This is a genomic window from Fructilactobacillus myrtifloralis, assembly GCF_024029335.1.
Classification (GTDB): domain Bacteria; phylum Bacillota; class Bacilli; order Lactobacillales; family Lactobacillaceae; genus Fructilactobacillus; species Fructilactobacillus myrtifloralis.
Genome location: NZ_CP097116.1, coordinates 1 through 922,746, shown reverse-complemented (window position 1 = coordinate 922,746; position 922,746 = coordinate 1). Strand labels below are relative to the sequence as shown.

The 922,746-nt window shown below is 47.1% G+C and carries 866 protein-coding genes, 48 tRNA genes, 9 rRNA genes, 2 other RNA genes, 10 pseudogenes, 7 riboswitches and 5 other annotated features (1 of these 947 only partly in view); of the genes and pseudogenes, 542 read left to right on the top strand and 393 right to left on the bottom strand.

The annotated features are described in order from the left end of the window. Window positions 1–15 carry the 3' end of a TIGR02328 family protein gene (locus tag M3M35_RS04660; RefSeq protein WP_252750696.1) on the top strand. 348 nt of this gene lie to the left of the window's left edge, so the window shows 15 of its 363 coding nt (coding positions 349–363); its start codon lies off the left edge, out of view; the stop codon is at window positions 13–15. A 4-nt stretch (window positions 16–19) separates the two neighbouring features. Here the strand turns inward: M3M35_RS04660 and M3M35_RS04655 are convergent, their stop codons facing one another. Then, window positions 20–1,210, bottom strand: coding sequence for a D-alanyl-D-alanine carboxypeptidase family protein (locus M3M35_RS04655; protein ID WP_252749512.1), 1,191 nt, complete (start codon window positions 1,208–1,210; stop codon window positions 20–22). A gap of 129 nt (window positions 1,211–1,339) precedes the next feature. Beyond that, the gene (locus M3M35_RS04650) at window positions 1,340–2,650 is read right to left on the bottom strand and encodes an NCS2 family permease (RefSeq protein ID WP_274706344.1); all 1,311 of its coding nucleotides are present in this window, start codon (window positions 2,648–2,650) and stop codon (window positions 1,340–1,342) included. 159 nt (window positions 2,651–2,809) lie between these two features. On the opposite strand from M3M35_RS04650, the gene M3M35_RS04645 reads away from it, so the two are divergent. From M3M35_RS04645 to addA, 3 genes are read left to right on the top strand one after another with little or no spacing between them, the layout of a single operon-like run. Beyond that, a complete protein-coding gene (locus M3M35_RS04645; RefSeq protein WP_252749511.1) occupies window positions 2,810–3,376 on the top strand; it encodes an SDR family oxidoreductase in 567 nt (188 codons plus the stop codon). Next, on the top strand, window positions 3,373–6,930 hold the full coding sequence (locus tag M3M35_RS04640; RefSeq protein WP_252749510.1) for a PD-(D/E)XK nuclease family protein: 3,558 nt from the start codon (window positions 3,373–3,375) through the stop codon (window positions 6,928–6,930). Before M3M35_RS04645 ends, M3M35_RS04640 begins: the two co-directional genes overlap by 4 nt. Next, complete coding sequence (gene addA, locus M3M35_RS04635; RefSeq protein WP_252749509.1) at window positions 6,923–10,645, top strand: helicase-exonuclease AddAB subunit AddA; 3,723 nt, start codon at window positions 6,923–6,925, stop codon at window positions 10,643–10,645. Before M3M35_RS04640 ends, addA begins: the two co-directional genes overlap by 8 nt. 51 nt (window positions 10,646–10,696) lie before the next feature. Here addA and M3M35_RS04630 read toward each other — a convergent pair whose 3' ends face one another. Beyond that, window positions 10,697–12,079, bottom strand: a complete 1,383-nt coding sequence (locus tag M3M35_RS04630) for a sugar porter family MFS transporter (protein WP_252749508.1) — start codon at window positions 12,077–12,079, stop codon at window positions 10,697–10,699. A 195-nt stretch (window positions 12,080–12,274) separates the two neighbouring features. On the opposite strand from M3M35_RS04630, the gene M3M35_RS04625 reads away from it, so the two are divergent. Further along, complete coding sequence (locus tag M3M35_RS04625; protein ID WP_252749507.1) at window positions 12,275–13,582, top strand: MFS transporter; 1,308 nt, start codon at window positions 12,275–12,277, stop codon at window positions 13,580–13,582. Between the two features lie 55 nt (window positions 13,583–13,637). Here the strand turns inward: M3M35_RS04625 and M3M35_RS04620 are convergent, their stop codons facing one another. Beyond that, the gene (locus M3M35_RS04620; protein ID WP_252749506.1) at window positions 13,638–13,904 is read right to left on the bottom strand and encodes a hypothetical protein; all 267 of its coding nucleotides are present in this window, start codon (window positions 13,902–13,904) and stop codon (window positions 13,638–13,640) included. Window positions 13,905–14,006: 102 nt separating this feature from the next. Next, window positions 14,007–14,525 carry a hypothetical protein gene (locus tag M3M35_RS04615; RefSeq protein ID WP_252749505.1) on the bottom strand — a complete coding sequence of 173 codons (519 nt, stop codon included), beginning with the start codon at window positions 14,523–14,525 and terminating at the stop codon, window positions 14,007–14,009. Window positions 14,526–14,709: 184 nt separating this feature from the next. Here M3M35_RS04615 and M3M35_RS04610 point away from each other — a divergent pair, with 184 nt between their 5' ends. Next, on the top strand, window positions 14,710–16,086 hold the full coding sequence (locus M3M35_RS04610; protein WP_274706369.1) for a purine-cytosine permease family protein: 1,377 nt from the start codon (window positions 14,710–14,712) through the stop codon (window positions 16,084–16,086). Window positions 16,087–16,109: 23 nt separating this feature from the next. Further along, window positions 16,110–16,198, top strand: a riboswitch (TPP riboswitch). Between the two features lie 103 nt (window positions 16,199–16,301). Next, window positions 16,302–16,868: an ECF transporter S component gene (locus tag M3M35_RS04605; protein WP_252749503.1), complete on the top strand. Its 567-nt coding sequence runs from the start codon at window positions 16,302–16,304 to the stop codon at window positions 16,866–16,868. A 171-nt stretch (window positions 16,869–17,039) separates the two neighbouring features. On the opposite strand, the gene M3M35_RS04600 is transcribed toward M3M35_RS04605, so the two are convergent. Then, a complete protein-coding gene (locus tag M3M35_RS04600) occupies window positions 17,040–17,558 on the bottom strand; it encodes an SA1002 family membrane protein (RefSeq protein WP_252749502.1) in 519 nt (172 codons plus the stop codon). 488 nt (window positions 17,559–18,046) lie between these two features. On the opposite strand from M3M35_RS04600, the gene M3M35_RS04595 reads away from it, so the two are divergent. Next, window positions 18,047–18,385 carry a hypothetical protein gene (locus M3M35_RS04595; RefSeq protein ID WP_252749501.1) on the top strand — a complete coding sequence of 113 codons (339 nt, stop codon included), beginning with the start codon at window positions 18,047–18,049 and terminating at the stop codon, window positions 18,383–18,385. A gap of 197 nt (window positions 18,386–18,582) precedes the next feature. Here the strand turns inward: M3M35_RS04595 and M3M35_RS04590 are convergent, their stop codons facing one another. Further along, window positions 18,583–19,074 (bottom strand): MarR family winged helix-turn-helix transcriptional regulator, encoded by a 492-nt coding sequence (locus M3M35_RS04590; RefSeq protein WP_252749500.1) that lies wholly within the window; start codon window positions 19,072–19,074, stop codon window positions 18,583–18,585. A 162-nt stretch (window positions 19,075–19,236) separates the two neighbouring features. Here M3M35_RS04590 and M3M35_RS04585 point away from each other — a divergent pair, with 162 nt between their 5' ends. Both M3M35_RS04585 and M3M35_RS04580 read left to right on the top strand, forming a co-directional pair. Then, the gene (locus tag M3M35_RS04585; protein WP_252749499.1) at window positions 19,237–20,172 is read left to right on the top strand and encodes an ATP-binding cassette domain-containing protein; all 936 of its coding nucleotides are present in this window, start codon (window positions 19,237–19,239) and stop codon (window positions 20,170–20,172) included. 11 nt (window positions 20,173–20,183) lie between these two features. Beyond that, window positions 20,184–20,969, top strand: coding sequence for an ABC transporter permease (locus M3M35_RS04580; protein ID WP_420842379.1), 786 nt, complete (start codon window positions 20,184–20,186; stop codon window positions 20,967–20,969). A gap of 50 nt (window positions 20,970–21,019) precedes the next feature. Here M3M35_RS04580 and M3M35_RS04575 read toward each other — a convergent pair whose 3' ends face one another. Further along, window positions 21,020–22,048: a zinc-binding alcohol dehydrogenase family protein gene (locus M3M35_RS04575; RefSeq protein WP_252749498.1), complete on the bottom strand. Its 1,029-nt coding sequence runs from the start codon at window positions 22,046–22,048 to the stop codon at window positions 21,020–21,022. A gap of 171 nt (window positions 22,049–22,219) precedes the next feature. Here M3M35_RS04575 and M3M35_RS04570 point away from each other — a divergent pair, with 171 nt between their 5' ends. Beyond that, entirely contained in the window at window positions 22,220–22,657 is a 438-nt protein-coding gene (locus M3M35_RS04570) for a GNAT family N-acetyltransferase (RefSeq protein WP_252749497.1), read from the top strand. 150 nt (window positions 22,658–22,807) lie between these two features. Then, window positions 22,808–23,668: a hypothetical protein gene (locus M3M35_RS04565; RefSeq protein ID WP_252749496.1), complete on the top strand. Its 861-nt coding sequence runs from the start codon at window positions 22,808–22,810 to the stop codon at window positions 23,666–23,668. A gap of 151 nt (window positions 23,669–23,819) precedes the next feature. Here M3M35_RS04565 and M3M35_RS04560 read toward each other — a convergent pair whose 3' ends face one another. Continuing rightward, the gene (locus tag M3M35_RS04560; protein WP_252749495.1) at window positions 23,820–25,262 is read right to left on the bottom strand and encodes an o-succinylbenzoate--CoA ligase; all 1,443 of its coding nucleotides are present in this window, start codon (window positions 25,260–25,262) and stop codon (window positions 23,820–23,822) included. 14 nt (window positions 25,263–25,276) lie between these two features. Next, window positions 25,277–26,098: a 1,4-dihydroxy-2-naphthoyl-CoA synthase gene (gene menB / locus M3M35_RS04555; protein ID WP_252749494.1), complete on the bottom strand. Its 822-nt coding sequence runs from the start codon at window positions 26,096–26,098 to the stop codon at window positions 25,277–25,279. 63 nt (window positions 26,099–26,161) lie between these two features. Between menB and M3M35_RS04550 the strand changes: the two genes are divergently transcribed. After that, window positions 26,162–26,533 carry a PaaI family thioesterase gene (locus M3M35_RS04550; protein WP_252749493.1) on the top strand — a complete coding sequence of 124 codons (372 nt, stop codon included), beginning with the start codon at window positions 26,162–26,164 and terminating at the stop codon, window positions 26,531–26,533. A 59-nt stretch (window positions 26,534–26,592) separates the two neighbouring features. Here M3M35_RS04550 and M3M35_RS04545 read toward each other — a convergent pair whose 3' ends face one another. From M3M35_RS04545 to M3M35_RS04535, 3 genes are read right to left on the bottom strand one after another with little or no spacing between them, the layout of a single operon-like run. Beyond that, the gene (locus tag M3M35_RS04545; RefSeq protein ID WP_252749492.1) at window positions 26,593–27,030 is read right to left on the bottom strand and encodes a hypothetical protein; all 438 of its coding nucleotides are present in this window, start codon (window positions 27,028–27,030) and stop codon (window positions 26,593–26,595) included. 15 nt (window positions 27,031–27,045) lie between these two features. After that, window positions 27,046–27,702 carry an energy-coupling factor transporter transmembrane component T family protein gene (locus M3M35_RS04540; RefSeq protein WP_252749491.1) on the bottom strand — a complete coding sequence of 219 codons (657 nt, stop codon included), beginning with the start codon at window positions 27,700–27,702 and terminating at the stop codon, window positions 27,046–27,048. After that, entirely contained in the window at window positions 27,702–29,105 is a 1,404-nt protein-coding gene (locus M3M35_RS04535) for an ABC transporter ATP-binding protein (protein ID WP_252749490.1), read from the bottom strand. Before M3M35_RS04535 ends, M3M35_RS04540 begins: the two co-directional genes overlap by 1 nt. Before the next feature lie 55 nt (window positions 29,106–29,160). Next, window positions 29,161–29,254: riboswitch (TPP riboswitch) on the bottom strand. 170 nt (window positions 29,255–29,424) lie between these two features. Between M3M35_RS04535 and M3M35_RS04530 the strand changes: the two genes are divergently transcribed. Then, on the top strand, window positions 29,425–29,970 hold the full coding sequence (locus tag M3M35_RS04530; RefSeq protein WP_252749489.1) for a biotin transporter BioY: 546 nt from the start codon (window positions 29,425–29,427) through the stop codon (window positions 29,968–29,970). A gap of 52 nt (window positions 29,971–30,022) precedes the next feature. On the opposite strand, the gene recA is transcribed toward M3M35_RS04530, so the two are convergent. Further along, complete coding sequence (recA, locus tag M3M35_RS04525) at window positions 30,023–31,117, bottom strand: recombinase RecA (RefSeq protein WP_252749488.1); 1,095 nt, start codon at window positions 31,115–31,117, stop codon at window positions 30,023–30,025. Between the two features lie 236 nt (window positions 31,118–31,353). Here recA and M3M35_RS04520 point away from each other — a divergent pair, with 236 nt between their 5' ends. Genes M3M35_RS04520 through M3M35_RS04510 form a run of 3 tightly spaced genes read left to right on the top strand, consistent with a single transcriptional unit; the run spans window position 31,354 to window position 33,823 of the window. Further along, the gene (locus M3M35_RS04520) at window positions 31,354–32,799 is read left to right on the top strand and encodes an APC family permease (protein WP_252749487.1); all 1,446 of its coding nucleotides are present in this window, start codon (window positions 31,354–31,356) and stop codon (window positions 32,797–32,799) included. Between the two features lie 3 nt (window positions 32,800–32,802). Continuing rightward, a complete protein-coding gene (locus tag M3M35_RS04515) occupies window positions 32,803–33,510 on the top strand; it encodes an AzlC family ABC transporter permease (RefSeq protein ID WP_252749486.1) in 708 nt (235 codons plus the stop codon). Continuing rightward, window positions 33,497–33,823, top strand: coding sequence for an AzlD domain-containing protein (locus tag M3M35_RS04510; RefSeq protein WP_252749485.1), 327 nt, complete (start codon window positions 33,497–33,499; stop codon window positions 33,821–33,823). Before M3M35_RS04515 ends, M3M35_RS04510 begins: the two co-directional genes overlap by 14 nt. A 105-nt stretch (window positions 33,824–33,928) precedes the next feature. Here the strand turns inward: M3M35_RS04510 and M3M35_RS04505 are convergent, their stop codons facing one another. The 3 genes from M3M35_RS04505 to M3M35_RS04495 form a co-directional block, all read right to left on the bottom strand. After that, window positions 33,929–34,108, bottom strand: a complete 180-nt coding sequence (locus tag M3M35_RS04505) for a hypothetical protein (RefSeq protein WP_252749484.1) — start codon at window positions 34,106–34,108, stop codon at window positions 33,929–33,931. 12 nt (window positions 34,109–34,120) lie between these two features. Beyond that, window positions 34,121–34,645 carry a GNAT family N-acetyltransferase gene (locus tag M3M35_RS04500; RefSeq protein WP_252749483.1) on the bottom strand — a complete coding sequence of 175 codons (525 nt, stop codon included), beginning with the start codon at window positions 34,643–34,645 and terminating at the stop codon, window positions 34,121–34,123. A 70-nt stretch (window positions 34,646–34,715) separates the two neighbouring features. After that, window positions 34,716–35,906, bottom strand: coding sequence for a thiolase family protein (locus M3M35_RS04495; protein WP_252749482.1), 1,191 nt, complete (start codon window positions 35,904–35,906; stop codon window positions 34,716–34,718). 90 nt (window positions 35,907–35,996) lie between these two features. Between M3M35_RS04495 and M3M35_RS04490 the strand changes: the two genes are divergently transcribed. The 10 genes from M3M35_RS04490 (at window position 35,997) to M3M35_RS04445 (ending at window position 49,656) form a co-directional block, all read left to right on the top strand. Next, window positions 35,997–36,539, top strand: a complete 543-nt coding sequence (locus tag M3M35_RS04490) for a hypothetical protein (protein ID WP_252749481.1) — start codon at window positions 35,997–35,999, stop codon at window positions 36,537–36,539. Between the two features lie 305 nt (window positions 36,540–36,844). Further along, window positions 36,845–38,420: ribosomal RNA gene (locus M3M35_RS04485) — 16S ribosomal RNA — on the top strand. Between the two features lie 212 nt (window positions 38,421–38,632). Next, a 23S ribosomal RNA gene (locus tag M3M35_RS04480) occupies window positions 38,633–41,548 on the top strand. Window positions 41,549–41,617: 69 nt separating this feature from the next. After that, window positions 41,618–41,734 (top strand): 5S ribosomal RNA (rrf, locus tag M3M35_RS04475). The 16S, 23S and 5S rRNA genes sit together here, the layout of an rRNA operon. 160 nt (window positions 41,735–41,894) lie before the next feature. After that, a complete protein-coding gene (locus M3M35_RS04470) occupies window positions 41,895–42,761 on the top strand; it encodes a MetQ/NlpA family ABC transporter substrate-binding protein (RefSeq protein ID WP_252749480.1) in 867 nt (288 codons plus the stop codon). Between the two features lie 12 nt (window positions 42,762–42,773). Further along, the gene (locus M3M35_RS04465; protein WP_252749479.1) at window positions 42,774–43,502 is read left to right on the top strand and encodes a gamma-glutamyl-gamma-aminobutyrate hydrolase family protein; all 729 of its coding nucleotides are present in this window, start codon (window positions 42,774–42,776) and stop codon (window positions 43,500–43,502) included. Window positions 43,503–43,672: 170 nt separating this feature from the next. After that, window positions 43,673–45,061 (top strand): DUF2252 domain-containing protein, encoded by a 1,389-nt coding sequence (locus M3M35_RS04460; RefSeq protein WP_252749478.1) that lies wholly within the window; start codon window positions 43,673–43,675, stop codon window positions 45,059–45,061. Further along, complete coding sequence (gene ppk1 / locus M3M35_RS04455) at window positions 45,051–47,183, top strand: polyphosphate kinase 1 (RefSeq protein ID WP_252749477.1); 2,133 nt, start codon at window positions 45,051–45,053, stop codon at window positions 47,181–47,183. Before M3M35_RS04460 ends, ppk1 begins: the two co-directional genes overlap by 11 nt. 117 nt (window positions 47,184–47,300) lie before the next feature. Continuing rightward, a complete protein-coding gene (locus M3M35_RS04450; protein WP_252749476.1) occupies window positions 47,301–48,794 on the top strand; it encodes a phytoene desaturase family protein in 1,494 nt (497 codons plus the stop codon). After that, window positions 48,787–49,656, top strand: a complete 870-nt coding sequence (locus M3M35_RS04445; protein WP_252749475.1) for a phytoene/squalene synthase family protein — start codon at window positions 48,787–48,789, stop codon at window positions 49,654–49,656. The genes M3M35_RS04450 and M3M35_RS04445 overlap by 8 nt, the downstream gene beginning before the upstream one ends. 41 nt (window positions 49,657–49,697) lie before the next feature. Here the strand turns inward: M3M35_RS04445 and M3M35_RS04440 are convergent, their stop codons facing one another. Next, window positions 49,698–50,234 carry a folate family ECF transporter S component gene (locus M3M35_RS04440; RefSeq protein ID WP_252749474.1) on the bottom strand — a complete coding sequence of 179 codons (537 nt, stop codon included), beginning with the start codon at window positions 50,232–50,234 and terminating at the stop codon, window positions 49,698–49,700. 42 nt (window positions 50,235–50,276) lie between these two features. After that, window positions 50,277–50,374, bottom strand: a riboswitch (THF riboswitch). Between the two features lie 404 nt (window positions 50,375–50,778). Between M3M35_RS04440 and M3M35_RS04435 the strand changes: the two genes are divergently transcribed. From M3M35_RS04435 to rrf (M3M35_RS04425), 3 genes are all read left to right on the top strand, one after another. Next, window positions 50,779–52,354: ribosomal RNA gene (locus M3M35_RS04435) — 16S ribosomal RNA — on the top strand. A 212-nt stretch (window positions 52,355–52,566) separates the two neighbouring features. Beyond that, a 23S ribosomal RNA gene (locus tag M3M35_RS04430) occupies window positions 52,567–55,482 on the top strand. A 69-nt stretch (window positions 55,483–55,551) separates the two neighbouring features. Continuing rightward, window positions 55,552–55,668: ribosomal RNA gene (gene rrf / locus M3M35_RS04425) — 5S ribosomal RNA — on the top strand. A gap of 82 nt (window positions 55,669–55,750) precedes the next feature. Here rrf (M3M35_RS04425) and M3M35_RS04420 read toward each other — a convergent pair. Genes M3M35_RS04420 through M3M35_RS04405 form a run of 4 tightly spaced genes read right to left on the bottom strand, consistent with a single transcriptional unit; the run spans window position 55,751 to window position 60,443 of the window. Beyond that, window positions 55,751–56,866 carry an enolase C-terminal domain-like protein gene (locus M3M35_RS04420; RefSeq protein WP_252749473.1) on the bottom strand — a complete coding sequence of 372 codons (1,116 nt, stop codon included), beginning with the start codon at window positions 56,864–56,866 and terminating at the stop codon, window positions 55,751–55,753. Beyond that, window positions 56,863–57,675, bottom strand: coding sequence for a 2-succinyl-6-hydroxy-2,4-cyclohexadiene-1-carboxylate synthase (gene menH, locus M3M35_RS04415; RefSeq protein ID WP_252749472.1), 813 nt, complete (start codon window positions 57,673–57,675; stop codon window positions 56,863–56,865). Before menH ends, M3M35_RS04420 begins: the two co-directional genes overlap by 4 nt. A 1-nt stretch (window position 57,676) precedes the next feature. Then, complete coding sequence (gene menD / locus M3M35_RS04410; protein ID WP_252749471.1) at window positions 57,677–59,287, bottom strand: 2-succinyl-5-enolpyruvyl-6-hydroxy-3-cyclohexene-1-carboxylic-acid synthase; 1,611 nt, start codon at window positions 59,285–59,287, stop codon at window positions 57,677–57,679. Then, window positions 59,280–60,443 carry an isochorismate synthase gene (locus tag M3M35_RS04405; RefSeq protein ID WP_252749470.1) on the bottom strand — a complete coding sequence of 388 codons (1,164 nt, stop codon included), beginning with the start codon at window positions 60,441–60,443 and terminating at the stop codon, window positions 59,280–59,282. The genes menD and M3M35_RS04405 overlap by 8 nt, the downstream gene beginning before the upstream one ends. Window positions 60,444–60,943: 500 nt before the next feature. Between M3M35_RS04405 and M3M35_RS04400 the strand changes: the two genes are divergently transcribed. The 8 genes from M3M35_RS04400 to M3M35_RS04365 all read left to right on the top strand — a co-directional run bounded on the left by M3M35_RS04400 (window position 60,944) and on the right by M3M35_RS04365 (window position 67,283). After that, window positions 60,944–61,792: a MetQ/NlpA family ABC transporter substrate-binding protein gene (locus M3M35_RS04400; protein WP_252749469.1), complete on the top strand. Its 849-nt coding sequence runs from the start codon at window positions 60,944–60,946 to the stop codon at window positions 61,790–61,792. 34 nt (window positions 61,793–61,826) lie between these two features. Further along, window positions 61,827–63,008 (top strand): pyridoxal phosphate-dependent aminotransferase, encoded by a 1,182-nt coding sequence (locus M3M35_RS04395; protein WP_252749468.1) that lies wholly within the window; start codon window positions 61,827–61,829, stop codon window positions 63,006–63,008. A gap of 14 nt (window positions 63,009–63,022) precedes the next feature. Further along, on the top strand, window positions 63,023–64,078 hold the full coding sequence (locus M3M35_RS04390) for a methionine ABC transporter ATP-binding protein (RefSeq protein WP_252749467.1): 1,056 nt from the start codon (window positions 63,023–63,025) through the stop codon (window positions 64,076–64,078). Further along, window positions 64,078–64,782, top strand: coding sequence for a methionine ABC transporter permease (locus tag M3M35_RS04385; protein ID WP_252749466.1), 705 nt, complete (start codon window positions 64,078–64,080; stop codon window positions 64,780–64,782). The genes M3M35_RS04390 and M3M35_RS04385 overlap by 1 nt, the downstream gene beginning before the upstream one ends. A 101-nt stretch (window positions 64,783–64,883) precedes the next feature. Beyond that, window positions 64,884–65,456 (top strand): cadmium resistance transporter, encoded by a 573-nt coding sequence (locus M3M35_RS04380; RefSeq protein WP_252749465.1) that lies wholly within the window; start codon window positions 64,884–64,886, stop codon window positions 65,454–65,456. Window positions 65,457–65,472: 16 nt separating this feature from the next. Then, window positions 65,473–65,793 (top strand): ArsR/SmtB family transcription factor, encoded by a 321-nt coding sequence (locus M3M35_RS04375; RefSeq protein WP_252749464.1) that lies wholly within the window; start codon window positions 65,473–65,475, stop codon window positions 65,791–65,793. 163 nt (window positions 65,794–65,956) lie between these two features. Next, entirely contained in the window at window positions 65,957–66,391 is a 435-nt protein-coding gene (locus tag M3M35_RS04370) for a TipAS antibiotic-recognition domain-containing protein (protein WP_252749463.1), read from the top strand. 13 nt (window positions 66,392–66,404) lie between these two features. Continuing rightward, entirely contained in the window at window positions 66,405–67,283 is an 879-nt protein-coding gene (locus M3M35_RS04365; RefSeq protein ID WP_252749462.1) for an ATP-binding protein, read from the top strand. A gap of 128 nt (window positions 67,284–67,411) precedes the next feature. Here the strand turns inward: M3M35_RS04365 and M3M35_RS04360 are convergent, their stop codons facing one another. The 7 genes from M3M35_RS04360 to M3M35_RS04330 all read right to left on the bottom strand — a co-directional run bounded on the left by M3M35_RS04360 (window position 67,412) and on the right by M3M35_RS04330 (window position 75,961). Further along, window positions 67,412–67,945 (bottom strand): hypothetical protein, encoded by a 534-nt coding sequence (locus M3M35_RS04360; RefSeq protein ID WP_252749461.1) that lies wholly within the window; start codon window positions 67,943–67,945, stop codon window positions 67,412–67,414. Between the two features lie 224 nt (window positions 67,946–68,169). After that, on the bottom strand, window positions 68,170–69,105 hold the full coding sequence (locus M3M35_RS04355) for an aldo/keto reductase (protein WP_252749460.1): 936 nt from the start codon (window positions 69,103–69,105) through the stop codon (window positions 68,170–68,172). Window positions 69,106–69,109: 4 nt separating this feature from the next. Then, window positions 69,110–69,499 carry a DUF488 domain-containing protein gene (locus M3M35_RS04350; protein ID WP_252749459.1) on the bottom strand — a complete coding sequence of 130 codons (390 nt, stop codon included), beginning with the start codon at window positions 69,497–69,499 and terminating at the stop codon, window positions 69,110–69,112. Between the two features lie 29 nt (window positions 69,500–69,528). Further along, entirely contained in the window at window positions 69,529–70,872 is a 1,344-nt protein-coding gene (locus M3M35_RS04345; RefSeq protein WP_252749458.1) for a dihydrolipoyl dehydrogenase family protein, read from the bottom strand. 139 nt (window positions 70,873–71,011) lie between these two features. After that, on the bottom strand, window positions 71,012–71,485 hold the full coding sequence (gene nrdI, locus M3M35_RS04340) for a class Ib ribonucleoside-diphosphate reductase assembly flavoprotein NrdI (RefSeq protein ID WP_252749457.1): 474 nt from the start codon (window positions 71,483–71,485) through the stop codon (window positions 71,012–71,014). A gap of 12 nt (window positions 71,486–71,497) precedes the next feature. Next, entirely contained in the window at window positions 71,498–74,539 is a 3,042-nt protein-coding gene (locus tag M3M35_RS04335; protein ID WP_252749456.1) for a YfhO family protein, read from the bottom strand. Between the two features lie 54 nt (window positions 74,540–74,593). Then, on the bottom strand, window positions 74,594–75,961 hold the full coding sequence (locus M3M35_RS04330) for a hemolysin family protein (protein ID WP_252749455.1): 1,368 nt from the start codon (window positions 75,959–75,961) through the stop codon (window positions 74,594–74,596). A gap of 218 nt (window positions 75,962–76,179) precedes the next feature. On the opposite strand from M3M35_RS04330, the gene M3M35_RS04325 reads away from it, so the two are divergent. Together M3M35_RS04325 and M3M35_RS04320 are read left to right on the top strand one after the other, a co-directional pair. Then, window positions 76,180–76,605: an Hsp20/alpha crystallin family protein gene (locus tag M3M35_RS04325; protein WP_252749454.1), complete on the top strand. Its 426-nt coding sequence runs from the start codon at window positions 76,180–76,182 to the stop codon at window positions 76,603–76,605. A gap of 141 nt (window positions 76,606–76,746) precedes the next feature. Continuing rightward, entirely contained in the window at window positions 76,747–79,092 is a 2,346-nt protein-coding gene (locus tag M3M35_RS04320) for an HAD-IC family P-type ATPase (RefSeq protein WP_252749453.1), read from the top strand. 112 nt (window positions 79,093–79,204) lie between these two features. Here M3M35_RS04320 and M3M35_RS04315 read toward each other — a convergent pair whose 3' ends face one another. Continuing rightward, the gene (locus tag M3M35_RS04315; protein WP_252749452.1) at window positions 79,205–79,723 is read right to left on the bottom strand and encodes a flavodoxin; all 519 of its coding nucleotides are present in this window, start codon (window positions 79,721–79,723) and stop codon (window positions 79,205–79,207) included. Between the two features lie 357 nt (window positions 79,724–80,080). On the opposite strand from M3M35_RS04315, the gene secA2 reads away from it, so the two are divergent. From secA2 to M3M35_RS07380, 10 genes and pseudogenes are all read left to right on the top strand, one after another. Then, on the top strand, window positions 80,081–82,426 hold the full coding sequence (gene secA2 / locus M3M35_RS04310) for an accessory Sec system translocase SecA2 (RefSeq protein WP_252749451.1): 2,346 nt from the start codon (window positions 80,081–80,083) through the stop codon (window positions 82,424–82,426). A 26-nt stretch (window positions 82,427–82,452) separates the two neighbouring features. Then, complete coding sequence (locus M3M35_RS04305) at window positions 82,453–83,655, top strand: accessory Sec system protein translocase subunit SecY2 (RefSeq protein ID WP_252749450.1); 1,203 nt, start codon at window positions 82,453–82,455, stop codon at window positions 83,653–83,655. Window positions 83,656–83,678: 23 nt separating this feature from the next. Further along, window positions 83,679–85,259, top strand: coding sequence for an accessory Sec system protein Asp1 (gene asp1, locus M3M35_RS04300; protein WP_252749449.1), 1,581 nt, complete (start codon window positions 83,679–83,681; stop codon window positions 85,257–85,259). A 1-nt stretch (window position 85,260) separates the two neighbouring features. Then, entirely contained in the window at window positions 85,261–86,850 is a 1,590-nt protein-coding gene (gene asp2, locus M3M35_RS04295) for an accessory Sec system protein Asp2 (RefSeq protein ID WP_252749448.1), read from the top strand. After that, on the top strand, window positions 86,840–87,598 hold the full coding sequence (gene asp3, locus M3M35_RS04290) for an accessory Sec system protein Asp3 (RefSeq protein ID WP_252749447.1): 759 nt from the start codon (window positions 86,840–86,842) through the stop codon (window positions 87,596–87,598). Before asp2 ends, asp3 begins: the two co-directional genes overlap by 11 nt. An 11-nt stretch (window positions 87,599–87,609) precedes the next feature. Further along, window positions 87,610–89,085 (top strand): glycosyltransferase, encoded by a 1,476-nt coding sequence (locus M3M35_RS04285; protein ID WP_252749446.1) that lies wholly within the window; start codon window positions 87,610–87,612, stop codon window positions 89,083–89,085. Beyond that, the gene (locus tag M3M35_RS04280; protein ID WP_252749445.1) at window positions 89,063–89,917 is read left to right on the top strand and encodes a hypothetical protein; all 855 of its coding nucleotides are present in this window, start codon (window positions 89,063–89,065) and stop codon (window positions 89,915–89,917) included. Before M3M35_RS04285 ends, M3M35_RS04280 begins: the two co-directional genes overlap by 23 nt. A 22-nt stretch (window positions 89,918–89,939) precedes the next feature. Next, window positions 89,940–90,128: a hypothetical protein gene (locus M3M35_RS04275; protein WP_252749444.1), complete on the top strand. Its 189-nt coding sequence runs from the start codon at window positions 89,940–89,942 to the stop codon at window positions 90,126–90,128. A gap of 267 nt (window positions 90,129–90,395) precedes the next feature. After that, window positions 90,396–96,824, top strand: coding sequence for a pectate lyase-like adhesive domain-containing protein (locus tag M3M35_RS07360; RefSeq protein WP_274706343.1), 6,429 nt, complete (start codon window positions 90,396–90,398; stop codon window positions 96,822–96,824). 115 nt (window positions 96,825–96,939) lie between these two features. Continuing rightward, window positions 96,940–97,098 (top strand): annotated as a pseudogene (locus tag M3M35_RS07380) (KxYKxGKxW signal peptide domain-containing protein); the annotation flags it as partial. Window positions 97,099–97,598: 500 nt separating this feature from the next. On the opposite strand, the gene M3M35_RS04260 reads toward M3M35_RS07380, so the two are convergent. Then, the gene (locus tag M3M35_RS04260; protein ID WP_252749443.1) at window positions 97,599–97,844 is read right to left on the bottom strand and encodes a hypothetical protein; all 246 of its coding nucleotides are present in this window, start codon (window positions 97,842–97,844) and stop codon (window positions 97,599–97,601) included. Between M3M35_RS04260 and M3M35_RS07375 the strand changes: the two are divergent. Then, a pseudogene (locus tag M3M35_RS07375) lies at window positions 97,750–98,373 on the top strand (pectate lyase-like adhesive domain-containing protein); the annotation flags it as partial. The gene M3M35_RS04260 and the pseudogene M3M35_RS07375 overlap by 95 nt on opposite strands. A gap of 407 nt (window positions 98,374–98,780) precedes the next feature. On the opposite strand, the gene M3M35_RS07355 reads toward M3M35_RS07375, so the two are convergent. Both M3M35_RS07355 and M3M35_RS04255 read right to left on the bottom strand, forming a co-directional pair. Beyond that, the gene (locus M3M35_RS07355; RefSeq protein ID WP_274706342.1) at window positions 98,781–98,909 is read right to left on the bottom strand and encodes a hypothetical protein; all 129 of its coding nucleotides are present in this window, start codon (window positions 98,907–98,909) and stop codon (window positions 98,781–98,783) included. A gap of 924 nt (window positions 98,910–99,833) precedes the next feature. After that, entirely contained in the window at window positions 99,834–103,691 is a 3,858-nt protein-coding gene (locus M3M35_RS04255; protein WP_252749442.1) for a coiled-coil domain-containing protein, read from the bottom strand. Window positions 103,692–103,737: 46 nt separating this feature from the next. On the opposite strand from M3M35_RS04255, the gene M3M35_RS04250 reads away from it, so the two are divergent. The 11 genes from M3M35_RS04250 to M3M35_RS04200 all read left to right on the top strand — a co-directional run bounded on the left by M3M35_RS04250 (window position 103,738) and on the right by M3M35_RS04200 (window position 114,942). After that, window positions 103,738–103,980: an LPXTG cell wall anchor domain-containing protein gene (locus tag M3M35_RS04250; protein WP_252749441.1), complete on the top strand. Its 243-nt coding sequence runs from the start codon at window positions 103,738–103,740 to the stop codon at window positions 103,978–103,980. 437 nt (window positions 103,981–104,417) lie between these two features. Next, a complete protein-coding gene (locus M3M35_RS04245; protein ID WP_252749440.1) occupies window positions 104,418–105,224 on the top strand; it encodes a manganese catalase in 807 nt (268 codons plus the stop codon). Window positions 105,225–105,686: 462 nt separating this feature from the next. Further along, window positions 105,687–106,457: a nicotinamide mononucleotide transporter family protein gene (locus M3M35_RS04240; RefSeq protein WP_252749439.1), complete on the top strand. Its 771-nt coding sequence runs from the start codon at window positions 105,687–105,689 to the stop codon at window positions 106,455–106,457. A 304-nt stretch (window positions 106,458–106,761) separates the two neighbouring features. Continuing rightward, window positions 106,762–107,778 carry an ABC transporter ATP-binding protein gene (locus M3M35_RS04235; protein ID WP_252749438.1) on the top strand — a complete coding sequence of 339 codons (1,017 nt, stop codon included), beginning with the start codon at window positions 106,762–106,764 and terminating at the stop codon, window positions 107,776–107,778. Continuing rightward, window positions 107,775–108,743, top strand: a complete 969-nt coding sequence (locus M3M35_RS04230) for an ABC transporter ATP-binding protein (RefSeq protein WP_252749437.1) — start codon at window positions 107,775–107,777, stop codon at window positions 108,741–108,743. Before M3M35_RS04235 ends, M3M35_RS04230 begins: the two co-directional genes overlap by 4 nt. A 2-nt stretch (window positions 108,744–108,745) precedes the next feature. After that, complete coding sequence (locus M3M35_RS04225) at window positions 108,746–109,705, top strand: ABC transporter permease (RefSeq protein WP_252749436.1); 960 nt, start codon at window positions 108,746–108,748, stop codon at window positions 109,703–109,705. A gap of 15 nt (window positions 109,706–109,720) precedes the next feature. Beyond that, window positions 109,721–110,662, top strand: coding sequence for an ABC transporter permease (locus tag M3M35_RS04220; protein WP_252749435.1), 942 nt, complete (start codon window positions 109,721–109,723; stop codon window positions 110,660–110,662). A 79-nt stretch (window positions 110,663–110,741) separates the two neighbouring features. Then, window positions 110,742–112,529: an oligopeptide ABC transporter substrate-binding protein gene (locus M3M35_RS04215; protein WP_252749434.1), complete on the top strand. Its 1,788-nt coding sequence runs from the start codon at window positions 110,742–110,744 to the stop codon at window positions 112,527–112,529. A gap of 473 nt (window positions 112,530–113,002) precedes the next feature. Then, window positions 113,003–114,139, top strand: coding sequence for a hypothetical protein (locus tag M3M35_RS04210; protein ID WP_252749433.1), 1,137 nt, complete (start codon window positions 113,003–113,005; stop codon window positions 114,137–114,139). 15 nt (window positions 114,140–114,154) lie between these two features. Continuing rightward, the gene (locus M3M35_RS04205) at window positions 114,155–114,481 is read left to right on the top strand and encodes a hypothetical protein (protein ID WP_252749432.1); all 327 of its coding nucleotides are present in this window, start codon (window positions 114,155–114,157) and stop codon (window positions 114,479–114,481) included. A 62-nt stretch (window positions 114,482–114,543) separates the two neighbouring features. Next, window positions 114,544–114,942, top strand: coding sequence for a hypothetical protein (locus tag M3M35_RS04200; RefSeq protein WP_252749431.1), 399 nt, complete (start codon window positions 114,544–114,546; stop codon window positions 114,940–114,942). A 124-nt stretch (window positions 114,943–115,066) separates the two neighbouring features. Here the strand turns inward: M3M35_RS04200 and M3M35_RS04195 are convergent, their stop codons facing one another. Together M3M35_RS04195 and M3M35_RS04190 are read right to left on the bottom strand one after the other, a co-directional pair. Further along, complete coding sequence (locus tag M3M35_RS04195; RefSeq protein WP_252749430.1) at window positions 115,067–116,620, bottom strand: multicopper oxidase family protein; 1,554 nt, start codon at window positions 116,618–116,620, stop codon at window positions 115,067–115,069. A 140-nt stretch (window positions 116,621–116,760) separates the two neighbouring features. After that, window positions 116,761–117,630 (bottom strand): LysR family transcriptional regulator, encoded by an 870-nt coding sequence (locus tag M3M35_RS04190; RefSeq protein WP_274706368.1) that lies wholly within the window; start codon window positions 117,628–117,630, stop codon window positions 116,761–116,763. 168 nt (window positions 117,631–117,798) lie between these two features. Here M3M35_RS04190 and M3M35_RS04185 point away from each other — a divergent pair, with 168 nt between their 5' ends. The 9 genes from M3M35_RS04185 (at window position 117,799) to cydC (ending at window position 129,182) form a co-directional block, all read left to right on the top strand. Beyond that, on the top strand, window positions 117,799–119,457 hold the full coding sequence (locus M3M35_RS04185) for a malolactic enzyme (protein ID WP_252749428.1): 1,659 nt from the start codon (window positions 117,799–117,801) through the stop codon (window positions 119,455–119,457). Between the two features lie 29 nt (window positions 119,458–119,486). After that, window positions 119,487–120,479 carry an AEC family transporter gene (locus tag M3M35_RS04180; RefSeq protein WP_252749427.1) on the top strand — a complete coding sequence of 331 codons (993 nt, stop codon included), beginning with the start codon at window positions 119,487–119,489 and terminating at the stop codon, window positions 120,477–120,479. Between the two features lie 102 nt (window positions 120,480–120,581). Next, on the top strand, window positions 120,582–121,220 hold the full coding sequence (locus tag M3M35_RS04175) for an HD domain-containing protein (RefSeq protein ID WP_252749426.1): 639 nt from the start codon (window positions 120,582–120,584) through the stop codon (window positions 121,218–121,220). Window positions 121,221–121,289: 69 nt separating this feature from the next. Then, a complete protein-coding gene (locus M3M35_RS04170) occupies window positions 121,290–121,886 on the top strand; it encodes an HD domain-containing protein (protein ID WP_252749425.1) in 597 nt (198 codons plus the stop codon). 136 nt (window positions 121,887–122,022) lie between these two features. Beyond that, window positions 122,023–123,198: an NAD(P)/FAD-dependent oxidoreductase gene (locus M3M35_RS04165; RefSeq protein WP_252749424.1), complete on the top strand. Its 1,176-nt coding sequence runs from the start codon at window positions 122,023–122,025 to the stop codon at window positions 123,196–123,198. Window positions 123,199–123,218: 20 nt separating this feature from the next. Further along, window positions 123,219–124,658: a cytochrome ubiquinol oxidase subunit I gene (locus tag M3M35_RS04160; protein ID WP_252749423.1), complete on the top strand. Its 1,440-nt coding sequence runs from the start codon at window positions 123,219–123,221 to the stop codon at window positions 124,656–124,658. After that, complete coding sequence (gene cydB / locus M3M35_RS04155) at window positions 124,655–125,680, top strand: cytochrome d ubiquinol oxidase subunit II (protein WP_252749422.1); 1,026 nt, start codon at window positions 124,655–124,657, stop codon at window positions 125,678–125,680. The genes M3M35_RS04160 and cydB overlap by 4 nt, the downstream gene beginning before the upstream one ends. 21 nt (window positions 125,681–125,701) lie before the next feature. Next, entirely contained in the window at window positions 125,702–127,444 is a 1,743-nt protein-coding gene (gene cydD, locus M3M35_RS04150; RefSeq protein WP_252749421.1) for a thiol reductant ABC exporter subunit CydD, read from the top strand. Continuing rightward, the gene (gene cydC, locus M3M35_RS04145; protein ID WP_252749420.1) at window positions 127,434–129,182 is read left to right on the top strand and encodes a thiol reductant ABC exporter subunit CydC; all 1,749 of its coding nucleotides are present in this window, start codon (window positions 127,434–127,436) and stop codon (window positions 129,180–129,182) included. Before cydD ends, cydC begins: the two co-directional genes overlap by 11 nt. Here the strand turns inward: cydC and M3M35_RS04140 are convergent. Next, window positions 129,177–130,148, bottom strand: coding sequence for a polyprenyl synthetase family protein (locus M3M35_RS04140; RefSeq protein ID WP_252749419.1), 972 nt, complete (start codon window positions 130,146–130,148; stop codon window positions 129,177–129,179). The genes cydC and M3M35_RS04140 overlap by 6 nt on opposite strands. Window positions 130,149–130,211: 63 nt before the next feature. Beyond that, complete coding sequence (locus M3M35_RS04135) at window positions 130,212–130,709, bottom strand: YbaK/EbsC family protein (RefSeq protein ID WP_252749418.1); 498 nt, start codon at window positions 130,707–130,709, stop codon at window positions 130,212–130,214. A 116-nt stretch (window positions 130,710–130,825) separates the two neighbouring features. Here M3M35_RS04135 and M3M35_RS04130 point away from each other — a divergent pair, with 116 nt between their 5' ends. From M3M35_RS04130 to M3M35_RS04075, 12 genes are all read left to right on the top strand, one after another. Then, window positions 130,826–132,397 carry an Nramp family divalent metal transporter gene (locus M3M35_RS04130; RefSeq protein ID WP_252749417.1) on the top strand — a complete coding sequence of 524 codons (1,572 nt, stop codon included), beginning with the start codon at window positions 130,826–130,828 and terminating at the stop codon, window positions 132,395–132,397. Window positions 132,398–132,514: 117 nt separating this feature from the next. Next, window positions 132,515–133,240, top strand: a complete 726-nt coding sequence (locus M3M35_RS04125; protein WP_252749416.1) for a GntR family transcriptional regulator — start codon at window positions 132,515–132,517, stop codon at window positions 133,238–133,240. Window positions 133,241–133,413: 173 nt separating this feature from the next. Further along, window positions 133,414–135,810 carry a phosphoketolase family protein gene (locus tag M3M35_RS04120; RefSeq protein WP_252749415.1) on the top strand — a complete coding sequence of 799 codons (2,397 nt, stop codon included), beginning with the start codon at window positions 133,414–133,416 and terminating at the stop codon, window positions 135,808–135,810. A gap of 472 nt (window positions 135,811–136,282) precedes the next feature. After that, window positions 136,283–137,470 carry an MFS transporter gene (locus M3M35_RS04115; protein ID WP_252749414.1) on the top strand — a complete coding sequence of 396 codons (1,188 nt, stop codon included), beginning with the start codon at window positions 136,283–136,285 and terminating at the stop codon, window positions 137,468–137,470. Continuing rightward, a complete protein-coding gene (locus M3M35_RS04110) occupies window positions 137,460–138,335 on the top strand; it encodes a shikimate dehydrogenase (RefSeq protein ID WP_252749413.1) in 876 nt (291 codons plus the stop codon). The genes M3M35_RS04115 and M3M35_RS04110 overlap by 11 nt, the downstream gene beginning before the upstream one ends. Window positions 138,336–138,339: 4 nt before the next feature. Beyond that, window positions 138,340–139,101, top strand: a complete 762-nt coding sequence (gene aroD, locus M3M35_RS04105) for a type I 3-dehydroquinate dehydratase (RefSeq protein WP_252749412.1) — start codon at window positions 138,340–138,342, stop codon at window positions 139,099–139,101. Window positions 139,102–139,114: 13 nt separating this feature from the next. After that, entirely contained in the window at window positions 139,115–139,402 is a 288-nt protein-coding gene (locus M3M35_RS04100; protein WP_252749411.1) for a chorismate mutase, read from the top strand. Then, window positions 139,395–140,564: a chorismate synthase gene (aroC, locus tag M3M35_RS04095; RefSeq protein WP_252749410.1), complete on the top strand. Its 1,170-nt coding sequence runs from the start codon at window positions 139,395–139,397 to the stop codon at window positions 140,562–140,564. Before M3M35_RS04100 ends, aroC begins: the two co-directional genes overlap by 8 nt. A 1-nt stretch (window position 140,565) precedes the next feature. Next, entirely contained in the window at window positions 140,566–141,114 is a 549-nt protein-coding gene (locus M3M35_RS04090; protein ID WP_252749409.1) for a hypothetical protein, read from the top strand. Beyond that, window positions 141,102–142,400 carry a 3-phosphoshikimate 1-carboxyvinyltransferase gene (gene aroA / locus M3M35_RS04085; RefSeq protein WP_252749408.1) on the top strand — a complete coding sequence of 433 codons (1,299 nt, stop codon included), beginning with the start codon at window positions 141,102–141,104 and terminating at the stop codon, window positions 142,398–142,400. The genes M3M35_RS04090 and aroA overlap by 13 nt, the downstream gene beginning before the upstream one ends. Next, complete coding sequence (locus tag M3M35_RS04080) at window positions 142,400–143,494, top strand: prephenate dehydrogenase (protein ID WP_252749407.1); 1,095 nt, start codon at window positions 142,400–142,402, stop codon at window positions 143,492–143,494. The genes aroA and M3M35_RS04080 overlap by 1 nt, the downstream gene beginning before the upstream one ends. A gap of 1 nt (window position 143,495) precedes the next feature. Further along, complete coding sequence (locus M3M35_RS04075; protein ID WP_252749406.1) at window positions 143,496–143,996, top strand: shikimate kinase; 501 nt, start codon at window positions 143,496–143,498, stop codon at window positions 143,994–143,996. A 97-nt stretch (window positions 143,997–144,093) separates the two neighbouring features. Here the strand turns inward: M3M35_RS04075 and M3M35_RS04070 are convergent, their stop codons facing one another. Continuing rightward, entirely contained in the window at window positions 144,094–144,885 is a 792-nt protein-coding gene (locus M3M35_RS04070; RefSeq protein WP_252749405.1) for a MerR family transcriptional regulator, read from the bottom strand. A gap of 120 nt (window positions 144,886–145,005) precedes the next feature. Between M3M35_RS04070 and M3M35_RS04065 the strand changes: the two genes are divergently transcribed. The 12 genes from M3M35_RS04065 (at window position 145,006) to M3M35_RS04010 (ending at window position 154,843) form a co-directional block, all read left to right on the top strand. After that, a complete protein-coding gene (locus tag M3M35_RS04065) occupies window positions 145,006–146,334 on the top strand; it encodes a replication-associated recombination protein A (RefSeq protein ID WP_252749404.1) in 1,329 nt (442 codons plus the stop codon). 40 nt (window positions 146,335–146,374) lie between these two features. Beyond that, entirely contained in the window at window positions 146,375–148,915 is a 2,541-nt protein-coding gene (locus M3M35_RS04060; protein WP_252749403.1) for an ATP-binding cassette domain-containing protein, read from the top strand. A 111-nt stretch (window positions 148,916–149,026) separates the two neighbouring features. Then, window positions 149,027–149,458, top strand: a complete 432-nt coding sequence (locus M3M35_RS04055) for a MerR family transcriptional regulator (protein WP_252749402.1) — start codon at window positions 149,027–149,029, stop codon at window positions 149,456–149,458. Between the two features lie 39 nt (window positions 149,459–149,497). Further along, window positions 149,498–149,875, top strand: a complete 378-nt coding sequence (locus tag M3M35_RS04050; RefSeq protein ID WP_252749401.1) for a MerR family transcriptional regulator — start codon at window positions 149,498–149,500, stop codon at window positions 149,873–149,875. Between the two features lie 96 nt (window positions 149,876–149,971). After that, entirely contained in the window at window positions 149,972–150,163 is a 192-nt protein-coding gene (locus M3M35_RS04045; protein ID WP_252749400.1) for a hypothetical protein, read from the top strand. A gap of 1 nt (window position 150,164) precedes the next feature. Continuing rightward, window positions 150,165–151,421 (top strand): MFS transporter, encoded by a 1,257-nt coding sequence (locus tag M3M35_RS04040; protein ID WP_252749399.1) that lies wholly within the window; start codon window positions 150,165–150,167, stop codon window positions 151,419–151,421. Continuing rightward, entirely contained in the window at window positions 151,418–152,272 is an 855-nt protein-coding gene (locus tag M3M35_RS04035; RefSeq protein WP_252749398.1) for an aldo/keto reductase, read from the top strand. The genes M3M35_RS04040 and M3M35_RS04035 overlap by 4 nt, the downstream gene beginning before the upstream one ends. Before the next feature lie 112 nt (window positions 152,273–152,384). Further along, on the top strand, window positions 152,385–153,032 hold the full coding sequence (locus M3M35_RS04030) for an NAD(P)H-binding protein (protein WP_252749397.1): 648 nt from the start codon (window positions 152,385–152,387) through the stop codon (window positions 153,030–153,032). Between the two features lie 41 nt (window positions 153,033–153,073). Then, entirely contained in the window at window positions 153,074–153,490 is a 417-nt protein-coding gene (locus M3M35_RS04025) for a cupin domain-containing protein (protein WP_252749396.1), read from the top strand. Between the two features lie 2 nt (window positions 153,491–153,492). Then, window positions 153,493–153,816, top strand: coding sequence for a carboxymuconolactone decarboxylase family protein (locus M3M35_RS04020; protein ID WP_252749395.1), 324 nt, complete (start codon window positions 153,493–153,495; stop codon window positions 153,814–153,816). 18 nt (window positions 153,817–153,834) lie between these two features. Beyond that, window positions 153,835–154,221 (top strand): DUF2255 family protein, encoded by a 387-nt coding sequence (locus M3M35_RS04015; RefSeq protein WP_252749394.1) that lies wholly within the window; start codon window positions 153,835–153,837, stop codon window positions 154,219–154,221. A 70-nt stretch (window positions 154,222–154,291) separates the two neighbouring features. Beyond that, window positions 154,292–154,843: a DapH/DapD/GlmU-related protein gene (locus M3M35_RS04010; RefSeq protein ID WP_252749393.1), complete on the top strand. Its 552-nt coding sequence runs from the start codon at window positions 154,292–154,294 to the stop codon at window positions 154,841–154,843. A 74-nt stretch (window positions 154,844–154,917) separates the two neighbouring features. Here M3M35_RS04010 and M3M35_RS04005 read toward each other — a convergent pair whose 3' ends face one another. After that, window positions 154,918–155,667, bottom strand: coding sequence for an SDR family oxidoreductase (locus M3M35_RS04005; protein WP_252749392.1), 750 nt, complete (start codon window positions 155,665–155,667; stop codon window positions 154,918–154,920). Window positions 155,668–155,820: 153 nt separating this feature from the next. Here M3M35_RS04005 and M3M35_RS04000 point away from each other — a divergent pair, with 153 nt between their 5' ends. Continuing rightward, window positions 155,821–156,066 (top strand): hypothetical protein, encoded by a 246-nt coding sequence (locus M3M35_RS04000; protein WP_252749391.1) that lies wholly within the window; start codon window positions 155,821–155,823, stop codon window positions 156,064–156,066. A 70-nt stretch (window positions 156,067–156,136) separates the two neighbouring features. Here M3M35_RS04000 and M3M35_RS03995 read toward each other — a convergent pair whose 3' ends face one another. Next, window positions 156,137–157,018: an RluA family pseudouridine synthase gene (locus M3M35_RS03995; RefSeq protein ID WP_252749390.1), complete on the bottom strand. Its 882-nt coding sequence runs from the start codon at window positions 157,016–157,018 to the stop codon at window positions 156,137–156,139. Between the two features lie 65 nt (window positions 157,019–157,083). Next, window positions 157,084–157,524, bottom strand: a complete 441-nt coding sequence (locus M3M35_RS03990; RefSeq protein ID WP_252749389.1) for a universal stress protein — start codon at window positions 157,522–157,524, stop codon at window positions 157,084–157,086. A 403-nt stretch (window positions 157,525–157,927) separates the two neighbouring features. On the opposite strand from M3M35_RS03990, the gene M3M35_RS03985 reads away from it, so the two are divergent. From M3M35_RS03985 to M3M35_RS03970, 4 genes are all read left to right on the top strand, one after another. After that, window positions 157,928–158,887: a ketopantoate reductase family protein gene (locus M3M35_RS03985; RefSeq protein ID WP_252749388.1), complete on the top strand. Its 960-nt coding sequence runs from the start codon at window positions 157,928–157,930 to the stop codon at window positions 158,885–158,887. An 18-nt stretch (window positions 158,888–158,905) separates the two neighbouring features. Then, on the top strand, window positions 158,906–160,093 hold the full coding sequence (locus M3M35_RS03980) for an aminotransferase-like domain-containing protein (protein ID WP_252749387.1): 1,188 nt from the start codon (window positions 158,906–158,908) through the stop codon (window positions 160,091–160,093). A 79-nt stretch (window positions 160,094–160,172) separates the two neighbouring features. Beyond that, window positions 160,173–160,580: a hypothetical protein gene (locus M3M35_RS03975; RefSeq protein WP_252749386.1), complete on the top strand. Its 408-nt coding sequence runs from the start codon at window positions 160,173–160,175 to the stop codon at window positions 160,578–160,580. Window positions 160,581–160,591: 11 nt separating this feature from the next. Next, window positions 160,592–161,059, top strand: a complete 468-nt coding sequence (locus M3M35_RS03970; RefSeq protein ID WP_252749385.1) for a hypothetical protein — start codon at window positions 160,592–160,594, stop codon at window positions 161,057–161,059. Between the two features lie 204 nt (window positions 161,060–161,263). On the opposite strand, the gene M3M35_RS03965 is transcribed toward M3M35_RS03970, so the two are convergent. Genes M3M35_RS03965 through M3M35_RS03955 form a run of 3 tightly spaced genes read right to left on the bottom strand, consistent with a single transcriptional unit; the run spans window position 161,264 to window position 163,088 of the window. Then, window positions 161,264–161,803 carry a GNAT family N-acetyltransferase gene (locus M3M35_RS03965; RefSeq protein ID WP_252749384.1) on the bottom strand — a complete coding sequence of 180 codons (540 nt, stop codon included), beginning with the start codon at window positions 161,801–161,803 and terminating at the stop codon, window positions 161,264–161,266. Window positions 161,804–161,813: 10 nt separating this feature from the next. Then, window positions 161,814–162,668 (bottom strand): class I SAM-dependent methyltransferase, encoded by an 855-nt coding sequence (locus M3M35_RS03960; protein ID WP_252750693.1) that lies wholly within the window; start codon window positions 162,666–162,668, stop codon window positions 161,814–161,816. A 12-nt stretch (window positions 162,669–162,680) separates the two neighbouring features. Further along, a complete protein-coding gene (locus tag M3M35_RS03955) occupies window positions 162,681–163,088 on the bottom strand; it encodes a helix-turn-helix domain-containing protein (RefSeq protein WP_252749383.1) in 408 nt (135 codons plus the stop codon). Window positions 163,089–163,214: 126 nt separating this feature from the next. On the opposite strand from M3M35_RS03955, the gene rny (M3M35_RS03950) reads away from it, so the two are divergent. The 5 genes from rny (M3M35_RS03950) (at window position 163,215) to M3M35_RS03930 (ending at window position 168,007) form a co-directional block, all read left to right on the top strand. Further along, window positions 163,215–164,804 (top strand): ribonuclease Y, encoded by a 1,590-nt coding sequence (gene rny / locus M3M35_RS03950; RefSeq protein ID WP_252749382.1) that lies wholly within the window; start codon window positions 163,215–163,217, stop codon window positions 164,802–164,804. 146 nt (window positions 164,805–164,950) lie between these two features. Further along, window positions 164,951–165,544, top strand: a complete 594-nt coding sequence (locus M3M35_RS03945; RefSeq protein ID WP_252749381.1) for an ECF transporter S component — start codon at window positions 164,951–164,953, stop codon at window positions 165,542–165,544. 12 nt (window positions 165,545–165,556) lie between these two features. Further along, a complete protein-coding gene (locus M3M35_RS03940; protein ID WP_252749380.1) occupies window positions 165,557–166,399 on the top strand; it encodes an energy-coupling factor transporter ATPase in 843 nt (280 codons plus the stop codon). After that, the gene (locus M3M35_RS03935; protein WP_252749379.1) at window positions 166,375–167,250 is read left to right on the top strand and encodes an ATP-binding cassette domain-containing protein; all 876 of its coding nucleotides are present in this window, start codon (window positions 166,375–166,377) and stop codon (window positions 167,248–167,250) included. The genes M3M35_RS03940 and M3M35_RS03935 overlap by 25 nt, the downstream gene beginning before the upstream one ends. Continuing rightward, window positions 167,231–168,007, top strand: coding sequence for an energy-coupling factor transporter transmembrane component T family protein (locus M3M35_RS03930; RefSeq protein WP_252749378.1), 777 nt, complete (start codon window positions 167,231–167,233; stop codon window positions 168,005–168,007). Before M3M35_RS03935 ends, M3M35_RS03930 begins: the two co-directional genes overlap by 20 nt. Before the next feature lie 39 nt (window positions 168,008–168,046). On the opposite strand, the gene M3M35_RS03925 is transcribed toward M3M35_RS03930, so the two are convergent. Beyond that, window positions 168,047–169,600, bottom strand: a complete 1,554-nt coding sequence (locus tag M3M35_RS03925) for a bifunctional metallophosphatase/5'-nucleotidase (RefSeq protein ID WP_252749377.1) — start codon at window positions 169,598–169,600, stop codon at window positions 168,047–168,049. A 192-nt stretch (window positions 169,601–169,792) separates the two neighbouring features. Here M3M35_RS03925 and spx point away from each other — a divergent pair, with 192 nt between their 5' ends. The 4 genes from spx (at window position 169,793) to M3M35_RS03905 (ending at window position 173,128) form a co-directional block, all read left to right on the top strand. After that, entirely contained in the window at window positions 169,793–170,188 is a 396-nt protein-coding gene (gene spx, locus M3M35_RS03920) for a transcriptional regulator Spx (RefSeq protein ID WP_252749376.1), read from the top strand. Window positions 170,189–170,234: 46 nt separating this feature from the next. Continuing rightward, window positions 170,235–171,041: a Cof-type HAD-IIB family hydrolase gene (locus M3M35_RS03915; protein WP_252749375.1), complete on the top strand. Its 807-nt coding sequence runs from the start codon at window positions 170,235–170,237 to the stop codon at window positions 171,039–171,041. Between the two features lie 108 nt (window positions 171,042–171,149). Further along, window positions 171,150–171,959, top strand: coding sequence for a spr1630 family ClpXP-sensitive toxin (locus tag M3M35_RS03910; protein ID WP_252749374.1), 810 nt, complete (start codon window positions 171,150–171,152; stop codon window positions 171,957–171,959). Between the two features lie 26 nt (window positions 171,960–171,985). Further along, the gene (locus M3M35_RS03905) at window positions 171,986–173,128 is read left to right on the top strand and encodes a spr1629 family repressor/antitoxin (RefSeq protein WP_252749373.1); all 1,143 of its coding nucleotides are present in this window, start codon (window positions 171,986–171,988) and stop codon (window positions 173,126–173,128) included. A gap of 137 nt (window positions 173,129–173,265) precedes the next feature. On the opposite strand, the gene M3M35_RS03900 is transcribed toward M3M35_RS03905, so the two are convergent. Together M3M35_RS03900 and M3M35_RS03895 are read right to left on the bottom strand one after the other, a co-directional pair. Then, window positions 173,266–174,213 (bottom strand): nucleoside hydrolase, encoded by a 948-nt coding sequence (locus tag M3M35_RS03900; protein WP_252749372.1) that lies wholly within the window; start codon window positions 174,211–174,213, stop codon window positions 173,266–173,268. Between the two features lie 136 nt (window positions 174,214–174,349). Next, window positions 174,350–175,114 carry an alpha/beta fold hydrolase gene (locus M3M35_RS03895; RefSeq protein WP_252749371.1) on the bottom strand — a complete coding sequence of 255 codons (765 nt, stop codon included), beginning with the start codon at window positions 175,112–175,114 and terminating at the stop codon, window positions 174,350–174,352. Window positions 175,115–175,156: 42 nt separating this feature from the next. Between M3M35_RS03895 and M3M35_RS03890 the strand changes: the two genes are divergently transcribed. After that, window positions 175,157–176,158 carry an NAD(P)/FAD-dependent oxidoreductase gene (locus M3M35_RS03890; protein ID WP_420842378.1) on the top strand — a complete coding sequence of 334 codons (1,002 nt, stop codon included), beginning with the start codon at window positions 175,157–175,159 and terminating at the stop codon, window positions 176,156–176,158. 14 nt (window positions 176,159–176,172) lie between these two features. Then, window positions 176,173–176,772, top strand: coding sequence for a DUF1054 family protein (locus tag M3M35_RS03885; protein WP_252749369.1), 600 nt, complete (start codon window positions 176,173–176,175; stop codon window positions 176,770–176,772). A gap of 63 nt (window positions 176,773–176,835) precedes the next feature. On the opposite strand, the gene M3M35_RS03880 is transcribed toward M3M35_RS03885, so the two are convergent. Continuing rightward, a complete protein-coding gene (locus tag M3M35_RS03880) occupies window positions 176,836–178,968 on the bottom strand; it encodes an LTA synthase family protein (RefSeq protein WP_420842393.1) in 2,133 nt (710 codons plus the stop codon). A 156-nt stretch (window positions 178,969–179,124) separates the two neighbouring features. Here M3M35_RS03880 and M3M35_RS03875 point away from each other — a divergent pair, with 156 nt between their 5' ends. Together M3M35_RS03875 and M3M35_RS03870 are read left to right on the top strand one after the other, a co-directional pair. Continuing rightward, window positions 179,125–179,784, top strand: a complete 660-nt coding sequence (locus M3M35_RS03875) for a histidine phosphatase family protein (RefSeq protein WP_252749367.1) — start codon at window positions 179,125–179,127, stop codon at window positions 179,782–179,784. A gap of 12 nt (window positions 179,785–179,796) precedes the next feature. Continuing rightward, window positions 179,797–180,255 (top strand): MerR family transcriptional regulator, encoded by a 459-nt coding sequence (locus M3M35_RS03870; RefSeq protein WP_252749366.1) that lies wholly within the window; start codon window positions 179,797–179,799, stop codon window positions 180,253–180,255. Between the two features lie 96 nt (window positions 180,256–180,351). Here the strand turns inward: M3M35_RS03870 and M3M35_RS03865 are convergent. Beyond that, window positions 180,352–180,424 (bottom strand) — tRNA-Lys (locus M3M35_RS03865). A 381-nt stretch (window positions 180,425–180,805) separates the two neighbouring features. Here M3M35_RS03865 and M3M35_RS03860 point away from each other — a divergent pair. Beyond that, complete coding sequence (locus M3M35_RS03860) at window positions 180,806–182,128, top strand: APC family permease (protein WP_252749365.1); 1,323 nt, start codon at window positions 180,806–180,808, stop codon at window positions 182,126–182,128. A gap of 53 nt (window positions 182,129–182,181) precedes the next feature. Here M3M35_RS03860 and M3M35_RS03855 read toward each other — a convergent pair whose 3' ends face one another. Next, window positions 182,182–183,105 carry a magnesium transporter CorA family protein gene (locus M3M35_RS03855; RefSeq protein WP_252749364.1) on the bottom strand — a complete coding sequence of 308 codons (924 nt, stop codon included), beginning with the start codon at window positions 183,103–183,105 and terminating at the stop codon, window positions 182,182–182,184. A 158-nt stretch (window positions 183,106–183,263) separates the two neighbouring features. On the opposite strand from M3M35_RS03855, the gene M3M35_RS03850 reads away from it, so the two are divergent. From M3M35_RS03850 to apf, 5 genes are all read left to right on the top strand, one after another. Continuing rightward, window positions 183,264–183,908 carry a glycoside hydrolase family 73 protein gene (locus M3M35_RS03850; protein WP_252749363.1) on the top strand — a complete coding sequence of 215 codons (645 nt, stop codon included), beginning with the start codon at window positions 183,264–183,266 and terminating at the stop codon, window positions 183,906–183,908. A 23-nt stretch (window positions 183,909–183,931) separates the two neighbouring features. Next, window positions 183,932–184,687 (top strand): TerC family protein, encoded by a 756-nt coding sequence (locus M3M35_RS03845; RefSeq protein WP_252749362.1) that lies wholly within the window; start codon window positions 183,932–183,934, stop codon window positions 184,685–184,687. Then, window positions 184,677–184,997: a thioredoxin family protein gene (locus M3M35_RS03840; RefSeq protein WP_252749361.1), complete on the top strand. Its 321-nt coding sequence runs from the start codon at window positions 184,677–184,679 to the stop codon at window positions 184,995–184,997. Before M3M35_RS03845 ends, M3M35_RS03840 begins: the two co-directional genes overlap by 11 nt. A gap of 8 nt (window positions 184,998–185,005) precedes the next feature. Beyond that, window positions 185,006–186,391 carry a Na+/H+ antiporter NhaC gene (gene nhaC / locus M3M35_RS03835; protein ID WP_420842377.1) on the top strand — a complete coding sequence of 462 codons (1,386 nt, stop codon included), beginning with the start codon at window positions 185,006–185,008 and terminating at the stop codon, window positions 186,389–186,391. A gap of 429 nt (window positions 186,392–186,820) precedes the next feature. Beyond that, on the top strand, window positions 186,821–187,516 hold the full coding sequence (apf, locus tag M3M35_RS03830) for an aggregation-promoting factor (RefSeq protein ID WP_252749359.1): 696 nt from the start codon (window positions 186,821–186,823) through the stop codon (window positions 187,514–187,516). Between the two features lie 116 nt (window positions 187,517–187,632). Here the strand turns inward: apf and tyrS are convergent, their stop codons facing one another. After that, window positions 187,633–188,889 (bottom strand): tyrosine--tRNA ligase, encoded by a 1,257-nt coding sequence (tyrS, locus tag M3M35_RS03825; RefSeq protein WP_252749358.1) that lies wholly within the window; start codon window positions 188,887–188,889, stop codon window positions 187,633–187,635. A gap of 13 nt (window positions 188,890–188,902) precedes the next feature. Next, a complete protein-coding gene (locus tag M3M35_RS03820) occupies window positions 188,903–189,709 on the bottom strand; it encodes a tyrosine-protein phosphatase (protein ID WP_252749357.1) in 807 nt (268 codons plus the stop codon). 139 nt (window positions 189,710–189,848) lie between these two features. Here M3M35_RS03820 and M3M35_RS03815 point away from each other — a divergent pair, with 139 nt between their 5' ends. The 3 genes from M3M35_RS03815 to rbsU all read left to right on the top strand — a co-directional run bounded on the left by M3M35_RS03815 (window position 189,849) and on the right by rbsU (window position 192,740). Next, window positions 189,849–190,100 (top strand): hypothetical protein, encoded by a 252-nt coding sequence (locus M3M35_RS03815; RefSeq protein WP_252749356.1) that lies wholly within the window; start codon window positions 189,849–189,851, stop codon window positions 190,098–190,100. 105 nt (window positions 190,101–190,205) lie between these two features. After that, window positions 190,206–191,729: a glycerol kinase GlpK gene (glpK, locus tag M3M35_RS03810; RefSeq protein ID WP_252749355.1), complete on the top strand. Its 1,524-nt coding sequence runs from the start codon at window positions 190,206–190,208 to the stop codon at window positions 191,727–191,729. Window positions 191,730–191,810: 81 nt separating this feature from the next. Beyond that, window positions 191,811–192,740: a ribose/proton symporter RbsU gene (rbsU, locus tag M3M35_RS03805; protein WP_252749354.1), complete on the top strand. Its 930-nt coding sequence runs from the start codon at window positions 191,811–191,813 to the stop codon at window positions 192,738–192,740. Between the two features lie 104 nt (window positions 192,741–192,844). On the opposite strand, the gene M3M35_RS03800 is transcribed toward rbsU, so the two are convergent. Both M3M35_RS03800 and rlmD (M3M35_RS03795) read right to left on the bottom strand, forming a co-directional pair. Then, window positions 192,845–193,252, bottom strand: a complete 408-nt coding sequence (locus tag M3M35_RS03800) for a hypothetical protein (RefSeq protein ID WP_252749353.1) — start codon at window positions 193,250–193,252, stop codon at window positions 192,845–192,847. A gap of 16 nt (window positions 193,253–193,268) precedes the next feature. After that, a complete protein-coding gene (gene rlmD, locus M3M35_RS03795) occupies window positions 193,269–194,678 on the bottom strand; it encodes a 23S rRNA (uracil(1939)-C(5))-methyltransferase RlmD (protein ID WP_252750656.1) in 1,410 nt (469 codons plus the stop codon). A gap of 141 nt (window positions 194,679–194,819) precedes the next feature. Between rlmD (M3M35_RS03795) and M3M35_RS03790 the strand changes: the two genes are divergently transcribed. Together M3M35_RS03790 and M3M35_RS03785 are read left to right on the top strand one after the other, a co-directional pair. Beyond that, on the top strand, window positions 194,820–195,476 hold the full coding sequence (locus M3M35_RS03790; RefSeq protein ID WP_252750655.1) for an ABC transporter ATP-binding protein: 657 nt from the start codon (window positions 194,820–194,822) through the stop codon (window positions 195,474–195,476). Then, complete coding sequence (locus tag M3M35_RS03785) at window positions 195,469–196,230, top strand: ABC transporter permease (RefSeq protein ID WP_252750654.1); 762 nt, start codon at window positions 195,469–195,471, stop codon at window positions 196,228–196,230. The genes M3M35_RS03790 and M3M35_RS03785 overlap by 8 nt, the downstream gene beginning before the upstream one ends. A gap of 35 nt (window positions 196,231–196,265) precedes the next feature. Here the strand turns inward: M3M35_RS03785 and M3M35_RS03780 are convergent, their stop codons facing one another. The 9 genes from M3M35_RS03780 to M3M35_RS03740 form a co-directional block, all read right to left on the bottom strand. Continuing rightward, window positions 196,266–196,913: a DUF1129 domain-containing protein gene (locus M3M35_RS03780; RefSeq protein ID WP_252750653.1), complete on the bottom strand. Its 648-nt coding sequence runs from the start codon at window positions 196,911–196,913 to the stop codon at window positions 196,266–196,268. A 121-nt stretch (window positions 196,914–197,034) separates the two neighbouring features. Beyond that, window positions 197,035–197,955: an ABC transporter ATP-binding protein gene (locus M3M35_RS03775; RefSeq protein ID WP_252750652.1), complete on the bottom strand. Its 921-nt coding sequence runs from the start codon at window positions 197,953–197,955 to the stop codon at window positions 197,035–197,037. Next, the gene (locus M3M35_RS03770) at window positions 197,948–198,997 is read right to left on the bottom strand and encodes an ABC transporter ATP-binding protein (RefSeq protein ID WP_274706362.1); all 1,050 of its coding nucleotides are present in this window, start codon (window positions 198,995–198,997) and stop codon (window positions 197,948–197,950) included. The genes M3M35_RS03775 and M3M35_RS03770 overlap by 8 nt, the downstream gene beginning before the upstream one ends. A 15-nt stretch (window positions 198,998–199,012) precedes the next feature. Beyond that, complete coding sequence (locus M3M35_RS03765; protein ID WP_252750651.1) at window positions 199,013–200,038, bottom strand: ABC transporter permease; 1,026 nt, start codon at window positions 200,036–200,038, stop codon at window positions 199,013–199,015. Next, window positions 200,038–200,970 (bottom strand): oligopeptide ABC transporter permease, encoded by a 933-nt coding sequence (gene opp3b / locus M3M35_RS03760; protein WP_252750650.1) that lies wholly within the window; start codon window positions 200,968–200,970, stop codon window positions 200,038–200,040. The genes M3M35_RS03765 and opp3b overlap by 1 nt, the downstream gene beginning before the upstream one ends. A gap of 16 nt (window positions 200,971–200,986) precedes the next feature. Beyond that, on the bottom strand, window positions 200,987–202,639 hold the full coding sequence (locus tag M3M35_RS03755; protein ID WP_252750649.1) for a peptide ABC transporter substrate-binding protein: 1,653 nt from the start codon (window positions 202,637–202,639) through the stop codon (window positions 200,987–200,989). Window positions 202,640–202,918: 279 nt separating this feature from the next. Continuing rightward, window positions 202,919–204,331 (bottom strand): amino acid permease, encoded by a 1,413-nt coding sequence (locus tag M3M35_RS03750; RefSeq protein WP_252750648.1) that lies wholly within the window; start codon window positions 204,329–204,331, stop codon window positions 202,919–202,921. Window positions 204,332–204,534: 203 nt separating this feature from the next. Then, entirely contained in the window at window positions 204,535–205,374 is an 840-nt protein-coding gene (locus M3M35_RS03745) for a DUF6198 family protein (protein WP_252750647.1), read from the bottom strand. Between the two features lie 20 nt (window positions 205,375–205,394). After that, on the bottom strand, window positions 205,395–206,408 hold the full coding sequence (locus M3M35_RS03740; RefSeq protein ID WP_252750691.1) for a zinc-dependent alcohol dehydrogenase family protein: 1,014 nt from the start codon (window positions 206,406–206,408) through the stop codon (window positions 205,395–205,397). A gap of 386 nt (window positions 206,409–206,794) precedes the next feature. On the opposite strand from M3M35_RS03740, the pseudogene rbsK reads away from it, so the two are divergent. Then, window positions 206,795–207,709: pseudogene (rbsK, locus tag M3M35_RS03735) on the top strand (ribokinase); the annotation flags it as partial. Beyond that, the gene (gene rpiA, locus M3M35_RS03730; RefSeq protein WP_252750690.1) at window positions 207,698–208,423 is read left to right on the top strand and encodes a ribose 5-phosphate isomerase A; all 726 of its coding nucleotides are present in this window, start codon (window positions 207,698–207,700) and stop codon (window positions 208,421–208,423) included. The pseudogene rbsK and the gene rpiA, both read left to right, overlap by 12 nt. A gap of 76 nt (window positions 208,424–208,499) precedes the next feature. Here rpiA and trhA read toward each other — a convergent pair whose 3' ends face one another. The 3 genes and pseudogenes from trhA to M3M35_RS03715 form a co-directional block, all read right to left on the bottom strand. Beyond that, window positions 208,500–209,147, bottom strand: coding sequence for a PAQR family membrane homeostasis protein TrhA (gene trhA / locus M3M35_RS03725; RefSeq protein ID WP_252750646.1), 648 nt, complete (start codon window positions 209,145–209,147; stop codon window positions 208,500–208,502). A 74-nt stretch (window positions 209,148–209,221) separates the two neighbouring features. Then, a pseudogene (locus M3M35_RS07410) lies at window positions 209,222–209,365 on the bottom strand (sunset domain-containing protein); the annotation flags it as partial. Between the two features lie 382 nt (window positions 209,366–209,747). Beyond that, the gene (locus M3M35_RS03715) at window positions 209,748–211,082 is read right to left on the bottom strand and encodes an aspartate aminotransferase family protein (RefSeq protein WP_252750645.1); all 1,335 of its coding nucleotides are present in this window, start codon (window positions 211,080–211,082) and stop codon (window positions 209,748–209,750) included. 386 nt (window positions 211,083–211,468) lie between these two features. Between M3M35_RS03715 and M3M35_RS03710 the strand changes: the two genes are divergently transcribed. Continuing rightward, entirely contained in the window at window positions 211,469–212,668 is a 1,200-nt protein-coding gene (locus tag M3M35_RS03710) for an ammonium transporter (RefSeq protein WP_252750644.1), read from the top strand. 44 nt (window positions 212,669–212,712) lie between these two features. Here the strand turns inward: M3M35_RS03710 and M3M35_RS03705 are convergent, their stop codons facing one another. Together M3M35_RS03705 and M3M35_RS03700 are read right to left on the bottom strand one after the other, a co-directional pair. After that, window positions 212,713–214,005 (bottom strand): HEPN domain-containing protein, encoded by a 1,293-nt coding sequence (locus tag M3M35_RS03705; RefSeq protein WP_252750643.1) that lies wholly within the window; start codon window positions 214,003–214,005, stop codon window positions 212,713–212,715. Between the two features lie 99 nt (window positions 214,006–214,104). Further along, window positions 214,105–215,193: a baeRF3 domain-containing protein gene (locus M3M35_RS03700; protein WP_252750642.1), complete on the bottom strand. Its 1,089-nt coding sequence runs from the start codon at window positions 215,191–215,193 to the stop codon at window positions 214,105–214,107. A 375-nt stretch (window positions 215,194–215,568) separates the two neighbouring features. On the opposite strand from M3M35_RS03700, the gene M3M35_RS03695 reads away from it, so the two are divergent. The 3 genes from M3M35_RS03695 to M3M35_RS03685 all read left to right on the top strand — a co-directional run bounded on the left by M3M35_RS03695 (window position 215,569) and on the right by M3M35_RS03685 (window position 217,752). Further along, window positions 215,569–215,772, top strand: a complete 204-nt coding sequence (locus M3M35_RS03695) for a DUF1659 domain-containing protein (protein WP_252750641.1) — start codon at window positions 215,569–215,571, stop codon at window positions 215,770–215,772. A gap of 15 nt (window positions 215,773–215,787) precedes the next feature. After that, complete coding sequence (locus M3M35_RS03690) at window positions 215,788–216,021, top strand: DUF2922 domain-containing protein (RefSeq protein WP_252750640.1); 234 nt, start codon at window positions 215,788–215,790, stop codon at window positions 216,019–216,021. A gap of 252 nt (window positions 216,022–216,273) precedes the next feature. Further along, complete coding sequence (locus M3M35_RS03685) at window positions 216,274–217,752, top strand: Sau3AI family type II restriction endonuclease (protein ID WP_252750639.1); 1,479 nt, start codon at window positions 216,274–216,276, stop codon at window positions 217,750–217,752. An 11-nt stretch (window positions 217,753–217,763) separates the two neighbouring features. Here M3M35_RS03685 and dcm read toward each other — a convergent pair whose 3' ends face one another. Next, entirely contained in the window at window positions 217,764–219,038 is a 1,275-nt protein-coding gene (gene dcm, locus M3M35_RS03680; RefSeq protein ID WP_252750689.1) for a DNA (cytosine-5-)-methyltransferase, read from the bottom strand. Between the two features lie 1,190 nt (window positions 219,039–220,228). On the opposite strand from dcm, the gene M3M35_RS03675 reads away from it, so the two are divergent. Further along, the gene (locus M3M35_RS03675) at window positions 220,229–220,954 is read left to right on the top strand and encodes a hypothetical protein (RefSeq protein WP_252750638.1); all 726 of its coding nucleotides are present in this window, start codon (window positions 220,229–220,231) and stop codon (window positions 220,952–220,954) included. Between the two features lie 31 nt (window positions 220,955–220,985). Beyond that, a complete protein-coding gene (locus tag M3M35_RS03670; protein ID WP_252750637.1) occupies window positions 220,986–222,308 on the top strand; it encodes an AbiH family protein in 1,323 nt (440 codons plus the stop codon). A gap of 69 nt (window positions 222,309–222,377) precedes the next feature. Here M3M35_RS03670 and map read toward each other — a convergent pair whose 3' ends face one another. Both map and M3M35_RS03660 read right to left on the bottom strand, forming a co-directional pair. Further along, window positions 222,378–223,169 carry a type I methionyl aminopeptidase gene (gene map / locus M3M35_RS03665; RefSeq protein WP_252750636.1) on the bottom strand — a complete coding sequence of 264 codons (792 nt, stop codon included), beginning with the start codon at window positions 223,167–223,169 and terminating at the stop codon, window positions 222,378–222,380. A gap of 101 nt (window positions 223,170–223,270) precedes the next feature. Further along, window positions 223,271–223,792, bottom strand: a complete 522-nt coding sequence (locus M3M35_RS03660; RefSeq protein ID WP_252750635.1) for a hypothetical protein — start codon at window positions 223,790–223,792, stop codon at window positions 223,271–223,273. A gap of 156 nt (window positions 223,793–223,948) precedes the next feature. Here M3M35_RS03660 and M3M35_RS03655 point away from each other — a divergent pair, with 156 nt between their 5' ends. Further along, the gene (locus tag M3M35_RS03655; RefSeq protein ID WP_252750634.1) at window positions 223,949–224,890 is read left to right on the top strand and encodes an alpha/beta hydrolase; all 942 of its coding nucleotides are present in this window, start codon (window positions 223,949–223,951) and stop codon (window positions 224,888–224,890) included. Window positions 224,891–224,929: 39 nt separating this feature from the next. On the opposite strand, the gene M3M35_RS03650 is transcribed toward M3M35_RS03655, so the two are convergent. The 10 genes from M3M35_RS03650 to M3M35_RS03605 form a co-directional block, all read right to left on the bottom strand. After that, window positions 224,930–226,849 (bottom strand): M13 family metallopeptidase, encoded by a 1,920-nt coding sequence (locus M3M35_RS03650; RefSeq protein ID WP_252750633.1) that lies wholly within the window; start codon window positions 226,847–226,849, stop codon window positions 224,930–224,932. Between the two features lie 97 nt (window positions 226,850–226,946). Beyond that, window positions 226,947–227,855, bottom strand: a complete 909-nt coding sequence (locus M3M35_RS03645; protein WP_420842391.1) for a glycine betaine ABC transporter substrate-binding protein — start codon at window positions 227,853–227,855, stop codon at window positions 226,947–226,949. Between the two features lie 16 nt (window positions 227,856–227,871). Beyond that, window positions 227,872–228,747, bottom strand: a complete 876-nt coding sequence (locus M3M35_RS03640) for an ABC transporter permease (RefSeq protein ID WP_252750632.1) — start codon at window positions 228,745–228,747, stop codon at window positions 227,872–227,874. Then, entirely contained in the window at window positions 228,740–229,963 is a 1,224-nt protein-coding gene (locus M3M35_RS03635) for a quaternary amine ABC transporter ATP-binding protein (RefSeq protein WP_252750631.1), read from the bottom strand. The genes M3M35_RS03640 and M3M35_RS03635 overlap by 8 nt, the downstream gene beginning before the upstream one ends. Before the next feature lie 200 nt (window positions 229,964–230,163). After that, a complete protein-coding gene (locus M3M35_RS03630) occupies window positions 230,164–230,868 on the bottom strand; it encodes a VIT1/CCC1 transporter family protein (RefSeq protein ID WP_252750630.1) in 705 nt (234 codons plus the stop codon). Window positions 230,869–230,896: 28 nt separating this feature from the next. Further along, a complete protein-coding gene (locus M3M35_RS03625; RefSeq protein WP_252750629.1) occupies window positions 230,897–231,589 on the bottom strand; it encodes a VIT1/CCC1 transporter family protein in 693 nt (230 codons plus the stop codon). A 120-nt stretch (window positions 231,590–231,709) separates the two neighbouring features. Then, complete coding sequence (locus M3M35_RS03620; RefSeq protein WP_274706361.1) at window positions 231,710–232,846, bottom strand: DUF3290 family protein; 1,137 nt, start codon at window positions 232,844–232,846, stop codon at window positions 231,710–231,712. A 109-nt stretch (window positions 232,847–232,955) separates the two neighbouring features. Further along, window positions 232,956–233,399 (bottom strand): Fur family transcriptional regulator, encoded by a 444-nt coding sequence (locus tag M3M35_RS03615; RefSeq protein WP_252750627.1) that lies wholly within the window; start codon window positions 233,397–233,399, stop codon window positions 232,956–232,958. Between the two features lie 95 nt (window positions 233,400–233,494). Next, entirely contained in the window at window positions 233,495–235,849 is a 2,355-nt protein-coding gene (locus tag M3M35_RS03610; RefSeq protein ID WP_252750626.1) for an ATP-dependent DNA helicase, read from the bottom strand. A gap of 75 nt (window positions 235,850–235,924) precedes the next feature. Then, a complete protein-coding gene (locus tag M3M35_RS03605) occupies window positions 235,925–236,266 on the bottom strand; it encodes a hypothetical protein (protein WP_252750625.1) in 342 nt (113 codons plus the stop codon). 188 nt (window positions 236,267–236,454) lie between these two features. Here M3M35_RS03605 and M3M35_RS03600 point away from each other — a divergent pair, with 188 nt between their 5' ends. Further along, window positions 236,455–237,429: an asparaginase gene (locus tag M3M35_RS03600; RefSeq protein WP_252750624.1), complete on the top strand. Its 975-nt coding sequence runs from the start codon at window positions 236,455–236,457 to the stop codon at window positions 237,427–237,429. A 17-nt stretch (window positions 237,430–237,446) separates the two neighbouring features. Beyond that, a complete protein-coding gene (locus tag M3M35_RS03595; RefSeq protein ID WP_252750623.1) occupies window positions 237,447–238,616 on the top strand; it encodes a nucleotidyltransferase family protein in 1,170 nt (389 codons plus the stop codon). A gap of 93 nt (window positions 238,617–238,709) precedes the next feature. Here the strand turns inward: M3M35_RS03595 and M3M35_RS03590 are convergent, their stop codons facing one another. Further along, complete coding sequence (locus M3M35_RS03590; protein ID WP_252750622.1) at window positions 238,710–239,540, bottom strand: aldo/keto reductase; 831 nt, start codon at window positions 239,538–239,540, stop codon at window positions 238,710–238,712. A gap of 166 nt (window positions 239,541–239,706) precedes the next feature. Between M3M35_RS03590 and M3M35_RS03585 the strand changes: the two genes are divergently transcribed. Together M3M35_RS03585 and M3M35_RS03580 are read left to right on the top strand one after the other, a co-directional pair. After that, window positions 239,707–240,525, top strand: coding sequence for an oxidoreductase (locus M3M35_RS03585; RefSeq protein ID WP_338030050.1), 819 nt, complete (start codon window positions 239,707–239,709; stop codon window positions 240,523–240,525). Window positions 240,526–240,536: 11 nt separating this feature from the next. Further along, window positions 240,537–241,553: an NADP-dependent oxidoreductase gene (locus M3M35_RS03580; RefSeq protein ID WP_252750621.1), complete on the top strand. Its 1,017-nt coding sequence runs from the start codon at window positions 240,537–240,539 to the stop codon at window positions 241,551–241,553. Window positions 241,554–241,610: 57 nt separating this feature from the next. Here M3M35_RS03580 and M3M35_RS03575 read toward each other — a convergent pair whose 3' ends face one another. Both M3M35_RS03575 and M3M35_RS03570 read right to left on the bottom strand, forming a co-directional pair. Continuing rightward, entirely contained in the window at window positions 241,611–241,811 is a 201-nt protein-coding gene (locus M3M35_RS03575; protein ID WP_252750620.1) for an LBP_cg2779 family protein, read from the bottom strand. A 48-nt stretch (window positions 241,812–241,859) separates the two neighbouring features. Next, window positions 241,860–243,695, bottom strand: coding sequence for an FAD/NAD(P)-binding protein (locus M3M35_RS03570; protein WP_252750619.1), 1,836 nt, complete (start codon window positions 243,693–243,695; stop codon window positions 241,860–241,862). A gap of 93 nt (window positions 243,696–243,788) precedes the next feature. Between M3M35_RS03570 and M3M35_RS03565 the strand changes: the two genes are divergently transcribed. Continuing rightward, window positions 243,789–244,109, top strand: a complete 321-nt coding sequence (locus tag M3M35_RS03565) for a hypothetical protein (protein ID WP_252750618.1) — start codon at window positions 243,789–243,791, stop codon at window positions 244,107–244,109. Window positions 244,110–244,332: 223 nt separating this feature from the next. Further along, window positions 244,333–244,755: a DUF4231 domain-containing protein gene (locus M3M35_RS03560; RefSeq protein ID WP_252750617.1), complete on the top strand. Its 423-nt coding sequence runs from the start codon at window positions 244,333–244,335 to the stop codon at window positions 244,753–244,755. A gap of 54 nt (window positions 244,756–244,809) precedes the next feature. Here M3M35_RS03560 and M3M35_RS03555 read toward each other — a convergent pair whose 3' ends face one another. Further along, window positions 244,810–245,427 (bottom strand): YdhK family protein, encoded by a 618-nt coding sequence (locus M3M35_RS03555; protein ID WP_252750616.1) that lies wholly within the window; start codon window positions 245,425–245,427, stop codon window positions 244,810–244,812. Between the two features lie 389 nt (window positions 245,428–245,816). On the opposite strand from M3M35_RS03555, the gene M3M35_RS03550 reads away from it, so the two are divergent. Beyond that, complete coding sequence (locus tag M3M35_RS03550; RefSeq protein ID WP_252750615.1) at window positions 245,817–247,052, top strand: serine hydroxymethyltransferase; 1,236 nt, start codon at window positions 245,817–245,819, stop codon at window positions 247,050–247,052. Between the two features lie 62 nt (window positions 247,053–247,114). After that, the gene (locus M3M35_RS03545; RefSeq protein WP_420842390.1) at window positions 247,115–248,872 is read left to right on the top strand and encodes an ABC transporter ATP-binding protein; all 1,758 of its coding nucleotides are present in this window, start codon (window positions 247,115–247,117) and stop codon (window positions 248,870–248,872) included. Window positions 248,873–248,993: 121 nt separating this feature from the next. On the opposite strand, the gene M3M35_RS03540 is transcribed toward M3M35_RS03545, so the two are convergent. Beyond that, entirely contained in the window at window positions 248,994–249,476 is a 483-nt protein-coding gene (locus M3M35_RS03540) for a methylated-DNA--[protein]-cysteine S-methyltransferase (RefSeq protein WP_252750613.1), read from the bottom strand. Next, window positions 249,476–250,726, bottom strand: a complete 1,251-nt coding sequence (gene pepT, locus M3M35_RS03535; RefSeq protein WP_252750612.1) for a peptidase T — start codon at window positions 250,724–250,726, stop codon at window positions 249,476–249,478. Before pepT ends, M3M35_RS03540 begins: the two co-directional genes overlap by 1 nt. 123 nt (window positions 250,727–250,849) lie before the next feature. Between pepT and M3M35_RS03530 the strand changes: the two genes are divergently transcribed. From M3M35_RS03530 to M3M35_RS03520, 3 genes are all read left to right on the top strand, one after another. Continuing rightward, a complete protein-coding gene (locus M3M35_RS03530; RefSeq protein ID WP_252750611.1) occupies window positions 250,850–251,224 on the top strand; it encodes a hypothetical protein in 375 nt (124 codons plus the stop codon). A gap of 157 nt (window positions 251,225–251,381) precedes the next feature. Then, window positions 251,382–252,710, top strand: a complete 1,329-nt coding sequence (locus M3M35_RS03525) for a hypothetical protein (RefSeq protein ID WP_252750610.1) — start codon at window positions 251,382–251,384, stop codon at window positions 252,708–252,710. A 102-nt stretch (window positions 252,711–252,812) separates the two neighbouring features. Continuing rightward, complete coding sequence (locus M3M35_RS03520) at window positions 252,813–253,451, top strand: CPBP family intramembrane glutamic endopeptidase (RefSeq protein ID WP_252750609.1); 639 nt, start codon at window positions 252,813–252,815, stop codon at window positions 253,449–253,451. 177 nt (window positions 253,452–253,628) lie between these two features. Here the strand turns inward: M3M35_RS03520 and M3M35_RS03515 are convergent, their stop codons facing one another. Then, the gene (locus M3M35_RS03515; RefSeq protein WP_252750608.1) at window positions 253,629–254,603 is read right to left on the bottom strand and encodes a LacI family DNA-binding transcriptional regulator; all 975 of its coding nucleotides are present in this window, start codon (window positions 254,601–254,603) and stop codon (window positions 253,629–253,631) included. Between the two features lie 205 nt (window positions 254,604–254,808). On the opposite strand from M3M35_RS03515, the gene M3M35_RS03510 reads away from it, so the two are divergent. Both M3M35_RS03510 and M3M35_RS03505 read left to right on the top strand, forming a co-directional pair. After that, window positions 254,809–257,067 carry a beta-glucosidase gene (locus M3M35_RS03510; protein ID WP_252750607.1) on the top strand — a complete coding sequence of 753 codons (2,259 nt, stop codon included), beginning with the start codon at window positions 254,809–254,811 and terminating at the stop codon, window positions 257,065–257,067. 6 nt (window positions 257,068–257,073) lie between these two features. Further along, a complete protein-coding gene (locus M3M35_RS03505) occupies window positions 257,074–258,423 on the top strand; it encodes an MFS transporter (protein ID WP_252750606.1) in 1,350 nt (449 codons plus the stop codon). Window positions 258,424–258,578: 155 nt separating this feature from the next. Here the strand turns inward: M3M35_RS03505 and asnB are convergent, their stop codons facing one another. The 7 genes from asnB to M3M35_RS03470 form a co-directional block, all read right to left on the bottom strand. Further along, window positions 258,579–260,480 (bottom strand): asparagine synthase (glutamine-hydrolyzing), encoded by a 1,902-nt coding sequence (gene asnB, locus M3M35_RS03500; RefSeq protein WP_252750605.1) that lies wholly within the window; start codon window positions 260,478–260,480, stop codon window positions 258,579–258,581. 129 nt (window positions 260,481–260,609) lie between these two features. Beyond that, window positions 260,610–261,263 (bottom strand): helix-turn-helix domain-containing protein, encoded by a 654-nt coding sequence (locus M3M35_RS03495; RefSeq protein WP_252750604.1) that lies wholly within the window; start codon window positions 261,261–261,263, stop codon window positions 260,610–260,612. A gap of 80 nt (window positions 261,264–261,343) precedes the next feature. Beyond that, window positions 261,344–261,811, bottom strand: coding sequence for a universal stress protein (locus M3M35_RS03490; protein ID WP_252750603.1), 468 nt, complete (start codon window positions 261,809–261,811; stop codon window positions 261,344–261,346). 11 nt (window positions 261,812–261,822) lie between these two features. After that, a complete protein-coding gene (locus M3M35_RS03485; protein ID WP_252750602.1) occupies window positions 261,823–262,332 on the bottom strand; it encodes a YbhB/YbcL family Raf kinase inhibitor-like protein in 510 nt (169 codons plus the stop codon). Window positions 262,333–262,409: 77 nt separating this feature from the next. Further along, window positions 262,410–263,018, bottom strand: a complete 609-nt coding sequence (locus tag M3M35_RS03480) for a hypothetical protein (protein WP_252750601.1) — start codon at window positions 263,016–263,018, stop codon at window positions 262,410–262,412. A 77-nt stretch (window positions 263,019–263,095) separates the two neighbouring features. Beyond that, the gene (locus M3M35_RS03475; RefSeq protein ID WP_252750600.1) at window positions 263,096–264,712 is read right to left on the bottom strand and encodes an APC family permease; all 1,617 of its coding nucleotides are present in this window, start codon (window positions 264,710–264,712) and stop codon (window positions 263,096–263,098) included. Between the two features lie 35 nt (window positions 264,713–264,747). Continuing rightward, a complete protein-coding gene (locus M3M35_RS03470) occupies window positions 264,748–265,131 on the bottom strand; it encodes a VOC family protein (protein ID WP_252750599.1) in 384 nt (127 codons plus the stop codon). A 120-nt stretch (window positions 265,132–265,251) separates the two neighbouring features. Between M3M35_RS03470 and M3M35_RS03465 the strand changes: the two genes are divergently transcribed. Both M3M35_RS03465 and add read left to right on the top strand, forming a co-directional pair. Next, window positions 265,252–266,793 carry an ABC-F family ATP-binding cassette domain-containing protein gene (locus M3M35_RS03465; RefSeq protein WP_252750598.1) on the top strand — a complete coding sequence of 514 codons (1,542 nt, stop codon included), beginning with the start codon at window positions 265,252–265,254 and terminating at the stop codon, window positions 266,791–266,793. Between the two features lie 138 nt (window positions 266,794–266,931). After that, the gene (add, locus tag M3M35_RS03460; RefSeq protein ID WP_252750597.1) at window positions 266,932–267,951 is read left to right on the top strand and encodes an adenosine deaminase; all 1,020 of its coding nucleotides are present in this window, start codon (window positions 266,932–266,934) and stop codon (window positions 267,949–267,951) included. Window positions 267,952–268,021: 70 nt separating this feature from the next. Here the strand turns inward: add and M3M35_RS03455 are convergent, their stop codons facing one another. Next, window positions 268,022–268,927 (bottom strand): proline iminopeptidase-family hydrolase, encoded by a 906-nt coding sequence (locus tag M3M35_RS03455; protein WP_252750596.1) that lies wholly within the window; start codon window positions 268,925–268,927, stop codon window positions 268,022–268,024. 147 nt (window positions 268,928–269,074) lie between these two features. On the opposite strand from M3M35_RS03455, the gene M3M35_RS03450 reads away from it, so the two are divergent. The 5 genes from M3M35_RS03450 to xylB all read left to right on the top strand — a co-directional run bounded on the left by M3M35_RS03450 (window position 269,075) and on the right by xylB (window position 273,720). Next, on the top strand, window positions 269,075–270,202 hold the full coding sequence (locus tag M3M35_RS03450) for a cation:proton antiporter (RefSeq protein ID WP_252750595.1): 1,128 nt from the start codon (window positions 269,075–269,077) through the stop codon (window positions 270,200–270,202). 26 nt (window positions 270,203–270,228) lie between these two features. Next, complete coding sequence (locus tag M3M35_RS03445; protein ID WP_252750594.1) at window positions 270,229–270,810, top strand: guanylate kinase; 582 nt, start codon at window positions 270,229–270,231, stop codon at window positions 270,808–270,810. A gap of 51 nt (window positions 270,811–270,861) precedes the next feature. Continuing rightward, window positions 270,862–271,326, top strand: a complete 465-nt coding sequence (locus M3M35_RS03440; protein ID WP_252750593.1) for a hypothetical protein — start codon at window positions 270,862–270,864, stop codon at window positions 271,324–271,326. A 3-nt stretch (window positions 271,327–271,329) separates the two neighbouring features. After that, complete coding sequence (locus M3M35_RS03435) at window positions 271,330–272,127, top strand: DUF6681 family protein (RefSeq protein WP_252750592.1); 798 nt, start codon at window positions 271,330–271,332, stop codon at window positions 272,125–272,127. Between the two features lie 93 nt (window positions 272,128–272,220). Then, window positions 272,221–273,720: a xylulokinase gene (gene xylB / locus M3M35_RS03430; protein WP_252750591.1), complete on the top strand. Its 1,500-nt coding sequence runs from the start codon at window positions 272,221–272,223 to the stop codon at window positions 273,718–273,720. 49 nt (window positions 273,721–273,769) lie between these two features. Here xylB and M3M35_RS03425 read toward each other — a convergent pair whose 3' ends face one another. The 3 genes from M3M35_RS03425 to M3M35_RS03415 form a co-directional block, all read right to left on the bottom strand. Continuing rightward, window positions 273,770–275,629 carry a monovalent cation:proton antiporter family protein gene (locus M3M35_RS03425; RefSeq protein ID WP_252750590.1) on the bottom strand — a complete coding sequence of 620 codons (1,860 nt, stop codon included), beginning with the start codon at window positions 275,627–275,629 and terminating at the stop codon, window positions 273,770–273,772. A 160-nt stretch (window positions 275,630–275,789) separates the two neighbouring features. After that, complete coding sequence (locus M3M35_RS03420) at window positions 275,790–276,788, bottom strand: D-2-hydroxyacid dehydrogenase (protein ID WP_252750589.1); 999 nt, start codon at window positions 276,786–276,788, stop codon at window positions 275,790–275,792. 82 nt (window positions 276,789–276,870) lie between these two features. Then, a complete protein-coding gene (locus M3M35_RS03415; RefSeq protein WP_252750588.1) occupies window positions 276,871–277,503 on the bottom strand; it encodes a TetR/AcrR family transcriptional regulator in 633 nt (210 codons plus the stop codon). Between the two features lie 130 nt (window positions 277,504–277,633). Between M3M35_RS03415 and M3M35_RS03410 the strand changes: the two genes are divergently transcribed. The 4 genes from M3M35_RS03410 to M3M35_RS03395 all read left to right on the top strand — a co-directional run bounded on the left by M3M35_RS03410 (window position 277,634) and on the right by M3M35_RS03395 (window position 281,350). Beyond that, on the top strand, window positions 277,634–278,560 hold the full coding sequence (locus tag M3M35_RS03410) for a metal ABC transporter solute-binding protein, Zn/Mn family (protein ID WP_252750587.1): 927 nt from the start codon (window positions 277,634–277,636) through the stop codon (window positions 278,558–278,560). 81 nt (window positions 278,561–278,641) lie between these two features. Next, entirely contained in the window at window positions 278,642–278,929 is a 288-nt protein-coding gene (locus M3M35_RS03405; protein WP_252750586.1) for a CsbD family protein, read from the top strand. 336 nt (window positions 278,930–279,265) lie between these two features. After that, window positions 279,266–280,633 carry an amino acid permease gene (locus tag M3M35_RS03400; protein WP_252750585.1) on the top strand — a complete coding sequence of 456 codons (1,368 nt, stop codon included), beginning with the start codon at window positions 279,266–279,268 and terminating at the stop codon, window positions 280,631–280,633. 111 nt (window positions 280,634–280,744) lie between these two features. Beyond that, window positions 280,745–281,350 (top strand): DUF975 family protein, encoded by a 606-nt coding sequence (locus tag M3M35_RS03395; protein WP_252750584.1) that lies wholly within the window; start codon window positions 280,745–280,747, stop codon window positions 281,348–281,350. Window positions 281,351–281,419: 69 nt separating this feature from the next. On the opposite strand, the gene M3M35_RS03390 is transcribed toward M3M35_RS03395, so the two are convergent. Continuing rightward, a complete protein-coding gene (locus M3M35_RS03390; RefSeq protein WP_252750583.1) occupies window positions 281,420–282,079 on the bottom strand; it encodes an SDR family oxidoreductase in 660 nt (219 codons plus the stop codon). 155 nt (window positions 282,080–282,234) lie between these two features. Between M3M35_RS03390 and M3M35_RS03385 the strand changes: the two genes are divergently transcribed. Beyond that, window positions 282,235–283,179, top strand: a complete 945-nt coding sequence (locus M3M35_RS03385; protein WP_252750582.1) for an NAD(P)H-dependent flavin oxidoreductase — start codon at window positions 282,235–282,237, stop codon at window positions 283,177–283,179. Between the two features lie 35 nt (window positions 283,180–283,214). On the opposite strand, the gene M3M35_RS03380 is transcribed toward M3M35_RS03385, so the two are convergent. The 3 genes from M3M35_RS03380 to M3M35_RS03370 all read right to left on the bottom strand — a co-directional run bounded on the left by M3M35_RS03380 (window position 283,215) and on the right by M3M35_RS03370 (window position 286,737). Further along, entirely contained in the window at window positions 283,215–284,561 is a 1,347-nt protein-coding gene (locus M3M35_RS03380) for an APC family permease (protein ID WP_252750581.1), read from the bottom strand. A 272-nt stretch (window positions 284,562–284,833) separates the two neighbouring features. Further along, complete coding sequence (gene hflX / locus M3M35_RS03375) at window positions 284,834–286,087, bottom strand: GTPase HflX (protein ID WP_252750580.1); 1,254 nt, start codon at window positions 286,085–286,087, stop codon at window positions 284,834–284,836. After that, window positions 286,087–286,737 (bottom strand): histidine phosphatase family protein, encoded by a 651-nt coding sequence (locus M3M35_RS03370; RefSeq protein ID WP_252750579.1) that lies wholly within the window; start codon window positions 286,735–286,737, stop codon window positions 286,087–286,089. Before M3M35_RS03370 ends, hflX begins: the two co-directional genes overlap by 1 nt. Before the next feature lie 121 nt (window positions 286,738–286,858). Here M3M35_RS03370 and helD point away from each other — a divergent pair, with 121 nt between their 5' ends. The 4 genes from helD (at window position 286,859) to M3M35_RS03350 (ending at window position 292,789) form a co-directional block, all read left to right on the top strand. Beyond that, entirely contained in the window at window positions 286,859–289,174 is a 2,316-nt protein-coding gene (gene helD / locus M3M35_RS03365; protein ID WP_252750578.1) for an RNA polymerase recycling motor HelD, read from the top strand. Window positions 289,175–289,176: 2 nt separating this feature from the next. Further along, window positions 289,177–290,091, top strand: coding sequence for a type I pantothenate kinase (coaA, locus tag M3M35_RS03360; RefSeq protein ID WP_252750577.1), 915 nt, complete (start codon window positions 289,177–289,179; stop codon window positions 290,089–290,091). Between the two features lie 133 nt (window positions 290,092–290,224). Then, complete coding sequence (locus M3M35_RS03355; protein WP_252750576.1) at window positions 290,225–290,665, top strand: CopY/TcrY family copper transport repressor; 441 nt, start codon at window positions 290,225–290,227, stop codon at window positions 290,663–290,665. Between the two features lie 9 nt (window positions 290,666–290,674). Beyond that, on the top strand, window positions 290,675–292,789 hold the full coding sequence (locus M3M35_RS03350; protein ID WP_420842389.1) for a heavy metal translocating P-type ATPase: 2,115 nt from the start codon (window positions 290,675–290,677) through the stop codon (window positions 292,787–292,789). Between the two features lie 59 nt (window positions 292,790–292,848). Here M3M35_RS03350 and M3M35_RS03345 read toward each other — a convergent pair whose 3' ends face one another. Then, complete coding sequence (locus M3M35_RS03345) at window positions 292,849–293,802, bottom strand: DUF4097 family beta strand repeat-containing protein (RefSeq protein ID WP_252750575.1); 954 nt, start codon at window positions 293,800–293,802, stop codon at window positions 292,849–292,851. A gap of 167 nt (window positions 293,803–293,969) precedes the next feature. Between M3M35_RS03345 and M3M35_RS03340 the strand changes: the two genes are divergently transcribed. From M3M35_RS03340 to M3M35_RS03320, 5 genes and pseudogenes are all read left to right on the top strand, one after another. Next, window positions 293,970–295,175, top strand: coding sequence for an MFS transporter (locus M3M35_RS03340; RefSeq protein ID WP_252750574.1), 1,206 nt, complete (start codon window positions 293,970–293,972; stop codon window positions 295,173–295,175). An 82-nt stretch (window positions 295,176–295,257) separates the two neighbouring features. Further along, window positions 295,258–296,120, top strand: a pseudogene (locus tag M3M35_RS03335) (RluA family pseudouridine synthase). Window positions 296,121–296,139: 19 nt separating this feature from the next. Then, window positions 296,140–296,547: a hypothetical protein gene (locus M3M35_RS03330; RefSeq protein ID WP_252750573.1), complete on the top strand. Its 408-nt coding sequence runs from the start codon at window positions 296,140–296,142 to the stop codon at window positions 296,545–296,547. A 19-nt stretch (window positions 296,548–296,566) separates the two neighbouring features. Continuing rightward, window positions 296,567–297,007 carry a nucleoside 2-deoxyribosyltransferase gene (locus M3M35_RS03325; RefSeq protein WP_252750572.1) on the top strand — a complete coding sequence of 147 codons (441 nt, stop codon included), beginning with the start codon at window positions 296,567–296,569 and terminating at the stop codon, window positions 297,005–297,007. Window positions 297,008–297,054: 47 nt separating this feature from the next. Then, a complete protein-coding gene (locus M3M35_RS03320) occupies window positions 297,055–297,954 on the top strand; it encodes a cation diffusion facilitator family transporter (protein ID WP_252750571.1) in 900 nt (299 codons plus the stop codon). Between the two features lie 46 nt (window positions 297,955–298,000). Here M3M35_RS03320 and M3M35_RS03315 read toward each other — a convergent pair whose 3' ends face one another. After that, window positions 298,001–298,348, bottom strand: coding sequence for a hypothetical protein (locus M3M35_RS03315; RefSeq protein WP_252750570.1), 348 nt, complete (start codon window positions 298,346–298,348; stop codon window positions 298,001–298,003). A 155-nt stretch (window positions 298,349–298,503) separates the two neighbouring features. On the opposite strand from M3M35_RS03315, the gene M3M35_RS03310 reads away from it, so the two are divergent. Beyond that, on the top strand, window positions 298,504–299,277 hold the full coding sequence (locus M3M35_RS03310; RefSeq protein WP_252750569.1) for a threonine/serine exporter family protein: 774 nt from the start codon (window positions 298,504–298,506) through the stop codon (window positions 299,275–299,277). 10 nt (window positions 299,278–299,287) lie between these two features. After that, complete coding sequence (locus M3M35_RS03305) at window positions 299,288–299,749, top strand: threonine/serine exporter family protein (RefSeq protein WP_252750568.1); 462 nt, start codon at window positions 299,288–299,290, stop codon at window positions 299,747–299,749. 21 nt (window positions 299,750–299,770) lie between these two features. Here M3M35_RS03305 and M3M35_RS03300 read toward each other — a convergent pair whose 3' ends face one another. Beyond that, entirely contained in the window at window positions 299,771–300,154 is a 384-nt protein-coding gene (locus M3M35_RS03300) for a DUF1634 domain-containing protein (RefSeq protein WP_252750567.1), read from the bottom strand. Further along, the gene (locus tag M3M35_RS03295) at window positions 300,154–300,999 is read right to left on the bottom strand and encodes a sulfite exporter TauE/SafE family protein (RefSeq protein WP_252750566.1); all 846 of its coding nucleotides are present in this window, start codon (window positions 300,997–300,999) and stop codon (window positions 300,154–300,156) included. The genes M3M35_RS03300 and M3M35_RS03295 overlap by 1 nt, the downstream gene beginning before the upstream one ends. A 142-nt stretch (window positions 301,000–301,141) precedes the next feature. Between M3M35_RS03295 and M3M35_RS03290 the strand changes: the two genes are divergently transcribed. After that, entirely contained in the window at window positions 301,142–301,807 is a 666-nt protein-coding gene (locus M3M35_RS03290; RefSeq protein ID WP_252750565.1) for a phosphatase PAP2 family protein, read from the top strand. A 26-nt stretch (window positions 301,808–301,833) separates the two neighbouring features. On the opposite strand, the gene M3M35_RS03285 is transcribed toward M3M35_RS03290, so the two are convergent. Then, entirely contained in the window at window positions 301,834–302,709 is an 876-nt protein-coding gene (locus tag M3M35_RS03285) for a LysR family transcriptional regulator (RefSeq protein ID WP_252750564.1), read from the bottom strand. A gap of 123 nt (window positions 302,710–302,832) precedes the next feature. Here M3M35_RS03285 and M3M35_RS03280 point away from each other — a divergent pair, with 123 nt between their 5' ends. Beyond that, a complete protein-coding gene (locus tag M3M35_RS03280; RefSeq protein ID WP_252750563.1) occupies window positions 302,833–304,248 on the top strand; it encodes an APC family permease in 1,416 nt (471 codons plus the stop codon). A 33-nt stretch (window positions 304,249–304,281) separates the two neighbouring features. Here M3M35_RS03280 and M3M35_RS03275 read toward each other — a convergent pair whose 3' ends face one another. Beyond that, on the bottom strand, window positions 304,282–304,851 hold the full coding sequence (locus M3M35_RS03275) for a cysteine hydrolase family protein (protein WP_252750562.1): 570 nt from the start codon (window positions 304,849–304,851) through the stop codon (window positions 304,282–304,284). Window positions 304,852–304,983: 132 nt separating this feature from the next. Then, a riboswitch (Lysine riboswitch) is annotated at window positions 304,984–305,153 on the top strand. A 90-nt stretch (window positions 305,154–305,243) separates the two neighbouring features. Here M3M35_RS03275 and M3M35_RS03270 point away from each other — a divergent pair. From M3M35_RS03270 to M3M35_RS03235, 8 genes are all read left to right on the top strand, one after another. Next, window positions 305,244–306,713, top strand: coding sequence for an amino acid permease (locus M3M35_RS03270; protein ID WP_252750561.1), 1,470 nt, complete (start codon window positions 305,244–305,246; stop codon window positions 306,711–306,713). Between the two features lie 48 nt (window positions 306,714–306,761). After that, the gene (locus tag M3M35_RS03265) at window positions 306,762–307,400 is read left to right on the top strand and encodes a deoxynucleoside kinase (RefSeq protein ID WP_252750560.1); all 639 of its coding nucleotides are present in this window, start codon (window positions 306,762–306,764) and stop codon (window positions 307,398–307,400) included. Window positions 307,401–307,657: 257 nt separating this feature from the next. After that, entirely contained in the window at window positions 307,658–308,947 is a 1,290-nt protein-coding gene (serS, locus tag M3M35_RS03260) for a serine--tRNA ligase (protein ID WP_252750559.1), read from the top strand. Between the two features lie 187 nt (window positions 308,948–309,134). Further along, window positions 309,135–310,073 (top strand): phosphate/phosphite/phosphonate ABC transporter substrate-binding protein, encoded by a 939-nt coding sequence (locus tag M3M35_RS03255; RefSeq protein WP_252750558.1) that lies wholly within the window; start codon window positions 309,135–309,137, stop codon window positions 310,071–310,073. Window positions 310,074–310,087: 14 nt separating this feature from the next. Further along, window positions 310,088–310,849, top strand: coding sequence for a phosphonate ABC transporter ATP-binding protein (gene phnC / locus M3M35_RS03250; protein ID WP_252750557.1), 762 nt, complete (start codon window positions 310,088–310,090; stop codon window positions 310,847–310,849). After that, on the top strand, window positions 310,849–311,643 hold the full coding sequence (gene phnE, locus M3M35_RS03245) for a phosphonate ABC transporter, permease protein PhnE (RefSeq protein WP_252750556.1): 795 nt from the start codon (window positions 310,849–310,851) through the stop codon (window positions 311,641–311,643). The genes phnC and phnE (M3M35_RS03245) overlap by 1 nt, the downstream gene beginning before the upstream one ends. 2 nt (window positions 311,644–311,645) lie before the next feature. Then, window positions 311,646–312,440: a phosphonate ABC transporter, permease protein PhnE gene (gene phnE, locus M3M35_RS03240; protein ID WP_252750685.1), complete on the top strand. Its 795-nt coding sequence runs from the start codon at window positions 311,646–311,648 to the stop codon at window positions 312,438–312,440. Window positions 312,441–312,572: 132 nt separating this feature from the next. Next, window positions 312,573–314,234, top strand: a complete 1,662-nt coding sequence (locus tag M3M35_RS03235; RefSeq protein WP_252750555.1) for a formate--tetrahydrofolate ligase — start codon at window positions 312,573–312,575, stop codon at window positions 314,232–314,234. 63 nt (window positions 314,235–314,297) lie between these two features. Here M3M35_RS03235 and M3M35_RS03230 read toward each other — a convergent pair whose 3' ends face one another. After that, the gene (locus M3M35_RS03230) at window positions 314,298–316,646 is read right to left on the bottom strand and encodes a Xaa-Pro dipeptidyl-peptidase (protein ID WP_252750554.1); all 2,349 of its coding nucleotides are present in this window, start codon (window positions 316,644–316,646) and stop codon (window positions 314,298–314,300) included. 124 nt (window positions 316,647–316,770) lie between these two features. On the opposite strand from M3M35_RS03230, the gene M3M35_RS03225 reads away from it, so the two are divergent. Genes M3M35_RS03225 through M3M35_RS03215 form a run of 3 tightly spaced genes read left to right on the top strand, consistent with a single transcriptional unit; the run spans window position 316,771 to window position 319,570 of the window. Further along, window positions 316,771–317,937 (top strand): aminotransferase class I/II-fold pyridoxal phosphate-dependent enzyme, encoded by a 1,167-nt coding sequence (locus tag M3M35_RS03225; protein WP_252750553.1) that lies wholly within the window; start codon window positions 316,771–316,773, stop codon window positions 317,935–317,937. Between the two features lie 59 nt (window positions 317,938–317,996). Continuing rightward, window positions 317,997–318,668, top strand: a complete 672-nt coding sequence (locus M3M35_RS03220; RefSeq protein WP_252750552.1) for a hypothetical protein — start codon at window positions 317,997–317,999, stop codon at window positions 318,666–318,668. Next, complete coding sequence (locus M3M35_RS03215; protein WP_252750551.1) at window positions 318,665–319,570, top strand: ComEC/Rec2 family competence protein; 906 nt, start codon at window positions 318,665–318,667, stop codon at window positions 319,568–319,570. The genes M3M35_RS03220 and M3M35_RS03215 overlap by 4 nt, the downstream gene beginning before the upstream one ends. Before the next feature lie 58 nt (window positions 319,571–319,628). On the opposite strand, the gene M3M35_RS03210 is transcribed toward M3M35_RS03215, so the two are convergent. After that, window positions 319,629–320,585, bottom strand: coding sequence for an L-lactate dehydrogenase (locus M3M35_RS03210; RefSeq protein WP_252750550.1), 957 nt, complete (start codon window positions 320,583–320,585; stop codon window positions 319,629–319,631). A gap of 252 nt (window positions 320,586–320,837) precedes the next feature. Between M3M35_RS03210 and M3M35_RS03205 the strand changes: the two genes are divergently transcribed. From M3M35_RS03205 to rpoC, 12 genes are all read left to right on the top strand, one after another. Beyond that, window positions 320,838–320,910 (top strand) — tRNA-Val (locus M3M35_RS03205). 6 nt (window positions 320,911–320,916) lie between these two features. Further along, window positions 320,917–320,989, top strand: a tRNA-Lys gene (locus M3M35_RS03200). A 19-nt stretch (window positions 320,990–321,008) separates the two neighbouring features. Next, a tRNA-Leu gene (locus M3M35_RS03195) sits at window positions 321,009–321,091 on the top strand. 12 nt (window positions 321,092–321,103) lie between these two features. Beyond that, window positions 321,104–321,177 (top strand) — tRNA-Thr (locus tag M3M35_RS03190). A 4-nt stretch (window positions 321,178–321,181) separates the two neighbouring features. Then, window positions 321,182–321,253: transfer RNA gene (locus M3M35_RS03185), tRNA-Gly, on the top strand. 21 nt (window positions 321,254–321,274) lie between these two features. Next, window positions 321,275–321,360, top strand: a tRNA-Leu gene (locus M3M35_RS03180). Window positions 321,361–321,376: 16 nt separating this feature from the next. Further along, window positions 321,377–321,450: transfer RNA gene (locus M3M35_RS03175), tRNA-Arg, on the top strand. Window positions 321,451–321,455: 5 nt separating this feature from the next. After that, window positions 321,456–321,529, top strand: a tRNA-Pro gene (locus M3M35_RS03170). A gap of 154 nt (window positions 321,530–321,683) precedes the next feature. Then, window positions 321,684–322,157 carry a CtsR family transcriptional regulator gene (locus M3M35_RS03165; protein ID WP_252750549.1) on the top strand — a complete coding sequence of 158 codons (474 nt, stop codon included), beginning with the start codon at window positions 321,684–321,686 and terminating at the stop codon, window positions 322,155–322,157. Window positions 322,158–322,176: 19 nt separating this feature from the next. After that, entirely contained in the window at window positions 322,177–324,642 is a 2,466-nt protein-coding gene (locus tag M3M35_RS03160; protein WP_252750548.1) for an ATP-dependent Clp protease ATP-binding subunit, read from the top strand. A gap of 290 nt (window positions 324,643–324,932) precedes the next feature. Further along, a complete protein-coding gene (gene rpoB / locus M3M35_RS03155; protein WP_252750684.1) occupies window positions 324,933–328,532 on the top strand; it encodes a DNA-directed RNA polymerase subunit beta in 3,600 nt (1,199 codons plus the stop codon). Between the two features lie 23 nt (window positions 328,533–328,555). Beyond that, window positions 328,556–332,203 (top strand): DNA-directed RNA polymerase subunit beta', encoded by a 3,648-nt coding sequence (gene rpoC / locus M3M35_RS03150; RefSeq protein ID WP_252750683.1) that lies wholly within the window; start codon window positions 328,556–328,558, stop codon window positions 332,201–332,203. A 69-nt stretch (window positions 332,204–332,272) separates the two neighbouring features. Here the strand turns inward: rpoC and M3M35_RS03145 are convergent, their stop codons facing one another. Next, the gene (locus tag M3M35_RS03145; protein ID WP_252750547.1) at window positions 332,273–332,845 is read right to left on the bottom strand and encodes a xanthine phosphoribosyltransferase; all 573 of its coding nucleotides are present in this window, start codon (window positions 332,843–332,845) and stop codon (window positions 332,273–332,275) included. Between the two features lie 32 nt (window positions 332,846–332,877). Then, a riboswitch (purine riboswitch) is annotated at window positions 332,878–332,973 on the bottom strand. A 12-nt stretch (window positions 332,974–332,985) separates the two neighbouring features. Continuing rightward, the gene (locus M3M35_RS03140) at window positions 332,986–333,660 is read right to left on the bottom strand and encodes a prepilin peptidase (protein WP_252750546.1); all 675 of its coding nucleotides are present in this window, start codon (window positions 333,658–333,660) and stop codon (window positions 332,986–332,988) included. 171 nt (window positions 333,661–333,831) lie between these two features. On the opposite strand from M3M35_RS03140, the gene rpsL reads away from it, so the two are divergent. From rpsL to M3M35_RS02920, 44 genes are all read left to right on the top strand, one after another. Further along, complete coding sequence (gene rpsL, locus M3M35_RS03135) at window positions 333,832–334,251, top strand: 30S ribosomal protein S12 (RefSeq protein ID WP_252750545.1); 420 nt, start codon at window positions 333,832–333,834, stop codon at window positions 334,249–334,251. A 26-nt stretch (window positions 334,252–334,277) separates the two neighbouring features. Continuing rightward, window positions 334,278–334,748 (top strand): 30S ribosomal protein S7, encoded by a 471-nt coding sequence (gene rpsG, locus M3M35_RS03130; RefSeq protein ID WP_252750544.1) that lies wholly within the window; start codon window positions 334,278–334,280, stop codon window positions 334,746–334,748. An 86-nt stretch (window positions 334,749–334,834) separates the two neighbouring features. Further along, window positions 334,835–336,928, top strand: coding sequence for an elongation factor G (fusA, locus tag M3M35_RS03125; RefSeq protein ID WP_252750543.1), 2,094 nt, complete (start codon window positions 334,835–334,837; stop codon window positions 336,926–336,928). 267 nt (window positions 336,929–337,195) lie between these two features. Further along, on the top strand, window positions 337,196–337,504 hold the full coding sequence (gene rpsJ, locus M3M35_RS03120; protein WP_252750542.1) for a 30S ribosomal protein S10: 309 nt from the start codon (window positions 337,196–337,198) through the stop codon (window positions 337,502–337,504). A 29-nt stretch (window positions 337,505–337,533) separates the two neighbouring features. Then, on the top strand, window positions 337,534–338,169 hold the full coding sequence (gene rplC / locus M3M35_RS03115) for a 50S ribosomal protein L3 (protein WP_252750541.1): 636 nt from the start codon (window positions 337,534–337,536) through the stop codon (window positions 338,167–338,169). Between the two features lie 18 nt (window positions 338,170–338,187). Further along, window positions 338,188–338,811 carry a 50S ribosomal protein L4 gene (rplD, locus tag M3M35_RS03110; protein WP_252750540.1) on the top strand — a complete coding sequence of 208 codons (624 nt, stop codon included), beginning with the start codon at window positions 338,188–338,190 and terminating at the stop codon, window positions 338,809–338,811. Further along, entirely contained in the window at window positions 338,811–339,098 is a 288-nt protein-coding gene (gene rplW / locus M3M35_RS03105) for a 50S ribosomal protein L23 (protein WP_252750539.1), read from the top strand. Before rplD ends, rplW begins: the two co-directional genes overlap by 1 nt. A gap of 24 nt (window positions 339,099–339,122) precedes the next feature. Then, a complete protein-coding gene (rplB, locus tag M3M35_RS03100) occupies window positions 339,123–339,968 on the top strand; it encodes a 50S ribosomal protein L2 (RefSeq protein WP_252750538.1) in 846 nt (281 codons plus the stop codon). A gap of 49 nt (window positions 339,969–340,017) precedes the next feature. Continuing rightward, window positions 340,018–340,293, top strand: coding sequence for a 30S ribosomal protein S19 (gene rpsS / locus M3M35_RS03095; RefSeq protein ID WP_252750537.1), 276 nt, complete (start codon window positions 340,018–340,020; stop codon window positions 340,291–340,293). Between the two features lie 15 nt (window positions 340,294–340,308). Beyond that, window positions 340,309–340,665, top strand: coding sequence for a 50S ribosomal protein L22 (gene rplV, locus M3M35_RS03090; protein ID WP_252750536.1), 357 nt, complete (start codon window positions 340,309–340,311; stop codon window positions 340,663–340,665). Window positions 340,666–340,668: 3 nt separating this feature from the next. Next, window positions 340,669–341,331, top strand: coding sequence for a 30S ribosomal protein S3 (rpsC, locus tag M3M35_RS03085; RefSeq protein WP_252750535.1), 663 nt, complete (start codon window positions 340,669–340,671; stop codon window positions 341,329–341,331). Window positions 341,332–341,333: 2 nt separating this feature from the next. Continuing rightward, window positions 341,334–341,768: a 50S ribosomal protein L16 gene (rplP, locus tag M3M35_RS03080; protein ID WP_252750534.1), complete on the top strand. Its 435-nt coding sequence runs from the start codon at window positions 341,334–341,336 to the stop codon at window positions 341,766–341,768. Then, a complete protein-coding gene (gene rpmC / locus M3M35_RS03075; protein ID WP_252750533.1) occupies window positions 341,758–341,952 on the top strand; it encodes a 50S ribosomal protein L29 in 195 nt (64 codons plus the stop codon). The genes rplP and rpmC overlap by 11 nt, the downstream gene beginning before the upstream one ends. Window positions 341,953–341,978: 26 nt before the next feature. Then, window positions 341,979–342,245, top strand: a complete 267-nt coding sequence (rpsQ, locus tag M3M35_RS03070) for a 30S ribosomal protein S17 (RefSeq protein WP_252750532.1) — start codon at window positions 341,979–341,981, stop codon at window positions 342,243–342,245. Between the two features lie 56 nt (window positions 342,246–342,301). Continuing rightward, entirely contained in the window at window positions 342,302–342,670 is a 369-nt protein-coding gene (gene rplN, locus M3M35_RS03065; protein WP_252750531.1) for a 50S ribosomal protein L14, read from the top strand. A 32-nt stretch (window positions 342,671–342,702) separates the two neighbouring features. Further along, window positions 342,703–343,011, top strand: a complete 309-nt coding sequence (gene rplX, locus M3M35_RS03060; RefSeq protein ID WP_252750530.1) for a 50S ribosomal protein L24 — start codon at window positions 342,703–342,705, stop codon at window positions 343,009–343,011. Window positions 343,012–343,042: 31 nt separating this feature from the next. Continuing rightward, window positions 343,043–343,585: a 50S ribosomal protein L5 gene (gene rplE / locus M3M35_RS03055; RefSeq protein WP_252750529.1), complete on the top strand. Its 543-nt coding sequence runs from the start codon at window positions 343,043–343,045 to the stop codon at window positions 343,583–343,585. A gap of 11 nt (window positions 343,586–343,596) precedes the next feature. Continuing rightward, window positions 343,597–343,782: a type Z 30S ribosomal protein S14 gene (locus M3M35_RS03050; protein WP_252750528.1), complete on the top strand. Its 186-nt coding sequence runs from the start codon at window positions 343,597–343,599 to the stop codon at window positions 343,780–343,782. 32 nt (window positions 343,783–343,814) lie between these two features. Then, window positions 343,815–344,213, top strand: coding sequence for a 30S ribosomal protein S8 (gene rpsH, locus M3M35_RS03045; RefSeq protein WP_252750527.1), 399 nt, complete (start codon window positions 343,815–343,817; stop codon window positions 344,211–344,213). Between the two features lie 31 nt (window positions 344,214–344,244). Then, window positions 344,245–344,784, top strand: coding sequence for a 50S ribosomal protein L6 (gene rplF / locus M3M35_RS03040; protein ID WP_252750526.1), 540 nt, complete (start codon window positions 344,245–344,247; stop codon window positions 344,782–344,784). Window positions 344,785–344,813: 29 nt separating this feature from the next. After that, complete coding sequence (gene rplR, locus M3M35_RS03035) at window positions 344,814–345,170, top strand: 50S ribosomal protein L18 (protein WP_252750525.1); 357 nt, start codon at window positions 344,814–344,816, stop codon at window positions 345,168–345,170. A 21-nt stretch (window positions 345,171–345,191) separates the two neighbouring features. Continuing rightward, window positions 345,192–345,695 carry a 30S ribosomal protein S5 gene (gene rpsE, locus M3M35_RS03030; RefSeq protein WP_252750524.1) on the top strand — a complete coding sequence of 168 codons (504 nt, stop codon included), beginning with the start codon at window positions 345,192–345,194 and terminating at the stop codon, window positions 345,693–345,695. 13 nt (window positions 345,696–345,708) lie between these two features. Next, the gene (gene rpmD / locus M3M35_RS03025) at window positions 345,709–345,894 is read left to right on the top strand and encodes a 50S ribosomal protein L30 (RefSeq protein ID WP_252750523.1); all 186 of its coding nucleotides are present in this window, start codon (window positions 345,709–345,711) and stop codon (window positions 345,892–345,894) included. Between the two features lie 30 nt (window positions 345,895–345,924). After that, entirely contained in the window at window positions 345,925–346,356 is a 432-nt protein-coding gene (rplO, locus tag M3M35_RS03020) for a 50S ribosomal protein L15 (RefSeq protein ID WP_252750522.1), read from the top strand. After that, entirely contained in the window at window positions 346,356–347,669 is a 1,314-nt protein-coding gene (gene secY / locus M3M35_RS03015; RefSeq protein ID WP_252750521.1) for a preprotein translocase subunit SecY, read from the top strand. Before rplO ends, secY begins: the two co-directional genes overlap by 1 nt. Window positions 347,670–347,688: 19 nt before the next feature. Then, window positions 347,689–348,348, top strand: a complete 660-nt coding sequence (locus M3M35_RS03010; protein WP_252750682.1) for an adenylate kinase — start codon at window positions 347,689–347,691, stop codon at window positions 348,346–348,348. Window positions 348,349–348,446: 98 nt separating this feature from the next. Beyond that, entirely contained in the window at window positions 348,447–348,665 is a 219-nt protein-coding gene (infA, locus tag M3M35_RS03005; protein ID WP_252750520.1) for a translation initiation factor IF-1, read from the top strand. 26 nt (window positions 348,666–348,691) lie between these two features. Further along, window positions 348,692–348,811: a 50S ribosomal protein L36 gene (rpmJ, locus tag M3M35_RS03000; protein ID WP_252750519.1), complete on the top strand. Its 120-nt coding sequence runs from the start codon at window positions 348,692–348,694 to the stop codon at window positions 348,809–348,811. Between the two features lie 26 nt (window positions 348,812–348,837). After that, window positions 348,838–349,188, top strand: a complete 351-nt coding sequence (gene rpsM / locus M3M35_RS02995) for a 30S ribosomal protein S13 (protein WP_252750518.1) — start codon at window positions 348,838–348,840, stop codon at window positions 349,186–349,188. A gap of 27 nt (window positions 349,189–349,215) precedes the next feature. Beyond that, window positions 349,216–349,602 carry a 30S ribosomal protein S11 gene (gene rpsK, locus M3M35_RS02990; RefSeq protein ID WP_252750517.1) on the top strand — a complete coding sequence of 129 codons (387 nt, stop codon included), beginning with the start codon at window positions 349,216–349,218 and terminating at the stop codon, window positions 349,600–349,602. A 60-nt stretch (window positions 349,603–349,662) separates the two neighbouring features. Continuing rightward, a complete protein-coding gene (locus M3M35_RS02985; RefSeq protein WP_252750516.1) occupies window positions 349,663–350,619 on the top strand; it encodes a DNA-directed RNA polymerase subunit alpha in 957 nt (318 codons plus the stop codon). A gap of 21 nt (window positions 350,620–350,640) precedes the next feature. Next, a complete protein-coding gene (rplQ, locus tag M3M35_RS02980) occupies window positions 350,641–351,021 on the top strand; it encodes a 50S ribosomal protein L17 (protein WP_252750515.1) in 381 nt (126 codons plus the stop codon). Window positions 351,022–351,194: 173 nt separating this feature from the next. Continuing rightward, window positions 351,195–352,019 (top strand): energy-coupling factor transporter ATPase, encoded by an 825-nt coding sequence (locus M3M35_RS02975; protein ID WP_252750514.1) that lies wholly within the window; start codon window positions 351,195–351,197, stop codon window positions 352,017–352,019. Continuing rightward, a complete protein-coding gene (locus tag M3M35_RS02970; protein WP_252750513.1) occupies window positions 351,998–352,858 on the top strand; it encodes an energy-coupling factor transporter ATPase in 861 nt (286 codons plus the stop codon). The genes M3M35_RS02975 and M3M35_RS02970 overlap by 22 nt, the downstream gene beginning before the upstream one ends. Further along, window positions 352,855–353,652, top strand: coding sequence for an energy-coupling factor transporter transmembrane component T family protein (locus M3M35_RS02965; protein ID WP_252750512.1), 798 nt, complete (start codon window positions 352,855–352,857; stop codon window positions 353,650–353,652). Before M3M35_RS02970 ends, M3M35_RS02965 begins: the two co-directional genes overlap by 4 nt. Continuing rightward, window positions 353,653–354,453 (top strand): tRNA pseudouridine(38-40) synthase TruA, encoded by an 801-nt coding sequence (gene truA, locus M3M35_RS02960; protein WP_252750511.1) that lies wholly within the window; start codon window positions 353,653–353,655, stop codon window positions 354,451–354,453. It begins immediately after the preceding gene. Window positions 354,454–354,577: 124 nt separating this feature from the next. Then, window positions 354,578–355,021 carry a 50S ribosomal protein L13 gene (rplM, locus tag M3M35_RS02955; RefSeq protein WP_338030051.1) on the top strand — a complete coding sequence of 148 codons (444 nt, stop codon included), beginning with the start codon at window positions 354,578–354,580 and terminating at the stop codon, window positions 355,019–355,021. A gap of 13 nt (window positions 355,022–355,034) precedes the next feature. Further along, window positions 355,035–355,427 carry a 30S ribosomal protein S9 gene (rpsI, locus tag M3M35_RS02950; protein WP_252750509.1) on the top strand — a complete coding sequence of 131 codons (393 nt, stop codon included), beginning with the start codon at window positions 355,035–355,037 and terminating at the stop codon, window positions 355,425–355,427. 137 nt (window positions 355,428–355,564) lie between these two features. Further along, window positions 355,565–356,566, top strand: a complete 1,002-nt coding sequence (locus M3M35_RS02945) for a hypothetical protein (RefSeq protein WP_252750508.1) — start codon at window positions 355,565–355,567, stop codon at window positions 356,564–356,566. Between the two features lie 966 nt (window positions 356,567–357,532). Continuing rightward, window positions 357,533–358,012, top strand: coding sequence for a HamA C-terminal domain-containing protein (locus M3M35_RS02940; protein WP_252750507.1), 480 nt, complete (start codon window positions 357,533–357,535; stop codon window positions 358,010–358,012). After that, window positions 357,985–358,434, top strand: coding sequence for a Hachiman antiphage defense system protein HamA (locus M3M35_RS02935; protein WP_252750506.1), 450 nt, complete (start codon window positions 357,985–357,987; stop codon window positions 358,432–358,434). The genes M3M35_RS02940 and M3M35_RS02935 overlap by 28 nt, the downstream gene beginning before the upstream one ends. Then, entirely contained in the window at window positions 358,431–360,959 is a 2,529-nt protein-coding gene (locus tag M3M35_RS02930) for a DEAD/DEAH box helicase (protein WP_252750505.1), read from the top strand. The genes M3M35_RS02935 and M3M35_RS02930 overlap by 4 nt, the downstream gene beginning before the upstream one ends. 9 nt (window positions 360,960–360,968) lie before the next feature. Further along, on the top strand, window positions 360,969–361,313 hold the full coding sequence (locus M3M35_RS02925; protein WP_252750504.1) for a hypothetical protein: 345 nt from the start codon (window positions 360,969–360,971) through the stop codon (window positions 361,311–361,313). Beyond that, complete coding sequence (locus M3M35_RS02920) at window positions 361,300–362,145, top strand: SPFH domain-containing protein (protein ID WP_252750503.1); 846 nt, start codon at window positions 361,300–361,302, stop codon at window positions 362,143–362,145. Before M3M35_RS02925 ends, M3M35_RS02920 begins: the two co-directional genes overlap by 14 nt. Before the next feature lie 46 nt (window positions 362,146–362,191). Here M3M35_RS02920 and M3M35_RS02915 read toward each other — a convergent pair whose 3' ends face one another. Further along, window positions 362,192–362,461 (bottom strand): DM13 domain-containing protein, encoded by a 270-nt coding sequence (locus M3M35_RS02915; protein ID WP_252750502.1) that lies wholly within the window; start codon window positions 362,459–362,461, stop codon window positions 362,192–362,194. A gap of 119 nt (window positions 362,462–362,580) precedes the next feature. Here M3M35_RS02915 and M3M35_RS02910 point away from each other — a divergent pair, with 119 nt between their 5' ends. The 11 genes from M3M35_RS02910 (at window position 362,581) to M3M35_RS02860 (ending at window position 377,216) form a co-directional block, all read left to right on the top strand. Then, window positions 362,581–363,237: a glycoside hydrolase family 73 protein gene (locus tag M3M35_RS02910; RefSeq protein ID WP_338030047.1), complete on the top strand. Its 657-nt coding sequence runs from the start codon at window positions 362,581–362,583 to the stop codon at window positions 363,235–363,237. After that, window positions 363,234–364,337, top strand: coding sequence for an ATP-grasp domain-containing protein (locus tag M3M35_RS02905; RefSeq protein ID WP_252750501.1), 1,104 nt, complete (start codon window positions 363,234–363,236; stop codon window positions 364,335–364,337). The genes M3M35_RS02910 and M3M35_RS02905 overlap by 4 nt, the downstream gene beginning before the upstream one ends. Window positions 364,338–364,417: 80 nt before the next feature. Beyond that, a complete protein-coding gene (pcrA, locus tag M3M35_RS02900; RefSeq protein WP_252750500.1) occupies window positions 364,418–366,679 on the top strand; it encodes a DNA helicase PcrA in 2,262 nt (753 codons plus the stop codon). Window positions 366,680–366,694: 15 nt separating this feature from the next. Beyond that, window positions 366,695–368,722 (top strand): NAD-dependent DNA ligase LigA, encoded by a 2,028-nt coding sequence (gene ligA / locus M3M35_RS02895; protein WP_252750499.1) that lies wholly within the window; start codon window positions 366,695–366,697, stop codon window positions 368,720–368,722. A gap of 46 nt (window positions 368,723–368,768) precedes the next feature. Next, on the top strand, window positions 368,769–369,860 hold the full coding sequence (locus tag M3M35_RS02890; RefSeq protein WP_252750680.1) for a CamS family sex pheromone protein: 1,092 nt from the start codon (window positions 368,769–368,771) through the stop codon (window positions 369,858–369,860). Between the two features lie 23 nt (window positions 369,861–369,883). Then, on the top strand, window positions 369,884–370,192 hold the full coding sequence (gene gatC / locus M3M35_RS02885) for an Asp-tRNA(Asn)/Glu-tRNA(Gln) amidotransferase subunit GatC (RefSeq protein ID WP_252750498.1): 309 nt from the start codon (window positions 369,884–369,886) through the stop codon (window positions 370,190–370,192). Next, window positions 370,192–371,649 carry an Asp-tRNA(Asn)/Glu-tRNA(Gln) amidotransferase subunit GatA gene (gatA, locus tag M3M35_RS02880; RefSeq protein WP_252750497.1) on the top strand — a complete coding sequence of 486 codons (1,458 nt, stop codon included), beginning with the start codon at window positions 370,192–370,194 and terminating at the stop codon, window positions 371,647–371,649. The genes gatC and gatA overlap by 1 nt, the downstream gene beginning before the upstream one ends. 2 nt (window positions 371,650–371,651) lie before the next feature. Continuing rightward, window positions 371,652–373,076 (top strand): Asp-tRNA(Asn)/Glu-tRNA(Gln) amidotransferase subunit GatB, encoded by a 1,425-nt coding sequence (gene gatB, locus M3M35_RS02875; protein ID WP_252750496.1) that lies wholly within the window; start codon window positions 371,652–371,654, stop codon window positions 373,074–373,076. A 16-nt stretch (window positions 373,077–373,092) separates the two neighbouring features. Continuing rightward, window positions 373,093–374,037: a diacylglycerol kinase gene (locus tag M3M35_RS02870; RefSeq protein WP_252750495.1), complete on the top strand. Its 945-nt coding sequence runs from the start codon at window positions 373,093–373,095 to the stop codon at window positions 374,035–374,037. A gap of 54 nt (window positions 374,038–374,091) precedes the next feature. After that, on the top strand, window positions 374,092–375,471 hold the full coding sequence (rlmD, locus tag M3M35_RS02865; RefSeq protein WP_252750494.1) for a 23S rRNA (uracil(1939)-C(5))-methyltransferase RlmD: 1,380 nt from the start codon (window positions 374,092–374,094) through the stop codon (window positions 375,469–375,471). An 80-nt stretch (window positions 375,472–375,551) separates the two neighbouring features. After that, window positions 375,552–377,216, top strand: coding sequence for an AAA family ATPase (locus M3M35_RS02860; RefSeq protein WP_274706366.1), 1,665 nt, complete (start codon window positions 375,552–375,554; stop codon window positions 377,214–377,216). Window positions 377,217–377,542: 326 nt separating this feature from the next. Here M3M35_RS02860 and M3M35_RS02855 read toward each other — a convergent pair whose 3' ends face one another. Continuing rightward, complete coding sequence (locus M3M35_RS02855) at window positions 377,543–377,821, bottom strand: cation transporter dimerization domain-containing protein (RefSeq protein ID WP_274706365.1); 279 nt, start codon at window positions 377,819–377,821, stop codon at window positions 377,543–377,545. A gap of 3 nt (window positions 377,822–377,824) precedes the next feature. Continuing rightward, window positions 377,825–378,001, bottom strand: a pseudogene (locus M3M35_RS07350) (cation efflux transmembrane domain-containing protein); the annotation flags it as partial. 404 nt (window positions 378,002–378,405) lie between these two features. On the opposite strand from M3M35_RS07350, the gene M3M35_RS02850 reads away from it, so the two are divergent. Next, window positions 378,406–379,554: an oxidoreductase gene (locus M3M35_RS02850; RefSeq protein ID WP_252750678.1), complete on the top strand. Its 1,149-nt coding sequence runs from the start codon at window positions 378,406–378,408 to the stop codon at window positions 379,552–379,554. 45 nt (window positions 379,555–379,599) lie between these two features. Here the strand turns inward: M3M35_RS02850 and M3M35_RS02845 are convergent, their stop codons facing one another. Together M3M35_RS02845 and M3M35_RS02840 are read right to left on the bottom strand one after the other, a co-directional pair. Next, complete coding sequence (locus M3M35_RS02845) at window positions 379,600–380,073, bottom strand: glutathione peroxidase (RefSeq protein WP_252750492.1); 474 nt, start codon at window positions 380,071–380,073, stop codon at window positions 379,600–379,602. 103 nt (window positions 380,074–380,176) lie between these two features. Continuing rightward, window positions 380,177–380,662 carry a hypothetical protein gene (locus M3M35_RS02840; protein WP_252750491.1) on the bottom strand — a complete coding sequence of 162 codons (486 nt, stop codon included), beginning with the start codon at window positions 380,660–380,662 and terminating at the stop codon, window positions 380,177–380,179. Window positions 380,663–380,819: 157 nt separating this feature from the next. Between M3M35_RS02840 and M3M35_RS02835 the strand changes: the two genes are divergently transcribed. Then, window positions 380,820–381,902, top strand: a complete 1,083-nt coding sequence (locus tag M3M35_RS02835; protein WP_252750490.1) for an FRG domain-containing protein — start codon at window positions 380,820–380,822, stop codon at window positions 381,900–381,902. Window positions 381,903–381,947: 45 nt separating this feature from the next. Here M3M35_RS02835 and M3M35_RS02830 read toward each other — a convergent pair whose 3' ends face one another. Then, complete coding sequence (locus tag M3M35_RS02830) at window positions 381,948–382,271, bottom strand: winged helix-turn-helix transcriptional regulator (RefSeq protein WP_252750489.1); 324 nt, start codon at window positions 382,269–382,271, stop codon at window positions 381,948–381,950. Window positions 382,272–382,433: 162 nt separating this feature from the next. Between M3M35_RS02830 and M3M35_RS02825 the strand changes: the two genes are divergently transcribed. The 3 genes from M3M35_RS02825 to M3M35_RS02815 all read left to right on the top strand — a co-directional run bounded on the left by M3M35_RS02825 (window position 382,434) and on the right by M3M35_RS02815 (window position 387,834). Then, a complete protein-coding gene (locus tag M3M35_RS02825) occupies window positions 382,434–383,135 on the top strand; it encodes an ABC transporter ATP-binding protein (protein ID WP_252750488.1) in 702 nt (233 codons plus the stop codon). Beyond that, window positions 383,132–385,426 carry an ABC transporter permease gene (locus M3M35_RS02820; protein ID WP_252750487.1) on the top strand — a complete coding sequence of 765 codons (2,295 nt, stop codon included), beginning with the start codon at window positions 383,132–383,134 and terminating at the stop codon, window positions 385,424–385,426. The genes M3M35_RS02825 and M3M35_RS02820 overlap by 4 nt, the downstream gene beginning before the upstream one ends. A 176-nt stretch (window positions 385,427–385,602) precedes the next feature. Then, window positions 385,603–387,834 carry a DUF6119 family protein gene (locus tag M3M35_RS02815; RefSeq protein WP_252750486.1) on the top strand — a complete coding sequence of 744 codons (2,232 nt, stop codon included), beginning with the start codon at window positions 385,603–385,605 and terminating at the stop codon, window positions 387,832–387,834. A 166-nt stretch (window positions 387,835–388,000) separates the two neighbouring features. Here M3M35_RS02815 and M3M35_RS02810 read toward each other — a convergent pair whose 3' ends face one another. After that, window positions 388,001–388,588: an anthranilate synthase component II gene (locus tag M3M35_RS02810; RefSeq protein ID WP_252750485.1), complete on the bottom strand. Its 588-nt coding sequence runs from the start codon at window positions 388,586–388,588 to the stop codon at window positions 388,001–388,003. Beyond that, on the bottom strand, window positions 388,572–389,978 hold the full coding sequence (locus M3M35_RS02805; protein WP_252750484.1) for an anthranilate synthase component I family protein: 1,407 nt from the start codon (window positions 389,976–389,978) through the stop codon (window positions 388,572–388,574). The genes M3M35_RS02810 and M3M35_RS02805 overlap by 17 nt, the downstream gene beginning before the upstream one ends. 851 nt (window positions 389,979–390,829) lie before the next feature. On the opposite strand from M3M35_RS02805, the gene trpD reads away from it, so the two are divergent. From trpD to trpA, 5 genes are read left to right on the top strand one after another with little or no spacing between them, the layout of a single operon-like run. Beyond that, on the top strand, window positions 390,830–391,852 hold the full coding sequence (gene trpD / locus M3M35_RS02800) for an anthranilate phosphoribosyltransferase (RefSeq protein WP_252750483.1): 1,023 nt from the start codon (window positions 390,830–390,832) through the stop codon (window positions 391,850–391,852). Next, complete coding sequence (trpC, locus tag M3M35_RS02795; RefSeq protein WP_252750482.1) at window positions 391,849–392,634, top strand: indole-3-glycerol phosphate synthase TrpC; 786 nt, start codon at window positions 391,849–391,851, stop codon at window positions 392,632–392,634. The genes trpD and trpC overlap by 4 nt, the downstream gene beginning before the upstream one ends. Beyond that, complete coding sequence (locus M3M35_RS02790) at window positions 392,621–393,196, top strand: phosphoribosylanthranilate isomerase (protein ID WP_252750481.1); 576 nt, start codon at window positions 392,621–392,623, stop codon at window positions 393,194–393,196. Before trpC ends, M3M35_RS02790 begins: the two co-directional genes overlap by 14 nt. An 11-nt stretch (window positions 393,197–393,207) precedes the next feature. Further along, the gene (gene trpB / locus M3M35_RS02785) at window positions 393,208–394,395 is read left to right on the top strand and encodes a tryptophan synthase subunit beta (RefSeq protein ID WP_252750480.1); all 1,188 of its coding nucleotides are present in this window, start codon (window positions 393,208–393,210) and stop codon (window positions 394,393–394,395) included. Next, a complete protein-coding gene (gene trpA, locus M3M35_RS02780) occupies window positions 394,388–395,161 on the top strand; it encodes a tryptophan synthase subunit alpha (protein WP_252750479.1) in 774 nt (257 codons plus the stop codon). Before trpB ends, trpA begins: the two co-directional genes overlap by 8 nt. Before the next feature lie 75 nt (window positions 395,162–395,236). On the opposite strand, the gene M3M35_RS02775 is transcribed toward trpA, so the two are convergent. From M3M35_RS02775 to gntK, 3 genes are all read right to left on the bottom strand, one after another. Continuing rightward, window positions 395,237–396,307 carry a DUF5067 domain-containing protein gene (locus M3M35_RS02775; RefSeq protein WP_252750478.1) on the bottom strand — a complete coding sequence of 357 codons (1,071 nt, stop codon included), beginning with the start codon at window positions 396,305–396,307 and terminating at the stop codon, window positions 395,237–395,239. 194 nt (window positions 396,308–396,501) lie between these two features. Next, entirely contained in the window at window positions 396,502–397,644 is a 1,143-nt protein-coding gene (locus M3M35_RS02770; protein WP_252750477.1) for a trans-sulfuration enzyme family protein, read from the bottom strand. A gap of 177 nt (window positions 397,645–397,821) precedes the next feature. Next, window positions 397,822–399,381: a gluconokinase gene (gntK, locus tag M3M35_RS02765; protein WP_252750476.1), complete on the bottom strand. Its 1,560-nt coding sequence runs from the start codon at window positions 399,379–399,381 to the stop codon at window positions 397,822–397,824. Between the two features lie 158 nt (window positions 399,382–399,539). Here gntK and M3M35_RS02760 point away from each other — a divergent pair, with 158 nt between their 5' ends. From M3M35_RS02760 to M3M35_RS02745, 4 genes are all read left to right on the top strand, one after another. Then, a complete protein-coding gene (locus M3M35_RS02760) occupies window positions 399,540–400,331 on the top strand; it encodes a GH25 family lysozyme (protein WP_252750475.1) in 792 nt (263 codons plus the stop codon). After that, the gene (locus M3M35_RS02755; RefSeq protein ID WP_252750474.1) at window positions 400,328–401,338 is read left to right on the top strand and encodes a Gfo/Idh/MocA family protein; all 1,011 of its coding nucleotides are present in this window, start codon (window positions 400,328–400,330) and stop codon (window positions 401,336–401,338) included. The genes M3M35_RS02760 and M3M35_RS02755 overlap by 4 nt, the downstream gene beginning before the upstream one ends. Next, window positions 401,338–402,627 (top strand): DEAD/DEAH box helicase, encoded by a 1,290-nt coding sequence (locus tag M3M35_RS02750; RefSeq protein ID WP_252750473.1) that lies wholly within the window; start codon window positions 401,338–401,340, stop codon window positions 402,625–402,627. The genes M3M35_RS02755 and M3M35_RS02750 overlap by 1 nt, the downstream gene beginning before the upstream one ends. Before the next feature lie 46 nt (window positions 402,628–402,673). Beyond that, window positions 402,674–402,746, top strand: a tRNA-Arg gene (locus M3M35_RS02745). 78 nt (window positions 402,747–402,824) lie between these two features. Here the strand turns inward: M3M35_RS02745 and M3M35_RS02740 are convergent. After that, on the bottom strand, window positions 402,825–403,757 hold the full coding sequence (locus tag M3M35_RS02740; RefSeq protein WP_252750472.1) for a phosphoglycerate dehydrogenase: 933 nt from the start codon (window positions 403,755–403,757) through the stop codon (window positions 402,825–402,827). A gap of 169 nt (window positions 403,758–403,926) precedes the next feature. On the opposite strand from M3M35_RS02740, the gene M3M35_RS02735 reads away from it, so the two are divergent. From M3M35_RS02735 to M3M35_RS02695, 9 genes and pseudogenes are all read left to right on the top strand, one after another. Further along, window positions 403,927–404,532, top strand: coding sequence for a hypothetical protein (locus M3M35_RS02735; protein ID WP_252750471.1), 606 nt, complete (start codon window positions 403,927–403,929; stop codon window positions 404,530–404,532). Then, complete coding sequence (locus M3M35_RS02730) at window positions 404,532–404,786, top strand: hypothetical protein (protein ID WP_252750470.1); 255 nt, start codon at window positions 404,532–404,534, stop codon at window positions 404,784–404,786. The genes M3M35_RS02735 and M3M35_RS02730 overlap by 1 nt, the downstream gene beginning before the upstream one ends. A 436-nt stretch (window positions 404,787–405,222) precedes the next feature. Continuing rightward, a complete protein-coding gene (locus M3M35_RS02725; protein WP_252750469.1) occupies window positions 405,223–405,696 on the top strand; it encodes an S-ribosylhomocysteine lyase in 474 nt (157 codons plus the stop codon). A gap of 12 nt (window positions 405,697–405,708) precedes the next feature. Next, window positions 405,709–406,839 (top strand): 5-methyltetrahydropteroyltriglutamate--homocysteine S-methyltransferase, encoded by a 1,131-nt coding sequence (locus M3M35_RS02720; protein WP_252750468.1) that lies wholly within the window; start codon window positions 405,709–405,711, stop codon window positions 406,837–406,839. Window positions 406,840–406,841: 2 nt separating this feature from the next. Next, window positions 406,842–407,618 (top strand): acetoin reductase, encoded by a 777-nt coding sequence (locus M3M35_RS02715; RefSeq protein ID WP_252750467.1) that lies wholly within the window; start codon window positions 406,842–406,844, stop codon window positions 407,616–407,618. 36 nt (window positions 407,619–407,654) lie between these two features. Then, window positions 407,655–408,515, top strand: a complete 861-nt coding sequence (locus M3M35_RS02710; RefSeq protein ID WP_252750466.1) for a MetQ/NlpA family ABC transporter substrate-binding protein — start codon at window positions 407,655–407,657, stop codon at window positions 408,513–408,515. A 552-nt stretch (window positions 408,516–409,067) separates the two neighbouring features. Continuing rightward, a complete protein-coding gene (locus tag M3M35_RS02705) occupies window positions 409,068–409,889 on the top strand; it encodes a MetQ/NlpA family ABC transporter substrate-binding protein (protein ID WP_252750465.1) in 822 nt (273 codons plus the stop codon). A 206-nt stretch (window positions 409,890–410,095) separates the two neighbouring features. Then, window positions 410,096–410,408: pseudogene (locus tag M3M35_RS02700) on the top strand (helix-turn-helix transcriptional regulator). Window positions 410,409–410,553: 145 nt separating this feature from the next. After that, the gene (locus M3M35_RS02695; protein WP_252750464.1) at window positions 410,554–411,078 is read left to right on the top strand and encodes a PadR family transcriptional regulator; all 525 of its coding nucleotides are present in this window, start codon (window positions 410,554–410,556) and stop codon (window positions 411,076–411,078) included. A 61-nt stretch (window positions 411,079–411,139) separates the two neighbouring features. On the opposite strand, the gene M3M35_RS02690 is transcribed toward M3M35_RS02695, so the two are convergent. The 5 genes from M3M35_RS02690 to M3M35_RS02670 form a co-directional block, all read right to left on the bottom strand. Then, window positions 411,140–412,312 carry an aminotransferase class I/II-fold pyridoxal phosphate-dependent enzyme gene (locus M3M35_RS02690; protein ID WP_252750463.1) on the bottom strand — a complete coding sequence of 391 codons (1,173 nt, stop codon included), beginning with the start codon at window positions 412,310–412,312 and terminating at the stop codon, window positions 411,140–411,142. A gap of 92 nt (window positions 412,313–412,404) precedes the next feature. Continuing rightward, window positions 412,405–413,406, bottom strand: coding sequence for an NAD(P)-dependent oxidoreductase (locus M3M35_RS02685; protein ID WP_252750462.1), 1,002 nt, complete (start codon window positions 413,404–413,406; stop codon window positions 412,405–412,407). A gap of 12 nt (window positions 413,407–413,418) precedes the next feature. Continuing rightward, the gene (locus M3M35_RS02680) at window positions 413,419–414,498 is read right to left on the bottom strand and encodes an AEC family transporter (RefSeq protein ID WP_252750461.1); all 1,080 of its coding nucleotides are present in this window, start codon (window positions 414,496–414,498) and stop codon (window positions 413,419–413,421) included. A gap of 111 nt (window positions 414,499–414,609) precedes the next feature. Further along, window positions 414,610–415,026, bottom strand: a complete 417-nt coding sequence (locus tag M3M35_RS02675) for an iron chaperone (protein WP_252750460.1) — start codon at window positions 415,024–415,026, stop codon at window positions 414,610–414,612. An 87-nt stretch (window positions 415,027–415,113) separates the two neighbouring features. Next, the gene (locus M3M35_RS02670) at window positions 415,114–415,914 is read right to left on the bottom strand and encodes a zinc ribbon domain-containing protein (RefSeq protein WP_252750459.1); all 801 of its coding nucleotides are present in this window, start codon (window positions 415,912–415,914) and stop codon (window positions 415,114–415,116) included. A 152-nt stretch (window positions 415,915–416,066) separates the two neighbouring features. On the opposite strand from M3M35_RS02670, the gene M3M35_RS02665 reads away from it, so the two are divergent. Beyond that, window positions 416,067–417,422: a gluconate:H+ symporter gene (locus M3M35_RS02665; RefSeq protein ID WP_274706360.1), complete on the top strand. Its 1,356-nt coding sequence runs from the start codon at window positions 416,067–416,069 to the stop codon at window positions 417,420–417,422. Window positions 417,423–417,495: 73 nt separating this feature from the next. Beyond that, window positions 417,496–418,782, top strand: a complete 1,287-nt coding sequence (locus M3M35_RS02660; protein WP_252750458.1) for an AbiH family protein — start codon at window positions 417,496–417,498, stop codon at window positions 418,780–418,782. On the opposite strand, the pseudogene M3M35_RS02655 reads toward M3M35_RS02660, so the two are convergent. The 3 genes and pseudogenes from M3M35_RS02655 to M3M35_RS02645 all read right to left on the bottom strand — a co-directional run bounded on the left by M3M35_RS02655 (window position 418,779) and on the right by M3M35_RS02645 (window position 421,562). Further along, window positions 418,779–419,978 (bottom strand): annotated as a pseudogene (locus M3M35_RS02655) (arginine deiminase). The gene M3M35_RS02660 and the pseudogene M3M35_RS02655 overlap by 4 nt on opposite strands. A gap of 159 nt (window positions 419,979–420,137) precedes the next feature. Further along, the gene (locus tag M3M35_RS02650; RefSeq protein ID WP_252750457.1) at window positions 420,138–420,887 is read right to left on the bottom strand and encodes an SDR family oxidoreductase; all 750 of its coding nucleotides are present in this window, start codon (window positions 420,885–420,887) and stop codon (window positions 420,138–420,140) included. Between the two features lie 81 nt (window positions 420,888–420,968). Continuing rightward, window positions 420,969–421,562 carry a TetR/AcrR family transcriptional regulator gene (locus M3M35_RS02645; protein ID WP_252750456.1) on the bottom strand — a complete coding sequence of 198 codons (594 nt, stop codon included), beginning with the start codon at window positions 421,560–421,562 and terminating at the stop codon, window positions 420,969–420,971. 90 nt (window positions 421,563–421,652) lie between these two features. On the opposite strand from M3M35_RS02645, the gene M3M35_RS02640 reads away from it, so the two are divergent. After that, the gene (locus tag M3M35_RS02640) at window positions 421,653–421,943 is read left to right on the top strand and encodes a YciI family protein (protein WP_252750455.1); all 291 of its coding nucleotides are present in this window, start codon (window positions 421,653–421,655) and stop codon (window positions 421,941–421,943) included. A gap of 70 nt (window positions 421,944–422,013) precedes the next feature. Here M3M35_RS02640 and M3M35_RS02635 read toward each other — a convergent pair whose 3' ends face one another. Both M3M35_RS02635 and M3M35_RS02630 read right to left on the bottom strand, forming a co-directional pair. Continuing rightward, entirely contained in the window at window positions 422,014–422,442 is a 429-nt protein-coding gene (locus tag M3M35_RS02635; protein WP_252750454.1) for a GtrA family protein, read from the bottom strand. Continuing rightward, on the bottom strand, window positions 422,442–423,380 hold the full coding sequence (locus tag M3M35_RS02630; RefSeq protein WP_252750453.1) for a glycosyltransferase family 2 protein: 939 nt from the start codon (window positions 423,378–423,380) through the stop codon (window positions 422,442–422,444). The genes M3M35_RS02635 and M3M35_RS02630 overlap by 1 nt, the downstream gene beginning before the upstream one ends. Before the next feature lie 159 nt (window positions 423,381–423,539). On the opposite strand from M3M35_RS02630, the gene M3M35_RS02625 reads away from it, so the two are divergent. Then, complete coding sequence (locus tag M3M35_RS02625; protein ID WP_252750452.1) at window positions 423,540–424,433, top strand: YihY/virulence factor BrkB family protein; 894 nt, start codon at window positions 423,540–423,542, stop codon at window positions 424,431–424,433. Between the two features lie 19 nt (window positions 424,434–424,452). Here the strand turns inward: M3M35_RS02625 and M3M35_RS02620 are convergent, their stop codons facing one another. Further along, window positions 424,453–424,908, bottom strand: a complete 456-nt coding sequence (locus M3M35_RS02620) for a flavodoxin (RefSeq protein WP_252750451.1) — start codon at window positions 424,906–424,908, stop codon at window positions 424,453–424,455. A gap of 93 nt (window positions 424,909–425,001) precedes the next feature. Here M3M35_RS02620 and recX point away from each other — a divergent pair, with 93 nt between their 5' ends. From recX to M3M35_RS02600, 4 genes are all read left to right on the top strand, one after another. After that, window positions 425,002–425,805, top strand: coding sequence for a recombination regulator RecX (gene recX, locus M3M35_RS02615; RefSeq protein ID WP_252750450.1), 804 nt, complete (start codon window positions 425,002–425,004; stop codon window positions 425,803–425,805). Beyond that, a complete protein-coding gene (locus M3M35_RS02610; protein WP_252750449.1) occupies window positions 425,802–426,920 on the top strand; it encodes an AI-2E family transporter in 1,119 nt (372 codons plus the stop codon). The genes recX and M3M35_RS02610 overlap by 4 nt, the downstream gene beginning before the upstream one ends. A 67-nt stretch (window positions 426,921–426,987) precedes the next feature. Next, entirely contained in the window at window positions 426,988–428,565 is a 1,578-nt protein-coding gene (locus M3M35_RS02605) for a peptide chain release factor 3 (protein ID WP_252750448.1), read from the top strand. 18 nt (window positions 428,566–428,583) lie between these two features. Next, window positions 428,584–430,008: a C69 family dipeptidase gene (locus M3M35_RS02600; RefSeq protein ID WP_252750447.1), complete on the top strand. Its 1,425-nt coding sequence runs from the start codon at window positions 428,584–428,586 to the stop codon at window positions 430,006–430,008. Between the two features lie 45 nt (window positions 430,009–430,053). On the opposite strand, the gene M3M35_RS02595 is transcribed toward M3M35_RS02600, so the two are convergent. Together M3M35_RS02595 and M3M35_RS02590 are read right to left on the bottom strand one after the other, a co-directional pair. Further along, entirely contained in the window at window positions 430,054–430,845 is a 792-nt protein-coding gene (locus M3M35_RS02595; protein WP_252750446.1) for a MucBP domain-containing protein, read from the bottom strand. A gap of 92 nt (window positions 430,846–430,937) precedes the next feature. Then, window positions 430,938–432,953 carry an ATP-dependent Clp protease ATP-binding subunit gene (locus M3M35_RS02590; RefSeq protein ID WP_252750445.1) on the bottom strand — a complete coding sequence of 672 codons (2,016 nt, stop codon included), beginning with the start codon at window positions 432,951–432,953 and terminating at the stop codon, window positions 430,938–430,940. 165 nt (window positions 432,954–433,118) lie between these two features. Here M3M35_RS02590 and M3M35_RS02585 point away from each other — a divergent pair, with 165 nt between their 5' ends. From M3M35_RS02585 to M3M35_RS02440, 30 genes are all read left to right on the top strand, one after another. After that, a complete protein-coding gene (locus tag M3M35_RS02585) occupies window positions 433,119–433,313 on the top strand; it encodes a hypothetical protein (protein ID WP_252750444.1) in 195 nt (64 codons plus the stop codon). Window positions 433,314–433,402: 89 nt separating this feature from the next. Continuing rightward, a complete protein-coding gene (locus tag M3M35_RS02580; RefSeq protein ID WP_252750443.1) occupies window positions 433,403–433,669 on the top strand; it encodes a phosphocarrier protein HPr in 267 nt (88 codons plus the stop codon). Between the two features lie 127 nt (window positions 433,670–433,796). Beyond that, window positions 433,797–434,960, top strand: a complete 1,164-nt coding sequence (locus tag M3M35_RS02575) for a glycosyltransferase family 4 protein (RefSeq protein WP_252750442.1) — start codon at window positions 433,797–433,799, stop codon at window positions 434,958–434,960. Window positions 434,961–434,967: 7 nt separating this feature from the next. Further along, window positions 434,968–436,017 (top strand): glycosyltransferase family 4 protein, encoded by a 1,050-nt coding sequence (locus tag M3M35_RS02570; protein WP_252750441.1) that lies wholly within the window; start codon window positions 434,968–434,970, stop codon window positions 436,015–436,017. Next, window positions 436,004–437,026 carry a lysylphosphatidylglycerol synthase transmembrane domain-containing protein gene (locus tag M3M35_RS02565; RefSeq protein WP_252750440.1) on the top strand — a complete coding sequence of 341 codons (1,023 nt, stop codon included), beginning with the start codon at window positions 436,004–436,006 and terminating at the stop codon, window positions 437,024–437,026. Before M3M35_RS02570 ends, M3M35_RS02565 begins: the two co-directional genes overlap by 14 nt. Window positions 437,027–437,050: 24 nt before the next feature. After that, window positions 437,051–439,111 carry an LTA synthase family protein gene (locus M3M35_RS02560; protein ID WP_252750439.1) on the top strand — a complete coding sequence of 687 codons (2,061 nt, stop codon included), beginning with the start codon at window positions 437,051–437,053 and terminating at the stop codon, window positions 439,109–439,111. A 330-nt stretch (window positions 439,112–439,441) separates the two neighbouring features. Further along, window positions 439,442–441,017 (top strand): 16S ribosomal RNA (locus M3M35_RS02555). Between the two features lie 84 nt (window positions 441,018–441,101). Beyond that, window positions 441,102–441,176 (top strand) — tRNA-Ile (locus M3M35_RS02550). A 35-nt stretch (window positions 441,177–441,211) separates the two neighbouring features. Continuing rightward, window positions 441,212–441,284: transfer RNA gene (locus tag M3M35_RS02545), tRNA-Ala, on the top strand. A gap of 166 nt (window positions 441,285–441,450) precedes the next feature. Continuing rightward, window positions 441,451–444,366, top strand: a 23S ribosomal RNA gene (locus tag M3M35_RS02540). Between the two features lie 69 nt (window positions 444,367–444,435). After that, a 5S ribosomal RNA gene (gene rrf / locus M3M35_RS02535) occupies window positions 444,436–444,552 on the top strand. Between the two features lie 5 nt (window positions 444,553–444,557). Beyond that, window positions 444,558–444,630: transfer RNA gene (locus M3M35_RS02530), tRNA-Val, on the top strand. Window positions 444,631–444,634: 4 nt separating this feature from the next. After that, window positions 444,635–444,707: transfer RNA gene (locus M3M35_RS02525), tRNA-Lys, on the top strand. A gap of 22 nt (window positions 444,708–444,729) precedes the next feature. Beyond that, window positions 444,730–444,802, top strand: a tRNA-Thr gene (locus M3M35_RS02520). 4 nt (window positions 444,803–444,806) lie between these two features. Continuing rightward, a tRNA-Gly gene (locus M3M35_RS02515) sits at window positions 444,807–444,878 on the top strand. 14 nt (window positions 444,879–444,892) lie between these two features. Continuing rightward, a tRNA-Leu gene (locus M3M35_RS02510) sits at window positions 444,893–444,978 on the top strand. A gap of 5 nt (window positions 444,979–444,983) precedes the next feature. Next, window positions 444,984–445,057: transfer RNA gene (locus M3M35_RS02505), tRNA-Arg, on the top strand. A 5-nt stretch (window positions 445,058–445,062) separates the two neighbouring features. Then, a tRNA-Pro gene (locus M3M35_RS02500) sits at window positions 445,063–445,136 on the top strand. A 44-nt stretch (window positions 445,137–445,180) separates the two neighbouring features. After that, a tRNA-Met gene (locus M3M35_RS02495) sits at window positions 445,181–445,254 on the top strand. 9 nt (window positions 445,255–445,263) lie between these two features. Further along, window positions 445,264–445,338 (top strand) — tRNA-Ile (locus tag M3M35_RS02490). Between the two features lie 59 nt (window positions 445,339–445,397). Continuing rightward, window positions 445,398–445,487: transfer RNA gene (locus tag M3M35_RS02485), tRNA-Ser, on the top strand. 10 nt (window positions 445,488–445,497) lie between these two features. Beyond that, a tRNA-Met gene (locus tag M3M35_RS02480) sits at window positions 445,498–445,571 on the top strand. 4 nt (window positions 445,572–445,575) lie between these two features. Further along, window positions 445,576–445,650: transfer RNA gene (locus tag M3M35_RS02475), tRNA-Asp, on the top strand. 8 nt (window positions 445,651–445,658) lie between these two features. After that, a tRNA-Phe gene (locus tag M3M35_RS02470) sits at window positions 445,659–445,731 on the top strand. A gap of 26 nt (window positions 445,732–445,757) precedes the next feature. Beyond that, a tRNA-Gly gene (locus M3M35_RS02465) sits at window positions 445,758–445,828 on the top strand. Between the two features lie 8 nt (window positions 445,829–445,836). Next, a tRNA-Ile gene (locus M3M35_RS02460) sits at window positions 445,837–445,911 on the top strand. Between the two features lie 3 nt (window positions 445,912–445,914). Beyond that, window positions 445,915–446,002, top strand: a tRNA-Ser gene (locus M3M35_RS02455). An 8-nt stretch (window positions 446,003–446,010) separates the two neighbouring features. Further along, a tRNA-Glu gene (locus M3M35_RS02450) sits at window positions 446,011–446,082 on the top strand. Between the two features lie 12 nt (window positions 446,083–446,094). After that, window positions 446,095–446,168 (top strand) — tRNA-Met (locus tag M3M35_RS02445). Window positions 446,169–446,172: 4 nt separating this feature from the next. Continuing rightward, window positions 446,173–446,247 (top strand) — tRNA-Asp (locus M3M35_RS02440). Window positions 446,248–446,285: 38 nt separating this feature from the next. Here the strand turns inward: M3M35_RS02440 and M3M35_RS02435 are convergent. Beyond that, window positions 446,286–446,792, bottom strand: coding sequence for a hypothetical protein (locus M3M35_RS02435; RefSeq protein WP_252750438.1), 507 nt, complete (start codon window positions 446,790–446,792; stop codon window positions 446,286–446,288). An 88-nt stretch (window positions 446,793–446,880) separates the two neighbouring features. Between M3M35_RS02435 and M3M35_RS02430 the strand changes: the two genes are divergently transcribed. Genes M3M35_RS02430 through M3M35_RS02420 form a run of 3 tightly spaced genes read left to right on the top strand, consistent with a single transcriptional unit; the run spans window position 446,881 to window position 449,459 of the window. Next, window positions 446,881–447,621, top strand: coding sequence for an MBL fold metallo-hydrolase (locus tag M3M35_RS02430; protein ID WP_252750437.1), 741 nt, complete (start codon window positions 446,881–446,883; stop codon window positions 447,619–447,621). 20 nt (window positions 447,622–447,641) lie between these two features. Then, window positions 447,642–448,337, top strand: a complete 696-nt coding sequence (locus tag M3M35_RS02425) for an adaptor protein MecA (RefSeq protein ID WP_252750436.1) — start codon at window positions 447,642–447,644, stop codon at window positions 448,335–448,337. 42 nt (window positions 448,338–448,379) lie between these two features. Next, window positions 448,380–449,459: a competence protein CoiA gene (locus tag M3M35_RS02420; RefSeq protein WP_252750435.1), complete on the top strand. Its 1,080-nt coding sequence runs from the start codon at window positions 448,380–448,382 to the stop codon at window positions 449,457–449,459. Window positions 449,460–449,474: 15 nt separating this feature from the next. On the opposite strand, the gene M3M35_RS02415 is transcribed toward M3M35_RS02420, so the two are convergent. Further along, window positions 449,475–450,032 (bottom strand): DsbA family protein, encoded by a 558-nt coding sequence (locus M3M35_RS02415; RefSeq protein WP_252750434.1) that lies wholly within the window; start codon window positions 450,030–450,032, stop codon window positions 449,475–449,477. Between the two features lie 173 nt (window positions 450,033–450,205). On the opposite strand from M3M35_RS02415, the gene M3M35_RS02410 reads away from it, so the two are divergent. Genes M3M35_RS02410 through M3M35_RS02400 form a run of 3 tightly spaced genes read left to right on the top strand, consistent with a single transcriptional unit; the run spans window position 450,206 to window position 452,548 of the window. Then, complete coding sequence (locus tag M3M35_RS02410; protein ID WP_252750433.1) at window positions 450,206–450,844, top strand: GTP pyrophosphokinase; 639 nt, start codon at window positions 450,206–450,208, stop codon at window positions 450,842–450,844. After that, window positions 450,844–451,653 (top strand): NAD kinase, encoded by an 810-nt coding sequence (locus M3M35_RS02405; RefSeq protein WP_252750432.1) that lies wholly within the window; start codon window positions 450,844–450,846, stop codon window positions 451,651–451,653. Before M3M35_RS02410 ends, M3M35_RS02405 begins: the two co-directional genes overlap by 1 nt. After that, window positions 451,646–452,548, top strand: a complete 903-nt coding sequence (locus M3M35_RS02400) for an RluA family pseudouridine synthase (protein WP_252750431.1) — start codon at window positions 451,646–451,648, stop codon at window positions 452,546–452,548. The genes M3M35_RS02405 and M3M35_RS02400 overlap by 8 nt, the downstream gene beginning before the upstream one ends. Before the next feature lie 18 nt (window positions 452,549–452,566). Here the strand turns inward: M3M35_RS02400 and M3M35_RS02395 are convergent, their stop codons facing one another. Then, window positions 452,567–453,148: a copper homeostasis protein CutC gene (locus tag M3M35_RS02395; protein WP_252750430.1), complete on the bottom strand. Its 582-nt coding sequence runs from the start codon at window positions 453,146–453,148 to the stop codon at window positions 452,567–452,569. A 120-nt stretch (window positions 453,149–453,268) separates the two neighbouring features. Here M3M35_RS02395 and M3M35_RS02390 point away from each other — a divergent pair, with 120 nt between their 5' ends. Both M3M35_RS02390 and M3M35_RS02385 read left to right on the top strand, forming a co-directional pair. Further along, window positions 453,269–453,793 carry a tRNA (cytidine(34)-2'-O)-methyltransferase gene (locus tag M3M35_RS02390; RefSeq protein ID WP_252750429.1) on the top strand — a complete coding sequence of 175 codons (525 nt, stop codon included), beginning with the start codon at window positions 453,269–453,271 and terminating at the stop codon, window positions 453,791–453,793. A 13-nt stretch (window positions 453,794–453,806) separates the two neighbouring features. Beyond that, a complete protein-coding gene (locus M3M35_RS02385) occupies window positions 453,807–456,161 on the top strand; it encodes a DNA translocase FtsK (protein WP_252750428.1) in 2,355 nt (784 codons plus the stop codon). 63 nt (window positions 456,162–456,224) lie between these two features. Here M3M35_RS02385 and M3M35_RS02380 read toward each other — a convergent pair whose 3' ends face one another. Continuing rightward, window positions 456,225–456,347, bottom strand: coding sequence for a DUF4044 domain-containing protein (locus M3M35_RS02380; protein ID WP_252750427.1), 123 nt, complete (start codon window positions 456,345–456,347; stop codon window positions 456,225–456,227). A gap of 89 nt (window positions 456,348–456,436) precedes the next feature. On the opposite strand from M3M35_RS02380, the gene M3M35_RS02375 reads away from it, so the two are divergent. The 29 genes from M3M35_RS02375 to M3M35_RS02235 all read left to right on the top strand — a co-directional run bounded on the left by M3M35_RS02375 (window position 456,437) and on the right by M3M35_RS02235 (window position 486,625). Beyond that, on the top strand, window positions 456,437–456,832 hold the full coding sequence (locus tag M3M35_RS02375) for a DUF3397 family protein (RefSeq protein ID WP_252750426.1): 396 nt from the start codon (window positions 456,437–456,439) through the stop codon (window positions 456,830–456,832). Window positions 456,833–456,953: 121 nt separating this feature from the next. Further along, on the top strand, window positions 456,954–457,379 hold the full coding sequence (gene mraZ / locus M3M35_RS02370; RefSeq protein WP_252750425.1) for a division/cell wall cluster transcriptional repressor MraZ: 426 nt from the start codon (window positions 456,954–456,956) through the stop codon (window positions 457,377–457,379). Between the two features lie 18 nt (window positions 457,380–457,397). Then, entirely contained in the window at window positions 457,398–458,342 is a 945-nt protein-coding gene (rsmH, locus tag M3M35_RS02365) for a 16S rRNA (cytosine(1402)-N(4))-methyltransferase RsmH (RefSeq protein ID WP_252750424.1), read from the top strand. 11 nt (window positions 458,343–458,353) lie between these two features. Then, on the top strand, window positions 458,354–458,728 hold the full coding sequence (locus M3M35_RS02360; RefSeq protein WP_252750423.1) for a hypothetical protein: 375 nt from the start codon (window positions 458,354–458,356) through the stop codon (window positions 458,726–458,728). Then, window positions 458,725–460,872 (top strand): penicillin-binding transpeptidase domain-containing protein, encoded by a 2,148-nt coding sequence (locus tag M3M35_RS02355; RefSeq protein ID WP_252750422.1) that lies wholly within the window; start codon window positions 458,725–458,727, stop codon window positions 460,870–460,872. The genes M3M35_RS02360 and M3M35_RS02355 overlap by 4 nt, the downstream gene beginning before the upstream one ends. Window positions 460,873–460,910: 38 nt before the next feature. Beyond that, complete coding sequence (mraY, locus tag M3M35_RS02350) at window positions 460,911–461,876, top strand: phospho-N-acetylmuramoyl-pentapeptide-transferase (protein WP_420842388.1); 966 nt, start codon at window positions 460,911–460,913, stop codon at window positions 461,874–461,876. Between the two features lie 13 nt (window positions 461,877–461,889). Beyond that, window positions 461,890–463,266 carry a UDP-N-acetylmuramoyl-L-alanine--D-glutamate ligase gene (gene murD / locus M3M35_RS02345; RefSeq protein ID WP_252750421.1) on the top strand — a complete coding sequence of 459 codons (1,377 nt, stop codon included), beginning with the start codon at window positions 461,890–461,892 and terminating at the stop codon, window positions 463,264–463,266. A gap of 2 nt (window positions 463,267–463,268) precedes the next feature. Then, on the top strand, window positions 463,269–464,375 hold the full coding sequence (gene murG, locus M3M35_RS02340) for an undecaprenyldiphospho-muramoylpentapeptide beta-N-acetylglucosaminyltransferase (protein WP_252750420.1): 1,107 nt from the start codon (window positions 463,269–463,271) through the stop codon (window positions 464,373–464,375). Window positions 464,376–464,390: 15 nt separating this feature from the next. After that, entirely contained in the window at window positions 464,391–465,191 is an 801-nt protein-coding gene (locus M3M35_RS02335; RefSeq protein WP_252750419.1) for a hypothetical protein, read from the top strand. Between the two features lie 96 nt (window positions 465,192–465,287). Beyond that, window positions 465,288–466,637 (top strand): cell division protein FtsA, encoded by a 1,350-nt coding sequence (ftsA, locus tag M3M35_RS02330; protein WP_252750418.1) that lies wholly within the window; start codon window positions 465,288–465,290, stop codon window positions 466,635–466,637. An 18-nt stretch (window positions 466,638–466,655) separates the two neighbouring features. Continuing rightward, window positions 466,656–467,879: a cell division protein FtsZ gene (gene ftsZ, locus M3M35_RS02325; protein WP_252750417.1), complete on the top strand. Its 1,224-nt coding sequence runs from the start codon at window positions 466,656–466,658 to the stop codon at window positions 467,877–467,879. A gap of 19 nt (window positions 467,880–467,898) precedes the next feature. Further along, window positions 467,899–468,309: a cell division protein SepF gene (locus M3M35_RS02320; RefSeq protein ID WP_252750416.1), complete on the top strand. Its 411-nt coding sequence runs from the start codon at window positions 467,899–467,901 to the stop codon at window positions 468,307–468,309. Further along, on the top strand, window positions 468,309–468,590 hold the full coding sequence (locus tag M3M35_RS02315) for a YggT family protein (protein ID WP_252750415.1): 282 nt from the start codon (window positions 468,309–468,311) through the stop codon (window positions 468,588–468,590). The genes M3M35_RS02320 and M3M35_RS02315 overlap by 1 nt, the downstream gene beginning before the upstream one ends. Before the next feature lies 1 nt (window position 468,591). Next, entirely contained in the window at window positions 468,592–469,383 is a 792-nt protein-coding gene (locus M3M35_RS02310; protein WP_252750414.1) for a YlmH family RNA-binding protein, read from the top strand. 12 nt (window positions 469,384–469,395) lie between these two features. Next, complete coding sequence (locus M3M35_RS02305) at window positions 469,396–470,052, top strand: DivIVA domain-containing protein (RefSeq protein ID WP_252750413.1); 657 nt, start codon at window positions 469,396–469,398, stop codon at window positions 470,050–470,052. Between the two features lie 220 nt (window positions 470,053–470,272). Next, window positions 470,273–473,074: an isoleucine--tRNA ligase gene (gene ileS / locus M3M35_RS02300; RefSeq protein ID WP_252750412.1), complete on the top strand. Its 2,802-nt coding sequence runs from the start codon at window positions 470,273–470,275 to the stop codon at window positions 473,072–473,074. A 79-nt stretch (window positions 473,075–473,153) separates the two neighbouring features. Further along, window positions 473,154–473,354 carry a cold-shock protein gene (locus M3M35_RS02295; RefSeq protein ID WP_252750411.1) on the top strand — a complete coding sequence of 67 codons (201 nt, stop codon included), beginning with the start codon at window positions 473,154–473,156 and terminating at the stop codon, window positions 473,352–473,354. Between the two features lie 49 nt (window positions 473,355–473,403). Continuing rightward, window positions 473,404–473,958, top strand: a complete 555-nt coding sequence (locus M3M35_RS02290; protein WP_252750410.1) for an NUDIX hydrolase — start codon at window positions 473,404–473,406, stop codon at window positions 473,956–473,958. 9 nt (window positions 473,959–473,967) lie between these two features. After that, window positions 473,968–474,225 (top strand): hypothetical protein, encoded by a 258-nt coding sequence (locus M3M35_RS02285; RefSeq protein ID WP_252750409.1) that lies wholly within the window; start codon window positions 473,968–473,970, stop codon window positions 474,223–474,225. A 24-nt stretch (window positions 474,226–474,249) separates the two neighbouring features. Next, window positions 474,250–474,951: a 5'-methylthioadenosine/adenosylhomocysteine nucleosidase gene (locus M3M35_RS02280; protein ID WP_252750408.1), complete on the top strand. Its 702-nt coding sequence runs from the start codon at window positions 474,250–474,252 to the stop codon at window positions 474,949–474,951. A 12-nt stretch (window positions 474,952–474,963) separates the two neighbouring features. Next, window positions 474,964–476,124: a cysteine desulfurase family protein gene (locus M3M35_RS02275; protein WP_252750407.1), complete on the top strand. Its 1,161-nt coding sequence runs from the start codon at window positions 474,964–474,966 to the stop codon at window positions 476,122–476,124. Then, window positions 476,124–476,468: a DUF1831 domain-containing protein gene (locus tag M3M35_RS02270; protein WP_252750406.1), complete on the top strand. Its 345-nt coding sequence runs from the start codon at window positions 476,124–476,126 to the stop codon at window positions 476,466–476,468. Before M3M35_RS02275 ends, M3M35_RS02270 begins: the two co-directional genes overlap by 1 nt. 113 nt (window positions 476,469–476,581) lie before the next feature. Further along, window positions 476,582–477,706, top strand: coding sequence for a tRNA 2-thiouridine(34) synthase MnmA (gene mnmA, locus M3M35_RS02265; protein ID WP_252750405.1), 1,125 nt, complete (start codon window positions 476,582–476,584; stop codon window positions 477,704–477,706). Window positions 477,707–478,091: 385 nt separating this feature from the next. After that, the gene (locus M3M35_RS02260; protein WP_252750404.1) at window positions 478,092–480,623 is read left to right on the top strand and encodes a DEAD/DEAH box helicase family protein; all 2,532 of its coding nucleotides are present in this window, start codon (window positions 478,092–478,094) and stop codon (window positions 480,621–480,623) included. Window positions 480,624–480,794: 171 nt separating this feature from the next. Beyond that, entirely contained in the window at window positions 480,795–481,451 is a 657-nt protein-coding gene (locus M3M35_RS02255; protein ID WP_252750403.1) for a histidine phosphatase family protein, read from the top strand. Between the two features lie 10 nt (window positions 481,452–481,461). Next, window positions 481,462–482,148, top strand: coding sequence for a tetratricopeptide repeat protein (locus tag M3M35_RS02250; RefSeq protein ID WP_252750402.1), 687 nt, complete (start codon window positions 481,462–481,464; stop codon window positions 482,146–482,148). Window positions 482,149–482,164: 16 nt separating this feature from the next. After that, entirely contained in the window at window positions 482,165–484,621 is a 2,457-nt protein-coding gene (gene recD2 / locus M3M35_RS02245; protein WP_252750675.1) for an SF1B family DNA helicase RecD2, read from the top strand. A gap of 53 nt (window positions 484,622–484,674) precedes the next feature. Next, entirely contained in the window at window positions 484,675–485,643 is a 969-nt protein-coding gene (locus M3M35_RS02240) for a ribose-phosphate diphosphokinase (protein WP_252750401.1), read from the top strand. Next, complete coding sequence (locus M3M35_RS02235; protein WP_252750400.1) at window positions 485,633–486,625, top strand: aldo/keto reductase; 993 nt, start codon at window positions 485,633–485,635, stop codon at window positions 486,623–486,625. Before M3M35_RS02240 ends, M3M35_RS02235 begins: the two co-directional genes overlap by 11 nt. A gap of 85 nt (window positions 486,626–486,710) precedes the next feature. On the opposite strand, the gene rnjA is transcribed toward M3M35_RS02235, so the two are convergent. Both rnjA and M3M35_RS02225 read right to left on the bottom strand, forming a co-directional pair. Further along, complete coding sequence (gene rnjA, locus M3M35_RS02230) at window positions 486,711–488,396, bottom strand: ribonuclease J1 (RefSeq protein ID WP_252750399.1); 1,686 nt, start codon at window positions 488,394–488,396, stop codon at window positions 486,711–486,713. Continuing rightward, window positions 488,396–488,614: a DNA-directed RNA polymerase subunit epsilon gene (locus tag M3M35_RS02225; RefSeq protein ID WP_252750398.1), complete on the bottom strand. Its 219-nt coding sequence runs from the start codon at window positions 488,612–488,614 to the stop codon at window positions 488,396–488,398. The genes rnjA and M3M35_RS02225 overlap by 1 nt, the downstream gene beginning before the upstream one ends. Window positions 488,615–488,769: 155 nt before the next feature. Between M3M35_RS02225 and M3M35_RS02220 the strand changes: the two genes are divergently transcribed. Then, the gene (locus tag M3M35_RS02220; RefSeq protein WP_252750397.1) at window positions 488,770–489,246 is read left to right on the top strand and encodes a hypothetical protein; all 477 of its coding nucleotides are present in this window, start codon (window positions 488,770–488,772) and stop codon (window positions 489,244–489,246) included. A gap of 37 nt (window positions 489,247–489,283) precedes the next feature. Here the strand turns inward: M3M35_RS02220 and def are convergent, their stop codons facing one another. Further along, window positions 489,284–489,844, bottom strand: coding sequence for a peptide deformylase (gene def / locus M3M35_RS02215; protein WP_252750396.1), 561 nt, complete (start codon window positions 489,842–489,844; stop codon window positions 489,284–489,286). Between the two features lie 167 nt (window positions 489,845–490,011). On the opposite strand from def, the gene M3M35_RS02210 reads away from it, so the two are divergent. From M3M35_RS02210 to holA, 12 genes are all read left to right on the top strand, one after another. Continuing rightward, a complete protein-coding gene (locus tag M3M35_RS02210; protein WP_252750395.1) occupies window positions 490,012–490,953 on the top strand; it encodes a lactate dehydrogenase in 942 nt (313 codons plus the stop codon). Next, window positions 490,937–491,233 carry a UPF0223 family protein gene (locus tag M3M35_RS02205; RefSeq protein WP_252750394.1) on the top strand — a complete coding sequence of 99 codons (297 nt, stop codon included), beginning with the start codon at window positions 490,937–490,939 and terminating at the stop codon, window positions 491,231–491,233. The genes M3M35_RS02210 and M3M35_RS02205 overlap by 17 nt, the downstream gene beginning before the upstream one ends. Before the next feature lie 187 nt (window positions 491,234–491,420). Further along, the gene (gene typA, locus M3M35_RS02200; protein ID WP_252750393.1) at window positions 491,421–493,259 is read left to right on the top strand and encodes a translational GTPase TypA; all 1,839 of its coding nucleotides are present in this window, start codon (window positions 491,421–491,423) and stop codon (window positions 493,257–493,259) included. Window positions 493,260–493,401: 142 nt separating this feature from the next. Continuing rightward, the gene (locus M3M35_RS02195) at window positions 493,402–494,595 is read left to right on the top strand and encodes an FtsW/RodA/SpoVE family cell cycle protein (protein WP_252750392.1); all 1,194 of its coding nucleotides are present in this window, start codon (window positions 493,402–493,404) and stop codon (window positions 494,593–494,595) included. A gap of 14 nt (window positions 494,596–494,609) precedes the next feature. After that, window positions 494,610–494,861 (top strand): YlbG family protein, encoded by a 252-nt coding sequence (locus tag M3M35_RS02190; RefSeq protein WP_252750391.1) that lies wholly within the window; start codon window positions 494,610–494,612, stop codon window positions 494,859–494,861. A gap of 5 nt (window positions 494,862–494,866) precedes the next feature. Beyond that, window positions 494,867–495,430 (top strand): 16S rRNA (guanine(966)-N(2))-methyltransferase RsmD, encoded by a 564-nt coding sequence (gene rsmD, locus M3M35_RS02185; protein ID WP_252750390.1) that lies wholly within the window; start codon window positions 494,867–494,869, stop codon window positions 495,428–495,430. Then, window positions 495,427–495,909: a pantetheine-phosphate adenylyltransferase gene (gene coaD, locus M3M35_RS02180; protein ID WP_252750389.1), complete on the top strand. Its 483-nt coding sequence runs from the start codon at window positions 495,427–495,429 to the stop codon at window positions 495,907–495,909. The genes rsmD and coaD overlap by 4 nt, the downstream gene beginning before the upstream one ends. Then, complete coding sequence (locus M3M35_RS02175; RefSeq protein WP_252750388.1) at window positions 495,902–496,954, top strand: SepM family pheromone-processing serine protease; 1,053 nt, start codon at window positions 495,902–495,904, stop codon at window positions 496,952–496,954. The genes coaD and M3M35_RS02175 overlap by 8 nt, the downstream gene beginning before the upstream one ends. A 70-nt stretch (window positions 496,955–497,024) precedes the next feature. Then, entirely contained in the window at window positions 497,025–497,690 is a 666-nt protein-coding gene (locus tag M3M35_RS02170) for a helix-hairpin-helix domain-containing protein (RefSeq protein WP_252750387.1), read from the top strand. A gap of 60 nt (window positions 497,691–497,750) precedes the next feature. Further along, entirely contained in the window at window positions 497,751–498,233 is a 483-nt protein-coding gene (locus tag M3M35_RS02165; RefSeq protein WP_252750386.1) for a ComE operon protein 2, read from the top strand. A gap of 50 nt (window positions 498,234–498,283) precedes the next feature. Further along, window positions 498,284–500,497 carry a DNA internalization-related competence protein ComEC/Rec2 gene (locus M3M35_RS02160; protein ID WP_252750385.1) on the top strand — a complete coding sequence of 738 codons (2,214 nt, stop codon included), beginning with the start codon at window positions 498,284–498,286 and terminating at the stop codon, window positions 500,495–500,497. Continuing rightward, the gene (gene holA / locus M3M35_RS02155) at window positions 500,475–501,509 is read left to right on the top strand and encodes a DNA polymerase III subunit delta (RefSeq protein ID WP_252750384.1); all 1,035 of its coding nucleotides are present in this window, start codon (window positions 500,475–500,477) and stop codon (window positions 501,507–501,509) included. Before M3M35_RS02160 ends, holA begins: the two co-directional genes overlap by 23 nt. 22 nt (window positions 501,510–501,531) lie before the next feature. On the opposite strand, the gene rpsT is transcribed toward holA, so the two are convergent. Further along, the gene (gene rpsT, locus M3M35_RS02150) at window positions 501,532–501,789 is read right to left on the bottom strand and encodes a 30S ribosomal protein S20 (RefSeq protein WP_252750383.1); all 258 of its coding nucleotides are present in this window, start codon (window positions 501,787–501,789) and stop codon (window positions 501,532–501,534) included. Between the two features lie 232 nt (window positions 501,790–502,021). Here rpsT and rpsO point away from each other — a divergent pair, with 232 nt between their 5' ends. The 8 genes from rpsO to M3M35_RS02110 all read left to right on the top strand — a co-directional run bounded on the left by rpsO (window position 502,022) and on the right by M3M35_RS02110 (window position 510,712). Continuing rightward, a complete protein-coding gene (rpsO, locus tag M3M35_RS02145; protein ID WP_252750382.1) occupies window positions 502,022–502,291 on the top strand; it encodes a 30S ribosomal protein S15 in 270 nt (89 codons plus the stop codon). 157 nt (window positions 502,292–502,448) lie between these two features. After that, entirely contained in the window at window positions 502,449–504,155 is a 1,707-nt protein-coding gene (locus tag M3M35_RS02140; protein ID WP_252750381.1) for a ribonuclease J, read from the top strand. Between the two features lie 69 nt (window positions 504,156–504,224). Further along, complete coding sequence (locus M3M35_RS02135) at window positions 504,225–505,124, top strand: hypothetical protein (protein WP_252750380.1); 900 nt, start codon at window positions 504,225–504,227, stop codon at window positions 505,122–505,124. A 153-nt stretch (window positions 505,125–505,277) separates the two neighbouring features. Then, a complete protein-coding gene (gene tuf / locus M3M35_RS02130; RefSeq protein ID WP_252750379.1) occupies window positions 505,278–506,465 on the top strand; it encodes an elongation factor Tu in 1,188 nt (395 codons plus the stop codon). A gap of 148 nt (window positions 506,466–506,613) precedes the next feature. Next, the gene (tig, locus tag M3M35_RS02125; RefSeq protein ID WP_252750378.1) at window positions 506,614–507,930 is read left to right on the top strand and encodes a trigger factor; all 1,317 of its coding nucleotides are present in this window, start codon (window positions 506,614–506,616) and stop codon (window positions 507,928–507,930) included. Window positions 507,931–508,087: 157 nt separating this feature from the next. Beyond that, window positions 508,088–509,413 carry an ATP-dependent Clp protease ATP-binding subunit ClpX gene (gene clpX, locus M3M35_RS02120; RefSeq protein WP_252750377.1) on the top strand — a complete coding sequence of 442 codons (1,326 nt, stop codon included), beginning with the start codon at window positions 508,088–508,090 and terminating at the stop codon, window positions 509,411–509,413. Then, window positions 509,400–509,984: a ribosome biogenesis GTP-binding protein YihA/YsxC gene (yihA, locus tag M3M35_RS02115; RefSeq protein WP_252750376.1), complete on the top strand. Its 585-nt coding sequence runs from the start codon at window positions 509,400–509,402 to the stop codon at window positions 509,982–509,984. Before clpX ends, yihA begins: the two co-directional genes overlap by 14 nt. Window positions 509,985–510,193: 209 nt before the next feature. After that, entirely contained in the window at window positions 510,194–510,712 is a 519-nt protein-coding gene (locus tag M3M35_RS02110) for a TetR/AcrR family transcriptional regulator (protein WP_252750375.1), read from the top strand. 121 nt (window positions 510,713–510,833) lie between these two features. On the opposite strand, the gene M3M35_RS02105 is transcribed toward M3M35_RS02110, so the two are convergent. Beyond that, window positions 510,834–511,004, bottom strand: a complete 171-nt coding sequence (locus tag M3M35_RS02105) for an SPJ_0845 family protein (RefSeq protein WP_252750374.1) — start codon at window positions 511,002–511,004, stop codon at window positions 510,834–510,836. A gap of 149 nt (window positions 511,005–511,153) precedes the next feature. Between M3M35_RS02105 and uvrC the strand changes: the two genes are divergently transcribed. Beyond that, complete coding sequence (uvrC, locus tag M3M35_RS02100) at window positions 511,154–512,962, top strand: excinuclease ABC subunit UvrC (RefSeq protein WP_252750373.1); 1,809 nt, start codon at window positions 511,154–511,156, stop codon at window positions 512,960–512,962. Window positions 512,963–512,984: 22 nt separating this feature from the next. Then, the gene (obgE, locus tag M3M35_RS02095; RefSeq protein ID WP_252750372.1) at window positions 512,985–514,292 is read left to right on the top strand and encodes a GTPase ObgE; all 1,308 of its coding nucleotides are present in this window, start codon (window positions 512,985–512,987) and stop codon (window positions 514,290–514,292) included. 30 nt (window positions 514,293–514,322) lie between these two features. On the opposite strand, the gene M3M35_RS02090 is transcribed toward obgE, so the two are convergent. Then, window positions 514,323–514,727, bottom strand: a complete 405-nt coding sequence (locus M3M35_RS02090; protein ID WP_252750371.1) for a hypothetical protein — start codon at window positions 514,725–514,727, stop codon at window positions 514,323–514,325. 87 nt (window positions 514,728–514,814) lie between these two features. Between M3M35_RS02090 and rnz the strand changes: the two genes are divergently transcribed. The 6 genes and pseudogenes from rnz (at window position 514,815) to M3M35_RS02060 (ending at window position 520,582) form a co-directional block, all read left to right on the top strand. Further along, window positions 514,815–515,750, top strand: coding sequence for a ribonuclease Z (gene rnz, locus M3M35_RS02085; RefSeq protein ID WP_252750370.1), 936 nt, complete (start codon window positions 514,815–514,817; stop codon window positions 515,748–515,750). 6 nt (window positions 515,751–515,756) lie between these two features. After that, window positions 515,757–516,131: a LapA family protein gene (locus M3M35_RS02080; protein WP_252750369.1), complete on the top strand. Its 375-nt coding sequence runs from the start codon at window positions 515,757–515,759 to the stop codon at window positions 516,129–516,131. A gap of 18 nt (window positions 516,132–516,149) precedes the next feature. Further along, window positions 516,150–518,468, top strand: coding sequence for a single-stranded-DNA-specific exonuclease RecJ (gene recJ / locus M3M35_RS02075; RefSeq protein ID WP_252750368.1), 2,319 nt, complete (start codon window positions 516,150–516,152; stop codon window positions 518,466–518,468). Between the two features lie 15 nt (window positions 518,469–518,483). Next, a complete protein-coding gene (locus tag M3M35_RS02070) occupies window positions 518,484–519,002 on the top strand; it encodes an adenine phosphoribosyltransferase (RefSeq protein WP_252750367.1) in 519 nt (172 codons plus the stop codon). 65 nt (window positions 519,003–519,067) lie between these two features. Next, window positions 519,068–519,157 (top strand) — tRNA-Ser (locus tag M3M35_RS02065). Between the two features lie 367 nt (window positions 519,158–519,524). Beyond that, a pseudogene (locus M3M35_RS02060) lies at window positions 519,525–520,582 on the top strand (acyltransferase). Window positions 520,583–520,932: 350 nt separating this feature from the next. Here the strand turns inward: M3M35_RS02060 and M3M35_RS02055 are convergent. Next, entirely contained in the window at window positions 520,933–521,580 is a 648-nt protein-coding gene (locus tag M3M35_RS02055; RefSeq protein ID WP_252750366.1) for a LexA family protein, read from the bottom strand. A gap of 154 nt (window positions 521,581–521,734) precedes the next feature. Here M3M35_RS02055 and M3M35_RS02050 point away from each other — a divergent pair, with 154 nt between their 5' ends. Together M3M35_RS02050 and M3M35_RS02045 are read left to right on the top strand one after the other, a co-directional pair. After that, entirely contained in the window at window positions 521,735–521,971 is a 237-nt protein-coding gene (locus M3M35_RS02050; RefSeq protein ID WP_252750365.1) for a helix-turn-helix domain-containing protein, read from the top strand. A gap of 244 nt (window positions 521,972–522,215) precedes the next feature. Continuing rightward, complete coding sequence (locus M3M35_RS02045; RefSeq protein ID WP_252750364.1) at window positions 522,216–523,517, top strand: 2-hydroxycarboxylate transporter family protein; 1,302 nt, start codon at window positions 522,216–522,218, stop codon at window positions 523,515–523,517. A gap of 113 nt (window positions 523,518–523,630) precedes the next feature. Here M3M35_RS02045 and M3M35_RS02040 read toward each other — a convergent pair whose 3' ends face one another. Then, window positions 523,631–524,182: a DUF5067 domain-containing protein gene (locus tag M3M35_RS02040; protein ID WP_252750363.1), complete on the bottom strand. Its 552-nt coding sequence runs from the start codon at window positions 524,180–524,182 to the stop codon at window positions 523,631–523,633. Window positions 524,183–524,365: 183 nt separating this feature from the next. On the opposite strand from M3M35_RS02040, the gene M3M35_RS02035 reads away from it, so the two are divergent. The 7 genes from M3M35_RS02035 (at window position 524,366) to M3M35_RS02005 (ending at window position 532,128) form a co-directional block, all read left to right on the top strand. Beyond that, window positions 524,366–525,727, top strand: a complete 1,362-nt coding sequence (locus tag M3M35_RS02035) for an FAD-dependent oxidoreductase (protein ID WP_252750362.1) — start codon at window positions 524,366–524,368, stop codon at window positions 525,725–525,727. 136 nt (window positions 525,728–525,863) lie between these two features. Further along, window positions 525,864–527,048 carry an aminotransferase class I/II-fold pyridoxal phosphate-dependent enzyme gene (locus M3M35_RS02030; RefSeq protein WP_252750361.1) on the top strand — a complete coding sequence of 395 codons (1,185 nt, stop codon included), beginning with the start codon at window positions 525,864–525,866 and terminating at the stop codon, window positions 527,046–527,048. 125 nt (window positions 527,049–527,173) lie between these two features. Continuing rightward, complete coding sequence (locus M3M35_RS02025) at window positions 527,174–528,355, top strand: hydroxymethylglutaryl-CoA synthase (RefSeq protein WP_252750360.1); 1,182 nt, start codon at window positions 527,174–527,176, stop codon at window positions 528,353–528,355. Between the two features lie 153 nt (window positions 528,356–528,508). Continuing rightward, window positions 528,509–529,798, top strand: a complete 1,290-nt coding sequence (locus M3M35_RS02020) for a solute carrier family 23 protein (protein WP_252750359.1) — start codon at window positions 528,509–528,511, stop codon at window positions 529,796–529,798. A 110-nt stretch (window positions 529,799–529,908) separates the two neighbouring features. Continuing rightward, window positions 529,909–530,682: a transporter substrate-binding domain-containing protein gene (locus M3M35_RS02015; protein ID WP_252750358.1), complete on the top strand. Its 774-nt coding sequence runs from the start codon at window positions 529,909–529,911 to the stop codon at window positions 530,680–530,682. Window positions 530,683–530,695: 13 nt separating this feature from the next. Further along, the gene (locus M3M35_RS02010; protein WP_252750357.1) at window positions 530,696–531,391 is read left to right on the top strand and encodes an amino acid ABC transporter permease; all 696 of its coding nucleotides are present in this window, start codon (window positions 530,696–530,698) and stop codon (window positions 531,389–531,391) included. After that, window positions 531,391–532,128, top strand: a complete 738-nt coding sequence (locus M3M35_RS02005; protein WP_252750356.1) for an amino acid ABC transporter ATP-binding protein — start codon at window positions 531,391–531,393, stop codon at window positions 532,126–532,128. The genes M3M35_RS02010 and M3M35_RS02005 overlap by 1 nt, the downstream gene beginning before the upstream one ends. Window positions 532,129–532,184: 56 nt before the next feature. On the opposite strand, the gene M3M35_RS02000 is transcribed toward M3M35_RS02005, so the two are convergent. Then, the gene (locus M3M35_RS02000; RefSeq protein WP_252750355.1) at window positions 532,185–532,880 is read right to left on the bottom strand and encodes a hypothetical protein; all 696 of its coding nucleotides are present in this window, start codon (window positions 532,878–532,880) and stop codon (window positions 532,185–532,187) included. Between the two features lie 82 nt (window positions 532,881–532,962). Next, window positions 532,963–533,046: riboswitch (SMK box riboswitch) on the top strand. Here M3M35_RS02000 and metK point away from each other — a divergent pair. After that, window positions 533,044–534,237: a methionine adenosyltransferase gene (metK, locus tag M3M35_RS01995; RefSeq protein ID WP_252750354.1), complete on the top strand. Its 1,194-nt coding sequence runs from the start codon at window positions 533,044–533,046 to the stop codon at window positions 534,235–534,237. Its footprint overlaps the riboswitch before it by 3 nt. 64 nt (window positions 534,238–534,301) lie before the next feature. Continuing rightward, on the top strand, window positions 534,302–535,762 hold the full coding sequence (locus tag M3M35_RS01990) for an MDR family MFS transporter (RefSeq protein ID WP_252750353.1): 1,461 nt from the start codon (window positions 534,302–534,304) through the stop codon (window positions 535,760–535,762). On the opposite strand, the gene mnmM is transcribed toward M3M35_RS01990, so the two are convergent. Further along, the gene (gene mnmM / locus M3M35_RS01985; RefSeq protein WP_252750352.1) at window positions 535,759–536,316 is read right to left on the bottom strand and encodes a tRNA 5-(aminomethyl)-2-thiouridylate-methyltransferase MnmM; all 558 of its coding nucleotides are present in this window, start codon (window positions 536,314–536,316) and stop codon (window positions 535,759–535,761) included. The two genes, M3M35_RS01990 and mnmM, sit on opposite strands and share 4 nt — an antisense overlap. Before the next feature lie 84 nt (window positions 536,317–536,400). Further along, window positions 536,401–536,599 (top strand) — a binding site (T-box leader). 70 nt (window positions 536,600–536,669) lie between these two features. On the opposite strand from mnmM, the gene leuS reads away from it, so the two are divergent. Continuing rightward, window positions 536,670–539,090, top strand: a complete 2,421-nt coding sequence (leuS, locus tag M3M35_RS01980) for a leucine--tRNA ligase (protein ID WP_252750351.1) — start codon at window positions 536,670–536,672, stop codon at window positions 539,088–539,090. 57 nt (window positions 539,091–539,147) lie between these two features. Then, window positions 539,148–540,830: a putative polysaccharide biosynthesis protein gene (locus M3M35_RS01975; protein ID WP_420842387.1), complete on the top strand. Its 1,683-nt coding sequence runs from the start codon at window positions 539,148–539,150 to the stop codon at window positions 540,828–540,830. 31 nt (window positions 540,831–540,861) lie between these two features. On the opposite strand, the gene M3M35_RS01970 is transcribed toward M3M35_RS01975, so the two are convergent. Then, window positions 540,862–541,488, bottom strand: a complete 627-nt coding sequence (locus tag M3M35_RS01970) for a TMEM175 family protein (protein WP_252750350.1) — start codon at window positions 541,486–541,488, stop codon at window positions 540,862–540,864. 200 nt (window positions 541,489–541,688) lie between these two features. On the opposite strand from M3M35_RS01970, the gene M3M35_RS01965 reads away from it, so the two are divergent. Next, window positions 541,689–542,123 (top strand): ACT domain-containing protein, encoded by a 435-nt coding sequence (locus tag M3M35_RS01965; protein WP_252750672.1) that lies wholly within the window; start codon window positions 541,689–541,691, stop codon window positions 542,121–542,123. Between the two features lie 83 nt (window positions 542,124–542,206). Continuing rightward, complete coding sequence (locus tag M3M35_RS01960) at window positions 542,207–543,883, top strand: alpha-keto acid decarboxylase family protein (protein ID WP_252750349.1); 1,677 nt, start codon at window positions 542,207–542,209, stop codon at window positions 543,881–543,883. An 84-nt stretch (window positions 543,884–543,967) separates the two neighbouring features. Here M3M35_RS01960 and M3M35_RS01955 read toward each other — a convergent pair whose 3' ends face one another. Further along, a complete protein-coding gene (locus tag M3M35_RS01955) occupies window positions 543,968–545,008 on the bottom strand; it encodes a zinc-dependent alcohol dehydrogenase family protein (protein ID WP_252750348.1) in 1,041 nt (346 codons plus the stop codon). A gap of 393 nt (window positions 545,009–545,401) precedes the next feature. After that, on the bottom strand, window positions 545,402–546,244 hold the full coding sequence (locus M3M35_RS01950) for an NAD(P)H-hydrate dehydratase (protein WP_252750347.1): 843 nt from the start codon (window positions 546,242–546,244) through the stop codon (window positions 545,402–545,404). Between the two features lie 87 nt (window positions 546,245–546,331). Here M3M35_RS01950 and pepV point away from each other — a divergent pair, with 87 nt between their 5' ends. From pepV to M3M35_RS01935, 3 genes are all read left to right on the top strand, one after another. Beyond that, on the top strand, window positions 546,332–547,732 hold the full coding sequence (gene pepV / locus M3M35_RS01945) for a dipeptidase PepV (RefSeq protein WP_252750346.1): 1,401 nt from the start codon (window positions 546,332–546,334) through the stop codon (window positions 547,730–547,732). Window positions 547,733–548,097: 365 nt separating this feature from the next. Continuing rightward, on the top strand, window positions 548,098–548,940 hold the full coding sequence (locus M3M35_RS01940) for a MetQ/NlpA family ABC transporter substrate-binding protein (RefSeq protein ID WP_252750345.1): 843 nt from the start codon (window positions 548,098–548,100) through the stop codon (window positions 548,938–548,940). A gap of 15 nt (window positions 548,941–548,955) precedes the next feature. After that, complete coding sequence (locus tag M3M35_RS01935) at window positions 548,956–550,113, top strand: ArgE/DapE family deacylase (RefSeq protein ID WP_252750344.1); 1,158 nt, start codon at window positions 548,956–548,958, stop codon at window positions 550,111–550,113. Window positions 550,114–550,155: 42 nt separating this feature from the next. On the opposite strand, the gene M3M35_RS01930 is transcribed toward M3M35_RS01935, so the two are convergent. After that, window positions 550,156–550,791: a deoxynucleoside kinase gene (locus M3M35_RS01930; protein ID WP_252750343.1), complete on the bottom strand. Its 636-nt coding sequence runs from the start codon at window positions 550,789–550,791 to the stop codon at window positions 550,156–550,158. 120 nt (window positions 550,792–550,911) lie between these two features. Between M3M35_RS01930 and M3M35_RS01925 the strand changes: the two genes are divergently transcribed. The 4 genes from M3M35_RS01925 to M3M35_RS01910 all read left to right on the top strand — a co-directional run bounded on the left by M3M35_RS01925 (window position 550,912) and on the right by M3M35_RS01910 (window position 552,952). Further along, complete coding sequence (locus tag M3M35_RS01925) at window positions 550,912–551,121, top strand: hypothetical protein (protein WP_252750342.1); 210 nt, start codon at window positions 550,912–550,914, stop codon at window positions 551,119–551,121. Between the two features lie 64 nt (window positions 551,122–551,185). Continuing rightward, a complete protein-coding gene (locus M3M35_RS01920; RefSeq protein ID WP_252750341.1) occupies window positions 551,186–551,806 on the top strand; it encodes a CPBP family intramembrane glutamic endopeptidase in 621 nt (206 codons plus the stop codon). Window positions 551,807–551,823: 17 nt separating this feature from the next. Then, window positions 551,824–552,462, top strand: a complete 639-nt coding sequence (locus tag M3M35_RS01915) for a hypothetical protein (protein ID WP_252750340.1) — start codon at window positions 551,824–551,826, stop codon at window positions 552,460–552,462. Further along, window positions 552,452–552,952 (top strand): phosphatidylglycerophosphatase A family protein, encoded by a 501-nt coding sequence (locus M3M35_RS01910; protein ID WP_252750339.1) that lies wholly within the window; start codon window positions 552,452–552,454, stop codon window positions 552,950–552,952. The genes M3M35_RS01915 and M3M35_RS01910 overlap by 11 nt, the downstream gene beginning before the upstream one ends. A gap of 51 nt (window positions 552,953–553,003) precedes the next feature. Here the strand turns inward: M3M35_RS01910 and lexA are convergent, their stop codons facing one another. After that, complete coding sequence (gene lexA, locus M3M35_RS01905) at window positions 553,004–553,639, bottom strand: transcriptional repressor LexA (protein WP_252750338.1); 636 nt, start codon at window positions 553,637–553,639, stop codon at window positions 553,004–553,006. A 145-nt stretch (window positions 553,640–553,784) separates the two neighbouring features. Here lexA and M3M35_RS01900 point away from each other — a divergent pair, with 145 nt between their 5' ends. Together M3M35_RS01900 and M3M35_RS01895 are read left to right on the top strand one after the other, a co-directional pair. Beyond that, a complete protein-coding gene (locus tag M3M35_RS01900; protein ID WP_252750337.1) occupies window positions 553,785–554,036 on the top strand; it encodes a DUF896 domain-containing protein in 252 nt (83 codons plus the stop codon). A 26-nt stretch (window positions 554,037–554,062) separates the two neighbouring features. After that, a complete protein-coding gene (locus M3M35_RS01895) occupies window positions 554,063–554,281 on the top strand; it encodes a YneF family protein (RefSeq protein ID WP_252750336.1) in 219 nt (72 codons plus the stop codon). A gap of 16 nt (window positions 554,282–554,297) precedes the next feature. Here the strand turns inward: M3M35_RS01895 and M3M35_RS01890 are convergent, their stop codons facing one another. Then, the gene (locus M3M35_RS01890) at window positions 554,298–554,933 is read right to left on the bottom strand and encodes a lysophospholipid acyltransferase family protein (protein WP_338030046.1); all 636 of its coding nucleotides are present in this window, start codon (window positions 554,931–554,933) and stop codon (window positions 554,298–554,300) included. Between the two features lie 88 nt (window positions 554,934–555,021). Here M3M35_RS01890 and M3M35_RS01885 point away from each other — a divergent pair, with 88 nt between their 5' ends. The 27 genes from M3M35_RS01885 to M3M35_RS01755 all read left to right on the top strand — a co-directional run bounded on the left by M3M35_RS01885 (window position 555,022) and on the right by M3M35_RS01755 (window position 586,120). Beyond that, window positions 555,022–555,771, top strand: coding sequence for a tRNA1(Val) (adenine(37)-N6)-methyltransferase (locus tag M3M35_RS01885; RefSeq protein WP_252750334.1), 750 nt, complete (start codon window positions 555,022–555,024; stop codon window positions 555,769–555,771). Next, complete coding sequence (locus M3M35_RS01880; protein ID WP_252750333.1) at window positions 555,761–556,042, top strand: GIY-YIG nuclease family protein; 282 nt, start codon at window positions 555,761–555,763, stop codon at window positions 556,040–556,042. The genes M3M35_RS01885 and M3M35_RS01880 overlap by 11 nt, the downstream gene beginning before the upstream one ends. 151 nt (window positions 556,043–556,193) lie before the next feature. Continuing rightward, on the top strand, window positions 556,194–556,946 hold the full coding sequence (gene rpsB, locus M3M35_RS01875; protein WP_252750332.1) for a 30S ribosomal protein S2: 753 nt from the start codon (window positions 556,194–556,196) through the stop codon (window positions 556,944–556,946). A gap of 83 nt (window positions 556,947–557,029) precedes the next feature. Then, window positions 557,030–557,887: a translation elongation factor Ts gene (gene tsf, locus M3M35_RS01870; RefSeq protein WP_252750671.1), complete on the top strand. Its 858-nt coding sequence runs from the start codon at window positions 557,030–557,032 to the stop codon at window positions 557,885–557,887. Window positions 557,888–558,008: 121 nt separating this feature from the next. Next, entirely contained in the window at window positions 558,009–558,731 is a 723-nt protein-coding gene (pyrH, locus tag M3M35_RS01865; protein WP_252750331.1) for a UMP kinase, read from the top strand. A 5-nt stretch (window positions 558,732–558,736) separates the two neighbouring features. After that, window positions 558,737–559,297, top strand: a complete 561-nt coding sequence (gene frr / locus M3M35_RS01860) for a ribosome recycling factor (protein ID WP_252750330.1) — start codon at window positions 558,737–558,739, stop codon at window positions 559,295–559,297. A 14-nt stretch (window positions 559,298–559,311) separates the two neighbouring features. Next, complete coding sequence (locus M3M35_RS01855) at window positions 559,312–559,710, top strand: hypothetical protein (RefSeq protein WP_252750329.1); 399 nt, start codon at window positions 559,312–559,314, stop codon at window positions 559,708–559,710. Between the two features lie 50 nt (window positions 559,711–559,760). Further along, window positions 559,761–560,501: an isoprenyl transferase gene (locus tag M3M35_RS01850; protein WP_252750328.1), complete on the top strand. Its 741-nt coding sequence runs from the start codon at window positions 559,761–559,763 to the stop codon at window positions 560,499–560,501. A 13-nt stretch (window positions 560,502–560,514) separates the two neighbouring features. Continuing rightward, the gene (locus M3M35_RS01845) at window positions 560,515–561,303 is read left to right on the top strand and encodes a phosphatidate cytidylyltransferase (RefSeq protein ID WP_252750327.1); all 789 of its coding nucleotides are present in this window, start codon (window positions 560,515–560,517) and stop codon (window positions 561,301–561,303) included. A 19-nt stretch (window positions 561,304–561,322) separates the two neighbouring features. Further along, a complete protein-coding gene (rseP, locus tag M3M35_RS01840) occupies window positions 561,323–562,600 on the top strand; it encodes an RIP metalloprotease RseP (RefSeq protein ID WP_252750326.1) in 1,278 nt (425 codons plus the stop codon). A gap of 20 nt (window positions 562,601–562,620) precedes the next feature. Beyond that, on the top strand, window positions 562,621–564,327 hold the full coding sequence (locus M3M35_RS01835; protein WP_252750325.1) for a proline--tRNA ligase: 1,707 nt from the start codon (window positions 562,621–562,623) through the stop codon (window positions 564,325–564,327). Between the two features lie 51 nt (window positions 564,328–564,378). After that, window positions 564,379–568,692 carry a PolC-type DNA polymerase III gene (locus M3M35_RS01830; protein WP_420842386.1) on the top strand — a complete coding sequence of 1,438 codons (4,314 nt, stop codon included), beginning with the start codon at window positions 564,379–564,381 and terminating at the stop codon, window positions 568,690–568,692. Between the two features lie 114 nt (window positions 568,693–568,806). Next, window positions 568,807–569,289, top strand: coding sequence for a ribosome maturation factor RimP (gene rimP, locus M3M35_RS01825; protein WP_252750323.1), 483 nt, complete (start codon window positions 568,807–568,809; stop codon window positions 569,287–569,289). Window positions 569,290–569,307: 18 nt separating this feature from the next. Next, window positions 569,308–570,408, top strand: a complete 1,101-nt coding sequence (gene nusA, locus M3M35_RS01820) for a transcription termination factor NusA (protein WP_252750322.1) — start codon at window positions 569,308–569,310, stop codon at window positions 570,406–570,408. 58 nt (window positions 570,409–570,466) lie between these two features. Further along, window positions 570,467–570,748, top strand: coding sequence for an RNase P modulator RnpM (gene rnpM / locus M3M35_RS01815; RefSeq protein ID WP_252750670.1), 282 nt, complete (start codon window positions 570,467–570,469; stop codon window positions 570,746–570,748). After that, window positions 570,735–571,037, top strand: a complete 303-nt coding sequence (locus tag M3M35_RS01810) for a L7Ae/L30e/S12e/Gadd45 family ribosomal protein (RefSeq protein WP_252750321.1) — start codon at window positions 570,735–570,737, stop codon at window positions 571,035–571,037. Before rnpM ends, M3M35_RS01810 begins: the two co-directional genes overlap by 14 nt. A gap of 13 nt (window positions 571,038–571,050) precedes the next feature. After that, on the top strand, window positions 571,051–573,396 hold the full coding sequence (gene infB / locus M3M35_RS01805; protein ID WP_252750320.1) for a translation initiation factor IF-2: 2,346 nt from the start codon (window positions 571,051–571,053) through the stop codon (window positions 573,394–573,396). Between the two features lie 11 nt (window positions 573,397–573,407). After that, on the top strand, window positions 573,408–573,758 hold the full coding sequence (rbfA, locus tag M3M35_RS01800) for a 30S ribosome-binding factor RbfA (RefSeq protein WP_252750319.1): 351 nt from the start codon (window positions 573,408–573,410) through the stop codon (window positions 573,756–573,758). 66 nt (window positions 573,759–573,824) lie between these two features. Further along, window positions 573,825–574,736, top strand: coding sequence for a tRNA pseudouridine(55) synthase TruB (gene truB / locus M3M35_RS01795; protein WP_252750318.1), 912 nt, complete (start codon window positions 573,825–573,827; stop codon window positions 574,734–574,736). A 6-nt stretch (window positions 574,737–574,742) separates the two neighbouring features. Continuing rightward, a complete protein-coding gene (gene ribF / locus M3M35_RS01790; RefSeq protein WP_252750317.1) occupies window positions 574,743–575,690 on the top strand; it encodes a riboflavin biosynthesis protein RibF in 948 nt (315 codons plus the stop codon). 78 nt (window positions 575,691–575,768) lie between these two features. After that, window positions 575,769–576,806, top strand: a complete 1,038-nt coding sequence (gene hrcA / locus M3M35_RS01785; RefSeq protein ID WP_252750316.1) for a heat-inducible transcriptional repressor HrcA — start codon at window positions 575,769–575,771, stop codon at window positions 576,804–576,806. A gap of 12 nt (window positions 576,807–576,818) precedes the next feature. Then, window positions 576,819–577,385 (top strand): nucleotide exchange factor GrpE, encoded by a 567-nt coding sequence (gene grpE, locus M3M35_RS01780; RefSeq protein WP_252750315.1) that lies wholly within the window; start codon window positions 576,819–576,821, stop codon window positions 577,383–577,385. Between the two features lie 24 nt (window positions 577,386–577,409). Further along, window positions 577,410–579,257, top strand: coding sequence for a molecular chaperone DnaK (dnaK, locus tag M3M35_RS01775; RefSeq protein ID WP_252750314.1), 1,848 nt, complete (start codon window positions 577,410–577,412; stop codon window positions 579,255–579,257). Between the two features lie 130 nt (window positions 579,258–579,387). Beyond that, the gene (dnaJ, locus tag M3M35_RS01770; RefSeq protein ID WP_252750313.1) at window positions 579,388–580,521 is read left to right on the top strand and encodes a molecular chaperone DnaJ; all 1,134 of its coding nucleotides are present in this window, start codon (window positions 579,388–579,390) and stop codon (window positions 580,519–580,521) included. A gap of 113 nt (window positions 580,522–580,634) precedes the next feature. Beyond that, window positions 580,635–582,455, top strand: coding sequence for a translation elongation factor 4 (gene lepA, locus M3M35_RS01765; protein WP_252750669.1), 1,821 nt, complete (start codon window positions 580,635–580,637; stop codon window positions 582,453–582,455). A 198-nt stretch (window positions 582,456–582,653) separates the two neighbouring features. Then, window positions 582,654–585,179 carry a DUF5978 domain-containing protein gene (locus M3M35_RS01760; protein WP_252750312.1) on the top strand — a complete coding sequence of 842 codons (2,526 nt, stop codon included), beginning with the start codon at window positions 582,654–582,656 and terminating at the stop codon, window positions 585,177–585,179. A gap of 170 nt (window positions 585,180–585,349) precedes the next feature. After that, window positions 585,350–586,120, top strand: a complete 771-nt coding sequence (locus tag M3M35_RS01755) for a (S)-acetoin forming diacetyl reductase (RefSeq protein WP_252750311.1) — start codon at window positions 585,350–585,352, stop codon at window positions 586,118–586,120. 56 nt (window positions 586,121–586,176) lie between these two features. On the opposite strand, the gene M3M35_RS01750 is transcribed toward M3M35_RS01755, so the two are convergent. Further along, window positions 586,177–586,524 (bottom strand): DUF805 domain-containing protein, encoded by a 348-nt coding sequence (locus M3M35_RS01750; RefSeq protein ID WP_252750310.1) that lies wholly within the window; start codon window positions 586,522–586,524, stop codon window positions 586,177–586,179. Window positions 586,525–586,709: 185 nt separating this feature from the next. Here M3M35_RS01750 and M3M35_RS01745 point away from each other — a divergent pair, with 185 nt between their 5' ends. The 10 genes from M3M35_RS01745 (at window position 586,710) to M3M35_RS01700 (ending at window position 594,737) form a co-directional block, all read left to right on the top strand. Continuing rightward, on the top strand, window positions 586,710–588,008 hold the full coding sequence (locus tag M3M35_RS01745) for a Y-family DNA polymerase (RefSeq protein WP_252750309.1): 1,299 nt from the start codon (window positions 586,710–586,712) through the stop codon (window positions 588,006–588,008). Then, a complete protein-coding gene (locus M3M35_RS01740; RefSeq protein WP_252750308.1) occupies window positions 588,001–588,327 on the top strand; it encodes a hypothetical protein in 327 nt (108 codons plus the stop codon). The genes M3M35_RS01745 and M3M35_RS01740 overlap by 8 nt, the downstream gene beginning before the upstream one ends. Further along, the gene (locus M3M35_RS01735; RefSeq protein ID WP_252750307.1) at window positions 588,327–588,695 is read left to right on the top strand and encodes a hypothetical protein; all 369 of its coding nucleotides are present in this window, start codon (window positions 588,327–588,329) and stop codon (window positions 588,693–588,695) included. Before M3M35_RS01740 ends, M3M35_RS01735 begins: the two co-directional genes overlap by 1 nt. A gap of 96 nt (window positions 588,696–588,791) precedes the next feature. Beyond that, window positions 588,792–589,181 (top strand): VOC family protein, encoded by a 390-nt coding sequence (locus M3M35_RS01730; RefSeq protein ID WP_252750306.1) that lies wholly within the window; start codon window positions 588,792–588,794, stop codon window positions 589,179–589,181. Window positions 589,182–589,350: 169 nt separating this feature from the next. Beyond that, complete coding sequence (locus M3M35_RS01725) at window positions 589,351–589,659, top strand: hypothetical protein (protein WP_252750305.1); 309 nt, start codon at window positions 589,351–589,353, stop codon at window positions 589,657–589,659. A gap of 52 nt (window positions 589,660–589,711) precedes the next feature. Continuing rightward, window positions 589,712–590,590 (top strand): 50S ribosomal protein L11 methyltransferase, encoded by an 879-nt coding sequence (gene prmA, locus M3M35_RS01720; protein ID WP_252750304.1) that lies wholly within the window; start codon window positions 589,712–589,714, stop codon window positions 590,588–590,590. A gap of 1 nt (window position 590,591) precedes the next feature. Next, window positions 590,592–591,332: a 16S rRNA (uracil(1498)-N(3))-methyltransferase gene (locus M3M35_RS01715; RefSeq protein WP_252750303.1), complete on the top strand. Its 741-nt coding sequence runs from the start codon at window positions 590,592–590,594 to the stop codon at window positions 591,330–591,332. 62 nt (window positions 591,333–591,394) lie between these two features. Further along, a complete protein-coding gene (locus tag M3M35_RS01710; RefSeq protein WP_252750302.1) occupies window positions 591,395–593,617 on the top strand; it encodes a RelA/SpoT family protein in 2,223 nt (740 codons plus the stop codon). Between the two features lie 11 nt (window positions 593,618–593,628). Continuing rightward, window positions 593,629–594,081, top strand: a complete 453-nt coding sequence (gene dtd / locus M3M35_RS01705; protein WP_252750301.1) for a D-aminoacyl-tRNA deacylase — start codon at window positions 593,629–593,631, stop codon at window positions 594,079–594,081. Beyond that, on the top strand, window positions 594,078–594,737 hold the full coding sequence (locus tag M3M35_RS01700) for an HAD-IA family hydrolase (protein WP_252750300.1): 660 nt from the start codon (window positions 594,078–594,080) through the stop codon (window positions 594,735–594,737). Before dtd ends, M3M35_RS01700 begins: the two co-directional genes overlap by 4 nt. On the opposite strand, the gene M3M35_RS01695 is transcribed toward M3M35_RS01700, so the two are convergent. After that, the gene (locus M3M35_RS01695) at window positions 594,703–595,569 is read right to left on the bottom strand and encodes a fructosamine kinase family protein (RefSeq protein ID WP_252750299.1); all 867 of its coding nucleotides are present in this window, start codon (window positions 595,567–595,569) and stop codon (window positions 594,703–594,705) included. The two genes, M3M35_RS01700 and M3M35_RS01695, sit on opposite strands and share 35 nt — an antisense overlap. Before the next feature lie 21 nt (window positions 595,570–595,590). Further along, window positions 595,591–596,439, bottom strand: coding sequence for an N-acetylmuramoyl-L-alanine amidase family protein (locus M3M35_RS01690; RefSeq protein ID WP_252750298.1), 849 nt, complete (start codon window positions 596,437–596,439; stop codon window positions 595,591–595,593). Between the two features lie 392 nt (window positions 596,440–596,831). Between M3M35_RS01690 and aspS the strand changes: the two genes are divergently transcribed. The 4 genes from aspS (at window position 596,832) to M3M35_RS01670 (ending at window position 601,708) form a co-directional block, all read left to right on the top strand. Then, window positions 596,832–598,613 (top strand): aspartate--tRNA ligase, encoded by a 1,782-nt coding sequence (aspS, locus tag M3M35_RS01685; RefSeq protein WP_252750297.1) that lies wholly within the window; start codon window positions 596,832–596,834, stop codon window positions 598,611–598,613. Window positions 598,614–598,708: 95 nt separating this feature from the next. Next, the gene (locus M3M35_RS01680; protein WP_252750296.1) at window positions 598,709–599,587 is read left to right on the top strand and encodes a YitT family protein; all 879 of its coding nucleotides are present in this window, start codon (window positions 598,709–598,711) and stop codon (window positions 599,585–599,587) included. Between the two features lie 41 nt (window positions 599,588–599,628). Continuing rightward, window positions 599,629–600,801 (top strand): CDP-glycerol glycerophosphotransferase family protein, encoded by a 1,173-nt coding sequence (locus tag M3M35_RS01675; RefSeq protein WP_252750295.1) that lies wholly within the window; start codon window positions 599,629–599,631, stop codon window positions 600,799–600,801. Beyond that, window positions 600,794–601,708, top strand: coding sequence for a deoxyribonuclease IV (locus tag M3M35_RS01670; protein ID WP_252750294.1), 915 nt, complete (start codon window positions 600,794–600,796; stop codon window positions 601,706–601,708). Before M3M35_RS01675 ends, M3M35_RS01670 begins: the two co-directional genes overlap by 8 nt. On the opposite strand, the gene M3M35_RS01665 is transcribed toward M3M35_RS01670, so the two are convergent. Further along, the gene (locus M3M35_RS01665; protein ID WP_252750293.1) at window positions 601,683–602,510 is read right to left on the bottom strand and encodes a pyruvate, water dikinase regulatory protein; all 828 of its coding nucleotides are present in this window, start codon (window positions 602,508–602,510) and stop codon (window positions 601,683–601,685) included. The genes M3M35_RS01670 and M3M35_RS01665 overlap by 26 nt on opposite strands. A gap of 172 nt (window positions 602,511–602,682) precedes the next feature. Here M3M35_RS01665 and rpsU point away from each other — a divergent pair, with 172 nt between their 5' ends. From rpsU to M3M35_RS01605, 12 genes are all read left to right on the top strand, one after another. After that, the gene (gene rpsU, locus M3M35_RS01660; protein WP_252750292.1) at window positions 602,683–602,883 is read left to right on the top strand and encodes a 30S ribosomal protein S21; all 201 of its coding nucleotides are present in this window, start codon (window positions 602,683–602,685) and stop codon (window positions 602,881–602,883) included. A gap of 135 nt (window positions 602,884–603,018) precedes the next feature. Then, window positions 603,019–603,981: a PhoH family protein gene (locus M3M35_RS01655; RefSeq protein ID WP_252750291.1), complete on the top strand. Its 963-nt coding sequence runs from the start codon at window positions 603,019–603,021 to the stop codon at window positions 603,979–603,981. A gap of 9 nt (window positions 603,982–603,990) precedes the next feature. After that, a complete protein-coding gene (gene ybeY / locus M3M35_RS01650) occupies window positions 603,991–604,473 on the top strand; it encodes an rRNA maturation RNase YbeY (RefSeq protein WP_252750290.1) in 483 nt (160 codons plus the stop codon). Then, complete coding sequence (locus M3M35_RS01645) at window positions 604,451–604,855, top strand: diacylglycerol kinase family protein (protein WP_252750289.1); 405 nt, start codon at window positions 604,451–604,453, stop codon at window positions 604,853–604,855. The genes ybeY and M3M35_RS01645 overlap by 23 nt, the downstream gene beginning before the upstream one ends. Window positions 604,856–604,871: 16 nt before the next feature. Then, window positions 604,872–605,777, top strand: coding sequence for a GTPase Era (era, locus tag M3M35_RS01640; protein WP_252750288.1), 906 nt, complete (start codon window positions 604,872–604,874; stop codon window positions 605,775–605,777). Between the two features lie 27 nt (window positions 605,778–605,804). After that, complete coding sequence (gene recO / locus M3M35_RS01635; protein WP_274706358.1) at window positions 605,805–606,575, top strand: DNA repair protein RecO; 771 nt, start codon at window positions 605,805–605,807, stop codon at window positions 606,573–606,575. A gap of 272 nt (window positions 606,576–606,847) precedes the next feature. Further along, window positions 606,848–607,819, top strand: coding sequence for a glycine--tRNA ligase subunit alpha (glyQ, locus tag M3M35_RS01630; RefSeq protein ID WP_252750287.1), 972 nt, complete (start codon window positions 606,848–606,850; stop codon window positions 607,817–607,819). Next, a complete protein-coding gene (gene glyS / locus M3M35_RS01625) occupies window positions 607,819–609,897 on the top strand; it encodes a glycine--tRNA ligase subunit beta (RefSeq protein WP_252750286.1) in 2,079 nt (692 codons plus the stop codon). Before glyQ ends, glyS begins: the two co-directional genes overlap by 1 nt. A gap of 27 nt (window positions 609,898–609,924) precedes the next feature. Beyond that, window positions 609,925–611,757 carry a DNA primase gene (dnaG, locus tag M3M35_RS01620; RefSeq protein WP_252750285.1) on the top strand — a complete coding sequence of 611 codons (1,833 nt, stop codon included), beginning with the start codon at window positions 609,925–609,927 and terminating at the stop codon, window positions 611,755–611,757. A 17-nt stretch (window positions 611,758–611,774) separates the two neighbouring features. Continuing rightward, a complete protein-coding gene (gene rpoD, locus M3M35_RS01615) occupies window positions 611,775–612,980 on the top strand; it encodes an RNA polymerase sigma factor RpoD (RefSeq protein ID WP_252750284.1) in 1,206 nt (401 codons plus the stop codon). A gap of 50 nt (window positions 612,981–613,030) precedes the next feature. Continuing rightward, window positions 613,031–613,735 carry a tRNA (adenine(22)-N(1))-methyltransferase gene (locus tag M3M35_RS01610; RefSeq protein ID WP_252750283.1) on the top strand — a complete coding sequence of 235 codons (705 nt, stop codon included), beginning with the start codon at window positions 613,031–613,033 and terminating at the stop codon, window positions 613,733–613,735. Continuing rightward, window positions 613,722–614,531: a Nif3-like dinuclear metal center hexameric protein gene (locus M3M35_RS01605; RefSeq protein ID WP_252750282.1), complete on the top strand. Its 810-nt coding sequence runs from the start codon at window positions 613,722–613,724 to the stop codon at window positions 614,529–614,531. The genes M3M35_RS01610 and M3M35_RS01605 overlap by 14 nt, the downstream gene beginning before the upstream one ends. Window positions 614,532–614,569: 38 nt before the next feature. Here the strand turns inward: M3M35_RS01605 and M3M35_RS01600 are convergent, their stop codons facing one another. Next, window positions 614,570–614,758 carry a DUF2929 family protein gene (locus M3M35_RS01600; protein WP_252750281.1) on the bottom strand — a complete coding sequence of 63 codons (189 nt, stop codon included), beginning with the start codon at window positions 614,756–614,758 and terminating at the stop codon, window positions 614,570–614,572. Window positions 614,759–614,892: 134 nt separating this feature from the next. Between M3M35_RS01600 and dnaE the strand changes: the two genes are divergently transcribed. The 25 genes from dnaE (at window position 614,893) to dprA (ending at window position 640,723) form a co-directional block, all read left to right on the top strand. After that, complete coding sequence (gene dnaE, locus M3M35_RS01595; RefSeq protein ID WP_252750280.1) at window positions 614,893–618,225, top strand: DNA polymerase III subunit alpha; 3,333 nt, start codon at window positions 614,893–614,895, stop codon at window positions 618,223–618,225. 113 nt (window positions 618,226–618,338) lie between these two features. After that, window positions 618,339–620,099: a pyruvate kinase gene (gene pyk, locus M3M35_RS01590; RefSeq protein ID WP_252750279.1), complete on the top strand. Its 1,761-nt coding sequence runs from the start codon at window positions 618,339–618,341 to the stop codon at window positions 620,097–620,099. A gap of 112 nt (window positions 620,100–620,211) precedes the next feature. Beyond that, the gene (locus M3M35_RS01585; RefSeq protein WP_252750667.1) at window positions 620,212–621,087 is read left to right on the top strand and encodes a CvfB family protein; all 876 of its coding nucleotides are present in this window, start codon (window positions 620,212–620,214) and stop codon (window positions 621,085–621,087) included. Further along, window positions 621,080–621,967 carry a site-specific tyrosine recombinase XerD gene (gene xerD, locus M3M35_RS01580; protein ID WP_252750278.1) on the top strand — a complete coding sequence of 296 codons (888 nt, stop codon included), beginning with the start codon at window positions 621,080–621,082 and terminating at the stop codon, window positions 621,965–621,967. Before M3M35_RS01585 ends, xerD begins: the two co-directional genes overlap by 8 nt. A 15-nt stretch (window positions 621,968–621,982) precedes the next feature. Further along, window positions 621,983–622,342, top strand: a complete 360-nt coding sequence (locus M3M35_RS01575) for a riboflavin biosynthesis protein RibT (protein ID WP_252750277.1) — start codon at window positions 621,983–621,985, stop codon at window positions 622,340–622,342. Next, the gene (locus M3M35_RS01570) at window positions 622,335–623,075 is read left to right on the top strand and encodes a segregation and condensation protein A (protein WP_252750276.1); all 741 of its coding nucleotides are present in this window, start codon (window positions 622,335–622,337) and stop codon (window positions 623,073–623,075) included. The genes M3M35_RS01575 and M3M35_RS01570 overlap by 8 nt, the downstream gene beginning before the upstream one ends. Further along, the gene (gene scpB / locus M3M35_RS01565; RefSeq protein WP_252750275.1) at window positions 623,065–623,625 is read left to right on the top strand and encodes an SMC-Scp complex subunit ScpB; all 561 of its coding nucleotides are present in this window, start codon (window positions 623,065–623,067) and stop codon (window positions 623,623–623,625) included. The genes M3M35_RS01570 and scpB overlap by 11 nt, the downstream gene beginning before the upstream one ends. Next, the gene (locus tag M3M35_RS01560) at window positions 623,622–624,371 is read left to right on the top strand and encodes a pseudouridine synthase (protein WP_252750274.1); all 750 of its coding nucleotides are present in this window, start codon (window positions 623,622–623,624) and stop codon (window positions 624,369–624,371) included. The genes scpB and M3M35_RS01560 overlap by 4 nt, the downstream gene beginning before the upstream one ends. Further along, a complete protein-coding gene (locus M3M35_RS01555) occupies window positions 624,361–624,927 on the top strand; it encodes an ECF transporter S component (RefSeq protein WP_252750273.1) in 567 nt (188 codons plus the stop codon). The genes M3M35_RS01560 and M3M35_RS01555 overlap by 11 nt, the downstream gene beginning before the upstream one ends. Continuing rightward, a complete protein-coding gene (locus tag M3M35_RS01550) occupies window positions 624,927–625,997 on the top strand; it encodes a helix-turn-helix domain-containing protein (protein ID WP_252750272.1) in 1,071 nt (356 codons plus the stop codon). The genes M3M35_RS01555 and M3M35_RS01550 overlap by 1 nt, the downstream gene beginning before the upstream one ends. Beyond that, the gene (locus M3M35_RS01545; protein ID WP_252750271.1) at window positions 625,966–627,378 is read left to right on the top strand and encodes a RecQ family ATP-dependent DNA helicase; all 1,413 of its coding nucleotides are present in this window, start codon (window positions 625,966–625,968) and stop codon (window positions 627,376–627,378) included. The genes M3M35_RS01550 and M3M35_RS01545 overlap by 32 nt, the downstream gene beginning before the upstream one ends. A gap of 52 nt (window positions 627,379–627,430) precedes the next feature. Next, entirely contained in the window at window positions 627,431–628,099 is a 669-nt protein-coding gene (locus tag M3M35_RS01540) for a LysM peptidoglycan-binding domain-containing protein (protein ID WP_252750270.1), read from the top strand. 13 nt (window positions 628,100–628,112) lie between these two features. Further along, window positions 628,113–628,802, top strand: coding sequence for a (d)CMP kinase (cmk, locus tag M3M35_RS01535; RefSeq protein WP_252750269.1), 690 nt, complete (start codon window positions 628,113–628,115; stop codon window positions 628,800–628,802). Window positions 628,803–628,885: 83 nt separating this feature from the next. Continuing rightward, on the top strand, window positions 628,886–630,094 hold the full coding sequence (gene rpsA, locus M3M35_RS01530; RefSeq protein WP_252750268.1) for a 30S ribosomal protein S1: 1,209 nt from the start codon (window positions 628,886–628,888) through the stop codon (window positions 630,092–630,094). A gap of 64 nt (window positions 630,095–630,158) precedes the next feature. After that, complete coding sequence (gene der / locus M3M35_RS01525) at window positions 630,159–631,466, top strand: ribosome biogenesis GTPase Der (RefSeq protein WP_252750267.1); 1,308 nt, start codon at window positions 630,159–630,161, stop codon at window positions 631,464–631,466. A 179-nt stretch (window positions 631,467–631,645) separates the two neighbouring features. Continuing rightward, window positions 631,646–631,921: an HU family DNA-binding protein gene (locus tag M3M35_RS01520; RefSeq protein ID WP_252750266.1), complete on the top strand. Its 276-nt coding sequence runs from the start codon at window positions 631,646–631,648 to the stop codon at window positions 631,919–631,921. A gap of 69 nt (window positions 631,922–631,990) precedes the next feature. Then, window positions 631,991–633,256 carry a tetratricopeptide repeat protein gene (locus M3M35_RS01515; RefSeq protein ID WP_252750265.1) on the top strand — a complete coding sequence of 422 codons (1,266 nt, stop codon included), beginning with the start codon at window positions 631,991–631,993 and terminating at the stop codon, window positions 633,254–633,256. Window positions 633,257–633,350: 94 nt separating this feature from the next. After that, window positions 633,351–634,592, top strand: coding sequence for a CCA tRNA nucleotidyltransferase (locus M3M35_RS01510; protein ID WP_252750264.1), 1,242 nt, complete (start codon window positions 633,351–633,353; stop codon window positions 634,590–634,592). Then, window positions 634,586–636,496: an ABC-F family ATP-binding cassette domain-containing protein gene (locus tag M3M35_RS01505; protein ID WP_252750263.1), complete on the top strand. Its 1,911-nt coding sequence runs from the start codon at window positions 634,586–634,588 to the stop codon at window positions 636,494–636,496. Before M3M35_RS01510 ends, M3M35_RS01505 begins: the two co-directional genes overlap by 7 nt. Window positions 636,497–636,511: 15 nt before the next feature. Beyond that, window positions 636,512–637,462: a thymidylate synthase gene (locus M3M35_RS01500; protein WP_252750262.1), complete on the top strand. Its 951-nt coding sequence runs from the start codon at window positions 636,512–636,514 to the stop codon at window positions 637,460–637,462. A gap of 12 nt (window positions 637,463–637,474) precedes the next feature. Then, on the top strand, window positions 637,475–637,987 hold the full coding sequence (locus M3M35_RS01495; protein ID WP_252750261.1) for a dihydrofolate reductase: 513 nt from the start codon (window positions 637,475–637,477) through the stop codon (window positions 637,985–637,987). Further along, the gene (locus M3M35_RS01490) at window positions 637,968–638,189 is read left to right on the top strand and encodes a YozE family protein (protein ID WP_252750260.1); all 222 of its coding nucleotides are present in this window, start codon (window positions 637,968–637,970) and stop codon (window positions 638,187–638,189) included. The genes M3M35_RS01495 and M3M35_RS01490 overlap by 20 nt, the downstream gene beginning before the upstream one ends. A gap of 10 nt (window positions 638,190–638,199) precedes the next feature. Beyond that, complete coding sequence (gene ylqF, locus M3M35_RS01485) at window positions 638,200–639,063, top strand: ribosome biogenesis GTPase YlqF (protein WP_252750259.1); 864 nt, start codon at window positions 638,200–638,202, stop codon at window positions 639,061–639,063. Then, window positions 639,053–639,814, top strand: a complete 762-nt coding sequence (locus tag M3M35_RS01480) for a ribonuclease HII (protein ID WP_252750258.1) — start codon at window positions 639,053–639,055, stop codon at window positions 639,812–639,814. The genes ylqF and M3M35_RS01480 overlap by 11 nt, the downstream gene beginning before the upstream one ends. A gap of 30 nt (window positions 639,815–639,844) precedes the next feature. Then, window positions 639,845–640,723 (top strand): DNA-processing protein DprA, encoded by an 879-nt coding sequence (gene dprA, locus M3M35_RS01475; RefSeq protein WP_252750257.1) that lies wholly within the window; start codon window positions 639,845–639,847, stop codon window positions 640,721–640,723. 52 nt (window positions 640,724–640,775) lie between these two features. On the opposite strand, the gene M3M35_RS01470 is transcribed toward dprA, so the two are convergent. After that, a complete protein-coding gene (locus tag M3M35_RS01470) occupies window positions 640,776–641,687 on the bottom strand; it encodes a hypothetical protein (protein WP_252750256.1) in 912 nt (303 codons plus the stop codon). Between the two features lie 225 nt (window positions 641,688–641,912). Between M3M35_RS01470 and M3M35_RS01465 the strand changes: the two genes are divergently transcribed. The 4 genes from M3M35_RS01465 to M3M35_RS01450 all read left to right on the top strand — a co-directional run bounded on the left by M3M35_RS01465 (window position 641,913) and on the right by M3M35_RS01450 (window position 646,494). Further along, window positions 641,913–642,227, top strand: coding sequence for a hypothetical protein (locus M3M35_RS01465; protein WP_252750255.1), 315 nt, complete (start codon window positions 641,913–641,915; stop codon window positions 642,225–642,227). Window positions 642,228–642,408: 181 nt separating this feature from the next. Beyond that, window positions 642,409–644,526, top strand: a complete 2,118-nt coding sequence (gene topA / locus M3M35_RS01460; RefSeq protein WP_252750254.1) for a type I DNA topoisomerase — start codon at window positions 642,409–642,411, stop codon at window positions 644,524–644,526. Between the two features lie 53 nt (window positions 644,527–644,579). Continuing rightward, window positions 644,580–645,500, top strand: a complete 921-nt coding sequence (locus M3M35_RS01455; RefSeq protein WP_252750253.1) for a tyrosine recombinase XerC — start codon at window positions 644,580–644,582, stop codon at window positions 645,498–645,500. A gap of 118 nt (window positions 645,501–645,618) precedes the next feature. Further along, window positions 645,619–646,494, top strand: a complete 876-nt coding sequence (locus M3M35_RS01450) for an aldose 1-epimerase family protein (RefSeq protein WP_252750252.1) — start codon at window positions 645,619–645,621, stop codon at window positions 646,492–646,494. 74 nt (window positions 646,495–646,568) lie between these two features. Here the strand turns inward: M3M35_RS01450 and plsY are convergent, their stop codons facing one another. Next, window positions 646,569–647,201 carry a glycerol-3-phosphate 1-O-acyltransferase PlsY gene (gene plsY / locus M3M35_RS01445; RefSeq protein WP_252750251.1) on the bottom strand — a complete coding sequence of 211 codons (633 nt, stop codon included), beginning with the start codon at window positions 647,199–647,201 and terminating at the stop codon, window positions 646,569–646,571. A gap of 148 nt (window positions 647,202–647,349) precedes the next feature. Here plsY and parE point away from each other — a divergent pair, with 148 nt between their 5' ends. From parE to argH, 11 genes are all read left to right on the top strand, one after another. Further along, window positions 647,350–649,311: a DNA topoisomerase IV subunit B gene (gene parE / locus M3M35_RS01440; RefSeq protein WP_252750250.1), complete on the top strand. Its 1,962-nt coding sequence runs from the start codon at window positions 647,350–647,352 to the stop codon at window positions 649,309–649,311. Between the two features lie 56 nt (window positions 649,312–649,367). Beyond that, window positions 649,368–651,773 (top strand): DNA topoisomerase IV subunit A, encoded by a 2,406-nt coding sequence (gene parC / locus M3M35_RS01435; protein WP_252750666.1) that lies wholly within the window; start codon window positions 649,368–649,370, stop codon window positions 651,771–651,773. 65 nt (window positions 651,774–651,838) lie between these two features. Beyond that, window positions 651,839–652,780: a manganese-dependent inorganic pyrophosphatase gene (locus M3M35_RS01430; RefSeq protein ID WP_252750249.1), complete on the top strand. Its 942-nt coding sequence runs from the start codon at window positions 651,839–651,841 to the stop codon at window positions 652,778–652,780. Between the two features lie 122 nt (window positions 652,781–652,902). Further along, entirely contained in the window at window positions 652,903–653,352 is a 450-nt protein-coding gene (gene msrB, locus M3M35_RS01425; RefSeq protein WP_252750248.1) for a peptide-methionine (R)-S-oxide reductase MsrB, read from the top strand. Beyond that, on the top strand, window positions 653,349–653,873 hold the full coding sequence (msrA, locus tag M3M35_RS01420; protein WP_252750247.1) for a peptide-methionine (S)-S-oxide reductase MsrA: 525 nt from the start codon (window positions 653,349–653,351) through the stop codon (window positions 653,871–653,873). The genes msrB and msrA overlap by 4 nt, the downstream gene beginning before the upstream one ends. Before the next feature lie 124 nt (window positions 653,874–653,997). Continuing rightward, complete coding sequence (locus tag M3M35_RS01415) at window positions 653,998–654,819, top strand: class I SAM-dependent methyltransferase (protein WP_252750246.1); 822 nt, start codon at window positions 653,998–654,000, stop codon at window positions 654,817–654,819. A gap of 108 nt (window positions 654,820–654,927) precedes the next feature. Then, window positions 654,928–655,160 (top strand) — a binding site (T-box leader). Between the two features lie 65 nt (window positions 655,161–655,225). Further along, window positions 655,226–656,686: an ABC transporter substrate-binding protein/permease gene (locus M3M35_RS01410; RefSeq protein ID WP_420842385.1), complete on the top strand. Its 1,461-nt coding sequence runs from the start codon at window positions 655,226–655,228 to the stop codon at window positions 656,684–656,686. 25 nt (window positions 656,687–656,711) lie between these two features. Then, window positions 656,712–658,166 carry an ABC transporter substrate-binding protein/permease gene (locus tag M3M35_RS01405; protein ID WP_252750244.1) on the top strand — a complete coding sequence of 485 codons (1,455 nt, stop codon included), beginning with the start codon at window positions 656,712–656,714 and terminating at the stop codon, window positions 658,164–658,166. After that, window positions 658,159–658,902 carry an amino acid ABC transporter ATP-binding protein gene (locus M3M35_RS01400; protein WP_252750243.1) on the top strand — a complete coding sequence of 248 codons (744 nt, stop codon included), beginning with the start codon at window positions 658,159–658,161 and terminating at the stop codon, window positions 658,900–658,902. Before M3M35_RS01405 ends, M3M35_RS01400 begins: the two co-directional genes overlap by 8 nt. Window positions 658,903–658,915: 13 nt before the next feature. After that, entirely contained in the window at window positions 658,916–660,124 is a 1,209-nt protein-coding gene (locus M3M35_RS01395) for an argininosuccinate synthase (RefSeq protein ID WP_252750242.1), read from the top strand. Further along, window positions 660,117–661,502 carry an argininosuccinate lyase gene (gene argH, locus M3M35_RS01390; protein WP_252750241.1) on the top strand — a complete coding sequence of 462 codons (1,386 nt, stop codon included), beginning with the start codon at window positions 660,117–660,119 and terminating at the stop codon, window positions 661,500–661,502. Before M3M35_RS01395 ends, argH begins: the two co-directional genes overlap by 8 nt. Window positions 661,503–661,538: 36 nt before the next feature. Here the strand turns inward: argH and M3M35_RS01385 are convergent, their stop codons facing one another. After that, a complete protein-coding gene (locus tag M3M35_RS01385) occupies window positions 661,539–662,189 on the bottom strand; it encodes a pyridoxamine 5'-phosphate oxidase family protein (protein ID WP_252750240.1) in 651 nt (216 codons plus the stop codon). Between the two features lie 242 nt (window positions 662,190–662,431). On the opposite strand from M3M35_RS01385, the gene M3M35_RS01380 reads away from it, so the two are divergent. The 6 genes from M3M35_RS01380 (at window position 662,432) to M3M35_RS01355 (ending at window position 673,305) form a co-directional block, all read left to right on the top strand. Further along, complete coding sequence (locus M3M35_RS01380) at window positions 662,432–663,994, top strand: type I restriction-modification system subunit M (protein WP_252750239.1); 1,563 nt, start codon at window positions 662,432–662,434, stop codon at window positions 663,992–663,994. After that, on the top strand, window positions 663,994–665,169 hold the full coding sequence (locus M3M35_RS01375) for a restriction endonuclease subunit S (RefSeq protein ID WP_252750238.1): 1,176 nt from the start codon (window positions 663,994–663,996) through the stop codon (window positions 665,167–665,169). Before M3M35_RS01380 ends, M3M35_RS01375 begins: the two co-directional genes overlap by 1 nt. A gap of 270 nt (window positions 665,170–665,439) precedes the next feature. Then, window positions 665,440–666,324, top strand: coding sequence for an XRE family transcriptional regulator (locus M3M35_RS01370; RefSeq protein ID WP_252750237.1), 885 nt, complete (start codon window positions 665,440–665,442; stop codon window positions 666,322–666,324). Window positions 666,325–666,334: 10 nt separating this feature from the next. Then, window positions 666,335–667,063, top strand: coding sequence for a hypothetical protein (locus M3M35_RS01365; RefSeq protein ID WP_252750236.1), 729 nt, complete (start codon window positions 666,335–666,337; stop codon window positions 667,061–667,063). 391 nt (window positions 667,064–667,454) lie between these two features. After that, the gene (locus M3M35_RS01360) at window positions 667,455–668,315 is read left to right on the top strand and encodes a helix-turn-helix domain-containing protein (RefSeq protein ID WP_252750235.1); all 861 of its coding nucleotides are present in this window, start codon (window positions 667,455–667,457) and stop codon (window positions 668,313–668,315) included. 79 nt (window positions 668,316–668,394) lie between these two features. Next, entirely contained in the window at window positions 668,395–673,305 is a 4,911-nt protein-coding gene (locus tag M3M35_RS01355; protein WP_252750234.1) for a glycoside hydrolase family 70 protein, read from the top strand. Window positions 673,306–674,130: 825 nt separating this feature from the next. Here M3M35_RS01355 and M3M35_RS01350 read toward each other — a convergent pair. Then, a complete protein-coding gene (locus tag M3M35_RS01350) occupies window positions 674,131–674,997 on the bottom strand; it encodes a DegV family protein (protein ID WP_252750233.1) in 867 nt (288 codons plus the stop codon). A gap of 1 nt (window position 674,998) precedes the next feature. Beyond that, window positions 674,999–675,427: a MarR family winged helix-turn-helix transcriptional regulator gene (locus M3M35_RS01345; protein ID WP_252750232.1), complete on the bottom strand. Its 429-nt coding sequence runs from the start codon at window positions 675,425–675,427 to the stop codon at window positions 674,999–675,001. A gap of 136 nt (window positions 675,428–675,563) precedes the next feature. Here M3M35_RS01345 and M3M35_RS01340 point away from each other — a divergent pair, with 136 nt between their 5' ends. Continuing rightward, window positions 675,564–677,279 (top strand): Rqc2 family fibronectin-binding protein, encoded by a 1,716-nt coding sequence (locus M3M35_RS01340; protein ID WP_252750231.1) that lies wholly within the window; start codon window positions 675,564–675,566, stop codon window positions 677,277–677,279. 49 nt (window positions 677,280–677,328) lie between these two features. Here M3M35_RS01340 and M3M35_RS01335 read toward each other — a convergent pair whose 3' ends face one another. The 6 genes from M3M35_RS01335 to M3M35_RS01310 are packed head-to-tail and all read right to left on the bottom strand — an operon-like array spanning window position 677,329 to window position 683,328. Beyond that, the gene (locus M3M35_RS01335; protein ID WP_252750230.1) at window positions 677,329–679,887 is read right to left on the bottom strand and encodes a carbamoyl phosphate synthase preATP-grasp domain-containing protein; all 2,559 of its coding nucleotides are present in this window, start codon (window positions 679,885–679,887) and stop codon (window positions 677,329–677,331) included. After that, window positions 679,874–680,965 (bottom strand): carbamoyl phosphate synthase small subunit, encoded by a 1,092-nt coding sequence (locus M3M35_RS01330; RefSeq protein WP_252750229.1) that lies wholly within the window; start codon window positions 680,963–680,965, stop codon window positions 679,874–679,876. The genes M3M35_RS01335 and M3M35_RS01330 overlap by 14 nt, the downstream gene beginning before the upstream one ends. Before the next feature lie 28 nt (window positions 680,966–680,993). Beyond that, a complete protein-coding gene (pyrR, locus tag M3M35_RS01325; protein ID WP_252750228.1) occupies window positions 680,994–681,524 on the bottom strand; it encodes a bifunctional pyr operon transcriptional regulator/uracil phosphoribosyltransferase PyrR in 531 nt (176 codons plus the stop codon). Further along, window positions 681,514–682,458: an RluA family pseudouridine synthase gene (locus M3M35_RS01320; protein ID WP_252750227.1), complete on the bottom strand. Its 945-nt coding sequence runs from the start codon at window positions 682,456–682,458 to the stop codon at window positions 681,514–681,516. The genes pyrR and M3M35_RS01320 overlap by 11 nt, the downstream gene beginning before the upstream one ends. Continuing rightward, entirely contained in the window at window positions 682,458–682,925 is a 468-nt protein-coding gene (gene lspA / locus M3M35_RS01315; protein WP_252750226.1) for a signal peptidase II, read from the bottom strand. Before lspA ends, M3M35_RS01320 begins: the two co-directional genes overlap by 1 nt. Next, window positions 682,915–683,328 (bottom strand): EbsA family protein, encoded by a 414-nt coding sequence (locus tag M3M35_RS01310; RefSeq protein ID WP_252750225.1) that lies wholly within the window; start codon window positions 683,326–683,328, stop codon window positions 682,915–682,917. Before M3M35_RS01310 ends, lspA begins: the two co-directional genes overlap by 11 nt. A gap of 30 nt (window positions 683,329–683,358) precedes the next feature. Here M3M35_RS01310 and M3M35_RS01305 point away from each other — a divergent pair, with 30 nt between their 5' ends. Continuing rightward, a complete protein-coding gene (locus M3M35_RS01305; RefSeq protein ID WP_252750224.1) occupies window positions 683,359–683,769 on the top strand; it encodes a ribonuclease HI family protein in 411 nt (136 codons plus the stop codon). Here the strand turns inward: M3M35_RS01305 and M3M35_RS01300 are convergent. The 5 genes from M3M35_RS01300 to M3M35_RS01280 form a co-directional block, all read right to left on the bottom strand. Continuing rightward, window positions 683,751–684,962: an NAD(P)/FAD-dependent oxidoreductase gene (locus tag M3M35_RS01300; protein WP_252750223.1), complete on the bottom strand. Its 1,212-nt coding sequence runs from the start codon at window positions 684,960–684,962 to the stop codon at window positions 683,751–683,753. The genes M3M35_RS01305 and M3M35_RS01300 overlap by 19 nt on opposite strands. After that, on the bottom strand, window positions 684,877–686,007 hold the full coding sequence (locus tag M3M35_RS01295) for a THUMP domain-containing class I SAM-dependent RNA methyltransferase (protein WP_252750222.1): 1,131 nt from the start codon (window positions 686,005–686,007) through the stop codon (window positions 684,877–684,879). Before M3M35_RS01295 ends, M3M35_RS01300 begins: the two co-directional genes overlap by 86 nt. Before the next feature lie 67 nt (window positions 686,008–686,074). Beyond that, window positions 686,075–686,451: RNase P RNA component class B (rnpB, locus tag M3M35_RS01290), an RNA gene on the bottom strand. A gap of 15 nt (window positions 686,452–686,466) precedes the next feature. Further along, the gene (gene gpsB, locus M3M35_RS01285) at window positions 686,467–686,835 is read right to left on the bottom strand and encodes a cell division regulator GpsB (protein ID WP_252750221.1); all 369 of its coding nucleotides are present in this window, start codon (window positions 686,833–686,835) and stop codon (window positions 686,467–686,469) included. 45 nt (window positions 686,836–686,880) lie between these two features. Then, window positions 686,881–687,450 (bottom strand): SLOG family protein, encoded by a 570-nt coding sequence (locus tag M3M35_RS01280; RefSeq protein WP_252750220.1) that lies wholly within the window; start codon window positions 687,448–687,450, stop codon window positions 686,881–686,883. 113 nt (window positions 687,451–687,563) lie between these two features. Here M3M35_RS01280 and recU point away from each other — a divergent pair, with 113 nt between their 5' ends. Together recU and M3M35_RS01270 are read left to right on the top strand one after the other, a co-directional pair. Beyond that, window positions 687,564–688,181: a Holliday junction resolvase RecU gene (gene recU, locus M3M35_RS01275; RefSeq protein WP_252750219.1), complete on the top strand. Its 618-nt coding sequence runs from the start codon at window positions 687,564–687,566 to the stop codon at window positions 688,179–688,181. 2 nt (window positions 688,182–688,183) lie between these two features. Further along, entirely contained in the window at window positions 688,184–690,532 is a 2,349-nt protein-coding gene (locus M3M35_RS01270) for a PBP1A family penicillin-binding protein (RefSeq protein ID WP_252750218.1), read from the top strand. Between the two features lie 61 nt (window positions 690,533–690,593). Here the strand turns inward: M3M35_RS01270 and M3M35_RS01265 are convergent, their stop codons facing one another. From M3M35_RS01265 to M3M35_RS01255, 3 genes are read right to left on the bottom strand one after another with little or no spacing between them, the layout of a single operon-like run. Next, window positions 690,594–691,313: a DnaD domain protein gene (locus M3M35_RS01265; RefSeq protein WP_252750217.1), complete on the bottom strand. Its 720-nt coding sequence runs from the start codon at window positions 691,311–691,313 to the stop codon at window positions 690,594–690,596. Between the two features lie 14 nt (window positions 691,314–691,327). Next, entirely contained in the window at window positions 691,328–691,822 is a 495-nt protein-coding gene (locus M3M35_RS01260) for a cell wall elongation regulator TseB-like domain-containing protein (protein ID WP_252750216.1), read from the bottom strand. A gap of 43 nt (window positions 691,823–691,865) precedes the next feature. Continuing rightward, complete coding sequence (locus M3M35_RS01255; protein WP_252750215.1) at window positions 691,866–694,673, bottom strand: helicase C-terminal domain-containing protein; 2,808 nt, start codon at window positions 694,671–694,673, stop codon at window positions 691,866–691,868. Window positions 694,674–694,816: 143 nt separating this feature from the next. On the opposite strand from M3M35_RS01255, the gene mvk reads away from it, so the two are divergent. Genes mvk through fni form a run of 4 tightly spaced genes read left to right on the top strand, consistent with a single transcriptional unit; the run spans window position 694,817 to window position 698,868 of the window. Next, window positions 694,817–695,770 (top strand): mevalonate kinase, encoded by a 954-nt coding sequence (gene mvk, locus M3M35_RS01250; protein ID WP_252750214.1) that lies wholly within the window; start codon window positions 694,817–694,819, stop codon window positions 695,768–695,770. After that, window positions 695,767–696,744 (top strand): diphosphomevalonate decarboxylase, encoded by a 978-nt coding sequence (mvaD, locus tag M3M35_RS01245; RefSeq protein WP_252750213.1) that lies wholly within the window; start codon window positions 695,767–695,769, stop codon window positions 696,742–696,744. The genes mvk and mvaD overlap by 4 nt, the downstream gene beginning before the upstream one ends. Before the next feature lie 14 nt (window positions 696,745–696,758). Continuing rightward, a complete protein-coding gene (locus M3M35_RS01240; protein WP_252750212.1) occupies window positions 696,759–697,844 on the top strand; it encodes a phosphomevalonate kinase in 1,086 nt (361 codons plus the stop codon). After that, on the top strand, window positions 697,837–698,868 hold the full coding sequence (gene fni / locus M3M35_RS01235; protein ID WP_252750211.1) for a type 2 isopentenyl-diphosphate Delta-isomerase: 1,032 nt from the start codon (window positions 697,837–697,839) through the stop codon (window positions 698,866–698,868). The genes M3M35_RS01240 and fni overlap by 8 nt, the downstream gene beginning before the upstream one ends. Before the next feature lie 33 nt (window positions 698,869–698,901). Here the strand turns inward: fni and M3M35_RS01230 are convergent, their stop codons facing one another. Then, the gene (locus tag M3M35_RS01230; RefSeq protein ID WP_252750665.1) at window positions 698,902–700,242 is read right to left on the bottom strand and encodes an RsmF rRNA methyltransferase first C-terminal domain-containing protein; all 1,341 of its coding nucleotides are present in this window, start codon (window positions 700,240–700,242) and stop codon (window positions 698,902–698,904) included. Further along, window positions 700,220–701,749: a glycerol kinase GlpK gene (glpK, locus tag M3M35_RS01225; protein ID WP_252750210.1), complete on the bottom strand. Its 1,530-nt coding sequence runs from the start codon at window positions 701,747–701,749 to the stop codon at window positions 700,220–700,222. The genes M3M35_RS01230 and glpK (M3M35_RS01225) overlap by 23 nt, the downstream gene beginning before the upstream one ends. Before the next feature lie 141 nt (window positions 701,750–701,890). On the opposite strand from glpK (M3M35_RS01225), the gene M3M35_RS01220 reads away from it, so the two are divergent. After that, window positions 701,891–703,312 carry a C69 family dipeptidase gene (locus M3M35_RS01220; protein WP_252750209.1) on the top strand — a complete coding sequence of 474 codons (1,422 nt, stop codon included), beginning with the start codon at window positions 701,891–701,893 and terminating at the stop codon, window positions 703,310–703,312. Between the two features lie 16 nt (window positions 703,313–703,328). Next, window positions 703,329–704,828 carry a glutamate/gamma-aminobutyrate family transporter YjeM gene (yjeM, locus tag M3M35_RS01215; RefSeq protein WP_252750208.1) on the top strand — a complete coding sequence of 500 codons (1,500 nt, stop codon included), beginning with the start codon at window positions 703,329–703,331 and terminating at the stop codon, window positions 704,826–704,828. Window positions 704,829–704,850: 22 nt separating this feature from the next. Here the strand turns inward: yjeM and M3M35_RS01210 are convergent, their stop codons facing one another. The 16 genes from M3M35_RS01210 to M3M35_RS01135 form a co-directional block, all read right to left on the bottom strand. Next, window positions 704,851–706,857 carry a P-loop NTPase fold protein gene (locus M3M35_RS01210; RefSeq protein WP_252750207.1) on the bottom strand — a complete coding sequence of 669 codons (2,007 nt, stop codon included), beginning with the start codon at window positions 706,855–706,857 and terminating at the stop codon, window positions 704,851–704,853. A 64-nt stretch (window positions 706,858–706,921) separates the two neighbouring features. Further along, window positions 706,922–707,281: a 50S ribosomal protein L19 gene (rplS, locus tag M3M35_RS01205; protein ID WP_252750206.1), complete on the bottom strand. Its 360-nt coding sequence runs from the start codon at window positions 707,279–707,281 to the stop codon at window positions 706,922–706,924. Window positions 707,282–707,388: 107 nt separating this feature from the next. Next, window positions 707,389–708,141 (bottom strand): tRNA (guanosine(37)-N1)-methyltransferase TrmD, encoded by a 753-nt coding sequence (gene trmD / locus M3M35_RS01200; protein ID WP_252750205.1) that lies wholly within the window; start codon window positions 708,139–708,141, stop codon window positions 707,389–707,391. Continuing rightward, the gene (gene rimM / locus M3M35_RS01195; RefSeq protein ID WP_252750204.1) at window positions 708,142–708,657 is read right to left on the bottom strand and encodes a ribosome maturation factor RimM; all 516 of its coding nucleotides are present in this window, start codon (window positions 708,655–708,657) and stop codon (window positions 708,142–708,144) included. It abuts the gene before it with no gap. Window positions 708,658–708,735: 78 nt separating this feature from the next. Next, window positions 708,736–708,981: a KH domain-containing protein gene (locus M3M35_RS01190; RefSeq protein ID WP_252750203.1), complete on the bottom strand. Its 246-nt coding sequence runs from the start codon at window positions 708,979–708,981 to the stop codon at window positions 708,736–708,738. Window positions 708,982–708,993: 12 nt separating this feature from the next. After that, on the bottom strand, window positions 708,994–709,275 hold the full coding sequence (gene rpsP, locus M3M35_RS01185) for a 30S ribosomal protein S16 (protein WP_252750202.1): 282 nt from the start codon (window positions 709,273–709,275) through the stop codon (window positions 708,994–708,996). Between the two features lie 83 nt (window positions 709,276–709,358). Next, window positions 709,359–710,804, bottom strand: a complete 1,446-nt coding sequence (gene ffh / locus M3M35_RS01180) for a signal recognition particle protein (protein WP_252750201.1) — start codon at window positions 710,802–710,804, stop codon at window positions 709,359–709,361. Window positions 710,805–710,815: 11 nt separating this feature from the next. After that, complete coding sequence (locus tag M3M35_RS01175) at window positions 710,816–711,175, bottom strand: putative DNA-binding protein (RefSeq protein ID WP_252750200.1); 360 nt, start codon at window positions 711,173–711,175, stop codon at window positions 710,816–710,818. A 2-nt stretch (window positions 711,176–711,177) separates the two neighbouring features. After that, window positions 711,178–712,410: a signal recognition particle-docking protein FtsY gene (ftsY, locus tag M3M35_RS01170; protein ID WP_252750199.1), complete on the bottom strand. Its 1,233-nt coding sequence runs from the start codon at window positions 712,408–712,410 to the stop codon at window positions 711,178–711,180. Between the two features lie 2 nt (window positions 712,411–712,412). After that, a complete protein-coding gene (smc, locus tag M3M35_RS01165) occupies window positions 712,413–715,949 on the bottom strand; it encodes a chromosome segregation protein SMC (protein WP_252750198.1) in 3,537 nt (1,178 codons plus the stop codon). Between the two features lie 15 nt (window positions 715,950–715,964). Beyond that, the gene (gene rnc, locus M3M35_RS01160; RefSeq protein ID WP_252750197.1) at window positions 715,965–716,675 is read right to left on the bottom strand and encodes a ribonuclease III; all 711 of its coding nucleotides are present in this window, start codon (window positions 716,673–716,675) and stop codon (window positions 715,965–715,967) included. A 79-nt stretch (window positions 716,676–716,754) separates the two neighbouring features. Then, on the bottom strand, window positions 716,755–717,006 hold the full coding sequence (locus M3M35_RS01155) for an acyl carrier protein (protein WP_252750196.1): 252 nt from the start codon (window positions 717,004–717,006) through the stop codon (window positions 716,755–716,757). Window positions 717,007–717,024: 18 nt separating this feature from the next. Continuing rightward, window positions 717,025–718,044 (bottom strand): phosphate acyltransferase PlsX, encoded by a 1,020-nt coding sequence (gene plsX / locus M3M35_RS01150; protein WP_252750195.1) that lies wholly within the window; start codon window positions 718,042–718,044, stop codon window positions 717,025–717,027. An 11-nt stretch (window positions 718,045–718,055) separates the two neighbouring features. Next, window positions 718,056–720,086: an ATP-dependent DNA helicase RecG gene (gene recG / locus M3M35_RS01145; protein WP_252750194.1), complete on the bottom strand. Its 2,031-nt coding sequence runs from the start codon at window positions 720,084–720,086 to the stop codon at window positions 718,056–718,058. A gap of 70 nt (window positions 720,087–720,156) precedes the next feature. Continuing rightward, window positions 720,157–721,854, bottom strand: coding sequence for a DAK2 domain-containing protein (locus M3M35_RS01140; RefSeq protein ID WP_252750193.1), 1,698 nt, complete (start codon window positions 721,852–721,854; stop codon window positions 720,157–720,159). Window positions 721,855–721,886: 32 nt separating this feature from the next. After that, window positions 721,887–722,249 (bottom strand): Asp23/Gls24 family envelope stress response protein, encoded by a 363-nt coding sequence (locus M3M35_RS01135; RefSeq protein WP_252750192.1) that lies wholly within the window; start codon window positions 722,247–722,249, stop codon window positions 721,887–721,889. 193 nt (window positions 722,250–722,442) lie between these two features. On the opposite strand from M3M35_RS01135, the gene rpmB reads away from it, so the two are divergent. Continuing rightward, window positions 722,443–722,628: a 50S ribosomal protein L28 gene (gene rpmB / locus M3M35_RS01130; protein ID WP_252750191.1), complete on the top strand. Its 186-nt coding sequence runs from the start codon at window positions 722,443–722,445 to the stop codon at window positions 722,626–722,628. A 66-nt stretch (window positions 722,629–722,694) separates the two neighbouring features. On the opposite strand, the gene M3M35_RS01125 is transcribed toward rpmB, so the two are convergent. The 24 genes from M3M35_RS01125 to miaA form a co-directional block, all read right to left on the bottom strand. After that, window positions 722,695–723,354, bottom strand: a complete 660-nt coding sequence (locus M3M35_RS01125; protein WP_252750190.1) for a thiamine diphosphokinase — start codon at window positions 723,352–723,354, stop codon at window positions 722,695–722,697. Window positions 723,355–723,356: 2 nt separating this feature from the next. Then, on the bottom strand, window positions 723,357–724,016 hold the full coding sequence (rpe, locus tag M3M35_RS01120) for a ribulose-phosphate 3-epimerase (RefSeq protein ID WP_252750189.1): 660 nt from the start codon (window positions 724,014–724,016) through the stop codon (window positions 723,357–723,359). Window position 724,017: 1 nt separating this feature from the next. Then, the gene (gene rsgA / locus M3M35_RS01115; RefSeq protein WP_252750664.1) at window positions 724,018–724,917 is read right to left on the bottom strand and encodes a ribosome small subunit-dependent GTPase A; all 900 of its coding nucleotides are present in this window, start codon (window positions 724,915–724,917) and stop codon (window positions 724,018–724,020) included. A gap of 5 nt (window positions 724,918–724,922) precedes the next feature. Next, window positions 724,923–726,263: a 16S rRNA (cytosine(967)-C(5))-methyltransferase RsmB gene (gene rsmB / locus M3M35_RS01110; RefSeq protein ID WP_252750188.1), complete on the bottom strand. Its 1,341-nt coding sequence runs from the start codon at window positions 726,261–726,263 to the stop codon at window positions 724,923–724,925. Next, window positions 726,250–727,197 (bottom strand): methionyl-tRNA formyltransferase, encoded by a 948-nt coding sequence (gene fmt, locus M3M35_RS01105; protein WP_252750187.1) that lies wholly within the window; start codon window positions 727,195–727,197, stop codon window positions 726,250–726,252. The genes rsmB and fmt overlap by 14 nt, the downstream gene beginning before the upstream one ends. A 9-nt stretch (window positions 727,198–727,206) precedes the next feature. Then, the gene (priA, locus tag M3M35_RS01100) at window positions 727,207–729,615 is read right to left on the bottom strand and encodes a primosomal protein N' (RefSeq protein WP_252750186.1); all 2,409 of its coding nucleotides are present in this window, start codon (window positions 729,613–729,615) and stop codon (window positions 727,207–727,209) included. A 34-nt stretch (window positions 729,616–729,649) separates the two neighbouring features. Further along, window positions 729,650–730,846: a bifunctional phosphopantothenoylcysteine decarboxylase/phosphopantothenate--cysteine ligase CoaBC gene (gene coaBC, locus M3M35_RS01095; protein WP_252750185.1), complete on the bottom strand. Its 1,197-nt coding sequence runs from the start codon at window positions 730,844–730,846 to the stop codon at window positions 729,650–729,652. A gap of 113 nt (window positions 730,847–730,959) precedes the next feature. Continuing rightward, window positions 730,960–731,157: a DNA-directed RNA polymerase subunit omega gene (gene rpoZ / locus M3M35_RS01090; protein ID WP_252750184.1), complete on the bottom strand. Its 198-nt coding sequence runs from the start codon at window positions 731,155–731,157 to the stop codon at window positions 730,960–730,962. Continuing rightward, the gene (gmk, locus tag M3M35_RS01085) at window positions 731,157–731,774 is read right to left on the bottom strand and encodes a guanylate kinase (RefSeq protein ID WP_252750183.1); all 618 of its coding nucleotides are present in this window, start codon (window positions 731,772–731,774) and stop codon (window positions 731,157–731,159) included. The genes rpoZ and gmk overlap by 1 nt, the downstream gene beginning before the upstream one ends. Window positions 731,775–731,843: 69 nt before the next feature. Next, window positions 731,844–733,550 (bottom strand): DNA repair protein RecN, encoded by a 1,707-nt coding sequence (recN, locus tag M3M35_RS01080; protein WP_252750182.1) that lies wholly within the window; start codon window positions 733,548–733,550, stop codon window positions 731,844–731,846. 32 nt (window positions 733,551–733,582) lie between these two features. Next, window positions 733,583–734,401 (bottom strand): TlyA family RNA methyltransferase, encoded by an 819-nt coding sequence (locus tag M3M35_RS01075; RefSeq protein WP_252750181.1) that lies wholly within the window; start codon window positions 734,399–734,401, stop codon window positions 733,583–733,585. A gap of 10 nt (window positions 734,402–734,411) precedes the next feature. Further along, a complete protein-coding gene (locus tag M3M35_RS01070; protein ID WP_252750180.1) occupies window positions 734,412–735,266 on the bottom strand; it encodes a polyprenyl synthetase family protein in 855 nt (284 codons plus the stop codon). Next, a complete protein-coding gene (locus M3M35_RS01065) occupies window positions 735,266–735,559 on the bottom strand; it encodes an exodeoxyribonuclease VII small subunit (RefSeq protein WP_252750179.1) in 294 nt (97 codons plus the stop codon). Before M3M35_RS01065 ends, M3M35_RS01070 begins: the two co-directional genes overlap by 1 nt. Beyond that, entirely contained in the window at window positions 735,546–736,907 is a 1,362-nt protein-coding gene (gene xseA, locus M3M35_RS01060) for an exodeoxyribonuclease VII large subunit (protein WP_252750178.1), read from the bottom strand. Before xseA ends, M3M35_RS01065 begins: the two co-directional genes overlap by 14 nt. Beyond that, a complete protein-coding gene (locus tag M3M35_RS01055) occupies window positions 736,908–737,759 on the bottom strand; it encodes a bifunctional 5,10-methylenetetrahydrofolate dehydrogenase/5,10-methenyltetrahydrofolate cyclohydrolase (protein ID WP_252750177.1) in 852 nt (283 codons plus the stop codon). Window positions 737,760–737,834: 75 nt separating this feature from the next. Next, window positions 737,835–738,233 (bottom strand): transcription antitermination factor NusB, encoded by a 399-nt coding sequence (gene nusB, locus M3M35_RS01050; protein ID WP_252750176.1) that lies wholly within the window; start codon window positions 738,231–738,233, stop codon window positions 737,835–737,837. Continuing rightward, entirely contained in the window at window positions 738,223–738,660 is a 438-nt protein-coding gene (locus tag M3M35_RS01045) for an Asp23/Gls24 family envelope stress response protein (RefSeq protein WP_252750175.1), read from the bottom strand. The genes nusB and M3M35_RS01045 overlap by 11 nt, the downstream gene beginning before the upstream one ends. A 24-nt stretch (window positions 738,661–738,684) precedes the next feature. Next, a complete protein-coding gene (gene efp, locus M3M35_RS01040; RefSeq protein WP_252750174.1) occupies window positions 738,685–739,248 on the bottom strand; it encodes an elongation factor P in 564 nt (187 codons plus the stop codon). A gap of 114 nt (window positions 739,249–739,362) precedes the next feature. Then, window positions 739,363–739,659 carry a 50S ribosomal protein L27 gene (gene rpmA / locus M3M35_RS01035; protein WP_252750173.1) on the bottom strand — a complete coding sequence of 99 codons (297 nt, stop codon included), beginning with the start codon at window positions 739,657–739,659 and terminating at the stop codon, window positions 739,363–739,365. Between the two features lie 26 nt (window positions 739,660–739,685). Then, window positions 739,686–740,003 (bottom strand): ribosomal-processing cysteine protease Prp, encoded by a 318-nt coding sequence (locus tag M3M35_RS01030; protein ID WP_252750172.1) that lies wholly within the window; start codon window positions 740,001–740,003, stop codon window positions 739,686–739,688. A gap of 2 nt (window positions 740,004–740,005) precedes the next feature. Beyond that, on the bottom strand, window positions 740,006–740,314 hold the full coding sequence (gene rplU / locus M3M35_RS01025) for a 50S ribosomal protein L21 (RefSeq protein WP_252750171.1): 309 nt from the start codon (window positions 740,312–740,314) through the stop codon (window positions 740,006–740,008). 17 nt (window positions 740,315–740,331) lie between these two features. Next, window positions 740,332–740,405 (bottom strand) — a sequence feature (ribosomal protein L21 leader region). A gap of 88 nt (window positions 740,406–740,493) precedes the next feature. Beyond that, window positions 740,494–740,567, bottom strand: a tRNA-Arg gene (locus tag M3M35_RS01020). A gap of 41 nt (window positions 740,568–740,608) precedes the next feature. Next, window positions 740,609–741,145, bottom strand: coding sequence for a hypothetical protein (locus tag M3M35_RS01015; RefSeq protein WP_252750170.1), 537 nt, complete (start codon window positions 741,143–741,145; stop codon window positions 740,609–740,611). Continuing rightward, a complete protein-coding gene (miaA, locus tag M3M35_RS01010) occupies window positions 741,135–742,061 on the bottom strand; it encodes a tRNA (adenosine(37)-N6)-dimethylallyltransferase MiaA (RefSeq protein ID WP_252750169.1) in 927 nt (308 codons plus the stop codon). The genes M3M35_RS01015 and miaA overlap by 11 nt, the downstream gene beginning before the upstream one ends. A gap of 99 nt (window positions 742,062–742,160) precedes the next feature. On the opposite strand from miaA, the gene M3M35_RS01005 reads away from it, so the two are divergent. Beyond that, on the top strand, window positions 742,161–742,337 hold the full coding sequence (locus M3M35_RS01005) for a DUF3042 family protein (protein WP_252750168.1): 177 nt from the start codon (window positions 742,161–742,163) through the stop codon (window positions 742,335–742,337). Between the two features lie 246 nt (window positions 742,338–742,583). Here M3M35_RS01005 and M3M35_RS01000 read toward each other — a convergent pair whose 3' ends face one another. From M3M35_RS01000 to M3M35_RS00935, 14 genes are all read right to left on the bottom strand, one after another. Further along, complete coding sequence (locus tag M3M35_RS01000; RefSeq protein WP_252750167.1) at window positions 742,584–742,961, bottom strand: rhodanese-like domain-containing protein; 378 nt, start codon at window positions 742,959–742,961, stop codon at window positions 742,584–742,586. Window positions 742,962–743,013: 52 nt separating this feature from the next. Then, window positions 743,014–743,976 (bottom strand): ROK family glucokinase, encoded by a 963-nt coding sequence (locus M3M35_RS00995; RefSeq protein WP_252750166.1) that lies wholly within the window; start codon window positions 743,974–743,976, stop codon window positions 743,014–743,016. Further along, on the bottom strand, window positions 743,951–744,199 hold the full coding sequence (locus M3M35_RS00990) for a YqgQ family protein (RefSeq protein ID WP_252750165.1): 249 nt from the start codon (window positions 744,197–744,199) through the stop codon (window positions 743,951–743,953). Before M3M35_RS00990 ends, M3M35_RS00995 begins: the two co-directional genes overlap by 26 nt. Window positions 744,200–744,233: 34 nt before the next feature. Further along, a complete protein-coding gene (locus M3M35_RS00985) occupies window positions 744,234–744,899 on the bottom strand; it encodes a rhomboid family intramembrane serine protease (RefSeq protein ID WP_252750164.1) in 666 nt (221 codons plus the stop codon). Next, on the bottom strand, window positions 744,892–745,434 hold the full coding sequence (locus tag M3M35_RS00980; protein ID WP_252750163.1) for a 5-formyltetrahydrofolate cyclo-ligase: 543 nt from the start codon (window positions 745,432–745,434) through the stop codon (window positions 744,892–744,894). Before M3M35_RS00980 ends, M3M35_RS00985 begins: the two co-directional genes overlap by 8 nt. Before the next feature lie 48 nt (window positions 745,435–745,482). Further along, on the bottom strand, window positions 745,483–745,632 hold the full coding sequence (rpmG, locus tag M3M35_RS00975) for a 50S ribosomal protein L33 (RefSeq protein WP_252750162.1): 150 nt from the start codon (window positions 745,630–745,632) through the stop codon (window positions 745,483–745,485). A 120-nt stretch (window positions 745,633–745,752) separates the two neighbouring features. Beyond that, a complete protein-coding gene (locus tag M3M35_RS00970) occupies window positions 745,753–747,831 on the bottom strand; it encodes a peptidoglycan D,D-transpeptidase FtsI family protein (RefSeq protein ID WP_252750161.1) in 2,079 nt (692 codons plus the stop codon). A gap of 159 nt (window positions 747,832–747,990) precedes the next feature. Next, window positions 747,991–748,467: a transcription elongation factor GreA gene (gene greA, locus M3M35_RS00965; RefSeq protein ID WP_252750160.1), complete on the bottom strand. Its 477-nt coding sequence runs from the start codon at window positions 748,465–748,467 to the stop codon at window positions 747,991–747,993. Between the two features lie 68 nt (window positions 748,468–748,535). Next, a complete protein-coding gene (udk, locus tag M3M35_RS00960; protein WP_252750159.1) occupies window positions 748,536–749,195 on the bottom strand; it encodes a uridine kinase in 660 nt (219 codons plus the stop codon). A gap of 24 nt (window positions 749,196–749,219) precedes the next feature. Then, window positions 749,220–751,634, bottom strand: coding sequence for a phenylalanine--tRNA ligase subunit beta (pheT, locus tag M3M35_RS00955; protein WP_252750158.1), 2,415 nt, complete (start codon window positions 751,632–751,634; stop codon window positions 749,220–749,222). Window positions 751,635–751,648: 14 nt separating this feature from the next. After that, window positions 751,649–752,686: a phenylalanine--tRNA ligase subunit alpha gene (gene pheS, locus M3M35_RS00950; protein WP_274706356.1), complete on the bottom strand. Its 1,038-nt coding sequence runs from the start codon at window positions 752,684–752,686 to the stop codon at window positions 751,649–751,651. A gap of 276 nt (window positions 752,687–752,962) precedes the next feature. Then, window positions 752,963–753,307 (bottom strand): winged helix-turn-helix transcriptional regulator, encoded by a 345-nt coding sequence (locus tag M3M35_RS00945; RefSeq protein ID WP_252750157.1) that lies wholly within the window; start codon window positions 753,305–753,307, stop codon window positions 752,963–752,965. A gap of 20 nt (window positions 753,308–753,327) precedes the next feature. Then, window positions 753,328–753,810, bottom strand: coding sequence for an HD domain-containing protein (locus M3M35_RS00940; RefSeq protein WP_252750156.1), 483 nt, complete (start codon window positions 753,808–753,810; stop codon window positions 753,328–753,330). A 14-nt stretch (window positions 753,811–753,824) separates the two neighbouring features. Next, window positions 753,825–754,592 carry a TrmH family RNA methyltransferase gene (locus M3M35_RS00935; protein ID WP_252750155.1) on the bottom strand — a complete coding sequence of 256 codons (768 nt, stop codon included), beginning with the start codon at window positions 754,590–754,592 and terminating at the stop codon, window positions 753,825–753,827. Between the two features lie 160 nt (window positions 754,593–754,752). On the opposite strand from M3M35_RS00935, the gene yidC reads away from it, so the two are divergent. Then, window positions 754,753–755,679: a membrane protein insertase YidC gene (gene yidC / locus M3M35_RS00930; RefSeq protein ID WP_252750154.1), complete on the top strand. Its 927-nt coding sequence runs from the start codon at window positions 754,753–754,755 to the stop codon at window positions 755,677–755,679. A 145-nt stretch (window positions 755,680–755,824) separates the two neighbouring features. On the opposite strand, the gene M3M35_RS00925 is transcribed toward yidC, so the two are convergent. The 26 genes from M3M35_RS00925 to M3M35_RS00800 all read right to left on the bottom strand — a co-directional run bounded on the left by M3M35_RS00925 (window position 755,825) and on the right by M3M35_RS00800 (window position 779,895). Further along, entirely contained in the window at window positions 755,825–756,526 is a 702-nt protein-coding gene (locus tag M3M35_RS00925; protein WP_252750153.1) for a Bax inhibitor-1/YccA family protein, read from the bottom strand. A gap of 70 nt (window positions 756,527–756,596) precedes the next feature. Then, window positions 756,597–758,039 (bottom strand): glutamate--cysteine ligase, encoded by a 1,443-nt coding sequence (locus M3M35_RS00920; protein WP_252750152.1) that lies wholly within the window; start codon window positions 758,037–758,039, stop codon window positions 756,597–756,599. Window positions 758,040–758,316: 277 nt separating this feature from the next. After that, a complete protein-coding gene (gene rpmF, locus M3M35_RS00915; RefSeq protein ID WP_252750151.1) occupies window positions 758,317–758,499 on the bottom strand; it encodes a 50S ribosomal protein L32 in 183 nt (60 codons plus the stop codon). A 41-nt stretch (window positions 758,500–758,540) separates the two neighbouring features. Further along, window positions 758,541–759,095, bottom strand: a complete 555-nt coding sequence (locus M3M35_RS00910; protein ID WP_252750150.1) for a YceD family protein — start codon at window positions 759,093–759,095, stop codon at window positions 758,541–758,543. Between the two features lie 59 nt (window positions 759,096–759,154). Next, a complete protein-coding gene (locus M3M35_RS00905) occupies window positions 759,155–760,303 on the bottom strand; it encodes a nucleotidyltransferase (RefSeq protein ID WP_252750149.1) in 1,149 nt (382 codons plus the stop codon). Next, complete coding sequence (locus tag M3M35_RS00900) at window positions 760,300–761,034, bottom strand: class I SAM-dependent DNA methyltransferase (protein WP_252750148.1); 735 nt, start codon at window positions 761,032–761,034, stop codon at window positions 760,300–760,302. The genes M3M35_RS00905 and M3M35_RS00900 overlap by 4 nt, the downstream gene beginning before the upstream one ends. Window positions 761,035–761,036: 2 nt before the next feature. After that, window positions 761,037–761,396 (bottom strand): ribosome silencing factor, encoded by a 360-nt coding sequence (rsfS, locus tag M3M35_RS00895; protein WP_252750147.1) that lies wholly within the window; start codon window positions 761,394–761,396, stop codon window positions 761,037–761,039. 8 nt (window positions 761,397–761,404) lie between these two features. Next, a complete protein-coding gene (gene yqeK, locus M3M35_RS00890) occupies window positions 761,405–762,007 on the bottom strand; it encodes a bis(5'-nucleosyl)-tetraphosphatase (symmetrical) YqeK (protein ID WP_252750146.1) in 603 nt (200 codons plus the stop codon). Beyond that, window positions 761,994–762,572 (bottom strand): nicotinate-nucleotide adenylyltransferase, encoded by a 579-nt coding sequence (locus tag M3M35_RS00885; protein WP_252750145.1) that lies wholly within the window; start codon window positions 762,570–762,572, stop codon window positions 761,994–761,996. The genes yqeK and M3M35_RS00885 overlap by 14 nt, the downstream gene beginning before the upstream one ends. A 9-nt stretch (window positions 762,573–762,581) precedes the next feature. After that, entirely contained in the window at window positions 762,582–762,893 is a 312-nt protein-coding gene (gene yhbY, locus M3M35_RS00880; RefSeq protein ID WP_252750144.1) for a ribosome assembly RNA-binding protein YhbY, read from the bottom strand. A 13-nt stretch (window positions 762,894–762,906) separates the two neighbouring features. Next, window positions 762,907–764,043 carry a ribosome biogenesis GTPase YqeH gene (gene yqeH, locus M3M35_RS00875; RefSeq protein WP_252750143.1) on the bottom strand — a complete coding sequence of 379 codons (1,137 nt, stop codon included), beginning with the start codon at window positions 764,041–764,043 and terminating at the stop codon, window positions 762,907–762,909. Next, window positions 764,043–764,567: a YqeG family HAD IIIA-type phosphatase gene (locus tag M3M35_RS00870; protein WP_252750142.1), complete on the bottom strand. Its 525-nt coding sequence runs from the start codon at window positions 764,565–764,567 to the stop codon at window positions 764,043–764,045. The genes yqeH and M3M35_RS00870 overlap by 1 nt, the downstream gene beginning before the upstream one ends. A 121-nt stretch (window positions 764,568–764,688) precedes the next feature. Beyond that, on the bottom strand, window positions 764,689–765,042 hold the full coding sequence (gene rplT, locus M3M35_RS00865) for a 50S ribosomal protein L20 (protein WP_252750141.1): 354 nt from the start codon (window positions 765,040–765,042) through the stop codon (window positions 764,689–764,691). Between the two features lie 35 nt (window positions 765,043–765,077). Further along, window positions 765,078–765,272 carry a 50S ribosomal protein L35 gene (gene rpmI / locus M3M35_RS00860; RefSeq protein ID WP_252750140.1) on the bottom strand — a complete coding sequence of 65 codons (195 nt, stop codon included), beginning with the start codon at window positions 765,270–765,272 and terminating at the stop codon, window positions 765,078–765,080. Window positions 765,273–765,306: 34 nt separating this feature from the next. Beyond that, entirely contained in the window at window positions 765,307–765,813 is a 507-nt protein-coding gene (gene infC, locus M3M35_RS00855) for a translation initiation factor IF-3 (RefSeq protein WP_252750139.1), read from the bottom strand. 43 nt (window positions 765,814–765,856) lie between these two features. Continuing rightward, window positions 765,857–765,987 (bottom strand) — a sequence feature (ribosomal protein L20 leader region). 23 nt (window positions 765,988–766,010) lie between these two features. Then, window positions 766,011–767,972, bottom strand: coding sequence for a threonine--tRNA ligase (gene thrS, locus M3M35_RS00850; protein ID WP_252750138.1), 1,962 nt, complete (start codon window positions 767,970–767,972; stop codon window positions 766,011–766,013). Window positions 767,973–768,228: 256 nt separating this feature from the next. Continuing rightward, window positions 768,229–769,152, bottom strand: coding sequence for a primosomal protein DnaI (gene dnaI / locus M3M35_RS00845; RefSeq protein ID WP_252750137.1), 924 nt, complete (start codon window positions 769,150–769,152; stop codon window positions 768,229–768,231). Further along, entirely contained in the window at window positions 769,149–770,483 is a 1,335-nt protein-coding gene (locus tag M3M35_RS00840; protein ID WP_252750136.1) for a DnaD domain protein, read from the bottom strand. Before M3M35_RS00840 ends, dnaI begins: the two co-directional genes overlap by 4 nt. Next, window positions 770,470–770,967 carry a transcriptional regulator NrdR gene (gene nrdR, locus M3M35_RS00835; protein ID WP_252750135.1) on the bottom strand — a complete coding sequence of 166 codons (498 nt, stop codon included), beginning with the start codon at window positions 770,965–770,967 and terminating at the stop codon, window positions 770,470–770,472. Before nrdR ends, M3M35_RS00840 begins: the two co-directional genes overlap by 14 nt. A 4-nt stretch (window positions 770,968–770,971) precedes the next feature. After that, entirely contained in the window at window positions 770,972–771,547 is a 576-nt protein-coding gene (gene coaE, locus M3M35_RS00830; protein ID WP_252750134.1) for a dephospho-CoA kinase, read from the bottom strand. Further along, window positions 771,540–772,382 (bottom strand): DNA-formamidopyrimidine glycosylase, encoded by an 843-nt coding sequence (gene mutM / locus M3M35_RS00825; RefSeq protein WP_252750133.1) that lies wholly within the window; start codon window positions 772,380–772,382, stop codon window positions 771,540–771,542. The genes coaE and mutM overlap by 8 nt, the downstream gene beginning before the upstream one ends. 19 nt (window positions 772,383–772,401) lie before the next feature. Then, window positions 772,402–775,089 (bottom strand): DNA polymerase I, encoded by a 2,688-nt coding sequence (gene polA / locus M3M35_RS00820; RefSeq protein ID WP_252750132.1) that lies wholly within the window; start codon window positions 775,087–775,089, stop codon window positions 772,402–772,404. 81 nt (window positions 775,090–775,170) lie between these two features. Continuing rightward, the gene (gene murC / locus M3M35_RS00815) at window positions 775,171–776,514 is read right to left on the bottom strand and encodes a UDP-N-acetylmuramate--L-alanine ligase (protein WP_252750131.1); all 1,344 of its coding nucleotides are present in this window, start codon (window positions 776,512–776,514) and stop codon (window positions 775,171–775,173) included. A 34-nt stretch (window positions 776,515–776,548) separates the two neighbouring features. Then, window positions 776,549–778,867 carry a DNA translocase FtsK gene (locus M3M35_RS00810; RefSeq protein ID WP_252750130.1) on the bottom strand — a complete coding sequence of 773 codons (2,319 nt, stop codon included), beginning with the start codon at window positions 778,865–778,867 and terminating at the stop codon, window positions 776,549–776,551. Between the two features lie 48 nt (window positions 778,868–778,915). After that, window positions 778,916–779,551 carry a YtpR family tRNA-binding protein gene (gene ytpR / locus M3M35_RS00805; protein ID WP_252750129.1) on the bottom strand — a complete coding sequence of 212 codons (636 nt, stop codon included), beginning with the start codon at window positions 779,549–779,551 and terminating at the stop codon, window positions 778,916–778,918. 17 nt (window positions 779,552–779,568) lie between these two features. Next, window positions 779,569–779,895: a thioredoxin family protein gene (locus tag M3M35_RS00800; RefSeq protein WP_252750128.1), complete on the bottom strand. Its 327-nt coding sequence runs from the start codon at window positions 779,893–779,895 to the stop codon at window positions 779,569–779,571. A 91-nt stretch (window positions 779,896–779,986) separates the two neighbouring features. Between M3M35_RS00800 and M3M35_RS00795 the strand changes: the two genes are divergently transcribed. Then, window positions 779,987–780,307: a hypothetical protein gene (locus M3M35_RS00795; protein ID WP_252750127.1), complete on the top strand. Its 321-nt coding sequence runs from the start codon at window positions 779,987–779,989 to the stop codon at window positions 780,305–780,307. On the opposite strand, the gene trmB is transcribed toward M3M35_RS00795, so the two are convergent. Genes trmB through M3M35_RS00780 form a run of 3 tightly spaced genes read right to left on the bottom strand, consistent with a single transcriptional unit; the run spans window position 780,304 to window position 782,920 of the window. Next, window positions 780,304–780,951, bottom strand: a complete 648-nt coding sequence (gene trmB, locus M3M35_RS00790; protein WP_252750126.1) for a tRNA (guanosine(46)-N7)-methyltransferase TrmB — start codon at window positions 780,949–780,951, stop codon at window positions 780,304–780,306. The genes M3M35_RS00795 and trmB overlap by 4 nt on opposite strands. Next, entirely contained in the window at window positions 780,952–782,160 is a 1,209-nt protein-coding gene (locus M3M35_RS00785; protein WP_252750125.1) for an ABC transporter permease, read from the bottom strand. After that, window positions 782,153–782,920: an ABC transporter ATP-binding protein gene (locus tag M3M35_RS00780; RefSeq protein WP_252750124.1), complete on the bottom strand. Its 768-nt coding sequence runs from the start codon at window positions 782,918–782,920 to the stop codon at window positions 782,153–782,155. Before M3M35_RS00780 ends, M3M35_RS00785 begins: the two co-directional genes overlap by 8 nt. Before the next feature lie 107 nt (window positions 782,921–783,027). Between M3M35_RS00780 and M3M35_RS00775 the strand changes: the two genes are divergently transcribed. Then, on the top strand, window positions 783,028–783,462 hold the full coding sequence (locus M3M35_RS00775) for an HIT family protein (RefSeq protein WP_252750123.1): 435 nt from the start codon (window positions 783,028–783,030) through the stop codon (window positions 783,460–783,462). A gap of 128 nt (window positions 783,463–783,590) precedes the next feature. Next, window positions 783,591–784,475: a peptidyl-prolyl cis-trans isomerase gene (locus M3M35_RS00770; protein ID WP_252750122.1), complete on the top strand. Its 885-nt coding sequence runs from the start codon at window positions 783,591–783,593 to the stop codon at window positions 784,473–784,475. A 51-nt stretch (window positions 784,476–784,526) separates the two neighbouring features. Here the strand turns inward: M3M35_RS00770 and M3M35_RS00765 are convergent, their stop codons facing one another. From M3M35_RS00765 to M3M35_RS00735, 7 genes are all read right to left on the bottom strand, one after another. Then, window positions 784,527–787,085, bottom strand: a complete 2,559-nt coding sequence (locus M3M35_RS00765) for an ATP-binding protein (protein ID WP_252750121.1) — start codon at window positions 787,083–787,085, stop codon at window positions 784,527–784,529. After that, window positions 787,075–788,307 carry a metallophosphoesterase family protein gene (locus M3M35_RS00760; protein WP_252750120.1) on the bottom strand — a complete coding sequence of 411 codons (1,233 nt, stop codon included), beginning with the start codon at window positions 788,305–788,307 and terminating at the stop codon, window positions 787,075–787,077. Before M3M35_RS00760 ends, M3M35_RS00765 begins: the two co-directional genes overlap by 11 nt. A 58-nt stretch (window positions 788,308–788,365) precedes the next feature. Next, entirely contained in the window at window positions 788,366–788,713 is a 348-nt protein-coding gene (locus M3M35_RS00755) for a YlbF family regulator (RefSeq protein ID WP_252750119.1), read from the bottom strand. 49 nt (window positions 788,714–788,762) lie between these two features. Beyond that, a complete protein-coding gene (locus M3M35_RS00750) occupies window positions 788,763–790,877 on the bottom strand; it encodes a transglycosylase domain-containing protein (RefSeq protein WP_252750118.1) in 2,115 nt (704 codons plus the stop codon). Window positions 790,878–791,034: 157 nt separating this feature from the next. After that, a complete protein-coding gene (locus M3M35_RS00745) occupies window positions 791,035–791,541 on the bottom strand; it encodes a phenolic acid decarboxylase (RefSeq protein WP_274706355.1) in 507 nt (168 codons plus the stop codon). Window positions 791,542–791,657: 116 nt separating this feature from the next. Further along, complete coding sequence (gene argS / locus M3M35_RS00740; RefSeq protein ID WP_252750117.1) at window positions 791,658–793,349, bottom strand: arginine--tRNA ligase; 1,692 nt, start codon at window positions 793,347–793,349, stop codon at window positions 791,658–791,660. A gap of 213 nt (window positions 793,350–793,562) precedes the next feature. Continuing rightward, a tRNA-Gly gene (locus tag M3M35_RS00735) sits at window positions 793,563–793,633 on the bottom strand. A gap of 89 nt (window positions 793,634–793,722) precedes the next feature. Here M3M35_RS00735 and M3M35_RS00730 point away from each other — a divergent pair. Then, window positions 793,723–794,058: a DUF1516 family protein gene (locus tag M3M35_RS00730; RefSeq protein ID WP_252750116.1), complete on the top strand. Its 336-nt coding sequence runs from the start codon at window positions 793,723–793,725 to the stop codon at window positions 794,056–794,058. An 82-nt stretch (window positions 794,059–794,140) separates the two neighbouring features. Here M3M35_RS00730 and M3M35_RS00725 read toward each other — a convergent pair whose 3' ends face one another. The 4 genes from M3M35_RS00725 to M3M35_RS00710 all read right to left on the bottom strand — a co-directional run bounded on the left by M3M35_RS00725 (window position 794,141) and on the right by M3M35_RS00710 (window position 798,392). After that, the gene (locus tag M3M35_RS00725; protein WP_252750115.1) at window positions 794,141–794,866 is read right to left on the bottom strand and encodes an aspartate/glutamate racemase family protein; all 726 of its coding nucleotides are present in this window, start codon (window positions 794,864–794,866) and stop codon (window positions 794,141–794,143) included. A 6-nt stretch (window positions 794,867–794,872) separates the two neighbouring features. Further along, entirely contained in the window at window positions 794,873–796,126 is a 1,254-nt protein-coding gene (locus M3M35_RS00720) for a carboxylate--amine ligase (RefSeq protein WP_252750114.1), read from the bottom strand. A 42-nt stretch (window positions 796,127–796,168) separates the two neighbouring features. After that, a complete protein-coding gene (locus M3M35_RS00715; protein ID WP_420842384.1) occupies window positions 796,169–797,716 on the bottom strand; it encodes a UDP-N-acetylmuramoyl-L-alanyl-D-glutamate--2,6-diaminopimelate ligase in 1,548 nt (515 codons plus the stop codon). A gap of 157 nt (window positions 797,717–797,873) precedes the next feature. Continuing rightward, a complete protein-coding gene (locus M3M35_RS00710; protein ID WP_252750113.1) occupies window positions 797,874–798,392 on the bottom strand; it encodes a MarR family winged helix-turn-helix transcriptional regulator in 519 nt (172 codons plus the stop codon). 188 nt (window positions 798,393–798,580) lie between these two features. Here M3M35_RS00710 and M3M35_RS00705 point away from each other — a divergent pair. The 5 genes from M3M35_RS00705 to M3M35_RS00685 all read left to right on the top strand — a co-directional run bounded on the left by M3M35_RS00705 (window position 798,581) and on the right by M3M35_RS00685 (window position 800,963). Beyond that, a tRNA-Leu gene (locus tag M3M35_RS00705) sits at window positions 798,581–798,665 on the top strand. A gap of 471 nt (window positions 798,666–799,136) precedes the next feature. After that, window positions 799,137–799,286, top strand: coding sequence for a hypothetical protein (locus tag M3M35_RS00700; RefSeq protein WP_252750112.1), 150 nt, complete (start codon window positions 799,137–799,139; stop codon window positions 799,284–799,286). Window positions 799,287–799,305: 19 nt separating this feature from the next. Next, window positions 799,306–799,686 carry a fluoride efflux transporter FluC gene (locus M3M35_RS00695; RefSeq protein ID WP_252750111.1) on the top strand — a complete coding sequence of 127 codons (381 nt, stop codon included), beginning with the start codon at window positions 799,306–799,308 and terminating at the stop codon, window positions 799,684–799,686. After that, window positions 799,687–800,022 (top strand): fluoride efflux transporter FluC, encoded by a 336-nt coding sequence (locus tag M3M35_RS00690; RefSeq protein WP_252750110.1) that lies wholly within the window; start codon window positions 799,687–799,689, stop codon window positions 800,020–800,022. A 203-nt stretch (window positions 800,023–800,225) separates the two neighbouring features. After that, window positions 800,226–800,963 (top strand): ion channel, encoded by a 738-nt coding sequence (locus M3M35_RS00685; RefSeq protein ID WP_252750109.1) that lies wholly within the window; start codon window positions 800,226–800,228, stop codon window positions 800,961–800,963. A gap of 106 nt (window positions 800,964–801,069) precedes the next feature. Here M3M35_RS00685 and M3M35_RS00680 read toward each other — a convergent pair. From M3M35_RS00680 to M3M35_RS00630, 11 genes are all read right to left on the bottom strand, one after another. Further along, window positions 801,070–801,154: transfer RNA gene (locus tag M3M35_RS00680), tRNA-Leu, on the bottom strand. Window positions 801,155–801,173: 19 nt separating this feature from the next. Next, a tRNA-Cys gene (locus M3M35_RS00675) sits at window positions 801,174–801,244 on the bottom strand. 55 nt (window positions 801,245–801,299) lie between these two features. Beyond that, window positions 801,300–801,372: transfer RNA gene (locus M3M35_RS00670), tRNA-His, on the bottom strand. 14 nt (window positions 801,373–801,386) lie between these two features. Further along, window positions 801,387–801,457, bottom strand: a tRNA-Trp gene (locus M3M35_RS00665). Between the two features lies 1 nt (window position 801,458). Then, a tRNA-Tyr gene (locus M3M35_RS00660) sits at window positions 801,459–801,544 on the bottom strand. 5 nt (window positions 801,545–801,549) lie between these two features. Further along, window positions 801,550–801,622: transfer RNA gene (locus M3M35_RS00655), tRNA-Phe, on the bottom strand. 55 nt (window positions 801,623–801,677) lie between these two features. After that, window positions 801,678–801,753: transfer RNA gene (locus M3M35_RS00650), tRNA-Asp, on the bottom strand. A 5-nt stretch (window positions 801,754–801,758) separates the two neighbouring features. Then, window positions 801,759–801,831, bottom strand: a tRNA-Val gene (locus tag M3M35_RS00645). 8 nt (window positions 801,832–801,839) lie between these two features. After that, a tRNA-Glu gene (locus tag M3M35_RS00640) sits at window positions 801,840–801,911 on the bottom strand. Between the two features lie 11 nt (window positions 801,912–801,922). Continuing rightward, a tRNA-Ser gene (locus tag M3M35_RS00635) sits at window positions 801,923–802,013 on the bottom strand. 6 nt (window positions 802,014–802,019) lie between these two features. Then, window positions 802,020–802,092, bottom strand: a tRNA-Asn gene (locus M3M35_RS00630). 238 nt (window positions 802,093–802,330) lie between these two features. On the opposite strand from M3M35_RS00630, the gene M3M35_RS00625 reads away from it, so the two are divergent. Beyond that, complete coding sequence (locus M3M35_RS00625) at window positions 802,331–802,975, top strand: VTT domain-containing protein (protein WP_252750108.1); 645 nt, start codon at window positions 802,331–802,333, stop codon at window positions 802,973–802,975. A 25-nt stretch (window positions 802,976–803,000) separates the two neighbouring features. Here the strand turns inward: M3M35_RS00625 and M3M35_RS00620 are convergent, their stop codons facing one another. From M3M35_RS00620 to M3M35_RS00535, 18 genes are all read right to left on the bottom strand, one after another. Then, the gene (locus M3M35_RS00620) at window positions 803,001–803,645 is read right to left on the bottom strand and encodes a TIGR01906 family membrane protein (RefSeq protein WP_252750107.1); all 645 of its coding nucleotides are present in this window, start codon (window positions 803,643–803,645) and stop codon (window positions 803,001–803,003) included. Next, on the bottom strand, window positions 803,629–804,408 hold the full coding sequence (locus M3M35_RS00615; RefSeq protein WP_252750106.1) for a TIGR01457 family HAD-type hydrolase: 780 nt from the start codon (window positions 804,406–804,408) through the stop codon (window positions 803,629–803,631). The genes M3M35_RS00620 and M3M35_RS00615 overlap by 17 nt, the downstream gene beginning before the upstream one ends. Window positions 804,409–804,411: 3 nt before the next feature. Beyond that, window positions 804,412–804,957 (bottom strand): YutD family protein, encoded by a 546-nt coding sequence (locus M3M35_RS00610; protein WP_252750105.1) that lies wholly within the window; start codon window positions 804,955–804,957, stop codon window positions 804,412–804,414. Further along, the gene (locus M3M35_RS00605) at window positions 804,947–806,452 is read right to left on the bottom strand and encodes a bifunctional metallophosphatase/5'-nucleotidase (RefSeq protein WP_252750104.1); all 1,506 of its coding nucleotides are present in this window, start codon (window positions 806,450–806,452) and stop codon (window positions 804,947–804,949) included. Before M3M35_RS00605 ends, M3M35_RS00610 begins: the two co-directional genes overlap by 11 nt. A 2-nt stretch (window positions 806,453–806,454) precedes the next feature. Next, window positions 806,455–807,792, bottom strand: coding sequence for an amino acid permease (locus M3M35_RS00600; RefSeq protein WP_252750660.1), 1,338 nt, complete (start codon window positions 807,790–807,792; stop codon window positions 806,455–806,457). A gap of 164 nt (window positions 807,793–807,956) precedes the next feature. Beyond that, window positions 807,957–809,156, bottom strand: a complete 1,200-nt coding sequence (locus M3M35_RS00595; protein ID WP_252750103.1) for an acetate/propionate family kinase — start codon at window positions 809,154–809,156, stop codon at window positions 807,957–807,959. A 10-nt stretch (window positions 809,157–809,166) separates the two neighbouring features. Continuing rightward, on the bottom strand, window positions 809,167–810,189 hold the full coding sequence (locus M3M35_RS00590; protein ID WP_252750102.1) for a class I SAM-dependent methyltransferase: 1,023 nt from the start codon (window positions 810,187–810,189) through the stop codon (window positions 809,167–809,169). 66 nt (window positions 810,190–810,255) lie between these two features. After that, on the bottom strand, window positions 810,256–810,429 hold the full coding sequence (locus M3M35_RS00585) for a hypothetical protein (protein ID WP_252750101.1): 174 nt from the start codon (window positions 810,427–810,429) through the stop codon (window positions 810,256–810,258). After that, window positions 810,398–810,841: a competence type IV pilus minor pilin ComGF gene (locus M3M35_RS00580; RefSeq protein WP_252750100.1), complete on the bottom strand. Its 444-nt coding sequence runs from the start codon at window positions 810,839–810,841 to the stop codon at window positions 810,398–810,400. Before M3M35_RS00580 ends, M3M35_RS00585 begins: the two co-directional genes overlap by 32 nt. Beyond that, window positions 810,807–811,004 carry a type II secretion system protein gene (locus M3M35_RS00575; protein WP_252750099.1) on the bottom strand — a complete coding sequence of 66 codons (198 nt, stop codon included), beginning with the start codon at window positions 811,002–811,004 and terminating at the stop codon, window positions 810,807–810,809. Before M3M35_RS00575 ends, M3M35_RS00580 begins: the two co-directional genes overlap by 35 nt. After that, a complete protein-coding gene (locus tag M3M35_RS00570) occupies window positions 810,961–811,377 on the bottom strand; it encodes a hypothetical protein (protein WP_252750098.1) in 417 nt (138 codons plus the stop codon). The genes M3M35_RS00575 and M3M35_RS00570 overlap by 44 nt, the downstream gene beginning before the upstream one ends. 40 nt (window positions 811,378–811,417) lie before the next feature. Further along, a complete protein-coding gene (comGC, locus tag M3M35_RS00565) occupies window positions 811,418–811,720 on the bottom strand; it encodes a competence type IV pilus major pilin ComGC (protein ID WP_252750097.1) in 303 nt (100 codons plus the stop codon). After that, window positions 811,720–812,739 carry a type II secretion system F family protein gene (locus M3M35_RS00560; RefSeq protein WP_252750096.1) on the bottom strand — a complete coding sequence of 340 codons (1,020 nt, stop codon included), beginning with the start codon at window positions 812,737–812,739 and terminating at the stop codon, window positions 811,720–811,722. Before M3M35_RS00560 ends, comGC begins: the two co-directional genes overlap by 1 nt. Continuing rightward, complete coding sequence (gene comGA, locus M3M35_RS00555; protein ID WP_252750095.1) at window positions 812,708–813,664, bottom strand: competence type IV pilus ATPase ComGA; 957 nt, start codon at window positions 813,662–813,664, stop codon at window positions 812,708–812,710. Before comGA ends, M3M35_RS00560 begins: the two co-directional genes overlap by 32 nt. A gap of 81 nt (window positions 813,665–813,745) precedes the next feature. Continuing rightward, window positions 813,746–814,483: a YebC/PmpR family DNA-binding transcriptional regulator gene (locus M3M35_RS00550; RefSeq protein ID WP_252750094.1), complete on the bottom strand. Its 738-nt coding sequence runs from the start codon at window positions 814,481–814,483 to the stop codon at window positions 813,746–813,748. Between the two features lie 70 nt (window positions 814,484–814,553). Continuing rightward, entirely contained in the window at window positions 814,554–815,561 is a 1,008-nt protein-coding gene (ccpA, locus tag M3M35_RS00545) for a catabolite control protein A (RefSeq protein WP_338030044.1), read from the bottom strand. A gap of 115 nt (window positions 815,562–815,676) precedes the next feature. Beyond that, entirely contained in the window at window positions 815,677–816,132 is a 456-nt protein-coding gene (locus tag M3M35_RS00540; protein WP_252750093.1) for a YtxH domain-containing protein, read from the bottom strand. Window positions 816,133–816,147: 15 nt separating this feature from the next. Next, complete coding sequence (locus tag M3M35_RS00535) at window positions 816,148–816,567, bottom strand: DUF948 domain-containing protein (RefSeq protein ID WP_252750092.1); 420 nt, start codon at window positions 816,565–816,567, stop codon at window positions 816,148–816,150. 153 nt (window positions 816,568–816,720) lie between these two features. On the opposite strand from M3M35_RS00535, the gene M3M35_RS00530 reads away from it, so the two are divergent. After that, window positions 816,721–817,698: a mechanosensitive ion channel family protein gene (locus M3M35_RS00530; RefSeq protein ID WP_252750091.1), complete on the top strand. Its 978-nt coding sequence runs from the start codon at window positions 816,721–816,723 to the stop codon at window positions 817,696–817,698. Window positions 817,699–817,736: 38 nt separating this feature from the next. Here M3M35_RS00530 and M3M35_RS00525 read toward each other — a convergent pair whose 3' ends face one another. Next, complete coding sequence (locus M3M35_RS00525) at window positions 817,737–818,330, bottom strand: XTP/dITP diphosphatase (RefSeq protein WP_252750090.1); 594 nt, start codon at window positions 818,328–818,330, stop codon at window positions 817,737–817,739. Beyond that, window positions 818,320–819,135, bottom strand: a complete 816-nt coding sequence (murI, locus tag M3M35_RS00520; protein WP_252750089.1) for a glutamate racemase — start codon at window positions 819,133–819,135, stop codon at window positions 818,320–818,322. Before murI ends, M3M35_RS00525 begins: the two co-directional genes overlap by 11 nt. 113 nt (window positions 819,136–819,248) lie before the next feature. Here murI and M3M35_RS00515 point away from each other — a divergent pair, with 113 nt between their 5' ends. Then, window positions 819,249–819,746 carry a DUF2507 domain-containing protein gene (locus tag M3M35_RS00515; protein WP_252750088.1) on the top strand — a complete coding sequence of 166 codons (498 nt, stop codon included), beginning with the start codon at window positions 819,249–819,251 and terminating at the stop codon, window positions 819,744–819,746. 32 nt (window positions 819,747–819,778) lie between these two features. On the opposite strand, the gene M3M35_RS00510 is transcribed toward M3M35_RS00515, so the two are convergent. After that, entirely contained in the window at window positions 819,779–821,380 is a 1,602-nt protein-coding gene (locus M3M35_RS00510) for an ArnT family glycosyltransferase (protein WP_252750087.1), read from the bottom strand. Between the two features lie 94 nt (window positions 821,381–821,474). Between M3M35_RS00510 and M3M35_RS00505 the strand changes: the two genes are divergently transcribed. The 3 genes from M3M35_RS00505 (at window position 821,475) to M3M35_RS00495 (ending at window position 824,802) form a co-directional block, all read left to right on the top strand. Next, window positions 821,475–822,644, top strand: a complete 1,170-nt coding sequence (locus M3M35_RS00505) for an MFS transporter (RefSeq protein ID WP_252750086.1) — start codon at window positions 821,475–821,477, stop codon at window positions 822,642–822,644. A 394-nt stretch (window positions 822,645–823,038) separates the two neighbouring features. After that, window positions 823,039–824,502 carry an APC family permease gene (locus M3M35_RS00500; RefSeq protein WP_252750085.1) on the top strand — a complete coding sequence of 488 codons (1,464 nt, stop codon included), beginning with the start codon at window positions 823,039–823,041 and terminating at the stop codon, window positions 824,500–824,502. 96 nt (window positions 824,503–824,598) lie between these two features. Beyond that, entirely contained in the window at window positions 824,599–824,802 is a 204-nt protein-coding gene (locus M3M35_RS00495; protein ID WP_252750084.1) for a hypothetical protein, read from the top strand. 51 nt (window positions 824,803–824,853) lie between these two features. Here M3M35_RS00495 and trxA read toward each other — a convergent pair whose 3' ends face one another. The 32 genes from trxA to ezrA form a co-directional block, all read right to left on the bottom strand. Continuing rightward, a complete protein-coding gene (gene trxA / locus M3M35_RS00490; protein ID WP_252750083.1) occupies window positions 824,854–825,165 on the bottom strand; it encodes a thioredoxin in 312 nt (103 codons plus the stop codon). A gap of 72 nt (window positions 825,166–825,237) precedes the next feature. Continuing rightward, the gene (locus tag M3M35_RS00485; RefSeq protein WP_252750082.1) at window positions 825,238–827,592 is read right to left on the bottom strand and encodes an endonuclease MutS2; all 2,355 of its coding nucleotides are present in this window, start codon (window positions 827,590–827,592) and stop codon (window positions 825,238–825,240) included. 18 nt (window positions 827,593–827,610) lie between these two features. Then, complete coding sequence (locus M3M35_RS00480; RefSeq protein WP_252750081.1) at window positions 827,611–827,877, bottom strand: cell division protein ZapA; 267 nt, start codon at window positions 827,875–827,877, stop codon at window positions 827,611–827,613. Between the two features lie 87 nt (window positions 827,878–827,964). After that, window positions 827,965–828,261, bottom strand: a complete 297-nt coding sequence (locus M3M35_RS00475) for a DUF1292 domain-containing protein (RefSeq protein ID WP_252750080.1) — start codon at window positions 828,259–828,261, stop codon at window positions 827,965–827,967. Between the two features lie 17 nt (window positions 828,262–828,278). Beyond that, window positions 828,279–828,701: a Holliday junction resolvase RuvX gene (gene ruvX, locus M3M35_RS00470; protein ID WP_252750079.1), complete on the bottom strand. Its 423-nt coding sequence runs from the start codon at window positions 828,699–828,701 to the stop codon at window positions 828,279–828,281. Window positions 828,702–828,737: 36 nt separating this feature from the next. Further along, window positions 828,738–831,392, bottom strand: a complete 2,655-nt coding sequence (gene alaS / locus M3M35_RS00465) for an alanine--tRNA ligase (RefSeq protein WP_252750078.1) — start codon at window positions 831,390–831,392, stop codon at window positions 828,738–828,740. Between the two features lie 255 nt (window positions 831,393–831,647). Then, entirely contained in the window at window positions 831,648–833,009 is a 1,362-nt protein-coding gene (locus M3M35_RS00460; protein ID WP_252750077.1) for a DEAD/DEAH box helicase, read from the bottom strand. After that, window positions 833,009–833,968, bottom strand: a complete 960-nt coding sequence (locus tag M3M35_RS00455) for a DHH family phosphoesterase (protein ID WP_252750076.1) — start codon at window positions 833,966–833,968, stop codon at window positions 833,009–833,011. The genes M3M35_RS00460 and M3M35_RS00455 overlap by 1 nt, the downstream gene beginning before the upstream one ends. Before the next feature lie 69 nt (window positions 833,969–834,037). Next, complete coding sequence (gene dinB / locus M3M35_RS00450; protein WP_252750075.1) at window positions 834,038–835,150, bottom strand: DNA polymerase IV; 1,113 nt, start codon at window positions 835,148–835,150, stop codon at window positions 834,038–834,040. 74 nt (window positions 835,151–835,224) lie between these two features. Further along, a complete protein-coding gene (yajC, locus tag M3M35_RS00445; RefSeq protein WP_252750074.1) occupies window positions 835,225–835,581 on the bottom strand; it encodes a preprotein translocase subunit YajC in 357 nt (118 codons plus the stop codon). 69 nt (window positions 835,582–835,650) lie between these two features. Further along, window positions 835,651–836,658 (bottom strand): Holliday junction branch migration DNA helicase RuvB, encoded by a 1,008-nt coding sequence (gene ruvB, locus M3M35_RS00440; protein ID WP_252750073.1) that lies wholly within the window; start codon window positions 836,656–836,658, stop codon window positions 835,651–835,653. A gap of 13 nt (window positions 836,659–836,671) precedes the next feature. Next, complete coding sequence (gene ruvA, locus M3M35_RS00435) at window positions 836,672–837,265, bottom strand: Holliday junction branch migration protein RuvA (protein ID WP_252750072.1); 594 nt, start codon at window positions 837,263–837,265, stop codon at window positions 836,672–836,674. An 18-nt stretch (window positions 837,266–837,283) separates the two neighbouring features. Then, on the bottom strand, window positions 837,284–839,215 hold the full coding sequence (gene mutL, locus M3M35_RS00430; protein ID WP_252750071.1) for a DNA mismatch repair endonuclease MutL: 1,932 nt from the start codon (window positions 839,213–839,215) through the stop codon (window positions 837,284–837,286). A gap of 7 nt (window positions 839,216–839,222) precedes the next feature. Then, a complete protein-coding gene (gene mutS, locus M3M35_RS00425) occupies window positions 839,223–841,862 on the bottom strand; it encodes a DNA mismatch repair protein MutS (RefSeq protein ID WP_252750070.1) in 2,640 nt (879 codons plus the stop codon). 16 nt (window positions 841,863–841,878) lie between these two features. Continuing rightward, the gene (locus tag M3M35_RS00420) at window positions 841,879–842,688 is read right to left on the bottom strand and encodes a TIGR00282 family metallophosphoesterase (RefSeq protein WP_252750069.1); all 810 of its coding nucleotides are present in this window, start codon (window positions 842,686–842,688) and stop codon (window positions 841,879–841,881) included. Between the two features lie 87 nt (window positions 842,689–842,775). Further along, a complete protein-coding gene (rny, locus tag M3M35_RS00415) occupies window positions 842,776–844,335 on the bottom strand; it encodes a ribonuclease Y (protein ID WP_252750068.1) in 1,560 nt (519 codons plus the stop codon). 131 nt (window positions 844,336–844,466) lie between these two features. Continuing rightward, a complete protein-coding gene (locus tag M3M35_RS00410; protein WP_252750067.1) occupies window positions 844,467–845,708 on the bottom strand; it encodes a competence/damage-inducible protein A in 1,242 nt (413 codons plus the stop codon). 39 nt (window positions 845,709–845,747) lie between these two features. Further along, window positions 845,748–846,335: a CDP-diacylglycerol--glycerol-3-phosphate 3-phosphatidyltransferase gene (gene pgsA / locus M3M35_RS00405; protein ID WP_252750066.1), complete on the bottom strand. Its 588-nt coding sequence runs from the start codon at window positions 846,333–846,335 to the stop codon at window positions 845,748–845,750. 61 nt (window positions 846,336–846,396) lie between these two features. After that, entirely contained in the window at window positions 846,397–847,293 is an 897-nt protein-coding gene (locus M3M35_RS00400) for a helix-turn-helix domain-containing protein (RefSeq protein ID WP_252750065.1), read from the bottom strand. 66 nt (window positions 847,294–847,359) lie between these two features. Next, window positions 847,360–848,628 (bottom strand): EF-P 5-aminopentanol modification-associated protein YfmH, encoded by a 1,269-nt coding sequence (gene yfmH, locus M3M35_RS00395; RefSeq protein WP_252750064.1) that lies wholly within the window; start codon window positions 848,626–848,628, stop codon window positions 847,360–847,362. Beyond that, window positions 848,606–849,880: an EF-P 5-aminopentanol modification-associated protein YfmF gene (gene yfmF / locus M3M35_RS00390; protein ID WP_252750063.1), complete on the bottom strand. Its 1,275-nt coding sequence runs from the start codon at window positions 849,878–849,880 to the stop codon at window positions 848,606–848,608. The genes yfmH and yfmF overlap by 23 nt, the downstream gene beginning before the upstream one ends. 46 nt (window positions 849,881–849,926) lie before the next feature. Then, window positions 849,927–850,724, bottom strand: a complete 798-nt coding sequence (gene minD, locus M3M35_RS00385; RefSeq protein WP_252750062.1) for a septum site-determining protein MinD — start codon at window positions 850,722–850,724, stop codon at window positions 849,927–849,929. 2 nt (window positions 850,725–850,726) lie between these two features. Continuing rightward, window positions 850,727–851,404, bottom strand: coding sequence for a septum site-determining protein MinC (locus M3M35_RS00380; protein WP_252750061.1), 678 nt, complete (start codon window positions 851,402–851,404; stop codon window positions 850,727–850,729). A gap of 13 nt (window positions 851,405–851,417) precedes the next feature. Further along, window positions 851,418–851,939, bottom strand: coding sequence for a rod shape-determining protein MreD (mreD, locus tag M3M35_RS00375; RefSeq protein ID WP_252750060.1), 522 nt, complete (start codon window positions 851,937–851,939; stop codon window positions 851,418–851,420). A 12-nt stretch (window positions 851,940–851,951) separates the two neighbouring features. Continuing rightward, window positions 851,952–852,767: a rod shape-determining protein MreC gene (gene mreC / locus M3M35_RS00370; protein WP_338030043.1), complete on the bottom strand. Its 816-nt coding sequence runs from the start codon at window positions 852,765–852,767 to the stop codon at window positions 851,952–851,954. A gap of 87 nt (window positions 852,768–852,854) precedes the next feature. Continuing rightward, complete coding sequence (locus tag M3M35_RS00365) at window positions 852,855–853,859, bottom strand: rod shape-determining protein (RefSeq protein WP_274706363.1); 1,005 nt, start codon at window positions 853,857–853,859, stop codon at window positions 852,855–852,857. 101 nt (window positions 853,860–853,960) lie between these two features. Continuing rightward, window positions 853,961–855,262, bottom strand: a complete 1,302-nt coding sequence (locus M3M35_RS00360) for a bifunctional folylpolyglutamate synthase/dihydrofolate synthase (RefSeq protein WP_252750057.1) — start codon at window positions 855,260–855,262, stop codon at window positions 853,961–853,963. A 52-nt stretch (window positions 855,263–855,314) separates the two neighbouring features. Further along, window positions 855,315–857,996 carry a valine--tRNA ligase gene (locus M3M35_RS00355; RefSeq protein WP_252750056.1) on the bottom strand — a complete coding sequence of 894 codons (2,682 nt, stop codon included), beginning with the start codon at window positions 857,994–857,996 and terminating at the stop codon, window positions 855,315–855,317. Between the two features lie 54 nt (window positions 857,997–858,050). Next, window positions 858,051–858,254, bottom strand: a binding site (T-box leader). Window positions 858,255–858,312: 58 nt separating this feature from the next. Beyond that, a complete protein-coding gene (tpx, locus tag M3M35_RS00350; protein ID WP_252750055.1) occupies window positions 858,313–858,807 on the bottom strand; it encodes a thiol peroxidase in 495 nt (164 codons plus the stop codon). A 34-nt stretch (window positions 858,808–858,841) separates the two neighbouring features. Next, window positions 858,842–860,065 carry a tRNA uracil 4-sulfurtransferase ThiI gene (gene thiI, locus M3M35_RS00345; protein ID WP_252750054.1) on the bottom strand — a complete coding sequence of 408 codons (1,224 nt, stop codon included), beginning with the start codon at window positions 860,063–860,065 and terminating at the stop codon, window positions 858,842–858,844. Window positions 860,066–860,099: 34 nt separating this feature from the next. Continuing rightward, on the bottom strand, window positions 860,100–861,245 hold the full coding sequence (locus M3M35_RS00340) for a cysteine desulfurase family protein (RefSeq protein ID WP_252750053.1): 1,146 nt from the start codon (window positions 861,243–861,245) through the stop codon (window positions 860,100–860,102). Between the two features lie 66 nt (window positions 861,246–861,311). After that, window positions 861,312–863,021 (bottom strand): septation ring formation regulator EzrA, encoded by a 1,710-nt coding sequence (ezrA, locus tag M3M35_RS00335; RefSeq protein ID WP_252750052.1) that lies wholly within the window; start codon window positions 863,019–863,021, stop codon window positions 861,312–861,314. A 331-nt stretch (window positions 863,022–863,352) separates the two neighbouring features. On the opposite strand from ezrA, the gene rpsD reads away from it, so the two are divergent. From rpsD to M3M35_RS00310, 5 genes are all read left to right on the top strand, one after another. After that, a complete protein-coding gene (gene rpsD / locus M3M35_RS00330; protein WP_252750051.1) occupies window positions 863,353–863,958 on the top strand; it encodes a 30S ribosomal protein S4 in 606 nt (201 codons plus the stop codon). A gap of 102 nt (window positions 863,959–864,060) precedes the next feature. Next, a complete protein-coding gene (locus M3M35_RS00325) occupies window positions 864,061–864,507 on the top strand; it encodes a YueI family protein (protein WP_252750050.1) in 447 nt (148 codons plus the stop codon). A 22-nt stretch (window positions 864,508–864,529) separates the two neighbouring features. Further along, complete coding sequence (locus M3M35_RS00320; RefSeq protein WP_252750049.1) at window positions 864,530–865,837, top strand: replication-associated recombination protein A; 1,308 nt, start codon at window positions 864,530–864,532, stop codon at window positions 865,835–865,837. Beyond that, window positions 865,830–866,111: a hypothetical protein gene (locus tag M3M35_RS00315; RefSeq protein ID WP_252750048.1), complete on the top strand. Its 282-nt coding sequence runs from the start codon at window positions 865,830–865,832 to the stop codon at window positions 866,109–866,111. Before M3M35_RS00320 ends, M3M35_RS00315 begins: the two co-directional genes overlap by 8 nt. A 76-nt stretch (window positions 866,112–866,187) precedes the next feature. Further along, complete coding sequence (locus M3M35_RS00310) at window positions 866,188–866,676, top strand: universal stress protein (protein WP_252750047.1); 489 nt, start codon at window positions 866,188–866,190, stop codon at window positions 866,674–866,676. 13 nt (window positions 866,677–866,689) lie between these two features. Here the strand turns inward: M3M35_RS00310 and M3M35_RS00305 are convergent, their stop codons facing one another. The 22 genes from M3M35_RS00305 to M3M35_RS00200 form a co-directional block, all read right to left on the bottom strand. After that, window positions 866,690–867,586, bottom strand: a complete 897-nt coding sequence (locus M3M35_RS00305; protein ID WP_252750046.1) for a helix-turn-helix domain-containing protein — start codon at window positions 867,584–867,586, stop codon at window positions 866,690–866,692. 119 nt (window positions 867,587–867,705) lie between these two features. Continuing rightward, window positions 867,706–868,845, bottom strand: a complete 1,140-nt coding sequence (locus M3M35_RS00300) for a D-alanine--D-alanine ligase family protein (RefSeq protein WP_252750045.1) — start codon at window positions 868,843–868,845, stop codon at window positions 867,706–867,708. A gap of 92 nt (window positions 868,846–868,937) precedes the next feature. Further along, window positions 868,938–870,134: an FtsW/RodA/SpoVE family cell cycle protein gene (locus tag M3M35_RS00295; RefSeq protein WP_252750044.1), complete on the bottom strand. Its 1,197-nt coding sequence runs from the start codon at window positions 870,132–870,134 to the stop codon at window positions 868,938–868,940. Window positions 870,135–870,163: 29 nt separating this feature from the next. After that, the gene (locus M3M35_RS00290; RefSeq protein WP_252750043.1) at window positions 870,164–870,373 is read right to left on the bottom strand and encodes a DUF2969 family protein; all 210 of its coding nucleotides are present in this window, start codon (window positions 870,371–870,373) and stop codon (window positions 870,164–870,166) included. A gap of 1 nt (window position 870,374) precedes the next feature. After that, entirely contained in the window at window positions 870,375–870,629 is a 255-nt protein-coding gene (gene yidD / locus M3M35_RS00285; RefSeq protein ID WP_252750042.1) for a membrane protein insertion efficiency factor YidD, read from the bottom strand. A 5-nt stretch (window positions 870,630–870,634) separates the two neighbouring features. Next, window positions 870,635–871,660, bottom strand: a complete 1,026-nt coding sequence (mreB, locus tag M3M35_RS00280; protein ID WP_252750041.1) for a rod shape-determining protein — start codon at window positions 871,658–871,660, stop codon at window positions 870,635–870,637. Between the two features lie 66 nt (window positions 871,661–871,726). Continuing rightward, entirely contained in the window at window positions 871,727–872,998 is a 1,272-nt protein-coding gene (murA, locus tag M3M35_RS00275) for a UDP-N-acetylglucosamine 1-carboxyvinyltransferase (protein ID WP_252750040.1), read from the bottom strand. 20 nt (window positions 872,999–873,018) lie between these two features. Continuing rightward, the gene (locus M3M35_RS00270) at window positions 873,019–873,246 is read right to left on the bottom strand and encodes a DUF1146 family protein (RefSeq protein WP_252750039.1); all 228 of its coding nucleotides are present in this window, start codon (window positions 873,244–873,246) and stop codon (window positions 873,019–873,021) included. Between the two features lie 144 nt (window positions 873,247–873,390). Next, window positions 873,391–873,819 carry a F0F1 ATP synthase subunit epsilon gene (locus M3M35_RS00265; protein ID WP_252750038.1) on the bottom strand — a complete coding sequence of 143 codons (429 nt, stop codon included), beginning with the start codon at window positions 873,817–873,819 and terminating at the stop codon, window positions 873,391–873,393. 12 nt (window positions 873,820–873,831) lie between these two features. Further along, window positions 873,832–875,244, bottom strand: a complete 1,413-nt coding sequence (gene atpD, locus M3M35_RS00260) for a F0F1 ATP synthase subunit beta (protein WP_252750037.1) — start codon at window positions 875,242–875,244, stop codon at window positions 873,832–873,834. A gap of 22 nt (window positions 875,245–875,266) precedes the next feature. Further along, window positions 875,267–876,187 (bottom strand): F0F1 ATP synthase subunit gamma, encoded by a 921-nt coding sequence (locus tag M3M35_RS00255; RefSeq protein WP_252750036.1) that lies wholly within the window; start codon window positions 876,185–876,187, stop codon window positions 875,267–875,269. Between the two features lie 20 nt (window positions 876,188–876,207). Then, the gene (gene atpA, locus M3M35_RS00250) at window positions 876,208–877,743 is read right to left on the bottom strand and encodes a F0F1 ATP synthase subunit alpha (protein ID WP_252750035.1); all 1,536 of its coding nucleotides are present in this window, start codon (window positions 877,741–877,743) and stop codon (window positions 876,208–876,210) included. A gap of 31 nt (window positions 877,744–877,774) precedes the next feature. Beyond that, a complete protein-coding gene (gene atpH / locus M3M35_RS00245; protein WP_252750034.1) occupies window positions 877,775–878,320 on the bottom strand; it encodes an ATP synthase F1 subunit delta in 546 nt (181 codons plus the stop codon). After that, window positions 878,307–878,813: a F0F1 ATP synthase subunit B gene (atpF, locus tag M3M35_RS00240; RefSeq protein ID WP_252750033.1), complete on the bottom strand. Its 507-nt coding sequence runs from the start codon at window positions 878,811–878,813 to the stop codon at window positions 878,307–878,309. The genes atpH and atpF overlap by 14 nt, the downstream gene beginning before the upstream one ends. 39 nt (window positions 878,814–878,852) lie before the next feature. Next, window positions 878,853–879,065 carry a F0F1 ATP synthase subunit C gene (gene atpE, locus M3M35_RS00235; RefSeq protein WP_252750032.1) on the bottom strand — a complete coding sequence of 71 codons (213 nt, stop codon included), beginning with the start codon at window positions 879,063–879,065 and terminating at the stop codon, window positions 878,853–878,855. Window positions 879,066–879,083: 18 nt separating this feature from the next. Continuing rightward, a complete protein-coding gene (atpB, locus tag M3M35_RS00230) occupies window positions 879,084–879,740 on the bottom strand; it encodes a F0F1 ATP synthase subunit A (RefSeq protein WP_252750031.1) in 657 nt (218 codons plus the stop codon). 283 nt (window positions 879,741–880,023) lie between these two features. Continuing rightward, complete coding sequence (gene upp / locus M3M35_RS00225; RefSeq protein WP_252750030.1) at window positions 880,024–880,650, bottom strand: uracil phosphoribosyltransferase; 627 nt, start codon at window positions 880,648–880,650, stop codon at window positions 880,024–880,026. A 52-nt stretch (window positions 880,651–880,702) separates the two neighbouring features. After that, complete coding sequence (gene glyA / locus M3M35_RS00220) at window positions 880,703–881,944, bottom strand: serine hydroxymethyltransferase (protein WP_252750029.1); 1,242 nt, start codon at window positions 881,942–881,944, stop codon at window positions 880,703–880,705. 24 nt (window positions 881,945–881,968) lie between these two features. Beyond that, window positions 881,969–882,997, bottom strand: a complete 1,029-nt coding sequence (locus M3M35_RS00215; protein ID WP_252750028.1) for an L-threonylcarbamoyladenylate synthase — start codon at window positions 882,995–882,997, stop codon at window positions 881,969–881,971. Further along, on the bottom strand, window positions 882,987–883,862 hold the full coding sequence (gene prmC / locus M3M35_RS00210; protein ID WP_252750027.1) for a peptide chain release factor N(5)-glutamine methyltransferase: 876 nt from the start codon (window positions 883,860–883,862) through the stop codon (window positions 882,987–882,989). The genes M3M35_RS00215 and prmC overlap by 11 nt, the downstream gene beginning before the upstream one ends. Next, window positions 883,849–884,937: a peptide chain release factor 1 gene (gene prfA, locus M3M35_RS00205; protein ID WP_252750658.1), complete on the bottom strand. Its 1,089-nt coding sequence runs from the start codon at window positions 884,935–884,937 to the stop codon at window positions 883,849–883,851. The genes prmC and prfA overlap by 14 nt, the downstream gene beginning before the upstream one ends. 7 nt (window positions 884,938–884,944) lie before the next feature. Beyond that, window positions 884,945–885,556, bottom strand: coding sequence for a thymidine kinase (locus M3M35_RS00200; protein WP_252750026.1), 612 nt, complete (start codon window positions 885,554–885,556; stop codon window positions 884,945–884,947). A 171-nt stretch (window positions 885,557–885,727) separates the two neighbouring features. Between M3M35_RS00200 and M3M35_RS00195 the strand changes: the two genes are divergently transcribed. Both M3M35_RS00195 and M3M35_RS00190 read left to right on the top strand, forming a co-directional pair. Further along, window positions 885,728–887,077, top strand: coding sequence for a Mur ligase family protein (locus M3M35_RS00195; RefSeq protein ID WP_252750025.1), 1,350 nt, complete (start codon window positions 885,728–885,730; stop codon window positions 887,075–887,077). A gap of 2 nt (window positions 887,078–887,079) precedes the next feature. After that, on the top strand, window positions 887,080–887,784 hold the full coding sequence (locus M3M35_RS00190; protein WP_252750024.1) for a type 1 glutamine amidotransferase: 705 nt from the start codon (window positions 887,080–887,082) through the stop codon (window positions 887,782–887,784). A gap of 48 nt (window positions 887,785–887,832) precedes the next feature. Here M3M35_RS00190 and M3M35_RS00185 read toward each other — a convergent pair whose 3' ends face one another. Together M3M35_RS00185 and budA are read right to left on the bottom strand one after the other, a co-directional pair. Beyond that, the gene (locus tag M3M35_RS00185; RefSeq protein WP_252750023.1) at window positions 887,833–888,837 is read right to left on the bottom strand and encodes a serine hydrolase domain-containing protein; all 1,005 of its coding nucleotides are present in this window, start codon (window positions 888,835–888,837) and stop codon (window positions 887,833–887,835) included. Between the two features lie 38 nt (window positions 888,838–888,875). Continuing rightward, window positions 888,876–889,589, bottom strand: coding sequence for an acetolactate decarboxylase (gene budA, locus M3M35_RS00180; protein WP_252750022.1), 714 nt, complete (start codon window positions 889,587–889,589; stop codon window positions 888,876–888,878). Window positions 889,590–889,646: 57 nt separating this feature from the next. Here budA and alsS point away from each other — a divergent pair, with 57 nt between their 5' ends. Further along, a complete protein-coding gene (gene alsS / locus M3M35_RS00175; protein ID WP_252750657.1) occupies window positions 889,647–891,314 on the top strand; it encodes an acetolactate synthase AlsS in 1,668 nt (555 codons plus the stop codon). A gap of 92 nt (window positions 891,315–891,406) precedes the next feature. Here alsS and M3M35_RS00170 read toward each other — a convergent pair whose 3' ends face one another. The 9 genes from M3M35_RS00170 to M3M35_RS00130 form a co-directional block, all read right to left on the bottom strand. Then, window positions 891,407–891,580 carry a hypothetical protein gene (locus M3M35_RS00170; RefSeq protein WP_252750021.1) on the bottom strand — a complete coding sequence of 58 codons (174 nt, stop codon included), beginning with the start codon at window positions 891,578–891,580 and terminating at the stop codon, window positions 891,407–891,409. Between the two features lie 201 nt (window positions 891,581–891,781). Then, entirely contained in the window at window positions 891,782–892,429 is a 648-nt protein-coding gene (locus M3M35_RS00165; RefSeq protein WP_252750020.1) for an FRG domain-containing protein, read from the bottom strand. Between the two features lie 2,341 nt (window positions 892,430–894,770). Beyond that, window positions 894,771–895,190 (bottom strand): ArpU family phage packaging/lysis transcriptional regulator, encoded by a 420-nt coding sequence (locus M3M35_RS00160; protein ID WP_252750019.1) that lies wholly within the window; start codon window positions 895,188–895,190, stop codon window positions 894,771–894,773. Window positions 895,191–896,398: 1,208 nt separating this feature from the next. Beyond that, entirely contained in the window at window positions 896,399–896,827 is a 429-nt protein-coding gene (locus M3M35_RS00155) for a helix-turn-helix domain-containing protein (RefSeq protein ID WP_252750018.1), read from the bottom strand. A gap of 10 nt (window positions 896,828–896,837) precedes the next feature. Continuing rightward, window positions 896,838–897,464, bottom strand: a complete 627-nt coding sequence (locus M3M35_RS00150) for a hypothetical protein (protein WP_252750017.1) — start codon at window positions 897,462–897,464, stop codon at window positions 896,838–896,840. Between the two features lie 413 nt (window positions 897,465–897,877). Further along, the gene (locus M3M35_RS00145) at window positions 897,878–898,489 is read right to left on the bottom strand and encodes a Rha family transcriptional regulator (protein WP_252750016.1); all 612 of its coding nucleotides are present in this window, start codon (window positions 898,487–898,489) and stop codon (window positions 897,878–897,880) included. Further along, the gene (locus M3M35_RS00140) at window positions 898,479–898,631 is read right to left on the bottom strand and encodes a hypothetical protein (RefSeq protein ID WP_252750015.1); all 153 of its coding nucleotides are present in this window, start codon (window positions 898,629–898,631) and stop codon (window positions 898,479–898,481) included. The genes M3M35_RS00145 and M3M35_RS00140 overlap by 11 nt, the downstream gene beginning before the upstream one ends. 227 nt (window positions 898,632–898,858) lie before the next feature. Further along, complete coding sequence (locus M3M35_RS00135) at window positions 898,859–899,056, bottom strand: DNA-binding protein (RefSeq protein WP_252750014.1); 198 nt, start codon at window positions 899,054–899,056, stop codon at window positions 898,859–898,861. Further along, complete coding sequence (locus M3M35_RS00130; protein WP_252750013.1) at window positions 899,046–899,276, bottom strand: helix-turn-helix domain-containing protein; 231 nt, start codon at window positions 899,274–899,276, stop codon at window positions 899,046–899,048. Before M3M35_RS00130 ends, M3M35_RS00135 begins: the two co-directional genes overlap by 11 nt. A gap of 176 nt (window positions 899,277–899,452) precedes the next feature. Here M3M35_RS00130 and M3M35_RS00125 point away from each other — a divergent pair, with 176 nt between their 5' ends. Next, the gene (locus M3M35_RS00125; RefSeq protein ID WP_252750012.1) at window positions 899,453–900,124 is read left to right on the top strand and encodes a helix-turn-helix domain-containing protein; all 672 of its coding nucleotides are present in this window, start codon (window positions 899,453–899,455) and stop codon (window positions 900,122–900,124) included. A gap of 86 nt (window positions 900,125–900,210) precedes the next feature. Next, window positions 900,211–901,371: a tyrosine-type recombinase/integrase gene (locus tag M3M35_RS00120; protein WP_252750011.1), complete on the top strand. Its 1,161-nt coding sequence runs from the start codon at window positions 900,211–900,213 to the stop codon at window positions 901,369–901,371. A 125-nt stretch (window positions 901,372–901,496) separates the two neighbouring features. Here M3M35_RS00120 and M3M35_RS00115 read toward each other — a convergent pair. Beyond that, window positions 901,497–901,569: transfer RNA gene (locus tag M3M35_RS00115), tRNA-Gln, on the bottom strand. 107 nt (window positions 901,570–901,676) lie between these two features. Here M3M35_RS00115 and M3M35_RS00110 point away from each other — a divergent pair. After that, a tRNA-Glu gene (locus tag M3M35_RS00110) sits at window positions 901,677–901,750 on the top strand. 73 nt (window positions 901,751–901,823) lie between these two features. After that, entirely contained in the window at window positions 901,824–902,021 is a 198-nt protein-coding gene (locus M3M35_RS00105; RefSeq protein WP_252750010.1) for a hypothetical protein, read from the top strand. A 43-nt stretch (window positions 902,022–902,064) separates the two neighbouring features. On the opposite strand, the gene M3M35_RS00100 is transcribed toward M3M35_RS00105, so the two are convergent. The 13 genes from M3M35_RS00100 to M3M35_RS00040 form a co-directional block, all read right to left on the bottom strand. Beyond that, complete coding sequence (locus tag M3M35_RS00100) at window positions 902,065–902,514, bottom strand: DUF3021 domain-containing protein (RefSeq protein ID WP_274706354.1); 450 nt, start codon at window positions 902,512–902,514, stop codon at window positions 902,065–902,067. A 2-nt stretch (window positions 902,515–902,516) separates the two neighbouring features. Beyond that, window positions 902,517–902,957, bottom strand: coding sequence for a LytTR family DNA-binding domain-containing protein (locus M3M35_RS00095; protein ID WP_252750008.1), 441 nt, complete (start codon window positions 902,955–902,957; stop codon window positions 902,517–902,519). Window positions 902,958–903,090: 133 nt separating this feature from the next. Beyond that, window positions 903,091–903,552: a 6,7-dimethyl-8-ribityllumazine synthase gene (gene ribH / locus M3M35_RS00090; protein WP_252750007.1), complete on the bottom strand. Its 462-nt coding sequence runs from the start codon at window positions 903,550–903,552 to the stop codon at window positions 903,091–903,093. 2 nt (window positions 903,553–903,554) lie between these two features. Continuing rightward, entirely contained in the window at window positions 903,555–904,760 is a 1,206-nt protein-coding gene (gene ribA, locus M3M35_RS00085; RefSeq protein WP_252750006.1) for a GTP cyclohydrolase II, read from the bottom strand. Next, on the bottom strand, window positions 904,738–905,346 hold the full coding sequence (locus M3M35_RS00080; protein WP_252750005.1) for a riboflavin synthase: 609 nt from the start codon (window positions 905,344–905,346) through the stop codon (window positions 904,738–904,740). Before M3M35_RS00080 ends, ribA begins: the two co-directional genes overlap by 23 nt. Further along, the gene (gene ribD, locus M3M35_RS00075) at window positions 905,346–906,386 is read right to left on the bottom strand and encodes a bifunctional diaminohydroxyphosphoribosylaminopyrimidine deaminase/5-amino-6-(5-phosphoribosylamino)uracil reductase RibD (RefSeq protein WP_252750004.1); all 1,041 of its coding nucleotides are present in this window, start codon (window positions 906,384–906,386) and stop codon (window positions 905,346–905,348) included. Before ribD ends, M3M35_RS00080 begins: the two co-directional genes overlap by 1 nt. Before the next feature lie 139 nt (window positions 906,387–906,525). Continuing rightward, window positions 906,526–906,657: riboswitch (FMN riboswitch) on the bottom strand. Window positions 906,658–906,671: 14 nt separating this feature from the next. Beyond that, window positions 906,672–907,241, bottom strand: a complete 570-nt coding sequence (locus tag M3M35_RS00070; protein ID WP_252750003.1) for a GNAT family N-acetyltransferase — start codon at window positions 907,239–907,241, stop codon at window positions 906,672–906,674. A gap of 35 nt (window positions 907,242–907,276) precedes the next feature. Next, complete coding sequence (locus M3M35_RS00065) at window positions 907,277–908,206, bottom strand: DMT family transporter (RefSeq protein WP_252750002.1); 930 nt, start codon at window positions 908,204–908,206, stop codon at window positions 907,277–907,279. Window positions 908,207–908,332: 126 nt separating this feature from the next. Next, on the bottom strand, window positions 908,333–909,703 hold the full coding sequence (gene brnQ, locus M3M35_RS00060; RefSeq protein ID WP_252750001.1) for a branched-chain amino acid transport system II carrier protein: 1,371 nt from the start codon (window positions 909,701–909,703) through the stop codon (window positions 908,333–908,335). A gap of 426 nt (window positions 909,704–910,129) precedes the next feature. After that, window positions 910,130–911,497, bottom strand: coding sequence for a branched-chain amino acid transport system II carrier protein (brnQ, locus tag M3M35_RS00055; RefSeq protein ID WP_252750000.1), 1,368 nt, complete (start codon window positions 911,495–911,497; stop codon window positions 910,130–910,132). A gap of 496 nt (window positions 911,498–911,993) precedes the next feature. After that, entirely contained in the window at window positions 911,994–912,863 is an 870-nt protein-coding gene (locus M3M35_RS00050; protein ID WP_252749999.1) for a DNA/RNA non-specific endonuclease, read from the bottom strand. 122 nt (window positions 912,864–912,985) lie between these two features. After that, on the bottom strand, window positions 912,986–914,257 hold the full coding sequence (locus tag M3M35_RS00045; RefSeq protein WP_252749998.1) for a dihydroorotase: 1,272 nt from the start codon (window positions 914,255–914,257) through the stop codon (window positions 912,986–912,988). Then, window positions 914,257–915,198 carry an aspartate carbamoyltransferase catalytic subunit gene (locus M3M35_RS00040; RefSeq protein ID WP_252749997.1) on the bottom strand — a complete coding sequence of 314 codons (942 nt, stop codon included), beginning with the start codon at window positions 915,196–915,198 and terminating at the stop codon, window positions 914,257–914,259. Before M3M35_RS00040 ends, M3M35_RS00045 begins: the two co-directional genes overlap by 1 nt. A 373-nt stretch (window positions 915,199–915,571) precedes the next feature. Here M3M35_RS00040 and M3M35_RS00035 point away from each other — a divergent pair, with 373 nt between their 5' ends. Beyond that, window positions 915,572–916,513, top strand: coding sequence for a dihydroorotate oxidase (locus tag M3M35_RS00035; protein ID WP_252749996.1), 942 nt, complete (start codon window positions 915,572–915,574; stop codon window positions 916,511–916,513). Window positions 916,514–916,604: 91 nt separating this feature from the next. Here M3M35_RS00035 and M3M35_RS00030 read toward each other — a convergent pair whose 3' ends face one another. The 4 genes and pseudogenes from M3M35_RS00030 to M3M35_RS00015 form a co-directional block, all read right to left on the bottom strand. Next, on the bottom strand, window positions 916,605–917,801 hold the full coding sequence (locus M3M35_RS00030; RefSeq protein WP_252749995.1) for an NlpC/P60 family protein: 1,197 nt from the start codon (window positions 917,799–917,801) through the stop codon (window positions 916,605–916,607). Between the two features lie 204 nt (window positions 917,802–918,005). Beyond that, complete coding sequence (locus tag M3M35_RS00025) at window positions 918,006–919,355, bottom strand: glucose-6-phosphate isomerase (RefSeq protein WP_252749994.1); 1,350 nt, start codon at window positions 919,353–919,355, stop codon at window positions 918,006–918,008. Window positions 919,356–919,360: 5 nt separating this feature from the next. After that, window positions 919,361–920,264: pseudogene (locus tag M3M35_RS00020) on the bottom strand (ROK family protein). Window positions 920,265–920,377: 113 nt separating this feature from the next. Further along, window positions 920,378–921,553, bottom strand: coding sequence for a class I SAM-dependent rRNA methyltransferase (locus M3M35_RS00015; RefSeq protein WP_252749993.1), 1,176 nt, complete (start codon window positions 921,551–921,553; stop codon window positions 920,378–920,380). A 110-nt stretch (window positions 921,554–921,663) separates the two neighbouring features. Between M3M35_RS00015 and M3M35_RS00010 the strand changes: the two genes are divergently transcribed. Together M3M35_RS00010 and ssrA are read left to right on the top strand one after the other, a co-directional pair. Further along, window positions 921,664–922,437, top strand: a complete 774-nt coding sequence (locus tag M3M35_RS00010; protein WP_252749992.1) for a Cof-type HAD-IIB family hydrolase — start codon at window positions 921,664–921,666, stop codon at window positions 922,435–922,437. 35 nt (window positions 922,438–922,472) lie between these two features. After that, window positions 922,473–922,746, top strand: a transfer-messenger RNA (tmRNA) gene (gene ssrA, locus M3M35_RS00005); the annotation flags it as partial.

The following is a 922,746-nucleotide window of genomic DNA, read 5'->3' as shown; positions in this document are numbered from 1 at the left end:
ACCAAAAAAGAGTGAACGATTAGTTCACTCTTTTAGTTTGAATTAATTTGGTTGACCCCCAGTAAACGCCGGGATGTTCCAGTTTCTGGGACTGGGCGTGCGGATGCTTAATGGTGGAAAGATTTTGGATGCGTTGGTGCGTTTTCAGCTCCATTGGCTGGGTTTGCTCTAGGACTTGGGTAGCCGCGGTTACACTGGTTTGAAAGCGGGGAAACCGACTAATGTAGTTGCCAGCCCCGTTTACAACCACGATCAGTTCATGACCAGCCTGATCTTTCATTAAAGCGGCCACGCCTCCACCGTATTTGGGAGTTGAGCCGGTTTTAAAGTTCTTAAAGGTTAAGTTTAAGGGATTACGCAGGTAGGGCCGGGTCCCCTTCCGAAACCGGGAAAATTCAGTGGGTTTGGCCCGGGTTTCCTGTTCGGTCGGATGATAAACGAGCTCGTCGGCTTGAAAGTCTTGTGACATTGCCGGATCGAGTTTGAGATTTTGATAAGTCACTTTGGCAACCTGGGCAACACTAGCCTTGTTTTCTGCCGTGAACTTTTGGTGGGGAACTTCATAAGCTCCCGCGTTGCGATTGAGTTGGCCGGCGGCGTTATACCACTGGGAATCCGTTAAACGCAGTTCTTTGGCCCACTTCTGGAGGGCTTGTTGTTGGGTTAAGCGAGGTGGTTTAACGAAGTCTGCTAATGCAAAGGCGGCATCGTTGGCCGACAGCGTGTACATTGCATTGAACAGGGTGCGCACCGGGAGCTTTTGCCCCTCATGGACGTCTAAATGGGCATAGACATTGGGATCCTTTTTGGACCAGTCCGACTTTTTGGTAATGGGTACCATGGTTGACCAACTAATTTTTTTCGCCCGGATTGCTTTTAAGACCGCGTTGGCTGTCAAAATCTTGCTTTCAGACGCGATGCCCACTTGGCGGTGAGCATTCTTCTCCCCTAGAATTTGACCGGTATGGGCATCAATTACAATTGCTTCTTTGGCGCTGGTTTTGAGCGGAATCGGATTTGCCGCCGTGATGGTAGGCGAGTTTTTAGAGACCTTCACGGTTTTCGGGGTGCGTTTAACCGCTGGTTGGTGGAGTTGGTAGGCTAACCCACCAGCTCCGAGAACCAGGATGATCCCGCCTCCAAGGAGCCATTTCCAGGTTCGTTGCCACAGCGAGCGCCGGTTTCCGGCTGATTGTAAGTATTTTGGCATTAAGTAAGAGCTCTTTCTATAAAAAAATTTAGTTAATTAACGACAATACCCTTATTATAGCAATCACAGGTGCATTTTTCGAGGGGACAAAAAAGTCCCGGTTCATAACCCGGGACTTTTTACTAAAACTTAATTTTTAAGGATTAGGAAGAAAATCAGAAAGACAATTGCAAGAGCGTACATCATCCAGCCAACTTCCTTGCCCCGCTTGGCAGCAATCATAGTGATTGGGTAGGCCATAAAACCGAGGGCAATCCCATCCGAGATACTGTAAGTGAGGGGCATCCCCACGGCAATCAAGAACGCTGGGGCAGCCAGTTCAAACCGGTTCCAATTGACTTGGGCCAGTGATTTCGCCATGAGCACGCCGACGATGATGAGGGCTGGCGCGGTGATTTGACTGGTAATGACCGCAAGGAGCGGAGAAAAGAAGAGGGCAAAGATAAACATAATGCCAGTAACGATGGCTGTAAAGCCTGACCGTCCGCCCACGGCGATTCCTGCTGAGGATTCCACGTAGACGCTCATGGGCGAGGTCCCGAGTAGTGAACCAAACAACATGGTAGTGGAGTCCGCTGCGAGCGCGCGTCCGACCCGTGGCATGCGGTTATCCCGCATGTAACCAGCTTGTTCAGCGAGTCCGATTAGGGTTCCGGCCGTATCAAAGAAGGTTACTAATAAGAAGGTCAGCACGACCACGCAGAGTTGGGGCGTATTAATCTGATTTAAATTGAACAGGCTTACTAAGAACGTGGACTTAATGCTGGGAACGCTGGCGACAAGGGCGTTCGGGATCTTAATTAACCCCGTGGCCATTCCGATTACGGATGAAATTACCATGCCGACGAAGATGGCACCGGGAACCTTCGCGCTCATTAGGAAGAGGGTAATGACTAGCCCAGCAATGGTTAGGAGCGTGAGGGGATTTGTCAGGGAGCCTAAACTAACCAGGGTACTTTTGTTAGCCACCACCAGTCCCCCGTTATGAAATCCAATAAAAGCGATGAACAGACCAATTCCCCCACCAATAGCGGCCTTTAAATCGGTTGGAATGGCATCAATAATCTTTTCGCGGAGTTTCAAGGCCGTTAGGATGATGAAGAGGACCGAAGCGATTAAGACCCCGCTCATTGCGGTTTGCCAGGGAACCTTCATGCCGATGCAGACGGAGTAGGTAAAGAAGGCGTTAATTCCGAGCCCGGCGGATAATGCGAACGGATAATTGGCAATGACCCCCATTAAGATACAACCAAAGGCCGTGGCGAGGGCGGTCGCTGTGAAAACGGCGCCCTTATCCATTCCGGTGGCACCGAGGACGTCTGGATTGACGAATAGGATGTAAACCATGGAAATGAAGGTCGTAATTCCGGCGAGTGTTTCGGTCCGGAAATTAGTCCCTAACGTTTGAAAGTGAAAAAATGACGCAATTTTATTGCCCATAACGATCTCCTTTGCGGATAATGTTCGTGATTAAGTCTGAATATTACTATATAATCATACAACGACAGCCAAAATAATTCAAACCCGAACTTTATCCTTGATGCCAGCGTAACTAAAGCTCAGCGCGAAATGCTAAAATAGAGGGAACGAGGTGGAACAATGACAGACACAATTTTATTGGTGGGGCAGGGTCCTCTTACTGACTACGTGCAGGACCATTTGCAAACGCCCCAGACAAAGATTCTAACTAAGCGGCACCAATTAACGACGGCGACTGCTTACACTGATCTCCCTCCGCACCTGGCTGCGGTAGTGGTGACGGCCGGCCCAGCGGATGTCGATTTAGTGGTCACAGAGTTAGCGACGGCGCTTCAACGTGCCCACGTCGAGGTGCAGCGCTGGGTTTTCGTTTCTGCGGCTGGTGTTGACGGAGAGGTACGCGGGAACCGGGAGTATCCGGGAGTGACCGATGTGCGCGAATACTTCCGTGAACAGCGCTATGCCATTAAAATGATTGACGAAACGGAGTTGCCCTACACCATTTTACGGCCCGGGCGGTTAGTTGCTCGGCGGCGAGGACCGGCTCGCCTTTTTAAGGAGGGCGACCCAGTTCCAACGGGCGTTGTTTCATATGAAACAATCACGGAGCTAATTGCTGCTGCAATCGGCGGGAAGTACGCCAACCAGTCACTTGCGGTGGTGGAAACAGAAACGGAGGCACTATGAGCTTACAGTTTATCCTTGGACTTGCCAGTGCGGATCATTTTGGTCAAGTTGTCCAATCAATGCACCAAGCGGCAGAGCAGCATCCAGACGACCAGTACTTTCAAATTGTCCCGAATAACGTCAAGTTTGAAGCAGAACTGGGAACCCTCAAACGTTTGAACATGCACCAACGGGCAACCTACGCCCAAAATCAAATTCAAACCTTTTCGTTTTCCCGGTTAATTTGGTACTTTTTACGGGACCAACCGCCTTACCAGGTTCCACAATTGTCTCCAGTAGCGATTAACATGATTATTTTCCAAATTATTGCCAAGCACGAAGCTGATTTAACCATTTACCGGGGGGAAGGCAAACAAGCGGGCTTCATTCAGCAGGTGGCAGAACAACTAATGGAGCTGCAGCAGGGCAACCTGAGTCCCGATGATTTGCACCAGTTGCAGACCAACACCACTGGAGAACTGCGCAATAAACTGCACGACTTGGAGCTCATTTACCGGGCCTTTTTGCAGGCAACCGATGGTAAATACCTGTATCAAGCGGCCACTCTAGAACTACTAAATGAATATCTTTTACGAATGCCGGCTCAGCAATTAGAACAGTTGCACTTTTACTTTACCGGCTTTAGTGAGTTAACGGCGCAGGAAATACAGTTGGTCCACACCTTGATCAGAAGGGCCCACGTGGTAGTGGATTTAACGTTGGATCAACCTGTCCGCGAGGCGGCTCCCAGTCCAGAAGCCTTCTTTGCGCAACCCGGACGTTTATATTACCGGTTGTACCAATATGCCCGGGAACATAGCCGGATGTTGCCCGATCAGTATGCGCCAGCGCGGAACTTACAACCGGGGTTAACTCAATTAGAGGAGTACTGGATTAGCAGTAGCGAGTTGGAACGGAAGCTTCCGAAAGCCCCCGCAACGAATCCCAATCTGCACGTCTTCCAAGCGGCCACTCCTTTCGACGAGTTGATGAACGTTGCCACCAAGGTTCGGCAACTAGTTGCCACCGGGAAGTACCGGTACGGAGATTTCTTGGTGGTGGCTAGAAACCTGAGTGATTACGAAAACATCATTGATCCAATCTTTTCGATGCAACAAATTCCGTACTTCACGGATATTCAAAAGCAAATGGAAAATCACCCGTTGGTAGTACTGTTGCAGGCACTTTTTGCGATCTACAAGCCGAACCGGGCCCGTAACTACCGGTACGAAGACGTGATGAAGCTCTTGAAAACGGAGTTGTTAATTCCTAAACAGGATGAAAAACACTTTGAAGGGCTGGACGATTTTCGCTGGCAACTGGCTCTATGTGAAAACCTCGTCCTTAAAAACGGCTACTACGGGAAAAAATGGACGCAGCAAGCGGACTGGAAGTATACGACCGTCGTGGATGAAACCACGGGGGTCGTCGTGGACAAGAACCAGGCCGTTTCCCAGGCAATCAATCAGATTCGCCACTTTGTAAAGGACAACTTGCCACCGTTTTACCGGCGGCTGACCAAAGCACAAACGGGACGAGAAGCCGCCCAAATTCTCTATCAATTTTTGGTGAACCATGGGGTGCCAGCTCGGTTGCAAGAGTGGCAGCAGCAGGCTACGGAGGCCGGCAAGCTCCAGGAAGCGGGCCAGGCCGAACAGGTGTGGAATGAATTTTGCCACATTTTAGATGACTACGTGAACGTCTTGGGCGACCAGGAATTTGTCCAAGATGATTTCTTAGCGCTCTTACAAGCCGGGTTTGTGGGCGCTACCTACTCTCAGATTCCGTCGACCTTGGACCAGGTAACGATTTCAGAAATGGGACGGTACCACCTCCGGGATAAGCGGATTACGATCTTTGTGGGCGCTGATGACCACAACTTACCGGTGCGGATTGAACGCCAGAGTCTCTTGAGTGATGGGGATCGCGATCAACTGGGGGAACAGCTGGCAGCGGATCAATTTTTGGCCACCACCAGTGAAACTCAGATGGTGGCGGAGCCCTACGAGGATTACTTGACCTTTATGACGCCCCAGGACCAGTTGTATTTTTCCCACCACGTTGGCAATGGAGCCGATGATGCGTTGCTAAAACAGTCGCCCTACGTGCAGCGAATTCAGGAATTCTTTGGTCTGAACACTGAAACATTTCACGCTCAGCCGGATGCAACTAACCTCGATGTCCAGCCGTACCTTGGTTCCCCCCGGGCGACTTTGAAGTACCTGATTCCAGCGGCGCTCGCTAGTAAGAAACAGCGCCAGCCATTGAATCCCAGTTGGGCAACCATTCAAAAAACGTTAGAACAAGCAGTTGATCCCGCATTGCAGCGCCTGACGCGGAATCTGATGAGTAGTTTGAACTATCGCAATGAACCCACACCGTTGCAACCAGAGATTGTAACCGGCCTGTACGGGCAACGGATTTTGACCTCAATTTCGAAGTTAGAAGAGTTTTATTCCAATCCGTACGAATACTTCTTGGAATATGGGTTACGACTGAAAGAACGCGATGAATTTGAAATTAATGCGGCCGAAACGGGCTCCTTTTATCATGATGCGCTCGATCAACTGATGAAGGTGGTTAACCAGCAAAACCTAGAATTAGGTGAACTGGATAATCAGCAAATCAAAGAGTTGGTCACAGAGATTACGACCAAATTGATTGAGGATGACCGGACGCAACGCTACGAGATTCTGCAGAGTTCGGAGCGGATGAACTACTTAAAGGGTCAATTAATTCAGACGGTTAATGAGATGGCACAGACCCTGCGTAATCAAGCGCGGCACGTGCACATGCGCCCCCGGCAAACTGAGGTTTCTTTTGGCCCCGGTCAGCGCTACCAGGAGTTGCAATTTGATTTAGGTAATGAGCAACAGGTCGGCGTGCAAGGGCGGATTGATCGAATTGATGGCATGGACGTTGCTGGAACTGACTACTTAAACATCGTGGATTACAAGTCGAGTCAGCATAAGATGAACTTTGCCGAGATCTACGATGGGACCGCCATGCAGATGATGACGTACATGGACGCGGTGTTGAAGAACCTCGATTCTATTAGTGATGCGGACCAAGCCCAGCTGCTAGGAGCGCTGTATTTGCGCGTTTTTGATCCGGTGTTAAAGCCGGAGGATTTGGAGAACTGGCAGGATGCACAAAAAATTCAAAGTAGCTTGCTAAAAAAACATAAGTACAGTGGCATTTTACTGGCTGATCAAGATGTTTTGAAGTCATTGGGCGATCAGGACGTTAGCGAAATCTATCCGTTTGCCTTTACCAAAAATGATTCTTTTAATAAGCAGAAGAGTAGCGTCATTTCCCAAGCCGATTTGGATCGGGTAATTCACCATACAGAACAGTTGATTCAAACGGCTGGAAAAAGAATTTTTGCTGGGGATACGCGGCTATGGCCGGCCCGGTTTCAAGCTAGATCCACCATTACGAATTCACCTTACCAAGCCGTGATGCAGTTTGACCCGCTCCTAAAGGAAAATAACTATCGTGAGGTGGAGAATCTCAGCATGCAAGCAGTGCTGGACAAACTACGAGATGAACAGAAAGGAGACCGTCATGAGTGAAACCCAATGGACCCCGGGACAATTAGCCGCGATTCAGAATGATGCCGCTGGCAACATGCTGGTATCGGCCTCGGCTGGATCAGGGAAGACCAGCGTGTTAACCCAGCGGGTGATGCGGAAAATCAAGGCCGGCGTCGACGTGGACCAGTTACTGATTGTGACCTTTACGAACGCTGCGGCCCAGGAAATGCGGGAACGAATTCATGGGGCCCTGCAAACGGAACTGAAGCACACGCAGGATCAAGCGGAAAAACAACATCTAGTTCGCCAACTGCGGAAGCTGACCACGGCGCACATTGAAACCATGGATGCCTTTTGTCTGTGGCTAGTAAAACGGTACTACTACGTCATTAACTTGGATCCGGACTTTCGGATTTTAACGAACACGAGCGAACGGACGCTGTTACAAACGGATGTCTGGAACGATGTCCGTGAGGAATTGTATGGAAACGACCGGGATCACCGGTTTGCCCAGTTAACCCGCAACTTCTCCAACGATCGCAGTGATGACGGTTTGACTGATTTGGTGTTACGCCTGTACGAATTAGCGAACGTGAACCAGGACCCGGACCAGTGGCTTGATCAGTTAGGAGAATTTTACCGGGTTGAGGGAGCCCTGACGGATAGTCATCTGTATCGAGATTATTTATTGCCGGATTTACAGAACCAGTTGGAGCAGATGCTGGCTTCATACCGACAAGCGCGGCAATTAGCACATCAGGTTGGAATCGACAAAGTAGAGCAGTTTTTAGCGGCTGAACAGGACCAAATTGAAGCACTGGCAGAAAAGCTCGACTCCAGCAGTTGGAATCAGCTTCGGACTGCCTTTAACCAGCAAGATTTTAAACGCTTCCCCAGCGTTAAAAAAAATGACTCTGATGAAGACCAGGTAGCGGGCAAAGACCAATGTAAAAATTTGCGGGATGCCGTTAAAAAACAAATTGAAGCCATTTGCAAAAATTACTTTTGGACCGATGAAGCGAGTCTGCAGACGCTAAATGACGATGCAGCTCAGCTGATTCACAAGTTAATTGAGGTGGTGCATGCGTTTGCGACTCAGTATGCCACGGTGAAGCGCCACCGGCATTCCTACGATTTTACGGATATCGAGCACTTTGCGTTTCGAATCCTAACCAATCAGTCTGAAGCGGGAGTTTCCCTGCGGACGCAACTCCAGCAGCAGTTTAACGAAATTATGGTTGATGAATACCAGGATAATAATCACCTGCAGGATGCCATCTTAGGAACGATTAAGAATCCAGAGCACCCGAACCTCTTCATGGTCGGGGATGTGAAACAGTCGATCTATCGCTTCCGGTTGGCCGATCCACAGATGTTTATGGACAAGTATCAGACGTACCCGGACCCTGATAATCCTAATCAACTGATTACGTTGCCCGATAACTTCCGATCGGTAGCGAACGTGGACCACTTTACGAACCTCATCTTTGAACAGATTATGGACCGCTCCTTTGGAGAAGTTGACTACACTGGCGATGCTCAGTTGCAATTTGGGGCGAAGGATTATCCAGACGATTTAGACACCACCACGGAAGTAATGTTTTTGGCGGATGATCAGAACGATCAGCAAGAAACCCAGTTAACCAACGACCAACTTCAGATTGAGATGATTGCGAACAAGATTGAAACGATGATGAACGCTGGCTTTCAGATTTACGATCGCAAGTTGGGGCAAAAACGGCCCTTGCAGTATGGCGACATTGCGTTGCTATCCTCGACCAAGCGGAATAACTTTGAGATTGCCAGCATCTTTGCCGACCATCAAATTCCCTTGAACAGTGATGGAGCCGAAAGTTACTTTAAGACGGCGGAAATTCAAATTATGCTGTCGTTACTGCAAATCATTGATAATCCCGCCCAAGACATTCCGTTGGCAGCAGTGTTACGTTCGTCGTTAGTGGGATTAGACGAAAATGAATTAGCCTTCATCCGGATTACAAAAAAAACGGGGAACTATTATCAAGCCGTTTTGGACTTTCAAACAGAATACCAGGAACAAACCCAGACGGAGTTCGGCAATCGGGTGTTGAGCAAAGTTGACCAATTTTTGGAACAACTAACGAACTTACGTGATTACGCGACCAAGCATAGTTTGGCGGAACTAATCTGGGAGATTTACAACCAAACCGGGTTCTTAGACTACGTGGGGGGAATGCCAGCCGGTAAGAAACGGCAGGCCAATCTGCACGCGCTCTACCAGCGAGCAGAAGAGTATGAACGGAACGGATTCCAGGGGTTGTTCGCCTTTGTGCAGTTTATCAAGCGACTGCAAAAGGATGACAAAGACCTCGCGGAAGCTAGCGTCGACGTGGATCCGAACTCCGTGACCGTCAAAACGATTCACGGGAGTAAGGGACTCGAATATCCGGTAGTCTTTGTGATTGATGTTAACCACCAGTCCAATCAAAGTGAGTTTAGGGATTCGTTTGTGGTCGATGATCAGATCGGATTAGGGATTAAGTATTACTATCCCGACCGCCACGAGCAGGTCACCACGCTACAGTACTTGGCGATCAACAATTCGTTAAAACGGAAGGCGAAAGCCGAAGAAATGCGGAAACTATACGTGGCCTTAACCCGGGCCAAGCAGAAGTTAATTATTACGGGAATTGTTAAGGGAAATAACAAACAAACGGCCGAAGAAAGTACCCTGCAAAGTTGGTCGCAGGCAGGGCAAAGCCCGAACCTGGTGATTAACCAGGCAAATAGAAGTAGTGCCAAGAACTTCTTAACTTGGATTGGGATGGCACTGGTACGCCATCCGCAGTTGCAAGCGTTACTGGATGATGACCTGACCTTACCGGAGCTTCAGTCTGATCCAAGTGAATTTACGGTGGAATTTATCCAGCCGACGGAGCTAGAAGCAACCACCCCAGCGACTGAGTCCGCTACTAACGTAGAGTTCACTGGACCTGCTACGGAACCAGCGGAAATTAACCGGTTGCTGGAGTTTCAGTATCCGTTTGCGGATGCCGCGCAAACAACGGCGTACCAATCGGTGTCAGAAATTAAACGCCAGTTTGACGATCCGGATAACATTCAATTAGGGAGCGTCGCTGATGCGGGGCACCAAATTTTGCAACGAACCCGGTATCAGAGTGAGCAGTTTGCCCAACCGCAGTTCATGCAAACGGTCGCTAAGCCAACGCCCCAAGAGGTGGGAACCGCGACCCACTTGGTCCTGCAGAAACTCGACGTGACCCAACCGGTTACAGAAGAGCGAGTCGAAGCGTTAATTAAGGACCTAGTTGCGGGCCAGCTCTTAACTGCAGCGGTGGCGGAACGGATTAACCGGCAGTCCGTTGTAGCGTTCTACCAGACGGATGTGGGGCAACGGATTCTCCAATTCCCCGACCGGCTACATCGGGAGGTACCCTTCTCACTGATTATTAAAGCCCAACGACTCTTTTCGGAATTTAACAATGATCCGGAGCAACAGATTCTGGTTCACGGAATTATCGATGGTTATCTCGATGATCCAGAGGAAGGCCCACTTCTGTTTGATTACAAAACGAGTTTTGTGAATCCCGCGCATCCAGAAGCCTCGATTGAGCAAATTAAGGACCAGTATACCGGTCAGGTGAATCTCTATGCCCTGGCGCTGCAAGACATTTTGCACAAACCAGTGCAACAGAAGTACTTATACTTACTTGCAAACCAGCAGTTGGTCCCGATTACCACTAACGAAAAATAGCGTAAAAAAGCAAGCCAGCTCTACCTGGAGCTGGCTTGCTTTTTTGGTTGCTTAGGATTTGGTTTGGTTGGTGTGGTAACGGTGGACAAGTTCAGCTTCGATGGCTTCTAAGGATTTGTTGCGCGTTTCTGGAACAAAGTAGTAGACAAAGCCCCAGGAAAGGAAGGCAAAGACTGCGAAAATTGCGAAGGGACCACCGACGTTATTGTTAAACAGGGCGAGGGTGCTGAGGAAGAATTGGGAAACAATGAAGTTCGCAATCCAGTTGGCGGCTGACCCAATCGCGGTTCCGATCCCCCGGACCGAGAGGGGGAAGATTTCCCCGATTAACAGCCAGGCAATTGGTCCCCAGGAAATGGCGAATCCAAAAATGTAAACGGCAATTAACAGCATGGTTGGAATGGCTGCTACCCGGATGCTGAGGGTAAAGTTCAGGACCGCTAAAAGTCCGAGGGACAAGCCCATTACAATCGAGCCAAACATGAGAATCGTTTTGCGGTTAACGTGATCCATGATGAGGTAGGCCAGGATGGTAACGACAAAGTTCACCACCCCAATCCCAACGGAAATCCAGATGGCATTGGCAGCAGGGAAGTGAAAGCCCTTCATGAAAACTTGGGGGAGGAAGTAGATGACTGCGTTAATCCCCACCAATTGTTGAAAGAGCATGATCCCCATGGCCACAATCAAGGACGGGCGGGCGATTGTGAAAAGTTCCTTGAAGCCGCCCTTTTCTTGGTGCGAAACGGCTTGGATCTCGGCGATTTCTGCATCCGGATCAGTGGTACCATTGGCCCGCATCCGGTGTAAGACGGTTCGCGCTTCATCAACCTTCCCCTTTTCAACTAGGTAGCGTGGTGATTCGGGAAGTAAAATGCCCCCGATTAACAACAACAGGGCGGGAATTAGCGCTGAACCGAGCATCCAGCGCCAGTCCCGAATGCCTAAGAGGTTGTGGCCGAGAAAGGCGAGGTTAGAAACGTAGGCCAGTAAGATGCCGAGGGTTACCATGAGTTGAAACATGGTTCCTAACGAGCCCCGGTGTTCTTTATCGGCCAATTCAGCTAAGTAGGCGGGGGTTAGGGCGGAGGCACCTCCAACGGCTAGGCCTAAGATAATGCGGGCAATTACCATCGGAAGAAAGCCCGTCGCAACGGCGGACAATCCAGAACCAGATAAAAAGAGTAGCGCGGCGAGAATTAAAAGCCTTTTGCGACCGAAACGGTCGGAAAGTGCCCCAATCGAAAGGGCTCCCACGGCTGATCCGATTAGGACGGATGAGGTAATGAAGCCGGTTTGGGTGGTGTTTAAATGAAAATTACTTTCGATTAAAGGCGAAGCCCCGGAAATAATCCCGGTATCGAACCCAAAGAGCATTCCGCCAAGGGCGCCAAAGATAAAAATAAATGCGATGTTTAAATGAAATTTTTTCACAACTTTCCCTACTTTCTGGTGCAAATTTAGTTGGTTGCACGGTTATGAAGTTAATTGTAACCGCTTACAGAAAGCTTGGCAAGCCTATTTGTGAAAAATATTAATTTAATTGTGAATTAATAACGTGATTTCTGAGTTTGAATCCCCAGTAGGGGACCAGTACAATGGGAATAAACCTCTGAAAGGAAGTGCCCCATGTCAGCACCACAACCATTACCAGCCCTTAAGTTTCGCCAAATCTTCTGGTTGAGCTTTGGCCTTTTGGGAGCGCAAATGTCGTTAGGTCTCGAGAATTCGCAATTAGGGCGGTTATTTCAAACGTTTGGAGCGAGCCCCCAGTTGTTAGCGTTTCTTTTTCTGATTCCCCCGCTAACGGGCATGATTACCCAGCCCGTTTTAGGTAAATTTTCGGATGCAACGTGGCTGCCCCACGTGGGCCGACGCTTACCTTACTTGATTGGGGGAACGCTTTTGGCTGATGTCACGTTAGTGTTACTGCCCAATGCCGGAGACTGGGGCCTGTCAACCCCGTTAGTTTTAAGCATTGGTGCCACGCTGGTGTTACTGTACATTGTGGCCGCGAATGCTTGCGTTGCCCCGTTTAAAATTCTGATTGGGGACATGGTGAATAGTGAACAAAAGGGTCAGGTCACGTCGCTGCAAAGTATCATGGTAAACGGTGGGGGAATCCTCGCCGCCATCACCCCCTGGTTATTATCCCAACTGGGAATCGAGAACACAGCACCGGCTGGAGTAGCTCCGCTCACGATTAAATTAGTCTTTTACTTGGCGGCGTTGATCCTAACCGTTTGTACCATTTTGACCGTGTTGCATGTGCATGAATACGCCCCAGCAGAACTCGAACGGTACCAAGGACCACCGAGTCCTACCCAGCCGAGTAGCTGGGAACTAATTAAACAGGCACCGGCGATTTTTTGGGCAATTGCGTTAGTGCAGGGCCTGGCGTTTGTAGCCTTTGCGATCTTATGGACGTATGGGGCGGGGACAGTTGCTGCCAACGTTTACCAAGCAACGAACCCGGCGAGTGCGGCCTATCAACAAGGCGGGAACTTGTTTGGGGTTTTGTCAGGGATTTATGCCCTGGCAGCCTCTGTGATGGCCGTTGGACTAGCCCGGGTTCCTCGTCGCCATCAAGTTCGAGCGTTAGGGCTGACGTTAGCCGTTGGGGCCGTGGGCTTTGTGGGCGTCGGCCTCCTGCATTCGGTCATCGGGATGGTGATCGCCTTTATTTTAATTGGAGTCGGATGGGCTGGAATTATTATTTATCCCCTGGCCTTTGTGATGGATGCCGTTCCCGCCCAGAATGCAGGCGTGTACCAAGGGTTGTTTAATGCGCAGGTATGCGTACCCCAGATCGTTGCTTCGCTGTTCAGTGTGGTAATTTTGCCGTTGATTGGGAATTCCCTTCCAACGCTGATGTTACTTGGCAGCCTCTTTTGGATCGCAGGGACGGTCGCCGTGGGCTTAGTGAAGTTACCATAATGATGGAAGGCAGAAAAAAGCGCTCACCGAATTTCGGTGAGCGCTTTTTATGTAATTAGTTATTGTGAACGGTTTTAGCTTCCTTAAAGAAGCAAACGTATTCAAAGTAAGCTAGTAAGAGTGCGGAAACTAAGGCGCCCCAGATTCCAGCCATGTAGTATAGACCGAGCACAGCGGTAATTCCAACGGCACTAACCGTTAGGATTAAGGACCAGCGTTGCATGGTTGATAATTCTTGAGTATGTCCCATGAAACTAATTCCGAGGACCCCGGCACTAACAAAGCCAACGATTCCAATTAAAGCATGTAATAAAATAATCATAGTTTTTCTCCTTTCTTCCTTGTTTATACTTCTATTTTACCATGTTTCCGCTTACATGGGGGTGACGATTTCTGTTGTAAAAATGATTGCAAGAAAGTGAATCTATAGTTGCTGGCGAAGTTGTTCGTAGTAATTGTGCCAGTTATTTTTCGTTTTGCCAATGATGGGTTGTTCCAATAGATAATTTAATAAGGCTTGTTTATTTGGATGATCCAAGAAAGTGTATTTTTGCGGAGCAGTAAACTCGGTAAATTGTTCTCTGAGTTGAGTTAAGGGGAGAAGTGGGATTTGATAAGCCGTTTGAATCGGGATTATAACGCCGGTATTTTTCGGTTTAAAGTAAGAAAAAAGCTCACGATAATCATCGTTTCCGACGAGTGATCCGATGCGTGCTAAGCGATCAGCATCACTAACAATCGGTTGATCACACTGGATAAAGGTGGCAATTCCCCCTCCCTTGCCACTGGAATAAACGAAGGCTTGAAATGGATCATGGAAAAAAGATTTACGATATTCTATGACCTTGGTACCAAGGTTAATTTCAGTTACGTATTCCTGGTGAATTGAGATTAGCAATGTTGGTAACAGGGAATCATAGATTTCAAGAATTTTCGTTGGCATGTTCGCGCACCCCGCTTTCTGGATTAAAAAATTTGATTTAGGTAATTATAAGCTAATTCGTGTGGAGGGGAAACAATGCAGAAAAGACCGGGAAAGTTACCGTTTCGTAATTATCTCTGCTATACTAATAAAGACGATTATTGATATAAAACAGACACAAAATGTTAATATTTTGGAGGAAACTATATTGAATAATAGCAAACACGCGTTTCAAGTTATACCGGAAAACGAACGGAATATGAATTACTGGGATATGTTTGCAACCTGGTTTGGGGCGAACGCGAACAATGGAACCTGGTTTCTCGGTGGGGTCGTGGCCGCCTGTGGCTTAATCGGTGGGACCTTGGCCACGTTGATTGCCGGCGTGCTGGTCTACCTCTTTTTGAGTATGATGGGCTACGTTGGTTATCAAACAGGAGCTACCACCACGGTGCTTTCCCGGGGTTCATTTGGAATTCGGGGCAGTCTCATTCCCTCGTTAATCAACATCACCCTCTTCTTGGGCTGGACGGCCGTGAATACCTTTATTGCCGCCACGTCCCTCGCTTTTATTTTTCACAGCTTGTTTAAATGGCCGTTATTTGGCCAGCCAGGTGGAAACCTGGGAATGATTGTCGGGATTGCCATCATGAGTGTGTTGCACATTCTAAGTATTGTGGCCGGACAACGTTCCGTGCAGCTGGTGGAACGAATTGGGGTCATTTTAGTTATCATTTTTGTGATTTTAGAAACGATTGTGGTGTTTAAAAACGTTTCGTTGACCGACTTACTCCATTATCACGTTCCCGCATCCCAAAAGATGGCATTTGGCCTGGGCATTGATACGATTGCCGCCGCGGGACTAGGCTGGGTCACCGGTGGTGCCGATTTTACCCGGTTTACCCGTAGCAAACACGTGGCCGTTAGCGCACCATTCTGGGGGGCATTGCTGGGACTCCTTAGCTTTATCCTGATTGGGATTTGTACCACGATTAGCGTGGCGCTGACGTCGGGTAGTTACGATGCGAACAACTCTGATCCTAGTATTATTGCCAATAAGCTCGGCTTAGGCTTCATCGCCATGATCGTAATTGTGTTGACGAGCATGACCGCTAATGCCGTTAACATTCAGGCCGGCGCCTCCGCTTTGAACAATGTGTTTCACAAAGTGAGTTTTAATAAGGCCCTCGTGATCATCACCGTGGTTTCGATGTTATTGACCTTTGTGCCGTTATTGAGCGGAAGTTTCCTGGCGGCTTTCATTGCTTTTCTAGACTATACCGGGATGTTACTGGGACCAATCATCGCCATCATGTGTGTGGATTATTTCTGCCTGAACCGGGATAATTATACGCCAGAGACGTTGGCAAATCCAAAGGGTCCGTTGTGGTATCAGGGTGGCTACAATGTGATTGCCGTAGGAAGCCTAGTGCTAGGGGTCATCGTCTACCTGCTGTTGAAGCAGCTTCCGGTGATTCAGGCAACGATCGGGGCGACCTTTATTACAATGGCACTCTCGGCCGTGGTTTACTACGGCTGTTCCCGAGCCTTTGGTTTGGAAAAAAAGCACAGCATGCGGTAAAAAGTATGCTATACTAACGACATAATAAAAAGTTGGGGTGCCACGAGCTGAGATTAAACCCATTGAACCTGATGTAGTTAGAACTACCGCAGGGAACGATTATCGCGTTAGAAATGACGATTGTTACTAGTGCAATCTTAATTTGTCTTTCTGAAGCACTCAGCTGTGGTTGAGTGCTTTTTATTATGCAGAAATCACAAACGGAGGATAAAAGCATGAAGCATTGGTTAGCAGATTGGCATTTGAAAAACATTATTTTAGTTACTTTAATTGGAATTGTGACCGGATTAATTTTCTGGATTATGAATCCAATTTATACGGCGGTGACGGCTCTGTTGACGCCCATGGGGTTAGCACCATTTGCTGGGGCCGCGTTACTAGGTTTTTGGACCATTTCGGGACCACTGGCCTTGTTAGTAGTACGGATTCCCGGCTCCGGGTTGTTAGCAGAATTACTCGGATCTGTGGTAGAAATGCTCCTCGGTGGCATTTGGGGCGCAGCAACTTTGATATCTGGGGTCGTCCAGGGAGTTGGGTCCGAACTCGGGTTTGCGGTGACGGGCTACAAAAACTACAGTTGGCTGAGCGTTACGTTAACTTCGATTACGACGACCGTTGTGACGTTTGGGTTTCAGTTGTTGAAGCATGATTACGCTGGTTTTAGTGCTGGCCTAATTGTGGCGTTGTTTTTAGTGAGTCTGGTGTCAGTATTCCTCTTCAGTGGGGTGTTATCACTGTTGATTGCACGGATGCTGGAACGGGCACACTTGTTAGAAAAATAAAGTGGTAATTGGCATTTGAAAAAAGCGACCAGCACTGCTGGTCGCTTTTTTGTTTGGCTTTTTAGGAAGTTGGTTTCACATTCGAAACCCGGAAAATGGTTAGGCCTTTAAGCTGGAGGGTTCTTTTGCTCCTATTGGGGTGCTAATAAGGGATTGAACAGCAGTTGGCAACTAGTGCCCCCGATCCGTCAAATAAATCTTAATCATGGCGATTGAGATCCAGCTGACTAACAGCAGGGGTAAAACCACTAAATTAAGGGTGTTGATATCTAAATTTTCGGCGGAAATCCCTGCCTTGGCAAAGACCTTTAAATTGGCATGTGAACCCGTTAAAAATTGATAGAGGGTTAGGGCAATCGTAGTCCATTGGATGTAATACTCAACTTGCATAACCAACAAGCTGTTAGATCGTTTAAAGAACTTTAACCAGCGGATGACATAAAAGTTGAGAATCCCACCAATAAACGTGGCGGCGAGACAGAATGTGAGAATCCGAATGTGGTAGTGCAACAGTTTTACCATGAGAAAATAGACACCACTGACAGATATTAGGAGTGCGATGCTGGACGTGATTTCCATTAAAAAGAAGTAAACACCGGACTTTAAAAATAAAAATTTGTCTTGCGACCGACCGGCAATAAACCCAATGGCTAGTAATAAGCTAATTAAAATAATGATGCTAATTATCATAGTGATCTCCCTAAACGTAAGTTATCTATCTAATGATAGATGACCTTGCTGACGAAGGGAATACGATTGGTGAAATTAAGTTTATCAGTGAACGATTTTATAGATAAAAAAGATTAGTTAAAAATGTCAGTAATGCATTCATGATTAACGAAATAGTGAAAATTATTATACTTCCAAGTTTGTCTTTGCACTTTGTAAATTTATAATAGCTTAGTGTTGTTAAGATTGATTGTAAAATAACGTTAGCTGGTGCAATAGTTGTCTTAAATAAAAGTGCAATAATAATAGAAATTCCATTTGCAATACTTATAGCTAGAATCATTGCTATAAATAAAGATTCTGGAGCCTTGTTTTTATCAAATAGCTTTAAAAATAACTAAGTTACAAAATATGAAGCTATAAATATAATTATTGGCAAAATAATTACTACAATAATTTGTGATCCAAATGGGTGGATATTATTTATACTTGGTAGTTTGTAGACAGACATGAACAATGCAATTTGCGCTACTATTGCAGAAATAAACAAAGCCAGATACCATGGCACTTTATTTTTTTGTGTCATCGAATATACTCCATATTTTTTAAGCTTATTATTTTTAATTCTTCTAGCTCATTTCACTTGGGACTGTAGAGCAGCTCTGAGCGCTAGAATAGATTTAATGGCGCAACAGATAAAGAAGATTAATACGATGATGCAGATGCCTCGCAGGACAATGGGGGCATGGTTGTTACTAATTCCGGTGATCGCCAGCCAGATTGAAAGCAAGGATGCAATTACTTGGACGATTGGCCAACTTACTCTTTTTAGTATTTTCATAACTTGAGGATCCTTTCTTACTGATGGTTGGTTTCAAGTTTAACAAGAAAGGAAACTTTAAGCTACCTTGGTTATAGGTAAACTAACGTAACGTTAGATGATTACTGGATTTAGCAATGGTTAAATAAAGCCGGAGAGTTTAAAGGGAAACCAGAGAAGAAAAACGCCTAGCTCATGTAGAGCTAGGCGTTTGTTCGTAGGTAACTATTTTATTTTTTTATCTAAGTTATTCAGTCGTAGTTTAGTCCCAATGTTTTTAATCCCACTGACGCGTAAATTATTTTTAATGCTAAGATTCAGTTTATCGATAATTTTTAGCAATTGTGATTGTTCATCTTCACTTAAATAGTCGAGATAAGGGGGGATGTAAAATAAGCTTTTTTCGGCTTCCTTTCGGCCTTTGTCAGTTAATTTAACTAACTGAATCCTTCCATCTTGAGGAGATTTTTTCTTGGTAATATAGCCCTTTTTTAGTAGTTTAGCTACAAATTCGGCAACTGATTGTACGCTAATCCCAAGGCGATCAGCCAAGTCTTTTTGGGAAATATTTTCTTCTTCACTTAGTGCCACTAAAATTTTATTTTGGCCCTTAAAGGCCGGCAAATGGCGTTCGGATTGTTCGTTATCTAAATCCTGGAGAACCGTAAATTCAAATAATTTGGCTGCTAGTTGTTGTTTTTTGATTAGTTTATCCAAGTTAATCTATCCTCCTAGTTGTGCTTTGTTAATTATAGCAGTGATGCTATTCCAATAAAATCATAAGGGGCCTAGATTAATTAGTTGACTTTTTCATCAGGACCCCTTATCATTTTTATTTGTCAGGGGCCCAGACGAAAAAATATAAAGAAGGATTATCTAATGGAAAATGAAAATGCAGTAGCAGTTGAGAAACTAACCAAGTCCTTTAAAGGTCACGAGGTCGTAGATCAAATCTCTTTTAATATTCATCGGGGAGAAATTTTTGCCTTATTAGGTCCCAATGGAGCTGGGAAAACTACCATCATAAAAATGTTAACGACCCTTTTAAAGCCTACTAAGGGTTCGATTAAAATATTTGGATATGATGTAGAAACTAATGCTATGAAAGTTAGATCGTTGTTTGGATTAACTAGCCAGTCAACGTCTTTAGACGAAGATCTTTCAGCTTATGAAAATTTAATGATTTTTAGCCGGTTAAATGGACTTTCACGGAGTGCAGCTAAGGTTAGAACGAATGAGTTACTTAACGAATTTGATCTAGTTGATTCTGCCAAGAAAACACTAAACAATTTTTCTGGAGGGATGAGAAGACGATTAGACTTGGCAATCAGTTTAATTGACCGTCCGCAGTTAATTTTTCTAGATGAACCCACTACGGGACTAGATCCGCGTACCAGAGCACAAATGTGGACAACCATTCGAAACTTAGTTGATGCCGGCTCGACCATTCTCTTAACCACTCAATACCTAGAGGAAGCAGATCAATTGGCTAATCGGGTGGCACTCATCGATCACGGAAAATTGGTGGCGTTAGGAACACCGGACAAACTCAAAGAGCAAGTTGGGGGACTAAAACTGGTGCTAACGTTTAAAAAGCAGACGCAAGCAACGGAGGCCAAGCAGTTACTTGCGTCCACGGTTAGTGTGGTTAAATCATCAACCAAGCAAACCATTACGATTGCGTTAGAGAAAGTAGATGACGTTGCTAAAATTTTAAATCGATTAGCAGCCAAGCAACTGGAAATTACTAAAATTGACGTTCAATATCCGTCATTAGATGATGTCTTTTTTGCGTTGACAGTTGGGAAAAATTAGGAGGAACTCCGATGAATTTAATGCAAAAGCAGAAAACTAAACTTGTTTCGAATGTTATTACGATGACTTACAGAAATCTATTGAAAACTTTTCACAATCCGGATTCTTTGTTAGATGTTGTTGTGCAACCAGTATTATTTATGGTGCTGTTTGGTTATTTATTTGGGGGCGCAATTGCAGGGAATGTTCACGATTACCTGCCAATCATTGTTCCAGGAATTTTGATGCAAGCGTTACTTTCCGCAGCATCAGGATCAGGGACCCAAATTAGTGATGACATGAATACGGGGATTTATACGCGTTTCAAATCACTCCCAATTTCCCCACTAGCACCATTAGCAGGGCAATTGTTAGCAGATATTTTTCGATTATTATTAGCGGCACTTGCTGCGATAGGAACGGGATATTTAATGGGGTGGAGACCCCAGTCCGGTTTTGGGTGGTTAATTGTAGTGATTATGTTGGATGTTTTCCTTGGGTGGGCGCTTAGTTGGATTTTTGCTCTATACGGCTTAATTGCCAAAAGTGCCACCATGGTCGAAAGTATCTCATTGATGACAATGTTAATTTTAATTTTTCTTTCCAATGCCTTTGTTCCGGTTCAAACACTACCACGCTTCATGCAATTTTTAGTCACAATTAATCCTGTTTCATACGTAATTAGCGCTTCCCGGACCATTCTTAATGATGGTTTTTGGCCCCGTGATGCGTGGATTGTTCTAGGGGCAGGAGTATTAACCGTATTGGTCTGTTCACCACTGACAACAATTGTTTATAATTACAAAAATAATAAATAATAAAAGCCTAGCTCATTTAGAGTTAGGCTTTTTTTAATTTGGATATTTAATTAATTTTCCACGACCACTTTCCCCATCATCTGGTGGCTTTCGACTAACTTAGTGGCCGCCCGTAAGGTTTCGGCGTTGATAGGACTAAATGTTTTAGTCAATGTAGATTGTAACTGACCGTGGTCTAAGAGCGCACTGACCTGGTCGAGGATTTCGTGTTGAGAAATCAGGTTCGGGGTCTGATACCACGACTTGGCGTACATCCATTCCCAGCCAAAGCGGACCATCTTGCGTTTCAACGGTTGGAAGTTAAGGTGTTGCCCACTCCCGGTCGTTGAAACAATGGTGCCTAAGGGTGCAATTAGTTGGCTAATGGTGTCCCAGTAGTAGTCCAGGTTTTGTAGTTCCAAGATGTAGTTAACCGTTTTAAACCCTAGTTGGTGGACTTGTTCTACGATGTCTTCATGATAATCCACCGTGTAGTCAGCACCATGCTGCAGTGTCCAGTCTTTCGTTTGGGAAGTTCCGGCGGTCGCAATGACCTGAAGCCCGGCTAAATGAGCTAATTGGGTCGCGATGGAACCAACCCCACCGGCCCCATTAATGATTAAAATGGATTGTTTTTGATTAACCGCATGCTTATGCATGTCGATGTTCATTTGTTCAAATAATGATTCCCAGGCCGTGAGACTGGTGAGTGGCATAGCGGCTGCTTCTGCAGGAGTGAGCTTTTTGGGTGCGCGCCCGACGATCCGTTCGTCAACAGCCTGGTACTCGCTATTGCTACCGGGCCGGTTGTAAGCCCCGGCGTAAAAGACCCGGTCACCGACATTGAATAAGTCCACGTTAGTTCCCGTTTTAACAACCGTTCCGACCGCATCATAGCCGATGATTTTGGGTTCAGCGAGAGTGGTGGTCTGACCGTTGCGGGTAAAGATGTCAACGGGATTGACCGAGACCGCCTCAACTTGCACCAGTAAATCATGGTCATTAAGCGTTGGAATGGCCGTTTTAAAGTCAATTAGACTATTTGGATCATCGATCGGCAGGGAGTGGGTATAGCCGATGGCATTCATGAGTTCTGGCATAATGAATCTCCTTTGTGATGTGGGCATTGCCATCGAAACTGGGGTGGGCGATGCCGTTATAAACTGTTCTCTCTAGCAAAAGATGTGCCGCTTGAGGTCGCGTTCTGGCTGCTAGTAATGGTAAACTAATGTCAATTTTAGCACGATTGCAGATAGAGGAAGTGAGTGAGCATGTTTCAAGTTCGGCGGCTTCAGGAACTGGATCCAGTGACCGTATACCAAATTTTGCGGGCCCGGTCCCAGGTGTTTGTAGAGGAACAAAAAATTGATTATTGTGATCCGGATGACCAGGATTTAACGGCTTGGCATCTATTTGAAAAAGCGGATGATGGTGAGGTAATCGCCTATGCACGGATATTTCAGGTTGATTACCACGTGACCTTTGGGCGGGTGCTTACGAGTGCCACCGTGCGAGGTACCGGGAAAGGGCGCGAACTACTGACCGCCATTCTGGAATTCTGCCATGCGCACTTTTCTGGATTACCGATTACGATTAACGCCCAACTGCAAGCAGTGGGTTACTACGAAAAACAGGGATTTGTGGTTGCTGGTACGCCGTTTTTGGAAGTTGAGATTCCCCACGTGCGGATGACGTATCGGGGTGAGTAAATAACAACAAAAAATTATATCTTTCTACTATGATGAGTGCTGATATAAATTTATTGATAAACATTATTTTTAATAGTAATAAATGGATGTATAATTGAACAATAAATTAACTAACAGTTACTGATGAGAAGAAAGAGGATAGTAAAAGTAGTGGAAAATAATTTTATGATAGTACCAAATAATGAAGAAAACAGAATTAAAGTAAATAACTTTATTAATAATTTTAAAAATAGTGCAAAAGAAACAGTTATTAATGCTTTAAAAACTTTTGATAAAGAATATAACATAAAAATAGAATGGAAATATTTTTTACTTGGCGAATCTGAAAAATCAAGTTTATTAAAACCACTTAAGTCTCCATTTATTGCAATAAGTAATTGTTTTATACTTTATGGATCATTTGATTATGATGGTTCGAGTAAATCAATATCAAATATGGGCTATATGCCCATGTCAAAATCTTTTCAGGTTCTTCTTACGAATGATTCAATACAATTTAATCTTATAGACAAAGTTCAATTTTATCTTCCATCGTATGGATATAATGATTTACAGAATTTATATAAAAATATCAAAATCTATAAAAATAAGTCTTTTGATACGTTTAAAAAACTTGATAGAGATAACACACAAAAAAAATTAAATTATGAAAAAGTTATCAATAAAAACATTAGGGTAGAAAAAATAAATCAAAAATTAAAAACAATAGTAGATTCTAGATTTAATGGAGATGTAAAATACTTAATTTCAAGATCTGCAATTCCCAAAGGATTTAAATATAGCCACCCAGTTTTGTATACAAAATCTGTTTCATCTTTTATGGGCGATGTAAATAGATACGGCAACTGTTTTAATGCAATAATTAATGGTATTAAAAAAGATATAGATCAAAGAAATTATGACGCACTTTTTAATATGAATATTAATACGCAATCAACACAAAATGATTTTGATATGATTCTATATGGCGATGCTACCGTTATAGACGAAGATGCGAATTTACACGATTAAAATAAATGTATTATAAGTTCTGATTATTCATTTATGAACTTATAAATAGTTTATTTCAATAATATTTTGCTTTTTAATAAATGGATAAATTTACATTTATAAAATAACTCCTTTAAGTTATAAAAATTTTAACTTAAAGGAGTTATTTTAATTATTCCCATTTTTCCAACCACTGCAGCAATTCTCCCCGTTTGAGCTTGCCGTTTGTAGTGTGCGGGAGGTGATCAACCAGATGCAGTTCTTTGGGAAACTTGTATTTGGCGAGTTTCCCGGTCAGAAAATCCTGGACCGCAGTTAGTTGCCAAGCCCGGTTAGTCACCAAAAAGGCCACCGGAATGGCGCCCCAGGTGGGATCCGGTTTGCCAATGACGGCACTTGCCTGTACGCCGGGCAGCTGGTTTAACACCAGTTCGATTTCATGCGGATAAATGTTTTCCCCACCGGAGATGATCAGTTCCGTTAGCCGACTTTTTACGTACAAAAATCCTTCATCGTCGATATAACCGAGGTCCCCCGTGCGAAACCAACCGGTTGCCGTGGTCAGTGCCGCGAATCGTTCGGGTTGATTGAGGTAACCGGGCGTCAGGTTATCGCCCTTGAGTAGGATTTCGCCAACTTGGTAGGGTTGTGCATCGTTTGCAATCTTAAGACTGACCGGGAAGAGGGGCTTTCCCACCGAGCCCAGCTTACGTTGGGCCTCCGCCGGGTTGAGTGCCACGACCTGCGAGGCAGTTTCCGTCATGCCATAGGACTGGATGACCGGAATGTTCTTTCGTTTGCACTGATTGAGGGTGGCTTGGTCAATTGCGCCGCCGCCTAACAGCATGTAACTAAAGTCGCTACTATATGGTTCCTGCTTTTCGGCCAGTAATTTTTTCAGCATGTAGGGCACGACCGAAATGATGGTCCCCCGGCCGTGCACCAAATCCTGGGTAATGGCCTGTGAATCAAAATGATCATAGAGCCGGACGGGCATTCCGTACAGGAGACTGCGCATCAGAATTGAGAGACCACTGATGTGATACAGGGGCACGGCACAAATCCAAGCATCTGCTTCCGTCACCGGCAGGTTTAACTCAGCTCCGAGTGCACTCGTCCAGTGGTTGCGGTAGCTCTGACAGACCCCCTTCGGTCGGCTGGTCGTCCCCGAGGTGTACATCACGCTGGCTAACGCATCAAGCTCGGTCGAATGCGCCGTCCAGTCTGTGCGAGGTTCCCACGTTAGCTGGTCGAGCGCAATCAGGTGGAGCCGGGTTGCGGTGGCTTCTAAGTGGGGCAAAAACGCCTGGGTGGTTAAGACTGTCTGCACCTGGGCATCGGTAATTTGATACTGCAGTTCAGGAGCCGTTAGGTGTTTGTTTAAACAGACGATGGGAATCCCAAGTTGGTGGAGCGTCAGCATGCCAAAGTAGAGTTCCGGCGTATTATCCCCGAGAATGGCGATGCGTCCCGTGGGAGGTAACTGGGGCTGTAGGACGGCACAGAGACCGTTAACTTGGCGTTGGAGTTCCGTGAAGGTCCAGCGTTGCTCGTGAAAAGAGAGCGCTAGGCGGTGGGGCGTGAGTTGGGTCCGTTTTTGGAGCCAATTATCCATGATAAGCCTGATTTCTAGGGAAATTTAGGGAATTGGTCAAAGTTGGGTTTCCGCTTTTCTAAAAAGGCATCGCGCCCTTCCTTGGCTTCAGCACTGGTGTAGTAGAGCAGGGTGGAATCTCCGGCTAGCTGCTGAATTCCAGCGAGGCCATCGGTGGCGGCGTTCATCGAGGCTTTGATCAAGCGAAGGGCCATCGGCGAGCGTTGCAGGAGCACGTCACACCAGTCGAGGGTTTCTTGTTCCACGTCGGCTAACGGCACGACCTTGTTAATCCAGCCCATTTGAAAGGCTTCATCAGCGGAATAGGTTTTACAAGTGAACCAAACTTCTTTGGCCCGCTTGATACCAATGGTATCGGCGAGGAGACCGGAACCGTAGCCCCCGTCAAAACTACCGACCTTGGGACCGGATTGTGCAAATTTGGCGTTATCAGCGGCAATTGTTAGGTCACAGACCAGCTGGAGCACGTTCCCACCACCGACGGACCAACCCCGGACCATGGCGATCACGGGTTTCGGAATCACCCGGATGAGGTGTTGTAAGTCCAACACGTTAAGGCGGGGGATGTGATCACTGCCAACGTAACCGCCGTTTCCACGGACACTCTGGTCCCCACCGGAACAAAAGGCCAGGTCGCCCTGGCCGGTGAGAATGATGACCCCGATGGTTTCGTCGTCACGGCATTGTGCAAAGGCGTCAATCAGTTCGTTGACGGTTTGGGGCGTAAATGCGTTGCGTTTTTCCGGCCGATTAATCGTGATTTTAGCCACCTTATCGCGTCGTTCAAACAAGATGTCTTGGTAGTGATTTGGAATTGTTTCCCAGGTAGTTGTCATAAGAACCTCCAATGGTAATAATGGAATAAAGCGGTAAGCAAACTAACGAAAGTGGTGGAGAACGTGAATTTAATCGACTTATTACACATTCAAACGGAGCTGGTGACGCCGGAACGGGTCATGTTAACGCTGGATGTAACTGAACAGGACCAGCAACCCTATGGTTTGATGCACGGAGGGGTGAGCTGTGTGTTGGCAGAAACGGCGGCCAGCATGGGCGCCAATCAACAGCTGGGACCAGCCGAAGTGGCCGTGGGCGTTAACATTGAAACCCATCATCTACACGCGGTCCGCACCGGGAAAATCACGGCCGTTGCGACGCCGTTACAAGTGGGGCACCGGCTCCAGGTGTGGCAGGTGGTCGTTCAACATGACGACCAATTGGTTAGTACGAGTACCGTCACGCTCACCCAGCATTCGGTAGCAGGCGATTAGTTCTATTTTAGCAAATTCCCCGCGAAGTTCTGCCGTTGTAACTAAAATTTAATTCAGCGTTAGGAGTCCCAGTGAGCCAACGCTCCTGATAGTGCAGCACCGAGCGCTAGTGCCAGTGGATCTGGAGTGGTTAGATACCGGTTAATGAGCGACTGTTGATTTAGTTTGATTTCAAAGTAGTTGGAAATCCCGATGGTGCCACAGTGACTGGCAATCTGGAGCAGTTGGGGTTGCCACAGTTCTGCTACCGGAATGTGGCTAAGGACGGCTGGGAAGCTAGGAGCCGCTTGCTCCATTGCAATCACGACCAGTGCTGGTTGCCAGATGGTGGGATTACGAAGCAGCTCCAGCAACCAGTTCTCGGTAGTTTCCTGGTCCGGAAGTTGGCTGTACTGACCCTGATAAGCGCGGGCTAGGTTGGTAATGGCCGCGGTGGTGATGTGGTGCTGCTGGAAATAAGCTTGAATTAGGTTAGTCGCCGTTTCATTATCACTCATGATGCTGCTCCTTTCCTAGGCCGGCGCGAGAAACAGTACCAGTTGGACGAGCACGAGCGCTCCGATAAGACCAATCCAGTCGCGGTTTGTAACCCGGATCGGATGGAAAAAGGTGCGGGGTTGATCCTCCACGAAGCCCTGTGATTCCATGGCGCGGGCTAGATGAGTGGACCAGCCCAGGGCGACAACCAGCGCCTTGAAGTAAAGCGTGGGTCCCCACGGATGTAACACTTGGCCCCGCATGTTACCACTCGCCCGGATCACCTTTAGTTCCTGTTGAAAGCGGGGCACGAGATTGATGGCTGCGAGCACTCCGTAAACAAACTTGGATGGCACGTGGGCGTTTTGTTCGAGGGCTTGAGCCAGGCGCAACATGGGGGTTGTCAGTGAAAAACTCAACCCGAGGTACACGTAGGCATACAGCCGGGTAAACAGCACGCTTCCCATGTAGAGCCCGTTTGCACCATAATAAACTTGGGAAAAGAAGATTCCGAGAGCGGGTAACAATGCAATTAAACTAAACGTTCCAACCGTTTTGAGCTTGCTGCTTTGTTTCCAAATTAGGTAGCCGAGGCAAACGATGATTAATGCCAGGTTGATGGTTAAGTTGGGGATTAGTGAAATTTCAAAGGCAATTAGAGTGATTAAGAGTAATTTGATGGCGGGGTTCATTAGTCGACCTCCTGGTAGGTAAACGTGTGGTTGGTAAGGTGCAGGTGATAGTCATAAAAACCGGGAGTGGCAAAGCGCTGGTGGCTGATGACTAGCAACAAGTGATCCGGGCCTTGGTATTGTTGTTTTAGCAAGGTTTGCACGGTCGCAATGGAAGCTTGATCCAGACCAGCAAAGGGTTCGTCTAACAGGAGAATGTGCGAATGCCGAATCAGCATTACCAGAATTTGGAGTTTTTTTTGTTGTCCCCCGCTGAGGGTATACACGCTTTGTTGTTCGTGGCCGGTTAGCTGTAACCTTGCTAAGGCCTGCTGGACTGCTTCTTTGTTCCATGTGGAACATTGACTGGTTGCTAGCGATAATTCTAATTCTTCGGCCACAGTGACCCGTAAAAACTGATCGGGAGCCGCTTGAAAGACCAGCCCTAACTGGTCGTAGTAGCGTTTGTTTTTGATTGTTTGAATGTTGCGCTGGTTGAGGGTGATTTGACCGGTGTACTTCTGTAACTTACTGAGGCTGCGGAGCAGGGTCGACTTGCCACTGCCACTCGGTCCCGTTAGCAACGTGCAGCCGGCCGGGATCTGGAGCTCTGGCACCGATAACAGCGTGGAATTACCATAACTAATTTGGTAGTCTTGGAGCCAGAAGAGTCCGGTTTCTGGGGCTGGCATTGCGAACCGTTGGGTTGGCTGTTGCCGCTTGGCAAACAATTCGGTTTGAGCAGCCGATGACAGCAGCTTAAGCTCGTGGGTCTCCGGTGCCACGGTCACAACGTGGTCTACCAGGTCTTGGTAACCGGTTAAATCGTGATCGGAAACAATGATGGTTTTCCCGCGTTCAGTTTGTAGCTGCTGGAGGTGCTGCAAGATGTCACGTTTGGATTGGGGATCAACGCTAGCAAAGGGCTCATCCAATAGGAAAATGGCTGAATCCAGCGCAACCATCGTGGCTAAAATGGCCTTTTGTTTTTCGCCCCCCGACAGGGAGAGGACCTGGCGGTCGGCGAGGTGTTCAATCTGACAAAAAGCCAGGGCAGCACGAATTCGTTCTGGAATCTGGGCGGGATCAGTTTGTTGATTTTCGAGGGCAAACTGGAGCTCACCTGCGACCGTCTGCATCACAAACTGTTGGTTCGGGTCCTGTAACATCAAGTTGACCAACTTAGAGCGCTCTGGGGCCGGTAACTGGGCGAGAGATTGCTGGTTTAAGGCGATTTCTCCTTGATATTTCTGATCGCTTAACCCGGCTACTAATTCCAACAGGGTTGATTTACCGCATCCAGACGGACCACTTAATAGCCAAAATTGACCGGTGGGAATTTCTAATTGGACGTCGTGAAACAGGGGTTCAGTTTGGTTTGGGTATTTAAAACTAAAATGGTGCAGTGTGACTGCTGTTTGCATAGCTTCCTCCAATAAAAAAACCGTCCTCCAAGATGGGGACGGTTGAATTTTTTGCGACAACTGTGTGTCAGGTTACCTCCGCTAGCATTACCTAGATCAGGTTCAACGGGTATTATCTCAGCCGTAAATTGGCACCCCAGCTATTCAATTAGTTTTAGTATACCAGATTTATAGGAGCTTAGCAGAACTGGAAAAGTGACATTTTAGCAGAATTGTTTGCTGCTAAGGGGGCGTAATAACGGTCTTGGTGCGAATCAAGTAGGCAATTCGGAGCACGTTTGGCACAATGAGATCAACGACATGTAAAGGATGGTAAGTGATGAAACTTAAAGAAATAACGTACTGTGGTTTGATGGTGGCAATTATTGCAAGCCTGGGATTCATTCCGCTGATTAATCTCCCTTTTTTCCCCGTTCCCATCTCCTTTCAGAGTGCTGGGATTATGCTAGCTGGTTCGTTATTGGGGCGCAAGTTAGGATTTTGGAGCGTAGTGGTGTTTCTCCTACTGGTTGCAGTTGGATTACCGCTACTAGCAGGTTTTCGGGGTGGCATTGGCGTTTTCGCTGGCCCAACGGCGGGGTACCTGTTGAGCTGGCCGGTGTGTGCTTATGTGATTGGACTGCTGGTGACCTGGTTGCAGCGGGTTCCCACTTTTATTCGGTTTTTGCTGGCTAACCTACTGGGGGGGATGGTGTTGATGAACTGCGTGGGTGCGAGTTACCTCGTGTGGCAAAGCGGATTAAGTTGGAGCCAGGTAGCGGTGAGTAGCCTAGCCTTTATCCCGGGCGACGGTTTAAAGGCCGTATTAGTGGCGCTGATTGTAACCCAATTACAACGTCATCATCGGTTGCCACATGTTCGCTAACTTAAAAGAGCCATCTCGTTTTTGAGATGGCTCTTTTAGTTTGTAATGGTAATTAAACGTCTAAATCTGTTTCAGCTGGGGTTGGTTCAGCGTCACTCGGAGTGGCCTCTGCATCAGTGCTTTGGTCTGCTTCTTGTTCAATCCCATAGGCAACCCGGACTTTATGCGTTAATTCATCCACGAGTTCTGGCTTCTCCTTAAGGTTGGCCACGGTTTTATTCAATCCTTGCCCGAGGCGTTCTTCTCCATAGGAGTACCAGGAGCCGGATTTGTTAATGATGTCCTTGTCCACGGCTAGGTTCACCATGTCGGCAACTGGTTCGATTCCGTGCCCAAAACTCATCAATGTATCAACGGTTTTGAATGGAGGCGCAACCTTGTTCTTAGCCACTTTAATCTTGGTTTCTTTCCCCACGACCTCTTGGCCTTCCTTGGATTGCTTGCTACCACTGACCCGCAAGCGCACACTGGAATAGAACTTCAGAGCTCGACCACCGGGAGTGGTTTCCGGATTTCCAAACATGACGCCGACTTTTTCCCGGAGTTGGTTAATGAAAATCACAACGGTCTTGGTCTTGTTGATGTTAGCAGTTAATTTCCGCAAAGCTTGTGACATTAAGCGGGCTTGGAGCCCCACGTGGGAATCACCAATGTCACCTTCAATTTCGGATTTCGGGACTAACGCAGCTACGGAGTCCACGACTACGAGGTCAATGGCTCCCGAACCAATCAGGGCATCTGCAATTTGCAGGCCTTCTTCACCGGTTCCGGGTTGGGACAGCAATAGGTCATCGATGTTAACCCCGAGTGCCTTAGCGTACTCGGGATCCATCGCGTTTTCGGCATCGATATAGGCAGCCGTTCCACCGTTTTTTTGCAATTCGGCCACGGCCTGCAGGGCAATGGTGGTCTTTCCGGAGGATTCAGCTCCAAAAATTTCCACGACCCGGCCGCGTGGGAAGCCACCAATTCCTAAGGCGATATCTAGGGAGAGAATTCCGGTGGAAATGGCCTCCACGTTAGAATTAGGGGTTTCACCCATCCGCATGATGGCTCCGGTTCCGAATTCTTTTTTGATCTGTTTTAAAGCTTTGTCAAGTTCAGCTTGACGAGCATCTTGTGCGCTCTTTTTTGAATTTGCAGCCATTCAAATCACCCTTTCTGTTTGGTGTGAACGTATGTTTGGTTCTTCAATAATGATTATTCTACGCTAATAATTACGAAATTCCAACCAAAAATGGTCGGATTTCGTTGAGTTAGTTAGAAATTTTCCTGAATCATCCCGTTAATTATAACTTATTTCCCCAAATGTGTATCTTTGGAAAAAATTTACCATTATAATAACCAATAATCATGCCAATTATTAATAAGGAGGCTAATGGAATGAATAAGATTTGGGAACGACTGACGCGAAAAGCATCCGCCCAAGGACTGTTGGATCAGGATGCGCGTCTAGAACCCCATATGACGACGAAAGATTTATTAGGACTCGGACTCGGAATGGTGGTTGGAACGGCGATCTTTACCCTGCCGGGGATTGTCGCTGCCGAGCACTCTGGACCGGCCGTGGCGCTCTCCTTTTTAGTGGGCGCAATCGGAGCTGGATTAGCGGCCTTAGCATATGCCGAAACGGCCGCTGCTTTACCAGTAGCGGGATCGGCGTTTTCGTGGATTAGTGTTTTGTTTGGGGAAGGGTTCGGCTGGATTGCCGGTTGGTTAATGCTAGCCGAGTACTTTTTAGCGATTACCTTCGTGGCGTCTGGTTGGTCGGCGTACGTGCAGGGATTCTTAGGTGAATTTGGGTTTCACCTACCTTCGTACCTAGCGTCTGGGTATAACCCGAAAACGGGGGGCTTTTTTGACATCTTCGCCGCAATTTCGATTATCCTCGTGAGTTTGCTGTTAAGTCGCAAAATTGCGGGAGTGAATAAGCTAGAGAACGTCTTAGTGATTCTAAAGGTCGCCGTGGTGATCATGTTTATTGTGGTCGGTTTGACCGCGATCCATCCTGCCAACTACCATCCATTTATTCCAGCACACCGTCCTGGCACTGCCTTTGGTGGGTTTACTGGGATTTTAGCGGGAGCCGCACAGGTCTTTGTGGCCTACGGGGGCTTTGATGTGATTGCCTCTAATACAGCGGAAACTAAGGATCCGGGCAAAAATATGCCACGGGGGATTATCGGGACGTTAATCATTGGGAGTTTACTCTTTGTGGGCGTCTCACTGGTCCTAGTGGGGATGTTTAAGTACAGTACCTACGCGGGCAATGCAGAACCGTCCGCCTGGGCGCTCCGGCAAACGGGACACCTCTTGACTGCCAACTTACTTTCGGTGGTTGCCATCGTGGGGATCTTTGCTTCCCTAATTGGAACGCAACTAGCTAGTTCCCGGTTAGTCTATGCCTTTGGGCGGGACGGCTTACTGCCCCGGAAGTTGGGGAAAGTGAACCGGAAGCACAATCCGGCCAATGCCCTCTTAGTGGTAACGATTGCAGCGGTTTTAGTTGGGGCCATGTTGCCGTTTACGTTCCTTGCTAACCTAGTTTCAGCGGGAACATTAATTTCCTTTATGTTCGTTTCCCTCGGAATCTACGCACTTCGGCCGCGTGAGGGACGCGATTTGCCGGTGCCCAAGTTCCGGATGCCACTGTATCCCGTCTTACCGGCTCTTTCAGCGCTAGTTTCGTTTGTAATTTTTTGGGAATTAAGTAATGATGCCAAGTTACTGACGTTAGTATGGTTTATCATCGGCGTTTTAATTTACATTTTCTATGGTGCTCGCCATTCCAAAACAGCGGATGGGGAAGCTTCACAGGGAGGTTCGTAATTCGTGAAAAATGATCTTAGTGCCGCCGCGGGCTTTAAGGATACGGTGCCGACGTTATCCGGATACGTGGGCGTCGGGTTGGCATTTGGCATTGTGGCCAAAGCGGCGGGTCTAAACGTAATCATGATTGTCTTAATGTCGGCCATTACGTATTCAGGCGCCGCCCAGTTTGTAATTGTCAGCATGTTACTTGCGGGGAGTTCATTTTCCGCCATCATCTTGTCGGTTTTCCTCCTCTCGGCTCGGATGTTACTGATGGGGATGACCGTGGCGCCGGTTATGAAAAAGGAATCGTTACTGCGCAACGTCATTATTGGTTCGTTACTGACGGATGAAACCTTTGCGTTAAGCATGAACAAGTTAAACTACACTAACCGCCAACTGTCGTTTCCGTGGTTAAATACGGCGAACGTAGTGGCGTACCTAACCTGGATTATCGCTTCCGGGCTAGGTGGTGGGCTGGGAAGTTTAATTCCCAATCCGAACCGGTTCGGACTCGATTTTGCCTTTTTAGCAATGTTTATTGGACTACTGTATTTACAGGTGGCATCTGATCGAACTTTGGATCGACGGCTGCAGGTCCTCATGATTTTCATTACCCTCGGCTTAACGTACGTAGGAATGATCTTTATTCCCAGTAATTTACTCTTAATCATAGTAACCTTAGTTGGTTGTGGACTGGGGGTGTGGTGTAAACATGCCTTCTTTTGAGTTTGTGTTCCTGGTTATTTTAGGTTGTGGCCTAGTGACCTGGCTGAATCGGGTAATTCCGTTTGTATTGTTAAAACGATTTGAATTACCGCTCGCCATGGTTGAATTTTTGAGTTTTGTACCGGTAGTGATCATGGCAGCCCTGTGGTTTACGGGCTTATTCCACCAGCACTTAGGGCACTTACCGACCCTAAACGAATTGAATTGTCTCGCTTCGATCCCAACGGTGCTAGCAGCAATCATCAGTAAGAACCTCTTGGTGATTGTCGTGGTCGGCATTATTTCCTTGGCTGTGTTACGGTTGGTAATCTGAAGTTACTTAGTAAAAAGGGCGTCACCAATTTGGTGACGCTCTTTTTGGGTCCTTTAATTGCAAACAAAAAAGCCCTTAAAATCACGTTTGATTTTAGAGCTTTGCTTAGAAAACGAGCATGAGCCAGCAGAGCAGCAGAAACAGCAAAATGACGCTGAGGCTAGCTAGACGAACTAACTGCGTTCGTGGCTGGTGTAATCCAACCCAGCCGAGGGCGCTGACAGTAACAATCAGCGCGGTGCTGACCATGATAATCAATTTCCACATGACTGCTGAGGTTCCCATAGTGGTTTTCTCCTAATCTAGTTCGATTTGGTATGCAAACCGGTCGTCTTCTTCCATCTTGGTTTGGATTACGCCTCGTTTCGTAAAGCCGCTGTTCAAGATGATGTGTTGCATCCCTTCGTTTTTAGGGTGGGTGTCAATGCGGACGTCTTTAAACCCTAGCAGGGCAGAAATGGTAAGCATTCCGCTAATGAGCTTGTAGGCGAGCCCTTGCCCTCTGTAGTTATGGGAAACGGAAACCCGGTGAATGGCGGAATAATGAGCTTCGGAACCGTTTTTCCATTCTCCTTCTTCCATTTTCAAATAGTCAGGGTCAATGCCAAGGTGTAACGTTGCTGAACCCGCTACGTCACCATTTACATCAATTACGTAGGCAATGCCATTGTCAATGTCCCGCTTGATGTCATCATTAGTTGGATAGGCACCTTGCCACTGATTGATGCCCTGCTCCTTTAAAAAGCCTCTTCCAGCGTTAATGATGTCGCTAATGGCGGGCAAGTCCTTTTCGGTTGCCTTTCGAACGTAAATACAAGTCATAATTAAACACTCCCTTACTATTTTTTGGTTAACGATTTTCCATTATAAAGAATTGCTTAAGGCTTGACAACTATGACCGGGATTCCGGAAGGTGGAGGCTGTAGGCCATTGCCATTCCGCCCCCGATGCACAGGGTTGCGAGTCCCCGGCGTTGCTTGGTGCGGTGTAAGTTGTGGATTAAGGTGGTTAAAATGCGGGCGCCGGAGTCACCGAGTGGATGACCGAGGGCAATTGCTCCTCCGGTGACGTTGAGCTTTTCGTGCGGAATGTTTAAGTCGCGGGCGACGGCGACACTCTGGGAGGCAAACGCTTCGTTTAGCTCAACCAGGTCAAAGTCGTTGATGGTTGTGCCGGTTTTTTGAAACAATTTTTGAACGGCATAGTAGGGGGCGTAGCCCATGATTGCTGGATTACAGCCAGCTTCTGTATAGTCATCGAGAATGGCCAGCGGGGTTAGGCCAAGGGCTTGTGCCTTATCAACTGACATTAACAAGAGGGCTGACGCGCCGTCGTTTAGACTAGCCGCATTTCCGGCGGTAACGGTCCCGGTACTAGCAAAGGCGGGCCGTAATTTTTGCAACTGCGTGAGGCTCGTGTCGGGGCGAATCGTTTCATCAGTGGTAATGGTAACGGTCGTTTTCTTTTTCTGAATGGTGATGGGAACGACTTCTGCTTTAAATGACTCGTCTGCGGTGGCCTGAGCCGCTTGTTGATGGGAGCGGAGGGCAAATTGATCTTGCTCTGCGCGCGAGACATGGAATTGCTCGGCAACCGCTTCCGCGGTGGTTCCCATTGGTTGGTGGGAATTGGCATCGTTTAAGCCGTCACTTTCAATGCTATCCTCTAATTGAAAGCCCCCGAATTGGTGCCCACTGCGAACTTGGCGGTTGAGGTAGGGGGCGTTTGACATGCTCTCGGTCCCCCCGACGATGGCGACCTCACAATCTCCAACTTGGATGGCTGTTTGTCCCATGCGGACGGCTTTCATTCCCGAACCGCATACCTGGTTGATGGTGCAGGCGGTACTCGTTTGGGGCACGCCACTGTTGAGTTCAATCTGTCTGGCAACGTTTTGCCCGGCTCCCGCTTGAATGACGTTGCCAAAGATGACCTGGTCGACTTGATCGGGTTCAATCCCCGTATCTTGTAAAATGGCTTTGGTAACAATGGTTCCGAGCTCAACCGCAGTGAGTGATTGCAGTTGGCCGTTGATTTTTCCGATGGGTGTCCGCTTAGCGCTGACTATGGCAATTTTTTTCACAATGCCACTCCTTTACATTAATTAGGTTTATTCCTATTATACCTAGAACAGTTTTGTTAGTATAATGATGAGACGGAAGGATGAGAGATAATGGATAAAGAACAACAAGTGCAACAGGTCGGCACCTTAATTGACCAATGGTTAGATCAAATTGATGCGGAGCCCGATGTTGCAAAGTTAACGCCACAGGCCATTCAAAATGTTGATACAATTATTGATAGTTTTGTGGAGATTGCGATGGTTGGCTTAGATAAGCAACCGGAACAGTGGGACGATCAGTTAGTTGGAGACGTAATGTTTTCGCGCTTCATGGTCATTTTAGAAGCAGATGAGCAGACCCAAGCGCTGTATAATTTAATTCCATTTGCCCTAAAGAAGTTATTTGGGTACCTGCGTGATCAAGGAAAGCTTCCCAACGCAGCCCATTTGATTGACTGGGTAAACATTAATGCTAAGGGATTACAATCCATGTTTAATCCGAAGTTCGATCAGTTTTATCGGGATTTAACGACGGCAATGCGCCGGGAGGGAATTGATTTACAGGATCACCAAGCGGTTGATGACTTCACTAAATTATATCTTAAACAACACCCGGACGTGGGCATTAAGCTTTATTCCGACTCAGACAAATAATTTTGACTTTTTTTGACCAAAATGGTTGACGGATTGGTTGGGGCTTGGTATAGTAATGCTTGTCGCGAAGTTAATGGATTGGTTGGTAACCAATTTAATTGGAAACCACCCTTGACTGACCTGGCTAAACATGGTATATTAATAGAGTTGTCAAGTGATTGATAACGGAGTAGTTCTTTGAAAACTGAACAAGATTTTGATTACAAAAGTGTAAGGAATTTTTAAACGTAAGTTTAAAAATTAAACAATTGCGAAGTCAATTCGCTTAAAGAAACAAATCAAGTAGAGCTAGTAAAGTTCTCATTTAAAATGAGAGTTTGATCCTGGCTCAGGACGAACGTTGGCGGCGTGCCTAATACATGCAAGTCGAACGCGGTCTCCTAATTGAAAAACCGTGCTTGCACGGGTTGGATTTTAGATCGGACCGAGTGGCGAACTGGTGAGTAACACGTGGGTAACCTGCCCAGAAGTAGGGGATAACACCTGGAAACAGATGCTAATACCGTATAACAACTAAAACCACATGGTTTTAGTTTGAAAGCTGGCCTTGGTGCTAGTGCTTTTGGATGGACCCGCGGCGTATTAGCTAGTTGGTGAGATAATAGCTCACCAAGGCGATGATACGTAGCAGACCTGAGAGGGTAATCTGCCACAATGGGACTGAGACACGGCCCATACTCCTACGGGAGGCAGCAGTAGGGAATCTTCCACAATGGACGAAAGTCTGATGGAGCAACGCCGCGTGAGTGAAGAAGGGTTTCGGCTCGTAAAACTCTGTTGTTAGAGAAGAACGACTGTGAGAGTAACTGCTCACGGCGTGACGGTATCTAACCAGAAAGTCACGGCTAACTACGTGCCAGCAGCCGCGGTAATACGTAGGTGGCAAACGTTGTCCGGATTTATTGGGCGTAAAGCGAGCGCAGGCGGTTTTTTAAGTCTGATGTGAAAGCCTTCGGCTTAACCGAAGAAGTGCATCGGAAACTGGGAAACTTGAGTGCAGAAGAGGACAGTGGAACTTCATGTGTAGCGGTGAAATGCGTAGATATATGAAGGAACACCAGTGGCGAAGGCGGCTGTCTAGTCTGCATCTGACGCTGAGGCTCGAAAGCATGGGTAGCAAACAGGATTAGATACCCTGGTAGTCCATGCCGTAAACGATGAATGCTAGGTGTTGGGAGGTTTCCGCCTCTCAGTGCCGGAGCTAACGCATTAAGCATTCCGCCTGGGGAGTACGACCGCAAGGTTGAAACTCAAAGGAATTGACGGGGACCCGCACAAGCGGTGGAGCATGTGGTTTAATTCGATGCTACGCGAAGAACCTTACCAGGTCTTGACATCTTCTGTTAGCCTAAGAGATTAGGTGTCCCCTTCGGGGGCAGAATGACAGGTGGTGCATGGTTGTCGTCAGCTCGTGTCGTGAGATGTTGGGTTAAGTCCCGCAACGAGCGCAACCCTTGTCTTTAGTTGCCAGCATTCAGTTGGGCACTCTAGAGAGACTGCCGGTGATAAACCGGAGGAAGGTGGGGATGACGTCAAATCATCATGCCCCTTATGACCTGGGCTACACACGTGCTACAATGGACGGTACAACGAGTCGCGAAACCGCGAGGTCAAGCTAATCTCTTAAAGCCGTTCTCAGTTCGGATTGCAGGCTGCAACTCGCCTGCATGAAGTTGGAATCGCTAGTAATCGTGGATCAGCATGCCACGGTGAATACGTTCCCGGGTCTTGTACACACCGCCCGTCACACCATGAGAGTTTGTAACACCCAAAGTCGGTTGGATAACCGTTAGGAGTCCGCCGCCTAAGGTGGGACAGATGATTAGGGTGAAGTCGTAACAAGGTAGCCGTAGGAGAACCTGCGGCTGGATCACCTCCTTTCTAAGGAATAATACGGAACCTTACGCCGATCAAAGTCTTGTTTAGTTTTGAGAGGATTACTCTCAATTTTCGTTCTTTGAAAACTAGATAATATTATTTTCTGTAAGAATTATATTGTTAATATAATTTCAACCGAGAACAACCATTGTGTAATTTGAGTTTTTTAATAGTTTGATCGCTAAACTCAATGATTTATAATCCGCAGGATTATAGGTTAAGTTAAGAAGGGCGCATGGTGAATGCCTTGGTACTAGGAGCCGATGAAGGACGGAACTAACACCGATATGCTTCGGGGAGCTGTAAGTAAGCTTTGATCCGGAGATTTCCGAATGAGGAAACTCGATTAGTGTCATGACTAATCACTGCGTAGTGAATTCATAGCTGCGGAGAGGTAGACGTGGGGAACTGAAACATCTAAGTACCCACAGGAAGATAAAGAAATTTCGATTCCCATAGTAGCGGCGAGCGAACTGGGAATAGCCCAAACCGAACCTTCGTGGTTCGGGGTTGTAGGACTGAACATTTGAGTTACAAAAGAATTTGATAGCTGAAGCAGTTGGGAAGCTGCACCAAAGAGAGTGATAGTCTCGTAAGCGAAATTGAATTCCCTCAGTTCAGGATCCTGAGTACGGCGCCACACGTGAAACGGCGTCGGAATCCGGGAGGACCATCTCCCAAGGCTAAATACTCCCTAGTGACCGATAGTGAACCAGTACCGTGAGGGAAAGGTGAAAAGCACCCCGGAAGGGGAGTGAAATAGTTCCTGCAACCATGTGCCTACAAGCAGTTAGAGCCCGTTAAGGGGTGATAGCGTGCCTCTTGTAGAATGAACCGGCGAGTTACAGTTGCATGCAAGGTTAAGCCGAAGAAGCGGAGCCGTAGCGAAAGCGAGTCTTAAGAGGGCGAATTAGTATGTTGCCGTAGACCCGAAACCAGGTGATCTATCCATGTCCAGGATGAAAGTGCGGTAATACGCACCGGAGGTCCGAACCCGTGTACGTTGAAAAGTGCTGGGATGAGGTGTGGATAGCGGTGAAATTCCAAACGAACTTGGAGATAGCTGGTTCTCTCCGAAATAGCTTTAGGGCTAGCCTCGGAATTAGAATCATGGAGGTAGAGCCACTGTTTGAGCGAGGGGTCCGTCTTGGATTACTGAGTTCAGATAAACTCCGAATACCATTGATTTATGTCCGGGAGTCAGACGATGAGTGATAAGATCCATCGTCGAAAGGGGAACAGCCCAGACCGCCAGTTAAGGTCCCTAAATATATGCTAAGTGGAAAAGGAAGTGGAGTTGCTTAGACAACTAGGATGTTGGCTCAGAAGCAGCCACCATTTAAAGAGTGCGTAATAGCTCACTAGTCGAGTGATTCTGCGCCGAAAATTTACCGGGGCTAAGCATATTACCGAGACTGCGGACGCAACTACGTTGCGTGATAGGAGAGCGTTCTAAGGGCAATGAAGGCAGACCGGAAGGACTGTTGGAGCGCTTAGAAGTGAGAATGCCGGTATGAGTAGCGAAAGATCAGTGAGAATCTGATCCACCGAATGACTAAGGTTTCCTGGGGAAGGCTCGTCCTCCCAGGGTTAGTCGGGACCTAAGCCGAGGCTGAGAAGCGTAGGCGATGGATAACAGGTTGAGATTCCTGTACTAGTTAATTATGTTTGAACGATGGAGGGACGCAGAAGGCTAGGTTTAGCATACGATTGGAAAGGTATGTTCAAATCGTGAGTCAGGTAAGGAGTGAAATGCTTCTCACTGGGTTGACAAGCGATGATGAGGATCGAAATTAAAGTAGAGAAGGAACCGATGTCACGCTGCCGAGAAAAGCTTCTAGTTAGTAATTAACTACCCGTACCGCAAACCGACACAGGTAGTCGAGGAGAGTATCCTCAGGTGAGCGAGAGAACTCTCGTTAAGGAACTCGGCAAAATGACCCCGTAACTTCGGAAGAAGGGGTGCTGACCGTCAGGTCAGCCGCAGTGAAGAGACTCAAACGACTGTTTATCAAAAACACAGGTTTATGCAAAATCGTAAGATGAAGTATATGGGCTGACGCCTGCCCGGTGCTGGAAGGTTAAGTGGAAAGGTTAGCTTCGGCGACGCCTCGAAATGAAGCCCCAGTAAACGGCGGCCGTAACTATAACGGTCCTAAGGTAGCGAAATTCCTTGTCGGGTAAGTTCCGACCCGCACGAAAGGCGTAACGATTTGAGTACTGTCTCAACGAGAGACTCGGTGAAATTAAGATACCTGTGAAGAAGCAGGTTACCCGCGACAGGACGGAAAGACCCCATGGAGCTTTACTGTAGCTTGATATTGGGTGTTTACATAGCTTGTACAGGATAGGTAGGAGCCATTGAAACCGGGACGCTAGTCTCGGTGGAGGCACCCGTGGGATACTACCCTTGCTATGTGAACACTCTAACCCTGAGCACTCAGCGTGCTCGGAGACAGTGTCTGGTTGGCAGTTTGACTGGGGCGGTCGCCTCCTAAATAGTAACGGAGGCGCTCAAAGGTTTGCTTAGAATGGTTGGAAATCATTCTGTAAGTGTAAAGGCAGAAGCAAGCTTGACTGCGAGACTGACTAGTCGAGCAGGGACGAAAGTCGGACTTAGTGATCCGGTGGTACCGTATGGAAGGGCCATCGCTCAACGGATAAAAGCTACCCTGGGGATAACAGGCTTATCTCCCCCAAGAGTTCACATCGACGGGGAGGTTTGGCACCTCGATGTCGGCTCATCGCATCCTGGGGCTGTAGTTGGTCCCAAGGGTTGGGCTGTTCGCCCATTAAAGCGGTACGCGAGCTGGGTTCAGAACGTCGTGAGACAGTTCGGTCCCTATCCGTCGCGGGCGCAGGAAATTTGAGAGGAGCTGTCCCTAGTACGAGAGGACCGGGATGGACATACCGCTGGTGTATCAGTTGCGCCGCCAGGCGCATTGCTGAGTAGCTATGTATGGATGAGATAAACGCTGAAAGCATCTAAGTGTGAAACTCGCCTCAAGATGAGATTTCCCATTCCTATATGGAAGTAAGACTCCTGAAAGATGATCAGGTCGATAGGTTAGAAGTGGAAGCGTAGTGATACGTGAAGCGGACTAATACTAATCAGTCGAGGACTTAACCAAGGAAGAGCAATGGTGACTCAGCAGAAAATAATATTAGCTAGTTTTGAGGGAACGAAGTTCACTCAGAAGTGTGGTGGCGATAGCCTAAAGGATACACCTGTTCCCATGCCGAACACAGAAGTTAAGCTTTAGCACGCCAAAAGTAGTTGGGGGATCGCCCCCTGCGAGGATAGGACGTTGCCACGCGAACTAAAAGGCGCTTTCGAAGCAATTCGAAGGCGCCTTTTTTGTGTCTAGATTGGGATTATGGTCCCTAACCCAATTTATTGACTAATAGTAAGTGCTATGGTTAAATTAGCATAATTGTAATCAAGAGGGTTTAATTTGCCAAAAGGAGTAGCTAGTGATGAAAAAAACATGGAAATGGATTATCGGGATCGCCGTTGTCCTAGGAATTGTTGGATTAGGTTGGCACCAGTTTGGTGGGCAAGCCGGCCGGTCATCAGTCAAAACGGTTACCTTAGGGTCATACGGACCTGATACCCAGGTGTGGGAGTACATTGCCAAACTGCCAGAAACGAAAAAAGCTGGGATTAACCTACAAGTGCGTGATTTTTCGGATGGGGTTAGCCTGAATAAGGCCACCATCCAAGGTCAAGTGGATGTTAATGCCTTCCAGATGGCAAGTTATCTGCAGTACTTTAACGAACACAGTAACAAGGGCCAATTGGCAATCTTAGGAACGACCTACTTAGAGCCAATGGGGATTTATTCACGCCATTATAAAGCGGTGAAGGAGATCCCGAACGGAGCAACCATTGCGATTTCTAATAACCCAGCGAATACGTCGAGAAGCCTAAAGTTACTGCAGAGTGCGGGCTTAATTACCCTGAAGGGACAACCGAAAGCCGGCCTGTACAGTCTGCAAAATGTGGGAGAGAACCGCAAGGATTTGAAATTCCAAGAAGTTGACGACCACACTGGTCCACGGTTACTACAGGATAAGAACGTGGCGGCGGTGTTAATTGGAAATACCATGGCCCTGCAAAGTCATTTGAACGTGAAACGCGACGCAATTTACCACGAACACCTCAGTCAAGCGACCAAGGGGAACATTAACGTGATTGCAAGCAACGCCACCAAGAAAAATGATCCGGCGTACAAAAAATTAGTCAAGTTATACCACAGTAAGGCGGCCCAGAAATACATTCAAAAGAAATTTGCGGGCACGAAGATTGATGTCGATAAACCGGCCAGCTACTTTAAGAATTAGGAGGCGTTGTTTGTGAAAATTGGAATTGCTGCCAACGTGAATCGGTTAGATACCGAAAACTTTAATTTGGATTATGCCAACTACACAGCCCGGGTTTTTATTGATGTTTTGCAAAAGCACGGCGTCGTGCCCATCATTATTCCCATGACGCAGATCGAGATGATTCCCGAATATGCAGCTTTAATTGATGGGTTAATCATTCCCGGAGGACAAGATGTGCATCCCAAGCTCTTTGCAGAAACGTCGACGCAAGCAGAAACAGCTCACTACCTTCCGCACGACCACTTTGAAATGAGTTTAGTTCAGGAAATGATGCAGCGCGGTAAGCCGATTCTGGGTATTTGTCGGGGGCTACAGGTCATTAACGTAACCCTCGGGGGTAGTCTCCATCAAGATTTGGCAACTGACTTTCCAGAGTCTCCGGTGGAACACGTTGCGTATGAACAACCACAAGCAGAAATTCATGCGATTGATGTCGAACCGACCAGCGTGGTGGCCCAAGCAATGGGCGCCCATCCGAAGGTTAACTCCATTCATCATCAAGCGTTAAAGCGGGTAGCGTCACCACTACACGTGACGGCGCGCGCTCACGATGATGGGGTGGTAGAAGCAGTTGAAAATGATGATGCTTCGATCGTTGGGGTGCAGTGGCATCCGGAATTAATGTGGGAAATTGATCAGCGGGATGAACAATTATTTTTAGATTTCTTTGCCCGGGTTCAGGCGCGAGTCACTAACTAACAAATGCAAGGGTGTCCACGGTAAATTAAATGCCGTGGGCACCTTTTTGTATACTAGCAATCACGTGGTTCAGAAAATAGGACTTAATTTAATTTCCTTACGGTTGCTGTGATTGTTATAATAGTAACAAAGCTTGGCCACAATGGCTGCAAAAGAAAGGATTTCATCCCATGAGCAAAAAAAAGTTAGTCCCTTATGAATTTAATCAAACTGATATCACCACCCAAACCGATACCGAGTTAATCGCGGAAGGTCAACGGTTAGGGTTAGATAAAGACTATGCCGACATTGCCGGTTACAAACCCCACAAACGGAACGTGAAAAAAATCATGGACGTGCGGAATTCCCTCCTGTATAAGAAATTATTGAAGGTCAAGCGGGAACGGATGTCTGGTTCAGACTTTGCCTTTTTCCGAGGTACGGTTGATATTATGAACTATGATTTAGATCGTTATCCCAATAGTGGAATCAAAACCTTGATTGGTGGGGATGCACACCTGGGGAACTTTGGTTACTACGGTTCGTCAGAAGGCCAGTTACTCTTTGACATGAATGATTTCGATGAATCCCACGTGGCCTTTTGGGAATATGATGTTAAGCGTTTGTTAGTTAGTGCCTTGTTGGTTGCTAAACAACAAGGGTTTGACATTTCTAAAGATGTGAATCCTTTCTTACATAAGGTTATGCAAACGTACTTACGGACGTTAGTGCACCTAAAGAACTTACCGGCCATGGAACGGTTTATCACACCGAACACGTTACACAACATTTCGTCCACCTTTGATGCCATTCATGACGACCGGGATCAATTTGACCAGTCGTTTGCTAAAATCGTTAGTAAAACGGTCGAAAAGGCGGTTCAAAGCAATTCCGACTACGCCGTGCAAAAGTACACGGAGGTTCAGGACGGCAAACGGCGGTTTATTGAAAATGCCCCGGTTACTAAACACGTTGGAGATAAGACTTACCAACAGTTGACCAAGGGTTATTACGAATACCGTCACCACGCTCGTAGTGATGTCCACCAGTTCCTGTCCCAATTCCACATCGTCGACCTTGTCCGGCACAGCGTGGGGGTCGGTAGTGTCGGCACCCTGTGTTACCTGATGTTATTGGAAAATGGGAGTGGGGATTACCTAGTCCTACAAATTAAGCAGGCCCTCCCGATTTACCAAAACTCGGAAATTTACGTTAACAAACGGCATTCATCTGGAGAAGAAATCGTGAACTGTCAACGGGTCTTGCAAAGTTCTTCGGACCGCTTTTTAGGGTACTTTGATACGAAGAAGTACAGCTTTTACGTGCGGCAGTTTAAGGATATGAAGGGCTCCGTTAAGCTTAACAAGTTAGACTGGGCTGCTTATTGTGATTACGTATCTGTATGCATGAGTTTGTTAGCGCGGGCCCACAGTCAGTCATCAACGTACCCAATGATTATTGGATACTTACAGAGTCAAACCTGGATGGACCGGGCCTTTGTAGACTACGCCAACCACTACCTGAAACAAGTTGAACTAGACTACCACACTTTCACTAAGGGAGAAAAACATGGCAAGTGAAATTAATTACGATGGCAAATGCTATAACCGTGATTTAAGTTGGCTGTTGTTTAACCGGCGGGTGATTGAACTCGCTAACGAGACGACAACCCCGTTTTTAGACCGGTTCCGGTTCTTAGCGATTGCCGCGAACAACCTTGATGAATTTTACAGTGTGCGGGTTCCAAGTCTGCAAAGTCAGATGGAACTCACGCACGATGGCGTTGAAGAAAAATCGGGGTTACACTACTCCAAGATTTTGAAAAAGCTCCACAAGCGTAACGAAAAGAACTTTCAAATTCAGTATGACTACTTCAACCGGCTCAGTGAGCAACTACCGGCAGAGCAGTTGGGGCAGTTTGTGACCTATGAACAGCTGAACCCACACGAACGCGAACGTGCTGATCAGGTGTTTGACCAACGGATTTTGCCGTTTTTGAGTTTTACCACGTATGACGACAATTACAACCTTGATTATTTAAAGGATAAGCGCATGGCGCTTGCCGTTAAAATGAAAACCAAGGGCAAACAACGGATTCGGATCGTACCGGTTCCCTTAGAAGTGCGCCGGACTATCCGGCTCACGTTGGAGGACCAGTTGTACTACCTGCGGGTGGAAGATTTGATTCGGCATAATTTAACCAATCTCTTTGACGACGGCAAGATTGAACGCATCCTGACTTTCCGAATTAATCGGGATTTGGACGCTTCTTTAGACGTGGATAAGGATGATAATAACCAGGATACGATTAAGAACCTGCGCCACTATTTAGCTGACCGAGAAAAGGGGCGGATTACGCAGTTTGCAATCGAATCCTTGCCTGACGTGGACAGTGCGTTCATTAGTGAATTCATTCAAAAGTTTAAAATTGATGAGCAGGCGGTTTACCGAATTCCGGGACCGTTAGACTTAACCTTCTTACTGCCCCTCTTAAAACCGTGGAAGAAGGCCCAGCCAACGTTAGTTTATCCCAAGTTTACGGCCCAGCAATGGACGGCCCAGCAATCGATGTTGCAGTATTTACAGGAACATGACCTATTACTGCAGTATCCGGATGATTCCTTCGACCAGTTTTTAACCTTTTTGCGGGAAGCCATCGCTGATCCACAAACAATTGCGATTAAACAAACGATTTACCGGGTGGCAGATAATTCCGCGGTCATTGAACTACTGAAGGAAGCTGCCCAAAAGGGAATTCAAGTTACCGTAATGATTGAGTTGCGGGCTCGATTTGACGAAGCCAATAATTTGAAGGTCACTAGTGAGCTAGAAGACGCGGGCTGTAACATCATCTTTGGAAAGAAATATATGAAGGTGCACAGTAAAACCTGTTTGGTGCTAACCAAGGATGGCGTGGACCCAGCCGGGTACGTCCAGATTGGAACGGGAAACTATAACGAAGCTACGGCCAAGGGCTTTGTTGATTTAAGCTTGTTCTCTAGTCGGGCGGACTACGTTAAGGACCTGGCCGCCTTCTTTAATTACTTGGAACAACCGGGCGCTCAACCACCAAAGTACAAGTCGTTGGCAGCGTCTCCACACCGAATCGAGGACATGGTAATTCAAAACATCCAAAAGGTGAAGGAATACTACCAAGCCACCGGGCGGGGACACGTCTTTTTGAAGGTTAATTCCCTGACGGACGTTGACGTGATTGCCGCAATTTATGATGCTGCCCGAGTGGGGGTTCCGTTCCGCTTGATTGTGCGCGGGGCCTGCTGTCTAGAGGTCGGTGTCTGCGGGCCGCGGGAAAACATCGTTGTTTCTAGTGTGGTTGGACAATTCCTTGAACACAGTCGTATCTATGCCTTTTATGATGAGGGTACTAATTTGTGGATTTCATCTGCAGACTTGATGACCCGGAACATGGATAACCGGGTTGAACTGGCTGCTCCGGTGTTTGATCCAAAGATGCAACAACGCTTAGAACACATCATTGCCATATACAGTCAAGATGACGTGGACGGTTTCTTCATGAACCAAAAGGGGAAGTACTTTAAGTATGAGAGTCCGAAGGGGCACTCAGCGCAACAAACCTTTTTGCATGAGTTGGCTGACCGGCAACAAGCCACGGCGCCCAATGCTGTGCAACGAGCATGGATGCATGTTACTGATTGGTGGCACCACCAGCGAAAGCACTAAAGACTGAAAAACGCCGTACGTGCGTTATAATAAGGCTATTAATCAGTTATTACTCAATAACACAAAAAATCGGAGTGGGCACAAGGGCCCCCTCCGATTTTTTAAAGGAGCTGAAAAATGAAGCAAAAAATTACGGTAATTGGTGCTGGGGTTGGGGGCTTAACCGCTGCACTGAAACTTCAAGCGCACGGATATGACGTAACGATCTTGGAAAAAAACCACCACGTTGGCGGCAAGATGAACCAACTCAAAGTGGATGGTTATCGTTTTGATATGGGGCCGACCATCGTGATGATGCCGGACGTTTACCGGCAACCCTTTGTAGAAACTGGGGCTGACCCAACGGATTATTTTACGATGCAGCGGGTAGATCCGTTTATGACGGTCCAAATTGATGACGAACGGTATCCCATTTCGAATGATTTGGTGCAACTTACGAAGCTGTTTGAAACAAGCAGTGATGCGGATATGGCCGGTTTTTTAAACTATTTAGCGGATATCTACCGAAAGTATTTGAATGCAAAGGATAATTTTATTGATCGTAGTTTTCGGTCCCCCCGGGACTTTTTTAACCTAAAGACCCTAAAACAAGCCTTCCAGCTGAAAACTTTTTCGTCCTCTTATCACGATATGCAAAAGTTTATTCCGAACCAACACCTGCAATATTTATTGTCGTTTCAAACGTTGTACATTGGGATCTCACCCTTTAGTGGGCCCTCCATTTATAACATTATTCCGATGATTGAACTGCTTTACGGAGTGTGGTTTATCGACGGGGGCATGTACCAGTATGCAAAGGCTTTAGAACGCCGGTTTACTGAACTAGGTGGGACCATCGAACTCGGCCACCCCGTTGAAAAGATTGTCACCGAGCAGGATCAGGTTGTCGGTGTGCGGGTGCAGGGATCGGTGCGTTCTACGGACGCAGTGGTGGTGAATGCCGATTATCCGTATGCGGTTGAAACCTTATTGAGTCAGGATGCCCAACGCCGTGAGCACGTTAGTCCACAGCGGGTTAACCAAAAGCTACAGTATTCAATGTCTTGTCTGTTGCTGTACCTCGGAGTTGATCGGAAGTATCAACAATTAGGCTTGCATACGATTAAAATGGCCAGTGATTTCAAGCGCAACTTGAGTGAAATTGAAACCGGAGTTTTACCGAGTGATCCATCTTACTATCTGTATAATCCTAGTGCCCTTGATGATTCGTTTGCACCGGCCGGATGCTCATCTTTGTACGTACTGGTCCCAGTGGCCAACTTGCGGCATCAGCACCTAACTGAAGCAGAAGCGCAAACGTATGCCCAGCAAGTGATTCAGCAGGCAGAACAGGATTTTGCGTTAACCGACTTAGCGAACCACGTTCAGGTACAGCGGGTCTTTACGCCAACGGACTTTGCAGAACTGTATAACAGTAAGTATGGAACGGCCTTTGGCTTGAAACCAACCTTACGCCAGAGTAACTACTTTCGGCCTCACAATAAAGCGCGGCGAATTCAGGGTCTGTATTTTGCCGGAGCTAGTACGCATCCTGGAGCTGGAGTGCCCATCGTGATTACCAGCGGGGAACTGGCTGCCCGAGAAGTGGAACGAGATGGTTCAGATGACTAGAGCGGAAAGGTTAGCGCCCTATCTAGCAGAGATGGCTGCGAGTGAACAAGTGATTAAACAGCAGTCGACCACGTTTTACTATGCTTTTTCGCAATTACCGGCTTATCAGGCGAAGAGCATTTTTGTACTGTATGATTTTTTGCGACAACTGGATGATGCGGCGGATACCAAGCAAACGGAAGCATTTACGCGGTTACGTCAGCTGTGGCAGACCGTGAAGTTAGGGACACCCCAGACCCGGTTAGGGCGTAATTTACTGCTGGTGTTTCAGACGTTTGCAATTCCGATGCAGTTAATGGACGAGATGATCCAGGGCCAAACCCATGATTTACAGCATCAACCCATCCGGACCTGGGCAGATTTGCACCATTATTGTTACTTAGTGGCTGGAACGGTGGGGTTAATGATCATGCCAATTTTACGGGAGCATTCCTTGACGACCACCGAGCGAGCTCATGTGATTCGAGTGGGGATTGCGTTACAACTGACTAATATTTTACGCGATGTGCAGGAAGATTATCGCAAGGACTATGTTTATTTACCCCAGGCGGTCCTTTTTCAAGCTGGGATTGATTTAAAGTGTTTGAACCATACCCAGCGCAAGTTACCAACTGGGTTAGTTCACATCTTAAAATTGTTGGGCAAGCAGGCGGAGCATGATTATCGGGTTGCCCCAGCGGTCATCAACCTGGTTCCGGATTCTGCGGGTCGGGTAGCTTTGGCACTCGCAATTAATGGGTATGCTGCGATTTTAAAGCAACTCCGTCGGCGTAATTACAATGTTTCGCTGGGCCGGGTAGTAGTTAGTAATCGGGTCAAGGCGTGGTTATTAGTCCGGGCCAAGTTACGATATGCAATTTAAAAAAGATCCAGAACTACCACCAATAGTCCTGGATCTTTCTTTTATTTAAAAATTTGTGGTTTAAAGCTTTGAATGGTTCGATTATTGAGGACCCAATACAACAGAATTACTTGAATTGGGTAAGAAATTAAATTTTTCCCCAGCCGCAGACCAAGGAAGTAGGAAAAGGGGGTCTGGGCAATGATGGAAACCCACCATGAATTTAATAAGAGATTTACGAAAATAGTAATGATTGCCACTGTGACTAGTACCCGAAGCCAGCTGATGTGACTCGGTTTAAAAAAGGCCACGCTGTAAATCAAACTTACTAATACGGCCGAGAGGGCAAAACCCGGGAAATAGGGTTGCCCACTGAAGAGGGTCGCGATGAAGTCCACGATGATGGCAACTCCGGTTGACCAAAACGGACCATACCATTTGGCGATTAGAGCAATTACGATAAAAGTGAAGGAGAAGCGGACGCTGCTACTCCCGATGGAAAAGCGGCCGATGATAATTTCTAAGGCCATTAAAATTGCAAGGTAGGTCATACCTTTTAAACTTAAGGGGCGAAGGCCCCACTTCTGTAAATAATTCATTTTGACATCTCCTGACTGGAGCTGCCACCAAATGGTGAGGTCAGTGGCGAATGCGGAAATAACATCGCAAGCAGTCTGCTTTTCGTCCGGCGTTCACATTCCGTTCCGCTGGCACTTAACGCGTTAAATCCTACTCCAAAAAATTTGGTAATACCGAAGTGGTACCTTTCCAATATACCACGATTTAGGGGAAATGGTAAAAAGCACGGGAACTTAGGGTTGAAAACTTCAATCAATAATTTTGACTTTTTTTGACCAAAGGGGTTGACGGATTGATTGGGGCTTGGTATAGTAATGCTTGTCGCGAAGTTAATGGATTGGTTGGTAACCAGTTTAATTGGAAACCACCCTTGACTGACCCGGCTAAACATGGTATATTAATAAAGTTGTCAAGTGATTGATAACTGAGTAGTTCTTTGAAAACTGAACAAGATTTTGATTACAAAAGTGTAAGGAATTTTTAAACGTAAGTTTAAAAATTAAACAATTGCGAAGTCAATTCGCTTAAAGAAAAAAATCAAGTAGAGCTAGTAAAGTTCTCATTTAAAATGAGAGTTTGATCCTGGCTCAGGACGAACGTTGGCGGCGTGCCTAATACATGCAAGTCGAACGCGGTCTCCTAATTGAAAAACCGTGCTTGCACGGGTTGGATTTTAGATCGGACCGAGTGGCGAACTGGTGAGTAACACGTGGGTAACCTGCCCAGAAGTAGGGGATAACACCTGGAAACAGATGCTAATACCGTATAACAACTAAAACCACATGGTTTTAGTTTGAAAGCTGGCCTTCGCGCTAGTGCTTTTGGATGGACCCGCGGCGTATTAGCTAGTTGGTGAGATAATAGCTCACCAAGGCGATGATACGTAGCAGACCTGAGAGGGTAATCTGCCACAATGGGACTGAGACACGGCCCATACTCCTACGGGAGGCAGCAGTAGGGAATCTTCCACAATGGACGAAAGTCTGATGGAGCAACGCCGCGTGAGTGAAGAAGGGTTTCGGCTCGTAAAACTCTGTTGTTAGAGAAGAACGACTGTGAGAGTAACTGCTCACGGCGTGACGGTATCTAACCAGAAAGTCACGGCTAACTACGTGCCAGCAGCCGCGGTAATACGTAGGTGGCAAACGTTGTCCGGATTTATTGGGCGTAAAGCGAGCGCAGGCGGTTTTTTAAGTCTGATGTGAAAGCCTTCGGCTTAACCGAAGAAGTGCATCGGAAACTGGGAAACTTGAGTGCAGAAGAGGACAGTGGAACTTCATGTGTAGCGGTGAAATGCGTAGATATATGAAGGAACACCAGTGGCGAAGGCGGCTGTCTAGTCTGCATCTGACGCTGAGGCTCGAAAGCATGGGTAGCAAACAGGATTAGATACCCTGGTAGTCCATGCCGTAAACGATGAATGCTAGGTGTTGGGAGGTTTCCGCCTCTCAGTGCCGGAGCTAACGCATTAAGCATTCCGCCTGGGGAGTACGACCGCAAGGTTGAAACTCAAAGGAATTGACGGGGACCCGCACAAGCGGTGGAGCATGTGGTTTAATTCGATGCTACGCGAAGAACCTTACCAGGTCTTGACATCTTCTGTTAGCCTAAGAGATTAGGTGTCCCCTTCGGGGGCAGAATGACAGGTGGTGCATGGTTGTCGTCAGCTCGTGTCGTGAGATGTTGGGTTAAGTCCCGCAACGAGCGCAACCCTTGTCTTTAGTTGCCAGCATTCAGTTGGGCACTCTAGAGAGACTGCCGGTGATAAACCGGAGGAAGGTGGGGATGACGTCAAATCATCATGCCCCTTATGACCTGGGCTACACACGTGCTACAATGGACGGTACAACGAGTCGCGAAACCGCGAGGTCAAGCTAATCTCTTAAAACCGTTCTCAGTTCGGATTGCAGGCTGCAACTCGCCTGCATGAAGTTGGAATCGCTAGTAATCGTGGATTAGCATGCCACGGTGAATACGTTCCCGGGTCTTGTACACACCGCCCGTCACACCATGAGAGTTTGTAACACCCAAAGTCGGTTGGATAACCGTTAGGAGTCCGCCGCCTAAGGTGGGACAGATGATTAGGGTGAAGTCGTAACAAGGTAGCCGTAGGAGAACCTGCGGCTGGATCACCTCCTTTCTAAGGAATAATACGGAACCTTACGCCGATCAAAGTCTTGTTTAGTTTTGAGAGGATTACTCTCAACTTTCGTTCTTTGAAAACTAGATAATATTATTTTCTGTAAGAATTATATTGTTAATATAATTTCAACCGAGATCAACCATTGTGTAATTTGAGTTTTTTAATAGTTTGATCGCTAAACTCAATGATTTATAATCCGCAGGATTATAGGTTAAGTTAAGAAGGGCGCATGGTGAATGCCTTGGTACTAGGAGCCGATGAAGGACGGAACTAACACCGATATGCTTCGGGGAGCTGTAAGTAAGCTTTGATCCGGAGATTTCCGAATGAGGAAACTCGATTAGTGTCATGACTAATCACTGCGTAGTGAATTCATAGCTGCGGAGAGGTAGACGTGGGGAACTGAAACATCTAAGTACCCACAGGAAGATAAAGAAATTTCGATTCCCATAGTAGCGGCGAGCGAACTGGGAATAGCCCAAACCGAACCTTCGTGGTTCGGGGTTGTAGGACTGAACATTTGAGTTACAAAAGAATTTGATAGCTGAAGCAGTTGGGAAGCTGCACCAAAGAGAGTGATAGTCTCGTAAGCGAAATTGAATTCCCTCAGTTCAGGATCCTGAGTACGGCGCCACACGTGAAACGGCGTCGGAATCCGGGAGGACCATCTCCCAAGGCTAAATACTCCCTAGTGACCGATAGTGAACCAGTACCGTGAGGGAAAGGTGAAAAGCACCCCGGAAGGGGAGTGAAATAGTTCCTGCAACCATGTGCCTACAAGCAGTTAGAGCCCGTTAAGGGGTGATAGCGTGCCTCTTGTAGAATGAACCGGCGAGTTACAGTTGCATGCAAGGTTAAGCCGAAGAAGCGGAGCCGTAGCGAAAGCGAGTCTTAAGAGGGCGAATTAGTATGTTGCCGTAGACCCGAAACCAGGTGATCTATCCATGTCCAGGATGAAAGTGCGGTAATACGCACCGGAGGTCCGAACCCGTGTACGTTGAAAAGTGCTGGGATGAGGTGTGGATAGCGGTGAAATTCCAAACGAACTTGGAGATAGCTGGTTCTCTCCGAAATAGCTTTAGGGCTAGCCTCGGAATTAGAATCATGGAGGTAGAGCCACTGTTTGAGCGAGGGGTCCGTCTTGGATTACTGAGTTCAGATAAACTCCGAATACCATTGATTTATGTCCGGGAGTCAGACGATGAGTGATAAGATCCATCGTCGAAAGGGGAACAGCCCAGACCGCCAGTTAAGGTCCCTAAATATATGCTAAGTGGAAAAGGAAGTGGAGTTGCTTAGACAACTAGGATGTTGGCTCAGAAGCAGCCACCATTTAAAGAGTGCGTAATAGCTCACTAGTCGAGTGATTCTGCGCCGAAAATTTACCGGGGCTAAGCATATTACCGAGACTGCGGACGCAACTACGTTGCGTGATAGGAGAGCGTTCTAAGGGCAATGAAGGCAGACCGGAAGGACTGTTGGAGCGCTTAGAAGTGAGAATGCCGGTATGAGTAGCGAAAGATCAGTGAGAATCTGATCCACCGAATGACTAAGGTTTCCTGGGGAAGGCTCGTCCTCCCAGGGTTAGTCGGGACCTAAGCCGAGGCTGAGAAGCGTAGGCGATGGATAACAGGTTGAGATTCCTGTACTAGTTAATTATGTTTGAACGATGGAGGGACGCAGAAGGCTAGGTTTAGCATACGATTGGAAAGGTATGTTCAAATCGTGAGTCAGGTAAGGAGTGAAATGCTTCTCACTGGGTTGACAAGCGATGATGAGGATCGAAATTAAAGTAGAGAAGGAACCGATGTCACGCTGCCGAGAAAAGCTTCTAGTTAGTAATTAACTACCCGTACCGCAAACCGACACAGGTAGTCGAGGAGAGTATCCTCAGGTGAGCGAGAGAACTCTCGTTAAGGAACTCGGCAAAATGACCCCGTAACTTCGGAAGAAGGGGTGCTGACCGTCAGGTCAGCCGCAGTGAAGAGACTCAAACGACTGTTTATCAAAAACACAGGTTTATGCAAAATCGTAAGATGAAGTATATGGGCTGACGCCTGCCCGGTGCTGGAAGGTTAAGTGGAAAGGTTAGCTTCGGCGACGCCTCGAAATGAAGCCCCAGTAAACGGCGGCCGTAACTATAACGGTCCTAAGGTAGCGAAATTCCTTGTCGGGTAAGTTCCGACCCGCACGAAAGGCGTAACGATTTGAGTACTGTCTCAACGAGAGACTCGGTGAAATTAAGATACCTGTGAAGAAGCAGGTTACCCGCGACAGGACGGAAAGACCCCATGGAGCTTTACTGTAGCTTGATATTGGGTGTTTACATAGCTTGTACAGGATAGGTAGGAGCCATTGAAACCGGGACGCTAGTCTCGGTGGAGGCACCCGTGGGATACTACCCTTGCTATGTGAACACTCTAACCCTGAGCACTCAGCGTGCTCGGAGACAGTGTCTGGTTGGCAGTTTGACTGGGGCGGTCGCCTCCTAAATAGTAACGGAGGCGCTCAAAGGTTTGCTTAGAATGGTTGGAAATCATTCTGTAAGTGTAAAGGCAGAAGCAAGCTTGACTGCGAGACTGACTAGTCGAGCAGGGACGAAAGTCGGACTTAGTGATCCGGTGGTACCGTATGGAAGGGCCATCGCTCAACGGATAAAAGCTACCCTGGGGATAACAGGCTTATCTCCCCCAAGAGTTCACATCGACGGGGAGGTTTGGCACCTCGATGTCGGCTCATCGCATCCTGGGGCTGTAGTTGGTCCCAAGGGTTGGGCTGTTCGCCCATTAAAGCGGTACGCGAGCTGGGTTCAGAACGTCGTGAGACAGTTCGGTCCCTATCCGTCGCGGGCGCAGGAAATTTGAGAGGAGCTGTCCCTAGTACGAGAGGACCGGGATGGACATACCGCTGGTGTATCAGTTGCGCCGCCAGGCGCATTGCTGAGTAGCTATGTATGGATGAGATAAACGCTGAAAGCATCTAAGTGTGAAACTCGCCTCAAGATGAGATTTCCCATTCCTATATGGAAGTAAGACTCCTGAAAGATGATCAGGTCGATAGGTTAGAAGTGGAAGCGTAGTGATATGTGAAGCGGACTAATACTAATCAGTCGAGGACTTAACCAAGGAAGAGCAATGGTGACTCAGCAGAAAATAATATTAGCTAGTTTTGAGGGAACGAAGTTCACTCAGAAGTGTGGTGGCGATAGCCTAAAGGATACACCTGTTCCCATGCCGAACACAGAAGTTAAGCTTTAGCACGCCAAAAGTAGTTGGGGGATCGCCCCCTGCGAGGATAGGACGTTGCCACGCCAACTAAAAGGCGCTTTCGAAGCAATTCGAAGGCGTCTTTTTTGTGTTGATTTAATTTTGATTGGCTTAGCAGGTAACGAAGTTAGGCAAAGGTACTCGTGGCGCCGGTTTGTAATTCTTGAATGGCTTCCCAATCAAGGGTTACCCCAATCCCAGCGCCTGTTGGTACGGGAAGGTATCCATTTTTAACGGTAAGGGGTTCCTTAATGATTTCTTGTTCAAAGTAGTGATTACTATCAGCAATGTCAGCAGGAAAAATCGGTTGGGGGAGTTGCGCTGCCAAAGCTAGATCAACGGAACGCCCGAGCCCGCTACCTAACATGCCTCCAATCCACGGGAGATAAGGGGTGTTTAAGAGATAACGCATGGCTTCCATTGTTTGGGTAATCCCCCCTAATTTACTGGGTTTTAGGGTATAGGCTGCAGCGCTTTGCGCTTGCACGGCCCTTTGGATATCGGAAAGGGTGTTGATACTCTCATCAAGGCTAATTTTTAGATGTGGTAACTGAGCTTGGAGGTTAGCATAGGTTGACCAACTAGCATCATGGAGTGGTTCTTCAATCAGACTAAGACCGGCGGCATCTAGCTGTTGTAACAAGTCCGTAGTGGTTGGAGAGGGCGCAAACGCAGCGTTCGCATCAAATGAAATTAATTGGTGCGGGAACGCAATCCCTAATTTATGCACGAGCGTTAGGGTCGTCTTAGGATCCTTAGTCTTTAATTTTAAGCGCCGGTAACCAGCGGCGAGTTCTTGGTCAGCTAACCGGATCGTTTGCTGGTAGTTTTTTTGAATTCCGAGAGCCACGCTAACGGGAACTAGTTGCACGGGATTCCCGAGGAGCTGGGCCAGCGGTTCGTGCAGGAGTTTTCCATAAGCATCCCAAATTGCCATTTCTACCCCCGCTCGGGCAAACGAGGTGAACTTAGCTAATTGACGCTGTAAATCTTTGGGGGTTTGAAAGCTCCGTTTCACTAAAAAAGGTAATCCTTGCTCTAGTTCAGCTTGTGCCGCTGCTTGGGTTTGGGGCGCGTAGGTTGCGTCCGGCAAAGCCTGGACTTCACCATAGCCCGTCACTCCGTTCGTCATGTTTATTTCAATTAGGATCAGCGGTCGCTCCGTCATTTGACCGTGATTGGTGCTAAAAGGACGTTTGAGCTGTAACGTTAAGGGGCGTAATTTAATTTGGTCAATTTTCATTCTGAGTCACCTTTCCCTAGCTGATTTAAGGCCTGCGTGTAGGCACGAGGACGTTCAAAGTGAACGTTATGACCTGTGGCTGGATAAACTAGCTGCGTTGCCCGTGGAATCGTGTTCGTAAGGGACCGCCCGAGCCGGGTAAATTTCTGATCTAATTCACCAGTAATGATAGTCGTTTCTGGTTGTAATTGCGAAAGATGTGGCCAGTGGTTGGGCATGGTACCAGTCCCAAAGTACCGGAGGGAGTTCGCCATGTTATCCGGTTGGTGGGCACACCGCATCTGATGCATGTGGTGTTGCTGGGATTTGGAAACGGCCCGCTGACTCTGAAACAGGGGTAACTGCTCCCAGTTAGTTACAAAGCTTGCTAATCCCTGGTGCTCAATCAGTGCGGCTTGGTGAGCATCGGATTGTTGGCGCTGGCGGCGAGCAGTCGAATCCTGAATGCCGGCGGTCCCGCTCTCTAAGATGAGGTGGTGAACTAGCTGGGGAGCGGTAAGGGCGAAACAGAGGGCTAAGCGGGCCCCCATTGAATAACCAACGATGTTAACGGGTTCCCGGCTTAATTGGGCAACGAGCGTTTGAAGGGCCTCAACCTGGCGGTCTGCCATAAACCCTGTTGCTGGAACGACCGAATCGGTTGGCCGAAAGCCGTACAACGTGATGGAGTAACTGGTGCCGCGGGGACGAATGGAGGTAAAATCCTGCCCGGTGCCTAAAAAGCCGTGGAAAAAGACCCATGTGGGGGATCCCGCGCCCTGAACGTCAATTTGATAGGAATATCCAGCATAAGTAAAGAAGCGTTGCATCCTAATCATCCTTTCTCGGTGGCAACTGGGTTCTGGTGGTGCGAATTTCCAGTAGCCGAAGCCCCGTCCAGGACTCGCGGACGAGCGCCTGTAAATCTGTTCGCGTGGTAACTAGGTGATAGTCGGCACCCACGAGCTCCGCGGCGGCCGCTAGGTTTAAATGCTGGGGCGTGCCAAAGAGAGTTTCAAAATGAGGGGCCGTTGCTTGAGGTAACAGTGAGAAAATGCCACCTCCATCATTATTAACCACGATGATGGTTAGGTTAACGTGGGTCGTGCGGGCCAACTGAAGGCCATTCAGGTCATGGAAGAACGCTAAATCACCGGTAACCAACCAGGTTGGCACCTGATTTAAAGCCATGCCGGTTGCACTGGAAATGGTGCCATCAATTCCATTGGCACCCCGATTCCCCTGGACGCGGACCGGTGCTTTTGGCATAAACGCCTGGTCAAAATAGCGGACGGTTAACGAATTAGCCAAGAATAGTTGTTGGAGCGGCGCCTCAGTAGCTAACAGTTGGGGAAGAGTTGCTCCATCCAATTCAGTGGGGTCGGATCTAACCTTTGTTGAGATGGCCTGGTGCCATTGGCTTCGGTAGGCGGGGTTACCATGAAGCGTCGTCGTCAGGAGTTGGCGACAAAAATCAGCGGCTGTCAGGTTGTAGCTCGTGTGGGCCCACCGACTGTGATCCTTGCCCAAGTAGTTAGCCCCAATCTGGATGACGGGAATGCGGTGCTGTTTTAACCACGGCAAGAGGGTGGCGTTAACCGGGGTCCCACCAAACCGTAAAACGACCTCCGGCCAGAGTTCCTGGGGTAATTCCTGGAGGTTCGGAGTGGGAGTGGTCGCGAGGGTTCCTCGGAGTGAACTTAAAACGTCGGCGATGATTGGCGCATGAAGTTGTTGTGCCAAGCGGTCCAGCAGGGAAGGATCGTCATAATGATCATTTGGTCCCAGGAAGAAGAGCAACTTACGCCCGTGGAGCCGTTGGACTAACCGGGTTAGCGAGTTGGAAGCTAAACTCCCGACAATGTGACCAAATTCCTGGGGTTGCACCTGAGGCCAAGCAGTCCCCAGCGTTGGTAATAATGGTTTGCGAAATGGTAGGTTTAGATGGACGGGGCCGGTGGGGGCAAGCTGACTTTGGTGAACGAGTTGTTGGACTTGGTAGTCAATAAATTCGGTTACGTCTGGTTCAGGATCCTGGACGTTAATTTCAAGGGCTTGTTTGACATTCGTGGTATACATTCCGCGTTGGGGAATGGTTTGGGGGGCGCCAATGGCTTGTAGTTCCTGGGGGCGATCCGTTGTTAAGACGACTAAGGGAACGTGAAAACTCTGCGCTTCCGCGATGGCGGGCCAGTAGTTAGCGGTTGCAGTTCCAGAGGTGGCGATCAAAGCGACGGGGGCATGACTGCGTTTGGCAATTCCTAGGGCGCAGAAAGCGGCCGAGCGTTCATCAACGGCCACGGTTAAACGAACCTGGCGCTCTGCTAGGAGCAACGCTAAGGGCGTATTTCTGGAACCCGGTGACAAGACAAAATCAGTGACCTCCTGCGCTTGGCACGCGCTGATTAAGTGTTTTAAATTATTGGTCATGACGTCAATCATCAACTTGCTCCTTTAAAATCTGTTGCATTGGTCGGGTTTTCAATTGAATTTCTCGAGCTTCAGCTGCCAACGTAGACGCGGCAAGGATACCAGCTCCGGCAAATAAGTTTACCCGTTGGGCATGGCTCCAGAGGGAACGAATCCCGATGACAAATTCTCCGTCCCCATTGGGAAGAGCGTAACCAACCGGAGCCGCAAAGAGGCCCCGTGGGCACCGTTCCGTGGCCCGAATGGTTACTTGGGCCCAGGCGGTAGGCACTCCACCGAGCGCGGGCGTGGGATGAAGGGCAGTGACAAGTTGCCACAGGGAAGCTTGCTGGGTAATGGAACCTGTAATTGGCGTGTACAAATGTTGAATTTGGGGAGTCGTAAGGATCTGCGGGCTTGCAACTGGCTGCAAATGGGCCCAGGGCCGGAGGCGCCGTTGAATTTCTGTAACGACCAGCTGGTGTTCAGCTTGGTTTTTCGAATCAGCCTGTAACGCGGTTGCCAAGTGCTTGTCTTCGGTGGCCGTGGCTCCCCGGCGAACAGAGCCGGCCACGGCCGCCGTCGCCAGCTTGCCCTGGTGGAGGCGGACGAGCCGTTCCGGCGTAGCTGATAGAAAGAGTTCGTCGTGATGTTTAAGAAAAAAGTGATATGTATGGGGTTGATCGCGGAGCAGAGCGCGAATTAGTTGGCTCGCCCGTAACGGCGCACTTAGCTGCCATTGTTCCTGCATGCCAAGCACAACCTTTTGTTTCTGGGCATCAGTTTGGAGGGTACGGAGGACGGGCGCGACCCGGTCCTGCCAGTCAGTTTCAATCGTTCGCCGGAGCAAGTGAATGGGACGAGCCGGCGCTGCCGGTTTGGGGCTCGGGCGACGGCCCCATTCGGTTCCCGTCACGGTGTTGATGACGTAAGCTGGGGCGAGCATCGTTCCGTTCATCAATTGGCTGGTTCCAGTTAGTTGCTGGTCAAACGGGAATCCCCCAAATACGGGGTGGTTCTGCTGTTGGTGCCAGGTCACTAGTTCTGGTAGGGTAAAGTTTTGTAAGCGGCTAGCTTGCCCTAGCCCAATCAGTTCGATGTGATGCTCAGGGTCAGAAAAAAATGCGCCATCTTGATAGTAATCAAAGGCATTGAGTAGTTGGTCAGTTTGCGGTTGCATGGTTGTCATCCCTATCAATCAATTTAAGCCGAAATCCATAGCTTAAGCTTACCAAAAATCCTGGTTGGAAACACCAGGAAGTCCTCGGCGGAGGTCTCCGGCTCCTTTTTTAAGAAAAAGTTAATTTGATGGTTGACTTTTACGGTGAGGTCACTTAGTATAATAACCAATTAAATAAACGAAATTGAGGAACTGAGTATTTGCTGAAATTTCCAAGAGAGTCTCTGGGTGGTGCAAAGGGATGAAAGGCAGGCAAAGAAGATGGGTTCTGAATCAATCATTAGTGAGCAAGCAATTGTTAGCTAGTGGCGGGGTTGCGACCGATATCTCAGCAAAATTGTTCTAATCGAGACGCGTCAATTGGAGCAGTTTTTGAGGCAAGGCTAGTTCAAGCAGAACTGTACTTGTGAATTAAGGTGGTACCACGAAAGCATTCGTCCTTTAGTTAGGATGGATGCTTTTTTTGTTTATTTAAAAGTAACTAATACTAAATTATGAGGTGAAATGGCATGAAAAAGACAACGAAGTGGATTATCGGCATTATCGTATTATTAGTAATCGCAGTGATTGGCTGGTTCAGTTTTGCTCCCCAAGCCACTACGCAAAATGAGAAGGAAGTGAAGGTCGGTCTCATGAGTGGGTCCAAAGCGGATGATGAGATTTGGCAGTCAGTAGCTAAAACGGCCCGCGAGAAATATAAGATCAAATTGAAATTTGTCCACTTTACGGATTACACCCAACCGAATACTGCGTTGAGTCAACACGCCGTTGACATTAACTCCTTCCAACACTATGCCTTCTTGAAGAATTGGAACCAGCAACACCATTCGAACATTGTGTCGATTGGAGACACGGTGATTACACCCATCAGATTGTATTCAACGCAATACCGGGACGTGAAAGAAATTCCAGATGGAGCTACGATTGCAATTCCAAATGACGCGACAAACGAAAGTCGGTCGCTCCAGGTTCTGAAAGAAGCCGGGTTAATTAAACTGGGCGGGGATCCGCACAAACTGTTGACGGTGAAGGACATTAAGGCGAACTCAAAGAACCTAAACATTAAAGAAGTGGATGCTTCTCAAACAGCACGGACGTTAAATGATGCGGCAGCAGCAGTTGTCAACACTAACTACGCGCAAACGGCCCACTTAAGTCCAGATAAGACGATTTTCAAAGAACCGTTGAACAAGCAATCGAAACCATGGATCAACCTGATTGCGGCTAATAAGGAACAAAAGCATAACAAGGACTTACAAAATGTAGTGAAGGCCTTTCAAACGAAGGAAACCGAACGGGTTATTCAAAAGAATTACAAGGGGCTACAAGTTCCAGCCTGGAATTTAAAGCTTAAATAAAGCGGACAAGTTCAAGTGAAAGGGGAGGAGTGACATGCATTTTACAGAATCAGCGGCGGTGCAACGGTTGCCCCAACATTTTTTTGCCACGTTAGTGCAGAAGGTGAACCAAAAAATTGCGACGGGGGCGGATGTGATTAATCTGGGGCAGGGTAATCCCGACCAGCCGACGCCGACTAACATTGTCAAAGCGATGCAAGCGGCCGTTGCCAAGCCAGAAAATCAGCAGTACTCTCCCTTTGCAGGACTCCCAGCCTTAAAACAATCGGTGGCGACTTATTATCATGACCACTACCAAGTGGACGTGGATCCCGAGACGGAAGTTGCTATTTTGGGAGGTTCAAAGACCGGACTGGTTGAACTGCCCCTCGCCGTTTTAAATCCCGGCGACCGGATCTTGTTACCAAATCCCGGTTATCCCGACTATTTATCCGGAACGCACCTGGCTGATGTGGAGGTGGAACTGGTTCCGCTTCGGGCTAGTAACCATTTTTTGCCGGATTATGATAAGATAAGTACAAAAAGTAAGCAATTGGCCAAGTTGCTCTACTTAAATTATCCCAATAATCCAACGGGAGCCGTGGCGACGGCGGACTTCTTTGCAGAAACCGTGCAGTTTGCCAAGCAAAACCAGATTGGCATTATTCATGATTTTGCTTACGGAGCCCTCGGGAACCACCAACAGCCTCTGAGTTTCTTACAAACTCCGGGTGCCAAAACCGTGGGACTTGAGTTTTCGACGTTGTCAAAGACCTATAACATGGCCGGCTGGCGGATTGGGTTTGCCGTCGGCAATCCAGATTTGATTGCTGCCCTCAATGACCTGCAGGCCCAACTCTTCGTGAGTGTGTTTCCGGCAGTTCAGGAAGCGGCAATTGCGGCTCTAACGGGACCCCAGGATTCCGTCACTGCCTTAGCCCAGTTATATACCACGCGCCGACACGCATTTGAAACGGCCGCGGCTGAGATTGGCTGGAAAGCGACGCCAGCAGGGGGTTCATTTTTCTCCTGGATGCCGGTTCCTTCGGGATATACGTCTGAATCGTTCGCCGATTTGTTGTTAGAGCAAGCAGCGGTGGCGGTAGCACCTGGGAAGGGCTTTGGCTCCGAAGGCGATCATTACGTCCGGATTGGCCTGCTAACCAGTCCCGCCCGGTTACGGGAAGCCTGTCAACGGATTGGCAAATTGCAACTATTTCAACCGCACCACGAATAAGGAGGATTTTTCCGATGACGGAAACCAGCGTTAACTTTAAAAATGTTTCAGTTGATTTTAAGCAGGATAAACAAACGATTCACGCCGTTTCCGACGTGAGCTTCAGCATTCCAGCCGGGCAGATCTTTGGGATCGCCGGGTACTCGGGAGCCGGAAAATCAACGTTAGTTCGCACGATTAACTTATTGCAACAACCAACGAGTGGGGAAGTTTCCGTCCTCGGTAAGCAGTTCTTTAAAAAGGACGAACACGGAACCACGGAGATTAGTGCCCGCGAACTCCGAACGGAACGGCGCAAAATTGGGATGATTTTCCAACACTATAACCTGTTGAACCAAAAAACGGTATTGGAAAACGTGGCTTTTGCCCTAAAGCACAGTGGGTTAAAGGAAAAGAAAATCGCAGCGAAGGCGCAACAATTATTGGCTGATGTCGGGTTGTCCGATTACGCCAAACACTATCCCGCCCAACTCTCCGGGGGGCAACAACAACGGGTCGCCATTGCCCGGGCCCTGGCCAACGATCCAGAAATTCTGATCTCTGACGAAGCAACTTCCGCGTTAGATCCGGAAAACACCAACCAGATTTTAGATTTATTGAAAGAATTAAACCAAAAGTATGGGTTAACGGTCATTCTGATTACTCATGAAATGGATGCCATCAAGCGGATTTGTGACCAAGTGGTTATCATGGACCAAGGAAAAGTGGTAGAACGGGGTAGTTTGATTGAAGTCTTTGTGGAATCGACTAATCCGGTCACCCGCAAGATTGTTGGAAATGACTTTGATGCCCTTGCCATTTTGCAGTCCATGAACATTGATACCGCGTCCCGGAACTTAGTGAAGTTGGTCTACTACTCTCAAGAAATTTCACAACCAATCATCGTGGATCTGTATGCGAAGTACCAAGTTTCGGCTAGTATCGTGTACGCTGACATCGAAGAATTTGGGAGTCAACCGGTCGGCATCATGATTGTGGAACTGAATGGAGCGGACGACCAGGTCAGCGCCGCCCTTGATTATCTGAAACAATTAGACGTCCAAGTAACTGAATTGAGAGGTGCAAAGTAATGAAAGAGTGGTTTATTACAAACTTTCCGAATGTAGTGCAGCAGGGTTGGACAGGAGAAACCGGGTGGTGGACTTCCATCGTACAAACGTTATACATGACGTTTTGGTCAGCCATCTTTGGGGGGATTGCCGGATTAATCTTTGGGATTGCCCTCGTGCTGTTTGATTCAGATGGGATTTTACCGAACAAAATCATCTTTAACGTTGTGGATAAAGTGGTTTCCCTATTCCGGGCGATTCCCTTCATTATCTTGCTGGCCTTCATTGCTCCAGTAACACAAAAGATCGTGGGAACCCAAATTGGGACGACGGCTGCCCTCGTTCCGTTGTCTGTCGGGGTCTTTCCGTTCTACGCTCGGCAAGTGCAGGTTGCCTTGCAGAGTGTGAACCAGGGAACCATTGAATCGGCCCAATCACTGGGATCAAGTAACTGGGACATCATTTCCGGTGTTTACCTGAGCGAAGCCTTTCCGGAATTGATTCGGGTATCGACGGTAACACTGATTAGTTTAGTCGGGTTAACGGCAATGGCCGGAGCCATCGGAGCTGGTGGACTCGGAAACATGGCCATCTCGTACGGGTACAACCGGTTTGCCAACGATACTACCCTCGTGGCCACGATTCTGGTAGTGATTATGGTCTTAATCATTCAAGTCGTGGGGGACGCATGGGCCCGGTGGATTGACCACAGTTCCAAAGCCTAAGTAAATAGTTAAAAAGAGCTCCAGCTGCTTTCCACAGTTGGAGCTCTTTTTTGGTTGTCAGACCTTTATATGTTATTATTTTCATATGAAAGGATGATAATATGAATTGGTGGTTAATGACGTTGACCTTTCTGGCCGTCAATCTCGATTTCTTTGTGATCTTGCTGTTTTTTTTACAAAAATATTCCTTTGGGGAGGTCTTACTCGGCTACTTGCTTGGGTTGTGGCTCCTGCTCGTGCTCAGTTATGGGCTAGGCCAAACCCTTGCTCATTGGCTGCCAGAATGGGTGCTCGGGGGCTTGGGATTTTTACCGCTGTACCTCGCTTTTCGTACGGAGGATGATGACGCTGAACTAACGCGATTCCGCAAAAGTACTCCGGTTTTGACCGTTTTGGGAACCTACCTGGTGGTTTGTGCAGGATGCAATTTGTCCGTTTTTATTCCAGTGTTATTGGGCCAAACCTGGCCGGTTTTTTTGCTAACGCTCGGCTACTTCGGCTTTTTGACGGTTATCGTGGTCCTTTTCCTCTGGCGACTTGGTCGGATTCCCGTGGTAACCCGATTTTTGCACAATGATGGTGAGTGGTTGTTACGCGTGACGTACTTCGTGATTGGGATTTACGTTCTCTATGACAGTGGGTTTCTTGCCCACGTCTGGGAACTAATCAGATAATGAAAAGGAGAAAAACATGGTAAAGCAATCTGATTTAACGGAAACCAGTCAGATTTTCAAACTGCTCGTCAACCCCGAGCGGTTACGAATTTTACTGTTGCTGGAGAATAATCCGGTCGATGTTTCTACAATCGTTACCAAGCTCCAGTTATCGCAGTCAAACGTCTCGCATCAACTAGCGCTGCTAAAAAAACATCAATTGGTAAGCGCTCAACGAACGGGGAAACGGATGCTGTATAGTTTGAATGATCCGCATATTTTGACGATCGTGGAGATGGCCTACCAGCACAGTGAGCACGTGGTTAAACACGAGCAACATCATTATTTACGCGATTAGGTGAAGCTAAACCTTGCGATGAAAGGGAATTAGTTTAGTAGCAGACAGCAGTAGATTGACAACTGGATTATTCCTAATATATGATGGTGGCAAGTGTTCTCGTAGAATCTCACATGATGTTTGGTAAAAGATTGATATTATTATAATTTGGAGGTGAATAGCGATGGGAAAGAAAAACAAACACAAGCAGGCTAAATTTGAACGACGCCTGAGTGAGCAATATGGTGATCAGGAGATTAAGCAAACCAAGCAACATTGGAATGACTATAGTGAGGCAGAAAAGGCCGCCATTTTAAAAGAGGGCGATGCAATTTTTGTTGACCTTGCTCAACTTAAGGATCAGGCGCCGGATAGTGAAGAAGTACAACAAATCATGGTAAGATGGCATCAATTTCTGCTTAATTTTTATGAGCCGAGCATTGAGTTGCTGAGTGGCTTAAACGAAATGTACGCCAATGATCCTAAGTTTAAAAAGAAATTTGCTAAAATTGATCCAGATTTACCTGATTTTCTCCACGCTGCCATTGATACGTATGTTGATCAATTAGAAAATCAATGGATTGAAGAACAGCAAGAGACGTTAGATAACGAGTTATAGATGGGAGGGGAAAATGGCTAAAGTTGATCGATCGGGAGAACGAAAAGTTAGTCCGTTAAAAATCAAGCCACAAGCAAACACACCTAAGTTAGTTTTTCCAGTGGAAAAGCCCCAGCGTGATTTGCAAAATTTAATTGTTGCCGACGAGGTTGCCACGCAAATCAAGAGTTTGCTTTCCAAGATTGAAAATTATGATTTACTCTATAATCAATTTGGGTTACGCGAAATTGATTCAACAGGCGGAAGAACTGTCATTAACCTGTATGGATTACCTGGGACCGGGAAGAGTTTTGCGGCGGAAGCGATTGCCAAAGCACTGGGTAAGCAGATCATCAAGGTTAACTATGCTGAGATTGAATCCAAATACGTGGGGGAAACGCCGAAAAATATCAAGTTATTGTTTAAAGAAGCCAAGGATCAAGATGCTGTCTTAATCTTTGATGAAGCGGATTCCATCTTGGGTCGGCGGCTCGATAGTGTCACGAAAAGCACGGATCAGGCAGTGAACTTGACGAAGTCAGTCATGTTGTTAGAGTTGGATAATTTTTCCGGAATTGCAATCTTTACCACTAACTTTGGGAAAAACTATGATCCAGCCTTTTTACGGAGAATTATTGGAAACATTGAATTTCCGCTACCCGCAAAAGCAGCCCGGGGCAAAATCTTAGCAAAGTTAATCCCAGCTAAATTGCCAGTCGACCTTACGCCAGCTGATTTAGATCAAATTTTAGAGCACACGGAAGGATTTGCTGGTGGAGATTTATTAAACGTAGTGGTTTATGCGAGTTCGCATGCCGTAGAGCGGGATGGAGCAAAGTGTAAAGTAGGCCTTGCTGACTTTGATGATGCCATTGGATTAATTAAAAAAGCAAAGCACGAATTAGCACAGTAAAAAATAACTGCTAGTGGATGACAGTTAAGCAAGGCTGGGTTACACCAGCTGACAAAAACAAAATAAAAAAAGTGGCGCACAAAATCATATTTTGTGCGCCACTTTTAGTTTACTCTCATTATCTGTTCTTAACGGTTAAACATCATCGGGTTCACGTTCCCTAAATTTAGTTTGGTAATTCCAACCGTCAAAATGGCGAAGAGATTGCCACTAATGAAACCGAGCAGAAAGGTTAACCAACTTAACGGTGTAGCCTTAAAGACCAACAAGAGAACGATGACAACAACGATGATTGCGACCACGATGTTGATAATTTTGCGGGCCTTTTGAACTCTCGGAAAGGCAGTGGTTAATTGGCTCATTTGCGGATTGGCATCATTAATTACGTTCCCGGCGCCTTGTAATAATTTGAGCAGGACCCGGACATCACGAAAGGCGTAGTTAAAAATGGAGAGGAAGCCAACGATTAAGCCACTAAACAAGCCGAGGAGCAAAATAAAGAAGCTACTGAAGGCGTTGAAGTAAATCGCTAGGCCAAGTCCTAAGATTAGCAGGATGAGCGCGGGAGCTAGTAATAACCATTTGCGCCGCTGAATCTGGTGGCGAATCGTGGTCCATTTTTGGAGATACGTTTGGAGTTTAAACATTAATTCTGGATTCATATAATAACCTCACTTTTCTGTCATACCGGTAATTTACCACAAAAACAAAGTTTGTCGCAAACTGATGAACGTTATGCCAATGACTTTTGATACCACCATCATAACAATCCCACAGCTGAATGTGCTACCACTTATACAGGTTGGGGAGGTAAACCAGACTAAAAACCCCAGCAGTTAAAGGTGCTCCTTTAACAACTGGGGTTTTGGTTAACTAAATCGTGGTATTACCGTAAGTTTGAATCAATTGCTTCGTACTCTTCGTCAGTTAGGTTAATCTGAAGCGCCTTGGCATTGTTCAACACTTGGTCAGGGTGCTTAGCACCAGGAATCACAACGGAGATGTTGGGATTCTTAATGTACCAAGCTAACACTAGTTCTGCAACGGTCGCATCGTGATCCTTGGCCATTGGTTTCAAACTATCAACTGCTTTGATAATTTGCGAGAACCGCGGTTCTTGGAAGTTAGGATCGTCGTGGCGAATGTCGTCTTTTGCGAAGGTAGTCTTTTCACTGTACTTACCGGTTAATAAACCAGAAGCCAGTGGGAAGAACGGTACGAAGGAGATGTGGTTTGCTTGTAAGTAACCAAACCGTTCCTGTTCAGCATCGCGAGCAAACGGATTATATTGTTCTTCGTCAACGTCCACGTAACCATCGCGGTTGGCTTCTCTAAGTTGATCCATGGAGAGGTTGGAAACTCCGATGGCCTTAATCTTGCCAGCTTCCTTCAGTTCTTGCAGGGCAGCAACCGCTTCGTACAACGGCGTCTTACCATCTGGGAAGTGAATGTAGAAGATGTCTAGGTAATCAGTTTGAAGCCGTTGCAAACTTTCTTCAACAGCTTGTTTTAGGTGCGCTGGAGAGTCGTCGATCACCATGTCACCCTGATCCGTTACCTTTTGCCCACCCTTAGTGGCAATTTGAATCTTGCTCCGGTCGTAGTCTTTAATGGCTTGGCCAATTAATTCTTCAGAACGGCCGAGTCCATAGGCATAGGCTGTATCCAACAAGGAAATCCCATTGTCGAGGGCGGTTTTAACGATTTTAATTCCGGTTTCATCATGTAGATGCGGGAAGAGGTTGTGACCACCGACCGCGTTGGTACCTAAGCCCAGTGGGGTAGTAGTGACATCTGATTTTCCAATTTTAACTGTTTGCATAAAATTACTCCTTTGACTGTAAAACTGATTGAATCTCAGGTTGGTGATGGAGATACTCTAGCAGCACGACGGCTTGGTTATGCTGTTGGTCCTTGGCTCCGTATAACAGAATCACGTTCCTAGTTTGTAACTGCGTGGCGACCTTCGTTACAAAGGCCGGGGTTTCCGGGTTTTGGTCCAATTCTTGTTGGTAGCGTTGTTGAAACGCGGGAAACCGGTCCGGAATGTGGTTAAACCACTGCCGCAATTCCGTTGTGGGAGCAATTTCCTTCGCCCACTCGTCTAGGGCCGCGTTGACCTTGGAGATGCCCCGGGGCCACCGGCGGTCCACCAAGATCCGATAACCATCATGATCAACTGGTTTGGTGTAAATCCGCTCAATCGTTAACTGCATGAAGCTTCCTCCTCACCTTGAGGTTGTTTTTACAGGTGGTGCTTCGTTTCTGATTCAATGGTTGGGAATAACGTAATGAAGTTATTCATCTTTTCTGGATCAATGTGGTATTCGATAAATGGTAAAACACTACCAATCGCGTTGTCGGCTTCGGAACTAACTTCAGCCATTCCAACCAAGTAACCTTGTTTGTCAAAGACAGACAGAGTTTTACCTTGGTTCGCCCGCATTGCTAACCGGAACCAGTCTTGGCTTAAATCAGCTTCCTTGATGTCGTATTGATCTGGATGAGCTTGGGCTTGATCAGGAGTAACCCCAACTTGAGCAATCCGTGGAGAAGTGAAGACGGCACTTGGAACGGCTGGGTAGTTGATTGGTTCCGTGGTTGCCCCCGTAAAGAGCTTAGTGAGGTACATTCCTTCATAGATAGCCGTTGGAGTTAAACGACCGACTTCTTTGTCAAGCACGTCTCCAGTAGCGTAAATGCTAGGAACAGAGGTTTGTAAGTGGTCGTTAACGGCGATTCCCTTGTGCGCATCGTATTCAACGCCCACTTCGTCAAGTCCGATTCCTTCCACGTTTGGAAGTCGGCCAGTGGCATCAAGAATCCAATCGCTGGCCACGTTGCCCTGGTTAGTTTCAACTTGGTAGCCATCAGCTTGCTTGGTTACGGCACTTGGCGTCACGTTCTTCATGATGTGAACACCCTTTGCTTCTAAGTCAGCCAGTAATTCTTCAACAAATGGTTGGTAGAATTGCTTTAAGGCGTGTTCGTGGTGCAACATCAAGGTTACTTCAGTTCCAGCCGTTGCAGCGATGGTAGCAAATTCAAGGGCAATGTAGCCACCCCCGATGATGGTCATCCGGTTTGGTTGATCAGCAAGATCCAGGAAGTCAGTTCCGTTGTGGAGGTATTCTTGACCTGGGATGTCTAACTGGTGATAGTGAGCTCCGGTGGCAATTACTAATTTATCAGCGGTGTAGTTTTGACCGTTCACGGCAATGGTGTGTTCGTCAACGAGCGTTCCCTTACCGTGAATTAGTTCGATTCCAAGACTTTCTAGTCCTGCTCCGATGGCCTTCGGTAAAGCGCCAATTACTTTCTTTTCATGTTCGTAATTTGCCTTCCAGTCCAACTTAGTGGTTCCAGTTAAACCAGCGCCTTGCATTTGGTCAACGGCGTCCTTAACCTTGACTGGCATATCCAGGGAAATCTTAGCGTTACATCCCCGGTTGGGACAAGTTCCCCCGATTTTATCGACTTCAATCATCCCAAGTTTAAATCCAGCTTGGGCTAATGGCATAGCTCCGTTAAAGGCACCATGTCCACTTCCAAGGTATAAAACATCATATTGATACTTTCGTTCTGCCATTGTTACACTCCTTTGTTTTCATTAACTGTAGCTTGAATCCTAAACTTAAAATAGCAAAAAAAAACGCACGACCGCAATTAAACTGACTTTTGGTTAGTCAGAGCGGTCGTGCGAAAAACACGGCAGGGGTAGCTTGCCGTTAGGGTTGAGGTTGGACTTCTTGGTTACGTGTTACCATGTCTGCGTAAATCCGTTGGACGTCCCGGTCGGTACCCCGAAGTTCGTAGTCAGCGAGAAACGGAACGTGGAACATGCGAGAGTACCGTTTAGCTGTGAGACAGTACTGAGCATTAAAGTTTTTATTGCCACTACCGATGATTCCCAGGCAGAGGGTGGCGTTAGTGCCATAACCAATGTATTCACCGAGGGTGGTGGTCAACAGCTCGGTTACACCACTCCCAATGCCATCACCACCATCGAGATAGGTTGGAACCGTGACAAAGTAGGGTTCTGTTTCCGTGGCAAAGTCAGTTTGATCACTAATCTCTTTGCCCACCACGAGCGGATTAGTGGGATCCTGGTTGTGGCGTTTTTGGGCATAGGCAGTTAGATTTTCAACAAAATTGCGGGTATTGCCTTCAATTGAAATGAATAAAATGCGCATGGGTTTCATGACGAGCCTCCATTACGAATGTTTGCGGGGTTTGAGTAAGCAACTGAAAAACCCGATTCCTAGGATTAATATACCACTGATCAGCGTGAGGAGCAGACCGAGTCCGAGGCCGGGAGTTCGGTATTGAAGCCGAATTTGATGGGTGCCGGCGGGGACGATTCCCCCGACAAAGCCGGTGTTCACGCGTTTGGTTGCTACGGGATGGTTATCAACAAATAACTGCCAACCTTTCGAGTACGGAATTGAGGTGGTGAGGACCGTTGTCCGCGGTTGTTGACTGGTTCCCGTGATTTGATTTTTGGTCAGTTTAATGTGACGGAGTCGTTGGTTTTGTAACTGGTGCAGCCGTTGTTGGTAGGCTTGCCCCATCGGCACGGCAATGACCCGCACCCGGTTAAAGCGTAAGCGACTTGTGCCCTGGTAATGTAATGTAATGGTCGACCGAGCTTTGGTAGCGTAACCAAGATTGAGGACGGCAGTTTGCTTGGGCACGTAGTTAGAAAGTTCGTCCGTTCCAAGTTGCGTCACGGCATTACTCATTCCGGTCGTGTGGGCCGTCAGTTTAAAACTACCATTGTTACTGGTTTGTAACCCCTGGCGCCACTCATTTAAATGATCCATTGGACTCAGGCTTTGGTTTCGTAACCGCGCTTGGTTTTGGGCCTGGCGTTGCTGTTCTGCTGCGGAAGGGCCACTAGCGTGGATACCATCTAATTCTAAGTAGAGTTCACTGTTCCGAGTCGCTGCCGGATGCTTCAGTTTCAGAGTTACCGGCTGGGGGTTCCCAAGCACATCTGTATTTAATTCGTGTAGACCAGTGCGATTCTGGTGCTGGACCGCTCGCTTGCGCTGGTCATTAGCAGTTAACACCGCCGTAGCTTGGTCTTTACTAGTGTAGTGTTGGTCTGGTGTAGTTGTGCGGTTCGCAGCCTGCCCCCATTTAGAGGTTGCCAACTGGTCAAAGGTGGTAATCCAGTCGCGGTCCTCTAAGTTAGTCTTGTATGCAAGGGACTTGTTCGTTGGGTGGGGTGTGACCTCACGCACCCGGTTGCCAGTTGAAGCGACAACGGCGCCCTGCAATTGGGCTTGTTCCTTTTCAACGGGCGAAAGACGGTTCCAAGTAGCCGGCCGAATGACCGTGCGTTGACTGTAGAGAAGCGGCAGGGCGTTCTGGTTCTGAGCCAGAATCGTTCCGGTGGCCTGCTCAGCCGGGCGGAGTTGATTTTGATTCTTGAACAAGCGTGGTTCATGGTGCGAGTTCTGAACGATTTTAAAGCCCGCGGGTAAGCGGTGGTGACGTTGTGCGGAGTTAAGAAAGAGATATTTAACGCCCATCAAGGACAACATGGTCGAACGGTAATCGTTTTGGGAGACCGGATCATTGGGCGTAAACTGATTATTTCGGATGGCTTGTTCTAACTGGCCGACGAACCCATTTTCCAGCGTTAAGTAGGAGGCAATGTCATGGGTTTTAAGGTTCAACGGTAGGTTAGAACTAGCGTTGAAGTAGTCGGTGTTAAACGTGTGGGCCCGCTCCATGGGGAAGTAATGGTAGCGCGGTCCAATGCTCGTGCGGGCGTTGCCCAGCCGCTTTTTAACGTAGTGATCAGCCCCATTGTAGTAATTTTGGGTATAGTGGGCGGCACTTTGCTGGCGGAGCATGCCCCGGCTGAACCCACTGTTGTTCGGACTATAGTAGCCCAGCCCGAGGGCAATGAGGTTTAGAGTAACGATGCCCAACACACTGAGATAGAGGGTGCTCGGTTTCCAGTGATAATCGCGGGCAATCCAGCAACAAGCCAGTAAGCCAAAGAGCAGGACGTATTCAATCACATCATGCCGTTGCAACCGGAAGAGGAAGCCATGACTTGCCCAGATGAGGACGAGGAGCACGAGCGTACTGACTCCAAGGGTCAAGACGTCGCGTCGGGTTAAGCGGGTGAGGTGATTGACAAAGATGGCCGTGGCCAGCCCAACCGGCAGAAGTGCTAACGCTAACCACCGGTTAGAGGGGGACGCAAAGGCGTTAAAGATGGCGCTTACGGCGGGAAAACAGAGGCCAGCACCGACTAATAGCAGGGCAACGTTAAGGTAGCGATAGCGTTTGAAGTGGAGCAAAACGTAGACCACGGCGTAGAAACTGACCCCGCTGATTCCAATGATTAACCAAAAAGAGAAGGGTCCACCCAGCCCGAGTAGTTTGCTAGGTAAATTGAGGTAATAACTTAATGGGTATAACTGGTAACCGTTCGCAAAGTCACCGGTAATCCGAGTGGACTGGAAGGCGTAGAGCATGGTGGGGATAAAGAGAACCGCGGCTGCTAACATTCCGAGAGTGACCGTAACGGTCAGACGGAGGAAAAACCGGCCCCAGTGAAACCACCGGGCTTTTCGAACCATCAGGCTACGTAATCCAACGTAAATTAAGCAACCGAGCCCCAGCATGTAAGCAAAGTAAAAGTTGCTTAAAAAGGTGATGAAAACGGCCCCGAAGAGTAGCAGGCTGGAATTATGCCGGAGGACGCGTTCAATTCCAGCGGCTAGGAGCGGAAAGAAGATGAGGGGGAGTAAAAAGAACGCATGGTGCATGCCGGCATACAGCGCGAAACTGGAAAAAGTGTAGGTGAGGGTACTAATCAACCGACTAATTTTTCGCAGGTGAAAGTTGTGCAGATACACTAAAAAGGCTAAGCCCGCGCAGTACAACCGCAGGAGAACTAAAACGCCGTAGCCCAATTCAATTTGTCCCTTTGGAAAAAACACGATGAGATAGTTAAATAGATCACCAACCACGTAGTAGGAAAAACTAGTGAGTTGATCGGCTCCCAAGCCGAGGTCAACTGACCAGTGGGTCAAGCCCTGACTGGGATGAGTGAGAAAATTGACTAGCAGTTCCCGGAAGTTTACGAGAATGGGGTAGTGCTGGGCAATTCCATCCATGCTCCAAATGAGCGAACGATTGGTAAGGTAAAACGTCCACCCAAAGACCGCGACGATGATTGCAAACATGATGGTATAGAGCACCCAGGTTGGCAGTTTTTTCAGCATCTTCATCTAATTGCTCTCCTTGTTAATAAAAAAAACGAGGCACGCCTCGTTTTAGTGGAATTAATGATCAGTATCGCTGGGGTTCGTTAGGGTCGCAGGAACCTCGGTAACTTCAAACCAGTTAATAAACGAGTTTTCGTAATCAAGGACTTTAAACTTGAAGTTGCCAATCTGCACGATGTCACCGACCTTAATGTGCGGATAGTGTTCAATGACGAATCCAGCGATGGTAACGACATCAGATTCATTGAATTCTTTGATTTGCGTATCAAAGTACTTTTCAAAGTCATAGGTATTTAACTTCCCGCTGATTTTGTAGGAACCGTTGGGTTGCTTGAAGATGTACGTATGACTGGAAGGATCAATTTCGTCTCTGACGGTTCCAAAGAGCTCTTCGTAAATATCCTTATCAGTAATGATTCCAGAGGTACCACCGTACTCATCGATCACCACTACAATTGGCTGGTGGTTATGAATCATCTGTTGGAGCACGATGGAAATGGTGGTCGTTTCTGAAGTGGTATCAATTTTACGAATTAGATTCGTAATCGGTTTATCCGGGTTGATTTGCGCTTGTTTAATCAAGTCGTAAATGTAGACGTACCCGAGAATATCATCCTTGTCGTTATCTTTAACGACCGGGAGCCGACTGTATTTGGTGCTTAAATAGGTTTCGATGGCATCGTTAACCGTATCGTTGATGTCAACGGTTTTCAACTGCGTTCGGTCAATCATAATGTCACGTGCGGTTTTATCATTCAGTTCAAACGCCCGACGCATGTAGAGGTAATCATTTTGTTCCAAATCCCCGTTTTGCACGGCTGCCTTCGAAACGCTGAGAATTTCTGATTGTGACAGGGCTTCGTCGTTCTCATTGGCCACTGGCAACCCGAGCATTTTAACAACTCCCGCTGCCGACACGTTGAGGAGCCAGACAAAGGGATAAAAGATGACGTGACAGTAGTGAAGCGGAGTGCTGACCACGTCTAAGACTTTAAGGGGCATATCAATACTAAGGTTTTTCGGGAGAATTTCTGTGAAGACCACCTCTAAGTAGGTCAACACAATAATTCCGAGGATGGCTCCGATTCCGTGGGCGGTGGCGCTAGGGGCACCCATGCCGCCGTGTCCCAGGATTTCAACAAATAATTCGATGGCAAAGGTTTCCCCGATCCACCCTAGAATAATTCCAGCTAACGAAACCCCCACTTGAGTGGTTGAAAGGTATTCGTTTAAGTTCTTCACCATGTGCAGTTCACGGGTTAATTTGCGTTTGCGTTTGGCAGATGTATGATCATCATCCAATTCTTCCTGGAGGGCGGTTGTCCGGGTTTGCACGAGGGCAAATTCACAGGCAACGAAAAAACCGGCCAGAAAGAACGTAACTAAAATAATAACTAAGTCGATAAAAATCGATCCAGTAACCAAGTAGCATTCCTCTTTTCGTTGATTTAAGCAATTAGCTTCATTAATAAGTAAGGTATATCTAACATTTTAAACATTTATCATTTATTTTACCATATTATTGAAATTAGTAATTTTAAAATTCCCGCCACGAGCGCTCAATCAATTGAATTCTGGCGGAACTGGACCTACAATTTAAGTGTCAGGAAACTGATGGATTAATTTTGAAAGGGGTTTTTAACATGGCACGGAATGAAATTCAAAACAACGGTTACAATCCGCTTGATGATTTTTTTGGTAACTTTGGGAAGAGTTTATTGAGCTCGGTGGCAGGTGATAACCGGATGAAGACCGATATCATTGAACACGATCAGGATTTTGAAGTTGTGGTTGAATTGCCTGGTTTTCAAAAGCAGGATATTCACTTGACCTATGATGACGGAACCCTCAGCATTCATGCGACCCATGACATTAATGCTGAAGTACAAAATGATGACGGCCGGGTTTTGAACCAAGAACGGCGTTCCATGGATGTGAGCCGGTCGTTTTACCTGCCCGATGTTGATGATCAAGGAATCTCGGCCAGTTACGATGGCGGACTGTTGAAAGTCATCTTACCAAAGGCTCCACACGACGAGGGCGACAATCACCAAATCGAAATTAACTAAGCAGAACAATAACAGTCAGTTCGATGAGAACTAACTGTTTTTTTATTGGTTAAAATTTTTTTAAAAGCAGCTTTAAACCATGCGTTCTGTCAAGAGTTCGGTATACTAGGAATATCGAAATAACGAAAGTGGGGATGGCGGATGCAACAATTTTCAGGGTTAACAAGCGCGGAAGTACAAGCGCGGGTACAGCAAGGGTTGAAAAATACGGAACCGCGGCCCCTCACCAAGTCCACGGGGCAAATCATTGCGGAGAACGTGTTTACCCTGTTTAATTTGATTAACGTGGTCCTGGCAATCATGGTTTTCACGACCGGCAGTTACAAAAACATGCTCTTTATCCTGATTGCTACCGTCAACACTTTGATCGGAATCTTTCAAGAACTACGGTCGAAACATCAAGTAGACAAGATGGCGTTACTGTCGCATTCTCCGGTCACGGTGATTAGAAACGGTGCTTCCCAGTCAATTGCCCCGGCGGACGTGGTCCAAGGTGATACCTTACAGGTTACCTTGGGCGACCAGTTTCCGGTAGACGGGACGGTACTTGCGACCGAGGAACTGGAAGTTGATGAGTCGCAAATCACTGGGGAGGCCGATCCCATCAGTAAGCAGGTGGGCGACCCGGTCACGTCGGGAAGCTTTGTGGTGAGTGGGAATGCCTTGATTCAAGTCACCAAAGTTGGATCCGCCACGTTTGTAAATTCACTGACAGCCAAAATTAAGCCGACCCAACAAAATAACAGCCAGTTGCTCCGCCTAATCAACCGCATCATTAAAATTTTAACCATTATCATCGTGCCTCTGGGATCGATTCTCTTGGTATCCCGTTTTCTCCATGGAGTGGGCTATTCGGAAGCCATCCTTGGGACGGTTGCCGCCATGATGGGGATGATCCCCGAGGGCCTGGTACTGTTATCATCAGTTACCTTAGCAGTCTCTGCTTATCACCTAGCCCGGCAGCACGTGCTGGTGCGGGACTTGGCTTCGATTGAAACCCTGGCCCGGGTTGATACCATTTGTTTGGATAAGACCGGAACGCTCACGAGCGGCGCCCTCCAGTTTAAACAACTCCAGTTAGAAACCACGCAGTACACGAATGCTGAAGTCGGAGAGATTTTGGGTTCACTAGTAAACGGGATTGGGGATACGAACGAAACGGCCCGGACGTTACAGTCCCACTTTCAAGAACATCCCGATCCCGTGACTGACATTGTGCCCTTTTCGTCAGCGCGAAAGTGGAGTGGGGGCACGGTCGGAACCGTTGGTAAATTTGCCATGGGAGCGCCCCAGTTTGTGTTGGATTTAACTCCAAAACAGCAAGCGGAGGTCCAACATTTAGCGCAGGCCGGCAACCGGGTGTTAGCGCTGGTCCAGGCGACCACGCTCCAAACCAATGAATTACAGGGAACGCAGTTAATTGCCTTCATTTTAATTACAGATGTGATCCGCCCAGATGCCGCGACCACGTTAGAGTACTTGCGGAATCAGGGTGTAACCGCCAAGGTGATTTCTGGAGACGATCCCACTACGGTCGCTCAGATTGCAAAGGAAACCAAGATTCCGGGCTGGAACCAAAGCGTTGATATGAGTCAAGTAGGAGACGATGCTGACTACCAGGAGTTAGTTGCCGAGCACACCGTTTTTGGCCGGGTGAAGCCCGCCCAAAAGGAACGGCTCATCAAAGCGCTTCAGGCGAACGGCCATACGGTCGCGATGACTGGAGACGGGGTGAATGACATCCTGGCGTTACGCCAGTCTAACTGTGGGATTGCAATGGCCAGTGGAAACGAAAGTACCAAAAGTATTGCTGATTTCGTCTTGATGAATTCGAATTTTTCCGCGCTCATCAACGTTTTAAAAGAAGGGCGGCGGGTGATTAATAACATTGATAGCATTGCCTCGTTGTACCTGATTAAAACGATGTTTTCGGTAATGCTCAGTGTGCTCTTCCTGTTTCTGGCCAAGAGCTATCCGTTTGAACCCATTCAGTTAACCCCGATTAACAGCCTCATGGTCGGGATTCCGTCCTTCTTGCTGGCTCTAGCTCCGGCGTTTCATCCAATCCGCGATCGCTTTATCGCTGGGATTACCGGAATTTCATTGCCATCGGCGCTCACCGTGGTGATTAACATTTTAGTGATTGATGGCATCGGTAGTTGGTTGCACTGGCAGCAACTGCAACTGTCGACCTTGAGTGTCCTTGTGACGGGCTTTGTCTGTTGGCAAGCATTGATCTTAGTGAGTCGGCCCTTGAATCCCTATAAAACCGCAATCATTGCGGGCAGTATTACGCTCTTCTTGATTACCTTCGTCGTGTTCCGCCACTTCTTTGGGTTTGCATCGCTGTTTAGTTGGCCACTCGGAGTGATCGGGGTAGTCCTGATCCTGCTAATTAATCCCCTGTTTTTAGGGTTACAACGGGTAGTGCACTGGGTAACCACGACCGTGTCAGCCCTGTGGCGTAACCGGCGCCCGGCGGAGTAATGATTAGAGTTGCATTACCTGCATGTGGGTACGGAACTCGGTTTAAAATTTAATCTAGCTAATCAAAAAAGCGTCCTTATCAAAGTTGATGGGGACGCTTTTTGGTAACTGCTTATTGATTGGCTGTGAGCCAGTCACTGACTTGTTGGTTAACTTCCGCTTGATAGTCACCGGTGATGACTAATTTTTGGCCGGCGCCTTCGTTACCACCTTTGATGGTTAAACTGGGTTTGACCGTAGCACCAGGGGCGAGTTCTTTGATTTGGTTAAACAAAGTTCCGGTTCCAAACCCGGCGTTGGTAGCAAAGGGAAAAATGGTTTTGCCCTGCAAATCGTAACTCGTTAAGAAGCTAGCGACTGGTTGGGGCAGCGCCATGTCCCACGTTGGGGTACCGATGTAAATGGTGTCATATTCGGCAAAGTTTGGTACCTGATTCGCTAACGCCGGACGCCGGTTAGCGTCTTGATCTGCCTGCGCCTCGGTTTTTTGTTCCTCAAAGGAAGCTGGCAGGGGTTGTTTCGTCTGGATGGCAAATAAGTCGCCCCCTACTTGTGCGTGGATCAGCTGGGCGACTTCCTTGGTGTTGCCAGTTCGAGAAAAATAAGCAATTAAGGTTTTTGATTGTGGCATGTGATTCAATCCTTTCTATAACAAATAGTAATGCACAGCTAGAATAGCACAAAAAAGCGAGCGGGGCGCATTTTTACCCTACCCGAACTTAATTGATGAAGATGAGTGATAATTTTTGGCCGCTTTTTGCAAATAAATTAGATTTTTTTGGATATAAATTGCAAAAATGCCCATTTTAACCCCCGTTTTTTGAAATTAAACGAGTTTTTTTTAATATATTTACAAATTTGGTGTTTCACTAATCGATTTTTGATGATAGTATTTAAAGTGAATTAATCAGGAGACAACGCTCGAATCCAGAACTTGCAGAACTGCTGGATGTCGGTGTGCTGGAAGTTAGAAATAAAGGTGTTTTGCATGCATAAATATCAAACATTAGCTAAAAAAATTAAAAACCGCGCACGCGAGCTCCAGAACTTGACTGATCAGGAGCTGAAAAACCAAACGGTCCAGTTTCGCAATCAAATTAAACACGGGAGTCGGCTCGACGATTTACTCATTGAAGCCTATGCAACCGTTTGTGAAGCAGACCGGCGGGTTTTAGGGCTTTCTCCCTACCTGACCCAAATTATTGGGGCCTTAGTGCTACACGAGGGTAACATTGCTGAAATGAAAACCGGAGAGGGGAAAACCCTAACGGCCACGATGCCCCTTTATCTACACGGCCTCATTGGGAACGGGGTGTTTTTGATCACGGCCAATCCCTACCTAGCACGGCGTGATGCCGAAGAAATCGGGAAGGTTTACCGTTGGTTAGGCTTAACCGTGGGCCTAGGGGTGACTAAGGACGATGACGAAGATGATGAAGAACGGGATTTAGCTAAAATCTACGCATCAGACATCGTGTACACCACCCACAGTAGCCTGGGGTTTGATTATTTATTCGATAACCTGGCCACAACCCCCGATGAACAGTACATTCATAATTTAGATTTTGCCATCATTGATGAAATTGATTCGATTCTGCTGGATCAAGCGCAAACGCCGTTAATCGTGTCCGGAGCGCCGAACGTGAAATCGAATCTCTATGCGCTATCAGAACTTATGATTCACCAATTACAGGAACACGTTGATTTTGAAAAATCGACCGACGGAAAAAGCGTGTGGTTAACGGAGGATGGCTTGACCCATCTAGAAACCTATGCGGGCATCGATGATTTACTAAGTGAAGAGCACCATAATCTGTATCGGCACCTCGTGATTGCCTTAAAGGCGAACTACTTATTTACGAAGGACCGTGATTACGTGGTGGAAAACCATGAGGTGATTCTGCTGGATAAGATGAACGGGCGAAAGCTCCCGGGAACCAAACTCCAAGCAGGGCTTCACCAGGCGATTGAAGCCAAGGAACATGCCAAAATTAGTGAAGAAACTAAAGGGATGGCCAGCATTACCTACCAAAACCTATTTAAGTTGTTTCAGCGCATCTCCGGGATGACCGGAACCGCCCTGACGGATGCCGATGAATTCCGGGATACCTATCATTTAGATACCATCGTGATTCCAACCAACCGCAAGGTTATTCGCAAGGACCATCCGGATCAAGTGTATGTCACGAACCAGGCTAAAATCGAAGCTTCGTTGGCGAAGGTAATCGAAATTTCACGCGCGCACCGTCCCATTCTGATCGAAACGGGCTCCGTCTCGATGTCCGAACTCTATTCCCGGCTCTTACTTGCAAAGGGGTATGCGCACAACATTCTGAATGCGACAAGTGCTGCTAAGGAAAATCGGATTATCAAAGAAGCTGGGAACTGTGATTCCATTACGGTTGCGACGGCAATGGCCGGTCGGGGCACGGATATCAAGTTATCCCCCCAGGCCAAGCAAAACGGCGGGCTCTATGTGATTGGGACCGAACGGATGTCGTCGGCTCGAATCGATAATCAACTGCGGGGCCGGGCCGGCCGGCAGGGAGAACCCGGCGATAGTATGTTTTTTGTCTCACTCGAGGATAAGATTGTGACGGAGAACGCCCCGAAGTGGGTCAAGAAATTCCGTAAGCGGGTGACCGCTGATCCTAATTTTGATCTTAGTCAACCGCTGGCAAGTCTGCGCTTCAAACACGTGGTTGATCGGGCTCAGGGAGTTCAAAAAAACAGCGAGGTTTCTGGGCGGCAACAAACGCTGGCCTTTGATGAGGTTGCGAAAGTGCAAAGGAACTACTTGTATCAGTTACGAAACCGAATTATGCGTTCGGAGGACCTCGATCAAATCCTGAAAACGGCGATTCGCTTGGCTGTTTTAGATTTTGTGGACCAGGTGACGAGTTATACCGATGTGATTGATTTCATTTACAACAACATTGACTACTTTTTTGTTGATGAAGCGGGGGAGTTAGAGACAAATTGGCACAATCCCCGGTTTTTAACTGAGTACCTCATGAAGCTGATTCAACACCGGCAAACCGAGGTTGCCCAACAGTTTGCTAATGAAGACCAGTTAGCGTACTACAAACGGCTGGTGATCTTGAAGTCGTTGGATTTAATGTGGATTGAACAAGTTGATGCCTTGCAACAGTTAAAAGAAGTTGTTAGTAACCGAAACTGGGGGCAGCATAAACCAGTGTATGAATATCAAGATGAGGCGCAACGATCCTTTAAAACCATGAAACGGGAAATTTACCGGTTGATTTTAAAGAACAGCCTGCTTTCGGAGATCGTGTACCAAGATGACGGTACGATTAAAGTGATTTTTGTGTAAAGCTAGCATAAAGAAGAGGTTAGACAGTGAAAATAGTACTAAAAAAAGGGTGCTTCACGCTCGGATTGTTAATTATATTCGAATTAGGAAGTCTGGTGCTCCTGCCAGGCTTTGCGCCTAGAGACTACGTGGGCACGATTGAGCAAAGTTCATACATCAACATTGTTTCTGGAAACTTCGGAAGTCAAATTACCGTCCCCAGCCTCTTTGCACTTGGAATGGGACCCTATATGACGGCCTTAATTATTTGGCAAACACTGTCCGCCATTAACGAGAAGTCATTTCAGCGGCTATCACAAAAAACGGTGGGAACGTGGCAAAAAGTGATTACCATGTTTCTGGCGGTTGTTCAAGCGATGGCCACGACCCTCTTATTTTTACGGTATCATCCCCACTACCTAGGGTTTTCCAGCGGATCATTTTACTTTGTGACCCTCACCTTTCTTGTGGCCGGGGCGATGTTGATCGTGTGGATGGCCGATTTAAACGCGAAGTTTGGAATTGGGGGGACCAGTATCTTTATCATCCCTGGACTCATCAAGAACCTACCAAACGTTTTGAACTCCGGGCGCACCACTCCACTGCAGTTTCCGGTGTGGGGATGGTTGATTGTGGCCGTAGTGATTCTCTTGTTTGTGATTGGGGCGGTGTTTATCAACAATTCCGAATTACGCATTGAAATTGAACGGATTAACATTAATAACCGGTTGACGAATTCATATATTCCAATCAAAGTGCTGGTTTCCGGGGCGATGCCGTTTATGTTTGCCCTCTCCTTGTTTTCGATTCCGTCCCTGTTGGTAGCCGAATTACAGGGAAGCGGGGGTCTAAAAGCGGGGTTAGCGACCCTCTTCTCGTTCAATACCTGGCAAGGGGTGGTGCTCTACGGATGCATCATTGTGTTACTAGGATATGGATTTGCATTCGTTAACTTTCAACCACATAACATTGCGAAGTCGTTGAAGAAAAACGGTGATTACATTATGGATGTAACGCCGGGAGTCACGACCGAAGATTATTTAAAAACCCAGTTAATGCGAATGGCCTTTTTAGGCAATGGGTACATTTTACTGGTAGCCACGGTGCCTTTAATCATCGGGTTATTTTTCAATCAGGTTACTAATTTTTCGTTCTTATTTGGTTCAATTCTGATCTTAATCACGATGCTGGACAGTATTTTTCAAGAAATCCGGGCACTGGTGAATAAACAGCAATACCAAATTTTTTAACTCGCTACTGTAGGAGCAGACGCATGTTTTACTTAATTCCAACGTGGAAACGCGATACGTTAGAGCTCGATTACGATGCCATTTTAAACTATGCCTTGATGCTGGAAGAAAATGATGAACCGTACGTGCTGGTGACCGATACGTTTCTACCAATGTTTATGTATCAATTAAATCAGTTTGATTTACTGAACGCCCCGATTTTTCAAGCGTTTGATGTTATCCAGGGAGTTCAGCCGCGGTTAGGGAAGCCCTTGGCACTAGAAGATGTGCCAGAACTCAACCACCTGGACCGCATTTATTCGCCTCACGGGGTGCTCCTAGTAAAGGGGCAACAACGGGTTGCGACCGCCCGCATGTTTGCGGATCAATTTTTGCAACAGCTGACTTATTATCAAGGCGAACAACGCCAAGTAGATGATTTTGATGCCCGGGGCTTTTTATCGCGACGGCGGCAGTATCAAGGTCATGAGTTACAAACAGAAATTCTCTTTGACCCAACCGGAACTCCGGTACTTACGGTTGATCAAACTGAAGCGGGGCGAGTGAGCATTAATCCTGATTGCCATCGCTTTAAGCACTCCAGCTATGCCTCGTTGGATGAACTCGTCACGGAGGTAATGGAGCAGTATTTAGACCAGCAACCGCATTCCGTTAATCTGGTTGCGGCCTTTGCACGTGAGAACCTCGGCATTACCAAGCAGTTGCAACGGCATTACCGCACGGGGATTGTAATTAACCAAGATGACTATCGGAACCGAAAGCTCATTCACGCAGCGTTTCAACTGCGGTCACCGTTGTTACTTCCTAGTTCCAACGTGGCCGATCAAGTGCGCCAGTTGGGGCGGCACCATAATGCAGCGTTACACGTGGTATCGCCGTACACTACCCAACTTGAGTTAGGAAATAGTAATAGTAACGATACGCAGATCATTTTTTGGCACGTCAGCACCATGCATGCGACCCGCTTCAAGCGCTTAGCTGCCGGGCTGATTGAGCTAGTCCTAGCCGCGGAAGATCACGAGCTGATGATTGATACTCACTCAGAAGCGATTTACGGACTTGCCCAGGCAGCCATTAAAACGCAGGTTGAGGAATATTTCCAGATTTCAATGACTTCGGAAGCCTTTCTGTGGGTACAACGGTACCTGCGTAAAAAGGCGAAGCAGCAAATTACCCCTCCGTTAGCCAAAGAGGCGAAGCTACGAAAACAAAGGCCCGATTGGAAACGCTTGGTGCGGGCATGTGAGACGTTAGACCGGTTACACGTGCAGGGTAATAGTTCGGTTGCGTTTTACAACCAAATTTTTGACCGGATTCGCATTCTCGTTGATCTGGCAATCGTGCCGAATAACTATTTGCAGGTTAAAGCGATTAACGCGGGGATTCCGCAGATTAACCAAGTGCGCACGCAGTTTGTGAAGAATCAGCATAACGGCGTGGTGGTTAAAAAAGATGCTGAAGTGGTTTCAGCAGTGCAGTCCTTCTTAGATTCACTCCAGCGATGGAATCAGGCCTTGGTGGATAATGTGAAGGAAATTTCGGCCTTTTCAGGAACGGCCAACATCGAAAAGTTACAGGAGATTTTTAAAGGAATGGGGTCTTAAGGTGGCACAGACAACAAAGGTCATTCAGTTAGGAGGTTCGCAACTGCTGATTCAAGCGGATCTTAGTGCACAATTTACCTTCCAGTACTTCCCCCTCAAAACACCAGAAGACGTGTTAGCAATGGAAGACGAACTGGTTGAAAACAATGCAATTAAAGGCAAATACCAAACGGCAGTGTTTCTGCTAGGGATCCAATCCTTTGCCTACTTGATGCCTGAACTGTTGCAGGAGTTGCCGGCCCATCAAATTATTTACGATCAAGCTGGGCAGTTACCCCCAGAAATTGAGAAGCTACTCCAGACGAAACTAGCCAAACCGTTTGATCTGCAAGATCGTTTGGAGCTGGCCCGGTTTATTGAAGAGGTCTTTTTTGGAGGTCAGTATGGGCTACGACTGGACTTTGAGCAACTAGAGATTACCCCGGCCTTTAAAGGCTGTGCTACGCAATTAGGGAACGGGCGCCTAACCCTAGGTCCCGTAGAACTGGAACACTGGACCCAGGCAATTAACGAACGGATGACGTTGGCGTTAGAACCAGATACGAACTTTGAATTCTGGCCGGAATTTGATCTTAATTCCGAAGCGGCGGTGCAGTTCAAACTGTATTTGCTCGATCAAACGGGGCAAGAAGTGCTCGACTATCTCGTTGTTGATGGCGCCACGGTTTCTGAACAAGCTTATCGGTTCCGGACGCCTTCGCAGAGCTGCATGCTGTACGTTTCGGTGTTTTTGCAGGGACAAGTGACTAATTTTAGCTTACAGAATCTCCACATTCGTAAGTACCGGCGTCAATTTGGAACTTATCTAGTTGACGCGCAGATGATTACCGATCCCGTTAACGGGCATGGTCAAGTCGCTGCTTACTTTAACCCAGGGGATGGGCAGCCGCCACTCAACGTCTACTTTAGTGGATTTCGAACCGCAGAAGGGTTCGAAGGAAATCGGATGATGAGTCAATTAGGTGATGGGCATGCTCCCTTTCTACTGATTGCAGACGAACGGCTAGCCGGAGGGGCCTTTTACATTGGCAGTCCGGAGTTTGAAGCGGCAGTCATCCAGACGATTCAAGCCTGTTTAAAGCAGTTGCACTTGGATCCTTATGATTTGATCCTGTCGGGCCTCTCAATGGGAACCACCGCGGCCTTGTACTACGCGGCAAATTTGGAGCCACATGCCGTGATTGTTGGAAAGCCCCTAGTCAATCTAGGTACCATTGCTGCTAACGAACGGATTAACCGGCCCCACCAGTTTGAAACTTCGTTGGACCTATTGTTATTGCGGGAAGGCGCCACCGACCAAGCGGCGCAGACGCGCTTAAACCAGTATTTCTGGCACAATTTTGCAACGGGTGATTTTACCAAGACGACCTTCGCAATTGCGTACATGCGCCAGGATGATTATGATACCCAAGCGTTTCATGATTTGTTTCGATATCTAAAGGACGAAAACCCCTTTACCCGCATCTTGTATAAGGGACTCACTGGTCGGCATAATGACGATACTAGTGGCGTGGTAGCGTGGTTTCAACGGCAGTATGAGAATATTTTGGCGAGTGATTTTAAGCGAAAGGGTGGCACAGATGCAGAATGATTGTGTGATTTTAACCTGGGGCCAAGCGCTAAACGCGGCCGAGACCCACGGCGCCAAAGTTAACTATGGAACGGATGGAGTTCGCTTTTCCGCGCCCATGTTACCACCCGGGACTGATTTATATACCTGGAATTCGCAGCAAAGCTTTGAGGTAACCCGTTCCCAGGGAGCGCTTCCGTTGTTAAAACCAGATCAGCAGTATCAACTACTGAGTGATGTGCAGGCCGAACCGCAGGGGTCGCTCTACTTTAAACTAATGACGTATGATCGCAATCAGCACTTAGTGGAAGAGTTTCGCTTAGACCGCGCGCACCAAACGTTTAGTTACCCAGCAACGGCACAGTCGTATTCACTAGCCCTGGTCATGCAGGCCAATCAATCCTTCCATTTTCGTTGGGTAGCGCTAGCGCCAGCGTCAGATTTAGCGACGGATCATGTTGAACTTAATTCGGATCTTAGTCTGACTTGGATTGCACCACCGACGGCGACCGGAATTAACTTGTATGTCGGGCGGCGGGATGCGGAAAGTTGGAGTGTCCCATTAGCCTCCGATCAAATTAGTGCGGTGGTCCGCCTCAGTGAGCAGGAATTAGCGAGTGATGCGGCAACCACGGCTGCGTTACAGCGCCGGTTGGCCGAGGTTAAGGAATGGAATCAGCAGGAGTTGCCCGTGACAATTTGTGGGTATGGCTATCCCACTCCTCACCTCACGCAATTAGCACAGCAAATGATGAAGACGAGCAAATAAGGAATTTTAAGATGAAAAAAAAGACGAATGCTGAAGCGATGAATTTTTTTGTCAACCGTGCGATGGGAATTGGAAATTCGGGGATCGAACACGCCCAGTTTTATCGGGCGCAGCGGTTTGAAGCGGCCCAGTTACCCTATCGGTTTGTGTTTGTACAGTTAATTAAAAATCTGCATGAAGCAATGGCAGAATGGAATTTACAGAATGATCAAGTAATCAATATGTATGAATATTTTGTGCTGGGGGAGCGGTACCTTACCAAGGGAGTGCGCCGGTTTTATAAGCCGCGCGACCAGCAGGTTGTTGATGGAACCAAGACCATTCGGATGTTAAAGTCGGTTACTAGTTCAGGAGTTCAAATCATGGAAACCATGGTCCGCTACTCGCAGCCGACGGATCTCCTCGCGGTTTCGAAAGTGGAATTGTTTGAATATTCCTCGGGAACCAGAAAAGTAACCTTTGATTTTTACCATAATCAAAAGGGTGGGACGGTAATCCGGAACATTCATTTATTCGACCAAAACCAGCAACACCTGTTCTTTCGCAATGAGATTCAGTTACAACGGTACTTTTTTGCGCAACTGGATCGGGTTTACGGGCACAAGAGTAATTGGTTTTTGGATCGGGGCGAAGAGAGTGAGGTAGCCCTCTTTTATCCGAAGTTTGCAAACAGTCGGGTGATTGAAATGGTGCACGCCGATCACCTGGCTAACCGGGATGATCCGAACCATCCCTTGTGGAATAACTACTATGAATATGCGCTAACCCATTTAGACCGGATTGACCGAACCGTGTCGGCAACCCAACGGCAAACTTATGACTTTTTAATTGATTTTCCTAATGAAACCCAGAAGTTTGTCACGATTCCAGTGGGTGGGGTTGCTGATGATCCTGAACCACCACGGCGAACCTGGAAACCAGGCGAACCGTTGCACTTGGTAACCGCTTCCCGACTTGCTGGTGAAAAACACATTGATCTCGCTGTCCGTGCCATTGCTAAACTACGCCAACTAGGATTTGATGTGACCTTTGACATTTATGGCGTCGGCACGCAGGAAAAAATTATCAGTGACACCATTAAAACGGAAGGATTGGAAGATTACGTGCACCTGAGAGGGTTCTCTAGTCAACTCGACCGGGTTTACCCGCAGTATGATGCCTTTTTGACGGCTTCCTTTTCCGAAGGCTTTGGGTTGACTACCATCGAAGCCCTGAATGCTGGCCTACCAGTGGTAGCCTATGCCGCTCGGTTTGGCTCGCTCGAATTAATTAAAGACGGGGTGAACGGCTTTTTGGAACCGTTTAAAGTAGGAGATGACAACTTGTACTTTAACGTGAATAGTTTGGCTACTGGGGTCCAACGGCTGTTAGATTCGAACTACGCTGAGGTTCAAAAGGCAACCCAATCATCCATGAAGCCATTTCGGCATCACGTCATTACGCAAAAATGGGAGGAACTAGTTCATGCACTACGAAGTGGTAAATAAAATTGATGTCAATCATCCCAGTTGGAGTGGGCAAAAAAAGCGCTTGGAAGCGACGGGCGGCGAACTAATCACGTTAGCTCCCAATCCGACGTTACGTGACCAACTGAATGAAACCCAAGTCACCGGGTTTAACGTGCTTGATCGGGTTACTGGGCGCACCATCGATTTTGATCCCAATACGTACTTGTATTTCAACCAACTTCCGACCGTTACGGGGGCGGAAATCTTTATGAACAGTGATTTTAGCGTTGACGTCCTCGCCGATGGAAACGTAATTGGCAATGTGATTTTGTTACCAAAACTACGTCGTCACGTGCAACAAGTGGATTACCTTTATGAAAACGGCGATCGCGACTTTACAGAAGTATTTGCGAGCGATGGTAAAAAATTTAGTAACGAAATTTACACCAACCGGCAACTGCAACGAATCGATTTTTATGATGATCAGGAACGACCGGTCGTCCGATTCTACTACTTTGGAGATCGCTTAAACTACATCACGGTCGAAAATTTTAAAACGATGCGGATGAAAGCCGGGTACATTTCCATGGCAGATTTTCTGGCAGCTGAAATGAAAAAGATTGTGAAGAAGCAGGATACCGTTGGGATTAACTTCATGGGGAACGAAATGTGGTCGTTGGCCAAAACCAAATCACACAACACCCTGTACTTGGAAGAAGATCCCTTTACGACTGATGGTCGGATTAAGCAAAATTTAGCTGACATTTTGACTGACAACATTAAGTTCGTGCAAACGGTGCGGATGCCCGCTCCGTATTTAGAAAAGATTCGGGTGGCTGGATTACCGACGAAGAAAATTGTGACGGACTAAAATGAAAGGGAGGGGAGCACGGATGCCAACTAAGAAACATGATGATTTACAAACGGATATTCAAAAACGGTTTAATCAGGAAAAAAAGTATGTAACGGATGCGAGCGATGAGAAACCACGGGGACGTGGTTTTATGCTCGCGGCCTCGATTATTATGTTAGTAATTGTCGTGATTAGTATGTTGTCGACGTTTGTTTCCTTTTTGAAATAGGCAATTTGCAAGGTTAATCGGTTATTTTTTTACACCAGGACTGACTTAGTTATCGTAACTAGGTTAATTCTGGTGTTTTTTTGGTATCAAAGCAATTCTTACGCAGACGTAGGTTCCCGGCAGTTTAGCAAACAAAAATTATAAAAATATAACCAAAGTTTTTTGTTTTTTATCCAAAACACGTTGTAATATCAAATTTCATTTAGTACAATCAAATTGGTTACGTGAATTGTACGTAACAATAAATATTAGATGGGGGTTATCTGAATGGATGATAAAAGGAACCATCGGCAAAACCTCACTCGTCTAGTCCATGAGAATGGCAAAGTACATTACAAAATGTATAAAGACGGGAAAAAGTGGGTTTTCGCCGGAATTACCCTGATGGGAGGAATTCTCGGTGCTAACGTGGGTGTCAGTGCAGCGCATGCTGATACAACGAGTGGAACCGGGAATAATCCCAGTAAGGAAGCCAAGCAGGATGTGTTAGCGGGGAATGATTCCGCGACCATCCCGTCGACCTCGACCAGCAATTCTGCTACGAATCGTAACCAGGATTCGCAGGCCAAGTTAGACAAAGTTTCAACTAGTATGAGTGAAGCTTTACAGCTCTCAACTAGTAACAGCCAGTCATTGTCACTCTCTAACTCAACTAGTTTGAAGTCATCCGTATCAGCCTCAACTAGTCTGAGTACGAGCACGTCGACAAAGGCTGACAAACAATCTGCGACTGCCAAACGAGCGGATCAAACTGATTCGACTAACGTTAAGCGGACCGCAGCTGATCAATCAGTAGCTCGTCCCGACCAGCCGGTTAACCAGCATGATGAGCAAGGGACTGCTAAGCAGCCCACTAGTCAAATTGCTGACCAAGCAGGCTCAACGGTGACGAAGCTCCAAACTACGGTTGCTGGCTCGGCTGCTGCTGGTAACGACCAGCTGAAGCAACAACAACCAGGAAATCAAGTAGTTAACGAGCAGACGGCGTATAACGAAATCAAACGGGAAGCGCCAAAAGATGCCGTGGTTGCGATTAACGCGCACGATGGGGTGGCCAACATTGGATTACCAACCAACGTAACGCCGAGTGCCGCCACTTTATCAGCAATTACAGAAGTTGGGAATAAGAATAAATTAAAGACCAACTTTGTGTACTTGAATGCTGACGGCTCACAGCGAGATACGTTACACGTTGCTTCTGATCCAGATAAGAACCGGCCGCAATTTGAAGACAACATCAATAAGGGCAATTCAACGAAAACACCAACTTCGGTTACGGTGTTGACGCCAGATCAGATTACAAATGATCAGCATTATCGTGATGAGGCCAAGAAAAATAATGCCTATGTTGATGTTTCCAGTTACAGCCAGTTGAAGGATGCATGGGAAAACAATTCCATTCGGTACATTAACGTAACGTCAGACATTACCATTAGTCCAAGCGATGCTCGCATCAGAACCCGTGATACTGGGAATAGCATCATTATTAATGGTAATAATCATATTATCGATCTCGGTGGAAATAACTTTGCTCTGAGAGGAACGAGTGATAATGCTACTGACATCACGATTTCGAACGTTATTTTCAAACAAGGTTATACATCTAACCAAAGCACGGCTAGTTCATTAGTATATGCTGCCAATGGTAAATTTGTTTCAGCTAACTTTAATAATGTAACTGTTCAACCTTCTACCTCTGGCAATAACAAAGGGAAAGTTCAAAATCCAATTCGAGTATTTTATGGAATTGGTTCTAAGTTAACCTTCTCTGGTAAAAACACCTTTGAACTCTCCAACGAAATTGCACGGGGAATGGGAAGAGTTGAAATTGCCGACCATGCCAGCGTGACGCTTAATCGGACTGCTAACGATAGTGAATTTTCTGAGTTCAATTTTAGTAACTACGCTCCAAAGGGTAGTGTCGGTGAAGATAATCTCTTCATTATGGGAGATAATTCTTCCAATACAGTTAACTCTTATAATGATCAAGCTGAAGATTTTCCTGCCATTTACCAAAAAATTGGGGGAATGCGGGTTGGAGATAACGTTACCTGGTCACAGACCGGATTCCGTTACTTCTTAAATACCGGTCAGGCAAATACAAGAGCTAAGAATGCTGAATTTATTTTTGGACAGAATTTCCACATGGAAGCGAATGCCGGTAATCGTCGTGGTGCCATTCGCTTGCAGTACAACCAAAAAGCGATTTTCAATGCTGGAACAATTATGGATATCCAACAAAGAGATAACCGGCCAGTAATTGAATTACGGAATAATTCAAGCATTGAATTTATCTCTCCAAAATCCTTGCATTTAGCGGTTCAAGACAAGGATGGTCACCCCGATGCAACCCGGAAAGGAATCATTACCGGAACGGGAACATTTACCATGGATAATTCGGGGATTAGAACTTGGTTGAACAGAGATTCCCCTGAAAATGTTCCAAATGGTAACGATAGTAAAGTCTTCGAAAAAATAGTAGTTCAAAACGGAAAAGCAACGGTTACCAGCTTGGACGGTCAAGTTGCCGCTTCAACCATCCTTACTGATAACACCCGTGAGCTACAGACCGAGGCTTTAACAGCTGGAAAAATAAAAATTGAATACGTTGATCAATATGGAAACGTAATCAAAACAACGGAAATTCCCCAGCAAAATCGCGGAGCGGTTGGATCTTACATTCCATTAGATACCAAGCAATTTGCTAACCAAGAAATGCCAGAGCATTACATGTGGGGCTTAGGTAAACAAATTCCACAGTCAGCACAAACGGATCGACAAGCTGGTGGTGACCCAACTAGCACAGCTGATGATGGTGATGAAAATGGGCAGGCTAACTTAGCAATTGTACCAATGGCGGGACAAACGTATACGTACAAGATTTATATTTATGGTCAACCTAATAAGAACGTCACGTATCAATACGTTGATGCAAACACAGGTAAGACTATTGATGTAAACGGTAGTCAGGCTGGAAAAGAAGCAGCTGGAACTAATCACGTTCCTGCCAATTACGGTAACAGGATTAATTGGAATGATCCTTACTATACGCAAGAAAATGTTCCGTCTGGATATCACTATGCAACCGGTCAATATCTAAAGGGAAACCAACAACCCGGAGAAATGGTGGTTACCGACCAACCACAAAACACTAAGATTTATGTGATTGCTGATACGTATCCATCTGAATCAGCTTCAACTAGTGCGAGTGGTTCGGCAAGTACAAGTGATAGTTCTTCAGTAAGTGGTTCTGATAGCTTAAGTAATTCTGGTAGTGTCAGTACCAGCACATCCGACAGTTTGAGTGCTTCGGATAGTGCAAGTTTGAGTGAATCCGATAGTTTGAGTGCTTCGGATAGTGTGAGTGTAAGTGAATCAAATAGTTTGAGTACTTCAGATAGTGCAAGTACCAGTGAATCAAATAGTCTAAGTACGTCTGATAGCACGAGTGTGAGTGCCTCAGATAGTTTAAGTACTTCAGATAGTGCAAGTACCAGTGAATCAAATAGTCTAAGTACGTCTGATAGCGCGAGTGTGAGTGCCTCAGATAGTTTAAGCGTTTCTGACAGTGCAAGTGTGAGTGCCTCAGATAGTTTGAGCGTTTCTGACAGTGCAAGCGTCAGCGCCTCGGATAGCTTGAGTGTTTCCGATAGTGCGAGCGTGAGCGCATCAGATAGCTTGAGTGTTTCTGATAGTGCAAGTGTGAGTGCCTCGGATAGTTTAAGTGTTTCTGACAGTGCAAGCGTCAGTGCATCTGATAGCTTAAGTATGTCGAATAGTTTGAGTGCTTCTGACAATAACATGAGTACTTCAGATAGTTTGAGTGTTTCCGACAGCGCAAGTGTGAGTGCCTCGGATAGCTTGAGCGTTTCAGATAGTGCGAGCGTGAGCGCATCGGATAGTTTAAGCGTTTCTGACAGTGCAAGTGTGAGTGCCTCAGATAGTTTGAGCGTTTCTGACAGTGCAAGCGTCAGCGCCTCGGATAGCTTGAGTGTTTCCGATAGTGCGAGCGTGAGCGCATCAGATAGCTTGAGTGTTTCTGATAGTGCAAGTGTGAGTGCCTCAGATAGTTTAAGTGTTTCTGACAGTGCAAGCGTCAGTGCATCTGATAGCTTAAGTGTTTCAGATAGCGCCAGCGTCAGTGCCTCAGATAGCTTGAGCGTTTCTAACAGTGCGAGCGTGAGTGCCTCAGATAGCTTGAGTGTTTCCGACAGTGCGAGCGTCAGTGCCTCGGATAGTTTAAGCGTTTCTGATAGTGCGAGTGTGAGTGCATCCGACAGCTTAAGTGTTTCCGACAGTGCCAGTGTGAGCGCCTCGGATAGCTTAAGCATCTCTGATAGTGCGAGCGTGAGTGCCTCAGATAGCTTAAGCATTTCTGATAGTGCGAGCGTCAGTGCCTCGGATAGCTTGAGCGTTTCTGACAGTGCGAGCGTCAGTGCCTCAGATAGCTTGAGCGTTTCTAACAGTGCGAGCGTGAGTGCCTCAGATAGCTTGAGTGTTTCCGACAGTGCGAGCGTCAGTGCCTCGGATAGTTTAAGCGTTTCTGACAGTGCAAGCGTCAGTGCTTCGGATAGTCTGAGTGTTTCTGACAGTGCAAGTGTCAGCGCTTCGGATAGTCTGAGTGTTTCTGATAGTGCGAGTGTCAGTGCTTCGGATAGTTTAAGTGTTTCTGATAGTGCGAGCGTCAGTGCTTCGGATAGTTTAAGCGTTTCTGACAGTGCAAGTGTTAGTGCATCAGATAGCTTGAGTGTCTCCGACAGCGCTAGCGTCAGTGCTTCTGACAGCTTGAGCGTTTCTGATAGTGCAAGCGTTAGTGCATCCGACAGCTTAAGCGTTTCAGATAGTGCGAGCGTGAGCGCATCGGATAGTTTAAGCGTTTCTGACAGTGCAAGTGTTAGTGCCTCGGATAGCTTAAGCGTTTCTAACAGTGCAAGCGTCAGCGCATCGGATAGCCTGAGTGTTTCCGATAGTGCAAGTGTTAGTGCCTCAGATAGTTTGAGCGTTTCTAACAGTGCAAGTGTTAGTGCCTCTGACAGTTTGAGCGTTTCAGATACGAGCGTCAGCGCATCGGATAGTTTAAGCGTTTCTGACAGTGCAAGTGTTAGTGCCTCCGATAGCTTGAGTGTCTCCGACGGCGCTAGCGTCAGTGCTTCTGACAGCTTGAGTGTTTCTGACAGTGCGAGTGTGAGTGCCTCAGATAGCTTAAGCGTTTCTGACAGCGCGAGCGTGAGTGCCTCAGACAGCTTGAGTGTTTCCGATAGTGCAAGCGTGAGTGCTTCGAATAGCTTAAGCGTTTCTGATAGTGCAAGTGTTAGTGCATCAGATAGTTTGAGCATCTCAGATAGCGCTAGCGTCAGCGCCTCAGATAGCTTGAGTGTTTCTGACAGTGCGAGTGTGAGTGCCTCAGATAGCTTAAGCGTTTCTGACAGTGCAAGTGTTAGTGCATCAGATAGTTTGAGCGTTTCTGACAGTGCGAGCGTTTCGGCAAGTACGAGTGATTCGGAAAGCTTGAGCATGTCTGATAGTGCGAGCGTTTCAGCAAGTACGAGTGATTCAGCAAGCCTCAGCATGTCTGACAGCGCGAGCGTTTCAGCAAGTACGAGTGATTCGGAAAGCCTCAGCATGTCCGATAGTGCGAGCGTTTCAACTAGTACAAGTGATTCGGAAAGCTTGAGCATGTCCGACAGTGCGAGTGTTTCAACCAGTACAAGTGATTCGGCAAGCTTGAGCATGTCCGACAGTGCGAGCGTTTCAACCAGTACGAGTGATTCAGCAAGCTTGAGCATGTCCGACAGTGCGAGCGTTTCAGCAAGTACGAGTGATTCGGCAAGCTTGAGCATGTCCGACAGTGCCAGTGTTTCAACTAGTACAAGTGATTCGGAAAGCTTGAGCATGTCTGATAGTGCGAGCGTTTCGGCAAGTACGAGTGATTCAGCAAGCTTGAGCATGTCCGATAGTGCGAGCGTTTCAACCAGTACGAGTGATTCGGCAAGTTTGAGCATGTCCGACAGTGCCAGTGTTTCAACTAGTACAAGTGATTCGGCAAGCCTCAGCATGTCCGACAGTGCGAGCGTTTCAACTAGTACGAGTGATTCAGCAAGCTTGAGCATGTCCGACAGTGCCAGTGTTTCAACTAGTACAAGTGATTCGGCAAGCCTCAGCATGTCCGATAGTGCGAGCGTTTCAACTAGTACGAGTGATTCAGCAAGCTTGAGCATGTCCGACAGTGCCAGTGTTTCGGCAAGTACGAGTGATTCAGCAAGTCTCAGCATGTCCGACAGTGCGAGCGTTTCAACTAGTACGAGTGATTCAGCAAGCTTGAGCATGTCCGACAGTGCCAGTGTTTCGGCAAGTACGAGTGATTCAGCAAGTCTCAGCATGTCCGACAGCGCGAGCGCCTCAACTAGTACAAGTGCTTCGGCGAGTGCCAGTGCTTCAAGCAGTGTAGGATCTTCACTTGTTTCAAGTAACTCATCAAACAAACTGCCAAGTGATCATTCTTCAATGAACCATGATGATGGAAATCATGGATCTAGTTCCGTTCATGCTAGTGACAAAGGTAATTCAAATAAAAAACAAGCGAAGTTGCCACAAACAGGTGAGCAATCACAGAACTTGTCATTAATTGGATTGCTAACGTTACTTCTTGCTGGGTTAGGCTTTAAATCACGGAAACGTAAGAAGGAAGACGAGTAGTAAGTTTATATTCGAATATAGCGATTTAAATCAGTTTACTTTTTAGTATTGCTGAAAGAAGTGAATTCTTTAAAATGGATTTGCTTCTTTTGGCGTAAGTGGAAGGATAATTTTCATGTATGATAATAGAAAAAAACAAAATCTTAACCGTCTAGTTCATGAAAATGGCAAAGTACATTACAAAATGTATAAAGACGGGAAAAAGTGGGTTTTTGCCGGAATTACCCTAATGGGGGGGATTCTTGGTGCTAACGTGGGTGTCAGCGCAGCACATGCTGATACAACGAGTGGCGCTGGGAATAATCCTAGTAAAGAAGCCAAGCAGGATGTGCTAGCGGGGAATGATTCCGCCACCATCCCGTCAACCTCGACCAGCAATTCTGTTACGGACAGTAACCAGGATTCGCAGGCCAAGTTAGATAAAGTTTCAACTAGTATGAGTGAAGCCTTACAGCTCTCAACTAGTAACAGCCAGTCACTGTCAATCTCTAATTCAACTAGTTTGAAGTCATCTTTATCTGACTCAACTAGTCTGAGCACGAGCACGTCGACAAAGGCTGATAAACAAGCTACTACCAATAAACAGACTGCTGCTGACAAACAAGCGGATCAAACTGATTCGACTAACGCTAAGCAAGCAGTTACTGATCAACCAGTTACTGATCAACCAGTAGCTCGTTCCGAACAGCCGGTTAACCAGCATGATGAGCAAGGGCCTGCTAAGCAACCCACTAGCCCAATTGCTGACCAACCGGGCTCGACGGTGACAAAGCTTCAAGCTACGGTTGCTGATTCGGCTGCTGGTAACAACCAGGTGGCACAGCAACAACCAGGAAACCCGGTAGTTAACGAACAGGCGGCGTATAACGAAATCAAACGGGAAGCACCGAAAGATGCCGTGGTTTCAATTAACGCACACGACGGGGTGGCCAACATTGGATTACCAACCAACGTTACGCCGAGTGCCGCTACTTTATCAGCAATTACAGAAGTTGGGAATAAGAATAAATTAAAGACCAACTTTGTGTACCTAAATGCTGATGGCTCGCAACGAGATACTCTTCATGTTGCTTCTGATCCCGATAAGAATCGGCAATCATTTGAGGACCAAATTCATTCTGGGGAAAAGGCTAAAACACCAACTTCGGTTACGGTACTTACTCCAGATCAGATCACTAATAATGATCAATACCGGCAAGATGCCATTAATAACGGTACTTATGCCAGTGTGACTGATTACGCTGGTCTGAAAGCAGCTTGGGAAAACGATAAGATCCGCTACATTGACATTAACGGTGACATCGACCGCGGTAAGGCAACTAGGTTAGGTTGGCGTGATAATGGTAACGATGTCATTATTAATGGTAATAACCACACAATCGACATTGGAAACAGTAACTTCCGGTTGCGTGGAAACACGAACCAAGAAATGAACGTGACCCTTTCCGACCTGACCATCAAAGAAGGTTATAACTACAATGATGGAAATGGGTACTCACTTGTTTATTCTGGAGCCGGCAATCAATTAACTACGAACTTCCATAACATTCACTTGACTACTTCAAGTAATGGTTTCAATCCATTACATGCGGTCTTTGCCATTGGATCTAAGGCTAACTTCTCCGGAACCAACGTCTTCGATATTTCTAACGAAATTACGCGTGGAGTTGGAAAGGTTGAAATTGCAAACAACAGTCATGTGACGTTGAACCGGACGAACAATGATAAGTTATTCTCCGAATTTTACTTTGAAGATGTGGCACCAAAGGGAAGTATCGGGTATGGTAATAGCTTCACGATGGGGGATGGTTCTTCCAACGCAGCTTATGCATATAACAACCAAGCCGAATCATATCCAGCTGTCTACCTGCACATCCAAACAATGACGGTGGGAGATAACGTTAACTGGACTCAAACTGGGTTCCAATACTTTATTAACGGAACGCAATCCCAGGTTTATCCAAATGCCACCTTTACGTTTGGACAGAACTTCCACTTATCTGCTCCAATTACCACGCAACCAGGGGCAATTAATTTACGGAACAACCAAAAAGCAGTCTTTAATGCCGGTGCAGTTATTGACATTAACCAACGGATTAATGGTTCAGTAATCCAGCTTGCTGACAATTCTAGCGTGACGTTTATCTCACCAAAGGCAATGCACTTAGCCATCCAGGACTCGAACGGGAACCCGTTAGCTACCAATAATGGAATTATCTCTGGTCATGGAACCTTTACCATGGATAACTCCAGCATCGAAACTTGGAATGGGACTGATTCAAAGGCCAATAACCCAAGTGGGGATAACAAAGGAAGATTCGTTAAGTTACAAGTCAAGAATGGACAGGCAATTCTTACTGATCTAAACGGGAACCAAACCAATTCTTCATTGTTAAGCCAGAATACCCGTGAGTTGCAAACCGATGCTTTGCCAGTTGGAAAAGTTCACATTCAATATGTTGATCAAAACGGTAAAGTAATTAAAACGGTTGACTTGCAACCCGGTCAGGATGATTACATTGGGAAGTATGTTCCGCTAGACACGGACCAGTATGCTAACCAAGAAATGCCGAAACATTACATGTGGGGCTTAGGGAACCAGATTCCTAATTCTGCTAAGAGTGATGCGCAAAGTGGTGGTGATTCCACTAACAATGCCGATAATGGTGATGAAAACGGGCAAGCAACTGTTGCCATTCTGCCAATGGAAGGCCAAGAATACACGTACAAGATCTATGTATACGGGCAACCTAATAAGAACGTTACTTACCAATACGTTGATTCCATTACCGGGAAGGTAATTCCGACTGATGATGCAAATGCAGGTCAGGAAGCTAGTGGAACCAAGAATGCTCCTGCTAACTACGGGAATACAATTGATTGGACGGACCCATATTATTCAGTTGAAAATGCGCCTAAGGGTTATCACTATGCAGTCGGTAGAGAGCTAAATGGTAACAGTCAAACGACTAGTTCACTCGTTGGAGCTGATCCTCTGAATGTGAAGATTTATGTAATTTCTGATACGTATCCTTCAGAATCAACTTCGGCTAGTGCTAGTGACAGTGCTTCCAATTCAGATTCTACTAGCATTAGTACATCTGGAAGTGTTAGTGGTTCTGATAGTGTTAGCCAATCCGATAGTTTGAGTGCTTCGGATAGTGCGAGTGTAAGTGAATCAAATAGTTTGAGTACTTCAGATAGTGCAAGTAGCAGTGAATCCGATAGTTTGAGTGCTTCGGATAGTGCGAGTGTCAGCGCTTCAGATAGTTTAAGTACTTCAGATAGTGCAAGTAGCAGTGAATCCGATAGTTTAAGTACTTCAGATAGTGCGAGTGTCAGCGCTTCAGATAGTTTAAGTACTTCAGATAGTGCGAGTGTCAGTGCCTCCGACAGTTTGAGTATGTCGGATAGCGCCAGTGTTAGTGCTTCTGACAGCTTGAGTATGTCTGACAGTGCGAGTGTTAGTGCCTCTGATAGCTTGAGTATGTCTGACAGCGCAAGCGTCAGTTCATCCGACAGCTTAAGCATGTCAGATAGTGCAAGTGTTAGTTCATCTGACAGCTTAAGCATGTCAGATAGTGCAAGTGTTAGTTCATCTGACAGTTTAAGTATGTCCGACAGTGCAAGTGTCAGTTCATCCGACAGCTTAAGCATGTCAGATAGTGCGAGTGTCAGTTCATCCGACAGCTTAAGCATGTCCGATAGTGCGAGTGTCAGTGCCTCTGATAGCTTGAGTATGTCCGATAGTGCGAGTGCTTCTGACAATAACATGAGTACTTCAGATAGTTTGAGTATGTCTGACAGTGCGAGTGTCAGCTCATCCGACAGTTTGAGTATGTCCGATAGTGCGAGCGTCAGTTCATCCGACAGCTTAAGCATGTCAGATAGTGCCAGCGTTAGTGATTCAGATAGTTTGAGTACTTCAGATAGTGCAAGTGTTAGTTCATCTGACAGTTTAAGTATGTCCGACAGTGCAAGTGTCAGTGCCTCCGACAGCTTGAGTATGTCTGACAGCGCAAGTGTCAGTGCCTCCGACAGCTTAAGCATGTCAGATAGTGCGAGTGTTAGTGCTTCCGATAGCCTAAGCATGTCCGACAGCGCAAGTGTCAGTGCTTCTGATAGCTTGAGTATGTCCGACAGTGCAAGTGTTAGTTCATCAGACAGCCTGAGCATGTCAGATAGTGCGAGTGTCAGTGCTTCTGATAGCTTGAGTATGTCCGACAGTGCAAGTGTTAGTTCATCTGACAGCCTGAGCATGTCCGATAGTGCGAGTGTCAGTGCATCTGATAGCTTAAGCATGTCCAATAGTGCGAGTGTTAGTTCGTCTGACAGCTTAAGTATGTCCGACAGTGCAAGTGTTAGTGCTTCCGATAGCTTAAGCATGTCGAATAGTTTGAGCGCATCTGACAATAACATGAGTGCTTCAGACAGTTTGAGCATGTCAGACAGTGCGAGCGTTAGTGCCTCTGACAGCTTGAGTATGTCCGATAGTGCGAGTGTCAGTGCATCTGATAGTTTGAGCATGTCTGACAGTGCGAGCGTTAGTGCCTCTGACAGTTTGAGTATGTCCGATAGTGCGAGTGTCAGTGCATCTGATAGCTTAAGCATGTCTGACAGTGCGAGCGTTAGTGCCTCTGACAGCTTGAGTATGTCCGATAGTGCGAGTGTCAGTGCATCTGATAGTTTGAGCATGTCTGACAGTGCGAGCGTTAGTGCCTCTGACAGCTTGAGTATGTCCGATAGTGCGAGTGTCAGTGCATCTGATAGCTTAAGCATGTCTGACAGTGCGAGCGTTAGTTCATCAGATAGCCTGAGCATGTCAGATAGTGCGAGTGTCAGTGCATCTGATAGCTTAAGTATGTCTGACAGCGCTAGCGTCAGTGCATCTGATAGCTTAAGCATGTCCGACAGTGCGAGTGTCAGTTCGTCTGACAGTTTGAGTATGTCAGATAGTGCGAGCGTTAGTGCCTCTGATAGCTTGAGTATGTCCGACAGTGCGAGCGTCAGTGCATCTGACAGTTTGAGCATGTCCGACAGTGCGAGTGTCAGTGCTTCCGACAGCTTGAGCATGTCAGATAGTGCGAGCGTTAGTGCATCTGATAGCCTCAGCATGTCTGACAGTGCGAGTGTCAGTGCCTCAGATAGCTTGAGCATCTCCGATAGTGCCAGTGTTAGCTCATCTGACAGTACTAGTATGAGTGCTTCAAACAGTATTAGTGGATCAATGAGCGTTAGTGAATCATCTAGTGCGAGCGTGTCAGCGAGTGCGAGCGTTTCAACTAGCATGAGCAAGTCAGGCAGTGCGAGCGTGTCAGGCAGTGCCAGTGCTTCAACTAGCATGAGTAATTCATCAAGTGCAAGCGTTTCTGGTAGTGCCAGCGTTTCAACCAGCATGAGTAACTCATCGAGTGCAAGCGTGTCCGGCAGTGCGAGCGTTTCAACCAGCATGAGTAACTCATCGAGTGCAAGCGTGTCAGGCAGTGCCAGTGCTTCAACTAGCATGAGTAATTCATCAAGTGCAAGCGTTTCTGGTAGTGCCAGCGTTTCAACCAGCATGAGTAACTCAGCGAGTGCAAGCGTGTCCGGCAGTGCGAGCGTTTCAACCAGCATGAGTAACTCATCGAGTGCGAGCGTTTCTGGTAGCGCCAGTGCTTCAACCAGCATGAGTAACTCATCGAGTGCGAGCGTTTCATCAAGTGCCAGTGCTTCAACCAGCATGAGTAACTCATCGAGTGCGAGCGTTTCATCAAGTGCCAGTGCTTCAACCAGCATGAGTAATTCATCGAGTGCGAGCGTGTCCGGCAGTGCGAGCGTTTCAACTAGCATGAGTAACTCATCGAGCGCAAGCGTGTCCGGCAGTGCGAGCGTTTCAACTAGCATGAGCAACTCATCAAGTGCAAGCGTTTCTGGTAGTGCCAGTGCTTCAACCAGCATGAGTAATTCATCAAGTGCAAGCGTGTCCGGCAGTGCGAGCGTTTCAACTAGCATGAGTAACTCATCAAGTGCAAGCGTGTCCGGCAGTGCGAGCGTTTCAACTAGCATGAGTAACTCATCAAGTGCAAGCGTTTCTGGTAGTGCCAGTGCTTCAACCAGCATGAGTAATTCATCAAGTGCAAGCGTTTCTGGTAGTGCCAGTGCTTCAACCAGCATGAGTAACTCATCGAGCGCAAGCGTGTCAGGCAGTGCCAGTGCTTCAACTAGCATGAGTAACTCATCGAGTGCGAGCGTTTCTGGTAGCGCCAGTGCTTCAACTAGCATGAGTAATTCTACGAGTGCTAGCCTATCGATGAGTACTAGCAACTCGGCTAGCTTGAGTACTTCAGATAGTGCGAGTCTGTCGATGAGCACTAGCAACTCGGCTAGCCTAAGTACTTCAGATAGTTCCAGCTTGTCAATGAGTACTAGTAATTCAGCAAGTTTGAGTACTTCGGATAGTTCCAGCTTGTCGATGAGCACTAGCAATTCGGCTAGCTTGAGTACTTCAGATAGTGCTAGCCTGTCAATGAGCACTAGCAATTCGGCTAGCTTGAGTACTTCAGATAGTGCTAGCCTGTCAATGAGCACTAGCAATTCGGCTAGCTTGAGTACTTCAGATAGTGCTAGCCTGTCAATGAGCACTAGCAACTCGGCTAGTTTGAGTACTTCAGATAGTGCGAGCCTGTCGATGAGTACTAGCAACTCAGCTAGCCTAAGTACTTCAGATAGTTCCAGCTTGTCGATGAGCACTAGCAATTCGGCTAGCTTGAGTACTTCGGATAGTGCGAGCCTGTCAATGAGTACGAGTGACTCAGCTAGCTTGAGTATGTCCGACAGTACCAGCAATAGCCTTAGTACGTCGGTAAGTGTTAATAACTCAACTAGCATCAATAGTTTTGATGGAACGAGTGAGTCCACTAGTTCCTCAATTAGTGTGAGTGCTTCAACTAGCCAAAGTAACTCTGCCAGCGAAAGTGCTTCTACTAGCTTCCCGAACCATGAGAGTCATTCTAATCATGGAAACCATAATGGACAGCATCACAACAATGGCCATGCAACTAAGCAGCAAAAGTTACCACAAACAGGTAGTGATCAGCAAAATCTGACGTTGCTGGGCTTGTTGACGATGTTCCTAGCTGGATTGGGACTTAAACGGCGTAAACGTGACGAAAAGTAGTTCAACATTTAAATAAAAACCGGTAATGATTAGTAATGGTGTGGTTGCTTATTTACCAATTTAGTTTTTGGGATCTATTTCGATTTGACTATCGAAATAGATCCTTTTTTGATTGGCAAAATGGTTTTAGAAGTGAAGTTAAATTGTTAAGATTGGATCATCTGATTGATAATTATCTTTTAATTTTTATAATTTTTTGAGGAAATTTAGCTACGCTGGAAGCCTTGACTGGCAAGGGATTTGAGCGTTTTTAAATTCATGATTTAAATTTTTTTGAGAAAAAATGAGTTTTTTTGGTAGACAAGAAAAATGCGTAGTGATATATTTAATTGTGCGCGATAGATAAGTAGGCAACTGCTTAACGTGCGGCATGGAAACTATTGGTGAGTAAACCGATGAGAGTCGGTTACTCAAAGAACAGAAAGGATGTTTATTTTATGTTTAAACACACACGCAAACTACAGTACAACGCCAAACCTGATCGTCCAGATCCATTAATGGCTCGTCGGCTTCAAGAATCATTGGGTGGCCAATGGGGTGAAGTTACTGGTATGATGTCATACCTTTCACAAGGTTGGTCTTCAACTGGCGACGAAAAGTACAAGGATCTTTTATTAGATACTGGTACTGAAGAAATCGCCCACGTTGAAATGATTTCAACGATGATCGCCTACTTATTAGAAGGCGCTCCATTTAGCGAACAAGACGCTGCTTACGAAAAAGATCCTGCTTTGGCTTCTGTAATGGCTGGGATGGATCCAGAACACGCACTTGTTCACGGTATGACTGCTAGCTTGAACAACCCGAACGGTTTTGGTTGGAACGCTGGCTACGCTACTTCAAGTGGTAACCTTGTTGCTGACATGCGTTTCAACGTTACGCGTGAATCAGAAGCTCGTTTACAAGTTAGTCGTCTTTACTACATGACTGAAGACGAAGGTATTCGTGACATGCTTAAATTCTTGTTGGCTCGTGAGACTCAACACCAATTACAATTCATGAAGGCCCAAGAAGAATTAGAAGATAAGTACGGAGTAATCGTACCTGGTGATATGAAAGAAATCGAACACAAAGAATTTGCTCACGTATTGATGAACTTCTCCGATGGTGAAGGCTCACGTGCCTTTGAAGGACAAGTTGCTAAAGATGGTGAGAAATTCACTTACCAAGAAAACCCAGAAGCAATGGGTGGAATTCCTAAGACGAAGCCAGCTGACAAGCGTCTTCACAACGACCAAGGTTAATTCTTGGAACGTAATTAGGTTGACTAATTGGTTAAAAAAGACCGGATCTGCATTTGCAGATTCGGTCTTTTTTTGTTTATTTCTTTTTAACGGCGGCAGCAATTATTGTAATGATGTTAATAAGCCAGCGATGCAGCAGGACCATCCAAAGGATCCTTGAGGGGAATTATCCGCAACGATGGGAATTAAGTTAATGAGGGTGTGAGTTTTAGCGGCGTTCACAAAGATGTAAACGGGCACCAGCCAGCTAACGAATGTGAGTGCTAAAAGTAGATAAAAATAACCTTTTTTCACGGGAAAATCCTCCAATGTTTAAATTAGTTCTTAAAATAGCAAATTTATTTAAACAAAACAAGTGAATCGTTCTAGACTAAGGGCGAATCTAAACCTAAAGTGGGTTGCTATCCGCAAGTCGACCATTTTGTCGACACGCCACTTAAAAAACAAAAGGAGATTTTACTTATGCAAATGACTTCAAAGCGGAAAAACCAAATTATTAGATGGGCATATCAGACGGCTGGGTCCAACTGGTTTGACTATCTAGGGGTTGCACTGGTTTTAGTAGCCACGATTTCAGCTGGTTATTACGCCACGACACTGGCGCAATCGCCAATTCCTTGGTTACGGACCAGTAGTTGGAAGTGGTTCCCGTTGGGGATTGTATCGACCATTTCCGCCGTCCTTTCGGTTTTATCAACTCGGTACGTCGGCAAGATTAACAACCTTGGGAATTTGATTGGGTTCATTAACATTGTGATTGCCGGGTTTGTCGACTATGCGTTAGGGAACTTTGGCGCCATTTATACGTACCCGATTTCGTTCGTGCTCAACATGTTGGCTTGGTTCACGTGGCGCACAATTTTTAAAAACCGCAAGGGAATGGTTCCTCATGCTAAAGTAGTGATGCCTTTGATTGCGGGGTTAGCTGTGTTAGTTAGCTTTGGGATTAACTACTTCGCGTTTCGGCAGGTTAACTTTTTGTTCATCATGACGTCGTTGGTCTTCTCTTTTTCCCTGATGGCTGACACGTTAAACGTGTTCAAAGTGAAATCCCAGTGGACTGCTTGGGGTGTTTATAACGTGCTGCAATTGATTCGGAACGTAACGATGGGCAACTGGGCGAACGTCGGCAAGTACATTTACTACGTTTTGAACTCCATGATTTCTTTTGTGTACTGGAAGTTGACGGGGAAATCGTTGCGCCCTGCAGGGGGACAAACTGGCATCAATTAAATAACTAAATTGCGCCTTCTGATTAAGGGAAACCTCAATCAGAAGGCTTTTTTGTGTAAACAGTTGGATTAAGTTGAAATTTGATAATCAAAATTACCAAAAATTTAATTTTTTGAGTTTTTAAGTCATGATTTGATAATGCCCATTATATAAGGAATGAAATCGAATTCATAATGTGCCAAAAACGGTTAAGTTCGTTTTTTAGTTAAATAATTTGGTTAAACAAGGTTGTCAGTTAAGAAATCAAGTCATATAATGAGTGAAATTTAAATTAAAGTTAAGTTATTGGTTTGGAGACGATTTTATGACAGCACCGACGACAAAACGACAAACACTGCTCACAGTTAAGAATCTAACCACTTCATTTAAAATTGACGGGAAATTTTATCCAGCTATTTCTGAAATCAATCTGAAAATTAAACAGGATGAAATTTTAGCAATTGTGGGTGAATCTGGGTGTGGCAAGAGCACGTTGGTTAATTCAATCATGGGCTTGCAGGATCCAGCCGAAACGAAGATTAGTGGTGAAATTGAGTTTGAAGGACAAGATTTAACTCAGCTTGACGAACATACATACAATCAGATTCGGGGCGCCAAAATCGGAATGATCTTTCAAGATCCCCTATCGGCACTCGATCCCTTGAAGCGGATTGAAGAGCAGATTCAAGAAACGTTGATTTATCATACCGATTTAAACGCTCATGAACGGCATGATCGGGTGCTGGATCTGTTAGATCAGGTCGGGATTGCTGATTCAAAACGAACCGCCCATCAATTTCCGCATCAATTATCTGGGGGGATGCGACAGCGGGTCGTAATTGCAATTGCAATTGCCTGCAAACCGGATTTTATCATTGCTGATGAACCAACAACTGCTCTGGATGTTACGATTCAAGCTCAAATTCTAGACCTACTCCGCCACATTCAAACTGAAAACCACGCCAGCATCATTCTCATCACACACGACTTAGGGGTGGTTGCAGAGACCGCCGACTACGTCCACGTAATGTATGCCGGTAAGATCGTGGAAAAGGGCTCCGTAACTCAGGTTTTCAACCAACCTAAACATCCATACACCCGTTCATTATTAAAATCAATTCCCCAGGCGGACAGTGAAAACGATGATTTATATGTCATCCAAGGTTCAGTTCCATCGTTACAAAAGATGCCGAAAACTGGAGATGCCTTTGCTCCCCGGATTCCTTGGATTCCAGCTCGGGATCACGAGGAACATCCGAAAATGCATCGCTTAGCTGATGGACACGAAGTCCGTTGTACCTGTTATCAACATTTTTACTTTAAGGAGGAACGGGACTCATGAGCTTGTTAACGGTTAACAATCTAAAAGTTCACTTTCCCATTCGGGGCGGTTTTTTCAATCGTGTGGTTGACAAAGTTTACGCGGTTGACGGAGTGAGTTTTACGATCCAAGCAGGCGAGTCATTTGGGTTGGTTGGTGAATCTGGATCGGGAAAATCGACGACCGGGCGCACCATTATTGGACTGGAAAAAGCCACGGCTGGTCAAATTCAGTTTAACGGCCAGCCGGTTAATACCAAGCACGAACGGAAAAAGTTAAATTATGATCGAGAAGTTCAAATGATTTTTCAAGATTCCTTTTCAAGCTTGAATCCCCATAAGCGGATTGAAAGCATCATTGCCGAACCGTTAAAAAACTTCGAAAAGCTAACCCCCGAACAAGAAAAAATTCGGGTTTTACAACTAATGAAAACTGTGGGGCTTGCTCCAGATATGCTTTACAAATACCCTCATCAATTCTCTGGGGGTCAACGCCAACGAATTGGAATTGCGCGAGCTGTGGCCACGAACCCCAAGCTTATCATTGCGGATGAACCAGTTTCAGCGTTGGACTTATCGGTACAAGCCCAGGTTTTGAATTTTATGAAGCAGATTCAACGGGAACTAGGGATTTCCTACCTCTTTATCTCACATGATCTCGGGGTAGTGCGCCATATGTGTGATCGGATTGCGATCATGAATCGGGGACAAATCGTGGAAGTCGGGAGTCGCACAGATATTTATCAACATGCAAAACACATCTATACGCAGCGACTACTTGCTGCCATTCCGAGTACTAATCTATCCAAGCGACAGCAGAACTTAGAACATCGCCAAGCGGTTGAACGGAAATATCAAGCGCATAAGGACGATTACTACGATGAAACTGGACGGGCTTATCCAATGGTAGAAGTTAGTCCTGGACATCTAGTTTCGTTACCACCTAAGCAAGCTTTGCAGTACAAGCAATTAAAGGAGGATGACTAATCATGTGGAAAACAATTTTACGCCGAATCTTGATTATGATCCCTGAATTAATTGTTTTGAGTCTCTTGGTATTTTTACTGGCCAAAGCTATGCCTGGCGATCCGTTTACCGGTTCGATTAATCCGAAGAGTAATCCCGCTGAAATTCACCGGTTGATGGTTGCTAACGGACTCTTTGATCCGTGGTACGTGCAGTACTGGCACTGGGTCGTTAATTTATTCCACGGAAACTTAGGGATGAGTTACGAATATCAAATGCCAGTGGTGGATTTAATTAAGCAACGGGGACTTAACACGTTGTGGCTAGCCGTATTTACGATGATTTTAACGTATGTAATTGGACTACCATTAGGGATTTATGCCGGAAAGAACGAGGGCAAATGGTCGGATACGTTAATCCGAATCTATACCTACGTCACGATGTCGATTCCATTCTTTGTGGTCCTTGTCATTGGGATTTGGATCTTTGGTTATGCGCTCGGGTGGTTCCCAACCTCGGGATCCGTTGCTCCGAGTGTTTCGGGACTGGGTCCGACACTTTTATCCCGCTTGGAACACATTCTTTTACCGGGATTGCTTGGCGCCTTGTTTGGAACCGTGAACATTATTCAGTATCTACGTTCCCAGGTAATTGATTCCAAACACTCCGCCTTTGTGAAAACGGAAGTTGCCAAGGGGGTTCCCAGTCGGGATATTTATCGGCACCACATTTTTAGAAACTCAGTACTGCCGATTGCCGCCTTTGCCGGGTACTCGATTACGGGGCTACTAGCTGGGTCCATCTTTACCGAAATGATTTTCTCATACCCAGGCATGGGGCAACTGTTCTTAAATGCTGTGAACTACCGCGATTACACGGTTATCACGACGCTCGTGTTACTGTACGGATTCTTGAATCTGCTAGGCACTTTACTTTCAGACATTGTCTTGAGCATCGTGGATCCACGGATTCGAATTGAGTAGGAAGGAGGAGTGAAGATGGTAGATGAATTTAGTGGTCGCGACGAGTTAGCTGATGACGAGCTGTTAGAACTTTCTAAAGAAGCGGAAAGCGAAGCCACCCCAAGTACCGTGCGGGTGATGCTCAACGAATTTAAAGCCGACAAAGTAGCACTGGCTTCAGCGATCTTTATCGGGTTCTTTATTCTCTTAGTGTTAATCGGGTCCTTCTTCATCAACGTGCCCCAAATCATGCAGACCGATTTGATGGGTTACTACGCGAAACCCTTTACGAATTACATTTTAGGGGGCGATTCCTCCGGACGACCGATCTTTTCCCAACTGATTGTTGGCTCTAGAAATTCCATCTTAATTGCGATTGGGTTAACTGCCATTTCATCCACCTTTGGGGTGGGATATGGATTAGTGTCTGGCTACTACGGCGGATACGTCGATTTAACAATGCAACGGGTTTACGACTTCATGATGATTATCCCGATGTTAATGACCATTATCGTGTTAGTGACCATTATCCCTCACTATAATGCGATCACATTGACATTGTTGCTATCAATTTTTTACTGGATGGGAACGTCTCGCTTGATTCGGTCCAGTACGTTAGCTGAGTCACAAAAAGATTACGTAGCGGCTTCCAAGGTTTCCGGAACAAGTAACTTGAAAATTATGTTCCGGGAAATTCTCCCTAACATTTCGTCCCTAATTATCGTTGATACCACGTTATCATTCGCAGAAAATATTGGAGTTGAAACGGGATTATCCTACTTGGGCTTCGGACTTCCCGATGGCACCCCTTCACTAGGGACGTTGATTGCGAACGCCAACGATCCTAATAACATTACTCAGTACTGGTGGACGTGGTTACCGGCCGCTATAGAGATTATTCTCTTATGTTTAGCGATTAGTTACGTGGGACAGGTATTACGGCGCACGGCGAACGCTTCGCAACGACGCGGAAGTTAATTACTAAAGGAGGTGGTTACGAATTTTACTGCGGTTACGACGTTTACGAAACTTTAGCTTAAAGGAGGAAAAACAGACAATGAAGAGACGACACAAACTAGCTCTGTGGGGGAGCGTTGCCGTAGTGGCACTTTCACTGGCGGCCTGTTCTAACGGTGGCAGCGATGCGACTGCTAAAACGCCTAAACTTCCACAAACTTATAGTGCTGCAGGAAAAGCAGATTCTAAGGCTAACGATGGGACTTTGAAAATCGGTGAGGTTTCTCAATCTCCGTTTACTGGGATTTCCGATCCAATTTTAGCGAACGATAAAACGGATGCAGATGTTTTTCTCCCTGGAGGACAAAACAACCTGTTTGCCACCGATAATAACTACAAAATTAAAGATGGCGGTTTGGCAAACCTTCGTTTAAACCGGAAAAATAATACGGCAACAATTACCTTGCGCAATAATGCCAAGTGGTCGAATGGGATGCCGGTTACAGCGAAGGACGTGGAATACGCTTACGAAGTGCTGGCCAATCCGCAAACAAAATCACAACAGTATTCAGATGACTTTGAACACATCAAGGGAATGAAGGATTACCACGACGGAAAGGCCGATAAGATCGCCGGAATTACGTTCCCAGATGGAGAAAAAGGTAAGAAAACGGTTATTCAATATGATCGGATCACGCCAGCCATGCAGTATTCTGGTAACTACTTTATGTGGGGCTCAGTTGAACCGTATGAATACTTGAAGGACGTTAAGATTCCGGATCTCGTTGCTTCTGATAAAATTCGGAAAACTCCGATCTTTACCGGTGCTTACAAACTTGACAAAGTGGTTGAAGGGGAGTCAACGAGTTGGAGTCCAAACAAGTATTACTGGGGTAAAAAGGCGCACATCAAACACATCAACATTCAAATCGTTTCACCAAGTAACGTGACGGCGGCATTGAAAGCGAAGAAGTATGACTTTACCCAGGGAGTCCAATCTGCGGCTGACTATCCAAAGATTGCCAAAATGAGTAATTACCAAGTGGTTGGTCAACCAGAATTGGGGTACTACTACTTCGGCTTTAACCTTGGACACTTCGACACTAAGACCAACAAGCAGGTTACGGACAAGAACAAGAAGATGAACAACAAGAACCTTCGTCAGGCCATGATGTATGCCATCGACCAGGATGAAGTTGCTAAGAAATTTGGAAACGGGGTTGCTTGGCGAGCTAATACCTTGATTCCACCGGTGTTTAAGAAGTACTACGACAAACAGGCTAAAGGATTCCCATACGATGAAGCCAAGGCCAATAAGCTGTTGGATCAAGCCGGTTACAAGAAGAAAGGGAAGTGGCGGGTTCAACCAAATGGGAAACCATTGGAAATTAACTTTGCGGCGCCAAATAGTTCCGAAGCTTCAAATGCTACTAGTAAGTATTACGTTCAGCAATGGCGGAAGTTAGGCCTGAACGTGAAGTTTACCTCTGGTAAGTTGATGGAAGGAAACAGTTATCTAGCTGCATTGAGAAAGCCTGATAACAAAGACATTGATGTTTGGCGGGGCGGCTTCTCGGTTAGTTCTGAACCAACGCCAACTGCACTTTACGGTCAAAGTGCACCATTTAATATGGGTCACTTCGTTTCCAAGCAAAACACGCAATTGATGAACAACATGAATAACGATAAGGCTTGGAACGATCAGTACCGGGCTAAACAGTTCAAAGACTGGCAGGAATACATGAATAAGGAAGCAGCTTATGCACCAAGTTCATTCTCGCTAGACTGGCAGCCAGTTAACAAACGGGTGAAAGGCTACAGCATTAAACCGGATGATAGCGACAACCAATTTAGTAACTTGCAACTTACGCAAACTGATCTCAAATAAGATGAATATTTTAACTCCGGAGCAATCATCTTGCTCCGGAGTTTTTTTAACCAGGAAAAAGATACACAGGAGAAAAAAATAACCGAGTAAAAATCTACTGGGAGAATGTCCAAGCTCGTTAGATAACCTAGATTAGCTGATTAGTATTATGGTTTTTGTGATTTATTATTTCTTTGTTAGTTTATATTTGAAGTAGTTATATAATTTCATACGAATAAATTCAAAAATTAAGCTTTAATTATTGGTGCATAAAATTAAGTATATGTTCATATTAAAAGAATAAACTATTCATTTTATGCACCAATAATTTTTTTGACTGATTATAAAAATGAATTTAATTGTCGTTTTATAGTTGTTGTAATTAAATTGTTTTGTTACAATATTGGTGCATAAAATTAAGTATATATTCATATTAAAAGAATAAATAATTCATTTTTTGCACCAATATTATCCTGATAGGAGATGAAATAATTTTGAGTACTTTTGATAAATATATACACCGTTTTGAAATTACAACTGGTTTAAAATGTGAATATAAAATAATTGAAAACAATAAGTACACTCCTTTATATATAAAAAAAAATTTCATTTTATTGAAGATTAACTTATTAGATACAGATTTTATTGCTTTGTTTTCAGATAACGCATCTTCTGAGGATTCTGTTAGGGCGATGTCTGTTATAAGAAAAAATTTCATTAAGTATCCTATAGCTTTATTTTCAAATAAAATTCGTGAAATAGATAAAAAAGTATTCTTAAATAGGGGTATTCCTTTTTTTTGTTCTAATGGTGAAATGTTTTTACCTTTTTTAGGTACTAGATTATATTCATTTAAGTCTATTAATAATAAATCAAGACTAAGTAGATATAGCCAAGAAATATTTGTATTATTATTATATATAATACAATCTGTAAATAAAAATGAATCAAAAATAAATATTACAAGATATGATTCTCCTATTAATGTATATAATAATAAAATTGGGTTTACTGGTGGAGACGAATTTATTAAGTATTTTGAAAAATACATTGATATAAGAAATCGCTCAACATTGTCAAGATCTTTAAGTGAATTAGAGGAGCAATCAATTATATCTTCTATTGGGAACACTAGGAATAAAGAATATTTTATTGGTCTTGACTCTTATTCTTTATTGATGAATTATAAAGAATTATTAAAAAATCCTTTGTATAAAAAAAAATATTATATAAGCGAAAATCTTGAAAATGAAATGAATGAATTTTTTGATCATAATCAGTTAAAGGATTTCGTATATGTTGGGGACATGGCTCTTTCTAATTCTTCAATGATATCTGAACACAGTTATTCAGAAATATCATTATATCAAAAAGAAAATAAAGTTCTAAAGGATATTGTTGATGCTAGTACAACTGCTAAATTTGATGATTGGATATATGATCTTAAATATATATTGCAGTTTTCAAAGTATGATTTATTAAAATATAATAAATTTTATAGAGATTTTGTAGACTTTTCATATCCTAAGAAAACCATTGATCCCATAAATTTATTTTTAAGTCTTGATGATAAAAATGATGAAAGATTGATAGATGGTATTAATGAACTAGTCGATAATAGATTGAAATAAAGGAGACAATTAATTATGATTTATGAACGATTTTTTAATACACTAAGAAATTTCCAAGATGATTATGTTCTCATTGGTGGGAATGCAGCTTCTGTCTTAATAGGAAATCAAGGTGGTGATTTTAGACAAACCCAAGATTATGACATTGTTGTTTTATTTGAAAACATAAAAGATGATTTCCCAAAAGTTTTTTATAAATATATAAAAGAAAATGAATATGAGCATTCTGATAAAAAAATGATGATAATAGTCAATTCTATAGATTTAAAAATCCCAAAAGTAGTGATGCTCCTAAACTTATTGAATTGTTTTCAAGAGTTCCGATTGATTTTTATCCATTAAAAAAAACAAATCAAAAAACTCCTCTTCCTTTTTCCCCTGATCCCAGTTTATCTGCAATTATCTTGGATGATGATTACTACGAATTATTAAAAATGGGAAGAGAAACTATAGAATATAATGATGTTTATATTTCTACTATAAAAATACCCTATTTAATTTTATTAAAAGCTAAAGCTCACTTGGACATATCAAACAGAGGAAAAATATTTAATCATGCTGATAAAACAAAGCATAGAAATGATATATTCAGATTGATACCCTATATTGATTTAGAGCATGATTACGATATAGAAAAAGTTCCTAAATCCATCTTAGAGGATTTAAATTCTTTTATAATTTTAATTAATCGAGATACAGACGTTAATAAAAACTTATTGCACAATCTTAAAGTTGATAAAATCATAACTGTTGATGAAATTAAAGATACTCTTAATAAAATGGCTGGTAACGAAGAAATATAATTATCATATTTTTTATTTAATACAAATTATATGAGTTGTATTCACAAAAATAATTTTAACTACAACAAAAGCGTCACAACTGACATTCTTAGTCGGTTGTGACGCTTTTTTAGTAATCATTAAATTAACACATGTCCATGCCCATCTTGCGGTAGGATTCCAAACTCTTGATTTTCAAGTCTTCTGGACGACAGTGCCGTTCTTTAGCTAAGGCATCCATCAAGGTTTTCATGTCCATCAGTTTGTATTTCTTGTGCGGATCATCCTTGGTGTAAACCTGTAGTTGCGCCATCATTCCCCCATCTTCGTGTTCGATGATGTGGCAGTGATACATGAAGACCCCAGGGAGGTTAAACTTCATCTTCACCCGCACGGTTTCGCCCGCGTTGACTCCAATGGTATCTTTGTAACCGCGTTCGTTGGGATATGGTGCCTTTCCATTCCGTGAAACCACCATGAACTGGCCACCGTGGGAGTGGTAGGGGTGAATCATTCCCCCACAACAATCGTTAGTATTCGTGATGTCCCAGTATTCGGATTTTCCGAGTTCTTGCCGGTCATCAATCCGCATCATACCAAACTTTTTCCCGTTGATTTGAACTTCTTCGTCAGTTCCAGACATTACTACTTGGTGGACCAAGGAGTCTTTGTCAGGATCTGGATACTCAACGTCAGCAAGGTGATCCGGAATTTCCGTGTCATCCTTGGCGAATTCGTGAATCTTGAACTTGAGGATCGGCGTGTCATCAGAGTACAAGGTCACTTCATCACCTGGTTTGTACTTACCAAAGTCTAGAACAACTTCCGTCCGTTCGGCACAGGTCATCATTAACTTGGTTAGGTAAACTGGTTCAGGCAGTAGGCCACCGTCAGAAGCGATTTGGGTCATCACCATGTCATCGCTGAGGTGCAAGCGCCATTCCCGCCGGTTCGAACCATCTAAGAATCGTAACCGCAATTTTTGCGTAGTAACGTCGAAGTAGGGATTTACCGTTCCGTTAATTAAGGCCGTTGGACCGGCAGTTCCATCTGGATCGTAGTCATCGTCGTAGTTCCACTGGTTGTGTTCGTCAAACCGGCGGTCTTGTAAGATCACTGGAATGTCATCGACACCGTAGTTCCGTGGCAATGGCAACGTGGCTTCGTGTTGGTCTTTGACGACCACCGCACAAGCTAAACCATGCCAAACGTCCCAACCAGTTAAAGGACACGGATGAGCGTGCAACCACGTCGTTGCAGCTGGTTGGTGGATCGGAAATTCGATTTCCTTAGCTTCACCAGGGTAAACAGGCGCGTGACAACCACCGTCAATGTAAGGACCAGAAACGTCTAGACCGTGCCAGTGGTAGGTAGTTAATTCGGGAAGACTATTTTTTAAGGTTACATGGTAGTTTTTACCATCTTCATAAATAATCGTTTTCCCCAACAAACTTTGATTGTAGCCCCAGGTTTTGGTTGGTTCACCCGGTAAAATTTGGGTTTCTCCCGTTTGGGCTTCTACTGTATACCAAACATCATTCCCTTCGACCTTGTCTGGTTTGAGTAATTCGGGGATGTTAAGTTTACTTTCAGGAGCATCATGCTTTTCCAACGGAACGTAGCCGCCATCGTGGTAATCATAAGCGGATTCGTTGAAAAAGTAATCAGTATAAACGTGGTGCTTTGCTTGATCTTCCATTGTTTTCCACCCTTTCTGTTGGTTCCACTTTAGTTTACTACAATTCCAAATTGGATAAAGCCTTTTTTTAAGCTTCTGGAAAAAATAATGTTACGACTCACCTTATTCCTAAACTAAAGTAAGTAATTACTAAGCATTGCTTACTGGGCTTGGATGTGATTGCTTAAGACGGCAATCAACGACTGTTCCTTCGGGGTGAGCACGTGGCTTTTGCGGTAGGCAACCGAGACGTAAAAGGGGGGAAGTTCATCGTCTGCAATCGTGATGGCCACTAGGTCATCACTAGGTTGAATGGCTTCGTCTGTGAGGAGCGCGGCCCCCACTCCCCGGCTGACTAACTGTTTGAGTAATTCCACGTCACTAGTAGTGTAGCTAACGTGGACGTGTAAACTGTGCTCTTTCAGGAGATCGGCAAAGACCTGCTGGTGGATGAAGCCGGGGGTAAAGGTGATAACATCCTGGTTTTCTAGGTCTTTGATTTTGACGCTTGGCTGTTGTGCTAACGGGGAGTCCTTAGCCACGATTAGTTTGAAGGCACTCTGAGCGACAACCTGGGCTTCAATTGTGGGGCTTTCGAGGGGCGTGGCCGAACCTAATAGTGCCACATCGACGCTCCCCTTTTTGAGCCGTTCGAGTAGGGATGCTGAACCACCCTCTACGTGGTCAAGACTATCGAGAATTCCATCGGAACGCAGGGTGACGGCAAGCTCTGGAAAGTAATAATGGGCAATGATTGGCGGCATCCCAAAGTTAATGTGTTCTCCACTTTGGTCATCCATATCCCGTTGGATTTCTTTAATCTGAGTGGCAATTTTGCGGGTGTGGGTGTAGAGGGTCGCCCCCGCTTGGTTAATTTTGATGTGGTGGTGGGACTGGTTACGATTGATTAATTCCGTGTTAAATTCATGCTCCAGCCGGTGGATGGCGATTGAAATTGTCGGCTGACTTACGCCAAAATATTCGGAAACCTCCGTGTAACTCTGGAGTTCCACCAGCTTATTAAAATAAATTAGGTCTTGGAGTTTGATGTCGGCACCTCATATAAATGATATTTATGGAAACTAGAAGTTTGACTATTATTTTTGTCCTGCCGTAAGATAGGTATGTTTAAAATAGATAATTTGGATGATAACTTCATTACTGTACCTATTATACTACGAACAAAGGAGTTTTAGCTTATGACAAAGAGCCAAGCAATCGTTAACAATCCCTTTTTGAACAAGGGGACTGCGTTTACGGAAGCAGAACGAAAAGCTTTAAACCTGGAAGGAATGCTACCACCACGCGTTCAAACCCTCGATCAACAGGTAGAACGAGTTTACGCTGAATACCAACAAAAGAGTAACGACCTGGAAAAACGGGTTTACTTGATGAGTATTTTCAACGAAAACCGGGTGCTATTTTACGCAACGTTTGCTAAGCACGTTAGTGAATTCATGCCCGTGGTTTACGACCCAACGATTGCAGAATCAATTGAAAACTACAGTCGGATGTACGTAAACCCTCAAAATGCCGCTTTCTTGTCAATTAACGATGGAAGTCGCGAAACGATTCGGCAAAGTTTACTTAACGCTGCTGAAGGTCGTGACATCGAACTGTTAGTTGTGACTGATGGGGAAGGAATTCTCGGAATCGGTGACTGGGCAACCCAAGGAATTGACATTCCGGTTGGGAAGCTAATGGTTTACACAGCAGCTGCTGGAATTGATCCTGCGAAGGTCTTACCAGTTGTCTTAGATGCCGGAACGACCCGGGATTCATTACGCAACGATCCATTATACGTTGGTTTAGATCAAGAACGGGATTACTCTGACAAGTACTATCAATTTGTTGATAATTTTGTTCAAGAAGCCGAAGATCTCTTCCCGAACCTGTACCTGCACTTTGAAGACTTTGGGCGGGCTAACGCTGCTAACATTCTTGATAAGTACAAGGATCAATTCTTGGTCTTTAATGATGACATCCAAGGAACGGGAATCATCGTGTTAGCCGGAGTACTGGGCGCCTTAAACATCTCCGGGGAAAAGATGACGGACCAAACTTACCTCTGTTACGGAGCTGGAACTGCCGGAGCCGGAATTGCACAGCGGGTCTGTGAAGAAATGGTGCAAGCAGGTCTCTCTGAAGCAGAAGCTAAAAAGCACTTCTACATGGTTGACAAGCAAGGACTCTTGTTTGATGACATGCCTGATTTAACCCCTGCTCAAAAAGAATTTGCACGGAGTCGTTCCGAATTTGAAAACAGTGAAGATTTAACTGATCTGCTTTCAATTGTGAAGGCAGTGCAACCAACTATCATGGTTGGAACTTCAACGAACCCGGGGGCCTTCACGGAAGACGTTGTGAAGGAAATGGCTGCCCACACGGAACGGCCAATTATTCTACCAATCTCCAACCCAACCAAGTTATGTGAAGCTACGGCTGCAGACTTGATTAAGTGGACTGACGGTCGGGCCTTAGTTGCTACCGGGGTTCCAAGTGATCCCGTTGAATACAATGGAGTTACTTACGAAATTGGTCAAGCTAACAACGCCTTGGTTTACCCAGGAATTGGTTTAGGTGCAATCGCTGCTACGGCCACTACGTTAAATGATGAAATGATTAGTGCGGCAGCTCACTCACTCGGTGGAATTGTTGACCCAAGTCAACCAGGGGCTGCGATCTTACCACCAGTTGATCAATTAACTAAGTTCTCGCAAACGGTTGCGAATGCGGTAGCGCAAAGCGCAGTTGATCAAGGGGTTACTCGAGAAAAGATTAGTGACGTGAAGGGTGCAGTTGAAAACGAAAAATGGTACCCCGTTTACACTGATCTCACTAATTTAGCTAACAAATAAAACGATTAATTTAGGAGGATTGAGCGTCAATGACAGCGTTTTTAACTTCATTGTCAAGTGTCGGTGAAATCGTCCTCGTTATTGCCTTAGGTTACTGGTTACGGAAATCGGGCCGATTAGGCGACACTTTCAAAGGTAGCATTTCATACATTATTATGAACATTGCGCTACCAGTTTCGATTTTTATGTCCGTGGTTACTAATTTAAACCGGGATAAATTGATTAGTCTGTCCAGCGGGTTGCTGTACGTCTTCATCAGTTTCTTCCTCGGTTATTTAGTTGCCATCGCCATGGTTTATCTGTTCAAGATTCGCAAGGGACGGCGGGGAACGTTCGTTAACATGGTCGTGAACGCGAACACCATCTTCATCGGAATGCCGTTAAACATGGCTTTGTTCGGTGATAAAGGGTTACCGTACTTCCTGCTGTACTACCTGATGAACACGATTTCAACCTGGGCCATCGGGATCTTCTTTATATCTGCTGATGATCCAACGAAGACCAAGGCTGATCGCGGATCGGCGAAGTTTAACTGGAAGAAGTTACTGCCCGCTCCGTTGATTGGGTTCTTAGTGGCCCTCGTTTGGTTGATTTTGGGCTTGCCAATTACTTTCATCGTGGAACCACCGGCTTTCCCAATGCTCGGAAAGACCTTCACGATGATTGGTGGCTTAGTAACACCACTGTCCTTGATTTACATTGGGATTATTCTAGCCGATGCCGGCTTGAATTCCATCCACTTTGACCGGGATACCATCCTGGCCCTCGCTGGTCGGTTTGTTCTTGCTCCCGCAATCATGATTGGGGTGCTAATGGCCTTTACTGGAATGGGGGCCAGCGTTCCGAGTGCTGAATTGAGTACCTTTGTGATTCAATCTGCCGCTCCTGGACTGGCTGTGCTTCCAATCTTGGTTGGAAACGCCCATGGAGACGTCGATTACGCTACAAACGTAGTTGTTACCAGTACCGTCCTCTTCGTGGTTGTGGTTCCAATTTTAATGGAAATCATTACGTTCCTATAAGATGACAAATTAAAAGAGGTTTGCTGTAAGTAGCAAGCCTCTTTTTGTGTTTCAAGGGGATTTATGGCAGAATTAAACAGATATAATGAAGGGGTTTAAACGATGACAGATAAACTAACAGCCGTAGCTGATTTTGCACAGACAACGATGGCCGGGGATCAATCCGGGCATGGCTATGATCACGTTGAACGGGTGGTAAACTTGACGCGCCAGTTATTAGCCGAAAATCCGGCGAACGGTGAGATTGCGTTAACCGCCGCCTATTTGCACGATTGCTTTGACGAAAAATTAACTTCGGATCCAGATGCAGCCCGCGCGCGGGTCACGGAGCAGTTAACCGACATTGGGTATCAACCAGCAGCAATTACAGCGATCCTTGCGATCATTGATCACATGTCATTTGCGGCTAACCTAGAGCACCACCAACAGTTGAGTCCCGAGGGTCAACTTGTGCAGGATGCCGACCGCCTGGATGCCTTAGGAGCAATTGGGATTGCCCGCACCTTTGCGTATGGTGCCGTGCACGGCTATGCGATGTATGACCCCCAGGTTCGGCCCCGGACCAACCTGACTAAAGCCAACTACCGGCAACCCGAAACGACGATTAACCATTTTTACGAAAAGTTGTTTAAACTGCCGGAGCAAATGAATACGGTGACGGCTCGCCGGCTCGGGAACGAACGCAAGCAGTACATGCAGGAGTTCGTGGCAGAGTTTAAGGCGGAATGGAACGAGCTGTAGCTGTTAAGAAAAGGGGGGCGGATGATGAAACGGCGGTTAGCACACGTTCAAGCTTATGTGCAAGCATAGATGGCTGCGGATCACACGGGTCATGATGTAGCCCATGTAAACCGGGTCGTTAGCCTTGCCCGGCAGTTGTTACAAACGGAACCCGCAAATGAGGAACAAACCCTTGTGATTGCCTACCTGCACGACGTGGGTGATGAAAAATTAACGGAGACGCCCGCCAGAAAACGGCGGGAAGTCAGTGCTAAGTTACGAGAGTGGGGCTATCCGCCGGCTCTCGTTACGAAGATCATGGCAGATATTGACCACCTGTCGTTTGCTAAGAACTTAGAGCATTCCTATCATTTGGATCGAGCCGGGCAAATTGCTCAGGATGCCGATCGCTTGGATGCCCTAGGACCAATTGCGATTGCCAGGACCTTTGCCTACGGCGCCATTCATGACTTACCGATGTATGCTCCGGAAAATGATCCGGCAGTGCTCAACACGAAGCAAGCATATCGACAGGCTCGTGATACCTTCCACCACTATCAAGTTCGAGCAGAACGAGTAGTTGACCAGTTAAATACCCCAACTGCCCGCCGGTTAGCTGCCCCACGAATGGCAGTGACCCGGCGGTTTTTGGCGCGGTTTAGTGCAGAGTGGCAAGGGGATGCTTAAGTAGCAGCGTTGGGAACTACTGGTGCTAGAACGAACTGGCAAAAATTAACCGCTGGTAGATTTGAGAATGTGGTAAGATTAAGTGGTAAAAGAGATTCTAAACTAGTAACAATCTCGTGAAATGGAGGTAGAGAGCATGAAAAAAGTGTTAGTCCTAGGGGCTGGCTATGCTGGGTTACGCGCCTGTAAACGGTTGGCAAAGAGTAAACAGGATCTAGAGGTAACCCTCGTTGACCGCACCCCGTATCATTATGATGCGACCCAACTGTATCGCGTTGCAGCTGGTAGCATTCCCGCAGCCAAGATTATGTTTCGGATTCCGGACCTGATTAGTCCTAAAATCAAGTTTATCCAAGATGAAGTCCAGGTTATTAACGGGGAGCAAAACACGGTTACTATGGCCGAGCATGGCGAAATTGGGTATGACTACTTATTTAATGGGCTCGGGTTTGAACCCGAAACGTTTAACACTCCCGGAGCGGCGACCGATGGCTTGCAAATTAGTAACATTGAAAACTCCACTCGTGATGCCGAAGCGTTACAAACGGCCTTGGAACAGTATGCCCAAACCAAGGATCCCAAGTTTTTACGCGTAGTAACGGTTGGTGGGGGTTTTACCAGCATCGAACTGATTGGTGAATTAGTACATATGGTTCCAAAGTGGGCCAAGCAGTATGGGTTTAAGCGCGATGACTTTCAGATTACCTGTATCGCGCCGAATTTCTTAGGCATGTTTAACGAAAAACAAGCTACATATGCAAAACGATACTTAGAGAAAAAGGGCGTTCAGTTTATACTGGGCGTTACTGTTAACGAAGTGACCGATGACGGAGTCTTCTATGGAGACGATAACCAGTTTATCGAAGCAGCCCGGGTCTTTTGGACTGCGGGGGTCAAGGGGAGCGATGTGATTGCGGCCTCTGGCTACGAGGAACACCGAAACCGGGTACTGGTTAACGATGACATGAGTTTAACGGCTTATCCGAACCAATACTTGATTGGAGACGTTTCCGCCGTCAAAGAACCGCAGTCGGGTCGGGTTTACCCCACGACCGCCCAGATTTCGATTTATGAAGCTAGCAACGCTGTGGCTAACTTCGAAAATAAACTAGCTGGAAAACCAATCGTTCCGTTCAACTATCATTCATTAGGAACCGTTTGTTCACTGGGTCCTTACAACGCCGTAGCTGATGTTGCGCTCGGTGGTTTAAGTGTGAAAATTAACGGATTCCCAGCGGCAGTGTTGAAAAACATCATCTTTAAACGCAGTAGTTATGAACTATCTGGATTGAAAATGATGCTCCAAAGTTAATTGAAAGCGAGATTAGAATAATGTTAAATGTCGGCATGAGCGTGGTTTCATTGGCACGGTTCCAATTTGCCATGACCACCATTTTTCACTTTTTCTTCGTACCGATGTCCATCGGTTTAGGGTTACTGGTGGCAATCATGGAAACGATGTATGTAATTAAAAAGCAACCCGCATACCTAACGATGACCAAATTCTGGGGCAAACTCTTTTTGCTAAGTTTTGCGGTCGGAGTGGTAACTGGATTGATTCAGGAATTCCAGTTTGGGATGAACTGGTCGAACTATTCCCGGTTCATGGGTGATATTTTCGGTGCTCCCCTCGCCATCGAAGCGTTACTGGCCTTTTTCCTGGAATCAACCTTCTTAGGGGTCTGGATGTTCACCTGGGATAAAATGAAACCCGCGTGGCACGCCCTGATGATTTGGCTTGTGGTACTTGGCTCCACGTTATCCGCCCTGTGGATTTTAGCGGCCAATAGTTTTATGCAGAACCCGGTCGGGTACAAAATTGACCCGAAAACGGGACACGCGGTAATGACGGATTTTTGGGCTATCATTAAGAACCAACAACTGTGGTACGAATTTCCCCACGTAATCTTTGGTGCCTTTGTAACGGGGAGCTTTATTATCGCGGGCGCCTCCGCATGGATGCTCTTTCGCAAGAAGTCCCCGGCGTTCTTCCGCAAATCAATGCGGTTAGCCCTCGTGATCGGACTATTCGGGTTAGTCGGGAGCTTCCTATCTGGTGATAGCCAGATGCTGTACCTGACGAAAAACCAGCCGATGAAGTTTGCAGCGGCCGAGGGAGAATACCAGAACGCCAAGAGTCCGGCGGCGTGGAGCGTGGTCCAAATTTCCAACACCAAGGAAAAGACCGCTACATATCGAATTGAGATTCCCTACATGTTAGATATTTTGACCTACCATAAACCGAGTGGAGATATCACCGGGATGGATCAGGTTAACCGGGAACTCCATCAAAAGTACGATAAGAAGTTTGGAAAGCACATGAACTATTACCCGCCCGTTAATGCCTTGTTCTATTCCTTCCGGATCATGGTAGCTGGGGCAGGAGCACTAGGGATGCTGTCATTGCTAGGGCTCTGGTTCTCACGGAAGAAAAAGAACACCATTATGCGACAAAAATGGCTCCTATTGTTACTGAGCCTCGCCACCTTTGGACCGTTTATCATTAACAGTTGTGGTTGGTTAGTAACCGAACTGGGGCGGGCCCCGTGGGTTGTGTATGGGCTTTTACCCATCGCTGATGCGGTTTCACCTAGTACCAGTGCCACGGCCGTGCTCTTTACAATCATTGTGTACTTCTGTCTCTTCTCCTTCCTAGGGATTTTTATGTTTCTGTATGCCAAGAAAAACCTGGAAAAGGGACCGGAAGCAATTGATGACACGATTCAATATGATACGGAAGATCCGTTTTCAAAGGAGGCCTTTAGCAAATGAGTTTTTTACAACTATTGTGGTACGCCGTCATTGGCCTACTCTTTGCCGTTTTTCTCGTTTTAGATGGAGCTGACCTGGGGATTGGCATGGCTACCCGGTTTTTGGCCTTTAACTACGATGAACGACAACAGTTATTACGGACGATTGGACCCCACTGGGATGGAAACGAAGTGTTTCTGATCACCGCGGGGGGATCCATGTTTGCCTCGATGCCCATGTGGTACGCGAGTCTCTTCTCCGGCTTTTACCTGTTGCTCTTTTTAGTGCTAATCGCGCTGATTTTTCGGGGCGTGTCCTTTGAATTTGCGGAAAATGCTGAGACCAAACGGGGACGCAACGCCTGGATGTGGACGAACTTCTGTGGGAGTTTTTTCACGGCTTTTCTCCTCGGGATGCTCTTTACCGCGATGATTCAAGCCGTGCCGATGGATGCGCATGGTGATATCTTTGCCAGTTTTGGCGACGTCGTTAATCCGTTGTCGTTACTTGGGGGCGTAGCGCTTACCGCACTATGTCTCTACCAAGGATTACACTATGCAACGTTACGAACATCGGGCTTAATGCGCTATCACGCCGCCACGCTATGTGGCAATTTGTATTGGGCAGCTTATCCAGTGGAAGTGTTGTTTGCACTGGCTCTCTACTTGCAAACGGACTTCTTTGTCACCCATCCGGTGGCCACGATCCTGTTTTTAGTGATCATCGTCTTGTCCACTTTGGTGGGGCACTTAGCGACGCTTCGTGATTACGAATGGACGGCTTACTTAGCCAGTACGATTACCTTGAGTTCCGTAGTGGCACTCATCTTCGTGGGTCTGTTCCCGAACGTGTTAATCGCAAGAAATCCTGCGCACACCTTGACCATTGTCAACGCTTCGGCCACGCCGTACACATTAGGCGTAATGACCATTGTGCTTTGTGTGTTACTCCCAATTGTGATTGCGTACTTCACGTGGAGTTACGTTTCCCAGTGGCACCGGGTTTCGTTACAAGAAGTGCAAGAAGAGGAAGCTGGTTATTAGACCACAGTAAGGATTGATAAAATGTTTGATCGACAGTTACTATCAATTCCCGGAATTAAACCATTGATTGGCAAACTAAGTGGACTAGCAGTCCTTCAGGCGCTCGCCATCGTACTAGAAGCCGTTTTTTTGGCACGGGCGTTAGTGTTAGTGTGGCAACGAACAAAGATAGCGGACCTAATCTGGCCGGTGCTATCTTTTTTTGTTTTTTTTGCCCTTCGGTATTTAATTACTCGAATTGAAAATCAGATGACGGATACCTTTGCAGAACGAGCGGTAGCCCGATTAAAAAGCCAGTTATTGCACCAGGAGTTCCGCCTCGGGCCGCGGATGGTGAGTGAGATTGGGTCCGGCCACGTGGTGACGTTAGCGTTGGAAGGGTTGGATCAGGTCCAAAATTATTTAAATTTGATCGTGATAAAAACAATTAACCTGGCCATTCTGCCGTGGTTAATTGTGGCCTATATTTTTTATGTAAATTGGTTATCCGGGGTCATTTTACTGGTGATGTTTCCCGTTATTATTCTGTTTATGGTGATTTTGGGCTTGTCAGCCAAAGCTAAATCCGACCGGCAGTATGCCGAATTTAAACAAATGGCGAACGTGTTTGTGGATAGCATTCGGGGCTTAAAGACCTTGAAATTATTTGGGTTGAGTAAGCAGTATGGTTCCAATATTTACCGCGTTAGTGAGAATTACCGGAAGAGTACGATGAGCGTGTTGAAAGTGGCGTTACTATCGACCTTTGCCCTTGATTTTTTCACCACGATTTCGATCGCGATCGTGGCGGTGCTGCTCGGCCAAGCTCTGATTGGCGGTGCAATTGGGCTCCTGCCGGCCTTGACCATTTTAATTTTGTGTCCCGATTACTTCTTACCGGTCCGTGACTATGGTGACGATTACCACGCCACGCTCGACGGAAAGAACGCGTTGACCGAGGTGAACGCCATTTTGGCGCTCCCGACGCCCCACAGTCAGATTACCCTTACTAAGTTTACGAATTGGACGGCAACGAGTACTCTGACGACTCGTGACCTGAGCTTTCGGTATGCTCCGGATGTTGCGCCAGCGCTTGCCCATCTCAACTTGACGGTCCAGGGGTACCAAAACGTTGGGATCATTGGGAAGTCCGGGGCGGGTAAGTCGACCTTGCTAAACGTGCTTGGTGGGTGGCTGGAACCCACGAAAACCCCAGCACCCCTGGTCGTGGATGGTCAAGCAGTTGATAGTCTGGCGCAAGCGACCTGGCAAAAGCACATTAGTTACATTCCCCAACACCCGTATTTATTTGCGGGAACCGTTGCTGAGAACGTAGCCTTTTATAAACCGAACGCCAGTGAGGCCGAGGTCCAACGCGCCATCCGGCAAGCGGGGTTAGACCAGTTTGTCGCATCCCTTCCGGCAGGATTAGCAACGCGGATTGGTGAAGGCGGTCGGGGAATTAGTGGTGGTCAAGCCCAACGGATCGCCCTAGCTCGAGCGTTGTTAGATCAAGAGCGGACCATTTTGCTGTTCGATGAGCCCACTGCCCACCTCGACTTGGAAACGGAGTACGATTTAAAACAAACTATGGTTTCTGCCTTTCACAACCACCTCGTGTTATTTTCGACCCACCGACTCCACTGGCTGAGTGCCATGGATTATGTACTTGTGATGGATCAGGGTCAGATTGTGGACCAAGGGACGCCAGCGGAATTACAGCAACATCAGGGGGTTTATCGGGCCCTGGTAAATGAGATTCGAGGTGAGCATAATGCCGACTAAGTGGCAACAAGATCAGTGGGTTCGTCCCAATTTAAAGCAGTATCGGAAACTACTCGGGCTCGTCTTTTTCCTGGGCGTCCTGACCATTTTGTGTGGAGTCGGCCTCATGTTTGTGGCGGGCTATCTAATTAGTAAAACTGCGACCCACCCCTATAACATCTTGCTGGTTTACGTGCCGGTGTTGTTAACTCGAGCATTTGGGATTGGGCGCCCGGTGTTTAAATATTTAGAACGGATTAACAGTCATAATTGGGTGCTGAAGGTAACTTCAAGTTTACGCCAACGGCTCTATGTTACCTTGGAAAGCTCAGCGTTGTTTTTGAGTGAACGGTTTCAATCCGGGAAGTTGTTAGGTTTTTTAGCCGACGACATTGACCACTTGGAAAACTTTTACTTACGGACCATTTTTCCGATGGTAGTGGCCTACCTCACTGGAATTTTGCTTTTACTGGGATTAAGCATCGTGAGCTGGCCCTATGCCCTCATCATGTTTGGATTGTTCAGCGTGATTTTACTGGTGATTCCCTATTTATCCCAAGCAATTCAAGGAGCTACCCGGGTGCGCCAGCGAACCCTCGTGCAGGATTCCTATCAACGGTTGTTGGATGCGACCATGGGAATCTCCGACTGGATGATTTCTGGTCGGGAAACGGAGTTCTTGGATCAGGTGCAAAAGCAGGACCAACCAGTTGCCCGGTTGAAGCGCACGGCCGATCGGTTTGACTGGAATCGGGATCTGCTGGTGAAGGGGCTGTTTGGGCTAATGATCGTGGTGACGATTGGTTGGGCGGCGCTAACCCTGACGGGGAATCAAGCCACTGCTAACTACGCAGCTGCCTTTACCCTCGGCATTTTTCCGCTCATGGATTCCTTTAGCATGGTGCCCCAAGCAGCCGAAGAGGGGCCCATGTATGAAGAGTCGTTACAACGGCTAAATGATTTATCCCGCCAGGTGCAAACCCCACCGGCGGCTACCCAGCAGCTACCCCAGCCCACGGACTTTCGCAAGTTGCAGTTTGCAGACGTTAGTTTTCGTTACAATTCCAGCGAAGCGGCCATTATTCAGCACGTTTCGTTTACCGTACCGGCCGGCCAGTCAATGGCAATCATTGGGCCGAGTGGGGTCGGGAAAACAACGCTCTTAGAGTTATTAACGGGAAGCCTAGTCCCAACGCAGGGACAGGTCTGGTTTGATCAAACACCAGCCAAGGACCTGCAACCGGTCGCGAATCAGTGGTTTAGTGTGTTAGATCAACAACCCTTTTTATTTAATACGACCATTATGAACAACGTCCGGATTGGGAATGAACACGCCACTGATGCAGACGTAAAAAAAGCCATTCAGGCAGTGGGGCTCGCGGACTTAGTCGCAACCCTTCCGAATGGCTTGGAAACAGATGTAAGTGAAAATGGAACGCGGTTATCCGGAGGCCAACGGCAACGCTTGGCACTTGCCCGCATTCTGTTGCAGGATAACCCGGTTGTAGTGTTAGACGAACCAACCGTGGGGCTTGACCCCATCACGGAACACCAGCTAATGACGACCATTAACCGGGTCCTAGCCGGCAAAACCATGATTTGGGTCACCCATCACCTGCAGGGCTTAGATCACGTTAACCAAATCATTTTTCTCGAACATGGGACCCTGCAGATGCAGGGAACCCCCGCTGAATTATACCAGCACAACGCCCGTTACCGGAACTTGTACCGCATGGATCGGGGTGACCCCGCATTATAATTGCGCAAACACGTGGTGTAACAACCGCTTCAGCAAGCGAGTACTGTCGTTATCAGGTAATTCGTGGAGGAGTTGTTCGGCCTGGTTGAGGTAGCGTTCCCCCTCTGCTCGGGCAGCAGCAAGCCCTCCGCTGGTTTCCACTAATTGAACAATCGTTACTAGATCACCTTTTTCCAGGTGGTCTTTTTTTAGGAGGGCGGAAAGTTCAGCCCCCCGGTTACTAGCAAGGGTTTTAATGATGGGCAGGGTGTAAGTCCCTTCCTGCACGTCGTGAAGGCGGGGTATCCCAGTTTGAGGGTCAATGGCAAAGTCGCCAAGATCGTTGAGAATCTGGAAGGCAAACCCAATCTGATTGCCTAACGCTTCGGCAGTTTTTACGACGGCAGCAGGGGCATGCGCTAGTTTGGCCCCCTCGCCAAAACTGAGGCGGAATAGTTCGTTCGTTTTCCCCTGGACGGACTGCAGGTATTCAGCTTCCGTCCGCTGCAGGTTAAAGTTCAGTTCGGTCTGCTTGATTTCGCCGGCGAGAACGGCCTTCATCGCGGTCACGCAGTACTGCAGGTTTGCAAAGTCAGTTGAATAACTAAGTAACAGTTCAAAGTACTTGGTGAACAGAAAATCACCGAGGTAAATCGCGGTTTGCTGACCAAAGCGGGCACTTAGCGTCGGTTGACCCCGTCGCAGGGTGGCGTCATCGATTACGTCATCGTGAACGAGGGAGGCCAGGTGAATGACTTCGACAGCCGCCGCGGCATTGATTACGCGCTGCCGGGCGGGAGTGGTTGGTCCCCAGGTACTCGCGAGGATGACAAAGGTGGCCCGGAGCATCTTACCGTTTCCCGTTACGAGGGCTTGAATCGCGGCTTGGTGCACTGGATTAGTGACCTGGATGTCGAGTAGTTGTTGTTCCACCTCATGCAGGTCGGCCCGCAGGTGGGGTGGTAGAGCGAGAATGTGTTTATCCATGGATTTATAGTTCCTCTTAAAACCTAAGGTAGTATTGGCAAGGTGGCTGGGGTGGTCAAAAAATTATTCAGTCAGATCCGCGAAGTGCCCGTGTACAAGCTCCGCGATTTGGGTCGCATTCACCCGCACCGAACGGCCAATTTGACCCGAAGAAACGATGATGTCGCCCTGTTCCTTCGCGCTGTTATCAAAGTAAATGGGATAGCCCTTTTTTTCGTAAATTCCAATCGGGGTGTTGGCACCGTGTTCATACGTAGTGGTGGCCTCTAGTTCCTTTAGGGGGATCAAACCGACCTTTTTGTTGCCAGAAACCTGGGCAATTTTTTTGTAACTAAGGCGGGTATCTAAGGGCACTACCCCGACGATCGGACCGGTCTGTTTGCCGGTTAACGCGAGCGTTTTATAAATCTGGTGCTCTGGATAATCGGATCCATTAGTGTCTAACTGGGCGACATCGCCAGCTTGGTAGGTGTTAAAAATGATTTGTTGGTAGGGAATTTTGTGTTGGCTGAGAATTTGTTCAACCAACGTTTTGTGCAGTTTCTTTTTCTTATGTGCCATTGTAGTTCACCTCTTGTTCATTTTAGCATATTCCCTCTTTTGAGAATTTTTAATGACAATGTCTACTTTATAATGTACAATAAGACTGAATTTAATAGAAAAAGGAGAGATAGCGGATGGCAGAAGCACAAAAGAAACACCGTCTGGTTGAATATGCGAACGGCAGATCACTAGACGAGATTAACGGTTCCATTGAGGTGCCGAAGAACATTGGGTTTTGGAAAACCTTATTCATGTACTCCGGACCAGGTGCATTAGTAGCAGTGGGGTACATGGATCCTGGTAACTGGGCCACGTCCATTACAGGGGGACAAAACTTCCAATTCATGCTAATGTCCATTATCTTGATTTCAAGTTTGATTGCGATGTTATTGCAATACATGGCAGCTAAACTTGGGATCGTGACACAAATGGATTTGGCCCAAGCAATTCGAGCCCGGACTAGTAAGGGACTCGGGATTGTACTCTGGATTACAACTGAGTTAGCCATCATGGCAACGGATATCGCCGAGGTTATTGGGGGTGCGATTGCCCTCTACCTCCTGTTTGGGATTCCGATTGTGTGGGCGGTGTTGATTACCGTACTAGACGTGCTGGTGCTCTTGTTGCTCACTTCGATTGGATTCCGAAAGATTGAGGCGCTCGTGGTGGCTCTGATCTTGGTTATTTTCTTCGTCTTTGCGTACGAAGTGGCCCTCTCTAAACCGGATTGGTTAGGCGTGTTAAAGGGCTTAGTACCAAGCGTTGATACCATTAAGGAGAAACCAGTGGTTCACGGAATGTCACCACTGACTGGGACATTGGGGATTATCGGAGCGACGGTAATGCCGCATAACCTGTACTTGCACTCGGCCATTGCGCAAACGCGGAAGGTCGACCATAACGATGAGGAAGATGTGGCTCGCGGAGTGAAGTTCTCCGCTTGGGATTCAAACATCCAATTGACGATGGCCTTCTTTGTGAACGCCCTACTCTTAATCATGGGAGTGGCAGTGTTTAAGTCAGGGGTGGTTGAAGATACGTCATTCTTCGGGCTTTACGATGCCTTGAAGAACCCCGCCTTTATGAATAATGGTTTGTTAGCGGGAGTTGCTAAAACGGGACTACTATCAACGCTCTTTGCGATTGCCCTTCTTGCGTCCGGGCAAAACTCGACGATTACGGGAACCCTAACCGGGCAAGTAATCATGGAAGGGTTCATTCACATGCGGATGCCCCTTTGGGCGCGGCGGTTGATCACACGATTACTTTCAATCGTGCCGGTCCTTCTGTGTGTCCTAATGTCCGCCGGCAAGCCAGAATTGGCGCAACACGCTGACATTAATGATTTGATGGAAAATTCGCAGGTCTTTCTGGCCATCGCCTTACCGTTCTCAATGCTACCGGTTTTGATGTTTACGAACAGTAAGGTCGAAATGCACGGGAAGCGCTTTGCAAACTCCCTCTGGGTAAAAGTTTGTGGTTGGGTATCCGTGATCATGTTGGTGTTCTTGAACATCTACAACATGCCGAACGCTGTCCAAGGGTTCTTTGGCGAAAAACCATCGGCTAGTCAAATTACGCTGGCCAATGGAATTGCCTGGGCCGTGAACATTTTAATTCTAGCGCTACTCGCGTGGGTCCTTTACGATATCATTCGATCCGACAAGCAGTTTGCTCAGAAACAACAGACTAACAACGAAGCCTAATTAACGATTAAGTCGTCCTCGTCACGCTGACGGGGGCGACTTTTTTAGTTAGCCGCCAGTTGGATGCTTAATTCTGCTATACTTTAACTATCAAAGAAAAAATGAGGTAGGGTGTTTGTGGCTGATTTAGTGTATCAAAAATTAATGAAGCGGTTGCAAGAACAGATTCGCGCCGGACGGTTTGCTGACAATCGGTTACCCGATGAACGGACGCTGAGCGAAACGTACCACGTGAGTCGGAGTTCGATTAAACGGGCCCTCAGTATTTTGGCTCACCAGGGGGTCATTTTTAAAAAACGGGGTTCCGGAACCTTTGTTAATCCGCTGTATCTAAAAAATAAATCCATCTTTCGGTATGAAGGATCCAACCTGGGGATTACCAATAACTTGAAGACCGAGGGTTATGAGCCAAGCATTCGGGTGCTTGATTTTCAGGTGATTCCAGCCCCGGACGAGGTGCGCGAAAGTCTCTTTTTGCAACACGAAGAGTTCGTCTATGAAATTAAACGGTTGCGGTTGTTAAACGAGCAGGCCATCATCATTGAAACGAGTTACATTCCGATTAAAATTGCGCCCGCGTTGACTCGCGAAATCGTGGCGGGGTCGTTGTTTGATTATTTTGCGCAGGAACTCCACCACACCGGGACGAAAGCTGTTATGTCACTGAAAACGGGGCCGAGTAATGCCGACGACCAACGGTTACTGAGTTTAACGGCCCAGGAACCAGTTGGTCTGATGGAGGGGATCTTCTTTCTCGACAACGGAACCCCGTTTGAACTATCCAAAATGCGGGTCCACTACCGCTACTTTAGCTATAATACCTTCGTGGATTTGCCAAATTAACCGGTGAAACTGGCGCGTTAATTCCGGTAAAATTGATACGTACCAATTGTTGAATTGTTTGACTTTTCAACAAAAGTTGTTAAGATAGATACTGTAGTTGAGTGCGAATGAGAGCGCATTCAGACTGTTTCTTCAACCGTTTGGTTGATAATATTAAAAAGGAGTGTTATTGCATGTCAGTAGATTATGATTCAAAAGAATACTTTGACAAAATGAAGCAATACTGGAACACTGCCAACTACTTATCAGTTGGACAATTGTTCTTACGTGCCAATCCTTTACTGAAGGAACCCTTAACCGCTGAAGACGTTAAGGTTAAACCAATTGGACATTGGGGTACGATTTCATCACAAAACTTTATTTACACCCACTTAAACCGTGTAATTAACAAGTACGACCTCAACATGTTCTATGTTGAAGGTTCTGGTCACGGTGGCCAAGTAATGGTTTCTAACTCATACATTGATGGAAGCTATTCTGACATCTACCCAGAAATCAGCCAGGACGAAAAGGGAATGGCTAAGTTATTCAAGCGTTTCTCCTTCCCTGGTGGAATTGCTTCCCACGCTGCTCCTGAAACTCCAGGTTCAATTCACGAAGGTGGAGAATTAGGTTACTCCCTATCCCATGGGGTTGGTGCCATCCTTGATAACCCAGACGTAATTGCTGCGGTTGAAATTGGTGATGGTGAAGCTGAAACTGGTCCATTAGCTGGATCATGGTTCTCAAGCAGCTTCATTAACCCAGTTACTGACGGTGCTGCACTTCCAATTATCAACTTGAACGGTTTCAAGATTGCGAACCCAACGATCTTCAACCGGACTTCTGACGAAGACTTACAAAAATACTTTGAAGGTTTAGGTTGGAAGCCATACTTTGTAGAAACTAACGAACCCCACGGAACTGACATTGACGAAGTTAACGAAAAGTTAGCTAAAGCAATGGACGCTGCCGTAGAAGACATTCAAGCCATTCAAAAGCACGCTCGGGAAACTGAAACTGCTGAAACGGCAACTCGTCCACAATGGCCAATGATTATCTTCCGTTCACCAAAGGGTTGGACTGGTCCAGAAAAGAACCCCGAAGGTTTACCAATCGAAGGTTCATTCCGAGCTCACCAAGTTCCATTGTCATTAAGTGCTAATAACATGGAAACTGCTGACGAATTTGTTAAATGGATGGAAAGCTACAAGCCAGAAGAATCATTTAACGAAGACGGTTCCATCAAGGATTACTTGAAGGAAATGGCTCCTAAGGGTGACCGGCGGATGTCAGTTAACCCAATCACCAACGGTGGAATTGATCCACGCCCATTAGACCTACCAGATTACAAAGACTACGCCGTTGACGTACAAACTCCAGGTGCTACTGAAGCAATGGACATGGTAGTTTGGTCTGACTGGGTTCGGGACACAATGAAGAAGAACCCAACTAACTTCCGGGTCTTTGGACCTGATGAAGCTTGGTCAAACCGGCTTTGGGGTGTCTTTGAAACGACGAACCGGCAATGGGAACGTGCCATTGACGATCCATTTGACGAACACATGGCTCCTTTCGGTCGGATCATTGATTCACAATTATCCGAACACGATGATGAAGGTTGGCTAGAAGGTTACGTCTTGACTGGTCGGCACGGCTTCTTCGCTACTTACGAAGCCTTTGGTCGGGTGGTTGATTCAATGCTGACACAACACTTCAAGTGGTTACGAAAAGCCGCTGAAATGAAGTGGAGAAAGCAATACCCATCATTGAACTTCATTGATTCTTCAACTGTTTTCCAACAAGACCACAATGGTTACACTCACCAAGACCCAGGTATGATTACCCACTTGGCTGAAAAGAAACCAGAATTCATCCGGGAATACTTCCCAGCTGATGCTAACACGTTATTAGCAACTGCTGATGTAGCCTTCTCAGACTACGAAAAGATTAACCTGATCACGACTTCCAAGCACCCACGTCCACAATGGTTTAACATTGACGAAGCTACGAACTTAGTTCACAACGGACTTGGTAAAGTAGAATGGGCTTCAACTGATCACGGTGAAAAACCTGACATCGTTATTGCTTCCGCTGGGGTTGAACCAACGCTTGAAGCTTTAGCTGCGGTTTCAATCTTGAACAAGCACTTCCCTGACTTGAAGATTCGCTTCGTTAACGTGGTTGACTTGCTGAAGTTACGGAGTCCTAAGTTTGACCCTCGTGGTTTGAGTGATGCTGAATTTAACAGCTACTTCACGACTGATGCTCCCGTTCTGTTTGCCTTCCACGGCTTCGAAGACATCATCAGAACGATCTTCTTCGACCGTGACAACCACAACGTTGACGTACACGGTTACCGTGAAAACGGTGATATCACTACGCCATTCGATATGCGGGTCTTGAACCAATTAGACCGGTTCGACCTTGCTAAAGACGTTGTTGAAAATGTTCCTGGTTTAGCTGAAAAGCACCCAGAATTCATTCAAGAAATGAATGCAATGGTTGACAAGCACAACCGTTACATCCGTGCTGAAGGTACTGATTTACCAGAAGTAACGAACTGGAAATGGGAACCATTAAACAAATAAGCATGTAATTAGCTTTTGAAAAAGACCCGCATCTGCGGGTCTTTTTTTTGACTAAAATTAAAACCGAATAATCAGAGCGACTAAACTGGATTATTTCCATAAACTACCCAAAGAACTTGTTGACTTGAATTAATTTTCGTGTTTTAATGAATGTAATTCAGATTTAGAAAGGAATTAATTCTCATGCCAGTTCAAAGTTTGTCAATGACGACCACTTGGTCCAACTTTTATTACTTCACTTATTTTCAGTAGCCGTTCGCCGAGCTGTAGGTGCGAACGGGACCGTTCGTATCTAAGTGGAGTAGTTTAAGGGACTCAGTTAGATGCGTGAACCAACGTTATTCTAACTGGGACTCATTGTCAGTTTGCTTCGGCAGGTAGAAGTAATTCCATGAGCGTAATTTTTAAACCAGTCAGACTAACGTTGGTTAGCCGGACTGGTTTTTTTTGTTGCAATTGAAAGGAGTAGGTTATGGTAATTCATAAGCGGCGGTTAAGTTGGAGTTTATACTTTAATTATTTCATTCACGGCTTTGCACTGATTATCCTGGCGCAAAACATGACGAGTTTGGCCACCAGTTGGCAAACCACGATCGCAGTGGTGTCCTATGTTATGTCAGGAGTTGGAATTGGGCGGCTGATTGCGTACCCGTTAACGGGATGGCTGTCGGACCGGTTTTCCCGGAAAAACTTTGTGTACCTGGGACTTGCCTGTTACTTTGGGTTTGCAATTGGGATGGTGTCTACCACAAATTTAGTGATTGCGTACGGGCTCGCTTTGTTAGCTGGAATCGGTAATTCAGCACTTGATGCAGGGACTTACACGACGTTAGTGGAAATTAACGACGGCCACGGAGCCGGGACAGTCATTTTGAAGGCGTTCATCTCGGTCGGAGAATTCATTTTACCCCTGCTTGTGACTAGCCTAGCTCAGCATCATCTATGGTTTGGCTGGACGTTTGTGGTAATGGCACTGTTAATTTTGGGTAGTATGGTTAACTTATTGTTTGTCCGGTTTCCCCAACCATTCAGCGGAACGGCAACGCAACCTACCACTCAAATTACGATGGGGCACGGTCGGCGGTGGTTAGCTACGGGATGTTTAGCATTATATGGATTTACGGCGATGGCAGTAATGATTTGGTTTACCCAATGGATCACACTGTTCGCCGAACGACAGTTACATTTTTCCACGGACTTATCCCACTGGTTATTATCGCTTTACAGCATTGGTTCCATCATTGGAGTTTTAGCGCTCTATGGATACTTGAAACGAGAACGATCGGAAAAATGGCTCTTGATTGGGTTTAACCTAGGGACATTAGTAGCACTCCTGTTGGTTGTCTTTGGAACGGTACCGCTGGTCGTTGAAATCGGGAGTTGGTTGTTTGGAGTTTGTGCCGCGAGTGGAGTAATGCAACTAGGATTGACCTGGTTCATGAACCTTTATCCCCACCGACGGGGATTGGTAACTGGAACCTTTTACTTTTTTGGAAGTCTAGCTTCACTATTGGTACCACTGCTGAGTGGGTGGTTATCAAAAACTAGTTTGCAGTTAGCATTTAGTGCCAATCTATTGATTGCCCTGTTGGGAATTTGCTTAGCTGTGGGAGCCACTGGAGCAATTAAGTTGAGAAAGGATGAGAACCATGCGAAATGAGATTGATGGACATACTATTTTGATTGGCCTTATGGCAACGCCCATTCGGCATTCGATGTCACCCACGATGCATAATTTAGCGTTTGCTGATTTGGGCTTGAATTATGTTTACCTAGCGTTTGAAGTGGACCAAGCCCACCTACCGGCTGCCATCCAATCGGTGCGAACGTTAGAGATGCGGGGGACCAATATTTCGATGCCAAATAAACGAATTGTCCTTGAATTATTGGATCAGATTGATCCGGCCGCGGAATTAATCAATGCGGTCAATACCGTGGTGAACGACGATGGCGTGCTCACTGGTTATAATACCGATGGAATTGGATTTATGCGCTCCCTAGCCAAACATAAGTTAGACATTCGCGGACAAAAGATGACCTTAATTGGAACCGGTGGCGCAGGAACCGCCATTGGGATTCAAGCCGCTTTAGATGGAGTACGCGAGTTTGATATTTTTAATCGTCAAGATGGACAATGGGAAGCTGCCCAACGCTTAACAAAGATTATTAACGAACAGACGGACGCTACGGCACATCTGCATCCCCTTGCTGAGCAAGCCAAGTTACGGAGCTCACTGCAAACTGCACGGATTCTAGTGGATGCCACGGGGGTTGGAATGAAACCGCTAGCGAACCAGAGTTTGATTAATGACCCGAACTGGTTACCGGCAGATTTAATTGTGTATGACACCGTCTATGCTCCCCGGACTACTAAGCTTATGCAAGTTGCACATCAAGCCGGAGTTAAGACCGTAATGAATGGTTTGGAAATGATGCTAGAACAGGGCGCCGCCGCGTTTAAGTTATGGACTGGCCATGAAATGCCGGTTGAGCACGTACACCAAGTATTGTTTAACGAGGAGTAACCACATGGTTAAAGTAGTTCAGATTGGTCCAGTAACGATCGGCAAGCAGACTAAGGTTGCCGTCCCTATTGTTGCGACCACGATAGCAGAAATTATGGCGCAGGCGCAGTACGTAAAGTCGCTGGCACCCGATTTAATTGAGTGGCGAATTGACAGTTATCAGGCAGTGACTGATTGGGAGCAGTTAGATGCTTGGGGGTTGCGGCTACAACAGGAGGTGGCACCGCTTCCATTACTGGTGACTTACCGTACGGTTGCCGAAGGTGGAGCTGGGACTCTGGAGGCAGACGCTTACCAGCGCTTATTGCAGCGTCTCGTTCAAGCTTCGTGGGTTCAAGCAGTAGACGTGGAATGGAACACGATTTCACCATCCTCATTGCAACGCTTACAACAAAGTCAGTGTCCGCTGGTTCTTAGTCAACACCATTTTCAGGGCACGCCTCCTTTAACGGAATTACGCCAGACTTTACAAGCAATGGCAGCTAGCGGAGTAGATGTTGTGAAAATGGCTACGATGCCCCACACAGCAGCGGATGTTCTTACATTGTTAGCGGCCACCGATGAGGCCCGGCAGACACTGGGCTGTCCGCTAGTGACAATGGCCATGGGTGATTTAGGAAAGCTCACCCGGGTTACTGGGAATTTATTTGGCTCAGCAATCACCTTTGCCACCGGAAAACAGCAGTCAGCGCCGGGGCAACTCTCGGTAACAACGGTGCGTGAGTTATTGGAAACGTTTGGCGGTTCGAACACAAAAGTAAACTAAAGGAGGAAGTGGGATGTCAGAATCACTGCAAACAGCACGCCAAGAGATGCAAGCCATTGATGCTCAGTTAATTCCATTACTGGTTAAACGACTAACAACGGCCCAGCAGATTGCGGCAATCAAACAGCACCACGGATGGCCGATTTTTGATCCTACGCGAGAACAAGCTGTATTACGGCAAGTTCAGGAGGCAGTTGCTGATCAAGCGGAACAGAGCGCGATCTTAGAAATTTATCAGGCATTGATGAACACGACCAAAAAATGGGAAAAGCACACAATCAAGGAGGATAACCATGCTTAATTACGTTACAGCAGGAGAATCACACGGTCCCCAGTTAACTGGGATCGTCACTGGCGTTCCGGCCGGTTTAGAATTAGACATTGCAGAAATTAACGCCGCCTTAGCCGCCCGTCAGGGAGGTTATGGACGGGGGAACCGGCAAAAGATTGAACACGATCAAGTGCAAATTGTCGGTGGCGTGCGCCATCGCATTACGCTCGGCAGCCCGATTGCCCTGGTCATTCAAAACCGGGATCACGCTCATTGGAGTCAGATTATGGACCCAACTGCAGCAGCAACGCCCCAAAATACCCTGCGAAAGGTGGAACGGCCCCGGCCTGGGCATGCCGACTTAGTTGGAGGAATGAAGTATCGGTACCGCGATCTGCGGAATGTCTTGGAACGCTCATCGGCGCGCGAAACTGCGATGCGGGTCGCGATTGGAAACATCTGTAAGCAACTGCTACGGCAGTTAGGGATTGATCTAGTTGGGTTTGTGACCCAAGTCGGTCCCATTGGTGGGACGGCGGTCCCCACGCATGATGTTGCTCGGATTACCAGCGCGATTCAGGAAAATGACCTCCGGATGGTGGACCAGACGGAAGTGAGTGCGGTACATGACCTCATTGATCAAACAAAGCGAGATGGCGATACCGTCGGTGGCATCATTCGGGTAATCGCGGAAAACGTGCCAGCAGGACTCGGAAGTTACGTTAACTGGGATACCAAGTTAGATGCAAAGTTAGCGGCCGCCGTGATGGGGGTGAACGCCATGAAGGGAGTTAGCATCGGGGCTGGGTTCACTGCCGCCCAAAGCTTTGGGAGTCAGGTCATGGATCCAATTAATTGGGACGAAACTAACCACTGGTCACGAGCGAGTGACCACCTCGGTGGCTTTGAGGGTGGCATGACGAACGGGATGCCCATCATTGTAAACGCCGCCATGAAGCCAATTCCAACCCTGTATAAACCGTTGCCAACGGCAGATGTGAATACCAAGGAAGCGAAAAAAGCGAACGTGGAGCGTTCTGATACGACCGCGATTGTTCCAGCGTCCTTGGTCATCGAAAGTGTGGTGGCCATTGAGTTAGCTAAGGTTATCACGGATACCTTTGACGGTAGTAGCCTTGGCCGGTTACAGGAACAAGTAGCCGCCTATCGTCAAGAGTTGGCGGACTATTAACATGCAACCGACGAAAACATTGCATACCTTGGGACCGCAATCCACGGATTGTTACCGGGCGGCCCTAGTTTATGAACGCCGGCATCCAGACGTTGACTGGCAATTGCAATTGCATCCGAGTTTTCCCGCCGTGCTGCAGGCGGTTGAGCAGGATCCGGGCGCACAGATACTCCTGCCCGCAGCGCTCCAATTGGCGGATGGAACCGACTGGGGGACGCTCCACTACCGGTATCTAGAGCGGTGGCAGCTCGTTGATGTTTTTACCCATCCGCTCGATCCGTTGGTGTTAGTCCACAGTCAGCGCCACACCGGGATTGTAGATCTGCATCCCGCTACCGCGGAGGTGGTCCAGCACAGGTTGCCAGCGAAGACCCAGTTTCGCTATGCCCCCAGTAAGTGGGCCGCGTATCAGGCGTATCAACGGGATGGAGAATTTTGCGTTACTAACCAGGCTAACCTACAGCCAGCTGAAACCGTACTGAAACGATGGCAGGTTGACATGGTCTGGACGGTTTATCAGGTACAGGAGGATGAAACATGCGAAAGTTAGAATCAGCGCCACACGGTCTCCACGGTCAACTGGAGGTACCAGGCGATAAGAGTATTTCGCACCGCGCCCTAATGCTCGGAGCGGTGGCGACCGGAACCACTACGATTGAACACTGGTTACCCGGAGCGGACTGCCTGCACACGTTACAAGCCTTGCGGGACGTGGGCGTTATCATTGAACGGCAGGGAACCCAGGTTACGGTGCAGGGCCAAGGCGGCGCGCAACATTTTACGGCGCCCACAGCCCCTTTGGAGATGGGCAATTCTGGGACGACGACCCGGCTCTTGATGGGTCTATTAAGTGGTGCTCCGTTTACCAGTACGCTGGTCGGAGATGCATCTCTACAGCAGCGACCGATGCAACGGGTTACGACTCCCCTGGCAGAACTGGGAGTGACGATTGATCTAACCGAGGCGGGAACGCTACCGGCCCATGTACACGGGGGACCAGTGCATGGCGGAACGGTTAGGTTAGCCGTGGCGAGTGCGCAGGTTAAGAGTGCGGTGTTACTAGCCGGGTTAACGGCTCCTGAACCGACGGTGGTGGTTGAAAAACTGCCAACCCGTGATCATACGGAAATCATGTTGCGCCAGTTTGGCGCAGAGGTCACCACAGCTGCTGATCACCGGACAATCACCTTACAGCCGCATCCCCAGCTCACGGGGCAGACCGTGGTGGTGCCTGGTGATTTGTCTTCCGCGGCTTTCTTTTTGGTGGCGGCTACGATTGTGCCTAATTCTGAAATTCGCCTGACCAACGTTAATTTAAATCCGACGCGGACCGGAATTTTGCGCGTGCTGACGGAGATGGGTGCGGATGTCACCGTCCAACCAATGACGAGTGCGGGCGAACCCCGGGGTGATTTAATCGTGCGGAGCCAGCAATTACGGCCGATCCACCTGACGGCCTCAGAGATTCCAGCTGTCATTGATGAATTACCGTTAGTAGCCCTCCTGGCCGCCACGGCGAATGGAACCAGTACGATTCGGGGTGCGGCCGAGTTGCGGGTGAAAGAAACCGATCGGATTGCGGTGTTAAAAACGGAACTAGAAAAGCTGGGGGTCACGGTGTCCGAGTATCCAGATGGATTGGCCATCACAGGTCGACCAGAATGGCAGCCCCAGACCACCCAGTTGGATAGCCACGGTGACCATCGCATTGGCATGATGTTAGCCATCGCCGCGTTGCGAAGTCAGACACCGTTGACCTTGCAGAACGAAAGCGCCGTGGCCGTTTCCTATCCACAGTTTTTCACCGATTTGGAGCACTTACGGGAGGGCAGCTAATGACAACGGTTTTGATTCACGGCTTTGGGTTGTTAGGGAGTTCGTTAGCACGGGCTTTGAAGCAGGGACCCGCGCCCGTGACCATCATTGGAAGTGATCAGAATCCAACCCAACTGGAATATGCGCAGACGCATCAGTTAGTGGATAAGGTCAGTCAGGGTTTAGACCTAGTTAACCAAGCGGATGTGATTATCCTTGCTACTCCGGTTGACCAGATTAAACAGACGTTAACCGAGTTAGCCCACCGGTCGTTAAAGCCCGGCACGATTGTAACCGACGTGGGGAGTACCAAACAGAGTATCGTCGCGGCTAGTCAGGCACTGGCTGCGACTCCGGCGGTCTTTGTCGGCGGTCATCCGATGGCGGGCTCCCACAAAACCGGTGTACGAGCGGGCCGAGCGGATCTGTTTGAGAATGCCTTTTACTTTCAGACGCCCCAAACAAACGCAGAACGTAGCGCGGCGCAACAATTACAGCACTTGTTAGCCGCCACTCGGGCTAAATTCGTTACGATTACCCCCGCCCGGCATGATTACCTAGTCGGGCAGGTGAGCCACTTACCCCATGTGTTAGCCGCCGGGCTGGTGAACCAGGCCCAGCAAGCTTTACAATCCGATCCACTCGGACTACGGGTGGCCGCGGGGGGCTTTAAGTCAATGACGCGAATTGCCGCCGCGGATCCGACGATGTGGCAGTCAATTTTGTTGAATAACGGTCCGGTTGTGAGCGCGCAGGTAGCTACTTACATGGAAACGTTGCAACGCATTAAAACCGCCATTGATGATCAGGACGGAGACGCGTTGCTGGCCTACTTTCAACGCGCACAACAAAGTCGTCAGCAGTTGGAGCAGCATGATGATAACCGGGGAGCGGGCTTTTATGATCTGTTCTTAGACATTCCGGATCAGCCGGGGACGTTGGCGCACATCACGACGTTACTGGCTGAGCAGCATTTAAACCTCGTGAACATCCAGATTTTAGAAGTGCGCGAGGAAGTTAACGGGATTTTACAACTGACGTTTAGTACCGCACAGGATGCACAGGCAGCGGCAACGTGGTTAGCACCTGACTATCACATCGTGAGGAGGGATTAAGATGGACTTGATTTTGATTGGGTTTATGGGGAGCGGAAAGACTACGATTAGTCGGCGCTTGGGACAACGGTTGGGGCTTCCCGTGACCGATCTCGATCAGGTGATCGTGACTACCGCCGAGCAATCGATTGCTACTATTTTTGCGGAGCAGGGCGAAGCGGGGTTTCGGCGCTTAGAAACGCAGGCGTTAGCCCAACAAATCTCCCAGCCTGGGATTTTAGCAACGGGCGGAGGAGTCCCTACTCAAGCGCAGAACCGGTCTCTCTTACACCGGCAGCCCGCGCCCGTAGTTTTACTGGAAATTGCCCCGGAAACAGCGTACGAACGGGTTAAGGCGGATGAACAGCGTCCGCTGGCAAAGCAGCTCGACCTTGCCAAACTGGCGGCCCTGAAAGTCGCGCGGCAAGCCAACTACCAACGGTGCGCAGATTTGATTGTGGATGCGAATCAGTCGCCGGATCTGATTGTGGATGAGATTCTAACTAAGTATCAACTGGGCTAATGGAGATAGGTTAAAGTAGCAATGTAAAAAGGACGGCAGTAAGGTTGCTTACTACCGTCCTTTTTTACTGAATGGTTACGGGCTGGCACTGTGCATGTTAGTGGTTAACAACTCTAAATTCCAACCAACCACAACGCGAGGCCCCGTTACTAACGAACTGGTTATCATCGTTAATTTGCCACAGATAATCCTCGGTTGAAATTTTTTTCCGCTGACAAAACGCTTTGAGTGCTACGAGGCCCCGGTGAATGCCGGCTAGGGTGTTTTCAACGTGAATCCCAACGAATAACCCCGCGGGTTTATTAATGACCGGAATCAAGAGTTCATTTGGTTGGTGATTAACTTCTCGGATGATTCGAAATGAAGCTGTTGCATAGCCAGCTGGATTATTGACTCCTAACGTAGTTAAAAACCCAGATTGGTTCGTATCCAGCGCTGCTAATTGCGGAAATTGTTGATAAAATTCAGAGAAGAGCTGGGCAACTTCCTCCTCAGTACAATTAACGGATTGGCGAGAACACCAAAAGGCCATTGCAGGATCATTGCGAAGGACGGGCTGATATAGAGGAATTGGGGGCCGCTTAGTTTGCTGCAATCGATTATTGATGATGGTTTGAATCTCAGTTAATTCAGTTATTTTACGGTTAATTTGGGTCTGGATTCCAATTAATTTATCGGCAGCGAGCGCTTGCTGGTCGGTGTTTCTAATGGCTTGGATGTCACTTAGAGAAACTCCTAACTTGCGTAACCCAAGAATGAAAGTTAAATCATAGAGTTGGTTGTAGGCGTAATAACGGTAACCATTTTGGTCACGATGGTGCGGTTTGAAAATCCCCTTTTCATCATAAAAGATGAGGGTTCGGCGGGTCGTATGGGCTAATTTTGCCATTGCACTGATTTTTAGCATGAGCCATCCTTTTGACTGTAACGTAACGGGACACTGTATAATGTAGTTAAGATTAATTATCAAGTTTTAACCCATGTTTATCAAGGGAAGGTGGTAAGTAACTTGCGACAGGAATCACTTTTTGCAAATGAGGAAGCCAATGCCCCCCTCGCTAGCCGGGTGCGGCCCCGCACTCTAGCAGAGTTTGTCGGTCAGCAACAACTTTTGGGTCCAGGTAAAATTTTACGCGAAATTATTGAGAATGATCAGGTGTCCTCGATGATATTTTGGGGACCACCGGGAACTGGCAAAACTACGTTAGCTGAAATCATTGCCCGGCAAACCCAGGCGCATTTCATTAGCTTCAGTGCGGTTGATAGTAGCATCAGTAAGATCAAAAAAATTATGCAACAGGCCGAAGTCGAGCGGGAAGTCGGCCAAAAGACGATGGTTTTTGTCGATGAAATTCATAGGTTCAATAAGGCCCAACAGGATGCGTTTTTACCGTATGTGGAACAGGGCAGCATCACCCTAATCGGGGCAACGACGGAAAATCCTTCGTTTGAAATTAACTCGGCCTTATTGTCACGGTGTAAGGTGTTTGTGTTAAAACCCCTCCAAGTGGCAGACATTGTGGAGTTACTGCAGCATGCGCTCAATCATCCTGCCGGATTTCCTAAGCAAACGATTAAAATTAGTTCCGCTGAGCTTCAGGCGATTGCGACCTTTGCAAACGGGGATGCCAGGATTGCACTGAACACGCTCGAAATGGCAGTTTTAAACGGGCACCGCGCCCAGAATGTGGTCACGATTACCGCTGCTGATTTAAGTCAGTTGATTAGCCAAAAATTCGTGCTCTATGATAAAAATGGCGAGGAACATTATAACCTAATTTCCGCCCTGCATAAGTCAATGCGCAATAGTGATGTAGATGCCGCCATTTACTGGCTTTCACGGATGCTTGCAGGGGGCGAAGATCCTTTGTACATCGCGAGACGACTGGTCCGGTTTGCCAGTGAAGACGTGGGTCTTGCTGATACCAATGCTTTAAACGTGGCGATTAACGTGTTTCAAGCCTGTCAGTTGATTGGGATGCCAGAATGTGACGTTCATCTCGTAGAAGCGGTGACGTATTTAGCCCTCGCGCCGAAGTCGAATGCGATTTACAAGGCGCGCTTGGCCGCGAAAAAGGACGTGAAGCAGACCATTAATGATCCAGTTCCGTTGCAGCTTCGCAACGCTCCGACTAAATTAATGAAAGAGTTGGGTTACGGCAAGGATTACCAACTAGCACACGCGCATCCGGATAAACTGACGACGATGAAGACGATGCCACCAGACCTTGCCGGTCGGGAATACTATCTTCCCACCGACTCTGGCAACGAAGCCCGGTTTAAGGCGCGCTTGGCACAAATCAAAGCCTGGCATCAGCAACATGATGAACCGGAATGATTTTGGATAATGAAGCAAAGTAGTTAATGGAGATAAAATAATGGTTGATAAGCAAAACCAGGTTACCCAGATTGAAGTTCGGGGTGGCAACGTTCATAACTTAAAAAACATCAACGTCAACATTCCCTTAAACCAGTTCGTGGCCATCTCGGGCCGGTCGGGCTCAGGAAAAAGTTCGTTGGCAATGGGAATTTTATACGCAGAGGGTTCAAGACGCTATCTAGAGGCCCTGTCGACGTACACCCGCCGGCGGATTAGTCAGAGTAAGGGAGCCCAGGTCCAAGAGGTGAAACACATTCCCTCGGCCCTTGCCCTCCGGCAACGACCAGATGTCCCGTCCGAACGGTCAACGGTGGGGTCAATGACCGAGATTTTCAACGTGGTGCGTTTGATATTTTCGCGTTTAGGGTCGCCGGTGTGTCCCAACGGGCACCGGTTACCACCTAGTTTAAAAATTGCGCAAGCGATGGATTTACCGGCTGATTCAAGCGCCATGGGCCAGTTAACCTGTCCGGTGTGTGGGGCGCAGTTTCAGGCCAAATCGGCCGAGGATTTTTCCTTTAATGCGGCCGGTCGGTGCCCCAAGTGTAACGGAACGGGAAAGGTTCGGGAGTTAGATGAGAGCAAGCTAATTGGTGATGAAAATCTGACCCTCGATGAGGGAGCCGTCGCCTCCTGGCACTTGCCGGGGCGGAATTTCATGCCGACGGTTGCCGCCACGTTAGGCGTGCGGACGGATGTTCCGTATCGCGACCTGACGAAGCACGAAAAGGAGATTGTCCTGCACGGGGCCAAAAAGCAGTATCCGGTGGACTTTCGGACGTCGACGGGGCGGGTCTTTCATACGGATAACACTTTGTATGAGAATGCCTATGCAGCCGTCTATGACTCGCTTAAAACGGCGAAAAGCGAACGGTCCCTGCAAAAAATCAACCAGTTCTTCCACTTTTCGGTGTGCCCCGTGTGTCACGGGAGCCGCCTGAATCCGGATCTATTGACCCAACTGGTCGGACACAAAAACATTGCGGAAGTGGCTGATCTAGCGCTCGGTGACTTGGAGAACTGGGAAGCAGATACCAAACATGAACTCCCAGCTGACATGCAGAACATGGCAACGGTGTTATTTCAAAATCTCCAAGAAACCCTTCATCCGTTGTTAGAACTGGGCCTCGACTATCTAACCTTAGCCCGGAGTAGCAATACGTTGTCGACGGGTGAATTGCAACGGATTCAACTAGCGAAAACCCTGCGGACGGAGACGACCGGGGTTTTGTACGTGTTAGACGAACCGTCGATTGGGCTTCATCCTGATAACGTACGGGGGCTCTTGCACGTCTTTCGTGCCTTAATTAACCAGGGGAATTCCCTCGTGGTGGTTGATCATGACGTTGACATTATTGCGGCGGCCGATTGGGTCATTGAAATTGGACCGGGATCCGGTGCACAAGGCGGGCAAGTCATCGCAACCGGAACGCCACGGCAACTGCAGAAGAATCCGAGTTCCCTAATCGGGCCCTTCATTGCTGGGACGGCGTCCGTCATGCACCCCAAGGTGGCCAGTGCGAAAACGGCCGGGGAATTAGCGACCACGGTGCAGATCGGAGATTACTTTAATTTGCACGATTTAACGGTGACGATTCCTGGCAATCAAATCACGACGGTGACCGGTTTTTCGGGAGCTGGAAAGACTAGTTTGATCGTGGATAGTCTCGTACCCGCTCTCAAAGCGCAAGCCCGGGGGCAAGCATTGCCACCACAAGTGCAACTGCTGGACACCAAGCTGAACCACGTTGTCAGTGTGGATGCTAAGCCAGTGGGCAAAAACGCCCGGTCGAGTTTGGCGACCTATACCAACATCATGGACCAGTTGCGCAAGCTATTTGCCGCGCTCCCGGAGGCCAAACAGCACCACTACGGCGTTTCGGCTTTCTCCTATAACAACAAAAAGGGGGCTTGTCCCCACTGTGGGGGCCTGGGTGTCATCTCGTTAGATATTCAGTATCTGCCAGACATTCAACAGACCTGTCCCGTCTGCCACGGGAATCGCTATAACGATGAGATTCAAACCATTAAATGGCACGGAAAATCAATCGTGGAGTTACTGCAGCTGTCTGTTCGAGATGCATTACCGGTATTTCAGGATGAAGCTCCCATTTACCGCACGTTACAAACGTTAGTTGACGTCGGACTGGGGTACCTCCACTTGGGTGAGAGTACGCCGAGCTTGTCGGGTGGAGAGGCCCAACGGCTTAAATTAATTAACCACCTTGGTAAGAAGCAGGCGCGGACGCTCTTTGTCTTTGATGAACCTTCGATTGGTCTGCATCCCTTAGACGTGCAAACGCTCCTCGGCGTGATGAATCGCCTTAAACAACGGGGCGCAACGATTATCATCATCACGCATGATTTGGAGTTGATAGCGAACGCCGATTATCTAATCGATCTTGGACCCAAGGGTGGGGCAGCCGGAGGAAAACTGATGGCAGCTGGGACGCCTGCCGAATTAGTGCAGCACCCAACGAGCCTAACGACTCAGTATTTAGCGCAGTACTGGCACAAATTTGACCTTAAAGATGAGTAAAAACAACGTTAACCAGCTGGAAAGTTGGTTTTTTTATGCAAAAACAGACTCTAAGTCGTTGACTTAGAGTGGACTCAAAGGAATAACATAATGCTAACAGGAGGAAAGGAGATGACGCTTACGAGTGAACACTATTCGATTGGAGCCTTTGCGAAAAAAACGGGATTATCAACTTACACCCTGCGCTATTATGAGCGGGAAAATTTGATTGTTCCCCAGCGTGATCAACACCAGCGCCGCTTCTATACGGAGCAGGACGTTGGCTGGGTGCATTTTCTTATGCACCTGAAGGGCACCGGAATGTCGATGAATGAGATGCAACGCTACATCACCTGGCGGGCCCAGGGGGATGCTACGATTGAACAACGAAAGGAGCTGTTACAAAACGTTCGGGAACGGAGCTTGGCTCAGATTCGGGAAACGCAGCACCACTTAGAGGTCCTGACGCACAAAATCGATTGGTACGAAGGTAAGTTGGACCATTCAATTCAGGATTCCGAAACGTTTGCGGAGTATTTGCAACAGTTTAAGACAGAAAATTAAGCTAGTGAGATGAAATAATCGTTGAAAAATACCAAAATTATGAATGTTAAACAAGCCAGCGAGGCTACCGGAACATCATCTGATACAATTCGTTATTACGAAAAAATTGGATTGATTCCACGCATCAAGCGAGATCAAGTGGGGAACCGACAAATTGATGAAGGGATTATTCGGCGCATTAAATTTGCCAGACAAATGCGTGCAGCTGGAATGTCAGTGAAGTCACTGAAAAAATACATTGATTTAGTTGATGACGATGATGATAATGCTGTGGAGCAAAAAGTGATTTTAAGGTCTGAAGTTAACCTAATGCTTCAGCGAAAACATGAAATTGAACAAGCATTAGCTTTATTAACATATAAACTAGATCATTATGATGATCACATGCGTGCAGCTGAGGACAAGCTAACTAAATAGGTAACAGGAGCAAAATTTGTTGCTCCTTTTTTATTGCTTTGGAGTGAACTCCAAGGTGTAATGTTACTCCTGAAATATAGAAAGAGGGAGGAATACATGAATAAAACAGCAGTTAGAATTTCTACGTTTGCGTTGTTATTGGCTAATTTTATGGGTGGTTTAGATTCGACGGTAATTAATACGGCGTTGCCGTCTATCTTGAGTGATTTGCATGGTACCAACCAATTAGCTTTATTAACCTCTATTTTTTTTATTTTTTGTTGCAGTCTCCACAATTATTTGGGGTGATGTGGGAGAAAGAATTGGGAATAAGCTAGCGTTTCAATTGTCAGCAATTGTTTTCGTAATTGCTTCATTGCTAGGGGCACTAGCTCCCAATATTTATCTTTTAATTATTGCTCGGGCGCTGATGGGAATTGGGACTGGTGGGATGGTTGCTATTCCATTTATTATTTATGCTGATTTATATCCTAATCCAGTTGAAAGAGCCAAAGCACTGACGTGGGTTACAGCTTCATATGGATTATCTGTTATTTTAGGACCAGTTATCGGCGGAATAATTGTAGATTCATTCGGATGGCGTTGGACGTTTGGAATTAACGTTCCCATTGGTCTCTTGGCCATCATGTTATTGCAGCATTTTTATCTTGAGCAAACGCCTAAAAAGCAAAAACAGCCAATTGATGGATATGGAATCTCAACCTTAGTCATTTGGTTGGCAATGATTTTATTTGTTACCCAAACAACTTTGTCAATTTGGTCATTATTGGCTTGCTTACTTGTGATCTTGGGATTAGGTTTTCTTTTTTGGTGGATCGAAGGAAGAAGTGATAATCCCATTATTCCGCATGTCATTTTGGAAAATAAATTTTACATGGGTAAAAATCTCATTATGATTCTATTTTATGGATTGTTTACGGCCTATAGTGTTTATGCTCCCATGTGGGCCCAATCAATCTTGGGGAAAAGCGCTACGATAGGTGGTTCCACGATGATGTTATGTTCTGTAGCACTAATTATAGCAACGCAGGTAGTATCTCGCTTAATGAAGTTCATTACCTTTCAAAGAATTACTGCTTTAGCAGCAGTTAATTTTTTGCTAGCGGGAATCTTATTGTCGTTATTGCCAATGAACGTTCAGCTGGGATTGATTATTGTAGGCGGGATTTTTATTGGAATTGGGCAAGGACTAGGAATGTCACCACTCCAGGTGGCGGTCCAAAATGACGTTGATAAAAAGCAAATTAACATTGCCACGACTTTTAGTTTGCTGGCACGGACCTTGGGACAAACCCTCTTTGTTTCTATTTTTGGGACGATGTATGTACAACAAATTAGAAGTGGAATTAAACACAATCCTAAAATTAGTATGAATTTAATTAATCAATTAGGAACACCAGCGGTAAAGGAGGTACCACAGTCATTATTACACCAAATGCGTGTAATTGCGTTTGGCGGGATTCAACATATTTTTATGGTAGCCACAATTGGATGCCTGCTAGCCTTATTTATTAATCAATTTGTCTGGAAGAAGGAAATAAAATGAATTATCAAACTTTAAGCAATAATGTAAAAATGCCTATGTTGGGATTCGGTGTTTTTCAAGCTAGTCCAAGTGAAACGGAAAAAGCGGTGGGGATGGCATTAGCAACTGGCTATCGACTAATTGATACAGCGGTTGCCTATCAGAATGAAGCAGCGGTAGGAAATGCAATTAAAAATAGTAACGTCTCAAGAGATCAATTATTTGTAACCACTAAAGTTTGGCTCCAAGATTATGGATATCAGCAAACCCAGCAGTCTGTGTTTCGTTCGTTGGAACTATTAAAAACTGATTATTTAGATTTAGTCTTATTACATCAACCAATCGGGGATGTTTGGGGAGCCTGGCGAGCATTAGAAGACTTATATCGGGATGGTACTGTACGGGCAATTGGAGTTTCTAATTTTCCCCCGGAGTTAGTGGAACAATTCTTGCAGATTAACGAAATTAAGCCAATGGTTAATCAAATTGAAATTAACCCGTTTTATCAGCAGACCAAAAACGTTTCTTATTTACAAAGTAACGATGTAGTAGCAGAAGCGTGGGCTCCGTTTGCAGAAGGAAAAAATGGTATTTTTCATAACCCTCAGTTACAAGAAATTGCAAATGTACATCAGACAAAAGTAGGAAATGTGATTCTGCGTTGGTTAAATCAGCGCAACATTGTTACAATTCCCAAGTCTATTCATCAAAATCGAATTGAATCCAATTTTGCAATTTTTGATTTTGAGTTAAGTCCTACGGAAATGGAAATGATTAGTTCTTTAAACACCGACGTTAGCATGTTTAATCAAGCTGATCGTCCTGATGTTGCTAGAACTAAAAATTTAATTAATTGGCACGTTAATCATTAGTTAATAAAAAAGCACTTTTAGTGCTTTTTTTGTTTGACTTATAGTTCACTATAAGTTGTATCTTAATAACTGAAGCAGAGATTAAGAAATTATTGATGGGAGGTTGATAGAATTGCAAAAAATTACGATTATTGGTGCCAATGGTCAAATTGCTAAATTAGTGGAACGAAAATTACTTAATGATCATGACTTAGAAATGAAATTATTTGCCAGAAATAGTAGCCGAATTCCCACAGAAATTGCTACTGCTAGGAATGTTGAGTTGGTTGAGGGAGATGCTAATGATTTTAGTTCCGTTAATGATGCCATCCAGGGAGCAAATCTAGTTTACGTTAATTTAGGGGGAGTTTTTGCCCCCATGGTTAAAAATATTGTAAGAGCAATGAATCAAAATCAGGTTAAACGATTAATCTATGTAACCGGACTAGGACTCTATCATGAAGTTCCAGATCCATTTGGATCATGGGTTGAAGAATCGGTGGGACATAATGTTATGGAAGACACGAGAACGGCTGCTGCTGAAATTGAGAGTAATCATGAAATTATTTATACAATCATTCGTGCTGCTTATATGTCTAATCAACCCGAAGTGGACTATGAATTAACGAAAAAAGGTGAGCCGTTTCAAGGAACGACAATTTCAAGGAAAAGTATTGCTGATTTAATTGTTAAAATTATTGTGGATCCAAAAAAATATCAAAATGAAAGTTTAGGAATTTCAAAACCAGGAACAGATGGGGAAACCCCACAGTTTGTTTAATAGATATTAAATTTGAGCGGATTAATTAAAGGAGTATGAACATGGCAAACGAAGTTAAAAATGAAAACGTCAAACAGGGAGTAATTTTCCCCCTCGGTGAGGATAACCCGTACGGTAAATTCTTTACTGGGAAGAGTTTTTTGGATACCCTAGTTGCCGATCCTGACATCGATGCGGGAGTGGGAAACGTGACCTTCGAACCGGGAACGCGAAACAACTGGCACGTCCACTATGGTTACCAGATTTTGCTCGTAACGGGTGGCGAAGGTTGGTACCAGGAAGCCGGCAAACCAGCCCGCCACCTCGTTCCCGGGGACGTAGTGGTCACCAAAAAGAACATTAAACACTGGCATGGAGCGACCCAGGATAGTTGGTTCTCCCACATTGCGATTACCAGTGGAAAATCTGACTTCTTAGAACCAGTTTCTGATGCCGAATACGATCAGTTAGGAGCATAACGATGGCGCAAAAACAAACCGCAGGACACGATAACTTTGGGGATTTTGCCCCGAAGTTTGCCGAAATGAACGATGACGTTTTGTTCGGAGAGATTTGGTCGCGGGAACAACAACTTCCTGCCAAGGAACGAAGCCTAATCACGTGTACCAGCCTGATTTCGCAAGGCATTTTTGGACCGTTGCAGTTTCATTTAGAAACGGCGAAACAGAACGGCGTGACTAAGGATGAGATGGTGGAAGCCATTACCCAACTCGCTTTTTATGCCGGTTGGCCCAAAGCCTGGACAGCGATGACACTGGCGAAGAAAGTTTACACCGAAGCTTAATTAAGAAAGGTGATTACAATGGCGGCGGAAAAATGGAATGCAGCACAACTAAAAGAATTTAGCGGAGCTGATGATATGAAGGTTTCTCCATTTTATCGTGACGGAACCACTTATGGAACGCCAACCTGGATTTGGTCTGTGGTTACGAATGATAACTTGTATGTGCGGGCCTATAACGGCCAGAAATCTTCGTGGTATCAAGCGGCCATCTACCAAGGAGCTGGCAAAATTCATTTAGCGGGTCAAGACTATGAAGTTAAATTTGAGCGAGTTACGAATACGCCTGAATTAGATCAGGCGATTAGTGCGGCTTATCAGGCTAAATATGCGAACAGTCCTTATTTGCCTCCGATGTTGCAAGTAGGACCAGTTGGAGCAACTGTGAAAATTATCCCAGCTCACTAGATCGATAGAAGAAATGGACGCAATCCGGTTTTTGGATAATTAGCGCCGGTACGAAAAAGGAGAACCACCAATGGAATTCCCGCGATATTTAAAGGAAAATACCCCGGCATTTAATGAAAGCCTCAAAATTAAAAATGCGAACGAACCGTTAATTCAAGCGCTTAACCAAAAGCCGCATTCCTTAGCAGAAATTCGGGCCCTGCTAACCCAAATCACGGGGAAGGAAATCCCCGCCAGTACGGAAATTAGCATTCCGTTTGAAACCGACTTCGGTAAAAACATCACAATTGGTAAGGAGTGCTTTATCAATAAAAATGCGATGTTCGATGATCTGGGGGGAATTTCAATTGGAGACCGGTGTTTAATTGGACCGAATGCGACGCTAGTTAGCGTGAGTCACGTCCACGCGGTTAACGAGAGAAGAAGCGTGAACCTTGACGCCGTTCACATTGAAGCGGACGTCTGGTTAGGAGCCAACGTCACGGTTTTGCCGGGCGTCACCATTGGAGAAGGGGCCATTATCGGTGCAAACAGTTTAGTAAACAAGGACATTCCACCGCGAACGATTGCGGTCGGTAGTCCAGCCAGGGTGATTAAACAGGTTGAACCGGATGCCGATTAAAAGGAAAAACTCCCCGAACAGTGAATTCATTGTTCGGGGAGTTTTTTTAGTAAGCGGTGAGTGCCAACTAATCTTTAGATGGGTTGACCCGTTGGGCGGACCAAGACTTCGTTAATATCCACGTTTTCCGGTTGACTCATCATAAAGACGGCGATTTCGGCAATGTCTTCTGACGTTAACCAGCCATTTTTATTGGCACTGTTACCTTCTAGCATTTGTTTTCTAATTTTTTCATCATGAACCGTTGAGTACAGGTTCGTGTCCACGGCCCCTGGGGAAACAATTCCCGTCTTAATGCCATGTTGGTGTTCCTCTTGACGTAAGCCTTCCATGATGGCGCGGACGGCGTACTTAGAACCATTGTAAACGGCAGAGCCGGGATAAACCACGTGGCCAGCTACGGAATCGGTGGCCATGATTAACCCATTTCCTTGCTTCCGCATAATTGGCGTGGCGGCACTAATTCCATTGAGCACGCCCATGATGTTGGTATCTAAAATGGCTTGCCATTCGGAGAGCTTTTCTGGGTCAGCAACCATCCCTTGGGGCATGATCCCAGCGTTGTTATAGATCACATCCAGGTGCCCAAACTTTTCCACGGCGAGGTTAACTAGGTTTTGCACGTCAGTTACCTTAGTTACATCGGTTAACTGAGCGGCAAAGTTTTCGGGATGAGCGACCGTGGTTAGCATTTCATCTAACTTAGCTTGGTTCCGGGAACCAATTACGACCTTAGCGCCCCGTTCGTTGGCTAACTTAGCGGTGGCAGCTCCCATTCCGGACGAACCACCGGTGATAACAACGACTTTATCTTTAATTGACATGATGTGTTCCTCCTTTGAAGTTTATATGATTAATATAAACCTTCCACTGGACTCTAAGTCAACGGGAAAGTCTTAAGAGCATCATTTTAATCAGGCGTATAATTAAACTTGGGAAGTAAGTCGTGAGTTATATTAAACAAGAAAGTGAGCAAAATGATTCTATTAGTGAGCTATAGTTGGATTAGCGTCATCAAGAAAGTCACTTATTTATTTGAACACGGTCTAACCGGCAGTCGTAGCATAGTGGTGCTAGCAACGCTGTTCGTAACGTTATTGGTGTTAGCGATTTACTGGTGGTCGCGTCAGGGATCAGACCCCCGTCGGCGCCAAGTGGCTAAACTGGTCGGTCGCACCGGCTCAATCTTTAAGCGGGTCATGAACCTGTTTCCATTTAAATAAAGTTACCTGAATAGTTAAAAGCCCCCCGTTGGATCATATTTCCAACGGAGGGCTTTTGTTCGTTTGCTTTTTATGATGACTCCATTTCCGGTGGTACCGGCGCTGTCACGGTTAATGGTTGGTTGGTAAAGGGCGTGCGCATCTGGACGCGCCACGAATGGAGTTGCATAGCTTGGCCCGCTTGGGCGTACGGGTCATACAGGGGATCGTTTTGAATCGGATGTCCCAGCAAGGAAAGGTGCACCCGAATCTGGTGGGTGCGCCCGGTTTCTAAGCGGACGGCCAGTAAGCTGCCGGTTTTAGTTTGACTCAGAACCCGGTAGTGGGTAACCGCGGCCTGCGCCTGGGGACCGTTTACCTGTCGTTTGCGTTGGTCATTCGGATTCAAGCCAATCGGAGCCTTGATGATTCCCGCAGGAGCTAGTAACTGTCCCCGAACCCGCACGAGGTATTCCCGGTGAATTTGTTTCTCGCGAATCATCTTGGTGAGGATTGGGACCGCAGCGGGGCTTTTGGCAAAGATGAGGGTCCCACTGGTTTCCTGATCCAGGCGGTGAATGATGTAAACCGGATCTGGAGCATAGTGAGCCGCCAGGCCGTTTAAAACGGCCCCGGATTCGCCCGGTTGATTAGCATGCGTTTTTAGCCCCCGGGGTTTATTGACAATGACAAAGTCGGAGTTTTCATAGAGAATCGGGATTTCGAGCTGGGGGTCTAATAGCGTCTGGGGAAACGGATTGCGAAAATCGGCGGGCTGGAAGGTCAAACTGATTAGATCAGTGGTCTGTAAGCGCGTGTTCATTGGGCGATACTGCTGGTTAACTAGCACGCGCTGGTTTCTCCGCAAGTCCCCGATTAACCGTTTTGGAAGTTGAAAGTAGTCCTTGAGCAAATCACGGAGGGGGCGCGTTGCAAACGCTGCGGGAACTGGTAATTGATAGTGCCACTGCATGCCAAAGCTCCTTTGGGGTAGTAAAAAACCGACCACCACGGTGATCGGTTTGCTGCAAAACGCAGTTATTTAACGATTAAAACGTCCGGCTTGGCGGTCCGGATTACGTAGCTAGTAACGGATCCCACCACTAGTTGTTCCACAGCTGATAAGCCGGTGGCTCCCATGACGATCAGGTCGTCTTTGTGGTCGTCAGGAAATTCGTGAGCAATGATGCGCTTGGGATTTCCAAACCGCATGTGGATGGAAACGTCCGTTAACCCATTCTTCACAGCGTCTTGTTTGAGGGTTTCCAAAATTTCCTTCGTTTGGTCCGTTAGTTTATATACCGTATCAGCTGAAACGGCATTGCCGTAATTCCGATTAAACTGGGTCACTTGGATGACGTTTAAAATGTCTAAGTGACTGTTGTTTTGCTTTGCAATTTTAATCGCCCGATTCAACACCGGCATGGTGTCTTCTCCACCATCTACAGGAGCTAAAATCCGTTTGTAATTCTCTGTCATTACGATCACCCCATCATTCTATTTACTTAACTATATCATTTTTTGCCCCACTTGACACGTTAAGTAAAAGACAATTAATGCAGAAATAAGTGCGAAAAAAGGTTTGACAGAAGCAGGGCCTCGTGCTTAAATAATAACAACTCAAAAGAGAGGAATTTACTAATGAAGAACTTGACGAAACAACCTACCAATCGGACCAGTTTAGTCATTGCGTTTATCTCCTAACGGGAATCTACGCAGGGACGATTTGGTAGTGCTCGGCTAGATTCACCACGTGATGGTTGCCGGGCGGTTCTCCTAATGAATTCGAAGCTAGAATGATAACCAGCCCGCGACCACCATGAGGTGGCGTGGGCTTTTTAGTTTAGTAAATTTATTGCTGATTTTAGAGGAGGACGAACAGATGCGATACGGAATTATTGGAGCCGGAGCCATGGGCTATCGGTATGGAGTTTTACTGCAGGAACAAGCGGGCGTGGCGGTTGATTTTATTGAAACCTGGGATCCCAACCGCAAACAAGTGGAAGAGCAGGGGGGCGTGTATGTCTCTCGGGACCACCAGCATCGCCATCTAGTGCCAATTCAAATTTATACTCCAGAGGCTTATCATGGGCATCCGGACGTCTGGATTGTCTTTAAAAAGCAGATGCAACTAGATGCAGAACTGGAACGGGATGCGGCTGCTGACCTATTTCACCCGGATCAGTACGTCTTTTCTGCCATGAACGGGTTGGGCCACTTTGAAAAGATAGCTCGGTACTTTAATCCTAATCAGATCCTGGCGGGGACGGCGATGATTGCGACCGTTTTAAATGGGCCTGGAGACGTTGATTTCATGGGTCCAGAGCGGGGTGAGGCCATGCACATGGCGCCCTATAACGATCAAGCGCCGGACGAAACAATGGAAGCCATTTATGCTGACTTTCAGCGGGCCACGTTAGGACCGGAGTGGAGTACGAACTGGTTAGGGATGTGTTTAACAAAAGTGGCGTTTAACGCGGTTTGCAACACGTTGTGTACGATGTTTGAGATCAACATGGGCCAGTTTGGTTCATATCCGGGCGCGGCTGCGATGGCTGAGCAACTTTTTAATGAAGCTCACGATGCGGCGGCCCGGGCCGGGATTAAACTCCTGGAAAACCGTGCTCAACAGGTACAAAGCGTCTTGGATTCTTGTGTGAAGCTAAAGTATCACTATCCATCTATGTACCAGGATTTCTCAAAGGGGCGACCGACGGAAGTTGATTACATTAACGGCTACATTGCCCGCTTAGGCCGCGAACACGACTATCCGTGTCGGACCCATGAATTTGTAACGCACGAAGTTCACCTGGCCGAACAAATGCGGTCGGTAAAAAAATAACGAAGTGAGGAAAGCAGCATGACATTTAACTACGCAAACGCAGTTCCTAAGACTACCACCAACGCCACGGAGGCCATTTTAAAGGCCGCCGCTGACCCGAAAGTAATTTCCTTTGCGGGTGGGCTTCCGGCCCCCGAGTTGTTCCCAGTTGCCGCCGTTAAACGGGCAACCGATCGGGTGTTTGATCAATATGGAGAACAGGTGTTGCAGTACGCGGGCACGCTCGGGTATCCGAAGCTCCGGGAACAAATTGCACACCTAATGCGCGGCCGTAAAGTGAAGGCGACCGTGGAGAACATTGGGATCGCGACGGGGTCACAGCAGGCGATTGATTTAGTGGCCCGGATGTTAATCAACCCTGGTGACGTGGTCTTGGTGGAAGACCCGACCTACCTCGCCGCCCTGGACGTGTTTCGCGCTGACGGAGCCCAAGTGGTGGGGGTTGCCATGGATGACGATGGGATGCGGATGGATGATTTGCAACAAAAATTAACCGCAAATCCAACGGCTAAATTTATTTATACGATTCCCAACTTTCAAAACCCCACGGGGCGGACGATGACGGCGGCCCGCCGGCAACAAATGGTCAAGCTTGCTGACCAGTTTGGGGTTCCCATCGTTGAGGATGATCCCTATGGGGCCATTCGCTACGCGGGGACAACGGTACCTCCGATTAAGCATTACGACCGCACGGGATCCGTGGTATCAATCAGTTCCTTTTCCAAAATGCTGGCGCCCGGATTACGGATTGGCTGGATCACCGCAGACCCAGCCTTCTTACAAAAGTACACGTTGTTAAAACAGAATGCCGATTTGCATACCGATAATCTAACCCAGTACATCATCGCGCAGTTTTTAACGGATGAAGACCTACAGGCCCACGTCCAACGGATTACAGCCGTGTACGAACAGCGCGCTAAGTTAATGTTGGCAGAAATTGACCGCCACTTTCCGGCAGACGTCTACCACAGTCAACCAGAAGGTGGGATGTTCATCTGGGTGCAGGTGCCAGGCGAAATCGATAGCGATGAGTTAGCGCAGCGGTGCTTAGAAAAAAACGTGGCCGTGGTTCCCGGATCGGCCTTCTACGCTGGAAAAGCCCAACCAGGGACGTTTCGGTTGAACTTCTCTAACATGAATGATGACCAGATTAAAACTGGGATTAAGCGGATTGGTGAAGTGCTCACAGATTTAGGGGGGCAGTAAGTTAAGTGCTTCGCCTGGTGAGTGACGATGGTCAGCTGTTCTTATTTTCGGTATACTGGGAACAAAGGATGGGATGGCGATGAAATTTAAGCAGTTGAATTGGTGGACGTTAGTGACGCTCGGGATTTTTCTCCTGCTCAACGTGCTCTTAAGTTTAGTAGTATTTCACACGAGCAGGGCCACTTTTGCTCGGTCTGAAATCGCAGCATTGGTCTTAGTTTTAGTGCCACTGGTGCTCTTTTGGGGCGGACTGCGCGTGGGCTTGTACCTGTTAGCGCTGGTACAGGCACTGTATCTGGCCGGTTACTGTAGTGCTTTGTATCGGTTGGTGCAACTACCAAAGCTTCCGCTCGTGCTCCGCGGCGGGGCCTTAATCGCCGTTCTCATCGCGTTAGGCGCTTTGCTGTACTGGTTCCGCTTGGCTTGGCAAGCCCGGCAGGCGTTAACCAAAGAGCGGGTCCAGCGTTACCTAAAATTTAGAAAATAGTGAGGAACAGTATGAAGATTAATGAAACTGACTTCGTTGCAGAAGCTGAGGCGGAAACGTACGCCCACAAAACGATCACGGTCCCGATGGCAGACCTGCAAAAGCAGACGGCCAAAACGCTCGCACCACTAGTTCAATTCGTAGAGGCAGCCATTAATTCGGATAAAATTGCGAGTGCTGATTTACAGGTTAGTGATGCTGAGGTGCTAGTTCAGCTGCAAACTTCGATCATTAATCTCCCGTTAGCCTACGGGAAAAACATTCATAAAATTATGGTTGATGATGGAGAAGTCGACGTGAACGTGTACATGATCATTGCCGCACCAGCGATCAACAAGTCCAAGTTGCGCATCGATGAATTACTAGATGCAACGACCTTTGTGAAGCAACCCGACCAAGCGCTTGACCAATTTACCGCTTGGATGCAGACCCAGTTAGCGGTGTTGGCTGACCATGAGGCCGAAGCGACCGCCGACTAGCGAATTACGTGGAATTCTGTTATAATTAAAGCATGCGACGAGCCGCATAAGCATAGCTTATGATGGGAACCACGTTAACTGCCGCATTGCAGGTGGTTTGACTAGCAGGTGATGTGAACACCGCGTTAGTCCGCTTGGAAATCCAAGTTCCTAACAGAAAAGCCCCTCTGATTTAACGATCAGAGGGGCTTTTTTGGTGATTAATTAGTGATGGTTGTTAAGGTAATCCGCCTGGGTCAATCCCATGTAGTGGGCATCCCGATAGGCTCCGGCTGCAAAGAATTGGTCGGCAATTGTGCCTTCGATTTGAAAGCCGAACTTTTGGTAAATGTGCAGCGCGGGGGCATTGGTCACATCGACGTAGAGGTAGAGTTTATGCAGATTTAACTGGGTAAAGGCCAACTGGAGTAGTTGCGCCATGGCTGCCTGAGCATAGCCATGCCCATTTTCGTCATTTAGTAATGCAATCTCAAATTCACCGACGCGCGCCACGGGATCGAGATCGATGATTTCGACCAAACCGACCCCGTGGTGCGGTGTCTGGCTGGTTTGAATCGTTTGGCTAATGATGCGGTCGTCAGTGGTGTGCTGCTTTAAAAAATTAGTGACGTCGTGCGCACCCAGTAACGGCGGTTGAAACCAAAAGCGTTGGGTACTAGCTTGTTGAAAGATGGTTTGGATTAAGCTGTAATCAGCCGCCTCAGTTGTGAGGGGTTGTAAAAATACGGATGTTGAAGTGGCCATGGCAGTTCTCCTATTTAACTAAGTAGACGCGGTCGTTGATCAAATCAAAGTTGGGTAAATATTGATTGAGCTTGTCGATACCCGGATCGGAAACCAACTCGGCGTGGTTCCAGAAGGCCGGGGAATTGGTGGCTCCCTCCTTTTCGCCGATCACAATTAGTTGGACCGGATGGCCGTCCTTGCGGATGGCGTCCAGGAGTTCAGCGTCCACTGGATCCCCATCGGGAGACCAACTCATGATGATGTAATCCACCTGGTCTTTGTATTTATGGTACGCGTCCAGGGCGCTGAGTTTTTCAATTGGTGTGACCTGGTGGTTGCCGGTTTCATTTTCGGCTTGCCATGCGAGGCTGTCGGTTCCAATTACGGAGGCTTGTTGTTCACGCAGCCCCTTGGTGATGTAGCCGTTGCCCGCCATGACTTCTAGGGCGGGTTTCCCGTCCAAATAGCGCGCTAATTGGTGGGTGAAAGACGAAGAAATGTAGGCCCACATGCCGTAGCGTTCTTCTAGGTAGTCACGAAACGAGCGCAGATCTTTATCGACCTGGGGCAATAGATTAGAAATTCGATCCCACTCGCGGTCACCAGCCGGGTCACCCAGCGCAAACCGGGCGTTGACACTTTCGTACAGGTGATCCTGAATGTCCTCTGGTAACGTGAGGTTGGGAATGTCTTGGGGCAGATGACCCGTTTGTAAGAGGTGGTCGGCCATGAGGGCGTGGTTCAGCAAGAATTTAACCTCTGGATAGTGGTTAAAGGCCGTCCGGTCTGCCTGCAGACGTTGGATGTAATCTGAAGCTTGCTTGCTTTGGGGATGCCTTTTTTGAAAGTTCTTGAGGAGCTTTTTGCGTTTCATAACATTAATTATCCTGTTTAGTTAGTAGTTGAGATCGAGTTCTTCTTGGGTATCGTGTCCATCGTCGTGGCGGCCCTTCTTACCGTGTAAGAAACCGTCAATTAACTGGTAAATTTCATACCGATCGTTCCCGGTTAGGAGTTGCTCGTTAAAATACAGTTCGGTTCCGGAAATAAACAGCTTGGACAGGTCGGTTTTTTCGCTATCAACCCGGCCACTGAGGTAGTCCATCGAAATGCCAAAGTAGGTGGCGAGCTTGCGCACTTCCACGTAGGATGGGTTCCGAATGCCCCGTTCCCAATTTCCAATCTGGGATGCGGTATTCTCATGATGCTTGTCACTAGGAAACTGCCGGTTTAATTCAGCGGCCAGTTCCGCCAGGGTAATGTGCTTACCGGTGCGTAAGGCCTTTAGTCGTTCTGGAAACATGTCACTACCTCCTCATATTTTTATTATACTTCATCGCCCGCTAAATGATAGGGGGCTACATTTTAAAATCCCGGGTGAAATGGTATGATTAACGTAGCTAAAAACACCATGAAAGGGGGAACTACGATGCTATATTTGCTTGTGGGAATCGGAGCGCTTGTGGTCGGCCTAGTTGCTGGATACGTTCAGCAAAACCGCCAGGTGAACCACAACCTCACCAACGCGCACACCCAGGCGAAAACGATTGCGACTGATAATCAACGGCAGGTAGCGGATACCGTGCAGCAGATTCGACAAAAAATTGAAGCTGAAGTGGCGGATCACCAGGCCGATGTGGAACAAGAAATTGACGAACAAGTCGCTGAAAACGAATTGCGCCAGGATCGAATTGATTTTCAGGCGAAGAGTCTCCAGAGTTTTGCCAATCGGTTAGATAAGACTAAGCAAAACCTCAATCGGTCCCAGGCCGAACTGCAGGACTTACAAACCACCATTGCCACGGATCAAGCTCAAGCTGATCAGTTACAGCAGGAACGGGAACGCGTGGTCCACGAAAAGAGTGGTCTAGCGCCTGAACAGGCCGAACAGGTGGTATTGCAAACGACGAGAACCACCTTGCAACAGGATTACGAAATGACGGTTCGCGATGAACACGAAGAACACCAGTTTACGGCTCCAAAGGAAGCGCGGCAGTTGATGGTGGATGCCATCCAAGCTGGTCCCGTGGACGTTCCTCGGGCGCACATCGACCGCAACGTGATTATCCCGGACGAGGGCATGCGCAATAAAATCGTTGGGAAGAACGAACAACGGTTGCGTTTGTTAGAAACGCTCATTGGGGTTGATTTGATTTTTAATCCCGAGAGCCCGGAAACTCTGATTATTAGTACTAACGACCCGCTCCGCCGGGAGATTGCCCGGGGAGTGGTGAACGAACTAATTACCGCCAAGCAGGTCAACACCGGTGTGATTGAAAATCTGGTGCGGAGTACCGAACGGCAGGTGCTCGAGCGACTACGGACAACGGGGGAAGAAACCTGTGCTAGTTTGCACCTTGGTTGGGTTCATCCCGATCTCATGAAACTGGTGGGTCGCTTACAGTACCGGACCAGTTACGGGCAAAACGTGTTGCAACACTCCGTGGAAGTGGCCGAGTTGTGTGGCATGATGGCCACGGAGTTAGGTGCGAACGTCCGCTTAGCCAAACGGGCAGGATTACTGCATGACATTGGGAAAGCAGTGGATCGAGAAGTCAATGGGACCCACGTGGAATTAGGGGTGCAGATTGCCCAAACCTATGGTGAAGACGAAGCAGTCGTGGATGCGATTGCGGCTTCCCATGGCGACGTGGATTCGGAAGCTACGATTGCCGTGCTCGTGCGCGTGGCCGACTCAATGTCTGGAGCGCGACCGGGAGCGCGGAGTGAATCCGTGGAAGAATATTTGAACCGGTTGAAGGGCCTTGAACGAATTGCCAATTCCCATCCGGCAGTTAAGGATAGCTATGCAATTCAGGCCGGTCGTGAGTTGCGAATGATGGTGGATCCCACGACGATTAACGATCAGCAAACCGATCAACTGGCGGAGCAAGTCTGTGAACAGATTGAATCCGAGTTAACCTATCCCGGAAAAATCAAGGTCACGGCGATTCGCCGTTCGAATGCAGTTCAATATGTGGGGGGCAAACCCCAGGCACGCAAAAAGCACGCAAGTTAAGGACCCGAGTTCCGGTTGGAACCGGGTCTTTTTTTTAAGGAGAAAGCGGTGACCGGACGCCCGTTACCGGGGCGAGTTGAGTTTCCCTCGGAGTTCTCGGTATAATAGACCATAACTGTGCAAGCGTGAAGGGGAGAAAGAAAGCTATGATTAGACAAACGAAGGCATTTCATTTAGCAATTTTGGCGTTATTAATTGCCATTGTGATTTTACAAAGCATCATTCCGTTTTTAGGCTACATTCCGGTGGGGCCGGTTAACATTACGATCATTCAAATTACGGTCATCATTGCGGCGGTCCTGCTCGGACCAAAGGATGGAGCCATCATCGGCCTGGCGTGGGGAATTTTATCCTGGATACGCGCCTTTGTCGCCCCCACCAGTCCCGTACAAACGTTGGTCTTTACCAATCCGTTGATTTCCGTCGTGCCCCGGGTCTTAGTTGGATTACTAGCAGGCTACCTATTTTGGGGATTAATGCGCGCCCACTGGAAACAAACCTGGGCCTTGGTAGTTACCGGGGGTTTGGGAGCGGCCTTGAATACTCTGTTAGTGGTCGGCTTGATTGCATTGTTCTACCACACGCCCGCGGTGGCACAGGCCTATGGAGCTGGGAATCCGGGCCTTTTGAGTAAGGTATTGATGACGTTGGTGGTAACGAACGGGATTCCCGAACTCATTTTGTCAGCGCTGGTCGTGCCCCTCGTGGCCACTCCGTTGTTAAAATGGTTTCGTCGATAGGGGAGTACAAGAATGAAACAAGCGCATGGGATCGTCGTGCAGCACGTTCACTTTCAGTATCCAAACCAGCCCCAGCCGTTACTAACAGACGTTAGTTTCCAGGTGCCTGCTGGGCAGTGGTGGTCGGTATTAGGGAGTAATGGGAGTGGGAAATCAACCTTACTAAAGTTACTGGTCGGGCTCGAACGCCCGCAAGCTGGTCAGCTACTGATTAACGGGCAAGCGGTGGTTCCAATCACGGAGGGCGCGAACCCCACGGTGGGTTTGGTGCTTCAAAATCCGGATAACCAGTTCGTCGGCGCGACCGTGGCCGATGACGTTGCCTTTGGGCTCGGCAACCAAGGATGGTCTCAATCCGAGGTGCAAGCCCGGGTTAAGGCGGCGCTTCAATCCGTTGATATGACTGCCGCGTTGCAAAAGGCCCCCGATGAACTGTCGGGTGGGCAAAAACAACGGGTGGCCCTTGCCAGTGTTCTAGCGCGCCGTCCCGCCGTGTTATTGTTAGACGAAGCAACCAGCATGCTGGATCCGCAGGGGCGGACGGCGTTGGTGACGAAGTTACATCAGCTTCAGCGGCAGTTGGGCTTGACGGTCGTTGAAGTGACCCACCAGCCTGCCGAGGCCGAGCTGGCCGACCAGGTCGTCGTGTTACACGCGGGTCACATCGTGCAACAGGGCGCTCCAGCTGCCGTATTTGCCCACCCGGAACGGTTACTAGCCTGGGGGATTCAGGCCCCGCTACGGTATCGGTTGCGAAGCTGGCTGGCCAACCAGGGGTATCCGCTGGCAGTGGAACAGGTTGCACACGTTGATGATTTGAGGGACGCACTATGGCAATTACGATCACAAACTTAACCCATCAGTACCCGGGCCAATCCACGGACCAGGCGGCGCTCCAGTCCGTATCCGTGTCCATTCCCACGCACCAAGTCACCGCGATTGTGGGAAAAACGGGTAGTGGAAAGTCCACGCTGATTAAACATCTGAACGGCTTATTATTACCAACGGCCGGTTCGCTTCACTTCGCTGGCACCACGCTAACGGCGCAAACCAGTGCGAAGGAGTGGCAACGGATTCGCCAGCGGGTGGGACTCGTGTTCCAAAATTCGGCCACCCAGCTCTTTGCACCCACGGTTTTAGCGGATGTCATGGCGGGGCCGCTCGCCTTTGGTCTGGACCACAACCAGGCAGAACAGCGGGCGCGCGCAGCGCTGCAAACGGTGCAGGTCCCTCGTGCGCTCACTGAGCAAAGTCCGCTCTTGCTATCAGGTGGGCAACAACGGCGGGTGGCCATTGCCGGGGTACTAGCAAACCAACCGGAAGTGGTGATTTTTGATGAACCAACGGCCGGCTTAGATGCGCCCGGACAACGGGAATTAGTCAGTTTGTTCGCGGCGCTCCAACGCGACCACCGGACCATTTTAGTGGTTACCCATGAGATGGACGTGGTGGCGCAACTATCCCAACGGGTGTTAGTGATGGATCAGGGGCAAGTTGCTTTCTGGGGAACTCCAGCGGAACTGTTTCGAAACCAGCCGGCCGTGGTGAACAGCACGAACCTTGAGCTACCAACCCCCATGCAACTGGCCCATCAGTTAGACCCCCAGGCTTCGCAGGCGCACTTACCCTTGACCGAAGCAGAACTAGACGAGTGGGTCTTACGACGACTCAGAAAGGATGATGAGCGTGGCACAACGACAACCTAGTTGGCTCGACCGGTTAACTCCGGGGACGCAGCTTGTGAGTCTTATCCTGATCCTAGTTTCCGTCTTTTGGAATCAACGGCTGCCATTAGCCGTGCTCCTATGGCTGGCTAGCTGGGGGCTGGTAGTTAGCGCGCGCATCAGCTTAAAAACCTTTGGGAGGCGCATCCGCCTGTTTACGGTGTTCATTGGCCTGACCGCGCTCCTGCAACTCGTAGTGGTACCCCAGGGACCAGTCCTCTGGCAGGGAGGGATAATCCGGATTACCACCGGGAGTTTGGTAGCCGCCGGTTTACTGTTCACTAAATTTGGGACCGCCCTCGTGCTGTTAAACCTGCTGTTCCTCCTGGCCAATCCGAATGCGATGACCGCCGCGGTGGAACGGTGGTTAGCACCCTTACAAAAGCTGGGGCTTCCCGTTAGTGACATGGCGCTTACCATGAGCATTGCCTTTCGCTTTCTCCCCACCCTACACGCCGAATTTCGCGCGGTAACGGCCGCCCAGCAAGCCCGGGGACTGACCTACCACACGGGTTCGGTCCGCAAGCGGGGCCAAGCGCTGCTCTCGGTCTTTGTACCGGTCCTCGTGAATAGCTTCAAACGGGCCGAAGACCTGGCAACTGCGATGTTACTCCGGGGCTTTCAAACCCATCAGTCCCTCACGCAGTATGCGGTCCCGCGGAGGACTTGGCGGGACGGAGCGGCATGTGGGGGGAGCATCGTGATCCTCTTCGTCGTGATTGGCATGAATCTGAATTAAAAAAAGCAGTTCTTTCGTGGGAAAGAACTGCTTTTTTAGTTATTTAATCACTTTGAAGTTATGGTGATGGTCGGCTTTAATCTGGGGATGTTGTTGGAGGTACTTAGCAATCAGATTACTCATGGTAATCGTATTGTAGCGGAGCACTTTCTGTTCGCTATACATCGGATAGTGGCCGCCGCCGACCGCCCGGTAAGTATTCAACACGATCTTTAGTTTCATTTTGTTGGTAACGGGTTGACCGTGGTACGTTGGGTTTAGGACACGGTTCCCAATCGGATTAGACACCTTAATGGTGTAATCAATGCCCGCGTACATATCGTAGTTATAATCGCGAATCTTAGGATGATGATACTTTGGATCTACGATGATCTCTCCGTTCTTGATCGTAAAGTATTCGGCCGTTTTTTCGAGGGCGGCTTTCAGATCAGCTCCCGAAATTTCGAGGAGGGAGAGGGTGTTCGGATAGACGTAGTTTGTGATGATGTTGCGCATGGTAATCGGATTTTCAAACCCGCGGGCTTCATTTGAAAAGAGGGCGGTTGCTGAAATATCGCATCCCATGGTTTCCATTTGGACCTTTTGAATAAAATTAACGAAGGCGGAGCCATGAAGCCGGACTTCAAAGGGATCGGTGTAGGTCATGGAGCCGTCAATGTGGGCGAGGGGCAGGGAGAGCCATTTTTCGACCGCTGCCTCGGTTTGGCGAAAACTCGTCGCCGTCGCGTGATCCGGTTTGGCATCCCCGGTTTTAATCAGTTTTTGGTGGCTTTTTTGAATCTGGTAACGTCCGTTGACGCGCTCTAAATCTAACTGAATTTTACCCACGTAGCTGCCCCGGTGTCCCGGTTGGACGTAGGGGATGCCAAACAGTTTGCCGGCCAGGGCGCGGTGTTGGTGTCCGGTTGCCATGACGTCGATTCCCGGAACGGTTTTCATGATGGCGTAAGCTTCATTTTCACCGTCGATTTTATCGTTGGGCTGTCCGTTACTTAGATCTCGTTCAAACCCACCGTGATAGAGAACGACGACCACGTCGGCTTTTTGCCGCATTTCGGGCACGTATTTTTGGGCGGCTTCTAACGCCGAGATAAATTTGAGGTTGGCAATACTAGCCTGATTTTCCCAGGCATCCACGGACTGGGTGGTTAAACCCAGAACGGCGACCTTTAAGTCTCCCACCGTTTTGATGGCGTACGGTTTTCCAAAGGCCGGTTCCCCCGTCGCCGTTAGAATGTTGGCGGACACAAACTGGCGGTGACAACCTTGAATGGCATTTTGTAAGTACGTTTGTCCGTAGTTAAACTCGTGATTACCAATGGTGCCAAAGTCATAGTCAACCTGATTAAAGGCGGCGTTAATGGCAGTGGGCGCGGGGGCATGTTCCACCTCGGCTTGATAGTATGCAAGCGGGGAACCTTCCAAGAAATCACCGTCATCAAGCGTCAGATGGTAGTCACTCTTGGCCTGTTCGCGTTTGATGATGGTTGCTGCTTTTTCGAAGCCAAAGGGAAGATTGGCATGGGGCTTAACGTAGTTGGTGGGAGCTAAGAAGCCGTGCGTATCGCTGGTGGTTAAGATTGTCAATTTCATGTGCAGCCCTCCGTCAAATGGTAGAATGTTTAAATTATAATATTAAAACCCAACTGTGTAAATTATTATTAAGTTTTGGAAATGACGTTGAACTCTAGCGTCAATATGATAAGATAGAGATGTCTAATAAATAGTCAATGTTTGTCAGACGTACTTTATGTCACATGCTTTGCATGAGGAGGTAAGCTGATAATGTTAAATTTGTATGTTGCCCCAAGTAGCGCATCCAGTCGGAAAGCGCGGGCTTGGTTAAAAGATCATGATATTCCCTTTAAAGAACGAAACATTAACTCACAACCATTAAATGCAGCTGAAGTTAAACACATTCTTCGTTTAACTGAAAATGGGAGTGAAGATATCATTTCAACACGCTCGAACATTTTTAAGAAACTGCACTTAAACCTGGATGACCTTTCGTTAACCCAATTAGTTGACCTATTGGTTAAATACCCAGATTTAATTAAGCGTCCGATCATCTTTGATGACAAGCGCTTGGAAGTTGGTTACAACGAAGAAGAAATTCGGCGCTTCTTACCCCGGAGTATCCGGCAAGCCGAATTAAAAGAATTAGAAGCAAAATTAAGCTAAACACTGAAGGCGCCTACGTGGGCGTCTTTTTGATTGGAGTAGCCGCATGATTAAAATGATTGCCCTGGATTTGGATAATACGTTGTTAAACTCAAAAAAGCAAATCAGCCCACGCAACGAACAGGTGCTCCGACAGTTGCACGAAGCCGGGTTACGGGTGGTTCTGTGTACCGGGCGCCCCATTAATGCCATTTGGAATTACATCGAGCAACTCGGGTTGACCACCGCTACAGACTACACGATTACGTTTAACGGGGGGTTGGTAATTCAAAACCCGACGAAGCAGGTCCTGGCTGAGCAGGGGATGCCGAAAGCAGCCTTGCAACCACTCTACGAGTTTGCTAAGGCTCAGCACGTGCCCCTCGATGTCTTAGATTTTCACCAGGTGTATCCGCTCCAGGAACTCGGAACCTCCATTTATCGCGAGAAGTTAAACGGGAAAATTAACTTTCACCCGGCTTCGTTTGCGACGCTCCCGGAGCAAACCTATGCCAAGGGCATTCTGGCTAATCAAGCCGAACGTTTGGATCAAGTACAGCAGGCGCTGCCCGCGGAGTTGACCACCCAGTATCATGTAGTCCGCTCCCAACCAGAAATCCTAGAATTCTTGCCCCCTCAGGTGGATAAGGCAACGGGGCTTTCCGCCTTGTTACAGCACTTTGGATGGACCTTTGCGGAGTTAATGGCATTTGGCGATGCGGAAAATGATGCCGGAATGTTAGCCCGTGCGGAAGTGGGGGTGGCCATGGGGAACGCGACTCCCGCGATTAAACAGGTGGCGCAGTTTCAAACCACCACGAACGACCAGGATGGGGTTGCCACCTTCTTGACCCGGTATTTTTCCCAGCAATAACCGAACTTTATTTGTTTTATGTTTTTGACTAGATAGTTTAAATTGAAAATATAGTGAATGTTTGTATAATATAGCTAATTGATAATTTCTTTAAAAAAGGGTGATAACATGGTTAGTAATAAAGATAAAAATATAGGATATGAACTTCCGGATAATACTTCATTAGTATTTGCTAAAGGAGTTATTAAGGGAAATAGAACATATGCGGAAGAAAAATTAAGAATGAAGGATAAATTTAAAATATCTAGTGGTTTTTCATGGATGCGAGCAAACATAATTGATGATTCTGTTTATAATGCTATTGATGAAAGTAAAAATAAAGAAATAGAACTAGGTAAAGATTATGATTTTGCGAAAGCAGGGTCTTCTTGGAAATATTTAAAATTTTATGCATATGATAATGACGGAGATAAAGTATTAATTATTATAAAACCTGGTTCTTTTAAAACAAATCAAGCTTTTTTAAATAACAATGGACAATTAAATCAAGATTATATGAAGAAATTATCTGAACTAAATGAATCTAGTTTTGACATTATTTCTGAAAATTCAAAGCATTGTAAACAGCTTACTTTATTTGATAAGGTTATTAGCGATGATGTAAATTCACAACATGAACAGAAACAGGAACAAGAACAGGAACAAGAACAGGAACAGGAAATAAGTCATTTTTATATCTTACTTTATGAGTTAGATGGAAATCACGAAGTTAAAGATTTGAAATTAGTTATGCCTAGTCCTGATGGTAGGGAAATTTATCAAATTCAAGATCTTAGATCATATATTAAAGGTGAGAAATTAAGCGAGGATCAGAGAAAAGCTGTTTCTGAAGAAACTGAGAATACTGAATTAGCTCAGTCTTATGAATACTATATGAGTGATGATGATATTGATAATGATATTGATAACGAACACTAATATTTAATGAGAAAGAGGAACGTATCTTGAAATTCAATGGATTAAGACTTCGAGATATTCGCGAGGCTTTTAATTTATCCAGAAAAGATTTGTCAAAAAAAATTAACGTTTCTGAGCAGAGTATTAGAAAATACGAAACTGGAATTGATTATCCTGATTTTAATGTATTGAGTAAGTTAAATAATATTTTTGGTGTTAATTTAAATTTTTTTTCTATACAAACTAATATTCCTAAAGTTGTTGATAGTAAATATGTTGCATATCGTTCAGATTTAAACAACTCTGTTAAAGAAACTGATAAAGAGACTTCATATTTGAATTTTGTAGATTATTTAATTGATTTATTGTGTTCAAAGACAAACATTTATAGTGAAACTATTACTAATATTAGCTCTAAGTCAATTAAAATGATGCAAAGTGGTCAACCAATTGATGATATAGCTGGATATGTAAAAAAAACTTTGCGGATAGATAATCAAAATAAAAATATGATGGCTGCAATTGAAAAATCTGGTGTATTTATTGTTGAGCGAAATTTAAATAATAAAATAGATGCATATAGTTCTTGGACTGATACTAATCGTCCCTATATTATTTTAGGTATGAATAAATCTAATCCACGAAGACTTTTTGATTTGGCACATGAATTTGGGCACATTATATTGCATCATAATTTGGAATTTAATGAAATTAATAGTTTAGAATTGAAAAAGTTGGAAAAAGAAGCAAATAAATTTGCATCATCTTTTTTGCTAGATAAAAATTCTTTTACGTATTTGTTTAAAAAGTATGTTAAAAATCCATCCAATCCAGATCAATACATACCTTTAAAAAGGTATTATGGTACTTCAATTGCAGCGTTAGAATTAAGAGCTATTAATTTAGATCTAATTACTACTAAACAATCTGGTATTTTTTGGGCAAATATGAATAAATTTAATTATAAATTTAGAGAGCCTTTAGATAATGAAATACCATTAGTTATACCTGGTAAGTTATACGCAATGATTAATTCTTTTAATTCTACTGAAAGAAGACTATTGTATAAAAATGATGGAATTGATTTCAGTCTATTCAATAAAATATTAGTTAGAAAAATTAAACATAAAAATAAATATAATTTTTATAATAACGTTGTTAAGATTAATAGCGAAAAACACAATTGTTGATAAATATTTTAATAAAATCATTATCAACAAATTAAAAATATATATTCACATCTATTAAAAAACACCACACGTAATTATCTTTTTTATTGATAAGTACATGTGGTGTTTAATTTTTAATTTAAAAATTCACGTTATTTTTAGCGAAAGAGGTGGTTGAAGTGGTGCATAAAGACAGCTAAATACCGGTCGATGTCTACGGCTACTGCCACCTTCACGTTCGGATTGGGCGCATTAAGGCGGGCCTTATCCCCAATGGTCCGGGCGTAGTAGGGATCGTGCTCAGTGGTGACCAACATGTTCAGCGAAATGGTCTCAACGAAGCTGGGGTCAATGGCAACGCCGACCGCGAGGGGATCATGCAACGAACACCCCCCGAGTTCGGGATAAATGTCCGCATAGACGTTGATGTAATAGTCCACGATGTCGGCCATCTTCGTTCCCGCTTCCGTAGTGCGCCATTGGGCCGTTTCGTCCTTCGTCAAAAGCGTGCGGAGCGTAACGTCTAACCCAACCATCGTGATGGGAAGCCCACTGGTAAACAGTTGGTTGGCAGCCACGGGATCTTGTTCAACGTTGGCTTCAGCGACGGGAGTAACGTTTCCCGGAACGGTCAGGGCGCCCCCCATGATGGTGATGTTTCCCACTTGTTGCATGACCTCGGGTGCTTTAGTTAGTGCCGCCGCAAGGTTCGTCATGGGTCCGGTAGCGACGATTGTTAAGTCTTTACCATACTGCTGGGCAGCAGCAAGCAGAAAGTCCACTCCATTCTGGGTGGCAACCGCTTGGTTGGGTGTAGGTAATTGAACGTCGCCAATCCCGTTGTCCCCGTGAATTTGGGCGTTAATTGGTAACCGGTTGTATTCATGATCCAGGGGATTCCGGTGGCCGACGAATACGGGCACGTCAGGGGCGCCTACAAGGTTTAAGATGCGCAGGGCGTTAGCTGCCGCCCGGTCAGCTTCTATGTTACCAAAGGAGGAGATAACCCCGATTAACTCAACCGCCGGATCGGCTACGGCGTACGCAATCGCCATGGCGTCGTCAATCCCGGTATCAACGTCTAAAATCATTTTCTGAACACTCATGCATTATCCTCCGCTAATCATTAATTATTTAACCTTATAATACTGGAAAACAATGCGCAAAACAACATTAAATTCGGAAAATGCGAACAAAAAAGCAGTTATCGCCCGATAACTGCTTTTTTTGTTGAAAATTTCGTTAATTAAAGAGGTATTCCGCAATAATCTTATTGACCTCGGGATTTTCGTGCAACATGGAATGTTGTGCCTGTTGGGGATCACCATTATAAACGTAGAGCTTGTAACTCTTGACGTGTCCCTTAACCAGCTCTTTCATTTTAACCACGTCTCTAACTGGGATTAAACCGTCACTACCGGTGTTGCTGACGTTCCCACAGAAGTTCAAGATCTGGAGGTTCTTGGGTAAGTTGTTAATGTACTTCGGATCTTTCAGGGGATAGGTATTGGCCATCGAAACGAAGTGTTCGACTTGTGGTTGATCAGGAACTTTGCGGTACCGGGTCAGGTAGTCGTAAATGATTTCTCCACCCGACGAGTGGCCGATTAAGTTGACCCGTTTAATGCCGTATTCCTTGCGGAGATAGGCCATTAACTGGGGCATCCGTTTCGCTTCGAAGCCGGGCTTGTTGTTCGTTTGGAAGTTTGCTTGGATGACGGGATTGTTTTTACCAATCTTGTTAAACTTCTTGACGGTGCTAACCTTCCCGTTATCCTTGACGTACACCTGTAAGGCCTTGGTGGCCGCACCGTTGTTATCCCACGAGGAGACCATGTAGTCTGAGGTGATGAAGTTTCCACCGAGCCCCGGAATAAAGACCGTTGCGGTTCGCCCCTGCTTGACGTGATAATTGGAAGCTTTTTGGGTGTTGTACCACCAACCACCAAAGCCGGTGGCAACCACCAGTAAAAAAATGAGGAAAATAAATGTCTTCTTGTGTTTCATAATGTTAAAATTTCCTTTGTAAATAAATTTAGATTAGGGTTGATGAAAATGACTAACGAAGTATATGATATCACAATTATTGGCGGGGGACCCGTCGGAATGTTCGCCGGTTTTTACGCTGGACTGCGGGAAGCCAAGGTGCAAATTATTGAAAGCTTGGAACAGCTCGGAGGCCAAGTGGCCGCGCTGTATCCCGAGAAGCAAATTTTAGATGTAGCGGGGTTTGCCGGTGTGAGTGGCCGCCAGTTAATTCAGAATCTGCAGGACCAACTGGATACGGTGCCCGAGGTGGAACGCCACTTAAACACCAAGGTGACGAACGTAACGCGTCGCGATGACTACTTTACGATTGAAACGACGCAGGGGACAACGCGCAGCCGAGCGGTGCTCCTCGCGGCCGGAAACGGCTCGTTTAAGCCCCGAGAACTCCGGGCGGAAAACGCAGAGGAGGAAACGGGCAAGCACCTCTTTTATGGAATCTCGGACTTGCAGCGCTTTGCAAACCACGACGTGTTAGTCGCTGGTGGAGGCGATTCGGCCGTTGATATGGCACTGATGTTAGAACCCGTTGCTAACCAGGTGACCTTGATTCACCGACGCAATGAATTCCGTGGCTTAGAAAAGATGGTCAAAAAGCTGGAGGCGTCCTCGGTTCAGATTGTAACGCCCTATTTAATCCAGAAGTTGACGGAAACGGCGGACGACCGCGTTCAGGTTGAAGCAAAACGGCTCAAGACGGATGATGACCTGATTGATCTGACGGTTGATGATGTGGTCGTTAACTACGGCTTTATTGCCAATAACAAGGATTTACAGAGCTGGGAGGTACAGCCAAAGCTCGACCACCGGTTAGTCCAAGTAAATCAGGAATTAGAAACCAGCGAACCGCTCCTGTTCTGTATTGGGGATCAGGCGATTTATCCGGGGAAGGATACTTTGATTGCGACCGGCTTTGGGGAAGCCCCCGTGGCCGTTAACACCATTATGAAACGACTGTATCCCGACCGCCGGCTTCCAATTCACAGTACGGCCTTAAAACGCTAGAAACGAGGTTCAGAATGTTTACTGATAGTGATTTTGAGGTGTTTGCTGAGCCGACGTTACCGGGCCGGATGGCGCAAATTCGCAGCGAACTGGATCCAAAGTTTGAACAAGTAGCGCCCGCGCTCCTGGCCATTCTCGCTGAGACGGGGGAAACTTGGTACGCCCACGTGGCCCAGCACCGGATGCGCACGACCAACCCGCCGGAGAATACGTGGATTGCGTTTTCAACTAACAAGCGGGGCTATAAAATGCTCCCGCACTTTGAACTAGGACTGTGGGCCGATCGGTTGTACCTGTATCTGGCGGTGGAAAGCAACATGAAGCCCCGTCAAACGGCCACGATTATGCCCAAGCTTGTGGACCTTACTCCGCTGGTTGCCCAGTTACCCGCGGACTTTGTGCTGAGCGGTAATCACATGGAACCCGAAGTCCAGCCCCTAGCAACTTATCCAGAGCTGGTGACTCGCTTTCAGAAGGTTAAAGCGTCAGAGGTTTTAGTGGGCATCGATATCCACCGTGGAGACCCCCGCGTGGGGACGCCGAGCCTCAATGATACGCTTCAAACGACCTTGAAAAGGTTGCTGCCGTTGTACGAACAGTTAACAATGAAATAAGTGGGTACCAAGTACAAAAAAGCCCCACCTACATTTGTAGGTGGGGCTTTTAGTTGAGCGACTTTATTTTTCCTGGTTGGAGTCTGGATTTTGAATTTGAATGCGACTAGAATCACTGCGCGGTTCGTTTGCTTCGGGAGCATCCGTCTTGTACAGTTTCGTCGTATCCTGATGCCCATTAGTATCAAAGAGACTCTTCGATTTATCCCCAAGTTGGTTTTCCGTCCGTTTCTCGTGACTCAAACCGTTGGAATAGTTAAACTTCGCTGGGTTAACCTTTTTAAAGCCAGCGGGGTGGTAGAACTGCAACAGGTTTTGCTGGTTTAGCGTATCGGAAAGCGCTAACTCAGTGTCCACCTTCTGCTGAATGGCATCCAATTCCTTCTTGAGTTTAGCGTTCGGATGGATGACTTTCCCCGTCTTGGAGTTGTAGATCGTGCCATCAATCGAAGTGTATTCAGGAGAGACCCAATCTTTATTTCGAAAGGCCACGATCTGGTCGTGCTTGCTTGAGAACAAGTCCGTTCCAAACTGGATGTATTCCTTGGAATTAATCCCCAAGAGGTGCATCAAGGTTGGCAAGACGTCAATTTCGCCTCCGTACGTATGATCAACATAGCCGTTGTTGATAGCGGGTGAATTAATCATGAACGGAACCCGCTGTAACTGGGCGTTGTCAAAGGCATTCCACTTGGCTTCACTCTTCCCAAGCAGGGGAGCGAGGGTCGGGTTCTCCGAGTTGGATAGTCCGTAGTGGTCTCCATAGAGGACGACCACGGTGTTCTTGGCTAACCCGCTTTTATCGAGGTAGTCGTAGAACTCTTTGATGGATTGATCGAGATAATGGGCAGTCACGAAGTAGTTGTTAACCGCATTATCATCGGTATCGGGTGCCTTGAGCTTGCTATCCTTCGTGTCTTCGTCATCCAACTGGTAGGGGAAGTGGTTAGTAACGGTAATGTACTTCGCGTAAAACGGCTGTTGCAGGCGCTGGAGGTACTTGATGGAATCCTTAAAGAGGAGTTTATCCTTTAGTCCATAGCCCGTGGCCTTATCCCCGGTCGTATCGTAATAACTGGCATCAAAGAAGTATTGATAACCGAGGTTCTTATAGGTGTTGTTCCGGTTCCAGAAGCTCGCAACGTTGCCGTGGAAAACGGCCGAACTGTACCCATCCTGATCTAGAATTGCGGGAGCGCCCTGGAAGGTATTGTCGCTACCGAGTTGGGCAAATAGGGATCCCTGTGGTAACCCGTAGGTACTGGTTTCTAGCATGTTTTCGGCGTCAGAAGTTTTTCCCTGACCGACCTGATGGAAGAAGTTATCAAAGGCATAGGTATGGTTACTATTGTAGATGTGATTCAAAAACGGCGTAACCTCTTTGCCGTTGATCTTTTTGTTAATCAGGAACTGTTGGAAACTTTCCAGATGGATGACAACCACGTTTTTCCCCTTTAAGGAGCCAAACATCTGGGGATTAGGCTCGGCGTAGTGGGCATCCGTAAAGGCCTTCACGTTGTAAATTTCTGATTTGTTTGCTTGGGAACGAAGCTCGTTGGACTGGTGGGTTTGAAAGGCGTCGTACGCCGTAAACACGTCCAACCCGAGGTATTTCACCAGGTAGTTGCGATCAAAGGCCCGAGTTAACAGTTGGGGACGATCCATGTCGGCCAACGCAATGTTGAAGGTTAAACATAACGCCCCCACTGAAAAGACCGCAAAGGCAAACCGATTGGTCAGCGCTCGCTTATCAACCTTAATGACCCGGAATAACAGCAAGAAGATGACGACCACGATGTCTAGCCAGTAGAAGACGTCGTGTGGCATCGTCAGGGCAATCGAGGCCCCGCTCAAGCCCTGATCGACCTTGGAGTACCCGGTCATGGTTGACACGGTCATAAAGTCGGTAAATTCCCGGAAGTAAATGACGTTTAGGTACAGTAACACGGTATCAATGATATCGAGGAGAATGATTGCAGGATAAAATAGCTTTGCAGGTTTAAAGTAAAAAGCCAGCCCGAAAATTAAGATGGTGGTGGCGATGGGGTTCAAAAAGAGCAGCAAAAATTGTAGCATGCCCTCGGTTCCCAGCGCAAAATCGGCAAAGTAGGCGTAAATGGTTTTGAGCCAAAAACATCCCACTAAAAAGACGAAAAAGCCCACTCGGGTATTAACCTTGGCTAGGGTCTGTTTGATGATTTTCAAAGGTAAGGTTCCCTTCATATGAATTCGGTAATCATAACTTTAATGATAGCAGACTTTGAAAGCAAAAAACACTAAGGAAAGTATAAGAATACCGAAGTGCCAGGGAGCGTGGTATACTGAACTAAATAAGAAAGAAGATGACTGAAAATGGCTAAGTTTACCTTATATTTAGTGCGCCACGGGCAAACGTATTATAACGTCTTTAACAAGTTACAGGGTTGGAGTAACTCACCGTTAACGGAAACGGGGATTAACGATGCCGTTGTAACGGGGAAACGCTTGAAGGACATTAAGTTTAAAGCAGCATACTGCAGTGACTTAAACCGCGCCCAAAAGACGATGTCGTTAATTTTTGATCAAAACGAAACCTTTAATTCGATTACCCCGATTGTGTCACCGTTCTTTCGGGAGGAATTTTACGGCTACTTTGAAGGTCTGAACATGGACGAAGTCTGGTATCAAGCAGGTGCTCCTCACGGTGCTAAGACGTTTGCAGAGATTATCGCACAGTACGACATGAACGCGGCAAAGGATTTTCTTAAGGAAGCCGACCCGTTCCACATGGCGGAGAACGCCGCTGAATATTGGGAACGGTTGCAAAAGGGACTGAATTTAATTACCCAAAATCCTACCATTGAGGACGGCGATTCCGTCTTACTTGTCAGTCATGGCAACACGCTGTTGAGTTTAGTTGATTGGTTTCAACAGCCAGGCCAGTATGATTTGCGAACGCGGCCTGCCAATGGTAGCATTACAAAACTAGCGGTCGACGGGGACCAATTTACGGTAACTGATTATAATAAGTAGGGAGGACTGAGCTTGGTAGATCACGCTGCTTTTTTTCAAACGTGCAACGAGAATAACTACATCTTCCGGATTGGCGAAGTAAGCAAGATGACGGATGTTTCTCCCCGCCAGCTCCGGTACTGGGAGCAGAAGGGTTACATTCATAGTGAACGCGATGAAAAAATGGCTTCACGGGTGTTTAACCACGAAAACTTCATGATGGTAAAGCTCATTAAATTTTATCTCGACCAGGATCATTCGTTAGGAACGGCCTTTGAAAAGGCCCAGCATCACATGCAAATTGTGCGGTCGACCTATGCGTTTATCTTGAAAATGCACCATGGATTAGTGCAAAAAGACGGACATACCATGATTGATATGGGTTACTTTGACCGGGCCCACACTAAGCGCCTCTATGGCTATTTGGATGACCAGCAAGAGATTGTCTATACAGTTAGTGACGTTAATGAGCAGCCTAAGCAAGTTGAGTAGGGGCCTGCTTCAACAATAAAAAAGCCAGCTTTCTCATTGAAAGCTGGCTTTTTTAGGTAAAGAAAAAGAACAGCAATTTGCTGTTCTTAGTTATTATGAGCGGCCAAGGACTTGAACCCCAATCTCACGAATAAAGAATTCGTTGCTCTAACAGTTGAGCTAGCCGCTCATCACAATATGGATTTAGTATAGCATAAGTTGAACGTAGTTGCCAACCCCCATCGGGTAATTTTTATTGGAAACAATTAAGTGCAAACGCAGGCCGGGGATTGACACCCGCACGAAATGATGGTTTAATCAGTAGTATCAAATGAGAAAGGAATGGTCAGCATGACAAAAATGATGATGAAATTGATGTCCTCCTCTAACTCTACTTGGAACGCGTGGCGCTAAGTAAGGTTAGTTTGGGATGCCTAGTTAGTTGCTCACGAAGTTACTAACCGGGCCATCAGTTGTGCGAAGCCTTCCTACGACTAGTTAAGTAAGGGTCCTGGTTAGTAATTTACTAACCAGGACCTTTTTAGTAAGCAGGAGTAAGGAGCGAGAAATTATGACAGAACAAAAGTTAAAACGTAGTATTGGACCGTTTACCGCGCTCGCACTAGTGATGGGAACCGTGATCGGGGGCGGGGTGTTCTTTAAAATTGCGAGTGTGACCGCCGCCACCCATTCGGTTAGTCTGACCTTGTTAGCATGGGTTGTAGCGGGAATTCTCACGATTTGTGGTGGTCTGACGGTGGCAGAATTAGGGGCAGCGATCCCAGAAACCGGCGGAAGTGTGCAGTACATGCGCCATACCTACGGGCCCTTAAGTGGATTTTTGTTGGGTTGGTCTGAAATGTTGATTTACGTTCCTGCTAACATGGCTGCTTTAGCAATTATCTTTGCGACCCAGGTGGTCATCTTACTGCACCTGGCCACAACCCTGGTGGTGCCGATTGCCTTGGTTGTGGTGGTTACCATTACCGGCTTGAACCTGCTAGGTGCGAAGGTCGGTGGGAGCGTGCAGTCGCTGACGTTGATTTTTAAGCTGATTCCGGTTTTCTTAATCGTGATCGTCGGACTGTTCATGCCGGGCCACGTTGATGTGACCCTCTTTCCCATGACCCCGACGGACCATTCGAACGTCATCACGGCCTTTGCGGGTGGGTTGCTCGCAACCATGTTTGCCTACGAAGGGTGGATCAACGTCGGTGACATCGCCGGGGAGATGAAAAATCCGAAGCGGGACATTCCGAAGGCAGTTGTCCTCGGCCTAACCTTTATCATGGTAATCTACGTGCTGGTTAACTGGGTCTTTTTGAAAAACATGCCGATTGATCAAATCGCTGGCAATCCCAACACGGCCGCTGAAGTAGCCGGGAAGTTATTTGGGAACCTTGGTGGAAAACTGGTGACAATTGGGATTTTGGTATCCGTCTTTGGTACCATTAACGGTTACACGATGACGGGGTCCCGGATTCCGTACGCGTTAGCCAAGCAAGATTTGCTGCCGTTTAGTCACGCCTTTCAACGTTTAAACCGGGCGGCTGCACCGTTTGTGGCCAGCTTGTTCATTCTGGTAATTGCGATCATTATGATTTTCCTAGGGAGTTTCGACGTGTTAACCGACATGTTGGTGTTTGTGATGTGGTTGTTTAACTGTCTGTTATTCCTGGCGGTTTTCATTCTCAGAAAGCGCGAGCCCAACTTGGAACGGCCGTACCGAGTGCTGTGGTATCCGGTGGTTCCTGCGGTTGCCATTCTGGGAGGGCTCTTCATTATCGTGACGACCCTGATTAATCAACCGGGCTTAGCCTTCGCCGGGTTAGGCATTACCCTGCTGGGAGTGCCGATTTATTACCTGCACCAGTGGCAACGCCGAAAAAATTAAGAAGCAAAAGCACCGCCTGCTAGTTAGCAAGCGGTGCTTTTTTATTGAGTGAATTAACGGTTAAAGAAGTCACTAAAGCGCATGATGAGCAGCACGATTACCACGAAGATGGCGGTAATCACGATTGTGAGCTGCCAGGCAATCGGACTGTCCATAAACGGAAGCTTGACGTTTTCTCCGTAAAAACCAAAGACAATGTTTGGAACCGTTAGCACGATCGAGAAGACGGTCAGAAATTTCATCGTGGTATTCAGGTTACTGTCCAGCAGGTTGGAATAGGCGTTGGCTACCTGTTGGGCAGCTTGATTTGCCATTTGCGCCATGGACAGTCCCTGCTGAATTTCGATGATGACGTCGTCTAACACGTCGTTGTCATTATCCGATAAGGTCTTACCTAACTTACGCTTAAACATGGTTAACATATCGTTGTTAGCCGAGAGCGAAGTTAAAAAGTAGACCAGGTCGGTTTGCAGGTTTAGCAGTTGGTTAATTGCTGCTTTGTTAGTCCGGCCCCGTAAGTTCCGTTGGATGCTCGTCCGAATACTGTTGATGTGGTTGATATAATCGAAGTATTGGATGGCAAGCTGGTACATGGTTTTGAGGACAATGTCCAGCGGAGCGGCGTTATCGCGCTGAACTTGAGGTAATTTGTCAACGATTGACCGAATCAGCGGATTAACGAAGTTAGTTTGGTTAGCGGTAAAGGTAAAGAGGGTGTCACCACGCACGATTAGCCCAATTGGTTCGGCGGCAATATCACCGTTAAAACGGGTCGGTTCGGCAACGTCAAAAATGATGAGCAATAACTGTTCATCTTCGTAGTATTCCAAGCGGGGGCGTTCGTGGTGGTCAAGCGCGTAGTAGAGCATCTCGGTCGTGAGGTGGTACTCCTGCTTTAAAGTTTTTTTCTCGACGGGGAGGCAATCGGTGACCTGGACCCATTCGATGTTTTGGTTGATTTTATCGGTTTTAATCATGTGATTGCCTCCTTTTTACGCATTACCTACCATTATAATGGAAAATTGGGGAAAAGTTTAGCTTTCGCCCTGATTTTCTAATGATTTGAAAGCAAACTGTAATTAATTTTGGAAATCAATGGGGTATAATGAAGAATACAAAGGAGTGCAATAATAACATGAAACAGAAACCAACTAATTCAGAACGTAGCAATTTATGGTATCCACTGATTGGCTTTCTTATTGTGGCCAGCGTTTTTTTAGCGCTCTTTGGAACCTATAAAATTCGCCAACACATTAACTACCAACGGATGATTACCGCCCAAAAGAAGTTTGAGGAAGAAAACAATCCGGTGTTAAAACACGAACGGAAGTTTATCAAACAGGTGGCGCAACCATCGGTCCAGCTGTATCGGCAGGATCACAAGGTCTTACCTAGTATCGTGATTGCCCAGGCAATCTTGGAGTCAAACTGGGGGAAGTCCAAACTGTATACTGAAGCCAATAATCCGTTTGGGATTAAGGGAACTTACAATGGGAACTACATCATCTACGAAACGGGTGAGTACATTAACCACAAACACATTACGGAAAAGGGTCAGTTCCGTAAGTACCCGAACTTACAGGCCGCGATTGAAGACCACAATCAGGCCCTGTACGATAAGTTTTTGAATCGCAATGATAACATCACCGATTATCGCGAAGAAGCTAAATTGTTACAAAAGAACACTTATGCCACTGATCCTAACTATGCCAAAAAGCTCACGCGGGTGATTAAAGCCCACGATCTGGAAAAGTATGATCAAGAAGCGATGCAAAAATAACGACTACCTAAAGGAGGAACGATGTGCTTTCCCTAATTGAAAAACTTTACGGTCCGTTTTTCGACCTGCATAACTGGGAAACGGTGTTGACCTCAGGAAACGATTGGTTAATCATTTTTTCCCTCGTGGTGTTGGAATGCGTGATGTCTGTTGATAATGCGATTGTGTTGGCCACCCAGACGCAGGTACTCCCGACCAAGAAGCTCCAGGAGGAATCGTTATTTTACGGTCTCTGGGGAGCGTATGTCTTTCGCTTTTTAGTAATTGGAGCCGGGGTCTATTTAATCCACTTTTGGGAAATCAAGGTGGTGGGGGCGCTTTACTTAATCTACCTGGCTGTGAAGTACTTTCTTCCCAAACGATCCCAATCGGGTAAGCAGCGCAACATCAGCACGCGCGGTAATCCCCACAGTCGCAAGTTCTTCTGGTGGGTGGTACTCCAAATTGAATTTATGGACATTCTCTTTTCGATTGATTCCGTGTTAGCTTCACTCGCGGTTTCCAGTAACCCGGTGGTGGTCTTAATCGGGGGGATGGCTGGCATTTTAGCTATGCGGGGCATTGCCGAAGTCATTATGAACATCATGAAGCGGATTCCAGAATTAAAAACGATGGCCTATGTGTTGGTCTTTGTAATTGGGGTGAAGCTCTTACTCTCCATCCCTGCCATCGACATTGAAATTCCCGCCACCTGGTTTGGAATCTTTGTGATTGCAGCCATTACGGGAACTTTAATTATTCATTTTGTGCGAAGGAGGAGAAAGCCAGATGGCAGTTGAACTCACTCAAACTAATTTTGCTACTGCAGTCCAGGGTCCAATGACGTTGGTCGATTTTTGGGCGCCGTGGTGCGCTCCCTGTCGACGCATGGAACCCGTCTTAGACCAATTGGATCATGATTTTGCCGGTCGGGTGAAGTTTGCGAAACTAAACGTTGATCAAAACCAAGCACTGGCCAAACAATACCGGGTGCTGGGGCTTCCCAGTTACGTCCTCTTTGTGAACGGCAAAGGAGTCGAAAAGGTGACCGGCCTTTATTCGGTCGCCCAATTAACGCATTATTTAGAACGCAAGTTAGCAGCACAGTAGAGTAGGAGATGAAGATGCAAGAGACAAAACAGCCTCGGTTGCTCGAGGCCAGCTTAATTTTACTAGGAATGTTAGTGATTATGGGAATCGGGATTATTGGCCTGCACTTGACGCCAGTTGTCCCGATTTTGATTGTGATCTTTGCCCTGATGCTGTGGGGGAAAGTCCGCGGATATTCGTGGGATGAGATTCAGGATGGCATCGTCGTCGGCGTTAAGAATGGAATCATCCCGTTGTTTATCTTCCTGTTAATCGGGAGTTTGATCGGTGTTTGGATCATGGCCGGTGTGATTCCGACCCTGATGGTCTACGGGTTTCACCTCTTAAGTGTCCGGTGGTTCTTGCCTTCGGTCTTTCTGATGTGTGCCTTTGTCGGCTGTTTCATTGGAAGTGCCTTTACGATCATTTCGACGGTCGGGCTCGCTTCCATGGGGATTGGGTTGACCATGGGGATTGACCCAGCGATGATCGCGGGAGCGGTCGTCTCAGGGGCCGTGTTTAGTGATAAAATGTCCCCGTTGTCCGCCACGACCAACTTGGCCTCGGCGATTGCCGGGGATGACCTTTACAGCCACATTAAAAACATGCTGTGGTCGACCATTCCGGCCTTTGTGATTTCACTGGGGTTATTTACCTTATTAGGGAATCACCACCAGACCGCTAGTTTGACTAAAATTACGCAAACGGCCCACGTTTTATCGAGTCACTTCACGATTTCGTTGTGGATGCTCCTCCCGGTTTTGTTGCTACTGATTTGTGCCTGGACCAAAATCCCAACGATTCCGACGCTGTTTATTAACGTCACGGTGACGAGCATCATGATCATGGTCAATCCGCAGCACCACTTCTCCTTTGCCAAAATTGCTAATGTGATGCAGAACGGATTTACCATTAAAACCACTAGCCCAGAGGTCAACCAAATTTTGAACCGGGGTGGGATTAGTTCCATGACCGGGACGATGACCTTGATTATTTTGGCCCTGGCGCTGGGCGGGCTGTTGATTAAGCTCGGCATCATTGAGGTCGTTATGAACCGGTTTTCCGCGCACATTCATTCCAGCGGGATGTTAGTGTTGAGTACGGTGTTAGCAGCGATTGGGGTGAACCTCTTCATTGGGGAACAGTACCTGTCCGTTGTTTTGCCCGGGACGGCGTTTAAAGCGGACTTCAAGAAGGCCCACTTAGCTCCAGAAGCACTCGGGAGAGCGCTCGAAGATGGGGGAGCGGTGATTAACTATTTAGTCCCCTGGGGCGTTGCCGGCGTCTTTGTGGCCAATACCCTGAACGTGCCGACCTTACACTACCTACCGTTTGTCTTCTTTAGTTTACTTTGTCCAGTCTTTTCCATTCTTAGTGGCTTCACCGGGATTGGACTAAAACGTGAACCACATTAAAAACTCCGAAAATTATGCTTTGAACTTAAGTTACCAAAAACGCTCCTGTTTAGGAGCGTTTTTTTGTGGCAGAATGTGCTGAACTGGTCGAAGCAAACTAGTGATTACTTCTTGAAGGGCAGATAATCAAAAAGTTGTAAAAAAATGGCAGAAATTGTTAATTAAGTTGACAATAATTTGAAATGGTTTGACACATTTAATGCCCATGCTGGTAGTAATTCGCTCCGGTTCCAGGTCTTTAAGTAACAAAATATGTCTAAATGATTGCGAGATTACAAAAAAGCGATTTTCAGTAACCTTTCTGTAATCTCTCTGTAACGTTACCCCATTAGTATAGCAATTGTTGTTTGATGCGAATGCGTCATCGAGCAATCATTCTAGTTACACGACCTGGATTTTACATTTACTATTTAAGGAGAGATTTATTTTATGAAGTTAAAAGGTCTTAAGTCAATTGCCGCAGTTGCTGCTGTATCGGCTGGAGTTATGTTTGCTGGTGCTAACAACGCTGATGCCTCAACTAAGATCACGGTGCACTCTGGTGATACGTTATCAGAATTAGCCCAAACTTACGGTGTGTCTGTTAACATTATGCAAAAAGCTAACAACATTAAAGACATCAACCGCATCTACGTTGGTGAAGTTTTCATCGTTGGTGACAACGGAAACGTTAAGGTTGCCAACTCAGCTTCCCAAGCTGCTAAAGTTGCGCCTGCCCAACCGGTTGCTGAATCAACTAACAACCAAGCTGCTACTCCAGCTAAAGCTGCTGCGCAAGCAACGACGCCAGCCGCTCAACCTGCTGCTAAGCAAGCCCAAACGCAAGCTCCAGCTCAACCAGCTGCACAACCAGCCCAAACGCAAGCTCCAGCTGCTACCCAAGCAAGCAGTAATACTGGTGCCGAAAGTGATGGTTCCTTAGACTCCATCGCCGCTGTTGAATCTGGTGGCTCATACACGGCCCGGAATGGTCAATACATTGGTAAATACCAATTGTCTTCATCATACTTGAACGGTGATTACTCACCAGCTAACCAAGAACGGGTTGCTCGTCAATACGCTGTTAGCCGGTACGGTTCAGTTGCAAACGCCGTTGCTTTCCGGAACGCCCACAACTACTGGTAAACAAATCAGCTTCATTAATGAAACAGGATTGTCCCGCTGGGATGATCCTGTTTTTGTGTGGTCACAATGTTAAAAAAGCTCCCGTCAGTGAATGACGAGAGCTTTTTTAAGTTAAGTTAATTAGTGACCCGGGCTAAGAAGTGTTTTTTCTTCCCTCGCCGGACAATCACGTATTGTCCGTCAAAATGATCAGCGGGATCAATCGTAGCGTTCACATCCGTAACCTTGGTTCCATTGACGGTAATGGCCCCGTTTTGGACGTCTTCGCGGGCTTGGCGTTTGGAACTATCCACGTGCATCGCTAACAAGAGGTCGATGATGTTCTGCGGTTCTGCATTGATTGTAACGGTCGGGACGTTATTAAAGGCCTGCCCGACCTCAACCGGACTTAACTCTTGGACGTTCCCGGTAAAGAGTAACTTCGCAATCCGTTCGGCATCTTCAACGGCCGCTTGTCCGTGTACAAACGCAGTTACTTCCTCAGCTAACCGCCGTTGCGCTTCCCGTTTCCAGGGTTCCGTTTCCACCTGTTGTTCCAGGTGGTCAATTTCTGCGTGGTCAAGGAAGGTAAAGTACTTCAGGTATTTAATCACATCGCAATCATCCTGGTTGAACCAGAATTGGTAAAATTCGTAAGGAGACGTTTTTTCTGGGTCCAACCAAACGGCGCCACCCGCCGTCTTACCAAACTTAGTCCCATCAGACTTGAGCATGAGGGGAATCGTGAGGCCATAGACCTTGGTTTCAGGCCCCCGCAGTTTGTGGATCAGATCGATCCCGGCGGTAATGTTACCCCACTGGTCAGCGCCCCCAATCTCTAGTTGTACATCGTGCTGTTCATGGAGCTGGAAAAAGTCATACGCTTGCAGGATTTGGTAGGTAAACTCTGTGAAGGAAATCCCCTGGGCGAGACGACTTGCGACCACTTCCTTGTTTAACATCGTGTTGACGTTAAACAGCTTGCCGTAATCCCGTAAAAAGTCGAGGAGGGTTAAATCCTTGGTCCAGTCGTAGTTATTAACGATGCTGATGTTCGAGTTATTTCCAAACAGGTGCTCCATTTGTGCGGTCAGCGCTGCCACGTTTTTTTCGACTTGTTCCTTAGTTTGTAACTGCCGTTCCGTTTTCCGACCACTGGGGTCTCCAATCGATCCGGTTGCTCCTCCAATGACGATGTAGGGATGGTGGCCAGCGCGCGCAAAGCGTTCCATGATCATAAAGGGAATCAGGTGGCCAATGTGCATACTGTCACCAGTTGGATCAACGCCACAATACAGGGCAATCGGGTGTTCGTCAATGGTTGCTTCCAAACCAGCGGCGTCAGTCTGTTGGTTAATGGCCCCACGCCACTGTAAATCTTCGATGATATTCATAGTTTCCTCCGCGTTAGTGATGATTAGGTTCGAGGTAGAGTGCTTGTAAGCGTTCCCGTTCCGCAGTGCCGACTCCGAGAACGTCACTAAGATATTGATCGAGACTACCATAGTGTTCGTTAATCGTTGCTAGCGCCGCGTCTAAAAAGTCCATGTCAACGGTATACAGTTCCCGTAGGTTCCGAATGGCGGCTTCGGAAAAGCCCTCAGCGCGAACGGCTGCCATTTTTTGGTCCACTACATCCTTCACTACTTGGTTTGTTAAAATGTAGTCCTGCTTGATCGTCTCTAAATCAACTCCGAGGGCAGCCAACAGGAACACGGCGGCCATGCCCGTCCGATCCTTCCCAGCCGTACAGTGAAACAATAGGGTTTGCTCGGGTTGGTCATTTTGCAACAGGATTTTAAAAAACCGGCGGTAGGCTTGGTGACAGCCGTCGTTAAGCACCATCCGTTGGTAGACGTCGACCATGTGGTCATGGGCGTAGTTGGGATTGTCCTCGAGCATCTGACGAAATTCGGCCGGATCCTGCGAGTTATCGGTTCGGTCCTCGTCAAACACGGGATCAAACAGGTATTCAATCTGACCAGCGGTAACCGCATCTGGGGCGGTCGTTCGTTCTTGACCAGAACGAAAGTCCACGTCATAACGGACTCCGTATGCCTCTAAAAAGGCTTGGTCAGTGGGCGTCAGCAGACCTAAACTTCCAGAACGCAGTAATTTATGCCATTTAATGGTGCGCCCATCAGTCGTTTGGTAACCACCTAATTCCCGGAGATTTTCCGTAGAATCAAGCTTGATGATGCGTTCGTTCTTCATCTGATTCACGTCCTTTGCTCGATTGTCATACCGCTATTATAGCACTGAAAGATTCGAGAATTGAAGTATAATAATTGTTTACAAACGAAGCTAATTGCACTACGCTTATGGTAATGACTTACGAAAGGAAATGAAGCAGATGGAAATGACAGAACGCCAGTTAATTCAAGAAATTTTAAACACCGTTGATGTAATTTATGACTTCGAAAATGTGGATGAAGATACGAAGGAATACACATTACTGATCAAGCGCCAAACCGGGGATGTCAGGGACTTAAACGTCATTAATGATGAAATGAAACACTACTTCAACGAAGCCAACTTCGACTACCAAGAACAGGTTGAACCAGCTGAAATTGATTGTGACATTCGGGTCCAAATTAAACGCTAATCCGTGATTAAGTAAAGAAGGAGCTTGCTCCTTCTTTTTTCTTAAACTTTTTGTAGCTATGGTATGATTAGTCTGCAAGAAATGATTGAAAAAGGGGCACGTTTGATGAACGCAACTAGCAAATATGTATTAGCAATTGATCAGGGATCTACCAGTACCCGGGCGGTGCTGTATGATCACGCCGGGCGTAAGGTAATTGCTAGTACCCAACCCCTCCGCCAACTGCGTCCCCATCCGGGGTGGGTGGAACAGGATCCCGATGAGATCTGGAGCTCGGTGTTAGCTGCGATTGCTAATGCGTTGATTGACGGGCGGATTCATCCAGATGAAATTCATTCACTTGGGATTACCAACCAACGAGAAACCGTGGTGGTGTGGGACAAACAGACCGGGAAACCGATTTATCATGCAATCGGCTGGCTTTCAAATCAGACAGCGGCGATTGCCCACCAGTTGCAAGTTGCGGGTTATCAAGCTATGATTCAGGAAAAGACCGGGTTAGTGCTCGATGCTTACTTTTCAGCCACCAAAATTCGCTGGATCTTAGACCACGTTCCGGGCGCCCAAGCCCGGGCTGAACGGGGCGAACTGTTAGCGGGGACCATCGATACATGGTTGGCCTGGAAGTTATCCGATGGTAAGTGCCACGTGACTGACTATACTAATGCCAGCCGTACGATGCTATATAACATTCATCGGTTGGAGTGGGATGACGACCTGTTAGCGTTGCTGCGAATTCCCCGCCAACTGCTGCCTGCCGTCCGGGCTTCGGATGAACGGTACGGCACGACGGAGAACTATCAGTTTTACGGGGTCTCGGTGCCGATCGCAGGCATCATTGGGGATCAGCAGGCGGCCCTCTTAGGGTCGTTGAGTTTGGAACCCGGAATGGTAGAAACCACTTACGGGGACGGAGCCTTTGTCATGATGAACAGTGGGGAAACCCCGGCGACCTCGAAACACTTGTTAACCACGATTGCCTACGGGCTGGATGGAAAAATCACCTATGCGTTAGAAGGAAGCATTTTCACCGCCGGCAGTGCCTTGGGGTGGCTTCAAGATCAGGTGGGGTTAATTCAAAGCGTCCCCGAATCACGCCTAGCGGCGCAACGGTCGACTAATCAGAATGAGGTGTACTTTGTTCCCGCCCTAACTGGATTAGGGGCTCCATACTGGAACCCGACCACCCGGGGCGCCTGGTTTGGTTTGACCCGGGGCACCACCAAGGATGACCTGGTCAAGGCTACCTTGCAGGCAACCGCCTACCGCACCTGTGACATTGTAGACGCCATGGAACAGGATACCGGATTGGCAATTTCGCAGTTAAGCGCGGCCGGCGGGGCCAGTCGGAATAGCTACCTCATGCAATTTCAAGCGGATCTGTTAAACCGCCAGGTGCTGCGGACCAACGATGCGGAAATCACAGCCTTTGGGGTTGCCGCGTTGTCAGGGGTTGCGACTGGGTTTTGGGCTGACTGGACGGAAATAAAAACGATTTATCAGGCTGGAAAAGCATTTGTTCCAGATTTGTCCGCCACAGCGCGGACCCGCCTGTATTCCGGATGGCAACGCGCCGTCCGAGCGGCGTCCGCCTTTCAGCCCACCCCGCGCCCCCAAGAAAATTCGTGAAATCGCTTTCATTAATTAGTGAGTTGCGGTATAATTGATTCATCAAAGAGATTTAAATCAGATGCAGTGGAGGATATTTACATGAGTGCATTAGCGTTATTAATCGGGATTGTTCCCGTGATCGGTTGGGGATTCTTCCCCACGGTCTCCTCAAAAATTGGTGGGAAGCCTGCTAACCAAATTTTAGGGGCGACCATCGGAGCCTTAATTGTGGCTTTCGTCGTTTTCTTAGTAACTGGATGTGGTTTCCCAATGGGCTGGAACTTAGTCTTTGGGATTATATCTGGTTGCGGTTGGGGCTTTGGTCAAATCATGGCCTTTAAGGGTTACTCATTGATCGGATCATCTCGGGTAATGCCAATTACCACGGCCTTTCAATTAATCGTAACGGCCCTGTGGGGTGCCTTTGCGCTGGGGAGTTGGCCTGGGGTTACGAACAAGATCATCGGTATGATTGCGCTGATCGTAATTATCATTGGGGCGACCTTGACCACGTGGAGTGAAAACAAAGAAAACACCAACGCCGCAGCGCTGCGCAAAGCCATCATTTACCAACTGATTGGGGTAATTGGGTACTGGCTGTACTCTGCTGCACCACAGATTGAAAATCTGAAGTGGGCCCAGGGCTTTGTTCCACGGACCACGCCGATGAGTGGGTTACAAGCTTTCTTACCACAAACAATCGGGATGGTGTTAGTCGCCGTAATTTACGGGATTACCTTGTTGAAACAGGAAAACGTCTTCAAGCAAGCAACCTCGTACAAGCAAATCATTGCTGGGTTCTTCTTTGGAATCGCAGCCCTCGCTTACTTAGTGGCTGCTCAACCAGTCGAAAAGGGTGGTTTAGGTTTGTCAACGGCCTTCGTAGTTTCACAAGTTAGTGTCGTAATCGCAACCTTGACAGGAATTTACATGTTAGGTCAACACAAGACCCACAAGGAAATGGTTGCAACTTTAATTGGATTAGCTTTAATTATCGTTGCCGCTGCCGTAACTGCGTTCTTAAACTAAACATTTAGCATAATAAAAAACCTTAAACCAAGTCTGGTTTAAGGTTTTTTTATTGCTGCAAGCAGGAGTTATGCATGGTTCCTGCATGTAGAGCAGCCTCGTTGTTAACGATAATAATGATGTTGCTGTAATAACTGCGCCGAGCGGCGGTCGTACGGCTGGTAGTTGAGGTTTTGGGAGTGACGGAAGTACATTAGGTTGTAGATCGCAAACCACAGGAGGTTAAAAAAGATGCCGAGTTGGTAGGAAGCGGTCGCGAGGTCACTTCCAGTCAGGTAGCTATAGAGCATTGTAAAGAAGGCTTCCACCCCTAACATACAGAAAACGTTGTACCAATCTCCGCGAAACCAGGCCGGTAAAATCCCAAAAAAGAGGGCGGTAAACGAGAGGCCGACCTTGTTAATCCGGACCCGGCCATCAGCTCGATATACCACGGCGTAGTTATCTGGAAGCATGTTGATCAGTTGCTTTAACTGGGCGTCATCTTCGTCATTAAAGTGAAACTGGTTCATGAAGATTCTCCTTTGGTTAATCTTTACGAGTTAATTTGACCACAATTTCAATGTGGGGTGTCTGGGGCAACATGTCGACAGGTTGGAGGTAGTCGACGTTATAAGCCTTACTCAGTTCGACTAAGTCTTGCGCTAACGTAGATTGGTTACACGAAACGTACACGAATTTGCGGGGCCGCGTTTTTAAAATCGTGGCAATCAGACGTTGGTCAAGGCCGACCCGTGGGGGATCAACCACGAGCGCATCCGGCTGCCAGCCAGCGGCTTCCCATTCGGGCAGGAGGTCTTCGGCTTTCCCGGTAAAGTACTCAGCATTGTCAATGTGATTGAGACTGGCATTTTGGCGGGCATCGCTCACCGCCTCGGGAATGGTTTCCATTCCCCGCACTTCAGCGACTTGCTTGGCTAGGGTGAGCCCAATCGTACCGACCCCCGCGTAGGCATCCACAAGGCGATCGGTAGGTGCTAGTGCGAGCGCCTGGCTCGCCAAGTCGTAGAGCTTGGGCGTCATGATGGAGTTTAACTGGAGAAAGGCCCGGGCGGAAAGCCGGAAGTCGAGACCGTTAATTTTTTCGGTAATGGTCTCAGTCCCCGCTAGCCGGTTGGTCTTATCGCCCCAGATCAGCGGTGAAGTTCCCGGATTGACGTTGTGCATGATGGAGGTCACTTCCGGTAGTTCTTCTGCAATCCGCCAGATTAACTGGCGTTGTTTGAGGAGTTTATTGGCGTGGGTGATGAAGACTAGCTGGACCTGGTCGGTATTATGTGCGGCCCGGACCACAATCGTCTTTAAAATTCCGGTGTTGGTTGCCTCGTCGTAGGTGGGAATCTGGAGCTCCTCCACCATGGCAACCACGGCCCGCATGACCTTCATCGTCACCGGGTCTTGAACGGCACAGGTTTCCATGTCCACGACGTCATGGGTTCCCTCCCGGTAGAGCCCGGCGATTACGTGACCATCTTGCGCCGTTCGAACTTGGAACTGCGCCTTGTTACGGTACTCATAGGGATGCTGCATGCCAATGACCGGGCGAACGTCATACTTGGCGAAGCCGCGGGGATGGTAGCGACTGAGGGCCTGTTTGACCAAATCGCGCTTAAATTTTAGCTGTTGGGGATAGTCAAGGACCTCCAGTTCTAAACCGCCGACCGTGGTTGCGTAAGCATCGCGGGGTTCGGTCCGAAACTGACTGCGTTTGTCAATTTGGCGGATGGTTCCGCGCAGGTAGCGCGGTTTAATTTCGCTAATTTCGGCCTGAACGACTTCGGTGGGCAGGGCCCCCGGAATAAAAATCAACTTCCGCCGGTAGTAGCCGACTCCTTCCCCGTTAATCCCCAGGCGTTTGATTGTGACGGTCACATGCTGGTGTAATTGGACCTGGACGTCTCCAGTGTGATGTGAAACTTGCTTGCGTTGTTTTTTCATTTTTTCTCCTTTGTAACGAATCTGTTTAATTATATCATTTCTGGGCCGTTCCCTCAGGAGTTAGCGCGCCCGGGTTTTTGGTTGGAGTGCACGGTAAATCAGCGTATAATAACAAAAGATTTAAGAAAAGAGGAGAACGCCATGCATCAGTTAGAAACCCATCATTTGTGTTATACGGTGGATGACCGCCAGATTATTCAAGATATTAATTGGTCAATCGATCCCGGTGCGGTGGTGACAATTACCGGACCATCCGGGAGCGGGAAGTCGACGTTTGTAAAGCTGTTGGCATACCTGTTAAACCCCACCAGTGGGACGATTACCTTTGAGGACCAGCCGTTAGACCAACTGGATCCGATTACGTACCGGCGCGCAGTTTCCTACGCCGTCCAACAACCGACCTTGTTTGGGGATACGGTGCGCGAAAACCTAGAGTTTCCCTACCAAATTCGCAAGCAACCGTTTGATGAGCAACACGTCATTCAAGCCTTGCAGACGGTGGATCTTGGTGCTGCCGATTTAGACCGGCAGGTGACGAGTCTCTCGGGAGGAGAAAAGCAACGGATTGCTTTGTTACGGAACGTGCTGTTCCCACCCAAGGTGTTAATTACCGACGAGGTGACCACCGGACTGGACAATGATAGTAAGCAGAGTGTGCATAAGATGCTGGATTACTTTAACCACAAGTACCAGATGACGGTGATTATGATCACGCACGATGACGCGGAGATTAACGCCGCCGAACACCTATACGAACTCAAAGCGGGGCAAATGCAGGAGGTAGCTAAACATGAGTAATTTAATTGTTTCCAATACGGCCCTGGCGCTCACGGGGGTCTTCGTGGTCTTTGCCATGTGGATTGGATACCGGGAACACCTAGGCATTACCAAGGACCTCATCGTTGCGACGATTCGGTGTGTGATCCAGTTGTTTGTAGTGGGATACGTCCTAAAGTATGTCTTCCAAGTTAATAACTGGTTGTTAACGCTGATCTTGATTTTGATTATCATTTTCAACGGGGCTTACAACGCGAAGGGGCGCAGTGGCGGATTACGGAACGCCTTCTGGATTTCGTTAACGGCCATTGCCACGAGTACGCTCGTGATTTTATTGGTCCTGGTTCTCGATGGGGCCTTGAAGTTTATCCCGTCGCAAATCATTCCAGTTTCGGGGATGATCGTTAGTAATTCAATGGTCTCAATGGGGCTCTGTTTCCGGACCATGAATTCGATGTTTAAAGATCGGCGGTCCCAGGTGCAAGAAATGTTAGCACTTGGAGCAACCCCGATGGTCGCCAGCAAGGGGATCATTCGGGATGCAATTAAGACCGGGTTACAACCCACCATTGATAGTGCCAAAACGGTTGGGCTGGTGGCCCTCCCTGGGATGATGTCTGGAATGATCTTTGCCGGAGCAGACCCGGTGCTGGCAATTAAGTACCAGATTATGGTGACTTTCATGTTGCTGGGGATTACTTCAATCAGTTCCATCATCGGGTGTTACCTCGGGTATCAAAGTTTCTTTAACCAGCAATCACAATTAATTCGTTAAAAAAAGCCGAACTCGCTCGAGTTCGGCTTTTTTAGTTATTGAGACGCTTTGGTATGGGTCCGGTACAGGTAGATTCCCAGCCCGATCACGATAATGAGGGCGAGAACCAGAAAGCGGACAAGCCGGGACGCTCCGATGGGAGCAGCGGTCGTTTTACTAATGATCGGTAATAAGAGCAGGGGATAAAAGAACAGCACCCACAGGACCACGGTGAGAATAATGGTGCCCCACGTGGGTAACCGCAGGAAGAACTTTAGCATCCTGGGGCGGGTGACAACCCAGCCAAACAGCCAGAGGTAGGCGATGGCAAGGGCAAAACTCCCTAGGTTCAGTTGTAGGTTGGGAATCAGCAGAACGGGAACGCAGATGGCGATGATGACGACCACGGTCAGCACGCCCAGTAAGTTCCACAACGATTTGGTACTGATCTTTTGCGCTTGGGTAATTTGGTAGGCGAGCGCCTTGGGATTCATGCCCAGGGTTTTTGCGGCCGACTGGCCCTGCGCTTGTCCATCGAGGATGTGGTATAGAATCGCCAGGAGTTGCGATTCAATTTCAGTTTCGTGAATAAAGAAACTGAAAAAGCGGACGTAGAGCAACAAGGACTGGTAGTAGCGCTGGTTCGCAGGCGTGAGCTGTTGTTGTAAGTCGGCATTTTGTTGCCGTAGTTGCCTAATTTTCACGAGGGCGGATGCTCCTTTGGTTAAAATCAGTTTTTTATTATTATACCACTTTCACCAGGGCCTCAGCGGGACCCGTTAGGAGCAGGAACTAAAAAAACCACTCAGCTGAGTGGTTTTTTACTTATTGATATTGTTTGGCGGTCGCTTCATCACAGTAGAGGAAGTGCCCCGGTTTGACCTCGCGGAGTTGTTCTCCCGCTTTAAAGGGATGCGAGTGGTCAAATTCGATGATGTGATGGTGCTTTTCTTCTTCTGGATCGGGCACAGGTACCGCCGAAAGTAAGCTCTGGGTGTATGGATGTAAGGGGTGGTTATACACCTCTTCGGTATCCGCCATTTCGACGATTTTCCCCTTGTAGAGCACGGCAATCCGGTCGCTAATGTACTTCACCATTGACAAATCGTGGGCGATGAACAGGTAGGTGAGCCCCTGTTCTTCTTGGATGTCTTGCAACAGGTTCACCACCTGCGCTTGAATCGAAACGTCCAGCGCGGAAATCGGTTCGTCGGCGATGATGAAGTCTGGTTGAACGGCGAGAGCCCGGGCAATCCCGATTCGTTGCCGTTGACCTCCAGAGAATTCGTGGGGGTACCGGTTGGCAAATTCCGGGTTTAAATTAACCTTCTTTAAGAGCGCTGCCACCTGATGGTCCCGGTCCTCGTGGTTCTTGGCCAGGTGGTGAATGTCAATTCCCTCGGCAATGATGTCTTTGACTTTCATCCGTGGATCGAGCGAGGCATACGGATCCTGAAAGATCATTTGCATTTGCTTGCGAAAATCCTTTAGGTGGCGGTGTTTTAACTTCGCGATGTTTTCATCGTGGAAGTAAACGTCCCCGCTGGTCGGGTTGTAGAGGCGGATGATACTCCGGCCGGTAGTGGTTTTTCCAGAACCGGATTCTCCAACGAGTCCCAACGTTTCGCCCTGGTAGATGTCGAAAGAAACGTCGTCAACCGCTTTGACTTCATCTTTTTTGCCTTCGTTAAAGTACTGCTTTAAGTGGCGGACCTTTACGATTGGTTTTTGTTCGGACTTAGGCATCTTGTTCACCTCGCAGTTGTTGGTATTTTGCAAACCGTTTTTGGATGGAAGCCGGGGGCGTCACCTTGGGCGCCCGCGGATCTAACAACCAAGTGGCGGCATAGTGGGTATCGGTCACTTTGAAGAAGGGCGGTTGTAACCGTTCATCAATTTTTAAGGCGTAGGGATTACGGGGCGCAAATGCATCACCCTTGGGCGGCTTAATCAAGTTGGCTGGCGTCCCAGGGATTGCTTTGAGACGTTGGCCCTGAATATCCAGGGTTGGCATCGAATCGAGCAGTCCCCAAGTGTAGGGGTGCCGGGGATCGTAGTAGATCTCGTCCGTCTGGCCGTATTCGATGATTTTACCGGCATACATAACGGCAACCCGATCGGCAATCCCTGCCACTACACCGAGGTCGTGGGTGATAAAGATGATTGAAGTCCCAATCTTTTGTTGCAGATCCTTTAACAGTTTAATAATTTGAGCTTGGACGGTCACGTCAAGGGCCGTCGTTGGTTCATCGGCAATTAAAATTTCAGGATTATCAATAATCGCCATGGCGATTACGATCCGTTGCCGTTGCCCGCCAGAGAACTGGTGAGGATAGTCCTTCATTCGTTCCTTGGCGTTTGGAATGCCCACCATTTCGAGTACTTCTTGAGCCCGCTTCATGGCGTCTGATTTCGAGGCTTCTCCGTGGGTTAGGAGTGGTTCGGCGACCTGCTTACCAATTGGCATCGTCGGGTCGAGGGACGTCATCGGATCCTGAAAAATCATCGAGATGTCTTTCCCACGAATCTTATCCATTTGCTTTGGATGCAAGCGGAGGAGGTCTTGATCATGGAAAGTGACGGTTCCACCGGTCACGATTGCGTTCTTAGCGTATAGTTGGATCACGCTCCGCACGGTGACGGACTTTCCGGAACCGGATTCCCCAACGAGGGCGAGGGTTTCACCCTTTTTCAGGTTAAAACTAACGTCTCGAATCGCGTGAACGGTTCCATTGAGCGTGGTAAAGTCCACTTCGAGATTTTGCACGTTTAAAATGTTTTCAGTCATCAGTACTCCTCCTTTCTAATCAGATTGTGGGTCAAAGGCATCGCGCATGCCATCGCCAACGAGGTTGGTTGTGATCATGATCAAACTCAGGATTAAGGCTGGAATCCACATCTGGTATGGCAAGAAGTGGAAGGCCTTTTGTCCATCACTCATGAGCGTCCCGAGGGAAGCATTCGGAGCCGGAATCCCGATCCCAATGAAGCTTAGGAAGGCTTCAAAGAAGATCGCAGTTGGTATGGAGAACATCGTTTGAATGATGATGGTGGAACTCAGGTTTGGAATTAAGTGTTTCCAAGCAATCTTTGGTTTGGATTCTCCCAGAGTTTGGGAAGCTAACACGTATTCGTTTTCCTTCAGTTTGAAGACCTGCGCCCGGACTAACCGGGCCATCGTAATCCAACCGGTAAAGGCAATCGCAATGATGATGGAGGTCAAACCGGGTTTAAGCACGATCAACAACAGAATTACGACGATTAGGTCCGGAACGGACGAAATAATTTCGATAATTCGTTGCATAAACGTATCGACCCGTTCACTGGCTAGTCCAGAAACGATTCCGTACGGCACCCCAATGAACAAGTCCAAGAGGGTGGCCACGATGGCAACGATGATTGATAACCGCGTTCCGTAGAGAACCCGAGCGAACAGGTCCCGCCCGAGGTAGTCAGTTCCAAACAGGTAGTAAGTCCCGTGGGGTACGTGGGCCTGTTTGTAGGCATCGACGGTGTGCCCAGCCACGGTCTGCATCCCGTTTAAACCGGGAATGTTGAGGTTACCGAGTTTGGGCGGAAGGTTAGCGAACAGCACGTTTTGTGCATTTGGGTCCGTAGGGACAAACGCCGGGCCGAGGAAGGCAATTAAAATGATAATTACGAGTAGGATTCCAGACACCATCGCGATCCGATTGTGGACAAAGCGGCGCTTAACGTCTTGAAAGTAGGTCCGAGAATCACCGACCACCTCACCGGAAGTTGGGAGGTTGGAGAGGTCATTACTGACGAATTGAAATTCGGATTCCTGTGGGGGTAAATTTTGTGCCATTATGCTTTTCCTCCTTTACCAAGTCTAATCCGAGGATCGATGATTCCGTAGAGAATATCAACAATCAGGATAATGGAAACCATCAAGACTGAATAGAAGATGGTTAGACCCATGATGGTTGGGTAATCGTTGGTTAAAATTGATTGCACAAATTGATTTCCAATGCCCGGGATTGAGAAGATGGATTCCACCACCATGGAACCAGTCATGATGGAAACGGCCATGGGACCAACCACCGTGATGATCGGAATTAAGGAGTTCCGCAGGGCGTGTTTGATGATCACCTGGCGACTGGTATCCCCCTTCGCCTTGGCGAGTTCAATGTAATCACTGTGCAAAACATCCACCATTTCTGTCCGCATGTATCGCGCAATGCTGGCCAAGGGAAAGGCTGCAAGGGCGAGGGTGGGCAGAACTGAGGAGCTGAACCCGTGCCACAGGGCAACTGGGAACAGTTGCAGTTTGTAACCAAGGTAGTATTGGAGCAGGATTGCTAACACGAAACTGGGAATCGAGAGCCCCAGGATGGATACAATCGTGGCGAGGGCGTCGACCCAGGTGTTCTTGCGAATTGCCGCGATGCTCCCGAGGATAATCCCAAGGATGGTTCCCAGCACCATGGCCTGCAGTCCGAGCTGGATGGATGGTCCGATGTGGTCCCCAATTAGCTGGGTAACGGGTTGGTTATTAAATTGGAACGAGGTCCCTAAGTCACCGTGGAGTAAATTGCCCAGGTAGATAAAGTATTGAACGTACAGGGGCTTATCAAATCCATACTTGTGGTTCATCATTTTAAGCTGGTCGGGCGACATTTTTGCTTGGTTGGTATAAGGCGTTCCGGGGAGCCCCTTCATCATGAAGAAGGTGATGGACGCGATAATTAATAACGTTAAGAACAGATAGAAAATGCGTTTTAAGATGTACTTCGTCATCAGTAACTAACCTCCTTTATTTTTTGTAGATTGCGCCCATGTCGTATTGACCAGTTGGGGTAACTTGGAATCCGTGAATTCCTGGTTTGGTGACGGAAGCCGTACTGTACTGGTAGAGCGGAATGATTCCCTGTTGCTGCGTCAAAATGTGTTGAGCGGTTTGCATGTTTTGCCACCGGGCCATCGGATCGTTAGCATTCGTGGTCGTTGCGGCTTTTTCTTGTTGGTCAAAGGCCTTGTTAGACCATTTTCCGTTGTTTTGGGAGTTACCGGTCGTCATCAGGTCCAAGAAGTTGGTTGGGTCTGGGTAATCGGCGTTCCAAGCGGAGGTAACCATGTCAAACTCACCACTTGTTTGCCGTTGTAACCGGGTTTTGAACGGTACGGTACTAATCGTTAGTTTCAACCCAGGTAGGTCGTTTTCCATGTTGTTTTGGATGTATTCCGCCATCTTCTTGGTGGTATCCAAGTTATCGGCCGTGAAGGTTAACTTCAGTTCCTTTTGACCGGTTTCTTTCATTCCTTCTTGCCACAACTTTTTGGCCTTGGTGGGGTTATAAGCGGTGTACTTGCGGTCCGCAACGGCTTGCGGATCATTGGTAAAGTCTTGTCCCGTTTCGGGATTCTTGCTCATCTTACTAGGAACCAAGCTGTGGGCTGGCAGTCCCGTTTTTCCGAGGATGATGTTTGAGAGATCATTCCGGTTAATCGTGAGGGCCATCGCCTGCCGTAACTTGGCGTTTTTAAGGGCCGGAATCTTTTTCTGGTTGAGTTCTAGGTACGAAGTCGAGTTGGACGGATCGGTTTTAAACTGTTTACTGTTAGCCAGTTGCCGCGCCGTATCCCCACTCAGATCCTGATACCGGTCTAAGACGTTGGTATCGTAAAGGTTCAAACCAGTGTTGGGATCCGCGATGTAGTAGTACTTAATCTTGTGGAGTTGGACGTGTTTGGCATTCCAGTATGAATCGTTCTTCACGTCGGTCCACTCGGTATCGCCGACCTTCCAGTTTTTCAACTTGTAGGGTCCGTTAAAGACCATTCCCTTGCTGGAAAGCCCGTATTGATCCCCGAGTTTTTCAACGACCTTCTGGTTTAACGGGTAGAATTGGGAACTACTCATGAGGGTGTCGAAGAAGGGAATCGGGTGATCCAAGTCAATTTGCAACTTGTACGGCCCGAGGGCTTTGATCCCTAACTCACTGGGCTTTTTCTTTCCCGCGGCAATCGCGTCAGCGTTTTTAATCCCACTGTAAATGTAGGCATACTGCGAGGCCGTTTTTGGGTCGACCATGCGTTGCCAAGCGTAGACAAAGTCATGTGCAGTGACCGGGTCCCCGTTGGACCACTTAGTCTTTTTAAGGTCAATCGTATAGCGTTTACCGTCATTGGTCGGTGCGGCAATTTGTTTAGCAATCGCCGGTTTGAGCTTTTGACCGGTGAAACGATACAGACCCTCCATGGTGTTATTTAAAGACTGTGCCCCGTAGGCATCAGTATTTAAAGATGAGTCCATGGTATTGACCGGGGCCTTGGCACTAATTGAAAGCGTTGTTTTAGAGCCACTGTCGTCAGCAGCATGTACCGGGCGAGCTAGTCCGGTCAGCGTGAGGGCAGCGGCACCAATCAGCGCAACTGAAATTAAGTTACGGTGCCGAAAAAAATCCATAGTGACTACCTCCAAAAAAATTCAAAAACTTAAGTTTTTCTTATCGTACCCCCAGCATCCCGAAATGTAAATAAAAAATGTTAATATTAATTGTATTAATGAGGATGTTCTGAATTAATTTACGAACATGTTATAAAAAGTAACATTAAATGTTTGCAAATCACGGGACAAAGCGTAAAATGCGCCCGCCTTGGGGGTCATACCGCTTCGTTAATGGCGAATGAAATTCTGCCGGCAATCCAATTACAAAAGCAGTCCAACTAAGGACTGCTTTTTAAGTTAGTGATTTAAAACGGAGTGTCTGCGGCTGTAGCCAAAGTAAACGAGGAGGCCGAGGGCGAGCCAGATTAAGAATCGAACCCATGTTTCCCAGTTGAGCCCCGCGATGAGCAGGCCACAGAAGAGGATCGATAGGATCGGCGTGAGGGGTACCAAGGGCGCTTTAAAGCCCCGCTTTGCGTGCGGTTGGGTGTAACGCATCACCATGATTCCAGCAGCCACCAAGATGAAGGCGGACAGGGTTCCAATGTTAACCAGCTCGGAGAGAATGTTCAGGTTGACGAGCCCAGCGGCAAGCGCGGTGATAATCCCAAAGAACCAGGTCACCACGTAGGGCGTTTGGTGTTTTTGATCAACCTTGCTAAAGACCTTCGGGAAGAGGCCGTCTCTGGCCATTGAGTAACTAATCCGGGATTGACCGTAGAGCATCACCAAGATCACGGTGGTCATTCCGACTACGGCCCCCAAACTTACCACGGCGGCTAACCAGGTTTGGCCGGTCTGGGCGAGCACCGCGAGCACTGGAGCGTTCAGGTACTTAGCAAAGACAGGGTACTTCACGACCCCCGTCATGATCAAAGTCATGATGATGTAGAGAATGGTTGAAATGATCAGTGAAAAGAGAATCCCGCGGGGCAGGTTCTTGCTGGGGTTAATGGTTTCTTCGGCACTTGAAGAAACCGAATCAAACCCGATGAAAGAGAAGAAGACAATTGAAGCGGCCGGAATAATCCCGGCGGCCGTGTGGTTGTGAAGTGAGTACCAGCCAAAGGGACTGAAGGGTTTCCAGTTGGAAACTTTGATGGACCAAACGGTAAAGAGAATGAAGAGCAGGATTACACCAAGTTTAATCGCCACCATGATGGTGTTTAAGCGTTTGGTTTCGTTAATCCCCAGCGCAATCACCCAGGTAATCACCAGGACAATGACAAAGGCGGGGAGGTTAAAGACGGTGTGCACGCCCGGGGTCGTACCGGCGGCTGCGGTCAATGCGGTGGGGATTTTAATCCCAATGTTTGCTAGGATGTTGACGAAGTAACCCGACCACCCGACGGCTACGGTAGCCGATGCGAGTGCATACTCCAAAATCAGGTCCCAGCCGATGATAAAGGCGATTAATTCTCCAAAGGCAATGAAGGAATAGGTGTAGGCGGAGCCAGCAATCGGCGCCATCGATGCAAATTCCGCGTAACAGAGACCGGCGAAGCCACAACAGATGGCGGCGAGCAGAAATGAGATTGAGAGCGCGGGACCAGCCGTCAAGGCCCCTTTCCCGGTCAGCACGAAGATTCCGGTTCCGATAATGGCCCCGATTCCAAGCAGGGTCAGGTCCTTGGCGGTCAGGGTACGTTTCAGGGGCGTAGTTTGGTTGAGCAGTGTAGTAATGTTTTTCTTCCGAAAGAGACTGTTCATGAGCAATCCTCCTGTGGGTAAAATAAATTTTTCTGACTATAGCACGAACTTTAAATTAGTGTCAATGTTTTTTAGACAGTTGTTCATGTTATAAAACAGAACATGGGGAGGAGAGTTCCACCAGGAACCGTCCGCGGTTGACGGATTGCACGAAAAAAAAAGCCCCCGTTACTAACTTAGTAACAGGGACTTTATGCAAGTAACTATTTGTGGTCGTGACGTTCGTCGTAAGCTTCGATATCACTATCGATTTCTTCAACGATGATGGGTTCATCACCATCAGCAACGTCGACTGCTTGGTGTTTCAACCGGGGAAAGACCATTTTATCGGCCCACCCGGTAATGTTTCCTTGGAAGAGGAAGGCAAAAATGGTTCCAATTCCGTAGAAGGTAAATTGCCGGGTCATTACGTAGGCCACCACGGCCATGATCGTTGGGGGAATGTAGGAAGCCCACATTGCCCGACCAGCGTTTCCCTTGAAGTATTTAAACCGCAGGATCTGCATCAGATCATCAGCCGGGTGCAACACGAGGTTAACCCGTTGGTAGATTGAAATTGCAATTGCAATGAACGCCACCCCGATAAAGTTAATCAGGATGTAAATGGCGATTAGCCACCAGTCACCAGCGTGCACGTCAGCCTCCGGAATGTTGACGATGGGACTCATGTGAATCCCAAAGAAGTCACCACCCACGAACAAGTTGTTAAAGAATTGGATTAAAAAGGAGAACGGCACCATGAAAATCACGTTTCCGATGGCCCGGCCCCAATCCCAGTGGCCCACCAGAATGGCATTTAGGATGGTAATTACAACTCCGAGAATTAAGAAGGCCCAAAAGAGGTTCCAGTGAAAGGCAATCCCCAGGTTTGTTTCCGCGGCGGTCCAGTAGGCTGAACCTAAAAACGAGGGGAGCACTTTGGAACTAGAAACCAGCGTGAGCACGTTTCCCAAGGAGTTGATCACCAACGAAAGGGCAAAAAACATGATGGATGTTTTCATGGAAATGGTCCGCGGCGTTTTTTTCGGTTTTTGATTAGCCATGTTGGTCTCCTTTATGCCAATTATTTCAAGTTCGGGTTAACAGCAACGATGGTTTTACCAGTCTTAGGAGTAGAGTGGTTCAAAACCCCTTCCACTTCTTCTAACGAAATTACGTTAGCTTGGAATGGTTCAACCTTAACGGCACCAGATTCAAGCAATTCGATTGAATCAACGAAGGCGTGTGGGTTAATCATGGAACCCTTAACCGTTAATTGTTTCTTGAAGATTTCGTACGTGTTCATTGAGAACGTTTGACCGGGAGCACCAACCCCGAACATGAACACTTGAGCACCCTTGTTCGTGTGTTGAACGGCTTGTTCTTGCGTTTCTGGTTTACCAACGGCTTCGATCACGACGTCGTAGTTACCAGGAATGTCTTCCTTAGTCGTGTTTACAACGTTCGTTAAGTTTAATTGTTCTTTTTCTTGGGCCAGCAAGTCATCGTGACGACCAGTCATCGTGATGTTTTGGATTCCGTAAGCCCGTAATAATTGAGCAAACAGTTTAGCCATGTAACCATCACCGATGATTAAAGCAGTCATGCTAGGTTGAATGTCTTCCATGATGTGCATCGTGTGAACACCACAAGAAACTGGTTCCGTTGAGCAAGCAGCCTTTAATGATAGGTCATCCGGAACATGGTAAGTTACTTCTTCTGGAGCAGTGAAGTATTGTTCCAAACCACCGTCACGAGTAACTCCAACGGCAGAAAGGTTGTCACATTCTTCGTAAAGGCCGATGTGACAGTAGTGACACTTGCCACAGTAGATGTTAGGGTCAACGGCTACCCGGTCGCCTTCTTTGAAGTCTTGCACGTTTTTACCAACGGCCCGCACGATTCCAGAGTTTTCGTGACCAAGGACAATTGGGGGAACGGCGTCAGCTGAACCAGGGAGACCGTTAAAGAGTCCCGTATCAGTTCCACAAATTCCCGTGTATGCAGTTTCTACTAAAACTTCATCATCTTTGGGAGTTGGAACATCGCGTTCTTGGATTTCCATTTGTTGTTTGGCAGTCATTACCAAAGCTTTCATTTTGTCAGCCATAGTCATTCTCCTCATAAAATAATCTAAAAAAACAAAGTGATAATTTGAGCATGCTTACTAACTGAATCTAAACTTCACTGAGAAGTCAGGTTCCACCTAGGAAAGCTACTCGATGGTACACCTAAAAATATAAACCGTTTACATTATTATTGCAAGGGGTTTTAGTAAGATTCCCATAATCAAATTAATTTCACAAGTGAAAAGCGGCACAAAATTGTTTTCGCTCCGATTTGAAGCTCGAACCAGTTAAAATGGGCGGGCAAACTTAGGAATTTTTTCACAAATTCTGGAGACAAAGAGACTTCCGAATTTTCGGTAAGCGCTTACATAAACGTGGTATAATTTAAGCAAACCAAGAGAAATGGGGTCATGAGATGCAGAAAAAAATCGTAGTGGTCGGTTCTACTAACGTGGATAAGGTTTTAAACGTGCCCAAGTACGCACTCCCCGGCGAAACGTTGGCGATTGATAGTTACCAACAAGCCCATGGAGGGGGGAAGGGTGCTAACCAAGCAATCGCGGCCGCCCGTTCTGGAGCGGCGACGACCTTCATCACCAAGTTAGGTAATGATGAGGATGGGCAAGCGATGTTAGCGGGCTTTACGCGCGATCAGATTAACGTCGACCACCTCGTTACCACGGATCAGGCCCAAACCGGGCAAGCATACATAACGGTCGATCAGTCCGGCCAGAATTCAATTTACGTTTACGGCGGGGCCAACATGGAGTTGACGGCGGCCGATGTTGAAGCCCAGGCGGACGTGATTGCCCAGGCCGACCGCGTGATCGCCCAACTCGAAATTCCGCTCCCAGCGATTCTCGCTGCCTTTCGGATTGCCAAACACCACGGCGTGCAAACGATTTTAAATCCGGCCCCGGCCCGGGAGTTACCCGCAGAGCTATTGCAGCTCACGGACGTCATCACGCCGAACGAAACGGAGGCACAGACTCTGACGGGCATCGAAGTCACCGATGAGGTTTCGATGCTGGATAATGCAATGGCCTTTTTCAGTCTGGGCATTACGATGGTGATTATCACGGTCGGTTCCAAGGGCGCGTTCTATGCAACTCCGCAAGCCCACGGTTTTATCCCGGCCTTTAAGGTTAAGGCTGTTGATACAACTGCCGCGGGGGACACCTTTATCGGGGCGTTGGCGACCCAACTGGATTTGGATAACCATAACATCGAAGATGCAATGCTCTACGCCAACCGGGCCTCGTCGTTGACAGTGCAAACGGCGGGGGCGCAGAATTCGATTCCCACGCGGGACCAAATCGTGGCCGCTAATCACAAACGGACCCACTCAAAGGAACGAATTGAACGGGAAAAGGAACAAGCAGCCCAGTACGTGGCAGCTCGGATTCCCGATCACATCGTGCTGGGGCTGGGCTCCGGGACCACGGCAGCCTACTTTGTGCAGGCCATTCATGACCGGATTGAAGCCGAACACTTAGACATTGAGTGTGTCGCAACGTCGGTCGGCACTCAACAACTCGCCGAACAGTTGGGAATGCGGATGCTGGATGTTAATACGATTGATGCCGTCGATATCACGGTTGATGGCGCAGACGTAGTGGACGAACATCTCGACGGGATCAAAGGTGGTGGCGCCGCGCTCCTGTTTGAAAAACTGGTTGCTAACATGTCGAAACGGAACATCTGGATCGTGGATTCGAGAAAACCACGGAAATCGCTCGCATGGCAAATGTTGCCAGTCGAAGTGATTCCGTTTGGCGGGATGGGCGTCTTTCGTTACCTGCGCGACCACGGGTATCACCCGGCGTTTCGCTTTCAGGACAACGGCGACATCCTCGCCACGGATTCTGGGAACTACCTGATTGACATCACGATTCCCAAGGGTGCTGATTTGCCAGCGCTAGCGGCGAACCTTAAGAAACAGACGGGCGTCGTGGAACACGGACTGTTTTTAAACGTCTGTGATGAACTGGTCGTTGGTGGTGATGAAGTCCAGGTGACTAAGCGCCACGTGGAAAGTGCCTAAGGATGGGTTAATTAATTCAAACTACAAACGGGGTGGGAGAACGTGTCGTTCTCCCACCCCGTTATTGTTATCTAGGTTAGACCCCTATATAAATCGAAAAGTACATTAAGACCGTCCCGAGCATCACGAAGAGGTGCCAAATTACATGACCAAAGAGGATGCGTTTAAAACTGTATAGCACGGCGCCCACGGTAAAAGCAACGCCACCGGCAAACAGAAGCCAGAAACTTAGGTGGTTCAGACGTTGCCATAGCGGAAGGGCATCCACTAGACAGGCCCAGCCCATCACGACGTAAATGACGGTGGAAACAACCGGGAACCGATTGCCATACATGGCTTTATAGATAATGCCAGCAAGCGCCATCAGCCAGATCACAATCAAAGTGGTCCAACCGAGCCACCCTCCAATGGTCACCAAACAGTAGGGCAGGTAAGTTCCCGCAATCAAGATGTAAATTGCCGAGTGGTCAAAGACCTGGAAAATGTGTTTAGCAGGTGTAAACGAGAGGCTGTGAAAGAGGGTCGAGGCCAGGTAAAAGAGCACCAGAATCGAACCATAGATGGCAAAGCAGGTGATTCTGAGGGCGCCACCTTCTTGCACCCCACGTAAAATGAGTAGGACTAAACCCGCAATGCTCACTGCCGCTCCGATTCCGTGGGTTAGGGCACTGAGAATTTCATTGAGAATCTGGTAATCACGACTGTTGCGAAAGTGGTTCAGCATAAGCATCCTTCTTTATTGACAAGATTAATTCAGCTTCATGATACCAAAAAAGGAACCGCAGGTGCGGTTCCTTTTTAACGAGTTGATTTATGATAGCCAGCGGCCTGCGCTTCTGCTTCGGAATCGAAGGAAACGATATTGCCACTGTTAATGTGATAGTTTGACTGGTCCGGAGTATGGTAAACCAGCGTGCGACTGTTACCAATGATTGTGCCCGCGGAGTTTGGTTGCGGGTCCGGTTCATTATTCGTGACGGGCTCCGAAGTAGTGGGTGCCGGTTTCGGAGTCGGGGTTTTCACCTGCTTTGTTTGCCGGTGCCGAGCTCGCTGGCGGTGCTTTTGCTGGTGCCCCTTGCAATGGTGATGCGTCTTAGCGTGGTGACTAGCGGCCTGCACGGACAGCTGGGTAGTTCCGGCACTACTGAAGGTTAGTAAGGCGATCCCGCTTACGATGAACGTAAACACAGTATGAAAATGACGAATGATGAACAACTCCTCCATAAAATTAACCAAACACTAGCTTTCATGATAGCAATTGTCCGGATAATTTTCCAGCCCAGGTTGTGACGAACGCCGGGTAGTTGTCACAAATCACGGTAGCTTACCACCCAATCTGATGGTCTGGTTTAGCAATCCGCCCCGCCTGCAAGTCGGCACAGGCGGTTTCAATGATTTGAAAGGCCTGTTGCAAAGTTTGTTCCGGAATTACCAATGGTGGTTGGAACCGTAACACGTTCCCCCGAACGGTAATCATTAAGACGCCTAGTTCCAATAACCGGGTGATTAACATTGAAGCTGCGATTGCATCGGGTTGCTTCGTTTCTGGATCAACCACATCAATCCCACCGTTGAGGCCATAGATGCGGACGTCGCCGATGAAAGGATATTGCTTCCGTAAGTCGAGAAAGAACTGGCGCGCCGTCTTACCTAACCGGGCACTCCGTTCGACCAGGTGTTCATCGTTAATGACGTCGAGAGTCGCGTTAGCCGCGGCCGTGGTGACCGGGTTTCCCGCCGTGGTGTAGACGTTTCCGGGCGCAGCAAGGGCGTCCATGACTTCGGCCCGGCCGAGGACCGCACTTAATGGTAAGCCGGAAGCAATCGATTTCCCGACCGCGATGAGGTCGGGATGGACGTTGGGGAAGTGGTCGATACTCCACATGGTTCCGGAGCGCCCCAGTCCCTGGTTAACTTCATCAACGGCAAACAGGATTCCGTGTTCCTGACAGAAGGTATAGACCTGGTCGAGGTAGCGAGCGGGAGCCTTACAAAAGCCGCCGTCACCCTGGATGGCTTCGATTTCGACTAAGGCTGTTTCATCGGCAGGAAGGTAGGTTTCAAAGGGTTGTTTGAAGGCGGCAAACATCCGGTCACAGAACTCAGCTTCAGTTTCGTTGGGTAACCGGTCCCAATGACTCGGGAACGGCACCTTAACGACGCCCGGTAATAACGGACCAATCTTGCGTGCCATGTTGAGGCTCACTGCTGAGGTGGTGATTGAACCGTACGTAGAACCATGGTAGGCGCCGGTGAAGCTCACCACGTTTTGCCGGCCGGTGTAGGCCCGGGCGAATTTTATGATCGCATCGTTTGCATCCGACCCCGAGTTACCAAAGGCTACCTTGACGGGACCAGCAATTGGAGCCAGCGCAGTTAAGCGCTTGACCAGTTCAATCTCTGGCTCAGTCGCAAAGTAGGCCGGTGTGTACTGGATTAAGCGGGTAGCCTGTTCCTGGATGGCATGAACGACGTGCGGATGCGCGTGTCCGGTGTTCGTGGACGAGGCACTGGAGAGTAAGTCAATGTAATCGCGGTTGTCGGCATCGGTCAGGATGGCGCCCTTGCCGGACTTTAAAACGACATTGAAGAACTTGATGCGACTCGCCGGTGCTAATCCCTGGGATTCTTGGTGCAGTAGTGCTTGATTCTGTGACATAACGGTTCCTCCTCTAGAATTCCAATTAACACTGAAAAGAGCCTCCAGCTTGTGACCGGGGGCTCTTTGTGAAGGGCTGTTATGTGTAAATCAAGCCCGTCCCCACAGTTAGCAAGCTGTACGGACGGTGAAATGACGAGCTAGGCGCACACCACTTTATCATCCGCATGTTTAACAATGACGGATAATAAAATGACCATTGTAGTTGTGGTGGGTGCAGCCATGCTTGTCACTCCTTTCAGTAATTTTTATTAGTATAGAACCAGCCTTACCAGCTGTCAATCCTTAATTTTTCTGGCAGGTGATGTTGCATAACCCGACATCAACCCTAAACAAATAGAAACGAGCTTTCTATACTGAGAAAAACAGCGAAGGGGAGATTTACAATGGCGGTTAACGTGTTATTTATTTTTCTATGTTCGATTTTGGTCCTGCTGATGACGCCGGGCCTGGCATTTTTCTACGGGGGGATGGTGCCCCGCAGAGACATTAACAATACCCTGATGGCGGTCTTCATCATGTGTTGTGTACCGGTGCTGCTCTGGGTCGTCTGCGGGTATTCCCTCTCGTTTTCGGGGAATAACTGGAACCTGATCGGGAATCTTCATAACTTCTTTTTACACAACGTGAAACTGAACGCGGGAGCGCCGACCACCGGTGGCAGCATTACTAACATCGCGTTCCTGATTTTTCAAATGATGTTTGCGGTGATCACGCCCGCCCTGTTTGTGGGGGCCGTCGTGGAACGAATCAATTTCCGCTTTCTCTTACTATTCGTCGTGTTATGGTCGCTCTTTGTGTACTATCCCTTGGTCCACATCGTGTGGGGTGGCGGATTCCTGCAAAGCCTCGGAGTTCTCGACTTTGCCGGTGGATTGGTAGTGCACATTAACGCTGGAGTGACGGCGTTGTTACTGGCGTACTTCTTAGGACCACGGTTGATTAAGGAAAAGGGGAGTCCGAAGAGTTTGAGCTGGGTGCTACTTGGAACGACCTTCCTCTGGATTGGCTGGTACGGGTTTAACGCCGGCTCCGCCTTTGCGATTAACGGAATTGCGATGCAGGCCATGTTAACCACGACGGTAGCAACCGCAACTGCCATGTTAATCTGGATCATCCTGGACGTGTTCACCAAACGTAACGCAACCTTGTTTGGAATTTGTTCGGGGGCAATCTGTGGGCTAGTGGCAATCACGCCGGCCTGCGGGTACGTGTCGATTGAAAGTGCGATGATAATTGGTGCATTGGCTACGATGGCCAGCTACGGATTTATCACCGTGATTAAACCGCTCTTGAAAGTCGATGATACGTTGGATGCCTTTGGTTGTCACGGGGTGTCTGGGATCATGGGAAGCGTGTTAACCGGTCTCTTTGCTAGCAAGGCGATTAACCCGGTGGTTACCCACAACGGCTGGTTAGCCGGAGGGAACTTCCACCAGTTTGGGATTCAACTCGGGGCAACCCTGTTTACGGTGGTCTTTACCGTAGTGGTTGTAACGATCATTGTGTTGATCTTGAAACGGATCATGAGCATGCGGATGCGCCATGAGGAAGAAATCGTGAAACGAGAAATGACGGAATCATAAGGAATTAAAAAAGGACTTACCGTGGTGGGGTAGGTCCTTTTTATTTATTTAAAATATTGAATTAAATCTGGTACCTTTGATTTTGCATAACTAATTAGTTTTGGTTTTTTTATACTAGATTCGTTTTTTAATTCATTATAATGATCAGAAAGTGATTTTAATATGACAATAGATATGAAACCTAATAGATTTAAATCATTTTTTGAAATTATTCCCGTTCCACCATGTGATATTTTTGATCTTAAATTGTATAGATTTTTAAAATCCTTTATGAATTTGTTTCTATTTTTTTTGTTTTTGATTCCCTCAGGTCCTAAATAAATAACTGCAGTAGTTATAGCAATTTGTTCAGTGATGTGTTTTGATTTTATTTCTACTAATGATTCAATTCCCATCATGAAATTGGTTAATTTCTTTTCACTTTCTTGTTCCTTGATCCCATTTCCAATATGTTCATTTGCTTTCCATAAATCACTTTCAAAATTAGTTAGTGGTTCATTTTTTTTAATTTTCTTAGCAATTAGATTGATTATAGAAAAAAATGTTTTGTTTTCTTCAAGGTTCACAGTTCTGCTTAAATATTTTTCATTTAATAATGGCGGTTCATACTCGCCAAAGTGCACAATTATTTTTTTGTCTTTCGGTTTTATTACAATTGGAGAAGTGGGGAAATCTATTTCTGAATTTGCTAACTCAATTCTGTACGGTTGACCATAAACCATAATTTGTGTTGCATTTAAAATTCCGGAAATGATTCTTTTTGCAGCTAGAATTGCATAGTAGCCATCATCATTATCAGTACTATTATCAATTGATTTGATATTTAAAATCACAAAAGGTTTCGTTTTTGGGAATTCACGAGTTGATTCTTCCGTGAAACTTTGTATATTGTATTGTTCTTTAATTTGGTTAAATATCTTTTGTTGTTGACAGCTATTGTAAATCTTTAAAATTCCAAGATTTAATTCATCGTTTATTATATATATTCCAGATATAGGAAGTAAAACAATAAAAGTGGTTTTATCCTGATTTAAAAATGAATAAATTATGTCTTCTATATCTTCATTGCTAGTCTGTGGTTTATCAGTACTATCACTTTTTTCGATAAATTTAGTTTCAATATACTCAGTAAGCTTATGTTCCAGTCGTGGTTCAAAAAATATATTTTTATATTTTTCGTTTTTTACAATTTCTGAAAGCAAATTACTCATCTTGTCTCCTGAATATGAAAAATTGAATTTTCCATATAGGACATTAATAACTTCATCAGGATTTAAATTAATCGATTTAACAAAATCTTTAATTGCTTTATCTAAATTATCATTTTTTTTCTTCATTCTATACCTGCTCCAAGTTATTTTTGTATACGGTATAGCACTTTTATACAAAATAAAAAAGCCACATCACTGTGACTTTTTTATTCGACCATTAGTCGCTTACCATCTGTAGATAGCAGCCACGTTAGCGTTGTCCGGCATGTCCGCGGCTGGTAATACGGTAACATCACCGTCTAAGCCGAGAACCGTCAAGGCAAGGTCATTAAGTTGGTTAGCAGGACGGGCACCGTTTGAAGTTACGTCAACGTTTTCGCCGTTATCCTTGCTTTCTACGTAAGCATTTTCAGCAATCAACAAGTTGGCAACGCGGTCTTCAAGCGTAGCGGCTTTGATGTCATCAAAGTCAGCAGAAGCTTTCTTAGCACCGAGCATCTTGCTGTAAGTTTCTTTGGTAGCTTCTTCACCAACTTTAACGAATTGATCGTGAATTTGTTGAGCAATTTCTGCCACGTTTTCGCCAGCGTTTTTAACGGCAGCGTCGATTTCAACGGACTTGTCAGTTACCAAGTATGGGTTGTGCGAAGCCTTCTTGAACATACCAGCGTCTTCAGCGTTAGCAACTAAGACCAGTGGGTTGTGGTCAACGTCTGAGTAACGTTTTTGAACGTACTTATCAACTTGTTCGAAGTATTCGTGAGTATCCCATTCTGGACCGTTCGTCTTAGGATCCTTGATCGTGTTCGTTTCCGTCTTGTCACTGTCAAATGGATCAGCAGGAACGTTATCTGGGTCAGTAATGTCCAGGTTCTTAACCGAGTAAAGCTTGTATGAGTCACGTTGTAAGAACAACATGTCGAAGTTCGGCGTGAACTCTAATTGCTTAACGATTGGGAGTACTGGTAACTTGTCGCTTAACGAGAATTCTGGTTGTGGCGTGTAGTTTAAGTTGAAAGCCACAAGGGAGTCGTTAGTAACGTACAATACCACTCCGTTCGCGATGGAAGCGTTGGGTTTCAGACCCTTTAAGTAGTTTTTGATTTGGAAATCGTAAGCATTCCATAATTCTGGCTTGTAAGCCTTTTGAAAGGCATCCTTAGCTGATTTCACTAAACTATCCGTTTGGATTTGGTCGAGTCTAGTGTCGTCTTCCTTGGGGTTCAGGGGAATCGTAATGGTAACGATGGGACCTGATTGGGCTTCTAAGTCCAATAAGTTTTTGATTTTGCCTTTTTGATCGTGTCTTGCCATGAGTAACACCCTCCAATAATCTATTAATTCGCTTTCCATCTTACTCCAAATGGTGTTGTTTGAATAGAATTATCTTCCTTGAATTTTTTAGTTGGAACTGGGCGATTTAATTCGTAATTGTTGGTACTACTAAAAATAGGGAGAAAATAATTTGGAAAATGAACTTACTAAGCAAGGATTTGATTTTTAATGGATGGCGACCATGAAATTGTTATTTGTGGAGTTTTAAAACGCCTGAATATTCGTCCTTTTCATACTAATTATCAGGATTTAGTTCAAGAAGGGCGCTTGGCATTCGTAATCTGAAACGCTACTAATATATGTAGGGTTTGGCCAATCATTTACTACTATTAAAAACACAAAGGAGAATGAATTATGAAGAAAAGTTGGTTAAAAACGACCGCAACGTACACAATGGTAGGCGCAGTACACGAAAAAGGGATGCGACGTGGTTTTGCGAACCTTACTGATGATTTAACTGCTGACCAAGTGACGGAATTCGGGAAAATTTTAACAGAACTAACCGGAGATACTGTGGAAAAAGTTGTGTTGAATGACGTTAATGTAATTACAGCGTAAACAGGGGGATTTTACATGAAAATTTTAGAATTAGTATTTAAGACGGAACAACACAAGGTACGGACTTTACAATTGAACTATGCGAATCAGAACTTGGAAGCATCTAAAGTGGAAGATTTGATGAAGCGAATTTCGGCTTTGGAAATGTTTAAAAAGGATGGAATCAATTTGTATGCTACTCCTGTTGCTGCCAGATATGCGGAAAATAGTAAGTATCCAATTTTTGGTGAAATTAAAAAAGTTGCATAATAATTAATATAATTAAGCAATCCGCCTAGTCTAGGTGGATTGCTTTTTTGTTTAATTATCTAAATGAATGTAGATAATATGATGTAACTAAATTTATATTGTTTAATCCGAGTTTAATCTTAATAAGTCAAAGAATTGCGTATATATAATAATTATAAATATTACTAATATTTATTGCATTTTAACTTTTTATTTAATTAATTGAACGATACAATTGTATTATTAAATTATTTAAAATGAAGGGTATTTTAAATGGAGTATGAAAGTAAAGAATCAGTTCATAATAAAGCTTTAAAAATAAAAGGTAAGACACAAGGTGAATTAGCAAAAGAACTAAATTTAAAGGTTAATAGTAATAAAAACTTAATGGGTGATATTTTTGAAGCATGGTTTGGAAAGGAAAAAGATAATAAGAGCGAACCAGATTTAGGTGTTTCAGAATTAAAAGCAACCCCATTTAAAAAATTGAAGAGAAAGACTAATGGAAATCTTTATAGCTCTAAGGAACGATTAGTTTTAAATATTATTGACTATAATAAATTGGATAAAGAAAGCTTCGATAACAGTCATTTTCTGCATAAGAATAGAGTTTTAGAAATCGCATTTTATGAATATTTAGAAAATATTAGTCCTGATAATTTTGAATTCAAATATATCATCATGTATCAAATGCAAAAATCACCTAAAGATTTTGAAATTATAAAAAAAGATTGGGAGATAATCCAAGATTTTGTTCATAAAGGTAAAGCTGAGGAATTGAGTGAAAGTGCTACTAACTATTTGGCTGCTTGTACAAAGGGGGCAAATAAGAATTCAAAGCGGCAACAGCCTCATTCTAATCAGCCAGCTAAGCAAAGAGCTTTTTCGTTTAAAAATAAATTTATGACATACTTATTGAACGAAAAAGTTATAGGAAATAAACATGATGATGCTGTTATAAAAAATTCAATCGAGTTAAAAAATAATTCTCTTGAAGAAGTAATTGAGAAAAGATTTAAAAATTACGTTGGTTTAACTGATATTCAAATTGCCAAAAAATTAGATGTTAATTTGATAACAACAAAAAATAAGGCACCAAAAAACTTTCATAATATGATTGTTAGAGCCATATTAGGAATTAATAAAAATAATGGTAATTTAAATAACATTGAAGAATTTGAAAAATCGTCTATTATTCCTAAAACCATCCAGTTTGATAGTAAAGGGATAAATAAAGAAAGTATGTCATTGAATTATTTTAAGTTTTGTAATCTTGTTAATGAATATTGGGATGATGAAGATGAAATGGCAGTTGCTGACTTGAATATTTATTTATCTGAAAGTAAATTCCTGTTTATTGTTTTTCAAGAAGATGAAAATGGAAATAATATTTTAAAAGGAATTAAATTTTATACATTCCCGAAAGAATTAATCAATGGACCGATTAAGGAAGTTTGGGAAGATACTAAGAATAAAGTTAAAACTGGAGTTAAACTTTATTATGATGGAAATCATGTCCATAATAATTTTATAAAACAAAAGAATAATATGATTATTCATGTTCGTCCACATGCATCTACAAGTAGCTACGTAAATAGTTCATCATCATCAAGATTACCTACTCCTGCGCAGTGGACCAATAAGCCAGCAGATTTTGATGATAATTTCATGACCATTCAATCTTTTTGGATTAATAATACTTTTATTAGAAAAGTAGTTAAAAACCTAATATCTAAAAAAACAGATGCCTAAAAGCATCTGTTTTAATTTTCATTTAAATCAATCTTTTTAATTCCGTCACCAATTCGCTTAATGATGTTCGTAACTAATGCGTTGCCCATAAAAAACATTCTCATTCTATCTGCAACTTCAACTTTTTTACCATCTACGATTTTATATTTTGTCCAATCATCTGGGAATGATTGGAGCCTTTCTGCTTCAACTGGAGTTAATAACCGATATCTATTGTTTATTTTTAATAAATGAGTAGATCTATTAACGGAACCTTCAGAAGTAAGCATAGTTCTGCCGGGAAGATTTAAATCATCAGTTGGATTCATCCCACCTTCACTGTATGTGTATATATGTCCATCTGCTGTTTTTCTTTCTTTCCTTTTTGGTCCTCGTAGATATTTGAATTTTTTGAGTTTTTCTTCATTATTAATGTAAAATTTCTCGGGAACATCTTTTTCATTTTGGATGATATCTTTTAATGGAATCGGTTTCTCTGTTTCTAATGGCTTAGTATCTATTGAATAATAAATCCCATGACGCATAATCCCAGTGTTGAAAACTTTACCTGAAAAGTTATCAGAAGTATCTACTATATCACTAGGTAATTCATAAAAAACTTTTCTATTTTTATATGGCTTTTTTTCAATTGGGAATTCTTTAGCAAATAATCCACTTTTAAAAATGTACTCGTCATAAGTATCTTCATTTTTTAATAAATTTGTATTTTCAAATTCTTCATCGAGTTTTTTAGCATAATTCAAATCATTTCTAAAAATAAAGATATAGGTTCTTCTTCTTCTCTGTGCTTGTCCGTAATCGGCTGCATTTATTACTCGCCATTCAACTGAGTAATTTAATTTATTTAATGCTGTCAGCATAACTGCAAAGTCACGACCTCTTTGTTTTGCTGGTGCCTTTAGTAATCTATCTACATTTTCTAACAATAGGTACTTAGGCTTAATATCTTGAATGGCTCTAATTATTTGCCAAAATAGAACGCCCTTTTTTCCATTAATTCCTAACTCATTCTTAGTTGATCTAGCTACAGAATAGTCTTGACAAGGGAATCCCCCTACAATCATATCTGCATCCATAGATTTGAATTTTTCGTCACTAATATTATTAATATCTATCCCAATATTTTCTGAGTCAGGAAATCTATAGTTATATACCTCAAATGCATCTTGAGATTTTCTTGCAGGTTCAAATTGGTTTGACCATTTAGTTTGGAAATATTTTTTATCAGAATTCTCTAATCCAATTCTAAACCCTCCAACTCCAGCAAAAAGTTCTAAAACTTTAATTGATTTTTTAGACATTTTATCCCACCCTAAATATTTTTAATTTGTATCCCAGTTTTATTGTTAAATTAATTGTATATTAGTTTAAAAAAAAGATCAAATAATCCATTTATAAATACGTTAAACTTATTCATATTTACTAACTGAATTAAATATTTTACCATTTTTTTATTAAAAATTGTCGATATTCTATGTGTTTATTAATAATAAAATTATAATAATCAATTAATTTGGACAACGAAATGACGCAATAACCCTTTGGCTTTTTAATTGGATTGAAATCATGAACTAGTAATAACCTATTGTATGTTAAAACGACTAAATATTCGTGTCTTTAGTGGACAGCATCAGTAGTTAGTTCAAGATTGATGTTTATTAATTTTCATAAAAAATACTTATACAATCAAGATAACCAAAAACAAATGTTGAAATATATTTATTAGTTTGTGAAATGACAGTTGTTGTATATATTTTATAAACAACAATGCACCACCAATAAAATTTTGTTTAATTAATGATTATAAGGTATTTTTAGAAATATTTTGTATTACAAGTATGAAGATTAAGTTGAATCTAAATTTGTATCTAATTAATCAAGAACAACTATTGGTTTACTCGTTATAAGTAGAAAAAACTATATTAAACTTATTCAGTAAAATTATATTCGATTTTAATTAACACATTTATAATCCTAAGCTTTACTTATAATAGATATAAGGAATGGCTGATTAATTATCACTAAATTGAATTACATCTAGAGATTTTCAAATTTTATGTCTAATCTAATTATTGATTAAGATACTTAATTCGTTAATGTTTTAGTAGGTCTAACCAGATACATTATTGAAAAATTAGTACTAAATTTCAATAATGTAACTTATTAATAACTTGAAGTAAGTTACATTGATGACGTTTAGGATTAGTATTTAATATAGATTATCACAATGCCATACATTACAATTGAACTATGCGAATCAGGTTTTGGAAGCTGATAAGTAGCAAGATTTTATAAAGTTGATTTTTAATTTAGAAATGAATGCATTAATTTGTATTACACTTAATTTACGAAGCAATATGCGGAAAATAGTAAGTATCCTATTTTTGTAGATGTTAAACAAGTTGCAGTGACATTCATTAAAAAATACATTATATAGTTATTTTTTTGATATTATATAAAATAGGAGATAATTTATATGACTGATGCTAATTTTAAATATGCTGAAATAAGTGATATTAATAGAAGTATTTCTGAAATAGAAATTTTTTTGGCAATTTATAAAATACTAAAAAAGGATTTAAATAGAGAACAAAACAAGAAATTGGGTAAATGTTTATATTTTGCTTTTATTGACTTCTTAAATAAACAGCATTGTAAACCTAAAAAAGCATATTATAATAAAGATTCCTACTATAATCATTTGAAAAAATATAAAAAATATATAAATAAACATAATATAAACAGAAAGGCTAATATATCACCAAATAAACCAAAGAGAAATGGTGATTGTTGCTGGATTCATTTACATCATATAAATGAAGCACTTTTTTTAAATTTAGGTAGTCCAATTAGTATTTATAAAAAATATAGTCAATATAAAGCAAATGATTATAAAGATGAAGAAGCATGGATTTATTCCAATTTTTGGAATTATGATAATCATAAATCAGAAAATTTAGTGCGTTGTAACGTTTTAGAGCATGCTTTTTTGCATGCGATTATAATTATTGCATTTGATGTACCTAATTTTGATAAAAAAAATAATGGATATGAAAGTTTGAAAAAGAATGTAAAACATCTCTATTCAAGTGAAAGTAGATATTTATATACAGATTTTGTTTATAGAGATGGTTCAAACATTTATATTTATGAAAGAAGAATAACAGATATAATTAATGAATTGGATGGTTTGATAAAATAAAATCAATAATTTTTAAAAAGGATTTAATTAAATGGAAAATGATATAAAAAAAGATTTATTAGTTATTGGTAATGGATTTGATTTGAAATGTAAATTGGAAACTAGATTTTCTGATTATTTTGATTCGTTAGGGAATGATGAAATATTTACTAATTTGAAGAATATAGAATCATCGAATTCATTTTCATTAGTAATATTAAACAAATTAACAAATAAAATTAATATTGAGATGTATAGAAAAAATTTTAAAAAAGGAAGAGATTTATTTATTGATGGTGAGCGTAAACGCATGTTTTCTGATGCTTTAAGAATTTTTGATGAGTATGAAAAGATAAACAGTATTTCAAATAATTTATTAGAAGATAAGCTTTCTTTTTTTGATTTATATTTTAAATACATAAAAGTAGATAATATTGGTAAGAATTGGTCTGATGTAGAACAACGGATAAGTGACCTAATAACTAACGGAACTTTTAATAGAGTTTATAATCTCATTGATAAAATTAAAGAAAGTAAACAATATATTATAAATGAAGAAACACCTGGTGAACTATCTGAAGATGCACCTGAAGATGAATTTATTGCTCAAGTTTCTGATTTTGATAAATTAATAGATATGTCAGTTCATAAAGATATACAATTATTATGTGTCTTTTTTTTAATAAATATATTTGAATATCAAATTGAAAGTCATACACCTAATTATTTTATTAATTTTATGGTCAATCAACTTAATAAATTTGAGGATAATTTAGGTAAATATATTGAAAAAAAGTCCGAACGTAATGATTATTTAGTTAACTCTCAAAATTTACTTAAAAGTTTTGGAATTGCAAATAATTATAATGTTTTAAATTTTAACTATACTGATCCTTTTTCATCTAAAGATAGACATGTTGAAACAGTTAGTAACATTCATGGTAATACTGATAATCCTATTGTCGGTGTAGATGCATCAATCATTGAAAAAGCAAATAACAATAATGAGAGTTTAATTTTTAATCAATTCACAAAAACTTATCAAATTATGTCTAATACTGAAAAGCATAAAAAAGTTTTACCAAATCTAAAATCTATTGATACAATTTATTTTTATGGACATTCTTTAGCTGAAGCAGATTATTCTTATTTTCAGTCAATTTTTGATTACTATGATTTATACGGCTCTCAAATTAATTTAGTTTTTTATTATTCAGTTTATAATTCAAACAAAAAAGAACAAATTGTTAACCAAAACATTAATAACGTTTGGAATCTAATTAATGAGTACGGTGAATCAATGGAAAATGCAAAAGGTAAAAATTTATTGCATAAATTAAATTTGGAAAATCGAATTAAAATCAAGGCAGTATAGGTATAATCACATATAATAAAAAAATACTCACGAATCTAATTTCGTGGGTATTTTTTATATTATTCAATTCTACAAATATTTCTCATCTTCCTTCGGATCCTGCGACGTCAGAATCTTCGGGCCGTCTTCCGTAATCGCCAAGGTGTGTTCGTACTGGGCGGAGAGGGAACCATCTTCTGTGACGTAGTAGGTCCAGTCGTCCTTGTCATCGAAGCGGTCCTTGATCCGCCAGTCCCCGAGCGTCACCATCGGTTCAATCGTGATCGTCATTCCGGGCCGTAAGCGCAGACCACGACCTTTTTCTCCGTAGGCTGGGACGGCTGGTTCTTCGTGAATCGTGGGTTGGATTCCGTGGCCAATCAGTTCGCGGACGTCGCCCATGTGGTTTTCGTCTTCGACATAGTGTTCGATGGCGTAGCCAATGTCACCGAGCCGGTTACCGACCTGGGCTTGGTCGATGCCCTTGTACAGAGCTTCCTTGGTTACGTCCATCAGTTTTTGCGCTTCGGGACTAATCTTCCCGACCGCGTAGGTCCAGCAAGAGTCACTTTCAAAGCCGTCCTTGTTGACGCACATGTCGACCTTGACGATGTCTCCGGACTTCAGTTTTAAGCCCTTGCGGGGGATCCCGTGGGCGACCTCGTCGTTGATAGAGATACAGGTCCCAAACTTGTAGCCGTCAAAGCCCTTTTCGGACGGGGTGGCACCGTGGTCGGTGATGTATTTATCCGCGAATTCTTCGATTTCCCAGGTATCTAGTCCGGGTTTAATCAGTTTCTGGAGCCCCTTGTGGACACCTGCTAGGACGGCGCCTGATTCGGCCATTTTCTTAATTTCACGTTCTGATTTTAAGGTAATCAATGTTGTTCTCCTTTGGTGCTAGTGCAGTAGTGGTCCTGAGTCTTCATCGTCACTATACCACGAATCAGGTTGTTCGGGTCCTCACGACGTCGAGTGACCGCTTACTGCTGTTTTTTATTATTAATTGTGTTTTTGACGATCGGGAGCATTTTCTTGATGAAGCGTTTTTCCCGTTTACCACTGGTTAGGTAACTAACGAAGTAGTGGCCAGCGAAGAAGATGAGCAGGCTGACTACGATAAAGATCGCAATCCCGAGCCGGCCCAGGGCGAGCTTTTCGATGATTAGTTCGTACGTGGAGCAGACCCCGTTTAAGAAGCCGGCGTAGGATACGAAGTACCAAGCTAGCCCCTTGTTATAAAAGCTGTAGAAGCTTTGAAAGTCTTCCTTGTTGTTAATCAGATCATTGATCTGGGCCTTGCCCGCCGTGCGTTTAATCCGCCGGAACAAAAGGGGTGGGATCATCCATTCCAACAGGCTGGCGTTTTTGGGTTTGTGCCCCTTGATTTGGTACTTTGCAAACACGGAGTTGGACTCCATCAGTTCCATTTGGCCTTGGTAGAGGGGAAAGATGAAGAGGAGCCAATCCCCGATAAAGCCTAAAATTCCAATAACTACTTCCATGATTAATCTGACCTCCAAAATATTTGTCTCCTATCTATTAAATAATTAATCAGGCAAAAAATCAATTCTCGCCTGGTTCAGATGGTGGGAGACGAGCGAGCTGTGGTATGATGGTAACAGACATTTTTCGTCGAAAATAATGTAAAAGGTGATTTTTTGAAAAAAAAAATATTTAATAAATGGGACTTTGTGGTCCTGATCATTGGACTCGCGGCGGTGGTCCTGGGCTTTTGTTACGTCCACTACGGTACCTTTACGCCTAGTAAGATGCACAAGCCCCAACAGACACCCATCATGTTTGTGTCCGACCAGAACCGGACCTCTCAAGCCGCACGCCACTTGGTAACGACGGCGAGTCGCTCGGGAGGTTCCGTTGCGATGCACATCGACGTGCTGAGCGATGGTCAGATTAACTACTACCCGAATGGCAATTTAAAGGCCAAACAGCCGATTGTAGAGGTTAATTTCAGTGACCGGAGTAAGACCACTAAGGAACAATCAGCGGCCTTAAATCGCATTCTGCGCCATTTAAACCGCAAGTACCAGTACGAACAGTATGATGCGATTGGATTTGGCTCAGGGAGTCTCGCGGTCTTTACGAACGCGACGACCTACGGAATGAAGAAGAACCAGATGAAGTTAAATCACTTCGTGTCGGTTGCTGGTCCGTACCAAGGGGTGACTGTCAACGTTCCCCCAATGAAGCAGCAACCGGGTCAAACTGGCAACGGGAACCAACCGAACCAGGGCAAGCCCAACCAGGGTCATCCCGGTGGCCCGAATCCAGAGGTGCTCCGGCAACAAGCTCAGGAACGCCAGCAGGCGATTAACAGTCGCTACCCGTCCTATGCCGAGTTTAAACGGATGGCGAAGCACTTGGATCCGAATACCGAGGTCTTAAACATCTACGGGGTGATTGACAAGCGCACGAACTCCGACGGTCGGGTTTCGGCTGCTTCGGCAACGTCGTTGAAGCACCTCGTGCCCGCCAAAAACTACGAGTCACTCCGGTTAACCGGTCCGATGGCGGAACACTCCCAGATTTTAGATAATCAGGTATCCGAACGCATCATTAACCGCTTCTTATTTAACGAATAACCAAAAAAGCCTCCTGGCAGTTACCAGGGGGCTTTTTGCTTACCAAATTTGGACACGTTTTTCAGGGTCAAGGTACATGGCATCACTCGGTTGGATGTCAAAGGTGGTGTAGAAGTCGTCGAGGTTTTTCACCTGAACGGTGGCCCGCAGTGGACCGGGCGCATGGACGTCAATCGTCAGTAACAGTTGTTGGTACTCTGGCGTGGCCTTCATGCGCCAGATTCGGGCCCAGTTAGTGAAGAACTCGTAGAGATCTGCATCCGGTTCTTCCTTCGTGGCTGCTTCGGCACAACTGAGTCCCCCGGCGTCCGCGATGTTTTCGGAAACGGTGAGCTTCCCGTTCACTTTCCCACCGGCATACGGTAACCCGTCGAATTCGGCGATCATCTGCTGGGCGAGCTTGGTGAAGTGTTGGTGGTCGGCATCCGTCCACCAGTTGTTAAGATTCCCGTATTCATCAAAGAGCGACCCGTTGTTATCAAAGGCGTGCGAGATTTCGTGGGCAATCACGGCTCCAATCCCCCCGTAGTTAGCACTCGCCGACTGGTCGAGGCTGTAGAAGGGTGCTTGGAGGATCGCAGCTGGGAACACGATGATGTTTTTAAACGGATGGTAGTAAGCGTTCACCGTGTTAGCACTCATTTCCCACTTATCACGAGCGACCGGCTTGTTCCATTTGGAGAACAGGTCCTTTGTTTCGAGGTAGTCAAAGTGGAGCAGGTTGGCGAGTAAGCTGGCCTTTTCATTGACCTTGAACTGGTAGTAAATTGGATCAATGATGTCTGGATACCCAACTTGAATGCCGAGTCGTTTCAACTTCTTGATCGCCATGGCCTTCGTTTCGGCACTCAACCACTGGTTATCAGTGAGCCGTTGTTGGTAAATGCCGATCATTTTTTCGACCATGTGGTGGACGTCTGCCTTGGCTTCTGGTCCAAAGTAGCGTTTTCCGTAGTAGTCACCGACCACGTGCTTAAAGGTCCCAGAGGCGAGGTAGAAGGCCGCCTTTTCGGGTTTAACGGCTTCCTTTTTCCCGGATAGCGCGCGACTAAACTGACCGCCGACTTGCCGGAATTCTTCTGAGAGGGCACCGGCGAGACCGTTTACCGTTTTTACCAGCATCCAGGCTTTCAAGTTGGCGAAGTTGGCGTCTGTCAGGAGTTCGTTCAGGTGGGTAAAGTAGTCTGGTTCCGTTACGATGATTTTCTCCGGCACGGCGCCGACTAAGCCCCGGACGGTTTGTTGCAGGTCAACCGCGTTCGTACTGTCAGCTAGTTCGGCAGTCGTGTACGGGTTGTAGGTCTTACTGTAATCAGCGGATTCTTCGGCGGACTTTACGTGAGGGGCGATTTGGGCATCAAAGTCCTTGGCCGCCGCCACGAGTTCCTGGGCATCCGTCTCCGAGTAGCCCGCCATGGTCAGCAACTGTTCACTCATCTTGGTAAAGACGGGCATCAGTTGGGCGTAGGCCTGGTTGTCGGGTTCGTAGTAGGTTTTGTCCGGCAGGAAGAGCCCGGGACCACTCGCAAAGAGGGCGTTGACCTGGGCGTTCTTCATGTCGGCATCAATGTCGAAGCTAAACGGGGTCGGGTAGCCTTGCAATACGAGGTCTGCTAGTTGTTGGTTGAGATCGGCATAGTCGGCCAGTCCTTCGATCCGTTTTAAGCGCGGTCGTAGGGGAGTGGCCCCTTCTGTGTCGCGGCGGGCAAAGTCCATCGCCTGCCGATAGAACTTGACGTACTCACTCATTTCCGGGGTTGGGACGTCTAACTCGCCCTGTGCAAAGGCGTCGGAGTCGTGCATCAGGGTTTTGTCGATGTCATCGACCAGGTCCATGAAACCACCGACCGATGAGTGGTCAGCGGGAATCGTGGCTTGTTTAACCCAGGCGCCGTTGACGGCGTCGTAGAGGTTTGTTTTAATTTCCGCTTGGTTAACGGGGAAATCTGCTTGTGCCATTCTAATTCCTTCTTTCATTGGTTAGGTTACTGGCTATCTTACCAAAAAAAGCGGCGTTAAGGAAAACTTAACGTCCGCTTTTCTGATGATGGTGCTGTTACTTTTTCAAATCTTCGATCGAGTTTACGTTCTTCATGTACTTCGGAACGGCTAAGCCGACCCGAGCACCTGGACAGTTGGTTCCGACTACTTCGACCTTATCCTTGAACTTCGCGTACAGGGGGCCAGAAGTAACGGGCATCCAAGCGGCGGTCGTGACATCGGCTGATCCCCGCGCGATGGAGGACCATTCTGGTTGGGCTTCCATGGCGGTCATCGTAACCTTGTAACCCTTATCCCGCAGGATTTGGGCAGTGACGTTCGTCGAGGCAATCGCATCATCCCACGTTACGTAGGTCATGCGCACTTGCTTCCCGTTTCCGTCCGGAACGCCCGCCGTCCACTTGGCAACTTCCTTCGGGTGCTCCTTGATGAACTTCTTAGCCGTCTTTTGCGGATCCGCACCCTTAAAGTTGGCGTACATTACGTCACCCATCATGCTAGGATTCCACTTGAATTGCTGGAAGAACTTGTAAGCGCCGGGGTTATCCTTCTGGAAGCCCTTGCGAGCGACCGTATCGATCTGTTCGGACTTTCCGTAGATTCCCTTTGGATCCTTCAAGAACTTAATCGGGTACTTTTTGAACATCCAGTGTGGTTGCCAAGCGGTTACCACAATCGGTTGCTTGTAGCGAATTGATTTTTCCAACTGGCTACACATGGCTGCGGTCGAACTGGTTTGAAGCTGCCAGTCCTGTTGCTTTAAGCCGTAGCCTGAGAGCGCCTTTTGCGTGGAAGCCATGATTCCGGCCCCCGCGTCAATCCCAGTGATCGTCTTGTGGACTTGGGGTCCGACGCTTTCGTGGGGATTATACTTCTTCGGTGTCACACTACAAGCTGATAGTGTGATTGCCAGAATACCTAAACTGACGAGGCCGATGAAGCGTTTCATAGTTGATTTTTTCATCTGACCACTCTCTCCTTTACTCGTTGTGGGATTGGTTACTACCGCTAACCCCTTCGGATAAGCGGTCTAGGATAATGGCCAAGATCACGATGGCGATTCCGGCAGCAAATCCAGCTCCGGCATCGTTGCGACCAACGGCGAAGTAAACTAGAGAACCAAGTCCCAACGTTCCAATCATTGAGGCAATTACAACCATGGAAAGTGCCAACATCATTCCCTGGTTAATCCCGGAAATAATCGTAGTCCGGGCCAAGGGGAGTTCGACCTTAAACAGTTTTTGCCATGGGGTACAACCAAATGATACGGCGGCTTCGTTTAAGTCAGCCGGCACTTGTTGAATCCCGAGGCAGGTCGTACTAACAATCGGGGGCAGGGAGAAGATTACGGAAGCAACCACTCCGGGTACCATTCCGATTCCAAACAAGGCTACGGCTGGAATCAGGTACACGAAGGCAGGCATCGTCTGCATGAACGAGAGGATCGGACGAACGATCACGTTCACCGTGTGACTCTTGGCCATCCAGATTCCGAGCGGCACCCCAAACACGATGATGATTAAACTCGTTGCTAACACAAGGGTTAACGTTTGGGTCATGTCGTGCCAGTAACCCTGGTTCCAAATTAAGCCCAGCCCGAGGACTTCAAAGAGCATGAAGCCCCAGTGCTTCGTCTTGCGGAGGATAAACCAGGTTAACAGTAATACTAAAATAATAAAGAGCCAGGCGGGGAAGAGGTCTAAGACCCATTGGATGGCGTCTAAGATCGCACCAATCCCAGCCGTGAGGGCGTTGAAGAAGCCCGCGAATCCAGTTAACCAGTTAACAAAGGCGTTAATCCACTTTGCAATTGGTAAAACGGGCACGCCACTTAAAATTGCTAGAAAACTATTCATTAGTTGCGCCTCCTTCATCGTTACCATTTGAACCAGACATTGCTTCTAGAATGGTACTCCGTAGGATGATTCCTTCTAAGCGACCGTCCTTATCGACCACGGCGTATGGCAGTGGCGACTTGGAAATCTTGTTAAAGAGGTCGGCGATCGGAGTATCCGGACTAGTGGTTGGTAAGCCAGTCTTTAAGACCGTTGACATGTCCCGTTGTTGGTTTTCAATCAACTTAATCACGTCGTCAGCATCGATTAAACCGAGTAAGCGCTGGTCGTCATCAACCGCAAAGATACTGGAGATGTGGTCTTCCTTCATCCGCCGGAGGGCCAATTTTGGTCCGTCCTTTTCGATGTTGATCGTGTTGGGATGAATCATTACGTTTCCAGCGGTCAAGATCTTCGACCGGTCTACGTTTTGGATGAACTTCTTGACGTAGTCGTTCTTTGGATGCGTCAAGAGGTCTTCTGGTGTATCGATTTGTACGACGTCCCCGTTGTGCATCATCAAGATCCGGTCTCCGATTCGTAAGGCTTCGTTTAAATCGTGACTGATAAAGATGATGGTTTTGTGGAGTTTGTGTTGCAAGTCGATCAGTTCGTCCTGCATGTCGCGCCGGTTCAACGGATCCAAAGCGGAGAAGGCTTCGTCCATGAGGAGGATGTCCGGGTCATTCGTGATGGCCCGGGCTAAACCAACCCGTTGTTGCATCCCACCGGAAAGTTCGCTAGGTAGTTGGTGATCGTAACCCTTTAAACCAACCATTTCGAGCGATTCGTGGGCCTTAGTTTCTCGTTCTTCCTTAGCAACGCCCTGCACTTCTAGTCCGAAGGCCGCGTTTTCTAAGATGGTCCGGTCGGGTAAGAGGGCAAAATTTTGGAACACCATGCTCATCTTTTTCCGCCGTAATTCGAGCAACCCTTTTTTATCGAGTTGCATGATGTTTTCGCCATCAACGTAGATGGTTCCCAAAGTGGGTTCAATCAGCCGGTTAAACATCCGGAGCATGGTTGATTTACCCGAGCCAGAGAGTCCCATGATGACAAAAATTTCGTTGTCATTAATTGTAAAATTAGCGTTATCGACTCCGACCGTACTCCCGGTCTTGGCTAAGATTTCTTCTTTGGTTTTTCCTTCAGATAAAAGCTCTTGTGCTTTATTAATGTGTGGACCAAAGATTTTGGTCAAGTGATCAACTTTGATCTTTTCGTTATTTTCTGTCACAGAACTTCTCCTTTCTATTCGTGGGTCAAATTTAAGTAAAAAATAAAAAACCCTCTATCTAACATAACAAGTTCTTGTTTGGCTTGTCAAATAAATGGCAAGGCAAAACGGCGCGATAGGGGGATTTTATTAGTGTTTCACGGATAAAAATTGCTATAAATTACCAAAAAATTCGGATTTTGGAAAGGCTTACACGCTAGTTAGATAAAGTGATCGAGCATGATTCCAACAAAGTAGTGAATGAACATCGTGAGGATTCCGACGATCACGTTTCGGATGATGGCGATTTTCACCAGGCCGTTCCCAAGTTTGGCGCTGCAAAAGCCGGTGAGGGCCACCGCGATGATGACGGCGATGATCGTTCCACTCCATTTGAGCTCCTGGGGTAACAGGGTCATGGCGAGTAATGGGAGGGTGCCCCCCGCGGCAGCTGAGACCAGCGAGGAGGCCGCGGCCGACCAGGGATTCATGTACTTTCCAAGCTGGAGGTCATACTTAACGGAAACGAGCGTTTGTAAGGGATTCTTTTGTAACAGGTCGTCGGCAATTTCTTGGGCAGTAGTGGCGGAAATGCCCCGACTTTGGTAGTAGTCAATCACGTCCTGGCGTTGACCGGCGTAATCAGTCTTCAGCAGGTGTTGTTCTTCGGCCACGGCGGCTTCTTCGGTGTCACGCTGGGAACTAACGGAGGCGTACTCGCCGCCGGCCATCGAGAAGGCACAGGCGAGCAGGTCGGACAGCCCCGCGATGAAAATGGTAAAGGGGTTGGTAGTGGCCACGCCAACGGAGAACAGCACGCCAACGACGGTTAGAATGCCATCGTTGGAGCCGAGCACGCCGGCCCGCAGGTTATTTAACTTTTCGTCCATGGATTGCTTGGATTTTGCTTTTGCTGGGTGTTTCATGAGAGATTCCTCCTTTAGTAACGGTAACTTAGGCGACGAGTCCGACGAGGGCACCGATTAGGTAGGTGACGGACATGGTGACAACTCCTGAAATAACGTTGCGGAGCACGGACCGAGTCCGGTTCGCCTTGCTCAGGATGGCAGCCAGGTAGCCGGTGATGGCGAGGGCGATGATCACCGCACTAAAGGTGGTTAAGATGTGCCAGCGGGCGGGACCCACAAAGATCGAGATCAGGGGCAGTAAGGAGCCCAGCGGAAAGGAGATCAAGGAGGCGATAGCGGCCGCGTAGGGGCTTGTGAACTTGCTCGGGTCAAAGGAGTAGCGTTCTCGGACCACCGTGGTCAGCGGATCATCATTCATCATTTCGCTGGTTGCTTGGTTCGCGAGCTTCGCGTTCATTCCGGTTTGGCGGTATTTATGTTCTACGTAATCGAATTCGGCTTGGTAGTCCGTTTGCAGGGCGGTGCGCACGGTCGTAATGGCCTGGCGCTCCGAGTCTTTTTGGCTGTTGACGGAAACGTATTCGCCCATGGACATTGAGACGGTTCCGGCGAGCATCCCGGCCAGCCCGGAAATTAGGATTGCCCAGTTGCTGGTGGAAGCCCCGGCGACTCCGAGAACGATCCCGGCAATGGAGAGGATGCCATCGTTAGCGCCCATTACACTCGCTCTTAAAACGTTGATTTTTTGTGCAAGCGACATTTTTGCTTGGTTAGCCATAAATAAGTCAGTCCTTTTATAAAGTTTATAATTTTATAACAAATATATTGTAATTGATTAAGGTAGATTAGTAAAGGACCAAATTAAAAAAGCTCCCGAAGTTGGCTTCGGGAGCTTTGCTTAGTGTTTAAATTTGCTGGTAATGCGTTCGTTTTGTGGGTAGGGAACGATGTTTAACTTCCCGTTTTCAAACTGTCCTAGGTACACGTTTTTCAGCGTGATGTGTTGTTCGTTTAGGAGCTTGTTAACGTCATCGGTAGTTAACTTGAGGTGTTTCATGGTCGTCAGGTCAATTTGACCGTCGGTGATGATTGGGTAGTTCACGCTATCGTCACTGTAGGTGGTGGCCGTTAACTGACCGTTTTGTTCCAGCGTCGCGGTCTTCACGTTACTAATGTCGTTAATGCCATCGGTCCGGAGTTTAAACGACAGTTCGTTGGCGTTAATCCCGTTCTTTAGGGCGCGCCGGACGTTCACCTTTCCGTCTTGAATGAGGACCTGGGGCGTCCCGTTGACGATGCTATCGAGGATGTTACTCTGACTGGTAAGGAACTTAATCGTAAAGACGATTACCGACCAGATTAAGAGGATGGCGACGAATTGGAGTACCGTGATCTGCGAGTTGTAGATCACTCCACCAATGATACCCCCAAGAATGTAGTTTTGCAGTTGATCCAGGGCGTTGGACGGTGCGAGGTTTCCCTTCCCGGAGAGGTTGATTTGTAACACAATCATGATGAACCCGACGATGAACTTCAGGGCAATCGTGCCGTAATCGACGCCGTTGTTATCCCCGCCGCCGAATTTAAACTGCCCCTTAGTGATGTACTTCGGGTGACTAACGAGCCGGGTTTCTTTCATACTATAGTTGGTTTTATCGTTATTAAAGTTCAACACATAGAAGTGTTTGCCGACCTTGATGGTCATCCCATCGCTCAGCGCATTACTACTAGAGTAGACCTGGTTAATCGGGACGTGCTTTTGCTTGGCGATGCTCTTTAGGATCTGCACGGTCTGACCAGTTTGACTGTCACTACTGCGCTGTTCGCTGATCCGCCCCGCTTGCATCGCAATTACGAGGGCACCGACGAGCGACACCAGGATGAACAGGTTCCGGAACCGGAAGTCATTTTGGTTGCGGTAGTATATGTACCCAGTGATGAGAATAAAGGCGGCCACAAAGATAATGAGGCCGATATATAAGTAATTCACGACGCTAAAGTTGTGAATTAAGTATTGATAAGAATAAAGGTTCACGATTGTCACTCCTACAATTAAATTTTAAGTTCATTATACCGGACTTGAAGTGGAGTTAAAAGCACAAAAAAGACCATTGCAGGGCACAATGGTCTTTTTTTAATCTAAATTATTCAGCTTTAGCTTGGCATTCGGCACAGACTCCGTGAATTTCAACGTTCGTTACCTTCGGGTCAAAGCCGGTTTTTTTGGCAAGTTCCGTGAAGTGTTCGTTAATTTTATCGAAGTCTGGGTCATCAATGTCAAAAATCTTGTTGCACTGGTCGCAAGCAGCGTGCAAGTGCGGGTGATCGAAGAAATCATACCGGTACCCACCGTCAGAACTAGGCATTTCGATGATCAGGTTCAACTTCTTAAATAAACGTAGGTTGTTGTAAACCGTTGCCATACTTAGGTTAGGAAAGGTCTTTTCCAGGATGTGGAAAATGGTTTCCACTGACGGGTGTTCATCCGTTTCAATCATGTATTTCAAAATAATTTGCCGTTGAGGAGTGATGCGCACGTTATTCTCCTTTAAACGGTCCATTGCTTCTTCGTAACGTTTGTCAGTCATAGTGACGATACCTCTTTCTTAAAAATAAAAATAGCAAACCTCAAAAGTTAATTATATCATAATCACTAACTACATGGGATTTCAAGTGATAACAATTATAAATCATGGTGCTGGTGCCAAAAAGCCTGGAGTTGCTGTTGTAACTCGGATAGATTATGGACAAGGCGGTAGTGGTTCCAGGTCGCTGGGAACCAGGTCCGGTACCGAGCTTGGGCAAAGCGCTGGTCTAACAGCAAAACGACCCCATGATCCTGCATACTGCGCACGACCCGCCCGGCTGCTTGAAAGACGTGGTTCAGTCCCGGGAGTTGGTACGCAAATGCGAAGCCCTGGCCGTTTCGGGCTTCATAGTAAGCTTGAATCAAGTTGGTCTCCGGATTGAGTCCCGGCAGACCAACGCCAACGATTGCAACCCCAATCAGTTTGTCTCCGACTAAATCAATTCCTTCGGAAAAAAGTCCCCCCAACAAGGCAAAGCCGACCACGGGCTTTGTTGTCGGTTGTTGAAACGCAGCGAGAAACTGGTCCCGCTCGTCCGTGGTCATAGCAGCAGTTTGGACTGTGACCGGTTGGGTGGGGAATTGCTGACGATAGGCGGCGTAAATTTGCTCTAAGTAGGCATGGGATGGAGCAAAGATGAGGTAGTTACCCGGTCGACTAGTAACTAATTCGTGGATACTGGCTATAATTTTTGCTAAACTATTGGTTCTTTGATTATAAGTTGTATTAATGTAAGTTGCAATCAATATAGTTTGTGAATTAATCGGAAAAGGGGACGGAAGTTGATATTTCAGGGTTTCGGGATTATCACCTAAAACTTGTTGGTAGTAGTCTAAGGGCGAGAGGGTGGCGGAAAACAGAACGGCGCCCCGCCCGGCGTCTAATTGTTCACTAATGAACGGAGCGGCATCCAGACAAAAGAGGCGCACGGTGACGTGATGATCCTGCTGGAGCAGGCGGAACCGAAAATTGGAGCCAAAGAGTTCGGTGATTTTTAAATAGGTCGTGCAGGCAAAGAAAAACTGCAGGATTGGATCAAGCTTTGGTCCCGCGGGTTGCTGGGGAAGCCACTTGCGCAGTGCGGTGGTGAGTTGGGTCACGGCGTTCGTGAAGCCGTCGTCGAGGTCGACGTTGTCGGACTGGAGCTCTCCTGCGTCTAAGGCGGTTTGCAACCGGCGAAAGTGGCGCCGGAGGTTTTTAAACTTCAAGCGGACGGCATGATTAGGCTTATTTTCTGGAATTAGCGCTAGGGTATTTTCGAGGTCTACCGCGGATAAACTCGTGGAGTACATTTCGCGCGCCCGGTCGACCAGGTTATGGGCTTCATCCACCAAAAAGAACTGGCGGTCGTTGGTAGCCGCAAAGAAACGTTGTAACCGGACGACGGGATCAAACAGGTAGTTATAGTCGCCGATGATGACGTCACAGAACAGGCTGACGTCTAACGAAAACTCAAAGGGATCCAGTATGTATTTCCGTGCGTAGGTTTGAATCAGGTCGGGGGTCAGGTGCCGCTGTTCGGTCAAAATCGCTTTGAGAGCGGGTTTTAACCGGTCGTAGTACCCCAGAAAGTAGGGATTTTCCTCGGGGGTTAACGTTTGTTCCTCGGGGAACTGGATCTGCTCCTTAGCGGTGAGCGTGATGCTTTTTACTCGGAGCCCATGCTGGCGTAACTGATCCAGGGCGGCTTCGGCAACCCGCCTAGTACTCTGTTTGGCGGTTAAGTAGAAAATGCGTTCCAGCGGGGTTGTGGCGAAGGCCTTGATGGCTGGAAACAGGGTGGAAATGGTTTTCCCGGTCCCGGTGGGTGCTTCTGCGAGGAGCTGCTTTCCCCGCACCGCGGATTTGTAGACGGCGGCCGCCAGTTCCCGCTGGCCGGCTCGGTAGGCCGGGAAGGGGAACGTGAGGGTTTGAGCAGACTGCAGGCGCTCGCTGGCCAGCTGTTGTTGGAGTTTGCGCCACTCTGCGTATTCTTGAACAATGGAAGTTAAGAAGTCGAGCGCCGCATCCCGCTCAATCGTTTGCTCAGTTTGAGTAATGATTTCATCGGGAGTTTGGACGTAGGTTAACTTCATGGTGACCTGAGTCAGTTGGGGTTGTTCGCGCATTAATAACGCCGCATAGAGCTTTACCTGCCCCCAGTACAGGGTGAGTTGGTTCGCGGGAAGCTGGTTGAACTCGACGTCTGATGATTTGATTTCCTCTAACTCGGCACTGGTTTCATGAAGAATGGCCCCATCGGCGCGCCCGTGAATCAGTAACGGTTCGCCCGCGCACTCCACTTCGGTTTGCAACGCATACTCCGCCTGGTAGGACTGCGATCGCTTGCGTTGGAGGCGCTGGTGAATCCTAGTTCCGGCCTGGGGCGTGTTAAAACTACTCAACGCACTGTTTAAATCGCCACTGCGCAGGATAAATCCTACGAGTTCACGCACCCCCACCTTTTGCATGGTTGCCCCTCCTTTGGTCCAGAAAAAAAGCAACGATTGCTATGGGCTAGCAAGTTGCTTAACGTCAGGTTGCAATTATTCCTTAATCCAGCGGTTTAACTGGTCTTGATGATGTCCCAAGTACCGAACGGCTTCGTCAATCAGCGCCTGTTGTTCAGCGGCACTGTCCTCTGGTTCAATGTGGTAGTAGTCACAGATGAACCCCTGGGCGATGTTTTGGTAGCGTTCCTTGCGACCGTAGCCATCGTCTTTGAACAGCTGATCTAGGCCCGTTACGTCTGATTGGGCCGCTTGGTAAAGCTCAGCGGCTAGGTCAGCGTTGGCGGGGAGAATTGATTTCGCGTACGTGATTAGGAATTCGTTCATATCAGTTACAATTTTTTCGCGTTCTTGCCGTTCCAGTTTCTTTTTCGACATTAAAAATCACCTCAACTTTAATTGTAAAGCAAAAACGGGGTTAGTCATACCATTAATGTTTAAAACGAATCAATCTTTGATAATTTTTAAAAGTTAGGCCGGCAATAATGTCTGAGGGCTAATGTTGGTTGCTTCTGGAATATGATAAGATTGGTGGAGATGATTGCGAATAGGAGTATGTAGTTGAAATGAAAAAAATTTTAGCAATCCACACTGGTGGAACGATTTCCATGTCCTTAAATGACCAAGGGGGCGTGGTGCAAAACGAACAGAATCCGCTTGATAATAATGAAGGATTAGGGTTGACGGGGATCGAAGTCGAAACGGATGAACTGTTGAACCTGCCGTCGCCACACATGACCCCCAGCGCCATGTTAAAGATTAAAAACCGAATTCAACAAGCAGCGGCCGCGGGAATTGATGGGGTCGTAGTGACTCACGGAACCGATACCCTCGAAGAAACGGCCTACTTTTTGGATCTGACGTTACCCAACACGATTCCGGTGGTGGTGACGGGGGCAATGCGCTCTTCCAATGAAATTGGAGCCGATGGGGTCTTTAACTTTAAGAGTGCCGTGGAGGTCGCAGCTGCCGATGCCGCCCAGAACAAGGGAGTGTTAGTGGTCTTTAATACCGGGATTTATTCGGCCCGGTACGTGACAAAGACCCACACGACGAGCGTCGACACCTTTAAAGATCCGATTTATGGGACGCTGGGGACAGTCGACCATGACCAAGTGATTTTTGCCCAACAATTAATTGGAAGCGAGTATACTGAGATTGACCATGTTGTCGAAGGGGTTTACCTGGTAAAAGCCTACGCGGGCATGACGGGCGAGCTCTTTGACGCCATTAACGCGGCCAAGCCGCGGGGCGTGGTGATTGAAGCAATGGGAGCGGGGAATCTGCCCGCAGTGACGCTTCCCGCTGTACAACGTCTGCTAGATCAGCAGGTGCCGGTCGTACTTGTGTCCCGCTGTTTTAGTGGCTATGCCCAACCAATCTACGCCTATCCCGGCGGGGGCATTGAGTTACAGTCCATGGGAATCGTGTTTTGTGAACAACTCAACGGTCCCAAAGCCCGGATGAAGCTGATTGTAGGCTTGAGCTGTGGCAAATCCGGCCGCACCCTAGCGGAGTACATGGCCAATGCACTTTCGTAGATAACGAGGTGATGACAATGGAAAACTATCAAACAGAAGAAATCCGGCAAACCCTGCAGACGGCCCGGCGAAATCACACGCTGGTAAACGTCTTGCAGAACAGCTCTTCGATCTTTTACACCGGGACGGTGGTGGCAACGGACCAGGTGGGCGTGATTATCACGACCTATACGGAAACCGGGCTAGCCAACGGACTGGTCTATTTGACCTACCAGGATATTTTTGATGTGGACTTTGAAAGTGACGATTTGTTGCGGATGGAGATGCGCATCCGGTCGGCCCAGCAGCTTCACCTACTGGGAACGACGCCGAGTACCATTAACTTAAACGACCGGGTGGATTTATTGACCCAAGTTTTAGGGAATGCCTATGTTTACCAGCAGGCGTTGCTGCTCATCAAACAGGACGGGCAGATGCTCGAAGGGTTCGTGAAGCAACTGACGACTGATCACCTGGTGGTCACGAGTTTTGATAAATTCGATAACCGGCGGGTGCACGAAGTCGAGTTAACCAAGGCTGAAGTTCGGTCGGTTGAATTTTTAGGGGCTGAATTGCAGCTTTTATCCCAGTCCAAAACGCAGTTATTTGCTCCGCACCAAGCAACGGTGGAAGTGACTGGGGCGCTACCGATTTTTGCAAGTTTGCACCGGGCCGCAGAAACCGGCCAGCGGCTCATCATGGTGCCAAAGGTGAACCCCGATTTGTTTTTCATCGGGCAGGTTAAGGCTGTCAACGCGGAGGCCCTCATCATGTCCGTGGTCGATATGAACGGGCAGTTTGGGGGCTACGAACTAATCCGGTTGGGTGAAATTCAACGCTTGCAGTTGAAGTGTGACTACCTGCGCTTGATTAACCACTTGGTTTCGTTGAACCTGGCACACGGAACTTACCGCCAGCCGCTGCTAAATGACGACCGCAGTTTTGACCGGAGCGTCGATTTGGTCTACACCACGTTACGGCAGGCGGTTTACTTCCGGCGCTTTGTGCGGTTTAAAACCCAGAAGGGCAAAACCTATTTGGGGATTCCCTACCAGTTACAGGGCGGTAAGGTCACCTTCCGGTACTTAGACCGGGATGACCCGACCCGGACGAAGCGTAAGACGCTTGAACTAAGTAAGATTGATGAACTAGCCTTTGGCTACCTAGATGCAGAACTGACCCAACGACGGATTCGGGGCGAGCACTAAGTAGGCACCACCGATTAAATTAACCAAAAACCAGCCTCCGGCTTTGCTCCGGGGGCTGGTTTTTTGCGCTGCTTAAAGTGAGTTTAATGAGGGTTAAAATTCTTCGTAGGTTGCGGGATCCTGGTCGTGCGTCCGCCCATCCGGTTTGGTTAGGTGGTTGATTTGCTCCATGTCCGCGTCATCGATGGTAAAGTCAAACAGCTCCAGATTACTAAGCTGATTTTGATCACTGGAGGACTTCGGAATCGGCAAGGTGTTTAACTGGATTTCCCACCGTAAAATCAGTTGGACGACGCTCTTACCGTACTTGTGGGCCAGCTGGATGAGCGTGGGATCAGTTAACATCTCGCTGGCCCGGCCTAACGGACTCCAGGCTTCGGTGAGAATCCCGTGTGCTTCGTCGTACTGGCGCTGTTCGAGTTGGTTGAAGTACGGATGGAGTTCCACTTGGTTAATTTGCGGGAGCACCCCGGTTTCTTGGTTGAGGCGGTCTAGATGAGTTGGTAAGAAGTTGCAGACCCCAATGGTGCGCACTAAGCCAAATTGTTGGGCGGCAATTAATGCTTGCCAGGCTTCGACGTAGTGATCGTCCTTGGGGTTCGGCCAGTGAAGCAAATACAGATCAAAGTAGTCCAAGCCACTGCGATACAGCGATTCTTGAATGGTCCGAATGGCGGCGTCATAGTGATAGTAACGGCCGGGTAACTTAGAGGTGACCAGCAAGTTGGACCGACTAACGTCCGCATCCCGAATCCCCTTGCCAAGTGCGCCTTCATTTTCGTAGTTATAGGCACTATCGAGTAGACGATAACCGTTATTAATGGCCGATTTGATGGCCATGGCGCCACTAAACCCAGTTAATTTGTAAGTGCCAAAGCCAAGCTTAGGAATCTGCATCCCGTTGGCTAGCGTATAAGTTTCCATGCTGTAACCCCTCTCATCACTGAACTCATGAATTTCCTGTAATCGGTGCTATCCTAACATAGTTTGGGGGACGATGAATAGTTGGAGGATTGCTGCTTGTCGGAGGCGGTTTTTAAGCATATGATACACTGGTTATTTACCAGCTAGGCAGTGGAGAAAGGAAGCAATGACAATGAAAACAGTCTTAGTAACTGGAGCCAGTTCAGGAATGGGCTATCAGATTGCGCAGCGGTTAGCCCAGACCGGATACCAGGTATTTGGAGCCGCCCGGCACGTGGAACGGATGGAACCCTTAGCAGCAGTTGGAGTGATTCCACTGCAATTGGACGTGACGAAGGAAGAGTCCCGCACGGCGGTCGTGCACCAGCTGATGGAGCGGGGGCAGCGGATTGATGCCGTCGTAAATGCCGCCGGTTACGGTTCGTTTGGAGCCCAGGAAACGGTTAGTGATGCAGAAGCCAAGCGCCAATTTGAAGTCAACGTGTTTGGCTTAATGGCGTTGAATCGGTTAATCCTGCCGTACATGCGGACCCAACACGCTGGACGCATCATCAACATTTCGTCAATCGCCGGACGGTTCAGTAGCCCGCTGGCGGGGTGGTACTTTGCCTCGAAGCACGCCTTAGAAACCCTGAGTGATTCACTGCGGATGGAGGTCCGGTCGTTTGGGATTCAAGTGATCCTGATTGAACCCGGGGTGGTGAAGAGTCGGTGGGAAGCAATTGCGATGCACCATCTAGACGAAGCGGTCGCGGGAACGGTGTACGAGGATCAGGCTCATGCCTTCCAACAGAACATGGATCGGACGTATGCTTCTCAACATGCGTCTGAGCCCGCAATAATTGCGCAAACGGTTCAAAAGGCGTTAGAATCGAAGCATCCACGCCCCCGTTACGTAGTGGGGTACCTAGCGAAACCGATTGTCTGGTTAACGCACTGGTTGCCAACGTGGCTCCAGGATTGGTTAATTCCGCAGTTAATGTAAGGAGAAACAGTATGGAAATTCCTAAGCAAATGAAAGCTTTTCGTTTTAATCATTATGGTGACATCGCCGAGAACCAGCGCACGGCGGTTCCAACCGTTGGACCGCAGGACGTGCTGGTGTACGTGCGGAACTCCGGGTTAAATCCGGTTGACTATAAGATCCAAGCGGGGAAGCTTAAAACCCTCTTTTCGTTTCAATTACCCCTGACCATGGGAAATGAGTTTGCAGGAGAAGTCGTGCAGGTCGGCAGTCAGGTCCAGAACTTTGTGGTCGGTGACCGGGTCTATGGTCGTCCGGATAATGAGCACACGGGGACGCTAGCCGATTACATCGCAGTTCCCGCGCAGGAAATAGCACTTTTACCCGATGAGTTAGACTTTCAGGCGGCGAGTGGAGTCCCCCTGACGGGTTTGACTAGTTACCAAGCGCTCGTTGAACTGGGGCACGTGCAACCTGGCCAAAAGGTCTTCATTCAAGCCGGCGCCGGTGGAATTGGGACGATGGCCATCCAAATTGCGAAAGCGTTGGGCGCCTACGTTACCACCACGGCGAGTCCCGAGAAGACCGCGCTGGTGCGCTCGCTGGGGGCCGACCAGGTGATTAACTATCACGAGAACTACTTTGCGGATGTGCTGTTTCACTATGATTTGGTGTTTGACACCCTCGGCGGCAAGTACCTCCGCGACAGCTTTAAAATCGTGCGGCCCGGGGGGCACGTGGTCACGATTAATGGGTTACCGACCTATCAATTCGGGCAGCGCCACGGCTTTGGCCTAGCAAAGTCCTTGTTGTTTGGGGCAGTTAGTGCCCCGCTGCGACGCCTCGCCCGGAAATACCGGGTGCACTATGACTTTTTGATCATGCATCCGAGTGGCACCCAACTGCAGGTACTTAGTCAGTTAATCGAAGCCGAAACGTTACTGCCAATCATTGATCGCATCTATGCCTTTGGCGAAACTCAAGCTGCCTACGACTACCTTGAAAGTGGGCACGCCCAGGGGAAAGTGATTGTAAACGTGAATAACTAGCCCCGGTAAGGAGTTTAAAGCTAACAAAAAAGGTCGTTCCGAAGGGAACGGCCTTTTTTATTTATTGTGAAGTAAGAAGTCCTGAATCAGCTTGGTTTCATCCGCGTTTGGTTCCGACCACATGCTTTTGATGTCATGGTAGCGTTCCACCGTCATGTGGAGGGCAACGGCCATTTGATTATCATCAAAATTATGCTTTTCTTCGTATTTAATTAGTTCAGTGGCGAGGTTACTAAACTCTTCGTCAATGTATGCCATAGTAAATCCTCCTTGGGGCGTTTCCTATCATTATAGCAGTTCAAGTGCTTATTGGGGGGCTAATAATTGCTCGGTAATCAAGTTGGCAACGGCAAAATTATGGTCGTTGGCGCTGGGATGTGGGAGGGCGGTGGTCATCCATTCCAGCCCGCTAAGTGGCAGGCCCCAGATAAACAATCCGGGCACGAGCCTGCCGTCAGACTGGCGCGCTTGGTAGGTCGCTAAATCGACGTCTACGGCACCACTCTGGTATAACTGGCCCGTTTTCAGTGGCAGGGTGGCGGGACGTACGAGGCCTTGCTGGCGGAGGTTTTCCAGCAGGGGACTGGCGGTCCGCTCCAGGTTTTGGTTAGGGACCCGCGCTTCGAGGAGTGCTGGGGCATGAAAGAGCTCTTTGGGGTAGAAGTGCGAGAAGGCGTTAAACTGCTGCTGAGCGCCGACAATGCGGAGTTGGGGACCCACGATGGTAACAATTTGCGCCTTAATCAGGGCCGCGAGTTGGCGGTAACGCAGTAAGGGCGGCCCGGCAGTTAGAAAACTACTGCTGGGCACGAACCGTCCCAAAAAGTCGTGGACGTAGTCATCCGGCGGGAACTTTCCCGTAATCACCAGCTGTTGGAGCAGGGGCCGCAGTTCAATGACTAACGTGAGTGCGCCCGTGATGGGAGCGTGGTGTGAACCCCGTTGGGCATCAGTCATGATCTGATCCATCCACTTTAGGAGGGTCTGCTGGTACGTATGCGTTGTTTCAATCTTGGTGCCCGCCACGGGATTTAAAATGGTGTCCCAGTTCCACCGCTCAGCTGCGGGAATCCCCGCACTTTGCACGAACTGCGCGCGGTCCGAGGCTGCTACAAAGCCGGTTGTGAAGTCATTAAGTGCCTTCTCCGACTGGCCCTGATTGGCGAGCAGAATTTGGTAGTAGCGCAGTTCAATTTCTGCTTGCAACAGTTCCAAAAAAACGGCGCCCGGCAGATGCCCGTTAACCAGGTGCTGGTCGATGTTAGCCGGGGTAAGAAAATAGTGCGGATGGGTTTCGCCCACTTGGTCCTGATTAATCGTTTTGGGGTAGTAAGGAACGCCCCGCCGGGACCCGGCGATAATCTGGGGTTCTTGGCCACTCGGATGGTATTCCAGCTGGTGCGCGCTGGTTTCTGTAAAGTAGCCACCCCGACCCGTGGTGAGCTTGGTGACGTAGTCAAAGAAGGAGAGGCCGAGCCCCCGGATGATGACCGGTTGTTGTGGTTGAACGGCCGTTAAGTCTGCCTGGTCTGGCAGATCGGGACCAAGGTACAGGAGTCCGTGGTTAGTCCCATAGTCGGCTAAGGCAGTCTCTGCTGGGCCTAGTTGATTGGGCGTGTTGCCCGTACTCAAAACGATTTGGTCGGCCGGATACGTTGCAGTAGCAGTGTGAACCAGATAGCCGGCGGATTGGCTAGTAAGGTTGGTGACTGCGGTTTGGTGGTAAGTGACGGTTAAGCCCGCCGGGAGCTTAGCGAGGAGCTGCTCCGTGACCCACTGGGCGTAAGCACCAAAGAGGGCGCGCGGCGCATAGTCGTTGGGTTGTAAGGTGGTGGCCCTGGTAGCCAGCTCCGGGTTGAAGCGCTGTTGCTGCAAGAACGGTTGGGCAGCTGCAGATTGGGTCCACTGGTAAAAGGTGGGACCACTGAGTTTTTCGTGGTCGTAATCGTTATACAGGGTCACTAGTTGAGCCGGTGAATTCATGATGAGGGTGGGGTCTTGGTTTGGATCCCACACGGCGCCACCGATGGGGGCCGGATCAAACCAGTCGACGTGAAGAGGCTGGTCCGCGGAGCAGTGTTGCTGCAAGTTCGCAAGGATTAGGATGCCCCGGGGGCCCGCCCCAATTAATCCAATGTTCATACACGTAACTTCCTTTCTCAGTTTTACTTTACCATAGTGGTCTTTACTTCTCACATATGTTTATAATGAAGCAGGAAAGAGGGGCGATTAACGATGATTCCAGAAAACATGGAGGAAGTCCACAAGCGGTTGGCAGAACGCCAGGCCGCGGGCGACACAATTACAGAAACCGCGCTAGTATACGAAACGGTTTGTGATCTATTGCAAAATTACTTGGATAACGCTGAGGACGGACACTACGATTCGGTACAACCAGTTGATGACCAGACGTTAGCATTTGTGAGTGTCATGGGGCGCCAGTTAGGGACTTACCACGCCCAGGGGAAGAGCCTCGTGGACGACTTTCAAACCAATTCGTTTCAAATGTTGTTAGACTTAGAGGAGGCAGCGCTGAAAATCGCGGGCTCACGCTAAACCACTGGTTGCAATGTCCGGGCGAAATCAGTAAAATAAACAACGTAAGGCGTCCCTAGTGTAACGGATAGCACATGAGATTTCGGTCCTCATAATCTCGGTTCGACTCCGAGGGGACGCATCCTTTACTAATAATAACAGCAAGGAACTAAGAACGGGATTTTAGGTAGGGTGACTACTTAAAACATCGTTTTTTTTATGAAAAATTAGAGGAGAGTAGATTATGACAACTGAGATTCCCACTGAAGCACAAATCATTGAACAGGCCCAGGGGACCGTCGAGAAGTTACGCAAGAAGTTAACCTATTACCGGGTGTTATCGAGCATTAGTAACATCACCCGGATCGTGTTATCGGCGTCGATTCCGCTCCTAGTTTCGATGTCGTCTCATGATATTAAGTACCTTGGGATCGTATCCCTGTCTGGGGTAGCGATGAGCATTATTCAAGGAATTGATTCGTTCTTTGATTTTTCCGGTCGCATTTCTGATTTGAAGCAATCGATTTTATCGACGAACAAGGAAATCCTGTTACTGTCGTCGCATAACGATCCGTATGATGAGGATAGCGAAGCACAAAACGTGCAGAAGTTCATGGCGAACCTGGCGGATGCGCTGGATGGCATGATGGATAACATTGATAATTAAGCATAAAAAAAATCCTGAACTGGAAGTTCCAGTTCAGGATTTTTTTCGGTTAAATTAGTCTTTCTTCATTTCTGATTGACTTAACCACTTGTGGTTGGTGTACTTTTCGCCACCGTTAGTAGGGGTGAAGTTAACGGCGTAAGCTGGGCCATCACAAACCTTCACGATCTTACCCTTGGCACCCTTCATGCCGGCCATGTGGTCAGCTTTGATGGTAACCTTGGTTCCCTTAGCTAACTTGTGACCCTTGTCAGCCTTTAATTCAGACTTAACCACGTACTTGTGGTTCTTAACTTCTTTGTTAGTCTTGGTGTCTTTAAAGTCAATGACATAGAGTGGTGAGTCATAAACGCCGGCAACCGTAGCTTTAGCGCCCTTCATCCCAGGCATGTGGTTAGCAGTCAACTTAACCGTGGAGCCCACTTTGTACTTGGGATGACTGGCTTTTTTCAGATCAGTTGGTAACTTACCGTTGTGATCCATTTCCATCTTCATGCCCTTGTCCATGTTCTGGTCGTTCATGTCCATGTTCATGTCATCGCTCTTGTGATCCATCTTTTTGCTACTCATTTGCTGGTTGCTAGCGGCGTTGACCGTTGGGATGATTCCCGTAGCGGTCGAAAGCCCTAAACTAGCTAAAGCAGCAACTGTAATCAACTTGTGTTTCATCATCAGTGACAGCTCCTTTAGAATTCTAAATTAAATTATCAACAATTTAATTGTATGCTTTACGGTTCATGATTACCAGCATTTAGTTTGCAGAGTGAAACGAGCACGGGAAAAATGCCGTTGACAAGCTGAACCCGGTTTAGTATCCTAGGACCAACTTAGACGGAGTACCGGGTACGGACCTAGTTCAGGGAGCGTTTGGAAACTGCAAAAAACGTCTAGGCAACTCGGGAAGGCAGTTAAGGATGCGTTACAATTCAAATAGTGGTCTTGGCGACAAGACAGTGAGGCTACTTGCGTGAGTAAGCGGTAAAATAAGGTGGAACAGTGCACAGACGCCCTTGTACGAATCAGTACAGGGGCGTCTTTTTTTAGTCAGGGAGGGTTTTCAGATGAACAATGAGTGGCACACACAGGATCCAGCAGTTTGGCAGGCCGTTCAGGCGGAAGCCAGCCGTCAAGCAAATGTGATTGAACTAATTGCCTCGGAAAACATTGCTTCACAAGCGGTGCGGGCGGTGCAGAGTTCGGTACTTACCAATAAGTATGCCGTAGGATATCCAGGAGCTCGAATTTATCCAGGGAACGAAGCGATTGATCGTATCGATGAAATCGCGCGTACGCGAGCGCAGGATTTGTTTGGAGCGGAATATGCCAACGTTTTCCCGCACTCCGGAACGCAAGCAAATCAGGCTGTGTATGCAGCCTTCTTACAACCCGGTGACCGGATCTTGGCGATGAGCGAACACGCCGGTGGCCACTTTACCCACGGGCAAGCCCATAACTTTTCGGGACAACTGTACGATGCGCAATTCTACGGAGTTGATCCGACCACGGAACGATTGGATTACGCTCAGATTGAACGGCAGGCCCGTGCATGGCACCCCCGGATAATCATTGCGGGGGCTTCTGCGTACAGTCAATTGATTGACTGGGAGCGGTTTCGCGCAATTGCGGATGAAGTGGGTGCCTACCTGATGGTTGACATGGCGCACATTGCCGGGCTCGTGGCGGGTCAGGTGCTTCCCAGTCCAGTCCCAGTTGCGGACGTTGTGACCTCGACGACCCATAAAACGTTACGGGGACCGCGCGGGGGCATGATTCTAGCCAAACGCCAGTATGGAGCACAAATTGACCAAGCGGTTTTTCCGCGCTCCCAGAGTGGAACCTTAGAACAGATTGTGGCCGCCAAGGCCATTGCATACCGAGAGGCGCAGCAACCAGAGTTTCGGCAGTACGCTGAACAAGTAGTCCAAAACGCGCAGTTAATGGCGCGCATTTTGCATGAAACCCCGAATGTCCGGGTGGTGACGGGAGGAACGGTCAATCACGAGCTGACCCTTGATGTCCGGGCGACTGGATTAACCGGGGCAGCTGCGGCCGACCGCCTCTACTCGGTGGGGATTGCAACGAATCAAGAACTATTACCGCTAGAAACGGGACGAACGATGGGAGGAATTCGGTTGGGAACGCCGACCATTACCAGTCGCAACTTCACGCCCGCGGCTGTGTCAGAGGTAGCGACCCTCATTGGGCAGGTGTTAAATCATCCTTCTGATCTAGAGCAGTTGGACCAAATCCGGCAGGCCGTCCAACGCCTAACCGCCCAGTTTCCGGTTACCCGCTAAGGCCGTGCTGAAATGGTTGCATTTTTCCCATAATTCGCTAGCATAGAATTTATTGCTTAATAATGGAAGTGAGGCGGAGGTTAATGGAGCGAAAACAAACCAGTAAATTTAAAATGCGGAACTTTATTCAGTTAATTCGAAGCGCTCGGCCGCGGTATTGGCAGCTGTGGCTTGGGCTGGGGCTCGGATTAGTAGCCACGTTCGGTCAGTTGGTGGTCCCGAAGTTTGCCCAGGTATTGGTCAATAACTTCAAGCGGGGGGTCGACGGACGGCTCTTAATCGCCATCATCGTGTTATTTATTGGGAGTGCCGTGTTAAACGCCCTCTCGGGGGGACTCCTTGGTTCGTTTGGAGAACGAGTGGTCGCCCAGTTACGGCGTCACGTGTGGGATAAGCTGATTCACCTGCGGATTCCTTACTTTGATAACGTCAAGGTCGGGCAGTTAACCTCGCGGTTGGTGAACGATTCGGACCAGATTAAGGATCTCCTCGCAAGTTCCTTTCCGAACGCCGTTACCTCCGTGTTCCAACTCGTGGGGGCCTTTCTCTTCATGATTATCATGGATTGGAAGATGACGGTCATCATGCTAGTTGCGGTTCCACTGGTCTTTGCACTGATGCGGCCCCTGATGAACCGGACGATGAAGGTGGGGCGCGAACGGCAACAGACCCTGGCGGATTTTAGTGGTCAGGTTGATGATACGTTAAGTGAGATTCGCCTGGTGAAGGCGTCTAACGCTGAAACCTATGAAAAAGAGAGCGGGGGCACCTTGATTCACCGGCTCTACCGGATTGGGTTAAAGGAAGCAATCTATGAAGCCATCGCCTACCCGCTGATGGGGACCACGATGATGGCCTTGATTGTGGGAATCCTTGCCTATGGTGCCCACCGGGTAGCCGTGGGAACGATGACGATGGGGACAATGTTTGCCTTCTTAATGTACCTCTTTCAGGTAATCTCACCAGTTTCAATCTTAGGGCAGTTTTCGGTGCGGCTAGCGAAGGCCAGTGGGGCAACTGAACACCTCCAAGCCATTTTACAGGAACCAGAGGAAGTCTTTGATCAGACGACCCAACCAAAGATTGAAAATCAACCGTTAGCCCTACAACACGTTGACTTTGCCTACGGTGATGGGCAACCTGTGTTAACGGATGTGAATGTTGTTGCCCAACCAAACACCACGGTCGCCTTTGTCGGTCCTTCTGGAAGTGGGAAAACCACGATTTTAAACCTGATTGAACGCTACTATCAGCCTACGGCGGGGCAGATTACGATTGGGAACCAGGACATTAACCAGTTGGACCTCGCTGCTTGGCGCCGGGCAATTGGATTTGTGAGTCAGGATTCGGCAATTGTAGCCGGCACGATTCGCCATAACCTAACCTACGGATTAGACGAAGAATATTCCGATGCCGAACTTTGGCACGTTTTGAAGTTGGCCTATGCGGACGGCTTTGTCCGGGAAATGGACCAGCAGTTGGATACCGAAGTCGGAGAACGTGGGATTAAGGTTAGTGGGGGCCAACGGCAACGGTTAGCGATTGCCCGGGCCTTCTTACGGGATCCCGAGCTGTTAATGCTGGACGAGGCCACGGCCAGTTTAGATTCGGAGTCCGAAGCAATGATTCAAAAAGCCCTGCAACAGCTTATGCAGGGACGAACGACTTTGATTATTGCGCACCGGTTGAGTACGATTGTGGACGCCGATGAAATTTACTTTATTGACGATGGCCAAGTTAGTGGGCATGGTACCCACCAGCAGTTGCTGGAAACGTTGCCGAAGTACCGCGAATACGTAAAGATTCAGTTTAAAGAATAAATTTATAAAACGTAAAGAAAAAGCTCTCCTAATTGATGGTTGCAATTAGGGGATCTTTTTAGTTTGGGGATGAAACAAGCGGGGCATCACCCGATGGAGGTTGCTGCTTAACCAACTCTCGTTAGGATCGTTGTTCTAGTTGTAATAGTGCGCGTTTGCGTTCCAAGCCACCTGCGTATCCGGTTAAGCGGCCATTCTTGCCAAGGACCCGGTGACAGGGGATTAACAGGCTAATCGGATTATGACCAATCGCATTCCCTACCGCCCGGGCCGATGGGGTTGAAACCGCCGCCGCTAGGTCACTATAAGTGGTCGTGGTCCCATAGGGGACTCGTTGTAGGGCGATAAGCACCCGCTGTTGAAAGGGCATAACCTCAGGTTGTAGGGGAACCATTTTAGGATTGGGATTCTGACCCGCAAAGTACTGAGCGAGCCACGTTTTTGCCTGCTGCAGGGGTGCGGTTGTTTGAATCGGCATCTGGTCTACTTGATAGCGGGCGCCATAGTAGCGTTGGTCCTGGAACCACAGTCCGACCACCGCCGTTTTCGTACTTGCCAACGTGATTGGTCCCAAGGGCGAATGGTACGTTTGTTGGACCAGCATTACTTAGTCTCAGCGGGAACGTCTTCGATGATTTGCACGATTAACTCAACCGCCTTTTCCATTGTTTGCAGGGAAACGTATTCAAAACGCCCGTGCATGTTTTCTGGACCGGCAAAGATGTTGGGCGTTGGAATCCCTAAGAAAGAAATCTTGGAGCCATCGGTCCCACCCCGGACCGGAAAGACGTTTGGTTCAATGTCCAGTTGGTGCATCGCGTCCTTGACGAGGTTAACCGGGGTAAGGTCCTTTTCCAGAATTTCCCCCATGTTGTAGTACTGGTCTTGCATCTCGAGGGTGACGCGACCTTGACCGTATCGGTCGTTTAGTTGCTGGGTAATTTGTTCTAGAAGTTGCTTACGAGCGGCAAAGTGATCTCGATCGAAGTCGCGGATGATATAGTCTAACTTGGCTTCATCACAAGTTCCGTTCATTTCCACCAGGAAGAAGAAGCCGTCGCGCCCATCTGTATTTTCGGGACGTTCCAGAGCTGGTAACTGGTTGTGAAATTCGATTGCTAGTTGGGAAGCGTTCACCATCACGTCCTTGGCATCGCCAGGATGAACGTTGGTACCTTGGAAAGTGACCGTGGCAGCGGCCGCGTTGAAGGTTTCATATTCCAAATCCCCGAGTGGCCCACCGTCAACGGTGTAGGCATAGTCAGCTCCAAAGTCCTGCACGTCAAAGTGGTCGGCACCAGTGCCGATTTCTTCATCGGGACCAAAGGCAACCACGATTTTACCGTGCTTGATTTCAGGGTGGTTTACCAGGTACTGCATGGCGGTCATAATTTCGGCCACGCCGGCCTTGTCGTCCGCTCCCAACAAGGTTTCCCCGTTGGTGGTAACCAAGGTGTCACCTTGATACTTCGTTAAACTAGGAAAGACGGCTGGATCTAGTTGGTATTTTCCGTCCTGGTCCAAATCAATCACGCGGTGGCCATCGTAGTTTTCGACCACTTGGGGTTGAATGTTGACGGAGTTAAAGTCCGCTGTGTCAACGTGCGAGATGAAACCCACGACGGGACGAGGAGTGTCGTCTGTGGCTGGTAGGTCAGCAAAGACGTAACCAGTTGCCTGGTTGGTACGCACGTTGCTGAGGCCGATGCGCTTGAGTTCAGCAGCTAGTTGTTTTAAAAATTCAACTTCCTTGGTATCAGATGGCACCGTGGTTGAATCTGGATTGGAACGGGTATTTTGCTTAACGTAGCCCAAAAAACGGTCTAGTAGTTGATTTTGTAGGGAATTTTCCATGGTAATGACCTCCAGTTATTTACTTAATATCATAATATAAATGAATCATTAGGGGAATTAATTGGGTTCTGCCCATGGCTTCGGTATAATGAGGGTAAATTAGGCAGATAAAGGAGTAGCACAATGGAAATTACAATTACACTGAACGATGGACGCTTAGATATTCAAGCTCCATTCAAAATGGATACAGCTGCAGGACAACAAGAATTTGGCAACTTTTGGCAACAATTTATCACCCAACAAATTCGGCGAATCTTGGACGAACTGGGTGATGACAAGTTTTCTAAGATTGTGCAGGAATCAGAAGACGTTCAACTGGCTGCTTTGCCAGCGTCCTTGCAATTAGAGATTAAACTCAGCGCTGAAGCAGGGGCAACAACGCAGGACCAAGCGCAACTGACGGTCAAGAGCGTGGAAGTAACGCCGGCTTTAGATGATGCCCAGTTCCTCTTCTTCCTGGGATATGTGGATGCCGCAGTTAAGGGAATGAAATTGTAAATACAATAACTTTTTAATTGCATAATTTAACTAAACCTCTTAATTTATATTGTTTAAATTAAGAGGTTTTTAATATTGTTTAATAAAATAACTAATATTATAATAAATTAACTATCTTAAATTTTTGCTTTACCTATTTAATGGGAGGATATTCTTAATGACAAAACCCGTAATTTTGACTGCTCCATGTACTGATGTTGTTAATGGAGAAAAGCTTAAATGTGAATTTGAAAAATGTATTAATCGTAGAAGTGGAGTTCCTAAATATGATAATACTGAAGCTCCACTTGTTTGGATTATCAGAGGATGTATCGATTATTTTGCTACCTTAGATTCTGATTTTTTAGGAAATGGGAATGGTTGTGGGATTCCTGATGAAAAAGCTGATCATTTTGCTAATAATTTCTATCGGTTGGATAATTCATTAAAGTATCTTTCTGGTTACTGGGGAGTATCATCAGAAGAATCAGAAGAATCAGAAGAATCAGAAGAATCAGAAGAATCAGAAGAATCAGAAGAATCAGAAGAATGGGATATATTATCAGATATAAGAACTTTAATTGTTCATTTTGGTGAATCGATTAATAATCTTAAAACTGTAAAAATAAAAAATTATAAAGATGTACAACTTTGGCTTATAAAAAAATGTCAAAAAGGTGGGCTTTTTGATAAATGTATATCTGCACCAAATATTAATCAATCTGATTATGATTACTGTATAACTGTATCCACAGATCGCCATGATAAACAAATTAAAAATCACCAAACTGAAATTGATTATAATCTTAGGAAAGAAAATTATAATGATGTTGATATATTAATCAAAGCAGATGATGTTAAAAAAATTATTTTGGCAAAAATAGGCCAGTTTATAAGTGAATTCTTAAAAAAACCAGAAAGTACAAGAAAAATTTGCATACCCAAAGAAGTTAAAGAAAAAGTCGTTAATGAATACAACATTGATAAGTTAGCGATATTTGCTGGTAAAGATAAACGTAGTGGATTTTTTATTGAAAATGACAATAAATATTGGGATGGATTTGGTTTAAAAAGGATGTTGGTCTATTTAGATCATCCCAGTTTCTCATCAATGGAAGATCCCGCTACTCAACAAAGAGTTAGTAATAAAATAAAAGAAATAATTCAGAATAGATTAAAAAAATACATTGAATCTTTAGATAATTCAGATAATAATTCAGTGTATAAAAATGAAATTCCTAGTTTGGATATAAGGGATGTTTTTAAGGATTTTCTTCCTGAATATGAATCAAAAGGATATCTAGAAGGAGCTAAATTTCAAAATATCGCACCATTTTTTAATGTAAAAGAAAAAGGTGACGATACGGATGTCGATTATTTAATTAAATTTATCATTGCAGTTAATGAAGCTTTGGGAACTGAACTGAATTGTGAAAATACAGTTGACAATTTAATTTGTGATTATATTTTTAAGTCAGTTAGACTGAAATTAAATGAAAAAAATTAGAATTTTCCAACAAATTTTAAAAACTTTAAAATTTTTCACTTTTATTTCATCATGTGGATCTAGCAGATTAAACATATTTGGGTTCAATAATAAAGGTAGATAATGAAAAAAATTTTTGTCGTGTTTCTATTTCCCATTCTGGTTGCGTTAATTCAAATTCCTACTCTTGGGGAATTATTATGGAGCAATGAAAGTACAATCCACTTTAATTATTGGGGTCACTTTTTTATTAGTGTGGGATCTTTTCTAATTTTAGGAAGCCTATTGCTTCTAATTTACAAATGGTTAGGCGGATTTCCCATTAACTGGTTCAAGTGGAATTGGAAACTGATCTCAACTGCCGGCTTGGCGGCTGTGGTTTCTCAATTAATCCAGTTTTTGATATCAGTAGTTGCAGGAATTCCAACTAATGATCCAGCTACGATTACGGCGTTACATTCAGGAATTTCTAGCATTACTGTACTGACATTATTGGTTTTAAGTCCGATTTTAGAAGAAATTCTTTTTCAGGGAATTTTACAACAGGGTCTGCTTGGAAACCTGCGACCTTTTTTATCAATTGGAATCACAGCTCTGCTTTTTGCGATAATTCATGGATATTCTTTTGGAATTGAAACCCTTGAATTGATATTTTCGGGATTAGCATATGCACTTGCTTTTTGGTATACAAATGATTTAAAGAGTCCCATTTTAGCGCATGGCTTATCAAATTTAATCGTTATGGTGTTACTGATAGTTTAAGTAAATTATTATTAATAAATAAAAAGTGCTACAAAATTTAATTTGTAGCATTTTTTAAAATCGTTTGAATATTTAAATAGATTTTAGCCTATTTTTAGTTTGTAATTTGGAATGAGAAAATAAGTAACTATAACTATAACTATAACTATAACTATAACTAAACTAAAGAATTAATCCCTACCCAAAAGAAGTTTGAACAACAATCCGCTTGTGCGGGGACCGGCCCAGCAACCGCAGTGCAGCAACTTCCCCGACTCGAACGGGATTGCATTTAATCGTCTTGACATCGGGATTAATTTTTTTAACTAACTCAGTACTGGTAAATCCGGTTAACTGCTTTTCTGGTTGCAGGTGGGTGGTGCGGTTATGACTAGCAAAGAGGAGAAAATCAACGAACCATCTCTCCTTTAGGAAAAAAGCGAGTGCCTGAGGATTTTGGTCGAGCTTGCGAAGTAACTGTTGGTAGCTGTGGTTGGTACTGGTCGGTGAAAAGCCCGGTTCAAGTAAATCGGTGTTTTGTTCACCAAATACATGCTTAACACCGTCAATTCGATCGCGGATGGAGGAGACCTCGTAGTTGTTGTTACCAACGATGTAAACGTGGTTACTGTGTTCCTGTTGCTTAAACTTCCGAGCGACTTGCTGGGCGGAGTCAAAGTCATCAAGGGTAACGGCTGGACAATTTTCACTAGGCACGTCGCAGTTGATGAAGATCACGGGAATTTGTTTTTTGAAAATCGGTTTTAGGGGTGCAAGCTCAAGGTTAATCGGTTGCAGGATAACGCCATCAATGGCGGTTAAATCCAACGACGTTAGGAGCTCGGCTTGGTTAGTCGCGGATTGGTTACTATCCAGGAGATAGGTTTTAATCCCAAATGAAAGCAGTTTATTTTCAATGCCCTTAAACATGTTATTCGAAAAGGGATTACTGATGTCATCAACGATGATGGCAACGTTGTTTTGCTGGCCTTCCTTTCGGCGTAAGTCCCGAGCCGCGGATGCGGGAACGTAGTTTAACTTTTTGATGGCAGCCTTAATTTTTCGTTGGGTCTTGTCACTTAGGAGTTCTTCCTTTTGGTTAATAAACCGGGATACCGAAGTGATTGATAGTCCCGCTTCCTGGGCAACGTCGTATATGGTAATTTTGTTCATTCTAATCGTTCCTGTCTAGATATTGTGAAGTGTGCATGAAATCGGTTTCTCGTTGTAATAACAAGGGTATGAAAACATTTTAGCATGAATATTCTAATAAAGAATAGTAATTTAGTTCCCCGTTTGTGATTTTATATCATATCATTAGGTTAGGTTCTCAGCCATGAGGGCCACAAACTGAATGCAGAAAGCGAGGAAGTTCATCATGAAAGCAAAGCAAATTGCCCAACTACTGACCGAGTTAACGTTAGAGGAGAAAGCCAACTTAGTGCAGGGTCACGATAGTTGGTTTACTGCCGGTGTGGAACGACTGGGGATTTCCCCAATTATGTTAACGGATGGACCCACCGGACTGCGCAAACAAGCGAGTACCGGGTCGGATCCGGATTTAAATCATAGCGTTCCGGCTGTCACCTTTCCCTCTAGTGCGTTAATTGCGAGTACCTTTGATTCACAAGCAGGCTACGAACTCGGGAGTCAACTAGGTCAGGCAGCTCGTAACGAGCAGGTGAGTGTGGTCCTAGCTCCTGCGATGAACATTAAACGCAGTCCGCTCGCCGGCCGGAACTTTGAGTATTTTTCCGAAGATCCGTATTTGACCGGTGAACTGGCAACTGCAGTTACCCGTGGAATTCAACATCAGGGCGTGGCCGCTTGTTTAAAACATTTTGCTGCCAATAACCGGGAGAATTATCGGTTTACCAATTCGTCTGAGGTTGACGAACGCACCTTACGCGAGCTTTACTTGCTACCCTTTGAATGGGTAGTGAAAGATGCCTATCCCGCCGCCATCATGTGTTCGTATAATGCAATTAATGGCACGCTTAATTCGCAAAATGACTGGTTGTTAACGAGCATTTTGCGTGATGAATGGCGCTTTGGTGGCCTGGTGATGTCTGACTGGGGCGCCGTGGTGGACCGGATTGCGAGTTTAAAGGCGGGCCTCGATCTCGAAATGCCCGGGAGCAATCCGAAAACGGCGACTGAAATCGTGGCTGCGGTTCATAACGGTCAGTTGGACGAAGCAACCTTGGATGCCGCGGTTACAAAGGTATTACAGCTCGTCCAGGAATATCCAGCGCAACTGACCACGCCGGATGCACCAACGTTAGACGAACAACATCAAGTTTCGCGGCAATTGGCAACGGTTGGGATGGTCTTGTTAAAAAATGAGGATGCCGTCTTACCGCTTCACCAGCAGGAAAAAATTGGGGTAATCGGCGAACTAGCAGAAAAGCCCCGGTATCAAGGGGGCGGGAGTTCACAAACCAATCCCTTTAACCTAGTCACTCCCTTGGAATCACTGCAAACCTGGTCCAACTCAGTTGAATATGCGCCAGGTTATCACGTTGACCAGAGTACTCCGGATGCGGAGCTAGAACAGGCAGCGCTTCAAATTGCCAGCCACGTGGATAAGGTGGTGGTTTTTGCGGGCTTACCTGCCTGGGCGGAATCAGAGGGGATTGATCGTGATGATCTGTTACTGCCGGCCAATCAGAGCGCTTTAATCACAAAGTTGGCCGAAGTTAATGCCAACCTGATCATTGTGTTACAAAATGCATCGGTGATTCAAATGCCCTGGATTGGTCAGGCGAAGGGGATCTTAGAAACCTACTTTGCGGGTGAAGCGGTCGGAGAAGCGACAGTGGATGTGTTGAGTGGCCAGGTTAACCCGTCGGGCCGCCTAGCCGAAACCTTTCCGGTTCGACTGGAAGATAATCCCACTTTTGGCAGTTTTGATGTGAATGCCAGCACGGAAATTTATCATGAGGGCCTCTTAGTGGGATATCGCTACTACGATAAAAAGCAGCTTGCAACGCAGTTTCCGTTTGGGTTTGGGCTCAGTTACACCCACTTTGATTATGAAAACTTACGGATCAACGAACAGGACGAGCACGTAGAAGTGGCCGTAGACGTTACCAACACTGGTGAGCGCTACGGAGCAGAGGTTGTTCAGGTTTATTTAAGTAACCAGGTGAGTGCCATTGAAAAGCCTGAAAAAGGACTGGTCGGGTTTCGTAAAGTGTGGCTCGATCCTCATGAAACGAAAACGGTCTTAGTGCCAGTGCGCAAAACGGATTTTGCCTACTATAATGAACAGAGCGGGATGTGGGAAACCGATAATGGAAGCTATCGCCTCACCGTGTGTCGCAATGTGGAAACGCCAGTGCTTGCCGAGGAGTTTCAGGTTACATGGGGACAAGACCCACAACCAGCAGTTTCGTTGGACAGCTACATGATTGATGTAGTGAAACGGCCGGGAATTATCCCAGCACTAGAAGAATCGCACCTGATGAAGGTCGTTAAGCCCTTTATTAGTGCGAAAGTTCCCTCTGCGACCGATAAAATGTTTTTAAGCATGCCACTGCGGGTTTATCCAATGCTTGGAGCCAGCGAGGCGGAGATTAACTCCTTTATCAAACTCGCCAACCAAGCAACGACGGCAGAGCAACCGGACCGGTAAGGGGTGATGACGATGAACCAGAGAACGAACAAACCAACGTTAGCAACTAGGCAACTGTGGTATCTAACGATTGGGTTCTTAGGAGCGCAGGGGACCTTGTCGATGCAAACCGGGAACATGAGTCGGATCTTTCAAACGCTCGGGGCGGATCCAACTAAGTTAGGGTATTTCTTCATCCTGCCTCCGTTAGCAGGGATGCTGGTCCAACCATTAGTTGGGTATCTTTCGGACCGCTCGTGGTTTCCTAAACTTGGCGGTCGGCGATTGCCGTATCTAATCCTAGGGACCATCATCTCGGTGATTGCGATGGTCTTATTGCCAAACGCGGGCTCACTGGGATTTGGGTACCGCTCACTAGCAGCGCTCTGGTTTGGAGCCGTTAGTGTGTTTGTGATGGACTGTGCCGCGAACGTTAACCTGTCGGTTTATAAAATGTTGATCCCAGACATTGTGCCCAAGCAACAACAATCAGAAGCGTGGGATTTTCAAAGCATTACGGGGGCGCTCGGAAACGTGCTTGCCTTCCTGTTTCCGTTTTTGCTGACCGTTATCGGAGTGGCTAACGTGGCTCCGCAGGGAGTCGTACCCGCGTCGGTTCAGATTTCCTTTTATGCGGCGGCTGTGATTCTGTTAGTTTCGACCCTCTTCACCCTGAAAAAGGTCCACGAGTATCCGCCCGAAGTGATGGCGAGTTTTACGGGACATGAGGTTCAGAGAAAGCGCCAATCACTCGGACAAATTATCCGTAAGGCGCCCAGTCAGTTTTGGTCTTGTTCCTTAGTGATGTTTTTTGGGATGTTTGCCTTGCAGTACATGTGGACTTACACGCCGGGCGTGCTCGCCCAAAACATCTGGCATAGTACCAATCCGGCTTCTTCAGGTTATCAAGCTGCGGGAAACTGGTTTGGGGTCTTACAAGCCATCATGGCGGTAGCTGGGATTGGAGCCGGGATCGTGATTAGTAAGTTAAAACTGACGAAGCACCGGAAACCCTTGTTTCTTGTGAGTTCAGGTCTCGGTGGAATCGGCTATCTCCTGTTGGCGCTTGGGACAACGCGATTACTGACAATCATTGCCTTTATCTTGATTGGGATTCAATTCGTAACGATTCAAGTGGTGGTCTTTTCGTTATTCACGAACTCGTTGGATGGGAAAAACGATGGTTTGTATACGGGCCTCTTCAACGTTTCGATTTGTTTGCCCCAGATTGTGGCCTCGTTAGCGAGCTTTGGGCTGTTTAACTGGGTCCAGCACGATATGGCTAGCATGCTTATCATTGCCAGTGGAGCGGTTTTTGTCGCCGGATTGTGCATCTATACGGTTAAAGACCCGCTCCAACGAAAGGCAGTTGGATAATGCTGGCTGACTAGGGGAAATTGGCTTAGTCCGATTTCTATTACATGACTATAAGCCAGCGGTCTTCATCAAGTGATAAGTCTAAAAAACAAATTTTAATTAGCCCATACAAAAAAGCAGGTGCCGACGCACCTGCCTTTTTCTATACGATTTAATTACCGATCATTAGGCGTTAAAACCACTTTTTGATCGTAGTGCATGTTGGTGTTTTCTGGGAAGTAAACTCCGTACCAGAGGATGAACGTGTAGATCGTGAAGATCTTTTGCATGCTGGATTTACCGTGAGCGTGTTGTTCCAAAATGTAGTCTAACTGGTCAACGTTAAAGAAGCGTTGGGCAATGTCTGAGTGGAACGCTTCCACAATCCGACCATGGTACTTTGGATCGTTGATCCACTGTGCGATTGGTGATGGGAACCCGAGCTTTTCCTTGTCAGCCACCACTTCTGGAACTTGAGAGGCAGCGGCTTTCCGGAAGGAAGCCTTGGTAACGGGTTTGCCATCTTTGAAAGTGATCCGCGTCTTCGTTGGCATCGTAGCCGCAAAGTTAGCCACTACTTTATCAACTAACGGCGTCCGCACTTCCAAACTGTTGGCCATGCTCATCCGATCGGCCTTTTGCAGGATATCGAACGGCAACCAAGTGTTGATATCGAAGTATTGTTCTTGCGTTACTTCGTCGTGACCAGCGACTTCATCGAAGATGTGCTTCGAGTATTCGGCCGTATCCCGTTTGAGGGCAGGGTTCTTCAAGACCTTGGCCCGATCAACTTCGTCAAAGACGTAGTTAACCCGGTAGTAACGGCGCCATAGTGGTTCTGCACCCCGGATCAAGAACCGCCGACCGTGGAAGCGTGGGAACTTGGCAGCGACGTGACCGAGCATGCTCCGGAGAAATTGTGGAACCCACTTTTGGTAACGTTCGAACGTGAAGGCTTCGAGGTAGGTGTTGTAGCCCCCGAAGAATTCGTCGGCTCCTTCCCCGGAGAGGGTAACTGGAACGTCCTTTCTAGCTCCACGGGATAAGAAGAATAGTTGGGGAGCCGAAGGATTGGAGAGGGGTTCGTCCATGTAGTACATCATGGTTGGTAAGAAGTCGAAGTAATCGTCACCCGTCATGGTAATCGGCGTGTTTTCCTGCTTGATTTCCTTAGCGAACTTCGTGGACCACGATAATTCACTGAACTTCGAGTCGTTGAATCCTAACGAGAAGGAGTGAATTGGTTGTAACTTGGCAGCTTCGTTGAACACGTAACTGGAGTCCACCCCACTGGAAAGGAAACTACCAACGGGCACATCTGCGATCATGTGGGCTTTAACCGAGTCGTCAACCAACTTTTCGATTTGTTGTGCATCGTCATCAATCGTTTGGTGCTTGTCGATATGATCGTAATTGTACTTGTAGTAAGTATCGGTTGTTACGCCACCGTCTTTGTACACAAAGTATTGACCAGGCATCACTTTGTAAACGTGTTTGAACATGGTTTCCTTCGATGGAATAAATTCAAAACTCAGGTGAACAGCGAGCAGGTCTTCGTTAAGTTCTTTCTTAAAGTTGGGATTACCCAAAAAGGCTTTAATTTCAGAACCCCACATGAAGTTGGTGCCGTCATCGTAGTAGTAAAGGGGTTTGATTCCAAAGTGGTCTCGGGCCCCAAACACCTGGTGCTTCGTTTGGTCGTAAATTACGAACGCAAACATCCCCCGTAACTTACTGAGTAACTTCTTTGGCCCCCAAGCTTCGTAGCCCCGGATCAAAACTTCTGAGTCACAATCAGTGTTGAAGGTTTGGCCTTCGTCAATTAGTTCTTTTTGTAATTCTTGGTAGTTGTAAATTTCACCATTAAAAGTTAAAACATCGGTATCGTTGTCACCATACATTGGTTGGGCACCGTGTGCCAAGTCAATGATGGAGAGGCGCCGAAAGCCGAGTGATACATCTTCGTTTTGGAAGTAACCACTGTCATCGGGTCCCCGGTGTTTAATTTTATTGGCCATGTTTTCGATGGCTTCTTTGGGAATTCCCGCTTGGTTAATGTAACCACAAAATCCACACATAGTAAGCTTCTCCTTTTTCTTATCAATTAAAGACTCTATTATTAATTGTACGTAATTTAAATTATTTTTCCAGTGAAATCACTGCGATATTTGTCTAATTAACGGTTACATCCCCGGTTACATCAGCAGTTACAGGGATGAACGCCGCACGGTGAGGCGTTTGAGCGGGAAAATGATCGTCATCAATGCGCCCGCGGTGACGGTTCCTGCCAGCAGGAGTAAGCCCAACCAGTTGGCAGGGGTATGCATAAATGCCGGTGAGTGGTAGACGTATTGGTTCAATAAGTAGCCGGTTAGATATAAAGTGACAAACAGGACGGGCGTCACCACCCCTAATTTCCACAGCAGGGGGCGGTTGGTTGTGATCGTCCACCAGTTTTGCTCGTACAGAATGATGATTCCGAGGGTCAAAACGAGGGGCGGCACCAGCAACAGGCTCGTGCCCCGATACGGAAGTACTAACAGTAATAGGCCCAGCATGGTAAAGCTCACGGTGCCAAAGTAGGCGTACTTACTAAAGTACCCCCAGCGTTTATACCGAATGAATCGGTCTCTGTAACGATGGGTCGTTGTCGTCTGACTGGGAGCGGGTTCACCAAGGAGCGTGGGTAAGTCGACCTGGTACAGGTCCGCGAGCTCGTGCAGCACGTCTAAGTTAGCTGTACTGCGTCCGGTTTCCCAACTAGACACGGTTTTTCTGGAAACGTGCATGTGGGCGGCGACCTCCTGCTGGGTCAGGTGTTGTTGTGTGCGGGCTGCTTTTAAACGTTGGGCAAGCTCCATGCTCCCAGCTCCTTTCGGTAGTAGCCAGAAAAAAAGCTTACTGAAAATTTCCAGTAAGCAAATTACAGGGTTAAAACGATTTATTCAGCAGTTTGGTTATCCATGCCCGTCCGGACAACCGCGACGTCACAACGGGCGTGGGTATTAACAAAACTCGTTACGGAACCAACGAGGAGGCGCGAAACCGCGTTCTTTCCGGTCGCCCCCATCATGATCAGGTCCACTTGATAATCGTGGGGAAAATCATAGGTAATCACGTTCCGAGGACTCCCAAACCGCAGGTGCATGTGGATATCTTCGATGCCTGTGGCTTTTTTCACCCGTTGAATCAGTTTTTTGAGGTAATCAAGTTCGTCGTTTACCATGTCGGTAATGGCATCACCATCAACGACCCCGTACGAAAAGCCGAAACTAGTGGTGTTTAAAACGTTTAAGACGTCTAACCTGGCTTCGTTCCGAATTGCCACTTCCGCGGCCTTGAAGAGGGCGGCTTCGGCTAACTTCGAGCCATCCACTGGAACTAAAATGTGTTTGTATTCATTGTACATAGTGATTCCCCCTAGTTCTTTACTGGTAGGATGGCCGTTGCGGTAGCAAGGACATGACCAGTCAGCTTACTTTCTAATTGGTTGAGCCAGAAGCCGTCTGGTAACGCTAACTTTTGGTCGAGCGCGTAGACGGTTAACCGATAGTTGTGGGGTTGATCCGGTGGGGTCGGCCCGAGGTAGTGCCGGTTTAGTTGCTGATCGGTAACGTTTAAGAGCCCACCAGCTAAACTGTTGTTACCATACGTCATCGCAACGACGCCAGATTGACTCGCATTGGCTGGCAATTCAGTCAGCTGGGGATCTAGATTAGCGACCACCCAGTGGATGTATTCAAAGCCACAGACCGGAATCGAATCGGGATCCAGGAGTGTGAACGCTAAGGAAGCCGCTTCACTCGGAACATTCTGAAATTCAATTGGAAAAGAAACTACCGGATAGGTGCCAATTTTATCCGCTGCGTCAGCGTGTTTGGTATAACGATCTGGTAAGAATCCAGCTTGGAGAGGAACGTTAATTTTCATCTCGAAACGCCTCCTTTTTGTTTTATTATAACTTAATTGGCGTGAAATGAAAAAAATAAGAAGTGCCGAAGCACTTCTTATTTAGTAAAGACTAATACGTAAAAATTTTGGCCGTTTTGCGTAACGGTATAGTTATTGTAACCAGCGGCTAACCACTGTGATTGGGTTGCTTTCGCCCAGTTTTTGGCATCTTCGACCGAACTAAACGTCCGCGGTTGACTAAAATCGTTGGAGGTCGGTTCGTGACTAGTTGAGATGGCGTCATGATCATCCGTGGCCTTTGCCGTCGATTTCGTTGCGGGGGTAGTTTCCGTGCTGGTTGCTGGCGCGGACTGGTTATCATCAGCGTCAGTTGTAGCTTGCGCCGTCCCGGAATTCCCCGTATCCTGCTCCGCGGTAGTTGTATCCTGGGCTGGCTGCTTCTTGTTAGTGTCAGATTGCGCTGGCTTAGTCGTGGCTTTAGTCTTGGGTTTTGACCGCATGGTTTGGTGCGTGCGGGGTTGCGTCGCTTTCGCCTTGTTGGTCTTACTAATCGCATACCGTAGCCCAAACGCGAGGACTAAGACAACAACCACGAGCATTAGAATCCACGGCCAAATCCGGGGCTGCTTTTGCTGGGGTTGGTCAGCTGCTTGGTTGCCAAAGTTATAGCGTTGGTACCTTGATTCTGGATCTGGTTTTTGCATTAAGCTCTCCTCCATCCATTTCAAGTGAGTTGAAGAATGGCATGGGAGTTAAATTCCCATGCCATTCTGCTGTGATATTAGTTTGGTTTTACTTTGTCATTAACTTGCTTAGCGTGGGTCATTTCATCGGTGTTTTGGTAACTGTTAACCCCCCAGAAGTAGAACAAGAGGGATGCGATGATGATAATCACGAAGTCAAATGGATAGTGAACCCAGTTTTGACCGTGGAATGGCGTAGAACCGATGTACGAGAAGAACGACATGAAGACTAGGTAAACGAGCATCCAAAGGCTTCCGTTGAACTTCTTTTTCGAATCCTTCCAGTTAAGCTTTCCTTCATAGAAGAAGTAGAATGGCAACCCGAGGGCGATCACAAGGATAACTTCCACCGTGGTTGGCCACATTGCCCAGTAAATCGCTAAACTAGCGAGGACAAAGGCCATTGGCGCAATGATGTTGGCAATGTTAATCCGCACGGGCCGTTTGAATTCGGGAGCATGGCGCCGGAGGGCTACCAAGGTTACCGGACCCGTCAGGTAGGCAATCAAAGTCGAGGTAGAAATTACACTGGCTAAGACGGCCCAGTTTTTAAAGACGGAAACCAAGATACAACTGATAATCCAGTTGGCAATCATGGCAATCCGGGGAGTTCCCCATTTTTGGTTCATCTTCCCTAAGAACTTCGGTAAGTGACCGGTTTGCGTCATGGCGGCCAGGGTCCGACTAGTTGAGGCCACGAAGGAAACTCCGGTCCCAAATGGTGAAACGAAGGCATCCAAGTACAAGAGGATTACTAACCAGTGAATGTTTAACATGATGGCCAGGTCAGCGAAAGGTGATTCAAAGTTAATTCCGTGCCAACCAACTTGGGCTAACATCGAAGGCTTGATGGCCCCGATGAAGGTAAATTGGAGCATTACGTAAATCACGATACTAATTAGGAGGGCAATCACGATTCCCCGCCAGATGTTTTTCTTCGGGTTAGTAATTTCGTCTCCCACGTTAATCACTGTTTGAAAGGCGTTGTAGGAGAAGATAATCCCGGATACCGTGGTAGCGGCAAAAATAGGAGCAGTTCCGTATGGTAAGAAACCACCGAACTGTGGGTTGTTAAAGTTGCCGGCGTGGAATCCAGAAACGAGCAGCATGATGATCGTCACGGTTGGCACCACGAGTTTAAAGATTGAAGTCAAACTAGTAAAGCGGGTTAACAGGTTAACCGACCAGTAGTTTAAGAGCGTAAAGATCAAGATGAAGACGAAGACGGCGAATAACCCGAGGGTGGTCACCGTTCCGTTGGCAACAAAGCCGTGGGTCCATTTGGCCCAACTCCAGGGCCAGGAACTCATGTATTGCACGGCGGCCACCGCTTCGATTGGTAATAGGGTAACCAAGGAGACCCAGTTGGCCCAGGAAGCAATGAATCCGAGCAGTGGACCGTGGGTGTAACCGGCGTATTTACTCATCCCCCCACTTTCGGGGAACATGGTTCCTAATTCAATGTAGACGTAGGCGATTGATCCAATCACGATGGCTCCGATGATCCAAGAAATAATGGCTGCTGGACCAGAGATCTTAGCAGCTTCCCAGGATCCAAAGAGCCACCCAGAACCAATGATGGAACTTAGGGCTAACATCACTACACTAAATAAGGACATTTTTGTCTTTTTGACTTTAGTAGTGTTTTTTTCCATAAAGTTTGAAGAAATCCTTTCTTTAAAACAAAACGTTAATTCGATTGGTATTCTTTAATTTCCAGTAGGTTACCAGCGGGATCCTGAATGAACAAGGAGCGGACCTGGTGTTTAGCAGTTTGCCGTTCGATTGGACCGGCGACGATGTCAATGAAGTAGTTGGCTAGGTGCGCTTGAATCGTGGCTAAGGAATCCTTAGCTAAAATGCTAAAGGCCGTTGACCCGGCCGTGGGCTGAGCAGCAGTAAGTCCTGAAATACTCGGGAGTTGGCAAACTAGGGTTTGTTTTCCGAGCTGGAATAACAGCTGATCAGCGGTTTCCTTTAATAAGGGGAGGTCTAGAACTTCGTGGTAAAACCGCAGGGCGGCTTCCAGTTCATCAACCGTGACCACCACTTGATCGACGTCTCGTACGCGCAAATATTTCAACTCCTTTCAAAATGATACATACCAGTATAACATTAATATGGATTGACTCCAAATTAGGCCAAATGCTATTGTAGGAGTTATGGATTAAAACACGGAATATGAGGGAGATTAATGGCACTTTTAGAAGTATCCAATTTGAGCATGAGTTTTGCAGATAAGCAACTGTATTCGAATGCCAACTTTCAATTAAATAAGGGCGAACACATGGGGGTCGTCGGACAAAATGGGGTCGGCAAATCGACGCTGATCAAAATTTTGACCGGGCAGGAACTGCCAGTCACGGGCTCCGTCCAGTGGCAAAAGGGCACGAAAGTTGGGTACTTAGACCAGTACGTTGATATTCCCAAGGGGATGACCCTGATTGAGTTCTTGCACACCGCCTTTTCCGATTTGTACGCCATGAACGAACGGATGACGGCGTTATACACCGAATACGCCGAAACAATGGACGAACGCTTGATGGAGAAGGCGGCCCGCTTGTCCGGGCAACTCGATGCAAACGGATTTTACGACGTTGAAACCCGCGTTGAACAAGTGATTACGGGGCTCGGCCTGGATGACCTGGGGCGGGAACAAGAAGTCGCAACGATGAGTGGGGGACAACGGTCTAAGATCATTCTTGCCAAGTTGATTTTGGAACATCCCGACGTCTTACTTTTAGATGAGCCGACCAACTACCTGGATACCGCCCACATCAAGTGGTTGGAGGACTATCTGAATGACTTTGATGGCGCCGCTCTGATTATTTCCCATGATTACGACTTTCTAGAACCCGTCACGAACTGCATCATTAACCTCGCCTTCGGGAAGATTACGAAGTACCGGGGCGACTTTAAATCAGCGATGCGGCAACGGGATGAAAAGGAAAAGACCCAGCAACGTGAGTACGAAAAGCAACAGGTTGAGATTGAGAAGGCCAAGAAGTTCATTCAAAAGAACAAGGCCGGTAGTCGGTCCACCATGGCGAAGTCCCGAGAAAAGATGTTGGACCGGATGGACGTGATTGAACCACCGAAGAATAACATTCAAGCTGAATTTGACTTCCCTTATTCAGAGACCGGTTCGCAAAATGCACTGGTGGTAAATCAACTATCAGTGGGGTATGACGCCCCCTTGCTAGAACCGGTGACCTTCTCCGTGGACACCAATCAAAAGGTGGTTTTACAAGGATTTAACGGAGTGGGGAAGTCGACCCTGATTAAAAGTATCCTCGGAATCATTCCGGCACTTGGGGGCTCCGCCGAGTTTTCCCCCTCGGCTAAGGTAAACTATTTTAGTCAGGACCTAGTCTGGGACAATCCGAACCAAAAGCCGATGCAGCTGATTCAGGATCAGTATCCGAAGCTGACCCAAAAGGAAATTCGGAGCAAGTTAGCCCAAGTCGGATTGGACACGGCCAACGCCTTTAAGCCGATTGGCACCCTCTCCGGAGGGGAACAGGTGAAGGTCAAGCTGGCGTTAATGGAATTTGTCCCGAGTAACTTCTTAATTTTAGATGAACCATCTAACCACTTGGATGATGAAACCAAGGCCGCCCTGCAGGCCGCCATCAAACGCTTCCCCGGAAATGCGATCATCGTGAGTCACGAGGCGAGCTTTGCGGCCGGACTGGCCGATAAAACGATTGACGTGGAAAAACTTAGTTTACACTAAACCGAATGGAAAAAGGGTGAACCCGGACGAAGGTTCGCCCTTTTTTGGTGGGGAGCGTTTAAGGCAAGTTGCATTTAATGCTGGAATCCGGTAACATAAATGCAATTTATGCAACCGTTGTTCTAAGGAGGAAGTAAGATGTTAACTCGAGCTGAGATCCAAAGATTCCCCAAAGCCGAACTTCATTGTCACCTAGATGGCTCCATTCGTCCCCATACGTTACGGCAAATTGCCCGCAGTCAGGGGATGGCAGTTGAATCCAATTTGATGGAATTAACCCGCAAGATGGTGGGCCCACGGCAATGCCGTGATTTAAGCGAATATCTCCAAACCTTTGATTTTGTGCTGCCGTTTTTACAAACGGTGCCGGCCCTGCAACGCGCCGCGTATGACGTGATGGAACAGGCCCATCAAGACGGAGTTTGTTACATAGAGCTGCGGTTTGCACCGAGTTTATCAACCCAGGGGCAACTCACTATTCCAGAAGCAGTTCAAGCGGTGGCCGCGGGGATTGCTGAAGGGGAGCGGACCTATGGAATTAAGGGGAATTTAATTGTGTGTGGCATGCGGACGGAGAATGGTGCGGCGGTGCACCACGACTTTGAGCAACTGGATGAGGTTCGCGATCAGCTTGTCGGGATTGATCTCGCTGGGCCGGAATCCGATGACTTTGTTCCAGAATACGAGGACGCGTTACAGGCGGCCGTTTCCGATTTAGGCGTCCAACTGACCCTGCACGCGGGTGAGTGTGGCTGCGCTCACAACGTGGTGGAAGCAGTGCAGGCGGGGAGCCAGCGAATTGGGCACGGCATCGCAGCGAACGGTGATGAAACCGTGGAGCGGTTATTAGCTGACCGGCAAATTTGTATTGAAGGGTGTCCAACCAGTAACTGTCAAACGGGCAACCTGGCCCGGATTGAGGACTATCCATTGCAGCGGTGGTTAGGGCAGGGGCAAGCGCTCTGCATCAATACTGATAACCGTACGGTCTCAGACACAACCCTCACGGAAGAATACTTCCAACTGGCCCAACACAACGGGTTAACCAAGGAACAGTTACGCCGGTGCAATCAAACGGCGATGCGGCATTCGTTTGCAGATCCGACAACGAAAGCGACGTTGCTGGAACAAATCACGGCGTTTGAAGCGGACGAATGAGGATTAATCGTCAGAATCAAAAAAGCCTAACAGCAGTACTGCTGTTAGGCTTTTTTGGTTGGATCTGGAGTTAGAATTGACCGGTTTCGACGTCGCGAATGAAGCTGGCCAGGTGATCGTAGTAGACGGGGGCGTTATCAATCATGTGGTGGTGCCCTCCATTAGGCGTGGAAGCAAAGCGAGCATGGGGAATCATGCTGGCCATGCGCCGGCCCGTAGCAAGGGGCATCGTTTCGTGTTCACCAAAGGTTACGAGGGTGGGAACGTGAATGTCTTGCAGGTGGTCTGTGAAGTTCCAGTCCTTGAGCTTGCCGGTGATTACGAACTCGTTGTCTCCCTGAAAGGCGTGGTACAACGGGACACTCATCGTATTGACCAAGTGTGCAATTGCGGCCGGTTGCTTGCGGTCCACGTATTCCTCGTTGAGCCGGGTTACTAAGGCCTGGTAGCGGTCGTTATCATAGTCATTGGTAGCTTCACACTGTTGCATGTAGGCGAGTTCGTCGGGGGTTAGGGCAGTTTGACGAATCTCAGCGAGGTGGTCCGTGTAATCGCTAATCCGATCAACCATGGATGAAATGATGGCTCCCTTTAAATGGTCTCCGTATTTGGCTGCGTACATTTGAACGAGGGCGCCTCCCCAGGATTGCCCAATCAGATAAAACTGATCAAGCCCCAGCTTTTGCCGAACTTCTTCCACCTCATCGACGTAGTAATCGTAGGTTTGAATGCGCTTGGCAACGTCTGGATCGTCCCAATCCGGAGTATCGGAGTACCAGGATCCAAGTTGGTCGTACATATGGACCTGAACGTCTAAGCCCTGTTTGTGTAACTGTTGGGCCGTGTCTTCCCAGTATTCATGGGTTCCACCGGGACCACCGTGGAGGGCCAGTAAGTGAATCGTGCCCGTGCCCTGGGTGTTGGTCCATAAATGGTAACCGTTATCGAGGGTAATAATTTTTGTGCCTGTTTGCATGTTCTTCCACCTGCTTTGCTTAGTTTATCCTCATCATACCACGATTGCTGGTGGTCGACACCTTAGGAGCAACGGAGTACCCAAATCCAAAAAAAGTGTGTAAGATAGTAAGTAGAATGAATTTTTTAAGAAAAGAATGGAGTAACGATGGAATACTTAGGGAGCATTTGGATTGTATTGGTCGCCGCCCTGTTATTTGGCTACTTGGCGAGTCGCATTGGCCTGCCCAGTGTGGTGGGGCAGATTATCGCTGGGATCGTGATTGGACCGGCGTTGTTAAACTGGGTCAAGCTCAACGAAATTTTGTCAGTGAGCGCGGACTTAGGGATTATTTTGTTAATGTTTTTAGCTGGCTTGGAGTGTGACTTTAAACAGGTGAAGAAGTACCTGGTCTCTGCCACGGGGATTGCCGTGTGTGGAGTCGTGCTCCCACTGGTGGTTTTCTTTGGGATGGGAATGTTATTTCACCAGGGCATGGTTGAATCCCTCTTCTGGGGGGTCATTTTTGCCGCCACTTCCGTTTCAATTAGCGTGGCCGTGTTACAAGAATACGGCAAGCTGCAAACGGTCGCCGGGGCGGTCATCTTAGGGGCTGCCGTGGTTGATGACGTGATTTCAATCGTATTGCTAAGCCTGTTTACCAGCTTCTTCACGGCTGGGGGGAACTTGGCCGTCATCATCGGGTTACAAGTTCTCTACCTCCTGTTCTTAGTGGTCATGGTGAAATGGATTGTGCCGGAGATCATTAAAATTGGGATGCACTTTGACGACGAGATTGCGCTCGCCATCATCGGGATCGTGCTTTGTTTCTCACTCGCGGAACTGGCAGAAGTTTGTCACTTGAGTTCCGTCCTGGGGGCCTTTTTTGCCGGGATTGCCGTGGGCTTTACGCCTGCCCGGTCGACCATCGAGCGGAGCACAAATATCATTGGGTATGCCTTATTGATTCCAATTTTCTTTGTGTCCGTTGGGCTCGAGTTAAAACTAGTAACGAGCTGGCAGGGTTGGTTAATTGTTATCTTACTGACCATCGTGGCCCTACTAACCAAGTGGGTTGGTTGTGGCCTCGGTGCCCGGGTACTGGGCTTTAGTTGGAAGGATAGCAACGTGATCGGAGCCGGAATGGTTTCGCGTGGGGAAATGGCTCTCATTGTGGCGCAAGTGGGGCTAAGTTCGCACTTATTGTCGAATCACCTGTACTCAGAAATTATTTTCGTTGTGATTTTAACCACCATTTTGTCACCAATTATGTTAAAGTGGGGGCTTAAAAAATAGGGAAATGAGAAACGGAGGTTCAGGGAATGAAACGAGCACAATCAAGCACAGAACGGCACATCATTGTGATCACCGGTCCGGCCGGGGCGGGCAAAACCACCGTGCAGACCTACTTAGAAACGACCTATGGCATTCCCCCAATCATTACCCATACGACCCGGGCTCCCCGCGCCCAGGAACAGGACGGGGTTGATTACTACTTTGAAACCCCAGCCAGTTTTGCCGCGCTTGATCTCTTAGAGGCCGTCCAATACGCCGGAAATCGGTATGGGTCCTCATGGGAAGGGTTAGAACGGGCTTGGCAGCAGCATTCGATTGCTTCGATTGTGCTCGACACGAAGGGAGCGACAACTTACCAGCAACGCTTGGGAGACCAGGCAGTGGTGATTTACCTCGCGGTTCCAGATCCCCAGCAACTGCGGGAGCGAATGCTCAAACGGGGAGATGCACCGGCCGCGGTCCAAACCCGGTTACATAGTGCCGAAACCCAACGGGACTTGGCGTTGCCGCGCGCCCTGCAACAAACGGGCATTTACGTTCCCAATCAGGACTGGGAACAGACGACCCAGAAGTTAGCCCAAATTATTGAAAAATTAAGCAACGATTAAGTAATTCTTAACCCCAATTTGCGATACTAGGGGATAAAGGAGATGAGGTTTATGAATCGGGTGCCACCGTTTATCACGCCGTTTGCCATCTTTGCCATTTGTTTAGCCTTGGGAGCAACGAACGTGGTTACAAATCAAGTTACCAATACGCGTGAAGGGGTCAAGGTCACGGACCATAAATCGGAACCAACGAAGCAAAAGAATGAGCAAAAGCAAACGCCGACTGAGCAACAAAACCAGGAAAACAAGCAGAATTCGGATCAAAAGACGAACCAAACTAATTCAAACGAACAACCAAAACAGACTGAGCAAACGGGTAACCAGGACCAAGCAAATCAGTCCAAAAACCAAGCAACGACCACCACTAATCAGCAACCGGAGGGACAAAAATCGGATTCCAAACCAACTACGGGAACCGGAACTACGACCGGAACCACGAATAATCAGGAGAATTCGAACTCAACGGGACAGACGAATACCACGAATGGTGGTCAACAGTCAGAAGGGGGGCGGTAACTCATGTTCACTTTTCTTGATGCCATTAATTCCTGGCTTGGTTACATTAATATCGAAGCAAAAACGAAGGGGCGCCTGTACGACGTGCTTTCATTTTTAGGGGAACTCTACCTGGTCTATATTACCTATCGGTTTTTATCCAATGGATTTTGGGCACGGGGCGTACTTCTGTTGGTAGTTACGATTGTGTTAGCGTATTTCCTGTATTTGAATACCATCTATTACTTCACGAATCGGACTTCGCGATTGGACCTAACCCCGTGGATTTACCGCCTGTTACACATTAAACCCCAGACCCAAACCGCGACAACGGCCACTAAGGTTCGCAACATTCCTGCCAACGGGTTGTATGACAACCGTAAAACCATGCCCGGCAAGTTGGTATCGACACCAACCGAGCAACAGTTTATCAACCAACTAGCGGGGCAATTGCTCCAGCATGGCTTGCTGACGGCGGACTACGCGGGGGTGAGCGACCGGGAGTTAAAGCAACGCTTGCAAACCGGCACCCAGGTGAATGCGGTCGGCAGTGGCACGTTACTACCGTATTTTGACATGCAGTTTAAGGACGGCAAGCACGTGGTGTATGCGGGGGTGAACCAAGCTGAGGCTCAACCAGTGGGCACGATTACCCAAGTAGGGTTACAGTCAATTGCCGAGGTTGATGCGGCCCACGTTGAAATCTTTTTAGCGGCCGCCTACCTGACCGGAGGGAAGTTTAAACTTCTGGGACGGCGCGGGATCATGGAAAAAGCCGCGGACTATCACATTGAAGTTGAAATTGCGTCACGAACTAAATAACCACTGAAAAAAACCACCCAAACTGGGTGGTTTTTTCGTTGCCAGTCCTAAAAGCGACTATACTGAAGACAAAAGTAGAAGGAGGATTAGGTGATGACAGCGTGTGTGTTAGGAATTGATTTGGGAACTAGTGCAGTAAAGGTGTCAGCGGTGAATCGGGCAGGGACGGTGCTAGCGCAGGAGTCCTTTAGTTATCCTTTAAATCAGCCCGATCCGGGTTACAGCGAGCAAAATCCCAATGATTGGGTGATGGCGACGACGGTTGCGATTGTGCGCTTAATCCTCGATGATCACATTGACCCTACGGAGATTGCGGGGGTTAGTTATTCAGGACAAATGCATGGATTAGTGTTGTTAGACCAGGAGAACCAGGTGTTACGGCCTGCCATGTTATGGAACGATACCCGAACGACCGCGGAACGGTCTGACATTGAAACACAGCTGGGGACTGAATTTGTCCGTATCACTGGGAACCGGCCCTTGGAGGGTTTTACCCTGCCGAAACTTTTGTGGGTAAAAAAGCATGAACCAGACATCTTTAAGCAGACAGCAGTTGTGTTAACGCCCAAGGATTACGTTCGCTACCGCATGACGGGGAAGTTAGGGATTGATTATTCGGATGCCACGGGAACTACCATGCTGGACATTCATACGAACCAGTGGAGTCAAACGATTTGTCAGCAATTCGGGATTCCAATGCGGATCTTACCACCACTGTTGCAATCGATTGATCGGGTTGGCACCATTACACCCGAGTACGCAGAATTTTCCGGACTAACCACGGCGACTCAGGTGTTTGCCGGGGGCGCCGATAATGCGTGTGGGGCCCTGGGAGCAGGAATTTTACAGCCGGGCATGGGCCTGTTAAGTATCGGAACATCGGGGGTGCTGTTACGCTATGAGGAGCAGCCCACCGATCGGTACCACGGGCAACTTCAGTTAGAAGACCACGTAGTTCCAGATGCATACTATTCGATGGGTGTCACCCTGGCGGCTGGGTATTCGCTAAGCTGGTTTCACCGCACCTTTTGTTCAGACTTGATGTTTGCCCAGATGCTAGCCGGGGCAGCAACTGCACCCCTGGGAGCTAAGGGATTACTGTTCACTCCGTACATTGTGGGGGAACGAACTCCGCATGCCGATGCTGACATACGGGGTAGTTTTATCGGAATGGATGCAACGCAGGACCGGGGTGATTTTACCCGGGCGGTTTTAGAGGGAATTACCTTTAGTTTTCGCGATTGCTTAGCAATTTACCGAGCTGCTGGAGCGGACTTGCACCGAATCGTTGCCATTGGCGGAGGGGCGCAAAGCCCACTGTGGTTACAGATGCTAGCAGACATCTTGCACGTGCCAATTCAAAGCCTAGCCAACGAACAGGGGCCCGGATTAGGGGCCGCCATGTTAGCAGCGGTTGGTTTAGGTTGGTACGCTGATTGTGCGAGCTGTGCGCAACAATTTGTGCACGTCGGTCATCAGTACGAGCCGCTTTCTGACCACATGACGAAGTATGATCAGCTTTACGCCCTGTATCAGCAGGTTTATCCGGATACCCGGAAGCTTAGTCAGGGGCTCCGTGGGTTTTTAAGTTAACTAACCAAACAAAAAAGCCACCCGCTGTGGGTGGCTTTTTTTGTGCCAGTTAATTTGATTTGGCAATTTCTTCGCGAATCTGTGGACTCTGATCCGTATCAGTGGAGAAGATGATTTTGTCGTGTAACCGCAGCACCGTATCACCAGTTGGTTGAATAATCTTTTTACCCCGGAAAATCCGGTTGATGGTGATGCCAGTGCCAAACGGTAGGTCTTTAATCCGCGTCCCGGCAAATTTACTGTTTTGCAGGGTAACTTCGTGGAGCTTGACGCTGTTAGATTTAATCATGTTAAAGGTGGATGGAACTTCAATTAACTCCCGTAACATGGCAACGTTGACCGCAAAGGTACTGTAAACTTCCACGCCGAGGGCGGTCAGTTCCTTTTCCTGTTGGTTGTGAACGTTGCGGTCTTCAAACCGGGCAATCACCCGCTTTACCCCGTATTCTTTGGCTGCCTTAGCCAGTCGGTAGTTTGTATCAGAGTCAAAGTAGGCAAACACGATGATGTTACAGTCGAAGTACCCGTTCTCAATGAGCTTCTGCACGTCTAAACTGTCGAGGAGGTGCACGTTAGCCTCGCTGTTAAAGGTTTGGAAGTTTTTCTGGTTGTCCGTGTACACGTTGACGTCGTACCAACTCTTGCCCAGTTGTTGGGCGACCGGAATCGTGACAATGTTAACCCCGAAGATGTTCACCCGTAGCTTGTGGTAAATGTCAGCCTGCGGGTTGAAGAAGTGGTTGAACGCCAGGGGACCGATCAAACAGGTGATGATGGCTGCCAGTAGGAAGGCACCTGATTGTTGACTAGTGAGTACCTTGAGGTTGTTGGCCACGCTTAAAATGGCCAGTACCATGGTCAGGGTGGTCATCGGTAAGGCTGTTCCGGCCAGGGCATTTTGGCGGTTAAACCGGAGCCGAAAGACGGGGTAGAGGCCGAACTTGGCAATTAAATACCCTAATAAAATGAGCGGAATGAGGAGCAGGGCCTTGGGGTCCGCCAGAATTTTTTTCAAATCAAGGCCCACTCCACTCATGATAAAGAAGATTGGGATGAAGAAGCCGTAACCAATCGAATCCAATTTTTCCCGGGTCGCTTCGGATGGTTTCAGAAGTTTATACACCATTCCGCCGACAAACGCCCCTAAGACGGCTTCGGAACCAACCGTCACCGCTACGACCGAGAGGAGCGCAATGATGAAGAAGGCTAACCGAACGTCAATTTGGGTGGTTGATTTGTTGATTTTATCGAAGTAGTCAAAAAAGTTGTGGAAGCGCAGGAGGAGTAAGGCCGCCACGGCAAAGAGAATCAGAATCAACCACAGGGATTTCGATTCGGTGCCAAAGATGGAGGCGTAGATCGTGAGACCAAACACCGGTACGATTTCTCCTAGGGCCGAGATCAAGAGGATGGTTTGGCCAAAGGGAGTACTGAGGGCGTCTCGTTCCTTCAGGGCGGCGAGGACAATTCCCAGTGAAATCGTCATGAAGAGGATCGAAGCCAGCCACACGTCACTAAACAAGCCGGTAACTTTGGTTAGATAACCGAGGACGAACGACAGAACAATGATCGTGAGGTACCCATACAGGGCCAGCCGCACCGGCGTGTACTTCGAGACCTGTTGGCGGGCCTTTTGTTCTAATTGGCTGGGGTTTTTGGTTTTGGGCCGAAAGAGGTCAAAGTCGATTTCAATCCCACTTAAAAACAGGAGGACAATCACCCCAATGCTCGAGAGGGAGGTTAAAATGGTCTGGTGGGGATTAATCCAGTTTAACAAGCTGGGCCCTAAAACAATCCCAACCAGGATTTCAACCACTGAAGTGGGCAATGCCGAGATCTTGAACCGACTCATGAGGAGCGGAATCAAGAGGGCGGCCAGTAAAATGATAACAAGGGAAAGTTGATTCATAGGTTCCTCCAATGGAATGTCAAAATAAGTAATTCACAGTTAGTTATAAAAGACTTGGACGAATTTGTCCATGAGAAAGCCATTAAAACATAAAAAACTGGTTTCTGCGACCCCAATGGGAGTTAGAAACCAGTTTTTTAGCGTTCCAGGTTGTAGCTGTTTATAGTTGAACTTCTTTGTCAGAAGCCCCGGTTTGAATTAAGGATTGGTTAGCGTCAAGGGCGATTTGCACCATGTTCTTAACGGCTACCTTAGTGTAGAAGGCGATGTGCGGGGTAATTAAAACGTTATCCCGTTGCATCAAGTTCTTCAAGCGTTCGTCAGGAATTTTGTCGAAACTCCCAAAGTCAGTGTTAAAAATCCCAACTTCGTTTTCGTAAACGTCGAGGGCCGCTCCGGCAATTTGACCACTGTCAAGGCCGCGAATCAAGGCGTCAGTATCGATTAAGGAACCCCGAGCAGCGTTGATTAACCGAATGCCCGGTTTCATTTGGGCGATCGTGTCGTCGTTAATCATGTGGTCGTTTTCCTTTAGAGCCGGCGCATGCAACGTCAAAATGTCGGAGTTGGCGTACAACTCAGCTGGCGTGTCCACGTAGATGCCTTCCTTTTGTAATTCCGGATTAGGAAATGGATCGTAGGCAATGACCTTAGCACCAAAGCCGCGGACAATGTTAACTACTTGGCGACCAATTCGGCCGGTTGCGTAGACCCCAACGGTTTGTTGGTTCATTTCTTCCGCAATGTCTGGAGCCCAGGTCAGGTCACCGTGGCGTCCTTTATCTTCAAACTTCTTCGTATTTCTCAGGAGTCGCATCATTTCAGTAACCGCTAATTCGGCGATGGCAGCTGGGGAATAAGCGGGAACGTTCGTTACGTGAATGTCGTTGGCCTTAGCAGCGGCAGTATCGACATTATCGACACCGACGTTCCGCAAGGACAAGGCGTGAATTCCGTACTGACCGAGCTTATCAAGCACTGCTTTGGTGTAGGGTTTTTGTTGGTAAGCAACCACCCCATCAAAGCCTTTAGCTTCATCCACCGTTTGCTCGTCTAACAGGTTCGCTTCACTTTTCACCTCAACGTCTGGGTGTTGCGCTTCCCATTCTTTTAAGTACGGTTCTTCGTCGTTCCGAATTCCATAAGCAATAATCTTCATGATTACATCCTCCTTTGCTTTTTCGAGTTCATTATAGCATTTTATCGTGGTGAGCGGGTTCGCAGGCCTCAAAAAGTAACAATTATTGTAATTCAAGCCAGTTGAGCCAACTTGGGGTGAAAAACTGCTCCAACTGGTGGGTCAAAACAAGGGTTTCTGGTTGGGGGTAGTCGTGGCGCAAAATATCGACCACCGTGGCGTAGAACGCAAAGGCGTGGAAATGGAGTTCTTGGTAGTTAAATTGGAAGGTAATCGGCAGAATGCCCCGTTCCTGCATGGCGTTAATGACACGAATAATCTGGGTGGTGAAGTACTGGGTTGCGAGTTCCGCCAGTGGTCCGTACTTAGAACCGTCCGCACAAAAGAGGAGCAGTTGTTTCAGATTCGGTTGCTGGTATAACTCGGTAATGACCGGGTCCAGGTTCATGACCGTTGCCTGCCAAAAGGCCGGGGCATTCTGATTAGTGAGCTCGGTTAAGCCGATTGTTAACTGCTGGTCATAGGTCGTAGTAAGGGTGGTTAAGAACGGCTGGAGTAGTTCTGCTAACAAGTCGGCTTTGGAATGAAAGTATTGGTAAAAGGCACCGGTGGTTCGGTGGGCCCCACGGCAGATTTCACGTAGGGTGGTTTGTTCGTAACCGTGGTCGAGAAAGGCGGCTAACCCGGCCTGTAAGAGCAGGTCGTGGGTGGACGCGGGTGAATTGGTAGTTGCCATGGATTACACTCCTTGGATTTAAACTAGTTGCCAATGTTTAGATAACAGTGTTATATTAGTGAACGAACTTTAAATTAGCATGCAAAAGACGAATGCAACACTGGTTTAATTATAGGAGGAAACGGAGCAAATGGCAAAATTACGGCGAATGATGCTGATAACGGTAACACTGTTGTGCGTAGTCGGATTAACGGCGTGTGGCAAGCAAGCGAAGCAGGCGGAACCGGCGCGGCATCCCAAACAGATTAAGGTGGTGGCCGCGACCAACATTTACGGTCAAATGGCCGAAGCGGTCGTGGGAAAGTACGGCAAGGTGACCTCCCTCGTTAACAGTGGAGTGGATCCGCATGAGTTTGAACCTAGCATTCAAGCTGCTCACCAGGTGAGTGACGCGAACGTGATCATTCAAAATGGGCTGGGCTACGATGACTGGATGCAAAAGCTGACCCAAAATGCCAGTTCCCGGACCACGCAAATCAACGTGGGTAAACTAATGCATAAGCACAACGGGGACAATGAACACCTCTGGTATAATCCGGAAACGGCCCCAGCGGTGGTCCACCGCTTGGTCAAGGTGGCTAGTCAGTTACAACCAGAACACCGCCAGACGTTTGAAAAAAACGGGCAAGCTTACTTAGAGCGGTTAAAACCAGTGAACGAGTTAGCCCAAACCAGTCGTAACAACTTACAGGAACACGATTTAAAGCGTAAGGTGGATGTAAGTGAACCGGTGTTTGATGAAGCCCTTCGTGCGATGGGTTACCAGGTCAACAACCGTGACTTTGAAAATGCGACCGAAAAAGAGGTTGATCCCTCACCTGCGACGATTAAAGCAATGCGGCGCGACTTGACTGATCAGCGCGTGGCCTTTTTCGTTGATAACACCCAAACGGACAGTCAAACGGTGACGCAAATGGTCAAGCTCGCAAAGCAGCACCATGTCCCAGTGGTTAAGGTGACGGAAACGATTCCGAAGGGGCAAAACTACGTGGATTGGCTAACGAAAACATACCAAGAAGTGCTGAAGGTGCAACAACAGGAAATCAACGCCAAATAATTTTTCTAATCTTAGGGTTAATGGTGGTAGTTTCCGGGGAAATGTGCTACATTTAAGGCAAATTAAAAGGAGGGTGTAATCATGAAAGACTTATTTTTAGGAATTAGTTTAGCTGCGAACGCCGCTTTAGGTTACTTGTTATTAAAGGATACGGATGCTTTGAACGACTTATCCGACAAGTTTGAAGACTTAAGCAGCAAAGCAGCCGAAAAAATTGATAGTTTTACTGACCAAGCAGAAGGTAAGGCTAAGCAAGTTGAAGGCGCTGTGAAGGATGACCCGAAGGCCAAACTCGAAGGGGACTTCGAAAACGGCAAAGGCATCGTAAAAGACAAGGTTAATGACGCCAAGGATGCTTTAACTGACTAAGGCACCTTAAAAAGACGCTAATCATTGTGATTAGCGTCTTTTTAGTTGGTGGTGGGGCTTTACCGGTTGGCATACCAGGAGAGTCCAATCAGGGACAACCCGATGAGCACGAAGGCGAAGCCAACTAACCAGTTTCTCAGTTTCATGCACGCATCCCTCCCGTTTCTAGTGTAGCATGAAGTGGCGCTTAGCTAACTTAGTTGACACTAATTCTGAATCTTGGTACGATGGAGCTCGTATTTAAGGAAAACTTATAAAATTAACTTTAAAAATGTCTCGACGCCAAACCGACCTGATTTGAAACGGAGACATTTTTCTTTTAGAAAGGTGTTGAAAATGACAGATAAACCACAACAACAGCAATCCCAGGACTTAAACCGGGGCTTAACCTCACGCCACGTCCAGATGATTGCCATCGGGGGCGCGATTGGAACCGGACTGTTCTTAGGTTCTGGGGAAGGGATTAAGTCCGCCGGTCCGGCCTTGATCCTCGCCTACTTGATTACCGGGATTTTCTCATACTTGATGATGCGGGCCGTTGGGGAATTGTTATTATCAAACCTCAAGTTCCACTCCTTCATTGACTTTGTCCGGCAGTACTTAGGGGAAAAGTGGGAGTTTGCGATTGGCTGGGCCTACTGGTTAAGTTGGGCCAGTCTCGCAATGGCGGATTTAACCGCCTCCGGGATTTACATGCACTTCTGGTTCCCGCAGTTGCCCCAGTGGATTATGCCCCTCATCGTGGTGACCATCTTAGTCATGTTTAACCTAATTAACGTGGCCTGGTTTGGGGAACTAGAATCGGCCTTTTCCAGCATTAAAATCTTTGCGATTTTAGCGCTCATCGTGGCCGGAATCGGGATGATTGCCGTTGGCTTCCACACGCACGGCACGACGGCGTCGCTGGCCAACCTGTTTGACCACGGAGGTTTCTTTGCCACCGGACTAATTGGCTTTATCATGGCCTTTCCCATCGTAATCTTTGCCTTTACCGGGATTGAAATGGTCGGACTGACGGCCGGAGAAACTCGGGATCCGCAAAAGGACATTCCGAAGGCCATTAACTCCGTGCCCATGCGAATTGGATTATTCTACGTGGGGTCAATGGTGGTCATCATGTCAGTGTACCCGTGGAACCAAATTAACCCGAACCAGTCGCCGTTTGTGCAAATCTTTTCGGGACTGGGAATTCGCTATGCAGCTGACATCATTAACTTCGTGGTGCTGACTTCGGCCCTCTCGGCAGCGAACTCAGCAATCTTTTCCACGTCCCGGACCTTGTACATCCTCGGGAAAAACGGCCAGGCACCCCAGTCGTTTAGTAAGTTATCCCGGCATAACGTGCCCTACGTGGGGATTCTCTTTTCCTCAATCCTCTTTTTGGGAATCGTGCTGTTAAACTACTTCTATCCAAGTCAAATTTTCCTGTTGATTACGGGAGTAGCCACGATGAGCTTCATCTTCGTATGGATCATCATCATGATTACGCACATTCAGTACAAGCGGACCCAACCGAATCCGGCGGACCACTTCAAGATGCCGTGGTTCCCAGGTTCCAGTTACGCTACGATTTTATTTTACGTGGCCGTCTTAATTGTGTTACTTGTAAACGCCAAAACGCGGATTTCAGTAATTGCGACGGTGATCTTCTTTGCGGTCCTCGTTGTGGGGTACGTATTGTTTGAACGTCGCAAGGCGCATTAATTAGTTTGACAAGCTCCTTACCAACTGGTCGGGGGCTTTTTTTATCCTTGCGGGTTTATATTATACGGTATATAATATTAAATAACCAATAGATGAGAAGGAGTCAATTAGATGAACTTTCAATTATTAAAACAAAAAACGTTGCGGAGTTTTGCAGGCAACTGGGCGGCGGCTATCCTAGTGGGGCTGCCCTTTGTAGTCATTACCTACTTTACAAGTAGCACTGGAATCATTTACATCATTCTTTCGAGTTTTACGACGGTGGGAATGGTCTTTACCTTCAGCGACTGGTTTGCATTTGAGCAGGCCCCGACGACCCCGTTGACGACCACCTTTCGGAACATGCTCAGCACGCCCCGGCCGTGGGGACCGTTTTTGTTGTGCATCGTGGTGACCATTTATACCTTTTTATGGTCACTGTTGTTAGTTGTTCCCGGCATTATAAAGGGGTTAGCCTATTCGCAGGCCCTGTTTATCTATCGCGAACAAGTCATTCGGGGTGAAAGTACTCCGGATTTAAACGAAGTGATCACCGAGAGTCGCCAGTTAATGGACGGGCATAAACTAGAATTATTCTGGTTGAACCTGTCGTTCATTGGTTGGGCGTTCCTGTCCGTCTTGACCCTGGGGCTTGGCTTTTTATGGCTGGTGCCGTACTACGTCGGAACCATGGTGAACTATCATGCAGCGCTCCGGGTGGGAGCCGATCTAATTTAACCTGCTCACCAAACTAAAAACCGGTCTGTCCCGCATGTTCGGGGCAGACCGGTTTTTTTTAGTTAAAGATTAATTTAAGGCATTCAGGGCCGTTTCGATGGGGGTGGATCCACTTTCCATTGTAATTACCTGGTGGTAGGTGTGGGGATTTTGGAGACTAGCCTTAAGGACAGCGGCCACGTCGGCGATGGGATTGCCAGTGGTGTTAGTGGCTGGATTTAACGTTACGAGTCCGGTCCCGGGAGCTTCCGTCAGGGAACTTGGTTGCAGAATCGTGTAATTCAGGTTTGTGCGGTGGCTGAGATAGTCATCGGCCATGAACTTAGCGGCTTGGTAAGCCTGTAAGCTCGCGTAGCGTTCTTGGTTCAGCCAGCTGTTAATGTCTAAAGCACCAAATGAGCTCAACATGAGGTAGCGCTCCACGTGGGCCGCTTCTGCAGCTAACATCGTCTTGATGGCGCCAAAACTGTCGACGTTAATCAGATCCTGGTTCCGTGAACCAGCAACGAAGTAAACGGCGGAAAAGCCCGTCAGTAACTGGGTTAATGTCTGTAAGTCGCTGGTCGCCAGGTCCAGTTGGTGGACCGTCACCCGGTCGAGCGCAGCGAGGTCCGTCGCCTTTTCGGGGTGAGCCACCGCAATGGTGACCTCGGTAGCGGGATCCGTGAGTAATTCATGGGTCAAGGCGGTTCCAACCCGGCCTGATCCACCAAAGAGCATGATTTTCATAAGTAAACTTCCTTTCCAATGCCAAACTACCGTCATTATAGAAGCTTTCGGTGGACTTTACGAGGATTTTGGTTTTTAAAGGGGTGAGACTTGTATCATGGAATCATTTCTAGTAGTATTTTTATTACTAAAAGTAAGTGAAAAGAGGAAGCAAAATGAAAAATCGTGTGACGGAAATTTTAGGAACCCGGTATCCTCTGATCCAAGCTCCGCTAAACTGGTTGACGGATGCGAAGATGGTGGCGGCGGTGGCCAATGCCGGTGGTTTAGGGACGTTTGGTCCGAATGCCGGCCGTGATTCCCTGGACCAAAATTCGATGGAGGTCATGGAAAACCAGATTAAAACCGCCCAGCATTTGACGAAGCAGCCAATTGCAATGACGCTGGGGTTAAACCCACAGGGCGAGGAGCAAAGCTATGCCCACAAGGTCTTGGACCGGTCGTTGGCACTGGGCATTACGATCTTTATGGTCGGAGGAGAACCGGATGCTGAGATTTACCACCAGATCAAGGACGCCGGCGCGACCCTCATTGCCCGGAGTTATAACCCTACGCCTGCAGAGGCCCAACGCCAAGTTGAACTGGGAGCGGACCTGATCGTTGCCACGGGCTATGATGAAGGGGGAGTGATCCCCGTTCACGGTGTGGGGACCTTTACGACCGTGCCCCGGATCGTTGACGCGGTTTCAGTGCCGGTTCTAGCAGCTGGAGGGATCAATGACGTGCGTGGAGTGCGAGCAGCGTTGGCCCTCGGGGCCGAAGGGGTGTTCGTGGGGAGCCGCTTCATGGTCACCCAGGAATCACGGACGGCGCCGGCGGCTAAACAAAAGTTGCTTGCTAGCAGTGCCGATGACCTGCTCTTAGTGGCACCGAACCAGCGGTCGCTTGCTAATCCGCGCATGGCAGAGTTAGCGGACCGTTTTGCAGCCGGTGACCACACGACCTTCCAGGCCACGCGGAAGTTAGGGGGCGTCCGTCCAGCCATGCTCCACGGTGATTTGGAAGCTGGAGAAGTTAGTGTTAACACCGGGGTGGATTTGATTCGTGACGAACCCCGGGTGGCCGATTTAATCGCAGAATTAATGCAGGACTTTCAATAAAAAAAAGCTCGACCCATAATGAGGTCGAGCTTTTTTTATGCTGATTGGTGATCACGTTGGCGCATCACTTTGAAGTAGTAAACCGGCACTCCAACGGCAACAATCCCGAGGGACACGAGCACTCCGATTGGGTCAGAAAGAATTTCGGAGCCAATCACGAAGAGCGAACCGAGGATGGCGACGATGGGCGTGAACGGAAAGAGCGGAACGGAGAAGACCCGGACTTGGTTCGGGTTGCGTTTCCGGAGCAAGAAGACGCCCACGAAAGCCATGACGTAGAAACAGTAAACCGTAAAGATACAGAGTTCAGAGATTCGGTCGGGGTTCGTAAAGCAAATCATCAAGCCCGCGATGACCAGCGTTGCCATGATGGCAAAGATGGGCGTCCGGGTTTTGGGATTGAGGTAGGACAACCACTTGGAACCCGGCAGTTGTTTTTCTTCGGCCATGGCGTACATGATCCGGGGGAAAGTCATGATCTTCCCGTTCATGCACCCGATGATTGAAATGATGATCCCGATACTGAGGGCCTTTCCGCCCCACATCCCAAAGTCTTGATTGGCAATGTAAGGAATGGCCGTCGTACCAAGTTCATGAATCTTAGCAGGACCGATGCTCTTTAAGACCCCGTAAGAAACCAGGAGGTAAATGACCATCACGGCCATAATTCCCAGTGAGATGGCGCGGGGGAGCATCTTTTTCGGGTTTTTAATTTCGCCCCCGAGGTTCGCAACTAAAATCCAGCCGTCAAACGCAAACAGCGTGGCTAACATAGCCACCCCAAACCCGCCGGCCGTGGTGTGGAGATCCCGAACGCTTTGGCCGAGAGCATCGGCGTGGCCAAAGAAAAGGCCAAAAATAATCAAAGCGGCAACCGGGACTAACTTACAAATCGTCGTGATGATGGCAAAGGCACCACCGTACCGGTTCGGGAAGATGTTCAAAATGCCGACGAGGATAATCGAACCGAGGGCAATGGGAAGGGTCCAGAAGCCTGGCAGGTGGAAGAAATCAAGTACCAGGATGGCTAAGTAGGAGCCCAGCGCTGCAATCATGGCTGGACCATACACAATGATCTGCATCCAACCGGACAAGAAGCCCCAAAATTTGTTATAGATGGCTTCCATGTACGCATATAAACCCCCGGTACTCGGAATTTGGGAGGCAATTTCTGCAATCGTGAGACCGGCAGCTAGGGTTAAGAGTCCTCCCGCTAGCCAGGCGAGCAGGGCCGCTTTAGCGGACCCCGCATCGTTAATCACCGCCGCCTGCCGGACAAAGATTCCTACTCCAATGATGGTTCCTACCACCAGGGCGAGCGCGGACCATAATCCGAGGGACCGGTTGAGTGAAACATCTGCTTGTAAATCTGGTTTTTTCATGATGAATCCTCCTTTAAAGGTGGGAAAATCGAACAAAAAACGCCCCTATACAGCGATAGGGACGTTGTTACGCGCGGTTCCACCCAAATTCTTTCAGTAAGCCTGAAAGCACTTTTAGTTAGTTAACAATTTGGCAACTTAAAGCGGCTAAATAAGGTGTCTCATCCAATCACAGCGCCTTGGATTCTCTGGGCAGACGGTTCCTTAAATTTCATCTTTAAGTAATGTAAGTATTGTACAAAGAAAATGAACAACTGTCAACAATTAACTAACTAAATTTCGTATTGCTGGTAACGGATGGCTACGGTGGCTGGTAAAGCAACCGTTAGTTTGGTGCCACTGGCTTCGTAAGCAGTGGCCTGGACGTCAAAGTTTTGGTTCAGGTCAGCAACTAAGTCGCCCGCCGTAAATGGAATTAGGTAGGTCTTTTGGACGTAGTCGGCAAAGAGTTGCTCGCTGATCATGGCGACCAATTCATCAATGGAGGCCGGATCCTGGGCCGACATGATCAGATTAGCACCAGTTCGTTCCGGAAACCGACTGCCAGTGCGGTCTGCCTTGTTAAAGACGGTGATCATCGGAAGGTCCGGCACCCCAATCGCCTTTAAGGTGTTGGTGGTGGTTTCCATCATGAGTTCCTGGTTCGGATCAGAATAGTCAACCACTTGGATTAACAGGTCGGCATCAGCGGCCTCGGCTAGGGTTGCCTTAAACGCCTCGACTAGTTGGTGAGGTAAGTCGCTCACAAACCCAACGGTATCACTGGCGAGGACCTGTTTGTTACCCGGCAGTTCAAGGTTTCTGACGCTCGTGTCGAGGGTGGCAAAGAGCATGTTTTTCACAAAAACTTGTTTTTCTTCGTTAGTGCCAAAGCGACTGACTAACTGGTTCATAATGGTCGATTTACCGGCATTGGTATAACCAACGAGGGCCACCGTTTTGACCTGGTTTTCCTTCCGGCGCTTACTCTGGGTGGTGTACGCCCGTTGTAGATCCTTGAGTTCGTGGCGGACGTGGGTAATTTGATGCTCGATGGTCCGGCGGTTAAGTTCTAGCTGGGTTTCCCCGGCCCCCCGGTTGGCTAAGCCACCCCCCGCTGCTTGTTGGTCTAAGCGTTGACTAGCGCTCGTCCGTAGCCGAGGGAGTTGGTAGCGCAGTTTCGCCAGTTGCACCTGTAGCTTAGCTTCCTTGGTGCGCGCCCGGTTGGCAAAGATTTCTAAAATGAGCCCCGTGCGATCAATCACCGTGGCGGAGGTCGCCGTTTCGATGTTACGAATCTGGCTCGGGCTCAGTTCATCGTTGGCAACGATGGTGGTGGCACCCGTTCCGTTCACTAAGTCAGTTAACTCAGTCAGCTTGCCCTTGCCAAAGTAGGTCCCGGCATCCGGGTGGTCCAACTTTTGGGTGAGGGTGGCAACGGACGTCATGTGGTTTGCAACCACGAGTTGTTGTAATTCTTCCATTGAATAATCAAAGTGCGGATGATTGACGTTGAGGCCAATCGTAATGACGGGGGTTGGTTCCATTAATGCTCCTTCTTGTTGTAATAAGCGACACTAAACTGGTCCTTGTTGTACGTGACCTTCGTGACGCTTCCATTTAAGATGGCGTCGGCCACGTTTAGGTTACTAAACCGACTTACCACACTTTTAATCAGGGTTCCGTGGGCGGCAATCAAGATGTTTTGTCCCGGTTCAGCGAGCGCCACGATCTCATCGAGGCCGACCTGAAGGCGGTGCCAAAATTGTTCGTCCGTTTCGGCTTCACCGTACGGATCGGCAGCGGCAATCAGATCCCGTGTTTTTTCCATGCCAAACTTGGCGATGAGGTCCGCGTAGGAATAACAGCCATGGGGACCTCCGACGATGTTCCAGGTTTGTCCGGTATCGTTTCCTTCAAAGTAACCAAAGTTTTCTTCACGAAAGGCAAACTTTTGCACGGGTTCGGTAAGGGGAGCGGGATTGGCCTCTAAGATGATGCGGGCAGTTCGACTGGCCCGCTTGGTATCACTGCTGTAGGCCTGGTCGAACGAGATCCGTTGTAACTGTTTTCCAGCCGCGACGGCATCTTGAACTCCTTGGTCGGTGAGGTCTGAATCAGACCAACCTTGGATCCGGTGGTAGTGGTTTAAATGGGTTTGTCCATGACGAACAAAGAATAGGTTAATTTTGGCCATGGGAAAGTCCTCCTTGAAAATCATAATTTAGTTCAGTTTACCATACTTAGTGGCTGTTTCATCGTGTTTACGGGCCGGGTATGTTAGAATAGTTCATCGATTAGACTAATGGAGGTGCACGATGGGAGCAGAGCAGGATCAGATTCGACAGGCAGAACAGCAGCATTTAGACTTTGTCCGCCAGCAACTGAAGGTGGCGGAACGCCAAACGGCCACCACGATTATGAAGGCCAAGCAGAATCAACAGGAACTGGAGGACAACTTTTATGACGACGTCCGCTTAAAAACCAGTACCTACGAAGGCCAGATGGAAACCGGGGTGTCGGTGCGTCAACAGCAACAAATGCTGGAACAACGCCAAAATCGGTGGCAATCGGCAACTAGGGACATGCAGACGTTACAAAAATTGGACCAGAACGCCTACTTTGCGCGGGTCGACCTCCAAGAACAGGGCGAAAGTGAGCCCGAACGCTTGTACATTGGGCTCGCGTCCTTTGTCGATCCTGATCATCCCGACCAGTATTTAATCTATGACTGGCGGGCTCCCATTAGCAGTGTGTACTACGACAGTGGAATTGGGCAGATGACCTATGACGCCCCCAGTGGTCCCCAACAGGTGGATGTATCGTTAAAACGCGAGCTCCAAATTAAAGCAGGACGAGTGACCCAGGTCTTTGATACCGATGAGGCGGTCGGGGACCGGTTGTTGTTAGAAAACCTGGAACACCAGTCCGATACCAAGATGAAGAGCATTGTGACGACCATTCAGCAGGAACAAAATGCAATCATTCGAGACACCAGTTCCGATTTGTTGTTCGTGCAGGGGGTCGCCGGGTCTGGAAAAACGGCCGCGGTGCTCCAGCGGGTGGCTTATTTGCTCTATCGCTACCGGGGGAAGCTGACGCCCGGTCAGGTGATTCTGTTTTCCCCCAACCAGCTATTTAATGATTACATTAACCAGGTGTTGCCCGAACTAGGGGAGCAAAACATGGTGCAGATGACCTACTACCAGTTTATGCGTCGGCGGGTACCGCGTTTAACGGTCGAAACCCTCGAGCAGCGGTTTGACGAAAGCCTAACGGATGAAACCCAAAATGTAACGACCTTGAAAAACAGCTTAGCCATGTTTAACGCGGTCAACCAGTATGCCACCAGCCTAAACCAGACGGGGGCGGATTTTCGGAACATTAAGTTTCAGGGAGAAATCTTCATTTCCAAGGAACAGATCGCAGAAATTTATCGCAGTTTCAACGCCAACTATAACCTCAGAAACCGGCTTGCAGCGACCAAAAAAGAGTTGTTCCACATTTTGAACCGGCGGATTGCCGCAGAGACGAAGCAACGGTGGGTTGAAGAGGCGGTTGAGGGCTTAACCTCCGACCAGATTGACATGTTGTACGCTCGCGCCGGTCGGACCCGAACGGATACCGATCAAGACTACCGCTTCTTGGCTAAGCAGTTGGTAACCGCGGCGTTTGCCAAGGTGCGGCAGCAGATCAAACACAACCGGTTTTTCAACATTAACCAACAGTTTGTGGACTACCTCCGCGCCGTTCCTAAGTTGGTGCAACTGGCGGACTGGCACGTCACTCCACAAGAATGGCAGGCCAGCGTGCGTGCGACCGTTAAGCGGTTTCAAGCCGGCACGATTAGCATGACGGACGTGTCCATCTACCTGCTCCTCTTTGACTTGGTCACTGGGAAACGTCCCGATCTAAAAATGCGCTACCTATTTGTGGATGAAGTTCAGGATTACACGCCCTTTCAGTTGGCGTACTTACAGTGGAATTACCCGCGGGCCAAGTTTACGGTGCTCGGTGATTTAAACCAGGCCATCTTTACCCGCGATAGCAGCCAAACCCTGATGGCCGACCTCCAACAGCTTTTTGATCCGGAGCGGATTCGGGTCATTAAATTGCTGAAATCTTACCGTTCGACCGCTCAAATCACTAACTTTACGAAGCAATTGCTGCCAGACGGAGCAGAGATTGAAGCGTATGCCCGCCAGGGTGAGTTACCAATCATGGCGATTACCAAGACCAAGCAACAGGCCTTGCAGACGCTCTTTGCGACCATCAAACGCAACGACCAAGCCCACGATACGACGGCCGTGATTGGCAAAACGCTCGCCGAGTGCCAGCAGTTAGCCACGGCCCTTAAAGAGGCGGGCGTTGCGGCAACCTTATTACAGACCGAAAACCAACGATTGGTAAACGGAGTGGTGATTGTACCGGCCTACCTCGCTAAGGGACTGGAATTTGATGCCGTAGTGATGTGGAATGGTTCGGCGGCCAACTATCCGGACCAGTCCTTCGATAAGTTGGTCTACACCATCTGTACCCGGGCCATGCACCGGTTGACGGTGATCAGCATTTCGACGCCGTCGCCCATCTTTGCCTCCGTTCAACCGGAAACGTACCGGTTAGTAAAGGAGTAGCGATGGAAAACTTTGCTGAGTATGATAAGCAAGCCTGGGCCGACCTGTATCCGACCACCCTGCAACCGATTGATCCCCAGACGCTTGAGCACCTGAAGGCGTTTAATGATCAGGTGGCGATGACTGATGTGCAACAGGTTTACATGCCTCTGATTCAGCTGTTGCGGGGGGCGTTTGATGCCTATCGGCAATGGCAACAACGCAAAAGTGATTTTTTACACCAACCAGCCCGGACGATTCCCTTTATCATTGGAATCTCTGGGAGCGTGGCGGTGGGGAAATCAACGACGGCGCGGTTGTTACAGTATTTATTAACGGAACTATTGCCGAACCGAACCACCCAGTTGGTTACCACAGACGGTTTTTTGTACCCGACAAAGACGTTGCAAGCCAAGGGCTTGTTAGCGCGCAAGGGCTTTCCGGAAAGTTACGATTTACCGCGGTTAATCAACTTTTTACTGCAGGTGAAGGCGGGGGAACCGTTGGTGAAGGCCCCGGTCTATTCCCATCAGACCTATGATTTGGTCCCGGATGAATTCACTGCGGTGCGGCAACCGGACTTTTTAATTGTAGAGGGGATTAACACCTTGCAACAGCCAGCAGCAGCCCACCTGTACGTGAGCGATTTTACGGACTTTGCGATCTACATTGATGCCGACCCGAAGTTGATTGAAACGTGGTATCTGAATCGGTTCCAAAAACTGTTACAGACCGCCTTTACAGATCCAAATAACTACTTTTATCGTTACACCCAGGATGATCCAGACCAGGCCCTAGCGCGCGCCCGTCAGACCTGGGCCACCGTTAATTTGCCCAACCTCCGTGATTACATTTTGCCAACCAGAGATCGCGCTAATTTGATCATTCATAAAGGGCAGCAGCATATGATTGACCGCTTGTACCTCCGTAATTACTAAGACAAAGCACTTCTTACCGGGGAGTGCTTTTTTTGGTGAGCAAATTAGTTGCATAGTTTACAGTTGTAAACTATACTCAGAATTGAATTTACAAATGTAAACGAAATGGGGTGAGCAAATCACAGCGAAAAAGGTGCCGGTGGACATTACCCCGGCAGAGTGGAAGATTATGCGGTTACTGTGGTCGTTGGGCCCCAGTTCGACGACGGATATCATTACGGAATTGCAACAACAGTCGGACTGGACGGCGTCGACGATTAAAACCTTACTACGGCGCTTATGTGCCAAGGACCTGTTGACCACGACGAAGGATGGTCGGCAGTTTATGTATCATCCGCAGGTGAGTGAGCAGCTCGCCATGAACGACACGGCAGAGGCTTTGTTTAGCCAACTCTGTGAGATGCATAAGGGGCAGGTGCTCCTGGATTTAGTTAGTAAGAGTGAGATCAGCCGGGCAGACATCGAGGCGTTACAGGCCAAACTAGCGGAGAAGTTACCAACGGCTCCAGAAGAAGTTGACTGTAACTGCCTGCCGACGCGGCAACAGTCCTGCCATGAACACGAAAAGGAGTAGATGTAGATTATGAAACCAACAGAGCACAATCACGATATGCAACACATGGATCACAACATGAACATGTCATCGGGGAGTGGTATGCAGATGAACCACGGCTCGATGAACATGGGGTCCATGAACCACGGTTCCATGTCAATGGACATGGGCGGTGGTCACATGATGAACATGGGTAACTTTAAACGGCGGTTTTGGATTTCCCTCATTTTAGCGATTCCGATCCTGTTATTATCACCCTTCATGGGCATCATTTTGCCCTTTCAAATTACATTCCCTGGTTCTAACTGGGTAGTAATGATTCTCTCGACGATACTGTTCTTCTACGGGGGAGAACCGTTCTTCTCTGGTGCCAAGGGGGAACTAAAGGCGCACTCCCCAGCGATGATGACGCTGATTACGATGGGGATTTCAGTAGCCTACCTCTATAGTTTGTACTCGTTTGTCATCAAAACCTTTATTAATCCAAAGGCCCACGTGATGGACTTCTTCTGGGAATTAGCCAGTTTGATTGTGATCATGCTGTTGGGACACTGGATTGAAATGGGTGCGGTGATGAACGCTGGAAACGCGCTTCAAAAAATGGCCGCCTTATTACCAGACACCGCCCACTTAATCACGACGGGTGACCAAACGAAGGACGTGCCGGTGAGCGAACTGCAAACGAAGCAAGTCGTTGTGGTTCAACCAGGAGAAAAGATTCCCGCCGATGGTCAAGTTGTTTCTGGTTCCAGTGCGGTCAACGAAGCCCTGGTAACGGGGGAAGCAAAGGCAGTTACCAAACAACCCGGCAGCAAGGTGATCGGTGGTTCCGTGAACGGGGACGGGAGTTTGCACGTGGAAGTGACGGCCACGAGCAGTGACGGGTATTTGTCCCAGGTGATTAAGTTAGTCCAACAGGCCCAAAAGGAAAAATCAAAGTCCGAAACCCTTGCCAATCGGGTTGCCGGTTGGCTCTTCTATGCGGCTTTAATCATTGGGATTTTAGCCCTGGTAGTGTGGACCATCATCAGCGGCTTTAGCGTGGGGTTGGAACGGATGGTTACGGTCCTTGTAATCGCTTGTCCCCACGCCCTTGGATTGGCAGTCCCCCTCGTGATTGCGCGGAGTACTTCAATTGGAGCCCAAAACGGGTTGCTAGTTAGAAACCGGCAAGCCCTAGAAGAAGTTAAGCATTTGGACTACGTTTTCATGGATAAGACCGGAACTCTGACCAAGGGGGTCTTTCAACTAAACGATTTGATTAGTACGAGTGACTTATCGAAGCAGGAGCTGGTAAACCTGTTTGCCGACGTGCAAGCCAACTCCAGCCATCCCCTGGCAACCGGATTGGTTAGTGAAGCCAAAAAGCAGGGCTTGACCATCACGCCCGCTACTGACATGCAAGCCATCCAGGGGGTCGGAGTAACCGGAACGGTTAACGGCAAGTTCTACCAGATTGTGACGGCCAAGTACTTGGACGAACACCACTTGCACTATGATCGGAACCAGTTTGAAACCCTCGCGGGCGCTGGAAATTCAGTCAGCTACCTGGTTCAAGATCAGCAAGTACTGGGCTTAACTGCGCAAGGGGACGTGTTGCGGCCTGAATCGCACCGGTTGATGCAACAACTGCAACGGATGCACATTAAACCGGTGATGTTAACGGGTGATAATGAATTAGCAGCACAACGAGTGGCCCATGAACTAGGTGACATTGAGTACCATGCCGAACTCTTGCCCCAGGATAAGGAACAGGTCATTGCCAAGACGCAAGCGCAGGGGAATGACGTGATGATGGTCGGAGACGGAATTAACGATGCCCCGAGTCTCTCCCGGGCGAACATTGGGGTGGCGATTGGAGCCGGAACCGATGTGGCCATTGATTCCGCGGACGTTGTGTTAGTACGTAGTAATCCGGAAGATATCATCAACTTCTTAGACCTCGCCAAGGCTACGAACCGCAAGATGGTTGAAAACCTCTGGTGGGGGGCTGGTTACAACATTATCGCCATGCCACTGGCAGCGGGAATCCTGGCTCCGATTGGGATTATCCTCTCTCCAGCGGTGGGAGCGATCATCATGTCACTGTCAACGGTGATTGTAGCTGTCAATGCTCTGACGTTACATTTAAAAAAAGAAAATTAATGCGTAAAAAAGGTGTTACTCATAATTTGAGTAACACCTTTTTTGTGGTAGAACTAGCCTTAGTTATTCTGATCTTCTTTGTGCTTGATGGACACGTGTTGTAAGTTCAAATCGCCACCGTCGGTATTAATGCTACTGTGGTTAATCTTGGCATTTTTAATCTGCACGTCACCGGATTCACTGTTCAGTTTTAACCGGTCATAGGCAACTGGTTTCTGGCTCGTCATGGTGACGTCACCGGAACCGCTGTTTAGCGTGAGGTCCTTGGCGATTAGATCGTGGGTTTCAATCTCTCCGCTACCGGAGTTCAGTGTGACCTTGGTTAAGTTGGTTTGGTTCAGGGCAATATCGCCCGCGCTACTGTTAATCTTAACGGGGCGGTCGGCATCAACCTTTTCAAAGGCAACGTCGCCACTACCGGATTCCACCTGAATGGCCTGCGTCTTGGTGTTTTTGAAGTGGACGTCTCCGCTTGCGGACTTAACCGTAGTTTTTCCGAGTTCGCTGTCGTTACTTCGCACGTCCCCGTTGGCACTTTCTAGCTTGGTTGCTTTGAAGTGTGCTTGGTTCAGCGTCAGATTGCTTCCGTTACTGGTAGCTTGGAAGTTCTGAATGGCCGTCGGGGTCTTAAAGTTCAGAGCGCCGGAGTTAATCTTGACAGTCTTCGGCTTTGCAATCTTGGGTAGGGTAATTACCACCTTGTCCTTGCTCTTGTGGTTGTTTTTGATGGCATCCCAACGCTTCTGGTCCTTAAAGGTGACTTCGATGTGATCGCCGTTTTTACTAACTTCGGGTTTTTGTTGTCCCGCAAAGTTTGATTGCACGGTAAATTCGGTTCCTGATTTTACGGTAACCTGTGCCGGCACGTTGACCTCTAAGGTATCCAGTTGGGCGGTATTTTTGACTTTTTGGGTCTGCGAGCTGGCCGCCAGTGATGAAGGCGTGGTCAGAACGGCGGGCACGGCCGCCAGGGCGAGACCGAGGATGGCCAGCCCGAGGGTTTTTTTGTACATGGGAAACATCCTTTCTTACGTTTCTTTTAAATTTAGCACGGTTTTTTCTCCATCACAAGCAAGAAATTACGGAGAAGCCTTTTATTTCGGCGTGGCTTTTTCTATACTGGTACGAGAACGGATGGTGCGCCATTCGCATTATATTTATCGACAAAGGAGTAACAGGCATGGCAAAGATGAAACGGTTCAAATTTTCAGATTTGGTACGGGGGACGTATTCGCCAATGATGCGGTTCTCGTTGTTAGCAGTTTCACTGGTCCTCGCGAGTTCGTTATCAGTATCGGCAGCGGTGCCCCAGTGGCAGAAGGCCTTTCCGGGTCATTCGTATTCTGCCATTGAGATTATTGCCACGATGCCCTCCCTAGCAGTGATCATCATGTTGCTGTTGAGTAACTGGATTGCAAAGTACATGAAGCCCAAACGCACGGTTTTAGTTGGGCTCGGAATTAGTGGGGTGTTTGGGATCATCCCGCTGGTAGCGACCAACTACTACGTGGTGCTCTTGTCTCGGTTCTGCTTTGGAATCGGGCTCGGGTTGATCAATGGCCTTGCGGTTAGTTTGATTGGAACCTTCTTTGAAGGGAAACTGAAGGACCGCCTCATGGGGTATCGAAGCGGGTTTGAAATGCTCGGGAATGCAATTTGTGCCTACATTGCCGGGGCCCTGTTAGTTGATTATGGTTGGCACAGTTCGTTTCTCGTGTACGCCCTGGCCTTTCCGGTAGCAGTGCTGTTCTATTACTTTGTTCCAGAACCCAAGGAAGAGCCCAAAATGGAAGTAGATAAGCGGTCACCGCGGCTCAATCCGGACGTTGTGTTTTGGACGATGTTGCTAGCTGCCTATCAAGTAACGTACGTGGGAGCGACGGTTCGGCTGTCATCGTTTATTGAAAATACTCACATCGGAACGATTGATCAGTCGGCCATGATCATCAGTATTGCCCCATTCTTTGGACTGATGGGGGGGATTATGTTTGGGAACGCCCTGAGTGCCTTTCGGAAGTTCATGTTGCCATTTGCCCTGATTGCCACGGGAGTTAGCCAGTTAATCGTTGGCTTAGCGCACAGCTTCTTTACGGCGGCGTTAGGAATGTTCTTGGTAACGATGCTGGACACGATGGTAGTGACCTATATCTTGAACGTGGCAACGGAGATCTCGCCCAAGGGAACCTTGAACGTCACCACGTCAATCCTGTTAATTGGGAGTAACGTCGGGATTTTCCTGGCTCCCGTGGTCTTAGGTAGTATCAATCAGGTCTTTAGTTCCAACAGTCCTCGGTTGGCCTTCTGGGTCTCTGGGATTGGCCTGTTAATTATGGGGGGAATCGGGATTTACGATCTCCTCTTCATTCGCCACAAGCTGTTTCGCTAATTAAACAAGCCCGTTAATTTCTCACGACCGGTTGGTAGTGAGAAATTTTTAGTAACAACCCCATCTGAATTGGAGAAGTAGAATGCAAGCACAGTTTCAAAACCACACGGCAGCGCCCCTGTCCGTTAAAAAATTATTAACCACGGCGGGCGTCAGTAACCGCCTTTATCAAGAAGTGAAGCGACAACCCGAAAGCCTACGAGTTAACGAGACCTTGATCGACCCAACCCGGTTAATTGCACCCGCAGAAACCCTCACCGTCACCTTTCCACCCGAACTTAGTGATCCAAACGTGCCGGCCAGTCCGGGACCCTTAGCGATTGTGTTTGAAGACGATCACTGGTTGGTGCTCAATAAGCCAGCGGGGTTAACCAGCGTTCCCGGGCCTACGAACCGCACCGATACGTTGGTGAATCGGGTCAAAGGGCATTTGATTGCTGCCGGCGCCACTGATTTACGGCCCCACGTGATTACCCGCCTCGATCGCTTTACCAGTGGCTTGGTACTGGTGGCCAAGAATCGGCTTGCCAATAGTTACGCAAACCAGGCTCTTGCCCAGCACACCCTGCACAAGGAATACCAGGCCGTGGTGGCTGGCCAGCTTGATCAGCCCCACGGCGTGCTCGACTTTCCGATTGGACGGGTTGGGACGGAGATTGCCCGGCAGGTGACTGCGAGTGGTCAGGCCGCACGGACCGAGTACTGGGTGGAGCAGGTGGGAGCAGCCTTTACCCGGGTCCGGGTGCAGTTGCACACGGGACGGACGCATCAAATTCGGGTCCACTTTGCGTTTGTGGGGCACCCCTTACTCGGAGACCAACTATACGGAGGACCGATGGATCAGGGGACCTCCATGCAGCCCAGCTACGTTTTTACGACCCCTTTGTGGGGCAGGAGCGGAATTTTACGGCGCCCCTGCCAGCAGATATGCTAAAATATGAGTGACATGAAGGAGGCTAAAATCGTGGAAGATGGAATTAAGTTGGGTCAGCCCGCGTTTGCGAAGCTAATGTTTACCTTGAAGACGCCGGTTACCCAGCAGAATCATAAAGACTACAAGTTTATGGAATATGAAATGAGTGAAATTGCCCCAGACATCTGGGCGATGCCGGCATACATGACCGATGAGGACGACTTTTCCCTGTTCTTTATCGTGACGAAGATTGCGACGGGCGAAACCGTGATGGCCTTTGCCACCGGAACTGCCGATGAAGCTGGTGAATTTCAGCTCAGCCAACCGATGAATACCGGAGCTGGATTAAACCAGTTGAACGAGCACGATTCACAACGCGCAGAAAACGTGTTACATTTCTTAAACCAAATTTCAAAGGCCAACGAAGGCGATTGGCGGATGGTCGAACAGGACGCGTAAGCGGAAGGGAGCACAACCGATGGCACAAATTTATTTAGCTGGTCCATTTTTTAGCGAGGATCAGATTGCACGGATTGAAAAAGTGGAACAGGCTTTGACGGCCAACCCCACGGTCCGGGACTTTTTTTCTCCCCGTAAGCACCAATCCACCCAGCATCCCCAGTTTACGAAACCCTGGGCCACGGAAATTTACCAGGCCGATATTGAAAATTTGCGCGCAGCGGACGCGGTAGTGGCAATCATTGATTTTACCGAGGACCACGTGGACAGTGGCACGGCCTTTGAAATTGGCTATGCGGTGCAACTGGGGACGCCAGTCATCGTGCTTCATGAAAAGACCGGAACGGTTAACCTCATGATTGGGGAAAGTTTACATGCCTACTTAACAAGTCCAGCGGCCGTGGCTGACTATGACTTTAACACCCTGCCGGCTAACGAATACGATGGTGAATTTATTTAACCAGGCAGACTAGACGCCAGGTAAATGGGGTGGCAAAGGAGAAGCAGATGTCAGAACGAGAAGAACAACTAACGGGGCGCCGCTTTTTAAGCGTGACGCTGTTAAATTCGGCGATTACACTCCTAGAGTTTATCGGAGGGTTGCTGTCGGGCAGTTTGTCGTTACTGTCTGACGCGGCGCATAACCTGGGAGATTCGTTGTCGATCATCTTTAGTTACGGGGCCCACGTGCTGAGTAAGCGGAAGCAAACGCGGGTGAATACCTACGGGTTTAAACGGGCCGAGATTCTGGCAGCGCTGTTTAACTCGCTCTTTCTGGTCCTGCTGTCACTCTTTTTACTGGGAGAGGCCGTTAGTCGGCTTTGGCACCCGGCGCCCGTTGAAAGTGGCGTGATGATTTGGGTGGCGGTAATTAGTGCCGCCGCGAACCTCCTGTCAACCGTGCTCCTAAACCGGGGTGCGCAGCATAATTTAAACCTGAAGGCGACCTACCTTCATTTGTTAAGCGACGCGCTAGCCTCGTTAGGGATTATTGTTGGGGGAGGTCTGATTCTCTGGACCGGCTGGACCTTCATTGATCCCCTGATTACGATGATTGTGGCGGTTTACATTATGCTGGAAAGCTTGCCGGTCATCAAAAAGACGGTGTCAATTTTAATGGAGTGTGCGCCGCACTTGGATTACGCTGCGATTAACCGCGACTTACTGGCAATTCCGGGCGTGAAGAAGGTCCACCACGTGCACGCCTTGATGGTCGATGAAAATAGCATCGTGTTTTCGGCCCACGTGAACATGGACAACATGGAACTAAACGAGGTGCAACAGCTTTATGCCCAAATTAATCGGGTTTTAAAGGATCGGTACCAGATTGATCACGTGACCATTCAACCAGAAACGACGCAGGGGGCCGATGAAGCCTTCTTTTATGACCGTGATTACGATATTTAGACGAAAAAAAAGCAATCTCAGTAGAGATTGCTTTTTTGGTACGTACTTATAAAGTAGCGAAGGGATCGAGCTTCGTCGTTTCAGCGACATACCATTCGCGCCAGTCCGTGGTGGGGTTCCCATTCGCGAAAAAGGTTTGGGGAAGTTGACTTAGTAACGTTTTATAGTCTTCGTGATTAAATTTGGCTGAAAACGCGCAAATTTCTGCCGGCACCTGGTTGCTAACGTCCATGATGGTGCGGTTGATGTCCGCGATGACGTGATTAAAGTCAAATGAAGCCATGACATCGAGTTCTTCGTTGTTTAAGAGGGAAACGTAAAAGGGAACAAAATCGGTAATGGCCTTTTCCTGTGCGGTTGCATTTAACTCTGAAAATGATTGATTATCACTCATGCTAATCCTCCTGTGCGGTTGTGCCCAAATGTTATATTGTTCATTATAACGATAACGAGGAAATCCGTAAAATCATTTTTCCAGTTTGGTTTTAAAACGCGGCAAAATATAGTAGGCTGGTAAGTACAGCAATTGGAACGAAGGTGGTGCTTACGGTGCGCAAACAGGAACGCAAAAAAACGCAATCATATAAAAATAAGGTCGTCCAGACGTGTCTGCTCGCGGGCAAAATTTTGATTGAAAACGGATCCGAACTGAATCGGGTTTCAGATACGATTAAACGAATTGCCATGAACGCGGGTTTAGATGATTTAAACGCCTACGTGACGATTACCGGACTCATGATTTCCGCGAACGACGAGGCCGGAGCGCAGATTAAGGAAATTGAGCAACGCAACTTTGATTTACGCCGGATTGCCGCCGTTAACAAACTATCGCGGCGGTTTGCCGAACACAAGTTGACGATTTTTCAGTTTTACCGCCTGTTGCTCAAGGTGGAACACATTGGCCTCTATTATCCCTTCTGGTTGTTGATGGTGGCGGCCGCGGTCTTATCCGGAGCGATTACCGTGGTCTTTAACAACGATCTTCCGGATTTCTTCATTACCAGTCTGGTGGGGATGTTTGGCTGGCTGATTTTTCGCGAGCTCAGCCTGCGTGTGCAGGCTAGTTTCATCAGTGAGTTTGTGTCAGCGATGGCGATCGGGGCGATGGCCATTTACGCGGTCCGGCTCGGCCTCGGACAGAGTACCGATAACATCATCATTGGAGCCGTCATGCCCCTCGTTCCAGGGGTCCCGATTACGAATGCCGTCCGGGACTTAATCTCTGGGAATCTGATTAGTGGTCCAGCGCGGGGCGTGGAGGCGCTGATTTGTGCCTGTGCCCTCGGGTTTGGGGTCTCGCTCGCATTGATTTGGTTAGGATAGGTGAAGCAAAATGTTACATTTAGTGATTGTCATCGTGGGCGTCTATGCGGCCACGTTAGGCTTTGCCCTGTTAATTAACGTTTCACCCAAGGCACTAAACCTTGGGGGCGTCGTGGCGGTGGCGGGTTACCTCGTGTATTTGGCGTACTTTACCTACATCGGTGGGTACGTGGGTGCTAACGTCGTGGGAGCCTTTTCGATTGGGATCTTTGGGATGATTGCGGCGCGTTATAAAAAAATGCCGGTGATTGTCTTTAATACGCCGGCCTTAGTCCCGCTGGTGCCCGGGGGACAAGCCTACCAGGTTATGAAGTACGTGGCGTTAAACCAACCACACATGGCGTTTTTCTACCTGACCCAGGTCGTCATGATTGCCGGCTCGATTGCGATGGGCTTTTTACTAGCAGAGTTGTTTATTCAACTGTTTTACTACATGAAGCGACGCTTCAATCAAAAACGGAGTCCCTCATAGGGGACTCCGTTTTTTGGTTGGTTAAAGTTGAAATTCGATGCCAAGGACAAAGCTGGTTAAGAGAATCAGCAGGACCAGGCTGGTGATGATGACGTAGAGACGATCGTGTTCCCGGTAAAAGGAGTAGATTGAGACGACGACCCGTAACACGGGCGTGAGAATCAGGGCAAAGATTCCGACCATCATGATGGCGTACGGTTTACCAGCTATCAAGCCCTGGAGGAGTTGATGGAAGTTTTGTACGTGGTAGTTAGAAGCCACTCCCAAGCTGCCGTCCACGAGGTAGAAGAGCAGTCCCACGATCATAATGGCGGCTGCCACAATTACCCCCCACCGGAGGATGGTTCCAATCGTCATTTCCACCCGGTGCATTTCCTGGGTTTCGTTTTTTGCTTCTGGTTTCATTAGATTGACACCCCAAATCCTTTTAGAATCATTTGTAAGCCAAGGTACAAGAGGATCGGAATAAAGATGATCCGCATGAGCCGGGTCGGCATGATTTGCATAATCCGGGAACCAAGCGCTGCCCCCACAATAATCCCAAGGGCCATTGGGACGGCAATCTGGGGCAGAATGGAACCGTTAAAGAAGTAGATTGTAGCACTGGCAGCTGCCGTAACCCCCATCATGAGGTTACTGGTCGAACTCGATGGTTTGAGCGGCATCTTCATGAAGGTATCCATGGCAATGACCTTGAACGCCCCGGAACCAATTCCGAGCAATCCGCTAGCGACGCCGGCTCCAAACATGATGCCAAATCCGGTCGGCACGTTGGTAACTCCATAGTCGATTTCTTTGTGGAGGTTCTTGTCGTAGTAAGAACCGTTGAGCCGCAGGTCCTGGGCCAGTTTGTCATCCTGGTGGGTAATTTGGTCACTGTTTTTTCCCCACAGCTTTTTAACCATGTTCGCACCGGAAAAGAACAGAAGCAGGCCAAACAAGAGGTAGAGGAACACGGGATTTAAGATTCCAGTCAAGAGGGCGCCGACGATGGCGCCGACGGAGGTCGCAATCTCTAAAAACATGGCCACCCGTAAGTTTAAGACGTTATCACGGAGGTAGGCAATCGTCGCTCCCGAACTGGTCGCGATGACGGCAATCAGGCTCGCGCCAATCGCGTATTTAATGTCTAATCCCATTCCAAGCGTCAGTACGGGGGTGATAATCATTCCTCCACCAATCCCGAGAATAGCCCCGAGGATGCCGACCAAGACGCCGACAGCTAGCATTAGTAAAATACTATTTAGCATGATGATTCTCCTTTAAGTGAAATATAGTTTATTGTAACGCACTTCACAGTTAGACGCAGATTAGAACGGTTCGGGGCGTGGTTTAACCACGAGAATATGCTATACTAAGCGTATTGACTGAATCTGGAGGTAAGAGAAAGACATGATAATTAAAAAGGACCCAAGTCGCCCGTATAAATTAGTGATTGCGACCCTCCTGACGATTATAATCGCCGTGGCCGTTAAAACTAATTCCGGGTTCGTTAACTTTTTGGATACGTTAGTAATCGGTGGGGTGCAACATTGGGACTCGAACTTTATGACCAGTTTGTTTACCATTGTTAGCTTCCTCGCGAGTCCCAAGATGGACGTCATCTGGATGATTCTGTTAGCCTTCATCCTGTGGGGCGGTCGGGATAAAATTCCCGCCGTGTTTGCCATCTGCTTACTGGTCGGGGGCGATGCCCTCGGGTTTGTGGTGAAGCACTTAGTGGCCCGGGATCGGCCGCCGATGCACCTGATGAAGGATACGGGCTACAGTTTCCCGAGTGGGCACGTGCTCGGGACGGTGCTAGTGCTAAGCATCATTTGGATCGTGTTGGTTCCAATGCTGAATGACCGGACGAGTATGTGGATTGTGCGGATGATGCTAATCATCTGGTTGATTCTGGTAATGCTGTCCCGGATTTACCTAAACGCTCACTTTCCTAGTGACGTAGTGGGTGCGGTAACCTTGGCCTATGCCTGGCTGCAAGTGGCCGAATACCTCTACGTGCGGTATGCGCCACGGCTTGCGACCATTAAAGGCTTTCAAAATAGTAACTATTAAAAAAGCTCCCCACGGGGAGCTTTTTTTTATGGCAACTGATCCCGTTGGGAGACCACGTAATCTAAAAAGTGTTGGCTGGCCACGGACAGACTAGCATGATTCTGGTAGGCAATCTCGATTGCTTGGGCAATTGCTGGCTCAGTGGCCGCCGCGTGGATGTGAAAGTCGGAATTACCCACCATTAGTTCAGAGACCAGGCTCACCCCAAGCCCCGCCTCCACCATGGCTAGAACGGTATAGTCGTCTTGAATTTGGTCCTTAATGTTGGGGTTGATTTCCAAGGATGCAAACGCCGCACGGACGTCACTGTGAGTGCCCTCGGGGATCAAAATCAGGTTGTTCGACTGGGCCTTTAAAGCGGCGAGGGAAACGACGGACTGACCAGCCAACGGATGGTCGGTGGGCATCACCGCCAACAAGCGCTCCCGCTTGAGCGGCACGGTGGTCAGGCCCTTGGTTCGGGTGTGCTTTAAAAACCCAATGTCCACTTTACCACTATCAACGTCCGCGCGGATTTCGTCATAATCACCCTGAAAGAGGGTGAAGTGGACGTGCGGGTGTTGTTGTTCAAAGCCCTTGATTAAGCCCGGTAACCAGTAGCGCGAGATACTATTGCTCGCGCCAATCCGTACCGTTCCGGTTTCCAGACCGGTGATTTGCTGGGCGAGGTGTTGGGCATCCGTGTACTGACGTAACAGGCGTTGAAACTCGGGATAAAGTTTATCGCCTGCGGGAGTCAAGCTGATGCCTCGGCGGGAACGTTTAAGCAGTTGTACGTTAAACTCGGCTTCCAGCCCGGCCACGGTTTGGCTAATGGACGACTGGGTATACCCAAGTTCGTGAGCCGCCTTGGTAAAGCTCCCGGTTTCAATGATTTTTTGGAACACGACAAAGCGATTCATTACATCAGTTCTCCTAATGTTTAAATTAAAAAGATTAATTTTACTTATCTAAGTCTAGTGGGTAAGATAAAAGACGTCAATGAAATTGGCTCGGCGTAGTCCGAGCACGAAAGGGAGACGCTTATGTTTAAACGCATTTTTCAACGAGAATCAGTCGCTAACTACCTCAAGGCGGATGCCCGCTTAAGTCGGACGTTAACCGCGTGGGACTTGGTGGCCCTCGGAATCGGGGCGGTGATTGGAACCGGGATCTTCATTCTGCCCGGTCACGAAGCTGCCCAGCACGCTGGTCCTGCGGTGGCGGTGGCCTTCTTACTAGCGGCCTTACTATCGGGGGTCGTTGGGATGGCCTATGCGGAATTTTCGTCCGCGATGCCAATTGCTGGGTCCGCCTACTCGTTTGGAACGGTGATCTACGGAGAAATTGTCGGTTGGCTGATTGGCTGGGCCTTGATTCTGGAGTATTTCTTAGCCGTTTCTGCCGAAGCCACCGGATTTGCGGCCTACTTTAACAATAACCTGTTAGCTCCGGTCGGCATTAAGTTACCGGCGGCGTTGCAAGCAGGCCCGCTAGAAGGCGGAGTAGTCAACCTGACGGCGGTCCTGATTATCGTCGTCATCGCGCTCATCATCGTGAAGGGAGCGGACCTGTCGAAAAAGGTGGAAAACACTGCCGTGCTTGTTAAAATTGCGATTATCATTATTTTCATCGGAATCGGCATTTTTTACATTAAATCCAGCAACTACGTTCCCTTCTACCCGAAGCAATTCCACGGGGCGCCCTTTGGCCTCGGTGGAATTTCAACTGCAGCGGCCACGGTCTTCTTCGCCTTTATCGGGTTTGATGCGCTGGCAGCTAATTCCGCAGAAACCATTGATCCAAAGCGGAACGTGGTCCGGGGGATCCTGGGCACGGTTCTAATTGCCGTTGTTTTGTACGTGGCGTTCTCATTGGTCTTGGTTGGAATGGTGCACTACACCAAACTTAACGTTGATGATCCCGCTGCCTATGCCCTTCACTTGGTTCACCTCGATGGGTGGAACAAGCTGATTACCATTGGGGCGCTGTTTGGAATCTTCACCGCTATGGTGACGATGTTCTTTGGGGGTTCCCGGTTGGTCTACGCGCTTGGTCGGGACGGCTTGTTGTCGAAAAAGATGGGACAGGTTCATGCCCAGTCGAAGGTCCCCAGAAACGCAGTCTTGGTGGCCTTGCTCGTTCAGGCCTTCTTTGCGGGCGTGGTTCCGCTTGCCCAACTGGCTTCGCTGATTAACGCGGGGACCCTGCTGGCGTTTGCCTGCATTTCCTTTGGTATTATTCCTCTGCGGCACCGCCGAGACATTCCAAACGATGGGTTTAAAATGCCTTGGTACCCAGTCCTACCTATTTTGGCCGGTTTGTGTAGCATTTACTTCATCGTGATGCTGCCCACCACCACCAAGGTTGCAGTGGGGATTTGGCTTGCAATCGGGTTGGTAGTGTACTTTAGTTACGGCCTGTGGCACTCCAAGTTGCAACACCGTAACGCAACAGACTAAAAAAAACAGGATGGACTTAGCCATCCTGTTTTTTTAGTCGTCAATCAGTTGGGCGCCGAGCGCGGTTTGAAAGTGTTGTAGGGCAAAGGTTTGGTTTTCAGGCGAAAAACCCGCGGTAGCGCGCGGATGGATTACCAGTTGATAACCCAGGTTATAGGCGCTTACTGCCGTATGCAACAGGCAGATGTCGGTGGCAACGCCCGTGAGATGAAGTTCCGTGATGCCCCGGGCCCGGAGTTGAAGGTCAAGATCCGTGCCGGCAAAAGCGCTGTACCGGGTCTTTGCCATCTCCCACACCGTGGGGTCAGCACGGTGGGCCTCGTACCAGGGTTGGAGTTCACCGTAAAACTGCCGTCCCCAACTGCCGGCGAGGTTGTGTGGTGGAAAGAGCTTGCTTTCTGGGTGGTAGGGATCGTGAGCGTGGTGTAAATCAGTGGGCAAGATGACCACCTGGCCGGTTTCCCAGAAGCGTTGCGCGAGGTTGATGATGGCTGGCTCGGCAGCCTGGGCTGGTTCTCCGAGCGTCAGGGCGCCCTCGGGTGCGACAAAGTCGTTGGTATAGTCGATAATTAGTAAAGCGGCGGGTTGATTAGGCTGAGACATGAACAGGACTCCTTTCTAAGTTCCTCGTTTTCCTTAGTATAGCAAAGCCGGGGACTGATGGGGTGATTTGCATTTTAATTGAGAAACCCCTATACTATGAAAGAATTGCATAATTGAAAATCTAATATTTGAAATCTAAAAAGAGGAGCAATTTTCATTAGTAACCCGGCGGAGGGCACCAGCCCAGTGAACCCGGGGGAAAGGGAACGTTGCCGAAATCGGATGGTTGGTACCCACCTGGTTGGGACTTGGTTCAACAAATCAAGGACTGTCGCACTTGCATGCGGAGCGCTTTAGCAGACGGAATACGAATGGCAAAGTGGGGACTCTTCTGGATTAAGAAGGGTCTTTTTTTAGGTTTTAGTAGCTTTAAAAATACAGGAGGAACGAAGATGGAAGCAGAAAAGGGAACCCAACACGTTAAGCGGGGCTTAAAGTCGCGGCACGTGTCAATGATCGCCCTCGGTGGGTGTATTGGAACGGGACTGTTTGTAGCAAGTGGAGGAGCCATTAGTAAGGCCGGTCCCGGTGGTGCGCTCGTAGCGTACGTGTTAATGGGCATCATGGTCTACTTTTTGATGACGAGTTTGGGTGAGATGGCAACGAACCTGCCGGTCTCCGGTTCATTTTCAACTTATGCCGCGAAGTACGTGGATCCGGCGTTAGGATTCGCCATGGGGTGGAACTACTGGTTTAACTGGGCGATCACCGTGGCCGTTGATGTGTCAACGGTTTCCTTGGTGATGGCGTTCTGGTTCCCCCATTTTCCCGCGTGGATTTGGAGTGCCGCGGCGCTGATCTTGATTTTTGTGATTAACGCGCTGGCTGTGTCGGCCTTTGGAGAAACCGAGTTTTGGATGTCACTAATCAAGGTAATTACGATCATCATCTTCTTAATCGTCGGTTTTTTAACGATCGTTGGGATTATGGGTGGTCATGCCACCGGCTTAAGTAACTTTACCTATAAACAGGCACCGTTTGTCCACGGGATTCCAGGGATTATTAGCGTCTTCGTTGTTGCTGGATTTTCGTTTCAAGGAACCGAGTTAGTCGGGATTACCGCTGGAGAAGCTGACGATCCGCAAAAGAGTGTGCCCAAGGCGATTCATGAGGTATTCTGGCGGATTATTCTGTTCTACTTTTTGGCAATCTTTGTGATTGCCGCGGTGATTCCCTACACGAGCCCAGATTTACTGGGATCATCCGCTAGTGACGTCTCGATTAGTCCCTTTACAATTGTCTTTGAACGGGCTGGGTTAGCTGCGGCGGCCAGCGTGATGAATGCGGTCATTTTAACGTCCGTAATTTCCTCGGCCAACTCCGGGATGTATGCGTCAACGCGGATGCTCTATTCCATGGCCGATGAAGGGTATGCCCCGAAGTTCTTTGGCAAGATTAGTAAGAACGGGATTCCGTTCCTCGCCCTCTTAGCCACCACGGTTGTGGCCTTACTGACCTTCTTAACCAGCTTTGTTGGTCCGCAAATTTACCTCTGGCTTGTAGCGGCCTCGGGATTAACCGGCTTTATTGCTTGGTTTGGGATTGCTTTATCCCACTACCGGTTCCGGCGGGCGTTCATTAAGCAGGGGCATCATTTGGATGAACTCAAGTACCACGCCACCTGGTTCCCCTTTGGTCCGGTGTTATGCTTGATTCTATGTATCGTGGTGATTTTTGGTCAAGACATTGGGGCCTTTGCACAGGGCAAGTGGTTTGAAATTGCGGTAACCTACATCAGTGTGCCGCTCGTCTTAATCTTGTTCTTTGGTTACAAGTTGATTCACCACACGCATTTGATTCCGCTTGATCAGGTGGACGTGTCTCCCGCTAATTTAGATGACGAACAGCAGTCGCACAATTAATGCTAAAATGAAAGCTAGGTAGAAACCAGTTTCAGGGGAGGAATCCACATGATCGTTTTATCAGGCCCCATTGGGGCGGGGAAAACCTCGTTAACCACCTTACTCGCAGAGCACCTGAATGCCCCGGCGTTTTACGAGTCGGTCGATGATAACGAGATTTTACCGTTGTTTTACAAAGATCCACAAAAATACGCCTTTTTACTGCAAATTTATTTTTTGAACAAGCGGTTAGCGGCGATTAAAGAAGCGAACGCCAACCGTTACAGTGTCATGGACCGCTCGTTGTTTGAAGATTCGCTGTTATTTCATTTAAACGCCGATCTCGGGCGTTCAACGGCAACGGAAGTGGACACCTACGATTCGTTGTTGCAAAACATGTTAGAACCCGTTGGGCCCGCTGACTACCAAAAGCTCCCCGATTTATTGATCTACTTACACGTTTCCTTTGACACGATGCTGAAGCGGATTAAGAAGCGCGGTCGCAGTTACGAGCAGCTTGATCACGATGCGAGCCTCTACGATTACTACCGGGAGTTAAACGAACGGTATGATACCTGGTTTGCCCAGTACGATCTCTCACCAAAGTTGGAAATTGATGGCGACCAGCTCGAGTTTGTGGAGGATCCCGCGGCGCGTGACCAGATTTTTGCCCTGGTGGATGCAAAAATTAACCAAATCTTTGCCTAGATATTGTATAATGAAGAAAACACAAACTAATGGTGTAGTTTAAGTAGAACCACAGAGAGGTGACGGGTGGTGTGAGTCATCGTTCGAAATTCCGCTACGCTTCAGGGCAGTTAATCCTGCACGGTGATTCCGTTACCAATCCCAATGAGTGTCTGACGTAGTCAGGAACTTGGGTGGTACCGCGAACAAAGACCTTCGTCCCAATTTAGGGCGGGGGTCTTTTTGCGTAAATACAGCTAATTATAGGAGGTAGTAACATGATTGACATTAAGTTAGTGCGGCAAAAACCTGATTGGTTCAAGGAAAAAATGGCCACCCGGGGCGTGAGCGCGGAAACGGTGGACCACCTCTTGGAACTAGATCAGCGGCGCCGAGAGTTGATCGTTAAAACAGAGCAACTAAAGGCCGAACGGAATTCGGTTTCAGACCAAATTTCCCAGTTAAAACGGCAAAAAGCGGATGCTGAGGCACCAATTCAACGGATGCGCGAGGTGGGGAAAGAGATTAAACAGCTGGACCAGAATCTCGAACAAGTCGAACAAGCAGAACAGGATGTTGCAGCACACCTGCCCAACATTCCTAACGATCAGGTGCCCGTGAGTCTGACGGAAGAAGGCTCCGTGGAACTGCGGAAGGTGGGTACGCCCCGCCAGTTTACGTTTCAACCGCAATCTCACTGGGAAATTGGGGAACACCTAGACATCTTGGACTTTCAACGTAGTGCCAAGGTGGCTGGAAGTCGGTTTGTCTACTATTTAGGAGCCGGCGCTATGTTAGAGCGGGCCGTCTACAATTTCTACCTCGATGAAAATGACCGCGCGGGCTACACGGAAGTCTTGCCTCCGTACATGGTCAACTCAGCTTCAATGTACGGCACGGGGCAATTTCCGAAGTTCTTGGAAACGAAAGCCGGCTTTGAAATCGCTGATAGTGACCTCACCATGATCCCGACGGCTGAAGTTCCGTTAGTAAACTTTTACCGGGATGAAGTAATCCCAGCTGAGAAGCTCCCGGTGAAGTTTACCGCCTTAACGCCGGCCTTTCGGTCAGAAGCCGGTAGTGCCGGTCGTGATACCAAGGGCTTAATCCGGCTCCACCAGTTTAACAAGGTTGAGATGGTGCAATTTACGAAGCCAGAGGATTCTTGGGCAGCGCTCGAAAACATTACGCACCAGGCGGAAAGTTCCTTGGAAAAGCTGGGCTTGCCGTACCACGTGATTACCCTAACCTCGAGTGACATGAGCTTTACGGCTGCCATGACCCACGATATTGAGGTTTGGATGCCATCGCAGGACTGTTACCGAGAGATCTCCAGTTGTTCGAATACAACTGACTTTCAGGCGCGTCGGGCCCACATTCAGTACCGGGATGAGAACGGGAAACTGCAGTACGTCCACACGTTAAACGGTTCGGGACTAGCCGTGGGACGGACCGTGGCTGCCATTTTGGAAAACTACCAAAACGAAGATGGCTCGGTGAACATTCCGGAAGCCCTGCAACCATACATGCACGGGATGCAAAAAATCACCAAACAACAATTATTCTAAGATCAAAGAGCGACGGACGCGTCGCTCTTTTTTCGTGGTTAAAATTCGTGATTTCATCAATTTATAGCTATATAAAAGTAAGTTATCGGTTTAAATTAGTAAAATACGAACTATTTACCCAATTTAAGTTGTAATTGTTAATTTAATTGTGGTAAAATAAAGCCATTCTTAGTTGAGGAGGAACGCAATGAAGGTCAAGAAGTTACTAAAGGTGGGTTGCTTAGCGCTGGTCCTGCTCGTAATCGGGGGCGGGTTGAGCGGATGTAAGCACCACTCGCGGGCGGAAAACTACCAACCCAAGCGACTAGTGGTGGAATTTAATCCGTCTTCAAACGCCGGCAAGATGGAAGCCCGGGCGAAACCCCTGGAAAAAATGCTGGAGCAACAACTGCACATTCCGGTGAAGGTGGTCGTGGCGACCAGCGGGAGTTCAATGGTCGAAGCACTGGGATCTAAGACGGCGGACGTGGCCTTCTTGTCACCCACGGCCTACGTACTGGGGCACGCTAACTACGGGGTGAAAGCCATCTTACAAGCAACGCGGTATCGGTATGGCTCAGATGCCACGGAAGACATTACGAACGTGCCGACGAACACCTACCGGGGCGAAATTGTGGTGAAAAAGAACGGTAAGGTGAAAAAGCTGAGTGATCTAAAGGGAAAGAAGATTGCCATCCAGGACACGACATCAACTGCTGGTTATATTTTCCCGGCCGTGGAATTAGCCGACCGCGGGATTAACATCCACAAAAACGGGATTAAGACCTTCACCGTGAAGGGAGCAGACCAAGGGGTGTTATCCGTGTATAACGGAAATGCCGATGCGGCCTTTGTGTTCCAAGGAGCGCGGAAAATTGCGGCCAAGGATGATCCCAACGTCATGAAGGACACGGCGGTTTTGTATAAAACCCAGCCCATCCCGAACGATACCATTTCGGTGCGCCGGGATATGAGTCCGAAGTGGGACAAGAAAATTGCCCGGGCCTTTCAAACGATTGCGAAGTCCAAAAAGGGGCACCGGATCATCTATGAACTTTATAGTCACCAGGGGTATGTGCCGGTTCAGGATCATGAATTTGACAGTGTGCGGACCAACTTGAAAAAAGTCGGCCGGTTAGACGAGTAAGGGGAGACAGACTAGTGACGGAAAAAACGGTATTGGAATTAAAACACGTTAACAAGGTCTATCCAAGTGGCGTTGTGGGCCTCGATGACATTAACTTTACGGTGCACGAAGGGGAGTTTGTAGCCGTCGTGGGACTATCGGGAGCGGGGAAAAGTACCCTGTTCAATTCGATTAACCGCATGATTGACGTTACTGACGGTCAGGTGCTGGTGGACGGCGAAGACATTACCAAGGTTCACGGAAAAGAACTCCGGCGGATGCGGCGTAAAATCGGGATGATCTTTCAAAATTTCAACCTCGTGGAACGAACGACCGTGCAAAAAAACGTGTTAGCCGGACGGACGGGTTACTATCCGACCTGGAAAACGTTATTAGGGTTGTACTCAAAGGCGGATCAGCAGCAAGCTGTCGCCCAACTCGACAAGGTGAACATGGTGAAGAAACTGTACCGCCGGGCCGACCAGTTGTCCGGGGGGCAGAAGCAACGGGTTGCGATTGCCCGAACGCTCATGCAGGATCCCACCTTGGTGTTAGCGGACGAACCGGTGGCATCGCTGGACCCCAAGACGAGTAAGGGGGTCATGGACGACCTCTATAACCTGAAAAAGTACGAGCGGATTACGGTCCTGGTTAACCTGCACTCCATGGCACTGGCGTTGAAGTATGCCGACCGGATCATTGGGCTTCGGGACGGCAAGGTGGTCTACAACAAGCCAATTGCGGAAGCCAACGAAGCCGAGCTCCGCGATGTTTACGAACACGGGAGGGATGACTAATGAAACAGGGACAGGTACCCGAACAACCACTGAGACAACGTTTCCACGTGGTGGGAATCACGGTGACCGTAGTTCTGCTGGTCTTAATTTACTATTCAGCCCTAATTACGGGGGTTGATGTGAACGCCTTCTTTGAAAATGCCGACCAGTTCGGCGTGGTGTTAAGCCAGATGAAACATCCGGATTGGCCCTATCTAACGAAGATCATGGGCACGCTTGCCCAAACGTTGCAAATGGCGATTCTCGGGACAACGATTGGGGCCATTGTGGCGGTTCCCTTTGCCTTTCTGGCCGCCCGCAACATCGTGAAAAATCGGGTGGGGCGGTTGGTGATCCGGTTGATCTTAGCGCTAATCAGAACCCTGCCAACCCTGTTGCTAGCCGCGCTGTTCGTGGCCATCTTTGGAATTGGGCCGATGACCGGGGTGATTACGCTCGCCTTTTTCTCCTTCGGGATGATTGCCAAGTTATTTTATGACGTGTTAGAAACAATTGATTTAGGTCCGGTGCGGGCGTTACGCGCCACCGGTGCGACCATGCTCCAAACGATTCGGGTGGCGATTTTACCCCAAATCGCGGGGCAGTTTATGAGTTACTTCCTCTATACCCTCGAGATTAACGTGCGGTCCTCAACCGTTTTGGGGTACCTCGGCGCCGGGGGGATTGGATTATACCTCCAGCAGACGTTGGATCAGTTCGATTATCCCCGGACGGCGGTGATTATTTTGGCCATCTTTGCCGTTGTACTAGTCATTGACGCAATCAGTAATTACGTAAGGAAGCGACTTCAATAATGATGAATAAAACCAAATCAACCTCAACCACCCGCTTGAAATGGGGACTGGTGACCCTAGGAATCATTGCCATCTACTGGTGGTCAATCACCGGAATTCCCTTGACCGGGATCCAGCGCTCCGCGGGGCGGGTAAGTGCCGCCATTTTCAAGGGCATTATCCATCCGGACTGGTCGTATGTGTATAACGGGAGCGGGGAAGACTTAGTATCCCAGCTCGTCATCACGCTGGCAATTGCCTTTTTAGGGACAATCATCTCAGCCCTGTTGAGTGTGCCGTTCGCTTTTTTGGCCGCCCAAACCACCAAGGGCTTTTTCCATCCCCGTTCAACGTTAGGCAAGGTTCTGCTGACGGCAATTCGGGCCTTTCCAGAAGTGGTACTAGCCATCCTGTTCATTAAAATGGTGGGCCCTGGCTCCTTTGCCGGGGTACTGGCCATCGGGGTGCATTCAATCGGGATGTTAGGGAAATTGTTTTCCGAAGCGATCGAAGAAATGGACCGCAGTGCGGAAACGGCCATCATGGCGACCGGCGGAACCAAGCTCCAAACGTTTCGGATTGCCACGTTACCCACGATTTTACCCGCCTTGCTGTCGTATACGCTGTATCGGTTTGAAATCTCCGTGCGATCCGCGTCCATTTTGGGGTTAGTGGGAGCCGGAGGGATTGGAACGCCGTTGTTGTTCGCGTTGCAAACCAGAGATTGGTCGAAGACCGGGATTATCCTGATTGGGATCGTGGTAATGGTAATTGTGATTGATACGGCTTCATCCAGCATTCGAAAACGCTTAGGTTAAAGCAACCAGGGGTCCTCGTGAAGGGCGCCTGGTTTTGTTCGGTTAGGGGAGTTGACTTTTTCCGTTCGCATCGCTCAAAATAAAGAGATTAGGAAGGTGCGACCGGTTGCTGGTCGAAAAGGAGGATGTAAGATGCAAAGTGATATTGAAATTGCCCAGGCAGCCCACCCATGGCCCATTACGAAGGTGGCGGAGGCCGCTGGGTTTCAACCAGAAGAAGTGCTCCCCTATGGACGGCAGAAGGCCAAGATTGAACGGACGACTCCCGTTCAGCCAGACCACTTCGGTAAGTTGGTATTAGTAACGTCGATTAATCCGACTCCGGCGGGAGAAGGAAAGTCGACCGTCGCCGTTGGATTGGCGGATGCGATGCAACAAGCCGGGCACCGGACGATGTTAGCGCTCCGGGAACCATCGTTAGGTCCCGTGATGGGACTAAAGGGTGGGGCCACCGGGGGTGGTTATTCCCAGGTGATCCCGATGGAAGACATTAACCTCCACTTTACGGGTGATTTTCACGCTTTAACCGTGGCCCAAAACACGTTAGTGGCCCTCGTCGATAATAGTATTTATCAGGGAAACCCCTTCCACTTAGATCCCCGCCAAGTCGTGATTAAGCGGGTCCTAGACGTTAACGATCGCTCGTTACGGCACCTGGTGACCGGACTTGGAGGTCGGACGAGTGGAGTTCCACAGGAAGGGAGCTTCGAGATTACGGCTGCCTCGGAAATGATGGCCATTTTAACGTTGGCAACCGATCTTTCCGATTTAAAACGTCGGATTAACCGGATTGTGGTGGGGTATACCTACGACCAGACCCCGGTGACGGTAGCAGAATTGGGGGTCGGGGGCGCGATTGCCACGTTACTTAAGGACGCAATTCTCCCGAACCTCGTGCAAACAATTGCCCACACGCCGGCTTTGATTCACGGTGGGCCCTTTGCAAACATTGCTCAGGGAACCAATTCGATTCAAGCGACCCAGTTAGCGCTCCAACAGGCGGATTATACGGTTACTGAAGCGGGATTTGGGGCCGATCTGGGGGGCGAAAAGTTCCTCGATGTCAAAACACCACTACTCGGAAAGCATCCGGATGCAATCGTGGTTGTTGCTACGGTTCGCGCCCTTAAGATGCACGGGGGCCTTGCGAAGGACCAACTCGATCACGAAGACCTTGCCGCCTTACAACGGGGCTTAGCGAACCTGGGCCGGCATGTCCACAGTATGAAACGCTATGGAGTTCCGGTGGTGGTGGCCGTGAACCGGTTTACCAATGATACGGACGCGGAACTCCAGCTGGTGGTTGATTACGCGCGTCAGCTCGAGGTGCCAGCTTACCCCGCTGACGTGTGGGGCCACGGTGGTGCTGGCGCGCAAGCCCTGGCTGCCGGAGTGGTGGCGGCCACGGAACAACCGGCAGCCTTTACCCCCCTGTATGCTCCTGACGCTGACTTATTAACCAAGTTAAAGCGAATTGTAACTGAAATTTATGGTGGGCAAGGGGTGGAGTTGGCCCCTAAAGCGGTCAAACAACTCCACCAGCTGACCGACCGGGGCTGGGATCGGTTACCAGTGATTGTGGCCAAAACGCAGTACTCGGTTACGGATGATGCGAAACGGTTGGGAGCGCCCACTGATTTTAAAATTCACATTCGGGAGTTTGTTCCGAAGCTTGGAGCGGGCTTTATCGTCGCGATGGCCGGCAACATTTTAACGATGCCAGGCTTACCAAAGCATCCGGCAGCGGAACAAATTAAGATTACGGATGATGGAACGATTCAGGGCTTGTTTTAGCCGTTGCTCCCTGAACCCTTGATAATATAAAAAAAGCAACTCTCGAAGTGAGAGTTGCTTTTTCTATGCTTGTTCCGGGAGGGTTAGGGTTCCGGTGTTAGGCTTTAAAGTGTAGGTAATCTTTTGGTTACTCCGAGTTGTCATCGCAAAGTCCGTGGCGTAGAGCACTACTGCCAACTGACGGCCCTGGGGCAGGTGGTAGTACACCGGTTGAAAGTCTAAAGTTAACCGATAAAACTGGCCTGGTTCTAGGGGATCGGTCATGGACGGACTCGTTCGATTTTGTAAGTTGAGGTGAACCCGGGAGATGGTTTTGTGGTCACTGGGCGTCTGTTCTAGCTGGAACTCCCGGACGTCATCTTGATACCACTGATATCCAAGGGGGAGTCCTCGGGGAGCGGAAACGGTAGGCGTTGGCTGGAGCCGGTTGGCACTTCCGACGTCAACCAGCTGGGCACTAATCATGCCCACCGGGTGGTCGCTACTAACGGCAAGCGTGAGGCGCACCGTTCCGTTAATGGTTAGATCGTGATCAAACTCAAGGTGGGCAACCGTTCGTTGGTCGGCAAGGGTCGGATCTGCTAGGGTGGTGAGGTGCGTTTCCCACTGCTGGGGGTGCTGACAGTAAGCAGCAAAGTGCTTTTCCGGATAGGCCTGCGTCCACTGAGAGTGGTTAAAGTGGAGCTCGTGGTCCCTGGAATCGGCACTGAACCAGTTTGGTTGGGCGTGCCAGGTTTCTGGAGTTACGTTGTCCTGGACGATTACCGCTGGCAGTACCGCATCGACATGGTTATTTATGGCGACGAGCTTGTTACTTAACCAGAGGTTGACTAAGTCAGAATAGTCAAAGGACGGAAAGGCGTTTAGGTACATGTGTTGGCCCTGGTGAAGGATCAGCTTTTTACTGATCGGGAGGTGCTGGATGTCCTGCCAAAACTGCCCGGCGTTCTTAAGCTTGACGTTCCAGTCGTTGAGCCCGTGGACCAGTAACACGTCGGCGCGGACCTGATCGTCCTGGTTTCGGTAGTTTCGGTCGTCCCAAAACTGGTTATAATTGCCAGTGGCGCGGGCTTGACCCGCCTGCAGGGCTTGCAGTTGGGCGGTAAAAGCCGGTCTAGTTTTTAACTCGTCGCCCGGGCGCAGGCTCCGTGAGAAGGTTTCACCCGCGAGGACGTCGGCATCTTCGCCTTGAAACCCACCGGGGGCGACGACTAACCCGTTTTCGCGGTAGTAGTCGTACCACGAAGAGATGGCGGCTTCTGGGATGATCGTTTTTAACCCGGCGACGCCCGTGGTGGCCGCCGCAATTGCCAGCGTCCCGAGGTACGAACGCCCGGTCATTGCTACTTTTCCACTACACCAGGTTGCGGCAACGGTGATGCCGTCGGTGCGGTTGGTAAAGGCGCGGCGGTCCCCGTGCAGCCATTCGATGACGGCAATTGTGCTGGCCGTCTGGTAGGGATCACCACACGTTTGGAGCCCGTCCGAATCAAGGGTTCCGATTCCCGCCGCGTAGACGCTGGCGAACCCGCGGGGTAACAAAAAGTCGTTGAGGGTGTAACCCGGATGTGGTTCGTGGCTTAGCGTGGCATGCGGGGCCGTGCCGTTGACGGTGTGTGGTGCTCCCGTCGTTAGCGGGGCTGGCTCGGCGGGGACAAAGCGTTCGGCCGGTTTTTCAGTGAGCGGAACGTTAACGTTGTGGGTGAGGTGTTTGCCTAGTGCCTCATTGACCCCTTGATCATAGGGCGAGGCCGTATAGACGGCGGGCACGGGGCCGGAAGCCGTGGGCCGGGTAATCTCCACTTTGAGTAAATCGTTGTGCCCGTCCCCGTCGCTATCAAAGTCCGTTTCCACAAACACCGTTTCATAGTGAAAGTCACGGACGTTGAATACGGCCTGGGCCTTGCCATTAAAGAAGAGCGGCCGGTAGTGGTCAAATTGAGCCTGGGTAAAGTAGCCCTGGGCGGCCAGTTGATCGAGGTAGGTTAATCCGCCGGGAGTATGCGTGGTGAGCAGCTGGTACCAGGCCTGGTGCAGGGTGGCAATGTCCTGAATGGCTGGCAGGGGCGTTAACCCCAACTGCTTCCAACTTACCACTGGGTCGGCCAGGTCAAAATCAGGGCCCGCTTGAAAGCCCAGTAACTGAAGGGCAATCCGCGTGAAGATTTCCGTGGTCAGCGGTTCGTCACTCTGTAAAAAGGTTGGGATGGTCTGGGTCGGGGTAGCGAGCAGTTGGTCCAGTTGCGCGGTGAGCGCTGCTGCACTAGTCAATTCCCAGTGGACCTGCCGGCAGAAATCGTGCAGGGTTGCTTTCATGGTCGTCGCCGTGGTTGAAAAACCCACCCGGGCTAGTTCCGCTTCGCACTGAGCGGGAGCCACGTTGGTAAGTTGGGCAAATTGATTAATTTTCATAAGGACTCCTTGGGTAAAATGGGGGACGGGTGAACTGAAATTCAGTTCAGCGCTTTAGGAATAGTGTAAAATAATTAATAACTAGATGAAAGCTGAAAATAAATGCAGTGGGAGTAAGTTTAAGATGGTAAATTTAGCACAAGCAGTTCAACCCAACGTTCGTAACACCCGGTTATCAGATATCTACGGCTTTAGCGAACAGCTGGCGCAGATTCCGGATTTGGTTTCCTTAACCCTCGGAGAACCGGATTTTCCGACTCCAGAGCACGTTAAACAGGCTGGAATCGCAGCGATTATGGCGGATCAGAGTCACTATACCGAAACGTGGGGCCGCCTAGCCACTCGCACCGCGGCCGCAGCTTTTCTACACGAGCGGTACGGGCTTGATTACGATCCGGCCACCCAGGTGGTGATTACGAATGGGGTAACCGAAGCGATGTACGCTACGTTGGCAACGCTCGTTGGTCCTGGCGACGAGGTGTTACTCCCGACCCCGGCCTTTCCGGTTTACGACTCCTTGGTGGAATTGAATGAGGGCCACTTAGTGGAAATTAATACCGAACCAGACGGATTTCTCTTAACGCCTGCTCGCTTGCAAGCGACGTTAGCGGCGCATCCCCGCGCAAAGGTCTTACTGTTGAATTTTCCGTCCAATCCGACCGGTCGCAGTTACTCGGCTAGCCAAATCGACGCTCTAGCGCAGGTTGTGGCGCAAACCGACCTCGTGGTGGTGAGTGATGAGATTTATAGTGAGTTAACCTACACGGGCCGGCACGTTTCGTTTGCCAAGTACCTCCCCGAGCAGACGATCCTGTTTAACGGACTTTCAAAGTCCCATGCGATGACCGGGTGGCGAATTGGGGTCATCGCGGGCCCTGCCGCCCTCGTCACTGAGATTGCTAAGGTCCGGGAACTGATGTCGACCTCCGTGATGACTGCGGCGCAAGTAGCGGCCGCGGAGGCGTTTGGTAATGGGATGAACGATGCTGCGCCGATGCGGGCGGAGTACGAACGGCGACGGGACTATCTGTACACGGCCTTTCAAGCCCTCGGCTTTCAGTGTGAAAAACCCCAGGGAGCGTTCTACCTCTTTGCTAAGATTCCGGACCGGTTTGACCTCGATAGCGCGGCCTTTTGTCAGGACGTGGCGGAGACGGCTAAGGTTGGTCTGATTCCCGGTTCCAGCTTTGGGGCCGGTGGGGAAGGCTACGTGCGGGCGAGCTATGCCACCAGTATGGCTAACCTGCACGAAGCGGTGCGGCGCTTACAAACCTACTGTGCTAATCATTAAATAATAAGTTGTTGTATGGTATTAATAATTAAAATATCGATGGTGGTGCTAATATATAAATGAATAATTTGAAGGATTATAAGCACAAGGACGTTCAATATTTTATATTTGCTAATGCAATTATCATAATTTTATTTTCCACCAAATTTTCTAGTAATTCATTATCTAAAAATTATCAACTCTATAAAATTATTGTTGGATTGTTTTCTACATTTGGTAATTTAGGAATCATATATATTTATTCAATTATTTTAGATGATATGATACCAACTAAATTTAAAAATTTATTAGTTTTTGGTAAAGAAACCAAACTTCCTGGAAATAATATTTTCACAAAGTTATTTTCTGGTAATTATAAAGATTACAGAGTTTCTAGTAAGAACATGCAAAATTTTTATAAAAAAATTGGTAAAAAAATAAATAACAGAAGTGACCCTATGATTGAGAATCACGAATGGTATAAAATATATAGTAAAGTGAAAAATGAAGACATTGTTTTCTTTTCTAATTCTGATTATTTGTTAGCAAGAGATTTGACGGTTGTTTCTATTATTTTTTGTATATTGTACTGTTTATTTCCATTGTTACCCTTTGTTTTTTATAACTATAAAGTTCATATATTTTTATTCTGTATGTTTATTTTAACTAGGTGTATTACATTGATATTAGGTTATAAATTCACTAACAATGTTTTGGTTGAAAATTATATAAGAAAGAGGAATGATAAATGAGTATAGTTAAATTTTATAATGTTGATAAGGGCGATATGGCCTATATAAATCATAATTCTGATAATTTTTCAATTATTGATTGTAATCTTAACGAAGATGAAAAAAAACCTAGAATATTGGATGAGATTAAAAGTATTAAAAATAAAAAAGGAATATTGAATTTTATTTCTACTCATCCTGATGAGGATCATTTTCACGGTATAGAATTGATAGATGAAAAAATTGGCATTGATAAATTTTATTGTGTTAAAAATAAGGTTAAAAAAAACGAAATCACTACTTCATTTAAAAAATATAGTGAATTAAGAGATGGTAATAGAGCTAAGTTTATTGATAAAGGTCTTGAAGGATATTTAGGCTTAAATTGTGCTGAACCTAGAGGTTATTCCGGATTAAAAATATTATGGCCAGACACAAAAAATGAGATCTTTAAAGAAGAACTTAAAAATGTAAATAATAGTAGTATTAGCCCTAATAATATTTCACCAATTATAAAATATTCTGTTAAAAATAGCGCTAGGTTTATGTGGATGGGTGATTTAGAGACCGATTACATTAAAAAAATAGAAGAGTTTGTGGATTGGCCTCAAATTGATATTTTATTAGCTCCGCATCATGGTCGTAAAAGTGGTCATATTCCGAATTCAATTTTAAGAAAGCTTAATCCTAAGTTGATAATTCTCGGACACGCTGAATCTAAAGATATGGATTATTATAGCGGTTGGAATACTATATTAAAAAATAAAAGTGGTGATATAGTATTTAGCTGCACTGGCGATTATGTTGCTGTATATGTAGAGAAAAAGAGTTATGTTACAAAAAATCCAAATCTTTTAAAAAAAATATTGAATCGTTCTATAAATAATTATAATTATATTGGTAGTATCAATGTTAAACGTTAAATGTATTAAAAAGAACCGTCTCGGACGTGCGAGACGGTTCTTTTTTTGAACGGGAAGCTTAGGCTAAGCCAGTTTCTTCCATTCCTTTTTGGGTAATTTCCTTTAAGGTTTGGGCAGATGCACTCATCTTAGCTTGTTCTTCGTCACTCAGTTGAATTTCTAAGACATCGGCAATTCCGTTCGCATTTACCACGGCTGGAGTTCCAATGTAGGTATCAGTGAGGCCGTATTGACCATCGACAGGAGCACCCACGGGAAGAACGGCGTTTTCGTTCCGCAAAATAGCGCGCGAAATCCGCATCAAAGCAGTTCCTACTCCGTAGAACGTAGCGCCCTTTTTGTTGATGATTTGGTAAGCCTTGTTCCGGGTGTCATCCTCTAATTCTAAGAGGGTATCCTTCGAAACGCCACGGTCATCAGCATATTTCAACAGCGGTACGTTTCCGATGGAAGCTTCGTCAAGGTCAGCGAATTCGGAATCACCGTGTTCACCGAGAATGTAAGCATCCACGCTGGCAGGATCAATGTCAAACTTCTTAGCAACTGCCACCCGGAACCGGCTGGTATCGAGGGAAGTTCCTGATCCAACGACCTTTTCCTTCGGGAACCCAGAGATCTTTTGGGTAGCGTAAGTTAAGATGTCCACGGGGTTGGCAGCTACCAAGAAGATGCCGTCAAAGCCGGAGTCAACAACGGGCGTAACGATCGATTTTAAGATGTTAAGGTTCTTGTTAACTAAGTCTAACCGTGTTTCACCAGGTTTTTGTGGGGCACCGGCCGTGATTACGACCAGGTCAGCATCCTTACAGTCTGGGTAGTCGCCAGAGTAGATGTTTTTAGCGGCAGTAAACGGAATGGCATCTTCTAAATCCATTGCGTCTCCTTCAGTCCGATCCTTGTTAACATCAATGATCACAAACTCTTCGGCAATTGCTTGTTGCACCATGGCAAAGGCGTATGAGGAACCAACCGCCCCGTCACCAATTAAAACTACCTTTTGGTGTTTCTTCGTCATAATTGTCATCCTTTCGAAATTAAAGATAATTGTGTACCCAAGTATTATAACATTGAAAGTGTGACTTTTCACATACCAATGTCAGTGGCTGGAAGATGAAGGACCGCGATTTTGACATGAATATAAGGAAAAGAGTTCTCCTTTGGGAGTGCTAAGCGAAAAAAAGCGAAAAAAGATGTTGACGGTTTTTCCAACTGATGCTATGATTTAATAGTTGTCAAAACGATGTAATTGTTTTGCTTCTCATCCCATGGAAGATTAGCTCAGCTGGGAGAGCATCTGCCTTACAAGCAGGAGGTCACAGGTTCGATCCCTGTATCTTCCATTATATGAGCCGTTAGCTCAGCCGGTAGAGCATCTGACTTTTAATCAGAGGGTCGGCAGTTCGAACCTGCCACGGCTCATTTGTAAAAATAATAACATGCGGACGTGGCGGAATTGGCAGACGCGCTAGATTTAGGTTCTAGTGTCTTTGAGACGTGGGGGTTCGAGTCCCTTCGTCCGCATCCATTATTTTTGCCGACTTAGCTCAGTTGGCTAGAGCGCGTCACTAGTAATGATGAGGTCGGAGGTTCGAGTCCTCTAGTCGGCATTATGCGGAAGTAGTTCAGTGGTAGAACGCCACCTTGCCATGGTGGAGGTCGCGGGTTCGAACCCCGTCTTCCGCTTTTTTATATGCTTTTTCTTTTGCCGCGGTGGCGGAATTGGCAGACGCACAGGACTTAAAATCCTGCGGTCAGTAATGACCATACCGGTTCGATCCCGGTCCGCGGCATTTGCATTCATATTTTGCACCTATAGCGCAATTGGATAGAGTGTCTGACTACGAATCAGAAGGTTGCAGGTTCGACTCCTGCTAGGTGCATTGCTCGGGAAGTAGCTCAGCTTGGTAGAGCACCTGGTTTGGGACCAGGGGGTCGCAGGTTCGAATCCTGTCTTCCCGATTTAATTTAATCGTAACCAACAACTAGGTATTCGCTCATTTGGAGCGGTACCTTTTTTGTATCGGCACGGTCACGAAGTCCCTTTGCTTGTTATTTGCTGTGGATATTATATAATTAATGTCAAGATTAGTCAGAGATGAGATGGGATGAGGTTATGACACATCGAAGTATGTCAGATACAATCGAAGCATATTTAAAGCAAATGTTACTTAGTGCGGATACTGCTGAAGTGGAAATTCGCCGTTCCGACATTGCGGATCATTTTGACGTGGTGCCTTCTCAGATTAATTATGTCATCAAGACCCGTTTTACCCTGCGCGACGGTTACGTGGTGCAGAGCAAGCGAGGTGGAGGTGGCTACATTCGGATTGAACAAATTGACCTTGCCAGCGATGCCGATGTCTTCGAGCAACTGGTGGCGTCCATTGGCAACCGAATTACCCAAAAGGATGAAGAAGAGATCCTCACTACCTTGTATAACAACGGGATGTTGTCGGCCCGTGAGGTGAATATGATTTCTTCCATCTTATCTCAAGAGGCAATTGCAGTTGCCGATGCTGAAACCGAAGAAAAAGTTAGAGCAAACGTCCTAAAAGCCCTCCTGGGGCGGTTACGGTACGAATGCTAGACGAAGGGAGAACTTATTTATGGCAGATTCATTAACTCCCAGTGCTAAACGAGTACTGGGCATTGCTCAGGACCAAGCCCGCAGCTTTAAACACCAAGCAGTGGGAACCGAACACCTCCTGTTAGCGTTAACCCTCGAAAAAAACGGGATTGCCTACGAAACCTTAACGCAACTCTCGATTACCGATCAGGATGTTTTAGAAGAAATTGAACAACGGGTGGGGTATGGCAACCTAACCGTTGAACCAGCTACGTACTTGAATTATTCCCCTAAACTGCGGGAATTAATTGCCCTTGCTGGCCGAATTGCCCAACAGTACGGGAGCTTAAAGATTGGACCAGAACACCTGTTGTTAGCACTGACAACCGATGAAAAGGGCGTTGCAGCCCGGATCATGGTTGGACTGGGCACGACTCCAGAAGAAGTCCGCAAGATTACCATTCGGAAGATGGGCGTTCCGGACCAGGGCGTGGGTAGCGCGCAGGAAAAACGGAACGCGGAAAGCCAAACCCCGACCCTTGATTCGCTCGCCAAGGACCTGACTAAGGTTGCGCGGGATGGGCAACTTGATCCAATCGTAGGTCGGGATGCGGAAATCAAACGAGCCATCCAGGTCTTGAGCCGGCGGACGAAGAATAATCCAGTGTTAATCGGGGAACCCGGAGTTGGGAAAACCGCGATTGCCGAAGGCTTAGCCCAAAAAATTGTGCAAAAGTCCGTTCCCGAGGACATGTTGAACAAGCGAATTATGATGTTAGACATGGGTTCGCTAGTTGCGGGTACCAAGTACCGGGGTGAATTTGAAAATCGCTTGAAGAAAGTGATTAACGAAATTCAAAGCAGTGGCAACGTGATCCTGTTTGTTGATGAACTCCACACCTTGATTGGAGCCGGGGGCGCAGAGGGTGCCATTGATGCTTCTAACATTTTGAAGCCCGCCCTGGCCCGTGGGGAACTGCAAATGATTGGAGCAACCACCCTCGACGAATACCAAAAACACATTGAATCAGATGCTGCGTTAGAACGCCGGTTTGCGACGATTCAAGTCAACGAACCCACTCCAGCCGAAGCTAAGGAAATCCTCCGGGGCTTGCGGCCACGGTATGAGGAACATCACCACGTGCAAATTACGGACGCGGCGATTGACGCAGCGGTTGATTTATCGCAGCGCTACATTAGCGACCGGTTCCTGCCGGATAAGGCCATCGACTTGATGGATGAAGCTGCTGCTAAGGTTCGAATTGACGAACTGCAAGGGACCAGTCCGGTCCTGAAAAAGCAACAGGAACTGGAAACCGCGCGGCGGGAAAAGGATCAAGCAATCGAAGACCAACGCTTTGACGATGCCGTTACGATTCGCACGCACGAACAGGAGCTTGAACAAGAATTAGAACGGTTGCAGGCGGAAAGTGCTAAGCAACGCAAACAAGAAAACACCAACCATCAGTATGAGTTACAAGAAGATGCAGAAGACGTAGCGCGGATTGTGGCTGAGTGGACTGGAATTCCGGTGACGAAGTTGCAACGAGAGGATTCCGAACAGTTAATTAATTTGGAAGCCAACTTGCACAAGCACGTGATTGGTCAGGACGAAGCCGTGTCCGCCGTGGCACGGGCCGTGCGCCGGGCGCGCAGTGGTTTGAAGGATCCAAACCGGCCGATTGGTTCGTTCCTCTTCCTTGGTCCCACGGGGGTCGGAAAGACGGAGCTCGCTAAGGAGTTGGCAGCCACGATGTTTGGATCTGAATCGGATATGATTCGGGTTGACATGAGTGAGTTCATGGAGAAATACTCTACCAGTCGATTAGTGGGATCCGCCCCTGGTTACGTGGGCTATGACGAAGGGGGGCAACTGACCGAAAAGGTTCGGAACCACCCGTACTCCGTCGTCCTTCTTGATGAGGTGGAAAAGGCGCACCCGGATGTCTTTAACATGCTATTGCAGGTTCTTGATGACGGTTACTTGACTGATTCCAAGGGTCGGAAGGTTGACTTTCGCAATACGATTATCATCATGACCTCGAACCTGGGAGCAACCGCCTTGCAACAACAAAAGACGGTTGGTTTTGAAACGGCCCAAACGAAGGACCGGGATCGGGAAATGAAGCAGGTAATTGACGAACAGGTTAAGCAGTTCTTCCGTCCTGAATTCTTGAACCGGATTGATGAGACCGTATACTTCCACTCTCTCACCAAACCAGAGTTACACCAAATTGTGAAGTTACTGACGAAGCAGTTGGTTAACCGGGTGGAAGCCCAGGGTTATGAAATTCGCATCACGCCGGCCGCCATCGACGCGGTGGTTGCCAAGGGTTACCAACCAGAGTACGGAGCACGACCACTGCGGCGGGCCATTCAAACGCTGATTGAAGACCCGTTGAGTGAAGCACTCCTTGCCGGGAAGTTTAAACCGGGCGACCGGATTACGGTGGGCGCCCGTAAAAATGAAATTACGTTAACGAGCAAGACGCCCAAATTAGTTTAAAAAAAGAGCTAGGGACGGTTAGTCACCTGGCTTTTTCGTTGACGGTTGCTGATTAATATTGTATACTACAGTAGTATTGACTATGAATTGAAATGTGCTATTGCGATCTATTGTCCGGAATAGCGTTTATAAGAAGCCAAAAATAAGTTTTCGACTTATTTTTGGATTTTTTTTGCTTAAAATTGGGGTTTTACCCCAATTGTAATCAAATTGTAACATTTCAGTTCGCGAGATTTATAAGGAGGGTGAACAACTTGGCAGAAGACTTGAAGGTAAACACACCGCAAGCAATGGCCGGTAACGTTGTTAAGTACGGGAAACATAGAACCCGGCGGAGTTACGCCAGAATCAAGAAGGTCTTAGACCTCCCAAACTTGATTGAGGTGCAAACCGATTCTTACAACTGGTTCTTAGACGAAGGGCTCCGTGAGATGTTTAAAGACATCATGCCGATTGACGACTTCCAAGGGAAGTTATCGTTAGACTTCGTTGATTACCAACTATTGGAACCAAAGTACACGGTTGCGGAAGCACGGGCTCACGAAGTTAACTACTCCGCTCCCCTGCACGTGACCCTCAAATTAACTAATCATGAAACTGGAGAAATCAAGACCCAAGACGTTTTCTTTGGGGACTTGCCTCTGATGACTGACCAAGGAACCTTCATTATTAATGGAGCAGAACGGGTAATTGTTTCGCAATTAGTTCGTTCTCCTGGTGCTTACTACCACAAGGAACTTGATAAAAACGGTCGTGAAATTTACAGTGCCACGGTGATTCCTAACCGGGGGGCTTGGATGGAATTTGCGACGGATGCCAAAAACATTTCGTACATCCGGATTGACCGGACGCGGAAGCTGCCGATCACTGAATTAGTCCGGGCGCTCGGGTTTGGGTCTGATGACGAAATTACTGAAATCTTTGGCTCCACGAGTGATACTTTGAACCTGACCTTGGAAAAGGACGTTCACAAAGATGCCAGCGATTCCCGGGTTGAAGAAGCCCTGAAGGATATCTACGAACGGTTGCGTCCTGGGGAACCGAAGACGGCGGAATCCTCGCGGAACCTGTTAACGACTCGGTTCTTTGATCCCAAGCGGTATGACATGGCGCCCGTTGGTCGGTACAAGACCAACGAAAAGTTAAGCCTAAAGAACCGCTTGATGGGAGCTGCGTTAGCAGAAACCTTAGCGGATCCAGATACGGGTGAAATCATCGCCAACAAGGGTGACATCGTGGAAAAGGAACTCATGAAGAAACTGGCTCCCTACTTGGATCGTCCAGACTTCAAGGCCTACACGTTTACCCCGTCTGCAGAAGCAGTTGTAACGGATCCCGTAACGGTCCAAATCATTAAGGTTTATTCCAATGCGGATCCTGAAAAAGTGGTTCCCGTTGTTGGGAACGACAACATTAGCTTGGATTACAAGCACATTACCCCAGCCGACATGTTAGCCCAGGTTAACTACTTCTTTAACCTGCAAGAAGGGCTTGGCTCAGTTGATGACATAGACCACTTGAGTAACCGGCGGGTTCGTTCGGTTGGTGAATTGTTGCAAAACCAATTCCGGATCGGATTATCCCGGATGGAACGGGTGGTTCGGGAACGGATGTCAATTCAAGATACGGCCACGGTTACGCCCCAACAACTGATTAACATTCGACCGGTAGTGGCCTCTGTAAAGGAATTCTTTGGATCCTCGCAACTATCTCAGTTCATGGACCAAACGAACCCGTTAGGGGAATTAACCCACAAACGGCGGCTGTCTGCCTTAGGACCAGGGGGAATTACTCGGGACCGGGCTGGATACGAAGTTCGAGACGTTAACTATACCCACTACGGCCGGATTTGTCCGATTGAAACGCCCGAAGGTCCAAACATTGGGTTGATTAACTCCTTCTCTGGATACGCACGGGTTAACAAGTACGGCTTTATTGAATCCCCATACCGGCGGGTGGATTGGAATACCCACAAGGTAACCGACAAGATTGATTACCTCACGGCCGGCGACGAAGATAAATACGTGATTGCCCAGGCCAACTCCCCGTTGAATCCGGACGGTTCCTTCCGCGATCACGAGGTCATGGCGCGGGATAAGTCCGAATACGTGGAAGCCAACACCGATGACGTTGATTACATGGACGTTTCGCCTAAGCAAGTGGTTTCAGTCGCCACGGCATGTATTCCGTTCTTGGAAAACGATGACTCCAACCGGGCCCTGATGGGTTCTAACATGCAACGGCAAGCGGTGCCATTGTTAAATCCGCACGCTCCTCTAGTGGGAACGGGAATGGAATACAAGACGGCCCATGACTCGGGAGTTGCTAAGATTGTGAAGTACCCCGGAACGGTGGAATACGTTGATGCGCGTGAAATTAAGATTCGCCGCGACAACGGCACGTTAGATACCTATGAACTCACGAAGTTCATGCGGTCTAACAACGGAATGAACTATAACCAAACGCCAATCGTAAAAACTGGTGATCACGTTGATGCCGACGAAATCATCGCCGACGGACCAGCCATGGAAAGTGGAGAACTGGCCTTGGGACAAAACCCAACGGTGGCCTTCATGACCTGGCAGGGTTACAACTTCGAAGATGCCATCGCGATTAGCGAAAAACTCGTTAAAGAAGATTCCTACACTTCGATTCACATTGAAGAATACGAATCAGAAACGCGGGACACCAAGTTAGGACCTGAGGAAATGACCCGCGAAATTCCAAACGTGGGCGAGGATGCCTTAAAGGACCTCGACGAAAATGGGATTGTCCGGATCGGGGCAGAAGTCCACGACGGTGACATCTTGGTTGGTAAGGTAACTCCAAAGGGAATGACAGAGTTGTCTTCTGAAGAACGGCTCCTACATGCCATCTTCGGAGAAAAATCACGGGAAGTTCGTGATACTTCCTTGCGGGTGCCGCACGGTGCCGACGGGGTGGTTCAAGACGTAAAGGTCTTCTCACGTGAAAATGGGGACGAACTCCAACCGGGCGTTAACAAGATGGTCCGGGTTTACATTGCCCAAAAACGGAAGTTGCAAGTCGGAGACAAGATGGCCGGTAAGCACGGAAACAAAGGGACGGTGTCCATCGTGGTTCCAGAAGAAGACATGCCATACATGCCAGACGGAACCCCAGTTGACATTCTACTGAGTCCCATGGGAGTTCCATCGCGGATGAACATTGGTCAGGTGCTGGAAATGCACCTCGGAATGGCAGCAAAGAAACTGGGAATTCACGTTTCCTCACCAGTCTTTGATGGAGCAACCAGTGCTGACGTTTGGGATGCGGTTCGCGAAGCCGGGATGTCCCACGACGGGAAGACGATCCTGTACGACGGTCGGACGGGAGAACCATTTGATAAACCAGTCGCCGTGGGTGTCATGGGGTACCTGAAGCTGAACCATATGTCAGAAGACAAGATTCACGCTCGTTCCATTGGACCTTACTCCTTGGTTACGCAACAACCACTGGGTGGAAAAGCTCAGTTTGGGGGTCAGCGGTTCGGTGAAATGGAAGTTTGGGCCCTGGAAGCCTACGGGGCTGCACACACCCTCCAAGAAATTCTGACTTACAAGTCCGATGACGTGGTGGGCCGGGTTAAAACCTACGAAGCCATCGTCAAGGGTGATCCAATTCCAAAACCAGGGGTTCCAGAATCCTTCCGGGTCCTGGTTAAAGAATTGCAAGCCCTCGGACTAGACATGAAAGTGTTAGGAGCTAACCACCAACCAATCGATCTCCGGGATATGGATGAAGACGATGAAGTTGTCAATGTGAACGCTTTAAACAAGGTGGCGCACGAACAAGCTGCCAAACAAACCGAAGCCGAACCAGAAGCTAGTCACGCAGCTAGCCCTGATGACGCTGAGCAACAAGATCAGTAAAACTGAGTAAGGAGGGAATGCCAATGGTTGATGTCAACAAATTTAAGAGCATGCAAGTTGGTTTAGCCGCTCCAGAGACCATTCGTAGTTGGTCCTTTGGAGAAGTCAAAAAACCAGAAACCATTAACTACCGGACGTTGAAACCCGAAAAAGACGGATTATTCGACGAACGGATCTTTGGACCAACCAAGGACTGGAAATGTGCCTGTGGAAAGTACAAAGGGATCCGGTACAAGGGAATTGTCTGTGATCGGTGTGGAGTAGAAGTGACGCGGGCTAAGGTTCGACGTGAACGCATGGGTCACATCGAATTAGCCGCTCCGGTAACCCACATTTGGTACTACAAGGGAATCCCTAGTCGGATGGGGCTAGTGTTGGACATGAGTCCCCGGTCACTGGAAGAAGTTATTTACTTCGCAGCCTACGTAGTGACCGATCCTGGGAACACCCCGATGGAAAAGAAACAACTCCTGACGGAACAAGAATACCGGGACAAAAAGCGCGAATACGGGAACCGGTTCCACGCTGAAATCGGGGCCGAAGCCATTCGGACGTTGCTCGATGACGTGGACCTGGAAAAAGAAGTAACCGAGTTAAAGGCGGAATTGAAGTCCGCAACCGGGCAAAAACGGACCCGGGCCATTCGCCGCTTAGACATTCTGGAAGCCTTCTTAACCTCTGGGAACCAACTGGCATGGATGGTCATGGATGCCATTCCCGTTATGCCACCTGACTTACGGCCGATGGTACAACTTGAAGGGGGTCGGTTTGCGACCTCTGATCTAAACGACTTGTACCGGCGGGTGATTAACCGGAACAACCGGTTGAAACGCCTGCTCGATTTACACGCCCCTGGCATTATCGTTCAAAACGAAAAGCGGATGCTCCAAGAAGCCGTGGATGCGTTGATCGATAACGGGCGGCGTGGTCGGCCGGTCGCTGGTCCAGGAAACCGGCCACTGAAGTCCTTGTCCCACCTCTTGAAGGGGAAGCAAGGACGGTTCCGGCAAAACCTACTGGGAAAACGGGTCGACTACTCTGGTCGTTCCGTTATCGACGTGGGTCCGTGGTTGAAGTTAAGTCAAATGGGACTGCCAGTTTCCATGGCACTCGAACTGTTCAAACCATTCATCATGCATGAACTGGTGGAACGGGGTTTAGCTTCGAACGTTAAGAACGCGAAACGCGAAATCGAACGTAAGGATGACGTTGTCTTTGACGTGCTGCCTGACGTAATTAAAGAACACCCCGTTCTCTTGAACCGGGCCCCAACGCTGCACCGGTTGGGAATTCAAGCCTTCGAACCTGTACTGGTGAGTGGGAAGTCAATGCGGTTGCATCCCCTAGTTTGTGCCGCTTATAACGCCGACTTTGATGGAGACCAGATGGCCATTCACGTGCCGTTATCTGACGAAGCCCAAGCAGAATCACGGCTCTTGATGGCCGCTGCCGGTCACATTTTGGCACCCAAGGACGGAAAACCAGTTGTGGCACCATCGCAAGATATGGTAATTGGGAACTATTACCTCACGATGGAAGAAGCCGGTCGGGAAGGTGAAGGCATGATCTTCAACGACCCAGACGAAGTGGACCTGGCTTACCGTGATGGTTTGGTTCACTGGCACAGTCGGATCGGGATTCCGGCCGCTGCTTATCCAGATAAGCCCTTTACGGATGACCAACAGGATAAGATCATGGTGACGTCCGTTGGAAAGGTGATCTTCAACAAGATTTTACCGAAGGCCTTTACCTACCTGAACGAACCAACGGAAACGAACCTACATGGGTACGTTCCAGATAACTACTTCTTGGAACCCGGCGAAGACATTCACGAACACATTGACAATGCTGAACTGGTAAAACCATTCAAGAAGGGCTTTTTATCAGACATCATTGCCGAAGTTTACAACCAGTACAAGGTGACAGAAACCTCTGAACTGCTGGACCGGATCAAGGATCTCGGAAACGATGAATCCACGAAGTCCGGGTTGACGGTCGGAATGGCCGACATCATGAACCTGCGCGAAAAGCCTGAAGTTGTGGCAGCTGCGCACAAAAAGGTGGACACGATTACCAAGCAATTCCGGCGGGGACTGATTACCGATCAAGAACGGTACGAACGGGTTGTGAACGTCTGGAACGATGCACGGGATGAAATCCAAGATCAACTGATGAAGAACTTCGATCCAGAAAACCCAATCTTTATGATGAGTGATTCCGGAGCCCGGGGAAACATCTCTAACTTTACGCAGTTAGCCGGAATGCGGGGCTTGATGGCTTCTCCTGATGGAAAGATCATGGAGTTGCCGATTACCTCGAACTTCCGGGAAGGAATGTCCGTGTTGGAAATGTTCATTTCAACCCACGGTGCCCGGAAAGGGATGACCGATACGGCCTTGAAGACGGCCAACTCAGGGTACTTAACCCGGCGGTTGGTTGACGTGGCTCAAGACGTCATCATCCGGGAAAAAGATTGTGGAACCGACCGTGGTTTGACCGTAACGGCCATTAAAGAGGGGAACGAAATGATCGAACCACTCTATGACCGGATTCTCGGTCGGAATGCCATGAAGACGGTCAAGAACCCGCAAACGGGAGCAGTAATTGTTCGTCCGAACGACATGATTGACGACAAGAAGGCGCAAGAAATTGTTGATGCCGGAATTGAAGCCGTTGAAATTCGGTCGGCCTTCACTTGTAACACTGCCCACGGGGTTTGTGAACGTTGTTACGGGCAAAACCTCGCCACTGGTGATGAGGTTGAAGTTGGAGAAGCAGTTGGAACGGTGGCTGCTCAATCAATCGGGGAACCTGGAACGCAGTTAACCTTGCGGACTTTCCATACTGGAGGGGTTGCAAGTAACACTGATATTACCCAGGGGCTTCCCCGGGTTCAAGAAATCTTTGAAGCACGGAATCCAAAGGGTAAGTCAACCATCAGTGAAGTAACTGGAGTGGTTGAATTAATCGAAGAGGATCCGGCTGAAGGGGTTAAGGAAATCACGATCCAAGGAAAAGCCGATACCAGAAAGTACAAGGTTCCATTGACAGCGCGGATGCGCGTTGCTGAAGGGGACACGGTTCGCCGTGGAGAAGCCTTGAACGAAGGTTCGATTGATCCAAAGGAACTCTTGAAGATTCGGGATACCCTGTCAACGGAAACCTACCTCCTGACGGCTGTGCAAGAAGTGTACCGGCGCCAAGGGGTGGAAGTGAACGATAAGCATGCCGAAATCATGGTACGGCAGATGTTACGAAAGGTGCGGGTCATGGATCCGGGCGACACTGACATTCTGCCAGGAACTTTGATTGACATTGATGATTTCAAGGAACAAAACCGGGATGCCGTGATGACTGGAAAAGTGCCAGCCACGGCCCGCCCAGTTCTACTGGGAATCACTAAGGCAGCGCTCGAAACGAACAGTTTCCTATCCGCCGCTTCCTTCCAAGAAACCACTCGGGTCTTGACCGATGCTGCCATTCGGGGCAAGGTCGATCCGTTGATTGGACTGAAAGAGAACGTAATTATCGGGAAGTTGTTACCAGCCGGAACGGGTGTTCATGAATATGAAGACATCGAACCAGAAGAACTGGGACAAGCAACTGACCAAGAGGTACCCGCCGCTTCTGATCCAACGGCTAGCGTGGATCACGACGACGCACCTGAATAAAACGGGAACTGAAAAAGGACGATTACAACATGTAATCGTCCTTTTTTCTGTGGAATTTTGTAATCGGAATTAGTCGGCAAACGTTACCGTTTGATTGGCTAACGAGGCAATTCGGGCCAGGGAAACGACCGGGTATCCATGTTCTCGCAGGTAGGCCCCGCCCGGTTGAAAGGTCTTTTCAATCACGATTCCGATCCCACCCACGTGGGCCCCAGCGGCCTCCGTAATCTTGATCAACCCCTTTGTGGCTTCACCATTGGCTAAAAAGTCGTCAATGATTAACACCCGGTCGGACTGCTGCAAAAAGGGTTTTTCAATGTAGATGTGGTTCGTCGTGTGCTTCGTGTAGGAATACACTTCCGCACTGTAGACGTCGTCTTTTACCACTAACGACTTACTCTTTCGGGCGAACACGACCGGAAGGTGCATGGCCAGCCCGGTCATGACCGCGGGCGCAATTCCTGATGCTTCTACGGTTAGCACCTTCGTGATTCCGGCGCTTTTAAACGCGTCGGCAAAGGTGGTGCCGATTTGTTGCATCAGCTGGGGATCGATTTGGTGGTTTAAAAATGAGTTGACCTTCAAGATGTTGCCTGGTAAAACGGTTCCCTGTGTTTCAATGGCGTGTTTAAGTGCTTCCATAGTATCCCCCTAAATAAAAAGCCCACGGTGAGCGTGGGCAGATTCCCACTTATAGTTCAGAATTGCGGTTCTGAGTAGAAACGGTCAGCCGATTCTGACCATATATAAGTAGTTGGCTTTGTTGTTTATCTTACGCTGAATTACGGGGGGAAGCAACTAGCCCTAGCTAACACCAGCAGGGTACTAACAAATAAGGGCGGTAAGAACGGCAGGGTCCGTTGCCGCCGCCACGCGAGTAATCCCAGGCCACCAAGGGCCGCGCCCAACACGATCAGGCACCAGGTTGCGAGCGGAAAGACGAGTAGCAATAACCACAACACGTCGAGATCGCCGTTGCCTAACCAGTGTTCGTGCCGGTTCAGGCTTAACGAGCAGAGGTACCCGCCACTGAGAAGCAAGCAGACTAGTTGTGAGTGGACGGTAACGAGCAGCCCCAGACTAACCAGGGGAATCATGGTCCAACCCGGAAAGCACCGGCAGGTGGCGTCACAGGTACTTAAAAGTTGCAAGCCCAGTAAGAAGGCTAACCAACTGACGTTTGCCCAACTAATTGGCGGGCTGAGCAACACGCAACTGCCGGCGGTTAGTTCCCAACCGAGCAGGTGAACCGGGAGCCGCACGTGACAGGCGCGACAGCGACCCCGTTGCCAAATGAAACTCACCAGGGGAAGGAGTTCCCACCAGTGTAGTTGCTGTCCGCAGGTCTGACAGTAAGAGCGCCCCCGCCAAAACGGTTCTCCCGCGCACGTCCTCGTTGCCACCACGGTTAAAAATGAGCCCCAACAGCAGCCCCAATAAAACCAAAGTAATCCCATCCAACTCCTCCTTTTTACTAAGGAGAAATACGTAAGCGCGGTTGACAGGGAGAGGGGAGCGTGGTAAGCTACTCATTGTGCTTATCTTAAGTTAAGTGGTTTTACCCAAAAAATGGTCCGCCTGGATGTGTGGACTTACAACTCAAATTTTACGAAAGGAGGACTTTTTAGATGCCTACCATTAACCAATTAGTTAGAAAAGGTCGTAAATCTAGAAGTTCTAAATCAAAGTCGCCAGCCCTTGGCTTTGGCTACAACAGTTACAAGAAGAAACCAACACGGAATGCCTCACCACAAAAACGGGGAGTTGCTACTCGTGTGGGAACGATGACACCAAAGAAGCCTAACTCGGCCTTGCGGAAGTACGCTCGTGTGCGGCTTTCAAACTTGTACGAAGTAACGGCTTACATTCCTGGAATTGGTCACAACTTACAAGAACACAGTGTGGTCTTAATCCGTGGTGGTCGTGTAAAGGATTTACCTGGGGTTCGTTACCACGTTATCCGTGGTGCGCTTGATACTGCCGGAGTTCAAGATCGTCGTCAAGGACGTTCGAAGTACGGTACGAAGCGGCCGAAGGACAAGAAATAAATCGACTAATTGAGGAGGACCTTTAGATGCCTAGAAAAGGAAAAGTTCAACAACGCGAAATCCTTCCTGATCCAATCTATAACTCAAAGTTGGTTTCGAAGTTAATCAACCACTTGATGTTAGATGGTAAGCGAGGAACTGCATCAGAAATTTTATACGGTGCATTTGAAGAAATCAAAGACCAAACTGGTAACGATCCAGTTGAAGTTTTTGAAGAAGCAATGAAAAACGTAATGCCAGTGCTGGAAGTTAAGGCCCGGCGGGTTGGTGGATCAAACTACCAAGTTCCGATCGAAGTTCGTCCTAACCGGAGAACTACTTTAGGGTTACGTTGGATTGTTAGCTACGCCCGGCTACGTGGGGAACACACCATGACGGACCGGCTTGCAAAAGAAATTATCGATGCTTCAAACAACACTGGAGCAGCAGTGAAGAAACGGGAAGATACTCACAAAATGGCCGAAGCCAACCGGGCTTTCGCTCATTACCGTTGGTAAGCAGCTGCTGATTACAGATTGGCAAGGTGAGGTGGCTAATTATTTAGCCACTTTTTTCGAATGATTAGAAAATAAAGGAGTTTAACATGGCTAACAAACGTGCATTTCCGTTAGACAAAACCCGAAACATCGGGATCGTGGCCCACATCGATGCTGGGAAAACCACGACGACTGAACGGGTACTTTACTACACGGGTCGGATCCACAAAATTGGTGAAACTCATGATGGAGCTTCCCAAATGGATTTCATGGAAGAAGAAAAAGAACGGGGAATCACCATCCAGTCAGCCGCTACGACGGCCGAATGGAAGGGTTACCGGGTTAACATCATCGATACTCCAGGACACGTGGACTTCACGGCCGAAGTGGAACGTTCCCTCCGGGTGCTTGATGGTGGAATCGTGGTAATGGATGGTGAAGCCGGAGTAGAACCCCAAACTGAAACGGTTTGGCGACAATGTTCTGACTTTAGTGTTCCCCGGATTGTGTTCATCAACAAGATGGATAAAATGGGGGCCGACTTTGACTGGTCCGTGCAAACCATTAAAGACCGGTTACACGCTAACGCCGTTCCGGTGCAAGTTCCGATTGGGGCTGAATCCGACTTTGCTGGGGTTATTGACCTGGTGAAGATGAAGGCGTACGTCTACGACGAAGATAAAGAAGGGGAAAACTGGGATACGGTTGATATTCCAGCTGACTACCAAGAAAAGGCTCAAGCTGCGCGCGAAAGCATGATTGAAGCCGTTGCCGACGTTGACGACGACGTGATGGGTAAATTCTTGGAAGGTGAAGAACTAACCGAAGAAGACATCAAAGGTGGAATTCGGCGGGCAACTTTGAACTTGGAACTGTACCCAGTTTACGCTGGATCAGCTTACAAGAACAAAGGGGTTCAAATGATGATGGACGGTGTGATTGACTACCTGCCATCTCCACTGGAAGTTCGTCCTTACATGGCTACTGATCCAGAAAATGACGATGCGCAAGTAGAAGTTCGCGCTGATGATAACGGTGACTTCGCTGCCTTGGCCTTCAAGATCATGACGGACCCATACGTTGGTCGGTTGACCTTTATCCGGGTTTACCGGGGAACGTTGGAATCCGGTTCGTACATCTTGAACGCTACCAAGGGCAAACGGGAACGGGCCGGTCGGCTAGTGCAAATGCACTCTGACCAACGGCAAGAAATCCCCGAAGTTTTCTCTGGTGATATCGCCGCTACGATTGGTTTGAAGAACACGACGACTGGAGACTCCTTGACGGACCAAGATCACCCGTTGATTCTGGAATCAATGGAATTCCCAGAACCAGTGATCCAAGTTTCCATCGAACCAAAGACCAAGGCCGACCAAAACAAGATGAACACGGCCTTACAAAAACTGTCTGAAGAAGACCCAACCTTCCAAGCAAATACTGACCAAGAAACTGGTCAAACGATCATTGCTGGAATGGGTGAGTTGCAGTTGAACATCATTATCGAACGGATGCGTCGTGAGTTTGGTGTGGATGCTTCCATTGGTGCTCCTCAAGTTGCGTACCGGGAAGCCTTCAGTAAGCAAGTTAGCGCCGAAGGTAAGTTCGTGCGGCAATCTGGTGGTAAAGGTCAATATGGTGATGTTTACATCGAATTCACGCCCAGTGCTGAAGGGGAAGGATTCTCCTTTGAAGACGCCATCGTTGGTGGGGTTGTGCCTCGTGAATACATTCCATCTGTTGAACAAGGTTTGAAAGAAGCTATGGAAAACGGTGTTCTAGCCGGATACCCATTGATTGACTTGAAAGCCAAGTTATACGATGGTAGTTACCATGATGTCGATTCTAGTGAAGCAGCCTTCAAGATTGCCGCTTCATTAGCCCTCAGAGAAGCAGCTAAGAAAGCTGATCCTAAGATTTTGGAACCAATCATGAAGGTTGATATCCGGGTTCCAGAAGAATACATGGGTGACGTAATGGGTCAAGTTACCGCTCGACGGGGAAACATCGAAGGAATGGAAGCTCGTGATGGGGCCGAAGACATTCACGCCATGGTGCCATTGGCAGAAATGTTTGGATACGTAACGGACCTGCGTTCAGCTACTCAAGGTCGGGGAACGTTTACGATGTCATTTGACCACTACACGGCCGTTCCAAAGAACATTCAAGAAGATATTATTAAACAAAACGGTGGCGAAGCCTAAGCGCGATTCGTCTCCAACTAAAAAAGTTTTGCTGGCAGTTAGCTGGCAAAACTTTTTTGCTTTCTTCGGCGAAAACCCTTGAAAGATCAGCGTTTATCAAGTAAGATGGAATAGTGCTTAAATTATAGGGGACAGTGTGCCCTAAATTGAGTAGATAGCGTTGATGTAGAAGGTTGCGGCACACCCGGCCGCTTTGCCATGGCAGGGACGCCGGTAATTTCTACGGAGTTAGTCAATTTTTGGAAAATAGACGAAGGAGGGATAATTATGGCAAAAGAAAAAATTCGTATCCGGTTGAAAGCTTACGAACACCGCAGTTTAGATCAAGCTGCTGACAAGATTGTAGCAACGGCACAAAGAACTGGGGCCAACATTTCTGGTCCAATTCCACTGCCAACGGAAAGAGCTTTATACACTGTGTTAGCATCACCATTTAAATACAGTAAGGCTCAGGAACAATTCGAAATGTTAACCCACAAGCGGTTAATTGATATTTTGAACCCCACTCCAAAGACGGTCGACTCATTAATGAAGTTAGACTTGCCTAGTGGTGTGGATATCGAAATCAAACTTTAATTTAATTACAAAATATTGGAGGTGTACTCATGACCAAAAAAGGAATCTTAGGGAAAAAGGTCGGCATGACGCAAGTGTTTGCTGACAACGGTGAGCTGGTACCAGTAACTGTTGTTGATGTAACGCCAAACGTTGTTTTACAAGTTAAAAACAACGAAACGGACGGTTACGAAGCAATCCAACTTGGGTTTGACGACAAACGTTCAGTATTAAGCAACAAGCCTGAACAAGGTCATGTTAAAAAGGCAAATACTACTCCTAAGCGCTTCATTCGTGAAATCAGCGATGTCGACTTAGGAGACTACAAAGTTGGTGACGAAGTTAAGGCTGACACATTCGCAGCTGGTGACATCGTTGACGTTACGGGTACTACTAAAGGTCATGGTTACCAAGGTAACATCCACAAAGATGGTCAACGCCGTGGACCGGCTACGCACGGTTCCCGTTACCACCGTCGCCCTGGTTCATTAGGGGTTATCATTAACCGCGTGGTTAAAGGTATGAAATTACCTGGTCGGATGGGTAACAAAACGGTTACCATTCAAAACCTTGAAATCGTTAAGGCTGACGTTGAAAACAACGTCTTATTGATCAAAGGAAACGTTCCAGGTGCTAACAAAACCCTAGTAACTGTTCGGACAGCTGCTAGCGAATCAAGAAAATAAAGAAAGGAGGAACCGTAAATGACAAGCGTATCATTATATAAACAAGATGGAAGTAAAAATGGTGAAGTGGAATTAAACGAAGCCATTTTCAACATTGAACCCAACGAAGCCGTTGTCTTCGACACAGTGGTAATGCAACGCGCTTCCCTCCGCCAAGGAACCAACGGAACTAAGTCCAGAGGTCAAGTTCGTGGTGGTGGAAAGAAACCATGGAGACAAAAGGGAACTGGTCGTGCTCGTCAAGGTTCAATTCGGTCACCACAATGGGTTGGTGGAGGAGTTGTCTTCGGACCACAAGCTCGTTCATACAGCTACCACTTACCAAAGAAGGTTACGAGATTAGCTGTTAAATCAGTACTCTCTGAAAAAGTTGCTAACGGTGATTTACTCGTAGTTGATTCTCTAAGCTTTGATGCACCAAAGACGAAGGAATTTGCTAGCCTGTTGAAGAATCTTGATGCAGCTACGAAAACGCTAGTAGTTTTGGAAGACGGTAACGACAATGCAGCTCGTTCAGCACGGAACCTTGATAACGTTAAAGTTATTAGTGGTAAAGGGGTTAACGCCTTAGACGTCTTGAACAGTCAAAAAGTTATCATTACCAAAGCTGCTCTTTCTCAAGTAGAGGAGGTGCTCGCATAATGGATGCACGAGATATTATTTTACGTCCGGTCATCACCGAAGCTTCAACCGACCGGATGGACGAAAAGAAGTACACATTTGATGTTGATTTACGAGCAAACAAAAACCAAGTTCGCGACGCGGTTGCAGAAATATTCGGCGTTAAGGTTAAAAAAGTGAACTTGATGAACGTGCGCGGGAAAGAAAAACGTCAGGGTCGTTACGTTGGTTTTACCAAGAAACGGAAGAAAGCAATCGTAACGCTCACCAACGATTCAGACGAAATCAAATTATTCTCTGAAGAATAACTCATAGAATAGGAGGGAAACAACGTGGCTTTAAAGAAATATAAACCAACCACTAACGGTCGGCGGAATATGACGAGCATTGACTACAGCCAAATTACGACGAACAAGCCGGAAAAGAGCTTAGTTGCTGCAAACTCCAAGACTGCTGGTCGGAACAACTCCGGTCGCATGACTGTTCGTCACCGTGGTGGTGGAAACAAACACAAGTACCGTGTGATTGATTTCAAACGGAACCATGATGATGTGCCAGCAACTGTAAAGACGATCGAATACGATCCTAACCGGAGCGCTAACATTGCGTTAGTTGTTTACGAAGATGGGATTAAATCGTACATCTTAGCTCCTAAGGGCTTGAAGGTCGGCGATGTTGTCGAATCTGGAAAAGATGTTGACATCAAGATCGGAAACACGTTGGCATTACAAGATATTCCAGTGGGTAGTACCATTCACAATATCGAATTAAAACCTGGTAAGGGTGGCCAATTGGCTCGTTCTGCTGGAAACTCGGCTCAATTATTGAGTAACGAACCTGGTAGCAAGTACTCCTTGGTTAAATTACCTTCTGGGGAAGTTCGGATGATCCTGTCCGTTTGTCGTGCCACGATTGGAACGGTTGGAAACGAAGAACATTCCTTAATCAACTGGGGGAAAGCCGGACGGACTCGTTACCGTGGTCAACGGCCTCACGTTCGTGGATCAGTAATGAACCCGAATGATCACCCCCATGGTGGTGGGGAAGGGAAAGCCCCAATCGGTTACCCATCTCCATTATCTCCATGGCACAAAAAGACTGCTGGGAAGAAAACCCGGAAGAAGACTGCACGTTCAAGCAAGTTTATTGTACGTCGTCGTAAAGGCTCCAAGATGTAAGTTAATTGCAGCTTGAGCACCATCAGTACATGAAGAGGAGGTTTCATTAATGAGTCGTAGTTTAAAGAAGGGACCATTTGCCGACCAATCACTCTTAAAGAAGATTGACGCGCAAAAAGACCAAGAAAAGAAAACGGTTATCAAGACTTGGTCACGTCGTTCGACGATTTTCCCAAGTTTCATTGGATACACTATCTCAGTTTACAACGGTAGACATCATGTCCCAGTGTTCATCCAAGAAGACATGGTAGGCCACAAACTTGGTGAATTCGTACCAACTCGGACATTCCACGGTCACGGAAATACCGACAAAAAAACTGTATAACAAGGAGGATATCTAATGGCTGAACAAGTTACATCAGCAAAAGCAATCGCTAAAACTGTTCGCATTGCCCCTCGTAAGGTCCGCCTTGTTTTAGATCTTATTAGAGGCAAGCAGGTTGCAGAAGCAACTTCAATCTTGAAGTTCACTCCCCGCGGGGCATCTCCCGTTGTGGAAAAAGTGTTACGCTCTGCCGTTGCTAACGCAGAAAACAACTTTGATCTTGACGGTCAAACCTTGGTTGTAAGCGAAGCTTATGCCGACGAAGGACCAACCTTAAAACGGTTCCGTCCCCGGGCAAAAGGTTCTGCTTCTCCCATCAACAAACGTACTAGTCACATCACAATCGTAGTATCAGAACAAAAGGAGGGATAGAACATGGGTCAAAAAATTAATCCGAATGGTTTACGAATTGGTGTTACCCGTGGTTGGCAAGCACAATGGTTTGCAAATGACGATAAATTCGCTTCATACTTAAATGAAGATTTGAAGATTCGTGGCTACCTCGAAAAACGCTTAGCGGACGCTTCCGTATCAGAAATTGATATCGAACGGGCTGCTAAACGGGTTAACATCTCGATTCACACTGCTAAGCCAGGAATGGTGATTGGTAAGGGTGGATCAGAAGTTGAAAGCTTACGGCAAGCCTTGAACAAGTTAACGGGTCGCCGTGTGCACATCAACATCGTGGAAGTTAAGAAACCAGATCTCGAAGCTGACTTAGTTGGAGAAAACATCGCTCGTCAACTAGAAGGTCGGGTAGCATTCCGTCGGGCAATGCGCCAAGCAATGAAGGGCGTTATGCGGGCTGGTGCCACTGGGGTTAAAACTCAATCAGCTGGCCGTTTGAACGGAGCTGACATGGCTCGGATCGAAAGTTATTCAGAAGGTCGGGTTCCGCTGCACACGTTACGTGCTGACATCGACTACTCATGGAACGAAGCCCACACTACTTATGGTTCAATTGGTGTGAAAACTTGGATTAACCGTGGTGAAGTTTTACCTGACAAACCTGAGGAAAATCGTAAGGGAGGTAAGTAAACATGCTTGTACCAAAACGTGTTAAGCACCGTCGTGAACACCGTGGTAAATTACGCGGTCACTCAAAGGGCGGAAACAGCGTTGCTTTCGGTGAATATGGTTTACAAGCCATTGATTCACATTGGATTACTAACAGACAAATTGAAGCTTGCCGAATTGCCATTACTCGTTGCATGAAGCGTGGGGGAAAAGTTTGGATCAAAATTTTCCCCCAAAAGTCATACACGGAAAAAGGTATTGGAGTTCGAATGGGTAAAGGGAAAGGTAGTCCAGCTGGATGGGTTGCTCCCGTTAAGCGCGGTAAGGTACTTTTCGAAGTTGCCGGTGTTAACGAAGAGACTGCCATTAAAGCCTTGACTTTAGCTTCAAACAAGTTGCCAATTCGTACTAAGATTATTAAACGTGAGGAAGTAGGTGGCGAATCAAATGAAGGCTAAAGAAATTAGTAAGTTAACCACTGACGAAATGCGTGCTAAGGAACAAGATTACAAAAAGGAATTGTTCAATCTTCGGTTTCAATTAGCCACTGGTCAATTGGAAAACACCGCTCGTTTGAGAACTGTCCGGAAGACCATCGCCCGGCTCAAAACAGCTTTGCGGCAAAAGGAATTAAATCAATAAAATCCGAGAAAAGGAGGGTTATGTAGATGAGCGCAGAACGTAATGAACGTAAGAGATACAGAGGTCGAGTTGTTTCTGACAAAATGGACAAAACCATCACGGTTGCCGTTGAAACGACTAAAACACATCCAACTTATGGTAAGCGGATCAAATACACCAAGAAGTACAAAGCGCGCGATGAAAACAATCGGGCTAAGATGAACGATATTGTTGAAATCATGGAAACACGGCCATTATCGAAGTCGGTCCACTTCCGTCTCGTTGATGTTGTTGAAGAAGCCGTTATTATCTAGCTTTGTGTCGCTTGATCGTATTTTGATTTTAAAGCTGAAGGGAGGACACACTTACTATGATCCAACAAGAAAGTCGTTTGAAGGTTGCCGATAACTCTGGTGCCCGCGAACTTTTAACTATCAAAGTTTTAGGTGGTTCACGAGTTCGTTATGCTGGAATTGGTGACGTAATTGTTGCTACTGTTAAACAAGCAACACCAGGTGGCGTTGTCAAAAAAGGGGACGTGGTTAAAGCAGTTATCGTAAGAACTAAGGCGGTTTCCCGTCGTAATGATGGTTCCTACATTCGTTTTGATGAAAACGCCGCTGTTTTGGTTAACGATGATAAGAGCCCGAAAGGTACCCGTATTTTTGGACCGGTTGCTCGTGAATTACGGAATAACAATTTTATGAAGATCGTTTCATTAGCGCCTGAAGTTCTTTAATCCAATCACAAAAATAAGGAGGTGCCAGATTAATGTTCTTAAAAACTGGTGACAAAGTGCGCGTAATCGCTGGAAAAGACAAGGGAAAAGATGGCAAAATCACCCAAGTACTTGCTGCCGATAACCGTGTAGTTGTTGAAGGAATCAACAAAGTAAAGAAGCATGAAAAAGCTTCGCAAGGAAACCCCCAAGGTGGTGTTTTCGACGTTGAAGCACCAATCAGTGCCTCAAACGTAATGTTAATCGACCCATCAACTAACGAACCAACTCGGGTTGGCATCGAAGTTAAAGATGGTAAAAAAGTTCGTATTTCAAAGAAATCACACAAAGCAATCGACTAACGATTGTCAGTGAAAGGAGGAAACAATTCGCATGTCTACTCGTTTAGAAGAAAGATATAAGAAAGAAATTCTCCCAGCACTAGTAGAAAAATTCAACTATTCATCAATTATGCAAGGACCAAAACTTGAAAAAATTGTTTTGAATATGGGTGTTGGTGATGCAGTAACAAATTCGAAGAACCTAGATGAGGCCGTTAACGAACTAACGTTAATTTCTGGTCAAAAACCGTTGGTTACGAAAGCTAAGAAATCGATTGCCGCTTTCCGTCTGCGGGAAGGAATGCCAATCGGAGCTAAAGTAACCCTCCGCGGTGACAAAATGTACGACTTCTTGGACAAATTAATCAACGTGTCCTTACCACGAGTTCGTGACTTCCACGGGGTGCCTAACCGCTCCTTTGATGGTCGGGGGAACTACACGGTGGGAATTAAAGAACAATTGATTTTCCCAGAAATTAACTACGATGACGTTAACCGAGTACGTGGGTTAGATATCGTGCTGGTAACGACCGCTAAAACTGATGAAGAAGGCCACGAATTGCTCAAACAATTTGGAATGCCTTTCGCTAAATAGGAGGTTTTAATTTGGCTAAAAAATCGATGGTAGAAAAGAACAAGCGTCCAGCTAAGTTCTCTACTCAAAACTACACTCGTTGCGAACGTTGTGGTCGACCTCGTGCGGTTTACCAAAAGTTCCACTTATGCCGGGTTTGCTTACGTCAACTTGCCCACCGGGGTCAAATTCCTGGCATGAAGAAAGCTAGTTGGTAGAAAAAACAAACTAAAAGGGAGGTTCCACGCTAATGGCAATGACAGATCCAATTGCAGACTTTTTAACTCGAATTCGGAATGCCAACATGGCACGCCATACTTCAGTTGATGTACCTGCATCAAAAATTAAACGTAATATTGCTGAAATCTTGAAGCGCGAAGGATTTATCAGTCGGGTTGAATACATCGAAGACGATAAACAAGGCGTAATCCGGGTTTTCCTCAAATATGGAAAAAACGACGAACGCGTTATTTCGGGCTTGAAACGGATTTCAAAGCCTGGTTTACGTTCGTACGTTAAATCAGATGATGTTCCTAAGGTCTTGAACGGTTTAGGGATTGCAATCATCTCAACTTCAAATGGAGTTATCACTGACAAAGAAGCTCGCGACAAAAAAGTCGGTGGCGAAGTGTTAGCTTACGTTTGGTAATAATCACAACGGAAATGGAGGTGTTTAACAGATGAGTAGAATTGGTTACAAAACAGTTGAAATCCCAGAAGGGGTTACGATCTCTCAAAACGGCGACCAAGTGACCGTTAAGGGTCCTAAGGGTGAATTAACGGCAACTTTCTCTCCAATGGTGGAAATGAAGGTTAACGGTAACGAAGTTAACTTCGAACCAGCTGGTAAGTACGACAACAAAATGCGCGCAATGCACGGAACTTCACGTGCCAACTTCAACAACATGGTTGAAGGAGTTGCTAACGGATTTAAGAAGAACCTTAAGTTAGTTGGGGTTGGATACCGGACCCAATTAAAGGGGAAGACCTTAATTTTAAACGTTGGTTACTCAAACCCCGTTGAAGTACCACTTCCAGAAGATCTTGACGTGCAAGTTCCTGACAACACGACGATTCAAATCGAAGGAATTAACAAACAACACGTTGGTGATTTTGCCGCTAAAGTCCGGGCTATTCGTTCCCCAGAACCTTACAAAGGGAAAGGGATTCGTTACGAAGGCGAACGGATTGTGCTTAAAGAAGGTAAGACTGGTAAGTAGTTTTTAAACAGATAATAGAGGTGACTATTTTGATTTCAAAACCAAGCAAAAACAAAACACGAAAGGTAAGACATGCTCGTGTTCGTAGTAAAATTGCTGGTACTGCTGAGTGCCCACGTTTAGACGTTTTCCGTTCTAACAAAAACATCTACGCTCAAGTAATTGATGACGTAGCGGGTGTAACGCTAGCTAGTGCCTCAACTCTTGACAAAGAAGTAACTGGAAGCAACAAGACGGAACAAGCGAACAGCGTTGGAAAGTTAGTTGCTGACCGGGCTACTGCCAAAAACATCAAAAAAGTTGTTTTTGACCGTGGTGGTTACTTATACCATGGTCGTGTGGCTGCCTTAGCATCTGGCGCTCGCGAAAATGGACTCGAATTTTAATCAAAGGAGGAAGACACTCGCATGGCTAAATTTATTGATCCGAACAAATTGGATTTAGATGATAATGTTGTTGCCATCAACCGGATTACAAAGGTTGTTAAAGGTGGACGTCGGCTACGGTTTGCTGCCCTAGCTGTTGTTGGTGACAAAAATGGTCACGTTGGTTTTGGAACTGGAAAAGCGCAAGAAGTTCCAGAAGCCATTCGGAAGGCCGTTGAAGCTGCTAAGAAGAACTTGATCGAAGTTCCAATCGTTGGAACGACGATTCCCCACGAAATCGTTGGAGTTTACGGTGGGGGTAAGATTATGTTAAAACCAGCCGAAGAAGGTTCTGGAGTAGCTGCTGGTGGTGCCGTTCGTGCCGTTATGGATTTAGCGGGAATCAACGATGTTACCAGTAAACGACTTGGTTCTGACACAGCAATCAACGTTATCCGGGCAACTTTCGAAGGGCTAAAGGGACTGAAGAGTGCTACTGAAGTTTCAGAACTTCGTGGTGTTTCCGCAGACCACTTAGCTGAATAAGGAGGAGATACAGATGGCTCAATTAAAGATTACTTTAGTTCACAGTGCTGCTCATCGTCTTCCCAAACAACGTAAGATTGTGGAAGCATTAGGATTAGGCCGGATTAACAGTAGTGTAATCAAGCCCGATAATGCAGCAACGCGGGGAGCATTATTCAAAATTGCTCACCTAGTTGACGTTGAACAAGTTAAGGATTAATTACATTTAAAGTAAGAGGAGGTGCAATTCATGAAGTTAGACGAATTAAAAGCTGCTGAAGGTTCACGTTCCGAACGGACTCGGAAGGGTCGTGGTCGTTCCAGCAAGGGTAAAACGTCTGGTCGGGGACAAAAAGGACAAAAAGCCCGTGGCAAAACCCGTTTAGGTTTTGAAGGGGGCCAAATGCCTTTGTACCGTCGGATTCCGAAACGCGGATTCACTAACATTCACCGCAAGGACATTGTGATCGTGAACGTTAATGAACTGAACGCGTTTGACAACGGTGCCGAAGTAACTCCTGAAGCATTAGTAGAAACTGGCATTATCCGGAACCTCAAGGACGGAATTAAGGTGCTTGGTAACGGTCAACTTGACAAACAGTTGACGGTTCAAGCCAACAAGTTCTCTGCAAGTGCGAAAAAAGCAATTGAAGATGCCGGCGGTAAAGCTGAGGTGATCTAATGTTATCAACCTTAAAAAGTGCATTCCAAGACAAAGGCATTCGGAACAAAATTTTGTTCACGCTGTTTGTTCTCGCTGTGTTTCGACTGGGTGCTTACATTACAGTCCCAGGGATTAACGCAAAGGCACTTCAAGAAGTTGCTTCTTCTGGGTTAGTTAACGTTTTGAACATGTTCAGTGGTGGAGGTTTAACTAACTATTCGATCTTTGCGATGGGAGTTTCACCTTACATTACTGCTCAAATTGTGGTTCAGTTATTACAAATGGACATCGTTCCAAAGTTTGTGGAATGGGGGAAGCAGGGAGAAGTTGGACGCTTAAAGCTTGATAAAGTGACCAAGCGGCTGACCGTCTTTCTCGCCTTTGCCCAGTCAATTGGAATTACGGCCGGTTTTAACGCTTTAAGTAGTTTAAAACTGGTGCAAAACCCCGGGATTGGAACTTACATTAGTATTGGTCTGATCCTGACCGCCGGAACCATGTTAACCACTTGGATGGGAGACATGATTACCGACAAGGGAGTTGGGCAAGGAGTTTCCATGATTATCTTTGCCGGAATTGTTGCCAACATCCCCACTGGATTTGACAGCATTTACCGGGATTACATTCAGGGAACGGCCATGGATCAAATGTGGGAACCCGCCCTCTTCATCGTGGCGTTGATCATCATTATGCTGATCATCGTGACCTTTGTGACCTGGGTGCAACAAGCCGAACGTCGGATTCCAATTCAATACACGCGGCGGGCCGCTGGGTCAGCTGATTCCAGTTACCTGCCCCTCAAGGTGAACGTTGCGGGAGTGATTCCCGTCATCTTTGCCAGTGCCTTTATCTCAACGCCCCAAACGATCCTAATGTTCTTTACGAAGAACTACGGTGAGTCGGGCTGGTTCAAATTCTTATCAGAATTGTTTAACATGCAAACTCCAATGGGAGCGACCTTTTACACGATTCTGATTGTGGTCTTCACGTTCTTCTACGCCTTTGTGCAGGTTAATCCGCAAAAACTGGCTGAAAACTTGCAAAAGCAGGGGAGTTACATTCCTGGTGTCTGGCCCGGTCGGGGAACGCAGGATTACGTTTCGCGGTTATTGATGCGGTTAAGTACGATTGGGGCATTATTCTTAGGGGTCGTTTCGATTATCCCGTTGATTGCCCAAAACGTCTGGAACTTAAATAGTTCAATTGGACTCGGTGGAACCAACCTCCTGATTATTGTGGGAGTAACCATCGAATTCATGAACCAAATCAAGGGTTTAACCATGCGGCAAGAATATACCGGGTTCATTCAAAATGATCCCAAGGCAAAGTAGGAGGCACAAACGAATGTCAATGAATTTGTTGATTATGGGTCTTCCCGGTGCTGGGAAGGGTACGCAAGCTGATTTTATTGTAGAGCAATATGGGATTCCTCATATTTCCACCGGAGACATCTTCCGGGCTGCAATTAAGCAACAAACGCCGTTGGGAGTGAAAGCCCAAACGTACATTGATCGCGGGGACTTAGTTCCAGATGACGTGACCTGTGGGATCGTTGAGGAACGCTTACAACAACCTGATACCCAACCTGGGTACTTGTTGGACGGATTTCCCCGGACCATTGTTCAGGCCGAACAACTAGAAAAGATGACCACCAAGTTAGCCAAACCACTCGATGCGGTGTTAAACATTGATGTTGATCCGCAAACCCTCGTGGAACGGTTGTCTGGTCGGTTCATTTGTAAAAACTGTGGTGCTACTTATCATAAATTGTACAAAAAGCCTCGTGTTGAAGGTACGTGTGATGTTTGTGGTGGACATGTCTTTTACCAACGAAGCGATGACAAGCCGGAAACCGTGAAGAATCGGTTAGATGTTAATTTAAAGATGAATACCCCATTAATTGACTTCTATTCGAAACGCAAGTTGTTGCACACGGTGGATGGGAACCAAGCCATCGCGGAGGTTACTAAGGAAATCAATCAAGTGTTGTCTCAATTGCAAACCAAATAACAGCTTCGTTGTCGAATGCCTGCTAATATGCTATATTGGTAGGTATTGGGAACGGTTTTTAGAGCGGATTTGATTGATTTAAATTTTGGAGGATTGTTGTGTCGAAAGATAACGTAATTGAAATCGAAGGAAAAATTACCGAAACGTTACCAAACGCCATGTTTCGGGTCGAACTTGAAAACGGCCACGAAATCTTAGCGCATGTTTCTGGTAAGATTAGAATGCATTACATTAAGATACTTCCAGGAGACCGGGTAACTGTTGAGATGTCACCATATGATTTAACCAAAGGTCGCATTACTTATCGGTTTAAGTAAGACCTTTTATCTAGGAGGGTTATAAAATGAAAGTAAGACCATCAGTAAAAAAGATGTGCGAAAACTGCAAGATTATTAAGCGCAAGGGTCGAGTAATGGTAATTTGCTCAGCCAACGCTAAGCACAAACAACGCCAAGGAAAATAAGACTAAATTAGAGGAGGTGGACATTAATGGCTCGTATTGCCGGAGTAGATTTACCACGTAACAAGCGTGTTGTCATTGCCCTGACTTACATTTACGGAGTTGGTAACACAACTGCCCAAAAAGTGTTGCAACAAGCTGGGGTTTCAGAAGACGTTCGGACGCAAGACTTAACTCCTGAACAAGAAGATAAGATCCGGGTTGCTCTCGATGAATACACAATCGAAGGTGACTTGCGTCGTGAAGTTAGCATGAACATCAAACGGCTCTCAGAAATCGGTTCATACCGTGGTTTGCGTCACCGTCGTGGTTTGCCTTCGAGAGGTCAACACACGAAGAATAACGCTCGGACCAGAAAAGGTAAGAGAACGAAAAAATAATAATTAAAAAGGAGGTTATCAGTCCCTATGGTTAAGAAGAATACTCGCAAACGGAAAGCAAGAAAGCACGTTGAAGCTGGTGTGGCTCACATTCACTCAACGTTCAACAACACCTTAGTAATGATTACTGACGTTCAAGGAAACGCGATCGCTTGGTCATCTGCTGGTGCATTAGGTTTCCGTGGTAGTCGTAAATCAACTCCATTTGCTGCTCAAATGGCTGCTGAAGCTGCCGCAAAAGCAGCAATGGAACATGGTATGAAGACTGTGGAAGTTGCAGTTAAGGGGCCTGGTTCAGGTCGTGAATCTGCAATTCGGGCTTTACAAACAACTGGACTGGAAGTTGCCGCAATTCGTGACGTTACTCCAGTTCCTCATAACGGTTGCCGTCCTCCAAAACGTCGTCGAGTTTAATATTAATGCAAGCTCATTGTGTAATAGACTCAACGCTGTTTGAAAGGGGTAGAAGTTAGAATGATTGAATTTGAAAAGCCAAACATTCACAAAATTGAAGAAACAAATAACTATGGTGAAGTAGTTGTCGAACCATTAGAACGTGGCTACGGGACAACCTTAGGGAACTCTTTGCGACGAGTTTTACTAGCTTCTTTACCAGGCGCTGCAGTTACTAGTGTTCAAATTGATGGTGTTTTACACGAATTCTCAACCGTTAAAGGGGTTACTGAGGATGTCACAAAGATCATTTTGAACTTGAAAAAGTTGAAATTGAAAATTGACAGTGAAGACGATCAAAACGAAACCCACACGATGAGTGTGAACGTTACTGGTCCGGCCGATGTAACTGGGGCTGACCTCGTCACTGACAGTGATACCACGATTTTGAATCCCGATTTGCACATTGCAACGGTTGCTGAGGGTGCTACTTTACACATGACGGTAACGGCTAACAAGGGCCGTGGTTATGTATCAGCTGAAGAAAACAAAGCTAGAAATGACGAAATGCCAATTGGCGTGTTACCAGTCGATTCTATCTATACCCCAATCGAACGTGTTAACTATCAGGTTGAAGATACGCGTGTTGGACAGCGTGATGACTTTGATAAATTGACTCTCGATGTTTGGACTAATGGTTCAATTACTCCTTCCGAAGCGATTAGCTTGGCAGCTAAAGTGTTATCACAACACTTAGAAATGTTCGTGGACCTCACGGACAAGGCCCAACAAGCTAACGTCATGGTGGAAAAAGAAGAAAGCCATAAAGAAAAAATGCTCGAAATGTCAATTGAAGAATTGGATCTTTCCGTTCGTTCTTACAATTGTTTAAAACGAGCTGGAATTAATACCGTGCAAGAATTAACCGATAAATCCATGGCTGACATGATGAAAGTTCGCAACCTCGGACGCAAGTCCCTGGAAGAAATCGAACAGAAGCTGGAAGGGCTTGGATTATCATTTCGTAAAGAAGACTAATTAAAAAGGAGGCTCCCACTTATGAGTTATCGTAAATTTGGTCGCGAAAAAGGCCCTCGTCGTGCTATGCTTCGTAACTTGACTACTGAATTAATCGTCAACGATCGGATCGAAACGACCGAAGCTAAAGCAAAGACGGTTAGATCATTAGCCGAACAAATGGTGACGTTAGGTAAGAAGGGTGACTTAGCTGCACGTCGGCGGGCTGCTGCTTACTTACAAAACACGATTGCCGATGTAAAAGAAGACGGCGATGACATCAAAGTTACTACGGCATTACAAAAATTGTTTGATGAACTCGCACCTAAGTATCAAGATCGTCAAGGTGGTTACACCCGGATTTTGAAGACGATGCCACGTCGTGGTGATGGTGCACAAATGGTTATCTTAGAATTTGTTTAATGATTAGGTTGCCCTAATTTCATATTTTCACTGAATCACTAAGGTTGAGGTATAAAGCGTTATGATGATGGAAGGTCCAAGTCTAGCTTGAATGTGGTCTGACCATGCGCCTCAATCTTTTAGTGATTTTTTTATACATAAAATTAAATTCCAATCCCAAGGAGGTGGTGATTGTGACCGCGACAATTGAATTTCAGGGTGTTGACTTTGCGTACCAACCAGAAACGCCGGTGCTCCAGCAGGTTTCCTTCCAAATTCCGGCCGGGCAAACGGTTGCCCTCGTCGGGGCGAATGGAAGTGGGAAGAGTACGATTGCCAAGCTGATGACCGGCTTGTTGACTGCCGATCAGGGGCACATTTTCCTTGATCAGGAGGAGGTCACAGCCACCACCAGTAGCAAGCTCCGGCAGCGCATTGGGCTCGTCTTTCAAAATCCCGATGATCAAATTGTCGGCGCCACGGTCGCCGAAAACACCGCCTTTGGGTTGGAAAATCGGAACGTACCCCGGTCCGTGATGCAGCAACGTGTCCGCACGGCCTTAGATCAAGTGGGAATGTGGGAGTACCGGGATCGCGAACCCGGCTTGCTCTCAGGTGGGCAAAAGCAACGGGTCGCTCTCGCAAGTGCGTTAGCAGTGACGCCCGAAGTTTTAATCCTCGACGAAGCGACGAGCATGCTGGATCCCCAGGCCAAGTCCGAACTTAACCAGATTGTGAAACGCCTGCAACAACAAACCGGACTAACGATTGTGCTCATCACCCATGACTTAGAAATGTTAGGGATCGCCGAGCAGGTGGTGGCGTTAGACAACCACCAGGTGGCTTTTACGGGTACCCCAGCGGTGTTATTTCAACAGGACCAGCTCCTGACGCAACTACAGCTGGAACTGCCGTTTAGCTTACAGGTTCAACGCGATTTTGCGGCGGCTGGCGTTCCCGTCCCAGACCACGATTTAAACGAAAAGGAATTGATTCAATGGCTCACCAAGTTACTTTAAACCACGTTCACTATACCTATGGGGTTAACACGCCGGTGGCGCACACTGCACTGCATGACGTGAGTTTAAGCGTGGCTGCAGGTGAGTTTGTGACGATCGTCGGGACGACCGGGAGTGGGAAATCAACGTTGGTGAAGCTCCTGAATGGACTCCAGTTCGCTCAGACGGGAACGGTCGAGGTTTTAGGCGCTTCGCTCCAGCCCCGGCTTAAGGCCAGTCAGTTGCAACAGCTTCGTTCCCAGGTGGGAATGGTCTTTCAATCCCCCGAACAGCAGTTGTTTGCAGAAACCGTGCTGCAGGACGTCGCCTTTGGACCGCGGAACTTTGGGGCGACCGCAGAGGTGGCCGAACGGCAAGCCCGGACGAGTTTAGCGCAGGTGGGAATTGCTCCGGAATTACTGACCCGCTCCCCGTTTGAACTATCCGGGGGCCAGATGCGGCGGGTGGCCATTGCCGGCGTGCTGGCGAGCCAACCGAAGCTCCTGATCCTTGATGAACCGACGGTCGGTCTCGATGGCCACGGCCGACGGGCGATTTTGGAATTACTCCAAAGCCTAAATCGGGAGCAGCACGTTACCATCATCATGATTACCCACGAAATGGACATCGTGGCCCGGTACGCGCAGCGGGTGGTAGTGATGCAACACGGCCGCATTACCCAGGACACGACGCCCCGGGCCTTCTTTCAAACCACGCAGAACCAGTTCGTACTGCCCGGAGCGGTGCGGGTGGGGCGCGCGCTCCAAGCCCAGGGGATCTCATTCGACCAGCTCCCTCTGACCCGCCGGGAACTGGTAGCCCAGGTTCTCGCGCACCTGCGAAAGGAGGGGGCTAAATGAATCAACTGGTCTTTGGAAACTACCTGCCGGGCCACTCGATTCTGCATCGGCTTCATCCAACTGGGAAGATTGTCGGTCTGATTCTGTTAATTACCTGGATTTTACTGGCGAACAACTGGCTGAACTACGCCTGGTTGACCGCCGTCATCCTGATGCTGGTCCGCCTAGCCCAGGTGCCGTTACACATGCTGGTGACCTCGTTACGGCCGTTTGTGTGGTTAATCGCGTTTACGGTCGTGATTCAGCTGGCCTTTGGGCACGGCGGGACGACCTACTGGCACTGGGGACCAATCAACGTCACCAGTGTTGGGGTGACGACGGCTGGCTTAATCTTTGTCCGGTTCTTACTGATCATCATCGTTGCGATGCTTTTGACGGTGACCACGTCTCCAAACTCGATTGCGAAAGGGGTGGAGACGTTGCTGACACCCTTGAAACGAATCGGGGTACCGGTCGCCATGATTGGGATCATGATCTCAATTGCGCTCCGGTTTATTCCGACCCTGTTGAACGAGATGCAGACGATTATGAACGCTCAGCGGTCCCGTGGCGTGGTCTTTAACAGCGGAAAGCTCTGGCACCGGGTCAAGAACTTCCTGGCGTTGATCATCCCCTTACTAGTCTCGGCCTTTAGGCACGCGGATAACCTGGCGGATGCCCTAGGTGCGAGCGGGTATGATGCGAGTCAGCCCCGCAGTAGTTACTACCAGTATCACTGGCACCGCTTAGACACCGCGGCCCTAGGGCTGATCCTGCTCGTGGGCCTGATTGTAATTGGATTGCGAGGGGTGTAAATGACACAACGCTATAAAATCACGTTTGCCTATGACGGAACTCAGTTTGCAGGCTTTCAACGCCAACCCCACCAGCGAACGGTGGAAGGGGTGCTTACCAAGATTGTGAATCGGATGGCGAAGCAACCGGACGGCACCTTCGGGGTGTACGGGTCGGGTCGAACCGATGCGGGCGTCCATGCCCTCGCGCAGGTTGCTCACTTCGACTTTCCGTTTCCGATTCCGGCGGACAAAATGCTAAAGGGACTCAACAGTATGTGTCCCTTAGACATCCAGATTAAGGACGTCGAGATTGTGCCGGACACATTTCACGCGCGGTACGACGTGACGGGGAAAAAGTATCTGTACCGGTTATCACTCGGACCGTTTACCGATCCGTTTAAGCGGTTTTATACGGCGCACTGGCGCTTTCCGCTCGATTTTAACCGGATGGAAACGGCGATTCAGGACCTGGTGGGAACGCACAACTTTGCCTCATTTGTGGCATCGGGGGCTAAACCGGGAAGTCGGATTCGCACCATCTTTAGCACCCAGGCCACTTATGATGAAGCGGTGCAGGAAATTCAGTTGGAATTTTATGGGGACGGCTTTATGTACAATCAGGTCCGAATCATGACCGCGGTTCTGGTTGAAATCGGGATGAAAAAACGGCCGGTCGATGACATTCAGCGCCTGTTAGCGGTACAAGATCGCCAGCAGGCCCGGCTCACGATGCCCGCGCATGGGCTCTTTTTAAAACGGGTTTATTACCCGGGAGACGACCCCGAACACAGTGAAAAAAAGCGTCACGACCGCGATTAATTCCGCGAAGTGATTGACATTCTAGGGGATTCTTTGTATTATGGTAGTTGGTATTGTTTGCCCCACATAAGCCCCGGAAACTTATAAGGTGTCGAACAAACACAGAAACATGGAGGAAGAAAAAGTGCGTACAACATACATGGCTAAGCCCGGTGAAATTGAACACAAATGGTACATCATTGACGCAGCAGGCGTTCCTTTAGGTCGTCTTGCCAGCGTTACTGCTTCAGTTTTACGCGGTAAAAACAAACCCACATACACACCACACGTTGACTCTGGTGATCACGTCATTATTATCAACGCTGCTAAAGTGGCTTTAACTGGTCACAAGGCAAAGGATAAGATGCACTACCACCACACTCAATACATTGGTGGGATTAAGCAAGAATCATTTGGCATGTTACGCGAAAAGAAGCCAGCTAAGTTAATTGAGCAATCCGTAAAAGGAATGCTTCCTCATGGTACATTAGGACGTAAGATTGCTAAGAAACTTCACGTTTATGCAGGTGAAGAACACAAAAATGATGCGCAAAAACCAGAAGTTTTAGATATTAACAACCTAATTTAAGGAGGAAACACAATTGGCTAAAGTACAATATACTGGCACAGGTCGCCGTAAAGATTCAGTTGCTCGTGTACGCTTAGTACCTGGTACTGGGAAAGTGATTGTCAACAAACGCGATGTTGAAGATTACATCCCATTCCCAAACTTGCGGGAAGTTATCTTACAACCATACAACGTTACGGAAACGCTCGGTAACTACGATACGTTAGTAAACGTAAATGGTGGTGGATTCTCAGGTCAAGCTGGAGCAATCCGGCTTGGAATTGCCCGGGCATTGCTCGAAGTTGATCCGGACTTCCGGGAAGCTTTGAAGACTGCTGGTCTGTTAACTCGGGACCCACGGATGAAAGAACGGAAGAAGCCAGGGCTTAAGAAAGCTCGTAAGGCTGGTCAATTCTCAAAACGTTAAGATTTATACGAATCTTATTTTGGCACTCACACTTCGGTGTGGGTGTTTTTTTTATTGTTTTACATATGATAAAATGATATAAATTAAACAAAACGCACATAATTAAATTATGATATTTTATATATGAGGATTATTCAATGCCAACTAATTTTATGGTAAGAAATTTAACTTTAGATGGAACATTAAGACAAATAGAAGAATTAAGTACTATAAAAGATAAAATAATAAATTTAGATTTTTCAAAAATGACTAAAGTTAGATCAATTGGTATGATTTTATTTACCACATATATTGAATATTCAGTAAATAAAAATCATAAAATATATTATTATTCTGGTAGCACAAAAGTAAATGATAGGGGATATAGTTATGCTGACCATGCATGCTTTTTTAACACACTTAAAGTTAAAAATCTACCGTCAAATATAACTAAGAATAGTGTACCAACAGATAATTTCTATCCATTAGAGAAGATTGATGTTAAGGAACTATATGATTTATCTACAAGTGGAACAGATTGGAAAAAGGGTTTAATAATTAAATCAAAAAAATTAGCAAAAATTATTTCGAATGGTAATAATGTATTAGAAACAAATATTGCATATGCATTGAGAGAGATATTCAGAAATACTTTTGAACATACTACTTCAAATCACTTATTTATTTCAGCTCAAAGACATCCATCTGAAGGAACAATTGAAATAGCTATTTCTGATAGTGGCGAAGGAATATTAAATGTGTTATCTGTAAATAAAAATTTAAATATATATGATGGTGAAGATGCTTTAAAATGGTGTATAAAACCTGGTATTTCAGGTAATGCAGGCAGAGTTTCCAATAGAATTGGTAATGAATGGAAAAATAGTGGATATGGATTATACGTTGTTTCAGAAATGATTAGTAAAATTGGGATTTTTAACATAATTAGTAGTAATGCAAAATTAGAAAAGGAAAATGATAATTTAAGTACATCAAAAAATATAAGCTTTGGAACTACACTATTATTAAAAGTTAACATAGATGATACTTACAAATTAAGTAGTAAGACAATAGATAACATTGTTTCAAAAGGTCAGATTGAATCTAAAAATAATAGATATGCTATTAGAACTGCTTCTACTATGTCAAAAATTTATTAATGATAAAATAAATATGTAAAAACCAAAAAACGTCTCTAAAAGTCGTGTTCTCAATCCTATGACCACTGTTGGCTAATCGCATCCAGCAGCAATTTTTCTGTCTGTTCCACTTGCTGAATAAATTTATAAATATCTAACACAGAAATTTGATTTACAATCCAATAATTGTGCTCTTCATTATTTACTTTATAATCGGGTAGGAGGTTCGCAACTTCCTGTTTGCTCCTAATTATGTAATCAAGTAATTGGAGTTATTTTCCAATTCTAATGCTTGCCGAAAATCACGATTTAGGTGCTCCATGTGCAGTGGGAAGTTCACCTACCCCTTGACCGTTGGAACTAAGTTTGCAGTCGCAGTTCCCCGCAAGTCCACGTAGTTATAATTCTTGTGCACACCATCTTCAATTTCATCGGGAGTGTACAGTGTCGAATCAATTACAAAATTGTAGCTATTGTCACTGCGAAAATTGTGGAAAATTATTTTCACGACCCATTGATTAAAAAACAGCTCACGTCTGTTGCAGTGATATTCCGAATTTTGATTTTTAGTAAGTTATCTTCTGGTTTAATTTATGTGTCATACGAAATTAAATCACTAATGCATATTTTTTCTCGGTGCCATCGCCATTGAGATTATTACTTATATTAGACTAAGAACAATTGCTTCGTTGGTCTTCATCTAGCAATACTTCTAATGTAGCATCATTGTCTATCATTTCATCCATGATGAAGTTACTGGTTGATAATACTCATCTACTCAATCTGAATTCAAAGTAGAATTTTGCATGATTTTTACCGTTGTAGTAGAGCATGGTGTAGTTCAATTAGAATTTAGATAAACAAAAATCTTGTTTCATATTATATGAGACAAGATTTTTTAGATATTTTTAAATTGTTGTTATATAATTTATTAATAAAAATAAAATTTCCATAAATTAATTTAAATGAATTAAACTAGAGGTTTTTATGTGTAGAAAAACAATAAATTTAATTAATAGTTTTAAATATGTTGGAAGTCTTTATGTTTTTAAAGATGAACCAATTGAGACGGAGATAAAAATATATTCTCCATCAATTTTAAATAAGCGTTTTGATTATGAATATTTAATTAATCAATTAGTTAATATTAATATTTATTATTCATTAACTTATGACGAAGTGAAAAGGCTAAAAGAAAATGATGACTTTGGAAGTCTTTCAAAATTAGCCCGTTCAAAATTTAGAGATTCATCAGAAAATGATGGTGAAGGTGGCGAGATATTATTATATAGTTTTTTGGAAGGGGATCTAAAAGCCCCTAAAATCCTTTCTAAAATGCCTTTAAAAACCAATTCAAACCATTATGTTTTTGGAGCTGATGGAGTACATTTTTTGAAGATGAAAACAAAAAGTACCATATTATTTATGGAGAGGCGAAAATGTATAAAGATATCTCCCAAGGTTTAACGAATGCATTCAAATCAATTGGAAGGTTTAATGGTATTTATGGTAACGAAGAAAAGACAACAGAAGACTCTTTGATTAGAGAAAATATTGATAAAGAGAAAATAAATGATGAACAAAAACAAAAGATAATACAGATAATTTATCCAGCATCTCAGAAAAAAGGTATTGATTACTCTAATGATTTCGGTATTTTTATTGGATATGAAATAACAATTGAAAATAATTGGAAACATAAATCTGATAGTGAATTTGAATCTTCAGTATTACAAGAAGCAAAAAATAAGGTTGAGAAACAATTAAGTCATATTAAAAAGCTTATAGAGGATAATGAATTGTATGGTAACGGTTTTTATTTTTATATGATGCCATTTACAGAAATTGACAAAACAAGGAAGATGATTATAGAGGGTATTACTAAATGAGTGACGATATAATTTCACAATTAATTAGAAAAGCTGAGAATGACGATTATTTGGATTATCTTTTAAAAAAAGCTGAAAATGTTCAAGCTTATTATACTTTTTCTGATTTAAAATTAATTGAAAGTAGTTGTCATAGATTAAGTAAAAAAGAAGTTAATGATATATTAAGGTTTGCAGATATATTATCTATGTCCGAAAAGCCTTTAAACAAAAATAAAGCTTTAAAAATAGTATCATTAATGTATGATAAAAATAAAAATAAAAATGAAAATATGTATAAATTAGTTTCTAAAGGGGTTTTATCAAAATATGGTAATTTTCCTTCGATAAAATTTTTGAAATCTAAATTCAATGAAAATGATGTTAGTTGTGATGAGATTGAAAGAAAACTTTTAATAAAAACAGTTACAAATGAATCTCCAGATAAAAAAGTTAAATTCACAGATGAGCAAATCGAAATTTTTAATGAGCTAATAGAAAAAAACAATTTTAGTTTTTCTGCAAGTACATCATTCGGCAAATCATTTTTACTTTTCAATTATATAAAATATATGATCGAAAAACATAATGGCATTAATATATGTTTTTTGGTTCCAACTAGGTCTTTAATAAATCAAACTGTGGAATCATTAAGAAAATTAATAAATAAAAGTAGTTATACTATTTTAGTTAATCCTGATGTGCCAAAAATTTTTTCAAAAAAGAATTATATATTTGTATTTACTCCTGAAAGGTTAATAACATCTTTTAGTTTTAAAAATAAAATTGATATTCTAATTGTTGATGAAGCACAAAATATTGTTTCGGAAGACGAACGTTCACCACTTTTCTATCATGCAGTTCAAGAAGCAAAAAATAGAAAAATAAAAATTTATTTTTCTTCTCCATGGATAAACAATCCAGATATATTTTTTGATATTTTTAATTACGAACTTAAAGATTATAAAAAAACAGAAATTTTAAACGTTTATCAAAATAAATATTTTGTTGATCTTGAAAATAAAAAAATTAATATTTATGAGGATTCATTAAATAAAAATGAAAAATCTAATCACTATATTGACTTAAAAGAATCGGTTGAAACATGTGACTTTATAAAAAGAATAACCAAAGATGATCAGTCTATAATATATTGTAACTCTAGTTCTAAGACCATAAATTTTGCGAAAAATATGGAATCTTATCTTGATTCATCTAAAAATACTGATCTTGAACTACTTTCCCAAAAAATAAAATCAGAAATTCATAAAAAATATTTTTTGAGTAATCTTGTGAAAAAAGGTATAGCATATCATTTTGGTGCATTACCTCCGGCAATAAGAAAAGAAATCGAATATCAATTTAAAAAAGGCAATATAAAATATTTATTCACAACATCTACTCTGCTTCAAGGTGTAAATTTACCTGCTAAAAATTTATTTATTTTAGACGATAAAATTGGTATGAGTAAAATCAAGCCATTACAATTTAATAACTTGATTGGAAGAGCTGGAAGACTTTCTAAAGATTTATATGGAAATGTGTTCGTAGTAAAAACAACTGATAATAAAATCGATGAAAAAATATTTGATGATTTTAAAATTGATGAAATGAATATAAATACTGAAATTTTAACAGGGAAAAATAAATTTTATGATAAAATTTCAAAAATAATTCTTAAGGAAAAATTACCAAAGAGTTTAACTAAAACAAAAAAAAGACAATTAATAGAATATTCTTCAATTGTTACTTATCATGAGAAAAATAAAATTAAATCTAGTTTAGATTTGAAATTTAAGAGAGATTCTCAGTATAGAGAAGCCAAAGATGTCATAAATAATATAGATGTTCCAGATGATATTATTTTTCAATTTTCTCCAATAGATGTTAGACAACAACAAAATATAAAAAATAAGTCAAAAGAAGAACAAGTAGATCTGAATGAACTTTTGAAAGAAAACGAAATTGAAGATGTTTTAAATGAATTATTTAAGCAATATGATTGGGAAAATAATGAAATTCACCTTGATATTGGATCTGAAAGAAGATTAAAATATTATGCATTCTTGCTAAGAAATTGGATTAAATCAACACCACTTAATTTAATTATAAAAAGTGTAATTAGTTATCAATCTAAGAACGAAGGATTAATTTTTATAAATAATAAACCAGAAAAATTTGATGAAACTAATTCGATTCATATTAATAAAACAATTAATGATCTAATGAAAGATGTTGAAAATGTAATAAGATATAAAATAAAAAATTATATTACAAACTATTTGAGCTTGACAAATAGTGGTGAAGATAGTAATTGGAAAGACTATTTAAATTATGGAACATTAGATGATGTCATTATTGAGCTTCAAAAAATAGGATTTGACAGGGCTTCGTCTATTGATATTAATAAAAATGCTAAAGATTGCCTATCTTTTAATGAAAATAAAGAAATAGTTAAAATTGATATAAAAGATATTAAAAATAGAAACTTAAAAAAAGATACGTTAATGCAAATAAACGATATTTTTGATGTTAATGAAAGTTAGAAAATTAATATGAATCATGAAAAAAATAGCTTAAACATCCACCTCAACAACTACCTCCTCCACACTATCACCATGCTGGCCAGCGCCAAGGGCATCAGTGTTTCTGAAGAAATTGAAGCCATCCTCACGCAGCACTTTGCGAAGCCCGAACTGGTTGGGATGACCGACCTCGTCGGCACGGAGATTCCGGACCGCCAGTTACAGGACGACGGGTTGGTCAAACTGCACGGTGTGTTATACTTTTACCAACTCGTGGACACGAACCGTCACGCGCATGAAACGTACGTGGTGGCGGAGGTGTCCGAACAGAAAGTCTATTTAGTCGCTAAAGGAGAATATTATGCTGGGAATTAAAATCGTACAACAGAATAACGTTGGCTTAGTAACGTTCTTAGGGAAGTACTCCCGCCAGTTCGAAAGTGGGTTGCACTTTTACATCCCGTTTTTTGAACGGGTTAAGACCGTTAGTTTACAATCCCAACCCTTAGCGCTCCCAGTCCAAACCGGGATCACTCGTGATAACGCCAGCATCAGCATTCAGGTAACCTTGAACTACCGGATTACCAATGCCGAACGCTACACCTTTGGTAACAGCAACTCGATTCAATCGATGGCATACCAGGTAAGTGGGACATTGCGGGACATCATCGGTAGCATGGATCTGGATGAAGTTTTGAATTCGACCGATAAGATTAACACTAAATTAATGCAAAACATTGGAGACCTCACCAATACCTATGGGGTTATGATTGAACGGGTTCAAATTGGTGACCTGACGCCTTCCAAAGGGGTTAGCGAAGCAATGGAGAACCAGATCACGGCTTCGAAGAACAAGCAGGCCACAATTTCGGAAGCCCAGGGGAATGCGGAACAAATTCGCTTGAACACCGAAGCCCAGAATGCTGCTAAGATTGCGACCGCTAAAGCCGACAAGCAACAAACGGAGATTCATGCGGATGCCGCTGCTTACGCAACCAAGGTGCAGGCGGAAGCTGACCAGTACCGGATTGAACAGTTGCAAGCAGCCTTGGCCCACGTTGACCAGCAGTATTTGAACGCGCAATCGATTGATGCGCTTAAGGCTGCTGGCGAACAGGGGAATTTGATCGTGGTTCCAAACGATAGCAACGCTGATTACGGCCAGTTAGCCAGTTTCAGCAAGATGTTGCATAAACAAGACCAATAAAAAAGAACCACCAATTTAGTTTGGTGGTTCTTTTTTTTACGTAACTTTATTTGTCGTCTTCTGCAGGCGCTTCTGTTTTTTTCGTGCGGGGTGCTTGCTTGACCATCTTTAGGTTTTGCCAGTTAATCACCGTTTTGTTGTGGTAGGTATCAATGATGTCTGGATCACTGCTTTCGAACCCAACTAAGAAAGCGTTCTTGTAGGCTTTTTCGATGGTTCCCGTAAAGTCTTGTTTTTTAATTTGAAAGGATACTTCGTCACCAATTTCAAAGGGTGACTTTTCGGTTGCAGTTTGTTCATCGTTCTTCTTTGGCACAGTCATCGCCTCCCTCAAGTATAGCTAACCTATGAAATATAAACGATTCCGCCACTTTTGTCAATTCTTAACTATTTTGTAGTACAATTTAACCATCTTGAACAACGCAGGTGGTAAACGTGACCAAAAAGCAGCAACGACCGCATCGCAAACTCCGTAAGCGGCCGCGAAAACGGAAACAAACAACGGGATTAGGCGGTTTCAGTCTAATCATTTTAATCGTGGTCTTACTAGGGGGCGCCCTGTGGGGAATTAACTACGTTACGAGTCCCCGTTACACACAAACGAACGTGAGTCAGCAACACCAAGCCTTCATTAACCAAATCCTGCCCGGAGCCTTAAAAGCGCAGAAGGAATATAAAATCCTGCCGAGCATTACGCTGGGACAGGCGATTTTGGAATCCAACTGGGGTCAAAGTCAGTTAGCCGCTCAGTACCATAATTTATTTGGGGTGAAAGCGGGCCCGAACCAACGCGGGGTAGAACTGAAAACGACCGAGTTTACGGATGGTAAAGCCAGCACGGTGACCGGTCGCTTCCGCGTTTACGATAATTTTGATGAATCAATCGAAGACCACGCCAAGCTCTTGGCAAACGGAACGGACTGGAACAACCTTCAGTACCGGGATGTGGTCCAGGCCGATAACTACCGTGACTCAGCCAATGCGTTGAGCAGCGAGGGCTATGCGACCGATCCGGGTTACGCCCAAAAGGTGATTGAGATTATCGAGAAGTACCACTTGAATCAATACGATCGGCAGGTGGGACAACGATGATGCCGACCTTACAACCCGGCCAGCGCCTTGGGATCATGGGAACGGGGGCCCCAGCCCAGCAGTTAGCCACCGTTGCCCGGCAAGCGGGGCTGCAGGTGTTAAGTGCCCCGGCGACGCCAGCAGGCGCCTCCAATCCACTCGCCAATCCCAGCGTCAGTCGCGCCTTTGCTCAGCAGTGTGATTTAGTTACCAGCGTGACCCAACCGGTCGCTCCAGCTATTCTGAGCACCATTACTCAGTATACCAGGTTTCCGCAGGGGTCGGAACTAACCGAACTTAGCCGGGACCGAGCCTTAGAACAAGCTTTTTTCCAATCCTTGAATTTAAACACCCGTCCGGTGCAAACGGTGATTACAGCTGATGATGTCAACCACGCCATCGCCACGCTTGGGTTGCCGGCCCAGATTCTTCCGATTATTAAGGACAGTTCAAATCAGGATGGGATTAGCTTACAGACGCCGGCGGATGTTGCCCAATTTTCCCCGTTAGCCGGGCAGGGGAGTTATTTATACGTGCCAACGGTAGACGTCCAGCACCAATTCGTGGTGTTAGCCACCAAAGCTGAAACCGGCGAGCTGGAACTGTTTCCACCGGTGGCGGTAGCTGCCAATGGGCGGTTGTTAACAACCATGGCCACGGAAATGTTGGATTCAGACCTAGCGGCAGAACTCCAGCAGGCCACCAGCAAGGTCGGGCAAGCACTGACCACCGTTGGCAGTTTTGGGGTTGCATTTTTACTCACCACGACGGGTCTCTTATACGTTACTGGACTTCAGTTATCGTTACCCAGTCTGACGGTTAATCTCTCCCGGGGCTGTAATTTTACCCCGGCCGAGTTGCATGTGCGCGCCCTCAGTGGTTTGCCGTTGCCCACTGTTGAACAACTAATTCCCCAACAGTGGTGTGGCTTTGCAACCAACGCCGAACCAGCGGCGCTAGTCGCTCGCCGGCAACATCCGGATTGGGAATTTGACTTTAGCTATCGGTCGCCAACCGATGCAACGCTCACCGGGGGCGTCTGGGTATCAACTACGGATCCAGAACGGACCAAACGGCAGCTCCAGCAAAGCGGATTGCTGAATCTTCCCTCAGAAAAATGAAAATAAGCAGAGTCAGCCATCAGCTGGCTCTATTTTTGCTATAATTAAAGTACAATTGAGAATTTGAAAGGACGAATCGAATGGCGATTGCAGACTTGCTAACGAATATGAATGATAAACAGCGCGAGGCCGTGGAATTTGTGAACGGACCGTTGTTAATCATGGCCGGCGCCGGAAGTGGAAAGACGCGGGTTCTGACCCACCGCATTGCCTATCTGATCGAAGCCCAGCACGTGTTACCGTGGAATATCCTGGCCATTACCTTTACGAACAAGGCGGCCCGCGAAATGAAAGACCGGGTGAACCAACTCCTAGAAGTCGGCGGGGACGACGTGTGGGTTTCGACCTTCCACGCCCTCGGGGTGCGCATTTTGCGCCGTCACATTGAAAAGTTAGGGTATAACCAGGCCTTTTCGATTGCGGGAACCAGTGAACAAAAAACGCTCGTAAAACGAATTTTGTCCGATTTCGACTTGGATCCCAAGAAAAACGATCCGCGGGCGATTTTAGGGGCGATTTCAAACGCTAAAAATGACTTGGAAACCCCTGCCGATTACCGAAGTCGCCATGACGATGGCAATCCCTTTCATACGGTGGTGGCTAACGTGTACGAAGAGTACCAAAAACGGCTGCGGGCCAATGATTCAGTCGACTTTGACGATTTGATCATGTTAACCATCCAGCTCCTGGAACAATTTCCCGACGTGTTAGCCTACTACCAACAAAAGTTTCGCTACATTCACGTCGACGAATACCAGGATACGAACGAGGCCCAGTACAAGTTAGTCCAAATGCTGGCTGATAAGTACCACAACCTTTGTGTAGTGGGGGATGCCGACCAGAGTATCTACGGCTGGCGGGGAGCCAACATGAATAACATCTTGGACTTTGAGTCCGACTATCCGGACGCCCATGTGACCCTCTTGGAACAGAACTACCGCTCTACCAAAACGATTTTGCAGGCAGCCAACCAGGTAATTCAAAATAACGAGGAACGGAAGGATAAGAACCTCTGGACCGAAAATCAGCAGGGCGAGAAGATTACCTACTACCGGGCGCAGAGTGAACGCGATGAAACCCAGTACGTGGTGGCTAAGATTAAGGAAGAGATGCAAAAGCATCATTATAAGTACAACGATTTTGCCGTTTTGTATCGGACCAACGCCCAGTCCCGGGTAATTGAAGAAACCTTTTTGAAAGCCAACATTCCCTACACGATGGTCGGGGGGCACAAGTTCTACGAACGAAAAGAAATCATGGACATCTTGTCGTACCTGACGTTAGCCGCTAATCCCAATGATTCTTTGAGTTTTGAGCGGGTGATTAACGTCCCGAAACGAGGGATTGGGGCGACTAGCTTTACGAAACTCCGCAACTTTGCGAGTGCGAACGACTGGGGTTTATCAGAAGCCGCCCAGAACGTGGCCTTGGCCAATGACATCTCGTCGCGCGCCCGAAATGCGATTGCCGACTTTGGGCAGACGATGGCCCAGATTCACGCCGCCGTTTCGAACCAGACCGTGACGGAGATTACCGAAGCGATCCTCGAAAAAACCGGGTACGTTGCCAGTCTACGCCAGGAAAATAGCCTTGAATCCCAGGCCCGCTTAGAAAATATTGAAGAATTTCTGACCGTAACCCAGGACTTTGACGAGAAGTTTGATCCGGATCAGAGTGAAACCGGGAACCGGCTCGTGGACTTTTTGGCCGATTTGGCCCTTGTTTCCGCGCAGGATGACGTTGATGAGAGCGCACCGCAGGTGACCCTGATGACGCTTCACGCCGCCAAGGGGCTGGAGTTTCCGGTGGTCTTTATGATTGGAATGGAAGAAAACCTCTTCCCACTGGCTCGGGCCGCGGAAAATCCGGATGAACTAGAGGAAGAACGCCGGTTAGCGTACGTGGGGATTACTCGGGCGCAAAAGAAGCTCTATCTAACCAACGCTTACTCCCGAACGCTCTACGGTCGGCTCCAAAATAATCCGGCGTCGCGCTTTATGGATGAAATTAACGCTGATTTGTTAGAAAATGAGATGAGTCAACCTGCAGCCACAAACGGACCCCGGACGCCGTTTGACAACGACCGGTACCAGCGCCGGACCGCCGCAGCCACCAAGTCGACTTATCAGGCTCCCAAGGCCGTGCAGGCCGCCACGGGAACCGGAGCCGATCGTCAAAGTTGGCAGGTTGGGGACCAAGTGAGCCACAAAGCTTGGGGTCAGGGCACCGTGGTCAAAGTCAACGGGACCGGAGAAGACATGGAACTCGATATTGCATTTACGGACAAGGGCATCAAACGGCTGTTAGCCGCCTTTGCACCGATTCAAAAGGTCGAAAAGTAGAAGGGAGCACACGTCGTGCAGGAAGCGGATCTTCACAACTTAACCGTCCAGGAAGCGGCGGCAGAAGCGGACAAACTGCGCCCCCAACTAGTGCAGTGGGGGAAGGAATACTATGAAAACGACCAACCGACGGTCCCGGATGCGGAGTACGATCAGGTCTATAACCGCCTGGTCCAGTTAGAAACGGCCTTTCCGTCAATTGTGACTCCGGATTCACCCACCCAACGTGTCGGCGGTCAGGTCGACAGTGACTTTACGAAGGTGCCGCACCCGATTCCGATGCTCTCGCTGGGCGATGTTTTCTCAGCGGCCGAGTTGAACCAGTTTGTGGAACGCTTGCAACAGGATTATCCGGAAGTCCAGGAGTTTAATTGCGAACTCAAAATTGACGGATTATCAATTGCATTGCGTTACGAACAGGGACGCTTAGTGCAGGGGTCGACCCGGGGCAATGGAACGATTGGAGAAGACATCACGGCGAACGTGAAGACGATTGCGTCGGTTCCCCAAACCCTCAGTCGGCCGATTGACATTGAGGTCCGGGGCGAGTGCTACATGGGCAAAGAGGCCTTTCTCGCGTTAAACCAACGGCGGGAACTAGCGGGACAAGCAATCTTTGCTAACCCGCGGAATGCGGCCGCTGGGAGTCTGCGCCAGTTAGATCCGCAGGTAACGGCCGCGCGGCACCTCAGCACCTTTATGTACAACGTGGCGGACTATGCCGACTTAGAGGCGACCACGCAGAGTGGGATGCTGACCGAACTCCGGGAACTCGGGTTTAGCGTGGATCCTGATTATCAGGTTGCGCACAACCTGGACGAAATTAACGCCTACATTGAAAAGTACCAAGCGGCCCGGGATCAACTGAGTTATGGGATCGACGGAATCGTGATTAAGACGAACTCATTGGCCTTACAACAAACCATCGGGCACACGGTCAAGGTCCCGAAGTGGGCGATTGCCTATAAGTTTCCGCCAGAAGTAGCGCGGGTCCAGATCGAGGACATCGAATGGACGATTGGGCGGACCGGGGTAGTTACACCGACCGCGGTCTTTGCTCCCGTGAAACTGGCGGGAACCACGGTCGCCCGGGCGACGTTGCACAATCCGGATTACATTGAAAAAAAGGACATTCGGATTGGTGACACGGTCGAAGTTTATAAGGCCGGAGACATTATTCCGGAAGTAGATCACTACTTACCAGCCAAACGACCTGCGACGGCTACTCCGTACGTGATTCCCACGACTTGCCCGTCGTGTGGCGCGGAGCTAGTCCACCTAGACGATGAGGTGGCGCTGCGGTGCATTAACCCGCAGTGTCCGGCGCAGTTAGCCGAACAAGTGACCCACTTTGCCTCTCGGAACGCGATGGACATTGAGGGGTTGGGACCAAAGATTGTGAAGCAACTGTTTGACCGTAATTTGATCAAGGATGTTGCCAGTCTGTACCGGTTACGGTTTGATGATCTGATTAACTTGGATAAGTTTGGCGAGAAGTCGGCGCAGAATTTGTTACAAGCCATTGAGCAAAGCCGGCACAACTCTTTAGAACGATTACTGTTTGGCCTTGGAATTCGCCACGTCGGTGGCAAAGCGGCTCTGTTGCTCGCGCAACATTTTGGTTCGCTAGACCGGTTGCGGCAAGCGAGCGCGGCTGAGATTGAGGCGATCGACTCGATTGGGAGTACGATTGCCGATAGCTTAGTGACGTACTTCGGTGAACCGCACAGTCAAACGCTGCTCCAGGAACTCGCGGACGTCGGGGTTAACTTTGACTATCAGGGTCGTGGTCCGGTTACCAATCAGGATGATTTCTTCTACGGGAAGAAAGTCGTGCTAACCGGTAAGCTGGAGGCGATGACCCGGGGAGAAGCCCAGGACTACATTGAAGCCCACGGCGGCAGCGTGACCAGTAGTGTTTCCAAGAAGACCGATCTGGTGATTGCTGGGACCGATGCCGGGAGTAAACTAACTAAAGCGCAGGAATTAAATGTACCGGTGTGGGATGAACAACGCTTCCACACCGCGATGACGAACGAATAAGCAGGAAGAGGAAGGTGAAGTTGTGAAAAAGATTGGAATCGGGATTATGCTGGCGGCGAGTGCCATCGTGCTGGCAGCCTGTGGGAATCAGAATAAGATGAGCTCCAACAGTGGGTCGACCAAGACCGAGCTGACGGGGTCCAACTCGAACAATAACTACCAGAGTGTGATTCAAGACGGCCATTACCAAACCAGTAAGTCTGCCGGTGTGGACCAACAGCAAACCAGCAACCAGTTTAACCTGGAAGGGTTTCAACACGGGCTGTTAGACATTTCGAAAAAGGAATTTTCGCCTAACAAGTACGTGTTCCAAGAGGGCCAACAAATTTCGACCGAACAAACCTATAACTGGCTTGGTCGCAAAACCAAGAAGAACCCCGAGGGTCTGAATCCGGACCAACCGGACAAGAAAATCGTTCCGGAGTACCTACAACAGATTGACGAGCAGGATTTCTTGCAACAAAACGGTGGCAAGTTACAGCTCAAGGGAATGACGATTGGGCTCGGATTGAATTCCGTGTACTACTACACGAAGGAAAAGTACGGTGCCCAATACACCAAGAACCTATCGGATGATGAGATCGAGGCCAAGGGGAAGGAAATGGCCAACGAGGTCTTGAAGCGGATGCGCCAACGTTCAGAAACCAATGACATTCCGATCGTGATTGCCTTGTACAAGGCCGCTCCGGATGACAGTCTGGTCGGCGGGAACTTCTTTGCCTACTCCGTTAACCGCGGGGGCGCCACGAGTGTTTCTAGTTGGAACAAGGTAAACCAACGCAACTACGTCTTCCCAACGGCCGGGAACGAAAAGGTTCCCAATGCCAATGACGAAGCTGCCTTTGAGCAGTTCAAGAACAAGGCCCAGAGTTACTTCCCGAACCTGAGTGGAGTGACCGCCCAGGCCCAGTACACGGACGGCACCTTGACCGGGATGCACGTGAACATCGTGACCCAGTTCTACAGTTACACGGAAATTAACAGCTTCACCCAGTACCTGCAGACGGCCGCCCAGAAGTACTTGCCACACAACGTTCCAATCGAAATCACGGTTGGATCGACGAACGGAGTGCAGAGTTATCTGAACCGGGGCCAAGACGAGAAGAAGTTCACGGCCCACGTGTTTAACAATTATTAGGAACCACGTAAGGAGGAAGTTTGATGAGTGAAAAAGTAGATCAAGCCCGGACCCAACACATTGCGGGTCTAGCCAAGTTGAAGATTGCGGACCAGGAGCTCGCTCAGTTTACCGACCAACTCAACGAGATGTTGGCAATGCTCGACAAGTTGGAAGCCGTTGATACGGAAGGTGTAACGCCGACGTACTCCGTGACCGACCAACTCAACGTGCTGCGTCCCGACGTCGCCAACAACTGGGGCGAACGCGATGCGCTCTTACGGAACGCGCCGGAATCTGTAGACGGGTTGATTCGCGTCCCAACCATTATTGACGAAAGCGAGGACAAGTAATGAACTATTTTGATCGTGATTTAGAGTCCGTGCACCAGCAATTAGTGAACGGGGACGTAACGTCAGCTGAACTGACGAAGCAGACCCTCGCTAACATTGCAGCGCAGGAACCCGATTTACAAGCTTACTTAGCCATGAACGAAGCAGCAGTCGAACAGGCCGAAGCAGTGGATGCGGCCGGGATTGATCCCGATAACGTGTTATCCGGGATGCCCGTGGCCATCAAGGACAACCTGGTAACGACCAACATGCCGACGACGGCTGCGTCAAAGATGCTCGAAAACTTCCACTCCCTGTTTAACGCGACGGTCGTGGAAAAACTCCAGGCCGCTGGCGCAATCATCGTTGGAAAAACCAACCTGGATGAATTTGCGATGGGGAGTTCGACCGAAAAATCAGCTTACCAAACGACGAAGAACCCGTGGGATCTTACCACGGTACCTGGAGGATCCTCAGGTGGTTCGGCGGCAACGGTTTCCGCCGGTCAAGTGCTTGCTAGTCTCGGTTCTGATACCGGTGGTTCAATTCGCCAACCGGCGTCCTTTACCGGCGTGGTTGGCATGAAACCAACGTACGGCCGGGTTTCGCGGTGGGGTCTGATTGCCTTTGGTTCGAGTTTTGACCAAGTGGGGCCATTTACCCGAACCGTTAAGGATAACGCTTACCTGTTAAACGCCATTGCGGGTCATGATGACCACGATGCAACTTCTTCCGATCAGGAAGTTCCGGACTTTACGGCACACCTAAACGACGGGGTGCAGGGAATGCGGATTGCCTTACCCAAAGAATACCTTGGCGACGGAATTGCTCCGGCAGTGAAAGATGCCATTCGGGCCGCTGCTAAGCAGTACGAAGACCTCGGCGCTACGGTGGAAACGGTCTCCTTGCCCCACGCTAAGTACGGGGTAATGGCGTACTACGCCCTTGCTTCTTCAGAAGCCTCCTCAAACTTGGAACGGTTTGACGGCATTCGGTATGGCTACCGGTCTCCCGAGGCCAAGAACCTCGAGGACCTGTACGTGCAAACCCGGTCTACCGGCTTTGGCAACGAAGTAAAACGCCGGATCATGTTAGGAACCTTTGCCCTGTCGGCCGGTTCGTTTGATAAGTACTTTAAGAAGGCAGCGCAGATCCGGACGCTGATCATTGAAGACTTCCAAAAGGTCTTTCAGGATCATGATTTGATCATGGGTCCGACCGCCCCGACGAAGGCCTTTCAGATTGGGTCCGAAAGCACCGACCCGACCGAAATGTACGTGAATGATGTGATGACGATTCCCGTTAACCTAGCTGGGTTACCGGGGATGTCACTTCCAGCTGGGTTCAGTGATGGATTGCCGATTGGGATGCAACTGATTGGAAAACCGTTTGCCGAAAGCACCTTGTACCAAGCGGGACACGCTTTTGAACAAAACACTGATTTTCACCAGCACACCCCACAGTTGGGAGGTAAATAAGGATGAACTTTGAAACAACAATTGGACTCGAAGTCCACGTGGAATTAAAGACGAATTCGAAAATTTTCAGCCCGTCGCCCGTTAGTTATGGGGCCGACGCGAACGAAAACACCAACGTGATTGACTGGGGTTATCCGGGAACGTTGCCAACCATCAACAAGCAGGTGATTGCGAATGGGATCACGGCGGCTTTAGCTCTCCACGCTGACATTGAAAAACACCCCCACTTTGACCGGAAAAACTACTTCTATCCTGATAACCCCAAGGGTTACCAGGTGACCGAAAACGATACGCCGGCCGCTACTAACGGTTGGATTGAAGTGCAGACCGCTGACGGTGGCACCAAGAAAATCGGGATCGAAGAGATGCACGTCGAAGAAGATGCCGGAAAGAACACCCACGGTAACAAGTACTCCTACGTCGATTTGAACCGGCAGGGGACGCCGTTGATTGAAATTGTGTCGAAACCAGAAATGACAACGCCCCAAGAAGCCTACGATTACCTGGAAGGCCTACGGGAACGGATCCAGTTTACCGGGATTTCTGACGTGCGGATGGAAGAAGGATCGATGCGGGTTGACTGTAACATCTCGATTCGGCCCATCGGCAGTGACCAACTCGGCCAAAAGATCGAGTTGAAGAACCTGAACTCGTTTAACTACGTGCGTAAGGCGCTGGCCTACGAAGAACAACGCCAGGCTCAGGTGATCATGGCCGGAGGCACGATTGGTGCTGAAACCCGTCGGTTCGACGAACTAACCGGCAAGACCTACTTGATGCGGGTGAAGGAAGGCAAGGATGATTACCGTTACTTCCCTGAACCAGACCTGCCGAGTTTGGAAATTTCGGACGCTTGGATTGACGAGTTACGGACTGCCTTGCCAGAAATGCCCGCGAAGCGGCGGGAACGCTACGTGCACGAACTTGGCTTAACCGACTACGATGCCATGGTGTTAACCCAAACCAAGGAAATGTCTGATTTCTTTGACCGTTTGATTGAACTCGGCAGTGATCCGAAGATGGCTTCGAACTACCTCCAAGGGGACGTGAACGCCTACTTGAACGATCAACAGGTGAAGTTGGAAAACACCAAGATTACGCCGGAAGCTCTGGCCGCCATGATTAAGATGTTGATGGATGAAACGATCTCCACCAAGATGGCCAAGAAGGTCTTTAAGGCCATCACGCAGGGTGAAGATCCGAAAGTCTTTGTGAAGGAAAAGGGCTTGATCCAACTTTCTGATCCCGCCGAATTGAAACCAATCGTCGACGACGTGTTAGCGAATAACCAACAATCGATTGAAGACTTCCACAATGGGAAGGACCGGGCGGTTGGCTTCCTTGTGGGCCAAATCATGAAGCGGACGCAAGGGAAGGCCAACCCGAAAGTGGTAAACCAAATCCTGATGCAAGCATTAAATCAATAGAAGGCGGTGGCACCAGATGCGACGACGTGCGCGCGTAATTTACAATCCAACTTCTGGCCGCGAAACGCTCAAAGCCAAGTTGGTTGATATCTTAGACGTTTTAGAACGGGGCGGGTACGAAACCAGTGCCTACGCCACAACGCCCCAGCAAAATTCGGCTCGGGATGAAGCGGCTCGGGTCGCTCACGAAGGCTTTGACTTGGTCGTGGCCGCCGGGGGCGATGGGACCATTAACGAAGTTATCAACGGGATTGCTCCGTTGGAACAACGCCCAAACCTGGGCATTATTCCGGCTGGGACCACCAACGACTTCGCCCGGGCGCTCGGCATTCCGCGGGCAGACTTTGTGGAAGCGGCGCGGGTGATTACCCAGGGACGCTTAATCCCGATGGACGTGGGGAAGGCCAGTAACGATGAGATTACCAAGTACTTCATCAACATTGCGGCTGGCGGCCGCTTGACCGAGCTGACCTACGACGTTCCCTCGGATCTAAAAACCGTCTTTGGGTACATTGCCTACCTCGTGAAGGCGATGGAAATGCTGCCCCAAGCGCGGCCGATTGAGATGAAGGCCACCTTTGACGGGGGCGAATACGAGGGGAAGGCCTCGATGTTCTTCCTCGCGATGACCAACTCAGTTGGCGGTCTGGAGCAGGTGGTTCCGAACGCCTCGTTAAACGACGGGAACTTCACGATGATCATCGTGAAAACCGGGAACATGATGGAAATCCTCCAGCTACTGACGAAGGTCTTAAACGGAGGCCGGCACGTAAACGATGCGCGGATTATCTACAAGAAAACCAAGCACTTTACGGTCGCGCAGCAAAACACGAACCTGCAGATGCCGATTAATCTGGACGGCGAGTTTGGCGGAACGGCGCCGATGCACTTTGAAAACCTCAAAGAACATCTGTCGATTTTTTCAAATCTGCCCCCAGAACCGCAACGATTACTAGAATAAACACGAAAAAGTTTTGTCGTGAATGGCGACAAAACTTTTTGTTAAGGAGTAGCAATGAGCAAAAATAAGCAAGCACCAGTAACGAAAAACGAAACGCTCGACGTGGCGGTGACCGACCTGACCTACGAAGGGATGGGCGTGGCCAAGGTGGACGGCGGCTACCCGCTTTTCATCGAAGACGCCCTTCCTGGGGAACAAGTCACGGTCAAGGTGATCAAGGTCAAACGAAACTTTGCCTTTGCCAAGTTACTCGAGACCAAGCAGGCCAGTCCGGACAGGGTGACCACGGTGGATCGGCGGTTGACGCAGGCCGGAATTGCTCCCTTGCAACACCTGAGTTATGCGAAGCAATTGGAGTTTAAACAACACCAGATTGCCGAGTTGTTCCAAAAGGCCCATTTGGAACAGGTTCAGGTGGCTCCGACGATTGGAATGGACCATCCGGTGCAGTACCGGAATAAGGCCCAGATTCCAGTGCGGGAACAACACGGACAGTTGGAAACTGGGTTTTACCGGCGCCATAGCCATGACCTGATTCCAATCGAAGACTTTTACATCCAGGATCCAGCAATTGATGATGCCATCGTGAAGGTACGCGACGTCTTACGGGACTTCCAAATCCCGGCCTACAATGAAACGACCCATCAAGGAGTGGTACGTAACATCATGGTTCGGTACGGGAAGTATAGCCACGAGCTGATGGTGGTGTTGGTGATCAACGACCGGCACCTGCCGCGGGCCGCAGAAATTACGGCCGCGATTGAAGCCGCCTTGCCTAACTTGGATAGCCTCGTGGTGAACGTGAACCAGAGTACTGGCAATCGGTTGCTGGGGGACAAGAATACGGTGCTGGCTGGCAAGGACTACATCATGGACCAGCTGTTAGATACGAAGTTCTTGATTTCACCGTTATCGTTTTACCAGGTTAATCCGGTACAAACGGAAAAGCTATACTCGTTAGCGATTGAGAAGGCGCAGTTGACCAAGGATGACATCGTAATCGATGCCTACTGTGGGATTGGGACTATTTCGCTCGCAATGGCGCCGCAAGTGAAGCACGTTTACGGCGTTGACGTGGTTAAGGAAGCCATTCAGGATGCCCGCACGAACGCCAAGCTGAACCACATTGAAAACGTGACCTTCGTGACCGGGAAGGCCGAGGACCAGATGCAGAAGTGGGAAGCCGACGGGATTAAACCGGATGTGATTGTCGTGGATCCACCCCGGAAGGGACTAGATGTCAGCTTTATCGAGAGTGCCGTGAAGATGCAACCAGAACGACTGGTGTACGTTTCGTGTAATCCAGCTACGTTGGTGCGCGATGCGCAGTTGTTGCTTGACGGAGGCTACACGATTGACCAACCGGTACAACCGGTGGACCAGTTCCCACAGACGCCGCATGTGGAGAGTGTGACGGTGTTTACAAGGAAGTAGGTAAATACTTTACAGGAGATTATTATGAAATTTAATAAATTGTCTGTTTCTAATTTTCGAGGAATTTCTAAAACAAAAAAATAAATTTTGTTAAAAATTCAAGACCAGAATCTATTTTGCTTTACGGAGATAATGGTACTGGAAAATCCAGTTTTTTAGATGCAATAGAATTTATTACTCAAGGAACCGTACATAATATGAGGGATAAAAAGTATGGTAGTTGGATTTATAATTCTAAATCTAAAGTTAACTTATCTTCGGAGACAAAAATATTTTGTGATTTTGATAATGATGAAAAAGTTAGCAAAAATTGCTTATTGAATGATGGAAAGTTAAAAATCATTACTTTGCAGAATGGAATAAAAAATAATAAAAATGTTTCTATTCCAGAATTTTGCCATGCTCCCTTGGTTTTAAGAAGACGTGATATTATTAAATTTTGGAATTTAGATTCTGTTGAAAGATTAAAAGTATTTATTCCATTTTCTAATAAAAAAAATTATATAGGTTATATACCTCTTACTGAGCAAGAACGATTAGGTAAACTTAGATCAAAAAGATTACGTCTTAAGAAAAAAAGAAATAAGCGTTTATTTTATGTATGTAAACATTATGGATTTAATTATAAAGATGAAAAATTAAAGGTAACAGATAATTTAGTTTCAAAAATAAATGAACAAGAAAATATAAAACAACTTTTAGATTTAAAGAAAAAAAATATCAAAAAATATAGGGAAATTAAAATTTTATGTAATCTTTACAGAAGAATTAAAAATTGTAACAATAAAATAAAGCAAATAGAAAATAAATATAAAAGAATTATGGAGGAAAGTAATGATAAATTTCAAGGATTGAAAAAAATTATGAATGATATTTCTCCAGAAATTACGAACATATTTAAAAAAATTTCACCATCAAGAAAATCCGTAGAAAAAATTACTGTGTATGTTGCTACTCAAACAAGTATTTCACTAAAATTTAAACTTACACTAAGTAATGGTTCTACAGCAGATCCAGAAAAATATTTTTCAGAGGGAAATCTTGATTTGCTTGCATTAATACTATATTTTGAATTTATATATAAAAAGCAGTTTGACGGACAAAGCAAAGTATTAGTGATAGATGATATATTTCAGAGTATAGACTCAAATATTAGGTTTAAATTTTTTCGATATCTTATAAAACGTTTTAGTGATTGGCAATTTATAATAACAACTCATGATAAATTATGGAAAGAAGATCTTATAAATTTATTTATAAATCATAATAAGCAATTGATAAAATATGAAATTGAAAACTGGAATCTTTTAGATGGTCCTCATATTTCTAGTGGTATTAATAATTACGATGAAAAACTAAAAGAAACAATTAATACTGGTGATGCACATGATATTTGTTCAAGAGCTGGATATATGTTGGAATATTTGTGTGATAATTTAAGTAAGATCATTCATTCAGGAGTCGAAAGAAAAAAAGATGATAAGTATACAATTGGAGATTTATGGAAAGGTATTCTAAAGAAAATGAAAAAAACTCCAGCCAAAGAAACATATGAAAATTTAGATGATTTTATTTTTTCAAGGAATATTGCAGGTGCTCACTATAATAAATATGCAGTTGACTTTCCTAAAGATGATGCAAAAGAATTTGCTTCATTAGTTATTGATGCTTATTATGAGGTTTTTTATAAATCAAAGGGAAAATGGATAAGTAGTATTAAAGAAGTAACAGGTGAGAAACTTTAATTTGTTTTTAAAATATGATAATTTTCTCTTTTATTTTATTGTTATTTAAAGATTTTAATTTTATAATGTAATTTATTTAATTATTGCCATTGACTTTTTTTATTATCAACAATGACATTAGAATTTGTGAGTTCTGATGTCATTGTTGATTTTTATTTCATTCATAATAATTGATTCTTTCTAATAGTTGGAACATATTGTAACTAAAGGGTATGTTCTTTTTTATTTTCACTGATTATAAAAAGGTGTACTAACCACATTCACTTAGTTAATGTCATCAGTATCAAAAATTATAGATTCAAAATTTAATTTAGGGAGCTTTCTAGTTACTCATTTTTTGTATCTATTACTGAGTCGGGAATAAAGGAAACATCAGTATCAATGATTACAAATTTGGTTTTCATCATCGCCTCAATTGCTTCGGCAATTTTAAAACTTTCACTAACTTTCTTGTCACCATCAATGACAACTGCCACATTTAGAGTTACTAAATTACCCTTATAGTGGGATTTTAATTTAGGCACAGCAATGACACTAGGATTAGTCATGATGGCATCTTTATATTTTTGCTCTGCTTTGGGGCTAAAGTAGTCAGCAAGGTTCAAACTGGTTTCCCGAAAAATTTTAAATCCAGAATAGAGGATAAAGAAGCCGACAACAATACTAGTTGCTCCATCCAGCCAGGTTATTTTAAAGAACATTGCTCCAGCAAGGGCAACCATGGTTCCGATACTAGTAAAAGCATCACTTAAAATATCTTGTTCAGAAGTTAATAAAACAGCCTTATTTAATTTATTTTCTGCTCGTCAATTTAAGTAATAAATAACAAGCATAATTACGGTAGCAATCTCAGTTCCGATTATGGGAATAGGTTGGGTAATCGTTCTAGTGCTGGGAATAATCAGACACTTAATCCCTCACCAAAATAAAGTAATTTTAGCATATTGAAAGATTAAATTTCACTATTAGAAAATGGAGTTAGCTAGGAAAATTAGAATCATCATAAGGAATTGATTGTCGGATAATTTGATCACTATGGATAAGCTGTTTGTGGTGAGGGAAAGTTTATTAATAATCTAACTTACTAAAAGTATGCAATATCATTGCTATTTCACGGAATCCAGCTATAATTTAGCTATCAATGTTAGCATTTATAACAAAAATGGTTTTATTTAAGGAGGGATTCATCATCACACGACAATTAACGGATTCAGTGAAGTTTCGGCGGGGCGTCGAAGTCCAGGGACGTTTGTTTCTGCCTCCGATGCTAACTTCATCTGGAACGGCGGATGGAAGAGCAACCGCTGATACGTTGCAGTACTACGCAGCCCGGAGTAAGACAGCAGGGATGCTGATCACCGAGTATCATTACGTCAGCGAAAACGGGGGACCGAGTGGTGGCGGTCCGTTTGGTGAACAACTTGGGATTTATGACGACGAGCACCTCGACTCGATTAAAGCACTTGCTAAGGCTATGAAGCAGGATGGGGCCAAAGCCATTCTACAGATCAATCATGGTGGCCTACGAAGTAATGGATTTGCTGATAAGCATGGGTACGCCTTAGGTCCCAGTGCCATTACTTCCCCGAATTTGAACTATGAGGTGCGTGAGTTAACTACTCAGCAGATTGAAGCTATCATCAAGGATTTTGGGTTAGCGACAAAGCGCGCCATTGAAGCTGGCTTTGATGGGGTGGAAATTCACGGCGCTAACCACTACCTATTACAACAATTCATGTCGACCTATTCCAATCGACGGACTGATGAGTGGGGCGGATCGTTAGCTAACCGGATGAGCTTTCCCATCGCGGTTACTAAGGAAGTTCTGCGCATGGTTGCTAAATACGCACCCCAGGACTTTATCGTTGGTTACCGGATCAGTCCGGAAGAACCGCATCAAGATGGTAGCGGGTATTCGATTGCCGATTCTAACCAGTTAGTTAAGGAACTTAACCAGCTCCAACTCGACTACTTGCATGTTTCAATCTTTGGGCACTATTACGATGGCCCCAAGGATAGCAATCTGAGTTACACGCAAATCTATCGGGAATCGCTGGATGCCGAAACCAAGTTGTTGGCGGTCGGCAGTGTATTTAGCGCCGAAGCAGCGCTGGATGCCGTTAATCACTACATGGATATGGTCGGGATGGCCCGCGGTAGTTTGATTGACCCGTTGTTTGGGTATAAGGTATCTCATCATCGAGCTAATGAAATTGTGCATGAGATTTCGCCGGAACAGTTGAAACAAACCGCCTGGACCAAGGGCTTGTTAGACTCATTCTCTTTGCCAGATAACGGGTTGCCACCGTTACCGAACGGTGAGTCAATTAAAAAATAACGCAAAAGAAAAGACCACAGGATTTCTTCCTGTGGTCTTTTTTGTTTAGGCCTGGAGTGCTTTTTTGATGGCTGGTTCTAACTTGGCAGGGTTAGTAATTGGCGCATATCGGTGAATCAACTGGCCATCTTTGCCAATTAAGAACTTGGTGTAGTTCCATTTAATTGCACCGTGACCGGATTCCTTTTTCAAGTAGGCAAATAGCGGATCGGTATCTTCGCCATTAACCTTGATGGTTTCGGTAATGGGGAAGGTCACCCCGTAGTGAACCTGACAGTACTCGGTGATGTTTTTCGAATCCTTCAATTCCATCATGAACTGGTTGGATGGGAAGCCGATAACTTCTAAGCCTTGGTCGTGATATTCGTGGTACAGCTTTTCTAGATCCTTGAGTTGACCGGCTAAACCACACTTGCTGGCGGTGTTAACCACGAGAATAACTTTACCTTTGAAGTCGGCAAAGTTAATTTGATCGCCGTTTAGTTCTTTAGTTTGGTAATCGTAAATTGAGTTGAGCATGAGAAGGACTCCATTCTGTTGAATTTGATGGTGTACAATTAAAAACTTAGCATAACAATAACATACTTTTAATTAGCTAGCTAATAATTGATTTGCTTTCAAATTATTCTAATTCTCCAATCCATTCGTTGAAAGGGTCTATGAAACTTTTATCATTAATCCAATCAGAATTTTTTAAGTTATATCTATGTGTAGATAATGGCAAAGTTCCATTTTCAAAAAGGCCATCGCATTTTAATTCATTATCTGCAATAATCATGATGGGAATTCCAATAATGAAAGCCATCGCGCCTTCAATTTGGTTCCAAACTGAAGGATATAATTTATTATTTATTCTAGTTTCATTTTCTGAACCTGGTTTATAAATACCATCTTTAATTAGGATTTGTGGGATTCCTAAAATAATTATTCCTTTACATTCATGCATTTGTTTTTTTATTTCTTTAACAGGAATTCCGTTAGGAAAAACCGTTGAACCTATAGTAATCGGATAAAGTCCTCTATGATCGAGTTCTTCAGTTAATTTATCAACTGAATTTTGATATATGGGATCAAATTTATTTGGACGACTTAAGAATATATTTTTCATTAATATTAATGTCCTTTTACCTTTTAATATTGCATTTACATATGCAATATAACAGTAATCATAAATTTTGTTAAGGAATATTTAGATTAATAATTTATAATTAATTATTGATATTTTAGTATATTGTTATTTTTATAATTAAAAACGGGGTAGATTTATGGATGAAATTAAAAGTTTACAAGATTTTATTACACTCATTGATGATAAATACGATGATCACTGGTATTTTCGTGGTGAGTCAAAAGATTATGGTATAACTAAAAATCTAGCTAGTGGTTACCGTTGGATGGTTGATAATAAAAAGACGTTTGTTGATTTACTTAATTTAAGAAAAGAATTTTTTAGAGAAGTTGGCGGAAACCTTACACAAAAGGAAATAGAAAATTTTTTATCGTATTCGCAACATCATGGTTTACCAACAGAATTACTTGATATTACAGCTAATCCATTAGTGGCATTGTACTTTGCTTGTGATTCTAATCCAAAAGAAGATGGTTTTTTGTATCTATTTAGTAATTCAATTAAAGATGATAATCTTTATCCAAGACAATTCTATTCTAGTCCATATAGAGATTTAACAAAAAAGTTATATTCACAAGATATATCACAGCAACATATTTTTTTTAGATGGTTTGAAGATATTGATGATAGTATGATTCAAAAGGATTTAATGGAAGAATCTAATCAATTTACTTATTATTTATTTCAAGATTCAGACTTTTTTAAAATCCAAGATGAAAGTGAAAAAGTCTGGAATGAATATTCTATTAAGTATCCAGAACTTGCAAAAGTTAGTTATAGTAAAAATAAATTTTTATCTCAAATAAAGAATAAAAATTATTCACGGTCGGAAGAAATAAGTAAAAGGTTCGATCCAATTATTGGATTAACATTCTCATTAATTGGTATGAATATGGAAAATGGAATGTATTTCCCCAGTCTTAAGTACTTGTTAGTTAAACCAACAATTATTTTTGATCGAATGAAAAATCAACAAGGATTATTTATTTATCAATTAAGAGAAGGTGTAGATGATGAAATAGGGGACTTTCAGCCAATTATACCAGCTGTTAAAATGAATATTCCGGCTAGTAAAAAAGCTAAAATAATGAAACAACTTAATTTGATGGGGATTAATCGAAAATTTATTTATTCTGACGATGATAATGTAGCTGCTTATTTAAAAGAAAATTATAATGAATCCTTTTATAGGGAAATGCATCCTTATAGTAATAATTGAAAATAATAAAAAGGAGCCTATTAACGGCTGCTTTTTCTTTTGCCCTCAATCCGTTTCCCGAAACCGTTCCGACCATTCCTTCATTGAAGTCAGAATCGGAGCTAGCGCAGTTCCTTTCTTAGTCAGCTGATAAGCAACCGTAGGGGGATTTGTGTCAAACACGGTTCTGGTAATAATTCCTCGTTGTTCCAACATTTTCAACCGGGTAGAGAGGGTGCGGGTGCTGATTCCCGGTAACGCACGGACCATCCCACCGTAGTGATTATTCCCGTTGTAAATTTCCCAGAGAACGTAAGCGGTCCATTTGCCGCTAATAATATCAACCACTGGTTGAATTGGACAATCATCAAGATGCTGTTCTGTCGCCATTAAAGGTCCCTCTTTCGTTTCAATACAGATACTGTAAAAAATTACCCTACTTTTATTTTTAAAGTATAGCATTTATGCTTTTAATCAGAAAGGAAATCGCTAGCAATTCTCCTTTTGTAAGTGGCATTGTATCTGAACGAATTTAAGAGGAGGAGTTTTTTTATGTTAAAACTAAGCCATATCAGTAAAACGTACCAAACTGGAGCGGAGACTACTCATGCACTAAACGACGTTAGTTTTGAAATTAATCCGAATCAACTAACCGTTATTTTAGGTCCAAGTGGTTCTGGGAAAAGTACGATGTTGAACATTTTGGGTGGAATGGATCGGCCGACCACCGGTTCCGTAACTTACGATGGGGACGTGATTAATACAGAATCGGATCGCCAATTAACCGAGTATCGGAAAAAGCTGGTCGGCTTTGTCTTTCAATTTTATAATTTAATTTCTAATTTGACGGTGGAAGAGAACGTTGCGATTGCAGCTCAACTGTTGAACAAACAGTACCAACAACCTACAAACGATTGCTTAGCACAAGTAGGTTTGCAGCAACGAAAGCAAAATTTTCCGGATCAATTATCGGGCGGAGAAATGCAGCGGGTTGCCATTGCCCGGGCTTTGGCTAAACACCCCCGGATTTTACTATGTGATGAACCAACTGGAGCACTTGATACGCAAACGTCCCAGCAAGTTTTTAAGTTGTTGCAAGCTAGTAAGAATCCCCAAACGGCAGTAGTAATTGTGACCCATAATCCGTTAGTAGAGCAAATTGCGGATCGCGTCATTCGAATTCGAGATGGTCAAGTAGAAAAGATTAATGAGATTAGTGCGCCGTTGAAAGTGGAGGAGGTTGATTGGGGATGAGCTTTTTAGTCAAAAAATTATTCCGAACGGTCCGGAAAAATTGGACCCAATTCTTCTCAGTTTTTCTGATGGCGTTTCTCAGTGTTCTCTTCTATACGGGACTGGAAGGGACTTGGAATGGTATGAAGCAAAATATTAATCACTATGCAACCCAAACCCACTTAGCAAGTGCCACGTTACGAGCAACTGCTATAACTTCTCGTGATTTGCATCGAATTCGGCAGTTACCGAGCGTGAAGAAGATGAATGCCAAAACGGAAGTGGAAACGAATGTTAACCTCCAAGGGAAAAAGCGTTATTTAACGGTTTCAACTCCCGGAAAACAACAAATTTCGCAAGTTCGCCAAGTTGATGGACAGCGGTTACCGCAGCATCCGCGGGGGATTTATTTAAATCAACGGTTTGCCCAAGAAAATGGAGTACGGGTGGGAAGTTTCATCGCTGTAAAAGTTAATCGTCATGAAGCGCGGCTGAAAGTAGCTGGGTTGATTAATGCACCTGACAAAATGTACTACACAGGTTCGAATGATTTCATTTCTCCTCAGGCACAAGCTTATGGGTATGGATATGTAAGTGAAGAGACCCTAACTAACCAGTTACATGTTCCAACAATCAATAATGTAGTTGATTTACAAACCAAGCATCTGGTTCAAGTTGAAAAACGGTTACGTTCGTTGTTGCAGGATCGATATGTAACGTTACAAACGCAAAAATCGAACATTGGAATATCAACCGCAGTAGATCGGGTGGGACAAATTCGCAATCTTTCACTGCTGTTTTCAATCATCTTTATTCTGTTAGCGGTTCTCGCTATGTATACAACGATTCGAAAAGTAATTGATCAACAACAACAGGATTTATCTACCCTGCAGTCATTGGGGTATCGAAACGGGGTTCTCGCTCTGTACTATTCCATGTATGGATTGTTGGTGGGAACCATTGGGGCCGCAAGTGGCTTAATGTTTGCACCGTTCTTGTCGAACTTTGTCATGAATTCCCAAAAACCAATGTTTACCCTGCCCAGTTGGAAAATTTCTTATACGGCGATGCCTCTTTATATAGCATTAGGAGTGATTCTGATTTGTATGCTGGCGGCTTACCTAGCAGCCCAAGTTAATCATGGCTTACTACCAGCTCAAGCCTTTCGAAAGGGGAGTACTGCTCAAGTTGGCCACCGGGTTTGGTTAGAAAGGATCACCAAAATATGGCAACTAATTCCGTTTGGAAATCGATGGTCAATTAGAGCTAATTTGGGCAATCAGATTCAAACTGTAATGGGGTTAGTTGGAATTATTGGGGGCTTAGCACTGGTAATGACTGGGTTTGGTACAAAGAACTCCATGGATTATCAGGTTCGCCAAACGTATGGACATGAATACGCATACACGCAAAAAATTAATCTGCAGCAACCGGCCAGTGCAACGGAATTACAACGACTCGTGAATAAGACGAATGGAAAGCCGATTGAGACGATTACGGCTGGATTACAACCTCATGGTCAATTTGATCGTCCACTAACCATCTTAAGCAAGCATGCCCCGGTTCACTTGCAGACCACTGATCAACAGCAAATACAAAATGGTGGAGTATATGTGACGGAAGGAATTGCACAACGGTCCCATTTACGTCGCAATGAGTTTGTGACTCTCCATCCCTCGCTCAGTTCGAAGGCGCTGCGGCTCAGAATTAAGGGGATTGTGAAATCGAATGCTCCACAAGGACTTTATCTAACCCAAGCAACCTGGGAAAAGCAGGGGATGCCGTTTCTTCCGAGCTCTATTTTGACGCAACGGTCTCAACTGTCCCGCTCGGTTAAAAATAGTCCCGCTGTTAGTCATTTTGTAAGTTTAAGTGAGCAACGCCAGAATGCCCAGACAATGGTTGATAATCTGGGGAGTATCTTTTTAATGATTCAAGTTTTCGGAATCATGCTTACAATTGTGATTTTATATAATCTGGGTTCGCTGAGTTTTACGGAGCGAGCACGTAGTTACGCCACGTTAGAAATTTTAGGTTTTTCGCGCGGGAAAATTCGAAATTTAACCATTGTAGAAACCTTGATGATCACAACCGTGGGTTGGCTTGTGGGAGTTCCATTTGGAGAATGGTTCCTAGCTCGATACGTTACGACCTTTAACACGAACCAGTTAATTTACTATCCATTTCTCACAAAATTGAGTTTAGTCGGTTCCTCTTTGATTGTGATTGTGGCCGCCTTTTCAACGGTCCTGTTATTGGGTCGAAGGTTACGAAAATTGGATTTGATTGCAGCGACGAAGGGTGTGGAATAGTTTTAATTTTTAAATGTGTACATTGGTATTATAAGTAAATTCATTGTACATTCTATTTTTTATTAATTTAATAAAAAATATCATATAATGTATATATGTTGTTATAAATAAACTGTATAATGATTGTGTTAAATACTTTTGTTAAACGTTTATTTTAAGAGGTATGTATTATTATTATGATTAAAAAAAAGAAGATAAGTTTTTGTAAGCTGAAAAAACGCCAAATTAAAGATTATAGATATTATCTTAAAGAAGGATATATTAAATATTTAGATAAAAATACTTCAGATGAAAATACTTCAGATGAAAATACTTATGAATATATTCAACATGTTGAAAAAAAGTTGGAGGACATAAAAGAAAATATTGAAGATAAAGAAAAAATAAATAGTTCTGTTAACGACATTATAAGAATTATTAACATAAATAATGGTAATTACCAATTGATTGAAGGAGATCTTAATAACAGAATTAAGTCTTTAAATGGTTATGATGGAAAATTCTTTTTGAAAAAAGAATTTCCTCTTTTCCCTGGATGGAAAGATGATTTTTTCGATTTTATTGGTAAGGATTTTGATCTTAGAAAAATAAAATATGATGCTTTAATAATTATTGGAGATAAGGATAATAATAATATCTATGCAATTTCTTTTGGTAATGGAATTGGTTTTTTAAATGATGAAGATATTTGTGAAAATTTTCCCATTAATATTATCAGGAAGGTTTTATCAGTTGAAGATTTAAAAAATATTTCAGCAATTGATTTTTCTGAATATCCATTTATAAAAAATAATAAAAAAACAACTGATAATAAATATATTCCTGTTTCTAGAATAGTAGATGATGACATACCATTTTTGGCAAAAAAGATGACAGGGAATGTGACCTTTTCAGGTGGTAAATGTAAAAAATTGGGAGAATTTTATAAAAAAAAGAGAGATGAAAATAAGAAGGGTTCTGAAAAATATGAAATATACTCAAAGTTTGTTAAAAGTAATAACAAGGATTTTGATATTTTAATAGAAAATGGGAAGTTTTTGAATATTACTTCGCGTTTTGAATCTTTTGTTGATGCTTTAAATGTTATTGATAGAATAAGTCATATAGAATCAGAATCAAAACCTGAAAATATTTCATGGAATAATGAATTAAAGGAATTAGGAGAAACTAAAGATCAGGAAGATAAATTTGAATCATTTTTAAAGGGATTTTTTATTGATGGTAATATCGTTGATGGAAATAAACTTTCATATATTTATGAAAAAGAAGATGAAGAGGATAAAAATAAAATAAAGATTGTTAAGATTGATAATGAATTGTTTGATAATTTAAATAATGATTTATTTAAAGATATTTTTAAAGATATTTTTAGAAAAAAATTATCAGACTTACCTTTTTTTGGTGAAAATTTTAATAAAAAATTTGAAGAAAAAATTTCTTCAATTAAAGATAAAAAAATTAAAGATAAAAAAATTAAAATCTTTAATTTGTATATTAAAAATAATGTTTTAAATAAAACTGTTAGTGAATTTGTAGAAAAAAATACAAAAATTATGCAACCTATAAAAGTGAAGTTTGATATTAAATTTTATAATCCCTTAACATTTATATTGAAAAATTTAAAAATAAGTGAATATGATTCAAATAATAAAAGTATAAGTAAATATACTTTTGTTTATAATTGTTGTCAATTTTTTTATGAAGACAATGAATATACATATTTACTTATAGATGGAAAATGGTATAAATTTACAAGTGAATTTATACAAAGAGTATTCAAATATGTTAATAGAATTAGAGATTTTAAAATAAAATATGCTTTGGATTATACAAAAAAATTAAGAAGTAATGGTAATGAGAAAACTTTTAGTGAAAATAATTACAATAAAATTATTTATGAAAACAGTTCTGGCGAAATTTTAAATTTGGATTGTAAACCATACAATAATAATGGCAAAATAACCAAAATTGAAATCTGTGATTGGCTTTATTATGGAAATAATGAAAATAAATTTTATTTTATTTGTAATAAAATCGGTGTTAGCGGTAATGGATTTAGTCATTTACTTAACCAAGTTAGGTCTTCATCAGAAGTAGTTAATAATGAAAAAGATGGAGTTAAAAATTTTATAAATAAAAAAGGTGGCAAATGGGTTAAAAGACTAGGGGGGAAGCAATCTTTAAATTTTGAAAATAATAATGTTTGCTATGTTTTGGGTATTATAACGGATAAAAAAGCCGACAAAATTTCTGAAAAATTACCCTTTCTATCTTGTTTAGGGTTATATAGTTTGTGTAAAGATTTGAAATCCAATGGTATAGATTTGAAAATTTTATTTATTAAAGATGTAAGCAAATACAAAAAAACAATACTTATAAGTGGAAAACCTCATTTAATAAGTATTTAAATATATTTATATCATTAAATCAATATATTTATAATTTCATAAAATAAATATATTGATTATTTGATTTATTTTTGGCTTTGAAATTTAATGGTTGTCATAAATAAAAATCTCATCTATTTTTTGTTTACACAAATAATCCATCATGCAAGATAATATCTTGATTAATTCACTCCTTTTCATTTACCACTCGCAAAAAATTCTCCACAATTCGTTCTCCCAACTCATCCTCCGTCAAAATCGATTCCGGATGAAACTGGACGCCGTACAGTTGTTGCGCGGGAATTTCGGCCGCCATCAGTTCCTGGTACTCGTCGACCGCGGTAACAGTAAACTCAGCGGGTAGGGTGGCCCGCTCACCGACTAACGAATGATAGCGGGCGACCGTTCCAGTGGGTCCTGCGCCGTGAAACAAAACACTCTTCGGGTTTAACCGGACCGGAGTGGCCTTACCGTGCAGTAACTGCTGGGCGGGGACCACATGCCCGTGATAGGCCTGAATCATGACCTGCAAGCCCATGCAAACGCCCAGCATCGGAATCTGACCGTGTAACTGGCGCACGACGTCCAGACTGACGCCCGCGTCATCAGGATTGCCGGGGCCGGGAGAGAGCACGATTCCAGCCGGATGGAGGGTTTGAATCTCGGCCACGGTTAACTCGTCGTTTTTAATCACGCGGATGTCAGTCGTGAACTGACCGAGCAGTTGGTACAGGTTGTACGTAAAGCTGTCGTAGTTATCAATCAGTAAAATCATCGGATAGCACCTCCTGTTGGGTTGCCCGTGCGAGCGCCTTGCGAATCACCCGGGTTTTATTAAAACATTCCTGATACTCGTGGCTGCCAATGCTGTCGGCGACAATGCCTGCGCCGGATTGGACCAGCAACTGTGGGCCTTTTTGTTGCGCCAGGCGAATGCCGATTGCAAAGTCACAGTCACCGTTAAAGTCTAAGTACCCAAAGGTCCCTCCGTACAGCCCGCGGCGTTGTTGCTCGAGCTGAGCAATGATTTTGAGCGCCGAGCTCTTGGGAGCTCCAGACAGGGTGCCGGCGGGAAAGACGGCTTGTAAGGCATCAAGGGCCGATTTTTCGGGCGCAATTTCACTTTCAACGGTCGAAGCGAGGTGCATGACCTGTTGGTATTTGTGCAACTGCATGTGTTCGTTGACCCGAACCGAGTTGAACTGACTCACGGCCCCCAAATCGTTGCGACCTAAGTCGACTAGCATGTTGTGTTCAGCATGCTCTTTGGGATCGGTGAGCAGTTCGTGGGCCATCTGCTTATCTGTTTCAGCATCGCGCCCCCGCCGCCGGGTTCCCGCTAACGGGAAGGTGGCGAGATGGTTCCCGGTTTTGCGTAGTAATGTTTCGGGCGACGCCGTTGCCATTTGCAAGTCTCCGCAGCTAAGGTAGCAGTGGTAGTGACCGGCTAACTCTTGGTACAGGGCGAGCAGATCGCCACGGACCTGCCCCTGTAAGGGATTAGCGAGAATCAGTTGGAAAATGTCGCCGCGATAAATGTGGTCGACGACTTGATCAATTAACTCAGTATAGGTCGCTTGGTCGAACCGGGGTTGCAGGGGTTGAGTTAGGTGCAACTTAGGCGACGTGGGACCAGCAGCTTGTAGCCGGTCGAGTTCCTGGCGAAGGTCCGCCAAGGTCTCGGGTTCGCCGGCTGGAAGATTTTGGATCAGCGTGACCTCGTGCGTCTGAGGGTTAAAGCCAATCACTTCCGTAAACACGAGGAAAGCAGCTTCCGCAAACCCTAGCGGATTAGCCGTCACCGGCACCTGTGGCACGAGTTCGCGACTATAGTCATAGGCTAGATACCCCACCAGTCCGCCCGAAAAGGGGAGGGGTTGGTTCGTCGTTTCAAAATGATATTGGGCTAGTAAGCGTTCTAGGTAGGGTTGCAATTTTTCGGTGTGCTGGTGCCCGTCCGTTGTAATGACACCGTCTTGATAGATAATGCGATGGAGCGGATGCAGGCCGAGGTAAATCAGGTGGTCGGAATGATCCGGATGGGGATTAGTTAGATCGAAGAGAAAGCCGTCCCCAGGATGTTCGTGGCGTAACTGCGCGAGAATCTGGGTCGGCGAAAACTTCGGTTCGTGGTAAGTGACAACGTGGCGTACGTAATTTGGCATGTTCAACCTCCTAAAAAGACAACAAAAAAAGTCCGTCCTTAACGAATAATGGTTAAGGACGGACTTTTTACTCCGCGGTGCCACCTTAATTGATGGGTATGCCAAAAGCATCCCACCCGCTCAGCGAGGAACGAATCATTCCCCCGGAAACTGACGCATTCCAACTCGTCACTAAGTACTCGGCACGCTGCCTTTGATAGTGCCCTCGGTGGTCCATTTAACTACGGGTTGCTTGACTGATCTCCCACCATCATCAGTTCGCTGACAAGGCCGCGTAATCTTGATCTCCACGTCATCGGTTTAGATAACTTGTTTGGTTTAAGTTATCGCTGGTGTAAATTAATTTTTCTTAGCCTAAAACATTTAAAAAGTAATGTCAATGCTAAAAAAATTTAAATTAATCCTTGACAAGGATTTCATTGCTCGTTATGATAAGCAACAATTAAATCCAACCCACAGAAACCGTTGAGATGGAGATTAAAACTAATGTGCCCGCCAAGAGAGTTGCCGGTGGTGAGAATGGCAGCCGAACGCAGTTAGTTAAATGGACCATCGAGGGCAAACCGGAACGCAGTGCAAGTATGGTTTGACGTGCAGACATACGTCAGTTGTCAGGAGGATGTTAGTCCTCTGATAAGTGGGGTAAACTGCTATCTTTCGTTGACAAAGACCGTCTTTTTACCCAAATTCAAGGTGGCACCGCGGGAAACCGTCCTTAACTACAATAGTTAGTTAAGGGCGGTTTTTTTGTTGGTTGGAAAATTTTAGGAGGAATGGAAGCAATGCAAGGAAAACGATGGCAACGCCGGATCGAAGTTGATTGTCACTAGGATTAAGTAAAGGAGTTAACCATGATTAAAACTGCGATTACGTTATTGAGCCAACGCCGGGATTTAACGGCTGACCAAACCCATGCCGTGTTAGACGAAATGATGAACGATGCAACGAGCTCCAGCGAACAAGCCGCGTTTTTGATGGGCCTTACCAGTAAGGGTGCAACGGTGGACGAAATTAGTGGGGCAGCCGCTTCGTTACGCGAACACGCCACGCAAATTCAACCCCAACAGGACGTGCTCGAAATCGTTGGGACGGGGGGCGATCACGCCCAGACCTTTAACATTTCAACCACCACGGCGTTAGTGGTGGCCGCCACTGGGATGATCCCAGTGGCCAAACACGGGAATCGGGCGGCTAGCAGTGAGAGTGGAGCGGCGGATGTGCTGGAGGCTCTGGGAGTTAACCTGGCATCAAGCCCCGTGCAAGCGACCCACACCATGACGACCGTGGGCATCTGTTTCTTGTTTGCGCAAAAGTACCATCAGGCCATGCGCTTTGTCGCTCCGGTACGACGCGAATTGGCAATCCCGACCCTGTTTAACTACCTCGGACCGTTGGCCAATCCAGCTGGAGCCATGTATCAGCTGTTAGGCGTGAACGACGCCAAGTTGGTAGAACCAATGGCACAGGTGCTGGACCAACTGGGAGTCAAAGAGGCCATGGTGGTTCATGGAGATGATGGTCTAGATGAAGTGACTCTGACGACTACGACGCAGTTTGCCCGGTTGCATCAGCACCAAATTACGACGGGCAGCATTGATCCAGAAGCGTTGGGACTTTCCTTATGTTCTCCAGCGGACTTAGTCGGTGGGACTCCGCAGGAAAACGCTGAGATTACCCGGAACATCTTGCAGGGCGAGCGCGGTCCGCGACGAGACGTGGTGCTGCTAAATGCCGCTTGTGCCTTACACGTAGCCAGACCGGAGGTGACGATTGCGGAGGGCTTAAAGCTAGCGGCGGCAACGATTGATAGTGGCAAGGCAGCCCACAAACTCGCGGAGTTTGTGGCCGCAACCAACGAGAAGGAGGACGCATGATTTTAGATGATTTAACCAACGTGACCAAAGCACGCGTTGCCCGGGCGAAAGCCCAACAACCACTCGCAGAATTACAGGAGCAGGTAGAGGCGCGGGATTTAACCACGGACTTTCCGTTTGAACGTGCTTTGCATCACCCCCACCTCAGCTTTATTTGTGAAATTAAGCGGGCGTCGCCGTCCAAAGGGGACATTAAAACCACGATTGACGTGGCGCAACTCGCCCGCGCTTACGCCGCGGCCGGCGCCAGTGCCATCTCGGTCCTGACGGAACCCGACTACTTTAAAGGGAGCTTGACTGATTTAGAAACCGTGGCACAAACCGTTTCGATTCCAGTGCTCCGCAAGGACTTCACGGTCGATCCGTATATGATTTATGCGGCTAAACAAGCCGGAGCGAGCGCAATCTTATTGATTTGTGCGATTTTATCCGATCAGGAGCTCCGGGAGTTCTTCGCCCTAGCCGAACACTTGGGCTTATCGGCGATCTTTGAAGCCCATAACGCGACCGAGGTTCAGCGGGCGATTGCTGCGGGGGCCCGCATCATTGGGATTAACAACCGCAACCTGAAAAACTTCACGGTTAATTTTGACAACGCCAAGCAACTCCGAGAGGCGGTCCCCGCTGATACGTTGATGATCGCGGAAAGCGGAGTTAAAACGGCAGCTGACATCCGGGAATTGAGCAACCTTGGCGTCGATGGCGTTCTCGTCGGGGAAACGATGATGCTGGCAGCGTATCCCCGGGAAAAGTTGGAGGAGCTCCGTGATGGTGAAAATTAAACTATGTGGGCTGCAGACCGTGGCAGACATTCACAAGGCCAACGTGGTCCAGCCCGATTTCATTGGCTTGGTCTTCGCTCCCAGTCGACGGCAGGTCGACCTTGCCACTGCCCAGCAACTGATGCGGGATTTAGCGCCCACGATTACACCGGTTGGGGTGTTTGTCGAGGCTAGTTTAGCAACCGTAATGGCGGCCGTGCAGGCCGGACGACTGCAATTAGTGCAGTATTATGGGGAGTTGCCAAAGGGCTTAATTCCGGCTTTACACGAGCAGCACGTGCAGTTAATCCAGGTAGTTCAGACAGAAACAGATGTTGATTCGGCGACCGACTACGTGATGTTTGACGCGAGTCGGGGACGGGGACAGGCCCCGTCGCAATTTCAAGCACACCAGTTAACTCAACCAGAAATCCTATCCGGCGGGATCACAATTACTAACGTCCAGGCAGCCGTAGCCAGCGTGAAGCCCGCGGTGGTGGACGTTTCGAGTGGTGTGGAAACCGACGGACAGAAAGACTTAACCAAAATGCAAGCACTGACGAACTTAGTGCACCAGTTATAGGAGGAAAGTAGATGACAACTAACGGTAAATTTGGTGGGTACGGGGGTCAGTTTGTCCCAGAAACCCTGATGCAGGAATTACAGGAAATTGAAACAGTTTATCTGAAGTTGCGCGAGGACCCGGAATTTCAACGGGAGTTACACGATTTGTTGGACAACTATGCCAACCGGCCGTCGCTGTTGTACCACGCCCAGCACCTGACGGAAAAATTAGGTGGGGCTCAGATTTACTTGAAACGAGAAGATCTCAACCACACCGGAGCGCACAAGATTAATAACGTGTTAGGCCAGGCCTTGGTGGCCAAACGAATGGGGAAGCAGAAGTTGATTGCGGAAACGGGCGCCGGTCAACATGGTGTGGCCACTGCGACGGTCGCGGCCCTGCTCGGCCTGGAATGTGAGATTTACATGGGGAAGGAAGACATCGAACGGCAACGCCTAAACGTGTTTCGGATGGAACTGTTAGGGTCCCAGGTGCACGAAGTGACGAGTGGTTCGATGGTCCTAAAGGACGCGGTCAACGCGGCCATGCAGGCCTGGGTTACGGACGTTGATAGGACCTTTTATGTGCTGGGTTCGGCAGTGGGTCCCCATCCCTTCCCCATGATGGTTCGTGATTTTCAGAGTGTGATTAGTACGGAATCCAGACGCCAGATTGTTCAAGCAACCGGAAAACTGCCGGATGCCGTGGTGGCCTGTGTCGGAGGTGGAAGCAATGCGATTGGGAGTTTTGCCGCCTTTCTAGATGATGAGTCGGTTCGACTAATCGGGTGTGAAGCAGCCGGTAAAGGCGTTCACACCAAACAGCAAGCCGCCACGATTACCAACGGCACGGACGGAATTTTTCACGGAATGAAATCAAAGTTTTTACAAAGTCCCGCGGGCCAAATTGATCAGGTCTATTCGATTTCGGCCGGCTTGGATTATCCGGGAATTGGGCCGGAACACGCCGCGCTAGCTACCGCGGGGCGGGCACAGTACGTGCCGATTACGGATGACGAAGCGGTGCAGGCTTTTGAATTGATCGCCCGGACGGAAGGAATTATCGCGGCAATTGAAAGTGCGCACGCGATTGCATATGTGGAAAAGTTAGCACCGACGATGCGACCGGACCAAACGATTATCTGTACGTTGTCGGGACGGGGCGATAAGGATGTTGCAGCGATTGCAAAGTACAAGGGGGTACAGATCGATGAGTAAGTTAACAGCAGCGTTAACCGCTAAAAAAGCGTTAATTGGCTTTGTGGTGGCCGGCGATCCGAGTTGTGAAGCAACGGTGGAAAACATCTTAGCCCTAGCGCAGGGCGGGGCTGATGTGATTGAAATTGGAATTCCCTTTTCCGATCCGGTGGCGGATGGTCCGGTGATTGCAGCGGCTGATCAACGGGCGCTGGATCGGAACGTCACTACTGACGACGTGTTTGACGTGGTTTCACAAGTGCGGGAGCAGTCGGACGTGCCCCTGGTCTTTTTAACCTACGTAAACCCAGTCTTTCAGGTGGGTTACCGGGAATTTTGTCGCCGGTGCACGGCACTGGGAGTCGATGGGCTAATCATTCCGGATCTGCCCTATGAGGAACAGGATGATTTGCGGTCCGCAATGCAGGATTTGGACCTTGATCTGATTCAACTTGTAACCCCGAATTCTAAGGCACGGATTCCCAAAATTGCGCAGCGGGCGCAGGGCTTTGTCTATGTGGTTTCAGCGACCGGGGTAACCGGGATGCGCAATGATTTTGAGGCCAACTTAGCGGGAGTGATTGCGGAGTTGCGCCAGTACACGAAGCTCCCGATTGAAATTGGCTTTGGAATTCATACTCCAGAACAAGCCCACGAGATGAGCCAGTTAGCCGATGGGGTGATTGTAGGGAGTCAGATTGTTGACCTAATTCACCGCGCGGGCGCCCAGGCTCCGGCCCAGTTGATTGACTATGCGCAGGAGATGAAGCGAGCGATTACGGAATAAAAAAAGTCGGGCACTCTATAAAGTGCCCGACTTTTTTTATTTAGGTTAAGGATTTAGCAATCCCCGCTGTTTTGATTAACCATTCCATTTGGTAATTTCAATTTTTTCGACCGAATTATCAAGTTGATATTGATTTTGGTGCGGATTAATTTTAGTGCTATCAACATTATTAATGCTGTCACCAATTTTAATAATTGGAGTTTTCCCATCATCAAGTTTCCAGATTTGGCCATCACTCATGGTTACAGATTGATGGGGACCAATTTCAGTTTTATCCCAGTTATTATAGTCATTATTGATTGCGTCATCAATGGCGCTATTAGCATCGTTGAAATCTTGCATACTGGTGAAATCGCTCGTTCCAAAAGTTTGTTGGGCTGGTTTTTCAGAGTTGGAATCTTTTTCATAAACGTTAATTTGATTATCAGCTAGAATTTGTTTGGGAGTTAGAGCTTGATTACTAGTATTGGTAATTTTGTACATGAAGATTACGCCCATTTTGCCATCGGTTGTTTTACCAGATGCTTCTTTGAGAATTTCAATTTTTCCTTTTGGAGTAACAATAACATTGTTTTTAATGTGAATTAAATCGCTGTTATTTTTTTGCAATTTCGGGTTTTTATCAGTGTTTTTTTGTGCTTCTTTAGTTAAATTAGGGGTGTTACGATTTTGTTGGTCCCGAGCAGCTTGTTCTTGACTAGCCGAAACGGATGCAAAGATGAAATAAATCACGATTAAAACCGTTAAAATCAGCACCCACCAAGTTCGATACCAAACTTTTGCTGCTGGTTGTGAACTGACTTTTTTAACTTTGTTAATGAATTCAAATACTGCAGCAATAATTAAAATGATAATGGCAGGAAGCGCGAATAATGGTGCAATTAAAAATAGTCCATTACCAATGATTCCCAAGATGGGACCAACGAGGGAAACGTGCCAACGGCGACATTGTTGTAACTGAATCAGGTGAAGTAGTAAGCCGAAACAAGATATGAAAGTTAAAAAGAGACTAACTCCAGATAGAGAAGATGTTTTGTCAAATGAATCTGAAAATGATGCACCAATAATTAGAAACCAGGAAATTGCGAAGAGACAGGTGTTGATGATATCTTCTGCAGCAACCCAGTAATTTAGCTTAAGCTTCATAAATGACACTCCTATAATTAAATAATTGTTATTAATTTCACTAACGTTTTAATTATAGGGGAATTTAAGTTAAATGTTAAGTTTTTGCAAAGAAATATTTAAATAAATTTAATGAATTGGTATTTAAAAAAATGGAAAATTCGGGCATTATTTAGACCTCGGCCTTTCCATTTTTAGAAATTATTCCATTTAGATTAGTGATCCAAGCTGTTTAAAGCCGTTTGCAAATCTTCAATCAAATCGGCTTGATCCTCAATCCCAACCGATAGACGAATCAAATTATCTTGAATTCCATCTTTAATTCGTTCTGCTCGTGGAATAGCGCCGTGAGTCATAATGGCAGGGACCTCAATTAAGCTATCCACACCACCAAGGCTCTCGGCGAGCGTGATTAATTGTAAGTGGTCAATCAACTGCTTGGGGCTGTATTCCGGTTTGAGTTCAAACGACAGCATTGCTCCAAATCCACGCATTTGGCGTTTGGCAATGTCATACCCGGGATTCTGAGGATCCCCAGGATAATAAAGCTTGCTGACGTGAGGATCTTGACTGAGAAACTGAAAAATGGACTGAGTGTTTTCTTCATGAACTCGCATCCGGGCGCCTAGCGTTTTAATCCCTCGTTGTAACAGCCAAGCTTCTTCTGGTGCCAAAATACTTCCAATTGAGTTTTGCAAAAAACCAATTCGTTCTGCCAATTGATCATTGTTGGTAACTGCAATGCCGGCGATTAAATCACTGTGGCCACCCAAATACTTAGTTCCAGAAGCGACCACAATGTTGGCACCGAGGGTTAAGGGTTGTTGGTTGTAGGGGGTTGCAAAGGTATTATCCACGATGGTGGTTGCCTGATGACGTTTAGCAATCTGACTTAATGCTGCTAAATCAGATACCTTTAGCAGGGGATTCGTCGGAGTTTCCAGGTACAAAGCCTTAGTATTATCCTGAAAAGCTGCTTCCACTTCTGCTAAATTGGTGGTGTCTACGGTCGAAAATTCAATTCCAAAGCGTTGCATTACCTGATTGATGAGCCGGAAGGTCCCACCGTAAATATCGTTCCCAACAATAATGTGATCTCCAGCTGAAAATAATGATAAGACCGCATGGATGGCGGCTGAACCAGAACTAAAGGCGAATCCGGCTGTTCCAACCTCTAAATCAGCCATTAATTTTTCCAATGCTTGTCGAGTGGGGTTTCCAGTTCGAGAATATTCCCACTGGGGATGACCTAGTTCTGGTTGGTGAAAGGTACTGGCCCTGTAAATGGGCATGGATACTGCTCCAGTGGTAGGGTCTTCGCTAATGCCACCGTGTAATAACTTAGTGTCAAATTTCATGAGGGACTCCTTTGCTAATTTAAAATAATTGTCTAGAAATGATAAGTGAGCCAGGTATACTAGCTACCTAAGTTCAATGAATTCTTATTATTTGTAAGTATAGATATCCAGACTTGGAGTGTCAATGAGACTACCAAAAAAGACCAGTCACAACTAGTGACTGGTCTTTTTAATTAATTACTTTTCCGCATCATGCTGATCTTCAGCCTCGTTTTGGCGCTGGAAGTTCGCAATGTTCTTGTATTCTGGTTGTAATGCCCGGCTAAGCCGAATGTAAATTGGCACTAATTCCCGGTAAGCCTTGTAATTTTCGGGATTTGGTTTGTGGGTGTTGGTAACCCCGACAAAGTTTTCGACGTCGTACAGACTATCAATCATCTTGAAACTGTACATCCCTAAGACCGCAGCCCCCAGTGCCGTTCCTTCGACACTTTCGGGGATGTTGACGTCTTGTTCAAAGATGTCAGCTAACATTTGTCGCCAGAGTTCAGAGTGGGCAAAGCCACCAGTGGCCTGAATCTTGGTTGGTTCGCCAACTACTTCGGCTAGTGCCAACATAACCGTGTACAGGTTGTAGACGATTCCTTCGAGCGCGGCCCGAATCATGTTGGCCCGGGTGTGTTGCCGGGTTAGTCCGAAGAAGGTTCCCCGGGCATCGGCATCCCAGATCGGAGCACGTTCGCCACCTAAGAAGGGTAGGAAGATCAGGCCGTCCGACCCAGCTGGAATCGAAGCAGCAATCTTAGTCAACAGGTCGTACGCATCGAGATTCATTTCCTCAGCGGTTACCTTTTCGGGGAGACAGATTTGATCCCGAATCCACCGGAAGACGATTCCACCGTTGTTAACTGGTCCCCCGATGACCCACATATCCTTGGCGAGGTAGTAACAAAAGACCCGTGCCTTTGGATCAATGCGGGGTTTGTCACTAACAATCCGAACGGCTCCAGAGGTTCCAATCGTCACGGCTACCACGCCGGGTTTGATGGCATCGACTCCGAGGTTAGCTAAGGGACCATCGGAAGCCCCAATGACAAATGGGAGGTCCTTATCAATCCCCATCATGTTGGCATAACGTTCGTTGAGCCCCTTTAATTGGTAGGTGGTATCAACTAGTTCTGGTAACTGGTCGCGCGTTACTCCAGCGACGGAAAGGGCTTGGTCGTCCCAGTCCATGGTAAAGATGTTGAACAAGGCCGTTGCGTTCGCGATGGAGTAGTCTTCCTTGAGCACACCGAACAGCTTGTAGTTAATGTATTCTTTGATGCCGACGAAGTACCGCGTTTGTTTGTAGATGGCTGGGCGTTCGTTTCGAATCCACATAATCTTGGTTAACGGCGTCATGGGGTGCACTGGCACTCCGGTCTTCTTGTAGAGTTCCATCCCAATTCCGTTGTTTTTCAACTCGTCTGCGTATTTTACAGCCCGGTTATCGGCCCAGGTGATTGCCCGGGTGAGGGGTTTGTAATTTTCGTCCAGACAAATCAAGCTGTGCATGGCACAGGAATAGGAAATGCCTTTAAGTTCGCCGGGTTTTAAATCTGCTTTTTCGACGACCTTGGAAACCCCAGCCAGCATGGCACTAAAGATTTCTTCTGGATCTTCTTCGGCCATGTCCGGAGTGTCTTGGTACAGGTTGTAAAGGTCATTTGAATAGCCCTTTACGGCTCCGGTATCATCGTATAAAACCGTTTTTGTACTGGTGGTTCCAATGTCAACGCCAATTACGTATTCCATAATTTTTCCCCTTAATCATTGATTTTGGCTGGGTCAGCCAACTATTTTTGATTTATTATAACGCTTTCATTATATGAGAATTCGTTGGGTACTTCAAGCGGGAACACGCTAATCATGGTAAGATAAGGGTAATCTTAAAAGATGGTAGGCAAGAAAAAATGCAAGCACAAAAACGGAGTGATTATCAACGAGAGCACCGGCGAAGACCTTCCCGGAAACTCGGGTGGACCAGCGTGATCCTAGTCGGATTAGTGCTACTGGGGATTCTTGGCGGGCACCACGTGATTAATCGGCACGCCCGCCAGCAAGCGTTGCTGCGCAACTATCCCGTGCGGGGCGTGATGCTAGACCAAACGGATGAGTACGCTGATTTTAATCAGTTACAAACCAACGGGATTAAATACGTGTACCTGCGTGCAACCCAGGGCGGGGCCCTGGCCGACGATGATTTTAACAACAATTACACCCGGAGCATTGGTTCGGGACTCAAGGTGGGGGTCTATCATCAATATAGTTTCAGTAGCTCAGTGCGGGAGCAGGAGCAGAACCTGAAGCGCACCCTTGGCAATAACATTGGTGATCTACCGATTATGATTAACATTTCCTACTATAATGATTACAACGCCGAAACGGTGGACCGCAAACAGCTAGCCCGACGGATGCGGCAACTAGTAGCCTGGACCCAGCGTTACTCCCAACGGCCGGTCCTAATTAAAACGAGTTCCGCAAACTACCAGGTGCTAAAACAACTCCCCCACACGGAGTTCCTGTTACCGCGAGCGAAGTCCGGACGGCACGTGACGTTTGCGAGCTTAGCAAAGCAGGAGCAACTGTATAACAACGGGAAGGGCAGTGACTTTCGTATGACGGCCTTTCGGGGGAGTAAGGTACAATGGAATCAATACCTGCAAGTGTTAAAACAAAATGAGATTAGGAGTGATGCAGCATGATTAAATTAGGAACGATTGGTACCAACTGGATTACAGAACGAATGATTGAGGCGGCTCATGCAACGGGCGAATACCAACTAACCGCAGTTTATTCGCGCCACGAAGCGAGTGGTCAAGAGATTGCCAAGGGGCACGAACCCGCCACGGTGTACACGGATTTAGAGCAATTTTTAAGTGACCCCAACGTGGAGGTTGTTTACATTGCCTCACCAAACGTGTTGCACTACGAACAAATTCTGCAGGCGCTCCAACACGACAAAAACGTGATTGTGGAAAAGCCAGCGGTGTTAACCCCTTACCAGTATCAAAGTGTGATGGATGAACTAGCCCGCCATCCCCAAGTCCGGTACTTTGAAGCAGCTAGAAACGTTCACATGCCCGCTTTTGCAGCGGTGCGTGACTATCTGAGTGGCTTAGAAATGGGGGTCGACGGGGCCGATTTCACCTTTAGCCAGTACTCCTCTCGCTACGACCAGGTATTAGCTGGTCATGTCTCAAACGTTTTTAATCCCCAGTTTGGTGGGGGTGCGTTGACCGACCTCGGGATTTACCCCGTGTATGATGCGGTCAGCTTGTTTGGGGTTCCCGAACGAGTGGCTTACTATCCAACCATGATTTCGACCGGAGTAGATGGCAAAGGGACGGCGATTTTAAACTACGGGGACTTTGACGTTACCCTGAACTTTAGTAAGCTTTCGAATTCTACCCACAACTCAGAAATTTATCACGGACGAGAGATCATCACGTTTGATAGTGCGGGAGAAGTGACCGAGGCTTCCATTATTAGGGATAACCAACGCCAAATCCTCAGCCAGCTATACGGAAAGAACCCAATGATTCCAGAAATGACTGATTTTGCCCGGGTCTTGAAGGATCCCAAGCAGCCAGAAAACGTGTCCGACTATGAGCTTTGGTTAGAACAGATGCGGAACGTGAACCTGGTGATGAGCCGGTTAGCTTCGTCTGCTGGGCTCGAATACCCAACCAAACTGGAGGCGGATGAGTAGTGTTAGAACAATTTGAAACCCGGTTCGCCCAGTTAGGCTACGCCGCCCCCACGGCGATTCAAACGGCGGCCTACGAACCGATGATCGACGGCGGGTCCGACATTGTGGCGTTGTCACCAACGGGGTCGGGGAAAACGGTGGCCTTTTTGATGCCGATTCTGGCTAATTTACTGGCCGGGGGCGGCCCCCAGGTCATTATTCTGGAACCGTCCCAGGAACTCGCTATGCAAGTGACCAACGTGATTCGTGACTGGGCGGGACCCTTTCACGCCCAGGTGCTCCCGATTATCGGGGGAGCGAACGTGAAACGGCAGCAGGAGAAGTTGAAAAAGCGCCCGGAAATCATTGTGGGAACCCCCGGGCGGGTGCTGAACCTGTTACAGGATCGGAAGTTGAAACCGCAGGGAATCGAAACCGTGGTGGTGGATGAAGCGGATGATTTACTGCAGGATGATTCGCGGGCAAAGGTCCGAGCAATTGTGGGAACCGTCCCTCGGGATGCGCAGGTGGCCTACTTTTCAGCCACTGATAGCGATGTCTTACACCACCTAGAGACCGAGATGGGAAAACCGGCCACTGTGATTGACGTCCGCAAGCAGGATCAGAGTCGTGGGGTCGTTCGCCACGGCCAGTTTGAGGTCTCTCGGGGCAAACGGAACGACGTGTTGAACCGGTTGACCAAGTTGACGAACTTTAAAGCCCTGGTCTTTTTTAATCAGAGTCAGGACTTGAACCGGGCTTACAACTTTTTTAAACACCAGGGCTATGCACCGGTGGAAAAGTTGAGTGGGAATGAAACTAAAATGCAACGGGAACGGGCCTTAAAGGCCTTTCGTAAGGGGCAGATTAAGTTATTGCTGACGACGGACGTGGCTGCCCGGGGACTCGATATTCCCAAGCTGCCCGCCGTGATCAACTATGATTTACCGAGTGACGCAACGACCTACATTCACCGGGTCGGCCGGACCGGTCGGATGGGCGAACCCGGCTTAGTGATTAACTTTGGAGACGACCATGACCTGCGGGATCTAAAGAAGCTCCTGCGTGACACTGATTATGACTTACAACCGATTTACTACTACCGGGGAAAACTAGTCGATCATGTTGAGGCGCCAGCTGATGCTAGTCCGGACCAGCCGGAAACAGCCACCACCGCTACGCAACCGACTGCAACTCCTCGAAGAGGGACTCCTACCCAACCGGTGGTAAGTAATCCGCCCAAGCAACGGAAACGGAAGAAAAATCGGCGCCGGGACCAGAAAAACAAGGGGAAGCACCGGTCAAAGTAATCTTTACGAAACGCAGCTTTCGTGAGAAAATAACAGGGAGTGACTTGGCCCCATAGCACAACTGGATAGGGCATCCGCCTCCTAAGCGGCAGATCTCAGTTCGAGTCTGAGTGGGGTCATCAACGAACCTCGTTCTCCAGTGAAAGAAATTAGCCAACCAAAAAGTCCGAAGCATAACCGCTTCGGACTTTTTTGGTCTAATGAACGGGCCACTGGGGTTCCTTTCCTTCAGCGACGCGAATGATTTCACTGGCAGCATCGGTTGCCATCCGGTTGGTACATTCAACCGTGTTTGACGCAATGTGCGGCGTTAATAACACGTTATCGAGCTGGTAGAGAGGACTGGATTTAGGCAGTGGTTCTTGATCAAACACGTCTAAGGCAGCCCCTTGAATGGCACCGGTTGTTAGGGCAGTAACCAAATCATCCGTATTAACGACCGCCCCACGGGCAAAGTTAATTAAGACCGCGGAGTTTTTCATTAACTGAAATTCACGGGCGGCAATGGAATTTTTAGTGTCGGGACGAATGGGCATGTGCAAGGTAACCACGTCTGATTCGCGCAGGAGCGTGTCGCGATCCACGACCGTTCCGTAGGCCGCAGTTGTGGCGTGTGGGGAGTTAATCAGGATGCGCATGTCGAGGGCACTCATTTTCTGCTCGACCATTTTACCAATCCGGCCGTAACCGATGATTCCGACGGTTTTGCCGGCTAAATCGAAGCCCAAGTGGGTGCGGGCTGCTTCCCACTCTCCGGCGCGCATGGCATTGGTGGCGGGCACGAGGTGTTTAGAAAGCGCGAGAATCGAAGTTAGCGTAGTTTCTGCGACCGTTCCGGCGTTTGCGAGTGGTGTGATCGTTACGAACACCCCGTGTTGGTTCAGATACGGGACGTCAAGATTGTCGTAACCCACGCCGTTTCTGGCGATAATCTTAAGGTTCGGCATCTGATGGATGGTTTCCTTTGGGAACGGGAACGTTAATAAGATAACCCCAAACGCGTCCGGCGCAAGTTCAAGCAACGTGCTCACCTTTTGGTCGGGAAGCTCAACGACGGTAAAGCCGTGGTCACGCAACAGTTGCTTGCCAGCGGGAGCCAGCGTTTGTGGCACTGCAATTTTATCAGCCATGGTAATCTCCTTTACTGTGTAACCTAGTGAACTGACTAGCTTCATTCTACTAGAGTTTGGTGGCCAAGGGCGACCAAATGATTTCACGAAATGGGAGACGACAGCTTCCAGTACGCAATTAGGGGAACTGGTGCTATACTAAGAAAAAACGATAAAGAAGGTTAAGACTGTGCAGAGGTTAAAACAATATCGAAAGCCAATTGGACTCGCAATTCTGGGCCTGATTGTGGTCGTAGTGGCCATTTTAACGGGGGTTAATCAGTACCAGTTGCACCAGACCCAAACCAAGGCTAGTAACTTACAGGTTAAGTACAAAATGCTGAAAAAATCGTACGATGAAATGGCGCCGGATGACGTTACTTACCAAGAAAATATTACGTACGAAAACATGAAAACGATTGCTAAAACCAATAACGAGGCGTTAACGGAAGCCATGCAGATTACGTTTGGCAACTACCCCACGGCGGAGACGAAGCAACAAGCCATCACGAAGTTGCAAAAGCAGTACTTGACGAAAACGGATGCGACGGCCTTAATCAATTCAGTTCCCGGACCAACCCAGTTAAATAACGTGGGAATCTACAACTACAGTAGTTCAGAGGCCCGTAACGGGCACTACTACTACGCTAACGTGACCGTGACGTACTACGGGCGGCACCGTCGGCGGTTGTACACGAATCGTTACCTGTTTAAGGTGGATCTCAATCACGGGGATCTCAACTCGAAGCAAGTGCGGTTCCACTTAATTCAAGTCTTTAAGGGAGGCAAACGATGATGCAGCGACTTAAACGGTTAATCACGCCCACCAAACTGGCGGTGGTCGCAGCGGTCTTGATCCTCGCTGGGTTAGTAACCTGGAACGTGTCCATTTTTAACCAGCGCAAGGCTGCTGACCGGACGGTGCAGACCACCCAACAAAAAATTGATAAGATTAGTAAGGAGTTTGTGCCCAAGTATAAGCAAACCGAGAAAAAAGCCAAGCAGGAATTTCAATCGACCCACCAGGATCCTTTGAATCCTAAAGATTAAGCAACCGAAGCCCATTATTAAGGGCTTCGGTTTTTTAAATTAAAAAAATTCCTTGACAATATATGCGAACTATATATAATAAAAATCAACAATTAAATGCAAAAGAAAAACAAAAAGCACAGGAGAGTAACTAATGTTCGATAGTTAAGAAAGTCTACGGTTGCTGTGAGTAGATCGAATCGGGATTGGTGAAGATGGCCTGGGAATTGGCAGCATTGAGATTCAAATGCTGATGGGGTGGCAACCATTATTCACTGCACGCGTTCCAATGGGGACGTTGATGAGGATAAGTGCGTAAGCAGTTATCAAAGTAGAATGGTACCGTGGAGAAATCCGCTTCTAGTTAAACACTAGGAGCGGATTTTTTTATTGCTCCGCTTTTTTAACTCATTTAATTGTGACGGTTGATTGGCAGAACTTGAAAGGAGTTTTAGACATGGCAGAGGTAGAAAGTTTTACGTTAGATCATACTAAGGTGCACGCTCCATATGTACGCTTAATTACACAGGAAACGGGACCGCAGGGAGACGTCATTTCCAATTTTGATTTACGACTGGTCCAACCGAATGCAAATGCAATTCCCACGGCGGGCTTGCACACGATTGAACATCTCTTGGCCGGCTTATTGCGGGACCGGATCCCAGGAGTAATTGATTGTTCACCGTTTGGATGTCGAACCGGCTTTCATTTGATTGTGTGGGGAACGCCCACGACGACGACCGTTGCCGAAGCCTTACAGGGTTCCTTAGAAGCAATTCGAGACCAAGTAGAATGGTCAGACGTTCAGGGTGTGGATCAATTCAGTTGTGGTAACTACCGGGACCATTCGTTATTTTCAGCTAAGGAGTGGGCACGCACCATCTTAGCGCAAGGAATCAGTACTGACCCATACGTACGCAAGTTAATTTAGGAGGATAGAATTATGACAACCACTCATTTTGATATTGTGGGGAGTTTCTTACGCCCCGCCCAGTTAAAACAAGCCCGGACCCAACACCAAGCGGGAAGCTTTAGTAGGGAGGAGCTCACAACGGTTGAGAACCAAGCCATTGCTGATTTGGTGGCCAAGGAAGTTCAAGTAGGATTAAAAACGGTTACCGACGGCGAATTTCGGCGGAGTTATTGGCATTTAGATACCTTTTGGGGCTTTGATGGGATTAAACATACCCATCAAGCTCACGGTTATCAGTTTCATGGGGTTGAAACCCGGAACGATTCAGCCCAGGTGGATGGAAAAATTAATTTTAATCCGCAGCACCCAGATTTACAGGCCTTTCGGTATTTGCAATCGGTTGTGCAACAATACCCGGGGATTACTGCCCGCCAAAGCATTCCTGCACCAGCACAATTATATGCCGAACTGGTTCGGGGACCAGAAAACAGCGCAGCGGTTGCCAAATATTATCCAAATCACCAGGACTTAGTTCATGACATTGGGACCGCTTACCGGGATTTATTGTTGGCGTTATACGATGCCGGCTGCCGGGATGTGAAGCTCGATGATTGTACCTGGGGAATGTTAGCAGATCATGATTTTTGGAAGCTAATGACGGATCAAGCCGAAGATATTGAACAGTTACAGCAGGAGTATGTGGCCTTTAACAACGCAGCCCTTGAGAACTTGCCTGCTGACTTACGGACAAGCACCCACGTTTGCCGTGGGAACTACGCCTCAACCTGGGCAGCGCAAGGAGGGTACCAACCGGTTGCCAAGACGCTGTTTACTAAAGAAAACGTACCCAATTACTACCTTGAATTTGATGATGACCGTTCTGGTGATTTTCAACCGCTTGCAGAGGTTCCTGATAATAAAAACGTGGTGTTGGGTTTGGTAACTTCAAAACGGCCTGAATTGGAAGATCAAGAGACGTTACAAGCACGGGTTAAAGAAGCTAGTCAGTACGTGGACTTAGACCGCTTAGGGTTAAGCACTCAGTGTGGGTTTGCCTCAACGGAGGAAGGAAACCATCTGACCGAAGCGCAACAATGGGACAAAATTAAACTAGTGATTCAGACGGCCAACCAAATTTGGCCTGATCAACAGGAGGATTAAGGATGACACAGAAGGTTGCAATTATTACTGGGAGTGGTCGGGGGATTGGAGCTGCAATTGCTAACCAGCTTGCCGGGGAAGGGTATGCGATTGCGGTCGCAGATATTGATCCCCAAACAGCTGATCAAGTCGCACAATCCATTAATCAAAATGCAGGGCAAACGGCGCGCGCGTACGTTGTAGATGTTGCTAAGCGCGATGAGGTCTTTCGCTTAGTCGATGAAGTGGTGCAGGACTGGGGGCGACTCGACTTGTTCGTTAATAATGCGGGGATTGCGATAATTGCCTCAATCATCGATAGTGATCCAGAGGAGGTTGAGCGCCTCTTGAATGTGAACCTGTTAGGCACTTTTTGGGGAATTCAAGCCGCGGCAACGCAGTTTAAACGCCAAGGCACAGGGGGTAAGATCATTAATGCGGCTTCCTTAGCATCAGTAGAAGGCTCAGCGCTGCAAGGAGCATATTCAGCTTCGAAGTTTGCGATTCGGGGACTAGGGCAGTCAGCCGCAAAAGAATTAGCTCCAGATCAGATTACTGTGAATGCTTACGACCCAGGAATTGTGTTGACTTCGCTCCGAGATGGAATTGATGAAACAACGGCAAACTTAAAGCAGCGGACCTTTGCTGAGCAACGAGCAAGTGTGGTTAATGAAATTGCCTTAAAACGGGCTGCGACGCCTGCAGACGTTGCAAACGTGGTTTCCTTTCTAGCTTCGCCTCAAGCTGATTACATCACCGGCCAATCAATTTTGATTGACGGGGGGATGCGTTTCCACTAGTTCAAAAGTTGGTACTAACTAGAAGGGAGCATATCCATGAAAAAAAGCAAAATCTTGGTCGGAATCGGAATTTTAGCCGTAGTGGCGTTGGGAGTGTGGACCTTTTGGGGGCATGCCCAGACTCAAAAGGATGAAATCACGTTGGGGACGATTGGTTCGGACGCTAAAATTTGGAATTATATTGCTAAGCAACCGGCCACTAAGCGGGCTCATCTCAAGGTACAGGTTAAAAGTTTTACCGATGGGGTGGCGTTAAATACGGCGACTGCTCAGGGAAAGATTGACGTGAATGCCTTTCAGTCTGATGCGTATTTACAAGCGTACAATCATAAGAATCCGCGCAATCAGTTGAGCATAATCGGAACCACGTATTTAGAGCCGTTAGGAATTTATTCCACTAAGTATAAGAAACTGGGGCAGATTCCGGATGGTAGTACGATTGCGATTGCTGATAACCCGGCCAACACGGCGCGCGGGCTAAAACTATTAGCCAAAGTGGGGTTAATTACGTTGAAGCCGAACTTTAGTGATCTATCCGGCCTCAATGGGATTCAAAGTAATCCGCATCAGTTTAAGTTTCAAGAAATTGATGATACGACTGGGCCCCGGGTAATTAAGGATCAGAAGGTGGCCGCTGCCTTGATTAGTAATACGATTGCGTTAGAGGGGCATCTCAACGTTTTGAAGGATTCGTTAGCGCACGAACAGGTTAATCAGTCGACCAAAGCAAACATTAACGTGCTGGCCACCGCACAAACGGCTTCTAAGCAACAACGGCAAAAATATCAAAAGTTGTTGCAGATCTACCACAGTAAACCGGTTCAAAAATACATTCGTCATGAATTTGATGGTACGAAGATTGAAGTGCAAAAACCAGTGAGTTATTTACGAAAATAGCGACCGCTTTTCTGAAATGAAGTGATTATATGTTGATTATTAGTTGCAAAGTCATTGGCTTGGTAATTTTCTGGCTCATCTATTTTTGGTTGGTTGCCGTGGTTTACCGAGTTAAAATAGTTCGTGAAATTAGGGTTAAGTTAGCCCGAAAATGTAAAAAAGTTTGGTTTCGTTGAGACATTCGTGGTATACTTATTAAAAATTAGTAAAGGAGCTCCACGAATTATGTCTATGAGTCGAGGTTGTTGTTCAAAATTAGCGTGATCAATGGGAAAAAGATTGAATTTTCTCATTGCTAAAGCACGCAACCGAATTTTTTGAGAAAATTCATATTGAACAATTACACGGGTTTCGTGGAGAGCATTACTGGTCACTAAAAACGGGTCACTATCGGTATGAATTGATGGTGGTCCGTTTTTAGGTTGTAAAGGAGTAAAGTATGAACCAGCGGTTAGTGGCGTTACGCGGGAAGTACCGCGGTGGTCGCAGTTGTTAGGAGCAGTATTAACAGTAAGCTAGTCAGAATGCAACTAACAAAGGAGAAGGACGATTATGAAGAAAAAGTACATTATTAGCGGCATCGTGGTGGTGTTTGCCATCCTCTTTATTTTTACGTTTATCATCAAACCCAAGCAGGATGACGCCAAAACCATTCGCTTAGCTTCGTCACCGGGTCCTTACAGTGAACTCTTCTTAAAGGGCGTGAAGCCGATTCTGGAGAAAGAGGGTTATAAGGTAAAAAACCAGTCCTTTAGCGATCTGTCCCTGGCGGATGTCGCCATCAATAACGGCGAAGCGGACTTAAACGTGGATCAGCATACCGCGTACATGAACAACTTTAACCACGAAAAACACGCTCACTTGACGGCGTTAACGAAGATTCCAACGGTGCCAACCGGGATCTATCCCGCCCAAAAGCACAGTTTGAAGGAAGTTGCGAAGGGGGATTCCGTGGCCATTCCGAATGATCCCTCGAACATGGCGCGGGCCTACAACGTGCTGGTTAAAGCCGGATGGATCACGCTAAAACCGGGAGTTGATCCGATTAAAGCTACCAGTAAGGATATTGCTACCAAAAAATATGATTTAAAGATTAAAGAAATGCAGGACGTGCAAATTCCGCGGTCACGATCAGACTTTGCGTACGTAATCTTACCGGGATCGACGGCTTATCCAGCTAAGATTTCGACAAAAACGATGTTACTATCAGAAGACATCAAACCAGATTACTACCTCGTTGCAGCTGTGGATAAGAAGAGCTCGAAGCAGAAGTGGGCGAAGGCAGTTAACAGGGCTTACCACTCCAAGGAATTTAAACAATATCTGAAGGATCACAACAAGCAAAGCTTCTGGAAGCTTCCGGCTGGTTATTAAAGTACACATAAAAAGCATCGCAACCAATCGTTGCGGTGCTTTTTTCGTTGGTGGCAATTGAAGTGGTTCGAGGCAACTTAGCGATGCTGGGTGGCAACTGAAAGGGGCGGGGTTGTCCGGATTGGATGCGGAGCCCGGGCAAAATTTGCTTTGCAAATTAGATTAGATTGGTAATAATAACAGTAACCGTGAAAGGAAGGGTGCTCATGAAAAATAAATTTGCACAGCAATTAAAAAAATTACGGAGCAACCGCGGATTATCGCAGACGGAATTAGCTGAGGAGCTATTTATTTCGCGCCAAGCGGTCTCCAAGTGGGAAGCTGGAACAGCGACTCCGGATCTCAACACGTTAATTAAATTAACGGAGTTGTTGGAGTGCTCGCTTGACGAATTGGTGTTTGCCCAACCAACCCCAGATGAACGGGTGGGAATTTCTCCACCGAGACTGGTGGTTGATTTTTCCGGTTGGCGGTTTTTTAGTCTGGATGCTGAATACCCTGGTGCCGCTTTTTTCGTGAGGCTGGTCATGAAGAAAAGGTGCGAATGGATTAGCCAATGGTGAGATTGAAATGTTTTTAAAGGTTCTAAGTTAAGAAAAAAGTTTCCCTTTTCGACGAAAAGTCGCTTATAATGACACCAACGATAGTTATAGGAGGGCGAAGGATGAAGGGGAAAGAAATTATTTTGGGTCTACTAGAAACCCGGGGACCGTTGACGGGCTACGAGATCAACGAAATTATTCAAAACCAGTTGAGTCATTTCTATGATGGCAGCTATGGGATGATTTATCCGACGTTACGGAAGCTTGAACAGGATGAGCTGGTGACTAAGCGGCAGGTTAATCAAACGGAAAAGCCCAATAAAAACGTGTTTTCAATTTTACCAGCTGGCCAAACAGCATTTCGCCAGGCGCTAACGTCAGATCTTACGACAGATACCTTTAAATCAGATTTCTTGTTAAAAATGTACTTTGGGGACCAACTGACGCCGGCGCAAAAACGGACTTTAGTGCAACAAGAGCTGGATCTGAAGCAGCTAAAGTTAGATGCACTTCATGCTAATTTGACTGACTGGCAAGCCCGGGGAATGACGGAAAACCAACGCTTGACTGCCAACTATGGGATTGCAACGTACACGGCGCAAATTAAGGTTTTAAACGAAGAATTACAGCGGTTAACGACAGGTTAACTAATACCAAAAAGCCCCTCATCAGATTGATGGGGGGCTTTTTGGCAGCCATGATGCAGTTTTAGTGGGGCAGGGTTAAATAGTGGCGAATCCGTTCCATGGCCATTTTTAGGTTAGCCATGGAGGTGGCGTAGCTGATCCGAACGTAACTCTCTCCGCCTGGACCAAAGGCCTTACCGGGAATAACAGCGACCTTTGCCTTGCGGGCTAAATCATAACTAAAGGCAAAGCTAGCTTGAATTTGGTCCGCCGGGATTTTCGCGAAAATGTAAAAGGCCCCGTCGGGACTCGCTAGTTCAAATCCCATTTGTTGGAGTTCCTTTACCACGAAATTCCGGCGGTGCTCGTACTCAGCTTTCATTTGAGCCGTGTCAGTAGCCCCATTTTCAAGGGCTTCGGCAGCGGCAAACTGAGCATTCGTGGTCGTCGAAGTGATGGTAAACTGATCAATTTTTTCGAGCTGGGTGGTAATGTCTTTGGGAGCAGCCATGAGGCCAATGCGCCAGCCGGTCATGGCGTGCGATTTGGAGACTCCATTGAGTAAGATGGTTTGGTCAGGCAGTAGACTCGCAATCGAGACGTGGTGGCCCCGATAGGTTAATTCGCTGTAAATCTCGTCAGAAATCACAAAAATGGCGTGCTTTTTGATGACGGTCGCTAAGCCTTCCAACGCTGCGCGGTCGTAACTTTTTCCGGTCGGGTTAGAGGGGAAGTTAAGCACGATCGCCTTGGTGTTGGGATGTTGGGCTAAGGTGGCTTCTAGTTGGTCGGGGGTCAACACAAAGTCAGTTTTTGACGTATCCATGAACACCGGATGGGCATCCCGCAGTTTGGTAACGGGGATGTACAACGGGAAGATGGGCGTTGGAATCAAAACGTCGTCCCCCGGATTTAAAACGGAGGTTAACGCAGTGTAAATTCCGCCGGTCGCCCCAGCCGTCATAATGATTTCTGTGTCGGGGTCATAGTGCAAGTCGTAGTTGCGAGCCAGAAAATGGGATGCTGCTTGCCGTAACGGCTTAATACCACGGGTTGGTGCGTAGTGGCTTTCATTGGAATTAATGCTGCGAATGGCTGCTTGCTTGATGTGATCAGGAGTCGGAAAGTCCGGTTCACCCAGGGTTAGCGAGATGAGGTCGGGAATTTGGTGAACGTCATCGTTAAATTTGAGGATAGCCGAAGGGGAGAGCTCGAGCATCTCGCGGTTCATTTTGGCAACTAGTGGATTAGACATGGGAACCTCCTTTGGGTTTAAGCTGAGTTGGCGCTAACGCCGGTAGATTGGCTCAATTAAACAATTCTGAACCGGGTCTGTCAAGGGGTGGCTTACTGGACAACGTTGGGACACGTGCCCGTAGCAATTGTCGTCGCAAAGTTCTGGTAACTGGTGGTAATCATATCCTGCAGGGCTGGTTCGGTAAAGGAGCCCACGTGGGGCGTGATAATGACGTTGGGAAAGTGTTCCATGAGGTGGCGAAGTTCCGGGCTGGGAAGGTCCGCGAGGGTGGCAAAGTCATTCCCAAAAATGTGACGTTCGTCAACCACCACGTCCGCCCCGTAACCGCCTAGTTGATGATGTTGCAAGGCCGTGGTGACGGCCGCTAAATTAACAACTTGCGAGCGGGCAGTGTTAATCAAAATCGCAGCGGGTTTCATCATCTGCAGTTCGGTGGCCCCAATCAGATTTTCGGTTTGACCGGCAATTAAGGGCACATGTAGCGAGACTAAATCCGCCCGCTGGAGCAGTTCAGGGAGGTCAACGAGGGGAATCCCATTTTTTTGATGCGGATCAGAAGAATTGGGATCATACCCAAGGACCGTGGTCCCCATCCCTGCGTATAAGCGGGCTTCTGCCGCGCCAATCCGACCACAACCAATGATTCCGACCGTCGAACTGTGAATTTCCTTACTAAAGTAGGAATCGGCAACCGTAAACCGACCAGCATGGGTGTTGGTGAGTTCAGCACCGACCTTGCGAAACAAGGTCATGCCAAGGGTCAGCGCCAGTTCTGCCACCGCATAGGGAGAATAGCTGGGCACCCGCGCTACCGTGATGCCTAATTCCTGGGCAGCCGGAAGGTCGATGTGATCAACGCCGACCGTGCGGGTGAAAACGTAGTTAATGCCCCACTCTTTAAACTGTTCTAAGTTGTGACGATCGGCCTGGCAGTTACCCCGCAGTAGCACTCCGTCCGAGCCCTTGGCAACGTTGGCATTCTGCTGATCTAACAAATCGGGGACCAGGTTGAGGTCGTAGTGGTTGTGATTTAACTTGTGAAAGTACGGAACTTCTATAGGACGAACTCCGTAGGCGGTAATTTTAAACATGCAATTTCCTTTCTAGTGGAACCAGCCGGCGTTATGAATGACCTGTAAAATAGCAATCCAAATGGGCATCATAATTACGGTGAGCACGGTGGAGATGAGGGCGGCGTTTGAAGCCAAAACAGCGTCACGATTAAAACTAATGGCATAGGCAGAAGCCACCGTCGCGGTCGGAGTAGCCATCATAATGACCATCGTTGCAATCGCCACAAAACTTAGGGGTAAAATCCCGATGGCAGCGAAGCCACCGGTTAGTCCCAGGGTGATGAACGGAACGAGGATGACCTTATTAAACCCGTAATACCAAGATAGTTTGCTTTTAGCAGCTTGTTTAAAGGAGAGGGAACCGAGGGTAATCCCAATTGAGAGCCAGGCTAAGGGCGAAGCTAACTGGGCTAAGTAGTTGAGGGGCGTCCACAACCAGAGGGCGGTTTGGTCAATTCGAAAAATGGACACTGAGTGGCTGCTAGCTCCCGTTACCAGAACGCCATTGGCAAAGGTGGGAACCGTGACGTGGGGAAGATCGCCCTGAGTTAACCAGAGGATGAGGCCCAGAAAGGTGGCAATGACCACCGGATTCAGCAGCATTTTTTTCACGTTTTTAACTTCGAGTTTGAGACCGGACATTTTAATGTAAGCATAGGAATACAGAAAAACGCGGTACCCAATGTTGAAAATGGAACTATACATAATCCCCTTCGGTCCGAGCACGGCTCCCACCACGGGAATCCCAAAGAATGTGGTCGAGCCAAAGGTGGTTAAAATGCCCATGACGTCCCGTTCAGATTTGGGTAATTTCAGGTAGAATACCGGCGCGAGAAGCAAGAAGATTACGATGATTAAAAAGCCCCAAAGTAAGACATTCATGCCCTCTGCAAGGGTTTTGCCATCGATTGGTGCCATAAAGGAATTTAAGGCTAACGCGGGAATGGCAACGGTGAGGGTCACTTTGGCTAAGGTTTTGCCAAAGGTTTCGGAAAAAATGGCACGTTTACGGAGCCAAAATCCGAGTAAGATAATCAAGATGGTCGAAGTGATGGCACTCACAATTCGCGGATTTGTTAGTGTTTTCACGAAAGCATCGGTAAGTTGCATAACGTCCTCCATTAAAATAATGATTGCTGGCCTAGGATTCCTAGGTTTTAATTATTGTTATTTTAGCATGAAGGGATTATACTTGTGAATCTTTTTTCAAACATGGGCGGGTTAAACCGAACTGTAATCCGAGCCGGTTTGAAACCGCTCCTTAGCAGGCAGCCAAAAGGTGGTAACGTCTCGTTTTTGTTCCAACTGGCGCGTGATAATTGCCTGCAGGAGTTCAGTCGGAAGCGGATGTTTGTAAGGAACCCGAATGGTTTTATGGCCATGTTGCAGGCCGAGCTGCTCTGCCAAAGGCAGAAAGCGTCGGGTGATGGCCTGGCCTTCGAGGCCAATTGAATAGTGATGGTTGGCAGCGCTTAAGCCAATGATGTAGGTACCATGGGCTAAAAACATCGGTTGGTTATACTTTATGACGAGGTCCAGTTGTGGAAAGTTAGTTGTGATCCACCGTAACACGGCTTGAAAGCTGGCCCGGTGGGCGGGATCAGCAATGGTCTTAAGATATTCGGGAATGGTTTTCATAAAATGCTCCTTGCTAGTGAATGCTGACAGAAAAGCCTACTTACTCGGGATGAGAAAGTAGGCTTTTGCTTGAAGTTACTGCGCTCTTTATTTATCGCGACTATTTAACGACACGTTTCCCTTATCGACCTGGAGAATTGGTTGATTGGTGTCGTTACGAACCACGCGGATGTTGGAGTAGTCGTTTTGATTTTTGGAGTTACTATCGATGTCTTTGGAGATGGTTTGTAAAGCTTTGACCAGCGCGTTCCAAACCTGTGGGGAGCCAGATTCGGCACTCTTTACAATTGGGGAAGAAGCGGGCAGGTTCACGTTAACCGTTTGGGAGTTCGGATCCCACTTAACCTCTGAACCTTTACTATTTGGGACTTTTTTAACGATCTTTTCGACACCCTGGGCGGCATCCTGACCGGATTCATATTTGTTCGATTGGAAGTTAAAGAAGGCAAAGATTCGTTCAATTCCCTGGGGCTGTTTCTGACCGGCTTGCGCAGCCTGATTTGCCTGCGAATTTTGGTAAGTGAAGAAGGCAATGATGGCCAACAAAATGATGATCAATAAAACGATCACATTACGCCAAAAGTGCGATTTCTTCCGCCGGGGACGTGGGCTAGTTGGATTAGTAGCCGCCGTTTTCGTGGGGGTTGGTTGTGATTGCGTAGCGTTAGCGCTAACCCGGGTTTGGGGTTCATCACAGTACGGACAATAGGAAATGTCGTTGGGGAGAATATTTTCACAGCGGGGACAAAAGTGGGAACTAACGTCACTCCGTTTTAAATAAGTCGGATTGAGAGTTGGTTGCTTGGTATTGCAGTAGGGGCAATACTGCGCGGTATTCGGGATCCCTTTCCCACAGTTAGTACAAAATTTGTTGTTTTCGTTATTCATAAATAAACTCCTTTAGGTCTTTACCCTTATTCTACCATATTAACAATCTGCACAAAATTAGAAATAAAAGGCTTGAAATAAGTAATGAAAACGCATACAATGGTTTTTGTACTAAAAAGTAGCGATTAAATTAAAGAGAAGAGGAACTAAATATGATGCCGTTTGTCGTTTTAATTTTAGGAATCATGTTGTTGCTATTTTTAATCATCAAACTCAAGCTTAATACGTTTGTGTCATTAATTGTGGTAGCAATTTTAGTGGCATTGGGACTCGGAATGAACCCGGCCTCAATTGCCAACTCCATTAAGTTAGGGATTGGGAACACGCTAGGAGAACTAGCGGTCGTCTTCGGGTTTGGAGCCATGATTGGACGCCTGGTTTCTGATGCCGGGGGTTCGTATCGAATCGCTCAGACGTTGATTCGCCGGTTCGGAAAGAAACGATTGCAGTTAGCAATTGTGGTGGCCTCTTTCATTATTGGGATGTCGCTCTTCTTTGAAGTAGGGCTGGTGCTCTTGACGCCAATCGTGTTTGCAGTGGCTCTCGAAGCCGATGTTCCGTTCCTATACCTAGGAATTCCGATGGCGGCTGCCTTGTCAGCAACCCAGGGATTCTTGCCACCCCAACCAGCTCCAACGGCCGTTGCAACAGCTTTGGGTGCTAACATCGGGCAAGTGCTCCTGTTTGGGATCATCGTGGCCATTCCATGTGTGATCGTGGCTGGTCCACTATGGACGAAAGTAGTTCAGAAGTTCTTCCCGGATGCCTTTGTGGTAAAGAAAAGTTTACCGGCCTTTGGGGAAGTGAAGGAATACGACTTAAAGGACACGCCAAGCTTTGGACTGTCCGCCTTGACTTCATTACTCCCAGCGATTTTCATGGCAGTGAATACGGTTTACCAACTGACGGTTAACGGTGGGAAAGAAATTAAGAATCCGCATGGTTTTGACGCCTTCATTTCAATGCTCGGGAATCCGATGATTGCGATGGTAATTGCCTTACTCTTCGCCATCTGGTCCATGGGCTTCCACCGCGGTCGCGATATGAAACAAATCTCTGCAAGTATCTCCGAAGCCGTAAAATCAATCGCAATGCTACTGCTTGTAATTGCCGGTGGGGGTGCCTTTAAACAAGTCCTAATTGACGGTGGAGTTGGAAATGCCGTTAAGGACATGATGATGCACTCGAACCTATCTCCAATCCTCTTGGGTTGGTTAGTAGCTGTAATCTTGCGGGTTTCCTTGGGATCGGCAACGGTGGCCGGAATGACGGCTGCCGGCTTGGTAATGCCATTGATGTCCTCCTTGAACGTCAACCCGGTCATGATGGCCTTGGCCATTGGAGCTGGTTCTCTGGCTGCGTCCCACGTTAACGATGCGGGATTCTGGATGTTCAAAGAATACTTTGACTTAGACGTTAAGCAAACGTTAGGAATTTGGACGAGTCTAGAAACCGTGATCTCGGTAACGGGACTGATTGTTGTGCTACTGCTAAATCTGGTGGTTTAAATTTAAATAAAAAAGCAATCATAATTATGGTTGCTTTTTTTATATCATAATCTTTAATTTTTAGGAGCTTAAAATGAATAGGGGAAAAAATATTGTTATTATTGGCAACGGATTTGATTTGATGCACGACTTAGATACTTCATTTAAGAGTTTTGTTGAAAAAACTTTTGATTATAAGGATAAGTATATTTTAGAAAGAATTAAACGGGAAGCAATTATTTTTAGGATAGAAGAATTAGTTAGCCCCAAAAATAACGAAGATATGATTAAAAAAATGATAATTAATGAATATATCAATCAAGTTCAAGGGGGTAATGATTGGTATGACCTAGAAACCATTCTCAGAGATTCAATGTTTTATGAATATAAACATATTAATGATAAGTATGATAGAGATGGTAAAGATGGGAAAAAGAAACCTTTGCAATACAATAAAATAATAGATCGATGGAGAGAAAAGCTGAGAAGGTATCTAAAGGAACAGGAAAATGAGAATAAAAATATAAAATTCAATAAAATTGAAGCTATTTTGCAAGATGCGGATAAAATTATCACATTTAATTATACAGATACTTTAGAAAAAAATTATAACGTTCCAAGTGAAAAAATTAATTATTTTCATGGTTCTATCAATGAGGACTTTGTTTTTGGATATTCACCTGATAAAGTACCAAAAAGTGGAGAACGAAGTCTTAATAATTTATATGATAATGATGATTATCAATATAAAAGTGTTAATTTATCTTCTGATGTTAGAGCTGAAAATCCTGAGGAGATACACATAGATATGATATCGCCAATGAAATCAATCCAAAGGTTTATTTTATGGGCAAAGCAAAGTGAAGAGTATAAAGACTTATCAAAAAAAGAATTAGTTGAAATATTTTTTCCAGATGTTAATAATTATGATCCTCAATATCGATTTTTTTTAGAATTAATAGATGATGCCTTTATGATGAAAAATCCATTTAAACCAACAGACAATATTGCTGAAGATCCCAAGGGGAACATTGCTGGGCTTAGAAGTAAATTAAAACAAAATAATAATAAAAGTTTAGATGCTTTGAATGCCTATTTTGAGGATAAACAAAGTTTAAATATTGAAGAAGGTGATGATGTTACTATCACGATCATCGGACACGATTATGCCTCAGATGTTGATATAAAGATGTTCATTACTGAAGCAGTGGGTTGCATTAACCGGATAGATTATTATTATTTTATAAGTGAAAAAGATGATGGGGGACTAAAAGAAGATTCTAGGAGAGAAGAAATAAGAAAAGCATTAGCAGTTCAATTTGGATCTTATGAAGATAAAATTATGACAAAAAAAATGAATGATTTAAAAGGAACTACTTAGACATCATCCCGCCACAACGGCTGCGACATACAGCGAGCTCCACCCCGGCCTCGAGCTAGTTCTGAGGAGGGGATTTCATGCACGGTAAGACCGTGTTCACGCATCAACTGAATGGAGCGGTAGTTGCGGTCTTAGGTGATCACTTCGCCGGGTGCGATTGCCAGGTTATTCGAGCCGTCGTTCCATTGTTCGCGGGGAGCAACGATGGCATCGCCCCCGCCCGTTTCAATCAGATCAATCTCACTCAGGTCGAGGGCTGCTTGTAAGACGGGTTTTAAGTGGGTGGCCCGTTTAACGGATACTCCACCGTGTCCGTCTGGTTGAAGCACTTCAATATTTAACCGGTAATCGTGGTCCATGATACCGGGGAAAATGGTGAATTGATCGCGATTGACCATCGTAAACACGGTGTCTAAGTGCATCATGGCGTGGTTGTGCGGAATTTGAATGGCGATGATGGTTGTAAAGGACGACGCCGGATCAGTAAAGAGGTGCTGGGCTAACGTCAACGCGGCGGTTCGGGTGGTGCGTTCTGAAATCCCGAGGGCCAGCGTTTGCCGATTAAGCACTAGCTCGTCTCCACCTTCCAAATGAGTTGGGATGGTGGGGGATAGCCAGGTAGGGGTCGTCTGAAAGCGCGGGTGATGCTGAACAATCCACTCAAAGATCATGGACTCCGGTTTACGGGCGGCAAAGGTCATGGGATTGATGGTGAACCCGGTTCCCAACGTAGCCTGGGGGTCGCGCGTAAAGTAAGCATTGGGAAGGGGTGGGAGGAGAAACGGTTGCTGGTAGTTTTCCGGCAACCCGACCGTGGCACTTCGTAATCCCGCGTAAATGGTGGTGGTCAATGCAGGGGACGCTAATTTTTCCAGATAGGTAGTGGCTTCTCGCTTTTGGAGCGGCGAAAGGGGAAATTGGGCGAGGTAGGCGGCGATGAACGCGGTTTTAAGGGTCGGCTCGGTTATAGTCTCCGTCAGCAAGTGCTCAACGTAAACTGGTTCGATGTGATGCTGACGCAGAAGGTCAGTGAACTGATCGTGTTCTTGTTGCGCCATTTTCAAAAAGGGGACATCATCGAAAAGTAACTCCTGCATGGTAGCCGGAGTGATGTTTTCTAATTCAGCCCCGGGACGGTGCACTAAGACCGTTCGTAAGGGGCCAATCTCTGAGTTAACTTGTAATTGGTGCTTCATAAAAGTTCCTCCTCGCTAAGTAGTTCCGGGATTTGTGCTTAGCATAACGGAGTTCTGTGAGAAAGCCGAGGGTTAGTGTTAGGTTAAATGACATTAAAAAAAGTGCAATCGAACTTTAGTCAAAAACTAAAGTTTGATTGCACTTTTAAATTTGGATACTTAGAAATCTTGACCCGTAGGCCGAACCATGATTTCGTTGATGTCAACATTTTCTGGTTGGCTCATCATGAAGACCGCTAATTCAGCGATGTCATCAGCACTTAACCAACCGTTCTTCGTCGCGTTATTTGCAGCCATGATCTGGTCATGGGTAGCTTGATCGTTAATCGTGTTCATCAGGTTTGTGTTAACGAAACCAGGGGACACAATTCCCGTCTTAATGCCGTTGGCATGTTCTTCTTGCCGCAAGCCTTCCATAATTACTTTGACGGCAAATTTAGTTCCACCGTAAACGCCAAAACCAGGGGAAACCTTGTGGCCGGCAACGGAATCGGTTGCCATGATTAACCCATGACCTTGATTGCGCATCGTTGGAACAGCTGCTGCAATCCCATTTAACACACCCATCAGATTGGTTTCAAGCAATCCCTGCCAAACTGGTAATTTTTCGGCATCCGCAATGTCACCCTTAGGCATAATGCCGGCATTATTATACATCACGTCAAGTTGGCCAAACTGATCGATGGCTAACTGAACTAGGGCTTGTACGTCAGCAGCGTTAGTTACGTCAGTGAGCTTGGTTGCAAAGTTTTCTGGATGAGCCACTTCTGCCTGCATGGCATCAAGTTTGGCTTGGTTTCTCGATCCAATCACGACTTTGGCACCACGTTCGTTAGCTAACTTGGCAGTGGCAGCTCCCATTCCTGATGAACCACCGGTAATTACAATCACTTTATCTTTTACACTCATAAGTTTGAACTCCTTTTAGTTGGTATGAGTATATTGTACGCTTGCACTGGGCGCGCAATGCAACTAATTAGCTTACAAAAGTTACACTAATGGAGCAAAAAAATCATGAATCATTTGCTTCCCCGTGGTTTGAATGGCGAAGGAACCGTTGGCAAAACACCAGCTCAACATTAGACCCCGCACCATGGTTTCCAGTTCCAAAAAGAGGGTGGCTTCGTCAGTCCGTGTAATTTCACCCGCAGCGATGGCCGCGTGGAGTTCGGCTTGCAGACCAGTGGTAAAGGTCCGCTGTTGAAAGTGGTTCCCGGGTGCGGTGAGGTTGGCATCCAGATTGGCAATGAAGGCCCGGGTGGTGATTTCAACTCCCATGGTTGCTGCAAATTCAAATTCGGCAGCCACTAGGGTTTGCAATTTGGTGAGGGGCGACATTGATTGCGACGCAAGCCGAGTTAAAAGCGCTTGCATGGTCTGGTTTAAATGGTCGTAATAAACCTGGGAGATCAAGTCCTGTTTAGACTTGAAGTAGAGATAGAACGTCCCGGTGGAGACGTGAGCGGCCGTGACAATGTCTTTAATCGAGATGTGAGTAAACCCGTGTTCCTTAGTTAATTGGACGGCGGCCGCAAAGATTTTTTGCTGGGTGGCGATTTTTTGCTGGGTGCGCTTGTTAACCATTGCAATTTCCTTTCTAGCTGATTATAATGAACGTGTTCAGTGAACTTATTCATTGAAATTAAAGTGGTAGCAAAATGAGGAGGAAGCACTATGTTTATAATTGAATTGACGTACCAAAAACCACTGGCTGAGGTGGACCAGCAGTTAGCGGCGCACAATGCGTATTTAGACCGAAATTATGCCGCTGGGAACTTTCTGTTGTCAGGTCGCAAGGAACCACGGGATGGCGGCATCATTCTGGCAGCCGTTCCGTCTCGCGCAGAATTGGAAGCAATTTATCATCAGGATCCATTTTATCAGCACCAGATTGCGCAGTATCGCATCGTTGAGTTTCATCCATCTAAAGCCGCGCCCAGTTTACAGGCGTTAATCAACGCGTAAATTAATAAAACCCGGTTACCAATTTGGTAATCGGGTTTATTGTATGGTAGTTGTTCCGGTTATGAACCGATTACGCTTTTTGGCGAAACGAAACCCAAATGGCCCAGAAGTAGTTCAAGATGATGACTACCACGTTTTGGAACACGTTCACTAGGTTCTTCCCTAAATTAGAATCAAACTTTAACACGCTTACTCCAAGGACTAAAATGCCAGCTCCGATGAGGTAGGTTAAAAACCGGCCTGCGAAAAAGGTGACCAGTTGGTACCAAAATTCACGGGTAGAGTGGTGGTGATTGTGAAAAACAAAGTACTTATTGGTATAAAACGCAAATAATACCGTGATTACCCAGGCGACCGAGTAGTTAATGACGTAGTTTAAGGTTGTATACTGCGTCAGGAGATAGAAGGTCACGAGGTTCACCACGGTGGCTGCGACTCCCCAAAAGAGGTAGAAGACCACGTCGTGGTGGCGTTGATAAAGTGCTTGCAATTTTTTCATTAGGCCTGCTCCTCAATGATGTATTGGGGACGGCGCTTCGTTTCGAGGTAAATCTTACCAATGTACTTGCCGAGAATCCCAAGGCAAAAGAGTTGAATTCCACCAATGAGGAGCATGATGGACACGAGGGACGGCCAGCCGGCTACGGCATCTCCGAAGCAGAGGGCCCGGATCACCACGATGATGATGCCAATCATGGCGAGGAAACAGGAGATTCCTCCGACAAAGGTGGCGATGCGCAGTGGGGCATCGGAAAAATCAACGATTCCTTCGATGGAGTATTCAATTAGTTGCACCATTGACCAGTGGGTCTCACCAGCGGCCCGCGGGCGGCCGGGGTACTTCAGGTATTTAGTTTGAAAGCCCACCCAGCTAAAGATTCCCTTTGAAAAACGGTTGTATTCGGTTAGTTCGTTGACCGCTTTTACGTACCGGCGGGTCATGAGCCGGTAGTCACGGACGTTGGGTTTAATTTTCACGTCCGAAAGGCTGTCGATAACCTTATAGAAACTAGCGGAAAGAAAGGCCCGGATCGGATTTTGTTTGCGGCTAGTTTGCACACAGCCCACACAATCGTAGGGTTCCGTGGTGATAATGTGGAGCATCTTCGGGAGTAATTCGGGAGGATCCTGGAGGTCAACGTCCATTAACGCTACGTAGTCCCCGGTGGCATTCCGAAGTCCCGCTGCCATTGCGGCTTCTTTTCCAAAGTTTCTTGAAAAGGAAATGAAGTGGACGGTCTCTGGGTGCTCCTGATGTAAATCTCTGAGAATCTTGGCGGTGTCGTCACTAGATCCGTCGTTGATAAAGAGATAGTCCGGTTGGTACTGGGCGGTCGATTGGTTCATTTGTGCAAAGACCTTTTCCACCGTATCGTAAAATAATTGGATTGATGCTTGTTCGTTATAACAAGGGACAATCAGACTGATTGTTTCCAAAGTTGTTCCTCCTTGGTTGTTCAAGGTTAATCGAAAAGTAGCACTACTCTTTTATTTTAGCATTAATTTAGGGTAATTCGAAATGCCAATTTCTGCTACAATGAAACCAACCGATTTTACCGACTAATGAAGTTGTAACTTAGAGGAGGATGTGTAAGCATGACAACCCGCAAACAAAAGGTGATTCAGTTTTGCAAACTGGTACTCAAGCGCTTTAACCTAGGGGACGTTTCCGATTCAGCCGTGGTGTTTGCATACTACGTGTTGTTCTCCCTCTTTCCCATTCTGATTATCATCGGGGGAATCATTCGGCTAACCAATTCCAACGTTAACAACGTGCTCGCCACGATTCATTCGATGGTGCCGGGGTCGATTTACCAGGGCATTGCCCCGATTGCTAAGTCGATTTTTACCGGGAACGGGGGGAGCATCCTGTCGATCGGGATTATTATCGTAATCTGGTCGGCTAGTAGTTCGATGGCAGCGTTTCAGCGGTCCGTCAATAAAATCTACGGAGTTACCGACCAGAGTTCCATCATGAATCGGCTAACTTCGTTTATATGGATGCTGTTGTTAGTAGTCCTTCTGTTTGTGCTCATCATCGTCATGGGCTTTGGTCGCGTATTATTGAAATTCGCCCACAAAGAATTGCACGTGCCAACGAGCGTCGTGAACCTGTTAAATGACGCCCGGTTTCCCGTCACGTTAGTTTTATCCATCGTTATTTTAACCCTGCTGTACTACTTTGTTCCCAGTGTCACGACCAAGTTTCGGTACGTGGTCTGTGGAGCAGTGGTCGCGCTGATCGGCTTATTGGTGTTAACCCAGGTCTTTTCGTTAATTATCAGTTCCTTTTTCAGTAGCATTTCGGCCTACAAAACCCTGGGAACCGTGATGGTCTTGATGCTGTGGTTAAACTTCATGGGGACGATTTTATTGTTTGGCGCCGTAATCAACGCCAGTCTGCAGGAGTACTGTGACGGATCACTACCCGAGGCGACCACGCAAACGTCACTTAAATCACTGGTAAGTAAAAAGTCCCTCACCAAATAGGGAGGGACTTAGTGACCGGTTAGTCTGCGTGGGGCAGATGCTCAACCAGCGTTTTTGAAAATTGATCAAGGGTTTCGATGTCTGCTTCGTCCGGATCAAGATTAATCTTCACGTTCGGAGCGCCTTGGGTGGCGCCGGTTTGTTTCAAGGCATCGGCGAATTTATCAACGGCGACGTTATAAAACTCTTGGTAAAAAACGTCGCCGGAGCCAGCGACCCCAAAGATTTTTCCGGTTAGATCCAGATCAGCAAGATCATCGAAAAAGTCGAGACCTTCTTCCGGCAGGTTTCCTTCATCATAAGTGTAGGGACAGATTACGATCAGATCGCTTTCGAGCAGTTCTTCTGGATCCGTTTGCGAAATCTCGGTCTCCTGTACCGTGAGACCAAGGTCTTCTAATCCCTCGGTGACAATGTCCGCGATGTCTTCGTTGTTACCAGTGATGGTGGCAAATACTACGTGTGCTTGAGTCATGGGCGCACTTCCTTCGATTTTTTCTCCTTAGTATAGCAGAAGCAGTGATAATTGTGAATTTAGAAAGGATGGAGTGCGATGGGAGTTGATGCAGTGACAGCGAAAGTTACCAAAGTGGTCGCCCAACAGCGGCCCGGGCGCTATAACGTGTATCTAGACGGTCAGTATGCCTTTCCAGTAAGTGAAGAAGTCCTAATTCAGTACCATTTATTTCAGGGACAGCAACTGACGCGTTCGTTAATTCAAACAATTCAGGCGGCCGATCAGCAGGCAAAACTATACGCCAAGGCGGTTGACTTTATTTCGTATCAAAGTCGCACGGAGGCTGAGGTACGCACGAAGTTAGCAACGTTAACCGACGATGAAGCGGCGATTGATCAGGTGGTGGACCGGTTAAAACAGTTACAATTGCTTGATGATCGCCAGTACGCGCAGCGGTATGTGCAGCAGATGGTTTTGGCGGGGAAAAAGGGTCCCCAAGCGGCGCAACGGTACCTCCAACACAAGGGAATTGCGGAAAATCTCGCCCAGACGGCGGTAGCAACCGATTATCCCGATGAGCAAGCGCTTAAAATTGCCATCCAGTTAGCGCAAAAGACGTTTGACCAAGCGCAACGTTACCCATATAATAAGAGAATTGAAAAGACTAAATTAGCACTGATGCGCAAGGGCTTTACCTTTGCTACCATCGACGAGGCGCTTGCCGCAATTGACGATACGGTTGATGCGGACGACCAAGCCCGTTTGTTAGCGCAAGCGGGGGAGAAAGCCTGGCATAAGTATCGCAAGCAAACGGGGCTTGCCCGGGAACAAAAGGTCAAACAGGCCTTGTTACGACGGGGCTTTGCCTTCGATGACATTGATCAGTTGATAGACGACATAAAGGGGCAGCAATGAAAACGAGCAACAGCAAACGCACACAGTTATTATTTTGGACCTTAGAAATTCTCCTGGTGGTGGCGATTATCTATGGCTGTACCAAGATTGACTTCATGTTTCGACCAATCGGGGTCTTTATTTCCACCATCTTTGCCCCGTTGTTAATTGCCGGATTCCTCTACTACATGTTGAATCCAATTTTGGAATTATTAATGAAGATTCCCGTTTCAAAAACCAAGCGGATCAACCGGACGTGGGGAACCACGATTATCTTCGTGGTCTTTATCGGTTTGATTATCTTCATTTTCGTGTCCTTTTTACCCCGGTTAGTCGGGCAAATTGCGAACATGGCGAGTCACATGCCCCAGTTTGCAGCGCACCAAGAAGAATCGCTCACGAAGCTTTCTAAGCACGGCTTTTTGAAAAACATTAACTGGGATCCCATTATTACGAAGGTTCAGAGTGAATATTCTTCGTACTTGAAGAGTTTGTTGACCCACTTATCCTCAAGTGCGGGTGACATCATTTCCATGGCGGCTAACATCGTGGTCACGATGATTACAGCTCCGATCATCCTCTTTTATATGCTAAAAGATGGGGATAAGTTCCTTCCTAGTATTGAAAAACTGTTTCCAACGTTGTCAGAACGGCACCGGAAGCAAACGACGGCGTTGTTAACTAAGATGAATCAAACCCTGTCGCACTACATTGGTGGTCAGGTGATTGAGTGTCTGTTTGTCGGAACCTTTACCACGATTGGGTACTTCTTAATCGGGCAGAAGTATGCCTTACTTCTAGGTGTCTTTGCCGGGTTCTGTAACTTGATTCCCTACGTAGGACCCTACATTGGGATTCTTCCCGCCCTCTTAGTGGCGATTACCGTGAGTCCCGCGCAAGCTTTTTGGACGATTGTGGTGGTCATTATCGTGCAACAAATTGATGGAAACTTTGTCTACCCGAACGTAATTGGAAAGTCGCTCAACATTCACCCGTTAACGATCATTATTATTTTGCTCGCAGCCGGGCACATTGCCGGCTTACTGGGAATGATTTTGGCGATTCCAATCTACGCGATTGTCAAAGTGATCATTAGTTTCTTTTACAATATTTGGCAACTTCAACACGAACAATAACCGAAAAATCCGGCAACCCGGATTTTTTTTATGCCGAGCTATTATATAATGAACGCAGGAGGAAGTTATGCAAAAACAACAATTACAACAAGAGGTGGATAAGCGCCGGACGTTCGCGATTATTTCCCACCCTGATGCGGGGAAAACGACGATTACCGAACAACTGCTGTTGTTTGGGGGGATTGTCCGCGAAGCCGGAACGGTTAAGGCCAAGAAGAGTGGCAACTTTGCGAAGTCTGACTGGATGGAAATCGAGCAAAAACGGGGAATTTCCGTGACGAGTTCCGTGATGCAGTTTGATTACGATGATAAGCGGGTTAACATTCTGGATACGCCGGGACACGAGGATTTTTCCGAAGATACGTACCGGACGTTAATGGCGGTTGATTCGGCCGTGATGGTGATTGATGCAGCAAAGGGGATTGAGCCCCAAACGAAGAAACTGTTTCAAATCTGTAAGATGCGGGGCATTCCCATTTTTACGTTCATGAACAAACTCGATCGGGATAGTCGCCCCCCAATGGAACTGGTTGATCAACTAGAAGAAGTCCTGGGAATTGAAGCATATCCAATGAACTGGCCCATTGGTTCGGGACGAATTTTCAAGGGGTTATATGATCGTTACAACCACCGGGTCGAAAAGTTTCAACCGGAATCGGAAGGACGGTCCTTTATTCCGTTAGATGCTGATGGTCAGCTGGCAGAACCCAGCGAGCTGGCTGACGACGACATTTACTTAGAAGCCAAGGACGAAATGGATTTAATCTCAGAAGCTGGGAACCAGTTTGACCGCGAAAAAATTGCGCACGGAGAGCAAACGCCGGTCTTCTTTGGTTCGGCGCTGGTTAACTTTGGGGTCCAAACCTTCTTAGATGCCTATCTAAAGCTGGCTCCCGCTCCTGGCCCCCACGAAACCACGACGGGAGATGAGGTTGCCCCGACTGATCCCGAATTTTCGGGGTTTGTCTTCAAGATTCAAGCCAATATGAACCCGCAACACCGGGATCGAATCGCGTTTGTGCGGATTTGTTCTGGTGAATTTGCACGGGGAATGGACGTGACTTTGAGTCGAACCAACAAACCAATTCGGTTGTCAAACGTGACTGAGTTTATGGCCAACACCAGAGAGAACGTGCAAACCGCCGTTGCTGGCGACATCATTGGCTTGTATGATACCGGAAACTTCCAAATTGGCGATACGATTTATACCGGCAAGCAAGCCCTGCAGTTCGAAAGTTTGCCGCAGTTTACGCCAGAACTATTTATGCGGGTGTCGGCGAAAAACGTGATGAAGCAAAAGTCCTTTCACAAGGGGATTCAGCAACTGGTGCAAGAAGGGGCCATCCAGCTCTATACCACTTATGATACCGGTCAATATATCTTAGGGGCGGTCGGCCAGTTGCAGTTTGACGTTTTTCAGTTCCGGATGCAAAATGAGTACAATTCAGATGTAGTGATGGAGCCCCTCGGCCATAAAATTGCGCGCTGGATTGATCCAGACCAGTTAGACGAAAAAATGTCGTCATCACGGAACATTTTGGTGAAGGACATTCACGGAGACCCTCTGTTTCTGTTTGAAAATCAATTCGCAGAGCGTTGGTTCCAGGGCAAGTATCCAGACGTTAAGTTAACGGCCAAACTGTAAGAACCAAGGAGGTTAATTATGAAACAGTTGTCAGCATGTACGAGTGTTTTAGTCGGGAAAGCGGCGAGCGTTGATGGGTCAACCATGATTGCGAGAAACGACGATACCTTTTTACCGCTGACCCCCCAACGGTTTACGGTGGTGCCCGCTTACCAACAAGCGGGCCGCGAATGGCACTCAGGACAAAACGGGCTCCGGATGCCGTTACCGGACACCGGTTATCGGTATCTGGCGACTCCCAACGCGGACGTAGACCGCGCTGGCGTCTACGCAGAAAGCGGATTTAATGAAAAGAACGTTGCAATGAGTGCCACGGAAAGTGTTTACGGGAACCCCCGGGCCCTCTCACACGATCCTTGGGTTCAAAATGGAATTGCAGAGGATTCGTTGCAGTCGGTAGTCTTACCCTACATTGATACCGCGAAAGCCGGAGTTCAATACCTGGGAAACCTCTTAAAACAGTATGGGTCTCCGGAAGGAAACGGAGTTTTATTTGCGGATGCGAATGAGGTTTGGTACATGGAGATTGTGACTGGACACCACTGGGTCGCCCAGCGCATTCCAGATGATTGTTACGCCGTGGTGGCCAATCAGGTTGCGATTCAAGAAGTTGACTTTGATGATTCCGACCAGTTTTTACATTCGGAAGGGATTGAGGAGTTCGTTCGGCGCTACCATTTAAATCCAGCCGAGGAAGGATTCAACTTCCGGCGGATTTTTGGGACCAGTAACGAAAAGGACCGCCACTACAACACGCCCCGGGTTTGGTACGGACAAAAGTTATTTAACCCAGAAATTGAGCAATCTCCAGTCTCAAATGATTTGCCATTCATTCGCAAGGCAAGTCGGAAATTGACCGTGATGGACGTGGAAGCGGTGTTGAGTTCGCACTATAACGAAACGGAGTATGATCCGTTGGGGAACGGACCGAGCGAGTTGAAAACAAAGTTTCGGCCGGTTGCCATGAATCGGACCCAAAATTCACACGTGCTTCAGTTTCGAAACGATGCGGAAAATCCGCAGTGGGCTGCAATTATGTGGTTAAATTTTGGGGTACCGGCCTTTAGTCCCTACGTACCGTTTTTTGCGAACGTGGCTAAGACACCGGCTAGTTACGATCAGACCCCCCTGACGATGGATGATCAAAGCGCGTACTGGATGTATCGGAAGCTTTCGATGCTTGCGGAAACGCACTATCCACAGTTTGTTCAGACGGTGCGGGACTTTAAGACGGAAGCCAACCAAATGTTTTTGACGCACCTGGAAAATACGATTTATCAGGCGCGACATCTAAGCGAACCTCAAGTGCCAGCGTTTTTGGAGAGACAGAATCTGAGTTTAACGAACGAGATGTACGATCGGGTGCATCAACTGATGAATACGCTAATGTCAAAGGGACTAACCCTCTCTAAACTGACGTATGACATGGATCGCAATCTATAAAAAAAGCTTGGAGCAACGAATCGTTGCTCCAAGCTTTTTTAATGGTTATTTATTTTCTGGAAGTTGGGTGGCAACGGTGGCCTGAATCCATTCGTTACCTCCCAGTGATAACCAGGTATGGTGGTGCACTTGGACTTCCTTGAAGACCTTCCAAACGGAGCCGGCGGGCAGAGCTTCGGGATAGGGATTAGCAACGCGGGGCTCAGGGTAGACCGCCGTACGATGCTTAATCCGGACGCGATAGTAAACGGGTTGCACTAGCCGCCAATTGTCGTGGCGGTAGTAGGCGACTAAGGTTTGGGTTATATCTGTAAAGATTCCGTCCCGGTCTCCCGCTAGAAAGTGCAGTTGGTAGCCCGGTAAGTGGGGGAGTTCGATGTGATAGGGTTCGTCACGGTTCCCATCGATAAATTGGGGCGCACCTAACAAGCGGTTGGTGTCGTAGTCAAAGCAATAGATTGCCACCGGGGCCGCTTTCGTGGGCGCATAAATTAATTGGACCACCTGTTGGACACTGGTGACTCTGGTTGTAAGCCCGGTCAGGGTGATGAAGGTGTAGTTTTGAATAACCGGGATGTGTAGGGACAGATAGGCGCCGAGCTTGGTCTTCATGATTACGGCCGGCCGCAGGGTCTCGCCCTGGTTAGTATTGAATTGAACGAGCACCTCTGCTTCGCGCTCCGGGAGCGGGGGCGTTGCCGGTTGGGGATTGGGAACGGGTACGCTGCCAGTTTTCTCCGTTTCTGGAGTCGGTGCCGGTTCCGGTTCCGGTGTGGGCTCTGTTTGATGCGGAGTTGCGGGTTTTGATCGAAATAGATTCTGCAAGAATTTGAACATTGGTTGAACTCCTTCCTCATGGCTTAATTTTAGCATGGAGGGGGAAAAAAGAAACCCCCAGCTACCAGAGCTGGGGGTTTTTAAAGCGCTGCTTATTGGGCTGAAACGTGAAGCTGGTGTTGGTCATCAACGTCTGCTACTAGTTTCTTAGCATCGGGATGATCTAACAGGTAACTAGCCGTCGGATCTTCAATTTGGTCTTGAATGACCCGCCGTAAGGGCCGGGCACCCATGGCTGGATCGTAACCAAGTTCAACTAATTGTTGCTTAGCTGGTTGGGTTACCGCCACGTTGATGCCAGCGGTTTGCAAGTTTTGGTTCATGTCATCGAGCATTAAATCAACAATCTTGAGCAGATCTGATTTTTGCAGTTGGTTAAACTCGACGATGCCATCAAACCGGTTCAGAAATTCGGGTTTGAAGTAGGCGCCTAACTTGTTGAGGACCGAGTGGGTCTTGCCGTGGGCGGCTGCCCCGAACCCAACGTTTGATTCTGCGTTCGAACCGGCGTTACTAGTCATGATGATGACCGTATCCTTAAAGGAAACCGTTCGGCCTTGCGAATCGGTTAAGCGACCGTCATCAAGCACCTGTAAGAAGGTGTGTAAAACATCGGGATGAGCTTTTTCAATTTCATCGAAGAGGATCAGGCTGTAAGGATGGCGCCGCACCTTTTCGGTTAACTGACCAGCTTCGTCGTAGCCAACGTAGCCGGGGGCTGCTCCGATTAGCTTTGCGACGGACTGGGGTTCTCGGTATTCAGACATGTCGAACCGAATCAAGGCATCCTTGGAGCCAAAGAGTTGGTTTGCTAACTGCTTAGCTAGCTCAGTTTTTCCCACTCCGGTTGGACCGACGAACAGGAAGGAGCCAATTGGACGGCCAGACTTATTAAAGCCAATCCGATTCCGCTGAATGGCTTTGGCAACTTGGTTCACCGCCTCGTTTTGGCCAATCACGTGTTCTTCAAGCTTGTGGTCTAGTTGTTTTAGTTGCGCCTTTTCTTGTTCCTCTAAGTCACCAACCGGGATGTCGGTAATTTCTTCAACCACTTGTTGCATGTCTTTTTCTGTGACCGTGTTGTTATTGGTGTTGTAGTTACGAGCCCCTTTGTCCCGTTGGGCTTCTAGTTGTTTTTCCTGGTCGCGGTAGAAAGCAGCTTGTTCATAATCTTCCTTGTGGAGGGCCGCTTCCTTTTGGCGTTCGGCCTGGGCAATCTCTTTTTCAATGGCCTTCGGATCGATAATGTTGAGGGTCAGGTTCTTCCGTGATCCGGTTTCATCGAGTAAATCAATGGCCTTATCCGGGAGATACCGGTCATTGATGTAGCGGTTCGAAAGATTAACTGCTGCTTCAATGGCTTGATCGGTATAGTGAACGAGGTGATAGTCCTCGTAGTTCTTTTGCAAGCCCTTCAAAATTTTTACGGTTTGCTCTGGACTCGGTTCGTTCACCATGATGGGCTGGAACCGGCGTGCCAATGCCGAATCCTTTTCAATGTCCCGGTATTCTTTCAGGGTGGTGGAACCAATTAATTGGAAGTCCCCCCGGGCCAGTGATGGTTTTAACACGTTCCCGGCATCGAGACCGCCTTCAGAATTGCCAGCGCCCATGATTTCGTGAATTTCATCAATGAAGAGGATGATGTTTGGATCAGCCTTAACTTCCTTAATGAGTTGTTGCATCTTTTTTTCAAATTGACCCCGAATCCCGGTTCCTTGAATGATTGAAACCATGTCAATTTGAATGATCCGTTTGCTTTGTAATTTTTGGGGGACCGTTCCATCGGCAATTTTTTGCGCGAGTCCTTCGACAATCGCCGTTTTCCCGACTCCGGCTTCCCCAATTAACACGGGGTTATTTTTGGACCGCCGGTTTAAGACCTCAATGGCCCGGGCCGTTTGTTCGTCTCTTCCGATGACAGGATCGAGTTTTCCCGTCCGTGCTAGTTTGGTTAAATCGGTTCCGTAAGTTGCTAAAATGCCTTTTTGACCGTTGTTGCCGTTGGAACCTTGCGTTCCGGCAGCCCCGTTTTGATTACTTCCTTGCATGGAGCGAATTAAATCGTCTAGATTTCCAAATCCGTATGCACCTTGTTGTCCTTCCATTGGTACAACCTCCTTTATGGTTCTGGTCTTTTTGACCTTTATTGACTAATGCCATGTGATTATTATTATACTCACCTCAAAGCGGGTTTCAAGTAATTACACTGCCCCCCTTGCAACGTGATTTATGATAGAATAAATGAGAAGAACAGAAAGGAAGCGAAGCCAATGGAACCAACCAAGGAAGCGTTTACCGCCCAACTAGAACAGCTGCAAAATGGAAAGCTCCAAGAATTGACCGTGCAACCTGATCAGTTTTTTACCTTTCAACAGGCGTTTATGGATTATCCCACGCGGAAGCGGGTGGTTGGTACGGCCCAGGAAAATGGCGTGGTTGTTTATCACTATGCTAGTGCTAACTAATCACGGGAACGAGGGCGCAAACGCTTGTATTTTGATGGATATATTGGTAGGCTTAAACTATAAATATGGTTACAAAGGGGTGCGTTGATATGGAAAAACGTCAATTTAAGATCACTGCGGAAACTGGGATTCATGCTCGTCCAGCAACTTTTTTGGTTCAAACGGCTAGTAAGTTTGACTCAAACATTACGTTGGAATACGAAGACAAGACGGTTAACTTAAAGTCAATCATGGGGGTTATGTCACTCGGGGTCGGCCAAAACGCGGTTATTACAATTACTGCTGATGGTGATGATGCGAAGGATGCCCTGGAAGCAATCGCAAAGACCATGAAGGATGAAGGCTTAATCGAATAGTCATCGATTGGGTGTTAAAAGAGTTGCTACGGCAACTCTTTTTCTTTACCGACATGATTTGCAAAGGATGGGCGAAACCAATATAATTCTAGTTGTTTATCGTCATTTGGAAAGGGTGGACCGGCAGTTGAAGATCGGCTTATTTACAGATACATATTTCCCGCAAGTAAGTGGGGTAGCAACTTCCATTAAAACGCTGCGGGATGAATTGGAACGGCGTGGGCATCAGGTCTATATTTTCACGACTACGGATCCAAACGCAAACGAGGACCAAGAAGCAGGCATTTACCGGTTTTCCAGTATTCCCTTTATTTCGTTTACAGAACGGCGCATTGCGGTTCGCGGGTTGTTTCAGGCCACGCAGATTGCCAAGAAGTTAGGGATTGACTTGGTGCACACCCAAACTGAATTTTCGATGGGAATGATTGGGAAGTTTGTGGCCCGGAATCTGAACATTCCGTGTTTGCACACGTACCACACAATGTATGAGGATTACCTGCATTACGTGGCGAACGGCCGGTTGTTAAAACCGATTCATGTAAAGGAAGGAACGCTAGCGTTTTGTCATCACTTGGACGGCATCGTGGCTCCCAGTAAACGGGTGCTCGATAAGTTAACCGACTACGGGGTCAAAAGCCCCATTCGGATTATTCCGACGGGAGTTGACTTACAACACTACGAGGCAGCTGCAACTGGAGACGTCCGGGCTGAGTTGGGCTTAACTGCTGACCAACCCGTGCTGTTATCCTTGAGTCGGTTAGCCTACGAAAAGGACGTTGACACCCTAATTGACCAGATGCCGACGATTTTAGAGGCCGTTTCTAACGCGCACTTGGTGATTGTGGGGGACGGACCCGCGGCGGATGATTTACATGCCGAAGTGGCTCGGTTAGGGCTGCAAGACCACGTGACCTTCACGGGCGAAATTAATAACCAGAATGTAAATGCGTACTATAAAATGGCCGATTTGTTTGTTTCCACCTCGAACTCAGAATCACAGGGGTTGACGTACATTGAAGCTATGGCAGCTGATACCAAGGTGGTTGTAGCGTCCAGCCCGTATACGGATGATTTAATCAATGACCCTTCCTTGGGCAAAACCTTTACAACGTTGGCGGAATTTAGTGCCGACGTGATTGATTACCTACAACACCCCGCTGCCTTTCCTGACAAACCAGAATTGCGCCAGCAAAAGCTGCATGACATCTCGGCCGCTTACTTTGTTGATCAGGTGAGCGCTTTTTACCAGGATGCTGTTTCCCGCTACGTGGGGACAGAAAATAAGGAGTGATATGGTCATGCTGAAAATTGATATGTTTTCAACGGCGACAAAGGTTAAAGGTCAGGGAGTGGGGAGCGCGTATACCGAACTAATTCGGTTGTTGAAGACCCATTTTCCCAATGAATTTGCAATTGAGATTAATCGCTATAACCGGGCGGACATCAGTCATTACCATACAATTAATCCGACCTTTTATTTGTCGACCTTTAGCCGTAAACGGGGCCGCAAGATTGGCTATGTGCACTTTCTGCCGGAAACTTTAGAAGAAAGTTTGAAGCTACCGGTCGGACTAAAACAGTTGTTTTACCGGTATGTAATTGCGTTTTACCGGCGCATGGACCAAATTGTCGTGGTCAATCCAACCTTTATTCCAGAGCTCGAAAATTACGGAATTCCCAAAGACCGGATTACCTACATTCCGAACTTTGTAAGTAAGGATGAGTTTCACCCGGTTCCAACGGCGGAAAAGCACCGCTTACGGACACAATACGGCTATTCGGAACGGTTCACGGTAGTTTGTACGGGACAAGTGCAGACCCGCAAGGGCGTTTTAGACTTTGCTAAACTAGCGCAAGCTAATCCGGACTACCAGTTTATCTGGGTCGGAGGCTTTTCGTTTGGGAGTATGACCGCTGGGTACAGTGAACTGAAACAGCTGGTGGAAAATCCGCCCGCTAATTTGAGCTTCCCGGGGATTGTGGAACGGGAGCACCTGGTGGACTACTATAATTTGGCGGATGTGTTCTTGTTACCGTCATATAACGAGCTATTTCCAATGTCAGTTTTGGAGGCCTTTTCGTGTGGGTTGCCAGTTATTTTGCGTGATTTACCCCTGTATCAACAAATTATTGCGGGATATTATGCCCCCGCTCAGACCGTAGCGCAGATGAACGACTGGGTGCACCGGTTGGCCACGGACCCAACGGAGTGGGAGCAATATCATCAAAAAGCATTGGCGGCGTCTGACCATTATTCAGAAGACCACCTAGCGCACATTTGGCATGATTTTTATCTGCAGCAGGCGCAGATTGAGAATGCGAAAGGAAAATCCCATGTCGAGAAGTAATAAAATTTCACTACTGATCATGCTCGCCATTGGTGTACTGATTTCCTGGTACGCAGTGCGTGACATTCAATTTAGCGTTTTAATTCATGATCTTTCATCAATTAATCCCGGGTGGTTGTTAGTAGCGCTCGGATGTATTTTGCTCTACTTTTTCTTGGAGGCGGTGGTAACTTACGTCCTCGTGAAAAGTAGTACCCCGAACTTTTCGTTTCGCAATGCGATTCGGGTCCCCTTGGTAGAACAACTCTTTAACGGCATCACGCCGTTTTCTTCTGGCGGGCAACCGGCTCAGCTAGTAGTGCTCTTACAAGCCGGCGTGGACGGAGGGAAGGCTAGTTCCGCTTTACTGATGAAGTTCGTGGTTTATCAAGCCATGATCGTGCTGAACTTTGTTGTCAGTCTACTCATTGGGTTTCACTACCTCATCGACACGGTGCACTCGTTGGCCATCTTTGTGTTGTTTGGATTTTTAATCCACGTGGTGGTGATTGTCGGCCTGCTAATGATTATGTACTGGTATTCAATGACCAAAAGGGTGATTAACTGGTGTTTTAAAATCGTTAGCTGGTTTGTAAGCGAACAAAAGTACCAAGCTTGGAAGCAAACGTTGAACGAAAAAATTGATAATTTTCACTATGAAAGTGTGCGGATCGCCCACGAATGGAAGCTGATGGGGAAGGTTTGTGGATTAACCTTTCTCCAGCTGTTCTTTTATTACCTAATTCCTTACTTTGTGATGCTTGCGTTGGGCTATTACAATGCAAACGTGGTGATGGTGACCAGTTTAGACGTTCTGATTTTCCTAGTGATTTCGATCTTTCCAATTCCCGGTGGGGCTGGGGGTGCTGAATACAGCTTTGAAAAGTTGTTTGGCAGTTATATCCACAGTTCCAGTAAGCTGGCGCTTGCCATGATTCTGTGGCGCTTGTTGACTTATTATTTAGGGTTAGTCTTAGGACTCGTAGCGTTGATTGTTAAGCCGAAACCGGCCAAAGTTAAACATGATTAAGCGGAAAAAATGGAGGAAACAAGCATGACTGCTTTTTTGAAACGAATCCGCCAATTTTTTAATACAACGATTGGGTTTTATTGCCTAGTTGTATTTCTTTTTTGGCTAAAAACCTATTATTGTTATAAGACGGACTTTACGCTGGGGGTTTCCGGGGGGATGCAGGAATTCTTGCTGGCCGTCAATCCCATCCCGTCAGCAATGCTGTTGTTTGGGATTGCCCTGTATTTTCGGGGCAAGCTCTCCTACTGGCTGATGCTGATCATCGACTTTTTACAGTCAACGTGGATTTTTGCAAACATCCTGTACTACCGGGAGTTTTCCGACTTCTTATCGATGGGGATTATTCAGGGGACGGGAAACGTCCAGAATAACTTGGGGAAGAGTTTTTTAGAAATTCTGAAACCCACCGACTTCATTGTGTACGTTGACATCGTGATTTTGATCCTGTTATTGCTCTTCCGGGTCATTAAAATTAGTAAGAAGCCCCTCAAATTACGGTATGCCGTGGGGATTACCATTTTGTCATTGGTACTGATGTTTGCAGAATACAACGTGGCAAATGCCGACCGGTCGGGTCTGTTAACTCGGACCTTTGACAATAACTACATCGTTAAGTACCTCGGTTTGAACGAGTATGCGGCCTTTAGCGCTTACCAAACGCACCAAGAGTCAACGACTAGGTCAAAGGCCAAGGCCACTGATTTAAAGAGCGTGCAAAAGTTCGTAAAGAATAACTATGCTAGTCCGAACGTTAGTTACTACGGTAAGGAAAAGGGGAAGAACGTCTTCATCATTCACCTGGAAAGTTTCCAGCAGTTTTTAATTGATTATAAGGTGAATGGTAAGGAAGTAACTCCGAACATCAACAAGTTTTATCACGATCAACACACCTTGTCGTTTGATAATTTCTACCACCAGGTGGCCCAGGGGAAAACTTCTGATGCTGAGATGATGTTAGAAAATTCATTGTACGGACTGCCCCAGGGTTCGGCAATGGTTACCTATGGGGGTCAGAATACCTACCAGGCTGCGCCGTCAATTCTAGACCAAAAGGGATACACAACGGCAGCCTTCCATGGGGATGTTCCGACCTTCTGGAACCGGAATAATACCTATAAATCATGGGGATACGATTACTTCTTTAGTGAGGCATACTATAAGAACAAGCCAAACTACAACATTGGGTACGGAATGAAGGATAAAATCTTCTTCAAGCAAAGCATTCCGTACATTCAGCAACTTCCACAACCATTTTATGCGAAGTTAATTACCCTCACGAATCATTATCCGTATGAAATTGACAAACAAAACACAGACTTTCCCGCCGCAACGACGGGCGATAGTACCGTGGATCCTTACGTTCAAACCGCGCACTACCTGGATCAAGCGTTTGGGGAGTTTGAAGCCTACTTACAAAAGAGTGGCTTAGCGAAAAATAGTGTGGTGGTTCTGTATGGGGACCACTACGGAATCTCTAATAACCACCGGCCAGCGATTGCTAAGCTCCTGAATAAGAAGAGTGTGAATAAGTATGACCTGGCCCAGTTCCAAAAGGTGCCGTTTATGATTAACGGTGCCAACATTCAAGGGGGCATTGACCACACTTACGGAGGAGAAATTGATGTCCTGCCAACCCTGTTGCACTTATTAGGGGTTAATAACCAAAACATGATCCAATTTGGTCAGGACCTTACCAGTAAGGATAATAACCAGATTGTGCCGTTCCGAAATGGTGACTTTGTCAGTCCGAAGTACACCAAGGTTGGCTCAACCGTGTATGACACCAAAACGGGAACGGAATTACGACCGAATGGGGAACAGAAACAAGAAATTGCCAAGATGCAAGACTATGTAAATGGCGCGTTATCAAACTCAGATAAGGTTGTTTATGGTGACTTATTGCGGTTCCATAAAATTAAGGGTTATCACGACGTCAATAAGAAGGCCTTTAATTACAGCAAGAAACCAGCGTTAAAGAAACTGAAACAAACCGATGAGAAAGAAAAGACCGATTTAGTTGACCAAAACGGTGGTAAATCGACCGTGTCTGATTTTCAAACGGACGCACCAGAGCTTAAATAGTTAGTTTTAAGACCTGCTTTAACCGGCAGGTCTTTTTTTATTGAAAAAGTATTGACGAACCTGAGGGAAGTTGATATGATTATTCATGTCGTTAAGGGCGGTCACCTGTTAGTTCCAAACGGATCGAAAAAAACAGTTGACTTTTAAACTTAATCGTCGTATGATAATAAAGTTGTCAAGTGATTGATAACTGAGTAGTTCTTTGAAAACTGAACAAGATTTTGATTACAAAAGTGTAAGGAATTTTTAGACGGAAGTTTAAAAATTAAACAATTGCGAAGTCAATTCGCTTTAAGAAACAAATCAAGTAGAGCTAGTAAAGTTCTCATTTAAAATGAGAGTTTGATCCTGGCTCAGGACGAACGTTGGCGGCGTGCCTAATACATGCAAGTCGAACGCGGTCTCCTAATTGAAAAACCGTGCTTGCACGGGTTGGATTTTAGATCGGACCGAGTGGCGAACTGGTGAGTAACACGTGGGTAACCTGCCCAGAAGTAGGGGATAACACCTGGAAACAGATGCTAATACCGTATAACAACTAAAACCACATGGTTTTAGTTTGAAAGCTGGCCTTGGCGCTAGTGCTTTTGGATGGACCCGCGGCGTATTAGCTAGTTGGTGAGATAATAGCTCACCAAGGCGATGATACGTAGCAGACCTGAGAGGGTAATCTGCCACAATGGGACTGAGACACGGCCCATACTCCTACGGGAGGCAGCAGTAGGGAATCTTCCACAATGGACGAAAGTCTGATGGAGCAACGCCGCGTGAGTGAAGAAGGGTTTCGGCTCGTAAAACTCTGTTGTTAGAGAAGAACGACTGTGAGAGTAACTGCTCACGGCGTGACGGTATCTAACCAGAAAGTCACGGCTAACTACGTGCCAGCAGCCGCGGTAATACGTAGGTGGCAAACGTTGTCCGGATTTATTGGGCGTAAAGCGAGCGCAGGCGGTTTTTTAAGTCTGATGTGAAAGCCTTCGGCTTAACCGAAGAAGTGCATCGGAAACTGGGAAACTTGAGTGCAGAAGAGGACAGTGGAACTTCATGTGTAGCGGTGAAATGCGTAGATATATGAAGGAACACCAGTGGCGAAGGCGGCTGTCTAGTCTGCATCTGACGCTGAGGCTCGAAAGCATGGGTAGCAAACAGGATTAGATACCCTGGTAGTCCATGCCGTAAACGATGAATGCTAGGTGTTGGGAGGTTTCCGCCTCTCAGTGCCGGAGCTAACGCATTAAGCATTCCGCCTGGGGAGTACGACCGCAAGGTTGAAACTCAAAGGAATTGACGGGGACCCGCACAAGCGGTGGAGCATGTGGTTTAATTCGATGCTACGCGAAGAACCTTACCAGGTCTTGACATCTTCTGTTAGCCTAAGAGATTAGGTGTCCCCTTCGGGGGCAGAATGACAGGTGGTGCATGGTTGTCGTCAGCTCGTGTCGTGAGATGTTGGGTTAAGTCCCGCAACGAGCGCAACCCTTGTCTTTAGTTGCCAGCATTCAGTTGGGCACTCTAGAGAGACTGCCGGTGATAAACCGGAGGAAGGTGGGGATGACGTCAAATCATCATGCCCCTTATGACCTGGGCTACACACGTGCTACAATGGACGGTACAACGAGTCGCGAAACCGCGAGGTCAAGCTAATCTCTTAAAACCGTTCTCAGTTCGGATTGCAGGCTGCAACTCGCCTGCATGAAGTTGGAATCGCTAGTAATCGTGGATCAGCATGCCACGGTGAATACGTTCCCGGGTCTTGTACACACCGCCCGTCACACCATGAGAGTTTGTAACACCCAAAGTCGGTTGGATAACCGTTAGGAGTCCGCCGCCTAAGGTGGGACAGATGATTAGGGTGAAGTCGTAACAAGGTAGCCGTAGGAGAACCTGCGGCTGGATCACCTCCTTTCTAAGGAATAATACGGAACCTTACACCGATCAAAGTCTTGTTTAGTTTTGAGAGGATTACTCTCACATGATATCCGCGCTTTTTGGGCCTATAGCTCAGCTGGTTTAGAGCGCACGCCTGATAAGCGTGAGGTCGGTGGTTCGAGTCCACTTAGGCCCATCGCCGACGGGTTCGGCATTACAATTTAACCTTTTGGGGAATTAGCTCAGCTGGGAGAGCACCTGCTTTGCAAGCAGGAGGTCAGCGGTTCGATCCCGCTATTCTCCATTGGTACTAGCTTTAGTACCGCTTGGTTCTTTGAAAACTAGATAATATTATTTTCTGTAAGAATTATATTGTTAATATAATTTCAACCGAGAACAACCATTGTGTAATTTGAGTTTTTTAATAGTTTGATCGCTAAACTCAATGATTTATAATCCGCAGGATTATAGGTTAAGTTAAGAAGGGCGCATGGTGAATGCCTTGGTACTAGGAGCCGATGAAGGACGGAACTAACACCGATATGCTTCGGGGAGCTGTAAGTAAGCTTTGATCCGGAGATTTCCGAATGAGGAAACTCGATTAGTGTCATGACTAATCACTGCGTAGTGAATTCATAGCTGCGGAGAGGTAGACGTGGGGAACTGAAACATCTAAGTACCCACAGGAAGATAAAGAAATTTCGATTCCCATAGTAGCGGCGAGCGAACTGGGAATAGCCCAAACCGAACCTTCGTGGTTCGGGGTTGTAGGACTGAACATTTGAGTTACAAAAGAATTTGATAGCTGAAGCAGTTGGGAAGCTGCACCAAAGAGAGTGATAGTCTCGTAAGCGAAATTGAATTCCCTCAGTTCAGGATCCTGAGTACGGCGCCACACGTGAAACGGCGTCGGAATCCGGGAGGACCATCTCCCAAGGCTAAATACTCCCTAGTGACCGATAGTGAACCAGTACCGTGAGGGAAAGGTGAAAAGCACCCCGGAAGGGGAGTGAAATAGTTCCTGCAACCATGTGCCTACAAGCAGTTAGAGCCCGTTAAGGGGTGATAGCGTGCCTCTTGTAGAATGAACCGGCGAGTTACAGTTGCATGCAAGGTTAAGCCGAAGAAGCGGAGCCGTAGCGAAAGCGAGTCTTAAGAGGGCGAATTAGTATGTTGCCGTAGACCCGAAACCAGGTGATCTATCCATGTCCAGGATGAAAGTGCGGTAATACGCACCGGAGGTCCGAACCCGTGTACGTTGAAAAGTGCTGGGATGAGGTGTGGATAGCGGTGAAATTCCAAACGAACTTGGAGATAGCTGGTTCTCTCCGAAATAGCTTTAGGGCTAGCCTCGGAATTAGAATCATGGAGGTAGAGCCACTGTTTGAGCGAGGGGTCCGTCTTGGATTACTGAGTTCAGATAAACTCCGAATACCATTGATTTATGTCCGGGAGTCAGACGATGAGTGATAAGATCCATCGTCGAAAGGGGAACAGCCCAGACCGCCAGTTAAGGTCCCTAAATATATGCTAAGTGGAAAAGGAAGTGGAGTTGCTTAGACAACTAGGATGTTGGCTCAGAAGCAGCCACCATTTAAAGAGTGCGTAATAGCTCACTAGTCGAGTGATTCTGCGCCGAAAATTTACCGGGGCTAAGCATATTACCGAGACTGCGGACGCAACTACGTTGCGTGATAGGAGAGCGTTCTAAGGGCAATGAAGGCAGACCGGAAGGACTGTTGGAGCGCTTAGAAGTGAGAATGCCGGTATGAGTAGCGAAAGATCAGTGAGAATCTGATCCACCGAATGACTAAGGTTTCCTGGGGAAGGCTCGTCCTCCCAGGGTTAGTCGGGACCTAAGCCGAGGCTGAGAAGCGTAGGCGATGGATAACAGGTTGAGATTCCTGTACTAGTTAATTATGTTTGAACGATGGAGGGACGCAGAAGGCTAGGTTTAGCATACGATTGGAAAGGTATGTTCAAATCGTAAGTCAGGTAAGGAGTGAAATGCTTCTCACCGGGTTGACAAGCGATGATGAGGATCGAAATTAAAGTAGAGAAGGAACCGATGTCACGCTGCCGAGAAAAGCTTCTAGTTAGTAATTAACTACCCGTACCGCAAACCGACACAGGTAGTCGAGGAGAGTATCCTCAGGTGAGCGAGAGAACTCTCGTTAAGGAACTCGGCAAAATGACCCCGTAACTTCGGAAGAAGGGGTGCTGACCGTCAGGTCAGCCGCAGTGAAGAGACTCAAACGACTGTTTATCAAAAACACAGGTTTATGCAAAATCGTAAGATGAAGTATATGGGCTGACGCCTGCCCGGTGCTGGAAGGTTAAGTGGAAAGGTTAGCTTCGGCGACGCCTCGAAATGAAGCCCCAGTAAACGGCGGCCGTAACTATAACGGTCCTAAGGTAGCGAAATTCCTTGTCGGGTAAGTTCCGACCCGCACGAAAGGCGTAACGATTTGAGTACTGTCTCAACGAGAGACTCGGTGAAATTAAGATACCTGTGAAGAAGCAGGTTACCCGCGACAGGACGGAAAGACCCCATGGAGCTTTACTGTAGCTTGATATTGGGTGTTTACATAGCTTGTACAGGATAGGTAGGAGCCATTGAAACCGGGACGCTAGTCTCGGTGGAGGCACCCGTGGGATACTACCCTTGCTATGTGAACACTCTAACCCTGAGCACTTAGCGTGCTCGGAGACAGTGTCTGGTTGGCAGTTTGACTGGGGCGGTCGCCTCCTAAATAGTAACGGAGGCGCTCAAAGGTTTGCTTAGAATGGTTGGAAATCATTCTGTAAGTGTAAAGGCAGAAGCAAGCTTGACTGCGAGACTGACTAGTCGAGCAGGGACGAAAGTCGGACTTAGTGATCCGGTGGTACCGTATGGAAGGGCCATCGCTCAACGGATAAAAGCTACCCTGGGGATAACAGGCTTATCTCCCCCAAGAGTTCACATCGACGGGGAGGTTTGGCACCTCGATGTCGGCTCATCGCATCCTGGGGCTGTAGTTGGTCCCAAGGGTTGGGCTGTTCGCCCATTAAAGCGGTACGCGAGCTGGGTTCAGAACGTCGTGAGACAGTTCGGTCCCTATCCGTCGCGGGCGCAGGAAATTTGAGAGGAGCTGTCCCTAGTACGAGAGGACCGGGATGGACATACCGCTGGTGTATCAGTTGCGCCGCCAGGCACATTGCTGAGTAGCTATGTATGGATGAGATAAACGCTGAAAGCATCTAAGTGTGAAACTCGCCTCAAGATGAGATTTCCCATTCCTATATGGAAGTAAGACTCCTGAAAGATGATCAGGTCGATAGGTTAGAAGTGGAAGCGTAGTGATACGTGAAGCGGACTAATACTAATCAGTCGAGGACTTAACCAAGGAAGAGCAATGGTGACTCAGCAGAAAATAATATTAGCTAGTTTTGAGGGAACGAAGTTCACTCAGAAGTGTGGTGGCGATAGCCTAAAGGATACACCTGTTCCCATGCCGAACACAGAAGTTAAGCTTTAGCACGCCAAAAGTAGTTGGGGGATCGCCCCCTGCGAGGATAGGACGTTGCCACGCGTTTTGGAAGATTAGCTCAGCTGGGAGAGCATCTGCCTTACAAGCAGGAGGTCACAGGTTCGATCCCTGTATCTTCCATATTGAGCCGTTAGCTCAGTCGGTAGAGCATCTGACTTTTAATCAGAGGGTCGGCAGTTCGAACCTGCCACGGCTCATTATTTTAATAGTTATGCATATGCCGACTTAGCTCAGTTGGCAGAGCACCTGTCTTGTAAACAGGGGGTCGGAGGTTCGAATCCTCTAGTCGGCATTATGCGGAAGTAGTTCAGTGGTAGAACGCCACCTTGCCATGGTGGAGGTCGCGGGTTCGAATCCCGTCTTCCGCTTTGTACCACCTTTTGCCGGGGTGGCGGAATTGGCAGACGCACAGGACTTAAAATCCTGCGGTCAGTAATGACCGTACCGGTTCGATCCCGGTCCTCGGCATTTATGCACCTATAGCGCAATTGGATAGAGTGTCTGACTACGAATCAGAAGGTTGCAGGTTCGACTCCTGCTAGGTGCATTTTTCGGGAAGTAGCTCAGCTTGGTAGAGCACCTGGTTTGGGACCAGGGGGTCGCAGGTTCGAATCCTGTCTTCCCGATTAGATATTTTAATATCTATTTTAGGTAATGATTACCTATCAATCGCGGTGTAGCTCAGCTGGCTAGAGCGTTCGGTTCATACCCGAGAGGTCGGGGGTTCGATTCCCTCCGCCGCGATTAGGTCTTGGATCTTTAGCTCAGTTGGTTTAGAGCAGACGGCTCATAACCGTCCGGTCGTAGGTTCGAGTCCTACAAGATCCATTGGTCAAGATTAACTTGACGGCCGTATTTTTCATGTGTTATAATTGTTTTTGTTTGATGGAGGATTACCCAAGTCTGGCTGAAGGGAACGGTCTTGAAAACCGTCAGGCGAGTCAAATCGCGCGAGAGTTCGAATCTCTCATCCTCCTTTTTAATTATCGCGGGGTAGAGCAGTCTGGTAGCTCGTCGGGCTCATAACCCGGAGGTCGTTGGTTCAAATCCAGCCCCCGCAATTTTGGTCCGTTGGTCCAGTCGGTTTAAGACGCCTGCCTGTCACGCAGGAGATCACGAGTTCGAGTCTCGTACGGACCGCTTACCATGGCTCGGTAGCTCAGTTGGTAGAGCAACGGATTGAAGCTCCGTGTGTCGGCAGTTCGATTCTGTCCCGCGCCACTTGTTTCATTATTTTAATATGTTATGCGGGTGTAGTTTAGTGGTAAAACCATAGCCTTCCAAGCTATTGTCGCGAGTTCGATTCTCGTCACCCGCTTTTGTTTTGGGCCTATAGCTCAGCTGGTTTAGAGCGCACGCCTGATAAGCGTGAGGTCGGTGGTTCGAGTCCACTTAGGCCCATATGGAGAAGTACTCAAGTGGCTGAAGAGGCGCCCCTGCTAAGGGTGTAGGTCGCGTAAGCGGCGCGAGAGTTCGAATCTCTCCTTCTCCGTTTTTTATGACCCGTTGGTCAAGTGGTTAAGACACTGCCCTTTCACGGCAGTAACATGGGTTCGAATCCCGTACGGGTCATTTTTTAATTATCGCGGGGTAGAGCAGTCTGGCAGCTCGTCGGGCTCATAACCCGGAGGTCGTTGGTTCAAATCCAGCCCCCGCAATTTTGGTCCGTTGGTCCAGTCGGTTTAAGACGCCTGCCTGTCACGCAGGAGATCACGAGTTCGAGTCTCGTACGGACCGTCCAAAAAAGAGAGATGAAGTAATTCATCTCTCTTTTTTTATGCTTTTGGTTGAAACCGTTGGTAACCGACTTCGTGGTAATCAGCCCCAGGATCATTTTTAAAGTTATCGTATGCAATGAACGCATTTTGGGTGCCATCTTCCCACTGGAGACAATCATAGTGATCATTCCACAGGGTTAATAGAATTCGGCTATCGCTGTTATCAGCGGCAGTGAGGTAGTAGACCCCTGTCAGTCCCTTAGGGGTATCTGGGTTACTCATAAAGTTAGTGATCTGGGCATCGAGCACCTGACGTTGATCCTTTCCTGGGTTAACTTCGATGTAGTCAATGTAATGAGTCCAGTCATCGGTCCCCGCATGGGCATTCACCCGGTACACCACGGGAGAAGTAAAGATTGAATCTAATCCAGAATAATCAACTAACTGCATTCCGTGGGCGTTTCCAGCTGCTGAAAAGAGCGCTAGGTTGCGTTCGGGGTACTTGTGCATGATCTGTTCTAGAATGGCTTGGGAGCCAAAGGTAACAGAAATTTGTGAAATCATCATAATCCTCCAATCATTTAATTACTTTTAGTTTAGAATAAAGTAGGTTAAGTTAAAAGGGAAAAGAATTTTAAGTGGGGATGAAATAATGAAATTAACGGTTTTAGGTTATTATGGTGGCTATCCATTTGACCACACGGCAACGAGTGGGTACTTGTTACAAGCAGGGGAGTTTAACCTGTTGTTGGATTGTGGAAGTGGGGTCTTACTGGCGTTAGAAGACGTCTTAAACCCGTTAAAACTTGATGCGGTACTACTATCCCATTACCATGCCGATCACGTTGCTGACGTGGGGGTTTTACAATATGACTGGCAGCTTCACTCTGAACGGTATCATACTGATCTGCTCCCAATTTATGGTCATTCGTTAGAACAGACGGCCTTTGCCGCCCTTGATTGGCCTGGGGCCACCGAAAAGCATGCCTTTCAGCCGGATCAAAAGAATGAGATTGGACCATTTGAGCTCACGTTTTTACGAACCGAACATCCAGTGCCGGCCTTTGCGGTTCGAATCAAAGAACGTGACACGGGAAAAGTTTTGGTTTATACTGCTGATTCAAAGGATTTTCCAGCCCTCGGGGACTTTGCTCGGGATGCCGATTTATTAATTGCTGACACCAATTTTTTTGCCGATCACACGGGCACTATGTGGCATATGACCACCACCCAAGTTGGAAAATTAGCCCTAAATGCGCAGGTTCATAATCTGTTGATTAGTCATTTACCCCAATCAATAGATCGGGACCGCTTGCAACGGGAGACCATGGCAGCCAGTCACAATCAAATTCCGGTACACCTACCAGAAACTGGTCTAGTCATTAATATTTAAATTAGTAAAGAGGGATCGTTTTGAAATTTGAAAAAACAAATGAAAATACGATTAAAGTTTGGGTAACTAATCAGGACCTGAAGGATCGAGACGTTAATTTACTGGAATTAATGGACAATCAAGAGGAGGTCGAACAATTTTTCTACCAAATCCTTGAAGAAGTTGACGTTGACCATGAATTTCAAAATAACGATTTAGTCTCGTTTCAGGTATTGCCAGCCCACAATGGGTTTGAAATGATCATCAGTAAGGACGACCGCTTGGTTTCCAAACTGACGGAAGCAAACGTTAACTTTGCGTCTGATGAATCGAAGGATAAATTTGAAAAGCTCAAGGAAAAACATCCTGCTGTGGATGTTTTTGACACGAACAATTTGACCCGGGTCGTTCCGATTGAGTTTGCCAGTTTCGAAGACCTGCTTAGTGGAATTCAGGCGGTAAAGCAGCCCCTGCAAATTCATGGGGTTACCGTGACCACGTCCCTGTACAAACAGGACGACCGGTATTACCTAGTGCTACATTATCAAATTTTGCCGGACAACGTTGCGCCGAGTTGGGATGAGATTAAAGTCCAACTGGATGCAATTGACGACCAACTCAGTTTATTTTATGAATTCGGGGAATTAAGTCCTGTAGGTGCTGATCAGCTGGAGCAAGCGGCAACGCCCATCATTCAACAACAGGCCGTTAGTACCTTAACTAAATATTTTCAGTAAGGAATCCGTTCTGGGATTCCTTTTTTCGTACCTTAACTAAGGGTGCTGATTGTGTTAATTGCGTTGCAAAATGGTCACCGGGTCTTAGCGACCCAAGCCACATCCGGATCTAACTATGTCTGTCCCGGGTGTCAGACCCCGGTAATTTTAAAGCGGGGGCGGATTAAAATCGCTCACTTTGCCCATCGGACAGGGCAAGCTTGTCTGGGGGGAGCCCCAGAGACAATCGAACACCTGCAGGGGAAGCTCTGCTTGTGGCACCAAGGCGGTCATCGCACCAGGGCAGTGCTGGAATGGTATTTACCGACCATTAAACAGCGTCCCGACGTTTTCTTGCCACCCGGCAACGCCCTGGAATTTCAATGCAGTCCGATTTCACTGACGCGTCTCACAGAGCGGGTGCAAGGCTACCGACAGTGTGCCATTCATTCTGAATGGATCCTCGGGCGTGCTTATTGGCAACGCCGGCCAGAAGCATCCAGTGTGTTAAAATTTGTGGCTTACCGGCGGACAATTGGGTATTATTTAGTGTTCTTGCTAGTTCACGAACAGCGATTCGTGTTGCGGTACCACTTAAGCTGGGTTGACCAACGATTGACGTTTCAAGAGCGCCAGTTTACCACCTGGGACGCGTTGACCACTTTTTGGGAACAATCCCAGGCCGTGGCCTGGCATAATCCGTCGCTAAGTGCGGTTAACCGCTGGATTGGGCGTCAATTAGGCTGGAAGCGGTCGCCCTGGTTGATCATACAAAGTCGTTGTTATCAAGCCCATCATTTACTGCAAGGTTGCCCAATCGCATGTCATTATCCTCGCCGGGTGCCCCCGTTTCAGACCTATAATTGGTGGCTTAGTTGGCGGGTCGAGTGCGTGTTAGCCTTAGAACAACACCCTCTTGATCTAACCGTGGTCGTTGACCAACTCGCTAGGGCCGTGCAGGTGCCCCTAGTCAAAGCGCCACGACCAGTCCTTGAAGCCATGGTGCTGGCCTTTATTGGCGTGCTTCAGCACCAGCAAGTTATTCGGTGGCAGGGAACGCAGGTGAAGCAGCTTCGTCCGATAACCTGGTTTGGGAATGAACAACAAAAGGAACGAGCAATTAAGGCAAAAGAAAAAGACTAGCATACGCTAGTCTTTTTAAAGCACCCGCAGGTTGGGATTATCCGTTGCTGGTTGCATTTGCTGTTCCATCTGGTCACAGAGTTTATGTAAATGATCATAATCTAAATCTTTAACAAGTAAACCGTTGGCACAGCTAGAGCAGTTAAAAATAACCAAGTTATCGTGGCTGGGGACGTTCATTTCACGGATGAGGGCTTGGTCTGATTTGAACGCTGATAGCGGTAAATCAGAGTGGCGGTCTTCCTGGAACATTTCTAAATCCAAGTGAGTGGCTTTTGCAGCGTCGTTAACCAACGCTTCAGAATAAGCCTGATTTTGATTAATGATTTGGGTTTGTAAGTGTTGGAGGAACATCCGTCCCTTTTTACACCCTTGAAAGAGCGCTGCTTTGTAATCTAACATTATTTGGTAATCAATTTGTTGCTCGGAATTGTTAATGACACCAAGTTGTAGATAGGGAATGAACTTGACGCGGACTTTCTGTGTTAAGCCGTCAGCTACTTTGGTAACTGCCCGTTCCGCTGTGAGACAGCTGGGACAGGTTGGCGCAACAAATAAGTACATTTCAATCATCCCGAACGCTCCTTTCTGAATTTTTAAGGTTTTTAAGACAAACTTTATAATATAGATGCATTATCAAGAATACCAAATTTTGCCCAAAATTCAATGATTTTGTCTCTGAAAGTTAAAAGCGTGCGGGGTGGTTATGGTATCATGACAGTATCAACTGTAAATGAGGTGGTTTTGTGTCGCAAAATTGGGAGTTACTCTTGTTTCCCTACCAACAAGCCGCAAAAGAATGGAAAGTAAAACTACGCGGAATTCGGAAGGAGTTTCAGCTCCAAGATGAGCACTCGCCGATTGAATTTGTCACGAGTCGGATTAAATCGGTGGCAAGCATCCAAGAAAAAATGAAACGGCGTAACATTACGCCGGAGCGGCTGACGGAAGATATGGAAGATCTCTGTGGCTTACGAATCATGTGTCCCTTTCTAGACGATGTCTATGAGGTAGTGCAACTACTGCGCCGTCGCAATGACGTCGAGATTGTGTCGGAGAGAGACTACGTTAATAACGAAAAGGAGAGTGGGTACCGCTCTTATCACATCGTGTTTCGGTACCCGTTGCAACTGGTGACGGGGCAGCGTGAGATTCTTGTGGAAATTCAGATCCGGACCCTCGCCATGAACTTCTGGGCAACGTTAGAACATTCACTCAACTATAAACATCCGGATGTCTTTCCACCAGATGTACATCAACGGCTGCAGGCAGCCTCTGAGACGGCGTTTAAACTCGATGAGGAAATGTCACAAATTCATCATGAACTAGCGGCTGCGGATGCAGATGCAGATGAAGCAACAAAGGATGATAAAGGAGAACAATGATGCGCATTGCAATTTTTGGTAATGACAATCCGACGTCTACAGAGGTAGCAACGTCATTGTCGAACCTAATTAATAACTCCCAACAATTGCAACTGGATGAGTTAAATCCCGAGGTTGTAATTTCGGTTGGGGGTGATGGAACCCTCCTATCGGCGTTTCACCATTATAAGGATCTAGTAGAAAAAATCCGCTTTGTGGGGGTGCACACGGGGCACCTGGGGTTTTATACGGACTGGCGGGATAACGAGGTAGAACAGCTGGTTTCCAGTCTGGAACGGGATAACGGGCAGAGTGTTAGTTATCCGCTCCTAGACATTAAGGTGGAGTATTCCGACCAGGGGGAACCAGATTACATGCTGGCTCTAAATGAATCCACGGTGAAAAAACTGTTTGGAACGATGGTTGGAAAGATTTACATCAAGGATCAGTTATTTGAAAACTTCCGGGGCGATGGGCTCTGTATTTCAACGCCCACCGGTTCAACTGCTTATAACAAATCAGTCGGTGGGGCGATCATCTCGCCGAAGTTTAACGCGGTGCAAGTGGCTGAAATGGCCTCGATTAATAACCGGGTCTTTCGGACGATTGGTTCCCCAATCATTATTCCGCCTTCAGAAGAACTCACCATTGTGCCGAATGTCTCTTTGCACAACGTGTTAACCTGTGATCAATTATTAGTGAAAGACCGGCCCATTAAGGCGATTACCTACCGAATTTCTGAGCGCCGGATTTACTTTGCTAAGTACCGGCACACGCACTTCTGGAAGCGGGTCGGGAATTCCTTTATCGGGGAAGATCTGAATGACTGAGTTTCACTGGGTTAATCACCAACCCAGCCCGCTGAAACTACACACCTTTTTGAAGCACCGCGGCGTGACTCGTTCACAATTAAAACGCATCAAGTTTCATGGGGGCGCCATTTTGGTTAATCAGCAACCCCGGTATCCCCACACGATGCTGCAGCCGGGTGATCGAATTACGCTTTGCTTGCCTCCCGAACCCCAAAATCCCCACCTGCAGGTGTCACACCACCCGGTGCAGATTTTGTTTGAGGATGATAACTATTTAATCGTAAACAAGCCCGCGAACGTGGCAACGGTGCCTTCCCACCTGTATCCTAACGATACGTTGGTGAACCGGGTGCTCGGGTATTATTGTCGAAAAGAAACTGAAAATCGCGTCATTCACGTCGTGAACCGTTTAGACCGGGGGACCAGTGGCCCCGTGATCTTTGCAAAGCATAGTTTCGCGCACTCCTTGGTTGACCGGCAGTTACAACAGCATCGCGTGCGCAAGGAATACGTAGCCGTTGTAACGGGGCGGGTCGTCAACGAGCATGCTTCCATTGTGTTGCCGATTGGGCGAAAACCAGGGTCGTTTTTAGCCCGCATGGTCTTAGCGACCGGCCGGTACTCCAGAACTGAATTTTGGCGGGTTGCAAGCACTGACCAGCACACGCTGGTTAAAATTCGCCTGCACACGGGGCGCACCCACCAGATTCGGGTTCACTTTGCCGCCCTCGGATTACCGTTAGTGGGGGACTGGTTGTATAACCCTACCAACCATGAGTTAGACCACCAGGCGCTTCACTGTTACCGGATTGCCTTTTGGGATCAGTTAGGGCAGCAAATGATTACGGTCACCACCCCGTGGCCAGCTGAGTTGCGACAGTTAATGCAACCAAAAAAGAGCTTTCCCGGTTAGGAAAGCTCTTTTGTTTCATCAACTAAGGGGTGTGATGATGCGGTGGGGGTGTAACTGGTTATTAACGGCTGCCTGCTCCTCCGCGCTTGCAACCAGTGGAATTAGTTGTAAGGTCGGAAAGGCGGAGAGGGCCTCAGATAACGCGGTTAAATGATCTGTGGCAACGATGCCACTAAACTGTTGCTCGCTCAGCCACTGAAAGGCAGTGGCCCATTCTGATTCTGGAAGCTGGGTAATCGCCGGTGAAAAGAAGAGTTCCATGCCGTCAGCGGCGCCAATTAAAACGGCTAAGCCCTCGTAATCAAGTTGGCCGGCCTTCGTAGTCGCCCCAATGATGACGCCGTCTGCGCCGAGTTCCTGACAGGTAAACAGGTCTGCTTCCATCAGGTTTAACTCGGCATCATTCCACTCACTGCGCTCAGGAGCAGCGCTGACCAGAACGTCTAAGCTAGTTTCGTGTTCGTGAAGATACCGGACGGTTTCAGCAATTAACCCCCGGCTGGGAGTTAACTGGTGGTTAGCGAGTGCCACCCGAAGCGTTTCGGGGGTGGTTGCTACGGGCACTTCTTGAAACGTGGTAATTAAAGGTTCAATTTGCATTTTAATCATCCTCCTGTCTTCATGATATCATGATGCCTTGCTACTTGCGGTTGTAACGAAACAAGGCGAACAAGTGTGCTATAATGAATCCCTAAAGTTTAGATAGAAAGAGTAGAAACCATGACGAATCACATTGTTTTATTTGAACCCCTCATGCCCGCAAACACCGGAAACATTGCGCGGACCTGTGCCGGCACTGATACCGTGTTAGATCTTATCAAACCCCTCGGTTTTTCCGTTGATGATAAGCATTTGAAGCGCGCCGGCTTGGATTACTGGGAAAAAGTTGACATTCGGTATCACGAAAACCTGCCGGAGTTCCTGCAAACGGTAACACAGCCGGAGCACATGTTTTTAATTTCGAAGTTTGGGACCAAGACCTATACGGATCCGGATTATCACAATCCCAAACAGGATTACTACTTTATCTTTGGCAAGGAAACCACGGGTTTGCCGGAACGGTTTGAACAGCGCTATGCTGAGCAGGCCCTGCGGATTCCCCAGGATGACCAACACATTCGGGCTTTGAACCTGTCCAATACCTGTGCCATCGTTATTTATGAGGCCCTGCGGCAGCAATCGTTTGCGGGGTTAGAACGGGTTCATACCTATGAACACGATAAACTAAAGGATTTTAAGGAGTAAGTGAGGGATTCTGGTGGCGGCTAAACAAACAACGCGAAAACGAACAACACGCAAGAAAACGACCCGACGCAAACCAACCAAACGGACTCCCAGTATTTGGCACCGGCTAGCAACCGCAGTTGCAAAGTACCGGAAAAACTGGCTTGGTTTACTAATTGTTGCTTTAGCCGGGTTAGGGACTTTCAAACTGGGGCTCGTGGGTGCATTGGTAGCTAATTTGGCCCGGTTGGTGGTCGGTAATCTCTATCCCGTGTTCTTAATCGGGATAGCACTGGTGGGAATCTGGTGGTTGTTGGCAATTCCCCGGTTGAAGATTAGTTTTAGAAATTGGCTGAGTTTGCTTTGTCTGAGTGCCGGGAGTTTGTTAGGAGCGTCCCTGTTACTGTTCAACGGGTTAGGGATTCACGTTCAACTTGTCCAAATCACGTGGGAAACCGTGCTTTCTGACCTAATGCGGGGGCAAGTGCATGCTAATGCAGGGGGTGGGCTAATTGGGGCCGTCCTGCTAGCTGGCTGTGCTAAATTATTTTCCTGGCTCGGGGCGACCATCATTGCTGGCCTATTGTTACTAACCGGGGTTCTCTTACTGTTCCGGGTTAACGTAGTTCAGGTAGGACAGGTGGTGTCAAAGTGGGTCCATGCTTGGGTCGAAGCCGGTCAAGCCGCTTGGCACAGACACCAGCTCGCCCGAAAGACTGCCCAGACGGCTGCTAAACCGCAACCATCTGCACCGGAATCACCGGTAACGCCCCAAGCGACAGCTGCTAAACCGCAGCCTCAGCCGACCACGTCCGCTGACGAACCACCGCTTGAGGAGCAGGATGTGACTACTCCGCCGTTGGCGCCTCGCATTCAGGTCGCTAGTGAAGTGCAACCCCAACCAGTAGTCCGGGACGAGCCAGCTTCATCGGTTGCCACAACGGATGCGGATGCCCCGACCACCGAGTACCAGTTGCCCACGGTGGATCTTTTAGAACAGGTCCCGCCGGTTAATCAAAAGCAGGAATCGCAAACCGCCTCGCATAATACTGAAGTGCTCCGCTCGACCCTGCAGAGCTTTGGGATTGATGCCCAGGTAAAAGACGTCCGGATTGGACCGTCGGTAACGGAATACGAATTGGAACCGGCGATTGGGGTGAAAGTCAGCAAGATCGTTAATTTAAGTGACGATTTGGCGCTTGCTTTGGCTGCCAAGGACATTCGGATTGAGGCGCCCATTCCAGGGAAGTCTTTGATTGGAATTGAAGTTCCCAACCAAAAGGTCGCCACCGTCTCCTTTCGGGAGGTCTTTGAACAGCAAACGGCGGCTGACCAGCAGCGGATTTTAAGCGTGCCCCTCGGCAAGGATGTCAACGGGCAGGTAATTTCTTGTGATCTGACGCGGATGCCACACCTCTTAATTGCAGGATCGACGGGGAGCGGGAAGTCAGTTGCCATTAACGGGATGCTGACCAGTTTACTATTAAAAGCTAATCCCGATCAGGTTAAACTGATGCTCATCGACCCCAAACGGGTGGAACTCGGTGTTTACAACGGGATTCCCCACCTGCTGTCTCCGGTCGTTTCCGATCCGAAGAAGGCGGCGCGGGCGCTGAATAAAGTTGTCAACTTAATGGAACAACGGTACGAACTGTTTGCGAAAAACGGACAGCGTAAGATCGACGGTTATAACGAGATGATTCGGAAAAAGCGCCAAACGGAAGCGACGACCGAAACGGAATTGCCGTACATCGTCGTGGTCGTTGACGAACTGGCGGATTTGATGATGACCGTTTCCAATGAAGTGGAAAGTGCCATCATCCGGCTAGCACAGATGGGCCGGGCGGCCGGGGTGCACATGGTGCTCGCGACCCAGCGACCTTCCGTTGATGTAATTACAGGGTTAATTAAAGCGAACGTGCCCTCCCGGATCGCATTTGCGGTTTCCAGTGGAACCGACTCGCGGACGATTTTAGATGCCAACGGGGCGGAAAAACTCCTGGGACGTGGGGACATGCTGTACCAGCCCATTGGACAAACTAAACCTAATCGGGTCCAGGGTTCGTACATTTCGGATACCGATGTAGAGGCGGTGATTGCCGCGGCTAAAAAAGAGGGGGCTCCCGAGTATGATGAGAACCTCGTTGTCACGGATGCAGAACTAGAGGCCGAATCGGAGGCCGAAGAGCAGGATCCATTGTTTGATGAAGCGTTAGACTACGTGGTGCATGAGCGCAAAGCGAGCACCTCAATGTTGCAACGGCGCTTTCGGATTGGCTACAATCGAGCGGCGCGGATCATTGATGATTTCGAACAGCGCGGCTACGTGAGTCCCCAACGCGGAAGTACGCCGCGCACGGTTTATAAACAGGCCACTGCTGACGAATAGTCCGCAAACTAAAAAGGACTGAAGGGGTTTCAGTCCTTTTTAACTAGCATTAGGTTTGGGTGGTTAACTTCCGAATAGGGTAAGTGCTGATCCTAAAACCACCCCGGCTAGGGTGACAATAATCATAATCCAAACGAACACGTACAGAATTTTTTGAAAGGTTGTTTTATCTCTCCACTTTGTCAAAGTTGACCCTCACTTTCATTTAGAATGGTTCTGTTTAATTCTAAAGGTGTCTGGCAGTCTTTGCAAATGGGATGTGAAGGAGGATTCTCATGAACTTGGTGCAAGTTCCCCAGCAAATTAGTAGCCTATTTCAGGTGCAACTCGTCCCGTTTCTGGGCCTGATTGGCGCGCTCTTAATCATCAGCCTCGTCCGCCGGTTGTTGAAACGTCGGGTACTGCCGCGGTTGCGATTGCTGGATCTGTGGCCACTGTTTGCCATGGTTGTAATGCCGACTTTGACCATTGATGAGCATGGCAACACCTGGCTTCCAGCCCTACTTTGTGGCTGGTGTGTAATTGGAATCGTTGTTCTATTGGGGCAATTATTTAAAGATGGTGAAGTTCTTCTCAAACATTTTTTTATAATTTGGTGGCGGATTGGAGATTTATATTGGCTCCTTGGTTACGTGGTTGCCCTCTTTTATGAAATTGGAATTCGGCTCTAAGTAGCATGAGAACACATGTTCTCGTGCTACTTTTTTTGTGGGAAAGGATTTAAATTAAGTGGTTGCAAGTGGGAGATTGTGGTAGACTGAGATTAGTTTTAGGGGATTGGGGGTCTTACTAGTGCTACTTGGTGAATATCGTCACAATATTGACACGAAAGGACGCCTCATTATTCCCGCTAAGTTTCGCGAACAGCTTGGTCCGCAGTTTATGGTCACCCGCGGGCTCGATGGCTGTCTCTTTGGCTACCCACCGTCAGAATGGGAGCAGGTGCAGGAAGAAATTGACCACCTGCCGTTTAATAAGCGGGATGCCCGGACCTTTGCGCGGCTCTTTTTCTCCGCAGCGACGGAATGTGAGCTGGACAAGCAGGGTCGGATTAACCTCCCAGAACCCCTGATCAAGTACGCCAAGTTGCAAAAACAGTGTGTGCTAACTGGAGTTTCGAAGCGGTTTGAAATTTGGGATGCGGAGAAATGGGATCGCTATAACGAACAAGCTCAGGATGACTTTAACGAAATTGCTGAGAATTTACTGGATTTTTAACCGTAGGAGTTAGGATTAATGACGGAATTTAAGCACGAGACAGTATTATTAGCGGAAGCGGTGGATGGCTTGCAAGTCGACCCCGCTGGAACCTATGTGGACTGCACCCTCGGGGGTGGGGGCCATAGCGCTCGGCTACTTTCCCAGTTAACCACTGGCCATCTGTACGCCTTTGATCAAGATCAAACCGCGATTACCTACAACGAAACCCACCTACAAACGGATTTAGAACGCCATGCAGTGACCTTTATTCATGATAACTTTCGCAATTTAAAACCAGACCTGGCCAAAGAAGGGGTCACACAAGTCGATGGGATTATTTATGATTTGGGGGTTTCTTCCCCTCAATTTGATGATGCGAAACGCGGGTTTAGTTACCAGCGTGATGCTCGCTTGGATATGCGGATGGACCAGCGTCAGGCCTTGGATGCCTACCAGGTCGTTAATCAATGGTCATATGCTGACTTGGTTCGGATTTTCTTTCGGTACGGCGAAGAAAAATTTGCGAAGCCGATTGCCAGAAAAATTGAACGGGTTCGCAGTGAACACCCGATTGTTACCACGACGGAACTAGCGGAGTTGGTGAAAAGCGCCATTCCCGCTGCCGCCCGACGTCACGGGGGAAACCCCGCTAAACGAGTGTTTCAAGCCATTCGCATTGCGGTGAACGATGAGTTAGGGGCCCTCGAGGAGTCCCTTGAACAGGCGTTAGAGCTCTTGAAGGTGCACGGACGGCTCGCAGTGATTACCTTTCAATCGCTAGAGGATCGGTTGGTAAAACGGTTATTTAAAGAAGAAACCGAAATTGTGGATTTACCGCCCAATTTACCGGTGATTCCCCCAGAGTTACAACCACATTTTCGGCTGGTGCAAAAGAAACCGATTTTACCCAGCAGCACGGAACAAACGGAAAATCATCGTTCGCATAGCGCAAAGTTACGCATTATCGAAAGAATTAGGTAGGAGGAAGTACCGTGGCACAGAATGGACTCGCGGAACAACAACGTACAAGTACATATTCACGAAAATCGTTTCAACAGCAACGAGCACAACGAGAACGCCAGGAGGCCCCGGGGCATCTCCGACTTTCGCCGTTTGAAAAAACCATCATGGTTGTTGGTGTAGTGCTCGTCGTGTTCATGATGGTGGCGGTGGTTAGTGCCAAGAATAATTTGAATGCGGCCCAGCGCTCGTTGCAAACCGTAACGACCAAGAGTTCCCGCATTAATCAGCAAAACCAGAGCTACCAGCAGGAACTAGATGGGAAACAGATGAAGGCCATTGACCACGTGGTGAAGCAGGATCAGCTTTCAATCGCAGATGCAACCGTAAGGAATGTTAGTCGATGAGTAAGAAACAAACAGAGATGAATAATCAACGAAGGGCGATCAAAACGCGACGTCTGGCAGGGAAAAGCCTGCTGGTGTTTGTGATGGTTGTGTTTGGGTTGATTGTCATCTTTTTTGCGCAAAAGGCCATTTTTAAAACGGCCAATGGGGTTAACCTAGCGGACCGGACGCAGAAACTTTATAATCAAACCAGTGTGATGCATGCCCGGCGTGGAACCATTTACGATCAAAAGGGGCAGCCGTTAGCAGAAAATACCAATACCTATTCCCTCTATGCCGTGTTAGACCACAAGCAAAAGAGTCTAACGGGAAAGCCGGAGTACGTGCAGGATAAAGCGAAAACGGCCCGGGTGCTAGCAGACAACCTGCCCATTTCATACGAAAAAGCCTCCCGCGTTTTAACGCCCAAGCACAAGAGTTTTCAAGTTGAGTTTGGTTCTGCGGGGCAAAACATTTCGCTGTCAACTAAGAAAAAGATCCAGGCGGCGCGACTTCCGGGATTGAACTTTGTGTCCCAGCCAGCCCGGCTGTATCCGAACGGGATGTTTGCTTCGCACTTGATTGGACTAGCTAGTTCGACGGTTGATCAAAAGACCAAGCAACCGCAGTTAGTCGGACAAATGGGGATTGAGCGGACCTTTGAAAAGGACCTGAAGGGGCAAGACGGCATAAAAAAGAGTCAGCACGATAACTACGGGTACCAAATTCCGTCCGAAAAAGCCACCGAGAAAAAGCCTCGCAACGGGAAGAACGTGCATACCACGATTGATCCGAGCCTCCAATTATTGCTAGAAAACCAGATGAGTCAGGTTGATAGTGATGTCCATCCCAAGGTCTTAAACGCCATGTTAATGGATGCTAAGACGGGGAAGATCGTTGCCGCCGCCCAACGGCCCTCCTTTAATCCCCAAACTGGACAGGGACTAGGTAAAGTGTGGCGGGACACGTTAACGCAGGACTTGTACGAACCAGGTTCAACCATGAAGATCTTCACGATGGCCGCTGCAATTGATAGCGGGCATTACCGGGGTTCTGATACTTACCAATCGGGGATTTATCACATTGGAAATCAAATTGTGCCGGACTGGAATCGGAACGGTTGGGGAACGATTACCTATGACAAGGGATTTGCCTTGTCGAGTAACGTGGCCATGGCGCACTTGGAAGAGAACATGGGACCAAAGACCTGGAAAAATTACATCAACCGGTTCCAGCTATTGCAAAATAATACCTCTGACTTTGACCAACAGTCGCACGGTGTAATGCAGTTTGAACGCCCGATTGAACAGGCCAATACGGCCTTTGGGCAGGGAATTCAAGTAACAGCGTTACAAATGATGCAGGGCTTTACGGCCATCGCTAATGATGGGACAATGGTCCGACCACGGTTAGTTGATCAGGTTACGGATGCCAAAAATCAAAAAGTGCTGAAACGGTATCCGAAAAAAATTGTCGGCCATCCGATCTCTGCGACGACGGCCCAACAGATGCGGAAGCACATGGAAGACGTCGTGTACAAGAGCTATGGCATTGGGCATGACTTTCAAATCGATGGCTATCGGGTTGCCGCTAAGACGGGGACCGCGCAGGTTACAGATGCCAATGGTCAGTACGAAAACGGAAACGATAGTTATCTGTATTCAGTCGCCGGGATGGCGCCAGCTAAGCATCCTCGCTACATCATGTACGTGACGATGAAGCAACCGCAATTGGGTTCTCAAAGTGCCACCAAAGAAATCGCCAAGATTTTTAACGTTGTCATGAAAAAAGCGCTCGATAATGAACGTTCGAAACAAAAGATGACACCGTTACCAGACGTTACCAAGCAACCGGTTGCTGCGGCCCAGGCGGAATTACAAAAACAAAAGGTGAATTCCGTTGTGATTGGCACGGGCGCGACTGTGCAGCAACAAAGTCCAGCACCGAAAGCCCCCGCAGACTTGAGTGCCCGGGTGCTGTTACGAACCGACGGCCAACTGAAAATGCCTGATTTGACGGGTTGGAGTAAGGAAGAAGTTGAGGAACTGGCCCGGCTCGTTAACCTGCAAGTGAATTACAACGGTACGGGACACGTAAAGGATCAGAGTATTAAACCGAACCAGGATTTTGCCGAGCATGCCACTCTGGATGTCGCCCTTAACTAACGTTAATAACGAACAGAACAAGAAAGGAATGGAAAGCAATGGAAATAACGGATGGATTGATTCCCCTCGTGATGGGTTTTTGTTTAACGCTCGGGTTTACGCCCGTGTTAATTAAATACTTTCGCGCCAACAAAGAGGGCCAGATGATTCGAGAAGAGGGCCCCAGTTGGCACGAAAAGAAGAGCGGAACCCCCACTATGGGAGGCCTCGGATTTGTGACCGCCATTATTTTAACGGGGGTCGTAATTGGGATTTTCACCCACCAATTGACTTCGATTCTGTTGATTTTACTGTTTGTGTTGCTGTTCTTTGGGTTAATCGGGATGTGGGACGACAGTATTAAACTGTTTCGGCGCCAAAACGAAGGGTTTAAGGCGTGGCAAAAATTTGCCCTGCAGGTTTTTGGTTCCCTCGTGTTTGCGGCCGGTTACTACGTCGCTGGCTTTCCAATGTCGTTGCGCTTTATGGGCGCCGGAGAAATCAGCCTCGGCTTGCTCTACGTCGTGTTTGTGGTAATCTGGTTAACCGGGTTTTCCAACGCAGTTAACCTGACCGATGGCTTAGATGGCTTGGTCAGTGGGTTAAGTGCGATTGCATTTGCCGCGTACGGAATTGTTGCCCAAGTTCAGGGACAGTACGAAGTCGAACTGTTTTGCTGGGCTGTCGTAGGTGCAGTGTTAGCCTTCTTAATTTTTAACCACAAGCCCGCGCAAATCTTTATGGGTGACATGGGCTCCTTAGCATTGGGAGCGGCCCTCGCAGCCGTTTCCATTTTGCTTCACCACGAATTATCACTGTTGTGGGTTGGACTCGTGTTTGTGTTGGAAACCTTGAGTGTCATTTTACAAGTAGGTTCGTTCCGGCTGACCGGAAAACGAATCTTTAAAATGACTCCGATTCACCACAGTTTCGAGATGATGGGCTGGAGTGAATGGAAAATCGACCTCGTATTTTGGGCCGTTGGTTTATTTACGGCTATAACCGGCGTGTTAGCAATGATTTAGGTAGGAGCGGCAGATGCGAAAGATTAATACTTATCAAGATAAACAGGTGCTTGTGTTTGGAGCTGGAATGAGTGGGACCAACGCAGCGCTATTATTGGTGAAATTGGGGGCCCACGTCACGCTCACGGATGCGAAACCGGCTGCAGAAATTGCTGATTATCAGCAACTGGTGGCGGCCGGAGTTCAGGTGGTTGCCGGTGAGTCGCCAGTCTCGTTGGTAGAAAATGCCGACGTGATGGTCAAAAACCCAGGGATTCCCTATTCAGTGCCTCTGGTTCAAGCGGCGCTGCAAAAGCAGATTCCCATTATTTGTGAGGTCGAACTCGCAGCAGAAATTGCCAGTGCGCCGATCGTGGCCGTAACTGGAAGTAACGGTAAGACCACTACGACCACCATGATTACGGACATGCTGGCGGCGGGGAATCCGCAGGGAACGTCGTATCGCGCTGGAAACATTGGGATTCCGGCCACACAGGTGGCGCAACAGGCAACGGCCAACGACGACATTGTCATGGAACTTTCGAGTTTCATGCTGTTAGGCGTGCCGACCCTCCATCCCCACATTGCTGTAATTACGAATATTTATGCTAATCACTTGGATTACCACGGAACCCGGGCGAACTACGTCGCTGCCAAGCTGCAGATTACGAAAAACCAAACCGCCGATGACTTTCTGGTAATGAATTTTGATCAACCAGAGTGGCGCAAATTGAGTCAACAAAGTGCCGCCATGGTGGTTCCGTTTTCCGCCCAGGGGAAGTATGAAGATGGCGCGTACCAACGTAATGGGAAGTTGTATTTTCGCGATGAATTGATTATGAAAACCGCTGACATGCGGGTGACCGGCGAACCAAACGTTGAAAACGCACTAGCAGCAATTGCAGTTGCTAAACTATCTGGGGTTGCAACCGAAACAATTGTTGAAGTACTCCGCACCTTTGGCGGGGTACGTCATCGGAATCAATTCGTCTTAAGTGCCAATGACCGGGACTTTTACAATGATTCCAAGGCCACTGACATTGAGGCCACCCAGATGGCCCTTGCCGGAATGCACCAACCAGTGGTATTAATTGCCGGTGGGTTAGACCGGGGCTATACGTTTGAAAAGCTCGAACCGGAGTTGCATGACCACGTTCGGGCCCTCGTTGTCTTTGGAGAAACGGCAGATTTACTAAAACAAGCCGGGCAAGCGGCTGGGGTGAGCGAGATCCAGGTGGTTGCGAATTTAGATGAAGCCGTTCCAGCTGCCTACCAGTTAAGTCGGCCTGGAGATGTGATTTTACTCTCACCTGCGAATGCCAGCTGGGATCAGTTTACGAACTATGAAGAACGTGGCGATCGCTTTATTAGCGACGTCGAACGCTTAACCGGCAAACAGGAGGGAAAATAGTAATGAAAATGATGATCTCTGGCGGTGGCACTGGTGGCCACATTTATCCCGCGTTAGCCCTCGTTGCAGACTTGCAGCGCCAAGATAAAGACGCCCAAGTGCTCTACGTGGGTTCCGAACGGGGACTAGAGAAACAGATTGTTCCGCAAAAGGGAATTGCCTTTCGGGAGTTAAAGATTCAGGGATTTAAGCGCAAGTTGTTTTCCCTTTATAACTTTGAAACGGTCTATCTCTTTTTGCAGAGTGTCCGGACTGCCAAACGAATGATTAAAACGTTTCAACCGGACGTTGTAGTTGGAACCGGGGGGTATGTTTCCGGAGCAGTGGTCTATGCCGCTGCTAAAATGGGAATTCCCACGGTTATTCACGAACAAAATAGCGTGGTCGGCTGGACCAACAAGTTTTTGAGTCGCTACGTTGATAAGATTGGGATTTCATTCCCAGAAGCCCGCGCCCAGTTTCCAGCCGCTAAAGTGGTGTTTACGGGGAATCCCCGGGCCCAGCAAGTGGCCGAAGTTCACAGTCAGTTTAGTTGGACCGAACTGGGGTTACAAGCTGAAACGCCAACGGTTCTTGTCTTTGGGGGTAGCCAGGGAGCACTTAAGTTAAATCAAGCGATGGTGGCCGCCATTCCGAAGTTTAATGACCGTGATTACCAGGTGGTCTTTGTAACCGGAGAACGACGGTATGAAGAAGTCATGGAACAGTTAAAAAAGGTGCCCATTAACGCGAACGTCAAGGTGCTGCCGTACATTAATAACATGCCTGAGGTGCTGCCTAAGGTCGCTTTGATTGTGGGACGGGCGGGGGCCACGAGCCTAGCTGAAATTACAGCCGATGGGATTCCCTCAATCTTGATTCCAAGTCCGTACGTAACGGCCGATCACCAAACGAAGAATGCGATGAGCTTGGTTAAGCAGCACGCTGCTTTGCTGGAAACGGAAGCGGATTTGAGTGCACCGTCGTTATTAAGTAAGGTTGATCAACTGATGAACCATCCGGATCAACGCCAAACAATGGCACAGAATGCCAAAAAAATGGGCGTTCCGGATGCTGCCGATCGGTTACTTGACGTGTGTCGCGAAGCGATTCAAATGCACCACCAATAAGCAAGGACCAATACCATGGATGAAAAAGAGCAAGATCAGCGCCTCACCGCACAACTACAGGCCGATCACGTCCAAAAATGGCAAAACCGCCGGTTACGGGTGGGTCGCAAAAATCGAGCCATCAAGCGCCGCCGCTGGCATAATACCGTGCGGGTGGCCGTTCCGTTACTGGTGGGGTTACTCAGTGGTTGTCTGTACTTTGGGTACTTAGCTTCGCCAGCCAGTCGGGTGCAAACGGTACAGGTTACGCCCCAACCGGCCCGCAACCAGCTTCCCCAGCAACTGCCGGTGCAACCAGGCGATAATTTGCAAGTGGTGCGGAGCAAGCGGTCTGATTTAGAACGGCAGTTGCAACAGCAAAATGACAAGGTTAAGCGGGTCAACATTCAGACGACGGGCACCCGGGTGCAAATCCAGGTGCAACTGGAAAAACCACTAGCGATGATTGAACACCAGCGGGTTTTTCACGGCCTGTACTCCTCTGGTAAGATTGCACATCAAGCAACCAAGCGGGTTGATCAACGGCGAACCTGCGTCATTCAGGGGATTAAGCAGCGCTCCCAGCTGCAGCTAATCGGGCGGCAGTTGGGAAAGCTTGCTCCGAACGTGGTCGCAGAGATTCAAACCATCCACCAAGAACCCAGTCAACCAGGAATGGAAAAAGTCCGGTTACAGATGCGCGATGGGAACCAGGTGGTCACGTTTACGAACCAGCTGGCCAAGCAACTGGCCTATTATCCCCAGCTCAAACCAACTTTGAAGCAACCAAGTGTGCTTAATATGGAATTTGGGGCGTATGCGACCCCCTTAAATTAGGTCGCGCTTTCTCATTTTTGGCTTTATATGGTAGACTGATAACAAATATTAACTAACAACGAGCAGTATTAACAAGTAATCGGGAGGCTCCGCATTATGAACGAATCGGATATTTACGTTGGCCTAGACATTGGGACCACTTCAATTAAAGCAATTGTAGCGCAGACCATCGATGGGCAAACGAATGTGATTGGCGTGGGCAATGAACCATCTGCAGGCGTCAGTCGTGGCATTATTGTTGACATTGAGAAGGCTGCACAAGCCATTCGCAAGACGCTCGATCAGGCGGAAACTAAGTCGGGAGTCGAAATTAGTAGTGTGGTCGTGGGCTTGCCGGCGGACTTGATAAGTATTGATCGTTGTTCAGGAATGATTAGCTTACAAGACCAAGCAAATGAGATTGACAACCAGGACATCATGGAGGTCGCCCGGACGGCGATTTCAAGTAACTTGCCCCAGGAACGCGAAGTGGTCAACTTAATTCCCGAGGAGTTTAAAATTGATGATTTTGATGGAATTGCAGATCCCCGGGGGATGGTTGGCTCGCGGTTGGAACTAGTGGGCCGAGTGATTACTGGTCCAAAGACCATTATTCACAACGTCCGCAAAGCTGTTACCCAAGCCGGGGTTACGATTGACCAACTAGTGGTCGGTGCCGAAGCTGAGGGTAAGACCATCCTGTCAGATTCAGAGCAAGACTTTGGGACCATTCTCCTTGATTTAGGGGGTGGTCAGTCGACGGCAGCCGTGATTCATGATAATGAATTGAAGTACATTGATGTTGATCACGAAGGGGGTCAATACATCACGAAGGACATTTCCTCCGTTTTAAATACGTCGCTAAAGGATGCTGAAAGTATCAAACGGGAATATGGAATTGCCGACGCGCAAGCGGCAGTGGCTGATAACGAATTTCCGGTTGAAGTGGTCGGACAGAGTCAACCCCAAAAGGTGAACGAAAAGTTGTTAGCTGAGATTATTGAAGCCCGGTTGGATCAAATTCTGGGTCGCCTAAAGGATAAACTTACCGCTGCCAATGCCCTAGGCATGCCTGGCGGAATCGTATTGACTGGTGGGGTTGCTTCCATGCCTAAGTTGGCGGAATTAGCCGCCAACACGTTCGGTATGAACGTGCGGGTGTACATTCCCGATAAAATGGGACTACGACACCCGTCCTTTGCGTTGGGACTAGCGTTAGTAAACTATGCAACCGGGTTAAGCGATGTTGATCAAGTGATTCGCACCGTTTTCTCGGTGGACGCACCGCTACCGAGTCAGGCTGACCAAGCGACGGAGCAGCCCGCTACTGACCAATACCAAGCTCCTGCTCCAGCCGAGGAGGAGGAAGGCGGACTCTCGCTCTTTTCCCGGCGCAAGCAACCAAAAGAACCCAAACAACGGAAAAAGAATGGCTTTAATTTCTCTTTCAAGAATTTCTTTGAATAACCACGGAGGGTAAAAAGGATGGATTACGCAATGGATCAAAATGCAGGAACTGGCGCCAGCATCAAGGTAATTGGTGTTGGTGGTGGTGGTAACAATGCTGTGAACCGGATGATTGAAGACGGGGTTGAAGGGGTTGAATTTATCGCCGCTAATACCGACGTGCAGGCCCTGGATGCTTCTAAGGCGGAAACAAAAATTAACCTAGGTCCTAAGCTGACCAAGGGACTCGGGGCGGGCTCTAATCCCGAAGTGGGAGCGAAAGCCGCCGAAGAAAGTCAAGAAGACATTACGAATGCGCTCAAGGGCGCTGACATGGTCTTCGTGACGGCCGGAATGGGTGGCGGAACCGGGAACGGAGCGGCGCCCATCATTGCTAAGATTGCGAAACAAGCGGGGGCCCTGACGGTGGCCGTCGTTACCCGGCCCTTTACCTTTGAAGGACCAGCCCGGGCACATAACGCCAGCGAAGGCCTCGCCGCGCTCAAACAAAACGTGGACACGATGGTTGTAATTTCAAATAATCAAGTGTTAGAAATGGCTGACAAAAAGACCTCCTTTTTAGGGGCGTTACACGACGCTGATAACGTTTTACGGCAGGGTGTGCAAGGGATTTCTGATTTAATTACGCGCCCTGGGTACGTGAACTTGGACTTTGCAGACGTTACGACCATCATGAAGGATAAGGGAACCGCTTTAATGGGCGTGGGCTCTGCAAACGGTGAGAACCGGGCTGCAGAAGCAACGAAGAAGGCCATTAATTCACCGCTGTTAGAGGTTTCCATAGACGGAGCTCGCCAGGTCTTGTTAAACATTACCGGTGGTCCGGACCTTGGAATCTTCGAAGCGCAAGATGCGGCGAACATCATTCGCGATGCTACTTCTGATGATACAAACATCATCTTTGGGACGTCTATCGACGAAAACATGGGCGACGAAATCCGCGTTTCCGTGATTGCAACTGGAATTGATGATGATTCTAGTGACATTACGGACGTCCAGAGCATTCAAAGTGCAACGCGTTCGAGTGAAACGGTGGTTCAACCGAATGAAGCTAGTCAGGTCGTGCAACCAGATCGGGCTCCGAGTCAAAGTGCGGAACCAAGTCACCGTGCCGAACCAGACCAACGCTTCCAAAACGTTGAAAAACAGGAATTTGAACCATTTAACGCCGGTAATCAACAGGATGATGACGATCAAAATGATGATATTCCGCCGTTTAACTTTAAATATCGGAATCAATAAAAAGAAAGGGTGAACACCGATGGCAAAGGGTATTTTTAATAACTTTTTTGGGGCTAGTGAGGAAACTGATCAGGAGCGTTACCCCCAAGATGCAAATCCGCAATCGGTCAAGGTTAACCCCCGAAAGGTCTTACCAATGAATGATAACCGGCTTCCAGACAGTAAAATTAACATCGTTGAACCCCGAATTTTTGCGGATGCCAAAAACATTTCGAAGAAGTTGATCAACGGGGATGCCGTGTTAATTCGGATGGAAAACGTTGACAGTACGACGATTCGCCGGATTGTCGACTTTGTAAGTGGGACCGTGTACGCCATTGAGGGGAACTTGCAACAAATTGATGAGAAGGTCTATCTCTGCGCTCCCCAAAACTACGTTGTTAACGGGGACGTTAAGAATCAATTTTACGATCGGTCGGAGAAGAAGTAATGGCGAACGTAATTAGTTTAATTGCAGTGACGCTGGGCTACCTGATCGATATCTATAGCTATCTCATCGTGGCGTGGGCGTTAATGAGTTGGCTCCCCGGGGCGAGCGAGTCCAAACTAGGTCAGCTCATCACCCGCTTGGTGACCCCGTTTGTCAGTTACTTTAACTTCGCCCGGATTGGGATGATTGGCTTTGCGCCCGTGCTCGCAATTCTAGCCCTCTGGTTCATTAAACTAGGGGTAAACGGGATCGCTAATTTTCTAATTGGACTGGTTGGTTAAGATGGGATTAACGTCGAATGTCACCCAGCACTTTCGGGCGAGTGAACTGCCGTTTCTGCACCAAGCCAGTGACTGGTTAGCCCAAGCCCAAACCGAGTACCGACCCATTTTAACGGGATTTTTAAACGAGCGGGAACGGTACCTGGTGCAAACGTTGGTTAATCGAGAACCAGACGTGTATTTTGCGGCGAACGGAGGGTATCCGGGAGCGGAGATGCAACGTGGACTGCTGTATCCGGAATATTTTACGCCGGCCGAAACGGATTTTGAGCTCGGCTTATTGGAAATCAAGTATCCCGCCAAATTTGCTACGTTGCAACATCGTCAAGTGCTCGGCGCCCTACTCGGGAGTGGAATTGAACGAAACGTAATTGGCGATTTGATTACAGATGGGAGTCGGTGGCAAGTCGTCACGCAACTAACGATGATGGAGTACCTCGAACGAACTGTGACGGAAATGGGGAGAACGAAGGTGCAGCTTCTCCCCCAGCCACTGACAGAACGACTTCCGGTCCATGATGACGGCCAGGTCGTCCACGTCACGTTGCCTTCGTTACGGCTGGACGTCGTTATTGCAACCCTGTTTCGGATGTCTCGGGCCGGGGCCAAGGCGTTAGTAACGCATGGCAAGGTGCGATTGAATTGGTTTACATACGATCAGCCTGATTATGAACTAGCAGTGCACGATTTGATTTCCGTCCGGGGGTTTGGCAGAATTAAGTTTGACGAGCAGAACGGGGTTTCAAAAAAAGGCAAAATTAAAGCAGCGTTTGATGTGATAAAAAACAAGTGATGGAGGCTTACCATGGTACTTTCTGCAGAAGACATTCACAACAAAAAATTTGGCACCAAGATGCGGGGCTACAACATTGATGAGGTTAATGATTTTTTGGATCAAATCACGAAGGATTATCAAATTCTTCGAGACGAAAACACCTCGTTAAAACAAGAGCTAGAGCAAACGAAACATGATTTGGCTTACTATGATGATTTGAAGAGCTCGTTGAACCAGTCCATCTTGGTGGCCCAAGAAGCCGCGGATAACGTTAAAAAAACGGCGGATGCTGATGCAGAGGAAACGCTGAAGACGGCGCGCCACAAGGCCAACCAAATCGTAGCCGAGGCCACGCAAAAAGCCCAAGCCACGGTCGAACAAGAAGCCCAAAAGGCCGCTGCTTTAGCCCTAAGTACCGATGATTTCCGGATGCAGATTAAGCAGTTCCGGCAAAAATTAATCGGGATGTTGGAAAGTCAACTCGAGTACGCTCACCAATCCGATTGGACGAAGTTACTTGATGGGGCTGATTACCAAGCGTTCCCAGAGATTAAAGCCGTGGTGGAGAACCTTGACAATCACACAACGGAGAGAGTAAACTCAAACAGTAATCGGACGTTGACGTCTGATAAATACGAGCAGCCGACCATCATGTTTTATCCGGATGGCCGGGTTGAAATCTTATAATAAAGCCAGCAAGCTCCTTGAAAATACCACAGCGAAGCGGGGACGGTGGAAGCCCGCTTGTCACTTTGAAGGTAGTAGATCACTTTATTATGCTTATGTTAATAACAAACAACGAGAGAAGTCTAACTGCACCAGTTGGACTTCTGAACTTGGGTGGTACCACGAAGACTTCGTCCCGATTGCGGCGGAGTCTTTTTGTTTATCAGGAGGAGGAATTTGGATGCGGATTAAAGATACTTTGAACTTGGGAAAAACCAAGTTCAAAATGCGGGGAAACCTCCCCGTTAAAGAGCTCGAACGCGAGCAGGTGTGGGAGACGAACCACTTGTACCAACAACGGCAACGGTTAAATGAAGGCAAGCCCACGTTTGTACTTCACGATGGCCCTCCATACGCTAACGGTGATATCCACATGGGGCACGCCATGAACAAAATTACCAAGGACTTTATCGTCCGCTACAAGTCCATGAATGGATTTCGGGCCCCGTTTGTTCCCGGCTGGGATACCCACGGTTTGCCAATTGAACAACAGCTCAAAAAGGCCGGCTATGACCGCAAACAGATGTCAACCAACGAATTCCGGAAGCTTTGTCATGACTATGCATTAGAACAAGTTGACCGCCAACGAACGGAATTTAAGCGGCTGGGGGTACAGGGGGACTGGGACCATCCGTACCTGACGCTACAACCCGAGTATGAAGCTGCTGAAGTGCGGGTCTTTGGGAAGATGGCCGAACAGGGCTTGATTTACAAAGGTTTGAAGCCCGTAATTTGGTCTTGGTCATCTGAATCTGCTCTTGCAGAAGCCGAAGTTGAATACCATGACATTGAGTCACCATCCGCGTTCTACGCGGAAAAAGTGGTTGATGGCAAGGGCGTCCTTGACAACGATCAGACCTACATGGTGGTTTGGACGACGACACCGTGGACGATTCCAGCATCAGAAGGAATTACGGTGAACCCCGATTTTGATTACGTGGTGGTCCAACACGATGATGATCCGAACCAGTACGTGTTGGCTGCTGATTTAGTGGCAGATGATGCCGAATTATTTGGCTGGCAAAACGTGCGGACCGTTAAGCACATCAAGGGTCGCGATTTAGACCGGGTCTTAGCCGCCCACCCCTTTGATTCAGACCGGCAGTTAGTAACGATGCTTGGTGATTTCGTAACCGCAGATGCCGGAACGGGACTCGTGCACACGGCCCCTGGTTACGGGGAAGATGACTACAACATTGGCAAGCAGTATGACTTACCAATCTTTGCTCCGGTCGACGACAAGGGGTATCTGACTGCCGAAGCGGGTCCTGACTTTGCCGGGGTCTTTTACGAAGACGCGAACCAAATTGCGTTGGATAAACTAAAAGCTCAGGGACAACTGCTCCACTATATGCCGTATGAACACAGTTATCCCTTTGACTGGCGGACGAAAAAACCGGTAATTTACCGGGCAACGCCCCAGTGGTTTGCATCGGTTACTAAGATTCGGCAACAAATCTTAGATGCCATTGATACGGTTAACTTTGATCCAGAGTGGGGGCACCAACGGCTCTATAACATGATTCGGGATCGGGGTGACTGGGTCATTTCTAGACAACGGGTCTGGGGGGTACCGCTTCCCATCTTCTACGCTGAAGATGGTACGCCAATTATGACAGCCGAGACGATTAATCACGTTGCGGACCTGTTTGCAGAGCATGGTTCGGACGTGTGGTTTGAATGGGACGCGCAGGACCTGTTGCCAGCCGGCTTTACCAGCTCCCACTCTCCCAACGGGAAGTTTACGAAGGAAACGGACATTATGGATGTTTGGTTTGATTCTGGTTCTTCCCACCAGGGTGTGCTTGCCGAACGACCGGAATTGACCTATCCAGCTGATCTTTACTTAGAAGGTTCTGACCAGTACCGGGGTTGGTTTAACTCCAGTCTGATTACGAGTGTGGCCACGGCCGGAATTGCACCGTACAAGAACTTGTTGTCACAAGGATTCACCCTTGATGGCAAGGGTCACAAGATGAGCAAGTCCTTAGGAAATACAATTGCTCCCGCAGATGTGATTAAGCAAATGGGGGCTGATATCATTCGCCTCTGGGTAACTAGCGTTGACACGTCTGCCGACGTGCGCGTTTCAATGGGGAACTTCAAGACGGTGGGTGATAGCTACAAAAAGATCCGGAATACGGTGCGCTACTTGTTAGCAAACACCAGTGATTTTGATCCCCAAACGAATTCGGTGGCCTATGCGGACTTGCCTTCTGTCGATCAGTTCATGCTGATTCGGTTAAACGACTTAGTGCGGGAGGTAAAAGCGGCCTACGATCACTACGATTTTATGACCATCAACAAAAAGTTAATGCAGTTCATGACCGTTGATCTCTCGGCCTTTTACCTGGATTTTGCCAAGGATATTTTGTACATTGAACCGGAAAACGGCCAGCGGCGCCGGGCAATGCAAACGGTGTTGTACCAATCCTTAGTAACGTTGACAAAACTGTTAACGCCGATCATTCCGCACACAACGGAAGAAATTTGGCAGTTCTGCCAGGAACCAGAAGAATTTGTGCAGTTAGCAGACATGCCGTCTGTGCGTGAATTTGCCAATGAAACGGAGATTCGCAGCGAGTGGGAAGCCTTCCTAAAACTGCGGAAGGATGTTTTAAAGGCGATGGAAGCAGCGCGGACGGATAAGATAATTGGAAAGCCGTCCGAAGCGAAGTTGATCCTCTACGTTAACGGAGCGGTCAAACAACTGTTGAACCAGTTAGACGTTGATCTTGCCCAGATTCTGATGGTCTCAGATCTAGACATTAAAACAATTGAAGCAGCGGGAGATGGGGTATCCACCTTTGGCGATCAGTTGGCAATTGAAGTTCAACACGCAGACGGAACGGTTTGTGCGCGGTGTCGGTTAATTAAAACGGACGTCGGGAGTGATCCCGACTATCCGGAATTCTGTGCCCGGTGTGCTAAATTAGTGCGGGCCGAGTATCCAGAAACGGCAACGACCGGTTTTGAAGAATAAGAACGCTAAAAGTCGAGATGTTAGTCTCGGCTTTTGTTATGATGAGAGTAAGAAACCGGATGCAAAACAGGAGGATGCAATGCAGGGAAAAGTGAAACAGTACGATCAACACCGGGGGTTTGGCTACCTGATTGATCCAGCGGGGCAAGACGTGTTTATGCACATCACCGGGATTATTCAGGGGAATCCGAAGGCGATTCGGCCCGGCGATCCAGTTGAATTCGTCACGGCGCCAGGAAAACACGGTATTCAAGCTGCTAAAATTCGGTTGCCCCGGTAACCACTGGCGACCGCTATGAGGACAACCATGAAGATGGAGGAACAATCCAATGACAGATAAAGAGTTGGCAGAAACAGAAATCAAAAGCGAGCGGAAGTATGACGGAGAAATCATTCGCGTTGACCAAGAAACGGTGCGGCTCGCTAATGGCAAACTGGCTCATCGCGACGTCGTCCACCATGCTGCAGCGGTGGCAATGTTAGTCCTGACGGCTGAGAACCGGATGGTATTAGAAAAGCAATGGCGAGAACCGGCCAAAGCGGTCATGCTGGAAATCCCTGCGGGCAAGCTAGATGAACGGGATCGGGGTAACGAAGTGCATGCCGTACAACGCGAGTTAAATGAAGAAGTACGCTACCAAGCAGCAACGATTCAGCTCCTTTCCTCGTTTTACACTTCCTGTGGCTTTACCGATGAATACATGTATCTGTACCTTGTGACGGATTTAACGCCCGTGACCACAGAACTCCCTCGCGATGCAGGTGAATTTCTGGAGCTCGGGGAGTATACGCTCGCAGAGGCGCAAGAACTGTTGGCGACTGGTCAGATTCAGGATGCGAAAACCATCATGGCAATTCAAGCCTGGGAACTAATGCAAAAGTAGGTTAAAACAATGGATGATAAACAAACAAACGCCACCCCCGAACCAGAACTAACGCGGGCGGCCTTTCGTCGCCAACAACGGCACCGGTGGGGACGTCCCACCACGGAGGACGCAGAGACCCAGGAAACAGACGCGCCGTTACGCCGGACGGAGGTTAATGACCCGGAACGCCGGCACCGGCGGACCGCACGGAAGTTGGATATCGTGATCGTGATCTTAGTACTGTTAATCATTGCTGTGTTAGTAATCATGCGATTTGTGGATTAATTGAAAAAATGGGAGAAGAACAGAATGAAAACCTTTGGAATTATTTGTGCAATGGATGAAGAAATTAAAGCCCTGCAGGATGCGTTAACGGGCGAGGAAACCACGGTCATCGGGAACGTGACCTTTTACGACGGGACGATTAGTGGGCAGCAGGTCATTTTAGTTAAATCCGGGATTGGAAAAGTAGAAGCCGGGATTACCGCCGCGTTACTGTTAACGAACTTTAACGTGGACGTGCTCATCCACTCCGGCTCTGCGGCGGGGATTGGCGCCGGCTTACAGGTCGGAGATATCGTCATTTCGACCGAAACTGCTTATCACGACGTTGATTGTACGGCAGACGGTGAGGTCTTTGGCCAGTTACCGAATCAACCAGCCCGGTTTCCGGCCTCAGCAGCTTGGGGTGAACAAATTGCCGCTGCTTCTGCTGACCAGGGATTGAATGTCCACCACGGTTTAATTGTGACTGGGGATCAATTTATTGCTGGAAAAGCCATGATTAAAAACATTTTGACCCACTTTCCGGATGCTCTTGCCGGGGAAATGGAAGGAGCTGCCGTTGGTCAAGTGGCCAACCAGTTTGAAATTCCCTACGTAGTGGTGCGGGCGATGTCAGATACGGGTGACGAAGACGCCAACCAGAGTTTTGGTGAATTCATCGTGGCCGCCGGTCGCCAGTCCGCCGAAATGCTCCTCCGCTTGTTTGCAAATACTGCAGCACAATAAGGAGGTTAGGCGATGAGTGAAATTTATTTGGATCATGCCGCCACCACTCCAATTTCCGCACCAGTGCTTGCGGAGCTAACGCACCAGTATCAGACCACCTTTGGGAATCCATCCACGCTCTATCAGATTGGGCGGGCCGCCAATCAGATCCTAGAGGATAGCCGCCACGTCATGGCAGCGAGCATCAACGCCCAGGATAGTGAGATTGTTTTTACCAGTGGGGGAACGGAAAGTGATAACACGGCCATCATTCGGACGGCCGAAGCCCGCCAGGAACTAGGGACACACTTGATTACGACGGCAATTGAACACGAAGCCGTTTTAAAACCAATGCAGTATCTCGAACGTCACGGCTACCAGGTCACCTACCTTCCGGTTGATGAACAGGGGATGATCCGATTAGCAGACTTAGAAGCAGCGTTAGATGAACAAACTACCCTGGTGTCAATCATGAGTGTGAACAACGAGGTGGGGAGTCGCATGCCGATTCATGAGATCGGGACCTTACTCCAGGATCACCAAGCCTGGTTTCATACCGACGCTGTCCAGGCCTACGGCTTAGATGAAATTGACGTGGAACGCGATCACATTGACTTACTGTCAACGTCTGCGCATAAACTGTATGGGCCGAAATTCCTCGGCTTTTTGTACCGGCGCGCCAGTCTCCAGTTTCCCAGTTACATCATGGGGGGCGACCAGGAAGATAAGCGCCGGGCCGGCACCCAAAATGTCCCAGCGATTGCGGGATTTGCAACGGCGGTGACGGAACTGCCGAACGCGAAAAAACAGGAGTTACGGACCCGGTTTGCGGCTTTTCGGGATCAGATTTTAGCCGGTTTTGCCGCCCAGAACGTTGAAGTCCACGTTAATGGACCCGCGGCTGGAGCTGGTTCGCCTCATGTTTTGAACCTTTGGTTTCCCGGCGTGTCAACTTACGTACTCCAAAATAACCTGGATTTAGATGGCATTGCGGTCTCTGGGGGCTCTGCTTGTACAGCCGGGAACTTAGAACCATCCCACGTGTTACGGGCGATGTTTGGGGCAACGAGTCCGCGCTTAGCTGAATCGATTCGGGTAAGCTTTGGACAGGAGACGACGGCCACTGAAATCGACCAATTCGTGGCAACAACGAGTAAAATTATTCACAGATTAGCACAGCGGAGGAAGCAGTAATGGCATTCGCAGACCAAGTTCATTTAGCTGGTGATTCAGCTACCTACCGGGTCAATCCGGGGGTTAAGAAGTACACGTTGAGTGATTTAAACTTCAAAAAAACGAAGCTCGGTAACTATGAACTAACCCAGGCGTTGCAACCGTTAAACGTGCGGGGGAAGGGAGCTGTTCAGGTAAAGCTGAGCATTAGTGCTGACTTACAGCAGTTGAAACTAGCGATTCTGACCGGTTCGGGCCTGCAAACGGTTAATATTTTTACCGGTGACCAGTTTGCAGCTGCCCGCGAACAATACCATTTTTTGATGCAAAATCTGATCATCCGGCAGGTTTTAACTAAAAACTAGCCGGGTGTGCCGAACGCTTGCCAAGCCCAGTTCAGGTGGCGTATCATGATGAATACTGGAATTACGACCTTCAAATCGTGGATTTCTGAATCTATAAGAATGATGGTGATAAAATGCAAGATAATAGTCAAACCCGCGTGGTAGTCGGGATGAGTGGCGGAGTGGATTCGTCCGTGGCCGCTTACTTATTGAAACAGCAAGGCTACGACGTCGTTGGCGTTTTCATGAAAAACTGGGACGACACCGACGCAAACGGCGTTTGTACCGCAACGGAGGACTTTAAGGACGTCGCCCACGTGGCGAACCAACTCGGGATTCCCTACTACTCTGTCAATTTTGAACAGGAGTACTGGGACCGGGTTTTTAAGTACTTTTTAGCTGAATACAAACGGGGCCGGACGCCGAATCCCGATGTGATTTGTAACACGGAGATTAAGTACAAGGCCTTCTTAGAATATGCAATGGATTTGGGCGCGGATTACATCGCTATGGGTCACTATGCCCAACTCAAACGGGATGAAAATGGTAAGAACCACTTGATTCGGTCAACTGACCTCAACAAGGATCAGACCTACTTTTTAAGCCAACTATCAGCAGACCAACTCGACCGGGTGATGTTTCCAGTAGGAGGCATGACCAAGCCGGAAGTCCGGCAAATTGCGCACGATGCGAACCTGTATGTAGCTGATAAAAAGGACTCAATGGGAGTTTGTTTCATTGGTCCCAATAACTTTGATAACTTTTTGAGTCAGTACTTGCCCGCACAGTCCGGGAAAATGATGACCCTTGATGGAGAAGTCAAAGGTGAACACGCCGGTTTGATGTACTACACCATCGGGCAACGGCGGGGGCTAGGTATCGGGGGCGATGGCCAGGATAACCGGCCGTGGTTCGTGATTGGTAAGGACCTTGAAAAGAACGTTCTCTACGTGGGAAAGGGTTACGAAAACCCGTACCTTTACGCGGATTATCTGATGGCCTCCGACCTCTCGTTTGTTGATGGCAACACTCGCGGGCAAACCTTCCACTGTACCGCGAAGTTCCGGTACCGGCAAAAGGACGTCGGGGTGACGGTGCAGATTGCCGATGATCAAAACCACGTCAAGGTGACCTTTGACGAACCTGCTCGCGCCGTGACACCCGGTCAGGCCGTGGTATTTTACGACGGAGCAGAATGTCTGGGCGTGGCCACGATTGACGCTGCTTACAAAAATGAAGCCAAGTTACAATACGTTTAAAAAAGTGTTATTTGACGCTAAGGACTTTAAATAATACGCACAATAGGAAGCTATGGATAAACCCGATGGTTCGAAAAAGATACGATTTAGTATAAGAGTGTTACGATGCTAATTCCGCAAGTTCTATAAGACGATTACAAAAAAGTCCTTGAGAAAAAGGGTGCCATTTTGACCTACGACATTCATAATTACATTTGTTCCATAGTGGAAAAGGATAAGGAAAACGAAGATTAATAAGGCAACGGATGTTAAAACCCCCTCTGGTGAGGCTGAAAGGCTGAACTATAGGGGGTTTTTAGGACTTAAATTTTATTTTAGATTATATTGAATTTATTCAATAAACTAGTACCATTAATTTAAATATATTTTAATGAGAGGTTAAAAAATGGTTGATTTTTCAAAGAAAATTAAAAATCTTAATAAAGATGTTATTATAAATCCCATATATATATATAATGATTTGGATCGACAAACAACTAAAGTTGGTCCACTGCGTAAAAGTCAAGAATTTGTTTTAAATGATTGGTTTGAAAACAGGATTGATAAAAAAGATGTGTTATTAAAATTAAATACGGGCGCTGGTAAAACACTTGTCGGATTATTAATCTTAGAATCTAGAAGACGTCAAGAAAATTCTGGAATAGAAATATATTTATGTAATGATATGAATCTTATTAATCAAACTATAAATCAAGCTAAATTATTTGGAATTAATCTAGAAACTATCTCTGAAAACAATGAAATTCCTGATGATGTTATTGCTAGGAAGAAAATATTAATTACATCTGTTCAAAAATTTTTTAATGGTAAAACTATTTTTAATAGCCAATACAGTAATATCGACGGCTTAGTTATTGATGATGCTCATTCTAGTTCTGAATTAATAAAACAATCATGTGTAATGAAAATAACCAAATCTAATAATAAACAGTTATATAATAATTTATTTAATTTATTAAGTGATGGATTAAAAAGCCAAGGATTTGGAGATTTTGAAGATTTAAAAAATAACGTTAATAATAACTTATTTTTACCAGTACCTTATTGGACCTGGATTGATAAGATTGAGGAAGTAACTAGATTACTTTCTGATCATTCCTCTAGAAGTAATGAACTGAAATTTGTTTGGCCTTTATTAAAAAATAAATTAAAATATTGTGATTGTATTTTTTCTGGTGATAGAATTGAAATTCAACCATTAAAATATCCACTTAATAATTACAAGGGTTTTATCAATGCAAATCAAAGAATTTTCATGTCAGCAACAACTGCATCTGACTCAGTATTAATAAAAGATCTTGACATTGGAGAAAATGCAATAAAAAATCCTTTAGTTTATCCAGATGAAAAATGGTCTGGTGAAAAAATGATTATCATTCCATCAATTATATCAGATAATTTTCAGAGAGGAGATATTGTAAAAGAGTTCGGATCCAAGACAAATAATACTTTTGGCATCACAATAATTGTTCCAAATTTTTATAAAACATGTGATTGGAAGAAATATGGATCCATTATTGGAAGAAAAGAAAATTTAGAGGGAATATTAGAGACTTACCATAAAAATAAGTTTTCAAAGCCATTAGTATTAGTCAATAGATATGATGGTATAGATCTTCCTGATGATGAGACAAGAATTCTTATTTTAGACTCCCTACCAAAATCCGTATCACTTATGGATAAATATATTGAGAGTGTTGTGCCCAATGGAACAGAAAATAAATTAAAAATAGCGCAGAAAATTGAACAGGGATTAGGAAGAAGTGTACGGGCAGATACGGATTATTCTGTAATTATTTTTACGGGACCAGATTTAGTGAGTTTTGTTAGGGATCCTGACAATCAACAATATTTTAGCAAACAAACTTTAAAACAAATTCAAATTGGTATTGAAATATCAGAAGAGGCTAAAAAAGATATTAATAATGATAACTATTTAAAAGTATTATCTGATTTAATAAAGCAGTCTTTGTTAAGAGATGAAGATTGGAAAGAATTCTATAAAGAACAGATGGAAAGTTTGGATTATTCAGAAAATGCACATGATAATATTGCAAAAATATCAAAAGAAAATGTTATTTTAAAGGATGCGGTAAATCCATATGTTAATATAGACAAATTTAATATTTTTATTGATAATTTTATAAGTCATTATTGCAGTTCTGACGAAGAAAAAGGTTGGTATGAACAAATAAAGGCAAGGGTAAATTATTTTTCTTCAAAAATTGATTCTGAAAAATATCAAAAAAAGGCATATAACTATAATAACGGATTATTATTACTTGAAGATAGCATTGAAATATCTAAACTGAAACCACTAATGAATGATGAACGGATTTCTAATATTATTAACGAAATAAAATCATATAAAACATATGAAAATCTCCTTAATCATATTATGGATATAACAGCAAAATTAACTTTTGGAACTAATAGTAAAGAGTTTGAAAATGCAATGGATGATATTGGGAAAATATTGGGTTTTAAAACTGAGCGGCCAGATTATGAATATAAAAAAGGTCCCGACCATTTATGGGCAGTAAAAGACAACTTATATTTTATTATAGAGGATAAAAACAAGGTTAAAGAATCCCGTGAAAAAATTAATAAAAATGAAATGGGACAGATGAATAATTCGATAGGATGGTTTAATGCTAATTACCATCAAAATGATTATCATGCATTTTTAGTGATACCTACTAAATATCATGATCCAGCAGCAAATTTTAATGGGAATGTTACGATTATTAGAAAAGGAAAATTAAATTTTTTGACAACAAACATTAAAAATTTTATTAAAGAATTTTCAAATATTGATTTAAATTCTCTAAGTAATGATATGGTTAGAAGTTGTATACTAAAACATAGTCTTGAAATTGATAATTTTATAGATAATTATTCAGAAAAATATGTATAGATTTATTTTTAAATATTATTTGTTTATAAAGGAATTTACAATTTTTATATAAAATTGTAAATTCCTTTATTTTTATTTAACTTATTTATGATATACCTTATTTTTTGCTTTTTTGCGTCTCTCATCTGAAACTGGCATAATAACAGTAGATTATAAACGAGGATGAAGACCATGAAATTATACTTTGTACGCCACGGCAAAACCGAATGGAACCTAGAGAGTCGCTATCAGGGCGCGGGTGGGGATTCCGAATTACTGCCGGCCAGTTATCAAGAAATGCAGCTCGTGGGAAACTACCTAAAGGACATTCCCTTTGCCCATGTGTATGCGAGCCCAATTAAGCGGGCCCGGATTACGGCAGGTGTGATTCAGAGTCAGTTGCAACACCCCGCTCCGCTGAGTCTGGATAATCGCTTAGAGGAATTTCGGCTTGGGAAGTTTGAAGGAATGAAATTTGCGGACGCTGAAGCGCAATATCCAGAGACGTTTAACGATTTTCGCAATCATCCGGACCAGTACGATCCCACTCCGATTGGAGGCGAATCCTTTCCAGACTTGATTAAGCGGATGCGCAGTAAAATTAATGAGATTACCACGAATTTTGATAATGATGCGAAGCTTTTAATTGTCAGCCATGGAGCGGCGTTAAACGCGTTGATTAACTCGTTACTGGGAATTCCATTAAAGGACTTACGGAAACGGGGTGGCCTGGCCAACACCAGTACGACGATTTTAGAAACTACCGACCACGGTCAGAGTTTTAAACTACTGGATTGGAACGACACCAGCTACTTGGATCACCCGGTTCGGGATTCAGATTTAGTGTAGGAGGAAAGCAATGGCAGAACATGCAGATGCAGAAGCAGACGAAAAACAGGAGCGGGCCGCCGCCACGTTGCACCGGTTAATCACGGACATCGATGAGCATCCCAATGACTATCGTCCCTATTACGACCTCAGTGCTTTCTTGATTCAACTCAAGAGCTACGCGCAGGCCGAAGAATTACTGATGAAGGCGCTCGGGTTGTTTGCGGATCGGAGTCACACGGCCAAGGACACGTTGACCTACGGACTCGGGAACGTGTACTACGCCGCCGGAGAATTTACGAAGGCGATTCAACAATTTCAACAGGTAACGGACCCCGCTTTAAAGCAGGATGCGTACATCATGTTGGGACAAAGTTATTATGGCGAAAAGAACTACGGCAAGGCGTTGGCCTTTTTGATTACCGCTCATGACCACGCGAAGCAGGATCCGGAACTGAATCGCTTAATCGGTGATTGTTTACTGGCGAGTGGGGACTTACAGGCAGCCGCTGATTTTTACCAGCAGACGGTAGCTGCGAATCCAAACGACGCGGCCGCGCACTTTAACTTGGGGGTCATTGAACTAAGTAACGGCCATCGCGAGCAGGCGGAAGCCGAGTTTGAACGAGCCCGTGCGCTGGATGAAAATTACTTTATGACCCATCGGGAGCGCATTGCAGACATTGAAAAAGTGCTGCGCAAGCAGCCAAAGGAGTAACCCAGTGGCACAGTCAATGAGTCTTTTTGATGAGCACCACCCAGAGTATCAACCAGCAACCGCTCAGTTAACCGGCAAGGTTGCCACGACCTTTTTTGAGGGGAATGATAGCTTTTATAAGGTGTTATTGGTCCAGGTGGAAGAACACAACTTTCAGTGGGATGAACCGGAAATCGTGGTAACGGGGAACTTTGCCGAAATTAACGACGAGCTGAGTTACCGGTTTATCGGGAAACTAGTGGACCATCCCAAATATGGAAAGCAGTTTCAAGCTACGAACTATGAACGTGCGACGCAAACCTCAACTGCTGGTTTGATTAAATACTTATCCGGGAGTGATTTCCCGGGGATTGGCCCAAAGACCGCTACCAAGGTGGTTAACCAGCTGGGAACGGAGTTAATTCCGAAACTATTAAAGGATCCGGACGCCTTAAACGGCCTGGGTTTGAAACCCCGGCAACGGGACACGATTTTACAGACCATCCGGCAAAATAACGGAGCCGAACAGGTGATTGTTGGCCTCAATAGTTATGGGTTTGGCAGTTCGTTAGCAGCCGCGATTTTCAAAAAGTATCACGAACAGGCCCTAGAAATCATTGAAACTGATCCGTATCGGCTAGTCGAAGATATTGCAAACATTAGCTTTAAGCGGGCCGATCAAATTGCCCAACGAGTTGGGATTGACTATAACAATCCGGGACGGTTACGAGCGGGGTTACTAACCACCCTGGACCGGCTGTCGATTAGTAGTGGAAATACCTACTCCACGACGAAGGAAGTGATGAACGCCAGCTTTCAAATTTTAGATACCGATCCGAACCAAACGATTGACGATCAGAAACTGGCTGCAGCGTTAAAACAACTGGTGCAGGACGGCAAGGTGCAGGTCGATCAGGATCGCATTTACCTAAAAAACCTCTTTCAGGCGGAATGGCAAATTGCGGAGAACGTGCACCGCATTTTACAGGCGGCGGATGCTGCTCCAGCTGATCCGAACCGGTTGATTAGTCAGGTGGAACAAGAGAGTCACATTCAGTACGATGCTTCCCAGGTTCAGGCGATTGAATCCGCACTGAGCCACGCCCTTTTCCTCCTAACCGGGGGGCCCGGAACCGGGAAAACGACGATCATTAATGGGATTGTCCAGGCCTATGCCACCGACCACGACTTATCGTTAGACCCTCATGACTATCGTGGGGATGAGCCCTATCCCGTCTTACTAGCAGCACCGACCGGCCGGGCGGCGAAAAAGATGGGGGAAGCGACGGGGTTACCGGCCAGCACCATTCACCGCTTGCTGGGGTTAAACGGCGACGACACGGATGCCACCGGGAACGCCCTTGACGGAGAGTTACTAATCATCGATGAGATGTCCATGGTGGATACCGAACTGTTTACCAAACTCGTGCAGGCGATTCCAACCGGGATGAAGGTGATTCTGGTTGGGGATCAAGACCAGCTGCCATCCGTCGGACCGGGGCAAGTCTTTTCTGATTTAATTCGGTCCCAGTTGATTCCAACGATGCAGCTCACGCAAATTCACCGCCAGAGTCAGGATTCAACCATTATTACTCTGGCTCACCAGTTAAAGGACGGGATTGTTCCTTCCGATTTACTGACTAAGGAACCGGATCGAAGTTTCATTCAGTGTGACGTGCGCCAAGCGGTGCCCGTCATTGAACAAATCGTTAGTAAGGCGCAGGCGAAGGACTTTCAAGCCACTGACATCCAAGTTTTAGCCCCCATGTATCGAGGTGAGGTGGGCATTGATCACCTGAACCAGGCAGTCCAAGCAATCTTTAATCCGCCCAGTGCCAAGCGCAAACAGGTGGAAACGGACCATGGCTGCTTTCGGATCGGGGATAAGGTCTTACAACTGGTTAATGATCCGGAACATAACGTGTTTAACGGAGACATTGGAAAAATCGTGGGCCTAACCATTAATCCCGAAGGTAAGCAGTACCTCGATAAACTAACGGTGGCCTTTGACCAGACGGAAGTAACCTATTCCAGAAATGACTGGAAGCAGTTAACCCTGGCGTACTGTACCTCTATCCATAAAGCGCAGGGAAGTGAGTTTCCAATGGTGATTTTACCGGTTGTGGCGCCGTATCGCCGGATGCTTGATCGGAACTTGTTATACACGGCGGTAACCCGGGCGGCCAGCAAACTGGTCCTCGTTGGGGATGCCAGTGTTTTTCAAGCAGCGTTAGCCAAAGAAGCGAGCCGCCGCAAAACCGGGCTGCCCGACCGTCTCCGCTCCGCGTTTCAAGGGGAACCGGAGGCTGCTACCACCTCACAAGCAACAACCACGACCACCGCAACTCATGATCCCCAACCAGTGGATCCAGCCGCAAATGCGGAGCAGGACACAGTGTTAACGATGGCCGCCATTGAACGGCAGGCTATCGATCCCATGATTGGGATGGCAGGGGTGACGCCCCAAAATTTTCTTGATGCTAAATCACAGTGAATTGATTATAATTAAAGATGACATAACCCTTAGTTTGGAAAGGAACGGACATCTTGACCACAAAACCGCAACCAGTTATTTTTGCTTTAAACGCCAACCGCCCCCTCGCCGAAAAAATCGCCCGGGTTAGTGGGATGCCAATTGGGCAAGCCACCATTAACCACTTTAGTGATGGGGAGATTAAGATTTCGATTGACCAAAGTGTCCGGGGCAAAGACGTGTATGTTATCCAATCCCTTTCCAATCCCGTTAATGATAACCTGATGGAACTGTTGATTATGATCGATGCCCTACGCCGGACCAGCGCCCGCCAGATTAACGTTGTTATCCCGTACTACGGCTATTCGCGTTCTGATCGCAAAGCCCGGGCGCGGGAACCAATTACTGCCAAGTTAATTGCGAGCTTTTTGCAAGCTAGTGGGGTGCACCGGGTGGTGACGCTTGATCTACACGCGGCGCAAATTCAAGGTTTTTTTGATATTCCCGTTGATCATTTACAACCCAGTCGTCTCATTAGTAACTACCTCCACGAGCATCACTTAGATGACGATGCGGTAGTCGTGGCGCCCGATCATAACGGTGTCGGGCGCGCTCGTGCGATTGCTAATCGCTTGGATCTACCCTTAGCAATTGTGGACAATCGGGAACCGGATACGTCAGATCAAGTTCCGGAAACCGTGATTGGCTCCGTCGCAGGAAAAACAGCCCTAGTAGTGGACGATTTGATTGTCACGGGGCGCAAGATGCAGGTGTCGGCGGCGGCGCTGCGGCAGGCCGGGTGTCAGCGGGTGATTGTGATTGCTACGCACCCGGTCTTTTCCGCGGAAACACCCGCTAAGCTAAACGATCAAAACATTGACCAGGTGATTGTGACGGATTCCATCGTCATTCCGCACCCGGAACAAATTCCCACGTTGACCATCATTTCAGTTGGGGAATTATTTGGGGATGCGTTAAAATTAATTCAGGAACAAAAATCCACACACCGCTTATTTAGAGGAGGAACTTCGGATGGTATATAAAGCAAGTGAACAACGCTACGATCAAATGAAGGTACGTCGGGCCGGCAACTCCGGGTTACAACTACCAGCACTCTCATTTGGAACGTGGCACAGTTTTGGTGACGATGCGAACTTTCAGGATAGCGAAAATATCATGTTGGCGGCCTTTGACCGTGGCATTTTCAGCTTTGACCTCGCCAATAACTATGGACCGGGTTCAGGAGCTGCCGAAAGAATGTTTGGGCAAGTTTACCGGCGTGATTTAAAACCATACCGGGATGAATTAATTATTACCACCAAGGCGGGCTTCCACATGTGGCCAGGGGTGTATGGTAACTTTTCTTCGAAAAAGACCCTGGTAGCTGCGTTGGACCAAAGTTTGGAACGGATGGGCTTGGACTACGTTGACATTTATTACAGTCACCGGTTTGATCCGAACACGCGGTTGGAAGAAACTGCTGAAGCGTTAGACGGATTAGTCAAAACGGGGAAGGCCCTCTACATTGGGATTTCGAACTACGATGGTCCGCAAACGGCCAAGATGATTGAACTCTTTCAAGAATTGCACACGCCGTTTGTGGTTAACCAGAGTTCTTACAACATGTTAAACCGGACCCCGGAAACGGATGGAACGTTGCAAACGTTAGCGGACGCCCATGATGGGTTAGTAGCGTACGGTCCTCTGGCGGAAGGGTTACTAACGGATAAGTATTTAAACGGAATTCCGGATGACATCCACCTGCACTTTACGAATAACTTCATTCTTGAAAAAGGGGAAGCCACGGCGATTAAGAAGTTAAATCAACTGAACGAGCTCGCCCACAACCGGAACCAAACCCTGGCACAAATGGCAATGGCCTGGTTATTGAATAACCCCACCGTTACTAGCGTAGTGACGGGGGCTTCCAAGGTGGAACACTTGGATGATAACCTCAAGGCCTTGGACAACTTGGACTTTACTAACGACGAATTAGAAGCGATTGATAAGATCGTGAAAGAATAAAGAATTAAAAAAACGAGCTCACCAGCTCGTTTTTTTAGTTGACTGAGGAAAAATAAAAAGGAATGCCACTGGCATTCCTTTTTGATTACTTCGTGTTATTCATAATTAGCATTGGGAGAACCAACGGGTGGCGTTCCGTCTTTTCGTAGAGGAAGTTGGATAACTCGTTGACAACGGCCTTTTTAATCGTTTTTTCACTGGCGTTTTTGTTATTCATCGCCCGCCGAATGGTCCGAAAGACCAATTTGCGACCTTGATCAAGCAGTTCGCCGGATTCACGCATGTAAACGAAGCCCCGGGAAAGGAGATCAGGACCGGATTGAATTTCCTTGTCCTTTAAATTAATGGTAGCAACGACCACCACCAGGCCTTCTTCAGAAAGCAGTTGCCGGTCTTCGATTACCTGTTCGGTAACTGTATCCACACCATTACCATCAATGTAAACGTCCCCCGCGGCAAAGTTACCTGCCATCCGGGCACTGTCCTTAGTCAGGGCCAGCACGTCACCATTTTTCAAGATAAAGCAGTGATCCTTGGGAATCCCACATTGTTCGGCAAGCCCCATGTGAATTTTCTGCATCCGGTATTCACCGTGAATCGGGACGAAGAACTTCGGCTTCATGAGGCGAATCATCAATTTTTCTTCTTCTTGGCCACCGTGGCCAGAAGTGTGAATGTGATTAGCATACCCCTTGATAACAGTGGCGCCCGCTTCTTCCAGTTCGTCAACCACTCGGTTCACGCTTAAGACGTTTCCGGGGATTGGGTTACTGGAAAGGACTACGGTGTCACCAGGTTCAATTGAGATCTGCCGGTGGGTACCGTTGGCAATTCGGGATAGGGCAGCCATTTGTTCTCCTTGAGAACCGGTACATAGAATCATGACCTTGTCGGCCGGTAGGGACTTAAGTTGGTTAGCATCGACAAAGGCCTTGTCAGGAACCTTGATGTAACCGAGTTCCCGACCGTTGACAACGGCAGCTTCCATGCTCCGACCAAAGACGGCAATTTTACGTCCGTTTTGGTAGGCCGCGTCAATCGCCGTCATCACCCGGGAGAGGTTCGAAGCAAAGGTTGCAAAAATAATCCGCCCCTTCACCCGTTTGAAAATTTTGCGGACCGAATCACTAACGTAGCGTTCGGACTTGGTCCACACTGGTTTTTCGGCGTTCGTACTGTCGGCCATCAGGCACAGCACTCCTTCTTCACCGAGCTTGGCCATCGTTTGTAAGTCAGGCGGGGTGTTGGTCACCGGCGTCAGGTCAAACTTATAATCACCAGTTTCAACGATTACCCCGTCGGGAGTGTGAACTGCAACTCCTAGAGCATCAGGGATTGAGTGGGTGGTTCGAAAGAAGGAGACGCTGGTCTTTTTAAACTTTAAGACGGTGTTTTCATCGATGGCATGTAACTCGGTTTGTTTTAACATGCCATGCTCTTCTAATTTACCTTTAATTAAAGCGAGGGCGAGGGGACCGGCGTACACCGGAACGTTAATAGCCTTGAGGATAAAGGGAATCCCACCGATATGGTCTTCGTGACCGTGGGTAATGACCAGGGCCTTAATCTTATCCTGGTTTTCGACCAGATATTGATAATCTGGAATCACGTAATCAATCCCGAGTTGGCTGCTTTCCGGAAACTTAATTCCGGCATCAATGAGAATGATTTCGTCTTGGAATTGCACGCCATACGTGTTTTTTCCGATTTCACCTAGACCACCAACGCCATAAATCGCCGTTTCGTTGTTTTTGACGTTTAGTTTACTCATTATTTATTAAACTCCGTAATTTTAAAATCAGGTTCTTGTTGTTCGAATTCAAGGTGTTTACCCGCGAGCGGTTGAATGAATTCCACGGTGTAGTCCGTGTTTTCAGCAATTAAATCCCGAACTTCTGCCTGGGTTTGGGCATCGACGTATAGCGATTTAGTTGCTTCACGCTTCGGATTTTCCTTGGGGTTTGCTTGATATAAAACTTTGTAAATCAAAATGATTACTCCTTTGTAAATAAATTAATTTTTGTGTCGAACTGTTCGTTGGTATACCAACTCCTAGCACAATTTTATCATAGATTAAGATGCAAGTATATATGGAGCGTTTTCTGGTAGAATAAAGCCAACCCAGCTGAGGAGGGGAAACACGCATGCAGTTTGGAATCGAATTAGTCATTGGAATTGGAGTGGCGTTATTAATCTATAACGTCCTGCATCATTTTTTAGTAACCGTTCCCAATCAACGGCACCAATTGGAGGTGCAACGGGGGGTGAATCAGGAGGTAGAGCGCGCCGTGGCGCACTTGCAAACGGCGCAGGGTACACCCTTGGTTGGAAAAATCAATCAGGCCCGGATTCTTGATGCAGTCTGGGGCCGGGGCATCATGGTTTTTGAATATCGCTGTCAGTTGGAGTCCCAGTTGTCTACCACGGCAGTGTTATCGCAATTAAATCAGGTGCTTTGCCAACAAGTTCATGATGATCACTTTGTGACAGAAACCGGGGCGCCCCGGTTGGTTGTAACTGATGCTTGGATTCAACAGCAACAATTATATTTTGACGTCGCGGACGTTGCCAATCGCGCGACTCAGGAGTATGTAACTGATCTAGAACGCTTAGATGACTAAAAGAGCACCCGGTCAAAGGACCGGGTGCTCTTTGTAATTAGTCGATGAAAATTTCGTTGGGTTCTCGTGCAAAAGGGTCCTGTTTGTTGATGTGATCGTAAAAAAGGGTGCCATGCAGATGGTCGATTTCATGCTGCACGATGATGGCTGGGTAGTGCTTTAACCGAACCCGGTGTTTTTCCCCCTTTAAGTCTTGATACTCAACCGTAATCCGGTCGGAACGTGGTACGTAGCCTGGCACGTCTTTATCGACGGACAGACAACCTTCTCCGACCGTCAGCGCCGCTGGTTGGACGGAGTTAGAAACGATGACGGGATTAATGAGAATCGCTTTAAACGGGGATGGTTCGTCTTCTGCTTCTGGGGGAGTGAGGACGGCGGCCATTAATTTGGAAACTCCGACTTGCGGGGCCGCCAATCCGACGCCAGCGCGCAGGTGATACTTTTTGCAGAGCGCCTCGTCTTGACTGACCTCTAAATATTCCATCATTTTTTCGCCGAGTTCCCGATCTTCGTCACTAAGGGGAAATTGGACCGGTTGTGCTTGTTTGCGCAGCACTGGATTTCCATCTCGGGTGATATCTTTCATTAAAAACACGATGTTGCCTCCATTCGTTGTCAGTATCATCTAATTATTATATGGCATCAAGCCGGCAGTTGTAAATCAGGGACTGTTAATTAGGTTTGGCAAAACTTTGCAAAATCTTAACTTAATGTTAGGTTATTACTGACTTAGAAACTTAATTTCAAGCTAAATTTTAGGAGATGAAAACCGTGCAAGCCCAAATCTTAATTAAGGGAGATCCTGAGCGGGTGCAGCAACTGACGGCTGCGTTAGCCATTTTGGATCTACCGGTAACGTTTTTACAGGATGAAGCTGACATGGCAACCATCCCAATGGTTGATCAGGCTTGTCGCCACTTCAGTGTGCGCGAACTGGCTCCCGATGAAGATTTACGTAATGTAGCTGCGTTGGTGTACCTTCCGGCGGTTGAGTTTTACCAAGCAACGGACTCTGCAGCAGAACAAGTGGCCGCACAGATTGCCCCCGCCATCGATCGGATGCGTCCGTTGATTAATGATCTGATGGGGCGGGCATTTCAGGGGAAAATTGTGGTGGATGCGCCCCATGATGAGGTGTTTTTGTACTTTATCGCGGCGTTTTCCGGATTAGACGTAAGTAAGCTTATGGGAGTGGGAAACGTTCCGGTGTGCTTAACCCTGCGTGAACAGTTGATTCGGAACTTTAAGGTTGCCAACGAAGACATTAACGTGAGTGTTTGTGGGTTGAATACTCGATGTGTGGTACCGTGGAATCGCATTTACATTGGGGCGATGCCGTTACTTTCATACGTTGCGCGCCCTGACAATAACTACGATACGGAACTGATTGGCAAGGTCCAACAACTCGTTTCCGATCCGGAGCTGGTGGTGAATCCGACGCTCCAAATTCAAGCACTGCTTAAGGTGTTACGCTGCTTATTGGGTTGGCAATCAGAATTATATTCCGTGGTTAGTCTGACCAAGAAAAGTGATCAGTTAGAGTTAAACCTCATGCCAAAGATTATTAATCAGGGTGGCTTATCGCACGAGTTTGATTTAAAGTTATCAGAGACAGAGGTCGCAGACATTACGGCCGCCCAAACTTGGGCAATGGATATCATTCAACAAATTAAAAAGGGAAGTCATCATGAAACAGAAAGCTAAGCCAACCTATAGTTACCCGATTGTGGCGGACTGGTCGGTCTCTGAGTTGGTCGCCGTCACCGAGTTTTTCCGAAACATTGAACGGGCTTATGAACAACCCCAGGGGGTCTTACGGACGGATTTAATGGCAAGTTATTCCGACTTTCAAACCATTAATCCAGCCCGGACGGAACAAAACCAGTTGCGGCGTGAGTTTGAACGGTCATCGGGGTTCGATATTTATGCCGTATTACAGGCCGCTGCAGCTCAGCCGACGGCCAAGTTTATTAAACTCAACTAGTTTGACTGCATGTGCCGGTTTGTGTTAAGATTAAAAAAAGTTTTAACAGCGAATAGAAGAGCACCAACCGATTTTGACATTGTTAATAAGGGATGCACGGAGGCTGTGACAGTGTCACGGCCTTTTATCTGAAGTTACGATTGAATTGAGTTCTCGCTTTTTTACTGCTTTGGAGGAGGAACTACTTTTGAAAACAAGAGATGACATTAGAAATATTGCGATTATTGCGCACGTTGACCACGGGAAAACGACCCTGGTGAACGAGCTTTTAAAGCAATCTGACACGTTAAATGGTCACGAACAAATTCAAGACCGGGCCATGGATACGAACCCCATTGAACGGGAACGGGGAATCACCATTTTGTCCAAGAACACGGCCGTTAAGTACGATGGCAAACAAATTAACATCTTGGATACTCCTGGACACGCCGATTTCGGTGGAGAAGTAGAACGAATCATGCGGATGGTTGACGGAGTTTTGCTGGTGGTGGATGCCGCTGAAGGAACGATGCCCCAAACGCGGTTTGTGCTGAAGAAAGCTTTAGATCAGCACCTAACTCCAATCGTGGTGATTAACAAAATTGATAAGCCCGGTGCTCGGCCTGAAGAAGTGGTCGATGAAGTGCTGGACCTGTTCATCGAATTAGGAGCTGACGAAAGTCAATTAGACTTCCCAGTTGTTTACGCATCTGCCATGAACGGAACTTCCAGTTTCGATCCAGACATTGATACGCAGGAACACACGATGAAACCAGTGTTTGATACGATTCTCGAAAACATTCCTGCGCCCATCGATAACTCTGACGATCCACTGCAATTTCAAGTTGCCATGCTGGATTACGATGACTTCGTTGGTCGAATCGGAATTGGTCGGGTCTTTCGGGGTACCATCAAAGTCGGGGACAGCGTAGTGGTAATGAAGCTCGATGGTTCCCAACAAAAATTCCGGGTAACCAAAATCATGGGCTTTGTTGGTTTGAACAAGGTTGAAATTACGGAAGCGAAGGCCGGAGATTTAATTGCCGTATCCGGAATGGAAGACATTAACGTCGGAGAAACGGTCGTAGATCCAAACACCTTGGAACCACTTCCAATTCTGCGGATTGATGAACCAACCATGCAAATGACGTTTGGAACCAACACGTCGCCATTTGTAGGGAAAGACGGGAAGTTTGTTACGGCTCGGCAGTTGATTGATCGGTTGGAACGCGAATTGCACACTGACGTTTCGTTGCGGGTTGAAGAAACTGACGATCCCGGAGCTTGGTTAGTGTCTGGTCGTGGGGAACTCCACTTATCAATTTTAATTGAAACGTTACGACGGGAAGGTTACGAACTCCAAGTTTCGCGTCCCGAAGTAATTTACAAGGAAATTGATGGCGTAAAGTGTGAACCATACGAATCAGTGCAAATTGATACGCCTGAAGAATACTCCGGTTCCATTATTGATACCCTTTCCCAACGAAAAGGGGAAATGCAAAACATGGAAAGCGTTGGAAACGGCCAAACGCGCTTGAGTTTCTTAGTTCCTTCGCGTGGTTTGATTGGGTACTCTACCCAATTCTTATCGCTAACCCACGGATACGGAATTATGAACCACAGTTTTGACAAGTACGCGCCGGTAGTGAAGAACTGGGATCCCGGTCGTCGGAACGGAACCTTGGTTTCAATTAACACTGGAAAAGTAACTACCTACGCCATTATGGCGGTTCAGGACCGGGGTAAGATCTTTACTGATCCAGGAACGGAAGTTTACGAAGGAATGATTGTGGGTGAAAATGCCCGGGATAATGATATCTCGGTTAACATCACGCGGGGTCGGAACCAAACGAACGTCCGGGCCGCTGGATCTGAAGACATTGCGAAGGTTAAAGCCCCCGTTCATTTAACACTTGAAGAATCCTTGGAATTCTTGAATAGTGATGAACTATGTGAGGTTACGCCGGAACATGTTCGGCTCCGGAAACGGATTTTGAATACTAACGAACGGGAAAAGGCCGCCAAGAAGCGGAAAAACAACCGTTAATTAGAATGAACAAGAGCCACTGTGATAGTGGTTCTTTTTCTTTGGAAAAATTTGGAGCTGCAGGATGGCTTGATTGCTGAAACTGAAGTAGTTTATAGTACAATGGACATACTGAAGCAAAAAGAAAGCCGGAGAATGTGGAATGAAAAAGTTTATCAAGGGTTTGGATTGGTATTTATTTTTCCCATACCTGCTGTTATGCGGAATTGGGATTGTGATGGTGTACTCTGCTAGTGCGGGGATTGGGTTAACCCACGGAGGCTTTGCTCCTGATTACCTGGTAAAGCAAGCAGCGTTTGTGGGGATTAGTTTATTGCTACTGGTCCTGGTGTATCGAATGCGGTTTGCTGTCTTTCAAAAACCCTTTTTCCTAGGGATTTTAGAAATTACGTTGCTAGTGCTCTTAGTCTATGTGAAGTTTTTTGGAACGAAAGTTAACGGAGCTGCAGGATGGCTTAGTTTGGGCTTTATTAAGTTGCAACCGGCAGAATTGTGCAAATTTTACTTTATTATTTACTTTGCTAACATGTTTAATAAACGCTCCCGGTTGATTACGCAGGAGGGTATTTTACGGGCCACGTTCCATAATTTCACTCCACTAATAGTTCCAGCACTGTGCTTATTGTTAATTTTATTCCAACCGGATACCGGAGGGTTTGCGATTAACCTGTTTATCATCCTGGTAATGTTCTTAGCGGCTAGTACCGCTAGCAAATTAGTGCCCTGGATTGTCGGGTTGGTCTTGATTCTGCCCCTGTTTTTGATTCACATCGGAAGTGGAGTCATTGCCCACTTTGTTAGTAACAGTCAGAACTACAAACTGCAACGGTTTGTGTCGTTTGCCGATCCGTTCCTGCATGCCCAGACCTCCGGGCAACAACTAATTAATTCTTACTATGCGATTAGTAATGGGGGGATTTTTGGTCGTGGACTAGGAAATTCCATTCAAAAGATGGGCTACCTTGCGGAACCGAATACCGATTTTATCTTGCCGATTATCTCTGAAGAACTCGGATTAGTCGGGGTGGTGCTGATTCTTGCCTTATTGTGTATCCTCATTGTCCGCACGATTGACATTGGCTTTCGGACCACCAACCTGTACTTTAGTTCGGTATGCTACGGAACTGCGGCCTACCTGACGATTCAGACGTTGTTTAACGCTGGGGGCGCGGTGGGCTTTGTGCCGTTGACCGGAGTAACCCTACCGTTTATTAGTTACGGTGGTTCTAGCATGATCACGTTGAGCCTGTGTTTAGGATTGGTAATGAAGATTAGTAGCAAAGAACGCCAACTTAGCTCACAACGCCAACCAGGAATTCAAATTCCGCGACAGTAAGGAGAGACGATGCCATGGAAGCACGCACAGAGTTATTAGTATCGCTTTTTTCGGTTAAACAGGCCAAGCAGTTGCACCGCTTTGGAGATGTGCGCTACGTTTCGCGGCGGATGCGGTATGCCATTTTGTTTGTCAATCAAGCCGAAACGAGTAAAAGCATCCAGAACTTAAACCAACTACGGATGGTGAAAAAAGTAGAGGTGGCTCCCACCCAAACGTTAGCCCACCAGTTTGCGGCTTTAAACGAAGCAGCTGAGGGGGACTAAGCGGCATGCGAATTATTTCAGGAACCTACGGGGGACGAAAGCTGCAACCTGTGCCGGGGACGAAAACTCGTCCTACCACGGATAAGGTGCGCGAATCGTTGTTTAATATGATTGGTCCCTATTTTACAGGGGGCAGTTTTTTAGATTTATTTGCAGGCTCGGGAGCGGTGGCCTTAGAGGCCCTTTCCCGGGGGATGCAGCGAGCGGTCCTAGTTGATCGTCAGTTTGCGGCGGTGAAAACCATTAAAAAGAATGCAACCATGGTAACTAAACCAGATCAGGAAGTAGTGGTTTGGAAGATGCCTGCAGAGCGGGCATTAACTAGACTAGCGGAGCAGCATGAGCAGTTCGAGATCATTTTTCTTGATCCGCCGTACGCCGCCCAACAAATGGTCAAGCAGTTGGCAGAAATTCAAAAACTGCAACTCTTGAAACCACGGGGATTAGTGATCTGTGAAACCGACCACACGGCCGAGTTAGGGGCCCAACCCCACTATCAATTGCTGCGGCAAAAGGATTACGGGTTAACCATGATTTCAATTTATCAAGGAAAAGAGGAAACCACATGAAAACAGCCGTTTATCCGGGGAGTTTTGATCCGCTGACGAATGGTCATTTGAATATTATTAAGCGGGCTAGCGCGATTTTTGATCATGTGATTGTTGCGATTGGGACTAATCCCAGTAAGCAAAGCCTCTTTTCGGTGGCAGAACGCATTCAGCTGATTCAAGCCAGTACCCAGGAACTAGATAACGTTGAGGTAACTAGTTATAGTGGTTTGACCGCTGAATTCGTAAAGTCGCAACATACTAATATCGTGGTGCGGGGAACGCGCGATTCCCGCGATTTTGTGTACGAGCAAGAAATTGCTAATTTAAACGGATTATTGGATGAACAAATTGAAACAATTTTATTATTTGCGAATCGGGATTACGAGTTAATTTCTTCTTCAATGGTTAAAGAAATTAATGCCTTTGGAGGCGACGTCAGTAAGTTCGTTCCGGCGCCCGTAGCCCGTGCTTTACAAGAAAGGAGTAACCATGCGTAAATTTTGGCAAAAAAATCGTAAAACCAGCCTAGCGTTTTTAGTGGCGGCGTTATTAATTGCGATCCTGTGGTTCTTTTTTTGGCCCCTTAACCGAGTTGTGGAAGCTCCCGGTGAGGCCGTGAACATTCAACCGATGGTGAAGATTCAGGGAAAACAACCCCTCAAACAGAATGAATTTATGATCACGGCGGTTTCAATCGCTCCGGCGCGGCCCGTTTCTTACGTGCACCGCTTGTTTGATCCGCACATTGACATTCAAAAAACGAATGATGTGACCGGGGGACAAAATAACGCTGATTTTAACAACGTGCAGAAGGTCTACATGCAAAGTGCCATTAATAATGCGATTACCGTTGGCTTCCAACACGCTAACCGACCGGTAACAAAGCAGTATCATGGTGTTTACATTCTTAACGTTTTCCCCCAGTCCGACTTTAAAAATCGCCTGCGCCCCGCTGATCTGATCGAATCGATTAACGGCCAGCAGCTAACCAAAAGTACGGAATACGTAAATTACATTAAAAGCCTGCCCAAAAACGCACCGCTTAAGATTATGTTTAAGCGGGACGGGCGGCAAATGATGGTTTCTGGTCATAAGCATGACATTGTAAAGGGATTCAATGGGATTGGAATTACCATGATCGATGACATGACGATTAAAACCGATCCGAAGGCCCACATCGATCCCGGCCAAATTGGCGGACCCTCTGGGGGACTAATGTTTGCCTTGCAGGTTTACAGTCAGTTAACCCAGCAACGGTATCAGCTGAAAAAAATCGCCGGAACGGGAACAATTACCAGTGATGGTCAAGTTGGTGAGATTGGGGGCGTAGATAAGAAAATCATTGCGGCTCACAAGAGTGGGGCCCAGGTCTTCTTCTGTCCCTACGTTAAACCAACCAAAACTAATTTAGCGCTCGAGCCGGGACACCAAACGAATTACCAGGTGGCTAAAGCAACGGCGAAAAAGTATGCACCGGGGATGAAGGTGGTTCCCGTTACCTCATTTGATCAAGCCTTAAACTATTTAAAGACGCATCAATAAATTAAAAGCTGAATTCCATAATTGGAATTCAGCTTTTTTGCGTATTTAACGAGGAGAAAGGGGTGGAACAATGGAAAGGATCAGAACAAGTTGGGAAGCATTAGCAGTTAAGTGGAAAATTGCCCTAATTGGAGGGTTGATCAGTCTGGCAATCATTGGAATTGGGGGTGTTTGGCTGTTCCAGTCAGCAGCAGAACCACCAGTGGCAGTGAAAGCCGCTCAAGCTCCCGAACCCGCCACCACAAAACCGAACCAACCCAAGGCTAGGGCTAGTTCGAGTTCTAAAACCAAGGCGCCTGATCGGGTAGTTGTTGACGTGAAGGGGGCAGTCAAGCAACCCGGGGTTTATACTGTTGCCGACAATACCCGGGTTGATCAGGTGGTCCGGTTAGCGGGCGGGTTTTTACCGAGTGCGGATGCCAACCAGGTTAACCTAGCTCAAAAGGCTACTGACCAATCAATTCTCTACGTTCCGAACCAAGGAGAGAAACCACCGATGGGTCCAACCGAGCAGTCCGCTACACCGGCGGGACCGACCGCCGACCGGAAGGTTAATTTAAATCAAGCGGATGCGACCCAATTACAAAGCGTTTCCGGGATTGGGGCGAAAAAAGCCGAAAAAATTGTGGCTTATCGGCAACAAACGGGGAATTTTAAAACCGTGGACGATCTAAAAAACGTACCGGGCTTTGGAGCGAAAACGGTTACCCAGCTGGCAAGTTCGTTAACGGTTTAAGTATCACGTTAGGAGTTTTCCTGCTATACTGAAAGCATTCTAATCGGGAGGAGAATGCACATGGCTAAAAAGAGAATTCCATGGGATCAATATTTCATGCTGCAAGCAATTTTAATCTCCAGTCGGAGTACTTGTGAACGGTTGTCAGTGGGGGCGGTCTTAGTCCGCAATAAGCGGGTAATTGCCTGTGGTTACAATGGCTCGGTGTCTGGCGCTGACCACTGTACAGAAGTGGGCTGTTACCTCGTGAATGGGCATTGTGAACGGACCATTCATGCTGAAATGAATGCCGTATTGCAGTGTGCAAAGTTTGGGGAATCCACCGATCACGCTGAAATTTATGTAACTGATTTTCCCTGTTTGCAGTGTACGAAGATGTTATTGCAAGCGGGAATTAAAAAGATTAATTATCTACGTGAATATCATAATAATGAATATGCGGAACAACTATTACAACAAGAAAACGTTGAGGTGAAAAAAATCACTCTTGATCCCCAACGGGTTGCTGATCTACCTTTTGCTGATTATCTTTCCATTGAGTAACGATTAGACAAAACTTTGGAGTTTTTCCGGCTGTGTTATGGGCCCTCATTTTGTGGACGCTATTGGTCGACGGGTGGAGTGGCAGTTTGCTGACCGGGTTGTGGTTAATTCGCCTGTGGCGGCTCCAGCTCCGCCGGTTTTTAATTTTAAATCTAATTAGTATGGTGATTCCAATTGTCGTGGGGTGGCATGCCCAACACGTTGTTCAGGTGAATGAACGTGCGATTGCCCAAGCAGGCAATCAGGTTCAAACTTGGGAATTACTGGTACTGCCGGATCAAGTGGTTAATACGAAGACGAGTATGCACGGAAGCGGGCAGTTGGAAAGTCACCAGCGGGTCTCATTTCATGGGCAACCGCTAACTAATCAAGGAGAACGTTTGCATCATTGCGTGCGGCTTCGTGTCCAGGGAAGCTTGACGCCCAATCAACCGGCTTCTAACTGGGCCGCCTTTGATTCCCAGTCCTTTGCCCGGGGTCACGGACTTAGCGGGGATCTCCGGATCACAAAAGTTGCAGTGGTTCAGCAAGTGCGCCCACCAACGATAGCGGCCTGGTTTCATGAGTGGCGGGCGCGGGAGTTACGCCGCACCAACCAACTTCCACCTCAGTTACGTGTGTATGTCCAAAGCCTCCTGTTTGGGGTGCGGACTGCGGATTTTCAAGCTACCAGCACGGGGTTTAAACGGTTAAATTTGATTCATTTATTTAGTATTGCCGGGTTACATGTTTATGTATTACTTAACCTGTGGTTCTTTGTAGCAACGATGGTTCGAATGCGCAAATCACATGCAGAACTCGGGGCGATGTTATTGCTCCCTTTGTATGCCGGGGTGGCCGGCGGCGCCATTGGCCTAGTTCGAGTCATTCTAGTGGTTGAACAACGGTACTGGGCCAAGCTAGGGAAGTGGTCGCGCAGCGGTCTTGATTATTGGGCATTTGCACTGATGATCTTTGTGGTGGTTAATCCCTGGCTGATTGGTCAACTTGGCTTTCAGCTCTCTTTTTTGTTGTCATTTACCATTTTCTATTGTCAGAAAACTACCAACGTGCTGAAAACGGTCATGTTAAACTTGGTCAGTCTGCCGCTGTTGTTAGCTTATTTCTTTGAGTGGCACTGGCTATCAATTATTGCTAATTTAGTCGTCGTACCGTTCTTTACGGTTGGGATTTTTCCGTTAATCATCAGCAACTATCTGTGCTATTTAATCTTCAAAGTCCCGATTTGGGGTACGGAGCCATTGTTGCGGTGGTTGACTCAGGTTACCGATCAGGTTGCCAGCCTGCCGGGCGTTTTGCCGTTCGGACAACCGCCGTGGTTTCTGGTTCTGTTGTTAGTGGGGACGACGTTGTTATTGATTGAAAATTGGACGTGGAAACGCCTCGGTTGGCTTTTGGTACTCTATGGGGTGAGTTTTTTAATCATTCATTATCCTCTGAATGGTGAAGTGAGTTTCTTTGACGTTGGCCAGGGTGATAGTATCTTAGTCCGTGAACCCCTCAATCGGACCGTGACGCTAATTGATACCGGGGGCAAACCCAATTTTTTTGCCCGGCAGGGGCAACCAACGGTCCACCTGGCCCCAACGATGACGATTCCCTATTTAAAAAGTCAGGGAATTAGTCGGATTGATAATCTTTGTTTGAGCCATCAGGATGCCGACCACATTGGGGATCTAACCTGTTTTTTAAAAACCATGGAGGTAAAACGGGTGTTAATCCCGTGGGGAATGGATCGCAACCAGCATTTTATGCATAAAATTCGTCCTGAGCTTCACAACACCCAGTTAATCGGAGTTAAGGCTGGTCAGATTGTTCCCGGCACCCACCTCCAGATTCTCCATCCGTATCATCCGGGGTTAGGAGAAAATCAAGATTCAATGGTTCTTTGGGGGCAGATGGGCGGGAAAACGTGGTTATTCACGGGTGATTTACCCAAAGCGGAGGAACGGGAGCTTCTCCAGCACGATCCGCAGCTTCGGGCGAACGTGTTAAAATTAGGACATCATGGTAGCAAGACGGCTTCTGATGATCGGTTTATTGCAAAGTTGGCGCCACAGGTGGGAATTATTTCCGCCGGTCGGCAAAACCGCTATGGGCATCCCAATCAGGAAACCTTGGTAACCATGAAACGACATCATGTTCGGCTAATCAGTACCCAGACGGCCGGAATGATTCGGTATCGGTATGGTTGGTTTGAATTCCGACCGAAATTTGAAACAAAGTGGAAGGACACCCAGCATGGCAGTGAACCAAGCAATTGAACAAATTAGTCAAAAGCCCCAGCCAGTGTATCTAGTGCTGGGCAGAAATGAATATTGGGAAAGCCAAATTATGCACCAAGTGCAGCAGCTCATCCCAGAATCAGAACGAACGATGAACTATGCTACGTATGATTTAGAGGAAACGCCCCTAGCCGTGGCTTTGAATGATGCCTGGTCGGTGCCTTTTTTTGGGGACCGGCGGGTGGTTGTTATGCAGAACGCTACGTTTTTGACGGGGGCCAAGCCAAAGGCGAGCGTGAAGCACGATGTTGATGAGCTAATTAAGTACCTGCAGGCGCAACCGGCAGAGACGGTGTTGGTGATTTTCGCTCCCTACGAAAAAATTGATAACCGAAAAAAGGTGACCAAGCAGCTCAAAAAAAGTGCCACCGTCATTGATTTAAACGCGGTTTCTGAGCGAGAAACAACTCAGTTTGTACAACAGTTTATCCAAAAACAGCAGTATCAAATTGAGCCTGATGCCCTCACGGAGTTGATAGCCCGAACGCAGGGGGACTTAGCCCAGATCATGAATGAACTCCAGAAATTACTGCTCTTTTGCCAGGATGAGCGAACCATTACCGTGGCGGTTGTGGATCAGTTGGTCGCAAAGTCCATGGTGCAAAATGTGTTCGAACTTGTGAACGATCTATTAGCCGGCAAAACCAATGCAGCCATCCAGTTTTACAACGATTTGGTAACCCAACGTGAGGAACCTTTAAAAATTAATGCCATTTTGGAGGGTCAATTTCGGTTGTTGTTGCAGGTCAAGGTTTTACGGGGTCAAGGACAGAGCCAGAGTATGATGGCACAGAAATTAAAGGTCCATCCGTATCGAATTAAACTTGCCGAACGGTTGCTTAATCGGTTTACCCTGGAGTATTTGGAACAGGCATACCTTGCGTTGGTTGCCATTGAGCACCAACTAAAAAGCAGCTCGGCTAATCCGGAGCTGCTCTTTGAAATGTTTGCAATTCGTTTTAGCCAGACAAAGGCGAAAAAAAACACTTAGCAAGTTTGCTAAGTGTTTTTGTTTATAAAGCGTTCTTAACGCGAGCTAAGTGTGCTTTTTTCCGGTTAGCGTTGTTAGCTTTGATCAAACCTTTTGATTTAGTGTGGTCAATGGCAGCGATTGCCTTTCTGTAAAGGCTGTCGATGTCTTCAGCATTATTTACGCTAGCTTTTTCAAACTTTTTGATGGCACTACGCATTTCGTTCTTTTCAGAAGCGTTGCGTTTCCGTGCAATTTCGTTGGTTTTCATCCGTTCGATTGCTGATTTAATAACTGGCATGTTTTATTCACCTCCACTTAGTGAAATAAGCTCATCTATTTCACAGTTTAACAAGCCTAATTATACAAAAAAGCCAGTATAAATGCAATACCTCGCGTTGACTAACTAATGTCAGGGTTGTTTTAGCTTGCGAAAGAGTGTATAGTGATGTTTGGAACTTATTCTTAGTTTTACGAGTCACTGACGTAACACTCAGAATAAGGGATGAGAAAATAGAAAGGTGGAAAATAAGATGGCTTTAACTAAGGAACAAAAGACGGAAATCATTAACAAGTACGCTAAACACGATGGCGATACTGGTTCGACGGAAGTTCAAATTGCAGTTTTAACTGCTGACATCAACGAAATCAACGACCACATGAAGACCCACAAGAAGGATTTTCATTCCCAACGGGGCTTGATGAAGAAGATTGGTCACCGTCGGAACCTTCTTGGTTACCTACGGAAGAAAGACGTTCAAAGTTACCGAGAACTAATTAAGAGTCTTGGTCTTCGTCGTTAAGATTCGACAAGAAAAGGGTTGCGCACTAGGTGCGGAACTCTTTTTTTCTGCCTAATTTTCTTTAAGTATGTTACACTGATTACTAGTTAGACTAAGGACGGCTAGAAGCTGGTGCTTCTGAAAAGAAATGAAATTAGTAATTTGAGGTGTACAAATAATGAAAAAAAACGTCAAAATTATTCCACTTGGTGGAGTGCGTGAAGAGGGGAAGGATCTCTTTGCGGTTGAAATTAACAATAATAGTATTTTTATCCTAGATTGTGGCTCCAAGTTTCCCCTGGATGAAATGCTGGGAGTGGACTACGTGATTCCTGATTTTACCTACTTACGGGAAAATCAAGACAAAATTGTGGGAGTCTTTTTAACCTCGGGACAACTAGATTCAATTGGCTCGTTACCATATTTTCTGAGCGAATTTGACGTACCCGTGTTTGGAACCGAATTAACCATTAAGTTGGCCGAACAACTGGTAGCTAAAAATAAGCAAGCGAAACATTTTCACGACTTTCATATCATCAGTGACAGCAGCGAAATTGTGTTTGATGATGGGACGGTGAGTTTCTTTGGCGTAACCCACTCAATTCCGGATGCGGTTGGAATTGCAATCCAAACGAAGCTCGGGAGTGTGGTTTATTCCGGAGACTTCAAGTTTGATCAAACGGTGCCTGCAGAATACCGGGCCGACTATTCTGCAATTGCAGCGGTGGGAAAGCATAAAGTCTTGGCCTTACTGTGTGACTCACGAAATGCTGAGGATCAAGGAACGGTGGCCGAGGAACAACAGGTTCAAGATTATCTAATCGATGTGTTTGACTTTCAAGCCAGTCGGATTATTGTCACCTGTCTGGCGGACCACTTACTCCGACTACAAGAAATTATCAACGCCGCCGCAACGACAGGGCGAAAGATTTTCTTTGCAAATGACAAGTCAAAGTCCATCTTAGAAACGGCGCTTGCAACTGACAAAGTGAAGAATCCAGATCCAAACCTCTTTATTCAATCTGAAAAAGAGTTAAATCAGTTAGCGCCTGAGGACGTCATCATTTTGCACATTGGTCAACCGGGCGAGGCAATGCGTTCCTTAGCTGACATGGCCAGTCAACGGAATCCACGCGTTCAAATTCAGAGTGGGGACTTAGTGCTCCTAGCGACAACTCCATTCCGGTCCATGGATAACGAATGGGCTCGGACCCGCGACTTGATTTATCAAGATGATGCCACGGTAACCAGCATTAGTGACAACTTAAACCTTGCTAGTGACGCAACGCGAAGTGACATCCAAATGATGACTAGTTTGACGCATCCAAACTACTTTATTCCGGTGCAAGGGGAGTATCGTCAGCTTCAGGCAGCGGCGGAAGCCGTTTATGCAACTGGAATGCCTGCCGATCGGGTAATCATTCCGGCCAAGGGTGATGTAATTGAGTTTGACGAAAAGGGAATGCAGTTATCCCAAGCAGTTCCCGCTTCCGATACCATGATTGATGGAATCGGAGTTGGCGACATTGGTAACATTGTGTTGCGCGATCGAAGTGTGCTTGCCCAAGATGGGGTCTTCATTGCGGTGGTGACAATCGATCGAAAGAAGAAGCTGATTGTCGAAAAACCCAAGGTTACTTCGCGCGGGTTTATTTACGCAAAGTCGAACCAGGCCTTGCTTAATGAAGCTTCGGATGTAGTCGAAAAAGCGGTGCGGAGCAACCTTGACAATAAGGACTTTGATTGGGGCTTTTTAAAACAGGATGTGCGTGAAAAGCTCAGCTCGTTTTTATACAAGAAAACGGATCGGCGCCCAGTGATTCTTCCGGTAATCATGGAAGTTAACCAACACCACCGGCGCTCTAAGAACAAAAAGAAGAAATAAATCGTTAAGAATTGGGCGTGCCCAGTTCTTTTCTTGTTTTTCGGGTTAGGAGCGAAAGGAGAACCAGTTATGAACGACCAACAACGAGAACAACTCCAAACAGCTCAAGCTCAAGTTAGTGCTGGTCACTACGCGGACGCCACACCAACGCTACTTAGGTTGTATGATGAAAGTGACGATGAAGCTGTGTTAGCTCCCTTAGCGCATAGTTTTCTCGGTCAGCACCAAATTACCGAAGCCAATCGGTTAGTTGATGAACATTTTGCTTTCTTCGTGACCCAGCAGTTGGGGTTGTTAACGGAAGTCTTACTAGCCGATCGGCGGTTTGTCGAACTGCACATTCTGTTAGCGCAGTTACCAGCTGTACAAACCGAAGCAGAACGGACCGAGCTCCAGGCCACCGAAACGACGGGAACGAATTTAGACGAAGCGGGGGAACGCCAGTTTAAACACTTAGGAGCATTTACTCCTCAAGAACAACAGGCCATCATTGCACAGGCGGAACATCTCCCGTTGGCTAATTACGTAGCAGCAGCAGTTACTAACCTCCGGGATCCCGATGTGTATCCAATTTGGCGCTTACAATTGCTGAATAACTTAATGCGGTTACGGATTAAGACCCCGGTGTCATTTATCTGGATTGACCAGCAAACTTACACCGTCCAGCCAGATCAGTTAGTAGAAGTTACCGAAACAACTGCTTACGAACAACTACAACGGTTAGTTACTACGAAGTATGGGCAAGTAGACCCAATTAAACAGACACAGCTAATGAGCTTGATGCAGGTTGAATTGCAAAACTTGTACCCATTTATTGATCGCATCATTACGGATCCAAAACAATGGTTAGAGCAGTTGGAACGGCAAAGCCAAGGTGAGCCGCTCGAATCAGCCACATCATCGGTGACCAAGTGGTTAACGTTAATTGAAAAATTAATGGCAGGATTAATTAGCGAAAAAGAAGCGTAAGTGTTTACAAATTAAGGCACAGTGGATATAATATGATAGTGAATTCTTTGAGGGAATACCCTTTATCTTTTCCTATAATGTTGTATAATAGGTGTAAAGATACTTTGGTGTTTATCAAAGGACATCTTACGAAAATCATAGGAGGGTTTCATAATGGCAAAAGAACATTACGAAAGAACAAAGCCCCACGTTAATATTGGTACTATTGGCCATATTGACCACGGGAAGACTACTTTAACTGCAGCAATTTCAAAAGTATTGTCAGAAAAAGGTTTGGCACAAGCCGAAGACTTCTCTGATATCGATGCTGCTCCAGAAGAAAAAGAACGTGGTATTACTATTAATACTGCCCACATCGAATACGAAACTGAAAAGCGTCACTACGCTCATATCGATGCTCCTGGACACGCCGATTATGTTAAAAACATGATTACTGGTGCTGCTCAAATGGATGGTGCGATCTTAGTTGTTGCCGCAACTGATGGTCCAATGCCACAAACTCGTGAACACATCTTGTTAGCTAAACAAGTTGGTGTTGACCACATCATTGTCTTCTTAAACAAGACTGACATGGTGGATGATGACGAACTGATCGACTTAGTCGAAATGGAAGTTCGTGAACTATTATCAGAATATGGTTACGATGGTGACAATGTTCCGGTTATTCGTGGTTCTGCTTTGAAGGCCTTAAACGGTGACAAAGAAGCTGAAGACCAAATCATGAAGTTGATGGACACTGTTGATGAATACATTCCAACTCCAGACCGTGAAGAAGACAAACCATTCTTGATGCCAATTGAAGACGTATTTACGATTACTGGTCGTGGTACTGTTGCTTCAGGTCGTATCGATCGTGGTACTGTTAAAGTCGGTGACGAAGTTGAAATCGTTGGGTTAGTTCCTGACATCGTTAAGACGACGGTTACTGGACTTGAAATGTTCCGTAAAACGCTTGACCTTGGTGAAGCTGGGGACAACGTTGGTGCTTTACTTCGTGGTGTTAACCGTGACCAAGTTGTTCGTGGACAAGTTCTTGCTGCACCTGGTTCAGTTAAGACTCATGAAAAGTTCACTGCCGAAGTGTACATCATGACCAAAGAAGAAGGTGGACGTCACACTCCATTCTTCTCAAACTACCGTCCTCAATTCTACTTCCACACCACTGATGTTACTGGTGTAATTGAATTAGACAAGGACAAAGAAATGGTTATGCCTGGTGATAACGTTACATTCCACGTTGAATTAACGAAACCAGTTGCCATTGAAAAAGGAACTAAGTTCACTATTCGTGAAGGTGGACACACTGTTGGTGCCGGTACTGTTACTGAAATCGACGACTAATTGTTCCTACGTAAAAGGGTCGAAGACATTGTCTTCGGCCTTTTTATATTGGTGGTAAATGTTTACATTTAGGGATGGATACGTTAGAATAGGAACGTATCTTAATTACTTGAAGAAACGTTCGTTTTTTCATGTTGGAGGAATATAAATGGCAGAGTGGAAAAAAAAAGAAGCAAATAAAGGTGAATTAACGTTCGAAATTGGTCCTGATCAAATTAAATCAGGATTGGACCAAGCCTTTCAAAAGAATAAGAAAAACTTGAACGTTCCTGGATTTCGGAAAGGAAAAGTTTCCCGTCAAGTTTTCGATCAAATGTACGGTGAAGAAGCTTTATATCAAGATGCCTTAAACATTGTGCTTCCCGAAGCATATGCCGGAGCCGTTGCTGACGCCGGGATTGATGCTGTTGGTCAACCTCAAATTAGTGTTGAATCAATGGAAAAAGGGAAACCATGGGTATTAAAAGCAGAAGTAAGTGTAAAACCAGAAGTTAAGCTGGGTCAGTACAAGGGCGTTTCCGTTCCCAAGCAAAACACCCGGGTTTACAAAAAGGACGTTGACGCTAAGTTAGATTCATTACGGCAAAGCCAAGCCGAATTAGTGTTAGTTGATCGTCCGGCTAAAGAAGGCGATACGGTTACCATTGATTTTGATGGCTCCGTTGATGGTGACCACTTTGAAGGTGGAAAAGCAAATAACTACGCCTTAGAATTAGGATCTGGTTCCTTTATCCCTGGTTTTGAAGACCAACTAATTGGTCACAAGGCGGGCGATGAAGTTCAAGTTAAAGTTACGTTCCCAGCTGATTACCAACAAAAGGATTTAGCTGGTAAGGAAGCAATCTTTGACACGAAAGTCCATGAAGTTAAGGAAAAGCAATTACCAAAACTGGACGATGAATTTGCTAAGGACGTTGATGAAGACGTTGACACCCTTGACGAGTTGAAAGAAAAGACGAAAAAAGAACTCAAGGAACAAAAAGAAGCCAGCGCCCACGATACGGTGCAAAATGATGCCATTAAGGCCGCCGTTCAAAACGCTACGGTTGAAGACATTCCACAAGCTATGTTGGATGAAGACATTCAACGGCAAATGGATCAGTATCTAGCTGGAATCCAACAACAAGGAATTTCTGCTGACATGTACTTCAAGTTGACGGGTACCAGCCAAGATGACTTGAAGAAACAGTTTGAAGCAGGAGCACCAGAACGGGTTAAAACGAGCTTAGTCTTAGAAGCCATCGTTAAGGCAGAAAAGATTGAACCAACCGATGAAGAAGTAGCACAACAAGTTAAAGACCTTGCGGAACAATACGGAATGAAAGAAGAAGCCGTCCGTGGGGCACTATCCGATGACATGTTGAAACATGACATTGCGATTGAAAAATCAGTTGATTTGGTAACTGATAGTGCCAAACAAGTTGCTGAAACCGATAGTAAAGACGATGACAAGGACAACGACTAGTTCGACTTGTTACGGGAGAAAGATCATGTTGACGTCTGTTCAACATGGTCTTTTTGTATAAACAAACCTTTTTGCAAGCCCCGGGCTTTATGGTATAGTTTGAAAGGTACTTTTTGACTTAGATGAACAATTAATGAAGAAGTAAGGGGACAGAATCATGTTTGATGACGACGAAAATAACAAAGCAGTTCGCTGTTCATTCTGTGGTAAAACCCAGGATCAGGTTAAGAAAATTGTGGCTGGTCCCGGTGTGTACATTTGTAATGAATGCATTGATCTGTGCGACCAAATTATTAGTGACGAACTTCGTAATCAAGGTGGCAGTGACGACATTAACGTGTTAACACCACAAGAAATCGTGGACCGGTTAGATGACTACGTAATTGGGCAAACGGAAGCGAAAAAGACCCTTGCGGTAGCGGTCTACAATCACTACTTACGGATTAAGGATCTTGATCACGACGAAGCCGAAGACACCGATGGTGATGAAGCTGCTTACCAAGCCGTGGAAGCTGATACCGAGATTCAAAAGAGTAACATTTGTATGATTGGGTCAACCGGGTCCGGAAAGACCTACATTGCCCAAACCTTAGCTAACATTATCAACGTTCCTTTTGCAATTGCGGATGCAACGACGTTAACAGAAGCCGGCTATGTCGGTGAAGACGTAGAAAACATTCTGCTGAAATTATTGCAGAATGCCGATTTTGACGTGGAACGAGCTGAAAAGGGCATCATTTACATCGATGAAATTGATAAGATTGCCAAGAAAAGTGAGAACGTCTCCATCACCCGGGATGTGTCAGGGGAAGGAGTGCAACAATCCCTCCTGAAGATTTTGGAAGGGACGGTTGCTAACGTTCCACCAAAGGGCGGGCGGAAAAATCCCCAACAGGAATTTATTAAGATTGATACTAAGAACATCTTATTTATCGTTGGGGGGGCGTTCCCAGGCATCCAAAACATCGTCAAACAGCGCCTTGGAGATCAAACCATCGGCTTTGGCTCGAAGCACCATGAAGTTCTAAAGGAAAGTGATGATGCGCTAATGCAGCAAGTTATCCCAGAGGACCTCATGAAGTTTGGGCTAATTCCAGAATTCATCGGTCGGTTGCCAATCTTAACGGCCTTAAACAAGCTTGATGAACACGACCTAGTACGGATTCTGACTGAACCCAAGAACGCCCTCGTTAAGCAGTATCAAAAGCTGTTGGCACTACAAGGGGTCAAGTTAACCTTTGAAAAGCCAGCCCTTCAAGAAATGGCTCAGGAAGCAATTAGCCGTAACACCGGAGCACGGGGATTACGTTCGATTATTGAAAGCGTGATGCGCGATATTATGTTTATCATTCCGAGTCGCGATGACATTGCCGAAGTAATCGTAACCAAAGACACGGTTGTGAACCATTCGGAACCAAAACTAGTTTTAAAAGCAAAGGTGAAGGAGTCTGCCGGAAAGGACCACGGAGATGAAAGTAACTGATGTTGAATTAACCATCAGTGCGGTTGATCCGAAGCAGTATCCTACGACGGGTTATCCCGAAATCGGCTTTTTAGGTCGGTCAAACGTGGGAAAGTCATCGTTGACGAACGTGCTGATGAATCGGAAGGATTTTGCGCATACCTCGGGGCAACCGGGAAAAACGCAAACCTTAAATTTTTATGCGATTAACCATGAACTCTACTTTGTAGATGTTCCCGGTTATGGTTATGCTAAGGTGTCCAAGCAGGAACGGGAAAAGTGGGCTACCATGATTGAAACCTATTTAACCCAACGAAAAACCCTCCGCGGGGTCATCAATTTGATTGATGGCCGGCACCAGCCGAGTGACTATGACTTACAAATGCGTGATTGGCTGGACTTTTATGACATTCCAGTTTTGTACGTTGCTACCAAAGTGGATAAGCTCCCCAAGAGCAAGGTTGCCCAGCAAAAACAGTTACTGCGGCGTGAGTTGGAACTCGAAGCGGATGAACCGCTGGTGATGTTTTCCGCTAAAACTAAGGTTGGTCAAGCTGAAATTGAAGCGTGGATCACCCAACAAATTCAATAACTAAGCAAAACCCAGTGAGAAAAATCCCACTGGGTTTTTTGTTGGCGGAAATAAAGTGGAATAGTAAAAAACTAGTAATTTTTACATTGCAATGAAATATTACACAGTGGTATAATAAAATGTGTGAATAATGCAACCACACTTGCAATCATGCCCCCTTATTGAAATAAAAACCGGTTAACGATTGTTAACCAGTAAAAGGAGAAATCATGGCAACCGATCGGAGAATTTTAAAAACCCAAGCTGCCATTGCAGCGAGCTTTAAACACCTATTGGAAACGAATGATTTAGAACACATTACCATTAAAATGATTTGCGATGAAGCCAACATTGGAAGAAAAACGTTTTACCTGCACTTTTCGGATAAGTACGAACTGATGGACCAGTTCTTAAACCATTACCTAGAGGAGCTGTTTGCGGCCTGTCAGGATTTAGAGATGAACAATGTCGAGGCTAAAGCCCGTATCTGGGTTAATTTTTTCCAGGAAAATCAGGTTTTTTTCTCAAGTTTGTTTCAAAGTAGTGCTTCGTACTTATTTCGCAAGAAATTTTACGAATTTACGCGAAAATCGCTCATGGACAAAGATCTGAAGCTTGATCCCACGGAGGTTGATTTTATTGACTATGGAATCGATGGCCTCATGGAAGAAGTCGTCGTGGAAAATAAATTTGCTGATTTACCGCAGTTAGCCCATAAAATTGCCGAGATCCTGCTTAAATTTTATTAGGTAGAGTCCATGATAACCGAGCTTGACAAGCCTGCGGGAACCGCCCATAATTAGAACACTTGTGGCCGATGAATCTGAAGTCAAACAAAAAGGGGACTGACTATCCAGTAGTCAATCCCCTTTACTTATGGTCCTTTTTGAAGAATCGATCATGACGTTCTGCTTCGGCATCACGATCTTCGGTTTCGTCTTTTTTTACATAATCACTGCGCTGATTATTTTTTGGATTAATCTTGGCAAACTTGTTCAACATTTCATCCAAATCAGCCTGTTTATTAATGTGTAAGCCCATTGTGTTCACTCCTTTTGCTCCCATGATAGCAAAAAGGGAGCTGCTTGTCATTTAGTTACCTAGTTAAGTACGGACGTTTGGTTATACAAATGAAATTAATTTATTTATAATTAAATTTGAGAACTTTTGGTTAGAAAGGAGGAACGCTAGTGGCCTCTGAACACATCGAAAATAAGTTAAAGCTCCTACCAGAGAAACCGGGAGTTTACATCATGAAGGACCAAAACGGTAAGGTCATTTATGTTGGCAAGTCTAAGAATTTAAAGAATCGAGTCCGCTCCTATTTTAAGAGTCGGCAGTACGGCCGGCGGGCGAAGTTGGTTAAAAACATTGCCGATTACGAAACGATTATTACCGCAACGGATAAGGAATCGTTTCTCCTAGAAATTACCTTGATCCAAAAGTACCGGCCGTACTATAACGTTCGATTGAAAAACGGAACGGGTGGTTATCCGTACATTAAGATTACCAACGAAAGGGATCCGCGGATGCTAGTAACGAGCTACATCAAAAATGATAATGCCTATTACTATGGTCCGTATCCAAATGTGTACGCTGCCGATGAAACCCTGAAGTTTTTACAAAAAATGTATCCGTTACGCCGGTGTAATGGCTATCAGGGACGGGCGTGCTTGTATTATCACATGGATCAGTGCCTCGGTGCGTGCTTCCGAGAGGTTCCAAAGGCCGAGTACCAGGCCCAGATTAAGAAGATTAAATCATTTTTAAACGGGAATGTGACGGAAGCCAAACAGATTCTGACGGAGCGCATGAACAAGGCAGCCGCCAACTTGGAGTTTGAACGGGCAGCAGAAGTGCGTGACCAGTTAAATTACATCCAGGCCACGGTCGAGAAACAAAAAATCATTTCCCATGATTATACGCAACGCGATGTCTTTAATTTTTATGCCAATAACGGCTGGCTGTCGATTCAAGTCTTTTACATTCGTCAGGCACGCTTAATGAAGCGGACTAAGCGCTTGTTCCCCATTTTAAGTACGCCAGAAGAAGAACTAACTAACTTTATCGTTCAGTTCTATGATCAGCAGGGGAAGGTCAAACCACGAGAAATTTTGGTGCCGGAGGAGATTGACACGGATGTGATTACCGAATTAACTGGAATTCCAGCCCGCACCCCAGTCCGTGGTCAGAAACGGGCTTTACTCCTAATGGCGCGTGAAAATGCGAAGTATGTATTAGATGAAAAGTTCCGGTTGTTAGAAATGAACCAGAAAAAAACGGTGGGGGCCGTTAAAGAACTTAGTCAGGCGTTACAGCTTCCACCAGTGAACCGCATCGAAGCCTTTGACCACTCACACATTGATGGGGCAGACCTCGTGTCGGCCTTAGTCGTTTTTGAAGCCGGTAAACCGAATAAGAACATGTACCGGAAGTATAAACTTAAGACGGTTGATCACGCGGATGAAGCGGCTAGTACCCGTGAAGTGATTCGGAGACGGTATACCCGGTTGCTCAAGGAACACGCTGACTTACCCGATCTGATTTTGATGGATGGGGGCGAGATTCAGTTAAATGCTGCCCGAGACGTCTTAGAGAATGAATTAGGCTTACAGATTCCGGTGGCGGGGATGGTAAAGAACGTCAAGCATAAAACTGCTGACTTACTGTATGGTGATAATGATCAGCACGTTGATTTAGATCCGCACAGTCAGGCCTTTTACCTCGTTCAGCGGATTCAAGATGAAGTGCACCGGTTCGCAATTAGCTTCCATCATGACTTACACAGTAAGAATTCGATGACCTCGCGATTAGATAGTATTAAAGGGGTGGGACCGAAAACTCGCAATAAACTGCTTCGCACGTTTGGGTCCATGAAAAAAATTGAGGCCGCCTCGGTTGAGGAGTTACAGGCACTGGGAATCTCAAAGACGGTGGCGCAAACCATTCACTATTCGTTTGCAAAGCAGGTTGCTGCCGGGCAGTCATTACAAAAATAGGTAAACACAGAACGGAGAAAATATGTTTGTAGACCAGGTTAACTTTAAAGTAAAAGCGGGGAAGGGCGGCGATGGAATGGTCGGCTTCCGGCGCGAGAAGTACGTTCCAAACGGTGGCCCCTCCGGTGGTGATGGTGGTCACGGTGGCGATGTCGTGTTTCAGGTGGATTCCGGCATGAGCACCCTGATGGACTTTAAGTATAAAAAATTGTTTAAAGCTGACAATGGCGGAAACGGCGCTAACAAAAAGATGACGGGAGCGAGTGCTGCTGATTTAGTAATCAAGGTGCCGGAAGGGACCACGATTTATAATCAAGCCACAGAGCAACCAATCGCCGATTTAACCGAACCCGGCCAAGAAGTGGTGATTGCGCACGGTGGTCGCGGTGGACGGGGCAACGTCCACTTTGCAACGGCGCGCAATTCAGCGCCAGAAATTGCTGAAAATGGGGAACCCGGCGAAGAGTTGGATGTTAGTCTGCAACTTCGCTTACTAGCTGACGTTGGGCTGGTGGGCTTTCCCTCTGCAGGAAAATCGACGTTATTAAAAACGATTACCAATTCTAAACCGAAGGTCGCCCAGTATCACTTTACGACCCTGGTACCCAACCTCGGGATTGTTCGTAATGAAACGGGCCAGGACTTTGTGATCGCGGATTTACCGGGATTGATTGAAGGTGCGTCGCAGGGAGTGGGACTCGGATTTGAATTCTTACGCCACATCCAACGGACGCGGGTAATTCTCCATGTCGTTGATATGAGTGGCGTTGAGGGCCGTGATCCGTATGCAGACTACCAAAAGATTAACACTGAGTTAGAAAATTTTGATCCGCAATTATTGGAGCGGCCCCAGATTATCGTTGCCAGTAAAATGGATCTGCCTGAAAGTGCCACTAATTTGCAGCACTTTCAGGCGGAGTTAGCGCAACACGATGACCAGCTGGCTCGCCAAGTAGTTCCGATTTCGGCGGTCACGCATCAAGGCTTACAAACTTTGATTCGCGACACCGGTGAATTACTGGCCCAGACACCGAAATTCCCAGTGATTGCTGCGGACGAAACGGAAGCAAGCGATGCAACGATGTATACGGGTCCTGAAGCCCAGGAAGCACCGTTCACCCTTCATCGGGATGAGGAAGGAACGTGGGTCATTAGTGGACCGAAAATTGAACGGCTCTTTAAAATGACAAATACGGATCATACGCAAAGCATGCTGCGATTTACCCGCCAAATGCGTAGTATGGGGATTGATGATGCCTTGCGCGCTGCGGGAGCTCAGGATGGGGATCTTGTTCGGATCCTCGATTTCACGTTTGATTACGTAAATTAAAAAAGTAGTTAACGGGAGTTAACTACTTTTTTAGCCAAAAATAAGTTGGTGTGGTTGTAAGCGGTAGCCAAACAACGGCTGGGGGGCGCTCGGATTAGCAAAGAGTGCGAGGTGGCTTGAAAGTTGCTGGGTTCGGGATTCAAACTGTTCGAGGGTCAGCGGTTTAGTCGGGACAGCACTCGTAACTAAAAAGAGGTGCTGGGCGTGGAACTGAAGTTCAGTTACCGGCCAGAGTTCGTGCTGAGTTTCGACAAAGAGGAGCCGGTGTGGATCAAGGTCAACCGCTGAAACATTGAATTGAGAAAGCTTGATATGATCACCTGCTTGGTAAAGACTGGATTTAATTGGTCTTATTTTAGCACAGTTTGCGCCAGCACACGGCGTAATTGTATGAGCAAAGCAGGCAACGAGGGATTGCAGGCTGCAACCCGCCATGATTTTTTAAGGCAAATAGGCTACAATTAGAATATGAGTTTAGGCGCTTACAGAGTTGGAGGCGTCCGTAAAGGAACGGTAAAAAATATGCAGTTAGAGTTTTTTGGTACCGGAGCTGGGGTACCAGGTAAATTTAGAAACGTTTCCAGTGTGGTACTCCGCCTTCTGGATGAAGCCAATGAAGTGTGGATGTTTGATTGTGGCGAGGGGACCCAGCAACAAATTCTCCGCTCGACTTTAAAACCTCGTAAGATTAACAAAATTTTTATTACGCATTTACACGGGGATCACATTTTTGGCCTCCCCGGGTTGTTGTCAAGTCGCTCGTTTCAGGGTGGCAATGATGATTTAACCATTTACGGGCCGGTCGGAATTAAACGCTATGTGCAAACGGCATTGCAAGTTAGTCAAACCCGGCTCGCATACCACATTCATTACGTGGAGCTCACTAGTCCCGGAGTAATTTACGAAGATTCGCAATTTACGGTTAAGGCGGCTCAGTTAGATCACCAGATCGAATCCTGGGGGTTTCGGGTGGAAGAACATGATCATCCGGGTGAATTAATGGTCGACAAATTGCAAGAGGAGCATATCCCGGCGGGGCCGGTTTATGGTAAGCTTAAACTGGGACAACAGGTCACGTTAGCTGATGGGCGAACCATTAATGGTCAAGACTTTATTGGAGCGCCGCAGCCCGGCCGGACGGTAACGATTCTTGGTGATACGCGCAAGACGGCTAACATCGCCGCCTTAGCGGATCACGCTGATGTGTTGGTGCATGAAAGTACGTTTGGAAAAGGGGAAGCAAAGCTCGCCCATAACTACTTTCATTCGACTAATATTCAGGCTGCCCAGACGGCGGACCAAGCGCAGGTGGGTCGGTTACTACTAACGCACATTTCCGCTCGGTATACGGCTAAAATGGCGCGTGAACTGCAACAACAGGCCCAACAGATTTTTCCACGCAGCAAGGTGGTTAAAGACTTTGATGTGATTGAGATTCCATTTCAAAAGAAGGAGTAATTGAGCATGAAAAAACAAGTTGGAGTAATTACGGCGCTAGTTCTAATCATTATCATGGCGCTCTTTGTGTTGATGAACATGACGAGTACCAAGATTAACTTTGGGTTTACGACGGTAGAATTTCCCCTCATTTTGATTATTTTGGGGAGCTTATTTGTCGGGGCGATTTTGATGTTTCTCTTTTCATCGTTCTCAACGTTTAAAAAGCACCGGGAATCAAAGGCGGCCACGAAGGAAATTAACGCTTTGAATAAAGAAATTTCATCTTTAAAGGATCAGCTTTTAGACCAAGATCAAGATCAGTTGGCGAACCAAAAGGCGGCTGCGGCAGCGAAGCAAAAGGACCAACCACAGCAACCAACTGATTCAACCCAAAACTAGCGGGAGAGAGGGATTGTGGTGTTTTCCGCAAAATTTGATTGGAACTTAGACACGAATCCGGTAGATGCAGAGCAGGTAACGGAGTTGAGTAACACCTTCGGATTACCGAAGTTAGCAGCGGAGCTCTTGATCAAACGGGGTCACACCGATGTGGATGAAGTGCAACATTTTTTACATCCAGACGAGTCTGATCTACTTGATCCATGGTTGTTACACGATATGGATACCACGGTTGAACGGCTTCAAACGGCCATTGCGAATGATGAGCAAATTACGGTCTATGGCGATTACGATGCCGACGGGTTAACCAGTACAGCCATTTTATACGAAACGCTCCTAGAAATGGGAGCGCAGGTAAATTATTACATTCCCAACCGGTTCATTGATGGGTATGGTCCGAACGTGGCTGCGTTTGAAAAACTGATTGACGCGGGAACCTCGTTGATTGTAACCGTTGATAACGGCGTGGCGGGAACTGCTGCGATTACCCGGGCCCACGAGTTGGGTTGTGCAGTGCTAGTCACTGATCACCACGAACTGCCGGATGAACTGCCACCCGCAGACGCCATCGTGCATGCGGAGCTGAGTCCCGATTATCCATTTAAGCAGCTTTCGGGAGCTGGAATTGCCTTTAAGGTTGCCACGGCGTTAATGGATGAGATTCCCCAGGAAAAACTTGATTTAGCTGCGATCGGAACGATTGCCGATTTGGTCTCGTTGACCGGTGAGAACCGGGCGCTAGTGCAATTTGGTTTGAACGTGATTCATTTAACGGAGCGACCCGGACTCAAGGCGCTGATTAAGCAAGCAAAACTAAAGCTCCCTCAGGTTGATGAAGAAAAGATTGGGTTTCAAATTGCGCCCGCGTTGAATTCAATTGGCCGGATGGGGTCCGCCGCGCCCGGAATTGAATTATTAACGACGGATGATGATCAGGTGGCAACGAAGTTAGCGAAGCAAACGATGCAAACTAACGAGGAACGGAAACAGTTGGTCACGACCATCACTAAGCAAGCGGAGCAACTGGCCGAAGCGCAAACTGAACAACCAGTGTTGGTATTAGTAGGAACTGATTGGCACGAAGGCGTGCTGGGCATTGTGGCCAGTCGAATTCGGGAGCAGTTTCAAAAACCGACCTTAGTCCTGACGAACACGAAGACCGGATCTTTAAAAGGGTCGGGACGGAGTGTGCCGGGATTTGATTTGTTTCAAGCGCTGAATCCAGAGCGCGACCTCTTGGAAGCCTTTGGTGGTCACGCCATGGCGGTTGGCTTAACGCTTCAGTCTGATAAGTTGGCGGCTTTCAAGGACCAATTAGCGACAACTGCGCACCAGCAAGGGTTACAGTTGGGGAAACGTGCTGAACTAATGATTGATTATGAAATTAGTCCAGATGAAATTACCCCAACGTTGTTTGATAGTTTGCAGTTGTTGAGTCCCTTTGGGGTTGATAATCCGAAGCCAGAATTTGCGCTCCGCCCCAAGTCCGTAACGGGACTCTTTGCAATTGGAGCCGGAAAAGAGCATCTCAAGTTTGACCTAGTTGGTAAGCAGCAAAAGGTTGGGGCCATTGCATTTGGCTGGGGGCCCGACCTTGGTGAGCTGCGTAATCTCGCTGATAATCTGAAAGTGGCAGGAACCATTGGGAAAAACGAGTTTCGTGGGCAAACGCACTTTCAGGTGATGGTAGATGATTTAGCACCAGCTGGTCAGGTAATTGAAGACCGGCGCACGGCAAAGCTGGTGGAACAAATGTTTCAGCCCACGGCAACTTATTTATTTTTTGACCCCAAACGTCGCGAGCAGCTGGCTCCGCATTTAAACGCGCAGTCGGAGAGTCTCTTATTTGCAGAAGCCGACTTTCAGCACCGCCAGTTTCAGCACCTAGTAATTGTGGATTTTCCCGCGCAGTTGGAAGACTTGCAAACGGTCATGCAGCACGCGCAGGCGGCAGTAATCACGTTATATCTGTATAAGAAACGCCGGTTGCAAGCAGAAGGAATGCCAAGTCGGGAACAATATGCTAAGCTGTTTAAATTTTTAGCTAAGCAACCAACTTTTGCGGTTCGCAACCAGTTGGTTAAACTGGGACAGCAATTACACATTGAGCCCCGTGCCCTCGGGTTTATGGTGCAGGTGTTTAGTGAATTAGGCTTTGTGACGATTCAGGATGGAATAGTGCACAAGGTTGCTAATCCGCCGCACCAGGAGCTCACATCAGCCACTTGTTACCAACAACGCGAAACGGATTTACAGATGGAAAAGCAGCTGTTGGGAAGTAGTCACCAGCAACTAATGCAGTGGTTACGCTCCCTCCGCACACATGATGAGGATTGAAAGAAGGATTAATTAATGACATTAAACTTAAAAGATTACGTAGCCAGTTATCCCGACTTTCCCGAGCCGGGCGTCTTATTTCGCGATATCTCGCCCTTGCTTGAAAACGGGGCGGCCTATCACCAAGCAACTAATCAAATCGTTGATTATGCCAAACAACTTAACGTTGACATGGTAGTTGGACCAGAAGCACGCGGGTTTATCGTTGGGTGCCCAGTCGCGTACGACCTAAACATTGGCTTTGCACCGGCCCGGAAGAAAGGGAAATTACCAGGTCAGACGGTCAAAGCCACCTATGGCCTGGAGTATGGTGAATCATCCTTGTATCTTCACGATGATGCCATTAAGCCCGGCCAACGAGTGCTAGTAACCGACGACTTACTGGCAACCGGAGGGACGATCGCGGCAACAATTCAATTAGTTGAAGATCTCGGGGGAGTTGTGGCCGGAACCGCCTTTTTCGTTGAACTAATGGATTTGAAGGGCCGTGATCAGATTAAGGGCTATGACATTCTTAGTTTAATGCAGTATTAACAAGGCCGTTGCTATTCAGTTTGCAAAATCGTGGATTTCTGGTTATAATTGAATAGTAACATTTTGGAGAGTTGGCAGAGTGGTAATGCACCGGACTCGAAATCCGGCGAACCAAGCTTATACTTGGCGCGCAGGTTCAAATCCTGTACTCTCCTTTTTAGCCCTTTTTATTCCGTTTGTTTCCGAATTAAAGTGTTGATTTAACGGCTTTTCAGCAAATTAACTTCGGATAAACAAGGAATAAAAGGGAACTCATTTTGCACCAATTTTGCACGGTACACAAAAGGCACTAGTTAATTCTAGTGCCTTTTTTTATAGTCATGACGGTCAAATTTATTTCGCTTGCTATAGCTTTGGCGTGAGCTGATAAATAAGTTATATGAGTATACCGAACTTATTTACAAGCATTTAGTTCTCTGAGAGCAACGTTATTAATCTTAGAAATGTGGTTGCTTTTTTGGTTGTAAAGAATTATATTGAACTTTAGTTTGACTTACTGTTTTTTTAAATGATACTCAATAAATGGGAGGGATATCTATTAAAAGGTATACATATATTGATTTTACAAATATTATTGCGATAATTTTTGTTTTGATTATTCATTCATCATGGTATTTCCAAAATAATTCACTAGGAATTTTTGACAATGTTATTAGGTCAGTTGCCTCCATTGCCGTTTTTATATTCATTATGAATTCAGGGGCAACGTTAATTGATTATCGGGATAAATATTCGACGAGGACCTTTTTAAAAAGCGGATTAAAAGAGTAGTCATTCCATTTTTATTTTGGAGTGTTATTTTTTACTTTGTGGACTATCTAGTTAAACAACCGTTACCAGATGTTAACTACAAGTATTATCATATTGATTTTTTCGGATTTATTCAATCCTTAGTAAATGAAAACATCAACGGCGCTTTTTGGTTCTTCTATTTAATCATCGCGTTATATATACTAACTCCAATTATTTCTGTGTTAGCCAATAAACATCGTAATGTTTTGTTTTATATTGTCTGCATTGATTTTGTCTTAAATTTTTTGATCATGTACGTCAATAAGACCGTGTTAAATTGGAACATTACCACGTATGCATTAACTTCCACAGCTAATTCATATATTGGATTTTACATCATGGGATTTTTAATCAAGGTTGATTACTTTAGTGAAAAGCAAATTAAGTTTTTTAAATATATCGGATTAGCTTCTTTGTTGCTGGTAATGTTAATTGGTTTTTTTAAATTTCAAATTAAATCTCCGTTTATTTCTGGACTTGGTGACTATAATGGCCCATTAAATTTCACGTATACCATTGGATTTTACATTATTTGTAAAGAATATGTAGCTAAAATGGATTTTTTCAACAAGACGGGCGTGAAAAATGTTTTGGCAATATTATCATCTTTAAGTTTAGGGATATATGTACTACATCCATTTTTCTTAGAAGGTTTTATGAAATTAACGAATACCCAGTTTGATAGTTGGCTTGATATTTTGGTCATGCCAATGGTTACGTATCTAAGTTGCGGTTTTGTTGTGTATATTTTGAAAAAAATTCCATATGTAAAAAGGGTTTTGCCCTAACTGATCGTTAAATTATATTTCTATAAGCAAGCAATCACAGGAATGTGGTTGCTTTTTTAATTTAAAATTAGTTAGTCTAAATTACATTAGACCTTTTAAGCGGATTAATTTTTGATTTAAGTTGCATTGGTAATGGAAGTTGTTGGGTTCGATCCACAGAGATGAAACCACTAAAAAAAGCCAGTTTCCGAGTGCGGAACTGGCTTTTTCTAATGGATTAGAAGGGGTTCCCTGGCCTTGGAATTGTCCAGACGGTGACTTCATTTAACAATGGGATTCAATTCAGAAAATGACAACTTCTGCTGAAGATCTAACTGCTTCCTTTGGATTCGGTTTAATCCAGAATAGAGCTACAACTTAAACTGAACTTGAATGGCTTTGCCAATGATCTTTGCGGGATTATTCCGGTTAATGATGATTGGTTGAAATGAGGGGCTGGGGTTATCAGGTAACAAAATGACTTGGTCATCCTGATACTGAACGCGTTTCAGGGTTGTTTCGTTCTCATTGAGCAGAATCGCCGCGATGTCACCACTTTCCACCTGATACTGTTGGTGAATTAAGACGCAGGCCCCGTTGGGAATCGTGGGAGCCATCGAATCACCACGACACTTGAGGTAAAAATTAGTCCCCGCTGGGAGTTCGCTTTGTTCGGTGGGTAAGTAGGCCTCAATGTTTTCCTGGGCCACGATTGGCAGACCACAGGCGATCTCTCCCACCACCGGAACTGACACCAACTGGTGCCGATCGACCGGTTGAAATTGGGAACCAGGTTCCTGTAACCCTGCTAGTTGAAAGATTTCGTCAACGGGGACGCGGAGTCCTTTGGCTAATTTTTCGAGGGTGACTGGTTTGGGGACGTTAACTAGGCCATTTTCAATTTGGGAAAGGTAGGAATTAGACATTTGCGCCTGAAGCGCCGTTTGGCGCACCGAAAAGCCCTTCGTTTGCCGCAGGGCTTTGATGCTTTGACCAAATTTTTTATTTTTTTCTGTCATGGTTATTAAATCACCTTCTATGTTAAATTAGTATAACAAAAAGAGTGTGGAATTGTTATAAAAAAAGAAAAGTGGGAGCGTAAACTGATTGAAAAACAGAAACGCTATGCTATAGTAAATAATAATGATTTTATTGTGAAAGGCGGAGTGGGAGATGCTGAGTTTACGCTTGAAGAATCCAGAGGAAGTTCGCAGGGAGATCTCGTTGCGGGGCTATTCGATTAACGGGTTTGCCCGCAAGATTAATTCGAATCCAGGTTACATTGGTAAGGTGCTCGATGGGAAACGGAATCCATATCCACCATTAGCAAAAAAAATTGCTGATGGCTTGGATATGGATATTCGGGATCTTTTTTTCGTCGCTGATGGTCGAAAAAGGGAAACGGATTAGTACGAAATTAAAAAAAGTGGTACAGCAAACGCAAACTGAGCCACTTAAACTTGTTCATGAGTGATCGAATTCCCAGTTGGTTACTGAAAAACCAAAAGTTTGCATAATTACTCACATTGTAATTAAGCTGATTGGGCACGATTAACCGCTTTTTTTCTAAAAACAGTAAAAAACAATTGAATTTTGTGAAAAGTATCATATACTTGTTATTGTGAAATATAAAGAAAAGGGAGTTTTGTAACTCATGAAAAAAGAACAAAATGGTCTGTTAGGCCTGATTAGCCGACTAGACAATTTTAAAATTGACGGAATTGGGTTAGCGGTTTACGCTTTGCTGGCCGTAATTTTAATTGTTGTAGTTAGCTTAAACATCCTTCCCCAGGGGATTTTCGGGGCGTTATTTGTCATGATCATCATGGGAAATATCTTCTACTGGCTTGGTGCACACCTACCAATCTTTAAAAGTTACCTTGGTGGGGGAGCGGTATTTGCCCTCTTTGCGCCGGCATTGCTCGGAATCGCAGGAGTAATTCCCAAGACGGTCATTAAAACGGTTGATAGTTTTATGACAAGTACCGGTTTTATTGACTTCTTCATCATTTCATTGATTGTTGGGGCCATCTTAGGAATGAACCGGGAGATGTTATTAAAAGCATCCGTGCGGTTCTTGCCAGTGGCCTTCTTATCAATGGCAATTGCCTTTTTAGCAGTTGGGTTGATGTCCATGTTAATTGGGAAAGGCTTTAGCTATGGAGCCTTGTTTGTGGCCTTCCCAGTCATGGGTGGGGGAATTGGAGCGGGAGCCATTCCGCTTTCAAAAATTTACCACGAAGCCTTTGGTGGTAACACTGATTTCCTCTCCATGCTACTTCCGGCCGTGATTTTGGGGAATGTGTTCGCCATTATCGGAGCCGGGTTAATCAGCAAGTTCTTCGCTAACAGTAAGTGGAACGGGCACGGGAAAATGTTACCAGGGAACTTTGATGACGTGGCTAAGGACAGCATCAAAATTACCTACCAAAAAATGGGAGTCGGCTTAATGATTGCAGCCGCTTTCCTAATGATTGGATTGACGTTAAACCACTTTATTCCAATGGTAAACGAATATGCGTTCATCATTTTGTTGGTTATCATTTTCAAGGCCTGTGGTTGGATTCCTAAGTACTATGAAGAATCCGCCGTTACCTTTAGTAACTCGATTACTAAGAACCTGACGCATGCCTTACTGGCAGGAGTTGGGTTGACGAAGTTGGACCTACCAGTTCTCGGGCACTCATTAACGTGGCAGTTTGTGGTGCTGGTCTTAACCAGTGTGATTGTGATTGCGCTGGCGGCCGGGTTCATCGGAAAGCTCTTTGGACTTTATCCAGTCGAATCAGCAATTACCGCTGGGTTGGTTAACAACTCGATGGGTGGAACTGGGAATATCTCGGTTCTGGCTGCATGTAACCGGATGAACTTAATTGGATTTGCCCAAATGGGGAACCGATTAGGGGGAGCGATTATGCTAGTCATGGCGGGAATTTATATCTCGATCTTTGGATAGCAAATTTAAAAGGAGTCGTCTTGAGACGACTCCTTTTTGAATGGGTGAAATTAAAAAGAACCGCAACTCCTAACTTGGAAGTTGTGGTTCTTTCTTTAGAATTTGATGACTAGTTACTTGTTAATGGCAAAGGTCTGCGTACCAAGGTCTGTCCCGTCAATTTGTTGGTTAGCATTCTGATCGATTGGGTTGGAATTAATGCCCTGGCTTGCGTTAATGGAGATTGATTCCTTGGGACTCTGCAGTTGGTAAACCACTGCACTTTTAACGGTTTGCCCCTTGGCAATCGTTTGATCTGAGTTCTGCGGTAACGTTTTGTCACTGAAGTTCGTTTCTTTCAGCTCCTGTTTGTTCTGAGAAACTTTCATATTTTCGTTCCAAGCTTGCTTAGGGGTGAGGACCCGCTTGGATTTGTTTGTGACTTGATAGATAAACGCTACCATTGATGGTTCGGTTTCGTTTGGTTGTTTAATTGTTTTGACCCCTTTAATCCGAATTGTTTTGTCGTTTAACTGAGCCACGTTGTTGCGAAAGGACGGCTGCGTCGTTTGACTCGTTGGGGCGGACTTAGATTTAGCGTTATCTGCATGGTGGCCAGGGGTGGAGCAACCGGCCAGACCCAGGGTACAAATGGTTACCATGCCTAGAATGATTTTTTTCTTCACAATGAGGACTCCTTGTCGTGATAGTGTTAGTTCATCTCTCATTGTACAATAAAATCAGGTGATAATAAACGGAACAAAATAGTGGACAAATCCCCCGCCCTTATTTATAATTAATACAAACTGGTTTGTTGATGGAAGTCAATTAAGCAGCAAAATGTTTTCATTTTAGGAGGAGTTATGCATATGAAAGTAGCAGTAGTTGGATCATCTCACGGTGGTTACGAAGCAGTTCGCGGAGTTTTACAACAATTTCCAGATGCGCAGATTGATTGGTACGAGAAGGGTGACTTCATTTCGTTCCTATCCTGTGGGATGGAATTATACCTCCAAGGAGTGGTCAAGGACGTTAACTCAGTTAGTTACGCCACCATTCCGGAAATGGAAGATAAAGGTGTGCACGTGCACATCAATTCAGAAGTAACTAACATTGACCCTGATGGACACAAGTTGACGGTTGTTGACGTCCAGAATGGGCAGGAACAAACCACTAGTTACGACAAGTTAATTTTAAGTGTTGGTGCCGTTCCGTTCCAACTTCCGGTTCCCGGTAAAGAATTACAAAACATTTATGCAATGCGGGGTCGTGATTGGGCAATTAAGTTACGGGCTGCCGAAGTTAAACCAGACATTAAGAACGTAACGGTTGTTGGATCTGGTTACATTGGAATTGAAGCAGCGGAATCCTTTGCCAAGGCTGGCAAACACGTTACCATTGTTGATACGAACCCGACCATTTTGGGAACCTACTTGGATACTGAATTTACGGATATCCTCGCTGAAGAATTGAAAGCTAAAAACGTGGATCTCCGGTTGAGTCAATCAGTGAAGGAATACATTGGGAATGCCAATGACCAAGTAACTTCCGTGATTTCGACGACCGGGGAAACCTGGGATGCCGACCTGGTAATTGAAACTGCCGGCATTCGGCCTGCAACTAAGTGGTTAGCCGGGATTGTCGACCTCGATGATCATGGCATGATCAAAACCGACGAATATCAACAAACCAGTCAACCTGATATCTTTGCCGTTGGGGATGCCACTGAAATTGAATTTGCACCAACGGGCAAGAAACAATTGATTGCCCTTGCCTCTAACGCGCGGCGTCAAGGTCGGTCCGCTGCTGCTAATTTAAACGGACATAACCGTAAAACTACGGCTGTGTCTGGGTCATCTGCACTTCACGTCTTTGATTATAAGTTCGCATCAACTGGTGTTAAGGATGTGACTGCGGACAAACTAGGCGTTACAGTTGATTCCGTCTTTGTTACTGACACCAAGGTTCCTCCGTTTGTCCCAGCAGAATACAATGCAGAAGTGTTCTTCAAGTTAACGTATGATCCAAAGACGCGGGTGGTAATGGGGGCTCAGATCATGTCGAAGTTAGACACGACCGCAAACATTAATGCCATCTCCTTGGCAATTCAACAACATTTAACGGTTGATGATTTGGCATATGCAGACTTCTTCTTCCAACCAGGTTTCGATCGGCCATGGAACATTATGAACGTGGCTGCCCAAAAAGCCGAACAAAAATTAGATAAATAATTATTTTCCCCGAAAAAACTTCAAGTTTACCGCTTGAAGTTTTTTTATTTTCCGGTAAACTGGGATTTGACTTATTGCTCGCGTGGCCGGAAAGACTAGTCACACGGGAAAACGGAAAATTTGGGGGAACCACATCATGCCAGAGTTAGATGAGCGTTTACAAACTGTTTATAACCATCGTTTAGATACAATTACACCGTCACAAATTCGGTCTTTTTCCAAGGAAATTCAGGATATTCCCGGGTTAATCAGTTTGAACGTGGGAGAACCGGGGTTCAATACGCCGGAACACGTGAAGGAAGCTGCCATTCAGAGTATCGCCAATAATCAATCTCATTATTCACCCCAAAATGGGTGGTTGGAACTGCGTGAGGCGATTAGCAGCTATTTACAGCGGCGGTACGATCTTAATTACGATCCCGAAACCGAAATTACGGTCACCGATGGAGCGACGGAAGCGCTTTCGAGTAGCTTTTTAGCCACTTTAAACCCAGGCGATGAGGTCTTGATTCCCATGCCGGGCTACCCCGCCTACACTTCCTTAGTTGAACTAGCTGGAGGCGTGCCCGTGGGAATGGATACGAGTGCCCACCAGTTTAAGCTGACGCCCGAGCAGTTGACTGAGACCCTAGCAAAACACCCGCAAGCTAAGGAACTGGTCCTAAACTACCCGACGAATCCAACGGGGGTTTCGTATTCGCAAGCTGAACTAGCCGAGTTAGCAGCGGTTGTCAAGGCGCATGGGCTCTTAGTTATTGACGATGAGATTTACAGCGAGTTGGTGTATGACGGTGAGCACGTTTCCTTTGCCAAATTACTGCCCGCCAATACGATTCTAATTAATGGGCTTTCTAAGTCCCATGCGATGACCGGCTACCGGCTCGGCTACGTAGCGGGACCCGCTGCCATCGTTAAAAACGTGAATAAGGTCCACGGTTATCTTGTGACCTCACCATCGAACCCAGCCCAGTACGCGGCCATTGAGGCTTTAAATAATGGTATGGACGATCCGATTCCCATGCGTAAAGCGTACCGAGAACGGCGTGATTTAATGACCACGACCTTACAGCAACTAGGGTTTGGCATTGTCAGCCCCGAGGGTGCCTTTTACATCTTCGCTAAAATTCCGGCGCAGTTCTCCGAAAATTCACGCGAGTTTGCCCTCCGCTTGGCTAAGGAAGCTAAGGTTGGAGTTACGCCCGGGAGCGCCTTTGGACCGGCTGGAGAAGGGTACTTACGGTTATCATACGCGGCGGATTTAGACCAAATTAAACAAGCATTAGCCCAAATTACCACCTTCATCAAGCAAACCGAAGATTAATGACTAAGCCCGCACCTTGCGGGCTTTTTTTGCTGGTCCCGGTACCGAAGCTTCCGTCTTTTTTGCCATTGGGAGCATTTATCGGTAGAATTAAGATATTTAATCAAAGCGATGGAGTGATCAAAATGAACGTGGGAATTGATAAGCTGGGGTTTTATACCCCGGCCTACTACTTGGATTTAGTTGATTTAGCGCGGGCTCGCAACGAAGACCCGCAGAAGTATCTAGTGGGGATTGGACAGGCGCAGCAAGCGGTGATTCCGCAGTCCCAAGATGCGGTTACCATGGCCGCCAATGCGGCGAGTCCCATTTTGGATGCTACCAATCGGAAGCAAATCTCACTGATTATCTTTGGAACCGAGAGTGGGGTGGATAATTCCAAGTCGGGTGCAATTTATCTGCAAAACTTGCTAGGGTTGCCGCGCAGCGCCCGGGCCTTTGAAATCAAGCAGGCCTGCTATGGAGCAACGGCGGGGATCCAAATGGCGAAAGAGTTCGTGAAAAACCACCCTGACCAGCAGGCGCTAGTGGTGGGCACGGATGTCGCACGGTACGGGCTCCAGACCGCCGGCGAAGTAACGCAGGGAAGCGGGGCCGTTGCCATGACAATCAGTGCTAATCCCCGAACCCTTGCTTTAAGTGCGAACAGCAGCGTTTACTCTGATGACATCATGGATTTTTGGCGTCCCTTGAACCGGACGGAAGCCCTGGTGGATGGACACTATTCCAACGATATTTACCAGCAGTTCTTTTTAAAAACGGTTCACGCTTACTGTGAGCAGTATCAGTGCTCGTTAACTGATTTACAGGCCTTAACGTTTCACTTGCCTTATACAAAATTGGGCTTAAAAGCTTTACGGACACTCTTACCCGAAGTTTCTGCTGCCCAACAGACACAGTGGTTGAGTGAATTTGAAGCCAGCCGGGTTTATAACCGACAGGTGGGGAACCTGTATACCGGCTCCCTGTATCTAAGTCTGCTGTCCCTATTAGACCAGTCCGAGGGCCTCTCGGCTGGAGCAAAGGTCGGACTGTTTAGCTATGGCTCTGGTGCCCAGGGTGAATTCTTTGTCGGGACCGTCCAACCGGGCTTTCGGGATGAGCAGCGACGGAGCCGGATTGAAGCAGCCCTCGCGCAGCGCACCCGGTTGGATGTTGACCAGTATGAGGAATGGTTTACCCAGTGGCCGACCTTTAACACGGCGAACGTGACCATTGATCCCGCCCCGGACGGAGCTGAATTTGTGTTTACCGGGGTGGTTGACAACAAACGGCAGTACCAGCGCCGGCCGGAAAATGCAGATTGACAGGCTTCTAAGAAACAGTTAAATTAGATTTAAAGATGGAACTTTAAACTGGCCCAGTGAGACCGTAAGTGATGAATGGCGAAGAATCTAGCGTTGCTGGATTCGAATCCGGTTGTCACTGGCAACCGGATTTTTTAGTAGGAGGAAGTTACCGTGAAAAATGAGGAAATTAAGTTAGACATTCATGATAAACCGAGTGGTCTCGCCTGGATTGGGTTGTCCTTACAGCACATGTTTTCAATGTTTGGCAGTACGGTGATCGTCCCGCTGCTAGTGGGTCTAAGTCCTAGCATCGCCCTGTTTGCTTCGGGGATTGGGACGCTGTTACACATTCTCATCACAAAGGGGAAAATTCCTGCGTACATGGGATCGAGTTTTGCGTTCATTACTCCGATGCTGGCCCTCATGAAAACGACCGGGATTGCGGGAGTGCAGCAGGGAGTGATCGCCGTGGGAGTGGTATATCTCATCGTGGCCGCGGCGGTGTGGTTAATTGGAACCAACTGGATTGACCACCTGTTACCCCCAATTGTCGTGGGTCCAATTGTCATCGTGATTGGGCTGTCACTTGCTGGAGCGGCCGCCCAGGACGCCATGATGAAAAACAATCACTATGATCTGACTTACTTCTTGATTGCATTAGCAACGCTTTTCTTGGCGATTTTCTTTAACATGAAACTGAAGGGCTTTTTGGGAATGATTCCGGTCCTCTTAGCGATTGTCGTGGGGTATTTGCTCTCCATGGCCTGCGGGCTAGTTGATTTACATGCAATCGCTACCGCTCCCTGGTTCAAGGTTCCACACTTTGAATTACTAGGGACGGAAAAGGGATTTCACTTAGAATGGAACGCCATCTTAGTGATGGCCCCGATTGCCTTTGTTACCATGACAGAACACATGGGACACCTGATGGTTCTCGGCGAACTAACGCAACGGAACTTCTTTAAGGATCCCGGATTAAACCGGACGTTGGCTGGTGACGGGGCTGCTTCTCTAGCCGCCGGATTACTGGGTGGACCTGCCGTAACTAGCTATGGAGAAAACATCGGAGTGATGGCGATTACGAAGGTTTACAGTGTCTATGTAATTATTGGAGCCGCCCTCTTTGCGATGGCCTTTGCTTTCGTAAATAAGTTGAACGTGTTAATCATGCAGATGCCGCTGCCGGTAATCGGTGGGATTAGTTTTCTCCTGTTTGGAACAATTGCTTCCAGTGGAATTAAGGTGATGATTGATAATCACTTGGATTTAAACCAAAAGCGGAATTTGATGATTGCGTCAGTAGTCTTAGTGATTGGGGTGGGGAATGCCTACCTGCAACTGGGTACGTTCCAGTTCACGGGGGTCGCCTTAGCAACCGTGATTGGAATTGGGTTAAACTTAATTTTGCCCCGCACAAATGCCCCCGAAGCTCCAGAGGAAACTACAAAAACGACTAAATAACAGGCAACTTCTTGGGAAGTTGCCTTTTTTAGGAAGTTAAAAATGGTAATTTACGGTTAGATTCGGTATAATCAAACACGTACAAAAAATAAGTAAATGGAGTGAGAATCATGAAAAAGAAATGGTCTTTAATTTTAATGGCAGGTTTATCTGCATTAGTCCTTGCGGCCTGTGGGCAAAAGCAAGCCGAAACGAAAACTCCCAACACTCTGACCGTTGGGTTGGAAGGAACCTATGCTCCTTATTCTTACCGGCAAAACGGCAAGTTAACTGGGTTTGAAGTTGATTTAGCGAAGGAAACGGCCAAACGAATGGGCTTGAAACCGAAGTTTGTAACGACCGGCTGGGATTCGTTGATTGCTGGCTTGAATTCAAACAACTATGACGTTATTTTCAATAACATGGCTGAAAACCCGGATCGGCAAAAGAAGTTCCGGTTTGCAACGCCGTACATTTACTCGAAGTCCATCTTGATCACCAAGAAGGACGGCTCCATTAAGTCCGCCAAGGATTTGAAGGGGAAAAAGGTTGCTGAAGGAACGGGAACCGATAACTTTAACAACGCGAAAAAATTAGGCGCAACGCCCGTAGCTTCTCCTGACTTTCAAACGTCAATGGATATGATTGATCAGGGACGGGTAGTTGGAGCCGTGAACTCCCGCGAAGCCTTTGAATACTGGAAGAAGAGTCACCAAGATACGGACTTAACGTACAAGGAAATTCCAGATAGTGAAATTAAAACTAGTGCCATCGCGCCAATGATGAACAAAAAGAACGCCAAGTTACAAGCAAAGATGGACAAAGCCATCAAGTCCGAGCGTAAAGATGGAACCTTAAAACGGTTGTCCATGAAGTACTTCGGGACTGATATTACAGAAAAATAGGGGTTGATTAAGGATGCTTGAGATTATTACGTCATCGCTCCCCAGTTTGTTGACGGCGATGGTGAAGTTCACGATTCCCTTAGCACTGATTTCCTTTGCATTTGGGATGGTGATCGCGTTTATCGTAGCTTTGATTCGAACGTTAAAACCGAACCTGGGACCAGTTGGTCATGTGGCCTGGGTTGCGTTACGGGCCGTGATCAGTTTTTACGTATGGGCCTTTCGGTCAACGCCGTTACTAGTTCAATTATTTATCATTTTCTTTGGACTCCCGTCAGTGGGGATTAAGTTAGCACCATTCATTGCGGCGCTGATTGGGTTTTCGCTTAACATGGGGGCCTACGGGTCAGAAACCATTCGAGCTGCGTTACAGTCGGTTAGTGAGGATCAGTGGGAAGCAGCATACACCTTGGGCTTTTCAACCCCCCAGACGTTGTGGCACTTCATCATTCCCCAGGCGTTACGGACGGCTTTGCCACCACTTTCTAACGAATTTATTGGCTTAGTTAAAGATACGTCGTTAGCAAGTACGATTACGATTGCCGAAATGTTTCAGGTTAGTCAACAAATTGCAGCGCAAAACTTTGAACCGTTGCTAATGTACATGGAAGTTGCGGTTCTGTATGCCATTTTGTGTTCGATCTTAAATGTCCTGCAACACTACTTGGAAAAACGGTCATCACGTTATCTGAAGGGGGATGCCGACTAGTGTTTAAAATTAATGACATTCAAAAAAAATTCGGGTCGAAATCCGTGTTACAGGGGATTAGTACCGAATTTCCCGAACACCAAACCACGGTAATCGTGGGCCCATCTGGATCAGGAAAGACCACCTTACTTCGGTCACTAGACCTCTTGGTTCAACCAGATGCTGGAACCCTGGCACTGGATGACCTGCAGGTTGATTTTTCCCGACCGGTTGATAAAAAGACTAAGAACGAATTTCGGGATCAAACTAGTATGGTGTTTCAAAATTGGAATCTCTTTCCTAATTTGACGATTCTCCAAAATATTACGGTGGCGCCAATTTACGTGCAAAAGGTGCCAAAAGAGCAAGCGGAAACGCAGGCCCGGGCGTTACTGAAGGAAGTGGGGCTTTCTGACTATGCGGATGTTTATCCCCAGGAGTTATCGGGAGGCCAACAGCAACGGATTTCAATCTGTCGGGCGCTCGCGGTTCATCCGAAGTATATCTTGTTAGATGAGCCGACCAGTGCGCTAGATCCAGAGATGGAAACGCAGGTTTTAAAGATGCTGGAACAATTGGCTGGTGAAGGACAATCAATGATTGTCGTAACTCACAACATGCAGTTTGCCAAGAACGCGGCCGATAAGATCCTCTTCCTAGAGGACGGCCAACTTCAGTTTGACGGTTCGTGTGCCGATTTCTTTGCCCACCCTACTCCACGGGTAACTAATTTCTTGCAGGGAATTTCCTTGAATTAGCGTGAAATAAAAAACAGCAGTCCCCAATGGCACTGCTGTTTTTAGTTTGTCAAAATTTAATTGATAAATGCGATTAATGCAATCACAAAGAAGGCGACTAAGCAAATGCGCAGGCGTTCGTTGCGGGTGAAGATTTGGCCCCCGTAAGCTAGGAGGACTAAGGCAATTAGCAAGCTGTCCTTTAGGAGTGGAAAGTTTGCTAGGATTAGGCCCGCAAATAAGAAAATGAAGAGCACGTTACTAGGTTGTGCCAGTTCGTTCGTAAAGCGTAGCGCGTAAAAGAGGAAGTAGAGGGTCAGTAGAATCCCAATGTTTAGGAGGGTACTGCGCTCTAAATATTGACTGGTTAAAAAGTTTAAGGACGCTGCCGGAATAACGGCGTTGATCAGGGAGAAGCAGAACAACCCGTACTGGTTGTGAAGTGCCAGGCGCGGAACGCGCAGGGCCACGCTGACCACGGCGTAAAACAGGGTTGCCCAGATCAGAATCCCCGGTAACCGAGCGAGCAACGCCAGCAGGACGGCGCTGCCGGTCAGGATGATTGTGAAGCGGACGTCCCATTTGCGTAAGAAAACTAGGCAACTGCCAGCCCAGGCGATCTCCATAATCAGAAAACAACTCGTTTGCAAGGTCGTGGCCGAACTCGAAGGCCGGTTGGCCGCGAGGTTCCAAACGATGATGGTGAGCAGGAGATAGAACAAATTTTCCCACCACCAGCGGTAGTGAATGCAGAAATTTACGTATTTTTTCATAGTATTTACCTCAATAGCTTAATCTTAGTGGACTTTTTCGTGGGCTTCAACTACTTATTTAGGAAAACTTGTGATAGGATAAAATAGTTATGAGTATGTTCCCGATAGGATTCACGCAAAGTGAAGCTGCCTTGTAACCAAAAACCATTAGGGGGAAAATCAGATGAGTGAGAAACATTTATTTACTTCTGAATCAGTTTCAGAAGGACACCCAGATAAAATTGCCGATCACATTAGTGATGCCATTTTGGATGCCATTTTAGAACAAGATCCGCAAGCCCGGGTGGCCTGTGAAACATCAGTTACCACGGGACTAGTATTGGTCTTTGGAGAGGTCTCAACGACCGCAGATGTTAACATCCGCGAAATTGTGCGCGATACAATCCGCAAGATTGGGTATGACAACCCTGCGTACGGCTTTGATGCTGATAACGTTGCGGTGTTGGTTTCAATCGATGAACAATCACCAGACATTGCGCAGGGGGTAGATGAATCAGAAGAAACCCGGGCTGGCCAAGCTGATCCACTGGACCAAATTGGGGCTGGGGATCAGGGAATTATGTTTGGGTATGCCACTGACGAAACGCCTGAATTGATGCCCTTACCAATTTCGTTAGCACACCAGTTAATGCGTAAAACGGCTGAGGTCCGTAAAAGTGGCGAACTGAGCTACTTGCGTCCGGATGCGAAGGCCGAAGTAACGGTCGAATTTGACGAACAGGGGAAACCACTGCGGGTTGATACGGTGGTCTTGAGTACCCAACATGATCCAGACGTTTCGCAGGAGCAAATTCGGACGGATGTGATCAATCAGATTATCAAGCAGGTGATTCCTGCCCAGTATTTGGATGCCGAAACGAAATACCTGATCAACCCAACCGGGAAATTCGTGATTGGGGGACCAAATGGGGACGCTGGTTTAACCGGTCGTAAGATCATTGTTGATACTTACGGGGGCTCGGCACACCACGGTGGGGGCGCCTTTTCTGGAAAGGACGCCACGAAGGTGGATCGCTCCGCTAGTTATGCCGCTCGTTATATTGCTAAGAATTTGGTAGCCGCTGGGTTAGCCCATCGGGTCGAAATCCAGTTGGCATATGCAATTGGGGTTGCTGAACCGGTGTCGATTGAAGTTGACACCTTCGGAACTTCTGATTATTCGGAACCAGAGTTGATTGCTGCAATTCGCCAAACCTTTGACTTACGGCCGGCGGGCATTATTCAGATGTTAGACTTGCAACGACCAATCTACGAACAAACTGCTACTTATGGCCACTTTGGTCGCGATGATATTGATTTACCATGGGAGCACACTGACCGGGTTGCACAGTTGCAGGATGCGGTAAAAAAGAATTAAGTTAAACTAAGAAAGTCGATCCGAGAGGGTCGTTTTTTTAGTCAGAAAGGAGTGAAGCAGTCGAATGGAAAAACGAGTCACAAACGTCCGGGTGGTGACGATTGCCCTCTTCATTGCCACCTTTATGAGTGCCGTGGAAGGGACAATTGTTGCGACGGCCATGCCTACCATTGTTGGTGATTTACACGGAGTAGCCTTAATGAACTGGGTCTTTTCCATTTTCCTGTTGACCAACGCGATTGCGACCCCGATTTACGGAAAGTTAGCTGATCAACTCGGACGTAAACGGGTCTTTATTTTTGGGCTCATCGTGTTTACGGTTGGTTCCATGTTTTCTGGAATGTCCGATCGGATGATCACCTTAATCATTTGGCGTGCGGTGCAGGGAGTAGGCGCTGGGGTCATCATGCCGGTTTCCTTTACGATTGTCGCGGACCTCTATCCCTTTGAGCGCCGAGCGGACGTGGTCGGGTTACTAGGTTCGGCCTGGGGAATTGCGTCGATTGTGGCCCCCTTATTAGGGGGCTTTATTGTCGACCAGCTGTCCTGGCACTGGATTTTCTTTGTGAACGTGCCGATTGGGCTGGTGACGATTGGGTTAATTTGGTGGTTCTTGGTGGAACCAGTTACCAAACGAACCAGCCGCATTGACTACGGTGGAGTCGTGTTGATCGCCGTCGTGTTGTTAGCCATCATGTATCTCTTTCAATTATTAGGGGAACAACCACTGAACTGGGCGTTGATTGCTGGGTGCATCGTGGTGGCAGCTGTGGGCTTGGTATGGTTTATTCACCAGGAACGCCGGGCGGTCGATCCCATCATCCCGCTCGCCATGTTTAAGCAGCGGACCTTTGTGACCCAGAATTTAATTGCAGCACTGATTAGTGGGTTTATCTTTGCTTATGAAGTTTACCTCCCTGATTGGACCCAGGGAATCCTAGGATTACCGGCAACCATGGCCGGCTTTGCGATCACCCCGAGTTCAATCATGTGGATCATTGGGTCATTTTGGACTGGTAAGTTATTGGTGAAATTCCGTCCCCAACTGATTACCTATTTAAGCCTGATTTTCATTGGGATCGGGAGTCTCGCGTCGATCGTTGCTCCGATTACAACCCCGTTTTGGTTATTTTTCATCATTTCTGGAGTGTTGGGGATTGGGTTTGGACTGTGCATTACCAATGCATCTGTAACCGTCCAAAATGAGGTTGCTAACGATCAAATCGGGGTAGCCTCGTCCTTTAATACCTTGAGTCGGACGCTCGGGCAAACCTTGATGATCTCCGTGTTTGGAATCGTGATGAATACCTCCATGAGCCATGGGGTGGCAACGCACCCGCAAACCAGTCTAAAGTTAATGAACGAACTGATTAACCCCCAAACGGCTAAGCATTTAGCAGCTCACTTACTGCCCCAGCTCAAGGAAATCCTGTACGGGGCGTTACACAACGTCTTTCTGGTCGCTGCGCTTTTAGTGGTTGCGGCTGCGGTTGTTAACTGGTTGGATCATCGGCCCCGCGCCTAGCGCTTTTGGATGGCGAGTAGAATCGGTGGTTCATGTACCTGATTAAGAAACTGATACTGTAAGACGTTAAAGTCAGCCTGAGGGAGTTGGGCGGCCCAGCCTAGGACAGCCGTTTTCTCGGTGGCCCCGCCCGGATGACCATAATAGCAGACGACCACCACGACGCCTTCGGGAGCTAACAGCCCGAGACATTTTTGTAAGGCGGTGAGGGTAGTTGCTGGTTGGGTAATGAGGGCATGGTCACCCCGAGGAAGGTAACCCAGGTTAAAGATGGCGGCGCTAATGGGACCTGCAACCGTTTCATCGAGCCGTTCATGCCCCTGTTGGAGCACAGTAGCGTTGTGGTAGCCCGCTTCTGCCAGCTTGGCTTTGGTGGCCGTTACTGCCGGAGCTTGGATGTCGAAACTATAGACGTGTCCAGTGGGTCCAACCAACTGAGCTAGTTTGAGGGTATCGTGCCCCATTCCAGCCGTGGCATCGACTACGACGTCACCGGGATTCACGACTTGTTCTAAGAGCGTATGGCTAAATTGTAAAGCTGATTGTAATTGCATGATAAACCATCCTTTCCATAGTATTATAGCAATAAAAACCTTGTGTTTTGCCCCGCAGTTTGCTATCGTGGGGGTAACCAAATGATTAAACCAAAGAAGCAGAGTAGTAGTGGTACAAAAGTTATCAGCGACTAAGCGGATGGTGGAAGCTTAGAACTTTTTGCGACGAACTTGCTGTGGAGGTTTCGTTAATCGGACCGATTAACCGTTTTCCGCGTTATGGACTTAAGGGGTTCCCCAGGTGGGGAAAAATTAGGTGGTACCGCGGAAGTTCGTCCTATAGAATTAATTTCTATAGGCTTTTTTTATGGCGTAAATCACAAGCAACCAGTCAGGTTAAAGGAGTGAATGACATGGGCTACAATCACCAGGAAATTGAACAAAAATGGCAAAAATATTGGGATGAGCACCAAACCTTTCGGACGGGTGATGATCCCAACAAGGAGAAATACTACGTCTTGGATATGTTCCCATACCCATCCGGACAGGGGCTCCACGTGGGGCATCCAGAAGGGTATACCGCAACGGACATCATGGCCCGCTTCAACCGGATGCAGGGTAAAAACGTGCTGCATCCGATGGGCTGGGACGCCTTTGGTTTGCCAGCCGAACAGTATGCGATGAAAACGGGGAATAATCCCGCGGACTTTACCAATCAAAACATTCAAAACTTTAAACGGCAGATCAAATCCCTCGGGTTTTCTTACGATTGGAGTCGGGAAGTGAACACGACCGATCCAAAGTATTACAAGTGGACCCAGTGGATCTTTGAACAACTCTACAAAAAGGGCTTGGCTTACGAAGATGAAATTGAAGTTAACTGGGCCCCGGACCTCATGGGCGGAACCGTGGTTGCCAACGAAGAAGTGGTCAACGGAAAGACCGAACGCGGTGGCTACCCCGTATACCGGAAACCAATGAAACAGTGGGTGTTGCGGATTACGGCGTATGCCGAACGACTCTTGGATGATTTGGATGACCTAGACTGGCCGGAAAGCATTAAGCAGATGCAGCGGAATTGGATTGGAAAATCAGTGGGAGCCAGCATCAATTTCCCAGTTGCTGACCAAGCTGAGGCTGCCATTGAAGTCTTTTCAACCCGGGCCGATACGTTGTTTGGAGCAACGTACCTAGTGCTTTCACCAGAACATCCACTTGTGGATCTCATTACCACACCTGATCAAGCCGGGGCAGTTCGCGATTACCGCCAGGAAGTTGCCTCCAAATCAGACCTGGAACGGACCGATTTGAATAAGGATAAATCAGGGGTGTTTACGGGTGCATATGCAATCAATCCGGTAAACGGGGAAAAACTACCCGTTTGGATTGGGGACTACGTTTTGCCTTCCTATGGAACGGGAGCCATTATGGCTGTGCCGGCTCACGACCAACGGGACTATGAATTTGCACAGAAGTTTAACCTGCCTATCGTACCGGTGATTGCCGGCGGAGACATTAGTAAGGAAGCCTACACCGGTGATGGAGTGCACATTAATTCTGGGTTCCTCGATGGCATGGGAAAAGACGAGGCCATTCAGACGATCTTAACCTGGTTGGAAGAGCATGATGCCGGCCAAAAGAAGGTTAACTACAAACTCCGGGATTGGATCTTTTCTCGGCAACGGTACTGGGGAGAACCAATTCCCGTGATCCACTGGGATGATGGCAGTACCTCGCTTGTACCAGAATCCGAATTACCCCTGCGGCTCCCGAAAACCGATAACATTAAGCCATCTGGAACCGGAGAAAGTCCGCTAGCCAACCTGAGTGACTGGATTAACGTCACGGATGCAAACGGTCGCCACGGTCGCCGGGAAACAAACACGATGCCCCAGTGGGCCGGCAGTTCGTGGTACTACCTGCGTTACATTGATCCTCACAACGACCGAATGATTGCTGATCCGAAGAAGTTAGACTACTGGTTGCCAGTTGATCTCTACGTTGGTGGAGCCGAACACGCGGTTTTGCACCTCTTGTACGCCCGGTTCTGGCACAAATTCCTGTATGACCTGGGAGTTGTGCCAACGAAGGAACCCTTCCAGCGTTTGGTTAACCAGGGAATGATTCTCGGGACGAACCACGAAAAAATGTCCAAATCAAAGGGGAACGTGGTGAACCCAGACGACATTGTTAACGAGTATGGGGCTGACACCCTGCGGTTGTACGAAATGTTTATGGGTCCGTTGACTGAATCCAAACCCTGGAGTACCGAGGGAATCACGGGTGCCAACCGGTGGATTAAGCGGGTTTGGCGGATGTATGTCGGTGATGACGAACAAATGACGAGTTTGGTGGTACCCACCAACGATGGGCACCTTGACAAAGTTTATAACCAGACCGTTAAAAAAGTGACTGATGACATCGAAAAGATGCGGTTTAACACCGCCATTTCCCAAATGATGGTATTTGTGAACGAAGTTTATAAGCACCAGGCACTACCCAAGGAATACGCGGAAGGACTAATTAAGTTGCTCTCACCAATTACCCCACATTTAGCCGAAGAAATTTGGCACCGGTTGGGGCACGATGAAACGATTGCATACGCAAGTTGGCCAACTTACGATCCCGCACAATTAGAGGCGGATGAGGTGCAACTGGCCGTTCAGGTGAACGGAAAGGTGCGGGCCCGGATCTCGGTTCCAGCGGATGCTGATCGGGATGCCATTCAAGAAGTCGCCCTTGCTAATCCGGATGTCATTGCCAACCTGGCTAACCAAACAATCCGCAAGGTGATTGTGGTTCCTGGGAAGATTGTTAATATTGTAGCTAATTAGCCTAGTTTGTGTTAGATTAGTTGTTTAAGATTTTTAGGGCGAAAGTAGGTTATTTTAGTGGATAACGATGTTGAAAACAATCAGTTAGAAGAGCAACAACAATTTGCGGATTCGGAACGAGCCAAGGGCCAAATGCTCAAGGGGTCTGCCTGGATGACGATTGGGAGTATCCTGTCGCGAATTCTCGGGGCACTTTACATCATTCCCTGGCGGCTCATCTTTGGAGCCTCCTTATTCCCGATTGCGAACTCACTGTATACCCAGGGTTATAACATTTACAGTTTTGTTTTAATTGTGGCCATTGCTGGGATTCCCTCTGCCATTGCAAAGCAAGTAGCCCACTATAATGCGTTAAATGAGTATGGAGTTGGAGTGCAGCTGTATAAAAAGGGAATTATCCTGTCAATCTTGATGGGAATCATTAGTGCCCTGATTTTATGGTTTGCCGCGCCGTTGCTTACGAATGGAGATCCCAATGTGATTCCGGTGATTCACTCGTTAGCCTGGGCGGTGCTGATTATTCCCGCAATGAGCTTAACCCGGGGGTACTTTCAGGGATATGAAGACATGGCGCCGTCTGCGATTTCCCAGTTTGTGGAACAGTTGGCCCGTGTCATTTACATGTTGGCCTCAGCCTTCATCATCCTAAAGGTGCTTCACGGAAGCTACGTGACGGCGGTGTCGCAATCAACCTTTGCGGCCTGTATCGGAGCCATCTTCGGGTTCTTAATTCTGGGGTGGTATTACTGGAAACGGCGCCACTATTACCATAATTTGGTGGCACACAGTAATAACCAGCTTCAGGTCCCAACCAACCAGTTATACAGAGAAATCATTAGTCAAGCGGTGCCATTTGTGATTTTGGGGGCAGGAGTTACCATCTTTTCCCTGATTGATCAGTTTACCTTCTTTGACATTATGCGGTTAGCAACTAACTTTTCCGAACGGGCATTACAAGTGGACTACGCCGTCTTTGCCGGAAATGCCAACAAGCTGACCATGATCGTGATTTCCTTAGCATCGTCGCTGGCCATCACGGTGGTTCCGCTATTATCCACGGCCTTTACAAAGCGAAATCGGGCCATGATGCGAGATCAACTGTCTAACACCATGATTTTGTTTGAGTTCGTGATGTTACCGGCTTCTCTAGGAATGGCTGCGGTCGCTGGTCCGTTGAACCGGACTTTTTACGGAACGGCCAACATGGACTTTGGGAGTAACGTGTTAACCTTTGCGGCGATTACCGCGATTCCAATTGGTTTATTTGTGGTTACCTCTGCCGTGATGCAGGGGGTATCGCAAAATCGCCGGGCGGTGAAGTACTTTGTGATTGGAACGATTGCCAAGGTCATCACTCAATTCCCACTGGTGTACTGGTTTGGCGCGTTTGGAACCTTAATGTCCACGGTCGTTGGGTTTACCGTAGCCAACCTTCTCATCATTCATTCCTTAAACCATGACTTTGGATTCGAAGTCCACAAAATGTTGATGGATTCGGCTGATTTAATTGCGTACGCTTTGATTATGTATGTAATTACCTTAGTCACAGTTTATGCCATGAACTTTTTGATTGGCTTAGTGGGGAACCCCTATAGTTCGCTGATGAGTCTGGTAGTTACCGGAGTGGCAGCGCTAATTGGCGGAAGTGTGTACATGTACTTTACCCTAAAGAGCCGCCTTGCCGACCAGGTTTTAGGTGCCCGAGTTGGACGATTACGGACCGTATTGCACATTAGTTAATTAAGCATAAAAAAGCAGGATTAGTTTTGAACTAATCCTGCTTTTTTTTCTTTTTTCCATCTGGACCTTCAAGTTTGTCGCCATCTGGAGTTGTATAAATTCCGTTAATAATGATCTCAATCAAGCTGAACACTAATCCGCTGAATGGGAAAATCAAAATTGCAATTCCAGTTCCAATGACCAGTAAGGGGAAACCCCAACTAGTGAGAAACCGGTAACTACACATTTCGGTGATTTCTTTAATGCCGGTTTGATCACCTTCGTGCTTCATTTCGTTCAGAATGACCTTGGCCAAGAAGAGGTAGGCCAGGTTCCAAGCCGTGAAAAATAAGAGGTAGAAGAGCTGCGGACCAACGTCGTTCATGAATTTTCCTACCCAGGCAGAAACGATGGGAATGAGGGACATTGTAAACAGCCAGAGGTTGTTTGCCCAGTAAATCTTTTTGGTAATACGTTTGACGAGATAAAACATGAAATGTTGATTATACCAAGCCACGCCGATGAAAATAAAACTAACGATGTAGGCGAATAACTCTGGAACGTTATCAAAAATTTCATAGAAGTGCGGGGTAGTCGGCACCCGAAAGTCCAGTACCATAATCGTCATAATGATGGCGACAATGGCATCGGTCAGGGCCTCGACTCGTGATTTTTTCAAATCCAAAACCTTCTTTCCAAAATTGTTTTTTCGGACATCAATTATAGCATAGGTTCCCCGCGTTGAAATTCAAAATCCCTTGAGCATGGCTTTATTTATCGTTGGGTAATTGATATGATTAAGAAAATTAACGATGTTTGTGCATAAATTCGCACAAATTAGTCGATAGCAACGTGGGTTAAACAGGGGAGTTGAGCAAAATTAAACAGTATTACATTGTAGATCAATCATTACTGCCAGATATGTTTGGCAAGGTAATCGCTGCCCGCCAGTTATTAGAAGAGGGCAAGGCCGCTAACATTAGCGAAGCCGTGAAGGCCGTGGGTATCAGCCGCGGGAGCTACTATAAATATAAGGATATGGTTTATTCAACTGACGAAGCAACGTGGAACCGCAAAGCGGTGATTTCACTGATGCTGAACGATCGCCCGGGGGTATTGTCACAAGTTTTGAAGCAGGTGGCAGAGAGCGGGGCCAGTATCCTAACGATTAACCAAAACATTCCGATTCACCAGATGGCAAGCGTGGTAATTTCAATTGATTTGAGTCACATTACGATCACGATTGATGATTTATTGGCAAACTTTAAACGGGTAGCGGGAACGAGTCAAATTCGGCTGGTTTCAATCGAATAATGATTTGTAAATGAAAGTCAGAATCACTATAATGATGATAATTTAATAATTTGGTTAGCATGATTAAAGTGAGGCACAGGCAAATGAGTTCGTATACGATTTCTGATTATCTTTTAGACGTTTTGCAGTATGGTCAGGTTCATAAGGTGCTGGGTGTTCCCGGTGATTATAATTTAAATTTCCTCGACCACGTCCTAACCCGAAAAGACATGGAGTGGTGTGGGAACGTTAACGAGTTAAACGCGGCGTACTTAGCAGATGGATATGCCCGTCAGCAAGGCTTGGCAGCGTTTGTAACGACGTACGGCGTCGGTGAGTTAAGTGCCATCAACGGCTTTGCCGGCAGTCAAACTGAGGGGGTCCCAGTCTTAGAAATCGTTGGCTTACCAACTACGGATACCCAACGACAACAAAAACGGGTACATCATAGCCTGGGAGACGGTCAGTTTGGGCATTTTCAAGCGGTGCACCAGGAACTGGGGATTGTGACCGAGGTGATCAGTGCTCGCCATGCGGTTACCGCTGTAAACCGGGTGATTAGAAAGCTGGTGACCACGAAGCAGCCGGCCTATTTAGGCTTGCCTTGTGATTTAACCGAACTTCCAGTTAATCCAGCGTTTAAACAATTAATTCCCACCTTGTTTACGGCACCAGATGCAATTCCAGTGCCTACCGTTCCGTTCCAATTAGTGCAACAGGCCATCCACGCGGCACAGCACCCGTTTGTGGTGATTGGGCAAGCAATTTCCCAGTTTCACTTAGGTCCAGTGTTGCAAGCGTGGCTCGCGGAGCAGAACCTTCCGTTTGTCGATTTGATTGACAGTAAGGGCGCCGTTACTGAATCCATGCCGCAGTTTATGGGCACCTATCACGGGAAACTGGCGAATGAGGCCTTACAAGCCCAAGTTGAACAAGCCGATGTGGTCTTTTTACTCGGGAGTTCCCTTTCGGATGCCAATACGGCCGGATTTTCCCACCAATTTGATCCCGACCACACCATCACCATGAACCCAGCGGTAATTTCGCTTTACGGAGAAACGCTGGTTGAGAACCCACAGGAGCAGTTTCCAACGTGGATTCAGCAATTGTGCCAGTGTCAGCGCGTGACGTCCACTAAATCACCAGAGTCAACGACTCCAGTCCAACCAGCCGAACCGGTTGCAAAGCCACACCAACCGGTCAGCCAAGCCTTCTATCAAGCGGCCTTGGCGCATTTTGTGCAACCAAACGACGTGGTGATTGCCGAACAAGGCACGTCCCAATTCACGGTTGAAGATTTACGGTTACCAGCTGGGGCCGAGGTAATCAGTCAGCCGTTGTGGGCCTCAATTGGGTATGCGTTCCCAGCGGCATTGGGAAGTCAACTGGCCAATCCTGACCGGCGCCATCTGCTTAGCATTGGGGACGGCTCGTTCTTATTGACGATCCAAGAGTTAGCCTTTGCAATTGAGCACCAGCTGACGCCCATTATCCTGTTGCTTGATAATCAGGGATACACGATTGAACGGGTCATTCATGGTGAACAGGCGCGGTATAATGATGTCCCCCAACTTAACTACCAACATTTGCTAACGGCCTTTGGGGCTGCTCCGGACACATACCGGTTTGCCGAGATCACTACAGAAACGGAGTTAATCACGCAGTTCCGGGAATTGCAGCAAGCCACGCCTAAATTAACGCTGTTACAAATTCGGCTGCAAAAGTTGGATGCTCCGCAAACCCTGCGCAAGTTTGTAAACTTACTGTATGATGATGAATAAGTAATCAGAACTAAAACAAGCCCCACCCGCTTAAAGCTAGCGGGTGGGGCTTGTTTAGTAATTAAGCTCCTGACTTAGGATGACTTAGTCATCAATTAGTAACAGGGATTTGATGGCTTGACGGTGATCCATGGCTTCGTAAGCAGCTTGGATTTCATCCAAACTAAATTGTTGCGTAAAGACCTTGCCAGGATTAATTTTTCCGTCTAAGACGGCTTGGAGCAATTCCTCTTTGTCATAGGTGGTAACGGAGGCAATTCCGCCACGTAAACCGGTGTTGTTGTAGAAGAGTTGGTTGGTGTTCATTTCTGGTTTTTGGGGAATCCCCACGCGACCGATGACGGCCCCGGGGCGAACAATTTTAGTGGCGGTATCCACAGATTGTTCCGTTCCCACACATTCGAGGACGGCATCGACGCCGTTTCCATCCGTAAGGTCTAAGACGTGTTGGACCGCTTCGTCACCCCGTTCGGGGACAATTTCGGTGGCGCCAAATTCACGCGCGAGCTTTTGCCGATCTTCATGCCGACTCATGGCGATGATGCGGGTGGCACCCCGGAGTTTGGCGGAGATGACCCCACACAGACCAACGGCACCGTCACCCATTACAGCGACCGTATCGCCTGGTTTAACTTCAGCGGTAGCAGCTGCATGGTAACCGGTGGCCATAACGTCTGAGAGGGTGACGAATGAATTCAGCATGTCATCAGAGTAGTCAGATGGTTGACCAGGGATTTTAACGAGCGCCCAGCTAGCGTTTGAAAACCGGAGATATTGGGCTTGGTAACCGTTGTTAACACCGGATTCGCGGTTCATACAGTTACCGTCAAAACCAGCTAAACAAGCGGCACAGTGGCCACACCCGTGGGTAAAGGGGGTAATGACAAAGTCACCTGGTTGAACGTTTTTGACTGCTGATCCAACGGATTCAACGATTCCGATTCCTTCGTGACCAGTGGCAGAGCCATGTTCCCGCTCTGAAATGCCCCGGTACCACCATAAATCTGAACCACAAACACTGGCTCGGACCATTTTGATGATGGCATCAGTTGGTTTTTCAATGGTTGGCATGGGGGCGTCTTCGATCCGCATTTCCCCGGGTTGAATAAATTTTGCTGCTTTCATACGTCTGCTCCTTCTTAATTTGTAAGTTTGTAAGTTGTAAGCAATTAGGGATAAAAAAACTAACACTTACAACGCTTACTTAAGTATAGCGGTCAACTCAGGATTTGGCGAATATTTTGTTTGGGTCCAACTACGCTACGGTTTAGAATTTATGCAAGCCGGTGCCAGTTACGTGTTGCAGTTGCAACCAGTACCGATCAATTAATGCGGGATGAAAGTGAAATTAATACCAATTAAACAAGGAGTTTTGAATGACTTAGCGAGGACCACTACCTCTATTTTGCAACTGTTCCTTCGTTAGTACGGAGCCTAGAGGTAGTGTTCTTTTATCATTTACATTAACCTAAAGCAAAACAGCCGTCCTGAATGGGACGGCTGTTTTACTAACAATGATTATTCTGCTTGGTGTTCGTGCATAAACCGTGGTAACGCCGCTGAAATTTGGTGGGGTAACACTACGTACTGCTGTTGGGCTAGCTGGTCAGCGACCGCGCTGTGGGTATAAACGGCTGCTAGCACCGCGGCATCAAGATCGGCAAATTGGGCTGCAAAGCCACTGACGATTCCAGCAAGAGTGTCACCCATTCCACCCGTAGCCTGCGCGGGCGTGCCCGTCGTATTTTGAAAGGCTCCAGTTGGGGTAAACACCTCGGTTTGCGCCGACTTCACCACCGCAATTAAGTGGGGTTGGTTAGCGGCTAGCTGGTTGTAGGCCCGTTGATTAGTTTCCGGATTTTGCTCCGCTAGTTTGACGCCGGTGAGCCGTTCCCACTCCATCTGGTGGGGGGTGAGAATGATGTTTGCGCTTGGTAGTTGCAGGTGGTCACGTGCGATTAGGGTTAGCGCCGAACCGTCCAGTAACAGGGTCTGGTGGGGAGTTACCAGGTCAAAGACGGTGTGAATGAGCTCTAGGGCTTGTTGGTCGGTTCCGAGCCCGGAGCCCAAGCTAATCACGGTCATCGTGGGGAGGAGTTGCTGGAGTAAAGTTTGGTCCTGATAGTCGGCAAACATGGCCTCCGGAATCCAAGCGTGGAGACTGCTTTGGTTGCTGGGGGCTGTGAAGGTTGTTGTCAAACCAGCTCCTGCAGAAACGGTGCCTAAGGTACTCATGATGATAGCTCCGCCGTAGTTTTGGTTACCTCCGATGAGCGCGACTTTGCCGTAGGTGCCCTTAAAACTGTCAACTGGGCGTTTTCGAATTACTTTTGGTAGAATGGATGCTGTAATTAGTTTCAATTTATTCACCTCGGGGCTATTATAGCATTTAGATGGTTGATTCATGTTAAACTTAAAATAAGTTAATTCGCGAAAGGATGAACAGATATGACAGATTGGAAAGCAACGGCAGCCAAGTATCAAGATCAGTATCTTGCTGATTTAAAGCAACTGGTTGCAATTGACAGTTCCCGGGATGTAGAAAATCAGACGGATGAATTTCCCCTAGGACCTGGGCCTGCTAAGGCTTTGAACCAGTTTTTGACGTTTGCGGACCGCGATGGCTTTACCACGAAAAACATTGATAACGTGGTAGGGTACATTGAATACGGAACTGGTGACGACTACTTTGCCATTTTAGGGCATGCCGATACGGTTCCCGCTGGCAATGGTTGGGACACGAATCCCTTTGAACTATTAGTGGAAGAGGGACAGGCCATTGGTCGGGGGACTTCTGATGATAAAGGACCAGCATTATCAGCCTACTATGGACTACGGATTTTAAAGGACTTAGGCATTGAACCGAAGTTGAAAATCCGGTTAATCATTGGAACCGATGAAGAAACCAATTGGACCGGGATGAACCGTTACTTTGAAACTGAACCGGCTCCCAAAGCCGGGTTCTCGCCCGATGCCGAATTCCCGCTCATTAATGGGGAAAAGGGAAATGTCACCTTTGAAACCCACTTTGATGGAGCCAGTGCCATTGCCGAACAGCAGTTATTATCCTTTAATGCGGGTCTGAAAGAAAACATGGTGCCCCGTGATGCCGAAGCCTTTGTAACGATGGAAGATCCCGATACGGTGATTCAGCAATTTGATACCTTTATCGGAGCGAGCCCGGTTAGTGGCTCGGCTAGTATCGTTGGAAAACAAGTCCACTTTGAAGTGGTTGGGAAAGCGGCCCACGGGATGGAACCGCGCAACGGGATTAACGCTGGAACCTACTTAGCAATGTTTCTAAAGCAACTCCCATTGGATCAGGCGGGCACGAACTTCATTCGTTTCATTACGAATAACCTGCATGATGATTCCCGTGCCGAACAATTAGGGCTCCAGTTTCACGATGACGTGATGGGGGATCTCACCATGAACGTGGGATTGATGACCTACGATGCTGAAACGGGGGGTGTGATTAATACGAACTTCCGTTATCCAAAGGGAATCGAACCAGCAACGATCCAACAACACTTAGAGCAGGCAGCGGGTCCTTATCAAGCATCGGTAACCCAGGTTAGCAATATGGAACCCCACTTCGTTCCCGCTGACGATCCGTTAGTGACGGATTTAATGGCCGTTTATCGTGAACAAACCGGACAAGCAGCTGCTAAACCAGAAGTAGTTGGTGGGGGAACGTTTGCCCGCCTCATGGAACATGGAGTGGCCTTTGGAGCCTTGTTCCCCGGAGCTACTGATACCATGCACCAAGCCAATGAATTTCAACCTGTGAGCGATTTGATGTTGGCAATGTCCATTTACGCCCAGGCCATCTTTACGGTGACAAAGTAAAATTCGGTAACGTGATTGATAATTGACAGCTAGCTGGATTCGTTATATAGTGTAGCCAATTAAATTAGATATGACTGAAGAGTTGAGTATGTAAGTAACCATCCCAGCGAGTTTCCGGATGGTGTGAGGAAATGATGGGGGCTTACAGAAGATGGACTTGGAGTCTTTCCTAGTGAGTGGGAACAAACTAGGAGCGGGGTTGTGGTCGTTATTACCACTGGGTTTCAGCCGAAAGTAAGGGGCTTGAAACTCACGGAGATTAGCGTAGTGATTCGCTAACAAAGTAAGGTGGTAACGCGGAGCATCCGTCCTTTTAAAGGACGGATGCTTTTTTATTGTAACGAGTGTTTAAAGGGGGAGATCGAATGTCAAAACGAGTGAAAACGGGTCTGTGGGCCGTCATTATCATTTTTATCGTGTTCATGGGCTACTTAAGCTTTGGACGCGGGGCTGCCGAACAAAAGAATACGATTACGGTCGGCATTATGGCGGGTTCCAAAGCAGAACAACAGATTTGGGATTCAGTTGCCGAAACAGCCGCGCAAAAATACGGTCTCAAGGTCCAATTTCAACGGTTTACGGATTACAGTCAGCCCAACGCAGCGCTTGCTAATCACAGTATTGACGTGAATGCCTTTCAAAATTATCCCTTTTTGGACCTTTGGAACCAAAAACACCATGATCACATTGTTGCGGTCGGAGATACAATCATTGAACCAATGCGGATTTACTCGTACAAACATCACACGCTTGATGACTTAGCAACTGGAAGTACCATTACGGTTCCTAATGACGCCAATAATGAGTCCCGGGCCCTATTCGTCCTGCAAAGTGCGGGCTTGTTAAAATTAAAGCCGCACACTAAGCTGGCGGATGCCCGTTCGATTGTAGAGAACCCCCGGAAGCTGAAGATTAAAGAGGTTGATGCTAGTCAAACGGCGCGTTCCTTAAATGATGTGGACGCCGCCGTGGTGAACGGGAACTACGCCCAGACGGCCGCTTTGAATCCGAAGCAAGCAATTTTTACGGAACCGTTTAACCACCAATCGAAACAGTGGATTAACTTTATCGCAGCTAACCGGGAGAATCGCAATGATCCACGGATTAAGAAGTTAGTTAAAGCCTACCAAACAAAAACGACGGCCCGCAAAATTAAAGCCGTCTCGGGGATTAACCAAATTCCTGCTTGGAACTTAAACTTAAAGTAGAAAGGACTGCTAGGCATGGAACAGGAAGCAAAAATCCAAATTTTACGGGATTTGATTCAAATTCCGACCGTGAATGGAAACGAAGGGGCGCTATCTGAGTACCTCGTGAACCTCTTAGATCAGCATGGCATTGCCAGTCAGGTTACACCATTAGCTACCGATGCCGACCGGACGAATCTAATCGTGGAAGTTGGCACGGGAAATACTGACCAAATTTTAGGGTTTACTGGACACCAGGATACGGTGGCCGTCGGAGACGAAGCGGCCTGGCAATACCCACCATTCGCTGCCACGGTAGTTGGTGACAAATTATACGGTCGGGGAGCGGCAGACATGAAAAGTGGCTTAGCTGCGGAAGTAATCGCACTCATCGAACTTGTGGAGAGTGGGACTCCGCTTCCGGGCCGGATTCGCTTAATCATCACGGCGGGAGAAGAGTTTGGGGCACCGGGTGCTTATCAAGTGGCGCCCGAGTTGTTAACTGATTTGGATGCCCTCGTTGTGGGAGAAGCCACTGATGGAGACGTCACCTACGCGCATTCTGGAAGTTTTAACTACCGGATCGTTAGTAAGGGCAAGGCCGCGCATAGTTCGGTGCCCACCCAGGGAATTAATGCCATTCAGGGATTGGCCCACTACATGGCTCAAGAAGCGCAGCTGTTTACAGACTTACCGGTTGATGACCAGCTCGGAAAGGTCCAACACAGCGTAACGGTGATTCAGGGAGGCGAACAGATCAACACGATTCCAGACGCAGCCACATTATTCGGAAACGTGCGGCCCACCCCGGCCTTTGATAACCAGTCCGTGCGTGATTTAATCCAGCAGACGATTGACACCATCAATCGCACCACTGATTATCAGTTAGAATTACAGGTGATTCATGATTTCTATCCCGTGGAGAGTGTTCAGCAGTCCTGGTTAGTGCAAACGGCCGTTGAAATTGCCCAGGCTGCTTATCCAGACCGCAACATTCAAGCTGGGATTGATAACGGGGCCACCGATGCGAGTGTCTTTGTGCAACATCAGCCCGATTTACCGGTGATCGTACTGGGCCCCGATAAGGCCGGGACGTCCCATCAAATTAATGAACATACCACGATTAGTAGTTTTTTAACGACCATTGAGATTTACAAGCACCTCGCGGAGCAGTTTTTTGCAACCCCTAAATAAAAGGACAAGGGCACAACGAGTATAGTCGTTGTGCCCTTGCGGTTATTTCGATAAGGTTTTGATTTTAGCGTCAATTTGGTTCAAGATAACGGAGGTATTGTGCGGATCTTGAAGGTCGTAAGTTTGTAAGTCAATCTTCATTTTGGGACTAACGTCATAGTCTTCGTACCATTGCTGGTATGCTTGCCACATTTTATGGTAGTAATCTTCCAATTCTGGATTATCATCGAACTGTTCGTAATCCCGGCCCCGTTTTTTAATGCGGTTGAGAATCGTCGGGAAATCCGCATCGGCGTAAACCAGCAAATCGGGTCGTTTTTTGGGCATGTCGTTTAGTTCTGCCATCATGTTATCGAGGAGGGTGAGGTAGACGGATAGTTCTACGTCAGAAATGTTGCCAGCGACGTTGTTTTCCTTGGTAAACAGGGCGTCCTCATAAATCGAACGGTCCAACACGTTGTTATCGTCAGCTAACGCCCGCTTAATCATGGCAAATCGTTTGTTAAGAAAATAAATTTGGAGCAAGAACCCATATTGCTTCGGGTTCTTGTAGTATAAAGGTAACACGGGATTGTCGCCTACTGGTTCGTAAAAGGGTTTGGTCCCCAAGTGTTCTGCAATCTTACCCGTTAACGTGGTCTTTCCCACGCCAATCATTCCAGCCGTAATTATCACCATAAATAACTCCTTCTTCTGTAATAATCTTAGTATAGCACGCTCACGAAATTCGAGAAAATGACGAAGCCGGTGGCTAAATTATGGTATCCTATTAATAATCAAAATTAGTGATGGTGAATAATGAAGCGTTTATGCGAAATAACAGTGGCACTAAGTGGCCTGCTCCTTGGAATTGGTTATTTTGAATCCGGAAAACTACGTCTCGGACTTTGGTTGCTGGGGCTTTTAGTGGGATTACAGGGACTATTAATTGTGGTCGTAGTGCTCCTGCGACAGCGCAAGGCGCAGCGCCATCCAGAAAAGGATGATGACCAACGACATGAAGATTAGGGAAGTTTGGCAATTTTTGCTCCGACTTATACTGTTCATTGGTTTATGCGGGTTAGTACTGATCGTGCCGATTCCAGTGATGTTACTGCGAGCCAAGCATTTCAATTGGCTAGGGACAACTGGCGTGGCGGTCGTTTACTTTGGCTTGTATCTAGGCGCAATTTGGTTAGCCTGGCGAGCCTTTCGTCATGTCTGGAACAATCCCCGCGGGTGGCTAACCAAAGCGGATTGGAAACTAATTGGGTACTCCCAGTTGGAAATTTTTGCAGCTGAGATCGGAATTGGAATTATGGGGCAGGTCCTGCATTTGTCCAGTGCCAGTGAAAACAACCAGATTATTTATCGACTATTGTCAAGTAACTCAGTGGTGTTGATTTTATTCAGCATTGGCATTGTTTTTTTGACTCCAATTTTAGAAGAGCTCGTTTTTCGGGGTTACCTAATTCGCGGGGTAATGAGTTGGGCGCCCGTGTGGTTATCGATTATAACGAGTGGAATCGTCTTTTCAGCCGGGCACGCGAGTTCGAACTGGTTAAGTTTTTTGATCTACGCCGTGATGGGGATGATTCTTGCTCGAGCATACGTGAAAACTAATCGGATTCAAGCCTCCATTGCCCTCCATTTTATTAATAATTTGTTTGCAACCGTGATGATGGTGATCACCATTGTGGGGGACCTTCACTAAAAGAAAGGATGGTAAACATGGATATTACAGAATTTAACTATTACCAAAATTTGAAAAGTCGGTTAACTAAGGTTCAAGCCGAATTAAAAGAAGAACAAAAAGCCTATTTAAAGCAAATGGGGAATTTGAAACAACTTTACAATGATTACGATGTCGAAACGACGGAGCAACTGGCGAATGCCTTAAATCAAGGGGATGACGATCAGTTTACGGCAGAAATTGCCACGGCTTTGGATGGGCATGACCAAACCTTCCTATTAGAAAACGTCCAAACCTTAAATCCAAGTGAAGCCCAGCAATTAGCAGCCATCAGTTCTGAAGCCAATGACGTGGAAACGGAATTAACCCGGGTGGAAAAGTTCTACCAAGAATTTGCATTACCGCTCTTAGACCGGTTAAAAACCAATCGAATGCTTCACGTTGAACAATTAACGACCTCTGGAAGTGACTGTGATACGGTGGTGGAAATTAATTACTTTTCCACCTTCGATGACTTTAAAGAGGACTTTAACGGGGCCGCGTACGTCGGTGAAGTGATTGAACAACATCTCCAGGACCAAAAGCCGATTAGTGTGATTGTGACGGACCAAAATTACCCCAACAAGTATGATGTAACGTTGATGCCAACTGATGAGGAGAGTGACGATGGTCGATAAACGAGATTATAAATATCCAGATACGCAGGCCTATGACAAGGTGATTGAGTTTCTGAATCAAAATGGGGTTACCGTTCGCGATATTTCTAAGGTGACCTATAATTTACAAAAACAATTTATTAGCATTCCGAGCATGGAATACGTGGATAAGATTGTGATTGATGTCCTCCACAAGCGGGAAGTGTTGAATAACGCGTTGGTCGGGATGGAAATCGACCGTTTGGCAACGACCCACCAACTCTCGGAGCCACTTCAGAGCATTGTGGAACATGATTTAGGCGTGTTTGGAGTTGATGAAACGCTGGCGTTAGGAATTGCGAACATCTACGGGACGATTGGAATTACGAACTACTGTGGTTTAGATACCAACAAGCAGGGGATTGTGAAGGAATTAGACCAAGAACAGTCCCGGGTCACGACGTTCATTGATGACATTGTGGGTGCCGTTGCCGGAGCGGCGTCCGCTAAAATTGCCCACGAAAATTCGTAACAAAAAAAGAACCAATCCAGTGGATTGGTTCTTTTTTTGTTAGTAAGCAAGTTAGTCAATTTCGCCCCGGTACAGACCGACGACCTTGCCCAAGACCACACAGTTCGTGAGGATAATTGGCGCCATGTCGTCATTTTCGGGTTGGAGCCGGAAGTGATCACTTTCCTTGTAGAAACGCTTGCAAGTGGCCTCGCCATCATCGTTCATGGCAATCACGATTTCCCCGTTTTCCGCGGTTTGTTGCCGTTTGACGATTACCTGATCTCCGTCTAAAATGCCGATGTTAATCATGCTTTCACCACTAATGGTTAACATGAACAGATCCGCCCGTTGATAGCGTAAATCGTTAGGAATCGGGAAGTAGTCAGTGGCCTCTTGCACGGCTAAAATTGGTTCTCCGGCGGCAACCGTTCCTAAGAGGGGCATTTCATTTTCTGTCGTGTGGGGTTGTATGCCAAGCGACCGAATGCCATCCTCGGTAATCTCGAGCGCTCGAGGTTTAGTCGGGTTTTTAGCGATGTACCCTTTCTTTTCTAACCGAGCAAGATGCCCGTGTACCGTTGACGTTGAAGAAAGACCGACTTGCTTGCCAATTTCTCGGACGGTTGGGGGATAACCGTGATCGAGGACGTTTTCGTAGATGAATTGGAGAATTTCTTGCTGCTTTGTATTGACTTGAGAAGACATGTGAACACCTCAGATTCGTTTACTATCAATGCTGTTAGCGTACCATAAAACGGGAAGTTTGCAAACGTTAGTTCGCCCGCTTTCTATTTAATTATCAGCAGTTTCATGCTATTATGGAGGAAATCAGAAAAAAGGAGTGGGAAACGTGGCAGATGATGAAAAGTTAAAACAGCTAATTCCCCGCATTAATGAGTTAGCCCACAAGGCGAAGGCAGAAGGGTTAACTGATGAGGAAAAAGCGGAACAAGAAAAGTTACGTAAAGAGTACTTAAAACGGTTCAAAGCCAACTTTAAAACGCAGTTAGAAATGACGCAGTTGTATGATAAGGATGGTAATGAAGTAACTCCTGAACCCGTTAAAGAAGTACAACGGAAAAAGAATTTACGGGATGACTAAATAGGACAGAAAGGAGGGCGTTGCTAATGGCAGCCTGGATTTGGATTTTATTAATTATTTTAGCCCTCGTCGCTGGAGCAGTAGCTGGGTTCTTCTTAGCTCGGAAGTACATGGAAAAGTACCTCAAGGATAACCCGCCAATTAACGAGGAACAGCTCAAGGCCATGATGTTGCAAATGGGACAGAAACCTTCTAAGAAGAAACTGAACCAAATGATGATTGCAATGAAACGAAATGCTAAATAAGCTAATAAAAAAACCACTATGATGTAGTGGTTTTTTTCGTGGCGTCGTGGTCAACATAATTCGGATTAAGTTCGCGATCAAGGGCGGCAAAGGCTGCGGCCATTTGTGCTTCCACCGCTTCCTGATCAGCATCGGTCAGTTTGTTTGATTTAGGAACGTAGATTGGTTCGCCAAAATTAATGTGTGCCCGCTGGCGTAAAAAGACCTCTTTCAGGGTTAACGGTCCTTGGTACACAACGGGAAGCATGGGCACCTGCGCCATCTTGGCAATGAGGGCGGCCCCTCCCTTTAACTTGGTCGAGTGTCTAGTTCCGGAGGGGAAAATTAACACCGACAGGTCAGTTTTCTTCAGGACCTTAACCGGTTTTTTAACGACGGAAATCCCGGGATTGGCACGATCGACTGGTTCAACGTTACACTTACGTAGTCCCCAAGCTACAATCGGGTTTTTGAACAGCTCCTTTTTCGCGATGAAATAAAAATGCTTTGGTAGCAGAAATGCACCAAAGTAGAGCATGTCAAACCAGGTGCGGTGGGGGGCAATCAGAACGTAGTTGCCAGCCGGGATGCGTTGTTGATTCTTGAGTTCCGGTTTGCCGTTGAAAATCAGAATGATCCATTTAATGATCGAGAAGGCCACTGTATAAAACAATCTTCTCATCCTTTCTTTTGAGAGGTAAAATTAACATCTAACAGTATACCATTTATGCGCCGACCGAGTTTTGCAAAGGAGAAAATTCATGAAGCACGTCGAACTCCAACCGGGAGAACGAATTGATCAACTGTATCAAAACCACATTCAAATCATTCAAAGTGATGAGGTCTTTTCCTTCTCATTGGATGCAGTGCTCCTTGCTAATTTTGCCCAGGTTAAGCAAAGCGCAAAAACTCAGATTGTGGATTTGTGCGCTGGGAACGGTGCCGTTGGGTTGTTTTTGAGTCCCAAAACGCGGGGGCAAATTACGGAAATTGAAATTCAGGCTCGTTTGTGTGACATGGCGCGTCGCAGTGTCCAGTTAAATCAATTAGAAAACCAGGTGCACGTTCAACATGCGGATTTAAACCAAAGTTTACAATTTTTTGCCAAAGAAACGGTTGATACCGTCACCGTTAACCCACCGTACTTTCCTGTCCAAGCGACCAGCCGGAAAAATCCGAATGAGTACCTTGCAATTGCTCGCCACGAGTTAAAAACTAACCTGGGCGAAGTTGTATCGACGGCTAGCGAGTTACTGAAACCAGGGGGGAAACTCTTTATGGTACACCGCCCGGACCGGCTCTTAGAGATTTTAACCACCTTAAAAAGTCAGCGGTTAGCCCCTAAGCAGTTGCAGTTTGTCTATCCGCGGGCAAACCGGGACGCCAACATGGTTTTGATTGCAGCCCGCAAGGATGGTCAGGTCGCTGGGTTAAAGGTGCAACCACCACTAATTGTGTACGATCAGGACCACTATACGCCAGCAGTAAGGAAGCTTTTATATGGAAACTAACCACTTTTATTTTTACGTCTTGTTGTGCAATGATGGGTCATTTTACGGAGGATTTACCACTGATGTCGCCAAGCGCTTAGCGACCCATCAAGCTGGAAAAGGCGCGAAGTATACCAAGGCCCATCGCCCCGTTTCGTTATTATTTGCGGCCGAGTATCCAGATCGCCATACGGCGTTGCAAGCGGAATATTCCTTTAAGCACCAATCACGGTTGCAAAAGGAGGCCTTTTTGCAAAACCAAGGGATTTCTCCGCAGCAGTGGCGGCTCTAGATAACTTGGGTTGCGTTTTAGCAGGAAAGCTTGTATACTATACATCGGTATTAAATTACTAATACACACCCAAGAGGTTTTGCTTGGTAGTGCTCACTGAGTCCCAGGTATAATTTTGGGGAGGAAAAAACTATTTTAATGGAGGCTGATTATGGCTGTAGTAACAATGAAACAATTATTAGAAGCTGGGGTTCACTTTGGACACCAAACTCGTCGTTGGGATCCGAAGATGGCTAAGTACATCTTTACGGAACGGAACGGAATTTACATCATCGACTTGCAAAAGACGGTGAAACTTTTAGGGGTTGCTTACAACTTCATGAAGGATTCTGCTGCTGACGATGCGGTTGTTTTATTCGTAGGAACTAAGAAACAAGCCCAAGATTCCGTTGAAGAAGAAGCAAAACGGTCTGGTGCTTTCTACGTTAACCACCGTTGGTTAGGGGGAACCTTAACGAACTGGAATACCATCCAAAAACGGATCAAGTACTTGAAGGATCTGAAGAAGATGGCCACCGACGGTACGTTCGAACGGTTACCAAAGAAGGAAGCTTCATTATTAGTTAAACAAACGGAAAAGTTGGAACGTTTCTTGGGCGGAATCGAAGACATGCCAAAGGTTCCAGACGTAATGTTCATTGTGGATCCTCACAAAGAACAAATTGCTTTGAAAGAAGCGCAAAAGTTAAACATTCCAGTAATTGCGATGGTTGATACTAATACTGATCCAGATGGAATCGACTACGTAATTCCTTCTAATGATGACGCCATTCGGGCAATCCGGTTGATTACTTCAACGATGGCTGACGCAATCATTGAAGGTCGTCAAGGTGAAGATGATGTTAGCGAAGCCTCCTTCGAAGAACAAAGTGACGAAGAAGCAGCTGCTGACAACGAAGAATAATTAATTACCTGGCTGACTCTGCTTAGACCACCTCGGCCTAGACGAGTCAGCTTTTTTAACCACTAAATAAGAAGGAGAATCAGATTATGGCTGATATTACTGCTAAACAAGTAAAGGATTTACGTGACAAGACTAGTGCCGGAATGATGGACGCAAAGAAAGCCCTAGTTGAAGCCGACGGTGACGAACAAAAGGCAATTGAGATTTTACGCGAAAAAGGGGTTGCTAAAGCCCAGAAGAAGAGTGGCAACACGGCTGCTAATGGATTAACCCAAGTTGCCATTGATGGTGACAAGGCTGCCATTGTTGAAGTTAACTCGGAAACGGACTTTGTGGCTGCCAACGACGACTTCAAAGACCTCGTTGATGCCGTGGCCAGTGTAATTGCTTTAGAACAACCAGCTGATGTTGAAGCTGCTTTGAAGTTATCATTAGGTAACGACACGGTTGAAGATGCGATTATTCACACGAGTCAAATCACGGGAGAAAAGATTACCCTACGGCGGTTTGCCACGATGACGAAGACGGCTGACCAAAACTTTGGAAAGTACCTACACAACGGTGGGGAAATTGGAGTGCTCGTCAAGATTGATGGTGGAAACGAAACGGTAGCAAAAGACGTTTCCATGCATGTGGCAGCTGAAAACCCAGAATTCTTAACTCAAGCTGACATTTCGGCGGACCGCTTGGACCACGAAAAGGAAGAGTTGAAGAAGGAAGCCTTAAATGAAGGTAAGCCAGAAAGCATTGTCGAAAAGATGGTTGCTGGTCGTTTACACAAATTCTTGGCTGGCATTTGTTTAGCTGACCAACCATTTGTAAAGGACCAAGACCAAACGGTGGCTCAATACGTGGAAGCCAACGACGGTAAGTTAGCAGCCTTCGTTCGTTACCAAGTTGGTGAAGGAATCGAAGAAGTTAGTGAAGGCGCAGCTGAATAATTAACGAGAAGGGACTAGCAATTCGTTGCTGGTCTTTTTTTCTGCGCTGAATGAGCCTGTTGTTAGCTGGTCATTTATGCTAAAATTAACGTAACAATTAATGCTTTCAGGGGGAAATTTAATGGCTGATGTGAAATATAAACGGATTGTTTTAAAACTAAGCGGAGAGGCGTTAGCTGGTTCGAAAGGTTTTGGAATTAATCCACCCGTAATCAAAAAAATTGCCGAAGAAATTCGCGATGTCTATAATCAAGGCATTCAAATTGCAATTGTCGTTGGTGGCGGGAACATGTGGCGTGGCGAAGCCGGCGCCGAGATGGGAATGGAACGCGCCCAAGCCGATTACATTGGGATGCTGTCCACCATCATGAACGGACTTGCTTTGCAGGATAATCTGGAGTCAGCGGGGGTTCCTACCCGGCTCCAAACGTCGATTGAAATGCGTCAGATTGCAGAACCATATATTCGCCGGAAGGCTGTGCGTCATTTGGAAAAAGGGCGGGTCGTAATTTTCTCTGGAGGAACGGGAAATCCATACTTTTCTACTGATACGACCGCGGTCTTGCGGGCGGCTGAAATTGATGCCGATGCCATTCTAATGGCTAAGAATGGGGTAGATGGGATTTATTCGGCTGACCCCAATACGAACCCAAGTGCCGAAAAGTTTGCGAAGTTAACGCAAATGGAAATTTTGAACAAGGGCTTGCAGGTAATGGATTCGACGGCCAGTTCGCTGTCAATGGACAATGACATTCCGTTGGTAGTGTTCAATTTAAATGAGCCTGGTAACATTAAACGAGTCGTTGAAGGCCAAAACATTGGAACAATTGTGGAAGGAAAATAAACACGATGAATACTAAAGAACTAACGCAAGAAACAAAACGTAAAATGGACAAGGCCCAATCAGTGTTAGAAAATGATCTCGGGCAAATGCGGGCCGGCCGGGCCAACGCTAACATCCTAAAACCGGTTGTGGTGGACTACTATGGTGCCCAGACGCCGCTGGTTCAGGTGGCGTCCGTTTCTGTTCCAGAACCACGGATGATTATGGTCACCCCTTACGATAAAACTGCCCTTGAAAACATTGAAAAGGGAATTTTAGAGGCTGATCTAGGCTTAAATCCAATGAATGACGGGGATAACATCCGGATTCAGATTCCGCAACTCACGGAAGAACGGCGACAAGAAATTGCCAAAAAAGCTAAGGCCACGGGAGAACAAAGCAAGGTTGCAGTTCGAAACGTGCGCCGGGAAAGCATGGACGCCATTAAACAAGCCAATAAGGCAGATGAAATTAATGACGATGAGGCCCACCAGGTCGAAGATCAGATTCAAAAACTAACTGATACGGCGATTAAAGGCATTGACCAGATTGTAAAAGACAAACAAGCTTCTATTTTAAACGACTAAGGAGCGGGATCATCATGGCAGAGCAAGACATCACGCCGGGCACGCCAGAGTTTGATAAAATGGTGTTTAAATTAGCAGGTCCGATTACAGCTGCTAATCAAACTGCGTTTAAGTTTAAGGACGAAACCTTAACCGAGATTCAACCGGGGGTTTACGTCTTACCAGTTTTGTTGCAACCGGATTTCAACTTGTTTTTGGTAGGGGCTCAATTAGTCGGTAAGGACTGGGTCCTGTGCTTTTCACAAGCTACGATTGAAAATGACAATGAAGTGACGGATTTAACCGAGCCAGAGGCCACAGGTCACGGTTTAAACCAACTGGGTTTTCGGGATCCGCAAGTTGCCAACGAGTTACTCCAGTACTTTGAACGACTGTTAACGGCGGGACTAGGAGAATGGAAATTAATTAAGTAAAAGGGTGAGGGTGCTCATCCTTTCTTTACTTTATGGAGTGAGGTCAATTAATGGAAATGAATGAAGTAGATCGCGAGCGCGTTCCCAAACACGTGGCGATCATCATGGACGGGAACGGCCGGTGGGCGCAACGCCGCCATTTACCGCGAATTGCTGGACATAAACGGGGGATGAATGTCGTTGAAGACATCACCGTGGCTGCCAGTGATTTGGGGGTGCGGGTGCTAACCTTGTATGCTTTCTCGACCGAAAACTGGAAGCGCCCCACGACCGAGGTTAAATACTTAATGAGCTTACCCAGCCTGTTTTTTAATAAGTTTGTTCCCAACCTGATTGCCAATAACGTTCAAGTTCGTACCATTGGGGACAGTTCGCAACTGCCGGTCGAAACACAGCGGGCAGTGGAACGGGCTCAGCAAGATACGGCGGCGTGTGACGGGATGATTCTCAACTTTGCCCTTAATTACGGGTCGCGGGCTGAAATCACGACGGCTGCCCAACGAATTGCAACTGAAGTGCAGGCCGGCGACCTTGATCCGACGGCTATTGACGAACAGGTGCTTAGTGAGCATTTGCACACCGCCTTTTTAGGGAACGAGGCTGATCCAGAGCTGTTGATTCGAACCAGTGGCGAAGAACGGCTCTCGAACTTTTTACTGTGGCAGCTAGCATACAGCGAGCTGGCCTTTACGGATAAACTCTGGCCAGATTTTACGCCAGCTGATTTTCGGGCTGAAATCATGGCATTTCAACAGCGCCACCGCCGCTTTGGTGGTCTGAACAATAAGTAGGAGAATAACTGAGATGAAACAAAGAATTATTACCGCAATCGTAGCCCTCGCAATCTTTATTCCCATTATTTTAATGGGCGGCTGGCTGATTGAACTCGCTGCAGTTGCGCTGGCATTGGTAGCAATGGCAGAAATTTTCATTATGAAGAAACAGATTATTATTTCGGTGGAAGCCCTGATTGCCTTTATCGGGGTGGCGGCGCTGGTGTTACCGAACCTAGCGACAGGTCTATTACCCGCCTACCTGACGCCGAGCGTTGCATTTTATGGGCTCGTCCTGTTATTGCTTCTGTGTACCGTTTTCTTTCACAAGAGTTTTAACTTTGATGATGCCGGAGTTTACACCCTCGCAATGCTTTACATTGGATTTGGATTTCATTATTTTGTCGTTGCTCGTCATGATGGATTGGCGGTCCTTTTTTATGCGTTGTTAATTGTGTGGTGTACCGATACCGGTGCGTACTTTGTGGGGAAATACTTTGGTAAGCATAAGCTGGCTAAGTACGTTTCGCCCAACAAAACCTGGGAAGGCTCCGTTGGGGGCGTGGTGATTGCGACGGTTGTTTGTTCGATCTACGTGACCTTCTTCCCCGTTAGTCCCGCAGGGTTAATCCCCATGATTGGGTTAACCGTCATTCTATCTGTAGCAGGGCAACTGGGTGATTTGGTTGAATCAGCTTTGAAACGGTACTACGGAGTAAAGGACTCCGGGAAAATTTTACCAGGACACGGTGGCATTCTTGATCGGTTTGACAGTCTTTTGTTTGTTTTACCGGTTCTCCATCTCTTAGGAATCGTTTAGGTGAAAGGGAGGTGGTTCTTTGGTAACCACAATTATTAGTTTTATCATTGTTTTTGGAATTTTGGTCTTTGTCCACGAGTTTGGGCACTTTATTGTGGCGAAACGGGCTGGAATCATGGTGCGTGAGTTTTCGATTGGAATGGGACCGAAGCTCTTGTTCTACCGAAAGAATCACACTACCTATACCATTCGCTTACTTCCTCTGGGGGGTTACGTCCGGTTAGCGGGTAGTGGTGATGATGACGATGAGGATTTGAAACCAGGCACCACGGTCAAGTTACAACTGAACCAACAACAACAAGTTACAAAGATTGATCTAAGTGATAAAAGTAATTTATTTCAGGGCATTCCAGTCCAAGTAACTAATGCAGACTTGGTTAATGACCTTGAAATTACGGGATACGAAAATGGCGATGAAAGTGAATTAAAGCACTTTCGGGTTAATCACGACGCCGTGATTGTTAACCGGGAAGGCATCGAGTTACAGATTGCCCCGGCTGACGTTCAGTTTCAAAATGCACCCGTTAGCAAGAAACTAATGGTGAATGCCGCTGGAATTGTTAATAACATCTTGCTGGCCATTGTGGCCTTTACGCTACTTTCCTTTTTACAGGGAGGCGTTCCCCAAAACTCGAACCAAATTCAGTTACCCGCGCACCAACCAAGTGTGGCGCGCCAAGCCGGCTTACAAAGTGGAGATCGGATTATCGCTGTTGATGGCCAGTCCACTCCAACCTTTAATGCGGTGGCCGAACGGGTGAGTGCTAAACCGAACCAGCGCATTCGCTTGACGGTGGTTGACCATGGGCGTAAGCGGCAAGTGAGTCTGAAAACAACGAGTCAAAAGGTCCAGAAACGAACGGTTGGGATGATTGGCGTAACGAAGTCCCTAGATTCCAGTTTCACCGCTAAGTTGACGTCGGGCTTTAGCCAAACTTGGCAGAGTACGAAGCAACTCGGGGCCGCGTTATGGCGGATGGTTTCCGGTCATTTTTCTCTCAATGACCTTGGGGGACCAGTGGCAATTTATGCCAGCACCTCGCAGGCCACGACCTATGGTTTAGTTGGGGTGGTTTCGTTACTGGCTTGGCTTTCGATTAACTTAGCAGTGGTGAACTTGATTCCGATTCCGGCCCTTGACGGGGGCAAAATTTTGCTCAATTTGATTGAATTAATCAGACGAAAACCGCTGTCAGAAAACGTCGAAACGGCAATTACGCTAGTGGGCTTTGCCTGTCTAGCAATTCTAATGATTTTAGTAACTTGGAATGATATAATGCGGTACTTTATTCATTAATAGTAGGAGTGATGAACTAAATGAAACAATCAAGAATGTTAATTCCCACCCAAAAGCAGGATCCGACGGGCGCGGAAGCTCTCAGCCACCGGATGCTACTGCGGGCCGGATATATTCAACAGGTCTCAGCTGGAACGTATGCCTATCTGCCATTGGCGTATCGGGTGTTAGAAAAGATCGAACGGATCATTAAGCAGCATATGGACGCAGCCGCTGCATGTGAAATGCTCGTTCCAGAGATTATTCCCGCCCAGTTTTGGCGGGATTCAGGGCGGTATGAAACTTATGGAGACGAACTCTTTAAGTTGCAGAACCGGCATGATACCGAATTCATCCTGGGACCGACGCACGAAGAAACCTTTACAGAGTTATTGAAGGCGTCGGTGAAATCCTACAAAAAGTTACCGTTAAATTTATATCAAATTCAAAGTAAATTTCGCGATGAAGATCGGCCCCGTTACGGCCTGCTGCGAAGTCGCGAATTCATCATGTTGGACGCCTATTCATTTTCAGCTGATGACGCGGACCTAGATCAAATTTATAAAGAGATGCGGACGGCCTTTGAAGCCATTTTCAACCAAATCGGTCTGAACTACCGCGGGATCATTGGAGATAGTGGCAGTATGGGGGGCTCTGATTCCATGGAATTTTCCGCCCCCGCTGCGGTTGGAGAGGATACGATTGTCTATTCTGATGACAGTGAGTATGCCGCTAACCTAGAAATGGCCACTAATTTATTTGTCCCCCAAAAATCGCATGCGGAGTTGGAACCGTTAGAGTTGGTTGAAACGTCAGACGTAAAGACGATTACGCAAGTCACGAAGTTTTTCGATGTGCAGCCAGACCAAGTCGTAAAAAGTCTCCTCTACGTGGCGGATGGACAGCTGGTAGTCGTTTTACTACGGGGCGACCAGGTCGTTAATGAAGCGAAACTCAAACATGTTCTGGAGGCGGACAGCCTTGAACTAGCAACTCCGGACCAAGTGGCAGCGAACTTACACGTTCAGCCGGGTTCCGTGGGACCATTTGATTTGCCAGCGGGAACGAAGGTGGTGGCTGATGAATACGTGCAACCACTCGTGAATGCCGTGGTGGGGGCGAACCAAACGGATCACCACTACCAGGGCTTTAACCCCACTCGGGATCTACCTGACCTTGAGTACGTAGACGTGCGGACCGTCCGAGAAGGAGACATTTCTCCAGATGGAAGCGGGGAATTGCAATTTACCAAGGGGATTGAAATTGGTCACATTTTCAAGCTTGGGACCCGCTACTCCAAAGTCTTAGGGGCTGACATTTTAGATGAGAATGGCCGGCAACAACCAATAATCATGGGTTGCTATGGCATTGGGGTGAGCCGGTTACTATCAGCGGTTGCTGAACAGCAAGCAGATGAAAACGGGTTGGTATGGCCAACCGCCATCGCGCCGTTTGATGTGCACGTGATTCCAACGAACGTGAAGAAAGCGGAGCAGGTCGAATTAGCAACGCAAATTACCCAGACGCTCGAAGCAGCTGGGTATGAGGTGTTAGTTGATGACCGCAAAGAACGGGCCGGAGTTAAATTTGCCGATGCCGATTTGATTGGGATCCCAGTTCGAGTGACGATTGGGAAAAAAGCCGATGAAGGTATTGTCGAAGTGAAGATTCGCAAAACTGGCGAAACCGTTGAAACCAAAGTTGATGATTTACAAAATACCATTACCATTTTAGCTAAAGAGATGTAACCAAAAGACCAGACGAGACTGGTCTTTTTTGTGCAAATGAGGAGGATACCAGTGTCACTAACCAAAGAAGAACGTTTGCAAAAGTTACTGGATCAAATTGGTTGGTCGGATTCCGAACGGGCTGAATTTAACCACGGGCAGATTACAGCAGTGACAGTGCACCAACAGTCCAACCGGTGGGAGTTTACGTTTCACTTGGAACGAATTCTCCCCTTTGTGCAGTTTCAAAAATTGCTGACCAGCTTGCAGCAAGCTTTTCAAGAAATTGCACAGGTGGGCGTTACAATCAGTACGGATCAAACGACGGTGCCCAACCGCGAACTTGGTGATTACTGGGAGTGGATTGTGCAACACGCGGGGCTGCACTCCAACTTAACCCAGGAACTGTTAAATAACCATGTTCCGATGGTGGATGATGGCCGGGTTAATTTTTTGGCGGTCAATGAAATTGCCAAGGATTACATGACGAATAAGGCGTTGGGACCGATTGAAGCGACTTATCAACGGGTGGGCTTTCCCAAGTTCACCATTAATACCATGGTTGATGAGTCGGCTTCCCAAGCTAAAATTGCCGAACTGAAAGCCGAGAAAAAAGAACGGGACGAAAAACTGGCCCAACAAGCTCGGGCTGCCATGGAAAAGAGCAACGCGCACAAAGAAGCAACGCAGCACACCGGTTCGCAACAAATTGGGCGCAAAATCGCGGATAGCAGTGAAGTTACCCAGATGGTCGATATTACGGAAGAGGAACGATCCGTTGTGATTAACGGGTACGTGTTTAATAAGGAAGTCCGCTCCCTACGTTCCGGGCGGCAGTTGTTAATTCTCGAAATTACTGATTACAGTTCGTCGTTAACCGTGAAAAAATTCTCGAAAAATGATGAAGAAGCGGCCCAGTTTGCTAACCTCGCCGCCGGCAGTTGGTTAAAGGTGCGGGGGAGTATTCAAGAGGATAACTATTCACACGAGTTGGTGATGAATGCCTACGATTTGATGCCCGTTGAACACGAAACCCGCTCCGACCTTGCTCCTGCCGATGAAAAGCGGGTGGAATTGCATCTACATTCGAACATGAGTCAAATGGATGCCACCAATTCAATTTCAGACTACGTCAAACGGGCTAAACAGTGGGGACAACCGGCCCTCGCTGTCACGGATCACGATAACGTACAGGCCTTTCCGGAAGCCTACCAAGCCGGACAGCAAAATGACGTTAAGATGATTTATGGAATGGAAGCAAACGTAGTTGACGATGGGGAACCAATCGGGTTTAACGATCAGCACGTGCGGTTAAAGGATGCCACCTACGTGGTGTTTGATACGGAAACCACTGGACTGTCCGCGATTTATGACCGTGTGATTGAACTGTCCGCAGTTAAGATGCAGGGGAATAATGTGATTGCGGAATTCGAGGAGTTCATTGATCCCGGGTTTCATTTATCAGAAGAAACAACGAACCTGACTTCCATTACCGATGAAATGGTTGCCGGTTCCAAATCAGAAGCAGAGGTCTTTCAACTCTTTCGCGAATTCTGTGGGGATGCCATCATTGTCGGGCATAACGTAACCTTTGATATTGGGTTTATGAATACCGGCTATGCCCGGCACCAAATGCCAGAGATTGCCAACCCGATTATTGATACGTTAACGCTAGCACGCTTTTTATACCCAAATTACAAGAGCTACCGGCTTAACACCTTAGCCAAGAAATTTAACGTGGAGTTGGAACATCACCACCGGGCCATCTACGATGCGGAAACGACTGGCCACCTCAACTATTTATTTTTAAAGGATGCGGAAGAGCAGTACGGAATTGAGTATCACGATCAACTCAACGAACACATGACTGACAATGATGCGTATAAGCACGCCCGACCGTTCCACGTCATTTTACTGACGAAAACGCAGGCCGGATTAAAGGAATTATTTAAATTAGTCTCTTTAGCCCACATTAAGTATTACTATCGGGTGCCACGGATTCCCCGCAGTGAACTTGAAAAGCACCGGGAGGGTCTCCTGGTTGGGTCCGCGTGTTCAAGTGGTGAAGTGTTCACCGCCTTGATGCAAAAGGGACAGTCTGAGGCACTAGCAAAGGCTAAATTTTATGACTACCTAGAGGTCCAACCCCAGGCAGCTTACCAGCCGTTAATTGACAGTCATCTGATTAGCGACCGTGGGAAACTGCAAACGATTTTGAAAAACATGGTGACGGTTGCAGATGACGCCCAGCTGCCCCTCGTGGCGACCGGCGATGTCCATTACTTAGACCCCCATGATTTTATTTACCGCAAGATTTTAATCAATTCCCAGGGGGGTGCGAACCCGCTGAACCGGCAGGCCTTGCCGGACGTGCATTTTCGGACGACCGACGAACTGCTGCAAGATTTCCGGTTTTTAGGGGAAGAAACGGCGCACAAAATTGTGGTCGAGAATTCCCAAAAAATTGCTAACGAAATTGAAACCGTGCACCCCTTAAAGGATAAGTTGTATACACCAAAAATGGACGGTGCTGAGGATGAGATTGAACGACGGACCATGGATAAGGCCCACCAGTTGTATGGTGAAACTTTACCGGACATTGTGGAAAAGCGCCTAAAGCGGGAGCTGAAAAGTATCATTGGGAACGGCTTCTCAGTTATCTACTTGATCTCGCAGCGGCTGGTTGCTAAAAGTAATAAGGATGGGTACTTAGTTGGATCCCGAGGGTCAGTTGGGTCCAGTTTGGTGGCTACGATGACCGGGATTACCGAGGTGAACCCCTTGCCGCCTCACTACCGGTGTCCAAAATGTCAGTATTCTGAATTTTTCACGAAGGGTGAATACAGTTCCGGATTTGATTTACCGGAGAAAAAATGTCCGCACTGTGGTGCCGTCATGGTAGGAGATGGGCATAACATTCCCTTTGAAACCTTCCTGGGCTTTAAGGGGAACAAGGTGCCGGATATCGATCTAAACTTTTCGGGAGACTACCAAGCAATTGCCCACAACTATACTAAGGTCCTGTTCGGGGAAAAGAACGTTTTTCGGGCCGGTACGATTGGAACGGTGGCCGACAAAACCGCCTATGGGTATGTGAAGGCCTACGAACGTGACCAGGGGAAAAACTTCCGGAATGCGGAGATTGATCGGTTAGCCCAGGGGGCGACCGGGGTCAAACGTACTACCGGCCAACATCCGGCTGGGATTATCGTTGTTCCCGATTACATGGACATCTACGACTTTACCCCGATTCAGTTTCCAGCAGAGGACCAAAATGCGGCGTGGAAAACGACTCACTTTGATTTCCATTCCATCCACGATAACATCCTGAAACTAGATATTCTGGGCCATGATGACCCCACCATGATTCGGATGTTACAGGATTTATCTGGAATTGATCCTTATTCCATTCCAATGAACGATGCCGGAGTAATGAAAATCTTTAGTAGTCCAGAGGTGTTGGGCGTGACTGCGGACCAAATTTTCTCCAAAACGGGAACGCTGGGAATTCCAGAATTTGGAACCCGGTTTGTCCGGGGGATGCTCGAGGAAACTAATCCGCAGAATTTCTCTGATTTACTCCAAATCTCTGGATTATCCCACGGGACCGACGTGTGGTTAGGTAACGCAGAAGAGTTAATTAAAGAAGGAACCGCCACGATTTCAAACGTAATTGGGTGTCGGGATAACATCATGACCGACTTGATCAACTACGGGGTGGATTCTGAAACCTCCTTTCAAATCATGGAAAAGGTCCGAAAGGGAAAGGGCATCAAGGACGAATGGCAGTCCAAAATGCGCGAGGCCAACGTTCCTGAGTGGTACATTGACTCCTGTCTTAAGATTAAGTACATGTTCCCCCGGGCGCACGCGACGGCCTACGTGCTAATGGCCCTGCGGGTGGCTTACTTCAAGGTATACTTCCCGCTGGTTTATTACGCTGCTTACTTCTCAGTGCGCGCCTCTGACTTTGATGTCGAAGCGATGGCACACGGTAAGGAAGCCGTGAAAAACGTGATCAAAGCGATTGAAAGCAAGGGAACGGAAGCCTCTGCAAAGGAAAAGAACCTGCTAACCGTGATGCAGATTGCAAACGAAATGTTAGAGCGGGGCTTTAGTTTTGAAATGATTGATTTAGAGCGTTCGGATGCCTCGGAATGGTTGATGGATGGTCAACAGTTAATTGCTCCCTTTAGTGCCGTGCCCGGATTGGGCTTGAACGTGGCCAAGCAGATTGTTGCCGCCCGAGAAGATAAACCGTTCCTATCCAAAGAGGACCTCGCTAAACGGGGGGGAGTCTCTAAGACCATTATTGAATTTATGAATCAAAATGGGGTTTTGAAGGGACTGCCGGACGAAAATCAACTGAGCTTGTTTGATTTATAAGGACATTGCGACCAACTAGCGATTATGCTACAATTATGGTAGTAATTGAAAACTCTTTTTGGAGTGAGCAGCGATGCTCGCTCTTTTTATTAGAACCATTTGGGAGGGAAATAGTTGAGCGAAACAAGCGAGATTATTGCGAAAGTCACAGCAACGGTGGAACCAATCCTATCCACTTTGGGCTTTTATTTGTATGACATTGAATTCGTCAAAGAAGGTGGCAGTTGGTATCTACGGGTTTACGTTGATAAAGACGGCGGGATTACCTTAGATGATTGTGTGTTAGTTAGCGATCAACTAGGAGAACAGCTGGATGAACTAGATCCGGATCCATTTGCTGAACCCTATTTCTTAGAAGTTTCGTCTCCAGGGGCAGAACGCCCCCTTCGCCGTGAGCAGGATTATCAGCAAGCGTTAAACGAATATGTGCACCTCTCGCTCTACCAAAAACTAGACGGTAAAAAGACGTATGAGGGTACGTTAACCCAGTTAAATGAAACCACTTTAACCATTCAGGTGACGGACAAGCAACGGGAACACGAAGTCGAGATTCCGCGGAAGCTAATCTCAAATGCCCGTTTGGCAATTAAATTTTAAACAGGAGGAAGCAGCACAATGAGTAAAGAACTGGTGACAGCGCTCGATGAATTAGAACGCGAAAAAGGGGTCAAAAAGGAAGTTGTGATTGAAGCCTTAGAAGCGGCGTTAATCTCAGCTTACAAACGAAATTATGACCAGGCGCAAAACGTAGACGTTGAGTTTGACGAACGACAGGGCAACATCAATGTTTATGCCGTTAAAAAGGTCGTTGAAACGGTGGTGGACCCCCGCCTTGAAGTGAGTTTGGATGAAGCTCTCCAAATTAACCGGGGGTATGAACTGGGGGATGAAATCAAATTTAAGGTAACCCCCAAGAACTTCGGTCGGATTGCAGCTCAAACTGCCAAACAGGTGATTATGCAACGGGTCAGAGAGGCGGAACGCCAAAACGTGTATGATAAATACAGCAAGTATCAGGATGAACTGGTCACTGCTGAGGTAGAACGCCAGGATAATCGGTTTGTCTACCTAAACTTAGACGGGGTTGAAGCTGCCATGGGGCATAATGATCAAATGCCCAATGAAACTTATCGGCCCCAAGACAAGCTCAAGGTTTACGTTACGAACGTTGACGATGCCGCAAAGGGACCCCAGGTGTTTGTTAGTCGGACGGCGCCCGGACTGTTAAAACGGTTGTTTGAACAGGAAGTTCCAGAAGTTTACGATGGCATCGTGGAAATTGTGTCGATTGCTCGGGAAGCCGGCGACCGTTCGAAAGTAGCCGTTAAATCAAACGAAGCAAACGTTGATCCAGTGGGGACCACGGTGGGACCCCGGGGGCAACGGGTGCAAGACATTGTGAACGAACTCGGGGGCGAAAACATGGATATCGTCCAGTGGGATGAAGATCCGGCCCAGTACATTGCCAACGCTTTAAATCCGGCTGAAGTGGTAGATGTCATCTTCAAAGACGGAGAAGACAAAGCTTGTACCGTAGTAGTTCCTGACGATCAGTTATCGCTAGCAATCGGAAAACGGGGGCAAAATGCGCGGCTAGCAGCCCGGCTCACCGGCTACCGCATTGATATTAAGGCGGAATCTGAGATGAACGATCAGGAGCAAGCGGATGCTGAGCCTGCTTCGGTTAGCGACGATGACAGTGAAGTAACCGACTAGTAAAGGTGCAACGAAGCAAAGGAGTGGAGCGAACTTGAAAAAGCAGAGAAAGATTCCGATGCGCAAGGACGTCATTTCCGGAGCGATGTTTCCGAAAAAGGATCTGGTCCGCATTGTGCGCGATAAGGAAATGAACGTTAGTCTAGATCCAACTGGAAAAAAGGCGGGGCGCGGTGCGTACGTGCAGATTGATGTGGACGCAGTCAAACAGGCCCGGGATGCCAAACTTCTGGAGCAGGTTTTTTCCGTCACTCTGGATCCGGAGTTCTATGACCAGCTGATTGAGTACGTTGATCACATCCAAGCTAGACGGGAATTGATGCAAAATGACCAATTATAAGCAAACGCTTAATTTGTTGGGAATCGCCCGGCGAGCTGGTAAAATAGTTACCGGAGAGGCACTGGTGTTAAGTGGAATTCGGAGTCACCGAGTTCAATTTTTATTCTTAGCCAGTGACGCTGGAACAGCGACTGCCAAGCGCTTTTTGGATAAGAGTCGCTTTTATACCGTTCCTGTGAACCACCAGTTAACCAAAGCCGAATTAAGTGCGGCGATTGGACAACCACGAACAATCATTGGAATTACAGATCAAGGCTTTGCGAGGAAATTAAATGAGATAAACAAGTAAGGAGCGTGGTTTCATGGCCAAAAAAAGAATCTATGAACTAGCAAAAGAATTAAACGTTCCCAGTAAAAAAGTACTGGGTGTAGCACAAGCAAATGGGATTAGTGTGAAAAACCACATGTCATCGTTAGATGCAGCCCAGGAAAAGACAGTACGAGGTGCAATGACTAAAAACGGGAAACCCCAGGCAACTAGTAACAAGCAAGCCTCAGCTGCCACACAGAGCAAGCCAGCGCAAGCAACTGGTAAACGTCCAGAACACCACCAGGCCGCTGCAACAACGAAAACGAACAAGCCTACGCATGCCAATCACGCTAATCATGGCAAAGCAACCAATCAGGGAAAGCCGAAGCCCGCAACTCAAAAGCAACCAGCACGGGCTGCTAAGCCAGCTGGGAGTCAATCAACCACGGCTAAAGCTAAATCAGGGGCTGGTAAATTCGGTGGCAGTTTAAATCGAAACAACAATAGCAACAACAATAAAAACAAGAAAAAGCGCCGTAATAATCGTAACAACCGGTTTGCGAATATGTATTCGAAAAACCAACGGATTCGGCAAAACCACAAGAAAAAGGCGCCAACGGTACGGAAAAACCGGCCGTTACCAGAAGTCTTGGTCTATGAAGATGGGATGAACGCTCAGGATCTGGGAAAGATTTTGCACCGCGAACCAGCCGAAATCATCAAGAAGTTATTTATGTTGGGCATGATGGTTAACCAAAACCAGTCCCTTGATAAGGATGCCATTGAATTATTGGCTGAAGATTACGGAATCAAGGCCCAAGAAAAAGAACACGTCAACGTTTCTGATATCGATAAGTTCTTTGAAGAAGAGGAAAATAACACGAGTTATCAAGCACCGCGTCCCCCAGTAGTGACGATTATGGGTCACGTTGACCACGGGAAGACGACCTTGCTGGATTACCTGCGTCATTCGCACATTACGGCGGGAGAAGCCGGGGGAATTACCCAGGCAATTGGAGCGTACCAGTTACAACAAGACGATCATTTGATTACGTTCTTGGATACGCCCGGACACGCGGCCTTTACCGAAATGCGGGCCAGAGGGGCAAACATCACTGACATTACGGTGTTAGTGGTTGCTGCTGATGACGGAGTTATGCCCCAAACCATCGAAGCAATTGACCATGCTAAGGAAGCAAACACGCCAATTATCGTGGCGGTTAACAAGATTGACCGTCCCAACGCCAACCCGAACCACGTTAAGGAACAACTAATGACCTATGGGTTAGTTCCTGAAGATTACGGTGGCGATACCATCTTTGTTGATATCTCAGCTAAAAACGGAACCAACGTGGATGAACTGCTGAATATGATTTTATTGCAGGCCGATGTGATGGAATTAAAGGCTAACCCAAAGCAAAATGGAGCCGGTTCAGTGGTTGAAGCCCGGCTAGACCGAGGGAAGGGTCCAGTGGCAACGTTGTTAGTTCAACAGGGAACCCTCCATCCTGGTGATCCAATTGTGGTTGGAGATACCTTTGGTCGGGTTCGGACGATGACGAACGAAGCCGGACAAGAATTAGACGCGGCTACGCCATCGACTCCGGTTGAAATTACGGGGCTGAACGCCGTTCCAGAAGCCGGGGACCGCTTTGTCGTCTTTAATGACGAAAAAACCGCGCGGGCGGCCGGAGAAGAACGGGCCAAGGAAGCGCAGATTGAAGAGCGAAAGCAAAATAATCGAGTGACCCTGGATAACCTGTTTGATTCCATGAAACAAGAAGACATGAAGCAGGTTAACGTCATTATTAAAGCGGACGTGCAGGGTTCCGTAGAAGCGTTAGCCGATAGCTTGAAGAAGATCGATGTTGAAGGTGTTAACGTTAACGTTATTCATGCTTCTGTGGGAGCGGTTAACGAAAGTGATATTGCCCTAGCAAAGGCTAGTAACGCAATCATCATTGGATTTAACGTCCGGCCAACGCCCCAGGCAAAGGTCCAAGCCGAAACGGATAAGATTGATGTGCGGCTGTACCAAGTAATTTACAATGCGATTGACGATGTTACCGCGGCGATGAAAGGGAAACTTGATCCTACTTACGTCGAAGAGGTTACCGGAAGCATTGAAGTGCGTCAGATTTACAAGGCCTCGGCGGTCGGAACCATCGCTGGAGGAATGGTCAGTGATGGATACGTTCGCAACGACAGTAAGGTGCGGCTCGTCCGCGATGGCGTTGTGAAGTACGACGGTGAACTGGGCAGCTTGAAACGCTTTAAAGACGATGTTAAAGAAGTTAAACAGGGTCACGAATGTGGGTTGACGATTGCTAACTACAATGACATTAAGGTTGGCGACGTCATTGAAGCTTACCACATGAAAGAAGTCGCTCCTAAGTAAGGAGGAAAGCAATGGCACAACAATATCGAGTTGGACGGCTCCAACAAGAGATTCAAAAAGAAGTTGATGATATCCTGTTGAAACGAGTGCGTGATCCCCGGGTTCAGGGAGTTACAGTGACCGGGGTGAAAGTAACTGGTGATTTACAGCAGGCAACGATCTTTTACAGTATTTTATCCAGTGATCCAGCTGAACAAGAAAAGGTCCAGCAGGGTCTTGATAAGGCAACTGGGTTAATTCGGGGTGAATTGGGACATCGGTTGAGTATTTACGTTACACCGGAAATTCACTTTGAGCGCGATGAGTCAATTGAGTACGGAAGTAAAATTGACCAGTTGCTAAACAACCTAAAACGCCAATAAAAAAATGACTGAGAAATTTTTTCTCAGTCATTTTTGCGTAGTTAGTAATTAGTAAGGAGTGAGGATATGGTAAATGGGATTATTCCCCTCTATAAACCGTTAGGGAGAACCAGTTTTGATTGCGTGAGTCAGGTGCGTAAGATTGTACACCAAAAAAAGGTGGGTCACAGTGGGACTTTAGATCCTAATGTTGACGGAGTCTTGCCGATTTGCCTTGGGAATGGAACCAAGGTGGTTGACTATTTGATGGCATCGGGAAAGACCTATCGGGGGGCAATTACGCTTGGCTTTGCGACAACCACGGAGGATCTTGACGGCGAAATTATTGCAGAACAACCCCATTTTCAACCGCTCACGCAGGCCCAGATTAAACGTGGATTACACCACTTTGTCGGGACCATTCACCAGATTCCACCCATGTATTCAGCGGTGAAGGTGAACGGACGCCGCTTATATGATTATGCTCGGCGGGGGGAAACGGTCACGCGTCCGCAACGAACCGTGCAAGTTACGGAATTTACCCAACTTGACGAAGCCATCGTTGACGAAGCGGCTGGCACCCAAACCATCTTTTTTGAGGTTCACTGCGGAAAAGGGACCTACGTGCGCACTCTGGCCGTTGATTTTGGTCGGCTATTTGGGCTTCCGGCCGTCATGTCCCAGCTCACCCGGGTGGCGAGCGGCGGTTTTGACATTCAACAAACGGTTTCATTAGATACCTTAGCCACTGCTCAAGCAGCTGGCCAGCTAGAGGACCTAGTGTATCCGATTGATCATGCCCTGCATGCTTTTGCGCAGGTGGAATTGACGAACGAGCAGTGGCAACGAGTTCAGCACGGTGGCTTTCTCGCTCCCAGTGAATTGAACAGCACTGAAGCAGAGGTGGTTTTACGGTATAATGGGGAAGATAAGGCGTTATACTACTACAATGAAAAGCACCACCAGTATCAACCACAAAAAATGTTTAGTTTGGAGTAATCACTAATGCAGATTATGCAGTTAACCTATCCGCTCGCACCTGACTTAGAATTTCCCACTCCCGTAGTGTTAGCAATGGGCTTTTTTGACGGCGTGCATCAGGGCCATCAACAAGTCATCGAAAGGGCGCGGCACTTAGCTGCGCAACGGAACTTGCCGTTAGCGGTCTTAACTTATGATCACCATCCCGCACTTGTTTACCAAAAATTGACGGGGGACGCGGCGCGCTATTTAACCCTAAAAACAGCGAAGTACGAACGCTTTGCAGCCTTAGGGGTCGATTATGTTTACGAAGTGAACTACGACTATTTGTTTCAGGCGCAGACCCCGCAGGAATTTGTGGATAATTTTATTATCCGCATGCAAGCTCAGGTAGTGGTCGCCGGGTTCGATCATACCTACGGGGAGCGGGAGGCCGCCATGGATAATCTGACTGACTACGCCCAGGACCGCTTTACGGTGGTGACGGTGCCGGCCACCACCGTTGATGGGAAGAAGGTCAGCTCAACTCGCATTCGGCGCAATCTTAGTGCCGGCCACATTGAAACTGTGAACCGGTTATTACAACGTCCATTTCAAATTACGGGGACCGTGGTTCATGGGTTCGCCCGGGGACGGACCCTCGGGTATCCAACCGCGAACGTTCAATATGACGACTTACAACGAATGCCGGGGTTAGGCGTTTACCTAGTTAAGATGCAGATCAACGACCACTGGTATCCGGCCATGGCATCGATTGGTAAAAACGTGACCTTTGGCGATCAAAATCCGGTGACCTTAGAGGTGCATCTCTTTGATTTTAATCAGAATCTATACGGAAAGCAGGTTGCGGTTCAGTTTTTAACCAAAACGCGTGACGAGGTCAAATATCAGGGCCCGGAAGCGTTGGTAGCCCAGTTGCGACGTGATGAGCAGGAAGCGAGAAAGTTTTTTAAATTAGAGCGTAATTCTTGACCTGCATGGTTATCCTTGGTACAGTATAAATGTACCTTAGCACTTGGTGATTGAGAGTGCTAAAAAGAGGTGGTGAAGATGCTCACTGAGAGACAAAATCTGATTCTGAAACACATCGTTGACGCATATTCACAAACCGGAGAACCAGTTGGTTCAAAGTATCTAGCCGATCATTTACCGATTAAGGTTAGTTCTGCGACCATTCGCAATGAAATGAGTGTGCTAAGTCACAATCATTTCATTGAACAGGTACACACTTCCTCCGGACGGGTTCCCTCTTATCAAGGTTATCGCTACTACGTTGATCACCTGACGGAACCGATTCCACTAGAAATGAAAGCACGCGACTACATCACGGAAACGTTAGATGATTCGTTTAAACAGATTGATGACATCGTGAAGCAGTCAGCTGATTTGTTATCACAAATTACTGATTACACGGCGCTAACCTTTGCACCGACGTTACAATCCCAGGATGTGGTTGAGTCGTTTCGCCTGACTCAGATTAATCATCAGAACTTTATGGCGATTATGATGATGAAAAGTGGATTAGTGCAGAGTCAACCGTTTCTAACCGAAGAAGCGTTGACGCCAGGTAGTAGTGCGAAAGTGGAAGCCTGGTTAAATCAACACTTACGGAATCAACCGTTGGCAGCGGTTACCCGGAGCTTGGAAAATGAAGTTGCCCATGGCGGGCAGCCTTTGGCGGACTTTACGCAAATTGTAAATGCCTTCATGATGGTTGCTAGTAAGTTACAACATGACCAATTCTTTGTGAGTGGTCGGAGTAATTTATTCCATGGGATGGGGGCAGAAGCCTTTGCTAACTTGAAGCCCCTCTATTCATCTTTGAGTTCTGCCGCTGACTTGGCAACGATTTTACAGCCCAGTGGTCGGGATGTTTCCGTACGCTTGGGCGTTGAATTGCCCAACGATCTATGGCGAAACTATAGCATTATTAGTGGAACTTATGATGCCGGAGAACACGGAACTGGTCGCATTGCGGTAATTGGTCCAACCCGAATGTTTTATCCCCGGGTGATGGGGCTAGTTGATGCGTTTCGTGATGAATTACAAACAAGAATTCGTAGTTATTATCATGACTACGACCAATAAAGGAGGGTTAGCATGGCCAAAGACAAAAAGCAGCCAGCTGCTGAAGCAGCCCAAGCTGACCAATCAACTGCTACTAATCAAGCAGACCAAGCGCAACCGGATGCTTCGAAGACAACCGAAGCTTTACAGGCCGAAGTTGATAAATTACAACAACAGTTGGATGACAGCCAAAATGATTATTTACGGTCCCAAGCAGAGATTCAAAACATGCAAAAACGGAACCAAAAAGAACAAAGTGAGTTGGCTAAGTACGGCTCACAATCACTGGCTAAGGACATTGTCCCCGCTTTGGATGACTTGACCAGAGCACTAAACGTGCAGGTAGATGACGAAAGTGGGCGGCAGTTAAAGACCGGGATTGAAATGGTGGTTAAACACCTGCAAAAGGCGCTCACCGATAATGACATCCATGCGATTGATGAGGTGGGAGTTAAATTTGATCCCGAAGTGCACCAGGCAGTGCAAACCGTTCCAGCTAGCGATGAACATCCAGCTGATACGGTCGTGCAGGTGCTACAAACAGGTTACCGCTTAGCTGATCGAATTATTCGGCCAGCAATGGTAATCGTCGCACAATAAAGAAAAATAAAAGGAGATACAACAATGGCAAGTAATAAAATTATTGGAATTGATTTAGGTACCACTAACTCAGCTGTAGCGGTAATGGAAGGTGGCAAACCTAAAATCATTACGAACCCAGATGGGTCACGGACTACTCCTTCAGTAGTGGCTTTTAAAGACGGGGAAACTCAAGTTGGGGAAGTTGCTAAGCGGCAAGAAATTACAAACCCGAACACGGTTCGTTCCATCAAGAGTCACATGGGTGAACAAGGCTACACAGTTGATATTGATGGCAAGAAATACACACCACAACAAATTTCAGCTATGATTTTGCAATACATTAAGGGCTATGCTGAAGATTACCTTGGTGATACGGTTACTGAAGCTGTTATTACCGTTCCAGCTTACTTTAATGATGCCCAACGGCAAGCAACTAAAGATGCCGGAAAGATTGCCGGATTAGATGTAAAGCGGATCATCAACGAACCGACGGCCGCTTCCTTGGCATATGGTTTGGACAAGCAGGATAAAGATGAAAAGATCCTGGTTTACGATTTAGGGGGCGGAACGTTTGATGTTTCTGTCCTAGAATTAGGGGACGGAGTTTTCCAAGTTCTTTCGACTAATGGTGATACGCACCTTGGTGGAGATGACTTTGACCAACGAATCATTGATTGGTTAGTTGCTAACTTCAAACAAGAACAAGGCGTTGACTTATCCCAAGATAAGATGGCTTTACAACGGTTGAAGGATGCAGCTGAAAAAGCTAAGAAGGAACTTTCTGGGGTTAACCAAACTGAAATTAGCCTGCCGTTCATTGCTTCTAATGACAATGGTCCATTGCACTTGCAAACCACTTTAACGCGGGCTAAGTTCAATGAATTAACTTCTGACTTAGTTGATAAAACGAAGGTTCCATTTGAAAACGCCCTGAAGGATGCTGGCTTAAGTACAAGTGACATCGACGAAGTAATCCTAAACGGTGGTTCAACCCGGATTCCTGCTGTTCAAGAAGCCGTTAAGAACTGGACGGGTAAGAACCCGAACCACTCCATTAACCCTGATGAAGCAGTTGCCTTAGGGGCTGCCATTCAAGGTGGGGTTCTGACTGGAGACGTAAAAGACGTTGTGCTGTTGGATGTTACGCCGCTGTCCCTTGGAATTGAAACGATGGGTGGAGTAATGACGAAGTTGATCGACAAGAACACGACGATTCCAACTTCGAAGTCCCAAACCTTCTCGACCGCTGCTGATAACCAAACAGCTGTAGACATTCACGTGTTGCAAGGTGAACGGCCAATGGCTGCTGATAACAAATCATTAGGTCGGTTCCAATTAACTGATATTCCGGCCGCTCCGCGTGGGGTTCCTCAGATTGAAGTTACCTTTGATATTGACAAAAACGGGATTGTAAACGTTTCTGCTAAGGACAAAGGTACTGGTAAGGAACAAAAGATTACGATTAAGGACTCCAATGGTCTGTCTGATGAAGAAATCGATAAGATGATGAAAGAAGCCCAAGCTAACGAAGAAGCCGACAAGAAGAAGAAAGAAGAAGTTGACTTGAACAACGAAGTTGACCAATTAATCTTCCAAACTGACAAGACTTTGAAGGACGTTGAGGGCAAGGTTTCTGAAGCAGAGATTAAAGAAGTTAAAGATGCTGAAGAAGAATTGAAGAAAGCAAAAGCTGACAACAACCTTGAAGACATGAAAGCGAAGAAGGATGCTTTGAATGAAAAGGTACAAGCAGTTGCAGTTAAACTTTACCAACAACAAGCTCAAGATGGACAAGCTGGCGCTGGCAAAGATGCTGATTCAGCTAAGCAAGGCGATGATCAGACCGTTGACGGTGACTTTCACGAAGTAAACGATGACGATCAAAAATAATTAGCCCGTTTTAAGTTCCTAATCAGTGGGAGCTTGCCTGCCAAATGGGTGGGTAATCAAAAAGCCAAAGCCATTATGAACGCTTTGGCTTTTTGTTTTAGAATGGGGCAATAAAACGAGGAGGATTATAATGGCAGCGAAAAATTATTACGATGTCTTAGGCGTTTCAAAAGATGCGACCGAAAAAGATATCAATCACGCCTATCGCCACCTATCCAAAAAATATCATCCGGATATTAATAAGGAACCAGGAGCTGAAGCCAAGTTTAAAGAGATCACTGAGGCTTATGAAGTTTTAAGTGATAAGCAAAAGCGGGCAAACTACGATCAATATGGTTCCGCAGATGGTCCACAAGGCTTTGGCGGTGGTGCCGGAGGTGGCTTTAATGGCGCTGGCGGTGCTGGATTTGGTGACTTTTCAGATATCTTTAGTGATTTGTTTGGTGGCGGGGGTCGGCGTCGAGCTGATCCAACGGCGCCCCAACAAGGGGAAGACCTGCAGTACCAAATGACGCTGACCTTTGATGAAGCAATCTTTGGAAAGACGACGAAAATTAGTTACCACCGGGAAGCTGAATGTCCGGATTGTCATGGTAATGGAGCTAAACCAGGGACCCAACCAGAAACCTGTCCTGATTGTCACGGTTCTGGCCGGATTGCGCGGACGGTTAACACCCCCATGGGCCAGATGCAAACCCAAACCACTTGTCCTAAGTGTGAGGGAACTGGAAAATTAATTAAGGAAAAATGTCCAAAATGTGGTGGAACTGGGAAGATTGAAGAAAACCACGAGGTTGAAATCAAGGTTCCAGCCGGTGTTGAAGAAGGACAGCAGATGCGCCTGCAGGGCCAAGGGAATGCTGGGATTAATGGTGGCCCCTATGGAGACCTGTTTGTAGTCTTTCGGGTGCTGCCGAGTCAAGGCTTTCAACGTGACGGTTCCACGATTTACTACAACAAGGAAATTTCCTTTGCGGATGCGGCTTTAGGAAATGAAGTGGACGTCAAAACCGTTTATGGTGACGGCAAACTGACGATTCCAGCGGGAACCCAGACCGGGACGGTCTTTAAGCTTAAGGGCAAAGGAGCACCACGATTGCACAGCGATAGCAAGGGTGACGAAATGGTGCGCGTGACCGTTGTGACTCCGAAGAAATTATCGCCAGAACAAAAGTTAGCGATGCAAGCCTTTGCGGAAGCGAGTGGGGAACATCCGATTCCTGAAAAAGGATTTTTTGAAAAGTTAAAGGATAAATTAAAATAACTAGTAGAGCGAGATGGTGGTCTCGCTCTATTTGTTTCTGCGGCGGCCCATTGGTATAATTAAGAAAAAACGAACGAAGTAAGAAAGCGGGAAATAACGTGGATTATAATGCAATGCAAACTGCCCAACGCAAGATTCGTAACTTTGCGATTGTGGCCCATATTGACCATGGGAAGTCGACCCTGGCTGACCGCATTCTAGAGTTAACTGACACGGTATCGAAACGGGAGATGAAGGATCAACTGTTAGATAACATGGACCTGGAACGGGAACGTGGGATTACGATTAAGTTGAATGCGGTTCAACTGAAGTACCATGGTAAAGATGGGGTTGATTATGTCTTCCATCTAATTGATACCCCGGGGCACGTTGACTTTTCGTATGAAGTTTCACGGAGTTTAGCTGCCTGTGAGGGTGCCATTTTGGTTGTGGATGCGACCCAGGGAATTCAGGCACAAACCCTTGCTAATGTTTATCTAGCCCTAGACGACAACCTAGAAATTTTGCCCGTGATTAATAAGGTGGACTTACCGTCCGCCGAACCAGAGCGGGTTAAACAGGAAATTGAAGATGTGATTGGGCTCGATACCAGCGATGCGGTTGAAATTAGTGCGAAGACCGGGCTGAACGTTGACCAATTGTTAGCAGAAATTGTGGCGAAGATTCCGGCGCCAACTGGTGAAATTGAGGCGCCCTTAAAGGGGCTAGTTTTTGACTCCATTTATGATGATTATCGGGGCGTGGTTCTTAGCGTCCGGATTTTTGAGGGAGTCGTCAAAGCCGGGGACCGGATTCGATTGATGAACAGCGGGAGCGAGTACGAAGTGACCGAGGTTGGGGTTAACTCGCCCAAACCACTTCCACGGGATTATCTGATGGCGGGGGATGTTGGTTACTTAACCGCTAGCATTAAGGATATTACGCAAACCCGAGTGGGAGATACCATTACGAAGGTCGATGAACCGGCGGACCAGGCCTTACCCGGGTATCGGGAAATGATTCCGATGGTCTATGCGGGGCTTTATCCAACCGATAACGCGAAGTTTGAAGATTTACGGGAAGCCTTGGAAAAACTGAAATTAAACGATGCGTCCTTGGAATTTGAACCAGAGGTTTCTGAAGCTCTGGGCTTTGGCTTTCGGTGTGGCTTTCTGGGCTTGTTGCACATGGATGTGGTGCAGGAACGCTTGGAACGCGAGTTTAACCTTGATTTAATCACTACGGCGCCGTCGGTTACCTACCACGTAAACCTAAATGGGGGTGGCATGGTTGAGGTGGAAAATCCAGCCGAAATGCCGGATGTTTCCAAGATTAACAACATTGAAGAACCATACGTAAAAGCAACAATTATGGTCCCGAATGACTACGTTGGGGCGGTAATGAAACTTTGTCAGGCACGCCGGGGTGACTTTGTTACCATGGAATACCTTGATGATGCTCGGGTGAACGTCATTTACCAGATGCCCCTGTCAGAAATTATTTTTAACTTTTTCGATAAGTTAAAATCAAGTACAAAGGGTTATGCCTCCCTTGATTATGAAGTAGATGGTTATCAAGTTAGTGACCTAGTGAAGGTCGATATTCTCTTGAATGGGGATCAAGTCGACGCCCTGAGTTTTATTGCACACCGCCAGTTTGCGGAGGACCGGAGTCGCGAGATTGTACGCAAATTAAAGGAAATTATTCCGCGGCAAAACTTTGAGATTCCAGTTCAAGCTGCGATTGGCTCAAAAATCATTGCCCGGACGAACATTAAAGCCTACCGGAAAGATGTGACCTCGCGGATTCACACGGGGGATCCCGACCGGCGGGCTAAGTTGTTAGAGAAGCAGAAACGTGGTAAGAAGCGAATGAAGGCAGTTGGGAAGGTCGAAATCCCCCAAGCAGCCTTTATGACGGTCTTACAGTCTGATACAGAACAAAATGGTGATTAAGCAAAAACCCACTGACTACTTATATTAGTCAGTGGGTTTTTAAGTTAGGCGACTTTCATGGTAATTTGTATTCCGAATTAAACGGACGCAATTAATCTTTATCACATAGTAAATATGAAAGTATGATAATTATTTTTTTGTGGTATACTGAAGTCGTTAATGATTTCTTAATAAGTTTAGTTATTGGAGTTCTGGTTTATGAAGTACAAATGGAAAATTATCTTTAGTGGGTTTGTGGTAACCCAGATGTTAGTAGCATATCCAAAATTGGTGAACGCTGATCCGGTGGCAGACCCGACCGTTAGCGCTGCTACGACTCAGGATCAAATCTCTGATCACATTGTCAATGGATCGTTTGAAGATCCAGTTTTGGCCGCGAACAGTGTCAGCATCGCTTCACAAGATAAGGTCCCGGGATGGTCAACGACCGCTAGCGATCATGACATCGAAATGATGAATGGAACCGGCGGTAAGTACCATAATTTTAAGGCGGCCGTTGGTAATCAGTGGGCGGAAATTAATGCCAATGAAACCGGAGAATTATACCAAGTAGTTAAATCAATCCCCGGAACGATTATGCACTGGAGTCTATACCACGCTGGTCGCGATCAAACTGATACCATGGCTATCAACATCGGAACGTTAGCCAACCATAGTACGGTTAGACAAGTCTCTAGTCCTGATCGAACTTGGACGCGGTATGACGGTTACTATGAGGTTCCGGCGGGGCAAACCGAGACGTACTTCGGGTTTAAGAGTGTCTCCAGTAAAGCACCTTCGTATGGGAACTACATTGATGGGGTGGACTTTAGCGTTTATTCCAAGACTCCATTGCAACCCGTGAATGCTAATAATGGGGAGGTCATTCCTCCTAGTGAAAATAAATTTGATTTTCCACCGGTTAACGGAAATGAAGGGGACCAGATTACAATTGATCCCAATAACCTACCTGATATTTCCGGCTATAATAAACCGAAAGAACCGCTTACGGTGACCGTTCCGGCAGAAGGAACGCCGATTAACGTTCCCTACACGCCCGTTGGTGCTACCGAAACGCCAAGTCAGCCAGTGGATCAAAACGGGAACGTGATTCCGCACACCGGGACCGACTTTCCGAAGTTCCCAGGTCAACCAGGTGATCAGGTGACGATTGATCCGAAGAACCTTCCTGATCTTCCGGGTTACGATAAACCGAAGGAACCGTTTACGGTGACAATCCCAGCGGATGGAACTCCGATCAACATTCCGTACACGCCGACCCCGGAACCAGAAACGCCAAGTCAACCAGTGGACCAGAACGGGAACGTGATTTCGCACAGTGGGACCGATTTTCCACAGTTCCCGGGCAAGCCGGGCGAGCAGGTGACGATTGATCCCAAGAACTTACCTGATCTACCAGGTTATGACAAACCGACGGCCCCGTTTACGGTGACGATTCCGGCAAACGGGACCCCGATTAACATCCCGTACACGCCGACGCCAGAACCAGAAACACCGAGTCAACCAGTGGATCAGAATGGAAACGTGATTCCGCACACCGGGACCGACTTCCCGCAGTTTCCAGGCAAGCCGGGCGAGCAGGTGACGATTGATCCCAAGAATTTACCTGATATTCCTGGGTACGATAAACCGACGGCCCCGTTTACAGCGACAATCCCAGCTGATGGAACTCCCATCAACATTCCGTACACGCCGACGCCAGAACCAGAAACGCCGAGTCAGCCAGTTGATCAGAACGGGAACGTGATTCCGCACAGCGGGACCGATTTTCCGCAGTTTCCGGGCAAGCCAGGTGAGCAGGTGACGATTGATCCGAAGAACCTCCCTGACATTCCGGGTTACGATAAACCGACGGCCCCGTTTACGGTCACAATTCCGGCAAACGGAACTCCAATTGACATTCCGTACACGCCGACGCCAGAACCAGAAACACCGAGTCAACCGGTGGATCAAAACGGGAACGTGATTCCGCACACCGGGACTGATTTTCCGCAGTTTCCAGGCAAACCGGGGGATCGTATCACGATTGATCCGAAGAACCTTCCTGACATTCCGGGTTATGACAAACCGACGGCCCCGTTTACGGTCACGATTCCGGCAAACGGGACGCCGATTGACATTCCGTACACGCCGACGCCGGAACCAGAAACGCCGAGTCAGCCAGTGGACCAGAACGGGAACGTGATTCCGCACACCGGGACCGACTTCCCGCAGTTTCCAGGCAAACCAGGTGAGCAGGTGACGATTGATACCAAGAATCTCCCTGACATTCCTGGTTATGACAAACCAACGGCCCCGTTTACGGTCACGATTCCGGCAAACGGGGCGCCGATTGACATCCCGTATACCCCAACCGCAGAACCGAAAACGCCGAGTCAACCGATCGATCAGAGTGGAGCTGTGATTCCGCATCTAGGCATTAACTTCCCTCAGTTCGCTGGCAAACCAAGGGAGCGCATCACGATTGATCCAAATATCCTGCCTGATATACCTGGGTATGCTAAACCGAAGAGTCCGTTCACGGTGACGATTCCAGCCGCCGGAATGGCGATTAAGTTGCCATACGTGCGGTCGCTCAAACAACCGGCAGTTAACCAGCACCAGCCCAAGGCGAACCAACCAATGATTCCCCAAGTAGGAGCTCACAGCTCGCAGTTGGTAATCATGATTGGCTTAGCGCTACTCTTGATAACGTTGGTAATGCTGTTATTGTTGGGATCTTAACCAAAAAGCGCTTAGTAGTGAAAGCTACGAAGCGCTTTTTTTGCTTAGGTTCGGCTGAGCGAGCAGTGAAAACACGGAGATCATTTTGATTGTGCAGTGATGAACAATTGGGAGTATAATTAAGGAGGATTTGTTAATTAAATTTTTTAGGTTAGAAAGTGGAGTAGAATATGAAAAAAGTTGCCTTAATTACCGGTGCTGGTCAGGGAATTGGTGCCGCCATTGCGAAGCGGTTACATCACGATGGGTTTGCAGTGGCCCTCGTCGGCCGGACGTTAGATAAGGTGGAAGCAGTAGCACATACCATTCAAAATGATCATGGAGACGCCCTGGCAATCCAAGCTGACGTGGCCAACCGGGAAGAAGTTTTCGCAGCCGTCCAAACGACCTATGACCACTTTGGTGATTTGAACGTGATGATTAATAATGCGGGGGTGGCACCCACAACGCCCATTTTAGAGGTCACCCCGGAAGTGCTAGCAGAAGCAGAACGGATTAACGTGGGTGGCACCGTGTGGGGAATTCAAGCGGCGGCGACCATGTTCAAACGGCTCAAGCACGCCGGGAAAATCATTAATGCATCTTCACAGGCTGGGATGACCGGTAATCCGAATCTAACGGTTTACGGTTCCACTAAGTTTGCGATTCGCGGGATTACGGAAACCACGGCGAAGGAGTTAGCCGATGACGGCATTACGGTAAATGCTTTTTGTCCTGGGATTGTCGAAACTCCAATGATGAATGAGATTGCCAAGCAAGTGGCGGAGAAAGCCGGCAAACCATTTGCATGGGGCATGGAACAATTTGCCAAGGACATCGCCTTGAAACGGCTCTCGCAACCAGAAGATGTGGCGGGGTGTGTTTCGTACCTTGCGGGTCCCGATTCTGATTACATGACCGGCCAATCACTCTTGATTGATGGGGGCATGGTCTTTAACTAACGACAATTAAAAAAAGCTGATCCATTTTTGGATCAGCTTTTTTTAATTCGGCATGGTTAGCGCCACCGACTCCGGCGGGTTCCCGGTAAAATTAATAAGATGAGGAGCCATAAAGTTCCGATGACCGGAATGAACTGAATCCAAAACCACCAACCAGAGTGATTGGAATCGTGGAGCCGGCGCATGGTAACGGAAATCTGACCCACCCAGGCTAGGGCAAACAGAATTAGATAAACATCCGAAACTACTTGACCAGAAAGTGTGCCTGCCAGGTTGGCAATTAGCCAGGCCGCGATTAACGCGAATAGGTAGTTAAAAATTAGGGGAATCCAGAACTCAACTAACGTTGCCGTTCCAGAAAAATTAAAGATGTTGTGCCAAAAATTACGATAAGCTTTAAACATGATCATCCTCCTGCAAAATGGGTTTGTAGTTAGTAGGTCTTCGTAATTACGCAATGTCCACACAGGCACTTGCATAACTAACCTCCTTTCATTATATCAGAGTTGGTCAGGGCAAAAATGCGTTTACAAACAAAATTAGACGCAGTACAATAATAACCGAACAAGTGTTCGGGAGGTGTGCGAACGTGGATTATCAAACAGAACCCCACGGGGTTTATCTCTTCATCGATAACAAATCTTTTTACGCTAGTTGTGAATGTGTGGCCCGGGGGTTAAACCCGTTAACCGCGGTTCTCTGCGTTATGTCAGAAACCGCTAGTACGAACGGGGGTTTAATTCTAGCGGCCTCGCCACGGGCGAAGCAGTTATTTGGGTTGCATAACGTGAACCGCCAGTACGAACTCCCCCATGACGAACGCTTAGTGTTAGTGCCACCCCGAATGAACTTTTATCTGCAGCAAAATTTAAAAATCAACCGGATTTTTAGTGAGTTTGCCGCTGAAGCAGACATCTTGCCGTATTCGATTGATGAATCGCTGTTAGACGTTACGCATTCGTGGCGGCTAGCTGGAAAAACGGTGCGTGAGGTTGCCGAACGGATTCAACGGGAAGTACACCGACGCTTAGGACTGTACGTTACGGTTGGGATTGGTGATAATCCGGTCCAGGCCAAGTTAGCGCTTGATTTATATGCGAAACATGATGCTGATTTAATTGGCGAGATTCATTATCAGGATGTGCCGACGAAGATTTGGACCATTCGGGATTTAACCGCGGTGTGGGGAATTGGAACCCGGCAGGCACAGCGACTACACCGCTTGGGTATTAATTCGATGGCGGATTTAGCTGCGGCGAATCCGTATGCATTACAACAAGAACTTGGTATCATCGGCGCCCAGTTATTTGCGACCGCCTGGGGCATTGATCGTAGTGATCTTCACGAACAATATCGGCCCCGACACCGGAGTTATAGTAACGGACAGGTGCTTCCCCGTGATTACTGGCAGGCCGCTGAGTTAGAAGTAGTTTTAAAGGAACTGGCGGAGCAAGTCGCTGCCCGAATTCGCGCTCACCAACTGCAAGCAGGCTCGGTCTCCCTTAGCCTGGGGTTAGCCACTGCAAGCCGGACGGCGGGGGCGCGGGGCCGGTTAGCTAAAACTCGGCGGATTGCTGCTACCGACCAAACGATGGACTTGACGGCGACCGTGTTAGCCCTGTTTCATGAACTCTGGCAGGGGGAGGGGATTCGCCGGATTAACCTGGCGTATGGTGATTTAACCAAGGCAACCGGAATGCAGTTAGAGCTATTAGCCAATAATCAGCAACGGGTGAAACGACAACAAGTAACGCAAGTAACCGATCAAATCCGGCAACGCTTTGGGGTCAACGCCATCTTTCACCCGCACAGCCTGTGTCCAGGTGGGACTGCGCTGCAGCGTGCTGGACTAGTTGGAGGTCACAGTGGAGGAAATAGTTATGAATAACCCATTGATCCAGCATCAGGCTAACCAACTCATTCAGCAAATCGGACGGGAATTCCATCCGCAACACGGGATGCGGTATTTACTGGTGATCGTTAGAGATTCCTATGGCCAGCGCTTTAATTGGTTTTTAAACGTCCAACATCCACATCAAAATCAGCGCTCGTACCCAATTGGGGTGGTACCAACCCTTGATTTACAAACCCTAGAAGCAGTTCAATACTTAGTCCACCGGCGGTATCAATTTACGGTTGTCTATCGCAACTTTAACCAGTTGCGGTGGCCAACGACGGGCCAGTTAATTAGCCGGTCCAGGAGGTAATGGAAATGGATGAACGGCTAGCAGAACAGTTTTTTGCCCATGATTATCATGACCGGGGGATTCAGAAATGGCAGGGTTATTTTTTATCTGATCATACCCAATTATTACACCAACAACACCGCACGGCGGCGCAACAGCAAAGCTGGGCTCAACTGACCCCTTTTGAACCAGCGCAAGTAGTGCAGATGCTTCGGAGTGCCTATCGGCATAACCAAGTGGTCACGATTACCTGGCAACAATCCAACGGCTTTGAAGTTCATTATCAGCAAATCCAGGGGAAAATCACCGGCTGGCAGGCCGGTTGGATTCGGATTGGTCAGCAGGCCCTCCTCCTCGATAACGTACTAACGTGTGACGTAAAAAAGTAGGGGGTGCCCCTTTATTCTTGAAAAAAAGTAGCTTATAATAATGGTGTTCACAGTTTCACATAGTTGACATGAACTAAACCTAAAGGAGAGATTAAAATGGCATTAGATAACTACTTTACCGGAATTCAACACGTTGGAATTCCAGCTACAGACTTAGACGAAACGGTTGCTTTTTACGAAAAATTAGGCTTTGAAAAGGCCGGTGAATTTTTATACCAAGGTAATCGGTGTGCATTTATGAAGTACGGTAACTTATTGATTGAAACGTGGGAAGGTGACGAAACCGCGAAGGTTGATGGAGCCATTAACCACATCTCATTAAACACTACGGATGCCGCTGCTGCTTTACAAGAAGCAAAGCAAATGGATTTAAACTTAATTGACACGGAAATTCAAACTCGGCCTTTCTGGGACAAGGGAATTAAGTTCTTTAACATCTATGGTCCGAACCATGAAAAAATTGAGTTCTGTGAAATTGTAAAATAAGGGAATTCCGGAAAGCAGGCGTAGTCACTACGCCTGCTTTTTTCTGAATTGAGTGAATTGTTTTTAATGATTATTAGATAAATTAAATAAATCTCCTTGCCATTTTCAGATTGCTCCAGTACCATGGATAATAGGTTTAGACGAATTTTGGAAAATGGAGGTGGATAACGTGTTAGCAATGACGAAAAAGTTTTTGCGTGACAATGGTTATCATTACAAAAAGGGTTACATCCGCCCATTAATGACTCCAGAGAGTGTGTACATTTTCCGGTTTGGGAAAGATGAATTGAATAACCGGATTATTTTACGTTATGGACACGGATGGACAGGACGCCAAAAAATTAAGGAAATTGACTTGCGCTTACACAAGCAGAAACATCCGCGGATTTTTAAAACCGAGCGGAGCCTGTTGAAGTATTTGAAGTCACATCTTCCGTATCACGAAGCGAAGCTCCAAAAAGCGAATGAAGAACATTAACAAGTGAAGCATCCTGTTGAGGATGCTTCTTTTTGTCAGAAGGGAAGCACACATGAGTTTAACCAAGGTTCAAGTAACAACCACGAATGAAGCCGTCGCAGCGGTTAGTAATTTGCTAGTTGAGTTAGGTGCTCAGGGGATTCAAATTGAGGATCAATTACCGGGGGACCAAGTGGTCGTGGAGACGTATGTCGATGCAGAGGCCGACGTCCAACCGCTGCTTGGCCACATTCAGCACGCCTTAGCACAGTTTGCCGATTATGGCCTTGATGCGGGAGCCGCAACGGTCACCACGCAACCAGTCGATGATCGCTGGACAACCGAGTGGGAGCAGTATTATCATGCCGAACGGATTACCCGCTATCTAACGGTAGTCCCCAACTGGGAGGATTATCAGCAAAACCAACGTGATCAGCAGCTGATTCGGTTGGATCCCGGGATGGCCTTTGGGACGGGAACGCATCCGACGACTAAACTAGCACTCCAAGCCTTAGAAATGAGCCTGCGTGGTGGGGAAACGCTCTTTGACGTGGGAACTGGATCAGGAGTGCTCAGCATTGGCGCTCGCTTATTAGGCGCCGGCGCCATTCGCGCCTTTGATAATGATCCGGTGGCGGTCGCTTCTGCCCAACAGAATGTGGCTGCCAACCCTGGGATGCAAGACATTGAGGTAGCTACTAATAGTCTCCTTGATGGCATTTTGGGAACGGCGGATGTCATTGTTGCGAACATGTTAGCTGAAGTGCTACATGCCTTGCTCCCACAGGTGCCGAGCCATTTAGCGGAAACGGGACAGCTAATTTTATCGGGAATTTATGCGGATCAATTGGCAGGAATTCTAGCTCAACTGGACTCCTTAAATTTAGACGTTCGGTTAACGCTGGCACACGAGAACTGGCGGGCCTTGGTAGTGGAACGGAAAGGACAATAACGTGCAACATTATTTTAGTGAACGGCCCTTAGCGGTGGGCGAAAAGGTCCCATTATCAGCGGAAATTAAGCAACACTGGTTGCGGGTCTTACGCGCTACCGTAGGAACGCAAGCCGAGTTTGTGGACGATCAGCAGCGGGTCTTTGTGGGCGAACTGATTGATGCACAGCAAGGCATCATTAAAATTGTGGCTGCAACCACGCAGAATGTCGAACTGCCGGTGGCGGTCACCATTGCCTGTGGTTTACCGAAAAGTGGGAAAGCCGAGTTAATTGTGCAGAAGGCCACGGAACTCGGAGCGCAAACCATTATCTTTGTGCCAACTGACTGGTCGGTCGCAAAGTGGGCCCAAAAGGCCACGAAAAAGATTGCCCGTTTACAAAAAATTGCGCGCAGCGCAGCCGAACAGTCCCATCGCAACGTGATTCCGGAAGTTCGGTACTGCGAAAACCTAACGGCGTTACAGACGATGGCAGCGGACGCAGACCAGCGGGTGGTAGCTTATGAAGAATCAGCCAAACAGGGGGAGACCAGTCGGCTAGTGCAACTAGGCACCCAGCTTCACCCTGGCGACCGGTTGGTAGCTCTCTTTGGCCCGGAGGGGGGCCTTCGTCCTGAAGAAGTTAGGGACTTACAAGCCACCGGGTTTCAGGTAGTCGGCTTAGGCCCCCGGATTCTACGCACGGAATCGGCACCGTTGTACTTTTTGAGTGCCATTTCTGTACTTTCCGAACTTAAATGATAAAATATGATTAAAATAACTTAAATCACGAATAATCTGATGATTAAATGGAGGTGACAACGATGGCAAGCCTCAAACAATGGCAACCAGCTGAGGTATTTACTAAGATTCAAAGTGAAATGAACCCTGACGAGGTCGCAATGGTTAAGCGGGCGTACCAAGTTGCTCGGCACGCGCATGGATCAAAGCAACGGGCTTCTGGAGAAAGTTACATTGATCACTCGACGAACGTGGCTGGGATTTTAGCGGACCTCAATATGGATGCTGTGGCCATTACCGCCGGTTTTTTGCACGATGTGGTTGAGGATAGTGACATGCAATTGACTGACGTTCGTGAGCAGTTTGGTGCTGACGTGGCCCTGATTGTCGACGGGGTTACTAAAATCAGTAAGATTAAATACAACTCGAGTCGGGAAGCACTGGCGGAAAACTATCGGAAGTTACTGCTCGTGATGTGCAAGGATATCCGCGTGATGATTGTGAAACTTGCAGACCGAATGGATAACATGGATACGCTGGGCGACCTGCCCGCCGACTTTCAAGTGCGGTTTGCCAAAGAAACCCTTGATGTTTATGCGCCCATCGCAGATCGCCTGGGGATGGGAACCGTAAAGTGGGAACTGCAGGATATGGCGTTACGCTATCTGAATCCCGAGGCCTACTACCAAATTGCGCATTCGATGAAGTCGAAACGAAACGAGCGGGAATCTTACATTCAGGATGCCATTCGCGAAGTGCGCCGGGCCATTGCGGACTATCACATTCCAGCGGAAATTTACGGGCGGCCGAAGCACCTCTATTCCATTTACAAAAAGATGGTCGACAAGCACAAAAAGTTTGAAGAAATTTACGATCTGTCAGCCATTCGAATTATCGTGGACACGGTTAAGGATTGCTATGCCATTTTAGGGGCGGTGCACGCGAAGTGGCCACCCATGCCGGGCCGGTTTAAGGATTACATTGCCATGCCCAAACCGAACCTCTACCAGTCGTTGCATACAACTGTGATTGGACCGGAAGGCAAACCGCTGGAGATTCAAATCCGGACCAAAGAGATGCACCGCATTGCAGAGTATGGGGTTGCAGCCCACTGGGCTTATAAACAAGGCCAAACGGACGCCGTTGCCAATGATGACAATAACGTGCAGTTAAACTGGTTTAAAAAGATTATTGAAATTCAAGAAGAAACCGATAATGCGGCTGACTTTATGGACAGTGTCCAGGGGGAACTGTTTAGTGATCACGTATATGCCTTTACGCCGAACGGTGATGTGTTAGAGCTTCCCCAGGGAGCAGGTCCGCTCGACATGGCCTATGCCATTCACACGCAAGTGGGTCATCGTGCCACGGGGGCCCGCGTAAACGGCAAAATGGTGTCGCTTGATTATCAGATTCAAAACGGGGACATCGTGGAAATCATCACCGCTGCGAACTCAACGGGCCCCGGAAAGAACTGGTTAGATTTGGTACACACTAGTAGTGCCAAGCACAAGATTAATCAGTTTTTCAAAAAGCAAAACCGGGCGGATAACATTAAAGCCGGGACCGAACTTCTCCACAATCAGTTGGAGGAAACGGGGTACGCGCCGAACGAATTACTAACAACCGAAAACCGGGAACGGGTGCTCAACGAACTCCATTACCGGACGGAGGATGACCTGTTAGCCGCCCTTGGCTTTGGAGATATCCACGCGGTGGGAGTGGCTAACCGCTTTACCAGTGAGATTCGGGATGAACGACAAAAGGAACGGGAACTCCAGGCGGAACAAGATCTCCTGGAACACTCTCAGACGTTGTCAACGAAAAAAAGCACGTCCCAACCCCGGGGAAATCGGCCAGCCGATAACGTGGCGGTCGATGGGATTGATAACGTGTTGGTGCGGTTGAGTCACTGTTGTTTGCCCCTCCCCGGCGATGAAATTATTGGTTACATCACCAAGGGACGGGGTATTTCGATTCACCGGGTTAACTGTAATAACTTTAGTAACGCCGAGCCTGGCCGGATTATTGCGGCCCACTGGCGGGAAGTTGAAAATAATCAGGTTAATTACCCGGCTAAGTTACGTTTTGAAGCTGATAACCGCAACGGGGTGTTAAATGATGTCATTAAACGGTTTAATAACAGTCCGGCTCAGTTAACGTCGATTAACGGGCGCGTTCACGATGATACGGGCGTGACCATTGATGCGGTTGTGGACGTCCACAATGTTGCTCAGGTTGAGCAGGTAATGGAAACCGTTAAAATGGTTCCCGGAGTGGCAACCGCCGAACGGGTTTTAAACTAAAGGAGTTAATTATGAAGTTAGTGCTACAACGAGTCCAGCGGGCCACCGTGCGGATTGACGAGCAGGTCGTGGGAGCCATTCAGACGGGATTATTAATTTTTGTCGGTGCCGAAGCCGGGGATGACGAGGCCACGGCCCAACGGCTGGCAGCTAAAGTGGCTAAACTACGAATTTTTGCCGATGAGGCGGGGAAGATGAATCGCAACATTACCCAAGCGCAGGGAGCAATTCTCTCCGTTTCGCAGTTTACGCTGTTAGCTGATTTACACCACGGGAATCGGCCGTCATTTCAAGCCGCAGGTGATCCCCAAGCGGCCCACCAAGTTTACACCGCCTTTAATGAGGCGCTGGTAGCCCAGGGACTATCAGTGGCTACCGGGCAGTTTGGCGCGGATATGCAGGTGGAGCTCGTGAACGATGGACCAGCTACGTTCCTATTGAATGATCGGGAGTCTGCACAATGATCAATTTACTTTGGGATTTTGATGGGACCCTGTTTGATACGTACCCATACATGGTAAGTGCTTTTACAAAGGCGCTCCAACGGGTTGGTGTTGATGAATTTGAGATCGATGGGGACGAAATTTATCGGCAAATGCGGGTGCATTCCCTTAATTCGGCCATTACGAAGTTTAGTGCCTGTTTCCACGTTGACCCGCAGCAGTTGCAAACTGCTTATCGGGAGTTTGAAGCCCTGGAAATTCAGCTAGCCCAGCCCTTTGCTGGTGCGCCGGCAGCGCTCCAAGCGGTGGTTAAGAACGGGGGCCAGAACGGCTTGGTCACCCATCGTGATCAAGCCGCGGTCACGTTACTGGAGCAGGCCAATTTAACCCCCTTGTTGACCGGAATTGTGACCCGTGAACAAGGATTTCCACGTAAACCGGATCCGACGGCACTGCAGTTCTTACTGAATCAAATGCAATTGGATCCAGCCCAGACGGCATTTGTGGGGGATCGGAAACTAGATGTGGATGCTGCCAACCGGGCTGGAATCAAGTCAATTTTGTTTGACCCGGATTATGTAATTGAAGCCCCGGGAACGCCCAGTGTTACCATTCATGCTTTAACTGAATTGCCGGCCCTCATTATTGCCGGCCCTCATTCAATAGGTTTGAACTGATTTGGTCAAGATAAGTGCCGTAGCTCTCACCAAAGAGGACGACGTGCATCAGAACGTAGTAAAAGCGATACCAGGGTAAGCGGGCTTCTACTCCCGGACGACAGGGATAGACAGATTGATAGCCGCTGTAAAAGGCAGCGGTAAAGCCCCCAAAGACGGTGGTAATTCCGAGGTCAAATTCGCGGTCACCATAATAAACGTCCGGATCAATGAGCAGGGGCTGGTGCTGGTGGTTAAAGAGCGCATTCCCTGCCCATAGATCCCCATGTAAGAGGCTCGGTTTAATTACATGAGTGGCTGCATAAGCTTGCAGTTGCTGCATAATCAGAGTTAAGGCCGCGGAACGGGTTTGGTTCCAGCGGCCTTTTTGCTGGGCTAACTGCGCCAGTGGCTGTAACCGTTGCTGAATAAAAAAGGTCGCCCAGTTACTTTGCCACTGATTAACCTTTGGAAACCGCCCTAAGCGAAAATCATGGTCGAGACCAAAGCGCTGTTCCTGTTGCTGATGAACGTTAGCGACCATTTTGCCAAGCTCAAACTGGTTGCCGTTGCCAGTTTCAATCCATTGCAGGATGAGATAGCCATCCGTTTCAATCTCGCCGCTCGCAATCACGGTTGGCACGGTGGCAACTTGGCCAATTAGGTTTAACCCTTCCACTTCATGATCAAAAAAAGCTTTACCACGTCCTGGTTGAACCTTTAAAAAGTAGCGGGCGCCGCTCTTCGTGGTTAGCTGGTAGGCCTCATTAATGTCCCCACCAGAAACGGGCGTAACGGTCTGGAGCTCCTGCAGGGGCAGTTGTTGTAACCACGCAGTCGTTAGTTTTTTCATGGAAACCTCCTAGTGATCTGGTTAATAGTTAGTCTTGAGATAGTGGTTTAGGCCCGCGGTCACCTCGGTCGCGACCTTTTGTTGGTAAGCCTTACTTTTGATTTTTTGAAAGTCAGTTTGGTTATTGATGTAACCCATTTCTAATAAAACGGCCGGCACGGTGGTGTCCCGAATGACGAGGTAATCGCCAAATTGAACACCCTTATTTTCTAAACCAAGGCCGGTTAGTTGCTGATTAACCGCTTGCGCCAGTTGTTTAGAGTGGCCCGGATGGTAGTAATAGGTTGTGAATCCGGAAGCTGATCCCGACACGGTGGAGGAGTCAAAGTGAAAACTCACAAACAGGTTGGCCTGTGACTTAGTTGCAAAGCCTGGCCGCCGCTTTAACGCCACCGTTTGGTCGTGATCACGAACCATAATGACGTTCGTACCCGCTGCGCGTAAGCGCGCCGCAACTTGTTGTGCGAGGGCTAAGGTGTAGCGTTTTTCTGGCTGGTTAGAATTAGAGAGGGCGCCGGAGTCAGATCCTCCGTGCCCAGGGTCTAAAACAATGGTCGCTTCCGCTAGCGGACCAGCGGTTTTGAGGTGGGGATGACCGGTTAATAACCAGTTCGGCACCCAACCAATTTTTTGGTGTTGATAGACAACCTGGGCCCATTGATGTTTTTTGGTAATGATTTGCACCCGGTCGCCCCGGTTAACAGTTCCAATCGTAGTGGTAGCTAAGTTGGGACCGGCTTTAATCTGGAGGTTGTTTGTGTGAACGGCGACGTTGTTTCGTAAGAGCATGATGCCGATAATGAGACAGGTACAGCAGGTTACGACCAGGGTAAAGGCCAACCCACGGCGATTTCTGATTGTAAAGGGCATGATTTTTCCTCACTACTTCCTAAATTACTAGTTAATTAATATCATATAACTTTTTCGGGATTCTGGCAGTAAATCCCGTGGATCTCCTTGACTTTCTCCGGGTTTTTGATTAGGGTAAAAATGTTAGAAATAGTTCACTGATAACGAAGAGTACCGGGAAGGGCCGTTTCTCAGAAAGCGTTCGGGAGTGCAAGAACGTAGCGGGTGTTCCGGAAAGACACGTTTAGAACTGGTTTAATTAAAAATGAAAACCTCATGAAGTAATAAAAAAAGGTGGTACCGTGCATTTGCGCCCTTGGAGCAATTTCGCACGGTTTTTTTCTGGCGTCAGGAAGGGTAAGTTGTAGGTTGACAACGCCCCATTAATTGCTGGATTGGAAAGGATGATAATGATGAAACGAACTACATATGCTGGGAATGTCAACGAACAGTATTTAGACCAAACGGTGACGTTGGATGGTTGGATTGCCAAAAAACGAAACCTCGGGAGTTTAATGTTTATTGATCTTCGCGATCGGGCCGGGATTGTTCAGTTGGTCTTTAACGAACATGAGAATCCGACGGCTTTTCAAGTGGCCGAAACGGCGAAAAATGAATTTGTGATCGAAATTACGGGGGAAGTGGTTGCCCGGGCCGAAACGGAAATTAATCCCGATCTATATACGGGGAAGGTCGAAGTCCACGTGACGTCGGCTCAGATTTTGAGTACTTCCAAGCCGGTTCCCTTTGAAATTAAGGACGACACCAACGCCAGCGATGACTTGCGGTTGAAGTATCGGTATTTGGATCTTCGGCGCCCAGAGATGCAACGGGGGCTCTTGGTCAGAAACCGGATTTTGCAGGCAACGCACCGCTATCTAGATCAAAACGGGTTCATTGACATTGAAACTCCGGATTTAACGGCATCGACCCCGGAAGGAGCGCGCGACTACTTGGTACCATCACGGGTGTATCCCGGTTCCTTTTATGCTTTGCCACAGTCCCCACAGCAGTTTAAACAAATGCTGATGGGGGCCGGTTTCGATCGCTACTATCAAATTGCACGGTGCTTTCGGGATGAGGACTTACGCGGAGACCGGCAACCAGAATTCACGCAGATTGACTTAGAAACATCCTTTATGAGTGCCGAAGATATCCAAGCCGTGACAGAAGGCCTGATTAAAGAGGTCATGAAGGACGCCGTTGGGTACGACGTCAAACTTCCATTTGACCGGATTACGTGGCAAGAATCCATGAATCGCTTTGGGACAGATCAACCTGATACCCGGTTTGGAATGGAGCTAAAGGATGTTTCGGACCTCGTGGCCGATTCTGATTTTAAAGTGTTTAGTTCGGCAGTCGCTGCTGGAGGCCAAGTCAAAGCAATTGTCGTCCCTGAGGGAGCAGATCAGTACTCCCGCAAAGACATTGATCGGTATACCGATTACGTGAAGCGGTTTGGCGCGAAGGGGCTGGCCTGGCTGAAGGTGACAGCGGATGGATTCTCCGGCCCCATCGCCAAGTTCTTTAAGGATGCTGACCAAGTTGCAGCTCTTGAAGCACAAACCGGCGCTCAACCCGGTGATTTAGTGCTCTTTGCTGCTGACCGAGCTAAGGTCGTGGCTGATACCCTTGGATACCTGCGGGTAGCAATTGCGAAGGAGCAAGACCTGATTCCAGCCGACCAGTATAACTTCTTATGGGTCGTTGATTGGCCGTTGTTTGAATATGATGAGGGGGCCCAACGCTGGACCGCCGCTCACCACCCGTTCACGATGCCAAATGTCGGCGATGAACATTATTTGGATGAGGGGGAAGATCCCCACAAGGCGCACGCCCAGAGTTATGACATCATCTTAAATGGGCTGGAACTCGGGGGTGGCTCGATCCGGATTCACACCCGCGAGTTACAAGAAAAGATGTTTCGGGCCCTCGGTTTTACGCCAGAAAGCGCCAACTCTCAGTTTGGGTATTTCTTGCGGGCCTTAGACTATGGGTTTCCGCCCCATGGTGGCTTGGCAATCGGCTTAGATCGGTTTGCGCGGCTGTTAGCGCGGCGGGGCAACATTCGTGATGTAATCGCCTTTCCGAAGAATTCTAAGGCCATTGATCCGTTAACGAGTGCACCAACGCCCGTTGCACCTAAGCAACTTGATGAATTAGGAATTGAAGTGGAAAAATCAACTGATAAATAAGGCTAAAGGGGGACGTTACGCGCAACGCGTGGCTTCCTTTTTTCGTGTTATACTATGATGGAATAATTACAAGAATTGGAATTAGAGGGTTGTTTATGGACGATGTACACAAAGTCATTCGCCGGCACCAAATTATTACGAAGCTATCAACCGCGTTTATTTATGCGACGTTAGTTTCAATTGCGATGAATTTCTTCTGGACGCCGGGGCACATTTATTCCTCTGGGATTACCGGATTTGCCCAGTTACTGAACACGGTTTCGCAGCGGTACCTGCCGTTTACCCTGTCAACGGCCTTAGCACTGCTACTGCTGAACCTCCCGCTCCTACTATTAGCTTGGAAACAAATCGGGCATCAGTTTGCCATCTTTACCTTTATTTCGGTGTTGCTCGCTAGTTTTATGATTAAAATTTTGCACCCGCTAACCCTGACGTCCGACCCGTTGATTTGTGCCCTCTTTGGGGGAGCTGTCAACGGATTTGGGACCGGATTAGCCCTGAAAAATCAGATTTCCACGGGGGGATTGGATATCCTTGGGATTGTGATTCAACGGAAAACGGGGCATTCGATTGGAAACATTAACATTATCTTTAACTCGTTGATTATTCTGTCAGCCGGGTTCATGTACGGCTGGCCGTATGCTTTTTATTCTGCAATTGGATTGTTTGTTAATGCGAAAGTAATGGATTTAACCTATACTAGACAGCAACGGATGCAGGTGATGATCGTGACGGACTTTCCGAAAACGGTTGTAGATAGCATTCAAAATCACATGCGCCGCGGGATTACGATTGTCCATGACGCGGAAGGGGCCTATCATCATGACCGCAAAGCGATCCTCTTTACCGTGATTTCGCGATACGAAAAAAATGAACTGGATGAAGCGCTTCACGAATCTGATCCCCATGCCTTTGCAGTGGCGGTTGACGTGGATGAAGTGTTTGGACACTTTTACGAAAGCAAACCGAAATAACGATGACAGAGCAACCTTAGAAAGTGGCGGGATAAAATAAAATGAAAACAGTATATGTGTGGTTGGTTCGCTTCCTCTCCGTACTATTTTACTTTAGAACTAAAAAGAACGTTTATTACCTGATGAGTTACAGTAACAACCTCCACATGATTAAACGGACGGCGGCTGAGTTGCCAGCGGGACAAAAATTGGTGGTAATTTATAATCCACGCACGTTGGCGGCCGCTTACGACCTCAAGGCCTTTGGGGTCAAAGCAATTCCGTTAAAAATGAGTATCCCGTTTTTACTGCAGCGCATTCCGCAGTTAATGTCGGCTCGGTTAATTTTTTGTGATAACTATTACGCCCTGCTAGCTGGCTTAATTCGACCTCGCACGAAAATGAAAATCATTCAACTGTGGCATGCCGACGGCACGATTAAGACGTTTGGCTGGGAGGATCCTAATCAACGGCAAAACGGGTGGTTAAAACGCCGCCGTCATCAACTTGTGTATAACCAGTTCGATGACTACGTGGTGGCGTCTAAAGCTATGGGAAACGTTTTTCAACGCAGCTTTGCCCAACCGGCTGCCAAAATGCAGGACCTGGGGATGCCACGTTCTGATCGGTTGTTTAGTGCGAACTGGTTAGACACGGTGCGACAGCGCGTCTGGTTGGCGGCGCCCGAGTTAAAAAACAAACGGGTGATTTTATACGCCCCAACCTACCGGAATGCTAGTCAAGTGAACCCGCCCACCGGGACCATTGAGGCCTTGGCGGCCGACCCCAACGCGGTTGTAGCGGTTAAACTCTACCCAGAGATTGACCGTGAAAAACTCGAAATGGAACAGTTTAAACATCCAAACGTCAAAATTTATGACGAATTTACCACGACCGACTTGATGACCTTAGCAGACACCTTAGTCACTGATTATTCGTCGTTCATTTTTGACTTTAGTTTGATGCCCCAAGCCCGGTCGGCAATTTTCTTCATGTATGATTTGCACGAATACGCCGAACAGCGCGGGGTTCAACCGGACTTGAAACGTTGGTTACCAACCCCACCAGTTAAGACGGTTGACCAGTTACGACAAGCAATCCTAGCCAATCAACCGGTTGACTTTACGGCCTTTAACGATTGGTGGAATACTTATAACGATGGAAAAGCGTACAAGCGGGTGATTGACAAATACGTCATCGGCCGGCATAACGCAGCTGAGGATAATGATGAGTGAAGAATTATTGCTAGGTTCCCACGTTGGAATGAAAGCACCAGACATGTTTTTAGGCTCAGCGAAAGAGGCGGCCGCTAACGATGAAACCGCCTTTATGGTCTACACCGGAGCGCCCCAAAATTCGCGCCGCAAGCCCCTGGATGAATTAGAAATTCCAGCGGGGAAAGAATACATGCACAGCCACGGGTTGCGAGAAGTGGTCGTGCACGCTCCCTACATTATTAACCTAGCGAACACCAAAAAGCCCCAAAGCTTTGGCTTTGCGGTTGATTTCTTACGTAAGGAAGTGGAACGTTCCGAAGCAATGGGCGCCACCCAGATTGTGTTACATCCTGGTTCCCACGTGGGAGCGGGAGTTGATGCGGGGTTACAACAGATCATTAAGGGATTAAACCAGGTGATTAATCCCGAACAACAAATTCAAATTGCGTTAGAAACGATGGCTGGAAAGGGAACCGAGCTCGGGACTAGTTTTGAACAACTCCAGACCATCATTGCTGGAGTGGAACATCCCGAAAAACTTTCGGTAACCTTTGACACCTGCCATACGTACGATGCGGGGTATGACGTAAAGGATGATTTTGCTGGGGTCCTAGCTGAATTTGATCGGGTGATCGGACTTGAGCGGCTCAAGGTCATTCATTTGAATGATGATAAAAATCCATTGGGAAGTCACAAAGACCGCCATGAAAACATTGGCTTTGGGACGATTGGCTTTCCGGCACTAAACGCCATTGCCCATGACGAAAAACTGGCGGCAGTTCCCAAAATCATGGAAACTCCCGCCATTAAAGTTAATGATAAGGTAAAAGTCGATCCGCACGGTGCAGAAGTTGCAATGTTACGGAACCAACAATTTGATCCTGAGATGATTCAAAAGCTTACGACGGCGGCATTGGAGGATTAGCCTTTGGGAGGCTTTCGGTTATAATGGAGGCCGTTTCTTCGATTGACTTGTCAGCAACGTTAATGCAGAGGCAGCCAATTTTTTGGTAGAGCCGTTGAGCGTAGTCCAGTTCCGCTTTGATGTTTGCAGCGTTTGAATACCGGGTATCGTTTTCAATCCCGTATTCCTTCATCCGTTGGGTGCGAATCTCTTGCAGTTTTGTAATCGAATTGGTTAAGCCAAAGATTTTTTTGGGATTCAACTGCCAAATTTCATCCGGTAGCTGAATGTTGGGCCCCACGGGGACGTTCGCAACCTTATAGCTTTCGTTGGCAAGGTATAACGATAATGGAGTCTTGGAAGTCCGAGAAACCCCCAGGATCACGATGTCAGCTTGCTTTAGTTTTTCAGGATGGCGACCGTCGTCGTTTGCAACCGTAAATTCAATGGCGTCAATCCGTTTGAAGTAGGCAGCGTTTAAATTGTGGACTAATCCGGGAACCGCGGCTGAAGATTCGTGGAGCCGGTGAGAAATTAATTCAATCGGGGTCTGGATACAGTCAAAACTCGACAGGCCATTTTCTTCGGCATACTGCGTTACCATGTCACTGAGTTCGGAATCCACTAGGGTATGGAAAATAATCGCTTGATTTTCCTTAGCCAGCTTTAAGATTCCAGTAAGAATTGACTTGGTTTGGATGAATGGATACTGACTGATGTTCGCATGGGCCTCTGGAAACTGCGCCGCCGCCGTTTTAGCAATGGTTGTTCCGGTTTGTCCACTTGAATCAGAAATGACAAATACATTATAAATGGTTTTCATACAGAACTCCTTTCAAAAAGCTTGTTGCTCTTATTATAGCTTACTTGCTGGACTTTCACTGACCAGAACAAAATCTTAATTCGGTCGTTGACGTGAATTTTAGCATAAGGTATAATTGTACTTGTCAGATAGTAACGCTGGCACTATTTAAGCTCGGAGGGAGGGATTTTACATGTCAAAAACCGTTGTTCGTAAGAACGAATCTCTTGAAGATGCTCTTCGTCGCTTTAAACGGACTGTTTCAAAAAGCGGAACTCTCCAGGAATTTCGTAAACGTGAATTTTACGAAAAGCCTAGCGTTAAACGTAAATTAAAATCAGAAGCAGCAAGAAAACGTAACAATAAAAAGAAAAAGCGTCGTAACAACTTCTAAGCAAGTTCAAACGTAAAAAACACTCCAAAGGTTGATCTTTTGGAGTGTTTTTTAGTGGGCAAACCGGGTTTCCCTTTGGAAAGCTCGGGGGATATGCTAAAATTTAACCAAAACGCATTAAGGAGATATATTTGATTGATTGAAAATTTTGAATATCAAAAACAATTACCGTTGAATAATCCAAACGATCAGGCGCTCTTATTTGGAACTCAAGACGCGCTCGTCAAAATTATTGAAGATGAATTACACACCTCAATCCGCTTTTCTGCAGGAATGATTAAGGTTGAAGGCCATGATGAACAGGAAGTCCAGTTAAGTTATGACATTCTCTTGAATCTCTTAAAACTGATTCACGCCGGGATTCATCCAACCGCGAGTGATTACGTAGCGGCCGTTAACTTAGCACGCCAAGGGCGAATCAGTTCCTTACCGGATTTGTATAACCAGGTATTGATTAAGGACAACAAGGGCAAACCGGTGCGGGTGAAAAACTTTGGCCAGCGTCAGTATATTCAAGCAATTAATCAGCATGACATTACCTTTGGGATTGGTCCCGCTGGAACCGGAAAAACCTATTTAGCCGTGGTGATGGCGGTGGCAGCCTTGAAAAAGGGCAAAGTCGATAAAATCGTCCTCACGCGACCAGCCGTGGAAGCTGGAGAAAGCCTTGGCTTTTTACCAGGTGATTTGAAGGAAAAGGTCGATCCCTACCTGCGCCCATTGTATGATTCTTTGTACGCAATTTTGGGTAAAGACCACACGGATCGGCTCATTGAACGGGGGGTAATTGAAATTGCTCCCTTAGCCTACATGCGGGGGCGGACGTTAGAAAATGCCTTTGTCATTTTGGATGAAGCGCAGAACACGACTAATCCGCAGATGAAAATGTTTTTAACCCGGTTAGGGTTTGGCTCCAAAATGATTGTAAATGGTGACATTCAACAAATTGACCTAAAGGGTAACGTAACGAGTGGGTTAGTTAGTGCTCCGCACGTGTTAGCGGCGATCGATGACATCGCGGTGATTCGGCTCACGGCTGCCGATGTGGTCCGAAACCCAGTTGTAGCTAAGATTATCACGGCCTATGAAGCTGAATAAGGAGAAATGATGGATCTAGAAATTTACGATGAAACCACCCCGCAGGTTCCCGATGCCAAAATCAAACTAATTAAGGGCTTATTAGATTATGCAGCGCAAACATTGGGATTAGCTGAGAATACGGAAATGTCTGTGACGCTCGTGAATAACGAGCGCATTCAAGCCATTAATCGTGAATATCGTAACGTAGATCGGGCAACTGATGTGATTAGTTTTGCCCTTGAGGATGATGCTGAGGCTGATCTTCCCCTCATCATGGACGATGAGTTACGAGCTGAGATTCCGGAAAATCTGGGTGACATCTTTGTGAGCATGGATAAGGTTCAGGAACAGGCTGATTTTTTGGGACATTCCACGGACCGCGAGTTAGGGTTCTTAGTTGTCCACGGCTTTTTACATCTTAACGGTTATGATCACATGGAACCCGAGGACGAAGCGGTGATGTTTCCCCTCCAACGAAAGATTTTAGATGGCTATGGACTCAAAAAATAACCGGCAGATTACCAAAAATAAAAACTTTGCCCAAGCCTTCGGTCACGCTTGGGACGGCTTCTGTTTAATTTTTTTTCGGGAACGGAACTTTCGCATTCACCTGCTCGGCATGTTCATCGTTATCGTAGTGGGGTTGGTGCTGCACGTGGATGCCCGGACCTGGCTCTGGTTATTATTAGCCTGTTTTTTGGTTCTGAGTGCCGAGATTGTCAACACCTTGGTCGAATACCTAGTGGATCTAACCGTCGGCCCCCACTTTGATCCCGTTGCCAAAAAGGTGAAGGATATTGCCGCTGGAGGCGTATTATTTACCGCCGGAATGGCTTTAGTTATCGGGGCAATCGTACTGGTTCCCTATGTAACTGCACTGTTACCGTTTTAAGAGATGAGGAAAAGACATGAGTACAGGATTTAAATCCGGCTTTGTGGCCATTGTTGGTCGTCCAAACGTCGGCAAATCAACGTTTTTAAACCGGGTGGTGGGCCAGAAGGTAGCCATCATGAGCGATAAGGCCCAAACCACGCGTAACAAGATTCAGGGAATTTACACGACGGATGACAGTCAAATTGTGTTTCTCGACACCCCTGGAATTCATAAACCGCAAAATAAACTGGATGAATACATGGATAAGGCGGCGTTATCAGCTCTAAAAGAGGTGGAAGCCGTGCTGTTCATGGTTAGTGCAACCGAAACGCGGGGGGCCGGGGATAATTACATTATTGACCAGTTAAAGCAGATTGAGGCCCCGGTTTACCTCATCATTAATAAGATTGATGAGATTGATCCGAACCAACTCCTGCCGATTATGGATATGTACCGCAAGGCCTACCCGTGGGCCGAGGTTTTCCCCATCTCAGCGTTACGAGGGAACAACGTGGATGAGTTACTGCAGTCCTTAGTAAAAACCCTTCCGGAAGGTCCGCAATACTATCCTGATGATCAAGTTACGGATCATCCCGAGCGCTTCATTGTGCAAGAAATCATTCGGGAACAAATTTTAGCCAATACGCGTCAGGAAATTCCGCATTCGGTGGCGGTCTATGTTGAATGGATGCGTCCCAATGAAACCGGCAAGCTTCAGATTGAAGCTTCAATTATTGTCGAACGCAATGGGCAAAAGGGGATCATTGTGGGGAAGGGCGGTCAACGGCTTAAATATATCAGCGTGGGGGCCCGACGTGAAATTGAAAAACTACTCGGAACGAAGGTTAACTTAAAACTCTGGGTCCACGTTCAATCCGGGTGGCGCGATAAACCAAATGCCTTAAATAACCTGGGATATAGTGCCAAAAATGATTATTAAGGTGGTTGCCACCAAAGGGGTGTAAGTGTGGTCAATACCAAGAGTCGCCCTTTCCACGGGATTTTAATCTACCGCCAGAATTATCGTGAACACGATATGCTGGTGAAGTTTTTTACTGCGGAAGCGGGCAAAAAGATGTTTTTAATCCGTGGGGCGCGCCGGCCCAAGTTTAAAATGACAGCGGATTTGTTGCCGTTTAGTTACGGGACCTACGATGGAACGCTAAAAAAGCAAGGATTATCCTACATTGCAACGGCGGATCATGTGAAGCATTTTAGCCAGATCAGTGCCGATTTAATGTTGAATGCTTATGCTACCTATATTATGGGGCTGCTTGATGCTGCCTTTCCCGATGGAGTAGCGGTTTCTCAGTGGTTTGATAAGTTATTTTATGCCTTAAACCTGATTAACAACGGCTTTGATCCGGCAATTATTACAAACATCGTGGAAGTCCAGTTGTTGCCGGTCTTTGGAGTGGCGCCAGAATGGCACCACTGTGCGGTTTGTGGTCGAACGAGCACGACTTATGATTATTCGGAACAGTTTGGTGGTTTGATTTGTGAGCGCCACTTTGCCGCTGATTCCCACCGGTTGCACTTAGCACCACGAACGATTTACTACCTCCAGTTGTTTTCTACGGTTGATCTTACAAAGATTGGTAAAATTCAGGTAAACCAGCGGACCAAGGACCAATTACAGCAAACCTTAGACCAAATTTATGATCACGACGTGGGGTTGAAACTAAAGAGCAAACGCTTTTTACGGCAAATGAAGCAGTGGTCCCTGACGCCGAAGTGATTGTCGTTGACGTTTGCAAATTAGCCCACTATAATAGAGTTAACTAAATATTTGACACAGACAAAAGAGAGTAACTGAAGGTTGCAAGACAGCGAAGCCATGATAGTGAGAGATGGCACTTGCATTCAGGGACTGGCGCTTTTCGAGTCAATGCGTTTCGAGTTGCTGATTAAGTTCAGAAGTAGGGTGGAACCGCGACGACCTCGTCCCTATGTAAGAGTTTTTACTTTTACATAGGCTTTTTTATTTGTTTGAGAAATGGAGGAATTAACATGACAAAAAAGCTCTCAATGCAAGCAATTGCGGCAACGCTTAAAAAGTATTGGAGTCAGCAAGGGTGCATGGTAATGGATGCGTACGATACCGAAAAAGGGGCCGGGACGATGAGTCCGTTTACCTTTCTGCGGGCCATTGGACCAGAACCATGGAACGTCTGTTATGTGGAACCATCGAGACGGCCAGCAGACGGTCGGTACGGGGAAAACCCAAATCGGTTGTACCAACACCACCAGTTTCAAGTCCTCATGAAGCCCTCTCCAGATGACATTCAAAACCTGTACATTCATTCCCTAGAGGAACTGGGGATTAATCCCTTAGAACACGACATTCGGTTCGTGGAAGACAACTGGGAAAACCCCTCAATGGGTTGTGCCGGAGTTGGTTGGGAAGTCTGGCTCGATGGGATGGAAGTAACGCAGTTTACCTATTTCCAAGTCGTGGGAGGCTTACAGATGGATCCCGTGGCCGTAGAAATTACCTACGGGTTGGAACGACTAGCTTCTTACATTCAAGACGTTAATAACGTTTTTGATCTTGAATGGTCGGACGGGGTTAAGTATGGCGACATCTTCAAAGAACCGGAGTACGAACACTCTAAATATAGCTTTGAAGAAAGTAACCAAGCCATGCTCCATCAATTGTTTGATGCGTACGAAAAGGAAGCACAACGGTTGATTAAACTCGGCTTAGTGCACCCCGCCTACGACTACGTTTTAAAGTGTAGTCATACCTTTAACCAACTGGATGCCCGTGGAGCCGTTTCGGTGACGGAACGGGCCGGGTATCTTGCCCGGATTCGGAAAATGGCTCACGGGATTGCCCAGGCCTTTGTTGAAGAACGCCGGAAGTTAGGCTTCCCGTTGATTAAGGATCCACAAACGCGAGCTGCCGTACTCGCTGAATATACGAAAAAACACGAAGCAACTGTGCATCAACAAGCAAAACAAAAGGGGGAGGCAAAATAATGACACGTGATTTTCTATTAGAGATTGGCCTAGAGGAAATGCCTGCGCACGTTGTAACCCCAAGTATCCACCAGCTAATGGCCAAGGTAGAACAATTTCTGCAAGCTGAACGCATTAGTTACGAACACATTAAACCCTTTTCGACGCCCCGCCGGTTGGCCCTCCAAATTACGGGGTTAGCCGCTAAGCAGCCCGATATTGACGAAGAGGTCAAGGGACCGGCCAAGCGAATCGCACAAAATGAAGACGGGAGCTGGAGTAAGGCGGCCCTTGGGTTTACAAAGGGGCAAGGAGTTACGCCAGACGCCATTACCTTTAAAACGGTCAAGGGAACTGACTACGTGTTTGTCAATAAACACGTCACCGGAAAGCCGGTGGGTGAGGTCTTACTTGGGTTAGTCGACGTGATTAAGTCCCTTAACTTTCCCACCATGATGAAGTGGGGGACAAACCACTTTCAATTTTTGCGGCCCATCAAATGGTTGGTCGCCCTCCTCGATGAAGAGGTCTTACCGTTAGAGATCGTGAACGTCCAGGCGGGGCGGACAACCTACGGACACCGCTTCTTAGGGAATCCGGTTGCCTTAAGTAAGGTCTCCGATTACGAACCGGCTTTAGAACAAGAATTTGTCATTGCCGATGCGGACAAGCGGAAAGCTAAAATCACAGCCCAAATTTCGGCCATTGCCGATGAACACGATTGGCAGATTCCCGTCGAAGCCGATTTACTGGAAGAAGTTAATAACTTGGTAGAATGGCCGACCAGCTTTGCCGGTGATTTTGATCCCCGCTTTTTAGCCATTCCAAAGGAAGTTTTGATTACTTCCATGCGCAATCACCAACGGTTCTTTGCCGTGGAGGATCAAGCTGGCAACTTACTGCCCCACTTTGTTTCCGTTCGTAACGGAAACAGTGAGTACCTTGACAATGTCATTACGGGAAACGAAAAGGTCCTCGCCGCCCGGTTGTATGATGCGGAATTCTTCTACCAGGAAGACCAGCAACATGACCTCGACTACTTCGTGCAGAAGCTCAAGGACGTGACCTTCCACGATCAAATTTCATCGATGTATGACAAAATGCAACGAGTTCAGATGATTGCCCGCTTAATCGGTGAACGAGTGGGCCTCACGAAGAGCCAGTTGGCTCACCTCGACCGGGCCGCTTCCATCTATAAGTTTGACCTTGTAACCGGAATGGTTGGTGAATTTTCTGAATTACAAGGGATTATGGGAGAGAAGTACGCGCTGTTACAGGGTGAGGATCCAGAGGTTGCCCAGGCCATCCGGGAACACTATCAACCAATTGCTGCGGATGGTGCTCTACCGGCCTCCCAGGTCGGAGCGGTGTTAGCGGTGGCTGACAAGTTGGATAGTATCATGACCTTCTTTGCTGCTGGGATGATCCCCAGTGGGTCTAACGATCCCTATGCCCTTAGACGCCAAGCAACTGGAATTGTGCGCATTGTGACGGATCGGCAGTGGACTCTACCATTGCATCCGTTATTAGAAGCGATTGTGACAGCAGAAACAGATCAGGCCGTCCTGCCAAAGGTTGACCAAGCACCCGTCTTTACTGACGTGATCGCGTTTATTAAGGAACGGATTAAGAAAGAGCTCAAGGATGCAGGGGTCAGTTATGACCTTGTCAATGCGGCGGTGGCGGCTACCAGTACCGATATTAACTATAACGAACAGAGTGCGCTAACGTTGCGAACTGCGCATGACCAGGCTGATTTTAAAGCTGTCATTGAAGCTTTGACCCGGGTAACCCGGATTGCAGCTCAGGCCGATTCCCCATTAGCTGATAATGAGGTTAATCCCGCCTTGTTTGAAAACGAAGCTGAACAAGCAATGGATGTAGCAGTCAAGCAGCTCCAGCAGAGTTTTATTACCCTGCCAGCCTCAGATGCTTATGCGGCGTTGGCAGATCTGCGGCCCGTGATTGACAGTTATTTTGATGCCACGATGATCATGACCAAGGATCCGGCCGTTCGGCAGAATCGACTAACGGAAATGCAGCAATTAGCGGCTTTAATTCAGCATTTTGCTGACGTGGAAGCGGTCATGGTAAAGTAAAAAGCCAAGTAAAGGAGGGGGACCAACATGCCAAAGTTGCCAGAAGACTTTGTTGAACGGGTGCGGACCAGTACCAACATCACAGACGTGGTCAGTAAGTACGTTCAGTTAAAAAAAGCGGGGCAAAACTTGTTTGGCTTATGTCCCTTTCATGAAGAACGGACCGCCTCGTTTTCGGTAAATGAAGGTAAACAAATTTTTCACTGTTTTAGTTGTGGTCGGGGTGGCAATGTTTTCACCTTTTTAATGGATTTAAAGGGGCTCTCCTTTCCCGAAGCAGTGGAAGCAGTGGCGAAGGATGATGGAATTGAGTTGCCAGCGGGGGTTACGACCCAAGCAACCAATCCGAAACACCAGCAGCAACAGCCGTTAATTGCTGCCCATCAGGAAGCTGCCCAGTTGTATCACCACATCCTGGTTAATACGAAACTGGGAGAAACGGCTCGGGCTTATCTAAAAAAACGCCAGATTAGTCCGGAAATGATTGACCGGTTTAACCTGGGGTATGCACCCGGTAATCAAGTGCTCCAGTCCTTCTTTTCCGAACGGAAAACGGATTACCAAACGTTGCGCAAAACTGGGCTGTTCGTTGAAGATCAACAGGGGAATTTAAAGGACCGGTTCTCGAACCGCTTGATGTTTCCAATTGCGAACCTAACTGGAGCGCTCGTGGGCTTCTCCGGGCGCCTGTTGCAACCGGATGACAACGCGCCGAAGTATTTAAATAGTCCAGAAACGGAAATTTTTAACAAACGCCGGGTTTTATATAACTATGCGACGGCCCGCCAGGCAGCGCGGCAGGAACACCGTCTGATCTTGTTTGAGGGCTTCATGGACGTGATTTCTGCGACGCAGGCTGGGATTGAGAACGGAGTAGCTTCCATGGGGACCAGTCTGACCGAAGAACAAATTTATGATTTGAAACGGGTAACCGATCACATCGACATTTGCTACGATGGGGACACTCCCGGACAAAAAGCAATCGCGCGGGCAGTAACTCTCTTAGAACAGACCAAGCAATTCCAAATTGGGGTCATTCAGATTCCAAATGGAATGGATCCCGATGAATACCGGCGTGAATTTGGGGCGGCTGGCTTCCAAAACATCGTTAAAAGCGGTCGGGAACCGGTAATTAAATTTCGGTTGCGGTACTTACGGACGCAGTTCAACCTTAGCAACGAAGCAGAGCGGATTGATTATGCCCAACAAGCAACCCGGTTAATTGCTAGTTTGGATAGTTCGGTGGAACGAACCGTCTACCTGAAGGACTTAGCCACCGATTTGGATTTGGAACTTGCCAGCCTGCAAGAGCAGTGTGATCAGGACCGTCAGCGGTTAGAACACGAACAGCGACCCGCGCACTCTAAGGTCACGCCTCCACCAGCTGCCCCCCAGCAGCGGGAACAACCCCGGTATTCGCGGGTTGAAAACGCCGAACGGCAGCTATTAACGGCGATGCTTCATGATTCAAACGTGTGGACCCAGGTGATTAATCGGCCTGATTTTAACTTCGTACACGATGATTACCAACAACTCTACTTGTTTGCACAGGAATTTTTCCGGCAGCATGCCGAATATGATTCCGCTGAGTTTAGCGATTTTGTGGGGGAACGGCACTTACAATCGGTCTTAGCGGAGTTAGAAATGACGCCGGCATACGATTACTATAGTGCCCAGGCCGTGGCGGACTGTGTTAAAATAATACAGCAGGATGCGCCGTTGACCGCGCAAATCAAGACTTTAAAACATGAATTTGCAGTTGCCGAGCAAACGGGGAACGAATTACAACAACTGAAACTCGCAACCGATTTGATTAAGCTCCAACAACAGTTAGATCGGCTAAAGGCAACTGACGATTAAACCGGGGAGGAATTTAGATGGCAGAACGAAAAGCACGTAAAAACGCAGAATTAAAAAAAGCGACTCCCGAAGCAAAAAGTACCACCGCTGCAAAGCAGGAACGGCTGAATCAGGATCTGAAAAAAGAGTTTGATCAAGACGGGTACCACAAGGTTTACGAAGCTTTAGTAAAGAAGTATAAAAAAATTGGGCACGTCACGTATGCAACCTTGGAATCAGAACTCCAGGTTCCCTTCGATCTGAAGAAAAAACAAATGAATGAGTTGTTAGAAAAGGTTGAAGACGATGGGATTAGCATCGTTGACGAGCACGGAGAACCGGATCCGCGAGCGCTAGAAGCCGCTAAAAAGGTTACCCAAAAGGAACTGAAGAATGCCTCAAGCTCGCAAGGGGTTAAGATCAACGATCCCGTTCGGATGTACTTGAAAGAAATTGGACGGGTCCCATTGCTAACTGCGGACCAAGAAGTGCAGTTGGCCCTTCGGATCGAAGAAGGGGACGAGGAAGCCAAGCAAGAGCTCGCCGAAGCTAACTTACGACTGGTTGTTTCGATTGCTAAACGGTACGTTGGTCGGGGCATGCAGTTCTTAGACTTAATTCAAGAAGGAAACATGGGGCTCATGAAGGCCGTTGAAAAATTTGATTACCGCAAGGGGTTCAAATTCTCAACGTACGCTACTTGGTGGATTCGCCAGGCGATTACCCGGGCGATTGCTGATCAAGCTCGAACGATTCGGATCCCGGTCCACATGGTTGAGACCATTAACAAGTTAATTCGGGTCCAACGGCAGTTACTGCAAGACCTTGGTCGCGAACCGCTCCCCATTGAAATTGGAGCAGAAATGGACATGCCAACCGCTAAGGTTCGTAACATTCTGAAGATTTCTCAGGAACCAGTATCGTTAGAAACGCCGATTGGGGAAGAGGATGACTCCCACCTTGGCGACTTCATCGAAGATAAAGAGGCTACCAGTCCCGAAGACCATGCTTCGTATGAGCTATTGAAAGAACAGTTAGAAGGGGTCTTAGATACCCTTACGGACCGAGAGGAAAATGTCTTACGACTTCGGTTTGGGCTTGACGATGGTCGGACCCGGACGTTAGAGGAAGTAGGCAAGGTCTTTGGGGTAACGCGAGAACGAATTCGGCAAATTGAAGCAAAGGCGTTACGCAAGTTGCGACACCCATCTCGCAGTAAACAATTGAAAGACTTTTTAGACTAATTAAAAAACAGAGATCCATGGGGATCCCTGTTTTTTTGCCGGGAGGAAGTATGACAATTCAACACCTATCCAAACGATTACAAGCGGTGGCCGCCTTGGTGCCGTCGGTGCCGAAGTTAGCGGACATTGGCTCTGACCATGCTTATTTACCGGCCTATTTGTTACAACGCCAAGTGATTGAGACGGCGATTGCGGGCGAGGTCCGCCCGGGTCCGTTAGCAAACGCGCAGCGCGAAATTACCAAACTTGGTTTAGAAGAAGTAATGCAGGCGCGGTTAGGGAACGGACTAGCAGTTCTTGATCCCGATGAGCATGTGGATGTGATTGTAATCGCCGGCATGGGGGGCGAACTGATTACGGAAATCCTGACGCGGGGCCAAGCGCAGTTGCGGCAGCACCCGGTTTTAGTACTACAGCCCAATGTCGATGAAAACGTCTTACGCCGGTGGTTGCAAGCTAATCACTATCAGATTACGGCCGAACAACTCGTCGAAGACGCCGGGCATTTTTACGAAATGTTGCGGGCCGAATTTGTGCCTAACCCACCCGCATTAACCAAAACGGAGTTGGACTTTGGCCCGTACTTAGTTAGGGAACGGAGTGCGATTTTTCGCCACAAATGGCAGGAGCGACTCCACAAGAGTGAACTTATTTTGCGACAGTTGCAGGCTTCAAAAAAGCAACCCGCGACTAAAATTGCGGCGATGCAAGCTCGCATTACAGCCATTCAGGAGGTACTTAATGACAAAGGTTAGTGAAATTATTGACCGTTTTGAACAATTTGCCCCGTTAACGTTTAAAGAACCAGGGGATCCCACCGGATTTCAGTTAGGTGATCGGGAGGCCGTGGTCCATCAAATGATGACGACGCTCGACGTGCGGCCAGAGGTGGTGCAAGAAGCCATCGATCGAAACGTTGATTTTATCTTTGCTCACCATCCGGTAATGTTTCGGCCCGCCGCGAATTTAGACCTGGCGAACCCCCAAAATGCAATGTATGCAGAGTTATTAAAGCATAACATTACGGTTTATGCGGCCCATACGAACCTAGATAATGCCCCGGGAGGCATGAATGATTGGTTAGCAGCCGCCCTAGGATTAGAGCAAACGACGGGTTTGGTAGAACACGAGCAACAGGATGACGAACCAGAGCTTGCTATGGGGCGGGTCGGCATTTTGCCCCAGCCCATGACCTTAACGGAATTAGCAACTCGTTGCAAGGAGCGGTTTAACCTGCGTGGAATCCGGGTCGTAAGTTTTGCTCCGAAGCAAGTGGTGCAACGGGTGGCCATTTTAGGGGGCAGTGGGGGTAAATTTTATCCAGCGGCCCTGGCCCAGCATGCGGATGTTTACATCACGGGCGATCTGTTTTACCATACGGCGCAGGATTTGTTAGCCACGGGATTAACGGCGCTTGATCCGGGACATCACATCGAAAGCATCTGTAAACCGCGTCTCCGTGCCTTATTTAACCAGTGGAAAACTGAAGCACACTGGGAAATTACGGTCCTAGAATCGGAACTTAATACCGATCCGTTTCAATTTCAATAAAAAAAACCTGGAAATTAATTTCCAGGTTTTTTTAACAGTTACGGTTTCATCACGAATTTGATAACGTTTACCCCGACCAGGGCTACGATGGCTCCTACAATCGCCACGTCCAGTGCAACCGTTGTCGTAAACGGAGTTTGCAACAAGGCGGCTCCGATGTACCCAATGACTTCACCGTAGAGCACACCCCATAAGAGCGTTGTTAAATTTGTAGCAATAATGCGCATTGATATCCACTCCTTTATTCACTAGTAGTGTATCACTAATTATTAAAATTGCAATTAGGAGCCGGGAGAAAAGGAAGTTCGCGGTGGTCTGCTATAATTAAGAAGAAGCAAATTAACGAAGGGAGCGGTCGCTGATGGCGTATGCACCATTACAAAATATTAGTTCCTACAGCTTATTGCAAAGTACAACTAAGTTACCAGACCTAGTTTCCGCTGCAAAGGAGAAGGGTTATAACGCCGTGGCTTTAACCGATCAAAATGTGATGTACGGAGCCGTAGCGTTTGAAAAGGAAGCCCGACAGCAGGGGCTAAAACCAATCATCGGGTTAAAGCTGACGATTCAAGGAACGGTTTTGACGGAGCACCAGTTTGAGCTAGTGTTATTGGCTAAAAATCAAACCGGGTATCAAAATTTAATGCAGTTGTCGTCACTGGCAATGACGCAACCAGATGCGCTCACGCTGGACCAAATTACCGATTGGTTAACTGATCTGTTTGTGTTACTGCCAGAGAGTAGCGAAGCACTATCACTACTGGACTATGACCGGCCCGCCGATGCCGTTCAAGTCGTCCAGACCTTAACGGCTCTCGCCGATCCGGAGGCCGTCAAACTCGGTCTTCCAATGGATGCCAATGCTGCTATGATCACTGCCCGTCAAGCGGTGGCGGACGACACGCAGACCGAGTTAGTGGCCTTAAATGCCGTTGATTACTTAAAGGCTACCGATTATTTTGACGTACGGGTGCTACGTTCCATTGATACGGGTACGCCACTCGGTTCAATTCCAGAACAACAAGCCCTGTTAGGCGAACACTGGCTCCGACCGGCCCAGGAAGTGGAACAAGCTTACCAACAGCAGTCCCTCCAGGCGGCGTTGGCCGTTAACCAAAAAATTGTGGCGGCCTGTGATGTGCACATTCCCAAGCAAACGCCGCATCTTCCGCGGTTTGCAACGCCTAATCAGGAGTCAGCAATCGCTTACCTTCGAGAGTTGTGTACGAAAGGCTTAGCCGACCGGCTACACCAGGATCCTCCCGCGGCCTATACCGAGCGGTTGCAACATGAACTGGACGTTATTGACCGGATGGGCTTTAGCGACTACTTTTTGATTGTGTGGGATGTCATTAATTTTGCCCACCAGCAGCATATTATTACGGGACCAGGCCGGGGCTCTGCCGCCGGGTCGTTAGTGGCCTACGTTTTACGGATTACTGATGTCGACCCAATTAAGTACGATCTGTTGTTTGAACGGTTTTTGAACGAGGAACGGGCTCAAATGCCAGATATTGACATGGATATTCCGGATGACCAACGTGATGAAATTCTGCAGTACGTGCATGATCGTTACGGGGACACCCACGTAGCCCAAATTATTACCTTTGGGACCCTCGGGGCCAAGCAAGCAATTCGTGATGTGGGCCGGGTCTTTGGAATGCGTCCCGAACAAATGAACCAGTGGAGCGCCGCGATTCCTAATCATTTGCACCAAACCCTGAGCAACGCTTTACAGGAGTCCCAAAAGTTACAAAACCTCATTGCAGATCAACCGTTGAACGAGACCCTGTTTAAAACGGCGCAACAGTTAGAGGGCTTACCCCGGCACTACTCGACCCACGCGGCCGGGGTCATTTTAAGTGACCAACCAATCGTGGAAAAGGCGCCGGTTCAGTCTGGAAACGAAGGGTTACTTATGACCCAATACTCAAAGTATTACGTTGAAGATGTGGGCCTGTTAAAAATTGATTTCCTGGGGTTACGGAACCTCTCCATCATGGCGAACATCTTACAAATCGTGCACGACCAACTGGATGTCGACTTTGACGTGACTAAAATTGACCTTAATGATCCCCAGACCATGGAGCTATTTCAAGCTGGTCGCACCAACGGCGTGTTTCAGTTTGAATCCAGTGGGATTAAACAAGTACTACGCCGGATGCACCCGGACCGCTTCGAACTAATTGCAGCGGTCAACGCCTTGTATCGTCCGGGTCCCATGGAAAACATTGATACTTTCATTAAACGAAAAAATGGCCAAGAAGAATACCATTACCAAAATGCGGCCATTCAAAAGATTTTGGGTTCAACCTATGGCATCATTGTTTATCAAGAACAAGTCATGCAGTTGGCCGCTACGATGGCGGGCTTTTCACTGGGACAAGCCGACGTGTTACGACGGGCCATGAGTAAGAAGCACCATCAAGAAATGGAGTCGATGCGGGAACGCTTTATCTCAGGCTCCGTGCACAACGGCTATTCGCAGGAAACGGCGGAGCAAACGTTTGCCTACATTGAACAGTTTGCCAGCTATGGCTTTAATAAATCCCATGCGGTTGCCTACAGTAAAATGGCGGTTGAGCTGGCTTATTTAAAGGCGCACTTTCCAGGGCCCTTCTTCACAGCCCTCTTAAATTCAGTCTTAGGAAATCAGGTTAAGATTAGAAATTACATTCAAGAAGCCAAGGACGATGGCATTTCTGTGTTGCCGCCAGACATTAACCGGAGCGAGCTTGATTTTACGTATCAAGATCAAGGAATTCGGTTTGGTTTGCGAGCGGTGAAGGGGTTACGTTCCGATCTGATGCAAGCCCTCATTACGACGCGCAAGGAGGAGGGCGACTTTCGTGATCTAAACGATGTAATCCAACGGCTGCCACAGAAATTTCGCAAGGTGGAACCCTTACAAACCTTAGCCGCAGTCGGAGCATTCGATCAGTTTGGCTATAACCGGCGGGAGTTGAGCGAAGCTATTCCAAAGTTTATCAGTGCCGCTGATTTATCGGGATCCCTGTTAGCTTCAATCCCAGGCATGGAGGTTGAGATTCAGCGCAAAGCGGATTGGCCTGATTGGCAAAAAATTAACTACGAAAGCGAGTACCTAGGGACCTTTTTGTCTGGACATCCGGTGGAACGCTATGACCAACTGAAACAGAGTCGGGACGCCTTACGTAGCAACCAATTAAGGGCCGGGCAACAACACGTTAACCTCGTGCTATTAGTGAATCACATCAAGAGCATTCGGACTAAAAAAGGCCAACTAATGGCCTTTGTGACGGCCTCTGATCAATTTGGGGAGGTCGATTTAACCCTCTTTCCGAACGTTTATCAAGCGGCCCAGGAGTGGTTACAACCAAACCAAGTGGTCTTGGTGACTGGGAATGTCGAAGAACGTCGGGGCTTACAGGTGGTGGTGGATCAACTCCAACCAGCTGCAAACGTTGTGCACCAGCAAACGACCAGCTCAAAACGCCTCTTTTTACAAATTCTTCCGACCCAGGAGCAACCAACGCAATTGCAACACTTGCAGGCGGTGTTACAAGCGCATCCCGGATCGGTTCCTGTGATTTTGTACTGGGCGAGTTCCAAGCAACGGCAACTGTTGCCAAAGGCATGGCAAGTCGATCCCAGTCCGGACGTTCTGGACCAACTACAGGCATTGTTAGGGACGAAGAACGTGGTCTTAAAATGATTTTTAGTTGAATACAGACAGCGCCCGTGAAAAGTGATACAATGAAAACGAAATTCAATAAAGGCAAGTTAAACTGGAGACAGTTTGCTTACAAAAAAGGAGAGCTTTTACTTATGAAGAGAACAAAAATCGTAAGTACACTTGGACCAGCTTCAAACGACGTTGATACGATTACAACGTTGTTAAATAGTGGTGCAAATGTTTTTCGTTTCAACTTTTCCCATGGAGACCATGAAGAACACCTATCACGGATGAACATGGTGAAAGAAGCTGAAAAGAGAACTGGAAAGATTGCTGGGATTCTCTTGGATACCAAGGGAGCCGAAATTCGGACGACGAAACAAGCCGATGGCAAGATTGAATTCAAGACGGGTGACCAATTCCGGATTTCTATGGATGATAGCCTTGAAGGTACGAAAGACAAGATTGCCGTAACTTATCCAGGACTTTACGATGATGTTAAAGTTGGTGGTCAAGTTCTCTTTGATGATGGTTTGGTCGGAACGAAGATTCTGGAAAAGGATGACCAAAACCGTGAACTAGTGGTGGAAGTTACGAACAACGGAGTTTTAGGTTCCCGTAAAGGGGTTAATGCTCCCGGTGTTTCCATCAACTTACCAGGAATTACCGAAAAGGATTCGGATGACATTCGTTTCGGTTGTGACCACGGCATTAACTACATTGCCGCTTCATTTGTACGGAAACCCCAAGACATCATGGACATTCGGGCTTTGTTGGAAGAAAAGAACATGCAAGACGTTCAAATCTTCCCTAAGATTGAATCCCAAGAAGGAATTGACAACTTCCCAGAAATCTTAAAGGTTTCTGATGGGTTGATGATTGCCCGGGGTGACATGGGAGTTGAAATTCCCCCAGAAAACGTTCCCGCAGTACAAAAACGGTTGATTAAGATGTGTAATGAAGCTGGTAAGCCAGTGATTACTGCAACCCAAATGCTCGATTCAATGCAGGACGAACCACGGCCAACGCGGGCTGAAGTTTCTGACGTGGCTAACGCCGTTTACGATGGGACGGATGCTACGATGCTGTCTGGTGAAAGTGCCAACGGTGACTACCCAGTTGCTTCCGTTTCAATGATGGCTCGGATTGACGAAGTTTCAGACGGACTCTTTAATGAATTCGGAACTCCACGTCCTGTCTTTCAAGATGGTGATGTAACTGAAGCACTCGGTGAATCAGTCGCTCGGATTGCAAAAGACATGGGAATTCACACGATTGTTGTTGCTACTGGTTCAGGTTACACAGCGCGGATGATTTCTAAGTATCACCCAGATGCTAACATCTTAGCTTTAACCTTTGACGATCGGGTTCGGCGTGGCTTAACGGTTAACTGGGCCGTTAACCCCGTCTTAGTTGAAAAGCCAGAATCCGCAGAAGCAATGGTGAACTTGGCTGTTTCTAAGGCAGTTGAAACTGGCTTAGCACAAGAAGGCGAAGAAATCATCGTTACTACGGGTGTTCCATTAGGTGACGAAGGAACAACGAACACGGTTCGGGTTCAATTAATCGGAACCAAGCTTGCTCAAGGGCAAGGAATTGGGGATGACACCGTAATTGGGAAGGCGGTTGTTGCTGACAACGCCCAAGCTGCTGATGCGAACTCCGTTGAAGGTAGCGTACTGGTAGTTAAAGATACTAATAAGGATTACCTGCCAGCCATGAAGAAGGCCAGTGCCATCGTGGTTGAAACCGGTGGTTTAACTTCTTACGCTGCGGTTATTGGAATTTCATTGGATGTTCCCGTAATTGTTGCTGCTCACAACGCGACGTCTACGATTACCGATGGTGAATTGGTAACGGTTGATGCTCGGCGTGGAGTAGTTTACCAAGGTAACCAAGTTAAGAATGATTAATTAAATTTTATTTAAGAAAAAGGTCGCTGAATTTTTTCGGCGGCCTTTTTCTTTGGTATAATGAAGAAAATTAACTGATCTTACTGAACGGATGCATAAATTGGAGAACAACATGAATAAGCAACTGGGAACGGTCATTACGACCACGGTAACTGACGAAAATGCGACGGAATACTTCGTCCAAAGCGAGGGACTAACCTACTCCCTGGCGAAATCAGAAATTAAAAAACCGCTAAAACTAGGAAGCACCTTTCGGGGGTTTGCCTATGAAAATGAGCAGCATCACCTGCGGATTACCCGGCAAATTCCTGCGATCGGGTTTGATCAGTATGGCTGGGGAACCGTGGTGAGTAAAAAATTTGGCCTGGGCGTGTTTGTTGATCTGGGGCTCCCCGACAAGGACTTAGCCGTCTCGATGGATGATTTACCCGCCATGCGTTCCCTTTGGCCGGACGTCGGGGATCAGTTATTAGTGGCCTTACGGCGGGACAGCAAGGGCCGACTGTGGGGCGAATTGGCCGATGAAGAGGTCTTTAAAGCAATTTCACAGCCAGCAACTAATCCAAAGTTAAAAAATCGGACCGTCAAGGCCCGGGTAATCAACCCGAAAAAAATGGGGACTCAGGTGCTAACCGACCAGTACCAGTTGGGCTTTATTGACCGTTCCGAAGTAGAGCAAGAACCCCGGTTGGGGGAACTAATCACCGCTCGGATTATTGGAATTCGCCCCAATAAAACCGTCTACCTCTCGATGCGGCCCCGGGCTTACGAGGCCATTTCCGATGATGCTGAAATGATTTATCGGACGCTTGCGATGCGGGCGGATCATTTTTTACCGTACAACGATCATAGTGATCCAGAAGCCATTCAAACGTACTTCGGAATCAGCAAGAGTCAGTTCAAGCGGGCACTGGGGAACCTGTTTAAACGCCATCAAATCAACATTACCGCTACTGGAATTCAACTCGTGGAGGACCAGCGTGAATGAGCAACTGGAAAATTATTTACATTATCTCGTGGTCGAACGGGGGCTTTCGGACAACTCGATTAAGAGTTACCGTCAGGATTTAACCCAATTTGCTACGTATTTAGCTGACCAGCAGGTGAGTAGCTGGGCAGCAGTGGATCAGTTTACGGTGTTAAGTTATTTAGAGCAGGAAAAGCAGGGGGGCAAGGCCCGGAATTCTGTAATTCACAGTGTTTCCTCCCTGCGGAAGTTTTTCCAATATTTGATGCGTTTACAGGTCATTCCGGTTGATCCAATGCAAAAAATTGCCACCCCCAAACGGGGCACTCATCTGCCGTCCGTGTTGACCGAACAGGAAACGGACCGCTTATTAGCAGTCCCACCGGTTAATCGCAAACTCGGAAAGCGGGATCGAGCCATCCTCGAGGTGTTGTATGCAACTGGACTCCGGGTTTCTGAGCTGGTTAACTTGAAGTTGCAGGATTTGCATTTGGAAATGAACTTGATCCAAACGTTAGGGAAAGGTGATAAGGAGCGCATTGTGCCAATCGATGCGGTCGCCATTCACTGGCTAACCACATATTTAGAAACTGTCCGCCCCGAGTTGTTAAAACAAAGGCGGAGTCCCTATGTGTTTTTAAACGCCCATGGGGGGCAATTGAGTCGGCAAAGTGTGTGGAAATTATTAAAGCAGACGGCGGCGCAGGCGGGGATTCAGAAAAACATCACGCCCCATACGTTGCGCCATACGTTTGCCACCCGGTTGTTAGAGCACGGGGCCGACTTGCGTACGGTCCAAGAATTGCTGGGTCATGCTGATCTATCCACCACCCAAATTTATACCCACGTTTCGCATGAGCATTTGACGAGTGAATACCAAAAATACCATCCACGTGCGTAATTAGAGGAGGTCGCAATGCTATATAAATATCGCCCAGAACATGAAAAAGTGATTTTAGGCATTTTAACGTTAACCCGGCGGACCGAACAGGTGCACTACCTTCCAGAGGAGCTGGCCTGGTACGCAGACAGTAAGAAGCGGAATCTTTACCTGTGGAAAGACCAGTTTGATAACTGGGCGGGGGTGATTGGAGTGGAGGTTACCCATCACTGTTTGTTGGTGCGCAAGATCATTCTAACCCCGGATGCGGAGACTTATTTCAACGTTTTTCGGATTTTAGATAACATTCGCAAGTTATATCCGAACCAGCCGGTGATTGGGACCCTCCAAAACCAAGAAGTAATTACCCGGTGGGAGCGCACGACGAATGAGTAAGGACACTTTGAAACTGCATTTGACAGATTTTGATGGCCCGCTCGAGCTGTTACTCCATTTGATTAAAGAAGCGCAAATGGACATTTATGACATTAACATTAAAGACATCACCGACCAGTACTTTCAATATCTACAGCAAATGGAGCAGATGCAGTTAGAGATTGCCGGCTCGTTTTTTGTCATGGCGGCCAATCTCATGCGCATTAAATCGCAGTGGTTGCTAGCAGAAGAGATCGATGATGGTGAACCAGAGGAAGATCCACGAGAGGATCTGGTTAACCAATTGTTAGAATACCGACGCTATCAAAAGGCCGCGCACACGCTTCAGCAGCGGGAACAACACCGGCAACGCATTTATTCGGTTCCAGCGGTGCAGAGTACCACTGACGTTGAAATTGAACCGAACGAATTTGAAGTGGCCAGCTTAGTGGGAACTTGGCAGCGAATTTGGCAACGGCAACGTCGAACGGCCGTGGGTCCGGTCAATCAAATTGAAGAGTGGCAGTTTAGTATTCCTACTCAGGCCGCCCGGATTGTGACCCGGCTTAACCAGAAGGGCAACCGGCGACTCGCTTTTTCCGAGTTATATGCCCCCACGGCAGGGTTGGAAGAAGTGGTAACCGACTTTTTGGCGTTGTTAACGTTGGTTAAACGGCAGTTAGTCCGGGTTACGCAACCGGTGGGACGCAATGAAATTATGATTGAAGGTGACAACGCACGCGATGAGCATTAGAGGAAAATTAGAGGCCTTAATTTATGCCGCTGGTGGGGCTGGAATTAAAATTAGTAAATTAGCCGAACTAACGGGGCTTTCGATGGCGGTCGTGCGCGAAAACGTGGTGCAACTCGCACAGACCACGGCAACTGATGACCATGGCGTCATGCTTTACCAAACCGGAGAATTAGTCTGGTTTGGAACGAAACCGGACTACGCTGATGTGGTGCAACAATTGACCGACCAAACGGAATCGTTATTGACCCCTGCCATGCTAGAAACCCTTACAATCGTTGCTTACCAGCAGCCCATTACCAGGGTGCAGGTGGATGAAATTCGGGGGGTCAATAGCGTGGTCTCGTTACGTAATTTACAGAGTTTAGGGTTGATTATCGTTAGTGGGCAAGCTGATGAACCAGGACAACCTAATTTATATCAAACCACCGATTTATTTTTACAGGCGTTTGGGTTGCAAACCCTGCAACAATTGCCTCCGCTACCGGAGAGTGAACCAACTCCTGAGGCGGAAATGTACCGGGAAGATACCGATAAAGGAGATCAGGAATGAGTGAACGATTACAAAAAGTAATGGCCCACGCGGGAGTGGCGTCTCGACGCGCCAGCGAACAACTAATTCAAACGGGCCACGTGCGGGTGAACGGGCAGGTCGTAACCACCCTCGGACAAAAAGTTGAGCCAACTGACCGCATTGAGGTTGACCATAAGCCGATTCATCAGGAAGCGTTAGTCTACTTTTTGCTGAATAAGCCCCGGGGAGTGATTACGTCAGCTGCTGATGAAAAACACCGCAAGACCGTGTTAGATTACTTTAAACATCAAGTTGCAGAACGGATTTATCCGGTTGGTCGACTAGATTACGATACAACCGGAGCATTATTACTTACAAACGATGGGGACCTGGATTATCGCTTAACGCATCCGAAACATGAAATTCCCAAAACGTACGTTGCCAAGGTGACCGGAATCCCGGATGCTACTGATTTTGACCGCTTACGCTCCGGGGTTAAACTTGATGCTAGCCATCAAAGTGCGCCGGCCGAAGTCCGCTTGGTTAAGAAAGCGGGGGCAACGGGGCAAAATGCTGTGATTGAGGTTACCATTCATGAAGGACGGAACCATGAGGTCAAAAACATGTTTCAAGCCATTGGTCATCCAGTTGAAAAACTGAAACGGATTGCCTTTGCGGAACTGAAGTTAGCTGATTTAGAGCCAGGCCAGTGGCGCCCCCTGAACAAACGGGAGCTGCGGAACTTATTTGAACTAACCGAGGGAGGAAGTCGGAATGAAAACTAATAATCAAGAATTAAAGCGGATGGTAGCAATTGCCATGCTCAGTGCGATTGCCTACTTATTAATGTTTGTTTCGTTTCCAATTTTGCCCTACGTGCCCTTTTTAAAGTTAGACTTTGCTGATGTGCCCATTTTACTGGGACTGCTGCTATTAGGTCCGGTCGGGGCCGTGGAAATTACCCTACTTAAGCTGTTTTTATACTGGATGACCATGGGTTTTTCCGTCATTGAACTGGTAGGGTTAATGGGTTCCTTAGTGGCGTCCTTGCTTCTCATTGTTAGTTTTACTTTGTTAAAGAGTTGGCTCTTGGCGGGAAAGCAAAAAACGGTGGCGGCCATTGCCATTAGTGCCGTGGTGCTTGCGCTGGGAATGGGATTGTTAAACTACTTTATCCTGATGCCAGTTTACCTACACGTGGCTGGCTTTCAGCTGTCCATTTCACTGCCCAAATTGATTTTAATTGGAGTCATTCCGTTTAACCTGATCAAAGGAGCCCTCGATGGGACGCTCCTCGTATTAATTTACGGACGTTTACGTCATTGGATTGCGCACCGCTAATGCTGACGATTGAGCAAGCACTGGCCCTGGTGCTGTTAGCTGAAAAGCAACCCCGGCGTCACCGGTCGTTAACCAATTTAGTTCGGGGCAAACGGACCGTTGCAACCCTCTACTGGGGCTTTCGCTATCAGTGGCTGGGGGTGCTAGGGATTGGGCGCTATCTTGCAATTCAGGAGCTGCCCTTTGCTAGTTTGCGACACCAGCAGCTGGTGGCTGTTGACCACGAACAGGACTACCTAACCCCGGCCGGGTTAAACCAACAACAGCTGCTTTTCCAGCAGCTTCCCTTGCAGTGGCAAGCAGAATTTCAAACCACTGATTTACAGCGGCTTAAGAGCCGGTTATTATTATTGACCCAGGTAATTTCTGAATTTAACCATCATGAGAACCATTATTTTGCGGTGCGGACCCCGATGCGTGAACGGGTCTGGGTTAAAAATTACTTTTTCCAGTTGGTTCACACGAACCGATTGGCGGAATTTCAGTCCGATTTAACGGCTTTTTTAGCTGCGTTACCAACGCAAACAGCCCAAGTCGTGAGCCATGAACTAGTTGGCTATCACAATAACGGGTGGACGCGGGAGCAAATTGCCCAAGCACTTCGGTTAAATCCACTGGCAGTCGCCTTTATCGAGTTAGCTGCATTGGCTCAACTGGTTCGTTGGAATCGAAACAAGCCGGCGGGGACCCTCGCACCACTTAGTCAAGGATTGCAAAGGGATTTGATTACGAAAAAGGCCCGCCAGACGTTGCAGCTCTATCAAACCAGTCACGATGTAAAGCGGGTCGCAGCGCAACAGCACATTAAGCCGTCAACCGTAGACGAGCATTTACTAGAAAACGCCATCTACGTGCCCCTTGCCCAGTTCCCGTATTCTGACTTTGTGAGTCAAAAAGAAGTGCAGCGGTTGGTTAGGCAATATGGAAATAACGTGGACGACTGGCAGTTTCAGCCCGATCAAGAAGCTGGGTTATCCTTTTTTCAATTTCGGTTAATTCAGATTTGGTTAACGAAGTTAGCCCGAAAGGAAGCAGGTCATGGATCAGCTAACGCAACTGTTACAGAATAAATTCGGTTTTTCCCGGTTTCGTCCCGGCCAGCGGGAGACGCTTGAACGGCTACAACACCGGCAATCGGTCTTGGCCGTTTTGCCGACGGGAGCGGGCAAAACCTTGATTTACCAGTTGTACGGTGCATTGCTTGACCGCCCCGTGGTCATTGTTTCGCCTTTATTATCGCTCATGACCGATCAAGTAGAGCGGATGCAGTATGGGGGTGAGAAACGGGTGGTAGCCCTTAATTCTCAGCAAAGTTGGACAGAACGGCAACAAACGCTGGCGCACCTTTCACAGTACCGATTTATCTTCATTTCTCCTGAAATGTTAGCCAATCAAACGGTGCTGCGCGAACTCCAGCAGTTAGACATCGGTCTCTTTGTGATTGATGAAGCGCACTGTATTTCCCAGTGGGCGGTTGATTTTCGCCCCGACTATTTAGACCTTGGCAAATACTGGCGGGCGTTAGGCACGCCACAACTCTTGTTATTGACCGCAACGGCGTCCCAACGAGTTCAGGATGATATCATCAAGAAATTACAGGCTCCCAATGTGCAAAAGCTGGTCTGGAACGTTGATCGGTCAAACATTTTTCTAGCGGAACAAACGCTGGCAACGGAAACCGCTAAGCAGGACTACCTGGTGAAATTCGTGCAACAAATTACCGGGCCGGGGATTATTTATTTTTCCAGCAAAAAGGTTGCCAACCAAATGACTGCGAAACTCCAGGCAGAAACGGATCTGCAGGTGGCGGCCTATCACGCTGATCTAGACACCGCGGCCCGCTTTACGATTCAACACCAGTTTATGGATGACGAGCTCCAACTAATTTGTGCTACCTCCGCGTTTGGAATGGGGATTGATAAAGCGAACATCCGGTTTGTAGTTCATTACCACTTACCCCAGGATTTAGAAAGTTACATGCAAGAAATTGGGCGAGCTGGTCGGGATGGACACCAGAGCCTTGCTTTACTCCTCTATGTTCCCGGCGACGAACAGTTAAGCTTAACGCTCGTGCAACGAAGCATTCCAACGGAACATGAGTTGGAATTATTTGAACAGCATCAATCCGCTACTTTGAATGAGCAGATTCGGCGGTTGCTGCAGTATTATCATGATCACAACGTTGACCGAACGACGCTGTTACAGGTTTTTCAAGCGGAACGAAAGCGCAAGGAGCAGGCCATTTTGCTGATGGTGCGGTATGCACTGACCACCGAGTGTCGGCGCACGGCATTGCTCAGTCGGTTTTCTAGTACCAAAACCGCTGACTTAACCTGGTGTTGTGATAATGATCAACCGGACTGGACGGTTGATCAGTTAGGGTTAGCGCCCACTGCGCCGGTGGCCGTTCCATTCCGGGATTGGCGGCAAATTATCGCGGAATTATTTTAAGCTTTAAATAACATGATATAATTAAGACATTCAAGAAAGGGAGGCATTTTAATTGGATAAGCAAGAAAAACCGCAAGAACCATGGGATCAATCTTTTGATGGGAAACCAAGTCAAACGAGTACGAACCAAAAAGCCACGCCCGCTTCATCACGGATGGCGCGCCGTAAAAGGCAGGGGAACATTAAGGTGATTGTGACGATTTTGGCTTCCGTAGTCGTGTTAATCGCGTTATTTGCGTTAGCCTTTGGGATGTCAAAGCAGGGCGATTTGAATAGCTCTGCTAAGCCAGCTACTGCCAAGCAAACGAAGCCGGCTAAGCACAAGAAAGCGGCTAAAAAGCAATCTAAACCGGCGAAAAAATCAGCTACCAAGCAAACTGATTCTACCGCCGATCAGGCAGACCAAACTGGGGACACCACCGCAAGTAGTGCTAATGCAGCGCAGAGCGATGATCAGACTGCGCAAAACAAGCAACCAGCGGCCGCTACTACCGCTAATGGTTCCGAACCAGCTAAAGCAACAACGGCAACGGCCACAACGAGTCAGCAGTCGCAAGCAACCAACCAGGCTGCGCCTAAAGATTACGTTGTTGTTCAGCAGCATGAAGGAATTTACCGGGTCGCTAAAAATGCTGGGATTAGCATGCAAGAACTGGAACGGTTGAATGGGTTGACCTCCCAAAGTGTGATTGTTCCCGGTCAAAAACTACGAATCAGATAAGGATTGATGAGGAATGCAGCCACAAGGATTACAAGTTGCCATTGATGGTCCAGCCTCGGCTGGAAAAAGTACCGTTGCTAAAATTGTTGCGCGTAAGTTTGCGTACGTGTATGTCGATACCGGAGCAATGTATCGGACGGTGACCCTGCGGGCCTTACAAGCGCACGTGGATTTGACGAATGAAACTGAAGTACTGGCGGTTTTGCAGCACACCAAGATTACCTTTACCCCAGGCAATCCGGTGCAACACGTGTTTGCGAATCAGGACGAGGTGACAGAAGAAATCCGGTCTGAAACGGTTACTAACCATGTTTCGACGGTTTCGGCTTTACCAGCCATTCGAGCCGCGTTAGTGAAGCGACAGCAAGAACTTGCCAAAGCTGGCGGGATTGTAATGGACGGCCGAGACATCGGCACGACCGTTCTGCCACACGCAGCCGTCAAAGTTTTTCTAGTTGCCAGTGTCAAGGAGCGTGCCGAACGGCGGTATTTAGAAAATCAGGCCAAGGGAATTACGACGAGTTTAAAAACGTTGCAGCAAGAAATTGCGGAACGAGACTACAAAGATTCCCACCGGACCGTATCGCCGTTACGCAAAGCGCCCGACGCCACTGAGATTGATACAACCGCGCTGTCAATTGATGAAGTGGTGGATCGAATTGCCGACTTGATCCGGCAAAAACAGGACCTCACTCAAAAATAAGTGCGGTTCGTGATGTTTTGCTGGTATTCTCTCATCAATTAAGATAAAATGATGATAGAGTAGTTTCAAGGAGGAAATGTTTGATGAGTGAAAATGAAAACAAACAGTTGTTAGATGCGCTTGATAATATCAAGCAGGTAAACGTTGGGGACGTTGTTGACGGTGAAATTTTAGCCGTTGATAACGATCAACAACTAATGGTTGGAATCGAAGGAGCCGGAGTAGAAGGGGTTATTCCTCGTCGCGAAGTTTCTGGTGATCCTGATGAAAACATTGCCGATAACTACAAAGTTGGCGATCAAGTCAAGGTTGTTGTGGTTTCTAAAATTGGTGATGACAAGGAAAACGGTAGTTACTTGTTATCAATTCGCCGGTTAGAAGCTTTGAAGGTTTGGGATGAAATCAAAGACAAAGCTGAAAAAGACGAAACCATCACGGTTAAGGTTACTCGTCCCGTCAAGGGTGGGTTAGTTGTTAACGCTGATGGTGTTCGGGGCTTTATCCCAGCTTCCATGATTACGGATCACTTTGTTAGTGACTTGAACCAATACAAGGGTCAAGAGTTAGAAGTTAAGATCATCGAAGTGGTTCCGGAAGAAAACCGCTTAATTCTTTCTCACCGGGCAATCGCTGAAAAAGACCGGGCTGCTGCTCGTGAAAAGATTATGAGTTCCATTAAACCGGGTGATGTGATTGAAGGAACGGTAGCACGCTTAACGAACTTCGGGGCCTTTATTGACCTTGGTGGGATGGACGGTTTAGTACACATCTCTGAAATTTCCTACGACCACGTTAGCAAGGCTGCTGATGTCTTAGAAGTCGGCGAAAAGGTTAAAGTTAAGGTCTTATCAGTTGATCCAGAACGTGACCGGATTTCGCTTTCCATCAAACAATTACAACCTGGTCCTTGGGATGATATCGAAGAGAAAGCTGCCGTTGGCAGTGTCTTAGACGGAAAAGTTAAACGATTAGTTGACTTTGGTGCCTTTGTCGAAGTCTTTCCTGGCGTGGAAGGTTTGGTTCACATCTCCCAAATTTCACACAAACACATTGATAAACCAAGTGACGTGTTGAAGTCTGGTGATGACATTAAGGTGAAGGTGCTTTCCATCGATCCAGAAGAACACCGGTTGGCATTATCAATGAAGGCTTTAGAAGAAGCTCCTGCTGAAGAAGCAAAGCAAGCTCCAAAGCGGAATGTTGATGATAACTCAACTGCAAATGCTCCTGAAGAAGAAAGTGGTTTTACTTTAGGTGATATTTTAGGTGAAGACATTAATTCGCAAGACTAATTAATTAGAAAAATCCTTCATTTGTTAAAATGGAGGATTTTTTTAGTTTCAAGGAGGAATGAACATGGCAGATCCAACGGTAGCAATTGTCGGGCGCCCGAACGTGGGAAAATCGACGATTTTTAATCGCATTGCTGGGGAACGAATTTCAATCGTAGAGGACACGCCGGGGGTCACTCGTGACCGGATTTATGCCCACGGGGAGTGGTTAGGCCACAACTTTAACTTAATTGATACAGGTGGAATTGAAGTTTCCGACCAACCGTTTATCCAACAAATTACGGCCCAGGCGGAGGTCGCAATTGATGAGGCAGACGTGATTATTTTCATGGTGAACGGCCGCCAGGGAATTACCGATGCTGACGAACGGGTGGCCCAACTGCTGTACAAGGCCGACAAACCGGTGGTGGTAGCGGTCAATAAAATTGATAACTTCGAAAGTCGAGCCGATGTGTATGATTTTTATGCCTTAGGATTTGGCGATCCCTATGCCATTTCCGGAGCGCACGGGCTTGGCCTTGGAGATTTGCTGGATGAAGTCATCAAAAACTTTCCAGAAGTCCCAGATCCAGCTCCTGACGACAGCATTCGCTTTAGTTTAATTGGACGGCCGAACGTCGGCAAATCATCCCTAGTGAACGCGATTTTAGGGGATCAGCGGGTGATTGTCTCAGAGGTGGCCGGAACGACCAGGGATGCGATTGACACCAAATTTGTGCACGATGGGCAGGAATTTACAATCGTTGACACCGCGGGAATTCGAAAACGGGGCAAGGTCTACGAAAAGACGGAAAAATACAGTGTGATGCGAGCAATGAAGGCCATTGACGATAGTAACGTGGTGCTGGTCGTATTAAACGCTGAAGAAGGCATTCGGGAGCAGGATAAGCGCGTGGCGGGCTATGCCCATGAGGCCGGCAAGGGCATCATTATCGTGGTGAACAAGTGGGATACCTTAAAGAAGGATAATCACACGCAACAACAGTTTGAGGCTCAGATTCGCATGGAATTTAAGTATCTAGACTATGCTCCAATCATCTTTGTTTCGGCGAAAACCAAGCAACGGTTACAGCAGTTACCGGCTTTGATTGAGCGCGTTAATGATAACCACGAAAAACGGATTAGTTCGTCAACTCTAAATGAAGTTATTTTGGACGCCGTGGCGATGACGCCTACGCCCACGATCAAGACCCGGAAGCTCCGGATCTACTACGCGACCCAGGTGGCGGTTGCACCACCCACGATCGTTATTTTTGTGAATGACCCGGAACTGCTGCATTTTTCGTATAAGCGGTACTTAGAAAACCAGATTCGGAAGAATTTTGACTTCACCGGGACGCCAATTCACATTATTGCCCGCAGTCGGAAATAAGGTTGGTTTCGCTAGAACTCTTAAGAATGTATTAAAATGGCGTTGCAATCGGCGTTTCCGTGTGCTATCTTTAAATACGAGATGATGCTTGTTTTGTATCATCTGGCGTTCTGATTTGGATGAGAGCGCTTAGAAGTCGATGTTTGAATTCAAACATCTTTTCAGGAGGTGAATCACTCATGGCCAACAAAGCAGAATTAGTAGACGATGTTGCGCAAGCAGCTGGGTTAACTAAAAAGGATGCTACGGCAGCAATGGACGCTGTTTTTGATGCAATCCAAGCACAACTTGCAAAAGGTGAACGTGTTCAATTAATCGGTTTTGGTAGTTTTGAAGTTCGTGAACGTGCTGCACGTAAAGGACGGAACCCACAAACTGGTAAGGAAATTGAAATCCCTGCAAGTAAAGTACCTGCCTTTAAACCTGGTAAAGCTTTAAAGGATGCTGTTAAATAATTAGTTATTTAACGGGAGTCGGTTCGCATGTGCGAACTGGCTTTTTTTGTTGGAAAAGAGAGGTTGACGATGAGTTATTCAGAACAAGCACTAACTGCCTTACAAAATAACGATTTAGATAGTTATCAAAAAAATTTAACCCTAGCGAAAGAGCACGATGACAGTGAACTACTGTTTTCATTAGCAGAAGAGATTTATGCGCTCGGCTTTGCCGATGATGCGCTACAGCTTTACCGTCAGTTGTTAGCAAAATATCCAACTGAAGATCAACTCCGAACTTACATTGCTGACATTCTCATCACTCAGGATGAAACCGACGCGGCCCTAGATTATCTCCACCAGATTCAGCCGGACTCCGAGTTTTATTTAAATTCCCTGTTAGGGCAGGCTGATTTATACCAAACCCAGGGTTTAACGGTGGTTAGCGAACAGAAGTTAAAGGAAGCCCTACAACTTGCTCCGGACGAACCAGTGGTTAAATTTGCCCTGGCGGAACTTTATTTCTCAGAAGGGAAGTACGCCGAGGCGATCCCCTTGTACCTAGCTTTGATTAAGGAGGGGAACCTCAGCCTTTCGAACGTTAATTTAGTGGAACGAATTGGGGTGGCCTATGCCAACGTGGGTAATTTTGAAAATGCGATTGGCTACCTAGAGCAAATTGAACCAGGCGCGATGTCTCCAGACGTCCAGTTTGAAACTGGGTTTACCTACTTTCAACTAGGGGACTTTAAAAAAGCAATCGAACAATTGGAACAATTACGGGCAGTTGATCCCCAGTATAGCTCGCTCTATTTGTACTTAGGTCAGGCACTAGAAGCAGATCAACAGCCAGAAGCCGCCCTTCGGACTTACCAAGAAGGACTCGGCATTGACGAGTATAACGTTTCCCTATACCTGCACGCCGCCAGTCTAGCAGCGAAGCAGGGTCAACCAGAGCAATCCCTGGAGTATCTGCAAAAGGCGCACCAAACTAATCCAGACCAATTAGCGGTTGTAACCCAGTTAGCGGCAGCGTACTTACGGTCCAATCAAAACCAAGCCGTGGTGGACTTATTGACACCTTACCAAGCTGATCATGAAACGGATGCTCAGTTAGAGTGGGATTTAGCGCTCGCCAATTCGCGCTTGGATCATCTAGACGAGGCAATCCACCAATACCAAGCTGCCTATCCGAGTTTTCAGGACGACCCTGACTTTTTGAAGGAATATATTCTCTGCTTACGAGAGGCGGGGCAGGTTCAAGCAACGTTGCCGTTATTGCAACGTTACGTAAAATTAGCTCCAAATGATGATGAAATGATTTACATGTTAGAAGACCTCGAAGACCAATTTTAAGTTAGGAAACTCATCACAGTGGTGGTGGGTTTCTTTGTTTAATTGTTCGATTTAGCCCAGTAAGGTAAAATTTGTTGGTATAATTGAACCAAAGATGAGAAAGAGGGAGCAACCGGTGCGCATTGAAAACCTACCGGCGGCCTTTGTGGACGCCCAACAAGTGTTACAAGTAATCGAACAACATGGCTATGAAGCGTACTTTGTGGGGGGCAGCGTCCGGGATACGTTGTTACACCTGCCTATTCACGACGTGGATTTAGCCACCTCGGCTTATCCAGCCGAAGTAAAACAACTCTTTGCCCGCACCATTGATACAGGAATTGAGCACGGAACCGTGACGGTTCGCTATCATCGCCATAGTTTTGAAATTACCACGTTTCGGACGGAATCCGGGTATCAGGATTATCGCCGGCCCGATCGGGTCACATTTGTACGGTCCTTACAGGCCGATTTAATGCGGCGTGACTTTACGGTCAACGCCCTTGCGATGCGGGAAAATGGGGAAGTGATTGACCTGTTTCACGGCCTTTTTGACCTGCAAGCGCACATTATTCGGGCCGTTGGGGATCCAGACCACCGTTTTCAAGAAGATGCACTGCGGATGATGCGGTCGGTCCGGTTTGGAAGTCAGTTAGATTTTACGATTGAGCCGGTTACCCTAGCGGCCATTCAAACCAACCGGGCGCTACTAGCCAAAATTGCAATCGAACGAATTCACGTGGAATTTGTCAAAATGTTACTGGGTCGAGCTCCATTACGCGGCTTACAGCAGATGTTGACGACTCACTTGCTAGACTATCTACCCGTGTTAAACCAATCCGTTAAGCAACTCACGGAGGTCGTTAACCGTCCACTAGCGCAGCGACTGGCAAATGAAACCCAAGTTTGGAGTTGGCTAGCGGTTAACTTGGGATGGGAAGCCCCCCAAATTCAAAGTACCTTACACGCTTGGAAGAGTTCCAAGCAACTGACGGGAGCGGTGACGAATGTGACCGCTGCCATTCATGCGCTCTTAGAGCAGCACGTAACCAACTGGCAGTTGTATCAAACGGGCGCGACTAGTTTAACGGATGCGGCGCAGGTGGTCGTTGCACTCGGTCATCCGGATCAAACCGCCGCATTACAACAGCGCTATCAGGAACTTCCCATTCACAGTAAGCACGACCTGGCCATTAACGGGAAACAGTTAATTCAAGCCGGAATTAAACCCGGTCCTGCGCTAGGGAACCTGCTAAATTCATTAGAACACCAAGTAGTGGCCGGGACGATTGCAAACGAAACAACGCAGTTGTTGGCGGCTGCTAAACAACAAAGTGAGGCAAACAAAGCATGGTAGAAACGTTACGATCCGAACATTTAACCAAAACGTACGGAGAGAAAACCCTCTTTTGGGACTTGAATTTTATCATCAACGAGCACGATCGAATTGGGTTGATTGGAGCCAATGGGAGTGGGAAATCATCACTCTTAAATGCGATTGCGCAGGTTGATCATGACGTAACGGGCGAAATTGTTACTTCCAAAACCTATACAATTGGATATTTAAAACAGCAGCCGGACTTGCCGGGCGACAAAACGGTGTTAGAAGCGGTTTTTTCCGGAAATCAACCGATTTTCCGGGTGATTCGGCGCTATGAAGACACGCTGGCGGCCTATTCCGCCCATCCCGAATCTCCTGATGCCGAACGGGCTTACCTTGCCGCGGAAGCGAAGATGAATGAGCTGGATGCATGGACGGCGGAAAGCCAGGTCAAAACGATTTTAACCCAACTGAAAATCACGGATTTACACCAAACGATTCAAACGATGTCCGGGGGAATGCAGAAGCGCGTGGGCCTAGCCCAGGTTTTAATTCAATCGCCGAACCTGTTGTTGCTAGATGAACCAACGAATCATTTGGATTTTGAATCGATTGCCTGGCTAGAGCAGTATTTGAGCCGGTATCACGGTTCTTTAATCGTGGTTACTCATGACCGGTACTTCTTAGATCAGGTAACTAACCACATTTGGGAGCTTTCATTTGGAAAATTACACGAATACGATGGGAATTACCAAAGCTACGTGGCACAGAAAGCCGAACGGGTTGACCAAGAATTGGCAGCGGGGCACAAACAGCAACAACTGTATAAGCAGGAGTTGCAGTGGATGAAAGCTGGTGCCAAAGCCCGCTCGACCAAGCAAAACGCCCGGATTGAACGCTTTCAAGCCCTGAAGCAGGAAGTTGACCAGGGAACCCCAGTGGAAAGCGACGTCAACATTAGCATGGGCCAACAGCGCCTGGGTAAAAAAGTGATTGAAATGAAGGACGTTAATCTTACCGTCGCCGATCATCCGATTTTACGGGACTTTAGTTTGATTGTCCAAAACGGGCAACGCCTCGGAATCAGCGGGGAAAATGGGACCGGAAAATCCAGTTTTTTAAATGCGATTGCGGGGAAGTTACCGCTTGATTCCGGTACGATTGAACTGGGAGCAACGGTAAAATTAGGCTACTATACCCAGCAAATGGAACCAATTCCGGACGATAAGCGGGTGATCAATTACCTCACGGATGTGGGGCAAAAAGTGGTTGATAAGGACGGCAATCAAATTAGTGTCACTAACTTGCTGGAACAGTTTCTATTTCCCAAAGCCACCCACGGCACCTTGATTCGGAAGCTCTCGGGGGGCGAAAAACGCCGCCTCTACCTCTTAAAACTCCTGATGGAACAACCAAACGTCCTGTTACTAGATGAACCGACTAACAATTTGGACATTGGAACGCTCACCGTCTTAGAAAATTACATTGAAAACTTCAACGGCACGACGATTACGGTGTCTCACGATCGGTACTTTTTGGATAAGGTCGCCGATCAATTGTTGATGTTTAAAGGGAACGCCCAGATTGACCGGTACACGGGGTCATTAAGTAGCTACCTAGCGGAACAACAGGAAACCAAAACCGCCCCTAATCAGGAGAAGCCAGCTGGCTCGACTGCAGAAAAACCCACGAAGGCGCCGAAGCAACCTGCGGAAAAAACAAAGTTAACCTACGCGGAAAAATTGGAATGGGATCAGTTGGACCAAAAACTAGCTGACAACGAGGCTGCAATCAGCGCCGTGCAAGAGCAAATGCAGGCGAATGCGGCTGATTACAATAAATTGGCCGAACTACAACGGCAGTTAGACGATTTGAATGCCGAGGGGGACCAACTGGTAGCCCGCTGGGAGTATCTAAGTCAGTACGTTGATGAAGACTAGGCACGGAGGAATGGCATGTTAGAAGAGCAATATTTGAAGTTAGCGCGGTTTGTGCTCGAAAACGGACAACCGAAGGGTGATCGCACGGGCACCGGGACGTTAAGTACCTTTGGGTATCAAATGCGCTTTAACCTGGCGGAAGGGTTCCCCTTGCTGACCACCAAGAGCGTTCCCTTTCGGCTGATTAAAAGCGAGTTATTGTGGTTTTTGCGCGGTGATACAAACATTCGGTATTTACTGCAACATAATAACCACATCTGGGACGAATGGGCCTTTAAAAACTGGGTTGAATCCGCGGAATACCAGGGACCGGACATGACCGACTTTGGCTTACGGTCACAAACTGATCCAGAGTTTAAAGCAGCGTATCTGCAGCAAAAAGAGTGGTTTTGTCAACAAATCTTAGCGGATGCGGACTTTGCAGCGCGGTACGGCGACCTCGGGTTGGTCTACGGGAGTCAATGGCGGAGTTGGCAAACTACCAATGGCCAAACCGTTGATCAAATCCAAAAGGTGATTGACCAAATTAAAACGAATCCGAACTCGCGGCGGTTAATTGTATCAGCTTGGAATCCCGGAGATGTTGATGAGGTGGCCTTACCTCCGTGTCACACGTTGTTTCAATTTTATGTAAACGACGGCAAACTGAGTTGCCAGTTGTACCAACGTAGTGGAGACATCTTTTTAGGGGTTCCGTTTAACATCGCCAGCTACGCCTTACTGACGAGTTTGATTGCGAAGGAATGTGGCTTAGTTCCAGGTGAATTCATTCATACCTTGGGAGACGCCCACATTTACCAAAACCACATTGAACAGGTCAAGACCCAGTTAGCGCGCACTCCATATCCAGCGCCGACCCTGTGGTTAAATCCGGCTAAAAATAGTATTTTTGACTATGATATTGATGACATTCAAATCCAACATTACCAGCACCACCCACGGATTAAAGGGGCGGTGGCCGTTTAGGAGGCAAGACGCATGTTAGCATTTATTTGGGCAGAGGCTCAAAACCAGATAATTGGCAACCAAGGAACGTTACCGTGGCATCTGCCAGATGACATGCACTTTTTTAAGGAGCAGACGACGGGCCATCCCATTTTAGCGGGGAGTAAAACCTATGCCAGTTTTGGGCGCCCGTTACCACACCGGCAAAATCTGGTGTTAACCCACCAACCAGCCACTAATTTTCCGGCAGAAGTGCAAGTTTTTCACACCCCTGCTAGCTTTTTGCAATATGCAAAAGAGCACGATGATGAGCTGATCTTTGTGGTCGGGGGCAGTCAAATTTTTCGGTTATTGCTCCCTGAAGTTACTTGGTTGTATCGTACAGTTATTGCCGCAGACGTCGCTGGAGATACCAGGATGCCTCCGATTGACTACCACCAGTTCACGCTAGTTCAGGAACGACCTGGAGCCACGCCGGCCGAGTATCCGCACCACTTTGAAATTTGGCAGCGAAAAGAGGATGAAGATGCGAAAAAGTTTTTATGAATATTTGATGACAGAACGGAATCCAGCCAGTCATACCGCGCTCGCTGAGTTTGCAAATAATGCTTTCTTTGACCAAAGTTTTCCCAAACACACCGATAATTTTGATGAAATTTCAAAGTACCTGGAGGAAAATGCGGGGTATTTGCCAACCTTAACGATTTTTGATGATGCCTGGCAGAAATATTTAGCTTACCTAGATTAAGGAGTCGGTCATGCAAAGTAACATTCAATGGTTCCCGGGGCACATGGCCAAGGCCATTCGCCAGTTTGAAGCGAACATTAAACTAGTTGATGTGGTGTTTGAGTTGGTCGACGCCCGGATTCCGTTTACGTCCATTAACCCAGAAGTTAGTAGAATTAGTCAGGGAAAACCCCGTCTAATGATCTTAACCAAGGCAGATTTAGCCGACCCGAAGCTAACTCAACAGTGGTTACGTTTCTTTCGGGCGCAGGGTCTGGCCGCGCTTGCAGTTGATGCCAAGTTGACCGGCGTGCAGAAAAAAATTGAAAAAGCCGCACGGACCCTTCTGACGACTAAATTAGCGGCTCAAAGTGAGCGCGGCATGGAACGCCAAACCATCAAAGCGATTTGCGTGGGGGTGCCTAACGTCGGGAAGTCAACGCTCCTCAATCAATTAGTCCAAAAACGATCTGCGCCAGTTGGGAATCGACCAGGGGTGACGAAGGGGCAACAGTGGTTAACCGGCAACGGGCACCTGGAGTTGTTAGATACCCCTGGAATTTTATGGCCGAAGTTTCAGAACCAAACGGTGGCTGAAAAACTGGCTCTTACGGGCGCCATTCGGGATAGTGCTTACCATAGCGATGACGTAGCCCTGTTTGCACTCCAGTTTTTTCGGGCGACTAATCCAGAGGCCCTGCAGGAGCGTTATCATCTGCAAGCGCGCGATTTAGAATTACCCGCTCCGGAATTATTGTTGCTGATTACGGCTAATTTAGGCATGCGGGATGATTACGAACGCGCGTCGGACCGCATGATTACCGATGTGCGGAAGGGGAAATTAGGTCGGTTTACCTTAGATGATCCACAGGACGTCGTGACTGATGAACATTAAAGAACTAACGGCCCAATTAGCGCAGGTAACTAGCCCGACTGATCCGCTACTAACGGCCTACCAAACGGATCCGCGCAAGGGGGTGCAACGCTTGTTACGACAGACGACCAAGCGCCTGGAACGAGACCAGCGGCGTTTTGAAGCTTTTCAACAGCGCTTGCAACAAGAACGCACGCTTTGGCAACAGGGAATTGCGCACGTAGCGGGGGTCGATGAAGTGGGGCGGGGACCGCTTGCTGGACCGGTGGTGGTGGGGGCGGTGATTTTACCGCCGACCTTTAACCTGCCCACCGTGAATGATTCCAAGCAACTATCAGATCACGAGCGTCGGCGCCTTGTGCCCCTCATTAAACAAGCCGCGGTTGCATACAGTCTCGTGAGCGTCAGTCCGGCCATCATTGACCAAATTAACATCTATGAGGCGAGTCGACTGGGGATGAAGCAGGCCGTCGAACGCTTAACCTGTCAGCCGGACCATCTACTAGTTGATGCGATGGTAATTGAGACGAAGATCCCCCAGACAAAGTTAATCAAGGGAGATGCCAAATCGGCCAGTATTGCCGCGGCCAGCATCTTGGCCAAAGTCTATCGGGATGATTTGATGATTCAATATGATCAGCAATATCCAGAATATGGCTTTGCCCACAATGATGGGTATGGTACCAAGGAACACCTGCAGGCTTTACGCCAGTACGGAGCAACCCCCCTCCACCGGCAAAGTTTTGCCCCCGTCCGTGATTTGGGCCACTAATTTCGTATCTCTTAAAAAAGGGAGAATACGATGGATAAACGAGATTTTTTACTACGGATTAAACTCTGCCCCGGGATTGGGCTTAAAGGTGAAAGTGTAATCTACAAGTGGCTACAGCAAGAACCCCATTTTGAACGCTATTCTTTGGCTGGTTTATTACAACCACTAGCTGCTTTGTTACGCGAGCACCGGTTGAAGGTGACACCGTTCGTTCAAAACTTTTTAACGGCAGCATTAACCGAACAGGTGCAGCGGAATCAGGCGGGCGGCTGGCTTACCATTTTAGACGCCGCCTATCCCCAGCAGTTACGGGAGATTTTTCTGCCACCTTTGGTGCTTTTTTATGCGGGGGACCTTGAGCTAATCCGACAAACCCCGGTATTAGGCATTGTCGGGTCCAGAAACTGTTCCGTCTATGCGATTAAATCGTTGAAACGGACGGTAACGGCTCCGGTAGTGCAACGCTATGTGATTGTTTCCGGACTAGCAACCGGGGTTGATACGTTAGGCCATCAGTTGGCCCTGGCGCACCGCGGTCGAACCGTAGCGGTGCTTGGAACGGGTCTGGACCATTTTTATCCAGCCCCCAACCGGGAACTACAGCACACTCTAGCCCACACGCAGTTAGTGGTGACCGAGTATCCATTAGGCGTGGGACCACGACGGTACCAATTTGTTGAACGGAATCGCATTATTGCCGGACTTTGTCAGAAGTTACTGGTGGTCGAAGCCCGCCAGAAATCCGGCAGTCTGATTACGGCCAGCCTCGCCCTGCAGGCCAATCGGGATGTTCTGGCCATCCCCGGTAACATCAACAGTCAGCTTTCGTTAGGAGCGAATGAATTGATTGCAGCGGGAGCCCAACCATGTCTTGATACACAGGATTTACTGGGGCGGGTCGTTATTTAACTGAAGTAATTAAAAAATCGGATTTCTACCGTAGGTGGTAGGAATCCGATTTTTATGTGCGTGAGGACGTGATCAGTCGTACAACTTCCAGTTGCCCGGTTTTAAAGTTTTTGATGTAGGGGCGCAAAAAGTGGATCCGAATTTGGAAGTAGGGAACCCGGTTGGCGGTGACTTGATTGCGAGGAAGTAAAAAGACGTGGTCAGTTTCAGTAAAGTCATTGGCGGTTGGGCTAGTGCTTGGCGTGCGTCCCTTTAGGTACCGTTCGTTTAATTTAATTAGGAAAAAGGAATCCTGATCATTTCCAACGATGCAGTACTTTTGCCCGGCGACTTCTACCTGGGGCAGATAGGTGTTTGGAAAAAAGAGTCGTTTCATAAGGGGGACGATGAGGCGAAACACGATGTAAAAGGAACCCAAGAAGAACAAGATGGCCACGCAAACCAGGAGAATAAAGATCAAGGCGACCAAACTAAAGCCCAGCACACTCGGTAACCGGAGCAATACAGGGGTACTGGCGGGCAGCAGGAGCAAAAATAAGTCTAGGAGGGCATAAGCATAGCAGTAATTAAAGGCGGGAATGAAAATAATGGACGTAAAGAAGACGAAGAGAAAGGTCACGTCCTGTTTATGGTAGATGACGTTAATTAACTTAATTGGATTGTTGAGCGAAACGTGATGAGTTTCTGAATTTTTATAGTTATTATAAAATCTAAGGATGGAAATAATCGGCGTGAGGACCGCAAAAATGGAAAGCAGGGTAAAGGAATTATTAAAAATTAACTGAAAAAGATGCTGCAGGTTCGTCTCCAGAAACTTGAAGGGATTGGGAGGCGTGTACTGGCCACTAAAATCCCCGTAGATGATGATGAAATACGGAATGATCATTAACGCCATGATCAAGACCTTATACAAAAACAGAAGTTGATCAAAGGGGGCCTGTTGTTTAAACTTTTCTAGAATCATGGGGAATCTCCTAACGTGATGCCATTTTCCAGTTTACGGACAGTAGCCTGCCGACAAACTGGAATTAGCAAGCGGATGGACGCTTCTTTGTACTACCTTTTAGGCGACCTAATTGTCTTAGTGTAATGAATTAGGCACAATCCTTCAACCAAATCTTGTAACGAAATTAGAAAAGACGTGTATAATAAAAAGTAGAAGTGACTAATAGATAAAGGAGCAGTGAGTATGTTTAACTTTCTTAGTAGCGTTAACTCATTAGAGTTCTTCGCAGTTGCCAACGTCATTTTATGGATTATTACGGCCCTCTTGTGGGGAATCGATCGGTTAATGAAAAAACCAGCCTATAAAATTGCTTGGGCCGATTGTGGTCAAATCGTTTGTTTTATTGACGCCGTGATTTTAGTTTTCAGTATCCTATTCTATGGAATCGTTGTAACCCTCGGGATGTACATTCCGGATGTAATGTTACTGTTGATTTTCATCTTCGTTCTGGTCGCCGCCTTTATGGGAGGCGTTATCTGGAAATTTTTGGATAAATAAGCACAGTCGGATTTAGACTTTGGTTACAATGAGGCTCTTCCAGTAGTGGAAGGGCCTTTTTGATGGGTTTAATTTGACACCCAGAAAAAATTGCAATATGCTTTGTTAGAAATTCATTGCGCTGTACCTGCGATGATTACGTACATAATATATGTAGAAAAGTGACGAGGGATAGAATTTAATGGCCACCAAAACAACAACAAAAAAGCAACCAACTAAGCGGAAACGCAGTGCAACGAAAAAGAAGTTAGTGATTGTCGAATCGCCAGCCAAGGCGAAAACGATTGGTAAGTATCTCGGACGGACCTATAACGTAATTGCCAGTAAGGGTCACATTCGTGATTTACCGAAAAGTCGTATGGGAATTGAGATTGAAAACGAATTTACCCCGGAATACATTTCGATTCGGGGTAAGGGTGATACAATCAAGAGCCTCAAGTCCGAAGCGAAAAAAGCGAAGGAAGTTTTTCTGGCTTCTGACCCGGACCGGGAAGGAGAAGCGATTGCCTGGCACGTTGCCCACATTCTAAATTTAGATGTGAACGACTATAACCGAGTGACCTTTAACGAAATTACTAAAGAAACGGTCAAGGATGCTTTTAAGCACCCGCGGACCATTGATATGAACCTCGTTAACGCCCAACAAGCCCGGCGAATCATCGACCGGTTGGTGGGGTATTCGATCTCACCAATTTTGTGGAAAAAAGTGAAGAAGGGGTTGAGTGCCGGCCGGGTTCAATCGGTGGCGCTCTGGATTATCATTCAGCGCGAACGTGCCATCCAAAAATTCCAACCAGAAGAATACTGGACGATTGATTCGGTCTTTAAGAAGGGGCGTTCCAAGTTTAAGGCCAGTTTTTACGGATTAGACGGCAAGAAAACTAACCTAAAGGATAACGCAGCTGTCCAGTCCGTCTTAAAGCGGTTGGATCCAAAGGCCGACTTTACCATTGCGGACGTTAAAAAGCGGGAAAAGAAACGGCAACCCCCACGGCCGTTTACGACTAGTACACTGCAACAGGATGCAAATAAAAAGCTCCGGTTTCGAACGGGGCGTACGATGATGGCGGCCCAGCAACTGTATGAAGGGATTAACATTGGCAAGGAAGGAAGCCAGGGGTTAATTACCTACATGCGAACCGATTCAACCCGAATTTCTTCCGGAGCTAAGCACGAAGCCGCGGCCTTTTTGCATGAACATTATGGCGCGGAATACGCCGCCAACCACCCGCAAAAGGGAAAATTACCTGAAGGAGCACAGGATGCCCATGAGGCGGTTCGACCGACCTCGGTCTTACGGACGCCGCAGAGCATTGAGAAGTATTTAACCAAAGATCAGTATAAGTTATACAATCTGATTTGGTGTCGCTTTGTAGCGAGTCAGATGACGCCCGCCGTTGTGGATACCCAAACGGTAACGATTGACCAAAATGGGGTTAATTACCGGGCAAACGGCTCGAAGCTGAAGTTTGAAGGTTACTTAAAGGTTTACGCCGCGGGAAAGGAAAAGGATAACATCCTTCCAAGCTTAGAAACTGGTGATGCGGTTCAGATGGTTAGCAACCAACCGGATCAACACTTCACACAACCGCCAGCACGGTACACCGAAGCAGCGCTCATTAAAACGTTGGAAGAAAACGGAGTGGGCCGGCCATCTACGTACGCTCCAACGTTGATGACGATTCAAAAGCGGTACTACGTGAAGCTTGAAGCCCGTCGGTTTGTGCCAACGGAACTGGGTGAGATCGTCAATAAACTGATTGAAGAGTACTTTCCAGACATCGTGAACGTTGACTTTACGGCGGATATTGAAGGACAACTGGATGAGATTGAAGAAGCCAAACGGAAATGGGTAGCGGTCGTAAATGATTTCTACCAACCATTTTCCAAAGAGGTTACCCATGCCGAAAAAGAAATGGAATCCGTTCAGATTAAAGAACCCTTAGCGGGCTTTAACTGTGATATTTGTGGGGCTCCGATGGTCGAAAAGATGGGTAAATACGGGAAGTTCTTTGCGTGCTCCCGGTTCCCAGACTGTCGCAATACGCAAACCATCGTTAAAGAGATTGGGGTTACTTGTCCGAAGTGTCACAAGGGCCAAGTGATTGAACGGAAAACCAAGAAAAAACGGACGTTTTATGGTTGTTCGCGCTACCCAGAGTGTGACTTTGTCTCTTGGGACAAGCCAATTGGCCGTGATTGTCCGAAATGTCACCACTTCCTGGTCAACAAGAAGGTGCGCGGGGGTTGGCAGGTGCTCTGTCCGCAGGGTGATTACGAAGAAACTATCATTAAGTAACCAAGAGACCGTTCTCATGCGAACGGTCTTTTTTCGAAATGAGGAGGATGACAATGGCAACGAAGCAAACTGATCAGCAATTGCTAACCCTGTTTGAACGGTACTTAGTAAACGAGCGCCAGTATTCACCGTTAACGGTGCGGGCCTACCACGATGATTTATTGCAATTTCAGCACTTTTTACAGTCAACTGGGCCACAGGTTCACCTGACCAAGGTCGAACCGTTTGACGTGGAGGTTTTTTTGAGTGAACTTCATGATCGTGGTGACGCTACGAATACGATTGCTCGCAAGGTTTCGGCCCTTAGTTCGTTTTATAATTTTCTCGTTAACAACCAACTTGCCAGCGAAAATCCATTTCGGTACGTGCAAATTAAGCATCATCACCAACATTTACCCCGTTTTTTTTACGATCGGGAACTGGAGCAGCTATTTAAAACGGCAAAAGCGAATCCGAAGCCGGAACTAGCCCAACGGAACCTCGTGATTTTGGAGGTTCTGTATGGGACGGGAATTCGGGTGAGTGAGTGTGCTAATTTACAGTTACAGCAACTGGACTTAGAAAATCAGATGATGTTAGTTCACGGAAAGGGCGACAAGGATCGGTACCTCCCGTTTGGCCGGTACGCCCATGACGCCATTAGTACGTATCTGGACCAGGGGCGCCGCACGTTAATGGAAAGGCAGCATCAGCACCATGAAACTCTGTTGGTGGACTACCACGGACGACCGTTAACGGTGCGGGGAATTGAATATGCCCTGACCCAAATCATGCAACGCAGTGGCCTAAATAGTAGCATTCACCCCCACATGTTGCGCCATTCCTTTGCAACCCAACTCTTAAATAATGGGGCTGATTTACGGACGGTCCAGGAATTGCTTGGGCACAGTAACCTGGCGACCACCCAAATTTATACCCACGTAACGAAGGAAAAGCTCTTGCAGAATTACCAGCAGTTTTTTAAGCGTGATTAATTCATGAAAGATAATCCTTTTTAATTCGCCCCAGTTATTATAAAATTGAACTAACTATCTCCAAAATGGGAACGACTTGGTCACAAGTGGACCAATTAATGACACGGGAGCGATAATCATGACTGTTGTATTACAAAATGACCAATTAACGATCAAGATTAATGAACTCGGTGCCGAGCTCGTGTCGGTTACTCGAGCTGGACACGAATACATGTGGAACGCTGATCCAAAGCACTGGAAGCGCCACGCCCCCCTTTTATTTCCAATCGTTGGGAAGTTAAAACAGGACCAGTACCGTTACCAAGGACAAACTTACCACATGCCCCAACACGGTTTTGCGCGTGACCAACCCTTTCAAGTGGTTAGTCAGGTTGCTGATCAAGCGGTTTTCTTGCTGGAAGCAAATGATGAAACGCTCCAAATGTACCCGTTTAACTTCTCATTGTTTGTAAGTTACACCTTACGCCATGAACGGGTTGAAGTGCAGCTGACGGTGATGAATACAAGTGAAGCTGGCGACCAACTACGTTTTGCAATTGGCGCGCATCCGGGCTTTCAAGTTCCGCTAACCACTGGCGAACCGTCCGCGACTTTAACCGTTGCTCCGGCGGAACCCTACCGCAAAATTCAACTAGGGACGGACGGACTAACCACGACGGAACACGAAACCACGGAGTTTGAAAAGCCGGTGGCAGTGACCCATGACTTGTTTCAAGGCGACGCCAAAATCATTGACGTTCAACTAAATCCCAAAACGGAACTAACGCTTCAAGCCGCGGATCAAACGTGGGGAGTATCTGTGACCGGGGAATTAAACGATTACTTCGGGATCTGGTCGACGTATCCCACCGTTTCTAACTTTGTTTGTTTGGAGCCGTGGTGGGGGATTGCCGATTCTGAAACGGTAACCGGAGACTTAGAAACCAAGCCCGGAATGCGGACGTTAGCCACCGGGGCAAAGAAAACGTTTGAATACCAACTGAAATTTTTCTAACTAAAAAGGACCTTTGTAATCACGTTCGTTGTCCAAAAGCGACGCTGATTAGAAAAGTCCTTTTTAGTCTGCAATTAATGTTTCTGGTGGGCACTTCGATATTCGCGGTACCAGTAGTAAAGCCCAAAGGGGAGAATGTTTTCGGTTCCATTCCAAATTTTTTTGATATTATTACGATGCCGGTATAAAGTAAAGATAGTCAACACACCCGCAACGACCTGAAGCGCGACATCGTTCGTCGTAAAGGAAACCAAAAAGATGATGATAAAGCCCAAGATACTACCCAGGCTCATCATGCTGGTGACAAAGACACAGGTGAAGGCGGTGGCAGCGGCCAAGAGAAAGAAACTAAAGTTGTAGGCCATCAACATTCCCGCGCTGGTGGCAACCGCTTTGCCTCCCCGAAAGTGATCAAAAATGGAAAAGGTATGACCAAGGACGGCCATAATTCCAAAGATGAGTGGGTACCAGGAGTGGATGCCTAGTTGCATTGGCAACCAGGTTGCGAACCACCCCTTGCCAATGTCTAAAAGCATGACGATCGTGCCGGCCACTGGCCCTAAGACGCGTAAGGTATTCGTGGCACCGATATTTTTGGAGCCATGGCGTCGAATGTCAACGTGAAAAAAGAGTTTTCCAATCCAAATGCCGTTGGGAATGGACCCGAGCAGATAGGCAAATATTAAAAGAAGTACAATCTTAACCATTTTTCCTCCTACTTTGTAAAAACTAACATTCGTTATTTTAGCATTTATTTTCAAATTAAAACAGGTCGGCAGCGCTTCTGATGCTGGCCGAGTTGCAATTGGCGTTAAATCGGTTATGATGAATATGGAAAAAAAGGAGTAATTGACGATGACGAATAAGAAGGACAACCAAACTTATGATGCGAATTCCATCCAGGTCTTACACGGGCTAGAAGCCGTCCGCAAGCGCCCTGGGATGTACATCGGCTCCACCGATAGTCGGGGTCTTCATCACTTGGTTTATGAAATTGTTGACAACGCGGTTGATGAAGCCATTGCTGGTTACGGAGATGCGATTAATGTCACAATTAACGCGGATAATAGTATTACCGTACAAGACCACGGACGGGGCATGCCCGTTGACATGCATGCTTCTGGTAAACCGACTCCAGAAGTAATCTTAACGGTCCTACACGCGGGGGGAAAATTTGGCCAGGGGGGCTATAAAACCTCAGGGGGACTGCACGGTGTGGGGTCTAGCGTTGTTAACGCTCTTTCAACCAGTTTGACGGTCCGGATTGTCCGTGATCATACGTTGTACCAGGAAGAGTTTGCCGACGGTGGTAATCCGGTCGGGACGCTCACCAAGCTGGGCAAAACCACGGAACCCAACGGCACCACGATCACCTTTCAGCCTGATCCAACCATTTTTACGACGGTAGTCTATAACTTTGATACCCTAGCTACGCGCCTGCGGGAAGCCGCCTTTTTACTGAAAGGCGTCAAAATTACGCTAACCGATCAGCGGGCGGGTCAGGAACGGAAAGAAGTTTACCAATTTGACGAAGGCATTAAAGAGTTTGTTGCGTATTTAAATGAAAGTAAGAGTACGCTTGGTCCGGTCATGGACTTTGATACCAGCAAGGATGGCATCGAAGTCGAGGTCGCTGCTCAGTATAACGATGGGTACACGGAAACCATGATTTCCTTTGTCAATAACGTTCGCACGAACGATGGGGGAACCCATGAAGCTGGATTCCGGAGTGGTTGGACCAAGGCGATGAACGAATACGCGCGTAAGGTTGGGTTGCTAAAGGACAAGGATAAAAACCTGGACGGGAGCGACGTGCGGGAGGGACTAACCGCCGTTATTTCGCTCCGCGTGCCCGAAGCAGAACTGCAGTTTGAAGGGCAAACTAAGGGTAAATTAGGGACCCCGGTCGCCCGCTCGATTGTTGATAGTGTAATTACGGAACAGTTACTGTACTTCCTAATGGAAAACGGCGACTTTGCCAATACGTTAATTCAAAAAGCACTACGGGCCCGTAAAGCCCGCGAAGCTGCTAAAAAAGCTCGGGATGAAAGTCGCAAGGGCAAGAAAAAGAAGAAGAGTGAACGGCTTCTCTCAGGAAAGCTGACTCCCGCCCAGTCGAAAGATGCCAGTAAGAATGAACTCTTCTTAGTCGAAGGGGATTCCGCTGGAGGTTCAGCTAAACAAGGCCGGGATCGCAAGCACCAGGCAATTCTCCCGTTACGGGGAAAGGTCTTAAATACCGAAAAAGCCAGTGTAACTGATATTTTGAAAAACGAAGAAATCAGTACGATTATGTACACTGTCGGTGCCGGCATGGGAGCGGATTTTTCCCTCGCCGATGCCAACTACGATAAGATTATCATCATGACGGATGCCGATGATGATGGAGCCCACATTCAAATCCTTCTGCTGACGTTCTTCTATAAGTACATGCGGCCAATGATTGAAGCCGGCCGCGTTTACGTGGCCTTGCCTCCCCTATATAAATTACAGTTTGGTAAGGGGAAGCACCAAAAGGTAGAATACGCTTGGACAAATGAGGAACTGGAACAGGACCGCCAGGATTTTCCCCAGGGAATGACGTTACAACGGTTCAAAGGACTGGGAGAAATGAATGCGGACCAACTTTGGGAAACCACGATGGATCCTGAGCACCGCACCTTGATTCGGGTTGAGATTGATGATGCGGCGCTTGCTGAAAAACAAGTGTCGACGCTCATGGGAACCAAGGTGGAACCCCGGCGCAATTGGATTGAAAGTAACGTACAGTTCACCCTTGAAGACGAGGGTAGTATCTTAGATAAGACGCTAGAGTAGGAGGAACGCCAGTGGCAAAACACGCAGAAATTAAGAACCTGTCATTAGCTGCCGTGATGGATGAACGCTTCAGCCGGTACTCCAAAGCCATCATCCAAGAACGAGCCCTGCCCGATGTTCGTGATGGGTTAAAGCCCGTCCAACGTCGGATTTTGTATTCGATGAACAAGGACGGGAATACATACGATAAGGGGTTCCGGAAGTCGGCAAAATCAGTCGGAAACGTCATGGGTAACTTTCATCCGCACGGGGATAGTTCGATTTACGATGCGATGGTCCGGATGAGTCAAGCTTGGAAACTCCGAACCCCGTTGATTGATATGCACGGGAATAACGGGTCAATGGATGGGGATCCGCCGGCCGCCATGCGGTATACGGAGGCGCGGTTGAGTAAGATTGCGGGCGAAATGCTTCGTGATATTGATAAAGAGACCGTGGACTGGGTGTTGAACTTTGATGACACCGAATCAGAACCAACCGTTTTACCGGCCCGAATTCCAAACTTACTGGTAAACGGAGCAACCGGGATTTCCGCGGGATACGCCACGGAGATTCCCCCCCACAATTTAAGTGAAGTGATTGACGCCCTAATTTATTTGCAGGCTCATCCGACCGCGACTCTGGACCAACTGATGCAGTTTATCCAGGGACCAGATTTTCCAACCGGCGGAATTGTTCAAGGCCTGGATGGAATTAAGCAGGCCTATGAAACGGGCCACGGGCGCATTGTCATCCGGTCGCGGAGTACGATCAGTGAGATGCGGGGAGGAAAGCAGTTAGTCCAAATTACGGAGATTCCGTATGAGGTTAATAAGGCCCAACTGGTTAAACAAATCGATGAGATTCGCTTGAATAAAAAAATCGAGGGAATTGCTGAGGTGCGGGATGATTCGGACCGTTCCGGACTCTTGATCTCACTAGAATTAAAGCGGAATGCAGACCAGCGGGGGATCTTGAATTATTTGTATAAAAATACAGATTTACAGATTTCCTATAACTTTAACGTGGTGGCCATTAAGGACATGCGGCCGGAACGGTTGTCTCTAAAGACGATTTTAACGACTTACCTGGCTTACCAGCGGGAAGTGTTGACGAACCGAACCCAGTTTGACCTGCAAAAAGCCCAAGCACGCCAGCACATTGTTTTAGGTTTAATTAAAGCCCTATCGATTTTAGACCAGGTCATTAAAACCATTCGTGCCAGTGAGAACCGTAAGGCAGCGCGGGATAACTTAGTGGAAACGTATGCCTTTACAACCAAGCAGGCGGATGCAATTGTTGCGTTACAACTCTACCGGTTGACGAATACCGACGTGACCAAGTTGAAACACGAAAATGCCGATTTGGCGGCCAAAATTGCAGAATTTCAAACTATCCTGGCGAATCCACAGGAATTAGATCGGGTGCTAAAGCAGGAGTTATTGGCAATTGCTCAGGAATATCAAACGCCCCGCCGCTCGACGATCCAATCAGAAATTGAAAGCTTGAACGTCAGCAAGCAGGTAACCGTTCCGGACGAACAGGTGATGGTCATGGTTTCCAAGGATGGCTACTTGAAGCGCACGAGTTTACGTTCCTATAATGCCACGGAATTAACTGACAACGGTCTCAAAGAAGCAGATCACCCCGTCTTTATTCAACAGTTAAGCACCCGGGATTCCATTTACATTTTTACCGACGGTGGAAACTGGATCTACCGCCCGGTTCACGAAATTATGGATGCCAAGTGGAAAGATACCGGAGAACACATTTCGCAGTTAACGGGCTTAAATTCCACGGAAAAAGTAATTCAGGTCCAGGCTTTTAATGCATTAGAACAGCCTGGTCACTTTGTAATTGCAACCCGTGCGGGGCACATTAAGCAGGTGGAAGTTAGTAAGTTACAGCCTAGTCGGACGTACCGGAGTCGGGCGATGACGTACGTTAACCTGAAGGATGAACTGGACGAAGTCGTAAACGTAACCTACCGGGAAGCTGATGATCACCGAAATGTCCTGATTATGACCGAACAGGGCCTGGGGGTCCGCTATGCCATTACAGAAGTAGCAGTTAACGGCCCGCGGACTGTCGGGGTCCAGGCGATTAAGCTCTCGGATACCGATCGGGTCATTAACATGCAGTTAGTGGACGAAACTGATCAAGTGGCGATGGTGTTTCAAAACGGCAACTTCAAGAAAATGGCAGTTGCAGAAATCCCACTAACTGCCCGGTCCCGCAAGGGCATCAAAGTTTTACGGGATTTAAAGACGAAAGCCAACAAATTAGCCAGTTTCATTCGAATCAATCCAGAAGAAACTGTCCTGCGGGTTTATACGAACACCCGTCAGGCCGAGGATATTCTCTTGGCTGATTATCATAGTGCATCGCGGACCTCGAATGGTTCCAACCAGGTGAACGTTAAAACAAAGGGGACGCCCGTGCAGTTGGAACATCTGGTGTTGGATACTCCGGCAGCAGAGTAACTTCAGCTTGAAACCACAAAATATGGTAAAGTAAAGGTATTAAATGAAGTAAAGGAGATTTTTTCATGACAAAGGAATTAGTTTTTGGCCACCAAAATCCAGATACAGATGCAATCGCAGCTGCAGTTGCGTTGGCGTACCTCGAAAAACAAGATGGCTATGAAACAGAAGCTGTGGCACTTGGACCGGTGAATCCGGAAACCCAATTTGTCTTAGACTACTTTGGCGTTCAAGCTCCCCGGGTGGTTGACCATGCCCAACCAGAAACTGATCGGGTAATGTTGGTTGACCACAATGAACCCCAACAAAGTATTTCAGACATTGCCGAGTTAACGGTAACGCACGTGGTGGATCACCACCGAATTAGTGGTTTTAATACCGCGCAACCCCTCTATTACCGGGCTGCTCCTTATGGTTGTTGTTCCACCATCATCACCCAAATGTACTCTGAAGAAGGAGTTACGATTCCAAAGGAAATTGCCGGCTTGATGATGTCAGCCATTATTTCGGATACTTTATTGTTAAAATCACCGACAACAACGGATGTTGATTGGGATGCCTTACAAGCCCTTGCAGAGATCGCCGGCGTCGATAACTACGAAGACTACGGGATTCAAATGCTCAAAGCGGGAACAAACGTTGCAGCCAAATCAGACCAGGAACTGATTGATAGCGACGCTAAATCCTTTGTTTTGGGTGGCAAGAATGTCCGGATTGACCAAATCAATGTAGTTGATCTAGCTGACGTCAATGAGCGGCTCGCGGAAATCAAAACGGCGATGAAAACGGAAGCCGACGCGGAAAACTATGATTTGTTCTTAGTGTTAGTAACGAACGTGTTAACTAGCAATTCGGAATTAATCGTCGTGGGAGAACCTAAAGACGTGGTTGCGGCAGCATTTGGTAACCAATTTGATGAAAATGATGTAATGCAACTTCCGGGCGTAGTTTCGCGGAAGAAGCAAGTCGTCCCACCACTTACAGAACAATTAGAACCAACTAAATAAACCTAAAAATTAGTCAGTCCTGCTAATCGGGATTGACTATTTTTTAGTTGTGAGCAATATAGTTGCATTTAATTTTCATATCATTAGAATAAAGAACAGTAATAAACAAGGAGGAATTTGTAATGAATAAAGATGAATTGAAACAGAAGTTAACCCCAGAAGAATATGCGGTTACTCAAGAAGCAGCTACGGAACCAGCCTTTACTGGTAAGTATGACCAGTTCTTCAAAAAAGGAATCTACGTGGACATTGTCAGTGGTGAACCATTGTTTAGTTCCGCAGATAAGTATGACTCCGGCTGTGGTTGGCCCGCTTTCACTAAGCCCATCAAAAAGGAAAACATCAAGAGTAAAACGGATACTTCCTTTGGGATGATTCGTGAAGAAGTGGAAAGTTCTGATGCTGGTTCCCACCTCGGCCACGTATTCCCAGATGGTCCAGCTGACAAAGGGGGACTCCGGTACTGCATTAACTCAGCTTCCCTCAAGTTCATTCCTTATGACGAAATGGATGCTGCTGGGTACGGAGAATACAAGCAACAAGTTGACGAAAATGGAGGTCCAAACGCATGAAAAAAGAAGATACGGCAATTTTTGCCGGTGGATGTTTCTGGTGCATGGTACGCCCGTTTGAAGAAACTCCCGGTATTATTTCGGTAGTATCAGGGTACACGGGGGGACACGTTCCGAACCCAACCTACGAACAGGTTTGCAGTCACACAACGGGACACACGGAAGCCGTTGAAATCACCTTTGATCCAAGTGTGATTTCATACAAGGACCTAGTTGAGATTTATTGGCGGCAAACGGATCCCACTGACGCCATGGGCCAATTTCAAGATCGCGGTGACAGTTACCGGCCGGTGATCTTCGTGAACAGTCCGGAACAACGTAAGGTTGCGGAAGCTTCGAAGAAAGAATTGGAAGAGTCTGGAAAGTTTGATGCTCCAATTGTGACTAAAATTGAACCAGCTCAACCATTTTATCCCGCCGAAGATTACCATCAGGATTTCTACAAAAAGAACCCATTGCGGGCTCAAATTGAAGAAATGGGTGGCCGTGAACAATTTATTAAAGAACACTGGTCTAAATAGTTAGTTTATAAAGGATTGCTCCTAGAGCAATCCTTTTTTATTACTTTAGTTTTTAGATTTGAATCATTGGTAAAAAAGAACTACACTGAAAGCGGATTTGAAATCTAAAAATGAGGCGATAACAATGTTAAGTACCAAAGGGTTAAATTTAACGATGTTGGCGATTCCGTGTGCTAAAAGTCAGCAATTGCACGATCCACAAGCAACAAAATTGATTGCGAATTTTGATAATCCGGGAAAGTTTCAAAAGGACTGCGATACTGTTTATGATGACTTTTTAAACCGTGAAGTGGTAGTTCGGCATCGATATTTTACCCATTTTCTGGAGCAAAAGCAGGATCTGTACGAGCAGGTTTTAATTCTAGGGGTTGGACTCGATACCAAACCCGACATGCTTCCATGCTTAAAAAATAAGGCAGTGTATGGCTGTGATTTAGCTGTTACTGACATTCAAAACATTTATCAGGCAACTGGGGTCCACACTCGCACTAAGTTGGTGGCGTGTGATCTCGAAACCGGAATGAACCAGCAGTTTTTAACCAGGTTACAAGCACGGGGGTTCTCGCTCACGAAACCAACCCTGGTGCTGTGGGAAGGGGGAACTTTTTTTCTACCACCAGAAGCAGTTGTTCATGACCTCAGCTTTTTAAACCAGCAGCTTAACCTAGTTGGCTTATTAGTTGATTACATGAGTAGTGCGGTCTTTAATCCGCCCCGTCACGAAAAAGCCCGTCGGCAACTAGAACTGGTCGCTAAAATCGGGTTTCCTTGGAAGTCATTTTTTACGCCCGCGGAGATTAAACAATTGGAGCACAAGCTGGGGTTCACCGAGATTAACGTGACGGCGCATGGCGAAATTGAGCAACGGGTCTTTGGCAATGTTAAACTCGATAAGGACATTGTGTATCTAAATGCAGCCTTCAAGCCCGCTGCCGGCACCAATTAATTAACATTCATCACGATCATTCGATCTTAATTGAGAAAAAACCGAATTAAAATTAAAAAAAGGGTTGCATTATTTTCAATTCATGCTATCATGAATAAAAATTACAAAAACAAAGCGTTAGTTAGGAAGTAGTAAGCTAAGTGGGACCATCCCAGTGAGATGTTGGTTGGTGCAAAACATCACGGAACCGCTTAGCTGAACGTCACCTAATTGCTGTATGCGATTGCAAACCATACTGGGTGCTCCCATTATCGAGCCAACGATTCGAAGCTGGATCGGGAGAGGTGCTAACGCGTTAGTTAGCATAATAAAGGTGGTACCGCGTACAAGGCGTCCTTTAGTCAAGTTAATTGACTAAGGGGCGCCTTTTTTTGTTGGCGTAATTTAAAGTTTAGAAATTGGAGGAATGGTGATGCAGAAACAGTGGCTTAAATGGTTCGTAGTGGGAATGCTGGTGTTTGTCGGAGCTAGCATCTGTAGCCGTTCCGTGCACGCGGACGATTCGCTACAACGAGTGAAGGAGAAAGGGGTCTTAACGGTCGCTACTTCTCCTGATTATCCCCCGTTTGAATTTCAAGTGAATCAGCACGGCCACGCGAAGGACGTTGGGATGGATATCGAACTGGCCAAGCAAATTGCTCGTGATTTAGGAGTGCGGTTACAAGTGAAAAACATGGATTTTAACGCCTTGTTAGTCGCAATTCAAACGGGCAAGGCCGACCTGGCGATTGGGGGCATTAATCCCACTCCCGCCCGGCAGCAAAATGCCGATTTTTCCCAAATTTATTACTACGGCGGAGAATCCTTTCTCGTTAATCGCGCCGATGCAGGGAAACTTAACCGCCAAAGTGCTTTAAAGGGTTTAAAGGTTGGGACGCAAACGGGGACGATGCAAGAACGACTCGCCAAGCAGAAATTAAAGGGCACCCACGTAGTCACGATGGATAAAGCGACGGACCTGATCCTAGCGTTAAAAACGCATAAGGTTGATGCGGTTGGAGTAGAAACCCCCGTTGCCAAAGCGTACGTAGAAAACGATCCCGAGTTAAAGGACTTTAAAGCTGCTTACCAGTTGAATCCCAAGGATACTGGTTCTGCAGTTGCCCTTCCTAAGGGAGCGACCACGTTACAAACCGCGGTGAACCACTCAATTCAAACGGCCAAAACCGACCATTTATTTCCGAAATATTTAAAGACCGCCGGAAAGTACATGCAGGTTAATACGGCCAACACCTCGATGTGGCACTACTGGAAGTATTTCTTAGCAGGGTTAAAGGAAACGCTCCTCATTTCGGTTTGTGCCGTATTAGGTGGAATCGGATTGGGAGTAATCCTGGCACTGATGCGCTTAAGTTCCTTGAAATGGCTTAGTTGGCCGGCCCTTAGTTATGTAGAAGTCGTTCGGGGTACCCCGATGATGGTGCAGGTCTTACTGGTGTACTTCGGCTTAGGGGTCTTCATCAACATCCCTGCGTTACCAGCTGGGATCATTGCCGTGACCCTGAACAGTGCTGCCTACGTTAGTGAAATCATCCGGGGTGGAATCAATTCGGTGGCAAAGGGTCAAGGAGAAGCCACACGAAGTTTAGGACTAACGAAAGCCGATGCCCTCCGGTTTGTTATCTTACCCCAGGCCTTTAAAAACATTTGGCCGGCGCTTGGTAACGAATTTATCTCGGTCATTAAAGAAAGTTCAATCGTGTCAATTATCGGGGTTACTGATCTAGTTTATGAACTAAACGTGGTCCGAGCCGATACCTACCGAGGGGTGGCTCCGATTGTGGTCGTGATGGTGATTTACTTCGTCCTGACCTTTACACTCACACGGTTACTAAATTATTGGGAAAAGAAAATGAAGCATACTTAAATTAACCAGCAGGGAGGAACAAATGATGCAGAAACAGTGGCTTAAATGGATCTTAGTCGTCGTCACCCTTTTTCTCGGAAGCACGTTCATCCAGAAAAATGTACATGCCGATGACTCATTACAAAAGGTAAAACAGCAGGGCGTCTTAAAGGTGGCGGTAGCCCCAGATTATCCGCCGTTTGCATTTCAGGTCAATGAACACGGTCATTCCAAAGACGTGGGGATGGATATCGAAGTTGCTAAGCAAATTGCGAAAGATTTGCACGTTAAGCTTGAATTAAAAAACATGGACTTTTCGTCGGTCTTAGTGGCGGTGCAAACGGGAAAGGTTGATCTGGCGCTCGGGGGAATTAACCCAACGCCAGAGCGGGCGCAAAATGCCGACTTTTCAAAAATTTATTACTACGGGGGCCAGAGTTTCCTGATTAATAAGACGGACGTGCATAAACTTAAGAATCAACAGAGTTTAGCCGGGCAAAAGGTGGGAACCCAAACTGGTTCCATGCAACAAACCCTCGCCAAAAAGCATTTAACTAAAAGTAAGTTGGTCAGCATGGATAAGACCACGGACCTGGTGTTAGCCGTGAAGACCCATAAGGTTGATGCGGTTGGAGTAGAAAAACCGGTGGCTCAAGCGTACGTCGAAAATGATCCGGATTTAAAAATGATTCCCGCTAACTACAAATTGAACAAAAAGGAAACGGGCTTTGCGGTTGCGATGCCAAAGGGTGCGACCTCCTTACAGACAGCTGTGAACCAGTCTATGGATCGGATTCAACAACACCACTTGATGCCACAGTATCTAAAAACCGCAGCCAAGTACATGAAGGTTAACACCGCGAACACCTCGATGTGGCACTACTGGAAATACTTCTTTGATGGCTTAAAATACACCCTCTTAATTTCCGTGTGTGCGGTCGCCGGGGGCATCATTCTCGGGGTCTTACTCGCACTCATGCGGTTGAGCAACTTTAAATGGTTAAGCTGGCCGGCGATTAGTTACGTTGAAGTGGTCCGGGGAACCCCCATGATGGTGCAAGTTTTGCTGGTCTACTTTGGGTTAGGGATTCTGATTAACATTCCCGCTTTACCCGCTGGGATCATTGCTGTTACGTTGAATAGCGCTGCCTACGTTAGTGAAATTATTAGAGGAGGAATTAACTCGGTTGCCCTCGGGCAGAAAGAAGCCGCGAAGAGCCTCGGACTATCTAAATCAGATGCCCTCCGGTTCGTGGTGTTACCCCAAGCCTTTAAAAACATTTGGCCGGCCCTGGGGAATGAATTCATTTCCGTCATTAAGGAAAGCTCGATTGTTTCCATCATCGGGGTCACCGATCTCGTTTATGAACTAAACGTAGTCCGGGCGGATACGTATCGGGGGGTTGCTCCGATCGTCGTGGTAATGGCGATTTACTTCTTAATTACATTTACACTCACAAGACTCTTAAACTACTGGGAAGGGAAGATGAAGCATGACTAACGCATTAATTAAAATTGACCACGTTCAAAAGCAATTTGGTAAAAATGAGGTTTTAAAGGACATTAACGGTACGGTACAAAAGGGAGAGGTGATTTGCATCATTGGCCCCTCTGGTTCAGGGAAAAGTACCTTGTTGCGGTGCATTAACCAACTGGAACAACCAACGGCTGGTGCGGTGTGGTTTGCAGGTTCAGACCTAACCAAGGCCAATCAACAAGAACTGGCCAAGCTCGGCGAGTCAATCGGAATGGTCTTTCAAAACTTCAACCTGTTCCCCAATTTGACCGTGCTCGACAATTTAACCCTTGCTCCCATGCGGGTGAAGCATCTCAGTGCAGCAGACGCCAAGCAAGTTGGGATGAAGTATCTAACTAGAGTCGGACTAGCCGAAAAGGCTAATGCCTATCCGGCTAGTTTATCCGGGGGGCAGCAACAACGGGTCGCAATTGCACGGGCGTTATCCATGAATCCGGAAGTGATGTTGTTTGATGAACCGACGAGTGCGTTAGATCCGGAAATGGTCGGAGAAGTTTTGCAAGTGATGCAGGAACTAGCTGACGAAGACATGACGATGATTGTGGTAACCCATGAGATGGGTTTTGCCAAGCGCGTCGCCGACGAAGTTTGGTTTATGGATGGGGGCTATCTTTTGGAAAAGAACACGCCCCAAGCCCTGTTTGAACACCCGCAAGAGGAACGGACCCAAGCGTTTATTAATAAGATTATCGTAGACTAAGGAGGACTTAAAAATGACCAAACCAAAAGTAGTATTAGCATATTCTGGCGGATTAGACACCTCGGTAGCCATTGCCTGGTTGACCGACCAGGGTTATGACGTGGTTGCCACCTGTGTGAACGTGGGTGAGGAAAAGGATGCCGCCGCTTTAAAGGCCAAGGCCCTCCAAACCGGAGCCGTTTCCGCGTACGTTATTGACGCTAAGCAGGAGTTTGCCGATCGCTATTTAGCGGTTGCGTTACAGGGAAATACCCTGTACGAAGGCGTTTACCCCCTAGTATCGGCCTTATCACGGCCCCTGATTGTCCAAAAATTGGTTGAAATTGCTCATCAAACCGGGGCAAGTGCGATTGCACACGGGTGTACCGGGAAGGGGAACGATCAGGTTCGGTTTGAAGTTGCCATTCACGCGCTGGCTCCGGAGCTGGAAGTTCTCAGTCCGGTGCGGGACTGGCACTGGTCTCGTGAGGAAGAAATTGCATACGCAAAGGACCATGGCATTGCGATTCCCATCGACCTGGATTCACCATACTCAATCGATGCCAACATCTGGGGCCGGGCCAACGAAGCGGGGGTGCTTGAGGATCCCTGGGTAAGTGCTCCTGCAGATGCCTTTGCCTTAACCAATTCAATTGCTGAGGCACCAGCCACCCCAACCGAGTTAGTAATCAGTTTCCAGCAGGGAAAACCAGTGGCCATTAATGGGGAAGCACTCGCATTTGCTCCGTTAATCGAAAAGTTAAATCAGATTGCCGGAACGAACGGGGTCGGTCGGATTGATCACATTGAAAACCGATTGGTGGGGATTAAGTCGCGTGAAATTTATGAAGCCCCGGCTGCAATGGTGTTAATTAAGGCGCACCAAGCCTTAGAAAACTTGACCTTGGAACGGGACTTGGCCCACTATAAGCTCACGGTTGAACAACAACTAAGCGAATTAATCTATAACGGATTATGGTTCTCCCCGCTGATGCAGGCACTCCAAGCCTTTTTAACCAGCAGTCAACAAGTCGTGACTGGTGAAGTGCGGTTGAGCCTGTGCAAGGGAAATATCACGATTTTGGGGCGGCAATCACAATGGAGTTTGTACGATAAGGACCTCGCAACTTACACAGCGGCCGATTCCTTTGATCAAGAAGCAGCCAAGGGCTTCATCAAACTCTGGGGCTTACCAACTGAAGTTGCTGCCCAAGTAGCTCACCGGGAGGAACACCATGAGTAAAAAGTTATGGGGTGGTCGGTTTCAAGCGGAACTGGATCAACTCGGAGCCGACTTTGGGGCTTCCATTAATTTTGATCAACTGATGGCGGAAGAGGATCTCATCGGGTCGTTAGCGCATGTCAAGATGCTCGGACACACGGGAATTTTAACTGCGGATGAAGTTCATGCCATTACGACGGGACTAGAAGCGTTGCAAACGGACCTGGCCGCGGGCAAGCTCCAGTTTTCAACCGATAACGAAGACATTCATATGAACTTGGAAGCGTTGTTAACCGAAAAAATTGGACCAGTAGCCGGTAAGCTTCACACGGCCCGGTCGCGAAATGATCAAGTAGCAACGGACTTTCATTTATACGTAAAGCGGCGGTTACCCAAGGTTTTAGAGCAAATTCGGCACTTCCAGGCTGTGTTAGTGAAGCTGGCGGAAGAAAACGTGACGACCGTCATGCCCGGTTATACCCACTTACAACATGCACAACCAATTTCGTTAGCCCAGTCATTTTTAGCGTACTTCAACATGCTGCAAAGGGACTACGAACGGTTTGAATTTAACCAACAACATACGGATCTACTACCCCTGGGTTCCGCTGCTTTAGCAGGCACGACCTTTCCAATTGATCGGGAATTTACGGCGGACGAACTTGGCTTTCAGAACCTGTACACGAATTCCCTCGATGCGGTTTCAGACCGGGACTTTGCCCTCGAATTTTTAAGTAATAGTGCCATCTTAATGATGCACCTATCCCGGTTGAGCGAAGAATTAAGTCTCTGGGTCAGCCAGGAATTTAAGTTTGTGGAATTAAGTGATGCATATACAACCGGAAGTTCCATCATGCCCCAAAAGAAAAATCCTGATATGGTCGAATTAATTCGGGGGAAAACGGGGCGGATTTATGGACACCTAATGAGCCTTTTAACTACTATGAAGGGGTTACCGCTAGCTTATAATAAGGATCTCCAAGAAGACAAAGAAGGCGTGTTTGATACCGTCAAAACGATTCTTCCGACCCTGAAAATTTATACTGGAATGCTGCAGACCATGAAAATTAATCAAGAGCAAATGTATGCCAGCACAAAAAATGATTATTCGAATGCAACGGAATTAGCCGATTACCTCGCCAATCAGGGGGTTCCATTTCGAGAAGCGCATGCAATCGTGGGGCAGCTCGTCTTTAAGGGCCTCCAGGAACACCGTAATTTACAAGACATGGAGCTTGCTGAACTGCAAGCCGCGTCGCCACTAATTACGGCTGATGTCTACCACGTTTTGCAACCAGAAGTTGCCGTAGAACGGAGAAATTCGGTTGGAGGGACCGGGTTTAAAGCGATTAAAACCCAAATTAAACAGGCCCACGCAATATTAGCGAACGAGGATTAACGCAGATTAATGTGAAAAAAACTTCTAACTGATTAATTAGTTAGAAGTTTTTTGTTGTTGCAACTGGACAATCTCAGGTGCATCCCGAAAGGATTCAATGAGAACGGAGGTAAGGGTAATTTCCAAAATTGCCTGGTTAGATAGATTGGCGGACAACCCCGTTAAGGTTGGATTGGTTTTGAGAAGCTTCGTAATGGCGGGTTTTCCCTTAATCACCCGAGCTCTAGCGTGGTTAGAGGAAAAGCGCAGTCCCAGTTCAGAATCAGCGAGACTAGCAATGGCAACCTGCTCATGGACCAGAATGTTCTGCACCCGCTTCGTGCGGGGATCGGTGGCAACGTAAAAAACGTTTTCGTGGTGTTCGGATTGGGCAAACGTCACAATTGAATTGCTCACCTGGTCAGTTTGATCGCTAGTGGCTAAATAAAAGTAACTAGGTAATGCCGCTAAGACTTGATTAAAGCGGGATTGAGCTGGTTGGTGCTCCCCACTGGCCGTCGCTCGTTTGGTCATTTTCCGAATCGTCATGATGGTCAGGGGAATGACTAACACGCAATAGCCGATGAGACCGCCCGCTAGAATTAGGAGCCCATTTGTTGTCACAAATGCGATTCCATAAACAAAACTACCTACAACAAATGAGATTAGATACACAATGAAGAGCTCGACAAATCGTTTTAAATACATGGGCTACCTCGATTTTTGTTGTTAAACTTATTATAGTGCAAGTACTGGTGTTTGGAAAATGAACCCTGTAAACGGTCTTGAACTGCCTTTGGAAGTGAGCCAGCAATAATCGATTCATAAATGAGAATGCTTCGAAGTTGAAAGTTAATCATTTTTAATTCCAGCGTTGACACAAAGACCAATTCTAACTTAACATGAAGTTTAGTTCTATCTTTAAATATATAATGAAATGGAGTTTAACCATGGCATTAGATTCACGCAAAAAGGCCCTTGTTTGGAACACCCTGAATAAAACTAGAGGAAAAATTGAGCCGGCAGAATATAAAAATTATGTGTTCGGGATTATGTTTTATAAGTATTTATCTAGTAAAGCGCAAACTTGGTGGCAAACCCATTTTCATGATAAGGACAATCAGGCTGAGCAACTGGCGAACATGCAAACTGAGTTGGGATATGTGATTCAGCCGGGGGACTTATTTACGGATTGGCAGGATGCGATTAAACGAAATGAGTTTACCTTAACGCAGCTCGCAGATGATTTAGAGAGCTTTAATCAATACATTGCTCCGCAAGCACAAACAGCGCTTACGGGGATTTTTGCGGACATTGATTTAGATTCCAGTCGGCTCGGTAATAATCAACAATCACGGACTCAAACCATCATTAATATGATTGATTTAATGGGGCAGATTGAGTTGGATGAAGCATCCGACGTTTTAGGCGATTTGTATGAATATTTAATTGGGATGTTTTCCATTAATTCGGGAACTAAATCCGGTGAATTTTACACGCCCCACCAGGTTTCAGAAATCACAGCCCAAATTCTGACCTCGGGAAGGGAAGAATTAAGCAACTACAGTTTATATGATCCTGCAATTGGGTCGGGGTCGCTGTTGTTAACGACTGCTTCTCACATGAATAATGCGGAGAAAAAAAGCGCCATTAAATATTATGGTCAAGAATTAATTACAACTACATATAATTTGGCAAGAATGAACTTATTAATGCACGGCATTGAATATCAAAACATTGTCCTCCGGAATGCAGATACATTGACTGATGATTGGCCAGATGGGGTGGTAGACGGAATTGATTCTCCCCGGCTGTTTGATGCGGTCACTGCTAATCCACCGTATTCGTTACGCTGGGATAATACTAATCGGGAACATGATCCTCGCTTCAAACAGGGCATTGCGCCTAAATCCAAGGCTGACTACGCCTTTTTATTGCATTGCTTGTATCATTTGAAGTCGGACGGACGGATGGTAATTGTCTTGTCACATGGGGTTTTGTTTCGGGGGGGGACCGAACACCAAATTCGGAAAAATCTCTTAAAAGCGCATAACATTAGTGCGGTAATTGGCTTACCCAAAAAGATTTTTACCAATACCAGCATTCCAACGGTGATTTTAGTGTTAGAAAAGCAACGCCAGGCAGACGACGTGCTTTTCATTGATGCCTCCCAGGGATTTGAGAAGGTAAAGAACAACAACAAGCTCCGCCAACAAGACATTGAAAAAATTGTGAGCACCTATCAAAACCGGGTGGATGTTGCTAAGTATGCCCATGTGGCTTCAATGGAAGAAATCATTAAAAATGATTACAACCTAAACATCCCGCGGTACGTCGATTCGTTGGAAGACACCCCGCCAATTGATGTTAAACAACTATCCCGTGACATTCACCAGTTGGATGAAGAGCAACGGCAACTAACCAAGCACATGAACCACCTTCTGGGAGAATTAGTCGGAACGGATGATGAAGCTCAAGAAACGCTTGATTTATTGAAAGATGTATTTAAATAATGATAGAAAAGCAAAATAAACCTAAGATTCGGTTTAAAGATTTTACAGATGCGTGGCAGGAACAAAAATTAGCCGACATTACCGTTAATCTAGATGGCGATCGCGTTCCGGTCACTAAAAATAAACGAATTGCTGGTCCAACTCCATACTATGGGGCGAATGGAATCCAAGATTATGTCGCCGGTTCGACACATACCGGCAACCTAATTTTAATTGCTGAAGATGGCGCGAATAGTGTTTGTGACTATCCGATTAATACCATCACCGGAAAGGCATGGGTGAATAACCATTCTCACGTTTTAACGGATAAGCCGGGTATTTCCAATTATTTGTTTCTCGGCAAACGCTTAAAAACCATTAAAATTAAGCCGTATCTAACTGGATCTGATCGGCTAAAACTAACCAATAACGAACTAAACAAAATTATGCTAAAGGTACCTCAATTTGCCGAACAGGAGAAACTGGGGGACCTCTTTGCAACGCTTGATTTACTGATTGCTAATCGCCAGCGTAAATACCAAAAGATCCAAACGCTGAAACGACAATTATTGCAGCGCCTGTTTCCCGAAACGCCAACGACGCCGTCACTGCGGTTTACCGCGTTTTCGCATAACTGGGTGACGAAAAAATTAAGTGAAGTTGCCACAATTAAAAGTGGGGGGACCCCCCGGTTAACGGAAACACAGTATTGGAATGGTCAAATTGATTGGTTTACTCCGACTGAGGTCCAAAATCAGGGATATCTACACCATAGTTTAAAAACCATCACGCGGACTGGCTTGAATAATAGCCGGGCAATTTTGCTTCCAAAAGACACGATTTTAATGACGTCGCGGGCTGGGATTGGGAAAATGGGGATTTTAAGTTATCCAGCGGCCACCAATCAAGGATTTCAATCATTAATTCCGAGTAACCAGATTAACCCTTATTTTTTGTATTCAATGCACGATCGCATTGCGAGAATGGCCAATAAACTCGCCTCTGGAATTACCTTTACAGAGATTTCAGCCCGAGAGACTGCCAACATTAAGCTGATTATCCCTGAAACCACTGCAGAACAAGCTAAAATTGGGGACATGTTGAAGCAATACGACCAGTTTTTAAGTGGAATTGAAAGAGAATTAAACCAGCTTAAGCAGGTCCGCACCGCTTTTATGCAATTGTTATTTAGTTAATCTTTAAAAGTCCAAGTTATCCCGATCACGGGAACTTGGATTTTTTTGTGGAATAGGCTTACTCGCAGACGGAATTAATGCGCTAGTAAGACTAATTTAAACCTCGTTAAGCATGCTAGAATCGGGGCGTATAACCTTATGCTGCAGCGATGCAACCAGCAGTTGCGAGCTTGGCAGTGAACGAGAGCGCGAAAATCGCTATTATTCGGCCGCGGCTTCGCTATACTGAGAATCGTTAGAAATTACTCTTCGGGAGAAAGGAACGTGAGCATGCAAAATAATTCATTGGGAACGCAGATCGTACGGTTACGACAACGACAACAATTGTCTCAAGCGCAGTTAGCGGAGCGATTGTTTGTCTCGCGTCAAGCAATTTCAAAGTGGGAAAAGGGGGCAGCGGAACCGGATTTAGATAAACTAGTGCAACTAAGTCAGGTTTTTAACGTTGATTTGGATTATCTAGTTTTAAAGCAAACGATGCATCGTGACAACATCTTGGTAATTACAAATGTTCAAAAAAATTATACGAAGCCCGTTTTAAAGGGCATCAACTTAACACTCCACCGTAATGAACGAGTAGCGCTCTTAGGTAGTAATGGGGCGGGGAAAACGACCTTAGTTAATCTCATTATCGGTCGGATTCAGCCCGATGCTGGTGCAATTGAACGGAATTATGTTCCCAAGCACGATTTAAGCTTAATGCCCCAACAAAACCTGTTAATCGGACCACTCCGGGTGCAAGAAATGCTTGAAATGGAAGTGAAGCTGGCCAATTTACCGAGCCAAAATCTCGAACGGCTGCTAAAAACTGCTAATCTTTGGGACCAGCGCGCTCAGTTAGTCATGAAGCTTTCCGGTGGGCAGCAACGAAAACTCATGTTCTTACTAACAATGATGAAGCAAGCGCGGTTCCTGATTTTTGATGAACCTACGGTGGGAATGGATTTGGAAACCATCGACCGCTTTTGGCAGCAATTAGACCACCTAACTAATACCACGTTGGTCATTACCCATGATTTTAATCAGATTGATCATTACTTTGATCGGGTTGTGTTGTTAAAAGACGGGGTCATTGCTGCAGACGAGCAGGTGGCTACCATCCATGCCCATAATCAAACGTTAGCCAGTTGGTACCGTCACTTTAACCATAGTTAGGAGCCCTATCATGAATAATTACTTAATTTTAAAAATGACATTTCGTAACCGGCGCTTTCTCTTTTTTACACTAATAACCCCGATTTTATGGTATTTAGGCATGCATTTTTATGAAACCGTCTATCAGGTTAAATCGAATGGCTCATTATTAATGGTAACGTGCGCCATTACGATTGGGATCGCGGGTAATTCCTTAGTTACCTTTGCAAAGTCAGTTAACTATACAAAGGATTTTTATCTGCTTCAAATTGAAACGTCGCCCTATACTATTAGGAAATGGCTTAGTGATGACATTCTAGTCCAGGCCATTTTAAACCTGGTGATTGCTAGCGTGGTAATCATCTGTGGTTTGGGAATCGGTGACTACCCGCTGTCGGCAAACTTAGTTGTTTTGTTGGTCTTAATGCTCTATTTAGGCGCATATTTAAGCTTATTTGGCTTTCTCATCGGACAGTGGTTCGATGCCCAAACGCTCGACGCCACGAGTTTCTTTTTAATGTTAGTCGTGATGTTTTTCTTAATCCCGTTTTACAAGTTCGCCGGGCAAAACATTTGGATCAAGGCGATTACCACGCTCCAACAGTTATTTCCACCATATTATGTTTACCAAACCATCAGTCATGCAATTGGGAGCAGTGGTTGGTGGGCAAGCCTGGGACTATTAGTGGTGGTTAGTTTTGGAAGTGGGCTACCGGCGCTGTACTGCATCCAACGGTTGTTAAGTAAAGACCTCGCGTAACTAATCGAAAAGCCCATTTTGATCAGTCCTGAATTTCTTTAGGTTAAAACAGGCCACAATTCCTTTCTTTAAGTTGTTGCAGCCTGTTTTAAAGTTATTTGGAAGCAACAAAAAAGTAGCCATGGTTAGTAGATTAACCATGGCTACTGCTCTAATAAGCTTAATAATTAAAATTTAAAAAACCAAGTAAAAATGTTGAAAAATGGTGACATAAATAACACCTCCTTACTTAACACCTCTCATTTTATAATAATTAATTCTCATTTGTCATAATGTAGTAAATAATCATCATTCTTAATGGTTGGAACCCAAAATTAGTGTGTTACGATAGCACTACAGTTAAACTGAAAGTAAATGGTTAGTAGGTTTTTATCATTAAGGAGAAATGACTGTGACTGAATTTGGAGCATTATTAAAATACTTGCGTACCAGTCGCCACATTACTCAAGCCGAGCTTTCTCATAATTTAATTTCGCGTGACACCGTGGTGAGAATTGAAAATAATCATCAGAATCCGTCATTTGAAACGGGGATTCAGTTGTTGGAAAGACTGGGGATTTCACTCAGTGATTTTGATAAACAACGATCCATTACGAATCCGACTAGTTTTTCGAACCTTACCCAGAAGTTTTTATACCAGTTAAATAGCTCGGGTGATCGAAAAACGTTAACGGACGTCAATAAGCTGGCCCGTCAAATTTACCAAGAAGAGGGGAATTTCACGGCCCGCAATATTATGCTGGTAACAGAAGCCATGGAAAAAATTGATGATTGGAATTTTAATTTAGCGCACATTCAAGAATTGCGGAAATTATTACAACCAGTATGGTCTAATTTAGCGCAAATCGATGAGTGGTGTATGTTAGATTTACGCATTTTAGACTGCTCGCTGTTCTTTTTTGATTTAGAAACGGCCCATGCCATTATGCAACATGCATTTCGCATTATTGATAAGAAATATCCAACCTTGGCAGGCCTAAAAGCAGCTTTTAGTGCTAATTATTGTTACCTTTTAATCTTAAACCGACAGATCAAAGCCCCCTTTGTCGAACTTGCCGAGTCGCGTAAAATTGCCTCGCAAACTGGACGATATGACTTAGTGATTGTTGCAGATATTCGGCGGCTGGTCCTCGAACAACTGCCAAACTATAAAACCAACATTAAGCATAAATTATCAGTGCTAACCAACTTAGGGGCAACTGGATTAGTAGAATCGTTAAAAAAAGAAGTGCAGGCAATCCTGGATCGTTAATGTAAGAATTTTACTACAAAATTAAATTTAAATAGACACCGTTTTACAATGGCATCAATCAAACGAAAGGAGTTTTTTGATGTTTAATAAAACGTGTCGAAAGAAGATGTATAAAGCAGGAAAAACATGGGTAATTGGGGCCATTTTCACAATTACCCTCGCAGGAGTTAGTTTAGTTAGTAGCAGTCAGGCCTTTGCTGATAACGGAACTCAGGGAACCACTCCAGTAGTGCATCAACCTGAAACGCCAACAAAAGCTCCGGTCACGGCTACGCCTTCTCAGGCAGAAACCGGTCAGTCAGCTGAGAAACAAACACCAACGAACTCAACGACTGATCATCAAGCAGAACAGCCAGCTGCAGATCAAACTGCAACCGAGCAAGCATCCCAAGCCTCAGACGCAACAAAGGTTGCTGGAGAAAATTCGCAACCAGCGTCTGATTCAGACTCAGAACCAAAGCAATCTGTAACAACTGAACCACAACCAACAGAACCAAAGCAATCACAATCAGAACAGCCACAGACCAACCAGGCAGGTAACTCAGTTGCGAGTCCGAGCCAAACTGATGCTGATAAATCTGATAAACACGAGCAGAAGCAACCACTTGAGCCGGCAAATGCCGACCAAACTACAGCTGAACAACCTGGAGCTGCAACCCATCATGATGAAGCTTCGGTTTCAGATCAGGGACAACCAAAAACCAATCCTGAAACCAATTCTGATGATTCCGCAGCCACCGAAGACGAAACTGAAAATGACCAGCCCCAACCGAAGCAAGCTCCGGAAAAACCGGGACAATATCTTGATAAAAACGGGGACTTTTATTATCAATATAATGATGGTAGTTATGCCACTGGGATGACGAAGATTAGTGGCATTACCCAATACTTTGATGCTAACGGAAAACAAGTTAAGGGTGGTTACGTTACAATTGACGGCCACAAATACTACTTTAAACCGGGAAGTGGAAATGCTGCTACCGGAATTCAAGCAGTCGATGACCACAACGTTGCCTTTAATCGGAAGGGTGAACAAGTCCAAAATTCATTTTACGAAGCAGATAAGCAAAAAGCATTACCTAATTTAGATGCACTTGCACAGGAGCCAGATGAAAATGAAGCTGATCAGGTAAATGATGATAATAATCCTTACCAACCCCGCCAAAAACCAAAAGACAAAAATAAGATTGCTGGAAACATTTATTACGTTAACCAAAACGGTGAAATTGTAACCGGTTTGCAAACGATTAACGGGAAAACCTATTACTTTGACCATAGCGGGATTATGCGTCGGGGTTTCTCTGGAGTGTTTAACGGTGAGTTGCTGTATTTTGATGCTAAGACTGGAATTGCAACTGAAACCAAAAACTCTAAAATTAAAGAGGGCATTACCGACCAAACAACCTCCTATACAGCCCATAACGCTGTTAATGGTACGAGCAAGGACAACTTTAAGAATATCGACGGGTACTTGACCGCCGAATCCTGGTATCGGCCTAAAGAAATCCTAGCTAATGGAAAAGACTGGCGAGCTTCAACTGCCACTGATTATCGTCCAATCCTGATGACGTGGTGGCCGAATAAAAAAACCGAGGTTAATTACTTAAATTACATGGTAAAAGCTGGACTCATCGATAACCGGCAAGGTTTTACATTAAATGATGATCAAAAGCTGTTAAATGAGTCGGTAACGGCCGTACAAAAAGCCATCGAAGCTAAAATTGGGCAAAAAAATGATACCGAATGGCTCCGAGAATTAATGCGTGACTTTATTAAGGAACAACCCCAATGGAACATCATTAGTGAAAATCCTAATCATGATCATTTACAACGAGGGGCGCTAAGCTTCATCAATAGCAAATTAACTCCCGATGCTAATTCAAACTTTCGGTTGATGAACCGAACCCCAACCAACCAAACCGGAAAAGAAAAGTATGATGTTGATAAGAGCAAGGGTGGATTTGAACTGCTCTTAGCCGATGACGTAGATAATTCCAATCCGGTTGTTCAGGCAGAACAATTGAACTGGCTCCACTTCCTAATGCATTTTGGTGCAATCACTAATAATGATCCGGATGCAAACTTTGATGGAATCAGAATTGATGCCGTTGATAACGTTGATGCTGACTTACTGAACATCGCCGCTAAGTACTTTGCTTCGTTATACGGAGTGAAAAAATCCGATCAAAATGCTTTGAAGCATTTATCGATTCTAGAAGACTGGAGTCACAATGACCCGCTATACATGCGTGACCATGGTCAGGGTCAACTCAGTATGGATGACTATAGTCATACGCAATTAATTTGGTCGCTCACTAAGCCCGATCGGTTGCGGGGGGCCATGAAGCGGTTCTTAGAATATAAAATGGTAGATCGCAGTCGGGATAATCAAGATAATCATGCGTTGCCGAACTACTCGTTCGTTCGGGCTCACGATAGTGAGGTACAAACGGTAATTGCGCAAATTATTGAAGACTTATATCCCAACGTAAAAAACAGTCTAGCTCCAACGCAAGCGCAACTCGAAGCTGCTTTCAAGGTTTACAACGAGGATATGAAACAAGCAGTTAAAAAGTATACCCACTACAACATGCCGAGTGCCTACGCATTGATGCTCACTAATAAGGATACGATCCCACGCGTTTACTATGGTGATTTGTATACCGATGACGGTCCGTTTATGGGAACCAAATCCCCATACTTTGACGCCATCGATAATTTCCTTAAAACACGGATTAAATATGTAGCTGGTGGGCAAACGATGGATGTCGACCAAAATGATATTTTAACCAGTGTTCGGTTTGGAAAAGGAGCGATGAACGCTAGCGACCAGGGAACGACTGAAACTAGAACTGAGGGAATTGGGGTAATTATTAGTAATAATCACAATCTGAAGTTGAAGCAGTCCGATCAAGTTGTTCTTCACATGGGAGCTGCTCACCGGAATCAAGCCTTTAGAGCCGTGACGCTCACCAATGCCGATGGGTTGCAAAGTTATTCCAGTGATGCTCAGGCCCCCGTTCGTTGGACTGATGAAAATGGAGACCTCATCTTTACTGGCAATGACATTAAAGGCTACCTGAACCCGCAAGTTTCTGGTTATCTAGCTGCCTGGGTTCCAGTGGGGGCGGCTGCTGACCAAGATGCTCGAACGCAAGCAAGTTCCCAACCGAACGCAGACGGAAACACGTTCCATTCGAATGCGGCCTCTGATTCTCAGGTTATTTTTGAAGGCTTCTCTAATTTTCAAGCTATGCCTAAAACGGTAGATGAATTTACCAACGTTCGAATTGCGAAAAATGCGCAAATGTTCCGTGATTGGGGAGTTACCAGCATGCAATTGGCACCTCAATATCGTTCCAGTGACGATAATACCTTCGTGGACTCCATTGTTAAGAATGGCTATGCTTTCTCCGATCGGTATGATTTAGGCTTTAATAAGCCAACTAAATACGGAACTGCCACACAATTGCGAGACGTAATTAAAGCGTTGCACGCCCAAGGAATTCAAGTAATGGCCGATTTTGTTCCCGACCAACTTTATAATATGAAGAAAGAGGAATTGACCACGGTTAACCGAACGGATTCATTAGGTAAGCAAAACACCGATTCAAACATGCAGGGAACGCTATACGTTTCTAATACTCGTGGGGGCGGTGCTTACCAGGAAAAATTTGGGGGTGAATTCTTAGCACAACTGCAAAAGGATTATCCAGAACTGTTTAAGGACAAACAAATTTCAACTGGACAACCAATTGATCCTAGCACCAAGATTAAAGAATGGTCGGCTAAGTACTTTAATGGAAGTAACATTGAAGGAAAGGGGCAAGATTTTGTGCTGAAGGATCCTGCTACAGGTCACTACTTCAAAGTGGTTGACAATGGTAATGATAATGGTTATCTTCCCAAGCAATTGTTGAATCTGCCCGCTTCGGCTGGATTTGGCCGCGATCAACAGGGGATTGTGTACTTTGATACTAGTGGTTATCAAGCTAAGGACGCAATCATTCAAGACGACCAAGGGAATTATTACTACTTCGATGCCAGTGGACATCTGGTTACAGGAGAACAGACCATTAATGGCTCTAAATACTATTTCTTGCCAAATGGAACCGAACTTCGAAGCTCCTTCTTCCAAGGTCAAGATGGCAATACCTATTACTACACCGGATCCGGTCGACAAGCCCGGAATCAATACGTACTCGATAAGGGTGGTAATGCTTACTACTTTGGTGACGACGGGAAAATGCTTGTTGACAAGCTGTACTCCGTGGAAGGAAAATATACGCAATACTTTGATCAAAACGGGGTGGAAGCTAAGGATCGGTTCGTGAAAACTCCCGATGGCAAGGTTCATTACTTTGACGATGGAAGTGGGAACCTAGTTGCGAACCGGTATGCTGGTGACCACGACGGTAACTGGTATTACATTGATGACAAGGGTGATGCGACGACTGGAATCATGGTGCTAGATGGACAGAAAAAGTACTTCCACGACAATGGAATTCAAAGTAAAGGGGAATTCATTGATCTCGGTGGCAACCGCTTCTTCTATACCGATGCAGCCGATGGGCACCTAGTTTCCGGTTATCAGGTAATTAATGGGCACCCACATTTCTTTGATCCGCAAACGTTGATTCAAGTTAAGGGTGACTTTGCTACTAATCCTGCCACTGGTAAGACGTACTACTTTGATGCCAATAATGGAGAACCAGTTAAAGACCAATTTATTACTAAAACGGGCCAAACTTATTATCTCAATGCTGCTGGAGAAAAGGTGTTTGGTTCCCAAGTAATTAATGGTAAAACCGTTAACTTTGATCCCCAAACAGGAGCATTGTTGGAAAATGGTAACGACCAAAGTAATGTTAACCACTCCGCTAATAATGCTGAAGAACAGCCTGCTGCACAAGCAAATGGGCAACAAGCACAACCGGACCAACCACAAGCTGAGGTTCAAGCAAAAGATGCGCCAGTGGTTAAGCAGTAAAGTTATTCGATGACTTAAACAAAGCTAGTTAGCAACCTGTAACGTAGTTTAATGATTCAAATTTAATAGGCAACAGAATTCCAGTTTCATTGGAATTCTGTTGCCTATTTTTTAAGCACGTTAATTATAAATAATGTAACATGGTAGTAACTAAAAATTAAATTAGTTAACATAAAGAATGAAATAAACTAAAGCTGATTCGATCAGGTTCAGCCATGAGCTGAAGATTCGTGAATTTTAGAAGCATGTTTGAGATAAAAGCGATTGGCAGGCAGTTGAGTTGTGAGTAAAATCAATGAAATGATTTTGTAAAAGATTTTAAGCAGCCGTTGCATAAGAAGATTATGGAGTCCATGTACAACACGTTAAAAATGATGATCAGCAAACTAAGACTGATTTAATTGCGTTAATTAAACGAAGTGCTACTGAACTAAAAACAACTTTAAAACAGTCCAAGTGGTCGCTAAAATTAAGCGTAGCAACGACCATGGTTGAATTTATAACGAAAAACAAAGCCAGTGCAGCCGATAAAAGCAGTTTAATCAGGCATCCAGACCAAAGAACGGGCGATGGTGGTAATTAAACTGCAAAAAAACGCATTTTCATGCGCTGGTGCCATGAATTCATTGCTTACAACTTAAAATGGCTGACAGGGGCTTAGAATGAGTTGGACTGCTGATTTAAACACTTACTTCGTATAATATATATTATGTAAACTAAAATGGTAATTAAAGCGGATTGCCAGCTTGCTCATTTAGTCCCCCAGATTAATTGCTAAAATAACCGAATAAAAAAAGACGAATTTAAAATTCGTCTTATAACGCTTTAAAGTTTAGTAATGTCCCGTTCCCAACCTAAAGCTAAGGCTCCGGCACCTAAGTGCGTCCCAATCACCGGACCAATCTCAGCTTGGGCAAAGCGCACCTTTGGAAATGCTTCTTCCAAGTGTTCCAGCCACCGCTGGCCGGCTTGCTTGGCATTTGCGTCAAAGACAAAGGCTTTCACCGGATAATCCAGGGTTGGTTCAACTTCACTAAATAATTTTTCCACTCGTTTTAGCGCCCGTTTCATTGTCCGGACCTTATCAAAAGCCACGATTTCGTCAGTTTGGTTATCAAACGTTAAAATTGGCTTAATGTTCAATAAACTCCCAATGAACGAAGATGCGTTTGATAACCGACCGCCTTTAACCAGGTTTTGTAAGTCGTCGACCACAAATAATTCATCAATGGTTGCTCGTTGCTCCGTTAATTTAGCGACAATCTCATCAGGATCCGTATCAGTAGCGGCCAACTGGGCGGCGTAAATTGCTAAATCGCCCATTAAGCCCAGCGTAATTTGGGAGTCGAAGGGAATAATGCGAATGCGGGTGATTTGCTGTGCTAGGTTACAAATTTGGTTATAAAAACCGGAAATGGTGGCTGCCAGCGTGATGGTGATTACATTTTCATAGCCAGCGTCTGCTAATCGATTGTATAGGTCAATTAGTTGGCCGGTAGCTGGTTGCGACGTGGTTGGTAACTCGGACGCGGCGGCTAACTTTGGATAGAATTCTTGACTGGTAATCGTTACGTTTTCTAAGTATTCATCGGTTCCAAAGATAATTTCTAATGGAATAATCTGAATGTTATATTTTTGAATGTCTGTTTGAGACAAATAGCACGTACTATCAGTCACAATTGCGGTTTTCAATCTATGCACCCCGTTTATCTAATCTTTTCATACTAGTTTCTAACCGATTCAAGAGAATTTTGAGTAGCTGGGATTCGTCTGCCGTCCACTGCGCAAAAATTTGTTGCTGTAACTGGTCATAATCCTGGTTAACCTGCGTTAAAGCTGTTTGACCAGCGTCCGTGAGACTATAAACTAGTTGGCGCCGATCCTGACCAACCGCTTGCTTAGCAATCATTTCCTTGGTCAGTAACCGTTTTAACTGCCGCGAAAGCGTAGATGTATCAAGCTTCAGGGCCTGCGCTAACTTTTCTTGGGTATCAACGGTCTGCTGAATGGCCATTAACAGTTGCCATTCAGAAATAGTTACATTATGAGCCTTAGTAATCACTTGTAAATTATGTTGGTGAAGCTTACTCACGTCACGTAATGCGCTTAAACTATTTTTCATCATCAGATCCTCCGCTAACCATTATAGCATTAATTGCCTGATACAAGATTGCGATTTTTCTTCCTGCTGTTTGCTGTTCGTTCCCTAAATTATCAGTTATACTTAACATAACGTTAAATTTCAAAGGAGACAAGTTATGTCATTTGATGGTTCCTTTACCCATGCTATGGTTAACGAATTACAAACTAAACTAACGGGCGGCCGGATTACTAAGATTAGTGAACCGTACCCACATGAAATCATCATGACGGTCCGCGCCCAGCAACAGAATCAACAAGTTCTGTTATCGGCCAATCCTACCTACGCTCGAATCCAAACCACGGAAGTTCCCTTTCAGAATCCGAAAGTACCGAACAATTTTACCATGACGCTACGCAAACATTTGCAAGGAAGTTTCATTAAGGAGATTCATCAGGTTGATAATGACCGGGTGGTCCACCTGCACATCAACACGCGTAATGAAATTGGTGACCTGGAAGAATTGGTGGTCGTTGTTGAAATTATGGCCCGCCACAGTAACATCATTTTGGTAGAAGCTCACGATCGTAACATCATTGATGCCATCAAGCGCGTTGGTCCCGATAAAAATCGGTATCGGACCCTCCTCCCTGGTTCTAAATACGTAAATCCACCCCACCAGGACTTGCTTAATCCGTTTCAACTCCACGATTTTAGCATCATTGAACAATTAGAGCATGATTTTCCCAACGTGGAGAGTCTAGCAACAGAGCTACGCCAAACCTTACAAGGACTTGGTTCGGATACCTCATTAGCACTAGCTGAAGCACTCCACCAAGCAGGCAAACCGCTGGCCACTAACTACACTGATTTTTGGAAGCGGTTTGCAACTCCAGATCCGGTCACCACCCTCTCGGCCCAGGGAAAATTAGGCTTTGCCCCCTTCCCCTACCCGCCCCTGGAAACAGACCATCACTTCCCTTCTTTAAGCGTGCTGTTGGATCATTTTTTCCAGACGAAGGTCCAGCGTGAACGGGTTCGCGAACAAGGAGCCCAATTAATTCAAGTCACCCGAACGGAGTTAAAAAAGAATCGGAAAAAGCTTAAACGGCTAGCGCAGGATGCTACAGAAGCAACCAATGCCGATCAGTATCGGATTAAAGGTGAGGTCCTCATGACTTATCTGCAACAGGTTCACCCGGGGATGACCAGCATTGAACTGCCGAATTTCTATGATAATAACCATCCCCTCCAAATTAACCTGAAACCAGAGCTCTCCCCCGTTGCAAATGCCCAGTGGTACTTTAAGCAGTTTCAGAAGAAAAAGAATGCCGGCCAATACATTACCGAACAAATGCAGCGGACCCAAGCAGAAATCGATTATTTTGAAGCGATTGAAAGTCAAATTGAGTTGGCCAGTCCCGAAAACCTGGCAGACATTAAAACGGAACTCCAACAAGCTGGTTACTTAAAACGTCAGACCAAAAAGCAACCGAGAAAGGTGCACGTGAGCCAACCGGAACGCTTCGTTGCTTCCGATGGAACCGTCATTTTGGTGGGGAAAAATAACTTACAAAATGATCAACTCACGTTAAAAACTGCTGATAAACGGGAAACCTGGTTGCATACACAAAAGATCCACGGTTCCCACGTGATTATTCGCAGTTTTAACCCTAGCGACCAAACCATTTTAGAAGCAGCCAACCTAGCCGCCTACTTTTCTAAAGCACGTGATTCTGCGAACGTTCCGGTTGACTATGCGCCCGTCAAACGGGTTAAAAAGCCCAACGGGGCCAAACCGGGACTCGTTCATTATACGGGGCAAAAAACGGTCTACGTTACTCCCGATCCTCAGTTAGTCGAACAATTGCGGCGCAACGCGACCCACCGGTAACAGTGCTCAATAAAAAAACGGATTTGTATCATACAAATCCGTTTTTTTATTATTTTAAGAGGTGATCGGTAGAATCATTCAGACTATTTCCAAACGAAATTTTAGCACCAATCTCATACCGTCGGCGTTTGGGGACGTTGTTAATCCCCAAATGCTTGAACGGAAATGTAATCTGCATGATGGCAAAGTGCCCTGCTGCATTGATTCGGGGAAGCCGTTTCCGTAACTGTTCCGGATCAAAATGACCAGTGTACATTTGCATTAACACCCGAATCCAATTAATTTCTGTCACTTGATTTAGGAAAATGGTCTCCGTAATTCGTAACGGGGTTATCCCCGTAACCACGTAGTTACCGTCGGAGTCAATTGTAAAGAGAACTTGAATTAGTCCGGTTAACGGATGCCTGTTAATTTCAGCAGTTGCTAACTGTTCCAACCGCGGCACGTCGAGTTGCTGCTCTGCATACGGCACGTAATAGCTCGTTTGTTCCTCCAGTTGGTTCCCAGCCCCCTCCATTTGAGCACGAAAACCAACCGTCGAGATGGGAATAATAGCCTGGGGACTTACTAAGACGTCCAGCGCAAAATCAGCTCGGTCTTGGTAAATCGTTCCGGTTTCTTGATCTGGTGGTAATACGATTAACTTAAAGGTTCCTTGTAACTTTTGTAGTTCGCGAATTAAAAAGTGACGATTCCCAGGCAAAAATACGTACTTGGGTTTTTCCAGATCAATCACATTTAAAATCTCACCGAGTTGAACCGGCTCAATGTACTGCTTATCACTGATTGCAGGAATCAGTGAAACCGAGTTCGGGTTATTATTGAGAATAATCGTTTTGTATCCTAACTTATGCAGTTGAATCAACATCTCAGCCGTATACGTGTCAGCAGCGGTATTCGGACCGAGGTGATTTCGCCCCTTCCCGATTACCAGCGCACTTTGGTTACTTAACTGGCTCGTATCACTTTCAAACTCATAACTGCCATAAAACGAGTTAATGGCTTCCGGGAATTCACCAGCTGTGGGATCAATCATTTTATAGGTTTTGGAACGAGGCAATTCTTGTTGCATGGCCACGATTGTGGCATTATCAACGTTCCAAAAATGACAAAACATCCCATTACCAAACCCATACCGATCTCCCATTAATAACGCTTGCGAATCACAAGGATGGGTTTGTACCTGGTTAATCACCGCCAACAGGTTGCTCATAATGACGAAAAAGAATTCGTCAATCTTAGTGAGCTCACTCAAGTCACTGGCAGAGTAACCCCGTCGCACGGCTTCAAACAAAATCAAAATTTGTTGATCAGTTGGATGAATTAACTGTTCAATCAGGTCATCTTCGCTGAGGTCAGAATATTCCGGTAAAACATCTTGCGGACTGGGTTGCGAACTTCGTAAGCCAATCATTAAGGCCGCCTCGGCACTCCGACCTACCCCAATGGCCGCGCCCGTCGCTTTCGCGTGCGGACCAAGGTGATTATCAGCCATATCAAGGTAGTCAAATGACCAAATCGGCATTTTGACAACGATGTGATCACTTAACGGTTGTAAGATGGTGGTTAACGGATTAAAGCGTGGTGGGAGTTCCACCGCGGTTAGCGGAATATCAAGCAATAATGAGGCCACAACCTTTGCTAACGGGTACCCGGTAGCTTTGGCGGCTAGGGCCGTTTCGGAGTTAAAGACCGGGTTCACCTTCAAGACATACACCTCATCATTTGCAGCATTCACCGCAAATTGAAGGTGACAAATTCCCTTAATTCCTAAACAATCAAGTACTTCGAAAGTAAGCGACCGGAGCCGTTTTAGATAGTAATCATTGAGCGTTTGGGCCGGGGTAAAAATCACGGAATCGGTTGCGTTAATCTTCACCGGATTCATATCTTCCAATGAAGAAATCAACATCTTATTCCCTTCCACGTCCCGAATCGCGACAATGCCGATTTCTTGATAATTTCCGACTTCGCGCTCTAGTGACAGTTTCTGATCAGGAGACTCCTGAAACAGGTCATCAATCTCATTATTAAGACTTTCCATGTTTTTAAAGATCCGGCGTTGCCGCTTCTTGTTGGTACTTAGTGGTTTGACCGAAATCGGAAACTGAATTTTTTCCAGGTTGTTCCGCAATTCCGAAAAATCGCTAATAATCCGCGACGCTACAATCGGAATGTTATTTTCAGCCAGTCGATTAGCTAGCGCGGTATTTTGTTCGGACGCTTCGGCTTCCGTTCCAAACAAATTGAGGTTCGTCGCATTCAACCCGAGTAATTGGACCTGTAACGTTTGGAGCACCTGGTTTTTCATCAACCGCTGGACGACCGTCAGGGCCGCTTTGGTTCCAAAGATCGGCGTAATGCCATCAATGTGGTGCGTTTTTAAAATTCGGGCAACGTTTTTGGCCGTTAGACTCTGCACAAAGGTATGGTCATCATTTGTCTCCTGCAACAATAAGGAATAAGGGTTATTGTCAATTACAAACGTTTCAATTCCCAGCCGTTGCCAAGCCGAAATCGCCTGAAAAGCAGCCGAATCCTGTTCACTTTCATGATCAATATCAGATGGTCCGCCACCGATAATCAAGATTTTTTTAATGTGCTTCATGTGCCATCCTCCTGTGTGCGAGAATGCTTTCAACAAATTCTTCAAATAGGTCAAACCCATCAACCATGCCACCAGATCCGTCCGGAGAAAACTGGACGGAGAACGTCGGATAATCACGACTTCTGATCCCCTGAATCGTCCCGTTAATTAAATCCTTGTAAGTAACAATTAACTTATCGGAAGCGATGGAGTCAGTCACAATGGCATAGTCCTGGGACTGGTTAGGATAAATCAATTCGTTAGTAATGATTTTGCGAACGGGATGATTGCTTCCGTAGTTCCCGATGGACATGCGGGCCACTTTAGCCCCATTGGCAATGGCAATTAATTCGTGACCCAGTCCAATCCCAAACAACGGTAAATGCCGTTGGATGGTTTGAATGTTTTCAATCACTTCCGCATCAATTTCTGCTGGCGAGCCCGGACCAGACGATAATACGACCCCCTCGGGATCTAGATTTTTCATTTCCGCAAAGCTCGTGTTCCACGGCACTACGATCATATTACAGTTAAGTTTGGCCAACTGCCGGATGATGGACTCACGAAGCCCAAAATCAATCACGACAATCGTGACCCCGCTGCCGGGAACTAAGTATGGTTTCGGGGTGGCAACCGCTTGGATTTGTTGGTTACTAAGCACGGCCGCCTGCAACTGGTCAAACGCGTGCGCATCGTTCGTATTCACGATGCTAGCTTTTTTGATATCGTGCTCGCGAACGTGTTTTTGTAACTGGCGGGTATCAATTTGGCAAATTCCCGGAATGTGGCGTTCCTTTAAAAAGGAATCTAACGATAAGTCTTTTAGTTGGGAAAAAGAAATGTTCTCACTCTGATGAACCACGATTCCCTTGGCCGAAGTTAAAATGGATTCATAGTTTTTGGGGTTAATCCCAATGTTGCCAATCGAGGGCTGTAAAAAGGTCACAATCTGGTTGTGATAAGTTGGATCAGTTAGTGCTTCTTGATAATAGTTCAAGTTCGTATTGACGGCTAATTCACCCGTGGTACTGGTTAAGTCTCCGAATGCCTCGCCGGCAAAGGACGTCCCATCGTCGAGCAATAAATAGCGTTTTACCATGGAAGTACCTCCTCACCTGGAGTAATCACTACTTTTGTTTGATTTCCACTCCGTCGCGATCATCAATTTCAGAAACTAATACTTTAATGGTTTCGTGCTTGGAACTCGGGATGTTCTTGCCCACAAAATCAGCTCGAATCGGAAGTTCCCGGTGTCCCCGATCCACTAAGACCGCCAGATTAATTCGTTTGGGCCGGCCAATTTCGTTAATGGCACCAAGCGCTGCCCGTACGGTCCGGCCGGTAAAGAGAACGTCATCGACGAGTACTACATTTTGATTGTCAATTGGCACCACGTTTTCGGCCACCGTCTGATCGGTCAGTTTCGTAGTTTGGTCGTCCCGATACTTAGTAATGTCCAAGGAAATCACCGGAACATCGGTATTTTCGAGTTTCTTCAACCGATTGGCAATTCGGTTCGCGAGGTAAACCCCTCTCGTTTTGATCCCGATCAACACCAGGTTCTGAACGCCCTTGTTTTTTTCGATAATTTCATACGTAATCCGGGTCAAAGCTCGTTGCATTGACATACTATCTAAGACAACTTTTTCATTGTTCATGCGAAATGTCCTCCTCTGAATGCGAAGTACTATACTTCTTTTTTAACGTGGTTAGGGTTGCTTGAAAAATCGGCGGAACGGGACTGGTAAAATCTAATTCCGCACCCGTCGTGGGGTGCTGAAAGCCTAATTCGGCAGCGTGCAAAAACTGACCGTGCCCCTTGATGGTTTTCTTGGGTCCGTACAATGGATCCCCGACAAGTGGATGGTTGATGTACTGCATGTGAACCCGAATTTGATGGGTCCGTCCCGTTTCTAACTGACACTCAACGAGGGTGTAGTCACTCCCAAAGCGTTCCAGCACTTTAAAGTGGGTCACCGCGGACCGACCATTTGCAACCACCGCCTGCTTCTTGCGGTCCTTGGGGGAACGTCCCACTGGAGCTGAGATTGTTCCGGCCGGCTCCTTAATCTGCCCGTGCACCAGGGCGAGGTACTTACGCCGACTGCTCTTTTCCTTTAGTTGCTGGGTCAATGATTGTTGGGCGACGTCCGTTTTGGCTACCATCAAAAGCCCGGAAGTGTCCTTATCAATTCGGTGCACAATGCCCGGACGAATGGTGCCATTAATGGTGGCCAAGTTAGTATGGGCCAACAGCGCATTCACCAGCGTATGGTTCGGATGCCCCGGAGCCGGATGGACCACCATGCCCTGCGGTTTGTTAACGACCAGCACTTGGTCATCTTCATAAACAACATCGAGGGGAAGCGCTTCTGGTTCCAAGTCCAACTTCTGCGGTGTCGGAATCGTAATGGTAATCTCATCGTGCACGTGTGGCTGATACTTCGGTTTTTCCACCTGGTGGTTCACTACAACAGCTCCGTTTTTAATGAGCTTGACCACTCGTGAGCGACTTAAATCCGGAAAGTGCTCCGCAATTAGTTTATCCAAACGCTCCGTAGGCTGTTCGACGGTAAACTGCCGTGTTTCCATTAGTTCTCCTTTACGAGCAAGTGCAGTAACAGTAAAATAACGCCAATGGTTAAATAACAATCTGCTAGGTTAAAGATGGGAAATTGCAGAAAATCTAACTGAATAAAATCAGTGACTGCGCCCCACTGTAACCGATCGATTAAATTGCCAGCCGTTCCAGCAAACATTAGGCCCACTGCCACTAACAAGCCCGGTTCCGACCGACTTTGAAAGAGGAACCATCCAAACACCCCAATTGCTCCGACCGCAATGATTACAAATATCCAGGAATTACCCGCCAAAAAACTCCAGGCTGCTCCAGAATTAGTTAGATTAGTGAGAGAAAGTAGCCCGGAAATGACGGTTCGGTGTCCGCCCACGGTAATGTGACCACGAACCCAGTGTTTAACTAACTGATCAAGTAAAATGAGGCCCAAAATCCCCGCCAGCGTTAAGAGCAGGTTGCGGACCCCCGCTTTAGCTCGCATGGTCGTCCTCCTGTTTTCCGAATTGACCCAATAATTCTTGGAGCTCAATTACCGAGTTCGCCGGTAAGAGGAATTTATACCGCCGCCCGCCCGCATTAAAGGCGATGCTATTGCGATGAGCTTGGACCCGTGAAATCGATTGTAAACTCAACTGTTTGCCAAAGGGATTTAAAACCTGGCGGATCTCAATTGTATCTGACCAAACCAACAACTTACGAAAGTAAATTTGGATCCAAGTTAAACCCGCAAAGGCAATGAAAAAGGCCAACGTAATGTTTTGAAATTGGGTAATTTCTAGCCAGATAATGACTCCCACCAACAAAACAATGACGGTCCAACTCCAGCAAATGACGCTAGTCGTCGGTTGCGGTTGATATAAAAATTTTCTTTTCTGCGTTATCATAAAAAACACCCTTTACGAATGGAGATTGTCATGTACATAAAACTATATTCTGATGCCGCGGAACGGCCTCAAACGCAGGCCAGTAGTGCCGGTATTTTAATGATTGTAGATCACAAACAATATCAGGTAAAACGCTTGCTAACTGCAACTGATAATCATGAGGCCGAATTTCAAGCTTGCATCCTCGCGTTTAGCACTTTAACCGCTAAACTAACGCGGGCTGAATTAGCCACAACGGTCGTTAACTACTACACGGACAGTAAAATCGTTTCCGATAGTCTGCATAAAAATTATGCAAAACACTATCAACACTACGTTGATCAGATTCATCAGTTACAAGCACCATTTTCCCTTGTGTTTGTGAATTGGATCCCAGAACAACAAAATAAAGGCGCCCACCAGTTAGCCCTTCAAGCCCTGCATCACTCAGAACGTAAATAATTAGTGACTGGTTTACTGTAATAAGCAAGGTCGACTGGTTGGTTTAGTGCCAGCTTTGCTAGCAACTTTCCGACCAACGGCCCGGTCGTTAACCCCGACGAACCTAAGCCCGTGCCCACTAAGACATCGGGATGCGCGGGAACGGAGCCTACAAACGGGCCGTAATCAGGTGTGTACGCCCGGGTGCCAACCCTTTCTAGAATAACATTTTTCCGACTAATTCCGCTCATGAACCGTTGCGCCGTGGCAAGTAGCTCGGTAGTTGCTTGCGTGGTGGTCGTGAGGTCAAACCCGGCCTCATCATCATGGGTTGCGCCCACGATTAGCCGGTCTGGTGCAACTGGAATCAAGTCTGCTTCTGCTTCGGGCATTAAAACGGGGCGCTTCGGTAAAGTTGGTTGGGCTAATTTTATTTCAATTAATTGACCCTTTTGCGGCCGAACGTCCGCTTCCACGTGCAAAGCAGCTAAGACCGCTTTCGTCCAGGCCCCCGTTGCCACAATGATTTTATCAAAAGCCTGCGTGGTCGCGCCACGCTTTAAGTGGTGCTCATCTAGTAACTGGACCGCTTGGGAATTAACTAGCTCTAATTGTGAATTACAACTAGCCAACAGGTGCTGGCAAAATCGTTGGCCATCCATCCAACTGCCACCCCCCACAAATAACCCCGGGGTAGTGAGCTTCGTTAACATTGGGAGTGCTTGTCGGATTTGGGCAGGACTAAGTGGCACTAGTGCGCCCATTTGCGGAGCATCAACCTTGCGGGCCTGCGCAAGTTCCACTAATTCTGCTAGTTGGTAGGGATTCTTTCTAGTAATGATGGTGCCATTGTGGGCGTAGGTTAACTGATCCATCTTTGTGGTCGTTGCCAACTCAGCAACGACTTCTGCTCCCGCCCGCGCAAGGTGGTACCACTTCTGATTGCGTCGTTTGGACAGCCAGGGTGAAATAATCCCCGCTGCAGCCCGGGTAGCTTGCCCGGTTCCTGCATCAAAAACAGTTACTTGAACCTCGGAATGATTCGTCCAGTGGTTTAAAAAGTACGCTGCACTAGTTCCAACGATGCCACTCCCAATAATTGCAATGCGTTTCGTAGGCGATTCCTCCTTAACGGTTATTCCCCCAGTACTGGAAGTAGTCCGTTCTGATCTGGCCGTTATACAACTTGCGTCGTTTGGTTGCCCGTTCTCCATAGGCTACTTCAAAGTTCAAATCACTGGTAAGGAAGTACTTTGACCAACTGGTTAAAGGCCGAAAGACAATTCCCAACGCCTGGTAGAGCTTCGTAGCAGCTGCTTGATCCCCTAGTCGTTGTCCGTAGGGCGGGTTTGTAACGACCACGCCATCACGTTCGTCCGTATGAAAATCCTGGACGGCGAGTTGTTTAAACTGAATGTCGTGTAACAGCCCCATGGCTTCGGCATTCACCTTGGCATGATTAATCATTTCACCATTTACATCGGAAGCTTGAATCTGGAGCGCCCCTTGCTCTTTTACGGCAGCTTGGGCTTCGGTACGGGCTGTGGCTACGAGATCGGGACTAATCCAATCCCAGGCCTCAAATGCAAAGGACCGTTTGCTGCCGGGGGCGATGTTGCGAGCAATCATCGCGGCTTCAATCGGAATCGTTCCGGAACCACACATTGGATCTAGAAACGGCATCGTCTCCGGATGCCAGTTCGTTAACAACACTAACGCTGCGGCCATGTTTTCCTTTAACGGGGCTTCCCCCTTTGCAATCCGGTACCCCCGCTTGAACAAACTCGGTCCCGTAGTATCTAAAAGTTCTACGACGTGGTTTTTCACAATCCGCACTTCTAATGGATATAATCCACCAGTTTCTGGTAAGCGCGTGCGCCGGTGATAAAAAGTGGCCAGTTTAGTGGCAATCGCTTTTTTCGTAATGGCTTGCACGTCGGGAACGCTATGCAACAGCGATTTTTTCGACCGACCGGCCACCGGAAATTGGCCATCCATCGGAATTAACCGCTCCCAGGGTAATGCTTTTGTTCCTTCAAATAAATCATCAAACGTTTGCGCCTCAAATTCACCGACGATGATTTTAATCCGATCGGCAGTGCGTAACCAGAGGTTTGTTTTAATGATGTCTGCAACCGTTCCGGTAAACAGCACCATCCCATTGCGAACCTCGACTTGATAACCTAATTGCTTTAATTCCGTGGCAGTTACGGCTTCAATTCCCGCCGCACAGGTAGCCATCAGTTTAAATGTTTGCATGCGTTGTCCTTTCTAATTCTATAAAAAAAGAGTGGGAAAAAACCCACTCATCCTGATTGGTGTAGGCTCCTGTAAGCCATGTTTTGTGCTCAATTGAAAGATCAGGACTAACAATCGAGTAGTAATCATCTATCTCAAGAATCATTTGATTCTTGCCCTACACTTAGTTCAATTTCCGTGTGTAAAGCTCCCCTACCAAAGTTTGGGTTTCCCGCTCGCGGGGTTTACTGCGTTCCAGTAATTCAATTTCTTGAATTAATCGTCTCTATAGCACCTTAGGAAGTACTAAGGCATAGCCAAAGCCGTAGCCAATTCCTTCGCCGTAATTGCATTTGCAATCCCTCGGCTTATTTTTTCACCGGGCACGAACACTACAAGCATCGCAGCTTGTGCGAGAGTGGACTTTCCTCAGCCAGCGATTGCTGACCGCGATTACTCAGAACCTACACCAATTAACACCTATCCGTGATATCCGTCACCAAACACCCGTTGTTCCAGGTTCGACAACCGGCGTAAAATATCGAGCGTCGTACTGTCGGTTGCTTGACTCTCAGAAGCAGTTGGCTGCGCCTGAGTGTTTGAGCGTGGTTGGGGCTGTGCTGGAGTAGCCTGGGGCGTTGGCGCTACTTGTTGCGCTTTCAGTTGGTTGTTTTCAGCAACTAACTGAGCAATACGTTGGTCCTTGTCGTCGAGTTCCTTTTGAAAGGTTTCATAGTCCTTGATAATCTCATCTAGGAATGAATCGACGTCAGTTGGATCATAACCCCGCATCTTTTGCCGAAATTCTTTTTGCAAAATATCTTTGGGAGTAAAGTTAATGCTATCCATAATCTGCACCTCTTATCGTTTGGTAACTATCACATTATAACACAATCATTCCGAAAATTCAGCATTTCTTTCGGCTTCGTACTGATCGGCGACTTCCTGTAAATCGTCAAACTCAATCAATTGACACACATAGGGATGATCAGACTGAAACTGGTGAATTGCGCCTAAGTCATAGTGTGTCTTCCCTTCATTTTCAGAATCATAGAGTAACAGTGCCCCGTCAGTGTGCGTTAACATGAACCGCTGGTAATTCTTTAATTGTTGGGGACTATGGTACTCTGATCGACTCACCGTGGTGGAAAAGTCAGCTAATGCCAGGACGTGTTGCAGTCGCATTTGATTATTCTCATTCCATTGGGAACCAAACTCTGCAAACGGAAGCATGACAGCAATCTGAAACTGGCCTGGAAAGGTGGTTTTTAAGTCGGCAGCAATTTCCACTGCCCACTGTTCCGTGCCAAGTTGGGCTCCAGTAATAATCCAATCGCAGCCATTCTCAATTAAATTGACCATTTGCTCTCGTAGTGCTCGTTTAATGATTTGCACCTTGGGACTTTGCTCGTCAAAGGCCCCTAATTCATAACTACGATATCCCGTTATCCATTGTCTACTCATAAAGTCACCTGAATTAGTATAATTTTATTCATCGGTTGAAATTGCTATAATGGAACCATCATCTGTAATATACCACGCTTCAAATTAATTGCTCAATTTATAAGGAGGTTAATTTGACAATCAATTATCCGAATGGACGTCCCTTTCAAACTTTCACTGCCAACCATAGAGCACAACCCCACTCCACCACGGTCCATGGGGACCGGGGGATGTCACTTGAAGCCGAGATTAATCAAAGTAATCAATTTTATCAAGCACAACAAATCGCGGTAGTCCATAAAAAGCCCACCCCGATTCAGATTGTGAACGTTGATTATCCCAAACGAAGTGCAGCGGTCATCAAAGAAGCCTACTTTAAACAAGCCTCAACCACCGATTATAATGGGATTTATGCCGGTTACTACCTTGATTTTGATGCCAAGGAAACGACCAACCTCCATTCCTTTCCGTTAGCCAACTTCCACCCCCACCAAATTCAGCACATGCAAAGTTGTGCTGATTTGGGGGGCATTTGTTTTGCTTTAATTCGCTTTGTGCGGAAAAATGAAATATACTTGTTAAACGGCCCAGACTTATTCCGATTTTGGGAACGGCAATTTAACGGGGGGAGAAAATCGATTACAAGAACAGAATTAGCCACCACGGCGTACCTGATTAAACCTAAAATTAACCCGTTAATTCCCTATCTCGATGCGGTCCAAGCAATTATTGATAAGAATAAAGGAGAATAAGCATGAGTTCCGATGAAGTTTATAGTCGTTTAAAGAAAAATCGCAAGAAGAAACGGGGCCCCGTTTTTCAAATCACCATGTGGGTGCTGTTTTTCCTCGTTGTGCTTTTTCTAGTGGGATGTGGGGTCTTTACTTATTATGCCTCAACTGCCCCCAACATTTCGTATAAAACCCTGTCTAGTGATAACTCCACGACGATCTATGATCGCAATGGAAAGGTCATCTCACGGTTAGGAATGCAAAATCGCGATTATGTTAAACAAAAGGATATTCCTGAAAACATGAAGAACGCGATTATCTCGGTTGAAGATCGGCATTTTTACACCGATAAGGGGGTTGACCCCGTCCGGATCGCCGGTGCGGCCGTTAATAATCTCTTTGGCGGTGGCGGATTACAGGGAGGAAGTACCCTAACCCAGCAACTGGTTAAACTGTCCGTCTTTTCTACCAAAGCGTCTGACCAAACCATAAAACGGAAGGCGCAAGAAGCCTGGTTAGCCACTAAGGTAAACCGCGAATACAGCAAGCAACAAATTTTAGAGTTCTACATTAATAAAGTTTATATGGGTAACAATGCGTACGGAATGCAAACGGCTTCCGAAGTAATGTACCACAAACCTCTGAGTGAACTGGATTTGGCCCAAACGGCCCTGCTGGCTGGTCTTCCCCAAGCTCCCGTGGCTTACAATCCAGTGCATAATCCGAAATACGCTACGTCCCGGAGAAACCAAGTTCTAGAAGCAATGGTGAAAAACAAAGCCATTACCAGAAAACAAGCTAATCAGGCCGAACAAGAAGACGTTCAGGCGGGCATTGATAAACAAAACGTTGATAAAACGCCAACGCAAAAAGATGAGAAGTACGCAGATGCTTACATCGGGCAAGTTCTGCAAGAAATGAATCAAAAGGGTTACAAACTAAACGCCGGCAACAAAGTTTATACAAACATTGATATGGATACCCAGAAACAGATGTATCAACTAGCAAACGATGATAATTCAGGCTTAAACTTCCCTAACAATGACTTTCAAATCGGAGCCACGATGACGAACCCGAATAACGGGAAAATCGTAGCAATGCTTGGTAGTCGGAAGCAAAACATTCAGTTCGGGTTAAACCGAGCCGTCCAAACGGACCATTCCAGTGGTTCTACCATGAAGCCGCTCATGGATTATGGTCCTGCCATTGAGTACCTAAATTATCCAACCTACCAACCAGTTAAAGATACGCCATATACTTACCCTGGCACTAATCGACAACTGCATGATTTCGATAATAAATACGAAGGAACCATGACCATGCGACAAGCACTCGTTGAGTCGCGGAACATTCCTGCCATTCGCACCCTGGAAGCAGTTGGAGTCCCGCGGGCAACCGAATTCTTGAACGGCTTAGGGATGAGCTTTAAAGAACCGCTGAACCTGCAAAACGGGATTGGAGCTTACATTTCAACGAAGCAAGAGGCCGCTGCCTACGCCGCCTTTGCGAACGGTGGAACTTACTACAAACCCTATGCCATTTCAAAGGTCGAAACCCCAACGGGCGAAACCAAGACCTACTCACCGAGCGGAAAAGAAGCGATGTCTGAATCCACGGCCTTTATGATCACGGACATGCTGAAAGGTGTGATGACTGATCCAAAGGGGTCGGGGACGGCGGCTAACATTCCCGGCTTAAACCAGGCCGGAAAGACCGGAACCACTCAGTATCCTGATGATTGGCTCAGTTCGGTGCCAGAAAACTCCAGCATGGATTCTTGGTTTACTGGTTACACCAAGAACCTCTCGCTCTCAGTTTGGACTGGGTACGATAAACCGTTAGAACCAGGTCACTACATTTCGCAATCGCAGTCCAAAATTGCCCAGCTGTTCTATAAGGAAATCATGCAAAATGCTTCCCAGGACTTGCCAAACGACAACTGGACGAAACCAGCCAACGTAGTTAAGACCAAGGTTGATAACCAAACTCAGTACTACATTGCTGGCCATGCAGGCGACCTGAAGGAAAACGTAATTAAGAACAATACGCAAGCGGGTCAAACTGCTGATAATAAGGCCGTTGTCAACCTGCCGAATAATCAACCAAATAAACAGGAAGAACAAACTACGGATAAAAATACCAACAGCGGTACCACGGCTAATAACGAACAAAAACCAGCAGCCACTCCGCAAACGAACAACAATGAGAAACAAACCAATCCAGAACCAGCCCCTAATAACGGTGGGAACAGTCAGCAACAGAATAATTCCCAACCAACGACTGGGACTAATAACCAAACCGCCCCTGCGAATAACCAAGGTGGGAATAATCAAACTGCGAACCAGCCTCAACCTACGGCTGGGACTAAATAAGCGGTAATAAAAAAGCGGCGACAAAGATTTCCTTTGTCGCCGCTTTTTTAGTTGGTCGGAGTTATTGATCCTTCTTAATTTTAAAGAGCGGCACCTTGGGGAGCGGTTGTTCCGTCCCCGTGGCTTGTTTTTCCTGGCGTTGGGTTCGGTGCGCCTCCACCTGCGCGGCGGTTTGTAAGTGCTGCTTGTCCCAGTTTAGCAGAATGCGGTCCATGTACTTGAGGTTATACACCTGATTTAAGACGGCTTCGCGCAGGGCTAACTGAATCAACTCCGCGGAATAATGATCCTGGTCAAACCAGGCCGTGACTGTTTCTAATTCTATTGGCGATAACATTCGGCCAAATTCATGATTGATCATTTTAAAGGTCTGCTCGCGGTCACTAATACTCGTTTGTGGTGTGGCCGTCTCGCTAGTTGGTGGTGTCGATCCCGGCTGCTGCTCATCCGGAACTTGTTGCAGTAATTCGTTTAGTTTGGCCACTAACGGCGCAAAACTATACTCATCCTTTTCGTCGGCACTGGTGGTAATACTAATCAATTTCTTGCTCACCAACTGGTGCAATAAATCATACACCGCCGGTTCGTTGATCCCCATGGCGTTTGCTAAAGTCTCTGCCGCTGGAAACCGGTCCCCCTGGCTGCGAAAGTACTGAAGTTCTAACAACATCGTTAGTTCTGTGCCACTAATGTTGAGGTTAGCTAAATTAGTTAATAAAAAACCGGATACGTTAATTGATCCGGAATTTAAGTATTTAGCTAGTGAAGATGTGGTGCTCATGTTGAATCGCTCCCCTATAAATTAAGCGTTTTAACGACCTTTCCGGTCTTAAAGTTCACTAGCACGTAATGAACCTGGTGTTTGCTTTGCAAGGTTACTACCCACGTCGGTTGCTTCCGGTAGATCAATAACCCAGCGTTGGTAACGTCCCCAGCTACCCGACGTTGCGCAATTGCACTGGCATTTTCGGCCGTAATCCCATCGGTTTTTTTCATAACGCGAATGTGTTTGAAATCGCTACTAACGATGGCATAGGCGGGTTGGTTTGCTTGGTTCTTCCCAACCACCGTGTAATAAGGTCGTTTGAGGTTGGCTTTGTAAGTCTTTTGGACGTCGTGAAAATGGGCGTGTTGTTCAGCCAGGTTCGTAGCGCTCTTTAACGTTTGTTTTTGCGGTAATTTAGCGATAAACATAATAATTACCAACGCGAGGACCACCACGACGAGGAACGCCCCCACCCAGCTCAATAGGCGTTGTAGTTTAAATTTTCGTTGTCTTCGTTCTCGCATGTCTAAATTCCTTCCCTAACCATTCTGCGTTTATTATAGCAAATCAATGATCCTGCTGGTGCTTTGCTAAAAATTCTTTTTGCTGCTGTTGAATTGCTTTAATTGATCCCGTATGAGCCTGAAGATTTTCTTCGATGGCCGTTAAAATTTGGGTTCCGTACCGCTTGGTTAAAATCCGATTATCCAAGATGGTAATAATTCCACTGTCATCACTGCGGCGTAGTAACCGGCCCATCCCCTGTTTCATGGTAATGATGGCGTGCGGGAGCGAATAACTGGTAAACGGATTCTTTTGTTGTTGTTTAAGATAAGCGGATCGCGCTTGCATCACCGGACTATCAGGCGCAGCAAAGGGAATCCGCGGAATTATGATTGATTTGAGATAGTGTGGCGGAAAGTCAACACCCTCCCAGAATCCAGCTGCGCCCAAAATAATCGGGGCGTGGTGCAGAACAGCTCGCCGCATGATCTTACTCTGACTCCCAGAAATGCCTGAGGCTAAGAGCATCCCCAGTCCAGGTTGTCCCTTTAGTTTTGCGTGGACCGCTTGAATTAACTCTAAGGAATTAAACAGGACTAAGGTCGGAACGGGCGCGGCTCGATAAATTTTTTGAATGGAATTGGCTAGAAACGCCACGTACTCCTCATTTTCTGTTGCAGGAGGCAGTGGCATTTGGTCTGCAATCATCAGCTGGACCTGCTTTTGGTAATCAAAGTCCGTGGGCAGCCGCTTCATCCGCGTTGTACTTCGTCGCAAATCAAGCTGATCATAAATGTACTGCGACTTTTTGGAGGTAAATAAAACGGCCCCCGTGAAAATTGCAGGTTGAAAGGATTGATAAATTTGTTTTTGTAACCGGGTACTGGTATCAAACTGGGCCCATTCTAACCGCATGTTATTCGGATCATGATCGGCTCCGTACCGCAACCAAAATCCATCGGCGACCGACTGGGGTTTTACTTCATGCACCAGCTGCTGGAGCTCACTAACCCCCTGCAGGACGGCGTGCACGTGTTCGTTAAACCGTAAAAACGTTTCGTATTCAGAGGCCACCCACTGCCCCTCACCCTGCCCCAAAGTTTGGTTGAGGGACGTTAAGCGTAGGGTCAGTTGCGTTGCTAATTGGTCCTGTTTTTGTAACTGCGGTTGCGCCTGGGTGGTAAATTTAACCAGCCGGTCGACTGGAATTCGAACGACATCCGCCTGTGGTTGTAAGCGCACGTGTAAAGTGGTCAGGAGTGTTTGAATTAGTTCCTGATTAACCGTTTCTAATTGCGTCAGCTGGTGCATCAGCCGTTTCAGGAGCCCTCGCAGGTCTGGATGGGTGCTAATGATCTCTTCCAGGTTGCGTTCGTGGGTCTGAAAAACATCATTTTTAACCCGACCGACGTTGGTTTTAACTCCCCCCAGCCACCAGTGCTTCCGTTGCGCTGCAAAGGCCACTTCTGGTAAATGTTGCGCTTCATCCACGATTAAGTACGGTTGCCCACCTAAAGTTGCGGCCACTTCCGCCGCATTTTGATTCAGGTAGTGATGATTCACAATCACAACGTCAGCCGTGGCAACTTGCTGCATTTTCCAGTGCCAAAAGTCGTACTCGCCAAATTCACTCTCCGCTAACTGCGGCTCTCGCTGGTAGTTGACCTGCTGTAAAATGGCCGCATTTTGTGGGATATGCAATTCGTCTAAGTCTCCGGTTGTCGTTTGCGTCAACCAGACTAGGATTTGTGCCTTACTAAACTGGGAGAGTTGATTTGAATCATCAGCGACGAGGGCCGTTGCAAACCGGGACAAGTCTAAATAGTGCCGGCGACTTTTTAACACGACGGCTTGGACGTGAAACCCAAAGCCCGCGTTCAGATCCCGCTCGACTACGTGTTGCAATTGCTCTTGCAAGTTAATCGTTGCGGTACTAATCACCGCTGTCTTCCCGGACTGCAACAAAAACGCGAGGGGAAATAAGTAACCCAGGGTTTTCCCACTCCCGGTGGGGGCTTCAATTAACAAATTCCGCGCGGGCTGCTTGGTATCGGCAAAATTACGATACACTAAATTCATCATTTTACTTTGCGACGGCCGCCATTCAAAGTGGCTCCGAAAAACCCGTTCTTTCTGCTTTTTAGCTAACGGAAACTTGGTTAACCGGTCATGATTTTCAACCGTTTTTCGGTGATGCCGTTTTAACACTAAGCCCTCTAGTTCCACCTGATCAGCCGGTAACTGCTGGCTCGGCTGACCCATAGCTTCGAAGTTGACCCGAATGAACTGGGTCGTCTGCTGGGGCAGATTGAGCTCTAAATCGAGCACGGACTGAACCGTTTGCCGGGGAAGCTTGGTGATTTGTTGGCTAATTTTTAGCAGGAGCTGCGCCGTCGCTGCCGCATCACTCGCTGACGAGTGCGGGTGGTGATGATTGATTTGAAAATGCCGACTGAGATCACTGAGTCGGTAACTACCCAAGGTTGGGAAAAAGAGTTGACTCAAAGTCACAGTATCCACCGCTTCAATCTCTAACGCTGGATACCCTACTCGTTCTAAGTGATGATTTAAAAAGGGAAAATCAAAGTTGACGTTATGCGCCACAAAGACGGTCCCCTGTAACATTTGATAAATTTTGGGAGCCAATTGATCAAAACTCGGGGCGTTCGCAATGGTTGCCTGGTCAATCCCGGTCAAGGCCGTGATTTCACTAGGAATGGAAACCCCATCGTTGACGTAAGTGGAAAAGGCGCCCGTTTGTCGGCCGTTTTGCACAAAACTGACACTAAACTGGATGATGCGGTCGCCACGTTGTAAATCAGTTCCCGTGGTTTCCATATCAACCACAGCATATTTTGAATTTGCTTTCATGTCGGTATCGGCCTACTTTCGTTTCTAACTATGCATATTTTACTACAAATCACGCTATAACGGGACATTGACTCCCAAGTTCAAGGACGAAGTTTAGAAACGACTATGGTAAAATAACATTGATAAGAAAGTGAGCGATTGAAATGAAAACAACAGCAACTGGCAAGAGTCATGCTAAGGTCATCTTTTTAGGCGAACACAGTGCCGTTTACCAGCAACCGGCCATTGTCTTCCCGGTTCCCCAAGCGACCGTTACCGCAACCATCAAGACTACTAACGCTCCAGTTTCTTCAATTACCAGTGAGTACTATACCGGACCGGTCAGCGAGTTACCCCCACGCATGGCGGGCGTGGCGACCCTGCTCCACCACCTCCAGCACCAGCTAAATCCGCAATCCATCCCGACCCACCTGACGCTTCACAGTACCATTCCGCTAGGACGAGGGATGGGGTCTTCAGCCGCGATTGCCAGTGCGATTACGCAGGCGTACTTTGCATTGTTTGAAACGCCCCTCCCGCGGGAAACGTTGACCGCCTATACTGATATCGAAGAACACATTACCCATGGTAATCCGAGTGGCATCGACGCCCAAACGGTAAACGTTGCCCATCCCATTTTGTTTGAAGAGCAACAATTTATTGACTTTCAGCCCCCGTTAACGGGGTTTTTGGTTATTGCAGATACCGGTTTAGCTAGTGATACCAAAACGGCAGTGCAGCAGGTCCACCAGTTTTTAACCGCGGATCAGCAACGCCAGGACCTGATTTTACAGTTGGGAAAATTAACCGAACGCGTCAAACAGGAACTCCAGCAACAAGATTTACTGGCCACCGGGCACAGTTTAACCGCGGCGCAGACCATTTTACGTGCGTTAGGCGTAAGCACCCCTCAGATTGACCAACTGGTCACAGCTGCCCATGCCGCCGGGGCGCTGGGCGCTAAACTAACCGGGAGTGGCCTAGGCGGTTGCATCATTGCCCTTACGGAAACTCGAGCAGCAGCACAGACCGTTGCAAAGGCCCTCACAGAACACGGTGCCACCCAAACCTGGATTCAAAGTCTACACGAGTTAAACCCACAGGAGGATTTATCATGAAAAACCATGCTAAGGCCCGGGCGCATACCAACATTGCCCTCGTCAAATACTGGGGCAAAGCTAACGAAGCGTTAAAGTTACCAACTACCAACAGCCTCTCGCTCACTTTAGATCGCTTTTATACAGACACCAGTGTTACCTTCGATGACCAACTACCTGCAGACCAGATTAGTTTGAACGGGACCGCCCTGGAAGGCCCGGCCGCCCACCGGATTACAACTTTCTTGGACCTTGTTCGCACCCAAGCCGGAATTAGTAGCAAAGCGCAGGTTACCACGGTTAACAACGTTCCAACCGCTGCTGGACTAGCTTCCTCGGCCTCTGGGTTTGCCGCCCTCGCTGCGGCTGCTAGTCGGGCCAGTGGCTTACAGTTAGATCACAAACAACTCTCTCGGCTAGCGCGGCGGGGATCTGGTTCTGCGACGCGGTCCATCGATGGCGGGTTTGTCGAATGGCACAAGGGCTTTGGAGACCGAACCTCCTTTGCTACGCAGGTTGCGCCTGCCGACTACTGGAACCTCAACGTGATCGCGATTTTGGTAAACCAACGGCAAAAACAAATCAGTAGCTCCGTGGGGATGAAGCGTTCGCAAACGACCTCACCCTACTACCGCGAATGGGAAAAGCTTTGCAAACACGACTTAAAAAAGCTTAAAATGGCAATTAGTAACCGGGATTTCAATTGCTTAGGCACGATTGCCGAGGAAAATGCGATGCGGATGCACGCGTTGACCCTGAGTGCAGCACCTGATTTTTCTTACTTTGACGCTGATTCGTTAAAGGCCATGCGGTTGATTCACCAACTGCGAGCAACTGGAATTCCCTGCTACTTTACGATGGATGCCGGACCAAACGTCAAGGTCTTAGTGGAACCGAAACACCTCAACGCGGTCTTAGCAGCGCTAACCCCCGCTTTTGGAGCCAATCAACTGGTCGTCGCTGCTCCCGGACCTGGCATCCAATACCTTACTTAGAAAGAAGACTAACATTGATTACAACAAGCACCCCGGGAAAACTTTATTTGGCAGGTGAATACGCCGTCGTTGAGAACGGGAACCCAGCCATTATTGCCGCCGTTAATCGGTTTGTAACGGTCACGATTGCGGAAAATCAAGAGCGGTGCTCAATTACTTCTCAACAATACGAAAACCATCGCGTGCACTGGGAACGGGTTAACTCGCGCATGATTGTAGATGACCGTGATAACCCCTTTCAATACATTATTGCGGCCATCCAGGTAACCGAAGATTACGTCCAAGCATTGGGAAAACCAATTCAAAAGTACCACCTAAGCGTCAACAGTGAGCTAGACAGTGGGACTGGGAAAAAGTATGGACTGGGCTCATCCGCTGCCGTGACGGTGGCGACCATTAAGGCGCTCTGTCAGCTCTACCAGCTCTCGTTGAGCAAAGTCCAACTCTTTAAGTTGGCCGCAATTGCCCACTTCAACGTTCAGGGGAACGGTTCACTCGGTGATGTTGCGTCGAGTGTCTTTGGGGGCTTAATTACATATAGTTCCTTTGACCGCCAGTGGTTAGCTGAATTCCGAGATAAGATTGCCCTCCCGGAACTGTTGAAATTGGAGTGGCCCCGCTTAGAGATCACTCCCTTACAGATCCCGAGCGTGCTCCGCTTTTTAGTGGGCTGGACCGGCTCGCCGGCTTCCACGTCCCGCTTAATCGATAAAGTAGAACTAAAAAAGGGAAAGCATGGCCCTCAGTACGAACGCTTTTTGCATGAAAGTAATAAATGCGTCCGTGAAATCACCAACGGATTTCGGCAGAATAACAGCAAGTTGATCATGCAAAATATCAACCGGAATCGTCAGCTCCTCCAATCATTGAGTACCCTAGCTGGCGTCACAATTGAAACGCCCCAACTAACGAAGTTAATTGACATTGCCGATCACTTTGGCGGTGCCGCCAAAACTTCCGGTGCGGGTGGCGGAGACTGTGGGATCGTGTTAATCGAAGCCAACTACGATATTGCCGGCCTCCAAGCTGCTTGGCAACGGGCGGGAATTGAACCATTAAACCTCGCGATTTATAACTACGAAGGAGAACCCAGTGACTAATCGTCAATCACACCGAAAAGATGAACACGTGTCGCTAGCCAAAAAGTTTCACCAGGCTTCGACAGCTGGCTTTGCGGACCTCCATTTCGTTCCAAATGGCTTGCCGGAGGTGGCCGTTTCAGAGATTGAGCTCAACACGACCTTCCTTGGCCATCAGTTTGCTCTCCCCTTCTACATTGAAGCCATGACGGGGGGCAGTAAGTACACGCAGAAGCTCAACCACCAACTGGCGGAAGTGGCTAAAGCGACTGGGGTTGCCCTGGCATTAGGAAGCGCTAGCGTGGCGCTACGCGACAAAACTACCCTCCCCAGCTTTACGGTCGCCCGCGAGGTTAATCCCACGGGATTTTTACTGTCCAACGTCGGGGCGGGGGTCACCCCCACCCAGGCGCAGACCGTGGTCGACTTACTGCAAGCAGATGCCTTAGAAGTGCACATCAACGTGGTCCAAGAACTGGTCATGCCAGAGGGCGATCGTGATTTTCACTGGCTGACTAATTTGCAACAAATTGTGGAGCAGGTCAAGGTGCCCGTGATTGTTAAAGAAGTTGGCTTCGGCTTGGATCAAGCCACTCTCCGCCAGCTTGAAGCCATCGGCGTGCAAACCGTTAACGTAGGCGGGCACGGGGGGACTAACTTTGCCCAAATTGAAAACTTCCGGCGCCCCCATAAAGATTTGGCCGACTTCAATGATTGGGGCTTAACGACCGTGCAATCGTTATACGAGGCCCAGGCGGTTCCCGATTTGCAAATTGTCGCTGCTGGTGGAATTACTACTCCCCTAGAAATTGCTAAGGCGCTTTATCTCGGCGCGGATGCCGTGGGGATTGCGGGTGCAATCTTAACCACGTTAATCGACGATGGCGTGGAGGCCACCATTACCAAGTTGCAGGAATGGAGCTTTGGCCTACGCGCCATTTTCACCGCGCTTGGTGTCAAAAACATTGCCGAACTACGCGAGCGACCGGTCGTCCTGAGTTCAGAACTAGAAAATTACTTACAACAACGTCATTTACGACCATAAAAAAAAGGATGAGCTAGACTGCTCATCCTTTTTTTATACTTGAAAGCGTAATCCCTTCGGAAAGAAGTTCTTTACAGTTCCATTGACTACCTTCCCAAAGCCAACTGGCATCTGTTGGTACAGTAATAAATACCAGCCCTTGGGTAGCTCAGCATCCGTGCTAAAGGTGTCACCATGCACATACTGCTGCCACTGATCATAACTAATCGTTAGCGTCCGTTGCGCCTGCTCAGGCCGCAGAACCATGGCCAAGCCATAGCTAGGTTCAATTCGGTGTTTTTTTAAGGTTCCCAGTGGCGTTCCCGGTCGCATCACCCGTAGCCCCTGTAAATCCGGAATTTCAGGGTTAAACGAATATAATTGTTCGCCAAATTGCAGTAACGAGCCCGCCTTAAAATCTGTCAGGTTTTGGGCTACAAATTGCTGCCATTCTTTACGCTCGGCACCGGCAACGTTACTGCGCTGGCCCCGAATCTTAACCGGCTTCCCTGTCGCGGTGCTTTGCAGTTTAGCGATGAAATGTCCGTCGCCCGCAAAGGACTGCGGAAATAACCTGAGAGCGCGTTGGAGGTCTGGATTACCGTTGGCCCACTCGGGACGACCATCGCTCATTCCCGCGCTTTTATCCAAAGCAACGAGTTCTAGCGGATACTGGTCTAGCAACCACGCAATGATTTGTTCGTCTTCTTCAGGTGCAAACGTACAGGTTGAATACACGAGTTGTCCGCCGGGCTTTAACATTTTAACGGCTTCTTGCAGGATTTCGCGCTGGCGCACCGCACAGGCTGCCGGATAATCGGTATCCCAGTACGTCGTCGCAGTCGGATTTTTCCGAAACATTCCCTCCCCAGAACAGGGCGCATCCACTAAAATTTTGTCAAAGTAGGCGGGAAATGCGGGGCTTAACCGGTCGGGGCGTTCATTTAAAATCAACGGATTCCAGACCCCGAAGCGCTCGAGGTTCTCCACTAAAACCTTGGCCCGACCCCGATCAATTTCATTGGCCACTAGTAAACCCTGATTCTGCATTAACCCAGCCAGTTGGGTGGATTTTCCCCCGGGTGCGGCACACAAGTCCAACACCCGCTCCCCGGGTTTTGGAGCAACAGCCTCCGCAACCAACATGGCAGATGGTTCTTGACTATAAACATACCCACTTTGGTGGGCCGGCGACTTCCCATCAACCTTGCCATAATACCCATCATGCACGTTCGGAATGGACCGACTTTGATCAACCGCCGGGTTAGCTGGCGGTTTCAAGGGGTTCAGACGAAACCCGTGCTGGGGTGCTTCTGCAAAACTTTGTAAAAAGGCCGGAAACTGGTCTCCTAATAACCGTTGGTACTTAGCTTTAAATTGAGTTGGTAGTTCCATCATGAGGTTCCTCCGCAAATAATCGGGTCGCTGCGACCGCTTGTTGCCAGTTCGCATACCGCCACTCCCGCATGGAGGCAGCTAACTGGGGTTGATAACTAGTCGTGGTCCGTGGTAAGGCCTGTAACGTCGCGACATCTGGCCAATACTTGACCTGTAAGCCAGCCAGATATGCCACTCCTAAAGCCGTCGTTTCTGCTAAGGGGGCCCGCGTAATGGTGGTGCCTAAGATGTCAGCCTGAAACTGCATCAAATATTCGTTTTTGGACACGCCCCCATCGACCATCAGGGATTTTAGGGGCAATCCCGTTTCGTGAGTCATGGTCTGCAAGACGTCCCGCGTTTGAAATGCCAAGGACTCTAAAGTTGCGCGAATGAGCTGCTTGTCATCAGTTTGTTGGGTCAGCCCTAGAATTGCTCCCCGGGCGTTTTGGTCCCAGTACGGCGCGCCTAGCCCACTAAACGCGGGAACAACGTATAACTGATCGGTTGCGGCGGCCTGCTCAGCTTGAGTTGCCGTCGTGGTGACATCCTGGACGAGGGCGACCTGGTCCTTTAACCATTCAACCGCGGCTCCTGCGGTAAACACGCTTCCCTCAAAGGCGTACGTAACTTGCCCGTTTAAGCCATAGGCAATCGTGGTCAGTAGCCCGTGCTCAGACAGTTGCGGCTCATGTCCTAGATTCATCATGATAAAGGCGCCCGTCCCGTAGGTATTCTTCGTCTGACCGGGGTCTAAAGCTAACTCACCAAATAGCGAGGCCTGCTGATCTCCCGCAATCCCCGTAATGGGAATTTGGACGCCCATGAGGGTGAATTCCTGCGTATACCCGTAAAAATGACTGGAATCATGAACCGTTGGTAACATGGTCCGCGGAATCTGAAACAGTTCAAGCAACTCTTGATCCCAATCTAGGGTGTGAATGTTATACAGCATGGTCCGGCTGGCGTTGGTTACGTCGGTTGCGTGCACGTGACCATTGGTCAGTTTCCAGAGTAACCAGGTATCAATCGTACCAAACAGTAAGTCCCCTGCCTCAGCCTGCTCCCGAGCGTGCGGCACCTGGTCTAATAACCACTGTAACTTGGTCGCGGAAAAATAAGAATCAATCAATAATCCCGTCTTTTGCTGAATGAAAGTTTGATAGCCCGCTTGTTGGAGATGTTCTGCAATTTCGTTGGTTTGCTTTGATTGCCATACAATCGCATGGTGAATCGGTTGCCCGGTTTTGCGATTCCAGACCACCGTTGTTTCGCGTTGATTGCTAATCCCAATCGCACGAACCTTGTACGGCGGGGTTTCCGTTTGAAAGAGTACTTCTGAAATAACCGTTTCCGTTCCGTTCCAAATCTCTAACGGATCCTGTTCCACCCACCCTGGTTGGGGGAAAAACTGGTGAATGGGACGTTGCGCCTGGCCGACAATGCTTCCTTGTTGGTCAAAAAGAATGGCACGCACGGAAGTCGTTCCTTCATCAATTGCTAAAATGTATTGTTCGTTTTTCATCGTCTACTCCATCTTTAAAATTCAGTCCTTATTATAACCTTTTCCCCTAGTTCTGCCTAACGACGACCGTCTCTGATTTCGTGCTGTCGCTGAGAAGTGTAGAATGGATGCGGAACTAAAATTATGAAGGAGCATCAGCACATGACAGAACCGAATTATTCCGCCTGCACGAGTATGTTAGTCGGTAAAAAGGCAACCGTGGATGGAAGTACGTTAATTGGTCGTAATGAGGACGCGAAGGCCGCGTGGCCCAAGCGATTTGTCGTTCATGACCATCAGGTTGCTTCGCACCCAGTTGTTTTTCAATCCACTGCAAATGGCTTTCAATTAGACCTACCCAATGAGGCCGCAAAGTACACCGCGACCCCCGAGTGGACCACCAGCGAGGGACTATTTGAAGAGGATGGAATTAACGAACACGGCGTGGCAATGAGTGCCACCGAGAGTACCTATGCCAACGATGCCGTTTTAGGTTGTGATCCACTGGTTCCCGATGGAATCGGCGAAGAAGCCATGGTCACCGTTGTCCTTCCCTATGTAAAATCCGCACGGGAAGGTGTTCAACGCTTAGGTGAAATTGTCAGTACCAAGGGGGTCAGCGAAACCAATGGGGTCCTCTTTTCGGATGACCAAGAAGTTTGGTACTTTGAAATTGGTTCCGGCCACCAGTGGGTCGCACAACTGATCCCCGATGATTGTTATGCTGTCGTTGCCAACCAAATGGCCATCGAAAAGGTGGACTTTAACGACCAAGCGAACTTTCAGTGGGCGCCGCAGTTAACAGAATTTGTGACTACCAACCATCTCAATCCGGATCGCCACGGCTTTAACTTCCGCCACATCTTTGGGACGCGCACTCAAATGGATACCTATTACAACACTCCCCGAGTGTGGTACGGGCAAAAAATGTTTACTCCCGATGTAGATCAGGATCCAACTTCGCAGGACCTGCCCTTTTTACGCAAGAGTGACCGCTTGTTGTCGGCGACTGACGTTCAAAACCTCCTGAATTCTCACTACCAGGGAACCGAGTTTGATCCAGTGGGAACGGGCAGTGAATTTGACAAGCATCGGTTCCGTCCGATGAGCTTTGCCAAAACCCAGGAAGCCCACGTCTTACAACTCCAAGCAGACCTGCCCGTTGAAATTGGGGGCATCCACTGGCTATCAATGGGGGTGGGAGCCGAAAGTACCTTTGTTCCCTTTTTCGCGGGAATTAGTGAAACGCCCGTGGCCTATCAATATCCGGTTGGCCACGACTATGATCCTCAGTCTGCTTACTGGAATTTCAAACTAGTTGGAATTCTGGTTGATGCTCACTACCACCGCTTTATCGGTCAGGTTAACGACGTACAAGCTGAACTACGTCAGAGTTATCGGCAAATTATTAACCAGACGCAGGCCCAAGTTGCCACCAGCAATGATTTAGTTGCATTAGCCAATCAAGCTAGTCAACAAGCAGCTGAGCTGGCTTTAACCCGCTTCCAAACGTTAGCAACCCGGCTGATTACGGAATCTGCTGATCTATCGCCGTTAAACTACCACCAAGATTTGAATTTATAAGGAGGATCAGCACACCATGTCGAAACAAAAAATGAAGACTGGTTCCCTGGTCTTAATGATTTTCTCTGCCATTTTTGGCTTTGCCAACGTCACCGTGGCCTATGATCAAATGGGCTACGCTAGTATTATTTGGTATGCCTTTGCGGCACTTGTCTTCTTTCTCCCCTCAAGCCTAATGTTTGCCGAATACGGTTCTGCCTTTAGCGATGCTAAGGGTGGCATCTACTCGTGGCTTAAAAATTCAATTGGGGAACGCCTCGCTTTTATTGGCACGTTCATCTGGTTAGCAGCCTGGATCATCTGGATGATTTCCGTCGCTAGTAAGGTGTGGATCCCTGTTTCCAACATTTTCTTTGGATCTGATAAAACAACAACTTGGCATCTTTTTAACCTTTTCACGCCGATGCAAACCATTGGAATTCTAGGCGTTTTATGGATTATCATCATTACCCTCTGTGCTACCCAGGGCTTTGAACAAATTGCTAAGGTTGCAAGCATCGGTGGTTTCTTCACCATTTTGTTACCAATCATCTTCGTCTTCCTTTCAATCGTGGTGCTAATCTTGCATCATGGACAACTAGCCGAACCGATTCACGGGCTTAGTTCCTTTATTAAGTCCCCTAATCCCCTGTTTGCTAGTCCCATTGCCCTCCTCTCGTTCGTAGTCTATGCAATCTTTGCCTACGGTGGAATGGAATCCGTGGGTGGCGTGGTCGATGAGGTAGATCATCCCAAACGAACCTTCCCACGTGGTGTCATCATTGCTGGGATTTTAATGGCCATCATTTATTCAGGAGCGATTTTCTTTGTCGGGGTAACTGCTAATTGGCATACCGTCCTGGGCAATAATCAGGTTAATCTTGGAAATATTACCTATGTCTTACTTAATAACCTAGGAGTGGTCTTTGGTCAAGCAATCGGGGTATCACATCCAGTTGCGTTAACAATGGGTAGTTGGTTGGCCCGCTTTGCGGGGCTTAGCATGTTTATCGCCTACTTAGGCTCTTTCTTTGTCTTAATCTATTCTCCGATTAAATCATTCATCGAAGGCTCTGATCCCCAAATTTGGCCGAAACGCGTTACGAAGTTGAATCGCCACGGCATGCCTGCCTTTGCGATGTGGCTTCAAGCGGCAGCAGTGACCGTGGTGATCCTAGCCATTTCCTTTAGTGGATCGGGAGCACAGAAGTTTTATCTGATTTTAACTGACATGGCCAACATCTCTAGCACCTTCCCGTACCTCTTTTTGGTGGGAGCCTTCCCCTTCTTTAAGCGCTTATCTGGGATTGAACGACCATTTGTTTTTTACAAGAATCGAATCATGACTAACGTGGTTGTAACTATCATTCTCATCATCTTAATTTTAGGAATTGGCTTTACAGCCGTTGAGCCCCTCTTAGAACATGATTACCAGACCGCTTTTTGGACCATCTTCGGTCCGGTTGTCTTTGGATTAATAGGTTGGTTGATGTACGAATTTGGGTTGCTGAAAAAACGTAGACAACAATTGCAATAATGAGAAAAAGAGATTGGAATTATCAAATCTCTTTTTCTTTTTTATTTATTTTCAATAAGCTCTTTAAAACATGATCTTTATATTTGTTCTTACCATATCCAAAATCTAGATCGCTATCGTTCACTCCGCTTAGTACCTTTTTACCGTTAGAATCTTTCTCCAGCTGCACTCCATAAGCATCCCAAAATGCTTTATATTCAGTTGCTTTTAACTCCTCAATAAACTTAACTTCTTTATCAAATGGTATATTAATCTTAGAAATAATATTTTCATTTTCTCCAGGTTCAATTTTAATTGTTTTTAATTCAAGAGGATCAACCCGATATCCTAACTTAATGATTAATAACTCTGCATCATAGTCCCTAGTTCCAAATTCGATATTACTAATTTCATTAGTTAATTCATAAAAATAATCTCTTACATTAATAACATTAATTATGTTATTAATATTATTTAAATTCAAACAAGATCTAAAACAATATAATTTTTTAGTATTATTAATTTTAATATCCAAAGAATTAGATGCTTCTGTAAAAATTCCATTAAAATCCGCAAACAATTTTGAATCATCATTGGCTAAATAACCACTGAATTCTTTTCTTTTTTCAAAAATAGTTTTAATTAATTTATTAGGTTTATAACGAATTTTTAAATTGAGTGCTTTATTTAAATTGAGTGCTTTAATAGCATGTTTTTCAAGAATTAATTGACAAGCCTTATATTCATTGTTTCGCATATTACGAATATAATATAAAAATTCATCGTAAAAATTAAAATCTAATTTATTATTATCATGATTATCTTCATCATACGCAAAAAAATCATCCAGCTTACTACCATCATCTTTGATTATTTCATTCAATTCAAAATTTGAATGATTAGTTGCAAGTTCGTTTAAAAAATAAACAGATGGGTTTTTTGAAAAATCCTCAGGAGTAACCTTTCTCTTCTTCAAAATTTGATTTATTAAACTATTTAAATTTTCATCGTCTTGATCATCACTAGGTAACTTTCTCTCAACAATTAACTGATAGCGGTCCGGATGAAATAGATATAGATAAATCAAAAGAAGTTGCTGATCAGTTTGAACCCTATTAATTTTATTGTAATTAATAAATTCACTTTGTACATACGATAAAAAATGATTTCCATCTCTAGCAGTGAGATTATCATTATCAAAAATCTTTTTTAAAGAATGAATGTTAAATGGTACTAACAAAGTGTTTTCTATTACACTAATCACATTTTTAGTTATATTCTTTGAACTTAATGAATATGGTAAAGAAATTTTTTGATCAATTATTTTACCTAAATAATTGTTTTCAATATTCTCAATATTATTCAAATCACCAACAAATATAACTGCAATTTCATTATGAACTTCATTAAATAATATATATAATTCTTTCTGGTTGTCAGCATCAATACGGTCAAAATCATCAATCACAAGTACTTTTTTATTACTTTTTTTTATTAGCTTTTTTTTCGAACTCTGAAAATACCATTTGTCAATATCAAACCAATTTTTATCATTCAAAAATTTATATGATCCTAAAAAGATTAAGGATATAATAAAAATCAAAAACAATACTAAAGATATTCTTTTAAATAAATGATTATTATTAATAAAATTAATCCACGAATGTGGAAAAAATACTGTATAATCAAAAAATGTGTTTTTTAATCCATTGAAAATTAAAAAGCAAGTTCCAATCACACCAAAAAAAACAAAAAATATTTTGAATCTAAATATCCTTTTAGCAAATTTTGGCCTTATTTCATTAAATAAGTTTTTAGAAAATGTTTCTTTGTTTTTGGGTTCCCAAAATTTTAATTCAAAAATGTCGAAATTATCATTTGCTAAAATTTTTTCTACTTGTTTAAGATATTCAGTTTTACCACTGCCCCATTTTCCTTGCAAAAAATATGTTTTAGGTGCCTTTGCAATTTCTTCCGCAAATTTTTGGGCTTGTGGTTCAGTGTCAATTTGATCTATTTTCATGCTTTCATCTTTAGAGCTATTATTCATTGCTATGTGATCCTCTGTTTATTCTACAAAAAAACGACTGGAAAAATTTCCAGCCGTTTTTCTTCTAGCGTTTTTTGAATGATTGCTTGATCCGAGCAGCCTTTCCTTGACGGTCGCGCAAGTAGTAAAGTTTTGAACGACGAACCTTACCACGACGAACTACTTCAAGTTTAGCAACCCGAGGTGAATTGAGTGGGAAAATTCTTTCCACACCAATTCCGTTACTGATTTTACGAACAGTGTAAGTAGCTTGAATTCCAGCACCGCGGCGCTTGATAACTACCCCCGTAAAATCTTGGACACGTTCTGTGTCACCTTCAACAACCTTAACTGATACCGTTACAGTATCACCAGCCCGAAAATCGGGAATATCAGAACGTAATTGTTCCTGATTGATCTTTTCGATCAGCTTGTTTTGACGCATGTCACTTCTCCTAACTAGCACTCATATCTTTCCGACAGCGGAATACTGTTGTATTTTAGTCTCACGACTAACTAATAATATACCACACTCGCTTAGCTAAATAAAGCCTAATTTTGCTCCAATTCAATCTTAACTTCAGCCAGTAATTCCTTGGCACGCGGTGAAAGTCGGTGATAATCAATTAGATCGGGACGATGCACGTAGGTTTTGCGTAATGATTCCTTTAAGCGCCAGTCCGCAATCTTTTGGTGATCACCATTCATTAAGACCTCCGGTACCTTAGCACCCCGAAAATCAGCTGGGCGCGTGTACTGTGGCGCCTCTAACAAGCCGGTGGAGAAGGAATCGTCCACCGCCGATTCATCGTTTCCAAGCACTCCTGGGATTAACCGCGACAACGCATCAATCATAACCAAGGTAGGCAATTCACCCCCGGTTAACACGTAATCACCGATGGAGTATTCATCGGTAACCACTTCCTTAACCCGCTCGTCAAACCCTTCATAGTGACCACAAATAAAGGTTAGATGATCGGCTTGGGCTAACTCGGCTGCCGCTTGCTCATCGAACCGCTTCCCCGCTGGATCAGTTAAAATCACCCGGCCAGCTGACAACCCCTCTGCTTGCGCTTGTTTTTGGGTTGCCGCCACCGCATCGACAATGGGTTGTGCCTGTAACAGCATTCCGGCCCCACCGCCATATGGAGTATCATCGACGTTATGGTGTTTGTTGGTCGAAAAATCCCGGAAATTAGTTACGTTAACCGATAGGAGCTGTTTTTCGACCGCTTTTCCTAAAATCGAGTCATGCAAGGGCCCGTTAATCGTATCTGGGAATAAACTCAAGACATCAATTTTCATCTACTCTAGCCCCTCTAACAATTCGACCGTAACCTGTCCTTGATCCAGATCAACCTGCTTAATCACCTCATCGATTTTGGGTAGGAGTAAATCTGGTTGCCCGTTGCATTCAACCACCCACACGTCGTTTGGACCAAGGTCCATGATGTCCTTAATCGTACCGAGGGTGCGTCCTTGTTCGTCAACTACATCTAAGCCAATGATTTGGCTGTAATAGTATTCACCGGGCTGTAGGGGCGCGTCTGCCTGTTCAGCAGCGTCAATCTTTAAGGTTGCTGGCTTGAGATGTTCTACGTCATTAATCGTGGGATGATCCTTAAAGTGCAACAAAATAAAGTTTTTGTGCTTGCGGACATGATCAATTTCTAAGCGTTCCATGTCGCCCGTTTTGGGAAAGGCGTACAGAATGGCTCCCGGGCGAAACCGGACCTCTGGAAAATCCGTCTGAGAAACCACGCGGACTTCCCCCTTAATCCCCTGGGTATTAACTAACTTTCCGACTTCTAAGTAGTCCATAATTACATCGTTCCTTTAACTTCAAATTATGCTAAAAAAACTCCTAAATAAAACAACGTTTTATCTAAGAGTTTTCTGCTATTTACCATCATCAATAATTAACTTAACCCGTTTGTTGTCAGGCACGTGAATACTGTAAACAATGGCGCGAATGGTTTGGGCCACCCGTCCCCGTTTACCAATCACCCGTCCCACGTCTTGGGGATTAGGGGTTAAAATATACTCGTGAAACTCGTTCGTTTCCTGGTGACGAATCTGAACGTCATCGGGAAACTTCACTAACGGTTTAATGATGGTTGTAATTAAGTTGTCAAAATTCACCATAACTAATCAGCCTTATTTTTGCTTGTTAGCTAATTTAGCTTCATGAAGTTTCTTCATGATCCCGGCTCTTGACAAAATGTTACGAACTGTATCAGAAGGTTTGGCACCCTTTTCTAACCAGTCTAAAATAGTTTCTTCTTCTAAAGTTACTTGGTTTTCTTGAATCAATGGGTTGTAAGTCCCCACGTTTTCAATGTAACGACCATCACGAGGACTTCGTGAATCAGCAACTACGATTCGATAAAATGGATTTTTCTTAGAACCCATTCGTTTCAAACGAATTTTAACAGACATAATGACACCTCCTCATGTTTTCTTAACGGTTTCTATCTTACCAAGAATAAAAAGTAATGTAAAGTGTTTTTTCTTTACACTCCTTATTTTTTCCGCTTTTTCAACCGCTTCCGTTTACTCTTCTTCATTTTCCGGCTCATCCGCTTCATGGCAAGGTTGGAGAGTTTCCCTCCCATGCCACCGCCGCCCATGCCGGCGGCTTGCATCATGTTTTCCATCCCGGCCATGTTCCCGTTGGAAACCTGATTCATCATCTTTTTCATCTGATCAAATTGTTTAATCATCCGGTTCACGCTTTGAATTGGTTGCGCCGAACCCCGGGCAATTCGCCGCCGCCGGGAAGGATTTAACACATCGGGATTTTCGCGTTCTTCATTGGTCATCGAGTAGATCATCGCTTTGATCCGCTCTAAGTCCTTGGGATCCATTTCAACGTTTTTAAGCGCTGGGTTATTGGCCATTCCCGGAATCATTGCCATGATGTCTTTTAACGGCCCCATGTTTTGAATTTGCTGGAGTTGGTCCAAGAAATCGTCAAAGTTAAAGGAATTTTCCCGCATCTTTTCGGCGAGTTCCTGCGCCTTTTGCTCGTCCACGTTTTTCTGGGTTTTCTCAACCAGGGACAGCACGTCTCCCATGCCCAGAATTCGGGAAGCCATTCGATCTGGATGGAAGACATCCAGATCTGTCATTTTTTCCCCTTGACCGGTAAACAGAATTGGTTTGCCGGTTACTGACTTGATCGACAGGGCGGCTCCCCCTCGGGTATCTCCATCTAACTTCGTCAGAATGACCCCGGTTATATCGAGGGCATCGTTAAAGCCCTGCGCCGTTTCAACCGCATTTTGCCCGGTCATTGCATCTACAACTAACAGAATATCGTCTGGATGAGAAACGGTCTTGATTTCTTCTAACTCGTGCATGAGTTTTTCATCAATTTGTAACCGCCCGGCCGTATCAATGAAAACATAATCATTGTGGTTTTCACGGGCCTGAGCCAGTCCATCCTGCACGATCTGAACTGGATCCACATCCGTCCCCTCGGAAAAGACGGGCACGTCAATTTGCTTTCCGACCTGTTCTAACTGGTCAATTGCGGCTGGACGATAAACGTCAGCTGCAATTAACAACGGTCGCGCATGCTCATCCTGTTTGAGCCGATTAGCTAACTTTCCAACCGTCGTCGTTTTTCCGGCCCCTTGCAGCCCGACCATCATGATCACCGTTGGAATTTTAGGTGACTTAGTGAGTTCCGTTGCTGAACCACCCATCATGGCGGTTAGTTCATCGTCCACAATTTTAACGATTTGCTGCCCCGGGTTAAGCCCTTCCAGCACCTTTTCACCCTTGGCCTTTTCCTGGACCTTTTTAACAAAGTCCCGAACCACGGTAAAGTTTACGTCAGCATCTAGTAAAGCCAACCGGATTTCGCGCATGGTGCTCCGTAAATCCGCTTCACTAATTTGCCCTTTCCCACGTAAATTTTTAAACGCATTTTGTAACTTTTCTGATAACCCTTCGAATGCCATCGTTACTCCTTTTAGTTTTCTTCTAGTTTTTCTAGGCGCTCAATTAACCCATTCAAGGTTTGATCATTAGGATACTTCGTCTGAATCGTCTGCGCCAGTTCATCAATCAAATGATTTCTGGTGACAAATTTCTGGTACAAGCCCATCCGTTCTTCATACTTTTCTAAGGTCATTTCCGTCCGCCGGAGGTTGTCATAGACCGCCTGGCGGCTAACCTGAAAATTTTCAGAAATCTCACCCAAAGACAGATCATCCGCGTAATACTGCCGAATGTAATCAGCCTGTTTGGGGGTTAGTAAACTCCCATAAAAATCAAATAACGCATTAATGCGATTATCCTTTTCTAGTTTAGCATTAAAATTCGTTTCCATGGTCATTCCTTAATTAAGCCTTTAAATAGGCCATAGACAAAGTCCTCTGGGTTAAAGGTCTGCAAGTCATCGACCCCTTCACCGAGACCGACGTACTTAACGGGAATGCCGAGCTCTTGCTTAATCGCCAGCACGATCCCACCCTTGGCAGTCCCATCTAACTTAGTCAAAACAATCCCAGTGATCTCAGCGACATCGCGGAACATCTTCGCTTGGACGAGCGCATTTTGCCCAATGGTCGCGTCAATTACCAGTAACACCTCTTGCGGTGCGCCCGGAATTTCCCGCTGAATGATCTTGTTCATCTTTTCCAACTCTTTCATGAGGTTAACTTTGTTTTGCAACCGCCCCGCCGTGTCAACCAGCAAAATGTCGTAATGGTCGTCCTTGGCTTGCTTAACCGCATCAAAAACCACGGAAGCAGGATCGCTGCCCTCTGGTTTTTTCACGATCGCAACCTGATCACGCTCGGCCCACTCGGCGAGCTGTTCAATGGCTCCGGCCCGGAAAGTATCCGCCGCCGCCACTAGGACCTTCTTGCCAGCCTGACGGTACTGATTAGCGAGTTTTCCAATCGTGGTGGTTTTCCCGGCCCCGTTCACTCCAATCATCAAAATGATGGTTGGTCCATCTGGATTTTCATGCAATTCAGTATCCAGCGGTTCGGACCCATCGTAAATTTCCACTAACTTTTGGACAATGAAGTTTTGCACTTCATCGCGCCCCTTGATGTTATTGAGCCGGACCGCTTCTCGCAGTTGGTCACTGATGGAAGTGGCGGTGTTGACCCCCACATCAGCCTGAATCAACGTGTCTTCTAGGTCATCAAAAAACTCCTCATCAACCGACCGGAAGTTTGCAAATAACCGGTTCAAGCTTTGTCCAAAGGAAGACCGGGACTTGGATAGTCCATTTTCATACTTTTGCTCTGGCTCTGCATCACTGGTGGACGTTGCGGTCGAAGTCGTCTCCGTGGTCGATTGGACGTCTGCTTCCGCACGTGTAGTTGATGCAGGCGACTCTGAAGCAACTGTTGAAGTTGCATCCGTGGTGGGTTCAGCGGTTGCTGTTGACTCCGTTGCTTCTGCCACCGAGGTAGCAGCACTAGTGGTCGCCACTGAAACCGATTCCGCAGCACTTGCCGCGCTCTCTGATGCACTGATTGACGCTGACTCGGACTGGGATTCGTCTGGTGCTTGCTGATTTTTCCGTTTAAAAATATCAAATAAACCCATTCTTATTTCTCCTTTTTCTGCGTTGCTTCGAGGTTAACGGAGACGAGCTTTGAGACTCCGGAATCCTGCATGGTAATCCCCACTAACTGGTCGGCATACACCATCGTCTCCTTGCGGTGGGTAATCACAATAAACTGGGTGTGCTGTTTCAATTTTTGCATGTAACGCGCAAACCGGTCAACGTTGGCTGGATCAAGCGCGGATTCCGCCTCATCTAAAATCACGAAGGGAACCGGTTTAACCTGTAAAACCGCAAACAAGAGGGCCAAGGCGGTGAGGGCCTTCTCGCCCCCGGATAACAAGCTCAGATCCCGGTACCGTTTCCCCGGTGGCTTCACTAGAATGTCAATTCCGGTTGTCAATAAATGGTGCGGATCCGCCAGTTTGAGCTTCGCTTCCCCACCACCAAAGATATGCCGAAACACGGCAGTAAAGGCCGTGGCCACTTGGTCAAAGGTTCGTTGAAAGCGTTGCTTCACCGTTTGATCCATTTGATTCATAATTTCTAATAGTTGCTGTTTGGCTGCCAATAAATCATCGAGTTGCCCGTTCACAAAATCAGCCCGGTTTTTTAATTCCTCGTAGGCCGCGATTGCACCCACGTTAACGGGGCCTAATTCTGTGATCGTGTCCTGAACCGTTTGTAATTCTTGTTCTAATGCTTCGACATCTAAGTCAACCACCTGAAGCGGTTGCTGGGATTGGGCTTGCAGGTCGCCTAACTCCCGCTGTAGCTTCGCGGTCTCTTGTTCCTGAAGCGATGCTTGTAATTGCGCTTGTTGCAGGTCCCGTTGCACCGTGGTCAGCGCTTGTTGGGTCGTAGTTAGCTCCCGTTCGTTAGCTTCATCGGCTGCTTGGAACTCGGAAGCCCGCTGTTTACTCTCCGCGAGGGCGTGTTGTTGGCGTTCAATGCGAACTTGTAATTGCTCTGGATCAACCTCAGTCACCGTTTGGAGTTGCTCCAGTTCCTGCTGAAGCTGGGTTACCTGCTGAGTAAGCTGGGTGCCCTCGGTGGCAGCTTTGTCCCGTTGCGCGGTCTCAGTTTGGACCTGTTGGCGCGCCTGTTTCAGCCGTTCTCGAATCTGGCTGAGCCGTTGTTGTTGTTCCATCAAGGTAGCCTGACTACGTTGTTGGTCGGCTTTATGTTGCTGAATTGCTTGTTTTAACTCGCGAACACGGGCTTGGTTTTCCGCAATCTTAGCCTCCGTTGCTTGAATCTGCTGGGGAGTCGTGGCCTCTGAATGGTCCGATTCGTCATCAGCGTGTTGCAACTGGAGTTCGAGGGCAGCGACTTCCCGTTTTTGCTTGGTCAGGGCGGTCGATAAACTGGAGACCCGTTCTGCCTGTGCCTTCAGTTCAGCGGTGTGACTAGATTCTTGTTGATAAGCTTCGTCCCGCTTAGCTTGGGCGGATTGCTCGGCTTGTTTAACCGCCGCGAGTTGCTCTTCTTGCTGCTTTAATTTAGTTTGTAACGTTTGTGCCTGACTCGTTAACGTGGCGAGTTGATGCTTCTGGCGGAGGATCCCGTTTGGTTCGTGTTGATTCTTACCCCCGGTGATTGAGCCCCCCGCGTTCACCACTTCTCCATTCAGGGTTACAATTTTCACCCGCCGCCGAAGTTTATGGCTCAGTTGCGTAGCTTGTTGCAGATTAGTGGTAACTAACACGTTTCCCAGTAAGTGGTTTTTTACCCGCGTTAAGTTTTCGGGCATCGTCACTAAGTCCGCGGCCACCCCCACTAATCCTGGTTGTTCACGGGCCACTTGTAACAAACTAGGGCTAACAAACCGCTCGTTAATGGCATCAAGGGGCAGGAAGGTCACCCGCCCTAACTGATGTTGACTTAAATAGTGAATTGCCTGGCGGGTAGCGGCAACGGTCTGCATCACTACCTGCTGAAGGGCCCCGCCTAACGTCGTTTCAATCGCAACCAGATATTGATCGTCGACCTGCATTAAGTCGGCAACTGGTCCTAAAACTCCGCTCAAATCCTGCTGGTGCTTGAGGAGGTTTCTCGTGCCGCGGTACAAGTTATTGTGCCCAGCGACCATGTTTTGTAAACTGTCTCGTTCGGTTTTAACCGTCTGAAAATCACGAAGTTGCTGGTACCAGGCTTGTTGGAGTTGGTCTTGCTGGTTCGATAACTCATCGACTCGGGCTTGCATCTGTTGTTGACTAGCCTGGGCCGCGCTCGCTTGGTGCTTAATCGCGGTAACCTGCTCCTGCGCTGCTTGTAATGCTTGTTCCAGGCGTTGTTGTTCGGTCTCTAACTGTCGTTTTTGGCGTAGCTTTTCCTGATAAGCCTGCCGCTGTTGTTCTGACATCCGGGAGGCCATCCGTACCTCATTCTTTTGGTTCGTCAGTTGTTGCATTAACGTTACGTATTGACTACGAGCCGTTTCCAACGCTGCTTCTTCACTTTCCACCTGCTTTAGTTTGGCGGTGGCATCGCTATCGGCAATTTCTTGTTCCAACTGATTAAGCTGGTTGGTTGTAGTCTGTACGGTCGTCTGGGCCGTTTGTACCTGCTGTTCTAGCTGTTGCAGCTGAGTTTGGTTGTCCGTGCGCTGACGTTCTAATTCCTGGAGTTGGGTTCGTTTAAATTCTAACTGTTGCTGACGTAACTTGGCTTCTCCCGTAGCATTTTCGAGTGTTTTAGTATCGGTTAATAGTTGTTGCTGTTGCTGCTCGCGTGCTTGTTGGGTGGCCGTTAGCTGCTGGTGAAGCGTCTGCTTTTGGTCCCGCAACTGCTCCAGTTGCTCCGTCAGTTGCCGCTGCTTAGTCGTTTGTTGGGTTACCTGATTTTGAGTCGCTTGGTGGGTCTGTTGCAGGTGATCGGCACGGCGCGTTAGCTGGGTGAAGCGCAACTGTTCTAACCGTTGCTGCTGACGCAAATAGAGCGAAGCAGTCTCGCTTTGCTCTTGTAAGGGAGCTAACTGTTTCCCTAGTTCATGGGCAATGTCTGATACCCGATCCACGTTCGCTTGGGTTTCCGTTAGCTTTTTTTCTGACTCCGCCTTTTGTTTTTTGTACCGGTAGACGCCGGCGGCCGTTTCGATGACCGCCCGACGCTTCTCTACGTCTCCGGCTAAAATATCATCCACGTTTCCCTGGGAAATAATGGAGAGGGAACCTTCTCCCAACCCCGTATCTAGAAACAGTTGTTGAATTTCGCGTAATAAACATTCCTGATCATTAAGCAGATACGTACTCTCACCGTTGCGGTAGTACCGTCTGGTGATCTTGACCTCACTGTAATCAGTGGGTAAATAATGATCGGCGTTATCAAAAACCAAACTTACCTCAGCCCGGTTTAGGGGACGCCGGTCGTTGGAACCAGAAAAGATGACATCCTTCATCTTGTGACCCCGCAGTTGCTTCGCGGACTGTTCCCCGAGCGCCCACCGAATCGCCTCAATGACGTTACTTTTTCCGCTCCCGTTAGGACCAACGATTCCCGTTAATCCATCCTGGCATTCGATGACCGTCCGGTCGGCAAATGACTTAAAGCCGGAAATCTGAATCGACTGTAACTTCACGAATGCTCCCTCACTTTACTGCAATTTCTGGTCTTTAATCCCTAACTTGTTTAGGGCTGCCTTGGCGGCTGCTTGTTCGGCACTCTTTTTCGAGTGGCCTTCCCCGATGCCTAGTTCCTTTTGATCGATTAAGACGGCAACCTTAAACTGACGGTCGTTATCCGGCCCGTTTTCATCAAGCAGTTGGTAGTCAATAGCAACGGGCCCGTTAACTTGAATTGCTTCTTGTAATTCCGTTTTGTGGTCAAAAAATTCGTCAAACCAACCCTCGTCAAGCTTCGGGAAAATCACGAGGCGACAAAAATTCTTCACGGTTTCAATTCCTTGGTCTAGGTAAACGGCCCCGATAAACGATTCAAAAATGTCACACAGTAAGGAATCTCGCTTCCGGGCGCCCGCCTTTTCTTCCCCTCTCCCCAGGCGAATGTACTTATCAAAGTGACATTCCCGGGCAAAGCGACTAAAACTGTGCCGATTAACCATGGCAGCCCGGAGTCGGGTTAAGCGTCCTTGGGGCATCTCTGGATACCGTTTAAAAATGTAGTCAGAAACCACTAACTGGTAAACAGCGTCCCCGAGAAATTCCAAGCGTTCGTAAAATTTTAAATTTTGATCTGGATGTTCGTTAACGTAGGAAGCTTGCGTAAATGCTTCATCAAGCAAATCTTCGTTATTAAATTTAATGTTATAATCATTTGCTAATTTATGATCAAATTCTTTCTGCAAGTGAATTTCCTCCCGAATATTTAATGGTCTTATTATAGCATTAAACGAAAAACCCCATCAGGACGTGATGGGGTTACTTTCATTTCTTGTTAGGCGTATTTTGAATGATGACCGTCACCAAATCTTGGACCGTTTCGATTTGCTCGGCAGCGTCATCTGGAATCACATCACCAAATTCATCCTCAATTTCAACGATAAAGTGGGCTAAATCCACAAAGTCCGCCCCCAAATCACGTTGAAAGTTAGTTGCCACGGTCACGTCCGCCGCTTGAACTTGAAATTGTTCTCCAATCGTTTGTGCAACCGTGTTAAATACCGTTTTTTCATCCATTAGTCAGTACCTCCACCGCTAATCTTGTTGTTGCTTGGCATGAAACTGCGTTGCAATGCCCGCAACTAAATCGGAAGTTGCCACTTCTTCGGCATTCTGTAACGCATAAAAAATCGTTTTGGCGTTGCTATTCCCGTGCGTTTTGATTACCGGGGCCTTCAAACCCAACAGCACTGAACCCCCATACCGGGTGTAGTCCATTTTTTTCGCAATCCGTTTTAAAGCGGGTTTTAACAGGAGTCCTCCGAGTTTTTCGCGGAGTCCCCCCTGCTTAATACTATCCTTGATCATATTAACCACGGTGAGAGCACTGCCTTCGATTCCCTTTAAAGCAGCATTGCCGGTAAAGCCATCGGTGACGGCAACATCTGTCACGTTGTTTAAAAGGTCGCGGGCTTCAACGTTGCCGATGAAGTTCAGTTCCCCCGCTTCTCCCAGGGCAGATAACGCTTCGTACATCTTCCGATGAGCAACGTCCCCCTTGTCGGCCTCGGTTCCGTTATTAATTAGCCCAATCCGCGGATTAGCCTGGTTCCGAACCTGTTGACTATAAATTTTACCTAAGCGCGCATACTGAATAACGTTTTCCACCTTGGCATCCGCATTCGCCCCCGCGTCAATCATGGTAAAACCCTGGTCGTTTTGAATCACCGGGAGGGTGACAATCAGACCGGGACGTTCAATCCCCTTCATCCTGCCAATAATCAACAGCCCGGCTACCATTAAGGCGCCGGTATTTCCTGCAGAAAGCAATAAATCAGCCTCGCCGGCCCGGACGGCTCGCGCCGCTAACACTAAGCTGGCCTGTTTTTTCTTTTTAACCGCCCGCACGGGTTCATCATCCATTTCAATCACTTCAGGGGCATGGACAATCCGCAGGTTTTGCATACTTTTTACTAAAGGTTCGATTTTGCGTTGATCCCCAAATAAGATGTACTCCACATCGTTATGACTGGCATCGCGAGCTAACTCTACTCCTTCTACAATTGCTTGTGGGGCATAGTCGCCCCCCATGGCATCAATTGCAATCTTAATCATGAAGCAACTCCTTAATCGAATGAGGTCTGATTATTTAGTGCGTGTAACTGCCGCACTAGGTTTTGGTTTTCTGGTTTTTGCATCCATTCGGCATCATCAGTTACCATTTTAGCGACTTCTTGAGCGGCACTCAAGACATTTACGTCTGCAACCGGGTCCCCCACGTTAAAGTTCGGAATCCCCGATTGTTGCTTCCCTAAAATATCGCCAGGTCCCCTTAATTCTAAATCTTTTTGGGAAATAAAGAAACCGTCGGTTGAACTACTCATGACATTCATCCGTTTAATGCCCACCTTGTTTTTAGGATCGGCAATTAATATACAGTAGGACTGCTGTGTGCCCCGTCCTACCCGTCCCCGCAACTGGTGTAGCTGGGCCAATCCAAAGTGATCCGCATCAAAAATAACCATGATGCTAGCGTTGGAAACGTCAACTCCCACCTCAATGACGGTGGTCGACACTAAGACTTGCGTTCGATTGGCTTTAAAATCGTCCATGACCTGATTTTTATCGGCTTCGTTCATCTGTCCGTGTAATAAGCCAACGTGAAAATCCGAACCCAATTGCTCTTGAAAGGCCGTATAGGTCATCATGACGTTTCGCATCTCGACGGCATCAGATTCATCAATCAATGGCACCACCACGTAAGCTTGTTCGCCCTGTTGGAGGTGCTTTTTCACAAACTTCAGCATCGTTGCTTCTTGACTACTTTTAATCCAGGTCGTTTTAATCGGCTTCCGACCGCCGGGAAGTTCGTCAATCACCGAAACGTCCATTTCACCATAAGCCGTAATCGACAGGGTCCGCGGAATCGGGGTGGCCGTCATCGATAAAACGTTGGTAGCGGCGCCCTTTTCGCGCATCTGTTTGCGTTGGTTAACTCCAAACCGGTGTTGTTCGTCAATCACCGCTAGCCCCAGGTGGTGGTAGCGAACGTTTTTTTGAAAGAGGGCATGCGTCCCCACCACTAAATCAATCTGTCCCGCTTTAATCCGGGGAAGTAACTGCCGACGGGCTTTGGCCGGCGTATCCCCAGTTAATAACGCGATGTTAACGTTCGTTCCCGCAAATAACTGGGCCAAGCTGTTGGCATGTTGCTCCGCTAATATTTCGGTCGGTGCTAAGAGCACGGCCTGCTGCCCGGCTAACACGGTGGCTAAAATTGCGAGGGCTGCGACCACCGTTTTCCCACTTCCCACGTCTCCTTGGAGCAGGCGATTCATTGGAACTGGTCGTTGTAAGTCCGTTAAAATTTCTCCGACCACCCGGTGCTGGGCGTCGGTAAGCTGGTACGGCAGGTCATTAAGAAACGGTTGCAGGGTTAATTTATCGGTCTTAATGCACGCAGCTTGGTTCTCGCGTTGATGTCGGTGTTTCAGGGTCTGCAACCGCATTTGAAACAAGAAGAATTCGTTAAACTTAGCGGTCCGACGTGCTGCTTGAACCGCCTCTGGAGTGCTCGGAAAGTGCATTTCCCGAATAACCGTTTTAAGTGGTTCTAAGCGGAATTTCGTGCGAATCCACGTGGGCACGAAGTCTTCTAAAGTATCCTGATATTCAGCGTAAGCGGTTTTAATCAGGTCGTGCATGGTTTTCTGGGTAATTTGGTGGTTAACCGAATAAATGGATTGCACCGTTTGTTCCGAAGGTTGCAAGAGCTTCATTCCCGTCAAACTTTGTTTTTGGGCGTTAAATTTCCCGTGCACCAAAATCGTTTGTCCCACTTCAACCTGTTTTTTTAACCAGGGTTGGTTAAAAAACGTCACGACCACAACGTCATGACCAACCATCAATCGTAACAGTAATCGGTTTTTACGGCGCCCAAAATAATTAACGACGGGTTCCGCGGCGACGGTGCCCTTTAACGTGACGGTTTGTTGATCATGTAAGTCCGTGAGGGCTTGGCTTCGAAAGTCCTCATAACGAAACGGAAAATAGGTTAGGAGATCAAACACCGTCTGGATGTTTAAATCGGCCAGCGCCGCCTGCTTTTTCGGACCGACCCCCTTCAGGGTTCCCACTGGATCTAAGCTGCTTTTCACGAACTTCACCCCCTACCTGTTGCAAAAGGCTGCCAATTCTCCTGCGAATTAACAGCCTTTCGTTCTCGTGTTATTCAACTGAGATGAGCAATGGATAAACCGGTTGATCACCTTCGTGAACTTCAATCTCTAATTCATCATCGTGGTCGGCGGCAGCCGTTGCAACCGCTTGGGCATCGGCTTGCGTTGCCCCTTCTCCGTAAATAATTGTCACGTTTTCACTGTCTGCATCTAACATCGTTGCCGTCATTTTCACAGCGGCTTCATCGAGGCTGTCAGCAGTAACTTGGATGTGACCATCCACGATTCCCATGAAACTACCCTTTTTAATGGTTAAACCGTCTAATTCCGTGTCCCGGATGGCAGTCGTTACCTGCCCACTCTTAACCGTTGCTAAGGAGGCTTCCATGGCTGCTTGGTTATCAGTTAAACTAGCTTCCGGATTGTAAGCAAACATCGCCGTTAATCCTTGCGGAATGGTTTGGGTGTGGACGACTTTCATCGGAACGGCCGTTAAATCAGTGGCCTGTTCCGCTGCCAAAAAGATGTTTTTATTGTTTGGCAGCACGAGTACGTGCTTAGCATTGGTGGCATCAACAGCCTTCACAATGTCTTCCGTACTAGGATTCATGGTTTGACCACCACTGATGATGGAGGTGACGCCCAGACTCTTAAACAGTTTTTCCAAGCCGGCCCCTGCCACCACAGCGATTACAGCCATTTCGGTCGGCTCGGCTGGTGTTTCCGGAGCTTGCGCGGGAGTCTCAGTTTCATCATTTTCCATGATGGCTTCTTGTTGTTCTCGCATGTTATCAATCTTAACGTTGATTAAGTCCCCAAACTTTTGCCCCCAGGCTAAAACCTTCCCTGGTTGTTCAGTATGGACGTGGACCTTCGCCACTTCATCATCGTTAATTACCAATAAGGAGTCGCCGAGGGGCGCCAAATAATTATAGAAGCGGTCGTAATCAAACGGCTGATCCACTTCTTTCCCCTTACCAAACCGAACGGTCATTTGGGTACAGTAACCGTACACAATATCATCCGGATTAAGTTGTCCCTGAGCACTTGCATGATCAGACTTTTTCACCATCTCATCCATTTTATTGGCTTCGACGTTAAACTTCGCGTGGACGTCATCAGACGGTTCCCGGTTGTTCAAGATGTCAGCAAATGCCTCTAACACAAAGGTTAATCCTTGACCTCCTGAATCAACAACGCCAACTTGTTTTAGGACCGGCAGTAACTCTGGTGTTTTCGCTAACGCCGTTTGGGCGCCCTGTTTAATGGCATCACTCACGATGCCGAGATCATCAGTTTGTTCGGCGGCTTTACGGCCGGCATTGGCAGCAAACCGAATGACGGTTAAAATCGTCCCTTCCGTTGGTTTCATCACGGAACTGTACGCTGTTTTGGCACCGGCCGTCACAGCAGCTGCAAATTCAGGCGCTGACAAGGTTTCCTTGCCTTCCACGTCCTTCGCAAACCCCCGAAAAATTTGGGACAAAATAACCCCCGAGTTCCCCCGGGCGCCCATTAGTAATCCCTTTGCTAAGGCGGCTGCTTGGGCACCAACGCTGGCTCCCTGTTCCTTCGCAACGTACTTTGCGCCACTCGCAAAGGATAAACTCATATTCATCCCCGTATCTCCATCCGGAACGGGAAAGACATTTAAAGAATTAATAAAATCTGCATTATTTTGAAGGACGACCGCTGCAGCTTGAACCATTTGGTCGAACTCTTTAGTAGTAATCTTCGTTACTGACACTATTATCCAATCTCCCTCTTAATTCAAACTTGTTAGTCGTTAATGACCTTAACTCCCTGTACAAATACATTAACGGAGTCAGCGGTTACCCCTAACATCGTTTCTAAGTTGTACTTAACTTTGGCCTGAACCGTTCGGGAAACTTCCGAAATCTTGGTTCCATAACTGACGATGATATTAACATCAACCTGAATTTCATCATCGACCTGGCGGACAATGATTCCGCGGGAGTAAGCATCCCGACGTAAAATTTCATTCATTCCGTCTTTAATTTGGTTACGGCTTGCCATGCCGACGACCCCGTAGTTATCGGTAGCGGCTCCGCCAACCACCGTAGCAATTACATCGTTGTCAATGTCGATAGATCCATACTTCGTGTTCATTTTTACAGCCATCGGATGCATCTCCCCTTTTTAACGAGTTTCTCACGATACTATATATTACCATACTGGTTTTAAAAACCCAAAACATTCCCTTTTTTACTGTCAAGTAAGATTACTTGAAAGAAAGATTGCAATTTGGCCCTCGTTATGCTAGATTAGTCATATAGCTAATTACGCTTTATTTTATGATAAAGGAGGGATTTTCATGGCTAAAGATGCTTTAACGGGGAAAAGAACCCACTTTGGTAACCGTCGTTCACACGCCTTGAACGCTTCTAGACGTAGTTGGAAGCCAAATTTACAAAAAGTCCGGATTTTAGTTGATGGTAAACCAAAGAAAGTTTGGTTAAGTGCCAGAACCTTAAGATCAGGTAAGTTCAAACGAGTATAGGTTTCAGTCTAAATTTTAATTAATTAAAACAAAAGCGCAACCACTTTTAGTGGTTGCGCTTTTGTTTTAGTCATGGCTTTGAATGACCATCAACAGACCACGGTCAAAGTTAAAGTGCGCGGTCTGCCCCATAAATTCATTACTGGAAAAGGACGTCGGCCGGGTAACCGCAAAGCGGTCTAGTTGGTACTTCTCATCTGGTAACGTCAACGTGGTTGGTTCTAACGCGACAAAATCCAGATATTTCATCCCAACCTGACAGGTTACCTGATGCGTTCCGGGGCGGAAAAACCGGACCCAATTTTGAGCGTCCTGTAATGTCAAGCGTTCGACCACGCCCTGTAAGAACGGTCGGTATCCCATCAAGAGATTAGTGAGCAATTGATCCAACCGGCCTCCAGAAAACCCATACAGGTACAACTGCGCAGCTGGGAACTGTTCCCCAGCAAACTGCAGTGCCAGTTCCGTGTCCGTTTGATCCTTAATCGGACTCGATTGGTGCACCACGTCGACCTGTGTTTGCACGGTCGCCAGTTCAGTGGCCGTGATGGAGTCAAAATCACCAATCGCTGCGACCGGTGTAATGCCCAAATCTAATAAATGTAGCGTGCCTCGGTCAATCCCCACGCAGGGTGCCTGACTGAGTTCCGCCTGCAAAGCCGGTGGCCACTCAGTTGCTGGTCCCCCCGCCAACAGATTAACCCGGGGAATTGGTTGCGTAGCCATCGTTAAAAGTCAGTAGCGTGCTTTAACGCTTGCACCCGGTCGGCTGGATTGGGAGCTGCGAACACGTACGAGCCCGCCACGGCAACGTCTGCACCTGCTTCATACGGTTTAACTACCGTTTGGTCGTTCACGCCACCATCAATTTCAATGGTGAAATCATAATTATCGTGTTCATTGCGCAGCCGGTTTAAGGATTTAATCTTGTTAATCGTTTCTGGAATGAACTGTTGGCCTCCAAATCCGGGGTTAACTGTCATTACTAAGACTTGGTCGACCATGTATAAGACTGGTTCAATGGCACTAACCGGCGTTCCTGGGTTGATAACCACTTCAGCCTTCACTCCCTGGTGCTTAATCATTTGCAGCGCCCGGTGAATGTGAGGCGTTGCTTCGACATGTACTCCGATTAAATCAGCACCGTTCTTAGCAAAGGTGTCAACGTACCGCTCCGGATTTTCAATCATCAAATGACAATCTAATTCCATGTTCGTGATGGGGCGAATGGCCTTGACCCAGTTCGGACCATAGGAAATGGCAGGCACAAAGAGTCCGTCCATCACATCAATGTGGAGCACCTCGGCTCCAGCTTGATCGACTTTCTCAATGCTACTTTGTAAGTTCACGTAATCTGCGCTTAGAATTGATGGTGCCACTTTAATCATGTTAATTTCCCCTTTTCCGTCGGTAGACCGGTTTTTGGGCCTTGATGGTCTGATATTGGTCTACGTAATCTTCATATCGGCTCGTTAAAATTGTACCATTTTTTACCGCCTGCTTCACGGCGCAACCGGGTTCATTAATGTGTAAACATTCCCGAAATTTACAATTAACGGCCACCCGCACCAAATCAGGATAATAATTCTTTAGGGTGGTTGCCGTAATGTTCATCGGATCAAAGGACGAGAAGCCCGGGGTATCGGCCACTAATCCGTGATTAATGGTAACCAAGGAGACCTTTCTCGTAGTGTGTTTCCCCCGGCTAAGGGCCTGTGAGATTGCTCCGGTCGCTAGATTTAACGTGGGGTCCAAATGATTTAGCAACGTGGACTTTCCAGCCCCCGTTTGACCGAGAACCACCGTTTGACGCTTCGGCAATACCGCTCGGAGTTGCTCGTCTGCGTTCTCAGCCGTTGCAACGATTGTGGGATAACCAACTTGGTCATGATAACGCTGGACCACCTCCGTTAAAAAGTGTTCCTGAGCGCCTTCCTTGAGCAAATCAACTTTTGTAAACACCAAAATGGGCCGAATGTGTTCCCGTTCTAAGGCAACCAGTTCTTTGTCCAACAAACTAGCGGAAAAGTCCGGTTCGATGGCAGAAGTAACCACAAATGCCTGGTCAGTATTAGCAATCGGGGGCCGCACCAATTCGTTTTCACGGGGGTGAACCTTTAAGATGTACCCCTCCTGCTGATTAGGAGCGGTGAATTCGACCCAGTCACCGACCAGTGGTTTAATTTGCTGTTTGCGAAAATTCCCCCGGGCGCGGGTCCGATAGGTTTTTCCGTCGACCTCAATGTCATAAAAGCCGCTTAAGGATTGATAAATCTTTCCGGTTTGCAGGTCTGTCATTCGCTTCCCTTTCTAAATCCAGCAATGAAAAAGCCATCAGAGGCGTAGTCATCTGGATAAATCGCTAGGTCTGGTGTTGCGCGGTCCGGTTTTAACTGGTGCGCCGTAGGTACCACCACTGGTTCAAAATTAGGATGGGTAGCAAGAAAGGCGCTAACGTTCTCCCGATTTTCCTGATTCAAGATGGTACAGGTACTGTACATCAGGGTGCCTCCGACCTTCACCTTAGGGGCCACCGCCGTCAAAATTGCCTGTTGGATGGTTGCTAGATGCCTAACATCCGCCATTGATTTTTCGTACCGAATCTCTGGTTTGCGACGGACTAAGCCTAGTCCCGAGCACGGTGCATCAACTAAGATGTGATCAAAGGTCTGATCGGCAAAGACCTCATCAACTCGCCGGGCATCCAAGGCCTGGGTTTCAATCCGATCCGCAACGCCCAGGCGCTCCGCGTTTTCGTGAATCTTCCGTAATTTCTTGGCATGTAAATCCAATGCAATTACCCGCCCGCTCGTTAGTTGTTCCGCAAGTTGCGTCGTTTTTCCACCGGGAGCCGCACAGGCATCAAGGACCAGCTCACTCCCCGTCAGCGGGAGCGCTTGGACCGGTAACATCGCACTTTCATCCTGAATGGTATAGAGTCCCGCTTGAAATAACTCTGACTGCGCGGCAACACCATGACTGACTACTAAGGCATCTGCTGCAACCGTACTGGGGCGGACCGTAAAGCCAGCTGCTTCTAGTTTTTCCTGTAGCTCATTTGGCGTTGTTTTGTGCCGGTTAACCCGAATTGACTGGTGCGCTGGTTGATTAATCGTGGCTAATAAATGGTTTGTCCGGTCGTTCCCCAGTTGGGCTTGTAACGCCTCCACTAACCACTGGGGAGTGCTGGTTTCAATCACTAAACGTTGCTCGGGATCCTGAATCTGGTTTAGGTCTGGAAGGCCCCGGCGGCCAACCGTATGTAACACCCCGGTTACTAACCGTCGAATCCCATCGTGGCCACGTTGCTTCGCAATTTTAATTGATTCGTCAAAAATTGCCCGGTTGGGAACCTTATCAAGATAAATCATCTGGTACAGAGCACTATCTAGCAAAGCGAGTACCCACGGCTGTAATTTGTCCGTATGCTGAACGAGCTGATCCACATAATAGTTCAGCGTCAACTTATGCTGAATGACGCCGTACACGATGTTTGTAAACAAGCGCACGTCTTTTTCCGACATGGTACTGGTGGTAATCACGTTGTTAATTTGCAGGTTAGAATACGCTCCGTTTTGAACGCGCTCTAGCGTTTCAACCGCTAAGGCTCGGGGGTTACTTTTATTCGTGGTCATCAATAAATTGGTCTCCTGTTTGTAATTGTTGGTTCCCGTTTAAAAACGCTTGGATGGTCGTCCGTGGTTTGCCGGCCGGTTGAATTTCGTTAACCTGTAAAACGGTACCTGCTCCCGCAGCTAGCTGCAGTTCTCGCTTGGTACGCTTAACGACCTGTCCGGGTGCCAGGTCCGTGGTTTGATCTAGGACCGTAACATCCCACACCTTATAGCGTTGCCCATGAACCAGTGCATACGCGCCGGGATTGGGACGTAACGCCCGTACCTTACAATCCACGAGCCGCGCGGGCTGGTGAAAATCCAGTTGTTCCTCACCCCGTTTAATCGTGGGCGAAAAAACCACCTGCGCTTCATCCTGTTTTTGCGGGGTAATTTGGTGCTTAGCGAGTTTGGGTAACGTTTTTAACAGTAAATCCCGTCCCACCAGGCTTAACTTGGCAAACATCGAGGCGGTGTCATCCTGATCTGTAATCGGAACGGTCTCCTGCGCCAAAATATCTCCGGCATCCATCGCTTTCACCATGTACATAATCGTAACTCCAGTTACTTGATCCCCATTCATAATCGCGTATTGAACGGGGGCCCCGCCCCGGTACTTCGGTAATAACGACCCGTGGACGTTCACCGCTGCAATTTGGGCCGCGTTCAACAACTTGGTGGGTAAAAACTGACCGTAAGCCGCGGTAATAATAAAGTCGGGGTGTTGTTCGACAATTTGGTCTAGTTCAGGACTGCCCGCGAGTTTTTCTGGCTGCAAAACGGGTAAGCCTAATTCCAACGCCGTTTGTTTGACTGGCGAAGCCGTCAACGTGCGTTTCCGACCGACGGGGCGATCCGGTTGGGTCACAACCGCAATCACATCATAATGATCATGTAATGCCTTTAAAATGGGAACACTAAACTCAGGGGTTCCCATAAATACTACTCGTTCCATGTGGTCCTCCTACATAAAATTAACGGGGTCAGAATCAATGGCAATCCGCAGCCCCTTGCGCACTTCCTTTTGCGAGATTGCTTGAATTCGCGTCAGAGTCGGGGCTAACTGCTCATCGTGCTTATACTTAATGATAATTTGATAGTAATATCGGTTCTTAATTCTTGCAATCGGTTTCGGGGTCGGTCCAAGCACTTCTGTCGTTTTGGCGAGATTCTGCTGCAGTAACTGCAAAATCCGGTAGGATTCCTGGGCGGCGTCCTTCTCCACCAGTGCACTAACCGTAATCTGAGCTGTGAAGTAATACGGGCTGTAGCCCGCTAAATGGCGTAGTTGCATTTCCTTGCGGAAAAACGCCTCATAGTCTTGCTGTTGGGCTAACTGAATCGCATAATGCTGGGGATTAAAGGTTTGAATGATGACTTGTCCCGCCTTCTCGGCTCGACCAGCCCGGCCGGCCACCTGGGTCAAGAGGTCAAAGGTCCGTTCACTCGCACGAAAATCAGGTAGATCTAAGCCCGTATCGGCATTCAACACCCCCACGAGGGTAACGTTGGGAAAATCAAGCCCCTTGGCAATCATCTGGGTTCCCAGCAAAATATCCGCCTGTTGGTCCCCAAATTGGCTCAGAATTCGTTGGTGGGCACCCTTCTTGCGGGTGGTATCCACATCCATGCGCAGGATGCGGGCTTGGGGAATTAAGCGCTGTAACTGCTGTTCTGCTTTCTCCGTCCCCGTCCCAAAGTAACGAATGTGCCGACTATGACACTGAGGGCATTCGTTCGGAATCGCCGTTTCAAAGCCACAGTAATGGCACTTCATCGTGTGTGAATCTAGGTGCATCGTTAACGAAATATCACAGTGCGGGCACTTTAAAACATACCCACAATCACGACACAGCATAAATGACGAAAAGCCCCGGCGGTTCAATAGCAACACCACCTGTTCCTTGCGGGCTAGCGTACTTTGCAGCGCCGTCACCAACTCTTGAGAAAACAAATCGCCATAGTGTTCAGAGGGGGCGGTCATATCAACAATCTGAATCGCTGGGAGCTGTTGCTGGTTAATCCGATGCGGCAATTGCAACAGTTGGTACCGGCCCTTTTCCGCCCGAGCTCTAGATTCTAACGACGGCGTGGCGCTCCCCAAAACGACCGGACAGTGGTGATACTGGGCCCGCCAAATGGCCACGTCCCGGGTGTGATAACGGGGGTTATCGCTTTGCTTGTAACTCGGATCATGCTCCTCATCTAAAATGATGAGTCCCAACTTGGGTAAGGGAGCGAAGACGGCGGACCGCGCCCCCACCACTACCTGCGCGGCACCAGCGTTAATTCTGCGCCACTCATCATACTTTTCTCCGTTTGACAGCCCACTGTGCAAAATTGCAACTTGATCGCCAAAGCGATTTTTAACGCGGGTCACCATCTGCGGAGTCAACGCAATTTCTGGCACTAACATTAGCGCCTGTTCATCCTGATTTAACGCCTGTTGAATTGTTTGTAAATAAACTTCCGTTTTTCCTGATCCAGTAACCCCTTCCAGTAGGAAAACCGTGCTCTGTTGGTCACGAATGGCCTTGTTAATGGGTGTAACGGCACGTTGCTGATCGGGAGTCAATGGTTGCGGCTGATCTGGGTGGCGCGGTTGGTCGTAAGGGTTTCGATACTGCTCCACGGTCACCTTCCGCACCCAGCCCCGGTCCGCAAACGTTTTAATGACGGCTGCAGAAATCCCGGGAACTTTGGTTAGCTCCCGTTGGCGGAGCGGGGTCTTTGGCTGTTGCTCTAGTTGGTGGAGCAGGGCTTGTTGGCCCGTCGCATTTTTTCGAATTTCTGTAGCGCAGCGCGAAAAGTCTGTTATTTGGTTCACCACTGCCACTTCCGTTTTCCGTTTGGCCTGGTTTTTAACGTGATAATGAACCTCCACCTGCCCCTGTTTTCGGAGTTCGGTTAACCGAGCTACTTCACGGTTCGTAAAGTGGGTTTGATCAAGCGGGAGTTCCTGTTGGTCGGCAAATACCTTGGCCAGCCACTGATCCTGCACCGGCGGAACCGGGGCAACAGTGGTTTGATACTTAGCCTTCATGACGTTTGGTAACATCGTCAACAGGCAACTAATGCGAAAGGAGTAAGTCCGTTGGGCTAACCAATCAGAGAGCTCGAGGAGCTCTTGGTTGACCACTGGGGTTAGGTCCATCAGTCGTGTAATTGGTTTGAGTTCGTCTGTCGGATGCTTTGCATCATCATCCTGTAAGCCCACGACAAAACCTTCCACCTGGCGATTTCCCGCTCCAAAGGGAACTACCACCCGCAGGCCAGGTTGCAATTGTGATTGAAGTTCTGGGGGAATGGCATACGAATACGGAAAATTGGTTTGCATGGTGGGAACATCTACAATTACGGCTGCGCTCGGCATTACCACTCCCTCCTTTCTTAAAGGTGTTCAGTCATTAATGATCTTTCGGGTTAATCACCGTTAAAATGTGGTCGGCGATGGCATCCTTAGTTTCCACGGGGGTCTGTTCTTGAAACCCATCGGCCCCAAAGATGGTCACCTGATTATCGTCACTATTAAACCCAATGGCGGGATTACTGACGTCGTTCAAAACGATGTAATCCGCCTGTTTGGCCGCTAACTTGTGCAGGGCATTTTGGCGCCAATCGTGAGTCTCCGCTGCAAATCCTACCACCACTTGGTTGGGGCGTTTGTGCGCCGCAACTAGTTTGAGGAGGTCCGGATTTTGCTGGAACCGGAGGGTAATTTCCTCCCCATCGGCCGTTTTTTTAAGCTTGTGCTCGGCAACTTGAACCGGGCGAAAATCGCTTACAGCGGCGGCCATCAATAGGCCATCCACCGTGGGAAATAACTGCTGGAGTTGATCCTTCAGATCAGCCGCGGTGCGAACTGGAATTACCTTCACGCCGGTGGGGGTTGGTAAGTTCACGTTGGCACTTAGCAACGTAACTTGTGCCCCCCGCTGGCTAGCGGCGTTCGCCAAGGCGTACCCCATTTTACCCGACGAGCGATTCGACAAATAGCGAACCGGGTCCAAATCTTCCTGGGTGCCCCCGGCCGTTACCAACAGGTGTTTGCCAGCCCAGTCCTGCGGTTGACCCTGTAACTGCTGGAGGGCCGTCATAATCACTTCTGGTTCAGCCATCCGCCCCTTGGCCGCGTAGCCCTCTGCCAATAACCCAGTCGCGGGATCTAGCACCTGTTGCCCGTCTTGGCGTAACTGAGTAATGTTTCTGCGGGTGGCCGGATTATCCCACATCCCATCGTTCATCGCCGGCACCACGAGTTTAGGTCCCCGGGCGGCCAGATAGGTCGTTAATGCCACCGAATCCGCAATTCCAGCGGCGGACTTCGCGATAAAATCAGCCGACGCAGGCGCCACGACGTGATAAGTCCCCCACTGCGCTAATTCGACGTGGGCAATTGTCTCTAGGTGGGCTGCTGAAGCATCCGTTAGGACAGAATGACCGGACAGCGCCGCAAACGTTTGGGGAGTAACAAAGCGGGTCGCCGCTTCGGTCATGACCACGCGCACGTCTGCCCCCGCTTTTTGACATAACCGCAGCAAAGAAACCGCCTTATAGGCGGCAATACTGCCGGTAACGTATAACGTGATTTTTTCCCCGTTCATCGCTCATTCTCCTTCATAATTACCCTAATTATACCGTATCGAATCCTTTAAGAATAAAAAAGACCACTACGTTGATCGGGGTCCCCCGCACGCATGGTCTGCTTTAGTTCAAATTAGCCTTCTGTTTCAATCTTTAAAACGCCAGCGGCAATTTCTTCGAGGGCTTTGCCAACGGACTTGGAATTTTTATAGTGATCCAAAAGCGGTGCTGCCCCCTGGTCTAATTCTTCGGCCCGTTTACTGGCAAGCATTACCAATGAATAACGGGAGTCCACAATTTCTAACAATTCGTCAATTGATGGATATAACATTAGATTTCATCTCCTAAACTAGCCAAATAATCTGGCATCACTCGTTTAACTTTTAAGCGTTCACTGCGAACAATATCTTTAATCTGATTAACAGCGTTGTCAATTTTATCATTTACCACCGCATAATCATAGTTTTGCATCATATGAATTTCCTTCGTCGCCGTTTGAATCCGCTTGTTAATGACTTCCAGTGCATCGGTTCCGCGACCAACCAACCGACTACGGAGTTCCTTAATGTCTGGTGGGGTTAGGAAAATAAAGATGCCATCGGGACAGTTTGCCCGAACCTGCAACGCCCCGTTCACTTCAATTTCCAAAAAGACGTCGTGTCCAGCATCTAATTGTTCGTTCACATAGTTTAGCGGCGTTCCATAGTAGTTATCAACGTACTTCGCGTACTCTAACATTTCCCCATTTTTAATGTGATCCTCAAATTCCGTTTTGGAAACAAAATAGTAATCTACCCCATTTTGTTCCCCATCCCGGGGACTTCTCGTTGTCATTGAAATCGAATAGTTGAAATCAACGTTTGGATCCTCAAACAAGGCCTTGCGAACCGTTCCCTTTCCAACCCCGGATGGGCCAGAAAGAACAATTAACATCCCTCTTTTTGCCAATTAAACCGCTCCTTCATCAAAATACTTATTATTGGTATTATGGCGGTTTTTAGGCAAATAATCAATAGGCTAAGTTTGGGCCGCTTGTTTCGCTTTATCCGCCAATTTCAAAAGCTCCTGGGCGTGTTCAAGCGTTAATTTCGTAACGGTCGTCCCAGCAAGCATACGCGCCAGTTCATTAACCCGTTTTTGCCCTGTGATTGGTTCAATGCTGGTTTCCGTCCGACCGTGCTGATCAACGTGCTTGGAGATGTAATCTTGATGGTCTGCCATGGCAGCCACTTGGGGTAGATGGGTAATACAAAGTGCTTGGGATTTCAAACTAATGCCATGAATCTTATCGGCAATGGCCTGCGCCACGCGTCCTGAAACCCCCGTGTCCACCTCATCAAAGATAATGGAAGTGACTCCCTGAACCTTTGAGAAAATGGTTTTTAACGCCAACATAATCCGGGAGAGTTCTCCTCCGGAAGCAATTTTATTGAGTGGCAGCATTGCCTCTCCAGGATTAGTCCGCAGGTAAAATTCGGCCGTTTCAATCCCCCGGGAGTTAAACTGGCCCGCTGGTAAACTATTAAACCGGACTTCAAACTCGGTTTTATCCATGTACAAGTCTGCTAACTGGTGGTGAATTGCTTGGGTTAGTTCTTTGGCTCCCTGGTGGCGAATCTTCCGTAACTTTTCCCCCAGGTCGTTCAAAGTGGCCCGCGTGGTTTTTAACCGCGCCTCTAAATCGTTACCACTCTGATCTTCTGCCTGCATGTCTGCCAGTTCTGCCGAAATTTGATTGTAGTACGCTAAGATTTGGTCAATGGAATCCCCGTATTTTCGCTTCAGTTCAAAAATTGTATTTAACCGCGCCTCGACCTCATCTAAGCGGCCCTGATCAAACTCCAACGAATCCAGTTGATTGGTGATTTCGCCCGTGGCATCCTGCAACATGTAGTAGGCCCCTTTTACGTTCTCAGCAATTTGCTTAAACTCGTCTCCCAGGCGTTCAACCGCTTCAATCGCACCCATCGACTCCCCAATCATATCCAGGGGGCTAATGTTCTCATCCCCCTCAATGTCAGCGAGACTCTGGTTCAAACTGTTACTAATCGTCTGAAAATTGTTTAACCGATCCCGTTCCCGTAGTAATTCTTCCTCTTCTCCGGGAGTTAAATCCGCTTTTTCAATCTCGTTAACTTGGTACTGTAGCATGTCAAAGCGTTGGGCACGGGCTTTTTCGTTTTGACTCTGATTGCGTAACTGTTGCTGGAGTTGCTGATAGGTCCGAAAGTTCGCTTGGTAGTCTGTCAGGGTCGGTTGCAACCGCTTGCCGATAAATTCATCTAACAGGTTCAGGTGTTGGTCACTCTGCATGAGGGCCTGGTGTTCATTTTGCCCGTAAATATCAACGAGGGTTTCCCCGATCTGTTTCAACGTGGTCGTATTGACAAGCATGCCGTTTACCCGACAAATATTGCGCCCATTTCGGTACAACTCGCGCTGCAAGATCACGTTATCATCACTATGATCAATGCCAAATTCATCTAATTTTTGTTCCGCGATTCCATCCCGTGGGACCTGAAACAACCCCTGTAAGACCGTTTTGTTCGCGCCCGTTCGAATGAAATGTTGCGACCCTCGGCCTCCCGCTAACAAGCCAACGGCATCAATAATAATTGATTTTCCAGCTCCGGTTTCTCCGGTCAGCACCGTCATGCCCGTGGCAAAGTTAACTGCCAACTGGTCGATAATAGCGAAATCTTTAATGGAAATTTCCTTTAGCACACGCTCACCTTCTCTTACTATTCTAACTAAGTTTAATTTTGGAGGGTTTTGTACGCCCGGTCTTGTACCGCACTGATTGAAATTTGGGGGTTAATCGTCGGTTGCGCCGTGGATTGTAACTGCACCAGAAATTCAACGTTGCCTTCGCCACCCGTAATCGGCGAAAAATCCAGGTTGAGCACCGAAAACCCGGCCGTCGTAGCATACGAAAAGACCTTTTCAATTACCACCCGGTGCACCGCCGGATCCCGGACAATTCCATGTTTGCCAACGTGTTCCCGGCCGGCTTCAAACTGAGGTTTGATGAGCGCCACCACTTCCCCGTGGGGCTGTAAGATTTGTTTTAGAGGGGCTAAGATCAGTCGCAACGAGATAAAGGAGACGTCAATCGAGGCAAAGGTTGGCAACCCAGCGGTGAAATCCGCTGGTTGACTATACCGAAAGTTGGTATTTTCCATCACAATTACCCGGGGATCGGTCCGTAATTTCCACACCAACTGGTTAGTCCCCACGTCAAGTGCGTAACTTAAGCGGGCGCCTTTTTGTAACATCACGTCGGTAAAGCCCCCGGTGGAAGAGCCGATGTCTAAGACAACTTGATCCGTCACGTCAATTTTAAACTGATCCAACGCCTTGGCTAACTTTAAGCCTCCCCGACTGACATAGGGCATCACGTTCCCCTTAAGGTGCAATTCAGTTTCAACCGGAATCTTCACCCCTGGTTTATCGAGGCGTTGCTCGTTTTTGCCGAGGACTTCCCCGGCCATCACCGCCCGCTTGGCCTGTTCGCGGCTTGCAAATAACCCCTGTTGTACCAAGAGCACGTCAATTCGTTCTTTTTCTTTTGCCATCCCTTGTTCCTTATCCTTTAAAATACGTTAAAAACGCGCGTAACAACTCTGGATGCTCCAACTCAGCGACGGCGGCTGCCCCCGCAGCTACCGTTTCTGCTAGAACCTGAGTTGCGGCCGGTCTTCCTAGTAACTGCACGTAACTATTTTTACCTGCATCTTCATTAGTTCCAACTTGTTCATCCTGTAAATCATCATAAATTTGAAAGGCCACGCCAAAATTCCACGCAAATTGAGCTAGTGAGCGTTGCTGGGGGTCCGTTGCTTGGCCCATGATGGCCCCGGCCATGACACTGTAATAAAAGAGCGCCCCCGTCTTTTGCCGGTCTAATGTGCGCAGGTCATCTAGCGCTAACGACGTGCCCGTGGCTTCAATGTCCAACATTTGTCCGGCCACCATGCCGTGCGAGCCCGCTGCCGTCGCCAGCTGCCCAACCAGTGCCGTCGTTTGCTCCGCTGGTAAACCACACTTACTTAACACGGCAAAGGCATCCGTTAGGAGTCCATCGCCAGCCAAAATGGCCTGGGCTTCCCCAAACCGTTTGTGACTCGCAGCCTTACCGCGACGTAGATCACTATCATCCATAGCTGGTAAATCGTCATGGATCAGTGAGTACGTGTGCACCAATTCCACAGCGGTACTGGCCACAAGTTGGGCATGCAGAATCGGCTGACCTAAACTCCGGAGCGTCGCCAACGTTAACAACGGACGTAACCGTTTCCCTCCGGCTAGTAATGAATAAGCTTCCGACTGCTGCAACGTCGGCTGACTGGCCTCTTGTTGCACAATCGTCGCCAGGGTCTGTTCAATTTGTGGCCGATACTGTTCCGTAAAGTTGGTTAGGGTGTTTTCGTCCGCATTCATTAGAAAGGCAGATCCTGATCTGATTGTTGCTCAGCTTGCTGATCGGTTTGCTCTGCTTGGGCTTCATAACCCTTATCCCGCTTAAACGGAACTTCTTCTCCGTCCGGAGTCATCATCTTGGTCAGCGTATCTTCTGCATTTTGGAGCGTTTTTTGCATCGTTTGACTTAATTTAACGCCCGTTTGAAATTCGCTCAGGGCCTTTTCAAGCGGAACGTTGCCGGCCTGTAATTCTTGCACAATTTGTTCTAAATGTTGCATGTTCTCTTCAAAAGTAGGTTTAGTGTTTGCCATCGTGAACTCCTTTGTTCTTAGTAACTTCAGTTACGTCTGCCGTCGCCGTCCCATCGCTGAAATCAATGGTGACCTGTTCACCGGGGTGGACCTGGTCAATCGTCGTTACCAACTGATCTTGGTGGTCGTGGACCAGACTGTAACCCCGACTCATAATTTTCAGAGGACTTAAATGATCGAGAGCGGCCACCTGGTTGGCTAACCGGTCTCGGTCCTCGGTGACCAGTTGGGTAATCGCCTGGCGTAAATTTTGGGTTTGGTAGGCTAGTTCCCGCTGGTTACTTTGAATCATGGTTTGCGGTGAATGGGACCGGAGATTATTCGTAGCTAAGTTTAACCGGTTCTGTTCCTGCGTCAGGCGTTGCTGCATTGTCGCTTGCAAGCGCTCCGTTAGTTGATCACACTGCTGAACGTACGTCTCATATAAACGCTGGGGCTGTTGGAAGACGTACGTTTGTTGCAACTGGTCTAAACGTTGTTGTTGCAAGCGGAGAATGTGATTCATGTTGCTTTCTAACGCCGCCTGTTCCGTGCGTAACTGTGCAATTACCTCACTCAACACCGGGGAGGCTAACACCCCCGCTTGGGTTGGAGTTGACGCGCGAATGTCTGCCACGAAATCAGCAATTGTATTGTCAGTTTGATGACCGACCGAAGAAATAATTGGGACCTGACTCGCATAGATGGCTTGCGCCACTGATTCCTCGTTAAAGGGCCACAAATCTTCGATCGAACCTCCACCCCGACCAATAATCAGCGTATCAAAGCCCCCGATCTGATTAACCCGCTCAATTTGTTGCACAATTTCTGGGGCTGCTTTATCTCCCTGCACGGCCGCCGGGAATAGGACAATTTGAATTTTCGGATCGCGTTTGCGGACGGCGTCAATAATGTCGCGGATTACCGCCCCACTCTGTGAGGTAATGACCGCAATGCGTTGTGGATACCGGGGAATGACCTGCTTATGTTCTGGATCAAACAAGCCGGCTTGATATAATTTTTGCTTTAATTGTTCGTAGGCAATGTAGAGATTTCCAACTCCATCCGGCTCCATGCCCTCCACGTAGATTTGATATTGTCCACTCCGGGGAAAGGTTGAAATCCGTCCGGTAATCAAGACTTTCATCCCCTCTTCCGGGGTGAATTTAATTTTGGCAAACTGACCCTTCCACATCACGGCACTAATTACGGACTGATCATCTTTCACGCTAAAATATTGATGGCCCGGTCGCTTGCGCCAGTTCGAGATTTCTCCCGTCAGGTAAACTCGTTTTAAATAAGGATCGCGTTCAAATTTTTGGTTAATGTATTGGTTTAATGCCGTTACCGTTAAATATTCATGTTGCATTTACTTGCTCCATTCGCTCATCTCAACCGTTTGTTGCATTAACGTGGCAATCGTCATGGGTCCCACTCCCCCGGGAACCGGGGTGATCTGCTCAATGTTAACAGATGCCTCGGAATAGTCCACATCCCCAACTAGCCGGCCATTTTCATCTAAATTTTGACCGACGTCAATCACGGTTGTGTGGGGTTGAAAATCAGCATCAGTTAACAAATGGGCCTGCCCCACCGCTGAAATCACCACGTCGGCAGCACTTAAAAAGGCCTCGCGTTCCTTGGTCTGACTGTGTAAGACCGTAACCGTCGCCCCCGCATTCAGTAATAGGGCTGCCAACGGTTTTCCCACGATGGCACTTTTACCCAGCACAACGACGTTCGCCCCCTGCAAGGGTACCTGATTAGCTGCTAACAACGTCATAATGCCACGGGGCGTGCAGGCCACGGGATAGGGTCCGGGAAGGTTCAGGTACAATTTGCCGACGTTTTCTGGATGAAAGCCGTCGACATCTTTAGCCGGATCAATCGCGCCAAACACCTGGGTCGCATCAATTTGGGGCGGAAGCGGAGCTTGCACCAAAATGGCTGTGATACGAGGGTCTTGATTCAATCCTGTAACGGTCTGAAGCACTTCTGCCTGCGTGCTATCCGCTGGTAATTGCTTTAACACCGAATAAATTCCCAGTGACTGAGCCTTTTTTTCTTTCATCCGAACGTACCGTTCGCTAGCCTGGTCGTGGCCCACTAAGACCACCGCTAAGCCGGGCACAATTCCCTGCTTCCGTAACGCTGCCACCCGGGTCTGGGTTTGTGCATTCAGCACCCGTGCCACTTGCCGTCCGTCAATTAGTTTCACCATTCGTGGGCCCTCCCTTTCCAAGTTAGTTTAAGTTTAGCATAAACTAACGCAAAAAAAATAGAACCACAATGGGTTCTATTCGGTAATTTGATCTAGCACAGCGTTCACAAAGTTAGTTGCTTGATCGTCACTAAACTGTTTCGTTAGTTCTAAGGCTTCATTAATGGCAACGTTTCGGGGAACTTGTTCGCTAAATTTAATCTCATATACCGCTAATTGTAAAATGATTAAATCAGCTTTATTCAACCGATCCACCGTCCATTTAGCCGCTAAATGGGTCTGAATTAGTTCATTTAGCTCCGTAGCATGCTGCTGCACACCAGTTACTAGGGTGGTAAAGTACGGCGGCAGCTCGTCCACTTGCCCAGCCGTTAGTTCGTCAAACAACGCCTGGGGCTGAGTTTCCTGATTACTTTCCAAAGCAAACAGCGTTTGAAACGCTAACTCCCGCGTTTGGTGTCGATTAATTTTCACGGTCTTCTCCATCACTATTGAACAAAAGGTCGGTATCAACCTTGGGGGTGCGCTCTGGCACAACGCCTTCAACGTGAACATTGACAGCGAGTACGTGTAAGTCGGTCATCACGAGGAGTTGTTGCCGAACCTGTTCTTGAATTTGCAAAGCGACTTGGGGAACAGAAACGCCATAATCAAAGTAGACGTACACATCGATGTTAAGTTGACCCTGATCATCAAGGAGCAACTTCACCCCCTGCGTCCGTTCTTTTCTACCAAACAGGCCTTTCACACTCGTCGAGAAGTTACCCTGCATCCGGTTAACTCCATCCACTTGAATGGCCGCGATTCCAGCAACCACTTCAATTACTTGGGGTGCAATTTTGATCTGACCTAAATCATCTTTTCGTGTTGCTAACGTAATAAACTGTTCCTCAGCTGCCATGGTTGGTACCCCCAATTTAATTAATTATTTACCACGTGAGATGTAAGTGCCATCGGTAGTATTGATTACCAGTTTATCTCCCTGGTTCACAAAGAATGGAACTTGGAGCGTTAAGCCCGTCGTCATCGTAGCTGGCTTGGAACCACCAGAAGCGGTGTCCCCTTTAATGCCTGGTTCCGTTTCAGCAACCTCAAGGGTTACCGTTTTAGGAACTTCAATTCCGATTGTTTCCCCTTGGTACTGCACAATTTGAACTTCCATGTTCGGTTGTAAGTACGGCATTGCCGATTCAGCTGCTTCTCGAGGAATCGTAATTTGATCGTAGGTGTCAACGTCCATGAAAACGAGACCCGTCCCATCATCGTACAGGTACTGCATTTTCTTGGTTTCAATTTCAGCCTTTTCAACCTTCGCCCCAGAACGGAACGTTTTTTCTTGGACAGCTCCCGTCCGTAAGTTCTTTAGCTTCGTCCGAACAAAGGCGCCCCCTTTTCCTGGTTTAACGTGTTGGAAATCAATGATCTTCCAAATTGCGTTATCGACTTCAATTGTTAATCCCGTTTTAAACTTTGCTGTTGAAATAGCCATAAGCACCCTCCATTTAATTCATCATTATCATATCAATACTAGCCAGTGTGGTGCAAGTAAAACAGCCAACTGGTAATAAAAAAGGCCCGCCGTAAGCGGGCCTCGAATCTTTATTTACTTATTAACAGCTTCAGCTGCTGGGTAAACAGAAACTTGACGTTTGCTTCTGCCCAACCGTTCGAACCGAACGATTCCATCAACTAATGCGAATAAAGTATCATCTGAACCACGTTTGACGTTTTTACCTGGGTAAATCCGAGTTCCACGTTGTCTGTAAATGATTGATCCGGTCGTAACCGTTGCGCCATCGGCAGCTTTAGTTCCTAACCGACGACCAGCAGAATCCCGACCATTAGATGAAGAACCACCAGTTTTATGGTGAGAGAAGAATTGTAGATCCATTTTAAGCATGTGTCATCCACCTCCAAATTAAGAGATTATTTAATTGTAACGAAGTCCCGATATTGCATCGCGATCTCAGTCATTCCATTTTTAAAGCTTTGCAGTAATGCTTGTCCACGCTGATCAGTAGCTGCTGCACCCACTTGAACCTGAAGATAACCACCGTTGGTAGCGTCTTGATCCACAACTGGCTGCAACTGGGCCACGGTTTCTAGCCCATTCACGGTCGTAATCGCTAGAGCTGAGACCGCCGCGCAAACAAGATCATGCCCATATTCACCTGAATCAGCGTGACCAGCTAAGGTAAAGCCGGTAATCACACCCTGTTCAGTTGTAAAATGCGCTTTAATCATAATTAAGCGTTAATCTTTTCAATCTTAACTTTCGTGTAAGGTTGACGGTGACCCTTCTTGGATTGGGCCCCCTTCTTTGGTTTGTAACGGAAAATCGTGATCTTTTTGTTTTTGCCTTGCTTTTCAACTGATCCTTCAACTGAAGCACCGTCAACAAGGGGAGTTCCCACCTTCGGGTTATCTCCGCCAACAAAAACAACTTGGTCAAAGGTTACTTGGTCACCTTGTTGAGCGTCTAACTTTTCAACAAAGATGGTTTCCCCTTCGGCAACCTTATATTGTTTCCCGCCAGTAACGATAATTGCGTACATATCAATGCACCTCCTCTATAATTGCTTAGACTCGCCAGAGATAAGCGTCGAAATCGAACTTAAAACTTACACTGTGCGGTTGTAGCTGTGGAAGTCCACAAGTACAACAAACTGAGTATAGCTAACTTTGGCTAATCTGTCAAACTAAAAAATCACCTCACCAAGTGAAGTGATTAGCATGTCGCAGGAGCGACTCGAACGCTCGACCTACGGTTTAGAAGACCGTTGCTCTATCCAACTGGGCTACTGCGACGTCATTACCAGTAACCATTATATTGATTAATGGCAAGTAAGTCAACGCCCATTTTCCGGAGCTGGTGGGGTCTGTAACGCGGCTAACTGTTGTTGCAGGGTTGCCGTAATCTGAGCGATTGAAAAACCGCTATCAACCAATCCCCACTTCAAAAACAAACTCCATGCGTGCTGAAACGCGGTGGCCTGCTTTTCATAGTAGGCCGTCAAGACCAAGCGATTGACCATTAAGTACAGCGTTGCCCGCGTGTTGGGTTCATCTGGAGTTAAGTTAGATAACCGGGTTAATTGCTCCTCCGTTGGCTGGCATAGTTCATTCCAGTTCAAGAGATTGGCGACCAAAAAGAACGTCCGGAGACACTTCGTAAACTCCTCTAACTGGGTGGCGCGCGGTGCCAACTGAGGGTGGTTTACGACCCCCGTTTCTAATCCTGTCGCCTGCGCAAAGTTTGCCAGTTGAACCTCTAGACTAACTAAGGCAGCGGTTTGATGCCGCGGCTGTTGCCACATCGTATGGTTTTTAACATCAAGTTGTTGGTAATAATTTAAACTGAGCGTTTGTAAATCCTTAAACGTCATGTGTTTGCCTCCATTTGGTAACTGCCTGTTCGAGCGGTGCCTGCTGCTCAGGATGTTCCACTAAGTTATACCACTGAACGTCCATCTGATTTCGAAACCACGTTAACTGCCGCTTAGCATAGTGACGCGAATCGGTTTTAATCTTCGTAACGGTCGTGGCTAGATCCTGAGTCCCCGCGAAGTACGGGATAAATTCACGGTACCCAATCCCCTTTAACGCTGGCACATCCGGACCCTGATCCCTGAGCCACTCATTTTCAGCCACCAAACCGTTGGCAACCATCTCATCAACCCGCTGATTGATCCGCTGATATAACAACTGGCGCTCACAATTAAGCCCAATTATTAGGGAATCAAAGGGGGCTGGCGCTTCTGGCTGCTGCGACGGCTTGTGACCCGTCACCCGGTAGATTTCTAAGGCACGAAGGACCCGGCGCTCGTTGTGCGGATCGATGTTTTCAGCCGCAGTCGGATCCACGCGCTGTAACTGGGCCCACATTGCTTGGGCCCCTAGGCGGTGCTGCTCCGCGGCTAGCTCCGCTCGAACCGCAGGGTCGGAGCTCGCTTGGCCGCCGAGTTGTAATCCCTGGAATAACGCTTGCAGGTAATACCCGGTTCCCCCAACAATAATCGGGAGCTTCCCGCGGGTTCGAATCTCCGTAATTGCCCGGGTACAATCGACCACAAAGCGCTGCACCCCATACTGCTCATGGACATCTAAAATATCAATTAAATGGTGCGGAACTACCGCTTGTTCCGCAGCCGTTACCTTGGCTGTCCCCACGTCTAAGTGCCGGTAAACCTGCATGGAGTCCCCTGAAATAATTTCACCGTTAAATCGTTGGGCTAACGTAATTGCCAGCGCACTTTTACCCACGGCCGTGGGACCAACGACGGCTAAAACTTTTGGTTTCATGATCTTCTCACTTTATTAGGTTTTGATACTGGATATCTTACCGCAATTCGAGCATAATAGACAAGGAAAGAACAGTGATTAAAAAGGAGGTCATTCCCAATGAATAAATTTGGTAAAGGATTTGCAGCTGGTGCTGCGACCGTACTCGGTTTGGCAGCGGGGGCATTATTCTCATTCAAAAAGACCGTCGTTGAACCCATCGAAAACCAAGAAGAAAAGGCCGATGAAAATCGGAAAAAAGTGATGCGGAAAGCCGGATCTTCCCACTTGGGCTAGTTTTTACCAGCCTAATTTGCTGATTGCAAGCGCAAAAGCAGAATCAAGGAGAGCTAATTGAGTTCTCCAGTATAAAAACCCGGAGTTAGAGATGATTATCTAACTCCGGGTTTTTTGTTCACTCATTTGGTGCTAGGCAGTGACTTTCCTTAATATCCAAACAGGCCCCCTACTGGTTCAGAACCAGAAGAGGGCCTGTTCACATCCATTCATGCTACAGCGTGAGCATCACACTCGCACCGGGATTTATCCTTTTTTAACCTTACCGTCCCACTTTTGGTACCCTTCATCCAAAAGGGCTAATTTTTGAAACCCCTTTTGATGCAAGAACTTAGCGGCTTGGACGCTTAAAACTTTAGTTTGGTCATACAGGTACACGGGTAAATCTGGACGTAAATCCTGATACGTCAGCTTTAGTGACGCATACGGAATGTTCCGAGCTCCCAAAATATGCCCATTGGTAAAGCTTTGCGCTTCACGCAGGTCAACCACCTGCGCCGTCCGAATTCCCCGTTGAAACTCAGCTTCCGAAAGAAACTGGGTGTACTTTTTCACCTGCCAAATCCGCCAGTAACGGAGACCGGCGATAATTGCGATTACCAGTAGTAACGCAATTAAAACCATGAGCAGTGAGCTGGTGAAACCACTTGCAGCGATCATTAACATTCACTCCAGTTTATCTAAATTGTAAGGCCATTGAAGCAGCTCCAATGACTCCCGCATCGTTTCCTAGTTCGGCTAACTTGAGCTTCGTTGTATCCCGAATGGATGGGAAGGCATTTTCCTGGAAGTACTTAGTCGTTGGTTGTAACAGGGTGTTTCCCGCGTTGGAAACTCCCCCACCAATTACGATACTAGCCGGATTCAACGTGTTCCCGATGGCCGACAGAGCCAGGCCAAGGTAGAAACAAATCCGGTCAACTACTTGGTTAGCCAAGATATCGCCGTTATCAGCCAAGTAAAAAATTAACTTCGAGGTGATTTTTTCATCAGTTTGTTCTAATTCTGCTAACCGTGAAGTTCCGTTGAAGGTCTTAGCCATATCAGCAGCCACGCGGACAATTCCAGTAGCAGACGCATAGGTTTCTAAGCACCCCCGCTTGCCACAGGTACACAGGTAGCCATCTGGTTGCACCGCAATGTGACCGATTTCACCGGCCCCACCGTTCACCCCATGGAGCAGTTTGCCGTTGGCAATCACACCGCCTCCAACTCCAGTTCCAAGGGTCACAAAGACCACGTCTTCTTCGAGACTTCCGGCCCCTTTCCAGTATTCACCGAGGGAGGCAACGTTCGCATCGTTATCTAAATCAAAGGGTAAACCAAGGCCCTCTTGAATTTGTTGCCGAACCGGTTGGGTCGCCGCCCAGTTCAAGTTATAGGCTTCAGAAACCGTTCCGTTTTCACGATCAACCGTTCCGGGAGTTCCCATCCCAATTCCAATGAAATCAGCGGGAGTTTTACCGGAATCTTCGATGTGTTGCCTAATTGATTTAACGATATTTTCAACAATGTGACTGCCGTTATCGCTCACATCAGTTAAGATGCGCCATTTTTCTAAGACTTCACCTTGTTGGTTTAAGAACGCCATTTTCGTGGTAGTTCCACCTAAATCAATTCCAATTAAGTTTTTTGCCATCTTCTAATCCTCCAGTTATTTGCTGTGCTTTGGTAGCTTCAAGGTGATGTTCGTGCTTTAAAACCAACTTCGCAGCGGTAAACTCCGTTTGGGAAATCACGCGTGCCTCATGCAAATGATCTAACTCGAGGGCCATCACTTCAATGTCCCAAATGCGTTTCCCCACGTAGACATAAATTCCAAACCGTTTTAATAGCTGTTGAACATCATATAAATTCTTCATCACTGGTCACCTCGTGGGTTCGTAGCTCGAATCATTACCGCTTAAATCCAATGATCCACAAAGCTATTATAACAATAATTAAAACGTTTGCATAAAAAAATCGTACTTTTTTCGGTAATAAATGTGGGCGTGGTAAACCCAGGGCAAACGCCAAGCAAAAGCCGCCCACAAGCCCGCCTAAGTGCCCCCAAATGTTGACAAAGGGCAAGAAGACATCTGAGACCAAATTCAGTACCACTAACACCAAAAAGGAGCGCGCCGTTTGGCGAATCCATTCGTTATGTGGTCTTGCCAGGGCCAGCATCAAAAAGGCGCCAAACAAACCAAAGAGCGAGGTACTGCACCCAGCGGAAACACTGGTATTGCTACCGAAGGCAAAACTAAATAAGTTGCCAATGATCCCCGCTCCCAAAAACAGCAGCAAAAAGCGAACGTGCCCAAACACGTTCTCTAAAATGCGACCCACGAAGTAGAGGGTCAGCAAATTAAGGGTCAGGTGCTGCCAGCCAATGTGAATAAAAATCGGGGTGATGAGCCGCCACCACTGCCCAGCTTGCACTAACTGATTTACCTCGGCCCCAAATTGAACCAGGACCGTAAGGTTGTTAGTTCCGCCAGCCAGCGTCATCAGGCCAAACACGACCACCATGATCCCAATTAAACTCCACGTCACGACCGGCTGTTTCTCCAGTTTATCCATGTTCATCCTCCACCAGTAATTGTTGGACGGGGACATCAAAGGGATCCGGAGTCCACGGCTGTTCTACTACCTGTTCTCGTTGCGCCAGGGCAATGGTCTGCCCCGGAAATGACGCTAAAAACCGGTCGTAAAAGCCCCCACCATAACCAATGCGGTGGTGATTGTGCCTACAAAAAGCTACCCCTGGCACCAGTACGAGGTCAATTTGGTCCTTGGTAAGGGCGGTCCCGTTTTGCGGTTCCCACACTCCAAACTTCGTCTTGGCTAAGCAGGTCTTCGGAGTCAGTGGATAAAAGCGCAGTTCGCGATGTGGAACCGTGCGGGGAATTACCACCAGTTTTCCCTGTCGCTGGGCCTGGCTAATCATGGGCTGCGTCGGTAATTCATGCGGAAGACTAATGGTTACCGCCACCACCTGCGCCTCCTGCCAGACTGACGTTGCAAACAACCGCTGATAGAGCTCTGTAAACCGACTGGCCGGTTGCGCTTGCTGTGCTAACTTGTGTAAAACCGTGGTCCGAATTGCTGTCTTCATCTTATTAGTCCCATTAATAAAAAAGATTTTGGGCAACAGCCCAAAATCTTATTTTGTTTCACGATGTAAAGTAACTTTTCTCTCACGAGGGCAATACTTTTCTAATTCTAACCGATCGGGATTATTACGACGATTTTTAGAAGTTAAGTAATTGCGTTCGTGGCATTCAGTACATTCTAAAGTAATGTGTACACGCATGTTAAATACCTCCAACCAATGCTTTTTTGATTTATCAAATATAACAAATATTAGTCTACCATTTTTGGACCATAATTTCTACTAATTAACCAAATAAATGTTAAGTATTTCTACTTGACGCTACTTATCGGTGTGCTGGACGTCTTTCCAGTAAGCCCGGTAAATGTTTTTGGCCAGGTCCGTATTATTGCTTTCGGCATTATCAGGTAGGTTCGTCATTGCCAAGGCAACCACGACCTGCGGATGATCAGACGGTGCGTATGAAGCTAAACTCAACGTAGTCGTCGCCTGTCCATTATAGAAGGTTTGCGCCGTCCCCGTTTTAGCAGATACTTCTGGGTTTAATTCGGCCAATGCGCCCCCGGTCTTGTACTTGCTGTGCCCGTGGACCACTTGGTAGAATCCTTGCTTTAAGACCCGCAATTCGTCCGTACTCATCGGTACCGTGTTCAGGGCTTGCGGCATAATCGTTTCCCGGATTGCTCCCAGTTTACCGTTTTTCGCATTCGTACTCCGGACGTTTTGCACTACGTGAGGACGTAACCGGTAACCACCGTTTGCAATGGTCGACATGTACTGGGCAACTTGTAAGGTAGTATAACCATCGTAGTTCCCGAAGGATTCATCTAGAGACTTCCCAATGTTGGCATAGCCCCCTGGTCCCTTAATCCCGGTCGTTTCGTTTGGTAAATCAATTCCAGTCTTCACCCCTAATCCGAACTGGTTAAAGTAGCCGCGTTCGATGTTAAAGATGTTCGGACTCAAGTTTAACGGCGCCCCTGGAACGTAGTGGAAGCCGCCTTCTTTCATGGCCAACTGCATCATGTAAGAGTTTGAGGATACTTCTAGGGCATCAGCCGCCGTTAACGGAAGGTTAGCCGAGCCGTTTTTATTAAACCACGAACTCTTGGTACTGCCCCCATTTTTAATCGGCATATCGGTTAACGTACTACTTTCCGGGGTAATAACCTTGCTCTTGAAGGCTCCATAAATGGTTGCTCCCTTCACCACGGATCCCATGGTGATCGAGTTATTCATGACCCCCAGATCATTTTGACTGACTTTCCCGGTCTTTGGATCCCGGTTTACCCCGGCCATCCCAATGATGGCCCCGTTGTTCGGATTCATGACAACGGCATAGGTTCCCGTTGCATTTCCGCCGGGTTGGGCGTTTTTAACCATCTCCTGCAGTTCCTTTTGGAACTTCGCGTTAATCGAAAGCTGGAGGTTGTCTCCCCGTCGACCTGGATATTTCTTCACGGCCTTAATGATTTGGTTATCACTATTGAGCTTAATCTCTGTTTGGGATTTTGAGCCCCGTAGAACCGGTTCGTACTGTTCTTCCAAGCTGTTATTTCCAGCCGATTCATTTTGTGAGTAACCCTGCGACAGCAGTTGGTTCATCCGGCTCTCTGGTAAACCAGCCTGATTAGACGTTACCGTCCCGGTAATCGGCTGAATTTCTTTTCCATCCGGATATTCCCGGGTCCAGTTCGTCCCCACTTGGACTCCGGGCAGCTGCTTCGCATGCTCACCAACCTTGGCAATTTCCTGATTAGTGACGTGATCATACTTAACGTACGTCGTGGTCAAGCGGTAGGCCCCACTCATTGACGTATAAATGGCAGCGGCGTTCTTAAATTGATCCGTTGCTTGGTATGGTGGTTTCTTTTGCGCGAGTTTTAATTCTGCTTCAACCAATTGATCCGGATTTAAATCTTGATGGTTGGGAACCTTGGTAGCCATTTGCTTCTGGTGCTCACTACTTGCTAAATAGAACTGAGCCATTTGCTTTTTCGTCAGCTTCTTTGTTGGCACCTGAATGATCTTACTTAACCGGTTTGCTACCTGATACATATCGTTTACCGTCACTTTAGGTCCCCGCGTATAGGTAATCGCCCGTTCGGTTTTATTTCCCGCCAGAAGCTTTCCGGTGGAATCATAAATCATTCCCCGTTGGACGTTTCCATAAACCGTTGAACTGTTGTTTTTATTCACGATCGACTTGAAGTAGTTTCCCTGAATTAGTTGGAGGTCCGCTAGTTTCCAGATTAGCACCGCGAACAAAATACCCACTAAAGCAAAGATTAAATTTAAGCGAAAGGGAATTCGCTTATTTCCATTTTCATGTCGACTAGTTCGTGTTTTTTTCTTAAAAAATCGACTAAAGAAATTACCCACGATGTTGCTCCTCTTCATTTAATTATTTAACATCCCATGCCAATCAAGGCAGCTTTTTCCATTATTACATTATCCGCGAGCAACCGCAATCAGGGCCCCTCCTAAAATCAGCGAAGTGGCAATTTAATAAGAAAAAACTCGCGAAAGGCAATCCTTTGCGAGTCTCTTTCTCAATCACTATTTAACCGAAATGATTTGCACGTGCATCACACCGTCGGGAATCTCAATGTCAACTTCTTCGCCAACCTTGTGACCTAATAAGCCCTTGGCAATTGGAGAGTCGTTTGAGACCTTGCCTGATAACGGATCAGCTTCCGCTGCCCCGACGATTTGGTACGTTTCCGGATCCTCGTCCGGGAGTTCCTTAAACTCAACCGTTTTTCCCACGCTCACTTCGTCGCTGGCAGTTTGTTCTTCGTCCACTACCTCAGCAAACTGGAGCATGTGTTCCACGGTATTAATCCGACTTTCTAATAGTGCTTGTTCGTTTTTTGCTGATTTGTATTCTGAATTTTCGGATAAATCACCATAACTTCTGGCAATCTTAATTTGTTCAATCACGTGGGGGCGCTGATTAGTCTTTAAATCTTCTAATTCGGCTTCAAGCTTAACTTTCCCCTCTTTGGTCATTGGATATACTTTATCTTCAGCCATGATTCCACCTCAATTATTTTAGTCAACTTAGAATTTATCACGAACCGCGGCGATTATCAAATAAAAAGTTAGTCGGCAATTACCGGGTCTTCATCATCCGTCCCCAAAATTGCCTTAATTTTGGTGGCCAACAAATCAATGGCAACGTTATTTTTACCACCCCGCGGAATGATAATGTCGGCATAACGTTTCGAGGGCTCTACGAACTGCTGGTACATGGGCCGGACGGTCCCTAAGTACTGTTGAATCACTGAATCAAGCGAACGCCCGCGTTCCTTGGTATCCCGCTGGATTCTTCGAATTAACCGGATGTCATCGGCCGTATCGACAAAGACCTTAATGTCCATCAGATCCCGTAGGCGGGGATCATTCAGGGTTAAAATGCCTTCCAAAATAATCACATCCGTAGGCGCCTGCCGTTCCGTCTTCGGGCTACGCGTAAACTCCGTGTAGTCATACACTGGTTTTTCAATCGTTTCGTAGTTTAACAACCGGCGTAACTGATCAACCAACAAATCATTATCGAAGGCATCGGGATGGTCATAATTAACCTTTTTACGTTCCGCCATGCTTAAATCAGTTTGATCTTTGTAGTATGAATCCTGTTGAATAATTGAAATCGAGTGTCCCAATAACCGTTGTAAGATTGCGCGACTAACCGTCGTTTTGCCACTACTAGATCCGCCCGTTACACCAATAATGACCGGACGCGTTTGTTTTGTTTCCATGCGTGCTCTGTCCCTCTCTTTTTTCTATCGGATTTCTGCATGTAACTCAGATTTCAAGTATTGTTCCACCTTTGCCAGCGCCTGGTTAACTACGTCATCTTGAAGGGTGGCTGCTGGATTTTCAAAGCTCAGGGTATATGCCAGTGACTTTTTCCCTTCTGGCACGTGTTCACCAACGTAAACATCAAAGAGGTTGACATCGTGGAGGTAGGCTCCCCCACGTTGCCAAATGAGCTGGGTTACTTCCGCGTTAGTCACGTTTTCTGCCACTAACATGGCCACATCCCGTTTAATTCCAGGTAACGAACTAACCACTTGGTATTGGGCTTCGCGTTTCGGCGCCTGAATTAACTGATCCAGATCTAAATCAAAGACGTAGGTCGGTTTAATTTTAAACTGTTTTGCGACCTGCGGATGAACCTGCCCGATAAAGCCTAGTACGGCCCCATCCAATTTCACAAGCGCCGTCCGCCCGGGATGCATCTCTGCAATTTGGTCAGTTGCTTCGTACGTAATGGTCCCTTGGAGCGACAAGGTTTGCAGGTACTGGGCCAGGATTCCCTTCAACGCAAAGAAGTCCACTGGTTGCGGGTGCTGGTTCCACGTCGGGGTAGGTAAGGTCCCCGAAATGGCGGCCGCAACGTGCTCAATTTCTAATGGGCGTACTTGTTCGGCGGACTGCTTGGCAAAGACCCGTCCCTGTTCATACAACGGCACATTTTCCACGCCCCGGGCCTGGTTGTAAGCAATGTCATCCAGTAACCCACTAACCAGGTTCATCCGTAAGACCGAGTGATCCTTAGTCATGGGCCACTGCAGGGTCGTGGCAAAGTTCGGCTGCAGTAGAAACATCCCCGCCTTTTCGGGAGTCGTCAGTGAGTACGAAATTGCGTGGTTCAATCCTGCTCCTTGTAAAGTTTGCCGCGAGTGGCGCATTAAGCGTTGCGCCGGGGTTAAACCGCCCGCCGTTGTTTGGGTAACGGGGAGCGTTTGTGGGAGTTGATCGTACCCGTAAATCCGAGCCACTTCTTCAATCAGATCCGCATCAATGTGAATATCCCAGCACCGGGTTGGAACGGTGACCTCCATGGTCTGATCCGTTTCTGTCACCGTAAATCCGAGGCAGGTAAAGATGGACTGAATGGTGTTAGCACTCAAATCGGTCCCTAACACGTGATTAATTCGAGCAGGCGTAATCTTAATTACCTGCGGAGTAACGTTGGCTTGGCTCCCGGTTACCGCTCCCTGGCTGGCAGTGCCCCCAGCAATGGTTTGCAGTAAGCCCGCTGCATAGTGTAAGGCGTTGACTACGTTTCCCTGATCAACGCCCCGTTCAAAGCGCTGGGAAGCGTCTGTTTGCAAGTTTTCAGCTTGCGCCATTTTTCTCGTCCGAACCGGATCAAAGACTGCTGCCTCTAACACAACATCCGTGGTATCCGCGGTTACCCGAGTGGCCGTGCCCCCCATCAGACCGGCCAACGCCACCGGTTGGTTGCCACTGGCAATGACGACGTCTTGGTCCGTTAGTTCCCGAGCTTGTTCATCCAACGTCGTGATTTTTTCGCCCGGTTGGGCCGCACGAACGCTTAAATCTGCACTTGGCAGTTGGTTTAAATCATACGCATGTAATGGTTGTCCCAGCAGTAACATCACGTAGTTCGTAACATCAACTACGTTGTTAATGGGTTTAATGCCTGCGTTCCACAGGCGAATTTGTAACCACAACGGGCTCGGATGAACCTGCACGTTTTTAACCACTTGCACGTGATATTGGGATGCCAGTTGTGCATCAGCGGTGGCAGCAATTGCGGCGGAACTCGGTTCGGTCCCAGTAGCCGCCTCCGGAGTCACCTCAAACTGGGCTGGTTCGTTTAAAACAGCGGCTAAGTCATACACTACCCCCCGCATACTGAGCATGTCACCGCGGTTAGGCGTCACGTCTAGATCCAACATGGCATCATCCATCCCTAAGTAAGGATAAACCGGTGCTCCTAACTCGGCATCATCCGGTAAAAAGTAGATGCCATCCTTCCATTCGTCTGGAACGACGTCCTTGGGAAAGCCAATTTCATCTAACGCACACAACATGCCATCCGATTTCACGCCCCGCATTTTGGCCTTTTTGATTTTTACGTTGCCAGCCACACGGGCCCCGGGCATCGCAACAATCACCTTTTTACCAACGGCCACGTTGGGAGCCCCACACACAATTTGTTGAATTGCATCCGGACCAACCTGGACTTGACAAATGTTCAAGTGTCCAGCATCAGGATGCTTTTCAATGCTGACAATTTCTCCAACAATTAACTTTTTCAAACCATCCTGGCGCCGTTTAACCGAGTCCACCTCCACTGAGGTTCGTTCAATTTTTTCGCCGAGGGCGACGGGATCCAGCTCAAGGTTTAGATACTTACTGATCCAATCATACGAAAGTAACATGGTCAATCCTCCTGTTAATCAAACTGCGTTAAGAACTTCAGATTATTCAAATAGAAATCACGAATGTCGTTAACTCCATACTTCAACATGGCAAAGCGATCCGGACCAACACCAAAGGCAAACCCGCCGTAGGTTTCGGGATCAACTCCAGCCATCTTCAAAACGTTGGGGTGCACCATGCCGGCTCCTAAGACTTCGATCCAACCGGAACCCTTACAAACTGGGCAGCCCTTGCCCCCACAATTCATGCAGGTAATGTCGGCTTCGACCGATGGTTCTGTAAATGGGAAATAACTCGGGCGAAGCCGGACCGCAAACTTGTCTCCAAATAACGCGTGCGTCATGGCTGCCAGGGTCCCCTTGAGATCGGCCATCGTAATGTGTTTGTCAATGACAATTCCTTCAACTTGATGGAACTGGTGTGAATGAGTCGGATCATCAGTATCACGCCGAAAAACCACCCCTGGAGAAATCATTTTCAAAGGTCCCGTGGAAAAATCGTGGGTTTCTAACGCCCGAGCTTGCATGGGCGAGGTATGCGTCCGCATTAAAATTTCCTTCGTGATGTAAAACGTGTCCTGCATATCACGAGCGGGATGATCCTTTGGTAGGTTCATCATTTCAAAGTTATAGTATTCTTCTTCCACCTCTGGACCGCTTAAAACCTGATAGCCCATTCCAATGAAAATATCCTCAATTTCATCGATAATTTTTTGAATGACGTGGGGGTGGCCAAACGGAATATGGTCCCCGGGTAAAGTAACGTCAATTTTTTCAGCCGCTAGTTGCTGGTTCATGGCCGCCGTTTCTAAGTCGGTTAACTTAGTTTGTAGCGCTTGCGTAAGCTGATCTCGCACCTGGTTAGCTAAACTACCCACGACGGGCCGTTCAGCTACCGGTAAGTCGGCGATGCCGCGGAGCGTGGTTGTAATCGACCCCTTTTTCCCGAGTAACTTCACTTTAATTTGATTAAGGGTTTTCTGATCCGGCGCAGCTGCAATTTGTTGCAACCCGTTCTCCTTAATTGTTTCTAATTCTGTTTGCAAACTCATAGAAATCCTCCTTCAATTTTGTCCAGAAAAAAAGCTTCGCCCCCATCGACCGGGACGAAGCTTCGCGTTACCACCCACATTCGTAAGTTTCCTTACGCACTCATGTGATGTGGTAACGACCATCAGCCGGGCATTGTTTGCACATGCCTACAGTTTAAAGCGAATTCAGTTTCAATGACTACTTTCAGCCTGCGTAGCCTCTCTGTTCGAACGTGAAACCTACTACCTCTTTAACTATCGTAGTTACTAAAAATATAAAACATTCCCGCTGGTTGGTCAAGCCTCATCATGCTGATTACACCACTTATCGGCCCAGGCGTGGGTGGCTTCCATCACCGGACGCAAATCTTGCCCCTTGGGGGTTAAATCGTACAAAATCAGAGCCGAGTCAGCACTGGTTTTGCGGGTCACAATCCCACACGCTTGCAGTTCTTTCAACCGTGCCGTCAAGACCCGGTCGCTACAATCAGCAACCTTTAAAGCTAGTTCTCCAAACCGCAGTGGACCACTTACCAATAGTGACTGAATGATCATTCCGTTCCACTTTCGTCCCAAAATTCGAAACGCTTCCTGAAAACTAGCACATAGACAAGCTTCATCCCGCATTCGTTTTTTTCCCATTTTAAAGGGCCTCCTCTGCTTTATTTTTTAAATACTTGTTTTACCTTTGTTTCAATTGGATGCATAAATTCATGAACGGCCGCATAGTCGTCCACCAAAGAGACAATTACACTCTCTTTATACTTCGGCCGGGCCAACGTTAATCCCCACATGTGCTTTAAGATAATATCTTCTTCCTTCGGGGTTAGTTCGGTAAGCTGATGGGCATTACGAAGGGCAACCCGCGGATGAATAAAGGCATGACTCCCGACCGCAAACTTGGTGGTGCGCCAGTCATAGTAAAATAAATCGTGCAACAAGCCCCCCCGGGCGGCTGCCCGGTAATCTAAATGGAACTTTTTCGCAATTCGATAACTTTCGTAGGAAACATATAAACAATGTTTGAGCCGCGTCGAATGGTGGTGTTGGGTATAGTTGGCCAGTTTTTGGACCGCCGGCGTTTGTAACAGGTCCTGCACACAGGCCACGTACTCCGGATCCGCCTGCCAAGCTGGTTTTGTCATTTGATCACCTCGTTTTAATGTGCCGTAATGCGAAACATAATCACCGCCGCTGCAATCGCAACGTTCAATGATTCTGCGTGGCCCTGAATGGGAATATACAAGTTTTTCGTGGTCTGTTGCAATAACGCCTGGTCCATCCCATTCCCCTCGTTCCCCATGATCAGAGCAAAATCAGTTTGGGGCGTAATCGTACGGTAGTTAACCGCCGCCGGATTTAACTCCGTCCCATAGATGGGCACCTGGTGCTCTTGAAACTGCTTTATGACAGTGGGCAGTGCCTGTTCAACGACCTGCAAATGAAACTGACTCCCCTGCATGGCCCGCAAAACCTTACTATGGTACGGACTGGCAGTCCCAGTTCCAAACACCACTCCGCGAAAGCCCACGGCATCAGCGGTCCGCACCATCGTCCCAATGTTACCGGGATCCTGAACGTGGTCTAACAGTAACCACGCTCCTTTGGGGGCAATGGTATTCACCACGTCTGGTAGCTCGCACACGAGAAAGATTCCCTGGGGGGTCTGCGTGTCACCCAGTTCCTGGGCAACGGCCTCAGAAATCAGCGTCACTGGTTGGTCGGTGAGCGCCGCCCCGTGCGCCAAATACTGATCATCGGTTGCGTATACCATCACGATGTCTGTGGCTGGCAACGCCTCTAAGGCCGCCTGCACTAAATGCCAGCTTTCCAATAAATATTGGTGTTGCTGCTTGCGCCCCTTCGCCGTGGTTAATTTTTTTACAGTTTTAATTCGTTGGTTTTGTTTCGAATTAATTCGTTCCATCTTAATCCCCGCTTGTTTCCTAATTAAGCTAATTTTATCACATCCCCACCAAAAGGTAGCATTTAACTTCGAAGCCCTGACTAAGCAGGCATAAAATTGCAGTTCGGTGGGGTTTAGGTTAAGATTAGAGCTATGATTGAAAGTTAAAGGAGTAAATAATATGAAAATCGGCAAAAAACTGGCCTTATTAGGTCTGACTGGGCTCGCTGGGTTGACGCTGTCTGGTTGTGTGCAAACGGACGCCCACGGCAAACCCTATGGATTAGTTTATGACTACCTGGCTGTTCCCGGTCAACACGTAATGGATTGGCTCGCCAAGTTCGTTGGAGGCTACGGCTGGTCCCTCATCGTGATTACCGTCGTCGTTCGATTACTGTTACTGCCGATGATGGTCAACCAGGTGAAAAAATCCACCGTCCAGCAGGAAAAAATGGCCCTCGTCAAACCGCAGTTAACGAAGCTTCAACAGTTGATGAAAAATGCCAAAACCCAACAGGAACAAATGGCCCTTAATCAACAAATGATGCGGCTCTATAAAGACAATGATATCAGTATGACCGGAGGAATTGGTTGCTTACCCCTCCTCATTCAACTACCCGTCTTTGCCGCCCTCTACGCGGCCATCCGGTATTCACCAGAACTTTCTCACACGGTGTTCATGGGCATTCAACTGGGGCAACGGAGTCTCTTGTTAGCCGTCCTCTCTCTAATTGTATATGGAATCCAAGGTTATCTGTCTGTAATTGGCATGCCCAAGGAGCAACGGAAACAAATGGGCTTTATGATGTTAATTAGTCCGATTATGATTTTCTTTGTAACCATGTCTTCTCCGGCTGGACTCGGGATCTACTTCTTCATTGGTGGGCTCTTTGCAATCCTGCAACAACTGATTGTCAACGCCTACCGGCCTAAAATTGTGGCCCAGGTTAATGCTGAAGCCAAACGGAATCCGCCCAAGGTGGTGGTCCCAGAAGAAGTGGTCCAGACCGAAGATCAAATTGCCAAAGAGGAACAGGACCAGTCTACGACTGAGCAACCCCAATCCCACCGCAATCAAAATAAACAACGCCATCATCACGATGACTAACTAGTAAAAAAGCATTGTTCCCATGAACAATGCTTTTTTTGGTGCCATTACCTAAGTAACCTAAGTTGCCTTACCGAGGCTGACTTGCCATTCCACCGCAGTGCAAACGAAAAACACCTCTCAAACGAAAGGTGTTTTTTGGAATCTAATTATTATTACTTTGACCAGCTCCGAAGAGTTCAACCAAAATTTCAAACAGATTCAAGACATCAATGTAGATGTTTAAGGCGCCAATGGTACTGTACTTTTCTAACTGACTTTCTGACGTTACTTGGTTAGCGTATTGCTTAACGCTCTGCGTATCAACGATGATGTAGAACGAAAAGATTACTAACAAGACGACATCTATGAGCAGGTAGAACCCTGGGATGCGAATGAAAATGGCCACAATCGATAACACGACCGCTGCTAACAAAGCCCAGAATAAATAGATTCCCATTGGAATGTAATTCTTCTTGGTGTGGTTGGCATAGTAGGTTAAGCCCCCAAACATGAGTGCCGTGGCTAACATCGCTAACCCAACGGTATTCATGTTGTAGTAAACCAAGAGCGGACTCGTCGAAACTCCAAACAAAACCGTCAAGGCATAATAAATTGCGTTGGCAGTCGACGGGCTGGAGTTTTCATTGCTAACCGAGCGGGATAGCATAAACATGAGCCCAATCATAATTACCAAAAAGATTAACGAAGTTCCTAACCCCATTGACATGATAAAGCCACGCATAAACGTTGCCATGAAGGCCATCACAAGCCCCGTAATGATTAACCCAATCGTCACCTTTTGGTACGTTTTGGCAATTAACCGTTGGGCGAGGTCTTGCGTGTTTCCTAAAATTTCACCATTCATAATGTAACCCCCTTTATTAAGTTATCAAGTACTATTATACCATGATTCTGGCGCTAATCGTTAGCCGCAACTACTGAAAATGCGCTTGCCACAGTGCTTGAAGCTCAGCTAGTTGCGCGGGATTGGTCACCGTGATCGGGGTCTGATCAGCAATGGTTACCACCAGTTTAGTTGGGTCCTGCACTCTAAATGGAATGCCAGTTTGCGCAAGATAGCGATACACCGGAACCAACTCTGGAACAACGTCCGGAAATTGCGCGCTCAACGCCGCTCCTTGGCGAGCCCGTTTGGTTGCAAGCCCCCGTTGAAAGCCAAAATCACTTAGAGAATCCTGGTGGACATAGGGCACTAACCGCCCCGCGGTGGTCTGATCTGGATCCTGGAGTCGATCACGCACCATTGCTAAGCTGGCCTGCCAATCTGCGGGATTGGGTAATTGCTTCACAACGGTTTGTAACCGCTCCACTAACTGCTTCGCGCTAGCCTGCAAATCGGCCGGCAACGGGGCCGTCGGAGCGGCGAGGGCAACCTGATCGTTGGCAGCAGCAGCGGTCGCCAGGCGCTCAGCATCCCAAGGTTCTGGAAACAAGATCCCTGCCAGAATTAGTAAGCGAACCACCCGGAGGGTCGTTGGAGCAACGCCGTCCGTAGCAAAGGGATCGTTATCGAGCGTCCGTAATTCCAAATAATCAATCCCCTGCTGCGGAATCGAAGCCAACCCGTTTTTGGCCTTTAAGCGCACTGGTCCGTAAAACTCACTCGGTGCAAATAATTTTTTCGTGCGAATCGCCTCGAGTTGTTGGTTAACAAAATCCGCCAGCCGCTGATAGCTAACGTGAACATCCGATCGGTTTCCAAATCCCCGATGACTGGCGCGCAGCGAGCGCACCAAGGGACGGGGCGCTGGTTGATTTTCATCCAGCGGACTGGCTCCAAATAAATACGTTAATAACCACCGAAATCCCACTAACTCCTGGGTGATTTGAAACATCAACTGGTTTTTGGCTGTTACTCGGTCCGCAATTTGGTGTTGCGCTTGATACCAGCTCACGATCGCGGGCGTTGGCGAGTAACTAACGTGCACCCCACACATAATGTGCTGCAACGGTCCGTACTTCGCGAGCAATAAATCCCGATATCCCTGATACCAATCACGTTTGAAGGTCTTTTCTAAAAAGGTTACGTCACTTGGTTGCAACTTGGGAGGCATGGACAGGGGCCAAATCACTTCATCTGGATGCAATTGTTCCGTTAGTAACTGCTGCAAACTGTGCAATTGGCTACTGACCGCTTGGACTGCTTGGTGCGGAGCCGTAATTAACTCCTCCATACTTTCCGAAAAATCAGTTTGAAAGTAGGGTTGGTAGTGCCGGTCTCCCAGTTGAGCCGGGTGATCAAACCGCGATAGCCTGCGGGGATGTTGTTCCACCCGGTGCTCCTCAATTTCGACGCCGGTCCAACCAGATAGTAACGTTTCAACTGTTCCAGCTGCGTTCTGCTTTTTTTGCCCCATCGTGGTCCCTCTTTCTCATTTGCTCTAATCCCTCATCAACTGCTAAGTAACGTCCGGGCGGGTTGGCGATGCCCCCGCTTTTTACCACCATCCACTCTGGAAAAGCAAAAATCAGGAACATGGACTTATCGCGTGCCGTAACTGTTCGTTAAATCATCATTTTGAGGCGTTACTTACTTTTAGTTATTCGTATTTTAACAGAGCTAAAACCAATGTCAATTGGGGATAAAAAAAGAACGGCGAAAACCCATGGTGTTTTCGCCGTTCTTTCTAAATATTAGTTGTTCTTTTGAGCAACAACTTCCTTGCCGTTGTAGTAACCACAACTTGGGCAAACATAGTGAGACTTCCGCAGTTCACCACAGTTAGGACATGGACTCATGCCCGGTACCGTCAACTTAATGTGACCACGACGCATATCTCTTCTTGCTTTCGAAGTTTTTCGCTTTGGTACAGCCATTAATAACAACCTCCCCTTAATTAATTTCCACTAGTGAATTTTTAAGCCTTGTCGTCATCATCCGCATAAAACTGCTTCAGACTAGCAAGACGTGGATCAACTTGTTTAGCTTCCGCGTGCTGCTCGTTAAAGTCAGCTTCGGAAATCACTTCCCAGTCCTCACCGGCCGGCATTTTAGCTCCGGCCCGTTCGGCTGGCGAAAGTACTTGCATTGGAATCTGCACAATCACATTATCTGCCACTGCTTTGTCAAAATCAACCTTTCCATCGTCATCAACCTTGATAACGACAACCTCATTCTCATAGCGATTAAAGGCGGCCTTCGTGTTGACATACACTTCGGAAAAATGAAATTTCAGTGGCAATGAAAACGGTGTTAATGAACGCGACGATGGTACCGTCACCGTTCCTTCAACGTCGGCATCAATGATTACATCCCCGTTATCAGCTACAGCAGAAACTTGGACCGTAAATGGCGTTGCATCTAAAATCTCCTGCGGATATCGCTCCAGAAGGTCCGCCTTCAAATCAAGCGTACCCTGCTCTGTGAACGGTTCCTTTTGATAACCTTGTAACTTTTCAAAGGACCACTTCATATAAATACCTCCAATGCAACAATTGTAATTATACTGACAATAAAAATCGATGTCAAGGTCTACTCCTTGATAGCTGGTTTCCGGATTACCGATCGTCCCCGATCTTGAATCCGACCATTAACCAGCTCCGTGACTAAGCCCGCGCGCGCCTCTAAGGCAAGGTCCTGGTCCAGAGCAGTTTTACTGGCCGTCGTAATCAACGGGAGTTCCAGGTGTTTTTTGACCGTATGCAGGTACTGCTGGCCCCGGGTTGTCATTCCTAAGACCCGCAGCACCGGTTGATAATCACGAACAGCCTGGGCCTGAAAGTTAAGTAAAATATACGTACATAAGCGTTGTAACCGCGGATAGGTATACCGTTTGGTTTTTACAGCCGCTAAAAAGTTTGCAAACGAAGGTGCCGATGGCGCCAACCGTTGTAACCGGTACTCTAGGCCCTCTGTCATCTGGTAAATCTGACGTAATTCGGCAGGCGTCTGCTGGGTAATCGCATACTTCAAATACGGCCAAAATTGTTCCCAATCTAAGGGGGTTAATCCGGTCCACGCCTGGTTACTGGCAGCGGGAACACTGGTGCGGTAATCCAAATCCCCGGCCAGTAATGCCCGGCGAATCGCCGTTCCACTCGAAATCGTCCGCCCGAGTTGCTGGTCACGATGACCACTGCCCTGGCGTTTTACCGGAACCAGGTGCACAGGATGCGAAAACTGCCCCGCCGCCTGGGCGTACCAAAATCCCAACGTATCGTTTGGTTCCTGCAATGCCAGTCCATACTCCCGCAGCAGCGCCTGGCGAAAAGCCGTGGGAAAATTCAAGTGGTGATCCTGAAATTCTTGTCCGGTGGCCTGGACGTCGAGTTGCGCCAGCTGGTTAAAATCCCAATCCGGATGTTCACTGCCAAACGATAAATCGTCACAGTGTAAAGCTTGCACCAGCTCCACGGCTCGCTGGGCAAACAAATGGGCCGGCTGAACGGCAGAAACCGCTGGCAACTCAATTACTAAATCAACCCCATTGGCTAACGCCATCTTCGTTCTGGTCCACTTATCAAAGACGGCCGGTTCCCCCCGCTGGGTCCAATTGCCACTCATAATGGCCACGGTCACGTCAGCTTGGGTCAGTCGTTGGGCCTCGTGTAATTGCCACAGGTGCCCATTATGAAACGGAACGTACTCAGCAATCACCGCGACGGCCCGCAGTGCTGTCATTGCTTCACACCCCGAAAGAACCACCGGGTAGTGGTATCGGTAACCGGTGCTTTCCCAAAGTCACTGGTCACGATAATCTCGCCAAACCCCGCACTGTGAAGTGCTTGTTCGTAATCACCGAGTGGGTAAGTCCGCTCATAGTGCGTTTCTGCATAGGCGGCATAGGCATCTAGCTCAGGCTGGTAGTGAAAAAAGGTCAAATCATGCTCAACTGCATGGGGCTCACTACCCGCATAGGTCGTCCACATGAAAGCCTGGTCGTCATCTTGATAATTGTACATGTACCCGGGGTACTTTACATCGGTTTGGTAGGGCGTAATTACATCAAACAAAAATTGCCCACCGACGGGCAGCCGGTCAGCCACCGTTTGAAAAACCTGCGTGACTTCGCTTAGATCCTGTAAGTAACACAAAGAATCGTCAAAACACGTGACCGCGTCAAACTCGCCCAGCTCCTGCAAATCCAACATATTTAGTTGTAATAAGGGGACGGTGGTCTCCGCCTCTGCCAGGTGCTGGTTAGCAAGTGCCAGCATATCGGCAGACAAATCCACCCCGGTTACCTGGTACCCAGCTTGATCTAACAACACCAGTAACCGACCGGTGCCACAGGCGAGATCTAACACCCGGGCTGGGGGTTGAACCCACCGCTTTACGTAATCGGCCCATTGCGGATACAACTCATTATCAAATAGTTGATCGTAAAACGTGGCAAACTGACTATAAATCATGCCTAATCCTCGTCAATCCAAGCCGAAATGTCTTCCACTTGGGCATCGGCCCACAGTTTTTCCAGGTTATAAAATTCCCGGGTTTCCTGTTTAAAGACGTGAATAATCACTTCGCCCGCCTCAATTAAAATCCAATTAGCCTGATCTTTTCCTTCAACGTGATCAACCTTGACGTGCTGTTCTTCTAACTTATCAATGATGTTATTGGCAATCGCCTTAACCTGACGATCAGAATCAGCATCCATGATGACAAAGTACCGACCCATCACACTCAGGCGTTCAATGTTTAAAACAACAATGTCGTGAGCACGGCGTTCGTCAGCCGCTTTTACGACCGTCTCTAAAATTGCTTGGTTATCCATACATCCTCCTATTGTTGTCCAGCCACAATCACGTTATAGGCCGCAATTGCTGCTGGATAGACTGCTTGTTCATGCGTAACTAACCGTTTCATCGTTTGGGCATTTTGATAAACAACGCCATCCCATAACCGGGCGTGGGTTAGCTTGCGAGCATCCGTGACGCCAGCAAAGTCGCGCCCCGGCTCAATGTAATCGGCCATGTACACAATCTGGGCGTAAACATCCATGACCGGGGCCCCAATCGTGTGGTACTTCACGGCCCGTAAAATCCGGTTATCATTAATCCCGAGTTCGCGTTGCACCATCAGATAGCCCACGTAACCGTGCCAAATGGCGCTCCCGTAGTTTAAGAGCTCGGGATCTAGGTGGTCTGTTTGAATTACCGCCTCAAAATCAGCTTTGGGACGTTGTTTGGCATAATCATGCACGAGGCCGGCTAAGCCAGCGACCGTGGGATCCGCCTGCTGTTCCGTTGCCAATTCAATGGCGGTTTGCTCGACCCGCAAACAGTGTTCCAGCCGGTTGGGCTTTAACATGGTGCGCATTTTCGCAATGATTTGGTCACGATTAAAATCAGCATACTGGTGATAATCTAGTTTACTCTGTTTCATAAAGTCCTTGCTCCTTAATGTATTTTAAAACGGGATCTGGCAACAGGTAGCGGACGTCTTCGTGCCGTTGTAACTTGGTTCGAATCAGTGACGAAGAAACCGCAAAGGTGGGCACGTTAATCCAATGCACGGGATACGGCGCCTCGGTCGTGGTGCCCACGCGATTAACCCCCACAAAGGTTACCAGCTTTACCAAATCGGCAATCCGGTACCAGGTTGGCAAGTAGGCCACCATGTCCCCACCAATAATGAAGTAGTACTCGGTATCGGGATGGGTGGCTCGTAAGGTCTGCAACGTCGTATAGCTATAACTCGTGCCCTGGCGCTGAATCTCCGTTAGCTCAATTCCAAAGTGGGGATTATCCACAATGGCGCGCTGTAACATTTCCACCCGGTGCTGCGCCGCAATCGCTTCCTTATGATCAACGTGGGGAGGCTCAAAATCGGGTAAAAAATCAACTCGATCAAGTTGCAGTTGGGCATAGGCCTGCTCCGCAATCAACAAGTGGCCCTGGTGGATCGGATTAAAGGTCCCCCCGAGTAGTCCAATTCGTTGTTTCCGCATGACTACAACCTATAACTGGAATACACCGTGGGAAATATCACGGTGATTCGGTTGACTGGCTTCTTGAAACAGTAAGACCGTTTTCCCAATCGTCTGCACAACCTGAATTTCACTGTTAGCTTCAATAAACTGTTTGACTTCCGCGGGACTAACATCCGCACTTTGTTGGATGCTTACCTTTACAAGTTCCCGTTTTGCGACGGCCCGGCCCACCTCTTGTAACCACGTTGCATTCAGTCCGTTTTTCCCCACGGAAAAAATCGGCCGGAGTTGGTTCGCATTGGCCCGTAAGAACCGTTTTTGTTTCCCAGTTAATTTCATTGTTACTCCTTTATTAAAACATTGATTTTCTGATCAAAACGGCCACCCCTTTAGGAGCCCAGCCGGCAACAACACTTCCCTTGGGAACCGTTACCCAGCCTAAGCCTTCAATCACTAAATCAGAGGTGTCCGTAACCTTAAATTCATGCCGTTGTAGCGGAATCACATTTTCAGGGCCTTCCGGTGGCTTCAACAGCCCACCGGCGTGGTTAGCAAAGAATTCATCAGCGTTTTCCAACTTAGTACGGTGTAACATTAAATTATTATCAACGTAAACCGTAAAGCCCGCCTTCGGTCCCTGGAGGTAATCAAACCGCCCCACGGCGCCCCAAAATAAGGTTTGCCCTGAATTTAACTGATACACCCGGGGTTTAATTCGTTTTTGGGGGGAAACGTATTTAAGATCCTGACTACTTAAGTAGTGCGCCATTTGACTGGAATGAATAATTCCGGGAGTGTCAATTAATAAGTGGCCATTATCCAACGGGATTTTAATCAAATCGAGCGTGGTCCCCGGGAACTTGGAGGTGGTAATTACCTGCCGTTCTCCCGAACTTTGATGAATGATCTGATTAATCAACGTTGATTTTCCCACGTTTGTCACTCCAACCACGTAGACGTCGCGATCATGGGCATACCGGTTAATCACAGTTAGCAGGTCGTCAACCGCTTGGTTAGTCTTCGCCGATACCAATTCCACTCCAACGGGGCGCAAGCCGGCCCGGTTAACCGTCTGCCGTAACCAGTCCTTGACCTTGGTCGGTTTAAACGACGACGGTAATAAGTCCACCTTATTTCCAACCACTAAGACTGGATTCTTGCCAACGAAGCGCTGTAACCCCGGAATCAAGCTCCCGTTAACGTCAAAAATATCGACCACGTACACAACTAACGAATCGGTGCTTCCAATCTGACTTAACAGGTTTAAGAACTCATCGTCAGAAACGCTAACCGGTTGAATCTCGTTGTAATGCCGGAGCCGAAAACAGCGTTGACAGTAAAGTTCCCCCGTCTCTAGTCCCTTTTCCAGTGCCCCGCTGGGAGTATAGCCCGCGGCTGTTTTATCCGTCGTTTGAATTTGGGCACCACAACCGATACAAAATAGCGGTTCCGTCGCTGCAACTTCTTCATCCAATCGTTTTTCGTCCATTAATCAATATCTTCCTTCCACTGTAGCTTATATTTTTTTTGCAGTAACCGGTACACTAGTTTTTCTAACTGGCGGTTCAGTTTAGTGGGTAATAAGTCGGTTTGCACGAGGGGCTTCACCCAGATGCTTTTAATTTTACAGTTATTGGCCGCCAACACATCAGTTAATAACTGATCGCCGACCATCACCACTTCCTGTTTGTGCAAGTGGCCCTGCTTCAAGGCCCGCTTCATCCCGACCGGGAGCGGTTTTAAGGCATGCGCCACAAATGATAACTGCAAATCGCCTACGGCCCGTTTAACTCGTTTGGGATTATTGTTAGAAACGACCACCAGTTTGATTCCGGCCGCTTGTAAGCTCTCCATCCAGTGCTTTAACTTCGTGGTACTGTTTTTATTGTTCCAAGGAATGAGGGTGTTGTCTAAATCAGCCAAAACGGTTGTAATTCCGTGTTGTCGCAATTTTTGGGGCGAAATTTGAAAGACGTTCTCCACCATCCAGGTTGGTTTAAATGCTTTTAACATTGGCACGCTCTTTTCTTGATTGTTTATCCTTTATTTTAAAGCATCTGCCACGGAAATAGTAGCGGTTTAAAAGCAAAAAAACTTCTACCAGGTGTTCCTAGTAGAAGTTTTAACGCTCTGCTTATAAAGCTTTTTTGGCTTCAGCAACTAAAGCTGCAAATGCATCTGCATCATTCACTGCTAAGTCCGCTAACATCTTACGGTTAACGTCAATGTTAGCCGCCTTAAGTCCATGCATTAATTTACTGTAACTAATGTCATTGATCCGGGCTGCCGCGTTAATCCGCGTAATCCACAGTTTTCTAAAGTTTCCTTTGTTGTTACGACGATCACGAAAGGCATATTCCCGTGACTTCATTACTTGATCTTTAGCAGTTTTAAAGAGCCGGTGCTTTCCACCGCGGTATCCCTTAGCTAATTTCAGTACGCGTTTCCGCCGGTTCCGTGTAGCAGTTCCACCTTTTACTCGTGGCATATTAAAATCCCCCTAGATTAAAAATTTAACTTAGTTTATTTTTTTAATAATTCAGTGTATGACTTAACCCAAATGCTGTTTAACATGTGAGTCCCACGTAAGTGACGACGTTGCTTCTTCGTCTTCCCGTGGAAACGGTGGCTAGTAAAGGCATGAGCACTCTTTAAACCACCCTTAGCAGTCGTTTTAAACCGCTTCGCAACGGCCCGGTTTGATTTCATTTTTGGCATAACAATTTCCTCCTCTTTGGTTTACTCTCGTAACCTACTTTTTTGTTTTATTACTTGGTGCAAGCATTAAGAACATACTCCGGCCATCCATCTTTGCTCGTTGCGTAACGGTTGCAATGTCAGCCGTGGCATCAGCCATCCGGTTTAACACGTCGCGACCGATTTCTTTATGCGTAATGGCCCGTCCCTTAAAACGAATGGAAACCCGCACTTTTTCGCCCTTGGTGAGGAATTTCTGTGCGTTTTTCAACTTCGTATTGAAGTCATTCGTATCAATCGTTGGACTTAACCGAATTTCCTTAACGCTAACCGTTTTTTGCTTCTTGCGGGATTCCCGTTCCTTCTTTTGTTGGTTAAACCGGTACTTTCCGTAATCAAGAATTTTCGCAACTGCAGGTTTAGCGTTCGGTGCAACCAGCACTAAATCCAAGTTCGCGTCTTCGGCAATTTGCATTGCTTCAGCCTTTGATTTCAAACCAAGTTTGTTTCCTTGATCATCAATAACCATCATTTCGCGAGCTCTGATTCCATCGTTGACCATTTGATCTCTTTTTGCTATGGTGATTCACCTCCAAGTAAATTTCAAAGCAGAAAAAAGGCGGAAACTCAATCGAGTTCCCGCCTTGGCTACTGGAAAAACCCAGTAACTTGCATCCGAATAGCCCAGCAACGAAACGTCACTCAGGCGAGAAGCGGGAAGCCTCTGCTTTTAACTATCTTAGCATATCAAGGTTCAGTTTATTTGTCAACCTTGGGTTGGGAATCGTTGCGGGAATAAGTTGAAATATCATGCATAATTTCCACTTGGAAGTCATCCATTGGTAACTCGCGACTATCCTCTTCCCCATACTTACGCACTGAAACCGTGTGGTTCTGGACTTCGTCATCACCAACAACGATGGTGTAAGGAATCTTGTGCGTTTGGGCGTCCCGAATCAGGTACCCCATCTTTTCTGAGCGTTCGTCAACGGCTGAGCGAACGTGGAGAGCCCGCAACTGTTCGTTAATCTGGTGGGCATACTGACCATGCTTAGCTTCACTAACCGGAATGATTTGCACTTGCTTAGGCGCTAACCACGTTGGGAAGGCGCCCTTGTAAATTTCAATGAGGTAGGCCGTAAACCGTTCCATCGTTGAAACCAAGCCCCGGTGAATCATTACGGGCCGGTGTTCCTGACCGTCTTCACCAACGTAGTGCAGGTCAAAACGAGCTGGTAACATGAAGTCGAGTTGAATCGTAGACAGCGTTTCTTCGTTTCCAAGGGCCGTCTTCGTTTGCACGTCCAACTTTGGACCGTAAAAGGCTGCTTCCCCTTCGGCTTCAACGTAGTCCAAGCCCAGTTCGTCCATGGCACCCTTCAACATGCTCTGCGCCTTGTTCCACATCTCATCATCATCGAAGTACTTTTCCGTGTTCTTCGGATCCCGATAACTTAACCGGAACGTGTAATTATCAATGTCAAAGTCATGATAAACGTCCATCATGAGGTTCAAAATCCGCTTGAATTCTTCCTGGATTTGTTCCGGCGCAACGAAAGTGTGTCCATCATTGAGGGTCATTTCCCGGACCCGTTGTAATCCACTTAAGGCCCCCGATTTTTCGTACCGGTGCATCATCCCTAATTCAGCAATCCGTAATGGTAGTTCCCGGTAGGACCGAATGTGATGGTTATAAATTTGGATGTGAGAAGGACAGTTCATAGGCCGTAATTCCAGCATCTCATCATCATCCATTTCCATTGGTGGGAACATGTCTTCTCGGTAGTGTTCCCAGTGTCCGGATTGCTTGTACAGGTCCAAGTTTGCTAAGACCGGTGTGTAAACATGTTCGTACCCGTTCGCCAATTCCTTGTCAACGATGTAGCGTTCAATCGTCCGCCGAATCGTTGCTCCGTTTGGCATCCAGTATGGTAACCCAGCGCCAACTTTAGGATCAACGAAGAACAGGTCGAGGTTGTTCCCAATCACCCGGTGATCGCGTTCCCGCGCTTCCTGCCGCTTTTGTAAATCTGCTTCTAGATCGGAAGCTTTGTAAAAGGCCGTTCCGTATAAACGTTGGAGCATGGGATTAGAGGACTTGCCTTCCCAGTATGCCCCAGCCACCGATAAGAGTTTAAAGTGCTTCAGATCTTTCAAACTAGGCGCAGCAACCACTTGAGCAAGAACTAATTGTCCCCCAATTTCGTAAAAGGGAATTTCATCAGCCGCTTCAGCTTCGACTAGTTCCGTTTGGTACCAATCTCCGCTAACTTCGGTTAAGGCGTCTGCTTTACTCAACATTACGCGATTTACCAGCGCGTTATCCTTAATCACCCGTTGCATTTGGGCTGCAAGTCCATCTAATTCGTCCGCACTAATCTGGCGTTCGTCTTTTTCCGTATCAACGTAAAAGCCATCTTCATCAGCGGCTAATCGACCTAAGCGCACTCCAGCAAATTCACGTTTAACAACCGCAGCTAGTAATTGCGCGGCACTCTGCCGGAGCACCGTCAACCCATCGTTTGAATCAGCCGTTACAATTTCTAGCTTTCCGTCCGTCAGCAATGGTTCACGAACATCCACTAACTTTCCGTCCAGTTTTCCAGCCACTGCTTTTTTCGCTAGACTAACTGAGATTGATTTGGCCACCTCAGCCACCGTAATGCCGCTATCAAATGCTTGCGTGCGGCCATCTGGAAATTCGAGCGTAATTTGTGCCATTTCCTCTTCCTCCTATCAAAAAAGCCCCCTGGTAATGAATACCAAGGGGCGTCGTTAGACGCGGTTCCACCCAATTTATCCGTTCTCCGGATATCTCTGTCAACCACTTTAATTTGCGTTAAGAAACAGGTGGTAGGTGCAACTCGCCAACAAGTAGTTTCCAGAATCATGCTACTCTCTCTGTGAATTAAAGTTGCACCCATGTCCTTATTTAGTAGTCTAATCACATCGACTATGGGTGTCAAGCGCGAACCCTTTAATTTCTTAAATTGTTTCCATTTAAAAATACCGGGCGTGCGAGAAACTTAATCCGTTCCATTAACCGCTGGGCTTTTAACGGATCAACGACGTCCTTTCCCGTCACAGCGAGGTGTTCTGTCGCCAACTTATCCATTGAGAAGTTAGAGGTAAAGAACGTAGCCAGCTGATGCTGCATTCGATACTCTAAAATCACGCCCAACACGTCATCCCGAATCCAAGCTGACATGGAATCCGCCCCCAGATCATCAATGATCAGTACGGGGGTCTGCTTCACCTGGTCAACTTTATCCTGAAGGGTGTGATCTCCGATGGCATTCTTCAAGGCGACCGCAAAGGACGGGAAGTGCACTAACGTGGTTTGAATTCCATGATCGGATAACCGGTGGGCCATGGCGGCCATCAAAAAGGTCTTTCCCACCCCAAAGGGTCCGTACAGATATAAGCCTTTGTAGTTCGCTTTTGGATCAGCCTCGTACTGCTCAATAAAATCTAGGATTTTAATGATGACCTCTTCTTGATCCGGGGTCGGTTCATAGTCTTCAAAGTTAACCTGCTTAATGGCGGGCGTCATCCCCACCGTTTTAAAGTTACTTTGCAAGCGGTGTTGTCGTTCCTGTTCCAAAAACTCAGGGGTCGGCCGGTATGCCACTTCAATCAAGTGATCACTAACCACTAATTGAGGGGCATACCCCTTCGCAAAGTTCCCGTTGCCGGCCTGTAACTTTTGTTTTTCGTTAACAAACTCGTATAATTTCGAAGTCGATTTTTCCTTCGCCTGTGGATCAAGTTCAGCCTGATGCTCCTGCAAAAATTGTTGCACGTCTGGGTCGGCATAGACCCGTTGCAACAACTCCTGATAGTGTGCTTCTAAGTGATGCTGTTGTAGGGACGTTTTCAGTCCTGCACCAACGTTTTTCATTGCTCATCCCTCCCTTCCGACTGGTTTTGGTTTAACTTAGCTAACCGTTCCTTGATTAACTTCCGATTGGCAGCGGAAGCTTGTTTTTGCGAGCGCTGATTGCCAGCTTGTTGCGCCCATTCTGGAAGTGTTTCTCGGACGGTCTGGCGGCGTTGTTTCGTTTTGCTAGCTTTTTTAGTGGCCAAGCGCTGGTCTCGTTGCTTGATTTCCAATAACGCTTGGGTCGCCGTTTGCAGCTTTCGTTGAGCCCAGTCATTGGCAATCGTATCTAATAAATTTTTGTTCAACGTGGGGGCTTCTCGATCAACCAACAATAGGTAAGTCAACATGTTGACCACCGACCGTGGCAAGACGTTGCGTTCAACTAACTGGCGTAACGAGCGTTCCTCCGCGCTCGTCGCGTATCCCCCTTTTTCTCGTTTAATCGCCCCTAAAAAGGGAACCGGCGCCGCGGTTTCTGCGACCTGCACTAATTGCTGTTCTTGTTGACTCAACTTGGCGTTCGTGGTATCCGTTTCCGGGTGCGCTACTGGCGCTGACGGTTTTGGAGCAGCTGGCGTATGGCGTCGTGCCATTAATAACTGGAATTTCTGCTTATCAAACCGATTAGTGGTCAAATTTGTCGCCTGCTCAATGACTCGACACATCTCCGGCTCATCCACTCCATACAGTTGCTTGGTTACGGCAAACAGCGCTTGATTTTTTTTAACTTCTGCAAGGTTCACAAAGGAACTCTGCAAAATCTGCAACATCAGTTGCAAATCAACCTCCGGCAACTCCGGCTCCGCAGCCGGCGGTGGCGTTTGTTGGGCGGCTTGTTTGGTTTTACTAACTAGCGGTGGCACTGAACCAGCTGGTTGGGCAAACACCTGCCAAAAGCTATGGGTCTGGTCGTCTAAGCTCGAGACATCCAACGGTCGCGGTAGTAACTGCTGGGCGAGAGTCATAAATTGATGCTCCCCAATCATTTCCAGTAAGAATTGACTGAGGAGTTCCTGTTGAAAAAACTGTGCTGGCAACAGGGGATCCAGCAACTGATAAAGCGTCTGTTCCCCCTGCCGGTAAACCCGCAGTAAGCCACTACCTTCAAGCTTTAACCGAGCTTGATAGAGATGCTCGGCATCAATTTGGAGCGTACTCATTAAATAAAAATGGCCCTGAGCTTGTTCTGACTGGTGCCAAAGGAGATTCTCCAAGGCATAAGCATCATTCCCAATCATCGGTAAATACAACTGGTCAAGGCTCAGTCGCTGTTCCGTAGTTAAATTGTGACCCCGACGGACTTGGAATTTCGTCTGGGGATTAATTAATTGATTATCATTTTCCATCATGTTTACTTTCAGTTTTAGCGGTTGGGTTATTCCCCATTAACTCCTGCATTTTCGCGTAAAACTCATTCATATCTTTGAACTGACGGTAGACGCTCGCAAAGCGAATGTAAGCAATCTCATCAACATCCTTGAGGCCGTTCATGACGTACTCTCCAATGGCCTTACTCGAAACTTCATGACTGCCAGCATCCCGGTTTTCAATGCTTTGCTTGGTTTGGTCCACAATCTGATTCATTTGCGCCAGCGAAACGGGGCGTTTTTCACAAGAGCGAATAATCCCCCGGAGTAACTTATCCGCACTAAACTCTTCCCGATCGCCATTCTTCTTTACCACTAGTAACGGCGACGCTTCCAGGGTTTCAAACGTTGTAAACCGAAAGCCGCAGTGTTCACACTCACGGCGGCGGCGAATCTCGCTGCCGCCAGATAAGGGACGACTATCAACGACCCGTGACGCCGCATGTTGACATTTTGGGCATTTCATAACTTTACCTCATCTTTTCTAACCAGGTTTGTAATTGCTGCGTTAACTGCGTTTCTCCCGCGGTGCTATCGACCACCCAATCTGCTAACGCTGCCTTCGTTGCTTGTGACCACTGGGCTCCCATCAACTGACTAGCCCGACTGATGCTGACTTGGTTACGAGTGATTAAGCGTTGCATCTGCACAAGCGGTTCACACGTCACCATGAGGATCTGATCCACGTAGCTAGTAAACCCGTTTTCAAACAATGTCGGGGCATCCAAAACCAGCAGATCCGATTCGGCCATCGCAGCCGTCACCCGCCGTAACAAGGCCGGATTAATGATGCGAACTAAGCGCTTTAGTTGCGTGGAATCTGCAAAGACCAGTTGTCCTAACCGGTGGCGATCAATTTGCCCGTTCACTTGGACCTCTGGACCAAACGTCGCGGTAATTTGCTGAATGGTCGCCTGATCATGTGCTTCCAATTCGTGCGTTTCCGCGTCTAAATCTAACACCGCGACTCCTTGACTAACCAAATACCGGGCAGCGGTCGATTTGCCGGTGGCAATTCCTCCCGTTAATCCAATTACCTTAGTCACTTAAATCACCATGAACCACTTGGCACTTGGGACAGAAAGTCGTTCCCCGTTGGGCAACCTTAATTTTCTCCATTAACGTTCCACACCGACGACAAGGTTCGCCCTTGCGCCCATAAGCTTGCAGTTGGTTTTGAAACTGACCAGCTTCCCCAAAGGCGTTCGAATACGAATGAACCGTGGTTCCATGACCTTTGATTGCCGCTGCGATTTCCGTGATGATGTTGTCACGGAGCTTTTCAATTTCGGCATCGCTGACGTAGTTCGTGGGTTGTTCGGGATGAATTTTAGACATCCACAGCACTTCATCACAGTAAATGTTACCCAAGCCAGCCACCTGTGATTGGTCGAGTAAAAAGGCCTTAATCTTGCGATGGGACTTGTGTAACCGTTCTTTAAGGTACGTAAAACTGAGATCATCAGCCGTTGGTTCCGGACCAATTTTATTGAGTCCCGACAGCTCCATTACTTCGTCGTTGGCAACCAACGCCATTTTCCCAAACATCCGGGTATCTTTGTACCAGAGTTCCCGGCCATCATCTAAATGAAAGACCACGTTCGTATGCTTAGGTCGAGTGGAACCAGCTGGTTCGACCTCGTACTTTCCTTCCATCCGCAAATGCGATACAAGGGTTAAATCATTGGTTAAGCGAAACAACAGGTACTTTCCCCGCCGGTCAATGCGCTCAATGGTTTTCCCCGCCAGTTGGCGCGCAAACTCATCTGCGGGCATGTTGATCATCTTGGGATAAAGCACTTCCACAGACTCAATCTTCGCGCCGCCCACTAATTTAGTGAGACCCTGGCGGACGGTTTCTACTTCTGGTAATTCTGGCATCATTCCACCTACTTATTTTTTATTTTTTGATATTATACCAATTATTGCCATAGTGGCTTTCAACTTTTAACGGCACATCGAAGTTAACGGCGGCCGCTTGCAACAAAGAATCCGTTTGGACAATCGAATCCATGACCTTGGGCACCACCGTCTCTAAGGTTTCTAGTTCGGAAACGGGAGCTTCAAAAATTAGTTCATCATGGATTTGTAACAGCATGCGGGCTTGCAAGCCCCGCTCGGCCAGGACCTGGTTCATCTTAATCATGGCTGCCTTAATAATATCCGCTGCACTCCCTTGAATGGGTGAATTCATCGCAATCCGTTCGGCAAACTGGCGCCGTTGGAAACTCCGGGATTTAATTTCTGGAATATACCGGCGCCGTTTCGCAATCGTTTCCACGTACCCGTGGTCCTTCGCAAAGGCGACGCTTGCATCCATATACTGTTTTACTCCAGGGTATTCATGAAAGTACTTCTCGATGAAGCGCTTGGCTTCTTGATTAGAAATCCCCGTATTTTGCGATAAGCCGTAAGAACTAATCCCATAGACGATTCCGAAGTTAACTGCTTTGGCCTGGCGTCGTAAATTGGCGTCAACATCCGCATCCGGAGCTAATTCAAAAATCCGCCGGGCAGTAACCGCATGGATATCCTCGTCGTTAGCAAAGGCGGCTTTCATGTTCGGGTCACCCGAAATGGCCGCTAACACCCGCAGTTCAATCTGGGAGTAATCCGAGGAGAACAGGACCCAATCTGGCTTGGATGGAACAAAGGCTTCTCGAATCTTGCGCCCCTCCTCCGTCCGCACCGGAATGTTTTGCAGATTCGGGTCAACCGACGATAACCGGCCGGTCTGAGTCAGGGTTTGTAAGTACCGGGTATGCACCTTGTGATCGGGTTGAATGTCGCTTTCAATTCCATCGATGTAGGTGGAAATTAGCTTGGTCAACTGGCGGTACGCTAAAATTTTAGCAATAATCGGATGGTCCGGGGCTAATTTCTCCAAGACATCAACGGAAGTCGAATAACCGGTTTTGGTCTTTTTAATCACCGGAAGCTGTAACTTTTCAAACAGCACCTCTCCGAGTTGTTTTGGAGAACCCACGTTAAACTCAGTCCCGGCATCCTGATAAATCCCTTGTTCTAATTCAGCTACTCGTTCAATAAACTTACTCTTTAACGCTTCTAACCGGTCGCGGTCCACCCGAATGCCAGTAATCTCCATTTGACCGAGGACCTGTGAAAGGGGCAATTCCATTTCCCGGTAAAGCGCAGCTTGCTGGTGGGAATCTAAGTCGGCTAACATCTGCTGTTTCAGTCGACTAATGGCGAGGGCTTTTCTGGTGAGATGCTGATAAAATTCATCATCAGCGGGCAACTTAATGCTTTTCCCTTTTCCGTAGACATCCTGATCGGGTAGCACCCCGTTATAGTGGTGTTGCCGCGCAACTTCGCCAACATCATCGGCGTTGTTGAGCGTGTTTAGTAAGTATGAAACTAGCAACATGTCAAAATCAACGGCTTGCAATGCAATCCCATCGCGGTGCAAGGCCACTCGTTGGGCTTTATTATCAAAAACATCCTTTTTGATTGCTGGATTTTCTAACAATCCTTGCACGTGCGGATTCTGCAGAAGGGCAACATCTTTGGTAACGTACCAGTGCTCCGGCGTACCGATTACCAAGCCAACCTGGTCGGCCACGTGATAATTAGGAGTCAACATTTCCACGTTTACGACCACTTCCGTAGTTAGTTGATCCAACTCTGCAGCGTTCTCAGTGGTTAACACCGTGTACTGCACCTCTGGTAGTTCCGAAGTGGTGGTTGCATCTGAATCCGCATCCGTGAGAAAGGACCGGAAATTAAGCTTTTGATACAGTTCCTGTAATGCTGGTTCTTGGTCCCCGCGGTACTTCATATCCTTTAAGCCAACCGTGAGCGGAGCATCCCGTTTGATGGTAGCTAATTGCTTGGATAAAAACGCCTGGTCCCGGTCATTTACAAGATGTTCCTTGAGTTTTTTCCCGGAAACCTCATCAATGTGTTGATAGAGATTCTCAATGGTGCCAAACTGATGCACGAGCTTCAAAGCCGTTTTCGGTCCCACTTTTTCTACTCCCGGATAGTTATCGGAAGTGTCGCCTTGTAACCCCTTCACGTCCACAATTTGCTCCGGGGTAATCCCCATGGTTTCTTCCACGTAGGTCGGGGTAAAAGCTTCAATGTCACTGACCCCTTTTTTAGAAACCTTCACCGTGGTTTGTGGCGAACACAGCTGGGTTAAATCACGATCGCCGGTAACAACGGTCACTTCGTAGCCCGCCTTTTCTGCTTGTCGCGCCGTGGTGCCAATGATGTCATCGGCTTCATAGTCCGCCAGTTCATAGGTTTTAATTCCCCGCTTTTGTAAGAGCTCCATCACATACGGAAACTGTTCACGCAACTCTTCGGGCATCTTATCCCGACCACTTTTGTAACCGTGGTACATGTTCGTTCGAAAGGTCGTTTCTCCCGCGTCAAACGCTGCGAGAACCGCATCTGGTTGCACCCGGGCTAACATATCGTTCAGCATCCGATTAAACCCATACAGGGCATTCGTGTGTAAGCCTGCCTCATTGGTAAAATGATCTAAAGACTGGTACAAAGCAAAAAACGCCTTGTAGAATAATGAATTACCGTCAATTAATAATATTTTTTGTGCCGCCATCTCAACTGCCTCCGTTACTTTAGTTTCATTTTACCTGATTAATTATGCGAAAAAAAGCATGACTAACCGTCATGCTTTTCGTTAATTAACTTTTTTGCTCAAATGACTCAGCAAGTCTTCATAGGTCCGTTCGTATTTTTGAATATCGCCCGCCCCCATAAAAATAACCACGTCATCATGGAAGTTTAACAACGGTGACATGTTATCTTCGGTAATAATCTCACTATTTGGAATCTTATCCACTAAATCTTGGCTGGAAACATCCCCCGATTTTTCCCGGGGGGAACCGTAGATTTTAGTTACATATACCTTATCGGCTTTGCCGAGCGTTTCAGCAAAATCATCTAAATAGGCAATCGTGCGACTAAAGGTGTGCGGTTGAAAAACCACCACGATTTTCTTGTTTGGATATTCCTGGCGGGCGGCATCTAAGGTGGCCTTAATCTCTGATGGGTGGTGCGCGTAGTCATCGATGATGGTCATATCGTTCACTTTAACTTGGGCAAAGCGCCGCTTTACTCCCTTGAAGGTTAACAACTCCCGGCGAATTTCCGCTAAGTCAACCTCTTCAAAGTAGGAGACGGCAATCACTGCTAACGCATTCAAAACGTTGTGTTCTCCAAATAAGGGCACCTCAAACCGACCGAGATCCTTGCCCCGGAAAACCACGTTAAAGGTTGAGCCCGTCGTGGTCCGCTTTACATCGACCGCTTGAAAGTCATCATTGGCGCCGGTCCCATAGTAATAAATCGGAACATCAACCTTCAGCTTGCGCAGGTAAGGATCATCCCCCCACGCAAAAATCCCCTTTTGCACATGGGTCGCAAAGGTTTGAAAGGCATCAAACACGTCATCAATTCCCGTATAGTAATCGGGATGATCAAAGTCGATGTTCGTCATGATCGCATAGTCGGGATAGGTTGGCATAAAGTGGCGCCGGTATTCATCAGCTTCGTATACGAAGAACCGGGCGTCTGGAACTGCATTCCCAGTTCCATCTCCCACCAGGTAATCCGTCGGGGCAATTCCACTCAAAACGTGCGCTAAGAGTCCGGTGGTACTGGTTTTCCCGTGGGCCCCACAGACCGCAATACTCGTATATCCTTTGATTAATTCCCCTAAGAATTCCGGATAGCGATAAATTGGCAGGCCTAGTTCGCGTGCTTTCACTACCTCCGGCTGGTCGTCTTTAAACGCATTCCCCACAATCAAGGTCATGCCGGGTTGGATGTTGTCCGGATCAAACGAATGCACCGGGATGCCGGCATCTTCCAATCCCTTCTGTGTAAAGGTATATTTATCAATGTCTGAACCTTCCACCCGATAGCCCATGTCCTTCACGACCAGTGCCATGGCACTCATTCCGGTTCCTTTAATTCCAACAAAGTAATAGGTAGTTGCTTTCGTTAACTTCGGCTCTGTCATAATCTTTAATTTGATTCCCTTCTCTGTGGTCTGCTTATAAATTTAGTTGGGCATACTGTTCTTTCGTCAAATAAACTTCCCGTGGCTTAGAACCATGTTGCCCAGAGATGAAATGATTGCGCTCTAAGTCATCAATGATGCTGGCCGCCCGATTATAGCCAACCGAAAAGACCCGTTGCAGTTTCGAAGTTGAAACATTTTCTTCTCCCGCAATGTAAGCGAGGACTTGGGTCCAAAGTTCATCGTGGCTGGCAACTTGATCGGCACTTTTCAACAAACTGGCTGGCTGAAATTCATAGTGCGCGGCGCCCTGGGTGCGGACGAAATTGGTAACTTTTTCAACTTCCTCATTCGTAACAAACGCACCTTGCAATCGTTCGGGCTTATTTGCACCATTACCAAGATACAACATATCACCCTTCCCTAACAAGCGCTCGGCGCCAGCTTGATCAATAATGGTCCGAGAATCGACTTGACTAGAGACCATGAAAGCCACCCGGGTGGGAATGTTATTTTTAATGGTTCCGGTCACAATGTCAACACTTGGTCGTTGGGTCGCTACCACCAAATGAATTCCCGCTGCCCGCGCTTTTTGGGTAATCCGGACGATGTAATCTTGGACTTCGTTAGCAGCAACCATCATCAGGTCCGCTAATTCGTCAATTACCACTAAGATGTACGGCAACTGATCGGCAGCGTGTCCCGTCGCCTGGGCGCGTTGATTATACTGTTCAATGTTCCGGACCCCGGCCGCCGTGAGGCGCTCATACCGTTGATCCATTGTTTCCGTAACCCATTTTAAGGCTGCCGCTGCTTCCTGCGGTTTAGAAATCACCGGTGCCAATAGATGCGGGATTTCATTGTACGGCGCCAATTCGACCGCTTTGGGGTCAATTAAAATCATCCGGAGATCTTTCGGGGTGGCGTGGTAAAGCAACGATAGCAATAAGCTATTGATAAACACACTTTTCCCCGATCCGGTTGCCCCGGCGATGAGAGCATGGGGCATTCGTTTCAAATCGGCCGTAACCGACTGACCTTCGATGTCCATCCCCATCGCAATCGAGGTGTGAGCGGGATCAGCTTGAAAAGCCTGACTTTGCAAAATTTCTTGCAGCACCACTGGATGCGGCTTGGGGTTCGGAATTTCGATTCCTACCGTCGACCGCCCCGGAATCGGCGCTTCAATCCGAATGTCCTTCGCAGCTAACGCCAATTTCAAATCATCATTAAGGTTCGTCACCTTACTAACCTTGACCCCTAGGGCTAGCTTCACCTGAAACTGGGTTACCGTTGGTCCATTGGTCCAGTCAACCACGTGACCATCCACGTGAAAGGCTTGCAATGTATCATCAAGCTTCTCCGCCTGATCGGCAATCCACGTATCTAAATCCGCTTCATCAAATTGAACCGGCGGGTTTAAAAGATCAAGGTCCGGAAAGTGATATCCAGCCGTTGTTGTAACCGGCGCCGGAGCATCCGGCTCTGCTTGGTCACCATTGTCGACCGGTAAAGCGCCCTTCGTTGGCGCTGGGGTCGACGATGCCTCTGTTTCAGTCTGCTTAGCATTCACATCCTGGTACTCACCCGGTTCAGTTTCTGACGTTTCTGGAGCTTGGGACTGCGCTACAAGGGATGAAACCGGCTTCGTCCCTTCAGTCGTTTCTGGGGTGGCATCCGAGGTCTCAGCTTGCGATTCAGTGGCGTTAGCTGGGGGTTGCGCGAAAAAACTCAGGTGGGCAGCTTGCCCCTGCTCCGCTTGCATAATATCAGTCAGAGAATGACCTAAACCGTGTTGCTGACTAGGTTCAGCGGCCTTCGCTTCCGAGTTATCCACACTGTTTTCATTTTCGTTTTCATTTTGTGGCACAGCATCTTCTGTTGGTTCATCCACTGGAGCTAGCGCAGTGATGGCTTCCTCTGATTTTGAAGCTGCACCTGCTTCATCCACATCAACCGTTGTAATCAGCTCACTGGAAGTTGTGGAGCCGCCCGGTTCTGCTTCAGGTTCATCCGGAGCCATGACAATTAAATCGGCTGCTGGTAGCGTCAAGGCCGCCAGCGCCCGATCATAAGCAGGACTAAATTCCGGAGTCCGCCGTTGATAAAACGGCGTCCGTTCCGCGGTGACCTGCGGTTGAAACGCCCGGGTTTTTTGCACTAAACTCGCGGCTGGCACTTCCGGCTGGGGCCCCTTCGGGGAGAAATTTTGTTGTTGTCTCTGCAAGGGAGCCGTTTTCCCATCCTTAGCCTGCTTAGAATTGGAGTTTGAAGCAGCCGTTGCTTGAAATGAAGTTGTTGGTTGACCAGCAAAATACTTGCGAAAAAAAGCTGGACCATCGTAATGGTTCATTTACATTCACCTTAATCTTTAATTTAAACCACAAAAAAACGAATATTACTATTCGCTAAAAAGAGTCTGCGCTTTTTTAAAATCAAACGGAGTTCCAACTTGATAGTCATCCGGTAGAATCAACGCACCTGGTTTGTCAGGCGCATTAGGAATCCTAAGTTCCCGGCCGGAACAAATCATTCCGTCACTTTCAACGTCTTTGAGAGTACTAGGCCAAATTATCAAGCCATCCGGCATCATGGCACCCACTTCAGCAACTACCACTTTAATGCCCGCCTGCATGTTAGGCGAACCACTGACAATTTGTAACGTCCGCCCATCCTCAACTTCCGTGGTGGTGATCTGTAAATGGGATGACTTAGGATGTTCCCGGGTTTCCTTCACATAACCAACCACAAACTTGGCTGGTTCACTGGTCGGCAGTTTTTGGTCAAAGCCAGCTGACTCTAATTGAGCGTTTAACTGGTCAATCTGACTCGCCGTCAGATGCACTTGCCCTACCTGGTGGTCTAGTTCTGGCAACCGGTCGTGGGCAGCAAAGAAATTGTACCCAATGACCGCTCCCGTTTGATCTTTAATTTCAACGATTTGATCCCGTTGGGTAACCTGTTGTGGTCCCTGGTCTGGTCCCAAGACAACCACCAACACATCCCCAATTTGGCGCGGATTATAACTTGCAATCATCTCTTCATTACTCCTGTTTAGTCCGTTGGTAAACTCTTAATGAAATCTTCCACTTCGGTTTGGGTTTTGCGAGCTTTATTGACTAACCGGCCGGTTTCTTTGCCGTGGTCGTAGGCGATAAAACTCGGGATGCCAAATACATCAAGTTCTTTGCAAAGGTCAATGTTGTCATCGCGATCAACCTTGATGAACGTGTATTCGGGAAATTCACTTTCGATGGCTGGCATTGCCGGCTTGATGAAATTACAGTCGGGACACCAACCCGCGGTGAAAAACAAAATGTACTTTCCATCGCTCACTTGTGCTTGTAATTGTTCTTGATTCATAACTGGTAATTCTTCCATTATAACCACTCCTATTTAATTTATTATAACCCACGTGCATTTAAAATGTTATATAATTGGGGGATAAAAGCAAAAGAAAGGATTTTTAACCATGGCTAAGCATAAATACCTTGTTCCCACCACCCTGCTTTCATTAGCAGGAACCATTGCGTATGTTTTCACTAAAAAGCGCAAGCAAGCCCAACACATGGCCATTCAAGATGGTCTAACCGAAGCCATTGCCGAAGAGTTCGGCAATCAAGACTTCAGTGGTTACTGGATTGACTTTGAAAACCACGCGGGCTTGGAATACGAATGTGGGGTTAGCTTTACTAATCCAGACACGGGATTAAAGGAATCATATTCCTTTCTTTACAATCCTGACGAACAAGAATTGTACCGAATCAAACCACTGTCAGACCAACTAGATTAAGCACCGAATCGGGCCACCAGCTTATAGATGGGGCCTTTTTCTTTGAACTTTTGTTCATACTCCGTCTCCACGTTCTCCTGCACAATCGCTGGATCACTATGATGCAAATCTAAATTAACCGTTTCAAATTGCATCCCAAAGTTATTTAAACTGACCAAGGAATATTCAAACAGACCACGATTATCGGTCTTGAATTCCAATTCTGCGTGGTCCGGAAGCACCTGTTGGTAACTAGCTAAAAAGCGCGGTGAGGTTAACCGGCGTTTGGTATGCCGTTTCTTCGGCCATGGATCGGAAAAATTGAGGTAGAGTTTATCCACTTCACCCTTCGTAAAGAAATCATCAACATCGCCCCCATCAGTTAAGACGAGTTGGACATTCGGTAACTGAGCGGCCACGGCTTTCTGAACCGCCATGGCCAGGACGGCATCCTGCAAGTCGATTCCAATAAAGTTCAATTCCGGATGCTTTTGCGCCATCCCAATGATAAATTGCCCTTTCCCAGAGCCAATTTCAACGTGAATCGGCGCTGATTGGGAAAAGCGGGTCGCCCACTTTCCCCGGTACTGGTCTGGATTTAAAATCGCATATTCGGGATGATCCTCTAAATAAGGCATCGCCCACTTCTTTTTTCGAATTCGCATTTATTTCTCCCGTTTTACTTGTTGTTGTAAGAACCGGTGGCTCAGCCACCAAATGATGAAGCTGCCCCCTACCAAGGTAATTCCTAAGGTAGTTAGGGTCGCCTGCCCAATTAGCTGCGCAATTAGGACTACGACTAATTCAATGATTAATAACCAGTTAAATAACTGCCGGAAGTTGTGCACCCGCGTTGAAACCCGTACGGGGTACAAATAGGTAAAGACGTTGTTATCAAAACAATCGAAAAAGGGCCGTAATTGCGTCCCGGTTAAGTACAGCATGGTTAGTGCCACCACGATGGAAAGGGCTTGATTCGTAACTAACCCGAGGATAACCGCCGCCAACACTAGCAACCGTAAGTACATCGAACTGGTCTCCCCGTCCCTTGCAAAGGTTTTGACATAGAGGTTCGTATAGAGGTGCGCTTGGTCGTGAGGAAGGCGCCGGAATAATCCATCTAGGTAGGCACGCCGTTTCGGTTGGGGACCGACCGTTGGTACCTCCGTGAAGAGGGCAAAGAAGCGGTAAATCCGCCGCATTCGGCGTTGTTCGGTGGCCACGATTTGTTCCCAGTTAAGCGGTGGCACCTGCTTTGCAAGTCGCCAGATTACAACCCCAATCGCAGCCATGGTAAGGACGTAGGCAATGACCACCTGCCCCACTAAGGCCAGCAAAATGACGACTGCCGGAAGCAGCACCAACCACCCCAGGCGGTGCCACCACGGATTGGTAGCATGATTACGTAGTTGCAAAAACTGGTAACTAAGCCAGTACCATTTTAGGCCCACCATGAGGACTAATCCTACCAGTAGTTGGCCGACGCTCCAGCCTAAACTTACGCTGATAAAGGGCATCAAGATTATCCACACGAGCACTTGCATCCCGGCTGCCAAACTAAAACTATACAAAAAAGCATGCTTAAAGTAACTCGTTAACTGCTGCTCCTGGGGAGCTAAAAAGACCCGATCTGGATCAACAATCAGGGTGGCTAACCGCCCCACCTGAAGACCAAGTGTCAACAGCACAAGGAGCACCAGCACTTCCCACCCTGCATGCGGAGGTACGGTTTTTAAAAAGTTGGCATAGGCAAGCCCAACGGCCCCAATAAAGAACATCAACGCAATGACAAAGAAATCATTAAATACATACCGCAAGTACTTCGTCAACTGGTTCCAATGGTTAATGAGTCGGTCTTTAAATAAATTACGCATGTTGATCACCCGTGGTCTGAGGGGTGGATGCTTGCTGGTTTCGAGCTAGGCCCAAATAAATATCCGTTAACGTGTCCCCAAAGGTTTGGTAATGATCCTTAATCTCTGCCATGGTCCCCTCGTAGTTGACGCGACCATCGTTAATTAAAACAAACCGGTCGCAGTGCTTTTCAGCGGTATCAAGAACGTGGGTGGACATTAAGACACTGACACCAGCTGCTTTTTTAGCATCAATTAACGTGAGAAGATCATCAACGGCCAACGGATCCAACCCGAGAAACGGTTCATCGATAACCAGTAACTTGGCATCCGTCATGAAGGCACATACAATCATGACCTTCTGGCGCATCCCTTTAGAAAAGTTGGCGGGAAACCAATCAAGCTTGTTGGCCAGCCGAAACGTTTGTAATAGTTGTTCCGCCCGGTGCCATGCTTCGGTTCGGTCCAGGTTGTAAGCCATCATGGTGGCCTCGATGTGATCCCTTAGGGTCAGTTCGGGATATAATACCGGCATTTCTGGAACATAGGCAATTTGTTGCTTGTATTGCTCAACGTTATCTTGAATTTGTAATCCATTTAGTTGAATGGTTCCTGAAAACGGCGTCATCAATCCGATAATGTGATTAATCGTGGTCGACTTTCCCGCCCCGTTCAAACCAATTAGGGAAACTAATTCACCATCTTGAACGTCAAAGGTTTCATCTTTTAACACCGGGATTCCGGAATAGCCTCCGGTCAGGTGATTAACTGCTAAAGTCATGCGTATCACTCTCTCTCATTTTTCATTTTTATTGCTAATTATACCATAGCACCCCCAAGCATTCGGTCAATCTAGTGTATAATTAGTTCTATAAAGGAGTGAATAAAATGACAGAACTTAATGATCAATGTGTATTTTGTAAAATTATCCAAGGCCAGATTCCGAGTTATCCCGTTTACGAAGATGACGAGGTGCTCGCCTTTCTCGACATTTCGCAAGCAACCCCTGGCCACACGTTAGTAATCCCAAAACAACACATTCAGGATATCTTCGCGTTTGATGCCGACACTGCTGGTCAGGTCTTTGCACGAATTCCCCGCATCGCCCGGGCAATTAAAGCCTCTAACCCTAATATTGCCGGGATGAACATTGTAAATGATAACGGGAAGGTGGCTTATCAATCTGTTTTTCACGCCCACTTCCATCTGATTCCCCGGTATTCTCAAGCTGACGACTTCTCAATTCACTTTGGTGACCACACGAATGACTACGATGCCGCTCAGTACGAAGCCCTCCAAACTGCCATCAAAAACCAATTCTAACCCTAGATTAAATTATGTTTAAGTTTCTGGGGAAATGCCGGCAGAAATTAGGAAGTATGTTATATTGATATCAGGATTGTGTCAGACAAATCTGTAAATTTAAAGAAATGGATGTGGATTTTTTGTTTATGAATAAGAAAAAATGGGCCATCGGTGCCGCCGGTCTCCTGTTAAGTTTATCCTTAGCAGCCTGTGGTCAAGGTAAAACCGTTGCCACGACTGACGGGGGTAAGATTACCCAAGAAGAATTTTACGATAAAATGAAGTCAACCCAACAAGGGAAGGCCCAACTTCAACAGATGATTCTAAACAAGTGTTTGGAACATGAATACGGAAGTAAGGTTAAACAATCCGAAGTTGACAAGCAATTTGATAAATACAAGAGTCAGTACGGCCCTCAATTCGACACCATCCTGCAACAACAAGGAATGACGGAAAGCCAATTGAAGGAATCGATTAAGAACAACCTCTTGTTAAAAGAAGCTGTGCTTGATAAGACCGACTTCTCTAACAAACAATTAGAAAAGCAGTTCAAGAAGTACCAACCAAAGGTAACGGTTAAGGAACTGGTTACTAAGGATGAAGAATCAGCTCAAAGCGCCATTTCTGATTTGAACAACGGAACCAGCTGGAAAGATGTTGCTAAGCAATACGGTGCTGATGACAACGCCAAGAAAAATGGTGGTCAAGAAATCAGCTTTGATAATGCAACTTCTGGCGTTGACAACTCCGTTAAAAAAGCCGCTTACAAGTTAAATAAGGGTGAATACTCCAAGACCCCAATCAAAACCGAAGGCGGATACGTTGTGATCGAAATGGTTAAACACCCGAAGAAGGGAACTTTGAAGGAGCACAAAGCCGAAATCAAAGACCAGTTAGCTAACGAACGCTTGAACGATCGGAACACGGTTCACAAAGTGGTTTCTGAAGTCCTAAAAGACAACCACGTTCAAATCGAAGATTCCAGCATGAAGAACATTCTCTCTGGATACCTCGATACTTCCAAAAAATAATTAATTTCCAAAGAAAAACCCAGACACATGCTGTGTCTGGGTTTTTTGTTGCTATTCTAATTTAAGGAGTTTTGCAGTAGTTAACTCGGAGGCAATCCGATCATCGGCCGTCAGGTAAATAATCTGGGTCGTGGCTGCTAATTCCTGTAACAACGCTAACGCATGCTCAGTCCGAGTTTTATCAAATTCGGTAAACCCATCGTCAATGATAATTGGCAACGGAAACTCATCACTGAAGGACACCGTCAGGGCCAGAATTAAGGCTAAGTAAAGTTGCTGCATCGTGCCACGAGACAGCTCGCCCAGGTTAAAGCGCTGACCGTCGTTGGTAACCACCTCTAGTTTTTTCTGGTACCGAATCTGGCGGTAGTGCTGATCGGTAAGAATCGCAAAATACTGCTGTGCCAGTTTCTGGACCTTCGGAAACCGGCCATGACTAGCTTCGTTCAACACCCGTTCGATCCACTGGTACGATAACTGAAGGACCAGCCACTGACCGGTCAAATCGTTAATTTCCGTTTCCAGGTTAGCTTGCTCCTGCCGTAACTCGGCCAGCGTTCCATCCTGACTTACCTGCTGTAACTGGGTTTGTTTTTTAGTTCGAGATTCAACCAAACCACTAAGCTGCTGTTTAAGCTCCTGGTCCTTGGTCGTCAGGTGCGTTTCCTGGGCCTGTAATTCCGCTTCCGAACCAAAGGCCTGCAAGTGCTCCTTTAATTCCGGGGTCAGTTTCTGTTGTAATTGCTCCCGCTGACTTCTAGCCTGCTCGCGCTTTCGTTCCGCTTCCAGCTCATCATGAAATTGATCCATATTACTAACCTGGCGCTGCTTGAAGGCTGCTTGTAACTGGTGTTGGGCCTCGTGCAGTTCCGTCGTGCGGCTGTCGAGCTGGCGCTCGTCATCCTGAAGTCGTTGACTAACCTGCGCCTGCTGTTGCCGTTCATCCTTGAGGGTTGCTAACCACTTTTGCAGCGTTTGCAAAGCTTCGCCAGGAGTTTGGTTCACAACCTGGTCCACGAAGGGACAAAATGCCCACGCTTGCACGTATGCGGTGACCTGCTGCTGTAACTGATCTACTTGCGTCTGTAAGGCTTGCACCCGGGCGCGTTGCTGCTCTCGTTGCTTGAGTCCCGTTTGGAGCGTCGTCAACCACTGTTGTTGCGGAACGGCCGTAATGTGGTACTGGTCTCCCAATTGCGTTAATTCCTGGTCAATTTGGTGCAGTTGGTCGTGAAGCTGCTCCGTGGCTGGCCGTTGCGATTCCGGCTGTTGTTCCTTAGTCTGTTGGTACTTTTGGTACCCACCGGCCACCAATAAGCCAATTCCTAGCACCGCTAACACAATTTGCACTAGACCCGCACTCAGGAGTCCGAGTCCCAGCAGGAGCACTCCCATTCCCATTAATCCATAGGGAACTTTGTTCGATGTGACTGGAGTCGTGCGCGTGGATTGCGCAGACTCCGTCTGTTGCTGCGTTTGCAAGGTAGCACGCTGTTGCATTAACTCCTGCACCCGGGCTTGATCCGAGGCCGAAAATGGTTGCGCATTGGCTCCCCCCGTTTCGGCCTCATCATCCCGCAGGCGACCCGTTTCAGTCGCAAGCTGGGTCTGGAGACTTTGCACTTGGCGCCACTGCTCCTGATAATTCGGCAGCTGCTCCCCGAGCTCATCAATTTGATGTTGATGTTGCAAATAAAACTGATAATCAGCAGGTACTGATTGGTGCTGGTCTGCTTTTAACTGCTCCTGCGCTGCTTTTACATCTTTATTCAAATAATTAACTTTGGTTTCGATGCTTTGGAGTTGATCCAAATCAGCCGAGGTAAACCCCGCTTTGGCCGTTAAATCCAACTGTTGCAATTGCTGGAATTGCTGATAGTCCGACCAACTTTGCTTGTCCCGGTAAAGTTCCTGGAGCTGCTGTTGCGTTGTTTGTTCCTGCTGTTGCAGTTGCTGAATCTGGGTCTGTAACTCCCCTAATTCCTGCGTTAGCTTTACATATTCGGGGTATTGTTGTTGGGCGTCCGCCACCTTCGTTTGTAAGCGGTCGTACTCCTTCAACTTTTGATTTAATTCAGGGTTTTTCCCGGTTGGCTTATACAAGTCCCCCGCCTGGGTTTTAATTTCTTTTTCTAGGTTTAGCCACTGATTAATGCCGACTACGCCGACGCGACGAATCCGATCTTCCAGCTCTTCACTAGTTAGTTTGGCAATCTCGCTTAGTGACGGGGCCCCAAAGTAAAATAATTTGTAATATACATCACGGTTAATTGGTCCTAACAATTGTTGTAACCGGGTCGGGGGCAATGGATTGCCAACCGCGTCAAACAATGAGAGCTCGCCCCCATTTTTACCTTCGACCCGTTCAATGACCAACTGGTCCGTACCGGTGGAAACCGTTAATTTCCCGCCCATTTTACTGTTATCCTTGGGTGCATAGGGATGGGTTTGACTCCGGTGTTCAAACCCAAATAGGATATCCAAGATGAAGTTAATGAGAGTTGTCTTCCCCGCCTCATTATTTCCATAAATTAACTGTAATTCATCAAATTGTAAATGGAGCTGGTGGAGCTTTCCATAGTGATAAACTTCAACTGCTTCAATCTTCATCGGTAAACTCCTCCTGGTCCGTTTTTCCCTGTAGGAACGTTTCACTTTGTTGCAGTAAATCGGCTACCGCCCCGGGGTGGCTAAATTCCTGATAGATGAAATCCTGTTTGAACAATTTTTTCGCCAATTGATTCACGTTTGCTTGGTTAAAAACGGTGGCTTTGGTCGTCTGCCAAAAGGCTTCATCTAGATCAGCAAAGTGCATTTGTTCGGTTTCAACCACCTTGACTTCATAAACCCAGGCGTTGATCTGCTGATAGTTATGTTGCAATTCCTGTTGGACCTGTCCCAATAAAATACCGGTTTGGGCATTAAGCGCCACCTCCGGATGCACTCCAGCTGCGCCAGTCTTTAAAATTACGTTTACCAACTGTAATTGGGAAAAATCGGCATTGGTTAGAGTGCCCACGAGTTCTGAAACGACCTGGTTCATTCCCATGGAAGCAGAAATTTCTAGTTCGATCGGAGTGTAAACCACGGGCGCCGTCGCCACAAAGTCAGTTGTGATCCCCTGGTTATTCGTGGTTACCAATAAATAGCCCTTTTCCCCGGGTTCATTCTTATGCCGACCTTGGATGTCGCCGGGATAGTTAATTGGCGGGTGAGCGTTTAACTGCTGCCGTTTATGGATATGACCCAGTGCCCAATAATCGTAGCCCTTGTTAACCAGCTCTGGAATGGTAAAGGGTGCGTAATGCGAATCCGTGCCCGTTTTAACTGCTCCGTGCACCATCCCAATGGTAAAATCAGCTTGATGGCCAGCAGGAAAATCAGCCACAACGTCATCCGTGACGGCCTGTTGATCATAACTAAATCCACTGATGGCAACCGTGGTGCCATCCCGTAAGGTTAAATGTTTGGTACTTACCTCGCGCCCGAAAACCTGGACGTTTTCGGGAAATTGGAACTTGGCGCCCCCGTCGGCCTGAAAATCATGGTTCCCAAACGAAAGCAATACCGGAATGTGATGCACATGCAACCGTTCTAGTTGTTCCAGTAAAAAATTAAGGGCATATGCACTCTGAGTTTTACTGTCAAACAGGTCCCCCACGATTAACATAAAGTCGACCTGTTGTTCAATTGCATCCGTCACAATCTGTGTAAAAGACGCATAGGGGGCGTCATGTAACGTTTTCCATAGTTCGGTTGGCGTCGCCCCATCATCTTTAATCCCAGCAAACGGGGTATCGAGGTGCAAGTCCGCTGTATGGATAAATTTCATACCGTTCTCCTTTTTGGCATAAAAAAAGAAGTACCGTCACCAGTACTTCTCTTTCGGATTAACCTTCGTAAAGTTGACGCAGTGGTTCAGTAATTACCATGTTTGCATCATCAATTAACTTGCCCATGGCCTTTTCACGTTCCATTAAAACCTTGATGGCTGGCATCGTGTTCATCTTGTCGGCTAATGCTTGAGCTTCCTTCATATCATCTTGGGTAATTTCTTGCCCAGACATTTGTTTTTGCCGTAAGTCATTTTGGTTCTTTTGGAATTCAGTGAACGCCTTGTAGGATTCCTTTTCGTTTTTCAATGCATCAAAGGCATTCTTGAGGTTCGTAAATTCTTCTGATTTAACGACCGTTTCTTGCATTTTCTTAGCTTGTTCCATAATTTTATTATCTGACATAATAACTCTCCTCTTAGTTTAAGATACCCTCATTCTAACATACTAAGCGTTAAAAGCCTAACAAACTCCGCGCTTTCTGCACGGCCTTCGCCGTCAATGAACTTCCCTTATCCCAAACCTTACCGTTCAACGTTTCCGCTCGTTGGACCCAGCTAGAGTCACTGTCAGGATCAGTTGCGCGCCGTTCTCGCTGTTGCTTAGCAGCTACTAAGGACGCCGAATCCCGCACCTTAAACTGCTGCTGGTCGGTCGTTGGCAGGATTTGTTCCATTTGGTGCTTAAAGAGCGAATTAACCCCAGTTCCACTCAGATTTTCTAGATGGTGATCGGCATTGGTGCTATCGAACCCTTCCCAAGTTGCGACGACAACGTCGGGCGTGTATCCCACGATCCATTTATCCCGAGTGGCATCCGCATCGGTACTGCTATCAGCTTCGGTACTACCCGTCTTCCCGGCCACCTGATATCCAGCTGGTTTTGCCGTGGTTCCAGTTCCGTAGTTAAAGACGTCCAGCATCATACTGGTCATCTGCCGGGCCGTGTCGGGTGACATGATCTGACTGGGCGTTGCCCCCTCGTTATTAACAATCGTTTTACCGGTTGAATCCACAATTTTAGTAATGTAGAACGGCTTCGTTAATTTCCCATGGTTTGCAAAGGCCGTGTACGCCCCCGCCAACTGTTGAGGAGAAACTCCCGTCGATAAGCCTCCTAACGCAAGCGCCAGGTTATCGTCCTTTTTAGTAACCGGAAGGTTAAACTTCTGAACGGATTCGAACCCCTTGTTGACGCCAATTTGATCCAGCGTCCACACGGCTGGCGCATTTAAACTTTGGGCCAGTGCCTTATACATTGGCACCTTGCCGGTGTAAACATCGTTAATGTTTTTAGGTGTATACCGGTTTTTCCCATAGGACAACTTTTTATTTACGAGTTCGGAATCATATTTAAACCCGTTTTCCAGGGCGGGAGTGTACACCGCGAGTGGTTTCATTGTGGAGCCCGGTTGCCGTTTAATGTCCGTTGCCCGGTTAAAGCCCCGGAAGACGTCTTTATTCCGGCCCCCCACCACCGCTTGCACCCCACCTGTTTTTGGATCAACGGCCACGGAGGCCGCTTGTACCTCGGTACCATCCGCCGCATTCTGGGGGAAGAGGTTCGGATTTTTAAAGTCAGTTTGAAAACTCTGTTGTTGCTGTTGGTTCAAATTGGTATAAATTTTATACCCGTTGTTCATAATCGCTTTTTCCGATAGTCCGTACTTATTGATGGCTTCGTTAATGACGGCATCAAAATAATACGGGTACCGGTAATTATTCCCAACGTTAAAGGTGTCCTTGGTGCCTAATGGCATCGCCTGGTAAGCCTTGACCTTACTCTTTGGGATTTTATGGTTATCCGCCATTAGCTGTAATACCACGTTCCGCCGCTGCTTGGCGGCCGCCGGATGATCAATCGGATTATTGCTAGGATTTTGCAGCATTCCGGCTAACACGGCCGCGTCCTGAACGGGTAGTTCATCGGCATCCATCCCAAAGTACTTGCGTGAAGCGTCTTGAACCCCGTAGACCCCATTTCCAAAGTAAGCATTGTTCATGTACATCGTCAGAATCTGGCGCTTGGAATAAATGTTTTCAATCTCAATCGCAATGAACAGTTCTTTAAACTTCCGCGAAATGGTTTGTTGCTGTGACAAAAAGGTATTCTTGGCTAGCTGTTGGGAAATGGTACTTCCCCCACCACTAATCTGATTGCGCCCCATTAACCGGTTCGTAATGGCCAGCATCACGGCCCGGCCGTAACCTTTAACCGAAAAACCGTGTTCCCGATAGAAATTTCGGTCTTCCGTTGACAAAATCGCATCCGCCAGATGGGGAGAGATTTTATCTGCTTTTACATAGGTTCCCTTTTGGGCGTACAGTTTGCCAGCGCGGGCCCCGTCCTGATCATAAATTTCAGTTGAACGGGAAAGGTTCGCCTGTAAATCCCGGACGTGAGACGTCTTCGCTACAATCGTTAAGTAAGTTACCGAGATTAACGTCATTACAAGTACCACGATAATTAACCACCGCGTCAAATGAAAGCGGCGCCAAAACCGCCACCAATAATGCCAAATGGTGCTCAGCATGCGCTTCCACCACGGGGTTTGTTTGTCTGCTGTCATTAATCATTCTCCTCTATAAACTTATCAACAATTGTAACCTATCTAGCGCCAAAAAACAGGAGCAAGCTTCACGACCGACCAACTCCTAATCAAAAAATAAAGCCCCACGGAAACGTGGAACTTTATCATCAACCTGTTATTTGTCATTAAATTGCTGTTACAAGCGCTGTTCCCGAATCGCCTCAATCATTCCGGGTTCCGGAGCTCGGTCAATTACCGTTTCATCATTAACCCCCCGGAACCGCTTAACAATGATATCTGAAAATTCTGAAACCACCTGTTTTGGATAGGTTGGATAGTGATCCCGAGCTTCCTCTACCTGCTGTAAATGATCGTTTTGGAAGCAAACCGTGACCTCGGGATGTTCATCCACCCACTTCGGGAAAAAGATTACCCCGTGGGTTCGATTCTGGTTTGGCATCAGATCAAGGGAAACATCGGTCCCCGTCGGTTCAGTCCACGCCATTTTGAAAACACCGGGAACTAACTCGACGAGCTCGACTGGTTGGTCTTTGACCCACCGACCGCCGACCATGCCACTGTGAATCCGATAGTCAATCGTCGTTGCATTTTTAACGTACAGTTCATAATCCCAACCATTGGCGTAGGTGTAAATTAGCTGCATCCCCACCAAGTCATTCAAATGATTAATCGTTTCTGGCATCTGCAAACTCCTCCAAACTACTAACATCATTGACGCTTTCATTATAACGCTTTTTGCTTGTCCTGCCAGATAAGTTAAGAAAAATCATTAGTTAGTTTCAGGATCAAACAAACATCCTACATTTCGTCCGGTGCTTGCACCCCTAAGAGCCGCAAAGATTCCTTTAGAATCAGCGACACACTTTTAACCAGCGCTAACCGGGCATCCAGTTGGTCATCTGGAGTCAAAATTTTGGTGTGAGCATAGTACTTATTAAAGGCCTTAGCGAGGCGCAGGGAATACTTAGCAATGACCGATGGTTCAAATTCAGCGTTCGCTTTTTTGACAACCGCTGGAAAGGCCTGCAGTAGTTTAATGATTTCCCACGCTTCGGCGCCACTGAGGCGGTGTTGGCCCGCTGCATAATCACGATCCTGAGCCTTAGCAAGCACACTTTCAGCTCGCGCATGCGCATATTGAACGTAGGGACCAGTTTCTCCTTCAAACTTCAGCTGTTCGTTCAGGTTAAAGTCGATGCTGTCAATTCGCGCGTTCTTGAGGTCACCAAAAATAACGGCTCCCACCCCAACTTCTTCAGCAACCTGTTCCTTATTAGCGAGGTTCGGATTTTTTTCACTAATTTGTTGTTGGGCCATCTTCACGGATTCATCTAAAACTTCGTTCAACAACACAATGTTTCCGTGTCGCGTCGAGAGTTTCTTCCCGTTGACCGTAATCAAACCAAACGGAACATGGTGCAAGCCGGCTGCGGACTGTAAGCCCATCTTTTGGAGCACCGCCTTCAACTGCTTGAAGTAGTAAGTTTGTTCTGAACCGACCACGTATAAGTTCATAACCGGATGATACGTCTCGTCCCGATAGATGGCCGTCGCAATATCTCGAGTTACGTACAGAGAGGCGCCATCTGATTTCAGAATTAAAGCCGGGTTCAAGTCTTGATCACTCAAGTCAACCACGGAGGCTCCCTGCGACTTTTCTAACAATCCATCCTGTTTAAGGGTGTCGACTACGGATTGGAGCTTATCGTTATAGAACGATTCCCCGTTGTAAGTATCAAAATCAACGCCGAGTTTACGGTACGTCTGGTTAAAGGCTTCCAGTGAAACCTCCCGGAACCATTGCCACAACTTAACGGCTTCCGGATCGCCATCCTCTAACTTCTTAAACCATTCACGAGCCTCATCATCTAACTCTGGTTCTTGTTCGTCACGTTCGTGGAATTCCACGTAGTACTTCACGAGGTAGTGAATTGGATCGCGCTTAACGTCCTCCTCATTCCCCCACTTTAAGTAGGCCGTGATTAACTTCCCAAACTGTGTTCCCCAATCACCAAGGTGATTATCTTTGATGGGCCGGTAGCCATTTTTAGTTAGAATCTTTGCGATTGAATTACCAATCACCGTCGACCGCAAGTGCCCCATAGACATCGGTTTCGCAATGTTTGGAGAAGACATGTCAATGGTAACCACCCCGTTGTTTCCATCATGATTATCCCCGTAGTGATCCCGTTCGGTTAACACCGTCTCTAATACTTCTTCACTAACCTGTTCCTGATTCAGGAAAAAGTTAACGTAGGGTCCAGCTGCCACCACCTTGGCAAAGGCGGCCGTTTTAATGCTAGCCGCAATGTGCTCCGCAATTTCCTTCGGATTTTGGTGTAAATGCTGGGCCAACATGAACGCTGGAAAGGCTAAATCACCGTTTTGGGCGGTTTTGGGAATTTCAACCTTAGCATAAATTTCAGCTGAACTAACTTGATTATCGATTGCTTCTGCAACTGTATCTGCAACTAATTGTTTATAATCCATTTTTTCACTCCTTAAAATAAAAAAACTCCTACATTAAAACGTAATGTAAGAGACGAGAAGCCCGCGGTACCACTCTAATTGGTTAGAACCCACTTGATTAATTAATGTTAATCCCTAAAAAGCACGCCTTCACATCTCTAACTTGCTTAGCTTACACCATCCTAAGCTCGCTTGTAAGTTTCAAAGTTACTACTCTTTTATCAACGGGACAAAAGCGGGTGACGGGAATCGAACCCGCGACGCAAGCTTGGGAAGCTTGAATTTTACCACTAAACTACACCCGCAATACAAATAAGATTATAACACGTTCTGGAACTAATGTCATTACCGTTTTCTAGGTATGGTAAAATTAAGGGACTGAGGAGGTTAATTGATGTTAATTTTATTGCTTTTAATCAGTTGGGGACTCTTACTGATAGCTACGGTGCGAGGCATCCTAATTCACCAGGACAAACAGGTTGTCAAAGCCCTCATTATTTGTCGCTGCTTGTACCTTGTGATCCTTGTGTTAGAAGTCCTGTTGGGCTTCCAACAATTTGCTCACCATCCTGGGTTAGTCAGTGCGAGCTTTATCATGACAGTGGTCGCCGTTTCCCTAATCGACATTACCTTTCAACGCAAGTTTATGGGAATGCTTTCCATCGCGGTGGCTGGTGCCACGCTGATCAGTATTGTAATTGCCATCTGCTTGCTAATCCCATTCTTGTAATTACCCGTTTGATAAACTTACTTATAAATAAAAAAACTCCGTAAATTAGTTATTCCTAACTTACGGAGTTTTTTAGTTCGAATTATTCTGCTTGCTGCCGGTTGCGAGCGGCTAAAGCTAGGCGAATCGATTCATCAACGAGTTCTCCCTGAGCATCAATCACCGGAAAGCCAGCGTTACCAGCGCGTTGTTCGGCAACCGAAATCTCGGTGCACCCTAAAATCACGACGTCACACCCTAACTCATCTACCATCTGTTGCAAAATATGGTGATACCGGTCCGGATTCACGTGGTTCTGCGCCTTCACGTCATCATAAATCAGCGTCATCGTTTCCGCTGCAATGGCGGGGGTTGGCATTACAAACTCATACCCCGCTGCTTTGATGGGGAGTTCATAAACTTGGTCCTTCAAAGTTCCATCCGTAGCGATTAAGCCCACCCGCCGTGCCGTCGGAAATTTCGCCGCTACCGCCGCAATGGCAAGGTTCGGCATGTGAAGAATCGGAATGTCAGTTAAGGACTGCAGTTGTTCGTAAAAATAGTGGGCCGTGTTACATGGCAACGCAAAGAATTCTGGTCCCAGCTGACTTTGCTGGCGAACGTCCTCTGCCAATGGAATTAACGGATTCGGGGCCGTTTCGGGATCAACAATAAAAGCCGTCCGATCGGGAACCGTGGCGTGATTGACCAAAATATAGTTTAAATACTCCTGGTCAGAATGCGCCGGGGTTCTTTCATTCAATAAGTGAATATAGGCTTCCGTTGCCTCGGTCCCCATTCCTCCTAAAATCGTAAAAAAATCTTTCATTGGTCATCATCCTTTTTCTAAGTGAAAGTATTTGGCAAAACTTTGCGCATACTTATGATCCATCCACTTCCACAGTAACCAGCGGAGGAAGTTCGCATCCTTTCGATACCAAAAGGTCGTCCCGTAATCCCCGCGTCGAATCAAATCCACGGCGGTCGCTTTATCCTGGTTCTTGCGCGCATACTGTTTAAAGGTCCGTTTGGAAACTCCCAACCAGAGTTGCCACTGAGTGGGGTCTTGATTGCCGAGCACCAGGGGTTGATCACTTAAATTATCTAACACGTAGTCATCAACGAGGTACTGGGCTAAATTACAACCGTTTAAAGTAACGTAAAAACTACTCCGACCCTGGCGGAGGTTGATTTCAAACACCTTATACGTATGGTCGCGTTCGTCCCACTTTAAGTCAAAATCCGCATAGCCTACGTACTCAATTTGTTCTAAAAATTGTTGCAATTGCTGGTAAATGGCTTCATTGTACTCCGGCAAAATAGCCACGTAGTTCCCAATTGCACCAGGAGCCGGATCCTCTAACAGCGGATGCCCCAGATTCATCATTTTAACCTGGTGATGGCGGTCAACGTAGGCATTGACAACCCGCATGTTACTATCGTCACCCGGGATAAAGTCCTGAACAATCACATCTGACTGGTAGCCGTTATCAAAAATTTTGCCAATCACCGTCCGGTATTCGGCTTCATTATGAATGATAAACGCCTTCTTACGCCCTTCAAACCGAATGTCTAACCACTCAACACTATTGGCAGGCTTGACTGCCACTGGGTAGCCAAAGGGTTGCGCAATCTGATGCTTATGATAATCCGCTTTGGAAATGATTTTAGTTCCTGGATAAGGTAACCCATATTGATCACATAACTGATAAAAACTTTCTTTATTATTCAACTGTTTTAAAAGCTGGTAATCAACGTAGGGGCAAATGAAAACATCCTCTAGTTCGGCCTTATGTTTCGCAATTAGTTCCGCATACCCATCACTACATCCAATTAAAATAACCGGTTCGTTGTGGCTTGCGTACTCCTGTTTCAACTTCTTCATTTCCGTGATCCACGCCGGATCCTCACTAAAACCAGGAACCAAAGTTAAATCGACGATCTTAGAAAAGCGAGTAGGCGCGAGTTGCTGTTCGGCAATCGCCCGCACTGGCTGTCCATATAACGCATAAAAAGACCGCGCCATTCCGTAAACGTTAAAGTCACTCCCTAATAAAATGGGAGTGAAATTTGGTACTGTAGATTTCATCTCTTTTTCCTTCCCACCTTGATCGCGGTGTTTTCGGGTCACTTAGTCCTGACCATCGTCCGCGTCAAGCAATTGTTGCACGATCGTTGAATCAGTTGGATAAGGAAGATCAACGCCGTTAACTTTTTGGTAAGGATCTTGCCCCTTACCTAGAACCACAATTATATCATTTGGAGTGCCCATCTGGATTGCTTTTTGAATCGCTTTTTTACGATCGAGTTCGTAATAAACTTGCACCCGGTCGTGATTAATGTGCTGATCAATGGCTTTCGCAATCGTTAAGGGGTCTTCAAACCCCGGATCATCGGTGGTTAAAATCGCCACGTCGGCTTCTTCACTCAGGGCCTTGCCAAACCCTTCGCGGCGATCAATCCCCTTATTGCCGGGGCTTCCAACTACTGCAATCGTTTTACCGCTGGGCGCCTGGGTCTTTAAGAACTGCAGCAGGGCCTTGGTACTCGCATAGTTATGGGCATAGTCGACGTAAATGGTCCCATGGTCGGCACTGACGTAGCGTTCCATCCGTCCCGGAATCTGGGTGGATGCCAGTCCTGCTAATAGTTGTTCCCGGGTAAAGCCCGCCAACCCCGCGTTAATGATGGCATCGACGGCGTTTGTTTCGTTATAATCACCCGGAATTCCAATTTGATACTTACCATCTAAGTGGAGCGCCTGGGCGTGCTTGGTCAAACTCCGCAGGTAAATTTCGTTGTCCGTCAAGGTATCTGCTTCACTGTCAAAGGTAAAGTCCAACTGAACCGGTAACTCAGTCTGCGTCCCGTTTCTGGCATATAAATACAGATTCTCAGGGGCAGTCGTCGCCTTCGCCGCAAAGTAAACGTCCTGGAGGTGGTTAGTTGCCGCATTAATCACCACATGGTGCGAGTTGACCACGAGTTGTTCCTTGCAGTGTAAGTAATTTGCAAACGTCGGATGTTCGTTTTCACCGACGTGGTCGGGGGAAATATTTAAAAATGACCCGTAGTTAAAGGCTAAATTATAAACCCGATTTTTTAAGTACGCCTGGGAGGACACTTCCATTACTAAAAAGCGCATTCCTCGATCTACGGCCGTACGCATGTTTTTAAATAAATCTAAGGATTCTGGGGTCGTTAATGCTGATTTAAACGTATCTTCTGGATCTGGTCCTAAAATTGTGTTGACCGTTGAAAACAAAGCTGTTTTACCATTGGTCGCAGCATTAATCGCTTCGCGCAAAAAGTAGGCCGTGGTGGTTTTCCCCTTGGTCCCCGTAATTGCAAAGAGCTCTAATTCATTTTGCGGAAAAGCAAAGAAGGCCGCTGCTAATAGGGCCATCGCTTTTTGCACGTCCGTTACCACAAATTCTGTGAGTTGCGAATCCGCTCCTTGGGGCTGCTCCGTGACAAATCCAGTTGCTCCCGCAGCAATTGCTGTGGTTAGGTAAGCTGGTTTGAAATTTCCCTTACAAAAAAAAAGCGTGTCGACTTGAACATCCCGAGAATCATAACTAACGTACGCAAACGTTGCCTGATTTTCGGATCCCCGCACTTCCTGCAATAATTGGTGTTCTTGTAATAAGTTAATAATTTCCGCCGTGCTCAACATCAATCTACTTACCCCATTTTACTTTCCGTTTAATCCCCCACGAGAATTCGTGGTTCGTTGGTTATCCTTGTTATGAACCCTTTCAATTCTAGCAAAAAAAGCCCGGACTGACAAAAAAGGGAAAGCAGTAACTAACACTGCTTTCCCTTTTTTGTCTCAATTAATTTAATTGGCTGGAATCTAGTTCGTCGAGCTTCTTCGAAATACTATAAAGCCCTTCCATTGCTTCGTTCACGTCATCCTTATCCAAACCTAGGACCTTAAAGACATCGGCAACGTGGTCGCGAATCTTATCACGCATTTCTTCTGCGTATGGGGTCAAGGAAACGTTTACCACTCGTTCGTCTTCCGTGGAACGGTGCTTGGTAATCCAACCTTTTTTACCCAAGCGTTTCAACAAGGGCGTCAACGTTCCACTATCCAAATCAATGCTTTGGCCCAGTTGATGCACTGTGATTGGAGAATATTCCCACAATACAATCATTACCAAGTATTGCGGATACGTCAGCCCAAAGTTTTTCAGAACTTCTTGGTAAAAGTGATTAAACTTTTTATTGGTACTATAAATTGCAAAACATAGTTGACTCTTGATGTCATCCAATTCTTCGTTAGACAAATAAACGTTACTTTCACGCGGTTTTTCGTTTTCTGCTTTCATCTTGATCCCTTTTCTTTCCATTTTATTTTTATCTCAATGACTGAACTATGCTACAGTCATGCTTCCGTTAAACTAGAATAGTGTGGCTCATCACTCCCATTGCGTTTAACAACTTGTGCTCAATTGGTTTTATGTTACTACACATTCGTATAAAAAAGAAGTAGAAAATTCTATTTATTTTATTTTTTCATGTGGTATAATAGTGGTATGCCCTGGTGGCGGAACTGGCAGACGCGCAGCGTTCAGGTCGCTGTTTGATTTTATCAAGTGCGAGTTCGAATCTCGCCCAGGGCACTCATGAAGGAGTAATGCTTAGCATTGCTCCTTTTTTTATGCAAAAAATCATGACAGTTCCACCATACTAGGGGAAATCATCACTTTGATCCGTCATTTTGTCACCCTCTAGTTAAATTATAAAATTCAATTACATCTACTCCGATGCAGATTAATTTCCGATTCCCCTAGATTTGTCCCCTTTCACAATTAAACACACTCACCATTTAAATAACCACACTCACATTATCTCTTATATTATATTATAATAATAAAAAATAGCAACCCAAACTTTTTGTTCTGCCACTAGCTTTTACACCAGTAATTTTTTGAAACAGTTATTACTTGCTTAATGTTAATGCAAATTGTGCAAAATCATTTAGTTAACTAATGACTTATGTAATAATACCACTAGTTGCTAATCAATGTTTTACTTCGTAATAATCCATAAGTGTTTAAGATTAAATTGATTAATTCTAACAGGAGGTTCCTATGAAAAATCCAACGTCTAAAAACACGCCGCTCTTAGTTGAATCATTGGTGGTTGGTGGGTTAGGGCTTTGTTTGCAAGCCGTCGCCCTCACCGGATTAACGTATTGGTCCCTTACCCATACCACTGATAAGCACACCTCTAAAAAGTGACAGAAAAGGAGAATTTGTAATGGAAAGTTTACTGGTTTTCATTGGAGGGATCATTGGCGGTGGCCTACGCATTGGATTAACCGATTCATTACCCACCCTTAGTTTTCCCTACGTAACCCTGATAATTAACTTAGTCGGCGCCTTCGTGCTTCCAGTTTGGAATAATTACTGGGCCATTAAATGGAATTGTCAGCCCAACCTGCGCAAGGGAATTGGCGTGGGCGTCATTGGTTCCTTTACCACCTTTTCTGGAATCATGTTGGATAGCAGTCATCTCATCATGAACCACCAGTTTCAGTCATTACTGATTTATCTGGCAATCACCATCGTTGGGGGTTTCTTGTTAGCCATCCTAGGTGACCAGTGGTCAAATCGATTACGCGAACAGGAGGGAATTTAAATGTTTTTCACGCTCATCTTTGGTAGTGGCCTCGGTGCCCTTAGTCGTTCGACAATCACTAACCATCTAAAAGCTCACCGGTTAGGTCAATTTTCTACTCTAAGCGTTAATCTCATTGGTTGTCTCATTGGTGGAATGTTATTGGGTGTTAACCCCACTTCCCTATTCGCAACCCTGTTTCTGGGCTTTATCGGCGGGTTTACGACCTACTCCACTTTTAACGGTGAATTAGCCGACCTTTACTTTCAACGGCAGTACGGGCGTTGTTTGGGCTATTTATTAGTAAGTTATGGCGGAGGCCTGTTAGCTTGCTACCTGGGCTACTTGCTGATTTAACTACAGATAGCTAAGGACCACATGCTTGGTGGCAAGCTCGTTCTTAATTTTATTTACATTAAGCAAAAATCCTCTAAGTAACTAGATAGCTACTTAGAGGATTTTTTTAGACCATCATTTCAAAAAAATAAATGAAGATCCTTCTAATTGTTATAATGGTATCAGTAAAAATTTGATGATTTCACATAAATTTGAGGAATAAAATGAAAAGTTGGCCCTGGGAAAAAATAAAAATTATTTATAATGCTACCATCATTAGCTTAGCCATTATTTCGTTAGTGTTAACGTTATTAAATTTCGCTGATGTAATTAGTTTAGTAAACGAACCATACCAAGCGATTGACTTTATCATTTGGATTGCATTTATTTTTGACTACGTTAGTGGTTTATTAATTTCCAAAAATAAATGGACCTTTTTCAAAACTCATTTATTTGATTTGTTAGCAATCATTCCAGCCAATCTGTTTTCTACATTCAAGCTCTTCAAAGCCGCTAAATTAACAAAATTTATTAGACTATTTAAATTTATTGGTGTATTTGGCAAATTAAAAACCAGATTAACCAAATTTCTAAAAACCAATGGGTTTATTTATCTGCTAGGGGTTTGTTTAATTATTCTAGTGATTTCGGCTGTTATCTATTCCTTCTCTGAAAAAATTTCATTCGACAACGCCTTATGGTGGTCAATTACAACATCAACAACTGTTGGATATGGAGATATTAGTCCCCACACTAAAATTGGAAAAATTATCGCAATCATCTTAATGTTAGTAGGAGTCGGCTTTGTGGGAATGCTAACAAGTACACTCACCGCTTTCTTTTCAGGAGAGCAACACAGCTCTAGTGCTGATGAAATCAGAAAGTACAAATCACTCTTAGACGATGGCATCATTACCAAAGCGGAATTTGAAGCAAAGAAAAAACAGTTACTAAACCTTTAGTGCTCCCGTTTGGAAGTTAAGAATTATCGTCCATCACGAAATAAATAATCATACAAAAAAGACGTTAGAATGAACTAACGTCTTTTTTCTTGCATGATGCTAAGTATGCCGAGAGCGGGGGTCGAACCCGCACGATCGCAATGATCACTGGATTTTGAGTCCAGCGCGTCTGCCAATTCCGCCATCTCGGCAAAAGATTGATTGAGCCAAAGGCGGTAGTCGGATTTGAACCGACGATGAAGGTTTTGCAGACCTCTGCCTTACCACTTGGCTATACCGCCAGAAAAACATTTACGTTTAAATGCCCTCTTCTTGCAGATGCAAGACAATCAAAAGGGCGGTAGGTGGGAATCGAACCCACGCGTGTCGGTACCACAAACCGATGTGTTAACCACTTCACCACTACCGCCATAACATCATAAACAGGGATAGCAGGAATCGAACCCGCATCAGCGGTTTTGGAGACCGACATACTACCGTTGTACTATATCCCTATGGTGGAGGGGAGTGGATTCGAACCACCGAACCCGAAGGAGCGGATTTACAGTCCGCCGCGTTTAGCCAGACTTCGCTACCCCTCCATAAATGGCGCGGGACAGAATCGAACTGCCGACACACGGAGCTTCAATCCGTTGCTCTACCAACTGAGCTACCGAGCCAAACCATTTATGACATTGATAATGCTATTCAATTAACGTTGCATCACTGCAACTACGGTTCGTACGAGACTCGAACTCGTGATCTCCTGCGTGACAGGCAGGCGTCTTAAACCGGACTGGACCAACGAACCAAAAATGGAAGATACAGGGATCGAACCTGTGACCTCCTGCTTGTAAGGCAGATGCTCTCCCAGCTGAGCTAATCTTCCAAAATGAGTGACCCGCACGGGATTCGAACCCATGTTACTGCCGTGAAAGGGCAGTGTCTTAACCACTTGACCAGCGGGTCATTACCGTTTACGGAGAGTGAGGGATTCGAACCCTCGAAACAGGCTTTTACCCGTTTACATCATTTCCAATGATGCTCCTTCGGCCTCTCGGACAACTCTCCATAATACTCCGACAGGCGGGCTCGAACCGTCGACAACCTGATTAACAGTCAGGTGCTCTACCAACTGAGCTATGTCGGAATAATTAAGTTTGAACTCTCAAGGCAACTTCAACAGTATACCATCAAATGAGTTAGGCTGTCAACCACTTCTTTGTTTGGAAACTCAAAATCAGTGGCGCTTAACAACATAAGTTATGTTACCAAGAAAGCTCCACCCCGTCAACACTTTTTTTATATTAAAATATCCTTAATTCGACGCTTTTCGGATTTTTATTTGCTAAAATTAAAGTAGTTAAATTTTAAGAACGGAGTTTATCATGCATTTTCTTATTGATTTCATTTTACACATCGACAAACATTTGATTTATCTCGTGAATGTCTTCGGGGACTGGACCTATTTAATCCTGTTCCTGATTATCTTCGTTGAAACGGGAGCTGTCATTCTCCCCTTTCTTCCTGGTGATTCCCTCCTCTTTGCCGCAGCGGCCCTTTCCGCTAACCCCCAATATGGCCTCAACATCTGGATCTTTGTAATTCTCTTCCTGATTGCTTCCATTTTAGGGGATTCGCTCAACTTCATGATTGGGCGTAAGGTGGGAATGAACATCACCAAAAACCGCTTTTTCGGTAGATTCATTAAGGAAAAAGACCTCGCCAAAGCCCGGTCCTTCTTCGACAAGTATGGTGCCGTAGCGATCTTTATCGCCCGCTTCATCCCAATTGTCAGAACCTTTGCCCCCTTCGTCGCTGCTAGTAGTGACTACAGCTACCGCAAGTTCATTAAGTACAACTTAGCGGCCTGCTTTGCCTGGGTAATCCTCTGCTGTGGAGGTGGCTACTTCTTCGGTAACATTCCCTTTGTTCAGGAACACTTTTCGGTGGTGGTCCTCTCCATCATCGGAATTTCCTTAATCCCAGCCGTGCTCGGTTTGTTAAAGGAACGTTTTTCCGCCAAAAAATAACGTCAAAAATAAAAAAGCACGTCCCTTACGGACGTGCTTTTTTTAGTTGATAATGTCCGATTAACAACAATCCCAGGAGTGCGAGGACGAGCGTTCCCAGCATTAAGCCACAGGCGGCGGCAAAGTATTGCTCGGGCAAGACATTGATAATTGGATCAACGCGTGGATTGAAAATCCAATCCTGATTACGAAACACCAACCGGTGAAAGTAGATAAACCAGTCTTGAAAATCAATGATAAGGAGAACCACTAGGATCCCAATGATGATTAAGGTTTTCGTAATGAGCGACTCCAAGCGCCAGATTTGTCGAAATAACCGTTGGTAGAGCGTGGCCCAGAGCACCCACCCACTGGTTGCTAAGAACACCATTTCCACGATTAGCACTAACCGTTTCACATCTTGAAAGTGCGTGCGGGCAGTTGGTGACAATCGATAGCCGGCTAATTGGAGTGTGGACTGCCACGGAAACTGGAGGTACTGAATCATCTGGTGAAAATTGTGCTGTAACAGCGGCAACGCCACGTGGTAGTGCTGTGGCAAGTGGAGCGCCACAACACAAATTCGATACAACCAGCCAGAGTTAATCCCCACTAACACTGCCCCACTAATCAACCATAGTAACAACAGCCCGTAGCTAAGGACTAGCCGGACCTCAAACTTCCCAGTCATCTAAACTCTCGATTTCATGGGTCGGGGCAACCGGCTCCTGCTTAACTTCTGTTGGTGTGGAAACTCCCGTGTACACCAGTAACGTATCAATCCCGGCCTTCATCCCGGCCTTAATGTCCGTTTGGTAGTTATCCCCCACCATCACTACCTGATCGGCTGGGAGATGCAATAACTCGATCGCATTCTTAATAATTAGGTCATTGGGTTTCCCAATTAAAACTGGTTCTACGTGAGTGGCATAGCGCAGCAAGTCGATAATCGAACCAGCGCCCGGAAGCATCCCCCGTTCAGTGGGAATTAATGCATCCGCATTCGTCCCAATAAACTGCGCTCCCTGCTGAATTGCAAGGGTGGCCTGCGCGAGTTTTTCGTACGTTACATCGTAATCAAGTGCGGCCACCACGTAAGCCGGATCAGCTTGAAATAAATCAAAACCAGCCTGGCTAATGACGGATTTTAAGCCATTTTCACCGATTACCAACGCGGTTTTCTCGCGGTGCTGCCGGTTGGCATCCTGGGCTAAATAGGCAGCGGTTGCCATCCCAGCCGTATAGACATTCTGCTCTTGAACGTAAATGTCATGGTTATCAGCTAAGTTGGCAACTACATCTGCAGGTTCCTTCGTTGTGTTATTGGTGACAAACAAAAAGGGAATGTGGTTAGCCTGTAAGCGCTGAATGAAACGTTGGGCGGCTGGAAACCGTTTTTTTCCCTGATAAATGGTTCCATCTAAATCAATTAGATAGCCACGGTACTTTTTCATTAGTTAGTCCTCACTTTTTTGCCGAATTGTAAATTGCCGCTTGCGTTTCGTTGGACCGGACTTGGCTGCCTTACCCGGGCGAGTTTGATGCCGGGGTCTCCCGGTCCGCTTGCGTTTAGCATGATTTTTCTTTTTGTCTGCGCGCGTCGCTGAGGCCGTAAAACTAGCTTTAGCGCCGACCGGGCGAGCGACGGGCTCTAAATTCTTCACAATAAAGTAGCTAGCACCCAAATTGGCAGTCTCTAACAAATAGTCCTGAATGGACCGGTACCGTAACTCTTCGGCAACGTTGCGATCATCCCGATAAAAGCCTTTGAGGCGGAGCTGACCGTACCCCCAATCTCCCACAATGTAGTCATAATGGGTAAACACCGGATTGAATTGGTTACTAAATTCCCCGAGGTCAAAGGCGTCCTGAACGTTGGTATCAATTACGTAGACGTGGCCGTTGATGTTTAACGTGTCTGCATCCACCCGTTGAATTTCTGCATACGCCGTGCGCTCGGCCTTGCGTTCGGCAATTAACGCCTCAATCTGACTATGATCCATGTGTTCCTCCTTGAATCGGATAGTGACGAGCTAGGTAGTTCGCCAACACCGTTTTTAATGTAAGTTCAAAGTAAATGTGATTTTTCCCCACAATGTCAATCGTCGGAAAAAACGGGATAAATTGATAGTGATCCAAAAGTCCAATTGTATATTCTTGGTCAGGATTGACGAGGTGATCGTGCCACATTAACTGGTGGTGCTCATTAAAATGGACTCCGGCAGCAACCAACAAGCCGAACTGCGAGCCCCGAAAGCCCATTCCCTTTTGGGGAAATGGAATCAAGAAATTTCGGTTTTTCTGCATCTCTTTCATTAGCCGCCACAAATCATATCCTGAAAGCGTGGTCTTCATTACATGAATGTTGTGGGGTAAAATGCTTTGAATTTGTTCCATGTTCACAGTTCCCGCCGGCAAATCACGTAAAAATAATCCGGTATTTAACACTGCCGCATCAACCCCAATGCTTTCCTGAACCGCCTTTAAGCCCAGCTGAATCAGGGGATTATCATCCGTAAAGGACGTGGGCACCGGAGCCGGCAACTCTGCAATTTCTTGCTTCGCTAACAATTCACGGCCATGACGCCGCCACTTGGCAACCGTTTCGGCAGCCGGGCTCTCTGGTTGCAAAGCAGGAATCGGTAGAACCCGAGCCGTCTGGTGGACGACGTGATGGTCGCTGATTTCCAGCTTAATTTCTCCCACATAGTGGCCCCACTTCTCTGCCGCGGTTAGCAGCGTGTGATTGCGCAGTTCTCCGTGGGGTAGTAAGTGATGGGTGTGACCACCCACCAAAACATCAATTTCTGGGAACTGATCGGCAACGTGGCGATCCTGATTAATCCCCAGGTGGGACAGAAGCACTAACACATCGTATTGGCCCTGCCAGTCGTGTAAACACCGTTGAATGGTTGGTACCACCGGTTCAGCTTGCCATCCCATAAAGCGAAAGGTCGGATATGGAAACGTCAACCCCATAAACCGGACACGCGTCTGATCCTTGAGTTGGTAATCTACATAGGGCTTCGTCCAGTCCGGAGCCTGACTGGTGGTGCGGTCTAAAACGTTATCTAAGACAATCGGGAAATTAGCTTGTTGGTATAACTGACTTAGTTCTTGATGCGACGTGGTTAACGCCTCGTTATTGCCAATCGTAGCGGCATGATAATGAATTTGATTTAATAATTCAATGTTAGCCTGCCCACTCGTAGCATCCGTTAGCGGTTCAAACCGATCAATGGCATCCCCATCGTCAACCCGAAGCACCGTGTATCCGTCCCGTTCCAGTTCCTGGGTGCGGTCGTGCATCAACTGGATAATTTGAGGAAAATTTTCAAAGTGGGAATGTAAATCATTCGTGTGTAAAATGGCAACTTTTGTTTTCACTTGTTTACCTCTAATCGTTAGTTTTAATCCTAATTTTATTTTACCATTGATGTTGTGCTCATTTGCAGCTAAAAACCCGTCCGTTTCCACAGAAACAGACGGGTTCAGCATTGTTAAGCAGTTTTAGTTCGGTAAAAATCAAATAAATAGAGACCGACTAACCAGACTACTGATCCGACGAGCGCAATCAGTGTTTGCATTTGAAATACTAAGATAATGGCCACAAAGATCATGAAGAAAATGGTAAAGAAGTCCGCGTACGGGAAGAACGGCATCTTAAACGTCAGCTCGCTGGTTTCAACCTGCGTTAGTTGGTTTCGATACCGATAGTGGGCCAGGACAATTAACGACCAGATGAACAGGAAGCAGGTCGTGGCAACACTTGAGATAAAATCAAAAATTCCGCTTGGTACAATGATATCCAAAATTACGGATAAGCCAATCATGACCGTGGAAAAGAAAATCGCGTTGGTCGGTAAGCCACGGTGGGATAACTTCCCGAGTTGCTTTCCGAGTTTGTTTTCAGATCCCTGGGTTAACGAGTATAGCATCCGTCCTGTAGTAAAGATGGCACTGTTACACGATGACGCAGCGGCGGTTAATACCACAAAGTTAATAATGGCTGCGGCTGGTTTGATGCCGAGTCCCTGAAAGACCTGTACAAAGGGACTTGACGATGGTGAAACGTATTGCCATGGGAAGATACACATTAAGGCAATCAACGAACCAACGTAGAAGAGAATGATTCGCACCGGGACGTCGTTAATACACTTGGGAATGATTGTTTTCGGATCTTTAGTCTCAGAGGCCGTCATCCCAATCATTTCCACCCCGACGAAACTAAAGACCACCATTTGAAAGGATAGGAAGAATCCCTTTAATCCGTTCGGAAAGAAACTGCCATTGGTCAAGTTCGAGACAGACGCATAGCCGACTGGTGTTTTGTAGTGAATTGCCACCAGTACGACCCCCGTTAAGATTAAGAGCAGGATTGCAACCACTTTAATGATGGCAAACCAGAACTCGGTCTCCCCAAAGGCCGAAACGGTGATGGAATTCATTAAAAATAAAATCACCAGCAGGAACAACCCGGTTACCCAAATCGGCAACTTGGGATACCAGAACTGCATGTATAATCCCGCTGCGGTAACTTCCGCCATCGCAATCGTAATCCAACAGACCAGGTAAGTCCATCCGGCCACAAATCCCGTTTTCGGCCCTAAATATTGTTGAATAAAATCAATAAAGGAGACGCTGTTCGTGTTGGATAATAATAATTCCCCCAACGCCCGCATCAAGAAGAAACAGGCCATCCCGGCAATTAAGTAAGCCAGAATTAACGAGGGGCCAGCGGAATGAATTGACTTTCCAGCCCCAAGGAACAGTCCAGTTCCAATGGTTCCCCCCAGCGCAATTAACTGCACATGTCGACTTTTTAAGCCCCGGTTCATTTCTGGAGCTGCTTGCGAATCTTTACTCACGACTGACACCCCTTCGTCTAGTGAAACTCATAATTAACTCGATTATACACGATTCATGAACATCTGTCTAAATCAAAAAGGAGAAATTCCGGGTGGAATTTCTCCTTTTTAACAGTGCTCTATTTGTCACTAACCTACTTTTGCTCGTTAGCTAGTTCAACTACGTCACGCACAATCATGAGTTCTTCGTTAGTTGGTACTAATAACGTTTTAATCTTAGAATCTGGAGCACTAAGGTCCCGTTCTACACCACGAACATTGTTCTTTTCCGGATCAACCCCAATTCCGAAGTAGTGGAGTTGGTCGGTAACTTCTTGACGAACCGTAATACTGTTTTCGCCGACTCCAGCAGTGAAGACAATCGCGTCTGCACCACCCAATTCAGCAAGGTAAGCACCGATGTAGCGGACAATCCGGTTAATGTAGATTTCGCGTGCCACTTTAGCCCGGTGGTTATCGGCTTGCGCTGCTTCAACGTCCCGCATGTCAGCTGAGACTCCGGAAATCCCTAATAATCCCGATTTCTTGTTTAGAACGTCAATCATCTCATTAATATCAGACATGCCTTCTTTTTGCATTACGTAAGCCAATAATGACGGATCAACGTCACCAGACCGGGTTGCCATCGTCACCCCTGTAACCGGCGTAAAGCCCATTGACGTATCGTATGATTGACCACCCTTAACGGCACAGATGGAAGCTCCAGCCCCAAGGTGCATCACGATTAGCTTCAAATCTTCAACCGGCTTGCCCAGAATTTCAGCAGCACGCCGCGAAACATAGCGGTAACTAATCCCGTGGAACCCGTATTTTCGAGCTCCATACTTTTCATAGTATTCATATGGCAAACTGTAAAGATAGTTCTGCTCTGGAAGCGTAGCGTGGAAAGCAGTATCAAAGACTGCAACACTAATCACGTTCGGAAGGACCTTTTGAAAGGCTTTAATTCCTAAAACGTTGGCAGGTTCATGTAACGGAGCTAATTCACTTAAGCTTTCCATTTTTTTCAAGACATCTGGTGTAATTACCACGGAGTGATCAAAGTATTCACCCCCGGCCACCACTCGATGACCAACTCCGTTAATTTCGTTGTAATCTTTAATAATATCAAGGTCTAAGAGTTGATCTAACAAGATTTGGATGGCCGCCTCGTGATCAGCAACCTTTGTCACTTGATCGTACTTTTGTCCATCCCCGTACTTAATTTCAACGTGGGCATCCGGTAAGCCAATTCTTTCAATGACCCCTTCTGCTAAGACTTGTTCGGCTGGCATCTCAAATAGCTTGAACTTTAACGTAGAACTTCCAGCGTTAACGGCAATAATTTTACTCATCATAATCTCCTTATTTATGCTCAGGTAAGAACTCGTGCTCTTCCCACTCAACCACTTCTGCTAAAAACTTCTGAAATGCATCGGGATCCTTGAAGGATGGGAATTCTCCCAGCATTACTTGACTTGCTTGGTGCGCTCCAGCTCCCTGCTTTTGGACAATCATAATCGCCTTTTGCGCAACTTCATTTTGAAAGAGTTCGCCTGGCAGATTTAAAATTCCCTGCAGGTAAACGTGATCTTGCATCCATTTTAACAGACCCTTAGTTTCCGGACTTTGAAACAAGTCACTCGGCACTAAAAAGATCCCAAAGCCACCCGGTTCTAAGTGATTAACCGCCTGTTCAATCAATAAGTGATGAACATAAGAATGTCCAGAAGCTGCCCTAGTTAAATACTGAGACGCCCGGTCATCAACGGGATAGTATCCAATTGGGAGATCGGAAACAACCAGATTAACCGGTGCGATCGGTAGGTCATCAAGCGCATCCTGGTGCACTAACTCAACATCTAACCCCTGCATCTGAGTACTAATACTAGCAACTGAAATTAGTGAATCGTCATTATCAATTCCCACACCAGCCACCTGCTCATGTGCTTCATCTTGTAACTGATTCATTACGGCCGTTAACAAATTAGCAGACCCCACCGCTGGATCTAGCAGGCGAACCTGTTGAAGGGGTTTCACCAACCGAATCGCTAGATACCCCATTGTATAGGCAATTGTGTCCGGGGTAATTTGGTGAATTGCTTGGATTTGATCAACTTTAATCGCTTTAATCATCACCATTTGAATGGCTTTTCTAATGGAGTTCGCATCAATTTGGTGATAATCAACCTGCTGATATAAATTCGTCAGTTTAGTAACAACCGGCGGGGTGGGCACTCCATCCTCAACCCGCACTCGATTATCATCAATCATATTATCAGCCGTTTCAATGAAAGCATCTAGATACGAAGTATCCAAAGCCTGTTGCAACAATTCCGCTGACTGATCAAAGACTTGAAATAACTTCGTAATTTGTTCTTCCGTCACGTAATCAGCTCCTTTAGTGGCTTATACCTATGAACATAGTACCGAATCCCCCTGTTCTTTTCAAGATTAACCGTGGGTAATCTTGATTTGGTGCTGGTAATAAGCGACCCGACTCTGATTACTCTCAATGTACATATTCGTCATTTGTAGTTGGTACAAAACAATCGTTACTACAAACACTAAAAAGCAAGTGGCAATAAACGTTAAATTACCCTGACGCCAACTGGGCATGGGCTTCATACCATTTTCCTCCTAATAAGACCTTCATTACTAACCACTGTTTTTGCAACGAAAACTCAGTTCGCTGCACGTTCATTAATAACGGCATGTAACCACCCTGACTGGTTCGTAGCTTCACGGTTCCCTGGGCATTGATGAGGTAGTAATCTTGGTGTTCGGCCTGGCTCACCAACTTGATTTCGTTCGGACTACACTGCGCTACCTTAAATTTAAAGTGATGGGACTCAATCACATCAACAAACCGGTAAAACTGTAACTGCTGATTTTGGGTGTTAACTGTGTGGCGCATTCCGTTCGTAGTTAGTAACATTAAACTCAGGCCAAGGGCGATTAAACCGAGTGCCACAACGGTTTCTACCAGCGTAAAGCCCGCCCGGCTAGGCATTAATTTTACTTGCCATCTGTTGTTCATAGTCCCTCCGAACTTGCTGTAACTGCACATCGCACTGATGCGTTCGGGTCTGTAGCAACTGATTGGTTTCAAAGTAAAACAAACTGCCACTACAAATGATGATGAGCCCCACCAGTGCATCAGCGATGGTGAACGCTTTGCGGTTCCATTTTCCGAATTTCATTCACATAACTCCCCCATCCCAGTTGAAATTTCTGCCAAATTTCAGTTTGGCTTGTCGTTGATAACCACCGCAATGTCTGGGGCTTCACGTACCCTTGATCCGTAATTTTAACTTCATACCAACGGACGGGACTCAGACCTGGTGGTAACTTAATCGTTTTGCGGTACTGCCTCCCATGATTGAAACTGGTAAACACCACTTGATCGTGCGGCACAAAAAAGACCGTAGCAGAAACCTGTCGTTGCCGTGCTAGGACCAGCGTTCGGTTCCACGTATTAGCAAAATCATGCCAAAACGCCGTTTCCGTGGTCCGATTTTCGTTAAACCACCGAACTCCAACCGTCAACGTCACCATGGTGAGCGTGGTAAGCATTAAGACAAGCAAACTTTCGAGTAGGGTAAATCCGCGCCGACTAGTTTTGATAGGCATGATTTCCCTCGATATAAATGTTTTCGGCACGGGCTTGTTGCACCTGTTTGTTGGTCAAGTAGCGGTGTTCGACTAACTTAGCAAACGTCACGTTGTTATCATGTTCTTCGTCTCCATATGAATCAATTTGTGTTTGCACCATGGTCGTCATGGCCGAACCATGTACCGAACGGGCGTGATTTTTTTGACTCCCGAGGTTCGGAATAATGATCAAAATCAACAATGAAATAATGAATAAAACAATCGTCATTTCAATCAAGGTAAAGCCTTTTCTGCGGTTTCTCATCAATAAATTCCCTTCATTGCTTGATACATTGGTAACAACATTTGCAGGTAAGTTAAAAAGATTAACAATCCAATTAATAAAAACGCGCCCGGTTGGACTAATTTGATCAGCATTTCCGAACTTCGCATTAACCGTTGAAAATAGAGTTCACTAAGGGCCAGTAAATTTTGCCCAGCCGTGCGCTGTTCACTTCCGTTTTCTAAAAAAGCAATCATTTCAGGCGCCACAAAGTGGTAATGGCGTAAGCTGGCTAGTAAGCCAGTACCGGTTTGAATGGAGCGTTCGGTTAGGGTGCCCACCTCCTGGAGTAAACTGTGGGGCGCAAACTGACGAAACACGGTAATAATTTGTTGTAAATCCAGGCCATTTTTTAGCATTAACGCTAAATTACTGGCTAAGTAATATTGGTAATAATGCCGAAATAACTTGCCCACCAGTGGCAAGCGAATTAAAAATTCCGCGCGTTGAATTCCGCGCTTCGTTTTAATCAGCACACCTAACCCTAGACTGAGGCTAATCACTAATCCCGCACCAATCAGCAGGTACCCGTCCAAATGTGATTGCTGCGGCGTGGTCGGCAGTAAACTTGCCGTTTGGGGCATAATCACGAGTTTAATGATTAGCATCATGGTTACTAACAACCCCAATAAACACAGTGGGTAAACCGCCAGTGCTTTTAATTTTTGCCGTTGTTGCACCGTTAGTTGAATGAAACGACTAATGTCCAACATCCCCGTGATGACATCGCCATGTTCTTCAGCAATCCGTAATTGTTGGTATAAATCAGCCGCCAGAAAAAACTGCATGGCTTGCGAAAGGGGCGTTCCTGCCTCTAAATTCCGTTGAATTCGAGTTACGACTAACGTATTTTCAGGAGCCGTTGTAGCAATAAAGTCTAAACTAGCGGCCAAGGAAAACCCGTTGTGAATCAACTCCGATAACGAGCCAAAGAAAGCTGCCTGCTGGCGAAGTGGCATTGCATCTGGTTTAACCCTGCTTAAACGCTTCATAACATTCATTGGTAATCATCCCCTGTTTTTGGATCCGGTTCAATTCTAGTTCCCAGCTACTCCCGCTTTGGGGCGCTGGTTGGGACTGCCAGGCTAATAAGGCCCGGGTTTCTTGGTTACAAGTCGGCAAGAGACGTTGGTAAACCACGGCGGTGAGGGCCGCTTGATACTGGTCCTCACTCACCTTTAAATCCAACAAGCGCGCTTTAATCCCGGCGAGGTTCTGCGCGTGAATGGTACTTAACACTAAGTGTCCGGATAATGCGGCGCGAATCGCAATTTGGGCGGTTTTTCGATCCCGAATTTCACCGATGATGAAAACATCGGGCCGCTGCCGTAACCCGACTTTTAGAAGCTGCCCATAACTCATTCCCGCTGCGTCGTTTACTTCCAACTGCAAAAAGCGTTCTTCAAAAATTTCAACTGGATCTTCAATCGCCATCACCATTTCGGTTTCCGGCAGAGAACGGGCCAACTCGTAAATGGTTGTCGTCTTCCCCGATCCCGTTGGTCCGGCAAATAGGAATAAGCCCCGGGAGCTGGTCAACCGCTTTAACTGGGGCAGCACCTCCGGGTTAAAGAACTGACAATGGTGCGCTTGACCATCGTAAATAATCCGGAGCACAAGCGCTTCTTGTTGGTTAAAACTACCAACGGTTGCTAAACGGAGTCGAATGAGCTGCTTGTCCACCGGCAGGTCTAAGGAACCCAGCTGCGGGCGCCGGCGTTCTGCAATCGATAACCCACCCCGGTATTTACAGTAGGTTAAGAGCCGGCGCGCGGTCTCATTGTCTAAATTTGAAAGCTGTAATGCTCCTTGTAACGTGTGCATCTTAACCTCATAATTATCGCGTTTGGGCAAAAAATAGACATCGGAAGCCTGTTTGGCCAACGCCAAGGTCATAATTTCGTGAAATAACTGTTTGATTTCCATCCCGTTTCACATCCTTTGCCCCTAAATACGCAAAAAAGCCGCAATCTTCATTCAGATTGCGACTTTTTCTTAAATAATTATTTATTTAACGTCTTCTGGTAAAACGGCTGCTTCATACACGTCTTGAACGTCATCATTGTCAGACAGTTCATCAATTAAACCGGTGTATTGAGAAACCTTATCCTCTGGCACTTCCGTCGTCGTTTGCGGGAACAGCCGAACTTCAGAGTTATCTAATTGATAACCAGCTTCTTGTAAGGCATCCCGAACCGCTGCCATGTTACCTGGTTCGGTAAAGATTTGGTACTCATCATCAGTAGCCTTCATGTCATCAGCTCCCGCATCAAGGGCCGCCAATAACATGGTATCTTCATCGTCATCGGTTTGGTCCCGCAGGATTACAATGTAACCTTTCCGGTCAAACATGTATGAAACGGAACCATTCGTTCCGAGTGACCCACCATGGTGGGAAAAGGCGGACCGAACTGCGGAAGCCGTCCGGTTTTTGTTATCAGTCAGGGTAGAAACCATGACAGCCGTTCCCCCTGGTCCGTAACCTTCGTACGTAACTTCCTCAAACTTAGCGCCTCCGACTCCAGAAGCTTTATCGAGAGCTCGTTGGACGTTATCCTTTGGCATGTTAGCTGCCCGGGCTTTTTCCAGCTCTAACCGTAACTGGGGATTGCCATCAGGGTCAACGCCACCCGCCTTAGCGGCTTGATACAAATTTCTAGAAATCTTTTGGAAAATCTTTCCTCTTTTAGCATCTTGAGCGTTTTTCCGCCCTTGAATGTTATGCCATTTTGAATGTCCTGACATCCTACAGCACTCCTTTCTTGATTCGAAATTAACACCTTTAATTATAGCAACAACTACCGTTACAAGCAAATTAGGAGGCTTTAGTAGAGCCCCGTTGCTTCAGTCCAAATGGTAATAAGACTTGTTTTTGCTCCACGACCTCGTTGTCCATGAGCTTCGTCAATAACCGCATTGCCACGGCCCCCACGTCATACAGCGGCTGGGTAATCGTCGACAACGTGGGCCGGGTCATTTCGGTTAACTTCGTGTTATCGCTCGTGGCCACCTCAAACTGCTCCGGTACCGTGATTCCCCGGTCATTCATTCCGTTCATAATTCCGGCCGCCGCTTCATCATTGCTCACCATGGCCGCCGTAACCTGATTTGCAACTAAATCATCACAGAGGGCATATCCTTCGTCATAATCACCAGCTTCAAATAACAACTCGGGTGCAATCGGTTGCTGATGCGCAGCCAGAGCCGTCTGGTAACCCGGAATTCGAAAGTCTCGATTAATCGACCGATCCAGTTCTCCGGCCACAAAGGCAATCCGCTGGTTTCCACTGGCCAATAAATTACTTACCTGATTATGAACGGCCGCCTGGTAATCAATGTTGACATTGGGAAATTCATTGTCTTGATCAACCGATCCTGCTAGTACGACAGGAATGCGTTCGGCTTCAAATTCCGCCCGCACCGCTGGGCACAATTCATGACCCATGAAAATGATCCCATCCACTTGTTTAGAATATAGGGTATTTAGTGCTTTGACTTCCTTTTGCTCGTCACCATCGGAATTAGTCAGGATGATGTTGTACTGATACATTTCGGCGATGTCATCAATCCCACGCGCGAGGGCCGCAAAATACGAATTGGTGACGTTTGGAATAATTACCCCCACCGTAGTGGTTTTCTTACTAGCTAACCCCCGTGCCACGTCATTCGGGCGGTAGTTAAGCCGCTTCACAACTTCCATGACCTTCTGTTCGGTGGCCGGTTTAACGTTGTGATTATGGTTAACCACTCGTGACACCGTTGCCATCGAAACATGGGCTTCACGGGCCACATCATAAATAGTCACCGTTTGTTTCTTTTTCACAGCACTCCCTCATTTCTAAATTGGATCGCGATACTACTACGATACCAAAGAAACCGGTTTCATTCAAGATTTTAGTCACAAAAAAAGCTCCCTACCGGAGCCTTTTGGGGTGCGCTTATTTACGGTGATCAGCGTGGGGTGGAACCACAGGATCATCACCATCATTTTTCGGACTAAAAGCATCGTCCATATCAACGGTAATGTCGTCCGCTTCGTCGTCTTTTTCTTCATCAGCCAATTGTTGCTTGGTTAATGGTAGTACGTTTAGGTATTCTTGCAGTTGACTCAAATCATCCTTTAAGTCGTTCAACTTATCACTAACTTTGACCGAGGTATCGTTTAACGAATCCCGATAATCATCCACCTTATCACTTACCATGTCCTTAGCATCGGCTAAAGTATCGGCGGCGTAGTAAGCATAGTCAACGGCCCGATCCTTAGCGTCTTCAGCTGATTCTAAGACCCGGTTGCGAAGAGCTTGTTGTTGTTCAGCATCTAAAGTCCGAAAGGCCAAGTAAGCAGCTGCGCCACCTAATAAGCCCCCGAGCAATAATCCTTTTTTCATGTCCATAACTTTTCTCCTATATTAAGCCTTCGTTTTCGCTGGTTGGCTGGTTTTATTTTGTTTTTTCCGCTTTGCTTTGGAAAAACGCTTGGAAATTTGGTTAGTCGCAATGCTAAACACAGACGTTTTGGTAACTAATTCCACCCGCTTTTTCAAGTTTTCAACCGCTTTCCGTGTCCCGTTGTTCACGTCTGAAACTGTCGTGCCAATGTCAGCAGCCGCCTGAAAAACAGGATCAACTTGGTTGATTTTGGCATTGACAGTGCCTAACAATTCATCGGTTTGGTGGCTAAGGGCGTTAATGTCACCCGTCACTTTTTCTAAGTTCTGTGAAACGCCATCCAATACCTTCACAACATGGACCAAGGTAACGCATAAAAAGATTACTAACAGCAAAAATGCTAAAGCAGCGATCAAAGCTGCAATTCCTCCAATTGTCATAATTTACCTCCTAGATGGTTTCTAACAGGTTAAGAATAGCATTAATCATAATTTAAAACAATCTTAAACCGATTTTAACCATCGCCAATCTTTAATTTCGGGCCCGTTTTTTGCTAAAATGGGACAATAACCTAAATAGAAATGAGGATCACTATGAAAATCCCAGTCTTAATGCAACAAAATAACAGTCAGTTGGTGCACTACACTAACAATAATTTTATCAACAACTATCTTAATAGTTTTAATTGGGATCAAATTTTAGCAACACTAACTTCCAAAGTAATCACCATCGTGCTTCTCTCACTGCTCTTCTTGATTATTGCTCGGGTGGGAAGAAGTATTATTTACCACATTTTTCACCATGCCGACGTTAAAAAAGCCCAGCATCCCGATCCCGCCAAGTCATCAGGACGCAAGCGGAGTAAAACCATCTATAGTCTGCTCCAAAATGCGTACAACTATGTGATTATTTTCTTCTGGCTCTATTCGATCTTATCGGTAATGGGAATTCCGGTGGGAACGTTAATTGCCGGCGCGGGGATCTTCAGTTTAGCAATTGGGCTCGGCGCCCAAGGATTTGTGAGTGACATCGTCAGCGGCTTCTTCATTTTGTCAGAACGACAAATTGAGGTCGGTGAACACGTAACTATCAATGCCATTAACGGGTTTGTGAGTGCCGTGGGGCTTCGCACTACCCAGATTCGGAGCGCTGATGGAACGCTCAATTTCATTCCCAACCGCAACATTACCAGTATCGCCAATCTCTCCCGGGGAAACTTAACTACCCTGATTGACATCCGGATTACGCCCGATGCTCCGATTAAAAAAATTGAAACAATCATGGACCAGGTTAACGAAGACAAGGCCGGTAAAGATCACAATGTGATTGGTGATCCTTTGGTCTTTGGGACCGTCTACCTTGCCGATGGTTCCCTGGCTGTCCAGGCTTGCATTACTTGTAAAAGTGGCAGTGAGGATAACGTCCAAGCTGATTATCTCCAAGCCTACCTAACTGCCCTGCAACAAGCGGGCATCGAGCTGCCCCTCTCACCGCAAACCGTACAACCACCGAAGAAACCAACCCCACCAGCTTCTTCACAAGCAACTGCTACGCCTTTCAAAATGAAATAAAAAAAGAAGCACAACCAATTCATGGTTGTGCTTCTTTTTTACCACCAATCCGTCAGGACTTGTTGCAACTTTTCTAAAGCTCGCCCCCGGTGACTGACCTGATTCTTTTCGTCATCCGTTAGTTCTGCGAGGGTCTTATTTAACGCGGGCACGTAAAATAACGGATCATACCCAAAGCCATTCTGCCCCCGTGGCGCGGTTAAGATTTCACCGGATACAATACCCGTGACGTGCAACTTCTCTCCAGTTGGCTTCATCACCACCAGGGAGGTGTGAAAGTATGCATTGCGATCATCTGAGCGCTGTAACCGCTGAAGTAACTTTCGATTATTGGCCGCATCATCATGATCACCGGCATAGCGCGCGGAATAAATCCCCGGTTCGCCGTTAATGGCGGGAACCACTAGACCAGAATCATCGGCCAGCACTGGCACCTGTAACGCTTGGGCCACCGTTTGTGCTTTAATGGTCGCGTTTTCCTCAAAACTGGTTCCGGTTTCGTCAATGTCAGGCAACTCCGTAAAATCAGCGATAGACTTGACCTGAAAGCCCAACGGCGCCAACATTTCTGTAAATTCCCGAATCTTATTTTGATTGCCAGAGGCAATTACAATTTCTTTGTTATTGGTCATCTTGAGTTAGTTGGTTTGGCGTTACCAACTGAGCTTCCACCTTTCGTTTTAGCCATTCTGATCCCACCCGTTGGAAGTGAGCGGGATCACTAGAAGTATAGTAATCATGGTACGGGGTTTGGTTCCCAGCCAGCTGCTCATGCTCAGTTAACCACTGAGTGGCTTGCTCAATGGTCGCAGCTCCAGGATCAACGAGGGTTACCTTCGGTCCAAGTTCCGCCTGGATCAAATCCTGAATGATCGGAAAGTGCGTACATCCCAACACAAGTGTATCAATCCCGCTCCCTTGGAGGGGTTGCAACCCAGCTGCAATCAAATCCCGAACCGCTTGCCCGCTGTACTGGCCCTTTTCTACTAACGGAATAAAGGTTGGACAAGCTACTTCAACTACCTCTGCCACTGGGTCCAACTGGTTAATAGCATCACGGTAAGCATGACTGGTCACGGTTGCTCGCGTCGCAATTACTCCAATCTTGTGATTGGAACTCGCTTGCACGGCCGTTTGGCTTCCCGGTTCCACCACTCCGAGCACTGGAAATGGTAACTGGGTTTGTAACGTTGGTAGAGCTAAGGCTGAGGCGGTATTACAGGCGATAATCATCATTTTAGCGTGGCGGGCAGCAAAAAAACGACCGATGGCTAGTGAATAATCAATCACCTGCTGCGGTTGTTTCTCACCGTACGGAAGATGCGCTTCGTCACCAAAAAACAACGTACTCTCACTTGGTAACCGCGCCATCGCTGGTTTTAAAATGGTTAACCCCCCGACGCCGGAATCCATAAAAGCAAGTGGCGCTGAGTTCATTTTAATTTCCCCTTTCGTTAAACCTATTATACTATATCTAAATAATTCTTTTTCACTTGGTCCATGTGATAGAATGAAAGCCGAAGTATTTTTGGATTGGAGCACCTAACTTTATGAGTAAACAGAACCAGAGTGATTTTAATAAGTACCAAGCGCTCGTCCCCGATTTAAATGGCTGGAACAGCTTTATTTTGCGCGACGAACTCCTCCCCGATCTCTTACAGGATGATCTTGGAGATATTTTATACTGGGCCGGTAAAAATCTAGCCCTTAAGTTGCCGGTGACCCCGGATGATTTACCCGCCTTTTTTGCCGCTAACCAGTGGGGCACCTTAACCCAGCAGACCGCTACAGAGCAAAAAACGGTCTGGAATCTCAGTGGTCCCGTGGTAACCACGCGCTTAAAAATGAATAAGGACTGCGATTTTATGTTGGAAACCGGGTTCCTCGCCCAAACTCAGGAACAAAGTCGCGGGTGGGTCTCTGAGGCCGAGGCCAAAAAGAAACTAAATGGTTCCATCGCCATTACCGTGGTGTCTGATCCGAACCAACCCGCCCCTGACCGGGCTTCCCAACCACCAGTTACCTTCCCGCAACCCGAACAATCGTAACTAAAAAGAGGTTTCTCACCAGAAACCTCTTTTTAGTTACGCCGAAATAACCAGTACTTCGTGGGATTCCCCTGGGATAGCTGACTATGAGTCGCAACTAAATGATAGTTCTGGTGCACCGCCCTGATTCCGGCGCGTCCGCCCCTAGTTTGTAGATTTGGGGCCTGCTCCCAGTGAGCCGTTGGTGGAGTCGCTAGCACTACCCACTCGACTTGTTTGCGGCGTAGCGCCCGCACCCCCGTTTCTAACATGGCGGGTAACTTCTGCTCAGGAATGTTGTTTTTCTCAAAAAAATAAACGGTCGGATACGCTCCGGAGGTCAGATAAAAACCGTTTTCTAAAAAATCAAACGTGAGGAGCGTCGGCCGCCCGTGACTCTCGTTACGCATGATTCGGCCGAATTGAATTTGGGCTGGAACCTGTCGCTGGGACGTGCGATGCAACGTTACCGAAGGGTTATTCGGGACCAGGCGCGACATCCACGGATTCTGATTCACCAGCAATAATCCGACAAAGATTCCCCCTAAAGCTACTACCATGGTTCGTTTAACCGGAAGCTTACGTAATTGCAGGTTGGCAAGGCCCTTCCAGTTTCTAACTGCTACCAGGGCCCAAATGGCACAGACGAGGATGCTCGGAAAGTACGCCAAGTCGTAATATGGTCCAAACTGGCCTCCGTATAAAGCTAGGACCGCTCCACTCAGCATCATTGTGCCTAACAACCACTTTGTGGGCGCTGCAAAGGTTGAACGCCGCACCAACCAGATTAGGCCAACGACGACCAGTAGCAGTAATCCAGGTTGCTCAACCACCAAAAAGTGGCCGAGCGCTGCTCCGGAATGCATGATTTTTACCAGCGGCGTGCCCTGGTTCTTACTGTAGAGGGTCAAATTATCCACAAAGTAAACCCGGACAAACGCGGACAAGCCATGCCGGGCAGTAAAATACCATAGCCAGGGAATGACACTGAGCAAAAAGCCTGCTCCAGCTCCCTGCACCATCCGCCAGATTCCCAGCCAGTTCCGTTGCCACATCAACCACACCGTTAGAAAGCCAAAGAACGCCACCCAGGTTCCCAGCAGGCTGTACTTAGATAAGAACACCACTCCAACTAAGATTCCCTGCCCGAACCACGTAGACCGTGATAAATCAGGGAGCTGCTGGGCCGTAACAACCACTAAAAACGCACTCAAAACTGCCGGATAGACCCAAAATTCAACGGTCCCGCCGTAACTATAGTAAGGTTCCATCAGCACTAACAGGGGGGCCGCACTGGCAATTATTAGTGCTCCGCGGGATGCAAACCACCGGCGGGCTAAGGATTGGGTTACCAGTAAAATTAGCCAGAGGCCGAGCACCTCCAAGAGCGCCGCACCCCAAAAGGTCGTAAACGAGATCCGACTCGCAATTCCATACAACAGGTAAACGTAGGGACCCTTTTGTTCAAATACGTCCCGGTAGGTTACTAGTCCGTGCATCAAGGCTTTCCCCACCGTTAGGTAATTATTGTTATCGCCCGTGTAGTTAAAATCGTATAGCGGAGAACTGTACGAAAAAATTCCAATCAAAAGGGCACTCCAGCCTAACAGGAAGAGTGCTCGCCACCTTGCTAAGTGGTGTGGTTTCGTTATCATAATTATTTCGCCTCATTCATTCTTGGGCTTTTGACCTCGGGGATTTTTTGCTAAGCTAAATAAACGGTTACTTTTAGTCAAAGGAGTTTTATTTATGAAATCATTTCGCACCCAAACCCTCATTCTGATTGCCATCGCCTTCACCTTGGGGATGAGCGAATTTATCATCATTGGGGTCTTAGGTGACATTGCCCATACTTTTCACGTTAGTTTTGCGCAGGTCGGATTTTTAACAACCGTTTTTGCGCTCATCTATGCCATCTCAACTCCCATTTTATCGCTTTTAATTGGAAAACGCCCCCTCAAACAGGTTATGAACATCGTGCTCGGAATTTTCATTTGCGGAAACGTTCTTTCTTTCCTCGCACCGAACTTTATGGTGCTGACCATTAGTCGGATCATCACCGCCCTCGTATCTGGGATTACGATCTCGATTACGATTACCTTTGCGACCCACATTGCCCCGCTAACAAAGCGGGCTTGGATCGTAGCCTGGGTCTTTTCCGGTTTCAGCATCGCATCGGTCTTTGGCGTTCCCGCGGGAACCTGGTTAAGTGGTTTGTTCGGCTGGCGACTGATTTTCCTTCTCATTGCCGGACTGGCACTGCTAGTCTTGGGCTGCTTTGAGCTAGCCTTGCCAGGTACGCTCCGCCAACAACCGGTACAACATTTTAGCGAACAGTTTCACATTCTCACGGATCGCCGAATTTTACTGGGTGTGTTAATCCCCGTCTTTAATTTGGGAGGCGTGTACGTCGTTTATACCTACGTAACCCCCATCTTAACTAACCACTTTGGCTACAGTCTGAGCTTTGTGACCATCTTCTTAGTTCTGTATGGAATTGCTTCGTTATTAAGTAACCAGTATAGTGGAAATTTAGCAGCTAACCATGGCTTACAACGAAGCCTCAAATTTTACAGTCTCCAGTTAGTGGCCCTGCTACTAACGTCGCTCTGCTTTAACGTTGCCTGGGTGGTGATGGGCGCCATCTTAATCATGGGCTTTACCATCTACCTGGCCGGCTCTACGTTACAACTTTTTTACATGTCCATTGCGGAGGCTGATTACCCCCAATCATTGGTGCTAGCTTCGTCCTTCAATCCCATCTTTAGCAACCTAGGCATCGCCGTCGGATCAGCCTGTGGAAGCTTCATTGTCGGTAGTTTGGGCATGGCTGCGCTCGGGTTCGGTGGGGCCGCTTTAACCGCCGGTGGCTTATTCACGACCTGGTATTTAACGCACCACCTCTTAAAAAAACCTTAATTATGGTTGACAGCTTTTTTAAAACAGCCTATACTTTTAAAAAATCTTAAACAAAGGAGCCTTTCCAATGATGTCCACGGCCACAAGCTTAATTGCATTATTCATTTTAGTCGTAATTCGCAGCCGACGTGTGGATAATGCAGCGCAAGCCTAGTCATTGAAGACTTGTTTAGGTCCACACAGATTCACAAAAGAAACTGTCGTGGGACTTGGAGAACTCCTTTTAACCACCCAGTTTCTTCTCGATTCTGGGTGGTTTTTTGTTATAAAGGAGGGAGAAACCGGTTTAAGCGTTCATTACCTAATCAGTCTGGCTTTGAATCAATCCAGGGGGGCCACACCAAACTAGTTGAATTCCTGATTCAAGATTCAACAAGCTTCAAAGGAGGAGCACATGAAAAACATTTTCAAAAAAATGAACGAAAAGGTTGATTTTCGGTTCTACGCCAACAAGGATCAAAAACTGGAAAAAACCTTAACCGTGAAAGACTTTTTAGCACTGGGGTTAGGAACGATTCTGTCCACATCAATCTTCACCTTACCAGGACTAGTGGCCGCCAACTATACCGGTCCCGCGGTTGTAATTTCTTTCTTACTGGCAGCCGTCGTTGCCGGATTAGTGGCCATGAACTACGCCGAAATGGCCTCGGTTCTGCCCTTTGCCGGTTCGGCCTACTCCTGGATTTCCGTGTTATTCGGTAAATTCTGGGGTTGGGTCGTGGGCTGGGCACTACTCGCCGAATACTTAATTGCCGTGGCCTTCGTGGCAGCTGGTTTATCGGCCAACGTCCAGGGGTTAATTTCCCCCTTGGGTTGGAAATTACCTAACGCCTTAGCCTTTCCACTCGGGACCAACGGTGGGGTTTTTGACCTGATCGCCGTCCTCGTGGTGGCCATTGTTACCTTCATTTTACTACGGGGAGACTCGGAAACGACTAAGGTGGCCAACATCCTGGTGGTCCTAAAACTACTCGCAATTGTAATTTTCGTTGTAGTCGGAGCCACTGCCATTAAAGCCCAAAACTACGTTCCTTTCTTCCCCAAGCCCCATCCAAACGCCGATGGCACCATGTTTGGTGGCTGGCAAGGAATCTACGCTGGAATCTCAACCATCTTCTTATCCTACATCGGATTTGATTCGATTGCATCTAACTCGGCAGAAGCTAAAAATCCCCAGAAAACGATGCCCCGGGGAATCATTGGTTCCCTCATCATTGGAACCCTCTTTTTCGTAGCGGTCTCCCTCGTCTTAGTGGGAATGTTTAAGTACACGATGTACGCTAATAACGCTGAACCAGTTGGTTGGGCGCTCCGGCAACAAGGCCACGTGATCATCGCCTCGGTCGTGCAAGCAATTGCCGTTGTCGGAATGCTCGTTGCTTTGATTGGAATGATGATGGCTGGTTCCCGGTTAATTTACTCCTTTGGGCGTGATAAAATGCTCCCCCAAAAGCTGGGTCGCTTAAATCACAAGAACATTCCGGCCAATGCCCTCTGGATTATTACTGCTGTAGGTGTAATCATGGGAGCCGTTTTCCCCTTCACCTTCCTCGCCCAATTAATTTCTGCTGGAACCTTGATTGCCTTTATGGCCGTTTCGTTAGCAATGTACCCCCTGCGAAAACGAGAAGGTAAGTCCTTACCAACTGCCGCTTATCGGCAACCCTTCTTCCCCATCTTGCCGATCCTTGGCTTCTTGGGATCGCTCGTGGTCTTCTTGGGCTTGGATATTCAAGCTAAAATTTATTCCATCATTTGGTTTTTAATCGGCGTCATCGTTTACTTTGCGTATGGTTATAAGAATGCTGATTCCAAACTTCCTGCGGACAGTGATGATGAAATCGAAGAAAACCTTTAAATTCTCAAATTAAGCAAAAAAGAGTCGTTATTCGGCTCTTTTTTTTGATTTCATAATATAATAAAGTAGAAAAGTTACCGTGAAAGAAGTGATGAAATGAGTAAAAAAGAAATCGTTGCAACTGGTTTAGTGCTGGTTATGTTAGTTTGTCTCCTGCTCCAGGGCTTATTAGCGCTCTTTCACACTGAAACTAAACTAGCTCGGTTTAATCACCTGCTAGAATCGGTGTACTGCTTGTGTCTGGTCGGAATTGGAATGCTGGTCGTGCTGATTGCCGTGATGCACACCAATGCTCCCTAGCTGCTCCCGTTACTAAAAAAGGAAGTCCACAATGTGGACTTCCTTTTTTAGTTAGGCCGTGTAGTTAGCCAGCGTCTTTTGTAATTGGGCCTTCGGGTGGTAACCAACCACTTGGTCAACCACTTGTCCGTCTTGCATGATTAACAAGGTTGGGATACTCATGATTCCAAAGTGACCGGCCGTTTGTTGGTTATCATCAACGTTCATCTTGCAGAACTTGATGCCCGTTTCTTCGTTTGCCAGTTCTTCAATCACTGGACTTTGCATTTTACATGGACCACACCATGGTGCCCAAAAATCAATTACTACCGTTCCAGTAGCCGTTTCTTCCGCAAAAGTTGCATCTGTAATTTCATGTACCATTTTCAATTCCTCCTTAATTCACTTACTATCTGTAAGTATAACAAGTTTGTGCAAAATTACAATCATTTAAACTTATTTGAATTTTACCACCGTTGACCCGTCTCCACCAGCATTAGCTGGTGAAAAACCAAAGGACGCGACCTGCCGGTTCCGTTTCAGGTAATTCGTGACTCCGGTTCGCAAGGCCCCGGTTCCCTTCCCGTGGATAATTGTAACCGAAGGATACCCGGCTAGGAGCGCCGCGTCAATGTAGCGATCCAAACGCTGCATCGCATCTTCATACCGCACGCCCCGTAGGTCTAAAGTGGTAGACAAGCCCGTTGAACTGGTCCGCCGTACGCTGGCTTTGGGTTTGGACTTCGGTTTTTCTGGTTGCACCTTTTCTAAGTCGGATTCGGCCACCTTCATCTTTAAAATTCCGAGTTCCACTTCCCAGTCATGGTTTCCAACTTTTTTCAGCAGCACGCCTCGTTGCCCATAAGTTTTCACTAAGACGTCGTCACCCGCATGGAACTGTTTGCGAGCTTTTTGGCGTTTCAGCACCCGGTTATGCTTTAGTTCTGGATGCTGTTCTAACGCATTCAGTTTCCCCTGGTCGGCAATGATTTCGTGCTCTTTAATGGCTGCCCCCTGCTTTTGCTTGTGGTGCAAATCAGCAATCACGGCGTTGGCTTCCCGTTTGGTCCGCGCAACTAGCTGGTTAGCATCCCGCTTGGCGGCGTTTAACATCTGATCTCGCTGTTCCGTAAACTGGGTAAACTTAGTTTGTAACTCCGCATGTAAATCGGTGGCTTCCGTTAACTCACGGTCAAGCGTGCGGGCACGTTCATCCGCTAGTTTGGTCTGCTGGGTTAGTTGCTTAATCATCCGATTAATTTCCTGGCTGTCCTGACTAGTAAGCGAACGAGCTTCGGCAACAATGTCCGCTGGCAACCCGAGGCGCGCGGCAATGCTCAACGCGTTACTCTGCCCGGGAATTCCCATTAACAGCCGGTAAGTTGGTTGCAAGGTGGTTTCATCAAATTCCATCGAAGCGTTGGTCGTTTCTGGCCGGTTATACCCGTATACCTTTAGTTCCGGGTAGTGGGTCGTGGCCAACACCTCGCTTTGCTTGGCACCAATCGCATCCAGGATGGCAATCGCCAGGGCCGCTCCTTCATGCGGATCGGTCCCCGCCCCCAGTTCATCGATTAACACCAAACTCTGCTTAGTGGTTTGGTTTAAAATTTGAATGATGTTATCCATGTGTGACGAAAAGGTACTCAGGTTTTGCTCGATCGACTGTTCATCACCAATGTCCGCAAACACTTCGTCAAACAAGCCTGCCTGGCTCCCTTCGTTGGCAGTTACAAATAACCCCGATTGCGCCATTAATTGTAACAAGCCCAGGGTTTTCATTGTGATCGTTTTTCCCCCGGTATTGGGACCCGTAATGATGATTTGGCGGTACGTAAACCCGAGGGTCAAATCGTTACCAACCACCTGGTCCTGATTAATTAACGGGTGCCGCGCCTGCTTTAACTCCACCTGGTTGGTAGCGGAAAGACGGGGCTTAGTGGCCTGCATCTGGGCGGCATAGCGGGCCTTCGCGTTAATAAAATCAAAGTGACCTAACTTCTGGGCATTCCCTTGTAACGCCGATCGTTCGGGGCGCAACAGATCCGATAGTTCCCGCAGAATGCGTTTACTTTCTTCTCGTTCGTTACTCTGCTCGCTTCGTAAGTCATTGTTTAAACCAACCACACTGGCAGGTTCAACGTACAACGTCTGCCCCGTCGCACTCTGGTCGTGGACAATCCCGCCCACTTTTTGCTTAGCCTCGGCCTTCACTGGAAGTACGTACCGATTATCCCGAATCGTAATGACCGTTTCGCTCAAATCCTTGGCTTTTTTGCCGTGCAGATAGCTTTCCATCCGCCCCTTAATGGTTCCCTGGAGTTGTAAAATGCGCCGCCGAATGGACCGCAGCGTTGCGGATGCATCGTCCTTTAAAAACCCGTTTTCATCAATCGACTGCCGCAGCCGCGTTGCAATGTCTGGCAAACTAGCAAAGGTCTCTGCCTCTTGATCCAATAAATTCAGGGGAACATGGTCCGCTTCTAACTCAGCAAAGAACCGTTGTACCCGGGCACTGGCTCGTAACACGGCACTGATCCCGGCCAGTTCCTTTCCGTTCAAACTCGCTCCGACCCCGAGCCGTTTTACCGCCGGTGTAATGGATTTGAGCTTTGGCAGTGGTAGCGGGCGATTCAACCGGTATAACTGGGCCCCATCGTCAGTTTCATCCAACCACCGTTGCACCGTGGCCTGGTCGGAACTGGGAAGGAGTTGCTGTAACTCTGCCTGTCCCGCTTCCGTCACCAGCAGGGGGGCAAGCTGATCCTTAATTCGTTGGTATTCTAATGTCTGTAAAATTTTTTCGTTCATGATCTCATCCTACCCAACTTACTCGGTTGGCTCTGAATCATCACTAGCATGGTGCGACCGTAATTGATCCAGTTCCAACTGTTTATCCAGTTGCTCTGAAATGGCATTAAACGCCAGTAAAATCGCTGCATCTTCATCACTCAGCTTTTGGGATTGGTTTTTTAACTTGGTCAAATCATCGTTTAACAGCTTGGCCACGGCTCGCATGTGCTCATCGGAGGCCGTCCCAATCAGGGTGTATTCCTTCTTACCAATGCGAGTTTTAAATCTTCGTTTGCTATTCACGTCAATCCCTCCAATATGGTCTATTTTATCATGGATAACAAAAAAAGGGGCGTCCCACTAACGGGCCGACCCTCCTTTCACACTCACTTACATTTTACCGTTGGGATCTAAAAACGTGTTCAGCGTTTCTTGGACCATTTCCCACTCGGCGTCGCTTTCAATTGGCTCTAAATCTGCATCGTCTGGCGCGGTCGGATCCGCCCCCTTAGGTAAGGCATACGCTTCAATGTTAATACTGTCGTTGCCTGCTTCAGCAGCCGGGTACATCAAAATGTACGAGCGACCGTAATCATCTGATGAAAAGGTAAACAACTCGTTGTATAAAATTTCGTTGCCATCTTCATCAATTAAGGTAATTTGTTCTGTTTGTTCTTCATCTGCCATCTGTCTTCTCCTTTGGCTTAGCCATGGTTCCGATCTAAATATCCCTGCAAAATTAATTCTGCGGCCACTTTATCAATGACCTTTTTCCGTTTGGCCCGGGAAACGTCTGCTTTTTCAATCAGCATCCGTTCTGCTTCGACCGTGGTGAGCCGTTCATCTTCAAACTCAACGGGAACGTGAAACTGGGCCCGCACCATTTTGCCATACCGTTTGGACGCCTTCACTCGGGGCCCGGCCGTATTATTCATGTTCTTCGGTAACCCAATTACCACTAACTGGACATCGTTGGCCGTAATGAGTTCGCCGATCCGCGCTAAGCCAAATTCCTTTTCGTCCTCGTTAATTGGTACAATTTCAACGCCCTGCGCGGTCCAGCCCAGCGCATCGCTGATTGCCACGCCGACCGTTTTCGAGCCGACGTCTAATCCCATAATTTTCATTCCAACATCCTATCATCTAATAACGGCAGTGACCGCTTACTTAGCGGCCGTTTGCGTGGCTAACCATTCTGAAGCAGCCGTAAGTGCTGCCGGAATTCCAGCGGGGTTTTTCCCGCCGGCCTGCGCAAGGTTCGGGCGGCCGCCCCCGCCCCCTTGAATGTGACCTGCAATGGCCTTAATTAAATCGCCAGCCTTAATGCCCTGTTGGACGTGCGCTTCATCAACTGCCACCAACAGGTTCGCTTTACCATCAGTCTCAGTTCCTAACACCAACACGTTTGACCGGGCTTCATTCCGCCACGTATCTGCTAGTTCCCGAAGCTGGTTCATGTTGGCATTTTCCAACTGACCAGTCAGTAACGTAACGCCGTTAATCGTCTCCGGGTTCGTAAAGAGGTCCTGAGCTTCCTGGTTAGCCAGTTTAGCTTCTAGCGATTCCTGCGTGCTCTCTAGGGTCTTAATCTGGGCTTGCAGTTCTTTGACCCGACCGGGTGCTTGTTCATTAGTCGGCACCTTCACTGTTTGCGCAATTTCTGTGAGCATTTTTTCTTCATCGTTCAGGTAGTCAAAGGCCGCTTTGCCAGTAACGGCTTTAATGCGCCGGATTCCAGCGCCCACTCCACTTTCTGAAAGGATCTTAAATAACCCAATTTGACTCGTGTTGTGAACGTGATCCCCGCCACAAAATTCGACAGAAAAGTCCCCGGCCTTTACAACCCGCACTTGATCCCCATACTTATCGTCAAAGAGCGCAATGGCTCCCATTTCTTTTCCAGTTTTTTGGTCCGTCACCACCGTTTCCACTGGTAAGCCAGCAAAAATTTGGTCATTGACCATGCGTTCTACCTTCGCCAAATCGGTTTGGGTAACCGAACCAAAGTGGTTAAAGTCAAAGGTTAGATAATCCGGTTTTACGAGCGAGCCGGCTTGTTCGGTGTGCCCACCAAGCACCGTTCGTAGTGATTGATCTAACAAGTGGGTCGCAGTGTGATTGCGTTCAACTCCCGCGTGAAAGTCGCGGTCAACCTCTAAGCGATAAGGTTGCCCTTGAGTTAAGGGACCCGTTACCTGAATAGTATGCAAGTTTTGCCCGTTGGGTGCATGTTGGACATCTGTCACTTTGGCAACCTCAGTCCCGTCCTCAGCATAAATGTTCCCAATGTCTGCGACCTGACCACCCATTTCAGCATAGAACGGGGTTTTATCAAAAAGCACTTCCGCCGTTCCACTGGTAACCTGATCAACCAACTGCTCGTCCACAATGATATCCGTGACCGTCGCAGCTGGAACCGTTAACTGGTCATAACCCACGTACTCACTGGGCGTTTTCAAATCTAACAGGAGGTCCCGTTGTACCTTCATTGAACCTTTGTCACCCCGGGCTTCCCGGGCCCGCTGGCGTTGCTGTTCCATTTCCTGATCAAAGCCGGTTTCGTCAACTTTAATCCCCCGGTCACCGGCATATTCCTCCGTCAGTTCTAAGGGAAAGCCGTAGGTATCGTACAGTTGAAACGCATCGGCCCCAGAAATTTCATCGGCCCCAGCGGCTTTAGTCTTTGCAATCAAGTCATCGAGGAGTTTAATCCCGTCGTTAAGGGTCGCATTAAACCGGTCTTCTTCGCTCTTCACAATTTTTTGAATGTACGCTTGTTGTTCCAACACCTGCGGATAATGCGACTGCATGATCTCACCCACCACGGGAACTAATTGGTACAAGAAAGCTCCGGTAATTCCGAGCTGATGACCATTCACAGTGGCCCGCCGCAGGAGCCGACGAATTACGTACCCGCGGCCCTCGTTTGACGGCAGCGCGCCGTCGCTAATCGCAAAGGTAATGGCCCGGATGTGATCGGCAATTACCTTAAACGCGATGTCATCGTCAGCGTTTTGGCCGTACTGGCGGTGGTCGCTCATTTGTTCAGTGCGCTTAATTAACGGTAGGAACAGGTCCGTTTCAAAGTTAGTGGGAGCATCCTGAAAGACCGATACCACCCGTTCTAAACCCATCCCCGTATCGATGTTTTTCCGTGGTAACGGTTCGTAGGTTCCGGCAGCCGTGTGGTTAAACTGGGAAAACACAATGTTCCAAACTTCTAGGTACCGCTCGTTTTCTCCCCCGGGATAGTTTTCCGGGTCGTCTGGGGCTAAGTCATCGTATTTAGCACCGCGGTCGTAAAAGATTTCAGAATCTGGTCCAGACGGTCCCTGACCAATGTCCCAGAAGTTGTCGTCAGCTGGAATTAAATGGTCGGGAGCAATCCCAACTTGCTCCCACAATTCCTTGGTTTCGGTATCTTCCGGGTAATAAGTCACGTACAGGCGGTCTGGATCCCAGCCAAACCATTTATCACTGGTAAGTAATTCAAATGCCCACGGGATGACTTCTTGTTTAAAGTAGTCACCAACCGAAAAGTTCCCGAGCATCTCAAACAGAGTTTGGTGCCGAGCGGTCCTCCCTACGTTTTCAATGTCATTGGTCCGAATGCTCTTTTGTGAACTCGTCATCCGCGGATTGGCGGGTGCCACCGTTCCGTCAAAATATTTCTTCATGGTGGCAACTCCCGAATTAATCCACAGTAAGGTGGGATCATCCTTCGGGATCAGCGATGCACTTGGCACGATCTCGTGCCCCTTTTCATGAAAGAAATCAAGAAACATCTGCCGAATCTGTCCACTGCTAAGTTGTTTCATGTTGGCCTCCTTTAATAAAAAACACCGTTGCGACCAGAGACGCCGAAACGCGGTACCACTCTGTTTGCAACGATGTTGTCGTTAACCTCTTTAACCCTGATAACGCGGGGAACGTTGTGTTATGCACACTCGGTGTGGGAGCCCAAAGGTTGCCGGTGCTTTAGACGGTCTCAGCTACGCGTCCTCTCTGTTAAACCAACCGGTAACCCGGATATCCACAAGCAAATTATAGTCAGAAACACCCATCATTGTCAATTATTGATAGCGTTGTGAACTGCGCTTTTTCTGCTTCTTTTTAGCGCGAATTTGCTGCCGCAGTTCGACCTTCCGGTTCTGATCATCCTTCAGCTTAATGGCGCGCTTAATTTTCTTTTTATAGCCCGGCTTAACATTTCGCTTTTTTTTCTTAATCATTCCGAGGGTGGATCCGTCTAACCGATCGTGGTGCCCACGGTACTGTTGCCGGCGGCGCCGGTCATACGTATCAACCACTTCACCGTGTTTGATTTCCTTGGGCTGAAACTGGACTCCCTTGGCCTCTAACTCAGCAATTTTGGCTTCCTCATCGGGAGTATACAGGGTGATGGCCGTTCCGGGCATCCCGTTACGCCCAGTCCGACCAACCCGGTGCACAAAGTACTCTGGGTCGGTCGGCACATCATCATTAATCACCAAAGAAACACCAGGGATATCAATCCCCCGGGCGGCGAGGTCAGTCGCAACTACGAACTGAAAATCGAGGTTTTGAATCTGTTTCATGACCCGCTTTCGGACCCGGGGTTGCATGCCCCCATGAAGGGTGGCCACCTTTAAGCCCTGCGCTTGCAGGTTGGCAGCCAGATCATCCGCGCGGGTCCGCGTGTTTGCGAATACCAACGCAAGATAAGGATTCCCCATCGTCAGTAACTGGGCAATTAGCTGGTTTTTATCTTTCCCCTTCGTGGAGATTAACCAGTTGGAAACATCACCATTGATCACGTGCTCGGTGGGAATGTCAGTAATCACCGGATTCTTCAGGTACTTGCGCAAGAATGGCTGTAACTTAGGTGGAATCGTGGCCGAAAAGACCATGATCTGGAGCTCCTTCGCCATCCGCGCGGCGATTTGGTCAACGTCCGCTAAAAAACCTAAGTCGAGCGTCATATCAGCTTCATCAATTACTAACCGCCGGGCCGCATTGATTGCTAATTTTCCACTCTTAATGATGTCTAAAATTCGTCCCGGCGTCCCGACAATCACCTGTGGTTGTTCGCGGTCGAGCTTTTCTAGTTGGCGCTCCTTGTCGGTCCCCCCCACGTAGTTTTCCACGTGAATCGCTGCCGGACTAAAGCGAACGAGTTGTTTGATGTTTTCGTAAATCTGATAGGCCAGTTCCCGGCTGGGGGTGGTAATTACCACCTGCGGTTGCTGGTCAGCCGGATCCAGTTGGTCAAATAACGGTAACAGGAAGGCGTGGGTTTTCCCACTCCCCGTTGCCGATTTACCCACGAGACTTTTGCCGTGTTGAATCGTGGGAATAACCTGCGCCTGAATGGGCGTGGGGCGTTGAAAGCCCAGGTCCGTTAGCGCGTCCATAATAAAGGGTTGAAAATGATAATCTTTAAAAGCAGCACACATTAAGCGTTCCTTTCTGGTTTATAAGCGGTCGTCAGTTGGTCTAGTTCGGTAATTACCGCTTTAATTTCCGTGGCATCAGCAGCCGTCGCTCCACTAGCCAAGGGATGACCGCCCCCATGATGTTGCTTGGCCAGTTCGTTAATGGCGGGTCCCTTGGACCGGAGTCGAATGCGGTAACTTTCGTCCTTTTGTTGCACAAAAATGGCCCAGGCGACCACTTGGTCAATGTTGCCGGGGAGGGGGACCACTGCCGATGTGCTGTCATCGCCCAAATTCATTTGCGCAATCACGTCATTGGTCAGGCACACGTAGGCCGCCCCAGAATCCGTAATGTGGAGTTGCTGGTAAACGTACGCGGAAAGGTGCGCTAAGGGAACGTCAATTTCATCCTCTTTTTGCGCCACTGCCGTCGTCGAAAAATCATGCTGAGCCAGCTGACTTGCCACCCAAAAGGTGTGACTCGTTGTCGCCGGGTACTTAAACCGCCCGGTATCCCCAACGATCCCCGTGTACAACAATTCCGCTGCATGATCGGGCATTTTTAACGCGGGATTTTCTGCGTACCAGTCGTAAATCATTTCAGAAACACTGGAAGCTTCATCGTTAACCCACATTAAGTCCCCAAACTGGTCATCGTTTGGATGGTGATCAATTTTAATCAAGCCCTTCCCCGTGGCAAAACGCTGGTCGTCAACCCGGGGTTGGTTCGCAGTATCCACCACAATCACCAAGGCTTGCTGATAGATATCGTCACTAATCTCAGTGGTCGTCCCGAGCTCCTTAAAGCCTGCATACTGCTTTCCAACGCAGTAAACCTGTTTGTCAGGAAAACTAGCGCGGATAATGGCCGCTAGTCCCATTTGAGAGCCAATCGCATCCGGATCCGGACGCTGGTGCCGATGAATAATAATTGGATTGGCCGCTGCAATGCGGTCGTAAATTTCAGTTTGAATGCTCATGGTGCAAGACTCCTGTCGTCAAAGGTTTTAACAGTTAAGTATAACCTTTCTCCGGTCATTAGCAAACCCCTATCTAATCTCGAGCGGTAAATCAATCATCTGAAAGTTCAACTCGGCCAGGTTGGTTACCGTAATTCCCACCAAGCGGATGTCCAGCTTAGTCGGCGGCAAATCATCAAAGATGGTGAGAGCCCGCTCGTAGAGTTCCTGGGCATCGAGCGGCAAAAAATCAGATTCAGTCACCCGCTTCGTCAGCGTGCTAAAATCCTGATACCGTAGTTTTAACACCACCGTCTTTCCGTGTTTTTGGTGCCGTTGTAAGGCTGCCACCACTAATTCTGCCAGGCGGCGCAGTTGAGTTTGGACCTCCCCGCGACTATGTAATAACGGATTGTACGTCCGTTCCTTACCAATTGATTTTCGTTCTCGTTGGTACTCGACCGGGCGCTCATCAACTCCGCGGACCCGCCGATATAAAAAGTACCCAAACTTTCCAAACTGGTTCATCAGTTCTAATTCTGAAAATTGATACAAATCAGCACCCGTTTTAATCCCCAGTGCTTCCATTTTCGGCAGGGTCTTCTTTCCCACTCCCCGGTATTTTTCAATCGGAAGGGCCCACAAAAAGGCCTGAGCCTCATCGGGATTAATAACCGTCATCCCAGCCGGCTTGCGGTAGTCTGATGCTTCTTTTGCTAAAAATTTACTGTAGGACAGCCCCGTGGAACTGGTTAAGTGGGTTTTCTCCCAAATCTCACTTTGTAACCAGTGCGCCAAAAGGACCGCATCGTCTAGGTGCAGTTTGTTCGTAGTGATATCCAGGTAGGCCTCATCTAAGGCCACCGTTTCAATGCGGTCGGTATATTCATGAAATAACTCGTGAATTTGGTCAGACACGGTCCGAAACAGCTCAAAGTCCGGCGCCTTAAAGACCGCGTGCGGACATAATTCGAGCGCTTGACTCGCTGGCATTGCCGAGTGCACGCCGTACTGGCGGGCGCGGTAGTTCGCGGTGGTTACGACTCCATGACCGCCCGTTTTACGCGGATCCTTCGCAATCACGAGTGGTACCTGGGCCAACTCAGGATGCTCGCGTTCTTCGATTGATGCAAAAAAAGCATCCATATCAACATGCAAAATGCGGCGCTTCACAATTCGCTGTAACTCTGCTTGGACGTCCATGCCAACCTCCTTCCCTAATTGCGAACATACGTTCTAATCACTCCAGAAAAAAAGTCTGTCTCCAGACTGATTTCCTATTTCTGATCTTGTTCGTCGTTGGTTTGACTTGCTTCTGGTTGGGCGCTCGCAGCGTCAGCCTTTGGTTGCGCTGGTGCTGATTGGGCTGCTGTGGGTTGTTCCACATTGGCAATCGCGTTCAAGTCAAAATCAAGATAAACCCCATCACAATCAATGGTTACCAAGCCCCGGTCACGATTAATCTGATCAATCACCCCGTGTAAGCGGCCAATCGTAACTACGTGATCACCCTTTTTCAAGGTTTTTAAGGTTTCTTGGTGCTTTTGTTGTTGCTGCTTTTGTGGTCTAATCATGAAGAAGTACATTAAAGCAAACAAAACGATAATTACAATAATTCCAGCATATTGTCCCATTATTCTCACCTCGGTTTCAGTTTTAAGTTAATTTTAGCAAAAAAAAGTGGGTACGCCTAGGGCTTCGCCTTAATCGGCCGAAAATGGTTTCCCCAGGTGCTCATACGCCGCCTGCGTGACCATCCGCCCCCGCGCGGTCCGCTTTAAATAACCACTCTGAAGCAGGTAGGGCTCACACATTTCTGCGATTGTTTCGGTTTCTTCCCCCACGTTCGCCGCGAGCGTGTTCAAGCCTACGGGCCCCCCGTTATAAAAATCAATCATCGTGGCTAATAACTTGCGATCCGTTCGATCAAGCCCCTTACTATCCACCCCAAGCGCAGTTAGGGCCTGGTCTACACTGGCAACGTCAATCTGGTCCTTACCAAGGACCTGGGCGAAGTCGCGGACCCGTTTTAGTAACCGGTTCGCAATTCGGGGAGTCCCCCGGGAACGGAGGGCAATTTCATGCGCCCCCTCTGGTTGAATTTCCGTTTGAAAGATCTGCGCTGACCGGCGCACGATTTGCTCTAATTCGGCCGGCTGGTAGTAATTCATGTGTTCCACAATTCCAAACCGGTTCCGAAACGGCGCATCCAGTAACCCTGCTCGCGTCGTAGCCCCAATCAGCGTGAACGGTGGCAGGGCAAAGTGGACCGGATGAGCCGTTGGTCCTTGTCCCACTACAATGTCGATGTAAAAATCTTCCATGGCGGAATATAACATTTCCTCGACCGACTTTGGCAGCCGATGAATCTCATCAATGAACAAAATATCACCGGGCTCAAGCTCATTTAACAGCGCCGCCAAATCGCCACTTTTTTCAATCGCTGGGCCACTGGTGGTTTTTAAATGCACGTCCATTTCGTTGGCAATCACCGTTGCTAACGTGGTCTTCCCCAACCCGGGGGGACCAAATAATAACACGTGATCGAGCGATTCCTCGCGTTGCTTAGCCGCTTCAATGTACACCCGTAATGAACGCTTGATTTCAGTTTGCCCAATGTACTGAGCAAAGGTCTGGGGCCGTAAGGTTTGTTCAAAGGATCGTTCTTCGTCATCCGATGTTTGCGTAATGATTCGCTTCTCCACGATCATCCCCCCTTTTTACTTATTTCGTTAAGAGTTTTAAGCCTCGGCTCAAATATTGATCGGTCGTCAATTCAGTTTTCGTGGCCAGTTGTTCCTTGATCTGTGCCACGTCCTTTTCCTTAAATCCCAGTGCGGTCAACGCCTTCAGGGCGTCCGCTAGTTGGGCGTTCTCCGGAGGCTGCGGACTGGCTACGGTTGTTGCGGTCGACGTGGTCGTTTCCAGCTTATCTTGCAAATCCAAAATAATCTGACGGGCAGTTTTCTTCCCGATTCCCGGAAACTTGGTCAAAAACTGGACATCTTCGGACCGAATCGCGGTGATCAAGCCCTGGTTATCGTTGCCCGCCATAATGGCGAGCGCACTTTTGGCCCCAATGCCCGAAACGTTTAGCAGCTGTTCAAACAGCTGCTTGTCAGCGGCTGTGGCAAATCCATACAGCGTTTGACTGGTGTCCGTGACCGCTTGGTGCACATAAATTTTTTGGGGCGTGGCAGCTGCCTGCTCAAAGTGATACGGATTAGCGACATACACTAAGTACCCAACGCCCCCCACCTCAACCACAATGGCTTGGGGGGTAATGCTCGTTACAATTCCATTTAAGTATTCAAACACCGGTTAGCCTCATTTCCGTTAAAATTCCCACCGTTCTGCTTCGTGGGCATCCTGAATCCGTTTAAACATTGCTTCCAAATCCGTGGGCGAAAAGTTGACGAGAACCGGCCGACCGTGGGGACAATTATAGGGATTTTCACACTGCCGCAGGTGATCTAACAGCGCCTGCGCCTGCTGCCGGTCCAAGTGATGGTTCGCCTTAATGGCTTGCTTACAACTCATCATAATCGCTGCTTGTTCACGATAATCGGCTACCGACAGCTTTTGATGTTGCAAGCCCCACTCAATTAGCTCCCGAATCGTCTGTTCCTCTTCACCTGCTCCGATCCAAGTCGGATGTTGCCGGACCAAGAAACTGTTGCTCCCAAACGGCTCTAAAGTCAGACCAATGGCCGCAAAGTCAGGTAAATGTTGCTTAATGACCAGGGCTTCACTCGCGGAGTAATCCAGCACGAGGGGCACCAACAGGTTTTGTTGGTCGGAACTCACGTTTCCCGATTCCGTCCGGAACTGTTCGTAGTTAATGCGTTCCTGCGCGGCGTGTTGATCGATGATGTACATGCCCAACTCGCTCTCCGCAATCAGATAGGTGCCATGGACCTGTCCCACATACCGCAAGACGGGAAATGACTCCGAAGCCTCGGGTTTGGTAGTCTTTGGCGTGGCGGTGGGGTTAGGAAGCGCAACTTCTGCAACGGTGCGATTTGAGGATGCTAATCGCTCTTGTTGATAGTGCTTTGCAAATTCCTGCACCGCTGGTTTTTCCAGGTCCGTCTTGGTTTTCACAATGACCGGTTTAACCGTGGTCTCCGGACGGGGGGCTTCTTCTGCGGTTGGTTCCGCCGGTGCGGCCGTAGCCGTGACGGGCGGCTCTTCATCCGTCAAATTCAGCGCCACCTCCACCGAATTATGCCGCGCCACCCCACTTTTGAAGTGGTGATTATCCAAGGCTGCCGGAATCAGGTTCCGGTCTGCGAGGGTCTGGGCAATGGCGTGCGTAATAAACTGGCTTAGTTCGGTTTGATTTAACAACCGCACGGCCTGCTTGGTGGGGTGCACGTTTACATCTAGCTGGGTTGGATCCATCGTAATCCGTAATATGCTAACTGGATACCGGCCCACCATTAGCTTCGAACCATACCCGGCGATAATCGCCCGGTTTAACTCAGGATCCTGGACAAACCGTCCGTTGACAATCACCGAGAGGTACTTGCGACTCGCTCGGGTTAACTCCGGCAAACTAGTGTAGCCCTCCAGTTTAAAGTCTTCGTTGTGCGCCGTGACCGGAATCATCTTTTTCATGCTTTGATTATTATAAATACCCGCAATCACTTGCTGCAGGTTCGCCCGGCCCGACGTGCGGAGTAACTCCTTGCCGTCATGCACGAGCGAAAAGGCAATTTCTGGATGACTCAGGGCCAGGTGATTAACCGTCTCGGTAATTTTACTCAATTCGGTACTGCTAGTTTTTAAATAATCACGGCGTTTGGGGGTGTTAAAGAAGAGGTCAGTCACTTCGATGGTCGTCCCCCGGCGGGTGGCAGCCGGAAGCTCTGCTTCCACTTTGCCCCCCTTCATTTGTAGTTCTGTGCCCGGGTGCACTCCATCCGAGGTTTTCATGTCTACCGCAGCCACGGCCGCAATACTCGGTAAGGCTTCGCCCCGAAACCCGAGAGAATTAACCCGAAATAAATCCGCCTGATTCCGAATCTTACTGGTGGCAAACCGTTGAAAGGCCAACCGCACTTGTTCTGGAGCAATCCCATCCCCATTATCCGTCACCTGCATGCTTGCTAGCCCACCATGGTGGACCGTGATATCAATCCGCGTGCTGTGGGCATCAATGGCATTTTCCACGAGCTCTTTCACGACGGAGGCGGGTCGTTCAATCACTTCCCCCGCTGCAATTTGATCCGCTAAAATGGTCGGTAATTCATGGATGGCTGGCATGCTCCGGTCACTCCTTTCGTAGTTGTTGTTGCCAATGATAAACCAAATTCATTAAATCAAGAGGCGTCTGCCCCATCAAATCAGTACTCATGATTTCCTTTAATAACTGTTTTTCTGTCGGCGTCAACGCTGGTTCCTCGGTCGGTTGCGGCGCCGGTTCCGGTGCAAATAGTTCCATTTGCTGATCCGTGGTGGTCGCTTGGTCAGCTGTTTCAGAAGCTTTCGCTGGAGCTGGTTGCGTTTGCAGCTGGTGGGCAACCTGCTGCCCGTTTTCAGCTTCCAAATGATCCAGGACCGTTTGCGCCCGCTCTAATAAGCTATCTGGTAGTCCAGCCAGCTTGGCCACGTTAATTCCGTATGATTTGTCGGCTGGGCCTGGCATGATTTTATGCAAGAAAACCAACTGGCCATCCTGTTCCACGGCCCCAACGTGAATGTTTTTTAAGTGGGGTAACTGCTGGTCTAAATCAGTTAGTTCATGGTAGTGGGTGGAAAATAACGTCTTGGCATGAATCCGATTATGAATGTATTCAATAATGGCCTGTGCCAACGCCACCCCGTCATACGTTGACGTGCCCCGCCCTAGTTCGTCTAATAAGATCAAACTGTTAGCAGTGGCCGTTTGAAGGGCCTGGTTGGCCTCTTTCATTTCGACCATAAAGGTACTTTTCCCTGAAATGAGGTCGTCGGCTGCTCCAATCCGGGTGAAAATCTGGTCGAAAATGGGTAGTTCTGCGGCCTCAGCTGGAACAAAACACCCCATTTGCGCCAAAATCACAATTAAAGCCAGTTGCCGCATGTACGTACTTTTCCCGGACATATTAGGACCAGTAATCAACAAGACCTCGGTCTCTGGATCCATGGTGATACTGTTCGGAACGTATTCCTGGGCGCCAAGCACAGTTTCCACCACCGGATGCCGCCCGTTGGTAATCTGCAAGCGGTGGTCCTGGTTAAACTGGGGTTGAACAAATTGTTGGCGTTCACTCACCTGGGCAAAACTTTGTAAGACATCTAAACTAGCAATTCCACTTGCCAACGTTTGGACCCGCGGAATCTCTTGTTTAATTTGGTCTCGCAGTTGCGTAAATAACTCATACTCCAGGTTTTGGGACTTATCCTGCGCCTCCAAAATCAAACTTTCCTTCGCCTTTAGTTCGGGCGTGGTAAAGCGTTCGGCGTTCGTTAGGGTTTGCACCCGTTCGTACCGATCGGCGGGCAGTTTTGGCAGGTTAACTTTCGAAACTTCGATAAAGTAACCAAAGACCCGGTTGTACTTCACCTTTAAGTTACTAATACCGGTTAGATCACGCTCTTGGGCTTCCAGATCTGCGAGCCAGTGCTTCCCATTTTTCATGGCATCCCGATATTGATCGAGCTGTTGGTTATAACCGGACTTAATCACCCCGCCGTCCGTAACGGAAATCGGCGGTTCTGCCACAATCGCTGCTTCAATTTGAGCGCGCACGTCTGCTAAGTCATCCAATCGGTTGTACAACTCGGCAAAGTCGGGCGTATCTAATTCATCTAGCACGTGCTTAATCTTAGGAATTTGAGCGAGGGACGTTGCCAACTGCATTAAATCGCGCCCGTTCACGCCCCCAAAGGAAATTCGGCCGGCAAACCGTTCAAGGTCATAGACCTGAACCAACGCTTCTCTAAGTTCGTTTCGTTCATAATAATGCTCTAGAAAGGTAGCTACTAGTCGTTGCCGGGCCTCAATCGCTGCTTGCTGGAGCAGAGGGCGTTCCAGCCACTGTTTCAATTTGCGGCCTCCCATGGCCGTTTTAGTTTCATCGAGAATGCCTAAGAGGGTCCCCGCCTTTTTACCCGTGCGGATGTTCTTAGTTAGTTCCAAATTATACTGAGAATTATGATCCAACTTTAAAAAGGAACTGGGCTGGTACTCGTGGGCGGGTTGCAGGTGGGCTAAACTCCGCTTTTGGGTCTCAGTAACGTATGTTAGCAATAATTCACCGGCGTGTTTTAGCACGGTGGTCTGCAGGCTAGCGAGGAGTTGTTCGTTCGCCACCGGAGCGGGAGTGGCTTCAGACACTAAAAGCCCCAATTGCTTGATCTGCTGGGCTAACTCCGGCAGCTCAGTGCTATTTAGGACCACTTCTTTTGAGTTTAAATTAATAATTTCATTTAAAACGGCCTCCCTGCTATCGAGCTGGCAGGCCATCATTTCTCCGGTTGAGAGTTCGAGGTAGGCCAAGCCAAAGCAGTTGGCTTCCGCATCAAAAACCACTCCCGTTAAGTAGTTATTCACCTTGGCAGTGTCCGCGTGGTTATCGGTTTGGGTTCCGGGCGTCACGAGTTGAACGACCTCCCGCTTCACCATCCCCTTCGCTAGCTTTGGATCCTCTACCTGCTCACAAATTGCCACTTTATAGCCCTGATCCACCAACGTATCAATGTAATTTTGCGCCGAATGGTGGGGCACTCCACACATGGGAATCGGATCGTCGGCATTATGATTGCGCGCGGTCAACGTGAGTTCCAGCAGCTGGGCGCCCTTAACCGCATCATCATTAAAGAGCTCATAAAAATCCCCGATACGATAAAACAAAAAGGCATCCGGATACTGATCCTTAATTTTTTGATACTGCTCCATCATCGCAGTTGTTTTGGGTTTGTTTGCCATTCTTTCACTCTTTCCCTTAAACGTTTTGGTACGGGTGCTCCGCATCAATCAAAATGGTCCGAATCTTTTTGGCCCGTCCCGTTTGCGCGTCAACGTTAAGCACACATCCAGAGAGGATTCCCGCTCCCGTGGTTTGGACGGCAAACCGGTGTGGTCGAGCCGTCAGGAATTTTTGAATGACCGGCTGGTATTCCATTCCGATTACCCCAGCGGCGGGTCCGGTCATCCCGGCATCGGTTAAAAAGGCGGTCTGGTGGTCTAAGATCTGTGAATCGTTCGTTTGCACATGGGTATGCGTCCCCACGATGGCTGAGACTCGTCCGGTCAAAAATAGCGCCATCGCCTTTTTTTCGCTGGTCGTTTCCGCGTGAAAATCAACGAAAATCACCCGAACTCCGGCGGCGTGCAGGTCCTCTACTAAGTGGTCGACGGCCGCAAAGGGGTCATCGGTGCCCTCCATGAACACGCGGCCCTGGAGATTAATGACGGCCACGGGGGTGCCATTAACGTTCAACCGACAAACCCCATGCCCGGGCACGTGCTCCCCTGGGTAGTTCAGGGGGCGGAGCAAATTCGTTGTTTGATCAATGAAAGTAAAGATTTCTTGGTTATTCCAGGCGTGGTTGCCCAACGTAACTACGTCCGCCCCAGCCTTCATGAGCCCTTTAAAGCGGGCTTGCGTAATGCCGCGCCCCTGGTTGGTCGCGTTCTCACCATTCACAATCGTCACCTGGGGCTTAAATTCCTTTTTTAACTGGGGCAGATACTGGGTTACCATTTGCATTCCCATGTCGCCCACTACGTCACCTAAAAATAAAAACTGCATGCTCCGCCGCCCATCTAAAATTATTCTGTCTCTCTCTATTTTACCATGGAAATTTGGAAATAAAAAAAGACTGGTACTAACCAGCCTTTATTTTGCATATTCGACGGAACGAACCTCTCGGATCACTTTGACCTTCACGTGACCAGGATGATTCATCTCGTTTTCAATTTGATCCTTAATCTCTCGAGCCAGGACAATTGCTTGGGAATCAGAAATCTTTTCTGGTTTTGCAATCACCCGAATTTCGCGTCCAGCTTGGACGGCGTAGCTCTTTTCGACTTCAGGGAAGCGATTGGTAATCGTCTCAAGCTTTTCTAAGCGGTGGACAAAACTTTCCAGTGACTCACTCTTCGCTCCGGGACGGGCCATCGAAATTCGATCAGCCACATCAACTAGTTCAGAAATTAGGCTGTGTGGTTCATTTTCCTGATTTCCTAAGCGAATCGCATCAATCACCACTGGATCTTCACCATACTTCTTGGCAATATCAACGCCCGCATCAACGTACGATTCGTCACTGCCACTGGCCGAGGCTCTTCCAATCTCATGCAATAATCCTGCGCGCTTTGCTAATGTTACATCTTCACCTAACTCAGCTGCAAAAACTCCAGCTAACTTCGCCACTTGAATTGAGCGGGACAAGACGTTTTGACCATATGAAATTTTATACTTCAACTGGCCCACGAGTTTGACTAACTCAGGATTCATCGCATGAATCCCCAGGTCAAAGATGACGTTTTCCCCTTCTTCTTGAATCTGTTGGTCGAGTTCTTTTTTACTTTTTTCAACCATTTCTTCAATCCGAGCGGGATGAATCCGACCATCCTTGATCAATTTTTCAAGGGCTAACTTGGCAACTTCTCTTCTGATTGGATTAAATCCACTCAAAACCACCGCGTTCGGGGTGTCATCGATGATGAGATCAATCCCCGTGACGGTTTCAAAAGTCCGAATGTTGCGACCCTCACGACCGATGATTCTTCCCTTCATATCATCATTCGGGAGGGTAACAACGGAGACGGTCGTTTCTGAAACGATATCTGCTGAACTCTGTTGCAATGCTTCAACAATCAGGTTCTTCGCGTCACGTGCCGCCGTTTCCTTGGCAGATTCATAGTTTTGCTTAATCATCTGCGCCCGGACGTCCGCTAAGGAGCGTTTCGTTTCATCAATCACCAAATCACGTGCTTCTGCTTCCGTTAAAGCAGCCACTCGTGTTACTTCGGCCTGCCGTTTTGCGATAAGTGCTTCTGCATCTTGTTGCTTTTTCTCAAGTGCTTTTTTCTCGTTACTAATCTTTTTTTCTAACTGATTAAGATTATCATCCCGCTTTTCAAACGCCTGATCCTTGCGATCCAACGCTTCTTCCCGCTTCAAAAGATAATCCTCTTGACGTTGAATGTCCGCCCGCCGTTTTTTAAGGTTCTTTTCAACCTTCGCCCGGTAGGCATTCCCATCCTGTTTAGCCTTCGCAGTTGCCGCTTGCAACTGTTCTTCAGCCTGTCTTTGTGCATCCGTTAAAATATCATTAGCATTCTGGTGAGCGGCATCTAACTTTGCTTCAACCGTTCGTTTGTGAGTAAATTGCCCAATTAAAAAACCAACAATCATAGCGATAGCGGCGCATCCAACAATAGCAATTACCATTATTTTCCCCCCGTATCACTTGAATTTTTCTGTCACAGTCAGTACTTACGTGCTAACCACTTATCCAGTTTAATGTTAAAAAAAATGACTGTCAACTAAGACTGTGAAAAAGCAAGCAATCTCAGCTGCAATTAACGCGCTAACTGATCATAAATCATTTTTAACCCCGTTTTTACAGCATAGTCCCGGACCAGGTTGCGGTCGCGCGCAAACAGAACCTGCTTCGTCTGAACCGTCCCGTTCGGCAAGGCTAACGCGACCCAAAAGTCACCGGCGGGATGTCCATCGGCAGCCCCCGGTCCGGCGACACCAGTAAATGCGACCGCCAAATCAGTGTGCAACTGCCGCTGGGCTCCCTGTGCCATTGCCGTGGCGGTCTCCTTGGACACGACGCCATTCGTGGCAATCGTTGCGGCCGGCACCTGAACCAGTTGTTCTTTAGTGGTAGCAGAGTAAGTTACAAAGCCGCCGGCAAAGACCGCTGAAACGCCTGGCACGTTGGCAAGCGTACTCTGAAATAACCCTCCGGTGAGCGATTCAGCCGCGGTAATCGTGAGCTGGTGCTTTCGTAACAACCCCACCACGACCTGTTCAAGTGAGTTATCATCACCGTAGCCATAGAAATAGGTTCCGACGCGGGCGAGGACGGCGTCAATCGTAGTTTGTAACTTGTGAGCGACTTCATCGGCATCCTCCCCACTCGCCGTAATTCGTAGGGTTACCTCATTGCGTTTGGCGTAGGTGGCCAGCGTCGGATTGGTTTGGGTGGTAATCAACGACCGTAACTGATCCTCTAACGCTGGTTCGCCAATTCCAAAGAAGCGGAGAACTCGAGATGAGATTACCGGTTTTCCCGTCACGAGCTGGGCTAGACGCGGTTCCGCTTCCTTTTCAAACATGGGCTGTAACTCTGCTGGTGGGCCTGGTAGTACCAAGTAGATGCAGTTGGCAGTGGTCAACAACATCCCCACGGCAAAACCTACCTGATTGGGCAATACGTCAGCACCAGCAATGAACTGGCTCATTAGGTCCGCGTGGGTGGGTTTTGGCTTCCCGGTCGCGGTGTAAAACTCATCCAACTTCGCTTGGGCCGGCTCGTCTGTTACCAGCTGCCGGTCTACTAACTCAGCGAGAAGCGTTTTGGTAATATCGTCTTCCGTGGGGCCCAGTCCACCGGTCAATACGACCAAGTCACTGCGCTGTTCCGCTTGACGGATCGCTTCCGTTAACCGTTTGCGGTTATCTCCAACCGTTGCTTCGTAGTAAACATCAATCCCTAAATCGGCTAAGTGTTGCGCGATAAACGGGGTACTGGTATCTACAATCTCCCCTAAGAGGAGTTCAGTTCCGACACTAATAATTTCTGCTTTCATGGTTAAACTTCTTTCTAATTCAGTTGACTCCCGGGTTCCTTAGAAGGAATCGGCAAACACCTGCCGGTTTTTCACGAAGTATTCAATTCCAGAGTAAACGGCCGCAATGAGGGCAATGTACAAACAGAATTGGCCGACGGGCAGGTTCAGGTTATTAAACCCGGCGTTGTTTAACAGTAAGATAATTACACTAATCATTTCGAAGAACGTCTTAACTTTCCCCGACCAGTCCGCTGCAACCACGGTCCCGTTGTTCTGCACGATGATAAGCCGTAAGCCTGTTACCGCTAGTTCCCGACAAACAATGATTGCTGCAATCCAAGCCGCCACGTTATTGTCCCCTACTCCCACGAGCATAATGAACGCTGACATCACAATCATTTTGTCGGCTAAGGGATCCGCAAACTTGCCAAAGTTCGTTACGAGGTGTTCTCGTCGCGCAATTTGGCCGTCTAAGAAATCAGTCAGGGCGGCAATGATAAATACCAGCGCTGCTAACAGCTGATTTAGGGGAATCATGGTTCCCAATATAACCACGGTCCCCATGCTAACGGGGAGTGCCAATAACAGGATGAAAATTGGAATCAAAACAATCCGAAACATGGTTAGTTTATTTGGTAAATTCATGGTGCTCCTCCTCAAAGCGAAAATAACGCCCTGCTTTTACACAGGCCGACATTTTAGTTAGTTATTCTTCAAATTTAAAGTTCATATCACGTTTCGTTGCGTCTTGCCCAGCGGCTGGTTGTGGTAACACGACCTGCTGACCATTTAACTTCACGTTGGAAACAGGAGCATTCTCTAAATGAATGTTAACGTCTTTCGTATCCTTTGGGAGGTCAACTTGATGACCAGCGTTTTGGTTCAAAGTTCCCGTCCATACTTGGTTGCCGTTCACCTTCACCGTCGCATTGGCTGCTTGCGAAGCCCCGAGCTCCAGCTTGGAAGTTGCATTACCGGTTTTGACGGTAAAATCACTCGTACTGTTTGGGACCACTTTGATTTCCGTTTGGCCCTCTTTTAGGTTTGATTTCTTCTGATTTTTGCTCTTGTGCTTAGATTTCGCATCATCGTTTGTAACCGTCACTTTGGAGTTGGCCGGCGCCGCAGTACTACTTTCCTGCTTCGTCTTGGCTACCGCAAATATGACCACGGCTACCACAATAATCACCACAACGACCAGAGCAATGATGGGCGTTAACTTGCGTTTGTCAACTTGGGTGGGGGTCTCTTTTAACCCGGAATTACTAGTACGGTTTTCCGTTGGCTGTTCTGCATCCGCCGGGGTCGTCGTTGTTTGTAATGGGTCCTTTTCGGGATTAGCCTGAGCCGAGGTTAAGTTGGCATCCTGTAAAAATTGTTCCCCGTTTAACCCAACGGCATTGGCGTACTGCTTTACAAAGGCGCGTACGTAAAACTGACCCGGTAATTCCTGAAAATCACCGTTTTCAATGGCAGTCAGGTACCGCTTTTGAATCTTAGTTCGTTTCTGTAATTCATCAATTGAAATCCCAGCTTGTTCCCGGGCGGATTTTAATTGCGCGCCAACGGACGTGGCGTTGGGTTGCTTGTTTTCTTCACTCATGATTTCCACTCCAATTCCTTAATTTACTGTCAGTATATCACACCGAGAATGGGGAAAACATGCTAACTACTTAATCAAATTAACGGTTCGTCGACTTGGTTTAAAGAATTGGGTGGCGGTGTGTACTACTGTAGCTAAATCGAGATTAGCAATGATTGCTATTTCATCGTAAAGATTGGTATAGCCGTTCACCGGATCCCCTAGTTGGTTGGCCGTGGCTGGGACCGAATTCATCTGCGCAATCCGCTCCCCTAATTCCTCATTCTTAACCAACTCAAACTGCGTTGCTAACTGATCGGGGTGCTGCAAGGCAGTCTCAATCACAGCGGTAACGCGCTCACAAAATTGGTCGGGATTGTCCGTATCCTCAGCTAGGATCAAAAAGTGATAAGCAGCTTCGAGGTCAAAATCAAAGCCAAAGGAATCATTCAGGATCCCCTCTGCATAGAGTTGTTGGTAAAAATCAGAATCCTCGGAAAATAAGAGTTGCAGGAAAATTCCAAACGCCAATTCCTGTTGCGCAAAGGCCCGGCCAGTCACTACGGGGGCCGGTCCCCGGTAGCCCACGGCGACTTTCGGAGTTTGCACACCCAGAGTCGTGGTGGTTTGTGGCACTACGGAACTATTTTGAATTGCCAGCTTGGTTTGGTGCTGTAACCGGTGTAACTCGTCTGGTTGCGACTGCCCCTTGGGTAAGTCGTGGAACAGGGGCAGAAGCTCCGGTAGCGTGACCGGTCCACAAATAGTTAGCGTTAGGTTGGCCGGTTGGTAGTATTGCCGGTAGGTCGCATACAAATCCGCTTCCGTAATCTGGGCAATGGATTGAATGTCTCCGGCAATGTCCGCACTAAGGGGAGAATGCGAATACAGGTTAGCAATCGTATCAAAGTAGAGCCGCGAATTCGGATCATCTTGATACATCAAGATTTCTTGTCCAATAATCCCCTGCTCCTTAGCAATTTTCTCGGGACTAAAGTAGGGACGATACACCAAATCCAACAGCACCCGTAAATTGGCCAGCACGTTACTCGTCGCCGTGAACAAATAACTGGTTTGACTAAAACTCGTAAAGGCGTTGTCGTTCGCTCCCAGTGCAGCATATCGGTCACTTTCGTCATAAGTCTGCTTTTCAAAGAGCTTGTGTTCCATAAAATGGGCAATTCCTGCTGGTAGCTGACGGTTAGAAAGCCGGACGTCAATCGATCCAAACCCCACCGTCAACATCGCATAGGTTGAATTAAACTGCGGTTTGGGGTTAACGATCACCTGCATCCCGTTGGCTAACCTAGTTGACTCCACCGTCTCCTGGTACTTAGGATAACTTTGTTTCTGCATCAGAATCCCCTTTCAAAAAGAAGCTCGCCCGCAGCCGGAGCTTTTGAGCAACTGCACTAATCTCTGCTTTCGAAACCTGGTTGAGCTTGGTCTCCCAGTCCGCATTCGTTTGGGTCCCAAACATGGCGGTTAAAACCTGTTGGTTAAGCAAGCGCCGGGGACTATCGTCCTTACTCCTAAAGTTTGACACGAGCACCTGCTTAACGCGGGCTAAATCTTCGTCTGAGTAGGTTTGGTCGATCAAGCGCGCAATCTCTTGCTGAATTAATTCCTGCACGCGGGCCTGGTGGTGCCCGTCAATCCCACTTTGGATGGTCACTTCACCCAGGAGCGCGTTATAGTTGCTATTAATATAGTACACGAGGCTTTCGCGTTCCCGAATGTCATGAAACATTAACGACACGGCCGTCCCGCCCAGCAACCCATTCATAACAACTGCAGCGGGGTACGCGGAATCCGTCCGTAAAATGGGAAGCGCATACGCTTGTTGGTATAACGATTGTTGTTGCGCTACTCGTTCCGAACCAACTTGTAATTCGGCTGGTTCGTAGGGCGTAAAGCGCAGTTGCCTTGGCGTTGGGCCAGTTAAAGAAGCTAAGTCCGGTTGCAAAGCAGTTACGACCGCCTGGGCTGAACTTCCGAGTGCTGATACAAACACCGTATTGGTGGTAAGCATCTCCTGATAATAATCAGCCACCGCGGCATTAGAGAGCGCTTCTAACCGCGACACGCTCCCAAAAATACTCTGCCCCAGCGCTGGATCATCCGTAAAGTACAGCCGTTGGAGCTGGCGCCCAACGTAGTACTTCTTGTCGTCATCAAGATTCCGGACGTAATTAACTACGTTCTGCTGGTGCAAGCGAAAGATCCGCTCTGGAAACTGTCCCTGCACGATCCACGGGTGCCAAATCATTTCCCGCAAAAACGCTGCAATTTGCTGACTTAGATCCACGCTGGTCGGCAAGTACTGTTCGTCAGCAAAACTAATCAAAAAGCGCACAACCGCCTGTTGCCCCATTCGAAAAACGGAGGCGCCAAACTGGGCGCCATACAGTTCGGCCAACTGGCGCGCAACCGCCAGCTTACTAGGATAGCGTGCACTATAGTTTTCCATTAATTCCGCGAGTAACAGGCGCTGTTCCAAATTCTGCTGCGCGAAGGGCTCCACAAAGTCAATGGCAACGGTCGTCGTTTTAAACTTTGCGCCTGGTTGCTGCGTTACATGTAACCGTTCGGTCTGTGTGGTTTCCATATTTCCTCCAATTAAAAAACCCTTAGAAAACTCTAAGGGTTTTTTCCTACTTGAACAGATGTTTTAAGCGATTCCAAAAACTTGGGCGAGCCGTTTTAATCGGCATCAACGGCACCGTTTCTCCGGTGACCCGCCGGGCGATGTTTTGGTAACTTTTAGCCGCCAAGTGATCCGAACTTAAGACGATTGGTTCTCCGTGATTAGATGTTTTGATCACTTCATCATCATCGATCACGATTCCAAGTAGCTTTACCCCTAAATGGTGGGTAATTTCGTCAACGTCCATCACGTCTCCATTATCCATCATGTTAGGCCGAATCCGGTTAATAATGAGCCGTGGGGGCTCTTTTAAGGGGTGCTTCTCTAAGAGACCAACTACCCGATCAGCATCCCGCACCGCTGAAATCTCAGGCGTGGTGACAATAATGGCGCTATCCGCACCAGCCACCGCATTTAAAAAGCCCTGTTCAATTCCGGCCGGGCAATCAATTAAAACATAATCGAACTGGGGCTTTAATTCCGCCACCATGTTCTTAACCTGATCCTCGTTTAATGCGTTTTTATTGGTGTTTTGTGCGGCTGGTAATAAATACAGGTTCCCGTCAAAGCGCTTGTCTTTCACCAGGGCCTTGAATAAGGGAACCCGCTCGTCGGCTACGTCGACAATGTCGTACATAATCCGGTTATCCAACCCGAGAACCACATCGAGGTTCCGCAAGCCAATGTCTAAATCCATTAGACAGACCTTTTTCCCCATGAGGGCAAGAGCGGTCCCTAAGTTGGCGGAAGTTGTGGTTTTTCCGACCCCACCTTTTCCAGATGTGATCACAATTGCTTCACCCATCGTTAGATTCCTCCAATTCTACTAAAGAATTTTGGACTAATTGCTTTAATGTTATCCAAATTACTGTAATCAATACTATGCAAATTATTAACGTGCACAACCGTTCGCACATCAGCTGTCAACGGTTCTTTTTGGTCTGCGATGATTTCAATTTGTTCGCCGATCCGGACCTGCTGGGCTGCGTGAAAATCTCCAATGGCAAGTTTACTCTCATCAACCGGAAAACCCACCTGGACGATGCCTTCCACTTTACCCATGCTAAAGAGGTTTCCATTGGTAATGAGCCGACCGCCCCGGTGAATCGTCCCTAAAAACAGGACGTCTCCCTTAACCCGGAGGTCCTGACCGTTGCGAATCGTCTGATCAATAATCGTCACCCGATTTTCGTCGCGCAGATGGTACGCTTCGTCGTTTGACATTACGTTAGCCTGAAAGGCGGTAATCACTAAGTTGCCATACTTGCCCGTGATATCACGCAGCTCCTGCTTTTGATCCGCAGATAGCGCCCGATTCCCTGACAAAATCGTAAAGCCGATTTGAGTGGCAGCCGATTCGCGATTCTTGGTTGCCAACTGGTTCATCAATTCATGAAATTCGTGGATTGCCTGGTGAAAATCAGCTTCATCATCAATAATAACCTGAAAGCCCGTTTGGCTTCCCTTTAACGTTACACTTTTCATACGTCGAGAACTCCTATGATCGATATTGGTCAAACAACAAACTCACTGGATAATACAACAATAAAAAGATGATGAGATTCAGCAGAATCGTTGGACCAAACGCAAAGGCCATGAAATGCACTCCCGAGAAGTAAACCAGGTGCGCAATCCGTCCGGCCCCATACCCTAATATTAACACAATAATCACATCAATTAGATAGATTAAGGTTCCACTAACAACGTTCTCTTCAATGTACGTCGTCATTAACTTAGTGACGTACACAATCAGCGGAAAAATAAAGGTATAAATTCCGAGGACGCCAATGTAGTACAAATCGTACACGATCCCGATTCCAAAGGCCCACCAGTACAAATGGAGCTGGTGCAAATCCCGCACAAACATGATGGCATACACAAACCATAGCATGGTCAAATACGGAACCATTGGAAAGGTCCCGGCTAAGAGCGTCGAAAAAAAGTGCATGATCGAACCCTCAAAGACAAAGGCAATCACTAAGCCGATTGGAAACAGGAAATGATGTTTTCGTCGCTTCATCATGGGCTCCTCCTATTTCTTCCCGAGGACGGAAACCACGTCAATGCTCCGGGTATCCGCTGCCGGTTTAATGTTAATCCGTTCCGAGATTCCGTTTGCGGCCCCCGAAACTCCGGTCACCTTTCCAACGTACAGACCCTTCGGCGTTGTGCCACCCAGTCCATTCGTCATGACCTTGGCGCCCTTTTTAATCTTGTCTTTGGAAGTTAAGCTCCCCATTTCAAGTTCGTTACGACCATTATCATAGCCAGAAATCAACCCATCAATTGGGCCTTTTTCCCCAGCAACTTCCACCGCAAACCGGTTCGCTCCGTCACCACTATCCGTGATTAACTCAATCTTACTATTGGTGTCATTAACTTCACTAATTCGACCAATCAGTCCTTGGTTAACCACCACTGGCATGTTCTTTTGAATGCCGGAGACCCGACCCTTGTTAATAATTAACTGTTGTTGCCAGTTAGACGGCGTCCGGGCAATTACACTGGCATTCACCTTCGCGTAATCCGTGAGGGTTTTATCCAATTTCAGTTGCCGTTTTAGCTGCCGATTTTCGGTGCTAAGCGCCTTATTTTGGGTTTGCGTGGCTTCAATTTGGTCCACTTTCCCCTTCAAAATCCGATTTTCGTGGTAGGTGTTAATTAAATCATTGGTATTTGCAAAAAAGCCGTTGACCACGCCGACCGGAAATCCCAGAGTTTGATTTCCAATGCCAGCTACATCATTGCCAATTCTTTGTAAGAACGGTGGCATGGCCCGATGGTTACGAATTGCAACCGTTCCGCTAATTAAACCGACACTTAGGACTAAACAAATCACTACAATCACTAAACTTCGGCTTGAAAAAAGCTTATGCATATCAATCTCCCATTCACTGCTATAAAACAAATAAGCGGGAGGGCCCGCTTATTTGTTTTATTTTTTCTTCATGACTTCCATGCTCTTTAATGATTCACCGGTTCCGATGGCCACACAATCCAATGGATCCTGGGCCACGCTAACGGGAACCTTGGTAGCGTCGGCAATGACCTCATCCAGGTTCTTGATCAAAGCGCCCCCACCAGTTAACACAATTCCGTGGTCCACTACGTCTGCAGAAATTTCTGGCGACGTAGCTTCTAGCGTTTCTTTAATTGCATTAATAATCTCTAAAATGCCTTCGTGAATGGCCGTAGCCACGTCTTCTGCCGTAACTTCGGTTGACTTTGGTAATCCCGTCAACAAGTCCCGACCGCGCACCGTTTCGCCTTCCATTTGCCGGGCTTTTTCAATCGAAGCCGACCCAATTTTGATTTTAACTTGTTCCGCAGTTGGCGTGCCAATTAATAAGTTGTAGTTTTTCCGAACGTACGACACAATGGCTTCGTCCAGTTTGTCACCCGCCATCCGAATGGAACGTGATGAGACAATTCCACCCAGGGAGAGGGTTGCAACATCCGTGGTTCCCCCACCAATGTCAACCACCATGCTTCCCGTCGGATCCATCACGGGTAGTCCTGCTCCTACAGCAGCCACAAATGGTTCTTCCATTACAAACGCGTCCCGAGCACCAGCCACGCGGGTGGCATCAATCACGGCCCGTTTTTCCACGGTCGTAATGCCACTCGGAACACAAACCATTACGTACGGCTTCACGTTCCGATTTCCCAGGGCCTTGCCGATGTAGTACTTCAACATCGTAACGGTCGTGTCATAGTCAGCAATCACCCCGTCGCGCATGGGGCGAATCACTTCAATGCTAGCTGGAGCGCGCCCAATCATTTCTTCGGCTTCGTTTCCAACTGCCACAATTTCACCCGTCTTTGCATTTTTTGCCACAACAGAAGGTTCGCGGAGGACGATTCCCTTTCCATCGACGTATACAAGTGTATTGGCAGTCCCTAAATCGATGCCAATGTTTTTAGTTCCTAATCCAAACAAAACGTTCATCCCTTTATGATAAGATTTAATTTCTTTTTAATAATCACAGTATATCATACTGCGTGCCGTTACGGTTCCCGTTTGAAATTATTAGCAATTCTTTAAGGTTTATCTCCTTGCACGAACCAGTTGCGCACGGTGGCAATAAACAAGAGGGACCCGGTCACGATAGTCATCCCGTCGGCCGGAGTGGCTTGCATGGCGGTTTGCACGGCCGTTTTCCACTCCGGAATTAGCTCCGCTTCAAGGGCATCCGCTGGTTGCAGGGGCGCGCTGCTCCGCGTCCCGCTCCCCTGAAACGTCGTTAGGTACAGGTGCACCCGTGGTTCCTGCGCTAACCGGGTGCGCATTTGGTAAAACTGTTTGTCGGAAAACGCCGCAAACACCACGTTCAAGGTTCGTTCGGGAAACGCGGCCAGAGTTTCACACAACCGGTTAATGGCTGGAACATTGTGGGCGCCATCCAGTAACACCTTTGGATTAACATGGACCACTTCCATCCGACCCGGCCAGCGAGTCTGTACGATTGCTTGGCGCACTATCCGGGAACTTTGCGCCGGAACAAGTTGCAAGGTCGTCTGACTTAACGTTCGAAACGCAGCAATCGCAAGCGCAGCGTCTTCCATTTCAAAATCACCCAGCATACTCGTTGGCACATTCGGAATGAGGCCCTGCGAATCCAGGAAGGAAAAACTGGTGCGCGTTTGGGGCTGGTATCTAAACTGCCGGTCAAGTTGAAGCACAGGACTATGGTGCTGCTGGGCAACTGTCTGCACGATGCGATTGGCATCCGTAGGAAAGCGGCCGGCCACCGTGGGAACCTGATTCCGAATCATCCCGGCCTTGTCACGCGCAATTGCCGCGACCGTGTCACCTAAAATCTGCATGTGATCAAGTCCAATTGTCGTGATCACGGTTAACAAGGCTCGATCGGCCACGTTAGTCGAATCTGATTGGCCTCCGATTCCGGCCTCCACAATTGCTAGGTCAACCCCCTGCTCGTTAAAGTATTGATACATCAAGGCAGTAATCACTTCAAATTCCGAGGGCCCCAGGGTCGGATCCTGGGCTTCCATTGCGGCCACTAGTGGTTTGACGTGGGCAACCAGCCGGATTAACTCGGCATCTGAAATGGGGATCCGATTAATCATCATCCGTTCGTTAAAGCGGACGATAAACGGTGAGGTAAACGTACCCACCCGGAGACCGCTGGCCTGTAATAATTGTTGTAAGTAAGCCACGACGGACCCCTTACCGTTGGTCCCTACCACGTGAATCGTCGCAAGCTGCCGTTCTGGATGGCCTAGGCGGCGCAGGAGCTCGTTAATCCGGCGCTGGGAGGCTTCCTTTTGAACCCGCGGACGGCTGTGGATGTAGTGCAGGGCCGCCTGGTAATCTGTCATCATTTTTACTCCTCACTAAAACAAGCCCAGAATTATCTGGACTTGTTTTGCGTTATTCTGCTAAAGCAGCTTGCACTTCGGATAGGCGTTGTTGCGTCGCTGCCAATTTTTGCTCGTTGTCAGCTTGCTTAGCCCGTTCTTCTGCCACCACTTCTGCCGGAGCGTTCGCCACGAACTTCTCGTTAGCTAACTTCTTCGTCGCACGGTCTACTTCCGCTTGGAACTTCTCGACTTCCTTAGTCAAACGTTGCACTTCATCATGCAAGTCAATTAATTCTGCCAGCGGAATGCTAATCTCGGCATCCGTAACAACGGCCGTCATTGCGAGGTTCGGAGCAACCACATCTGGTCCAATTTCAAGTTGGCGCGGGTGCCCAAAGCGTTCTAGATATTCGCGGTTGGTTTCTAAGACCCGTTTCAGATCGTCATTGTTCGTCTTAATCAAAATGTCCACGGGCCGACCCAACGGTGCGTTAGCTTCCGCCCGAATGTTACGGATGGCTTTAATAATCTCAATCAGGTGATCCATGTCACTTTCAGCCGTTGCATTCTCAAAGTCCGCGTGCACTTCTGGATAGGCAGCCGTGACTAATGATTTCCCGACGTGCGGCATCGAAAGCCATATTTTTTCCGTCACAAACGGCATCACGGGATGTAAAAGCCGTAAGAACTGATCCAACACGTACGCGAGCACGTTGCGGGTGTTCGCTTTGGCCTGCTCGTCAGCTCCCGTTAGCGTTTCCTTACTCATCTCGATGTACCAATCACAAAAATCGTTCCAAATGAAATCGTACAGAGCGCGGTTCGCCTCTCCAAAGTTATACTTATCGTAGTTTTCCCGTACGTGTGCCACCGTATGGTTCAGCCGTGCCAAGATCCACCGATCCGCCAGATTCCATTCGGAGGCCGGTGGGAGGGTCGGCTTGGTCATCTCACCTAGGTTCATAATCACGTACCGACTGGCGTTCCAAATTTTATTCACAAATTTCCACGAACCGTCCATCTTATCGTAACTGAACCGTTCGTCCTGCCCGGGAGTCGTTCCCGTTGATAGGGACCACCGGAGGGCATCCGCCCCGTACTGGTCAATCACATCCATGGGATCAATTCCGTTTCCGAGGGACTTACTCATTTTCCGCCCCTGTTCATCCCTAATGAGACCGTGCAACAGCACGTCCTTAAACGGCCGCCGGTCCGTAAAGTGAAGACTTAAGAAAATCATCCGGGAAATCCAGAAGAACACCAAGTCATACCCCGTGACCATCGTTGAAGTTGGGAAGTACCGTTTAAAGTCTGGAGCATCTGTATCCGGCCATCCCATCGTCGTAAAGGGCCATAGTCCAGACGAGAACCAGGTATCCAATACATCCGGATCCTGGACCCAGTTTTCCGCATCCTTCGGGGCCGTCTCACCAACGTACATTTCCCCGGTTTCTTTGTGATACCAAGCTGGAATCCGGTGTCCCCACCACAACTGCCGCGAAATTACCCAGTCGTGCACGTCTTCCATCCACCGACTAAAGGTCTTTTCAAAGCGTTCAGGCACGAAGTTAACGGCGTCATCAGTCTGTTGGTTCTTTAACGCAGCTTCTGCCAGAGGCTTCATTTTAACAAACCACTGAGTGGAGAGACGGGATTCCACCTGCACTCCAGTCCGTTCGGAGTGGCCCACCGAGTGCACGATTGGTTCGACCCGCAACATCGCTCCTGCGGCTTCCAAGTCCTTGGCAATCGCTTCGCGTGCAGCAAACCGATCCATTCCCTCGTATTTGCCGGCGTTTTCGTTGAGGGAGGCATCCTCATTCATCGTGTTAATTTCGGCTAAATCGTGGCGCTTTCCAACTTTAAAGTCATTGGAATCGTGAGCCGGCGTAATTTTAACCATTCCCGTCCCAAACTCTGGATCAACGTAGTGATCAGCAATAATGGGAATTTCGCGGTTAACTAATGGTACGACCACCGTTTTCCCCACAAGTTCTTTGTACCGTTCATCACTTGGATTAACGGCAACCGCTACGTCCCCAAACATGGTTTCTGGTCGCGTGGTGGCAATTTCAATGTAGTCTTTACCATTAAAGGTTGTGTCCCCAGTAAATTGGTACTTAACGTGGTAAAACGCACCCTGATCATCTTTGTGTTCAACCTCAATGTCTGACAAAGCCGTCCGCGCTTGCGGATCCCAGTTAATGATGTATTTAGCCCGGTAAATCAGTCCTTGATTGTAGAGGTCTACGAACACCTTGCGCACGGCCTTTGAAACCCCGTCATCGAGGGTAAAGGTTTCGCGGTCATAATCAAGCGAGAGGCCGAGCTTCGCCCACTGTTCGTGAATCGTAGCCGCAAACTTATCCTTCCACTCCCAAACCTGTTGGATGAACCGTTCGCGACCAAGGTCGTAGCGAGAAATCCCTTTCTCGCGTAACATGGCCTCCACTTTAGCTTGGGTGGCAATCCCCGCATGATCCATGCCCGGTAGCCACAGGGTATCGTAGCCTTCCATCCGTTTTTGCCGGATTAGCATATCCTGCAAGGTCGTATTCCACGCGTGCCCTAAATGGAGCTTACCCGTTACGTTCGGTGGGGGCAATACGATTGAATAGGGTTGGGCCTGTTGATTACCACTGGGCTTAAAAACGCCCTCGTCAACCCATTTTTGGTACATCCCCTGCTCTACGGCATGGGGGTCAAACTTCGTTGACATTTCCGTTGTTGCTTCTGTTTCCTGCTTGTCCATGCAATCACCTCATTTATTGCTCTTTCCGAGTTACAAAAAAAGCACCCGTCCCTACAATAGGACGAATGCTCGCGGTACCACCTAAATTGGATTATAGTCTAATCCCAACTCAAACCAATAACGGTGGCGTCCGTTGATACCAACCAAAGTTGCTATCCCTGCTCCCAAGCTACACAGTCTCCAGTCATTAAGAACTTCTCACTAGCGTTCTCTCCCTGCAAATGACGACGCAGACTGCCTCTTGCTCACTGCATTTAGTATTCGTTCCATAATATACTTAACTTTCCCAAATTCGTCAACTACTTTTAAACGCTTCCTAGAGCAACTTTTGTAACGCGTCTAAAGCAGCGGCATAATCCGGCTCGGATGCAACCTGTGCTAACACTTCTTCGTAGGTAATCTGCCCTTCGGCATTTACCACAAACACCGCCCGGGCCAAGTGTTTAAAGCTCGGAATGTACAACCCGGTTGCTTTGCCAAACGAACCCGGTTCATCTGACAGAATCTCAAGGTTTTCCACGCCCTCCGCCGCACACCAATCGGTTTGTTCTGCGAGAGGATTGTTGGAGATTGTTACAAACCGGGCCTTGGGAAATTGATCCGCCTGCTGGTTAAATTTTTTGGTTTCTAAACTACAAACATCGGTATTCAAATCCGGAACCGCACACAGCACCATGGGCTTGCCCAGTAAATCGTGCGTAGTAACTGGTTGGCCCTGATCGTTAATCACCGTAAAATCGGGCAATAAATCCCCCACAGCGGGTGGGTTTCCTAATAACGATACCGTTTGATCCATTAACTTCACTTGCATGGTTATTCCTCCTGGTTGTGTTTACCACCAACTTTTATAGTAGTTCGGCAAACACGTCTTCTTGAGCGTTGAGATAGTCATCGCCAACGTTAATCTTGGTAACCTCAATCCCGGCCAGCGCCTCGTTCATCAACCCATCGACGTCAATTAATTGCTCAAAGTTCCGGGTTTTTTCTAGATCGGGTTTGGTCTTTGGGGTCGGCGGTGTAAAAATCGTACAGCAATCTTCAAAGGGCATGATGGACAGATCATAGGTATCAATGTCTCTAGCAATTTTAATGATTTCCGTTTTATCCAGCGATAATAACGGGCGTAACACTGGTAACGAAGTGACGTCGTTAATGGCACGCATGCTTTCCAACGTCTGTGAAGCTACCTGTCCCAACGATTCTCCCGTAAAGACCCCGTTGCAGTGCCGGTCCAGCGTAATGGCGGCTGCCAACCGCAACATCATCCGCCGTTGAATCGTCATTAGATACCCCTCCGGCACCTGTTCCTTCACGGCTTCTTGAACTTTGGTAAAGGGAACTTGGATAAAATCAATCGTGCCTCCAAAGGCGGCTAGCTTGGCTGCCAGATCCTTGGCCTTGGCAAGCGCTTGTTGGCTCGTGTATGGCGGACTGAAAAAGTGGATCATATCCACCTTAACGCCCCGTTTCATCGCCATGTAGGCTGCTACTGGAGAATCAATCCCGCCAGACAACATCATCGTGGCCCGACCGCCGGTTCCTACCGGTAATCCAAGGGCGCCCGGAATGGTGACGCTCGAAAGGTAAATCCCGCTCAGCCGCACGTCAATCTGGAGTTTAAAGTCGGGATGCTTCATTTCAACCTGCATCTCAGGAAACTGCTTTAAAATGTAGCTCCCCACTCCGTCGTCGATTCCGTAAGTGTTAAGTGGATAATTTTTATTTTGGCGCCGGGTGGCAATCTTAAAGGTTTGTCCCGGTTGATAATGTTCCTGAATCATCGCTTCCGCCGTCGTTTGAATTGTTTCCAAACTGGCATCCTTCGGCAATTTAACAACCGGCGAAAAGGTTTCAATTCCAAACACCTTCTGCAGTGCCGTCAGCACTGGTGTCGCTGCTTGCCCGTGTAAAAGTACGTGTAACCGATCCCGTTGGGCTTTAACGACCACCGCTGGAAACGGTTTTAAAACGTTGCGAATGTTTTGGCCTAACTGCCGAATAAACTCCTTCCGGTTTTTTCCCTTCGTGGAGAGTTCTCCGTAACGAACCATAATTTCACTGTATTCCATTACCTTGTGTCACTTCCTTTAATCGTAAGGTGGTTTAACTGAGGGCTTTAAATTGCTCGTAGAGCCGGGCAAAGACCGTTTTAAACTGTTCCACCTCAGCCATCGTATTTTGATCACTGAGTGAAATCCGAACGGCGCCTTTCGCAATTTCTGGATCAACTCCCATTGCTCTTAGTGTACTAGAAGTTTCCCCTTTTTTCGACGAACATGCACTGGTCGTCGAGAGATAGATCTCAGCTTCCTCAAAAGCGTGCACGATTGTTTCCCCCTTTACCCCTTCAATTGCAAAACACAGGATGTGCGGGGCAAAGTGCGGTCCGGTTCCTGAAAAGAGGTGAACCTTTTCAAACTGCTGGAGGTAATCACGTAACGCACGGCGGAGGGCCTGTTCGTGGGCAACCGTTTGTTCCTCGTGGTCCTTGACTAGCCGGACCGCTTTCGCCATGGCTGCAATTGCTGGCAGGTTTTCTGTCCCACTCCGTTGTCCCCGTTCTTGTCCCCCACCATCGAAAAGCGGCATGAGGTGTTTACCGGTCCGTGCGTAAATAAACCCGACACCACGGGGAGCATGAAATTTATGTCCGGAAAAGGTGATAAAATCAACCCGGTCGTTAAAAATCAGTTGGTGCAGCCCCTTTCCAATTCCCTGGACGGCATCAACGTGAAAGTGAATTTTGGGATGATCGGCTAACACCGCTGCCAGTTCGTCCAACGGTTGCACAGCCCCCATCTCGTTATTAACTGCCATCACTGACACGAGGGTCGTCTCCGGGCGAATGGCGGCAGCGAGGTCTGCAGGGTTAACCCGGCCTTCCCCGTCCACCGGCAAGTACGTGATTTCAAACCCGAGTTCAGCTAACCGCCGCATTGACTGCTTCACGGCGTCATGTTCGACCTCGGTTGTAATTAAGTGCCGACCAAACTGGCGTTTAGCAAAGGCCGTTCCCTTTAAAACCCAGTTATCGCCCTCTGTTCCCCCACTCGTGAAGTAAATTTCTGTGGGTTGGACCTCTAATTGGGTGGCAATCTGACGGCGTGATTGCCGGAGCAACTGCTCGGCTTTTTCACCAAAGTTGTGCAAACTCGACGGGTTCCCCCAGTAATTTTCACTGACCTGTTGATAGGTAGCTAGAACGGATGAATCCACCTTCGTGGTCGCACTGTTATCAAAGTAAATCATGCTCTCTGCGTTCCTCCTCAAAAACGAAACCAGGTCGCACATGCTTGCGACCTGGCTCTCATTGGTTTAATTTGCTTGGGCTTTGTTCTTGTAATAGTTCTCTTCGATGCGGTTGAAGGCCCCGGGTTCTGCCTGGTCAAGAGCATTCGCAATGGTCGCTAAACTCGCTTCGTACTGATAATCATCATCAAACTGATGTTGGGCTGTTTGAATGGCACTAGCAACCGCGGGATTAGTTGCGGCATACCGATTCGCATACTGAATCACTTGTTCAGCTAACGCAGCTTGATCAATCAAATCATTCGTTTTCGTCTGCAACGTATCCCGGTCATGTTGAATCTGCGTTAACTGCTTTTGTACGTCATCCATACTGATTTTAACTTTATTCATCGTGGCTTTCAAATGTTGAACTTCGTTAGCAACAACGTCAAAGTACTCAGCGTAATCAGCTGGGATGCCCGGGAGGTTCAAATTATCAATCCGCCGGCGAATTGCATGTAACTCGGTCGTCAAATCGTCTAAAACTTGATGCGCCCGTTGCTCTTCGGCACTAAAGTCCGCAATCGAAGCGTTCAAAGCTCGTTGCTTCTCCTCAATTTTGGTTAAATCCTGTTGAAACTGCTTGAGGTCGTTAGCAATTTGGGAATAGACGGCACGCTGGTCGGTAATCTGCTGTTGATCGTCCTGATATTTTTGGTTAATCAGATCAATCTGATCTCCCAGTCCCGTCGCAGTTGCTTGTTCCTCGTGTTCCAAGGAGTAGTTATGACTGAGTTTCTCTAGTTCAGCGCCCAACGCTTGATTCTGCCGGTGGGCATGTTGGATAAACTGAGCAATCACCGGGGCATGCTTATCCACGTACAACCGGGCCTTCATCTCGGCTTCCAGTTGATCATACAAAGCATTAATTTGCTCACTAATCACTTGGTCCTGATCTCTGACAACGTCCAAATCAAGGTGCTTAATATTTTCTAAGTTCGCCTGAACCGCCTCGTGCAACTCTTGCAAGGTCGCTGGAAACTCGTCATTTGCAAAGCAAAAGCCCTCCGCCTTTGCCTTGGCGTAGGACGACTTGATTTCCATCAGTTGGTTCACAAACTGAACGTGATTCAACTGGTATAATTCTGGAATCGCGCGCATCTGCTGTTCCAGTTTCGTCGTTGCGTCCTTTAAATCTACCAGTAATTTTTCGGCCTTTTGATGGTCCCCTTGCTGCGTCAAAGTGGTAAACTCAGCAAACTGGGCTTCAATGGCTGATAATTGCTGTTCAAGCGCATCAAGGGCCGGACCGTACGCACTGTTATCATTTAATAACGTCGTTCGTAGTTTTTGGTAGTTCGTTTGTAACTCGACCACGGCCTGCTGGTGTTTCTGTTCCATTTTTTGCAGATTGACCAGCGTGGCTTGCACCTGGTCAAGGGTCTTCGCGGCGGATTCGAGTTCGGCGTGCGCATTGTCAATGTCATCCCGCGTTTTTAAGAAGTTGAGCCCCTTGCCGGCTTGCTCTGCTGCCGTTAGGTCCTGGGCAATTTGGGGAAATTGAGACTGGCGGACCTGTTCGTAATCCCGTTCGGCGGTTTCTAACCGCGTTAGCGAGTCCCCCGTCAGCACGAGCTTCTTCACCTTGGTTAACTGCTCAGGTAAATCCAGTTTCTGGAGCCGGTTTAACTCCGCCTCCATGGCCTTGCCCTGCTTTAACAAAGTCTTTTGGTACAGCACGATTGCAATGTAAATAATTACCACAATCACGATAATCCCAACAATAACGTTTAACATGATTTCCGACCTTTGCCTAATTAGATTTGTGCACTGATTTTCGCTCTCAGGTTGCTGATTGAATTATACCATAGAAAGGCCCCGTAAAGCAGCTCGCCTCCGAGAAAAACCGCTCCTTTCATTGACAACGGAACCAAATTCCCCTAGAATGGTCAATGTGTAAAATAATGCAGCGGTACATGGTAAGCTCGTCAACATGTCTTTGCTATCATTAGAATAGTTTAATTAGTAACCCACCGGCTGCTAAGGTGAAAGTTCTGAGAGATATGCACGAATACTAAATGTACATTTGGTTATTTTACTCCAAATTATTTTATTGGAGGATTTATTTATGTCTAGATATACTGGACCAAGCTGGAGAATTTCTCGGCGTCTTGGTATTTCTTTATCAGGAACTGGTAAGGAATTACAACGTCGTCCTTACGCTCCTGGTATGCACGGTCAAGGTCGGCGTCAAAAGCTTTCTGAATATGGGATTCAACTCCGTGAAAAGCAAAAGATGCGTTACATGTACGGCTTAACGGAACGTCAATTTTACTCCCTTTTCTTAAAGGCTGGTAAGATTCGGGAAGGTAAGCACGGTGATAACTTCGAAATTAAGTTGGAACAACGGCTTGATAACGTTGTGTACCGGTTAGGTTTAGCTACTACTCGTCGTCAAGCACGGCAATTAGTTAACCACGGTCACATTACGGTTGACGGCAAACGCGTTGACATTCCTTCTTACGAAGTTGAACCTGGTCAAGTAATTGGGGTTCGCGAAAAGTCCAAGAACTTAGCCATCATCAAGGAAGCTGTTGAAGCGGTAGTTAGTCGCCCAACTTACGTTTCTTTCGATGCTGATAAGTTGGAAGGTTCCTTAACGCGCCTACCACAACCAGATGAATTGAATGCTAACATTGACACTTCTCTAGTGGTTGAATTTTACAACCGTTAAAAAAGTGCCGCTCAAAGCGATCTCTTGCGAGGTCGCTTTTTTTGTTATCCGGCGTTTGATGTTACAATGAAACCCAAACAACCATGTTAAAGGAGAACAATCATGCCAAATGAAAATAATGTTCAAGACCGATTGGATCAGGCCATCAATGGTGGCACCCCCCAAATTAATCCGGATGAACAGCGCCGCTACCTTGGAACCTTTCGTGAACGCGTCGCCCTGGTGATTCCCGTAGCAGCCGTTACTAATCCCGATGCACCGACCCAGGTCGAAGCGCTCCTAAAGGACCACTCTGATTACGGGTTACTAATTAACGGTAATTTACCCCAAGCGGACCAGAGTCCCTACCTCAAAATTGCAGCGAGTCTGCACGCCAAGTATACTTTAAAAAACAGTGCCGAATATGGGACGGAACCGGAACAAGCTGGGATTGTGGTGGCAGCTGCGACGGCAATTAACGTTGCCGACGTCCAATTTAAAGCAACCACAGAAACCACCGCTAAATCTGACAAGGCTCCTTCATTTTGGCATCGTCTTTTTCATCACTAATCGTTTCTAATGAGGCTTGAATATGCAAAAACCACTTGCCTATCGCATGCGACCAACTAAAATTGAAGAAATCGTAGGTCAAGCTGACTTAGTGGGGCCGGGCAAAATCATCAACCGCATGGTTAAGGCCCACCTCCTCTCCTCGATGATTCTCTATGGACCGCCCGGAACGGGAAAGACGAGCATCGCTAGTGCCATTGCCGGGTCATCTCAGTATGCGTTTCGCTCGCTAAATGCCGCAACGGACACCAAAAAAGACCTGCAAATTGTCGCAGAGGAAGCCAAAATGAGTGGGACGGTCGTCCTCCTGTTAGACGAAATTCACCGCTTGGATAAAACCAAGCAGGATTTTCTCCTCCCCCTGTTAGAGAGTGGCCAAATTATTTTAATCGGAGCGACCACCGAGAACCCGTACATTAACATTAGTCCCGCCATTCGGTCCCGGACCCAGATCTTTCCGGTCCATCCCCTGGCTAGTGCTGACATCAACAAAGCGATTGACCGGGCGTTACAAGATCCCGAGCGTGGGCTTGGGAATGAACCCGTCGTCCTGGCCGACGATGCACGTAACTTCCTCAGTCACCGCACCAATGGTGATTTGCGGAGCGCGCTCAATGCACTTGAACTCGCCGTCCGCTCAACGCCCAAAACCGACGGGCAGATTCAGGTTACCCTTAGTGACGTCGAGGCCTGTTTACAACAACAGGCGCTCACCCAGGATAAAGGCGGTGACGCCCACTATAACGTCCTGTCGGCCCTACAAAAGTCGGTCCGCGGCTCTGATCCCAATGCTGCTCTGCACTACGCGGCCCGCTTAATTGAAGCGGGCGATTTAACCTCGCTCATCCGACGTCTCTTAGTCATTGCATACGAAGACGTCGGCTTAGCCAATCCCCCGGCTGCGGCGCGGGCCGTCACTGCCCTCCAAGCTGCCGAACGCGTGGGCCTTCCGGAGGCCCAAATTCCAGTTGCCAACGTCCTGATTGAACTGTCGCTTTCTCCCAAGTCCAATTCCGCCATGGCTGCCATGCAGGGTGCTCTAGCGGACGTCCGGTCCGGTAATTACGGTGCCATTCCGCCGTATCTGCGCGATGCTCACTTTAAAGGCGCGGCAGAATTGGGACACACTGGTTACCAGTACCCACACAACTTTAAAAACGGGTGGGTCAACCAGCAGTATTTGCCCGACCAGTTAAAGGACGCGCAGTACTACCAACCTAAGGAAACGGGGAAAATGGAGCGGGCGTATGCCGAACAGTACCAGAAGTTATGGCAGGCTCAACACTATCCAACTTCCAAAACCCAGGATCAGGAGGATCATCATGATTAATGGCTTAGCCCTTGTCTTTGCAGCTCTCCTTGCCGTGAATGGCAGTTATTTTTTACGCCACCAAAAGCGGCCCTTTCTGCTGTTTCATCCCGAACGCTACCCAGCTTTACAACGCATCCTCCGCATTAGCGGCAGTGTCCTACTGCTAATTGCCCTATTGACGGTGATTGCCGTCTGCCTGGACAATCAAATTCTGTTGGTAATTGCCTTGATTGCAGGTTGTGGCGGGTGCTTAATTCCCGAATTCTGCCTAATCCCCTTTATGAACCGTTAGGCGCTGTTATTTCCGCCAAAGAGCGTTAAAATAAAGGTGGTTCAGTAAGGTGCTACTCTAAATGAGGTGATTATTTATGTTACAAGAATACAATGAAATCTTAGTTCCCGTTGATGGTTCTTACGGTGCTGAACTCGCGTTTGAAAAAGCCGTGGCCATTGCGAAACGCAATCATGCCCACCTCCACTTGGTGCATGCCATTGATACCCGGGCTTACCAGGATATCTCTAGCTTTGATACTAGCATTGTGGATGAAATTACCACGAAGAGCAAAACCCGCTTAGAAAAGGCCCTCCAAACGGCCCACGACGCCGGGTTAACTGACGTTGATTATTCGATTGAATACGGAGCTCCCAAAACCATCATTGCCAAGGAGTTACCCCAAACCTTAAAAGTTGATTTAATCATCATGGGCGCTACCGGCTTAAATGCCGTGGCCCGTCTTCTGATTGGATCCGTCACTGAATATGTGACCCGCAACGCTCCTTGTGATGTTTTGGTAGTTAAAACTAACCTCCAAAATCAGCTCATTTCGGAACATGACCTTGGCAAACAAAGTCACTAAAAAAAGTCCTGAACTACTCCAGTTCAGGACTTTTTTGTTGGTAAATGTGCATAAGCCGTTCAAACTTACTGTTATTCTTTAGATGCACCAATTGATCTGCCCGAGTTAACAACCGATTGGCCGCCTGCACCTGGCCCGTGGCTTGTAAACTAAGTCCCTCCAGGTAGTACAAGTCGGCTAAACAATAGTACGAATAATGGGCTTGCAACCGGTGGCGTAAGCGCTGGCATCCGACCTGCGTTTCGGCATCCAGATGTAACAGTAATCCTAAGGTGGCAACCGCTAGGCCAAATTTCACCACCGTGGTGAGGGGGACCGTTACAACTTGAGTGAGGGCTTGTAATTCACCAAACGCCTTTTGTAACGAGCGCTTCGCCCGCTTCGTCAGGTGCATTCGTTGGTAGGTCAGCGCTTCGCCTAGGTAAACCCAGCCCCAGGTTAACGAATGGTGCCGCGGGGTGTTCCGACTTAACGCCAAATCAAAGGCCACAATCGCATCATCCAGTTCAGAGTCTACGACCACTTTCAATAGGCCTTGATAACAATAGTAGCGACTTAGTTGGGCCTTCGTATCCAGATTTTCACGCCGAATGGCGTTGAGTTGCGCACTGGCCTGGTTAAAATCAAACTGCAACAGCGCCGTTTCGATCTGCTGAAGCTGTTGTTCGCCAGCAGCTACCTGGGGCTGCATTGCATGTTCTAATTCCTGTTGGTCGACGTGCAGGCGCTCTAATAGCTTGGGCACCAATTCCCACTTAGAAAAGTGCGTCCCGTTCTCCAGGGTACTAATGGTGGTTTGGGTGCAAATCCCCTTCGCTAATTCTGCTTGGGATAAGTGTAGTTGCTGACGCCGCGTTCTAATCAACTGGCTGAGCTCGGCTAATAATTTATCGGTGGGGAAAACCAACATTCCTCTATTCCTCCAAAGTTTAGTTTATCTCAAAAAATAAATATTATTATCCTTGATTTTAGCCCCCTTGTCAACCAAAAAAGGCACCGTGGTGATGAACCACGATGCCTTTTTAAGCGCTAGTCAGCGTCATAAACTTTATCTTGATCAGTTAACGTTAGCGGTTTAAAATCATGTAAAATTTTACCCTGGCGCACAAATTCAGCCTTTGCCAGTTCAATCAAGCGGTCAATCAACTCGGAATAACTAATTCCGGAAGCTTCCCATAGCTGGGGATATAACGAAATGTTCGTGAAACCAGGCAAGGTGTTGACTTCTCCTAGGTAGGGAGTTAAATCTTTTGATACCAAGAAGTCGATTCGCGCCATCCCCTTTAGCTCCAACGCCCGAAAGGCACCGAGGGCCATTTCCGTAATTTCGTCGCGCACTGGTGCTGGTAATTCAACGGGAATCGTAAATTCAACCGCGCTGGCATCCACGAACTTATTGTCGTAGGTGTAAAAGGCGTCTTCTGCTGGCACTTTAATCGCACCAATTTTAGATGCCTGTGGGTCTTCGTTTCCGAGGATAGAAATTTCCACCTCTTCTGGACCATTAATGGCTTCTTCCACCAGCACTTTATCGTCGTACCGGAGCGCATCCTGTAAGCCAGCCGCATATTCGGCGTCATTCGTAACCTTGTGGATCCCGATTGAGGAACCCTGCCGGGCTGGTTTAATGAATAACAACTGGGAATCAATCTGCTCACTGACCTTGGCGTAACTCCACTCGGCCGCAGTGTCAGGTGTAACTAACACATACTTGGTATTGCGAATGCCGGTAGCCGTCAAAATCTTCTTGGTTAAATCCTTATCGTACGCCAGTGCTGAGGCTTGCACCCCACTTCCAACGTAGGGTTTTTGCAATAACCGTAACAATCCTTGGATGGTCCCATCTTCCCCTAAATTCCCGTGAATAATGGGGAAAAAGACATCGATGTGCTTCGTACTATCCAGATTAAGAATTGGTGCCAACGGATTAGCCGTGTCTAACTGGGGCAGTACTTCCGCAGCAACGGCATCTTCATCTTCACCTGCAAACACCCGGTGCGAAGCGGCATCGTCTAAAATCATGCCACTTTTAGTTACCAAAAAGAGGCTCACGTCGTATCGGTCCCGATCCATCGCATCATAGATGTTATGCGCAGACCGTTTGGATACGTCATGTTCAGAAGAATCTCCACCAAATAATAGCGCAATGTGTTGCTTGTTCTCTGTCATTTCTGTTCTCCCATTCGTCTGTTTTTGAACCTTAAGTATACCACTTTTAAAGCGCAAAGCAAAAACAAAAAAAGCCTGCCGGAGCAGACTTTTTACGAAAATTGTTTAACGTTACTAAACATCGAATTTTGATTGTGATACTGCATCGACATGATCAACCCAATCCCAATCATATTCCCGATGAGGGCTGATCCCCCTTGACTGATAAACGGCAACGGAATCCCCGTCATCGGAATCAGATCGATGCTCATCCCCACGTTTTCAAAGACGTGGAAGAGGATCATCATAATTACTCCCGTTGAAATGTAGGCATAAAAGACGTTGCGAGTTTGGAACGTCACTTTAATCATTTCATAAATCAAGAGAAAGTATAACAGAATCAGTAATGTCCCGCCGATAAACCCAAAGTTTTCTCCAACGACGGAGAAAATCATATCGGATTCTCGCACGGGCACATACACATGAGACACGTTAAAGCCGGTTCCAGTTAGGCCACCGGATCCAATTGCCTTCATACTTTGCCACAGTTGGAATCCTTGGTTACTGGAATCAGACGCTGGATGCAACCAGCTATCAATTCGTTCAAATTGGTACTGTTGAAAGCCGAGGTGCCCTAAGATAGCTCGTCCACCACTGGTTACCACCAGCAAGACCGCGGTCGTCACGAGGGTCACAAACCCGATGATCCCGGGCGCTAAAATTTTCCAGGTAATCCCCGAAACAATTAATAGTCCCCCTAAAATGGCCAGGAACACCACGGTCGTCCCGAAGTCGTTTTGCAGTTTTAACAACACAATGACGGGTAACGTCCATAGAAACATCCGACCAATCAGTTTCCAGTCACTTCGAACCGTATGAATCGGATATTCGCTATTGTGATCCGCGATAACCCGGGCTTCCATCAAAATGTACGCCGGCTTCATAATTTCAGAGGGTTGGAAGGTAAACGGCCCGAGGGCAAACCAACTTTTGGCTCCGGTTTGCGCAAAGTACGCCCGACTGTATAGAAACAGGACGACGAACAGGAGGAAAATTCCAAACCAATAAGCGTAGGGCGCAATCTTCCAAAGTTGTTGGGAATCAAACTGCATAATGACGACTACCGCCACCGCTCCAATTACATACCACACTAGCTGGGAAACCACGGTTCGAACCACCGATACGCCTCCGGTATCATGCGAAACGGCCACGTAAATCGAGCCAAGCCCGACCAAGGCTAACATCAGTACGCAAAAAATGATGCTCCAATCAATTCGATCACCATCTTGCACTTGTTTTCTTTGAAACACGATTAACTCTCCTTAATCTCAGTTATCGGTTATCTCTGATGTAAATTATATTCACGAATCACCTGTTGTAAGGCGTCCGCTTCGTTTTTTTCGTGAAACACTTGCTCACCTACGTAACAATCAAACTTATCCGCATTCGGCACGATTTTTCCAACGGTGTGCCCCTTAATCTGGACTAAGTTTTCGTGATTAGGCGTAGCAACCACTTCTAATTCAATTTGTTTTTCCTTGCGACTCATTCTAGCCTCCATTCCGGGTTTTCTGGGTGCGCCGCAGTTGAAAGCGCGTCGGCACTGGATCAAAGCCCCCGCGCACCAGGGGATTACACCGTAAAATCCGGGCTCCTCCCATCAGTAACCCCCGCCAGCTTCCAAAGCGTTCAATGGCGGTTTGGGTATAGTGCGAGCACGTTGGTTGGTAACGACACGTGGGGGGCGTATGCGCTGAAATGCCGACTTGATAAGCTTTAATTAACTTCACTAACAGGGTTTGCATGGTCGCTAGTTATTTCGACCAAACAAGCTAAAGCTCTTTTTCGGCTTCTTTTCCGTGTCAATGTGTTCCAGTAGGGAACTAGCTCCCTTAGCAACGTTTTCGAGTGGATCTTCAGACACCATTACTGGTACCGTCAGGGCATCCGAAATTACCACGTCAATGTTATTTAACATGGAGCCCCCTCCGGTAAGCATAACCCCCCGATCAATGATGTCGGCCGCTAATTCCGGTGGAATCGTTTCTAAGACGCTCTTCGCAGCGTTAATAATCATCTGGACGGACGTATGGATGGCATCAGCAATCTCCGTACTGTTGATGTTAACGGAAATCGGCATTCCACTAACGGCATCTCGGCCCCGAACTTCAATTTCTTTGATGTCGTTTGGATCTGCCTTGGCAGTTCCAATCGTTTTCTTAATTTTTTCGGCCGTGTGTTCCCCAATGACGATGTTATGGGTCCGTTTCATGTAATCCACGATGTCTTGGTTCATCACGTCGCCGGCTAACTTCAGTGACTTACTAGCCACGATGTCTCCGAGCGAAACGACGGCGATGTCAGAGGTTCCCCCACCAATATCAATCACCATACTCCCAGTGGGTTCGAAGATGTCCATCCCCGCTCCAATGGCAGCCACTTTAGGTTCTTCTTCTAAAAAGACCTCGCCTCCAACCGATTTTTGGGCGGCTTCGATAATCGCCTTCCGCTCAATGTTCGTAATGTTGGTTGGGGCACAAATCATTACCTTCGGTTTGGAAACCATGCCCTTAACGCTTAATTTTTTAATGAAGTAGTTCAACATCGCTTCCGTCACGTCAAAGTCAGAGATTACCCCATCCTTTAACGGCCGAATGGCTTTAATGTTGCCAGGTGTCCGGCCGACCATTTCGTAGGCTTCTTTTCCGACTGCCAGCACCTTGTTCGTTTTCGTATCAATTGCAACGACGGAAGGTTCGTTTAACACGACTCCCTTTCCCGTTACCGATACCAGCACGTTGGCTGTTCCTAAGTCAATTCCAATATCTTGGGCCATCTTTTGTTCTTCCTTTCCCACTTTCGCTAATTGTGTAAATTATACCATAATTATCGTTTCAGACCGCTAGTTCCCAGTGGAAACCCGTTCAATGTTTGCCCCGAGGTGGCGGAGTTTCTTTTCAATTTCATAGTACCCTCGATCTAGGTACTGCAGGTTAGTGATGTGTGTAACCCCCGTGGCAATTAGGCCGGCCATAATCAACGCTGCTGCTGCCCGTAAATCCGTGGCGGCCACTTCAGCCCCTTCAAAATGAGTGGGACCGTGCATTACTACGGTATTCCCCTTGATTTCAAATTTGGCGTTCATCCGCCGTAATTCATCCAAGTGCATAAATCGGTTTTCAAACACATTTTCGGTTAACGTGCTGACCCCGTCAGCCGCCAGTTGTAAGACGGTCATCTGCGGTTGCATGTCGGTTGGAAAACCTGGATACGGCGCGGTTTCTACGTCAACTGGTTGTAAGGTGTCAGGGCCAATGATGCGCACCCCTTGTTCCTCCTGGGTGACGGTTACGCCCATCTCCCGCAGTTTGGCGATAAACGGAAGGTTGTGTTCAACAATCGCATGTTCAACCAGAACGTTCCCCTTCGTCACCGCTGCGGCCGCCATAAAGGTCCCCGCCTCAATCCGGTCCTGCACCACTTCATGGTGAACGCCATGGAGCTTAGTTACTCCCTCAATGGTGATCGTATCGGTACCGGCCCCCGTGATGTGGGCCCCCATGTCGTTTAACATGTCCGCCAAATCGACGATTTCTGGTTCTCGGGCCACATTTTTAATCACCGTAGTGCCATGAGCGAGCGTCGCCGCCATCATGACGTTCTGGGTCGCTCCCACGCTTGGAAAATCAAAGTAAATTTCGGCTCCCTGTAAGCCATTGGGTGCACTTGCTTCTACGTAACCTTCGTGTTGCTCAATCGTGGCTCCCATGGCCTCAAAACCCTTTAAGTGGATGTCAATCGGGCGTGATCCAATTGCACAACCACCGGGCAGGGCCACCCGAGCCTGACCCAGCCGCGCTAACAGTGGTCCCAAGACCACAATCGAAGCCCGCATTTTCGATACGTATTCAAAGGGTGCTTCACTACTAATTGATCCGGTCGCATCCACCGTAATTTGATTGTGATTTTCGTCAAAATCAACCTGTAAATTCAAACTCCGCAACACTTCGTTCATCACGTGCACATCCGAAAGAATTGGACTGTTTGTAATCACACTCTGTGCTTCACTACCTAAAATCGTGGCGGCTAAAATGGGGAGCACGGCATTCTTTGCTCCCTCGATGTGAACACTTCCGGATAAGCGGTTGCCACCGCGTACAATAATTTTATCCATCTTTTCTTCTCCCAGTCGGTTTAAAATAAAAATTGTAAGTTTTTTAAGTTATCAATAAAGGAGAGAAAGAAATTACTGCTCAAAGAGCCCAGTCCCAACGCTAGGAGCACCAGTAACACTTTTCCCTGTTGCTCTTTGATGGGAACAAACCGTTCAAAATGAATTCCTTGGATGGCCCAAAAAGCCAAAATGACAAAAAATAACTGACTAATAATGCTAATCAAAGCCTGTAACCCAAATCCATTCATGCTAATCTTCCTCCAATTATTGCTACCCTTAATCTTATCATAAAACGCTGGCCGTGTCCGCGCGAACCACGCCGTTTACTTACTTTTCCCCTCCAAATACAAAAAGGGAAACCACCAATTGGTGATTTCCCTTTTACTAACTTTTTAACGTCGGTTCGCAACGTTAATCCGATTTAAGGCCCGCCGTAATTCGACTTCAGCCCGTTTCATGGTATCGGCGTCATGGTTACTGTTGGCTTCCTCAATTTCTTTTTGAGCCCGTTCCTTGGCACTAGTAGCCCGGTTCACGTCAATTTGATCTTTGCGTTCCGCACTATCAGCCACAATCGTCAACTCATTATTCGAAAATTCAACAAAGCCCCCGTTGACCGCGATAATTTCCGTTTGCCCGTCTTGGTTTTTAAACTCGGCCGGAGCAATCTGCAACGCGGCAATCACCGGAATGTGATTTGCCATGATTCCGAGATCCCCAGTCTGCGTTTGGACCACTGCCAACGAACACTGTTCATTAGTATAAACCGAACCATCGGGAGTTACGATACTAACGGTTAAAACGTTCTTTGCTTCAGCCAATTAGATCCCTCCTTATTTGGCGGTATCCTTTTGGGCCGCTTCATACTTTGCAACTACGTCGTCGATTGGACCACAGTTTCTAAAGTAATCTTCAGGAATGTAATCATACTTTCCCTCTAAGATTCCCTTAAATCCAGCAACAGTGTCTTGAACGGAAACGTATTTTCCGGGCACGTTGGTAAACGTTTCGGCGACTGAGAATGGTTGCGACAGGAAGAACTGAATCCGCCGGGCACGACCAACAATCGTCTTTTCTTCGTCTGACAATTCATCCATCCCCAAAATTGAGATGATGTCTTGCAGTTCCCGATAACGTTGCAACTCGTGTTGCACTTCGCTCGCCACTTGGAAGTGTTCCTCACCCACGATGGCTGGATCCAAAGCAGACGAGGTTGATGCTAACGGATCCACGGCGGGATAAATCCCTTGTTGCGTTAAAGAACGTTCCAAGTTCGTCGTGGCATCCAAGTGCGCGAACGTCGTTGCGGGCGCCGGGTCAGTATAATCATCGGCAGGAACATAAACCGCTTGAATCGAGGTAATGGCCCCCTTCTTCGTCGAGGTAATCCGTTCCTGGAGCTGACCCATTTCAGTTGCTAACGTTGGTTGGTACCCTACGGCCGATGGAATCCGGCCCAGCAGGGCGGAAACTTCCGTCCCCGCTTGGGTAAACCGGAAAATGTTATCGATAAACAACAACACGTCCTTACCGGCTTCATCACGGAAGTATTCGGCAATCGTTAGCCCCGTTAAGGCAACCCGCATCCGGGCACCAGGTGGCTCGTTCATTTGTCCATACACCATGGCAGTTTGCTTCAGAACTCCCGAACTCTTCATTTCGAAGTACATATCGTTCCCTTCACGAGTTCGTTCTCCAACCCCCGTAAAGACAGAAATTCCGTTGTGTCCCTGCGCAATGTTATGGATTAATTCTTGAATTAAAACGGTTTTACCAACTCCGGCACCACCGAACAGACCAACTTTTCCTCCCCGAATGTAGGGAGCCAGTAAGTCAATTACCTTAATTCCCGTTTCCAACACTTCGGTGGACGGGTTGATTTCATCAAATTTAGGTGCCGCCCGGTGAATACTCCACCGTTCAGCATCTGGACCAAATTTCGGGCCACCATCAATGGTTTGGCCTAAAACGTTAAATACTCGGCCTAGTGTGTCATTACCCACGGGCACTTCAATTGGCTTGCCCGTGTTTTCAACTTCCATGCCACGACGTAACCCATCGGTTCCGTCCATGGCAATCGTTCTGACAACTCCGTCACCCAATTCCAGCGCTACTTCTGTTACTAAAACATCGTCATCGCCTTTTTGGACTCTTAAAGCATCATTAATTTCAGGTAAATCGCCATCTAGGGGAAATTCAACATCGACAACCGGTCCAATTACTTGTAAAACTTTACCAGCACTCATTATGCGTTAATTCCTCCCATCATTAGTGATTCAATGCTTCTTGACCACCCGTAATCTCAGTGATTTCGGTCGTAATCGCAGCCTGGCGGGCCCGATTATATTTTAATTCCAACGAAGAAATTAAATCATCAGCATTGTCAGTTGCTGCTTTCATCGCCATTGAACTAGACGAATGCTCTGCCGTCTTGGCATCCAAGATTGCTCCGTACACCAAACTTTCTGCATACTGAGGCAAAATGGCATGGAGCACTTCCTGTTCAGATGGTTCCACTTCGTATTCTGCCGTCAGGGTTTCCGTTTGGATACTCGATCCTGCTCCGGTCGCCCCATCCATACTCTGGCGAATTGATTCCCGATCCATCGGTAACAATTTTTCCGTCCGAAAGTCGGAACGAACCCGGTTCACAAAGTGGTTGTAGCAGACGTACAGTTCACTAAACAAGTGATCGTTGTACATCTGGGTAATGGTCTTCACAATTCCCTTCACTTCTTGGTACGTCGGAATATCGGAAACCCCGCGGTACTCATACGCCACGTTCGCTTGGTTCTTTTTATAAAAATCAGCGCCCGTGCCTCCAACTGCAAGGATCACGTAGTCATCAACGTTCGGAGTATGCTCTGCGATAAACCGGTTAGTCCCCCGCAAAACATTACTGTTATAGCTTCCGACCATTCCACGGTCAGACGTGATTACGAGGTAAGCCGTCGGCCCTTTTTTGGCATGGGCTTGATCATTTGAAGGCTGCTGGCTATCTAATAAGTGTGATTGAGCCAAGTGCATTACGACCGCCTTCACCTTCGCAACGTATTCATTATAAGTTGCCGTTTGGCCCTGAATTTGATTCAGTTTAACGGTTTGAACCATTTGCATGGCTTCCGTAATTTGGCGGGTATTTTTGGTGGAGGCAATGCGGTGCTTGACTTCATTCATTGATTCAGCCATTGGTTATCCTCCCTTCAAATTTAAGCTTGCTGTTGGTTCGACGTTTGTTCCGCTGTCGGAGTAAATAGCTTAGCAAATTCACTAATGGCAGTGGTGAGTTGTTGCTCATCAGGTAACTTTCCAGTTTCCTTGATGTGTTGCAACAAGTCTTGGTGCTGATCATCAAAGTAATTAAAGAGCTCATTTTGGAACCGTAAAACGTCATCAACGGCAATTTTATCCAAATAACCGTGCGTCAACGCGTACAAAATGATAACTTGTTTTTCAACGGGAAGCGGATCGTGAAGTTTTTGCTTCAAAACTTCCACCGTCCGAGCTCCCCGATCCAACTTGGCCTTCGTGGCATCATCCAAATCAGAACCAAATTGCGCAAAGGATTCCAATTCATGGTAAGAAGCCAAATCAATCCGGAGGGTTCCGGCCACCTTCTTCATGGCCGAGATTTGGGCATCTCCACCAACCCGTGAAACCGACGTTCCGGCATCAATGGCTGGTCGATCACCCGAGTAGAACATGTCGGCGTTCAAGAAGATTTGTCCATCGGTAATGGAAATTACGTTGGTCGGAATGTAGGCCGAAACGTCCCCGGCTTGGGTTTCAACGATTGGCAAGGCCGTCATCGAACCGCCACCTAATTTATCACTGAGTTTAGCAGCCCGTTCCAACAACCGGGAGTGGGTGTAGAAAATATCCCCAGGATAAGCTTCCCGGCCAGGCGGACGTCTCAGAATCAAGGAGAGTTCACGGTAAGCGTTCGCTTGCTTCGTTAAATCATCGTAGACGATTAACACGTGCTGTCCCTTGTTCATGAAGAATTCACCCATCGTTGCACCGGAATACGGGGCAATGTAGAGCAACGGAGCTGGTTCAGAAGGACCGGCCGTAACTACGATTGTGTAGTCCATGGCGCCAAACTTCCGCAGCGTTTCAACCTGTTGCATCACCGTGGAATCCTTTTGCCCAATTGCAACGTAGATACAGATCATATTTTGATCCTTTTGGTTCAAAATTGTATCAATGGCAATGGAGGTTTTCCCGGTTTTCCGGTCCCCAATGATTAATTCCCGTTGCCCCCGTCCGATTGGAACTAATGCATCAATGGCTTTAATCCCCGTTTGGAGTGGTTCATCAACTGATTTTCGATCCATGATGCCGGGTGCCTTGTGTTCGATCGGCATTTCGGTATCCGTCTCAATCTTGCCGTTTCCATCAATTGGTTGACCAAGTGAGTTAACCACTCGACCTACCATTGCGTCACCAACGGGAACTTCCATGATGCGGCCGGTTCTTTTGACGGAATCACCTTCACGAATCCCGGTATAGTCCCCGAGAATCACGATTCCGACGTTGTTGCTTTCCAAGTTTTGAATCATTCCGTAGATTCCGTTTTGGAATTCAACCAGTTCACCGGATAAGGCATTATCAAGCCCATAGGTCCGAGCCACTCCGTCACCAATGTAGGTAACGATTCCGGTTTCTGCCACCGTGAGCTCATCTTGATAGCCTTCTAATTGTTTTTTAATTAGAGCGCTGATTTCTTCAGCCTTAATGCTCATAAAAGTTTCACCTCTTTCGTTTGCGAGCTCATCACTGCAGTAATAACCGTTTCAAGTTGTCTAGTTTGGTTTTAATGCTCCCGTCGAACACAACGTTCTCCGCTTGCAAAATTACTCCACCAATAAGTGCTGGATTCGTGTGTTCCTGCAATTCCACTTGGTTTGCCTTTACCTTGTTAGCAAAGGTTTGCGCTAAATGGTCGCGTTGTTCTGGTGCCAGTGGGACCGCCGTGGTCACGCTGGCAATCACAATTCCGTGTTTTTGGTTATAGATTTGCTTAAATTTATCAATTACAGCTTGTAAGTCACTAATGCGCCCATAATCAAACATCATCTGCACCAAGTTTTTGACCGGTTGCGTTGTTACACTCTCAAGCAACGGTTTTAACAACGCTTCCTTTTGGTCCGGTTGCAACGCCGTCGACGCGAGGGCCGTGGTTAGCGTTGAATCAGCCGTCAAAATGCTCTGAATGGTGGCAAGGTCAGTTTGCCCGGCGGCAACTTGATCCTGCTCTTCTAGGGTCGCATACAATGCCTTCGCGTACCGATTAGCAACTTCCTGCTTAGTTAGACTCATACTTATCCAACCCTTCGATGTAGGAATCAATTAACGTCTTTTGATCGTTGGCGTCTAAGTTCTTTTGAATCAGCTTGGAAGCAATTTCAATAGATAAATCAGCTACATCATTCTTTGAGTTGGCCAGGGCATCGCGTTGTTGTTGTTCAATGTCCTTGGCTGCATTCTCTTTAATGGTTTTGGCATCCAAGTTGGCACTACTAATAATCGACTCGCGGCGTTTATCCCCGGTTTGTTGCGCCTTACTAATAATTTCGCTTGCTTCTGCTTGCGAATTAGCTAGCTCCGTCTGCCGTTTTTTCGCCAGTTCCAAGGCTTCGTTCCGCGACTTTTCGGCCGTATCAATGTCATTGGCAATCTTATCCGACCGGTCCTGCATCATCTTCGTGACGGGCTTCCAGGCAACCACCTTGATGAGCCACATGAGAATAATGAATAAAACCGCGTAGAATAAGGCATCCCCAATGTTAAATGCTTCTCCAACCACTAACATCTATTGACACCTCCTTTGTTTGTTAATCAACTGGTTTGATTACTTGTTGATAACCAACATTGCAATCACGAAGGCTAAGATGGGCATAACTTCGATCAAAGCGACCCCGATAAACATGTTCGTCCGTAAGGTATTGCTTAATTCTGGCTGACGTGCCATTCCTTCTAGCATCTTCGAAATCAAAATTCCGTCACCGATCCCGGCCCCAACTGCGGCACCTGCGATCGCGATTCCAGCTCCAATTGCACCCATAAATACTTCCTCCTTTTCTTATTCCTCAAGCGTAATTTTATGAGAAATATATACACATGATAAAGTTACAAAAACGTAGGCCTGAATACAGCCAATAAATACTGAGAAGGCCATCCATGCCATTTCAATTGGTGCCGAAATAGCAAGGGTTGCAATCCCATGCGAAAATGCCATTTTCGCAATCAAACCTGCCAGCAGTTCACCAGCAAAAATATTACCGTACACCCGAATTCCAAGGGTTAAGAAATTAGTAAACTCTTCCATCAAGTTGATCGGTAACAAGTAAGGAATGGGTTGTAGGTAGGTTTCAAAGTGCTTTTTATAACCTAACTTTTGTACCCCCGAGTACTGTGCAATCAACATTGACATCAGCGCAAACGACATTGCAACGATTGGATCGGCCGTGGGACTCTTCACGTAAACAATTCCACCCACTTCGATGTGGAGGAACAACCCCAAGAGGTTTGCTACCAAAATGAAATAGAAGAGCGTAAACGCCCACAGTCCATAATCCTTGGTTGATCCACTTGGCATCGTTGACTTCACAATTCCGTTCGTAAAGTCAATCATGTACTCCAATAAATTTTGCTTGCCCGTGGGCTTCATTTGAATTCGCCGAGAGCAAATATAAACAAAGCCAAACACAATTGCTGCAACGATAATTCCAGAAATCATGTTCCCCACGTTGAAGGTCAAACCGCAAAATTGAAAAGTACGAGTTGGATCCACTAATTATCACCTCTTTTGCCTTTCAAATAGCGAACGGTCGGCGCCAGATTCACACCTCGCTTTACCATTCATTTTAAGAGTAACCACGCGGTGGCTAATCCTAAAATTCATTAGAATGATACCACCAAATGAAATTAAATACAAAGTAATTCCTTTAATTACAGCCGGTGAACTTGCCGGTTTTTCTGTTACTAAAAAAGCAGAAATCCGTGGATTTCTGCTTTTTACTTTATTTAGTTCCAAATAACCGGTCCCCGGCATCCCCAAGTCCGGGAACAATGTACCCATTTTCGAGGCGATCGTCCAGGGCCGCTGCGTAAATTTCAACGTCCGGGTGGGCAGCTTCTAGGGCTTGTACCCCTTCTGGGGCAGCCACCAGGCACACAAACTTGATATTCTGGGCGCCCCGCTTCTTCAAGGCATCAATGGCCATGATGGCGGAGCCTCCCGTTGCCAGCATTGGATCAACCACTAAAACTTCCCGGTCTTTAATGTCTGAAGGCAACTTCACAAAGTATTCATGGGGTTCAAAGGTGGTTTCGTCCCGATACATCCCCACGTGACCAACCCGGGCACTCGGTAACAGTTCCAAAATTCCATCCACCATTCCGATTCCGGCCCGCAAGATGGGCACTACTGCCACCTTTTTGCCGGCGAGCTTCTTAGTCGTGGCCTTTCCCATTGGTGTTTCAATCTCCACGTCCTGTAAGGGCATGTCGCGAGTCACTTCAAAGGCCATCAGGTTGGCGATTTCGTTGACAACTTCCCGAAATTCATTGGTTCCGGTTTTCTTATCCCGAATGATACTTAGTTTATGTTGAATCAAAGGATGATTCATTACGTGAAATTTACTCAAGGTCAACACTCCTTTTCTTTCTCCGTCTCACCCTATCATACCATGAACTGGCTTACCGCGTAATTGGGTGAGCTGCACATAATGCCTGCACGGCCTCACGTACTTCAGTTAGCGCCTGTTCGTCATGAGGATGCGTGACCGTCTTTGTAATCAGTTGGGCGACCCTGCGCGCATCTGCTTCCGTAAACCCGCGTGACGTGATGGCGGGCGTTCCCAAGCGAATCCCACTCGTCACAAACGGGCTGTGTTGTTCGTTCGGCAACGCCTCTTTGTTGGTCGTAATGTGCACTGAATCTAACAGGGCTTGGGCGTCCTTACCAGTCAGTTCAGTCTGCGTAAGATCAATGTTTAACAAGTGGTTATCGGTGCCCCCAGATACCACTCGGATGTTCTCGGAGTGCTGAAATTCATCGGCCATCGCCTGAGCATTTTTAATTACCTGACTTGCATACGTCGTAAATTCTGGTTGCAAATCTTCATAAAATGCAGCGGCTTTCCCCGCAATCACGTGTTCCAAGGGGCCGCCTTGGGTGCGCGGAAAGACCGCCGAATTCAGCTGCTTTTGGTACTTAGCTTGCGCCAAAATCAAACCGCCCCGCGGTCCCCGGAGGGTTTTATGGGTCGTCGTCGTAACCACGTCGGCAATTCCAACTGGATTGGGGTGTAAGCCAGCGGCCACTAAACCAGCAATGTGGGCCATGTCAACCATCAAGTAGGCTCCCACTTCGTCCGCAATCTTACGAAATGCGAGCCAATCAATCTCGCGACTATACGCTGAAGCACCAGCCACAATCAGTTTAGGGTGCACCCGTTCTGCTAGTGCTTGAATCGCCGCAAAATCAAGGCGTTCCGTGGTAGCGTCTAATCCGTACGCATAAGCCTGATAAATTTGTCCGGAAAAACTAACCTGAGCGCCGTGGGTCAAGTGTCCACCAGCGTTTAAGTCCATTCCTAAAATGACATCACCAGGCTGTAAAAAGGCCGCATACGCCGCCTCGTTGGCCTGTGAGCCAGAGTGGGGTTGCACGTTGGCATATTCCGCGCCAAATAATTGTTTTGCCCGCTCAATCGCCAGGTTCTCCACGATATCAACGTACTGACACCCACCATAATAGCGGTGGCCCGGGTATCCTTCGGCATATTTATTGGTTAACACTGAGCCTTGGGCAGCCCGCACGGCCTTTGAAACAATGTTTTCGGACGCAATTAATTCAATCGTATCTGCTTGGCGTTCCGCTTCGTGGTGAATCGCGTCCCATAACTTGGGATCTGCTTGTTGGTAGTTTTCCGTCATGATCTCGTCCCCCTTGGGTGCTTGCTAACGTAGGTCTGCTGTTGAAAAGTGGTGCTGTCCCGCTGCCTTATTTAACCGGTTCATATAGGCTTCCCCCAGTCCGTTAGGGGAAAAACCTTCCACGAGGATGGTCGTGATGTCTGGATGCAGGTCAAAGGCCCGTAACCCGGCAAATAAAGCGTGACTGGCCGAATGAATGTCCGTCCCCAAACTGTAAGTTGCAACGTTCTGCGGCCAAGCGTAACGGTTTAGAACGGCGTCTGTGGCTAAAATCCCCACTGGTGCTGGTTGCTGCTGGCTCCAGGTCACAACTGTCTCCCAGTCAACCTCTGGATCCACAATCTGCACCTCTGCCGTTGGCGAATAGTGGGTATATTTCATTCCCGGGGCCTTGGGAACTTCATCTGGTTTAACCTGCTTCTGCGAGTCCGCAATCGGCCCGAGCACGCGTTCCAAATCGGCCCGGGTTACTGCCCCTGGCCGTAAGATGGCGGGCTGTGCGGTCGACATGTCAATCACCGTCGACTCCACCCCCAAGTCCGTTGGCCCAGCGTCTAAAATGCCACCAATCTTCCCCTTTAAGTCATGATAAACGTGCTGCGCGGTGGTCGGACTGGGTTTCCCCGACGTGTTGGCCGAGGGTCCAACTAACGGAACCCCTGCAGTCTTAATCAAGTCCAAGGTCGCAGCTTGGCGCGGATTCCGAAAGGCAGCGGTGGTTAAGCCGCCGGTTACCTGGGGGGCCAAACTTCCTGGTTGTAACGGCAAAATAATGGTTAACGGACCAGGCCAAAAGGTATCCATCAACCGTTGCACGGCCGGCTGAATGGTGGTGACAAACTGCCGTACCGTGGCCTGATCTGCGACGTGGACGATCAGGGGATTGTCACTCGGACGCCCCTTCGCCTTGTACACCTTTTCTACGGCGGCCACGTTGGTGGCGTCGGCACCTAAGCCATAAACGGTTTCCGTGGGAAAAGCGACCAACTCGCCCTGCCGGATTAAGTCCGCCGCCGCGCCCACCTCCGTTGGTTTAAATATCTTAGTTTCCATCTTTATCTATCTCTCCTTTTTGCATCCGCACCATCCGCTCGTGACCGGCTAAGTCCTTGCGAACCTGCAGCTGCGCCGTCGGAAACTGCTGGTGCCAAATTGCGAACACCGCTGGTCCCTGCTGATAACCAATCTCTAAGTACACGCTTGCGTGCGTGGTTAGATAAGGTCCCACCGTCGCAGCCAGTCGTTCGTACAATTCTAAACCCTGATGGTCAGCGAATAAGGCCGTTTTCGGCTCATAATTGACAACGGTGGCATCCATTACATCTACTTCCGAACTGGCAATGTAAGGTGGGTTGGAAATCACAATATCAAAGGGCGTCTGGGGAACCGCTTCTAGTAAGTCACTAGCAACAAACTCAATCGCTGTCCTCTGCGCCTGCGCATTCTGCCGGGCAACCTGCAGGGCAGCGGGAGAAATATCACTTGCCACCACCGTCCAGGCGGGGCGGGCCTGTTTTATCGCAATTGCAATTGCGCCACTACCCGTACCCACGTCTAACACCCGTAAGGGTCGCATCCCATGGTCTTTAAGTACCCAGTCAACCAGTTCTTCGGTTTCTGGGCGCGGGATCAACACATCGGGTGTGACCGTGAGCGTTAAGCCGTAGAACGGCGCCCGTCCCATAATGTATTGGACCGGTTCACCGGCCGCCCGGCGTTCCACGTTCGCTTGAAACTTGTGAACTTGATCAGCCGCTAACGGTTCCCGGTAGTGCACTAAAAGTTCAGTTTGGTTCCAGCCCAACTGTTCCATTAACAGGTACCGGGCGTCTTCCGGGTCAATTTCTAACTGCTTAAAACGCAAAGAAGCCCACTGAAGGGCTTCAAAGGGGGTCGCTTGGGCATTAAGCTTCGGCATCGTTTAAATGCTCCAACTTTTCCGCTTGATCAGAGATAATCAAGGCGTCGATGATTTCATCCAAATCACCAGCCAAAACCTTATCCAGCTTGTTGAGCGTCAACCCAATCCGATGGTCTGTCACCCGGTTTTGGGGGAAATTGTACGTTCTGATCCGTTCAGACCGGTCTCCGGTTCCGACCGCTGATTTTCGTTGGGCGTTATACTCGTCTTCTTCTTGTTGCTTGTAGTAGTCATAAACCCGTGCCCGGAGCACCGTCATGGCCTTCGCCCGGTTTTGTTGCTGCGATCGTTCGTCCTGCATTGCAACCACAATTCCGGTTGGCAAGTGGGTCATCCGCACGGCCGATGAGGTCTTGTTAATGTGCTGACCCCCGGCCCCAGATGACCGGTACACGTCCGTCCGAATGTCGGCCGGATCGATTGTAATGTCAACGTCTTCTTCTTCGGGCATTACTCCCACCGTCGCCGTAGAGGTGTGCACCCGCCCGGCTGACTCGGTTTCTGGCACCCGTTGTACCCGGTGGGCCCCGTTTTCATACTTAAGTTTTGAATACACCTTGTTTCCGGTAATCATCAGGACAATTTCTTTAAAGCCTCCGACTTCGGTGTCGGCTTCATCAATGACTTCGACCTTCCAGCCCTGCATCTCGGCGTACTTCACATACATATTGTACAAATCCGCCGCAAACAAACTGGCTTCGTCGCCTCCAGCCGCTCCGTGGATTTCCATGATGATGTTCTTATCGTCATTCGGATCCTTGGGAATCAAAAGCACTTTAAGCTGTTGTTCTAGCTGGTCCTTTTCCTTTTCCAGGTCTCCAATCTCACTTTTAACCATCTCGGTCATATCCGGATCCAGTTTCTCTTGCAGCATTTCTTGATCGTCATCAAGGGCCGTACTGACATCCTGGTAGTGATGGTAGGTTTCTACGGTTTCGCGTAAACTACCCTCTTCTTTAGAGAGTTTCATAAACCGCTTGGTATCTGCAATCACTTCTGGGTCACTGATCAATTCGTTCAGTTCGTCGTAACGATCAGAAACGGATTGTAATTTATCAAAGATTTCGTCCATTTGATTTTCAGCCATTGTCATCCTCTTTTCTCTGGTTTGCTAAAGGTGGATCGTTGTAGTGGGTCCGGCAGACCGGATAATACGATTCATTGCCGCCCATGACGACTTGTTCGCCCTCATACACAGGCTGACCGTTGTGGAGGCGGAGATTCATCGTAGCCTTCTTCTCACAAAACCAACAAATCGTTTTCATTTCTTCGAGTTTATCCGCGTACAGAAGTAAGTACTTGGAACCCGAAAACAGGTGGTTTTGAAAGTCGTTTTTGAGGCCAAAGGCCATGACGGGAATCCGAAGTTCATCAACGATCTGCGCTAGTTCTAAAATATGATGCTTTTCTAAAAATTGGGCTTCGTCCACCAAAATGCAACTTACGGGTTGGTGGTTAGTCGTCATCGCCTTTTTCACAATGGTAAAGGCGTTGGCCGTTGGTTCAATGGAAATGGCCTTCCGGTTCAAGCCGATCCGGGATTCAATCATCCCAGGCGCCTCGCGGGTATCAAGGGCACTCGTCAGCAAAATCACGCGCTTCCCCTGCTCTTCATAGTTATGTGCTACCTTAATAATTTCGATTGATTTTCCACTATTCATCGCCCCATAGCGAAAGAAAAGCTGCGCCACATGATCACCTTTTTCCTAAAAATTCCTCTGCTTTTCATTATAGCTAATTTCGCAATTCCCTGCATTAAAATTCCCAAATCAACGCGCGCGTCCCTTATTTTCGTGAAATTGGTCAACTTATGCTAAAATTTAAGGGATTGCGCAGAAGAATTTAAAAGGATGTGAACCTGAATGACATTGAGAAGTGAGATTGCAACCCTCGCTGGCCGGTCCTCGTACTGGTTTTTGCATAACTTCATGGGAGGCGGAAGTTCGCTCCCTGGTAAAATCACTACCACCCTTGATCCGGATGTCTTAAAGGAACTAGGTAAAAATTACGAAGTCATCATTGTCAGTGGAACCAACGGAAAGACGTTGACCACGGCTTTAATTGTCCAAGTCTTAAAGGAAAAGTATGACCACATTGTAACCAACAAAACTGGTTCTAACATGGTTCAGGGAATTACTTCAACCTTTCTAGAAGCAAAACGCCCCGCCAAAGGGAAAAAGGGCATCGCCGTCTTAGAAGTAGATGAAGCCAACGTTAAACCAATTGTTAGCCAAATTACCCCCAAGATGTTTGTCCTCACCAACATTTTCCGGGATCAATTGGACCGGTACGGAGAAATTTACACGACCTACCAGAAAATTCTGGACGGAATTAAATTGGCTCCCGATGCGGTGGTCCTCGCTAACGGAGACGAACCGATTTTCCACTCCAAGGAACTCCCTAACCCGCAGGTTTACTACGGTTTTGCTAACCAACCTGCCACGGGTGACCTAAAGGCGGCCCCAAATACCGATGGGATTCTCTGTCCCGTTTGTCAACACCTCCTTCACTACCACTACTTGGTCTACGCGAACCTTGGCGATTATTTCTGCCCTAACTGTGGCTTCCGCCGTCCGGACCTCCGGTTTAAAGTAACGGACGTTTCAGAGCGCACGCCCAAAGCATCGAAATTTGCGATTGACGGTCATCAATACGAAATTGGGGTGGGTGGAACTTACAACATCTACAACGCCCTCGCCGCCTACGCGGTGGGTCGGGAAGTTGGAATTCAGCCCGACCAGATTCGCCATGCGTTTGAAAATAACCAACGCCTCTTTGGCCGCCAAGAAGAAATTAACGTTGACGGGAAAGACGTCAGCATTATCCTGGTCAAAAACCCCGTGGGCACCAACCAGGTAATCGATTTACTGGGAACGGAGCCGGATCCCTTCTCCTTTGTCGGGTTGTTAAACGCCGATTACGCTGATGGAATTGATACCAGTTGGATTTGGGACGGTGAATTTGAACGCTTACCAAAAATGGACATTCAACAGTTTGAAACCGGTGGGAAACGCTATAAAGACATTACCTTCCGGTTGAAAGTAGCCGGCGTCAAACCAGAACAACATACCGTACAACCTGATTTAGGCAAGGTGATCGAAGACATTAAACAGATGCCAACTGACAAGGTTTACATCTTAGCGACCTACACCGCCATGATGGAAATGCGGTCCCGGTTAATGAAACAAGGTTACATCAAGGGAGGAAACTAATTATGACCATGAACTTACGCGTGGCACACCTGTATGGTGACCTCATGAATACCTATGGTGACATTGGCAACATCCTCACGTTACGGTTTTATGCCGACCAAATTGGCGTAACGGTGACCGACCAAATCATTAGTCTTGAAGACGACTTTAAGGCCGATGACTTTGACTTCGCCGTCTTTGGGGGCGGGCAAGACTTTGAACAAATGGTCGTGGCCAAGGATTTACCCAATAAACGCGATGAATTAATCAAATTTATCGAACAGAATAAACCGCTAATTGCCGTTTGTGGTGGCTACCAAATGCTTGGTAAGTACTATGTGGACGCCAGTGGTCGTAAGCTACCGGGGATTCACGCCATGAACCACTACACCGAACAGCAACACGAAAACCGCTTTATCGGTGACATCGAGATTCAAAATGAAGCCACCGGCCAAAAGTACCACGGTTTTGAAAATCACCAGGGAATTACCTTCCTCGGTGAGGATGAACATGCCCTCGGTAAGGTTCTCAAAGGATACGGTAACAACGGTGAAGATCAAACCGAAGGGGCCGTGCACAAAAATACGATTGGAACCTACTTCCACGGCCCAATCATGGCCCGAAACGGCAACTTTTCCATCCACATGATGTTTGAAGCCCTACAAAATAAGTATCCTGATTATGACTTCACGGAATTGAAAACCAAGGTTAAACCAGAATCATACTAAAAAAAGCTCGACCAAGTTGGTCGAGCTTTTTTGTTTGAAATCATTAATCTAAGGAAACAATTCCTTAAGGTAACTCTCAATTAAGTGCGTTCGGCGGTCCATAAACTGCTCGTTCACCTGCGGATGCACGCGGTTCGTTAACAAGATGAAGGCACTTCGGCGTTCTGGCACGAGCAAGAGCAGCGTGCCCGTGTAGCCTCCCTGCCAGATGTAGCGATGGTTCTGATAAGTTTCTAAGCGCCAGCCAAACGACCGGCTCCCATCCTGCATCGGAGTTTGATCTGCATACATAGACGCAAACAACTCGGGCGTGTACACTTTCCCCGGTGGGGTTAACTGTAGCATCCACTGGGCAAACCGCTCCGTATCGCGTAACGAACTAAACAGACCCGCGGAACCACAATCAGACCCTAAGACCTGGGCCTTGGGATCATGCACCACGCCCCGGCGGTTAGTCTTCGTGTCAGGATCATACGTGGTTGGCACCGTCCGGCGGGGATCCGGATGAAACGTGGAGTCAATCAAGCCAAGCGGTTCTAAGACCATGTGTTTAATCAACGACTGAATCGGTAAGCCAGCGACTACCCCGGCAATCCACCCTAAAAAGATGTAATTCACGTCTTGGTAGCGCATCTGCTTCCCTAGTTGTGGCCCCACGTCTAGACCCAGTAAGGCTGTCCGCAGTTGGTTTAAATTTAACTGATCCCGGTTAGGAATGTAGCCGGTGATGTCAGCAGTGTGGGTTAGCAAGTGGCGCACCGTAACCCGGGGGTGCTTCCACTCGGGTAAATAGGTGGTAATGGAATCGTCTAACCCAATCTGTTGCTTTGCAACGAGTTGCATAATCACCGGAACGGTTCCCATCACCTTCGTTAACGAGGCCATGTCGTATAACTGGTTGGGTTGTAAGGGAACCTTAGTTGGGGCCACTTGTTGGTAGCCAGCAATGCCGTCTTCCACGTTTAAACCCGTGATAAAGGCATACGAAGCTCCCGGAACGACCTGGTCGGTAATCAGTTGGTTAATCAGGGCCTGCGTGTGTTCAAACCGCATCGTCACGTCCTTCTTTCTTCCGTATTGACTACGAGTTGTTACTGTTCAGCATTTTTAATCTGGCTAGCAACGTCATCGTGCTCATTAAAATCTAGGTTTAAAAAGGCCTGGCTGTTAACGGGAAAGTGTTCTTGAAAGTCCGTGAATGGTTCCAAGCTCAGTTCGGCATCCGCAACCTCAAAGTCTAGGACGTGCCCCCCAAAATCATGATCATCGGCGAGAAAATGATAGTGAAATCCACCGACTGCCACCCCATTGTAGAGTTGGGGAGCGTAGTAGCCAAGCATCGTCCCGCTAACATCCTGTTTTTCAAAGACAGCCTGTTCCTTAGCTGCTTGTTCCAGGGTTTGGTACGGTTTAGTTTGTTTGTGAACGGAACGAGTCTTCACCCGACTAAACTGCCCCTTCAACTGGAAGGAATAAAACAGGTTTTGCCATGGATGTGCGGCCGCGATTTGTTGTAACGTGGCGTCCCGACTCTGTTCTTGAATCCGGGTTTCTGGTTGGTAATCCGCAAAGTTTACCGTTGCAAAGGGAACCTGGTCGTTTGGTTGTAAGACGTTGACGTCCCCACTAGCGGTAACTTGGTATAACGTCCCCTGTAAAATGATTAGTTCCCCATCTAAACCGTCCCCGGTTCCGATCCCGGTATCACCGTGTTTTAACAGTTCTGCCACGGACATTGTTCCAGTAAATAAACCGGCAGTTAGGTCAGCTAGGGTTGAATGCTGGTATAATAGATTCTGGTTCATATTTTATCCTACTTTCTCAACTAACTAAGGAGTTGTTTTATTTTGACTGATGCAAAAATGAATGGTGCCCAAGCCATCGTCAAATCCATGATTAATCAAGGAATCGAGTATTGCTTTGGGATTCCAGGGGCCAAGGTTGACCTCCTGTTTGAAGCCCTCGAATACTGCGAAGATGAACGGGCACCTAAACTAATTGTAACACGCCACGAACAGGATGCTGTGTTCATGGCTGCTGCAATTGGTCGCCTCACGGGTAAACCCGGGGTGGCCATGGTCACCTCCGGACCAGGAGTTAGTAACCTGGCCACGGGCTTATTGACGGCGACAACTGAAGGTGATCCAGTCATCGCCCTCGGGGGACAAGTTCCTCAAGATGACGTTAACCGGGCTACCCACCAGGCAGCTCGCAATGCCGAGATTCTGAAAGACGTTACCAAGAGTAGCGTTGAAGTTCAGGATGCTAACAATGCTTCGGAAGTCTTTACCAACGCCTATCAAACAGCGATTGCGCCTAAGCAAGGGGCCACGTTTATCTCACTGCCCCAAAACGTGTTAGCAGCTGAAGTTGACCGGCCAGCGTTACAACACATTGGCATCGTCGACCACGGCCGGGCTGGTAAAACGACCCTCGCTAAAATTACCGACCACATTCAACACGCGGAACGCCCCGTAATTTTAGCCGGGATGCGCGCTTCTGCTCCAGAAAATACCCAAGCAATTCGGGCTTTAATTAAAAAGTACGCCCTTCCCGTCGTTGAAACGTTCCAAGGTGCAGGGGTAGTGTCTAAAGGACTCGTTGACCGCTACTTTGGTCGGATCGGGTTGTTCAAAAACCAACTCGGTGACTCCATCCTCCGTGATAGTGACCTGATCCTGACGGTCGGTTACGATCCCGTGGAATACGAACCTCGAAACTGGCATGACGATGACACGCCAATCATTAACATCGATGACGTGCAAACGGAACTGTCAAACGAGTTTCAACCAACCATCGACACGCAAACCAGCATTGCCGAAACCTTAGAATCAATTACTGATGCCCTTCCAGACCAACCGGACTTCCCTGCAGCAACCAAGGCCGAACTAGACCGGTTACGCACGGAATACGAAAAAATTGACGAGGAAAACTACCATCAGTACGTAAATAACGAGGACCACCAAACGCGGTTGAATCCGTTGAACCTGTTGGAAGTCGTGCAAGAAAACGTTCAAAACGATACTACAATCACGGTTGACATCGGGAGTCACTACATCTGGATGGCCCGCTACTTTAAGTCCTATCAACCTCGGACCCTCTTGTTCAGTGATGGGATGCAAACCCTCGGAGTTTCCCTCCCTTGGGCGATTGCCGCTTCGCTAGTGCGACCTAAGCAAAAAATCGTGTCCGTTTCTGGTGACGGAGGCTTCCTCTTTTCTGGTCAAGAACTAGAAACTGCGGTTCGGTTGAACTCTAACATCGTCCAATTGATATGGAATGATTCCCACTACGACATGGTACGCTTCCAAGAAATTGCGAAGTACGGGAAGGACTCCGGAGTTGATTTCAACAACATCAACTACGCTGAAATCGCCAATGGATACGGTGCCACCGGAATCCGGGTTAACAGCCTCGCCGAATTTGAAACGGCCTTCAAAAAGGCCATGAAGATGGACGGCCCGGTTGTGATTGATATCCCAGTTGACTACTCGAATAACATTAAATTAAAGACGTCGAAGTTGCTGTAAACTTTGGCAATGAGAATACAAAAACACCGCTCCTTTCGAAAGGTAGCGGTGTTTTTTAGTGTTGAATGTAAAAATCAAAAGGTTCTATTATTTTATTCGGGAAATACAGTTTCTTTGTTAATTCCTTCTTCATTTAATTCTTCTAGAATTTTATCCTTATCTTTTGCTTCTATTTTTAACTTTTTCACCAAATTATATTCATTTGATATTAATTCAGATTGGAAGCCACTAATTTCATAAGGATCTACTTTTTGATAAATGAACATTCCTTTCTGAAAATTGCGTCTTGGATTATCAGTTTGGGGATCAATAACTGATTCATTTAAAACGTATGGCTGCGCAGTAGGAATATAAAGACTTTCTAATAGATAACTAATTTCATATTCACTTAAATCAAGTTCACGTTTAAGAGTATCTTTAAAATCATTCTTTATTAATTTAACTTCAGACCATTGCTTTCGAAGATTCTAATTAGCCTTGTTAAATTCTTCTTGTGAAGCATTATCTAACTCTCTATCTCCAGAAAATTTATTTGCAACCATTCTTTCATTATTTGATTTATATAATATTAATTTTTTATAAGAATCAGATTCTCTTATATCAGGATATTTAACGTCCATCAATAAATTTAGCTTATCATAGACAATAACTCCTCTATAATTAGGAATATCAGTGTTGATATCATTGATATCAAATGATGGTCTTGTGAGATTAATATCAGTGTTATATAAACCTTTTCTAGGAAAAATATAAACATATCCGTCATCATTTTTATCTTTAGAATCGCAAGCAAAAAAGAGAGAAATTTTAAAACACTCGCTTACGTCTAATAGTCTCGTGTGAATACCATTTTCTTGCCAATTAACTAAATTATCTATAACATCTGAAAATGGTTTTTCATGTTCTTTTTTATCTATATCATCGTTTAAATAGTCTCTATTTTTAGTGGCTAAACATGATGTATTTCCGTAATCCTTATGTTCTCCTCTATACAAATAAATATCTTTTTTACTATCAAGAGTGGGATCGCCACCATTACCACTATATATGATTTGTTCACCACTATTTAATAGATCTGCTTTAAGCTTTTTGTATTTATCAATAATAATTCCCATTATGTTTCTCCATAATTAATAAATTATATTTTCATGCAATTATAAAATAATTATATTAAAATAGCAAAAAAGCCCGCCGTAGCGAGCTTTTGAAAGTGTATGGAAATCAGTAAAAACAAAAAATTGGGTATACTGGTTTCAAATTACCATCAGCCAAACCCTTGTTATTAAAAGGCTCGGCGGATTGATTCATTTTCGGGTTACCAAATAGGTTACCATTTTTTAACGGGTTATGAGCGCAATTTAGAAATAGTTGGGGGCATGATACAAAAGGCACTGCTGGATTAATTCAGCGGTGTTTTTTTGTGCCTAATATCATCCGTAGCATGTAGATAGCTATATGACGGCCGAAAATCCGGCCCACTAAACTAAACGCCTAAATTATCCGGATATAAACGGATGCAAGTACGTTCTAACTCAACTTAGGGTTTATACCCGGCTGCCCCGTTTTTAACAGTCAGACCTTGCCAACGTTAAAGAAATCTAATAACTCTCAATACCAAGCCATAACCGGTGCCACACTGCAAAAACTGGATAAAGCTATTTAATTATCGACTTTACACGGCGAAGCGCCTAACAGCTCATTTATTGACGCTAACCATCCGCGAACTTTTAGCGCTTCCTAACCCACTGCCGAACTGTCGGCCATAAAACCGCCCACGGTTGTAAATATCCGAGTAGTACCCGATAGCTTTTCGCTGCCGTTGTTTAGCTACAATGAATAACTTTCTGGCTCCGTTCTAACCAGTCATCCAATTTTAAGCTACTCAATATACCGGCATCCCCTTTTAGGGTTTAAATATCCTACTGCCTTTTTATTTCCACCAATTAAAAGCCAAAGGCGTGTTCTAAATCCCTAACCAGCTAAGAACTTATACACCAATAAAAGCCCCTTATTCGTCCGGTGCATCTCCTCAAAGTTGGGGGGAATCTTTAAATTACCCCCAGTGCTTAGGCTATTAACCCGCTAACTGAATATTTTGGCATTTTTGAAGCTATATTCTGTTCTTACTCACGCTTTAAGCTGATAGGACGCAATACCAGCCCCAATAACTATTGGCAACCCACTGCTACAACCTAATCAACTACTTTTGAACATAATTTCAGGTTAAACAGTCTAAAAACGGATGCAATAACGCTGGTAAATGATAACTAGCTTTGGCGAGCAACTTTACCAAAACGGCCTTTTTATTCATTTTGCTACCCCCTAAATAGGCTTGAACTTTGCCATTTGCTTAGTTTTGCTCATCTTCGCAGCGCTAACCGGGTTCGAACTTTAGCATTTACCTAGTTTTAACTAAATACGGCCATCGTTTTACGGTTCCGGCGGCTAGTTATGACTAGGTAGGATTCATCCGTCTAAATACCTAAAATACTTTGTTGCTTCCAGTACGGATGCTATTTTATGTACCACCATTTACAACGATCAGCGGAATTATTTAACTATTAACGGCGCGGCATTGTGTAACATCTGTTTCACTACTAATAACAACCATAAGGCGCCCTAAAACGTTTATCACAGTAACTAAAATGCTAATGCGGGCATTAATTAATCATATTTAAGCACTGCAACAGCAAACTCATTAACAGCAATAACCCAGATTAGTAATTAAAAGCAATTAAAGCAGTACCCCAAGCGGCCACCATCCAGCCCGCTAAATCTTACTGCTGAATTTTCAGCTGTGAATAGCCATCTTAAATTGAATAATGAGAAATTAGGCGGATGAATTTTTAAAAGCCTACACTTGCCAAAGTTTAATTACATCTATTTAGCTAGTCGTTAGTTTTCCGGATCCGCATTCTTAGCAATCAACTAACCCCAATTAAACAAAACCAGCTGCAACCCTGTTCGCTGTCAAAAGACGTTCAAAATTAGGCGCCCTTTTCTCTTAATTTCTTCAAATCCGGCCAATTTTAGCCCCTTTAATCCCCTTTTAAGTTATTTGCGGTCAATTCTCCGCTAACCAGTTTTTTCATCGTTCTAGGGTTCATAAAGGGGGTAAGTTTTTGGCGTTTATTTTTTGCAAAATCCTATAATACCGGCGTTTATGGCGAGGTAGCCCCCCCTATAAAAAATTTCAAAAAATGGTGCTGGCACACAAAGCAGACCGTGTGCGTGCTCCCCAAAGCTGGAAGATAGGGGCGGGGGGTGTTTTAATTCAGCGCCATATAATTCACAGCAGACGGATGCTAACCGGTTCCAAATTATTCAGCCTATTTTAAAAGGGAATCGTATTTTACGACCCCCTTATTATTTAAGTGTTTAAATGTTTGTTCTTTGTCCTGTTCTTTAGGCGTCTTTGTTTGTTCGCTCACTGCTGCCATATAGAACCTAGCAAGGTCATTTATAAACATGTAAATCAGCTTCAACAAAGGCATCCACAAAGTTTAAAAATGCTTGGTTTTTTAGTTGGTAGAAGCGAGTAGTTGAATATCCCAGCTGCTGTGCTACTTGCCAATTTTGCCGCCCTTGCACGTACACACCAAAGAGAATTGTATAGCTAGGTTCACCGCATACCTGCATAGCTTTAACCACTGCCGTTATTAGTCGTTGTGCTTCTAGCGTCCTCACTATGCGATCCTCGTTAGCGTTCCCAACTGGTTTGCTGGTCGGCATACTAGATAGCTCCGGAGATTTTAAACTTGCCAAGTCTAGCCCCGATAGCCTAACCAACCTCGGCACTTGCTTCTTAAAAAACCGTCGTACCTTATTGCGGGTTGCCCGCTCGTCAATCTCATCATCTAAAAAAGATAGATCCATTTAACACACTCCCAACCACTTCATTAATTACCAAACTAATTACTAAGCTACCAGCTGCCTACTAGAACGATTGTACTTAATTTCTAGTTACTGCTACTAATGCTTATGTTATTCATATCAGAACATACGTTCGCTATATAATTATACTGGTCTAGTCCAAGTAATTGGGTTTATAAAATACCGTAGCGGATGACGACAGTATTAATAACCCGGTTCAATTACTAACCTAGATTAGCCACTAGATAATAGCATCCGCTTTAGGGTCTTTATCCAGTGTGCTAAACCTATGTACCGATCCGCTGTTCTGTATGGTTAGCATTGCTACTAATGAGATACCTAACCTAGTGCTTTAATGATTCGGTTTCATTACTGCCACTTGTACCTAATCTATTGCTTTAACGGGTTATGGTTTATTACTAAAGATATGTATCTAAGCTGTGTTTAGTTAGGTTAGGTTACCAACATCATTGCCTATAATCCTAGCTTTCCAGTTCCCCTAAACATGGCGCAGGCTTTTAGTTACTCTTATTTATTGTTGGTTAAACCCTTATATATTCATTTATTTAATACCTTATTTATTATGTCTGCTATTTTTGCATTATAGATATAGCAGATTCTGCATTATGGTATTGCAATTTCTGCATTAGTCCCCCTATTTAGTAATGCGAGTTCTGCATTCGCTAATTACCAAATTTTACTATCTATGTGTTTAAAATCGAACATAGGTAATCCCTAAAATGCTTGTAAATGCTGGTATATTAAGACTGGCAACCTATGCTCTGATTGGGGCATACCCTATGCTACATTTAGGGTATGCTGGTGGCCACACCATACGAACAAAATGGCCACACGATCCAAATAACAATCCATTTAGTAATAATGATGCTGTGCTGTGATGGCGATATCATTTTGTTACTAAACTGGAAACTTTTTTAGTCTTTTTAATCTACATTTTATTTTTAATGCGATTGAAAATAAATTTTAAAACACGCTAGTATCGTTGCCATATCAATATTTAAAGCTATGTTTTATTTATGCCTTATTTTTAATATGGGTGTGGGTCAACGATTAACCCATTTTGGGGCAACGCAATTATTAGCAATGCAAAAATTTCTCTACGTAATGGTTAAATATTCTAATACTCAAAGATAAAAAAATAATGTAACATGGTATTAAGGTAGGTACCACGTTGCATTATTTAGATAGTTTTAATTTCCAAAGGGCGAAGGCTCTTTTTTATTTTGCCTTATTCCATCAAACAATTTTTTTATAGTCGGTTGTAGAAATATTTTTCGCTTAGTAGTCGTTATATCATCATCCGTGAACCGGCTTTCTTTATAGATATATCCAAGTTCTTCAAGTTTATGAAGTGAACTGCCCACCGTCCTTTTAGAACAACCTACGTATTTACTTAAACGAGTATCAGAAGCAAAACAATATCCCTCTTTATTGGATAAGCTAGCAATTCTAGATAAAACATCTTTATCATTGGCGTTTAAATTTTTATCTAATTGCACGGCGTCGGGTGTAATAATAAAGGTATTTTTGCCGTCATTTAATTGGTAATGTTGGTCTAAATAGCTCTTACTTTTACCAAATGTAGCAAATTTCTTAGATATATTAGCAATAGAAAACACCCCCTAACAGTTACCAGCCTAGTTGCTCTTCTAAGCGCCTAGCGTGATATTCTTCGTCTTGCTCGTCTACGTCGTCTTTAGTTCTTATACATGGATCCGCAACCCAGTTTTCAACTACCCTTTTTGCATATAAGACCGTTTCAATAGGATTATTAATATCATGGTTTAAGGCCTTACTAATAGCATAATTAATAGCCCAGTTGGGTTGCTCATCATAAACCGAACCAAAAGCGTGTATTAAATCCTTGGTTAGCTTATTACCAGTGCTTAATTCAAAGTAAACCGGTACCGGTAAATCTAGCGCTTCATCAGTACAAACATTCACGCTATATAAATCTTTCATATCTTTAAAAACTGACTTAGCAAGTTCTAAAGTATAAACGTTGCCATTATGGCCGCCCTGCCGCTTCTTTGATAGGTAACCGGCACTAATTAACTCGTTTTGGTATTTAAAGAACGTTTTGGGGGTCATTTGTAGCATGTCGCAAAGTTCCTGCACCGTAGCAGTGCATTTATACCCATCCCCCGCTAGAGAACTAAGCACATCATAGATAGCGATTGATTGGTAACTAATTCGCTTGTCTTTGCTAAGCCGGGCAAAGGTATATCCGTAATTAACGGATGCTATTTCACTCATCAGCGTTTACCTCCGTTTTCTGTTTCATGGATCCGTTTAAGTTGTTCCCTAAATCTACCGAAGAATCTTCAATGATCAGTGACTTCTCTAAAATTAATTTTAGTAAGTTGTGGACGTCGTAAAGGCGGGTTATTGGGTCTTTCTCAGTCTATATAATGTTTTCCACCTCTCTAATCCCTACATGAGCAAGCGAAGCTAGTGCATCCGCTTCATATTCGATACTGGTACTCTGATTCATTAACTCTTTCTTAGTCATCCGTTTACCTCTCTTTTTAATTACCTGCGTATACCTGCTATAATTAAAAAGGCTACAACAAGCCATAAAACGCAGTCATAAACGTTTTAAGATAGTCCGTAACTCGCCAAAGTTATACGGGCTATTTTTGTTGCCTTGCCTAGCCTTTTCATCGTTTCTAACTCCCTTGTAGTTGGTTCAAGTGATACAAGCTAAATCTAATTTCTTGATAGCTTTTTCCGTGTTCTAACATGGTGGTAATCTTTTGCTTAGCTTCATTAACTCGCTTAACCTGCTTATCACTTAAAAAGTCCGTAATTGTCTTACCGCTTGGAATGCTTAGCTCATTTCTTAATTGCTTTGCACGTTTTCCAGTAGCAATTAAATAAGCTAAATCGTGATACTTTTGATAATCTTGGTTGCCACTGTTGTTTACTGCCCGGCGCAGCTGCTTATTAATTTCAGCGGTTTCTTCGTCGCTCCGCTTTCTTTGAATTGAATACAGTTGCTTTACTAGGTCAGTGCTAAATTCAGCAACAACGCCCGTTGACCGCATGAACACTACTAATAAAGTTGCTTGCTCCGGATTCAGTAGATAAACCTTTCTACCCTTGTCATCGTGGCGGAAATTTAGGCGCTCTTTGCTAACGGATTCTAGTTCTTTAGTGTGACGCCTAACTAACTGTAATAACGCTGGATGAGAAAGACCCACACTATTCTCTATTTCATCCGTACTAATGTAGCTATTGCGATGCTCGTTTAATTTCTTAAATAGTTCACTAGTTGCCATTACGTTGTACCTCCTTTAGTTGGTTACGGATGCGATCCAGTGAATAATCTTTATTGATGAAAAAGTGGCTACCAATCCTTAAAAATGAAAGTCCTTTCGGCATATCATCCGCAAAAGTAACTTTTATAACTTTCTCACTCATTCTTTACAGCTCCTTTAGTTTGTCTTTGTTATCGAAATAATAAGCAAGTACGGTTAAATTAACCGACACAGAAACACTCAATAGAACCACTAGCCAATTTATTAATACAGCCATTACTTCACCCCCTTTCATGAACTACAAAACCTAATTAATTATGTGTGGCCACTTTTTCGATGAGTGGCTTTTTTATTTAGTTAAACCGTGCCCCCATCTTTAACTGTTAGTAACTACTTTGTATGTTCATCCCAAAACTTTTGCGCATTAGTTTTACTGATCCGCTTAACGTTGCCAATAACAGTTACCGGCAAACCCTCGGCGATGAAATCATACAAAGTGTTATAACTCCCGATATTGAACCATTGAAGCGCCTGCTTATAATTCATACTTTCCGGAAGCTCATCCCTTGGTACTGCCTTAATCTTCATTTTTAGAACTCCCATTCAAGTTCTTAGGATCGTAATCGATTAAATCATGTAAAGGAACCCCAAGAAAATCACACAATTTTTTCCACACTTCAAAATCGAAAACCCTAGCCCTTTTATTTTTAATTCTGGAAATAGTTCCACGACTAACCCCGGTATTCTCTGATAGCTGTTTGATATTAATCATTTTTTTAGCCATCACTTCATACAAATTATTTTGCATTTTCTTACCCCCTATTTTTCAATGTTTAAATACAAATTTAATTGTTTATTTAAGCATTTAATTTACTTTTTAACCATAGCACAGTACAAATAAATGTTCAACAAAATAATAATATAAGAGTTTTGTTGTTTAAATGAACAAGTTAATATATTATTACAAGCAAGAGGTGTTAAAAATTGATAGCAAATAAATTAAATGTACTTTTGGCCGAAAGACAACTAACAATAAAAGATGTTGTAGATGGCACAGAAATTAGCAGAGGAACTATATCTAACTTAATCAACAAAAACACGACCAGTAATGTAAATTTAGACACTTTGAATAAAATATGTATGTTTTTAAAAATATCTCCGAGTGATTTTTTTGATTTTGTTCCTTATGACTTAGAATTTAACGTTGAAGTTAGTGAGATAGATATAATTTTAAGAACTCTAAAAAGGCAAAATAACATAGTAAATGATATGACTGATGACATTCATATAAACGATACAGAAGAATCATCTCTATATAGAAATTTAGAAGCTCGTAACGTGAAAAATTTTTTAGTATTCACGGTTGGTGAATTTAATCATCATAAACATTGTTTAGATAGTGAGATTAATAAAATTTATGAAGATATTCCATTAATTTTTAGAAAATTTATAGAGGATAAAACGCTACAAACATTAGAGTTCATTGCATTAGATTCTAAAAACTTGCATATAAATTTAGATTCTGATTCTGATACCGCTTTTTATTTTGAATTTTCGTGGGGTTATACAAAGAAAAATTACAAAGAATTAAAAAACGATGTAAAAATGAATTATAAAGAGCTTTCACAAAAAATAAACTATATATCGTATTCATAAAAACCAAGCAATAATTTAGCCAAGTTATATGCAATCTACATAGTTAAATCGTGCCCCCAGCTGATTTTTTTATGGAGATGCAAACAATGACTAACATTCGAAAATACACTACTAAGGGCGGCAAAACGGGTTACTTTTTTAATTTATATATTGGCGTGGATCCAAAGACTAAAAAAAGCGTCCGCAAAAAAGTTAAATGCACAACAAAAAAAGAAGCCCAGCTAAAACTAGCAAGGCTTCAATATCAGGTTAAAAGCGGCAAATTCGACTTTAATAAGCCGCAAATTATCACGTTTACTGAATTATACCACCGATGGCTTGAAAACGAGTATAGCCAACGGAATTTAAAGGCAAGTACGGTTACTACTACCGAGCGCAATTTTAAGCTGCATATTCTCCCCTGCTTTGGCGATTGTGATATTAGTAAAATCACGGCCGAGGACGTTTACAAAGCGGTAAGAACGTGGGAGAACGAGAAAATTAAGAAAACTAACCAGCTAAAGAATTATGTATCTAACGTACTGCAATACGGAGTGGTTACCGGTTTAATTGAGCGGAATGTTGTGCTAGGCATTAGAGTACGTAAACACGACCAACAAATAACTAGAGATACCATAGGCAATTACTACGAAGAAGACGAGCTAAACCAGTTTTTGACCCTAACCAAGCAACACTACAAAGGACAACCACAGCCGTTTATCTTTTTTAGCTTGCTGGCATTTACGGGTATGCGAAAAGGCGAAGCATTTGCCCTCACGTGGGACGATATCAATTTTAGGCACAATACCATTGATATCAATAAAACACTCTCTAAGGCCGGTAACGAGTTAGTTATCCAAAGCCCTAAGACTAAGGGGAGCAAACGTAAGCTAACCGTACCACCTAAAATCATCCGCTTATTAAAGCATTGGAAAGTTAAGCAACGCGAATACTTGTTCGCCCTAGGAACGAGTAATAACCCCGGCCATTTAGTTTTTACCAATACCAAGGGACAACTATTACAGCCGACCAAGTCAACCTATTGGCTATCGACCATTCAAAATAAATACAATTTAAAGCACGTTACCGCTCACGGGTTCCGGCACACCTTTGCTACGCTGTCTTTTGCTCATGGCATGGATGTAAAAACCGTTTCTAAGTACCTCGGCCACTCAAACATTGATACGACCATGGATATTTACACAGCGGTAACCAAAGAACAAGAAAATAACGCAAGTCAGATTATGGATAAACTCATCAACCTATAAAAGCGGGTTACCAAATAGGTTACCATTTACCCGAAAAACAGCGAAAACCAGTGAAACCCAAGGTAGTAAAAAAGCCCGCCGTAGCGAGCTTTTGCAAGTGTATGAAAATCTATGAAAACACGTAATTGGGTATACTGGATTCGAACCAGTACATTATGGATTCAGAGTCCACTGCCTTACCAGTTTGGCTAATACCCAATAAGTACACTAAATATACTACAATGTTGACTCGTCCTTGTCAAACATTATTTAGATTGACTTTTATTCCGTCCCAGAGTAAAATGAAATCGTTATATGATAATTATTGCCCGTTGGTCAAACTGGTTTAAGACGTCGCCCTCTCAAGGCGGAGTTACGAGTTCGAGTCTCGTACGGGTAATTCGCAAAAAAGTCGCTGTTAAAGCGACTTTTTCTTTCTCAATTTTTATTAAATTCAATGATCGAGGTTTTTCATGATTTTACTCTTTTTTCCATTGCTTTTATGTTTAATCGTTATTTCGTTTTTCCGTGGCAACTGTTGTGGGTGTCTGAGCTTCATCCTGTTATTATTACTAATTGGCCTCTTTCTGACGTCCTTTTGGGTTATCGCGGCCCTGGCTGCCGCGGGACTCTTCATTTATGGAGTCACCAGCTACTTCAACAACAACTAAAAACCGTTAATGATCGCAAGTTGCTAATCATTAACGGCTTTTTTTATTTCTGCGTAAGTTTTTGGTTAATTTCCGCAATCGTTTGCCGCGCGCGTCTCATTTCAATCGTCCAAATCACCACGTAAATGATGATGAAAATGATGGTAAAGTTCGCAAAATAGGAAAACTCCAACGGGAACCATTCTGAAACAACCGCTAAGGTCGAAAAAAGCACGTAAGTCACGATAAAATTTAAAACCGTTTGCTTGGTAATGCTCCAGCGTTCAATCCCAAAAATTAAGCTACTCAGTGAAAAGACCATACCCATTGCCATCCACATCACTCCGGCCACTGCCGTCGCGGTTAGTTCTGAACCGAAATGACTAATAAAATCTGGGTTAGATGGGAACAACCGATTCAACCCGTTTAGTTTTGAAAACAACATCGCGAACCAAAAACCAATAAACAGTCCGCCAACTGCTCCTCTCACTGTGAGATTCCAAATTCGTCTCATCTTTAATCCAACTCCTTTTTCATTTTCTGTACAAACCGTCGGGATGCATAGCTGACCTGTCCTGTTTTCAGACGTACTTCGTATTGCCCGGTTCGACTCAAGGATAGTCGTGCTATCAGCGCCACGTTTACAATTTCCGCACTCGAAATTTGAATAAACTGGTGCCCGGGTAAAATTGCCCGTAACTGATAAATCCGTTGTTGGAGCCGATATTTGCCTGTTTGCGTTTCGGCATAAACCGCCTTAGCCTCCGTGTAAATACGCCGGATATCGGCTATGGGGATCGCAAAGGCTTGTTGGTGCTGATACCCGGTCAGCACGCGCGGTTTGCCCCACTGTTCCAGCTCGGTCGCTAATTTGACTAATTCTGCGTCCCTTCGCTTCGCATGTAGCGTGGCAAAGGGATGCGCAAATTGGGATTGTAAATCAAACTCAACTTTCATATCCTGCCCTCCTTGATGATTAGCTTACCAAGTTCAAGGTTGAAAACAATGGCTAGACGGTTAAGTGGTTAGTTTGCAGGGATAATTGGCCATAAAAAAAGAACGGTTTCCCGCTCTTCCCAGCATTAATTCTCTAAATTTGTGCTTCCACACTAATCATTTCTAGTAAACCTTGGGCACACTCACTACCCTTGTTGCCGGCTTTCCCACCTGCACGATCAAGGGCCTGAGCCATGTCATCCGTCGTTAACACGCCAAACAGCACGGGCACCGGACTGGTTAATGATACTTGTGCAATTCCGGCCGCCGTTTGAGCGCACACGTAATCATAGTGAGAGGTTGCTCCGCGGACTACCGCACCTAAAGCAATTACGCCATCGACTTTTCCAGTCTCACTCACTAACTTGGCAACCCGTGGAATTTCAAAGGCCCCGGGCACCCAGTAAACCTGGATGTCGGTTTCTGCCACTCCGCATTGTTGTAACGTGGCAATCGTTCCGTCTAACAATTTTTGCGTGACCAGTTGGTTGAACTTCGCCACGACGATTCCCACGTGACGGTGCTGCCCGTTTAAACTTCCTGTTTTTACTTCCATGGTTAGTCAATCTCCTTTAATAAGTGCTGCATCTTATGTTTTTTCGTTGCTAAGTAGTCCCGGTTCGTCGCGTGCGGTTGAATTTCTAACGGAATCCGCTTACGCACCGTAATCCCCGCGTTGGCTAGTTGCGAAAGCTTATCGGGATTGTTGGTCATTAAATCAATCTCCGTAACCCCTTGATCGCGTAAAATGGCAGCCGCTAGCTCGTAATCCCGCTCATCTGGGGCAAATCCCAGTTGCTGATTAGCTTCGACCGTGTCCAGCCCCGTTTCTTGAAGTCGGTAGGCGGCCAGTTTGTTGGCTAAGCCAATCCCCCGCCCTTCCTGGCGAAGGTACAGCACCGCCCCGTGTCCGGCAGCTGCAATCATTTGGAGCGCTGCGGCCAGTTGCTCGCCACAGTCACAGCGCAATGATCCGAACACATCTCCCGTTAAACACTCCGAATGAACGCGCAGTAACAGTGATTCCTCGGCCGAAAATTCCCCCTGACTGATCAGTAGCGCCGGTTCTTTATCCTCTGACGTTTGGTAAGCCGTCAGTTGAAACGTCCCGTACTGGGTCGGCAATTGCACGGGGGCCAAGCGCCGAAGATTGCGTTGAAATTGCGCTTTTCGGTACGACTGTAATTCCGCAATCGTGATAAAGGGGTAGCCAGCCTGATGAGCGAATGCGCGTAACTCCGGCTGCCGCATCATGGTGCCGTCGTCCTTTAAAATCTCGATGATGGCTGCGACGGGGGCGGCCCCGGCTAACCGGGCTAAATCAACCGCCGCTTCTGTATGCCCGTTCCGGGCTAACACGCCGCCTTGGCGAGCTTGTAACGGGAAAATGTGGCCAGGATGATAAAAATCAGCCGGCGTGGCGTGTGGATTAGCCAACTGTCGGATGGTCGTAGCGCGGTCGGCCGCTGAAATTCCGGTCGTCGTGGTTTTGGCATCCGTTCCCTGTAAAAAGGCGGTTCCAAAGGCATCCTGTTCCCGTGCCATTGGCTCTAATCCTAAACGTTGCACCTGAGCTGGTGCCATTGGAACGCACAATAAGCCGCGGGCTTGCGTCACCATCGTGTTGACCGTTTCGGGCGTCATCTTTTCGGCTAACCCGATTAAATCGCCTTCTCCCTCACGATCCTGATCATCGGCTACGACTACTAGGCCGCCCCGCCGTAACTGTTGCAAAGCCGCTTCAATTCGGTTGGTTGCTGTCATTATTCATCCTCCCATTCACATATTTGCCTAATACATCCGTTTCCACGTTAACGAGCTCGCCCCTGCTGAGTTGCCCTAAATTAGTCTGGTGCAAAGTATGCGGAATCAGACTAACTTCAAACTCCGTTGCAGTCGTAGCTGTCACCGTTAAGCTCACTCCGTTGACCGCGACCGAGCCCTTTTCGACCACTTCTGGTTGGTAGCGGTCTGGCAATGCAAGCCGCATCCGCACCGCATTTTCTTCTTCCATGATTTGGGTCACCGGAACCGTCATGTCCACGTGACCCAGCACAAAGTGACCGTCTAAGCGTTGGGTAGCTAACAGCGCTGGTTCTAAGTTAACCATGGCTCCCGATTGTAGCTGCTGTAAATTAGTCCGCTGGGTCGTTTCCGGCATCACATCCACTTTAAATTCGTGGTCGTTGTAATCAATGACCGTTAGACAAATCCCGTTGACCGCAATGCTATCCCCAATCCTACTGTGCAATTGGTCTGGTAGCGAACTTGCAATCGTCATGCGCCCGGACGGAGCGGTCGGCTCCCAGGTACGAATCCGGCCGGTTCCCTGAATAATTCCTGTAAACATCATTTCCTCCTTAGTTCGACGCGCCAGTCTTGGCCGAGGGGCTCTACCTGTGACAGGTTCCAGTGCATCGGTGGTCCTTGGTACTCACTAAAAACCGGTAATCCCGATCCAAAGATCGTCGGAGCTGTATAAACTACCAAGCGATCGACCAGGCCCGCCGCTAAAAACCGGGACTGGACGACACTGCCGCCTTCCACCAGTAGTGCTTGAAGCCCCTCCTGCGCTAAGCGCTGAACAACTGTGGCTGGTCTCCACTCCTGATCAACTAACACCCGCACGGAAACCGGCCACTTTTTTTTAGTTGCGTGCCGACTCAACAGCCAGGTGGGGGCTTGACCATCAAACAGGTGCAAGTCCGGGGGCAGTCGATCTGCATCCTCCACCAGCGCCACTCGCACCGGCGGATGATCCATTTGTTGCTCCCGCACCGTCAGCTGGGGATTATCTACCATTAGCGTCCGTTCGCCGATTAAAATGGCGTGCTGTTGCGCTCGAAGGCGTTGACTAGCTTGATAAGCAGCTGGTCCGGTAATGAGCGTGCGTTGGGACCCAGCTTGATTCATTTTGCCGTCCAGCGTCTGGGCCATTTTCACCGTTACCAGGGGACGTTTCTGCTGATAAAAAAAGTTGTAGGCCTGATTCAACTCCCCGGTGTCGTTCATAACGGTGACGTCTATCCCGGCCGCCTCTAACATCCGCTTACCGCGACCGGCAACCACTGGATTTGGGTCCAACTGGCCAATGACGACCCGCCTAATGCCAACCGCAATCAATTTGGCAGCGCACGGGGGCGTTTTTCCGTAGTGACTACATGGTTCTAACGTCACGACCATCGTGGCTCCCTGGGCCACTGTGGGGTCTGGCAACTGTTGTAGGGCCTCAATCTCAGCATGTGGACCCCCAAAGCGGTGGTGATAACCGGTGGCAATCACCTGCCCGTCCCGCACAATCACAGCACCAACCACTGGATTAGTGTACGTATGGCCCCGTCCTTGCCGGGCGGCCGCTTGGGCTGTTCGTAACAGCGCTTGTTCATCCAAATCGTTTCCCCCTCTCATTTTCATGCCAAACAAAAAGCCCCACAGTTAAAAACTGCGGGGCTCCCGTTTTTTAGTTAGTGAAAAGGACCCGGGGCACGGTAATCGTCAGAAAAACGACCCACTACCCCTAGGTTCTTTTTGGTTTCTTCTCCCATCCAGACTATACTGTCGGTTCTAGACTCTCACTAGATCAACCGCAAAATGCGGGTCACGGACTTCGACTTCTGTCGTTACCGTCGGTCGGGAATTACACCCTGCCCCGAAGAAACTCATTTAGTTGTGCTTTTAATATACCGGATTTTCTTGCCCTTGTCCATCCGGGTTCACTTTAATCCAATCATTGGCATCGACCTGCCGGCCAGTAAAAAGCGTGATGCGGGCGGGAAGCACGCGCTCTAAGTGAAAGCCTGCGCGTTGCGCCACGTGATTACTCCGCTGGTTTAAAACAGCGACTATGATTGAAATCAGCTCAAGTTGGTACGTTGCAAATCCCAACTGACAGAGCGCCAAAACGGCCTGGTGCATGAGCCCGTGGCGAACGGCGTGATTGGCAAGCCAGTACCCAATTTCTGCAGTCTGGCGCCCATCTTCTCGCTGGTAGAAGCGGTTAAACCCCGCCATCCCAACGGGGTTCCCCTGCCACACCATGACGAGTTGCAAGGACTGATGCTGGTCAGCCTGCTTTACAAGTTCCTTTAAAAAGGCAATCTCACTGGCCCGGGTGGTTTTAGGCACCCACGGCAACCACTGCTGTAACGTTTCCCGATCCCGGTCAATCAGCGCTGCTAGCTGGGGGCCATCCGTTTCTGGAACGGGGGTCCGTAAGTTCAACTCGTCCGTCACAATCATCTCCATAATGCTTCCCCCTTTCGGTTCGAATCAGGATGGCACTATTCCGTCAGTTGGTCAATTTGGTGCCGTTCTGAGTACTGCAGAATGTAAATGGCCACGATAATGAGGACGGCTCCAATCATTTCCACGACGTTTAAAGTGGCGTGGAACCAGAAAATACTGATGATAAAGGTAATTACCGGTTGAATCGCATCCACTAAACTAATCGCTGCTGAGGAAGTGTAACGCGTTGCGTAAATGATGGCCGGAAAGGTAATCAACGTTCCAAAGAAAATAATTCCCAGGATTCCCAGGACCCCACCGAGACTGAGGTGTGGCACCCCAACCCAAATTGGTTGGTGCAGGTTAAAGGCTAAGCCGGCAATCAACGTTCCCCAGCCCAGCACGACGAACGGCGGGTTGTCTTTCCCAATTTCCTTAGGCAAAACCACGTACCCGGCGGCGGTAATCCCAGAAATAATTCCCATGATCAGTGAAATCATTGGAATTGAGAGTTCACTGAGATTTCCCTTGGTTACGGCTAAAAAGACCCCCAAGAGCGCCATTCCAAACACAACTAGATCAATTTTATTCGGCCGTTGGTGTTGAAACAACAAGGCGCCCAGGAGAATAAACAGAGGCGCTAGATACTGCAAAATGGTGGCCATACTAGCCCCATTGCTGCCCCCCTGTTGGATGGCAACGTAGAAACTGCCCATGTTCCCAGCTAATCCAAACAATCCATAGGCGACCAGCCAGGCAATTGAACGCCAACTTTTAAAGACGCCAAAGATTTTACCCTTGTAAATAATGGCACTTAAAGCCAGTAAAATAACACTTGCAATCGTAGTCCGTGCTGATAAAAACCAGCCGGCCGGAATCGTTTCATTTTGGGACACAAACTGTTGTAAGGTTCCTGAAAATCCCCAAGAAACCGAGGCAAACGTCGCAAATAATAAGCCCTTCGTGGCTCGATTCATTTTTTTCATTGTTCTTCCTCCTCGTTAGTTACCTCTAAGGATACGAAGCTGGCCTGTAAAAGTAAATGACCGGTGTCAGTTTTTGTGACATCGAATGCAAACAGACCCCAGTGTCAGTTCACTGAGGTCTGTCCTTTAACTGTGCTGGTGGTGTGCGTACCAGCTTACTAATAAACTAATGATTAATCCGAGGCCTAAGAACGGTACAAAGTCGAGACCAACGGCATACAATGGAATCGCCTGTAACGCCCACCGATCAAAGGCGGCTAAGGGCACAAGGCTTAATAATGCTTTCGGTAGGGTATGGATAAAATCGAATACAGCCGGAATTAAGACGATTCCAGTCGTGATCCGATAGATTAACGGCTTAATCCCGAGTACGGGTTTCAATAACCCGAGAAGAATCAGGGTAATTGCCAAGGGATAGAGGAAACTCAACAGCGGTGCGGAATATTCAATGATTTTTTCCAGTCCGATGTTGGCAATCAAAAAGGAAATCACCGTGGCCGTCAATAAAATCTTGTGGTAACCAATCCGGGGCAGTTGCCGACTTAAATCCTGGGCGAGCGAGGTTAACAAGCCAATTGCGGTGGTCAAGCAGGCTAGAAACGTTAGTGCCGCTAAAACGCCCGCGCCCATGATCCCCGTGTAATGGCGCATGATTTCGGTAAATGCAGTTCCGCCGTCGGCACTCACCTTCGTAAAGGATAAACTAGCGGCCCCTAAGGCAATCAAGAAGGTATAAATCAAGGCTTCAAAGCCCATGGTCAGGCCCCCAACCTTGGCAACCGACCAGGAACGGTCCCGACTAGACTGCCCAAATGCCTTCAGTGCGGTAATGATGGTCACCCCAAACCCTAGTCCGGCCAGGGCATCCATCGTGTTGTATCCTTGCAAGAACCCGTTAATTAGGGAGCCAGTCCCCTGTCCAGCCCGGGGCAATAACGGTAGGTTGCGAATGTCTCCGTATAACAGAAAGGCCACCACGAAGAGAAAGACCATTAGCAGGATGAAGATCGGATTCAATACTTTTCCCACGTTTTTGGTAACGCTCCCCTCGTGAAACGCTAGGCCAAAGGTTAAGGCAAAGAAGCCTGCTGAGAAGATCACCAAGGCGAGAGTCCCCCAGGCCTTGGGAATAAAGGGTTGAATCCCCATCGAATAGGTTACGGTCGCCGTCCGGGGGGCAGCAATTAATAGTCCTAAAGAAGCGTGCGTCAGGACTAAGAACCCGATGGCAAAAAATTTACCCGCTGGTCGTGCTAAGTCATACATACTGTTACTTTGCGTGGTACTTAACGCTAAGATGGCACAGAGCGGTAATAAAATTGCTGATAGTAAAAAGCCAATCGCAGCCGGGAGCCAGTTGGCTCCGGCCGTTTGCCCGAGGTGAATCGGGAAGATCAGGTTCCCGGCCCCAAAAAAGAGGCCAAAGAGTAAGGAAGCTAAAATTAAATATTGTTTAAACGCCAGTTTGCGGGGCGTATTCGTTGATAACGTCGTCATGGGGTATCCTCCTAAGTAAGTAAGCTAACTCACGAACAAAGGATGCGTGACCACGGTACCACCTTATTTTCCTGGCGCTTCACAACGCCGGGCTCTGCGAGTCGGTTAGTCTTTGCTAACAAAAAACGTCCTGTACTGCTCTAGAAACAGTCCAGGACGTTTTCACGTGTTACCACCCATCTTCCCAATCTAACGATTGGCTCAACGGTATGTTAGCAAACCTAACATACTCCGTGCGGTAATGGGCACTCCCAACAACTACTCGAACTTTCGCAGTTGCAACTTGGAGGTTACTTTCATTTTTTGGAACCTGCTTCCCTTCACACCACCCGGGAATTCGCTGTCAGGGTCCGAAAAACTACTCTCCTCCGCTTTGTTTTTCGAATTAATTAATTGACATTAATTTACAGGAGATTGGTGGCTTTGTCAAACCTTTTTTGCGAACCGTTGACTCCAAACGAACAAGCTACTCCCCACCAGTCCGACCAGTAAGAACGGGATAAAATCAAGGCCCCAGTTAAACAGTGGAATTACCGCCTGACACCAGTGATCGAGCGCTACGAGGGGCTCCAATTGATGGAGGACGGGTGGCAACGTGTGGAGAAAATCCAGGCTAGCTGGGATCAAAACCAAGCCGACTGTTATCCGGTAGATCAGGTGATTCTGCCGAATCCAGCGGTTCAACAACGCAAGGACAATCACGGTAATGGCAACCGGGTAGAGCAAGCTTAAGATGGGGGCGGAAAACGCGATGATCTGGTCTAAGCCAAAGTTGGCAATCCCAAAGGCAATTACATTCGCTCCGAGCAAAAACTTGTGGTAGCCAATCCGCGGGAAACGATTGCCAAGGTCCTGCGCAAAGGAGGTTAAAACCCCGACCGCGGTCGTTAAACAAGCTAACAGGGTCAGCGTCGCTAGTAACGCCGCCCCCAGCGAACCTGTATAGTGCGCCATGATTTGGGTAAAGGCCGTCCCCCCATCCGCACTAGCCTTGGTAAATCGGAGACTCACCACTCCTAAGGCAATCAGACCCACGTAAATGACTGCTTCCAACCCAAGAGCCACTAATCCAATTTGAGCAACAACTAGCCCTTGATTCCGATCGGACTTGGTATAGGAGCGAACCGCAGCGATGATGGTCACACCAAACCCTAATCCAGCGAGGGCATCCATCGTGTTGTAACCCTCTAAGAAACCACTAATTAGCGAACTGGTCCCCTGTCCGGGTTGCCCGAGCAGCGGCAGGTGCGATGCATCACCGTTGACGAGAAAGGCAACTAAGAATAAGCCAAATAAGAGTACGACAAACAGCGGATTGAGGATTTTCCCCACGCTGTTCGTGATGCTCGTTTGCCGGTACGCGAGGAGCACAATCGTCGCGAAAAACAGCGCCGAAAAAATAAGGAGGGCCGGATGACTCCACCGGGTTGGTAAAAAAGGCTGAACCCCCATTGTAAAGGTCACGGTGGCTAACCGTGGTGACCCAATTAGCAGCCCCATTGACCCGTGAGCAGCCAGCAAGAAGAGCAATGAAAAGGTGCTTCCCACTGGTAAGACTAATTCAAACATATTTTTACTTTTGGTCAGACCCAGGGCAAAAATGGACCCGAGTGGCAATAAAATCGCCGACAGTAAAAAACCGATCGCAGCCGGAATCCAATTCCGGCCGGCTACTTGGCCTAGATGAACCGGGAAAATTAAATTCCCAGCTCCAAAAAAGAGGGCAAATAAAAGTGAGGCTAAAACGATTAACTGTTTAAACCGGAAGCGGTTGGGCGTTTCTAATTCAGACATAGTTGTTGCTCCTAACTTAAAGTGATTAACCATGGTAAGCAAATAAAAAAACGTCCCTGTTCATTAACTGAACAAGGACGTTAAAAACGTGGTACCACCTTTTTTTAGCTCGTGGTCCGGATCCACTCGCCATCTCATGAGTGCGGTTGCACCTCCTACGCGCCTAGAAAAACAAAAAGCGCCCTCCACCATGCCAACGGCACGGTCTAGGACGCTTTTGCGTGTTACCACCCAGAATTCCCGTTTCCAAGTGAAACGGCTCTAAGTACGATTGCAGGAGCAACGATACTCGTTTGCGATAATGGGCAATCCCAACAACCCCTCTTCAACATTCGGAGTTGCAACTTGTAGCTGATCTGTCTAAGTGGATAAACATTCTATCGCACCACCCTAGAACTCTCTTTGATTATTCCCCTTAGAACTGGGCTACGCTTCGTCTTTCTGATTTGCTTACTGGTTATCAGTTATTATACGGTAATTTATGGCTTTGTCAAGCCTAAAAAAAGTGACGCACGCGCACTTTCTCATGACGATGCGTTTGGTAGCCGGTACTAATTGGTTTTAGCGAATGCTTCCGGTAGTTTTCATAGTTCATCGGCGTCGGGACGTTCATCTGGGGATCAACGTGTGAACGCCCGGTGGCGTAATCAAACGCTAACCCCGGTTGCACGTTATACAGATACCGGTTGAAGTGGAAACTCCCATCCGAACTAACCGCTTGCACCCAGACTCCCTTCGCCATTAGATCGTCCCCCTGAAAAACCGGCGTGACTTGATAAATCACGTGTTTTCCCTGGGCCAAAGCTTTGCGGACCGCTTGTTCATTAATCGTCATTACTTTTTGGTTGGCAAAGGCGGTTTGCGTAAATAAATTTTTCGGATTATCAATCGAGCCCTTGGCGCCCGGCTGATACTTTCCGTTTGCATCTAAATTAAACGTGCAGGTGTACGCAATCAAATGCCCCCGGTTCACCGGAAAGACTCGTTGTCCGTTCACCCGCTTCGGTTGGTTTGACCACCCCGTGGGTTTAAACAGCTGCCGTTCGCGTCCCTTGGACTTCCCCAGGTTATCCTTAGTGAGGTAAGCCGTGGCTGGTTGGGCCCGGTTCAACCGGTCTAGATTCGAAAAATCAATCTGACTAACCGAATAATCCTGCGGACTAATCGTGTCTGGCTGATCGTGATTCAACACGTCGTATGCCTGGGACCCCGATTGGTAGTCCCGTTGTTGTAATTGTTGGTAGCGATCGGTGGTTTGGGGGGCTTGGCCGACTTCCGTTTGCGCGAAGCTGACGGAGGGGGTTATCCCCATGCTCAACGTCACACCCATTACCACGCCGATCAGTAAGTGCTGCAGTTTATTCACCTGTCTACTCCTTTACCTCCGAACGTTTGTTGCCTTATCCATCTTACGAGAAATGCCCCTGCCTGTCAAAATCACCAACAAAAAACCAGAACCGGATGAACCCGGTTCTGGTTGGCTCTTCTTTAATCGACCACCTGGCCAGCACAGATTGTGTTCACGTGTTCGGCCACCACGTGCGTGCCTAAAAAGGGCGTATTGGTTCCCTTGGATCTCAGGTCGTGCACCGTAAGCTGGCGATCAGCCTCTAAGTCCCACAGAGAAAGGTTGGCAACGCTTCCCACGTGCAGCTTGGGGGCAGTTGGTAAAGAAAAAATGCGACTGGGATTAAAACTCATCCAGTCCAACAAGTCTGCCAAACTAACCGTCCCCGGGGCCACGAGCTTGGTATATAACAAGGGAAACGCGGTTTCTAACCCGGTAATGCCAAAGGCCCCGTCGGTAAAACTCGTGCCCTTATCGGCCTTGGTATGAGGTGCATGGTCCGTAGCAATCATGTCGATGGTGCCATCTTGAAGACCGGCTAGTAACGCCTGAGCATCAGTGGAGGCGCGCAAAGGCGGATTCATTTTAAACAGGGGATCATCAGCTTGAATCATTTCATCGTTAAGTAAGAGGTGGTGGGGACTAACCTCCGCCGTCACGTGAATCCCATCGGCCTTTGCCCGCCGGATCAACTCTACACTCCGTGCGGTCGACACGTGACAAACGTGATAGTGAACGCCAGTAACTCTTGCTAGTTCTAAGTCCCGAGCTAATTGACTCGTCTCAGCAACGGAAACTGCGCCTGGTAACCCTAAGGCCTGAGCGCGAGGTCCCGCGTTTATCACACCGCCCGCCATGAGCGCATGATCCTCAACGTGGGCGGCTAATGGCAAGCCCGTTTTGGCAATCCCTACCATGGCATCGTACATGGTTTTGGCACTTTGAATCCCAACCCCGTCGTTACTAAAACCAATGGCCCCGGCCGCTTGCATTCCAGCAAAGTCCACCAGCTGCTCCGTGGTTTCGTCAACTGTCACCGGCGCATATTGCAACACGGAGACTTTCCCCTGCTCCTGGTTGGCTTGCACCATCTTAGCAAGTTGTGCTGGAGTGTTCGGGACCGGCGTCACGTTGGGCATTGCACACACAGTGGTATAACCACCCTGCACGGCCGCCGCACTGCCAGTTGCAACTGTTTCTTTCGCGGTCTGACCCGGATCCCGAAAGTGAACGTGCACGTCCACTAACCCCGGTAAAATCACCTTTCCCGTCAAATCAATGACGGTCTGGCCCGGCTGCTCTAAATGTTCGCCAATCGCCGCGATCTTTCCGTCCACAATTAAGAGATCGCCGGGAACCAGTTGTCGTTCCTGATAAACTTGCCCGTTTTTTAACAGTATTTGTGTCATCATTATGCTCCTTTAATCTCAGCGGGATTAATTAATCCCTTGGCGACCAACACGTCCGTCAGAATTGCCATCCGCATGAAAACCCCGTTCTCCATCTGTTTAAAAATTCGTGACTGGGGTTGTTCGACTAAACTGGAATCAATCTCAATTCCACGGTTGACGGGCGCTGGATGCATGATGATGGCTTCCGGTTTTAGCCGTTGGTAACGCGCTTTGGTCAGTCCGAACTCTCGATGATAACGAGCGGCATCAAAGTCATCTAGTTCAGTCCCTAACCGCTCCTTTTGCACCCGGAGCAACATGACAACGTCGGCACTGTTAACGGCGTCATCAATGGTCGTATACTGTCCGTATCGTTCAAAATCGGCATTATACCACTGCTCTGGTCCCGCAAACGAAACCTGGGCCCCTAACCGCTGTAATAACGCCATGTTCGAGCGGGCCACCCGCGAGTGACTAAGATCGCCCACGATCGTGATTTTTAAGTCCCGAAAGGTGCAAAATTCTTGGTAAATGGTCATCATATCTAGCAACGACTGGGATGGATGTTGGCCGCTCCCATCACCACCATTAACAATGCTGATGTCTAATTGTTCGGCCAACAGTGGTTGGTAATATTGATTTTCTGGGTGCCGAATTACGGCCACATCCACGCCAATGGCCTGTAACGTTTTGACCGTATCACTGAGTGTTTCGCCCTTCGTCACGGAACTGCCATCAGCGACAAACTGCAGCACCTGCATGCCTAACCGCCGTTCGGCCATCTCAAAACTGGTGTGAGTGCGCGTACTATTTTCAAAAAAGAGATTCATGGCATACGTTGGTCGTTGCAACGTCACCGTTTTGCCGGCTTGAAACAGTTGTGCGAGCCGAATTTTATGTAAAACGTCTGCTTCACTTAAATCACTTACAGAAACTAAATCATGTTGTGCTGAGTTAGTCATCGTGTCCTCCCTGTTGGCGCTACAATAAAGGGGCCTGCTCTCATTAACCTAGCATGCCCCTTTGCAAACACCGCCAGTTAACTTCCCAACCTCGCTGGATTGGGTTAAAGCACCCGCTTTATTCCGTTATTTAATTGGTGATTACTGTAACGAATCTAACGCCAAAAGTCAATCACTGATCGTGCTTGACAACCGGGAACTTCTTCAGTAGGATTAAACCAATTCATCTTAACTTGGTTCAGAGAGACCAAAAGATTTCAAGTCGAATTTAACCTGATAACGCAGTTCGTGCGGTCGTTTTTCTCTGAACCTGACCCTTGAACTGCGTTTTTAGTTTGCGCAACTGTGCTTAGTTGCGAAAGGAGTACGAAGAATGGCTACCATCGATTTAAGTGCCACCATTGGCAACGAAACTTTCCACCACCCGTTTGTAAATGCGGCGGGCGTCTGTGACGAAACTGCTCAGGAGATGCAATCCGTTCTGGATTCTGCCGCCGGCGGGTTAACCACTAAGAGCGCGACGCTCGCTCCTAGAGCGGGGAATCCCCAACCCCGGTACTTCGATACCGACTTAGGGAGTATCAACTCGATGGGGTTACCCAACCAGGGACTGGCTTACTACCTAGATTTTATTGCCAACTCAACGACCGCCAAACCGATTGACTTATCGGTAACTGGAACCAAGCCGGCTGACCAAGTCGCCGCCTTACAACAAATTCAGGCCAGTGACTTCACCGGCTTGTGTGAACTAAATCTTTCCTGCCCAAACGTCGTGGGCAAACCGCAAATTGGGTACGATTTAGACGCAACGCGCGCCATTTTGGACCAGGTCTTTGCCTTTTATGAAAAACCACTCGGAGTTAAGTTACCGCCCTACTTTGACTTGCAACAGTACGACGCGATGGCTGCCATTTTAAACCAGTACCCGTTAACCTACATCAACGCCATTAATAGCGTGGGCAATGGATTGGTAATTGATCCCAATACTGAAACAGTGGTGATTAAGCCCAAGGGTGGCTTTGGCGGAATCGGTGGTCAATACATCAAACCAGTGGCCCTTGCCAACGTCCGGGCCTTTCGCCAACGACTCCGACCAGAGATTAAAATCATTGGAACTGGTGGCGTGACAACTGGGACTGATGCCTTTGAACTCATTTTGTGTGGGGCAGACATCGTCGAACTCGGAACGGTTGTTATGCAAGAAGGCGTTTCCGCCTTTACCCGCATTACCCACGAACTAGAAACCCTGATGCAAGAAAAGGGGTACCAAACCCTCGCCGACTTTCGCGGTCACTTAAAAACCCAGTCTGACTAACCAAAACCCGACTATGCTGAGCATAGTCGGGTTTTTAGTTGCCATTACAAACTAAAAAAGACACTACATTAGTAGTGTCTTTTTGAAAAGCTTATTCAAATGAACCCCATGCTACTTTGTTAGTTTCGCGAACTGGGCAGTACAACTTGTTTCCAGAGAAACCAGTGTATTCAACCCAAACGTGTCCGTCTTTAACAACGTAACCATCGTAACTGATTTGGGCGTTGGCAGGCAAGTAACCTTTGACCTTTGCCTTTAAGTCAGCAGAAGTCCGAACGGCAATCTTAGTGTCACCATTCGTAAAGTAACCTTTTTCAACGTTGAATTGACCTTCTTTAGCAGAAGATTGGGAAACTAACTTAGCATCCGTAAATTCTGGCTTAGCGCTAGCAACGGCTGGTTGAGCAGCGGCTTGGTCATTGCTTGCAGCTGGTTGTTGGTTAGCTTGGCTGTTGTCAGCAGCTGGTTGAGCAACAGCTTGATCGTTGTTAGCAGCCGGTTGTTGGTCAGCTTGACTGTTGTCAGTTGCTGGTTGAGCAGCGGCTTGATCATTGTTGGCGGCCGGTTGTTGGTTAGCTTGGCTGTTGTCAGTTGCTGGTTGAGCAGCGGCTTGATCGTTGTTGGCAGCTGGTTGTTGGTCAGCTTGACTGTTGTCAGTGGCTGGTTGAGCAGCTGCTTGGTCGTTGTTGGCAGCTGGTTGTTGGTTAGCTTGACTGTTGTCAGTGGCTTGACCGTTGTCAGCAGCTTGGTTGTTAGTAGTTTGGTTCGTGTTAGCAGCTGGTTGTTGGACCGTAGCTTGCGTTTGCGCATTAGCAGCAGCGCTAGCACCGCCACCAACCCGACCGTACAATACTTGACCAGGGAAGTATGAAATTGAATCACCACTAATTACTCCACGGTTTTGAGCATCTAGCATCATGCCGTTTCCTTGGTAAATCCCTACGTGGTAGATTCCACCGTTACTGATGAAGACCAAGTCACCAGGACGAGCTTCAGAAGCACTGATTGGTTGGCTAGCAGCGTATTGCGCAGCGGCCGTCCGTGGTAAACTGATCCCGTTTTGAGCAAAAACATATTGCGTAAATCCAGAACAGTCAAACCCACCAGGATTTGAACCACCCCAAACATACGAAGTTCCAACGTGTTGCTGACCACTTGAAATGACGTCAGCTGAGGCAGTGTTGCTAGTGAAGAAGAACGCACCAGCCATCATTGAAGTGGCAATTCCAGCGAACAACCATTTCTTACCTGCTTTATACATCTTAAAGTGAACTTTTTTGTTTTCCATATTAATGATAATCTCCTCTACGAAATTGTCGTTTAGTTTAATTTGATTAAGTAACTTACATGAAGTATCATAGCATGTCTAACCGGACCCGGTGGGCTTTCAACCTGTTCTTAATCTAACTGTAATCATTTTGAAATATATTGCGAAATTATTAAGTTCTTCATCGACCGTAAAAAAAGAGAACGCGCTTGCGTTCTCTTTTTGCTAATCATCTGCTTGGTTTAATTTGGCGGCTAACTCTTCGTAACCGGGCTTCCCGAGCAGAGCAAACATGTTCTGTTTGTAAGCTTCCACACCGGGTTGATTAAACGGATTAATGCCGTTCAAGTATCCAGAAATGCCAACGGCCACTTCAAAGAAGTAGATCAGGTATCCTAGGCTGTATTCAGACTCATCCGGAATTTCGACCGTCAAGACCGGCACTCCACCATCGTTATGGGCCAAAACAACCCCTTCGTAGGCCTTATCGTTAACTTCGTTTAGTGACTGTCCCTTGAGGTAGTTTAATCCATCCAAGTTATCAGCTTCCATCGGAATTTCCACGTTGTACGGTGGCGTTTTGACCTTGACTACCGTTTCAAACAGGTTCCGGAGGCCTTCTTGAATGTACTGCCCCAGTGAGTGTAAATCAGTCGTGAAGTTCGCGGAGGACGGATAAATTCCCTTTTGATCCTTACCTTCCGATTCACCCATCAACTGCTTCCACCATTCGGCAAACATCCGCAGGTTCGGTTCGTAGTTTTCCACTAATTCAGTTACGTAACCCTTGCGGTACAAAATGTTCCGTAACGCTGCATACCGGTACGCCGCATTTTGTTGTAAATCGGCATTTTGATAGGTTTTCGCTGCATCCGCAGCTCCCCGCATTAACTCAGTGATGTCTGCTCCCGTTGCGGCGATTGGTAGTAAACCAACTGGAGTTAAAACCGAGAACCGACCACCCACATCATCAGGAATAATAAAGCTTTCGTACCCATTGGATTCAACTTCCTGACGAAGGGCCCCGTTTTTAGCGTCCGTCGTGGCGTAAATCCGGTGGTTTGCTTCTTCCTTACCATACTTTTGAATTAACTTTTCCTTGAAAATCCGAAAGGCAATCGATGGTTCCGTCGTGGTTCCCGACTTAGAAATGACGTTAACCGAGAAGTCACGGTCGCCCACAAAGTCCTGCAGCTCCTGGAGATAGGTCGCACTGAGCGAGTTGCCTGCAAAGACGACCTGCACACCCCGTCGCTCGGCGTCAGACTTTGAATTATAAAAACTACCGTTTAAGAAGTCCATGGCCATCTTAGCTCCTAAATAGGAGCCTCCGATTCCAATGACCACGAGCACTTCTGAATCCTGGTTAATTTTTTTGGCAGCCGCTTGGATCCGGGCAAATTCATCTCGATCATAGTCAGCGGGTAACGTGAGCCAGCCCCGAAAGTCCGCTCCAGCTCCCGTACCGTTCCGCAGCTCTTGATCGGCGGCGGTCACTAAGGCTTGCATTTCTGGCAGTTCGTTGTCATGCACAAACTTAGTTACCTTCGTATCATCAAAATTAATGTAAGCCATCTGTGTTACTCCCCCACTTCACTCGTTGCTTGTTCTTCGTTAATTGCTTTTTGGGCTAAGACGAAATCACCAAACGTTGCTGAACCGTTGTGGTCAATTTCTGGTGCGGTGATGTACTTCTCTAACGAACCAACGCTTAAGTAGTTGTTAAAGAGAAGCGTAAATTGGGCCCGCACCTTTGCGATAAATTCCGGCGTGCAGACTCCGCCCCCCCAGTACCACTTTGTCCGGACGGAACGTAACCGTCAGATCAACGACTGCTTGGGCTACGTAGTAGGCAATGATATCCCAGGTTGGATCAACAATCGGTGTATCTTGACCCTTAACCCCGTTTCGGGCTTCAAACGTCGGTCCCGAAGCAACCCCTTCAAGGCAGTCACCGTGCCAAGGACAGGTGCCCTTGAAATCAAGGTCATCGCGGTGCCGACGCACTTTGATGTGCCCAAATTCAGGCGTTCCTTTCACACCCAAAAAGTCACCGTTGATTACGGAACCCATGCCAATGCCGGTTCCAATCGTAATGTAACTCACCGATCTAATGTTTTCGTCGTGCCGTTTAGCACTAACGTATTCTCCGTACGCAGAACCATTCACGTCGGTCGTCCAAAACATCGGAACCTGGAAGCTTTCTTTCATCTTCCCTAAAAAGTCAATGTTACTCCATCCCTTTTTAGGGGTCTTGATAATCCAACCGTACGTGTCCGAATTTTTATCAACGTCGATGGGCCCAAAAGACGCAATCCCAAAGGCATCGATGTGATCGAACTTCTTAAAGTACTTAACGGTCCGAGCCAACGTTTCGTCAGGAGTCGTGGTCGGAAATTGGGTTTGGTCAATTACGTTGAAGTTTTCATCCCCAACGGCACACACAAATTTAGTTCCACCAGCTTCAATACTTCCATATAACATAGTCTTATCCTCCTTGGACGGCAATTCAATGATTATCCTAATTATAAGGCTCCCAAAATGGGATTGCAATCACTTTTGTAACCGGTTACAAAAAATTACTTGCCGTCCGCTGCTTACTTTTGTAATTTAAACCACAGCCCTTTAATGGGACTTTCCTTTTGAAACTCATGGTTAACCGGAAAATCACGTGGGGGCTGAAAACTTTGCTTCTCCATGAAGTTCCGCCCCAAAGTTTGACAAGCTCGTTGGGCTGCTTGCCGGAAGCTTCTGGTCGTAATTGCCGGGGTTTGGGTGGTCATAAACACATCCGCCTGCTTCGTAGTTAACGCCAATACCTGGGTTAACAAGGAACCCAAATCCTTGCGAATGTTAAAGGTCGTCTTTTTGCTGCGCAGAAAGGCGGGAACGTTAATCGTGATGAGATCAAAGTGGAGCTGATGCTTGGTTGCATAATCCAAAAAGCCAAATAAATCCATCGTCCGTACCTTTGGCATCGTGGTGGTGAGTTCGTTAGCAGCTAAGGCCGTTACCAATGCCGTTTTGGCACTTTTTTTCTGATCAACAGCTTCCGTTTGCACCGCACCACCTGCGAGCGAAGCAGTCACAAAACCGGTCTGATCGAACAACAGATGGAGGGTTAATTTCGCCCGGGAGTTCTTTTTGATCTGGGTGCGCACCGGTCGGTAAGCCAGATCTAGACTGGGCTTACTTGCTCCCGTTAGTTGGATGGGGTATTCCGTCCCCGTTTCTGAGATAACCTGTTCGGCAACTGGTGCTGGCGCAAAATCGGTAATCGGAGTGATTGTCGCCGTCGGTTGGCCCCGGCGCAGTTCATAGAGGTTTTGATATTCTGCTAGGGTATTGGTTAACGCGGTTAGCAGCAACTCCCGTTGTCGATATAGGCCCTCGTTTTCCCAGGTGAGCACCACTTGCCCCGCAAAATTATCAATGGTAAGGCCCCCGAGGCCGTCACCAATTCCATTAAACAACCGATAGGCAGTCACTCCCTGCTCTACTAACGGAGCACGGCGTTGAAAGGCCTGGCGCATGAGCCCCGCAAAAAAGTCTGCATCTAAGGTTTGGTTGGCCTTGCGACTCAAAATCCAACCAATGCCGTGCCCTTCTTCAGCTAAATAAGCACTTGCAACGAAATGTCCACTCTTTACTAACGCTACCCATTCGCCATTATTCGTGGCATCACTCGTGTGTTCTAGATCCTTTAAACTTAACTGCGGGTAGCCACCTTCGATTTTGCTGGCGGCTGCTCCGGTAATCTCAACTTCTCGCATGTATTTCCCTCGTTTTTCTAAATGTAGTTATTGTCATTGTAACTTGAATCATTGCCAATTAGTAGTTATTGAATGCTATAATAGGAACTTGTTTTGAAAGGAGTAGACTTATGTACAAATTTTTAGTTTTTTTTGATCTCGATAGTACCCTCTTTGACAAAAACTCGCAGGTTACCGATGAGGTCGCCGACGCCATGGATAAAATTCGGGCGAAAGGCGGCTTACCCGCAATTGCCACCGGCCGGACCCTGTATGAAATTCCAGAAACCCTACAGAAAACGAAGATTGACACTGCCATTACCTCCAACGGTGACCACGGTATCTACCAAGGCAAAGAACTCTTTGAACGTCGGATTGATCCGCACACCATTGACGAATTCGATGAATTTGCCAAGCAACACGGCAATTCCATCACGGTCCTCGATCAATTTGGTAAAGGGGCTTCACGCCACGATGAACTACTGAAAAAGGCTTGCGCCTTCGTGCACGCTCCCCTCCCGAAGTTAGTAGATCGGTCTTACTGGCACGAACGGTCAATTGACATGATGTTTGTTACGAACACCGATCTCGATGACGTTTACGAAGCAGCCTTTGGTGACCGCCTAAGTTTCTACCGGAACTCCCCCTTCAGTATCGATGTGGTTGACCATGGGGCTTCCAAAGCAAGCGGCATCAAACAGTTGATCGAAGAAACTGGTTTAACTGGGATTCCCACCTATGCCTTTGGAGATGGAAACAACGACATCCCGATGTTAGAGTTCGTTGATCATCCGGTAGTAATGGAAAACGGCCGGGACCGGGTTAAGGATCACGCGGAATTTGTGACGACTGCCAATACCAACCACGGGATTGTCAACGGGCTTCGTCATTTTAATTTAATCTAGTGGCTAAATATGGTACAATTCACTTTGTATCTATCGGGGTCGTTATGGATTCGACGGGTATGGTTCGAACTTGAACTGCATTCCGTACTGCGATGCGTTAAATCGTTCAGTTTAAATTATAACTGCAAAAAATAATAACAATTCTTACGCCTTAGCTGCCTAAACACCAGCTGACGTAGATCCAACTAGCTTCGTCCATGGGTTAGACCTGGGTCCTAAATTAAGTGGACTTACGCTTGTCTGTCTCCACCTGGGGCAGGAAGAAGAGTTTAATCAGGTTAGCTTTTCATATTAGCCTTGGTTAATGGC

Excerpts from the sequence above, each read along its gene's own strand:
- M3M35_RS04655 (WP_252749512.1), bottom strand. The coding sequence starts at position 1,210 with ATGCCAAAATACTTACAATCAGCCGGAAACCGGCGCTCGCTGTGGCAA.
- M3M35_RS04650 (WP_274706344.1), bottom strand. The coding sequence starts at position 2,650 with ATGGGCAATAAAATTGCGTCATTTTTTCACTTTCAAACGTTAGGGACT.
- M3M35_RS04645 (WP_252749511.1), top strand. The coding sequence starts at position 2,810 with ATGACAGACACAATTTTATTGGTGGGGCAGGGTCCTCTTACTGACTAC.
- M3M35_RS04640 (WP_252749510.1), top strand. The coding sequence starts at position 3,373 with ATGAGCTTACAGTTTATCCTTGGACTTGCCAGTGCGGATCATTTTGGT.
- addA (WP_252749509.1), top strand. The coding sequence starts at position 6,923 with ATGAGTGAAACCCAATGGACCCCGGGACAATTAGCCGCGATTCAGAAT.
- M3M35_RS04625 (WP_252749507.1), top strand. The coding sequence starts at position 12,275 with ATGTCAGCACCACAACCATTACCAGCCCTTAAGTTTCGCCAAATCTTC.
- M3M35_RS04620 (WP_252749506.1), bottom strand. The coding sequence starts at position 13,904 with ATGATTATTTTATTACATGCTTTAATTGGAATCGTTGGCTTTGTTAGT.
- M3M35_RS04615 (WP_252749505.1), bottom strand. The coding sequence starts at position 14,525 with ATGCCAACGAAAATTCTTGAAATCTATGATTCCCTGTTACCAACATTG.
- M3M35_RS04605 (WP_252749503.1), top strand. The coding sequence starts at position 16,302 with ATGAAGCATTGGTTAGCAGATTGGCATTTGAAAAACATTATTTTAGTT.
- M3M35_RS04600 (WP_252749502.1), bottom strand. The coding sequence starts at position 17,558 with ATGATAATTAGCATCATTATTTTAATTAGCTTATTACTAGCCATTGGG.
- M3M35_RS04595 (WP_252749501.1), top strand. The coding sequence starts at position 18,047 with ATGAACAATGCAATTTGCGCTACTATTGCAGAAATAAACAAAGCCAGA.
- M3M35_RS04585 (WP_252749499.1), top strand. The coding sequence starts at position 19,237 with ATGGAAAATGAAAATGCAGTAGCAGTTGAGAAACTAACCAAGTCCTTT.
- M3M35_RS04580 (WP_420842379.1), top strand. The coding sequence starts at position 20,184 with ATGAATTTAATGCAAAAGCAGAAAACTAAACTTGTTTCGAATGTTATT.
- M3M35_RS04575 (WP_252749498.1), bottom strand. The coding sequence starts at position 22,048 with ATGCCAGAACTCATGAATGCCATCGGCTATACCCACTCCCTGCCGATC.
- M3M35_RS04570 (WP_252749497.1), top strand. The coding sequence starts at position 22,220 with ATGTTTCAAGTTCGGCGGCTTCAGGAACTGGATCCAGTGACCGTATAC.
- M3M35_RS04560 (WP_252749495.1), bottom strand. The coding sequence starts at position 25,262 with ATGGATAATTGGCTCCAAAAACGGACCCAACTCACGCCCCACCGCCTA.
- menB (WP_252749494.1), bottom strand. The coding sequence starts at position 26,098 with ATGACAACTACCTGGGAAACAATTCCAAATCACTACCAAGACATCTTG.
- M3M35_RS04545 (WP_252749492.1), bottom strand. The coding sequence starts at position 27,030 with ATGAGTGATAATGAAACGGCGACTAACCTAATTCAAGCTTATTTCCAG.
- M3M35_RS04540 (WP_252749491.1), bottom strand. The coding sequence starts at position 27,702 with ATGAACCCCGCCATCAAATTACTCTTAATCACTCTAATTGCCTTTGAA.
- M3M35_RS04535 (WP_252749490.1), bottom strand. The coding sequence starts at position 29,105 with ATGCAAACAGCAGTCACACTGCACCATTTTAGTTTTAAATACCCAAAC.
- M3M35_RS04530 (WP_252749489.1), top strand. The coding sequence starts at position 29,425 with ATGAAACTTAAAGAAATAACGTACTGTGGTTTGATGGTGGCAATTATT.
- recA (WP_252749488.1), bottom strand. The coding sequence starts at position 31,117 with ATGGCTGCAAATTCAAAAAAGAGCGCACAAGATGCTCGTCAAGCTGAA.
- M3M35_RS04520 (WP_252749487.1), top strand. The coding sequence starts at position 31,354 with ATGAATAAGATTTGGGAACGACTGACGCGAAAAGCATCCGCCCAAGGA.
- M3M35_RS04510 (WP_252749485.1), top strand. The coding sequence starts at position 33,497 with ATGCCTTCTTTTGAGTTTGTGTTCCTGGTTATTTTAGGTTGTGGCCTA.
- M3M35_RS04505 (WP_252749484.1), bottom strand. The coding sequence starts at position 34,108 with ATGGGAACCTCAGCAGTCATGTGGAAATTGATTATCATGGTCAGCACC.
- M3M35_RS04500 (WP_252749483.1), bottom strand. The coding sequence starts at position 34,645 with ATGACTTGTATTTACGTTCGAAAGGCAACCGAAAAGGACTTGCCCGCC.
- M3M35_RS04490 (WP_252749481.1), top strand. The coding sequence starts at position 35,997 with ATGGATAAAGAACAACAAGTGCAACAGGTCGGCACCTTAATTGACCAA.
- M3M35_RS04470 (WP_252749480.1), top strand. The coding sequence starts at position 41,895 with ATGAAAAAAACATGGAAATGGATTATCGGGATCGCCGTTGTCCTAGGA.
- M3M35_RS04460 (WP_252749478.1), top strand. The coding sequence starts at position 43,673 with ATGAGCAAAAAAAAGTTAGTCCCTTATGAATTTAATCAAACTGATATC.
- ppk1 (WP_252749477.1), top strand. The coding sequence starts at position 45,051 with ATGGCAAGTGAAATTAATTACGATGGCAAATGCTATAACCGTGATTTA.
- M3M35_RS04450 (WP_252749476.1), top strand. The coding sequence starts at position 47,301 with ATGAAGCAAAAAATTACGGTAATTGGTGCTGGGGTTGGGGGCTTAACC.
- M3M35_RS04445 (WP_252749475.1), top strand. The coding sequence starts at position 48,787 with ATGACTAGAGCGGAAAGGTTAGCGCCCTATCTAGCAGAGATGGCTGCG.
- M3M35_RS04440 (WP_252749474.1), bottom strand. The coding sequence starts at position 50,234 with ATGAATTATTTACAGAAGTGGGGCCTTCGCCCCTTAAGTTTAAAAGGT.
- M3M35_RS04420 (WP_252749473.1), bottom strand. The coding sequence starts at position 56,866 with ATGAAAATTGACCAAATTAAATTACGCCCCTTAACGTTACAGCTCAAA.
- menH (WP_252749472.1), bottom strand. The coding sequence starts at position 57,675 with ATGCAACGCTTCTTTACTTATGCTGGATATTCCTATCAAATTGACGTT.
- menD (WP_252749471.1), bottom strand. The coding sequence starts at position 59,287 with ATGATTGACGTCATGACCAATAATTTAAAACACTTAATCAGCGCGTGC.
- M3M35_RS04405 (WP_252749470.1), bottom strand. The coding sequence starts at position 60,443 with ATGACAACCATGCAACCGCAAACTGACCAACTACTCAATGCCTTTGAT.
- M3M35_RS04400 (WP_252749469.1), top strand. The coding sequence starts at position 60,944 with ATGAAAAAGACAACGAAGTGGATTATCGGCATTATCGTATTATTAGTA.
- M3M35_RS04395 (WP_252749468.1), top strand. The coding sequence starts at position 61,827 with ATGCATTTTACAGAATCAGCGGCGGTGCAACGGTTGCCCCAACATTTT.
- M3M35_RS04390 (WP_252749467.1), top strand. The coding sequence starts at position 63,023 with ATGACGGAAACCAGCGTTAACTTTAAAAATGTTTCAGTTGATTTTAAG.
- M3M35_RS04385 (WP_252749466.1), top strand. The coding sequence starts at position 64,078 with ATGAAAGAGTGGTTTATTACAAACTTTCCGAATGTAGTGCAGCAGGGT.
- M3M35_RS04380 (WP_252749465.1), top strand. The coding sequence starts at position 64,884 with ATGAATTGGTGGTTAATGACGTTGACCTTTCTGGCCGTCAATCTCGAT.
- M3M35_RS04375 (WP_252749464.1), top strand. The coding sequence starts at position 65,473 with ATGGTAAAGCAATCTGATTTAACGGAAACCAGTCAGATTTTCAAACTG.
- M3M35_RS04370 (WP_252749463.1), top strand. The coding sequence starts at position 65,957 with ATGGGAAAGAAAAACAAACACAAGCAGGCTAAATTTGAACGACGCCTG.
- M3M35_RS04365 (WP_252749462.1), top strand. The coding sequence starts at position 66,405 with ATGGCTAAAGTTGATCGATCGGGAGAACGAAAAGTTAGTCCGTTAAAA.
- M3M35_RS04360 (WP_252749461.1), bottom strand. The coding sequence starts at position 67,945 with ATGAATCCAGAATTAATGTTTAAACTCCAAACGTATCTCCAAAAATGG.
- M3M35_RS04355 (WP_252749460.1), bottom strand. The coding sequence starts at position 69,105 with ATGCAAACAGTTAAAATTGGAAAATCAGATGTCACTACTACCCCACTG.
- M3M35_RS04350 (WP_252749459.1), bottom strand. The coding sequence starts at position 69,499 with ATGCAGTTAACGATTGAGCGGATTTACACCAAACCAGTTGATCATGAT.
- M3M35_RS04345 (WP_252749458.1), bottom strand. The coding sequence starts at position 70,872 with ATGGCAGAACGAAAGTATCAATATGATGTTTTATACCTTGGAAGTGGA.
- nrdI (WP_252749457.1), bottom strand. The coding sequence starts at position 71,485 with ATGAAACCCATGCGCATTTTATTCATTTCAATTGAAGGCAATACCCGC.
- M3M35_RS04335 (WP_252749456.1), bottom strand. The coding sequence starts at position 74,539 with ATGAAGATGCTGAAAAAACTGCCAACCTGGGTGCTCTATACCATCATG.
- M3M35_RS04325 (WP_252749454.1), top strand. The coding sequence starts at position 76,180 with ATGGCACGGAATGAAATTCAAAACAACGGTTACAATCCGCTTGATGAT.
- M3M35_RS04320 (WP_252749453.1), top strand. The coding sequence starts at position 76,747 with ATGCAACAATTTTCAGGGTTAACAAGCGCGGAAGTACAAGCGCGGGTA.
- M3M35_RS04315 (WP_252749452.1), bottom strand. The coding sequence starts at position 79,723 with ATGCCACAATCAAAAACCTTAATTGCTTATTTTTCTCGAACTGGCAAC.
- secA2 (WP_252749451.1), top strand. The coding sequence starts at position 80,081 with ATGCATAAATATCAAACATTAGCTAAAAAAATTAAAAACCGCGCACGC.
- asp1 (WP_252749449.1), top strand. The coding sequence starts at position 83,679 with ATGTTTTACTTAATTCCAACGTGGAAACGCGATACGTTAGAGCTCGAT.
- asp3 (WP_252749447.1), top strand. The coding sequence starts at position 86,840 with ATGCAGAATGATTGTGTGATTTTAACCTGGGGCCAAGCGCTAAACGCG.
- M3M35_RS04285 (WP_252749446.1), top strand. The coding sequence starts at position 87,610 with ATGAAAAAAAAGACGAATGCTGAAGCGATGAATTTTTTTGTCAACCGT.
- M3M35_RS04280 (WP_252749445.1), top strand. The coding sequence starts at position 89,063 with ATGCACTACGAAGTGGTAAATAAAATTGATGTCAATCATCCCAGTTGG.
- M3M35_RS04275 (WP_252749444.1), top strand. The coding sequence starts at position 89,940 with ATGCCAACTAAGAAACATGATGATTTACAAACGGATATTCAAAAACGG.
- M3M35_RS07360 (WP_274706343.1), top strand. The coding sequence starts at position 90,396 with ATGGATGATAAAAGGAACCATCGGCAAAACCTCACTCGTCTAGTCCAT.
- M3M35_RS07355 (WP_274706342.1), bottom strand. The coding sequence starts at position 98,909 with ATGTCAATAACTGCACCGGCATTAAAGACTGCTTTTTGGTTGTTCCGT.
- M3M35_RS04255 (WP_252749442.1), bottom strand. The coding sequence starts at position 103,691 with ATGCTAGTTGAGTTATTAACACTTACCGACGTACTAAGGCTATTGCTG.
- M3M35_RS04245 (WP_252749440.1), top strand. The coding sequence starts at position 104,418 with ATGTTTAAACACACACGCAAACTACAGTACAACGCCAAACCTGATCGT.
- M3M35_RS04240 (WP_252749439.1), top strand. The coding sequence starts at position 105,687 with ATGCAAATGACTTCAAAGCGGAAAAACCAAATTATTAGATGGGCATAT.
- M3M35_RS04235 (WP_252749438.1), top strand. The coding sequence starts at position 106,762 with ATGACAGCACCGACGACAAAACGACAAACACTGCTCACAGTTAAGAAT.
- M3M35_RS04230 (WP_252749437.1), top strand. The coding sequence starts at position 107,775 with ATGAGCTTGTTAACGGTTAACAATCTAAAAGTTCACTTTCCCATTCGG.
- M3M35_RS04225 (WP_252749436.1), top strand. The coding sequence starts at position 108,746 with ATGTGGAAAACAATTTTACGCCGAATCTTGATTATGATCCCTGAATTA.
- M3M35_RS04220 (WP_252749435.1), top strand. The coding sequence starts at position 109,721 with ATGGTAGATGAATTTAGTGGTCGCGACGAGTTAGCTGATGACGAGCTG.
- M3M35_RS04215 (WP_252749434.1), top strand. The coding sequence starts at position 110,742 with ATGAAGAGACGACACAAACTAGCTCTGTGGGGGAGCGTTGCCGTAGTG.
- M3M35_RS04205 (WP_252749432.1), top strand. The coding sequence starts at position 114,155 with ATGATTTATGAACGATTTTTTAATACACTAAGAAATTTCCAAGATGAT.
- M3M35_RS04195 (WP_252749430.1), bottom strand. The coding sequence starts at position 116,620 with ATGGAAGATCAAGCAAAGCACCACGTTTATACTGATTACTTTTTCAAC.
- M3M35_RS04185 (WP_252749428.1), top strand. The coding sequence starts at position 117,799 with ATGACAAAGAGCCAAGCAATCGTTAACAATCCCTTTTTGAACAAGGGG.
- M3M35_RS04180 (WP_252749427.1), top strand. The coding sequence starts at position 119,487 with ATGACAGCGTTTTTAACTTCATTGTCAAGTGTCGGTGAAATCGTCCTC.
- M3M35_RS04175 (WP_252749426.1), top strand. The coding sequence starts at position 120,582 with ATGACAGATAAACTAACAGCCGTAGCTGATTTTGCACAGACAACGATG.
- M3M35_RS04170 (WP_252749425.1), top strand. The coding sequence starts at position 121,290 with ATGGCTGCGGATCACACGGGTCATGATGTAGCCCATGTAAACCGGGTC.
- M3M35_RS04165 (WP_252749424.1), top strand. The coding sequence starts at position 122,023 with ATGAAAAAAGTGTTAGTCCTAGGGGCTGGCTATGCTGGGTTACGCGCC.
- M3M35_RS04160 (WP_252749423.1), top strand. The coding sequence starts at position 123,219 with ATGTTAAATGTCGGCATGAGCGTGGTTTCATTGGCACGGTTCCAATTT.
- cydB (WP_252749422.1), top strand. The coding sequence starts at position 124,655 with ATGAGTTTTTTACAACTATTGTGGTACGCCGTCATTGGCCTACTCTTT.
- cydD (WP_252749421.1), top strand. The coding sequence starts at position 125,702 with ATGTTTGATCGACAGTTACTATCAATTCCCGGAATTAAACCATTGATT.
- cydC (WP_252749420.1), top strand. The coding sequence starts at position 127,434 with ATGCCGACTAAGTGGCAACAAGATCAGTGGGTTCGTCCCAATTTAAAG.
- M3M35_RS04140 (WP_252749419.1), bottom strand. The coding sequence starts at position 130,148 with ATGGATAAACACATTCTCGCTCTACCACCCCACCTGCGGGCCGACCTG.
- M3M35_RS04135 (WP_252749418.1), bottom strand. The coding sequence starts at position 130,709 with ATGGCACATAAGAAAAAGAAACTGCACAAAACGTTGGTTGAACAAATT.
- M3M35_RS04130 (WP_252749417.1), top strand. The coding sequence starts at position 130,826 with ATGGCAGAAGCACAAAAGAAACACCGTCTGGTTGAATATGCGAACGGC.
- M3M35_RS04120 (WP_252749415.1), top strand. The coding sequence starts at position 133,414 with ATGTCAGTAGATTATGATTCAAAAGAATACTTTGACAAAATGAAGCAA.
- M3M35_RS04115 (WP_252749414.1), top strand. The coding sequence starts at position 136,283 with ATGGTAATTCATAAGCGGCGGTTAAGTTGGAGTTTATACTTTAATTAT.
- M3M35_RS04110 (WP_252749413.1), top strand. The coding sequence starts at position 137,460 with ATGCGAAATGAGATTGATGGACATACTATTTTGATTGGCCTTATGGCA.
- aroD (WP_252749412.1), top strand. The coding sequence starts at position 138,340 with ATGGTTAAAGTAGTTCAGATTGGTCCAGTAACGATCGGCAAGCAGACT.
- M3M35_RS04100 (WP_252749411.1), top strand. The coding sequence starts at position 139,115 with ATGTCAGAATCACTGCAAACAGCACGCCAAGAGATGCAAGCCATTGAT.
- aroC (WP_252749410.1), top strand. The coding sequence starts at position 139,395 with ATGCTTAATTACGTTACAGCAGGAGAATCACACGGTCCCCAGTTAACT.
- M3M35_RS04090 (WP_252749409.1), top strand. The coding sequence starts at position 140,566 with ATGCAACCGACGAAAACATTGCATACCTTGGGACCGCAATCCACGGAT.
- aroA (WP_252749408.1), top strand. The coding sequence starts at position 141,102 with ATGCGAAAGTTAGAATCAGCGCCACACGGTCTCCACGGTCAACTGGAG.
- M3M35_RS04080 (WP_252749407.1), top strand. The coding sequence starts at position 142,400 with ATGACAACGGTTTTGATTCACGGCTTTGGGTTGTTAGGGAGTTCGTTA.
- M3M35_RS04075 (WP_252749406.1), top strand. The coding sequence starts at position 143,496 with ATGGACTTGATTTTGATTGGGTTTATGGGGAGCGGAAAGACTACGATT.
- M3M35_RS04070 (WP_252749405.1), bottom strand. The coding sequence starts at position 144,885 with ATGGCAAAATTAGCCCATACGACCCGCCGAACCCTCATCTTTTATGAT.
- M3M35_RS04060 (WP_252749403.1), top strand. The coding sequence starts at position 146,375 with ATGGTTGATAAGCAAAACCAGGTTACCCAGATTGAAGTTCGGGGTGGC.
- M3M35_RS04055 (WP_252749402.1), top strand. The coding sequence starts at position 149,027 with ATGACGCTTACGAGTGAACACTATTCGATTGGAGCCTTTGCGAAAAAA.
- M3M35_RS04050 (WP_252749401.1), top strand. The coding sequence starts at position 149,498 with ATGAATGTTAAACAAGCCAGCGAGGCTACCGGAACATCATCTGATACA.
- M3M35_RS04045 (WP_252749400.1), top strand. The coding sequence starts at position 149,972 with ATGAATAAAACAGCAGTTAGAATTTCTACGTTTGCGTTGTTATTGGCT.
- M3M35_RS04035 (WP_252749398.1), top strand. The coding sequence starts at position 151,418 with ATGAATTATCAAACTTTAAGCAATAATGTAAAAATGCCTATGTTGGGA.
- M3M35_RS04025 (WP_252749396.1), top strand. The coding sequence starts at position 153,074 with ATGGCAAACGAAGTTAAAAATGAAAACGTCAAACAGGGAGTAATTTTC.
- M3M35_RS04020 (WP_252749395.1), top strand. The coding sequence starts at position 153,493 with ATGGCGCAAAAACAAACCGCAGGACACGATAACTTTGGGGATTTTGCC.
- M3M35_RS04015 (WP_252749394.1), top strand. The coding sequence starts at position 153,835 with ATGGCGGCGGAAAAATGGAATGCAGCACAACTAAAAGAATTTAGCGGA.
- M3M35_RS04010 (WP_252749393.1), top strand. The coding sequence starts at position 154,292 with ATGGAATTCCCGCGATATTTAAAGGAAAATACCCCGGCATTTAATGAA.
- M3M35_RS04005 (WP_252749392.1), bottom strand. The coding sequence starts at position 155,667 with ATGTCAATTAAAGATAAAGTCGTTGTTATCACCGGTGGTTCGTCCGGA.
- M3M35_RS04000 (WP_252749391.1), top strand. The coding sequence starts at position 155,821 with ATGATTCTATTAGTGAGCTATAGTTGGATTAGCGTCATCAAGAAAGTC.
- M3M35_RS03995 (WP_252749390.1), bottom strand. The coding sequence starts at position 157,018 with ATGCAGTGGCACTATCAATTACCAGTTCCCGCAGCGTTTGCAACGCGC.
- M3M35_RS03990 (WP_252749389.1), bottom strand. The coding sequence starts at position 157,524 with ATGACAGAGAATTACAAACGGATTTTAGCTCCTGTAGATGGTGGAGAA.
- M3M35_RS03985 (WP_252749388.1), top strand. The coding sequence starts at position 157,928 with ATGCGATACGGAATTATTGGAGCCGGAGCCATGGGCTATCGGTATGGA.
- M3M35_RS03980 (WP_252749387.1), top strand. The coding sequence starts at position 158,906 with ATGACATTTAACTACGCAAACGCAGTTCCTAAGACTACCACCAACGCC.
- M3M35_RS03975 (WP_252749386.1), top strand. The coding sequence starts at position 160,173 with ATGAAATTTAAGCAGTTGAATTGGTGGACGTTAGTGACGCTCGGGATT.
- M3M35_RS03970 (WP_252749385.1), top strand. The coding sequence starts at position 160,592 with ATGAAGATTAATGAAACTGACTTCGTTGCAGAAGCTGAGGCGGAAACG.
- M3M35_RS03965 (WP_252749384.1), bottom strand. The coding sequence starts at position 161,803 with ATGGCCACTTCAACATCCGTATTTTTACAACCCCTCACAACTGAGGCG.
- M3M35_RS03955 (WP_252749383.1), bottom strand. The coding sequence starts at position 163,088 with ATGTTTCCAGAACGACTAAAGGCCTTACGCACCGGTAAGCACATTACC.
- rny (WP_252749382.1), top strand. The coding sequence starts at position 163,215 with ATGCTATATTTGCTTGTGGGAATCGGAGCGCTTGTGGTCGGCCTAGTT.
- M3M35_RS03945 (WP_252749381.1), top strand. The coding sequence starts at position 164,951 with ATGATTAGACAAACGAAGGCATTTCATTTAGCAATTTTGGCGTTATTA.
- M3M35_RS03940 (WP_252749380.1), top strand. The coding sequence starts at position 165,557 with ATGAAACAAGCGCATGGGATCGTCGTGCAGCACGTTCACTTTCAGTAT.
- M3M35_RS03935 (WP_252749379.1), top strand. The coding sequence starts at position 166,375 with ATGGCAATTACGATCACAAACTTAACCCATCAGTACCCGGGCCAATCC.
- M3M35_RS03925 (WP_252749377.1), bottom strand. The coding sequence starts at position 169,600 with ATGAAATTGACAATCTTAACCACCAGCGATACGCACGGCTTCTTAGCT.
- spx (WP_252749376.1), top strand. The coding sequence starts at position 169,793 with ATGTTAAATTTGTATGTTGCCCCAAGTAGCGCATCCAGTCGGAAAGCG.
- M3M35_RS03915 (WP_252749375.1), top strand. The coding sequence starts at position 170,235 with ATGATTAAAATGATTGCCCTGGATTTGGATAATACGTTGTTAAACTCA.
- M3M35_RS03910 (WP_252749374.1), top strand. The coding sequence starts at position 171,150 with ATGGTTAGTAATAAAGATAAAAATATAGGATATGAACTTCCGGATAAT.
- M3M35_RS03900 (WP_252749372.1), bottom strand. The coding sequence starts at position 174,213 with ATGAGTGTTCAGAAAATGATTTTAGACGTTGATACCGGGATTGACGAC.
- M3M35_RS03895 (WP_252749371.1), bottom strand. The coding sequence starts at position 175,114 with ATGAAACACAAGAAGACATTTATTTTCCTCATTTTTTTACTGGTGGTT.
- M3M35_RS03890 (WP_420842378.1), top strand. The coding sequence starts at position 175,157 with ATGAAAATGACTAACGAAGTATATGATATCACAATTATTGGCGGGGGA.
- M3M35_RS03885 (WP_252749369.1), top strand. The coding sequence starts at position 176,173 with ATGTTTACTGATAGTGATTTTGAGGTGTTTGCTGAGCCGACGTTACCG.
- M3M35_RS03875 (WP_252749367.1), top strand. The coding sequence starts at position 179,125 with ATGGCTAAGTTTACCTTATATTTAGTGCGCCACGGGCAAACGTATTAT.
- M3M35_RS03860 (WP_252749365.1), top strand. The coding sequence starts at position 180,806 with ATGACAGAACAAAAGTTAAAACGTAGTATTGGACCGTTTACCGCGCTC.
- M3M35_RS03855 (WP_252749364.1), bottom strand. The coding sequence starts at position 183,105 with ATGATTAAAACCGATAAAATCAACCAAAACATCGAATGGGTCCAGGTC.
- M3M35_RS03850 (WP_252749363.1), top strand. The coding sequence starts at position 183,264 with ATGAAACAGAAACCAACTAATTCAGAACGTAGCAATTTATGGTATCCA.
- M3M35_RS03840 (WP_252749361.1), top strand. The coding sequence starts at position 184,677 with ATGGCAGTTGAACTCACTCAAACTAATTTTGCTACTGCAGTCCAGGGT.
- nhaC (WP_420842377.1), top strand. The coding sequence starts at position 185,006 with ATGAAGATGCAAGAGACAAAACAGCCTCGGTTGCTCGAGGCCAGCTTA.
- apf (WP_252749359.1), top strand. The coding sequence starts at position 186,821 with ATGAAGTTAAAAGGTCTTAAGTCAATTGCCGCAGTTGCTGCTGTATCG.
- tyrS (WP_252749358.1), bottom strand. The coding sequence starts at position 188,889 with ATGAATATCATCGAAGATTTACAGTGGCGTGGGGCCATTAACCAACAG.
- M3M35_RS03820 (WP_252749357.1), bottom strand. The coding sequence starts at position 189,709 with ATGAAGAACGAACGCATCATCAAGCTTGATTCTACGGAAAATCTCCGG.
- M3M35_RS03815 (WP_252749356.1), top strand. The coding sequence starts at position 189,849 with ATGGAAATGACAGAACGCCAGTTAATTCAAGAAATTTTAAACACCGTT.
- glpK (WP_252749355.1), top strand. The coding sequence starts at position 190,206 with ATGAACGCAACTAGCAAATATGTATTAGCAATTGATCAGGGATCTACC.
- rbsU (WP_252749354.1), top strand. The coding sequence starts at position 191,811 with ATGAGTGCATTAGCGTTATTAATCGGGATTGTTCCCGTGATCGGTTGG.
- M3M35_RS03800 (WP_252749353.1), bottom strand. The coding sequence starts at position 193,252 with ATGAACCAGTTTCACTTTAATGACGAAGATGACGCCCAGTTAAAGCAA.
- rlmD (WP_252750656.1), bottom strand. The coding sequence starts at position 194,678 with ATGAAAAAACAACGCAAGCAAGTTTCACATCACACTGGAGACGTCCAG.
- M3M35_RS03790 (WP_252750655.1), top strand. The coding sequence starts at position 194,820 with ATGCATCAGTTAGAAACCCATCATTTGTGTTATACGGTGGATGACCGC.
- M3M35_RS03785 (WP_252750654.1), top strand. The coding sequence starts at position 195,469 with ATGAGTAATTTAATTGTTTCCAATACGGCCCTGGCGCTCACGGGGGTC.
- M3M35_RS03775 (WP_252750652.1), bottom strand. The coding sequence starts at position 197,955 with ATGCCTAAGTCCGAACAAAAACCAATCGTAAAGGTCCGCCACTTAAAG.
- M3M35_RS03770 (WP_274706362.1), bottom strand. The coding sequence starts at position 198,997 with ATGACTGAAAACATTTTAAACGTGCAAAATCTCGAAGTGGACTTTACC.
- M3M35_RS03765 (WP_252750651.1), bottom strand. The coding sequence starts at position 200,038 with ATGGCACAAAATTTACCCCCACAGGAATCCGAATTTCAATTCGTCAGT.
- opp3b (WP_252750650.1), bottom strand. The coding sequence starts at position 200,970 with ATGACGAAGTACATCTTAAAACGCATTTTCTATCTGTTCTTAACGTTA.
- M3M35_RS03755 (WP_252750649.1), bottom strand. The coding sequence starts at position 202,639 with ATGGATTTTTTTCGGCACCGTAACTTAATTTCAGTTGCGCTGATTGGT.
- M3M35_RS03750 (WP_252750648.1), bottom strand. The coding sequence starts at position 204,331 with ATGAACAGTCTCTTTCGGAAGAAAAACATTACTACACTGCTCAACCAA.
- M3M35_RS03745 (WP_252750647.1), bottom strand. The coding sequence starts at position 205,374 with ATGGCTAATCAAAAACCGAAAAAAACGCCGCGGACCATTTCCATGAAA.
- M3M35_RS03740 (WP_252750691.1), bottom strand. The coding sequence starts at position 206,408 with ATGAAAGCTTTGGTAATGACTGCCAAACAACAAATGGAAATCCAAGAA.
- trhA (WP_252750646.1), bottom strand. The coding sequence starts at position 209,147 with ATGCTGAACCACTTTCGCAACAGTCGTGATTACCAGATTCTCAATGAA.
- M3M35_RS03715 (WP_252750645.1), bottom strand. The coding sequence starts at position 211,082 with ATGTCACAGAATCAAGCACTACTGCACCAAGAATCCCAGGGATTAGCA.
- M3M35_RS03710 (WP_252750644.1), top strand. The coding sequence starts at position 211,469 with ATGGCGGTTAACGTGTTATTTATTTTTCTATGTTCGATTTTGGTCCTG.
- M3M35_RS03705 (WP_252750643.1), bottom strand. The coding sequence starts at position 214,005 with ATGAAGAAAAAAAATGATAATTTAGATAAAGCAATTAAAGATTTTGTT.
- M3M35_RS03700 (WP_252750642.1), bottom strand. The coding sequence starts at position 215,193 with ATGGCAAGACACGATCAAAAAGGCAAAATCAAAAACTTATTGGACTTA.
- M3M35_RS03695 (WP_252750641.1), top strand. The coding sequence starts at position 215,569 with ATGAAGAAAAGTTGGTTAAAAACGACCGCAACGTACACAATGGTAGGC.
- M3M35_RS03690 (WP_252750640.1), top strand. The coding sequence starts at position 215,788 with ATGAAAATTTTAGAATTAGTATTTAAGACGGAACAACACAAGGTACGG.
- M3M35_RS03685 (WP_252750639.1), top strand. The coding sequence starts at position 216,274 with ATGGAGTATGAAAGTAAAGAATCAGTTCATAATAAAGCTTTAAAAATA.
- M3M35_RS03675 (WP_252750638.1), top strand. The coding sequence starts at position 220,229 with ATGACTGATGCTAATTTTAAATATGCTGAAATAAGTGATATTAATAGA.
- M3M35_RS03670 (WP_252750637.1), top strand. The coding sequence starts at position 220,986 with ATGGAAAATGATATAAAAAAAGATTTATTAGTTATTGGTAATGGATTT.
- M3M35_RS03660 (WP_252750635.1), bottom strand. The coding sequence starts at position 223,792 with ATGGAAGTAGTTATTGGAATTTTAGGCTTTATCGGGGATTGGCTCCTC.
- M3M35_RS03650 (WP_252750633.1), bottom strand. The coding sequence starts at position 226,849 with ATGGCACAAGCAGATTTCCCCGTTAACCAAGCGGAAATTAAAACAAAC.
- M3M35_RS03645 (WP_420842391.1), bottom strand. The coding sequence starts at position 227,855 with ATGAAAAAATCAACTATGAAACGCTTCATCGGCCTCGTCAGTTTAGGT.
- M3M35_RS03640 (WP_252750632.1), bottom strand. The coding sequence starts at position 228,747 with ATGAATAGTTTTCTAGCAATTTTAAGTGGCGTGCCCGTTTTACCAATT.
- M3M35_RS03630 (WP_252750630.1), bottom strand. The coding sequence starts at position 230,868 with ATGAAACACCCAGCAAAAGCAAAATCCAAGCAATCCATGGACGAAAAG.
- M3M35_RS03625 (WP_252750629.1), bottom strand. The coding sequence starts at position 231,589 with ATGGCTAACCAAGCAAAAATGTCGCTTGCACAAAAAATCAACGTTTTA.
- M3M35_RS03615 (WP_252750627.1), bottom strand. The coding sequence starts at position 233,399 with ATGACTGACAAACGTTACGAAGAAGCAATGGACCGTTTAAAGGAGAAT.
- M3M35_RS03610 (WP_252750626.1), bottom strand. The coding sequence starts at position 235,849 with ATGCAAAAGGTGGGGGTGCGTGAACTCGTAGGATTTATCCTGCGCAGT.
- M3M35_RS03605 (WP_252750625.1), bottom strand. The coding sequence starts at position 236,266 with ATGTCGAAAAAGAAACTGGAACGGCAAGAACGCGAAAAAATTGTAACT.
- M3M35_RS03600 (WP_252750624.1), top strand. The coding sequence starts at position 236,455 with ATGAAAAAAATTTTAGCAATCCACACTGGTGGAACGATTTCCATGTCC.
- M3M35_RS03595 (WP_252750623.1), top strand. The coding sequence starts at position 237,447 with ATGGAAAACTATCAAACAGAAGAAATCCGGCAAACCCTGCAGACGGCC.
- M3M35_RS03590 (WP_252750622.1), bottom strand. The coding sequence starts at position 239,540 with ATGGAAACTTATACGCTAGCCAACGGGATGCAGATTCCTAAGCTTGGC.
- M3M35_RS03585 (WP_338030050.1), top strand. The coding sequence starts at position 239,707 with ATGACAATGAAAACAGTCTTAGTAACTGGAGCCAGTTCAGGAATGGGC.
- M3M35_RS03580 (WP_252750621.1), top strand. The coding sequence starts at position 240,537 with ATGGAAATTCCTAAGCAAATGAAAGCTTTTCGTTTTAATCATTATGGT.
- M3M35_RS03575 (WP_252750620.1), bottom strand. The coding sequence starts at position 241,811 with ATGGCATACATTGACGAAGAGTTTAGTAACCTCGCCACTGAACTAATT.
- M3M35_RS03570 (WP_252750619.1), bottom strand. The coding sequence starts at position 243,695 with ATGAACATTGGATTAATTGGGGCGGGCCCCCGGGGCATCCTAATCCTT.
- M3M35_RS03565 (WP_252750618.1), top strand. The coding sequence starts at position 243,789 with ATGATTCCAGAAAACATGGAGGAAGTCCACAAGCGGTTGGCAGAACGC.
- M3M35_RS03560 (WP_252750617.1), top strand. The coding sequence starts at position 244,333 with ATGACAACTGAGATTCCCACTGAAGCACAAATCATTGAACAGGCCCAG.
- M3M35_RS03555 (WP_252750616.1), bottom strand. The coding sequence starts at position 245,427 with ATGATGAAACACAAGTTGATTACAGTTGCTGCTTTAGCTAGTTTAGGG.
- M3M35_RS03550 (WP_252750615.1), top strand. The coding sequence starts at position 245,817 with ATGAACAATGAGTGGCACACACAGGATCCAGCAGTTTGGCAGGCCGTT.
- M3M35_RS03545 (WP_420842390.1), top strand. The coding sequence starts at position 247,115 with ATGGAAGTGAGGCGGAGGTTAATGGAGCGAAAACAAACCAGTAAATTT.
- M3M35_RS03540 (WP_252750613.1), bottom strand. The coding sequence starts at position 249,476 with ATGCTGGTCCAACAAACGTACCATTCGCCCTTGGGACCAATCACGTTG.
- pepT (WP_252750612.1), bottom strand. The coding sequence starts at position 250,726 with ATGGAAAATTCCCTACAAAATCAACTACTAGACCGTTTTTTGGGCTAC.
- M3M35_RS03530 (WP_252750611.1), top strand. The coding sequence starts at position 250,850 with ATGGAAATTACAATTACACTGAACGATGGACGCTTAGATATTCAAGCT.
- M3M35_RS03525 (WP_252750610.1), top strand. The coding sequence starts at position 251,382 with ATGACAAAACCCGTAATTTTGACTGCTCCATGTACTGATGTTGTTAAT.
- M3M35_RS03520 (WP_252750609.1), top strand. The coding sequence starts at position 252,813 with ATGAAAAAAATTTTTGTCGTGTTTCTATTTCCCATTCTGGTTGCGTTA.
- M3M35_RS03515 (WP_252750608.1), bottom strand. The coding sequence starts at position 254,603 with ATGAACAAAATTACCATATACGACGTTGCCCAGGAAGCGGGACTATCA.
- M3M35_RS03510 (WP_252750607.1), top strand. The coding sequence starts at position 254,809 with ATGAAAGCAAAGCAAATTGCCCAACTACTGACCGAGTTAACGTTAGAG.
- M3M35_RS03505 (WP_252750606.1), top strand. The coding sequence starts at position 257,074 with ATGACGATGAACCAGAGAACGAACAAACCAACGTTAGCAACTAGGCAA.
- asnB (WP_252750605.1), bottom strand. The coding sequence starts at position 260,480 with ATGTGTGGATTTTGTGGTTACATTAACCAAGCGGGAATTCCCAAAGAA.
- M3M35_RS03495 (WP_252750604.1), bottom strand. The coding sequence starts at position 261,263 with ATGGAGCTTGCCCAACGTTTAAAAGCAGCCCGCACACAACAACACCTG.
- M3M35_RS03490 (WP_252750603.1), bottom strand. The coding sequence starts at position 261,811 with ATGTACAATGAATACAAACACATTTTAGTTCCAGTGGATGGCTCGAAG.
- M3M35_RS03485 (WP_252750602.1), bottom strand. The coding sequence starts at position 262,332 with ATGAAAATTAACGTTCCTCTCCAAGCTGGATTCTTACCAGATCGTTAT.
- M3M35_RS03480 (WP_252750601.1), bottom strand. The coding sequence starts at position 263,018 with ATGCAAAAACCAGATCCAGAATCAAGGTACCAACGCTATAACTTTGGC.
- M3M35_RS03475 (WP_252750600.1), bottom strand. The coding sequence starts at position 264,712 with ATGGAAAAAAACACTACTAAAGTCAAAAAGACAAAAATGTCCTTATTT.
- M3M35_RS03465 (WP_252750598.1), top strand. The coding sequence starts at position 265,252 with ATGGCACTTTTAGAAGTATCCAATTTGAGCATGAGTTTTGCAGATAAG.
- add (WP_252750597.1), top strand. The coding sequence starts at position 266,932 with ATGTTAACTCGAGCTGAGATCCAAAGATTCCCCAAAGCCGAACTTCAT.
- M3M35_RS03455 (WP_252750596.1), bottom strand. The coding sequence starts at position 268,927 with ATGCAAACAGGCACAAAAATTATTACCCTCGATAACGGTTACCATTTA.
- M3M35_RS03450 (WP_252750595.1), top strand. The coding sequence starts at position 269,075 with ATGGAATACTTAGGGAGCATTTGGATTGTATTGGTCGCCGCCCTGTTA.
- M3M35_RS03445 (WP_252750594.1), top strand. The coding sequence starts at position 270,229 with ATGAAACGAGCACAATCAAGCACAGAACGGCACATCATTGTGATCACC.
- M3M35_RS03440 (WP_252750593.1), top strand. The coding sequence starts at position 270,862 with ATGAATCGGGTGCCACCGTTTATCACGCCGTTTGCCATCTTTGCCATT.
- M3M35_RS03435 (WP_252750592.1), top strand. The coding sequence starts at position 271,330 with ATGTTCACTTTTCTTGATGCCATTAATTCCTGGCTTGGTTACATTAAT.
- xylB (WP_252750591.1), top strand. The coding sequence starts at position 272,221 with ATGACAGCGTGTGTGTTAGGAATTGATTTGGGAACTAGTGCAGTAAAG.
- M3M35_RS03425 (WP_252750590.1), bottom strand. The coding sequence starts at position 275,629 with ATGAATCAACTTTCCCTTGTTATCATTTTACTGGCCGCCCTCTTGATT.
- M3M35_RS03420 (WP_252750589.1), bottom strand. The coding sequence starts at position 276,788 with ATGAAGATTATTGCTTATGGAATTCGGAACGACGAAGAACCGTACTTA.
- M3M35_RS03415 (WP_252750588.1), bottom strand. The coding sequence starts at position 277,503 with ATGGCAACTACCAATTCACCCGCGTCCACCCACGACCTGCTCTTACAG.
- M3M35_RS03410 (WP_252750587.1), top strand. The coding sequence starts at position 277,634 with ATGGCAAAATTACGGCGAATGATGCTGATAACGGTAACACTGTTGTGC.
- M3M35_RS03405 (WP_252750586.1), top strand. The coding sequence starts at position 278,642 with ATGAAAGACTTATTTTTAGGAATTAGTTTAGCTGCGAACGCCGCTTTA.
- M3M35_RS03400 (WP_252750585.1), top strand. The coding sequence starts at position 279,266 with ATGACAGATAAACCACAACAACAGCAATCCCAGGACTTAAACCGGGGC.
- M3M35_RS03395 (WP_252750584.1), top strand. The coding sequence starts at position 280,745 with ATGAACTTTCAATTATTAAAACAAAAAACGTTGCGGAGTTTTGCAGGC.
- M3M35_RS03390 (WP_252750583.1), bottom strand. The coding sequence starts at position 282,079 with ATGAAAATCATGCTCTTTGGTGGATCAGGCCGGGTTGGAACCGCCTTG.
- M3M35_RS03385 (WP_252750582.1), top strand. The coding sequence starts at position 282,235 with ATGAAAAATCGTGTGACGGAAATTTTAGGAACCCGGTATCCTCTGATC.
- M3M35_RS03380 (WP_252750581.1), bottom strand. The coding sequence starts at position 284,561 with ATGAAAAAACCAGATTTACAAGCAGATGTTTCACTCAACCGGTCCCTC.
- hflX (WP_252750580.1), bottom strand. The coding sequence starts at position 286,087 with ATGGAACCAACCCCCGTCATTACGATTGGCCTCAACGTCAATCATCCG.
- M3M35_RS03370 (WP_252750579.1), bottom strand. The coding sequence starts at position 286,737 with ATGGCCAAAATTAACCTATTCTTTGTTCGTCATGGACAAACCCATTTA.
- helD (WP_252750578.1), top strand. The coding sequence starts at position 286,859 with ATGGGAGCAGAGCAGGATCAGATTCGACAGGCAGAACAGCAGCATTTA.
- coaA (WP_252750577.1), top strand. The coding sequence starts at position 289,177 with ATGGAAAACTTTGCTGAGTATGATAAGCAAGCCTGGGCCGACCTGTAT.
- M3M35_RS03350 (WP_420842389.1), top strand. The coding sequence starts at position 290,675 with ATGAAACCAACAGAGCACAATCACGATATGCAACACATGGATCACAAC.
- M3M35_RS03345 (WP_252750575.1), bottom strand. The coding sequence starts at position 293,802 with ATGTACAAAAAAACCCTCGGGCTGGCCATCCTCGGTCTCGCCCTGGCG.
- M3M35_RS03340 (WP_252750574.1), top strand. The coding sequence starts at position 293,970 with ATGGCAAAGATGAAACGGTTCAAATTTTCAGATTTGGTACGGGGGACG.
- M3M35_RS03325 (WP_252750572.1), top strand. The coding sequence starts at position 296,567 with ATGGCACAAATTTATTTAGCTGGTCCATTTTTTAGCGAGGATCAGATT.
- M3M35_RS03320 (WP_252750571.1), top strand. The coding sequence starts at position 297,055 with ATGTCAGAACGAGAAGAACAACTAACGGGGCGCCGCTTTTTAAGCGTG.
- M3M35_RS03315 (WP_252750570.1), bottom strand. The coding sequence starts at position 298,348 with ATGAGTGATAATCAATCATTTTCAGAGTTAAATGCAACCGCACAGGAA.
- M3M35_RS03305 (WP_252750568.1), top strand. The coding sequence starts at position 299,288 with ATGTTACATTTAGTGATTGTCATCGTGGGCGTCTATGCGGCCACGTTA.
- M3M35_RS03300 (WP_252750567.1), bottom strand. The coding sequence starts at position 300,154 with ATGAAACCAGAAGCAAAAAACGAAACCCAGGAAATGCACCGGGTGGAA.
- M3M35_RS03295 (WP_252750566.1), bottom strand. The coding sequence starts at position 300,999 with ATGCTAAATAGTATTTTACTAATGCTAGCTGTCGGCGTCTTGGTCGGC.
- M3M35_RS03290 (WP_252750565.1), top strand. The coding sequence starts at position 301,142 with ATGATAATTAAAAAGGACCCAAGTCGCCCGTATAAATTAGTGATTGCG.
- M3M35_RS03285 (WP_252750564.1), bottom strand. The coding sequence starts at position 302,709 with ATGAATCGCTTTGTCGTGTTCCAAAAAATCATTGAAACCGGGAGCTTT.
- M3M35_RS03280 (WP_252750563.1), top strand. The coding sequence starts at position 302,833 with ATGTTTAAACGCATTTTTCAACGAGAATCAGTCGCTAACTACCTCAAG.
- M3M35_RS03275 (WP_252750562.1), bottom strand. The coding sequence starts at position 304,851 with ATGTCTCAGCCTAATCAACCCGCCGCTTTACTAATTATCGACTATACC.
- M3M35_RS03270 (WP_252750561.1), top strand. The coding sequence starts at position 305,244 with ATGGAAGCAGAAAAGGGAACCCAACACGTTAAGCGGGGCTTAAAGTCG.
- M3M35_RS03265 (WP_252750560.1), top strand. The coding sequence starts at position 306,762 with ATGATCGTTTTATCAGGCCCCATTGGGGCGGGGAAAACCTCGTTAACC.
- serS (WP_252750559.1), top strand. The coding sequence starts at position 307,658 with ATGATTGACATTAAGTTAGTGCGGCAAAAACCTGATTGGTTCAAGGAA.
- M3M35_RS03255 (WP_252750558.1), top strand. The coding sequence starts at position 309,135 with ATGAAGGTCAAGAAGTTACTAAAGGTGGGTTGCTTAGCGCTGGTCCTG.
- phnE (WP_252750556.1), top strand. The coding sequence starts at position 310,849 with ATGAAACAGGGACAGGTACCCGAACAACCACTGAGACAACGTTTCCAC.
- phnE (WP_252750685.1), top strand. The coding sequence starts at position 311,646 with ATGAATAAAACCAAATCAACCTCAACCACCCGCTTGAAATGGGGACTG.
- M3M35_RS03235 (WP_252750555.1), top strand. The coding sequence starts at position 312,573 with ATGCAAAGTGATATTGAAATTGCCCAGGCAGCCCACCCATGGCCCATT.
- M3M35_RS03230 (WP_252750554.1), bottom strand. The coding sequence starts at position 316,646 with ATGAAAATTAATCAATTTGCCCAACTTACCAACGTGGCTCCCGCTCAG.
- M3M35_RS03225 (WP_252750553.1), top strand. The coding sequence starts at position 316,771 with ATGGTAAATTTAGCACAAGCAGTTCAACCCAACGTTCGTAACACCCGG.
- M3M35_RS03220 (WP_252750552.1), top strand. The coding sequence starts at position 317,997 with ATGAATAATTTGAAGGATTATAAGCACAAGGACGTTCAATATTTTATA.
- M3M35_RS03215 (WP_252750551.1), top strand. The coding sequence starts at position 318,665 with ATGAGTATAGTTAAATTTTATAATGTTGATAAGGGCGATATGGCCTAT.
- M3M35_RS03210 (WP_252750550.1), bottom strand. The coding sequence starts at position 320,585 with ATGACGAAGAAACACCAAAAGGTAGTTTTAATTGGTGACGGGGCGGTT.
- M3M35_RS03165 (WP_252750549.1), top strand. The coding sequence starts at position 321,684 with ATGACACATCGAAGTATGTCAGATACAATCGAAGCATATTTAAAGCAA.
- M3M35_RS03160 (WP_252750548.1), top strand. The coding sequence starts at position 322,177 with ATGGCAGATTCATTAACTCCCAGTGCTAAACGAGTACTGGGCATTGCT.
- rpoB (WP_252750684.1), top strand. The coding sequence starts at position 324,933 with ATGGCCGGTAACGTTGTTAAGTACGGGAAACATAGAACCCGGCGGAGT.
- rpoC (WP_252750683.1), top strand. The coding sequence starts at position 328,556 with ATGGTTGATGTCAACAAATTTAAGAGCATGCAAGTTGGTTTAGCCGCT.
- M3M35_RS03145 (WP_252750547.1), bottom strand. The coding sequence starts at position 332,845 with ATGGAAGCACTTAAACACGCCATTGAAACACAGGGAACCGTTTTACCA.
- M3M35_RS03140 (WP_252750546.1), bottom strand. The coding sequence starts at position 333,660 with ATGGGATTACTTTGGTTTTATTGGGGCTGCTGTTGGGGCTCATTTTTA.
- rpsL (WP_252750545.1), top strand. The coding sequence starts at position 333,832 with ATGCCTACCATTAACCAATTAGTTAGAAAAGGTCGTAAATCTAGAAGT.
- rpsG (WP_252750544.1), top strand. The coding sequence starts at position 334,278 with ATGCCTAGAAAAGGAAAAGTTCAACAACGCGAAATCCTTCCTGATCCA.
- fusA (WP_252750543.1), top strand. The coding sequence starts at position 334,835 with ATGGCTAACAAACGTGCATTTCCGTTAGACAAAACCCGAAACATCGGG.
- rpsJ (WP_252750542.1), top strand. The coding sequence starts at position 337,196 with ATGGCAAAAGAAAAAATTCGTATCCGGTTGAAAGCTTACGAACACCGC.
- rplC (WP_252750541.1), top strand. The coding sequence starts at position 337,534 with ATGACCAAAAAAGGAATCTTAGGGAAAAAGGTCGGCATGACGCAAGTG.
- rplD (WP_252750540.1), top strand. The coding sequence starts at position 338,188 with ATGACAAGCGTATCATTATATAAACAAGATGGAAGTAAAAATGGTGAA.
- rplW (WP_252750539.1), top strand. The coding sequence starts at position 338,811 with ATGGATGCACGAGATATTATTTTACGTCCGGTCATCACCGAAGCTTCA.
- rpsS (WP_252750537.1), top strand. The coding sequence starts at position 340,018 with ATGAGTCGTAGTTTAAAGAAGGGACCATTTGCCGACCAATCACTCTTA.
- rplV (WP_252750536.1), top strand. The coding sequence starts at position 340,309 with ATGGCTGAACAAGTTACATCAGCAAAAGCAATCGCTAAAACTGTTCGC.
- rpsC (WP_252750535.1), top strand. The coding sequence starts at position 340,669 with ATGGGTCAAAAAATTAATCCGAATGGTTTACGAATTGGTGTTACCCGT.
- rplP (WP_252750534.1), top strand. The coding sequence starts at position 341,334 with ATGCTTGTACCAAAACGTGTTAAGCACCGTCGTGAACACCGTGGTAAA.
- rpmC (WP_252750533.1), top strand. The coding sequence starts at position 341,758 with ATGAAGGCTAAAGAAATTAGTAAGTTAACCACTGACGAAATGCGTGCT.
- rpsQ (WP_252750532.1), top strand. The coding sequence starts at position 341,979 with ATGAGCGCAGAACGTAATGAACGTAAGAGATACAGAGGTCGAGTTGTT.
- rplN (WP_252750531.1), top strand. The coding sequence starts at position 342,302 with ATGATCCAACAAGAAAGTCGTTTGAAGGTTGCCGATAACTCTGGTGCC.
- rplX (WP_252750530.1), top strand. The coding sequence starts at position 342,703 with ATGTTCTTAAAAACTGGTGACAAAGTGCGCGTAATCGCTGGAAAAGAC.
- rplE (WP_252750529.1), top strand. The coding sequence starts at position 343,043 with ATGTCTACTCGTTTAGAAGAAAGATATAAGAAAGAAATTCTCCCAGCA.
- rpsH (WP_252750527.1), top strand. The coding sequence starts at position 343,815 with ATGGCAATGACAGATCCAATTGCAGACTTTTTAACTCGAATTCGGAAT.
- rplF (WP_252750526.1), top strand. The coding sequence starts at position 344,245 with ATGAGTAGAATTGGTTACAAAACAGTTGAAATCCCAGAAGGGGTTACG.
- rpsE (WP_252750524.1), top strand. The coding sequence starts at position 345,192 with ATGGCTAAATTTATTGATCCGAACAAATTGGATTTAGATGATAATGTT.
- rpmD (WP_252750523.1), top strand. The coding sequence starts at position 345,709 with ATGGCTCAATTAAAGATTACTTTAGTTCACAGTGCTGCTCATCGTCTT.
- rplO (WP_252750522.1), top strand. The coding sequence starts at position 345,925 with ATGAAGTTAGACGAATTAAAAGCTGCTGAAGGTTCACGTTCCGAACGG.
- secY (WP_252750521.1), top strand. The coding sequence starts at position 346,356 with ATGTTATCAACCTTAAAAAGTGCATTCCAAGACAAAGGCATTCGGAAC.
- M3M35_RS03010 (WP_252750682.1), top strand. The coding sequence starts at position 347,689 with ATGAATTTGTTGATTATGGGTCTTCCCGGTGCTGGGAAGGGTACGCAA.
- rpmJ (WP_252750519.1), top strand. The coding sequence starts at position 348,692 with ATGAAAGTAAGACCATCAGTAAAAAAGATGTGCGAAAACTGCAAGATT.
- rpsM (WP_252750518.1), top strand. The coding sequence starts at position 348,838 with ATGGCTCGTATTGCCGGAGTAGATTTACCACGTAACAAGCGTGTTGTC.
- rpsK (WP_252750517.1), top strand. The coding sequence starts at position 349,216 with ATGGTTAAGAAGAATACTCGCAAACGGAAAGCAAGAAAGCACGTTGAA.
- M3M35_RS02985 (WP_252750516.1), top strand. The coding sequence starts at position 349,663 with ATGATTGAATTTGAAAAGCCAAACATTCACAAAATTGAAGAAACAAAT.
- rplQ (WP_252750515.1), top strand. The coding sequence starts at position 350,641 with ATGAGTTATCGTAAATTTGGTCGCGAAAAAGGCCCTCGTCGTGCTATG.
- M3M35_RS02970 (WP_252750513.1), top strand. The coding sequence starts at position 351,998 with ATGGCTCACCAAGTTACTTTAAACCACGTTCACTATACCTATGGGGTT.
- M3M35_RS02965 (WP_252750512.1), top strand. The coding sequence starts at position 352,855 with ATGAATCAACTGGTCTTTGGAAACTACCTGCCGGGCCACTCGATTCTG.
- truA (WP_252750511.1), top strand. The coding sequence starts at position 353,653 with ATGACACAACGCTATAAAATCACGTTTGCCTATGACGGAACTCAGTTT.
- M3M35_RS02945 (WP_252750508.1), top strand. The coding sequence starts at position 355,565 with ATGCCAACTAATTTTATGGTAAGAAATTTAACTTTAGATGGAACATTA.
- M3M35_RS02940 (WP_252750507.1), top strand. The coding sequence starts at position 357,533 with ATGTGTAGAAAAACAATAAATTTAATTAATAGTTTTAAATATGTTGGA.
- M3M35_RS02935 (WP_252750506.1), top strand. The coding sequence starts at position 357,985 with ATGTATAAAGATATCTCCCAAGGTTTAACGAATGCATTCAAATCAATT.
- M3M35_RS02930 (WP_252750505.1), top strand. The coding sequence starts at position 358,431 with ATGAGTGACGATATAATTTCACAATTAATTAGAAAAGCTGAGAATGAC.
- M3M35_RS02925 (WP_252750504.1), top strand. The coding sequence starts at position 360,969 with ATGAATCATGAAAAAAATAGCTTAAACATCCACCTCAACAACTACCTC.
- M3M35_RS02920 (WP_252750503.1), top strand. The coding sequence starts at position 361,300 with ATGCTGGGAATTAAAATCGTACAACAGAATAACGTTGGCTTAGTAACG.
- M3M35_RS02905 (WP_252750501.1), top strand. The coding sequence starts at position 363,234 with ATGATGCCGACCTTACAACCCGGCCAGCGCCTTGGGATCATGGGAACG.
- pcrA (WP_252750500.1), top strand. The coding sequence starts at position 364,418 with ATGGCGATTGCAGACTTGCTAACGAATATGAATGATAAACAGCGCGAG.
- M3M35_RS02890 (WP_252750680.1), top strand. The coding sequence starts at position 368,769 with ATGCTGGCGGCGAGTGCCATCGTGCTGGCAGCCTGTGGGAATCAGAAT.
- gatC (WP_252750498.1), top strand. The coding sequence starts at position 369,884 with ATGAGTGAAAAAGTAGATCAAGCCCGGACCCAACACATTGCGGGTCTA.
- gatA (WP_252750497.1), top strand. The coding sequence starts at position 370,192 with ATGAACTATTTTGATCGTGATTTAGAGTCCGTGCACCAGCAATTAGTG.
- gatB (WP_252750496.1), top strand. The coding sequence starts at position 371,652 with ATGAACTTTGAAACAACAATTGGACTCGAAGTCCACGTGGAATTAAAG.
- M3M35_RS02870 (WP_252750495.1), top strand. The coding sequence starts at position 373,093 with ATGCGACGACGTGCGCGCGTAATTTACAATCCAACTTCTGGCCGCGAA.
- rlmD (WP_252750494.1), top strand. The coding sequence starts at position 374,092 with ATGAGCAAAAATAAGCAAGCACCAGTAACGAAAAACGAAACGCTCGAC.
- M3M35_RS02845 (WP_252750492.1), bottom strand. The coding sequence starts at position 380,073 with ATGCTCAACTCAATTTACGATTACCAAACTAAAGAACTAAACGGCGAT.
- M3M35_RS02840 (WP_252750491.1), bottom strand. The coding sequence starts at position 380,662 with ATGAAAAATATATTCTTAAGTCGTCCAAATAAATTTGATCCCATATAT.
- M3M35_RS02835 (WP_252750490.1), top strand. The coding sequence starts at position 380,820 with ATGGATGAAATTAAAAGTTTACAAGATTTTATTACACTCATTGATGAT.
- M3M35_RS02830 (WP_252750489.1), bottom strand. The coding sequence starts at position 382,271 with ATGGCGACAGAACAGCATCTTGATGATTGTCCAATTCAACCAGTGGTT.
- M3M35_RS02825 (WP_252750488.1), top strand. The coding sequence starts at position 382,434 with ATGTTAAAACTAAGCCATATCAGTAAAACGTACCAAACTGGAGCGGAG.
- M3M35_RS02820 (WP_252750487.1), top strand. The coding sequence starts at position 383,132 with ATGAGCTTTTTAGTCAAAAAATTATTCCGAACGGTCCGGAAAAATTGG.
- M3M35_RS02815 (WP_252750486.1), top strand. The coding sequence starts at position 385,603 with ATGATTAAAAAAAAGAAGATAAGTTTTTGTAAGCTGAAAAAACGCCAA.
- M3M35_RS02810 (WP_252750485.1), bottom strand. The coding sequence starts at position 388,588 with ATGATTTTACTGATTGATAACTACGACAGCTTTACGTACAACCTGTAC.
- M3M35_RS02805 (WP_252750484.1), bottom strand. The coding sequence starts at position 389,978 with ATGCCAAATTACGTACGCCACGTTGTCACTTACCACGAACCGAAGTTT.
- trpD (WP_252750483.1), top strand. The coding sequence starts at position 390,830 with ATGATTAAAACTGCGATTACGTTATTGAGCCAACGCCGGGATTTAACG.
- trpC (WP_252750482.1), top strand. The coding sequence starts at position 391,849 with ATGATTTTAGATGATTTAACCAACGTGACCAAAGCACGCGTTGCCCGG.
- M3M35_RS02790 (WP_252750481.1), top strand. The coding sequence starts at position 392,621 with ATGGTGAAAATTAAACTATGTGGGCTGCAGACCGTGGCAGACATTCAC.
- trpB (WP_252750480.1), top strand. The coding sequence starts at position 393,208 with ATGACAACTAACGGTAAATTTGGTGGGTACGGGGGTCAGTTTGTCCCA.
- trpA (WP_252750479.1), top strand. The coding sequence starts at position 394,388 with ATGAGTAAGTTAACAGCAGCGTTAACCGCTAAAAAAGCGTTAATTGGC.
- M3M35_RS02775 (WP_252750478.1), bottom strand. The coding sequence starts at position 396,307 with ATGAAGCTTAAGCTAAATTACTGGGTTGCTGCAGAAGATATCATCAAC.
- M3M35_RS02770 (WP_252750477.1), bottom strand. The coding sequence starts at position 397,644 with ATGAAATTTGACACTAAGTTATTACACGGTGGCATTAGCGAAGACCCT.
- gntK (WP_252750476.1), bottom strand. The coding sequence starts at position 399,381 with ATGGAATACGTAATTGGCGTTGACATTGGAACCACCAGTACAAAAACG.
- M3M35_RS02760 (WP_252750475.1), top strand. The coding sequence starts at position 399,540 with ATGCAAGCACAAAAACGGAGTGATTATCAACGAGAGCACCGGCGAAGA.
- M3M35_RS02755 (WP_252750474.1), top strand. The coding sequence starts at position 400,328 with ATGATTAAATTAGGAACGATTGGTACCAACTGGATTACAGAACGAATG.
- M3M35_RS02740 (WP_252750472.1), bottom strand. The coding sequence starts at position 403,757 with ATGGCTGATAAAATTGCAGTGCCACAAACGCTGGCTCCCGCTGGCAAG.
- M3M35_RS02730 (WP_252750470.1), top strand. The coding sequence starts at position 404,532 with ATGCAGCGACTTAAACGGTTAATCACGCCCACCAAACTGGCGGTGGTC.
- M3M35_RS02725 (WP_252750469.1), top strand. The coding sequence starts at position 405,223 with ATGGCAGAGGTAGAAAGTTTTACGTTAGATCATACTAAGGTGCACGCT.
- M3M35_RS02720 (WP_252750468.1), top strand. The coding sequence starts at position 405,709 with ATGACAACCACTCATTTTGATATTGTGGGGAGTTTCTTACGCCCCGCC.
- M3M35_RS02715 (WP_252750467.1), top strand. The coding sequence starts at position 406,842 with ATGACACAGAAGGTTGCAATTATTACTGGGAGTGGTCGGGGGATTGGA.
- M3M35_RS02710 (WP_252750466.1), top strand. The coding sequence starts at position 407,655 with ATGAAAAAAAGCAAAATCTTGGTCGGAATCGGAATTTTAGCCGTAGTG.
- M3M35_RS02705 (WP_252750465.1), top strand. The coding sequence starts at position 409,068 with ATGAAGAAAAAGTACATTATTAGCGGCATCGTGGTGGTGTTTGCCATC.
- M3M35_RS02695 (WP_252750464.1), top strand. The coding sequence starts at position 410,554 with ATGAAGGGGAAAGAAATTATTTTGGGTCTACTAGAAACCCGGGGACCG.
- M3M35_RS02690 (WP_252750463.1), bottom strand. The coding sequence starts at position 412,312 with ATGTCTAATCCACTAGTTGCCAAAATGAACCGCGAGATGCTCGAGCTC.
- M3M35_RS02685 (WP_252750462.1), bottom strand. The coding sequence starts at position 413,406 with ATGTTTAAAATTACCGCCTACGGAGTTCGTCCTATAGAAGTTCCGTAC.
- M3M35_RS02680 (WP_252750461.1), bottom strand. The coding sequence starts at position 414,498 with ATGCAACTTACCGATGCTTTCGTGAAAACACTAACAAATCCGCGAATT.
- M3M35_RS02675 (WP_252750460.1), bottom strand. The coding sequence starts at position 415,026 with ATGAAAACCATTCCCGAATATCTTAAGACCATTGCTGATCCCGCCCAC.
- M3M35_RS02670 (WP_252750459.1), bottom strand. The coding sequence starts at position 415,914 with ATGAATAACGAAAACAACAAATTTTGTACTAACTGTGGGAAAGGGATC.
- M3M35_RS02665 (WP_274706360.1), top strand. The coding sequence starts at position 416,067 with ATGATGCCGTTTGTCGTTTTAATTTTAGGAATCATGTTGTTGCTATTT.
- M3M35_RS02660 (WP_252750458.1), top strand. The coding sequence starts at position 417,496 with ATGAATAGGGGAAAAAATATTGTTATTATTGGCAACGGATTTGATTTG.
- M3M35_RS02650 (WP_252750457.1), bottom strand. The coding sequence starts at position 420,887 with ATGAGTGTAAAAGATAAAGTGATTGTAATTACCGGTGGTTCATCAGGA.
- M3M35_RS02645 (WP_252750456.1), bottom strand. The coding sequence starts at position 421,562 with ATGGTTAACAAGCGCACCCAGCAAAAAATCGCCACCCAGCAAAAAATC.
- M3M35_RS02640 (WP_252750455.1), top strand. The coding sequence starts at position 421,653 with ATGTTTATAATTGAATTGACGTACCAAAAACCACTGGCTGAGGTGGAC.
- M3M35_RS02635 (WP_252750454.1), bottom strand. The coding sequence starts at position 422,442 with ATGAAAAAATTGCAAGCACTTTATCAACGCCACCACGACGTGGTCTTC.
- M3M35_RS02625 (WP_252750452.1), top strand. The coding sequence starts at position 423,540 with ATGACAACCCGCAAACAAAAGGTGATTCAGTTTTGCAAACTGGTACTC.
- M3M35_RS02620 (WP_252750451.1), bottom strand. The coding sequence starts at position 424,908 with ATGACTCAAGCACACGTAGTATTTGCCACCATCACTGGTAACAACGAA.
- M3M35_RS02610 (WP_252750449.1), top strand. The coding sequence starts at position 425,802 with ATGAAAACGAGCAACAGCAAACGCACACAGTTATTATTTTGGACCTTA.
- M3M35_RS02605 (WP_252750448.1), top strand. The coding sequence starts at position 426,988 with ATGCAAAAACAACAATTACAACAAGAGGTGGATAAGCGCCGGACGTTC.
- M3M35_RS02600 (WP_252750447.1), top strand. The coding sequence starts at position 428,584 with ATGAAACAGTTGTCAGCATGTACGAGTGTTTTAGTCGGGAAAGCGGCG.
- M3M35_RS02595 (WP_252750446.1), bottom strand. The coding sequence starts at position 430,845 with ATGTTCAAATTCTTGCAGAATCTATTTCGATCAAAACCCGCAACTCCG.
- M3M35_RS02590 (WP_252750445.1), bottom strand. The coding sequence starts at position 432,953 with ATGGAAGGACAACAAGGTGCATACGGATTTGGAAATCTAGACGATTTA.
- M3M35_RS02585 (WP_252750444.1), top strand. The coding sequence starts at position 433,119 with ATGGAACCAACCAAGGAAGCGTTTACCGCCCAACTAGAACAGCTGCAA.
- M3M35_RS02580 (WP_252750443.1), top strand. The coding sequence starts at position 433,403 with ATGGAAAAACGTCAATTTAAGATCACTGCGGAAACTGGGATTCATGCT.
- M3M35_RS02570 (WP_252750441.1), top strand. The coding sequence starts at position 434,968 with ATGCTGAAAATTGATATGTTTTCAACGGCGACAAAGGTTAAAGGTCAG.
- M3M35_RS02565 (WP_252750440.1), top strand. The coding sequence starts at position 436,004 with ATGTCGAGAAGTAATAAAATTTCACTACTGATCATGCTCGCCATTGGT.
- M3M35_RS02560 (WP_252750439.1), top strand. The coding sequence starts at position 437,051 with ATGACTGCTTTTTTGAAACGAATCCGCCAATTTTTTAATACAACGATT.
- M3M35_RS02435 (WP_252750438.1), bottom strand. The coding sequence starts at position 446,792 with ATGATTTCACAAATTTCTGTTACCTTTGGCTCCCAAGCCATTCTAGAA.
- M3M35_RS02430 (WP_252750437.1), top strand. The coding sequence starts at position 446,881 with ATGAAATTAACGGTTTTAGGTTATTATGGTGGCTATCCATTTGACCAC.
- M3M35_RS02415 (WP_252750434.1), bottom strand. The coding sequence starts at position 450,032 with ATGATTGAAATGTACTTATTTGTTGCGCCAACCTGTCCCAGCTGTCTC.
- M3M35_RS02405 (WP_252750432.1), top strand. The coding sequence starts at position 450,844 with ATGCGCATTGCAATTTTTGGTAATGACAATCCGACGTCTACAGAGGTA.
- M3M35_RS02400 (WP_252750431.1), top strand. The coding sequence starts at position 451,646 with ATGACTGAGTTTCACTGGGTTAATCACCAACCCAGCCCGCTGAAACTA.
- M3M35_RS02395 (WP_252750430.1), bottom strand. The coding sequence starts at position 453,148 with ATGCAAATTGAACCTTTAATTACCACGTTTCAAGAAGTGCCCGTAGCA.
- M3M35_RS02390 (WP_252750429.1), top strand. The coding sequence starts at position 453,269 with ATGACGAATCACATTGTTTTATTTGAACCCCTCATGCCCGCAAACACC.
- M3M35_RS02375 (WP_252750426.1), top strand. The coding sequence starts at position 456,437 with ATGAACTTGGTGCAAGTTCCCCAGCAAATTAGTAGCCTATTTCAGGTG.
- rsmH (WP_252750424.1), top strand. The coding sequence starts at position 457,398 with ATGACGGAATTTAAGCACGAGACAGTATTATTAGCGGAAGCGGTGGAT.
- M3M35_RS02355 (WP_252750422.1), top strand. The coding sequence starts at position 458,725 with ATGAGTAAGAAACAAACAGAGATGAATAATCAACGAAGGGCGATCAAA.
- mraY (WP_420842388.1), top strand. The coding sequence starts at position 460,911 with ATGGAAATAACGGATGGATTGATTCCCCTCGTGATGGGTTTTTGTTTA.
- murD (WP_252750421.1), top strand. The coding sequence starts at position 461,890 with ATGCGAAAGATTAATACTTATCAAGATAAACAGGTGCTTGTGTTTGGA.
- murG (WP_252750420.1), top strand. The coding sequence starts at position 463,269 with ATGAAAATGATGATCTCTGGCGGTGGCACTGGTGGCCACATTTATCCC.
- M3M35_RS02335 (WP_252750419.1), top strand. The coding sequence starts at position 464,391 with ATGGATGAAAAAGAGCAAGATCAGCGCCTCACCGCACAACTACAGGCC.
- ftsA (WP_252750418.1), top strand. The coding sequence starts at position 465,288 with ATGAACGAATCGGATATTTACGTTGGCCTAGACATTGGGACCACTTCA.
- ftsZ (WP_252750417.1), top strand. The coding sequence starts at position 466,656 with ATGGATTACGCAATGGATCAAAATGCAGGAACTGGCGCCAGCATCAAG.
- M3M35_RS02320 (WP_252750416.1), top strand. The coding sequence starts at position 467,899 with ATGGCAAAGGGTATTTTTAATAACTTTTTTGGGGCTAGTGAGGAAACT.
- M3M35_RS02315 (WP_252750415.1), top strand. The coding sequence starts at position 468,309 with ATGGCGAACGTAATTAGTTTAATTGCAGTGACGCTGGGCTACCTGATC.
- M3M35_RS02310 (WP_252750414.1), top strand. The coding sequence starts at position 468,592 with ATGGGATTAACGTCGAATGTCACCCAGCACTTTCGGGCGAGTGAACTG.
- M3M35_RS02305 (WP_252750413.1), top strand. The coding sequence starts at position 469,396 with ATGGTACTTTCTGCAGAAGACATTCACAACAAAAAATTTGGCACCAAG.
- ileS (WP_252750412.1), top strand. The coding sequence starts at position 470,273 with ATGCGGATTAAAGATACTTTGAACTTGGGAAAAACCAAGTTCAAAATG.
- M3M35_RS02295 (WP_252750411.1), top strand. The coding sequence starts at position 473,154 with ATGCAGGGAAAAGTGAAACAGTACGATCAACACCGGGGGTTTGGCTAC.
- M3M35_RS02290 (WP_252750410.1), top strand. The coding sequence starts at position 473,404 with ATGACAGATAAAGAGTTGGCAGAAACAGAAATCAAAAGCGAGCGGAAG.
- M3M35_RS02285 (WP_252750409.1), top strand. The coding sequence starts at position 473,968 with ATGGATGATAAACAAACAAACGCCACCCCCGAACCAGAACTAACGCGG.
- M3M35_RS02280 (WP_252750408.1), top strand. The coding sequence starts at position 474,250 with ATGAAAACCTTTGGAATTATTTGTGCAATGGATGAAGAAATTAAAGCC.
- M3M35_RS02275 (WP_252750407.1), top strand. The coding sequence starts at position 474,964 with ATGAGTGAAATTTATTTGGATCATGCCGCCACCACTCCAATTTCCGCA.
- M3M35_RS02270 (WP_252750406.1), top strand. The coding sequence starts at position 476,124 with ATGGCATTCGCAGACCAAGTTCATTTAGCTGGTGATTCAGCTACCTAC.
- mnmA (WP_252750405.1), top strand. The coding sequence starts at position 476,582 with ATGCAAGATAATAGTCAAACCCGCGTGGTAGTCGGGATGAGTGGCGGA.
- M3M35_RS02260 (WP_252750404.1), top strand. The coding sequence starts at position 478,092 with ATGGTTGATTTTTCAAAGAAAATTAAAAATCTTAATAAAGATGTTATT.
- M3M35_RS02255 (WP_252750403.1), top strand. The coding sequence starts at position 480,795 with ATGAAATTATACTTTGTACGCCACGGCAAAACCGAATGGAACCTAGAG.
- M3M35_RS02250 (WP_252750402.1), top strand. The coding sequence starts at position 481,462 with ATGGCAGAACATGCAGATGCAGAAGCAGACGAAAAACAGGAGCGGGCC.
- recD2 (WP_252750675.1), top strand. The coding sequence starts at position 482,165 with ATGAGTCTTTTTGATGAGCACCACCCAGAGTATCAACCAGCAACCGCT.
- M3M35_RS02235 (WP_252750400.1), top strand. The coding sequence starts at position 485,633 with ATGGTATATAAAGCAAGTGAACAACGCTACGATCAAATGAAGGTACGT.
- rnjA (WP_252750399.1), bottom strand. The coding sequence starts at position 488,396 with ATGAGTAAACTAAACGTCAAAAACAACGAAACGGCGATTTATGGCGTT.
- M3M35_RS02220 (WP_252750397.1), top strand. The coding sequence starts at position 488,770 with ATGCAGTTTGGAATCGAATTAGTCATTGGAATTGGAGTGGCGTTATTA.
- M3M35_RS02210 (WP_252750395.1), top strand. The coding sequence starts at position 490,012 with ATGAAAACCGTGCAAGCCCAAATCTTAATTAAGGGAGATCCTGAGCGG.
- M3M35_RS02205 (WP_252750394.1), top strand. The coding sequence starts at position 490,937 with ATGAAACAGAAAGCTAAGCCAACCTATAGTTACCCGATTGTGGCGGAC.
- M3M35_RS02195 (WP_252750392.1), top strand. The coding sequence starts at position 493,402 with ATGAAAAAGTTTATCAAGGGTTTGGATTGGTATTTATTTTTCCCATAC.
- M3M35_RS02190 (WP_252750391.1), top strand. The coding sequence starts at position 494,610 with ATGGAAGCACGCACAGAGTTATTAGTATCGCTTTTTTCGGTTAAACAG.
- rsmD (WP_252750390.1), top strand. The coding sequence starts at position 494,867 with ATGCGAATTATTTCAGGAACCTACGGGGGACGAAAGCTGCAACCTGTG.
- coaD (WP_252750389.1), top strand. The coding sequence starts at position 495,427 with ATGAAAACAGCCGTTTATCCGGGGAGTTTTGATCCGCTGACGAATGGT.
- M3M35_RS02175 (WP_252750388.1), top strand. The coding sequence starts at position 495,902 with ATGCGTAAATTTTGGCAAAAAAATCGTAAAACCAGCCTAGCGTTTTTA.
- M3M35_RS02170 (WP_252750387.1), top strand. The coding sequence starts at position 497,025 with ATGGAAAGGATCAGAACAAGTTGGGAAGCATTAGCAGTTAAGTGGAAA.
- M3M35_RS02165 (WP_252750386.1), top strand. The coding sequence starts at position 497,751 with ATGGCTAAAAAGAGAATTCCATGGGATCAATATTTCATGCTGCAAGCA.
- holA (WP_252750384.1), top strand. The coding sequence starts at position 500,475 with ATGGCAGTGAACCAAGCAATTGAACAAATTAGTCAAAAGCCCCAGCCA.
- rpsT (WP_252750383.1), bottom strand. The coding sequence starts at position 501,789 with ATGCCAGTTATTAAATCAGCAATCGAACGGATGAAAACCAACGAAATT.
- rpsO (WP_252750382.1), top strand. The coding sequence starts at position 502,022 with ATGGCTTTAACTAAGGAACAAAAGACGGAAATCATTAACAAGTACGCT.
- M3M35_RS02140 (WP_252750381.1), top strand. The coding sequence starts at position 502,449 with ATGAAAAAAAACGTCAAAATTATTCCACTTGGTGGAGTGCGTGAAGAG.
- M3M35_RS02135 (WP_252750380.1), top strand. The coding sequence starts at position 504,225 with ATGAACGACCAACAACGAGAACAACTCCAAACAGCTCAAGCTCAAGTT.
- tuf (WP_252750379.1), top strand. The coding sequence starts at position 505,278 with ATGGCAAAAGAACATTACGAAAGAACAAAGCCCCACGTTAATATTGGT.
- tig (WP_252750378.1), top strand. The coding sequence starts at position 506,614 with ATGGCAGAGTGGAAAAAAAAAGAAGCAAATAAAGGTGAATTAACGTTC.
- clpX (WP_252750377.1), top strand. The coding sequence starts at position 508,088 with ATGTTTGATGACGACGAAAATAACAAAGCAGTTCGCTGTTCATTCTGT.
- yihA (WP_252750376.1), top strand. The coding sequence starts at position 509,400 with ATGAAAGTAACTGATGTTGAATTAACCATCAGTGCGGTTGATCCGAAG.
- M3M35_RS02110 (WP_252750375.1), top strand. The coding sequence starts at position 510,194 with ATGGCAACCGATCGGAGAATTTTAAAAACCCAAGCTGCCATTGCAGCG.
- M3M35_RS02105 (WP_252750374.1), bottom strand. The coding sequence starts at position 511,004 with ATGGGCTTACACATTAATAAACAGGCTGATTTGGATGAAATGTTGAAC.
- obgE (WP_252750372.1), top strand. The coding sequence starts at position 512,985 with ATGTTTGTAGACCAGGTTAACTTTAAAGTAAAAGCGGGGAAGGGCGGC.
- M3M35_RS02090 (WP_252750371.1), bottom strand. The coding sequence starts at position 514,727 with ATGGCGGGTTGCAGCCTGCAATCCCTCGTTGCCTGCTTTGCTCATACA.
- rnz (WP_252750370.1), top strand. The coding sequence starts at position 514,815 with ATGCAGTTAGAGTTTTTTGGTACCGGAGCTGGGGTACCAGGTAAATTT.
- M3M35_RS02080 (WP_252750369.1), top strand. The coding sequence starts at position 515,757 with ATGAAAAAACAAGTTGGAGTAATTACGGCGCTAGTTCTAATCATTATC.
- M3M35_RS02070 (WP_252750367.1), top strand. The coding sequence starts at position 518,484 with ATGACATTAAACTTAAAAGATTACGTAGCCAGTTATCCCGACTTTCCC.
- M3M35_RS02055 (WP_252750366.1), bottom strand. The coding sequence starts at position 521,580 with ATGACAGAAAAAAATAAAAAATTTGGTCAAAGCATCAAAGCCCTGCGG.
- M3M35_RS02050 (WP_252750365.1), top strand. The coding sequence starts at position 521,735 with ATGCTGAGTTTACGCTTGAAGAATCCAGAGGAAGTTCGCAGGGAGATC.
- M3M35_RS02045 (WP_252750364.1), top strand. The coding sequence starts at position 522,216 with ATGAAAAAAGAACAAAATGGTCTGTTAGGCCTGATTAGCCGACTAGAC.
- M3M35_RS02035 (WP_252750362.1), top strand. The coding sequence starts at position 524,366 with ATGAAAGTAGCAGTAGTTGGATCATCTCACGGTGGTTACGAAGCAGTT.
- M3M35_RS02030 (WP_252750361.1), top strand. The coding sequence starts at position 525,864 with ATGCCAGAGTTAGATGAGCGTTTACAAACTGTTTATAACCATCGTTTA.
- M3M35_RS02025 (WP_252750360.1), top strand. The coding sequence starts at position 527,174 with ATGAACGTGGGAATTGATAAGCTGGGGTTTTATACCCCGGCCTACTAC.
- M3M35_RS02015 (WP_252750358.1), top strand. The coding sequence starts at position 529,909 with ATGAAAAAGAAATGGTCTTTAATTTTAATGGCAGGTTTATCTGCATTA.
- M3M35_RS02010 (WP_252750357.1), top strand. The coding sequence starts at position 530,696 with ATGCTTGAGATTATTACGTCATCGCTCCCCAGTTTGTTGACGGCGATG.
- M3M35_RS02000 (WP_252750355.1), bottom strand. The coding sequence starts at position 532,880 with ATGAAAAAATACGTAAATTTCTGCATTCACTACCGCTGGTGGTGGGAA.
- metK (WP_252750354.1), top strand. The coding sequence starts at position 533,044 with ATGAGTGAGAAACATTTATTTACTTCTGAATCAGTTTCAGAAGGACAC.
- M3M35_RS01990 (WP_252750353.1), top strand. The coding sequence starts at position 534,302 with ATGGAAAAACGAGTCACAAACGTCCGGGTGGTGACGATTGCCCTCTTC.
- mnmM (WP_252750352.1), bottom strand. The coding sequence starts at position 536,316 with ATGCAATTACAATCAGCTTTACAATTTAGCCATACGCTCTTAGAACAA.
- leuS (WP_252750351.1), top strand. The coding sequence starts at position 536,670 with ATGGGCTACAATCACCAGGAAATTGAACAAAAATGGCAAAAATATTGG.
- M3M35_RS01960 (WP_252750349.1), top strand. The coding sequence starts at position 542,207 with ATGAGTTCGTATACGATTTCTGATTATCTTTTAGACGTTTTGCAGTAT.
- M3M35_RS01955 (WP_252750348.1), bottom strand. The coding sequence starts at position 545,008 with ATGAAAGCAGCAAAATTTATTCAACCCGGGGAAATGCGGATCGAAGAC.
- pepV (WP_252750346.1), top strand. The coding sequence starts at position 546,332 with ATGACAGATTGGAAAGCAACGGCAGCCAAGTATCAAGATCAGTATCTT.
- M3M35_RS01940 (WP_252750345.1), top strand. The coding sequence starts at position 548,098 with ATGTCAAAACGAGTGAAAACGGGTCTGTGGGCCGTCATTATCATTTTT.
- M3M35_RS01935 (WP_252750344.1), top strand. The coding sequence starts at position 548,956 with ATGGAACAGGAAGCAAAAATCCAAATTTTACGGGATTTGATTCAAATT.
- M3M35_RS01930 (WP_252750343.1), bottom strand. The coding sequence starts at position 550,791 with ATGGTGATAATTACGGCTGGAATGATTGGCGTGGGAAAGACCACGTTA.
- M3M35_RS01925 (WP_252750342.1), top strand. The coding sequence starts at position 550,912 with ATGAAGCGTTTATGCGAAATAACAGTGGCACTAAGTGGCCTGCTCCTT.
- M3M35_RS01915 (WP_252750340.1), top strand. The coding sequence starts at position 551,824 with ATGGATATTACAGAATTTAACTATTACCAAAATTTGAAAAGTCGGTTA.
- M3M35_RS01910 (WP_252750339.1), top strand. The coding sequence starts at position 552,452 with ATGGTCGATAAACGAGATTATAAATATCCAGATACGCAGGCCTATGAC.
- lexA (WP_252750338.1), bottom strand. The coding sequence starts at position 553,639 with ATGTCTTCTCAAGTCAATACAAAGCAGCAAGAAATTCTCCAATTCATC.
- M3M35_RS01895 (WP_252750336.1), top strand. The coding sequence starts at position 554,063 with ATGGCAGCCTGGATTTGGATTTTATTAATTATTTTAGCCCTCGTCGCT.
- M3M35_RS01885 (WP_252750334.1), top strand. The coding sequence starts at position 555,022 with ATGAAGCACGTCGAACTCCAACCGGGAGAACGAATTGATCAACTGTAT.
- M3M35_RS01880 (WP_252750333.1), top strand. The coding sequence starts at position 555,761 with ATGGAAACTAACCACTTTTATTTTTACGTCTTGTTGTGCAATGATGGG.
- rpsB (WP_252750332.1), top strand. The coding sequence starts at position 556,194 with ATGGCTGTAGTAACAATGAAACAATTATTAGAAGCTGGGGTTCACTTT.
- pyrH (WP_252750331.1), top strand. The coding sequence starts at position 558,009 with ATGGCTGATGTGAAATATAAACGGATTGTTTTAAAACTAAGCGGAGAG.
- frr (WP_252750330.1), top strand. The coding sequence starts at position 558,737 with ATGAATACTAAAGAACTAACGCAAGAAACAAAACGTAAAATGGACAAG.
- M3M35_RS01855 (WP_252750329.1), top strand. The coding sequence starts at position 559,312 with ATGGCAGAGCAAGACATCACGCCGGGCACGCCAGAGTTTGATAAAATG.
- M3M35_RS01850 (WP_252750328.1), top strand. The coding sequence starts at position 559,761 with ATGGAAATGAATGAAGTAGATCGCGAGCGCGTTCCCAAACACGTGGCG.
- M3M35_RS01845 (WP_252750327.1), top strand. The coding sequence starts at position 560,515 with ATGAAACAAAGAATTATTACCGCAATCGTAGCCCTCGCAATCTTTATT.
- M3M35_RS01835 (WP_252750325.1), top strand. The coding sequence starts at position 562,621 with ATGAAACAATCAAGAATGTTAATTCCCACCCAAAAGCAGGATCCGACG.
- nusA (WP_252750322.1), top strand. The coding sequence starts at position 569,308 with ATGAGTAAAGAACTGGTGACAGCGCTCGATGAATTAGAACGCGAAAAA.
- rnpM (WP_252750670.1), top strand. The coding sequence starts at position 570,467 with ATGCGCAAGGACGTCATTTCCGGAGCGATGTTTCCGAAAAAGGATCTG.
- M3M35_RS01810 (WP_252750321.1), top strand. The coding sequence starts at position 570,735 with ATGACCAATTATAAGCAAACGCTTAATTTGTTGGGAATCGCCCGGCGA.
- infB (WP_252750320.1), top strand. The coding sequence starts at position 571,051 with ATGGCCAAAAAAAGAATCTATGAACTAGCAAAAGAATTAAACGTTCCC.
- rbfA (WP_252750319.1), top strand. The coding sequence starts at position 573,408 with ATGGCACAACAATATCGAGTTGGACGGCTCCAACAAGAGATTCAAAAA.
- truB (WP_252750318.1), top strand. The coding sequence starts at position 573,825 with ATGGTAAATGGGATTATTCCCCTCTATAAACCGTTAGGGAGAACCAGT.
- ribF (WP_252750317.1), top strand. The coding sequence starts at position 574,743 with ATGCAGATTATGCAGTTAACCTATCCGCTCGCACCTGACTTAGAATTT.
- hrcA (WP_252750316.1), top strand. The coding sequence starts at position 575,769 with ATGCTCACTGAGAGACAAAATCTGATTCTGAAACACATCGTTGACGCA.
- grpE (WP_252750315.1), top strand. The coding sequence starts at position 576,819 with ATGGCCAAAGACAAAAAGCAGCCAGCTGCTGAAGCAGCCCAAGCTGAC.
- dnaK (WP_252750314.1), top strand. The coding sequence starts at position 577,410 with ATGGCAAGTAATAAAATTATTGGAATTGATTTAGGTACCACTAACTCA.
- dnaJ (WP_252750313.1), top strand. The coding sequence starts at position 579,388 with ATGGCAGCGAAAAATTATTACGATGTCTTAGGCGTTTCAAAAGATGCG.
- lepA (WP_252750669.1), top strand. The coding sequence starts at position 580,635 with ATGCAAACTGCCCAACGCAAGATTCGTAACTTTGCGATTGTGGCCCAT.
- M3M35_RS01760 (WP_252750312.1), top strand. The coding sequence starts at position 582,654 with ATGAAGTACAAATGGAAAATTATCTTTAGTGGGTTTGTGGTAACCCAG.
- M3M35_RS01755 (WP_252750311.1), top strand. The coding sequence starts at position 585,350 with ATGAAAAAAGTTGCCTTAATTACCGGTGCTGGTCAGGGAATTGGTGCC.
- M3M35_RS01750 (WP_252750310.1), bottom strand. The coding sequence starts at position 586,524 with ATGTTTAAAGCTTATCGTAATTTTTGGCACAACATCTTTAATTTTTCT.
- M3M35_RS01740 (WP_252750308.1), top strand. The coding sequence starts at position 588,001 with ATGAATAACCCATTGATCCAGCATCAGGCTAACCAACTCATTCAGCAA.
- M3M35_RS01735 (WP_252750307.1), top strand. The coding sequence starts at position 588,327 with ATGGAAATGGATGAACGGCTAGCAGAACAGTTTTTTGCCCATGATTAT.
- M3M35_RS01730 (WP_252750306.1), top strand. The coding sequence starts at position 588,792 with ATGGCATTAGATAACTACTTTACCGGAATTCAACACGTTGGAATTCCA.
- prmA (WP_252750304.1), top strand. The coding sequence starts at position 589,712 with ATGAGTTTAACCAAGGTTCAAGTAACAACCACGAATGAAGCCGTCGCA.
- M3M35_RS01710 (WP_252750302.1), top strand. The coding sequence starts at position 591,395 with ATGGCAAGCCTCAAACAATGGCAACCAGCTGAGGTATTTACTAAGATT.
- dtd (WP_252750301.1), top strand. The coding sequence starts at position 593,629 with ATGAAGTTAGTGCTACAACGAGTCCAGCGGGCCACCGTGCGGATTGAC.
- M3M35_RS01700 (WP_252750300.1), top strand. The coding sequence starts at position 594,078 with ATGATCAATTTACTTTGGGATTTTGATGGGACCCTGTTTGATACGTAC.
- M3M35_RS01695 (WP_252750299.1), bottom strand. The coding sequence starts at position 595,569 with ATGAAAAAACTAACGACTGCGTGGTTACAACAACTGCCCCTGCAGGAG.
- M3M35_RS01690 (WP_252750298.1), bottom strand. The coding sequence starts at position 596,439 with ATGCCCTTTACAATCAGAAATCGCCGTGGGTTGGCCTTTACCCTGGTC.
- aspS (WP_252750297.1), top strand. The coding sequence starts at position 596,832 with ATGAAACGAACTACATATGCTGGGAATGTCAACGAACAGTATTTAGAC.
- M3M35_RS01680 (WP_252750296.1), top strand. The coding sequence starts at position 598,709 with ATGGACGATGTACACAAAGTCATTCGCCGGCACCAAATTATTACGAAG.
- M3M35_RS01675 (WP_252750295.1), top strand. The coding sequence starts at position 599,629 with ATGAAAACAGTATATGTGTGGTTGGTTCGCTTCCTCTCCGTACTATTT.
- M3M35_RS01670 (WP_252750294.1), top strand. The coding sequence starts at position 600,794 with ATGAGTGAAGAATTATTGCTAGGTTCCCACGTTGGAATGAAAGCACCA.
- M3M35_RS01665 (WP_252750293.1), bottom strand. The coding sequence starts at position 602,510 with ATGAAAACCATTTATAATGTATTTGTCATTTCTGATTCAAGTGGACAA.
- rpsU (WP_252750292.1), top strand. The coding sequence starts at position 602,683 with ATGTCAAAAACCGTTGTTCGTAAGAACGAATCTCTTGAAGATGCTCTT.
- ybeY (WP_252750290.1), top strand. The coding sequence starts at position 603,991 with ATGGATCTAGAAATTTACGATGAAACCACCCCGCAGGTTCCCGATGCC.
- M3M35_RS01645 (WP_252750289.1), top strand. The coding sequence starts at position 604,451 with ATGGCTATGGACTCAAAAAATAACCGGCAGATTACCAAAAATAAAAAC.
- era (WP_252750288.1), top strand. The coding sequence starts at position 604,872 with ATGAGTACAGGATTTAAATCCGGCTTTGTGGCCATTGTTGGTCGTCCA.
- glyQ (WP_252750287.1), top strand. The coding sequence starts at position 606,848 with ATGACAAAAAAGCTCTCAATGCAAGCAATTGCGGCAACGCTTAAAAAG.
- glyS (WP_252750286.1), top strand. The coding sequence starts at position 607,819 with ATGACACGTGATTTTCTATTAGAGATTGGCCTAGAGGAAATGCCTGCG.
- dnaG (WP_252750285.1), top strand. The coding sequence starts at position 609,925 with ATGCCAAAGTTGCCAGAAGACTTTGTTGAACGGGTGCGGACCAGTACC.
- rpoD (WP_252750284.1), top strand. The coding sequence starts at position 611,775 with ATGGCAGAACGAAAAGCACGTAAAAACGCAGAATTAAAAAAAGCGACT.
- M3M35_RS01610 (WP_252750283.1), top strand. The coding sequence starts at position 613,031 with ATGACAATTCAACACCTATCCAAACGATTACAAGCGGTGGCCGCCTTG.
- M3M35_RS01605 (WP_252750282.1), top strand. The coding sequence starts at position 613,722 with ATGACAAAGGTTAGTGAAATTATTGACCGTTTTGAACAATTTGCCCCG.
- M3M35_RS01600 (WP_252750281.1), bottom strand. The coding sequence starts at position 614,758 with ATGCGCATTATTGCTACAAATTTAACAACGCTCTTATGGGGTGTGCTC.
- dnaE (WP_252750280.1), top strand. The coding sequence starts at position 614,893 with ATGGCGTATGCACCATTACAAAATATTAGTTCCTACAGCTTATTGCAA.
- pyk (WP_252750279.1), top strand. The coding sequence starts at position 618,339 with ATGAAGAGAACAAAAATCGTAAGTACACTTGGACCAGCTTCAAACGAC.
- M3M35_RS01585 (WP_252750667.1), top strand. The coding sequence starts at position 620,212 with ATGAATAAGCAACTGGGAACGGTCATTACGACCACGGTAACTGACGAA.
- M3M35_RS01575 (WP_252750277.1), top strand. The coding sequence starts at position 621,983 with ATGCTATATAAATATCGCCCAGAACATGAAAAAGTGATTTTAGGCATT.
- M3M35_RS01570 (WP_252750276.1), top strand. The coding sequence starts at position 622,335 with ATGAGTAAGGACACTTTGAAACTGCATTTGACAGATTTTGATGGCCCG.
- scpB (WP_252750275.1), top strand. The coding sequence starts at position 623,065 with ATGAGCATTAGAGGAAAATTAGAGGCCTTAATTTATGCCGCTGGTGGG.
- M3M35_RS01560 (WP_252750274.1), top strand. The coding sequence starts at position 623,622 with ATGAGTGAACGATTACAAAAAGTAATGGCCCACGCGGGAGTGGCGTCT.
- M3M35_RS01555 (WP_252750273.1), top strand. The coding sequence starts at position 624,361 with ATGAAAACTAATAATCAAGAATTAAAGCGGATGGTAGCAATTGCCATG.
- M3M35_RS01550 (WP_252750272.1), top strand. The coding sequence starts at position 624,927 with ATGCTGACGATTGAGCAAGCACTGGCCCTGGTGCTGTTAGCTGAAAAG.
- M3M35_RS01545 (WP_252750271.1), top strand. The coding sequence starts at position 625,966 with ATGGATCAGCTAACGCAACTGTTACAGAATAAATTCGGTTTTTCCCGG.
- cmk (WP_252750269.1), top strand. The coding sequence starts at position 628,113 with ATGCAGCCACAAGGATTACAAGTTGCCATTGATGGTCCAGCCTCGGCT.
- rpsA (WP_252750268.1), top strand. The coding sequence starts at position 628,886 with ATGAGTGAAAATGAAAACAAACAGTTGTTAGATGCGCTTGATAATATC.
- der (WP_252750267.1), top strand. The coding sequence starts at position 630,159 with ATGGCAGATCCAACGGTAGCAATTGTCGGGCGCCCGAACGTGGGAAAA.
- M3M35_RS01520 (WP_252750266.1), top strand. The coding sequence starts at position 631,646 with ATGGCCAACAAAGCAGAATTAGTAGACGATGTTGCGCAAGCAGCTGGG.
- M3M35_RS01515 (WP_252750265.1), top strand. The coding sequence starts at position 631,991 with ATGAGTTATTCAGAACAAGCACTAACTGCCTTACAAAATAACGATTTA.
- M3M35_RS01510 (WP_252750264.1), top strand. The coding sequence starts at position 633,351 with ATGAGAAAGAGGGAGCAACCGGTGCGCATTGAAAACCTACCGGCGGCC.
- M3M35_RS01505 (WP_252750263.1), top strand. The coding sequence starts at position 634,586 with ATGGTAGAAACGTTACGATCCGAACATTTAACCAAAACGTACGGAGAG.
- M3M35_RS01500 (WP_252750262.1), top strand. The coding sequence starts at position 636,512 with ATGTTAGAAGAGCAATATTTGAAGTTAGCGCGGTTTGTGCTCGAAAAC.
- M3M35_RS01495 (WP_252750261.1), top strand. The coding sequence starts at position 637,475 with ATGTTAGCATTTATTTGGGCAGAGGCTCAAAACCAGATAATTGGCAAC.
- M3M35_RS01490 (WP_252750260.1), top strand. The coding sequence starts at position 637,968 with ATGCGAAAAAGTTTTTATGAATATTTGATGACAGAACGGAATCCAGCC.
- ylqF (WP_252750259.1), top strand. The coding sequence starts at position 638,200 with ATGCAAAGTAACATTCAATGGTTCCCGGGGCACATGGCCAAGGCCATT.
- M3M35_RS01480 (WP_252750258.1), top strand. The coding sequence starts at position 639,053 with ATGAACATTAAAGAACTAACGGCCCAATTAGCGCAGGTAACTAGCCCG.
- dprA (WP_252750257.1), top strand. The coding sequence starts at position 639,845 with ATGGATAAACGAGATTTTTTACTACGGATTAAACTCTGCCCCGGGATT.
- M3M35_RS01470 (WP_252750256.1), bottom strand. The coding sequence starts at position 641,687 with ATGATTCTAGAAAAGTTTAAACAACAGGCCCCCTTTGATCAACTTCTG.
- M3M35_RS01465 (WP_252750255.1), top strand. The coding sequence starts at position 641,913 with ATGTTTAACTTTCTTAGTAGCGTTAACTCATTAGAGTTCTTCGCAGTT.
- topA (WP_252750254.1), top strand. The coding sequence starts at position 642,409 with ATGGCCACCAAAACAACAACAAAAAAGCAACCAACTAAGCGGAAACGC.
- M3M35_RS01455 (WP_252750253.1), top strand. The coding sequence starts at position 644,580 with ATGGCAACGAAGCAAACTGATCAGCAATTGCTAACCCTGTTTGAACGG.
- M3M35_RS01450 (WP_252750252.1), top strand. The coding sequence starts at position 645,619 with ATGACTGTTGTATTACAAAATGACCAATTAACGATCAAGATTAATGAA.
- plsY (WP_252750251.1), bottom strand. The coding sequence starts at position 647,201 with ATGGTTAAGATTGTACTTCTTTTAATATTTGCCTATCTGCTCGGGTCC.
- parE (WP_252750250.1), top strand. The coding sequence starts at position 647,350 with ATGACGAATAAGAAGGACAACCAAACTTATGATGCGAATTCCATCCAG.
- parC (WP_252750666.1), top strand. The coding sequence starts at position 649,368 with ATGGATGAACGCTTCAGCCGGTACTCCAAAGCCATCATCCAAGAACGA.
- M3M35_RS01430 (WP_252750249.1), top strand. The coding sequence starts at position 651,839 with ATGACAAAGGAATTAGTTTTTGGCCACCAAAATCCAGATACAGATGCA.
- msrB (WP_252750248.1), top strand. The coding sequence starts at position 652,903 with ATGAATAAAGATGAATTGAAACAGAAGTTAACCCCAGAAGAATATGCG.
- msrA (WP_252750247.1), top strand. The coding sequence starts at position 653,349 with ATGAAAAAAGAAGATACGGCAATTTTTGCCGGTGGATGTTTCTGGTGC.
- M3M35_RS01415 (WP_252750246.1), top strand. The coding sequence starts at position 653,998 with ATGTTAAGTACCAAAGGGTTAAATTTAACGATGTTGGCGATTCCGTGT.
- M3M35_RS01410 (WP_420842385.1), top strand. The coding sequence starts at position 655,226 with ATGGTGATGCAGAAACAGTGGCTTAAATGGTTCGTAGTGGGAATGCTG.
- M3M35_RS01405 (WP_252750244.1), top strand. The coding sequence starts at position 656,712 with ATGCAGAAACAGTGGCTTAAATGGATCTTAGTCGTCGTCACCCTTTTT.
- M3M35_RS01400 (WP_252750243.1), top strand. The coding sequence starts at position 658,159 with ATGACTAACGCATTAATTAAAATTGACCACGTTCAAAAGCAATTTGGT.
- M3M35_RS01395 (WP_252750242.1), top strand. The coding sequence starts at position 658,916 with ATGACCAAACCAAAAGTAGTATTAGCATATTCTGGCGGATTAGACACC.
- argH (WP_252750241.1), top strand. The coding sequence starts at position 660,117 with ATGAGTAAAAAGTTATGGGGTGGTCGGTTTCAAGCGGAACTGGATCAA.
- M3M35_RS01385 (WP_252750240.1), bottom strand. The coding sequence starts at position 662,189 with ATGTATTTAAAACGATTTGTCGAGCTCTTCATTGTGTATCTAATCTCA.
- M3M35_RS01380 (WP_252750239.1), top strand. The coding sequence starts at position 662,432 with ATGGCATTAGATTCACGCAAAAAGGCCCTTGTTTGGAACACCCTGAAT.
- M3M35_RS01375 (WP_252750238.1), top strand. The coding sequence starts at position 663,994 with ATGATAGAAAAGCAAAATAAACCTAAGATTCGGTTTAAAGATTTTACA.
- M3M35_RS01370 (WP_252750237.1), top strand. The coding sequence starts at position 665,440 with ATGCAAAATAATTCATTGGGAACGCAGATCGTACGGTTACGACAACGA.
- M3M35_RS01365 (WP_252750236.1), top strand. The coding sequence starts at position 666,335 with ATGAATAATTACTTAATTTTAAAAATGACATTTCGTAACCGGCGCTTT.
- M3M35_RS01355 (WP_252750234.1), top strand. The coding sequence starts at position 668,395 with ATGTTTAATAAAACGTGTCGAAAGAAGATGTATAAAGCAGGAAAAACA.
- M3M35_RS01345 (WP_252750232.1), bottom strand. The coding sequence starts at position 675,427 with ATGAAAAATAGTTTAAGCGCATTACGTGACGTGAGTAAGCTTCACCAA.
- M3M35_RS01340 (WP_252750231.1), top strand. The coding sequence starts at position 675,564 with ATGTCATTTGATGGTTCCTTTACCCATGCTATGGTTAACGAATTACAA.
- M3M35_RS01335 (WP_252750230.1), bottom strand. The coding sequence starts at position 679,887 with ATGAAGCACATTAAAAAAATCTTGATTATCGGTGGCGGACCATCTGAT.
- M3M35_RS01330 (WP_252750229.1), bottom strand. The coding sequence starts at position 680,965 with ATGGTAAAACGCTATTTATTGCTCGACGATGGGACGTCCTTTGCCGGC.
- pyrR (WP_252750228.1), bottom strand. The coding sequence starts at position 681,524 with ATGAACAATGAAAAAGTTGTCTTAGATAGTATGTCAATGCAACGAGCT.
- M3M35_RS01320 (WP_252750227.1), bottom strand. The coding sequence starts at position 682,458 with ATGGAAACACGGCAGTTTACCGTCGAACAGCCTACGGAGCGTTTGGAT.
- lspA (WP_252750226.1), bottom strand. The coding sequence starts at position 682,925 with ATGCGAGCTAAAGCGGGGGTCCGCAACCTGCTCTTAACGCTGGCGGGG.
- M3M35_RS01310 (WP_252750225.1), bottom strand. The coding sequence starts at position 683,328 with ATGATAACGCAGAAAAGAAAATTTTTATATCAACCGCAACCGACGACT.
- M3M35_RS01305 (WP_252750224.1), top strand. The coding sequence starts at position 683,359 with ATGTACATAAAACTATATTCTGATGCCGCGGAACGGCCTCAAACGCAG.
- M3M35_RS01300 (WP_252750223.1), bottom strand. The coding sequence starts at position 684,962 with ATGGAGAACGGGCAACCAAACGACGCAAGTTGTATAACGGCCAGATCA.
- M3M35_RS01295 (WP_252750222.1), bottom strand. The coding sequence starts at position 686,007 with ATGCAAACATTTAAACTGATGGCTACCTGTGCGGCGGGAATTGAAGCC.
- gpsB (WP_252750221.1), bottom strand. The coding sequence starts at position 686,835 with ATGGATAGCATTAACTTTACTCCCAAAGATATTTTGCAAAAAGAATTT.
- M3M35_RS01280 (WP_252750220.1), bottom strand. The coding sequence starts at position 687,450 with ATGAGTAGACAATGGATAACGGGATATCGTAGTTATGAATTAGGGGCC.
- M3M35_RS01270 (WP_252750218.1), top strand. The coding sequence starts at position 688,184 with ATGAGTTCCGATGAAGTTTATAGTCGTTTAAAGAAAAATCGCAAGAAG.
- M3M35_RS01265 (WP_252750217.1), bottom strand. The coding sequence starts at position 691,313 with ATGAGCACCACATCTTCACTAGCTAAATACTTAAATTCCGGATCAATT.
- M3M35_RS01260 (WP_252750216.1), bottom strand. The coding sequence starts at position 691,822 with ATGCGAGAACGAAGACAACGAAAATTTAAACTACAACGCCTATTGAGC.
- M3M35_RS01255 (WP_252750215.1), bottom strand. The coding sequence starts at position 694,673 with ATGAAAGCAAATTCAAAATATGCTGTGGTTGATATGGAAACCACGGGA.
- mvk (WP_252750214.1), top strand. The coding sequence starts at position 694,817 with ATGAAAACAACAGCAACTGGCAAGAGTCATGCTAAGGTCATCTTTTTA.
- mvaD (WP_252750213.1), top strand. The coding sequence starts at position 695,767 with ATGAAAAACCATGCTAAGGCCCGGGCGCATACCAACATTGCCCTCGTC.
- M3M35_RS01230 (WP_252750665.1), bottom strand. The coding sequence starts at position 700,242 with ATGGAACTACCAACTCAATTTAAAGCTAAGTACCAACGGTTATTAGGA.
- glpK (WP_252750210.1), bottom strand. The coding sequence starts at position 701,749 with ATGAAAAACGAACAATACATTTTAGCAATTGATGAAGGAACGACTTCC.
- M3M35_RS01220 (WP_252750209.1), top strand. The coding sequence starts at position 701,891 with ATGACAGAACCGAATTATTCCGCCTGCACGAGTATGTTAGTCGGTAAA.
- yjeM (WP_252750208.1), top strand. The coding sequence starts at position 703,329 with ATGTCGAAACAAAAAATGAAGACTGGTTCCCTGGTCTTAATGATTTTC.
- M3M35_RS01210 (WP_252750207.1), bottom strand. The coding sequence starts at position 706,857 with ATGAATAATAGCTCTAAAGATGAAAGCATGAAAATAGATCAAATTGAC.
- rplS (WP_252750206.1), bottom strand. The coding sequence starts at position 707,281 with ATGCGTCAAAACAAGCTGATCGAAAAGATCAATCAGGAACAATTACGT.
- trmD (WP_252750205.1), bottom strand. The coding sequence starts at position 708,141 with ATGAAAATTGATGTCTTGAGTTTATTCCCAGATACGATTAACGGGCCC.
- rimM (WP_252750204.1), bottom strand. The coding sequence starts at position 708,657 with ATGGACTACTTAGAAGTCGGAAAGTTAGTTAATACCCAGGGGATTAAG.
- M3M35_RS01190 (WP_252750203.1), bottom strand. The coding sequence starts at position 708,981 with ATGGTGAATTTTGACAACTTAATTACAACCATCATTAAACCGTTAGTG.
- rpsP (WP_252750202.1), bottom strand. The coding sequence starts at position 709,275 with ATGTCTGTTAAAATTCGTTTGAAACGAATGGGTTCTAAGAAAAATCCA.
- ffh (WP_252750201.1), bottom strand. The coding sequence starts at position 710,804 with ATGGCATTCGAAGGGTTATCAGAAAAGTTACAAAATGCGTTTAAAAAT.
- M3M35_RS01175 (WP_252750200.1), bottom strand. The coding sequence starts at position 711,175 with ATGGAAACGAATTTTAATGCTAAACTAGAAAAGGATAATCGCATTAAT.
- ftsY (WP_252750199.1), bottom strand. The coding sequence starts at position 712,410 with ATGGGTTTATTTGATATTTTTAAACGGAAAAATCAGCAAGCACCAGAC.
- M3M35_RS01155 (WP_252750196.1), bottom strand. The coding sequence starts at position 717,006 with ATGGATGAAAAAACGGTATTTAACACGGTTGCACAAACGATTGGAGAA.
- plsX (WP_252750195.1), bottom strand. The coding sequence starts at position 718,044 with ATGATTAAGATTGCAATTGATGCCATGGGGGGCGACTATGCCCCACAA.
- M3M35_RS01135 (WP_252750192.1), bottom strand. The coding sequence starts at position 722,249 with ATGGCTGTAAAAATGAACACGAAGTATGGATCTATCGACATTGACAAC.
- rpmB (WP_252750191.1), top strand. The coding sequence starts at position 722,443 with ATGGCTAAAGATGCTTTAACGGGGAAAAGAACCCACTTTGGTAACCGT.
- M3M35_RS01125 (WP_252750190.1), bottom strand. The coding sequence starts at position 723,354 with ATGGCTACGCAACCAATTCCCCGGGTTAATCTGTTGGCGGGGGGACCA.
- rpe (WP_252750189.1), bottom strand. The coding sequence starts at position 724,016 with ATGATTAAAGTGGCACCATCAATTCTAAGCGCAGATTACGTGAACTTA.
- rsmB (WP_252750188.1), bottom strand. The coding sequence starts at position 726,263 with ATGACCACGAATAAAAGTAACCCCCGAGCCTTAGCGGTTGAAACGCTA.
- fmt (WP_252750187.1), bottom strand. The coding sequence starts at position 727,197 with ATGGAACGAGTAGTATTTATGGGAACCCCTGAGTTTAGTGTTCCCATT.
- priA (WP_252750186.1), bottom strand. The coding sequence starts at position 729,615 with ATGCCGAGCGCAGCCGTAATTGTAGATGTTCCCACCATGCAAACCAAT.
- coaBC (WP_252750185.1), bottom strand. The coding sequence starts at position 730,846 with ATGAACGGGGAAAAAATCACGTTATACGTTACCGGCAGTATTGCCGCC.
- rpoZ (WP_252750184.1), bottom strand. The coding sequence starts at position 731,157 with ATGTTATATCCATCAATTGACGAATTGTTAGAAATTGTGGACTCCCGT.
- M3M35_RS01075 (WP_252750181.1), bottom strand. The coding sequence starts at position 734,401 with ATGGCAAAAGAAAAAGAACGAATTGACGTGCTCTTGGTACAACAGGGG.
- M3M35_RS01070 (WP_252750180.1), bottom strand. The coding sequence starts at position 735,266 with ATGAATGCGGACGAAAACACCCTAACCAACTTTACGGAACAGTATCGG.
- M3M35_RS01065 (WP_252750179.1), bottom strand. The coding sequence starts at position 735,559 with ATGGCAAACACTAAACCTACTTTTGAAGAGAACATGCAACATTTAGAA.
- xseA (WP_252750178.1), bottom strand. The coding sequence starts at position 736,907 with ATGCAACATGAATATTTAACGGTAACGGCATTAAACCAATACATTAAC.
- M3M35_RS01055 (WP_252750177.1), bottom strand. The coding sequence starts at position 737,759 with ATGGTGAAACTAATTGACGGACGGCAAGTGGCACGGGTGCTGAATGCA.
- M3M35_RS01045 (WP_252750175.1), bottom strand. The coding sequence starts at position 738,660 with ATGGCAGCTGAGGAACAGTTTATTACGTTAGCAACACGAAAAGATGAT.
- efp (WP_252750174.1), bottom strand. The coding sequence starts at position 739,248 with ATGGCTATTTCAACAGCAAAGTTTAAAACGGGATTAACAATTGAAGTC.
- rpmA (WP_252750173.1), bottom strand. The coding sequence starts at position 739,659 with ATGCTTAAAATGGATCTACAATTCTTCTCTCACCATAAAACTGGTGGT.
- M3M35_RS01030 (WP_252750172.1), bottom strand. The coding sequence starts at position 740,003 with ATGATTAAAGCGCATTTTACAACTGAACAGGGTGTGATTACCGGCTTT.
- rplU (WP_252750171.1), bottom strand. The coding sequence starts at position 740,314 with ATGTACGCAATTATCGTTACTGGCGGGAAACAATATAAGGTTGCCGAA.
- M3M35_RS01015 (WP_252750170.1), bottom strand. The coding sequence starts at position 741,145 with ATGACGTTTAAGGATTTACAAACGCTCAGTTTAAATTATTACCAACAA.
- miaA (WP_252750169.1), bottom strand. The coding sequence starts at position 742,061 with ATGAAACCAAAAGTTTTAGCCGTCGTTGGTCCCACGGCCGTGGGTAAA.
- M3M35_RS01005 (WP_252750168.1), top strand. The coding sequence starts at position 742,161 with ATGAATAAATTTGGTAAAGGATTTGCAGCTGGTGCTGCGACCGTACTC.
- M3M35_RS01000 (WP_252750167.1), bottom strand. The coding sequence starts at position 742,961 with ATGGTTTTAATTGCGTTACTACTGGTAATCGCAATTATCGCCGGTCTC.
- M3M35_RS00995 (WP_252750166.1), bottom strand. The coding sequence starts at position 743,976 with ATGGCAAAAAACTTAATTGGAATTGATTTAGGTGGAACTACCACGAAA.
- M3M35_RS00990 (WP_252750165.1), bottom strand. The coding sequence starts at position 744,199 with ATGAAGAATTTATATGATGTTCAACAGCTATTAAAACGGTTTGGAATT.
- M3M35_RS00985 (WP_252750164.1), bottom strand. The coding sequence starts at position 744,899 with ATGGATAAACTGGAGAAACAGCCGGTCGTGACGTGGAGTTTAATTGGG.
- M3M35_RS00980 (WP_252750163.1), bottom strand. The coding sequence starts at position 745,434 with ATGAAGACAGCAATTCGGACCACGGTTTTACACAAGTTAGCACAGCAA.
- rpmG (WP_252750162.1), bottom strand. The coding sequence starts at position 745,632 with ATGCGTGTACACATTACTTTAGAATGTACTGAATGCCACGAACGCAAT.
- M3M35_RS00970 (WP_252750161.1), bottom strand. The coding sequence starts at position 747,831 with ATGAAGAGGAGCAACATCGTGGGTAATTTCTTTAGTCGATTTTTTAAG.
- greA (WP_252750160.1), bottom strand. The coding sequence starts at position 748,467 with ATGGCTGAAGATAAAGTATATCCAATGACCAAAGAGGGGAAAGTTAAG.
- udk (WP_252750159.1), bottom strand. The coding sequence starts at position 749,195 with ATGGAAACAAAACAAACGCGTCCGGTCATTATTGGTGTAACGGGCGGA.
- pheT (WP_252750158.1), bottom strand. The coding sequence starts at position 751,634 with ATGTTACTTTCGTATGATTGGATCAGTAAGTATCTAAACCTTGAGCTG.
- pheS (WP_274706356.1), bottom strand. The coding sequence starts at position 752,686 with ATGAGTTTGCAAACAGAATTAGAAACAATTAAGGAGAACGGGTTGCAA.
- M3M35_RS00945 (WP_252750157.1), bottom strand. The coding sequence starts at position 753,307 with ATGGGAAAAAAACGAATGCGGGATGAAGCTTGTCTATGTGCTAGTTTT.
- M3M35_RS00940 (WP_252750156.1), bottom strand. The coding sequence starts at position 753,810 with ATGACAAAACCAGCTTGGCAGGCGGATCCGGAGTACGTGGCCTGTGTG.
- M3M35_RS00935 (WP_252750155.1), bottom strand. The coding sequence starts at position 754,592 with ATGGAACGAATTAATTCGAAACAAAACCAACGAATTAAAACTGTAAAA.
- yidC (WP_252750154.1), top strand. The coding sequence starts at position 754,753 with ATGAAAATCGGCAAAAAACTGGCCTTATTAGGTCTGACTGGGCTCGCT.
- M3M35_RS00925 (WP_252750153.1), bottom strand. The coding sequence starts at position 756,526 with ATGAATGGTGAAATTTTAGGAAACACGCAAGACCTCGCCCAACGGTTA.
- M3M35_RS00920 (WP_252750152.1), bottom strand. The coding sequence starts at position 758,039 with ATGGGGCAAAAAAAGCAGAACGCAGCTGGAACAGTTGAAACGTTACTA.
- rpmF (WP_252750151.1), bottom strand. The coding sequence starts at position 758,499 with ATGGCTGTACCAAAGCGAAAAACTTCGAAAGCAAGAAGAGATATGCGT.
- M3M35_RS00910 (WP_252750150.1), bottom strand. The coding sequence starts at position 759,095 with ATGAAGTGGTCCTTTGAAAAGTTACAAGGTTATCAAAAGGAACCGTTC.
- M3M35_RS00905 (WP_252750149.1), bottom strand. The coding sequence starts at position 760,303 with ATGACAGCACTGCGGGCCGTCGCGGTGATTGCTGAGTACGTTCCGTTT.
- M3M35_RS00900 (WP_252750148.1), bottom strand. The coding sequence starts at position 761,034 with ATGATTTATAGTCAGTTTGCCACGTTTTACGATCAACTATTTGATAAT.
- rsfS (WP_252750147.1), bottom strand. The coding sequence starts at position 761,396 with ATGGATAACCAAGCAATTTTAGAGACGGTCGTAAAAGCGGCTGACGAA.
- yqeK (WP_252750146.1), bottom strand. The coding sequence starts at position 762,007 with ATGAAACAGAGTAAACTAGATTATCACCAGTATGCTGATTTTAATCGT.
- M3M35_RS00885 (WP_252750145.1), bottom strand. The coding sequence starts at position 762,572 with ATGCGGAAACAACGAATTGGACTACTCGGGGGGACCTTTAATCCGATC.
- yhbY (WP_252750144.1), bottom strand. The coding sequence starts at position 762,893 with ATGAAATTAACTGGGAAACAAAAACGGTTCTTACGGGCCAATGCGAAC.
- yqeH (WP_252750143.1), bottom strand. The coding sequence starts at position 764,043 with ATGGACGAAAAACGATTGGATGAAGAAGTTGCAGCGACGGAACCGCTA.
- M3M35_RS00870 (WP_252750142.1), bottom strand. The coding sequence starts at position 764,567 with ATGTTAAAAGCATTTAAACCAACCTGGATGGTGGAGAACGTCTTTCAA.
- rplT (WP_252750141.1), bottom strand. The coding sequence starts at position 765,042 with ATGCCACGAGTAAAAGGTGGAACTGCTACACGGAACCGGCGGAAACGC.
- rpmI (WP_252750140.1), bottom strand. The coding sequence starts at position 765,272 with ATGCCAAAAATGAAATCAAACCGGGCCGTTGCGAAGCGGTTTAAAACG.
- infC (WP_252750139.1), bottom strand. The coding sequence starts at position 765,813 with ATGGTCAACGATGGAATCAGAGCTCGCGAAATGATGGTTATTGATGAT.
- thrS (WP_252750138.1), bottom strand. The coding sequence starts at position 767,972 with ATGGCACAAATTACGCTCGAATTTCCAGATGGCCGCACGCAAGCATTT.
- dnaI (WP_252750137.1), bottom strand. The coding sequence starts at position 769,152 with ATGAAAAACGTTGGTGCAGGACTGAAAACGTCCCTACAACAGCATCAC.
- M3M35_RS00840 (WP_252750136.1), bottom strand. The coding sequence starts at position 770,483 with ATGATGGAAAATGATAATCAATTAATTAATCCCCAGACGAAATTCCAA.
- nrdR (WP_252750135.1), bottom strand. The coding sequence starts at position 770,967 with ATGAAATGCCCAAAATGTCAACATGCGGCGTCACGGGTCGTTGATAGT.
- mutM (WP_252750133.1), bottom strand. The coding sequence starts at position 772,382 with ATGCCAGAATTACCAGAAGTAGAAACCGTCCGCCAGGGTCTCACTAAA.
- polA (WP_252750132.1), bottom strand. The coding sequence starts at position 775,089 with ATGGCGGCACAAAAAATATTATTAATTGACGGTAATTCATTATTCTAC.
- murC (WP_252750131.1), bottom strand. The coding sequence starts at position 776,514 with ATGACAGAGCCGAAGTTAACGAAAGCAACTACCTATTACTTTGTTGGA.
- M3M35_RS00810 (WP_252750130.1), bottom strand. The coding sequence starts at position 778,867 with ATGAACCATTACGATGGTCCAGCTTTTTTTCGCAAGTATTTTGCTGGT.
- ytpR (WP_252750129.1), bottom strand. The coding sequence starts at position 779,551 with ATGATTGCAAGTTATAATCCGCGCCAAATTGGGGATGTGTTGGTGGTT.
- M3M35_RS00800 (WP_252750128.1), bottom strand. The coding sequence starts at position 779,895 with ATGGAAGAATTACCAGTTATGAATCAAGAACAATTACAAGCACAAGTG.
- M3M35_RS00795 (WP_252750127.1), top strand. The coding sequence starts at position 779,987 with ATGGCTAAGCATAAATACCTTGTTCCCACCACCCTGCTTTCATTAGCA.
- trmB (WP_252750126.1), bottom strand. The coding sequence starts at position 780,951 with ATGCGAATTCGAAAAAAGAAGTGGGCGATGCCTTATTTAGAGGATCAT.
- M3M35_RS00785 (WP_252750125.1), bottom strand. The coding sequence starts at position 782,160 with ATGCGTAATTTATTTAAAGACCGACTCATTAACCATTGGAACCAGTTG.
- M3M35_RS00780 (WP_252750124.1), bottom strand. The coding sequence starts at position 782,920 with ATGACTTTAGCAGTTAATCACCTGACCGGAGGCTATTCCGGAATCCCG.
- M3M35_RS00775 (WP_252750123.1), top strand. The coding sequence starts at position 783,028 with ATGACAGAACTTAATGATCAATGTGTATTTTGTAAAATTATCCAAGGC.
- M3M35_RS00770 (WP_252750122.1), top strand. The coding sequence starts at position 783,591 with ATGAATAAGAAAAAATGGGCCATCGGTGCCGCCGGTCTCCTGTTAAGT.
- M3M35_RS00765 (WP_252750121.1), bottom strand. The coding sequence starts at position 787,085 with ATGAAGATTGAAGCAGTTGAAGTTTATCACTATGGAAAGCTCCACCAG.
- M3M35_RS00760 (WP_252750120.1), bottom strand. The coding sequence starts at position 788,307 with ATGAAATTTATCCATACAGCGGACTTGCACCTCGATACCCCGTTTGCT.
- M3M35_RS00755 (WP_252750119.1), bottom strand. The coding sequence starts at position 788,713 with ATGTCAGATAATAAAATTATGGAACAAGCTAAGAAAATGCAAGAAACG.
- M3M35_RS00750 (WP_252750118.1), bottom strand. The coding sequence starts at position 790,877 with ATGACAGCAGACAAACAAACCCCGTGGTGGAAGCGCATGCTGAGCACC.
- M3M35_RS00745 (WP_274706355.1), bottom strand. The coding sequence starts at position 791,541 with ATGCCAGAAACGATTAATCATTTGAATGACTTGGTGGGGATGCAGCTA.
- argS (WP_252750117.1), bottom strand. The coding sequence starts at position 793,349 with ATGGATTATAAACAATTAGTTGCAGATACAGTTGCAGAAGCAATCGAT.
- M3M35_RS00730 (WP_252750116.1), top strand. The coding sequence starts at position 793,723 with ATGTTAATTTTATTGCTTTTAATCAGTTGGGGACTCTTACTGATAGCT.
- M3M35_RS00725 (WP_252750115.1), bottom strand. The coding sequence starts at position 794,866 with ATGAAAGATTTTTTTACGATTTTAGGAGGAATGGGGACCGAGGCAACG.
- M3M35_RS00720 (WP_252750114.1), bottom strand. The coding sequence starts at position 796,126 with ATGAAATCTACAGTACCAAATTTCACTCCCATTTTATTAGGGAGTGAC.
- M3M35_RS00710 (WP_252750113.1), bottom strand. The coding sequence starts at position 798,392 with ATGGAAAGAAAAGGGATCAAGATGAAAGCAGAAAACGAAAAACCGCGT.
- M3M35_RS00700 (WP_252750112.1), top strand. The coding sequence starts at position 799,137 with ATGAAAAATCCAACGTCTAAAAACACGCCGCTCTTAGTTGAATCATTG.
- M3M35_RS00695 (WP_252750111.1), top strand. The coding sequence starts at position 799,306 with ATGGAAAGTTTACTGGTTTTCATTGGAGGGATCATTGGCGGTGGCCTA.
- M3M35_RS00690 (WP_252750110.1), top strand. The coding sequence starts at position 799,687 with ATGTTTTTCACGCTCATCTTTGGTAGTGGCCTCGGTGCCCTTAGTCGT.
- M3M35_RS00685 (WP_252750109.1), top strand. The coding sequence starts at position 800,226 with ATGAAAAGTTGGCCCTGGGAAAAAATAAAAATTATTTATAATGCTACC.
- M3M35_RS00625 (WP_252750108.1), top strand. The coding sequence starts at position 802,331 with ATGCATTTTCTTATTGATTTCATTTTACACATCGACAAACATTTGATT.
- M3M35_RS00620 (WP_252750107.1), bottom strand. The coding sequence starts at position 803,645 with ATGACTGGGAAGTTTGAGGTCCGGCTAGTCCTTAGCTACGGGCTGTTG.
- M3M35_RS00615 (WP_252750106.1), bottom strand. The coding sequence starts at position 804,408 with ATGAAAAAGTACCGTGGCTATCTAATTGATTTAGATGGAACCATTTAT.
- M3M35_RS00610 (WP_252750105.1), bottom strand. The coding sequence starts at position 804,957 with ATGGATCATAGTCAGATTGAGGCGTTAATTGCCGAACGCAAGGCCGAG.
- M3M35_RS00605 (WP_252750104.1), bottom strand. The coding sequence starts at position 806,452 with ATGCTGAACCCGTCTGTTTCTGTGGAAACGGACGGGTTTTTAGCTGCA.
- M3M35_RS00600 (WP_252750660.1), bottom strand. The coding sequence starts at position 807,792 with ATGAACCGGGGCTTAAAAAGTCGACATGTGCAGTTAATTGCGCTGGGG.
- M3M35_RS00595 (WP_252750103.1), bottom strand. The coding sequence starts at position 809,156 with ATGAGTAAAATTATTGCCGTTAACGCTGGAAGTTCTACGTTAAAGTTC.
- M3M35_RS00585 (WP_252750101.1), bottom strand. The coding sequence starts at position 810,429 with ATGAAGCCCATGCCCAGTTGGCGTCAGGGTAATTTAACGTTTATTGCC.
- M3M35_RS00580 (WP_252750100.1), bottom strand. The coding sequence starts at position 810,841 with ATGAACAACAGATGGCAAGTAAAATTAATGCCTAGCCGGGCGGGCTTT.
- M3M35_RS00575 (WP_252750099.1), bottom strand. The coding sequence starts at position 811,004 with ATGAAATTCGGAAAATGGAACCGCAAAGCGTTCACCATCGCTGATGCA.
- M3M35_RS00570 (WP_252750098.1), bottom strand. The coding sequence starts at position 811,377 with ATGCTTACCACGCTCACCATGGTGACGTTGACGGTTGGAGTTCGGTGG.
- comGC (WP_252750097.1), bottom strand. The coding sequence starts at position 811,720 with ATGAGAAACCGCAGAAAAGGCTTTACCTTGATTGAAATGACGATTGTT.
- M3M35_RS00560 (WP_252750096.1), bottom strand. The coding sequence starts at position 812,739 with ATGAATGTTATGAAGCGTTTAAGCAGGGTTAAACCAGATGCAATGCCA.
- comGA (WP_252750095.1), bottom strand. The coding sequence starts at position 813,664 with ATGGAAATCAAACAGTTATTTCACGAAATTATGACCTTGGCGTTGGCC.
- M3M35_RS00550 (WP_252750094.1), bottom strand. The coding sequence starts at position 814,483 with ATGTCAGGACATTCAAAATGGCATAACATTCAAGGGCGGAAAAACGCT.
- M3M35_RS00540 (WP_252750093.1), bottom strand. The coding sequence starts at position 816,132 with ATGGACATGAAAAAAGGATTATTGCTCGGGGGCTTATTAGGTGGCGCA.
- M3M35_RS00535 (WP_252750092.1), bottom strand. The coding sequence starts at position 816,567 with ATGACAATTGGAGGAATTGCAGCTTTGATCGCTGCTTTAGCATTTTTG.
- M3M35_RS00530 (WP_252750091.1), top strand. The coding sequence starts at position 816,721 with ATGAAAATCCCAGTCTTAATGCAACAAAATAACAGTCAGTTGGTGCAC.
- M3M35_RS00525 (WP_252750090.1), bottom strand. The coding sequence starts at position 818,330 with ATGACCAATAACAAAGAAATTGTAATTGCCTCTGGCAATCAAAATAAG.
- murI (WP_252750089.1), bottom strand. The coding sequence starts at position 819,135 with ATGAACTCAGCGCCACTTGCTTTTATGGATTCCGGCGTCGGGGGGTTA.
- M3M35_RS00515 (WP_252750088.1), top strand. The coding sequence starts at position 819,249 with ATGAGTAAACAGAACCAGAGTGATTTTAATAAGTACCAAGCGCTCGTC.
- M3M35_RS00510 (WP_252750087.1), bottom strand. The coding sequence starts at position 821,380 with ATGATAACGAAACCACACCACTTAGCAAGGTGGCGAGCACTCTTCCTG.
- M3M35_RS00505 (WP_252750086.1), top strand. The coding sequence starts at position 821,475 with ATGAAATCATTTCGCACCCAAACCCTCATTCTGATTGCCATCGCCTTC.
- M3M35_RS00500 (WP_252750085.1), top strand. The coding sequence starts at position 823,039 with ATGAAAAACATTTTCAAAAAAATGAACGAAAAGGTTGATTTTCGGTTC.
- M3M35_RS00495 (WP_252750084.1), top strand. The coding sequence starts at position 824,599 with ATGAGTAAAAAAGAAATCGTTGCAACTGGTTTAGTGCTGGTTATGTTA.
- trxA (WP_252750083.1), bottom strand. The coding sequence starts at position 825,165 with ATGGTACATGAAATTACAGATGCAACTTTTGCGGAAGAAACGGCTACT.
- M3M35_RS00485 (WP_252750082.1), bottom strand. The coding sequence starts at position 827,592 with ATGAACGAAAAAATTTTACAGACATTAGAATACCAACGAATTAAGGAT.
- M3M35_RS00475 (WP_252750080.1), bottom strand. The coding sequence starts at position 828,261 with ATGGCAGATGAAGAACAAACAGAACAAATTACCTTAATTGATGAAGAT.
- ruvX (WP_252750079.1), bottom strand. The coding sequence starts at position 828,701 with ATGAAAATTATGGGATTAGACGTCGGCTCGAAAACGGTCGGCGTGGCA.
- alaS (WP_252750078.1), bottom strand. The coding sequence starts at position 831,392 with ATGAAACAACTTAGCAGTGGACAGATTCGGCAGATGTTTCTTGATTTC.
- M3M35_RS00460 (WP_252750077.1), bottom strand. The coding sequence starts at position 833,009 with ATGTGTGCTGCTTTTAAAGATTATCATTTTCAACCCTTTATTATGGAC.
- M3M35_RS00455 (WP_252750076.1), bottom strand. The coding sequence starts at position 833,968 with ATGAGCATTCAAACTGAAATTTACGACCGCATTGCAGCGGCCAATCCA.
- dinB (WP_252750075.1), bottom strand. The coding sequence starts at position 835,150 with ATGGACGTCCAAGCAGAGTTACAGCGAATTGTGAAGCGCCGCATTTTG.
- yajC (WP_252750074.1), bottom strand. The coding sequence starts at position 835,581 with ATGGGACAATATGCTGGAATTATTGTAATTATCGTTTTGTTTGCTTTA.
- ruvB (WP_252750073.1), bottom strand. The coding sequence starts at position 836,658 with ATGATCGTGGAGAAGCGAATCATTACGCAAACATCGGATGACGAAGAA.
- mutL (WP_252750071.1), bottom strand. The coding sequence starts at position 839,215 with ATGCCAGCCATCCATGAATTACCGACCATTTTAGCGGATCAAATTGCA.
- mutS (WP_252750070.1), bottom strand. The coding sequence starts at position 841,862 with ATGGCAAACAAACCCAAAACAACTGCGATGATGGAGCAGTATCAAAAA.
- M3M35_RS00420 (WP_252750069.1), bottom strand. The coding sequence starts at position 842,688 with ATGCAGTTTTTATTTTTAGGTGACGTAGTGGGCGACATGGGAATGCAA.
- rny (WP_252750068.1), bottom strand. The coding sequence starts at position 844,335 with ATGGTAATTGCTATTGTTGGATGCGCCGCTATCGCTATGATTGTTGGT.
- M3M35_RS00410 (WP_252750067.1), bottom strand. The coding sequence starts at position 845,708 with ATGAAAGCAGAAATTATTAGTGTCGGAACTGAACTCCTCTTAGGGGAG.
- pgsA (WP_252750066.1), bottom strand. The coding sequence starts at position 846,335 with ATGAATTTACCAAATAAACTAACCATGTTTCGGATTGTTTTGATTCCA.
- M3M35_RS00400 (WP_252750065.1), bottom strand. The coding sequence starts at position 847,293 with ATGAGTGAAGAAAACAAGCAACCCAACGCCACGTCCGTTGGCGCGCAA.
- yfmH (WP_252750064.1), bottom strand. The coding sequence starts at position 848,628 with ATGCAGAAACAAAGTTATCCTAAGTACCAGGAGACGGTGGAGTCAACT.
- yfmF (WP_252750063.1), bottom strand. The coding sequence starts at position 849,880 with ATGGAAACCACACAGACCGAACGGTTACATGTAACGCAGCAACCAGGC.
- minD (WP_252750062.1), bottom strand. The coding sequence starts at position 850,724 with ATGGGTGAAGCAATTGTGATCACATCTGGAAAAGGTGGGGTCGGAAAA.
- M3M35_RS00380 (WP_252750061.1), bottom strand. The coding sequence starts at position 851,404 with ATGAAAAGTGTAACGTTAAAGGGAAGCCAAACGGGCTTTCAGGTTATT.
- mreD (WP_252750060.1), bottom strand. The coding sequence starts at position 851,939 with ATGAAGCGACGAAAACATCATTTCCTGTTTCCAATCGGCTTAGTGATT.
- M3M35_RS00360 (WP_252750057.1), bottom strand. The coding sequence starts at position 855,262 with ATGACAGATTACCAGGCGGCCCTGCACTACATCCACAGCCGTCCGCGG.
- M3M35_RS00355 (WP_252750056.1), bottom strand. The coding sequence starts at position 857,996 with ATGGACAAGCAGGAAACAGAAGCAACAACGGAAATGTCAACGAAGTTT.
- tpx (WP_252750055.1), bottom strand. The coding sequence starts at position 858,807 with ATGCAAGTGAAGTTAATGGATCAAACGGTATCGTTATTAGGAAACCCA.
- thiI (WP_252750054.1), bottom strand. The coding sequence starts at position 860,065 with ATGGAATACAGTGAAATTATGGTTCGTTACGGAGAACTCTCCACGAAG.
- M3M35_RS00340 (WP_252750053.1), bottom strand. The coding sequence starts at position 861,245 with ATGATTTACTTTGATAACAGTGCGACCACGAAGGTGGATTCATCCGTT.
- ezrA (WP_252750052.1), bottom strand. The coding sequence starts at position 863,021 with ATGTTAAACGTTATTGTTGGGATTATCGTGATTGTGGTAATTATTTAC.
- rpsD (WP_252750051.1), top strand. The coding sequence starts at position 863,353 with ATGTCTAGATATACTGGACCAAGCTGGAGAATTTCTCGGCGTCTTGGT.
- M3M35_RS00325 (WP_252750050.1), top strand. The coding sequence starts at position 864,061 with ATGCCAAATGAAAATAATGTTCAAGACCGATTGGATCAGGCCATCAAT.
- M3M35_RS00320 (WP_252750049.1), top strand. The coding sequence starts at position 864,530 with ATGCAAAAACCACTTGCCTATCGCATGCGACCAACTAAAATTGAAGAA.
- M3M35_RS00315 (WP_252750048.1), top strand. The coding sequence starts at position 865,830 with ATGATTAATGGCTTAGCCCTTGTCTTTGCAGCTCTCCTTGCCGTGAAT.
- M3M35_RS00310 (WP_252750047.1), top strand. The coding sequence starts at position 866,188 with ATGTTACAAGAATACAATGAAATCTTAGTTCCCGTTGATGGTTCTTAC.
- M3M35_RS00305 (WP_252750046.1), bottom strand. The coding sequence starts at position 867,586 with ATGTTGGTTTTCCCCACCGATAAATTATTAGCCGAGCTCAGCCAGTTG.
- M3M35_RS00300 (WP_252750045.1), bottom strand. The coding sequence starts at position 868,845 with ATGACAGAGAACAAGCAACACATTGCGCTATTATTTGGTGGAGATTCT.
- M3M35_RS00290 (WP_252750043.1), bottom strand. The coding sequence starts at position 870,373 with ATGAGTCGCAAGGAAAAACAAATTGAATTAGAAGTGGTTGCTACGCCT.
- yidD (WP_252750042.1), bottom strand. The coding sequence starts at position 870,629 with ATGCAAACCCTGTTAGTGAAGTTAATTAAAGCTTATCAAGTCGGCATT.
- mreB (WP_252750041.1), bottom strand. The coding sequence starts at position 871,660 with ATGGCCCAAGATATTGGAATTGACTTAGGAACAGCCAACGTGCTGGTA.
- murA (WP_252750040.1), bottom strand. The coding sequence starts at position 872,998 with ATGGATAAAATTATTGTACGCGGTGGCAACCGCTTATCCGGAAGTGTT.
- M3M35_RS00270 (WP_252750039.1), bottom strand. The coding sequence starts at position 873,246 with ATGAATGGATTTGGGTTACAGGCTTTGATTAGCATTATTAGTCAGTTA.
- atpD (WP_252750037.1), bottom strand. The coding sequence starts at position 875,244 with ATGAGTGCTGGTAAAGTTTTACAAGTAATTGGACCGGTTGTCGATGTT.
- M3M35_RS00255 (WP_252750036.1), bottom strand. The coding sequence starts at position 876,187 with ATGGCTGAATCAATGAATGAAGTCAAGCACCGCATTGCCTCCACCAAA.
- atpA (WP_252750035.1), bottom strand. The coding sequence starts at position 877,743 with ATGAGCATTAAGGCTGAAGAAATCAGCGCTCTAATTAAAAAACAATTA.
- atpH (WP_252750034.1), bottom strand. The coding sequence starts at position 878,320 with ATGAGTCTAACTAAGCAGGAAGTTGCTAATCGGTACGCGAAGGCATTG.
- atpF (WP_252750033.1), bottom strand. The coding sequence starts at position 878,813 with ATGTTAGTGGTTGGAGAAGCATTTAACATTGGGGATGCCTTATTCTAC.
- atpE (WP_252750032.1), bottom strand. The coding sequence starts at position 879,065 with ATGGGTGCAATTGGAGCTGGAATCGCGATCGCAGGTGCCGCAGTTGGG.
- atpB (WP_252750031.1), bottom strand. The coding sequence starts at position 879,740 with ATGATTTCTGGAATTATCGTTGCAGCAATTGTGTTTGGCTTTGTTTAT.
- glyA (WP_252750029.1), bottom strand. The coding sequence starts at position 881,944 with ATGACGGAAAACTACCAACAAGCAGATCCCAAGTTATGGGACGCGATT.
- M3M35_RS00215 (WP_252750028.1), bottom strand. The coding sequence starts at position 882,997 with ATGGAAACTAAGATATTTAAACCAACGGAGGTGGGCGCGGCGGCGGAC.
- prmC (WP_252750027.1), bottom strand. The coding sequence starts at position 883,862 with ATGCCGAAGCTTAATGCCCAAGCGACCCCCTTTGAAGCCCTTCAGTGG.
- prfA (WP_252750658.1), bottom strand. The coding sequence starts at position 884,937 with ATGGACGAAATCTTTGATAAATTACAATCCGTTTCTGATCGTTACGAC.
- M3M35_RS00195 (WP_252750025.1), top strand. The coding sequence starts at position 885,728 with ATGACATTGAGAAGTGAGATTGCAACCCTCGCTGGCCGGTCCTCGTAC.
- M3M35_RS00190 (WP_252750024.1), top strand. The coding sequence starts at position 887,080 with ATGACCATGAACTTACGCGTGGCACACCTGTATGGTGACCTCATGAAT.
- M3M35_RS00185 (WP_252750023.1), bottom strand. The coding sequence starts at position 888,837 with ATGCGGTTTGAACACACGCAGGCCCTGATTAACCAACTGATTACCGAC.
- budA (WP_252750022.1), bottom strand. The coding sequence starts at position 889,589 with ATGAACCAGAATCTATTATACCAGCATTCAACCCTAGCTGACCTAACT.
- alsS (WP_252750657.1), top strand. The coding sequence starts at position 889,647 with ATGAATGGTGCCCAAGCCATCGTCAAATCCATGATTAATCAAGGAATC.
- M3M35_RS00170 (WP_252750021.1), bottom strand. The coding sequence starts at position 891,580 with ATGTTCATTTATCAAAAAGTAGATCCTTATGAAATTAGTGGCTTCCAA.
- M3M35_RS00165 (WP_252750020.1), bottom strand. The coding sequence starts at position 892,429 with ATGGGAATTATTATTGATAAATACAAAAAGCTTAAAGCAGATCTATTA.
- M3M35_RS00160 (WP_252750019.1), bottom strand. The coding sequence starts at position 895,190 with ATGGATCTATCTTTTTTAGATGATGAGATTGACGAGCGGGCAACCCGC.
- M3M35_RS00150 (WP_252750017.1), bottom strand. The coding sequence starts at position 897,464 with ATGAGTGAAATAGCATCCGTTAATTACGGATATACCTTTGCCCGGCTT.
- M3M35_RS00145 (WP_252750016.1), bottom strand. The coding sequence starts at position 898,489 with ATGGCAACTAGTGAACTATTTAAGAAATTAAACGAGCATCGCAATAGC.
- M3M35_RS00140 (WP_252750015.1), bottom strand. The coding sequence starts at position 898,631 with ATGAGTGAGAAAGTTATAAAAGTTACTTTTGCGGATGATATGCCGAAA.
- M3M35_RS00135 (WP_252750014.1), bottom strand. The coding sequence starts at position 899,056 with ATGAAGATTAAGGCAGTACCAAGGGATGAGCTTCCGGAAAGTATGAAT.
- M3M35_RS00130 (WP_252750013.1), bottom strand. The coding sequence starts at position 899,276 with ATGCAAAATAATTTGTATGAAGTGATGGCTAAAAAAATGATTAATATC.
- M3M35_RS00120 (WP_252750011.1), top strand. The coding sequence starts at position 900,211 with ATGACTAACATTCGAAAATACACTACTAAGGGCGGCAAAACGGGTTAC.
- M3M35_RS00105 (WP_252750010.1), top strand. The coding sequence starts at position 901,824 with ATGATTTTACTCTTTTTTCCATTGCTTTTATGTTTAATCGTTATTTCG.
- M3M35_RS00100 (WP_274706354.1), bottom strand. The coding sequence starts at position 902,514 with ATGAGACGAATTTGGAATCTCACAGTGAGAGGAGCAGTTGGCGGACTG.
- M3M35_RS00095 (WP_252750008.1), bottom strand. The coding sequence starts at position 902,957 with ATGAAAGTTGAGTTTGATTTACAATCCCAATTTGCGCATCCCTTTGCC.
- ribH (WP_252750007.1), bottom strand. The coding sequence starts at position 903,552 with ATGGAAGTAAAAACAGGAAGTTTAAACGGGCAGCACCGTCACGTGGGA.
- ribA (WP_252750006.1), bottom strand. The coding sequence starts at position 904,760 with ATGACAGCAACCAACCGAATTGAAGCGGCTTTGCAACAGTTACGGCGG.
- M3M35_RS00080 (WP_252750005.1), bottom strand. The coding sequence starts at position 905,346 with ATGTTTACAGGAATTATTCAGGGAACCGGCCGGATTCGTACCTGGGAG.
- M3M35_RS00070 (WP_252750003.1), bottom strand. The coding sequence starts at position 907,241 with ATGGAGATGATTGTGACGGACGAGTTGAACTTACGGACCCCCGTTCCA.
- M3M35_RS00065 (WP_252750002.1), bottom strand. The coding sequence starts at position 908,206 with ATGAAAAAAATGAATCGAGCCACGAAGGGCTTATTATTTGCGACGTTT.
- brnQ (WP_252750001.1), bottom strand. The coding sequence starts at position 909,703 with ATGACGACGTTATCAACGAATACGCCCCGCAAACTGGCGTTTAAACAA.
- brnQ (WP_252750000.1), bottom strand. The coding sequence starts at position 911,497 with ATGTCTGAATTAGAAACGCCCAACCGCTTCCGGTTTAAACAGTTAATC.
- M3M35_RS00045 (WP_252749998.1), bottom strand. The coding sequence starts at position 914,257 with ATGATGACACAAATACTGTTAAAAAACGGGCAAGTTTATCAGGAACGA.
- M3M35_RS00040 (WP_252749997.1), bottom strand. The coding sequence starts at position 915,198 with ATGACTAACTCAGCACAACATGATTTAGTTTCTGTAAGTGATTTAAGT.
- M3M35_RS00035 (WP_252749996.1), top strand. The coding sequence starts at position 915,572 with ATGGCTACCATCGATTTAAGTGCCACCATTGGCAACGAAACTTTCCAC.
- M3M35_RS00030 (WP_252749995.1), bottom strand. The coding sequence starts at position 917,801 with ATGGAAAACAAAAAAGTTCACTTTAAGATGTATAAAGCAGGTAAGAAA.
- M3M35_RS00025 (WP_252749994.1), bottom strand. The coding sequence starts at position 919,355 with ATGGCTTACATTAATTTTGATGATACGAAGGTAACTAAGTTTGTGCAT.
- M3M35_RS00015 (WP_252749993.1), bottom strand. The coding sequence starts at position 921,553 with ATGCGAGAAGTTGAGATTACCGGAGCAGCCGCCAGCAAAATCGAAGGT.
- M3M35_RS00010 (WP_252749992.1), top strand. The coding sequence starts at position 921,664 with ATGTACAAATTTTTAGTTTTTTTTGATCTCGATAGTACCCTCTTTGAC.